The following is an 800,713-nucleotide window of genomic DNA, read 5'->3' on the forward strand; positions in this document are numbered from 1 at the left end:
GTTTCTGGATTCATTGAAAATTTAGAATCTTTTGCAGCTACACCCCAAGCACAGTATCCAGCACATGCAGGTAAGTATTTTTCAGGATTTGCTTTGAACGCTTTAGCATTTGCTTTCGAAACAAAACGGTATTCTGTTGCTCCAATTTTTTCTACAATTGCTTTGTTTCCTTTTACGGCTTTGTTCACAGTGTGGTATGCCACAACATCATAGCCACCAAGTGCCAATCCGTCTTTGTCGATTGGATCAATTTGAGCCAATGCTGCGTTTGAGAATAAGGAGATGAATGCTACTACTAATGCGATTTTTAAATTTTTCATAATATTTATTTTTTGAAGTTGATTTTTGAAGTTTAAATTTGAAATTTGATTATTTTTAGGCTGTAACAGCTAACTCATTTGTTGCTTGAATGGGTTGAATGTCCCAATTCCCTTCGATCATGCGGTGTACATAACAAGCATCGGCTTGCTTAATCAATTCTGCTTTTTGTTCTTCGCTTAGGTCACCTTCGATTTTGATTTTTCCGGTCACGGTTGTGGACAAAGAGCCATCGGTTCCGCGTTTTACGTTCAGTTCAAATTCACCATCTACATCATCGATGGTCCAATTGTTTTTGCGGGCAATGTAGCGTACGGTTGCTACTTTGCACATTGCCAAACTTGATAAAATCAGATCTTCTGGAGAGAAACCAAGATCAGTTCCTTTGCTCGTCAAAGGTTCGTCACCAGTGATTGAATGCCTTCCGGTTGTGATAAAAGATTGGTAGCCTGTTGGTAAATTCTTGATGTTTATTTTCTTGCCCATTTTCTTAGTTTTTAATAATGTTGTTTAAATGACTTGCTAGAACCGATTTGCTGTGCAATCCGTTTTGTGTCCCTACAATTTCTCCATTTTTAAAGTAAAATAAGGCTGGAATACTGCGTACTTTAAATTGCGCTGCCAACTCAGGATTGGTGTCTACATTGATTTTTGAAATCACTGCTTTGCCTTCAAAATCATTTGACAATTCCTCTAGGGCTGGGTGCAAAGCCTTACAAGGCCCACACCAGTCTGCAAAAAAGTCAACGAGTACGACTTGATTTTCAGTAATAGTTTTTTCGAAATTGGTTTTATCTAAATGTTGTATCATCTTTTCTTAATTTTAAAATTGAAGTATTAATTACAGTTTTGGTGCTATTGGAAAATCAATTGCAAAGCCAGCAAGGTTATGAATGTAGTTGCTAATTACTTTGTCACCCACTACGATTACTACATCGATCATGTTTTCTTCTGTGTAACCTGCGTCAAAAAACGCTGTTTTTACTTCTGCAGTTGCTTTCCCTCTGTTTTCAACCACTGACGCTGTAAATTTCACCAAGGCATCTAATTTTGTATCAAAGGTTGCCGATCCTTTACGTAGTTCAAGCACTTGCTCATCTGTAAAACCATTCATTTTACCTAGCACTGTGTGTGCCGATTGGCAATATTCACAACCATTAATTTGGCTCGTGATCAAGTTGACTACTTCTCTCTCTTTAGCTTTCAAGCTACTTTTTCTGTTTTGCAAAGTCAGGTAATCTCCCAGTGCCGTTTCGCTTTTGGCGTAGTAAGCGTATAAATTAGGAACAAACCCTAATCCTTTTTGTAGGTTGTCAAAAATTGCTTGATTGTTTGCAGATACTTCTTCTCTTGTTGGTACGTTAAATGTTGACATAATGTTTTATTTTTTATTGAATTAATAATTATATAAATAGATTGTTTTCGTCGCAGTAATAATCAGACAGTCCCACTGTGTCACAAAAATGAGCTTGATCTACAGCAATTAATTGCGGTTGTACTTCAGTTGGATTAGCCGTAAAAAATGTTTTGATACTTGCTATAATGTGATGGATTGTTTTCATATTATTTGTTGTTTCTAATTGTTGGTACAAAGGTGCGACGAAAGTAGACCTAGAAGTTAGGTCACATTTCCCGACGAGTTGCCCATTCTTCCTTTTGAGGTGTTTTTGTGAAGTTTTTGCCATTATTTGGGCTCCCGATAGCTATCGGGACTTCGTAATCCCGACGCTTCGGGACGGGTCAGGCTATCACTCCAATCTTTTTTGGGGCGGAAAAAGCCCCAAAAAAGGATTTCCTCCCGAAGCTTCGGGGCTATCCTTCACGCAAAACCCGTTAAGGATAAATATGTGTAGTAAGAGAGAAAGTAGAAAAGAAATAAAAGAGCATCTGCGTAAATCTTTTGAAATCTGCGTGCCAATAGATGGCTAGTTTTGCGTGCTATATTTGCAGTAGTTTACGTGAGCAACTTTGCTGAGACACTTTCAGCGAGACAAACTTTGTGTTGAGAAAGTTGATGAAATCTGTTTTCATCCACTCATTCGCGATAGCGAATCCGTTTTATGTCTGTACTATATAAAAAATCTATTTTTATCCGCGTTTTGCGATAGCGAATCTGTTTAATCCGCGTCCTAAAATCTGCTTTACGCCTTACACGTGTGAATAACTTTGCTGAGGCGCATTCAGCGAGACACATTATATATTGAAGGGAATTTGAGGAAATATTTTATTATCTGAGTCTTATTATTTTCTTCTCTCGGCGAAGAACCTTTTCATTAAGTCGGCAGCTTCGTCGGCAAGAATGCCTCGAACAACAGTAGTTTTAGGATGCAACTGTCCGCCCATTTTCTCAAAACCACGATGCGCATCACTTGCCCCAAAGACAATTTTCGAAATCTGACTCCAATACAAAGCTCCTGCGCACATTTGGCAAGGCTCGAGTGTTACATATAAGGTACAATCTTTTAGATATTTGCCACCCAAAAAATTGGCAGCAGCAGTAATGGCTTGCATTTCGGCATGAGCTGTAACGTCATGCAGTAATTCGGTAAGGTTGTGCGAACGGGCAATAATGCGATCGTCTACAACCACAATAGCACCCACGGGAATTTCACCTTTTTCAAAAGCGGCTTCGGCTTCTTGCAAAGCACGTTTCATAAAGTATTCGTCAGTGAAAGGGTTTATCATCTTGCAAAAGTAGGGTTTTGAAGTTGTTTTTATTACAAAATTAAATCATAACTCCTGTTTCGACCTTCTCCTTTTGGAATCAAAATTCCGTTTTCGGTTAAATCTTGTAAATCTCTGGTTGCAGTAGCTCTGGAGGTTTTGGTGATCGAAATGTATTTTAAAGCCGTCATGCCACCTTTAAAACCAGAAATTCCATTTTCGAACATTTTTAATATTGCTTTCGTTTGTCTTTCGTTCATTTGGTTTTTAAAAGTATCCATAAACTTGGTTTTACTTAGAGTGAATAAAACCGTCTGTTTGGCATTTTGTTGTGATTCCAAAATTAAATTTGAAAAATATAAAATCCAATCTGTAATGATAAGAGTTTGTTGTGCTTCTTTTAGAGACTGATAATATTGCTTTTTATTTTGCTCAATAGTACTCGAAAGACTCATTAAAACAGGCCTATTGAGTGATTCCGAAAGACATTTATCGGCAATCGCTCTTCCTATTCTACCATTTCCATCTTCAAACGGATGAATGCTTTCAAAATACAAATGTGAAATAGCAGTTTTGATTAATGCTTTTTTAATATCCGTCGCTGTTAATTTAAACTCATTGTACCATTCGATAAAAACGCTCATCTCTTCAGGAATTCGGTAGGATGGAGGTGCTTCATAATGAATAATTTCTTTTCCAAAACGACCTGAAACGATTTGCATTGGGGCTTCTCCTTTTCGATAATCACCTGGATTAACATGTTTGGAATATTCCATCAGAATAGCATGCCATTGCTTTATGGTAGATTCAGTCAACTTTTCAGAATACGATTGACGAACGGTTACCATTAATTTTCCAACTCCTTGAGCATTTTTGTCTCGAATGTTCTCAAAAACATCTCTATGACCTAGATTTTTCTTTATAGAAGACATTACATCTTGGCGGCTGAAAAACTCTCCTTCGATTTCAGATGTTTTAATAGCTTCTGAAATCATAAATTGTAAAATGGTTTCTTGTTGAATATCAGTAGATAATGAATCAACAAGTCCTTTTAGTTCTCCTGTTTCTAAAGCAAAAGCAATGCATAACGAATCTAAAACCGAATCGTCAAATGTAAAATTAGGCCAGTTTGGTAGTTGCCAATTGTAGTGCATGAGGTGTTAAATCGAATTATTCGCCTCAAATATAGTTATTTTTTGAGGCAATTAATGATTTTATTCGCCTCAATTTGTACATTTCAATTGTTTTAGGTAATTATTTAGGGTTGGAATTCAATTCTACTTTCAAAAACAAAATTAGATTTAAAACCGTAAATTTGCTTTTTTGATCTCCATAATGAAAAGCAATTTACTAGAACATATCCACAACCCAACCGATTTGCGTCTTTTGACCGAATCACAATTGCCACAATTGGCGCAAGAACTCCGTGATTTTATTATTGGTGTCGTTGCTGTAAAAGAGGGACATTTGGGAGCCAGTTTGGGCGTGGTGGAGTTGACTGTTGCTTTGCACTACGTTTTTAATACCCCCGAAGATTTATTGATTTGGGATGTAGGGCACCAAGCCTACGGCCACAAAATCTTGACCGAAAGAAGAGAATTATTCGATACTAATAGACAATTAGGAGGTATATCGGGTTTTCCAAAAAGAAGCGAAAGTATTTATGATGCCTTTGGTGTGGGACATTCTTCTACATCTATTTCGGCAGCTTTGGGAATGGCAATTGCCTCCAACCTCAAAGGCGAATTCGACAAACAACACATTGCAGTAATCGGAGATGCGTCTATCGCATCCGGAATGGCGTTTGAAGGTCTGAATCATGCAGGAGTTACCGATGCCAATTTATTAGTAATTCTAAACGACAACGCCATCGGAATTGACCCTAGCGTAGGAGCGTTAAAAAATTATTTGACTGCCGTAAAAACCGGAAAAAATCACCGTCAGAATAACATGATCAAATCGTTGAATTTTGATTATTCGGGCCCCATTGATGGGAATGATATTTTTGCTGTGGTAAACGAACTTAAGCGTTTGCAAAAAATTAAAGGACCAAAATTTCTACATATAATTACAACCAAAGGCAAAGGGCTTAAACAAGCTGAAGAGGACCAAGTGAAATATCATGCTCCAGGAAAGTTTGATGCTTTGTCAGGTGAAATTCTACTAAAATCTGAGGCAAATTTACCACCAAAATACCAAGATGTATTTGGGCTCACAATTTTGGATTTAGCCAGGATAAATAAAAAAATTATCGGTATTACTCCCGCAATGCCCTCAGGAAGTTCCTTGAAATTTATGATGGAGGCTTTGCCAGAGCGTGCCTTTGATGTTGGTATTGCCGAGCAACATGCGGTTACATTGGCTGCAGGTATGGCGACCCAAGGCATGATCGTATATTGTAATATCTACTCGACTTTTTTACAACGAGCTTATGATCAGGTGATACACGATGTAGCCATTCAAAATTTACCTGTCATCTTTTGTTTGGATAGGGCAGGGTTGGTAGGCGAGGATGGCGCTACACATCACGGTCTGTTTGACGTTGCGTACTTACGCTGCATTCCGAATATGGTGATTTATGCACCTTTGAACGAAATTGATTTACAGAATATATTGTACACGGTACAATTGGGAATTGATTTTCCTATTGCTATACGTTACCCACGTGGACGCGGCGTGACACCTACATGGCAGAAAGAATTTTTTGGTAACTATTCCAAAATTGAAATAGGTCAGTCGAAATGCTTGAAAAAAGGAAATAAGATTGCAGTATTGTCTAATGGAACAATCGGGAAGAATGTTATAGCTGCTTTGCAGGCGCTAGAACAGCCGGATGCATTGGCGCATTATGATTTTTCATTCGTTAAACCTTTAGACGAAAAAGCATTACATGAGATTTTTGTAACTTTCGAAAAAATTATAACAATTGAGGATGGCACAGTAATTGGTGGCTTTGGCGCAGCAGTTTTGGACTTTGGATCAAAACATCAATACAATGTTGCAATTGAAAAATTGGGAGTTCCAGATCAATTTATTGAACAAGGTACTGTAGATGAATTGCAACAAATATGTAAAATAGACGTTAGTAGTTTGAAATCCCTTTTTTTAGGTTTAATAAAATAATAAAGAATAAAAAAAATAAAAAGCTCATAATGAAACAGTTTTCAATCCTTTTATTGTGTTTAGTTATAAGTACAAGCATATTTTCTCAAAAAATAATCACCACTTTGGTACCTCCTGCAGGACTCAATGACAGTATTTCACATTGGGAAAAGAAAAATAAAATTACATTTTCGATTTCTGAGATTTTATTTGTGAATTGGAATGCAGGTGGGGTAAGCTCCATTTCTGGATTAATGCGTACACAGTTTAATCGAAATTATAGTAACGAAAATACGCGTTGGGCAAACGAGTTGATTATGCGATATGGTTTGAACAAACAAGACGGAATTGAGCTTCGAAAAACAGAAGACGCTTTTCAATTTAGCTCGACCTTTGGATATCGCGAAAACGAAAAATCACATTGGTATCACAGTGCCAAGTTTAATTTTAACACACAGTTTACTGACGGATTTAAATATCCAAATACTGATATATCTGTTTCTGGACCTTTTGCTCCTGCTTATTCCTTTTTGGGGGTAGGTGCAGAATATGCATCAGATAAAAAAGACCGTTTGTTTTATTTCTCTCCATTTACCTCAAAAGTAACATTTGTTGGAAATCAACGTTTGGCAGATGGCGGATCCTTTGGTGTGCCAAAAGCAATTTATGATGATGAAGGTGTTTTGGTACAGCACGGAAAGAAATTTAAGTCAGAGTTAGGTACCTTAATTACAGCTTACTACAAAAAGCAAATTGCCAAAAATATCAATCTAGAAAATCGCTTGAGTTTATATTCTGACTACATCAATAAATACGGAAATGTAGATATCGATTATGATTTGGTATTAGATTTAGTAGTCAATCAATATGTACGAACCAATATAGGTATCCATGTGGTGTATGATGATGATATAAAATCTAAGGACGAAATTAATGGTGAACAAGTCACTGTTGGGCCAAAAACGCAATTGAAACAAGTTTTGGGTGTGGGTATGACCTATACTTTTTAGAAATTAATTAGGGGTACAAAATATTCTGGTCTAGCCCCAATGGTAGCAAAGTATTCTTTTATCTTGTGGTGACGGGGTGAACCACAAGATAAAAGATACTGCATCCCGAAGTGTCGGGAGCGGGATAACTCGTCATTTGAACCGAAATCGTCATGCTCCTTAAAATCTAAATTCCTTTTTTACCGTTGATTGTGTTGAACAATTCAAGTGCGTTTCCATCTGTTAGTAACGAAATGTAGTGGCAAATGTGTAGCAATCGCTCATATAAGTTTTCCTTATTCAAATGGTGTTTTTCAGGTAATAATTTCATGATCAGCGCATCATAATTGGAGGCGGTACCGTTGTGGTTATTGTCAAAAGCGGTTATGAATTTGTCCAAAAGCGTTTGGATGATTTGGTAGCCAACAATTTCTTTTTCGATTACTTCTCTACTTTGATAAATTTTATCAACACTCAAATTGATAATATCTTGCATTTGCGCTTTGTACTTGCTTTTTTCCATAATCGAATAGGGGAATTCACCTGCCAGGATAGCGTCTTCATTGGCAATAAATACATTGACCGCATCGTTAATCAAGCTACCAATGGCTAATGCACGTAAATAACTTATGCGATCTTCTTTGGTCTCTAGCGTTTTATATTTTGAACTGTCGATGCTGTCTTTTACCAATTTGATAAGGTATTCTAGCGCAAAATCTTCAGATACTAGTCCGAGATTGATTCCGTCTTCAAAGTCGATAATCGTATAACAAATATCATCGGCGGCCTCAACCAAATAAGCTAGAGGATGCCTCTCAAAACCAATGTCATCACCCGATTTGTTGGGAATCATACCAAGATCGGATGCTACTTCTTGAAAAAAATCTTTGTCGGTTTGAAAAAAGCCATATTTTTTGTCGGCTATATTTTTTGTTGGCTTTTTAGGTAAGCTTTCTTTTGGGTATTTGGTAAACGCTCCAAGGGTCGCAAACGAGATGCGTAGACCGCCTTCGATACCTGGACGGCTACCCGTGAGGACTGTGAAACCGTTTGCATTTCCTTCAAAGTCAACTAAATCTTGCCATTGTTTGGCCGTTAGGTTTTCTTTGTATTTCTGCCCGTTTCCTATAGAGAAATATTCTCCAATTGCTTTTTCTCCTGAGTGTCCAAAGGGTGGGTTTCCTATATCATGTGCCAAGGATGCAGCGGCTACAATTGCACCAAAATCGTTCATGTGAAAACCGTGAACTTCTTTGAGGTGTGGGTGTTTTTCAATTACTTTTTTTCCAACCAATCGTCCCAAAGAGCGACCAACTACAGATACTTCCAAACTATGCGTTAAGCGCGTGTGCACAAAATCGGTTTTTGAGAGCGGAATAACTTGTGTTTTATCTTGTAAACTTCTAAAGGCGGCCGAAAAGATAATACGGTCATAATCAACCTCAAAGCCCAATCGGGTGTCGTCTTGTTCAATTCGTAATCGTTTCCCTTTGTCGCCTTGACGTTTTAATGATAGTAATTGTTCCCAGTTCATGCTGTTGTCGAAATAAATTTGGATTGGTTTCAAAGATACTTAAAAGCCCGTAATCCCAATAATTTTGTAAGGAATTCTAAAAGTCTACGACTATATGGTAGATTTGAACTACATTGTATCACTTAATTTATATCCAAAATAAAATGCTATACACCGGCCAGCTTAATGAATTTGTACGATTAGCCGAAATTGACGCCTCTAATTGCGATTTGCTCAAAGAAAAAGTGAGCGAAAGTTTGAGCGTTATTTGGTGCCAAGAGGATATGAAAGTCAATGTTGATGGTAGCGATTATATTTTTCCCGAAAACACGGTTTTATTTCTAACCGAGTACCACAAAGTCACAATTGTATCGGTTACTAAAGCTCGTTTGGTTCGATTTAATCGGGCTTTTTATTGCATTTCTGATCATGATAACGAGGTGGGTTGCAAAGGGATTCTGTTTTTTGGAGCTTCACAATTTCCAAAAATTACGATTCCAGATAACGAAGTTGAAAAATTTGAAGTGCTGTGGAGAATGTTTTCTATCGAAATGGAATCCAAAGATAATCTCCAAAACGATATGCTTCAAATGATGCTCAAACGTTTACTAATTCTCAGTACCCGAATCTATAAAGAGCAAACAGAACTTACTTCTTTCGATAAAAATCAATTGGATATTGTGCGAGAATACAATTATTTGGTCGAAAGCCATTTTAAAACCAAACACCAAGTTGCCGATTATGCAGAGATGTTGAATAAAAGTCCCAAGACACTTTCGAACCTCTTCAAAAAGTACAATGAAAAATCACCTTTACAAATTATTCAAGCTCGATTAGTTCTTGAAGCACGTAGGTTGTTGCATTATTCGGACTTGAGCATCAAAGAAATTGCTTATGAAGTGGGTTATGAAGATATTCAAGCCTTTAGTAAGTTTTTCAAAAAGAACGAGGGCGTTTCGCCTTCAGATTTCAAAAAATCTATTGCTAGTTAAATTTGTGTTGTGTTCTGAATAGGTGATTTAAGAAAAAAGATGCTATATGTAGTTTATCTTTTATAAAGTCGTATTTTTGATTTTAAGTCCATCCTAAGGGCTAACCAAATGATGAATCCAAAGATACAAGCTCCCTTAATTCGAATTGAACCTCCTTTTTGGTATGCAGGAATGCAGGAAAAAGAATTGCAGATTTTGTTCTATGGGGATGCCATTGGTCAGTATTTTATAGAAACATCTGAAAAAGGAATTATTACTAAAGTTACTAAAACAGACAATCCTAGATTTTTGTTTGTAACTATAAATGTAAAATGGGATTATGCCAAGGAGATTATCTTTATTTTTAAACGCAATACCAAAACTGTATTTACTCAAAAATACTGTATCAAACAACGAAGAGAAAACGCAGCAGACCGCAAAGGTTTTGATTCCTCAGATGTTGTTTATCTCATTATGCCCGATCGTTTTTGTAACGGCAATGGGCCAAATGATAATGACAAAACTACTAATGAAAAGTACAATAGAGATTTGCCTGGCGGTAGGCATGGCGGTGATTTAAATGGTATAATTAAAGAGCTTGATTATATAAAAGCCATTGGTGCTACTGCGATTTGGAATACTCCTGTATGCTTGGATGATGAACATGAATTTTCGTATCATACCTACGCACAGTCAGATGTGTATAGGGTTGATCCCCGTTATGGAACCAATGATGATTATGTGCGTTTGTCTGCAGAATTGCACAAGCGAGGCATGAAGTTAATACACGATTATGTGACCAATCATTGGGGTTTGGAGCATTGGTTGGTAAAAGATCTGCCCACTAGAGATTGGATTAATGTTTTTGAAACCTATACTGAAACCAATCACAAACGCACCACAGTTATTGACGTTAATGCCTCAAAAATTGATCGTCAGCAGTGTCTTGAAGGTTGGTTTGTACCTACTATGCCCGACCTGAATATTGCCAATCCTTTGGTGCTGAAGTATCTGACTCAAAATGCAATTTGGTGGATTGAGTATGCTGATTTGGATGGACTTCGAATTGATACCTTTAATTATGCCGAACCTTTGCAGATGGTCAAATGGACCAATGCGATCATGAAAGAGTATCCGAATTTTAATATGGTGGGCGAAATTACACAGCGCAATCATGGTATTTTGGCGTATTGGCAGAAGGATAGTAAAACAGGCGAAATCCATAACTTTAATTCCAATTTGCCTTCATTAATGGATTTTTCACTTTGTGATGCCTTGCAAATGGTTTTTAATGAAGATGACGGAAGTTGGGATAGAGGAATGACACGAATATATGATTCGCTAACATTTGACTTTTTATATCCAAACCCACATAATTTGATGATTTTTGCTGAAAATCATGATTCAAAACGACTGAATTATTGCTACAACAATGACTTAAAAAAATACAAACTTGCAATGGTTGTACTTGCAACTGTGCGCGGAATTCCGCAATTGTATTACGGCTCAGAAATTGGAATGGCGGGTGACCAATATATTGGTGATGCAGATATTCGACAGGATTTTCCTGGGGGATGGGATGGCGACGAAATAAATGCTTTTGATCCGAATCTAAGAACAGAAGAGCAAAAGTCGTATTTTGAATTTACTCGAAAACTTTTTCAATGGCGCAAGACCCGACCTGAAATCCATTTTGGTAAAACAACACATTATATTCCAGAGGATAATATCTACGTTTATTTTCGATACAATGAAGATGATTCTGTAATGGTGATCATCAATAATAATCGTGAAGAACGAACGATTGCTACAAAGCGATTTAATGAAAATCTAGAAAAATACACCACAGGTACTTCTGTATTTACCAACCGATCGACTGACCTAAAAAATGATTTAACGATAAAAGGCAAATCATTTTTGATTTTAGAATTGCATCAAGCGCAATAAAACAATACAAAACCAGTACTGATTCACTTCTATACTTTGCTTACCTTTGTGCCAAATTCAACTTCATGTTAAAAATTGGTCATCGCGGCGCACGTGGATACGAACCCGAAAACACACTAATCAGTTTTCAAAAAGCACTCGATATGGGTGTGGACGGGATAGAGCTTGATGTGCATTTGTCTGCTGACGGATTGGTTGTTGTAATTCATGATGAGACGGTAGATCGCACGACAGATGGATCGGGTTTGGTAAACGAAAAGACCTATGAACAATTGAGTCACTTTCGAATAGAAAAAAATCAAAATATTCCAACACTAAAAGAAGTTTTGGATTTGGTGGATCGAAAGTGTTTTGTTAATATCGAATTGAAAGGAAATGGTACCGCAGCACCCGTTGTAGCAATGATTCAGGAGTATGTACAAGTTCAGAAATGGAGCTATGATGACTTTATTGTGTCAAGTTTTGAGTGGAAAATGCTATCGGAAACAGTTGCTTTAGATTCGAATATTCCTATTGCCGTTTTGACAGAAACTACTATAGCAGCTGCCTTGGATTTTGCTAAAAAAATAAAAGCAAGAGCGATTAATCCTGATTTTATATTGCTGGAGATAGGGACTACAGAACAACTGCAACGAGAAGGTTTTAAGGTATATCCTTGGACAGTGAATGAGATTGAAGACATAAAAACAATACAAAATTACGGTGTGGACGGAATTATTTCTGATTTTCCAGATCGAATACAATAACATATGAACCAAAATTTTGATATCATAATAGTAGGTGGTGGAGCGGCCGGTTTTTTTACAGCAATTAATATAGCCGAGAAAAACAAAAAGCTGAAAATTGCCATTTTAGAACGCGGAAAAGAAGTCTTGTCCAAGGTTCGTATATCCGGTGGTGGACGTTGCAACGTGACGCATGCTTGCTTTGAACCCAATGAATTGGTGAAGTTTTATCCTCGTGGCGAAAAAGAATTACGAGGTCCTTTTCATCAATTTTGTTCAGGAGATACTATCGAATGGTTTGAAAAACATGGTGTAGCACTCAAAATTGAAGAAGATGGGCGTATGTTTCCAGTATCCAATTCGTCTCAAACAATTATTGATTGCTTCTTACAAGCAACTCAAAAATTAGGTATTTCGGTACTCACAGGGCAAAGCGTACAATCAATTTATAATAAAGAAGGATTGTGGCAGATCGAAAGCCAAAACGAAAAATACTTGACCGAAAAACTCATTTTGGCTACCGGTAGCAATCCTAAAGTTTGGGAAATGCTGCAAAATTTTGGTCATGCCATTGTAGAGCCCGTACCTTCATTATTTACATTTAATATCAAAGACTCTCGGATTAAAGAGTTGCCGGGCGTTTCGGCGCTTGCCACGGTGACAGTAAAAGATACTAAATTGGTTTCTACAGGGCCGCTGTTAATCACACATTGGGGTATGAGCGGACCTGCGATTTTGAAACTTTCGGCTTGGGGTGCGCGCATATTACATGATAAGAATTATCAGTTTACGGTTTATGTCAATTGGCTCAACGACTTGGATACTGAAGATGTCGAAAAAGTATTAAAAACGCTTAAACAAGAACACGCTAAAAAAATGGTGTCCAAAAAATCACCTTTTGAAATCACTAATCGATTGTGGGAAAGCTTAGTACTTGCTTCGGGAATACAGTCTGAAACTAAATGGGCTGATTTGTCTAAACTACAAATGCAAGAATTGGGACAACAACTCATCAAAGGAACATTTCAAGTCAATGGAAAAAGTACGTTTAAAGAAGAATTTGTAACTGCGGGCGGAATAAACCTTAAAGAAATCAACTTCAAAACTATGGAAAGTAAATTACATGCTAACCTGTACTTTGCGGGCGAAATTGTAAATATTGACGCCATCACAGGTGGTTTTAATTTCCAAAATGCATGGACCAGTGGTTTTATTTTGGCAGATAATTTGGTGTAACACGCTGAGGTTAGTGCTTAATTAACAATAATTTATAGGTTAGTCGGTATTTGATAGAGAAGAATCTTATATTTTTACTCCGTTAGTATATCCATGATTCTTATGAAAATAAAATTACTTTGCATACTGTTGTTATTTATAGCTCAATTAGGCTATTCGCAAATTATTAAGGGTAAGGTAACCTCAAATAATTATCCAGCAATCGATGTAGAGATTATCAATGCAACCACAAAAACGATAGCGGTATCTGATAGTCAAGGCGAGTTTACGATTACTGCAAAAAACAATGATGAGATTTTATTTATTTCTAAAAATCATGAGTCAAAAAAGTTGGTTATGAATCCCTTACTTTTTACAAATAACGAGTTAGTAGTCGATTTAGTTTTAAAAGCCGAGCAGTTAAAGGAAGTAAAGATAACCAATATGGCATCTATAAAATTAGGTCAAGCTGATTGGGAGCAGCAAAAGCTTGATGATTATGATGTACAAAAAAATGCAGTAAAGCCTAATGTTCAGGGTGTTTATATGGGTGGGATTCCAAACGGAATGAACTTCGTACGTATTGCCGGAATGGTTGCTAATCTCTTTAAGAAAGACAAAGATCCTCAGAAAAAGGAAAAAGAACTCCTAGACTTTAAAACGTTTACAGATCAAAATTGCAAGAGCAACTATTTTACCCAAACCTTAGGTCTAAAAGTCGAAGAAGTTGAACTTTTTAAAGAATACTGCACAGCTGATCCTCTTGCTTCACAAATTGTGAGCGAAAATAATAAGTTGCGCTTAATGGATTTTTTATTCGAAAAGAGTATTAGTTTTAAAAAATTATAATGCTACCATTTAATAAATTTCCAATGTATTTATTTAACAAATAATCATTCTTAGAATGCATTATTGAATAAGGGGATTATGTATTTTTACTTACAATTTAATAGATTTAAAATCATGAAAATAAAATTACTGCTTATTCTTGTTGTAGCGCTAAACACAGTTGGCTATGCCCAAACGAATAAAATGCTACGCGGGAAAGTGTTTTTTCAGAATTTCGTTTTAGAAAATGTAGATGTGATCAATGCAACATCATACGCAAGTGCTAGAACAAATTTTAAAGGAGAGTTTACTTTGGCTGCTAGCGTAAATGACAGTATTCTTTTTTATAGTAAAGATTTTAATTTAAAGGGTATCAAGCTAAGTTCTGAGGATATAGAGCAAAATAATATGGTTATCCTGATTGACAAAAAAGCAGAAGAATTGAAGGAAGTAGTTATTCATCAAATTAATGTGGATTGGAAATTTGACAAGATATGGGAAGAAAATAAAAGAGATGAAGTGACCTTGTATCGCAATGAGAATAAAATTAAAAATCCTGGAGTGAACGATGGTAGTATTGATAAACCACTTGATTTGGTCAAGGTAGGGAAACTGCTATTTGGAGATTTGTTTAAGGCAAAAAAGAAAGGTGATGACAGCACGATTGACTTTAAAAAAGCAGCGGTTTGTCAATTTGATCAAAAATTTTTCACTGAAAAATTAAAATTAAAGAAAGAAGAAGTTGGTTCGTTTCTTGATTTTTGCGATTTTGACCCCGAATCCAAAGCGGTTATGTCTGAAAAATCAAACTCACTTCTTTTTATGGAATATTTGTTTAAGAAAAACGCGGAGTTCAAAAAATTACACGCACCAAATTAGCAATGTTGCCCTGCTAGATAGGAGTTGTTATTTTGAAGGTTGTCAACCGATACTGTCTACCTGTTCAACCACCAAATACTACCATTTAAAACCATGGCAAAACTTACCCAAGCCAAATACGGAAGGAATAAATAACCTGCAATTTTATTAATTTTTATAAATTGGATGTAGGTCTCATAGATAAACAACCACAATATGATGATTTCGAGTGCTGCTAATAATGGATTTTGAAGTCCGAAAAATAAATACGACCAAAGCGCATTTAGCCCTAGTTGTATCGCAAAGGATATCAGTGCTTTCTTGACTATTGTTTGTTCATATTCCATACGGTCCCATACCAATCCCGCTGCAACCCCCATCATGATGTAAAGCATGCTCCAAACCGGTGCAAAAATCCAATTGGGTGGATTGAAAACTGGTTTTATCAAAGTAGGGTACCAAGTCGTAATAGCAGAGCGAGTTACCGTGCCTGAGAAATAGCCAATAGCCAAACAAGTGACTACAACAGTAAGTATTTTGGTGATTTTGTTCATGAGATAGTATTATAAAAGGCCAAATTTACTCAAAATTATGGTAGTAATAAATCAATTGGGTATAATAGAGATAGCACAAAAAAAGTATCTTTGCCTAAAAATTGACTTTCATGTTTTTAGATACTGATTTTATTCCGTCCAATTACACTCAAATTATAGAAAAAGGAGCTTTCCAGTGGACTGCACCGAGTAATATTGCCTTGGTAAAATACTGGGGTAAAAAAGCCAATCAAATTCCGGCCAATCCTTCGGTTAGTTTTACTTTAAACAACTGTAAAACGATTACGAAGCTGGCATTCGAGGCTAAAAAAAATGACGGAAGTTTTTCTTTTGACTTACTTTTCGAAGGAAAACCTAAGGAAGACTTTAAACCAAAAATCAATAAGTTTTTTGAGCGAGTAGCAGTTTATTTGCCCTTTTTAAAAGACTATCACTTTGTCATTGATACTGAGAACACTTTTCCGCACAGTTCAGGTATAGCCTCTTCGGCCTCTGGTATGGCGGCTTTGGCAATGAATTTAATGAGTGTAGAAAAAGCACTTATTCCAGAGATGACTAATGATTATTTTTATCAGAAAGCATCGTTTTTGGCTCGATTAGGGTCAGGTAGTGCCTGCAGAAGTGTGAAAGGTCAAATTGTAACTTGGGGAAAACAAGCCAATATAGACGGGACCACAGATTTATATGGAGTAGAATATCCGTATGCGGTTCATTCTATTTTTAATGATTTTCAAGATACCATTTTACTAGTTGATAAAGGCGAAAAGCAAGTCTCGAGCACCTTAGGTCACGACCTGATGCATGATCACCCATATGCTGAGCGTCGTTTTGCACAAGCACATGAAAATTTACATAAATTAATACCTATTTTCGAAAACGGAAATTTAGACGAATTTATCAAAATTGTCGAAAGTGAAGCCTTGACGCTACATGCGATGATGATGACCTCAATGCCGTACTTTATTTTAATGAAACCAAATACATTAGAAATCATTAATGCAATTTGGAAATTTAGAGAAACGACCAAAATACCAGTATGTTTCACACTCGATGCAGGGGCAAATGTACATGTTTTGTATCCAGATAATGTCAAAGAGAAAGTATTGCAATTTATTAAAGACGAATTAGTTGGCTATTGTCAAAATGGTCAGTACCTTTGTGATCAAATTGGAAATGGCGCGCTCCAAGTCTAATTTTCCGTGTCTTTACAGATTAATTTTTTAGTTATGGATATTCAATTAGAAAAGTTAGAGATAATCAGGCAGTTGTTGGAGACCAATGACGAAACAATTATTGCCTCAATTAAAAAAGTTTTCACACGAGAACCTAAAGATTGGTGGGACGATTTGAATGAATCGCAGAAAGAAGAGATTCAGTTATCATTGCAAGAAGCGGAAGAAGGGAAGTATTCTGATTTTGATGAATTTATAACGCCGTATCTCGGTAAATGAGAAAGGCTGTAATAACCGATAGAGCCAAAAGGAACATTGCGGAGACTTTGGCTTATTTAGAAGGAAATTGGAATAAAAAAGTACAAGTCAAGTTTGCAACCAAATTGTATGAAAATATAAAAAGGATTACAAAAAATCCAGATTTGTTTCCAATTTCGTCTCATAATAAAAAAGTTCGGAAATGTGTTAGATCAAAACAAAGTAGCTTTTTCTATACTTTTTCAAATGAAAAAGTAATCATTTTAGCCCTTTTCGATACAAGACAAGACCCGAATAAAATTAAAAATATAAAATAATTACCAACCCCAAATTGATAATTCACAAAATATGAAAGGACCTTTATTTTACTCAAAAATTTTACTCTTTGGAGAGTACGGAATTATTCGTGACTCTAAAGGGCTTTCGATACCTTATAATTTTTACAATGGCGCTTTGAAGAGAGATGAGAATCCTTCTGCAGAGGCTATAGCTTCAAATCAAAGTTTGCAACGTTTTGCCACCTACTTAGAAAAGTTACAAGTTGAACAACCGACCTTGGTTACTTTTGACCTATCATCATTGAATAGTGATGTAGCAACCGGAATGTATTTTGACTCTAGCATACCGCAAGGATATGGAGTAGGGAGTAGCGGTGCGCTAGTAGCGGCTATTTATGACAAATATGCACAAGATAAAATTACGGTTTTAGAAAACTTAACTCGTGAAAAATTACTGCAACTAAAGAATATTTTTTCTCAAATGGAAAGTTTTTTCCATGGAAAGAGTTCGGGATTGGATCCTTTGAACAGTTATTTAAGTATTCCGATTTTGATTAACTCTAAAGATAATATTGAAGCAACAGGGATTCCTACTCAATCTTTTGATGGGAAAGGTGCTGTTTTCTTGATTGATTCGGGAATAGTTGGTGAAACAGCTCCTATGGTCAATATCTTTATGGAAAACCTAAAAGACAAAGGATTTCGTGCCATGTTGAAAAATCAGTTTGTGAAACATACAGATGCCTGTGTGGAGAATTTTCTTGGTGGAGATATGAAATCATTGTTTGCAAATACCAAAAAATTATCAAAAGTAGTTTTGAATCACTTCAAACCAATGATTCCAGAGCAATTTCATGCACTTTGGCAACAAGGAATTGATAGTAATGACTATTATTTAAAACTGTGTGGTTCTGGTGGTGGAGGCTATATTTTAGGCTTTACCGAAGATTTAGAACGCGCTAAGGCTTCCTTAAAAGATTATAAGTTAGAGGTTGTATACCAATTTTAATAATGTTACTAATTGTGTTGTAATTCCGTTTTGTATTTATTGAATACGAATAATTTGACTATTTAAAAATGCTTAATAGAAAACAAAGGCTGCTGCTGAAAAAGATTGTGAGTTTGTTCTCTGTAGTAAGAGGGTACAATATTCCGATTATAATTTTGGCGCAGTATTTATCGGCAATATTCATTTTAGCTCCAGAAAAACGAGCATTAGATATCTTGTTTGATGTTGATTTGTTTCTTTTGGTTTTTGCTTCCGCCATTACTATCGCTTCAGGTTACATCATCAACAATTTTTATGATAGTCAAAAAGACTTGATTAATCGCCCCAACAAATCAATGCTAGATCGGTTAATTAGTCAGGCGACTAAATTGAAGGTGTATTTTACTTTGAATTTTATCGCTGCATCATTGGCTTTGTTTGTCTCGTGGAAAGCCTTTTTGTTTTTTTCGACCTACATTTTTCTCATTTGGTTTTATTCTCACAAAATCAAAAAGTACGCTGTAGTGGGCAATCTTACTGCTACTTTTATGGCGGTAATTCCGTTTTTCGCACTCACTTTACATTATTATTACAACCTTAGTTTCGAGGAGATTATCAGTCACAAAGGACATTTTGCGGTGATATTTGCACATGCTGCATTCTTGTCTTTATTACTTTTAATTCGTGAAATGATTAAAGATCTTGAGAATATCAAAGGTGATTTGGCAAATGATTACCGTACCATTCCCATTCGTTTTGGAGAAGAAGTATCTAAAAAAATCATCACTTTTTTAGTTTTTTCTACCATTTTTCCAGTTTACCTTTTAGTTTCCGTTTATGAAGTTGGGTATATGGATATTTACTTTTATGTGGCGCTAATAGTATTGCTGTTTTTCTTAGTCTTTTTGTGGAAGGCAAGCAGCAAGGAACATTATTTAGCACTTCATAATGTCCTGAAATTACTAATTGTTTCTGGCGTATTTTGTATTGTACTCATCGATCCATCTGTTTTGTACAAAGGTAAAATATGGATCTTATCTAGTTAATTTATTTCTAAAACACCTTGAGTTTAGGGTATAAATCTTAACATAATTAGTCATTGTTTTAACTATATAAGTAAATAGACTCATTTTCTTTTTCGTTATTTTTACATAATGGTAAGGAATGAAATGCAAACGGTCTCTTATGAAGGAATCAAAAAAAATGCAGAAACGAGTGAGCTAATCACCGATTTTCTGGTTGTTGAAGCACCTTTAGAAATTAGTATTAATCAAAGTCCGTTTACGGTGGTCATGCGTACACCCGGAGATGATTTTGAATTGATTCGAGGTTTGTTGTATGTGGAGGATATTTATAGAGCCACAACTTCTCTTTCGATGGAAATCGTTTCTGAAGCTCCAAATGGATTTACAAAAATTGAGGTTACTATTTCAGAGGACCAACTTGGTGTGGGTTACTTAAACAAAAGATCGTTATTGTCTGTCTCTTCTTGTGGAATTTGCGGCAAGCAACAATTAGAAGATTTTGACCGTCCAAAGGTAAAATTAAGCAAACAACAACCCCTTAATTTGAACAAATTACCCGAAATGTTTGCGTTAATGAGGCTGAATCAAGAAACTTTTAGTCTTACAGGAGGTTCCCACGCTGCCACGGTTTTTGACCAAGAGTATCAAATGCTTATCATTAAAGAAGATATTGGTCGTCATAATGCGGTCGACAAATGTGTTGGAGCATTACTACTTTCTAATCAATTAAAAAAAGGATCATTCTTACTTGTTAGTGGGCGCGTTTCATATGAAATAATCACAAAAGCTTTTTTTGCTAAAATAGGAACTATCGTTGCTGTTTCGGCATGTTCCTCTTTGGCAGTTGATTACGCCAAAGAATTCGGAATCTGTTTAATTGGTTTTTCGAGAGAAAACAAAGCAACCATATATTCTAATCCATAGTAATTCGCATACTTAGTAGAACACAAACTGAACATCACATGAAGAAAACAATAGCACAACCACCAGAAAAGTTAACCGGAATTCATCAAGTTGAAATTCCGCATTCTGCAGTGGGTTTGAAAGCAATAAAATCTGCCTTGACGCATATCAAAGATGAGGTTGGAATCGTAAAAGGAATTGGTTTATTGGCAAAACTTAATCAAAAAGATGGTTTTGACTGTCCTGGTTGTGCTTGGCCTGATCCAGACGAAAAACGTTCTTTTTTGGCTGAATACTGTGAGAACGGTGCAAAAGCAGTAGCTGAAGAAGCGACAAAGAATAGAGTTACTCCAATGTTTTTTGCATTAAATAGTGTTGAAGAATTAGGACAATTGTCTGATTATGAATTGGGAAAAAAAGGACGACTTACACACCCGATGTATTTGCCTGCAGGTGCTACGCATTATGAAGAAATCAGTTGGCAGGATGCTTTTGATCACATAGCAAAAACATTGAATAGCTTTGCTTCACCAGATGAAGCGATTTTTTACACCTCAGGACGTACCAGTAACGAGGCAGCTTATTTGTACCAGTTGTTTGTCCGTCACTACGGGACCAATAATTTACCTGATTGTTCCAATATGTGTCATGAATCAAGTGGTTCTGCACTGAGTGAAACAGTAGGGATTGGAAAAGGTTCGGTAACTTTGGATGATTTCAAACATGCCGATTTGGTAATTGTGATGGGGCAAAATCCAGGGACAAATCATCCTAGAATGTTGACGGCTTTGGGTGAAACCAAGCACCATGGCGGAAAAATAATAAGTGTAAATCCATTGCCAGAGGTTGGTTTAAAAAATTTTATTGACCCTCAAAATCCAATCAAATGGTTAGGAAATGGAACAGATTTGTCTGATTTGTTTTTGCAAGTAAGAATTAATGGCGACGTTGCATTGTTAAAAGCAATTTTGTTGTTGTTACTCGAAAAAGAAAAAACTAGTCCAGGGACTGTATTTGATCAAGAATTTATTGCTAAGCAAACCCAAGGATATGAAGCTTTTATTGCTGATTTGGAGCAATATAAAATAGAAGATCTTGTAGCACAGACAGGATTGACACATAAAGAAGTAGTTGAAGCTGCCGAAATGATTGCCGACAATAAAAAAATAATTGTTTGTTGGGCTATGGGTTTAACACAGCACAAGAACGGAGTAGATAACATTCGTGAAGTGGTGAATTTATTATTGCTCAAAGGCAGTATCGGTAAACAAGGCGCAGGAACCTGTCCTGTGCGTGGGCATTCAAATGTGCAAGGGGATCGAACCATGGGAATATGGGAGAAAATGCCAGAGCAATTTTTAGAAAACATTGATGCTTATTTCGATTTCAAATCACCGCGCAAACACGGTTATGATGTTGTAAAATCAATCGAAGCCATGCATGAGAAAAAGGCGCGCTTCTTTTTAGGAATGGGCGGGAATTTTAATTCGGCTACCCCAGATACAGAATACACGGCTCAAGCATTGCGTAATTGTGATTTAACGGTACATATTTCGACCAAAATTAACCGTAGTCATTTAATCCATGGTAAAGAAGCTCTGATTTTACCTTGCCTTGGGCGTACAGAACGTGATCCTCAAGCTAGCGGTGATCAGTTTGTGTCGGTAGAAAACTCAATGGGAGTTGTATCAAAATCGATTGGACACTTAGATCCATTGTCAGACAATTTGAAAAGCGAGACAGCTATTGTGGCCGGAATCGCAATGGCTACGTTGGCCAATTCCAATGTAGATTGGAACGCGCTAGCTGGTAATTACGATTTGATTCGAAATGCAATCGAGGTGACCATACCTGGATTCGAAGATTTTAATAAAAAAGTGCGTGTGCCAGGTGGATTTTACTTACCGAATAACGCACGTGCAAACGACTTTAGTAGCACCTATACTGGTAAAGCAAATTTTACTATCAATCAACCTTCAGATATTGTTTTAGAAAAAGGACAATACATGATGATGACCATACGTACACACGATCAATACAATACTACGATTTATGGGTTAGACGATCGCTACAGAGGAATTCTGAACGAGCGCAGAGTGGTCCTGATGAATCCAGAAGATGTAAATGAAGCTGGATTAAAAAAAGGTGATTTAGTTGATTTGATCAGTCATTTTGAAGTGCAGGAACGCCTAGCCGAAAAATTTATGGTTATTCCATATAGTATTCCGCGATATAGTACGGCGACTTATTTTCCAGAAGCTAATGTTTTGGTGCCGCTGCACAGTAAAGCGCGAATAAGTAATCAACCGGCATCCAAAACCGTTATTATTACGATTCATAAAAGGGATTAACCTTATTTTTATACGCCTATTCCAGCTTTCCGCTTTAGCCCTCTTTCAAAACGCTTTTTTTACTAGGTCACAGCAGGAGCTTCTCCCGAAACTTCGGGATGGTCGCTCTGCTGCTCCCGTAAAAAAGGCGTTTTTCAGTCGGGGCTGCCGCTGCAAATGAAATTCACTGAACCCCTATTAAAATAAAAGTAAAGTGAAGTAATCTGGGGCGGGGAGTAAAAACCTAAGAATGGTATAATTGATTATGAATTATAATCGCACTCCAATTCCGATTTTGAGAAAACTGATGCTAGTATTAAATGCAGTGCTCGGAACAGATTCTTTCGAACTCAACTTTACATAATCGTATTGGATAGTCGTAAATAGTTTATTAGTGATATCGTATGAAAGGCCTAAGTTAGCATTAATCCCATTTTTTTTAATGCTGTCTTCTTTTGATAGATCAAAACCGTTGTTAATTCCTGTGCTCTTAAATATCATAAAGGTGTATCCAAGGCCAATCGCAGGATGAAGTTTTGTTAAGGATTTGATTTTAATCTCAGTAAACAACCGTGGTTGAATCGTGTAATTAGTTACTTTAAAATCTCGTTCTCCTTTGTTTTTATTAGTATTGTTGGTCAAAACACCTCCGTTTATGGAAGCGCCAAAACTAAAGTTAGTTGTTTCTGCAATACGGTATTTTGCTCCAATATCAATAATTCCTTTATAAAACTCGCTAACGAAATTGCCACCTATAGCAATTGGATAATTAGCTTCCAGACTAATTTTTGATTCTTGCGAAAATGTGTTAACAGTGAAAAGTAGTACTAGTGCTAAGAATAATTTTTGTTTCATTTTTTAATTGGTTTTAGTGTAAGCAAAGTTATAAATAAAAAGGATTGTAGGAATGTAGAAAAATTGGATTTGTTCTAATTACTACCTAATCCCTAGCCCTGATAGTAGTGAAAAGCCTTTGCAGACTGAAAACTACTTTTTTCTACTGCTGGCAGAGCGACTGAAAGAAGCTCCTGCCAGGAGTTAGAAAAAGAGTTTGAAGGCAAAAAGCTTGAAACGAATAACAGGAATAGCTTCTTAATATTGGAATTCATCTGTTTTTTCAAATTATAAAGTGCTAATAATTTAATGTTGAACGGATTAGGTTTTTGGTTTTTTTTAATTCGTTGATCTTTTAAAAGTAGCTATTCGCCAAAGTCAAAGATATAAATACTATCTTTGCAAAAATTATCAAGAATTATGAATGACAAGCAAGGCAGTAATAGTCGAGGAGGTTCAAAGCCAGGAGGCTCAAGAACAAATTCGAATAAGCCAAAACCCGCTATGCAAAAAAGGGCACAAGGACCTAAAAAAGCTAAAGTAAATACCAAGGTAGCTGTGGTGGATCCTAACAAAGTGGAGAAAAAACCAAACCAAGCACCAAAAAGACCTAAAGTTAAAGACGAAATTCGTTTGAATAAATATATCTCCAATTCTGGAGCTTGTTCTCGTCGTGATGCCGATATTTATATCCAATCTGGAAATGTTAAGGTAAATGGAATAGCTGTAACCGAAATGGGTTATATGGTAAAACCAGGAGATACCGTAAATTTTGACGGAATGACCTTGACGCCAGAGAAAAAAGTGTACATCTTGTTGAATAAGCCTAAAAACTTTACAACAGCATTTGATGAAGGGCAAGAATTTCGCAATGTGTTAGAGCTGGTAAAAGGTTCGACTACAGCAAAAATTGCATCAGTAGGACGTATGGATAAGAATACAACAGGATTGTTGTTGTTTACCAATGATACTGATATGATTCGTAAATTTAGTTTACCGAGTCAAAAATCTTCAAAAATCTACCAAGTATCGCTAGATAAAAACTTGAAATTTGAGGATTTGGAAAAAATCAGCAAAGGATTGGTTTTGGACGGTCACAGAGTTTTTGTAGAAGAAGTAAGTTATATTGAAGGTGAAGCGAAAAGCGAAATTGGATTAAAACTACGTTCTTCAAACATTAAAGTGGTTCGTGCTATTTTCGAAAACTTCAAGTATGATGTGTTGCGTGTAGACCGCGTCTCTTTTGCAGGTTTGACTAAGAAAAATTTACCAAGAGGAAACTGGAGGTTATTAACAGATCAAGAAATTATTAATTTGAAAAACGTATAGTTTTTTAAAAAAATAAATAATTACAATCCTATTCATATTCTGAATAGGATTTTTTTTGTGACCTACGCAAGCAGGTTTGTTACGGTCTATATGCAAGTAGTTGAGCTGTTGCATAAAAATTATTTTATTTAAGTTTTTTGCGGTAGTTTTACTTGATATAAAATTAATATACGTATGACGAAGACTCCCAAAGTTTTAATTGCAGTTATTGCGGCTGCATTTTTGACACAATGTAAAACACAAGAGAGTACAGTTGATTTCTCGACTGTCACCTCAAATTACTTTAACGATAAAAATGCATTAGATCCGCTGGGTGCTACTCAAAATGGACAAAATCAATTCAATGATAAGTTGCAGTTTGAAATGACTGATAGTTTTAGGGAAAAGCAATTGGCTTTTTTTAATAAATATGAGTCAACATTAGATTCTATTGACGAAAAAGATTTGTCAGCAGAAGAAAAAAATAGTTTTTCGATCATAAAATGGGAAGTTGAAGTTGGAAAAAAGCTGCTCGATCAACCAACTAACTTGGTGCCTATTCATCAGTTTTGGGGAACGCACCTAACTATGGGCCAATACGCAGGTGGTACGAGTGCGCAGCCTTTCAAAACGGAAAAAGATTATAATAATTTTTTAAAAAGAATGGATTTGTTTAGTGTGTGGATTGACTCCGCTATGGTATATATGAAAAAGGGAATGGAAAAAGGTGTAGTGCTACCAAAATCGTTAACTGAGAAAGTAATTCCTCAATTTGCTGAGATGGCAACACCTAATATTGAAGATAATCTTTTTTATTCGGCCATCAAGATTATGCCAAAAATTTTTTCTGAAGATACAAAAAGAGATTTAACGGCAAGATACAAGGCAGAGATAAAGGATAAATTGATGCCGCAGTACAGTAAGATGGCTGCTTTTTTAAAGGATGAATACTTACCTGCGTCACGCGCAACAAGCGGTATAGGAAGTTTGCCAGCGGGAAAAGATTTGTATGCTGTGTACGTCAAGATGTGGACAACTACCGAAATGACACCAGATGAAATACATAAACTCGGTTTGAGCGAAGTGGCCCGTATTAAATCTGAAATGGAGAAGGTTAAGACTGAAGTAGGTTTTAAAGGAACTTTATTAGAATTTTTCGAGTATGTTCGTAACAAACCGGAATTGAAACCATTCAAAATACCAGAGGAAGTAATTGCGAATTTCGAGAGAATTTATACCGTTATCAAGCCAAACGTTGATAAATTATTCTCATTGCAACCCAAAACAAAATTCGAGATTAGAAGAACAGAAGCTTTTAGAGAAAAAACTGGAAGTGCAGAATACAGTCAAGGTGCGGCAGATGGATCTCGTCCGGGAGTGTTTTATGTGCCAATTCCGGATGTTGAAGAATACAATGGATACGGAGATGAAGATTTGTTTTTGCACGAGGCAATTCCAGGGCATCATTTTCAGATTTCATTACAACAAGAGAATGGCAACCTACCAGACTTCAGAAAATACAATTGGTTTGGAGCTTATGGCGAAGGTTGGGCATTGTATACAGAGAGCTTAGGGAAAGAATTAGGCTTGTATAAAGATGGCTATTCGTATTTTGGTATGCTGGGTAATGAGATTCATAGAGCTGTTCGTCTAGTGGTAGATACAGGTATTCATAGCAAAGGGTGGACAAGAGAGCAGGCTATAAAATATTCACTTGAAAATGAAGCAGAAAGCGAAGCCAGTATCACTACCGAGATTGAACGCTATATGGCTATTCCTGGTCAAGCTTTGTCTTATAAAATTGGTCAGCTAAAGATTATTGAATTACGTAAAAGAGCAGAAGCTAAAATGGGTAATAAGTTCGATATAAAGAAATTTCACGAAAAGGTTTTGGAGTCAGGAGTTATGCCGCTTGCATTATTAGAGAAAAAAATTGACGACTGGATTGCTGAGAAATAAAATAGTATTGATTAATAAGATCAATCAAATTGTAAATACCTTGTTTGCTTAGTAGCAATCAGGGTATTTTTTTTATGAGAGAAGCTAAAGAGTTTTTTTAAACACAAAACCCACTAATTGCTTAGTGGGTTTTGTGGCACCTCCAGTCCCGATCCCGAGACTTCGGGAGTGGAGAACCGGGACACATTGATTTTTATATGTTGTTTTTACTAGAAATGTCTGCTAATAGATCAGGATTAAGAATGATTTTTTCGATGAATTTTTTACTTTTCATTTTTTTAATGAATTTCTCTAAGAACAGCGCTTCTGATTTATTTATACAATTAAATTCAAGAACTAAATTCCAATCTGATGCTATTTTTGTATAAGAGTTATCATAGCTGTGGTGATTATGTTTTTCTACACGTTGGGCAATATCATGGGTTTCGCCAATGTAGAATTTATCTGTGCTCTTGCTGTATAATATATTAGAGATAGTGTATAAATAGTTTTTTTAAACAAAAAACCCACTAATTGCTTAGTGGGTTTTGTGGTACCTCCAGTCCCGATCCCGAGACTTCGGGAGTGGAGAACCAGTGACTATGGATTTTATGGTTTGTTTTTAGATAAAATATCTGCTAGTATTTCTGGATTTAAAATGATTTTTTGGATAAATATTTTACTTTTCATTTTTTTAATAAAGCGCTCCAAGAAAAGTGCTTCGGATCTGTTTAGACAACTGAACTTTAAAACAATGGTCCAGTCAGAAGCTATTTTTGTATATGAGTTATCGTAGTTGTGATTGTTATGCTTATCTAAACGTTCCTAAAGATCATGCGTTTCACCGATGTAAAATTTATTTGTAATCTTGCTATGTAGTATGTATAAATAATGCACTGAAAGTTTTTTTAAACAAAAAACCCACTAATTGCTTAGTGGGTTTTGTGGTACCTCCAGGGTTCGAACCAGGGACACATGGATTTTCAGTCCATTGCTCTACCAACTGAGCTAAGGTACCTTGCATATTGCGTGTGCAAATATAGTATCTTTTTTTGTTTTACCAAATATGTTTGCGAAAACTATTTAATAACATTAGAATATTAATTTTTTTAAACAAAAAACCCACTAATTGCTTAGTGGGTTTTGTGGTACCTCCAGGGTTCGAACCAGGGACACATGGATTTTCAGTCCATTGCTCTACCAACTGAGCTAAGGTACCTTGCGTAATGCGAGTGCAAATATAATGTGTTTTTTCGTTTCTACAATACAAATTTTTAAAAAAATGTATTCGTACCTTTGCAAAAGCAAAAAATAAAATATGATTCTAACGATTGATGTTGGTAATACCCGAATTAAAGGAGCTGTTTTTGAAGTAGATAGTATTGTGGAGCAATTTGCAGTTGATACAAATGTTCTGACTGATAAAATTAAACTTATTTTAGAAAAATACGAAAAGTGCTACGCAATCGTGATTGCTTCTGTTGGTAAACTTGACAAAAAACTCTTTCTCGACTTTGAAAAAAGGGTAGAAGTACATTTTATTTCTCATGATGACGCCTTTCCGTTTTCCAACTTGTATGCCACTCCAAAGACATTGGGGATAGATCGAATGGTTTTAGCTGCCGGTGCCGTGCTACAATACCCAAAAGCAAATCGTTTGGTGATTGATGCGGGTACTTGTGTCACGTATGATTACATTAACGCAGATGATGAGTACTTAGGAGGTGCTATAAGTCCGGGCTTGCTGTTGCGATACAAAGCACTGAATAATTATACATCAAAGCTGCCATTGTTGGAATTGGATAGTCCAAAAGCAATGATTGGTGACTCTACAAGCGAGTCAATTCACTCGGGTGTAGTTAACGGTTTGGTCTATGAAATAAAGGGATTCATAGACGAATATCGTCAAATTGACGCAAACTTTATAATTATTTTAACGGGCGGAGACGCAGTTTTTTTGGCTAAACGATTAAAAAATACCATATTTGCCAATTCAAATTTTCTTTTAGAGAGTTTGAACCAAACTTTTCAATATAAAATCAAAAATGATTAAAAAAATTGTAGCCAGTTTTTGCTTGCTTTTAAGTGTCATGACCTATGCTCAGGAAGGTTCGTCTTCTCCTTATTCTTTTTATGGAATTGGAGATGTGCGTTTCAAAGGGACTACAGAAGCACGCTCAATGGGTGGTATTGCGGTTGAGCAGGATAGTATTCATATTAATTTGGAGAACCCAGCGAGTTTCGCAAATTTAAAATTAACGTCTTTTACAGTTGGTGGTACTTATAATACAACCACCATGAAAACAGACGCAGCATCTGAGAAAGCAAGAAGAACTACTTTAGATTATATGGCTTTAGGTTTGCCTTTAGGTAAGTTTGGTGTTGGTTTTGGTATTATTCCTTATTCTTCTGTAGGGTACAAAATAAGAAATATTTATGGCGATGATCTAGAGAAAACAGCGACTTTAACAAGTACTGGTGGTGTCAACAAAGTGTTTTTAGGACTGGGTTATAAAATTACACCAAAGTTCAATATCGGTGTAGATGTGAACTATAATTTTGGAGTGATTAGTATAGTGAATTTGGAAACAAACAACAACATACAATCCGGTACACGTGAGACCAATACGTCAAATTTATCAGGAGTAAATTTCAATATCGGGTCAATGTATCAGACAAAAATCAGTAAAAAACTTAGCGTTTTTAGTAGTGTTAATTATTCGTTGTCAAATGATTTGAAGTCAAAAAACACTCGTTTAATTGAAACGGCAACTGTTCCAGAAACTATTGATCAACCTGATAGAACGATCTCGTTTGGGTCAAAAATTAGTTTGAGTGCTGGTATTGGGCAAGCACGAAAATGGCTTGTAGGTGGTAAACTTGTTTTTCAAGAAGCAACCGATTTGTCAAATAACTATAATGAATCACCTAATGTTACCTACGGTAGAGCAGGTAGCGCGAGTATTGGTGGATATTACATACCTGATTATGGGTCGTATTCAAATTATTTAAAACGTATCGTTTATAGAGGAGGTTTTAAATATGAACGTACTGGATTAATTATAAGATCTGAAGCAATCGATAACGTAGGATTTACTATGGGTGTTGGTTTGCCTATTTCAGGAACTTTTTCGAATATGAACATTGGATTCGAAATTGGAAAAAAAGGAACCTTGTCATCTGGTCTTGTGCAAGAGAATTATGCGAACATCAGTATAGGTTTGTCACTTAACGACAAATGGTTTGAGAAACGTAAGTTCAATTAAGAAATCAATATAGAATTTTAGCACTATCTTTGCGCTATGAATTTTCAAAAGAAAAATAGACTTGTTTATATTGTCACGGCTGTTGCTGTGACATTCTTTTTTGGGTGCGAAAGTAAATTTAAAGAGGTTCAGAAAAGTAATATCACCGAATTTATTCCGGGAGGAGATGCTGATAATGTAAATTTGAAGTACACTGATTCAGGATTGATCAAGGTGGTGTTAATCAGTCCAAAGATGTTGGATTATTCCAATATCGAATTTCCGTTTACTGAATTCCCAAAAGGTATTGATGTTACTTTGTATGATAATAAAGGAAAAACTACTCGCGTAACTTCCAATTATGCAGTATCTTACGGTCGAACAGGAATTATCGACTTGCAAGGGAAAGTTGTAATCCTCTCTCAAGACGGACAAAAACTTGAAACAGAACAGTTGTTTTATGATCAAAAAAACGAATGGTTTTATACCGAAAAAAGGTTTAAATTCACCGACCTAAAAGGAGCTTCAAACGGGCAAGGAATCGACTTTAGTAAAGATTTTAAAGTAATCCATTCTCAAAAAATTACCGGAGAAGTACAATCGAAAGAATAAAATTGCTCAATTCTATTTACAAAACGCTACAAATGAATTATTTAAAATACACACAATATATCTACCTAGTTTTTGCCGTTTACTTTATTTATGACGGAATAACGACGTACATGGAGGGAAAAGAAAATCCATTAATGCAATTTTTTATTGCAGGTATGGCTATATTTATGTTTTTCTTTCGAAGAAAATTTGCCAAGAAAATGAGTGATCGAAACCCTAAATCGTAAAACATGGAAATTAGTATTATAATACTGTGTTTAATACTAAGTGCTTTTTTTTCAGGGATGGAGATTGCATTTATTTCATCGAATAAAATTTATCTCGAAATAGAAAAAAAACAGGATAATTTCTTGTCTCGAATTTTAACGAAATTAACCGAGAAACCATCCAAGTTTCTTGCTGCAATGCTGATTGGTAACAATATAGCCTTGGTAGTTTATGGTTTTTTTATGGGGGATTTGCTAATGGAGTGGGTAACCACTTTTCATTTTGAACTATCAAGCTTGACTAGTTTATTCCTTCAAACGGTATTGTCTACCCTAATCGTTTTGATTACAGCAGAATTTTTCCCGAAGGTATTCTTTCAAATCTATGCCAATTCATTGATTAAGTTTTTTGCTATTCCGGCTTATTTCTTTTATCAATTATTTTATTTCGTCTCTTCTTTTTTCATTTGGGTTTCCGATTTTATTCTAAAGAAGTTTTTTAGGACCGAAGGCGATCAAATTCAAATGTTCTTTAGTAAAGTCGAATTAGGAGATTATATTACCGAGCAAATGAGTACGGTAGAAGATAATGATGAAGTAGATTCAGAGATTCTAATGTTTCAAAATGCATTGGATTTTTCGAGTGTAAAAGCTAGAGATATTATGAGTCCTCGTACCGAAATTGAGGCAGTTGAAGTTTTTGATACAATCAAACAGTTGAAAGAATTGTTTATTGAAACTGGTTATTCCAAGATCTTAGTCTATCAAAATTCCTTGGATGATATTGTGGGTTACGTGCACTCATTCGACCTATTTAAAAAGCCTAAAAATATAAAGTCAGTAGTAATTCCGGTAGAATTTGTTCCAGAAACGATTTATATCAAGGATGTGATGAACCTCTTGACCAAAAAAAGGAAAAGTGTTGCGGTCGTGCTCGATGAGTATGGAGGTACATCTGGAATTATCACAATTGAAGATATCGTCGAAGAATTATTTGGAGAAATAGAAGACGAACACGATTCTGATGAAGAATTGATTGAACAAGAATTAGAAGAAGGTGGTTTTTTATTTTCAACTCGATTTGATGTAGAATATCTAAACCAGACGTATAAGCTAAATATTCCAGAAAGTGATTCTTACGGAACATTAGGTGGTTATATCGTAGATTTCACAAATGATATTCCGCAAAAAGGAGAAATAATTGACATTGGAGAATATCATTTTGTGGTAGAAGAGGCCACAAATAAAAAAATTGAATTGGTTAAAATGACCTTAAAAGAATAAATTTTTTTATTCTAGCAATTTTTTTGCAAAATAAAAGGGTACAATTGTAAATATTAATCATATAATTGTATTTTCGCAAACTGAATATAAAATTAACAACAATAAAAATGGCAGTTTTATCAAAAATTAGACAACGTTCCGCTTTAATGATTGCAGTTATTGCATTGGCTTTATTTGCATTTATCATTGGAGATTTATTCAAAAGTGGTAGTTTCAGTAGTACTTCTAAAGATGTGGGAAGCATCAACGGAAAAGATATTGCATTTGAAGACTTTAGAGTAAAAGTAAGTAATGTTGAAAAAAGTGGTCAAGGAATAACTTCTACAGCTGCTGCAAGTAGAGTTTGGGATGAAGAAGTATCTATTGCTTTGTTGACTTCTGAATTTGAAAAATTAGGATTAAGAGTAGGTGAAAAGCATTTACTTGAAGTACTAAAAGCAGATCCAAACATTGGACAAAATCCTCAGTTTTTAAACGCTGCAGGTATGTTTGATTTGGCTAAGTTTAAAGAGTTCTTTAAATCAAATCCAGATTTGGCGGCTAGCTTAAAAGAAAGAGAAAAAAGTGCTGACTTGAATGCAAAATTTCAAATCTACACTACAATGATCAAAGCGGGTACATATACTACTAAAACTGAAGGTAAGTTGAAGTATGAGATGGAAGCAGACAAAGTTAGTTTTGCTTATGTAGCTGGATTGTTCTCGACTATTAAAGATAGTGATGTAAAAATATCAGATGCTGATATCACAGATTACATGACTAAAAATAAAAAAAGATTCAAATCTGACGAAAGTCGTGAAATAGAATACGTTCTTATTGAAGACAAACCTTCGAACGAAGATGTTGCTGAAGTAAAATCAAGAATTACAGCTTTGTTGTCTGGAAGCGTTGTTTACAACCAAGCAACTGGTAAAAATGATACAGTAGCTGGTTTTAGAGCTGCAAAAAATATAGCAGAATTCGTTAACTCAAATTCTGATGTTCCTTACGATTCTACTTATATCGCTAAAAATCGTTTACCAGCAGTTGATGCTGATAAATTATACAACATGGCTCCAGGTGAAATCTACGGACCTTATGTAAATGGTGACTACTACAGTATTTCTAAATCTTTAGGTAGAAAAGTAGGTGTAAACGCAAAAGCAAGTCATATCTTGATTAGCTATGAAGGAACACAAGTTCCAAACAAAAAACAACAAAGAACAAAAGACCAAGCACGTGCTGAAGCTGAAAACTTGTTAGCGCAAGTAAATGCTAATCCAGAAAGTTTCTTGATGTTGGCTTATACAAACTCTGATGATTCATCTGCACAACAAGGTGGTGATTTAGGTTATTTTGGACCAAACCAAATGGTAAAACCATTTAATGATTTCGTTTTTAACAACGGAGTTGGAAAAGTAGGATTGGTTGAAACTGATTTCGGTTTTCATATCATTAAAATTACAGATAAGCAAGATGGTGTACGTTTAGCAACTATTTCGCAAAAAATACAACCTTCAGAGGCAACTTCTGATAAAGTCTTTACTCAAGCTACTCAATTTGAAATGGGTGCTGCAGACAAAGATTTTAACCAAGTAGCTAAAAGCATGAACTTGACAGTTAATCCTGCAGTAGCGGTAACCGCAATGGATGAGAGCTTTGGTGCATTAGGTAATCAAAGAGCTATTGTAAGGTGGGGATTTGAAGGAGATACAAAAGTAAACTCAATCAAACGTTTTGAGATTGCAAACGTTGGACACGTTATTGCGCGATTGAAATCTATTGATGATTCTGGATTGGTAGCGTTAAGCCAAGCAAGACCATACGTAGAAAGCATCTTGAAAAACAAGAAAAAAGCTGAAATGATGAAAGCTAAAATGGCTGGAAGTTCACTAGAAACTATTGCTAAAGCAGTAGGTGGAACAGTGCAACAAGCTACTGATGTAACTTTGGATAACCCAACACTATTAAATGTTGGTGCTGAGGCTAGAGTAGTAGGTACAGCATTCTCATTGGCACCAAATAAAGTATCGTCTCCTATTGAAGGTGTTACTGGGGTTTATGTTGTAAAAAATACAAAAACAGTTAAAGCACCTGCGATTAAAGATTTTGCTCCGTATGTAGCAAAATTGAAAGCACAGTCTGCTAATGATGCTAGTAGAGTTTTACCAGCATTGAAAGATGTAGCTGAAATTACAGATAACAGAAAACAATTTAATTTCTAATATTTTAGAGATTATTAATTCATAAAAAAATCCGATGCTTTTGCATCGGATTTTTTGTTTATACTATTTTGTAAGCTATTTAAATTTTACTGCAACTCCTGAAATACCTGTTCTCGACGTAAAGGAATTTAATTTGTTTAGTTTGCAAAATATAACTGCATCTGCTCCAAGAGCTGAAGCTTTCTTTTTTAAGTAGGCCTCGGCTACTTTTGGAGATCCGTTTACATCAATTGCCATGCTGCCAACTACAATATATTCTTTTGGGCTGTTATGAGAATATAGTTTTATTTCTTCTTTTTTTGTTGGTGTGTATTCTGCTGCTTCGTTTTGAGCGTAGAAAGTACTTATTGAACAGCTAGTTAACGTAAGGGTTACTACTAGCACTGCGATTGCTTTTTTGATCATCATATCCTTATTTGTTAGTTTTTACCGCTGTTCCAGTAGCTTTAATAGCGTTTGTCCAGTATCCCATTCCTATTTCTAATGTCAAATCAACTATTGCATCAGCTCCAAGTTTGGCTGCTTGCTTTTTTAACAACGCCACCGGAACTTTAGCATCTGATCCTGCATCAGCACTAGCAACAACTTGTCCTATTACTGTATACTTTGTGTCGGGCTGAGTTGCATAAACAACAATGTCGGCTGGATTGGTTTCTGGATATTGTCCAGTTGGACTGTCACTTGTTTCTAGGCGTCCAACACTTGAACAACTAGCAAGAATTAAACAAGGCACGGCCAGTGTGAGTATTCTTTGTCTCATTTTGTGAATTATTTACAGATTATTTACCTACAAATATAAATAAATTGAGAGTTGTTAGTACAGACGGTGCAGCTTTTATTAGGATAATATCAACTCGTCATTACTGAAAATGACTGAGTATCCTTTTTTAAGAAAATAGGCTGTTGGATTTACATTCGATACCACCATAACGAAGTCGCCTCCCCAAGCACCAAGACTTTTTACCGTTCCATTAAAATCATCAAATAGAGCTTCTTTTACGGTAGGTGTTTCTAAGATGATGCTCATTTTAGCCTCGTGAATGGTTAAGGCAAGACAGAAATCTTCGGCAGTCGTGGCCTCTTTTACAGATTGGGTTAATTGGTTGATACTTTGAATGTTTTTCTCCAAATCAATATGTTTGTTGGCCTTGTAATTGGTAATAGCCGTTTTACTGTTTTGCTTTTGATTAAGGTAAACAAAGTAAATAGTATCTTTAAACGAAGGATTGAAAACTGTTGCACTAACGATAGGTTTTCCTTTTTCTAATTGATAGGTGATTGGGTTATTGTTTTGTGCGCAGGCAATGTCATATCCACTGCCCCCAAAGCTGGTGTTAAGCAATTCAAACGCATCGATGTTTAACCATTGTGCAATGTTATTGATTAAGGTAGAAGAGGTTCCTAATCCCCATTGACGTGCGAAGGTAAGTTTGGTTTCAATTTGATATCCTTTTTCTTTTTCAAGAAGTAAAGGATTGGCCAAATAGGCGTGATGTAATATTCTAATTAAAGTGTCTTTTACCGTTTCCGTTTCCGTTTTGGTAAAATTAATGATATCTGAAAATAAAATAACTGTTTCAAACCAAATGCTTCCGTCAGAGTCGAAACTCGTCCATTGGATTTCTTGGTTGTTCCCTTTGCTAATACTCAAACTCTGTCCTAGTTTTGTTGGTACTGCCAATGCAACAGCGCCATCGAGAACGAGGTATTCACCAGTTAGTAAAAGCTTTCCATTACTATAAAACGTTTTTGTCTCCATCTATCGCATTATTTTCTAATATTTTCTATAAAATTAACTGCTCCACTATGCGTTACTACTTCGTGTTTAAAGTGTTTGCGTACAGCTGCACGCTCCTCATCTGTAGCTTCTAGTTGATTCAGGATATTATTCAAATGCATTTTCATGTGCCCTTCTTGAATTCCTGAGGTTGTAAGAGAACGTAGCGCTCCAAAGTTTTGAGCCAATCCAGCTACAGCTACAAACTGCATCAGTTCTTGTGCTGATGGTTTTTCGAGCATTTCCAAAGATAGTTTTACCAAAGGGTGCAAGCTAGTCAAGCCTCCAACGGTTCCTAATGCTAACGGAACTTCGAGCCAGAAGGTAAATATTCCGTTCTCTATCTTTGCATGTGACAAACTAGAATATTGCCCAGATCGTGATGCATACGCATGGATACCCGCTTCAACAGCACGGAAATCATTTCCTGTGGCGATGATAACGGCGTCAATTCCGTTCATGATACCTTTATTGTGTGTTACGGCTCGATAGGGTTCTACTTCGGCAATTTGAACTGCTTGCACAAAACGTTCTGCAAATACAGTAGCATTCGGAATATGTTTTTCTTCCAATGCTTCTACAGGGCACGATACCTCGGCGCGTACAATGCAATTGGGTACGTAGTTGGACAAAATGCTCATCACAACTTGTATGTTTTTTTCTTCCTCGGTAAACAAATTATAATGTAATGCTTCCTTTTTTAAGGTGTTTGCAAATTGCTCCAAACAGGAATTAATAAAGTTAGCGCCCATGCTGTCTTTAGTTTCAAAAGTAGCATGTAATTGAAAGTAATTCGGAATCAAATTGGTTTTGTCTTTCAATTCGATATTCAAAATACCACCGCCACGTTTTTGCATATTGGCCGTGATGCTTTGGGTTTCGCTAAAAAAGGAGCTTTTTGTCTGTGCAAAAAACAATTCTAGCTTTGAGATATCTCCTTTGTAGATAAAGTGGACTTGTCCTATTTTTTCGGTATTTAGCACTGTTGCTTTAAAACCGCCACGAGTTGACCAAAATTTGGCTGCTTTTGATGCTGCTGCTACAACAGAGCTTTCTTCAATCGCCATCGGGATAGTACTGTATTTTCCGTTGATCAAAAAATTGGGTGCTACTCCTAGAGGAATGTAGAAATTGGTGATGGTGTTTTCTATAAATTCGTCATGAAGTTTTTGAATTTTCTCATCAGTATTCCAATATTGCTTCAATAATGCTTTGGCTTCATCGGGTGTTGAGAAATATTCTTTGGCAATCCAATTTATTTTTTCTTCTTTAGATAATTTCGAAAATCCAGAAAATGGCTGATTCATTCGTGTTTAATTTGAATATAGTAGTGACAAAGATACATTTTTAGGCTTGGATTGGAAACGGAATAGGACGTAGTTTTTTGGCAAAAAAAAACAGCTGTATGAAAGTCAGAGGGCACTGAAAAACATCGCATATTTTGATTATCATCGTTTTTTAGACAATAAAAAAACGCTTGTAACAGGAGTTATATAATCCGTTGCAAGCGTTTTCCTTTTTAATCTTGATTTTTAATGTTGGTTCAATAAGGCTATTTTGAGTTTAGCTAGAGTCATTTTGAGTAATGCAGCAGTAGCTTTCATTTTTCTACATTAATTTGAGTATTCTTTTTAAGTTGACTGCGAAAATTGCTATTGCACCTTGCATTTGCATATTGGTAATGCCATATGATATTGCTCTATCATAACCATGTACATTTTTCAACTCACTATTTTTCGCTTCTATTTTATATCGATGTTTTGCTTTTTCTTTGTAATAGTCAGTTTCTTGAAAGCTGATTTGTTCTTGGTGTAAGTCCGATTTTATCGACACCGAATATGTTTTTGTCTTGGATCCTTCTTTATAACAACCCTCTTTTAAAGAGCAGGTCTTACATTTTTCCACATCAAAATAGTAGGTTTGTATTTGATTGGTTCCAACATTTTTTTTACCTTGGCGAGCCTTTCGTATGGCCATATGACCAGCAGTGCAAACAAATCTATCGGCATCTTTATTATAGTCAAATTTATCTTCGTCTTTTCTAGCTCCTTGTGCTATTGTAACATTTAGTCTGGCTACCACTTTAATATTTTGCTCCCTTGTGAGTTTGAGATTTTCTTTTCCTGTATAAGCTCCATCCCCAATAATAGTATCAACATCAATTCCGTTTTTTTGACTAATCGCTAAAAGTCTAGGTAATTCTGGTCCATCCCCTTTTTCACCTGATGTGACTACAGCCGCTGTAATGATGCGCTCCTCGGTCATAGCTAAGTGAGTCTTATATCCAAAGAAAGAACTATCAGCAGATTTATGACCCGTTTTAGCATCTGCATCTTTTGATAAGGTAAAATTTTCTTGAGTGTCTTCTACAGTTTCTTTGAGTAGATTTAATTTCTCTTTCACAGCTGGAATCGAACTTATTGACGGCTCATTTTCAATGCGTTTTTCCAACTCTTTACAATAAGCAAGTTCCTTCTCTAAGTCATTGTCTGTATTTTTTTCAGGCATATGTTCTTTGAATTCCTGCTCAAAGCTGTATACTGTTTTTCGCAGTAGCTTGGAACGTTCTCTCAATACATCGATGGCTAAAAATGGATTGGATCTTGATAAAGTATGTGTGGCATCAACGATGATAGACTTCGAACGAATAATACCTTTTTCGATAGCAATGGTGACTGTTTTGTTTATCAACAGATTTAATAGGTCGGTATCCTTTAGACGTAGTTTTCTAAATTTTGTTAACGAACTCGGATTGATAACATCGTCTTCTGGATTCATATCCAAAAAATATTTGAAGGACATATCGTATTGAGAACGCTCCACGACATCAATATCGGAAACAGTATAGATTGTTTTAAGTAGTAAATACTTAAACATACGAACGGGACTTTCTGCCATTCGCCCATTATTGGGACAGTACTTATTTAACAACTCATCGTAAATGAATGAAAAATCAATCAAATCATTAATTTTTCTTAATAGATTTTCTTTTGGAACTATTAAATCATACAACGAAGAATACTCGCTGAATTGTATTGTTTGTTGTTGTACTAACATCTAAAAAACACTTATAATTAGATTTAAATATAAGAAAAAAGGAGTAGAAATCCATAGATATCTACTCCTTTTTATGTGTCAATTTATTAGAAAGACTTTTTCAGTGCCCTCTGAAAGTCATACAGCTGTTTTAATCGAATCTATTTTTTATTCTTCGACAGATTTCACATTGTCATCCGGAATTCTATCTATGAGATAATTGTATGGGTCAATACCCGCTTTACTTGGTTTTCCCTTGACTTTAAAGGTAAAGGTGTTATCTTTTTTAGTTAATTTAATACGTTTGTAAACCAGTGGTTTTCCTAGTGTACTCGACTTTTTACCTTCAGCAAATACCCCAATATCAATATAATCTGAAAGAGGTAAGGCTGTTTCTTTACCCATAGCGTCTGATCGTAATTTTTCAGATGTTGTGACAATGGTGACTACATATTCGTTACCTACTTTTTTATATTTGGCACTCATGGTTCTATTAGAATAGAGTGTGATTTTTTCGAATAAATCAGGAATCAGATAATGTAAACTATCAGGCGTTACTGCTTTGAACTCTCTGACTGCATCAATAGAAGTTGGAAAAGGCGGGTTTTTGTAAGCAAATTTTTTGATAATATTGCTAAGGGCTAAATTCACTTTTTCTTCGCCAATCATTTCTTTAAAGTAGTACAATACAACACTTGCTTTATTGTAGTGTATGTATTGCTGCCCTTTGGTTTTGAATAAGGCATTTTCACCCTCGAGTTCGCCACTTCTACCACTTAAATACGTATTCATTTCATATTCAAGGAACTGCTTCATTTTGTCTTTGCCATATTCTTTTTCCATGACCATAAGAGCAGAGTATTGAGCAAAACCTTCACTCATCATTTCGCTTCCTTGCATGTTTGCGCCACAAACTTGGTGTGCCCAATATTGGTGCCCCATCTCGTGCGCCACTACATAAAAAGGTGTATCGATATCATCCTTTGTTACATCTCTCAAGTCAGTAATAAAGCCAACATCTTCTCCATACGGCATCGTGCCAGGGAAGGCCTGAGCAAAACTTGCATATCGAGGAAATTCGATAATACGACACTGTTTGTGATAGTAAGGACCAAAATTAGTGGTGTAATACGCTAGTGCTTTCTGCAAGCTATTCATCATATTGGGAACGTTAACAGCATGTTTGGTATCATAATAGACTTCCAAATCAATTCCTTTCCACTTTTTGCGAGCAACTTGATAATTTGCCGAAATAAAGGAATAGAAGTTTAATGATTTTTGTTCTAAATCATATTCGAAATAGTTTTTCCCATTTGCTTTCCATTGTTTTACTAATGATCCTGGCGCTATAGCGGTTTGATCTGCAGACGTACTTATGATCGTATGCAGTTTTACCCAATCAGAATCTGCGCCAATGTAGGTATTGGCTCTAGAGGCTAAATCATTTTCATTAAGATTTGGCATTACGTTACGCTTTGGTAATTTTCTTTTTATGCGTAAATTTTTACCGCTTATTTCGTATCTGCGGTCATAACCTAAGGTAGGCATAACGTCAGAATTGTTAAAGAAAGTTCCGTTTTGAGTTAGTGAAGTAAAGCTTACCTCATTTTCAAAACCTTTACTTTCTTTGGCAGTTTTGACAATTATTTTGATAGAATCATTTGGCAATAAAGGTTTGTTAAGACTATAAATTCTATATGACAATTTGGTATCGTTCAGTTTTAGTTTTGCATTCGGAATATCAATTTGTACGCTATCCATACTTTGGGGTAAGGTAAAGTGAAGTTCAGATATGGTAACTTTTGATCTATTTTTTGCCCATGCTTCAATAGTTGCTGTCATCGCTCTTTCTTCGGGAGAAATAGCGATAGTGTAATTAAACTTGTAGAAACGTGGTTGGGTCAAATGCTCAAACTTTTTGTATTTAAGTTCATAACTAACCCTATAATTTTCCATTTCTTTTGGTGAATAGTAGGTGTTCAAAATTTGTGTATTGTAGAAAACATATCCAGCACATACTAAAAAAGCCAATAGGCTTGTGATAACTGCTATTTTATTTTTCGAAAAAGAAATTTTTGATTTCGTAATTCGTGTTTTAAACTGGTTTTCTTTTCCTCGAATATAAAAAGCTAGGATTACAAAAAAGAGCATTGGACAAAAAAGAGTCCAGTACATGATAAACCAAACCGTACCAGGGACAAAAGGACCAAAGCCATTCATGTCGGAGTAGATTACGTTTGGGAGGTAGCCAAAAGCTAGCATATTGGAACTAATTTCTAACAATCCCCAAATAAAAGAATTGATAATTATAAAAGCTACAAAGGCAAAATAAGCAACGTACCTGTTGTTGATTAAATAATGAAAAAGGAGGGAAAGGATTATTAAGAAGGTGTATTTGGCCAATTCTATTAATAAGATAGACTTCAAGTACACGTCAACTTCGTACCTGTAATAACCATGCAATGTTTGAGCAAGTATCCCAACAACTATTGTTGCAGCTAAAACAATTGCAATTGCAATTATCATTGCAACCACTTTTGATACTAGTAAGCTTGAAGAGTTAACTGGAGTAGAATCTTGTATTTCGTTTATTTTGACATCTCGTTCTTTCCAGACCAAAACACCAGTGTAAAATGTTATGAAACCATACATAAACATACTGAAGGATCCAAGAATAATGTGAACGATATGGTAGGTTACTGGGTAATTAGTCGAGCCGTAACTGCTTGAAAAACTAAATAAACTGGTAATTAGTAAAATCATACCAATAGAGACAATAATAATAAAAGTAGGATTGTTTATAATGGCCTTTAGTTCAAATTTAAGTAGTTGTAAAAAGGTTTTAAACGAAAAGACGCCTGCTTTTGATGGGGTAAAAATAGTGTTGGTGATTATTGGTGCTGTCGATTTTGTTTCTTTTATTGCTTTCTGCTTAATGTTTTTGACAGTAAATGAAAATTTTACATAAATAAGATACAAGACTGTTAACATCATTGCTAACCAAACTACTCTATTGGTTAAGAGATCACCATATAACGTAACTGTATTTAAGTTCTTCTCATTTACAGTTAGGTATTTGGTCATGGTACCGAAGGGTCTAAGTCCAAACGGGTCAAGAATATTGGCCAGCCATTCTTTTTGAATGTCTTCGGTTAATATGCCCGAAGCAATGTAAAATACCAGAATTAGCATGGCTCCTACAAAGGATACTATATTGCTCCTGAAGAGTATCGCCAGAGAGAATAGTAGTACACCAGATATGATCACATTGGGGATACCAAAATTAATTAAACCAAATACATGACTCATTAGGTTAAAAGGCCCAAACCTTTCGGCTGGTGACATATCAAGTACAGGAGCCAACCACGTTGCCAATAGTACACCTAGAGATATACCTAGCAGCGGGATGATGGATACGAGGGCTGCGCCAAAGAATTTCCCGAAAAAATAATCTCTTTTCTTGATAGGTGACGAAAAAATGAATTGATGCATCCCATATTGAAAATCTCTCATGGCAGTAGCGTTCATAAATGCTGTTGTCATTAATAAGCATACTGTAGACATCACGCCGTAGTATTGTTCGATAATATAGGGTGCGTTTCTAAAGGTGTTACCCACACTACCACCAATGGTGACTTTCTCTGAAGCCACAGCAAAGAAAACTAGTAGTGTATTAATGAATAAAAATATCCAAATCATTGGCGTTCGTAACCAATATTTGATCTCAAATTGTATAAATTTCCACATAAGTACTGTTTGTTATATTTATACTAATTGATTGAGTTTTGCAAAGAAAACGTCTTCTAGATTTTCTTCCGCTTTGGCGAAGCCTTCCAAAGATTGGTTAGAAAAAACATGAATCAATGGTTGCCCACCTACCAATTTATTCGATATCACTTCATAGTTTTCTTGGTATTTAGGGAGCTCTAGTTTGGATACTTTTTTCTCCCATACCTTATCTTTTACTTCCAGCAAAGCATCATCAGTATTACCAGAAAATAACACAGTACCTTTGTCTACAATCGCCATTTGGGTACATAATTCGCGTACGTCTTGTACAATGTGTGTAGAGAGAATCACAATGGTGTTTTCTCCTATTTCGCTCAAAATATTATAAAATCTATTTCGTTCTCCAGGATCCAAACCCGCAGTAGGTTCGTCAACAATAACCAATTTAGGATTCCCAATAAGGCATTGTGCAATACCAAAACGTTGGCGCATACCACCACTATAACTAGCAACAGCATTTTTTCGATGGTCCCAAAGGTTTACTTTTACCAATAATTGTTCGATCATCTCTTTACGATCTGTTTTGTTTTCGAAACCTTTGAGTAAAGCCAAATTATCCATTAGATCTACGGCAGATGTTCTTGGATACACACCAAATTCTTGTGGCAGGTAGCCCAATACTTTTCGAACAGCCTCTTTATTGTTCAAAACATCAATATCTCCAAGCATTACACTTCCGCTATCTGCATCTTGTAAAGTGGCAAGGGTTCGCATTAAGGATGATTTTCCGGCACCGTTTGGTCCTAGTAAACCAAACATTCCTGTTTTGATAGTCAAGTTGACATTGTTTAAGGCATGAACACCATTTCCGTATTTTTTATCTAAATTTTTGATAATTAGTTCCATTTTGAAGGCTGTGTTTAATTTTTGTAAGATTTTGCTAATGTATATATAATTTTAATTAGTTGGTTTGCAAACACAGAATAGTTTTAACAATAATTCAGCTAATTGTTGCGAAAAAATCACTAAAATTGGTCTCTTTTAAGTTTTTAAATATTTTATATGAGTTCGAATCGATTTTTGTTGTTATTATTATTTGCAGTGACGGGCATTTTTGCCCAACAGAAACTGACAGTTGAGAAGCTTTATGATGGTAGTTTTCGCCCTCAAGGAATGGCAGAACTACAAGCCTTAAAAAATACCAATCAATATACAGTCCTTAATTATGATGAAGGAACTGGAAGCATCCAGATTGATTTGTATGATTTTGCTAGCTTGAAAAAGACAGCTACACTATTTGATACCAAATCATACAGCCGCCTGCCAATGGTGCAGAGCTATAGTTTTGATGCCTCTGAAAATTTAATTTTGATGGCATGTAACAAAGAGTCAATCTACAGACATTCGTTTACAGCGGATTACTACGTATATGATATTGCCAAAAAGCAATTGCAAAAAGTAGGAGACAAAGCTATTCAAGAACCTACATTTTCTCCAGACGGAAAAAAAATAGCATTTGTTCAGGATAACAACCTATATGTTTATGATTTGGCAACAAAAGCAACAACTGCTATCACCACAGACGGAAAGAAAAACGAAATCATAAACGGAATTACAGACTGGGTTTACGAAGAAGAATTTGCCTTTGTACGTGCCTTTGACTGGAGCACCGATAGTAAAAATATAGCTTTTATTCGATTTGACGAAAGCAAGGTTCCTGAATTCTCGATGAGTATTTTTGGTACTAGTTTGTATCCTACAATTGAGAAAATCAAATATCCAAAAGCAGGAGAGAGCAATTCTGTTGTATCCTTGCATTTGTATAATGTATCTTCAAAAAGTAGCAAAAATGTAGATTTGTCACAGTATAAAGATTTTTATATCTCAAGAATCAAATGGACCAATGATGCGTCAAAAGTTTCGGTTATTGTATTAAACCGTCATCAAAACGACCTTGATATTTTACTTGTAGATGCTACAACGGCGAAAACAAATGTACTGTTAAATGAAAAAAGCAAAACCTATATTGATTTTGTAGACAAAGACAATTTGTATTTCATGTCTGATAATCAATTTTTGTGGTCGAGTGAAAAAGATGGTTTCAACCATATTTATTGGTATGATAAAACCGGTAAACTAGTACGCCAAATAACCAAAGGAAATTGGGAAGTAACCGATTTTTATGGTCTAGATGAAAAATCAAAAACTGTTTTTTACGAATCGGTTGAAAATGGTGCTATTAATCGCGATGTGTACCGTGTAGGTTTGGACGGAAAAAATAAAAAACGACTTTCTACCAAAGCAGGAACCAATAAGGCAACCTTCAGCCCCAATTATAAGTACTATATTAATGTCTTTTCGAATGTAAATCAACCCGCATCGTATACCTTAAATGATTCTAATTCAGGGAAAGAGTTGCAGTCAATTGAATCGAATGAAGAGCTGTTGGCAATAGTTAAGCCTTATAATTTACCTTCAAAAGAGTTTATGTCCATCAAAACGGCACAAAACAATGAATTGAATGCTTGGATGATCAAACCAGTGAATTTTGATGCTTCAAAAAAATATCCAGTATTAATGTACCAATATTCAGGTCCAGGATCACAAGAAGTTAAAAATGATTGGAATAGTACAAACGATTATTGGTTCAAAATGCTTGCTCAAGAAGGGTATATAGTAGTTTGTGTTGATGGTCGTGGAACAGGATACAAAGGAGAAGCGTTCAAGAAAGTAACCTACAAACAACTAGGTAAGTTCGAAGTAGAAGATCAAATCGAGGCGGCCAAAGTTCTTGGGACTTACAGCTATATTGATGCAAGTAGAATTGGAATTTTCGGTTGGTCCTTCGGTGGATTCATGTCTTCAAACTGCATCTTAAAAGGGAACGATGTTTTTAAAATGGCAATTGCCGTGGCTCCAGTAACCAACTGGCGTTTTTATGATTCGGTTTATACAGAGCGTTACATGCAAACGCCTCAAGAAAACCCTAGCGGTTATGATGATAATTCACCTATTAATTTTGCAAAGCAATTAAAAGGAAAATATTTATTGATACACGGTAGCGCAGATGATAATGTACATGTGCAAAATACCATGCAAATGATGGAGGCTTTGATTCAAGCCGACAAACAATTTGATTCACAAATCTATCCCGACAAGAATCATGGTATATATGGTGGGAAAACTAGGTTACAATTGTATACCAAAATGACAAATTTTGTTAAAGATCAACTTTAATTTAATATTTAAGTTATTTTTACAACACTAATTCAAAATATCAAATATCAATTACAAGTTTATGAGTGTAAAAAGTACAGAAGATCCGTTTTTTAAGAACCTTGTTTTAGGACATCCAGCAGGGCTATTTGTTTTGTTTTTCACCGAGATGTGGGAACGTTTTTCCTATTATGGTATGCGTGCCTTATTGGTTTTGTTTTTAACCACTTCACTTGCTGAAGGAGGATGGAACTGGAGTGTACAAGATGCTATGGCATTGTACGGAACCTATACTATGGTAGTGTATTTTACGCCAATTTTAGGAGGTTATTTAGCCGATAATTATATAGGTTATCGTTGGGCAGTAGTTATTGGTGCAGCCATTATGACGTTAGGTCATGCCTCGATGGCCATAGAAACACCCTTATTCCTTTATATAGGTATTGGTTGTTTAATGATTGGAAACGGTTTGTTCAAACCAAATATGACCTCGATAGTTTCAAATGCTTATGCAAATCATCCTGAAAAGAAAGATGGTGCATACTCTTTGTTTTATATGGGTGTAAATGCTGGTGCCTTTTTAGGAATTATGCTTTGTGGTTATATTGGTGAAAAAGTTTCTTGGAGTTTAGGATTTGGTCTAGCCGGAATCTTTATGTTCTTCGGTATGTTGCAATTTTACTTCACGCAAAAGATTTTTGGCGATATTGGTTTGCCTCCTACTGATGCAAGTAAAGCAGCGATTAAGGCAAAAGAAGCGCAAGACAACATTGCTCCAAATATCATTAGAGACCGTATTATAGCAGTAGTTATTTTCTCTGTATTCTCTGTTTTCTTTTGGGCGGCGTTTGAACAAGCAGGTGGTTCTATGACTATTTTCGCAGATAAGTTTACGCAAAGAGAATTGTTTGGTAATTCAGCAATGATTTTCAAGTTTTCAGATGCTTTCTTGACGCTAGTTCCGCTACTTATTATAACGTATGTTTTGATTAAGTTGTTTGCCAAAACAGTAAAAGAGTATGCTTTAGGGAATAGTATTTTATCCTTGAGTTTTATTTTGATTTGGGGAATTGTAATCTGGAAAATATACAGAGATTTCTCTGCAACCGGAACTGAAGTTCCTGCATCATGGTTCGGAATTTTAAACTCTTTATTTATTATTTGTTTTGCTCCTTTGTTTTCAAAATGGTGGGAGAGTAGATACAATATTTCTGGTCCAATGAAATTTGGTCTAGGTTTAGCATTGCTAGGTTTAGGATTTGGTTTCTTAGCATACGGAAGTATGGGTATCAATGCTGACTCTGTAGTACGTGTGAGCATGTTTTGGCTAGTAGCAGCATATTTGTTTCATACATTAGGAGAATTATGTATCTCTCCAGTAAGTTTATCTTATATTAGTAAATTGGTGCCAGCGAGTTGGATCGGAATCATGTTTGGTGTGTACTACTTGTTTTTAGCAATGGGTAACAAACTAGCAGGGTCAATGGGTGGATTAATCGAAACCATTACAGCGCAATACAGTTTGTCTACTTTCTTTTTAATATTTACAATTGTACCAGTAGGTTTAGGATTGATTATGATCGCCCTTTCTCCATTGATGAAAAAGTTAATGCATGGTGTTAAATAAAAATTAGGCATTATATTTGTAAATCTATAAAATGAAAACTAAGTAATTCGGATAGTGGTAAGACAAACATTTGGTCGTAGGATCATTTATAAGCTTCACTATCATATTCGAAAAAAACAAACAAATATTATCTTATATGAAAAGAATAGTACTAGCCTTGTTGGTAATGATATCAATAAGCACCCAAGCGCAAGAATTGAAATGGCATACAAACATCAAAGAGGCTATCGAAGTTAGCAATAAAGAGAAAAAACCCATGATGATGTTTTTCACAGGTAGCGACTGGTGTGGTTGGTGTATTCGACTTCAAAAAGAAGTTTTGTTAACTCCTGAATTCAAAAAATGGGCAAAAGCTTCAGTAGTTTTAGTCGAATTAGACTATCCTAGAAGAACAGCTCAAGCGCCTGAAATTAAAAAACAGAATGAAGAATTGCAACAAGTTTTTCAAATTCAAGGTTTTCCAACTGTTTTCTTTTCGAATGTGGTAAAAGAAAAAGACGGAAGGTTAAACTTTAAAGCCCTCGGTAAAACAGGTTATGTTGCTGGAGGTCCAGAAGCTTGGTTAGCCGAAGCAAACGGAATTTTGAAGGCAAAATAAAAAGTCTTTATAAAAATATAGTATCCCTTTTCGATCTTGATCGAAAAGGGATTTTTTTTTGGCCTCACTTTATTCTTTTAATGCTAAGAATTGAATATTTTTTGTTTAACTTTGTATTGAAAACATTAAACAAAAAGTCTAAAGTTCTATAAAGATGAGTCAAAAAAGTATATCAGCCACCCAGATTGAGTCCATGGACAGCAGGCAACGTGTCAATTTAATCAATGCAATTGTTGGTTTTAAATGTGTAAACCTTATTGGCACAGTCAATAGCAAAGGTTCTGAGAATCTCGCCATATTTAGTTCAATTATCCATTTGGGATCTAGTCCTGCGTTACTTGGTTTTATAACAAGGCCAGATTCTGTCGAGAGACACACGCTGACCAATTTGTTAGAAATCGGTTGCTATACCATTAATCATATTAATAGTGATATTTTCGAAAAAGCACATCAAACCTCTGCTCGTTACGATGCCGATGTTTCAGAATTTGATGCTACCAATTTAACAGCCGAATATAAAGAGGACTTTACGGCACCTTTTGTAAAGCAGAGTAACATTCAAATAGGAATGAAATTCAAGCAAAAAATAGATATCGAACTTAATGGAACAATATTGGTTATTGGAGAAATTGACTCCATTCACTATCCCGAAGATTGCCTCTGCACCGATGGTTTTATCGATATAGAAAAAGCTGATACAGTAACTTGTAGTGGTCTTGATAGTTACCACACAACCAAGCGCCTTAGTAGATTGGCTTATGCAAAACCAGACAAACCAACCGTAGGGGTAAATATGAAATATGTTGAATAAAGAAAAAATAAATATTGTGTGGTTCAAGCGTGATTTGCGTTTTACAGATCACGAGCCACTTTATGAAGCACAGCAGGCGGGATATCCGGTGCTTCTTATTTATTTTTTTGAGCCTTCGCTAATGGAATATGAGGATAGCGATTCAAGGCATTGGCGATTCATTTATGAGTCTATCACAGCAATGCAGGAAAAATTGCTGGTACATCAGACTAAAATTTATTTTTTTAATAAAGAAGTAAAGGCTGGTTTTGAGCAATTAATAGCGCTTTTTGATATTCAAACTGTTTTTTCGCACCAAGAAATTGGTAACAGAATTTCATACGATCGCGATATCGTCATGAAAAAAGTGTTTCAAGAACAGGATATTAAGTGGAGGGAGTTCCAAACTAATGGAGTCATTAGAAAATTAAAAAACCGCTCCAACTGGCAAGAGCGCTGGAGTAGTAAAATGTCAGAGCCAATAAAAACGGTTGCATTGGATCGTATGGCATTTGCAAAAATACCAGAGGAGTTATATGAAGAGTTAAAAGGAGGTTCCTTATCGAAAGACATTACCTCCAGAAATACCAATTTTCAAGAAGGTGGTGAATATTGGGCATGGCGGTACTTGGATAGCTTTATTAAAACCCGATCTGTCAATTACAGTAAACACATCTCCAAACCTAGCTTGAGTCGCAAGGGATGCAGTAGGTTATCACCCTATCTCGCCTACGGAAATATCAGCATGCGGATGGTGTACCAATATACGATGCAAAATTATGAGAATGCAACAAACAAAAGGGCGTTGTCAAATTTTGTTTCCCGTTTGTTTTGGCACTGCCACTTTATTCAAAAGTTTGAAGATGAATGCAGCATGGAGTTTGAGAATATCAACAAAGCTTATGATTCAATTATAAAACCAAAAAACGAGCTATTTATCAAGGCTTGGCAAGAAGGTAAAACCGGTGTTCCTATCGTAGATGCTTGTATGCGATGCGTAGTTGCAACGGGCTATATCAATTTCAGGATGCGAGCCATGGTCGTTTCTTTTTTCGTGTTTAATCTGTGGCAAGATTGGCGCGAATTGCATTTTTTGGCCCGTCAGTTTCTAGATTATGAACCAGGTATTCATTATCCGCAATTGCAAATGCAGGCAGGAGTTACCGGTATCAATACAATACGAATTTACAATCCGATAAAAAACTCCGAAGATCATGATACCGAAGGGGAGTTTATCAGACAATGGTTGCCTGAATTAAAAAATGTACCACTCAGTTTTTTGCATGAACCGTGGAAATTGAGTGAAATGGAGCAGCAATTATATGACTTTCGATTAGGAGACGATTACCCGCATCCAATAGTAGATATTGAGTCCTCCCGCAAGCTAGCAAGTGAGCTTGTTTGGAGTTTAAGGCAATCAGTGGTTGCAAAACAAGAAGGTAGTCGAATTTTAAAAAAGCACGTTAATACCACTACAACCCGAAAAAAGAAGAAAATATGAGTGTATTTTTAAGAGCAAACTGGGAGAATATAATCATGGCTAACTATGAAATAGCACCCGAAATTTTGTCTAAGTACCTCCCAAAAGGGGTTAGTTTAGACCTTCATGACGGTAAGGCATACGTGAGTTTGGTTGGTTTCATGTTCAAAAACACCAAAATATTTAATGTGCCGATGTTCTCACTAGGAACTTTTGAAGAAGTTAATTTGCGATTTTATGTTTATCGAAAAGTTGGTAAGGAGCTGCGAAGAGGTGTAGTTTTTATAAACGAAACGGTGCCCTATAAACCAGTTGCTTGGTTGGCCAATGCCTTGTACAAAGAGCATTATACCACCATACCAACACGTCATCAATGGCATTTTGATCTTAATCATAAAGAAATAAAGTACGAATGGTTGGTGAATAAAAAATGGAACAGCATTAATGTCAAAGCAGCGCTGGCACAAAGAGCAATGTTAAAAGGAAGTTTTGAAGAATTTATTTTCGAACATTACTATGGGTATACCAAAGTTGATGACAAAATTTCCATGGAATACAAAATAGCGCATCCGAGCTGGAAAATAAATGCTATTGTAGAACAGGTTATCGATTGTGATTTTGAAAGTATGTACGGAAGTGATTTTAAAGTTTTAAACCAAACGCAACCCACTGCAACTTTCTTAGCCGAAGGTTCAGCAGTATTGATCAACTGGAAACGCAATAAAATTTAGAACATGAAAGGTGTAAAAAAAGCTGATTTGCCCGATAAAATTTGTGTGGTCTGTCAAAGGCCATTTTCTTGGAGAAAAAAATGGGAGAAAAACTGGGATGCAGTCAAATATTGTAGTGAACGTTGTAGAAATACCAAATAAAATATGAAAACCCTTCGACTTATTTTAGGAGATCAATTAAATAGCAACCATTCTTGGTTTCAAACAACTAACCCTCAGGTGACCTATGTGATGATGGAGGTACGTTCTGAAACGGATTATGCTACACACCATATTCAAAAAGTAGTTGGATTTTTTGCTTCAATGCGAGAATTTGCGGCTAATTTGACTGCCCACCAGCACAATGTTATTTATATCAAGCTCAACGGTACTAACAACCTACAAGCATTCGATCTTAATTTAGAACAAATACTGAAGGACAATACGTTCGAGAAATTTGAATATCAATTGCCAGATGAGTATCGACTGGATCAAATTTTGATCAAATTTTGCGCTGGGTTAAAAATAGAATCACAAGCCTATGATACAGAGCATTTCTTGAGCGAAAGAAATGAACTAGCTACGTTTTTTGAAGGAAAGAAGACATTTTTAATGGAAAGTTTTTACCGTTATATGCGTAAAAAGCACCAACTATTAATGGATGGCGATAATCCACAGACTGGGCAATGGAATTATGATCAAGACAATCGGAAGAAATTACCCAAAAATCACAAACCTGTTGCACCGCTTGAATTTGAAAATGAGGTTAGCGCAATCGAGCAAGAAATACGAGATGCCAACTGTAAAACGATTGGAACGATTGACTCCAAACGTTTTTTGTGGCCCATCAATAGGAAGCAGTCATTGGAACTTTTGGATTGTTTTGTTGCCGAATTTTTGCCTCAATTTGGAACTTTTCAGGATGCAATGACACCAAATGAATGGTCATTATACCATTCGAGAATATCTTTTTCGATGAATACAAAAATGATTTCACCCTTAGAAGTAATTCAAAAGGTTATTTTCGAATGGGAAGCAAATCAAGATAAAATAGCCATTAACCAAGTCGAAGGTTTTGTGAGGCAGATACTGGGTTGGCGTGAATACATGCGAGGAATATACTGGTTGAAAATGCCAGAATATGAAACCTTAAATTTTTTCGAAAATAAAGAAAAACTACCAGATTGGTTTTGGACGGGAAAAACTAAGATGAATTGTTTGAAGCAGAGTATCACTCAATCATTGGATTTTGGATATGCGCATCATATTCAGCGATTAATGGTCACTGGTAATTTCGCTTTATTAGCGGGAGTTGATCCTGACGAGGTTGACGCATGGTATTTGGGTATATACATGGACGCAATTCAGTGGGTCGAAATTACCAATACGCGTGGAATGAGCCAATTTGCTGATGGCGGTATTGTGGGTACAAAACCCTATGTGAGTTCAGCCGCATACATCGATAAAATGAGCCATTATTGTGGTTCTTGTTTCTATCAAAAAGCGAAGAAAACGGGTGACAAAGCGTGTCCCTTTAATAGTTTGTATTGGAATTTTTATGATAAGCACGAAGCCAAGTTAAGTAAGAATCCCAGAATTGGCATGATGTATAATGTCTGGCGAAAGATGAAGCCGGAACAAAAAGTTGAATTACTAGAACAAGCGCACTATTATTTAGAAAATATAAATGATTTATGATGAAAAGTATAGTATGGTTTAAAACAGATTTACGAATTCAGGATAACGAAACACTTTTGAGAGCAGTAGAGAAAAGTGAATTTGTTTTACCTGTTTATTGCTTTGATGATGCACATTTTGAAACAACCGATTTTGGTTTTAAAAAGACAGGAAGTTATAGAGCTGCCTTTTTGCTTGAAGCTTTGGTCGATTTACAAAAGGAATTACAAAAACGAGGTGCCAATTTAGTACTACTAAGGGGAAAGCCTGAAATCGAAATTCCGAAGGTAGTGGCGGACTATAAAATAACGAAGGTTTTTGCCAAGAGAGAAGTAGCTTTCGAAGAAAAACGAACGGAGTTATTGGTTCAAAACGAACTATTCAAAAAGAAATGCGAATTTGAAACGGTCAGTACTAGTACTTTGTATCATGCCGAAGATTTACCATTTGGTATAAAAGATATTCCAGATGTGTTTACTGTATTTCGAAAAAAAGTAGAGAAAGAGTCGACCATTAGAACGATTTTTGAAGCTCCAGAAACTATAAATTGTCCTGAAACACCGCCTTTCGAGCTTCCGTCACTTGCAGATTTGGGTTTGAAAGTACAAAAAATAGATGCAAGAGCAGCACTGCATTTTAAAGGTGGAGAAGCGCAAGGACTCCAGCGTATTCAGCATTACTTTTATGAAACAAAATTAATTTCGACCTACAAAGAAACACGCAACGGAATGGTAGGTGAATCTTATTCTTCTAAGTTTTCGGCTTGGTTGGCGCTAGGATGTCTTTCGCCAAGAATGATTTACCACCACCTAAAGGAATATGAAACACAAAATGGAGCAAATGAATCTACCTATTGGTTGGTTTTTGAATTGCTATGGCGCGATTATTTTCGATTTGTAATGAAAAAACACAATCATAAATTGTTTTTGCAAGGAGGAATAAAAGAGCAGGAGGCACAGGACTTAAGCATAGATCATAAGAAATTGAAAAAATGGATAGACGGAAAAACGGGAGTTGATTTTGTTGATGCCAATATGATAGAACTTAAAAAGACAGGCTTCATGAGCAATCGAGGCCGACAAAATGTTGCCAGCTATTTATGCAATGATTTAAAGCTGGATTGGCGATACGGTGCTGCCTATTTTGAGGAGCAGCTTATAGATTATGATGTATGTAGCAATTGGGGAAACTGGGCGTATCTCGCTGGTGTGGGCAATGACCCGCGCGGAAACCGTTACTTTAATATAGAAAAGCAAGCTAAGGATTATGACAAAGATCGAACCTTTAGAGATTTATGGCTAACATAATTTTTATTTACATTTTATAAAATCCTTTTTCGGCTGTGGCATGAAAAGGGATTTTGTTTTTTTGACATGTTTTTTTCCAGTTTTGCTGTATGTTTTTATAATTCGTTCCATCTGCGATAATGACCTTTGGATGAAGGTTGAGCAGCAATCGGTCCATGTTTATTTTTGGAGATTGTGTAAGTAATAAAACATCAGGGGTGCAATTTTTTGGATAGATACCCAAGCTGTCCAAAATCAAAATGCGGTTTCCTTTAAAATAGGCAACATTCTCTAAGGGCTTAATTACTTCTAATGCAGTAAAATTCGATACTAGATAACCTTTTAAATTTGTATTTGTTGTCGTGCTACAGCTTGAATCGTTAGTTTGTACCAAAACAGAATTCCCTTTTCTAATAGCAATCATACTTGTGTTTATTTGATTGAAAACGAGTAATTCTTCACCACTTTGAGTGTCAAAAGCTGTCTTTAAATAAGCTGTTTGACAACATAATATGGCTATAAAAACGGCTATCAGTTTAGTGTAATTCGGTTTCTTGAACCACACGATAATAGTGATAATCAATAAATAGGTTGTCACCATCAAGTAGGAATTAAATGGAATATCCTGCAATACAAACGCATGTACGGAAGCAATTTTGTTGATCACCAGATTCATTCCCTCAATGCACCACTCAAACGGTAGAATCAGTATCGCAGGGGTAAAATTGTAGGCAGCCAAAAGCATTACTACGATTCCTAAGAACATTACAACACTTAAAAAAGGCAAGATTAATAAGTTGGTTATAAAAAATAATCCTGGAAATTGATGAAAATAATATAAACTAAGGGGCAAAGTGCCAATTTGTGCTGCGCAGGACACGGTGAGTATATTCCAAGAGAATTGGACTATTTTATATTTTGGTGTCCAAACTTCAGAGAGTAGAGGTTGCAACCAAATAATAAAGAATACAGCCAAATAGCTCAGTTGAAATCCTGCATCAAACAAAAAGTAAGGTTGAAATAGTACTATCACTAGTATCGAAAGGAGGATGGTGTGGTAAATATAAGTCGTGCGTTTCAAGTAATAGCCAGTAGCAATAAAACCATACATAACCACAGACCGAATTACCGAAGGTGAAAGTCCAGCTAGGATTGCAAACAATATTAAAAGACTAAGTGATAAGCCCAATTTTATTAGATTCCCTTTTTTTGTATTCGGAATAGGACTTAATATAAAATTTAAAAAAAGCAGGATGAAACCAATATGTAGTCCTGAAACCGACAGGATGTGTATCGCACCTGCAAATTGATAATCATGTAAGATCTCGGGCGCTAAATCTTGTTTTTGGCCAACAATCAAAGCCATCGCAACTGCTAATGATTTTGGGTCGAAGGACGTTTTCTTAAGGTTGTTTTCAATGGTTGTGGTAAGTGAGCTGCAGTAGTAAAGAATGTCCTTGTTTACTTGGGTACGAACTGTAATGCTTTCTTCTTTCGAATATATCTGTCCGTAGATTTGTTTGTTTTCTAAATACGAAGCATAATCAAATAAGGAGGGATTATACGGTTTTTTGTTGGGTATGATTTTCCCTTTTATAAACAAATGAGCTCCAACGATGAAACTTTTCTGAGTCGCGTTTTTCGGAATATTCAAGAGTAGTCTTCCCGACGTTTTCGTGCCATTAATCCCTTGTACACTGATGGTGTAGCGGTCATTTTTTGTGCTACTTTTTATGCGCTCTAGTATTGTGGCAGCAATATTAGTTTCCTTTTCGAAAACAGCTTTGTTATGTGTATAATGTGTCTGTTGGTAGGTATCTGTGTGTGCCACGAGTGTGAGACTACCGGCGCAAAAGCTAATAAAAAGTGTTGCTAATCCAAAAAAGAGATTTCCTTTTCCTTTTTTTTGATTGAGAAAAAAGCTAGTAATGAAGAAAATAACTGCTGCGCTACATAAAATAATGAGCGTGTAAAAATTGGGACGTACATAATAAGCACCCACGATTCCGGATAGGAAACCGATGGCGATTCGCGCTAAAGGAAAACCGAGTACTTTCATGATTCTAAAATACTGATTTTCTGAATATAAAAAATATTTTATTCTAAAATTCTATTGAGCTGCGTGAAGGTCTTTTGGTAATACGGTTCAGACATTGAAGAAATGATTACACCCTTTGAAGTAGAGGCATGAATAAATTTGACTTCTCCTTCGTTCGTGTCTGTTACAATCCCTACATGATTAATGCGGGAACCGTTGTTTGTAATAAAAAATATCAGATCTCCTTTTTCGGCTTTTTTGGTGTTTTGTCCCAATTCTTTTCCTGTTTTTGCTTGGTTGTAGGAAGTTCTTGGTAATGCAATGTCAAATTCTCCAAACGTACTGTACACCAACCCTGAGCAGTCATAGCCTGCAGCAGTTTTGCCGGCCGTTCTATATGGGGCGCCTAAGTGTTTGCTGGCACTAGTCACAATTTTGTCAGCCAAAGTATAGCTTGTACGCGAGCGGGTGGTTACTGATGATCCAGATTTACAAGATGCAAAAAGGAGAGCGAGTGCCAAAAGACAAAAGAGGTTTTTCAAAAGAACTATTTTTTATTTGTTTTTAAATCTGCGACGATTAGTTGAGCCGTTTTGGTACTTGCACCTAGTCCGCCTAGTTTTTGCTCAAGTAAATCATATTTTTTCAAGAGTTGTTTCCGGTGCTCTGGAGCCAATATTTTGGTCAATTCTCGTTTTATATTTTTCGAATTAAACTCTTCTTGAATTAATTCGGTTACCACTTCTTCGTCCATAATGAGGTTCACTAGCGAGATGTATTTTAAAGTGATAATACGTTTTGCAATTTGGTAAGAGGCCCAACTTCCTTTGTAGCAAACTACTTCCGGCACTTTGAATAAGGCTGTTTCAAGCGTTGCTGTCCCAGAGGTCACTAGGGCTGCCGAAGCGTTTCTAAGCAAGCTATACGTTTTGTTCGATACAAATTCAATATTTTCTTTGGTAATAAAAGGTTTGTAAAAAGAGAAATCTTGACTTGGCGCTCCAGCAATCACAAATTGATAGTCAGGAAAATCATCGGCAATACTCAACATACCCGACAGCATTTTGGTGATTTCCTGTTGCCTACTTCCAGGTAACAAGGCTATAATTGGTTTTTGAGATAAGTTATTTTCTTTTCGAAAAGCAGTCGCTTCCTCGTCTTTCTGATTATGGATCGCGTCAATTAGTGGGTGACCAACAAATTCTACCGGAAAATGATGTTTGTCTTCATAAAAAGTTTTTTCGAAAGGTAAAATTACAAACATTTTGTCAACGTCACGCTTGATCGCTTTAATCCGATTTTCTTTCCATGCCCATATCTGAGGAGAAATGTAATAATGTGTTTTGATGCCCAATGGTTTTGCCCATTGTGCAATACGCATATTGAAACCTGGATAATCAATAAAAATTATAACATCGGGTTTAAAGGCTAAAATGTCGTTTTTGCAGACCTTTATATTGCCTAAAATGGTTTTTAGGTTAAAAAGGACTTCCACAAATCCCATAAAAGCAAGCTCTTTGTAATGCTTGACCAAAGTGCCGCCAACTTGCTGCATTAAGTCACCTCCCCAAAACCGAATGTCGGCTTGCGGATCTTCTAAGTAAAGTGCTTTCATTAAATTAGAACCGTGTAAATCTCCCGAAGCTTCTCCGGCTATAATGTAATATTTCATGAACAATAGAAAATGAAAGGGTTGTGTTTTCGAACTCCAAATTTACGCATTGTAACCGTTTTATCCGATAGTTATTATACAAATAAGGTCAATAACGTCAGTAATAATACAGCACCAATTACGCCTTTGGCCATCGCATCTTTTTTTAATTTTAATAAAATGGTAAAAGTTATCAAATTTAATAAAGACCCGAGGGTAATTATTTTTCCTAAAAAACCAGCTGTTTTTAGTGTTTGTATTCCGTTAATAAAATCCATCTCGGTATAGAATTTCACAAACAGAAAACAGCCGATCAAACTCGTTGCTAAACCAATAAAAAGACCAATTACGAAATGTGCTTTATTCATTCCAATCCCAAGTGTTAAGTTGTTGCGTGGCGTGATGAGCGGTCAGGTCAAATTGCACAGGTACGATAGAGATGTACCCATTTGCAAGTGCCCATTCATCGGTATCTTCTCCTTTGTCTTCATTTACAAATTCACCCGTTAGCCAATAATATTCTTTCCCAAAAGGAGAAGTTCTCTTGTCAAAACGTTCCTGCCACATGGCTTTCGCTTGACGACAAATCTTAATTCCTTTGATTTCGTTGGTTTTTAATTTGGGTAAATTGACATTCAAAACCACATCTTTAGGTAATTTTTTTTCTAAAACCTCCAAGGTTATTTTTTTGATAAAAGGTTTAGCTTCTTCAAAATTCGCATCCCAATTGTAATCCAAAAGGGAGAAACCAATAGCTGGGATTCCTTCGATACCTGCTTCAACAGCGGCACTCATAGTTCCAGAATATATTACATTTATAGAAGAATTTGAACCGTGGTTAATACCCGAAACACACAAATCGGGTTTGCGTTTTAAGACTTCGTTGACAGCAATTTTTACACAATCCACAGGAGTTCCAGAACAACTGTACTCCAAGATTTCTGCTCCTTCTTTGGATATTTTATTGATGTACAAAGTGCTGTTTATTGTGATGGCATGACCCATGGCACTTTGTGGTTTGTCTGGCGCAACTACAACTACCTCTCCAATTTGAGACATAACGTCAATAAGAGCGCGAATTCCCGGAGCTGTAACTCCGTCATCGTTGGTGATCAATATTAAAGGTCTTTGGTTTTCCATGGTCTTTGTACTGAATTATAGGTTTTAAAAGTATATTGTTACAAAGGAAACAAAATTAATTAACATGGTTGTTTTTAAAGCGAGAACAAAAAAAACATTTTCATATCTTTAACAAAAAATTAAGCAAGCTTTACAGGTCGTGGCATGCTTTTTAATATAACTTAGTTTAAAAATTTGAATGAATGCTATAATTAACTTTATGAAAAGACATTATAAAATATTACTTACAATTGTGGTTGCTTCGATCGCATTGTTAGCCTTCAATAGCAAATCAAAAAACGATTCGGACCCAGATAAAGACAAGCTTCTTTTAGAGTTGTTAACGTTTGTAATTGAAAAAGGGCATTACAGTCCAACACCTATTGATGACAATTTCTCTAAAGGAGTTTACAAAGATTATATTCAGGCTTTAGACCCTTCAAAGCGATTCTTTTTGCAATCAGATATTGACGAGTTTTCAAAGTATGAAACAGAAATCGATAATGAAATTCTTGATAAAGATTTGACATTTTTCAACTTGACTTACGATCGTTTGGTTGAGAGAATGAATGAAAGCAAAAAAATCTACCAAGGTATTCTTGATAAACCATTTGATTTTAATGTTGACGAAAGTTTTAATACCGATTACGAAAAAGCGCCTTACGCTAAAAACAGAGAGGAATTAACTGAAAAATGGCGTAAACAAATAAAATTATCTGCTTTGTCGTCTTTGACCGATCGATTGAAACTGCAAGAAAACAAAGAGAAAGGTATTATTGAAGAGAAAGTATCTGATGATACAGGTGATGCTGAAGAGGCAGTTGAGAAAGCACCAATAGCTATTGAGAAAAAAGGTGCTAAGCTAGACGAAAAACCTAAAACCTTTACTGAGTTAGAAAAAGAAACTCGTGATAGTGCAAAAAAATCGCTTGATGAGTATTTTGGTTTTATGAGTGACTTGGATAAAAATGATTGGTTTTCTGTTTTCATAAATTCAATTACCTCTCGTTTTGACCCACATACAAACTATTTTGCTCCTGAAGAAAAAGAGCGTTTTGATGTAAGCATGAGTGGAAAACTAGAAGGTATTGGAGCTCGCTTGCAAAAGAAAAATGATTTTACTGAAATCTCAGAATTAATTTCAGGCGGTCCAGCTTGGAGAGGTAAAAAACTAGAAGCAGGAGATGTAGTCATGAAAGTGGCACAAGGAAGCGAAGTACCAGTTGATGTAGTTGGAATGCGTCTTGACGATGTTGTTAAAAAAATTAAAGGACCAAAAGGTACTGAAGTTCGTTTGACAGTTAAAAAAGTAGATGGTACAATTGCTGTGATTTCGATTATAAGAGATATCGTCGAAATAGAAGAAACGTATGTAAAATCAAGTATCGTTAACAAAAACGGACTTAAATACGGTGTGATTTATTTGCCAAAGTTTTATATTGATTTTGAAGATAAAAACGGTAGAGATGCAGGTAAAGATATTGCTCTTGAAGTAGAACGCTTGAAAAAAGCAAATGTTGACGGAATCGTGCTTGATGTGCGTGATGATGGTGGTGGGTCACTATCTACAGTAGTTGATATCGCTGGATTATTTATTAGCGAAGGACCAATTGTTCAAATTAAATCGGCAGGTCGTAAAAAAGAAGTTCTTTTTGATAGAGATAAAAAGATAGAGTGGGATGGACCTTTAGTGATTATGGTAAATAGCTTTTCGGCCTCAGCATCTGAGATTTTGGCTGCAGCTATTCAAGATTACAAAAGAGGTGTCATCATTGGTAGTAAACAAACTTACGGAAAAGGTACAGTTCAAAATGTGATTGATCTTAATCAGTTTGTACGTAACAATGCTGTAGGGGATTTAGGAGCACTTAAAACCACTACACAAAAGTTTTATAGAATCAATGGTGGTTCTACACAACTTGAAGGTGTAAGCAGTGATGTAGTGATGCCAGACCGGTATTCGTATTTGAAAATGGGAGAGCGTGATGTAGAAAACGCTATGCCATGGGATAAAATTGATGCAGCAGAATATACGGTTTGGAATAAAAATACAAACTTTGCTAAAGCTATTACCAACAGTAAAGGTCGTATTGCTGGCAATCAATATTTCAAGTTGATTGAAGAAAATGCAAAATGGATTGATAGCCGTAGTCAAGATAACGACTATAGTTTGAACTTAGAAAAGTTCAAATTGGCACAGAATGCTATTGAAGAAAAAGCTAAGAAATACAAGCCAATTTCAAAATACAAAAACAACCTAACTTTTACTTCATTACCGTATGAGGTAGAAGAAACGAATAAAGATGGTGTTTTGAAAGAAAAGAGAGCAAGATGGCATGAAGCATTGTCTAAAGATATTTATGTTGAAGAAGCATTGAATGTATTGGACGATTTGCAATTGAAGCCAGTCTCGAAGTCAGTAGTGACAGCAAAAAAAGATAAATTAGCAAAATCATAATAAAAAATTTGAATGGGTAACACACAAAAAACAACATTCGCTCCAACGCTCCAGAAAGTCAATTTGATTTTCTGGAGCGTTTTGAGTTTAATGTCAATAGCATCATGTAAATCAGATTCTAAAGCTACACCAATTGGAAATTTCGAGCAAAATTCTGGTTCAGTAGAAAATGAGTTAGGTAGGGAGACTGAAACAGCAAAAGCTAAAGAGTGGACCTATTATTTGCCAACTTCGACTACCAACCAAATAGTGAAGCATTCCTATTACGTGTTATCGTACAATGAAAAGGTCGAACAAGCCGAATGGGTTGCCTACGAGCTGAAAAGAGAGTATGTAGAAAACAATGATTTTAAAAGACCTTATTTTATAGAAGATCCTAAAGTTAAAACACGATCAGCCGATTGGCGCAATTATAAAAATTCTGGTTACGACAAAGGGCATCTTTGCCCTGCGGGCGATATGGAGTTCAATTTGGACGCGTACAACGATACTTTTTATACTTCGAATATATCACCTCAAAATCATGAATTCAATGGGGGAATATGGAATAGATTGGAGCAAAAGGTGCGCTATTGGGCTGAAAAAGAAAATGGAATTATCGTTATCACCGGTGGAATTTTAAAGGGTACTTCAAAAACAATTGGAAGCCAAAAAGTAGTTGTTCCAGATTATTTTTATAAAATTATTTTCGAAAATGAAGCTGGTAAGCAAAAGATGATTGCTTTTTTGATGCCGAACGAAAAGAGTAATAAAGCTTTGTATGAATATGTAGTTTCAGTGGATAAAATAGAAGCGTTGACGGGAATTGATTTTTTTCCGAAACTAGAAGATAAAGCTGAAAATGCGCTAGAGAAAAATACAGATTCTAAACTATGGCTTTCTAATTAAGAAAGCCATTCTTTTTACCATTCGTTTACTTTGTTGGCATCCATTTTTAAGAAAATAAACAATAAAATGGTAAAGCCCCAAAGTCCAGATCCTCCATATGAAAAGAACGGAAGCGGTACTCCAATTGTTGGAAATATCCCCACAACCATCGCTATGTTTACAAAAAAGTGAGTAAACAATATTCCTGCTACGCAATAGCCATAAACTCTACTGAATTTTGTTTTTTGCCTTTCGGCTAAATAAATAACCCTCAAAAGTAAAGCAACAAACAATCCAATAACCATAAGTGACCCTAAAAAGCCCCACTCTTCACCTACTGTTGTAAAAATGTAATCGGTATGTTGTTCTGGTACAAAACCTCCTTTGGTTTGAGTTCCTTCCAAGAATCCTTTTCCAATCCATCCACCTGATCCAATAGCGATTTCAGATTGATTGGTATTGTATCCAATTCCCTTTAAATCGACAGTTTTACCCAATAAGATATTGAAACGGTCACGATGGTGCTGTTTAAATACATTTTCGAATACATAGCTTACCGATAAGACAAACGCAGAAATTATTACAAATATAATACTGCTCAAGACGATATTTCGATCTCCTAATCGCGATTTGAAATACAAAGCCACAATCGCAATTAACGACAATAAAATAACATATTGAGGCTCAATAACCAAGGTCAGAACAAAAAGCAAAATGGCTACAGCACCCGTTAAAACATACCAAGATGGCAATCCTTCACGATACAATACAACAAAGAAAATGCTGTAAATTAATGCGCTTCCTGGATCGGGCTGTGGTAAAATAAGCATTACGGGCAGGAACACAATCGCGAGCGCCTGAACTTGCCTGTTTACATCTTTCAAATTAATTTGAGAATCACTCAGGTACTTTGCAATAGCGAGCGAGGTAGCTGCTTTGGCAAACTCTGAAGGTTGTATAGTGAAACTTCCAATAGCATACCAACATCTTTGTCCGGCGATTGTTTTTCCGGCTACAAATAAGCCCAAAAGGGACAGCAAAGAAATCCCAAAAATGACACTAGCATATTTTTCATACATCTTTCCGTCGATGGCCAAGATGATAAAAATTAAAGGAATAGTCAAAACAATAAAAATCAATTGTTTTTGATAGGTATTATCAGGTGACGAATAAGAAGATGAGTAGATGTTGAGCCATCCCATAAGTACTAACGCACTATAGATGATAACACAGCTCCAATCGAGATTTTTCTTTATACTTTGATTTTTCATCCTAATAATCTCTAATTAATTTTTTTGGTCGTATCCACTTTCACTTTAGTGGTTTCTTTTTTTACAATCGCCAAAGAATCTTTTGGTGAAGATTCAATAGCAGCAGCTGCTTCCATACCGCCTAATTTGGCATATTGATCACGTAAACTGATCCCTAATACTCTTTTTTCTAGATCGACTCGTGTGATTTTTTTTCTCAAATATTTTTCGATCATTAAACTAGCGATTGGACCTGCAATTGTTGCTCCATATCCACCATTTTCGACCATGATCGCAATAGCAATTTTGGGATTGTCTTTTGGTGCGAAGGCTACAAATATAGAGTGATCTTTCAATTGTACTCTCTTACCACCAATTTTAGCAAAGTTCTCTGCAGTTCCTGTTTTACCACAAATATCGATTCCTTGCACGCGTAACGAGCTTGCAGTACCGTAGTTGTAAACATCAAACAATCCTTGAATTACAGGCTTAAAATATTTTTTGTCAATAGAAGTGACATGTTTGGTGGTAAATTTTTTGTCGATGGTACCACCTTTGATTTTCTTGATGATATGAGGGGTGTAGTAATATCCTTCGTTTGCAACGGTAGCAATCATGTTTGATAATTGTATCGGTGTCATCAACACTTCTCCTTGACCAATGGCATTGGATACAATTGTTGTACTTCTCCAACCACCATTTGGATATATTTTTTTATAAGTTTTAGAGTCGGGAACATTTCCTCTTTTACCTGTTGGCAAATCATAGCCCATAAAATCTCCTAGACCAAAACTTTTTAGGTGATTGGCCCAAACATCAACTGCATCTGCAGGTTTAGGATATTTGTTAATAGTCTTCATGTAGGCAGAAGCAAAATACGTATTACAAGAATTGTAAATACCATTGTTTAATTGATGAGGTCCATAACCATGGCAAGCCATAAAACGGCCTCTAGCATAACTAAAACCATGATGACATACAAAAGTTGTTTGTTCGTCAATTACCCCTTCCTGCAAAGCAACAAGTCCTGTCAAAATTTTGAATGGAGATCCAGGAGGGTATTCGGCTAGTAAACCTCTATCGTAGAGTGGTTTTGCAATCGAATCGTAATACAATAATGTATAATTTTTAGATCTTTGGCGGCCTACCAAAATAGACGGGTCGTATGACGGAGCGGTTACCAAAGCCAAAATCTCTCCCGTTCTAGGTTCAATAGCAACGATTCCACCGCGTTTGTTAACCATCAATTGTTCTCCATATCGCTGAATTTCAGCATCAATAGTTAGATTAATGTCTTCACCTTGTACAGCAATGGTATCGTATTTACCTTCTTTGTACGATCCAATTTGTCTGTTGTATTTGTCTTTTTGAATGTATTTCACACCTTTAATACCGCGTAAAATTTCTTCGTAACTTTCTTCAACTCCTTGTTTACCAATCAAATCACCACTGTTGTAGTAGGGGTTTTTGGCAATCAATCGTTCATTTACTTGGGTGATGAATCCAAAAATATTGGCTCCAAAATCAACATCGTAATCTCTCAGAGAACGTTTTTGGAAATAGAAACCTTCAAATTTTCTGATTTTTTCTTGAAAAGCAGCAAATTCACTTTTATTCAATTGTGATAGAAATACAGAGGGTAGTCTAGGGCTGTATACTTTTGCTTTTGCAACTCTTTTTATAAAGTCTTCTTTTTCGATATTTAATAAACCGCAAAATTCAAGGGTATCGATGTTCTTAATCTCTCTCGGGATAACCATGATGTCATAAGACGCTTGGTTAGAAACTAGTAGCTTGCCGTTTCTGTCAAAGATGTAGCCTCTTTCAGGATAGTCATATTGAATTTTTATTGCATTATTCTCCGATTTTAGTTTGAAAGTATCGTTGATTACTTGCAAATAAAATATGCGGATTAGTAGCAATGATGCTGCAATGATAATTAATGTAGGCAGCAATAGTTTTCTCATCGTTTGACTGGCTTAATAAGGTAAATTATAATAATACAACTTAGTATTGTGAATATTGAACTCAGTAAAGTTCGTAATAATATGTCTAAAATAAAATTCACTTGAAAGGCTTCTAAGATAAACAGTGTAATATGATGGATTAATACTGCTAATAATATAAAAGAAAACCGTTCGGGTGTGAGTGAATCATTTATTTTGATTGTTTGGTATTCATAACTGACACCAAACGAAAATTTAAAAATATAAGGTCTCAAATAGGCAAGGACAATACACGCAGTTGCATGGATACCCCCAGAATTTGAAAAAAGGTCCATTGTCAATCCTAGTAAAAAACTAGCTAGTAGTAGTCCTGATTTATTTCCGTTTACTGGATAAAGGATAATGAATAAGATATAAGGCAATGGCATGATGAAGCCCAAAAATGTCATATTATTGAATATAACAATTTGAACGGCTAACAATAATATAAACCGAAAAATATTGACTAACAAAGAGCTATTCATCTTTTTTGTTTTGGTTTTCTAGAGTATTAAGTTCCTCTCGGTTTTTGCTTTTAATAATATAAACGTGACCTAAATTGGTCATGTCATTAAAAAGTTTAACGTTCAAGGTGTAATAGTTGGTTTGATTGTCAATGTAAATTTTGTCAATGGTTCCAATATTGATGTTCTCAGGAAAAATAACAGATTGACCACCGGTTACAATTGTATCTCCTTTTCGAACAGAAGCCAAACGAGGTACATCAATAAGTTGTACAAAACCAGTACTTTTTCCGTTCCAAATTAAAGAACCAAAGTGACTTGATTTTTTAACTTTTGCATTTATTTGAGATTTTGTATTCAAAACACTGATTACAGTAGCGTAGTTTGGAGACGTTTTGTCTACAATACCTACAATCCCCAAATTATTGATAACACCCATATCGGTTTCAACACCTTTAAGTGAACCCGAATTTATTGTTATAAAATTCTCATGAACGTTGTATGAATTGTGGATTACTTTCGAAACTAAGATATCATCAGGTGCAACACCTTTTAAGTCTTCGATTTTCTTAATTTCAGTAGTATCTTTAGTTTTGAATAAGATACTTTTGAGTCGTGCGTTCTCAAGTGCTAAAGCCTCATTTTGAGTTTGTAGATTCAAATATTCACTTACATTGTTGATCTTTTCATAAACACCTCCGGTAACAAAATTAGCAGAACTGATGATTCTACTCTTGTGGTACGAGTGTGATTGAATAGTAAGCGATAACGAAATGCATATTAACAGCAAAAACAGTAGTCTATTACTGTTTTTGAATATAAAATTGAAAATTTGCTGCATTTATTATTTGATTATGTGTTTCAAAATAGGCCTACTACCTGATTTTTGATTGTTGTAAAACAGGACAAAAATCAGGTACAGATCCGAAAGTCTTACTTAATTAAGATACTTTTGAATTTACCAATGTTTTTTAGTGCCATTCCTGTTCCACGAACAACAGCTCTTAATGGATCTTCGGCAATATAAACTGGTAAATCTGTTTTTTGAGAAATACGTTTGTCCAAACCTCTTAACATCGATCCACCACCAGCTAAGTAAATACCTGTGTTGTAAATATCTGCAGCCAATTCTGGAGGAGTCTGAGACAATGTTTCCATAACAGCATCTTCAATTCTTTGAATAGATTTGTCTAACGCTTTTGCAATCTCTCTGTACGATACTTCAACTTGTTTTGGTTTCCCAGTAAGCAAATCTCTACCTTGTACAGACATATCTTCAGGAGGCGTTTCTAGATCTTCAATCGCAGCTCCAATTTGGATTTTTATTTTTTCAGCAGTACTTTCGCCTACAAAAAGGTTATGTTGTGTACGCATGTAATATACGATGTCATTTGTGAAAACATCACCTGCAATTTTTACAGATTTATCACAAACAATACCACCTAGGGCAATAACTGCAATTTCAGTAGTACCACCACCTATATCTACAATCATGTTACCTTTTGGTTGCATAATATCGATACCGATACCAATTGCTGCAGCCATAGGTTCGTGAATTAGGTAAACTTCTTTACCGTTTACACGCTCACATGATTCTTTTACCGCTCTCATTTCCACCTCTGTAATTCCAGAAGGGATACATACCACCATGCGCAAAGCTGGTGTGAACATTTTTTTCTTCAAAGCAGGAATGCTTCGAATGAACATGCTAATCATTTTTTCTGATGCATCAAAATCTGCAATTACACCATCTTTCAATGGACGAATTGTTTTGATATTTTCATGCGTCTTACCTTGCATTAAATTCGCTTCTTTTCCTACAGCAATTATTTTGCCAGAAATTCTGTCGCGGGCAACTATAGATGGACTATCAATAACGACTTTGTCATTATGGATGATTAAAGTATTAGCGGTACCAAGATCTATCGCAATATCCTCGGTCATGAAATCAAAAAATCCCATAAATTATTTTGGGTTAAAAGTTATAAATTTAATCGCGCACAAAGTTAAACAAATTAATGTTTGAAATGACGTGTTCCTGTAAATACCATTGCCAAATTATTTTCATTGCAATAGTCTATACTTAAACCGTCTTTTATTGAACCTCCTGGTTGTATTACTGCAGTTATTCCAGCTTCTTTTGCTAGGGCTACACAATCAGGAAATGGGAAGAATGCATCACTTGCCATTGAGGCACCAGTTAGATCAAATCCAAAGTGTTTTGCTTTTTCAACTGCTTGAAGTAGAGCGTCTACTCTTGATGTTTGACCAGTTCCTGAGGATAATAATGTTCCGTTTTTTGCAAAAACAATCGTATTTGATTTTGTGTTTTTACAAATTTTCGAAGCAAAAATTAAATCTTCGATCTCTTGTTCCGTTGGGCTTGTAGTGGTAACGGTTTTCAAGTCTTCTTTATTGTCTGTAATAGTATTTCTATCTTGAATTAATAAACCATTCAAACAAGTACGCACTTGACGGTTAGGTAATTCTACTTCGTTTTGAATAAGAATAATTCTGTTTTTCTTTTCTTGTAGAATAGCCAAAGCTTCATAATCATATAATGGTGCTATTACTACTTCACAAAATAATTTATTGATTTCCATAGCAGTTGCTACATCAATTGTTTTGTTTGAAATCAAAACACCACCAAATGCAGATGTTGGATCACAAGCCAAAGCGGCATTGTAGGCTTCTTCAATAGTATCTCTTGATGCCAATCCGCAAGCGTTGTTATGTTTTAGGATGGCAAAAGTAGGACCGTCCATTTTAAATTCGTTAATCAAATTTACTGCTGCATCAACATCTAGTAAATTGTTGTATGATAATTCTTTACCGTGTAATTTGGTAAACATAGCTTCAAAATCTCCAAAGAAAAATCCTTTTTGGTGTGGGTTTTCGCCGTAACGTAACACTTGACCGTTTGCAACACTTTCTTTATAAAATGTTTCGTCTGTGTTGAAGTAATTAAAGATTGCTCCATCATAATGTGAGGAAACATGAAATGCTTTCGATGCCAAAAGTTTTCTGTTTTCTAAAGTTGTTCCTCCTTCTTGAGTACTAATCATATCCAAAAACAAACTATAGTCATCAACCGATGCTACAATTACAGTGTCTTTGAAGTTTTTTGCAGCAGCACGAATTAAAGAAATTCCACCAATGTCAATTTTTTCAATAATATCTGCTTCGCTTGCTCCAGAAGCTACTGTTTTTTCGAATGGGTATAAATCAACAATAACCAAGTCCAATTGCGGAATGTTGTATTCTTTCATTTGTGCAACATCACCTTCGTGATCTTGTCTGTTCAAAATCCCCCCAAAAACTTTTGGGTGTAATGTTTTTACTCTTCCACCTAATATAGATGGGTATGAGGTCACATCTTCAACTGGTACAACCGGAATTCCTAGGTTTTTGATAAAGTCTTCTGTTCCTCCTGTAGAATATAAGGTTACATTTTGACTGTGTAGTTGTCGTACTATAGGTTCTAAACCCTCTTTAGAAAAAACCGAAATTAACGCAGATTGTATTGTTTTAGTTGTGCTCATGTTGTGATATAGTTATAAAGTGCAAAAATAGTTTTTTAAACTGAAAATTAAGCTATTTGAAAAAGAGATAATTTAGATTTTAGCGTTAATTGGCTTAACATTGGTAAAAATGTGCTCGTAATGAAGCTTGTTTTTTCAAAATATTAGGTTTTTGCAGATTAATGTTGGAATTTTACTTAATAGAAAATTCAAAAAAAATGCGTTTATATTTTCGATTATTAAAAGAGAGTTTTGCTTTTGCTGTTCATGCGTTGACCAATAATAAACTACGAACTTTATTGTCTTTATTAGGAGTGACTATCGGAATTTTTTCGATAATTGCTGTTTTAGCAGCTGTTGATTCTTTAGATCGAAAAATAACAAGTGACTTGAGCAGTTTGGATAAAAATACTATTTATCTAATGCGTTTTTCTTTTGGTCCATCTGAAATTCCAAAGTGGAAAAGAGAACAGTTTCCGGGTGTTAAATATGATGAGTATGTGTATTTAAAAAATACTTTGACCAATACGCAAGTTGTGGCCTACCAAATGTTTGTGGGTAAAGAATTGATAAAACATGACGATAAAACGGCTACAGATGTAAATGTTGTTCCCGTTTCTTCAGAGTTTATTGATATTCAAGGGTTAGCTTTCGATAAAGGTCGTTTTTATAATGAATCTGAATCGAATTCAGGAAAAGCTGTAATTGTGCTCGGGTACGAAATTGCAATTTCGTTGTTTGAGTCTCAAAATCCTATCGGAAAAAATGTTAGGCTATACGGTCAGCGTTTTACTGTAATTGGCGTTTTACAAAAAAAGGGAGAGGGGTTGTTTGGAGATAGTAATGATACATCGGTTTATTTACCAGTTAATTTCATTCGAAGAATGTATGGTGATAATAATGATGCTATGACACCGGTTATAATTTTAAAACCAGCCAAAGGTGTAGATATGGATGCCTACAAAGCAGAATTAACCGGAAAGCTACGCAGTTTTAGAGGGATGAAAGATGGTCAAATCGACAATTTCTTTATCAATGTATTCTCTGGTTTCACCAATTTGATTGATGGTATTATAAGTCAAATGAATGTAATGGGATGGATTATCAGTGGGTTTTCATTACTAGTGGGGGGCTTTGGTATCGCCAACATTATGTTTGTATCAGTAAAGGAGCGAACCAATTTAATCGGAATACAGAAGTCGCTTGGAGCCAAAAATCATTTTATTTTATTTCAGTTTTTGTTCGAATCAATTATACTTTCTGTTATTGGAGGAGTTATTGGATTGTTGTTTGTTTTTATAATGTCAATCGTTGCAACCAAATTAGCCGATTTTGAATTTGTTCTCAGCTACGGAAACGTATTTTTGGGTACTTTTTTAGCCGCAATCATTGGGCTTATTGCTGGTATTATTCCCGCAATTAGTGCCTCTCGTTTGGACCCTGTTGAAGCTATTCGAACAGGTATGTAATTGTGATGGACTAAGTAAAGTTTTTTTAGTTCTGTTTGTCTGTGAACTTGAAAGAAGCGAGTCAATAGAAGTTCAGCATAATTGAGATTCAGTAAATACAAAATCAATGAGTGTAAAAAATTCACTTAAAATAAATAGCTTAGGGTATTATCAAGTTATTGGTGGAATAGTTGGAATAGGTAGCACAATGAGGTTTCTTCCAAACTTTGCTATAATTCATGCTGGCATTGCTCTATTGTTTGGCGCAATTTTTATTATGTATGGTTTTTCTATATTCTGTGGGTATTTATTACTCAAAAATCGATATAATGAAGATTTAAAATTTTCTACTTATAATCAATTTATTCAGGTTGTTGGTTTTTGAATTTTAGGGTATGCATTTCATTTTACAGCTGGAGTATATGGTGGTGTCAAGTTAAATTTAGAAAATGATTCAACTCTTACTTTTATATTTGGTCATAGTATGGCTTGGATAGAAATGAATCCTATTGGTCAACTCGCAGAAATTTCTATTAACTTTATTGCGCTATTTTTATTAAATTTAATTCAACATATTAAAGCTGAGTTAGAATTATGAAGTTCTAATTGATAAAGAAATCTCTAAATTTAATTATTTTCTTTTAGGTGTTTAAATTTCCTAAATAATTCATGTCACTTGACTTTTATATGGAGTTATTTAAAACGATTAAATAGTTGTTGTTGCAGTCAGTAAGTCATTAGTTGGGACTGCTTTCAATCCGGCTACTATCTTCTCTCATAGAGTCGACAAGTTTAGTTTCATGTACTACTGTCATGATACGCTGGTTTGCATTTCGATTTAATGTTATAATTCGTAGATCTCCAGAATAGTGCAGGTAAAATAAATAATTTTCATTTTCATCAATAAAATTAAAATCAAAAAAACCTGAATCACAGCGGGTTAAAATATAAAAATTTTCTATAAAAGTTTCAAATTCGGCATTATTAACTTTGACGCCGCCATTATATTTATTTTTTATTTTATGCTCAGAGAAATAATTTACAGCTTTAATTAACGGTATGAAATCTTTTCTGTTTTTGGTGAAGTTGGAAATCCATTGTTGATTACTTTCTCTTAGAAAAATCAAGTTTTTAATATTCAATTTTTCAATTAGAGATACAATTTCGGAAACTAAAATTTTTTCATTACTTTCTTGTAGTTCCAACCAAAATAGTGAATTTATGTCGGGATAATAATAAATTTCCGTGTCGTTTTCTTCATTATATTTGGACAGAGGTAGTTTGCCATATTGCATTACACATGTGTCTCGAGATATTCTTTTAATCATCTTTTATCAATTTTGATAATTTTAATCATTAAAGCTAGTTGACGATTGGATATAAATCCCACCATAAATAGTTCGCCATTAACTTTAATTAAATTTTCAGAACGGTATAATTTGTTTCTCTTTCGATCTAAAACAAAAAAAACTAATCATTCAATTTTTATATCGAATGATTAGTTTACATATTTTTAGCAAAATGAATAGTTTATTCTGCGACTTCTATTTCTTCTTCGTTTCCTTCCCATTGTCCAACAACAGAAGTTGCAAGAGCATTACCTAGTACATTGGTTGCACTTCTAAACATATCGCAAAAGTGATCAATTGGTAATATTAAAGCAATCCCTTCAATAGGAATATCAAACATACCACATGTTGCTGCTACAACAACCAAACTAGCTCTTGGTACACCTGCAATTCCTTTACTAGTTAACATTAAAACCAGTAGCATCGTAAGCTCTGTAGTTAAATCAAGGTGAACTCCATAGGCTTGAGCAATAAATATACTGGCAAAGGTCATGTACATCATACTTCCGTCTAGGTTGAAGGAGTATCCAAGCGGTAACATGAAGGATACGATTTTGTCTTTTACTCCAAAACGTTCTAATTCTTCTGTTAACTTAGGGAAAACAGCTTCACTACTAGTCGTTCCAAAGGCTATGATTAATGGTGTTACAATTCTCTTCAATAAAACTGTCATTCGACTTTTCAAAAAGATATATCCAACTGCGATAAGTACCACCCAAAGTGATGCAATACCGATTAGAAATGAACCGAAAAATTTAAAATAAGTAATGGCAAGTTCTTGAAAATCTCTTACGGCAAATACTCCAGCAATGGCACCAAATACTCCAATCGGAGCAAAGTTCATTACATAGGTTACCATCTTTAAAATAATGTGTGATGTTTTGTCTAAGAAATCTACAACTGGTTTCACATATGTTCCAAGGGAAGCTGCAGCCAAACCAAAGAAGATAGAGAATACAACAATTTGTAAAATTTCATTGGTTGCCATCGCTTCAAATATACTTTTGGGAACGATGTGCTCAATAAAATTGTCGAATGAAATTGATTTAGAATTTGTAGCCACTTCTGAAGCGGAGCCTAAGTCTACATTCGAAAGATTCAAGCCAACACCAGGCTTTAAAATATTTACAAAAAATAAACCTATCACTAGAGATATAAATGATGCGGTGAAGAACCAACCAAGAGCGCGTCCTCCAATACGTCCAACGGCGCTTACATTTCCTAATTTCGCAATTCCAACTACAAGTGTTGTAAATACCAGTGGTGAAATAATCATTTGAACCAATCGAATGAAAACCGTTGCTAAGATTTTGATTTTATTGCTAAATTCTAATGCTGTAGCCTCAGAGATATTATTGTGAATTACAATTCCTAAAGTGGCTCCTAGAACCATTGCGATAAGAATCTGAGTCGTAAGGTTAGATAGTATTCCTTTTTTTGGTTCTGGTGTATTCATTCGTTTACGTTTAATTTATTGGAGATGGTATTTTAAAAAACTAATCTGTTTATAAAAAGGATGGTTAAGCCCTCGTATTTATAATCATTAGTCTGTAAATATATAAACTTATTTGGGTATAAGGGAATTTTCTCTAGCTAGTTTACGTGTTTTGGTTGTATTTTTTACATTTATGATAATCTTTTTAAGTGTTTTAAAAATTTTAAGGTAAAGTTCCTTAGAAATGGAAAGTGACATCCTACGTATTGATACCTGCTATATTTGAGAAGGTAGTTTTAAAGCAAAAAAAAATCCCGATTGCTCGGGATTTTAATTTATCTTATTTCATTATTCTGAATCAAATCGATGTACAAGTTTATCTTGTCTTTCAGCTCTTTTCTTGCGGTAATAAAATCTAAGAAACCGTGTTCTAGTAAAAATTCTGAGGTTTGAAAACCTTCTGGTAAATCTTTACCGGTAGTGTCACGTACAACACGCGGGCCTGCAAAACCAATTAAGGCGCCTGGCTCGGCAATGTTGATGTCTCCTAGCATGGCATATGATGCAGTTGTTCCTCCTGTTGTTGGATCTGTACAAAGAGAGATATAAGGTAGTTTAGCTTCTGCCAATTGTGCAAGTTTAACAGATGTTTTTGCTAATTGCATTAAAGAATAAGCAGCTTCCATCATACGAGCACCACCTGATTTAGAAATCATCACAAAAGGTAATCTGTTTTTGATAGCGTGGTCAATTCCTCTTGCGATTTTTTCACCTACTACTGCTCCCATAGATCCACCAATAAAAGCGAAATCCATGCAACATATTACTAATTCTTTTCCTTTTGATAGTCCAACTCCTGTACGTACGGCATCTTTTAGTTTGGTTTTTTCAGTAACTTGTTTCAAACGGTCTGAATATTTCTTTGTGTCTACAAAGTTCAAAGGGTCTTTGGAAGTTAGGTTTTTATCCAATTCAACAAATTTGTTGTCATCAAATAAAATTTCAAAATAAGTTGCACTACCTATCCTTACGTGAAATCCGTCTTCTGGACTTACGAATAGATTACGCTCTAATTCGTCAGCATCGATAATTTTTCCTGTAGGTGATTTGTACCAAAGTCCTTTTGGGACATCCATTTTGTCCTCGGTAGCAGTAGTGATTCCCTTTTCTTGTCTTTTAAACCAAGCCATATTTTTAAGTTATAGGTTATTGTTGAAAGTTATGAATTATGAGTTATGAGTTTCTAGAACTCATAACTCATAACTTTTAACTCATAACTTTATAGTGTATTCACGTTGTTTAAGTCAGCAAATGCTTGCTCAAGTCTTGTGTTGAATGTAACTTCACTTTCACGTACCCATCTTCTTGGGTCATAGAATTTTTTGTTTGGTACATCAGCGCCTTCTGGGTTACCAATTTGAGTTTTCAAATAGTCAATGTTTTTAACCATATAGTCACGGATACCTTCTGTGTAAGCAAATTGCAAGTCAGTATCAATGTTCATTTTGATTACACCGTAGCTAATTCCTTCTCTGATTTCTTCAAGAGTAGATCCTGATCCACCGTGGAAAACGAAGTCAACTGGATTGTTTCCTGTGTTGAATTTCTTTTGTACAAATTCTTGAGAATTTAAAAGAATTTTTGGAGTCAATTTTACATTCCCTGGTTTGTAAACACCGTGAACGTTTCCAAAAGCTGCTGCAATGGTAAACTTAGGACTTACTTTAGATAATTCTTCGTAAGCATAAGCTACTTCTTCAGGTTGTGTATATAATTTTGAGCTATCAACATCAGAGTTGTCAACACCATCTTCTTCACCACCAGTGATTCCAAGTTCGATCTCTAATGTCATTCCCATTTTACTCATACGAGCTAGGTAACCTTTACAGATTTCAATGTTTTCTTCGATTGGCTCTTCAGATAAGTCAATCATGTGAGAGCTGAACAATGGTTTTCCGGTAGCTGCAAAATGTTCTTCAGATGCATCTAATAATCCGTCGATCCAAGGCAATAATTTTTTCGCACAGTGGTCAGTATGTAAAATTACAGTTGCTCCGTAAGCTTCTGCAAGTGCATGAATGTGCTTTGCACCAGCGATACCACCAGCAATAGCTGCTTTTTCACCAGCATTTGATAATCCTTTTCCAGCGTTGAATTGAGCTCCACCGTTTGAAAATTGAATAATTACTGGAGCATTTAATTTTGCTGCCGTTTCTAGAACTCCGTTGATAGTACTTGAACCTGTTACGTTTACCGCAGGAAGTGCAAATCCTTTTTCTTTTGCATAGTTGAAAATTTCTTGAACTTGATCTCCTGTAGCTACGCCGGGTTTGATGTTGTGTGCCATTTTTAAATTTTTTTAGTTATTCTAGTTTTTAGTTTAAGTTTGCAAAAATAAGAATTAAATAGCATTAGAACGGGTAATTAATCCCAAAATTTACTACTGACTTGGAAATATTAAGTTCTTTAAACCATTTTTCGCCTGAATCTTTTGCTGGATTGAAGGTTTTAAAACCAAAATCAAATCGAACAATAAAGAAGCTCAAATCGTATCGCAATCCGAATCCTGTTCCTAATGCCATGTTTTGCAGGCTCTTTATATTCTCAAATTTATATTTAGGATCGGTCACGTTGTCAAGTACATTCCAAATGTTTCCTGCATCTGCGAATAAGGCCCCTTTTAACTGACCTAATATTTTAAATCTAAATTCGGCACTTAGAGCAATTTTCATGTTCGCTTCATTAAAGTCATTTGTTCCTCCGCTACTTCCTGGACCTAGGCTATATGGTTGCCAAGCTCTATTGTCATTTGATCCTCCAGCAAAGTAACTTCGTGAAAACGGAATGTTTTTAGAGTTTCCAAACGGAATAGCTATTCCGAAAAAGGAGCGAACTGCTATCACTTTTTCTTTTGTAAGGTCCCAATGCTTAATATAATCAAACTCCGATTTTATATATTCTGAATATTCAAGATTGAATAATTCATAGTTGCCATTAGAATTGGTGGCCAAACCTGATGTCTTAGAAATCAAAGACAATAAGGAGCCCGCCGACTCTATTTTTGATTTAAATAAATAAAAGGTATTGTCTTGTAAATCAGTTTTTGTGGTCTTAGTAAATGTAAAACTAGTAGCTAGAATAAACGAGTTCTCGGTTAATCGCACGCGTCGTTCTTCAATACTTTTGACCGACTTATAATCATCATCTGCTGCGGTTAAGCTGGTATTGTCATTGATTACGTCAGAAGTAAAACCCGAAGTTCCGTTTTGAATTATTAAATTCCCATCTGTATCAAAGTTCGTGGGGTCTACACTATAGGTTTTTCCAAGAGTATTTAAGGCATTGTATGAAGAGCCATAGACATTAAAATAATTATCTGGATTTAGATTTCGAACAAACTGCGCATTAAATAAATCAAATCGAGCTGTATAATTTTTTTTAGGTGTCCAGTTATAAGCAAATGCACTTGTAAAATTTTCCTTGTCAAGTCCAATATTAGTTTGTCTCGAGAAACCAATCGCTATCAAAGTAGATGGAATCATACTTTTTGGAATAATTTTTTCTGTTCCAAAGGGTAGAAAAATCCTCGGAAAGTTCAATTTAAAATCCAAACCGTACTCTGATACGTTGAAGAATTGGTTCTTGGGATTGGCCAAATCTTTAGACGATCCTAGGTTAGCTCTCGCTGAGATCTCTAATGTTTCAGCACCTTTAAAAAGGTTTCGTATCGAAAGTGTAGGACTAAAAGCTATTCCAATATCTTGTATGTTCGAGTGTGTAACGTCTGCAGAGGCACCGAAACTGTACTTTTTTCTTGGAGTTAAATAAATTTTGGCAATCAAAGAACTGTACGTCGTGTCTCTTTTGTCAATTTCATATTGAACAATCGGATAATTAAACACCTTTAAGTTGCTTAAGTACCGTGTTGTTAATACCGTTTTGTTGTCGGCAAAATAAGAACCTTTACTTATAAAAATAGCATCGGTTATTGCATGGGGTTTGTATTGCAACTTTTCATGGCTATACAAGTTGAAGTTTTTGTATTGAACGCTATCTTTTATTGGCTTAGCATTGTTGTTGGCCGTGTAATCTGTGTACACGTTTACGTCGCTTATTTTGAAACGTTTAAATGGTTCTGTTCTTGTTGAATCTTTATCTTGGTACGAATAATTATTGATAATGAGGTCAACATTTGCTTTATCCTTTTTTTGGATAGTATCAATGTTGTAACTCATATAGGTTGGTTGAAAATAGTAGATACCGTTGTTTCTAAACAAGTTTGTAACGCGCACTTTTTCTTCTTCGAAATTTTCAGTTTTAAATTGTTTTCCAGTTTTCAATAAACTTAATGCTTTCGAAGCTTCGTACAAAGAGTCTAAAACAGGAGTAGTAATTGCTGTCTTGATGGTGTCCAAAATGTAAGGATTACCAGTGGTTATGGTATAGCGGATTTGCCCTTTTTTAGATTTTAAACTGTCCAATTTATACTCGGCGTCGACATTAAAATAACCATTGTTAAAGTAATAGTATTTTAATCTAGACACTGATTTAGCACTCTTTACGGTGTCAATAATTACTGGAGGTTCCCCAGTTTTTTTTAAAAAGTCATGAATACCATGGTACCAAAAAGATTTTCCAAGGCGATTGACTTGCTTGGCTGATAACCATTTTGATTTTCGAGCAAATTTTCCAGGATCTGCTGTAAATTTGGCTTGATAGGTGGAGTCTGGGTTTAGGTTTGCTAAGTTGTAGAGATTCAAACGCAAAGGGTATCCTAATAGTTTACCATTCGGTTTTTGATACAGTTGGTTGGTCACGTTTTCCTCTGAAGTACTTTTTCCGTTTACCAATATTTTATTTTTAGTAAGTAGGCGTTTTCCATCTGGAACTCTTTTTTCAGCGTTGCAGGCAGCAATTACTATTCCTATTAGAAATATAAATGATATTTTTGTAAAAAGTTTTTTCAAGTGTTCTAAAATATTTAATTCAAAAGTACATATTTTTATGGTTAGTAAAAACCAAATCAAACTTATAACAAGTTTACAACAGAAAAAGTATCGAATTGCTCAAAAAATGTTTTTTGCAGAGGGTATAAAAGGCATTCAAGAATTGCTGAACTCCAATTTCGAACTAATTCATTTATATACTACCAAAAACGATTTTCCAGAAGTAGCTGCTAGCCACAAAACGATTACGCAAGAAGCAGACCTCAAGAAAATTTCTGCTTTATCTACACCCAATTCTTGTTTGGCATTATTTAAAATCCCAGTCGAGAAACCAATTAATGATACGGGACTTGTTCTAGCGCTCGATTCTATACGTGATCCTGGGAACATGGGGACGATATTGCGCCTTTGCGATTGGTTTGGTGTTAAACAATTATTGTGTACCGCAGAAACGGTAGACATTTACAACCCAAAGGTAGTGCAGGCGACGATGGGATCTATTTCGAGGGTGAACGTTAATTATATTGATCTTGAACACTATTTGAAGGCAACTACCAAAAAGGTGTACGGTACTTTTATGGATAGCACAAATATTTACAAAACAGAACTTTTGCAAGACGGCATTATTGTCATGGGTAATGAGGCCAATGGAATTTCGCCAGAAATCGAAAAGCTAATCACCGATCGAATTACAATTCCGCGTTTTGGAGCCTTACAGCAAACAGAAAGTTTAAATGTAGCTACCGCAACAGCGATTATTTTGAGTGAATTCCGTAGAGGAATTTAGAAATTTAATGAAAGGTGAAGTTGATTAATATGGCACGATTCTTCATCGAATCAATATTGCTAGTCCAAGGGCTGCTTGGATCGTTGTCTCGAATAAGTTCATCCTTCAATCCAAAAAGTCCTCTTATGGAAGGGGAGAATATGAAATATTGAGAGAAAATATCGATTCCAAAGCCCAGTTCGTAATTTGAAGTCCAAGGTTTTACTCTGAACTTTTGCTCTTTATTATCGTCTTTTGACTTTGAATTACTAGATAAATTCAAAGTTGAAGAGATTCCTCCAACCAAATAAGGTCTAATGTTTCCAGTTCGAACAGCAGAAAATTTTAGCAATAACGGAAAATGGATGTAAGTACTACTTACTTCTCTTAACCGTTCGGCCTCATTTGTAAATCCTGGAAAGGAAAGATCGCGCTTTGCATAATATAGTCCAGGCTCAAAACGGAGGTTGATGTGTTCATGCAGTTTTAAGTCACCTACGATACCTACATTAAATCCAGTAGTTTTTTTAACAATAATATCTACAGGTTGAGCCTCTTTATAATCAATTTTAAAATCAAAAGAATTGAATCCAAGATAGTATCCAAAATACACTCTCTGTTTTTGAAAGTTTTCTAAATGAATAATAGGGTCTTTCCCAAACATGTTTGTTCCTGCTTGCGCAATGCCATCAAGTGGTAAAGAAAGAAGTATAAGGAGTGCCACTATTTTTTTCATATGTATGCTTGCTGTAAAATCAGTATTATTTTTTTGACGCTGAGTAAATGGTTGCAACACCAAATGTTTGTGGCATTGCTTTCACCTCTATAAACCCAATTTTTCTCAAAATATTGTTTAATGCTTCGCCATAAGGAAATTGAGCAGCCGATTCTGATAAGTATCCGTAGGCTACATTGTCTTTTGAAAACAATTTTCCAATCATAGGAAGAATGTTTCTACTATAAAAATTGTATCCTTGTTTGTAAGGAGTTTTATCGGGTACAGATGTTTCTAAAATAACAAATACGCCATTTGGTTTTAATACTCTTAAAATTTCTGACAATCCTTTTTCAAGATGTTCAAAATTTCTAACACCAAAAGCTACTGTTATAGCGTCAAAAAAGTTGTCTTCAAAAGGCATGTTTTCAGAGTCAGCCAAAACCATTTCAATTGTTTTAGAAAGGTTTTTTGCAGCAATTTTCTTTTCACCCACTTCTAGCATACCTGCAGAGATATCAAGTCCTATAATTTTCTCTGCTTTGGTTTGAGCCATCAAAATAGCCAAATCACCTGTTCCTGTAGCAATATCTAGGATGGTCTTTGGGTTCGAATTGCGTACTATCTCGAGTACTTTTTTTCGCCATTTGACATCAATCCCAAAAGAAATGACACGGTTTAGATTGTCATAATTTCCAGAGATGGTATCAAACATTTGTGCAACTTGTTCTTTTTTGCTTAAATCAGAATCTTTATATGGAGTGATGTTTTTTGACATTTCGGTTTTAATTTTCCACAAATATAATACAATCTAATTTGAACTTTAATTCAAAAATTAAATCCCTTCTATAAAATAGTAGATTACTGTTTTTATTCGAAATAAAGAAGAGTGTGAGGTAGTGCGAAAACTGTTAAAAAAGAATGCTTTTAATAACTAAAGTTTTGTTTGCTGACGTATTAGTGAAACTGTTTAGAAATTCGTTAATTTTTCGATATTCTCAGCAATAGTAAGGCTTAAGCGGTTTTAAGAAGGTTTTTCCGTAGTACAATACAAACAAAAAACAGTGAAAAATATTTAAAATATCACTAAAAGTGGGTATTGTGCACAAGGTATTAAAAGTCGAATTTTACATTATAAATAATAAAATATTTATTTACAATGATTTTTAAGGAACTGACGGGTCAAATCAAATGGATAATTTTTGCGGTAGTTATCTCGTTTGTTCTGGTGGTTTTTTTTGACGGTGCTGCTTTAAAAGGCAGTAGTTTGTTTATAACGCAAAATACGTTCTTAGGATTAAATTTGTTTTTGGAAATTTTAATTTTCTTTGTCTTTAGTACCTTCGTGGTATTTGGTATTAAGGGCTACTTTGAGATGTACTCTCAAAAAACCTCAAACGTTATCATCTTCTTAACTGGAGCTATGTTAACTTTTGTTATTTTTATATTAAGTTGTCAAATTCTACTTCAAGAGTAGATCTGTTATCCTAAGTCATTGTAAAAAGAACACCCCTTCTAGGGGTGTTTTTATTTTTTATAATAGGTTTGATACGTGTATTCGTAAAGATGTTTTTCATCTTTAGATTGCAGGTCAGAATCTCTAAGTTCCCATTCTTCTGGATTTATTACAGGAAAATAAGCATCTGCATCAAATTCATGGTGTACTTTAGTAATCTCTAGTTTATCCGCAAAGGGTATCGCTAGTTTGTATATTTCTCCTCCGCCAATTATAAAAGTATCCTCATCCTTCGGGCAGATTGCCAAAGCTTCCTCAATAGTATGTACTACAATACATCCTTCAGGCTGATAGTCTTTTTGTCTACTGATGACGATATGAGTTCTATTCGGTAATGGTTTCGGAAAGCTTTCAAATGTTTTTCGACCCATCACAATATGATGACCTGTTGTTAGGGCTTTAAAACGTTTAAAATCATTTGGCAAATGCCAAACAAGTTCATTGTCTTTTCCTAAGGCATTATTTTGTGCAACTGCAGCAATCATTATTATCATATTCTCAGTATTATCTAGTCGGTTCTTCGTTTGCTTTAGTAGTCAAATCGGCTATTTTTTTTGATTGTAACGAGACTAAACGATCTATTTGTTCACGTTCCCAGTCTTTGTTCATGAAACGATCTGTAATAAAGACTTTGATAAAGTGTAAGATAAACAGAAAAGCCCATACAGTAAATCCTAAGATTAACCAATTATAGTCGAACGTTAAAGTCATTACTTTTGCAAATATAAAAGCAAATAAACTGCTGCAAGCTAGCAGTACAAAATGAAAGTACAATCTTTTCTTTTGTTTAATGCGTCTTCTAGCGTATTCGTATAATTCGTGTTGGTCGCGTTCCATAAGTAAAATATTAAAGTATAAAGATAAAATTAAATTTAATATTTTGCTATTTATTGTAATTATTACTTCTTCGTCAACCGTTTTGTTTTTTATAAAATGAAATTTTTGCCTTGTTAAATTACTGAATTATTTAAAAATTAACAGATGAAGGGTTATTTCAATAAATCTAATGGGTAATTGTCGGATCTAAAAGATAATTTATTTCCTTTGTCACATAATATTAAAAATGAAATAGTTATGTCAATAAAGAAACAATTTATAAAGTCAAAGCCAGTTTGTAAAGTTACATTTTCTATCGAAGCTAAAGAAGCTACAACTGCATCTGTAGTAGGGGATTTTAATAATTGGAGTGTGGAAGAAGGTACATTGAGTAAATTAAAAAACGGTACTTTTAAAGGTGTTGTTGAATTACCAAAAGATGCTTCTTACGAATTTAAATATGTAATTGACGGAGAATATGTAAATGATGCGGAAGCTGATTCTCTAAAATGGAATGAATTTGCAGGTACTGAAAACGGAGTGTTGGAAGTATAAGATATATAAAAGAAAATCCGCTGTAAAGCGGATTTTTTTATTTCTATCAGGATGGTGTTGAATATGCTTAATTGTTAAACAGCAACACTTCCTTTTATACCAGCATGAGGTTCGTAGCCTTCAAGTGTAAAGTCGTCATAGTCAAATTCGAATATGTCTTTTATTGCTGGATTTAAGATCATTTTTGGTAATGGTTTTGGATCTCTAGATAATTGCAATTCTAGTTGTTCAAAATGGTTGTTGTAAATATGTGCATCGCCAAACGTGTGGATAAATTCACCCACGCCTAGGTCACATACTTGTGCGATCATCATTGTAAGTAATGCGTATGATGCGATATTGAAAGGTACTCCTAAGAATATATCAGCACTACGTTGGTACAATTGGCAAGATAATTTTCCGTCAGCAACATAAAATTGAAAAAAGGCATGACATGGAGGTAGAGCAGCTTTGTTGTTCCCTACATTTTCTGAAAATGATTTTGATGTATCAGGTAATACAGAAGGATTCCAAGCTGATACAATCATTCTACGACTGTTTGGATTTGTTTTTAATTCGGTAATTAGATCTTTTATTTGATCGATTTCCTCACTGTTCCAGTTGCGCCATTGATGGCCATAAACAGGACCAAGGTCACCATTTTCATCTGCCCATGCGTCCCATATTTTTACTCCGTTTTCTTGGAGGTATTTAATATTGGTATCGCCCTTTAAAAACCACAACAATTCATAGATGATGGATTTTAAGTGCAACTTTTTTGTAGTAACCATCGGAAAGCCTTCGTTTAGATCAAAACGCATTTGATATCCAAAGACACTTTTTGTTCCTGTTCCTGTACGGTCTCCTTTTTGGCAACCGCTTTCCATTACATGTTGTACTAAATCTAAATATTGTTTCATCGGTTTGTTACGTTAATAGTGGTAAATAGAGAGCTAATTGGAGAGTATATAATTTTAAGACTCTCTTTTCGAAATTTCGTCTCTTATTTTTGCTGCCTTTTCATAGTCTTCGTCACTAACCGCTATAGCTAAGATTTCGTTCAGTTCTTGAATGCTATGTTTTAAAAACGGTCTTTCGGCCAATTGATTTTCATCCTCTTCATTTCCAAAAGTTTCAGGATTCGAAAGAATGTCATCTATTTCATTAGAATCGTTATCGCCTTCTTGCGGATTTGTTTTTAGATAAATACCTGCTTTGTCAAGAATGTTTTTGTAGGTAAAGATAGGTGCGTTAAATCGAAGCGCCAGTGCAATAGCGTCTGATGTTCTTGCATCTATAATTTCTTCGATCTTATCTCTTTCGCAAATGATACTTGAATAAAAGACACCATCAACTAATTTATGAATGATTACTTGTTTGACAATGATATCAAATCGTTCAGCAAAGTTTTTGAACAGATCATGTGTCAAAGGGCGTGGTGGTTTAATCTCCTTTTCTAAAGCTATCGCAATAGATTGTGCTTCAAAGGCGCCAATTACAATAGGCAGTTTACGTTCTCCATCAACTTCGTTCAAAATCAAAGCATAAGCTCCGTTTTGTGTTTGGCTGTAGGATATTCCTTTTATAGATAATTTAACTAAACTCATGTTTGTTTTAAGTATTAGATTTTAAAGGCTAAAATCAAAGAATTATTTGGTGGTGATTTGCTCGAAAATTCAAATGCATACGGGCAAACCAATAAACATACAAAGAAACAAAATCTTTTCTTAGCCACAAAAGTATTCGTGCGTTTGTGAGGACAAAATGTTAGTGGAATCTTAAAATAAAAAAGCTATCCAATTTTTAAATCGGATAGCTCTTAGTAAGAATTAGTAAGCTTCTTATTGTGCTTTGAATGCTTTCAATTTTTCGATAAGTTGTGGTACTACTTCAAAAGCATCACCAACGATTCCGTAATCAGCCACTTTAAAGAAAGGAGCTTCAGGGTCGGAGTTGATAACAACCTTAACTTTTGATGAATTGATTCCCGCAATATGTTGTATCGCACCCGATATTCCGATAGCGATATATAAATTTGATGCCACAGGTTTTCCTGTTTGTCCTACGTGTTCTCCGTGAGGTCTCCATCCTAAGTCAGAAACGGGTTTAGAACAAGCTGTAGCTGCACCAAGTACAGACGCTAGATCTTCAATTAATCCCCAGTTTTCTGGCCCTTTCAAACCACGTCCTCCAGATACCACGATGTCTGCATCTGCGATAGTAACTTTTCCACTTGCTTTTTCAGTAGATTCTACTTTGATTCCAAAGTCAGCATCATTAATTGAAGGAGCAAAATCTTCTTCAGTTGCGCTTGAGTCTGTTGGTACAATTCCGAAAGAGTTTTTGGCCAATCCAAGAACTTTTACGTCAGTGCTTATTTCAGTTACAGTAAATGCTTTATTTGAAAAAGCGCTTCTTTTTACTTGAAAAGGTGCTGTGCTAACTGGAAGTCCAACCACATTTGAGGCGAAACCTGCATTAAGAGATACGGCTACTAGTGATGATAAATAAGAACTATCTGTTGTAGATGACAAGACTACTAGTTTAGCGTCTTCTTTCTTTGCAGCTTGTTGAATAGCGTCAGCATATGCTTTGGCCGAAAAGGTATTTAATTTGCTATCTGTAACTTTTAGCACTTTGTCTACACCGTATTTTGATAATTCAGATGCATCGCTAACGTTAAATGTGATTGCTGTAACTGTAGATCCTAAAGATTCTGCTACTTTTTTTGCATAGGAAGCCAATTCAAAAGCTACTTTTTTGAATTTCCCCTCTGCTGATTCTGCGTATATTAATATTGACATAATTTTTTTGTTTAAAAGTTTAAAGTTTCAGGTTTCAGGTTCTAAAGCTGAATACTGCTACTGAATACTGGTTTCTAGATTACTTTAGCTTCGTTGTGTAACAAATTGATAAGCTCGTCTATATTGTCTGCAGCAATCAATTTTACCGCAGATTTAGCTGCTGGTTTTTCATATTTTACTGCTTTTGTATTGGTATCTGCAGCAACTGGCTCCACTACGGTTAATGGTTTGGTTCTTGCAGTCATAATTCCTCTCATGTTCGGAATTTTAAGGTCTTTTTCTTCTACCAACCCTTTTTGTCCACCAATGATAAGAGGTAGCGTAGTTGAAATATTTTCTTTACCACCATCAATTTCACGAACAGCTTTTACGTTTGTTCCATCAATTGTTAGTTCAGTACATGAGTTTACAAAATTAAAATTGCTAAGAGCTGCTACCATTCCTGGAACCATTCCTCCATTATAATCAAGTGATTCTTTTCCTGCCAAAACTACATCGTAACCACCATTTTTAATTACTTCGGCTAATTGTTTTGCAACAAAAAAACCATCTGTTGGCGTTGCGTTTATACGTATAGCATCATTTGCGCCAATAGCAAGTGCTTTTCTTAAGGTTGGTTCTGTTTCTGGTCCACCAACATTAACTACAGTAACTGTAGCGCCTTGTTGCTCTTGAAACCAAATTGCACGTGTCAATCCGAATTCGTCGTTTGGGTTAATTACAAATTGAACACCATTAGTGTCAAATTCTGAATCATTATTTGTAAAATTGATTTTTGAGGTAGTATCAGGTACATGGCTGATGCAAACTAGTATTTTCATAAGGTTCCTGTTATTTAATATAATTTTTTTTGAAAAGTTTAAAGGTTTATTCTTTTTGATTTTTCGAATAAAAAAATGATTTTCGGTTCTAAATTATGGTTCTTTGATATGATTGAGTTACAAATTTAGGATAAAAAAATGTATAATTTACTATGCGTGCATAATAAATTTTACTTAAAATTGCGATTTTCAGCAAATAATTGGGTTTGGAGATTGTAAATTTAGGAAGATATAACAAATAACTAAAAATTACAGCGCATTATTTTAATCCAAATAAGGTATAAGTGATTTTAAATATTTATTTTTGCTTTTCGAAAAATATACATATACAATTATAATATGAGAACGATACAATTTAGAGAGGCGATTTGTGAAGCGATGAGTGAAGAAATGCGTCACGACGAGTCTGTTTACTTGATGGGTGAGGAAGTTGCTGAATATAACGGCGCTTACAAAGCTTCAAAAGGTATGCTTGCAGAATTTGGCGAAAAAAGAGTTATTGATACTCCAATTGCAGAGTTAGGTTTTACAGGTATTGCTGTAGGTTCTGCAATGAACGGTTGTCGTCCTATTGTAGAATATATGACTTTCAACTTTTGTTTAGTTGGTATAGATCAAATTATAAATAACGCTGCCAAAATGCGTCAAATGACAGGTGGACAATTCAATGTGCCTATCGTTTTTCGTGGGCCAACTGCATCTGCAGGGCAATTGGGAGCAACACACTCACAAGCGCTAGAAAACTGGTTTGCAAATACTCCAGGTCTTAAAGTTGTAGTTCCATCTACACCTTATGATGCAAAAGGTTTATTGAAAGCTGCCATTCGTGATAATGATCCAGTGATCTTCATGGAATCTGAGCAAATGTATGGTGATAAAGGTGAAGTGCCAGATGGTGAATATATTATTCCTATTGGTGTTGCTGATATCAAACGTGAAGGAACAGATGTAACTATCGTTTCTTTTGGTAAAATCATTAAAGAAGCTTTTACTGCTGCTGATGAATTGGCTGCTGCTGGAATTTCTTGTGAAATTATCGATTTAAGAACAGTTCGTCCTTTAGATATTGATGCCATTTTGACTTCGGTTAAAAAAACAAATAGATTGGTGATTTTAGAAGAAGCTTGGCCATTTGCTAGTGTCTCTTCAGAGATTACATATTTGGTACAAGAGCGTGCATTTGATTTCTTAGACGCACCAATCCAAAGAATCACTACTGCAGATACTCCAGCACCTTACTCTCCAGTATTATTGGAAGAGTGGTTGCCAAATGCAAGTGATGTTGTAAAAGCAGTAAAAAAAGTATTGAACAAATAAGCTTCAATTAGAATACTATAATGACTTCATCATGCGTTTGTATGATGAAGTTTTTTTTTAAATATAATTATGAATAAATATTATTTCATTCTGTTGCTTTTAATTTTTGGCGCAGGAACAACCGTAATAGCACAAACTAAGGTAAGTGGATTGGTTTTGGATAACACCAACCAACCCGTACCCTTTGCCAATGTGGTGTTCAAAGACTCAAATGAAGGGACGATGTCTAACGAAGACGGACGTTTTTATATTGAATCTGAAAAAGAATACAATGCAATTATTATCACCTCGGTTGGGTATTCTGATAAAGTGGTAGTATTGCCTCAAGCGATTAACTACAATTTTAAAGTGGTAGTTTCGGCTGCAGAGGCCTTGAAAGAGGTTACTATCTTTACCGGAAAAACTTCAAAGAAGAACAATCCGGCTTTGGATATCCTTAGAAAAATATGGGAACATAAGCGAAAAAACGGTCTTTCGCAATTTGATTACTATCAAATGGAAAAGTATGAAAAAGTCGAATTTGACATGAATACTATTGATAGTGCGTTTATGAAAAGTAAGTTGTTTAAGGGCATGGAATTTATTTTCAAGCACATGGATACCTCAAAAGTAACCGGAAAAACATATTTGCCCATTTTTATCAATGAGTCACTGTATGATGTGTATGGAAACAATAAAACAAATAAGGTTAAAGAAAAAGTAAAGGCAAACAAGAATTCTGGATTTAGTGATAACCAGCAAATACTTTCTTTTGTCAAGGATTTATATTCTAATTACGATATCTATAACAATCACTTGACCTTTTTTGATAAGAGTTTCACGAGTCCGTTGTCCAAAACAGGGATTGATACCTATAATTATGTACTTAGAGATAGTGCTTTTGTGGGTAAAAAATGGTGCTACAATATTTTGTTTTATCCAAGACGAAAAAATGAACTAACCTTCAAAGGTGATTTTTGGGTTACAGATACTACCTATGCAATTAAAAAAATTAATATGGCCGTGACCAAAAGTGCCAATATTAACTGGGTAAAAGATATTTATATCGAACAAGAATTTGAAGTTCAAAACGATTCGGTTTTTCTATTGACCAGAGATTATATGATGTCTGATTTTGCTTTAAACAAAAAGGAAGAGTCAAAAGGAATGTATGGAAAACGTACAACCCTATATCAAAATCATTTGTTTAATGTAGAAAAGCCAGCAAGCTTGTACAAGGACGAAGTAAATTATATAGACAACGAAGTCTATAATCGATCTGAAGCATATTGGGATGACAACCGATTTGAAAATTTGAATAAAGACGAAAAAGGAGTTTACAAAATGCTAGACACTTTGCAAACAGTCAACAAATTCAAGCGTTTGTATAATTTGGTTTCAATATTAGGAAGTGGTTATATTCAGTCAGGGCATTTTGATTACGGACCTATCTTCTCAACTTTTGGATTTAACACCGTAGAAGGGCTTCGCCTGCGTGTTGGTGGACGTACCTACTTCGGACCAAATGACGCATGGAGATTACAAGGATATACCGCTTACGGATTTGGAGATGATAAGTTTAAATACGGAATCTCTGGTAAATGGATGGTTGACAAAAAGAAAAGGATTATTCTATCGGGTGGTAACAGGCGCGATGTGGAGCAAATAGGTGCGAGTTTAACAAGCACCAACGACGTTCTTGGTCGAAGTTTTGCATCATCCTCTTTGTTTTCTACAGGAAGCAATGGAAAGTTAACCAATATAAATTTGAGCAATGTGGCAGTTGAGATTGAGCCTATCAAAAACTTAACTTTTCAAACTGGGTTCTCGTACCGTACTTTGGAGTCGGCGTCAGATACGTTTAGTCTAGATTATTATACAGATGATACGCGTACAACGGTTGAAGATGCTGTAAAACAATCGGAGGTTAATTTACAAATTCAATTTACTCCCAATCGAAAAACAATTGGTTACGGGGTAGAACGAAGCGATGTTGACAGTCCGTACAGTCATTTCTTTGTGAATTACAATCACGGGTTCAAAGGCTTATTGGATAGTGATTTTAAATATGACAAAGTACAGTTGTATTACAAACAACCCATCATTATTGGTCCATTAGGACGTACAAACCTTATTGTAGAATTGGGTAAAACGTTTGGTAAAATTCCGTTAGGGTTAATGAATGTGATCCCCGGAAATCAAACCTATTTTACTATAGAGAACACCTTTAGTAACTTGAACTTCTATGAATTTGTAACAGATCAATATGCAACCTTTCAGTGGAATCATAATTTTGGTGGCCGATTGTTCAGCAGAATTCCGTTCATGCGTAAGTTAAATTGGAGAGAAATCATCGGAGTTCGATCTGTTTTTGGATCTATATCTGATCAGAATAGAGCTTTAAATGCTTCGGGATTAGTTTACAATGCTCCAGAAAAAGGGTATTGGGAATATAGTGCTGGTATTGGGAATATTTTTAAAGTGTTACGTATTGATTTTGCTTGGAGAGGTAACTACCTAAATGCTCCCGATGCGCAAAAGTTCTCTGTAAAAGGTTCTTTTGGGTTCTATTTTTAGAAAAAAAAGAAGATTATTTAATGATTTAAGCAATAAAAGGTCTTAAACGTTCTAGATTCTACTGTTTTAGGAGAGATAAATCTTGGAATAAAAATGTTTTTGACTATTTTTGCATCCGATAAATTGAAATAAAAGATATTATAATATGAGTGCAGAAAAAACTATTACTTTCGATGTTTTAATCGAAATACCAAGAGGGAGCAGAAACAAATACGAATATGATTTCGAAATTAGAAGAATGCGTTTTGATAGAATGTTATTTTCTTCTATGATGTATCCTGCTGATTACGGATTTATTCCTGAAACATTAGCACTTGATGGAGATCCATTAGATGTTTTGGTTTTGGTAAATGAAGCAACATTTCCTGGTTGTGTAATGGAAGTTAAGCCTATTGGAGTTTTCTTAATGGCAGACGACAAAGGTCCAGACGAAAAAATTATCTGCGTACCCGTTTCAGATCCAATCTGGAATTCACTTGAAAACTTATCTGATATGAATCCTCACTTGGTGAAAGAAATCGAACACTTCTTCCAAGTATATAAAGATTTAGAAAACAAAAAAGTTGACGTTGGTGGATGGGGAGATCTTGATGATGCATTGAGAATTATCCAAGAATGTAAAGATCGTTTTGAAGCGATTCCAAATAAACCAGAAGGATTGTTTACTATCAAATTGTAAGTAGATAACCATTCGGTACCTAATAAAAAAAGCAATATTCGTAATTGAATATTGCTTTTTTGTTTTTATGAATCCCCCGCCTAGAGGTGCAATTTGTAACGGTCACAAAAAAAAACGGATCTAGAATTTACTTCTACATCCGTTTTTGTTTTTTTTAAAAATATGTTTATCTAAAACAAACCATTTAACTCAGCATCAATTCGGTTGATGATTGTTCCTAGATCTTCGGGGTTGTCAACAAAGTTCATGTTGTCAACATCAATGATTAGTAGTTTTCCTCGGTCATAGGTATGTACCCATGCCTCATAACGCTCGTTTAGGCGACTTAGGTAATCAATAGAGATTGTTGATTCGTATTCACGACCTCTTTTGTGTATTTGTCCTACCAAATTTGGTATAGAGCTACGCAAATAGATCAGTAAGTCGGGTGCTTTTACCGTTGATTCCATCAATTCAAACAAAGACGAATAATTGTCAAAATCACGATGGGTCATTAAACCCATAGAGAATAAATTGGGTGCAAAAATATGGGCATCTTCATAGATGGTTCTGTCTTGAATAACTTTTTTTCCGCTTTCGCGAATTTGTATTATTTGACGGAAACGACTATTCAAGAAATAGATTTGCAAATTAAATGACCAACGCTCCATTTGATGATAAAAATCGTCTAGGTATGGGTTGTCTACAACATCTTCATAATGTGGATCCCATTTAAAGTGTTTGGCCAATAATTGTGTAAGTGTGGTTTTTCCAGAACCTATATTTCCTGCTACTGCTATGTGCATTACGGTATTATGATTTTATAATTTGTAATTCCTTCGTTGGTAAAAGTAGATAAAATTTGGTCCTTGTAATAGCATTTGTCAAAGGTTTTATCCACAAGTTCAATTTTGTACACTTTATTTTTGCTATAGTCTTGCATGTAAAATAGATGGTCTTTTGAATATAAAATTTGCTGTTCACCCAGGAACTCAATCCATTCATATTCAGGTATTTTGTACAAATTTGTGATTTTTCCAAAAAGATTGCACATGAACGCCATGTTTTTGTCGTCTATCCAATAGAAATGATTGAAATCGGTTTGGTAATACTGAATGGTGTCCGGAAAAGGAGTCGAAATAGTTTTGTAGGTATTGTTGAGGTAGTTATACAGCCCAATTTGTTGATCAAGGGTGTTGTAGGTCCACAATTGATTTAGTCCTGCCATTCCAGTCGCTCTAAGGTTTATTGGATTTTCAGATTCGAAAAATAAAATACGTTGCGTTTCACTGAGTTGATTGTCGAGTAGGATTACGGCATTGAAATCCTGGTAGAACAAAACGATTTTGAGTGGATTGGTCAAGTCTATTTTGGTAAGGTTACCTAGTGAGACATTTTTATATTCCCATTGTTCTTTGTTTTTGCTTTTTGAGAATACTGCTTTGTCAAGAAAGTAATTGTAGCCATAGGAGTCGTGTCCAACAAAATTTTTATTCGCTATCGGAATAAAGTTAATTTTACTCGCTGCGATACTACTCTCTTGTCCTTGAAGCGAAAGAAAGGTAAATAATAAAAATAGGATAGCCTTTTTCATAGTGGTGCAAATTACAAAAAAAATCTGTTTCGTATTATGGAAACGGTTGTTGTTTTGCGTGAGGGATAGTCCCGAAAGTTCGGGAGCCCAACCCACTTTTTTTGCGGGTCACGCCCGAAGGATAGTAATGTATTGAAGAATTATAAATGATATAAAAAATTATTTTATGAATAGTAGAAAGAAAATAGTAATGGTATTGGGGCTGGCTTTAGGTTTGTCTGTACAAGCACAAGAGTTTCAAGGGATCGCGGTGTATCAATCCAAAACAAGTTCGGCAGAAATGAAGGAACGTTTTGCGAATGATAAAAATATGACGCCAGACCGTCAAAAACAAATTGAAGAACGCATGAAGTCTATGTTTGAGAAAACATTCATTTTGAATTTTGACAAAACGGCTTCTATTTACAAAGAGGAAGAAAAACTGGATGCACCGGGTCAAGGTGGTGATGGCCGTATGAAGATGATGAGCTCGATGATGGGCGCCGGAGGTACCATGTACAAAAATGTAAAAGATAAAAACTACACGGTTGACAAAGAATTTATGGGGAAAGACTTTTTGGTCAAAGATTCATTGGTAAAACTAAACTGGAAAATGGAAGGCGAAAGTCGCGTGATTGGTGGGTACAACTGTTTTAAAGCGACTGCAGTTATAGCAATGAATGAAACCGATTTGGGGAACTTTAGACCTAGATCTGACGAGGAGAAACGAAAAGAAGATGCCGCAGAAAAAGAGAAGAAAACAAGTTTGTTAGATCAAATTAAAGCGCCAACCGAGCGTGTGGTAACGGCATGGTACTCGCCAGAAATTCCTGTGAACCAAGGACCGGATAAATATTGGGGTTTACCAGGTTTGATCTTGGAAATCAATGATGGTAAAACCGTGATTTTATGTTCAAAAGTGGTTTTGAACCCAAAAGAAAAGGCCAGCATTAAGGCAGCTACAAACGGAAAATTAATCAATCAAAAAGATTACGATGCGACGGTGGTGAAAAAAATCAAAGAGTATAGAGATAATAATCCAAGACCCGCAGGTGGTCCTGGTGGAGGTGGTGGCCGTCGTTAATTAGTAATTGGGTTCTATTTAAATTATTTATATGAAAAAATTATATCTAGTAGTTTTGTTTTTATTTTCGATCCTATCCATTGGACAATCTTTGAAAATGGAAGGAAGTATTGTTGATACTAAAGGTAAAGCAATTGAGATGGCCAATGTTATGGCTGTCAATTTGGGTACCAAAGCAATGGACTCCTATGCAATTACAAATGAAAAAGGAAAATTTTCTTTGTCTTTAAAATCGGGAACGCATTATAGCATCAATGTAAGTTATTTGGGGATGCAAAGTAAAACTATTGAAATTGTAACTTCACAAGAAGATATCACTCGCACTATTGCACTTGAAGAAGGCGGAATCGAGTTGGACGGAGTAGAAATTGTGCATGATATGCCAGTATCTATCAAAGGGGATACAATTGTTTACAATGCAGACTCGTTTAAATCGGGTACAGAGAGAAAACTGGAAGATATACTGAAAAAATTACCAGGGGTTGAGGTCAATGATGATGGTGAAGTAGAGGTTGAAGGTAAAAAAGTAACCAAGCTTATGATCGAAGGGAAAGACTTTTTTGACGGTGATACAAAATTAGGTGTCAAAAATATTCCTGCGGATGCAATTGATAAAATTCAGGTGCTTCGAAATTTCAACGAAGTTGGTGCTCTCAAAGGTGTTGAGAATAATGAAGAAAGTGTGGCAATGAACATTAAACTAAAATCGGGTAAAAAGAATTTTTGGTTTGGTGATGTCACGGCAGGTGCAGGAGTAGGACACGAGGAAAGTCGCTACGTGATTAATCCTAAGATTTTTTACTACAGTCCTAAGTACAGCATAAACGTGATTACGAACTTTAATAATATCGGAGAGCTGCCACTTACTATTCAAGATTATTTAAAATTTACTGGTGGTTTTAGAGGGGTGGCCAAAAAAGGAGGAAGCAGTTTTGATGTTTCGTCAAATGATTTGGGAATCTCGCTACTACGCAACAATAGAGCTAAGGATATTGAAACGAAATTTGGAGCAACAAATTTTTCATACACTATCAATAAGGCGTGGAATATTAGTGGTTTCGGAATCTTGTCTTCTTCCAATACCGATTTAGAAACCAAAACACAAACCACTATTTTAGGTTCAGGTGATAAGCAGAATAGTAGCGAGGCTGCTGCTCAAAAAAGTAATTTTGGACTTTTTAAACTGAGCTCTAGTTATAAACCGACTGACAAATTACAATTGGATTATGATGTGTTGACCAAAATTTCGAAACAAGATGAATTATCTTCTTTGAACAGGGAATCTATCGTGGATGGGGTTAGCGCTACAGAGGATATTTTTACGAATAAAAAGCAAAATCCACTTTCGATAAATCAAAACCTAAATTTGTATTATACCAAAAATGATAAAAATATTTTTGCTTTTGAGGTGCAACATTTATACCAAGATGAAAATCCGTTTTACAGTGCCAATCTACAAAGTCAACCCTTCAGTCTAACTGATTATGTGTCGGGTCAAAATCGAAACAGCCTTAATCAAGATCGTTTTGTTAAAACCAATAAAGTAGATGCGAAGATGGATTACTATTATATGTTGACCAAAACGAGTAACATCAACGTGACAGTGGGTGATACGTATTCCAATCAAATATTTAATTCGAATATTTTTCAGATTTTGGACAATAATACAGTGAATAATTTAGACGATTCAGAGTATAATAATCAAGTGAAATACAATTTTAATGACACTTATTTAGGTTTGCATTATAAGATCTTGACTGGTAAATTTACTTTTAATCCAGGGGTAAGTTTGCATTATTATAACATGGCAAATGTGCAATTGGGTAGTGAATACCAACAAAATTTTGCTCGTGTTTTACCTGATTTTTATGCCTTGTATCAAATTAAGAAATCGCAGACTTTGAGCTACAATTATTCGTTGACCAACAACTTTACAGATATCAATAAACTGGCACAAGGAGCGGTGTTGTCAAATTATAATAGTTTGTTCAGTGGGAATCGGTTTTTGGAGAATGCCACTTCGCAAGTACATTCATTACGCTACTTTAAATACAACATGTATAATTTTGAAAATATTTTTGCGAATGCATCGTATAGTAAGAAAGTGGATGCCATCAAAACAAGCTCTGTTTTTACTGGAGTTAATCAAACATCGAGTCCTTACAATTCTAATTTGGCAGACGAAACCTTATCGGGATCAGGAAATTATGGGCGTTCGTTTCTAAGAAACTACAAAGCGAGCTTTGGAGCATCGGTAAATTGGTCTAAATTCAATAACATACAAAACACTAAGGCTACCACTACCGAAAGTTTAACGCAAAGCTATACGGTCAAAGCTTCTACAAATTACAAAAACATGCCCAATTTGGAGTTGGGGTACAATTATGCAGTCAATCAATACAGCGGTACTACGTTCTACACGGATAAGCCTTTTTTGAAACTGGACTACTATTTTTTAAACGCTTTTTCTTTTGTGTCTGAATATGAATTTTATAATTATCGAAATGATTCTAGAACGATACAAAATCAATATGATTTTTTGAGTGCTAGTATGATCTATCAAAAGAAAAATTCAAAAATGGAATACAAACTTGCGGCAACTAATATTTTGAATACTAAGTCACTTAACGATAATAGCTTTTCGCAGTTTGCGACTTCAAACTCGCAGTACACGGTACAGCCACGATACGTTATTTTTTCGATGAAATACAATTTGTAGTTGGATTGTAAAAAATGTATTTAGAATAATATCAAGTGGTATACTCTTTGATAATGAAAAGAAAAATAGTACTTTTGAAAAGTAAAAAAAACTTAAAATTATGAAAAAATTCGCTCTGTTATTAGCAGTATTATCTTTTGGTTTTGCAAATGCTCAAGCCCCTTTGGAGGAAGGTGGATTGCAACTGAATCTAGGAATTGGAACTTCTGGATGGGGAACACCTGTGTATGCAGGAATTGATTATGGTATCGCTCCAAACTTCACTCTTGGAGGAGAGCTTTCGTATCAGTCCTACAATACAGCTGGATATAAAAGTAATATCTTAGGAATCCAAGCAAATGGGAACTACCATTTTAATGAGATTCTTAATATCCCAAGTGAGTGGGATTTGTATGGAGGAGCTAGTTTGAGCTACTACAATTGGACATCGAAAATTGATGGTAAAAAAGCAGATTACAGTGGAGCTGATGATATTGGAGTAGGACTACAAGTAGGTGGTCGTTATTTCTTCACTGATAAATTGGCGATTAACCTTCAATTAGGTGGAAGCAGCGCTTTGAGCGGTGGTAAATTAGGAATCACATTATTATTGTAATACACTTTCTTTTATATACAAAAGGAGTCGTTTCTATCTTGAAACGACTCCTTTTTTTGTGGTAACATATACTTATTTTATTTTGACATAAATGGTAATATCATAATTTTCGATTACGACTTGATCTTCTTCGATTTGTCCATTCACACTTTTGTAATTCAGTCGAAAGTCAAAATTTTTAGTTCTAATGTTTTGAATGAGCTGTTCGGTATTCTGTTTTATCAGCTCTTTATTTTTAAATACAAAATCATTGATTGGCAACAGTATTTTTTCGTTGTTGATGGTCAACTCGATTCCTTTTGCGACCATTTTGTGACTGATGCTGTAACCTTTAGAGTCGATGGTTATACAATCATCACAATTTGTAGTAGCATATCTGTTTAATTCAAACGCCAATGCATAGCCTTGAATGTTATCAATTGGAAGACTTTTTTCAGAATTATAATAGTAATATACTGCTTCTCCATTATTTTCGCCTCTATACTGACTGCCACGATAAGTAAAACCAAGTTCTTTCATAATTGCAGCAGCACCCATGGTTTTATCTTTTTTGGCGGCAATTGCTATTTTTTTTGAATAAGGTGCCAAGGGCGAAATCCCATAATTGTCATTTATAAATAGTACAATACTACTTAAATCTTTTTCTTCCTTTTCTGTTAGTTTTGTGGTTTTACTTTTTAGAATAAATTTTTCAAAACGATTCAATTGACTTTTTTTCGAAATAGAATCTGCACTTTGAGGACCAAAAAGAGTCACGAAGGCAATCACGCACATGCTTACGGGTATGAAGATAATTTTGGAGTTTTTTATACAGATGAAATAAAAGGTGAGTACGGTAAGCCAAACAGCTAATGCTAGTACGTAATAGCGCTCATGTGTGACCCCATAGAGGTTTATTCGATACAAAATAGCCCAAAACAATAGGCCAAGTAAGGGTACTAGCAAAAAGTAAAACCATTTGTGAAACGTGCGCATCCAAACATTTTCATGATCATTTGCTATGGGATGAATCAAAAGCAGTGATAGAATTCCAAAAATGGCGAATACCAATATTAAGTTCGATACCCAGCCGACAGGTAATTCAAATGAGGCTATTATTTTGACTTCATAAGATAAAAGTATTACGAGGTAAATACTAATTAATGGAATCAATACAAACTGGGTGAATTTTTTTAGACCAACAGGATATTGCAATTTCAACGGAACTTTTGAATTGTTGGTTTCTGGAATACCTGCCAAAAAGAAAACGGTATTAAAAATCCCGTACACTAGGTAGAATAAATCTAGGTAGATAGTATCATAAAAGTCAATATTGAACAAATTATGTGTCGCCAAAAGAGCAAATGAAAGCCCAGCATAAATGACAGAACTGTAAAGTCCTGCTGTTAAAATACGCAAGAATAATTGTTTGTTGAATTCCCAAAAAGCATTTTCGTCATATTGTTTTTGAATGAAAGCAGCAAAAGATACTAGTAGGTGAAGTGCTAAATTGAGGGAAAAGAATTGGTAGATTTCCAACGGTTTGAACGGGTTGCTAAATTGAAAAACAAAGACAAACAGCAAGGCTCCCAAAATCAAGCTACTCCCAAAACGGAAGATATTATTTTTTTGATCTCTTAAAAAGTGCAAACTTATGGATAGGAACAAAACCAAACATAAGGAACAACTCATGATGATTTTGATGAATATTCTTTGAATTTCCTTATCCTTTTCATCATACGCATATATAGCACACAAGGTAGCGACAATAGCAACAAGAATTTCTAGAGGAAACCTCAGTAGTGTTTGCTTTGTTTCTTCGACAATTTTATGAAAGGAAGGAAAAGTAGCCATAGGATAATTTTTTTGCTAAGTAACGAAAAAGTATCCTACAAAAAAAAGGCTGCCTTGAAAACAAGACAGCCTTTATAATTATAAAACAGTTCAGGATATTACAATCCGAAAGCTGCTTTTACTTGATCAACAAAATCTAATTTTTCCCAAGTAAACAATTCTACCTCAACAGTTTTTGTTAAACCACCTGGAGCAGAGAAAGTTTTTGAAACCGTTTCAGGCGTACGTCCCATGTGTCCGTAAGCAGCAGTTTCACTGTAAATTGGGTTTCTCAATTTCAAACGTTGCTCAATAAAGTAAGGACGCATATCAAAGATTGCTTCTACTTTTTTGGCTATTTCGCCATCAGTCAAGTTTACTTTAGCTTTACCGTAAGTCTCAATAAAGATTCCCATAGGTTTTGCAACACCAATTGCATACGATACTTGAACCAAGATTTCGTCAGCAACACCAGCAGCAACTAAGTTTTTGGCAATATGACGTGTTGCATAAGCAGCACTTCTATCCACCTTTGAAGGATCTTTTCCAGAGAAAGCACCACCACCGTGAGCACCTTTACCACCATAAGTATCCACGATAATTTTTCTACCAGTCAAACCAGTATCACCATGAGGACCTCCAATCACAAATTTCCCAGTTGGGTTAATGTGGTATTGAATTTTATCGTTGAATAAATGAGCGTGCTTAGGATTTTTTGCAATGATTCTTGGAATCAAGATTTCAACAATATCTTTTTTGATTTTAGCAAGCATTGCTTCCTCTTCGTCAAAATCATCATGTTGTGTAGAGATAACGATTGCTTCGATACGTACCGGAACATTCTCGTCGCTGTACTCTAACGTTACTTGAGATTTAGCATCAGGACGTAAATAAGGAATCTCCTTGTTTTCACGTCTTAAAATTGCCAATTCTTTCAATAAACTATGGGATAAATCCAATGCCAATGGCATGTAGTTTTCTGTTTCGTTGGTTGCATAACCAAACATCATACCTTGGTCACCTGCTCCTTGCTCCTCTGGGCTAGAACGGTCAACACCTTGATTGATATCTGCAGATTGTTCGTGGATAGCCGACAAAATACCGCAAGAATTTGCTTCAAACATGTATTCACTTTTCGTATATCCAATTTTGCGAATTACTTCACGAGCAATATGTTGTACATCCAAGTACGTATTTGATTTTACCTCTCCAGCTAGAATCACCTGACCTGTTGTAACTAGTGTTTCACAAGCTACTTTTGAGTCAGCGTCAAAGGCCAAAAAGTTGTCAATTAATGCATCTGAAATTTGATCTGCAATCTTGTCTGGATGTCCTTCACTCACAGATTCTGACGTAAATAAATAAGCCATAATAAATATTTTTTAATATTAAGCGAGGAAAAATAATTGCAAAAAAAGACTAAAGGAGAGTATCTGCTTTAGCATTTTTTTCTACCAAAAATTGTTTGGCACCCATAATCAACTAAGTTCATTATGAAGAGGTTGCAATCAGTTCAAATTTTTCCTCTTGTATTTTGAGGTGCAAAGGTATGAAACGATTTTGAATTGGAAATTATTCTTAACTAATTTTTTAAATTAAAAAGAATAGGAGTCTTTTTAGTTCTTACAATTCTTTGGGCGTGCCAACATACCAAAAAAGGGCAACGTAGTTTGCAGTCAAAAAGCCCTTTTTTGGTATGCTGTCGTGTCATCCGTTACAAGTCCTCAACCAGTTCCGCTATCGCTACACTGGTTTGCGGGCTTTTCACTACTACCACTCACGCAGATTAGGGGAGGTATTTTGTTTGTTTTTCAAAAGTAAATTCTCTAGAATCAGGCATAACTTAATTGTTTATAAAAACCAGCATATCTTTATATACATTTGTTAAGCTCATTTGTAGGCACTGTAAATTACAATAGAATGGTATTCGATTCAGAATAATTTCTCAAAAGACTATTGACAATTTTAATTTTCAAAACTAGTAGGCTCGAAAAGAATTGCATAAATTTTTCTGTCTAGTTTTCTGAAACTGTAATTATTTCTTTGTCAGTTTTATGGTTAAAGTCCAATGTGAACTATTTCGAACTTCGTTTCCATTTTAACTAGATCGAAAGTTTAGACGTTCTACCGTAAAATGGCGCACTAAACCATTTCATGTGCTAAATTCAGCTAATTGGATATTCTTAAAAATGCGATAGGATACTGTATTTGTTGTCTAGTATTTTTAACCAAATCTATTTTAAAAATATAGACAAAATAAAATTCACTGTTGGGCTGTACTCTACAGTTAAATGCAAATTAAGAGACATTCACATAGGAGTCTAAACTATTTTGTTAGTTCTTAATCACTTTGCAAAGTGGTAATAAAATAGGAATTCAAGGTATATAAAAAACCATTTGGAGTAATGAATCTTTTGAATGTTAGTAGTTGAAGTTTTAATTTCGTAAAATAAAACTAAGACCAAAACCATGAGAAAAATATTTACTTTTTTATGTTTCATTATCTTGCCATGTTATACCTTAATGATTGCTCAGACAATTTATGTTGCAACCAATGGTAACGATTCAAATTCGGGTTCTATTAGTAGTCCTTACAAAACTTTTAGTAAAGCTGTTTCTGTTATGTCGCCAGGGAGTACTTGTATTATTAAAGGGGGAGTCTATGAACAAGAATTGCTTATTTCGAAGAGCGGTTCGTCAGGAAATTATTTAACCTTTAAAGCCGCAGATGGTGAGAAAGTAACCATAAAAGCAACTACAGTAGTTAATGGTTGGCAATTACACAGTGGTAGTATTTTCAAAGCCAATGTGAGTATGAGTATTGATAGTAGGTTTAGAGCCTTGTATCATAATGGGGATTATATGGATCTAGCGCGATGGCCTAATAATGTAGATAATAACCGTTGGACTTTAAATACAGTCGCTGTAACAGGTGGTGATGCATCTTCTTTTCAAGCAAGTTCGCTACCTAATATGGACTGGACAGGCGGTTTGGTTTATTACTTAGGTGCTCATTCTGGAGCTAGTTGGACAAGACCAATTATTAGTAGTACAACAACGCAAATTAATCATGTGGGTGTTGATATTACAAAATGGCCTTTTGATCCACATAACCCGACAGTTTGGAGAAACATTCCCGGAAACAATCGTGGACAAATGTTTTTGTTTAACAAATTGGAAGCACTAGATTACGCTAGAGAATGGTTTTATGATAGTGCTAATACTATTTTGTATTTTCAAACTCCTGACGGTAATATCCCTGCAAATGGAACTGTCGAAATAGCGACTAGACAATATGGAGCGCAGTTAACGGGTCAATACATTAAAGTTGAAGGCATTGATTTCTTTGGTGGAAGCATCAAAATTAGCGGAAGTAACAATATGTTTTTTAATAATACAGTTATTCATGGTAATGAAGGTCATGATAATTTAAACAATACCGGAGCCAGTGTTGGTGAAGCTGCAATTGAGGTTTTGGGTGCAAATACATTGGTGAAAAGATGTATTATTAACCATTCTGCCGTAAATGGTATCATTATTCAAAATTATTCGGGTGCACATAATTCTATTATAGAAGAAAATACGATTAGTAATATTGATTATTTAGGAATACACGCAACTGCTGTCAGGTCTACTGCAAACAATATTAAGGTATTAAAGAATACGATAACAAATGCGGGTCGTGACGGAATTTATGTGAGCGGTCTAAATTGCGAAACAGCTTATAACGATGCATCTCGTGCCGAATTGATTAATAGTGATTCTGGTGTTTTTTACACCGTTGGTAATGCGGCTTCCAAAGGGAGTGTTATACACCATAACTGGTTTCATGATTCAGCTTCGCCTTCTTATTCCTCAGCCAAAGCAGCGGGTATTTACCTAGACAATGATAGCAAAGGCTATGTGGTGCATCACAATGTTATTTGGAATGTTTCTTGGTCGGGTTTTCAAGTTAACTGGGCCAATTGGAATATTGATTTTTTTAATAATACAATCTGGAATTCTGGTGGTGCTATGGATTCTTGGGTAAACGGTAGGGTACAGCAAGACAATCGTATCTACAATAATTTTGCGTCAACCGGAGATTGGTTTAGAGGGACAGGATTTGATATTCAAAATAATATAATTGCAGCAAGTTCTCCTTTTGAAGATGTTGCAAATCTTAATTTCATGCCAAAATCAGGAACTTCACTCATAGATAGTGGAAGACAAATTACTGGCTTTGTAAATCCTTTCAAAGGAACTGCACCAGATTTGGGAGCTTATGAAAGAGGCGGAACAGCTTGGACTGCAGGAGTAGATGCTATTATGGATACAGGTGAGGCACTTGATGTAGCACAATTCTTTAATCAAAAATCAAATCTCACGATTTATCCAAATCCAGCTTCGGATGTGCTTAATGTCCAATTGGATGCTAGCCAAAATAGGGGTATTGTTACTGTAAAAGTGTATTCATTGCTAGGACGTTTGATACAAATAAAACAATTTGATGAAAGTCAAAATTCAGAAATTAGTATTCCTCTTAATGATTTTTCACAAGGAACTTATCTGATAAAGTTGTTTGCAAACGGCTCCGTCTATAACGGAAAATTTATTAAAAAGTAATTGTAGTTTACAAATGGAAATCGCATACCAACCACGTAAAACCATTTGCGTGGTAGTTTTCTACTATGGGAAGTCATGGGTATTCGATTAGCAGTCCCAAGTTATTTTGTGCTAACGATAGCAATTTGCAGAGCGGGGATAATTGGAGCGGGCCCGGATTGCAAATTCGAACAATTGTGTTAGTTTAATTTTCGGATATCGTGTTCAAATTTTTTGAATTGGAAATTATTCTTAACTAATTTTTTGAATTAAAAAGAATTGCGGTTCAATACGATCTTCTTTATTTTGGATTGTATCAAAACGCAATAATGGAACAACTGCATTAATTTTCTTTTATTTCGAACTAAAAAATGCAGTCAATATTTTGAGAAGTAGCCATTACCAAACGCTACTTTTTTCACGGTTTTGTGGCAAAATATAGGACCAAACAGTACCGTTTTTATTTTTAAATTTTTTAATAATTCCTTTTTCAAAAAGATCTTGTAATGCCGCAGTAGTTACTTCTAGACTTGTATCCATAATAAAACTATATTCTGATTCGGTCATGCTATTAAAACGTTCAAATAAAGCTTCCGGCGTAAAATCAATGGTTGTTTTGGTAGCATTGGGGAGGAACTTTTTTATAATAGATTCAAATTTCTCATAAGGTTGCATGCCTGAAATGCTAGTTTTAATTTCGTTATCGACAGAAAATAAGATGGTTGGAAAAGCGGTGACATTCATTTCTTTGGCATAATCCAAATCTTCGTGAAATAGCCCTAGTCCCTTCGCTTTTATATCTTTAAACAACAAAGCAGAATCTAGTTCACTCGTTAAGGCGGCCTTTTCAATTTCGGTCCACTTGCTGATGTTCTTTTTTTCGATAAAAATCATTTCTTGCAAACGTCTTAAAAACGAAATCGCCTTGTCATTACTTTGTAACTGTGCAGCCTTAAAAGCAATAGACGGTGGGTAGGACGATTCCAGTGGGTCTTCTATCCAAATGTCGCCAGAAATAGGGTTGAGGTGTTCTTTGCTTACTTCTTCCCAATGTTGCGCAACGTCGAGTGGGTTTTTGATCGTACCGCGCTCATAATTGTCCCAAGAAGGCAATAGACCACCCATCAAATACTCAAGGTTGATGTAAGCACCATATTCTAGTTTTAATTTGCGCAATACAGGTTGAATCACCCAGCAGGTAGAACAAATAGGATCAGTAAAATAGGTGATTTTCAACGGTTTATTGGAGGTGTCGGTGCTGTCTTTATCACTAACTAGGGGCAGAATATAGCCTCTCTCGCTGTGTATTTCGGGTTCAAGAAAAATAGTTTTCAATAAACGTCCTTGCTCCAAGTGGTTGGTAAGATCGGCATAACGCTCTTGGTAAAATCTGCTGAAAGCCTCTTCAATTGTAGCTGTCGTGGTTAGAGCATTTGTCAAGGTTTTGGCATCAAGGAGCGCATTGGTCGTACCTGCACTCGTAAAAGGAACGGCAAGATGTGCGGCATCACCCATCAATACTACATTCTCTTTGTGAAAAGTGGGCAAGGTGTCAAAATCTCTCGTTTTCCAAATATAGGAAGTACTAAAATCATTAGCATCCAAAACCTCTCGAACAGCATCTGGAAATTCAGCCAACATATCATAGCAGAATTTTTTCAAAGATGCAGCACTTGCGCCTTCTTGCCCATTGGCCAGTTTAAGGTCGTATTGCATAAACCAAACCGATTCGTCTTCCGAGGCCGGAATATAGCCAAAAGCAAGTCCTTTTGTTTTACTTTGAAATTTTTGAAAAATCACTTTTTCGGGATCGTCAATTGCTCTTTTTTTCGAAATACCAACAATTTCATTTACCTCAACGGGAGTAAAATTAACTTTTCCGAACAAGGCTTCACGCACTTTGGAGTTGCTTCCATCGGCACCGATAAAGATGTCGCCCTTCTCAATTTCACCATTTTCAAAAACTGCCGCAGTGGCTACTTTGTCTTCATATAAGAAATGAGAAAATTTGCGTCCCATTTTTAGAGTTTCATTCGAAAAAAAAGAATAGAGGTACGAAATCAATTCTACTCGTTTCATACAATGCCAACCGTCCAATTTAATTCGGATTTCTTCATCGCCATCGGGTCTTTTTAAACTAAATAAATTAACGTTTTGTTTCTGCAAACAGCAATTTTGCTCGTTTTGAAATTGTTCTAAGATCGAAAGTCCATCGGCACTCATCAAGAAGGCGTGTCCTTGGTTGAGCATGCTTTCGGCACGTTCGTTTACGATTACTTCCCAATTTTGTTTGCGTAACAACAACGCCATGGTCATGCCTGCAATACCGCCACCTATAATTACTGCTTTCATGATATTACTTTTTTAATGCGGTTCATAGCATCAAGTAATACCTCCTCTGAGGTGGCAAAACTCATTCGAATATGTCCTTCGGCACCTTCGCCAAACCATTGCTTGAGTCCGGGAACTACCGCTACTTTGGCCTCCTTCAACAATAGCTCATAGATTTCTTGGCTACTTTTTTTGGTTTGAGTAATATTGGTAAACGCGACATAACAACCTTCGGGTGCTATGCAGTTAAAACCTGGAACACTATTAAGTTCGTCCACCAATAGCGTACGAACTTTAGTGAGGTGAGATACAAAATTGTCTAGGTAGTACCCACAGTCGTTCAAAGCAGCTGTAGCCGCTACTTGTGATAATACTGTTGCGCCATGCACTGTAGAGTTGTGGAGTGAAATAGCCATCAATAAATCAAAATGTTTTTGATTGTGCGCAATGACTGCTCCTATACGCAGGCCCGCAAGCCCGTAGGATTTGCTAAAGCCCGTAATAGTGATTGTTTGATTGCGAATGGCTTCGCTCAATGATGCGATACTAGTAAAAACGGCGGGACTAAAGATGATATCGCTCCAAATTTCGTCAGACAATATAATAAGGTTGTGTTTGCATGCTATTTCGCCAAGTGTGGTGAGTTCTTGTTTGGTAAATACTTTTCCGGTTGGGTTTAACGGGTTGCACAAACAAATCATTTTGGTGCGCGTGGTAATTAGTTTTTCCAACACTTCAAAATCCAGATCGGTTGTCCCAGCAGGAATAGGGAAGGGCACTGCGGTACCGCCAACAGTTTCAATGGAATATCGAAATAAAAAATCAACGGGATCAAAAATTATGGCTTGATCGCCAATACTCAAAAAAGCTTGGCAGGTTAAGTATATTCCAAATGCCGCACTATCTACCGGGAAAGCAAATTCGGGTTGCACTGGAACATTTCTATTTCTTTGAAAGTAGGAGGCAATACTTTCTTTGAATTCGGGTAAACCTTCAGGAGGCGTGTAGCAAAAGTATCGGTCTTTGGCAAATTTAGAAACTGCTTCTGCAATTTCGGGAGCACTTTTAAAATCGGGATCAGCTGCCGTAAGCGGAATAACACCTTCTGGCACCGTTGCCCATCTAAGATTATAAGCACGTTTTTTTAATAAATCAAAATCGATTGCATTGTTTTGGAACATGGTATTTAGTAGATTTGAGATTGTGGGCCATTTGAAAATTCAAATGCGTTTCTCAAAAATAAGAGTTTTTTTTGTACTAGTCGGTATTCAATAGTTAATTATTCTAAGCTTAAAAAACTACTTTTTGTTATAAAAACCATTTTTGTTTTCGAAAAAAAAGGGCTTGACTTTCGTTAAAAAGTCAAGCCCTATACTGTTTTCGAAAAAAATAAATAAATCGGTAGTACTACAATGCCAAACTGAATTTACTCGTTACAAAATTGGCTTTCTTGGTTTTGGTACCTGCTGTACAAATCTCAAAACCGGCTTGTATGCTTGTAAGATAGTTAGTTTTTGCCATCCAATTATTGGACAAAGATCCGCTAGCAAAATCAATAAAAGGTTTTATGTTTCCATTGAAGTTTCCATTACCGTTAATTAGGATAAAAGTCAAAACTTGTTGTTTACCATTATCTAGACTTCCTTTATAGACATCAAAATTATAATTGCCAATTTTTTGATTGGCTTTAAACTTTACTCCAAAACCTAAATCATTGATTGGGTTTTGATTCTTGCGTAATGTCCAAATCATAATTTCGTATTTGTTGGTACCAGTGTTTGTATTGCTTGGGTCAAACCAAATGTCATAACTCGCATTATATACCGCGCCAGATCCACCATCATCCAACACCGCCGCATTCCATTCTGCCGCATAAGATTTAGTTATAGCACTAATTTTAATCGGAAAACCATTTTTGTTCTGAGATACATTATTATAGTGACGGCCATACACCAAACTTGGGTATGATTTTACACCGCTGTAACTGAAGATTCCCGTTGTTGTGTAGGCTTGAACACCCCAGCTATTTATGTTTTTGTACCAAATAAATTGTCCTCTGTCGGCACCAGTATCGCCAATTGAGGCCGACCAAATATTATTTTGAATGTAGGCCCATTGGTAATTTGGATCTTGATAGGTTCCATAATCCTCGGTAATAGTCGTGGTGCCATTTTGAGTCACCGCTTTACTTTTTAGTGATTTTGAAACAATTGTTTCTGTCTGTGCTGCAACTTCTGTAGGTACTGCCGCATCTTGGCTGCAAGATGCCATTGTCATAAATGTAGCAAGTGCTACGAATACATTTTTCATACTCTTTTGGTTAAAGGTTAGTTTTAAAACAAGCTACTGGTTGTGTAGCAAGACAAAACTATAGCCAACCGCATTTGTAATCAAGCACAATTGAAGCAAGTCTAGCATCATTTGAAGCATTTGATAAGGCTTTTAAACAAGAAAATAATTACTGGTAAGAAACGACCTTGGTTAGTGAAATTTTTGACGGAGCAAAAATCGAAAAAGAAGTTGCCGTACTTAGTGTCTTTTATTATTATCGAAAGAAAAAAAGGCGGTTTGAATTTAATTTTCGAATGATCCTATAGGAATACTATTTGTCTTGCAATAAGCAATTCGTTTTATGATATTTGTAGCATGCAAGCATCAATAACGAATCATGTCAAAAAACATATAAATCCAACAGATGATGAGGTAGCAGAATTTTGTGCGAAGTTAAAGGAACGCCATATTACTAAGGGCACTTTTTTGCTTAAACCAGGGCATCCCGTCAAAGAACAATATTTTGTAATCAAAGGCTGTTTGAAGGCGTACTATATGGATGCCAAAGGGAATAAACATATTTTGCAGTTTGCAGTCGAAAACTGGTGGATTGGAGATTTTGAAGCTTTTTATAAACAAGAGGTTTCTACTATTTATATTGAGGCGATTGAAGAGGCCAAATTATGGGCATTAGACACTGAAAGTTTAGAAGAAGTCTTAGCGCAAGCACCCATTTTTGAGCGCTATTTCAGAATCTTAGTTACCGAAGCTTTTATTTCGCAGCGAAAACGAATCTTATCCAGTCAAGAAAAAAACACCTTAGAACGCTATGTTGATTTTTGTGCATCCTATGCAACCATAGAAAACAGAGTAGCCAACTACGATATAGCTAATTATCTTGGTGTCTCAGCCGAGAATCTCAGCCGAGCTAGACAAAAGTTAAAGAAGTCCTAATTGACTTAGGTCAATTAAATTTGAGTATGCTTGCTCTAATTTTGTAGTACTAATAAATCACAAAATAAAGACAATATGAGCACACAAAATATATTGAAACCATACGAAAGCACAAATCTAACGCTTAACAATAGAGTCGTAATGGCGCCTATGACACGTGGTAGAGCGACAAGCGAAGGTAATGTAGCCACTACCGAACTAGAAGGATTGTATTATGAACAACGCGCTACGGCAGGATTGTTAATCACAGAAGGTTCTCAAGTATCTGCACAAGCAGTAGGTTATGTAAACACACCGGGGATCTACACAGATGCACAGGTAGAAGGTTGGAAAAAAGTAACCAAACGTGTCCATGACAAGGGTGGTAAAATCTTCATTCAATTATGGCATGTAGGACGTATGTCGCATCCTGATTTTCATAACGGAGAATTGCCAGTTTCGGCTTCTGCAATCAATCCAAACGCACAATCGTATACCTACGAAGGTTTCAAAGATACTGTGACGCCAAGAGAATTATCAATCGAAGACATTAAGGCAGTAGTCAAAGATTTTCAAACTGCAGGAGCAAACGCAATGAAAGCTGGTTTTGATGGTGTCGAAATTCACTCTTCAAACGGGTATTTGTTTCAACAATTCTTCAACGGATGTTCTAACACTAGAACAGATGAGTATGGAGGAAGTTATGAAAACAGAGCGCGTTTCTTTTTTGAAGTTTTAGATGCTTTGAAAACAGTTGTACCTCAAGAAAAAATTGGAGCACGTTTCAATCCATCATGTCACGATATGTTTGGAATGGAAGTGGACAAAGATACTATTCCAACTTTTGAATATATCATCAATAAACTAAATGATTATGATTTGGCCTATGTGCATTTATCAGAACCATTTACAGATGTTTCGAAAGTACCTTTTGCAGTAACTGAAATCGCAAAACATTTCCGTCCATTGTACAAAGGAACTTTGATGATTAACGCAGGATTTGATCAAGAAAAAGGAAATAAAGTAATCGAAGAAGGAAATGCTGATTTGGTAGCTTACGGAAAACCATTCATTTCAAACCCAGATCTTGTAGCTCGTTTTGAAACAAATGCAGCTTTAGCAACTTGGGACGAAAGTACCTTTTACACAGGAGGAGCACAAGGATATACTGATTATCCAACAATGGGATAATTTACAAAAATAAGCTACGGCCAAAAGCAATAGTATAACAGCGATGCTAAGACGAACAAAAATGACCCTGGAGTCAGTTGTTTGCCTTAGCATCGTTTTTTGTTTCTATTTTAAAGTTAGGTACTTCAATGTTACCTGCAATTTTAGCTTGAACGAAAATTAAACTATTCTTGAAACGTGCCTATTTGATTGATTTCTTTGGTTCGAATGGCAGTTAACCAGTTTTTCCAAACGGCTTCACTTATTGAAGGAGCTATTTGGTGAAAAAGTATCGCTGAGGTATCTCGGTATTTGATCCACAATCGCTGTACCGAACGCAATCCATCAGCATCTACCGCTGCGTTAAAATCGGTTATTGGTTTTTTCTTTAATCGAATGATAACCCGTTTGTAGGTTTCATTAAGTTTTCGGTCAGCGTCTTTATGATTGAAAAGGGAGTCAGGTTGAATGCCTTTATTTATTTTTTCAACCAAATCCAAATAGTCATTCTTTTGTTCCATTATTGACCATCTAGTCCAAGCAGCGTATCCCGAACCACCATGTAACTCTTCTTTCCACGCTTTTTCTTCAATAAATTTTTCGGTAACAGTGAAGGTAGGTAGTAATAAATCACCAGCATTGTGCTGCAATATAGCCGTAAGCTTTTCAATTCGAATACTATACTCTTTTTTGGCTAGCTTCTCTGCTTTTGCTGAGCAGTAAGATAATCCACTGCCGCTGCTTACATAATCACAAATATTAAATAGGAAGGGCTTGTTGGTCTTCCAGTTTTTATAAATAGAATCTACTGCAAACTCCAATTCAGCAGGTACAAAGCTTCCTCGGCTCACTAGTTGTAAAACCAGTTTTGTATTAGGCTTGCCAAATCGTCCGTTGCGAGAGGCTTCTTCCGCCAATTCCCAAATACTATATGGACCATTCAGTTCGCTATCTTTAATATTGTATTGTTCAATAAATTTTTTTGCATCAAAAGGTCCTGCTTCGACACACTTTTTCACCGTTGAGACATACCCTTTTTCATTAAAAATAGCTATTGACGGATTTTGAGCTTTTGCTTGATTATATATTTCGAGTGCTCGTTCTGGATTTGCTAGCGTTAGGCTGTTGGCACGAAACAAAAGAGCCTCAAACATTGCTCCAACAGCTTCCTGATGTCCCATTTTGGCCGCTTCCGAGTAATGGAAAATACGTTCCTCATCTGTCACTACATACTTATATGCGAGCGCATAATGTGCGTCAGGGTTATTCATATCTGCAGCGGTTGCATATAATTCTTTTGCTTTGTCTTTGTTCCCTGTAGCATACGCTGTGTTGGCCATTTTTACATAACTCTCGCTTGTTTGACTCAGAACGGCATTCGAAATCATAAGTAACACTAGAAGAAAAATTTGTAGTTTATTCATTTGAGGCTATGATTTGATGGGTGGCTGTTTTTAGGTAGATTATAAAGATAAATTTCCTTTCATTGTTTTCGATTTGATGACAGTAGAGCGGTGAGGCAGTCCTGAGCGACAGCCGAAGGATTGAATCATGGTTTCATTACTGCATCTGTTTGCTATCGCTCGGGAGTTGGCTTTTCAGGTCGAATGAAAGCAAAGGTTTTAGGTGCTGTTTTTTTATAATATTTTTGTTTCGAAAAATTTGATGACTAAAGCAATACATAGAGCAATAATCATTAAAAGTAAATTCTTTTTTTTATTTTGAAATTTTAATAATTCCATTACTGTATTTTTCAACTTTTTAAAATCAAATAATAGTATAATTAATACTAAAACTTGGTAGAATATTGCGGAATTTAATGCTGTTACTTTATAAACAAAATCTTGAATAATTACATTTGAAAGTATAACTGTTAAAAGAATACAACCTAAAATTCTTGTTCTGTAAAATAGTAAAGTAATTCCACCAACAATTTCAAAGAGACCAATAATAATTGGATAAATTAAGGAGTATGAATAAAAACTCCACATAACCTTATGACCTTGGGATAGGTTGGTACTTGTAGAATTTGTTAAATCAGCAAATTGACTAGGCTTTGCAATTCCATATACAATCATTGAAATTGAAACAATAAAAATTATAGTCCAATATATTATATATTTTAATTTTTCTTTGATATTCTCCATTTTTTTAAAATTGCACCTACGGTTTGCCACTATGTTATTGTCGGAAGTCAGAGTTAACGCTTGGCCGCTAAAGCTAACCTAATCTTTCTGCTAATGGCTAAATTTTTTAAGTACAAAACCATCTTTAAATTCAGTCTGAAATTCAAATATCTTGTAATTGCTTTTGACAGATAGTGGCTTTATTTACTTTTCGATGAGTATTAAATTTTCGTCAATATATTTTTCTATTGATTTCGGTAAAGGTTGATAATACTGATTATCGACTTTCTTCCAGTATCTTTCATTGAATTTACTTGGTTTTTTGAAAGAGAAAAAATAATCGAATTGTTTAGCTTCTAGTTCGTTTACATATTCTTTTTCCAGCATAAAAAATTCGTGTGTCGCTTCTACTTTTTGAAATTTCTCTTTTTCTTTTCTTTTAATATTATAACTTCTGATTTCTTTATAGTAAATAATCTTTTCTGAATTTATTTTCTGAATTTCATTACTGTCATAAATTGAATTTATTGTATAATTGTTATAGTCTGTTTCCATTCCTAAAGCTTTCATTATTTTAGGTTTTGATTCCGAAATGATTTCTAATTGTAAGTTAACTTTATCATCTACTTTAGCAATTGTACCTTTTTCAAAACTTGTTTTTTTGTCTAAGATGGTTGTTTGAGAATTGTTCAGCGTTTTTAAATTATATTCATCGTTTAGATTTTTAAAATTTGAAAATTCATTAAATGTAGGAACACCTGCAACCATAAAAAATAAAGTATTACTTAATTGGTGTACTGACTTATTCTCAAATGAACGATTAGAAATAATTTTCAACTTTGTTTTACCTGACTTTAATGAAATGTATATTTCAGCGATTCCATCGATAAAATAATGTGGTCTATCTTCATTTATTTGAAGACTCCTAAAATATCCTTTTAATTTCAAATATTTATAGGTTTTGGGCTTAGTTACGACAACTTCACTTAATTCTGTAAAAATTCTTTTTATAGATATAATTTGTGTGTTATTATATTCTTCTCTACTCAAAGAAGTTGTTATGTACAAACTATTTACAAAAGTCAGATTAGTTGCTTTGGAAATAAGAATTTTATTTTCCAATTCTGAAGAAATTGCCCCATTGATATCAGTGATACCTATCAAATCTCCTTTTTCCGAATAAATCTCAACGAATGGGACAAACGTTTCTGCAAACGTTTCTTTTATTTTATGTTGAGAATGCATTGCGGAAATTGAAGTTAAAATCAATAGTATTAAAAATTTATATTTTGTCATTAACTATATTTATTATTTGAATTCTCCGTTTTTTTTCGTCATTTATGTAAATCGTAGTTGGCAGATAGCCGTTTTTAATACGCCGTTATGAAATCTGAGTTAGTAAATTTATATTCCACCGTTCCATTTTTCGTTGCTGTAAAATTTAGTTTTAATTTAACCACTTGAAGCCCGTTTATTGTAGTTTTTTCCGTGATAGTGAAGCTGCCTTGTGTCTCGTATAAAGTCCAATCAGTTGGAATTAAAATTGTAGTTGAAAAAGATTTTGGTATTCCAATATATTTTCTGAACTCTATTTTGTCATTTGTCATTTTGTTTGAAAAAGAATAAGTTCCTAATGGCATTTCTAATAAATTTTGTTTAATATTTTTTAATACAATATTATAACCATTTAATGATGTTCCTTCATAGCTTACAATTGAGTTCTGCTGATCATTTTGATTTATTCTGCTGATATTTGATAATTTTATGTCATTATTCAAAGTCATATAGTTTACAAAAGTATTACATTGACTGTTTATGAATTTTTTAATTTGGACAGTTCCCTCAATAGTGATAGTTTCATTTGGTTCCAACAAACTATGTTTCTTTTTAAAAACTTGTCCCGAAAACTTAAATTTAAGTTTTGTGTTATCTATAAATTCAAATTCAGAAATTGTTATTGTTGAAGATGGAATAAAATCAGGAGAGTAATAATCTTGACGAGAATGTCCGCTCTTGTCTACAAAATAAACCGATTTTAATGTGCCCTCTTTTGTAAGGTTCATAACTATCAAATCATCTGTAACAAAATTCTTTTTAGATGTCACTGTCACGTTTAAGTCTCTATCACAACTAAAAAACGAACTAATTTCTGAAATATCTTCTGTCGTACTCAATCCATTTATCTTTAGAGAAATTTTATTTGGACTTTCAATGATACTACTATTTTCATCCTTTATTGAATCATTAGAACAACTTATGTTTAATATAAAGATTAGTAGAATTAATGTTTTCTTCATAATTTATTATTATATACGATTTCCCTAGAGTTTCTTCTAACTTCGGTTGGCAGTTTGTCGGCTAAGGCTAGCCTAATCGTTCGGTTAATGACTAAATTTTAAGCACAAAATTATTTTCGAATTAGATCAAGCCCTATCAATTTGACATTCGACGGGTGGCAGAAGTTGTTATTCTTCATATTTCTTTAAAATTTCAATTACCGCTTCGGTACTGAATTTTTCAGTTTCATCTATCATATTTATTAATTCAGGTTTTGAAGATGTAATTTCTTTTAGCTTATTTTTCATATTATTGAATGTACCAACTACAACTGTCTGATTGTTTTCGTTAACAAAATGGTTATTGACTTGAACACTTTGGTCATACGCCTGAGGATAATATTCTATGAACCACTTAATTTTGCCGTCATAAATTACTTCCTGTAAGGATTTGAACATATTGCCACGATTTACGAAAGTTCTTAGGTTTCCTTTTAAATCCTTAAACGTCATATTTTTAACGAGCTCATATGAGATGTAGTTTTTTTTCCCTTCGTTATCTAAAATCGCAAAATATTTATTAATTGAAGTTTCGTTCAATAAAGTTTTATCGAAAAGATTGGTTTCTCCTTTTAATTTTGTCTTAACCGATTTGTCATTTATGAATAAAATTTCAACATCCATCGTCTTTTTATCTTCAATGATAATGTTTTCGGTTGAATAATTTTCTATTGGTTTTAGTTCTTCGATTTTATTCATAACCATTACACAACTAAGAAATAAAGGCGATACTGCTAATACTAATAAATTTTTGATTTTCATTTTTCATTTTTTTGTTATAATTTCTGCTATCTTTTATTTAATCGAAACAAACCTTCGCTTACATTCACACAAAACTATGTAGCTTTACGAATGTTTCATTTTCTCTCCAAATATATTAAAACTTTCCTACAAATAATAAACAAAAAACACTCCCGATCATACCGAAGTTTCGGAAGGCATCCTTGCGATTGTGATAGCCAAGTCAAGAAATATAGTTTAGAGTAGTAGCGTTATAGACGAGAAACGAAATCCTTCCGTTCCCGAATTCATTTAAGTAAATTGTTAATTAATCTAAAATCATTTGGATAAATGGAAATAGTTTAAGAAATTTGGGTAAAAATTGTTAAAAAGATGAAATCAACTTCGTTTTGCATGTGGATGACCAAACAGAAATCGTTCTGGAGTCTTACTATTGCCTAATATGAAGTATATTGATATGGCAAAGCCTCCCGAGAAATTGGAAGGCTTTTTTTTTGAAATAGATACTAATACACTAATAAATAAATCATGAGTACTTTAAAATTTGAAACCAACGCATTACACGCAGGACACGATGTGACCAAACACGCAGGAACACGAGCGGTGCCTATTTACCAAACGTCTTCGTATGTTTTCAATAATTCTGAACATGCGGCTAATTTATTTGGTTTGGCTGAGGCGGGTTACATTTATACCCGATTAAACAACCCAACCAATGATATCTTGGAACAACGTTTAGCAGCGCTTGAGGGCGGTATTGGTGCTGTGGTAACGGCATCGGGTACAGCAGCAATTGTTACAGCTTTATTGACTATGTTGAAAACCGGTGACCACATTGTGGCATCAAGCAGTTTGTATGGCGGAACGTTTAATTTACTGAATTCGACATTACCTCGTTTAGGAATCACAACCACGTTTGTTGATCCCTCTGATGCAGCAAACTTTGAGAAAGCAGCGAATGAGAATACCAAAGTGATTTTTGTGGAGAGCTTAGGGAATCCAAAACTAGATGTATTGGACTTGAAAGCGATTGCTACTGTAGCCAAAGCTTTGAAAGTACCTTTTATGGTAGACAATACCGTAGCATCTCCGGCTTTGTTGAACCCCATTGCACATGGAGCCAATATTGTAATTCATTCTTTGACCAAATATATTTGCGGTAACGGTACGTCTCTTGGAGGGGCTATTATTGATGCGGGTACTTTTGACTGGAGCAGCGGACGTTTTCCTGAATTTACAGAACCAAATGCAGGTTACCACGGTTTGGTGTATCATGAAGCACTTGGAGCAGCCGCTTTTATTGCAAAAGCAAGAATCGAAGGATTACGTGATTATGGTGCAGCATTGAGCCCGTTAAGTGCTTTTCAAATCATTCAAGGTTTAGAGACATTATCGGTACGTGTTCAAAGACACAGTGAAAACGGTTTGGCATTGGCCGAATGGTTGGAAGGACAAGACCAAGTAGCTTGGGTAAACTATCCTGGATTAAAATCAAGTAAATATTATGACTTGGCAAAAGAGTACTTGCCAAACGGTCAAAATGGTTTGGTTACTTTTGGATTAAAAGGTGGATTTGAAGCGGCTAAAAAAGTTGCCGATGACACAAAATTATTTTCGCTATTGGCAAATATTGGAGATACAAAATCATTAATCATACACCCGTCAAGCACAACACACCAACAATTGTCAGAGGAGCAACAACTGGGATCAGGGGTTTCGAAAGATTTAATTCGCCTTTCGGTTGGATTAGAAAATATCGAAGATTTGAAAGCGGATTTGAAAGCTGTTTTTGATACCTTATGATAACGCTTTGGTAAAGTATAAATAACATTCAAATTGGATTTTGATCGTACATTTGAACCGTCAAATCAAGGGAGCGGAATAGAGAAGTTTTAAAAGGAACTTGAAGAAAAAGCTCTTAACTGATTTGTTTTTTGATAATACTATCAAAATTTTGAATCAAAAATACAATTAACTGTTAATTAGTGTAATTAAGGTTAAATTTCTTGGAAAATATGGCTGAGAATTGACATTTATTTATATCTTTGTGAAACAAAAGAAAAACAAAATGAATTTTATTACTTGTAAAAAATCAGTCTTTCAATCAAAGGAAATCCGCAGGAGTGCGATTGCATAATTTATATAGTCAAATAAGATTAAAAATATAGCAAAAGCCTCCTGAGAAATCGGGAGGCTTTTTTGTTTAAAAGTGAAGAAATTAGAAATTCAATCAATAATAAATGGTTACAATTTGTACTTTAAAATATAAGATGTCGACGGTTGCTGTGTTTCATACGCAGAAGCTCGTCTGTTGATACCAAAAAGAAAAGTTTATAACAATAAACCCTTTTGGTATCCAAAACCAAAAGGGTTTTTTTTTCGTATTTCAGAAAGATTAAAGAATATCAATAATAAAAACAAACAAATAAAAGAGTAAAGTAAAACCAATTAAACGCTAAGATTATGAGCACAAGAAGAATCATCACCGGAGCAATCAATTTATTAAGGGGCAGGAGAGGCAGCCGTTTAGAAGCTGGAACAACTGTAGAGTTAACAAACACTAGATTTGGAACAACAGCAAATGCCAAGTCAAAAGGCCAAAAAAATGTGGTCGACACATTATTATTAATGTACTCTAAGGAAAATGAAACACTATTTATATAAAAAGTATTTTAGAAATTTAGATTGAAACGCAAGTAGTCTCTGAGGTTAATAGTTCAGTTCTTACTTGCGTTTTTGCTTGTTGTCGATTTTGTATAAAAATCAAAGTCGGTAAAATTTGTTTGTTAAAAAAAATAGTGGTTTCTTTGTCTTTTAAATGTTCATAAACGTATTGAAATGTTATAAAGAAAGGACGAGGGATTAGACCCGATGACGCCTTAGCAACCCTTCGATTCATCGAAGAAGGTGCTGCATTCTACCACAAACTTATGTGGACAGATAACAAAGCAAACACTGCCCGTTTATGCTACTCTTTCTTTTTCTTATACCATTTCCATATATCATCAATAACACGATTTGAAGTTGGAAAATAAACCATTAAATCTTATTATATCAAATTTTGTTACCGAAAACGGTGCAAAATACCCTTCGCTTGATCTGTCGTATCAAGTCTTTGGTGCGCCTTTGCATACCGCTCCTATTATCCTAATCAATCACGCATTGACGGGTAACTCACAAGTAATTGGAGAAACAGGTTGGTGGAATGATTTGGTTGGAATCGAAAAAACTATTGATGTTCGCAAATATACCATCGTAGCATTTGATGTTCCAGGGAATGGTTTTAATTCACCAATTATCGAAGAGTATCATGATTTTATTGCCAGAGATATTGCTCGCATCTTTGTAGAAGGTCTTCGATACTTAAAAATTGACCATTTGTTTGCCTTGATCGGAGGATCTGTTGGTGGCGGAATTGCTTGGGAGATTTTGGCATTAGAACCAAAACTAGCTGATAATTTTATCCCCATTGCAACCGACTGGAAATCGACCGACTGGTTAATTGCCAATTGCTTTTTGCAAGAGCAAATCTTGAATAATTCAAAAAAACCTATTGAGGACGCTCGTATACACGCCATGTTGTGCTACCGTACACCAGAGTCGTTCAAAGAAAAATTCAATAGACATACCACCGAAAAGTTAGAAACCTTTCAGGTAGAAAGTTGGTTAAACTACCACGGTGAGAAATTAGGGAAACGTTTTCAGCTTTCGGCCTACAAAATGATGAACCAACTCTTAAAAACCATTGATATTACGCGCAATTGTGAATCGCTTGAGTCGGTGATCTCAAAGGTAGATGCCAATATATACATCGTAGGAATCAATTCGGATTTGTTTTTTACAGCAAAGGAGAATAAAGAGACCTACATGGAAATTAAAAAATTTAAAAATAATGTATTCTATAGCGAAATTGATTCCCAGCACGGGCATGACGCTTTTTTGATGGAATACGAACAATTAGACAATTTGTTAGAAGTTGTTTTCAAAAATAAAAAACAGATGAAAATAGTAAAATTTGGCGGTAAATCGTTGGCAAACGGCGAAGGGATCAATAATGTATTGGATATTGTTGTTAATAAAATTCAAAACGAAGAAAAAATAGCCATCGTCGTTTCTGCAAGAGGGAACGCTACTGATGAGCTTGATGATATATTGACCATTGCTGCCAAAAACGGAAATTATAAACCGTTACTAGACAGTTTCAAAGCCTATCAAATAGATGGTTATGAAGGTGTTGATTTTACGGCAGAATTTGAAAAACTAGACAAATTGTTTGAAGGTGTGAGCCTTATTGGTGATTTCAGTGCCAAAATTCAAGATCAAATTTTAGCACAGGGTGAATTGCTTTCGGCTAAGTTGTTGGTGTTTTTATTGAATCAAAAAGGGATTCCGGCTGTACTAGCAGATACGAGAAACTTGATCGTAACCGATTCTAATTTTGGTGATGCTCAACCTTTGGACGCTGTTTCGAAGAAAAATGTGATTCAGATCTTTAAAGAAAACAAAGATTCGGTATTAGTAATTACTGGTTTTATTGCATCGAATGCAAAAAATGATACCACTACTTTAGGCCGAAATGGAAGTAACTACACAGCTTCATTAATAGCCAATTACATTAATGCCGAAGAGTTACAAAACTATACACATGTGGACGGAATTTATACTGCCAACCCCGAAATGGTTTTGGATGCTAAAAAAATAGAGCATTTGTCGTATAATGAAGCGAATGAAATGGCTAATTTTGGTGCCAATATTTTGCACGCCAAAACGATTATTCCACTATTAGAAAAAAATATTCCGCTGCGTATTTTGAATACCTTCAACGATGAAAATCAAGGAACATTAATCACAGCCAATTCAGCAAAAGAAGGAATTAAAACCCTTTCGGTACTTGAGGATGTGGCTTTGGTTAACTTGGAAGGACGCGGATTACTTGGAAAAACGGGTGTTGATGCCCGTATTTTTAGAGTAATGGGAGACAATGATATCAGTGTGAGCATCATTTCACAAGGATCATCTGAGCGGGGAATTGGTTTGGTTGTAAATTCAAACGAAGCTACCAAAGCCATGATCGAATTGGAAAAAGAATTCGAAAATGATTTCTATTCGAAAGATGTGAATAAGATTTCGGTAACTGACAATGTCTCGGTGATTTCGATCATTGGGCAAGATTTGAGCACCTTCCACAAGCCATACACTGCTTTGATTCGTAATAATATTGTGCCTATCCTGTTCAATAATACCGTAACGGGTAAAAACGTGAGTTTGGTAGTTCAAAAAACAGAACTTAAAAAAGCGTTGAACGTAATTCATGGTGAAATTTTTGGTGTAGCAAAAAAAATCAATATTGCCATTTTTGGTCATGGATTAGTGGGGGGTACCTTGATCAATCAGATATTGGAATCAGCGGATGCTATTGAAAAAAGAAAAGGTGTTAAATTGAATATTTTTGCCATAGCCAATTCAAAAAGTGTATTGCTGAACAATAACGGTATTTCGCCAAATTGGAAAAGCGAAATTCAGAGTAACGGCGCAATATATGCTATTGAAGATATTATCGCTTACGCTAAAGAGAATCATTTGGCCAATTTAATTGCTGTTGACAATACAGCGAGTGGGTCATTTGTTGAAAATTATATTACGCTAGCCGAAAACGGATTTGATTTAATCTCTTCCAACAAAGTAGCCAATACGTTGGGGTATGATTTTTATAAAGAGCTACGTGCAACTTTAGAAAAAAATCAAAAAAGTTATTTGTATGAAACCAATGTTGGTGCAGGTTTACCATTAATAGATACTATAAAATTATTGCACCTTTCGGGTGAAAATATCACCAAAATCAAAGGAGTATTCTCTGGAACATTAAGTTATTTATTCAATCATTTCTCTGCCAAAGACGTGCCTTTTAGCGAAATATTAAAAGAAGCAATTGACAACGGATTCACCGAACCTGATCCAAGAGAAGATTTATGTGGAAATGATGTTGGTAGAAAATTATTGATTTTGGCGAGAGAATTGGACTTGCAAAATGAGTTTAGCGAAGTGCAAATTCAGAATCTAATTCCGGAGCATTTACGTGAAGGATCTGCTGCTGATTTCTTGACGAAACTAAAAGAATTCGATCCAATTTATGATAAAATAAAGTCAGAACAGCAACCAAATCACGTACTGCGTTACATAGGCGAACTGTCTGGTGACTTGCAGTACGACAAAGGAAATCTAGAAGTAAAATTAGTATCAGTACCTATGGACACTGCATTAGGTGGATTAAAAGGTTCTGATTCTTTCTTCGAAATTTACACAGAATCGTACGGAGACCGACCAATTGTAATCCAAGGAGCAGGAGCAGGATCGGCAGTGACAGCGAGAGGTGTTTTTGGAGATATTTTGAGGGTTTCGGATAAGGGGTAAAATCCCCCTAACCCCCGAAGGGGGAATATAAGATTTTAGATCAACGATTTATGATTTCTAAATAAAGAGGGTCTAAAATGAATATAAAAACTATATACTAATTAAATAGGGACTTACCTCCAGTCTTGGCTCCCTTCTCGCCGCGGCGAGAGGGTTGGGGAGGGGATAATATGAAAATTACATTAAACAGAGTTAACGAAAACTTCCACTTCGAATTAAAAAATGATCGTGGACATATAGTAAATGTAGATGCAAGACCTGATTTTGGAGGTAATGATATGGGACCAAGTCCAATGGAATTGCTCTTGATGGGTGTTGCAGGTTGTAGCGCCATAGATATGATTTCGATCTTGAAAAAGCAACGTCAAGAAATCACTTCTTTCAAAGCTGAGGTTGAAGGTGAGCGCGTGCAAATGGGCGAAGCAAAACCTTTTAAAGATATTCATGTGATTTTTTCATTAGAAGGAAACATCAAAGAAGATAAAGCTGCCAAAGCTGCACAGTTGTCTTTCGAAAAATACTGTTCAGTTTCAAAAACATTGGAGCCAACAGCAACAATTCATTACAAAGTGATTTTGAATGGTGCTGCTCTTGAAAAATAATATTTTCGAAGAAAACAATTATGATTATATATGGAATTTATTCTGAGGTAATCAGCAAAATACATTCTTAATTAGCTATTAGTATTTAGCCAAAAGCTAAAAGCTAACAGCCAAAAGCTTATAAAATGAACGAACAAGAATTTGGTTTTGAAACTCAAGCCATACGTACCCAATTAGAAAGAACACAATACTTAGAGCATTCGGTGCCTTTGTATTTAACGTCAAGTTTTGTGTTTGAAGATGCCGAAGACATGCGTGCCTCTTTTGCAGACGAAAAAGATAGAAATATTTACAGCCGTTATAGCAATCCCAACAACAATGAGTTTGTAGAAAAGATTTGCAAAATGGAAGGAGCAGAGTCTGGTTTTGCTTTTGCATCTGGAATGGCAGCAGTGTATTCAACCCTAGCGGCTTTGCTTAACTCGGGTGATCACGTAGTTTCTGCAGGTAGTGTTTTTGGAGCTACACACTCCTTGTTTGTAAATTATTTTCCGAAATGGGGTATTGAAACAACCTATTTTGATATTGATAAACCAGAGACGATAGAAAGTTGTATTAAACCCAATACTAAAATACTTTTTGCCGAATCACCAACAAATCCTGCGGTTGATATTATTGATCTTGATGTGCTTGGTGCAATTGCCAAAAAGCACAATTTGATTTTAATTATTGACAACTGTTTTGCTACGCCATATTTGCAACAGCCTATTAAGTGGGGTGCACATTTAGTAGTACACTCGGCGACAAAATTAATAGACGGTCAAGGTAGAGTCTTAGGTGGTATAACTGTAGGGAATGCAGATTTAATCAAAAAAATATATTTATTTTCAAGATTAACAGGCCCTTCATTGTCACCCTTTAACGCTTGGGTATTGTCAAAAAGTTTAGAAACATTAGCAATACGCTTGGATCGACATTGTGAAAATGCTATGAAAGTTGCTGAGTTTTTAGAGAAAAATCCAAATGTGAATACTGTCAAATATCCGTTTTTGAAATCGCATCCGCAATACGCGATTGCTCAAAAACAAATGAAAGCAGGAGGAAACATTGTAGCATTCGAAATCAAAGGAGGACTAGAAGCAGGTAGAGCTTTCTTGGATAAGATAAAATTATGTTCGCTTTCCCCAAATTTAGGAGACACAAGAACTATTGTGACACATCCCGCGTCTACAACTCATAGTAAATTATCGGTCGAAGAAAGATTGAAAGTAAGTATTACCGATGGTTTGGTACGTGTTTCTGTAGGTTTAGAAACGGTAGAAGATGTGATTGCTGATTTGGAGCAAGCATTGTCATAAATATTTAAGATTGTAGATTAACGATTTTTGATTGCAGATTTCTGTTTATCAAAAATCGTTTTTTTATGTTTATAAGTTCAAATAACATATTTTTGTTATGAGTAGGAACTTGGATTGTCTGTATTTATTAAATCCTAACTCGTAAATCAAAAAAATCCTTAATAAAAAATGCTTTCAAAGAAAACAAAATACGGAATCAAAGCATTGACTTTTTTGGCTCGCCAAAAAGATCAAACGCCTGTTGCTATTGCGGATATCGCAAAGAGTGAAAATATTTCGACTAAATTTTTAGAAAGTATTTTGTTGCTTTTACGACATTCAGGTTTTCTGGGTGCAAAGAAAGGTAAAGGAGGAGGGTACTACCTAATTAAAGAACCATCCGAAATTAATATGGCAAAGGTATATCGTATCCTCGAAGGTCCAATTGCTTTGTTGCCATGTGCAAGCCATAATTTCTACGAAAAATGCGATGACTGTACTGATGAAGACAGTTGCGCAGTTAGAAAACTAATGACAGAGGTACGAGACAATACGCTAAAAATTCTTGAAAATAATTCCTTGGCAGATATTGCTTTTTAATACAAAGAGAAAGCCCAAAAAATCAATTGATTCTTTGGGCTTTTTATATTTAAAGTATTGTATTAATTGAATTTGTAACGAATAGCCAAGGCTACATCAGACCCATAATTGTTAGAATAGTAACCATTTCCACCAAACTCAGGTCTGAAATCCAAGGATAACTGAATTGGAACTTCTCTGAAACCATATTCGATTCCGATATCTCCAGCAGCGTATACAAATGTTCCGTTGTCTTTAAAATTATCATTTTTAACTGAATACGATCCAACTCCAGCACCTACACCTGCGTACCAATTGAAACCTCCGTCAATGTTCCAAACCCATTGGTACAATCCAGTAAGTTTAAAAGCATCTACGTTATTACTGTTTCTAAACCCTAAGTCCATTTCCAATCTATTGTTTGAGCCTAATGCTCTTTGGTAAGAAAGCTCTCCACCTAGTCCATCATTGTCTCCAAAACGAAGTCCCAATGCGTTTTTTGAAATATCTTGTGCTTGTGCGCTGAATGCAAATCCTAGTGCTATTACAGCAGTTAAAATTAATTTTTTCATAGTTTTACTTATTTGTTGTGACAAAGGTAATCGGATGGTGTGCATTACAATTATAGCATTTTTTGCTTTAGTTATACAATTACCACCTAGTGTGATTACTTGTCAGAAAGTACTATTAGAAAATCAATTTATACCCCACAAAGAACAACATTGCTGCAATTGCGTTTCTTAATATTAGATCAGGAACTTTACCACTCAACATACTACCTAGGAAAATTCCCGGAAGCGAGCCCATCAATAATTGCCCAAGTAATCCTAAGTCCAAATTACCCATCGAGGCATGACCTAAGCCTGCAACTAGAGTCAAAGGCACGGCATGAGCAATCTCAGTCCCAACCAATTTTGGAGTAGGTAATAAAGGGTATAGAAAAAACAAAGTCACGGTTCCCAATGCACCAGCACCAATAGAGGTAAGGGTTACAGTTGCACCTAGTAAAACTCCAATGGCAATAGTAAGGACGTTTTGCGTAGTACTTTCGGTATGAAATTTATCTCCTGAGTGTTTTTGGGAGAATTTCATAATTTTATTTTTAAATACAACCGCTATTGAGGTGAACAATAAAGCCCAACCCAAACTGTATTTGATAACAGAATTAATATGAGAAATGTCTGTTTTGATAGTAGATAAAATGTACAAAGTGACTAACGCTGCAGGAACGCTACCAAGAGATAGATAACCAGTGATTTTCCAGTTGATGTTGTTTTTCTTATGATGTACAAATATCCCACCCATTTTGGTGAAAGCGGCATATAGTAAATCGGTTCCTACAGCTGTTGTTGGTGGAATGCCGAACCATAATAAGATAGGAGTCATTAATGATCCTCCACCTACACCTGTTAATCCTACTACAAAGCCCACTACTAGGCCGGCGATTACAAATCCTGCTTGAAAATCCATGATAAATGTTTTATTTTTTCGACAAAGGTAAAATTATTTTTAAGTAATCCTATCGATTTAGTAGAGTTTAAAATAATAAATTTATGTTTTGTGTTTATCTTGTTGAATATTAGGAGTTTTAAATTGTATTTTTTTTAGATAAAAATTTATTTTAGGTATAAGAAGCCTTTATTTTAAGTGTGAAAGTGTAGCGATAGCATATCAGAGTGATTATTGAATCTGTATTTCGGTCTTGTGCTTTAGCGAGGTTACTCTTTTTTAAATATGGGTAGCTGGTTTTCAGTTGAGATCGATTTTACTAGTTATCGAATGAAGGAATATAGGATAAGTTATAGAATTGTAAAAAAGCAGCTTTTTATTTTGTAATACAGAAATAAGTAGTACTTTTGCATAGTAATCTACTAATCCGATAGGGTAATAGATTTTATACTTAAAATAAAACAAATTAGATGAGTGCAGTGATAATTCAATCGTTATTAGATAAAACAAAAGACTTCAGTATTGAGGAAACGTTTGTATTTTTGTCATCGGAATATAAAGACAAGGTTGTTTTTTCAACTTCTTTCGGTCAAGAGGATCAAGTAATCACTGATTTGATTGAAAAAAGTGGAGCGGCAGTCGGTATTTTCACGCTAGATACAGGTCGATTGTTTCAAGAAACGTACGATGTTTTTCATAGAACGTTGAAGAAATACAAAACACCTATCAAAGTTTGCTTCCCAGAGACAAAAGCAGTTGAAGAATTGTTAGAAAAGAAAGGTCCAAACAGCTTTTTTGAATCGGTAGAGAATAGAAAAGAATGTTGTTTTATTCGAAAAGTAGCGCCTTTGAGAAAAGCTTTGGCAGGAAACGATGTTTGGATTACAGGATTACGCGCTGATCAGTCAGATAATAGAAGTGATTTGCATTTATTTGAATATGATGATAATTTCAAAATCATAAAATTCAATCCATTGTTGAGATGGTCATTACAAGAAGTTCAAGAATATATAGATCTTAATAATGTGCCTCAAAACAGTTTACACAAAAAAGGATTTGTAAGCATAGGATGCGCACCGTGTACAAGAGCAATTGCAGAAGGTGAAGACATACGTGCAGGAAGATGGTATTGGGAACAAAGCCAAAAAGAATGTGGATTGCATTCGAAATAGTAGCAAGGTTAAATAGAATAGAAAATAGAAATATAATAATAGTTGAAAGATTTTAGTTCAAGTTGCAACAGCCTTAAATTTAAAACCTTAAACTTTTAAACAAAAAATAATGAGTTCAGTATTAAAAACAAATGCTTTAGAAAGCGAAGCGATTTACATTTTTAGAGAAGTTATTTCTCAATTTGACAAACCTGTATTGCTTTTTTCAGGTGGAAAAGATTCAATTACACTAGTAAGATTAGCTCAAAAAGCTTTTTTTCCTGCAAAAATTCCTTTTCCATTGTTGCACGTGGATACTGGACATAACTTTCCTGAAACAATCGAATTTAGAGATCGATTGGTAAAAGAATTAGGATTGGAATTAATTGTTCGTAATGTACAAGACGCTATTGACGAAGGGAAAGTAGTGGAAGAAACTGGAAAATATTCTAGTAGAAACAGCTTGCAGACAACTACATTATTAGATGCTATTGACGAATTTAAATTTGATGCTTGTATTGGTGGTGCTCGTCGTGACGAAGAAAAAGCTAGAGCAAAAGAACGTATTTTCTCTGTTCGTGATGATTTCGGTCAATGGGATGAGAAAAACCAACGTCCAGAATTGTTTGACTTATTAAATGGAAAAATCGAAAACGGTCAAAACGTTCGTGTTTTCCCTATTTCAAACTGGACAGAATTGGATGTTTGGAGTTATATCGAACAAGAGCAAATCGAGATTCCATCTATTTACTTTTCACACAAACGTAAAGTATTTTTAAGAGATGGAATGATATGGTCACACTCTCCTTATGTTTTTCAAGATGCAGATGAGGTTGTTGAAGAAAGAATTGTTCGTTTTAGAACTGTTGGAGATATGAGCTGTACAGCCGCAGTTGATTCGTATGCAGCTACAATTTCAGAAGTAGTCGGTGAAATTAGAGCTTCAACTATCTCAGAAAGAGGGGCCCGAATTGATGATAAGCGATCAGAGGCAGCCATGGAAAAAAGAAAACAACAAGGATACTTTTAGAAAGCAGTTATAAGTTATTAGATATAAATTATAAGTAAAATTTAGAAAGTAAATAAAATAGTAGATTTAGAAGTTTATATAATAGGTGTTTGGGAAAACTTTAAACCTTGAACTTTTAAACTTTAAACAAAATATAAAATGGAAGTTTTAAAAATAGCAACAGCAGGAAGTGTAGATGATGGAAAAAGTACTTTAATCGGGAGATTATTGTATGATACACAATCCCTGACTACAGATAAATTGGAAGCAATTGAAAAAAGTAGTAAAGCAAAAGGATACGATTATTTAGACTTCTCACTAGCAACTGACGGATTAGTAGCTGAGAGAGAACAAGGAATTACCATTGACGTAGCACATATTTATTTTTCTACAGCTAAGAAAAGTTATATCATCGCTGATACTCCAGGTCACGTAGAGTACACTCGTAACATGGTTACAGGAGCTTCAACTTCACAAGTATCGATTATTTTGATTGATGCTCGTAAAGGAGTAATTGAGCAAACGTACCGTCACTTTTTTATCAATAATTTATTGAGAGTAAAAGATGTAATTGTTGCTGTAAACAAGATGGATTTAGTTGACTACTCTGAAGAAGTTTACAACAAAATCAAAGCAGACTTTCAAGCCTTGAATGAAAAAAGTGCTTACAAAGAGCAAAACGTAAGTTATATTCCGTTGAGTGCATTAACAGGAGACAATGTAGTTGAATCACTAGGTAAAATGCCATGGTATGTAGGACAAACAATTTTGGAGCATCTTGAAGGTTTAGAATCGAAAGATGTATACGATAACGGAAAAGCACGTTTCCCTGTTCAAACAGTAATTCGTCCAAAAACGGAGCAATACCACGATTTTAGAGGGTATGCTGGAAAATTATACGGAAATAATATTAAGGTAGGAGATGCAGTAACGGTACTTCCTTCTTTAACAGAATCAAAAGTGACAAAGATTCACTTTTTCGATCAACAATTTGACGAAGCTGAAGCGGGTTCATCAGTTACAATTGAGTTAGAAAATGACATCAATGTAACAAGAGGTGATATGATTGTAAAATCAAATGAATTACCAAGAATCGAAAAAGACATCACTACAACAGTTTGTTGGATGGACAGCAAAAAATTAGTTGCTGGAACAAAATACTTGATTCAACACAACTCTAACAGAGTTTTAGCCAAAATTGATAGTGTAAACAATGTAATCGCAACAGATTACACGGGAACAAAAGAAGCTTCTCAATTAGCAATAAACGAAATTGGTGAAGTTACAATCAAATTGAGCAAACCATTATATTTTGATGCCTACAACGATAATAAATCAAACGGAGCTTTTATTTTAATTGATGCTTCTACGAATACAACAGCAGGAGTAGGGTTTATTAAATAAATCCCCCTAACCCCCGAAGGGGGAACTGCTAGATTGACTTTAAAGTCAGTATTAAAAATTATAAACAACTATTTCCCACAATGCCTCCCCCTCCTTCGGAGGGGGGCCGGGGGAGGAAAAGCCTTTTAAAAAATGGAAAGTTTTAGAACAGAAATAGAGAATCCGATAGTTCAAAAAGAAATTATCGATTTAGAAAAAAAGATACATGCCTTTCAAGGTGGTTTAATCGATGATGAACGTTTTCGTTCACTTCGTTTGGCTCGTGGAATTTATGGACAACGCCAAGAAGGTGTTCAAATGATTCGTATCAAATTGCCTTATGGTAAAGTGACTAGCGAGCAGTTAAGAAGAATCACTGAGGTTTCAGATAAATATTCTACAGGACGTTTACACATCACAACGCGTCAGGACATTCAAATTCACTATGTGAGTTTGGACAAAACTCCAGAACTTTGGGCAGATTTGGCCAAAGATGATATCACATTACGTGAAGCATGTGGAAACACAGTGCGTAACATCACAGGTAGTGAGCTTGCAGGAGTAGATGCAGAGGAACCATTTGATGTGAGCCCATACGCGCACGCTTTGTTTCAATACCTTTTGCGTAACCCAATCTGTCAAGAAATGGGACGTAAATTCAAAATTTCATTCTCATCTTCTGATAAGGATACTGCTTTGAGTTATTTACACGATTTAGGATTTATACCTAAGATTGTAGATGGTCAAAAAGGATTCAAAATCATGTTAGGTGGTGGATTAGGATCGCAACCAGCGCACGCTGAATTGCTATCTGAATTTGTACCGGTAAACCAAATTATCCCAACTGCCGAAGGAGTAATTAGAGTTTTTGACCGTTACGGTGAAAGAGCTAAACGTCTAAAAGCACGTTTGAAATTCTTAATCAAAGATTTAGGTCGTGATGAATTTTTACGTTTAGTTGACGAAGAGAAAAAAGCATTGCCTTTCCATTCTTACGAAATAGATACTACTGCTTTTGAAGGTGCTATTGCAGAACCTTTATTAGAAGTGCCAACAGTTACTATTGATGATGCAGCAGCTTATGAAGCTTGGAAAGCATCTAATGTAATTGCTCAAAAACAAGCAGGATATGCTGCGATTGGTGTAAAAGTGCTGTTAGGAGATTTTTATACTGATAAAGCAAGATTATTAGCTGATTTGATTAAAAACTACGGAGCAAATGAATTGCGTTTTTCATTACGTCAAAACATTGTGATTCGTAACATCAAAGAAGAAAATTTACCTTTCTTCTACCAAGAGTTGGCCAAATTAGACATGGTTGCTTTAGGATACGATACTATCGGAGATATCACGGCTTGTCCTGGTACAGATACATGTAACTTGGGAATCGCATCTAGTACAGGAATCGCTGACGAATTGGAAAGAGTTTTAAAAGCAGAATACCCACAGTTTGCTAGTAATAAAGAATTGACAATCAAAATTAGTGGTTGTATGAATGCTTGTGGACAACACAATATGTCGGAGATTGGTTTCCAAGGAATGTCAATCAACGCAGGTAAATTGGTTGCTCCAGCATTACAAGTATTATTAGGTGGTGGAATTTTAGGAAACGGTAGTGGTCGTTTCTCTGATAAAGTAATCAAAATCCCAAGTCGTAGAGGCCCAGAAGCGTTGCGTTTAATCTTAAATGATTTCGAAGCTAATGCAAACGGAACTAAATTCTTGGATTATTATGATGCTAAAGGAGAAAAGTATTTTTACGAATTCTTGAAACCATTGGCAGATGTTACCAACCTTGTGGAAGCAGATTTCGTGGACTGGGGTAACGCTGATAACTACGTAAAAGCAGTTGGAGTTGGAGAATGTGCTGGTGTTGTAATTGACTTGGTACAGACTTTATTATTCGAAGCTAAAGATAAAATTACAGCAGCTCAGGAACTTTTCGAAGAGAAAAAATGGTCAGATGCTATTTACTTAGCGTATGCTGGATTTGCAAATGGAGCAAAAGCTTTACTATTAGCTGAAAAGCAAAAAACAAATACACATGCCGGAATCATTGAAGCTTTTGATACTGTTTTTGTAGCCGAAAATAAAATCGAATTGGGAACTACTTTTAGTGAGTTAGTATACCGAATCAACAAAAACGAGCCAACTGAAGCATTCGCGAAAGAATACATTCAAGAATCGATTTCGTTTTTCGAAAAATTAGAAGCTTTCAGAGCAGCAGATTTAGCGAAAGCATAATTATTAAAAAAAGATAAAATGGACACAGCCAATAGCCAACAGCCAATAGCCAATGGCACAAACGAATTGTATCCAATATTTTTAAAGCTTCAAAATCTAAGCGTACTTATTGTAGGTGGAGGAAATGTAGGATTAGAAAAGTTGTCTTTTTTACTCAAGTCAAGTCCAAATGCCAATGTTGAGGTGGTAGCACCGCAGTTTTTGCCAGAGCTTGTTACATTAGCAGAAAAGCACCCATCTGTAAAGTTGACCTATAAAAAATTCAACCGTTGGATGCTCAGAAAACGAAACATGGTCATTGCTTGTACTGATGATTTAAAGGTCAACAAACGAGTATATGATTTGTCTCGAAAAAGATATTTGATTTGCAATATTGCCGATACACCCTATTTATGTGATTACTACCTAGGTGGCATTGTAACTAAAGGGAATGTCAAAATCGCCATATCCACAAACGGAAAATCGCCAACAACGGCAAAACGTTTGAGAGAATTTTTTGAAGAAGTAATTCCGGAAGATATCAATAAAATGGTAGAAAATTTGAACGAGTATCGAAAAACCCTCAAAGGTGATTTTGAAATGAAAGTTCAAAAAATGAACGAGATTACAGATTCTTTAAAGAATAAATAATAAAGAGAAAAGAACAAAGAGACTGAGTGATAATTATCATTAGATTTTAGTCAAATCATCCTTTTCTTTGTTCGAAAATAGATTGAAATAAAATAATAAATAACAGACTCTAAGTTAAAAGTCGAAAGCTAATAGCCAAGAGCCCAAAGTAAGAACAATGATTGAAACAGATATCCTTATCATAGGAGCCGGTCCAACTGGTTTATTTGCCGTTTTTGAAGCAGGTTTATTAAAATTAAAATGTCACATCCTAGATGCTTTACCGCAGCCAGGTGGACAATTGTCAGAGTTATATCCAAAGAAACCAATCTACGATATCCCAGGATTTCCAGAAGTATTAGCTGGAGATTTAGTAGATAATTTGATGGAGCAAATCAAGCAATTCGAACCAGGTTTTACCTTGGGAGAGCGTGCTGAAACTATCGTTAAGCAAGAAGACGGTACGTTTATCGTAACTTCAAACGAAGGAACAGAATTTCATGCCAAAGTAATTGCTATTGCAGGTGGATTAGGAAGTTTTGAACCAAGAAAACCTTTGATTGACGGAATCAATTTCTACGAAAATAAAGGGGTTAAATATTTCATCAAAGATCCAGAAGTATTCAGAGACAAACGTGTTGTTATCGCCGGTGGTGGTGACTCTGCTTTGGACTGGAGTATTTTCTTGACCGATGTAGCTTCAGAGGTAACTTTGATTCACCGTCGTAACGAGTTTAGAGGAGCTTTGGATTCTGTAGAAAAGGTACAAGAATTAAAAGATGCTGGAAAAATCCGCATGATTACACCTGCTGAGGTAGTTGGAATCAACGGAGCAGAGCACGTTGAGTCTATCGTTTTAGACGAAAATGGAGCTAACAGAACTATCGAAACTGACTTTTTTATTCCACTTTTTGGATTGACACCTAAGTTAGGACCAATCGGAGATTGGGGATTAGAAATTGAGAAAAACGCAATCAAAGTAAACAACGCTTTGGATTACCAAACTAACATCCCAGGTATATTCGCCATCGGTGACATCAATACCTATCCAGGGAAATTGAAGTTGATTCTTTGTGGTTTCCACGAAGCAACTTTGATGTGTCAAGCGGCATACCAAATCATCAACCCAGGAAAACGTTATGTATTAAAATACACAACCGTTTCAGGGGTAGACGGATTTGACGGTACTCGTAAAGAAGCACCAAAAGCAGTGGTAAAAGCAATTAATTAAAAATAAAGTTGCTGAGTTACTAAGGTTCTGAGTTACTAAGTTTTTTAGTAATTCAGAACCTTTTTAGTTTTCTAAAGGACTTAGGCTCTTAGCAACTTAGCAACTCAGGAACTTCAAAAAAACACTTGCAAGTGGTAAGGCTATTGCTTTACTTTGCAGTTCCAAAATTTACAAGAATTAGGAGCAGCAATTTCGGCATTTTCAGGAAGTTGGGTTCCCGCTTTCGCCTTTATCTTTTTGTTTTTTAAAGAAAAAACCAAAAAGGATATTGGCTCTATCGGGGCTAAAGAGAAAGATTTTGCATTTTAGGAAATTCAGTTCAGACGCGATTCATGTCGTCTAAATATAAGTCAACAAAAAAAAGCATAGCGCCTTAGCGTCTTTGCGGTTAATAAAATAAAGTTATGTCCAGTAATACAAAAGACAATTTAGGCGTTCCCCCTTCGGGGGTTAGGGGGATAAAGGAAGCAATTAAAGAAAGAATCCTAGTTCTCGACGGAGCCATGGGAACCATGTTGCAACGTTACAACTTCTCCGAAGAAGATTTCAGAGGAGAGCGTTTCAAAGATTTTCCACATTCTTTAAAAGGAAACAACGATTTATTGTCGTTGACACAACCTGTTGCCATTGCAGAAGTGCATGCGGCCTATTATGAAGCAGGAGCCGATATTGTAGAAACCAATACCTTCTCTGGAACCACCATCGGAATGGCCGACTATCACATGGAAGATTTAGTCTATGAATTGAACTACGAGTCGGCAAAAATTGCCCGCAAAGTAGCCGACGAATTCACAGCCAAAAATCCAGCCAAACCTCGTTTTGTAGCGGGTTCAATAGGACCAACAAACAGAACAGCAAGTATGTCACCAGACGTAAACGACCCTGGATACAGAGCCGTAACTTTTGATGATTTGCGTATTGCTTACAAACTACAAGTAGAAGCCTTAATCGACGGAGGAAGCGACTTATTGTTGGTAGAAACTATTTTTGATACCCTAAACGCCAAAGCAGCACTTTTCGCCATCGAAGAAGTAAAAACCGAAAGAGGAATTGATATTCCAATCATGGTATCAGGAACTATTACCGATGCATCAGGAAGAACCCTTTCTGGACAAACGGTAGAGGCTTTCTTGATTTCGGTATCACACATTCCGTTATTAAGTGTAGGATTCAATTGTGCCTTAGGAGCCGATTTATTGAAACCGTATTTACAGACTTTGTCTCAAAATACTTCATTCAATATCTCTGCACACCCAAACGCAGGATTGCCAAACGCCTTTGGAGAATACGACGAAACACCAGCCGAAATGCAAGCACAAATACGTGGGTACCTCGAAGATAATTTAGTAAACATCATCGGTGGTTGTTGTGGTACAACTCCAGACCACATTCGATTGATTGCTGAGGCGGCTAGTGAATTTAAGCCTAGGGTTTCTGAGGCGGTGATGTAAAATGATATCTAAAATAATGTAAATGTATTATTTGTTATTAATAGCTATTGTTTTCTCAATGAACTATTTAGTGTATTCAGTGTTGAAAGGCAAGGATGGTTTTATTGAACTAATAGGATATAGCATAATTATCTTTATTGTCAACGTGTTTATTGCAAAGATTTATGGGATTTTTGTTAATATGAAAGATATGCCTAAAAGTGGTAGCATTTTTATTTTTTTAGGTTTTAGCTGGGGTATATCAGTAATGACTTTGATAAAAAAGAATATTAATAAAAGGGTTGATATTTATAGACACCTTAATTTGGTAGAATATATTGGGGAGATTACATTCCTGAAGTTTTTTACCATACTTATAACTTTTTTTCAGCTATATTTAATTTTATCAAAAACAATTTTTGAGTTGAATTGATTCTAGCTAGTCTCTTCTTTAGCGAGAACCTCCCCCGCTAGCGCAAGCGTCACGCTTGTGCCCACAAAGAGAATAAAAACATAGATTTAGTTTTGTTATTCCGACGGAGGAGGAATCACATAACGAGAGCAATAAAAGAGAGCAACAAATGCGATTGCGTCGTTCCTCGCAATGACAGATGAAGCGGGATTTCCTGCAAGGTTTTTTTTAACCTTGTAGGTATAAATGAAAAGGAATTTAAAACAAACAAATCTACAAGGTTTTGAAAAACCTTGCAGGAGTGTAAATCAAAGAGAATAAAGAAAGAACGATAATTTAAAAATATGATCCCAGAGAAACAACCGTATTCAAATCTTATTGAAACCATTGGCAGTTTGTTGCAGCAAGGCAGGCAACAAGCGGCACAAGCGGTCAATACTATTTTGGTACAAACCTATTGGACTATCGGGCAACATATTGTAGAGTTTGAACAAGATGGAAACGAAAAAGCAGAATATGGTAGTCAGTTGTTTGAGCGACTTTCGAAAGATTTAACAAACGCATACGGCAAAGGATTTAGTCGTTCTAATCTTTTGTATATGCGAAAAATGTATGTTTCATTCCCAATAAGTGAGACAGTGTCTCACTTATTGACGTGGAGTCATTATTTTGAAATTTTAAAAGCAGATTCAGAATTAGAAATCAGTTTTTATACCAAGCAATGCCAACTCGAACGATGGAGTGTTCGGGAACTGAAACGTCAAATGCGAAGTTCCTTGTTTGAAAGATTAGCTTTGAGTAAAGACAAAGAAGGTGTCCTGAAATTAGCACGAGAAGGACATATTGTAGCCGCACCAGAGGATTTGATTAAAGACCCTTTTGTGTTGGATTTTTTGAATATTCCCGAACAACATCAGTATTTAGAAAACGAATTAGAAGAGAAGATTATCTCGAACTTGCAGCGATTTATAATGGAAATGGGTAAAGGTTTTGCTTTTATTGGCAGACAATACCGAATGAGTATTGGAGGAAAGCATTTTTATTTGGACTTGCTTTTTTATCATAGAATACTAAAATGTTTTGTTTTGGTAGATTTAAAGAGGGGTGAAATTGACCATCAAGATGTTGGACAAATGAATTTATACCTTAATTACTTTAAAAAAGAAGAAGCAACCGAAGGAGATAATGAACCAATAGGTATTATTTTAGGGGCACACAAAAATCATATTTTGGTAGAGTATGCAACGGATAGCATCACAAATAAAGTGTTGTTGAGTAAATATCAATTGTATTTGCCTGATAAAAAGACATTACAAAACCAGTTGAATAAGTTGTTGGAGTAATCCCTCCCTGTTAATACGATTGTTCCCAGCTATCGCGAGCGTCTCGCTCGTGCCCGCAAAGACAAAGGTGCTTAAAATTATGACTATTTGATGTATGTTACGTAATGGTTGGCGCCCGTTCCTAGCAATGACAAATGCAGAATCATTTTTGTAAAGAGAAATTACAAAATAAAAGTTCCGTAGGAACGACCAATTTGTGGTGCAGATTTCAATCCCTTGCTACAAAATACAAATTGAAAGGGATTTTTTATTGTTAAATAATATAGAATAATACTCTATGGATAAAATTAAACAAAAAGTAATTTTGAATGCGAATGGTGCAGAAATTGCTGTTTTGCATTTTGGGGATGATAACGATTATCTTTCCTTGACTGATATTGCTAAGTTTAAAAATCCAGATGATGCTTTTATTGTTGTTAATAATTGGCTTAGAAGTAAGGATATAATCCTATTTATTGGCCTGTGGGAACAATTAAATAATCCTAATTTTAAACCTATCGAATTCGATAGGTTTAAAAATGAATCGGGAACAAATGCTTTTACTTTATCTCCGCAAAAATGGATAAATTCGACAGATGCAATTGGGATTGTCTCAAAACGAACGAGCATTAAGATTAAATAAAATGGGAATTGAACAAATGACTTCCCTTTTGAAAACAGAGCAAAAGAAGTTGTTGTAACCACAAAACCGCGTGAGGGATAGAAGTGGAGCTCCTTTTTTCATCAATTGCCTCGGGTTTAAACCCGAGGCAATTGATGAAAAAAGAGCGGGAACGAATAGCCCGACCCGACCTTTTTTTGGAGGGACACGCCCAAATAATGATAAGAATCGCTTTGTAAAAAGCAAACAATATAAACTTAGTCACTCAGAATCTGAGATACTTAGAAACTTAAAAAAATGGCAGAAAAAGTAGCAAGAAGAAATTTGGTTTTATCGGGATTAGAGCCTTTGATTATTACGCCTGAGAGTGTTTTTGTAAACGTTGGGGAGCGTACGAATGTGACGGGTTCTAGAAAATTTCTTCGATTGATAAAAGAGGAGAAGTACGATGAAGCCTTGAGTATTGCGAAGGAGCAAGTAGAAGGTGGAGCACAAATCATCGATATTAATATGGATGAGGGAATGCTAGACGGTGAATATGCGATGGTGAAATTCCTGAACTTAATTGCTGCCGAACCCGATATTGCCCGTGTGCCAATTATGATTGACAGTTCGAAATGGCATATTATTGAAGCTGGGCTAAAGGTAGCGCAGGGGAAATGTGTGGTTAACTCGATTTCGTTGAAAGAAGGAGAAGAAGCTTTTATCCATCACGCACAACTAATTAAACGTTATGGAGCTGCGGCGATTGTGATGGCTTTTGATGAAACTGGTCAGGCAGATAATTACGACCGTAGAGTAGAGATTTGCCAACGTTCGTATGATATTTTGGTAAACAAAGTAGGTTTTCCTGCGCAGGATATTATTTTCGATTTGAATATTTTTCCAGTCGCTACGGGGATGGACGAACACCGCTTGAACGCTTTGGATTTCTTTAGAGGAACCGAATGGGTGAGAGCCAATTTGCCACACGCACACATAAGCGGTGGGGTGAGTAATGTGTCGTTTTCGTTTAGAGGAAATGATACCGTTCGTGAAGCGATGCACTCGGTTTTCTTGTACCACGCGATCAAAGCCGGAATGACAATGGGAATTGTAAACCCAGAGATGTTAACAATTTACGATGACATTCCGAAAGATTTGTTGGAGCACGTAGAAGACGTAATTTTGAACCGTCGCGATGATGCTACAGAGCGTTTACTAGACCTTGCAGAAAACGTAAGAGGCGATGTGAAGTCGAATGAAAAAGCGATACAAGAATGGCGTTCGGGAACTTTTCAAGAACGTATTACACATGCCCTTGTAAAAGGAGTAGACGAATTTATTGTTGCCGATGTTGAAGAAGCACGTTTGGCGGCTACAAAACCGATTGAAGTAATCGAAATCAATTTGATGGCGGGAATGAACGTTGTCGGAGATTTATTTGGAAGCGGAAAAATGTTTTTGCCTCAGGTAGTAAAATCGGCACGTGTAATGAAAAGAGCTGTGGCCTATTTGTTGCCTTACATTGAAGCAGGAAAACGCCCCCCAACCCCCAAAGGGGGAGTTAAGGACTCAAAGCACTGGGAAACTGCGAATAGGATGAACTATGGTTTATTGAAGGATTTTGCTAAAAAAATGCGTAATGAACCTACAGATGCAGAGAGGGTATTGTGGAGAGAATTAAGTGGTAAACAATTAGAAGGATATAAGTTTAGAAGACAACATATTATAGGTGATTATATTGCTGATTTTGTTTGTTTACAAGAGAATGTAATAATTGAGGTTGATGGATTAATTCATCAACTACCAGAAAACTTTGCTAGTGATGAAGAAAGAACTAAATGGTTGAATTCGGAGGGATATCAAGTAATCCGATTTACCAATGATGAGGTTTTATTTGAAATGGAAAAAGTTTTAACTCAAACTTATTCCGCACTGACGGCTCCCCCTCCGGGGGCTAGGGGGGCGGGAAAAATATTGATGGCAACAGTAAAAGGAGATGTTCACGATATTGGAAAGAATATTGTTTCGGTGGTATTGGCGTGCAACAATTACGAAATCATTGATTTGGGTGTAATGGTTGCGCCAGAAAAGATTATTGCAGCTGCTATAGAGCACAATGTGGATATTATTGGACTGAGTGGTTTGATTACGCCTTCGCTAGACGAAATGGTGTTTTTGGCCAAAGAATTGGATAAAAGAGGAAGTAAAATTCCGATTATGATCGGGGGAGCTACGACTTCGCGTGCGCATACAGCCGTGAAAATCGCTCCGCAATACAAGTCAACCGTAGTGCATGTAAACGATGCATCGAGAGCGGTTACGGTAGCAGGAAATTTATTAGACCAAAATAGCGAAACCTATACTGCCGGAATTCGTGAGGATTACGATGCTTTTAGAGAGTCATTTTTAAACCGTTCAAGAGATAAAAATTTCTTGACGATTGAAGATGCTCGTAAAAATAAAATGCAATTGGACTGGAACGAGTTCATACCCGTAAAACCAAAAGTGATTGGGGAGCAAATTATTGAAGTAGATTTGGATGTTTTAGTTCCTTATATTGACTGGACTCCGTTTTTTCAGACTTGGGAATTGTTTGGTAAATATCCAGCAATCTTGACGGATGAAGTAGTTGGTGAACAAGCAACAGCCGTTTTTGCAGATGCACAAGCGATGTTGAAAGTGATTGTGGCCGAAAAGAAATTACAAGCCAAAGGTATCTACGGAATTTTTCCTGCGAATCAAGTCAACGACGATGATATTGAATTGACAGACGAAAACGGAAAACCGTTGCAAACGTTCTTGACTTTGCGTCAACAATCTCAAAAAACCAAAGGAGCACCAAATATTGCGCTAGCCGATTTTATTGCGCCAAAAGACAATGGAGTAGTCGATTATATGGGTGCATTTTGTGTAACTACTGGTTTTGGAGTTGACGAATGGGCAGCCGAATTCGAAAAAGATTTTGATGACTACAATTCGATTATGGTGAAAGCACTTGCCGACCGTTTTGCAGAAGCTTTTGCAGAGTACCTACACGAAAAAGTACGTAAAGAGATTTGGGGTTATGCAGCAGATGAAATCTTGAGCAATGCCGAATTGATTAAGGAAACCTATGCCGGAATTCGTCCTGCACCAGGATATCCTGCTTGTCCAGACCACTTGGAAAAGCCAACAATCTGGAAATTATTAAATGTAGAAAAAGAAATAGGAGTAACTTTGACCGAGAGTATGGCTATGTGGCCCGCTTCATCTGTGTCAGGTTATTATTTTGGAAATCCAAAAGCAAGGTATTTTGGGCTAGGAAAAATAAAAGAAGACCAAGTAATTGATTATGCAAAACGTAGAAGCATCTCTACAGACAAAGCCACAAAATGGTTGAGTCCTAATATAGCAGATTAATCCCCCTAGCCCCCGAAGGGGGAACTCTAATCTTTGTAAATAAAAATTAGAGTTTGGAGGTAATTGTTAATTAATGCACATAAAGAATGAAAAACAATATAATTATTAACCAAATCGAGTCGAGTTTTTTAGACACGATTGTAATTCCCCCTTCGGGGGTTAGGGGGCTATGAAAGTAACACAACATTTAGAAAACGCCAAAGGAAAACCATTGTTCTCCTTCGAAATTGTACCGCCGCAAAAAGGAAGTAATATCAATGATTTATACGAAAATATAGATCCTTTGATGGAATTCAAACCACCTTTTATTGATGTAACTACTTCGAGAGAAGAGTTTGTTTACATAGAGAAAGACGGACTTTTTGACCGTCGTATTACACGTATGCGTCCTGGGACAGTTGGAATATGCGCTTCTATTCAGCATAAATATGGCGTAGATGCTATTCCGCACGTGTTGTGTGGTGGGTTTACTAAGGAAGAAACAGAATATCTATTGGTAGATTGCCATTATTTAAACATCGACAACTTGGTTGCATTACGTGGAGACCCGATGAAAGGCGAGAAATATTTCGAACCTGCAAAAGGAGGCCATGCTTATGCATCTGAATTGGTGAAACAAATCAAAGCGATGAATTCGGGTCAGTTTTTACACGATACCATGCCGATGAAAAGTGCACCCGATTTTTGTGTTGGTGTTGCCGGTTATCCAGAAAAACATATTGAAGCACCAAGTCTAGAAGCCGATCTAAAAAGGTTGAAAGAAAAAGTAGATGCGGGAGCAGATTACATTGTTACCCAAATGTTTTTTGATAATCAACGATATTTTAAGTTTGTTGAATCCGCAAGAGCAATGGGAATTACAGTGCCAATTATTCCTGGAATCAAACCAGTTGCAGTTAAGCGTCATTTACAATTGTTACCGCAAGTCTTTTGGTTAGATATGCCGGAGAGTTTGATAAGCGATGTCGAAAATGCCAAAGACAACCTAGCCGTTCGTCAAATTGGAGTAGAGTTTGCAGTGCAACAATCCAAGGAGTTAATTGAATTTGGTGCGCCTTGCGTTCATTATTACTCAATGGGGAAATCGGATAATATTTATAATATCGCAAGTCAGGTTTTTTAATCCATTCGATTATGAACATAAATAATAATTATAGAAAACAGCGCACTATTTGGTGTGCTGTTTTTGTTTGCATCCTATCGGTTTTTTCGTGTACTAAAATCGAAGAAGATATAGAAGCGCCTTTCGAAACCGTACCTCAAGCAGGCGTTGCAATTACTTTTGATGATGATTATGTTGATGAATGGTTTACTGTCAATACGATCTTGAAGCCATACGATTGGAAAGCTACATTTTTTGTTTGTGAATTCGAAAAACTAAAATACGAACAATTAAACAAGTTAAAAGAACTAAAAAAAGAAGGGCACGAAATAGGAGGTCACGGTTGGATACATCTGAAAGCAGCACCTTTTGAAAAACGACATGGTGCAGCAGGCTACTTAGATGACGAAATTTTACCTATGCTAGAAGACATGAGAGTACATGCGCTCCCCGTTCATTCTTTTGCATACCCGTATGGTTCACACGATGCAATCACAGATACGCTATTATTGCATGAGTTCAATATCATTAGAGGTACTACTTATGGAAGTCTATCGCCAAGTCAGCAAAAATGCTATTTTGACAATAACAGTCGTGTCCTACTAGGTTTAGGAATTGACAATAGCTATCCACAATTTAGTATTCCGTATTTTTTGTCGCTGGTAGAATATGCTAAACAAAATAATAAGATCGTTGTTTTTTATGCGCATAAACCCGTTTTGAAAGCCACGGGAAAATATGAGACAGAATACAAAACATTGATTGAAATTTGCAAATACATCAAGGCAAACAACATGAAATTTTATACCGTTTCAGAATTGTATTTAAAAGAGAAAAATAAGTAATTTTTTCAGGAGCTATTTTCACTCTTGATCTTTCGTGACTTTGCAATCTTTTCTTCTCTCAAAAATGTAATAATAAAGGGATTATCACTACTACCAGCCAGCTGGTCTAGGCTAGGGCATTTGCATTAATAAGAATATTTAGTTGCAAACCGCGTAATAAAAAAAAGCATCGTTTCCTGAAAAACGATGCTTTTTGCTTTATAATAATTTTAGGATCGGAGAATAAATCCTATTTGTTCTATGTAATTATAATACAGTCAAAAAAAAAAGAAGAATTATTCTTTTACAAATTTGTAAACTGAAACACCTTCTTTAGATTTTAAATTCAAAAAGTAAACACCAGTTTGCAATGCTGATACATTTACTTCAGAATTGCTTGAAGTTGTATTGATAACTTTTTGACCTTGCATATTCATAACTGCAACATTTTCGATTAAGCTAGTAGCACTAGTAAAATGCAACACATCATGCACAGGGTTAGGGTATACAACTACATCATTATTTGTAATTATCAAATTGCTCCCTAACGTAGTGCTTTGTACTGCACCAGTTAATATAGCATTTGTCGTAGTTAGATTACCACCACATTCAGATGCTGTTAACGCTGTATTCTCTGTCCATGTACCAAGGTTAATGTCGGGTGGATTTGGTAATGAAGCAGATGAATTCGAATAGATTAAACTGGGCTCTATAAAATCACCATTTCCGCTATCTGCTAAAAATTCCCATTTTAATGTAATAGCGTTCCATTTCAGCATGAACTCACAAGTTCCTAGTCCTCCACAATCTTGATCTCCATTGACAGGGGTAGTTGTATAAAAATTTCTTCCAGTAGTATCTGTTCCTGAATAATTAAAAATATAGTTTTGATCCTCGAATAAATCATGACAACCATTAAAGGTTATTGTCTGTGCATTTGAATACATACTTGACATGATGACTAGGCTATAAAGTATTTGTTTTATCATTTTCATAGGTTTTAACTTCTAGATGGAAATATACCTTGTAAGGCAATTATAAAGTTTACAGTTCTATAAGGCTGTATATTGTTGATAGATGAATTACCTCCAGCTGGACTGATCATTGTGCTTTTCATAATAACAGCATCAGTTGCTGCAGTAGAGTATTCTTTGTCAAGTACCTTTGTATTTGCTGGAAGTGCATTTGTGGGATCATTTGTATTTCCGTCTGTGCTTACTGCATTTACTGTATGACTATGTGAAGGCATTTGGGAAATATTCAATGTATTTGTTTCAGTACCTCCAGATTGACCTAAACTTCTTCCTGAAAGACCAGGTCCATTTCCGGGATGCATTGGTACTCTTCCTCTCAAATCAGGTAAAGCAAAGGTTGTTCTTCCATCGCCGCCGTAAGTTGTTCCTATAATGCTAAATAATGCTGTGTTTTGTGAGATAGCTAATAATTGTCCATCACAAAAAGCCCAACCTCTTGGTGCAAAATTACCTGCAAACATAGAAATTTGACCTAGTAAAGGATCTGTTTGTGCTACTGCTTTTGTAGACTAAAAGCTAATAAAAACGATTAAAAACAAAAAAGTAAATTTTCTCATAATTTTTCTGATTAAAAAGTGAATTTCAAATGTCAGAATAAATTTTAGATATTAAAAAAAAAATGAGGTTAATTTTTTGAATAATAATGGAAAAGTAACTTATAACAAAAAAGCACCATAAAAATGATGCTTTTTGCGTTAAGACTGAATACTAAAAACCGTAAACTGAAAACTTATTTAGTAATTTCCCTAAATATAGCTTCTAGGTTTTTATTTTTCTGATTGAGTTGTAGTGTTTTCAATCCATTTTCATTGGCAAAGTCAAAAACTGTGGGACGCATGTCTTTATCAGCTTTAAAAGTCAATTCCCATGTCATGTCGTGGGTGTTTTTATACGAAACTAAGTTTTCAATTTTGGCAATCACTTGCTCTTCTATTTTATAATCGAATTCCACTTCTAGAACCTGTTCTTTTTCTTCAGAGATGAGATGATCTAGTTTTTTATCGGCAACAATTTTTCCGTTGTTAATGATGATGACACGATCACAAATCGCTTCCACCTCTTGCATAATATGTGTAGAAAGGAAAACCGTTTTGTCTTTACCTACGTTTTTAATTACGTTTCTTATTTCGATCAACTGGTTTGGGTCCAGTCCTGTAGTTGGTTCATCCAAAATTAAAACATCAGGATTGTGAAGCAAAGCATTTGCTAGTCCTACACGTTGACGGTATCCTTTGGATAGCTGACCTATTTTTTTATGGCTTTCGCTTGCTAAACCAGTTAGCTGAATCACTTCATCAATTCTAGATTTTGCTACTTTGTAAACATCTGCATTAAAAGCCAAATATTCGCGAACATACAAATCCAAGTACAACGGATTGTGTTCTGGCAAATAACCAATAGATAACTGAACTGCTTTTGCGTTTAGTTGTACATCATGTCCATTCACAAGAGCGATTCCTGTATCAGCATTTAAATATGTAGTTAAGATTTTCATCAAAGTAGATTTCCCAGCTCCATTTGGACCCAAAAAACCAACAATTTCTCCTTTGTTTACCGAGAAAGAAATGTTGTCTAACGCTTTTTGAGCGCCATAACTTTTTGAAATATTTGTAACCGCTATAGACATAACTTTATTATTTGATACAAAAGTAAACAGAAAATTATTCAGTTTCGTATTTCAATTCGCAAATCGACGCATTTATTGGTGCTCATCGTCGTTAGAATTTGAACTTTTTGTAAATTTTATATCACGATTATGTTTTTAGATTATCAAATTGCTAAAAAATCTGTTTTTTGCTTCTTTTTCTATTGCTGATAAGGAAAAATCGATTGTATTTGTTGGTTTTTCTATATTTTTTTAAAATATTTGATATTTTTTTGGTATGATTTTAAAATAAGTTTTACATTTGCGACTCAAATTTATTACAAAGCATTACAGATGTCTAATAACCGATTTTATTTTAGCAACACTTATTTCTTCTTTAACGAGAAGTAAGGATTGTGCTATGGTTATTTGAGAAGTAAAAGAAACAAATAAAGATAATATACAATCCTGATGAAAATCAGGATTTTTTTTTGAGTTTATGGAAGCAAAAATTGCAATACAAGGTATAAAAGGATCATTTCATCATCAAGTGGTGAAGGAGTATTATAATGAAGAAGTTGCAATTGACGAGTGTTTGTCTTTTGAGGAATTGATTGATAGTTTGCTTTCGGGCAAATCAACACAAGCGGTTATGGCGATTGAGAACTCTATTGCAGGGCCAATTATTCCTAATTATGCTTTGATTGATAAGAATGATTTACACATCATTGGAGAGTATTATTTGAATATTTCTCAAAATTTGATGGCGTTACCAGGACAAAATATCGAAGATATTCAAGAGGTTTATTCGCACCCAATGGCTTTGTTGCAATGTATGGAGTTTTTAAAAAAATATCCAAACATTAAGATTGTTGAGGATAAAGATACGGCCGAGACAGCGCGCAGAATTCAAGCTAAAAACTTGAGAGGTATCGCTGCAATAGGTAGTACGGTAGCTGCAGAGATGTATGGATTGCAGATTTTGGCTCCCGCAATACAAACGATTAAAAACAATATGACTCGTTTTGTAATCATTAACAAGGAGAATTCGTTTGTACCTCAAAATGAGATCAACCGCGCTTCGATCAAATTTGAATTGGACCATAAAAGAGGAAGTTTGGCAGCGGTGCTAAATGTGATGAGTGATTGTAGGATGAATTTAACCAAAATACAGTCTCTGCCAAAAATTGAAACACCTTGGAAATATTCATTTTTTGTAGATGTTACATTTGAAGAATATGCCGATTTTGCCAAAGCAAAGTCATTGCTTGAGATTATGGCGGAATATTTTAAGATTTTGGGAGAGTATAAAAACACCAAACCGTCGGTATAATTTTTTTAGTTCGAAAGTTTAAAAAAGAATAACTCAGAAATGAGTAATACATAAAAGGTATGATTGCACTAGCGAATAGATTGAATACAGTTGAAGAATATTATTTCTCATCAAAATTGAGAGAAGTAAGACAGCTAGCTGCTGAAGGAAATCCAGTTATCAATATGGGAATTGGAAGTCCAGATTTGAGTCCGTCGCAAGACGTGATTGATGCAGTGATTGAAGGAATGAAGGATGAAAATGGTCATCAATATCAAAGTTATCAAGGGTTGCCAGAGTTGCGTAGCAGTATGGCTGACTTTTATCAAAATAATTTTGGAGTGACGGTTAATCCAGCAACTGAGATTTTGCCATTGATGGGATCGAAAGAAGGGATTATGCATATTTCACTTGCGTTTTTGAACGAAGGAGATCATGTTTTGATTCCGAATCCAGGTTATCCTACCTATACTTCGGTTACCAATTTGGTTGGAGCAGTACCAGTATATTATGATTTGAAAGAAGCAAATAATTGGGAGCCTGATTTTCAAGCTTTGGAACAGTTAGATTTATCGAAAGTGAAAATCATGTGGATTGGATATCCTCATATGCCTACGGGTGCAAGAGGAAGTCTAGGGTTATTCGAAAAGTTAATTGCTTTCGCCAAAAAACACGACATATTATTGGTTAACGACAATCCTTATAGTTTTGTTTTGAACGACCAACCGATGAGTTTGTTGCAGGTTGCAGGTGCTAAGGATGTGGCAATGGAGTTAAATTCCTTGAGTAAAACCTTCAACATGGCAGGCTGGAGAGTAGGAATGGTGTTGGGAAATGCGGCTTGCATTGATGCTGTTTTGAAAGTAAAAAGCAACATGGATAGCGGAATGTTTTTCGGAATTCAAAAAGGGGCGATTGCCGCTTTGAAAAGTGATAAAAGCTGGTTTGATTCCATGAATGCTGTTTATGCCAAAAGAAGAATATTGACAGAACAATTGGCCGAAAAGCTGAATTGTACAGTATATAAAGAAGGAGTTGGATTGTTTGTTTGGGCAAAATTGCCAGAAGGAATTGATTCTGCTGAAGCATTTATTGATCAGATTTTGCATGAAAAATATATTTTCATCACACCAGGAACTATTTTTGGAAGCAATGGCGAAGGATATATCCGATTTGCATTATGTGTAAAAGAAGAGAAAATACAAGAAGCGATAAGTCGATTTTAGATTGTTGATTAACGTCCCGAAGCGTCCGGAGCAGGATTAGCTACAAATAAAAAGAAGAATGAAAGTATATGTAGTTGGAATAGGATTAATTGGTGGTTCGATGGTTTTGGACATCAAAGGTTTGTACCCAGAGGCGACGGTTTATGGCGTGGATTTGAATGAAGATCACGTTGCTGAAGCATTAAAATTGGGGGTGATTGACCAAGCTGCCAAATTGGAAGAGGTTGTGAATGCTGATTTTGTAATTGTATCAGTTCCTGTTGACGTAGCAATGAAGGTCGTGCCTCAAGTTTTGGATTATGCAGGGGAAGAAACGATTGTTTTTGATGTTGGTTCGACCAAGAGTCCGATTTGTGAAGCAGTCGCAAACCATCCAAAGAGGAGAAATTTTATAGCGGCTCACCCAATTGCAGGTACAGAGTTTTCGGGTCCATCAGCAGCGATTACTGGTTTGTATCAAGGTAAAACAAACATTATTTGTGAGGTCGAAAAAACGGCTTTTAAGTTACAAGAGCGCGCGTTAGATTTGTTTAGAGCTATTGGGATGCGCATACGGTACATGGATCCAAAGTCGCATGACAAGCACATCGCCTACGTATCGCATTTGTCACACATAAGTTCGTTTATGCTTGGTAAGACGGTGATTGAGAAAGAAAAAATTGAGCAAGATATATTTGACATGGCGGGTTCTGGTTTCGAAAGCACGGTTCGTTTGGCAAAAAGTTCGCCAGCAATGTGGACACCAATTTTTAAACAGAACAAGGAACAGGTTGTAGAAACGTTGGAAGAATATATTTCGAATTTGACACAGTTCAAAGAATTGTTGCAAGATGATAATTACGATGCAATTTATGATGAAATGCAAAGTGTGAATAAAATTAAAGTAATCTTGAACGGTTTGAAGAAATAAGGACAGGATTACAGAATAAGAAAAGAAAAAATTAATTAAAAATATAGAAACTAAAAATTAGTAAAGATGGAAAATAAGAAAGAAATGAGAAATTGGTTAGATGCATTCAAATTGGAACATCCGTTTGTAATCGCTGGACCATGTAGTGCAGAGACTGAAGATCAAGTTTTGAAAATTGCTCACGAGTTGAAAGATTCTGATGTAAGTGTTTTTAGAGCAGGTATCTGGAAACCAAGAACACGTCCAGGAGGATTTGAAGGTGTTGGTGAGATTGGATTAAAATGGTTACAAAAAGCTAAAGCTGAAACAGGATTGCTAATGGGAACTGAGGTTGCTACAGCTGCACACTGTAAATTGGCTTTGGAGCATGATATTGATGTTTTATGGGTAGGTGCTCGTACAACTGCAAACCCTTTTGCGGTTCAAGAAATTGCTGATACATTGGCTGGTACAGATAAAATCGTTTTGATCAAAAACCCAGTAAATCCAGATATGGCTTTATGGTTAGGTGGTGTTGAACGTTTGTACATGGCAGGTATCAAAAACCTAGGTGTAATCCACAGAGGTTTCTCTACATACCAAAAAACAAAATACAGAAACATTCCAGAATGGCAAATTGCTATTGAATTACAAAATAAATTCCCTGATTTACCTTTAATCATTGACCCATCTCATATCACAGGAAACCGTGAAATGATTCTTGAAGTGACTCAAGAAGCTTTGGATTTGAACTATGATGGTATGATCATTGAAACGCATATCGATCCAGATAATGCATGGTCTGATGCGGCTCAACAAGTAACTCCAGACGCTTTGAAACAAATTTTCAAAGATTTGAAAGTAAGAAAAGTGAGTGGAGATAGCGATTTTGAAAATAAAATGACAAAATTGAGAGCTAATATCGATATCATGGATAGTAATCTATTGGAATTGATTGGTAAGCGTATGGCTGTAGCTAAAGAAATTGGTCAAGTGAAAAAAGACAATAATGTAGCAGTTTTGCAAAATAGCCGTTGGAATGAAATCCAAGGAAAAGTGCTTGACGCAGGTGCAAAAAACGGTTTGTCTAGTGAGTTTACAACAAAATTGTTCAAAGCAATTCACCAAGAAAGTATCGAACACCAAGAAAAAGTGATCAACGGATAATCTCTTTTGATTTTACATATTCAAATCCCCATACTTTATGAGTATGGGGATTTTTTTATGGATTTGATAAACATGAAAAACTTTAAACTTTATACCGAGACTTGGAGACAAACTTGAAACAAAAAATTATCTTTGCACCATGACAGGAATCGTTTATAAATCCACAGGAAGCTGGTACAGTGTAAAATCTGACCAAGGTGATTTTGTAGAATGCAGAATAAAAGGAAAGTTTAGGATGAAGGGTATCAAAAGTACCAATCCTATAGCTGTGGGCGATGTTGTGGACTTTGAGATCGAAGAAAACAACGCACAGGTAACTGGAGTGATTCATCATATTCACGAAAGGAAAAACTACATTGTGCGAAAATCGGTGAACTTATCACACCAAATGCACATCATTGCGTCCAACATTGACCGCGTTTTTTTATTGATTACTGTCAACAATCCACCTACTACGTTTAATTTTATAGACCGTTTTTTGGTTACAGCAGAAGCCTATGGTATCGAAACGATATTGGTTTTTAATAAGATAGATACTTTTGACGAGGCAACCCTTGACGAGCAATTGTACATGCAACACGTGTATCAAGAAATTGGATACAAATGTTTGCGCGTATCCTCTACGGAAAGGAAAGGTGTGGAGGTACTTCAAGAAATGATGATTGGAAAAGTAAGTATGTTTTCTGGGCATTCTGGGGTTGGAAAATCTACCTTGGTAAACGCAATGGAGCCTTCTTTGCATTTAAAAACCAAAACAATATCAGACGCTAGTAAGCAAGGACAACACACCACTACTTTTGCAGAGATGTATGATTTATCATTTGGTGCAAGTATTATTGACACACCCGGAATCAAAGGGTTTGGAATGGTGGATATGGAGCCGGCCGAGATAGGTGGCTATTTCCCTGAATTTTTCAAACTGAAAGACCAATGTAAATTCAATAATTGTTTGCACAAAGATGAGCCAAAATGTGCTGTAAAGGCAGCTTTGGAAAAGGATGAGATTGCTTGGTCGAGATACAATAGTTATCTTAAAATTCTAGAAGGAGACGAAGAGCAATACCGCACCGATATTTATGACGAAGACCGTCAAAACAGTGATAAAGGAAGAGCGTAATGCGTGTAATAATCCAAAGGGTTCTATCGGCTTCTGTTACCGTTGATTTTAAGGTAGTTGCAGATATACAACAAGGGCTACTGGTTTTGGTTGGTATTGAAGATGCAGATAATCAAGAAGACATTGATTGGTTGGTAGGTAAAATAACCAAGATCCGAATTTTTGCCGACGAGAATGAGGTCATGAACTGTTCCATCCAAGATGTGAAGGGGGAAATGATTGTTGTGAGCCAATTTACACTGCAGGCTGCAACCAAAAAAGGAAATCGTCCTTCGTACATCAAAGCTTCAAAGCCAGATATTGCAATTCCACTGTACGAGAGTTTTATTCGAAAAATGGAATTGGAATTAGGTAAAAAGGTGCAAACGGGAATATTTGGTGCCGATATGAAAGTGGCACTTATCAATGATGGACCAGTAACAATAAGCATAGATTCAAAAAATAAGGAATAATTAGTTTTTCTTTAGCAGAATTTTTCTTAGGTTTATCGAAAATATATTTCTTATGAAATTCGGTCTAACCTATTTTCTTTTACTCCTGTTCTCTACTGCTTTATTTGCTCAAAAAAAAGAATATGCTGTCACTCTTATTGCTGACAGTTTAAAAGACAATGCAAATGCAGTTGTTCGTTTGTATCAAATAGATATAAATGTTGCATCTCAGCGTGCAATGACTATTCATAAAAAACGAGTTGTTACCGTCTTCAATCAAAAAGGGATGCAAGCCATCGATGCAGTTGAAGGTTATGATAATCGCTCTTCGATCAAAAATATGGAGGCTATTGTGTATGACGCGCAGGGATCTGAAATAAAAAAAATTAGACGAAAAGATTTTATAGATCAAAGTGCTGTCGGTGGAGGAACTCTTTTTTCTGATGCCCGAGTAGTGTATTTGCAGTATACACCTATACAATATCCTTTTACTATTTGTTTTGAAAGTGATTTTTCTACTTCAACCACTGCAAACATTCCCTCTTGGAATCCAATGTCCAATTACTTTGAAAGCGTTGAAAAAAGTGTATTAAATGTTACATGCCCAGCCGAATTAGGGCTAAGAAGTAAAGCATTCAACTTCGAGAAATATAATGTTAAAGAAATTGAAGTTAGCCCAAGAAAAATACAGTATGAAGTGCAAAATTGTAATGCACTATCTCCTGAAGGGCTTTGTTCAGTTTATAAAACGATGCCCAAATTAATAATGGGTCTTGACTCCTTTAACCTTGAAGGAGTAGATGGTTCAGCTTCAAACTGGAAAGAATATGGAGCTTGGTTTTCAGAAAACATTTTAAAAGGAACCAATAACTTGTCTGACGAGGCGAAAGCGAAGATATTGGCAGTTGTTGGCACAGAGACAGACCCTATCAAAAAAGCTAAGATTGTTTACAAGTACATGCAAAATAAAACACGCTATATAAGTGTGCAAGTCGGTATTGGTGGTTTTAAACCCATGTTGGCCAATGATGTTGATCGACTAGGTTATGGAGATTGCAAAGCCTTATCAAATTATACTCGATCCTTGCTTGAGGTTGTTGGTGTGCCATCCTACTATACCGAATTGTATGGTGATGATGACCTAAAAAGTATTGATGGTAGTTTTACATCACTACAAGGTAATCATGCAATATTGTGTGTACCCAACGGAAAAGAAAATATTTTTTTAGAATGTACAAGTCAGGATGTTCCATTTGGGTATCAAGCCAACTTTACAGATGATAGAGATGTAATCGTCATTAAGCCAGAAGGGGGAGAAATTCTACATACCAAAGCATATCACGATCAAGACAACAGCCAAAAAAGTAAAGGAATTTTCGAAATCTCACCCGAAGGAAATTTCAAAGGGTCTTTGATGCGTGTGTCTGAAGGAACACAATACCATTATAAGTGTCAAATTGAAAAATTATCAACCCGAGATAGAGAGTTGCATTACAAGAACTCTTTGTCGAACATTAGTAATTTAAAAGTTATAGAATCTAAATTCATAAATGATAAAGACCAAATTCAGATTATCGAAAATATGGTGTTTAATGGTGATAATTACGGAAACCTATCGGGCAATAAAATGATTTTTGCTCTTAACGCCTTTAATCAATATTCTTCGGATGTGAAGAAAATGAGAAACAGAAAAAGTCCGTTTGAAGTACAACGAGGATTTATCGATGTAGACGAAATAGAGGTTAAGTTACCAGTAGGATTTACAGTTGAATTTTTGCCATCAAATGTTGCTTTAAAATCCAAATTTGGGACCTATACTATCGAATTTACTAAAAAAGATAATTCAACAATAGTGTACAAAAGGTTATTTCTGAAAAATAAAGGGACTTATTCTAATCAAGAATATGATGAATTCCGCCTTTTTAATGAACAAGTATCAAAGAATGATAATGCAAAAATTGTTATTGCAAAAATGTAATGTTATGAAAGTAAAGTCAATGCTTTTTATTCTAATCCTATGGATTATAACAACAAAAGCAACAGCTCAAAATTTTGAATTAGGGAAAGTAAGTGTAGCCGAGTTGCAAGAGAAGGTACATCCTAAAGATACGTCTGCAGTAGTGGCTATCCTATTCGAAAAAGGAACTAATAATTTTGTTTACGACAACACAAAAGGTTTTCGTGTAGTATTTAATGTCAAGGCTCGTATTAAAATATACAAAAAAGAAGGTTTTGATTGGGCAACAAAAAAAATACTTTATTACGCTAATAAGGACTATAATGAAAGTATCAAAGTAGATAACGCTGTTACCTATAATTTGGTAGGTGGTAAAATTGAAAAAGTGAAACTTAAAAGTGAAGGTGAATTTGATGAAGACATAAATAAATATTGGAAACAGAAGAAAATTACAATGCCCAATATTAAGGAAGGGAGTGTAATTGAGTTTGAATATAATTTGGTAACCGCTAGATACGCCAGCCTTCGTGATTGGTATTTTCAAACCACAATTCCTGTAAATTATTCTGAGTACACCAATGCTGTTCCGGAGTATTTTATCTACAACTCAAACCTGAAGGGCTTTGTAGCGCCAAAAGTAACCAAAACGGTGAAAAGTAATTATCTTAACTTGTCCATTAAAGTACAAGATAATTTTCTTACACAGGGTGGTGCAGGTGTACAAAGGTCATGGAGCTCCTCACAAGCTACAAAAAAAGTAGAAGAAAAAGTTGAGTTTGTTGAGAACGTAAACAACTACATAGCCTTAAATGTGCCTGCACTGCGAGAAGAAGCCTATGTGAATAATATAGACAATTATACCTCTAGTATATCGCAAGAATTAACGATGACCAAATTTCCTAACGCACAAATAAAGGCTTATGCTACGGACTGGGATGATGTAGTAAAAACAATTTATAGTTTGGATGATTTTGGTTTAGAATTAAATAAAACTGGGTATTTTGAAAATGATTTAGCAGTTGCACTCCAAGGTAAGGTCGCAGCTCAGGAGCGAATTGAGGCGGTGTTACACTTCGCTAAATCGGCTGTTAAATGGAATGGTATTTACGGATATTCTTGCATGAATGGTGTACGATCTGCATATAAAGATAAAACAGGAAATATAGCTGATATTAATTTAATGCTTATTGCAATGCTGCGTAATGCAGGCTTTAATGCTGAGCCCGTACTGGTAAGTACCCGTTCTAATGGGATTTCTTTTTATGCCAATTTAAATGCTTATAATTATGTGGTTGCTGCAATCGAAGAAGTCGATAAGATTATTTTATTGGATGCCTCAGATCCATTTACGGCTCCTAATATTTTGCCCTTTAGAGCATTGAACTGGAATGGGCGATTGATTCGAAAGGATATAAGCTCAGCATCTGTAAATTTAATGCCAACTGTTCCGTCGGGTGATACCGTTTTACTTAATTATGCCATAAACGATCAAGGTGAAATTACTGGACAGGGAAGGCGCCAAAGAACAAATTACAATGCGATGTTGTTTCGAAATGAAGTAAAGGATAGCAAAGAGGAAAGTTATCTAGAAAAGTTAGAAAATAATCAGCGAATTGATATCAAAGAATACACTAGAGCTAATGAAGGAAAATTGAAAGAACCTGTAATGGAAACTTTTTCGTTTACTAGTAATCAATTTACAGAGATAATAGGAGGGGAAATGTATATAAATCCTTTATTATATCTAGCGCAGAAAACAAATATATTTAAGCAAGAATCACGAGCTTTTCCTGTAGATTATGGTTTTCCTTTTATAGAAAAATATTACATCTCTATTCAAATTCCAGCAGGATATAAAGTAGAGAAATTTCCAGAAACTTCTACAATGGTCTTCATGGAAGATTTGGCTGTTTTTAATTTTGTTACCAATGTTACAGATAGCGGGCTTCAAGTTACCGTAACACATCAAATCAATGAAGCAATAATTCCATCTGAAGATTATGTAAACCTAAAGGGGTTTTATCAAATGATGACTGATAAGCAAAATGAAAAAATTGTTTTGTCGAAAATTTAAAAACGTATAAATGAAAATTTTTTTAGCATTATTGCTGTTTATTGGCGGGTTTTTGCAGTCAACAGCTCAAAGTTTTGAATTAGGAAAAGTAAGTGTAGCCGAGTTGCAAGAGAAGGTACATCCTAAAGATAGTTCTGCAGTAGCGGCTATCCTATTCGAAAAAGGAACTAATAATTTTATTTATAATCAAGGAAAAGGTTTTGAAGTTGTTTTAAAAGTTAAGGTTAGAGTAAAAATATACAAAAAAGAAGGTTACGACTGGGCCACCAAAAAGGTAGGCTACTATTCAGATAGAGGATCAAGTGAAAGGGTATCTTTTTCGAATGCATACACTTACAACTTAATCAATGGTAAAATTGAAAAAACCAAATTGAAAAGTGAAGGTGAATTTAATGATGAAATAAATAGTTTTTGGAGCCAGAAAAAAATAACCATGCCCAATGTTAAAGAAGGTAGTGTGATTGAATATGAATATGCTATATATTCGGAGCGAATTAGCAGCCTTAGAGATTGGTATTTTCAATCTAGCATTCCGGTTAACTACTCTTCTTATACAAACAGCGTACCGGAGTATTTTAAGTATAATTCTAATTCGAAAGGTTTTATTTTTCCAAAAGTTACGGTTTCTCAAAATAATAATTCGATTATTATTACCTCTAAAGAAAGAGGCGATAACGGTGGGTTAGCATATCAAAGTACTTCTACAACATTTTCAAGTGATAAAATTGATTTTATGGAAAAGGTTACTGAGTATGTAAGTGTCGATGTTCCCGCTATGAAATCAGAGGCATATGTTTATAATCTAGACAATTATACTGCTTCCTTATCTCAAGAACTCACAAGTACATTGTACCCTAATTCCGTACCCAAATATTATTCTACTACTTGGGAAGATGTAGTTAAAACAATTTATGATTATGATGATTTTGGTCCAGAACTCAAAAAAACAGGTTATTTTGAAGAGGATATCACAAATATCCTAAAAGGAAAAGTATCTGATGATGAAAAAATTGATGCTATTTTGAATCATGTCAAAACTGCTGTAAAATGGAATGACATATTTGGCTATTCCTGCATGAATGGTGTCAAAAAAGCATACAAAGAGAAAACTGGTAATATTGCGGATATCAACCTCATGCTTACGGCTATGCTACGATATGCAGGCTTCACCGTAAACCCGGTTTTGGTAAGTACTCGATCCAATGGTATTTCGTTTTTCCCCAATAGAAACGCTTTTAATTATGTAATCGCCGCCGTTGAACTCAACGGAAAGACAATTTTATTGGATGGCTCAGACCCATTTTCTACTCAAAATATCTTACCATTTCGCGTTTTAAATTGGGGTGGAAGAATGATAAATGTCGATGGTACCTCTAGTTTAGTACCCTTACTACCTACAGGACCTTCTACTAGTTCAATGGCATTAATTTATTCAATCGATGAAAAAGGCGAAGTGCAAGGAGAATGCCTGGACCGAAAGTTAGATTATTATGCCTTAAAGTATAGAAATGATGTGAAGGGTATAAAAGAAGATACATATTTAGAAAAAAAGGAGAACATTCACAAAATTTCAATCAAAGAGTATACTAGAACAATTAATGCCAATTTTAAAGAGCCAGTAGCTGAACGTTATTCTTTTTCAGGGAATCAGTTTACGGAGCAAATCGGCGGTAAAATGTATATTAATCCTTTACTTTTCTTTGTTCAAAATGTTAACCCTTTTAAACAAGAAGTTAGAGAGTATCCGGTAGATTTTGGTTTTCCTTTTATGGATAGATACAGTGTGACTATTCATATTCCAGAGGGATACAAGGTAGAACAGGCTCCAGAATCCTATTCCGTTGCTATGATGGATAATATGGGTAAGTACAACTTTTTTTGTAATGTGGTCAGCAATACAATCCAAATCTCAATCACACATCAAGTAAATGATGCCATTATTCCTGCAGTACATTATATGATGCTGAAGGAGTTTTACCAAAAAACGATAAACAAGCAAAATGAAAAAATTGTTTTGTCAAAGATTTAAAAGCAGAAAACGAAACAGTGATTTTTTCTTTTTCGAATTAAAGAAACATGATGCTATTACAGAATAAAATTAAGTTCAGGCTTGGATAATGTTCTTAAATGCTAATCCTATAATAATGTACTTTGTATCTTTGTAAAAAAAACTAAAGAATAAAATGGACTTAAAAAACGCACAACAAGACGTTGATACTTGGATAAAAGAACACGGCGTTCGTTACTTCAACGAATTGACCAATATGGCGCAACTTACTGAAGAGGTTGGCGAAGTAGCTCGTATAATTGCACGCCGCTACGGAGAACAGTCAGAAAAAGAAAGTGATAAAAATAAAGACCTAGGCGAAGAATTGGCAGATGTTGTTTTTGTAGTGCTATGTTTGGCCAATCAAACGGGGATAGATTTGCAAAGCGCTTTCGATAAAAAATTGGATTTTAAATCTATTCGTGACAAAGACCGTCACAAAAATAACGACAAGTTAAAATAATCTAACTTCTAAATTATGAATTAAAGTGAAGGAGTAGTAAATTGCGCCCTTCTTAGTGGTCTTATTTCTTGGTTTCTGCATTTTTATTTTTTTAGAATCAAACCACATTAAAGTAAGACTCATAACACACAACCTGAAAAATGAATTTACTGTTACAAACTACCCATTCCAATTTGCAAGCAAACATTGCTGTTACGGGATCAAAAAGTGAAACTAATCGTTTATTATTGTTAAAAGCTTTATTTCCTGCAATTACTTTGGCTAATACATCAAATTCTGATGATAGCGAAGTGATGGAAAAAGCCCTAAAAGGTAATGACGAAATTGTTGACATCCATCATGCTGGAACCGCAATGCGATTTTTAACTGCATTTTTTGCAGTGAACGAAGGACGTGAAGTAGTTTTGACAGGATCTCAACGTATGCAAGAACGTCCAATCAAGGTTTTGGTAGATGCTTTGAAAAAATTAGGAGCTGTGATTACGTATGAGAAAGAGGAAGGTTACCCTCCAATTCGAATCAAAGGACAAAAAATTACCGCTTCAAAAGTGGATATTCCTGCCAATGTAAGCAGCCAATATATTTCGGCCTTATCATTAGTAGCATCTAAGTTGGAAAACGGAATCGAGCTTAACTTAGTAGGCGAAATAACCTCTGTGCCTTATATCAAAATGACCTTAGCATTGCTAAACGATTTAGATATAAAAACAAGTTTTGAAGGTAATACAATTAGAGTGTACCCAAAAGCAGAAGTCGCTCCCAAAGAAATGGTGGTGGAGTCTGACTGGAGTTCAGCTTCTTACTTTTTTAGCCTAGTTGCTTTGGCAGAAACGGCTTCGATTACAATATCTAGCTACAAACAAAATAGCTTACAAGGAGATTCTGCTTTAGTTGAAATTTACGAAAAAATGGGTGTGAAATCTCATTTTGAAAATAATGCTTTGACCTTGACCAAAGTGCCTAACTTTAAATTGGAAACATTAAATTTAGACCTAAACAATACACCTGATATTGCTCAAACGATTGTGGTTACTTGTCTTGGTTTAGGTATTGGTTGCCACTTAACAGGACTTCACACCTTGAAGATTAAAGAGACAGATCGTCTTGAAGCCTTGCGAATTGAGTTAACCAAATTGGGTGCAAACATTTCGGTAACCAATGAAACATTGACCTTAACTCCATCAACCAACATTAATCATAATATCAAAATCGCAACCTATAATGATCACCGTATGGCGATGGCATTTGCACCATTAGCTTTAAAAGTGCCCATTATTATCGAAAATGCTGAGGTAGTTTCAAAATCATATCCAGATTTCTGGGAAGATATGAAAGGTTTGGGTTATGATATAGCCCAATTATAGTCATTAATAAAGGAAATAATCGTTGTTTCTTGGCGTCTTTGCGGCAAAAGGAAAAATAAAGGTCAAAACACTTGACAACGCCTATCTCACAATCGTATATTTGCATACAATTATAACGCTGAGGATCAAAACTTATAAATTATAATTTTTAACTCATAACTTATTACAATGAAATTATCACATTTTCAATTTGATTTGCCAAAAGAACTTCTAGCTGAATTTCCATCAGAGAACAGAGACGAAGCTCGTTTAATGGTTATTGATCGTAAAAAACAAACAATAGAACACAAAATGTTCAAAGATGTTATCGATTATTTTGATGATGGCGATGTTATGATTCTAAATAATACTAAAGTTTTTCCGGCTCGTTTATACGGGAACAAAGAAAAAACGGGTGCTAGAATCGAGGTTTTCTTGCTTCGTGAATTAAATGCAGAACAACGTCTTTGGGATGTATTAGTAGATCCAGCTCGTAAAATACGTATTGGTAACAAATTATACTTTGGTGATGATGATTCATTAGTTGCTGAGGTAATAGACAATACAACTTCACGTGGTAGAACATTACGTTTTCTTTACGATGGTTCTTACGAAGAATTTAGAAGTAAATTGACAGAACTTGGAGAAACTCCAATTCCTAAATATATTAATAGAGATGTAACTCCAGAGGATGCAGATCGTTACCAAACTATTTATGCAAAAGAAGAAGGTGCTGTAGCGGCGCCAACTGCAGGATTGCACTTCTCTAAGCATTTATTAAAGAGATTAGAAATCAAAGGAATTAAATTTGCCGAGGTAACTTTACACGTTGGTTTAGGAACTTTCAATCCAGTTGAGGTGGAAGATTTATCAAAACACAAAATGGATTCTGAGGAATTAAAAATTAATCAAGAAGCGTGTGATATCGTTAATGATGCTAAGGTGAAAAAGAAACGTATCTGTGCTGTTGGTACAACATCAATGCGTGCTATCGAAAGTGCCGTTTCTTCTCAAGCAACATTAAATCCTTTTGACGGATGGACTAATAAATTTATTTTTCCTCCTCATGAATTTAGTATTGCGACTTGTATGATCACCAATTTTCATACTCCAAAGTCGACTTTATTGATGATGATTTCAGCTTTCTGCGGGCATGACTTGATGCGTCTAGCGTATGACGAAGCAATCAAAGAAGAATATAAGTTTTATTCTTACGGAGATGCGATGTTAATCATCTAAACTTTATAGAAAAAATACAATCATAAAAAAATCTCGTCAGCAATGACGAGATTTTTTTGTTTTATTATTTAACATCAAGATATTGGTCGTGACCATCCTTAATGGCAAATTTTTGGTTCGCTGGGTTAGCTTAACTTTTTTAGTCGACAACTAGTTCTGCTATTGCTTTATTTGCTCCCACGCTTTCCTTGGTTATATCTCACGCAAAATAGTTGCTGTTAATTACTTTTTTTTCAATTGAATAGATTTTTGGTTTACGAAAAGCTAAGCAAAATAAACTTTTATTACGATTCTTATTCTTCTCTGTGAACTTTTGTAAAATCAAAAGCAGGTTTGCAGATGGCAATATATTCACATTCTTCATCAAACGGATTGGAATACTGTACACGAGTATTTTTAAATATTTGAATCGATTGTCCAGCTTCCAATAGTATTGTTTCGCCGTCAATAATAAATTGTTTTTTACCTTTTATGATATAAGTGTATTCGTCAAATTCTGGAGTTTGAAAAGGTTCACTCCATTTAGGAGGAGCTACCATATGAGCAATAGATACCTCAGGATTACCAGTAGATGCCATTCCATGATGTTCCTCTATTAACTTACCGTCAGTAGTTGGTACAATAAAAGGTGCGTTTTGTAATATGTATTTTATCATTGTATTTTAATTAAATGTAGTTCAAATGCTTTATATAAAAATTGGTCATCCAAATTTTTATACAACTGTTAAACTTATTCTATAGAAAGCGTTATATTTTCTAAGCCTATATTTCGAATAGTCAAATTTTAGTCGAAAATACTAACGTTATTTTTTCATTATTTTGGTAAGTACTCCAAAAAAACCTCTTATAAATGTAGCGCTAGTCAAAACCTTAAGTACCGATTTACCAACTACCTCGGTTGTACTTGGTCCTTTGGCCCTTTCTTTTTTAGCCACTTTGACTTCCTCTTTGGCAGCCTCAACTTTGGCAGCTTCATGTTCAATTTCAGTGATTTTTTTATTTAGCATCTCATAAGCACTTTCGCGGTCAATAAGTTCGCTATATTTTTTTACAAGTTTAGATTTGTTATTGATTTCTTGAATTTCGGTTTCAGTCAAAATGTCCATTCTACTCATAGGTGCGCGTAGCATCGTGGCAACAAGTGGAGTTGGAATACCTTTTTCGTTCAGGGCAGTTACGAGAGCTTCTCCAATTCCAAGACTGGTCAGCACTTCACTCGTTTCATAAAATTCTGAAATAGGGTAGTTGTCTGCTGTTTGTTTGATGGCCTTACGATCATTAGCTGTGAAAGCTCTTAGTGCATGTTGAATTTTTAATCCAAGTTGTGCCAAAATACCACTAGGCACATCCATTGGATTTTGGGTGATAAAATAAATTCCAATTCCTTTTGAACGTATAAGTTTTACAATCGTTTCTATTTGATCAAGCAAAGCTTTGCTTGCCTCTTTGAAAATTAAATGTGCTTCATCAATAAAAATAATTAATTCAGGGCGACCAGAGTCTCCTTGTTCTGGCATTTGTTGATAGATCTCAGCCAACAGACTAAGCATAAAAGTAGAAAAAAGTTTTGGTTTATCCTGAATGTCGGTCAAACGCATAATGTTGACATATCCTTTTCCAGTTTCATCAATTCGCATTAAATCATCAATTTCAAACGACTTTTCACCAAAGAAGAGTTCTGCTCCTTGCTGCTCCAATTCAATTATCTTGCGTAAGATTGTTCCAGTCGTAGAGGTAGATATTTTTCCGTAGTGCTCTGATATTTCTTCTTTTCCTTCTTCTGTAATATAATTTATGACCTTCTTAATGTCTTTTAAATCGAGTAGAGGCATCTTATTATCGTCGCAATACTTAAATATAATAGAGATAACACCAGATTGTGTGTCATTTAGGTCTAATATTCTTGAAAATAGAACGGGACCAAACTCAGATACAGTTGCGCGTAGACGTACGCCATTTTGCTCCGACAATGTCAATAGTTCTACTGGAAATTTAGAAATAGAATAGGGAAGATTAATTTTAGCATGACGATCCGTAATAAAACTCTTTTCTTCGCCTTCTTTTGCTATACCACTAAAATCTCCTTTGATATCCATCATCAAAACCGGAATTCCAGCCAGTGATAATTGTTCAGATAGAACCTGGATGGTTTTCGTTTTTCCTGTACCAGTTGCTCCTGCTATTAAACCATGACGATTTAGAGTCTTTAGCGGAATTTTGACATGTGTATCAGCGATTGGCTCATTGTCGAGGATTCCTCCTCCTATAATTATGCTGTCTCCTTTACAAAAATAACCTTCGTTTATTTGTTTAGAGAAGCTCTCGATCTTATTCATAACGTTAATTTAATTTAGATTTAATGCAGGGTCATGCGTTTTTAAAAATAGTCAATTTTAATGTTTAATGCAATTTTATTTGTTTTTTATTGTTAATAATAAATAGATGGGGTTAAAAAGACTGTTAAGTATTTTTTATCAAATTCTCGTATAAATGAATAAAATCATGATAGAAGTTTTAAAATTAGCTTTATTACTTGCGAATATTCGGGTTTAACCAGTAAAAACTAAGAGAACTGTTTTTTTAACACTATGAAAAAAGTGAATTAAGTAAAAAAAAATTTTTTTATTTCGCTGAAACGTATAAATTTGCTTCACGACAAGTTAATTACAACTAAAATAAATTATTTAAAAACATTAAAATTAAAAAAAATGGCAAACGTTCAAGTTAAAAAGGAAAGCACTTCAAATGGAGGAGGAATGGTTTCAGGATTGATTATCGCAGCATGTATTTGTGTAGGTATCATGATCTGGAAATTTGTAATGGGAGATGCTTCCAATTTTGAAGGTGGAAACGTGGAAACAGGTCACCCTTTAAACACTTTAGGTCAAGTGTATCACGGTGGTGCAATTGTACCAGTATTATTAGGAATGTTATTAATGGTTCTTGTTTTTTCTATCGAAAGATATTTTGTTATCTCAAAAGCAGCTGGTAAAACTAAACTAGACACTTTTATGACAAAAATTCAAGCAAGTATCAAAGCAGGAGAAATTGACGAAGCTATTGCTTCATGTGACAAACAACAAGGTTCTGTTGCAAATGCAATTAAATCTGCGCTTGTAAAATACCAAGCAGTTAAAAAAGAAGGATTCAACAGTGAAGAAGCTGCTGAGACTATTCACAAAGAAATCGAAGAAGCAACTTCTCTTGAAATGCCAATGTTACAAAAGAACATGACTATCATCTCTTCTTTAGTATCTTTAGGTACTCTTATCGGATTGTTAGGAACAGTATCGGGTATGATTAAAGCGTTTGGTGCATTAGCATCTGCAGGAACTCCTGACCAAGCTGCACTTGCAAGTGGTATTTCTGAGGCACTTATTAATACTGCAACTGGTATTGGTACTTCTGCTGTAGCAATTATCTCTTACAACTTCTTTACATCTAAAATTGATGATTTAACTTACTCTATTGATGAGGCAGCAGTGTCTATCGTGAACTCTTACAGAAGATTCAGAGGAAGTTTGAAGCAATAATAATTTGATATTTATATCAAATAAAAAACAAAAAGAATGGCTAAAATAAAAATAAAGAAAAATGCTGGGTCAACTGATATGACCGCAATGTGTGATGTAGCGTTTCTATTGCTTACCTTCTTTGTAATGACTTCAACTGCTAAAATTCCTGAAGCTCTACCTGTAGATACACCTTCTTCAACTGTTCAGACAAAATTGCCTGACTCAGATTTAGCTACGCTAACAGTAGGTGATGGAAAAGTATTCTTTGACTTAAAAGGAAAAGAAGTAAGAGTAAGAACATTAGAACTGATGGCTGAAAAGTATGGTGTTGAGTTTACTGATGCTGATAAAAATACATTCTCAAGAATGGATGATTTTGGTGTTGGAATCGCAAATCTTAAGCAAATCATTGAAATGAAAGCATCTGACAGGAATAAAGCTGGTCAAACAGGTATTCCTTTGGATTCGTTGGACAATCAATTGAAAGAATGGGTTTATAATGCTCGTATTGCCAATATAGAGGTCAACGATAAAGAATTGCAAATCGCAATTAAAGGAGATGCAAAAGAAGAGTACAATGTAATTAGAAAAGTACTTGACTTATTGCAAGATCAAAAAATCAATAGCTTTAGTTTAGTTACTGGTTTGAGAGGTAAAGATTTTTAATTAAAAAACACACACTAAAATGGCTGAATTAAATACCGGCGACGGTGGAGGCGGTAAAGGTGGAAAAGTAAGAAGTAAAAAGCAAAATTCAAAAGTAGATTTAACTGCTATGGTGGATTTGGCCTTCTTATTGATCACATTCTTTATGTTGACTACCACGTTGTCAAAACCTCAATCGATGAGCTTGGGGTTGCCAGATAAAAATGAAGACGATAAGGAAGTAGATATCAAGGTGGACGAGAATAGAACGTTAACTGTCATGATGGGAGCTGATAATAAATTAGTTTTTTACATGGGATTGTTAAATACTCCAATCGCTGGTCCTAAAGATATTGCATACGGTAAAGATGGTATTCGTAAAGAGTTGTTAAAAAGAAAACAAGAGGTTCTTGCTTATTCAACTGCAAAAGGAAAACCAGATCAAGGAATGATTGTAATCATTAAACCTAGTAAAAAATCTAATTACAAAAATGTAATTGATATTCTAGATGAGATGGCTATTTCAAACGTACCTACTTATACGATCGTTAATGATTTTTCGCCTGAGGAAACAAAATTGTTAGAAGGAAAATAAGAGTGATCTTGTTTTCTTAATAACCTAATAATTAAGAAAAATGAAATTAGATATATTAAAAAACCATTGGATCGATATTGTTTTCGAAGGAAAAAATAAGAACTATGGTGCCTATATTTTAAGGAGAGAAAATAGAAAAACTACGGTAAAAGCACTTATCATTGGTTCTATTATCTTTACTTTAGCATTGAGTGCACCATTGATTTTAAGTATGATTCCTGAAGGTGAAGATGATGTAGTTTTAGATCAAAAGATCGTAGCTATAAAATTGCCACCGAAACCAAAAAAGGAGGAGATCAAAAAATTTACTCCACCACCTCCACCACCTCCACCAAAAGTGGATCAGGTAAAATTTGTTAAGCCAGTTGTGGCTAAAGCAGAAGAGGTAACTGAGGAGCCACCAAAAATTGTTGAAATCAAGGAGAAAAAACTTGGAGCTTCAACTATTAAGGGGGATCCAGATGCAGTTTTATCTGTTGCCCCAGTAGGTAACGGACCAAAAACAAGTCAAGTTGTAGAAGAGGATACTCAAATTTATAACACTGCAGGTATTGAGGTAAAACCAGAATTTCCAGGTGGAATCGAAAAGTTTTACAAGTTTGTAGGTAATAACTATAGAGCTCCTGAAGAAGAAGGTCTTAAAGGGAAAGTATATGTTACTTTTGTTGTTGAAAAAGATGGTTCACTTACAGATATCAAAGTTTTGAGAGATATTGGTTTTGGAACTGGAAAAGAAGCAATCAGAGTATTGAATAAATCACCAAGATGGAATCCAGGTGTTCAAAATGGAAAACCAGTTAGGGTATTATATTCTTTGCCAATTACTATTCAATCAGCGGAGTAATGTTGAATAAATTTTATGAAAATTTACAGAAGAAATCGCTCAAAGAGCGATTTCTTCTTTTTATAGGTATTTTGTTTTTTACACTCTACTTAGTTTTGGGATTATTTGTTATATTTATGAAAAATTTCCCAATTGATATGAGTATGAATTACAGAATAGCCTTTGGGGTATTATTGATTGGATATGCATTTATACGATGTATTAGAATTATTAAAGACAATAAGGACTAAATCAAATTGCTATCATTTGATTTTAAATAATTTTGAAATATGAAGTTATCGTTAAGGTTTTCTATACTATTTGTGGTTTTGCTTACTAGTTTGTTTTTTTGCTGCAAAAAAGCATCTAGCAGTGATGAATCCATTTTAAAGGGTGGTACAACAATCATTGTAGATGAGACATTACGACCAATTTTAGAAGACCAGATTGCAGTTTTTGAAAGTGACTATAAAGCGAAGATTGTATTAAACTCTAAGTCAGAAAAAGAAGCATCTAATGCTTTAATTAAGGACACGACAAGGATTATTGTTTTAGCTAGGGAGTTAAATGATGCTGAAATCAATTATTTCAAAAAAGTAAAAATCAAACCAAAGACAACAAAAATTGGTACAGATGCAATTGCATTTATTGCTAATAAAAAAGATAACGATACTTTAATTGATATGAAGGATGTTGTTAGCTTCATGAAAGGAAGTACCACAACCAAAATAAAAGGATTGGTTTTTGATAATCCAAATTCGAGTACTGTACGGTACATGAATACTTTGGCAGGTTTGGAAAATAGTCCAGAAAAGGGTATCTTCTCCTTTAAAACAAATGAAGAAGTGGTTAAGTTTGTTGCTGAAAATGAAGGCATGATTGGAGTAGTTGGATTGAATTGGTTATATCAACCCACTCCAAATATTAGAAAGTACCTTGCTAACATTGATGTATTGAGCGTTCAAGGAATAGATAAAAATGGTTTTTTTGCACCTACACAAAATAATATTGCTGAAGGTACTTATCCTTTGGCACGCGATTTGTTTATAATAAATTGTCAAGGTTTTAACGGACTTGGGATGGGTTTCGCGTCTTTTGTTGCTGGAGATGTTGGCCAAAGAATTATATTAAAATCGGGTTTGCTACCTGTTAGGGTTCCTGGTAGGAAATTATTAATCAAGTAATTGGTTAAATAAAATAAATGAAAATGAATAAATTAATAAATGACAAAATGAAGAATTTTAAAGTTTTAAGTATGGCCTTTATGGCTTCAGTTTCTGTAATGCAAGCGCAAGATGTAAATGAAGCAAAAAAAGCGATTGATGCAGAACAGTATGATAAAGCAAAGCTAAATTTAAAATCTATCGTTAAATCTGACGACAGTAATGGAGAAGCCTTTTTTCTATTAGGAAATGTATATCTTTTTCAAAATGTAGCTGACTCGGCTAAGATTTCGTATGATAAAGGTTTGAATGCAAAAAAAGATGGCTATCTGAATAATATTGGTCTTGGTCAGTTATTGCTTGATAAAGGTGATTTGGCTGGAGCAAATGCAAAATTTGAATTGGCTAAAAAAGAAATGAGACGTAAGGATTTTCAAGAGTATGTGTACATAGCACGTGCTAATATGAATTCTACTAATCCAAACTATAAAAATGCTTTAGCAGTATTGGAGCTTGCAAAAGAAAAAAATGATCAAGAGCCTCAAGTTCAGTTAGCATTTGGTGATGCATTTTATGGTGATAAAAATCAAAATGAAGCTTACAGAGCATATCGTAATGCCTACCAAGGAGATAACACATTAATTAGAGCAAAAATGCAATTAGGTGTTTTGCTTAAAGGTGCAAAAGCTTATACTGAAGCAGTAGCGGCTTACGATGATGTTATCGCTATTAATCCATCTTATGGTCCAGTTTACCGTGAGTTAGCTGAAACTTATTACCTATGGGGAAGTAATCAACCAGCAAAATACGACGAGAACATCAAGAAAGCATTAGATTATTATGAGAAATACATGAGTATGACTGATTATTCATTAGCATCTCGTATGAGACATGCAGATTTCTTGATTTTGGCTAAAGATTACAAAGCTTTGGAAGTTGAAGCAAACAAAATGAAGCAATTGGATAAAGTGAATCCGAGAATCCTTAGATATTTAGGATATGCTGCTTACGAAAATGGAAATACAGATTCAGCTATCACTTCTTTGAATTCATTCATTAATGATTCTTCAAATAAGATTATTGCTCAGGATTATATGTACTTAGGTTTAGCTAAAGTTAAAAAAGCAACAAAGGCTGATGATTCATTAGACTTACCTGTATTTAACGAAGCAATTGGTTTTATTAAAAAAGCAGTTGACATGGAACCAACACTTACAAGTGAAATTGGTGATTTAGGTAAAAAATTATACGAGCAAAAATTGTTTAAAGAAGCATCTGAAGTTTTTGAGATTGCTACTTCAAACAAAGAATCTAAAAATTACTTGTTAGATAATTTCTATTTAGGTAACTCTATCTATTTTGATAATACAAAATCAGGGGCTGTAAAAGATACTGTTGCTTTGCAAAAAGCAGATGTTGCTTTTGGTAATGTAATTCAAGCATCTCCAGCAACACAAGATGTTTATGTGTATCGTGCAAGAACACAATCATTATTAGAAAATGATGAATTGATGATCAAGTACTACCAACAATATATTGATATCGTTACTCAAAGAGGTCCTGAAGAGTTAGCTAAATCAACTGTAAAAGGAAAATTAGTAGAAGCTTACAATACAATGGCAGCAGGTTATGCGAACTCAGATAAAGCAAAAGCTTTAGAGTATTTCAATAAAACTTTAGCTATTGATCCTGGAAACGCTTATGCAACGCAATCGATCAATTCATTGAAGTAATATTCAAAATTTTATTTATAATCAAACCGGCAAGTAATTGCCGGTTTTTTTGTGGCTTATTATTATGTAGCAAACGAATTTAAATTGTAGTCCAAGATCTTTGGTATAGTGCAGATACAACATAAAAATGGTACAATGTATTTGGATTATATTTATTCGTGCCTGAAAATTAGAATAGGCGAAACAATATGTAATCGGTATCATTTACAATCAAATGAGTGATGTTTATTTTTTATAGCTATCTTTGTACCCTCAAAATTTTAGAATGTTATCAAAAGAAGTACAGTTAGAGGTTAATAGAGGCGGAATGCTTCCGTTGATGGAAGAGTTTTATACAATACAAGGAGAAGGGTATCATACAGGTACCGCAGCTTATTTTATTAGAATTGGTGGTTGTGACGTAGGTTGTCATTGGTGTGATGTTAAGGAGAGCTGGAATGCTGAACTTCATCCGCCTACTGCAGTTGATACGATTGTCGAGAATGCCAGCAAATATTCTGAGACCGTTGTTGTCACAGGTGGTGAACCATTGTCATGGGATATGAGTTTACTAACGCAAAAGTTAAAAGAAAATAATCGCAAAACGCATATCGAAACATCAGGTGCTTATCCATTGTCAGGAACATGGGACTGGATTTGTCTATCTCCAAAGAAAAATAAGTTACCAACTGAAACAGTATACGCAGCGGCACACGAGCTTAAAGTAATTATTCATAATAAACATGATTTTATTTTTGCCGAGGAGCAAGCACAGTTAGTAAACAACAATGCTATTTTATTTCTACAACCAGAGTGGAGTAAAAAAGAAGAGATGACTGAGTTAATTGTTGATTACGTAATGAAAAATCCACAATGGAGAGTTTCCTTGCAGACACATAAATATTTGAATATACCATAAAGAATAAAAAAAAGCCAACGCAGTCCGTTGGCTTTTATTATTTTATAAGCTAAGCTTAGCCAAATAGTCATAATGTTCTCCCTCCATAATAAGTTCACATTTTAATCCATTCGCAAAGGCCGCATTTTGCAAGGTGTTATAATCTAGGTACAACCAGTCGAGTGGTACTTCCTTTACCCCTTTGTAGGAGATTTGAAAAGTCAATTCGCCATAATATTCATTGTCCGATGAAATCCATTTTCCGCCATCTTCATCTTCATCAAACATATAAATGATGTCGGAGCTGTCAATTAGGATCTTTCCTCCAGTTTGAAGTAGTGATTTTAATTTTAGTAAAAATGCAGGTAATTTTTCAAGTTTGCCGCATACTCCTGTACCATTCATGAGCAAGAGTATGGTGTCGTATTTTTCATTTTCGATCAACATAAAGTCCTGCACCTTAGCATTTTTTATTCCTCTAAGCTGACAAGCTTCTATTGCATTCGAAGAAATGTCGATCGAGATTATCTGTGCATTATTGTTTTCTTGCAAATATAAACTATGGCTTCCGGCGCCACATCCAATATCGAGAATTTTACCAGTTGCAAGCTGCATAGCTTTTTGTTCCAGTAAAGGCATATCCTCATATTTTCGAAAAAGGTATTCAATGCTCATCTCGTCTTCGTCTGAGATCGAGGTGGATGTAATCAAGTCTTCAGTAAAATTGTTGGTTTGATAATCTAGTATTGCTTTACCAAAAAGGTCTTTCATTTTTTTTAATTTAAAGTATATAGGTCAGGGCCTAAAAGTTGTTTAACTTTGTAGTGAATTTTAACTGCAACAATTGAAGCCACAATTAAACGAACTAGAAAAGCTTGCCAAAGATAAGCATATCGAGAATAAGAAATATTTCGATAAGCTAAAAAAGAAAACACCCAAAAATTTGGATTACATCATGCAAGACATTCACGATGCCGAATTTAAAAGGACGGATTGCTTAGATTGTGCAAATTGCTGCAAAACAACTGGTCCATTATTTACCTTGGCCGATATTGAACGTATTTCAAAAGCCTTAAGGCAAAAACCACAACAATTTATTCAGCAATATCTACGTGTTGACGAAGATCAAGATTATGTGTTAAATTCTGTTCCATGTACCTTTTTAGGGAGTGACAACGCTTGCATGATTTACGACGTTCGACCAAAGGCATGTAGAGAATTTCCACATACAGACAGGAAAAAATTTCATCAAATTACAGATTTAACGTTGAAGAACATTCCGATTTGTCCCGCAGCATACAATGTTGTCGAAGAAATGAAAAAGAAATTGCCCTTGTAAAAGTCAAGCTTACTGCGTAATCGTAAATAATAGAGAGCCATTAAATTAAAAGAATTTGAATCTAGAGTATTTTATAGCCAAAAGGTTAGTCACCGCAAAAAATAACAAAAGTAGTATCTCGGCGCCCATAATCAATATTGCTATTTCGGCGATTGCTATCGGTATGGTAATGATGATTGTTTCTGTAGCAACGGGAATTGGGTTACAGCAAAAAATTCGTCAAAAAGTTGCGGCTTTTAATGGTCATGTATCAATCTCAAATTATGACAGTAACGAATCTAATACTACCATAAGCCTTGTATCGCTCAAACAAGATTTCTATCCCAACTTTAAATCGGTGCCAGATGTCAAACACATACAAGCTGTAGCTAGCAAAGCCGGAATTATTAGAACAGAAACAGCTTTCGAAGGAATTGTCTATAAAGGTGTTGGTGTCGATTATGATTGGCAATATTTAAAAGAGTATCTCGTATCAGGAAGGCTACCGGTTGTAAATAGTAGCTTGAATGAAGAAGTCTTAATTTCTCAATTTTTGGCAAAACGTCTCAATTTTAAAGTCGGGGAGTCTTTTAATACCTTTTTCATGAAAGAAGGTCAGAATAAAATGCCAAACAGTCGTCGGTTCAAAATCGTCGGAATATTTAATTCCGGTTTCCAAGAGTTCGATGCGACCTTTATTATTGGAGACCTTCGTCATTTGCAACGAATCAACAAATGGTCAAAAGACCAGGTGGGAGGTTTTGAGATTTTTATCAAAGATTTTGATAAGATAGATCAAACAGGACAAGAAATATACAAACACATCGGATCAACACTCAATGCAAAGACAATAATCGAAAAGTACAGCTATATATTCGAATGGCTCAAGCTATTTGACTTCAATATCATTGTTATTTTAGTTGTTATGATACTTGTAGCAACTATCAATATGGTAGTAGCATTGCTAGTGCTTATTTTAGAGAGAACACAAATGATCGGAATCCTTAAGGCATTGGGAGCAGGTAATTGGTCTGTTAGAAAAATTTTTCTCTACAATGCGACCTATCTTATTTTCCGTGGACTATTTTGGGGTAATCTAATAGGAATAGCCATTCTACTTATTCAGCAATATTTTGGAGTGGTAAAACTCAATCCAGAAAATTACTATGTAAACGAAGCACCTGTCTACATTAGTATAACCTATATATTTGCATTAAATTTATTAACCATCGGGGTCTGTTTTGTCGTTTTATTAATTCCTTCCTACATCATAACCAAAATTTCACCTGTCAAAGCTATAAAGTTTGATTAACATTAAATTTTAAAAATCAAGATTGTTACCTAAAGCCGTCAGCTATATATATAATTCCAAATTTTTCAAGAGCAGTACATCCAGTTTTCCATTTGTTAATTCAGTCCCGTTATCCGCTCCAATCTTTTTTGCGGCCAAAAAAAGCCTCAAAAAAGGATTTACACTACTACCGGGGCTAGAAGGGAAGTGTAGTTCTTCTTTGTTAGTATCCTAAAGCACTATTTCAAACTACATTATATAGGTATGTTATTGGAATTAAGCTGTAATGTTTGCATTTGTACAGCAGTTCATTTTGTATGCCATAGAAAAATGTCAAGTACATTATACTGATTTGAATAGATCAGTTAGCTTTTTGGTTATCGAAGTATTGATAGACTACTTGTTGACAGGTATAGATTTTTCAATAGTTAGATGCATCAGTTATAAATCCATTTTTTTAATTTTCTTGGATAAATATATAACGCATTAATACCGATTGTTCTAAACTACAATGGTTGTTACCTCTCTTTCTATTTAAGCATTATTCTGGTCATGAAACTTCAGAATTGGGATTAGTAACTATTCTAGTTATAAATCATTCTAGGTTATATTTAATGGTTTTGGTGAATTTAGCTGCTTGGCGTTACAGGTAGTGTATGTATGTATGTATGTATGTATGTATGCTAGGTGAACGTTTATGAAGCCACATGTTATTAATAGTATCCAATTTCAGCTTACAGGCACCTTCATATAATGTAATTAAATTTTCTAATGCCGTTAGGCATGGCATATAGGTAGCAAAAAAATATTTACGACATCAAGGTAGTGCCGTAGGTACGATATATAATCCAGAAGGCAGATTTGGGATTTCATTTCTAGTCACATTCATCTTAATATACTGTGTGTAGAATAATGCTGCTTGATATCATTTATAGTTGTAGTAAGTTCAAAAGGTTTACACGCGACAATATGTTAACTACAATTCGCCACTGGTATAATTAATGCCGTTAGGCATGACATATCGGTAGGGAAAAAGATTTAGTTCATGAAGGTAGTGCCGTAGGTACGATATATAATCCAGATGGTAGATTTAGGATTTCATTTCTAGTCGCATTCATTTTAATGTACTATGTGTAGAATGATGCTGTTACATATCATATATAGTTTATAGTAGGTACAAAAGGTTTACATACCGCAAAACATTAACTACAATTCACCAGTGTTATAATTAATGCTGTTAGGCATGACATATCGGTAGGGAAAAAGATTTAGTTCATTAAGGTAGTGCTGTAGGTACGATATATAATCCAGATGGTAGATTTAGGATTTTATTTCTAGTCGCATTCATTTTAATGTACTATGAGTAGAATGATGCTGTTACATATCATATATAGTTGTAGCGAGTCCATGAGGTTAGAGCGCAACGATATATTAACTACAATTCACCATTGGTATAAGCAATGCCGTTGGATATGATATATTGGTAGACAAAAAATATCAGTTCATTTAGGTAGTGCCGTAGGTAGGTAGGTAGGTAGGTAGGTAGGTATATTATTTCTAGTCGCGTTCATTTTAATGTACTGTATATAGGATAACGCTGCTAGATATCATATATAGTTATAGTAGGTACAAAAGGTTTACATACCACAAAACATTAACTACAATTCACCATTGGTATAAGCAATGCCGTTAGGCATTATATATTGGTAGACAAAAAAGATTTAGGTCATCAAGGTAGTGCCGTAGGTACGATATAGTGTAACTGAAATACATTTCCCCTCTAATCAACTTCAAATAAGTATATAAGCAGCATAATAATAGCTGTGAGACCTATAATATTTATAGAATCAGAAGCAATACAAGCTAGAAATGCCATACAATAAAGCTAATCCAAGAATCAAAACCACCCAATCCAACAAAACTCACACAAAGAAAACGATAAAACCACTCAAAATAAACTCCAAATTCGCACAAACCGTAAAAACGTTAAAACTCAAAGTTCACTTTTCCAGCCGATTAAAAAATAGATTAAAAAAAGGTTGGGTAAAAGTATTGAATAACGGAGTAGGCTCACTACTTTTGCACCCGCAACAACGAACAAGTTCACTGACACACTGGCAAGCATTAGGGATATAGAGGAAGAAATTCTTCTAAAAAAAATATCAAATAAAGCTTGTGAGATTAAAGTAAACGAATTACTTTTGCACCCCGCAGAATGAGACAAGTTATTTGACAGACTGGTAAGAAGAATAAAGAAAATGAGATTTAGGTCTTGAAAAAAAAACTTTAAATTTTTCTTGCGAGAAACGAAATAGTTTTCTACTTTTGCACCCGCTTCGAGAAACATGTTTAACATGTAGACGAGACGGAAAAACAAGATAAGAACACGTTCCTAGACATATTGAATTGACAGCCGTTTTAAGAGAGATCTTAAGACAAAAGAATAAGAGTAATAGAATCGAGAGATTTTAAAAAACCACTAGACCTTCAGTCAAAAATAAATAGTCCGCCACGGCGGACAAATAATATACGATGAAGAGTTTGATCCTGGCTCAGGATGAACGCTAGCGGCAGGCTTAACACATGCAAGTCGAGGGGTAGTTATCTTCGGATAATGAGACCGGCGCACGGGTGCGTAACGCGTATGCAATCTACCTTTCACAGAGGGATAGCCCAGAGAAATTTGGATTAATACCTCATAGTATAGCTGAACCGCATGGTTCTACTATTAAAGATTTATCGGTGAAAGATGAGCATGCGTCCCATTAGTTAGTTGGTAAGGTAACGGCTTACCAAGACTACGATGGGTAGGGGTCCTGAGAGGGAGATCCCCCACACTGGTACTGAGACACGGACCAGACTCCTACGGGAGGCAGCAGTGAGGAATATTGGTCAATGGGCGCAAGCCTGAACCAGCCATGCCGCGTGCAGGATGAAGCATCTATGGTGTGTAAACTGCTTTTATACGAGAAGAAACAACGCTACGTGTAGCGTCTTGACGGTATCGTAAGAATAAGGACCGGCTAACTCCGTGCCAGCAGCCGCGGTAATACGGAGGGTCCAAGCGTTATCCGGAATCATTGGGTTTAAAGGGTCCGTAGGCGGTCAGATAAGTCAGTGGTGAAAGCCCATCGCTCAACGGTGGAACGGCCATTGATACTGTCTGACTTGAATTATTGGGAAGTAACTAGAATATGTAGTGTAGCGGTGAAATGCTTAGAGATTACATGGAATACCAATTGCGAAGGCAGGTTACTACCAATATATTGACGCTGATGGACGAAAGCGTGGGTAGCGAACAGGATTAGATACCCTGGTAGTCCACGCCGTAAACGATGGATACTAGCTGTTGGAAGCAATTTCAGTGGCTAAGCGAAAGTGATAAGTATCCCACCTGGGGAGTACGAACGCAAGTTTGAAACTCAAAGGAATTGACGGGGGCCCGCACAAGCGGTGGAGCATGTGGTTTAATTCGATGATACGCGAGGAACCTTACCAAGGCTTAAATGTAGATTGACCGGTTTGGAAACAGACTTTTCGCAAGACAATTTACAAGGTGCTGCATGGTTGTCGTCAGCTCGTGCCGTGAGGTGTCAGGTTAAGTCCTATAACGAGCGCAACCCCTGTTGTTAGTTGCCAGCGAGTCATGTCGGGAACTCTAACAAGACTGCCAGTGTAAACTGTGAGGAAGGTGGGGATGACGTCAAATCATCACGGCCCTTACGCCTTGGGCTACACACGTGCTACAATGGACGGTACAGAGAGCAGCCACTGGGCGACCAGGTGCGAATCTACAAAACCGTTCTCAGTTCGGATCGGAGTCTGCAACTCGACTCCGTGAAGCTGGAATCGCTAGTAATCGGATATCAGCCATGATCCGGTGAATACGTTCCCGGGCCTTGTACACACCGCCCGTCAAGCCATGGAAGCTGGGGGTGCCTGAAGTCGGTGACCGCAAGGAGCTGCCTAGGGTAAAACTGGTAACTAGGGCTAAGTCGTAACAAGGTAGCCGTACCGGAAGGTGCGGCTGGAACACCTCCTTTCTAGAGCCTTAATTGTTAGTTACGTAAGTGACACGTTAGGGAAAGAGACGAAAAGAGAAAGTGGAAAGAAAGATTGAGAATTTATTACTCTTGCTGTTAATTTAAAAAAATTGAATTAAAAAGAAATTTAAGAATAAGAGTGTCTCGTAGCTCAGCTGGTTAGAGTACTACACTGATAATGTAGGGGTCGACAGTTCGAGTCTGTCCGAGACAACTATTTACACTTAAAGGAAATTTTAGAAGTTGAGAATGTATGAGATATGAATTCATAACTCAAAACTAATAACTCATACTTAAAAAATTGGGGAATTAGCTCAGCTGGCTAGAGCACCTGCCTTGCACGCAGGGGGTCAACGGTTCGACTCCGTTATTCTCCACAAAAACAGTAAACAGTCACGGTTTACAGTATGCAGGTAACTGCTTACTGATACTGAAAGCTGAAAACTGATTTAAAGTTCATTGACATATTGAGATAAGAAAAGTAAAAAATAAGTAGAAAGCGTTTTTTCTAATTTATTAGAAAAGACAAACAAAAACGGTCTTAATTAATTTTAAGATTGGTACAATAAGCAAAATAAGGGCGTATGGGGGATGCCTTGGCTCTCAGAGGCGATGAAAGGCGTGATAAGCTGCGAAAAGTTACGGGGACAAGCACACATTGATTGATCCGTAAATTCCTGAATGGGGCAACCCACTAGATTGAAGATCTAGTACACCGATAGGTGGGCAAACCCGCTGAACTGAAACATCTAAGTAGGCGGAGGAGAAGAAAACAAAAGTGATTCCGTAAGTAGTGGCGAGCGAACGCGGATTAGCCCAAACCAATGTTGTTACGGCAATGTTGGGGTTGTAGGACCACGACATTTCTTGCATGAAGAATTAGAATCTACTGGAAAGTAGGGCCAAAGAAGGTGATAGCCCTGTATAAGTAATGAATGTAAAGGATAGTGGTATCCTGAGTAGGGCGGGACACGAGAAATCCTGTCTGAATTTGGCGGGACCATCCGCTAAGGCTAAATACTCCTGAGAGACCGATAGTGAACCAGTACCGTGAGGGAAAGGTGAAAAGAACCGTGAATAACGGAGTGAAATAGATCCTGAAACCATACGCTTACAAGCGGTCGGAGCCCTTTAGTGGGGTGACGGCGTGCCTTTTGCATAATGAGCCTACGAGTTAACGTTGCTGGCAAGGTTAAGTGGTTAAGCCACGGATCCGTAGCGAAAGCGAGTCTGAATAGGGCGCTTTAGTCAGTAGTGTTAGACGCGAAACCGTGTGATCTACCCATGGACAGGTTGAAGCTTTGTTAACCCAAAGTGGAGGACCGAACCCGTTGACGTTGAAAAGTCTTGGGATGATCTGTGGGTAGGGGTGAAAGGCCAATCAAACTCGGAAATAGCTCGTACTCCCCGAAATGCATTTAGGTGCAGCGTTATGCGTAAAGTTATATAGAGGTAGAGCTACTGATTGGATGCGGGGGCTTCACCGCCTACCAATTCCTGACAAACTCCGAATGCTATATAATGTTTCATAACAGTGAGGGCTTGGGTGCTAAGGTCCAAGTCCGAGAGGGAAAGAACCCAGACCATCAGCTAAGGTCCCCAAATATATACTAAGTTGAAAGAACGAGGTTTGTCTGCATAGACAGCTAGGATGTTGGCTTGGAAGCAGCCATTCATTTAAAGAGTGCGTAACAGCTCACTAGTCGAGCGGACGAGCATGGATAATAATCGGGCATAAGTATATTACCGAAGCTATGGATTTACAATTTATTGTAAGTGGTAGGGGAGCATTCTCACAGGGTTGAAGGTGTATCGTAAGGTATTCTGGACCGGTGAGAAAAGAAAATGTAGGCATAAGTAACGATAATGCGGGCGAGAAACCCGCACACCGAAAGACTAAGGTTTCCACAGCTATGCTAATCAGCTGTGGGTTAGTCGGGACCTAAGGCGAACCCGAAAGGGACAGTCGATGGACAACGGGTTAATATTCCCGTACTACTGTTAACTGTGATGGGGTGACGGAGTGATGAAAGTGCCGCGAACTGACGGAATAGTTCGTTGAAGTACCTACCTATAAGGCCCGCAGGCAAATCCACGGGCTTTGGGGAAATACGATAGTACTCGGCGTCTTCGGACAAAGAGATAGTGCACCTAAGGGCTTCCAAGAAAAACCTCTAAACTTCAGGTTAATAGTACCCGTACCGCAAACCGACACAGGTAGTCGAGATGAGAATTCTAAGGTGCTCGAGAGATTCATGGCTAAGGAATTAGGCAAAATAGACCCGTAACTTCGGGAGAAGGGTCGCCAGCAGCAATGCTGGCCGCAGTGAAGAGGTCCAGGCGACTGTTTATCAAAAACACAGGGCTCTGCAAAATCGTAAGATGAAGTATAGGGCCTGACACCTGCCCGGTGCTGGAAGGTTAAGTGGAGATGTTATGGGTTTACTCAGAAGCATTGAAATGAAGCCCCAGTAAACGGCGGCCGTAACTATAACGGTCCTAAGGTAGCGAAATTCCTTGTCGGGTAAGTTCCGACCTGCACGAATGGTGTAACGATCTGGACACTGTCTCAGCCATGAGCTCGGTGAAATTGTAGTAACGGTGAAGATGCCGTTTACCCGCAGTGGGACGAAAAGACCCTGTGCACCTTTACTATAGCTTAGTATTGACCTTGGACAAATGATGTGTAGGATAGGTTGGAGACTGTGAAGTGGCGTCGCTAGGCGTTGTGGAGTCATTGTTGAAATACAACCCTTTGTTTGTCTGAGGCCTAACTCCGCGATGCGGAGGACATTGCTTGGTGGGTAGTTTGACTGGGGTGGTCGCCTCCAAAAGAGTAACGGAGGCTTCTAAAGGTTCCCTCAGTACGCTTGGTAACCGTGCGAAGAGTGCAATGGCATAAGGGAGCTTGACTGAGAGACATACAGGTCGATCAGGTACGAAAGTAGAGCATAGTGATCCGGTGGTTCCGCATGGAAGGGCCATCGCTCAAAGGATAAAAGGTACGCCGGGGATAACAGGCTGATCTCCCCCAAGAGCTCATATCGACGGGGGGGTTTGGCACCTCGATGTCGGCTCGTCACATCCTGGGGCTGGAGAAGGTCCCAAGGGTTGGGCTGTTCGCCCATTAAAGTGGCACGCGAGCTGGGTTCAGAACGTCGTGAGACAGTTCGGTCTCTATCTACTGTGGGCGCAAGAAATTTGAATGGATCTGATTCTAGTACGAGAGGACCGAATTGGACAAACCTCTAGTGTATCTGTTGTCACGCCAGTGGCACCGCAGAGTAGCTACGTTTGGAAGGGATAAGCGCTGAAAGCATATAAGCGCGAAACCCACCATAAGATGAGATTTCTTTTAAGGATCGTGGGAGATGACCACGTTGATAGGCTATAGATGTAAAGGCAGTAATGTCATAGTCGAGTAGTACTAATAATCCGTAAGCTTATGTACACCTTTTCCCGGCCCCTAACCCCTAAAGGGGAATAAAAGGTCGGGAAGAAACTTTCTAGTAATACAATTAAATTTTCTTTATCTCAGTATGTTAAGATATTATGTAATGTTGATTAGCAATTAGCTAGTTTACCCATTGCAAAACGACCTTAAGGTGGTTATTGCGGCGGGGCTCACCTCTTCCCATCCCGAACAGAGTAGTTAAGCCCGCCTGCGCAGATGGTACTGCAGTTATGTGGGAGAGTATGTCGTCGCCTTTCTTTAAAGAACCCTGATTCATTCGAATCAGGGTTTTTTGTTTTATAAGATAATGAAGTATTGCGGGAGCCCTCGCAATAGCTATCGGGACTAATCGGGGGTCCTCGCCTTTCTTTAGAGAACCCTGGTTCATCCGAATCAGTGTTTTTTGTTTTATAAGATATAAAAAATTACACTTTATTAATTCCAGCTCGGATGGTGAAATTGGTAGACACGCTGGACTTAAAATCCAGTGAACAGCAATGTTCGTGCGGGTTCAAGTCCCGCTCTGAGTACTAGAAACTCCAATTAGTCTTCGCTAATTGGAGTTTTTTTTGTTTTTATAAGGATCTTTAGTTTTGGAGTTAGTAGGTCATCAAATTCAATATAAAGCAAATAGTTTAGATAATGCATTAGGTTTAGGTTTAAAGAAGGTTTTAACTTGCTTTAAATGGATTTAATTTATGTTTATTACTTCGAGTTGGCTTTAAGTAGTTTTGGCTCGTTATATGTCGTGAAAGTAACAGCTAACTTTGTTTAGTTCGTGTGTTGTAGTTGATTCAAATATGATTGGTTTGTATTCTATATGTAGATGCTGTTAAACTGTATGTTGCTCTATTAGTATGAGTAAATTTGGTTTTTCTACTGTTCCTATTTAAAATTACATAAACGAGGGAGTATAATTATTTTCGCTAAACGTAAACCAAGAAAATCTTTTTCGTCATCGAATTCTAATATAGCTGTAGTTAAAGAGATTTAGTTGAATCATAGAATTATAATTTTAGTTCTCTCTATCATAGTAGTTTCTTCTCAATAGATACATTGACATAATAACATGTTCTAAACATTTCTATTTAGTTTTTTCACTTAGCAATCTTTTGATTAAGTGTTAGTAGCTTTCTGTATTATTTTGAGTAATGCTTTTTTATTGTGTCGGCTTTAGTTCACGTGTATCGCTGTTTCAGGATGGGAGATCATTATAAAAAAAAATCTCAGGTCATTAAATGACTTGAGACTTAATAAATTAATTTATGGTTATTCGCTCTTCAACATATTGAAAAAACGTATGTAGACTAAACTAGAGAATGCAGGTTAGTGGAAAATAAATGTTACGTTTGTTTTTAAAGTATTAGCCGTGTACTGTTTCACTTTTACCGTAGTTGGTAATGATTGAGGTCTCATATGTTATCCAATCTGCCCAACGTTGGTCTACATTAACGTTATCGGCATACTTTTTTGCAAATCCTAAAAAAGTGGTATAATGGCCTGCTTCACTTATCATTAAATCGCGGTAAAATTTAGCTAATTCTGGATCTTTTATATTTTCAGATAAAACTTTGAAGCGTTCGCATGAACGTGCTTCAATCATGGCAGAAAATAATAAACGCTCACACAAAGCATCATTTCTGCTTCCATCTTTTTTCATGAATTTAAAAAGTTCGTTCACATAACTGTCCTTGCGCTCGCGACCAAAAGTGAGTCCACGTTGCTTTATTAAGTCATGAACCATCTGAAAATGATCTAATTCTTCCTTGGCGATTATCATCAATTCAGTGACTAATTCTTCTTTTTCAGAGTTTTGAGTAATTAAACTTATGGCATTCGATGCTGCTTTTTGTTCACACCAGGCATGATCTGTTAATATTTCCTCTATATTCGATTCAACTATATTTACCCATCTTGGGTCTGTGGCCAATTTTAATCCTAACATCTGCTGTCTTTTTGTTTTTTACAAAATTAAGGTTTTCTTTTGAAATAAAAGGACTTCCTATTTTAATTGAAGTTTTCATGTTTTTGGCGTGCCCCTCCGTAAAAACTTCGGCTCGGGCTTTACGTTGCAATCTTTTTTGGGCAGAAAAAGCCCCAAAAAATGATTTTCTCTCGACGCTTCGTGATAATCCTTCACGGAAAATCAAGTTTATAATAACATTTTGTTCTATATTTAAAATTGGAGAATCAAGTTAATATGTATTTCAATACAATGAAATTTCATCAAAATACACTTATTTTGTAGTAATGGAAAAAGTCAATAAAATAGTTTTAATTATAGGGTCAGTTTGGCCAGAACCCAATTCTTCGGCTGCAGGATATAGAATGTTACATCTTATTTCTTGTTTTCAAGAGAAAGGCTATCATGTTATATTCTCGAGTCCTGCTATGGATAGTGATTTTATGGTTAGCCTAAAAGAATATAATGTTGAGAAACAGAACATCAAACTTAACTGCTCCTCTTTTGATGAATATATTTTGGTAATAAATCCTGCTATAGTCCTCTTCGATCGGTTCATGATGGAGGAGCAATTTGGCTGGCGAGTAGCCGAGAATTGTCCAAAAGCAGTTCGCATACTCGATACCGAAGATTTACATTGTTTGCGACTAGCTCGTCAAAAAGCATTTAAGGAAAGAAGACTTTTTGAAATTGAAGATTTACTGGAAGAAGAGGTTGCTAAGCGAGAAATAGCTAGTATCCTGCGATCTGATTTGTCTTTGATGATTTCCAAATTTGAAATTGAAATCTTGAAGTCACTTTTTAAAATTGATGATAAATTGCTGTTTTACCTTCCTTTTGTATTAAATATCAAGGATGAAGTTAATTTTATTCCATTCGAAAGAAGAAAAGATTACGTGTTTATTGGTAATTTTTTACATGAACCCAACTGGAATGCAGTACAATATCTAAAAGAAACCGTTTGGCCACTCATAAGGCAAAAGCAACCTAATGCGGAATTACATGTGTATGGTGCTTATCTCTCGCAAAAAGTATTGCAATTGCACCAACCTAAGCAAGGTTTTTTAATCAAAGGCCGTGCAGATAGTGCCGAAAAGGTTATATCAGAGGCTAGAGTTCTTTTGGCCCCTTTGCGATTTGGAGCAGGATTAAAAGGGAAGTTATTTGAGTCTATGCAGTACGGCACGCCTACGGTTACCTCTTCGATAGGAGCAGAGGCAATGCATGATAAATTGCCTTGGAATGGATTTGTAGCCGATATTGAAGAAGATTTTGCAAGGAAGGCTGTTGAACTCTATAACGATGAGAAAATATGGTTACAAGCTCAAAGGAATGGTGTTGCTATTTTGAAATCATGTTTTGATAGGGATACCGTCGAAACAAAATTTAAAGTAGCTGTTTCGTTTTTAATTGAGAATAGAGAAAAGCATAGGAAATCTAACTTTTATGGAATTCTTCTGCAACATCATAGTTTGAACAGTACAAAATACATGTCAAGATGGATTGAAGAAAAAAATAAAAAATAGTAATTTATTGTAAGTTAATTCTATTTTTGCAGTTTAATATTAAAATCTTTCTATGAGAAAAATTACTTTTGGTTTGTTGCTTCTTTTATGTGGTATCGCCGCTAGTGCACAAGAGATCAGTGTTGAAGAAAAAATGTACGGTGTCGAGCTTGGGATTGTAAAAGCAGATGTCTTTTATGAGTTCAAATTGGATAGAAAGTGGGTATTGCGTACCGAATTAGCTGCGGAATTAGGTAGTTATAGTTATTTTGATTGGGATGGTGGGATTACCGACGGAACTATTATACCGGTAAGTGTAGTTGTTGAGCCACGATTTTATTACGGGATCGATAGAAGAAATCGTTTAGGTAGAAATATTGCACATAATAGTTCAAATTTTTTCTCATTAAAAACTTCTTTTTCTGCTAATCGTATACCACTTTATAAAACTGAGGATAATAGTAGAATTGCTAATAATATACTTGCTATTCCAACTTTTGGAATTAGACGTAGCTTTGCTAAGAATTTTAGTTACGAGTTTGCTTTTGGTCTTGGTTTAAAATATAATATTTACAGTAAATCGCAAAGCTGCAATTGTGATCACTTAAATAATTATGCTGATATTCAAGCTAAAATTGGATATAATTTCTAAACATATATTATTTTAGTTTCTGAATGAAATCGCCCTAAATTAGCCTCGATTGAATCGGCATTATTGTTGGGGCAACTCTCGACCCTTCTGGTTGCCTACATAAGATACAGGGTCGTGAATCGTCGTTAGGGAACCCAACTACCTTAGGAAAACAAATCTTTTGCTCCTGATTTTGATCAAATTATAAAATACAAAACCCCGTTAAGTCTAGACCTAACGGGGTTTGTTTATTGTAATAACTCAGTAGTTATGCAAGCATTGTAACTGGGTTTTCAATGAATTGTTTTAATGTTTGTAAGAACTGTGCTCCAGTTGCTCCATCGATTGTACGGTGGTCACAAGCTAGTGAAAGCATCATAGTGTTTCCTACTACAATTTGTCCGTTTTTAACAATTGGTTTTTCAACAATTGCTCCAACAGAAAGGATTGCAGAGTTTGGTTGGTTGATGATTGAATTGAATTCAGTAATACCAAACATGCCTAAGTTAGAAACAGTAAAAGTACTTCCTTCCATTTCAGCAGGTCCTAGTTTTTTGTTTTTAGCTCTTCCAGCAAGATCTCTTACACTAGCACCAATTTGAGATAAACTCATAGCATCTGTGAATTTCAAAACAGGAACAACCAATCCGTCTTCTACAGCTACAGCAACACCAATATTTACGTGGTGATTGATTGTAATTGCATCAGCAGACCATTGAGAGTTGATTTTTGGATGTTTTTTCAATGCCAAAGCACAAGCTTTGATTATCATATCGTTGAAAGATACTTTTGTATCAGGAACGCTATTGATAGTAGCTCTAGATTTCATCGCATCGTCCATAGTCACTTCTATTACTAAGTTGTAATGAGGTGCTGTGAATAATGATTCAGCCAAACGTTTCGCAATGATTTTACGCATTTGCGAGTTTTTAATTTCTTCGGTAACTACTTCTCCAGCAGGTACGAATAATTTTGGTGCAGCAGCAGCAGGAGCATCAGATTTTGCAGCAGCAGCTGGTACGGCAGCAGCAGGAGTAAAGTTTTCGATATCGCTTTTTACGATACGTCCATTTTCACCTGAACCTTTAACTTGTGCTAAATTAACACCTTTATCACTTGCAATTTTCTTAGCAAGAGGAGAAGCAAAAATTCTTCCACCATCAGTTGTAACTGTAGCAGCAGGCTCTTGAGCTTGTGCAGCAGGTGCAGCGGCAGCAGGTTTAGCCTCCTCAGTTGCAGCAGCAGGAGCAGATCCTCCAGCACTGAAACCTTGCGCAATTCCTGAAATATCAGTTCCTGCAGGTCCGATAATAGCTAATAAGCTATCAATTGGAGCAGAATTCCCTTCTTCAATTCCGATATATAAAAGAGTTCCTTCATTGAAAGACTCAAATTCCATTGTTGCTTTGTCTGTTTCGATTTCAGCAAGGATATCACCTTCGGCAATAACGTCACCTACTTTTTTCAACCAAGTTGCTACAGTACCTTCGGTCATAGTATCACTCAATCGAGGCATTGTTACAACGATAACACCAGCTGGTAAAGCAGCAGGAGCTGTAGTAGCTTTAGTTTCAGTTGGTTTTGCAGCTTCTTCTTTAGATGGAGCAGAAGCTTCAGCAACAGGAGCGTCACCAGATAAAAGTGCAGAAATATCTTCACCTTCTTCACCAATGATTGCTAATAAAGAATCAATTGGAGCTGTTTCTCCTTCAGGAATTCCGATATATAAAAGAGTACCTTCGTTGAAAGACTCAAATTCCATTGTTGCTTTGTCAGTTTCAATTTCAGCTAGGATATCACCTTCACTTATTTTATCACCAACTTTTTTAAGCCAAGTCGCTACCGTTCCTTCCGTCATAGTATCGCTTAAACGAGGCATTGTTACTTTAATTGCCATATTTTTTTATAATTTATGAGGTAAAAATGGATAATCTTCTTGTGCGTACACTACATCGTACAGCTGTTGAACTTCAGGGTAAGGAGAGTTTTCTGCAAAGTCAACACATTCTTGTACTTTATCTTTTACTCTTTGTTCAATTGCTGCGATAACTTCATCCGTAGCATATTTTTTATCCTTGATTACATCTAATATTTGTGTAATTGGATCGATCTTCTTGTATTCTTCCACTTCTTCTTTAGAACGATACAATTGTGCATCAGACATTGAATGTCCTCTGTAACGGTATGTTTTCATTTCTAAGAAAGTTGGTCCATCACCACGACGCGCTCTATCAATAGCTTCGGTCATTGCTTCGGCAACTTTAACTGGGTTCATTCCGTCAACTGGTCCACAAGGCATTTCGTACCCTAAACCTAATTTCCAGATATCAGTGTGGTTTGCAGATCTCTCTACGGAAGTTCCCATTGCATAACCGTTGTTTTCAACGATAAAAACTACAGGTAATTTCCACAACATAGCCATGTTAAAGGATTCATGAAGAGATCCTTGACGAGCAGCTCCATCACCAAAATAAGTCATGGTTACTCCGCCAGTATTATTGTATTTGTCTCCAAAAGCTAAACCAGCTCCTACAGGGATTTGTCCACCTACGATACCGTGTCCACCATAAAAACGGTGCTCTTTTGAGAAAATGTGCATTGATCCTCCCATACCTTTAGAAGTACCAGTAACTTTCCCCATTAGTTCAGCCATTACTCTTCTTGGGTCAACACCCATTCCGATTGGTTGTACGTGGTTTCTATATGCGGTAATCATTTTGTCTTTAGTTAAATCCATTGCATGTAGTGCACCTGCTAAAACTGCTTCTTGACCATTGTACAAGTGTAGAAAACCTCTAACTTTTTGTTGAATGTATAATGCCGCAAGTTTGTCCTCAAACTTTCTCCAAAGTAGCATGTCTTCGTACCACTTCAAATAAACCTCTTTTGTAACTTCTTTCATCTAGATTATTCTTTTGCTAAAGTTTTTATTGTATTGTCAACCGTGATCTTATCGCAAAATAGTATAATGGTACAAAATTGCGAATTGCAAAAATAGAACATTACAGTTAAGAACTAAAATTTTAACGGTCATTTTTAGTATTATTACAACATGTTTTTGTTAAATAATAATGGGAGCAGGTTTTTTAACGATTCTGATTTGTAAATATCGCCTGATTCTCCGGTAAAATATATTTCGATATCGGTATTCTGTCTTATCTCATATTCTGCAATTGCTTGTCTGCATGACCCGCATGGTGGTATAGGTGTTGTTGTCTTATTGTGGTCTGATGCTGCAGTAATTACGATAGTTTTAATAACTGCGTCTGGGTACAAAGCACCTGCTTGATAAATGGCAACACGTTCTGCGCAAAGTCCTGATGGATAAGCTGCGTTTTCTTGATTAGAACCTAGTATAACTTTTCCGTTATCTAATAATATAGCAGCGCCAACTCTGAAGTTTGAGTAAGGTGCATAGGCTTTTTTTCGAATTGAAATCGCTTGTTCAAGTAGTTCTTGTATTTTTTCAGGAGTTTCCTCTTTGTTTTCGTATACTGTAAATTCTGTATTGTGGTTTATTTTTTTCATAATTGAAAGATATAAAAAAAATCCAAATTTCACATTTAAGAAATTTGGATTTTTAGGGTATAAATTTTTATTGGTCTAGTACTCGTCGTAATGATCACCAAAATTAAGTGTCAATGAAAAACGAAGTGTGTTTTCTAGTGGATTCTTTATTTTAGAAGCAGAGAATAAGTAAGAAACATCAATTTTTACGGTAGTGTATTTGAAGCCAGCTCCAAGAGAAAAATACTTTCTGTTTCCTTTCAATGCACTCTCGTTAAAATAACCCATTCTTAATGCAAACGAATCTTGGTATGTATATTCAGCACCTGCTGCGTAGGTCACCTCTTTCACTTCTTCGCTAAAACCACCTGGAGCATCACCAAATGATTTGAATATTCCAGAAGTCCATCCAATTTTTTGGTAATCTTCTGTCTTTTGAGTAGTTTCTGCTGCAGTATCAGTACTAAGGTATTGCGGTGTAGGTACCAATAATTTGTTGAACTCTACATTTAAAGCTACCTTATTATAGTCGTCTAAAATAAAATCAAAACCACCACCGACTTTTAAGTTTGCTGGTAAAAAATTTGAGCTAATGTTATCATTGTCGTAGCTAATTTTTGGTCCTAAATTTTGGATATTAAAACCTGCTCTCCATCTTCCGTTAAAATCGTTGTATGCCATTTCTTCAGATTGATAAAAACCTGCGATATCGATAGCAAAAGTATTTGCTGCCGAAGCATCATTATTTGCATCTGCTACTTTTAATGCCGAGCGAATGTAACGACCAGCAACTGCCATAGAGAAAGTTTCACTTAATTTAAGAGAGTAAGAACCGTCTAAAGCTAATTCGCTAGGAGATACTTTTCGAGTAACTTCGTTTGCGTCTCCAGTTTGGCGCAATTCAATTTCTCCAAAACTAAAATAACGTAAACTAGTTGCAAAGGCAGAACGTTCGTTTATTCTGTTATAATATGTTAACTGTCCAAGTGCAATATCATTTGCGAGGTCTGTTAAGTAAGGCGTGTAACTTAGTGATACACCTTGTTGTTCAGTTGCAAACGCGTACTTAGCGGGATTCCATTGTTGTGAAAATGCATCGGTAGACGTAGCGACTCCAATGTCTGCCATACCTGCGGCTCTTGCATCTGCAGATACCATTAAGAAAGGAACTCCTGTTGTTATTACTCTGTTTTCTTGAGCTTTTCCATTCCAAAATGCGAATAGGCAGCTAGTAAAAAGTATTAGTTTTTTCATTTTTAACATAAAAATTTATTTAACAAATATAGTATTTTATTAAAGGATTACAAGTTTTTCTATTTTTACAGCTTTTTTGTTTGTTAAACTTGATTTTACTGTTAATTTATAAACATAAACTCCTTTTCCTATTCGATTCCCAAAATCGTCCTTTCCATCCCAAGTTATTTCTTTCGATAAAAAACCATCAGTTGTGATCAGTTGATTTTTGGTCCAAACTACTTTTCCGGTAACGGTATAGACTTGTACTTGTACTTCTAGTGGTTCAAATGGTCGGTTGTGTGTAAACCAAAATTCGGTATAATTCACAAAAGGATTCGGGTAGTTAAGAACGTTTGTAAGCGTTATGCTTTCATCTCCAACCACAAGAAACTGAATTTCTATACTAGTTGGATTGTTGTACACATCCCAAGCCTTGAACGTAAGAGTGTGTAATCCAGGGGCAATGTTACGCAATGGGTAACGAACGGATCCCTTGGTGTAATCATCTAAATTGGTTTGATAGTAATCGTTCAAGATAAATGGATTGCTTTCGTCTACATCTAGGACGGCAGTAATATCATGACCAATTCCGCTAGCGGTGTTGATACCGTTTTCGTCTTCAAGTATTGCTACTATAAAAGGAGACGAGTTGGTGATACCGCCAGATACAAACGTTTCATCGTTCATATATAACTTAACAATTGGGTTAATATTGTCTTCGGGTGCATTTTCATTCACTCCACCAATTTTTATTTTCGTATTTTGCCCTGATTTGTCCTCCAGAGCCTTGTCTTTTGTAGTGTAAAAACTAATTTTCCCATTATCCAGCGGAATACGAATGTCTCTTGGTACAATAAAACTGAATTCAAATTGTCCATTGGTAACTGTAGCATTTCCTCTAAAAATGGACTCTCCCAGCATATTAAAGTCAATAATGGGGCTGTTTCCGTCATTGTTGAGTGTTTTTCGAATAATTGTTTTATCAAAAATTTGGGTAAATACTTCTCCGTTATAGTCTGATATAAGGTTGTTGCTTTCGTCAACCACCTCACCTGTGAGTTTTATTTTTGATAATGATTTAAAATCGTCAATGGGTTGACTAACTGGTACATCGTTTACTTTTGTAAGTTGAATGGTTGGTTTTGGTATGGCAAGCATTAGAGCAGGGTCACCTATGTAAAAGACAACGTTTGAGGAAGAGCTAGGGGTGCTGTTTTTTGCCAATCGCAACGCCTCGGCTATGGTTGGGTATTGGTTTGAATCATAGGCCAAAAGAAACTTAAAGAGTGTGTCATTAAAGTTCTCTGCAGTTGTTTGTGCGATTGATCGAATGGTAGTTAGCATGGCAATTGCTCCACCTTTCGGATTCCAATAAACAAACTCACCAGCTGTAGGTTTGTTTGGATTGTCAAAACGAGAGAAGTCGCATGTTATGGTTACAAATAATGGATACTTATATTGATTGCTCAAATTTTGTCCATCCGATTTTTCCCAAATTCGCTCTGATGATAAGCCGTCTTCACCTCCGTGGCCTAAATAATTAACTATAAGCGACCCTTTTTCGAAAGCATTGAACAAGTCGGTACGTGCTTTTGGATATCGATTTCCTCCTGCAGAAGTTTCTTGTGAATAGGAATCAAGTAAGATTTTGTCTGCATTCAGAAAAGGTTTCTTGGTACTTACAAGATCGGCTAATGTATTTTGTCTGGTTTGTAAGGTAGCGTCAGAAGCACGATCAGAATCATCAGCAATCATAATAAAGTTGTTGCGCCAACTTCCGTAAGATTGGGCATTGTAATATTCTACAACTTTATTGACCATTTCGTCTGCTTGTTGGGCGTCCGCAATAAGCATGCGCCCCACAGTTATGTCGATACCTCCAAAAAAGTTAGTAATATTTCCTTCGTTACTATCCATTAAACCGTAAAAGTCATCTGATGCAAAAGATGATTCTCCAACCGTGTTTCCTCTTAAAGCATGATAAATCGGAACTACATTGCTGTTTAATGTTGATTTTGTTTTATAGTCGTAAGAGGCATCACCAAATAAGTTGATGTATTTTAATTTTTTATCTGTTGATGATGCATTTTGGTATATGTATTTGATGCAGTTGCGAATACCTGCAATATCTTGTTTCCCTGATGAAAATTCATTGTAGATACTTTCTAGCGAAAGAACTTTAGTCGTAAGTTTTGAATTTAGACGATGAAACGCAGCTAATTTTTCGGCTTGATTTACTAGAGAAGCGGTTGTGATAATAAGGTAGTCAATGTCTTGAAATGCACCTTGGTCAGACTTTAAAATGGTTCCTTTTATATTTTGATTACTCACTTTTGTGCTGTTATCTTTTAGGGGTGTGAAGTAATCATTAGGATTGACTGTTGTGTATTTTCGAACTTCACCCAAAGAAGCTTTGAAGGTGAAATTATCTAGATTGCTGTTGGTAAATGCCGTCACGTTATACAAGTCTGTAATATCCCAAACTTGAGCAATGTTTTTTGCGTTGGATATCGTATATGATCCAACTCCCAAGGTTGAAGCAGCTGCGTTATATTGAAATTTGAACTGTTTGTCGGTTCCTTTTAGGTTTCTCTTTGCTGCAACTTGAATGTAATCCAGATAGCCTTTTGATCCCGCTACGCTATTGTTGTTAAAAGTCAGCTTAATTTTAATCGTTTCAGCTCCGGAAACAGAATAGGAGTTGGTGCTGAATGTATATTTTAAATCTGAATTGCTAAGAGAAAGAGGGGTGAGATTAATTGTACCCGCAGGAACTTCATTGGTTTGGACAGTAAAGGATGTCGATGTATAGGCGGCTGCAGAAACTGAAGTTTTAACTATCGCAGGGCTAGACGTGTCTATGTTAGGAAAACTAAATTCAAATTCTTGAACATTTTTTATTTCGAATGATTCTCCAAACCATTGACGACCAACATTGGCGATATTAACGAGGTCAACTTCATGAAACTGTATATCATCAAAACTCGTGATTGCTACTGTTGATGATCCGGTGGGTTGGATGTTTTCAGGGATACGTTTTCCGTCGGTTCCTTGTACATTAATATAGTAGAACGATTTATTTTCGAAAATATTTATAAATGTTTGACTCTCGTCATTCCAAGTGTCTGTTCCTTCTCCGAAAAATAAGATGAAATCATTATTGTCAAATTTACCATCCGCTTCACCAGAAACTTGAATAGCATTTTCGGTAAGGTCATTTGGATAAAATGTTTGGTTAGATAAAGGTAGCATTCGCCCTCCGTTTCCAAATATTTTTATTTTTTTCGGATCTAAATTATTGGTAGAAATACCTAATTGCTGTAAGAAAATTTTATCTATTTTGTATACTCCTGATTTTTCGATGTAAAAGCGATACCAATCACCTGTAGCTAGAACGCTGTTTGTGATGGCATTTGTTGCCGCTGAACGACTAGTAAGTTTACTCGTATTAGTATTGTTATTTTGTATCGAAAGGGAATAGGTAAGAGAAATTATTTTTCTGTAGCCAGTTCCATCATTTATTAAAGGTGAAAAGCTAATAAAAGATTGGGTAATGTCTCTGGAATATGTAGTTTGTAGGGTAGGGTTTGGTTTATTTGAAACATTTTTAAGGTCTAATTGACCCAAATCTTCTTGCGATATATTTTGGTAAATAATATTCGTAAGTTGAATACTATTTTCGTCATAAATATAGTTTTCAGGCAGAGCAAATGTATAACCAAGCGTTCTGTCAGTGTAGTTGAATCTAAAGTTCTCTCCCGTAAACTGCGGAATATTTAGTTTCACCTCTCCATAATTCATTTCTGTTTTGTCAATCCATTGAATGGCAATCGTGCCCGTGGTTTGAGAATGAGAAACAAATGCAGTGAAAAGAAGGAATAAAAAAAGTAATTTTTTCATTTAACACTAAATTTAGATTATTTTAGTAATAATAATGGGTAAAAATAAATCAATTAATGTGAAAATAAATAATAAATAGTATATTTTTGCGTTAGATTCGTAGATTAAATTGGAATTCTGAGTTTTAAATTTTTTTTTCAATGGTGTTGTGGGTTAATGGTTAATTATTATATTGCACACTTTAAATTATTACCTTAAAAAAGAGTATGAAAGTAGTAAAAAATAACGTATTACATTTTGTTTTGTCATTATCACTAGTGGTAGTTGGTTTCTCTAGCTGTAGTAAAAAATCTAGTTCTAGCGGTGCTTCAAGAGCTACGGGATGGAATGTGAGTGGCAAAAAAGCAGGAAGTAGTAAAGTGCAAACAGCCGGTCCAGGATTGGTTTTTGTTGAAGGTGGAACTTTTACAATGGGTAAAGTTCAGGATGACGTTATGCACGACTGGAATAATACACCTACACAACAACACGTTCAGTCCTTTTATATGGATGAGACAGAGGTTACCAATTTCATGTACTTAGAGTATTTGGATTGGGTTAAGAAGGTTTTTCCTCCTACAGAAGAGAGTTACAAGCACATATATACAGGTGTTTCACCAGATACATTGGTTTGGAGAAATAGATTAGGATATAATGAAACAATGACTAACAACTATTTGAGACACCCTGCTTATGCTAACTACCCTGTAGTTGGTGTGAATTGGATTCAAGCTGTTGAGTTTAGTAAATGGAGAACTGATCGTGTCAACGAAGCAATTTTGGAAAAAAATGGTTACTTGAAAAAGAACGCCAAAACAGATGAAGTTGATGGAGAGAGCTTGTTTAGTACTGAAACGTACATCAATTCACCAAGTTCTACTTATGGAGGTAAAAATGAAGAAATTGCATTAAAGAAAGATAAAGGTAGAAAAGTTTCTTCGAAATCTAAGACACCTACAACTGCTACAAACGTATATGCGCAACGTAGTTCAGGTATTATTTTGCCAGAATATCGTTTGCCTACTGAGGCAGAATGGGAATATGCAGCAGCAGCCGATGTTGGACAAAGAGAATACAATATATATAAAGGTCAAAAGAAATATCCTTGGTCTGGAAGTTATACACGTTCGGGCAAAAGACAAACAAAAGGAGATCAATTAGCCAACTTCAAACAAGGTAATGGAGATTACGGTGGAATTGCAGGTTGGTCAGATGATGGTGCAGATATCACTAATGCTGTTAAACAATATCCAGCTAATGATTTTGGATTGTATGACATGGCAGGTAACGTTGCAGAATGGGTTGCCGATGTCTATAGACCTATTGTAGATAATGAAGCAAATGACTTCAACTATTTTAGAGGGAATATGTATACCAAGAATAAAATTGGTGAAGACGGTAAAGTTGCTATTGTAACTAAAGAAACCATCAAATACGACACATTAAGTAATGGTAAAATTATTTCAAGAAATTTCCCAGGACAAATTGCTCAAGTTCCAGTTGATGAACAAGAGACTTATTTGAGACAAAATTTCGATAAAAGTAATAACATCAACTATCGTGATGGTGATAAGCAATCAAGTATTTATTACAACTTTGGAGCTTCTGAATCAGCTGAAACCAAAGACGGAAAAAAAATGTACAACTCACCTAAGCACAATGTTACAACAGATAGTTTAGGAAAGATGCAAAGAAAGTATGATAAGTCTAGTAAGAGAACAACGTTGGTAAACGACGAAGTTAGAGTTTACAAAGGTGGTTCATGGAGAGATAGAGCATACTGGTTGGATCCTGCACAAAGAAGATACTTTCCGCAAGATATGGCAACAGATTTTATCGGATTTAGATGTGCAATGTCTAGAGTTGGTCCAAAATCAGACAAAAAGAAATCAGCGAGAAATTAAATTATAATATATACACAGTAAAAGCCCTTTCATTAGGGCTTTTTCTTTTTAACACTCATTTGAAATGGATATTAGTGCTATTCACAATTTATTTTTAAAATGCAACTCGGTGTCTATAGATACGCGTAAAATAGAGTCTAACTCTATGTTTGTTGCAATAAAAGGAGATCGCTTTGATGCGAATACTTTTGCTAAAGAAGCGCTTGCAAAAGGGGCTGCTTATGTTGTAATTGATAATCAAGATTTTTATATTGATGAGAGGACTATTGTGGTTCAAGATAGTTTGACTACGCTGCAGCAGTTGGCGCAATTTCATAGGAAGTTTTTGAATTTGCCTATTGTGGCTCTTACGGGCAGTAATGGTAAGACAACGACTAAGGAATTGATTCATGTAGTTTTGGCTCAAAAGTACAATACGAAGGCAACGGTGGGTAACTTAAATAATCATATTGGTGTTCCGTTAACTTTGCTTTCGTTTACTAAAGAAACGGAAATAGGTATAGTAGAAATGGGAGCAAATCATCAAAAAGAAATTGCTTTTTTATGTGAGCTAGCTACGCCGAACTTTGGATATATCACCAATTTTGGTAAAGCACACCTTGAAGGTTTTGGAGGTGTAGAAGGAGTGATTAAAGGAAAAAGTGAAATGTATCAGTATTTGGAGAATAGCAAAGGACTGGCTTTTGTAAATCTAGAAGATGCTATTCAGGTTGAAAAAACGAAAAATATTGAACGTTTTTCATTTGGTCCTGAAAAAGGAAAAGCAAATGTTGTAATCCATACTGAAAAGGCAGATCCTTTTGTTAGGGTGAGTTATAATGGTTTGGATGTTAAAAGTAATTTAATAGGCCTTTATAATGCTAATAATCTAAATGCGGCAATAACTATCGGAACTTATTTTAAGGTTGAAGATACTGCTATTAAGGCAGGATTGGAAGGGTATGTACCGGAGAACAACAGGTCGCAAATGATTACTAAAGATGATAAGCAGATAATCCTTGACGCTTACAACGCTAACCCGAGTAGTATGGCTGTTGCTATTGAGAATTTTATGCAGTTGGAAGGTTCGCGTAAGGTTATGGTTTTGGGTGACATGTTTGAACTAGGGGAAGAGAGTTTGTATGAGCATAGGGCAATTGTAGATTCTGAGGTGATCAAAGAGGAAGTTTTTTGCTTTTTTGTTGGCGAAGCTTTTTTTAAACATCAAAAAGAGCAGGCTAATTTTAAGTTCTTTAAAAGCTATGATGATTTTGCTGCTTATTGTAAAGCTGTTGCGCTAGAAGGAGAGCTGTTTTTGATCAAGGGGTCTAGAGGAATGGCATTGGAGCGCACGCTTGAGTTGTTGTAATGCTATTGTCTATAAAAAGAAAGAAGCCGTATCAATAGTTTGATGCGGCTTTTTTTATGAACTGTTGGATTGGCTTTTCTGAATTTTGAGCAAAAAAAAACTCCAACATTTCTGTTGAAGTTTTGTGGGCGATGAGGGGTTCGAACCCCCGACCCCCTCGGTGTAAACGAGGTGCTCTGAACCAGCTGAGCTAATCGCCCTATTTTATTAGGCTGCTATCATTTTGTGATTGCGAGTGCAAATATAAGACTCTTTTTTGAATGCGCAACTATAAAATGAAAAAAAATTAAATTATTTCTGCTACGACAAATGTACTGCCTCCAATATAAATGAAGTCCTGAAGGTTTGCAGCTAACTTAGCGGCTTCGTAAGCTTTTGGTATAGAAGTGTATGCGTTTCCGTTTAAACCAAATTCTGTTGCTTTTTGGTGAAGTAGATCCACTGGAAGTCCTCTTGGATTATCTGGTTTTGAAAAGTAATAAATAGCATTTTTCGGTAGTAGAGGTAGAATTGCTTCTAGGTTTTTGTCATTGACTACTCCAAAAACTATGTGTAGGGTATTGAATTTTTCTTTTTTAATTTGGTTGAAAACAATTGATAGACCTTCTTTATTGTGTGCAGTGTCGCAAATCGTTTTTGGATTTGCTTCCAGCTGTTGCCATCGTCCTAATAGTCCAGTGTTTTTTACAGTATTAGCCAAACCGGAGATACAGTTTTCTTCCTTGATTTTTAGAATTCCTAAATCGTTTAAAACGGCAATTGTTTTTAAAACGGTTTTCTTATTGTGGAGCTGGTAATCTCCTAATAAGTCTGAAGGATATACATCAGCTACCTCTTCAGATGCAAAGTAAATTGGTGCGTTGCAGTCCGATGCTTTTTGAATAAAAACAGGCTTAGTTTCAGAAGTATACTCCCCGATGATTACAGGAATAGTTGGTTTTATTATTCCGGCTTTTTCAGCAGCAACGAGTTCAAGGGTGTTGCCTAAAAATTGCGTGTGATCTAAACCGATATTGGTGATTACAGATACTAATGGTGTGATTATATTGGTAGCATCCAATCTACCGCCCATGCCGACCTCGATGATGGCAAAATCTACCTTTTCGGCTGCAAAATATTCAAATGCTAGTCCAACACTCATTTCGAAAAAACTAATGTCGTGGCTTTCTAAAAAAGGTTTGTTTTTCGATATAAAACTGCAAACAAAATCTTCGCTAATTTCTTGCCCGTTTATTTTGATGCGTTCGCGGTAATCTCTAAGGTGCGGGGAAGTGTAGAGTCCGATTTTGTATCCAGCCTCTTGCAAGATAGATGCTAGCATGTGTGATGTCGATCCTTTGCCATTTGTGCCCGCTACATGTATGCACTTAAGGGTATTATGTGGGTTGCCTAGGTGCGCAATGAGTTCCAATGTGTTTTGCAAGTCTTCTTTGTAAGCAGTTGCTCCCTGTGTTTGATACATGGGTAACTGATTAAACATCCACTGGGTTGTTTCTTGGTAATTCATTGATTGTAATTTTGAATTCAAAAGTACGATTTCTTTTGGTGGTGCTCAAATTCAATTTCAGGAAATAGATGCGAAATTTTTGGGCGTGCTACATTGAGGAAAGTACGTTAGGGTTTTCGTTCCTGCTTTTTTTATTTGGAGAAAAACCGAAAAAAAAAAGCTTCACTGTAAATGAAGTTCACTGAATTCCTATGAAAAATAAATGTAAACTGAGTTAATCCTTTACGCAAAGTAGCATGACGATTCAGTTTGTGATACTAAACGTGAATAAGTTTTGTTTAGCATTTTTTATTTTTAGGATTCGGGTAATTTTCTCGATTTACTGTGTCGCTATGAAAGTATCTCCCGTTTGTCGAGCAATTTTGCTGAGATGATTTTAAAGTGACAAATTGTTGTGAGTGGTATTTGTTGAATAAGAAAGAATTCGTATCACTCCAGAGGTTTGCGTGAGAGATAGAAATGAAAAGCCCGCAGACAAGTGCAGCGGTAGCGGAACTTGTTGAGGACTTGTAATGGATAGCTCGACAGCAATACAAAAGGCTAAGCGGTTGCTAAATTGGCCTTTTGTATTGGTGGCACGCCCTAATTATTTTTGAAATTATTCTCCTAGTTTGAAATTGACAGTAATGAAACCAACTTGCGTTTCGGGTGCGTTACTGTCTGGTTGCCATCTGTATTTGCGAGCTGTTGCTAGTGCAGGCTCAATAAGGCAGGGGTTAGTGTTTGTGGTTCCTTTTGTGTATTTGGCGGCGATAACGTTTCCACTTCTATTTACCGTAATCTGTACGACTACGGTTCCAGATTCGTTGCATTTTTGTACCACTGATCCTCTTGAACTGATGCTTCGACCATTAAGTCCCCATCCGCTTCCGTTACCCGATCCAGATCCCGAACCGTAGTATGAGTTAGCGTAGGGATCGCCATTAATGCTTCCTTTGTCACCTGCTTTATTGTCATTTCCTTCGCCTCCTTTGGCTTTTCCATCTGATTTTGGACCGTTGATTAAGCTCGAAAGGGCATCAGTCGTACTTTTGGAAGGTTTTGGACTTTCTTTTGCTTTGGGTTTTACTTCTGCTTCAGCTGTTTGTTTGGTCGGCTGCGCTTTTTTTGCCGTTTTCATTACCGGTGCATCTTCTACGTCTTGAGAAAGTACTTCTTCTACCTTTGATGCGGCAGGTTGCGCTGCAGTTGGCTGTGGCGCCGATTGAATAGCTTCTGTAGGTTGCACTTTTCCGTTACCAAATTCTGTCGTCCCAAAATTAATTGCGATTCCGTTTTCTGGTGGAGGATCGAGTGAGGTTAGTCCTAAATAGAAGAATAGCACTAGCAATATCGCAAAAATAATCGCGGTGATTGCAAATGATTTTTTTTCTTCTTCTGTTTCTAGATATTTCATTTAGTATAAATCTGTGTCAATAACGCGTAGCCTTATTTAGGACGTACGGCCAAAACGACTTTTATTTGATTTCTGTTTGCAATGTCCAAAACATTTACTGCTTTTTCTATTGGCACACCTTCTTCGGCACGAAGTATAATTGCTTTTTCTTTATCAGCACCCAAGATTCCTAATAAACGGGTTTCTAGTTCTGCTTCTGGAACGGGTTCTTTGTCAATAAAAAATTCTAATTTTTTGTTGATGCTTACTGCAATATTTTTGTTGCTATCGGTTTTTCCTTTTGCTTTTGGCAAGACCAAATCTAGTGCGTTGGTGGTTACCATGGTGGATGTAAGCATGAAAAATATCAACAACAAGAAAACAATATCAGTCATGGATGACATGTTGAATTCGGCGCTTACTTTGTTTCTTCCTCTAATGTTCATAATTATGCGGGGTCATTTAATAAGTCCAAGAAGTCTACAGCATTTGCTTCCATTTGGTGTACAATTTTGTCTGTTTTTACAATAAGGTGATTGTATCCAATGAAGGCAATAAGTCCTACTACAAGTCCCACTACTGTTGTTGTCATTGCCGTATAAATTCCTTCTGAAAGTGCTCCAACTTCAATTTGTCCTCCGGCAGTTGCCATTTTGTGAAACGCTTGAATCATACCCACTACGGTACCAAGGAAACCAGTCATTGGTCCTGCTCCTGATATAGTGGCTAGCATACTAACATTTTTTTCAAGTTTGTAAATCTCCAATTTTCCTGCGTTTTCAATTGCAGTATTGATATCGTCTAAAGGTTTTCCAATTCTCGAAATTCCTTTTTCGATCAATCGAGCCACGGGTGATTTCGAGTGTGCACAAGTCATTTTTGCGTTATCTATCCGTCCGTTACGAATATTGTCTCTAATTTGACTCATGAAACCATTATCCATTTTAGAAGCTTCGTTAATTGCCATTAACCTCTCAAAGTAGAGATATAGTGCAACAAATAGCATTAAGAATAAGGCAGTCATGATGATTTGTCCTGCAAGTCCTCCGCTTGTTAGTAACTCTATGATAGACAGTGTTTTTTCTACTGGAACCGCTTCGGCTAAATTTTCATTTGCAACAGATAAAGTGTCTGCTTGTAACAATAAACTCATATTGATTTTTCTTTTTTTATTGAAACGCTAAGATATTATAAAAATTGTAAGTGATGGTCAAAAATTTAGAATGTATTCGTTTAAGTTAGCATCTAGATCTAGACCCATTTTTTTACGGAGTCTGTTTCTACTTTTTTTAACACTATCGTTTGATATTCCAAGGATTGTGGCGATTTCTTTATTTTTTAAATTTAGTTTAAGGCATAAAAAAAGTCGCTCTTCACCAGCTGTAATTTTAGGGTATTGGTCGCGTACTTTTTTGATGTAATTAGGATAAGCATTTTCGAAATACGTTTTAAACGTGGACCAATCGGAATCGGTTAGGATTTTTTTATTCAAAAAAGTTTCTGATGATTGCTCTTCTGTGGAGTCCAATTTGTCTTCTGATTTTTGTTGTAGTGCCGTTCTGTTTTTTTCGATCAATAAAGCGGTGACTTCATTAAGGGCGGCAATTTTTGTTTCCAGTTGGTACTGCGTTTCTTTTTTTTGCTTTTTTAATAATAAGGTGATAGTGGCAATAGCGATGAACGAAATGGATAGCGCCAATAATAATAGGATAATGCGACGTTCAGACTCATGTAGCTTAATTTGGCTGTCCTTAATGATGTTTTCTTTTTTTTCGTTTAAGAATTGTTTTTCTAGGTCAGACATCTTTTCGTTGACTTCATTTCCCTCTATTTCGTCTTTTAATTCATAGTGTTTAATGTAATATTCAATAGCTTTTTGGTATTTGCCCCAAGACTCATACAGGACCGCTTGTGTGAGAAAGTTTTGAACTTGCCTGTCTTTCCAATTATTATTTTTGTTTTGAATTTCGAGCTTTTTGAACAAGATTTCTGCTTTGTCATATTGTTCCATTTCGGTCCAAATAATCGCTTTGTTATTCTGGTACATACTTTCAATGTATGGATCTTTCAACTCTCTGATTATAGAAATTGCAATTTCGATATATTTTAAACCAGCTTTTTGGTCATTTTGATAGCATTTTAGGTTGCTGTAATTATTGTATGCTTGTGCAATTTGCTCTTTATCGGCAAATTTAGGCATCATCTTTTCTGCTCGGGCAAAGTATTTTTCTGCTTCAGGATAATTATCTACTTCGCCGTAGGTAGCACTTATTTGCTCTAGAATTTCTGCCATATACAAGCTGTCCTTGGCAATTGTTGCTTTGTCGTAAGCCAATAAGTATTCTTTGAGTGCCGCTTTTGAGTTGCTTTTTATATCGAATACCAATGCTTTTCGAATATGATAGGCGGCTTGCCAGTCAGGGCGATTGTATTTCGAAATTAAAACTTCTGCTTTTAGTAAATAATCATTGGTGGCAAGATATTCACTGCTGTTGTAGTGGTCTGCAAACAAAAAAAAGTAACCATATAATTGGTGTAATTCGTTTTTTGAGGCTATAGCATTTTTGAGATAGGCTTCATGAATTTTTATTTTTTGACTCGCACTAAGAGCCGATTTTTTTGGGATGGGATCCTCTTTCATCATTTCTCTTTTGAAAAAAGGTTGCGCATTTGCACTTGAAATGAATAAAACTAAAAAAAGAAGGTAGAAATATTTAATCAATTGTTTGTTAGTTAGTTGTGTTATTTTTTTGGTATTGTCACCCTTTTTGTCACCATGCAAAAATAGTCTAAAACTGATGAAAGTGTACATTTGTGTAAATAAATTTTAAAACCTTTAAAACAATTAAAAAAATGAAAAAAACATTACTTAGTGTGGTCTTTGTGTTGTCGTTCATTATGCAATTACAATCTCAAACCGTTTCTTATTGGACGGAAGTGCAAACCTCAAAAGTTTCTAAATTGGCTCGTAAAAATGCTAGTGAGAAAAAAGAGGGAGAAAAATATTTTCAGTTAAATGCTGCTGTTTTACAACAAAAACTTGCTGCCGTAACTGGTAAAACAGTAAAACCTGCTGCTATGGAGATTACAGTTCCAAATGCTAAAGGAACAATGGAAAGTTATAAAGTGATCGAAAGTTCTAATTTTGATCCAGAATTGCAAGCTAAATTCCCAAGTATTCGTGCCTATGTAGGTCAAGGAATTTCAGATAAAACAGCTACGATACATTTTAGTTTGTCTCCATTGGGTTTTCAATCTGTAGTTTTTAGAGGTGAGAATGCAACTGAGTTTATTGAAGGGTATGATAAATCGGCTGCAGCTTATGTTGTTTTCGATTCGAATAAAAGTATTTCTGGTAAAGCAGGTTTTAAATGTACAACGCCAGAAGCAAAAGTAAGTTCAAGTTCTAAAAAAAGTACAAATAGAACAACGTCTAGCGCACAATCATACAAAACATTACGATTGGCTTTGTCATGTAACGGAGAATATGCACAGCATTTTGGAGGAACTGTTGAAGGTGCTTTGGCTGGAATGAATGCTTCGATTACAAGAATCAATGGAATTTTCGAAAAAGATTTTGCTGTTCACATGAATTTGATCGCCAACAATGAGCAATTGATTTATTTAGATGCAACTACAGATCCTTATTCTGATGCAGTTGATGGAACACAAAATGATCTTTGGAACAAAGAAGTTCAAAATACGCTTTCGTCAACTATTGGTAATGCAGCTTATGATATAGGTCATTTATACTGCAAAACTGGTGGTGGAGGAAATGCAGGTTGTATTGGTTGTATTTGTGTTGATGATGATGTGACGAACTTGACAGATATTAACAAAGGAGGAGGATATACTTCGCCAGAATCGGATACAGCTGCGCCAGAAGGTGATGTTTTTGATTTTGATTTTGCAGCACATGAGTTTGGACATCAATTGGGTGCCAACCATACTTTTAGTTATAATTTTGAAGAGTCTGTAGCGCAAATAGAACCAGGTAGTGGTTGTACTACAATGGGGTATGCAGGAGTTACAGATTGGGATGTGCAACCGCACAACATGCGTAACTTTGCTTATGTAAGTATCAAACAGGTACAAGAAAATTTGGCTACAAAAACATGTCCAATTTCTATGTCTACAACTAATGTAGCACCTGTTGTGAATGCTGGTGGAGATTATGCAATTCCAAAAGGGACTGCTTTTATTTTGACAGGAACGGGTACAGATGCGGACGCATCAGATGTGTTGACTTATAGCTGGGAGCAAAATGATGTAAGTACCGATGATACTAAACAAGCAAACAGTATGACCTATGATACGAAAGTAGAAGGGCCAACTTTTAGAATTCAAGAGCCATCTTTGTCACCTGTGCGTTACATGCCAAAATTAACTAGTGTATTAGCGGGTAAATTGGGTAGGATGATTAATGATGCGAAAGATGTTGAATTTGAATCGGTTTCGAATGTTGCAAGAGACTTGAACTTTACTTTTACTGCAAGAGATAATCATCCAGGTGAAGGGCAAACAAAGACAGCAGCTATGAAGGTTTCTGTAGTTACATCTGCTGGACCGTTTGTGGTTACTTCTCAAAACGTTGATGGACAAACTTTCTCAGGAGGTTCTTCACAAACTATTTCATGGGATGTTAATAATACAGCGAGTTTGGATGGTTCATCAATGGTTTCTATCATGATGTCTATTGATGGAGGAACTACTTTTACAACAACTTTGGCTTCGTCTGTAGCAAATTCAGGAACGGCAGTAGTTACTTTACCAAATGTAAATGCTACTAACTGTCGCATTATGGTTAAGCCTACAGCAAATATTTACTATGCTGTCAATGCAAAATCATTTGAGATTACAAATACATTATCAACGGTTGCGAACGCATTAGACCAATTTGCTTTGTACCCAAACACCAATCATGGAACTTTTACAGTGAATTTTGGTTCAAAAAACAGTGACGATACTTTGATTACAGTATCAGATGTTTTGGGTAAACAAGTCTATAGCCAACGTTTCAAAAATAATACTGCTTCGTTTTCTGAACGTATTGAACTTTCAACTGTTCAAAATGGTTTCTATTTTGTAACCGTTCAAAACGGAAAAAACAAAGAAGTAAGAAAGATTTTAGTGAATTAATAGTTTTTTTATTTGTTTCTAAACCTCCAGGTATGTGGTATTATCTGGGGGTTTTTTTATGCTAAAAAATCACTCCAGAACTATGGTCTTTGGATGCTCCTGTGACACTGCTCAAAACATTAATTTCGTTGCGAAGCTTTAAAACGCCCAACAATCCAAATATCACCGCTTCCTTATATTCTAATATTTTATTCTCTGGGATAACTATTTCCATATTTGGTAGGTATGCTTTAATTCTTTCGATTAAAAAATCATTATAAGCACCACCGCCAGTGACCAATAGTGTTCCAGATCTTTTAGGTAAGGCAACAGCAGTTTGAACAGCAATATGCTCTACAAAAGTGGCTAATTTGTTTTTTGGCAAAATAGCGTAAGATTCCATAATAGGTAAAACAATTTCTTTTACAAATTCGAAACCCAGTGATTTTGGATAGGTTTTTTGGTAAAAATCCAAAGCATTTAATTCTTCGAGTAAAGTCTGGTCAATTTCACCTGTTCGGGCAATGCTTCCTTTATCATCATAATCCAGTTGTAATTGGTTAGCATAATAATTAAGGATGGTGTTCGTTGGAGAAATATCGAATGCCACTCGTTTGCCATCTTCTTCGAAAGATATATTTGAGAAACCTCCAAGGTTCATGCAATAATCATATTTCGAAAATAAAATTTTATCACCAATTGGAACTAGAGGGGCGCCTTGACCACCAAAAGCTACATCTTGAACTCTAAAATCGCAAACTACGGTTTGGTTTAAAAGTGTTGCAATTTCGGGTAGGTTACCTATTTGCAGTGTATAGCCATCTTGTGGTTGGTGCAAAATCGTGTGCCCGTGAGAGCATACGGCATCTAAGTTTTCAATCTTGTATTTTGTTATAAAGTCATTAATGATACCCGACAAGAGTTGTGTGTAATCACGGTTGAGTTCTTTTAATTGAGGATGTGAAAAAGTAACTGCATTTTTTAAGATCGAAAGCCATGCGCCATTATATCCTACTGTTTCGCTTTGAAGTATTTCAAAATCCCACTGTCCATTATCGATCGAGAACGCTATTTCGGCTAAATCTACGCCATCCAAAGAGGTACCCGACATGATTCCGAGTACGTGATATTTCTGTTTATGTGTCATTGTAAAACTATTTTTCGAAAATTAAAAAAATTATATGCACGCATAGTTGTTTAAGTCATTTAAATAGGTTAATTTTCTATCATGTAAAATTAAGGATTCTAATTAAGAAATGTTAATTTTATTTCGAAAGTATATTTTCATACACTAATTTTTACAATATATGGATTTTAATTTATCAGAAGAGCAGTTAATGATTCAGCAAGCAGCAAGAGATTTTGCTCAAACCGAGTTGTTGCCTGGCGTTATTGAAAGGGATGAACATTCAAAATTCCCTACAGAACAAGTCAAGAAATTGGCTGAATTAGGCTTTTTGGGGATGGTTGTTTCTCCAGAATACGGAGGTGCAGGATTGGACAATTTGTCCTATGTCTTGGCATTGGTCGAATTGGCAAAAGTAGATGCTTCGGCTGCGGTAATCATGTCTGTCAACAATTCATTGGTTTGCGCCGGAATGGAAAAATATTGTAACGAAGAACAAAAACAAAAATATTTGGTACCACTTGCCAAAGGAGAAGTTTTAGGAGCGTTTTGTTTATCAGAACCAGAAGCAGGTTCAGATGCAACCTCACAAAAAACGACAGCCATTGACAAAGGAGATTATTATTTGTTGAACGGAACCAAAAACTGGATTACAAACGGATCATCTGCCTCAACTTATTTGGTGATAGCACAAACAGATATTGAAAAAGGACATAAAGGAATTAATGCTTTTATTGTCGAAAAAGGGTGGGCTGGTTTTGATATTGGTCCCAAAGAAAAGAAAATGGGAATCAGGGGATCTGATACGCATTCACTTATGTTTAATGATGTAAAGGTGCCTAAGGAAAATAGAATCGGAGCTGATGGTTTTGGTTTTCAATTTGCGATGCAAGTACTTAATGGTGGTCGAATCGGAATATCTGCGCAAGCACTTGGTATAGCAACTGGAGCCTATGATTTGGCTTTGGCCTATTCGCAACAGCGTAAAGCCTTTGGTAAAGAAATTTTTAAACACCAAGCAATTGCCTTTAAACTGGCAGATATGGCAACCCAAATTATGGCTGCCAAAATGTTGTGTTACAAAGCCGCTACCGAAAAAGATGCAGGTCAAGATATTACCCAATCTGGGGCGATGGCCAAATTGTATGCTTCGCAAACAGCAATGGATGTAACCATCGAAGCGGTTCAAATTCACGGAGGTAATGGATACGTATCTGAGTATCATGTGGAACGCATGATGCGTGACGCCAAGATCACACAGATATATGAGGGTACATCTGAGATTCAAAAAATTGTAATTTCCAGAACTTTAGTTTCTTAAACATACGACTAGTACTGTAATAAAAGCCAACTTCAAAAACAATGAAGTTGGCTTTTTTGTTTTATTTTTAAATAATATGTCAGTATTTTGTCAATTTGAAGTCTATTAGTTTAGGAAGGCTTACTGCTTTGGTTCATTTTCGAAAGGGAACAATTTTATTTTATTCGAATAAGAAAAAATCTATATGCCATCCTTTTACGTACATATAAAGAAGGTATGATTTTGGATATAAAAAATATAATGATGAAAAAGCAAATTGTAGTATTGATCATGTTTTTCTTTTCTACTTTGACTTTCGCTCAAAAAGAAAGCCAACGAAAAGAACAGTTTAATTTGGAGCAGTCAGTTGCTATTCAAGGATACGATCCTGTAGCTTATTTTACAGATTCGAAAGGAGTGAAGGGTAAAAAAGAAATTAGTACGAGTTATAAGGGAGTCGAGTATCACTTTGCTTCGGTAGCGCACAAAGCTTTGTTCTTGAAAAACCCCACTCACTATGAGCCAGAATATGGTGGTTGGTGTGCCTACGCAATGGGACTCAATGGCGAAAAAGTTGCAATTGACCCTAAAACATTCAAAATCGTAGACGGAAAATTGTATTTGTTCTACAATGCTTTTTTCAATAATACCCTAAAAGATTGGAACAAAAATGAGTTGAAGTTAAAAATGAAGGCCGATACCTATTGGCAGAAAATTACTCAGTAAAAAAGACTAATTTTATAAAATAATCGTTCTGCTATGTAGCGCTTTCCTCAGTTAGCCGTAAACGAGACCAATATCATTATGATAAAGAAAATAACAGATTACAAATATGCTTAAACAGTCCATAAATACTAGTTTGAATGAATTGATCGACTTGCTTTCAGCATTGAGCAACGAGGAATATTCAGGTCCCTGTGCTACCTTGAGTAATGCAAGTATTGGTGAACACACGAGACACATTATCGAAATGTTTCAGTGTTTACAAAATAATTATGAATCACAAGTAGTGAATTATGATAAAAGGGCGCGCAATCATCAAATTCAAACGGATACTGAATTTGCTATTTCTCAAATTATAAACGTGCAAGAGAACATAGATAAAGCAGATCGAAAAATGTTCTTGCAACAAATAATCGATGGTGATGAATTGCAAATAGAAACCAATTATTATCGTGAGTTGCTATACAACTTAGAACACTGCATTCACCATCAAGCCTTAATCAAAGTAGGGGTGATTCAAAACTGTACGATAGTTTTGAACGAAAACTTTGGAGTTGCCCGATCTACCATTGAATACAGACAACAATGTGCACAGTAAGTTTTGTAAAAACAGGAGATAAAGTCATTATTACCTCCAATCGTGATGAAAGTGTGATTCGGTTGAGTGCTCTTTATCCAGCTAAATATTTTTTGAACAATAAAACCGTTTTATACCCCAAAGATCCCAAAGCAGGCGGTACTTGGTATGTGGTAGACGAAAAAGGGACTGTGTTAGTTTTGCTAAATGGAGCACAAGAAAAGCATGTAATATCTCCTCCCTATCGCAAAAGTAGAGGATTAATCGTTTTGGACATGATTGGCAGTGATTCGCCAATTGAATATTGGGGAACACTAGATCTAGAGGCGATTGAACCTTTTACTTTGGTACTTTTTCAAAACGAAAAATTATACCAATTGCGTTGGAATGGAACACAAAAGGAGACAACGGCATTGGATACAAATAAAAGCCATATTTGGGCATCTTCAACCTTATATCCTGCTGAAGTGCGACAAAAACGAGCACAGTTGTTTCAAGAGTTTTTGGCTAAAAACCAAAAAATAACAGCTCAAGATTTATATCAATTTCACCGCTATACCGATCCCGATAATCTCGAAAATGGTTTGGTCATTGATCGGGATGGTGCTTTGAAAACCTTGAGTATTACCCAAACGGTGATAGAAGCAAGTGCGCTACACCTTAGTTATTATGATTTGATCAAGAACGAGCAAGCTCATTCTGATTTTAGTATTATTTAAATTTTCCCCACATTGACTACCTATAATCGCTTGTCGCTTTCTATACATAAAATAACCCATTGGGAATATTGGCCGTACCAATTGGTATACATTCCGATTTCATTTTTGTGGCTCTATTACATTATCAAAGCGAGATCCTTTTTCTTTTTTACAGCCTCTAATCCTACTATCAAGAATGGTGGTTTTGTAATGGAATCCAAAAAAGAAATTTATGATATTATTCCGCCACAGTTCTACCCTAAAACCGAATTGGTGAAAGAGGGTACAGTTTGGAGCGAAATAGAAAACAGATTGGTGCAATCGGGTATTCAGTTTCCGTTTATTGCTAAGCCAGATATTGGTTTGCGCGGATCGGCAGTCAAAAAAATCGATACTATTAAAGATTTGGAAGCGTACGCTCGTAAAGCTAATTTTGATTTCTTATTGCAAGATACGATTCCGTATGCAAACGAAGTCGGAATCTTTTACATTCGTTATCCCAATCAAAAAACAGGGGAAATTACCGGAATCGTTTCCAAAGAATTTCTTGTTGTAACCGGTGACGGCAAGTCGACCACTAGAGCATTATTGAGTCAGAATCCTAGATATGCTTTACAACTTACCGTTTTGCAAAAAGAATATGGTGATGCTTTGAACGAAATATTACCTATCGGGCAAAAACTAAATCTCGTTCCTTATGGAAATCATGCCCGAGGAGCAAAATTTGTAGACGGAAAGGAATGGATAAGTCCGGCCTTGGAGACTGTTTTAAACACAGTTTGCACACAAATCCCTGGTTTCTATTTTGGACGTTTGGATGTCATGTACCACAATTTAGAAGATTTGCAGCAAGGAAAAAATTTTTCGATCGTAGAACTCAATGGCGCGGGTAGCGAGCCTACACATATATACGACCCAAAACATTCGCTGTTTTTTGCTTGGAAAGAGTTAGCGAGACATTTAGGATACTTGTACCAAATCAGTGTGCAGAACCACAAATTAGGAATCGCTTATTTATCATACAAAGAAGGTATGCAGCAAATGCGATTGCATTTTGAGCAATCGTCCAAAATTGTAAATTTCTAGCCCATTAAAATTTTAAAAAATATTGCCATAGGTTTTACGGTCAGCTTCTTAGGCTCATTGCCATTGGGTTTCCTTAATGTTGTAGGACTAGAAGTCTATTCAACTTTGGGGTTGCAGGCGGTTTCATGGTTTATTTTGGGTATTATAGCAATCGAATGCATCGTGGCATACTACACTTTGATTTTTGCCAATGAGTTGGTCCAAAATAAAAAGCTCATGAAGTGGATTGACATTTTCGGAATCTTCTTTTTTCTAGCCATTGCAGTAGTTTTTTATGAACAAGGCGAGGCTACGCAAGAGGGAGGTGGGTATTTGCAGGGATATTTAAACTGGCCCATGTTTTGGTTTGGTGTTTTTTTAAACTGTTTGAACTTTTTACAAATTCCGTTTTGGTTGGCATGGAATCTTTATTTCATCAATGGTAAATTCATTGTGACAGATAAGGCCTTAAAGTTTTATTATGTTGGTGGTACAATGGTTGGGGTATATGTAGGGATGCTGTCTATAATTTATTTTTTAGACAAAATTTCTAAGCAAATTGCTTTTGTCACCGAATATTTACTTCCGATTGTTTTGCCAATTTTCTTTTTGGTTATGGCTGTCTATCAAAGCTATAAAGTGTATCAAAAATACTTTTCGAATAAAAATCAACTAGAAGCCTGATAAATCATTTTCAGATACATTCATTTTTGTATTTTTGTTAAATGAAGAATATTATTATCACAGGAACTAGTCGCGGAATAGGGTATGAGCTTGCATTGCAATTTGCAAATGCCGGACATCAAGTCCTAGCATTATCAAGAAAAACACCTCACGTGTTGCTAGAACACAAAAATATTAGTTGTTTATCTGTTGATTTATCCACAGAAGACGATTTAGAAAAAATCACCAATTTTATAAGCACTACTTGGGACAAAATAGATGCAGTCGTTCATAATGCAGGTAGTTTGGTCAACAAACCGTTTGGGGACTTAACCCAAGCCGATTTTGAGTACGTATACAAAGTAAATGTTTTTGGAGTAGCCAATTTGACTCGTATTTGTATTCCGTTTTTGCCCAAAGGGAGTCATGTAGTCACGATAAGTTCCATGGGCGGAATCCAAGGATCCTTAAAATTCCCAGGATTAGCAGCATATAGCTCAAGTAAAGGCGCAGTAATCACACTATCAGAACTGTTGGCAGAAGAGTACAAAGAGCAAGGAATAGCCTTCAATGTTTTGGCACTTGGCGCAGTTCAAACCGAAATGCTGGCAGAAGCTTTCCCAGGTTATCAGGCGCCAGTATCAGCAGATGAAATTGCAAATTACATTTGTGATTTTACACTTACTGGAAACAAGTTTTTTAACGGTAGAGTAATTCAGGTTACCTCTTCAAATCCTTAAAAAAAAAGTTATGAGTTATTAGGAGCTGCTAAAGGTAATTATAGCAATTAAAATAGATCAAAATTGCAAAAAAGGCATCGATATTAATACAATACTTAAACGCAACTCATAACTCATACCTCATAACTTATAACTCAAAAGTAACTCATAACTAAATTGGAAGGAACCTTAGCCAAATACATTCCAGAATTCGCGGTCAGCCCAGCCTTTGAGTTGATCGTGACACATGGCGTGCATTTAAAAATCGTCAACGAGCGCGCCACGCGCCATGGCGATTACCGCAAAGCCCTCAATGGCAAACATGAAATCACCGTCAACGGCAGTTTGAATAAGTACCGTTTTCTGGTCACGCTCATACATGAGATCGCGCACTTGGTCGCCTTTGAGAAATACGGACGCAACATCAAACCACATGGAAACGAGTGGAAGCACACCTTTCAGCAATTGATGGTACCCTATATTCGGCCAGAGATTTTCCCCAATCAATTATTGCCACTTTTGGCTCGACACTTCAGAAATCCCTCTGCCAGCAGTGATACCGACACCACCTTGTCTTTGGCACTCAAACAATTTGATGCACAAAAAGACAACGCAAATTACGTCTTCGAAATTCCGTATGGGACTGTGTTCCGCATCAAAAACGGAAAAGTATTTAAAAAAATGGCTGTTCGCACCAAACGCTTCGAGTGCATCGAAATCAGTTCAGGCAAAACCTATTTATTCAATCCCAACGCAGAGGTAGAAATAATTCAAATGTAGCTTCTAAGGAGTGAAAATCTTGGCTTTTTCAGGAGGTTTGTATTCCTGCTTTCCGTTGCAAACTTTTGGGGGCAAAACAAAAGCCCCCAAAAGGATTTTCACTGCAATCAGGGCTAATTAGTGAATCCAGTTTTGTTTTTGGATTTACAACTTTGCGGAGATTAAAGGTATTATTCCACTTATTTTTGCGGGGAATAATTTTCTATTTTTTTTAGTATTCATAAAATCATTTTATTCCATTTGAAGCTAAAAATATAAAAATTTGTATTTTTAGTGTATAAATTTTAGCAACCATGAAAAACAACCTAGGCTTCCTATCTCTTCTAATCGCTTTCTCAGGCTTAGTGCTGTTTGAGCTCTTAGTTCGTACGGATATTCTAAGCAATCCAGCTTGGAAATTAGTGATTGCAGGTTTTGAGGCGGCAACTATTGGTGGCTTTGCAGATTGGTTTGCGGTCAGTGCTTTGTTTCGGGAGATTCCAATTCCGATTGTGAGGAAACATACCAATATCATTGCCAAAAACCGAGCAAAATTAACGGAGGGAATCGTCGATTTGGTGACTAATAAATGGCTTTCGCCAGAAGTGATTTCGGGAAAGTTAAGCGAAATTAATCTAGTCGAAAAGATCATTCAGTTTTTGAAAAAGCCGGACAATCAAAAAAAGTCTATTGAAGTCATTCAAAAAATAGTTTTGGTGTTGGCGGATGATTTGGACAGTCCCAAATTGGCGTCGAATTTAAAGACTGTTTTTACGAAGCAAATTGGTCAGTTGGACTTGGGTTCGACTTTGGGGCAATGGTTAGAGAAATCAATTAAAAATGGTGACCACAACCAAATTTGGGAGCTAATGATTCAGGCAGGCTCCAAAGCAATCAGCAATGAAGATACGAGAGAGAAATTGCTTTCTAAATTAGCTGTTGCAGCTACTGAATACAAAGAAAAAGGATTAGTCAAGAAAATCACTCTGTTTCTAGCCGAATCAACAGGCGGAATAGATTTGGATAGTATAGCAGATTCACTTTTAGAACAAGCCAATGTATTTATTGAGGAAGCAAAATCCAATCCTGAGCACCCAATTCGAGTAAAATTTGATGATTGGATTTTAGATTTCGCACACAAACTGGCTACGGGTGACGGAGACAGTAAAAAAATGATCGATAACTTTATCAATGGTTTTACAGAGAATGCCGATGCTGAAAGTATGATTCAGAAGCTGTTGGTGAATTTTAAAAAGACTTTGATTGTGCAACTAGAAAATCACGAAACGCCACTTATGAAGTTTGTGATTACAAAATTAAATTCCGTATTATCAGATTTAGAGCAGAATCCAGAAACCCAAGCAAATGTGAATCGCTGGATAAAAGATACGATTTCAAACCTTATTACCGAATTTCATGGTGAGATAGGGAACATGGTGCGAGACAGTTTGGCTAAATTGGATAATGCAGAACTGGTGCATCAAATCGAAGACAAAGTAGGGAACGATTTGCAGTATATTCGACTCAATGGCGCTGTCGTTGGTGGTTTGGTTGGTATTCTAATTGCTGTTGTTAAACTGGCTTTGGGATAAGGTAAAGGTTTGTTGGAAGTTTACCCGATAGTTGAAATTAATAGTAAAACATCAATTTCATATTAAATCTGTCACACTGAGCTTGTCGAAGTGCAATCCAAATAAGCTTCCCTTTGACAAAAGTCTTCGACAAGCTCAGGCGGACAAAGTGGTATTTCATTATAGTAGAAGATTAGGATTAAGTTATGAACCTGTTAGGGGAGCTTTGTTTAAAATAAATTAGTTTAAAGCAACAGTTTTGACCAATTGAAGTAATGAAATATTACTTTTATAAATACAAAAAAAGCACAGTCGCAGAAAACGTACTGTGCTTTTTTGATATGGAATTAATAAGTTGTTTTTAGCCCCGAAGCGTCGGGAGCGGGAGGAATCGTAATTATAAATTCGAGTTTTCTGCTCCTAATTTTATTTCTTCAAATGTGCCTCTCTGACTTTTTTAAACAAATTAGACGAATACACAAAAGCAGTCACAGCTTCGTTATCAGTATAGAAAATTTCTTCTTTGTTACCCTGCCATTCTTTTAGTCCATTTTTCAGGAAAAGAATGTTGTCACCTATCTCCATAACCGAGTTCATATCGTGGGTATTGATCACAGTGGTGATGTTGTACTCTTCGGTAATTTCTTTGATGAGGTTGTCAATCAAGATAGACGTATTAGGGTCTAATCCTGAATTGGGTTCATCACAAAATAAGTATTTTGGGTGATTCACAATGGCGCGAGCTATGGCTACACGTTTTTGCATTCCTCCAGATATCTCTGAGGGTAGTTTTTTGTGTGCGTCGATGAGGTTGACTCTTTTGAGTACAAATTCTACTCGATCGGCAATTTTTTCTTTGTCGTCTTTGGTGAACATCTGCAACGGAAAAGCAACGTTTTCACATACCGTCATAGAGTCAAACAAGGCACTTCCTTGAAAAACCATTCCGATCTCGGTACGCAATTCACGTTTTTCATCAGGTTCTAAATCGGAATAGACGCGTCCATCAAATATAATTTGTCCTTTTTCGGGTGTGTGAATTCCCAATAAGCTTTTAAGCAATACCGTTTTCCCAGAACCACTTTGACCGATGATCAAGTTTGTTTTTCCGGTTTCAAAAGTGGTCGAAATTCCTTTAAGAATTTTATTTTCGCCAAATGATTTTTCTATGTTTTTTACTTCGATCATGCGCTCAATAATAATTGCGTTAGAATATAGTTGAAAAGAATGATGCTAACGGCTGTCCAAACAAAGGCTACGGTACTTGCTTTACCAACTTCAAGTGCGCCACCCTTCATGTAATAACCATGAAAAGATGGAATTGTTGCTAATAGTAGCGCAAAAATAAGTGTTTTGATAAAGGCGTAGACCACATGAAAAGGAATGAATTCCATTTGGGCACCCGTTATAAAGTCTGTACTGTTGGTGAATCCGCCGTAAACTCCAGCCATCCATCCGCCTAGAATCCCTAAGAACATAGCGATTCCAATAAGAAAAGGATACAGTAACAAGGCAATTATTTTTGGAAAAACTAGATAGTTAACCGAGTTGACACCCATCACTTCGAGTGCGTCTATTTGTTCGGTCACACGCATAGTCCCTATACTTGAGGTAATGAAAGAACCCATTTTTCCGGCCATAATAACCGAAATAAACGTAGGCGCAAATTCGAGAATTACCGATTGACGAGTTGCAAATCCAATTAAATACTTTGGAATTAATGGATTGGTCAAGTTTAAGGCCGTTTGTATAGAAACAACACCACCTACGAAAAAGGAAATGAAGGCCACAATACCGAGAGAATCGATAATAAGGTCGTCAATTTCTTTAAAAATAAGTTTTTTCATTACAGACCATTTGGTCTGTTTACGGAAAATCTCCTGTAACATAAGGAAGTATTTTCCAATTTGTGATATGTATCGAATGAGCATCATCTTTACTAGTATTCAGTGTTCGGTTTATAGTAGTCTGTAAAAATACTATAATTTTATTTGAAAGGAGTCTAAAAACGGCCAAACAGTTTTTCTTTCATTTTTTGCAAGCGGTACGATTGTATAAATTTGGCTTGCTCAGCGGTAACCAATAATGGCGTTTTTGCTGCTTTTGCTTTCATAAACCCTTGGATGTAATCGACAAATAACAAGGGTTTCTTTTTCATCACAGCCAATTTTGCCGAAGCTATTGACGTGATTAATAAACCATAACCTAAGGTGTAGAAAGCTTCGCCTTGTTTGTATCGTGCCGTTTTATTATAATTTGCACCAGTTGGTTTGAGATGTTTTACCTTTAAAGATGGATCTGTAACCACTTTCCAATTGTAAAATTTACAAAGTAATTCGTCCACAGTATCCCAGCCCATTGCGGGTTTTAGTCCGCCAATTTGTTTGTAGGTTTCTTTTCGATATGCTTTTAAGGCACCGCGAATATGGTCTTTATCGGTTAAATTTTCGAGTACGAAATCACCATTTTTTTCGATATAACAAAAACCGCCCGCCATTCCTATTCGGTCATCAGATTTGAAATGATTAATGATAGTTTCGAAATAATTAAGTGGAAAAATTAAATCAGCATCGATTTTTACTAGAATGTCGTAATTGTCATCAATGTGTTTTTCTCCTTCATGAAAAGCCTGAATCACCTTGCTTCCGGGCATGTGTACCGCCGATGATTTTTTGTTAACCAAAGTGATATACGGATATTTTGCGGCGTATGATTTCACGATTTCCTCGGTTCCATCGGTAGAATTATCATTTACAACAATTACTTTTGAAGGAGGAACCGTTTGCCCAACCAAAGAATCTAAGGTCAAGGAAATAAAAGCTTCTTCGTTATGTGTAGGAATGACTAAGTAGTAATCCCCCCAGCCCCCGAAGGGGGAGTTTGATATACTTTGTGAAATGGGATTGTTCATTTTAAAATAATTTTACGATAATTACATTCCCCCTTTAGGGGTTAGGGGGATTTTCTCAGCACAAACAATATAATATCGTGGTGTGAAGTAACGCAATAGAGGTCTGAAACCTATTTTCTTAACAGGATGTGTAAATTTTTCTCTCGCAGTAATTTTCCAACCTGTTTTTTCTAGTAACCAATCCAATTGCCAGTCTTCAAATTCATGATAATGTCTGTCCCACATATCTGTTTTACTGCGGTATGCAGGAGAAAACCATAGACGTAGTGGAATCGAAATCAATAATTTATCGCATTTTACGTTTTCTAATACGGTGTACGGATTTAGTAAATGTTCAAAAATTTCGAAAGCAGTAAAAACAGTATAGCTTTCGTTTTTTAATGCCGTTTGATCTTTGTCAATATCTTCTCCGGTGGTGTTTTTTACTTGATACCCATTTTCTACCATAATTTTGGAGAAAGGATTGGGAACGCCCAAATCAAAAATCGTTTCAGATGTTGAAACGTTTCTTTGTAAAAATTCTAAGGTGTGTTTGAATCGCTTATTAGGAAAAGTTTTCTCGTACATAGTTACTTGCGACGAACGACTGCAGCAGTCGTTCATTAAATTAGTGTTTTGATTTCCGTTGCTTCCAAAATAGTATTGGAATTTGTGGTGCAAATATAGTGATAAATGTGTTTTATGGTGATCCTTTATCCTAGATAAGGCAAAGTATCACATCCATAAAAATTTCTGAATAGAGATAAACGCAAATTGCACAAATTTTCACGGACTAATTTGTGAAAACTTGTGCAATTTGCAATAAACTTATATCTTTTTGCTTTTTTTAATACCTGTATACAAACGCATTAATGTTCATACCTGCACCAACAGAAGCAAAGATGACAACATCACCTTTATTGATTTCGTGATTTTCAATTTTTCCATGTACCAATAAATCAAAAAGTGTTGGTACGGTAGCAACACTACTATTACCAAGCTCATGTATACACATAGGCATAATGTTCTCAGGGGTAGGTTGGTTGTAAAGTTTGTAAAAACGGTCTACAATCGCCTCGTCCATTTTTTCGTTTGCTTGATGAATCAAGATTTTTTTAACGTCAGTGATTGCAATACCACTTTGGTCAAGACAGCTTTTCATAGCAGCAGGCACATTAATCAATGCAAACTCGTAAATTTTACGGCCATGCATTTTAATGTAACGAATATCTGGATCCAATTCTGTATTGTAAGATTTTCCGAAAAACAAATAACCAGCTTCATCAATTGCATAAGTTGCAGTTTCATAAGCAAGTAATCCAGTTTCGTTATCAGATGCTTCAATAATAGTAGCACCCGCACCATCTGAGTAAATCATTGAGTCACGGTCATGGTCGTCAACTACACGCGAAAGCGTTTCAGACCCAATAACCAAGCAACGTTTTGCCATTCCAGATTTGATAAAGGCATTGGCTTGCAATACTCCTTCAATCCATCCTGGGCATCCAAACAATAAATCGTATGCGACACATTTAGGATTCTTAATTTGAAGTTTCTTTTTGACACGCGTTGCCAAACTAGGTAGCATATCTGATTGTAGAGCACCTTTTTTGACATCACCAAAATTGTGTGCAAAAATGATATAATCTATTGTTTCGGGATCGATATTGGCATTTGCAATTGCTTTTTCAGCAGCAAAAAAGGCTAAATCAGAAGATGTATACTGGTCTTCAGCATAACGTCTCTTTTCTATTCCTGTAATTCCTTTAAATTTATGAATTATGACATCATTTGGGTATTTAAAAGGTGTCCCGTCTTCGTTTAAGAAGTGATGTTCCGAGAAATCGGCATTGTTTATTGTGTTGTCAGGAATGTAACTTCCTGATCCTGTTATTTTTATGGTCATGAGCTTGTTATCAAATAATTAAGGCAATGTAATCATAAAAATGCAAATAGAAAGCATCAATTTACTATGCGTGCATACAATTGTGAAATATTCCGTTATTTTTGCTTTTACTGATTATTTTGCAAAGAATTACAGTTTAATTATGTGTTTTTTGCAAAGTATTTTTCAATTGAGAAGATGTCTTTTTTTTCTGATTTTCGCGTAATAATGCTGTTTTGTAGATTTTTCATTAGGCTTAATTTTTTTATTTCCATACAAAATTAGACGAATAGAAGTAGTTATTCATGTGCTATTTTTTAAAATAATTAAGTATACCTATGTTAGATTGAAACGATGTTTATTTTTGCCATTTTAGAAATATAAGGTCATATAATTTTTGGCATCTTTCTTATGGTGATACTATCTTATTTCTTGATTAAAGTATGATGTTAACATTATATTTTTCCTTAATTTAATTAAATATTGGACTAATTTATTAATGTTAGTAAATTGATTTAATTTCAAAAAAAAAACCAAATACAAGCGAATGTATTTGGGATTTTTTTATGTACTGACTGTTGTCTAGATTAACTTTCCATGTATGCTTCAATAGGAGCACAGCTGCAAACCAAATTTCTATCTCCATACGCATCATCGGCACGACGTACAGATGGCCAAAATTTGTTATCAGCGATATAAGGCAACGGAAAAGCTGCTTTTTCTCTACTGTAAGGCAAGTTCCAAGTTTCGGTAGTTAACATCGCCAATGTATGTGGTGAATTTTTCAAGACATTGTTTTTATCTTCAATAGTCACCTCTTCTATTTCTTTTCGAATGGCAATCATGGCATCGCAAAAACGATCTAATTCCTCTAAGTTTTCACTTTCAGTAGGTTCTATCATCAAAGTACCTGCTACTGGGAAAGAAACTGTAGGTGCATGAAAACCATAGTCCATCAAACGTTTAGCGATATCTGTTACTTCAATTCCTTTTTCTTTGAATGGACGACATTCCAAAATCATCTCATGTGCCGCACGACCATTTTCTCCAGAATATAAAGTTTCGTAATGACCGCTTAGTTTTTCTTTGATATAGTTGGCGTTCAAAATAGCATATTCTGTAGCTGATTTTACACCATCAGCACCAAGCATTTTGATATATCCGTAAGAAATCAAACAAACCAAAGCAGAGCCCCAAGGTGCTGCAGATATCGCAGATATTGCGCTATCTCCACCAGTTGGAATTAATGGGTTGGTTGGTAAAAAAGGTGCCAATTGTGGAGCAACGCAAATAGGTCCTACTCCAGGTCCACCACCACCGTGAGGGATCGCAAATGTTTTATGTAAATTCAAGTGGCAAACGTCAGCCCCAATAGTTGCAGGATTTGTCAATCCCACTTGAGCATTCATATTGGCTCCGTCCATGTAGACTTGCCCACCATTATCATGAATAATTTGAGTGATTTCTTTAATTGCGCTTTCGTACACACCATGAGTTGATGGGTAGGTCACCATTAAGCAAGACAAGTTGTCTTTGTGCAAAATAGCTTTTTCACGCAAATCATCTACATCTATATTTCCGTTTTCAAGTGTTTTAGTAACCACAACTTTCATTCCTGCCATGGCCGCAGATGCCGGATTGGTTCCGTGTGCCGAGGATGGAATTAAAGCTATTTTACGGTGTTCGTCACCTCGAGATTCGTGGTACGCTCGTATTACCATTAATCCAGCATATTCTCCTTGTGCACCTGAGTTAGGTTGCAAAGTTGTAGCTGCAAAACCAGTAATTTCGTTTAACTGCTCTTCTAGTTTTTTCAGCATTTCTTGGTATCCTTGCGCTTGGTCTAGTGGAGCAAACGGGTGAATACTGTTCCAGCTAGGTGCACTCAATGGCAACATCTCAGCAGCTGCATTTAATTTCATCGTACAGGAACCTAACGAAATCATCGAATGGTTCAAGGCCAAATCTTTGCGCTCCAACATTTTGATGTAACGCATCAAAGCAGTTTCAGAATGGTATCTGTTAAAAACTTCGTGTTGTAAAAAAGTTGACGTTCGAACTAAGCTTTCAGGAAAATGGTTGGTAGTTGATAATTCAGCAATTATAATAGTTTCTACTCCTTTTGCTTCTGCAAAAATGGCAATTACCTTATTCAAATCAGCAAAACCAATCGTTTCATTCATCGAGATTGAAACCGTATCTGCTGTAGGGTAGTAAAAATTCACCTCATTTGCTTCGGCAATTTCTCTTATTTTTTTAGCATCGGCTTTGAATACTACAGTGTCAAAGAAAGCCGTGTTTGTTTGCTCAAATCCTAAAGTTGCTAGCGTATTTGCCAAGGTCACTGCCGAGGCATGAACCTTGTTTGCAATATATTTTAAACCTCTTGGTCCATGATAAACAGCATACATACTTGCCATTACCGATAGTAAAACCTGTGCGGTACAGATATTAGAGGTTGCTTTGTCACGCTTTATGTGTTGCTCACGTGTTTGCAACGCCATACGCAAGGCACGATTTCCGTCTGTGTCAACAGTCACACCGATAATTCTACCTGGCATTGAGCGTTTGTATTCGTCTTTTGTAGCAAAGTATGCGGCATGTGGTCCACCGTACCCTAACGGAATTCCGAAACGTTGTGTGGTTCCAAAAACCACTGCAGCGCCCATTTCTCCTGGAGGAGTCAGTTTTGCCAAACTCAAAATATCAGCAGCAACAGCTACTTTAATGTCGTTTGCAGCTGCCGTAGCAATAAACGATGCGTAATCATATACTTGTCCAAATTTACCTGGATATTGAAGAACGGCTCCAAAAAACTCAGATGAAAAATCAAAAGTTTCATGGTTTCCTATAACCAATTCTACGCCAATTGGTGTAGAACGAGTTTGCAAAACAGATAGAGTTTGTGGTAAAATTTCTTCAGAAACGAAGAACTTACACACATTAGCTTTCTTTTGGTCTCTTGTTCGAACATCAAACAAAAGTGCCATCGCTTCTGCTGCTGCAGTTGCCTCATCTAGTAACGAAGCATTTGCGATTTCCATTCCAGACAATTCAATTACAGTTGTCTGAAAATTCAAAATAGCTTCCAATCTTCCTTGGGCTATTTCTGCTTGGTAAGGCGTGTATGCCGTGTACCATCCTGGGCTTTCAAAAACATTTCGTTGAATTACCGCCGGAACGATCGCTTGGTTGTAACCCAAACCAATATAGGTTTTGAACATTTTGTTCTTGTTTCCTAGCAGCGTTATATGTTTTAAATACTCATATTCCGTCATTTCTGGGTCCAAGTTCAACGGAGCTTTTAGACGAATTTCATCAGGTAACGTCTCAGAGATAAGTTGTTCAATAGAGTCTACCCCGATGGTTTTTAGCATGTGTTGTAGGTCTGATTCCTCAGGACCAATGTGTCTTAAAGCGAAAGCATCTGTTTTCATTTGTAGCTAATTATTGTTTTATATCTAAAGAATGTGCTGTATTCTGATTTTAAATTGTCAAAAAACAAGCTGATATCAGAATTGGTACATTTTTCAGTAAAAATAGTTGTGTTTTTCGTGATGCAAAAATAAACATAATTCATTGGAAATGATTCTTTTTTAGATTTGATTTTGTTAAAATTAAGAAGATAAATGTGAGCGCTTTATATCAATTTAACTAACCAAATAATTTTGCCGGAATTTCAGTGTATTCCTCTTTATCGTAGGCGGAAATTGTAGTTTGATTTACCACAAAAATTCTAAGGCAATTAGTGAATAAAACATCCAAAATGTGAGAGGAGATCAATACAATGCTATATTGTGCCTTTTCTTTTAGGTAATTCATTAATATGTAGTTAGCCTCAATATCCAGTCCGTTGAAGGGTTCGTCAAGAATGTAAACAGGATAGTCTTTTTGAAAGAGAGCGTTCAAAAAAGCCTTCTTTTTCATCCCTGTCGAAAATTCTTTGACTAATTTGTCCTCGGGCACATCAAAAAGTTTTGGAGATTGGTTGTTTTCGATACCCAAAATAGAACAATAAAAGGTATAGAATTCGGCTGGACTTAACTCCTCGTATATTGGTGACTCTGCCGGACACCAAGCTACATCTTGTAAAACGATTTTTTTATTATCGAATGTGCAGCTGCCTTCAAAGGGCTCGAATCCTAATATGCATTTGAATAAAGTCGTTTTTCCTTGGCCGTTTTTTCCAACGATGCCATAAATTCCGTTTTGAAGAATATGGAAATTAGCCTCTTTTAAAACTACCTGATCTTTATATTTTTTTTCGACAATATTAATTTGAAGCATAGTGCATGAGTTGAAGGTTGGTAACAGCTTTTTTGTACAAATACGGCAGTAAGAGTAAAATGACGGGAGCCAAATAAATTTGAATACAACTGCCTATCACAAACAAAAAATAAATTTGCCGTATAAATTGGTTCTTGAAATACGCATATTTTAATAGCATATTGATAATCGGGAAAATAAATAGAAGCGGTACAAATAGCAATAGCGCTGTTTTTTGTACAATAAGTAAAACAAGTACAGTAGGAATGATGATCATCAAACTATTGATGGCACTGTTTTTAATAATGTGTTGTAGGTATTTTTTTGGTTCGAAAACCGTGGCTTTAATGAATTGAATAGGTTCTCTATTATTAAAGATACTACTCGAAAGTAGTGCGCTAATACCAAAAGAAGCCAGAATCAAATTGTCATTGTTGTGTGTCGCGCCCATGTATAAGAGCAACAATGGAAGCGGTAAAACGAACCACAATTTATTTTTTCGAAAAGAAATATGCCAAAAAGGATCAAAAAGGCGAAATGGATATTTAATTTTTTTGGTTTGTGCCCTTGGAGCATAGATAGCGGCTGCTATCATAATAAGGTACAAACTGAGTTGTATGTAATTTAGGTGCAGCACTAAAATCAGTAAAAACGGCAAACTATAGCAAAGGTATTCGATAAAAAGAATGCTTCTGTATTTTTTGTTGAGTTGTAATAATTCTAAATCGGTTCTGTTGGTGTGATAGGTAAATATTTCGATAGCGAATAAAAAAATATAATTCTGGAACATTTCATATTTTAAATTCAAAAGGTAAGCTAAGAAGAAGTACATACCTATAAATAGAACTACAGCGGTTTTATCTTTCGGAGGTAAAAATTTACGTAATCGTATTTCAATCAGTCTGGTGACTATTTGGAACATTTGTTTCTGGGTTATTTTAAAAATGAAATAAAAATAAGCATTATTAATCAAGCGCAATGCTATTTAAAGACTGAATTTACTAGATTTTAATGTATCGCGGTTGATATTCTAAGCAATTCCTTATTTTTGTGAGATGAATCGACTGCAAGGATTTTTGGATTTCTAAATGTAAGGTAGTTTAAGTTTTGGAATGAATTTAAAAAAGGTAGCTTGAGCTAGGTGACATTAATATATTGAATTTGTTTACTGTTTGTACCACTTGATGCCGTAGCAAAACTAAAGCAAATAAAAAAAGAAGTTGTTACTATGAGTTTGAAATTAATAAAGTTCATTTTTTTTGGAAATTACTTTATCGGACTATTAGCCATAGCTCTGAATATCGAAGCGACTTTAAGATTAGGGATTCCGTATAATTCATTAGGGTATTATATTTTAGTTTTTTGCGCACCAATTGTGTATTACAACTATGCGTATATGGGAGCGATAAAATTTGGAAGTGCTACAAACCCAAGATCAAAATGGTTCATTAGTAATGCTAAATTTCTAAAAAAAAATCAATTTATACTAGCCCTTATTAGTATTGTTATAGTAGTTTATCAAATCGTAGTTAACTTTTGGAACATTGTCAATTTACCACTCTATTATTGGCTAATTGTGTTTTTAATGCTTGGTCTAGCCGCTTTGTACTATGGTTTGTTGCCTACTACGTATTTCAATCTCAACCTGCGTAATACGGGTTGGCTAAAGCCTTTTATTATTGGATTTCTATGGGCAAGTACGGCCAATATTCTACCAATCATAATGCTTAGGATAGAATCTAATTTTATAGAAGAAAATACTTTTTTATGGATTTGGTTATTTATTCAAAACTGGATGTTTTGCACTGTAAACGCAATAATGTTTGATATTAAGGACTATGAAATTGATGTAAATAGAGAACTAAAGACCTTTGTGGTTCGAATTGGAATTCAAAAAACAATTGGTTTTATTTTACTGCCGCTATTAATTATCGGAATGATTTCTTTTCTTATTTTCGGGTATATTCAAGATTTGAGTCTCATGAAAATCGGAATCAATTTGATTCCGTTCTTGCTTACCATCGTGGTTGCTTTTTTTATGTATACCAAAAAAAACATTCTCTTTTATTTAATTATTATAGATGGATTAATTTTAGTAAAAGCCATTTGCGGTATATTGGCTGAGCTAATTTTGAAAAATCACTGGTAAAATATAGCCGCTATAATACTAGCATAACCAAGATTTGGTCGAAAGCAAGAATCAAGAGATGCGATCGGGATTTTCAAGAACAAACAAAGCCATTCTATTTCGCATTCAAAAACTAATATGAGCTACCTATGAAAACCAATAATTATGATTTTATCGCTTCATGGTACGATGTTCTAAGCAGAATTGTGTTTTTGAAGTCTCAGGTCAATGCACAAAAAGAGCAGTTGTCTTTTATCAAAAGCGATCAAAAAATATTGATTGTCGGTGGTGGAACAGGTTGGATTTTGGAAGAAATAGCTAAAAGTCATGATGACCTACAAATTACTTTTGTAGAAATTTCGGCTAATATGATCCAGTTAGCCAAACAGAGAAAATGTAGAAACAACAAGGTTTCTTTTGTTCATCTTCCAATAGAAAAATTTAATGATCAGGAATCTTATGATGTACTAATTACTGCTTTTCTATTTGATAATTTTGCAAGAAATCGAGCTGAAATTGTATTTGAGCAACTACATAATACATTAAAAGAAAACGGACTTTGGTTGTTTTCCGATTTTAGTAATAACCACACAACAAGCCGTTGGCAATATTATTTGCTAAAAACAATGTATTTTTTCTTCGAAAAAGTAGCAAGTGTTGAAGCAAAAGAATTAGTTACTATGTATCCCTACTTTATGAAAAATAATTATGCTGTCCTTCAAAAAAAGCAGTATTATGGTAGGTTCATCGATGCATTTGTCTTTGAGAAAACAATATGAAAAACCAGGTTTAAATTGCTTTTTTATATTTTAGGTTCATTCTTCAAACTGCTTCTATTTATGAAAATAAATTCTATTCTGCTTCTTTTTGGATACAAAGAGAGTTGATTTTGAGATAGAGCCTCGTTATTTTTCTTTAATAATTGTAATATTGGTGAATACGTTCACCGAAAATAGGGTAATATTGGTGAATACGTTCACCAAAAATACTATAATATTGGTGAATAGAGTTTTTTGTATTATCTTTGGTTTAAATTTAAAGTCATGATTTTTAGAGATTTAACCCGTAGAATTAAAGATAACCTGAACAAAGGCAAGGTTGTTTTACTAATAGGACCAAGGTAAGTTGGTAAAACTACATTGGTAAATAGCTTATTAGATGGAATTCCGTTCTTATTTTTGGATGGAGATGACGCTGTTGTGGTGGATACTTTGTCAAATGCTAATACCGAAACACTGAAAAGTATTATAGGGAATTATAAATACGTTTTCATTGATGAGGTACAGCGAATACCAAATATTGGATTAAAACTAAAAATCATTGTGGACCAAATCAAAGAGGTGCAAGTGATTGTGAGTGGATGCTCTGCTTTCGATATTAATCATGTTACCCAAGAGCTGCTTACTGGTAGAAAATTTGAGTACCACTTATACCCAATTTCATGGAACGAATTCGAAAATAATGTAGGTTACATCAAAGCACAGCAGCAATTGGAGTTGCGCTTGCTCTACGGAATGTATCCGGATGTAATCAATAATTTTGGAAATGAGTATGAAATCTTAAAAAACTTAGTTTCAAGTTATTTGTACAAAGATGTTCTGAGTTTGGCTGGTATTCGAAAATCAGAAGTTTTAGAGAAGATTCTACAAGCCTTAGCATTGCAAGTAGGAAGTGAAGTGAGTTATAATGAAATTGCGCAACTCGTTGGTGTAGATAAAAATACGGTGAGTAATTATATTGATTTGCTCGAAAAAGCTTTTGTGATTTTTAGATTGAATAGTTTTAGTAAGAACATTCGAAACGAAATCAAAGCCAATCGTAAAATATATTTCTATGATAATGGTGTTCGCAATATGTTGATAGGTAATTTCAATTCTTTAGAATTTAGACAAGACAAAGGCGCATTGTGGGAGAATTTCTTAGTTTCGGAGCGGGTGAAAAAATTGTCATATGCAAATAGTTTGGCAAAACCTTATTTTTGGAGAACAACTGCTCAGCAAGAAATTAATTATATTGAAACCACAGCTGATGCAGTGAGTGCCTTTGAGTTCAAATGGTCTCCTTTAAAAAAAGTAAAGCTACCAAAATCTTTTGAAGAAGCGTATCATCCGGAATATTTGGTGGTGACCAAAGAGAATTTTAGGGAGTTTATTAAATGATTTTTCTAACTAAATATCCGATACTGCATCAATAATTACGATCCTTTTAGTATTTATAGCTTAAGAGTTTGTCGTATTTATTATTGAGGAAATGTTATAGTTCAAAGCCTTCTATTTTTGCAAAACAGACACAATTTTTGCTATGTTTACGGACTTAATCCAAAAACATATTTAAAATGAGTACAGATTCCAAAACAAATTTGTCAAACGGTGCAGTGTTTTTTACCACGATTAATGCGCTCACCAAAGGAGAATTAATAAGTCCGTCAACACAAACTACGGTAGCACCATTAGCACCCATAATTAGTGCTAAGTACGACGAAGCGCTTACTACAGTTACCGTGAGTGGAACTGTTTTTATTGATGCATCAGACGCTGTTGCCTCATTGGATATTTATTTGGCGCATCAAATTTTGGGCGCACATACGCAGGAGTTGTATATAGCCTATGATTACAAGGAAGTTATTCCTACTAGTTTATATCCCTACAATTTCAGCTTTGAAATGCCAATTCAATCTCATGGTCATACCATCAAAACGCTAGAATCGTATTTATGGAATATTGACCCAATATCATCAAGAGGAACAGAAACAACAGTGCAAAAGGTTTAGTTTTTAAAACAATAAGATCCTCATTTCAAAAGAGTTTTACAAATTTTAAAGTTTGTAAAACTTTTTTTTTGGATACATTTGTGATTCAATCATTAAAAGAAAGATGTTGATTAAAATTAGACTTTACCTTGGTGTTTTGCTGTTTCTTATATGCTTATCAAGCACTGCTCAACAAAAACAAATTGATAGTTTGCTTGGAAGAGAGTTACTGCAAAAAATCAAAGTTTTTAAGAAGGAAACTAACTTATCCAGAGCAGCTCATTTTTTTGTTGAAAAAAAATGGGATTCCACTTTGGTTCACGCAATGAAGCAGTTGAGCATGGCCAACAATAATAAACTAGTTGTTGATTATTGTCATTTTTTTAGGGCTTATTCTTTTTATCAAAAAAAATTGATGAATGCTTCCGAGAAAGAATTTAGTCAGGTATCCAAATCATTCGGTTATTACTATTTGGTCAAAATCTATCTTGGAAATATAGCCCTAGGCAAAGAGAAATATAAGGAGGCCATTTCATATTATCAGAATATTGAAAACACAGAAAAGGAAAAAAATTATATTTATAATAAAAGTGGTTTAAAACATAATATAGGTATATCGTATTTACATCTTGAAAAGTTTGACGATGCCGAAAAGTACCTACTTCAAAGTATTGACCTGCAAAAGTTAAATAGCGATCCAATGATGTTAAGCGGTTCTTATGGTGACCTAGGCACTTTATATTATGTACAGTTTAAGGATGCGATGGCTATTCCGTATTTTGTAAAAGCGTATGAACTTTCGAAAAAAACTAGCGATTTTGATTTAAAAAGAAAGACAGCCTTAAATATGGCGGTTGTCGAAAAAAACAGGAATAAATTTGACAAAGCCTTAGCGTACAGAGAAGAGTCTGATCGATGGAAAGACTCACTAAACGACCAAAATAAAATTTGGGAAGTAGCCAAGCTAGAAAAACAATTTGCTGTTAAACAAAAGCAGAAAGAAGTAAGAGTTCTACAAGCTGAAAATAAAATTAAAGTAGCAGAAAGAAATGGATTTCTATATTCAGCACTGTTTTTGTTGCTTTTGCTGGGAGCCGGAATTTATTTGTACCGAGAAAAAATAAAAACCAATAAAATTATCTTGGCTCAAAAAGAAAATCTAGATGAGTTGAATGCCACCAAAGATAAATTATTCTCGGTTGTGAGTCATGATTTGCGCTCGTCTGTGAACGCTATGAAACGTAGTAATGCCAAATTAATTAAAAAAGTAGCCACAAAAGACCTAGAAGAAATAGATCAACTGTTGCACCAGAACAGCGGTATTGCAAACAGCACTTACAACTTACTCGATAATTTACTTAATTGGGCTATTTTGCAAACAGGTCAGTCTTTTTTCGAAATTACCTCTTTACGTTTATTTTTTATGGTAGAGCAGGTGGCCTACAATTATATCCCTTTGATGGAAGAGAAAAATATGCTTTTCGAAAATAATATTGCTAAGAAAGACCTTGTTTTATTCGATCAAGAATCCCTCAAATTGATTCTTCGAAATCTATTGGATAACGCAATTAAATTCTCAAACGATTCGGGAACTATTAAAGTCTACACAAGAACTGATGATTCAGATTTTTGCACCTTGGTGGTAGAAGATAATGGGCTAGGAATGACAGCAGAAACGCGATCGAATTTGGTTAAATCTTCGTCATTACTTTCTAAAAAAGAGAACGAAAACATAATAGGAACCGGTCTCGGAATGCAACTTTGTAAATCGTTGGTCGCAAAGAACAACGCTATTTTTGATGTGGAAAGCGAAATAGGAATTGGAACCAAAATCATCATTAAAATCGCTCGAGATAAAGAAAACGTCTAGGTTGTTTTGAAGATGACATCATCTCTGATTGTACTTTTAGTACTTTGTTTCTTTCGATTAAAAATTTTGTAAGATGTTGTTTCAGTGCTAATTTGTCAAATACTCGTCCGAAGATCCCATACGGCGTTTCGTATTGCATCACATCTTTCATAATAGTTTGTCCATCTATTTCTTCAAAAAAATGTTGGTGCTTGAAGGTTTTGAAATGACCTTTTAATTGTTCGTCTACAAAATAGGAGTGCAGCTCCATTTGGGATATGATGCTTTGATGCTGTAGAAAAAAGCCAAAATGTTTCCCTCTCCAAGTTACGGTTTCTCCTTTATTGATCAATCCGTGCATTGTTCCTGCTATCGCAACTTCACTAGTTTTACTTGCAGATTTTTGGTGCGTATCAATATTACGAGCATGATCAAATACGACCTCAATCGGTGCCTTAATATTGGTTGATAGTTGTATTGTTGTCATTTTATCAAATTATTTAGGGCAGTTTCTAATGTTTTGTATTCGAATACAAAGCCGTTTTCTTGCAATCGTTTCGGAATCACATTTCTACTCTTCAATACCAATTCGGTTTCTGTTCCAATGATTTTTGCTCCAATTTTTAACAGGAACTCAGGGGTTGGGATTCCGATGAAAACGTTCAATTGTTTGCGTAATTGCGCCATGAAATCTGTATTAGAAATAGGTTGAGGTGAAACGATATTTACAACGCCTGTCATTTGTTTTTCGATAATAAAATCGATGGCTCTAGCAAAATCTTCGGCATGAATCCAACTGATGAATTGGTTTCCTTTTCCCTGTTTACCTCCCAGTCCTAATCGCGTCAATCGTTTTAACGGTATAAAAGCACCACCATTTCTACCCAAAACGATAGAGGTGCGCAAAGCGGTTTTTAAGGTATTAGGCGTTGCAGTTTTAAAAAATGATTTCTCCCAAGATTGTGCTACATTCATTGAAAAATCATTGCCAATTTCTCCATTTTCCTCACTCATTTGTTTGTCTAATGAAAATCGATAAATAGTTGAGGTTGACGAATTCAACCAGTGTTTGGGTGGGTTTGCACAAGCAAGTACGGCTTGGTTAAGGACTTTGGTGCTTTGTATACGAGAAAGTAATATTTCTTTTTTGTTCTTTTCGGTATAGCGACAATCCACCGATTTTCCTGCAAGGTTGATGAGTACATCTGCATTTTCTAATTCTGTTTCCCATCCTGTCAATGTTTTGGCATCCCAATTAACCAATTTAATTTTACCGCTCACGCTGTTTTGTCCGCGTGTCAGAATGATAATTTCGTCAAATTTACTTTCGAAATGATTCACTAGTACTTGACCTAAAAATCCTGTTCCTGCTGCTATGATTAATTTTTTCATGATGTTAAAAGTTTAAGATGATTATCAAAGCGAGTATTCGATACAAAATCCATGTTAGGGTTAAATATTTAGGTAATTCGAGTAAGCTGATTCTTCTATAATGTTCGTAAATCATAAAGTTCATGGTCAATCCAAACCAGCCCAAAATAAAATAATCATTTAAATTAAAATAGCTGTTTAAGATTAATAGTGGTAACAAAAGTAAATTTCCTATTATAGAAACGGTGACCAAATTCCCAATGTAATTCAATTGTTTTTGGTTGTCTATTTTTCGAATAAAAAGCGCTTGAAAACCTATTTGTCCCGTTGCCAAAAGGATTTCTCTAACGATAGTTGCTCTTGGTAAAAAGAAAATCAATTTTGCGTATTGAAATAAAACTAATGCTGTAATTAAAGTTGTAAATGCAATATAAAACAATCGGTACTTTGTATTAAAATCTGGGATGCAATTGATTTGGTCACCGACTTTCGTTTTGTTTGGTACTATTACTTTTCGGTTGTAAGAGATGAATTTGTACAATTTTTTCAAAAAGTACTTTATGGGTTTCCAATTACCTATTTTCTCCATCCACGGAAAAGAATTGCCAATTACTTTTAATAGACTTTCAATTCCGTAGTAAACTCTTTTATTTTGTGTGTCAACTAAGGCTATTTCGTTTTTGGCTCTTTGTATATCAATATAGTTTGCTTCTTCGGTTGTAATATTTACAAATGGTTTTCTGCCTTGATTATCTAACATATTTGCTTTGATAAAACCTGCAGTGTAGAGGTTGCACATTGGGCATTCTTCGTCGTAAAGAAGGGTATGGTTGGCTAGGGTTTTCATCTTCTTGCGTTTTTGTTTAGTATGAAAGTAAAATACAAAGCGAGTAGTATAGGTATAGAAACTCCTATATACATCATTATGCTTTCAATTACTGATTGATTTATTAAAGAGTTGTGTGATAATGAAAAGAGGAACATTAAAAAGAAATAGCCTAAAACACCTTTGAAATAATTAGTCACATCTTTGTTATTAGTTTCGTTTGTCAACCAAATGAGTCCAGATAATAGCTGATAGGCTGGCATTATAAATAGTCCAGTGAAGAAAACAATAAGTCCGCAGTCTTTGATGAGAGGACTCAATATTCCAGTTATTACTACAGTTATAACAATCACTAGGTTTAAAAAATTTAGTATTTTCATAATTCTTTTTATTTTTAAACTTTCAGAAAAAAATGAAAGTTTTGGTTAAATTTTTTTATTGTTACTTCATGAATTTCACAACGAGCTTAGTCAACCAATTGTCTTTGTATTCGGTGATTTTGTCTAAAACATTATCGGCTTTTAGAACGAAATCATACAACTTAGTAGTTTGATCTACAAAATGTTTTTCTTCTGCTGTTTGATTGGCAGTGATCGACGACACTTCTTTTAAAACTTTTAAAGCAGGTTTGATTTCTCTCTTGCTGCGTTCTCTTGCAATTTTTACTGCTAATTCGTCTAAGTCTTTCTCAGCGGTAAAAAACTCTCTACGTTCTCCCGCTTTGTATTCTTTGTAAACAATTCCCCAATCCATCAAAGCGCGTAAATTCATACTAGCATTCCCGCGTGAAATTTGCAATTCTTCCATCACATCTTCCATCGAAACCGGTTCTGCTGAAACCATCAAAAGAGCGTGAATCTGAGCCATGGTTTTATTAATTCCCCATTGCGATCCTAGTGCTCCCCAAGTTTGAACGAACTTATTTTTTGCTTCTTTGAATTTCATTCGTCTCTTTTATTGCTTTTTAATGGTCAAATGCAAATCACATAAATGCTCATTGTCATAGTACAAATGTATGTAAAAGTTTTTAAACTTTCAAAAATAAATGAAAGTTTGTGAGATAAAAAAACCGAAGCATCACTACTTCGGTTTGATAACTGTAATCAATCCCTAATAGTCGGGACGTTAATCAACAATCTAGAATTAGCTGAACAATTCCTTCACCTCATTAATATCAAACGATTTTTTCTCCTCGTCTATTGAAATAATACTCGATGCTACATTTTTCTTTTTTTGTTGTAAGGAAACAATTTTTTCTTCAATGGTATCCTTGCAAATCATTCGATAAGCCATTACTTTTTTCGTTTGTCCAATGCGGTAACAGCGGTCAATAGCTTGGTTTTCGACTGCGGGATTCCACCATGGGTCAATGATGAACACATAATCGGCTTCGGTAAGATTGAGTCCTGTTCCTCCCGCTTTCAAACTAATTAAGAAAACTCGAACATCAGCATTGTTTTGAAAATTCTCTACACGGTCTTGTCGATTGGTAGTTTGTCCATCCAAATATTCAAAAGTAATATGCTCTTCCTCCAAACGAGTTTTTACAATTTGAAGCATTTTTACAAATTGCGAAAAGACTAGAATTTTGTGATTACCTGTTTTCTCTTTGATATTTTCTATTAAGGTTTCCAGTTTCACGGAGTAATTTCCAAAATCTTCTTCTGATGGAATCAGGGCTGTCGAGTTGCAAATTTGTCTTAATTTAGTCAATCCATCCAAGATGTACATTTGCGATTTTTCGACGCCGTTCTCATCTATTTTGTTGAGTAAATAATCGCGGTATTTATTTTTGAACGTATCATATACTTTGCGTTGTTCTTTTTCCATTTCGCAAAAAATGATGCTTTCAGTTTTTTCTGGCAGTTCTGTAGCGACTTGCTCTTTTGTTCTTCGCAACATAAACGGAGCGATGATTTTGCCTAATATTTGCGATGCATCAACGTCTTTTTCTTTGTCGATAGCGTCCGAAAAATTGGTTTTGAAGTGGGACATGTTGCCCAATAATCCAGGATTCAAGAAATTTAGCTGCGCATACAAATCAAAGGTATTATTCTCGATAGGCGTACCTGTAAGAGCGATTTTATTGTACGAATTCAATAAACGTACTGCTTTATAACGTTTGGAGTTCGGGTTTTTTATCGCTTGACTTTCGTCTAAAATGATATAATTAAATTTAAAATCCTTGAGGAACTCAATATCATTTAGCAAGGAGCCGTAAGTAGAAATGATTAGATCGTATTTATTGAATTTGTCTTTGTTCTCTGAGCGATTCGCACCAGTAAAAGTTAAGATTTTTAGCGTTGGGCAAAACTTTTCAATTTCGTTATTCCAATTAAAGATTAGCGATGTGGGTGCAATGATTAGCGAAGGCTGCCCTTTTGGGTTTTTTAACTTAAGGTGTTGCAAAAAAGTGATAGTTTGCAGGGTTTTCCCCAATCCCATATCGTCAGCCAAACATCCACCTAATTGGTTTTTATCTAAAAATGCCAACCAATTTAAGCCATGGTGTTGGTACTCTCTTAATGTAGCTTTGATTCCTTTTGGAATTGCAATAGTTTCGATTTCAGATATATTTTGCAAACGCATTTTCTTGTTGTACAACTCTTCTAGAAACGCTGGTTTAGTTTCTATTTCTTCATACAGTTCATCAATTATTCCAAATTGATAATTGGAGATCTGAATACCATTTTTCTTTACTTCTCCTGTTTTAAAGTAATTGGCAAACTTTTTCATCCATTCCTCCGGAAGAATCCCTAAGGTACCATCGCCAAGCGTAACATAATTAGACTTCTTTAAAAATGCTTTTTGCAGGTCTTTTATATTGACTTTTTGATTTCCAAAACTAATGTCAATTTCAATATCAAACCAATCAATATCCGACTTTAGATTTACCCTAATAACGGCTTTGTTTAAGTTGAATTTGAATGATTTTAAATCGTTTGCACCAAAAACATTAATTCCCATTTGTTTCATTCGCTCAATAGAATGCAACATCCAATAGTTTTCAAAAAGCTGATCAGGGCTTAGGTAAAAGAGCTCTTCTTGTTGAGAAAATTCAGGATGCAATTGTTTGAATTCCTCAAGGAAGTTATCTTCAAAAGATTGATTTCGGTCTTGGTATTTGTCTGTTTTCGGATCGTACAGCATCTCAGAGGACTGAAGTTCGACAAGTTGGTCAGGGTACTTTATAGCAAGTGTAAATGTGATATATTCGCCAAGATGGTCTGTTAAATAAACCTGTTTCTCTAAGCCGTTTTCGTTGATTTGTTCTTTTGCTTTTTTGAAAAGCTTCGACTCAACTTTAAATTTTTTAGATAACGGTTTTATTATTTTTTCAAAAAAATCAGGAGTGTCTTTTTTGAGATAATTTATTTCGGCTAAATCCTTATAATAGTTTAAATATATCGATAAACGGCTGTCTTTTAAGGGAATCACGACCTCGTCTGCGAAAATATATAAAGGTGTTATTTGTATTGCTGTAGCATTCAAGTTGTAGTTTTTGTCATTAATTGAGATTTTGGCTTTCAAGGTATAGAAATAGGTAGTCTCAGTTAAAATGAAAAATAAAGTGACTATTTTATTTTCAAAAACGATTGGCTTTAAATTCTTGCGTATAAGAGTGTTTCTAATGTTGTAACTGTAGCACAATTTATTTCGTGCAATCTTAATAAAATCTTGATTGGATGCAAAAGCTTTTTTTAAAAAAGTAATGTCTCTGGTTGATTTGTACTTTGCTAAGGCTTCATTTATTTGTATTGATTTTGCAATCAAACTGTGTTCCTCGTTTGAGTCGTATATTGTTAATGCATCTACAAAGTTATAACTTGTTATAGGAGCTATTGTTGAGGCGAAATCTGTTTTTGTTTTGTTATACTTCGCTTGAAAAAGGCATGTTGTTTCAAACTTTTTACCTTCAAACTCAAAGCAAATACCCAGTCCGAAATTGCTTTCTTGATTTTCAGGTAGGGGTAAATTTAATGTAGTGTAATCTTCATCGTCTTCAAATAATTTAGAAAAATCTCTGGAATCTGTAGTTATATTTTTAAATTTTGGTTTAGCAACAAATCCTTTTGGGGTGATGCTAAAGCTGAATACGCTGTTATAATCGTCATTAGTAGTAAATCCTTGAGCAGTAATTGCTTCAACAGTTTTTTCTTCAAAATAAGTTTTCGAAAATAAATTATCTCCAAAAACCGCTACTATTTCGTTAAGAGCAGTGCCAATATGCTCACATGTTTTTGTTGTTTGCACGCAATTACAATCATATTGAAGAATCTCTGTTTCAGAGGTGTATTGAAAGTGTTGTTCGTGAGGATCCCAACCCGATGATTTGACAATCACTTCGGTTAGCGAAGCAGATTTTATTTGCGGGTTATTAAATTGGTACCCTCTATAGTGAGAAGCCACCGTCCATTTGTTGATTATTGATGGGCTAATAATTCCGTTAGTTAATTTTACTTGATTGGGTTTCAATTTTTCGGTTTTATTTTCGTATTCAAGATTTTCAAAAAGGGTTTGGATTGTAGCTTCCGTGACGGGTTGAGTTTTTTCTTTTAAATGCTCTATAATAATGGAGTTTAAAGCTGCAACTATATGTTTACAAATACCAGGGTAATTTGTTTTATAAAGACAAGTGCAAGAACTACTTATTGGCTCCTGTATGTCAATGTTTATTTGGTAATAGTCGCCATAGCTTCCTAAGCATTCAAAATTAAAAATCCTGTCATCTTGGTCAAGATTGTAAAGTTCAACTTGTCTAGAATTACTTGTTGAATTGGGATTACTATTGTGCTTAATGTATTTTTTAATTGCAGAAACGTCCATTGATAAGGCCTTTTTTATCCAAATATACTGATAAGTTTTTTTTCGAAACCTTTTTGTATAAAAAAAACCGAAGCATCACAACTTCGGTTTGATGTCTGCAATCAATCCCGGAACCATCGGGACGTTAACCAACAATCGAAAATCTATAAAAGCCCCGCTCTTTTCAATAAAGCATCAGGCTTCGGTTCTTGTCCTCTAAAGCGTTTGTACAATTCCATTGGTGGTTCTGTTCCTCCTTTTGAAAGTACATTGTCTTTGAATTTGGTAGCGACTTCTCTATTGAAAATGCCTTTTTCTTGGAAAAATTCAAAAGCATCAGCATCTAATACTTCTGCCCATTTATAGCTATAATATCCTGATGAATAACCACCTTGAAAAATATGTGAGAAAGCAGTACTCATTGCGTTTTCGGCAACCTCTGGGTATAATCTAGTAGATTCAAATTGCTCTTTTTCGAATGCTTTAACAGACGTGATTCCTGTAGGGTCTTGTCCGTGCCATCCCATGTCTAAAAGTCCAAAACTCAACTGGCGCATCGTTGCTAATCCTTCGTGGAAACTAGCACTTTCTTTGATTTTTTCCACATATTCTTGCGGGATCACTTCGCCAGTTTGGTAGTGCGTTGCGAACAAAGCCAAAGCTTCAGGCTCGTAACACCAGTTTTCCATAACTTGACTAGGCAGCTCTACAAAATCCCAAAATACGGATGTTCCAGATAAACTAGGGTAAATGGTGTTGGCTAACATGCCGTGTAATCCGTGACCAAATTCATGAAACAATGTCGTCACTTCATTAAATGTCAATAACGAAGGTTTGGTTTCTGTTGGTTTGGTAAAATTACAAACGTTAGAAACATGCGGTCTTTCGTTGATTCCGTTTTTTACATATTGCGATTTGAACGAAGTCATCCAAGCACCGTTACGTTTTCCTTTTCGAGGGAAAAAATCAGCGTAGAAAATAGCAACTAAATCTTTTTTCTCATCAGTAACTTCGTAGGTCATTACCTCAGGATGGTATTTGTCAATGTCAAATACTTCTGTAAAAGTTAAACCGTATAATTTATCAGCGATTGTAAAAGCGCCTTTCAATACTTTTTCTAACTGGAAATAAGGCTTCAATTTTTCGTCATCCAAGTTGAAAAGTTGTTGTTTCAATTTTTCGGCATAATAACCGCCATCCCATTTTTCTAGTTGTGCAATTCCGTCTAATTTTTTGGCGAAAGTCGACAACTCTTCAAATTCTTTTAAGGCCGCCGGTTTGGCTTTGGCTAGCATATCATTCGAAAAAGAAAGTACTTTTTCTGGGGATTGCGCCATACGTTCTTCCAATACAAAATGAGCATGGGTCGCATAACCTAATAATTGCGCTCTATCAAAACGAAGTTTAGCAATTTTTAAAACAATTTCTTGATTGTCAAATTCGTTATTCTGAAAACCTCTTGCACCAAAGGCAATGGCTATCTTTTTGCGTAATTCACGATTGTCTGCGTACGTCATAAACGGAACGTAGCTTGGGTGATCCAAAGTGAAAATCCATCCTTCTTTTTCTTGGGCTTTCGCCAAAGAGCGCGCGGCTTCGATAGTTCCTTCTGGTAGTCCAGCCAAATCCTTTTCGTCTGTTAAATGCATTTCGAAAGCATTGGTCTCTGCCAAAATATTTTCGCCAAACTGCAAGCTTAATTTCGATAATTCTTTGTCAATAGCACGTAGTAGGTCTTTTTTGTCTTCAGGCAAATTAGCACCATTTCGAGAAAAACCTTTGTATTTTTTATCCAATAAAGTGGCTTGCTCAGTAGTCAAGTCTAATGATTCTCTTGAATCGTAAACCGCTTTTACGCGAGCAAACAAAATAGGATTTAGCGTGATGTCATTTCCAAATTCAGACAATAGAGGCGAAGCTTCTTGAGCTATTTTTTGCATTTCGTCATTCGTCTCTGCCGAGTTCAAATTAAAGAAAATGCTTGACGCTCTGTCCAAAATATCTCCGGTGTAATCCATGGCGACGATCGTGTTTTCAAAAGTCGGTTCTTCTGGATTATTAGCAATGGCATCAATTTCTGCTTTCGCCAAAGCAATTCCTTCTTGTATCGCAGGCAAATAATCTTCGTTTTTAATCTGCGAAAAAGGCGCCGTATTATGTTTGGTATTGAAATATTGTGTTAGGATGTTCATGTTGTATTTATTTAACTCGATCATGGTTTTAAACCTTGATAGGGTATTTTTAAAATATTTTTATTTTTTCAAATTTTTAGAAGCGGTAATCACTGCTTCCTTCAATTCTAGTTTATATGTAATGATGCGGTCAAGAATTTCTTTGTTGCTACTCCCAATAATTTGAGCGGCTAATATTCCAGCATTTTTGGCACCGTTCAAAGCGACAGTTGCAACAGGAACACCACCAGGCATTTGTAAAATTGACAAAACAGAATCCCATCCGTCAATAGAATTACTAGATTTTACTGGAACACCAATTACAGGAAGGGGAGACATTGAAGCCACCATTCCAGGCAAATGCGCTGCACCACCCGCACCCGCTACAATAACGGATATCCCACGTGTATGAGCGTTTTGGCTAAAATCAAATAACTTTTCAGGTGTTCTATGAGCAGACACTATATCAACTTCTACTTCAATGTTAAATGATTTTAATATATCGATGGCATCTTGCATTACAGGCATGTCAGAGATGCTTCCCATGATTACGGCTACTTTCATTTTTTATGTTTTTTATGTCTGTGGGATTAAATCCCAAATATTAATGTTAAATTCTTCTTGGATGGCTCTGAGGTATTTGATCGAGTCAATTTCTTTCAAAATTCTCTCTTTAAAATAGTCTTCCGGAGATATTGCTCTTTCCTGTATTCGTTCCCGTCTTCGTTGGATGAAATTTTTTCTGTTTTTCACAAAATTCTCATCGTTTAAATTTAATAGGTCGATTAAGTTTTTTGTCGCGATATCGTCTGGCTGATGGATAAAATAGCCTTCAAAGTAAATCAAACGTTGTTCAAAGTCTTCATCTGTTGGGTGTAAAATTGGTTCGAGCCACTTAGTCCTTTTTAGATTGTTTGGTTTGTGCTTTACCATGAACCAATTTTGATAGGAATCTTTATCGTTTAATTTTAAATTTGGATTAAAGTGCTCGATATCTGCTGCATCATTAATGCCAATGAATTCTTCGGTATAGGCGCAAAAGTTTTTTTGTTCGCTCAAAAGTATACTAGCCAACGATTTGTTACTACCAATTTTGTATAATAATTTCTTTACTATGATTTGTGAATCAGGGTTTTTAAGTATCCTTTTCATTTCTTAGAAATTATATTCTTCGCCTAGTTTTTCTAATTTTTCTGCGATGATTTTTTTCTTTTTCTCATCTTTTTCGAAATAGATTTTTTGCTTCAAATCAATATATTCTTGATGCTTTTTTTGGCCGTATTTATTAATGTAATTAATCCCAAAATCATTTTTAAGCATATCGTTAGGGTCATCACCAATAGGTGATTTTCCACTACGAATTGCTACTTTTCCTTCTGCATCAAAATGAAGAATAAAACGTTCTTCAGGTTCGAATGAAGCAGCTATAAAAGGCGAATGTGTAGCAACAATAAACTGTGCTTCGGGAGCTAGATTTTGATAATGATCCATCAAATCCATTTGCATATCAGGATAGAGTGAGCGTTCTGGTTCGTCTATCAAAACAATGGAATCTTTGGTTTCCAGTTTAAACAATGGTAAAAACGAAAGTAATAATCCTTTAGTTCCTGTACTGGTATTCTGTATTGGAATAACTTCGTCTGTTTTCTTGTTTTTTATTGGAATAGAATATTCAGTACTGACTAAATCTACTTCTAGGTTTAGTTTTTCTAAAATAGGATTAAATTTTTCGGCAAAACCTTCTAGTTCATTTGGATTTTCCTTACCCCACTTCTTATATTCAACATCCAATTTCTTTAGGTTACCTAATAATCCTTTATGAATTAGTTCAGACATTTTTTGAGTAAAATTTTTACGATACTTTAAAATCTCAACTAATAAAAATATCCACATTTCAGGTTTTACATTTTCGTCAAAGCAAGATTCAAAATCAGTTTGATTTAACTTCCTTTTACTAAATATATTTAATTTATCATTATGTTTTTCGATTAGATCGATAGGGTTCTTTGTAAATATTTCGATATTATGATTTGAAGTTAAGCTTGCTTTGAAGTAAAATATGTCTTTTTGATTTTGATATGGTATTAACGGAGTTACGCTTCCTCCTTTATTTTCATATTTATAAGCAGTACCTTTAGAAAAAATAACTTTATTTTTCTGAGTAAGGATTTCATCAGCAATTAACAGACTTATTGAACCATTTACATTTTTAATTACATTGTCAGGACCTGCTAAGGATGTACCATCAATGATTTCTAAATTAACAATGTTTTGTATATGCTCATAAATCAACTCCAATAACCCAGTCTTCCCTGTCGCACTTTGTCCAATAAAACAAATTTTATCCAAAGGTTTACCCGCTTTCGCTTTGTCCTTATAATCCAAAGGGTAAGTGAAATCAAAATCTAGATTTTCTAAATGTCTATATTGTTCTATATGTAATTTTGAAATTTTCATAAGGGGAAACTTTATTACAAAGCTAATTAAAAAATTATTGTCATTTTTGACCGCAAACTGCGACTAAAAACTCAAAAACTACTCACTAATAACTCTCAACGTATTCTTCACATCCTCAGCAATTCGTCTCGCTTCTTTAATGTCAGCGTTCACGATCGTTACGTGCCCCATTTTTCTAAAAGGACGAGTTTGTTTTTTACCGTAGATATGTGGTGTCACACCATTCCAACCTAAAACGGTTTCGATATTTTCGTAAACCACATTTCCAGAATATCCTTCTTCACCAACTAAGTTTACCATGATTCCGGCCACTTTACTTTCGGTATTTCCGAGAGGCAAGTCAAGTACGGCACGCAAATGATTTTCAAATTGTGAGGTGTAACTCGCTTCAATTGAGTAATGTCCAGAGTTGTGTGGGCGGGGAGCCACTTCGTTGATAAGGATTTCGTCGTCTTCCGTTTGAAACATTTCTACAGCCAATAAACCAACGTGGTTAAATTGTTCCGAAACATTCAAGGCAATCGCTCTCGCTTTTTCGGCAACAGCATCGTCAATGCGCGCAGGACAAATCACATATTCCACTTGGTTGGCTTCTGGGTGAAATTCCATTTCGACCACAGGATAGGTTTTTATTTCACCCGATGGATTGCGGCAAACAATCACCGCCAATTCATTCTTGAACGGAATCATTTCCTCTGCAATACATTCTACATCTGGCATACCTTCAAAATCGGTCGTGGCGCGAATTACTTTCACACCATTTCCGTCATACCCAAATTCGGTGCATTTCCACACAAACGGAATCAATATTTCTTCCATTTCAACCGCATGTTGCAACGCTTTTAAATCTGGAAAACGAGTATAAGGTGCCGATGGAATATTTTTCTGAGCATAGAAATCTTTCTGAATCCCTTTGTTCTGAATCAAACGCAAGGTTTTTGGCGAAGGATAAACAGGCAATCCTTCCGCTTCAAGTTTTTCAAGTGCCTCAAGATTTACCAATTCTATTTCAAAAGTCAAAACATCAACTATTTTTCCAAAATTGTAAACCGTTTCAAAGTCCATCAAATCACCTTGAAAAAATTGATTGCAAGCCACCTTGCTAGGTGCATCTTCACTCGGATCAAGGACATACGTTTGAATGTCAAATTTTCGCGTATCAAATAACAACATTTTACCAAGTTGTCCGCCGCCTAGAATTCCCAATTTAAAATCAGAAGAAAAATAATTCATTTGTTTTAGTTGTTGTTTATTAACACTCAAAAGCAGTTGCTTCGCTCGTGTCATAGTAGTTGTCTGTGTTACCGCAAAGATACTTTATATAGGTCAAATTGAAAAGTGCTATTTTAGTTTCTTCAAAATATGCTTCGATACGGCTTTGTAACCCGCGCTATGAGTGCTAAAATCTTTAATGAGAATGGTTTGCAATTCAGGGTGAATCCATTGGTATTCTAGTCCCAATAGGTAGAGGCAACGCATGGCATACACCTTTGCTGCCACTTTGCAATCTGTGATTAACCAATCAAAATGCAGTGCAATCATCTCTTGTCGCTGCACATCAGTAAATTGAATACTGCTGTTACCCGTTTTGTAGTGCGCTTCAAGCAGTAAAAACAACACTTTAGCAACGGGTCTAATCGCGCTTTCATTAGTCAAAAGTTTACTTTTAGAACAAATCAAGGGTACATAAGGTTGCAACCACTCCAGTTTCTCATACGCTACGAGTTCAAGTGCCCAACAAGCTTTGTAGTGGTCTTCATTGTCAATTTCGAAACAAATTCGCATAAAGGTATTCATCAGTTCAGGGTGCTCCATCACATAGTTGGCGGCCATTTGGCGACTATTTTTATAGCCTGTTGTCTGCGCAATAATAGTGGTCAATTCGTTCATGATACTCATTAATAAGCTTTAAAAATACAAATTATCAATCAATTGCAATACTCAAATGTGAATTCTGTATCTTTGCCCTTTATTTTAAATCCCAAAAAGTGATTCAACTACATGACAAGATGTTTGTACCCTTTATTTCTGCACAAGAAATAGACGATGCAATACAAAGTTTAGCTAAACAAGTAGAGGCCGATTTTGGCCATGAAACCCCAGTTTTTATTGGTGTTCTCAACGGTTCATTTATGGTTGTTTCAGATTTCATGAAATACTATAAAAAAAACTGTGAAGTTAGTTTTATAAAAATGGCATCGTACCAAGGTACAACGACTACCGAAGTGGTTAAGGAATTAATAGGTCTAAACCAAGACTTAACAGGACGCTCAGTGGTAATAATCGAGGATATTGTTGATACCGGAAATACCTTGATTGAATTAAAAGAATTGTTCAAAGCTCAAAATGTAAAAGAGCTGAAAATCGCTACTCTTTTCTTTAAACCAGAAGCCTACAAAAAAGACATCAAAATTGATTACATAGGTATCAGTATTCCAAACAAATTCATCGTTGGATTTGGATTGGATTATGATGAATTGGGACGCAATCTACCCGAAGTATATCAGCTAAACGATAAATAAAAAAATAACTACACATAACTATCATGATTAACATTGTTTTATTTGGGAAGCCAGGAGCAGGAAAAGGAACACAAGCAGAATTCTTAAAAGAAAAGTACAATTTGACACATCTTTCTACAGGAGATATTTTTCGTTTCAACATGAAAAATGATACCGAATTAGGGAAATTGGCAAAATCATACATCGATTTAGGAGACTTAGTTCCAGACGAAGTGACTATCAAAATGTTAGAAGATGAGGTGAATAAAAATACGCAATCAGCTGGATTCTTATTCGACGGATTCCCACGTACAATCGCTCAAGCAGATGCGCTAGATACCTTCTTGAAAATTAAAAACTGGAATATTACAGCAACAATAGCCTTAGAGGCAGATGATAATATTCTAGTTGCTCGTTTATTAGAAAGAGGGAAAACCTCAGGAAGAGCTGATGATCAGGACGAAGAAAAAATTCGTAACCGTTACGATGAATACAATGAGAAAACAGCACCTCTTATAGGGTACTATCAAGAACAAAATAAGTTTCACGCCGTTGATGGTATCGGAACAATAGAGGAAATCACGCAAAGATTGACACAAGTTATTGATAATTTGTAGCCAATCCAGCTGTACGTTACAAGTCCTCGTTCCAAAAACTATTTTTCTATAGTCATAAAAGGAGCTTCTTTCAGTCGCTCTTTTTTGCCAAGAAAAAATTAGTTTACCCAACTCCGGGCTTTACACTAACATCTGGGCTAAAAAAATAAAAAGTGGTCGTAAAAACCATTTTCGAATACCAACAATGCAAAAGTTTACACGTTACATAAAAGTAAAAAAGTGGAAGTAATTATTATTTTTTTTCTGATTCTCCTCAACGGAATCTTCTCTATGTCTGAAATCGCATTGATCTCAGCAAGAAAAAACCGTTTGGAATCATCTGCAAAAAAAGGGAACAAAAGTGCCAAAATAGCACTAGAATTGGCAAACTCCCCAAACAAATTTTTGTCAACAGTACAAATCGGAATTACCCTAATCGGAATTTTGACTGGTATCTATAGTGGTGACAAAATCACGATGGATGTCCAAAATTATGTGGCTACGTTTGATGTACTTAAACCTTATGCTGCACCCGTAGGAGTTGGTATAGTTGTAGTTATATTAACTTTCGTTTCATTGGTATTGGGAGAATTATTACCCAAACGAATTGGGTTAAATTATCCCGAATCAATCGCCAAATCAGTAGCGATGCCCATGAAAATCGTTTCGATTGTTACGGCGCCGTTTATTTGGTTACTTACCACTTCTACCGAATTTTTGTTAAAGGTGATGCAAATCAAACCTTCAGCAGATGGTAAGGTAACAGAGGAAGAAATTAAAGCCATCATCAAAGAAGGTACAGAGGGTGGAGAAGTGCAAGCGATAGAACAAGATATCGTAGAACGTGTTTTTCATATTGGGGATCGAAAAATCAATTCATTGATGACCCATAGAAAAGCAGTGGTGTTGCTACCTCTAGATTCAAACAAAGTCGAGGCTCGTGCTTCGATTCTTCAAGAGATTCACTCTATCTATCCCGTTTATCGTGATAATTACGATGATATCGTTGGAGTAGTAGAACTGAAAAATATTTTTGCAGATATTGAAAATGACGATTTTAGTTTGCAAAAAAGCATGGCGCCTGCACATTATATGATGGAGTACACGTCTGTGTATAAGGCGTTGGAAGAATTTAAAAAATCAAGTATTCGTTACGCAATTGTGTCCGATGAATATGGTGTTTTTCAAGGTATGATTACCTTAAACGATATCTTGGAAGCATTGGTTGGTGATGCCTCTGAGTTTAATAAAGAAGAGTTTAAATTAGTAGAAAATCAAGACGGTAGTTGGTTCGTAGACGGTCACTATTCTTTACACGATTTTTTAACTTATTTTGAATTAGATGATTTAATCAATGATTACGAAGTTACAACCGTAAGTGGATTAATCATGACCGAATTAACACACATACCCAAAGAAGGCGAAATTCTTATTTGGCAAAAAATGGAATTAACAGTCATCGATATGGATGGCGCAAAGATTGATAAAGTAATGGTGAAAGCCATTAAACATTAAAATAGTTCTCAGTCAAAGTTTTCAGTTGCAGTATGCACAGAAAACCGAGACTGCGACTGAATACTAAAGGAATTATGACGGAAGGGAATTTTGTAGATTACGTAAAAATATTTGTTTCATCTGGTAAAGGTGGAAAAGGATCTACTCACTTACATAGAGAAAAATTTATTGAAAAAGGTGGGCCAGATGGTGGTGATGGTGGTCGTGGTGGACACGTAATCTTGGTTGGAAGCAAAAGTCTTTGGACTTTGTTTCACCTTAAATTTGCTCGTCACGTCAAAGCTGGTCACGGTGGAGATGGAGGAGGAGCACGTAGTACAGGTTCTGATGGTGATGATAAATACATCGAAGTACCATTGGGAACCGTAGTAAAAGATAAAGAAACAGGCGAAATCCTTTTTGAAATTACCGATGACGGAGAGAAACAAGTTCTTTCTCGCGGTGGTAAAGGTGGATTGGGTAACTGGCACTTTAGAAGTTCTACAAACCAAACGCCAAGATATTCTCAGCCTGGATTACCAGGAACGGAGATGGATGTGATTTTAGAATTGAAAGTCTTGGCAGATGTTGGTTTAGTAGGTTTCCCGAATGCGGGTAAATCAACTTTACTATCTGTACTAACTTCTGCAAAACCAAAAATTGCCGATTACCCGTTTACAACCCTAAAACCAAACTTAGGAATCGTAGCCTACAGAGATTTTCAATCGTTTGTAATTGCCGATATCCCTGGAATTATTGAAGGTGCGGCAGAAGGAAAAGGTCTAGGACATTACTTTTTACGTCATATTGAGCGTAATTCGACACTATTGTTCCTAGTTCCTGTTGATACGCCAGACATCAAAGGAGAATACGATATTTTGGTAAACGAATTGACAAAATACAACCCGGAAATGCTTGACAAAGAGCGTTTGTTGGTGATCTCAAAATGTGACATGTTAGACGAAAGTTTACAAGCAGAGCTTAAAATAGAACTAGACGAAGCGTTCAAAGACATACCTTATATGTTTATCTCTTCTGTTGCCCAACAAGGTTTGACAGAGCTGAAAGACAAATTATGGAAAATGTTGAATGATTAATTAGTCTAAGTTTTAAAATACAAAAGTCCGTTTCTTGATAGAAACGGACTTTTTGGTTTTTAACTCTAATTACTAAGGATTTATTTAAAAATTTCTTCTAAAACAAAATCCAATTGCGGGAATAGCGGACTTGTTATTGTATCTTCTTCAATCAAAGGATGTAATCCAATGAACTGATCGTTTTTTAAAACATAGATAAAAAACGTTTTTTCTATTGGGTTAACGATCCAATATTCTAAAACTCCAGCTTCTTCGTATAAGTCAAATTTGTATTTCAATTCTTTTTTTGAATTTCCAGGAGAAAGAATTTCAATAACTAGATCAGGCGCTCCAAAAGCTCCTCTTTGGTCCAATTTGTTATCATCGCAAATTATACACAAATCGGGTTGTACTACGGTAAAGACCTCACTGTCATTTGTCGACTTTTTTTTATCTAATAATCGAACATCAAATGGTGCAGAGAATAGATTGTATGAGTTTTTTTTAAAGCAATTGCATAAAACTCCTGTCAAATTACTTGATGTTTTTTGATGTAACGTTCCTGGTGCGCTCCCTAATTTGTATAATTTGCCCTTGTGCAGTTCGACTCTATCTTCAAATAACCAAGTCAGGTATTCGGCGTATGAATAGGTTTGTTCAAAGTCTAATTGATTAATGTTGGTTACCATTATTTGTTCGTTTCTTCAAAGATAAAATAATTAAATAGTATTACTCCTTAACATTCACTCTTATCCCTTTGGAATGGCTGGAGAATTCAGGAGCATACATACTTTGTATCGTCGTTATTCCATTCGAAAAATCCCCTTTGTTATTTACTCGAATATCGTATTCCAAAACGTAAGTTCCTTTGTTGATCTTATCGAAAAAGAAATGTGTAGCAACATCTTTAGTGCTTTTGTAAAATCCTAGTCCGCCTTTGTATTCATAACCTGAAAGAACATCTATGGGCTCAAAACAAGAAGCACGTAGGTCTTTGAGATGTACAAATTCCATATCCTCCTTGGTTGCTACAACCAATCGTACTGTTACCAAATCACCGATTTTTAAATTATTTGTCGTACTTATTTTTTGAAGTACGTTGCCTTTGTCGGTAGCTTTTTTGAGGTACAACTCTTTATTAACAGATAAACTTGTATTGGTATTGCTTTTAATATTGTCTAAAACCTCAAAATACTGCCAATAAATGCCGCCATAGCCAGGTACTTTTGATTTGTTTTCGATAACAATCGTTGCCATGTCTTTTTTGATTTCGTCGGCTTTCCAGTTTATTTTTAAGTATCCTGTTTCAGCTTCCTTTTCGTTCTCAGCTAGTTTTTTAGTGAAGATTTTTTGGTCACCTATAGATATTTTGGTGTTGTCTTTCACGCTCAACCAATCGCTCCCTTGCAGGAGTAATGCGTACACAGCCTCGGTCGTAGCTTTGGTTGTAGGCCAGTTTTTGGTCTGTTTGTTTTTGAGTAACCATACTTTCATGGCATTAACAGCTTTGGTATCATTAGTAACTTCGGTAAAAGCTTCAATCAATAATGCTTGCATTTCAATAGGTGCTTGATACCAATACCAACCCGATTTGTTAGCAATCCAATACATGCCCCAATCTTCATTATTAGATGCAGTTTCTTTTAAGCTAGTGATGATTTTTTTGGCGGTTTCTTTGTCGCCAAATCTATGGAGCACCAATGCTGCCATTCCTTTTTCATATAAGGTATAATTCAACCAGTCTTTTTTGAGTGCGGCTATGTTGGCTTGAGTTGCTTTCTGTACTTCGCTTCCCAAGGGATATGCTTTTAAATAGAAACTACGAGTGTATAAATAGTGCAGGTCAGTACTTGTATTTAACCAAATTAATTTCCCGCTTTCTGTGCTGTTTTTGATTCTTAAATTATAATTTTTAATGAATTTCGAATCGACATATGGAATTCCTTTTGCTGCGATTGTTGCGACGCTTTCGGCTATGATGGCATCCGTACTCAGTTTTTCTAAATGTCCCAAACCGGCAAGAATGTGTCTTGTAATGTATTCGTTTTCGTCACTACCGTCGAACCATGCAAATCCGCCAGAAGCTTTTTGTTTTTGCTGTAGCTTACTAAATATCACTTCTTGGCTATTTTTCATTTTTTCTAAATCAAAAAGTGTTGCCAATTGTTGCTTCTTTTCGTCTTCGGTTTTTGCATCATTCAACCAAGGTGTTTCGGCAAGGAGTATTGATTTCAATTCCTCATTTACTTCTAGTTTCGAATTTAATTTACCATTTTTTCTCCAATCTTCAAACAAAGTAGCGATTTTTGGATTGCTATTTATTATGGTTGTCGCCATAGCATTGGCATAGAAACGTGCAAAAGTTTGTTCGGCACACTCGTGTTCATATTCCATCAAATACGGCAAAGATTGCAATGCCATCCAAGTAGGGTTGGAGGTGTATTCTAAGGTGAGTTGGTGGTTACGAAGGGTGGTCGAACTATTATTTTTTAGGTTTTCAAAAGTATATTCTTTAGTACTGTTTTCACGTACCCAAACCGGAATACTTTCGGTTACCAACATCGAATTGGTTAGCACCGGAATTATGTTTTCTTCCCCATCAGAATAGTTTCCTGCTTTTGCCAGAACCTTGTATTGCAGTGCCTGCACACCCACGGGCACCACAATTTTCCAGCTGGCCGTAGTATTTCCCATGGCATTTACTGAGAAATTCTGAGTTGTTTTGATGTTCATCATTTTGCTGTCTATCGGTTGCATAGTGGTGGCGTCAAATAGTTGTAACACGGCCAAACCGGTTTTGGGTTGAGCAGTCATGTTGCTGATTTTGGTTGTAATAGTGATGGTGTCTTTCTCTCTCAAAAAACGAGGGAAATTTGGTGTAACCATTAATTCTTTTTGAGTAATGACATTTTGTTCCATGTAGCCCGAAACAGCATTTTTATTGTGAGCAAACAATCGCAACTTCCAAGCCGTCAATGCCTCAGGAGAAGTGAAATTAAAACTGATAGTTCCTTTATTATCTGTGCGCAAATGCGGAAAAAAGAATGCCGTTTCAGAAAGGTTAGTTCTTGTTTTTACTTGACTGGCGATTTGATTACCCATAGTAGTAGGTAGACCAGTTGAATCTTTTTCTTTTTTATTTGTTCCATAACCTACCACAACTATTTCTTCTGCTTTTGCAGTAACAGGTTTAACAAATTTTACTTGATCAACTTGTGGAGCTTTAGGTAGTGTTATTGTTTTAATGCTTATCGGCGAGTTACTTACCTTAGCATCTACCACAGTCAAAACGGCATCGGGGTCGCCATGAATGGTCATGCCATAATAAAAACCAAACCAGTTTAATCGTGTTTGTTCATCGATTATTTCAAATTGTGGTAACTCTAAAGGAACTAAATAAGTATAAGTTGTTGCTTTACTTAGGTCTTTTGAAAAGTCGATATTATTATAGTTGTACTCATGAAAACCAAGTGGTTGCCAATCAACCTTCGTGAACTGATCTAATGAACGGTCATACATTGATGCCAAAACTTCCGATTCTTTTTGTGTGTTTTTTGTGTTTAATTTAAACGACCAATTTTCAATTTGGCCTGGATCAATTTTGGATCTCATACTCTCAATAGTCCATGACAAAGTTGGACTTATTTCTTTCAAAGCAATTTGTAATTGTTGACTAAAATTATCATTTTCAAATTGGGACTGAAAGCCAATTCCAATGCTGTTTTTAAATTTTTCATCAACAGGAATTTTTATTATAGCGACATTATTTTGCAAGTGGAAGCTGTTTTCATAAAAGGTAGATCCTCTGTAATTTCCCTCAACTGCAATGTACAAAGTAGGAATGCTAGAGGTGATTTTTAATGATAGATAACCATCTTTTTTTGGGTCGGAATTTACTTGTTTTACAGTAAATAACTGATTAGAAACATATTTATCTGTGTTTTGCTTAATTTGGAAAGTAGTACTACTTTCTATATTGTTTTTAAAGTTATCAAATGACGATGCAATTATTTTATAATGTCCTGATTTATAATTCTTAATGAAGTCAAGTTTTACTTTTTTGCTTTTCTCTGTATCAAAAGTGGTTGAGAAAAGTAATTGTTCTTCTTGAATCGTATCATTATCTGAAATGTAGATTTCATAAGGAAATAATAATTCGAATTCGGCGTCTGTAATAGTTTTTATTTCTGGTTTTTGAAAAGTTCTAGGTTTGAATTTTTTAGAAATTGGTCCAAGGTAATATAAGTTTAATTCCCCTTTTGTATTTGTAAATTGGTTATTAAGGTTTGTGGACGAAATTATAATTTCATTTTTTTGATCCGTTTCGATAAGTTGTGGAATAGAAGCATTGAGTATTAAATCATGATATCCTATTTTTATAGTAGTTTGTGTAGAATGAGTTTCTCCGTTAGAATCGGTAAGAGTAGCATTTACTTCATAGTTGAAAACAGGTAGTTTATCATTTCTATCAGTGCTGCTCGGTACTGCTTTGAAAGAAATAATAAAATTACCAATACTATCCGTTGTAGTTTCCGAGGTTACAAGAATCTCTTCTGATTGATGGTTGTAATAATTTCTATAACTATTTGTATTACGCGTCACGGTGTAGCTCACTTTTGCATTTGATATGGCGCTACCTGCAAAAGACTTTCCGTTTCCTTTGATTTTTACTATGTCATTTAGTTTATATGGATCTACTGTCGGTTCAAATATAATCTCAAATTTGGGACGTTTGTATTCTTCTACTTTAAATCGAATGGAAGAATAATCTAGATTTAAAGTGTCCCAGAATGGTGTTTTAGTTTTTTCTTCTAGCGATTCAATTTGGGTTAGTTCTCCTTCAGATTCTTCTGCTTGAAGTATAAATTCTCCCGTCAAGCCAATTTTAGGTAAAATAAATTCACCTGAAAAAGAACCAAATTCGTTTGTATAAACTTGGAGCTCTTTGATTGTCTCATAATTTGGATTTTTAATCGATAATTTAAAAGGGATTTTGGAGATGATACTTGAGTTGTTTCCTTTTTTTTGAATAGCGATATCTTTGAAATAAACAGTTTGTCCTGGTCGATATATGGCTCGATCCAAATAGAATGTTACCTTGCCTTTGTGGATACTACTTATATCTTCCTCAGAATAGGTGGATTTATATGGTAAATAATTTCTGTTTATTTCAATAGTATCATTTTCTGTTGTTACCGTTAGTGGGTATGAGTTGAAGTTATTGGAGACTTTGTTTTTATAAGTTGCAATTCCGTCTTGGTTGGTTAATATTTTAAAGTCTTTTGTTGACAAAGTTGCGTGTGCAATAGGTTGTCCTGTCTTTCTATCAATAACAGTATATTTATGAAGTCCTTGGTTTGTGGAGGCAAGTACTGAAATGTTTGAAACAATAATGCTTTCAAAACCAAATGATTTATGGCTGTCGTGGTTTGTCTTATTTTCAAAGTAGACCAAGTAAAGCCCTTTGTCTAGTTTTGGCAAGAGTACCTCTGTAGAATATTCAAAATAGTCATTTTTGTTTTCTAATTGATATTCTTGATTTAATACTGGAAGTTTTTTTTGTATAAATAAGTTAGCCAAACTATCTTTCTGAATATTATTATCATTCATCAAATCAAAAGTTTCTTTGTTAATTTTATAGAATGAAATATTGATGTTATTGGCATTTTTATAAAGAATGTAAGCTCTTGCGTTTTCTTGATGGTAGGTATATTGCTGTAGGTTTACCTGAATTGTTTCCGCAGACAATACTGCTCTATGTTCAATTGCTTGAAAATAGGCATTAGACTGATTGTTTTCTGCAATTATTTTGTCAAGTTCCTTGATTGCAAGAATATTATAATCAGGATGTACTGTTTTTGATGCTTGCCTTGCATATATTGTTGCTTTTTCTTCTCTAATTTTTTGCAAAGATATAATGTTAGTTGTTTCATTTTCTAGTCCTTGGAGGATTGAAAGCAACGCATCGTCAGACTTTATAAGATACCTTGAACAAAATAATATTCTAGCTAATTTGTTATCAATAGTAGGGCTGTTTAGTTCAAGTTTTTGATAAAGAGATAATGTTTTTTTAAGTGACTTATTTGTTGAAAATTCTAAATTTAGTGATGTAAAGTCATGACTATTGCCAAATAGTATATTTTGCTTATCAATAAAATCTTTGGGATCATATTCCCATTCATTTAATTTCGAAGTATAATAGGTAATGTTCTCTTTCAAAATAAAGTCTAAGAGCGTTTCTTGCTCAAATTTGTTTAAATCATAAAATTCAAAAATTTCTTTATAGTGTAGTAAGGGTGTTTTCTTTAATAATAATTCATTCTCTAGTGTTTTGTCAAAAGCTTTGTCTATGTCTACATTTGTGTTTTCAAAATCTTCAAAATTGTTAATTTGTGCAACTGCTGAATCTTCTTGAACTGCTATGGTCGCGACAGCTATCGAATCATTAAGAACCGCTACTGTGTCGACAGCAACCATTGTACTATCATAAAAGTAATTGTTTTCTCCTTGTAAGTATTTTGCAGACACTAGGTTTAGAATGGCTTTGGATGGAATAGATACTTTTTTGATGCTATTTTGAAGGTTACTTATTATGGTAACTTTGGAATTTTCGTCTAAAACTTGTAAATATTTAGATTTAAAAAAGAAGCATTTGATAATGGTAACTTCATCCTTTTTCGCAACTGCTTTTTTATAAATCCCATCTACAATCGCGTCTGCCGATTTTATTTTGCCTTCTTTTTCCATGGCAATTACTGCTTCCCATTTTTTATCGAAATTTTGAGCGAATAAAAATTGATTAAGTAATAACAGTGCAAGTATGTATTTTTTCATGTCGACAGTTTTATGTAGAGAGAGTGTTTTTCAACAAAAAGTTGGGATAGGGTCTAAAAATAATGTTTTTATATGAAAAATAGTTCTTTTTATCCTGAGTCATTGTCGGTTTTTGGTTTTTTGTGTGAGGGATTGCAGTGGAAATCCTTGTGGCGGTGGCGATTAAGCCGCCACAAGATTGGAACGGAAAGCCCGACCCGCCTCTAGATTCTACGGAATTCGGCGGGGCACACCCATATTGTTTTATAAAAAAATCTCATTACCAGAAAATATTTTCTGATAATGAGAAGGTAGTGTTTGAAAGCAGAAGGTTATTTTTTGTAAGTATCAAATAAATATTCTAATGTTTCAGGAATGTTGTTGGCTTGCATAGTGGGGTAGGTGATGTCCATATCGAGCCAGTTTTCTATGATTTGTCCAAAGTCATCGCCGGCTTCGTATACCACGGGTACACCAAGTTTTTTGAGGGCTTCGGCATTGCATTCTTGCTCGTAGTGGTTTTTTATGGGTATGGATAGTATTTTTTTACCCAGGTACATTGCCTCGGCTGGAGTCTCAAAACCACCTCCTGTGATGATACCGTCACAATTGATTAGGCTTTTGTTGAACTGTTTTTGTCCCACCGGAAAATAACGGATATTCCCAATTACATGCTCTTGTTCGACAGTGTCCAAAAACCAATGGAAGTGCACATCTGGCACCGATTTAAATGCTTTTTCTAAACAATCTTTGTCGAAAGAGGGCAAGTAAACGGTGATGTGTCCGAGATTTTTTGGTGTGCTATTGACTATGATGTCTTTTATAATTGGAGGACGAATGAAGGAATCGTAGTTCTCGAAATGCAGTCCTAGGTTTTGTGGTGCCGGAGCATAATGTTTGAAGATTAACTCGCCCATCAAACTTCTTTTGTCAGGTCTTGGTGTTTTTGCAGATATAAAGCTGGCTTGGTGACCAAATTGAACTGAATGTACTTTTTGCATTTTGCAGGCCAAGGCAGTAACCGAATCGAAATCATTGATGACCACATCGTACTTTTGCAAAGGCAAATTGTCTGCGTCTTTGTAAATTTGTCGGGGTCTAATGTTCTTGACAATGTTAGGATAATGTAAACCGCCACATTTGCTATAATACAAACTACAGCCTTTGCTCTTAAATTTGACGGGAAGATCGGTGGCTAAGCTTGCATTGTTGCCACTGAGAAAAAAGTCAACTTCGCCAAATTTTTTTAAGTACGGATATAGTTGTGTTGCCCTACTGATGTGCCCGTTGCCAGTGGCTTGGATCGCATAAAATATTTTCATGTAGTTGTGATACTAGAAACTGTCAACTTTTTTGGTCTGAAAATTGAAGCTCTAAATTAATCAGACTAAAGTATAAGGTAATTGTTAGGAGAAGGTTTTTTAAAGTTTTTATTACCGTTATGATTTGGTCAAATAATTTTCTAGTGGAGGTTGGTCAAAAATTAGGGCTTTCCTATAATATTTTCTTTATTTTTGAAGCATGAAATATCTATTTATTTTATTATTTCCGTTTTTAATGTTGGCACAGTCAAATTTTGATAAGGCCAAGGATAGTTTTGATATGGGCAAAAGTGACTTGTATCAAAAGCAATACGAACAATTGTTGAAGTCTGATCCCAATAATCTGAAGGCATTGGAAGGCCTTGGCGATATTGCGGGCTTAAACAAACAATGGGACAAGTCTTTGGGCTATTATGAAAAACTAAAAGCCTTACGCCCCTACGAGGCCGACTACCACTACAAGTACGGTGGCGCTCTAGGTATGAAAGCCTTGGAGGTCAACAAATTTAAGGCCTTGGGCATGATTAGCACGATTAAAGAATCCTTTGAAAAAGCTATTCAGCTTGATCCCAAACACATTGAAGCACGTTGGGCTTTGGTCGAATTGTACATTAAACTACCCAGTCTTATTGGCGGTAGTGAGTCAAAAGCAATTAAATATTCTAATCAGCTCGCTTTACTCTCTGCCGTAAATGGTTATTTGTCTCGCGGTCATATCGAAGAGTACTATGAGCGCTATGCAAATGCTGAGTATCTATATAAAAAGGCAATTGTTGCAGGAGGGTCAAAGCATTCGTACCAAACTTTGGTCAATTTATACAAAAATAAAATGGACGCTCCAGACAAAGCAAATGCCGTGTGGAACGATTACAAACAAAAATATACAACCAACTGATTTGATTATCATTTTGGTAAACAACCTATAAACGAAATAAGAAATGAGAACACATTTTATAGCTATTGGCGGTAGTGCTATGCACAATTTGGCCTTGGCACTACACAATAAAGGATATCAAGTTACGGGTAGCGATGATGCCATTTTTGAACCTTCAAAATCACGTTTGGACAAAAAAGGAATTCTTCCAGCGGACTTGGGTTGGTTTCCCGAAAAAATAACGCCAGATCTAGAAGCGATTATCTTAGGGATGCACGCCAAAGCTGATAATCCGGAATTGCTGAAAGCACAAGAATTGGGTTTAAAAATCTATTCGTATCCAGAATTTTTATATGAACAATCCAAAAATAAGACCCGCGTCGTTATTGGAGGATCACACGGAAAAACAACCATCACTTCAATGATTTTGCACGTGATGCATTATCATAATATTGCAGTAGATTACATGGTAGGTGCGCAGTTGGAAGGTTTTGATACGATGGTCCACCTGACTGAAGAAAATGATTTTATGGTGCTAGAAGGAGATGAATATTTATCATCACCAATTGATAGACGTCCAAAATTTCATTTGTACCAGCCTAATATTGCCTTGATCTCTGGAATTGCTTGGGATCATATCAATGTTTTTCCTACCTATGAGAATTACGTGGAGCAATTTGAAATTTTTGTTGCGAAAATCACGAACGGTGGTATTTTGGTATATAATGAAGAAGATCCTGAAGTAAAACGTGTGTCTGAAGCTGCTGGGAATCCTATACGAAAATTACCATACACAACACCAAATTATAAAGTAGAAAACGGAACCACTTTGCTAGAAACACCAGAAGGTGATATGCCTATTGAAGTGTTTGGAGCGCATAATTTGAATAATTTGGCAGGTGCAAAATGGATTTGCCAAAACATGGGTGTCGATGAAGCCGAATTTTATGAAGCCATCGCCAGTTTTAAAGGTGCTTCAAAACGCTTGGAAAAAATAGGGGAGAGCAAAAATAAAGTAGCTTACAAAGATTTTGCACATTCGCCAAGCAAAGTAGCCGCGACGACCAAAGCGGTAAAAGAACAATATCCTGACCGCAAACTGATTGCGTGCCTAGAATTGCATACCTACAGTAGTTTGAATGCCGAATTTTTAAAAGAATATGAAGGCGCTCTAGAACACGCTGATGTTGCAGTTGTGTTTTATTCGCCAGATGCCGTAAAAATTAAACAGTTGGAAGAGGTTACTTACGATCAAATTGCAACTGCTTTTAACCGCAAAGATTTAATTATTTACACCAACCCCGTAGCCTTCAAAGAATATCTTTTCGGATTGAATTTTGATAATTCGGCTTTGTTATTAATGAGCTCAGGTAATTATGGCGGACTTAATTTTGATGAGGTAAAAGCCTTAATGATGTAATATTTTGAGGTAAGAGCAATAATTTTATTGGGTACTAGTACTACTCGGTAATTTGAAGTTGTTGCTCTTACTCTTTTTTATATTTATAATGCCCTACAATTTTGTAGTCAAATAAGCAATCTTCTAGTACTTGTCCGCCGCCTACATTATGCACAATGAGGTTTCGTTGTCCATCTGCTGATTTTTTGTGCGTGATAATACCAATGTGAGGTAATTTATCGTTAATCATCCAAGTAACTATTTCTCCCGTTTTGTAATCATTGCCAAGTGTACTCACAGGCAGTTTTTGCCCTTTTCGTTCAAAAAACACCTCCAAATTTGGAACTCTTCGGTGGTCTATATTGGTATCAGTTTTAGTCATTCCCCATTTTTCAAAGTTTGGATATAAAGCAAAATTGGACAGCATATCTTCGTGAACTTCTTTCTGTAAATCAATTTTTAGCTTTCTATACGTGCGTATCACTACATCTGTGCAAACGCCTGTAGTAGCAGGAACATCTCCATTTGGGTATTGTATCGAAATGTAACTTGGATCATATCGTATGCTAGGATTTAGTATTGATAATGCGGCATCAGATAGTTTACGTTCAAACGAAGGTGGGCTGTTTTGTGTACTGAGCACCGCAATTTTACTTTTTTCCTTTTCGATACAATTCGAAAATAAAAGACACAGTAATAAAAGTGGAAAAACTCTCATCTTTTTATTTTAAAAGTAAACAATTTTCAGTTTAGTATCGAAATAAAATGTAATCTCATTACCTTTTTTATGTAGATTAGCGTACTGTGAGATTGGCTAGCTACTTAAAAATTAATTTGTTATGGAAAACAATCATTTCCCAATTACCCATTGGTCTGAGGACGACAAACCTCGTGAAAAATTAATGCTCAAAGGGAAAGCAGCCTTGAGTGATGCTGAGTTAATAGCTATTCTTATAGGTTCAGGTAGTCGCAACGAATCGGCGGTAGAGTTAAGCAAACGAATCCTAAATTCGGTTGGGGGAAACCTAAATGCTTTGGGCAAAATGTCTTTGTCACAGTTAACCGAATTTAAGGGGATAGGAGAGGCAAAGGCAATTTCGATCATGGCGGCCTCTGAGTTAGGGCGCAGGCGTAGGGCAGAGGATGCAGTAGAATTAACCAAAGTAACCTCGAGTAAACTGGTTTTTGAGATTATGCAACCTATTATAGGTGAACTGCCACATGAAGAATTTTGGATTTTATATTTGAATAATTCTAATAAAATAATCTCGAAAAGGCAATTGAGTATCGGAGGCATCACGGGCACACTCGTAGATGTGCGATTGGTCTTTAAAAATGCTTTGGAGTTGGGAGCAGTATCCTTAATTTTATGTCACAACCATCCATCAGGTACCTTGGTCCCGAGTGAAGCAGATAAGAATATTACTCGAAAATTAAAAGCGGCGGGAGACAGTCTAGAAGTTAAAGTTTTGGACCATTTGATTGTTACCGAGAATAATTATTTTAGCTTTGTAGATGAAGGAATTTTTTAAGCCATTATGAGAGTACCACACATTACAGACGTTTTTTTTGATTTGGACCATACCTTATGGGATTTTGATAAAAATTCGACACTAGCATTCGACACTATTTTATCTCAAAGACATCCAACGATTCAGATTGATGATTTTATTAAAGAATATGTTCCAATCAACCAATCTTGTTGGAAATTATTTCAATACAATAAAATAACCCATCAAGAACTCCGTTATAATCGTTTGAAGTTCTCTTTTGATGCTTTGTCTTATTCGATCAACGATGACGAAATTGATTTTATTTCTGATCAATATATCGATATTTTGCCTGATCACAATCATTTATTCGATGGTGCCTTTGAGATTCTTGATTATTTAAAATCCAAATATACCTTGCATATTATTACTAATGGTTTTGCTGAGGTTCAAGATCGAAAGATGAATAATTCGCTGCTTACACCTTATTTTGCTACAATTACCAACTCAGAGATGGCAGGTGTCAAAAAACCGAATCCAGCCATATTTGAATATGCTTTGGAAAAGTCAAAAGCAAAAAAAGAAAGTAGCATTATGATAGGCGACTCTATAGATGCAGACGTACAAGGTGCGCTTGATGTGGGTCTAGACGCTATATTTTTTGGAGAATATAGCAATGACTTATCATCGTCCATAAAGCAAGTCGATCATTTACTCAAGCTGAAAGATTTTCTTTAATTCCCTTTAAAAACAACAACTCTAACAATACGAATAAACATGAAAACAAAATTAATACTATTATTTGCAATACTTTCAAACTCAATTTTTGCACAATCAATTAATGATTATGCAGCTGTTATTGTACCCACAAAATTTAGTTTTTTGAGCGAAGAAAACCAATACCGCTTATCGACAATCACCAAATACAATCTGGAGGAAGCTGGTTTTGTTGGTATTTATTCAAATGTAAATTTTGCAGATCAATATCCAAACCGATGCAGCGTATTAAATCTAGACGTAGTCAAAGATTCTGGTTTTTTGTCTACCAAATTATATATTGAATTCAAAGACTGCTTCGGAAAAGTAATCTACACATCAGAGGTAGGTAAGAGTAAAGAAAAAGATTTTGGTGAGGCATACAAAGAAGCTTTAAACAATGCATTCGAGTCTGTAAAAAAATTAGGATACAAATACAACGGTAACGCTGGATCAGGAAATGTGGTAGCCGCTACTCCCGCAGTAGTCAAAGAGCAAGTAATGCCAGTTAAGCAAGTCGTAGCCGCACCGGTTTCTACAGTTGCTGCAACAGTAAACGAGGCAACTTTATACGCACAACCTACAGATACAGGTTATCAACTAATTGACAAAACGCCAAAAGTAGTCATGAAGTTGATGAAAACCGGTAACCCAAATTCATTCATCGCCATCAAGGGAGACGTACAAGGTATTTTGACATTAAGAGACAATCAATGGTTTTTTGATTCATACCAAAATGGCGCCTTAGTATCTGAGGTTATAGCAGTAAAATTTTAAATAATTGCAGCCAAAAGCAAATGGCCAAGTGCCAAAAGCTTAATACCCATATTTATCTTTCCAGCGGTTTTTCAAAAATTCTCGAGTTGTATTTTCTCGAGAATTTTGCCCTGGATTATACAATACCGTTTTAGATAATTCTTTAGGCAAATATTCTTGGGTTTCAAAATTGTTTGCATAATCATGTGAGTATTTGTACTCATCACCATACCCCAATTCCTTCATTAATTTCGTTGGTGCATTCCTTAAATGGATAGGTACCGACAAATCTCCTGTTTGTTTTACTAGTTGTTGTGCATTATTTATCGCCATATAACTACTGTTACTTTTGGGCGAAGTAGCCAAATAAACCGCACACTGACTCAATATTATTCTACTTTCAGGATAGCCAATAGTGGTCACCGCCTGAAACGTATTGTTAGCCATAATCAAGGCCGTTGGATTTGCGTTACCAATATCTTCACTGGCAGCAATTAGCATTCTGCGAGCAATAAATTTCACATCTTCACCACCTTCTATCATTCGAGCCAGCCAATAGACAGCTCCGTTTGGATCACTACCGCGTATTGATTTTATAAAAGCCGAAACGATGTCATAATGCTGTTCACCACTTTTGTCATACAAAACCGTATTTTGTTGTACCAATTGCAAAACCAAACTATTCGTGATTTTTATTTCGTCTCCAGCAGAGGCGTTTACGACCAATTCAAAGATATTCAATAACTTACGTCCATCACCACCCGAAAGTCGCATTAGCGCCTCTGTTTCATCTAATTCTATTTTTTTAGTCTGTAAATAAGGGTCTGTTTTCAGTGCTCGATGCAATAATGACAATAAATCATCCTTTGTAAACGAGTTTAATATATAGACTTGACAGCGAGACAGCAAAGCGGGAATCACCTCAAAACTCGGGTTTTCGGTCGTGGCACCAATCAAAGTAATCCAACCTTTCTCTACAGCGGCCAACAAGGAATCTTGCTGTGATTTGCTAAAACGGTGAATCTCATCAATAAACAAAATCGGGTTTTTGGCTGTAAACAAGCCACCACTTTGTTTCGCTTTGTCAATCACTTCCCTGATGTCTTTCACACCCGAATTAATGGCGCTAAGTACAAAAAAAGGTCGTTTCGACTCTTGTGCAATGATTTGTGCCAAAGTCGTTTTTCCTGTGCCAGGAGGTCCCCATAGTAGGAGCGAAGGGATGATTCCTCTTGCAATTTGCTGTGTTAGCGAGCCGTTTGGGCCTACCAAGTGCGATTGGCTTATGTAGTCTTCCAACGATTGTGGGCGTATGCGTTCTGCTAAAGGTGCTTCCATTTGTTTAAATCGGGTATCAAGAATCGTTAATCGTTAATCATTTCTACAAAATTAAGCATTCTAAATTTATTTTTAGGAGCTATTTCCTGCTCCCGACGCTTCGAGATGCTATATCTTTTTATTTCGAAAAAAAAATCAAGAGAAAAAGGATACTGCTCCAACCTGCCTGCCGGCAGGCAGGTCAGGGTTAGGGCAGTTGGTTTAAAAATGAAATTGGTTTTTAACTACTACTTGCAAATTCAACAAACTACCCCATGAATTTTACAATAGAAAAAGAAAACAGCATTAATGTGGCTCAAAAAAATCAAATTTAATTCATGTGGATTTGAGGAAATAAAAATACTTTAAAATAAAATTAGTGCTTTAGCTTCTTAAAAGCAGATGCTCTGAAATATTTAAGAACTATGACAAAATTGCACTAAATTGCGTTTGGAGTCATTATTGATTTCCAATCTTCAAATTTATAGCATGACTCACGATTTTAAATATACTAATAGCGTTTGGGCGTTACCACTTTTTTTTGTGCTTTCGCTCTGGATTGTCTATTGGCTTCAAATACGCTTTGACTTTGATTTTTTTATTCACGGAATATATCCACGCACTTTTTTAGGGTTGCAAGGCGTTGTTTTTAGTCCCTTTATTCATTCCGATCTAAGTCATTTGTATAATAATTCGTTACCACTTTTTGTATTACTAGCAGCTTTGCAGTTTTTTTATGCCAAAGAAGCAGCGTCGGTCATGGTATTCGGAATCCTATTTTCAGGCTTGGGCACATGGTTAATTGGGCGTTCAAGTTTCCATATTGGAGCCAGCGGATTGATTTATGTCCTTTTCAGTTTTATATTTTTTAAGGGGATTATCAGTAAATACTACCGATTGGTTGCCTTGTCACTAACGGTCATCGTAGTGTATGGCGGAATGGTGTGGTATGTTTTTCCAAAGGGAGACGAAGTAGTTTCATGGGAAGGTCATCTCGCTGGATTTATAACGGGGCTCGTACTAGCTTTTGCTAAGAAAACACCAGACTACCAAAAACCTATAAAATATGATTGGGAGCGTCCAGAATATGATCCTAGCGACGATAAATTTATGCAACGCTTCGATGAAAACGGAAATTTTGTTAAGCTCCCGGAACCTGAGCCTGAGCCCGAACCTTACTTTTATTCTGATTGGAATATTAATTACGAGATTACCGAAAACAAAAAAAACGAATCAGAGCCTGAGCTCTAATTCGTTTTATAGTACTGAATAGGTGAACCTATTAGCTATTTTTCAGTTACCAACCTGGATTCTGCTGTGCTGCCAAAGTAGGGTTAGTGTTATTCTCTACTTGTGGTATAGGCCATAAGAATCTTGTGTCAGCTGCAGGTATTGCTAAGACAGTAAGAGCTCCTGTGTAAGCAGTCCCAAGTGTATAATCAGCAGCTGGTGGAAGTACGTTAGCATATTTTGCAGGGATTCCTGCGATTGGAGCTAAATTGTCTTTCTCTAAACGTTGAATGTCAGACCATCTTCTTCCTTCCATCAAAAACTCAATTCTTCTTTCTGTCAAAATAGCATTAATCATTGCGGTTGGTGTGCTTAATGTGGCAGCAGTGTAAGCTTGCGTTGCTGGTGTAGCGAGCGATCTGTTTCTAACTGAATTTAACAAAGTCAATGCTGTTCCTAAATCAGGAGTTGTTAAACGAGCACTTGCTTCTGCCATGTTTAATACCACCTCTGCATAACGAATCACTGGGGCACCATCCGTATATGTTGTGATGTCTTTATATTTGTTAGTATACATACGTCCTGATACGTTTTGTACCATTCCGGTTAATGCAGTAGAGTTTCTTCTTTTATCGTCACTTAACCAACTTGTATTTCTCCAAATAATTGGGCTAATAGCTACCAATCTACGTCCACCATACATTGAAGCTAATGCTCCATTTGTGGTAGGGTTAATTGTACTTGTGTGTTGAGTAGAAAAAATAGATTCTGTATTGTTGAAATTATTGGCCAATACAAATACGTCTCCAGGATTTGCTGTCAATGAATACAAAGTTTTTAACTTGTTCCCCTCTGTAATAACATTTGACCATTCTCTTTTGTGCAAATAAACTCTAGTTTTAAATGCGATAGCAGCACCTTTTGATGCTTTTGCTATACCTGTAGTTGTGATTTGGTTTTCAGCAGCTGTTAAATCAGCTAGAATTTTAGTGTAACATTCTTCAACAGTATTTCTTGGTTTCAAAACTTCAGAGTCAATTTCAGCTTGAGTGTTTATCCCTACCTCTCTATAAGGAATTCCTAAATGGCTTGCTGTAGGTGTGAAATTATAACATCTTGCAAAGAAATTTAAAAGCTCAAAGTGTGTAATTGCACGTAAAAATTTTGCTTGACCAATATAGTCATTACCTACTGCGCTAGTGATTATACCTTGAGCTACAGCAGTGTTAACTCCTTCGATCATTAAATTACAACGGTTTATTAAACGGTATCCATCGATCCAATAATACACGTTGTTTGCTGTTGTTGCATCATAAGTCGCAGTGTATGTTAACTGGTAAAAGGTCCCAGTATTTACTACATCTTCACCTCTACAATCTCCTTGCTCTACAAAAGCAGCTCCCCATAAATACCCTCGACCTCCATTTGTACTTGTACTAGTGTACTGTCCTACCGCAGCGGCATTGTATACACCGTTCATGGAAGCAGCAATCAAAGAAGGAGATGTGAAAGCATCAGCTTCAGATATATTATTTATTGGGCTAAGCTCTAATAAATTAGACTCTGAGCAGGAATTCATTCCTAAAACTACTGCTGTGAGTATTATGGTTTTAATTATATTTTTCATGTTATTTATTATTAAAAGTTAACATTTACACCAAATGAAATTGTTTTTGATCTAGGTGTTCCAATGTAATCTACACCAGAATACTGTGTAACTTGGGTATTTTGCATTTCAGGATTAATTCCAGTATACTTAGTTATCATTACTAATCCTTGTCCTAAAGTATAAATACGAATAGTATCTATTTTTAATTTTTTAGTGATAGAAGATGGTAGTGTATACCCTAAAGTAATATTATCTAATGAAATGAAATCACCATTTTCTACGAAACGCGTAGTTAAGTGTCCAGTTAAATTTGTAAATGTATTTGAACCTCCAACAATTCTAGGAGTCCATCCATCTCCAGGATTTGTAGCACTTTGCCATCTTCCTAAAATTTCAGTTCCATTGTTTGAGAAATCTTGTGTTACTAAATCTCTACGCGTTGCGTTAAAAATTTTGTTTCCACCGCTAAATCTAAACATGAATCCAAAGTCGAATCCTTTGTAAGTAAAGTTGTTATTCAAAGCACCATAGTATGTTGGTAAAGTATTACCTAAAACTGATTTATCTTTCGATGCATCCAATGAGCTTGCTGCACCAGTTACACCAGGATTGGCTGGGTCATAAACTGTGTATTTCGAAGTATTAGCATTTCCTTCCACTAAAGTATTATCTGCTTTATAGTAAATTGGATTTCCGTTTGTAGCATTTACTCCATAATATCTATACCCATAAAGCGCTTTTAATGGCTCACCTTCTCTAATAATGTTGTAGTCATAAAGAATATCTTGTCCGGCAAATAATTTATTTACTTTGTTTTCGATAAAAGTAACATTAGCAGAAACATTCCAGCTGAAATTTCCTTTAACCAATTTGTAACTAGCACTAAATTCTAGTCCTTTATTATCAAGAGATCCAATATTCTTATTTACAGTATTAAATGGGATACCAAGTGACGGAGCTGTAGGAGCGGCTAAAATTAACTGATCTACGTTATTCTTAAAGTAGTCAAATGTTAAATTTACCTTGTTATTGAATAATCCTAAATCAACTCCAAAATCTGTTTTCTTACTTCTTTCCCATTGCAATTGGTCATTTCCAAATTGAGAATAAGCAATTCCATTCAAAGTCCCGTAAGGTGAACTTGAAGTAAGTCCTAAGTAAGGGTAATTTCCAATATCAGTATTTCCAACTTCAGAATAGGATCCTCTAATTTTTAAATCAGAAACTACATCTTTAATTCCTTCCATGAACTTCTCATTAGATATTGTCCATCCTCCAGATACTCCTGTAAAGTTGTTCCATCTTGTAGCTTCACTTAATTTTGAAATTCCATCTCTACGAATAGATGCTTGGATGAAATATCTCTTAGCGAAGTTATAATTAATACGTCCTACGTAAGACATAATTCCGTTTTGAGTTTGTGAACCTCCTGAATCTTTTGTAGAATAAGCGTTTGTAATTAAACCTTTGTTGTAGAATTCATTAAGTAATATTTTGCCTTCTCCCCAAAAGTTATCATAATTTTGTTTTTGATATTCAGATACTGCAGTTATACCAACAGTGTGATTAGTAGCAAAAGTTTTGTTGTAGTTCAAAATATTTTGCCAGTTGTAGCGTAAGTATTCAGTATTGTCATTGTATAAGTACCCTTGGCTTGAAAAACCATCTCCATTAACTGGGTTTAAATATTGAAAACCTTTGTTGATTGAATTATCAATACTTCCCTGCATTCTAAATTCTAAGTCTGGTGTAATTTTTGCGCTTGCAAATGCACTAGCTAAGATTCTAGTTATTTTAGATGAATATTTATTTTTGTCTAATATATACACAATATTAGGTAGGTTGTTTGCAATTGGTATAATGTTATCTGCTTGTCCAACTCTGTTATTTACTAAATCTAGATTGTATCCAATTGCATTGGCAGCATCATAAATAGGTGTGTTTGGTAGCATTTTTGTTGCTGCGTATATACTTCCAGATAATGCATTACCAGTTGTTCCTCCAGTATTTAATCCGTTGTATTCAGTTTTGGTAAGTCCAATGTTTGTTCCAATAGTTAACCATTTTGTTACATTGGCATCCACATTTGTTCTTACAGTATATCGCTTCATATCATTAGCTGTTGCGATACCTTCCAAATCGCTAGCTCCAAGAGATACATAAAATCTACCTTTATCAGTACCACCACTCATAGACAATGTATTATTTACTTGTGCAGCATTACTTTTTAAGGTTGCTTTTTGCCAATCAGTATTATAAGTACTACCTGCGGCATAGTTTCCTTTTTCTTTCGAAATCGTTAAGAAGTCTGGTGTTTGTAGTAAATCATATAATTTTACAGCATTTGAAAAACCGTAAGAATTATTGAAACTAGTTTTTATTGAACCTTTTTTACCGCTTTTAGTAGTAATCAATACCACTCCATTTGCAGCTCTCGAGCCATAAATTGCAGTAGCTGCTCCATCTTTTAAGATTTCGTACGATTCAATATCGTTTGGATTGATGTCTCCCAGTCCATTTGTAGAAGCCACCCCTCCCGTGTCTCCAGTTACAATAGGCACACCATCTACAATTATCAAAGGATATGTTCCACCTGTAATAGAAGCAACTCCTCTAATTCTGAATATAGGTGCAGCACCTAATATTCCAGAGTTTGTTACCACTTGTACACCCGCAGCACGACCTGCAAGTTGAGACTCGAAACTCGCAGTAACTAAGTTGTCTAAATCTCTACCTTTAATAGAAGATTGTGATCCCGTTATTTCTCTTTTTTTCTGTGAACCGTATCCAATCAGTACAACTTCATCAAGTTGCTCTGTTGTAGATTCCATTTTAATGTTCAGCTTTGTTGCTGTAGCCTTAACTTCTTGAGTTTTGTTTCCAATAAAGCTAAAGATCAAAACCTGATTTGGCGCTGCCTTGATAGAATACTTTCCATCAATATCAGTCTGTGTTCCAATTTGTGTTCCTTTAATTAACACACTTACCCCTGGGAAAGGTAAACCTGTGTTTTCTGAAACGACTCCCGAAACAATTCTTCCTTGCGCAAATGATAATTGCGTCACAAGTACTAGCATAAGTACTAAGATTCCATGTAAATTTAGCTTCATTTTAATTCGTTTTAAATTAGCATTCGAATGTCTTAATAATTTGTTAATAATACTAGCGTGTTTTTTAAGTATTTTTTGCTTAAGTGATTTAAAATGGATTTTTATTAATTCTATATTTTTTCTAGATTTTTTATTCAGTTTCAAATTTTAAAGGGTAAAATAAAACAGTATTCTTATTGTTTTAACACAATAATTATTGGTTATGATTATCTATTTGTTTTTTAAGTAGTAAATTGATTATGTATTAATAATCGGTGTAAGATCTAGTCCGATTTAAAAAGCGTCTTTAAATTATAATTCTACTTTTTCCTAGAAAAAAAGTGATTTTATTTGGACCATAATTAGATTGCCTTTGCTAGGTTTTGTTTAACAAAAGTTATAGATACTATGTCTATTTCAAGGGTGTAAGGGTATTGATAAGTTCTGGTTTCTGAGATCAAAAAAGGCTAATTATGTTTATAAATCATATACCTCAATACTTTTAATTTAACTGTTCTTAAGCTAAATATGAACAATCTTAAAGTAGGGGAGTAACGGAAGGTTATTGTTGTAAATATGTCTAGAAAACGGTACATTTAAGTGTTAAATCGGGATAGGTAAAACTATTAAACTAGTAGAACGGGGAAGTACTTATGTTTATTAAAGAGTCATCTAGTTTGGTCTAAATGTTACACATTTGCAACATTGGGATTTATATATTTTAGACGAAAAAAATCTGTAAGCTTTGATTTTATATTTCAATAAAAAAACGAACCAAAGCCCAAGCTCTAATTCGTTTTATATTATATTTATATCCCTAGGAAAATAAGCCCTTGTCGGGAAGAATAGTCTGATTTATTGTCTTTGTCTTACAGCTTCGTATAAAAAGGCACCGCAAGCGACAGAAACATTTAATGAACCAATTGTTCCAAACATAGGTAACTTTGCTTTCTCATCAACTATTTTTAGAACGGATGGGTTTACACCTCGATCTTCTGATCCCATGATTATTGCTACGCCTTCGGTTAATGATATCTCAAAAATGTTTTTATCTGTTTTTTCAGTAGCAGCAACGGTTTTGATTCCGCTAGCTTGCAATAAGAAGATGGCATCTTTAATATGTTCTACTTTACAAATCGGAATATTAAAAACGGCACCTGCTGATGTTTTAACAGTGTCTCCATTTACAGGAGCAGAACCTGATTTTTGTACAATGATTCCATTTACACCTGTACACTCTGCAGTACGGATAATAGCGCCAAAATTACGAGCATCTGATATTTGATCCAGAATTAAAAACAAAGGTGCTTTTCCATTTTCTAGTACTGTCTCAATCAAAGTTTCAAGGTCAAAAAATGAAATAGGAGATACACTAGCAACGGCACCTTGGTGGTTGTTTGGGGTAAGTCGGTTTAGCTTTTCAACAGGAACATATGAGAAGTTAATGTTGCCTCGTTTCAAAACTTTCATTAAGTCTTTCATTAGCTCACCAGAAGCTTCTTTTTGAATGTATACTTTATCAACTGTTGCACCTGCTTGAATTGCTTCAATTATTGCTCTTATTCCAAATATTTGATGTTCTTTTTCCATGATGCAAATATATAAAAAAAACCATCAGCAGTAGCTGATGGTTTTTAAAAATTAGAAGTTTAATAGACTAATATTCGTCTTCTAAGAATCCTGTTCTTTTAACTCCCGTAAATGTTAAAACATCACTTGGAGCGTAGCTAAAAGTAGCCTTGAATGAAATTTTGTCAACTGCTTTACCTGATTTTGATAATCCAGCTCCTTTTTCAAACTTTCCATCTGTAATGGTTACAGTACTTCCTGGATCGTTCAAATTAGCTTGTGAGGGAGCGGAAAATGTTCCGTTTTCAAGATTTACTGTAATTTTAGACATCAAATACCATCCTACGGGCTTGTTTTTTGGTTTGTCTGTCCAATCATCTACCCACATGGTATTATCATTTGCGGCTGTATTATATGTTGCATGTAAAGCATGGTCTACTTGTACTTTTCCTGCGGCATCGGTTATGGTTATAAACCAATCGCCAGCATATGCTTCAGTTGTTGTTCCTCCTGCATCAGGATTCCCGCCTTCATCACATGACGTGAATGATGCAAAGATTAGAAGTCCAAAAAGGAGTTTTATGATGTTATTTTTTAATATTTTCATTTTTACGATATTAAAGTTGAACTTGTGTTAATGTTGCCAAGAAGTTGTAAGTAGTGTCACCTGTAACCCAAGTTGTGGTCATTACTAACTGCTTAGTAGTAGGATTAACTGTTAATCCTGTTATTTTTACAGTACCTCCAAAGTATGCATTAGAATGTGTTCCTGGGAAGGTAAAGTTATTTGTTGGAATGTCAACAGCGTTGATGATTCCACCAGGAGACTCACTGTGAGCAATTGCTCTACCAAATTCATACCATCCTCCAAAAGAGTCGGATATTTGGTAAGTTCCATCAGCTTTTTTCCAGATATAGATGTATTTAATATCTATGTAACTGTCTCCTCCATTGACTCCATTTCTCAAAATAGTACTAGTGTAAACACCTTCTATACTATTTACTAAGTTTCCAGTTTTGTATATTATAACTTTTCTAGACCCTTTACCTACAAATCCGTCAACATTAGTTGCGCTGTAAGTCACTTCATATTCATCAATTTTTGATGTGTCAAGTGTTGTTGTGCCTCTGTATTTTCCTACTGCTGTAGTTATAGTAGGAACAATAGTTGCTCCAGCTTTCGCGACAGCACCTGGTTCTACGTACGTTGTACCTTGTTCTACAAAATATGGATTAGCTCCTGAAATTGTAAATACAGGAAAGTACGTAATTGCCGACAGATTCTCTGTTTCTACATTAGTACAAGCTGTAAAGAGAGAGCTTGCAATAAAGATAGCGATGATTAATTTTCTCATAATGTTAATATTTTATTTCCACCAAATGGCAGTAGTTATTGGTAAAAGTGTAGGTACGTTTGGATTCGCATTTCTTTCCGTTAGCGGGTAGGCTAATCTTTGCGGGAATTTGCCATCTGTAGCACCATTTAAAGAATATACAAATTGTCCTGGTACGTAACTAGCATTTGTTTGGTAAACTGCTGATGTTTTAGGATAACCTGTTCTGTTTTTTTCAAAAAACGCTTCGTAACCATTTCCTGGGAAACTAGCAACCCATTTCTGAGTGATGATAGCTTCAATTTTTTGTTCAAGTGTGCCTGCATTAGGGAACTCATAAGCTCCTGCTAATAACGCAGTAGGAGTTACTGCTTTCTCTGCTATTTTGTAACGTGCAAAATTTGCTTGAACACCTGCGTCGTATAGTGCTTTTGCACCGGTTCCAGCATTGTATCTTACCATAGCTTCTGCTTGCAAAAAGTAACTTTCTTCTGTACTCATTAAAAAAGCAGGGGTAGAGGCGCTTAAATTTACAATTGCAATTGTTCCAGCTCCAACGGTACTGCTATAGTCTCCTTGGTTTAAGGAATTTCCCTCCAAGTAATAAGATGCTTTTCTAGCGTCAGCATTAAGGTCAAGATATGAAGCTAAAGTAGTACTCATTCTCAAATTTGTTGCAACATTTAATTTTCTGTTGTTGAATTCGAATAATGGATTACTTTGGTTTACTTCATCTTTAAATTGATTCATTCCGGCATCTTCAGTCAAAAACTGAGTTCCTGCCGTAATCATTGCAGTTATACCAGCACTAGCAATTGCAGATCTTGAGCTATTTGATTGTCTCATAAATACTTTAAGTTTTAAAGTATTGGCAAACTTAGTCCACTTTGTCATGTTACCAGCAAAGATTAGATCATCTTTTGAAGGTGCAATACCTTTTGAAGTTGATAAATCCTTAGAAAGTGCCAAGTTTAAATCTTCAATCATAAAGGTGTAAACTTCTTCTCCGGTATTGAATTTTGGAGTTAAATTGGAGATGTCGTTAGCTTCTTTGTATGGGATTGATCCATAAAAGTCAGTAAGAACTTGTGAAGCTTGTACTTCGAGTACTGTTGCAATCAAATAGTAATTCCAATTTTCTTGAGCTAATGCATTTCTTTTAATGTTTCTAATGTCACCTAAGGCATCATACATAGCATCCCAAGCATAGTTGTAATCGGAAGTTCCAATACTGTAATTGTCTACGTTTTTGAACTGATTCGCTGAATTACTTTGTGTCCAGTACTGTGACCACATACCACCAATGATGGCTAGAGATGCTCCTTCAGGTCCTATGATTCCAGTAATACCTGCTGGTAATTGAGCAGATAAAGGTGCGCTTGCTGGATTTAATGAATCCGGATCGCTATTAATGTCTAAGTCGGTATTACAAGCAGTAAATGTTGCTGCAATGACTAATATTGTTGATATGAATTTTTTCATTGTCTTTCTTTTTAAAATGTTAATTTAATGCTAGCACCATAACTTCTTTGTGAAGGGTTACCACCAAATTCACCTTGCTCACTTAACAATCCTGTTCCAAAAGTAGATAATTCAGGATCAACATAAGGGTTGTCTTTAGGAGTCCATAGCGCTAAGTTTTTACCATAAAGGCTAAAGCTAGCTCTGCTTAATCCTAATCTTTTCACTAATGATGAGTCAAATGTATATGTTAATGATACATCTCTTAGTCTTACAAAAGTTTTGTCGATAACATGTGATTGCTCAATTCCGGGGTTATTACTTGTGTTATAAAAATCGGTAACACTTGTAAATCCAACAGGTTTAGTGTTTTCAGTATAACCTGTTACTACTCCAGTTGCGTTTACAACTTCGTTAACAGAGTTTGGTACGATAAAAGTATTTCTTCCGTTGTAGGTAGTCTCTATACCGTTACCTGTAAAGTTAGAAAGTCTTTTTGTGTAAGAATACATTTTACCACCTTGTTTCCAGTCAAGCCCCATTGCTAATGCTAAATTTTTATATGTAAATACGTTTTTTAAACCCATTACAAATTTTCTTTGTGCATTTCCAATATTTTGTTCATCGTTTGTTACTTTGTAGAAACCTGTTGTAGCATCTACAACATATTGACCTTGCTCATTGACAACAGGCACTTTTGCAGAGAATACACCTAAAGGTTGCCCTTTAACAGCGTTAAATGTTACACCATAATTACTGGCTAAGTTGATTTTATCTAAACCACCAGCTATAGAAAGTACTTCACCTTCATTTTTGGTAAATGTTGTTGTGATATCCCATTTGAAATCTTTTGTTTTTACTGGTATAACATTCAATAATAATTCAACTCCTCTGTTACGTACATCTAAGATATTCGCTGTTTGACTCGTGTATCCACTTGAAGTAGGAAGTGGTCTACTGAATAGTAGGTCATTTGTAGTTCTACTGTAGAATGATCCGTCAAGGAATACTCTTTTGTTGAATAAACTAGTTTCAAAACCAAATTCAATTTCATTTGTTCTCTCTGGAACTAATTGGTTATTACCTAAATTAGATGCAGCTTCATATCCATTAACTCCTCCAATTGGTAAGAAGATATTTCCAAAACCTAAAGATGAATTTCCTTGAATTAAAGAGGATTGCGTTTTATAAACGTCTGTATCCTTACCAATTTCTGCATAGGAAGCTCTTAGTTTTAAGAAATAATCTTGTTGATCCAACACAATAGCACTTAAGGCTGCTGAAGAATAGAAGTATGAGTTGTTTCCTTGAGGCAAAGTAGAAGACCAGTCATTTCTAGCAGTAACAGTTAAGAAATAACGATTTTTGTATGCTGTTTCGATAGACCCAAACGCACCAAAACTTTTTCTAAAAGAGTTTTGCTGAGTAACTTGTGGTTTTACTGATGAGTTGGATAACTCGTAAAATCCAGGAATGTCAAGATTTGTAATTGTCGCTTGCAATAAGCTTGCTTTTCTCTGATTTGCATTGAATCCAACAAAAGATGTAATGTTGATGTCATCGTTGATAGTAGTATTGTAACTCAAGATTGTATTAGAGTCAAATTGTACATTTTCTCTTGTGTTTTCGGTTACACCTCCCACAGTTGGGATAGTGGCAGCATTTGCTTGTGCAGAACCAGGAGTATAGTTAATTATGGCACCATAAGATTTTAATTTTTCAACTCCGTAATCACCACCTAATTGATGGCTTAAAGATAATTTTTCGTTGAATTTATAATCAATGCTTACGTTACCATATACTCTATTTCCGTCAATTTTAGTTGAGTTTTCACTTACTGTAAAGTAAGGATTAGAAGCGTAAGGAGTTAAAAAGTTATCATTTGTAGCATAAGGATTATTGATGTAATCTTTTTGATCTACAACACTTATATCTCTAGGTATTTGTAATAACTCTTGCATTACGGTGTTACCTTGTCCTGATGCTGAACCTTGACCTGTATTCACAACGTTTTGATCTTTCTTAACGTAATTTATACTAGTTCTTACACTTAATTTTTTACCATTAACACCAGCGTTGATTCCTACTGTTCTTCTTAAGTAAGCATCTGCATCTGTAGGTATGATACCGTCAGAATTAACATCTGTATAGTTAATAGAGAAGTTTGAATTTTCTCCACCACCACTCAAACGTACACTATTTGTAAAAGTATGACCGATTGTAAAAAAGTCTTTGATGTTGTTCTCTTGTGCAACATAAGGCTTGATTTGTTGACCGCTGTCAATAACTGCCCCATGTAGTCTTATTTCACCATTGTATGCTGGTCCCCAAGAACCATTTTCATTACTAGCTGTATTAGTTGAATTTGACCAACTTGACCATGATTTCCCAGCCCAACCTTGACCATATCCATTTTGTAAATGAGGTACTCTAGCTACTTCGGAAAAATCACTTGAGCTACTTAACTCAACAGTAAGTTTTTGATTGTTTTTACCAGATTTGGTAGTAATGATGATTACACCATTTGACGCTCTAGACCCGTAAAGTGCTGATGCAGCTGCACCTTTAAGTACAGTCATGCTTTCGATGTTGTTCGGGTCAACATCTCCTATTCCTGTTCCTGCATCATAAGTTCTTGTAGCACTTGTTTCAGATGAACTAGAAGTGGTATTGTTGATAGGTGTACCATCAATAACGTAAAGAGGGCTACTGTTTGATAACGAGTTAAAACCTCTAATAACCACCTTAGATGATGCTCCAACTTGTGCTGGGGCTGTAATATCAACACCGGCAATTTTTCCAGATAATGATTCAAAAACGTTTGTGTTGTTTACTTCGGTAAGTTCTTTACCTGTAACAATAGACGTTCCAGCGGCTAAAGCTCTTTTTTGCTTTTTGATACCAAAGGCAGTTACTACTGCTCCTTCAAGTTGTACTGCTGTACTAACTAATTTGGCATTGATCGTAGCTGAACTTGCAGTCACTTCTTTAGTTTCCATTCCGATATAACTAAAGATGATAACTTGTTTTGGTGTTGCTTTAATGGAATATTTTCCGTCAAAATTTGTTTGCGTACCAGTTTTTGTTCCTTTTACGAGAATACTTACACCTGGTAAGGGTAAGCCTGTGTCGTCAGAAACAACTCCTGAAACAACTCTTTCTTGCGCAATGATAAATTGCGTTGTTAGTACTAAGAAAAGTACTAAGATTCTACTGAATTTTAGTTTCATTTTAATAAATTTTGAATTAGTGTTACAAACATCTTAATTAAATGTTAAGTTTCCTAATACTTTAGCCTCTAATCTTATGCTTGCATATGACTTTTAGGATTTAAACATAAATTTATGATAATGTTGAAAATAATTCTTTTTTTTAGCAATTTAGAAGGTAATATTGTAATTGGCAGTAATGAAAGTGTTGTTTAAACTACTTTTTTGATTTTTCTGTGTTCCGTTCGCAAAAGATAGTTTTAGTAGTCCGCTTTGTGTTTGTATGCCTAATCCGAATCCAATTCCGCCTATTTTTTCAATTTTAGTAGTTGTCGAAAAGGGATCATTGTATAAGCAATAGTCCAAGATAGAATGGATGTAGAGTGTTGGTGACAGCAGGTATCTGTACTCAGTTGCCAATGATGTCATCGCTTTTGCTTGTAAGCTGTTCTCTGTAAATCCTCGTACAGATGTTGTTCCTCCAAAGCGATATAGTTCATTGGTTAAGTAATTGTTGCTATTTAACAAAAAACTTTGTGAATATAAATAAATGTAATTGTTATTATTTAAAGTGAAATTATGGGTAGCTTGAACATTGATGTAAAATTGCTTAGTTTCTTCGGTAGTGTCAAGTGCGGAGAAATTGGTTCTTTTTCCTATTCCGGTATTAATTTTAATAATAGTAATTTCTGGAAACATTATATTAGTATGCTTGTATTTTGAATATTCGTAACTCGGGCAAAAAAAAGAATTTTTGTAGTTAGACAAGTTGGAAATATTTAATTGCTGGATGTCTGTCGACTCGGTGAATTGTAGTCCAAGGTACAGACGGCTGTTGTAATTTAATAAGTAGCCAACGTCAATTGCTGTTTTTGTGTTTTGGAAAATACTGTCTTGTTTGAATATGTTTATTTGTCCTTTTATGCCAACATTTGAATTAAATATATAAGGTATGTCAATATTAGTTCTGAATGTTTTTTGATTCTCACCATTGCTTTTCCAAAATATACTTATTTCTTCTCCAGCTTTTAATGTGTTTTCGAGTAATACATCCAGATACCCATTTAGTTTTAATTTATTAGTTTGATCGGTAGTGAAACCTATGTAACCGTCAAAGGTGTTTGAATTTCTTTTTTCTAAATATAAATAAACTTTCGTGCTGTCCTTCAAGAGTAATGCTTCGGGGTACTTTATTTGACTAACAAAACGATATTTCTCAATCTCATTATTTATCTGTTCGATAGTATTCTTGTTGAAAATACTGTTTTTAAATCTTTTTGCTAATTGCCTGAGGTGGCCTTTTGGTAGTAAATCTGCTTTGTTGTTGGTTGAAGATTGTGCAATGATTTGGTCGACGGTTCTGTTTTTGCCCTCATTATATAATAACTGAGCGCTAATTATGTTCGTTTTGTATTCTATGTTTTGTAATTGTACGGTTGCTAGAGGGTACCCGTTTTGTTCTGCCTTTGATAATGTCGAGGAGAGGAAGTTGTTTACTTCTGGGTAAGATAGTTTGATTGTATCGTTCTTTGTTTTATTTAATAGGAGTTGCAGACTTTTGTTGTTTCCTATATATAGGTAGGCTTGTTTGATTTGGTTCTTAAGTGATATAGTTGTGGAGTAGGTGGAGTCATTTAGTTTTTTTATTGGTTCGAATGTGTTATTGATGTATCCTAGCTCTGTAATAATTTTAGAAGTCCTTGTGAGTTCCGTCTGAATAGATTTTAAGTTCGAATGTTTTATTTGGTAAAAGATTGAATCTATTGTTTGGTTTTCTTTGATGCTTTTGCTTTTCAGTTGTAAATAAAAGGTTTGGGCTGATAAATAAGAGCCTGCAAAGAGTAGGAGGTATATGGTTATGATTTGCTTCAAGAAAATATATTTTTTATAAAAGTACTGTAAATATTAATTTTTTCAACGGAATTTGAAATATTGAAATAATCTTATTGAAAATTAATGGGTTAACGTTTGTGGAGTTAAATTTATTTCATACATTTGCAACCCCGTAAAAAGCGGGAATTAAAATTACATAATAAAATTTTAGTATTAATTATGCCAACAATTCAACAATTAGTAAGAACAGGAAGAACTCAGATAACTAAGAAGAGTAAATCGGTTGCTTTAGATTCTTGTCCTCAAAGAAGAGGGGTTTGTACGCGTGTTTACACTACTACACCAAAAAAACCAAACTCTGCAATGCGTAAAGTAGCGCGTGTACGTTTGACAAATGGTAATGAAGTGAATGCCTACATCCCTGGAGAAGGACACAATTTACAAGAGCACTCGATAGTATTAGTTAGAGGTGGAAGGGTAAAAGATTTACCAGGTGTTAGATATCACATCGTTCGTGGTGCCCTTGATACGTCAGGAGTAGCAGGAAGAACGCAAAGAAGATCTAAGTACGGTGCTAAACGCCCAAAAGAAGCAAAAAAGTAATTTAAAACGTTAGGAGTTAGAAGTTAATAGTTATGTATTTACATCTGAATGTTTTTCAGGACTTGTGATACAAAACAGGTAGCGTATGACTTATAATTTTTTATTAAAAAAAAGACATGAGAAAAAGAGCGGCAAAAAAGAGACCACTTTTACCAGATCCAAGGTTTAATGACCAATTGGTAACACGTTTTGTGAATAACCTAATGTGGGATGGTAAGAAATCAACAGCTTTTAAAGTTTTTTATGATGCAATTGACATCATTGAGGCTAAAAAGCAGGATGCAGAAAAACCTTCATTGGAAATATGGAAAGACGCCTTGACAAACGTTATGCCTCACGTAGAAGTACGTAGTCGTAGAGTTGGTGGAGCAACATTCCAAATTCCTATGCAAATTAGACCAGACAGAAAAATCTCTATGGCTATGAAATGGTTGATTCTTTATTCAAGAAGAAGAAACGAAAAATCAATGGCGCAAAGATTAGCTTCGGAATGTTTAGCTGCGGCTAAAGAAGAAGGTGCTGCTGTTAAGAAAAGAATGGATACTCACAAAATGGCAGAAGCTAACAAAGCTTTCTCTCACTTTAGATTTTAATTCTTAAGAAATGGCTAGAGAACTTAAATATACAAGAAACATAGGAATTGCTGCTCATATTGATGCTGGTAAAACAACGACAACTGAGCGTATATTATTCTATACAGGAAAATCACACAAAATTGGTGAAGTGCACGATGGTGCTGCAACAATGGACTGGATGGCACAAGAGCAAGAAAGAGGTATTACAATTACTTCTGCTGCTACAACTTGTGAATGGAATTTTCCAACTACTCAAGGTAAAGTTTTACCTGAGACATTACCTTACCACTTTAATATTATCGATACCCCGGGACACGTTGACTTTACAGTTGAAGTAAACCGTTCGTTACGTGTTCTTGATGGATTAGTTTTCTTGTTTAGTGCTGTTGATGGTGTTGAGCCTCAATCAGAGACTAACTGGAGATTAGCTGATCAATATAAAGTACCACGTATTGGATTCGTTAATAAAATGGACAGACAAGGATCTAACTTTTTGATGGTATGTCAACAAGTAAGAGATATGTTGAAATCTAATGCTGTTGCGATTACTTTGCCAATAGGTGAAGAGAATGATTTCAGAGGTGTTGTGGATTTGGTAAGAAACCAAGCTATTGTTTGGGATGATGCAGGTATGGGAGCAACTTATGAAGTTGTAGATATTCCTGCTGATATGATTGATGAAGTAAAAGAATACAGAGATATTCTTATCGAGGCAGTAGCTGATTATGATGAGAATTTGCTTGATAAATACATGGAAAATCCTGATTCTATTACAGAAGAAGAGATTAACATTGCATTAAGAGCGGCTGTAATGGATATGGCTATCATTCCTATGATTGCTGGTTCATCATTTAAAAATAAAGGTGTTCAGTTCATGTTAGATGCAGTATGTAAATACTTGCCATCTCCAATGGATAAAGATGGTATCGAAGGGATTCATCCTGATGATGCTGAGCTTTTAGAAGAAGATCAAACTAAAATTTTGCGTAAGCCAGATGTTAAAGAGCCATTCGCTGCTTTGGCATTTAAGATTGCTACTGACCCATTCGTAGGTCGTTTGGCTTTCTTCCGTGCTTATTCAGGACGTTTAGATGCTGGTTCTTATGTTTTGAACACACGTTCAGGAAACAAAGAAAGAATTTCTCGTATCTACCAAATGCATGCTAACAAGCAAAATCCAATCGATTATATCGAAGCTGGAGATATTGGAGCAGCAGTTGGATTTAAAGATATTAAAACTGGAGATACATTGTGTGATGAGAAGTACCCAATCATTCTTGAGTCTATGAAATTCCCTGCGCCAGTAATTGGTATCGCTATTGAGCCTAAAACAAAAGCTGACGTAGATAAAATGGGTATGGCTTTGGCTAAACTTGCTGAAGAGGATCCTACATTTACTGTAAGAACTGATGAGGCTTCTGGTCAAACTATTATCTCTGGTATGGGTGAGCTTCACTTAGATATCTTAGTAGATCGTATGAGACGTGAATTCAAAGTTGAAGTAAACCAAGGTGAGCCTCAAGTTGAATATAAAGAAGCTTTTACAAAATCTGCAGTTCATAGAGAAACTTACAAGAAACAATCAGGTGGTCGTGGTAAATTCGGTGATATCGTATTTAAATTAGAGCCAGCTGATGAAGTTGATGGTAAGCCAGGTGTTGGCTTGCAGTTTGTTAATGCTGTAAAAGGTGGTAACGTTCCTAAAGAATATATTCCGTCTGTAGAGAAAGGTTTCCGTGAAGCTATGAAGGCTGGTCCTTTGGCTGGATATCAAGTGGATAGTTTAAAAGTAACTTTGACAGATGGATCTTTCCACCCTGTCGATTCAGATGCACTATCTTTTGAGTTAGCTGCTAGAATGGGTTATAAAGAAGTAGCTAAAGCTGCTGGAGCTGTAATTCTTGAGCCTATCATGAAAATGGAAGTTATTACACCTGAAGAAAACATGGGAGATATCGTTGGTGATATTAACCGTCGTAGAGGTCAAGTGAATGACATGGGAGATAGAAATGGTGCTAAAACTATTAAGGCAGATGTGCCATTATCAGAAATGTTTGGATATGTAACTACATTGAGAACATTGTCTTCTGGTCGTGCAACTTCTACAATGGAATTTTCACACTATAGCGAAACGCCTTCTAATATTTCGGAAGCAGTAATCAAAAAAGCAAAAGGAAACGCTTAATTTTAAGAAAATGAGTCAAAAAATCAGAATAAAACTAAAATCTTACGATCACATGTTGGTAGACAAGTCTGCTGAAAAGATTGTAAAAACGGTTAAAACTACAGGTGCAGTTGTTACAGGTCCAATTCCATTGCCAACTCACAAAAAACTTTTTACTGTTCTACGTTCTCCGCACGTTAACAAAAAAGCAAGAGAGCAATTTGAAGTAATGTCATACAAGAGATTAATTGACATTTACTCTTCTTCATCTAAAACAATTGATGCTTTAATGAAGTTAGAATTGCCAAGCGGTGTTGAAGTAGAAATCAAAGTTTAGGTTTCTAAATACAAGGAAATTCAGAGCACTTTGTTTAAGTGAAAACTTTTTTTGGATTGTGTGTAAATAAGTTATACTTTTGCACCACTTTAAAAATAAGGGTTCACTTAAATGATGTGTTCTATTTTTATATTTAATAATTAATAATTAATATTTATGTCTGGGTTAATTGGTAGAAAAATCGGCATGACTAGTCTTTTTGACGAGAACGGGAAAAACATTCCTTGTACTGTAATTGAGGCGGGTCCATGCGTTGTTACCCAAGTCAGAACCAAAGGTGTTGACGGGTACGAAGCGTTGCAACTTGGTTTCGATGACAAAAACGAGAAACATTCCACAAAAGCGGCTTTAGGTCACTTTAAAAAAGCGGGAACTGTAGCTAAGAAAAAAGTCGTTGAATTCAAGGAATTTGCAACAGAGCAAAAATTAGGTGATCTTATTGATGTGTCTATTTTTGTTGAAGGGGAATTTGTAGATGTACAAGGTGTATCTAAAGGTAAAGGTTTTCAGGGGGTTGTAAAACGTCACGGTTTTGGTGGTGTTGGTCAAGCAACTCACGGTCAACATAACCGTTTAAGAGCGCCGGGTTCTGTAGGAGCGTCATCTTATCCATCTAGAGTATTCAAAGGAATGCGTATGGCTGGAAGAATGGGAACCGACAATGTAAAAGTTCAAAACCTTAGAGTTTTAAAAGTAGTTGCTGAAAAGAACCTACTTGTTATTAAAGGATGTGTTCCTGGACATAATAACTCTTATGTAATCATCGAGAAGTAATGGAAGTAAAAGTATTAGATTTCAACGGAAAAGATACTGGAAGAAAAGTACAACTTTCTGATTCAGTATTCGCAATTGAACCAAATAATCACGCTGTATACCTTGATGTTAAGCAATATTTAGCTAATCAAAGACAAGGAACGCACAAAGCTAAAGAAAGAGCTGAAGTTGCGGGTAGTACACGTAAGATTAAAAAACAAAAAGGAACTGGTACTGCTCGTGCGGGTAGTGCAAAGAATCCATTGTTTAAAGGTGGAGGTACAGTTTTTGGACCAAGACCAAGAAGTTATTCTTTCAAATTAAATAAAGGTTTGAAGCGTTTGGCAAGAAAATCTGCTTTTTCTATTAAAGCAAAAGAATCAAATATTATCGTTCTTGAGGACTTTGATTTTGAAACGCCAAGTACTAAAAATTTCATTAACGTTTTGAAAGCTTTAGAGTTAGATAATAAAAAATCATTATTCGTGTTGGGTTCTTCAAATAAAAATGTATATTTGTCGTCACGCAATTTAAAAGCGTCTAATGTGGTAAGTAGCTTAGAATTAAGTACTTACGCTATATTAAACGCTAACAATTTAGTGCTTTTGGAGAGTTCTTTGGAAGTAATTGAAGAAAATTTAAGTAAATAATAGGATATGAGTATCATAATTAAACCTATAGTAACGGAAAAAGTAACCAAAGAAAGTGAAGTTTTAAACCGTTTTGGATTCGTTGTTAACAAAAAAGCGAACAAAGTTGAGATTAAGAAAGCTGTAGAAGCTGCTTATGGTGTAACTGTGTTAAGCGTTAATACAATGAATGTAAGACCTGATAGAACTACTAAATACACTAAAAGTGGTTTGATCAGTGGAAAGACAAATGCTATCAAAAAAGCAATTGTACAAGTACAAGAAGGAGAAACAATTGATTTTTACAACAAAATCTAATATAGAAAAATGTCAGTAAGAAAATTAAAACCTATTACCCCAGGTCAGCGATTTAGAGTTGTGAATGGTTATGACGCTATTACAACTGATAAGCCGGAACGCTCTTTGATAGCGCCGATAAAAAACTCTGGAGGTAGAAATAGTCAAGGAAAGATGACCATGCGTTATACGGGTGGTGGTCACAAGCAGAGATATCGTATTATTGATTTCAAACGTGCAAAAGAAGGAATTCCAGCTACAGTGAAATCAATCGAATACGATCCAAATCGTACTGCATTTATCGCTTTGTTAGCTTATGCTGATGGAGAGAAAACATATATTATTGCTCAAAATGGATTGAAAGTAGGTCAGAAATTAGTTTCTGGTCCTGAATCTCAACCTGAGATTGGTAATACTTTACCTTTAAGCAGAATTCCATTAGGAACTGTTATTTCTTGTATTGAATTGAGACCAGGTCAAGGAGCAGTAATTGCTCGTTCTGCTGGAACATTTGCTCAGTTAATGGCAAGAGATGGAAAATTTGCAACAATTAAAATGCCGTCAGGAGAAACAAGATTAATCTTGTTGACTTGTTCTGCTACAATTGGAGCAGTATCTAATTCTGATCACCAATTAGTTGTATCTGGAAAAGCAGGTAGAACAAGATGGTTAGGTAGAAGACCTAGAACAAGACCTGTTGCGATGAACCCTGTTGATCACCCAATGGGTGGTGGAGAAGGACGTTCTTCTGGTGGACATCCACGTTCAAGAAATGGAATACCAGCAAAAGGTTATAGAACACGTTCTAAGAAAAACCCGAGTAACAAGTATATCGTAGAACGTAGAAAGAAATAATAAGATATGGCACGTTCATTAAAAAAAGGACCTTTCGTTCATTATAAGTTAGACAAGAAAGTTCAAGAAAACATTGCAGGTGGAAATAAAGGAGTAGTAAAGACTTGGTCTAGAGCTTCTATGATTACTCCTGACTTCGTTGGACAAACTATCGCAGTTCATAACGGTCGTCAATTTGTACCAGTTTACGTTACAGAAAACATGGTAGGTCACAAATTAGGAGAATTTTCACCAACTAGATCTTTTAGAGGTCATGCTGGAGCAAAAAATAAAGGTAAAAAATAAGAAGCAATGGGAGTTCGTAAAAGAGAAACAGCAGATGCGAGAAAAGAGGCTAATAAGTCTATTGCTTTCGCAAAATTGAATAACTGCCCTACTTCACCTAGAAAAATGCGCTTAGTAGCGGACTTGGTAAGAGGTCAGAAAGTAGAAAGAGCACTTAACATCTTAAGATTTAGTTCTAAAGAAGCTTCAAGAAAATTAGAGAAATTAGTATTATCTGCAATCAACAATTGGGAGCAAAAAAATGCTGATGCTAGTATAGAAGAAGCTGGTTTATTTGTTAAGGAGATTAGAGTAGATGGTGGAATGATGTTGAAAAGACTTCGTCCAGCTCCACAAGGTCGCGCACATAGAATTAGAAAACGTTCTAATCACGTAACAATCGTGCTTGGATCTATTAATAACACACAAGCAATTTAATAAAGATGGGACAAAAGACAAATCCAATTGGAAATAGACTTGGTATCATCAGAGGATGGGACTCAAACTGGTATGGTGGAAATGATTACGGTGATAAAATCGCTGAAGATCACAAAATCAGAAAGTATATCCATGCTCGTTTATCAAAAGCTAGTGTTTCAAAAGTAATTATCGAGAGAACTTTAAAACTTGTAACCGTTACTATCACTACTGCTAGACCTGGTATTATTATCGGTAAAGGTGGACAAGAGGTAGACAAGTTGAAAGAAGAACTTAAGAAAGTTACTGACAAAGAGGTTCAAATCAACATCTTTGAAATCAAAAGACCTGAACTTGACGCGTATCTAGTTGCTACAAGCATCTGTCGTCAAATTGAAAGTCGTATTTCGTACAGACGTGCTATTAAAATGGCTATTGCTGCCTCTATGCGTATGAACGCAGAAGGTATCAAAGTTTTAATTTCTGGTCGTTTGAATGGTGCTGAAATGGCACGGTCGGAAGGTTTCAAAGAAGGAAGAGTTCCTTTATCAACTTTCAGAGCTGATATTGATTATGCATTAGCTGAGGCGCATACTACTTATGGTAGAATGGGAATCAAAGTGTGGATCATGAAAGGTGAAGTTTACGGAAAGAGAGATCTTTCACCACTTGCTGGAATGGACAAAAAACAAGCTGGCGGAAAAGGTGGAGATTCTCCTCGTGGAAAATCTAACTTTAATAAAGGTGGAAAACCAGACGCTCGTAAAAGAAAGTAATTTTTAAATTAAAGAAAAATGTTACAGCCTAAAAGAACAAAATACCGTAAGGTACAAAAAGGTAAAATGAAAGGGAACTCTGGAAGAGGGCATGAACTTTCTAATGGAATGTTTGGTATTAAATCTGTACATGAAGATGGAATGTTCCTAACTTCTCGTCAAATTGAAGCTGCACGTATCGCTGCAACTCGTTTTATGAAAAGAGAGGGGCAATTATGGATCAAAATATTTCCAGACAAACCTATTACTAAGAAACCTCTTGAGGTACGTATGGGTAAAGGTAAAGGTGCAGTTGAGTATTGGGCTGCCGTTGTTAAACCCGGAAGAATTATGTTTGAAGTTGGAGGAGTTCCTTTGTCAGTTGCTAAAGAGGCATTACGTCTTGCAGCTCAAAAGCTTCCAGTAAAAACTAAATTCGTAGTTGCTAGAGATTTCGAAGCATAATCTATATTATATTATGAAACAATCAGAAATAAAAGATCTTTCTGCAGCGCAGTTGCAAGAAAACCTTAGCCAGGCTAAGAAAACATATGCTGACCTAAAAATGGCTCATGCTATCTCTCCAATTGAGAATCCGCTTCAAATTAGAAGTTTAAGAAGAACAGTTGCAAGATTAGCCACTGAGTTAACTAAAAGAGAATTGCAATAATTGTAATCTGCTGAAAGATGGAAGAAAAAAGAAATTTAAGAAAAGAAAGAATAGGTGTTGTAACGTCTAACAAAATGGATAAATCTATTGTTGTTGCACAAGTTACTAAAGTAAAACACCCGTTATACGGTAAGTTTGTATTGAAAACTAAAAAGTATCATGCACACGACGAAACGAACGACTGTAACATTGGAGATACTGTAAGAATTAGCGAAACGCGTCCTTTAAGTAAAACAAAATGTTGGAGATTAGTTGAAATCCTAGAAAGAGCTAAATAATTATGGTACAACAAGAATCAAGACTAAAAGTAGCAGATAACACAGGAGCTAAAGAAGTTTTAACTATCCGTGTTTTAGGAGGTACCAAAAGAAGGTATGCTTCTGTTGGTGATAAGATTGTAGTTTCTATAAAAGATGCAGCTCCAAACGGAAACGTTAAAAAAGGAGCAGTTTCAACTGCAGTTGTAGTACGTACCAGAAAAGAAGTGAGAAGAGCCGATGGTTCTTATATCCGTTTCGATGACAATGCATGTGTTCTATTGAATGCTGCAGGAGAAATGAGAGGAACTCGTGTTTTTGGACCGGTAGCAAGAGAACTTCGTGAAAAACAATTCATGAAAATTGTATCATTAGCACCAGAAGTGCTTTAATTCGTTTTAAGATGATAAAGCTAAAAATAAAAACAGGTGACATCGTAAGAGTAATTGCTGGAGACCATAAAGGTGAAGAAGGTAAAGTATTACGTGTTGACCGTGAGAAAAACAAAGCTATTGTAGAAGGTGTGAACATGGTTTCGAAACATACGAAACCAAGTGCAAAAAACCCTCAAGGTGGAATTGTGAAAAAAGAAGCTTCAATTCAAATTTCTAACATCTCTCTAATTGATCCGAAAACAAAGGAAGCAACTAGAGTGGGTATTAGAGTTGAAGGAGATAAGAAAGTAAGATTTTCAAAAAAATCTAATCAAGTACTATAGTAATGGCATATATACCTAGACTAAAAGAAGAATATAAGAGTAGAGTTATCTCTGCTCTTACAGAAGAGTACGGATATGTAAACGTAATGCAAGTTCCTAAATTGGACAAAATCGTTTTAAGCCGTGGTGTTGGAGCAGCAGTTTCTGACAAAAAACTTATTGACTATGCAGTTGATGAGTTGACAAAGATAACTGGACAAAAAGCGGTTAGTACAATCTCTAAGAAAGACGTTGCGTCTTTCAAATTGAGAAAAGGTATGCCAATTGGAGCAAAAGTTACTTTACGTGGAGAAAGAATGTATGAGTTTTTAGATAGACTTATTACTTCATCTTTACCACGTGTTAGAGATTTTAGTGGTATCAAAGCTACTGGTTTCGACGGAAGAGGAAATTACAACCTTGGAGTTTTAGAGCAAATCATTTTCCCAGAAATTGATATTGATAAAGTAAATAAAATATCTGGAATGGATATTACGTTTGTTACAACTGCTAAAACTGATAAGGAAGCAAAGTCATTATTGACTGAATTAGGTTTACCTTTTAAAAAGAATTAAGATATGGCTAAAGAATCAATGAAAGCCCGCGAGGTTAAGAGAGAAAAAACGGTAGCAAAGTATGCTGAGAAAAGAAAAGCTTTGTTAGAAGCTGGAGATTTCGTAGGTTTGCAAAAGTTACCGAAAAATGCTTCACCAGTTCGTTTGCACAATAGATGTAAATTAACAGGTAGACCAAGAGGGTATATGCGTCAGTTTGGTATTTCACGTGTTACATTTCGTGAAATGGCAAACAATGGATTGATACCAGGTGTTAAAAAAGCTAGCTGGTAAAATATTGAGTTTTAATTGGTTAAAGGTTCGACAGATAGTCTGAAGAAAACCATAGCCGCAAATATATACATATGTATACAGATCCTATTGCAGATTATTTAACAAGGGTTAGAAACGCTGTGGCTGCAAACCACAAAGTTGTTGAGATCCCTGCATCTAATCTAAAGAAAGAAATTACTAAGATCTTATTTGATCAAGGTTATATCTTGAGTTACAAATTTGAAGACAGCACTGTTCAGGGCTCAATCAAAATCGCTTTGAAGTATGATAAAGATACTAAAGAGCCTGTAATCAAAGATATCCAAAGAATTAGTAAACCAGGTTTACGTAAATATTCAAGTTCTGCTTCTATCCCAAGAATCCTTAATGGATTAGGGATTGCTATCGTTTCTACATCTAAAGGTTTGATGACAGGAAAGAAAGCAAAACAACTTAACGTTGGTGGAGAAGTAATTTGTTACGTATACTAATTAAAAGACGATAAGAAGATGTCAAGAATAGGTAAAAGTCCAATTGCAATCCCTGCCGGAGTAACTGTTGAAGTTAAAGACGGTATTATTACAGTTAAAGGAAAAAACGGTCAACTAACACAGGAATATTCAGATGTTACTGTAACAGTTGAAGGCGATCAAGTTCAAGTTGAAAGATCGTCTGATCACAAAGATCAAAGAGCTAAGCACGGTTTGTACAGATCATTAATTAATAACATGATTATTGGTGTAACTGATGGTTTTACAAAATCTTTAGAATTGGTTGGAGTTGGTTATAGAGCTTCAAATCAAGGGCAAAGATTAGATTTAGCTTTAGGGTTTTCTCATAATATCGTTTTAGACGTTGCTCCAGAGGTAACTTTGGAAACAATTTCTGAAAAAGGTAAAAACCCAATTGTGAAATTAACATCATTTGATAAGCAACTTTTAGGTCAAGTAGCGGCAAAAATTAGAGGTTTCCGTAAGCCTGAGCCGTACAAAGGAAAAGGTGTTAAATTTGTAGGTGAAGTATTAAGAAGAAAAGCTGGTAAATCCGCTTAAAAAATAAGATTATGTCATTAACGAAACCTGAAAGAAGACAGAGAATTAGATTCAGAATTAGAAAGACTATTAGCGGTACTACTGCAAAGCCTAGACTATCTGTTTTTAGAAGTAACAACGAAATTTATGCTCAACTTATTGATGACGTAAACGGTGTTACTATATTAGCTGCTTCATCAAGAGAAAAAGAAATAGAAAAAGGTACGAACGTTGAAGTTGCTGCTGCTGTTGGAAAACTAGTTGCAGAGAAAGCGTTAAAAGCTGGGATTGAAACGGTAACTTTCGATAGAGGAGGTTATTTATATCACGGTCGTATTAAATCATTAGCTGAAGGCGCGAGAGCGGCTGGGCTTAAATTCTAATAAGTATGTCTAATAAGTACAAAAGTATAGAATTAGTAAAACCAGGAGGTCTTGATTTAAAAGATCGTTTGGTAAGTGTAAATCGTGTTACTAAAGTTACAAAGGGTGGTAGAGCATTTGGTTTTTCTGCTATTGTAGTTGTAGGTGATGAAAATGGTGTTGTAGGACATGGATTAGGAAAATCTAAAGATGTTTCTGAAGCAATCGCAAAAGCGGTAGAAGATGCTAAGAAAAATTTAGTAAAAATTCCTTTGAATGGTCAATCAGTACCTCACGAACAAAAAGGTAAATTTGGTGGTGCACGTGTATTTTTAATTCCAGCCTCTCATGGTACTGGAGTTATTGCTGGTGGAGCTGTTCGTTCAGTTCTTGAGTCAGTAGGAATTCACGATGTATTATCTAAATCTCAAGGATCATCGAATCCTCATAATGTAGTAAAAGCAACTTTTGATGCTTTGTTACAAATGAGAAGTGCTTATACTGTTGCAAAACAGAGAGGACTTTCATTAGAAAAAGTTTTTAAAGGTTAATTCAAGGAAATTATGGCTAAATTATTAGTAAAACAAGTTAGAAGTAAAATCAACTGTCCCCTTTCTCAAAAAAGAGGATTAGAAGCTTTAGGTCTACGTAAAATGGGTCAGGTTGTAGAACATGATTCAAACCCTGCAATCCTTGGGATGATAAACAAAGTTAAACACTTAGTTTCTGTCGAAGAAACTAAATAACAAATACTGTTATGAATTTAAGTAACTTACAACCAGCTGAAGGGTCAACGCACAATCAAAATAAAAGATTAGGTAGAGGAGAAGGTTCTGGAAAAGGTGGTACTTCTGCAAGAGGTCACAAAGGAGCAAAATCTCGTTCTGGATATTCAAAAAAGATTGGTTTTGAAGGAGGGCAAATGCCACTTCAAAGACGTGTGCCTAAGTTTGGTTTCACAAACATCAACCGTAAAGAATACGAAGGTGTTAATTTAGATACTCTTCAATTGTTAGTAGATAATGGTGTAATTACAGATGCTGTCGATATGACAACTTATGTAAGTAATCGTTTGGCTACTAAGAATGAAATCGTTAAGATTTTAGGAAGAGGAGAATTGAAAGCAAAATTAAAAGTAACTGCTCACAAATTTACTGCTACTGCAAAAGCTGCTATTGAAGCTGCTGGTGGAGAAGCTGTAACAATATAATTTTTCAAATAAGTATGAAGAAATTTATTGAATCAATTAGTAATGTTTGGAAAATTGAAGAACTAAAGAACAGAATCTTAATCACATTAGGTTTGCTTTTGGTTTATCGTTTTGGAGCTCAAGTAACACTTCCTGGAATCGATGCGACACAGTTGGCAAATCTAGCTGGTCAAACTAAGGAAGGGATTGGTTCAATTCTTGACATGTTTACTGGAGGTGCATTTTCTCAGGCTTCAGTTTTTGCCTTAGGAATTATGCCTTACATTTCGGCATCAATCGTAGTTCAGCTTATGGGAATAGCTATTCCTTATTTGCAAAAACTCCAGAGTGATGGTGAAAGCGGTAGAAAAAAGATTAATCAAATTACACGTTGGTTGACTATCGTTATTACGTTAGTTCAAGGACCAACGTATATTTATAATCTTTATAGAACTTTACCTGGTAGTGCATTTTTATTAGGATTTAATTCTTTTGAATTCTTATTTTCTTCAGTTGTTATTTTAGTTACAGGGACAATTTTTGCCATGTGGTTAGGAGAGAAGATAACTGATAAAGGAATTGGGAATGGAATTTCACTTTTAATTATGGTGGGTATTCTAGCAAGATTTCCTCAAGCATTTATTCAAGAATTTACAACAAGAGTAACTAACAATAATGGTGGACCAATGTTATTGGTAATCGAAATCATTATTTGGTTGTTAGTTATTATTGCTTGTGTTTTATTGACAATGGCAATACGAAAAATACCAGTTCAGTACGCTCGTCGTACTGCTTCAGGAGAATTTGAGCAAGATAGTCTTGGTGGTAATAGACAATGGATTCCTTTAAAGCTTAATGCTTCAGGAGTTATGCCTATTATCTTCGCTCAGGCTATTATGTTTGTTCCTGCTGCAGTTGCTGGTTTGTCTAAATCAGATGCATCACAAAGTATTGTTGGCGCTTTTAGTAATATGTTCGGTTTTTGGTATAATTTTGTTTTTGCAACTTTAATTGTTGTATTTACATATTTCTATACTGCGATTACCGTTCCTACTAATAAGATGTCGGACGATTTAAAACGAAGTGGTGGTTTTATTCCAGGTGTTAGACCGGGAGCTGAAACTTCAGATTTTTTAGATAAAGTAATGTCTTTAATTACTTTTCCAGGATCTTTATTTCTTGCGTTGATAGCTGTGTTCCCGGCTATTGTTGTAAGTGTTATGGATGTTCAACAATCTTGGGCGATGTTTTTTGGAGGTACCTCTTTGATAATTATGGTTGGTGTTGCGATTGATACAATACAGCAAATCAATTCATATTTGTTAAATAAACATTATGATGGATTAATGAAGACTGGTAAAAACAGGAAAGCAGTAGCTTAATTTTATGGCAAAACAATCAGCAATAGAACAAGACGGTTCAATCATTGAAGCATTATCAAATGCGATGTTCCGTGTAGAGTTAGAAAATGGACATGTGGTAATTGCTCATATATCTGGAAAGATGCGTATGCATTATATCAAATTATTACCTGGTGATAAAGTGAAACTAGAAATGAGTCCTTACGATTTGTCTAAAGCAAGAATTACTTATAGATATTAAAAGAATTCACAATGAAAGTAAGAGCATCAGTAAAAAAGAGAAGTGCCGAGTGCATTATCGTACGTAGAAAAGGAAGATTATACGTAATAAACAAAAAGAATCCTAGATTTAAACAAAGACAAGGATAATTATGGCAAGAATAGCAGGGGTAGATATCCCAAAAAACAAGAGAGGTGTTATAGCACTTACCTACATCTTTGGATTAGGAAAAAGTAGAGCTATTGAGATTTTAGAAAAAGCTCAAGTAAGCCAAGATAAGAAAGTTCAAGATTGGAATGACGAAGAGATCGGAGCAATTCGTGAAGCTGTTGGAGTTTACAAAATTGAAGGTGAATTACGTTCTGAAGTTTCTTTAAACATCAAACGTTTAATGGATATTGGATGTTACAGAGGTATTCGTCATAGAACTGGTCTTCCGTTAAGAGGACAAAGAACTAAGAATAACTCTAGAACTAGAAAAGGTAAAAGAAAAACTGTTGCAAACAAGAAAAAAGCAACTAAATAATAAGTAATATGGCTAAAGCAACTGCAAAAAAACGTAAAGTTATCGTTGAATCAACGGGTGAAGCTCATATTTCTGCTACCTTCAATAACATCATCATTTCTTTGACAAACAAAAAAGGTGAAGTTATTTCTTGGTCTTCAGCTGGTAAAATGGGTTTTAGAGGTTCTAAAAAGAATACTCCATACGCAGCCCAAATGGCAGCAGAAGATTGTAGTAAAGTAGCTCTTGAGGCTGGATTGAAAAAAGTGAAAGTTTATGTTAAAGGGCCAGGAAACGGACGTGAGTCTGCTATCCGTTCTTTGCATAACGGTGGAATTGAAGTTACAGAGATTATCGATGTTACTCCAATGCCTCACAATGGATGTCGTCCTCCTAAAAGACGTAGAGTTTAAATAATAATAATTAAGTATAACAAAGTAGAACTAACGATTATCGAAGGATATGACCTGAATTCATAATCTCTACTTTAAAAAAATTAACAGAAATGGCAAGATATACTGGTCCAAAAACTAGAATTGCTCGTAAATTTGGCGAGGCAATTTTCGGAGACGATAAAGCTTTCGAAAAAAGAAATTACCCTCCTGGGCAACACGGGATGGCTAAGAAAAGAGGTAAAAAATCTGAATATGCTATCCAGTTGATGGAAAAGCAAAAAGCTAAATATTCTTACGGGATTTTAGAAAAACAATTCAGAGGTTTATTTAAAAAAGCATCTGCTACTAAAGGTGTTACAGGTGAAGTTCTTTTACAATTGTGTGAGGCAAGATTGGATAACGTTGTTTTTAGAATGGGCGTAGCTCCTTCTAGAAGAGGTGCTAGACAATTAGTTTCTCACAGACACATCACTGTTAACGGTGAAGTTGTAAATATTCCATCTTATCACTTAAAGCCAGGTGATAAAGTTGCAGTTCGTGAAAAATCTAAGTCATTAGAGGCTATCGAACGTTCTTTGTCTAATTCAAGTCATGTTTATGAATGGATTACTTGGAATAATGACGTTAAAGAAGGTACTTTTGTTACTGTACCTGCTAGACTTCAAATTCCAGAAAACATTAAAGAACAATTAATCGTAGAGTTGTACAACAAATAATAATTGACTTAGTCGAAATTTATGGCAATATTTAATTTTCAGAAGCCCGATAAAGTTATCATGATCGATTCAACCGATTTTGAAGGTAAGTTTGAATTCAGACCTTTAGAACCTGGTTACGGATTGACTGTTGGTAATGCACTTAGAAGAGTTTTGCTTTCAGCATTAGAAGGTTATGCAATTACATCTGTCCGCATAGAGGGTGTAGATCATGAGTTTTCTACTATCTCAGGAGTTGTTGAAGATGTTACCGAAATCATTCTTAATCTAAAACAAGTACGTTTCAAACGTCAAATTGAAGATATAGATAATGAATCAGTTAGTATTTCTGTTACTGGTAAAGATCAGTTAACAGCTGGTGATTTTCAAAAATTTATCTCAGGTTTCCAAGTTTTGAATCCAGAACTAGTAATCTGTAACTTAGATAGTAAAATCAAACTAAACCTAGATTTAACAATCGAAAAAGGTAGAGGATATGTTCCTGCTGAGGAGAACAAAAAACAAAACGCTGCAATTGGTACCATTTTTACAGATTCAATCTTTACTCCAGTAAAGAATGTAAAATATGCAATTGAAAACTTCCGTGTTGAGCAAAAAACAGATTACGAGAAATTAGTTTTTGAAATTAAAACTGATGGATCAATTAATCCTAAAGATGCTCTTACTGAGGCTGCAAAAGTTTTAATTCACCATTTCATGTTATTCTCTGACGAAAGAATTACACTCGAGGCTGACGAAATTGCGCAAACAGAATCTTATGATGAGGAATCATTACACATGAGACAATTGCTTAAAACTAAGCTTGTTGATATGGATTTATCTGTGAGAGCATTAAACTGCTTGAAAGCGGCTGAAGTTGATACACTTGGTGATTTAGTATCGTTCAATAAAAATGACCTAATGAAATTCCGTAATTTTGGTAAAAAATCTTTAACAGAACTTGATGAACTTGTTGCTGTGAAGAATTTAACTTTCGGTATGGACTTAGCGAAATACAAACTAGATAAAGAATAAATTACTCATATTTTGCTCTCCATAGAGGATAGTAGCAAGATGAGGGTTTAAAAAAACACGTCATGAGACACGGAAAAAAATTCAATCACTTAAGCAGACAGACAGCACATAGAAAATCTATGTTAGCTAATATGGCTTGTTCTCTTATTGAGCACAAACGTATTAATACTACTGTTGCTAAAGCAAAAGCGCTTAAACAATTTGTTGAGCCTTTAATAACAAAATCTAAAGATGATACTACGCACAATCGTCGTATTGTTTTTGCTTACTTACGTAGCAAATATGCTGTAACTGATTTATTCAGAGATGTAGCTGCTAAAGTTGGTGACCGTCCAGGTGGATACACACGTATCATTAAAGTTGGAAATCGTTTAGGAGATAATGCTGATATGGCAATGATCGAATTAGTGGATTTCAATGAGATCTACAACGGTGGTAAAAAAGAAGTTAAAAAAGCAAAAAGCCGTCGTGGTGGAAAAGCCAAAAAAGCAGATGAGGCTACTGAAGCTCCAGTTGTTGAAGCTGATTCAGAATCGACTACTGATGCTGCTGAATAATTATGAAAGTAATAATTCAATAAGAATTAAGGATAAACTATTTATAGTTTATCCTTTTTTTTTGCCTATTTATGGGGGTTGAGTCCAGTTTTGTGCACATTCAGCATATTTTTTACAATAACATTCAAAAATTTGTATCCATCATTTTAATGGGTTAAATTTGCATAATATTTATCTACAAATTAGTATAGTTGTACTGCAAGTGCAGACTATTTAAATTTAAATCAAGAATGAAATATACAACAAGACAGAGCGCCATACTTTTATTAAGTGATGGTACAATTTTTCACGGAAAATCTATAGGTATTAGTGGAACTACTTTTGGTGAAGTGTGTTTTAATACCGGTATGACAGGTTATCAAGAGATTTTTACTGACCCATCTTATTGTGGTCAGATTATGGTAGCTACTAATCCACATATTGGTAATTATGGTGTAAATGAGAAGGAGGTTGAATCATCTGGGATCAAAATTTCTGGTTTGGTTTGCAAGAATTTCAGTTTTAATTACTCACGTGAAGATGCTTCTGAAAGTTTAGAAGATTATTTTATCAAAGAAAATCTTATCTGTATATCAGATGTAGATACTAGAGCATTAGTTAGCTATATCCGTGAAAATGGAGCTATGAATGCTGTTATAAGTACTGATGGTACATCGGTTGCTGACTTGAAAGAGGCACTTAGTAATGTTCCTGATATGAAAGGTTTGGAGCTTGCTTCTAAGGTTTCTACGAAGGAAGCTTATTTTTATGGTGATGAAAATGCCAAATATAAAGTGTCCGCTTTAGATTTAGGTATCAAAACCAATATCTTGCGTAATTTGGCCAAAAGAGATTGTTATGTTAAAGTATTTCCTTATGATGCTTCGTATAGTGATTTAGCCTCCTTTAATCCTGATGGTTTCTTTTTGTCTAATGGCCCTGGTGATCCAGAACCTTTATCTGGCGCTATTGCTGTAGCTCAGGAAATCCTTGAAAATAATAAACCTTTGTTTGGTATTTGCTTAGGTCACCAGATTATTGGTTTGGCCAATGGTATTTCGACCTATAAAATGTTCAATGGGCATAGAGGTATTAACCATCCTGTTAAAAATGTGATCAGTGGTAAAGGCGAAATTACGTCTCAAAATCATGGATTCGCTGTTAATAAAGAGGAGTTAGAAAATCATCCTGATCTAGAGATCACGCATCTTCATTTGAATGATGGCACTGTTGCAGGTATGCGTTTGAAAAATAAAAATTGTTTTTCTGTTCAATATCATCCTGAAGCTAGTCCGGGACCACATGATTCATCTTACTTGTTTGATCAATTTGTGGAAAACATTAAAAAAGTTAGTTAAAGATTAATAAATTTGAAATTTAATGTTGTGTTATTTTTTATTGAGTCAAAATAGTTGTGTTTTTCTATAAAATACTTAGGTTGTTTTGTTTAAAAAGTAAAAGATATCGTTTTCGTTAATAACATTCATTTTTATTTACATTATCATTAAAAAAGATAGAATATATTTGTGTATTATAATTTAAAATTAAAGAAGTATGAGCATTATTATTAAAATTCACGCAAGACAAATTTTCGATTCTAGAGGGAATCCTACTATTGAAGTAGATGTAATCACTGATAGTGGTGTTTTAGGTAGAGCGGCAGTTCCATCTGGGGCTTCAACTGGTGAGCACGAAGCTGTAGAGTTACGTGATGGTGGAAAAGCCTATTTAGGTAAAGGGGTTTTGAATGCAGTGAAAAATGTGAATACACTTATTGCTGAAGAATTAGTTGGTACGTCAGTTTTCGAACAAAACTCAATTGATCAAATGATGATTGATTTAGATGGTACGCCAAATAAATCAAAATTGGGAGCAAATGCTATTTTAGGTGTATCTCTTGCAGTTGCTAAAGCAGCAGCTAATGAGTTAGGATTGCCTTTGTATAGATATGTTGGTGGTGTTTCTGCTAATACATTGCCAGTACCGATGATGAATATTATCAATGGAGGTTCTCACTCTGATGCTCCGATTGCTTTTCAAGAATTTATGATTTTTCCTGTAAAGGCAACTTCATTTACTCATGCAATGCAAATGGGTACTGAGATTTTTCATAGTTTGAAAAAAGTACTTCATGATAGAAACTTAAGCACTGCTGTAGGAGATGAAGGTGGTTTTGCACCAACTTTAGCTGGAGGAACAGAAGATGCTTTGGATACTATTAAATTAGCTGTTGAAAATGCTGGTTATACTTTTGGTGACGAAATTATGATAGCTTTGGACTGTGCTGCTGCTGAATTTTATGTAGACGGTAAGTATGATTACTCTAAATTTGAAGGAGAAACTGGAAAAGTAAGAACTTCTGCTGAGCAAGTTGATTATTTAGCTGAATTGGTAGCGAAATATCCAATTATTTCTATCGAAGACGGTATGGATGAAAATGACTGGGATGGTTGGAAATTGTTGACTGATAAAATTGGTGACAAAGTTCAATTGGTTGGAGATGACTTGTTTGTTACTAATGTAGAGCGTTTGTCTACAGGTATCGAAAGAGGAATTGCAAATTCAATCTTGGTAAAAGTGAATCAAATTGGTACTTTGACAGAGACTATTGCAGCTGTAAATATGGCAAAAAATGCGGGTTATACATCTGTAATGTCACACCGTTCAGGTGAAACAGAAGATAATACTATTGCTGACTTAGCAGTAGCATTGAACTGTGGTCAAATTAAGACTGGTTCTGCTTCTCGTTCTGATCGTATGGCTAAATATAATCAATTGATTAGAATAGAGGAAGAATTAGGTGATACTGCCTATTTTCCTGGAAAAAATGCATTCAAACAAAAATAAATTTTTGTTAACATAATTTTAAAGCCATTTACTTTTAGTAGATGGCTTTTTTTGTGAGTTTTAACATTTTCATTGTATTATTCATTTTTTAATTAGTCTTAAATTCATTAGCTTTGAGCATTATTAAATTCTAAGATTTATTTCCAAAGTATTATGTCAAAAACAGCTATATTAGAAATCGATGGTAAAAGGTATGAGTTTCCTATTTTTAAGGGGAGCGAAAACGAAGAAGCCATTGATATTAAGAAATTACGAGATTTAACGGGTTTGGTTACTCTTGATCCAGGGTATAAAAATTCAGGTTCTTGTACAAGTGAAATCACGTTCCTAGATGGAGAACTTGGTATTTTACGTTACAGAGGTTATGGTATCGAAGATTTGGCTGAAAATGCCAATTTTCTTGAGGTATCTTATCTTTTAATATTTGGAGAAAAGCCTACGGCGGAAGTTCTTGAGAAATTCGAGAATGATATCCGTAAGTATACGCTAGTTAATGAAGAGATGAAGAGTATTTTGGATGGTTTTCCAAAGACTGCTCATCCTATGGGTATATTGGCTGCTATGACAAGCGCATTAACTTCTTTTAATCCTAAATCTGTTGATGTAGAGAATGAAAAAGATATGTATTGTGCAGTTTGTAAAACTATGGGTAAATTCTTGGTTATAGCAACTTGGACTTTTAGAAAAAACATGGGGTATCCTTTGAACTATTATGATAACACAAAAGGATACGTTGAAAACTTCATGAGATTGATGTTTGAGATTCCAACTGAGCCATACAAAGTTAATAAGACCTTTATTGAGGCATTAGATAAATTGTTTATTTTACATGCAGATCATGAGCAAAACTGTTCTACTTCTACAGTAAGAATGGTAGGTTCGTCTCACGCTGGCTTATTTGCTTCTATTTCTGCAGGAGTTTCTGCTTTATGGGGTCCACTTCATGGTGGTGCCAATCAAGCAGTTCTTGAAATGTTAGAAGAGATTCATAACAATGGTGGAGATACTGAAAAATATTTAGCGAAAGCAAAAGATAAAGAGGATCCATTTAGATTGATGGGTTTTGGACATAGAGTATATAAGAATTTTGATCCACGTGCCAAGATCATCAAAAAGGCCGCTAATGAAGTTCTTGCAACTTTAGGTGTTGAAGATCCTATTTTGGATATCGCTAGAAAATTAGAAGCAGCTGCTTTAGAAGATGAATATTTCAAGTCTAGAAATTTATATCCTAATGTAGATTTTTACTCTGGAATCATTTACAGAGCATTAGGGATACCTACTGATATGTTTACTGTTATGTTTGCTATTGGTAGATTACCAGGATGGATTGCTCAATGGAAAGAAATGCGTGAAAACAAAGAACCTATCGGAAGACCGAGACAAATTTATACAGGTGCAACCTTAAGAGAATTTTAATTTAAGTATTTGCTTAATTCATATCAAGCTCCGCCATTTGGTGGGGCTTTTTTTTTACCTTTGTTTAAATTGATATTCCTATATGATAGAATTAAATGTAAATAACGAAACTTCAAAATTAGTATCAGTTGTATTGGGTACTGCCCATAGCAATGGTTCAACTCCAAAGATTGAAGACGCCTATGATCCAAAATCAAAAGAACATATCTTAGCAGGTACCTATCCTCTTGAAGTGGATATGGTGGAGGAAATGAATGCTTTTGAAAAAGTTTTGGTTAAATATGATGTTAAAGTATATAGACCCGAACTTATAGAAAATTATAATCAAATATTTACCAGAGATATTGGTTTTGTAATAGGAGATGTTTTTGTTAAAAGTAATATTTTACCGGACCGTGAGCTTGAGTTAGAAGCGATACAGTATGTTATTGACACTATTGATCCAAGTAAGGTTGTTAGGCCACCTACGGAGGTTCATATTGAGGGTGGTGACGTTATGTTATGGGGTGATCATGTATTTGTAGGTACCTACAAAGGGAGTGATTACAAAGCTTACATTACAGCACGTACCAATGTACAAGGGGTTGCATATTTGAAAAAAATGTTTCCTAATAAAATAGTTAAGGAGTTTGACTTAATGAAGTCTAAAATTGAAGCACGAGATAATGCATTGCATTTAGATTGTTGTTTTCAGCCAGTAGGAAAAGATAAAGGTATTATCTACAAAAGAGGTTTTCGTGAAGAGGCGGATTATTTGTATTTAGTTGATTTGTTTGGGAAAGATAATTTGTTTCATATAAAACGTAATGAAATGTATAATATGAATTCAAATGTGTTCTCTATAGATGAGAACGTTGTTGTTTCTGAAAAGAATTTTAGTAGATTGAATAATTGGCTTAGAAAAAAAGGTTTTATCGTTGAAGAGATTCCTTATGCTGAGATTGCTAAACAAGAAGGTTTGCTTAGATGTTCAACTTTACCATTAATTAGAGAGTAAAAAAAAATAAAATGAAACAAAATACTAATGTTATATTAATGATACGTCCTGTGGCGTTTCGTTTAAATGAGCAAACAGCCGTAAATAACTATTATCAAGTTGGTGATGTTGATTCATTGCCTTTAACAGTTAATGCCAAAGCTCAGCAAGAATTTGATCGTTTGGTTGTAAAACTAAGAGAAGTAGGAGTGACGGTTGTTGTGGTTGATGATACAATTGAGCCAAATACGCCCGACAGTATTTTTCCTAATAACTGGGTTTCATTTCATGACAATGGAGATGTTGGTTTTTATCCAATGTTTGCTGAGAATAGACGATTAGAAAGACGAGAGGATATATTAGATTTGCTAGAAGAGCAAGGATTTAAGATTGAAAACATTGTTGATTATACATCGGCAGAGGAGGATGGGTTTTATCTTGAAGGGACGGGTAGTATCGTACTTGATAGGGCAAATGAAAAAGCGTACTGCGCACTTTCACCTCGTGCAGATGAAGAGTTATTTATCGAATTTTGTGAGGATTTTGATTATGCTCCAGTAATTTTTGAAGCTTATCAAACCGTGGACTCAGAAAGAAAATTGATATATCATACCAATGTAATGATGTGTGTAGGAAGTACTTTTGCGGTACTTTGTGCAGATTGTATTGATGATAAGCAAGAACGAAAAATGGTTTTGGAAAGTCTTAAAAAAGATGAAAAAGAAATTATTTTATTGACAGAAAAGCAATTGGGTAGTTTTGCCGGAAATATGCTAGAAGTTCTTGGCGCAGACGATAAGCGATTTTTGGTTATGAGTACAACTGCTTATAATTCTTTGACAGCAAAACAAATTGAGCAAATTGAAAAACACGTGACAATTTTACATTCTGACCTTACTACTATCGAAGTGAATGGGGGAGGAAGTGCAAGGTGCATGATGGCTGAAGTCTTTTTGGAGAAACAATAAAACCAAATTTTGATTCTGGTCTATACACTAGAGTAAAAAATCAAAACCAATAATAAAAGGTTGTTAAGGCAATTTAATTATAAAAATTATATCTTTTAGATAATGAAAAATAAAAAAACATTAGTTCTTGGTGCTTCTATAAAAGCAGAAAGAATGGCGAATAAAGCAATTATAAATTTAGTTAGTAAAGGTCATTCGGTTTTGGCAATTGGACAGAATGCTGGTGAAGTTGCAGGAATAAAAATTCAAACCAAAGCTGTTCCTTTAAAAAATGTGGATACAGTTACTTTGTATTTAAACCCAAGCAGACAACGTGATTATTACAATTATATAGTTGAAGCAAGTCCAAAACGAGTAATTTTTAATCCAGGGTCAGAGAATCCAGAATTAATGCAATTGTTGGAGTTGAATAATATAAAATCAGAAGTTGCCTGTACTTTAACATTACTTGCTACAAATCAATATTAATTTTGAACGGTCAAACGACTACGGTTGTTTGACCTATTTTTATTATGGAATTTTCGTCTAAATTAATTGAAAAGGCAGTGAATGAAATTTCGCAACTACCAGGAATTGGTAAGCGATCTGCATTGCGCCTGGTTTTGCATTTGTTAAAACAGCCAAAAGAACAAACTGATTTTCTTTCGCAGGCTTTGGTTGCTATGAGAACTGATATCAAATATTGCAAGAACTGCCATAATATATCTGACCATGATGTTTGCGAGATTTGCGCTAATCCAAAAAGGAATCATGAGCTAGTTTGTGTGGTTGAGGACATTAGAGACGTTATGGCAATTGAGGGAACAGGACAATTTCGTGGTGTTTATCACGTTTTGGGAGGTAAAATATCCCCGATCGAAGGTGTTGGTCCTAGTCAGTTGAAAATAAGTTCTTTGGTTGAAAAAGTAAAGTCCGGTTTGGTGGCAGAAGTAATTTTTGCGTTAAGCTCTACTATGGAAGGAGATACGACCAATTTTTATATTTATAAACAAATCGCAGATAGCAATATTATTATGTCGACAATAGCTAGAGGTATTGCGGTAGGAGATGAGTTGGAATATGCTGATGAAGTTACCTTAGGACGAAGTATTTTGCATAGAATCCCCTTCGAAAAGTCAATTAAAAGTAATTAATTTTCGTAAAAATTCGTCAAACTTTTAATATAGTAAATGAAAAGCTATATTTGTTCTCAAAAACATAGAAATGAATAAGTCTGTTTTCTTTTTAATGGCAGCGGTTGTGCTTCTTTTTTCCTCTTGTATTTCTGTACGAGACCTTAATTATTTGCAAAATAAAGGAGACGCTGATGCTTTGTCTTCCATTTCTATGGTGGTTTCAAAACCCTATCGAGTACAAATAAATGATGTTTTGAGTTTGAGCATAAAAGCTATAGATCCTAAGTTGGTAGCTATCTTTAGTACAGTTGATGGCGAAGTGGGGAAATCACCCTCGGCTTTGTATTTTGACGGATTTACAGTTGATGACCATGGAAATATTAGAATTCCGGTGTTGGGAGAAATGAATGTTATTGGCTATACAACAGATGAAATACGATTAAGAATCGAAAAAAAATTATTAGAAGAATATTTTAATAAAGAAGCAAACCTTTTTGTTACGGTTAAATTGGCAGGATTTCGATACACGATTACGGGAGAAATTGGAAGTACAGGAACCAAAACTTTGTTTCAGGATCGATTGACTATTATGGAGGCAATTGCAAATTCGGGAGATATCGCCTTAACAGGAAATAGAAAGGCAGTGACCATAATGCGCCAATCACCTACAGGTGTAGAGATGCATGATCTGGATTTGACAGATATTAATGTAATGAAATCACCGTATTACTATTTACAACCAAATGATTTTATATTTGTAAAACCATTAAAGCAAAAAACTTGGGGAACAGGAAAAACAGGTCTGGAATCCATAAGTACTTTTGTGTCTTTAATTTCGTTGGCTAGTACAATGTATTTGCTTTTAACCAAATAAAATTTAGACTTATACATGCTAGATATAAAAGATTTTTCAGTTTTTGAAAACCAAGTAAGTTTTGACTTCAAAGGCTTCTTAATTAAGATTGCGAGCTATTGGAAATGGTTTTTGATAAGTTTGATTATCACTTTTACGATAGCTTACCAAGTTAATATTCGAAAGCAAAAAATTTATGGGATGGAGACAATGATTTCTATCCAAGAAGAAAGTAATCCTCTTTTCACTTCAAATACAAGTCTAACCTTTAATTGGGGAGGAGTATCAGACCAAGTAAATACAATCTCAACAATTTTTCAAAGCCGGTCTCATAATGAATTGGTAGTTGATAAGCTGCAGTTTTATGTAGACTATTTGATTCAAGGGAAATATGAGTTTGAAGATGCTTACGGTATAGTTCCTTTTTACGTCGCGATTGACAAAACAAAAGGGCAAATTGCGAACACGCTCATAAGCATTAAATTTATTAGTGAAAATGAATACGAAATTCGTATTCCTATGACCGCGCCAAGCGTAGGTATGATTACGTACGCAACGAATACCTACGGAAGTACTGCTGTAGTTGTAGGTGATTTTGTCCAACGGTATAAAGTGGGAGCGTTAGTTTCTCTTCCTTTTTTAAATTGGAAATTACAGATAAAAGATAATCCTGGTTTTTATAAGGGTAATGAGTATTTTGTAAAATTCAACGATTTTGATGGGTCTGTTTCGAGGTACCAAGGAGTAAATGTTAGTTCAAATAATAAGGGCACTTCTATCCTTACTCTTTCGATGCAAGGAACAAACAAGGCTAGAATGGTAGATTATTTGAACGCTACCGTAAAGATGCTTATTTCTAGACAGTTGGAAGAGAAGAACAAGTTTGCTACCAACACCATTAGTTTCATAGATAGTACATTGGTTGCTATGGAGTCGCAGTTGAAGGAAACGGGTAATGAGTTGAAGTCTTTTCGAAAAAACAAAAATATATATGATATCGAAGCTGGAGGTGGTAAATTTTCAGATAAAATTCTTGATTTCGATATAGAGAAAGATGCAATTGTTCGCAAAGTAGCCTACTATAATTCGCTTAAAGCCTATTTGAAAAAAAGTGTGGATTATTCAAAACTTCCTGCTCCATCTGTTGCTGGAATTGACGACCCTAATATTGTGGCTAATATTTCGAAGCTAATTATGCTTTCTACGCAGCGTTCTGAATTGGCGTATGCTGTTAAAAGTGATAAGATATTCAGAGATTTTGATAGCCAAATGGAGGCAGTAAAGAATGTCTTATTCGAAAATATTACCACAGCAAAAGCCGCTTTGCAGTTTGATTTAATATCAATAGAAAGTAAAATTAATCAAGCAGAAAATACCATCAAAGCATTGCCAGATGATGAACAAGAATTGGTTAAAATTAAAAGAAAATACGATCTTAGCGACAATATTTATAGTACGTTTTTGCAAAAAAGAAGCGAAGCTGATATTGTAAAAGCCGCTAATCTGTCAGATATTCATTTTATTGATCCGGCCAAAGATATAGGTGGCGGATTAATTGGTCCAAAGACTTCGGTTAATTATGTATTGGCACTATTTCTTGGTTTTTTGATTCCGCTGGTTTTTGTATTTATTATCTTTTTTATCAATGATTCTATCCAGAATACTGAGGATATTACAAGTAGAACGAAAATCCCGTTAATTGGAGTAGTCGGAATGAATAATGAATTGTCACAATTGGCCGTATATGATCGACCAAAGTCGGCATTGTCGGAATCTTTTCGAGCCATTCGATCTTCATTGCAGTTTTTATACAAGCAACAAAAAGTAGATGGAGCGAAAACCGTCATGCTAACCTCCTCTGTAAGCGGAGAAGGAAAGACATTTTGCTCGCTAAACATCGCTACTGTTTTTGCTTTGAGCGAAAAGAAAACCGTGATTGTTGGTTTAGATTTAAGGAAACCAAAAATATTTAGTGAGTTTGGTTTGACTAATGAAGTTGGAGTGGTGAATTACTTAATCAATCAAAAAGGATTAAGTGACATTGTGAACAAAACTGAAATTCCATATTTGGATGTTATTCTCTCCGGACCAATCCCTCCAAACCCTTCAGAATTAATTTTGTCTGAACGAATGGGTGATTTGATGGAAGAACTAAAAAAGGAATATGATTACATTATTTTAGATACACCTCCAGTTGGATTGGTGTCAGATGTGTTAGAATTGTCTCAATATGTTGATGTAACTTTGTATATTGTAAGACAAAATTTTTCTAAGAAGGAGATGATTACCTTGTTGAACAATAGAATCAACAGAAAAGAGTTGACCAATGTTAGTATTGTTTTTAATGGTTATGAGAACAAAGCAAAATACGGAAATGCATATGGGTACGGCTACGGCTACGGTTACGGAGCTTATTCAAATGGGTATCATGAAGAAGAGAAACCAAAAAATATAGTTCAAAAATTAGCCGCTAAGTGGTCTCAAATAAATAAAAAACAATAAAACAAAGATGGCAGCTATAGAAAACACAACTTTATTGATCACCGGAGGAGCAGGTTTTATTGGATCCAATCTTTGTGAGCATTTTTTAACTAAGGGGTACAAAGTGATTTGTTTGGATAATTTTGCAACAGGTCACCGACACAATCTTAAGGACTGTTTTTTAAATCAGAATTTCAAGTTAATTGAAGGTGATATTCGAAATATTGAAGACTGTCAGCTTGCAGTTCAAGGAGCTGATTATGTTTTACATCAAGCTGCATTGGGGTCGGTACCAAGATCACTCAAAGATCCTATTACCACAAATGATGTGAATGTTTCAGGTTTTCTGAATATGTTAACAGCAGCAAGAGATGCAAAGGTGAAACGTTTTGTGTATGCCGCCAGCTCGTCGACCTATGGAGACTCTATAGGTTTGCCCAAAGTTGAGGAGGTTATCGGAAAACCACTTTCGCCTTATGCAATTACCAAATATGTAAACGAACTGTATGCTGAAATTTTTTCAAAAACATACGGAATTGAAACTATTGGTCTTCGCTATTTTAATGTTTTTGGTAGAAAACAGGATCCAAATGGGGCGTATGCAGCGGTTATTCCAAAATTTGTTATGCAGTTAATGAATCATGAAAGTCCAGTAATCAATGGTGACGGATCCTATTCTCGTGATTTTACATATATTGACAATGTGATTCAAATGAATGAGTTGGCAATTACAACAACAAATAAAGAGGCTGTCAATACCGTTTACAATACAGCATACGGAGATCGAAATACTTTAATTGATTTAATTGAGTATTTAAAGCAATATTTAGCAGAATATGATCCTGTAATAGCTGATGTAGAAATCGTTTTTGGTCCTAATCGAGCTGGAGATATTCCGCATTCTTTGGCGAGTATCGATAAGGCAAAAATGCTTTTAAATTATAATCCTCAGTTTTCTTTGCAAGAAGGTTTAAGGGAAGCGGTAAGTTGGTATAGGGGTAATTTATCTCAATAAGTTAATCAGGAAAATAATTTTAATAAAACGCAAAGCGTAAAATAGTAAGGTTTATTACTGTGTTCTCGAGAAGAATTGTAGCTTTGGCTTCTGAAATAAGGTGAGATTTAGAATAAAAATAAAAAGTACATAGATGATCTCCTTGTAAATCATCATGTTGGATTTATTAAGTGAAGTTAATGACATAATACAAGAAGGAGATGAATTGGTATGTAGTATATACAAAACCGAAGTGGGAAAAGAAAGTAGCAGAACAATTAGATAAAGTAGGAGTTGAGTGTTATTGCCCTTTAATTATAAAGGAAAAACAATGGTCTGATAGAAAGAAAAAAGTAGAAGTGCCTCTCTTTAATTCCTATGTTTTTGTGAAATTGGAGGATGCAGATCGTAATTTAGTATTTCAATCTCCTGGAGTCGTGCGTTATTTGTTTTGGTTGAGCAAGCCTGCAATTGTAAGGGACTCAGAAATAAACACGATTAAAGAATGGTTAGAAAAACCTTCAGCAAAAGATATTACAATGTCTCCATATACAGTTGGTGACAAAATAAAATTAGAATCAGGTCCTTTTCTTAATCAAGAGGCAGTAGTAAAAGAGGTAAATAGCAAACAGTGTGTTTTGATTTTAGAATCATTGGGTTGTGTGCTAAAAATAGATATATAATTATTTTAATTTATAAAGTTCAAAATTGATGAAAAAGATTTTAATTACCGGTGGTGCTGGTTTTATCGGTTCCCACGTTGTTAGATTGTTTGTTACAAAATATAGTGATTATCAAATTTTTAATCTAGATGCTTTAACCTATGCAGGAAATTTAGAGAATATAATGGATATTGAAAAATGTCCAAATTATACTTTCATAAAAGGTGATATTGCTGATGAGCAATTTATCAAAGCGTTATTTCAAGAACATCAATTTGATGGAGTATTGCATTTGGCTGCAGAATCTCATGTTGACCGTTCAATTGAAGATCCAATGGCATTTGTGAGAACAAATGTAATCGGGACGGTGAATCTTCTAAATGCTGCTCGTGAGCTATGGAAAGGTAATTTCGAGGGAAAGAGATTCTATCATATAAGTACAGATGAAGTATATGGTTCATTGGGTGCGGAAGGGTTGTTTACCGAAACAACAGCTTACGATCCTAATTCGCCTTATTCGGCATCAAAGGCAAGTTCGGATCATTTTGTGCGTGCCTATGGAGAAACCTATGGTTTGCCATACGTATTGACAAACTGTTCAAATAATTATGGACCGAATCATTTTCCAGAAAAATTGATTCCATTATTTATTAATAATATCATACAAAAGAAACCGCTTCCGGTTTATGGTGATGGAAATTATACTCGTGATTGGTTATTTGTTGTGGATCATGCTCGTGCGATAGATTTAGTTTTTCACGAAGGTACAAACCATGGTACATATAATATTGGTGGCTTTAATGAATGGAAGAACATTGATTTAGTTCGTTTGTTATGTGGTATTATGGATGGCAAGTTAGGGCGTAAAGAGGGTGAATCGGCTGAGTTGATTACTTATGTAAAAGACAGACCAGGACATGATTTGCGATATGCTATTGATGCCAATAAAATTAATTCAGAGTTAGGATGGTCTCCATCAGTAACATTCGAACAAGGATTAGAGCAAACAGTAAATTGGTATTTGAATAATGAAGATTGGTTATCAAATGTAACTTCTGGTGCGTATGCTTCGTATTACGAAAAGCAATATAAATAAAGGGCGCAAAAATTTAGAAAGAATAATAGTAGCTGTTGTTAATAAAGTATGGAGTCAGATATAAAAATTGCAGTAATTGGTCTAGGATATGTAGGATTGCCTTTGGCGCGATTGTTTGCGACCAAACATGCCGTAGTTGGTTTTGATATTAATGAGAATCGTATTTCTGAGCTCAACAAGGGGCAAGACGGAACGCGAGAAATTAATAAGGCGGATCTAGATGCAGTACTTTTAGATAGTAATCCATGTACTGCTACAAGTAAAGGTTTACAGGGCTTGTTTTGTACAAGCGATTTGGAGGCAATTGCAAATTGTAATTATTATATCGTTACCGTTCCAACTCCCGTTGACAAAAACAATCATCCTGATTTAACGCCTTTATATAAATCTTCAGCAACTGTAGGGAAAGTGTTGAAACGAGGAGATATCGTAATATATGAATCTACTGTTTACCCAGGAGTTACTGAAGACGAATGTGTGCCGGTTTTAGAAAAAATATCAGGACTACAATTTAATGTGGATTTTTATGCGGGTTATTCGCCGGAACGAATAAATCCCGGAGATAAAGAGCATACAGTCGATAAAATATTGAAGGTTACTTCGGGATCTACACCAGAAGTTGGCCAAAAAGTCAATGAATTGTACTTATCTGTAATTACGGCCGGGACCTACCTAGCACCTTCAATTAAAGTTGCTGAGGCAGCTAAGGTGATAGAGAATTCGCAAAGAGATATTAATATTGCATTTGTGAACGAACTTGCGAAAATTTTCAATTTAATGGAAATTGACACGCATGAAGTATTGGAAGCCGCGGGTACAAAATGGAATTTTTTACCATTTAAACCAGGTTTAGTTGGAGGGCACTGTATCGGAGTTGATCCTTACTATCTTGCTCAAAAAGCACAAGAGATTGGGTACCATCCTGAAATTATTTTAGGAGGAAGACGCCTAAATGATAGTATGGGGGAATATGTAGCTTCTCAAATTGTAAAGCTGATGATAAAAAGAGGCATTGCAGTTGGTCAGTCGAAGCTTTTGATGCTAGGTATCACTTTTAAAGAAAATTGCCCTGATGTTCGCAATACAAAAATAGTTGATCTGATTCTGTCGTTAAAAGAGTACGGTATCGATGTTACTATTTTTGATCCCCAAGCAAGACCGGAGGAAGTGAAAAAGGAGTACCAATTAAACATGGTGAATGAGGCTCCAAATGCCGTGTTCGATGCAGTAGTATTAGGAGTTGCTCATACAGAATTTCTTGATATGGATTTGTTGCGATTTAAAAATACACAAGCCATCGTCTATGATATAAAAGGTGTTTTGAAGCAAGGCGTTGACGGAAGATTATAAGGAATAAAAAAGATAATTTTTAAATATAGATTTAAAACCAATTTATTATGGAAAATAAAAGATCAATTACTCATGTTGTTTTGACTGGAGGAATCGGAAGTCGTTTATGGCCATTGTCTCGTAAAAGCATGCCTAAACAATATTTGTCCTTATTTGAAGGACAGTCACTTTTTGAATTAACAGTAAATCGTAATCGTGCGATTGCAGATAAAATTATGGTTGTTGGAAATGTAGATAACTGCCATCTTAGTAAAAAGGTGATGGAAAAATCTAACCTTCCTTATGTAAATATTGTTGAAGCGACTCCGAGAAATACTGCAGCCGCTATTGCCTTCGCAGCATTTGCTTCAGATCCCAATGACATTTTGATTGTAACACCTTCAGATCACATTATTGATGATATGGACAAGTACAAAGAAGCCATGGACGAAGCCGTAAACAAAGCAGATAATGGTTTTATAGTAACTTTTGGAATTCAGCCTACAAAACCTGAAACGGGTTATGGCTATATTGAACGAAAGGGAGATAATGTTCTTTCTTTTAGAGAAAAGCCAAATGAAATTACAGCAATGAATTTTATCGAAAAAGGAAATTTCCTTTGGAATAGCGGTATGTTTTGCTTTAAAGCAAGTACATTTCTCGAAGAGTTAAAAGCCTTTCAATTGGATGTATATGAAGCGTCTAAGATTGCATGGGAGAAAAATAAAGAAGGAGAATTAGATTATGAGCTTTCAATGGCTATCCCGTCCATTAGTGTCGATTATGCTGTAATGGAGCGAAGTAAAAAAATCAAAGTTGTCGCGTCATCGTTTGTATGGTCAGATTTAGGCTCTTTTGAATCTGTTTATGATTATTTAGTTGCGAAAGGGCATCCTATTGATGAAAACGGTAATATGGCTATTGGAACGGATAATTATACTGCTTTCGTGGGAGTAAAAGATACTATTTTTGTATTTACAGAAGATGCTAATTTGATTTTAAAAAAGAAAGCATCTCAGGATGTGAAAAAGATTTATACTAAATTAGAGAAAGAGGGATCAGAGTTGCTGAATTAGTTTTTGGTTATTTAGTGAAATATGTATTATGATAAAGTTTATTGGGATTTATTTCAATAAACTTTTTTTTTAAGCTAAACATAAAGATCTAATTTTTATTTATTAGTATAAATGTAGAATTCATTTTTGAAATTTATATTTTATGATTCTACCGCTTTATTTTGTTTTTATATTTAGGAAGAAATAGTAGGGGATTATTCCTTTTTTTGATTAAGTTTGCAGAATTATTCAGATGTCCAATCCACCAATAGGGGGGTTAGGATCGCGAAGCGGTGGAAGAAAGTGAAGAATGGTATTGTTAATTATAATATTTAATATGAAGAAGTTAGTTACAGTGGTTTTGGTAATGTTTTTAGGTTTATTGCCCTTAACTTCAATGGCACAAGACTTGTTAAAAGGTAATGACCTAAGCGCTGTAAAGGTCGATAACTTGAATGATGCCGATATTTCAAAGCTTCAAAGTCAGTTGCTTTCTAATAATATGACAATTGATCAAGTAGAGCAAATGGCAATAGCAAAGGGCATGTCTCCGTTAGAATTTTCAAAACTTAAGGCGCGTATGAGTTCTTTAGCTTCAGTTTCAACAGAAGGAAATACTAATGATAAGGGAGTTGCTGGTAGAAAACAAGACAAGATTGTTAATGCTAAGAAGGACTTCGTAACTGGTGGAGATATGACAATATTTGGCTCTGATCTTTTTGATAGTGGCAGTTTGAATTTTGAACCCAATTTAAAATTGGCTACACCTGTTAATTATATTCTAGGGCCTGGTGATGAATTAGCTGTTAGTGTATATGGAGTACAAGAGTATAATGGAAATCTACCTGTAAGTGTTGAAGGTAAAATCTATGTTCCTTATGTTGGTCAGATTTCGGTATTCGGAATGACCATTGAAGCAGCAACTCAAAAAATAAAAAATTCGCTTTCGTCGATTTATAGTACAATTAACTCGGGGCAGTCACATGTAAGTGTAAGTCTTGGAAGTATTAGAACCATAAAGGTGACTATTATAGGTAGTAAACAACCTGGAAATTATTCTGTTTCTTCATTATCAACGGTTTATAATGCTTTGTTTATGGGAGGCGGGCCAGGAATTAATGGTTCTTATAGAAATATAGAATTGTTACGCAATAATAAAGTAATTAGGATAATTGATGTTTACAATTTTTTATTGAACGGTAATCAATCTGATAATGTTGGTTTGAAGGATAATGATGTCATTCGTATACCATCATACACAAGCAGAGTAACGGTTGAAGGAGAAGTTAAACGTCCAGGTGTTTTTGAAATGAAGGTTGGAGAAACGTTCAAAGATCTCTTGTCATTTACTTCTGGTTTTAACGAGTTGGCCTATAAAGGTTCAGTTAATGTTACTCAAAAAACAGGAACTGAATTTAAAGTTAAGGATATAAAGGCTGGTGATTTCGGTTCTTATAAGCCACTTTCTGGAGATGTCTATCGTATTACTAAAATATTAAATCGTTTTGAAAATCGTATTGAGGTACGAGGTGCAGTTTTTAGACCAGATACGTATTCGTTTTATGAAGGAATGAGAATTTCTAATTTGATCGCTAAGGCAGATGGTTTAAAAGAAGATGCTTACGCGAAAAGAGCAAGAATCATACGTTTAAAGCCCGATTTAACTACAGAGATTGTCCAAGTTAATTTGGTTGAGGCTTTAAACGGAAATACCGAACAAGATGTTCTGTTGAAAAAAGAAGATATTGTGACGGTTTATTCTGTACTTGATTTTGTAGATGAATTTAAAGTAACGGTAGATGGTGAAATTCGTAATCCTGGTGAATATAATTTTTACGAAAATTTAAGTTTAAATGATTTATTGATTCAAGCAGGTGGTTTATCAGGGTCAGCTTCAAAAAGAGTAGAAATCGCTCGTATGATTAAGTCAGAAGAAATTGATAATACTAATTTAAGTAAAGCGCAATTATTTAACTTAGAAATATCACCGGAGGACAATGAACAAGTTAAGAATTTTAAATTGGAACCCTATGATGTTGTTACTATTCGTAGAATGGGTATGTATGAGAGACCAGAATCGGTTACAATTAGCGGTTCAGTAAGCTATCCAGGTAAATATGTTTTGGCATCCAAAAAAGAAAAAGTTTATGATGTTATTACACGTTCGGGTGGATTAACTGCTTTAGCCAATAACGAAGGTGTAAAAATTAAGAGGCCTATCCAGCAAGCTCAAATAGAGGATTTGAAAGCAGTCAATTTTAGTATTGCTAAAAGAGATAATGATACAATTAATACAAAAGTCGTTGACAAATTAGTAAATGAAGTTAAGTATTTAACTATACCAATTGACTGGAAGCGTATTTTAAAAAATCAAAACGATTTGGCAAACGTTTCTTTAATGGCTGGCGATGAAATTATAGTTGAAAAATTTGCGGAAGGTGTAAAGGTGGCAGGAAATGTTCTTTTGACTTCTGAAATACCCTATGTACAGGGGAAAAGTTTAAAATATTATTTAAATTCTGCTGGGGGGATAGACGCGAAAGGCTGGAAAAGAAAAGCCTATATTATCTATCCAAATGGTCGTGCTGATGTTGCTTCTCATTTCTTGTTTTTCAATTCTTTTCCAACAGTAAGTCCAGGTTCTCAAATTGTAATTCCTGAGAAACCAGTTGCAAAGAAAATGACTACTGCAGAAATTGTTAGTGTAGGGTCTGTTTTTGTAAGTATTGCAGGAGTTATTACAACTTTTTTATTGTTAAACAGATAAATAATGGAAGAAAAAAATAGTAATGACGATATTTCTTTGAAAGAATTATTTAAAAAAGTTAAGAATACTTATAGTTATTTAGTATCGAATTGGAAAGTTATAATCGTAGCAGGTATAATTGGATCAATTATAGGACTAACTTATTCTTTTTCTAAAAAACCTACTTATACAGCTACTTTATCTTTTGCCCTGGAAAGTGGTGGCGGTGGCGGTATAGTAGGAGCTGCTAGTTTAGCGAGTTCTTTTGGATTTGATCTGGGCGGAAGTGGGGGGGGTATCTTTGAAGGAGCCAATTTGACTGAATTATTTAAGTCAAGGAATATGGTAGAGCAAACTTTATTGATGCCTGTTAATTTTGAAGGGAAGAATATTTCTCTTGCTGAAATGTACATTCAAAATAATGATTGGAGAACATCATGGAATAAAAAACCTAATTTTAAAAGTATTTCATTTGTACCTAAATCAGATAGAAAAGGTTTCACACGTGCTCAAGATAGTATTTTAGGTGTTATTTATGGCAATTTGTCAAAAGGTTCCCTTTCCGTTGGACAAAGAGATAAAAAAATAGATATTATTAGTATAGATGTTGTTTCTGAAAATGAATTATTCGCTAAGTATTTTGCAGAAGCGTTAGCAAAAAAAGTATCAGATTTTTATATTGATACCAAAAGCAAGAAAGCGCGTGAGAATATGGATATATTAGTTAAACAAATGGATTCTGTCAGATTGCAGTTGAATAGTGCCATTAATGGTGTAGCTGTTGCCACGGATAACACCTTTGGACTGAATCCCGCTTTGAATATTAGAAGAGCCCCTTCTGTTAGAAAACAAGTAGATGTGCAAACAAATACTGGTATATTAACAGAATTAATCAAACAGACTGAATTAGCCAAAGTAACCCTTAGAAAAGAAACTCCCTTGATTCAAATTATTGATTCTCCTATTTTACCTTTAAAGAAAGAGAAATTGGGAAAATTGAAAGCTATTATAATCGGTGGATTTCTAGCGGGGTCATTAGTTATTTTCTTTTTGATTATTAAGAAGATAATTTCAAATTTGTTATAAATAGTGATATGAATACCAATAAAAAAATTTATATAGCCGGACATAGAGGTATGGTCGGGAGTGCAATTTGGAGAACACTTAGTGCCAAAGGTTATGATAATTTAATAGGGAGAACAAGTGCAGAATTAGATTTAAAAAACCAACAAGCAGTAATTGATTTTTTAACTACTGAAAAACCAGAGATTATTATTGATGCTGCTGCAAAAGTAGGAGGTATTTTGGCAAATAATGACTTTCCATATCAATTTTTAATGGAGAACATGCAAATTCAAAATAACTTGATAAGTTCAGCTTTGAATTTAGGTGTTGAGAAATTTATATTTCTAGGTAGTTCATGTATATATCCAAAGTTAGCACCACAGCCTCTTAAAGAAGAGTATTTATTAACAGATGCTCTAGAACCAACAAACGAGTGGTATGCTATTGCTAAAATTTCAGGAGTGAAAACTTGTGAAGCTATAAGAAAACAATTTGGTAAAGATTATGTAAGCTTAATGCCTACAAATTTGTACGGAACACATGATAATTTCGATTTGACATCGTCTCATGTATTGCCTGCCATGATTCGTAAGTTTCATGAAGCTAAATTAAATAATAACGCGACTGTCTCTTTATGGGGAAGTGGAACACCAATGCGCGAATTTCTTTTTGTTGATGATATGGCACAAGCTGTCATGTTTGCTTTAGAAAATAGATTACCAGAACATTTATACAATGTAGGAACAGGTGAAGACCTAACCATTAAAAATCTTGCAGAAACCATTCAAAAAGTAATTGACCATAAAGGTACAATTGAATGGGACAGTACCAAACCGGATGGAACTCCAAGAAAATTAATGGATATTTCAAAAATGCACAGTTTGGGTTGGAAACACAAGGTGGCATTAGAGGAAGGAATTCGGAAAACCTACAAATGGTTTTTAGAAAATAGTGAGAGTTATAAAGCAATAAAATTATAATATAAGAATTTGATAATCTAATAAGTGATTTCGTTTACTTGTTGGATTATGAATTTGATAATAAATAAATAAAATGAAAGTAGCATTAGTAACTGGTATCACAGGTCAAGACGGCTCATATTTAGCAGAATTATTATTAGAAAAAGGATATATGGTTCATGGTGTTAAACGCCGTGCCTCTTCTTTCAATACACAACGTATAGATCATATCTATCAAGATCAACATGAAAAACATGTTAATTTTAAATTACATTACGGTGATTTGACCGATTCTACTAATATTATTAGAATTATTCAAGAAGTGCAACCAGATGAGATTTATAACCTCGGAGCAATGTCTCATGTCAAAGTTTCATTCGATTCTCCAGAGTATGTGGCTAATGTTGATGGAGTGGGTACTTTAAGAATTTTAGAAGCAGTTAGGATTCTAGGTTTAGGTAAAAAAACGAGAATTTATCAAGCCTCTACTTCTGAATTATACGGTGGTTTAGCTGAGAACAAAAACGCAGCTGGTTTTTATGATGAGAAATCTGCATTTTACCCGCGTTCGCCTTATGGAGCAGCTAAAATTTACGGTTTTTGGATTACTAAAAATTATCGTGAGGCTTATGATATGTTTGCATGTAATGGTATTTTATTTAATCATGAATCACCAAGACGAGGCGAAACTTTTGTAACACGAAAAATTACGATGGCTACTGCGGCAATAGCCAAAGGAAAACAAGAGTGTTTATTTCTGGGTAATCTAAATTCCCAAAGAGATTGGGGACATGCTAAAGATTATGTAGAAGCGATGTGGAGAATTTTGCAACAAGATGTAGCAGAAGATTATGTAATAGCTACAGGTGTAACTACTTATATTAGAGATTTTGTTACTATGTCTTTTGGTGAAATAGGAGTTGAGTTGACTTTTGAAGGAGAAAATGAAAGCGAAGTAGCTAAAGTAGCGGCTTGTAATAATCCTTTGTATCAACTAGAAATTGGTTCAGTAGTCGTTCGTGTTGATCCAGAATATTATCGTCCTACGGAAGTGGATTTATTAATAGGTGATCCGACTAAGTCCAAAACGCAATTGGGTTGGAAACCTCAATATGATTTAGCAGCGTTGGTTAAAGAAATGGTAGAAAGTGATTTGAGAATCTATTAAGAAATATTCTTAAATAAAAACGAAAGTACTCGATAGATTGTTTGATCTATTACTTTTTAAAAAAAGTATAGCTCTATAAGTTGTGCATCAATTAACTGTTAGGTTGTACGTTGTACTTATGAATTGTTTGTGCCATTTAAATAATAATATAAAATGTTATTTCTATCTTCCATTTTAAAAAGGTAATTGCTTAATTAGGATCAACGGCACCATCTAAACTAAATAAATATACGGTAGTAATAACATTTGCTGCTGGCTAACTTATTATTTTATATTTGGGAAAATAAAGTGTAACTATTCTTATCTATTTAATAACTAAATTTAAGTAGGCGAAATAGCTTTCGTAAAATTATTGAAATTATAAAAGATAAGTTAAATTTCTGCTCCTAATAAGGAGATTGTATCCTAACTGATTTAATATTTTTAAATAGATTATTCTGTGCTGATAATTTTAAGTGTTTTAAGAAAATAATTTCTACTACTTCAGTAAGTTGTTTTATAGGAAGTGATTCAGTTTTTAAAACTCTTTATCTATCCATTTATATTTTCACATGATATGATATCAAACAATTAAATTATTTACGTTAAGCTATTATTGAAATAGTTGAAAATTTTGTATAAATAAAAATAACACATAAAGATAATCCTAATTGAAATCAGTTAACATAAATATTTTAAAAAAAAGGCATGAGATCTAAAAATATTTTAATAAATCTCGGTTCTTCTTATGCTCATATTGTACTGTCAGTTGGCATGAACATACTATATATTCCTATAGCTTTACATTATTTGGGTACTGAAAGATATGGTACATGGATTGTACTTCAGACGATGGTCAGTTTTTTGACAATTGCAAATTTTGGAATACCTACCGCGGTAACCAATCTTCTCGCACAATCGAATCAAGATATTGAGAAAGGTGGACTATTTTTAAAAGGTTTTAAAATTTTGTCTTATATATGTTTTGCATTATTGCTAGTAGGAATGCTTTTTTTTTTTGGCGCGCTAACTTTTAGTACCTGGCTAAATAATTTCACAAACGAAATCAGGCTTTCATCTTTAATTTTGATGGCATTTTTTATTCTAAGAGTTCCATTTCAAATATCAAGCTCGGTATTTATTGCAGAGAATAAAGTTTACATTTCCAAGATATTTGAATTTGCAAGTATTTTGGTTAATTTCCTTTCGTTAATAGTCTTAATTTATTTTAAAGAAGATTTAGTATTTTTATCTATTTTATCCGGTTGTTCTTTGTTATTAATAAATATTATTAGTTTTATCATTGCAGTAAAAATTTCCAAGATAGATAATATTTTTAGATTTGAAAATAATGTAAAAGCAGTAACGATTTATAAACCAGGACTTTCATTGTTTGCTGCAGGGATGGGTTCATTGATAGTTTGGAATACGGATAATATTATTGTTTCAAGATATTTAGATTTTCAACAAGTTGCTGTATATTCAACAGCATTTAGGCTATTTTCTTTTTCATTTATGGCATTTGGACTATTCTTTGGTGTAATAATTCCGTATTATGGGAGATATTTTCGAGAAAAAAATTGGATTAAATTAGAGCGGTTTTTTACTTTTAATATTATCGCAATTCCTTTCATTGCAGTATGTGTTTGGTTGATAGGATGGCTATTTGCTAAAGATATAATTTTTCTGTGGTTGGGAGATTATAAATTGTATGGGGGCTCTCTTTTGTATTTCTTTTTAGGTGCATATGGGCTGGTCTTCGCTTGTGTTTGCGTAATGTCAAATTTATTAACGACTTTAAATTTACTTAAGGGACTTGTTTATATTACAATTTTTGAAGCTATTGTTAATCTCATAGCGTCTGTGGCATTAGTTCAAACCATAGGTGTAGAGGGTGTTGCACTTGGTACATTAATCGGCACAATGTCAGTTCCTCTTATTTTCTTACCTATTTTCATAAATAAAAATCATGTTTTACAATTTATTTTCCCTCATAATAAATTTATAACGAGTTTTGCGTTCTATATAATAATGATGTTGATTTTATATTTTATAAATGCAAATGAATATCAATTTACTGGTAAATTATTATTTGCTTCGACATATATTTTACTATTTGGATTTTTTCAATATTTTTTGAATAAGAAAGTACTTAAGGAAGTTATAGATTTACTAAAAAACTAGGATTTCTCAGTTTGATTTTAGTAAAAATCATTGCCGAGTACTTTTAAATAAGAGAAAAGAATACTAAATAACGCCGTTGAAAAGATAATTGCTTTTTTTTCAAATGGTATTAAATATGATAATATCTCATTTTCATTCGATAGATTTTTAATTTAGATATGAAAATATCAATAAAATCGATAGGCGGTTTGTACAAAAGATTTTGAATCTTCTGAATTTTTGATTTTTAATATAAAAAATAATTATGAAAATTGCTTTTTGGTCTTTTTACGAGCAGAATTGTTTAGGAATGGAAATGTTTCTAAATCCAGATTCAGTTGTTGCAAATGGAATCTTTAAAAAATGGAATACTCTATATAGTGAATGTATAAATAATGATATAGAAATTATTTCATTAGATAAAGTTACTGATTTTGAAGAGATAAGTTTTGTGGTCTTTTCTGATTTTCCAATAATAAGTAATCCAATAGTAAAGAATGTATTTGAAAGTGCTATTCCAAAAATTTTAATAATAGAAGAAGGACCTTTGATTCATCCGGATAATTGGAAATTGTCGAATCATAAGTTATTTAATTATATTTTTACTTGGAATGATGACTATGTAGATAATAAAAAATATTTCAAATTTAATGTTCATTATATAGATAATGTTTCAACTAATATCGATCTGATCAATAAAAAAAAATTATTGGTGATGGTTGCAAGAAACAAAAGAGCTATAGGAAAAAATGAGTTATATTCAGAAAGAAGAAAAGTAATCAGATTTTTCGAAAAATTACATCCACAGGATTTTGATTTATTTGGACAAGGTTGGGATATATATTATTTCCCAAGTAATTTCCCTATTCTTAGATTATTTAACGGAAGAAAATTGTATTGGTTTAGATCTAAAATCAAAGAATATTATTCAAGCTGGAAAGGTGAAGTTGATGATAAAAAGGATTTGATGAGTAAGTATAAGTTCTCCGTCTGTTTTGAAAATGCAATAGGTCCTACTGGTTATATTTCTGAAAAGATCTGGGATGGTTTTGCTTCGGGAACTGTACCGATTTATTTTGGGGCACCTAACGTAACTGAGCATATTCCTGAGAATTGTTTTATTGATTATAGGAATTATAAAACACTTGATGATCTTTATTATTATATAAAAAGCATTAACGAAAGAGAGTATAAAATATACTTGGATAATATTAACAAGTTTTTGAAAAAGGAAAAAAGTCATCAAGGTCAATTCACGGATCTTTTTTTTGTTAATTCATTTATCAAATTACTTAAAGATAATACAAATAAAGAACCATGACTACATTTTCTATTATTATGCCTGCTTATAATGTAGGTTTGTTTATTGAGGAATCTATTGAAAGTGTTTTAAATCAGACTTATCCCCATTTTGAATTAATTATAATTGATGATGGTTCGACTGATAATACATTTAACTTGATAAGTAACAATAAGGACCCTAGAGTTAAAGTATTGCAACAAGTTAATAAAGGAGTTAGTAGTGCACGAAACAATGGTATATCAAACTCCTCAAATGGATACATTGCATTTTTAGATTCAGATGATATTTGGTCAAGCGACAAATTACAAAATATAGTAGATGCTGTTGGATCAGAAATAGGTATTTATTATTCAAATGCTTTAGAATTCGTTAACGACATTAACACTGCTGTTCCTAGTAGATACACCGAGTCTATTGAAGATATCGACAATAGAAATTTGATTCTAATCTACGATTTTATAATATTATCTACTGCTGTCGTCCCTTCTAAAATAATCAAGGAGTTCAACGGTTTTTCTGAAGATTTGAATGGGACAGAAGATTGGGACCTTTGGATTAGAATTGGTCAAAAATACGATTTCAAAAAAATCAAGAAGTTTGATTGTTATTATAGAATGAATGAAAATGGGCTATCTAAAAATCGTAAAGCTCATTTGTTAAGTGAATATAAAGTTATAGAAAAACATTTACTAAATAGTAATTTAGGAAATAGGAAGGTGAAAAATTTGTCATTATGGGTTTGGTATAAAAAGAATTTCTATTATCATCTTATGAACTATGAAATAGTTACTTCATTTAAATTTTTTGCTCTAATGCTTTGGCGTAATCCTTTTAGTTTTTCCAATTTTGATTTTTGTTTTAGGATTTTAAGAAAAATATTTTAAGCGTCGGTCTTCTCTGTAAATACAATTAGTAATTAATGAAAATAGCCTTTTATATACCGATTTTGAATGTTGGTGGAGCCGAAAAAGTAATTTTGAACTTGTTGAAGCAACTGACTTGCAATAGCAACGACAGTTACTTTTTAATAACTGATAAAAAAAATTCAGTGTGGATCGGTGAATTAGATACTAAGGTTACGGTATTGAATGTTGATTCAAAAAATCATTTTTTTTCCCGACTTTACAACATGCGTAAAGTTATTAAAGAAAATAAAATTGATCTTCTTGTTTCGCACCTTACCCATTCAAACATTCATTGTGTTTTAATAAAGTTGTTATATCCTATTAAACTTATACTTGTCGAACATAACATAACTTCTATTTATATTAATGATATTGGTAGATTTGGATTTGTTTTTAAGTTTTTTGTTCGCAATTTATTTAGAAGAAGCAATCTAATTATTTCTGTTTCTAAAACGACACAAAAAGATTTAATTTCTAATTTTAACATTCCTTCTACTATTTGCAAAGTCATCTATAATCCAATAGATTTTGAAGTAATTAAAATTAAATGTCAGGATAAACTACCTGATTCTTTTTTAGAGAAAATTAAACAAAGGAAATTTATCGTAACTATTGCGAGATTGGAAATTCAGAAAAATCATATTTTTTTGATAGAGTCTGTCAAAGATTTACTGATATCTGAAGATATCGTTTTGGTTTTTGTGGGCGGAGGATCTTTAAGAAGACAAATAGATTCAAAAATTAAGGAATTAGATTTACAAGACCATGTTATTTTAACAGGTTATGAAAACAATCCTTATCCTTACCTCCTCAATGCTAGCTTACTTGTTCATCCAGCTAGATTTGAGGGTTTTGGGTTAGTTTTAGTAGAGGCTTTATACTTATCCATACCTGTTGTTAGTATGGATTTTGAAGTGGCATATGAAGTTCTAGAAAACGGACAATTAGGTAGTATTGTGCATGATAAAGAAAGTTTATTGATAGGCTTAGATTATCATCTCAAACATGGAGCTGATAATATAAAAAATAATTATACTGAACATGTCTATGATCAGTATAATTTAGAAGTGATTACAAATCAGTATTATGCATTTTTTAAATCTACTTATGAACAAATCTAATAATGATAAATGTAAATTACAGAAAATTGTTGAACTTGACTATTTACGTGGGATTTCAGCTCTAGCTGTAATTTCTATTCATGTTCTTGGGTTTTATTCTAGAATTGAAGGAGAGAGTACTTTAAAAATAGTAATTAGTTACCTAGCAAAGTTCGCTATTTTTGCTGTTCCATGTTTCGTTTTTATTAGCGGACTAGTTTTATATAAAAATTATTTTACTGTAAATGTATGCTCCTTTTTTAAGCAACGTTTTAGTAAAATTTTACCTATGTACATAATATTTTCTTTTTTTTATATCATTTTATTAGCTTCGTTTAATTACAGTCAAGGATAGTCTGTTGATTTAAGTTTAGTAGGGATTGTTTATAAATTAATTACAGGAGGTGCATTCTATCACTTGTGGTATTTTGGTATTTTATTCCAGTTTTATATTGCTTATCCTGTAATATTATATTTATATAAAAAGTTTAAAATTTATTTTTTATTTTTTATTTTTTGCTTTTGGCATTCAAATGGTTTGGAATTTTGAAGGTTCAAAATATTTAAGTTATTATGCAAGTAGTCTAGGTTATGATAATGATTCCATTCCAATTATGTTTAGTCATTTTTTTTGGTTTGTATTAGGATTCTTTTTTTTAGAAAATAGACATAGAATAATTAATCGTATAAGTTTAAAATCAGGATTTGTACTTGCTGCACTTTTAAGTCTAATGTTATTTGAGCCTAGTTATCTATTTTTTGACAAAATGATTAATACTAATTTGCACAAATATTATGGGTTTTTAAGTAACTATTTTAATCCCTTTTTTTGCTTTATAGAAATATTGATTTTCTATAAAATGTCAACTCTTTTTTTTGAAATAAAAAATAATGTTGCTACTGGAGTGAAGAAGTTGGGGTTTTATTCCTTAGAAATTTAATTAATTCACCCTTTTATTATTGTTTTAGTAGATAAAATATTAAATAAAATAGGTTTAGATTATAATAAATGGCTGTTTTATCCGATCATGTTAATTACAGTAACTTTTGGTAGTTATTTATTTGCGTGGTCGTATCTAAAGGTGAAAAATAAATTAAATAATAGAACAGTGCTTGCTTAATTCTCACTAAAGTTTTATATTATTTTTTAAATTAGGATTGGCGCAAAAACAACCAATGTAATCTGATATAGTAAATGTGGTTAGAGTATGAAATTACTTGTTTTAGCAGTTTAAACTAATGATAATAGATAAAAGTTTTAAGATTTCTTTCTCATCAATTAAAAATTATTTAGCTATTTTTTTTATATGTGGTTGGTTGTTACCTAAAATAGCTATTGGAGGCTTTAATATTGGTGTGCAGGAAATTGCGGCACTATCTTTAATAAGCTTTAAGTATAAAATAAATAGAAATATTTTAAGATTTTTTATTGCTGATTTGTTTTTTGCTGGATTTTTTCTATTTATAGGTATATTTTATCTCATAAATAACGATCTTGAAGGCCTATTAATTGGAGTCAGAACTTTATTGTTTGTATTGGCAGTTCTTAGTTTTACGAGCTTTGATTATATTAATATACAGAAATTAATGAAATCTGTTGTTAGCATTAACTTCATTTTTATTTTATATAGCGTGTCAAGAATTTTATTAAATATATTAGTTAATCCTTTTGACATACTAAATTTCTTTTATGGTTCAGATTCTTATAGGATTAGATCTCCTTTTGAGCCGGAAGGTGCAGCTTCTTCCCAAGTTCCGATAGGTTATCTACTCGCACTGATACTATGTATACCTTCAGTTATGAATTCAAAATTGAAAAAGATAGTTTTTATATTAGGTGCTGTAGGAACAACTTCGAGAGCAGCAATTTTATCAATTGTACTGGTTTACATGAAAAAAGTGAATTTTAAAAAGATTTCTGCTGTATTCGCTATATTATTTATTATTTTACTCGGTTATATAGTTTTTCTAAAATCATTTACAGCAAATGATGGTGAGTTAGACGGATCGGCAGATAAAAGATTGGAATTGTATTCTAATTCAATTAATGTTGTATTTGATAATCCTAAATCTTTGTTTTTAGGTTTTGGATTAAGCACAAAATCATTGACGGTAGCAACAGGTGAGGGATTTTATGAAAGTTTTTTACTGAATTCATTTATGCAAGGGGGGGGGATTTTACTCATCATGTCAATCTGGATTTTGGTTAAATCATTTTACTATGATTTTAAATATAAGATTTATACAATTAGTTTCGTGGTTTTTCTTGGCAACGCAATAGGCGGTAGCAATTATTTTTCCATGTTTGCATATCCGCTGATGGGTTTAATCGTTTGTTTAGCTTTTAAAGAACAAAATATAATATTAGATGAAAAAAATACTCCACTTAACAATATCTAGTGAAATAGGAGGTGGTCCTGAGCATATATTTCAACTCATAAGCGGAATTTCAGGGCAATATGAAATGCATGTTGCGTGCCCTACCCAAGGCCCTTATTATCATAAATTTGAGGAACTTACACTAGGAAGGGTTACATTTTTGCCACATCGCAAATACACTCTCAAATCCTTTTTTTCTGTTTTACAATATATTAAGAAAAATAAAATTGATTTATTACATGGACATGGGAAAGGAGCAGGTTTTTATTGTAGATTATTAAGTTTATGCACTAAAGTTGCTGTAATACATACACCGCACGGAATAAATAAGAAGATTGAAAGTGGATTAATAAACACATTCTACATTAAGTTTGAACGTTTTTTTAGTTATTTAATTAATGCAGTAATTTTTGTATCTAAAACAGAATCGGACTATGCAAAACAATTAAATTTATGGGACAATGTATCTTCGGAGATTATTAATAATGGTACTAAAGTTGTGTCAGATATAGAAAGATCTGAATGGAGAGTTGAAAAGAGGAAGCAATTAAACTGTGTAGAATGTAAGGTAATCATAACAGCTTCAAGATTTGATTATCAAAAAAACACACTGGAATTTTGCGAAATTGCAAAAAAAATGACAGATTATACTTTTGTGATTTTGGGTGATGGAGAACAAAGGAAAGAATGTGAAGACTATTGTCTATATTCTAAAGTGAAAAATGTTGTATTTACTGGTAATGTTCTTAATCCTTTACATTATTTTGCTGCTGCAGATATATACCTTTCTACTGCCAGATGGGAAGGTTTGTCAATGGCTATTTTAGAATCGATGGCTCTTGGGTTGCCTGTTGTTGCAACTGAAGTTATAGGTAATATTGATTTAGTAAATCATGGTGAAACAGGTTTTTTATATACAATTGGTGAAATAGCAGAGGCTGAAAATTATTTAAATACAATTTTAGAAACCAATTTTAGTGAATTTTCTCAAAAATCTAAAGATTTTCACAAGAGTTTTTTTTCTTCGGATGCAATGTGTTTAAAGACTTCGGCTTTATATGCTAAAGTTTTAAGAAGTAAATAAAATTGGTTAAGGATTACAAGAATTAATAATGTTATAAATAAAATATTTCTGTGAATTATAAATACTTTTGTACTAGAGAATGGGGTTTTGGAAGTAATATTGTCAACTATTTAAAGTCAGCAATGTTTTGTTATCATAATGATTATAATTTAATCCTTCAGGATAGGTATAACTCTATTGGAAAAGAATTTAATCTTTTTTCTGTTGTTGAATTACCTAACTTTATTGAGAGAACTAATATAACTCAAATAATACCTGTAGACGATTTTAAATCTTTGGTAAAATTTAATCTATATGGTAATTTTACTTTGATTGATAAAATTTCTTATTCTTTTTTCTATTTGACGGGACTTAAGTCTAATCATTTTATAAAAAATTTTAATTTTGATAAAGATATAAATTCATTTTTTTTATCAAATTATAATAAAGTAAATGAAAATTCATTAGAAATTTATTGGAAATATACATTAGATACTAAAAATATATTTAAGCAATTTGAAAGAGATTTGTGTTGTCAAGATTTTATACCTGATTTGTCCATTCAAATTCGTGGTGGTGATAAGGTCGAGGAATCTTTAACACTTGGTAGAACACCATCATCTGTTGAGCAATATTTAGAGATTTGTTTTGATGAAATAAAGAAAAGCGGCAATGATAATCTGAACATTTACATAATGACAGATACCTATTCTTATTTTCAGATAATTAAAAATCGTTTATTAGCTGTATACCCCAATATTGATATACGCTCATTTGTTAGTAGTGATCAAGAAGGGCACTTACAATCTGATTTTAATAGCTTAGATAATAGTGTGAAAATAAATTCATATTATTTTTTCTTATATGAATTAGAAATGTTAAGGAAAGCATCGATTTGTATTGGTTCTTTCAATTCAAATATTTTTTATCTAGGATTTCTAATTAGGTATCAGAAGAATAATAAATTTATTTCAGTGGATACGACTTTTGAAAATTCCTTTTTATAATTTTATTTCAAATAAAATACACTTAAAAATTAAGTATGAAAGTTCTTCAAATTGTTAAATATTACGATCCTTGTCAAGGAGGTATGGAAACGGTTGTTAAAAATATTGTTGAGGGGATTGTTGATAATACAGGAGAGGTAGATTTTACGGTTTATTCAAATAATCATAAGCGTAATTTTGTGAGGTCTATACAAGAAAAGAGAAGGGAAATTATTGTCAAAGAAATCACCCCAGTGCATTTGAAGAGTCAACCTTTAAATTTCAGATATCCATTATTAAAAAGTTTAATAAAAGATAGTGATGTAATTCATCATCACTATCCATTTCCAACTATGGAATTTACCTTGTTGAGATATTTAAAATTAATGTCAGGTAAAAAACTTATTTTTACTTGGCATGCTAATATTAAAAATTCAAGATGGAGTTGGATTGAAAAAATTTATAATCCAATGATTGAAAAACTGCTCGAAAGAGCAGATGCTATAATTGTAACTTCTCCCCAGCTTTTTGAAGCGTCAACAATACTTCAGAAACATAAGAATAAAATTAAAACAATACCACTTAGTTTTGACCCTAAATTTTCATCTGTTAATTCCAGAAAATTTCCAGATAATAGATGTTTTGAAATACTCTTTGTTGGCAAACTAAGAAAATACAAGGGCGTAGAATTTTTAATACGATCTATAGAAAAGTTAGAGGTTAAACTAAATATAGTAGGTGACGGAGAAGAATTTCAAAATCTACTATCTCTGGTAAATGATTTGAATATTAAAGATAAAGTCACTTTTTTTTCAAATGTTAGCGATGACGAGTTAACTGAACATTATAAAAATTCTGATTTGTTTGTGTTACCATCTATTAATGAAGCGGAGGCTTTTGGAGTAGTGCAACTAGAAGCAATGGCTAATGGCTTACCTGTCATAAACACTAACTTAAAATCGGGCGTGCCATTTGTATCTTTGGACGGATATTCCGGACTTACAGTTCAGCCGCTTAATTCAGAGAGTTTAAAATTAGCCATAGAAAATGTAATTAATGATAAATCTTTGTATGAAACTTTTTCAGTAAATGCTTTAGAAAGAGTTAAATTGTTTTCTAGAGATAAAATGTCAAAAGACTATTTAGATTTATATAAAAATAATTTTTAAATATTTTTATATTACTTGTAAAACATAGGCTTTATTCACATTATTATTTACTTAAGAATAGGACAGTGCTTTTAAAAATAGTAACAAAATTTTTATTACAAGAAAACATCATACTTCTTTTTCAAAAAACACATTTTAATGATTTTTTATATTTTATTTATTTTATTTTGTTTAGGAATTGCAGTGTTAGGATATTTTAATTCCAAACATACTGATAAAATAGGATTTTTTTTATTTTTACTTATTGTTTTGATTTCAGGATTTCGTAAAAATGTTGGAATTGATTATATGGGTTACGTTTCTTGGTATCAGAATAAAACAAGAGATGATGATTTTGAATTTGGGTATGTCTTAATTATGGATGTTTTTAGAAAACTAAATTTAGATTATTCTACTCTATTCTTTACTTTTTCTTTTTTTACTTGTTTATTTGTTTATCTAGGTCTAAAAAAATATACAACTAATACAAATGTTGCTTTACTATTTTTTATAATAATTCCAAGTTTATATTTGGCCTCATTTACACTAATTAGGCAATCATTTTCAGTAGCAATTAGTTTTTATGCTTTTAATTTTTTGTTGAACAAAAAGTATTTAATTTATGTTGTGTTAATGTTTATTGGGATATCAATACATCGAACTTGTTTCGTTCCTTTTTTTCTTTTTTATATGGTTTATCATTATGCAGATAAAATTAAATTTGAATTCTTAGGGATTTGTATGATTTTGTCCTTTATACTAGCAAAGCTTCAATTCATCTCAATTTTCGGAAAACTATTTGAAAACATGAGATATAGTTATTATTTTTCAGACCAACAAATGCCAGTTGATATCTTGAAAATAATTGTTTTGAATCTAGTAGCTTTTTTTATTTTGTTTTATTACAAAAAGCATGGATTTTCACATCCATATCAAAAATATTTTTTAATATTACATTGCTGTTCAATCATAATTTTAAATCTTTTGTCCGAACATTCTGATTTAACTAGGATTTATGTTTATTTTAGAATTTTTGAAATAGTTATAATTTCTGATTTACTTATTGAAGAAGTTAAAAAAAGAAGGTATTTTTTGTTCTTTTTTTTTGTTCTTTTAAATATAGGGACATTTTTATTTGCTCTAAAAAAGATACCAGGTTATTTACCCTATAAAAATTTTTTAATAGATCGGCAGCTGTAGTCGTTCATGTCGTCGATAAGGTTTTAATGATTAAAGTTTACAAGATATGAGATTGTATTTATTTTATAATTCCTTATAAAATTGTATTTATCATTTTGGTAGATTTACTTTAATTTGACAAAATTAAAATGCTTATCTTACTCAGAGATAATTAGCTTTATAAATTATATAAATGAAAATATTAATTACTGGTGGTTCCGGTTTTGTTGGCTCTAATCTTCAAAACTATCTAAAGGATGACTATGAAATCCAGCCATTAAGGGTTCGATATGTTTTAAATCAAAAATTTGATTATAGTTGTGGTGCTGTTATTCATCTAGCAGGGAAAGCCCATGATTTAAAAAAAGTCTCCAGTCCACAAGAATATTATGATGCTAATTTTGAACTGACCAAGCAATTATTCGATACATTTTTGATCTCTGATGCTACTGTATTTATTTTTATGAGTACTGTAAAAGCTGTTTCAGATCAAGTAAAAGGGGTTTTGACAGAAGAGTCAGTTGCTGATCCTAAGACCCATTATGGTATTGCTAAGCACCAAGCTGAAAATTATATTCTATCGAGAAATCTTCCTAGTAATAAAAGAATTTATATTTTAAGACCTTGTATGATTCATGGTCCTGGTAATAAGGGGAATTTAAATTTATTGTATCAATTAGTAAGTAAAGGCATACCATGGCCATTGGGTAATTTTCAAAATAGTCGATCCTTTTTAAGCATTAAAAATCTTTGTTTTGTAATCAATGAAATATTGTCAAATCACAATATTCCTTCTGGAATTTATAATGTTTCTGATAATGAGCCAATATCTACAAAAAATCTAATTAATATAATAGGTGAAAGTTTAGGAAGGAAAAATATAATTCTAAATATTCCTGCATCATTTATTAAAGCTACTGCTAAAATGGGTGATTTCTTGCATTTGCCTATTAATTCAGAACGTTTACAAAAACTTACAGAAAACTATGTGGTTTGTAATAAAAAAGTTGTAAAATCAATAGGGAAGAATTTGCCGTATTCTTCAATAGAAGGATTAATAGAAACATTTAACTCTTTTAAATTTAAATGAGAAAATTTGATTTTGCTACTATTACTAAATTATTTAATTAAAACACTTGTGGTATTATTGAACATTTTTCATTGAGTCATGATTTATTTTCCATAAAGTTAGGCTTCGCAATATTAGCATTATAGTTTTTTAAACTATTCAAATAAGGGCTGAAATACATAAAAATTTATTGTTAATGGTGTAATTAATTATTAAGAATATACAAATATTGCTAAGTTACTGTAAGAATTATTAGGAATCATCAAAGAATATAATTATCAAATTTAAATAATGTATGTATCACTTCATGTAATACAAAACTACTTTCACATCTATACTACAGTAGCAATTTCTTGATTTTTCATGAATTCTTATATGTTTTACCTGTTCAAACTCCATAATTCTCATAACAAATTTAATGATGTATTTAATAATTTTTTCTCTCCTTCTAATAATGGAGCTTGTCTTTTTCAAAATTGCAGACAAATATAATATCATAGATAAACCCAATCACAGGAGTGCCCATACTGAAATTACTCTTCGCGGAGGAGGGATAATTTATTGGTTTGCGGCTATGCTGTATTTTTGGCAAAACGTACAAAGTAATTATTTGTTCTTTATCGGCATTACCATTGTAAGTATGATCAGTTTTTGGGATGATATCCAGAGCCTTTCTAGTAAAGTTCGTTTTTTTGCACATGTAGTGGCGATCACATTTCTGTTTTGGGATTTAGACTTGTTCAATTTATTGCCAGTTTACGGTGTTGTGTTTGCCTATTTCTTTTTTGTTGGTTCTGTAAATGCGTATAATTTTATGGACGGAATAAATGGAATCACAGGATTGATGTCCATCTCTATTTTAGGAGCGATGTGGTATGTCAATAATCATATAGTGCAATTTGCAAATAATGATTTTATAATTTATCCAGTTTTAGCTTCAGCTGTCTTTTTAATTTTTAATTATCGTAAGAAGGCAAAATTTTTTGCAGGAGATATTGGCAGTATAGCGGTAGCTTTTTGGATTCTATACTTATTGTTTCAATTGTTTCTAAAAACCGAGTCTATTATTTGGGTTTTGTTTTTTGCTGTATATGGGGTCGAAACAAGTTTAACAATTGTTCACAGAATATTTTTAAAAGAGAAGTTGTCTGAAGCACATCGCTGGCATTTTTACCAAATCTTATGCAACGAATATAAAATAGATCATCGTATTGTATCAATGGGATATGCTATTTTACAACTGGCAGTTTCGGCTGCGGCAATTTGGAGCTATCAACGTTATTCAGATATTCTGGTGACCGTTGTTTTATTTACACCACTATTTTTACTGTATTCCATAAAGTTTTATTTATTGAAAAAATTAAAATAGTAATTATGGTAATTAAAGTTATCGAAGGCAATACCTTTAGTGACGCTAGAGGATCTGTCAGTTTTGTGAATGATTTTAAGTTTACAGATATAGAGCGTTTTTATGTTATATGTAATTCAGATGAGAATCCAATTCGAGCATGGCAAGGACACAAATTAGATAGTAAAAATTTCTTTTGTATCGCTGGTTCTTTCAAGATTGGATATGTAAAGATTGATGACTGGGGAAATCCATCTAGTACTTTAGTAGTTGATAGCACCATATTGCATGCAGATGATGCAAGAGTTTTACATGTGCCTGCAGGTTATGCAAATGCAATTGTGGCTTTGGAAAGTGGTTCAAAACTGATGTCGTTTTCTACACTGCCGTTGAGTCAAGTAAAGGAAGATGATGTACGTTTTGCGCCAGATACATGGAGTATAAATGAGTAAGAAGCCTATTTATTTGTCGTCAATTCACCAAGGGGGAGCGGAATCTAAATACATACAAGCAGCTTTAAATAGTAACAGTCTTTCAACGGGAGGAATTAATGTTAGCGAATTTGAGAAGGCGGTTGAACATTATATTGGTCAAGGAAATTTTGTAGCAGCCCTAAGTTCCGGAACTGCAGCAATTCACTTAGGATTAATTTTGTTAGGCGTTAAAAAGGGAGATGAAGTTATTTGCCAAAGTTTGACCTTTTCTGCTTCGGCTAATCCAATTGTTTACCAAGGAGCGACACCAATTTTTGTGGATAGCGAAAGTGAAACGTGGAACATTTGTCCAATTACTTTGGAAGAAGCGATAATGGATAGAATTTTAAAAGGTAGCAAACCAAAAGCAATTATTGCAGTGCATCTATACGGTATGCCCTATAAGGTGGATGCTGTTCATGCTGTCGCTACTAAATATGGAATTCCGATTCTTGAGGATAGTGCTGAAGCATTGGGAAGTACATATAAAAACACGGCCTGCGGTACCTTTGGCGATATTGGTGTGTATTCATTTAACGGTAATAAGATTATAACAACCTCCGGAGGTGGAGCTTTAGTAGTGAAAGATCAAAAAGTGAAGCAGAAAGCCATTTTCTATGCAACACAAGCGAAGGAACCTACTTTATATTATCAACATAACGAGATAGGTTATAATTATAGAATGCCAAATATATGTGCTGCAGTAGGTCAAGCACAAATGGAAGTATTAGATGAACACATTAAGTTAAGGAAAGCAAATCATTTGTTTTACGAGCTGTTGTTTAAAGATATTAATTGTGTAGGAGTACATAAAGCGTTGAATGAGGATTCCACTTCGAACTATTGGCTCACGACCATTATTATTGATCCAAAAAATAGTGAAGGATTTAATAGTGAAAACTTACGAATGGCATTGCAAGATGACAGTGTTGAAGCACGACCAATATGGAAACCAATGCACTTACAACCTATTTTTGAAAAAAGTCCTTATTATGGGAATAATGCTGCAGAAGAATTGTTCAATAATGGACTGTGTTTACCTTCAAGCTCCAATTTGACTGATGAGGATAAAGATAGAATACGTAAAGTGGTGCTGAAATATTTTAAAAAAACAGTAGAGAAGTAAGTCATATAATTTTTAAAAATGAACATCGAACAAACTCCAATAAAAGATTTAGTAGTAATTATACCAGTTGTTTTTGAAGACGATAGAGGGTATTTTATGGAGTCATACAATGGTAATAAATTAAATGACATGGGCTTTACTATGACATTTGTTCAAGACAACCAGTCTTTTTCGAAAAAAGGAGCACTTAGAGGTTTGCATTACCAGAACCCTCCTTATGCGCAAACAAAATTAATTAGAGTATTACAAGGAGAAATTATTGATGTAGCTGTAGATTTACGAAAAGATTCACCTACATTTGGGCAATCTTTTGCAGTGAAGTTAACCTCTGAGAATAAAAAGCAGTTGTTAGTGCCTCAAGGTTTTGCTCATGGTTTCTCTGTTGTAAGTGAAACTGCATTGGTAATGTACAAATGTGATCAATATTATAATAAAGCTAGCGAAGGCGGAATACGTTTTGATGATGCTACATTAAACATCGATTGGGGAATGGATTTGAAAGATGCAATTGTATCGGAGAAAGATTTAGTTTTACCAGATTTTAAAAACTGTAATAGTGAATTTTAATGCAAAAAATAGTAATCACTGGAGGAAACGGTCAATTAGGATCGGAATTAAAAGTTCTATCAAAACTATATTCACAATTTGACTGGGTTTTTACCGATTGGCAAGAACTAGACTTGTGTAATTTGGATGCTTTAGAAACAAGTATTTCATCAATTAATCCTCAAATAATAATCAATTGTGCTGCACATACAGCGGTTGATAAAGCAGAATCTGAGGTTGAATTATCGGATGTATTGAATCATCAGTCCGTTGCGATTATGGCTAGATGGAGTTTTCAAAATAACTGTAAATTTATACATGTTTCAACAGATTATGTTTTTGATGGTAATTCTTCGATAGCATTAACCGAAGAAGCAGCAACGAATCCTATAAATGTATATGGGGTGACGAAATTAGCGGGAGAAAAAGCATGTTTAAAAAACAATCCTGATGCTATTATTATCAGAACATCGTGGGTGTACTCGAGTTTTGGAAATAATTTTGTGAAAACCATGTCACGCTTAATGCAAGAGAGAGATACGCTAAGTGTAGTAAACGATCAAATTGGGAGTCCAACATATGCTGCAGATTTAGCGGCTGCAATTATGACTATTGTCGCGGGTACGAAATGGGAAGCTGGAATTTTTAATTTTTCAAACGAAGGCGAAATTAGCTGGTATCAATTTGCTTTGGCGATACAAGAAATTGGAAAATTTGACTGTGATGTAAGTGGAATACGGGGATCAAATTACCCAACACCTGCCAAAAGGCCAGCCTTTTCTTTATTGGATAAATCAAAAATTAAAAATACATACGCTGTTTTAGTTCCTGATTATAAAGTGAGTTTAGCAAAATGCATGGCTATCTTAGAAAGTTAGAAGTTATTTAAGTACTTATTTATAGCAGTAAAATATATTCATTATTTTTTAATGTAAAAACAAAATACTATGAAAGGAATTATATTAGCAGGAGGTTCAGGAACTCGATTGCATCCGTTAACACTTGCCGTGAGCAAGCAAATGATGCCAGTTTATGACAAACCAATGATATATTATCCGCTCTCGACTATAATGTCTGCAGGTATTAATGAAATTTTAATTATTTCAACACCACACGACTTACCAAATTTCAAGAAGCTATTGGGAAATGGAAGCACATTAGGGTGTAAATTTACTTATGCTGAGCAAGCAATACCAAATGGTTTAGCGCAGGCGTTTGTAATTGGTGAGGAGTTTATTGGTAATGATAGTGTTGCACTTGTTTTGGGAGATAATATTTTCTTTGGCTCAAATATGAAAGAGTTACTGCAAGCGAATAGAAACCCAGAAGGTGGTGTGGTTTTTGCTTACCATGTTTCAGATCCTGAAAGATATGGGGTTGTAGAATTTGATAAAGAATTTACGGCAGTTTCTATCGAAGAGAAACCTGAAGTACCAAAATCAAATTATGCAGTTCCGGGACTTTATTTCTACGATAATTCAGTGGTTGAAATCGCAAAAAATATTGAACCATCTGCACGTGGGGAATACGAAATTACAGATATAAATAAAGTATATCTAGAACAAGGAAAACTTAAAGTGGGTATTTTGAGTAGAGGAACAGCTTGGTTGGATACAGGAACATTCAATAGTTTAATGCAAGCGGGTCAATTTGTTCAAGTTATCGAAGAACGTCAAGGATTAAAAGTAGGATGTATTGAAGAAATAGCTTGGCGTCAAGGTTTTATCTCTGATGTTCAGTTAAAGGAATTAGCCTTGCCTCTTAAAAAGTCAGGTTATGGAGAATACCTATTGAGCCTTTTAAAACATTCATAGGTTTTTCTTGTTAGTGTTTTGTTAAGAAAAAACATCTGATAGTTACAATAAATGCATTGTAATGCTTCAATTTGAAAAAGTTTGCTGAAAATTGGTTAATTTTGGTCAGGTTTTAATGAAAAATTAGTAGTTAATGAAGAAATATTCAAGTTTAGAAAAAAAAGTAACTAAACTTAGTCAAAGGCTGAAATTTGATAATTTAAGTTATCTACCAAGGTGGATAATTGTAATTATCGATTTTGTGGTCTTGATTGGAGCGTTTTTTATGACCTTTCTTTTATTTAAAGGGATGGGGTTACGATATGTGCAGGTAGATTCAATTTTTTTATATTTTGGAACTTTCCTGACAGTAAACGTATTTTTCTTTTGGTTGTTTAGAACCTATTCAGGAATCATCAGGCATTCGTCATATATTGATGCCGTAAAATTACTATTTTCACAAACGTCCTTATTAATCGTCTTTTTGGCTTTTAACTATACGCATCTTTTGATTTATGGGTATAAGGCTTTTTTGAATACTTCTCTATTTATAAATGTAGTCATATCGTTTTGTGGCTTGTTTTTGTACCGTGTGGTTGTAAAACAGACATTCGAATTGTATTTCACAGTGCAGAGTAAAGACGCTTTGACAAAAGCTATCATTTATGGAGCTGATGCTAACGCAATATCGGTTGCTAATGCGCTTAAATTAGAATCACCTTTGCGTTTTAAAATTGTTGGTTTTATAGATAAGAACAAAGGTAATGGTACCAAGCGAATTTTAGATTTACCTATTTTCGCTCAGAAGAAAAAAATACCAACAGTAATGCGTAGCCAAGGAGCGCAAGGATTAATTATTGCTGACAAAAGTTTGTCAAAGCAAGAGCAAATGGCGATTGTTGATCAGTGTTTGGAGTACAACTTAAAAGTATTTACTGTTCCAGCAATTTCGGATTGGGAAAACCAAAAAGAAATTTCGAGAAAAGTGAAGAAAATACAAATTGAAGATTTACTGAATAGAAATCCGATTGTATTAGATAACAAATTGATTTCGAGTCAGCTTAAGGATAAAAATGTTTTAATTACAGGTGCGGCGGGTTCTATTGGTAGCGAAATTGCGCGTCAAGTGTTAGGTTTTTCTCCAAAGCGCTTGATTATTTTGGACCAAGCCGAGACACCGTTGCATAATTTGAATTTAGAAATTGAAGTTTTAAAACCAAAGTCTAAAATTAAATCGGTAATTGCTGATATTAGAAACAAAGATAGCATTACGGCTGTTTTTGAAAAATATAGTCCGCATGTAGTATTTCATGCCGCTGCGTACAAGCACGTTCCATTGATGGAGAGCAATCCAAATCAGGCAATCCAAACAAACGTAGAAGGAACTAAAAACTTAGCAGATCTTTCTTGTCAATTTGGAGTTCAGAAATTTGTTATGATTTCTACAGATAAGGCAGTTAACCCGAGTAACGTAATGGGAGCGAGTAAACGTATTGCAGAGAAATATGTGCAATCCTTACATTTGAAAAATCTAAGCTTGGGAGAAAGTACGACCAAATTTATTACCACTCGCTTTGGAAATGTTTTGGGTTCGAATGGATCTGTTGTACCACTTTTCACAAAACAAATTGCCGAAGGTGGTCCAATTACAGTAACGCATCGCGATATCATCCGATATTTTATGACTATTCCTGAAGCCTGCCAATTGGTATTAGAAGCAGGTGCAATGGGGAATGGTGGTGAAATCTACATTTTTGATATGGGTAAACCAGTTAAGATTATTGATTTGGCGTACAAAATGATAAAATTGGCTGGATTTATACCAGACAAAGATATCGAAGTCAAAGAAATTGGACTTCGTCCTGGTGAAAAGTTATATGAAGAGTTATTGAATGATACTTCCAAAACGTTGCCTACGTATCATGAGAAAATAATGATAGCTGAAGAAATTCAAGAGGAATATGAAGGATTACATTGTTCAATAAGCTCCTTGATCGAAATTTCAAAGACTTCAGATAAAGAAGATATTGTTCGAATGATGAAACAAATTGTTCCAGAATTCAAAAGTATGAATTCTGATTATGAGATGTTGGATGTGAAAAAGGCTGTTGATTGTTAGGGAGATAGATATCTTATATTTTTTAAAACATGAAAAATAAAATAAAAAAGTTTGTTGAGATTCGTTTCAATAAACTTTTTTATTTTAGATGAGTTTTTAGTAAAAGTGCAAAGCAAATGTACTTTTTATAAAAGTTCTAAAACGCAAAGAATTCGTTGTTTTTAATGATTTCTTTCAATGGATTCAAATCCTTTAATTGAACTTTGTCCTCAAAAGAAGCTACGTGTTTGGCGTGATGAACATCTGAACCTGCAAAATCATACAAACCCAATTGTAGCAGCTCCTCGGCTATTAACGCCACTTGCTTTCCGTAATATCCGGTAACAGAAAGTAGATTGAGCTGAAAACGACAACCCGCTTTTTTTAGTTTATGGTATTCTTGAATGGAGTTATGGTAAAATAAGTATCTCTCCGGATGAGCTAAAACAGGTATATACCCTGCCACTTGCAAGTCAAAAAGAATACTGTAAAGTTGAATTGGTGCATTGATGTACGACATTTCTACCAATACATAGTTATCCTTCAAAGTCAATAAATTGTTAGCTTGGACTAGCTGATTAAAATGATCGTCCATAAAATACTCAGTAGCAACTTTTAGCGGTACCTCGCAAGCGTGACTTTTCAGGTATTGCACTGTTTCCAAATGTTTTGCTTCAATTTGTTCACGAGTATTCTCCCATACATGTTGTATGATGTGCGGTGTAGTAATAAATTGTGAAAAACCAAGTTGTTTGAGCTGTTGAACTAAATCTAATGTTTCTTCAAATGTCTTAGATCCGTCATCGATACCTGGCAAGAGGTGAGAATGTATGTCAATAAAGTGATCCGGAATTAAATCCTTCAATGGTATTTTTTTTTTCGAAAAGAAAAGCATGGGGTCTTTTTTTAATTACTTTACAAAGTACGCTATTTTAAAGCAATACTTAAAGTTTTCTACTGTTATTCGAACTTAGAAATAAGTATATTTGTTCACAACATTAAAAATCGGACTCAAATTGAATTACAAAATACCCTTTAATTTGAGTAATTATACCAGTTAATGAATACAACAGAAAATAATACCACTGCCTGGTTATTTGAAATCAAGCCCAAAAGCAGTTTTTTTACTTTAAACCTAAAAGAAGTCTGGCAGTACCGTGATTTGCTGTATTTGTTTGTACGTCGTGATATTGTGACGATATACAAACAAACCATTCTTGGGCCACTTTGGTATTTGATTCAGCCGTTGTTTACCAGTGTAACTTTTACTATAGTCTTTAATAATTTGGCCGGAATAAGTACAGGTGAAGTTCCTCCTTTCTTGTTCAATTTGGCCAGTATTACAATTTGGAATTATTTTTCATCCTGTCTTACAGGAACTTCGAATACTTTTGCAAACAATGCTGGAATCTTTGGAAAGGTGTATTTTCCGAGAATGATTGCTCCTTTAACCGTTGTCATATCGAACCTAGTACGATTCTTAATTCAGGTGGCTATATTTTTTGGATTTTCGGCCTATTTTTATAGTGAAGGTGCTCAAATTTCATTCAACCAGTGGACCATTTTATTACCATTTGTAGTTGCGCTTATGGGAGTTTTGGGATTGGGATTAGGAATGATCATCTCATCAATGGTTACAAAATATCGTGATTTGAATTACTTAATTGGTTTTGGAATTCAACTCTTGATGTATGTTTCGGGTGTATTCTATCCCATGAGTTTAATTCAATCTAAAATGCCAGAGTACGCATGGATAATACAATACAATCCTGTGGCATATATCATCGAAACGTCGCGCTATATGTTAATGAGTGTTGGTGAATTGCCACTTTACGGAATGTTGTATACAACCGTTTTGACGTTTATCATATTTATAGTAGGCGTACTTTTATTCAATAGAACAGAAAAGAGTTTTATAGATACTATATAATTTTATAGTAAGACAAAAGAGTTTATTTGCTCTGTTGGTGCACTATTATAAACCAGATTTTTTTAAAATATAAAGCTCTAATACGTGAGCGCATTATAAGCATGAAGGACGTTATATTAAAGGTCGAAAATATTTCAAAACAGTATCGGTTGGGTCTTGTGGGTACAGGTACCTTGATGCATGATATCAATCGATGGTGGTATAAAATCAGAGGAAAAGAAGATCCATATCTAAAAATAGGAGAGACTAATGATCGTGCAACCAAAGGGCAAAGTGATTATGTATGGGCTCTGAAAGATATCAATTTTGAAATAGAACGAGGAGAAGTTGTTGGAATCATTGGAAAAAATGGTGCTGGAAAATCTACTCTTTTAAAATTGTTATCACGTGTTACAGCACCCACAACCGGAAGTGTGAAATTTGGAGGGAGAGTAGCCTCTTTACTTGAAGTTGGTACGGGTTTTAATGGCGAAATGACAGGTAAGGAGAATATCTATCTTAACGGTGCCATTCTTGGAATGACAAAAAAAGAAATCACCTCAAAGCTTGACGAAATTATTGAATTCTCGGGCTGCGAGCGTTACATAGATACACCTGTAAAGCGATACAGTAGCGGAATGTACGTACGATTGGCTTTTGCAGTAGCGGCTTTTTTGGAACCTGAAATTCTAATTGTAGATGAGGTTTTGGCAGTAGGTGATGCTGAATTTCAAAAGAAAGCTATTGGAAAGATGCAGGATATATCAAAGAAAGGTGGAAGGACTGTGCTGTTTGTTAGTCATAATATGGCGGCGGTGAAAAGTTTTTGTACTCGTGGAATCGTAATGGAACAAGGTCAAGTGGTATACGATGGCAGTATTGTTAGTGCCGTTTCTAATTATTTGAGTGGTGAATCAGAAAGTTTAAATCATAAGAAATTTGGACCAGATTATGATTTTGAATATTTTAAATTACATGAAATTTTTATAAATCCAAAATCAAGAACAGCTGATGATGCATTAGATGAAGATCATGAAATTGAAATTAACACAAAGATTTTTATTAAAAAAAATGCTGAAAGATTGCATTTGACCTATGTTCTTAAAGGTGATGACGGAAGTGCCTTATTTACTTTTTCAAATGTTAGTTCAAATTTAAAGCTAATAAATGGAGAGAATAATCTAAAATGTATTTTTCCAAAGGGATTTTTGAATATTGGAAATTATTTCATGGATTTCTTTCTTATTGAAGATTCTAAGAGATCATTATTTAGTGAATCCGATATCATGAGTTTTACAGTTCAAGAAGGATTTAGAGAGATTGGTTCATGGCTAGGCAAAGAACCTGGATTTATAAAACCTATTTTCAAATGGGAAGAAATTTAATATTTTAATTATTGTGAAGACATTATTAAAGAGAGTTTTACTTCAATTGGTTAATCCAGTAGCTTTAAAATTGGGTTATGTGAGAGTTAACAAAAAACACGGGCTTAATTTTGATGATTTTAATAAAAATAACTTATTAAACATCTTTTTTAGTAATCTAAAAAAGATGGGTTTTGAGCCAAAGCATATTGTTGATATTGGTGCAAATCACGGTACTTGGACAAGAGAAGTTTTAACTCATTTTCCAGAAGCTTATTACACTTTGTTGGAGCCTCAAAGTTGGTTGAAAAAGTCTTTTAATGATTTGCTTGAAAGTAATTCCAAAATACAATTTTATCCAGTAGGTGCAGGTGCGGAAAAAGGTTCATTTCAGTTTACGATTGTAGATAGAGATGATAGCTGTTCCTTTAGATATACTCCAGATGAAGCTAAAGAGGCTGGATTTGAACAAATAGAAATTCCTGTAGTCACTTTGGATGGGTTGTTGCAGGAAAGTAAATTACCTATTCCTGATATTATAAAAATTGATGCAGAAGGATTGGACATTGAAGTTTTGAAAGGAGCAAGTAATTACTTTGGAAAAACAGAAATATTTATGGTCGAAGCAGGTGTTTTTATGACCGAATTTGACAATAGCATTCTTAAAATGATTAATTTCATGGAAGAGAAAGATTATCGTCTGTTTGAAATTACAGATATGAACAGACCTTTTAAGCCACAAGTTTTATGGTTGGTTGAATTAGTTTTTATTAAAAAAAATGGGATCATTGATTCTTATAAAATTAGTTATTAAATGATCAATGTAACCAAAACTTTTTTACCACCAATTGAGGAATATACAAGACAGGTTCAACGTGCTTGGAACAATCAGTGGCTCACTAATCGAGGAGAATTGGTTTTGGAATTAGAAGAAAAATTAAATAAATATTTAGAAACCAATAATGTACTTGCTGTAAATAATGGTACATTGCCTCTGCAAATTGCTTTAAAATTACTTGCAAAAGGTGGTGAGGTCATCACAACACCGTTTTCTTATGTGGCAACTACGGCAGCGATAGTCTGGGAAAATTGTACACCCGTTTTTGTAGATATTCACCCCGACTATTTGACTATCGATGAAGCTAAAATTGAAGCAGCCATTACAAATAAAACAACCGCTATATTAGCAACACACGTTTTTGGCAACCCTTGTAATATAGAGGTTCTAGAAAGCATTGCTAAAAAGCACAATCTAGCCGTAATTTATGATGCCGCTCATTGTTTTGGTGTTACCTACAATAATAAATCAATATTCGAATATGGAGACATAAGCACTTGTAGTTTTCATGCGACAAAATTATTTCATACGGGAGAAGGAGGTGCAATTTTTACAAATAAAGTTTCATTGCAACAAAAAGTGTTTTACAGTCATAATTTTGGTCACAATGGACAGCTAGATTTTTCTGGAGTAGGCATAAACGGGAAAATGTCCGAACTACAAGCTGCAATGGGATTGGCCATTTTACCTTACATGGATAGTGTTATAAGTGAAAGAAAAATAGTTGTAGATTTTTATAATAAAACTTTAAATTTTTCAAAATTAAAAACTATTAGAATTAGAGTGAACACGAACTGGAATTATAGTTACTATCCCATACTATTTGAATCGGAAAGGATATTGTTAGAGGTGCAAAACGAATTAAATAAATCTGAAATATATCCAAGACGCTATTTTTATCCTTCATTAAACACTATTGAATATACTAAGGGTGCTAAGATGCCTGTTTCTGAAAATGTTGCTTCAAAGATTTTGTGCTTGCCTTTGTATGTTGGCCTGTCCCAATCAGAATTAAATAAAATCGTAACTATTATAAATGAAACGCTATGCTAATTGTAGGAGCTAAAGGATTTGCGAAGGAAGTTTTAGAAGTATTGTATCAAAACAATCAAACAGAAAATGTTGTTTTTTATGACGATGTTAATGATGATGCACCCGAATTTTTATATGATAAATTTAGAGTCCTCAAAAATACAATAGATGTTTGTGCATACTTTGAGAGTGTGGACAATCAATTTACTATTGGTATAGGTAATCCCAAGTTAAGAAAAATTTTAGTTACCAAATTTGAAAAATTAGGAGGTGTATTTACAAGTACAATAAGTCCTAAAGCAAGTATCGGCAATTTTGGGAACAAGATCAAGCCTGGGTGCAATATTATGACAGGAACTATAATTACAAATGATATTACAATTGGTGAAGGCGTAATTCTAAATTTGAACAGCACTATTGGTCATGATAGCAGTATTGGTGATTATGTTGAGGTTTCTCCGGGAGTTAATATCTCGGGTAATTGTACTATTGGTAATTTTAGTATTTTAGGTACAAATGCAACTGTTTTACCCAAAATAGTTATTGGTCAAAACGTTATCATTGGGGCAGGCTCTGTTGTTACGAAAGATATACCTGATAATTCGATGGCTGTTGGCATCCCTGCAAAAATTATAAAAGCCTTAGATCCAATAGAACTATAAAATGAAACAGCCACCAATTGTAAGCGTTGTAATGATTACCTACGGACATGAGCAGTTTATCGAACAAGCAATAAATAGTGTTTTAATGCAAGAGTGCGATTTTGAAATCGAACTAATACTTGCAAATGACTGTTCTCCTGATCAAACGGATGTTGTCATTCAAAAAATAATTCAAACACATCCAAAAGCTTCAATCATTAGTTATTACAAACAGGAAGTTAATATGGGCATGATGCCAAATTTTATCTTTGCATTGCAAAAGGCAGAAGGAAAGTATATTGCTCTTTGCGATGGTGATGATTATTGGACAGATAAGTTTAAATTACAAAAGCAGGTAGATTTTTTAAATAGTAATCTAGATTATGTGTTGTGTTTTCATTCAGTAGCTATCTTAAAAAATGACGGTAGTATGGTCGAAGATTTTATTACATCGCTACCACCAGAGTATGAAACAATTGATACGTTAGCAAAACTGGGGAATTATATTCATACACCTTCGGTAGTTTACAGAAATGTTTTGGAAGAAACCCCTCCTGAGTTTGAATTATCTCCAATTGGAGACTACTTTCTTTATATGATGTTGGCAGAGCACGGGAAATTGAAGTTTTTGCAAGATCAAATGTCGACCTATCGCTATGGGGTTGGTTTGTTTTCAGGAACAACTCATTCAATTCGACTGCAGAAAGAAGTGATAATGTTAGCCTGTTTATTATCTTATTTAAAAGTTGGTGATTTTAAAAAGATACTATTGGATAGATATATTCTGTTAGTTGACGAATTTAAAAAAAGTATTGAAGACAAAAATAAAGAAAACCTACCCATAAGACCGTTTTTACAGAGAGCAATAGAGTATGTAAAGGGTAATTATAAAGATCCGGGTAAGATTTTAAATAAAGTGTGTTTTAAGGTTTTAAATAAAGTATGGACAAAATGAAATTAGCCTTTACAATTTGCTCAAACAATTATTTAGCACAAGCAAAAATATTAGGGGATTCTTTGCTTAAACATAATCCTGATTATAAAATGATAATAGGATTATGCGATAAAAAAAGTGACGACATCGATTATGATTTTTTTGAGCATATAGAAATTGTTGCGGTTGAAGAAATTAATATTCCTAATTTTGATGAGATTATAAAAAAGTATGATATTGTTGAATTAAATACTTCTATCAAACCATCTTTTTTTAAATATTTTATAGGCAAATATAAAGATCTTGAATCCATAGTATATTTAGATCCAGATATACAGGTTTTTAATAAATTAGACAGGTTAAATACTTATTTGGTTGCGAATGATATTTTACTCACTCCTCATATTTTAAAACCGATCAGCGTAGATGACATGATGCCCTCAGAAAGTTTGTTTTTGAATTACGGCATCTATAATCTAGGTTTCTTGGCATTGAATCCACATTGTGATAATGTATTGCGGTTTTTAAATTGGTGGGAACAGAGAACCTTGACAATTGGTTATGATCGAGTTTGTGATGGACTCTTTGTGGATCAATTATGGATTAATTTTGTGCCACTTTTTTTTGATAAAGTTAAGATTTTAAGTGATTTAGGACTTAATGCTGCGCCATGGAATTTACATGAAAGACCGATGAAATTAAGTTCCAATTCTAACTTTTTGATGGAGGATAAAACCAATTTATATCTATATCATTTTAGTTCCTATAATTACAAATTGCCACAGCAGTTTTCTAAATATTACAACAGGTTTAAAAACATAGAAGAAGAAGATTGGTTGCTAAATCTATATGGGCAATACCATGAAAAACTACTCCAAAATCAAGTTGAAGTTTTTTCAATAGTTAAATGTTATTATCAGAAAGAAGTTCCTATTCCTATAAAAGTGGAGAAGAAGAAAAGGAAATTGAAATTTTCGGATTTTATACCGCCAGTAATACCCTATTTAGTAAAGAAAATGATAGGCAAAAGTACTTGTTTATGAAAAAACTATCCATTATAACTATCAATTACAATAACCTCAAGGGATTAAAAAGAACTGTCGAAAGTGTTGTCAATCAAACTTGGCAAGAGTTTGAATACATTGTTATTGATGGCGGGTCAACAGATGGTAGTGCATCTTATTTAGAAAATCATTCATCTAATTTTGATTATTGGATCAGTGACTCAGATACAGGTATTTATAACGCCATGAACAAAGGGATTCAAAAAGCTAAGGGAGAGTATTTGCTGTTCTTGAACAGTGGGGATCATCTTTATGGTAATGAAGCGTTACAAAAAACAATATCGGAAGTATGTGATTATGATCTCGTATATTTTGATATCCAAGTTATTGATCAAGAAAAAACTTCAATTTTAGAAAATCCGTCTACATTTTCTTTTGAATATTTGCATAATAATTTGCCTTGTCATCAGAGTTTGTTTGTAAAGAAAAGTGCTTTTGGAGTGGTGGGATTATATGATGAAGAATTAATAATAGTAGCCGACTGGAAATGGTTCATTCAAGCTATCTTAAAATACAATCTCAGTTATAAAAAACGGGCAGGTTTTTTTTCTGTTTTTTATAAGGACGGAATTAGTTCTATAGATGTAAATACGGCGCTAATTCAAAAAGAAAGAACGCTCGTTTTAGAAAAGGATTTTCCGATATTAATGAATGATTTAAAACACCAATATTATTTAGAACGAGTGATTAGGAACCTTAGAAAATCAAGAAAAATAAAATGGTTGTTGAAATTGGGTTTACTAGATAAATTTTAAATATGGAAAAAAAATTATCTGTAATAATACCAGTTTACAATGCTGAACAATTTATTGAAAAATCAATTCGTTCGGCACTAGATCAACCAGAAGTTACTGAGGTAATTGTGGTCAATGATGGCAGCACAGATGGTACACAAGCCATTCTAACCTGGATGCAAAATGAAAACCCAAAAGTAAAAGTTTTTCAACATCCTAATTATGAAAATAAAGGACGATCAGCGACTAGAAATCTAGGATTACAAAATGCTACTGCAAACTATATCGCTTTTTTGGATGCTGATGATTATTATTTGCCAAATCGGTTTACCAATGATTTTAAAGTTTTTCAAACAAATGATCAGATTGATGGTGTCTATAATGCCGTGGGATTACGGTTCTACAACACAGTATCTCATGAGCTAAGAAATGAAATGAAGCGCCAATTTACGCTTACAAAAAAAATTGAAGCTAAAAATCTATTTTGTGCGCTGCTAAAAGGTACCTATGGTTATTTTCATATTAGTGGTCTTACTTTAAAAAGAGAAGTTTTCGAAGTAATTGGAGCATTTAACACTAAACTCGTTGTTTCAGAAGATTCCGATATTTTTTTACGTCTAGCACTCAAATGTACTTTAGTAGCATCAAATATAAATGATTCAGTAGCTATGCGTGGTATTCATAGTAACAATGTATTTTACAGAAGAGATTTGTATGATGAAAATGATCTTTATTTTTACGAGTCAATGTACGAATGGAGTTCTAAAAATAAGATTAATTTAAATACGGTAGAAAAATTTTTGGAAAGAATTTGGATTTTAAAATATAGAAAAAAAGAAAAAAAACATAAGTATTTGATTTATTGGTTTCGGCTAAATTTGAAAGCACCAAAATTTTTATTTAGCTATCTTAGTGTTAAATATTTTCCTTTAACAAGATTTTTTAAGAAGAAATTATATATGGTTAAAAGTAAAATTAATTATCTACTATTAAACTCTTTAAATAATAAATAGAAATATAATGAAAGAAAGAAAATGTATTTTATTCTGCCATTATGGTTATTCCGAATATTTAATATATACTCTAAAACAAGTTAAATTAACTAATCCAGACTGTAGAATCATTTTGCTTGGAGATAAAGACAACAGAAAGATAGCAATCAAAGCAAATGTAGAGCATTTCTTTTTTAAGGATTACGAAAAAAGTGACGAACTTTTAGAATTTGAAAAAATTTATCATCATGTAGCCGGTGTAAAACATAATAAGGAGTTTTGGACAAAATTTGTTTTTAAAAGGTGGTTCTACATACATAATTTTATAAAAGAGAATAGTATTGATTCATTTTGGCATTTCGACTCTGATAATATGATTTTAGCAAATCTAGAATTTCAGGAATGCAAGTTTAAAGAATTTGATTGTACTGAACAATGTAGTGGTATCTGTTTGAATGGATATGTTTCTTCTTTTAATATTGTAGATGGATACGTAAAAAAAATCAACTATTTATTTGGAGATAAAGATTATTTAAATAAACAGAGAATTGATTTTGTATCAAATCCAGATTTTGCTTTCACTGAAATGAGAGCTTATATAGCCTTCAAAGAGCAAGAGGGTATAAAAAGTATTAGACTCAATAAAATTATAGATAATGAGTCATTTGACGATTGTATTTGTCATGCGCAAGGATATGACGTTTATGATAGACAGTTAGGAGGACGACTATTAAAAAAAATATATGTTGATAATTTTGGTAATTTTTACTGCTTTCATATAAAAAGTTCAAATTATATAAAAATGAACAGTCTTAATCTTAGTTGGGTACCTACTAGATTATTTAAATTAGTATTTCAAGAGTCTAACAAGATTCATAAAAAAGAGAGTACGCTCAATTTTAAGGAATATAAATTATTAGATATATTTCAAACAAAAAGTTTTAGGTCAAGAGTTTTAAAATTCACACCAGAAATTGTTAAAAAATTCATCAGAGGAATTCTTAACAAAAATCAGAGAACTTATTTATAGAATTTAAATATAATTATGAACACTTTTAAATTGTTTTGCTAGAATTAATTAATAGATTACACGAATAAATATATGTTGTGATTATATTTTTATTAAGAAGCTTTTTTCTTTCTTTAGATGGTAACAACTCAAGTTATTTCACTAATTAGATTTTTTTCAATGAATTTTACTGTTTCGGTCATAATTCCAGCATACAATGTAGAAACTTTTATAGCTACAGCAGTACAATCGGCCGTTATACAGCCAGAAGTTACTGAGGTAATTGTTGTTGATGACGGAAGTACAGATTCGACCAAAATAATTGTGACTGAACTGCAGCAAGGAAATCCGAAAATAAAGATTTTTCAACATGAAGGAGGAAAAAATAAAGGACGCTCTGCAACAAGAAACCTTGGCATTGCTAAGGCGCAATCCAATTATATTGCTTTTTTAGATGCAGACGATTATTATGTTGCGAATAGATTTACACACGATAAAAAGGTTTTTGCCAAAAATTTAGATTGTGATGGTGTTTACAATGCGGTAGGTTTTCACTTTTATAGAGATGCTAATGCAAATGAGTTAAAAAAGCTAAAGTTAAGTACGATTTCTAAAATTCTTGACCCCAAAGATTTTTTTGAAGCAATTGTAGCCAGCAAATATGGCTATTTACATTTAAACGGCATCGTTGTAAAAAAGACAGTTTTTGACGTTATTGGAGTATTGAATGAGAGTCTAGTCGTGGCTGAAGATTCGGAAATAATATTTAAAATGGCTTTGAAGTGCCAAATGTATCCTAGTGTACTTGATGAACCCGTCGCGAAACGAGGGATACATGATGCAAACATTTTTACCGCGGAAGCATTGTATAAAATTTACAATATCAAATTGTATGAAGAATTACTTTATTGGAGTTATCGCAATGCAATCTCAGTGAAAAATAAAGATCTTTTATTGAAGTGGTTATGGTTTTTTAAGTTTAGAGATGGTAGATCATTGCTAAATCACATCGGTTATTGGGGAAGATTGGGTTATAAATCCCCTCAATTTTTTCTATCAAGCTTGGGAATAAAGTATTTTCCAATAGTAAGATTAAGAAAAAATATTTTCTCATTTTTGTACTCTAACAAAACAACATAAACTGTGTTGCCTAGCACTATAATTTTATTCGTGTAAATTTTTCATGTCAAAACTTTCCATCATAACAATCAATTTCAACAATCGTGTTGGCTTGCAAAAAACACTACAAAGTGTCTTTGAGCAAAGTTGGCAAGATTTTGAGCACATCATAATTGATGGAGGATCAACAGATGGTAGTGTAGCGTTGATGCGAGAAAATCAAGATAAATTTTCGTATTCGGTTAGCGAACCAGATCGTGGCGTGTACAACGCTATGAACAAAGGGATCGCTGCTGCAAAGGGAGAATATTTACTATTTTTAAATAGTGGCGACCATTTTTATAGTAATAATGTGTTGAAGAAAAATCATCAACATCTAGCAAATGAGGATATTATTTATTTTGAATTAGAAGTTATTGGGCAAAAAAAGAAGTTTATTAAACAGTATCCCGATAAATTGTCATTTGCCTATTTTTTAAAAGATTCATTACCACATCCAGCCACTTTTATTAAAGCAAAAACTTTAAAAAACTACGGCAGTTATGATGAAGAACTGAGGGTAATTGCAGATTGGAAATTTTTCATCGACAGCATCTGTAAAAATAATGTGAGTTATAGGAAAGTAAACAATACCTTGTCTACTTTTTATCTGGATGGAATGAGCTCAAAGCCAGCGAAGCGGAATTTGATCGTTATGGAGAGAAATACTATTTTAGAATCAGAATATCCAGCTTTTGTAAAAGATATAGAGGATATCGTGCACCACCGTGATAGTATACAGAGTCTCAAAAACTCAAGAATAATACAACTTTTGATACGATTTGGTTTTTTAAATAAATTTTAAATGCAGACTCCTTTAATTTCGATTATAGTCCCTTGTTACAAACAAGCTCATTTTCTTAACGAAGCTCTACAATCGGTTATAAATCAAACGTACAGCAGTTGGGAATGCATCATTGTGAATGATGGCAGCCCCGACGATACTGAGGAAGTTGCAGTAAGATGGTTAGAAAAAGACGAACGTTTTGTGTATGTACACAAAAAAAACGGAGGTTTATCTAGTGCTCGGAACGCTGGAATAAAAAAATCTAGAGGTGTTTATATATTACCCTTGGATGCTGACGATTTGCTTGCGGCAACTTATTTAGAAAAACAAGTCGCCGTTTTAGAGCGCAATACGTCTTTGGGGATTGTAACGTCTTACAGCAATTTTTTTTATAAAGAAAAAAACAATATTATCTACCAGTTAAAGCCAATTGGAGATAATGTAATTTCATTGTTGTTTGTCAATCAATTGGTAGCGACTTCGTTATACAGGAAGGAATGTTGGACTGCTGTATCTGGTTATGATGAAACAATGAAAAAAGGATTTGAAGATTGGGATTTTTGGATCAGCATTACCAAACTTGGGTGGACTTACAGTATCACAAGAGAATTTTTGTTTTACTACCGCAAAGCCCAACAGTCCATGCTGGCAAACACAATCGAACATCATTCAGACGAAGTAAAACGGTATATTTTTACGAAGCACAAAGAATTGTATATTCAGAATTTCGATAATTGCATGGAGGTACTCTTTTTTGAAATGGAGGTACAACGCAAAGGTCACAACAAATTTAAAAATTCACTTGAATATAAAATTGGTAAACTAATTTTAAAGCCTTATCGTTGGGTTTCTCAATTTTTTTCAAGTCCCAAAAAAGAGCTATGATCTCAGTCGTTATTCGAAATAAAAATCAAGCACCTGCACTATCTTTTTTATTAAAGGTACTTACGGAACGGTACAGTTCATCAATCAATGAAATTATTGTGATTGATAATTGCTCTGTAGACGACAGTGAAAAAGTCGCCAAGAATTTTGGTGCTCGATGGGTTACGATAAAAGAGTTTAGTTATGGTGCTAGCGCCAATCTAGCGGCTCAAGAGGCAGTTGGTCCTGTAGTGGTGATTTTTAGTGCTCATTCCTACCCCGTGAGTCATGATTTTTTTGGTTTAATTCAACAAAAGTTTGATTCTAATCCCAATTTGGCAGGTTTACGTTGTTTGCACAGCAGTAATGATTATCGAAATTACAGCAATGGCATAACTGCCAAAATGGATCCCAACAAATCGGGATTGATATTTTCGGGCTCTGCATTCAATAAAAAAGTTTGGGAACAACATCCTTTTCGAAATGATGTTGCTACTTTCGAGGACAAAGAATGGAGTAAAAGAGTTTTGGAGAAGGGATATGATATCGAATTTGTTCCATCTATTTTTCATTATGAAATTACACGAACAGCCAAACAAAACTTCTTTCGATATAAAAATGATGTGGTTGGCAATTACCAACTGTGGCATCATGATGTGAGTTTCGGGCAAGCAGTTAGAGGTTTTTTTGGTAGTACATTTACTTCTCTTAATAATTTTGTAATTGAACTCTGCTACCACCTCAAAAGGTTTTTGTTTCTAATAAAATTCATCAATAATAAGCCAGAGAAGTTTTGAGCACCATGAAGGATCCAAACCACAATGTTTTTCATTTTTTAAGATTTCTGTGCGCAAAAAAAGTATTTAATAAGAGAAGATTAACTAAGTTTTACCAAACTGACGAGGCAATTAATAATGCTGAAAGAAAATAATTACTTATGAAATTAAATGTTTTAATTTTTGGATTTTTTGGACAGTTTGGAGGAAGAGAAATAGAAGTTAGAAACCTTATTGTAGCATTATCTGAAAAATACAATGTTAGAGTAATTTCCATGGGACACATGTCAAATGATTCAGTGGCAATTAAGAATTTGAATTGTGTTTCTACCTCTATTTTTAAAGAGTTGTACCGTTCTAGTTTGGGTTTAAGAATAACAAGTTTTTTTAGCAAAATGCACAATTCTTCAAAATTGCCCACCTATTTTTTTATCGAAAACACTATTAGTAAAAAGTTATTCTCTTTTTATGATAAGAAATCATTTCTTTTAGAAAGTGAAATAAAAAAAACGGATATTGTTCTTTATTGTGGGGTTTTAGAATCTACCTTTTTGGGAGATATGATCGAATATTGTAATGAAACTAGGAAACCGATTATTTTGAGAACAACTGGTACGGTTGCCACGATAAATAATAAAATTGGTAAGCTTTTGCCTAAAGTTGTTTCTGTTATAGCTCATTCCAAAAGCAATACTAGAGCGCTGCTCAATTTTACAAACAATAATATTGATATTGTTGATCAAACTACCCTAGTTGAAAATAAGCTTTTACATATTTCCATACTCAAAAAAGAAAAATTGACTTTTGGTTATTTGGGAAGATTTTCACGGGAAAAAGGGATTGTAGAATTGTTAAGGATATTTAGTAAACTAGATGCTAAACTTTTTATCGCAGGTTCGGGACCTTTATTAGAAGAAGTCGAAAATGAGATGACTTATAATTGTAGTTTTTTAGGTGAAATCGAACCTGAAAACTTAGCTGCTTTCTTTAGTGAAATAGATGTTTTAATTATTCCGTCGCATGAAGAAGCAGGACCTTTAGTCGGCATTGAAGCGATGGCGGCAGGAAAAATAATTTTTTCGACAAAAGTAGGGGCAATGGAAGAAAGGTTAAAAGGCACAAAGAATAATTTTTGGTTTGATATTAGTTCTGAAAGTAGTTTTTTAGCATTAGTAGCGCGTCTTCATAATATGAATTCTGATGAGATTGTAGCGATTCAACAAGCTAATAGAAAGCGGTATTTAGAAAAGTATTCGATAGAAAATATTTCGAATCAATATTTGGAGATTTTTGAAAAAGCAAAAGATAGCAATTCATGAAAATTCTTCTAGTCTCAATATCAAACCATCATTTTTTTCAATGGGCCAATCAGCTAAAAGATTGTGGTCATGAAGTCTATTGGTTTGATGTTATGGATGGAGGGCCCAGATCAGAAAAAATTCAATGGGTGAACCAAATCAAAGGTTGGAAGATGCGATGGGATTTTCCGTTGAGGCAAACCATAAAAGCGATATCTCCAAAATGCTACCGTTTTATTCAGAATTTGAATGAACGAAATACAGTAACCGTTTTTGAAAAAATAATCAAAACGATACAACCCGATTTAGTGCATTGTTTTGAAATGAATTTGTCGGGTTTGCCTATTTTATCTGTAATGCAGAATCATAAAAAGATAAAATTTACCTATTCTTCATGGGGTAGCGATATGTATTATTTTAAAGAACATGGTGTCACTGTTGTTAAAGTACAGAAATTTTTACAAAGAGTCGATTATTTAATTACAGATTGCCATCGCGATTATCGCATTGCGGTTGCTAATGGCTATACCAATAAGTTTCTAGGGGTTTACCCCGGAAATGGAGGAATTGATTATACAACCGATAATATACAACCAATTGCCAATCGTAAATTTATTTTAATAAAAGGGTACGAAAGTTTTGGTTGTAAAGCTTCCAAAATAGTTGACGCATTGCAATTGTTGCCAATAGCTTCATTTGAAAATTTTGAAATTATTATATACAGCGCTGATGCTGCAATTATAGAAAAAGTTAATTCAGCGCCGTTTTTCAAAAAATGTAAACATCAAATAATTGCAAGAACTACTTTTGTGGACAATAAAAAAATGCTGAAAATGATGGGAATGGCAAGTATTCATGTTTCGAATAATATTTCAGACGGTATGCCCAATACGCTGTTGGAAAGTGTGGGTATGGGAGCGTTTCCTGTTCAGTCAAACCCAGGGAACGCATCAGCTGAAGTGATTACTCATGGTATAAATGGTTATTTGATAACTGATCCTTTAGACGAAAATGAAATAGCTACTTGGATTGAAAAAGCAATTTCTAATGTCAACTTAAGAACTCAAGCCCAAGAAATAAATATAAAACTAGCGCAGCGCAATTATACCCGTGCTATTTTGAAAACTAAGATTAGCCAACTCTATCAAGAAATTTTTTTATAATTCATGGAAGTTTCAATCCTCATTGTTACGAAAAACAGACCCAAAGAGCTTGCCTTTACATTGCATAATTTATTAGGTATAGTAGATTTAAGTCTTCATGAAGTTTTGGTTTTTATTGATGGTTGTATTCAAACAATGGCGATCCAAAAAGATTTTCCTTGGGTTCGTTGGGAATCTGTAGTCACAAGCGTTGGTGCTTCACCAGCACGAAGTATTTTATACAAAAATGGAAATGGAATCGTTTTTATAGGTTTGGATGACGATGCACATCCCTTAACTCCTGATTTTATATCGAAAGTACACCAAGTTTTTAACAACGATAAAAAGATTGGTATTGTAGCCTTTCAAGAAATAAAAGGAATTTTTGCCTCAGATGAGATTGCAATAGAAAATGCTGATCATAAAAGTGAAGAATATTATACAAATGATTTTATAGGTTGTGGTTTTGCTATCAAGAAAGAGGTGTATTTGCTGACCAATGGATTCCCAGTTTGGATAGATATTTATGGCGAAGAAGCTTGTGTTGCTATTGAAGTTTTGGATTTAGGTTACCAAATTAAATATGTTGGTTCAATAATGGTCAACCATCGTGTTGATAGATTAGGACGTATTAAAGGCGGTAAATTTTATTTTAGATTCGAAAAACAATTAAAAAATACTATTTATTATTATCTAGTATATTTGCCAAATCCATCCTATAAAATTGCGAGACTATTATTTCATAATTTTAAAAAATATGGTTTTAAAGATTTAAAGTATTTTCAACTGTTTTTGAAATCTTTTTTTACTGCCGTTTTTTCATTTCGGTATATACTGCGCTTTCGAAAACCAGTGCAAAAGTCTTCTTTAGAAAAAGCGAATAAACTAAAAGGGTTGAAGTATTAAGATTTTATATTAAAACACAGAAACTCATTTCTTAAAAAAGAAATCAAACCAAATTCGAATGTTAATTAAAATTGAACGCTATTATAACTACCCCGACATCAAGAGGCAAACTCCTGCGCAGAGTATGCAATGGAAAGATTTTACCTTTACTGAAGAAGATGTAGTCGAATGTGATTATTTAGTTATTTTAGATTATCCAAAAAATAACATTTCGATAAAAGTCAATCCAAATAATATTATAAGTGTGTGTTTGGAGCCACCCAATGAAGTTTCAAAATACCGTCAATATGGCAATAAAAAGGCTACTGTTATTATAAACCAATTAGATATAAGCAATAACAATATTTTATCTCATGGTGCTTTACCGTGGCATATAGATAAAGATTATGATTTTTTGACTGCTGTAAAGCAGCAGGATTTATTCAAGGAGAATAAGATTGTTTGGATAACTAGTAACCAACAATCTTCAATAGGGCATAGAGATAGAATGTGTTTTTTGGAACAGATAAAACCTTTACCATTTGTAGAATTGTATGGAAGGGGTATTAATCCTATTGATGATAAATGGGAAGTGCTAAGTAAGTCCAAATATGCAATTGCCTACGAGAATTTTCAAAACGAGTATTATTGGACTGAGAAAATTATGGATTGTTTTCTAAGTCATACCATGCCAATTTATTTTGGTTGCAAAAATATGGGGGAGTTTTTCCCTAAGAATTCGTTTATTCAAATGGATCCCAAAGACAAGCATATAGAATTGTTTTTGAAAGAAATAGTAAAATCCAAAAGATGGGAAGAAAATAAAGAAGCTATTAATGAAGCAAGAAACTTAGTTTTAAATAAATACCAGCTTTTTCCTTTTTTACACCATCAAATTAGTGTTTTGGTAGGAGAAAATGATAACAGACTTATGAATGCCAAAGAAAATATTACTATTAAAGGTAAAGATGCCTATTTTGATAATTATCCTTTTTCAGTCGCAATTGAAAAAGAGTTTTATAAATTGAAAAGTAGGATCGTCCTTAAAATTAGGTCTAAATTTTCCCCAACAAATCAATCTAGTTTATGAGTGAAAATGCTAAATATAGTTGGGTAAATGCATTACGGGGTTATGCAATTTTATTAGTTATTTTAATACATTCCGCACAATCATTTTCCGTTTTTGATTATATACTTAAAGTAAGTAATTCTGGTTATTTAGGAGTTCAGCTTTTTTTTATTCTAAGCAGTTTTACTTTGTTTAATTCGTATTCAAGAAGAAATTCTGAAGATGGTAAATTTGTGAAGAGTAAGTTTTTTATTCGAAGACTTTTCAGAATAGCTCCCTATTATTATACGGCTATGTTAATTTATATTCTGTATCGTGTTTTAATTAAAAATGAATCAGTTAATATTAAAAATATTGTAGCAAATGCTACTTTTATAAATGGAGTTTACTTGCCCGCTATGATTGGAAATGTACCGCCAGGAGGTTGGTCTATTGGTGTAGAAATGCTCTTTTATTTATTTATTCCGCTTTTGTTCAGGTATATAAATTCTTTAAAGGAAGCTATGTTTTTTCTAGTATTAACCTTAATTTTATCATTTTTGATAAATGAATTCTATTTTGAATTTACTGTTTCAGTCGTAAATTCTATTTGGGAAAATACGAATACTTATCTTTTTTATTTTTGGTTACCTAATCAATTTCCAATATTTGCTTTAGGCATAGTTTTGTATTTTATTAATAAAGAGGTTTTATTTTCATTCAAAATGGGGCAAGTTTTTTTAATACTATCATTGGGGGCGTTTTTCATATTACCTTTTGTTGAGGATATCAATCAATATTCGTTTAATATTATTAAAAAAGAATATGTTTATAGTATCGTTTTTTTATTTTTTGCTATTGGGGTATACACTACGAAAAACAAATATTTAAATAACAGTTTTATTCAAAAAATTGGTATTGTAAGTTTTAGTATGTATCTCAATCATTTTTTACTATTAATCATTCTGGGATATTTATATAGTGGCAGTATTAAATTTTTTGTCGAATATATGCATTTTTCAGAATTATTATTTAGAAATAATATAGTGTTTTTGATAACCTATGTGATTGTTGTGTTCTTGTCTTATTTTGTTTCTCAATTTACTTATGAAAAGGTAGAGTTAAAAGGAATTAATCTAGGGAAACAATTTATATCGAAGTTTGTCAATGAAAAAGATAGTTTGTGTTTTTCATATCCGATTAAAGAAGAAGAAAAATAAATGCGAATTACGTCAGAATAATGGATAAATTTCATTGTAGTATAGTGGTATGAAAAGTTTATGTTTTAATATGGGTTCCATTCATCATCAATACTATAGCATTCTTCACGGTTTCTCATTAAAACAACATATCGAGCAACGTTACTGGAATAGGTTCCCACGAAATATTTTGAATTTATTAGTAGATTAGAGTCTTTCAAAATATTAATCACCTCGTTTCTTATTTCTGATTTTTTTTGTTTGGAATTGTATTCCTTTTGAAAGTAACCATTTCTGGTTGGTGGACACAAACTTATAATTTGAAAATGCGGATATGTCGTTTTAAAATTATTGACAACGTCATAGTCATCTGTGCATAATGTAAAAGTAGAAATGTTAGGGTTTACTTGTAAGGCTTTGTCTAAATAGGAATCGATTTCAAAAGACTCGGCTTCTTTACTTTTTCCAGATACTTTATCACCTCTCCGAATATGGAATCCACAACTCTCCTTAATGACCTTGTTTAATTCAGTATCTTGAATAGTTATTTCTGTACTTGTTCTTAAATTAAAATCAAACAATAATTTTATGATTTGACGTTTTACCTCAAAAATACTGCCGTCGATTCCTAAATTCGGAAAATAAAAATGACTGGTTGTAAATTTTTCATTTCTCATATCATTCCAAATTTGGTCTTGAATAATTATCCTTTTTTTAAATAAGCGATGATATTTTTTGAAGCATTTATCTCTTCTACTCTCAATGTACATATCAATTGGTACAGGAATAAGACCCTTATACTCTTCAATTAGTGGATTGAAATAGTCGTTCCAGTTTCCACCAGACCATTTTTTAGAATATAATTTTAGATTAATTTCATTTTGCAAACAGTATAATACGATCAATGCTAAATTGTTTACTTCGGAAAAAAATCCTCTAGTACCTAGAGGATAAATTAATTCTTTTTTTGCGAAAGTTTTATTCGTTAATTGATAGTTTTGACGATATAGTTCTAACATTTATATAAATTATAATTAAGCTGTTTTTGCATGAAATTAAAAAGAATAAAGATTCTATATTTGAGGCTAAATTACTTGTTTTTTTATTTGATTGCTATAAAGAGGTTTGTTTTGATTAAAAAATAATATGTCATCATTTAAATAAAAGAATTAAAATTGAATGTAATTATAACATCAGAAAATATATAAATGCTTTTTAACTCCATTTCGTTTGCCTTTTTTCTGCCTATCGTATTCTTGTTATACTGGTTTGTTTTAGGGAAATCATATAAGGCTCAAAATGCTTTTTTATTACTAGCTAGTTATTATTTTTATTCCTGCTGGGATATTCGGTTCTTGGCTTTGCTATTGTTCTCTACAGGTTTGGATTATTTTTCGGCCTTACAAATTCAAGAATCAAAGTCTGAATCTTCACGTAAGTTTTGGTTTTGGGCCAGTATAGGTATCAATATTTCTTTTTTAGGGATATTTAAGTATTATAACTTTTTCGCCAGTTCATTTCAAGAAAGCTTGGTATTATTTGGTATTCAGATCGATTTGTATCTCTTGCAAATAATTCTACCAGTCGGTATTTCATTTTACACCTTTCACGGCTTGTCGTACATAATTGATGTGTATAAAAAAAAAATTATTCCAGAAAAAGATCCTTTGGCTTATGCCCTTTTTGTATCTTATTTTCCCTTGTTGGTTGCTGGACCTATTGAGAGAGCCACACATTTATTACCACAATTAAAGAGGAAGCGAAAATTTGATTACCAACAAGCAGTAGATGGTTTGTATCAAATTCTGTGGGGTTTACTCAAGAAAATAGTAATTGCAGATAACTGTGCGAAATATGCAAATCAGATTTTTGACAATGCGGCAGATTTTTCTGGTTCCACATTGGTCATGGGAGCTATTTTTTTTGCATTTCAGATTTACGGGGATTTCAGTGGGTATTCCGATATCGCATTAGGGACGTCTAAACTGCTTGGGATTGAATTGCTTCAAAATTTTTCATTCCCTTATTTTTCCAGAGATATTGCCGAGTTTTGGCGTCGTTGGCACATTTCACTTTCATCGTGGTTCAAGGATTATGTGTACATTCCTTTGGGTGGAAGTAAAGGTTCCAAATTAAATAAAATACGGAATGTTTTTGTGATTTTCCTGCTTAGTGGGTTTTGGCACGGTGCCAATTGGACCTTTATTGCTTGGGGATTTCTTCATGCGTTGTATTTTATTCCGTTATTACTAACCAATAAAAACCGTTCGAATATCGAAATTGTTGCCAATGAAACTTTCTTTCCATCCATCAAAGAATTATTTCAAATCGGACTTACTTTTTCACTAACCACCTTGGCATGGATATTTTTTAGAGCTCCAACGATTGGAGGAGCCATAGCCTACATTAAAGGAATTTGCAATCTATCACTTTTTACGTTTCCAAGTGTACGACCAACCTATTTGATTATATTAATCATCCTTTTTATTATAATCGAATGGATGGGCAGAAGATCAACATTTGCATTAGGTAGTTTCAACCAAATAGGAAACCGATATTTTCGCTGGACATTTCTATTGTTTTTATTGATACTCATTTTTATTTTTAATAGTCCAATAGAACAACAATTTATCTATTTTCAATTTTAGTATGAAGCGTTTTTTAAAAAATAGTATTCTGTTTCTTTTGGTATTCTTTATAGTAGATAAAGGCTTTTATTATTTTCTAATAAAAGCTCCAGAGAGAGAGTACGATACCCGACTAGAAGAAGTTTTTGAAGGCAATCTGAATAAGGATATCATTATTCTCGGATCTTCGCGAGGTTCAGATAATATTTTGGCAGGACAAATAGAAAAAGCAACTGGGCAATCGACTTACAATTTGTCTTATCAGGGTTCAGATGTTACTTTTCACTATTTTATGCTTAATACCCTTCTGAAATTTAATCAAAAGCCTAAAACAGTGATTTTGCTCATTGATAATCCATATGAATTTGACAGTAAAAAAAGTTTGAATTTCAGGATAGACAGGTTGTTGCCGTTAGCTAAATATAATTATTTTAATGAGGAACTTATAACACAAAAAGAAAAGAACTTATTTTCAAGAATATTCTGTTTGGGTAGGCTAAACTGGGAACAAATCACATTTAATCAAACTAAGAAGACGTCTGTAATACCAATCGATTCTTTTGGATCTATGCCACTCTATAAAAAAAAAGACACTACATTTTTACAGTATGCTAAAAAAGAAAAGGTGTATTTAGAAACTAATGAAAGCAAAGTAAAAGTGGCGGCATTCAAGAAGTTTCAATATTTATGTAAACAGGATAAAATTCAATTGTTTTACGTTTTTTCACCTAGTTTTATGGAGTTCAATTCGGGTTTTTATACTCGCTTTTTGAAAGAAGTGCAAAAGAAGAATGTAATGGTATACGATTCACTGAACCCAGTTTATAAAGATCCAGCTTACTTTTATGATGAATCACATTTGCTAGAAACTGGCGCTAAAATATATACAGACGAAATAATTACCTTTATCAAAAACAAAAACCAAACCAAATGAAAAAAATAGGTCTGATTCCGTTACGTAAAAACTCCAAAGGGATTCCTGGAAAAAATAAAAAGAAAATGTTGGGTCGTCCTTTGTTTTCGTGGATTTTGACCGAAGCTGCTTTCTCAAATTTGGATGAGGTAATTGTTTTTACAGACGATTTGGAGATCATCAGTTATGTCGAAAAAGAATACTTTTGGAACCACAAGATAAAGGCAATAATTCGCAATGAAGAGAATGCTACCGATACCGCTTCGACTGAAAGTGTATTGTTGGAATTTGCTGCTCAGGTAAATAACGATTTTGATGTTTTGTGTTTATTACAAGCGACTTCGCCGATGACGACCAGCAAAGACATCAATGCAGTGTTAAGTAAAATAGAAAAGGAAGCTTTTGATTCGGCTTTAACGGTTGTCAAAACGCATCGTTTTACTTGGAATGCAGACGGAACACCTCAAAATTATGATGTATTCAATAGGCCGAGACGCCAAGATTTTGAGGGGTTATTGGTCGAAAATGGTGCTGTTTATGCAACAAGTAAAGTGGCTTTTTTGAATTCGAAAAATAGAGTAAGTGGCTCAATTGGTTTAATCGAAATGGAAGAAGCTAGTTACACTGAAATCGATAGTACGACCGATTGGGAAATTGTAGAACAATTGCTTGCTAATCGATTACAAAAGAACAAAACACACCAACGAATTGATTATTTGGTTTTGGATGTTGACGGTGTCTTTACCAACGGTGGGGTATATTATGGACCAGAAGGCGAAATGATGAAGTATTTTGACATGCGCGACGGAATGGGATTAGAGATCATCCGTCAGCAGCAAGTAGAGGTGATTATCATGACTTCAGAAAACTCCGAATTGGTGGGGCAACGCATGAAGAAATTACAAATTCAAAATTGCTTTCTGGGTGTGAAAGATAAATACGCATTCTTGACACAGTTCTTAAAAGATAAAAAAGCCAACTTAGGACAAGTGGCTTACGTAGGTGATGATGTCAATGACTTGGCAAATATTTGTAGCGTAGGTTGGTCTTTTTGTCCCGCAAACGGAACCGATATCGTGAAACGAAGTGCAGATTATGTACTTACTAATGCTTCCGCAGAAGGCGCAATTAGAGAAGTTTGTGAAGTGATAATGAAGTACAATAAGCGATATTCATAGGAATGGGGGCTTCGACATGCTCAGTATGACAGATTAATAGTTGTAATTATAAAATTTTGTTTTTTTTATTTTATAATTCCACGATTGTCCGCATGAGCTTGTCGAAGGCTTTTTTTTAGCAGATTTGCTTATTGGAACGGGGCTTCGACAAAAGCTCAGCCTGACACGACAAGCTCAGCCTGACTGATGGATAATTGTAGTTATAAAATTTCGATTTTAAAATTTGTAATCCCACTATTGTCCGCCTGAGCTTGTCGAAGGCTTTTATTCAACGAATAATATAAGTATTTATGAAAACTTTCTACGTTTATATCTTAAAATGTAAAGACGATTCGTTCTACACCGGTTTCACCAGTAACTTGGATAAACGATTAATCGAGCATAATGCTGGGATTCATTCAGAGGCATATACTTTTACACGAAGGCCTATAACTCTGGTATGGTTTGAAATGTTCACAGACCCTACTCAGGCAATTATGATCGAAAAGAAAATAAAAGGTTGGAGCAGGAGAAAAAAGCAGGCACTAATTGATGAAGATTGGGATAGATTGGTTCTTTATTCTAAAAATTATACACAGTTTGGTAAAGACAAGGGGGGCTTCGACTCCCGTCCCGAAGCTTCGGGATCGGGACAGCCTGACAGACGAGTAGTTGTAGTTATAAAATTTCGTATTTAAAAATTGTAATTCCACGATTGTCCGCCTGAGCTTGTCGAAGGCTTTCTTAGCAGATTTGCTTATTGGAATGGGGCTTCGACAAAAGCTCAGCCTGACAGACGAGTAGATTTAGGAAGAATGCTTTTTTACACTGATTGTTAATTGGAACGAAGGCTACTTTTCAATAATAATGGAGTAAACTGTACATTATTCAAAAAAAATAATTTTCTTTGTTTTCTAAACCCGAATACATGACTACCTATAAGAAACCCTATGTTATTGCCGAAATTGGTTGCAACCACAAAGGGGATATTGAAATTGCCAAAGAACTCATTCATATCGCAAAGATTTTTTGCAACGTGGATGCAGTAAAATTTCAAAAAAGAAATAATAGAGAACTACTTACAGAGGCGCAATACACTGCTCCGCATCCAAATACAGATAACTCATACGGGGATACGTATGGTGCACACCGTGAATTTTTGGAATTTGATCTTGAGCAGCATGCCGAATTGAAAAAGTATTGTGAGTCAATTGGGATGGTGTATTCTACCTCGGTTTGGGATACGACTTCTGCCAAAGAAATTGCTAGTTTAAAGCCAGATTTTATTAAGATTCCGTCGGCTTGCAATAATAATTATGATATGCTGACTTGGTTGTGCGAAAATTATCCAGGTGAAATTCATATTTCGACAGGGATGACGACCAAAGCGGAGACCGCAGATTTGGTTCAGTTTTTTGTTTCGAAAGGTAGAAATAAAGATTTAGTACTATATAATTGTACCTCGGGTTATCCGGTTCCTTTTGAAGATGTGTGTTTGTTGGATATTAATTTATTGAAACAGAAATACGAGCATTTGGTAAAGCATATTGGATTTTCGGGGCATCACTTGGGAATTGCAGTTGATGTTGCGGCCTATACTTTGGGGGCGAACATTATTGAAAGACATTATACCCTTGATAGAACTTGGAAAGGGACTGACCATGCTGCTTCGCTAGAACCAATGGGATTGCGTAAATTATCGAGGGATTTGGTAGCGGTACACAAAGCACTTTCTTTTAAAGCGACGGACATATTGCCAATTGAGCAAGTACAACGTGATAAACTGAAGAATAAAAAAGGATAATCGAATCGCAGTTTCTTGCACTCGACCGCGTGAGGGATAGTAGCAATCCGCCGCAGCGGAGCAAATAGCCCGACAGCATTATAAAAAAGGGCTTTGTATAGACCTGTATTGGTGAGCCCTTTTTTATGATGGTGGCACGCCCAAATTAATTTTTGAATCAAAATATGAATAAAAAAATATTTGTCTTTTTTCCTGATGGCGTTGGTCTTCGGAACTTTGCTTTTACTCAGTTTAAAGAAATAGGAGAGGCGAGGGGCAACCAAATTGTGTACTGGAACAACACTGTTTTTTCGTTAAAGCAGGAGTTGGGGTACGATGAGGTTAAGATCGAAAATCATAAAATCCATAAGCTTACACCCATATACACGCGCATTCGTAAGCATATCGAATTGAATGTTTCTCAAAAGAAATTCAATGATGAGGTATATCCAACATATAAATTTCCATTCAGTTACAAGGGAATCAAAAACAGCCTAGTTAGTGTTTTTTCGAAAATAATGATTGGGTTTCATTCTTCGGAAAAGGGAATTCTTCGCATTCGAAAACGTATTAATGAACTAGAACGTTCTACGGATAAATACCAGTATTGCAGAGCACAATTATTGGAGCACAAACCCGATTTGGTGTTTTGTACCACCCAACGTGCCAGTCAATCTATTGGTGCTTTGTTGGCGGCACAAGATTTAGGAATTCCGACTGTAGGTTTTGTATATTCTTGGGACAATGTTCCCAAAGCGATGCAGTTAATAGAAACTGATTACTACTGTGTTTGGAGTGATTTGATGAAAGCAGAAGTGTTGAAATATTACCCTTTTGTGAAAGAAAACCAAGTAATAGTTACAGGTACGCCACAGTTTGAACCTCATTTTGATACTAGTTTATCTCAAAGTCGTGAAGAATTTTGTCTCGAAAACAACTTAGATTCCGCCAAAAAATACATTTGCTACTCTGGTGACGATGAAACAACGTCGCCTTTGGACCAGTATTATTTGGAAGATTTGGCAATTGCCATTCGAAACCTGAATTCAAAAGGTAGAAATTTAGCTGTTATTTATCGAAAATGTCCGGTTGATACTACTGCGCGTTATGATGCGATTTTGGAGAAATATAAAGATGTAGTCGTGTCGCTAGATCCTTTATGGAAGTCACAAGGTAAAAATTGGAATGAAATACTGCCTACGAAAGCCGATTTGAAGGCTTTGTATAATGTGTGCCAGCATTCAGAATTGGTGACCAATGTGTGTTCCTCGACGGTATTTGATTTTGTGGCGCATGGCAAGCCTTGTATTTATTATAATTACGAGCAACCGCAATTAAAGAAAGGCATTCGAGATATTGGACAAAATTACAAATATGTCCATTTTAGAAGTATGCCGAGTCCCGAAGCAGCAGTTTTTTGTACGGATAAAAAAGAGCTGGAAAATCTGGTTCAAAAGATTCTTGACAATGAATTGTCCAACGTATCTGAGGGGCAAAAATGGTTTGAAATCGTGGCGTCACCAAATCCTACGCATGCATCAAATCAAATTTGGAATGCCATCGAAACTATTTTAAAGTAAATTATGTTTTTTAATTCTTTTGCCTTTGCGGTATTTCTGCCCATTGTATTTATTTTGTATTGGTTTGTGTTTAACAAAAATAAAAGCAGTCAGAATTTATTATTGATCATTGCCAGTTATTATTTCTATTCTTGCTGGGACTGGCGCTTTCTGTTTCTGTTAGTTTTTTCCACTTTCTTGGATTACTATACCGGAATCCAAATTGAAAAAAGCCAAAAAGATGTCACCCGAAAATTCTGGTTTTGGTTGAGTATTGGTGTCAATTTAGGTTTTTTAGGCGTCTTTAAATACTATAATTTCTTTGCCAGTTCCATGAGTGAATTGTTGGGTTCGGTAGGTTTTCAGTCTAGTCCTTTCTTGTTGGATGTAGTTCTGCCGGTTGGAATTTCATTTTACACATTCCACGGATTGTCGTATGTAATTGATATTTACAAAAAGCGAATCAAAGCCGAGTATAACTTTGTTGATTACTCGCTATTTGTATCTTATTTTCCATTGTTGGTGGCGGGTCCTATCGAAAGAGCAACTCATTTATTACCACAAGTAAAGGTAAAACGCGAATTTGATTTCGAAAAAGCAAAAGCGGGAATTTATCAATTTGTATGGGGATTGGTCAAAAAAGTAGTCATTGCAGACACCTGCGCAACCTATGCCAACGCCATTTTTGATCATTATACGACCATGAATTCACTGTCTTTAATTCTGGGAGCTATTTATTTTGCCTTCCAGATTTACGGGGACTTTTCGGGTTACTCGGATATGGCATTGGGAATGTCAAAACTATTCGGAATCGATTTACTGAAAAATTTTAATTACCCTTATTTTTCTAGGGATATAGCCGAATTTTGGCGACGTTGGCATATTTCGCTTTCTACCTGGTTCAAGGATTATTTGTACATTCCACTTGGAGGTAGCAAAGGAGGAAAATGGCAACAAGTGCGCAATACTTTTATCATTTTTGTTGTTAGTGGTTTTTGGCATGGCGCCAACTGGACCTACTTGGTTTGGGGTTTTTTAAATGCGGTTTATTTTCTGCCTTTGCTTTTGCTCAATCGAAATCGTACCAACATTGAAAATCCAGTCTTGTCTTGGAATTTTAGCTCAATAAGAGTGGTACTGAATATCCTCAGTACTTTTATATTGTCGTCTATCGCTTGGATATTTTTTAGAGCAAAAACGGTGACAGATGCTGTTCTTTATCTAAAAGGAATTTTTACAAATGGGACTTTTGCTTCACAATATTTAGACAACCAACGATATAATTATGAAATACTCCTTTTGGTCCTAGTTTTTGTTCTAGTCGAATGGAATAACAGAACCAAAGTAGAACCTATTTCGGGGAAATATGATTTTGTAAAGTTAATTGCATGCATAACCGCAATCATTACATTAGGAACGTATTCGGATTATAAGGAGTTTATTTATTTTCAGTTTTGATAGAATGAATTATGTTTTGGATTGCGTTTGCCACTATACTGAAGTGAGCTAGATTGCGTTTACCCCGGCCCTAAAGGGAGCTGAAATGTGGAATACAGAAGTGAATATTTCTCCTTTTTACCCTTTAGGGTTGAGACGAAAAAGAGAAATATGGATGGATTGCTTGTTATGGTTGACCTAAAGCGAGTAGGAATGCGTTTACCCCGGCCCTAAAGGGAGTTGGAAGCTTAAAATAGTCGTTAATATTTTTCCTTTTCACCCTTTAGGGTTGGGGCAAAAAAAGGAAAAATGTCGTTGGACTGCGTTTACCCCAGCCCTGAAGGGAACTGAAATGAGGAATACATATGCGAATATTGATCCTTTTCACCCTATAGGTTTGGCGCGAAAAAAAGGAGAAATATGGATGGATTGCCTTCATCTTAACCTAAAAGAAGTAGATTATTAGTAAGTTAGCATTAGTAAATTCGAATTATAATTTATACATCTATGGAGGAAAATCCTTTGGAATCAGATAATATGTGGAAGGGAGCAACTCCTGCTATTTTTTCTAATGCTAAAAAATTAAGAGAAAATGCCACAGAGGCGGAAAATCAATTGTGGCTTGCCTTAAGAAACAAGCAATTGAATGGCTTGAAGTTTAGACGACAACATCCCTTAAGTTGTTACATCGCTGATTTCTACTGTCATGAATTAAAGTTAATAATTGAAGTTGATGGAGGTTATCATCTAACCAAAGAACAAATACAATTAGATAATCGCAGAACAGCTGATCTAGAATTTCAAGGTTTAAAAGTGATTCGATTTACAAATGAGGAAGTAATGCTTAGACTCTCTAATGTTTTAGACAAAATCAGGGAATGGGTATCGCTCCAACGTTAGAGTGAGCTGTATTGCGTTAACCCCAACCCTAAAGGGAGCTGAAATGCGTTTACCCCAACCCTGAAGGGAGCTGAAATGTGGAATACATTGGTCAATACTTTTCCTTTTTAGGGTTGGGGCGAAAAAAGGAGAAATATGGTTGGAATGCGTGTTGTCTTAGACCTAATGGGAATTGGATTGCGTTTACCCCAACCCTAAAGGGAGCTGAAATGTGGAATACAGAAGTGAATATTTCTCCTTTTCCCCCTTTAGGGTTGGGGCAAAAAAGGAGAAGTATACTTTTCCTTTTTCCCTTATAAGATCGGGGCGAAAAAAGGAAAACACAAGATCTCAAAAGAATTTAAAAAAAGGAATGAAAAAGTTTTTACTATTTATACTAAAATCGTTAGTTGCCATAACGATCATTTTGGTTGTTCTAGACTTAGGATACACCAAGATTTATAAGCAATCAAGTTCTCGCGGCAAAGTCGATCAAGTGTACGGCTCAACGGCTCGTAAATATGATATAGTGATTTTGGGATCGTCTCGTGCGAACAATCATTTTGTGTCAAAAATGTTTGAAGATAAAGGACTCAAAACATTTAATTACGGCATGAGCGGTGCGCATTTGTTTGAAGCTGATTTATTGTTGAAATTAATGTTGGAGCGCAACTATCAAATTAAAAATATTATTATCGAAGTAGATTTAAATTTATCGAATGATAAACGAGCTGATGGAGTAGCTTCTAAATTTTTGCCTTATATTCACGATTCAAAAGTGATAAGAGAGCAATTCGAAAAAGAAACCGATTTTGACTATTTATATTACGTGCCTTTTTACAGATACATCAAATACGATTCTCAAATTGGATTTAGAGAAGGATTTAAAACACTCAACAAAGAGGCAACCACGTTGTTGAACAATCAAGGCTATTATGCTTTGGGGAACAAGAAAAAAATGAAAATGCGCAATGATATTAGGAGCTTAATGCCATTGGTGCCTAATAAATATTATGAAGACATTAAGTTATTGTGTAAAAAAAACAACATTAAACTCATTTCAATAATGACACCCATGTGTGAAAACACCAAAGGCATGAATTATTTCGAAAAAGTAAAAAAAGCGTATCCTGAAATATATAATTATGAAAATGTAGTAGTCGAAGATCAATACTTTTCGTCTTGTGGACACATGAATGATATGGGGGCTAAAAAATTTACAGCCGTAGTTATTAATGATTTTTTTTAATATAAATTAGCTTCACATAGTAAGTAGTTATTTTAGTTTATAAACACATTACCAATTTTAAATAATCATGCACATTGCTTTTCTCACACCCGAATATCCGCATGCCAATATTGCTAATTCGGGAGGTTTAGGTACCAGTATTAAAAATTTAGCATCAGCTTTAATTGCGGCTGGTGTAGAGGTGACTGTGTTCGTATATGCTCAAAAAAAAACTATGGTTTTTGAGGATAACGGTATTCAGTTTCATCTGATAGAAGACAGAAACTACAAAGCATTTAAATGGTGTTTGTATCGAAAGTACATTCAGAACTACTGTAATTCGATTATAAAAAAACAAAATATTGATTTAATCGAAGCGCCAGATTGGACCGGAATCACTGCGTTTATGAAATTCAAAGTTCCGCTGATTATTCGGTTTCATGGTAGTGATACTTATTTCTGCCATATTGAGAAAAGGGCACAGAAAAGAAAGAATTTTTGGTTCGAAAAATTAGCTACCCGTGGCGCACAAGCTTTTATAGCACCCACGGCATATGCAGGAAGTCTCTCGGCTACATTATTCAATATCCAAAATAAAATAATAAAAACAATACACTACGGTTTAGAATTGTCTCAATTCGAAAATGAAAATCCGCTTACGTTCGATCATGGGATGATATTGTACATTGGAACCATTATTCGAAAAAAAGGAGTTTTTGAATTACCTGCTATTTTGCAAAAAGTAACAGAGCAAAATCCTGCAGCAAAGTTAGTTCTAATTGGTATGGATTCAGGTGATATTTCAACCAATAGTCCTTCGACCTGGAAACTTGTAGAGCAAGAATTTAAAAAATTAGAACTCTCCAATTATACGTATTTAGGACAAATAACCTATGATTGTGTTCGCAAGTTCTTGCCTCAGGCTAACGTATGTATCTTTCCTAGCTTTGCCGAAACACTGGGTATGGTAACCATTGAGTCTATGTCATTACAAAAACCAGTTGTGAATACCAATCTTGGATGGGCACAAGAATTGATGGTCGATGGTCAAAGTGGTTATCTTGTCGATCCCAAAAATCATACGCTATTTGCACAAAGAATTCTAACCATTTTAAATGATGATGACTTTGCTGCTCAAATGGGTCGAAAAGCAAATGAATACGTAAATGAAAATTTTGATATAAAAAAAATAGCGCAACAAAACATACAGTTTTATAACCAATTTGTAAAACGATGATTATAGTTTACCATCAACATAATAAGGTGTGTCGTGTAAAAAGGGACGTAAATGATATTGCTTTCGATTCCAAAAAATCAATTGCAGCAATTTTATTTCACAATGCAGCAGCTTTTCCAGAAGAACAATTGATTTGGTGTGACGAAAAATATGCTCTGTTTTTAAATATCGAAAAGATTGGTAGTTTGTGTCATCATCAAAAAATAATGATCAGCTACGGAGAGCAGCAAAATCTTTTTCTACAAAAGGAAATGGGATATATTGAACAATCACCATTTTTGAAAGTTAACAAAAAAGTGCGTTATCCTACGTGGATCATGAGCACAACTGTGGGCGTAATCCATGCATCGGCCTTAACTGTTTTTGAAGGCAAAATTAGTGCTGATGCTGATTTTGAGTATTTCCTGAATTCAGTGGCTAAAATCGGAATGCCAAACGGACTTTTCTGCTATTCTGAACCGCAGTTATTGTTCAAGGCAGCGTTGAAAAAAAAGCAAGTTGCTATAAGTAGTTTTACTTTATTTCGTTTTGTAAAACAGCATTTTAAAATACGTTGGTTGTTTTTGCTGCTTCTGAATCTTATTATATTCGAAAAGCGTTTTCCACTACTTCCTTTTTTGAGTGCTTTCTTTTTTCAGAGTCGAATGCAACCCTCCATTAGTTTCGAGAATTTGGAGATGCAGTCGTCTAATGTCATAAGCCAAAAGGATGTTACAATTGATGTAATTATCCCAACAATTGGCCGTAAAAAATATTTGTACGATGTACTGCAAGATTTGGCAAACCAAACACTGTTACCTGCCAATGTAATTATAGTAGAACAAAATCCAGAACTAGGGAGTGTTTCTGAACTGGATTATCTTACAATAGAAACCTGGCCTTTTGCTATAAAACATACTTTTACAAATCAGGCAGGAGCCTGCAATGCACGGAATCTAGCATTGGACCAAGTTACAAGTGATTGGGTTTTTCTTGGAGATGATGATAATCGTTTTGATAGCAATTTGATTGAAAAAATGTTTCAAAAAGCAGCGCAATATGGAACCACTGTCGTAACGACTAATTATATTTTAAAAAAGGAAATACAAGAATTCAACATCATTCATCAATCGGGAATCTTTGGTTCGGGCAACAGTTTTGTAAAGACTTCGGTACTACAAGACATTCGTTTTGACAATGCTTTAGAATTTGGTTACGGTGAAGATACCGATTTCGGGATGCAATTACGCAACCATGGTCAGGACGTGATTTATTTCCCTTCCTTAAAAATAACGCATCTCAAAGCACCAATGGGAGGTTTTAGAACTCCTTTTGTGCAAAAATGGGACACTGAAAAAATACAACCCAAGCCATCGCCCACTGTAATGTATGTGTATAAAAAACATTTTTCACAGGAACAAGTAAAGGGTTATCAATTGATTTTATTTTTAAAATTAATTAAAAAAGAAGCGGTTATAAACTATCTTGCCTTTCATAAAGAATTCAAAGCTAAATGGGGAGTAAGTCAATACTGGGCTGATATTTTAAAAGAAAGTAAGAATGAAAGTTAATTATATTTGTAATAAATTGCACGCAAGAATTACTGCATTTAGAGCACATCCTTTAACACGAGGAAATGTCGTGGGTGCCTTGTATAGATATATTAGTTTTAATACTATTCAAAGTTTATCACCAAGACCTAGAATTTATAAATGGATTGGTAATCTTCGATTTTATGCTCAAAAAGGAGATGCGGGTATTGTAGCAAATATTTATTTTAAACTTTTTGATTATGAAGATTCTATGTTTTTGATGGATCACCTTAAACCTGATGACTTATTTGTAGATGTTGGTGCAAATGTGGGGCACTTTTCCTTGCTAGCTGCGGGTGTTTGTGGTGCAAATGTGATGGCTTTTGAACCTATACCAACCACTTTTTTAAAGCTTAAAAAAAATAGTGAATTAAATGCATTGGAAACTAAAGTTAGTTTATTCAATTTAGGCTTAGGAGATAGAAATGATATTCTAAAATTCACTAAAAATAGAGACGTGATGAATGCTGTAGCTTTAGAGCATGAATTAGATGTTTTAAATGCTCAAGTACGAACTTTAGACGAACTATTAACGGGTAAAACACCAACATTTCTAAAGATTGATGTAGAAGGTTTTGAATTTAATGTTCTAAAAGGAGCTTTAAAAACATTGAATTCGGCCAGTCTTAAATATATTATAATTGAATTAAATTCATCTTCTTTAAGATATGGATATTCGTCGAAAGAAATTTTTGATTATTTAACTTTGTTCAATTTCGTACCTATTACGTATGATATTTCTACAAAAGAAGTTATTAAACAAAAAAGTTTTAATACGGAAAAGTTCAATACTATATTTATGAAACAAAATGATTAAACTTTATACAGATCAATCGTTTTTGACCGAAGCAAATAGAAAAGTAGTTTTTCCACTTCTATTTGATCTGTGGTATTTGCCCAATACTATTTTGTTAGAAAAATACCAACTGGTAGACTCTGTAGAAAGTTGTGATATTGCAGTTATACCTGTAGATTTGGCTCATTATGGGACGACAAAAATGATACACAGCTTTATACAAAAAGCACTTCACGCCAAGAAAATGGTTTGGGTATATAGTGCGGGTGATTATGGGCAAACACTAACGTACCCCGTGTATACCTTCAGGCACGGTGGCATTGGGAGTAGACTTGATAAATCAACTTTTGTTTTGCCTGCATTTATTTCAGACCCTTTAAAACATCTAGGTCATAAATTTGAGTCTTTGCATAAAGAATCAAAACCCCAAATAGGATTTGTAGGCCATGCAAATAATTCTGTTTCGAAAAGAATCAAGGAGCTGCTTATTTATTTAAAATATCGTTTTGATAAAATTACGGCAAAGTTAAAAACAGATGCGCAGCCTTTTTACCCTTCGAGTAGTAAAAGATTTAAGTTACTGAAATTACTGGCTGATGACGGTAACGTTGAAACTGATTTTATTTTTCGAAAAAAATATAAAGGTGGATTTACCAATCAACAAGATAGCAATCAAGGGACTACCGTGTTTTTTGAAAATATAGATCGAAATCCTTATACTTTTTGTCTGCGAGGCGCAGGTAATTTTTCGGTTCGATTTTATGAAACCTTGGCGATGGGTAGGATTCCGTTTGTGATTGACACCGATTTTAAGTTACCTTTGAATCATAACATTGATTGGAAAAACCATTGTGTAATTGCTTCAGAAAAACAAGTAGTTCAAAAATTATTGTCTTTTCATAATTCAATTTCCGAATCAGATTTTAAAAAAATGCAAGTAGAAAACCGCAATTTATGGCTGAATTTTCTAGAAAGAGAAGCTTATTTTTTACAAGTTTATACCGTTTTTAAACAGAAAATAAATGAAGTTTAGTTTAGTCGTTTGTACCTATATGCGTCCGCAAACTGTTTTGCAACTTTTGCAGTCGGTACAGCTGCAGACTTTATATCCCAACGAAATTTTAATCATTGACGGGAGTCCAACCGATGATACAAAAATTATTTTTGATAACAATCATATTGAAAATTTGGTTTATCGAAAGGTATCTCCTGAATTTCGAGGGTTAACAAAACAGCGCAATTTTGGAGTGCAAAATGTAAGTGCGTCTAGTGAAATTATCTGTTTTCTTGATGATGATACGGTGTTGAAGCCGGAGTATTTTTTTGAAATTATAGAAGTTTTTAAGCACAATCCAGAGTATATTGGAGTGGGTGGCATATCAATTAATGATTACCTATGGCAAACTAAAAAGCCTGATGTCAACTATGATAAAAATAGATTTTATGAATTTGAAGGATATGTCTATCCTGAAGGCCTGCGTAATGTAGTGCGCAACAAACTGGGTTTGTCCTCGGACTTAGGCCCAAGTAGAATGCCTGCTTTTTCACACGGGCGTACTTGTGGTTTTCCGCTCAATGACAAAATTTATGAGGTAGATTTGTTAATCGGAATGTCAATGTCCTTTCGAGCTAAATTATTTAAAGAAATTAGTTTTTCAACCTATTTTGAAGGATATGGTTTATATGAGGATGCCGATTTTAGTCTTCGAGCTTTGAACTATGGCCAGAATGCTATAAGTACCAGGGCGCAATTGTACCACAATCATGAACCTTCGGGCAGACCCAATCAATACCATTATGGCAAAATGGTGGTACGAAATGGCTGGTATGTATGGCGAGTAAAAAATCGAAATCCTAAATTTAGAGACCGAATTAAATGGCATACAATTACTTTGGTATTGACAATGATTCGTTTTTTAAATGTAATTACGACCAAACAAAAGAAAGCCGCATTTACAGAGGCTATTGGAAGAACCGTTGGCTGGTGGAGTTTGTTGTTTAGTAAGCCTAAAATAGACAAATAAAAATCGTGACATTATCATTTAAAAAACAAATAGCACATGCAATTATTCCTGTCTACTTGGACCCATCACTTAAATCAGTTGATTTATTCCTATCTCTATTTTTGCAAAAGCGAAAGTCTAGATGTCACCATTATTCAAGATACGAGTATAGTTCACAACGGTGGTTTGTTACTTGTAGAGGACAAAAAGATATTTTTTGATTACTCTGATGATCCTCAATTTATAGATAAAATAGAAAAGTTTGATTTATATTTCAAGAGATCGCTTCGAGAAGAGTGTTTCAAAGGAAACGTTTACCCTTTAAATTTTAATGTGCCTTTATCTTATAAACCACATCTTTTATTTTTAAATTTAAAAAAGGATTTATTATTCGATAGAAGAAGTAGAATTGAGGTATTAAAAGCATTGGATTTATTTGGTTTGGTCTTTAAATCTTCTCATAAAACCCTGAACGTTAATAGGTATCCTGAAAAGGTTGTCGACCATGGCGGGAGAGTATTGTTTCATACACGATTATGGAACCCGGATAATCATCCTGACTTGGAGGAAAAGGAGAGGAGAAGGTTGCAAAACGATTTTAGAATAAATGCGTGTCGAATAATCAAGAAAAATTTTGAAAATGCATCTGTAGGATTGACTATGGATAACCTTTCGATAGAAATAGCGCCAGATTTAATTTTAACTAAGAGAGAATCGAATAAAAATTATTATCTGAATACAGTAATGCATCATGATATTGGTATTGCCGATGACGGCTTGAAGGATTGCCCTGGTTGGAAAATAGGAGAATATTTATTTTATGGAAAAGCTGTTATTACCACTCCACTTAACATAATTGTAGACAATTTTAAACCCAAAATTAATTATGAAATGCTATCTAGTCGTTCTGCTTTTGAAGAATTACCAGATAAAATTGATAGTTTGTTGAAAGATAAACGGTATTTACAAATGGGAAGTAGAAATAAAGAGTGGAGTACAAATTATATTCATCCACAAAATTATTTAAAAAGAATACTTACTTTGCTAAAAGAAAAATAGAATATACTTAAAATTAAGAAGTCCCTAAAAATAAGTGATTGCAAAGGAATCTTGCAGAAAGAAATTAAATACACTATGAAAAGAATACTGATTCGTTTAAGGCAAGGGTTTCGTTTTTTGTACATAAACACACTGATGGCTTTAGGTAGAAATAAAGTACGTATACCAGAATTGATATTCCCGATTTATCTCCGTCCTAAATCATCAGATATTTTAGCTTTTCATCAAATATTTACATTCAAAGAATATGATATGAACTTTGGCATGACGCCCAATTTTATAATTGATGCTGGGGCTAATATTGGACTTTCGGCTGTCTTCTTTTCTAATAAATTTCCAAATGCAACCCTTGTTGCCATAGAGCCAGAGAAAAATAATTTTGATGCGTTGAGAAAAAATACTGAAAATTATCCAAATGTTTTATTAGAGAAAAAAGCATTGTCAAACCAAGACAATTTATTTTTTGATGTTATAGATAAAGGTTATGGTAATTGGGGTTTTGTAACCGAAAATAAGAATATTAAAGGGAATACTAAAATTGTAGATACAGTTCAAACCATCACTATCGATGCTATTATGGCTACTTACAATTTAGAGTATCTTGATTTGCTGAAAATTGATATTGAAGGTGCCGAAAAAATTCTCTTTGAGAGTAATTATGAAATTTGGTTGCCCAAAACTAAATGTTTGCTCATTGAATTGCATGACGGTATTACCAAAGGAAGTTCCCAAAGTTTTTTTAAAGCAATCAGTAAATATGATTTCAGCTATTTTAATAGAGGAGAGAATTTATTGTTTATTAATAATGCCATATGAAATTCCTAATCGTCACACATGTCCCGCATATTCTAACGCAAAACAATTACTTTGCCTATGCGCCTTATGTGAACGAAATGAATATTTGGATTGAAAACGCAGATGAACTTAGTATCCTTGCACCGAAGAGCGTGGACAAATTATCGGCTATTGATGCCAGCTATGTTCATGATCGTATTCAGTTCATTCCAATAGCGAATTTTGATTTTTTAAATATTAAAAACAGTTTTTTGGCGGTTACAAAATTCCCCAAAATATGTTGGAAGATGTATAAGGCAATGCAACAAGCAGATCATATTCACCTTCGTTGCCCTGGTAATATAGGATTGCTGGGTTGTTTCGTTCAGATTTTATTTCCAAATAAAACAAAAACCGCAAAGTATGCAGGTAACTGGGATCCGAAGTCACCTCAACCATGGACATACAGATTACAATGCTGGCTGTTAAACAATAGCTTTTTAACTAGAAAAATGACTGTGTTGGTATATGGTGAATGGCAAAATCTATCAGAAAACAGTAAACCGTTCTTCACCGCCACCTACAGAGAGACTGAAAAAATAGAAATCCCAAAGAGAACATTTGATGGAACGATAAAATTCATATTTGTAGGGACTTTGGTTCAAGGGAAAAACCCATTGTATGCCATAAAATTAGTAGAACAATTACTTTCGAAAGGTGTAACGGCTACGTTAGAATTATACGGAGAAGGAGTGGAAAGACAAATGCTAGAAGACTACATTGTCAAGAACAAATTAGAAAACTCAATTACTTTAAAAGCAAATCAAAGTAGAGAAATACTCAAGCAAGCCTACCAAAACACTCATTTTGTACTATTACCTTCGGATAGTGAAGGATGGCCAAAAGCAATTGCTGAAGGAATGTTTTGGGGCGCTGTGCCTATTGCAACCGCTGTTTCTTGTGTGCCGTATATGCTTGATCACGGTCAAAGGGGTATTTTAATCGAAAAGAATTTAGAAAAAGATGTGGTAGACATTTTAGATCATATTAATAATGTTCAAAAATACCACACCGTTAGTGCCAAAGCATGGGCATGGTCACAGCAATTTACTATGGATAGATTTGAAATAGAAATTAAAAAATTTCTCCAATCATGAGAATTTTACAACTTATTGATTCTCTCGAAGCCGGCGGAGCTGAGCGTATGGCAGTTAATTATGGTAATGCACTGGCGAGCTGTATTGATTTTTCGGCAGTGGTATCAACTAGAGCCGAAGGACCTTTAAAAGCAGCACTTTTACCTACTACGCATTATTTTTTTCTAAATAAAAAAAGGGCACTCGATCCCAAGGCAATTTGGAAATTGAGACAGATAGTGAAGCGACATAAGGTCGAGATGGTGCATGCGCATAGTACGTCCATCGTGACTGCTTTTTTGCTTAAACTTTTTTGCCCTTCGATAAAACTCATTTGGCACGACCATTATGGCGATAGTAATTTTTTGAATAAAAGAGATAAAGGGTTGTTTCGAATGATATTGCCCTTTTTTAACGGGATTATATCGGTCAATCATGATTTGAAAAAATGGGCGATAGACCAACTTCATTTTGCAAACACCGTATACATCCCTAATTTTCCCGCCGTAGATTTAGAGACTACTGCTGCGATACGTTTAGAAGGCGAAGCCAATAAAAGAATCGTTTGTTTGGCTAATCTTCGACCTCAAAAAAATCACTTTCTATTATTAGAAGTTGCTTTGTTAGTGAGACAATCGCATCCCGACTGGACGTTTCATTTGATTGGAAAGGATTTTGACGACGACTATTCTTTTCGAATAAAAGCAAAAATAAAAGCTCTAGATCTAGAACAAACCATATTTTTATATGGTACTCAAAATGCTGTTCAGGAAATTTTAGCGCAAGCCAACATCGGAATCTTAACATCAGCTTCTGAAGGCTTACCAGTTGCTTTGCTTGAGTATGGTTTGGCAAAGTTAGCAGTTGTCACAACAGCTGTTGGAGAAATTCCGTCGATTATTACTGAGGACACAAATGGTTTCTTAGTTTTAAATCAAGAAGCAACTGAATTTTATGAGAAATTAAAGCAATTGATTGAGAGTACTCAGCTACAGAATAAATTTGGGTTGGCATTAAATAAAACCATAAAAGAGTCCTACTCGCAAGAAAGTGCACTCGACGTCTATATGCCGTGGGTTCAAAAAATAGTGAAATGAAAAAAGAAGAGATTAATTATATAATTTTATTACTAATCCATGTCGGCATTGGGTTTTTGGTGTATTTGCTACCTATCCTTGCTAAGCTATACGGTTTTTTAGGTCTGTTTATTGGAATGTATTACGTGATTCAATCAAAAAACAGGAATCATGAATGCCTCTATGCAGCAGCTTATTTGGTAGGAAGTGAGCTTTTACTGCGAATGACCAATGGAAATATCACCTATGAGTTTTCAAAGTATGGGGTGATGATCTTTATTTTTATGGGAATGCTTTATACTGGTTTCTCTAGAAAAGGATATATCTATTGGTTATTTATTATACTACTAATTCCGGGTGTGATTTTGTCTACATTCTCGTTAAATTTTGATACTGACATCAGGAAAGCAATTGCCTTTAATATTTCGGGGCCAGTTTGTTTGGCTTTTGCAGCTCTTTATACCTATCGTCGAACTTTGACATTAGAACAATTTAATAATTTACTATTAAGTCTCGGGCTTCCAATTGTAAGTGCTTTGATCTACTTAATTTTTTACACGGCACCAATTCAAGAGGTAATTACAGGAACAGCAAGTACATTTGCAACTTCTGGTGGTTTTGGTCCTAATCAAGTAGCTACTTATTTAGGATTGGGAATGTTTGTATTTTTTTCTAGGGTAATTTTAGAGTCAAAATCAAAAATTATTATTGCTGTTAATTTGATTATTGCTTTCAATTTCTTCTATCGCGGAATGGTTACTTTTTCTAGAGGAGGTATGATTACAGGTTTATTTATGATTTCGCTCTTACTATTTTCATTGTATTTCAAAGCAAATGGTCCGGGCAAGGTAAAATTAGGTGTAATCATAATTATTATTAGTTCCGTTCTCCTTGCAGCATGGAGTTATACATCCTTGCAAACGGGAGGGTTGATTAATAAGCGATATGCTAATCAAGATGCTGCCGGGCGCGAAAAAGAAAATCAATTTTCGGGTAGGCAAGAAATTGCATTAGATGAAATAGAAATATTTTTTGACAACCCTTTAATAGGAGCCGGAGTGGGTAGGGGAGCAGAATTAAGAGAACAAAAAACAGGTGTTTTCGTCTTATCACACGATGAAATTACAAGAATGCTCGCAGAGCACGGTTCTCTTGGAGCCTTTGGCTTGCTTATTTTAATACTAACACCGCTGTCGCTCTACTTACAAAAAGGGTATAATATTTACCTACTGTGCTTGCTATCTTTTTGGTTTTTAACCATTAATCACGCCGCCATGCGTACAGCTGTTCCTGGATTTGTATACGCCTTATCATTGCTCAACGTCAATTTAAACCCAAAGAAAAAGCAAGAGCTAGCAACCCAATAAAAATGGTTGGTAGGAGCGAAGTTTCTATTCTAATTAACTAAATTGCGCTTCAAACCACGATTAAACATGTACAAGGATAAAATTCATTTTGAGATATCAGAAAGAAAAGCGATTCTACATCTATTTGATGTCTTTTTCGTTATCCTTGCTTTGTATTTGGTGGGGACTTATTTTGATGCTCGCTACCTAAAAGAGGTGGTAGCTACCAAAAGTTGTTTACTATTACTCGTTGCATACCTCAATGTTTTTGGTATTGTTTTCGAATTTTACAACCTGCAAGTGGCTAGTAATGAAGTACAGGTATTAAGGAGTACATTATTGTGTGTTTCATTTACGGTATTTGTTTATTTGCTTACGCCCATTTTTTCACCTGTTTTACCTACCAATAGGTTACAGATTCTATTATTTTTCACGGTCATTTTCACGGTTCTTTTGTGTTGGAGGTTGTTTTATGTAAAATATTTGGCATCAACTAGATTTAGTCAAAATGCATTATTAATTTGTAGCGAAAGTGAAGTAGAGTCGCTTATTCAAGGATTAGAGAATATTGATCCACATTACAAAATAATCGCTTTCTCAGCAACAGACAGCAAGAGTGCAGCGCAATTAGATATAAGCCATTATATCGAATGTGTAGCAAATGAGAACCTACAAGCGTACCTGCAAAGCCATGGTGTTTCTGAGATTGTGGTAGCTTCTCAAATGAGTAACGGCATGTCACCTGCACTGTACCAGCAATTAATAAAAATATTAGAATCGGGTAAAATTATTAGAGAATACACTCAGGTCTATGAGTCCAAAACGTACCGCGTACCTGTGCAGTATATGTCGAGTGACTTTTATCGTTTTTTCCCTTTTAGTCGAAGCAATCAAAACAAGCTGTATCTATTCGTAGTTCGAATAATCGAATTAATAATTGCGTCAACAGGACTGCTCGGTGGACTTGTCTTATTACCCTTTATCTTCATCGGAAATTTGTTGGCCAATAGGGGGGAACTACTCTACAGTCAAGAACGTATTGGTAAAGATGGCCATCCCTTTAAGATTTTGAAACTTCGAACAATGGTCAAAAATGCCGAAAAAAACGGTGCCGTATTTGCAACTTTGAACGATAGTAGAATAACCGCCTTCGGTAAATTTCTTAGAAAAACACGGATAGATGAGTTACCGCAATTTATAAATGTACTCAAAGGAGAAATGGCAATTATAGGACCAAGACCAGAACGTACAGAGTTTGTGGAATTAATTGCCAAAAAAATGCCATTCTATGAGACAAGGCACATTATAAAACCAGGCTTAACCGGATGGGCTCAAGTCAATTATTCATACGGAGAAAATATTGATGATAGTTTAATCAAGTTACAATACGACCTCTACTATATCAAGCATAGAAGCTTTTTTCTAGATCTAAATATTACGTTCAAAACCATTACCACTGTGCTTTTTTACAGAGGGCAATAACTAGTACAATCACCGCAATCAAATTGTATTTGAGTTTGTAATCATTCAAATAACAAACATAAGTCAACCTTTTCAGACTCTTTAAATTCAATAAATCAGTTGTGAGAGTACTATTGACAAGATCTTGGTTCAGTCTTCCTCTTCTTTCTTTTCGAAAAAAAAAGCTAAGAATCACCATTTATATAATGATTGAAATTCGCTTATTGTGTTTAATGGCTAGTTTGATTAACAAATACCCGTTTGCCAAAATCATAGGCAATACAATTAATATATGTGCTTTGTTTAGCAACATAAAAAGGTAGACCACCAAAAATAAAATACTGAAAATAGCCAAATAATACAGCCATTTTCTTCGCGTTGCACCATAAAAGCAAAACGAAAGGATCAGTAATGGATTAAATAAAAGTACATTGTAATTGTTTGCCAACTCCAAATGACCCGAATAGAAGCCTAAAAACACAAACAAAATCCCGATGGCTCCCATGATAAAAAAGTAAACTTGATTAAATAGTTTATTGTTTAGAACGACTAGCAAAATAAGAAAACCAAGGTAGGTGTAAATGTTATTCCACCAAGACGATGCTATAGTAGGCTCATATTTTAAAAGCGTCTTAGTACCTGTTGAAACCAGTTTTTGGTTTTTGTAGGTTGACAATTTTAGATTCTCCATTAAGTCCAAGGGCAAAAAGATATGATCACTCACACGATCTACTTTAGACCCAAAAATAATACTGGTACCCAATTGTTCATAAAAATGATTGTCAAAGTATCGGTACAAGATAGAACGATAGGTCAATTCTTGTTTGCTATGGAGCGTGATTGATGGCTCGCCCAATGTTTTGTTAATAAGATCGATAACCATTGAGGTACAATTTTTATCAATAAACTTGTAGCGGTACACACTTTCGCCAGAGGTCAAAGCAGTGTTGAGGTTATCAAATATTTTTTGCTTCATTTCCAAAGGCACATCCAAATCCTGTTCGTACACATCTCTTTGCTCATAGGTGTAGTCTGCCATAAAATCATTAAAGTGGTGTGTGACTGCAAAATAATCCAAGTCTCCTTTTGCAAATTTTGCAACAAAGTTTGGGGTATTAAAGTCAAATGCACCGTAGTTGTACACCACATCGACATGGTTAGGTTCATCTGCAATTCGCAAGGCAGTGTGTCCAAACAAGGAGTAAGATTCGTTTCCCGTGCCACAAGTCAAAACACTTACTTTAGCTTGGTCAGATAATTGTATGCTTTGTCCGTAAGTGTAAGTGGAGAAACTAAGTACTAATGCAAAAAAAAAGGTGATTCTGAAAAGGAATGTTTTCATAGTTTTATTTTCAAAGGGTAACTGTGTTGTTTATCGTCTAAATTGTCCTAGATCAACTTTTAAAGAAAATATATTAGAATATAATGTTGTGTTTTGATTACCAAGATTAGTCAAAGCATAATCCACTTGGATACCTCTGTATTTAAAGCCCAGACCAATATTGGGTTGAAATTCAACTTTTTGACTACTGTCAAGTTGAGTTACATTTTGAAAATTCCCCACACCTGCACGTACAAAAACCAAATCGGTATAACCAAATTCTAGTCCCAAGGCAGGATCGATACTTGCAAATTTAGTCGAAATCAAGTCATTGGTCTGACTGAAGCGCATGTTCAAATTGGTAGCGGCCAAAAGGCTATAATCATAATGGAAAATAAATTTTTTCGAAATCCCCAATTGCAATTTTGGAGCCGTTATTTCAGTTGATTCTGGAAGTTCTTGATTTTGACCCGCAACTGCATCTTGTACTTTCTGGTATTCCTTCTTGTCAATTGTCCACACATTGTAGGTTGTGGTAATATCTCTAGCCATCAAACCAAAGTTCCAATTGTTTCTTTCGAACTGTACTCCGGCATCAAACCCAAAACCCCAAGCACTAGCAAATTTACCAATGATGCGGCGTATTACTTTGGCATTTACACCATATTGAAACCCTTCAATAGGTAGTTTTCGAGCATAAGACAGGGTGAAAGCATAATCAGCCGTAGAAAACAAACTGATTCTATTGTAATCTATATTTCCCTGACTGTCAATTAATTCGGTTGTGTTCAGGATGTCATCAACACCAAAACGGATGAGAGATATTCCCCATGCACTTTCATCGTCAATTGGACTAGCGTAGGCGAGGTAATCATATTTGGCAATATTTGCAAAATAATTGGCATGCATCAAAGCAACTTGATGGTCTTCAAGATTTACCAATCCTGCTGGATTCCAGTAGCCTGCGTTCACATCATTACTTGATGAGGTAACCGCATTGGCCATACCCAAAGCGGCAGCATCCACACCAATATTCAGGAACTCGTTAGAATATTTTCTAACAGTTTGTCCATAATGTACAGTGCAAATAGATACCAGTGCGATACACAGAAATTTTTTCAAAAGTTTAGCTTTACTACAACGGTTGTTATTATTCTTCAAAAATATAATTTTTTAATGAGCTTCTTTCTCTTTCTCCGTAAATAAAAGGTGAAGATCTTGAGGTTCTTCAAAAATCTCTACTATAAAACTCCTTTTTCATTGACTTATTATATTAAATTTGCCCGAACAAAAAAACAATAACCCATGCAAGCAATCAAAAAGCATATTCCAAATATAATAACCTTACTGAATCTCTTTTCAGGCTGTATTGCTTTAGTTTATGCAGCAAATTCCAATTTTGAATTTGCATTTTATTTTGTTTGTCTAGGTATATTCCTTGACTTCTTTGATGGCTTTTTTGCTCGATTATTCAAAGTAGCCAGCCCTTTGGGGTTGCAACTGGACTCACTTGCCGATATGGTGACGAGTGGTGTAGCGCCAGGATATGTCATGTTTATGATGTTGCAAAACAGTCAAAACGAAATTTCATCACATCCCGCATTTGCTTATTTAGGCTTCATCATCACTTTAGGGTCTTGCTATCGTTTGGCCAATTTCAATATAGATACGCGACAAACCGAGTCGTTTATTGGGTTGCCAACGCCTGCTAACACCTTGTTTATTTTGAGTTTACCTTTGGTACTCAAATATTCCGATTCGCTAGTAGCATTAGAACTTCTTACTAGTCAATGGGTTTTGATGGCCGTTATTTTGGGTAGCGCATACATCCTAAACGCTGAGATTCCTTTGTTTTCGCTAAAACTGAAAAAGTTTACGATCAAAGACAATGTGCTTCAAATTATCTTCCTATTAGTTGCTTTTCTATTGGTTTTCCTTTTTCACTATGGCGGAATCTCATTGACGATTTTGTTTTACGTTTTATTGTCTGTTGTTAACAACAAATGGATCAAGAAGTAGCAACTTTCAATGAGAAAAAAAACAGTCAGACGCAGGCCAGTCAATAAGCGACCTCAAAAAAGAAATCCGTTTTTCGACCAATTAAAAAAAATAGCACTCTATGCCTTGGCAATAGGTTTTGTTGCGGCCATGCTATATCACTATCGCAATGGATTGGCCTATTACTTTAGTTTCAAATCCAACAAATCATTAACAGAAAATGATGAGAGCAAAAGGCTTTCAGATATTCGAAACCGCCAAGTACTAGAAAATATTGATGGTAAATCCATAGGTATTGATGTGTCAGAATACCAAGGAAACATCAAGTGGTCCTATGTAGACACGCTCGAAAACGCCTATCCCATTCATTTCGTACTCATTCGCGCCACAGTGGGATCAGACCGCTTGGATCGTCGATACAAGAAAAACTGGGAAGGTTCAAAAAAGAACAATATGATTCGTGGAGCGTATCATTACTATCGTCCCAACGAAAATTCAATTGACCAAGCCGACCTCTTTATCTCAACGGTAGAGCTGAGCAAAGGCGATTTACCTCCTGTATTGGATATCGAAAGATTACCAAAAAACCAATCAATCGAGCGACTTAAAGTTGGCCTCAAACGTTGGCTCACAAAGGTAGAGGCGCATTACCATGTACGCCCAATCATATATACGGGTGAGAAATATTATGATGATTTCTTAAAAGAAGAGTTTAGCGAATACCTATTCTGGATCGCTAATTACAATTTTTATCGGGAGCAAATGAAGGACGAATGGCTCTTCTGGCAATTTTCAGAGAGGGCGTCTGTTCCGGGTATACAAGGCAATGTAGATGTCAATATTTACAATGGCGACCTGCAACAATTACAGTTTATCACGGTTGAGTAGAGAGTTCAGTTGTATCCAAATATTATGGGCGTGCCTCAACTTCCACTAGCGTTCCAGTTGAGTCGGGCTATGCGTTATAATCTTTTTTGGGCAAAAAAAAAGCCCAAAAAAGGATTTTCACTGCTATCCCTCACGCAAAACCGTAACCGACTTTACACTATGTTTATTTGTAAGTAATAAATAGTACTATAAAAATAAAGAACAGCAACATTCCAACAAAATACAAAACCGACTTGGTGTTGGCAAAATTTACCGTGCTACCCATCGATTCGATTTTCTTTGGTGGAAAAAGTCTTTTGTCTTCGTGCTTATAATAAAATAAACCCCAAACCCAATTGTTCGGGTCTTTACTCCACTGATCTAGAGTTTCCTTGCTAGGTTTGTTTTTTTCCATCTTTATGCAGCTTTAATTTTTTTTGCTTGTGTGACTAAAATCAATTTATAATTTAAACTAAAAGAAGAAGTAGTAATGCGTTTTATCTGCGTCCAACTTTAAAGGCAGTTGATAATAAGTATTCAAAACAGAGAGTCTGTCAAAAAATCCGTTCTCATCTGTGTCTTCGTGATAGCGAATCTGTTTTATCCGCGTCCAACTACAAACATAGCTAATAAACGAACTCCAAAACAGACAGTCTGTCAAAAAATCCGTTTTCATCTGTGTCTTCGCGATAGCGAATCTGTTTCATCCGCGTCCCAATATTTAAAACTCGATTTTCTTTTTACGCAATTCAAAGTTCTGACCCAGATATACTCTTCGTACCATTTCATCTTCAACAAGTTCCTCAGGTTGTCCCGCTTTTAGGATACCACCTTCAAACATCAAATAAGTCTTGTCAGTAATAGCAAGTGTTTCTTGCACATTGTGATCGGTAATTAGGATGCCGATATTCTTGTTCTTTAATTGAGCAACAATACGCTGAATATCCTCAACCGCTACGGGGTCAACTCCCGCAAAAGGTTCATCTAATAATATAAACTTTGGATCAGTAGCTAGACAGCGAGCAATCTCCGTACGACGACGCTCACCACCCGAAAGTAAATCACCACGATTCGTTCTAATATGTTCTAAGCTAAACTCTTCGATCAAACTTTCCATTTTGGCCACTTGTGCTTCTTTCGATAATTTGGTCAATTGCAAAACGCTCAAGATATTATCTTCGATACTTAATTTTCTAAAAACAGAAGCTTCTTGAGCCAAGTAACCAATGCCTTGCTGTGCACGTTTGTACATCGGGTAATCTGTAATGTTCAAGTCGTCTAGATAAATATTACCTGCATTGGGTTTTACCAATCCAACGATCATATAGAACGAGGTTGTTTTTCCAGCACCATTCGGTCCTAGCAAACCCACGATTTCTCCTTGGTTCACCTCTACCGAAATACCTTTTACAACACTTCTACCTTTATATGTTTTTACTAAATTATCTGCTCTTAGAATCATGATATGTATTTGAGTGTTCTGGTTTTCTGTGCTTAGACATTACAAATTAACGAATAAACTACAGCTTTTAATCATAAATATATGTTACGATTGATTTTCTTTCTTATGTACCAAGACGGATAAGAAGATACTTGCTTCATAGATTAGCAACATAGGTATAGCCACAATTGTTTGACTTACTACATCTGGAGGTGTTACTATGGCAGCAATTATCAAGACCAATACAATGGCATATTTTCGATAATCTCTTAAAAATTTCGGATTTACAAGTCCGAGTTTGGTCAAGAAATAAATGATAATTGGCATTTCAAAAAATAATCCACTAGCAATTACCGAAGTTTTTACCATCCCGATATACGAATCTAAGGTAAACTGATTTAATACTACGCTACTCACCGTAAAAGTGGCTACGAAGTTTACCGACATTGGAATCACAATAAAATAGCCAAACAATACGCCCATAAAGAAAAGTAGCGAAGAGAAAAAGATGAATATTTTAGCATTTTTCTTTTCATTGTGATACAAGGCAGGGCTAATGAATTTCCATATCTCCCATAATATAAAAGGGAAAGCCAAAATAAATCCAGCCAATAGACAAATCCAGATAAAGACATTCACTTGTCCTTCCATTTCTGTATTCTGAATGATAAATGGCATTTCGGTAATACAAATACTTTCCGCAAAACCCAATTGGTGCGATAGCTCACACATGTAGACATAGGTGAAAAAGCTCGGCCTAGTCGGACCAAAGATTATGGTGTCAAAAAGGTAGTCGCTTATAAAATAAGTCAAAATCGCCATTACGATGATCGCAATAGTACTGCGCACCAATAACCATCTCAAATCTTCAAGATGATCCAAAAAAGACATCTCGTTTAAGTTTTTCTTTGCCATTATAGTATTCCTTCTTTTAAAATATCGTGCAAGTGTAGAACACCTTTGTATTCTTTGTCTTCAACAACAATTAATTGTGTGATTTTATTATCTTCCAAAATATTAAGTGCCTCGGCAACCATAGTCGACGACTGTATCAATTTAGGGTTTTTGGTCATAATGTCTTGGGCACTCAAATCGACAAAAGTATCACGGTCGGTCAGCATACGTCGAATATCACCATCAGTTATAATTCCGATGACAGTATTGTTTTCTACCACAGCTGTAACACCCAATCGTTTTTCTGAAATTTCGAAAATAACCTGTTTAATTGATGCCTCTGGAGCAACAACTGGTTTTAGGGTATGTTCTAGCATGTCGCTTACTTTGAGTAATAGCTTTTTGCCCAAAGCACCTCCTGGATGGTAAACCGCAAAATCTTCGGGTTTAAAATCGCGCAATTCCATTAAGCAAACCGCGATAGCATCACCCATGACCAATTGTGCAGTTGTGCTGTTGGTTGGTGCGAGATTAATCGGGCAGGCTTCTTGGTCAACCGTAGTGTTCAATACAAAATCAGAACCTTGAGCTAAAAAAGAAGACATATTGCCCGTTATTGCAATCAAGGTATTCCCAAAACGCTTTAATAAGGGTACAAGAACTTTGATTTCGGGACTGTTACCACTTTTAGAGATGCAAATAATCACGTCTTCATTTTGAACCATTCCAAGGTCGCCATGTATGGCTTCTGCAGCATGTAAAAATAGAGATGGCGTACCTGTTGAATTAAATGTAGCTACGAGTTTTTGTGCAATAATGGCACTTTTACCTATTCCAGTGACAATTAATCTTCCTTTAGAATGAAAAATAGCCTGCGTAGCATCATAAAAACTATCAGTAAGGTAATCAGTTAGTTTGGCAATAGCATCACTTTCAGATAGAATTGTTTTTTTGGCAATGGCCAATATATTTTCTTTAGTTATCAAATCAGAATGGTTAAAATTTGTAATTATGAAAGAAATGTTTATCTTTATAAAGTGCAAATTTAGATAAAATACCATATAATAAAGAATGAATTCAAACGAAATTGACATCCATAAGGAATTAAAGAAATATTTTGGTTTCAGCCAGTTCAAAGGCCTGCAGGAACAAGTGATCAAAAGCTTGCTTGACAAACAGAATACGTTTGTGATCATGCCGACCGGTGGCGGAAAATCATTGTGTTATCAATTACCTGCTTTAACTCAGGAAGGCACGTCAATTGTGGTTTCCCCTCTAATTGCATTGATGAAAAATCAAGTCGATGCCATCCGAAGTCTGTCTTCTGAACACGGTATCGCTCACGTACTAAATTCGTCGCTTACAAAAACCGAAGTTACTCAGGTTAAAAAAGATATTACATCTGGTTTGACTAAGTTATTATACGTTGCTCCCGAATCACTAACCAAAGAAGAGAATATAGAATTTTTGAAAAGTGTGACAATCTCATTTGTTGCAATTGACGAAGCGCACTGTATCTCTGAGTGGGGTCATGATTTTAGACCGGAGTACCGAAACCTGAAAAATATTATAAAACAAATAGGAGATGTGCCTGTAATTGGTCTGACCGCTACAGCAACTCCAAAAGTGCAAGAAGACATCTTGAAGAATTTGGACATGCCTAATGCAACTACATACAAAGCGTCGTTTAATAGACCCAATTTGTATTATGAGGTACGCACAAAAACCAAAAATGTTGAGTCTGATATTATTCGATTCATTCGCCAACACAAAGGTAAATCAGGTGTTATTTATTGCTTGAGCCGTAAAAAGGTAGAAGCAGTTGCCGAAGTTTTGAAGGTAAACGGAATAAGTGCCGTTCCTTATCACGCAGGACTCGATGCAAAAACAAGAGCAAAACACCAAGACATGTTTCTTATGGAAGATGTAGATGTGGTTGTGGCTACCATTGCTTTTGGAATGGGAATCGATAAACCGGATGTACGTTTTGTAATTCACCATGATATTCCAAAATCGCTAGAGAGTTATTACCAAGAAACGGGTCGCGCAGGTCGTGATGGTGGCGAAGGGCATTGCCTAGCATACTACTCATACAAAGACGTTGAGAAATTAGAAAAATTCATGTCTGGGAAACCAGTAGCAGAACAGGAGATTGGATATGCATTACTACAAGAAGTTGTAGCGTATGCCGAAACGTCTATGTCCAGAAGAAAATTTTTGCTCCATTACTTTGGAGAAGAATTTGATGATGTCACCGGAGATGGTGCTGACATGGATGATAATGTTCGAAACCCAAAAACAAAAATTGAAGCGCAAGAGCAAGTTGTTAAATTGCTACAAGTGGTTAGAGATACCAAACATATTTACAAATCAAAAGAGATTGTCTTTACTTTAATAGGTAGAGTCAATGCTATGATCAAAGCGCATCGTACAGATGTACAACCGTTTTTTGGTTGTGGTGCTCAGCAGGACGAAAAATACTGGATGGCTTTACTACGTCAAGTTTTAGTAGCGGGCTATTTAACCAAAGATATTGAGACTTACGGAATCGTAAAAATAAATGACAAAGGATTAGATTTTATTGAAAATCCAAGTTCTTTTATGATGTCTGAGGATCATGAATATAACATGATTGAAGATGAAGCAATTGTTTCTGCATCTAAAGTCACTGCGGCCATTGACGAAAATCTTATGAATATGCTGCGTGAACTACGCAAAAAAGTAGCTAAGAAAATTGGAGTTCCACCTTTTGTGGTTTTTCAAGATCCATCGCTTGAAGATATGGCTTTAAAATATCCAATTTCTATCGAAGAGTTGGTCAATATTCATGGAGTAGGTGAAGGAAAAGCTAAAAAATACGGAAAAGATTTCATCACCTTAATCAATAGGTATGTAGAGGATAATGATATTGTTCGTCCTGATGACTTGGTTGTGAAATCAACGGGAATCAATTCTGTAAATAAATTGTACATCATTCAAAACATTGACCGAAAATTGTCTCTAGATGATATTGCAAAAGCCAAAGGATTAACAATGGATGCTTTAATCAAAGAGATGGAGCAAATTGTATATTCAGGTACAAAACTAAATATCAAATATTGGGTAGATGAAATGTTGGACGAGGACCAGCAAGAAGAAATTCATGATTATTTCATGGAATCGGAGTCAGATAAAATTGATGATGCTCTTAAAGAATTTGACGGGGAGTACGATATTGATGAGTTGCGCTTCATGCGTATCAAGTTTATAAGTGAAGTGGCAAATTAGTTTTCAGTTTATAGTCTCAGTATTCAGTTGGTAAATTGCATGAAAGAATTGATTGTCTACTTAAATGATAATCAAATGTTCAAAAGGAAACTAAAAACTGAATACTGAAACTTGCGACTGAAAACTGCGACTGAGTAATGCGACTGAAACTTGCGACTGCATTCCAAATGCTACTCTTCGTATAGCTCAGCTCGATGAGGCTTTAATCCATCACGAACTTGCAGCATGTGCTCGTCAGTTACAACCATAAAAGCGATTGCGTGCATTTCGTTTTTGATTTCGAAACCAGTAATATTCAAAGGAAGTTTTTCGCTTTCGATATATTCTTTCAAATGAATTTCATGATGTTCTGCAGTTTTGGCACCTGCAGGACCACGAAAATCCCAAATCATTTTTATTTTTCTAGACATAGTATAATTTTATTTTCAAAAGTCAAAGATACAAACAGTGTACGGATTTAAAAATAATCCGTACTCAATACTTTATATCGAATAGAAATTCACTTCAAAATACTATTTTTGCTGCTTCATGCTATTTTCGAAAATTCGAAAAAAATAATCTAGCATGAAACTTAATGAATCAAACCAATGCCGCAAGAAATTCTAATACAAGTAACTCCCGAAATAGCCAGTAACGAATCACTACTGCGAGATTTTGTGTCAAAAAATATCAAAATAGGTATTGCCGATATCCAACAGGTCGTTATTTTGAAACGCTCGATCGATGCGCGTCAAAAAGCAATTAAAATAAATCTTAAGCTCAGGATTTATACCAAAGGAGAGCCTTTTCAGGAAACAAAAATAGAACTACCTGATTATCCTTCTGTTGCCAATGCGCAAGAAGTGATTGTTGTAGGAGCAGGACCAGCAGGATTGTTTGCTGCCTTACAATTGGTCGAGTTAGGATTAAAACCTATCGTATTAGAACGTGGAAAAGATGTAAAGGGCCGTCGTCGAGATTTGAAAGCGATAAACAGAGACCATATTGTAAACGAAGATTCAAATTATTGTTTTGGCGAAGGAGGAGCAGGAACGTATTCGGATGGTAAATTATATACACGGTCCAAAAAAAGGGGTGACGTTACCAGAATTCTAGAATTATTAGTCGCTTTTGGTGCTACTCCAGATATTTTGGTAGAAGCTCATCCGCATATTGGTACCAATAAATTGCCACAAATCATTCAAGACATTCGAGAAAAGATAATAGAATGTGGAGGTGAAGTACTTTTTGATACACGAGTTACCGATATTTTAACGAAGGATAACGAAATTGAAGGTGTGGTAACGCACAAAGGGGAAATTATTTTGGCGAATAAATTAATATTAGCAACGGGTCATTCTGCTCGTGATATTTATGAATTATTAGATCGAAAGAAAATATTTATTGAAGCAAAACCTTTTGCTTTGGGTGTTCGTGCAGAACATCCTCAATCTTTAATTGATAAAATACAATACAGTTGTGATTATCGTGGCGAGCATTTGCCACCTGCACCTTATAGTATTGTCAAGCAAGTTGGAGGTAGAGGAATGTACTCTTTTTGTATGTGTCCAGGTGGTGTGATCGCACCATGTGCTACAAGCCCGGGAGAAGTAGTGACCAATGGTTGGTCACCATCAAAGAGGGATCAAGCCACTGCAAATTCTGGAATTGTTATCGAATTAAAGTTGGAGGATTTTAAACCTTTTGCAAAATTTGGTGCACTTGCAGGAATGGAGTTTCAAAAAAGCATTGAACAAAAAGCATGGCATCTTGCTGGTGAAACACAAAAAGTACCTGCGCAACGTATGGTTGATTTTGTGCAAAATAAGGTTTCGACCGAAATACCAAAGACTTCTTACGTTCCAGGAACCACTTCTGTGGAGATGGGACAAGTATTTCCTGGCTTTTTAAGTCAAATATTAAGAGAAGGTTTCTCAGAATTTGGTAAATCTATGAAGGGGTATCTAACAAATGACGCTATTCTTCATGCTCCAGAATCTAGAACATCTTCACCCGTACGTATTCCAAGAGACGGAATCACTTTCGAACACCTTCAGATTAAAGGTCTATACCCTTGCGGCGAAGGAGCCGGTTATGCAGGCGGAATTATTTCGGCGGCCATAGATGGTGAAAAATGTGCCTTGATGATCGCTGAATCCCTCCATAAACAATAGTTAAAATTAAGTATCGATTTAGGAACCTTAACAGAGTAAAAAATCTTTTTGTATTTTTGTTTGGCTAAAAATAACTATGATAGAAGAAAACGTAATACTAGTAAACGAAAAAGACGAGCAAATTGGGCTGATGCCTAAATTAGAAGCACATGAAAAAGCAGCTTTGCACAGAGCATTTTCGGTATTTATTTTAAATAGTAAAAATGAGATAATGTTGCAACAAAGAGCGCATCATAAATACCATTCCCCATTATTATGGACCAACACTTGTTGTAGTCATCAGCGTGAGGGGGAAACTAACATTATGGCCGGAACCAGAAGGCTGTATGAAGAAATGGGATTTGATGCTGAGCTCAAAGAGCTTTTTCATTTTATATACAAAGCACCATTTGATAACGGATTGACTGAACATGAACTCGATCACGTAATGATCGGTTATTATAATGATAGCCCAGCAATTAACCCTGATGAGGTCGAAGCCTGGAAATGGATGAGTATTGAAGATGTTCAGGATGATATGCAAAAACAGCCAGAATTGTATACCGTTTGGTTCAAAATTATATTTGATGAATTCTATCATTACCTAGAAGATCATAAAATTTAGATTCAACTGCTATAATTAGAGCAGTTGTATATTAAAAATAAATAGAAATCCGCATCATGAAAGTAACCATAAGTAGAAAAGCACATTTTAATGCGGCACATCGTTTGTATCGCAAGGATTGGTCATTTGAGAAAAATGATGCTATATTCGGTAAATGCAATAATCCCAATTATCATGGTCATAACTACGAACTAATTGTGAGTGTTACAGGCCCAATTGATCCAGAAACTGGATTTGTTGTTGATGTCAAAATATTATCTGATATCATTAAGGAAGAAGTCGAAAACCCTTTCGATCATAAAAATCTAAACCTAGATGTAGCCGAATTTCAAGATTTGAATCCAACTGCAGAGAATATTGCGGTTGTAATATGGAATAAAATTAAAAAACGAATCAATCCTGATTTTGATCTAGAAGTAGTTTTGTATGAGACGCCTCGAAATTTTGTAACCTACAAAGGAGAATAATGATTTTAAAGGTAGGAGACAAAGTTCCGGCTTTTAAAGCTAAAGATGCCAATGGTAAAGTATTTAACAGTGAGGACAAAATTGGAAAAGGGTGGGTAATTATTTATTTTTACCCAAAGGATAATACCGCAATATGTACCGCTCAGGCTTGTAGTTTCAGGGATGCCTACCAAGATTTTCAAGATTTAAATGCCGAGATTATCGGAATAAGTAGTGATAGTGTTCTCTCACATCAAGAATTTTCAAATACCTACAAACTTCCATTTATACTATTGTCTGACCAGGATAATAAAATAAAAGAACAATTTGGTGTGTCATCACAATTTTTTGGTTTACTTTCGAATAGAATAACATTTGTTGTTGATCAAAACGGACAGGTACAAGTGGTGTATAATTCCGTTTTTGCTAAGGGACACATCAACAAAGCACTACAAACCATTAAAGAATTGAATTCTAAATAAAAAACAACATGAATCTATATCCATTACAATTTGAGCCAATATTAAAAGAACGAATTTGGGGAGGCGAAAAACTGAAAACGTTTTTAAATAAACCAATCACTTCAAGTATAACAGGTGAAAGTTGGGAACTCTCAGCTGTAAAAGGAGACGTAAGTGTTGTTGCCAATGGAGAACTGAAAGGAAAATCATTAACAGATTTAATAGAAGCAAATCCAAATGAAATTCTTGGTACGGCAGTTTACACAAGATTCGGAAAAGATTTTCCTTTGTTGTTTAAATATTTAGATGCTAATCAAGATCTATCAATTCAAGTTCATCCAAATGATGCATTAGCGCAAGAGCGTCATAACTCTTTTGGAAAAACTGAAATGTGGTACATCATGCAAGCGGATGATAATGCTAGAATTATCGTGGGCTTTAAAGAAGACTCAAATGCCAAAGAATATGTTGAAAATTTAGAAAACAAAACACTTTTGTCAATCTTAGATACAGTTGAGGTAAAAAAAGGAGATGTGTTTTTTCTAGAAACAGGTACTGTTCATGCAATAGGCGCTGGATTAGTAGTAGCCGAAATTCAGCAAACATCTGACATTACCTATAGATTATATGATTTCGATAGGGTAGATGCAAGTGGTAATACAAGAGAATTACATATTGACTTAGCGCTAGATGCTATCAACTATAACAAGGTAGATACATACAAAACGTACTCCAATACGGTTAATGAATCCAATACAGTTGTAGATTGTAAATATTTTACAACAAATTCACTTCCAGTCGATGGTACAATTACAGTAGCCAAAACAGGAGAGACCTTTACGGTATATATGTGTATCGAGGGAACGTTTGAAATTAAGTCCAACGGTCAAAAAAACAGTTACAAAAAAGGAGATACAGTTCTTATACCAGCAGGTTTAAAATCGTATGAACTTAGCGGAAAAGCTTCTCTTTTAGAAATTTACATTTCATAGTTCGGAATAGAAAGATTATGTGTACTTTTGCACACGCAAATTAAAATTAAAAAAAAATGGCAAACGTTAAGAATTTAAAAAAAGACATCAACTACGTTTTAGGTGATATTATTGAAGCAGTATATTTATTCGAAATCTCTACTTCAGGAAAACCAACCGAAGAAACAAACAATTTGATCGATGAAGCAATTGCTGCATTTGATGTTTTGATCGCAAAAGTGAACGCTAAAAACGTTGAAAATAAAAAAGCACATTTCAAACAAATTAATGTTGAATTGGAACAAACTGCAAATCAATTAATTGCAAAAATTAACGAATTGTAGTCAATATTTTTACGGAAAATCGCAAAAATATTTTGGTAAATTCAAAATCATGTATATCTTTGCACCCGTAATGAGACGCCAGCGTAGCTCAGTTGGCTAGAGCAGCTGATTTGTAATCAGCAGGTCGTGGGTTCGAGTCCCTCCGCCGGCTCATCGCAAAACCATCTAACTTTTGTTAGGTGGTTTTTTTGTTTTATAACGATTTGTAAAGCTCATCTTTGCTTACGGATCTCGGTGTTTCACACGTAGATGGGGCATGGTAAAATTTTTTTAATATTTTTTCAAACTTTTGTTGCATCTTTCAAAATGATGCTTATATTTGCACCCGCAATGAGACGCCAGCGTAGCTCAGTTGGCTAGAGCAGCTGATTTGTAATCAGCAGGTCGTGGGTTCGAGTCCCTCCGCCGGCTCATCGTAAAACCATCTAACTATTGTTAGGTGGTTTTTTTATTTTCATGAAGTTCTGTTTTTGGTTGTAGCTCTTTTTTCAGGAGCAGTACATCCAGTTTTTCATTTGTTAATTCAGTCCCGTTATCCGCTCCAATCTTTTTTGCGGCCAAAAAAAGCCTCAAAAAGGATTTCCACTACTACCGGGGCTAGGAGGGAAGTATAGTTCTTCTTTGTTAATATCCTGTATTATTATTTCAAACGACACTATATAGATATGTAAATAGCATCGAGCAGTAATGTTTGCACTTGAGTGGCAGAATACCTTGTTAGTTATTGAAAAATATCAAGTACATCATACTAATTTGAATAGATTAGTCGTCTTTTGGCTTTAGAATTACTTAGAGCCTAGCTACAGTTTGTAATTGCAGGTCTACAATGGGTAAATGTATATGTTTTAAACCCATCTATTTTGTATCCCTGGATATATACGTAAGTCGTTGAATGCCCACTGCATGAAATTATAATAATTGTTAGTCTATCTGTTTGTTTAAACATTGTTCGGCTGATGAAACTTTAGAATCGGAGTGGTCCGCTATTCTAATCGTAAATCATTACAAATTTATTTAATGATTTTTAATGAATTCAAGTGCTTTCGAGTTATAGGATGTATTTGTGTATGTATGTATGTATGTATGTATGTATGTATGTATGTATGTATGTATGTATGTATGTATGTATGTATGTATGTATGTATGTATGTAAAATTGGGTTAGTGTTAATGAATCAGTATGTTATTAATAGCATCCAATTTCAGCTTACAAGCAATTTTATATATTTAAATCAAATTCTTTAATGCCGTTAGGCATGACATATCGGTAGCGAAAAGAGATTAACGTCATGAAGGTAGTGTTGTAGGTGTGATATATGATCCAGAAGGCAGATTTGGGATTTCATTTCTAGTCACATTCATCTTAATGTACTGTGTGTAGAATAATGCTGCTTGATATCATTTATAGTTGTAGTAAGTTCAAAAGGTTTACACGCGGCAATATGTTAACTACAATTCGCCACTGGTATAATTAATGCCGTTAGGCATGATATATTGGTAGACAAAAAATATCAGTTCATTAAGGTAGAGCTGTAGGTGCTATATGTAATCTAGAAGGCAGATTTGGAATTTTCATTTCTAGTCACATTCATCTTAATGTACTGTGTGTAGAATAATGCTGCTTGATATCATTTTTTATAGTTGTAGTAAGTTCAAAAGGTTTACACGCGACAATATGTTAACTACAATTCACCAATGGTATAAACAATGCCGTTAGGCATGATATATTGGTGGTAAAAAAAAGTTTACGTCATGAAGGCAGTGCCGTGGGTATGTTATATCATTTATAGTTATGTTTATTTTGTTGCATATATCTAGAGCAATGCCGTTAGGCATGACATATCGGTAGCAAAAAAAAAGATTTAGGTCATGAAGGTAGTGCTGTATGTACGGTATGTCAATTCTAGTTACGTTCATTTTAATATTTTAAATCTAGAACAATGCCGTTAGGCATGATATATAGGTAGCAAAAAAAAGATTTACGTCATCGAGGTAGTGCCGTAGGTACGACACTTCATTTTGGAAACACATCCGGCCTTTATTCTCTAATCAACTTCAAATTAGTATATAAACAGCATAATAATAGCCGTTAGACCTGTAATATTTATAGAATCAGCAACAATACAAGCTAGAAATGCGATACAGTAAAGCTAATCCAACAGTCAAAACCATCCAATCCAACAAAACGATCCAAAGAAAATAATAAAACCACCCAAAATAAACTCCAAATTCGCACAAATCAAAAAAACGTTAAAACTCAAAGTTCACTTTTCCAGCCGATTAAAAAATAGATTAAAAAAAGGTTAGGGAAAAGTATTGAATAACGGAGAAGACTCACTACTTTTGCACCCGCAACAACGAACAAGTTCACTGACACACTGGCAAGCATTACTGATATAGAGGAATAAATTCTTCTAAAAAAAATATCAAATAAAGCTTGTGAGATTAAAGTAAATGAATTACTTTTGCACCCCGCAGAATGAGACAAGTTATTTGACAGACTGGTAAGAAAGAATAAAGAAAAAGAGATTTATCTCTTAAAAAAAAACTTTAAATTTTTCTTGCGAGAAACGAAATAGTTTTCTACTTTTGCACCCGCTTCGAGAAACATGTTTAACATGTTGATTGAAACGAAAAAACAAGATAAGAATACGTTCCTAGACATATTGAATTGACAGCCGTTTTAAGAGAGATCTTAAGACAAAAGAATAAGAGTAATAGAATTGAGAGATTTTAAAAAACCACTAGACCTTCAGTCAAAAATAAATAGCTTAGCAATAAGCAAATAATATACGATGAAGAGTTTGATCCTGGCTCAGGATGAACGCTAGCGGCAGGCTTAACACATGCAAGTCGAGGGGTATTTATCTTCGGATAATGAGACCGGCGCACGGGTGCGTAACGCGTATGCAATCTACCTTTCACAGAGGGATAGCCCAGAGAAATTTGGATTAATACCTCATAGTATAGCTGAACCGCATGGTTCTACTATTAAAGATTTATCGGTGAAAGATGAGCATGCGTCCCATTAGTTAGTTGGTAAGGTAACGGCTTACCAAGACTACGATGGGTAGGGGTCCTGAGAGGGAGATCCCCCACACTGGTACTGAGACACGGACCAGACTCCTACGGGAGGCAGCAGTGAGGAATATTGGTCAATGGGCGCAAGCCTGAACCAGCCATGCCGCGTGCAGGATGAAGCATCTATGGTGTGTAAACTGCTTTTATACGAGAAGAAACAACGCTACGTGTAGCGTCTTGACGGTATCGTAAGAATAAGGACCGGCTAACTCCGTGCCAGCAGCCGCGGTAATACGGAGGGTCCAAGCGTTATCCGGAATCATTGGGTTTAAAGGGTCCGTAGGCGGTCAGATAAGTCAGTGGTGAAAGCCCATCGCTCAACGGTGGAACGGCCATTGATACTGTCTGACTTGAATTATTGGGAAGTAACTAGAATATGTAGTGTAGCGGTGAAATGCTTAGAGATTACATGGAATACCAATTGCGAAGGCAGGTTACTACCAATATATTGACGCTGATGGACGAAAGCGTGGGTAGCGAACAGGATTAGATACCCTGGTAGTCCACGCCGTAAACGATGGATACTAGCTGTTGGAAGCAATTTCAGTGGCTAAGCGAAAGTGATAAGTATCCCACCTGGGGAGTACGAACGCAAGTTTGAAACTCAAAGGAATTGACGGGGGCCCGCACAAGCGGTGGAGCATGTGGTTTAATTCGATGATACGCGAGGAACCTTACCAAGGCTTAAATGTAGATTGACCGGTTTGGAAACAGACTTTTCGCAAGACAATTTACAAGGTGCTGCATGGTTGTCGTCAGCTCGTGCCGTGAGGTGTCAGGTTAAGTCCTATAACGAGCGCAACCCCTGTTGTTAGTTGCCAGCGAGTCATGTCGGGAACTCTAACAAGACTGCCAGTGTAAACTGTGAGGAAGGTGGGGATGACGTCAAATCATCACGGCCCTTACGCCTTGGGCTACACACGTGCTACAATGGACGGTACAGAGAGCAGCCACTGGGCGACCAGGTGCGAATCTACAAAACCGTTCTCAGTTCGGATCGGAGTCTGCAACTCGACTCCGTGAAGCTGGAATCGCTAGTAATCGGATATCAGCCATGATCCGGTGAATACGTTCCCGGGCCTTGTACACACCGCCCGTCAAGCCATGGAAGCTGGGGGTGCCTGAAGTCGGTGACCGCAAGGAGCTGCCTAGGGTAAAACTGGTAACTAGGGCTAAGTCGTAACAAGGTAGCCGTACCGGAAGGTGCGGCTGGAACACCTCCTTTCTAGAGCCTTAATTGTTAGTTACGTAAGTGACACGTTAGGGAAAGAGACGAAAAGAGAAAGTGGAAAGAAAGATTGAGAATTTATTACTCTTGCTGTTAATTTAAAAAAATTGAATTAAAAAGAAATTTAAGAATAAGAGTGTCTCGTAGCTCAGCTGGTTAGAGTACTACACTGATAATGTAGGGGTCGACAGTTCGAGTCTGTCCGAGACAACTATTTACACTTAAAGGAAATTTTAGAAGTTGAGAATGTATGAGATATGAATTCATAACTCAAAACTAATAACTCATACTTAAAAAATTGGGGAATTAGCTCAGCTGGCTAGAGCACCTGCCTTGCACGCAGGGGGTCAACGGTTCGACTCCGTTATTCTCCACAAAAACAGTAAACAGTCACGGTTTACAGTATGCAGGTAACTGCTTACTGATACTGAAAATTGAAAACTGATTTAAAGTTCATTGACATATTGAGATAAGAAAAGTAAAAAATAAGTAGAAAGCGTTTTTTCTAATTTATTAGAAAAGACAGAAAAAAACGGTCTTAATTAAATTTAAGATTGGTACAATAAGCAAAATAAGGGCGTATGGGGGATGCCTTGGCTCTCAGAGGCGATGAAAGGCGTGATAAGCTGCGAAAAGTTACGGGGACAAGCACACATTGATTGATCCGTAAATTCCTGAATGGGGCAACCCACTAGATTGAAGATCTAGTACACCGATAGGTGGGCAAACCCGCTGAACTGAAACATCTAAGTAGGCGGAGGAGAAGAAAACAAAAGTGATTCCGTAAGTAGTGGCGAGCGAACGCGGATTAGCCCAAACCAATGTTGTTACGGCAATGTTGGGGTTGTAGGACCACGACATTTCTTGCATGAAGAATTAGAATCTACTGGAAAGTAGGGCCAAAGAAGGTGATAGCCCTGTATAAGTAATGAATGTAAAGGATAGTGGTATCCTGAGTAGGGCGGGACACGAGAAATCCTGTCTGAATTTGGCGGGACCATCCGCTAAGGCTAAATACTCCTGAGAGACCGATAGTGAACCAGTACCGTGAGGGAAAGGTGAAAAGAACCGTGAATAACGGAGTGAAATAGATCCTGAAACCATACGCTTACAAGCGGTCGGAGCCCTTTAGTGGGGTGACGGCGTGCCTTTTGCATAATGAGCCTACGAGTTAACGTTGCTGGCAAGGTTAAGTGGTTAAGCCACGGATCCGTAGCGAAAGCGAGTCTGAATAGGGCGCTTTAGTCAGTAGTGTTAGACGCGAAACCGTGTGATCTACCCATGGACAGGTTGAAGCTTTGTTAACCCAAAGTGGAGGACCGAACCCGTTGACGTTGAAAAGTCTTGGGATGATCTGTGGGTAGGGGTGAAAGGCCAATCAAACTCGGAAATAGCTCGTACTCCCCGAAATGCATTTAGGTGCAGCGTTATGCGTAAAGTTATATAGAGGTAGAGCTACTGATTGGATGCGGGGGCTTCACCGCCTACCAATTCCTGACAAACTCCGAATGCTATATAATGTTTCATAACAGTGAGGGCTTGGGTGCTAAGGTCCAAGTCCGAGAGGGAAAGAACCCAGACCATCAGCTAAGGTCCCCAAATATATACTAAGTTGAAAGAACGAGGTTTGTCTGCATAGACAGCTAGGATGTTGGCTTGGAAGCAGCCATTCATTTAAAGAGTGCGTAACAGCTCACTAGTCGAGCGGACGAGCATGGATAATAATCGGGCATAAGTATATTACCGAAGCTATGGATTTACAATTTATTGTAAGTGGTAGGGGAGCATTCTCACAGGGTTGAAGGTGTATCGTAAGGTATTCTGGACCGGTGAGAAAAGAAAATGTAGGCATAAGTAACGATAATGCGGGCGAGAAACCCGCACACCGAAAGACTAAGGTTTCCACAGCTATGCTAATCAGCTGTGGGTTAGTCGGGACCTAAGGCGAACCCGAAAGGGACAGTCGATGGACAACGGGTTAATATTCCCGTACTACTGTTAACTGTGATGGGGTGACGGAGTGATGAAAGTGCCGCGAACTGACGGAATAGTTCGTTGAAGTACCTACCTATAAGGCCCGCAGGCAAATCCACGGGCTTTGGGGAAATACGATAGTACTCGGCGTCTTCGGACAAAGAGATAGTGCACCTAAGGGCTTCCAAGAAAAACCTCTAAACTTCAGGTTAATAGTACCCGTACCGCAAACCGACACAGGTAGTCGAGATGAGAATTCTAAGGTGCTCGAGAGATTCATGGCTAAGGAATTAGGCAAAATAGACCCGTAACTTCGGGAGAAGGGTCGCCAGCAGCAATGCTGGCCGCAGTGAAGAGGTCCAGGCGACTGTTTATCAAAAACACAGGGCTCTGCAAAATCGTAAGATGAAGTATAGGGCCTGACACCTGCCCGGTGCTGGAAGGTTAAGTGGAGATGTTATGGGTTTACTCAGAAGCATTGAAATGAAGCCCCAGTAAACGGCGGCCGTAACTATAACGGTCCTAAGGTAGCGAAATTCCTTGTCGGGTAAGTTCCGACCTGCACGAATGGTGTAACGATCTGGACACTGTCTCAGCCATGAGCTCGGTGAAATTGTAGTAACGGTGAAGATGCCGTTTACCCGCAGTGGGACGAAAAGACCCTGTGCACCTTTACTATAGCTTAGTATTGACCTTGGACAAATGATGTGTAGGATAGGTTGGAGACTGTGAAGTGGCGTCGCTAGGCGTTGTGGAGTCATTGTTGAAATACAACCCTTTGTTTGTCTGAGGCCTAACTCCGCGATGCGGAGGACATTGCTTGGTGGGTAGTTTGACTGGGGTGGTCGCCTCCAAAAGAGTAACGGAGGCTTCTAAAGGTTCCCTCAGTACGCTTGGTAACCGTGCGAAGAGTGCAATGGCATAAGGGAGCTTGACTGAGAGACATACAGGTCGATCAGGTACGAAAGTAGAGCATAGTGATCCGGTGGTTCCGCATGGAAGGGCCATCGCTCAAAGGATAAAAGGTACGCCGGGGATAACAGGCTGATCTCCCCCAAGAGCTCATATCGACGGGGGGTTTGGCACCTCGATGTCGGCTCGTCACATCCTGGGGCTGGAGAAGGTCCCAAGGGTTGGGCTGTTCGCCCATTAAAGTGGCACGCGAGCTGGGTTCAGAACGTCGTGAGACAGTTCGGTCTCTATCTACTGTGGGCGCAAGAAATTTGAATGGATCTGATTCTAGTACGAGAGGACCGAATTGGACAAACCTCTAGTGTATCTGTTGTCACGCCAGTGGCACCGCAGAGTAGCTACGTTTGGAAGGGATAAGCGCTGAAAGCATATAAGCGCGAAACCCACCATAAGATGAGATTTCTTTTAAGGATCGTGGGAGATGACCACGTTGATAGGCTATAGATGTAAAGGCAGTAATGTCATAGTCGAGTAGTACTAATAATCCGTAAGCTTATGTACACCTTTTCCCGGCCCCTAACCCCTAAAGGGGAATAAAAGGTCGGGAAGAAACTTTCTAGTAATACAATTAAATTTTCTTTATCTCAGTATGTTAAGATATTATGTAATGTTGATTAGCAATTAGCTAGTTTACCCATTGCAAAACGACCTTAAGGTGGTTATTGCGGCGGGGCTCACCTCTTCCCATCCCGAACAGAGTAGTTAAGCCCGCCTGCGCAGATGGTACTGCAGTTATGTGGGAGAGTATGTCGTCGCCTTTCTTTATTGACCCTCAACCTAAAAAGGTTGGGGGTCTTTTTTTTTAGAGGAACTCCGTGTTCCCCGCCACAGCGGCTCGGTTCGTCGCCTTTCTTTAGAGAACCCTGATTCATCCGAATCAGGGTTTTTTGTTTTATAAGATTATGAAGTATTTTGGGAGCCCTCCCGATAGTTATCCTATCGTGTGGACACATCTTTTTATTATTTTTACTTAAAAAAGAGATGCGTAGAGATTTCAGCGATTTAGATGATATGTGATTGTTATATCGAGGTAATAAGATTTTATCTGATTTATTTAGAAAGGGCCTTCACTCGATAAGACAAATTAGTACAACAGATGCTGATGCTAAAGGGATGTATCGTTTTTTACAAAATGAGCGAGTAAATGAAGATGATATAATTATGAATTTAGCATCAAATTGCAAAAAAGCCTGTAAAGGTAAATATGTTATTTGTATACAAGATACTACCGAAATAAATTTGAGTAGTCATAGCAGGAGGATAAACAAGGACGATTTCATTGGAACCACCAATGCAAAAAACAGTCAAGGTTTAGGATTTTTTATTCATCCGAGTTTAGTTTTAGATGCTGAGAACGGGACTCCTTATGGATATGCAGCAATAAAAGTGTGGAATAGGCCCTTGAAATTTACTTCTAAGTTTGAAAGGGGATACAGTAAACTACCAATTGAAGAAAAAGAATCTTACAAATGGCTTGAGGTGTCTAAAAATACTCAAGCTTCCTTAAAAGATATTGTACCGGCGATGGTAATAGTACAAGATAGAGAAGGTGATATTTACGAGCAGTTTGCTACAATTCCCAATGCAACTACTGAACTTTTAGTAAGGGCAAGAACAGATAGAAAATTAAAAGACAAGACCAGTTTATTTAGTACCCTACAGCCTGAGCCAGCACAAGAATCTTATCAGATTGAAGTTGATTCTTGCGCTAATACTAAAAGAAAAAAACGAACAGCTACTATTGAAATTAGGTATAAAGAAGTTGAATTAAACAGACCTACAAATGCAAGTAAAGCAATAGCTTCAAGTTTAAAATTATTCTTTATTGAAGCTTCTGAAACAGGATATACTGGCAAGGATAAAATATGTTGGAGGCTACTAACCACGATGAATGTCGAAAATGTTGAAATTGCAAAAAACTGCATAGAGTGGTATAGTTAGAGGTGGACAATCGAAGAGGTTTTTAAAATATTAAAAAAGGAAGGTTTTAATATTGAATCTTCGGAATTAGAGTATGCATCATCAGTAAGAAAATTAAGTTTATTGATTATGGAAGTAGTTATAAAGCTGTTTTTGATGCGTTTTGCATATGCTGAGCCAGAATTAGAAATAAGTTCTAAAAGTTGTTTTACAGAAGAGGAAGAAGAGTTTTTAGAACATCAAATAGAGCAATTAGAAGGTAAAACAGAGAAGCAGAAAAACCCATATAAACAAAAAGATTTAAAACGATACGTATGGGTCATTGCTAGACTTGGTGGTTGGAAGGGCTATGAAAGCAAAAGACATCCAGGCATTACAACATTATGGATTGGTCTAAAATATTTTAAAGCTGCAATGGAAGGATGGACAATAAGTAGAAATGTGTCCACACGATAGGAAGCGTCGGGAGCCCGACGCTACTGTAACGCAGTGGAAGTAGCGGCATGCCCAAGAAACTATATATGTCGATTAATTCAAATTATTCGATTAAAAATAAACGATTTGTTCTAAGTTTGTATACTATGGAAGATGCATTACCTCATACTGATAAGTACTATATAACGAAGGTGGACGCTGACCCCAGCAGTATTTATTGTCATCATGATTTGATGGGGGAACTTTTTGTCCCTACGCATAAGCATTTGAAAGCGCAAATGTTATATACAGAAGGGGATGTTGTTTTTGTGACTACGGCTGCCAAATCGTATTTTCTACCTGCAAGGCACTTTTTTTGGTTACCTGCGGGAGTGGAGCATAGTATTCATCCTAAATCTGAAAATGTAATGATACGCAATTTGTATTTTCCGGTTTTAAATGGTGAAGATGTATTTTATAGTAAGGAAGGGATTTATCCGCTTAATGATTTGCTGTTACAAATGATGTTATTTACAAATCGTTGGAATGGCGATTTGCTGGTCGGTTCACCTAATTATTCTATTGCTAACGCGATTAAGGCTATTCTTCCTCAAATATGTACCAATAAACTTCCGTTAGAACTTCCTGTGCCAAAAGATTATCGTCTTTCATCTGTTGTTCAATACATTGATGAGCACATAGGTGAGACTTTAATGTTTCCGGTTTTGGCGTCGATGTTTGGTTTTAGTGAACGTTCTTTATTGCGTTTGTTTCAAAAAGATATTGGAATGTCCTTTATTCAGTATTATAAAATGAAACGTATTTTGAAAGCAATTGAATTGTTGCTAGAAAAAAAGTTAACTGTAAAAGAAATAGCAGAGGAAGTTGGGTATAATAGTGTTCCCACCTTCAGTAACACCTTTTTTTCTGTTTTAGGACAGCGACCATCAGATTATCTAAATGGTGAAAATATTTTGGAAAGTATTTAGAGAGGTAACATTTCATTATGGTTTAAAAATGGCGGAAATGAATATATATTTGTCTTTTAATAATTATATGTCATTGAATTAATGTTACACCTTTGCATCATTATAATTAAATCATGATGTTTTCAATATTAGTTTGTCGCTATAGGTTAAAGCTCTTTGCGTTTTTTTCTATTTTTCTCTTCCTTCTATCTCCACTGCTGCATTGTCAAAGTGTGGAAAAACTTTCCTTGTATGACGCTTTGCAGGTGGCTAGCAAACAGAATCGGTCCATTCTAAAATCTAAGTTAGAAATTGGTATCAAAGAAGATTATGTTGCAGATGTTAAAAAGCAACGTTTACCTGACGTAGCCATCAATGGGATATATTCTAGGACTACAAGTTTGACCGAATATAAAGGTGCCTTTTTAAGTGATAGAGTTGTTACGCATCTTAAACCTGAAATTTATTCGTTGAGTACCGTTATTAAATCACCTATTTATGTTGGTGGAAAAATAAATAATGCTATTGATATAGCTAAAATAGCTACTGAAATAGCTGCTGTAGAAAAGGAACGAGTGGAGAGCGATGTACAGTTAGAAGTTATTGCTACTTACTACGGAATTTATAAAATGCTTAAACTACACGGTATTTTCTTGGAGAATATTAAAGAGGCTAAAACGCGTTTGAAAGAGATTCGTTCTTTTCAAAGCCATGGAACAGTTACCAAAAATGAAGTTATTCGAGCTGAATTATTACTATCTGATCGAGAGTTGAGTGTTATGACTAATTCCAAAAATATTGAAATAGCCATGCACAATTTTAAAACCATTCTGCAGTTGCCTGAAGAATCAGAATTTGTGATCGACACAAGTGCGATAGATTTCGATTTAAAATTAAAAGATCCTTATTCTAACTATTTCTTAAAGGCACTTAGTAACGAAGATATCAGGATGTCTGATGGGTTTTCTAAAATTAGGAAACTGGAATTAAAAAATAGCCGTGGAAATTATTATCCGAGTATCTATTTCTTTGGAAATTATAATTTGAGGTATCCTAATTATATGTTTTTTCCGCCAGATCCATATTTGTACAGTATAGGACAAGTGGGTATAGAGCTGAATTATAATCTTTCTAGTTTGTTTAAGAATACTACTAAAGTGCATATTGCAGAGAAAGAAGTTGCACTGCAGAAAATGAATACTGAAATTTTAAAGGAAAAGGTAGGGGATGAATTGTTTAAAGATCATGTTCAATATCAAGAAATTTTGGATAAATCCAATGTTGTTGATAAAGCATTGGATTTGGCTACTGAAAATTATCGGATTGTAAAACTGAAATATTTAAATCAATTGGTTTTAAGTACAGAGATGGTAGATGCGGATAATGAATTGTTGATGGCTAAGTATAATAAAATATCGAATCGCATTGATGCAATGGTTAAGTATTATGAGATGTTGCATACGGCCGGTATTTTAGGAACAGCATTCGAAAACAAATAAGAATTATATTTTAAGTTGATTATGGACGAAAAGAAAAAAAGAGCTAATAGATATTTTCACATTTTTGTTAGGTTAGTTGCTGGCTCTTTGGTAGTCGGTGGTATTGTGATGGGGATTTGGTTTTATGTTTATGATAGTTCACACGAGGACACAAATGATGCGCAGGTGGAACAGTATGTTACGCCCATAATGTCGCGTATCACTGGATATGTTGCGGAGGTGCGTTACGAAGAAAATCAATTTGTTCATAAAGGAGATACCCTAGTTGTTTTTGATGATCGTGAATTTAGAGCGAAATACGATCTTAGTTTAGCCGAGGTTCAAAATGCACGAGAAAATACTATTGTTGCGATGAAAAATGTACGCACTAGTGAAGGAAATTCTGCTATAAGTGAAGCACAATTGCTCGCTGCTAAAACTACAGTTTGGAAATCTAAATTGGAATTTGACCGTTATCAATCTTTAGTAAACGAAGATGCCGCAACTGTACAACAGTTAGAAAAGGTTAAAGCAGATTATGAGGTTTCATTAGCACATTTTCAAGAAATGAAGGACCGAATCCATTTGGTAAATTTAAGCAGCGCACAAGCAGCGGCAAATGTACCATCGACTCATAGCATGATAGCCTCAAAAGAAGCCTTGGTTGATAATGCAAAATTATTTTTATCGTACACTATAATTACTGCACCGTATGATGGTTGGGTTGGGAAAAGAACCACGCAACCAGGCCAATTGATTAAAGAGGGTCAAACGCTAGTCTCTATTGTAAGTAAAGAAAAATGGATTACAGCCAATTTTAAAGAAACTCAACTACAGTATTTAAAAGTTGGTCAAGAAGTAAAAATTATTGCAGATGCAGATGACGATAGAGCGTATAAGGGCATAATTAGTTCCTTGTCGCCTGCAAGTGGAGCTCGTTTTTCGTTGCTTCCTCCAGACAATGCTACAGGGAATTTTGTTAAGATTGAACAACGTATTCCTGTGAAAATTAAAATCGATGAAGATATGGCTGCGGTCGAGTTTTTGAGAGCGGGTATGAATATTACGGTTAAGGCCGAACATTAATAGGATGGATAATCAAGGTATTTTTAAATCATGGGTTCCAAATTGGGTGGCAATTATGGTTTTATTCATTTGTTTGTTACATTCTATGATCTTACTAGGTGTGTACAGTTCGAATGTTACGTATGCGGCTAGTTTTTTGGACATTGAAGCAGAAGATTTGCAGTTTGCCATGTCTGTTACCTATGGTACATTGCTAGCTACAATTTTAATCGAAAGCCGATTTTCAAGTTTTTTTCCGACCAAGAATTACTTGATGGCTGTATTTTCGCTGTTAGCAATGACAATCGTTGTCTCGGCTTATGTATCGAATTTTTTCTTTTTTCTCTTTTTGCGAATTTTCGAAGGAATTTTGATGGCCTTGCCCGTAATTACTATTCGACAGTTATTGATAGAGCGATTTAAGTCAAAAAATGCTATAATAATTGGATTCTCTTTCTATTACGGTTCACTACTTTTGGCGACTCCATTTATTATGAATATTGCTGTCTGGTTTTTGGATCGTTACGATTGGAAATATATGCTGTACGTTTCAGGAATGTTGCATGTTTTGAACGTTTCCCTGATCATGTTAACCTTTAAAGGCCATCGAATTACTAAAAAAATTCCGTTGTATCAAATCAATTGGGCAAGTTATTTTTTGGTACTTACTTCTATCATATCAGGGGCTTATTTTTTTGTATATGCAGAAAAGAAATATTGGTTCGAATCGTCACAATTAATAACCGCTCTGATTGTTTGTATGGTAACGGGTGGCTTGTTTATGTTTAAAGAATTATCAGTCAAACGACCTAGTTTCGATTTTGATGTTTGGAAATATGCCAACCTTCGAATTGGATTTTTATTGTTTTTTCTATTTTATATTAGTAGAGCAACCTTAGGACTTTGTCATGCAGCTATGTTTTCTATTTGGAACTGGGATCCGGCACGTGTTGCAGAGGTACAATTTATCAATGGCTTTGGGAATATTATTGGACTAGTCTTAGCGTCTTTACTCTTAATGCGTTCAGTTGCTGTCAAATTAATCTTTATGGTTGGTTTTACACTCTTAGCAATCTTTCATTTTTGGTTCACTTTCTTATTTGTAGCCGATGTATCGCTAGCCGATATTATAATTCCGTATACGTTACAAGGTATTGGGGTAGGTTTGTTATTTGTACCATTGATTTTGTACACTACCTCTTCTGTACCCACTAAACTTGCGGTATCATCAGGAATTGTGGGCGTGGCAGGACGATTTTGGGGTAGTACAATAGGTTTTTGTATTATTCAGAATGCGGTTGTCTTCTTGAATAAGAAACATTTTTTCAAACTAAGCCAATTTGTAACTCCAGAAAATACTACTGCACAAGAGACCATTATGAAGAGTTCTCAAAGTTTTGTATCGAAAGGATATACCGTTGATGATGCGAATGAACTAGCGTTAAAACGAATTTTTAGTACGGTAACTAAACAGGCCACTTTACTGTCTGATATGGAGATATTTACCGCAATGGGATATGCATTGGTTGTGCTAATTGTACTCATGGGATTCAATCAGCATTTAAAACAGAATTTTAATTTGTTTAAAAGTAAGGTATGGATTAGCTGATAAGCTATTACTTTCGACTAAAAATAAGTACTGAATAATCTACTTCGTCGTTGAAAATGGAATTAGACTTATAGTGATTACATTCTATTTATTCAAAAAGCGTTTGTCAAAGAACAGCATAAAAAAAACCTGCTTGTGTAAAGCAGGTTTGATATATAATTTGAAGATACTATTTTGATTGTTTTTTGATTTCGCTAATCATAGTATTTAATTGTTTTCCGTACAAAGTTTTTGCAACTTCTGGTGTCATCACGCTTTGAATTGTATCTAGATATTTCATGTTGATATCTGGAATTTCAGTCAATACAATATAGGGAGTTACGGCAGCATCCTTATGATTAACAGCAAAATTGGCAGTATATAAATACTTTCTTTTGGTGTTTTGTTCCATTTTTTTATTGATACTATCAATTCTGCTCGCTTGCTGAAATTTGGTTGCGTAAAATTTAGTCTCTAATAATTCTAAATGTTGATCATTCATTTTTGAAGCTAAAGCTTTGTACTCTTCGTATAATTCCTGATTTTTTGATCCAGTAATTTTTGCGTCTGATAAATAGTTATCAAGGTTGGTTTGAATCGAAATGGTGCCAGGTTCTGCAAAAAATAAAATGGTGTTGTCCAATGAGTTTGTTGTACCACGATCCAATTTAAGGTATAACATTTCAGGAGAATCAATAGTTAGATCCGCTTGAAAAGTGGATTGTCCGTCCATGGTGATGGTATCAAGAGATACATATTTATTATCTTGGAATCGTTGAATATACAATGTTCCTTTTTTTAAACCTTTGATGTCACCATTAATGTGCAAGTTTCCCGCTGTCTCTTTTTTATCGCATGACGCAAGTGCTAAAACTGCTGCAATGGTAAGAATTATATTTTTCATGTATTTTATATTAGTGTGCTTTTCTGCTTATTTATCCTTTTAACCAACTATTTTTTAATGCTTCTTTGGTAGTATCGCTAACTTTTAAAGTTGCAACAGTTTCGTAAGGTAATTTTACAGTTCCGTTGATAATTTGTTCCTTACCATCTCTTTTTATTTTAACAGTAATAGCATCATTTTCTTTCCATTTTTCACTTTCTGTGATTAGCTCATAAATATTGTCCGATGAATAGTTTTTATTGTTAATGCTTACTATTTGGTCGTTTGCTTTCAGTTTCAAGGAGCTAAAAAAATCATTTGGCTCCATGTATGGTGAAACAATAATATCCTTAGTGTTTGGCATTACAACGATGTATGGAGTTTGTCCTTTGATAAAAACAGGAGCAGCTTGTTGTTCTTCTCCTTCAGACACTCCTACTTTCGATAAATACTCTTGATACGGAATTGGTGTTGGTCCTGCAACATACTTTTCTAGAAAAGCCCCAACTTCTGGATAAGTCAATTCAGTTATTTTTGCAAACAATTCATCATCATTAAATGGTTTTTGAATACCATATTCTTGAGATAATTTTTTCATTAAATCTAAAATCCCATGTTTACCTTCACTTTTTTCACGGATGATAATATCTAAACACATAGAGATTAATGTTCCTTTTTCATAGACATTGAGGTACTGTTCTTTGTACGGGCTTTCAAGAACATTGGCACTCATGGTCGTGAATGGCATGGTGTCGTTTAAAGTCTTTGCTCTGTCAATTTTTTCTTGGATACGCGTGAAGAATTCTTGCTCAGGAATTAATCCTTGGTTGATTTGGAATAAGTTGGCAAAATATTCTGTGCTACCTTCATACATCCATAAATGTTTAGACATCTTTGGTGCATTGTAATCAAAATACTGAATCTCTTTCGAATGAATAGTTAATGGTGTTACAATATGAAAGAATTCATGTGATACTACATCCTTCATTTGTTTTGCCAATTCGTCCGCAGGGATTAGTTCTGGGAATACAACAGTTGTTGCAGTAGGATGTTCTAGGGCACCAAATCCTTTAGCATCTTTCGCTTCCATATCGGATAAATACAATAAAATAGTATATTTTTTGGTCGAATTGATGTTACCTAAAAATTTCTTTTGGGCAGTCATCATGGTTTTCATATCAGGAGTGATACTTTCTGCCGTGATTTTTCCAGTTGGAGAGTAGACTGCAATTTCGATATCCATATCATCTATGGTGAAGAAAGTCGAATTCGGCTTGCTATACATAATTGGATTTTCTACCAATTCTGAATATTTTGATGAAGTAAATGTATCTGCAGTATCACTTGCATCTGTATCAATCATTGAGGTAGCGCCCTTCAGTTGTGCGGGATGCGTAATTTGTACTTTGTATGGCGTCTCCATCAAAGTATCAAAATAACCTACGAAACAATGGGTGTTCAAAACGATATTTTTGTTTGCCAAAATATTGGATCCTGCAGGAGAAAATATATCACCTGATCCAAATTCAGTTCCTTTTTCAGTATCAAAAGTATCATTTACAAGGTAGGTAACCTTGTCAAGTGAAGTTGCATTTTTAATTGACCAGCTATTTTCGTCCATTTTGGTAACCGTCAAAGGGTTTCCTTTTTTATCGAATGCTTTAAGGTTGTCAATATACCTTCCATAATTGTCGATAGAGTAGGTACCAGGGACAATTTTTGGTAGGCTAAAAACAATTTCTTCTTTTGTGATTTTTGGAGGTGTAACGGTAACCATTACTTTGTCATCCTTGATGTCAACTAGATTGATGCCAACTTGAACTTCTTTTGGACTTGATTTGCTGACCATTGTAGACTTACAGCTCATCATAAATGCTGCAAGTGATAGGGTAATTAAAACTTTTTTCATGAGGGTGTTTAAGGATATTGGCCTTTTCTTTATAAATTAAAAAATAGGCCGTATGTAACGAAAAAAAAACACTCCAGTTTGGAGTGCTTTGGTAGTGCTATTTAATCAAACTTATTTTTTATATAATATTTACCATCCAAGTCTTCATCAAAATCATCTACTTTGAATGGCTTTGGTTTTGGTTTAGTTGCAGTTGCTTTTTTCTTCCACATTTCAAATTTTTCAAGAGGCATCTTTTTCTTCATGATTTCCAAAACCTCTTTCTCTTCTAGTCCAAATTCCTTTTTAATAATTTCGAAAGGATTTTTTTCTTCAAGTGCTAATGTAACAAGTTTTTCTGTTTGTTCCCAGTTCAGTTCTTTACGACTACTCTTTTTCATTACGTGAAAATTAATTCAAATTGGTTTTAATGATTATATCGATGATTCTATTTATCTACCAATATTAATAAAAATAATTATTGAAAGCACTGAAACACTGACTTTTTTTGCTAATTTTTTTAGATTCTAAGTTATAATTGCCTTTTTTGGCTATTTCGACTAAAAATCATATTAAAAATCAGTCTTTTTAGGTATGTTGATTATAATAATTGCAAACAGAATTAGTGCTATTCCGAGCCACTGTGTTCCTATAATACTTTCATTTAAAAGAAAATAGGCCATCAAAACAGAAGTTGGCAACTCAATTGCAGAGATAATACTTCCTAATCCTATTCCCGTAATAGGAAATCCAGCATTCATTAAAATAGGAGGAATGATTGTACCAAACAATGCCAAAACAAGTCCCCATTTTGCAAAAACAGCAAGATGAAAAGTTCCCGTTTGCGTATAGGCCAAAAAGGTAAAAACAACAATTGCTCCACCCATGAGCATGTACAAACTACGTTGTGGCGTAGATAATGAAACGGCGATACTGTTGGCCGTAAACATTGTGGTGGTGAAGGAAGCTGCTGCTAACAATCCAAATCCAATACCGATCCAATTTATAGACGTAGAAGTTGATAATAGATTGGTAGCTAATAATGTACCGACTAACACAATGGCAACAGAAACTATTTTCTTGACTGAAGGAAACTCTTTGTTCAAAATAGCTTCGAGAATGACACTCATCCATACCGTTTGCATTAGTAAAACAATTCCAATGGAAACCGGAATGTATTTTACGGACAAATAATAAAAGATCGTGGTAAACCCCATTGAAGTTCCTGCTAACATAAGCTGGAAGATATTCTTTTTGGTAGCTTGAAGTGCCTTTTCTTTATTTCGAATTCTTTGAAATCCATTGATTAGAAGCAATCCGATCAGTCCGATGATGAATTGTGAGGTCGTTACCTCGGCTGTAGAATATCCTTCATGGTACGCCATTTTGACAAAAGTAGCAAGTACGCCGTAACTCATAGAGCCAAAGCCAACTAAGAGAACCCCCTTAATTAAAGTGTTTTTGAACATTAATTTAATTTTTTTTTAGGGGGCAAAGATAGCAGTTTTTTTAGGAGTTCGACAAGGATAGTTTTTAGAATAATCCTTTGAGACTTTTATTGGTAATCCCAATCTGTGCAGGATCAAATTGTAGTTTTTGTTCTAATAAGGTAGCATACACGCTTCTAAAATCTATTTCGTATTTCAAATCACCATTGTCCAAGTCGACTAGGTTAGGATTGTTACCAAGGACTTTTCCTTTATTATTTCCTCCAATTATAAACATCGGTGCCGCTTTACCGTGATCGGTACCATTTTTATTGTCTTTCACGCGTCGTCCAAATTCCGAAAAAACCACTACAGTAACATTCTGCATCAAATTGGCTTTTTTAAGGTCATCATAAAAACTATAAACAGCATCATTCAACTCAGTAAGTTTATTTTTTTGCGTAGGCAATTGGTTGTCGTGTGTGTCAAAACCATTGAGCGAGGTATAGTACACCTTTGAATTTAGATTTCCTTTGACCAATCGCGCAATCCATTCTAGGTTTTTACCTAAACCTGTTTTTGGGTATGTTATTTCGGTGGTTGATTTAGCCAATGCTTTCTGGATTTCGTCAGAGCCTTCGACTACAGAATCGGCTATTTTTCGAACAAAATCAAGCGATGGATTTTTTGACAATTGCACATTGTCGTCTTTATCTTTTTTAATTTTGAAACGATTAGGATCTTTTACCGTGATAGAATTTGGTTCTTTTCCTTTCAACGATAAGGTATCGGTACTGTCGATGTTAATGCCGGCAATAGGGTTATGGTCTTTACATTGCAGGTCCAAATAGCGTCCAAGCCAACCTTCATTCAGGTATTGATTCGAAGCGGAGGCAGTTTGCCATATTTCTTGTGATCGAAAGTGAGATCGATTGGGATCAGGATAACCTACATTTTGCAAAACGGACAATTGCCCTTCTTGCTGAATTTGAGCAAAGCCTTTGAGTGATGGGTGAAAAGCCATGCCGTTGTTGCCTGCAATGACTTCTTCTTTTGAAAGAGCGATTTTTGGACGCAAAAAATAATAGTTTGGATCTTCAAACGGAATGTAAGTATTCAGTCCATCATTTCCACCGTTGAGTTGTACAAAAACAACACATTGATCACCGATTATAAGGTTGTTTTGCGTGCCAAAAGCATGTAAAAAATCAGGGAGTAACAGGGAACCACCAGTGAAAGTTCCGGTCAAGGCTAAAAAATTTCTTCTGTTCATGATGATTCCTTTTTAGATTAATTGAAATTCGGGTAATTTGATCATACCATTGAATAATCTTAATACGGCTTGATCTGCATTTTTGGCATTTTCGTCAAAATCATATTTCAAAATGGATTCAAAATCTTTTTGACTTGTATCGTCTACTTGAAACAGCAATCGATTGGACAATTGACTGATAATTTCTTTGTTGTTTCCTTTTTGCCAATCTAATTTTGCTTCTTGTTGTTTGTTATTTTTCCGAGGGTTCATGGCATTGTCATTCAGTACCTTCTGGTTCAATGCTTTTCCGTTTGTGAGTAAGTACGCGAGATTATTACGCTGCAAATACACCTGTGAGGTAAGCCAAGATCTGCCACCATCCCAACCTTTGACATTGGGTTGGTTAAATAAATCCATGTTTTGTTGGCGCAAAAATTGGGCTAAAAAATTATTATTTTTAGTGTCAATGTGTAATTCATCAAGAAGCTGAAGGCTAAATTCCAAAGGGTTTTTAATTTTGGATCCAGCGGTGTCTTTATCAAATTCTTCTGTAAAAATTTTGACTAGCAAAGGTTTGATTTCATAATCTACTTTTCGAAAATAGTCACCATAGTAGGTTACTAGTTTTTCGTCAGGATCGTCGTAAATAAACCATTTAAGAATTTTTCTGGTAATATAGTAGGGTGTGTTTTTTTGTTCGAAAATAATATCCACTATTTCATTTACCTTGAAAATACCTTTTTTACCAAAATAAGTGATGGAATCGTTGTCTTCATAAACTTTTCTATACATTGCTTTTGAATCTCCTAAGCCTAATCCGGCAAGTGCTTTTGCTCCGTTTTGAACGTCTTGTTCGGAGTAATTGCCAATGCCAATGGTAAAAAGTTCGAGTAGTTCACGGCTCAAATTTTCGTTTATTTTTCCTTTTCGATTATCGGTATTATCAAGGTAGCGCACGACTGCATTGGATTGTACGATCTCTTTTGTAAGTTCGCGAAAATTGCCAAAAGCATGTGTTCTGCAAATTTGATTGTGCTGATACACCCAATAATTGACTTTGACTTTTTGGTAGGTTGCTACATAATGATTTTGCCAAAAGCAGGTCATTTTTTCGCGTAACGGAAATTCATCTTCCCGCATTTTGTCAATCCACCACGATTTCATGGCGAGATTAGTTTGGATACCTTCTCTTTGAATTTTTTTCTTTACCTCAGGATCGGCGTCTTTAGTTGCTTTTCGTAATTCCTTGAGGTCTTCACTGCTTTTTGGACTATCATCCAAAAAACTAGGGACTTTTTTATCGAATGAGCTCTTGAACGAGTCCTCTAGAAATTTTTTAATTCCTAAATTTTCTATTGCTGCTGCTTGTTTGTTCGAAAATCCCAAACGAAGCGACCAAAGTGAATTACGGTTCATAATTTTTAGGTATCAAATTAGTTACAGGTAGCGTAGGTATATTTCACTGTCAACGCGAAGGTACTTATGCAAAGGTCTGTACTATTGGATACTCAAAAATAAAAAAGGTTTAAACTTTAAGAATTATTTTTGATTATACCACTCAAATGGACGCGTAGCGCATCAATTGAAATATTAATTTCCCAGAAAGAAAGACCTAATGAAACTAATAGTCCAAGTAAACTAGCACCAAAAAAATAAAGTGCAACTTCTTGTTGATTGATAAATAAGAGGAGCATGGTAAAAACAGATAAAAACAAACTACAAACACCAAAGAGTTGCATGGATCGAATGAGGTCTAGGCGAAGATTTAGGTTTTTAATTTCTAATAAAATAGTGTCATTTTCATCCTTTTCGTAAGTGTCCTTCAAACTACGGATAATGGTTGCGACTGTTAAAAACCGATTGGTATAGGCCAACAAAATCAATGATGTAGCAGAAAATAATAAGGCCGGAGTTTCAAGGTTTAAATTCATGGTAGATTGTGTCGTTTCTCAAAGGTACTTTATTCTTCGAAATATCGCAAAGCTTCAAACGTCATTACAGACGTCTAAGTGTGTAATAAGAATGTTGCATTAATTAAGGTTACAAAAAAATAGCGTCACCAAACTATAGCAGTTTAACTGTTGCTACTTTTTTTATATTCGAAAAATTAATTATTGTTTTTAAACCAATTTTTTAAGGGCTTCAATAATTTCTTCTGGTTCAGAGCGGGTTCTATAATCGACATTGACATAGTTCCAAACTACGATGCCATCTTTGTTTATGATGAAAGTGGCTGGAATAGGGAGTACCGTTCCGTTTCCATTATTTATTTTTTGCAAGTCTAAGTTTCTATCCGTGCGCATGTGCTCGAGCAAAAACTCTGGAACCTCCCAAGCGACGCCATATTGTGAGGCTACTTTTGCGTTTTGGTCTGATAAAATGGTAAAGTTCATGTCACTAATTTCAGATTTGGTCAAAGAGCCATCATGAACTTGCGGACTTATAGCTACGAGTGTCGCACCCAAAGTATGAATTTCGTCCAATCGTGCTTGCAATGCTCGCAGTTGTAAATTACAATATGGACACCAATCGCCACGGTAAAAAGTAACAACAACAGGCCCTTTTGCTTTTAAATCGCTTAGTGAAATTAGATTTCCTTGTTGATTAGGTAGTTCAAAGTTTACTGCTACATCTCCTATTTTTAAAGCATTTGCACCTTGCTCAAATTCTTTTGCTTTGGCAATTTCGATATCGACTCCTTTCATGAAATCAGGATTTGCTTGGCGTCCTGCTTCCATTTTTGCATCGGTTTGTTCTTTTAGTGTTTTCATAGGAATATTGTAAGTGTCTGCGGTCGTATTTATTTTATTAATTTGAGTTCTTCTCTTTTTGCCTCGTATGAGGTCTTTTTTTGTTCCCAATAAGGTTCGTTTATGCTCTTTTTTAAAGTTGCTTTTGTAATCAATCCGTCACCGTCATCTTCTGTCCAAGATTCGATTTTGTACGGAAAAGTTTTTTGAACATCAATCGTCACCTTTCGATCATATTTAGCATATTGAATGGTATAAGTAAATAGCGTATCAGATTCAGTTTTACTAATTACGGCTTTTGTAGCCTCTAGTGTTTTATAAAAAAAGCGACTGTAAACCGTTGAAAAGATCATGTCCACTTCGCCTACAGGAAGCTGTGCTTTGTTAATTCGTAAACGGGTCATTAGCTCTTCTTCAAGTAGGGCAATAGGCAGGTCTTTCTCTGTATCACCATCGGCTTCAAAATAGGAGAATTGCTTCATGTGGTACTTATTTTTAGCCAGATTGAACTGTGTAAAAGTATGACCACACCATTCTTGAATGCTTGTATTCGATTTTAAAGTATGTGGATATTGGCTTAAATCAACAGGCGTAAAGGTAGAGCTCACAATGGAATAATCATAAATACCAGTTGTGAATTTTCTAACTTGATTTAGTTTCATCACTGATATATTGTCTTTTCCTGCTTTTTCGGGATCGTCTAATTTGACTTGTTTTTTTATCGAAAAGGGTTCTGTTACAAACACGAGTACTACTTCACCCTTGCGTATTTCGCCATAGCGAGATTGTTCTAGCTCATAACTGCTTAATTCTGCTTTACCAGAATACCAATACTCATTAAATTCCTTGGTTAAAGGGATACTGCTTTTTATGCTGTCTTGATCTTTAGGTGCTTTTTGATCTGATTGACAACTGAATAAAGTGACGATGCTTAGGCAGCAGAAGACTTTTAAAAATGTATTCATGGTATCTATTTTATTGCGATAATTTAAAGGTAAAAGCAGCCCTGATGAAGTAATTCACAAGATACGTAAAGTAATTTAAAACAATTTCACGCTATCAATCGCAACGGGGTTATGTGTCGTTGTAGGCGGTAAATAAAATTTGTTTTTAGGGAGTTGTAATTTAGAACCAAAACCAGCTACCGTTACGATAAATAGCAGTAGTGAAATTGTTTTTTTTTATCATTATTTCTAAAGGTTGATTTTATCTGAGCTAAGTGGTTCATTTTGTCTAATTATTTTGGAATGCATTCGAATATAATTAACAACAGAATAGTCACTAATTGTAAGCTAAGAAATAATTAAATCAACCTTTGTAATGCTTTTGTTCTAGCGATGATGTTTTTTGAAAAATTACTTAATCTAAATATTCTGTAGGGAACATTAGCGTTCTAGGTGTAACATATTGATAATCTATAATAATAAGTTTTTACCAAAGGTTACTCCATCCAAATAGCCACAACCTTTCTCAAAAGTTTGATAGGGACGAACGTCTACTTCTTTGCCCTGTTTATCTTTGTATACAACGAGAAGACGATTTGCTTTATAGGAAACATCGAATATTTCAGGTAAAACGGGGTCTTCGCTAAAGGTACCTTGACCCATTACTTCTGCACAAATAAAACATCTCTGTCTTACTTCTTCACTGTTTGCTTTTTTTGCTAATTTAGGCAAGTTCTCTTGTAATTTATCTTCGTCTAGAGATGTGTTTACAATTTTTAAATTACTGTCATATACATATATTTTTGAATTTTTAGTAGCTGTGAAATACAGGTTTTTGTTTGAAGATCGGTCAAATATTAAATCGGGTTCTGCAAATTTACCTGCTATTGCTGCAGGTAAATTTTTAGTATTTTGTAATAAAATATAACTATCGTAGTCTAATTTACCAACGATGTACTTGTTCTCAATCTTAGATTTGGGATCCAATAAGTTTATGTTTTCAAAATTTATGTAATGTAGTGATAGCGATATCTTTTCATTGTTTTTTAAGTCTATTAATACCGATGTTTTATTGTTGTTAAAATGGTAAAACCGTTGATTGTTTACCATAATTTCAGTAATATATGACCCTGGAGATTTTTGCTGAGTTCCTTTTTCTAAGTCGAAAATTAATTCGTTATCAAGAGCAACATAATCTAAGTCGCCTAAAATTCTTATACGTTTGTATTTAGGTTTGATAACCGTATTTTGAGTAGAATCAACAACACCCCAAAGACTATTGTGTTTAAAGGGCATGTATTTTTTTTTATTTTGTGAGTTGGCGTTCATTACAAAAAGTAGTAGGAACGATATTATTAGCAGCTTTTTCATTTTTTTGGTATTTTAAAAAGTCAAGTTGGATTGGCGAATTATTCTCCGTTTTGCAATTTCAGAAAACTTTCTGAAGTTTCAAAAGTATTTTTGTTATTGATTTAACCAAAAGTGAAATCTGTTGCGTTTTGAGATCTCGATATCGGGAAGAACGTTCTTATATAAATCAGTCGCTACGCTACAAAAAAAAAGACCCGCAAATTTTCACTTGCTGGTCTTAATTGTATTTGCTTATGTTCTTCCTATGATAGGATGGGGAAAGTAATTATTTAATCATTTCAAATTTCTAGCTTTCATTTCGTCTTCAAGCGGTTTGTCTTTTTTGGCATTGGTTACCAATTTATAAATAAAAAATAATGGAATCAAAGTAAATAATCCCCAGCTATTTTTGAAAATACTGTAGCAAATAATACCAACCAAGAAGCCAATGAAAAAACTATTGGTTATTTTACTTGTTTTCATTTTTTTTGCCTCGATCATTAATTCTTGATCGGTTAGTTGCGAAAGTTCGTTTTGAGTCATGTGTGTGAAGGTTGAGTAGATTTTGAACTATTTAATGATAACGTTTATTCGCTGTAAGAGCGCTATTCTTTATTTTAATGTTTTGTAACTGAGTAAATTAATAAGCTTAAAATTACTACTGCTAACACAAAAGTAATAGAGCCTAATATTGTAGCACCAAAAGCTTTTAAATAACTAACTTTCTTGGTCTTGTCAAAAAATTGCCCTATGGCCCATGTCATATAAATATAGATAACGACAGTGCCTATTGGCATTACTTCTAAATGTGTCAAACCCTGCACAAGCGCAGCTACGGCATAAAATAGCATACCCATTCCCATTACGAAACAGAGCATTATCAAAATCTCAAAAAAATTAAATTGATATTTCTTGAATAGTAATTTTGCCCATAAGGCAATAAATGCCCCCATAAATATATTTGCATAGCCGTAGTGGGCATTCATCCATTTAAAAATTGAAGATAAAGCCGATTTTTGATCTCCGTCATACTTCATATAACCATCTTCTACATGAAAATAGTTTGCAGTAATTGTGTAAATTAGTGAGGTAATGATGATAAATATAATGGGTTTTACCAAGCGATTTCTGTTGTCTAAGATGTAATTTCGAACCGTTTCACCTGGTGCGATAATGAGTTCTTTAACGGTAAACAAAATACCTCGTTCAAAATGCAGTACATGTTCAATTTCGTGAACGATATAATGACCGTCAATTCTTTTTACAGCTGTTGGTTGTCCGCAATGTGAACAAAAATTGTCATTAACTTCCTGGCTACAGTTCTTACAATTCATTTACTAAGGTTTTTATCTATTTAAAAGTCAGGCGCTAAAATAGTGTTTTTTCTTTTTTGTAGTCCTTTTATATTTGATAAAAATTGTTGTAGTTTAATTGTGGCTTCAAATGGTATCTAATTCCTGCGCTATACTGGTTTTTTTTAATCGAAATTTGAAATACAAAACATTCTAGTTAGCCCCGATTGAAACGGCATCCTTTTTATCTGGAACTAGTAACATGGTAATGATACTAGTTCCAGATAAAAAGATACAGTGGAAAGCGGGAGGGCAGTTCTTATGAAAATCATTCGGTTTGCTCCAAAAAAAAAGACCCGCAAATTTTCATTTACGGGTCTCTATACAACATTCTTTCTCCGCTCCTTCACAGGGGAGGGAAAGGAATTATTTAATCAATTCAAAACTTCTTTTTACAAAAGCAGTCAAAGCTTCTCCTTTTAAAAGGTTTTGAGATAATTTGGCTAAGTCTAGTGCTTGTTTTACTAAGCTTTCTTGGGCCGTTTTGTCTGTATTGTTCAAAATGTTGGTAGCCAATTCAGAGTTTGTATTCACCACTAGGTTGTACATTTCTGGCATGTTACCCATTCCGAACATTCCGCCACCACCTGATTGACTCATTTCTTTCATTCTACGCATGAATTCTGGTTGCGTAATGATAAACGGCGCCGATTGACTGTCTAAGGCTTGTAGTTGAACGGTATAGTTTTGTTTAGGAACAATAGCTTCTAGAACTGTTTTTAAACTTGTTTGCTCTTCGTCAGATAATTTTGAAATAGCCGTTTCGTCTTTCTTGATTAAGTTATCAATATGGTCAGAATCGACACGAACAAAAGTTAGGTTTTGATTGTCACCTTCGATTTTTTGAATCAAATGCGAGATAATCGGAGAGTCTAATAACAATACTTCGTATCCTTTTGCTTTTGCAGTTTCGATATAAGAGTGTTGTTGCTCTTTGTTTCCAGCGTACAATACAACGGTTTTTCCGTCTTTGTCAGTTTGTTTTTCTTTGATCGCCTCTTTCAACTCTTCAAGCGTATAATATTTGTCGTCTACTGTTGGGTATAAAACAAATGCACCTGCTTTTTCGTAGAATTTATCTTCAGAAAGCATTCCGTACTCCAAAACGATTTTGATATCATTCCATTTCTTTTCGAATTCCTCACGGTTTTCATTGAAAAGTGATTTTAGTTTATCAGCTACTTTACGGGTGATGTAGTTCGAAATTTTCTTAACCGCACCATCTGCTTGTAAGCTTGAACGAGAAACATTTAAAGGAATATCTGGTGAATCTACCACACCTTTTAACATCATCAAAAACTCAGGTACAATTCCTTCTACGTTGTCTGTAACGTATACTTGGTTTTGGTACAATTGAATTTTGTCTTTCTGCATTTGCATATCTCCACTTAATTTTGGGAAATATAAAATACCAGTAAGGTTAAATGGGTAATCAACATTTAAATGAATGTGAAACAATGGCTCCTCGAACTGCATTGGGTACAATTCATGGTAGAATTTTTTGTAATCTTCATCTGTTAAATCTGCAGGCGCTTTGGTCCAAGCAGGATTTGTATTGTTTATGATATTGTCTACCTCTACAGTCTCAGCAACAAAATCTTCTGGAGCATCTTCTGGTTTTGGTAATGTTTCTGTCGTTGTTCCAAATTTAATTGGAATAGGCATAAACTTGTTGTACTTGTTTAATAGGTCTCTGATTTTTCCTTCTTCCAAAAAGTCAAGGGAATCTTCAGCAATGTGCAAAACGATTTCTGTACCACGTGTTGTTTTGTCAGCTGGTTCTAATGAGAATTCAGGACTTCCGTCACAAATCCAGTGTGCAGCTGGCTCGTCTTTGTATGATTTGGTAATGATCTCTACTTTTGAAGCGACCATAAAAGCAGAATAAAATCCTAAACCAAAGTGTCCGATGATACCAGAATCTTTTGCAGAATCTTTGTATTTTTCCAAAAATTCTTCAGCACCAGAAAAGGCCAGTTGGTTGATGTATTTTTCTACTTCGTCAGCAGTCATACCCAAACCTTGATCAATAATGTGTAGTTTTTTGCCTTCTTTATCAATTTTTACTTCAATAATTGGATTACCATAATCAACATTGGTTTCGCCAATACTAATAAGGTGTTTTAATTTTGAAGTTGCATCTGTACCATTTGAAATTAATTCACGTAAGAAAATCTCGTGATCACTGTAAAGAAACTTCTTGATTAATGGGAAGATGTTTTCTACTGAAACATTAATTTTTCCTGTTGTCATATTTTAAATTTTTAGGTGTGTTATTACATTCTTCTCATTTCTATGTCAAATAAAATACCAAATAGGTAATAAGTGACAAAATGGCGTAATTGTAATTTTAGAACAAAAAATATAAATTTTGAAACATATTTTAGGGTTCAGCATTGTATCTTTGTCTCTGTTTAACTAAAATATTGAAAATAAATGAAAAAACTTATCTTACTATGTGCAATGTCAATCATGATGTTTGCCTGCAAAACAAGTTCTGTTACCAACACAAAGTTGGACAATAAGTCTGAAAAAGCAATGAAAGGAAACTGGGTAATAAGCTCTGTAAGTTATCCTGGATCTGAATATATTAAAGTAAACTCCTTTGATCTAGCCGATTCAAAATGTTTTGAAGGAAGCGCTTGGAAATTTGTTTCGAATAACAACAAAGGGACTATGGACCTTACAAGTGCAAGTTGTACCGCTTTTAGCTCACCAATTACTTGGTTTGTTAATCAAGAAGGTCAATTTGTATTGAAAGTTTTGAATGCTGGTGAAAAAGCTAAGAAAGTAAGAAGCGGATATGTATTGGCAGTAGCTAATCAAACAGAAACGTCTTTTCAATTGGTTGACAAAATCAATGTTGGAGGAAAAATGACTGATGTTGTATACCAATTTCAAAAAATTAACTAATTAAAATAAACGTAAAGATGAAAAATATATCTGTAATTGCATTGGCATTATTAATGTCTGTGAGTTCAATTTTCACAAGTTGTGAATCAATCAAAAATACAAACAGCACACAAAAAGGTGCTGGAATTGGTGTTGTAGCAGGAGCAATCCTTGGTGGAGTACTTGGTAACAACCTAGGAAAAGGTGGTAATGGTGCTATGGGTGCTGTACTTGGTGGTGTGATTGGTGGTGCTGCTGGTGGTGTGATTGGAAACAAAATGGACAAACAAGCCCGTCAAATTGACGAAGCACTTCCTGGAGCTGAAGTAGAAAGAGTAGGAGAAGGAATCAAATTGGTGTTGAATGAAAATGCGGTACGTTTTGATACTAACAAATCTACATTGACTGCTGCTGCAAAAGCAAACTTAGAAAAATTGATCCCAGTTTTTCAAGAGTACGCTGATACAAACATCACTATTTTTGGATATACTGACAATACAGGTGCTGCAGAATATAACTTGAAACTTTCAGGTGAAAGAGCTGCTGCGGTAAAATCATACTTAGCATCAAAAGGATTGGTTGGAGCACGTTTCACAATCTCAGGTATGGGAATCGAAGATCCTATCGCTGACAACGCAACCCCAGAAGGTAGAAGTAAAAACCGTCGTGTAGAATTTGCTATTACTGCAAATGAAAAAATGCTACAAGACGCTCAAAAAGAAAGCGGAAACTAAGAGAAATTTAGTTTTTGATTACATAAATAAGGGTTTTCGATTGTTCGAAAGCCCTTTTTTATATCTTTATTTTCGAAAATCACAGAAAAAAAAGTAGGTTTTTTAAAAGGTTAAATAGCGTTAAAAAATACTATTTTGACCAAAGTAATCTATCTTTGCACACTCAAAAAATAATAATAATACATCATGCTTCAAGTTCAAAATATATCTTTTGCATATACAGATAAACCTGTGATTCAAAATATCTCTTTCGCTATAGAAAAAGGACAGAATATAGCGGTTATTGGAGAAAGTGGTTGTGGCAAAAGTACCTTACTCAAATTAATATACGGTTTACACGATTTGGATCAAGGCAGTATTTTGTGGAATAAGTACGAAATATTAGGACCTAAATTCCACTTGGTTCCCGGTATGCCGTTTATCAAGTATTTATCGCAAGATTTTGATTTGATGCCGTACACTACCGTAGCAGAAAATATTGGAAAGTTTTTGTCTAATGTTGACAAAGATCAAAAAGCAGCTCGCGTACAAGAATTACTTGAAATTGTTGAGATGACGGCTTATGCCGATGTAAAAGCAAAATTATTAAGTGGAGGACAACAACAAAGAGTTGCCCTAGCACGTGCCTTGGCGCTAGAGCCCGAAATTTTATTGCTTGACGAACCCTTTAGTCACATTGATAATTTCAGGAAAAATGCCTTGCGCCGTAATTTATTTGCTTATCTCAAAAATAAGGGAGTTACCTGTATCGTGGCTACGCATGATAGCACCGACGCGCTGTCATTTGCAGACCAAACCATTGTGCTTTATGATGGTCAATTGGTCGATATGGCGAACTCAATTGACTTGTACCAAGCACCAATTAACAAATATGTTGCCTCACTATTTGGGGAGGTCAATGAGTTGCAATTGTCCAATTTACTTATGGTAGATGGGGATGAAGACGTAGCCGTTTTGTTGTATCCACACCAATTGAAGTTGGTAGACAGCGGCATGATGAAAGTGATAGTCAAACAATCCTATTTCAAGGGAAGTTACTATTTGATAAAAGCAGTTTTTAATCGAAAAGTAATCTTTTTTGAACATGAAGTAGCTCTTGAGTTTAATCAAGAAGTGAGTTTGATGATGGCTTAGATTTTGTTTTATTCGAAAAATAAATGAATATTTGCTGAAAAAATAGTAATTTGTAGGTATCTAACCTTTATATAACTGAAAATATGTTTCACTCCAAAATAACAGGCTTGGGATTCTATGTCCCGCCAAATGTCGTCACCAATGACGATTTGTCAAAAACGATAGACACCAACGATGCTTGGATTCAAGAAAGAACCGGAATTCAAGAGCGTCGTCACATTATAAAAGGTGAAGATACGACCACCACAATGGGAGTAAAAGCAGCCGAAATTGCTATTGAGCGTGCAGGTGTAGCCAAAGAGGATATTGATTTTGTTGTTTTTGCTACGCTAAGTCCGGATTACTATTTTCCAGGACCTGGAGTTTTGGTACAACGTGATTTAGGTTTACGTACGGTAGGAGCACTGGATGTACGTAACCAATGTTCAGGTTTTATTTATGCATTATCTGTTGCAGATCAATACATTAAAACCGGAATGTACAAAAATATTTTGGTCATTGGGTCTGAGGTACATTCTACAGGATTGGACATGACTACAAGAGGACGATCTGTTTCTGTTATTTTTGGTGATGGTGCAGGTGCGGCAGTACTAAGCCGTGAAGAAGATTTGACTAAAGGAATTCTATCTACGCATTTACATTCTGAGGGAGTTCATGCCGAAGAGTTATCTTTGAAAGCACCAGGAATGGGCGGACGTTGGGTAACTGATATTCTTGCAGACAACGATCCAGATGACGAAAGCTACTATCCATACATGAACGGTCAATTTGTATTCAAAAATGCAGTGGTACGTTTTAGTGAAGTAATCAACGAAGGTTTGATTGCTAATAATTTGACTGTTTCAGATATTGATATGTTGATTCCGCATCAAGCCAATTTGAGAATTTCACAATTCATTCAAGGTAAGTTTAAACTGAATGATGACCAAGTTTTTAATAATATTCAAAAATACGGAAACACAACGGCAGCATCTATTCCGATTGCATTAACCGAAGCTTGGGAACAAGGAAAAATAAAAGAAGGAGACACTCTTGTTTTAGCCGCTTTTGGTAGTGGTTTTACTTGGGCTAGTGCGATTATCAAATGGTAATTTAGTTCACTGTCTATTAATACACAAAAAGGCTTCAAAGTAATTTGAAGCCTTTTTTATTTCTAACGCGTTATTTAATACTAATTCATTTTTAAATGTATTCGTTCGAAATTGTTTTTGATTACTAATGGCAAAAGAAAATCTTTATACCCGTTCGTAATTATGTTGCCACAAGATAGTTTTTAAAAACCACCACTGCTACTAGCTTCATTAGAATCTCTTTGTTTTCTCTGCACAGCCTTGTTTTTTCCTGATCCAAAGCGGTAATTAAATCCTAAGTAAGCCGTTTGACTTTCCCACTTAAAGCGTCCTGCTGATGTGTATGGGCGATCGGTTGTGAACGAGAATTTCATGCTATTGAAGATGTCACTCATACGAGCTGTTATGGTTCCGTTACCTTTTAAGATGGTATAACTGGTACCAAAATCCATTTTCCACATCGGATTGTTTTTAAACTGCAAACTCAAATCTTGACCTCGATACATTCCGAATAAGGTGAACTGCAATTCTTTGCTAGCTTTGAAGGTATTGTTGATTCGTGCATTAAAATTGGTCGCGTTCAGGGATACAAATTCATAATTTCCAGGAGTCGTTTCTACAGTTCCCTGTACTTTTTTCATGTAGGCGTCTAAGCTTATGTTAGCAGACCACCATTTTTTAAAATTTAAATTTGCCGAAGTTTCCACACCGTATGCATTATTGGTGTTGAAGTTGTCGTAGGATAGTATTTGTTTGTTTTCGTTTATAGGATTCGTGTACAGCACGCGGGTAATCTCATCTTCGATTATTCGATAAAAAACACTTGAATTAATAGTTCCCAATGCTATTTTTCGACTGTAATTTAGTTCAAATGAATTCGTAAATTGCGGAATCAAAAAAGGGTTTCCTTGTGAGTCAATTGTTGCAGTACTCCATTGGCGTATTGGATTTACTTGTCCAATACTCGGTCTGTCTATTCGACGAGAATAATTAATGGTAAAGGTATTTTTGTCAGACATGGTATAAGACAAGAAAGCTGACGGATACATATTAAATAATTTGTTGGTGAAAGGGCTGTCTGTTGTAGCGACTTGCTTAAAGAGTGCATCTACTTCATAATTCTCAAAACGTGTTCCAGCTTGAGCGCTCCATTTTTTCCATTGTTTACCAATTGTAAAGTAGGCCGACATAATTTTTCGATCGTATTTAAAATCAGATTGGTAGTTGGTGTTTAATAATAAATTGTTAGACGTTTTCTCGATTCGACTTTCCAATCCTAATTCTAGTTTTACTGTTTCGGTCAATGGGTTTACGTAATCTAGATTGGTAAGGTAGTTTTTGCTATCAATACCAATATCGTTAGAAAAACTGTTGAGAACACTATTGTCTACCTGGTTCAAATTTGTATACAGCGCAAATTCAGGTTCGTTGGACTGGCTTATATTCGATTCCAATTCTATAGTGTGGCCTTCTTTTTTGAATTTATGTTTAAAGTCTACATTATAAGTAGGAGAGTTGCTTTTTTCATTTGAGTCAAAAAGTTGCAGTTGGTCAATATTAGTCGTGTTATTTTTGTAGTCAACTATTGTTTGTCCATAATTATCAGTTTGGTAAACGCCTTGATTGGTGTAAAATGATAAAGTATTGTTGTCATTGATGTAATAATCGACACCAATTTTGGCTAAGTGAGAGGTATATTTACTGTTAAGGTTGAATAGTTGGATGTTTTCTTTGTCTAGTTCTGAACTCTCGATTCTACCTCGGTTGGTGTTTTGGCCGTAGTTGAAACCATAATTAGTGTAGAAATTGAATTTCCCAGAACGATAATTTAGATCGAAAGCTTGATTAGTTTTAGGCGTGCGTCCCATTGTGAAACTGCTAGAAATACTACCGTTAAAACCCACTTTGGTATTTTTGTTCAGGATAATATTGATGATTCCGCTCATTCCCTCAGGATTGTATTTGGCAGAAGGGTTGGTAATCAACTCGATTTGCTTGATGGAGGTAGACGGAATTTGTTTTAAAACCTGAGCAGCATCCATAGTAGTTGGTTTACCATCGATCAAGATTTTTACATTCGAGTTTCCTCTCATACTTATAGCATTGGATTGTGGGTCCACACTCACAGACGGAATGTTGTTCATCAAGTCGCCCGCAGTTGCTCCCATAGACAAGAGGTCTTTCCCGATGGTGACTACTTTTCGATCAATCTTTTGCTCAATGGTAGATTTTTCATTGATAATTTCTACACTCTTTAGAGCTATGGCATCTTCTTCGAGAATAATCGTGTTGAGGTTGTATGTTTTTTGTCCACTACTTACTTGTACCTCTTTCTGGAAGTTTTTGTAACCAATAAAATTAATTTCGACCATAAAGCTTTTGGCGCTAATTTTTTTAATTTCAAAAGTTCCGTTGTCTGTCGTAACTCCGCTTGCAATTATTTTGCCTGCTACTTTGACTAATACATTGGCATACGGAATGGTTTGGTTGCTTCCTTTGTCAATCACTTTTCCCGAAATGCTGACTTGATCTTCAGTGACTATTTCGCTTGTGCTAGTTTGGGCCTGCATGGAGAATAGGAGTCCAAATTGACAGATTAAAAAGAGGTGTAATTTTTTCATGTTGATGCTGTTTTGATTCTTATGTTGGTTGATGATGGAGCAAATGTAATTGTTTTTTAGATAGTATCATGTATTGCATAGTACTATTTTGTTTTTTATTTTAAAAATTGATGATAGGGTAACATTGCGCATTCTTTTGGTTAATACAATTTATCTTGCGTTGCGATTTTCAATTTGCTACATAATACCTATCTTTGCGCACTTTTAAAACACAGTTTACATGTCATTACAAGAGATTCTTAGTCCGTTTATTACAAAAGCCATTCAAGAGTTGTTTGGAGTAGCCATTGAAAAATTCGAATTTCAATCCACTCGCAAAGAGTTTGAGGGTGATATTACGATGGTTATTTTTCCATTATTAAAAGTGGTAAAAGGTAATCCAGTAGAATTAGGAAATAAAATAGGGAACTATTTGGTCGAAAATGTCGAGGCCGTTAGCAAGTTTAACGTGGTTTCTGGGTTTTTGAATATTGTGATTTCAGACGCGTATTATTTGGGTTTTTTCAACCAAATTAGATCGGTAGAGCAATTTGGTTTTCAATCTCCAAAAGAAGGCGATACAGCGGTAATGGTCGAATATTCGTCACCAAACACCAACAAACCCTTGCATCTTGGGCACGTACGTAACAATTTATTAGGATACTCAGTTGCAGAGATAATCAAAGCATCGGGTAAAAAAGTATACAAAACACAAATCATCAACGATAGAGGAATCCATATTTGTAAGTCCATGTTGGCTTGGCAAAAATTTGGTAATGATTCCACTCCAGAATCTACAGGTTTAAAAGGAGACAAACTAGTTGGTAATTTTTATGTAGCGTTTGACAAAGCCTACAAAGAAGAAATAAGCCAGCTAATGGCAGCAGGAAAAACCGAAGACGAAGCCAAAAAACAAGCGCCAATTATTCTAGAAGCACAAGAAATGCTTTTGAAATGGGAAGCGGGCGATGAAGCAGTAATCGCACTTTGGAAAAAAATGAACCAATGGGTTTATGACGGTTTTGCAACCACATACAAAACAATGGGTGTAGACTTTGATAGTTTTTACTATGAAAGCAATACCTATTTGTTGGGTAAAGACGTAGTTCAAATTGGATTAGACAAAGGCATATTCGAAAAAGACCCAGACGGATCGGTTTGGATTGATTTGACCGACGAAGGTTTGGACCGCAAAATTGTCTTGCGTTCAGACGGTACAGCCGTGTACATGACCCAAGATATTGGTACCGCCATTCAGCGTGTAAAAGATATGCCAGACGTAGGCGGAATGGTTTACACTGTAGGTAATGAGCAAGATTATCACTTTAAAGTATTGTTCCTTATCTTGAAAAAATTAGGATTTGATTGGGCTGCAAACCTGTTTCATTTGTCATACGGAATGGTAGATTTGCCATCAGGAAAAATGAAATCTCGTGAAGGTACTGTTGTAGATGCCGATGATTTGATGGAAGAAATGACTGCTACAGCTCAAAAAATTGCCGAAGATTTAGGTAAATTAGAAGAGTATTCGAAAGAAGAAAAAGCCAATTTGTACCAAACTATCGGTTTGGGTGCCTTAAAATATTACATCTTAAAGGTAGATCCAAAGAAAAGAATCCTTTTCAACCCCGAAGAATCAGTAGATTTTGCAGGAAACACAGGGCCTTTCATTCAGTACACCTACGCACGTATACAGTCGATCATTCGCAAAGCAACATTTGACTATTCACAAGATGCATCAGTGGTTGATTTGCACGAAAAAGAAAAAGAATTAATCAAGCAATTGGAGTTGTTTCCAGAGGTGATTCAGAACGCTGCCAACAATCACAGTCCAGCCTTAATCGCCAATTTCACCTATGACTTGGTTCGTGAATACAACTCATTCTACCAAGCCGTACCTATTTTGGGCGAGGCCGATACAGACAAAAAAGCCTTCAGAGTACAGCTTTCAAAACGAGTGGCCGATACAATCGCAGATGCTTTCAAATTATTAGGTATCAGTGTACCGGCTAGAATGTAAAATAATATTTTGGGCGTGCCCACAAAAAAAAATGGCTAAGCAGTTTGCGCTTAGCCATTTTTTTTGTGGTCGGGCTATCCGTTGCAAGTCCGCAACAAGTTCCGCTAGCGCTACACTTGTTTGTGGGCTTTTCACTACTATCCCTCACGCGGGATTGCGGTGCCCAGCTGCTTGGTTTTATAATCATTGTTAGTGCAAATACTTTCCTATGTCCACAAAGTTGAGCAAGTGCAGCTATAGTAAGGTAGTAATCATTAAAAACGGTTACAACTTTCTTGTTTATAAAAAATACTTTGTAATCTATTGCTAAAGATTCTTTCAGAATGACAAGTTTGCAAAGATTTTATGCACGCATAAAATAGCTTAGATGAGCTTCTATTTAGCTTAGTTTTAAATTTCTTCAAACAAGAAAACTTATATATCTCATATAGTTTTTAGAAGTCATAGCAGGCATAAAACAAATCACTTAATTTAACATCGTATATTTACCCGAACGTTATTTGTAAACCAAAAAAGACATGGAAGAGATAAAAATATTATTTTTTGCATTAACATCATTTTTCGGAATAGAAGATGCAAGATTTGCTGCCGATAAGGTTACTATTACCATCCATCCTGAAAAACAAGAAATTGAAATTATTCAAGAAAATCTCTTTGCCGTTATTCAATCCGAGAAAGATAGTATAATGGTAGTAGAACAATGGAATAAAATCAGGAATAGGAATGAGAGTCAGACTATTTGGGCGAATGAATTAGATTCTTTTCATAGTAAAAGTTTTAAACTTATAGATGTAGAAAACACAATTCAACCTCACATATTATTAAAATATTCAAGTAATGAAGATTTAAGCGTAATGGGGATTTGGTATAATGCAGAAAATAATCAATATGCAATCAACAATATCCCGCAGCAAAATATTAAAACGAATTCAGGTAAATTAAACGGAAATTATTGGTATTTTGATGCCGCCAGTACTTTTAGCTTTACAGAAGAACCTTTTTCAGACATGCCAGAAAACTATCGGAAATTAAAAATTCCTTTAAAAGAATTATTAAAGAAAAAGTAAAAAGAATAAATTTTGATTATCAATAATAAAATTGATTGCTACTCCTCTCTAAGAAACAAGATTGCTTTGATTTTATGCATGCATAAAATAACTTTTATGAACTTCTATTTAGCCTCGCTTTACAGTTCTATAAAAAAAGAAAACTTAGATGACTTATATGGTTGAAAGGATTTAAAATAGCACATCCTTCTAGACTTGCTTTCAAGTTCGTGCAGTGTCATCCTAAAACATTTAAAAAAAATGTACAAAAAACGGGAAAACTTCAAAATCAAATAGAAAATTGCATTATATTTGTATCCAAATGAATACAGTTAAATTATGTACTTTATTGAGAAAACATCAGAATTTGATAAGTGGTTACGAAAACTGAAAGATTTACGTGCCAAAGCAAAAATTTTAATGAGAGTACAAAAATTGGAAAACGACGAACATTTTGGCGAATGTGAATCAGTTGGTGACGGAATAAAAGAACTTAAAATAAATTATGCCAAAGGTTATCGAGTTTACTTCAAAGAAAAAGATGGGAAAATTATAGTCTTATTAATTGGAGGCGACAAATCATCTCAACAAAGTGACATTGAAAAGGCAAAAGAAATCTGGAGATCATTAAAAAAATAGACAATGGAAACATCAAAATTTGACATATCGGATTATTTAGACAGTAATGAAATGATTGCTGCATATTTAAATGAAGTTTTAGAAAATGGAGACGAAACTGACCTAGTTACAGCAATAGGAAATGTAGCTAAAACAATTGGAATGACTAAAATTGCTCAAAAATCTGGATTGAGTAGACCAAGTTTGTACAAAGCGCTATCTGAAGGAGCTAAACCGCAATTCTCAACAATTATAAAAGTTCTAAAAGCAATAGGTGGTCAAGTAAATATTAATCCCATCTAAGCATAAAAGATAATAACCTGAAACATCGAGTTGCTTCTGCTACCATAGTATATCAAAAAAAGTTATAGTAAAGTTGTAATCATTAAAAACGATTACAACTTTCTTGTTTTTAGAAAATGAGGAGCGATTAAAGATTAGTTGTATTTTGAAATTACAAACTCTAGTTGTCAAAGATTTTATGCCTGCATAAAATAACTTTTATGAACTTCTATTTAGCCTCGCTTTACATTTCTATAAACAAGAAAACTTAGATGACTTATATGGTTAAAAGGATTTTATAAACTTGACAACAAATATATTGCCGACCTGCTTTGTATTGACTTACCCATCTTACTTTCAGAATTATAAAGTTTTAGAGATTTTATGCCTGCATAAAATAACTTTTATGAACTTCTATTTAGCCTCGCTTTACATTTCTATAAACAAGAAAACTTAGATGACTTATATGGTTAAAAAATAAAACAGCCGATAATTCAATTGCGATTGGTAATTATTAACCACAACAAAAACCCTAATAAGATTTCACGATTCAAGTCAACTCTACAGTAACCAAATAATCTTTAGCATAAAATAAAGCTTCAATCATTCAGATAAACTATTTTTGACAACACAAAAATGAAGTTTTCGTTTTCAATAGCTTCTTCTTAATTTCCACTAGTAATCGTGCACCATGAAATTTATATTCCAATTATTTTTTCTGTTAATCCTCTCGCAATGCAGTTATTCGCAAACAAAAGAACAAAAATCAGAGGCTGAAAAAACGGAAGTAAAAGAAGTATTGGTTGCTAAGCAAGTCGATTCGGCTAATGCTGTGGTATTGAATGCGTACAATAAAAAACTTGAGGAGTTAGAAGTGCAACGTCTCAGAGATTCGGTACAGCAATCCAAACTTCAATCGAAATTAGAAAAACTTAGTACGACCGACAATATTCAAAAAGATAAACTGCTCAAACAACTCCAGGAGTTTGCAGACAAGGACAAAGAACGTTTGGAGTTCAAAAAACGTCAGATTGATTCACTACGCACCACTGCAAAATCATATCCTGTGATGGGATTTTTTAATGACACATTATTTGCAATCTACAATCGACTAGGAAGTTTTTCGGTCAAAGATAGAGCAGAGGCCATTAGCAATCGTATTCAGAAATTAGCTGATATCTACCAATTCAAAAAAGAAGATATCCAGATTTCAGCTTCCGAGAGTACCGTGGATCTAATGGTAGGAGAAAGTATTTTGACTAGTATTTCAGAAAATGATGCGATTTGGAACAATACAACCAAAGAGGAATTGGCCAAAAAATACAAAAGTACAATTGAGAATGCCGTTATAAAATATCAAGAAGAAACCAGTACAGAAACCTTAAGTAAAGAGATAGGTCTGGCACTGCTAGTACTCCTTGTTGTAGGTATCATTATCTTTTTTATTCGAAAAGGATTTCGAAAATTAAACCAAAAAATCAGTGAGCAAGAAGGAAAATTGCTCAAAGGAATTACGATTAAAAATTACACCTTATTTGATACTAGTAGACAAGTCAACGTTTTTACATCGATTAGTAATGTTTTAAAATGGGTATTGACCATTCTTACAATCTATTTATCGCTACCTATTTTGTTTGGAATTTTTCCTTGGACCAAACATTTTACAGACACGCTTATTGAGTACATAAAAAGTCCAGCCCTGAAAATTGTACATGGCGTTTGGGACTATCTGCCCAATCTGGTAACTATAATCGTAATCGTGATCTTTTTTAGGTATGTGTTACGATTGGTTTATTTCTTAAAAACAGAAGTAGAAAACGGAAAATTGCAACTCTCAGGCTTTTATCCCGACTGGGCCAATCCTACGTATCAAATCATAAAAGTGATCTTGTATGCCTTTATGGGCATTGTTATTTTTCCGTATTTACCAGGTAGTGATTCACCAATTTTTCAAGGAGTTTCGGTATTTTTAGGAGTCTTGTTTACCTTTGGGTCTTCGGGTTCGTTGTCCAATGTGGTAGCGGGTTTGGTGCTTACCTATATGCGCTTGTTTACCATAGGCGACCGTGTAAAAATTGGTGAGGTCGTGGGTGATGTGATCGAAAAATCAATGTTGGTAACGAGAGTTCGAACAACCAAAAACGAAATTATTTCGATTCCGAATTCAACCGTCATGAACAGTCATACCATCAATTACAGTAGTGATGCTCCAAAAAACGGACTTATTCTACATACCACCGTTACTATTGGCTATGATGTACCATGGAAAAAAGTCCATCAAAGTTTAATCGATGCCGCCAATCGTACCGAATTGTTGCAAGATACACCAGCACCGTTTGTGTTGCAAACAAGCTTAGACGATTTTTATGTATCTTACCAAATCAATGCTTATACCAAAGAGGTGAGTAAGCAAGCATTGATTTATTCAAATTTGCATGCCAATATTCAGGATTGCTGTAATGAAAACGGAATCGAAATCTTGTCGCCACATTACCGTGCTGCTAGAGATGGTAGCCAAACTACGATTCCCGAAGACTATTTAGATTCAAATTATAAAGCACCAAAATTTAACGTTTCAATTTCAAAAGAAGATTAGATATGGACGACACAATACAAAAATATTTATATGATCCAACCATTGGAAAAGTGTCTACGATCGTAATTGGGATAGCCGTGATTTGGTTGTTGATTAGAGTGATTCAGCGCAACTTATTGTCCAAAATCCAAGGTAATGACAATCATTACCGCGCTAAGAAATTCAGTAACTATACGGGTTATTTTTTGACTATCGTCTTGATAACTATAGTATTTAGTGATAAGTTGGGTGGTTTTACGGTGGCATTGGGTGTTGCAGGAGCCGGAATTGCATTTGCGCTTCAAGAAGTAATAGCTTCTTTTGCGGGATGGTTGGCCATTATGTTTGGTGATTTTTACAAAACGGGTGATCGCGTTCAGTTGGGCGGAATCAAAGGTGATGTAATGGATATTGGTGTGCTTCGTACTACCATCATGGAGACTGGTCAATGGGTAGATGGAGACTTGTACAACGGACGAATTGTGTTAATTGCCAATAGTTATGTATTCAAAGAACCTGTTTTTAATTATTCAGGGGATTTTCCTTTTTTGTGGGATGAGATTAAGATTCCGGTTTCGTATGGTAGTGACTACGATCTGGCGCGCAAATTGCTTTTAGAAATTGGAGCAAAAGTCGCAGGCGATTTAACCCAACAATCCAAAGAAAAATGGGCACAACTGCAAAATAAGTTTAGATTAGAAGACGCACAAACAGACCCTATGGTTTCGCTTATTGCAAATGATAATTGGGTTGAATTTACGCTGCGCTATGTAGTGAGCTACAAAAAAAGACGAGCGACCAAAACCGAATTGTTTACCCACATCCTAAAAGCGTTTGAAGGTAGTAATGGAGCGATAAAGTTTGCATCGGCAACATTTCAGTTGGTTGAAGCGCCAGATTTTAATGTGAACATTAAGAAGTAATAGCGTATTTTTTTGTTCGAAAATACATTAGAATTAAAGAATTGTATTTGAGTTTTTTATGAATAATACTTTTCATAATTAGGATTCAAATGCCTAAATTTGCACCTCATAAAAAGATAAAAATTATGTTTGATAATTTAAGCGATAAACTAGACAAAGCCTTTCATATATTAAAGGGACACGGAAAAATCACCGAAGTAAACGTTGCCGATACGTTGAAAGAAGTACGTCGTGCGTTATTGGATGCCGATGTTAACTTCAAGATTGCAAAAGATTTTACGGCTAGAGTAAAAGAAAAAGCAATTGGTCAAGACGTGTTAACTACTTTACAGCCAGGTCAGTTGTTGGTTAAGTTGGTTAAAGATGAATTGACAGAATTGATGGGTGGTGATGTTGCTGGAGTTAATCTTTCGGGAGCGCCAACGGTGATCTTAATGTCAGGTTTGCAAGGTTCTGGTAAGACCACTTTCTCTGGAAAATTGGCAAATTATCTACAAACAAAAAAGAATAAAAAACCACTTTTGGTGGCTTGTGATATATATCGTCCAGCAGCGATTCAGCAGTTGTATGTAGTAGGAGATTCTATTGGTGTTGAGGTTTACTCTGAGCCAGAAAATAAAAATCCAGTTGAAATTGCACAAAATGCAATCAAACACGCAAAAGCCAATGGATTTAATGTGGTGATTGTCGATACGGCCGGTCGTTTGGCGGTAGACAAAGAAATGATGGACGAGATTGCACGTGTACACAAAGCAATCGAGCCACAAGAAACCTTGTTTGTTGTTGATTCGATGACTGGACAAGATGCTGTGAACACTGCAAAAGCTTTCAACGATATTTTGAATTTTGATGGGGTTATCTTAACCAAATTAGATGGAGATACTCGTGGAGGAGCAGCACTTTCGATCAAAACTGTTGTTAATAAACCAATCAAATTTGTAGGTACGGGTGAGAAAATGGATGCTATTGATGTATTCTATCCTATTCGTATGGCAGAGCGTATCCTTGGAATGGGAGATGTTGTGTCGTTGGTAGAAAGAGCGCAAGAACAATTTGACGAAGAAGAAGCTAGAAAATTACAGAAGAAAATCGCTAAAAACGAATTTGGTTTTGATGATTTCTTGACTCAAATTCAGCAAGTGAAAAAAATGGGTAACATGAAAGACTTAGTCGGAATGATACCTGGAGCTTCCAAAGCAATGAAAGATGTAGAGATTGAAGACGATGCCTTCAAACATATTGAAGCGATTATTCACTCCATGACACCATTAGAAAGAAAAAAACCTGCGACGATTGACGTTAAAAGAAAAGCAAGAATTGCAAAAGGTTCGGGAACCAAAATCGAGCAAGTGAATCAATTGATGAAACAGTTTGACCAAATGAGCAAAATGATGAAGATGATGCAAGGTCCTGGTGGAAAAAATCTAATGAAAATGATGGGTGGTATGAAAGGCGGAATGCCCGGAGGTATGCCTGGAATGAGATAAGAAAAAGTATTCAGTATTCAGAGATTGAGTTTTCAGTTTTGAAATATAGTAAAATAGTAAACAATTAATGGTGCCGAAAGCTAATCGCTAAACGCCAAAAGCCAAAAGAAGATGCAAATTTTAGACGGGAAAAAAACATCAGAAGATATTAAGAAAGAAATCGCTGTTGAAGTTCAAGAAATCAAAGCAAACGGTGGAAAAGTGCCTCATTTGGCTGCAGTAATTGTAGGGACAAATGGAGCAAGTTTGACATATGTAGGTAGTAAAGTGCGTTCATGTGAGCAAATAGGTTTTGAATCGACTTTGGTGAGTTTGCCAGAAGATATTACCGAAGAAGCTTTGCTGGCTAAAATTAATGAATTGAATACAGATGATAATCTTGATGGTTTCATTGTACAATTACCGTTACCAAAACACATTGACGAAGAAAAAATTCTGCTAGCGATCAATCCAGAAAAAGATGTTGATGGTTTTCATCCAACGAACTTTGGTAGAATGGCACTAGAAATGGAAACATTTTTACCAGCGACTCCTTACGGAATCATGGAATTGCTAGAACGTTACAAAGTTGAAACTTCAGGAAAGCATACTGTTGTAATTGGACGTAGTCATATTGTAGGTCGCCCAATGAGTATTTTGTTGAGTCGCAAAGGATATCCTGGAGATTCAACGGTAACTTTGGTACACAGTAGAACCAAAAACATTGAGGAATTTACCAAAATGGCTGATATTATAGTTACTGCATTAGGGGTGCCTGAATTTTTGAAAGGAGATATGGTCAAAGATGGTGTGGTTATTATTGATGTGGGAATTACTCGTGTTGATGATGCTTCAAATCCAAAAGGATATGTAATTAAAGGAGATGTAGATTTTGCTTCGGTTAGTCCAAAATCGTCCTTTATTACGCCAGTGCCTGGTGGAGTAGGACCGATGACGATTGCCATGCTGCTTAAAAACACGCTTCTAGCTCGAAAAATTAGAGCAAGAAATAATCAATAAATTTAAAGAAAACCTGCTTTTTAAGTAGGTTTTTTTATGTCTTTGCTTTTTTTATGTCTTTTTTTAGTAAAGTAAATACTATTTTAGAATATAAATAATTTTATATTTGGGAATGAAATAGATACCGATTAAGCGCTATTTTAAAATAGTAACTTTTAAACCCTTAATAAAAATGCAAGCAGCAGTAGTAACATCCAATCCTCCAGGTATTGAATTAAGTAATGTAAAAGTAAAATTAAGTGGTCAAATTTCATTTTCAGAACCACGTTCCAAAACGCCTTTGCCAGCTTTAATAGAAGCTTGTAATAATCCGGACCATTCTGAAATATGCGTTAGTGCAGTAGTTTTTATTGATGCCGCACAACCAGCGCCATCTATTTCAGTAAATCAATTGTATGTGATTAGCAGTGTAGGAACACCGCAATTGCAGTTTTTTATCAGTTATGATTTGCCAGAAACAGAAGCGAGTAATTTTCAAGCCTATGAGGTTGATTTTGAAGCGCTTACTGAGGCGCTTCCTGTAGGAGTGTCAATAGATATGTTTCATACTATAGAAACTTTTTTATCGGATACAGATCCCGTAGCTTCGAGAGGTACAGTTGCAAATGTAAATCAACCATAATAAATTATTTTTTTAATGATTAAAAAAATCTTTTTTTGTTTTTATTTAGTACCAATCATTTTATTTTCTCAGGAAAAATCTACGGATTATTTGGTGGGAAAGGAAATGCAGAAAATAATGAAAACCTGTCCAAAAGAAAAAGACTTTATAAAATCCCATTCTTTTTTTACGAAAAAGGAGTGGGATTCTACTTTGTATTACACAGCCCGGCATTTGGCACAGTCTAAAAATATTGAGTTGAATACGTATTCTCATTTTATGAGAGGAACTGCTTTCTATCAAAAAAAAATTTTTAAACAAGCGCAATCAGAGTTTCTTGCGATTTCTTCTCATTTTCTTTTTGCTTCTGTTGTACAATACAAAATTGGAACATCTTTAATTCAGCAAGAAAAATACAAAGAAGCTATTCCTGTTTTTATGGCTGTTCAAAAAGATAGTACTAATCTTTATTATTCTTATTTAGGTAAAGAATTATTGAATAATTTGGGTGTTTGTTATTTGCTTTTGAAACAATTGGATAAAGCAGAAGGTTACTTACTTAAATACCAAGAACTAGAAGAAAAAAGCAAAGATACGCTCAAATTGATTAATTTATATAATAATTTGGGAACTTTGTATTATGAGCAATATAAGGATAATCAAGCCATACCGTATTTTGAAAAAGGGTATCAGTTAGCTCAACATGTCAAATCATTTAGTACCAAGAAAGACGCTGCTTTGAACATGTCGGTTGTAGAGGAAAATCGCAATCGATTATTGAAAGCCATAGTTTATCGAAAGGAATATGATCAATGGAAAGATTCACTCAACGACCAAAATAAAGTGTGGGCAGTTGCCAAACTAGAGAAAAAATTTGCAGTCAAACAAAAACAAAAAGAAGTTGATTTATTATCGGCTGAGAATAAAACGCGTTTAGCAGAGCGTAGCGGGTTACTTTCGTCTTTACTTTTAATGACATTACTATTGGCTGGTGCGGGGTATTTTTACCGTCAAAAAACAAAACAAAATAAAATTATATCGGCACAAAAAGCCATTTTGGATGATTTGAATGCTACAAAGGATAAACTTTTTTCAATTGTAAGTCATGATTTGCGGTCATCTGTTAATGCTTTGAAAAGTAGTAATTCCAAACTTCAAAAAAACCTTTCCACTCAGGATTATTCGGCCTTAAATAATCAATTAGAAACTAATAGTGCTATTGCTAATGGGGCTTATAATTTATTGGATAATTTGTTAAACTGGGCGCTGCTTCAAACGCAGCAGTCGTTTTTTTATCAGGAGTCGGCGCACTTACTGTCATTGGTTAAACACGTAGCTCACAATTACGAACCCATTATGAAGAATAAAGGGATTGTTTTTGAAAATGAAGTTAATACTTCTATTTATGCTTTCGTTGATAGTGATTCATTCAAAATAATACTACGGAATTTAGTAGATAATGCTATTAAATTTACACCTGAAAACGGAACTATAAGAGTATATTCACTTCCTGGTAAAACAGATTTTGTTACGCTTGTAGTGGAAGACTCAGGAACAGGAATGCCAGAAGAAAAACGATTAGAATTACTGCGACCAACTGTCTTACTTTCGAAAAAAGGAAAAGAAGAAGGTGTAGGAACAGGTTTGGGGATGCAATTATGCAAAAGTTTAATAGAACGTAATGGTGGGGAGTTTGCCATAGAATCTGAGGTTGGAGTTGGTACAAGAATTTTGGTATCCTTGTTAATTTCTCATGATGTTTAGTGTAATTACGTTCTCATAGATCTGTAAAATCTTAGCTTTTTAAAAATACAACTATTATTTTCATGGTTATCTAAGGACTATAAAGGCCGAAAATGGCTGGGATATTGGTAGTTCGTAGAAAGTTTGTTTATATTTGTGTTCTTAGATTTTTCCAATACATCTTAAATAAAAGCCACACTATGAATTCAATAAACGTTTTGATTATTGAGGATACTCCAGCAGAAAGCGATGCGTTAATCGAGGTTTTAACCGAGAATAATTATAGTATAGTAGGGGTGGCACGCACCAATGCCGAAGCGTTACAGCTTTTTTACAACAATCCGGTTGATATAGTTGTTATTGATGTATTTTTAAACGGAAGTCCAGACGGTATTAGCTTTGCCGAAACAATAAATGCAGTACCAAACGCATCAAAACCATTTGTTTTTTTAACAAGTTCGAAAGACCGTCAAATATTTGAACGAGCAAAACTCACACAGCCTTTTAGTTTTTTGATGAAGCCTTTCAATGAACTTGAAATTCTATATGCTTTGGAAATGGCTGTCGAAAAATTTTACAAACAACCCAATGTCTTTTTGAGTGATGATCAAGATACTGTAATTGGACAAGATTATTTGTTTATAAAGAAAAATAAGGCACTGAAGAAAGTTTTACTAGCTGATATAATCTATGTTGAGGTCGAAGATCGCTATTGTAAAATAGTGACAACTGCTGAGAAGTTCTTGATTTTGATGTCTCTAAGCAAAATAATGGAATTATTGAACCCCAAAACCTTTTGCAGAACGCACAGAAATTTCTTGATCAATATTGAGAAAATTATCGAAATTGTGCCACAAGACAATCAAATCTGGCTTGAAAACAATCATAGTGTGATCTTGAGTGATAAATACAAAGACTTTTCAAATCAGTTTAAGATTTTGAAATAAGATGCTTATTTGATACTGCATTTGAGTTTTGTTGTAAACCTTCTATTTTAGTATAAGTTTCCGTTAAATAAATAGTACTGCCTCTTTTCTTTTTCTAATAATGAATACTTTTGTAGTTGGCTAAAAACTACAAATAGAATGCAACTTTATTATTGGCAAATTTTGATTTAAAGCGATATTTGATGCAATTTCAAGAAGCTATAACATATTATATAATTTTGAAATGAGAGTATTTTACAAAAACAATATCGGATTAACAGCTACTCCTGCTTGGGAATCTAATTGCTGGATTAATATCGAATGCCCAACTACAGAAGAAAAAAAGTATTTATTGGATGACCTTCAATTTCCCGAAGCCTTTTATAATGATATTGAAGATATAGACGAACGCCCGCGTATCGAAATTGAGAATGGTTGGTGTTTGATTTTGATGCGAATTCCTGTAAAAAGTAATGATGTAAAATTACCATTCAACACTATTCCTGTTGGTATAGTTTTTAAGGAGGATGTTTTTGTAACACTTAGTTTTCACAAGACCGAAATGTTATCGGACTTTGTCCTTTATACGCAAAGAAAAAAAATCACTATCAAGGATCATTTTGATTTGGTACTTAGGTTGTTGTTGTCTTCTAGTATTTGGTACTTAAAGTATTTGAAACAAGTGAATCAAAAAATTAAACTTGCCGAAGACAATTTAGAGAAATCCATCAAAAACGAAGAATTGCAAGCCTTATTACAAATTGAGAAATGTCTAGTCTTTTTTATGACCTCACTTAAAGGGAACGATATTTTACTGCATCGTATTCGAAATATAAAATCAATAAAAGTAGTATTGGATGCCGAATTGCTAGAAGATGTAGAGATTGAATTGCGTCAAGCGCAGGAAACAACTAATATTTATAGTGATATTTTGACGGGAACCATGGATGCGTATGCCTCTGTAATTTCAAACAATATGAATACGATCATGAAGCAAATGACTTCAATTTCGATTATATTAATGATTCCTACAGTTATTGCCAGTTTCTACGGAATGAATGTCCCAAATACCTTGCAGAATAATCCATTTGGTTTATGGATTATAGTTTCCATTTCTATCATTTTTTCAGTTTTCGGAGTACTCTTATTCAAACGAAAACGTTGGTTTTAACAAATATATAGCGGTAGTTGATAATCTTGTAACAGTGATTTCCGCTTTCATGACATCTTTTTTAATAGCATCGTAGTTGTTGCGTAGTTTTATAACTCAAACAAAAACTACTATGAAAAACAACAGCATCTTTACCCGACAAAATCTTGATGAAGCCACTGTATTAACTTACTCAGCTGCTATAATCACAGCAGTGCTAGTGTTGTTGTTTTTGGTCCTATCCATTGATTTTATTGTTGCGGGATAAATTTTTGTATTTCATATTAAATTTTTACTATCTTTGAATTTCAAAGTACTTTAATATGGATACAAAGCATCAAGAAGATTTACTTCATATACGCTCAATGATGGAGCGTTCCTCACGTTTTATTTCGTTAAGCGGGTTATCAGGGGTTGGTGCAGGAGTGTCTGCATTAGTTGGTGGTTTGTATGTGTACTTTCGACTTCAGCAATTGGGAGCAGATTATTTAGCTACTAATAGCCGGGTGTATCAAAGCTCTTTATTGAGTGAGTTTATAGTTGTTGCTATTTTAGTTTTACTATTCGCTATGAGTTTTGGAATGTTTTTTACTATTCGAAAAAGTAATAAAAACAACCTGCCAATTTGGACTTCGACTACAAAAAACATGTTGTTTAATCTCGCTTTGCCATTAGTGGTTGGAGGTGTTTTTTGTGTTGCACTATTGACGCATCAGTTGTTTGTATTTGTTGCACCTGTTACTTTAATTTTTTACGGTTTAGCGCTCGTAAATGCTGAGAAATATACATTTTCTGATATAAAATATTTAGGGTTTTTAGAAATTATTTTAGGTTTAATCTCTCTCTTTGTATTAGGTAAAGGCCTTATATTTTGGATAATAGGTTTTGGAGTTTTGCATATTGTATATGGAATAATCATGTTTAAAAAGTATAAGTAACATGAGTATCATTAGTAGCCTAAATAAAGATTTTGAAAGCAGAGTAAGACTTGGTATTATGTCAGTTTTGGTCGTTAATGATTGGGTAGATTTTACCGAAATGAAGTTATTATTAGAGGTTACAGATGGTAATTTGGCAAGCCATACTTCCGGATTAGAAAAATTAAATTATATCGAGGTGAAGAAAGAGTTTGTTGGGAAAAAGCCCAAAACGTCCTATCGCGTAACCAATTCTGGCCGTCTGGCCTTTGCAGAACACTTGAATTTTCTTGAAAAATTATTAAAACTATAGTCATTCCCTTTTTTTAACCCATTACTTTGAAAAACAAAGTACTTTTAAATTTAAAACATGAAAAAATATCATTTAATCTTCGGATCAACAGTAGTCTTCAGCTTTTTATTTTACAACGAATCACTCGGTCTAAACTTCGCATTGTTTGCGCTATTTTTGGTAACCTTGATTTGGTTGCACTTTAAAAATAAAGGATTAGCTTTTAAATTTTTTACCGTTACAACAGTGATGTCTGCCCTAGCATTTGCCTGGTATGGTGATGGAGCCTCTTTTTGGGCCTTATTCTTTTCGTTAGTTTTCTTGCAGTTCCAAAATCAGGAAGTGAAACTGAAGTTATTACAAGCTATTCCAATTGTAATTATCAATGGAATCACTTCACTAGGTCGTCCATTCATTTTTAGACAATGGCTTCCTCAGTTAGAAATAGACAATAATAGTGCAAAGAAATTAATAGCCTATTTAATTATTCCGATACTCTTTGTTACCGTGTTTTTTGTTGCCTATTCTTTCGGTAGTGACACCTTTTCGGGGATATTTGATTATGAGTTGGACCTAGATATATTGGATGTTATTCTGATAGCTAGTTTGGGATTTTATATTTCATTTGGCTTTTGGAATTATTTTACCCCGGACTATTGCTACACTTTTGATAAATTATTAGATAATGAATTTGCTACCTCTGAGAACGAAGAAATAAAACCTAGTTTTTCATTCTTAGATTTGGAGTTTGAAAGGAAAAGTGGTGAGATTTCGTTAATACTACTAAATGTTATGCTATTAGTATTTATTATCAGTTATAATTATGAACAGTTTTTCAAGGTATATCCTATTAGTAATTTAAGTTCGGCAACGCACGATAGAGTCAATGCAGTAATTATTTCCATTATTATGGCAGTGGGAGTGATTTTATTCTATTTCAAAAAAGGATTTAATTTTGATAGCAAAGCTATTTTGCTAAAGCTGTTAGCTAAGATCTGGATTGGTTTGAATGGTATTTTGATTGTTAGTTCTGCAGTCAAAAATTCAGAATACATTTTACATTACGGAATGACTTATAAAAGATTGGGGGTTTATGCTTTTCTGGTCATCACGCTTATAGGTTTGGGTATCACTTTTTATAAAATTAAAAACAAAAAGACTAATGCGTTCCTGTTTAATCAAATGATTTTGTGCCTGTATGGATTTTTATTGCTCTGTTCTTTTGTGAATTGGGGAAATATTATAACACAGTACAATGTAGCTGTTGGTAAAGGGAATGATAAAGATTTTCTAGAATATATAGAATACAATGATGAAGTTTATTTTGAATTATTTCCCGAAGAACGGACTAAAGAACGTAATAAAGCAACTAAAATATTAGATAACCAAAATGATAGTTTTTTGTCTAAATCTTTGTACTACGAAAACATTGATTTGAAATAATTATAAAAGCAAAAACCAAGATGAAAGTCTTGGTTTTCTTATTTCAAATATTATTTGATTATAATTTTAATACTCGCCTCTTCTCTTAAACCTAGGATCGTTTTTCTTAATGAATTCCGTTCTCCTATTTGTTGGTTCTGTTTTGGGTAAACTTGCCTCTTCAGTTTTACTCGAAGGTTCAATAAGCTCGTTTAGTTCTTTAATTTCAGCTTCGGTCAAATCGCGGTAACGCCCAACAGGAATATCAAGTGAGATATTAATGATTCGAATACGTTTCAATGCCGTAACATCGTAACCTAGGTATTCGGTCATTCTACGAATTTGACGGTTGAGGCCTTGTGTTAAGATGATTTTAAAGGTGTATTTTGATATTTGTTCTACCTTACATTTTCTAGTAACGGTATCTAGAATTGGTACTCCATTTCCCATTCGATCTATAAAACGATCGGTTATAGGTTTGTTTACCGTTACTGTATATTCTTTTTCGTGGTTATTTCTTGCGCGCAAAATTTTATTGACAATATCACCGTCATTGGTCATAAAGATCAATCCTTCACTGGCTTTGTCCAATCGCCCAATCGGGAAGATACGTTTGGGATAATTGATGTAGTCTACAATATTATTGTGTACGTCCAAATTGGTAGTACACTCAATACCTACAGGTTTGTAGAAGGCAAGATAAACTGGTTTTTCACGGCTTTCACGAATCAATTTGCCATCAATGCGTACTTCATCACTTGGAGCTACTTTTGTACCTAGTTCTGGAACTACTCCATTTATAGTGACTCTTCCTTGTTCGATGTATTTGTCAGCTTCACGTCGAGAACAGAAACCTGTTTCTCCGATAAACTTATTGAGGCGTTTAAGATTTTCTTCCATGGTGCAAAAATAGCAAAATTAAATCAATGTAGTCGTTTGTCTTTAATCTAAAAACGGAATCTCATATTTGTACACTGGTCTTATTTTTCGAGATCGAACAAAAACGAAATTATTGTGTTGTACAGCGCATCATCATGTAGACCATGCCCAAGACCATTTGTTTGGACAAATACAGCCCCTTTCCATGCAGCGGCAATGGCTTGACCTTCTTTGTACGCAACTATGCTGTCATCTACATCATGTGCAACGAGTCCTTTTGTGGATAAAGAGGTGGCGAAATTTGCGCCTGTAAATTGATTTAATTCTATTTTTGAGACGGCAACACACTTTTGCACTAAGCCGCTAACGATTCTATTATTTAAACGTAATAGGTGGGTATAGTTGTTCAAGATAGTGTTGAACTCGCTTGGCGCACCGAGGGTAACTACTTTTTTGACAGTTGTATTAGGGTAATGTGATTGGTAGTACAAACAGGTTTTTCCGCCAAAAGAGTGACCAATTAAAAAGGAAACCTTGTGGCGCTTGACCACGATGTCTATCGCAGCGGCATATTTTGGAATGTTAAATTCGGTTCCGCTACTTAATCCGTGTGCAGGGCCATCGATTGCAATAATGGTACTGCCGGTTTCTTTAAGATAGGGCAACGTTTTTTTCCATCTAGCCGAATTACTTTCCCAGCCATGAACAAGTAAAATTACTGTATCGTTTCCTTTCCAGGTGTAGGTAGCATATTGTTCGCCATCACTTTCTACCATTTCAATAGTGGCAGAAGTTAATGTTTTGGGTAGTTTATCTAAGGTTATTTTTCCTTTTCTCGGCTTGCTAAAAATGGAGTAAGCCAACTGGTTTGCTTTTTCGGGGAAAGCATAGCTCATTCCGTTGATGTATAAACCAACAGATTTGGTAAAAATAAAGTAAAGTGCTTTTTTCATATAAAAAAAAGCCACGCTGTTGGGCGTGGCTCGTCTTGTAAGTTTTATTTAGAAACTAGAAAATAAATTTTCCATTTTTTCTTTTTCTTCTTCAGCTAGTGAACTGTCAACCAAGATTCTTCCAGAGTGCTCATCAGTGATGATTTTCTTTCTTGAAGCAATTTCAACTTGAGTTTGTGGAGGAATAGTAAAGAACGATCCTGCAGATGCACCTCTTTCGATAGAAACTACAGCTAATCCGTTACGAACGCTAGAACGAATTCTATCGTAAGCAGCTAATAATCTATCTTCGATAGTTGCTCTGTATTCTGCAGATTTATCAGTTAAGAAAGTTTCTTCTTTAGCTGTTTCAGACAAAATATCTTCTAATTCTGCTTTTTTGTGTTTCAAGTGGTTTGATTTCAATTCCAATCTTTCTTTAGATTGAGAAATAACCTCTTTTTTGTGTTCGATAGTAGCTTTCATCTCTTTAATTTGCTTTTCAGCCAATTGAATTTCAAGTTCTTGAAATTCTACTTCTTTAGTCAAAGAGTTGAATTCTCTGTTGTTACGAACAGTTTCTTGTTGTTTTGTGTATTTTTTGATAGACTCTTTGTGCTCGTCTATTGCATTTTTCTTCGCTTTAATTTGATCTTCAATTACTTCAAGATCAGTTTTTAATTTTTCAGAACGCGTAGTTAAGCCTGCAACTTCATCTTCTAAATCCTCTACTTCTAAAGGAAGTTCTCCTCTCACGTTTCTAATTTCGTCAATTCTGGTGTCGATCAATTGTAAATCATAAATCGCTCTTAACTTTTCCTCAACGCTTAATTCTTTCGTATTCGTCATATTCTATAGGTACTTAACTGGATTTGTATTTTCTTCAGATAAAATGATTGCAAAATTAAGAATTTTTTTTCTAAGATACTCTACAATATAGTTTTTTGTATAGCGTTCTGATTCAAAATGTCCAATATCGGCCAAAATAAGTTGGTTTTCGGCTTCATAAAATTGGTGGTACTTCAAATCGGCTGTCAAAAAAGCATCTGCTCCTGATGCAATTGCATTTTTTATAGCATAACTACCAGATCCTCCGAGTACAGCAACTTTTTTGATTTCTTTTCCCAAAAACGTAGAGTGGCGTATACCGTCAGCTTGCATCTTTTGCTTTACCAGAATTAAAAAATCTTTTTCATTCATTGGTTCTTCAAGCTCACCCACCATACCTAATCCTATATTTTGATGTGCATTGAGTAGGTCGTATAGTTCATAAGCTACCTCTTCATAAAGGTGATTGGCAAACAATGCTTTTAATACGGTGCTTTCTAAATGTTTTTCAAATGTAACTTCAATTTTAACTTCGGTGTTTTCAACAAATTCAAAACGAGCACCAATCTCAGGATTGCTATTCGCATTGCCTTTGTATGTACCCGTGCCTTGCGAGTTGAAACTGCAATTTTCATAGTTGCCAATACTTCCGGCTCCAGCAGCAAATAGGGCAGAACGCAGTTTTTCTGCATTCTCTGGAACGGTATAGGTGATTAATTTTCGAATAAAATTCAACTTCGGAATCAATATTTTGGTATTTTTTAAACCCAAAGCATTACAAAATATTTTATTCACACCCTCTTGATGATTGTCTAGTGCTGTATGCACGGCAAAAATTGCGATGTCATTTTTTATGGCTTTCACAACCGCGCGTTCCACATAATTCTTGCTCGTAATTTTTTTCAAACCCGAAAAAAGAATCGGATGAAAACAAACCACCAAATTACAATTTTTTAAGATGGCTTCGTCGATTACATTATCAAGTGCATCGTGACATACCAAAACGCCTGTTGCCTCGGTATTGGCATCGCCAACCAGTAAACCAACATTGTCAAAATCTTCGGCATAACCCAAGGGCGCCATCTCTTCGAGTACAGAAAGGATTTCTTTTATTTTCAAAATATATCTTTTATAATAATGATTTAGGCGTGTCCCTACATAGTTTCGTCGTTCCTTCTTACTATTTCGGGCCGGGCTTTCCGCTTCAATCTTTTTTGGGACAAAAAAGCATTTTCACTACAAATGGAATTAATTGAACACCTATGAAAATAAATGCTCGGTGAAGTATTCCCTCACGCAATAAGTGCTTCGATTTGTATTTAGTTTTTTATTATTCCAAATACAACTTCAAATATAATTCATTTGGCTTGATAATAACTTTAAATTTTTTGAAATGAAATTAAATAGATCATTTTCTATTGTATATCTATTTCGAAAAAAAGCAGAGTAAAACCATTAAATGTGACCTAAATTTACATCAGTCTAATTTTGTATCTTTGTATTTCAAATTTATAGCTATGACAACAATCACCCTAAAAATCGATAAACGAACCAAAGCTGGTCAAGCGTTTATGGCGATGGCCGAATCTTTCTTCAAAGATGCCGATGGTATTGAAATCATTGAGAATAAGGTCGATGAAGTCCAAGAAGAGAGGGTTGAGTATAACCCAGAATTTGAAAAAATGGTTTTGAAATCTGCAAGAAGTAAAAATAGAACGGTTATTGATCCAAATGATGTATGGGGAAGTTTAGGATTGAAATAACTGATTTGGCTAAAAAGCAAATTGAAAAACATTATAAATCTGGAAATCAAGCTAGCATAAAAAAACTAGGTATTATATTCAAAGAACTTTCAGAAAGCCCGTATGTAGGTGTAGGTAAACCGGAACCGTTAAAGGGGAACTTAGTTGGTTTCTGGTCAAGAGAAATAAACAAAAAGGACAGGTTGATTTATACTGTAAATGAAGATCTTATAATTGTTGATGTCATTGCCGCCATGGGACATTATTCCGATAAATAATCATGAATATATTTAGAAAACTACTTTTTCCATTCGCTATTCTTTACGGGTGGGTAACAACAATTCGCAATTTCCTTTTCGATCAAGGACTAAAAAAGTCAACGGCTTTTGATGTACCCGTAATCGCTGTTGGGAATTTGAGCGTGGGAGGAACGGGTAAAACACCACAAATAGAGTATTTGGTCCGTTTGCTTTGTGACACTTACAAGGTAGCAACCTTGAGTCGTGGATACAAGAGGCAGTCAAAAGGATTTGTTCTGGCCGATAAAAATGCAAATGCATTGATTCTAGGAGACGAACCTTTTCAGTATTATCAAAAATTCCCGAAAATTCAAGTTGCAGTTGATGCCGATCGCACAAACGGAATACAGCAGTTGCTTTCGCAAAAAACAAATCCCGAAATTATTTTGCTTGACGATGCCTACCAACACCGAAAAGTAAAGGCTGGTTTGTATATATTACTAACAGCTTATGGAGATTTGTATGCGGATGATTTTATTTTGCCAACTGGTAATTTAAGAGAAAGTAGGAGTAGTGCCGATAGAGCAAAAATAGTTATTGTCACCAAATGTCCGGCAACACTTTCGATTGAGGCTCAGCAAAAAATTGCTACTAAATTGAAATTGAATACAAATCAAGATTTGTTTTTTACAACGATCCAATATGATGCTGTGGTACTTGGTGATGACAAAGTGATTCCCGTAGATCATTTGAAGAATGACCAAAAAATTTTGTTGGCCGGAATTGCAAAGCCAAAGCCTTTTTTTGATTTCTTAAAAAACGATTCAGATATTTGTTTGACTTATCCCGATCACCATCATTTTTCTGATAACGATCTGAATGATATTTTGCTGAAAGCCAATGGGAAGAAGATAATTACAACCGAGAAAGATTACGTTCGCTTGAAAGATAGTGTGCTCAAAAAACAATTGTATTACCTGCCTATCCGAAGTCATTTTTTGAATAAGGAACAAAATTTCCAACATTCGATTTTAAATTTTATTACTTCATTTTAAGAGTTGTAACTTACTTTAAAAAATAAAAAAAAATCAACCCGATCACAAATAAGATTGGGTTGATTTTTTTATCATTGCAAAGTATTCTACTTTACTGTTGCTTTATAAACTGCTTACAATTTAAAGCCGTATGCCAAACGCAAAGCAATTTGATTGGTGTCATATTCGGTATAGCCTTCATAACGTACACTTACATCTACATACTTAGTTGCGTATCCAATTCCTGGCGCATACAAGTACGTGTGTTGGTTTGATTTGTTGGTAACCGCAAAAGCTCCACCTACTTCACCTAATACATAAAAACGATCTTCCCAAACAAAAGCTTTGAATCCTGCTTTTACCGGAATGATTCCAAGATCTGCACGGTCATTGCTCACAAATAGATTGGTGAAACCAGTTGTCAAAATCAACGACGTTTTTTTAGATAAATCATATTGTAATCTTGCATCGGCTCCTAATGCGTAGTTATACACATCTTCATCGGTAGGCGCACCTATATTTAATCCAAACCCTAAACGGAATCCCTGGTCATAGTTAGGTTTTTTTTGAGCAAATGTTGTTGCACTCAATAATAATGCTAATCCTGCTAAAGCTACCTGTTGAATTTTTACCGTCATTTTCATAATTTTCTTTTTTGATTAATAATTTTTGTGGGCATGTTACAATTTTGATGCCATTTAATTTTCTTTGAAGCAAAACTACTGCTTTGCTTTAGGCTGTAGTTATATGATTTTTTGTAATTGTTATAGGATTCCAAGTTGGATTAATAATCATTGATTTATAAAAGGGAGTAATCACCCAAAATTTGAATACATCTGCTTACCTTTGCAACCTCAAAAAAAACAAGCGTGAACATAGCCGTATATTTCAAAGAGTTTTCATATAATTTTAAACTAGCCTATCCTATTATTATTGGTATGTTGGGGCATACCATTGTTGGTATTGTTGACAACGTGATGGTGGGACGAATAGGACCAACGGAGTTGGCAGCAGCGTCTTTGGCAAATAGTTTGGTGTTTGTAGCCATGTCGTTGGGTATTGGTTTTTCGACAGCAATTACTCCAATGGCAGCTGCGGCTGACGGTAAAAAAGATATTCAAGCGGGTAGAAGCGTTTTTCATCACGGATTGTACTTGTGTACCATATTAGGAATTATGCTCTTTGGTCTGATTTTGATCGCTAAACCTTTTATAGGACTGATGGGGCAAAAGGAGAACGTTGTTGCATTGGCTCGCCCTTTTCTAGATATAGTTGCTTTTTCGTTGGTACCGCTTATCATTTTTCAAGGATATAAACAGTTTGCTGACGGAATGAGCGAAACTAAATATTCCATGTGGGCAACTTTACTAGGCAACGTAGTCAATGTGATCTTGAATTACGTTTTGATTTACGGAATTTGGATTTTTCCAGAGATGGGTTTTATAGGTGCAGCCGTAGGGACCTTGGTTTCTCGTTTTGTTATGCTTGGTTATATGCACTATAAGATGAAAGGGAATGTGAAATTCCATCCATTTTTTGAAGGTTTTTCGATTAAAAAAATTCAAAAATCAATCAATATCGAAATTATCAAATTAGGTGCTCCGTCTTCAATGCAAATGTTTTTTGAAGTAGGTTTGTTTACCGGAGCAGTATGGCTTTCGGGATATCTAGGTATAGCCAACCAAGCGGCCAACCAAATTGCACTGAGCTTGGCATCATTCACATTTATGTTTGCGATGGGGCTTAGTGTTGCCGCAACTATTAGGGTGGGTAATCAAAAAGGGTTAGGCGATTACAAGAGACTACGTGTTGTAGCATTGTCTATATTTTTGCTCGCTATTTTGCTCGAAATTGTTTTTGCTGCTATTTTTGTGCTTTTTCATGATTCATTGCCGCTTTGGTTTATTGATAGAGCAAATATTGCTGATCTTGCCAAAAATACTGAAGTGATCACCATTGCATCTGAATTGTTAGTGGTAGCTGCTGTTTTTCAAATTTCTGACGGAATACAGGTCGTGATGCTGGGTGCGTTACGTGGTTTGCAAGATGTAAAAATCCCGATGTATATCACTTTCATTGCCTATTGGGTAGTTGGTTTCCCGACTTGTATTTGGTTAGGATTGTACACAGATTTAAAAGCAATTGGGATTTGGATTGGTCTTTTGGCAGGTTTAACAACAGCTGCTTTATTTTTGTATCTTCGTTTTAACTATTTGACCAGAAAATTAATTGGTTAGAAGGATAATAATCTTAAAATAATTCAAAATGATTGTACTTTTTTTTGTTGGGGTTGCACTGCTCATTTTTAGTTATTCTGTTAATGCAAACCCTGGGCCGTTGACAAAATTTTCGACTATTTTTAGAATCATAGGATTTGTTCTTGCTTTGATTGGTGTGTTTTCTACCGCTTTTAAGCAAATAGATGCGGGACAAGTGGGAGTGAAATCTTTGTATGGAAACGTACAGCCTGATATATTAGACAGTGGTTTACATGTAATCAATCCCTTGTTGGATGTGACCATTTTTGATGTTCAGACACAAAACTACACCATGTCTGCAGATCACGGAGAAGGAGCTCAAGAAGGAGATGATGCTATCAGAGTTTTGTCTAATGATGGTCTTGAGGTAGTGATTGATTTAACCGTCTTGTACAAAGTGATGCCTACCGATGCACCAAAGATTTTAAAAGGAATTGGTATTAATTACATTGATAAAATTGTTCGTCCTGTAACTCGTACACGTATACGTGACAATGCTGTTTATTATGATGCGGTTGCATTGTATTCAACCAAAAGGAACGAATTTCAAGATCGAATATTCAAAAGTATTGCTGTTGATTTTGAAAAGAGAGGTTTGATATTAGAGCAATTGTTAATTAGAAATATTAACTTGCCTGCATCGGTAAAAACAACGATCGAGAGTAAAATTAATGCTGAGCAAGATGCACAAAAAATGCAATTTGTTCTACAGAAAGAAAAGCAAGAAGCCGAACGTAAACGTGTAGAAGCGCAAGGAATAGCCGATTACCAACGAATTATTTCACTTGGTTTAACAGATAAACAATTGCAATACGAAACGATTAAAGCGCAGAAAGAATTGGCTGCTTCTCCCAATACCAAAATCATATTCATGAACGGTAAAGGTGGTGCTCCAATTATACTTTCGGATAAATAATTTATTAATTTAAGAATTTTGATCAACGATTAACGATTTTTGATTTAATTCATATTACTTATAACTCATTACTTATAATTCATAACTCAGAAAATGGAATTACCAAAATTTTTACTAGGCGACAACACGGATTGTCCAGAAGATATTTTTATCATTCACTTGGATTACCCAAGATTTATCATCAATTTAAAAGATGATGAGGTCGAATTTATCGAAGAGGCCGAAGATCTAGACGAAGCAGAACTTAACGCAGAGATGGAAGGTTTGATTGAAGCAGCCAATGCTTTTTACGACCGCGAAATGGAACGTTACGAAAAGGAGTAACATTTTGTCAAAGAAAATATAAAGCACAAATCTGAAAGGATTTGTGCTTTTTTGCTTTGTATTGCATGAAGGATTGCAGTTTGATAAACCAAGCCGTATAGTTTGTCACGCTGAAAGCGTCTCAAAATAGGTGAGCAACTTTGCTGAGACGCTTTCAACGAGACAAATGGAGACTTGCATTTATTGACTAAACCAGAAGTGCTTGAAGAACATTTGTAGTTGTTTTGCTTTGCGTGAGGGGGTGCAGTGGAGCTCTTTTTTTATCCCGTTTTTTATACTGAATAAAAAAAAGCGGGAACGTAAAGCCCGACCCGCAGTTGCGAGGAGGAACGACGAAGCAATCTGTGGGGCACGCCCAAAAAAAAAATCCGATTCACTTTCGTAAATCGGATTTTGATATATTTAAAAAGGTGTTCTTACAAGTGAATCACTTCTCCGTAAGCATCTGCTACAGCTTCCATCACTGCTTCACTCATGGTTGGGTGAGGGTGAATTGATTTTAGGATTTCGTGTCCTGTAGTTTCTAGTTTACGCGCTACAACTGCTTCTGCAATCATATCGGTAACACCAGCACCAATCATGTGACATCCTAACCATTCGCCATATTTGGCATCAAAGATTACTTTTACAAATCCATCAGCATTACCTGAAGCTTGTGCTTTACCTGAAGCTGAGAATGGGAATTTTCCAATTTTCAAATCGTATCCTTTTTCTTTGGCTTGTTTTTCGGTCATTCCAACCGAAGCAATTTCTGGAGTGGCATAAGTACATCCAGGAACGTTTCCGTAATCGATTGGGTCTACGTGCATTCCTGCAATTTTTTCCACACAGTTAATTCCTTCTGCAGAAGCAACGTGTGCCAATGCTTGTCCAGGAGTTACATCACCAATAGCGTAGTAACCTGGGATATTTGTTTGGTTGTAAGCGTTTACCAAGATTTTATCTCTGTCGGTAACGATACCTACTTCTTCAAGACCGATATTCTCAATATTTGTTTTGATTCCAACCGCAGATAATAAAATGTCTGCTTCAAGAACTACTTCTCCTTTTGCTGTTTTAACGAAAGCTTTAACTCCTTTTCCAGTAGTGTCAATTCTTTCTACTGATGAGTTAACCATTACATCAATTCCAGATTTTTTCAAAGATTTTTCCATTTGTTTAGAAATATCTTCGTCTTCAACAGGAACAACGTTTGGCATAAATTCTACAATAGTCACTTTGGTTCCCATTGAGTTATAAAAATGAGCAAATTCTACTCCAATTGCACCAGAACCTACAACAATAATTGACTCAGGTTGTTTCGGCAAAGTCATTGCTTGACGGTATCCAATTACTTTTACACCATCTTGTGGCAAGTTTGGCAACTCACGTGAGCGAGCACCTGTAGCAATAATGATGTGATCTGCGCTATATTCGGTAACTTTATTGTCTTTGTCAGTGACATCCATTTTTTTACCTGGTTTGATTTTTCCAGTACCAAGAATGACATCAATTTTATTTTTCTTCATCAAGAAGGTAACACCTTTACTCATTCCGGCTGCTACACCACGACTACGCTGAATTACAGCAGGGAAATCTTTGTCAAATGATGAAACAGTTAATCCGTAATCTGATGCATGTTTTAAGTAGTCAAAAACTTGAGCCGACTTTAACAAGGCTTTAGTTGGGATACATCCCCAGTTTAAACAAATTCCACCTAAGCTTTCTTTTTCAACAATAGCTACTTTAAAACCTAATTGTGATGCTCTAATGGCAGTAACATATCCGCCTGGACCACTTCCTAAAACTATGATGTCGTATTTCATTTATGTGAGTTTTCTATAAATTAATTGATTTTGCGAATTTAAGCATTTATTCTCTTTCTTAAAGCATAAAAAAGCTTATTGAGCGTTTTTTTTGTGAAATAATAGGGATGTATGCGGTTGTATTTGGGGAGGTTCGAAATTGAAATGGAACTACATAATCCACTTTTTGTATCTACTTTACAATGATGACGTTCTGATTTTGTTAACAAGTGTAGGATTAACAATGAGGAGTAGTGATTTTTTTAACAAATTAATTAATAATGCATTATAATTCTTGAGTTTTGTATTTGTAAAATGTTTATTTTTAGTAATATTGTATTGTCAATATATTAGTAAAACTATAAGTAATAAAGTTCCTTTTTTCCTTAGTCTTTGCTGATAATGGATGTAATTGTATAAAATCAATAAATCAAGTTATTTATGGTAGTAGAGGTAAGGGATAGATCCAATTTCAATATTATTGGTATTGGGACTAGTGCAGGAGGATTGGAAGCATTGAAGATATTCATTGATAATGTTCCTTCTGATTGCATACATAGTTTTGTTATTATACAGCATTTATCTCCTGACTATAAATCTCTAATGAAGGATTTATTAGCCAAAAATACTACCCTGCCGATATTTGAAGTGGTAGATGGCGTTACAATTGAGGCCGGAAGCGTCTACTTAATTCCTCCAAAAAAAAATATGACCATCAAGGATGGGAAATTACATTTGATGGACAAGCCGCAAGAACATGACTTGAATTTGCCAATTGATATCTTTTTCAATTCCCTCGCCTTAGAGAAAAAGGAAAATGCAATTGGAATCATTTTGACGGGTACAGGTAGTGATGGTACACGAGGCTTCCGAACATTGAAAGAGGAAGGCGGAATGTTAATGGTGCAAAGTCCAGAGACGGCAAAATTTGACGGAATGCCTTATAGTGCTATAAGTACAGGTTTGGTTGATTTGGTTTTACCGGTAGAGCAGTTACCAGGAGAATTACTTAATTTTTTGGATCATCCAAAGGGAGGCACAGATACCGAAATGCTAGTTTGGAACGACGAAGGTTCTTTAATGAAAATTTTAATGCACATTAAAAGTTGTACCGATCTTGATTTTACATTATATAAACGACCTACACTTGTAAGACGTTTGGCAAGAAGGTTGACCATCTGCAAATGTATGACTTTGAAGGATTACCTAAATTTTTTATATGAAACTCCGCAAGAAGTTCAGATTATTTATCGAGAATTTTTAATAGGTGTTACCAGATTCTTTAGAGATCAAAATGTATGGGAACAGGTTGAAAACGAAATTGTTCCTAAACTTATAAGTCAAAACTCAGAGACCAAAGCCTTGAAAATTTGGTCTATTGCTTGTAGTACCGGTGAAGAGGTGTATTCGATAGCAATCGTCATTAGAGAAGTACTTGAAAAAGCAAATTTAAAGTTCAATGTTAAAATATTTGCAACAGATATAGACAACGAATCGCTAGAAATTGCTGGAAAAGGAATTTATCCTGAAAGTATAATAGCAGATGTTTCCATAAATAGAATTCAAAAGTACTTCGTAAAAAAGGACGATAAATACCAAATTAGAGAAGAGATTAGAAGAATGGTGATTTTTTCTCACCATAACATTGTTTCAGATCCTCCTTTGAATAAAATGGATATGATTTTTTGTCGAAACATGTTGATTTATATTCAGCCTATTGTACAGAAAAAAATTATGGGTTACATCCATTTTTCATTAAATCTAAATGGTTACTTGGTTATGGGATCGAGTGAAACGGTGGGCGATTTAAGCACTGTTTTTGTCGAAATAGATCGTAAAAATAAAATCTACCGAAATTCTGTTCAAGCACGAAGTCTAGGCGGTGATTTATTAAAGTATACCGACTCAAACAAACAATTATCAATTAAAACACCGCTAGGATGGCACAATAGCAGAAAGACTAATATTCAGCAAAAAATGACCGAAGCCTTAAACCTGCTTTTGTTAGAGCATTTAGGGATTACTGCCGTTTTTGTGGATGACAATTATGATATTATTCATGCCTTGGGTGATTTTAAGAAATATATCGAATTTCCGGATAGTGGATTTTCTATCAATTTACTAAAAATGGTTCCTGATAATGTATCTGCAATTATCGCTGCTTCTTGCCGAAAATCAATTCAAGACACAAGTGTATTAATCAAGAAAAAAGCAACCTACTTTAAAGGCACAACAAAATTCAGTCTAAATATTATTGTCAAACCTTATTTAGTTGAAGCCGTAACGGGTAAATTCAGTTACTTAATTACTTTTTTAGAAGAGTCAAAAGTCAATGTTGAAAGCTCAGAGATTCCAATGGAAAGTATTGATATTTTGACGGCAAATAGAATTTTAGAATTAGAAGAAGAATTGCTCGAAAGTCGTGAGAATTTACAACTTACGGTGGAAGAAGTAGAGACTAGTAACGAAGAATTGCAGGCTACTAATGAAGAATTATTGGCTTCAAATGAAGAATTACAAAGTACCAACGAAGAACTCCAAAGTGTAAACGAAGAATTACACACGGTAAATGCAGAACACTCTTTTAAAATTGATGAACTCAACTCATTAAATGCCGATATTGATAATCTCTTTAAAAGTATCGAAATTGGTACTGTTTTCTTAGATAATGATTTACGTATTAGAAAATTTACGCCAGAAATTAAATATCATTTCAACTTACTAGAAAAGGATATTGATTGTCCTATTGAAATTTTTAGTACTTATTTGAGTAATGCCAATATAAAAGAGGATTCTCTAAATGTTTTGCGAACAGGAATTCATTTTGAAAAAGAAATTCAGAATAATGAAGGTATTTGGTTTCTACAAAGGATTTTGCCTTTTATCGATAATTATGGAGAAACTAAAGGCGTTGTAATTAGTTTTGTTGATATTACAAAAACCAAAATAGCAGAATTACAATATAGAAATATCTTTAATCTAACTGCTTTGCCTTTGTGGGAGGAAGATTTTAGCGGTGTTAAAAAACAGATTGATGCAATAAAAGAATCCGGTGTCGAAGATTTTATTGAATATGCACAAGAAAATCCCGAATTTATTTCGAAATGTGCTTCATTAATTAGAGTAGGAGATCTAAATCCAGCAGCCAAAAAATTAATGAATATTGATACTAAAGCGCAAAACGGTTTCAGTTTTAGAGATGAAAGCATGGTGGCTTGTTTTACTAAAGAACTCGAAGTAATTTTTAATGGTGGAGGCATATACATGTCAGCACAGCGAAAAGTTACCTTAAACGACGGAGGTAGTAAAGTAATTATTATTTATGTGAAGTTTCCACCCGCTACCAATAACTATAGAAATATCATTGTCTCTGCGGTTGATATTACCGAATTGCAAATCGCCAAAAATGATCTGGAAAAAGTAAACAACGAGTTAAAACAATTTGCCTATTTGGCTACTCACGATTTACGTGCGCCGCTAACCAACTTAATTGGATTAACGAGTTTGTTTGAGGGTGATAATCTAACAGAGGAAGATGCTTTTATATTCGATAAAATAAAACAAAGCACAACAAGATTGAATGAAACGTTAGACGATCTAATCAAACTGATAACGATAACAAAAGACGAATTAGAAGAGCCTTTTAAAATTAATCTTGTAAAAGAAGTTGAACAGACGCAAGAAGCACTGCAGGCTATTTTAGATCTTGCCAATGGGAAAGTCAATGTCAATTTGCAAGTGACCGAGATTGTTTACATTCGATCCATAATCAAAAGTATTGTTCAAAACATGATGACCAATGCTGTAAAATACAAAGATCCTTCTAGATCCCTTGTGATAGATATTACGTCCCTACAAGTGGATGACTTTATAGTTATCAGTTTTAAAGATAATGGTAGAGGAATGGACATGACGAAGCATGGGAATGCTATCTTTAAACTTTACAAACGATTTGATACAGATGGTGAAATTGAAGGCAAAGGAATTGGACTGTACATCGTTAAAGCACAGCTTGAGCGCATGGGGCATTCTATAAGTGTGGTAAGTGAAGAAGGTGTAGGGACAGAATTTATTATTAAATTAAAAAATTTAAAATGATAAAAAAAGTACTTCTAATAGACGATGATCCAATCACTAATTTTGTCAATTCAAAAATTATCAAAAATTTGAAATTGTGCGAACTAGTGGACATTAAAACCTCTGGTCAATTGGCCTTAGATTATCTCTATGGATTGGAGAACGATTTTCCTGAGTTGATTTTGTTGGATATTAATATGCCAATAATGAGTGGTTTTGACTTTTTGGAAGAATATTATAAGTATGGATTCAATTGCAATAAAAGTCGAATTATAATGTTAACATCATCGGTGTTTGAATTTGATAAAACCAAAGCACTTCAGTTTGACAAAGTGATTTCATTTGTCTCAAAACCATTAACGGATGAAAAAGTATTGAGCATGTACAACTTACTTACTTAGTTTTGGGTTAAGTTGTTATTGAATTGAGATTCGTATAAGTTTTTGTAATATCCACTCTCTTTATTAATCAATTCTGTATGTGTTCCTTGCTCTACAATTAGTCCTTGGTCCATAACTACAATTTTATCAGCATTTACAATCGTTGCCAATCGGTGTGCTATTACAATAGAAGTTCTACCTTTGGTTATGGTTTCAGTAGCTTTCTGGATCAATTCCTCAGAATAAGTATCGACTGAGGAGGTGGCTTCGTCCAAAATTAAAATACTAGGATTGCTCACATACGCACGCAAAAAGGCAATAAGTTGGCGTTGTCCAGAAGATAGCATTACGCCACGCTCCTTAACATCAAAATCATAGCCATCAGGTAAACTCATGATAAATTCATGAACTCCAATTTCTTTGGCTGCTTCGTACACTTGATCTCTCGTGATTGCAGAACTATTTAAGGTAATGTTATTGTAAATTGTATCTGCAAACAAAAACACATCTTGCAAAACTACTCCAATTTGTTTACGAAGAGAATCCAAGGTGTATTCTTCAATGTTTTCATTATCAATGCAAATCGTTCCACTATTGATTTCGTAAAATCGATTAAGCAAATTAATAATTGTTGATTTTCCTGCACCCGTTGAGCCTACGATAGCAACTGTATCTCCTGCATTTACAGTTAAATCTATGCCTTTGATGACTTCCTCATTTTCGATATAGCCAAAATGAACATTTTTAAACGAAATAGCTCCTTCAAAAACAGGCGCTACTTTCTTACCCGTATCCTGAATTTGATCTTGGGTATCCAAAATTTCAAAAACGCGATTGGCTGCAATCATACCAAGTTGCATCTCATTAAATTTATCTGCAATTTGTCGCAAAGGGTTAAACAACATTCCGATGAACATTGTGTACGAAAATAAGTCACCAAAAGTTGTAAAATGGTCTCCGTTTAGTATTTTGATTCCGCCATACAAAACGACAAAACCTAAGGCCAAAGATGAAATTATATCAGCAATCGGAAAAAATATGGAGTTATAAAGTATCGTTTTTATCCATGCCGTTTTGTGCTTGTTGTTGATTCCTTTAAATTTTTCTGATTCAATTGCTTCTCGATTAAAGAGTTGTACAATTTTTATTCCTGTAACGCGCTCTTGCACAAAGGTATTCATGTTCGAAATTTCGGTACGTACTTCCTCAAAAGCAACTTGCATCTTGCGCTGAAAAATTCGAGTAAAAAAGACCAAAATAGGCATGGCTATAATTACAATCCAGGTAAGTTTCCAGTTCATGTACAGCATAAAGCCCAATACAACAACCATCTTCATCAAATCACTGATGATCATAAAAAGACCTTGACTAAAGATTCGTGCTATTGCTTCGATGTCAGAAACGGATCGTGTAACCAATTGTCCAACCGGTACGAGATCAAAATATTTCATTCTAAAACTCAAAATATGCTTGAAGAGTTTGATTCGAATGTCTTTTACAATGTCTTGACCTAGCCAGTTGGCCCAGTATACAAAGTAAAATTGTGAAAAAACTTCCAATAGCAACACGATTCCCATCAAAGCAATATATCCCAATAAGCCATGAGAATCTTCTGTTTGGATGTATCCGTCAACTGTTTGTTTTAATAAATAAGGGCGTAGCGCTGCAAAAATGGATAGTGAAATAGCAAAAATAACTACTCCATTAAAACGCATTTTGTACGGTTTTGTGTATTCTAAAATTCTTTTAAATAATCGTATGTCGAATGCTTTTGCTTTCATTTTTTGTTAAAATCCTTAAAACGTTAGTTTTTATTTTGTGCTCCGTTATTTTATTTCAAATACGGATATTCTATTTTGGTCAGGTACAATCCATGCGCGGGTACTGAGGTGCCAGCTTTGTCTCTGCTTTTGCTTTTGATGATTGTTTCAAAATCGGTTAATGTGATTTTGTGCATGCCCACGTTGACCAATGTACCTACAATAGCGCGCACCATATTTCTTAGGAAACGGTTTGCCGATATTGTGAAAATCAAATGCGTGCCGTTTTGTTGCCATTCTGCTTCAAAAATTGTGCAATCAAAAGTATTTACGTCTGTGTTGACCTTTGAGAAGCATTGAAAATTGACATGATTGAATAACAGTTTAGACGCCTGATTCATAAGATCTAGGTCTAGTTTTTGTTTTAGAAACCAACTTTTCTCTGGTAAAAAAACATCTTTTTGGGTGTTGATATGGTATTGGTACGTTCTCTTTGTAGCGTCAAAACGGCAATGTGCATCGTCTGCTACGGGGATAAGATCGTAAATAGCGATATCAGCGGGTAAAAAAGAGTTGAGTTTATGAACTAATTTCGGAATATCAATGAGGCTGTCATGGTCAAAGTGAGCAAACATTTCGCGTGCATGTACACCTGTGTCTGTGCGACCAGCGCCCATAACATTTGTCTCTTTGTTTAGTAGAACCGACAGTGCTTTGTTGAGGGTTTCTTGTACTGATGCTACATTGGGTTGGTATTGCCAACCATGGTAGGATGTTCCGTTGTATGCTAATTTTATAAAATATCTCAAGATTGTGGTATCGCAAATTTCTAAAGCCTCAAAGGTACAAAGTTTTTGTGTTGTGAAAAGGTTAAAAATTCATGAATAAGGAGCTGTGATTGGAAAGATTTGGTTGGTAAATGGATGTTTAATGGTACTATTTTGTTGATTTTTTCAAAAGTTGTCAACTACAAATAATTGGGTAATTGTTAATTTTAATCTTACCGTTGGAAATTGTAGTGTTGTTTTTATAGCGACATTTGAAGCTTGCGTGAGTGGTAGGAGCTAGCTACCAAAGTAGCACGGATGACACGACTGCAAAAGAGAAAGGGGCTTTGTAAGCGCAATAATAGTGGAGCCCCTTTTTCTATTGCAGGCACGCCCAAAGTATTATTTTGAATGGGACTAACTTTGTATCTTTGGTTTTTTAAATTAGAAAATGAAGAAGATTTTACTGCTCTCAGATACGCACAGTCATATTGATGATACCATTTTGAAATACGTGGCGCAGGCTGATGAGATTTGGCATGCCGGCGATATTGGTGATTTGATGGTGACCGATACCATTAAGAAACACAAGCCGTTGCGTGCTATTTACGGAAATATCGATTCGGCAGAGGCACGTTTAGAATTCCCCTTGCACGACCGCTTTATGTGCGAAGGTGTGTCTGTGTGGATGACGCATATTGGTGGTTATCCAGGTAAATACAACCCAAATATTCGAGCGGAATTAACTGCAAATCCTCCAAAATTATTTATTTGTGGGCATTCGCACATATTGAAAGTACAATTTGATCAAAAGCTCAATTTATTGCACATGAATCCAGGTGCCTGTGGTATAAGCGGTTTCCATCAAATGAGAACTATGCTACGATTTGTAATTGATGGTGATAAAATCAAGGATTTGGAAGTCATTGAAATTGGTAAACGTTCTTCTTGATTATTTGAAGGTGATAGGGGCTTTTATCGAAATAGAAGTTCCAGAATCCATAGCAGAATTGATGGAGATTTTTCCGTGCATATTTTTAATTCGAGCACGAATTTGATTGAGACCAAATCCTTCGATAATCATGAATTTTTTGGTGTCAAAACCTTGTCCGTTGTCTGTGATGTGGATGTATAAAATGTTTTCTATTTCGGCCAATTTTAGTTTGGCATGAGTAGCATTACTGTGCTTGATAATATTGTTGAGTAATTCGGTAATGATAAAATACATTTTGAGTTCGAAGTCTTCGTGGTATCTCTTTGTGTTCTCCTCAATGCAAATGTATTCAAAGTGAATACTTGAATTGGAGTTTTTTTCGCATAGATCATGTAAGGCAAAATACAATCCAAAACGAGCCAAAAGAGAAGGCAAAAGTTCATGCGATAGATCTCTAATTTTGTCGTGCGCATCTCGAAGAATGCTTTTGGTCTTGATTAATTCCTCTGATTTTGTTTCACTTTTGGCATTTAGTACACTCAAATGCATGTCTGCAGAGGAAAGTAAAGCACTAATGTTGTCATGTAAAAAAGAAGCGATTTTTTTTCGTTCAAATTCTTGACCGTTGATGTTTGCATTGATGATGTTCAGCTGAATGGTACTTTGAATATCTTTTATGCTGTTTTTTTGTTTCAACTTGTTATTTTGAAAGAAAAAATAAAAGAGGATGATAAAAATTAATAAGGTAGAAATAATGATGACGCTAAGGCGTTTGTTTTTGGTTTGCTCGTCAAGCAACGACTGCTCCTTGGTTTTGTATTTTGACTCTATGTTATCAATCTCCCTCTTGTACTCGTCTATTTGGAGATTGATACCCACTAAATTTGCTTTTTTCAGCTTTTCTTCGTCGTTTAATTCGGTGGTGAGTTTGTTGTAGATTTTTAGGTTTTGGTATGCTTTTTCAAATTCTTTGTTTTTGGATAAAAATTTTGAGTACTCCAAATGAGTGAATGAAAGATCTGATTTTTCGTCCCCGCTTTGCCCAACTTCAATACCTTTCTTGAAATACGCTTCTGCTTTTGCATTGTCATTTACGTATGAAGAATACATTCCGTTAAGCATGTTTATCGCTACTTCAGTTAATTCATTTCCGAATTTTGGATGGTATTTGTTGATGTATTGTAAGTAAGGAAGTCCTTTGTCAAATGCGCCAATATCAAAATAAGCCCAGGTAATATTTAGTTTTGTAAACACAAGTTGGGTGGTGTCTTTGGCTTTTGCGCTATAAATTAAGGATTTTTTGTAGTAGGCGATTCCTTTGCTGTACTCTTTTTTGTCAAAACAATAGATGTTCCCAATGTTGTTGTTGAGCCAGTTTTTTAATTTATCATTATTGGTTTTTTCGGCATAGAATAGGCCTTTTTTATAATAAAAAAATGCTTTTTCAAATTCGGTTATTTCATCAAAGTTAGCTGCAATAGTATTGTAGCTATTCGCAATTAGTTCGTTGTTGTTGATTAGTATCGAATATTCTAATGCTTTTCTGGCCATGATTAACGATTCTTCGTTTTTATCAGCAAGCATCAAGCGGGTAGATTGTCGTACAAGTTCTAAGGTATGCTCTTTGGTAGGTTTTGTAGTTTGAGAGTAGGTAGTGCTGTTTGTCGAATGAAAAATAAACAGCAGCAATAAAAGGAAGTAGCGCATTGCTTTCATACCAAGTTGAGAATACTGATTAAGCCGTAATCAAGTTATTTTTAATTGCAAATTTCACAATACTGATTGTGTTTTTTGCCTTTAGTTTTTTGATAATGTTCTTTCTGTGAGTCTCAACCGTGTTGGTGCTTATGTACAATTGCTCGCTAATCTCTTTACCACTATATTCTAAGGCGATTAATTTAATAACTTCAATCTCACGCTCAGTCAATAAAGAATTGATTGCAGTTTTGGATTTTGCCAGTTGCGGAATGTTTTGTGTTGCCGTTTTGAAAATCTTTTCGCGTACTACATTACAAAAATATTCTTCACCATTGGAAACAGAATGGATGGCTTCTACAATATTCTCGCCGGCACATTGTTTGGTTAAGTACCCAGAAGCTCCTAGGCGCATTACTTCTCGAATGATTTTTAGATCATCATAACTAGATAGGATGATGACTTTGCAAGGGAATCCTTTTTGGTGGAATTCCTTTAACACTTCTAGTCCGTCTTTTGTAGGCATGCTTATGTCTAATATAAGTACATGGCTTTTGTTGTTTCGTACTTCATCATAAAGAGTACTTCCATCTAGAGATAAGCCAACTACATCAAAATTTGCAACGGTATTGAGTAGTGTTTTCATGCCATCAATAAGTACATGATGGTCGTCGGCAAGATGAATTCGTATTTTTTCTTTCATTGGATTAAATGATGAATCTTCAAATTTAGTAAAAAAATAGTAAAGAAAAATTTTGTATGGGTAATTCATTTAGCATTTTGTTTGCCTCATGTAAACAAATTCTAGGATAAAAAAGAAGTCTCTTACTTTTGGCCACAAAAAAACCCGAATATAAAATTCGGGTTCTCTTCGCACTAATAAACTAAGTTTATAGGATTACCTCAATCTGTCCACTGATTTTACGAGATCTTCGTCCTTTTTGATGGCCTTATTAGCTAAAACTAATAACACGATAGTCACAATCGGAAGAAACATTCCAATACCTTTCTCAGAAACTATTTCAGCTTCTCCAGATACGTTTAGCGAACGATATACAAACAATCCTAATAAAATTAAATTTAATATTATGTTCAATCTGCCTATCACAAATTGATTTTTTCTGTTCTTGAACGAAATGATACTAACGATGCTTAAGGTTGTACTTAATCCAAATAAAACTACATACACTTGATCTTGCATAAAGAAGAAGTCTTTGTCGTTTATTGTCCATAACGGGAATAGAAATGGTAGGATTGCTGTTGTAACAAAAGCAAAAAACAAGTATATAGATTGTATTCTTTGTATCATTTAAAATGCGCTGTTTGTTTTACAAAAATATATTTTCTTTTTTAAAAATACTATTGTATCATTAAATTTTATTCGTATTATTGCATAACAATACCGTAAGCACTTCATACTGCGGTCTATTCGAGTTAAAAAATACTACTTTTTCTTTTCAGTATTTCCCAATTAATTAAATTCAAAGAACATTCATGTTTGAAATTTCTGCATTAAAACAGATGAAGCTTGCTGAGCTTCAAGAGATCGCAAAAGCGGCTAAGACAATAAAATTTAACGGTGTAAAAAAAGAAACGTTAATTGGTCTTATTTTAGAACAACAAACCTTTACGGTACAAGATGCTGCGCCAGCTACAGAAGTAAAATCTGAAGCAGGAAATGAGGACGATAAACCGAAAAGAGCTCGAATTGTACCTGTAAAAAAGACTCCTATAGCTAAAGGTGCTGCTAAACCAGTGATTAGCAAAAGAGTTATGGAAGCAGTTGTTGAAGACGCAATCTCAAACGAGGATGTTCCTGAAGCGAGTGCAACGGTAGAAGAAAGTTCGAAAGAAGAAGAAGCGCCTGCTAAAACGCCTAAAATCGTTAAATTTAGCAAATCGGCTTACGAAAAGAAAATTGCTAGTAAAAAAGAAAAAGAAACTGCTCCCGCAATGGTTAAAGAGGAGGGTGCAGATGCTGAACCGACTGAGGTAAAAGAACCTGTTGCTCCTGTAAAAAAGGTGAATCCAAATCAGGTAAACAAGCAAAATCCGAATCAAAATCCGAATCAAAATCCGAATCAAAACCAAAATCCGAATTTTAAAAGTAAGAAAAACAACTTTAGAGATGCTGATTTTGAATTTGATGGTATTATTGAAAGTGAAGGAGTTTTGGAAATGATGCCTGATGGTTATGGTTTTCTTCGCTCTTCAGATTATAATTATTTAGCATCACCAGATGATATTTATTTGTCAACGTCACAAATTAGATTATTTGGTTTGAAAACGGGTGATACCGTAAAAGGAGTGGTGCGACCTCCAAAAGAAGGAGAGAAATTTTTCCCTCTAGTTCGTGTACTTAAAATCAATGGGCATGATCCTCAAGTTGTGCGTGATAGAGTATCATTTGAACATTTAACGCCTGTTTTTCCATCTGAAAAATTTAAATTAGCTGAAAGACAAAGTACTATTTCAACCCGTATTATCGATTTGTTTTCTCCAATTGGAAAAGGACAGCGTGGTATGATCGTAGCGCAACCTAAAACAGGTAAGACGATGTTGTTGAAAGAAATAGCAAATGCAATTGCAGCCAATCATCCCGAAGTATATTTGATCGTTTTACTAATTGACGAACGTCCTGAAGAGGTGACGGATATGCAACGTAGCGTACGTGGTGAGGTAATTGCTTCTACTTTTGATAGAGAGCCACAAGAACACGTGAAAATTGCAAACATTGTTTTGGAGAAAGCGAAACGTTTGGTAGAGTGTGGTCATGATGTTGTTATTTTACTAGACTCAATTACACGTTTGGCTCGTGCCTACAATACCGTGCAACCGGCCTCTGGAAAAGTATTGAGTGGTGGTGTTGATGCAAATGCATTACAAAAACCAAAACGTTTCTTTGGTGCTGCTCGTAATGTAGAAAATGGTGGTTCTTTGAGTATAATTGCTACTGCTTTAACTGAAACTGGATCCAAAATGGATGAGGTGATTTTTGAAGAGTTCAAAGGTACAGGAAATATGGAATTGCAATTGGATCGTAAAATTGCAAACAAGCGTATCTTCCCGGCGATTGATTTAACTTCATCTAGTACAAGACGTGATGATTTATTGTTGGATGAAAACACCTTGCAAAGAATGTGGATCATGCGTAAATACCTTGCTGATATGAATCCTGTTGAGGCAATGAGTTTTATCAACGATCGTTTTAGAAAAACTAGAAATAATGAAGAGTTCTTGATTTCGATGAACGACTAAAGCAAAAGTCAAAAATCAAAATTCAATTTCAAAATTCAACTTCAAAAATTAAAAAAAAACAATTGCAATACTAATTGGTGTGGAGAAAAAATAAATAAAATTTCAATCGAAATTAATAGAATATGTTAAAAGCAAAAAGCTCCGATTTCGTATTGAAATCGGAGCTTTTTTTTATCGTCAATTCAATTGATTTTTTGAAATTGAAATTGATTTTTGAACTTTGATTTTTGCTTATTGCTTTCTTTCCATTTGAGCCATGTAAAATCCATCAAAACCTGAATCTGAAGCTAAAATTTTGTGGTCTTTTATAAGTGCAAATTGTTTTCCAATTTCAGTTGATAAAAAACGTGCTACTTGTTCTTGGTTTTCAGACGGTAGGATAGAGCAAGTAGCATAAACTAATTTTCCACCTGGTTTTACAATTTTTGAATAACTCTCCAAAACTTCTGATTGAATCTTGCGAATGTTATCAATGAATTCTGGTTGCAGTTTCCATTTCGCATCTGGGTTTCTTTTTAAAACACCTAAACCACTACATGGCGCATCAATCAAAACACGGTCTGCTTTTTCGTGCAAACGTTTAATGATTTTGGTACTGTCAATAATACGGTATTCGATATTGAACGCACCATCACGCTTTGCGCGAAGTTTTAATTGTTTTAATTTGCTTTCGTACAAATCCATTGCAATCAATTGTCCTTTGTTTTCCATCAAGGCAGCAATGTGCAACGTCTTTCCTCCTGCACCTGCGCAAGTATCTACTACTCTCATTCCTGGTTTTACATCAAGATATGCAGCTACCAATTGAGAATTGGCATCTTGTACTTCAAAGAAACCTTGTTTGAAAGCGTCAGTCATAAAGACATTGGCTCTTTCTTTTAAAACTAATGCTTCAGGTTGGCCTTCTAAAGGATCTGTTTCAATGTCTAAATCCATCAAAACGGCTCTAAGGTTTTCCTTTGTAGTTTTTAATGTGTTAGTCCTAAGGATAACTTTGGCTGGTTGATTTTGAGCTGTGATTTCTTTAGCCCAAACTTCTTCGCCTAATTCTTTAACACACAATTCATCCATCCAATCAGGAATAGATTCTTTGATGGCACGTGTTTTTGACAATTCGTCAAAACGGCCTTTTATTTTTCTTTCTGGTGTACCTTCAAGTTGGCGCCAATCAGGAATTGGGTATCCTCTTAAAACCGCCCATACAGAGAACATTCTCCATAAATTATCGCGATCAAAAGGTTCTTTTACCTCGGCAACTTCTGCGTACAGTCTTTTCCAACGTACGACTTCGTATATGGTTTCGGCAACGAATTTTCTATCCGAACTTCCCCAACGTTTGTCTTTTTTTAAAGCTCTTGCAACCACTTTATCAGCATATTCTCCTTCATTAAATATGGCATTTAGAGAATCAATTGTGGTGTAAACTAAATTTCTGTGTAATCTCATTTTGAATAATTGAGCTGCAAAGGTACTATTAATTGATTTGAAAGTTTAATTTTAAATTAACGAAAATGAAATTATTCTTTTAGATCAAAAAAAAACACCGTTTTATTAGAACGGTGTTGAGATTGTTTGTGTTATGTTTTATTCTACGCGGGTCAAACCGATAGTCTCGGGAGCATGAAGAACCATTGGAAACTTTTCAATTTTAACAGAACTACTATCAAGTCCAAAAGCACTTTCTTCTGATAAGCTTAATTTTTTGATTAAGAAATAAGAATTCATTACGATCTTTTCGAACCATAGTAAATCACTGTCATTGGATAAGAATTTTTCAGATAATACAAATTTAAAATCACCAATGATGTTGTTTTTATTTAGAGATTCATAACGACTTGTTATGTCAACTTCTCCTTTTTTTACCATGTCTTTGATAACTTCCTTAAACATAAGGTTGATTTTTGTAGGTTCTCTGAATCCTAAGTTGAAATCAATTCGATACAAATCATCTTTTAGTATTTCAGTTACACGGTATTCCGATTTATAAGGTTCAGTAAGAATGTTTACGTGAACAAACCAATAGATATCTGCTCTTTTTGGTCTTTTTTGTAAAATAGAGTACATTACTTTCTCTTCTATTTCGTCAGAGCGATTCGCATTGGTCATGTAAACCAAATGTGTTGCGTATTTTGGAATCGTTAAGTCAACACTTAACTCTGTTAGTACTTTTTTGTAATCGGCTATTTTTACAATTTTGGTGTAGCTCTTGTTGATTTTTTTGGCAAGATACCAAGTAGTCATGATCGAAATTAAGACTAAGGCAATAAGCAACGTAACATATCCACCGTCTGCAAATTTGGTAACGTTGGCCGCAAGAAAGCTAAGCTCAATTAGCAAGTAAAATGTAATTAACGGTACCATGAAATACAATTTTACTCGCTTCATAATAAGGTAGAAGTTTAGTAAAATAGTTGTCATAATCATACACAAGATAATAGCCAATCCATAAGCGTGCTCCATATTGCTAGACTCTTCAAAATGGATTACGATACCTACACAACCAAAAAATAGTAACCAGTTGATAGATGGGATATACAATTGCCCTTTTAATTCTGTAGGGTATTTGATTTTAACTTTTGGCCAAAAATTCAATCGCATCGCTTCGTTTATCAACGTGAATGAACCAGTGATTAAGGCTTGAGAGGCGATTACAGCAGCTAATGTTGCAATTACAATTCCGAAAGGTTGAAACCAGTCAGCCATGATGAGATAGAACGGATTACCATTTTTACCACCAAGAGTTTCTAAAGTTTGTCCTTCGTGCTGAATTAAGTAGGCTCCTTGTCCGAAATAATTAAGTAATAAAGCTATTTTTACAAAGATCCAACTCACACGTATGTTCTTACGTCCGCAGTGACCCATGTCTGAGTACAATGCTTCTGCACCTGTTGTACATAGGAAAACAAGTCCAAGTACAAAAAAACCTTCAGGATGAATTTTTAATAAATGATAGGCGTAATAGGGGTTAATTGCTCTAAAGACTTCGGGCTGTTTTATTATTTGAATAACTCCTAGTGTTGCAAGCATGCTAAACCAAATTAGCATCATTGGAGCAAAAAACTTTCCAACTAATTTTGTTCCAAATTGCTGAATGGTAAACAAAACAAATAAAATACCAATTACAATGGGTACCGTATTAATGTTAGGATAGAAAGTCTTAATCCCTTCAACAGCTGAAGATACTGAGATAGGAGGGGTGATTATTCCGTCTGCAAGTAATGCACTACCTCCAATAATAGCGGGAACAATAAGCCATTTTATTTTTGTCTTCTTGACCAAAGCGTAGAGTGCAAATATTCCTCCTTCACCATGATTGTCTGCGCTAAGTGTAATGAGTACGTATTTGACGGTGGTTTGAAGTGTTAATGTCCAAAAAACAGCGGAAATACCTCCAAGTACAACGTCAATATTAATGGTGTGTTCTCCTAGGATTGCTTTCATTACATATAATGGTGAAGTACCAATATCTCCGTAGATGATTCCTAATGTTATCAATAAACCCCCTAAAGTTAATTTAGAATGTAAATCTTTGTGCGATGTGCTCATGTAGTATTTTTAAAAAACACTTCAAATTTACTCTTTTTAAATATATTAGATTTAAATTTTATAAAAAATGTACAAAAAAAGCACAGTCTGTTAAACTGTGCTTTCGGGCTATTATCAGAACGTATTAAGTTCTTCTGTTTTCATTGGAGTTCGATGATGAACTTCTTCCGCTATTTCCAGATCGTTCAGTTGCGCTTCTTGTTGGCGAACTCGATCTAGCTTCGGATGATCTACTTGAACTCGATTGCACTCTAGGTTCTCTAGTGCTACTCGATTGATTTTGCGAATAACTTCTAGAGCTTGGGCTAGATTGGGTTCTAGCTTCATTAGCTGAACTTGAACTTCTTTGCGAATAATCTCTTGATGTTCTTTGTGGAGTAGCTTCAGTTGTTGAACTTGAACTTCTTTGAGAATAATCTCTCGATGTTCTTCGTGGAGCAGCTTCAATTGTTGTGCTTGAGCTTCTTTGAGTATAGTCTCTAGATGATCTTTGTGGAGTAGCTTCAGTTGTTGAACTTACTCGGTTCTGCGCATAATCTCTTGATGTAGCTGTTCTTTGCGGCGAATTTTCTCTTGTTGAACTTGATCTGTTATTAGAATAATTTCTTGATGTCTCTGTTTTTTGTGGTGCAGATTGTCTTGAAGAATATCCAGTGTTGTTAGAGTAACGACGTTCATTTGATGTAGACGAGTTGCTTCTACTTGATCTAGAAGAGTAATTGTTGTTTCTAGAGGAATAACTACTGCTTCTTCTTTGATCCAAATCATATCGGTTCGTCATTGCTGAATTGCGACTAGAGAAGTTATAATTTGGATGCATACGTTCGTAGTAATTTGATCTATTCGAACGATATAAAACCGGTGCATAAGTACTACGTCTTACATTTACATAGTTATAACTGTTTCTTAAGTTAATAGATATTTGAATGTTTGATCGGTACCTGTAACTTGGAAATGGACTCCAAGCAGCATAATAACTAGGGTATGAGTTCCAATAACAATTAGAAATATAAGGTCTATAGTTGGTTACATAAAACGAAGCGTAAATTAGCGGAGAACTATAATATACTGGTTCGTATATGTAATTTGATCCATAAATATATTCGTTACCAACAAATTGTACTTGTACTCGGTTGTTTTGATCTCTTTCAACATCAATTGTTGCTACGTCTTGATATACATCACGATCCAACACAGATTGAATAATAATTAAATGCGTATTTCTATCTACAGTTTCAATCACTCTTAAATAGTCCACTTGATCGTCATTGTTTAGATCTAGATTCGAAATCTGAATTTTAGGATCGTTGAGTTTTTGCTCGAAATCCTGAAGATTTCTCGAATCTCCAAAAAGTGATGCTACAGCTCTAAGGTCTAGGTTATCGCTTATTTCGTTATTCATTGCATTTACACTTCCGTATTGTGCTTGCATTTGCAAAGCAAAAAGAGAAGTAAGTAAGCTCGCTATAAGTAGTTTAGTTTTCATAATCGGAAGTTTTAATGTTTCTTACAACTAAATATCCAATTACTATGCCAAGAATTACTATTGGCTACTGAAGTAAATTCCTCACTAGCTTTATTGAAATAAAAAACACCTAACTCAATATCTGATCAGATATGAAATAGGTGTTTTTATTTAAGATTTAAATTCTACTAATTTTTAGAATTTTTGTCTTTGTATTGTTGCAGTAATTTTCGATTAAAATCTTCCTCTGCTTTTTTTAGTTTGATGATTTTTACTTTCGGCAAGAACCTTTTTAAATTGGTGATGAGATTTTTGCGCAAAAGGTAGATTTCTTCGTCGGTACTTTCAATTTGACGTAGTAAATCTGTAGCATCTTTTTCGCTCATTTTATCCAAAAGGTTATTCTTCATGGAGTTGCGGTAAGTTCTTACTTTTTGGTGTCTAATTTCAAATTGTTTGTCATCATAGGCGTTGTATATGGGCCAAAAACGGCTTGCCTCTGATGATGTTAGGCTCAGTTCTGAGGTAAAAAAACTAGTTTTTAAGGCTTTAATCTGATTTTTTTTCTCAACCATACTATCTTGAGCAAACCCAATAAAGTTGACAAGGAGTAAGAATAAGAATATTTTTTTTAACTTCATAATAATAGTAGTGTTAGCTAGTTTGTAGTTTTAATTGATGTGGTTTTCACTTTCAATGGCAACTTCTTCTTTCAAAGCATCAATATCCTGCTCATCCAAAAGATTGATAATGTCATATTGCGTCACATTTGACTGGTAGCTAAGATAGGTTTCGATGGAACTATCATCTACTTCGGCTGTTTTAGTCGCTGTTGAAAATAATTGAGGTAATAACAAAGCAATTATAAAAATAGCGGCAACCATAAAAATCACACTCTTTTTCTTTTTAAAAATAGCGATTATTTTTACGTCGTTCTCAGGAGCAGGTACAAGGACTTTTTCTGAAAATTTTTCAAAATAATTGTCAGGTGTCTTAAAACCTGAACTTATTTTTGGGCTGGAATCTAGTTTAAATTCTTTCATGATAGTAGTTAGACTATTGTTATGGTCAAAGGTTTAATTTTTGGTAACAAAAGCTTCAATTTTTTTTACTGCGTGATGGTAGGATGCTTTTAATCCTCCTACTGAGGTTCCTAAAATATCTGATATTTGTTCGTATTTTAATTCCTCAAAATACTTCATTTTAAAAACTAATTGTTGTTTCTCGGGTAAGGTAGCAATAGCTTGCTGTAATTTTAACTGAATTTCGTCACCATCAAAATAACTGTCTGATTTTAAATTATCTATCGCTTTGTTTTGTAATTCCACCGAACTTATACCGCTTTTTTTAGCTTTCTGATTTAAAAAAGTAAGTGCCTCATTGGTTGCAATACGATACATCCAAGAAAAAAGTTTGCTTTCGCCTTTAAAATTTTTAAGATGCTGAAAAACTTTGACAAATGTATTTTGCAGCACATCATCTGCATCATCGTGATTCAAAACAATGTTTCGTATGTGGCTGTATAGTGGTTTTTGATAATCAAACAAGAGTTTTCGAAACGCTTCATTTTGCGTTTTAGGATGTAACAATCGTTCAATAAATTCTTTTTCTTCGAGCAAAATGGTTCGGGTTCGGTTATGGGTAGAAAATAGTAGTGAAATTAAAATTCAGAATCCTCTCCTTTGTCTTCTGGTTCTACAACTTTTGCAGGTTGTGGTTTTTTAATCTCTATCTTTTTTGTCTCTATTTTTTTGATCACCGCTGCCGAACTTTGTATTGGGTGTACTTTAATAGGCTCTTGTTTTACCACAGGTTTTGGTTTGTAGTACGTTCTTTTTTCTGTTATAGGTGTATCAGTCTCTGTCATTTCATGATCAGGTACTGCTTCAACATCAGCAGCTGTACTAGTAGCCACAGGTGTAGGTGGAGCAACGTATACTTGAAATAATGGAATGTAGGTTTCTGTCACCCATTTCGAAGGGTTTTTTACATCTTCTTTGCTAGTAGCAAATACTTCAATGTGCGAAATCGTAGGGTCTACCTTCAGTTGGTTTTTATTGACAAAGGCAACCGCTTTCTCAAATGCTTTTCCTGTATGTGAATAATCACCCGTTAATGTTGCTTTCACCGCTTGACCAACAACTAATTTTCCTGATATCATGTCACTTCCTGGGCTTATGAAGATTTCACTTTGTATAGGAACACAGATTGATACTTTTGCAATATTTTTTATAACATCATAAGTATGATAAATTACAAATGGTTTTCCTGCCGTTGTAATGCTGTTTTCTTCGCAAAAACTAGTAATTTTCGGAACTACAATTTTGCTGTTCTTGATAACTTTTGAAATTTCAGAAGTAAATGATTGTGATAAGTAATAGATGGTAGGTCGTTTTACCACGCCATTGTCAGCAACAGCATAGGTGTTTATTTCGTAATCCAATGCTTTGTCTAGATTGCTCAAGCTTTTTTCATACATTTTACCTATTAAAGCGTCTGGTCCTCCCATTAATGCAGAATAGATTTTGAACATAAAACTCATTTGTCCTTTGGTTCTCCATGTTACTTTTGTTCCGCCAATAGTATCTTTAAATTTCCATGAAACATCAGATGAGTTACCATTAAATACCATTTTTTGAGAAATACTATCGTTTTCTTTCGCAAATAATGTTTTCAGATCTCCATTACCATCTTTTCCTTCCCATGAGAATGAAGCTCCTGGACCTGAGGTTTTATCGGCATATACAAACTTCATCTCAGGGTCTTCCTCTGCCCACGATCCAAAATCTTCCCAGTTTCTATACTCGTTTACATAGTTGTAAACAGATGATTGTGAGGAGTTAATCACTTTGCTTCTTTCTATATCGAATGCTCCTTTTTGTGTTGCTATAAAGATAGACAAGGCTACAAGGCTCAATAGCAATAGTAAAAATATATATTTTAAAATGCGCATAATGTTCGGATTGGTTTGAGATGTAAAGTTATATATTTTATTTATACTGATTGCCTAAGCGGACAAAAATCTCTTAATACGCCCTTTTGTAGCGCCTTTTTGATGTTTTGGGAACTGATTTGTTTTAGATCGAAATCAAGTATCAAGCCAATCTAGTAAACAATGACCCATAACTTTTATAACTGTCAACTTATGTTTATATTTGTGTTATAATTTTAACAAAAAACACGTATGAAGTTTTATTATAATGCTAGCCTTGCGCTAACTTTTTTTGCGTCTTTGGTGGGTACCGCTCAAGATGTTGCTAGTAAAAAGGAAAACAAAGAAAATTCATTTGATTTTCAAGTAGAGCAATTTTCAGATATTAAGGTTTTAAGGTATCAAATTCCAGGTTGGGAAAATTTGACTTTAAAAGAACAAAAATTGGTTTATTATCTCACACAAGCGGGTACATCAGGCCGTGACATTATGTGGGATCAAAATTATAAGTACAATCTAAAAATTAGAAAAGCTCTAGAAAATATTTACCTTAACTATAAAGGAGATAAAACTGCTAGCGATTGGAATAATTTTGAGATCTACCTAAAAAGAGTATGGTTTTCAAATGGAATCCACCATCATTATTCGAATGATAAAATTAAGCCTGATTTTTCACCAGCCTATTTTGCGTCTTTATGTAAGAGTACCAAAACGGTGTTAGAACCCAAAATTGTAGCAATTCTTTTTAATGATCAAGACAACAAAAAAGTGAATCTTGATGAGGCTAAAGGATTAGTAGAAGGTTCTGCAATTAATTTTTACGGAAATGGAATTACACATAAGGAGGTAGAAGATTTCTATGCTCAGAAAAAAAGTCCTGATGCTGCTAAGCCGTATTCATTTGGTTTAAATTCGAAATTGGTTCGAAATAGTAAAGGCCAATTAGAAGAGAAAGTTTGGAAAAGTGGCGGAATGTACGGTGCAGCGATAGATAAAATTATCTTTTGGTTGCAAAAAGCTAAAAGCGTTGCCGAAAACACGAAGCAAGCAGATGCCTTAGGATTATTGATTCAGTATTATACGACTGGTAGTTTGAAAACTTGGGACGATTACAATATTGCGTGGTTACAAGCTACAGAGGGAAATATTGACTACATCAACGGATTTATAGAAGTATACAACGATCCAGTGGGTTACAGAGGTTCTTATGAAACGGTAGTGCAAATTAAGGATTTCGATATGTCTAAAAAAATGGAAGTTTTGTCTAAAAACGCACAATGGTTTGAGGATAATTCACCTTTAACGCCATCACACAAAAAGAAAAATGTTGTTGGGGTATCTTATAAAACGGTTATCGTTGCGGGTGAAGCGGGAGATGCATCTCCAAGTACGCCAATTGGGGTCAATCTTCCCAATGCAGATTGGATTCGTGCTACTTACGGATCAAAATCAGTATCGTTAGGAAACCTTGTTGATGCTTATGGAAAATCTGCTGGAAAAGGTAGATTGGAAGAATTTGTAAATGATAGTGAAGAACTTGAGAGAGCCAAGAAATATGGCGAAATGGGGGATAAGTTGCATACAGCGCTGCATGAAGTAGTAGGACACGCATCGGGTAAAATCAATGAAGGTGTTGGAACACCAAAAGAAACTTTAAAGAGTTACGCTTCTACAATGGAGGAAGGACGTGCAGATCTAGTGGCTTTGTATTATTTGTACAATCCAAAAATTCAAGAATTAGGACTGGTTGATGATTGGCAAAAAGTAGGTATGGAGTCTTATGATGCTTATATTCGAAATGGACTTTTGTCGCAGTTGATCAGAATTAAGTTGGGCGAAAGTATTGAAGAAGCACACATGCGCAATCGCCAATGGGTGAGTGCTTGGGTATTTGAAAAAGGGAAAAATGAGAATGTGATTGAGAAAGTGGTTCGCAATGGTAAGACTTATATCAATATTACAGATTATGAAAAACTACATGACTTATTTGGACAATTATTGAAAGAGGTACAACGTATTAAGTCTGAAGGAGATTATGAGGCTGCTAAATCTTTGGTCGAAAACTACGGAGTGAAAGTGGATCAAAAAATACATGCTGAAGTTATTGAGCGTAACAAACAATTTCCGTCTGCGCCATACAGCGGTTTTGTAAATCCATTTTTGACACCAAAAGTAGATGCAAAAGGCGAAATACTTTCTATTGAAGTGATTCAACCAAAAACGTTTGCTGAACAAATGTTGTATTATGCAAAAAACTTTAGTTTTTTGCCAGCAGTAAACTAGATCTCTTTGTTGTAGGCATTCATGAAAAACACAAAAGAAATGAAGCCTTAGTATAAACAAGTAGCACTATAAAACGAGCTTAAATAAAAAGAAAGGCTTTAGTCGAAATTCATATTGAATTTCAGCTAAAGCCTTTTTTATTGTCGAAAGCAGAAAGTTATATTAGAAAAAAAACTTTGCTACCTGAAAAAGCGAATTATTTTGAAGTGAACAAAATTAAATCAATTATGCGAGAAGAATAGCCAATTTCGTTATCATACCAACCCACCACTTTGACCATCTTTTCGATCACAGAGGTCAGTTGTGCATCAAACAAACACGAATGAGGGTTTCCTAAGATATCAACTGAAACGATTGGGTCCTCAGTATAATCCAAAATTCCTTTTAGGTTTGTTTGTGCTGCTTTTTCAAAAGCTTGGTTAATTTCTTCGATGCTTACTTTACGTTTTACATTAAAAGTAATATCAGTCAAAGAGCCATCTGGTACAGGTACGCGAATACCGCAACCTCCAAGTTTGTTGTCAAGTTCTGGGAAAATTTTGGTCAACGCTTTGGCTGCCCCCGTAGTTGTAGGTACAATGGACTGACTAGCACCACGTGCGCGTCGCAAATCTCGATGCGGTTGGTCATGCAAACTTTGGTCTGTTGTGTAGGAGTGTATAGTAGTAATGTACGCTTGCTCAATACCGCAAAGTTCCTCAATCACTTTGATCATAGGAGCCGCATTATTGGTAGTACAACTTGCGTTAGATATAATAGTTTCCGTTCCATCAAGGATATGTTCGTTAACTCCTAATACTACCGTCTTTATGTTTTCTACTTCTGCAGGAGCAGAAAGAATCACTTTTTTGGCTCCAGCCAATATATGAGCATTAATGTCGTCAAAGGTTTTATATTTTCCGGTAGATTCAATAACATAATCAAGCTCCAGACTTTTCCAATCTAAATTAGAAATCGTTCGCTCATGAAAAAATAAATAATGAGTGTCATCTACAAAAAAGCCTGTTTCATCAGCGGTTACTTTACTAGGTAAAACACCGTGAATGCTATCATACTTTAATAAATGCGCCATCGTTTTGGTATCGGCAATATCATTAATTGCGATAACTTCGATGCTTGGATGATTGAGTAAAAGGCGAAATAGGTTTCGGCCAATACGTCCAAAACCATTTATAGCAATTCTTGTTTTCAAAGAAGTAAGTTTAAAATTCGAGGCTTAATGCATGTAAAAATACGGTAAACCTCGAGATATATTGTTGAAATTTTGGTCAAAACAGATTTCTATATGTATAAATTAAGAAGTGCCTATTTTGCTATCCCTAATTTTTTTATAAAATGTGTTTTTGTGCCTTGTAAGAAGAACGAACTAGTGGGCCACTTTCAACATGACGGAAACCTAATTCCAAACCGTATTGTTCGTATTTTGCAAACTGTTCTGGCGTGATAAACTCTTTTACAGGCAAATGTTTTTTACTTGGTTGCAAATATTGACCAATAGTAACAACATCGACATTGGCATCGCGTAGGTCTCTCATAGTTTGGTAAACTTCTTCTTCTTGTTCACCCAGACCCAACATGATTCCAGATTTAGTTCTATTAATTCCTTTTTCTTTTAAATAACGTAAAACTTCAAGACTACGGTCATATTTGGCTTGGATACGTACTTCGCGAGTCAAGCGGCGTACGGTTTCCATGTTGTGTGAAACCACTTCTGGATTCGCTTCAACAATTCGATCAATATTACGTTCAATTCCTTGAAAGTCCGGAATCAAAGTCTCTAGTGTTGTGTTTGGGTTCATTCTGCGAATAGCCTTAACGGTTTCGATCCAAATAATAGATCCTCCATCTTTCAAATCATCACGATCCACACTTGTAATTACAGCATGCTTGATATTCATGATTTTGATTGATCCCGCTACTTTTTCAGGTTCATCCCAATCTACAGTTTCAGGACGACCAGTTTTTACACCGCAAAACCCGCACGAACGCGTGCAAGTATTTCCAAGAATCATAAAAGTGGCAGTACCTTCTCCCCAGCATTCACCCATATTCGGGCAGCTTCCAGAGGTACAAATCGTGTTCAAGCTATATTTATCAACCAAACCACGAAGTTCAGTATATTTTTTTCCTATTGGTAATTTTACTTTAAGCCATTTTGGTTTTGCAACAGGTGCAGTCGTATCTAAAACAGTTTCCATATCATATTTTTGAGGCTACAAAGATAATGAAACTTGATTTAAAAAGGCTGTTTAACTTTGGCTTGGTTTCCTAGAGATATGTTAAAAAAAAACAGCATCTGTTTGATGCTGTTTAAGGGAGAATTCATGTTTTCGAATTGATTTAAATCTATAAATCAGCTTAATTGTTTTGTATTCAGTTAAATACTGTTTTTATATCAAAGAGCCAACATTAATACATTTGAACAGAAATAGGCATACTGTACGCAGTACGAACGGGTTCTTTATTAATTATTCCGGGAGTCCATTTTGTTTTTAATGATTTCAATACTCGAATGGCTTCCTTATCTAGGCCGTATCCAGGATTGTTTTTTACTTGAATATCGGTCATCGATCCATCTTTTTCTACAACAAAATAAACCATAATGCGTACCATTTTTTCCTCATTAATTTCTGGAGTTTCAAAAGTACGACCTACATAATTGTAGAATTTTTCGATTCCACCAGGAAAAGCAGGAAGTTTGTCTAGAGCTGCTGTTGTAGCAATTTTGTCTCCATAACCAGGTGACGTAGTAGTTCCTGTGGCCTCTGGGGTAGTTGCTCCTTTGTATATTGTTGGTTTGTCGCCAATAATTGCATTAGGATCTATTGATGACGTCGGAATAAGGTCTGTTTTTGGAACATCAGCAGTAGCGAGATCGGCTTGAACAACAATGGGATGCGCGAGACTTTTGGCGACTATTTTCTCTGTAACTACCTGTGGTTTTACCTTTGGTACGATTGCTTTTGCTTCAGGTTGTACCTCCGTTGGTGGCGGTGTAAAGCGCACGGGGATGATCGGGCGGTCAATAGTTGGCGGTGCTATTTCTACAGGATCATTTAGTAGGAGATCAAAACTTTGCAAAACTTTTGGCACAGCAAATACTAGCGCACAAATTGAAATACTGATCAATAAAGCCATAAATGATGTTTTTGCACTTTCTTGGCGTAGTTGGAACGCTCCGTACTCTTTGTTTCTGTTTTCGAATACTAGATTAATCCAGTTTGATTCGTAGATACTTGATTTTGACATAATTCATTTTGGTATTAATGGTTAAGTAAGAATCAAGTCATAGGCAGGTGCTTTTATTTTTTAACGCATTATTAAGAAAAATATTGTTTAGGTTATCAAAAAAAGATAAGAATAATTTAGGTATTATGTTAAAAGGTAGATGAAATAAAAATAGACTCATACTATTGGATAGATGCGTCTATTGAAGTTAGATAATTGAAATTAGTTAAAAAGCATACTTTAACCCAATTTGGATTTGAAAAGGGTTTCCTGAAAGAGAAGGTAGTCCAGAGTTGTTTACTCTATAATTATATTGCTGTTTTGAACTGTCGAATCCAGGTATTGCAGCAGTTGTACCAGCAGCAGGAGTACCTAAGGCGTAAAGTGATTGCGTACCTAATGATTTATTAACTCCCCATTCTTTTTTCAGTAAGTTTGCTACATTAAAAATATCAGTAGTAAATTCTAAAAATTGCTTTTTGCTTAATGTAATTTTTTTGCTGATTCGTACGTCTACAATTCCGTAGAAATTATTTATTCCCCCGTTTCGTTCTGCTATTTTCCCAGAATATTTATTGATATAGTCCTTAATACTTTGACTAGCGTTTGGGTTATCTAGAATGGTTTGTAGTCCTGTCTTAATATTTTGCGGTGTGTTTGGACTGTTTTTATCAAATATATAAGCTAAATCATTTGATGCAGAAACAAAATCTCCATTGGTATTTCCTCCAGAAAGTAAGCTGTAGCGTGTGCCTCCAATACCAGAATAGCGGATACCTACATTAAATCCGTAAAATGTTGGTAGTGTTCCATAAAGAACAACTTTATGCCTGAATTGATTATCAGAATAACTCATTTTACTTAAATCTCTAGGGTTGTCTTTTACAGGCAGGACTAGTGTTGCTGTATTTGCAACATTTCCGTTATAGGATGTGTTATCTTTTGTATCATTTAATGTATAGCTAAAAGAGATTTCACCCTCTTTAAAATAGCGATATGTAGCGTCTACAACCATGGCAAATTGATTCACTTTCCCTTCACTAACTAATTCTAGAACTCTACCTATTTTATTACTAATTCTTCCTTGAAGCCAATCTCCAGCTCCGTTTGCTGGTATTGTGCTTGCTGGTACGTATACACCACGATTATCTTCGTTGGCCAATGTGAAAAAAGGTGTATTAACCATGTTACGGTCTACATACGTATAGTTATTTCGTGCTAAAGTTGCGTATCCTGCAATTCCAGCTCTAAATTTATCAGTGAAGAAATGAGAAAAAGAGATGTTTGATTTGTAAACCACTGGGACTTTTGTATTGGTTCCGGTATAATTTATAGTAGGCAATTGAAAAGCATCTAGTGTTGGGATGCTAGCATAATTATTTCTGTAGTCTGAAAAGTTAGGAACGGGAATGTTGGGAGCGCGGACATCAACTGTTGCTGTATGATTTCCATCAAAATATAAATTATTGATGATGGCATAGTTATTTAAGTCAGATGCAAATATACCACCTCCAAAACGTAAATAATTTTTGTGATTTTCCTTTACATCCCAAGTGAATTGTATTCTTGGTTGAATGATAGCCGATTGTAGCTCATTATCTGTACGAATGTTTAGTTCATCAAAAACCAATTTGTTAAATGTTGCAGTTGGATATTTTGAATAGTCAAAGCGTAAACCCAATGTCATATCTAGTCCTGTTGCAATTTTTGTTTGCAGTTGTCCGTAAATTCCAGCGTTCAAAATATTAGATACAACAGTTGGATCGTTTACCAAAGGTACTTCTCTGTAATATCTGTATGGCGTCAAATTATCAAAATTTGCTACACTATTAAAATGGAAACGTCCATTTACTTCGCTTCCATACAATGATTTAGAATTTGTCTGCATCAGGTCAATTCCAAATGTATATTTAACTTTGTCGGTATTAAAATATAAGTTGTCAATAATTTGAAAAACGTTATTTGTGAATTTTTCCTGTGCAAATCGATGACCTCCAATTTCGATGTTGGTAGTTTTTACAGCTCCATCAATAGTAGATGATACATTTTCAACTATGGCTCTAGGGATATTGTAAGATGGTAATTGATCACCAGGACTACTATCTTGGTAGGTATGTAAGTGTTGTAGCTTCAATTCATTGGTAAATCTACTGTTAACCTTTGTTCTTAAAGAAGCCAAAAGACTATTGTCTAGATTTAAGTCATTGCCATAAGATTCATACAGATTGATAGTAGTATTGTCTTGCAGTCCTAATTTATTATTATCGTACGTAAAGTTATTACGAACAGTCAATAAATTAGAATCATTTATTTGCCAGTCCAAACGTGCAAATGCTGCATCAGAATTTCTTTTTTTATCAAAGGTTCCATACTGCGGTAAGCTTGATACTCCGTATTTATTTCTAGCTATAGTCACAAAATTATCCAATGTTTCTCCAGTGATATTAAATCGAAGTTCATCTGCTTTAGATTGTACGTCAGCAATAATAAGTGGTCGAGAATCATTTTGGTGATCCCATGCTACAAAAAAGTGTAGTTTATCTTTGATAATTGGTCCTCCCAAAGTAAAGCCGTATTGTGTTGTAGAAAAATTATTTTTACGTCTGTTACCTCTAATATCGTATCCACTAGAAAGCCAATCTGCGCGATTGTATACGAACATGCTTCCGCTAAGATCATTTGTTCCTGATTTTGTAACAGCACTAACGGTTCCTCCACCACTTCGACCATAGGCTACGTCGTATTGATTTGTAACTACCTTGAATTCTCGAACAGCTTCAATTGAAATAGAATAAGGTGCACCGCTACGGCTAGTCGTGGATCCTGCTGAGGTTGGGTTTTTTGCATTCATACCATCTAGGGTATAGTTTGTAGACGAGGCAAGTTGTCCAGAGATAGTACCGCCACTGCTTAGGGGGGATAAATCCATTAGACTTGTAAAATTACGACCATTCACGGGTAATGCATTTATAAGTTTTGAGCTCACAGCAGTTGCTCCACCTAGATTTGCTGTTTTGTTTTTCAAACCGCGGCCAACTATTTCTACAACTTCCAAATTTTGAGTTTGACTTTGCATTTCTATTTCAATATTGATGACGTCTCCTTGGTTTAGTGAGTAACCTGAACGTTGTTGCTCACCAAATGGAGCTGCATCTACACTTACGGTGTAAGGACCACCAAGCGGTAGTTCTTTAAAGGTAAATATTCCATTAAAATTAGACAAAGTACTAATGTTAAAACCAGTTGATTGATTTTTGATTAAGACTTTGGCATTTTTAATCGGTTCTGAATTAGTACCAAGCACAATTCCTGTAATAGAAGCTTGAGTTGTTTGTCCTATACTATTGGAACAAGTAAAAAAGACTAAAAAAATAGTCAATAAATGTAGGTGTAATTGTTTCATAAATTGTTGTTGTTTTTCAGAAGCAAAGAAATCAACTTACAAAAAATCATATGTTACTTTAAAAATAAATAAAGGATATGATTGTTAAATAAAAACTAAGAATCACTACTAAATTACTTAATGACAATGTCATTTATTAAAGTACGAATCACTTTAGATAATTAATTCTTAACATAAGCATGTATCGTTAAACCTACTTTTAAGGCTTAATTTAATTAATTATTTATGAAAGTTTGTAACATCCTAGTAGCATGTATATGTGCGTTGTTTTTTTTTAATTGTTCTTCCAATCATCTCATTGTATGCGGTCATCGAGGGGCGATGGGACATGCAACAGAGAATACAATTGCATCGATAAAAAAAGGAATAGAGTTGAAAGCTGATATGCTAGAGATAGATGTTTTTAAAATCAAAACTGGCGAAATTGTGGTATTTCATGATGATACAATGGAAAGAATTACAAATGGAACAGGAAAGATTGAAGATTACAATTTTGTAGACTTACGAAAAGTGTTGATAGAAGGAAAACATCAAATACCAACTTTAGAGGAAGTTATTTTGGCTATCGATAGAAAAGCAGTTCTCAACATTGAATTGAAAGGTGAGAATACTGCAAGTGACACCTATGCTATAATTGAAAAATTTAAAGGAAAAGGTTGGAAAGAGAGTGATTTTTTTATTTCAAGCTTTCGAAAAGGTGAATTGGTAAAAATGAGAGCGCTAAATAATTCTATAGCTATCGGTTTATTAACCTACCAAGAGCCAATTGATCAAGTTTTGAAAAACGCGAAGGAGGTTAAAGCTCAAGCTATAAATCCCTATTATAAAACGTTGACCAAAGAGGATGTACTTACTATGAAAGCAAACAAATACAAAGTAATTCCATGGACTGTAAATGATTCTTTAGATATTAAAAATATGAAGGATATGAAGGTGTCTGGAATTATTACAAACTTCCCTGAGCGAGTAAGGTAGTAACGTTCTAAAAAGATATCAGAAAGGATAAAAGTACAGAAACAGTCAAAAATATATTGGCTGTTTTTTTTGTTTATAATTACAGCTTACCTCTTATCCCTAATAATTTCTGCCAGTAATTTTTTCGCTCGAAGTAGTTTTACCTTCACATTGTTTAGAGGTTCGTCAATGGTAGTGGCGATTTCTTGGTAACTCATTTCTTGAAAGTAACGAAGCTGAATCACCTCTTGGTAATGAGGTTTTAATTCCTTGATGTAGCGCAAGAGTTGCGACAGATTTTGTTCTGTAATAAGTTCATCCTCCGCAGATGGAGTGGTGTCGGCAATATTGTATGCTTTTTGGTCTTCTTTCTCGGTAATTTCTACAAAAAGACTTGCTTTGTTTTTTCGTAACAAATCAATATGCACATTTTTTGCAATACTGATTAACCAAGTGTTAAATTGAAATTCTGGATTATAGGTAGCGATTTTATCAAAAGCTTTAGAAAAGGTTTCGATAGTGATATCCTCGGCATTAGTTTCGTTTTCGGTACGTTTGAGCATGAAGCCATAGACCTCATTCCAATAAAAATTCAATAGATAGGTAAAGGCCGTTTGGTCGCCTAGTTTTGCTTTGTCTATTTGCTTTTTTATTTCCAATGCACGGGTTTTGAGAGAATATTTCGGATAAAGATATTCATTTGCAACAAAATTAGTGCTAATTCTACCACTGGGAACCAAAATTTAATATCATTTTCTTTCAATTTTCTGGCAGTAGACCCAACAATCGTCCAAGCTGCAATGTACCTAGCAACGACCAAACCTACTACAATCATCCATTGAAACTGCCATGATAGTAATATAATTGCGGTTGTGAAAAATAAAAACTGTGAGCTATAAAAAATACCTAACTGAATCTTGTCAATCGTTTTGTAGTGATTTGCAGTCGATACATGTCTGCGTTTTTGAATAAACCACTCTTTGTACGTCGTCTTCGGTTTCGAATAAGTAAAACTCTCTGGCGTATAAGCAATCGTGGTGTTTTCTGAATGTGCGGCTTCATTTATAAATAAATCATCATCTCCAGAACGAATCTGAATATGATTGATAAAACCGTTTACATTAAAAAATTCTTCCTTTTTGTAGGCAAGGTTACGCCCTACACCCATATACGGATGACCTGCTTTTGCCCAAGACAAATATTGCACCGCCGTAAGTACGGTTTCAAAACGGATAATTTTATTTAAAAATGATTTTGATATTTTTTCATATCCACCATAGCCCAAAACTATCGTCTTGTGCATGGTAAACTGCGAAGTCATTGCAGTAATCCAATCTTTTGAGGTAGGGTAGCAATCGGCATCAGTAAAAAGTAAATAGTCTTTTTTTGCCGACTTGATTCCGAGTGTCAAAGCATATTTTTTATTACCCCAAAAAGCTTCGTTGTTTTGTACTTTTACGAGTCGCACATTTTCGTATTGTTTTTCAAAAGCTTCAAAAACCTCTAGTGTGTTATCGCTAGAAGCATCGTCGATTAATACAATCTCAAAGTCGGGATAGTTCTGCTCAGCTAATAATGGCACAAATGCAAGAGCATTTTCTTCTTCGTTTTTTGCACATACAATAACGGAAACTGGAATTCTCTTTGGTGTTATTTTTTGCGCTTTCGCGAAAGCAAAATTGCTAAAAATGCCTAAATAATACACTAATTGAACAACAACAATAAAGATGAAAAAGTAAAGTAATAGTATAAGCATCGGATTTTATAAAGTTATTTTAAATCGAGTGCAAAGGTATGAATACAATTAGGAATACTAAATGTTATAGTCTGAATTTTAAAATAAAATTTTTTTGATCATTTTCGAGTTAAATGACATTCACTTCAGCTTCAATTTGAATGCCAAAGGTCTTAAAGATAGTTTGTTGAATGTCTCTCGATACAGCCAAGATTTCTTGACCGGTTGCACCACCATAGTTCACCAAAACCAATGCTTGATTCTTATGTATACCTGCGTCACCAAAGCGTTTTCCTTTAAAGCCAGCTTGCTCGATTAACCAGCCTGCAGGAACTTTTACTTCGGTTTCTGAGATATCATAAAATTTCATTTCTGGAAATTTAGCATGAATTGGTTCGAAATCTTTTTTACTTACAATTGGATTTTTAAAGAAGCTACCGCTGTTTCCTAATTCTTTTGGATCGGGTAATTTACTTTTTCGAATGGCAATTACCGCATTGCTTACCTCTTTTAGCGTGGGAGTGGTGATGTTGTTTTTAGCCAATTCGCCTGCAATGTCACCGTAAGAAATGTTTATTTTGTGGTTTCTTTTGGTCAATTTAAAAACCACAGAGGTAATTATGTATTGGTCCTTAACTTCATTTTTAAAAACGCTTTCACGGTAGCCAAAAGCACATTCGTCCTTAAAAAATGTTTTGCACTCTTGATCTTCGATCGCTACTGCATCACAAGAAACAAAAGTATCTTTGATCTCAGCGCCATACGCACCAATGTTTTGTACGGGTGTGGTGCCTACATTTCCAGGTATAAGTGACATATTTTCTAGTCCACCAAAATCTTGCTCGATAGTCCAGAGAACAAATTCGTGCCAGTTTTCACCTGCTTGACTTTCGACCCAAACAAAATCGTCGTCTTCTTTAATTATTTTTTTACCTTTTAGATCAATATGAATAACGAGTGCTTCTATGTTTTGTGTCAAAAGCATATTGCTTCCTCCACCCAAAATAAATTTTTTCTCGCTAGGGTTTTCTACCAAAACTGTTTTTAATTCGGCAACCGTATGCACGGCTATAAATTGTTTGGCTTGGGCTTCAATCCCAAAAGTATTAAAGTTTTTTAACGAAAAAGCAGACTGTAATTCCATAAAATAAATAATAAAGTGGTCCAAAAATAAGGATTAAAATTGAGTCGTATAGTTTTTTAACCAAATATGCATCATAAACAACGGCATGATATACGGCAATAAGCGGCTATCTCCTTGTTGAAAGCTATGAATCAGTTTGGTACTGTCAATATGTTCAAAATACGGCATTCGAAAAAGATCACTTTTTGCAAAATCATTCATTTCATCTTTAAAAGCCGGGGTTTGCAACAAATATGTATTCCAAGGAGTACTGAGTCCCACTTTTTTGAAAAAGAGAATTTCTTGAGGCAATCGATCTTGCATAGCTGTTTTTAAAATATACTTGCCTTTTTTTCCAGTAAACAGCCATTTATCATCTAGAGATCCTAGGCCGGCAATGAGACGTTGATCCAAAAAAGGTTCTCTGCATTCAATGGAAGCACCCATCGTTGTGCGGTCGTTTCTATTTAAAAGGGACTGCATATAGGTATGTTGATCGAAATAAAGCGCTTGTCGTTGCAGACTATTAGGGTAGAGTAGCGCTGCCTCGTTGAGTATTTTTTTTCGAAAATCATTTTTAGGTTCTTGGCTAATCCCAAAGGTTGCGGCAATATCTTTTGGGTAAATATTCGAGCCGTTGTAGGAAATTAAATCCTGCGGGTTGGTAATTTGTGAGTAGCGAATTAATTTTTCGTATCGAGGGTTGTTTTTAAACAATCCGGCTTGACCAATGGTACTGATCATTTGCAGCAACCATGGTTTTTTGAGTGCTTTGTAGCGTACATAGCCACCCATAAGTTCGTCCGCACCTTCGCCCGAGAGCAAGACTTTTACCTTGGAATGTGCCAACTGCGAGATGCGTAGCAAATGGGGTTCGTTGAGGTGCATTAAGGGTTCGTCTTGAAAATAAGTGGCTTCGATCAAACTGTCAAACAAAGAATTATCCTCTACTTGCATCGTGTTGAAATGGTACCCGTATTGATCGGATAGCATTTTAGCCAAATGCGATTCATTGTGTTGTGCTTCTTTGAAACCAATATTAAAAGTTTCGATGTTTTTGAAGTCCTGATATTTTAAAGAAGCAAGTGTTGATGATGAGTCGAGACCGCCGCTCAGCAGCACACCCACAGGTATGTCACTCACCATGCGCAAGCGTACCGAGTCATCAAAAGTTTCTTTGAACCACGAAATGGGATCCTTAATTATAGGTTGATTTTGAATGGCAGTGGTTAAGTCCCACCATTTTTCATGAGTAACTTTACCTGACTGTGCAATAGTCATGACGTGCCCAGGTAATACTTCTTTAATATTTTGGTATAATGTATTTTCGCCTGCTACAAAACGATTAAAAATATATTCTTCGAGACCGTCGGAATCTATTTTTAAGGGAATGCCAGCCGTGAACAATGCTTTTTGCTCTGAAGCGAAATAGAAACTCTCATTATGAAAAGCATAATATAAAGGTTTCACACCCATTCGATCCCGTACGAGCGTTAGCTTTTTTTCAACAGTATCCCAAATTACAAAGGCAAACATTCCGTTTAACTTGGGTAGCATCTTCAAGCCTTCTTTTCGAAACAACTGGAGTAAAACCTCTGTGTCCGATTTTGTTTTTAAGGTATAGCCATCCGCCTGCAATTCGGGGTAGAAATCTTTGTAATTGTATATTTCGCCATTAAAGACCATGACATATCGTTTGTCATCAGACACAAAAGGTTGGTGTCCCGCGGCAGAAGTATCTATAATAGAAAGACGTCTTTGACCAAGTCCGATAGTATTTGCTATAAAAATGCCCTTATCATCCGGACCACGATGCGCAAGTGAATCGCGCATTTGCGTCAGAATCCTTTGGTCAACTGTCTTAGAAGTTTGAAAATGTAATATTCCGTTGATGCCGCACATAGTTTGTTACAGTTTTTGAGCTTTGTCAATTAGCTCATGGTATTTTTGAGCAATGAGTGTCATATTGGTCGCATAGTTTCCTACCGCTTTTACTTTTTGTTGATTAATTGCAATAGCGTTTATGCGATGCAAATGATCATTATAGGTTGTTATGAGCGTATTGGCAAGCGCTTGATAATCATCAACGGGTACCAAAGCACCATTGATTTGAGGCGAAATCCACTCGCGGTTACCTTCAATGTCAGATACAATTGGGTAACAACCACTTGCCATAGCTTCAAACAAGGAAGCCGAAACCCCCTCGGTATTGGGCATGCTGAGGTAAAAGTTGGCCTGTTGTAGCAATGCAGGTAGTGCGTTATAAGGCATTCGACCCAAAAAACGAACCTTTTGATCGATTTTTAAGTCAATTGTTAGTTGCTTTAGATCTTCCAATGCATATCCATCGCCTACAAATGTAAGTTCAAAATCATGTCCTTGATCGTGTAGTAATCCAAATGCTTTTATGATGGTTTCGTGTCGATATTCATTGGTCAAGGATCGAGTTACAATTGCTTTTATTTTCGAAAATGAAACAGTTGATTTCGAATAAAATGCAGCTACATCAATACCTTTTGGTAGCACCATTACTTTTGATAAATCGACCTTGGCAGTAATCATAGCGGGTAACATCACTGATCCCCATGCGTGGATAAGGACTGCATTTTTGAAAGCATACTGTTGTAATACTTTCTTCAACGGATAGGTAAACGAGTGGATTGGCCACAAATCAGTGATACCTTGTTGCGCGATTACGGCCATTGGAGCCTGTGAAACCGTAGCCAAAAAACCATAGCTCGTAGTGCGTTCTGCGATAACGAGATCAGGTTTTTCTTTTCGAATAATTTTATTGACGCGATATAGGGCAGTTGTAAATTCTAATAAGCGTGCAATTCTATTAAAAAACGAGTTGGAGGGTGTTTTTAGCTCCCAAGTCATCAGTTCAAAATCCCCAAATTCTTCCAAGCCTTTTCTCCATGTGATGGCGTCGGCTCGGTAGGTTTCGCCCAAAAAAAGTATTTTTCTTTTTTTCATGGATTGGTATTAGAACTCTTCGTCTGCAGTCAAAGCACGGTTCATGAAATCATTCAATGGTTTTAAAAGAATCAGTTTTTGACTCATTTTCGAAACGAAATCTTTTTCAGTGATTTCAGTGATTTCGAATTTTTGCATCACTTCAAAACTTTTTAGTTTTAGTAATTCAATGGCAGGGTGCTCTTTGTCATAACCTCTCGGTGGATTTTTAAGGCAGCTTTTTTCATTTCGAGCAAAAGTACCAAACTCTTTTTTGAAGGTTTTGTTTTCGATAATAGCCTCAAGATCCTCATGAAAAAAGGCGATTTCCTTACGCACCTTTTTCAAATCATCGGCTAGTGGCGCATAGAATCCACCGGCAATAAAGCTCGCGCCACGTTCTATATGTACATAGTAGCCCGCGCGGTTGTTGCCTTTGGTTCCAGATGATAACCAAACACCCATATGCGATTTGTAAGGAGATTTATCCTTAGAAAAGCGAATATCGCGATTGATTCGAAACGTACAGTTTTTTATTTCTAGCAATTCCAACGAAGGATCAAGCGGCTTCATAGCGTCTAAAAAAGCACCCACAAGTTTGTGATAGTCTTTTTTAAACAGCTCATATCGCTTTTTGTTTTCGTGAAACCACTCCCTGTTATTATTGGTTTTTAAATCGTCTAAAAATATAAGGCTCTCTGTTGATAGCATAATAGTGTACGTCTTAATTGATTTAGTTTTTATTGCTTTTTAGACCTTCGGCACTCCATTGCAGGAATCCACCATCAAGTTCAATGATATTCGTGAAACCAAGTTCAGCTAGTTTACTGCAGGCTTTTTTACTACGTCCACCGCTTCTACAATAGACATAAACGGGTTTGGTTTTGTCTAATTTTTGAGCATCGGCTTCAAAAGTAGTTCCGGTCCAATTTATATTGGTGGCATTGACAAGGTGTTCACTTTCAAATTCTTCTGGCGTTCGCACATCAATAAGTTGTGGTTTTTCGGTATTTGCGATTTCTTTTTGAAATTCTTGTGCTGCGACAGTTTTTTGATTTTGAGCATTTTGTCCATTGCATGATAAAAACAGGGCAGAGGTGAATATGAAAAATAAGATTTTGATTTTCATTTATAATATTATTTTGAGTTATAGTTGGTGCTAAATTAAGTAATTTATTAGGAGTACAAATCAGCTTACATGGATTTATAATTATTTTATTGGTTTTAAAATCATATCACAAGTTTTATTTTTAAATAAGATTATATTTATTTTTATATAAAATAAAAGTATTTAGTCGTTATAAATTGCAATTTATCGGTTATAATGTTAAATTGCGGTAGTCTGATAGATTGTTGGACTTCAGAACTTTACAAAAAGGAGTATGAAAATAAAATTACAATTTTTGAGTTTGCTGATGCTAGTTTTCTTCATTACCAATTGTGCAAATGATAAACAAGAGCAAAACAGTGACCAAACTAAGTCGATTGAAGAAAGGATAAATGAAGTATATGCCGAAGCAGAAGCCGAAACTGCACCCATGATGTCGGTTCAGGTTGCTAAGAAAAACACTAAAAAAGTCTATGTTCACTATATGCCATGGTTTTACAGTAAAGAGCATGATGGTTTTTGGGGACAGCAATGGACCATGACCAACAGAAATCCAGATTTATTTAACCAAGATGGTACCCGCCAAATTGCGTCACATTATTATCCCTTAATCGGGCCTTATTCATCAAACGATAGTGATTTGCAAGAATATCATCTTCTTTTAATGAAATTATCAGGTATTGACGGGGTCATATTTGATTGGTACGGCAGCCGAAATGTTCATGATTTTGAAAATATCAAAAAAAGTACCGAATCGTTTATTTCTGAAGTCGAAGAGGTAGGTTTGAAATTTTCGATCATGTATGAAGATAAAACAACACAGTATTTGACTGATAGAAGAGTTTCTAGCGGAAGCATTGCCGCAGCAACAGCCGATTTACAGTATATTTCTAAACGTTATTTTCCGAGTAAAAATTATTTAACAGCCAATAACAAAAAACTAGTATTCCTATTTGGTCCTAATTATATTGATGATCCAGCAGATTGGGATTTAATAGCGTCTGGGCTTAGTTTCAAACCTACCTTTATGACCTTATGGAAAGCTAGTGACCGTGTAGGTGATACTGCTTATGGCGAATTCAGTTGGATCGATCGCAACCATCTAGAGACTTTGAACGGTTATTATGAGTATGCCAAGCTAAAGAATATTGTAACTATTGGAGGGGCATATCCTGGTTTTAATGACTATTATTTTGAAGGCGGTTGGAGACCAGATACTAGCCAAGATTGGACCATTGATCAAAACGGTACCCAAACACTTGAGCAAACATTGGCACTAAGCAATTCGTACCCTGTTGAATTTATTCAGTTAATCACTTGGAACGATTTTGGTGAAGGGACAATGATTGAACCAACCAAAGAATTTGGATATAGTTCACTTGAAACTATTCAAGAATTCACCGGTGTGCCGTATGGCAAATCTGAATTAGAGATACCTTATAAATTGTACCAACTTCGAAAAAAGTATCAAGACAGTCCAAGAATTCAGAGACTACTAGATTATGCTTACCGATCTATTTATGCTTTGAAATTGTCTAAAGCAGATCGCGTTTTAACCATCATTGAAGAATATTACGGAGACTAAAAAGTTTTCTTTTCGAAATTATTTTAGCTCAAACATTTGATAGGATTGATGTGTTGATTTCACAATAGCTTCTGTACGCTCCGGATGCGTGTCTGAGATAAAGAGTTGTCCAAAGGCATCACTGTTAACCATTTCTACAATTTTCGATACACGACTTTCATCCAATTTATCAAAAATATCATCAAAGAGTAATACAGGTTTGACACCGCTTTGTTTTTTTAGAAAATCAAACTGAGCAAGCTTCAAAGCAATCAAATACGATTTTTGCTGTCCTTGCGAACCAAATTTCTTAATCGGGTGATGGTCAATTTCGAATAATAAATCGTCTTTGTGTATACCTACACTCGTGTACTGTAGGGCACGATCTTTATTTATGTTTTTTTCAAGCAGGCTTTGTAGGTCACTCTCATGCAAATGACTTTCGTACACCAATTGCACTTGTTCTTCTGATCCAGTAATAGCTTGGTGGTGGACATTAAATATAGGTAGAAATTCTGAAATAAATTCTTTCCTTTTTTCGAAAATGTAAGTGCTATACCCATCCAACTGCTCGTTATAGATTGCCAAAGTATCTTTTTCGAATACATGATTGAGCGCAAAATATTTCAATAGGGCATTACGCTGTACAATCGTTTTTTGATACAAAATTAGTTGTTTCAAATAATCACTATCCAATTGCGAGATCACACTGTCCATAAATTTACGACGGGTTTCACTTCCTTCAATAATAAGGTCACGATCTGCCGGTGAAATAATCACCAAAGGGATAAAACCAATGTGGTCTGAGAATTTATCGTAAGCTTTACCGTTTCGCTTTAATACTTTTTTCTGGCCTTTTTTCAAACTGCAAACCAATTGCTCGGTGCGATCCTCCTTTATAAATTCGGCATCAATCACAAAGAATTCTTCTCCATGTTTAATATTTTGTACTGCCAAAGGATTAAAATAGCTTTTTCCGTAGGCTAAATGATAAATAGCGTCCAAAACAGTTGTTTTTCCGATGCCATTTTTACCTACAAAACAAATAATCTTGCCTTCAAACTCAAAATTAGCTTCAGAAAAATTTTTATAATTGAAAAGGGAAATCTTTTTTAAATACATTCTGAGGGAATTCTAATTGATAGTGAGGAGGTTACTGTTTTTGACTGCTATTTTAAAAGCGGGTGCAAATTATCGAAAATTATTGATAAAATCTCTTTTTGCTCAGGATTAACAATCGTTGAGCCAAAGTTTGTTACGGTTTCCCGAAAATAAAGGGCTTGTTTTTTTAATTTAATTATAAAAAGCTTATTTTTTTGCGTGAGTTTGAATAAAAATTTTATTTTTGCGGTTCACTAAATTTAATTGAAATGGCTACCTATAATAAAAGAGGATATAAAACACCAAAAGAAAAAGAAGTTAAAGACGCTGTTGAAGACGTAATCATTGATGAAAAAGACAGTACTACTGCTGAGGTTTTTTCAAAATTAGATGAAACAGCTTCTAAAACGGAAGACTGGGTTGCCAAAAATCAAAAAATTATTATTGGTTTTGTTGGTGCTGTAGCTTTGGTTACTGTTGGTTATTTAGCGTATCAAAAATTTATTGCAGAGCCTAAACAAGACGATGCTGCCAACGAAATGTTTGTTGCGCAACAAAATTTTGAAAAAGCAACAAATGGAGTTGCTAGTGATTCACTTTACAAATTGGCCTTAAACGGATCTGAAGGTAAATTTGGATTTGTAAAAATTGCTGATGAATATTCTGGTACAGATGCAGGAAACTTAGCAAACTACTATGCAGGTATCGCTTACTTGAATACAGGTAAATATGCAGAAGCTATTGACTATTTGAGCAAATTTAGCTCAGATGATATGATCTTGAGTGCTTTGGCAAAAGGTGCAATTGGAGATGCACATGCAGAAAAAAATGAGCAAGAAGATGCTTTGTCTTTTTATGTAAAAGCGGCAGAATCTAATAAAAACGACTTCACTACACCACGTTTCTTGTTGAAAGCAGGAAAAACAGCTTTGGCTTTGGGTAAAAAAGAAGATGCTTTGAAATACTTTACAGATATTAAAGAGAACTACGAAAACACTCCAGAAGGAGCTTCAGTAGAGGCTTTGATCGGATTGGCACAATAACAATAATTGTTTAATTTGAACGAGTAATTATGGCAACTGAAAATAGAAATTTATCTGTTTACGATAAAAGTACGCTACCAAATGCGAAAGATTTTCGTTTTGGCGTAGTGGTATCAGAATGGAATGAGCAAATTACAGAAGGTTTGTATAAAGGAGCTTTAGAAGCTTTTTTGGATAACGAAGTACCAGAAGCAAATATCATTCGTTGGAATGTTCCAGGAAGTTTTGAGTTGGTTTACGGAAGTAAAAAAATGTTACAAACTCAAAACGTTGATGCTGTGATCGCTATTGGTTGCGTGATTCAAGGACAAACCAAGCACTTTGATTTTGTTTGCGAGGGTGTGACACAAGGAATTAAAGACTTGAATGTACAGTCGGATATTCCGGTTATTTTCTGCGTTTTAACAGATAATACACAGCAACAATCTATTGATAGAAGTGGAGGTATTCACGGAAACAAAGGTACTGAAGCGGCTATTGCTGCAATCAAAATGGCTTATATTCGTCAGCAAGCCTCTTTGGCACACGAATACAAAAAGCCAGCAATGTTGTCTTCTGGACAATTACAAATAGATAACGAGCCTCTGAAAATAGAGGAGTAAAAAATTATAACTATTTCAATAATAAACCTATACCGTAATAATTTACAGTGTAGGTTTTTTGTTTTATTTATGATAGTGGATCTTCTATAAGCCCACTTAATTTTCTTAAATTTGACCTTTTAATCAACAAATCCGAAATAAATTTCAATGTCTAGTATTATCCAATTGCTTCCTGATCATGTTGCCAACCAAATTGCCGCTGGAGAAGTTGTTCAAAGGCCGGCTTCAGTAGTAAAGGAATTGTTGGAAAACGCAGTAGACGCCAAAGCAACAGATATCAAATTAATCATCAAAGATGCCGGAAAAGCATTGGTGCAAGTGATTGATAATGGGCAAGGAATGAGTGTCACCGACGCGCGTTTGTGTTTTGAACGTCACGCTACGTCCAAGATTCGATTGGCCGAAGATTTGTTTGCACTTGGAACCAAAGGTTTCCGTGGTGAGGCACTTGCGTCTATTGCTGCGATTGCGCACATGGAGATGAAAACCAAGCAAGAGCAAGACGAGTTAGGAACCCAAATCGTGATCGAAGGCAGTAAGTTTGTCTCGCAAGAAGCAGCTGTTTTGCCGAAAGGAACATCGTTTGCTGTAAAGAATTTATTTTTTAATATTCCGGCTCGACGTAATTTTTTAAAGTCAGATACGGTGGAATACCGTCATATTGTAGATGAATTTCAGCGTGTTGCCTTGGCGCATCCTTCGATTCATTTTACGTTTTATCATAATGGTAGCGAAATGTTTAATTTGCCTATATCGACGCTAAGGCAACGAGTGGTCAATGTTTTTGCGGGTAAAACCAATGAGAAATTGGTACCCGTACAAGAAACTACCGATATAGTGACCATTCAAGGTTTTGTCAGCAAGCCCGAATTTGCCAAAAAAGGTAGGGGAGAGCAGTTCTTCTTTGTCAATGATCGTTTTATAAAAAGTGGCTATTTGCATCATGCAATTATGGCTGCCTATGACGGAATTTTGAAAGACGGGGCACAACCTAGTTATTTTTTATACCTCGATGTGCCGCCAAGTGCCATTGATATCAATATTCATCCTACCAAAACAGAAATTAAATTTGATGATGAGCATGCGATGTACGCTATTTTGAGAGCGTCTATCAAGCACAGTTTAGGTCAGTTTAATATCGCTCCAGTTTTGGATTTTGATCGTGATGCTAATCTCGATACGCCGTATGGCTTTAAAGATTTGCAAGGTGAAACACCAACGATTCAGGTCGATCGAACCTTTAATCCTTTTTCTGATGAAAGAGAGAATAAAAGTTATAACGGAGGCGGTAGTAGCACATCTTATAAAAAACCTCCTTCGACAGCCAATTGGGAAAGTTTGTATGTTGGACTAGAAAAAGAAGATGAATTTGTAGCTACAAGCGGAATCGAATTTGAAAACGAAATGGTTACCGGGTCTTTGTTCAATGATCAAGAGGTAGAGCAAACGGTACAAAATACCTATCAAATTCATCGTAAATATATTGTTTCGCCCATAAAATCGGGTATGGTAATCGTCGACCAGCAGCGAGCGCATCAAAGAGTGTTGTATGAGCAGTTTTTGACCAATATGACCGTCAATCAAGCTTCTAGCCAACAATTGCTTTTTCCATTAGAACTGTATTTTTCGAGTACAGAAATGGAGCTTATTGCAGAACTAAAATTGTCTTTGGTGAATACTGGGTTCATATTTGACGATTCGTATGCGGAGCACGTGGTAATCAACGGAATTCCTGTCAATGTGGTCGAAAGCGAGGTTTCTATTTTATTGGAACAATTGTTGAGCGATCTTCAAGATGGTATTCCAGAGAATAGTTTTAGTCAAAACGATTCTATAGCCAAATCAATGGCCAGAAGTTTGGCAGTCAAAACAGGAACTTCTTTGACAATCAAAGAACAAGAAAATTTAGTAAACGGACTCTTTGCTTGCAAAGATCCTAATGTATCCCCTTTTCAAAAACCAACTTTCATCACCATGCGTGTGGAAGATATAGATAAAAAATTTGCAGTATGAGAAATGTAACTGAAACAGTAAAACAATTAATAATAATCAATGTCTTGTTTTTTATTGGGACAACGATTGTTGGTGATCCCGCCTATAAATTTTTGGCTATGTTTTTCCCCGAAAATCAAGATTTTAGAGGATGGCAGATAATTACACACATGTTCATGCATGGAGGATTGATGCATATCTTCTTCAATATGTTTGCCTTGTATTCTTTCGGTTCTGCTTTAGAGCATTTCTGGGGAGGTAAAAAGTTTTTGTTTTTCTACATATCATGTGGGTTAGGTGCCGCAGCATTGCACACTGCAATCAATTACTATTACTACCAAGAAGCTTTAGATATTATAACGGCGAACGGTTTTAATAAGGCAGATGTAGTAGCACTTTTAAACCAAGGAAAAATTAATACACAATGGAAAGAGATTCTGACTGTAACGCAATTTAACGATTTTACAAGTGCATTTGGTGGGGTTATGGTAGGTGCGTCAGGAGCAATTTATGGTGTTATTGTGGCTTTTGCTTTCATGTTTCCTGAAGCAGAATTGTCACTGATGTTTGTACCAATTCCAATCAAAGCAAAGTATTTTGTACCTGGATTGGTTTTAATTGATTTATACATGGGAGTTTCGGGCCAATCTCTTTTTGGAGGATCTGGCGGAGGTGGTATAGCCCATTTTGCTCACGTAGGTGGTGCTCTGTTTGGCTTCTTGATTATGTGGTACTGGAAGAAAAATCAATTTAACGGAAATCGTTGGAACTAGTTTTTAGGAATTAATTCAAAATAGAAATGAACATATTAGAAGATTTAAAGTTACAATACAAAATTGGGGGCATTGCGCATCAGTTGATTTACTGGAATGTAGGTTGTTTTTTGGTGTCATTGATTTTATTTTATCAATCGCAAATAGGTGATTTTGATTTTCCTTTTTGGATCGCATTAAAGACTGATCCAACGCCATTTTTGTATGCGCCATGGACTTTTTTGACCTATGCCTTTTTTCATGATGGTGTCTTGCATTTGTTCTTTAACATGATGGTCCTTAACTTTTCGAGTCAATTGTTTTTAACCTATTTTACACAAAAACAATTTTTGGGATTGTATTTTCTTTCTGCTATTTTTGCAGGATTCGTGTTTGTAGGGAGTTATTATTTTTTGAATGTTAGTTCGGGTATTGTTGGAGCTTCGGCGGCTATTATGGCTATTTTGGTGGCGGCAACAACGTACCAACCCCTTATGAACGTGCGATTGATGTTGATAGGTAATGTTAAATTATGGCACATCACAGCCGTTATTTTAATCATGGACCTAATGCAATTTCGATTAGGGAATACAGGTGGTCATATATCACATCTTTCTGGTGCCTTTTTTGGTTTTGTATTTTTCAAAATGCTTCAAAATGGTTACGATCTAAGTATGCCTGTAACGGCAGTGATTGACTTTTTTTCTAATTTGTTTCGAAAATCAAATAAAACGCCTTTTAAGAAAGTGCATAAAAATTATACAAAACCGGTCGAAAAACCCACAGCTAGGGTTGTAACCAAAGATAAATCGCAACAACAGATTGATGAAATCTTAGATAAAATTAGTCAATCAGGTTATGATAGTTTGACAAAGGACGAGAAAGAATTTTTGTTTAAAGTAGGGAAATAAGGAGGTTGTCAATAATTTGCCTATTTTTAATATAATATAGAGGTTTTCATACCGAATAAATAATGATATGAAAAAACTTTCGTGGTTCAATAGAGGAGCTTTTTTTTTAAATATAGTACTAACAGTAATCACGTTTGTTGCTTACATTTTGCCGTTTTTAGCGCCAAGAATGTTTCCAATTCTCTCGGTGTTAACGTTGTTTATGCCTGCGTTTTTTGTGGCTAACGCACTGTTCTTTTTGTTTTGGATGATTCAGTTCAAAAAAAGAATGGTATTGTCTGGTCTTGTCTTATTGATGGGGATTACTTTTATCACCAAATTCTATAAATTCTCTACCAAAGAATATCCTGAAGACGAGAAGGACTTTTTGGTGATGAGCTACAATGTACGTTTGCTTAATCTCTTTAAATGGCAAGATAAAGATGATGTGCCAGAAGATATTTTAGCTTTTATAAACGAAAAGAATCCAAATATTTTATGCATTCAAGAATTTTCTCAAGGAGCCAATATCGACCTGAAAATCTATCCGTACAAATATATCTATATGACGGGGGACAAAATTAAAACGGGTCAAGCTATTTTTTCGAAATTCCCAATTATTGATCAAGGAAATATTGTATTCCCAAAGTCCAATAACAACGTTATTTATGCTGACATCAAGAAAGGAAAAGATATCATACGTGTGTACAACATGCACCTGCAGTCGATCAAAATCTCACCAGATGTGAATGAGATTAATGATAACATTGACGCCATGAATCAAGGTAAGTCGCAGATGATGTTGTTTAGAATTAGTAAAGCTTTCAAGCAACAGCAGGACCAAGCAGAGATTTTAAAAGAGCACAAAAGACTATGTAAATATCCCGTAATCATTTGTGGTGACATGAATAATAGTGCTTTTTCTTATGTGTATAGAAACATAAAGGGGAACCTAAAAGATACTTTTGAAGAAGCGGGTAGTGGCTTTGGAAAAACATATAAATTCAAATATTATCCTGCTCGAATAGATTATATTTTTGTAGATCAAAATATGCAAGTAAAGGCTTTCGAAAATTTTTCAGATTTTGATAATTCCGATCATTATCCTATTATGGCTAAGATTGCTTTTGATTAATTGGTTCGAATGTTATTTTTCGAAAATCATATTGATAGCTGTCCACTCGCTGTCTTTGTAGATTGTAGTACTTGTTTTGGACGGATTTACTTTGAATCCTGAGTTTTCATAACATCGTATTGCAGCAGTATTCCAATCGTAAACATTGAGTTCAATTTGGTCTACTTTAAGCGTTTCTAAACAATAATTAGTTAGTTTTTGTATGATTGCTTTGCCTAGGCCTTGACCTCGTGCAATAGGATCTGCTATTAAGATACGGCAAAGTTTTGCGGTAATTGGCTTTTCGCAAAAAATTTCTGCGTGACCAATGACTAGTTGCGTTTGGGTATTTGTAATTTTAAAAGCTTGAGTGTTTTCTATCTTTACATACGCAGCTAGTTGCTCATGCGTGACCGGATAGGTGAAAAGCGTCCCACAAAATTGAAGCATCATTTCTTCACTTTCAATCCAATCAATAAATCGCTGGAAGTCTACCGTAGTAAATTTTTCAATTTGAATCATGGTTCAAAATTTGTATTTTAAAGGAAATAAATTGAAAAGTCATTAAGCTAGAAGCGTACCACACTTACTTATCTAATATTTAGAACTTCTAGTACGATTTAAAAATAGTACCTATCACAATGTTTATACTAAATGGATATTTATGGAAGAATTAGCTGCTGATTTTTGACGTAATCGATGGTAAATTTACCTTCGTTAAAAAGAAGATCTAAGACGCTAAGATTATTTATAAAACCAAATTTGTCATCAAAAACTTGTTGGTACGGTTCAAATGCAGAGCTATCTTTTTTACCATTGGCTAGAAAACGAAAATCTTTGTTTTTTGTAGCATCTAGTTCATGAAAATATTCTGTTGTGGTGGTGTAAGACAGTTTGATTCGCAAACACTTTGTCAATAAATCAAGGACTTCAAAATTTAGGTCAATTAAAAATTTATGTTTTTTTTCGAAAAAAGGAGCAATGTCATCTTGAAAATATTCAAAAAAAGGGGAACCTCTATATGCTGCTTCTAAGGATTTGAAGTGTTGTTTTTGCCAATCAAATTCACCATCGATAATGATTTCTTTGGTTTTTTGTCGACTATCTTTTGAGTGTTTAACAGGAATATTGAGTAACTGAAGTCCGTTTGGGCTATAAATATAGGTACGGTTTCTGTTGGTTTGTTTTTGAAAATTATCTTCTACCTCAAACACAAGATTATCTGCCTGCATCATGGCCGAAAAATGACTGATGGAAGGGAAATAAGTGGGAAGTAGTAGCGTATTCATCTGGAAACGGTATGTTTATTATTTTAAATGCGGTATTGAATTCTAGAAAACTAGCACGTTATACGTGAATATTGTACAGAAGAGTCGGCAGAAAAACCCTCAGCTAGGTGTGGCAATAGCACAACCTAGCCAGAATTTGTAAAGGCCCGATTGCAATCGGGAGCCCAAAATGTTTTCTAGATATCGTCGTTAGTTTTTCTTTTTTTATAAAAATACTCACCAACAAAATAAAGAACCAATAGGCCTAAGAAATATTTAAAGTAGGATTGTGGTTGTCCTTCTCCACTAACAGTAGTGAATACACGGTCCCAACGAATACTCCAATTTTTGATACCCTCATTAATTCCTTTGATACTCATCCAGATGAAAACAGGTTTCCCTACGATGTGATCTGCAGGAACAAATCCCCAATAACGGCTGTCTTCAGAGTTGTGGCGGTTGTCACCCATCATCCAATAGTAATCTTGTTTAAAAGTATAAGTAGTTACCACTTGACCATTCAGTCTAATTTCGTTTCCAGTTACTTTAAGATCGTTTGCGGTACCGTCATCATTTTTCTCATAAGTTTTGATGATGCGTTCGTAAAAAGGAAGTGATTCCAAAGTCAAAGGGACTGTTTTTCCTGCTTGCGGAATGTAGATTGGACCAAAGTTATCTCTATTCCATTTATGAATATGAGGAAAAATACCTTCTTCAACTCCTCTAGCAACAACTTGCTTAACGGCTGTAACACCAGGAGTGTTTTTTAAAACCGCAGCACTAGCTTCGGTAAGCGCTCTAAAATACACCGTATCGCGGGATTGTTCGTCTCTGAAACCAGCTCCATCTGTAATGTCTAATTCGCTTAGTAATTTTTCGAAATCAATAGGAGTTTTTCCATCAATTGCAACGGCATAAGAAAATTGTGGCTTGGCTCTTTCAGGCATGGCCAATACTTTTCCGTCAATGTAAACGATACCATCTTTGATAGAAAGGTTGTCACCCGGTACACCTACGCATCTTTTAACGTAATTGGATTCCTTGTCAACTGGTTTGATTACACCTGGACGACCTTTTGGCTCAAAAAAGTAATGCACGGTATCTACAGGCCAGTTAAAAACGACAATGTCTGTTCGGTTTACTTTCTCTATTCCTGGCAACCTCATATAAGGTAATTGTGGGAAGTCTAAGTATGATTTTCTTTTGGTTGCTGGTATGGAATCATGCACCATCGGTAGGGCAACTGTTGTCATTGGTACTCTAGCACCATAATTTACCTTGCTTACAAAAAGGAAATCTCCGATTAGCAATGATTTTTCAAGTGATGATGTAGGGATTGTATAAGGTTGAACAAAATAAGTATGTACAATGGTAGCTACTACAATGGCAAATAATAATGAACTTACGGTATCGGCTGTTTTGTTTTCGGCAAGAAGACTTCTATCTTTTATATAATCCAATTTCTCAGTGTAGTTCACATATCCTACATATAATCCGCAGGTAACAATGGCAAGTATGCTGTCAAGTGTGCTGCGTTTTCCGAAACTGCGTAACGTTTCGACCCAGATTACTGGAAACATGATAAGGTTGATGATTGGAATAAATAATAAAACAGTCCACCAACTAGGGCGTCCTATAATCTTCATTAAAACAATTGCGTTGTAAACAGGTACAGCGGCTACCCATTTGTTGTGTCCTGCAGCTTCGTACATCTTCCAAGTGGCTACAAAGTGCACTACTTGTATAAAAAGAAAAAACACAAACCATTGAAATAGTGTCATAATTAATTTTTTAAAGTGGCTAGAGCAAGAAAAGCATGGCTCTAAAATTCAGAACTGTTATTTAATATTCAATACGTCTTTCATTGTGTAAACGCCTTGTTTTCCGGCAAGCCATTCTGCTGCAACAACCGCACCAAAAGCAAATCCTTCACGTGTGTGAGCAGTATGTTTGATTTCGATACTATCTACATCTGAGTTATAGTTGACAGTATGTGTCCCAGGAACTTCATCCAGACGAACGGCTTCAATATGTATTTCGTTTTCTTTCGCTTCATCAAGTGTCCACTTGGTGTAGTTGCTGTTTTCGATCACCCCTTTGGCCAATGATATTGCAGTTCCACTTGGTGCATCAAGTTTATGAATGTGGTGAATCTCTTCCATGCTCACGTTGTAACTGTCTAGAGTCGACATCATTTTGGCTAAATAATTATTCAACTCAAAAAAGATATTTACACCAAGACTAAAGTTAGAACTTGAAATAAAACCTCCATTTTGATCTTTGCACAAAGCAATCATTTCGTCATAATGTTCTAGCCAACCCGTTGTTCCAGAAACTACAGGTACTTTGGCACGAAAAGAATGTGAAATATTGTCTACGGCAGCCATTGGTACGCTAAAGTCAATCGCAACGTCTGCAGTTTCTAGTCCTTCATAGGTATTAAATTCGTCTTTTTTCAAAACGATTTCATGTCCTCTTTCCAAAGCAATTCTTTCGATTACTTGACCCATTTTTCCGTATCCTAAAAGTGCAATTTTCATCTGTTCTATGGTATAAATTAAAAACACAAAAGTAACAATGGTGTTTTCTGGTGATATTAAAAGTTATAATTCAGCGTAAGTCCTAATCCTGTTTTTGCATTCAAATCGTTTTGGTATAAACCTGGTTTGAAAGATAGGTTGTCATCTACGTTAAATTGTAATAAAGCTGCGTCTACATTGGCGTCAATAATGTTGAGTACATAAAAACCAACGACAAACAAGGCTGATAAATCTCTGTTGCGCTGGTAAAATTTTTGGGCGCTAATTAAACGGGTGTCGTCTAGGTAGCTGTATTGGTCATCGGTAAATCCCTCGAGTCGTTGCTTGTATGCATTACGGAAAGAGGTGTATTTTTTTTGGCTATCCAAATAGAAATACAAGCTGGTTCCGATGGCTCCATAAACCAACGGGATTTTCCAATATTTTTTATTGTAAGCTTGTCCTAGTCCAGGTAAAATGGCTGAATAAAAGGCTGCTTTGGCTGGTGTCAAAGGATCAATATCATTCGATTTCACTATGGTCGTGCTGGTAATCACCGGATCTGGTGTACCTCCTTGAGCAAAAACAACGGAACTGCCAAATAGGAACAATAGGAGTGCGATGGAAAATATATTCTTCACTATCCTTTAATTAATTCCATAATGCGATTAAAATCGTCTTCCGATTGAAACGGAATTGTGATTTTTCCTTTGCCATTTCCGGCTACTTTGATATCTACTTTATTGCCAAAATACCTGTTGAAAGTTCTTTTGTGGTCTTCATCAATTTCGAAAGAAGACGTTTTTGCTTTTGCAGCAGGTTTTGGTTTTAAGCTTTCGTGGTAGTTTTTCACCAAAGCTTCTGTGTCACGCACCGAAAGATTTTGACTTACTATTTTTTGATAAATATCAGTTTGTTTATCAAGGTCTTCGATATTAATAATCGCACGACCATGTCCCATACTGATGAAACCATCACGAATACCGGTCTGAATAATTGGGTCTAATTTCAAAAGACGCAAATAGTTGGCAATTGTAGAACGTTTTTTTCCTACGCGATCGCTCATTTGCTCTTGGGTTAACTGAATTTCGTCAATCAATCGTTGGTACGAAAGCGCAATTTCAATAGGGTCAAGATCATGACGTTGTATGTTTTCTACCAGTGCCATCACCAATGACTCATTGTCATTTGCAATACGAATGTAGGCCGGTATGGTAGTTAATCCCACAAGAGTAGAGGCACGAAGACGTCTTTCTCCCGAGATTAATTGGTATTTATTAAATTCTAATTTTCGAACAGTAATTGGTTGAATAACGCCTAATTCTTTAATCGAAACGGCGAGTTCTCTTAATGCTTCTTCGTTAAAATTACTTCTAGGTTGAAACGGATTGATTTCGATAGCATCAATTTCAAGCTCAATGATATTTCCAACGACTTTGTCAGCGTTTTTATCAGTTGCTGATGAAATGTCGTTTTCTGGATCTTTTAATAAGGCAGATAAGCCTCTTCCTAAGGCTTGTTTTTTTATTGCTTTGGCCATAAAATTAGTTGCTGTTTTTCTTTATTACTTCTTCGGCAAGGCTCAAATAATTAACGGCTCCTTTGCTAGTTGCGTCATAATTGATGATGCTTTCTCCAAAACTTGGTGCTTCACTCAATTTTACGTTTCGTTGTATAATGGTATCAAAAACCATGTCATTAAAGTGTTTTTGAACCTCTTCAACTACTTGGTTTGATAATCGCAATCTAGAATCGTACATTGTTAAAAGTAATCCTTCAATGTCTAAATCTGGATTGTGAATTTTTTGAATACTTTTTATGGTATTTAATAATTTTCCTAAACCTTCTAATGCAAAATACTCGCATTGAATTGGGATAATTACTGAGTCGGCTGCTGTAAGTGCATTTAAGGTTAATAAACCTAATGAAGGAGCACAGTCAATAATGATAAAATCATAATCGTCTTTTACGCTTTCCAAAGCTTTCTTAAGCATGTACTCTCTATTTTCTTTGTCAACCAACTCAATTTCGATGGCAACAAGGTCGATATGTGCTGGAATCACGTCTACATTTGGTGCAGTACAGGTGATAATAGCTTCAGATGGCGTATGGCTGTGTTCTAGAATTTGGTAGGTACCAATTTCAACACTTTCTACGTCAATTCCAACTCCTGAGCTTGCATTAGCTTGAGGGTCAGCATCAATAAGTAAAACTTTTTTCTCTAAAACTCCTAAGGAAGCTGCCAGATTCACTGACGTTGTTGTTTTTCCAACTCCTCCTTTTTGATTAGCAATCGCAATGATTTTGCCCATTTATTTTGTCTAAATTTTGAACGGTAAAAATACAATTTATTATGGTTTCTAAAAATCTAATTTGTTAACAATTGTTAATGATTGATTCATTGGTTAACGAGAGCGTGAAAAGGAGGGATTTGATCCAATTTTATTTGTATTATTATTTTTCAGGAATAGTTTGCAAAAGTAAAAAAGAGTTGTATCTTTGCACCCGCGTTACGGGGTGTAGCGTAGCTCGGTTATCGCGCCTGCTTTGGGAGCAGGAGGCCGCAGGTTCGAATCCTGCCACCCCGACTAAAACCTTCTTGTGAACCAAGAAGGTTTTTTTTATTTCTATCAATTATGTTTATATATTATTTTCGAAATAAGCTCGGTTATAGCGTCCCGATTGAAAATCGGGAAGGCCGCAGGTTCGAATTTCCGAATTCGGAATAAACTGTGCCACCCCGACTAAAACCTTCTTGTGAACCAAGAAGGTTTTTTTATTTCTATCAATTATGTTTATATATTATTTTCGAAATAAGCTCGGTTATAGCGTCCCGATTGAAAATCGGGAAGGCCGCAGGTTCGAATCCTGCCACCCCGACTAAAACCTTCTTGTGAACCAAGAAGTTTTTTTTTATTTCTATCAATTATGTTTATATATTATTTTCGCAATAAGCTCGGTTATAGCGTCCCGATTGAAAATCGGGAAGGCCGCAGGTTCGAATCCTGCCACCCCGACTAAAACCTTCTTGTGAACCAAGAAGGTTTTTTTTATTTCTATCAATTATGTTTATATATTATTTTCGCAATAAGCTCGGTTATAGCATCCCGATTGAAAATCGGGAAGGCCGCAGGTTCGAATCCTGCCACCCCGACTAAAACCTTCTTGTGAACCAAGAAGGTTTTTTTTATTTCTATCAATTATGTTTATATATTATTTTCGCAATAAGCTCGGTTATAGCATCCCGATTGAAAATCGGGAAGGCCGCAGGTTCGAATCCTGCCACCCCGACTAAAACCTTCTTGTGAACCAAGAAGTTTTTTTTTATTTCTATCAATTATGTTTATATATTATTTTCGCAATAAGCTCGGTTATAGCGTCCCGATTGAAAATCGGGAAGGCCGCAGGTTCGAATCCTGCCACCCCGACTAAAACCTTCTTGTGAACCAAGAAGGTTTTTTTTATTTCTATCAATTATGTTTATATATTATTTTCGCAATAAGCTCGGTTATAGCATCCCGATTGAAAATCGGGAAGGCCGCAGGTTCGAATCCTGCCACCCCAACTAAAACCTTCTTGTGAACCAAGAAGGTTTTTTTATTTCTATCAATTATGTTTATATATTATTTTCGAAATAAGCTCGGTTATAGCGTCCCGATTGAAAATCGGGAAGGCCGCAGGTTCGAATTTCCGAATTCGGAATAAACTCTGCCAGCCCGACTAAAACCTTCTTGTGAACCAAGAAGGTTTTTTTTATTTCTATCAATTATGTTTTATGTTTATATTTTATTTTCGAAATTAATTGACCAATATTATGTTGGATATACTTCAATGGAATTAAAAGAAAGACTACGTCGTCATTTAAGTTCTCATAAAGGTTACACAGGTAGAGCTAAAGATTGGGAAGTTATCTATTTTGAATCGTTCGATGAAAAAACGAGTGCAATTTTGCGAGAGCAAGAAATAAAAAAGTGGAAAAGTCGAATTAAAATAGAGGCTTTATATTCACAATAAGCTCGGTTATATCGTCCCGATTGAAAATCGGGAAGGCCGCAGGTTCGAATTTGCGAATTCGGAATAAACCCTGCCGCCCCGACTAAAACCTTCTTGTGAACCAAGGAGGTTTTTTTATTTCTATCAGTTAGGCTCATATATTATTTTCGAAATAAGCTCGATTATAGCGTCCCGATTGAAAATCGGGAAGGCCGCAGGTTCGAATTTCCGAATTCGGAATAAATCCTGCCAGCCCGACTAAAACTTTCTTGTGAACCAAGAAGGTTTTTTTATTTCTATCAATTAGGTTTATATTTTATTTTCAAAATAAGCTCGGTTATATCGTCCCGATTGAAAATCGGGAAGGCCGCAAGTTTGAACTTCCGAATTCGGAATAAACTGTGCCAGCCCGACTAAAACCTTCTTGTGAACCAAGAAGGTTTTTTTATACTTGAAAATCAGTATAATATTTTTGCAGGTGTTATCTAACTTATAATAGTACTTCATTTTTTTTACCTCTGCTACTTTTAGATCCTTACCCTTTTTACTTTCTCTACTTTATTTATAGTAGTTAATTTATCTTTTGTTAAATCGAAAATATTATAATTCACTCAGATTTTTAGTTGCGCTCCTCTATAGCAACATAATAAAAACTGATTGGTCTAGCTCTTTTTTTAAATTATAAAAACTTACTTTTGTGCTGCAATAAAATTAAACACAATTTATTATGTCTGATACTATCGAAAAAATCAAATGCCTTATTATAGGTTCTGGGCCAGCGGGCTATACTGCGGCTATATATGCAGCAAGAGCAAACATGAATCCGGTTTTATACCAAGGAATGCAACCCGGTGGACAATTGACTACGACTAATGAAGTAGAAAACTGGCCTGGTAATCCTGAAGGAATTACTGGACCTGAAATGATGATCGGATTACAAGCTCAAGCGGAGCGTTTTGGTACTGATGTTCGTGATGGATGGGCTACCAAAGTAGATTTTTCTGGTGGTGTTCATAAAGTTTGGATCAATGATCAAATCGAATTACACTGTGAAACGGTTATTATCTCAACTGGTGCTTCTGCAAAATATTTAGGATTAGCATCTGAGCAACACTACTTGCAAATGGGAGGTGGAGTTTCTGCTTGTGCTGTTTGTGATGGATTCTTTTATAGAAACCAAGAAGTGGTTATCGTAGGAGCTGGAGATTCTGCTTGTGAAGAGGCGCATTACCTTTCTAAACTTTGTAAAAAAGTAACAATGTTGGTGCGTAGCGAAAAGTTTAGAGCTTCTAAAATCATGGAAGAGCGTGTTCGTAAAACTGAAAATATTTCGATTTTGATGAATCACGATACGGTTGAAGTGCTAGGTGACAACCAAGTAGTAACAGGAGTGAGAGCGTTGAACAAAACAACTGCTGAAACTTTTGACATCGAAGCAACAGGATTTTTTGTTGCTATTGGTCACAAACCAAATACAGACATCTTCACAGATTTCCTTAATCTTGATGAAACAGGTTATATTATTGGTATCCCAGGTACCTCAAAAACAAATGTAGAAGGTGTTTTTGTAGCAGGTGATGCTGCAGATCATGTATACCGTCAGGCAATTACTGCTGCGGGTACTGGTTGTATGGCTGCACTTGATGCTGAGAGATATTTGGCAGCACAAGAGTAAGCTGTTATCCTTATAAAGTAAAAAAGAGTCACTATTCCTTATATAGTGACTCTTTTTTTTGCTTTCGAATAATCGAATTATTTTGTTTTCTTGAATAATTTAACCTCATCGGCAAAGTTGACCATTTCGATTTTTGGCGAGCCAATTAACTGAATTTCTGATTTTCCGTTTGCGCTAATTGAGATATCTGTTTCGGCATTAATACTGCAATTAGAATAGCTTTCGGCAATCAATTTAATGTTTTTGCAACTGAATTTTCGTCCTGTAAAATTCCCATTGTTGTCCAATCTTATTTTTGCATTTGTTGAGTTCCCTTCAATTTCAGCAGTTGTTTTTTGATACAAATCACAAGTAAAATTTTCCGTTTTTACCAAAGCCTTTAAAAATGAATTTTGACTTAAAATAACTTTCCCTTTTTCAGATTTCAAATTTAATTCTGTTCGTACTTTGTCATTCGTTTCCAAAACAAAATTCTTTGTATTAACATTCAAAAATAATTTAGCTTCATTGTATGCCTTGACTTTCAAAGTATCAAGTTGAAGTTCTTGGAGTGCATTGATCATCGCTTCGTTTTTGGCAGTCACCAACCCTAGAGCATTTGTATAAGTTACATAAACCATCATTTTTTTGAAACGGTAAGCTTCTTTGGTTGTACTTAAATATAGGACGCTGTCTTTTACAGAGGTTGCAATAATGTCGTGCAGGTTATCATCAGCTTCAATTTTTAGACTTGGACTTTCTCCTTTTTCGAGATAAATTTCAAGGTTATCACCAACTTCAATACTTTTAAACCCTGTTAGGTTTTCGAGTTTGGTTGTAACAGCTTTTGAGCCCTTTATTTTTTCTTTAGTTTGTGCAAAGGCAAGGCTGGTACACAAAAGAAGTAGGAGTATAGTGGTTGTTTTTTTCATTATGTTTTTAAATAGGATTTATACAAATATAAAAAAATCATCCGCTTTGTAGGGATGATTTTTCTTTTAATCGAAGGAGAAAATTTTTAGTTTAGACCGATACTCGCTCCAGAGCTACTTTCTCTACTGATTTTTTTAGGTGTTTTTAGGTAGTTAATGCTACTTCCACTTGATGCATTTGCCTGCAACTCAACAATAGGGTTAACCTCGATAGATGAACCACTTGATGATCGTGCAATAACTTTATTAGCAGCCATATCTTTGGCTTCAATGTCACTACCGCTAGAGGCTTTTGCTTCCAACTCCAATGCCAGTCCTCTCAAGGTGATGTCGCTACCGCTAGAGGCTTTACAGGTTAATTTATCGGCATTTATTTTTAAATCTACCGATGATCCGCTAGAACTGCTAATGTCTATCGCATTCGTCTTGAGTGTCATTTCGCTTGTGATTGAGGAGGCACTAGACGATTCTAACTGCTCTATCTTTGGCATGGTAACAATTACTTTTTTCGAAGAAACATCTAGAAACGAATTGTACTCGCAATCGATTACCAAAATACCATTTTTGACCGTAGTTGTGATTTCGTCTTGCAAATTATCATCGGCTTCTACGATCACTTCAAAATTGTCACCATGTTTTACAATAACATCTATTCCGTTGCTAACGTCGATTCCAACAAAGTTTTCATCAATTTTTCGGTTTTCTGTAATGACGTTTCCGCTACCCGTTATCGATTTTAAGTTGAACCAATCATTGCACGAGCTGAGCAAAAGGAGGCAAAAAAGTGCGGGGATAATTTTGTAAGCCATTAAAAGAGAGTTTTTCATCATTATTTTGTTTTAATTATAATTCCATCCTTGTTAATACGTAATTCATGAAGGTCTTTACTAGAAGTCGAAAGGGTATCTGATTTTATAGAAACTTCGTCAGAGTTGATGATAATTGTGTTTGAGTCCTCGTCATCAGTATCATTGTCATCGCCATAATCCTCATTGTCAGCTGGGCAATCTAGGCACTTTGCTTTCGAATCAAATACTTTATACACATGTCGGTCAGAGGCGTAATCAAAGTCAAAAAACTCATCGTCTGATCGGTTGTAGTGGCGCGCATTTTCGTCCAATTGGAATAGGGTACCTGCAGGAAGATAGATGGTGATCTCGATTTCTTGATCTCTGAATTTATTTTTAATGTTGGTGACCAAATAGTTGTCAAGAATGATTTGATTGCCAACAATTTTATAGTGGTATTTTATTTGTTGCGCTCTGTTTCGAGCATCAGATATAGATTCGCCTTTTGCTTCTTTTTCGATCTGAATGTATGCCGTTTTTTCGTTGGTTTGTTCAATTCGTAAACGAACTTGATTGGAGTAAATGATACTAGTTTCAGTAGAATCTTGTGTGATTTTAAAATCATCACGGTCATTTATATTTTTCGAATAATAATCATTGTGAACAAACTTGATTTTGAGGGTATCGGTGGGTTGCATCACAATATCTTGCTTGTTGACTACTCGTCCGTCATGCGAAAAAGCGGTTGCTTGCTTGAGTCCTATCGAGATTAAAACGGCCAATGCCATAATCCAAAGGGCAATCAAGGTGTATTTGGCAATGTTTCCAATCGATTTCATATTTGGAGAGATCAATTTGAAACCTAATAGCATCAAAAAGAAATTCGGAATAGCGATCGCTGCAAACAGTAGTAAACCAAAAAACCAAACGGGATAGTCAGTAAAATTGCCTGATTCTATGAATTGATGAAAAGGAAAACCGCTAAAATGAGTAGTACCTAAGGTGACCGAGGCCAACAAAAAAATGATGATCATTGCAAAACCTGATAACACTAAAATTAAACCAATAAACTTAGCGATTACTTTGAAAATACCCGAGAATGCTGACCCAACAGAATTTCCAAGTTTTGCAGATTCTGTCTTAAATTGGTGACCATATTTATCATAATCGACATTTTTGAACTTGTTGGTAACCGAATCAAATTCTTCTCGCACTTTTTTTTCAATGTTCGAAATGTTGACTGGCTCCCCTTTCATTTCTAATTTCTCAGAGGTTGTCTGCGCTTCAGGAGTAACAATCCACAACACTAGATAAGCAATAATTCCGGTTCCAAAACCTGCAAAGACCAATAGTACAAGAATCACTCGAATCCAAACAGCATCAAGACCAAAATAATAGCCCAAACCTGCTGCTACACCACCCACCATGCCGCCATCTTTGTCGCGATACAGTTTTTTGTTGCTTGTATAGGTAGGCGCTTCGTAGGTAGCGTTGGGTTGTGCTTCGTCTTCGATAATGTAATCCTCTGGTTGCCCCATGGTAGCAATAATATCTTCTACATCTTGCATGCCCATTACCTGCTTACTACTGCTTTGTTTGTCTGTAAACAACTCTGCAATACGCATCTCAATATCTTTGATAATCTCATCTTGGCCCGAACTGTTGTTCAAAGAGCGTTTGATGGCATCAAGATAGCGGGTCAATTTCATGAATGCATCTTCGTCGATATGAAAAATCAGTCCGCCTAAGTTTATGTTTATAGTTTTATTCATGATGCGTTGTTTTTAGTGGTAATTAGCGTTACGGCATCAGACAGTTCGGTCCAAGTGCCACTTAATTCATTTAAAAATAATTGTCCTTCGTCAGTTAGTCCATAGTATTTTCTAGGAGGTCCCGAGGTAGATTCTTCCCAGCGATAACTGAGTAAACCGTCGTTTTTTAATCGAGTGAGTAGTGGGTAAATAGTTCCTTCAACTACTAAGAGTTTTGCGTTTTTCAGGGTGTCCAATATTTCAGATGTATACGCATCTTTTTCTTTTAAAACAGATAAGATGCAAAATTCGAGAACACCTTTTCGCATCTGAGCTTTTGTGTTTTCTATATTCATTTTTGTTTTATTTTATTTATCATGGCTATATGTGGTATTATAGTTTTTTAATTTTTCGAATGATCTAAAGATACTTATTATCGAAAAAAGGAAGGGCACCGTTGTTCAGATTTTTTTTCTATCTGATTTATCGAATGAAACGAATGCTCATGGGGTATTTGATATATTCTCCGTTTGAAGCTTTTAATGTTCCGTATATAATGTATACAAATTCTACAATTTTTAAAGTAGCTAGTAAAATAGCTGCTAATATTACAATCGTTAACATGTAAATATGATTCCCGATATCTAAATTTCTAAAGATCCACTCATGGTTTTCTATAGCGGCATCAAATGTAGTTGTGCTCAATATTGTGAAAAGTAAAATGGGAACTGCGATGATTAGAATTAATATGGTATACAAGAAGATGCTGAATTGAAAGTTAAGAACCTGCTTTCCGTTTTTGTCTATGAATTCAGATTGGTCTTTTTTGAAGTTCCACAAAAGTAGGGGAAGAATAAAATTCCCAAAAGGAAAAATATATTGTCCCAATGCGCTTAGGTGTGTGACTGCTGCGATATTGTTTTCGTTCTGTGGTTGCATATTATTTTCTTTTTGGGTGATATACTTATTCCTGATTCATTTCTTCTACAAAGATATGCCTTAAGCAGGTATCTTGTTTTGCATAGTACTAGAAATTAACACAAAGTTAACAAATGTAAAAATAGTATGTACGCATAGTATTTTTTTGTATTTTAGCATAAAAACCACAGAAAATGAAACTTACACCCTCAAAACTAAATTCTTTTTTATTTTTCAAATTACCATCAGCGTATATAAGCGGTGTGCGCGCCAAAGAAATCGATTTGCTTCAATGTGTAATTACAGTTAAGCACCGTTGGATTAATCAAAATCCTTTTAAATCTATGTATTTTGCGGTTCAAGCCATGGCAGCAGAGCTTGCTACAGGTGCATTGGTGATGAACCATATACAGGGTAGTGGTAAAAAGGTATCTATGTTGGTTGCTCAAAACAAAGGTGTGTTTACCAAAAAAGCAACGGGTAGAATAAATTTTGTTTGCAAAGATGGCTATAAGATTGCCGATGCTTTGAAGGAAACATTAAAAACGGGAGAAGGGCAGACCTTTTGGATGAAATCAATTGGTACTGATGAAAGCGGAACTCAAGTTTCTGAAATGGATTTCGAATGGAGTATCAGAGCCAAAAAGTAATATAAATAAAAACGTCCCGAATTTTCGGGACGTTTTTGGTATTTAGTAGTTATGCTTTTTTAGCACAACATTCTTTTTTTGCTACTTTTTTTACTTTGGTTACAGCAACATCACAAGTTTTACCTTCTGCTTTGCACTTTGCTTTGCAAGCTTCGATTTCTTTTGGAGTCATATTAGCATGTGCTTTTGCACTTGCGGTAGTGGCGTCACACGTTTTACCTTCTGCCTTACATTTTGCTTTACATGCCGCTACTTCTTTAGCAGTCATATTTTTTGCGCAGTCTTCTTTTTTAGCACAACATTTTTTTTCTTGAGCACTCATGTTTATTGTGAATAAACAAATGGCTACCAACGCTATTATTTTTTTCATTTTAAGGGGGATTTATTTTGAGTTCAAATGTAAATTTAAATGTTATTGCTGAGCAAAAAATAACGTTAATTTTTTTTATGGGATAATTATTTGCTTGCTCATTTTACCTTGCGTGGTATATACTACCACTACATACACACCCGCACTAAGTTTATTAAACGACAATTGAAAACTTGCTTGCGTTTGTTTTTCGGTTTTCCAAGTTGCTATTTCTTTACCAGCCATATCATATAGTTGTACTTTTTTGACAACGGCATCGGTGGTGGTATTTGTTATATCTAGGGTAGAGCTGTTTTGAATGTGATTTACGGTAATGCCAGCTAGGGTTGTTGTTGCTTCAGTAATATCTAGTGTGTTTTCTGTAGTACTGTTGGTAAATGTTAGAGCAAAGCGATCCAAATATTCTCCTGCATCTATTGTAACTTCATAAGTGCTCGCTTTTATATTATGATAATAGTTTGTGGCTTTGTCGTAGATATAAAAGTTGTCTATGTTGTCAAAATTTTCTTTTCCGTCTAAACTGAAAATCACTTTACCAGTTTGATCAGCTTGTACTGCCAATGGGAATCTATTATTTTTGTTATAATAACCTTCACCTTGAATAACCAATTTATACCCATTATTATATAGTGACATATCATTTGGAAAAGCATCCAGATTATAGGCGTCATATCCGTAATCAAAACCGCTTGTTGCTTTATCATCCATGAAACCTAATAAAACTTGTCTGTGAAAATTGACAGCAGAGGTATAGCCCAAACGCACTTTTTTGTAGGTATCACCTGGAGGTAGTGGATCATTTCCGTTATCGTCTGTACCTTTTGTTTTTGCTGTTGCTGAAGGTCTGAATGTATAATTTGAGTCACCCCCATCTTCTTTTTGAAAAGCTCTTTGACTATTTTTATACGTGATTGTCCCACCAGAAGGTGCTTTTCCTATGATAAAAAAAGCTTGACCTACTGGGATATATCTTTTTGGTGCTCCTTTTGATGCTGTCCCCAAGCCGCTAATTAAAGCCGCGTTAGATGAAACTGCAGCAATACCACCTACATTATTAAGAGCAGCATATCCTCCTTGGTAATCTCGTAGGTCATGTGTATTATTGGTAGTGTAATGTTCCCAAAAATAAAGATTCCCGTCAAAGGAGTTAGTGTTGTCTGCAATAAATAATTTTGAGTCTAGAGCAGATGGGTAGGGGTTTCCGGTTAATAATATCTGATTGTTAGATACGACATTGCTATCTATTGTACCACTGTTTGGCTTACCAACAAAGGTGTAGTTTTGAGTGGTGTTAGCGCCTTGATTACCTTTCATTGTGTATCCCTGACCCGCTCGTAGTGTACCTGTTTCATATATGCGTACCCATTGCGCATAGTCGTATCCGTAATTATCAAATTTGTTGATCCAAAATTTAGCGATGCTTATTGGTGAGCCAGTCGAACCATTATAACCACCAATCCAGTTGATGTTTTGTGGTGTGGTAGTCGTTCCGTCTTTCATTACCTCGCTAACCGAGTGATCGGTATTGTTTTGTGTGTTGTTAATTCGGCTTACTGGAGATGACCAATAATTGTAATTGTATAAATTTCCTTGTCCCTGCTGATCACGTTCGATTGACCCAGCACTAGTCACATCAAGATCGCTCTCAGTTGTTTGTACCAATTGCGATTTTCCAACTAAGTCGATTTTTCCGTCTAGTTTTAAGTACCAGTCGTTTTCAATTTTCGTGTCATTGTTCATAGTGATGGTTTTGCCAGCATCTACAAACATACCTAAATCGACGTTGTTTGTTGTTTCGGTTATGTCGTGTGAAACCTTTACAATAGACCAATCCTGATCCATAATATCTTGTCCATTAATTTCTTTGGTGGGACTATTTACTGCTGTTGCAAAATCGCCACTTCTTTCGGTCAAGAAAGGCATTGGTGCTTCTTGAATATAAATATTCTTATGATTGTAGATTTTTGTTCCGGTTACATCGATGGCAGGAGTCGTCAAATCATCAATAATATCGTCTTTGTAATTGTCCATTCGATAATAACGCAACAAATTGGTAAAGGGCAGGCTAGAAGGAGCTGTTGCTACATTTTTTGGTACAATCTCTCCACGTATTTGTCCACCAGAATTATTGATTTCTTGGTACACCATTCGTTGCAACTGACTTTCAGTAAGAGCAGTGTTGAATACACGTACTTCATCTATTTTTCCTTTGAAATACATGGTGTCATTACTAGAGTTTTTCCCAATCGTTAGTTTTGAACTATCGGCTCCAGTAGAGCTAGGCGCTGCCTCAGAGGCAACCATAGTACCATTTAAATATAGTTTGATTATGTTGTTCGGGCCGTCAAATATTGCAGCTACGTGGTACCATCTGCTTTCGTCTATTTTAGTTGTAGTGTGAGTTATGGTTGTTCCATTTACTCTGGCTAATAATTTTTGACTATCCGTAATTCTAATTTGAAAATCATTCTGCCCTACCACAAACGAAGCTCCTGTAAATGGGCTTTTGAGATTGATCCATGCCATTAGAGAAGCGCTTGGCAGGTTATCTAGAATGTTAGTACTTTCTGCATAATCATTTCGGCCATCAAAATCCAAGAATAATTTTGTTTTTAGGTCTCTAGGTGATCCCCATATTTTATCGTTTGTATCAAAAGTATCGATGATTCCATCTTTATCAAGATCAATATTACCGTCAATTACTCCATCATTGTTGGTGTCTAATGTTTTATAATCGTATATTTTTATGGTGTTGGCAATGTCCCAAGTGGTGTTATTAGACATTACATCCAAATAATCGGGTATACCATCAATATCGGTATCTTTCAAGTAGGTCGTAGCAGGATTTCCTGTCGAAATACCTTGGTTTCTATTTCCGTATTGAGAAGTTCCTGTGCCGTAATCGTAAACATCCAGGATTCCATCACCAAAATGACTAACTACACCATCCCCATTTTGATCTTGTTCTCTAAAAGCTTCTGTTTCTGGACCATCGCCTACACCGTCACCATTGATGTCACCATCCCCATTTTCAAATCCTGCAATAGCATTTGTATTTCCTGCGTATGATTCGTCTACGTCAAAAAGGCTGTCGTTGTCACTGTCTAAGTCCAAATAATTAGGTACACCATCACCATCAGAATCAAGCGTTGGTAAAGGTAAAGCTGCTGTTCCATCCGCACTATCATGAAGACCGTTATTATTATTATCTACCCAAGGTACATCAATTCGGCCTGTACCGTTGGTCAAGTTTCCTAAACCTACTTCAATAACATCTTCGATACCATCATTATCGGCATCAAGGTCAAATACATCGGCAATACCATCATTGTCACGGTCGCATAAGGTTTGAGTAATAACAATGTCATCCAAGGCAAGATCGTTACCGAGTCCTCCGACATTATTATTAGTAAAAACAACTTTAAAGGCATTTGTCGGTAAGTTAAGGTTAGCCGTAAAGCGGTGCCAAGTATCATCATTTTGGATATCACCGCTATTAATTGTAGCTAAGACATTGTCATTAAAATCGATAAAAGTTACATTTATGTTTGGCTTTATCCTTCCAGAAGCAGTGCTTCTATCAAGGTTAAGTACCCAAAAGCTGTAGGTTATAGGTATATTTGGTAATGCGCCCGTTATCTCAGCGGTATAAAAAATGCCTGGATTGTAGGATGCGTTAAAAATAGCCATTCTCCCATTAACATCACCTGTGTGATCACCTCCAAGCCACCATATATTTGATGCCCAAGAAGCAATTTGAGCAGATGGGCCTACAGTATATTTACCATCGTTCAAATCAACTGAGTTGCCACTACCTTCACAGATAGTTGGTGTTGTAGCGTCTTGAAAACAATAGGTAGTTGTTGCGGCGTAGGTCGTATTGATCTGCACTCGGTTTGTACCTGCGCCAAACGTTTCGTTTAAAAACTTGTAATTTACGGCATAACCGTTCATGGCTCTACAATTGGCTTCTTCTGTGGCATCAAGAATACCATCATTGTCATCGTCTACATCGGCATCATCTAGGATGCCATCGCCATCACTATCATAAAAGTATTGAACTGCCTGTCCTTGTAGATCAAAAGTGTATGGAGATTTTGTTACATCATTACTTTGAATAGTTACGCTTGCATTTTTTTGACCAGGTGTAGTTGGGCTAAAAGAAATTTGAAAAGTGGTGCTAGCGCCCGCTGCAATTGTAGTTGCAGGAGTTACTGCTATCGTAAAATTACTTGCATTTGTTCCAGAGATGGTAGGAGGAGTAGTTAAAATAAGCGATGCTGTACCGTTGTTGCTAATGGTAAAAGATTTTGTTATAGCAACACTTGAAATTTGTACATTCCCATAATGTGTATTGTCAAGAGTGGAAGGAGTTGTAACTCCATTGTTTATGATTTTGTTGTTTCCTTTAACAACAATTGTAGGCGCATTGGCAACACTAATTACTGCAGTATTAGCCGAAGACAAAGTTGTTGAGCATGCATCACCTGTTCCACTGCTAAGTTTAGTTATTGTGATGGTCGTATTCCCTACATTTGCAAGGAGACTGGTCACGAAAGTTCCGGCACCTGCTGTACTAACGACCATAGTGGCAGTAGAACCAGTTGCGGTATTGCTTCCAGATAAGTTATAAGTTATAGAATATGTTCCTATTGGTAAATCAGAGGATGTGCTCGTAAGTGTGATGGTACTAGAATTATTGGGTGTAGTTGCTGCTGCTGCCGTTGATCCTAATGTGTAATTAGGACAATTATAAGTTAAAACTATTTTTCCTCCAGCACCGGGACCACCGTTATAACCAATATCAGAAACACCTCCGCCTCCGCCTCCGTAATTTAGTCCAGGATTTCCATTTCCAGCCCCTGAACGACCATTCCCGCCATTTCCACCACCCGCGCTTGAACCTGCACCACCTACAGGTAGTGAACTGGTTGGATCAGGGGCGTTGCTTCCATTATTTCCAGCTCCATTACTTCCAGCTCCACCGCCGCCAGATGAAGAATAAATAGAGCCATAGTTGACACCATAATAAACACCATAGCCACCGTTACCACCATTATAAGTTATAGCGCCTACTGAACCTGTTGCACCAGTAGGGCCTGAGCCGTAAATGCCTGTACTGTTAGCTAAATCTTCATAATGATATGGTGTTAATCCCCCTTTTGCTATCACCAAAGATTCGAAGGATGATGATGTACCATGCACTTTAGTCACATTTGTAGTCGAAGAGTTGTAAATAGAAGTTCCTCCTGCACCTACGGTAACAGTATAGTTCGCAGAAGAATTAACAGTGATACCTGCAGAACGGGCATAACCACCACCACCACCACCACTAGTTCTAATAGCATCATTAGCTCTTCGTGATGCTCCCGCGCCACCTCCACCCCAAGCTTCTGCTTGCAATGTAATCACACCTGCAGGTACTTTTATTGTATAGGTTCCTGGAACGTTATTAGTATAGGTTTGTGCTTGTGCAAAAAAAGAGATTAAAAAGATCGTAAAAAGGTAAATAGTAGAGTAGGTAGGTAGAGTTTTTGGCATGAACGTTAATGATTTGGGGTTTAAAACTTTAACAGAGCTGGGGCTATGTTTTTAAAATTATTTAATTATAAAATTATACATTTTAAAAATAGGGAGGCTTTAAATCATACGTTTTTCTATGAATGGTAGATAATCAAAGGTGAAACGAGAATATTTTGAGCGTATTTTCTTCGTTTAAGTCATGAAATTTATATAATGTGCTAGTTTGTGCTATATTTTATCTTTATAATTTCAATCAAAAGTTTCTTTCTGTGGTATTTACTGTTGTTTTGATTAGTAAAATGATGCTGTCTAAGTCTTTTTACCTTTCGAAAAATAAAAAGAGTTAGACAACAATAATAATGTTTAAGGTACAATAATTTGTTTATTTATTTTACCATTTGTGGTTTCAAGTGTTACAATGTAAATCCCTGTGCTCACTTTAGGAATAGGCAATTGAAAACGGCTTAGGTTAAAATTTTGGTTTTTCCAATTGGTAATCAATCTTCCGGTAGTACCATATAGGGATGCATTGCTAATTTGAGTGTTATTGGTGGTGTTTTCGATAAGTATTTGATTACTATTTTGTATGTGCATGATTTTTACATTTGCTTCCACAAAATTTTCTTGGCTTAATGCTAGAGTAGTAGTCTGGTTTTTGAAAGTTAGCGAAAAACGGTTTAGGTATTCTCCCGAATCAATGGTCAATTGGAAAGTACTATTTGTAATTTCGTGGTATGAATTATCTGTTGCATCGTGAATATAAAAGTGATCATTTGCATCGAAATTTTCTAAACCATCGATCGAAAAGGTTACCGTACCCGTTTGATCTGATTTTATCGCTAACGGAAAAGTGGCATTCGAATCATAATAACCTTCTCCTTGAATAACTAATTTGATTCCGTTGTTGTACAATGACATATCATTTGGGAAAGCATCTAAGTTGTAGGCGTCATAACCGTTGTCAAAACCACTAGTAGCTTTGTCATTCATAAAACCTAAGAGCACTTGTCTATGGAAATTGACTGCTGAGGTATAGCCGATTCGCACTTTTTTGTAATGATTATCATCTGGGACAGGGTCATTGCCATTGTTTGGTGTTCCTACTGTTTTTGCAGTAGCTGAAGGTCTGAAGGTGATGTTTGAATAAAGTGCATCATCTTCTTTATGGAAAGCTCTTTGACTATTTTTGTAGGTTATGTTACCACCACCCAATGCTTTTCCGTAAACAAAGAACGCTTGTCCCACCGGAATAAATTGCTTAGGTGCTCCTTTTACGCTTGTACCCAATCCACTTATTAGATTGGTAAGCGATGCCGTTGCCGGCGTACCACCTACCAAATTGAGTACTGCGTAGCCGCCTTGGTAATCACGCAACACATGTGTAGTGTTGGAGGTGTAGTGCTCCCAAAAGTAGATGTTGCCGTCAAATGAGTTACTGTTGTCATTGATAAAGGCTTGCGAATCAATAGAACATGGATATGGATTACCTGTTAATAATAATTGTCCTGCTCCTACAGTATTGTTATTGATGGTTCCATTATTAGGTTTACCAACAAATGTATAGTTTTGAGTAGTATTGGGACCGTTATTACCCTTCATGGTAAAACCTTGCCCTGTGCGTACGGTTCCGTTTTCAAAAATCTGATTCCAATTGGCATAGGCATTGGTGTAATTATCAAATTTATAAATCCAATAGCGAGCAATACTTATAGGTGAAGTTGTTGCACCATCATAGCCACCAATCCAGTTGATATCTTGTGGCGTAGTGGTTGTTCCGTCACGCATTACGTCTTTGATGCTATAATCCGTATTGTTTTGAGTGCTGTTGATACGGCTCACTGGTGATGACCAATAGTTATAATTGTATTTGTTCCCTTGTCCTTGTTGGTCTCTTTCGATAAAACCAGCACTTGCAACATCTAGGATGCTACCTTCTGTTTGTACCAATTGCGATTTTCCAACCAAATCAAGTTTACCAGTAAGTTTGAAATATTTTGAAATTTCGATCTTATTATCAGTGTTGGCACTTACAGTATTACTGTCGATTAACAATCCTAATACGGTTTTGTTACCATTGGTAGTAATGTTATTGCTTGTTCGAACAATATTCCAATCAATAGGGGTCAAGTTGTCTACACCAAGAGTGTTTGGAATGTTCCAAACGTTCCCGTAGGTCCATGTAGCGCTGCTCTCCCAACTTGTATTGGCAGCAGAGGTGTAAGGAACGGGAGCACTTTCTGGCTGTGCACTTTCGATACCAATTAATCTACCGGTACGCAAACTTGCAGATTTGTCTAAAAGGTTTCCGTTAACAAGGTCGTTTGCTTGTTTCATAGGGAAATAGGCTTGCAAGTTATTCCAAGACAAACCATCAATTGTCAAAGGTATGGTTGCACCAAGTACAGATGTGCTGCTTTTTTGAATTCTTTGATTCATCATTTGGTGTGCTTGATCTTCAGTCAAGGCAACATTCCAAACACGTAATTCTTGCATCCAACCTTTGTAAAAATTGGTTGGTAAATAAGGAGAGGTCGTACTAGGTGCCATGGCTCCCAAAATACATTTAGCACTATTATTAGCAACTGGATTTGTTCCAATTACTGGAATTTGTACAGCGACACCATCAATATATAATTTGTAAAGAGAACCATCAAAGGTTACAGCAACATGATACCATCTCCCTGTGGTTACAGGATGTAGTGAAGTAATAGAACCAGTTGTATTCCATTTAAAAGAGATCATATTGTTTACCACTGTTAAATCGTATCCATCGGTTAAAGAGGTTGCATTTCTTTTCGAAAAAATAGTTTGAACTGCAGCATTAGTTTGTCCTGGTTTGATCCAAGTTTCGATAGTAAAGGCTCCCGAGTTCAGAGCATAATTGGTATCGAAATTAACATGGTCATTGATACCGTCAAAATCTAGTTTGTCACACATACCTATGCTTACGGTAGTGTCGTCAACAATAGGTGAGCATGCTCCGCCACCATAAGGAACAGTCCAACGCAAGGTATATACTCCTGAATTTGGACTAGAAAATTCTGAATTTGGACTTGTGGCATTCGAAAAAACTTCGCCTCCGCCAGCAGGACCACTCAAAATTGACCAGGTTCCAGTTGTATTGGCCGTTGCAGCCAAGATTACCGATGATAAACCACAAGTGGGTGGTGCTTTGTCAGGTCCGGCCAAGGCAGCAAAACAAGGACTATTGCTACTGTTGAAGTTGACTAAAATAGGATTGTCGATCAAATTAAAACAACCACTTGAATAATCAATTCCTTGCGAAATAGCATCACTAAAGCCAACATTGGTAATTGCGCCTTGTCCTGCTATGATTCCGTTTAACGAAATTGCATTGTCACAACCCATGTTAAATAAAGTTGCGCAATCAGTAGTAAGTTTTAGTTTGAACAGTAAGCTTCCTAATAAGGTATCTGGGTCAGATGGTAACGGAATGTTGCCAACATTCCAAATGATAGCATTCAAACTACTGTCGAAATAAGGCGCACTGGCAGGTGAAAACGTACTGTGAATATTTGATGTACTAATACTGCTGATGGTATATAAGGTAGAGGTAGGCACCGGAATCGTTAGGATGGTGTTTTTGGTAGCCTCACTACCATTGTTTTTAATGTCAATTTTATACTGTATCTCGTCACCAGGTGATGCTGTCAAGGGCAATGTAGGTGTTACTCCACCAATGGTATTTACTTTTACCGACGCAATTGGTTTTGGGATATAAGCATCAACCGCCATGGCAAAAGCAAAAATTGAAAATTTGTCATTTTCAGAACTGTATCTAAATGTTGTTGAGGTTTGGCCATTGGCTATTATGGAGTTTCCTGTATTTGGAACGTTGAACATCGAAATATCCATTCCTGTATTATTAAGGTAATTTGGATTTCTGGTATTTCCATCTGTATATATCGAGGAGTTGAAAAAATTGGTGGTGGTATTGTTGGCATGTGACAAAGCTAAATAATTGCTACTGTTATATGGAGATGTTGGACTGTTTAGTTTTAAAATTTGAAGCGCATCACCGGCTCTATTACGATCTCCTTCACTAGCCATAACTCCCAATTTCATTACTACATTTCCGCTCAAAGTGGCGAAGAAACCAGAAATCGGAATCGTTCCTGTATTTCCTAAGTCTACATAAGCGTAACCATCAAAAATGGTAACCGCACGATCTTTCATCTTTGGATTTTCATACACTATAATAATTCCCCATCCTCCTAAATATCCTGGGACATTGTTACCTTCGACCAAAGCGATATCGGCAACAGTATAATTCCCTACACCATTTGTTTTTACGTAATCGGTGATTTCTTTATAACCAACAAAAATATCATCATCAGTATTTTGGGGATAATATAAATCAGTTGAATTTGCTGTAATTGTGGTGTAAGAACTTGCAGATCCACCTTTTAATTTAATTACTTTTTTATCAAATGTTTTGGTTACGCCATTTTTGGTAACATTAAAGGGGGCATTATTATTAATTGCAGATTTTCCAGTCCAATACAACCCAGCATAAATCACTTTAGAACAAGAAGGGTCTGCAATTCCTCCTTCAGTGGAGAAACCAAGCGTCGCAGAGGATGAATTTAACGTATTACTGTCGCCATCGATATCAACAAAGTACATGTCGTTATAAGTATTGTCAACACCATCACTACTTGTTTCAGTAGTCATATTGGTGTTTCCAATCATTGTAAAATCACCTTTAATGTTGTAGATGACTTTGGAGGGAGAATAAGAAGATGTTCTTTGTGTGAAGTTTCTACGAAGTTGTCCATACATTCTTATTGACGGCATGCATAGCAGGGCAAGCAAGACCAAGATGCTAGTTATATTTTTTAAGATTGAGTAATTTTTTTCCATAATTAAGAAGTTTTAATCTTACTGTATTCTAAAAACAAATTCGCTTCTTGAAACTTTTGTACGGAGGCTAGGGAGCAAATTCTATTTTTAATCTAGTATGCGATATCGATAATTGTAATTTGACCATTTGTGCTGTAAATAGTATCGAATGATCAAATATAGCTATAAGTCAGATTAAAAGCATAGTAAATCCGATGAAATACATATATTTTAATATGTATTACTATTTAACTTGTTAAAAGTGTTTTTCGCGCTATAAAGGATGTACTTCTTCGAAAAGTATTGGTGAAGTTGTTTTTTAAGTCCTTTTGATCAATGAGTTAAGTAGAGTCGCATATCTACAAGCTGAAATTTCATTACTGTTTTAATTTTTTTTCGAAAGTAATTCTTTGAGACACATTCGATCAAAAAAAAACAGATGCTACAGCGTCTGAGTATGACCTGTAGCACCTGTGTAGGAGAAGCTATAAAATTTATTTTAAAGGGTTGTCATTTGTGTCCTACTTCTAACAGGAATGTACATATTACTATTTATTTGCAAGTTTTTTGTACTAATCCTGGCTTAGCTCATCATGGTAGAGATGCTTCCAGATTAGTAGTGTTCTTTAATTTTCGAGCTAAAACATGTATTTTACCATGCGTATCTTATACTTAATAGATAGTAAATATGATTTATTTAAAAACATCAAATTGCAGACTGATCTTTTCTTTCGGCCATTAATCATCATGAAAAGCATGCGTTTTTAACTATTTGGCTTGCGCTGCTACAAAGAGCTTCTACTGATCAATGAAAATCCGTTTTCAATTTGCTCTTTTTTGTCGCTCAAAGCCATTTGGGCTACAATTTTGCCCATGACTTCAAAGTTTGTCGAAATGGTCGTGATACCATTTTCGACAATTTTTTTGAGGGGTGTTTCATTGTATGATATGACACCAAAGTCTTTGCCGAGCAGCAATGATTGCGTTTTCGATTTTTCTATAACGCTCACAAGGTCTCTATCGTTGGGTATGATGTACACTTCCCCTTTTTGAATCTCACGGTTTTTGAAGGTGGAGATGACTTCGTGCGCAAAGGAGTGGTCAAAGCAAAATTTTTCAAAACCAATTTTCATTTCTACTGGCTCCTTAAATCCGGGGAATATCATAATCAACTTGTTGTATTTCTTGAGTTTGCTTTTACCTTTTTGCAAACCTTCGTAAATGTTTTTTGCAAAATTCTGATAGACGGCAGGATACGATTTTAAATCTTCATTAGTCTGGTCCAAGATGTAAACATCATTAACTGGTAGGGTTTTTATAAAACTACTTGCTTGGGGTAGGTTCGTAGGCATGATGATGTATTTGGTGTAATTTCCGTTTGCATCATCTACCAATTTATTAAAAACAGTAGGGTTGAAATGATGAAAAAAGATATCAACTTGGGCATCTTTTCCAATGTTAAATAAGATCGAATTGTACAAATCTTCTTTAAAAATATTAAGCTCATCAAACAGTAAAAAGATCTTTTGCTGAATGCTAACTTGCGTACTTTTAATGTAATAGCCTTTACCTAGTATAGCGTAGATGATACCACGCTTTTTGAGTTCGTCATAAGCTTGTAAAACGGTATCTCTAGAAAATGAAAATTCCAAACATACTTTATTGATTGAAGGGAGCTTATCATCTTTTTTTAACAAACCGTTTTTAATGGCTTTTTCGATAGAAAAAATGATCTGTTTGTACTTCGGAATTCCCGAGTTATTTTCGATTGTAATAACCTTCATATTCTTTTTTTTTGCAAGATAATTAAAAAACTGGTAGGTACTGGTGTGTATGATTGGCTTATTTTAATATTTTTGCTTTTCCGTATTTGATAAAAATAAAATGCAATTTAAACATATATCGCATTTATGTTCCGCTTTTGTAATTAATATGATTACCGAAAGGAGATGTGGCCCAATTGTCTTTATCTCATGCAAATAGCAGTTAAAAGAGCAACTAGAGTTGTTGTATTTGATACTGATGGCTTTCAAGAGCTGTCATTATCATTTGAAACTCATCAAAATAGTAGTGCATTTTTTTATTTTCGAAATAAAACTAAAACCAAAAATAACGTATAACTAACTACAAAATAATACTGTAATGAATGATATTTTAATTAAAGATACGAAGGCTTTCTATCAAAAAACATTTAACAATTCTGCAGAAACTATTGTGCTTTCGCCAGGAAGAATCAACATCATTGGTGAGCATATTGATTATAATGATGGCTATGTATTGCCTGCTGCGATTGATAAGATAATTTGCTTTGCTTTCGAAAAAAACAATTCAAATGTAGCAACTATTCACGCTATAGATTTGAATGAGAGTTTTACAATCGATGTGACTGCAAAGCAAGAATTAACAGATGATGTTTGGACCAACTACCTACGTGGCGTGCTGAATCAATTGCAATTAAAAGGTTTTGCTATTCAAGGTTTCAATTGTGCCTTCAGTAGCAATATTCCAACTGGATCTGGATTGTCTTCGTCTGCGGCACTTGAATGTGGTTTTTTATACGGAATAAATGAGTTGTTTGATCTTGAAATCAAACCTATCGATATTGCTTTAATGGGACAAAGTGCTGAACACTGGGTTGGTATCAACTGTGGGATCATGGACCAGTTTTCGAGTGTTATGGGACTAGAGAATAAAGTGATTAAAATTGATTGTAAAACATTAGACTTTACATACCACGAAGCAAATTTTGTAGACTATTCGTTGATACTGTTTGATAGTAATGTAAAACATTCTTTGTTTACCTCTGAGTACAATACCCGTCGTATTGAATGTGGTGAAGGTTTGGATATCATTAAAGCCAATTATCCAGAAATCACAAGTTTTAGAGACTGTGAGGTACATCATGTAACTAGTCTTCAGTCAAAAATGACTGATAAAGTATACCGCAGATGTTTGTATGTGGTAAAAGAGATCAAACGCGTTATTCAAGCTTGTGAAGCTTTGGACAATGGAGATATTTTGACATTAGGAAAACTAATGTTTGAAACGCACGATGGCTTATCAGATGATTATGAAGTAAGTTGTGCGGAATTGGACTATTTGGTTGCATTAGCAAAAGAGGAGGAGACAGTTATCGGATCCCGTTTAATGGGTGGTGGTTTTGGTGGTTGCACCATTACCTTGGTCAAAAAAGGAAGTGAAGAAGAAGTAAAAGCAAAGTTTGCTAAGCTGTACATGGACAAATTTGGAATCGAATTAAAAATACATGATGTAAAAGTATCAAACGGTACATCACTATATAAAAACTAAATAGAATATGAGAAATTTTGATATAAACGAAGATCCGCATAGAAGATACAATCCACTTATAAACGAATGGGTTTTAGTTTCACCACATAGAGCAAAAAGACCATGGCAAGGTCAAAAAGAAGCTGTTGCAAACGATGATCGTCCAGAGTATGATCCAGAATGTTATTTATGTCCTGGAAATACAAGAGCAAACGGGGTTACAAATGAGAACTATACTAGTGCCTTTGTTTTCGAAAATGATTTTGCAGCGCTAAAGCAAGAAGAAATTAATTTTGTAGATAACGGAAGCGATACATTTTTTAAAGCAAGACCAGAGAAAGGAATTTCAAAAGTGGTCTGTTTTTCACCGAAACACAATTTGACATTGCCAGAAATGGATTTAAATACCATTGAAGATGTTGTTAAAACTTGGCAAAAAGAATATGTAGAGCTTGGCGCAATTGACTATATCAACCACGTTCAAATTTTTGAGAACAAAGGGAGTGTTATGGGTTGTAGTAATCCACACCCACACGGACAAATATGGGCGCAATCGTCATTACCTACGCAGGTAGAAAAAACGCAAAATAACTTGCAAGAATACTACAAAAAACACGGTAGTAATTTGTTGGTTGATTATTTACAAAAAGAATTGGCCTTGGGAGAACGCATCGTAGTTGAAAACGACCATTTTGCTGCTTTGGTACCTTTCTGGGCAGTTTGGCCTTTTGAAACTATGATCATTAGCAAACGTCACGTAACCAAAATTAGTGATTTTACAGAGGATGAGGTTGCTGCTTTTGCAGTAATATTAAAAAAATTAACGATCAAGTACGATAATCTTTTTGAAACTTCTTTCCCGTATTCATCAGGAATTCATCAAGCGCCTACAGATGGTTTGGATCATCCAGAATGGCAATTCCATATGCATTTTTACCCGCCATTGTTGCGTTCGGCAACGGTTAAAAAGTTTATGGTTGGGTACGAAATGATGGGAGAGTCTCAAAGAGATATTACGGCAGAAAAAAGTGCTCAAATGTTGAGAGACTTATCTGATGTTCATTATAAAATTAAATAATTATGTAGTAAGTTTGTCATCAATGCAAGCAAATTGCAATGATGACAAGCAAATTACAGTTTAATAAAAATAATAATTAGTAGAAGCTATGAAAATATTAGTAACAGGGGGTTTAGGTTTTATTGGGTCTCACACAGTAGTAGAATTACAAAATGTAGGCTATGAGGTAGTGATCATTGATAATTTATCCAATTCATCTGAGGATGTTGTAAACGGAATTGTAGCTATTACAGGTAAAAAACCAATTTTCGAAAAATTAGATTTAAGAGAAAAGGCAGCTGTTGAAAATTTCTTCGAAAAATACACAGATATTGCAGGTGTGATTCATTTTGCAGCATCAAAAGCAGTAGGAGAGAGTGTTACAAATCCTTTGTTGTATTATGAAAACAATATTTCGACTTTGATCTATTTGTTACAAGAATTACAGAAAAAAGACGACGCTAATTTTATTTTTAGCTCTTCATGTACCGTTTATGGACAAGCAGATGTAATGCCAATTGACGAAAATGCTGCAATAAAACCGGCAATGTCGCCTTACGGTAATACAAAACAAATTGGAGAAGAGATTATCACAGATGTGGCTAAAGTGAGCGGGATTAATGCTATTTTATTACGCTACTTTAACCCAATTGGTGCACATCCTTCTGGAGAGATTGGAGAATTACCAATTGGAGTTCCTCAAAACTTAGTTCCTTTTATCACTCAAACCGGTATTGGTTTACGCAAAGAATTGATGGTATACGGAGATGATTATCCTACACCTGACGGAACTTGTATTCGTGATTATATTCATGTTGTTGATCTTGCAAAAGCACACGTAGTAGCCTTACAACGTTTGCTTGACAAAAAAAATGCAGAAAAAGTAGAAACATTCAATTTAGGAACTGGAGTAGGTAGCTCTGTTCTTGAAGTAATTAAGAGTTTTGAAAAAGTAAGCGATAAACCTTTTCCATTTAAAATTGTTGCTAGACGCGAAGGTGATGTTACCCAAGCGTATGCAAGTACTGACAAAGCTAATAATGTGCTAGGTTGGAAAACCGAATCATCATTGGATGAAGCCATGGACAGTGCTTGGAAATGGGAAACTAAGATTAGAAATAAATAATTTATTTTATTTTAAGTTGAAAAAACAATGAAATAGGAAAGTGCAGGTGATAAAAAAGCAGAAAATTCATTTTCTGAAGAATGTTTTTTGTATTATTGCACGCCTTTTTATTGTTTTTTTTTGCTATCTGTAATATTATCAGAATATAAGTAGCAAATTATTGGATTATTGCTCAAAAGATTGAAGATGATGAAGTGCTGAGCAAGCCACTTGAGATTGAAACTAAAAATTGAACTAAATATAATTAAACTAAAAACCAAAAAAAAATCTTATGAACACCTTACAAATTACCGATTACTTAGTCTTTCTCGTTTACTTTTTTATAGTCTCTGGATACGGCTATTGGATTTACAAACGTAAACAAACCGCCTCTCATTCTGCTTCACATGATTACTTTTTGGCAGAAGGATCTCTTACTTGGTGGGCAATTGGAACCTCTTTAATTGCATCAAACATTTCTTCTGAGCAGTTTATCGCTATGTCTGGAAACGGATTTAAAATGGGTCTTGCCATTGCAACCTATGAGTGGATGGCCGCTATTACCCTTATCATTGTTGCCGTATTCTTTATACCGGTTTACTTGAAAAACAAAATTTTTACGATGCCTCAGTTCTTGAGCCAACGATATAACGGAGACGTAGCGATGATTATGGCTGTGTTTTGGTTACTATTGTATGTAATCGTGAACTTAACATCAATCTTATATCTTGGAGCATTGGCTATCAACGGAATCTCTGGTCTTAACCTAGATTTGTGTATGTATGCACTTGCTTTCTTCGCTATCATTATTGCGCTTGGAGGAATGAAGGTTATCGGATATACAGATGTTATTCAAGTTGTTTTCTTAATCTTCGGAGGGTTAGTGACAACTTATTTAGCACTTAATAAAGTAGCCGAATTAAACGGACAAACAGGATTTGTAGAAGGTTTCAACTACATGTACACACAGTCAGGTGATCACTTTCACATGATTTTTAAACAAGATAATGCTAACTTCCCAAGTTTACCAGGTCTTACTGTACTTCTTGGAGGTATGTGGATTGTGAACTTAAACTACTGGGGATGTAATCAATACATTACACAAAGAGCATTGGGAGCTGACTTGAAAACGGCTAGAAGTGGTATTTTGTTTGCTGCATTCTTAAAATTATTAATGCCAATTATCGTAGTTTTACCTGGTATTGCTGCCTATGTTATTTACACAAAAGGAGGATTACAAACAGAAATGTTAGGAGCTGATGGAATCTTGAATCCTGACCGTTCTTATCCTGTATTGTTAAACTTATTGCCTGTTGGTTTAAAAGGACTTTCTTTTGCTGCCTTGACTGCTGCTGTTGTAGCTTCTTTGGCTGGTAAAGTAAATAGTATCTCTACAATTTTTACACTTGATATCTACAAAAAGAAAATTGATGTTGATGCAAGTGAATTAAAAATGGTACGTGTTGGTAAAATGGCTGTTGTTGGTGCTATGCTTATCGCCGTGATTATTGCACCGCATTTAGGTATTGACAAAAAAGGTGGATTTGAATTTATCCAAGAGTACAGTGGATTTGTAAGCCCTGGTATTTTTGCAATGTTTATTCTAGGTTTCTTCTGGAAAAAAACAAGTTCAAATGCAGCGATGTTTGCTACAATTGGTGGTTTCATTTTATCAGTAGTATTTAAATTCTTACCTAAATTCATGAACTTAGAATTCTTGAGCAGTACTGGTTTCTCTACATTAGTTCCACAAGAAGATGGTACTAGTTTATACGAGATTCCGTTTCTTGACAGAATGGGATTTGTATTTGTAATCTGTGTAGTTTTGATGATAGGTATCAGTTTAATTGATCAAAAACGTGGTCTTAAAACTAAAGGATTGGAAATCGATTCTTCTATGTTCAAAGTGAATAGTGCTTTCTTAGCAGGAAGTTTACTAATTGTTGGATTACTAGTAGCTCTTTATTCTGTTTTCTGGTAGAATACAGAATCTATTATAAAATTATAAAGCTCCCTCATTTAAAATGTAGGGAGCTTTTTTTTATGGTGTAATCTTAAGATGTTATAAAGGTATTTAGACTTTTTTTCGAAAGGTATTTATTGAATGATCAACTTTGTAATTTTCGAAAAGAATCCTTTCTAGTAGAAAAAAGGCAATTGCTATAATCTATATTTTGACTTTAAAAATAAGTTTCTTCACGATACCAGTACCCATCATAGAGGCATGACAATCTTCAGGGTATAAAATTGCAAATTGGTTATCCGTCAGGTTATAAAAAGTATCAGGAGCATCAAACCAAAAACGCACATCTTTTTCGGTATTGTATTCTCCATTTTGGTTCGTACATTTTTCTCTTGGTTTCCAAGCATAGGTTTCGTTTCCTTGTAGGCATACCTGAATATCAATATGGTGATCGTGACATTCAAAAAACTGTAGTGCATCGGCAGTATTACTGTTAGCTTCGGCAGTGTTTACAATCACACGCAATTGATCTGAAATGGTAATTACGCCATCTGCTAGGTTGGCTACGTCGTTTTGAGCAATAAAGTCAAAAGCAGCTTGAAAATTAGGGTTTAACGCTGCATATTTAGTAGCATTTGATAAACTATCTACAATCATAAAATTAAGTTTTATAGTTACGTATTAGGTTTTTTTATTCGAAAAGGAGCAGTTTTGCTACTGCACGAAATTTTTTCAGTGTTCGAACACGGAAATGCTAAATTATAGATAATTACTCAGTTTGAATTCTTAAATTTGAAAAATCAATTGAAAATTTGAGTAAATAACAACAACGCCAATACCTACCATTATCATAACAATAAAAGAAATAGCAAGGCTTGCCAATGTATCAACCGGTACAGTGGACAGAATAATTCACAAACGTGGACAGGTAGCGCAGGAAAATGTAGATAAAGTAAATGCGATTATAAAAGAGCATGGTTACAAACGCAATGTTTTCGCGAGTAATCTGGCCTTTAATAAAAAGTTTGTTTTTGCAGTTCTCTTACCCAATTATAACCATGTAGAATACTGGCACAAGCATGTACTCGGAATTCAAAAAGCAGCTAATGAATATGCTAGTTATGGTGTAGAAATGCGGTATTTTTTATACGATTATGATGCTGAATCTTTTGCAAAAGCGGCTCAGGAGGTCTTAGTTTCGCACCACCAAGGGCTATTGTTTGCTCCTGTATTCATCAAAGAATCTCTAGATTTTTTGAATAAATACAATGAAAATATAAATCCCGTAGTATTGGTTGACTCAAATTTAAAAAGGAATGATGCCTACGGCTACTTTGGACAAGATGCCTACAAAAGTGGTTTTCTGGCAGGTAAGCTAGTCAGCTTGAATCAAAAAAATGTTAACCGAATTCTGGTTGTAAAAATTGCCCGTGATATTGAAGCGACATCGGCTTATTTACAAAGAATGGAAGGTTTCTATGATTTTTTCAAAGAAAATAGTACTGCATCAAAAGTTGAATTTAAAGAAATCATGCTTAGAGATTCGGATAAAGAAGCTTTGAATGTAACAATTTTTGAAGGCATTGATAGTGTTTTTGTACCCAATTCGAGAGCCTATCTCATTGCAGATTTTCTTGAAAAAAATAACATACAGGACATTCGAATAATTGGCTACGATCTACTAGAACAAAATAAAAACCATTTAAAAAAAGGCGGAATTGATTTCTTGATCAATCAAAACCCTGAAATACAGGGTTACACCGCCATAACGTCCTTATATAAACAACTTGTATTGCAAGAATCTAAGATGGACTCACAATACATGCCGCTAGAAATTATAGTAAAAGAAAATGTAATTGATTAATTACAAATCAAAACCATAGGCTACTCGCACCATAATTTGGGCAAGACCATTGTCGGGTTGGTTATCTTTCACAATCGGGAAATCTTTCAAAAACTCGTATCGTAAGCTGATGTCTAGTGATTTTGCTCCGTATCCTATACTCGGAGAAAAAAGAATCGAATTGGCGTTTGCATCTTTAGTGACTGAAAAAGCACCTCCAAATTCCCCCATCACATAAAATTCATTACTAAATAGGAATGTTTTGTATCCCACTTTCACGGGTATATAACCAATGCTTGCGCCATCTTTTACACTCAAATTATTATAACCGGTGGTAAAAGTGAGCGAATAGTTTTCAGATATATTGTATTGAACTCGCGCATCGGCTCCCACATTCACCTGATAAGGATCGTTTAAAGGTAAGCCGGTAGAAAGTCCAACTCCATATTTAAAATTGCGTTGGTATGAATTGCTCTTGTCTTGTGCGTAAGAATGCACAGTCGCAAAAAGCAAAGATAGTAGTGCTAGGGTAGTGGTTTTTTTCATGTTGGGGTTATATTTAGTGTGTACTTACTTTGTTGGATATAAATTTGGTTAGGCCGTATTGCACGACATATCCCAAGGCTTTTTTGAAAATGGAATTTGATTTTCCCATTACTAATTTTTTGGTCAAATACCCACCTGAAATACTTAAGATCGATTGAAAAATATCGGCTTTTGCCTCTGGAGCTTTATTAAAATCAGCTAAGGTGTCTTTCAAAATATTAACTGGTTTTACACTTTCAAAAGTCATATTTAATTGTCTTTTGAGCGCATTGAGTTTGATTTCACGCTCCACCAACAACTGCGCTATCGAGTTGTCTAATGCTAGGTTTTGATCTTTATAAGCTGCCATTTTGAGTGTCTTTAGAATTGTTAGTAGTTGTTTTGCTTTTCAATAATTTTGCAATGATGACATTCGTAAGTGGCACTTTTACAATTTGGTCCCTTCTAAAGTGGAATAGTAAAGCAAATACCAAATAAAATCCTGCTACAGCCAAAAATCCTAAGTAAGGACTATCTAAAACATCGCCCAAAAATAAACCCATACTAATGCTTAGAAATAGGACAAACATTGCAACAACCAATATCACTAATAATCGTGCTAATAAGGACGACACTACGTCGGCCGTTTTATCAATGGCTGTTAGCTTAATCAATTCCACGTTGACCTCGGCATAACTTTTTGCTTTTTCATAAAGCGATTCTATGTTTGCTGCAATTGTTTCCATATTCCTAAATTTCTATTTTTTAATCTTCGAATTATTTAATAGCGTCCAATTCTTTTTTGGCAGTTTCGATTCCGTTTTGAACCAAAGTTTCTCCTTTTTCGATTAGAGTATTGCACTTTTCAGACATGTTAGTTAACAAATCGTTGATGCTACTCATTGCATCATTTTTGGCATCATTACCTTTTTCTTTGATTTTTTTTCTAGTGTTTGTTCCTTTGTCTGGAGCAAATAAAATTCCCAAAGCTGTTCCTACTATTACTCCTCCTAATACGCTGATAATTGTGTTACCTGTTTTCATGATGTTTGTTTTTTATTGTTATTATATTTTTAGATTTTAAAAGTAAAACTCAAAAAGAACACTCTCTTTTTGATGTTTTTTTCAGCAGTCAATTGTTGGTATTTTCTTTACCAATTGGCTACAGTACAAAGTAACGACGCAAGCAGTCTTTTTTTATTACACAATATTCAGGAACGTTTATACAATTTGCATTTTTAAGTTTTCAGTAGCGTTATATTCTTAATAGTATCATTAGTGTTGATTTCTTTATACCTATTATGATGCTACATATAGGCGAGGTAAAAGCATGTATTTTAGTAATTAGAAGTTTGATAAATCGTATAGGATTGGCATAAATAGGAGGGACATGTTTTTTATAGAGTTTGTGAATAGTGCTTTTTTTGTATCGAATGCATTACAGTTAATCAAAAAACGGATAGAGCACAGCAAGCTCGTAAGAGTTGAATACCTTTATCATTGTAGTAAAAGCACAAATCGCGATTACTGCGAAATAGAAAATCTTAAAACAGTATATTATGAAACTAGAGAATAAAAAAATAGCAATTTTAGCTACCGATGGCTTTGAGAAATCAGAATTATTTGAACCTTATAACGGTCTTAAAAAAGAAGGAGCAGAGGTTCATATCATCTCTATTAAAGAAGGTGAAATCAAGAGCTGGGACGAAAAAGACTGGGGTGAGTCCATCGCAGTCGATAAATTGGTAACCAATGCCAATGTCTCTGATTATGATGCTTTGGTTCTACCAGGTGGTGTTATCAATCCAGATTTGTTGCGTGTCGATGAAGATGCACTTTCGTTTATTAAAAGTTTCTTTGATCACAAATTACCAGTAGCTGCAATTTGTCATGCGCCATGGTTGCTTATAAGTGCAGGTGTGATTGATGGTAAAACGGTTACTTCATACAACAGCATCAAACAAGATGTTATCAATGCTGGAGGAAATTGGAAAGACGAATCAGTGGTGACGGACAACGGACTTATCACTAGTAGAAATCCTGGTGATTTACCGGCCTTTGTAGATAAAATTATCGAAGAAGTACTAGAAGGGAAACATTAATCAAATGCCCTTTAGCAAAATAAAAAGAAAAGGGGAGTGTAATGCTCCTCTTTTTGTTCATATAACTGAATAACTGTTCTTAATTAAAATAAAAAAGATGGATTTTATAAACAACAAAAAAGCGAAGAAGATTCTAATTTTAGTTGTTTTGATGCTATCCGTACTTGTAGGCGTGCATTTTTGGGCGAAGAGTAAAGTAACTCGAATTTTAGAAGAAAAAATTCCAGCAACCATAGCTTTAAAGTATACTGATCTGGATCTAAATGTAGTGTTTGGGAACGTAAGTCTTCACGATGCATTTATAACCGTTCGATCAGAAGATAAAACAAAAACACATACGTTCTTCAAAGTTAAAGCTGTAAAATTAAAAGGATTAGGCTATTGGGATGCACTTTTTAACGATCGTATTTCTTTTCGAAAAATAGTTTTAGTACAACCAAAAATAACTCATGATCCTACCAGAAGAGATAAAGTTGATAAAAAAGCCGATTCGACCAAAGGCAAGAAAGTGATAGCAATTAAGGAACTGGAAATTAGAGGAGGTAGCTTGGTAGTGCTAGATGCTGCTGCAAACGATATTGCGACTACAGTGGTGGATTATGATTTATCCATTTCAGATATCGAATTGGGTCCAGAAACAAAACACAAATTACCTTTCGATTTTAAAAATTTCAAATTTAAGGGCAAACACATTAGCACAAACAATAGCCCTTTCGAAAAATTCATTTTTGATGAACTCACAATTGATGAAGGAAATGCCAGGGTCACGGGTTTTCATATTCGTCCATCCTATTCCAAGGCGGCTTTGTCAAATGTTTTACAATTCGAACGGGACCATGTAGCGTTAGATATTCCGAAAATTAATTTAGAGCATATTCAATTAAACAGAGACAAAAATCGTTTTCAGGTTGCTGTAGATCAAATGCAGTTGCAAAAAGTAAATTTACAGGTTTACAGAGACAAGCTAGTGGCAGATGATCTAAGCAAAAAGCCTTTGTACAGTGAATCGTTGCGCAAACTACCGTTTGACTTATTGGTAAAAGAGACTACAATAGAAGATGGTTTTATATCCTATGCCGAGTTGGTAGATTCAGAGAACAAGGCTGGCGAATTGACTTTTAGTTCAGTTCAGGCAACCGTTAAGTCTATTTCGAATGCAAAAGATGCTGCTAAAACCGAAATTGATGTACAAGCAAAATTTATGAAGCAAGCGCCTTTGAACCTTCATTGGAATTTTGATGTAAATAATAAAAATAATGCATTATGGGTGTCGGGTTCCCTCAAAAATTTACCTGCTTCTATCTTGAATCCGTTTTTAAAACCGAATATGAATGTTGTTTCAGAAGGAAAAATAGATGAAATGTATTTCAAATTTCAAGCCAATAAATCAGTTTCAAATGGCGAAATGAAGATGAAATATGATAACTTTAAATTTAATATTTTGCAAAATGATAGTTCCAAAGTCAACAAACTGCTGACAGCTATTGGTTCATTATTTTTTAAATCAGATTCTGAAGGCGACTCCAAAGCAGATTTTAGATATGGTACTATTGAAGCAGAAAGAGATCAGACAAAATCATTTTTTAATTATTTGTGGATTAGTGTCAAAAGCGGTGTCGTAAGTACGCTTACGGGCAATGGTGAGAAAGAGAAATAATAGTTAACTAAAATAAAATAGAATGAGATGAACAGGAATACAAATCATAAGCGAGCCATAATAGGAGGTGTTATCTCGCTTGCCATCATGCTACTGGGGAGTTTGGTGCTGGGAAAATTAAGCGGCTACGAGGCCAAAGTCCTTATTCAGAAATCATTATCGGGTGTCAATACCTTATGCAATACCATTGCTCTCGCATCAGCAACTATCTTGGCATTATTACTGACGGTTTTAGGCATTAGTTCCAATTCTAGAGCCAAACTCAAAAGAGATCATTATTTTCATGTACTGGCAATAGCGAAGTGGGATACGGCGGTATTTATAGCTTCAATTGTATCTTTTATGCTCTTGAACTTACCTATAACCGAGACAGATGCAGTGCCAACATACTGGTACAATTATTTGTATTATACCTCACTAACAATTTCGAGTATCCTAACTTCAGGGTTAATAGTTGTAGTTTTGATGCTTTACAATACCATTGTAAATATGATCGAAATTGTGGGTTTAGAAAATCACGATCATCCGCTAGCAGTTGATAAAAAAGAGGAAAAATAGTCCTTGCAATAGCCGTAAACATCATAAATCGAGCACATAAAAATGCCTTTACTTTCATTAAGAAGGTAAAGGCATTTTTTTAGTGGAGCACAGGTGCTTATTCTTTATCGTGATCTTTAATAGCATTTTCCATGATGGCGTTGATATCTTCACGGTTAGAAATTTGATTTTCGGGAATGGCAGCAAAAAACTCAGAAAGCTCCAAATCAGCTGTTGGTCCATAGCCCAATAACATTGTTCCTTTTTCGTTTGAGTCCGTTTCGATGACATATAAAATAGATAAATCTTCTGGATTGCTCATACCTTCGTAGCGGTGTTGCGCTACAATGTGCAAGTTGCTAGGTTGGTATGCTTCACTTGTATCGCTGTTAAAAAGTGTTCCCTCTCTAAAATAGAAATTGCTAGTATATCCTTTTTCTTGATAGATTTCGATATAGTCTTTTTCGTGTTTTGAATATTCGTTGATCATGATTTTAGATTTTTAATGATTAGACTTAGATTTTTCGAAAAATAGAATTACTTCAATAATTTATGTATAGCGGTATAATCTCTTTTTCGAAAATAGAAATAGTATAAAAAAACAAACTGCTTATAGTTTCAATGAGAAGTAAATTTCATTTTGATATAAGCAGTTTGCAGTCGTATGTTAGTATTAGGCTGGAATTTCTTTGACTTTTTCACTTCTATCCCAGTTACGGTGTTGTTTTATTGCGTTGATAAAAGCATCTGGTTTTTCGTCAATCAATACTGCCGCATCATCTTTGAATTTTGCTAGATATGTTTTATCGATTAATGCATTGTCTTTTCCGTCCACGGCAATTGCTTTACAGTGTTTTAAGGCTTCGTTAATAAATTTTAAAAACTTAGCTTCACCCATAAGCTCGTTTACAGACTCTTTTCCACCAGGAATATACACAGCATCAAACAAAACACTTTCGGTAGTCATTATGGCAGCATCTACTTTGTGCTTCATGCCTGCGTCGCAAGTGACCATTCCTCCATGAGGCGCGACCAAGTTCAAAACGGCACCTTCTTTTTCTAATGCATCTGCCATTGCTTTATAATTTTTCATCGAAAAACCGTTGGCAACCAAGACCGCAATTTTTCGAGAAACAATACTGTCAAATTTAGTATTGGCTTGACTTAAGGTTGGTGCGCTGTCTAGATAGTTTTTCTTTTTTGGTGGTTGTTGCTCCTCTATATTTGCATCGGCTCCAATGGCTTGATTGATAGGTCGCTCAATGTCTGACGGAATTTCAAGTCCAAGACCTTTTGCTACTTTTTTTGCTAAATCTTCATCGATTTCGGCAATTAACCATAACATGCGCTCTTTTATGTGATCATGATTACATTTACCCAATTCAAAGGTGTACGCATCTGCTACGTGTTGTTGCTCCCATTTGGCTAAGCTTCTATAAAAAAGGGCTGGTTGCGAGAAGTGATCGTTAAAGCTAGCGCTTCTTGTTCTTATTTTTTTTGCATCAATGCGTTCTTCATAAGAGTGGAATCCACCTTCGGCCATTTTAGCTAAATGTGGGCATCCTCCGCTTAAACTATTAGGGAAATAAGCAGTTTGACCTTTGTTAATTTCGGTTTGCATCATTCCGTCGCGTTGGTTATTGTGTGATTCAACAACAGGACGATTGATCGGAATTTGGTTAAAATTTGGTCCACCTAGTCGTGACAACTGCGTGTCGCGGTAGGAGAATAGTCTACCTTGAAGCAAAGGATCATTGGTAAAATCAATTCCGGGAACAATATGACCTGGCAAAAATGCAACTTGCTCTGTCTCTGCAAAGAAGTTTTCTGGATTTTTATTCAGTGTCATTTTTCCGATAATTTTTACCGGAACCATTTCTTCTGGAATTAATTTGGTAGGATCCAATAAGTCGAATTCGAACTTGAACTCGTCTTCTTGCGGAATAATTTGTACACCCAATTCCCATTCTGGAAACTGACCTGCATCAATGGCATCCCATAAATCTCGACGATGAAAGTCGGCATCGGCACCATTTATTTTTACGGCCTCATCCCATGTAAGAGAGTGAACCCCTAATTTTGGTTTCCAATGGAAACGTACAAAATGAGATTCGTTTTTGTCATTAATTAAACGGAAGGTATGAATACCAAATCCTTCCATCATTCTAAAACTACGCGGAATCGCACGGTCACTCATCACCCAAATGTGGTTATGGAGCGTTTCTGTGGTGTGCGAAACAAAATCGTAAAATGTATCGTGGGCTGATGCAGCTTGCGGAATTTCTTTGTTTGGTTCTGGTTTGACAGAGTGAATCAGGTCGGGGAATTTTATAGCATCTTGGATAAAAAAGATAGGCATGTTGTTTCCAACCAAATCCCAAGTTCCTTCTTGGGTATAAAATTTCACAGCAAATCCTCGCACATCACGTGCAAGATCTGGTGAACCTTTTGATCCTGCTACGGTAGAAAATCGAACAAATACTGGAGTTGTTCTCTTCACATCGGTAAAAATTCCAGCTTTACTATATTGTTCTATACTTTCATAAAGTTCAAAAACGCCATGTGCTGCGCTTCCTCTAGCATGCACAATACGCTCAGGTATGCGCTCGTGGTCAAAACTGGTGATTTTTTCACGCAATAAAAAGTCTTCTAAAAGGGTAGAGCCTCTTTCTCCAGATTTCAGAGAATTGTTGGTGTCATTAACTTTCAATCCTTGATTGGTGGTCATCACTTTGCCAGTGCTGTCTTTTTCAGAAGCTTTTAGAGCCTCTGTCTTTGCAGATCCTAGATTTTCTTTTTTATTCGTAGCCATGTTACAAGTTTTTATGAGTTGATAAAGTTGCTGTTTGCGTATGCTTTACTAGTATTCGGTTTAATTGCGAATAGTTAACTGTTTTAGAGTGACAATGCCGATCTATTTTGATAGTATTTTGGGCAGCAATTGTACTTTTCTTTAAATATTTTCGAAAAATAACTTCTGCTAGTGAGTCCTATTGTGTAGACAATTTCAGAAATATTTAATTCTGAAGTTCGAATTAAATTTTCGGCAATTTCGACCCTCGCATTACGTACAAAGTCAGTTACCGTTCTATTATGTAAAATTTTGAAACCTTCTTGAAGTTTCAAAGGTGATAAACCTGATCTTTTGCTCAAATATTTAATGCTATAAGGCATAGCAGGATGCTTTATAATGGAATCAGATAATTCTTTGACCATCTTCATTTCGTATTGATTCAGTTGAAATGCAGCTGTATCATTGGTCATTGTGTCCAATCTATGTTGTTCAATTTCTAAAGCTAAAATCAAATAAATAGTACTGTTGGTCAATAAATTTCGAACCAAAGCATCTTCGCTAATAGCTTTTAAGGATTGTATTTTGTCGAAAATTCGAAGATTAAGCGAACCTACGTACGAGAAAGCTTGACTGTTTGTCGAGTCTAGAAAAGTATTTTTTAATTGGGAACGAAGTTCATGATCTGACACAGATAATGCGTCTACAATTACAATCGAAAATTTAATGTGCTCGTTGGCAGAAAAGCGTAGTGCATTTTTATTTTGATCGGTATTTGAAAATATGATCGTCTGGAAAGCCTCAATTTCTTTAGTGTCTTCCCCAGTTCCAGTGCTTTGCTTTATCGTTCCTTGTGAGCAATATCCAAAATATACAGAGTTTGATTGGTCAATTTTGTATAGAATAGATAGGTCTTCATGAAAAACGAGATCATATTCCATATATAAAATAGCATTTTCAACCGGAATCCCAGAGATGCGTCCTTTTGCTATTTCATTGTCAATCTGAAGCTGAAATTCATTTGACTTTACTTCCAATTGTCCTCCTAACTGACGTTGTAAATCAGTAAATAATTCATTTATATCGTTCGAAATTATGGATAAAGTCTTCATGTCTTGAATTTAAAATGGTCAGTGAGCGCTAGTTTTGAATTTTGATGTTACAAAGTTGCGCAGGATTGCCTTGAAAACTGTTACATAATTTTGATATTGGGTTATAGAATTTTAAGGATATAATGAGAATTGACTAAAAAAAGGAATATACTTGATGGCCTATAACCATTCAATTGCCTGATAAACTTTTAATTCGAAAAGAAAAAAAGTAGTTAAAAAGTATTTTTAGTAATCCCTTAAATCCGCAAGCTTTATTAACAGGAAGAATAAAAAGCCAATAAAAACAATGCTTTAAAGGCATTTTTCTTCCCTGAAATTTCACTAAATTTAGTGAAACTCGTAGCAAGGTGAAAATTACAACATCCTTAGAAAACATCAACTCATTTGGCGGATTAAATTTTATATCTTCCGAATTCGATCAATTAGAATTACCTAAACTAATCACATCCTCTTTAGGAAGCCGTTCACTATTAACCACTTACCAATATCACGATATTATTAAAAATATTTGGATGATTTTGTTCTCTGGAGGTGATTGTGCCGAGGATATTCAAACAAATTTAAAATCAGAACTTTCCAATGTTTTGAATATGAAAATTTGTTCGGCAGACACCATTTTGCGTCTCCAAAAAGAACTTAGTTTGGTCAAAGAAATTCATTTGAGTAAAAATAACGTTGAAAATCAGTTTAGTAATCATCCCTTTTTAAATAAATTAAACCTATCCATTCTATTGTTAACCAATCAGTTAGAAAAAGGAAAAAGTTATGACTTAGATTTTGATAATCAATTTATTGCTTGTGAAAAATATGACGCGAAGAAAGGCTATAAAAAACTACGAGGTTATTTTCCAGGTATTGCAACTATTGGAAAAAACATTGTTTATTTAGAAAATAGAAATGGCAATTGTAATGTAAAATTCAAGCAAGAAGAAACGCTTTCTAATGTTTACAAAATGCTGCAATCTAACAATATTAGTGTAAAAAGAAGCCGAATGGATTGTGGTTCTTTTACCAAGGCTGTTATTGATGTTGTGCAAGAAAACAGCGAATTGTTTTATATTCGTGCGCAACGCTGTTCTGAACTCAATGAGACTATTAAAGCTGTTAAGAAATGGAAAAAAGTAACCATCGGCTTTAAAGAATTTGAAGTAGCTAGTGTCAACTACATACCTTTCAACGGAAATAAAACTTATAGATATGTAGTAAGTAGAGAGGCTAATAAGAATAGTCAAATAGATGTTTTTCAAGGAGATAACTTCATTTATAGAGCAATAATAATCAATGACAATGAAATGAGCGACCAAGAAGTGGTTTGCTTTTACAATCAAAGAGGTGGTTCTGAAAAAATATTTGATGAAATGAATAATGATTTTGGTTGGGGGAATTTGCCTTTTTCATTCTTAGAGGAAAACACCGTTTATATGCTTATTACAGCAATGTGTCGAAATTTTTATTTGTATTTTATAGAAAAAATAGCTCATAAAATCCCTTTCATAGAAAAGAATTTCCGTCTAAAAAAATTCATCTTCCGATTTGTGGTTGTTCCTTTTAAATGGATTAAAAAAGGTGGTCAAAAAACATTAAAACTCTTCACTGACAAACCCTATCAGTTACTGATTTAACTGTTTTTATTTTGAATATTTATACTAAATTGGGATAATTACGTTTGATTGCTAAAATTTAAGCACTATATATCAATATATTATGTTTTATTTGAAATAAATTAACTTATACCCATAGCGTTCTTCAAAGTAAAAAATGAATTTACGTAGATTGCCATAAAATGGATTATGGTAAAACCTGATAAACATTTTTTTAGGTAGTTATTAAACCGAAAATTATAAATAATGCATAAACAAAATCCGCAAAACTAATTTGTTTTAGGCTTGCGGATTTAAGGTAATCAAAAAAATGGTTATTTGTTTAGAAACCAACGCTGCTTCGGAAGGAATTTATGTGAAATCGAATTCTTTTTTTTCGAAAGTGAAAGCAGAAATCTCGTTAGAATAAAATAAAATTATACGCAGAACATCAAAATCAGTTACCTAATAGCAAGAATAGAATGGAAGATATAGGAATTAAAAAAAAGTAAAGCACAATAAAAAAAAACCTTAAATGAGTGATGTTTAAGGGTTTCTTTCCGTAGCGAGTTCGCCGTGGCGAATGAACTCATGAACAATTTCATTGATTTGTTAGGTTTGAAATAACAGAATACTGCAGTTTTGTCAAACTTTATCGCAAAAAAAAACCTTAAACAATTGTTGTTTAAGGGTTTAATTTTGTAGCGAGTTCGCCGCGGCGAATGATCTCTTAAACAATTTCAGTGATTTATGAGGTTTGAAATAACAGAATACTGCAGTTTTATCAAACTTTATTCCAATAAAAAACCCTTAAACAATTGATGCTTAAGGGTTTGTTCTTGTAGCGAGAACGAGATTTGAACTCGTGACCTCAGGGTTATGAATCCTGCGCTCTAACCGACTGAGCTACCTCGCCAAATGCAACGATCGGTTGTTGTTCGTTGCGGGTGCAAATATAAAACTTTTATTAAAGCACGCAAGCAAAAATCAAAGAAAAAAAAATATTTTTAAAAACGTTTTTTTATCGGGCATATAATGTATATATTCGAAAAAAAATTACTACCTCATGGATCAGAAAATACGTTACGAAATAGAGTTTCCTATCACATCATCTCCACAGTTGTTGTACCAATATATTTCGACTCCGTCTGGTTTGTCTGAATGGTTTGCAGACAATGTAAATTCTAGAGGAGAGTTTTTTACCTTCATCTGGGATGATTCACAAGAGAAAGCAAGGCTTGCCTCTAAGAAATCAGGTGAAAAAGTAAAATTCAAATGGGTCGATGACAATAACAAGGATACAGATTTGTTTTTTGAAATCCATATTCTTGTCGATGAGTTGACAAAAGATGTATCACTTATGGTGGTGGATTTTGCTGATGCTGATGAAGTAGACGAAGCAAAGTTGTTGTGGGAGAATCAAATCTCAGATTTAAAACATCTACTAGGTTCTGTCTAGTATAATACTATATTAAAACTTATATTTGCCTTGAACAAAATTCAGGGCTTTTTTTATGATTAATTTTAATGGAACGATACTGGCTGATGAGGCCAATATACTAACAACCAACCGTGGTTTTTTGTATGGTGATGCGGTTTTTGAAACTGTAAAAGTAGTAAGAGGATCTATTCTTTTTTTAGAAGATCATTATTTTAGATTGATGGCTTCTATGCGCGTCGTGCGTATGGAGATTCCGATGAACTTTACAATGGAGTATTTTGAGGAGCAATTACTAATGGTAGCAACTGCCGACGGTTGCTCAGCATCTGCTAGGGTACGCATAACGGTTTGTAGAAACGATGGTGGGTACTATTTGCCAACCACAAACGAAGTATCTTTCCTTATACACGCTAGCGCACTCGATCAGCAGTTGTATTCACTACCTACGGCGGACTATGAAGTAGATCTATTCAAAGATTTCTATATCACCAAGCAATTGTTGTCTTCGATAAAAACGACGAACAGGATGCTCAATACGACCGCAAGTATATATGCCCATGAAAACGGACTTGATAACTGCCTATTGTTAAATGATAGTAAGAATGTGGTGGAAGCAATTCAGGGAAATATTTTTATGCGAATAGGAAATAAACTGATTACGCCACCAGTTGCAGAGGGTTGTTTGAATGGTGTTATGCGCAAGCAGATAATTGCCATTGCAAAAAAAACAGCTATAATCGAGTTTGTAGAAGAGGTAATATCTCCCTTTGATCTTCAAAAAGCAGATGAGTTGTTTATAACCAATGTAATCAAGGGGATTCAGCCAATAACCAAATACAGAAAGAAAAATTTCAATACGGAGACGGCGGAACTTTTAATCGAAAAGTTAAACGATCAAATAAATTCGTAATTAATTTACATAGAATAGTAAAAAAGAGGAGGCGCAGTAAAAACTGTAGTTCTCCTTTTTTTTATGTTCTAGATTTATGGTATTAGTTTAAATACGGATTCTCTGGAGCATTGGACCAAATGAGGTAATCACCGCCAAGCTCTTTAATTTGGTCTTTCCAGAAATGAGTAGGGGACTTACCAATAATTTTGTTTTTGTAAATGTTGGTCGTTACTATCCAAGAGTTAGCATGCATCTCTGTTTCCAATTGATTGTCTCTCCATCCTGAATACCCCAAGAAAAAACGAATATTATTTTTGTTAATAATACCCTCGTTAATTAATTCTTTGGCAGATTCAAAGTCACCACCCCAATATATTCCGTTTGAAATTTCTACACTATTAGGTATTAATTCCGGAACATTGTGGATAAAATATAAATTGTCTTGCTCAACAGGACCACCATTATAGATTCTAAATTTAGAATCAATTTCGGGTACAAGGTCGTGTATGGTATACTTTAAAGGTTTATTGATGATAAATCCTACTGATCCTTCTTTGTCATGATCTGCTAATAAAATCACAGATCTGTTGAATGATACATCTCCAATTATAGAAGGCTCAGATATAAGTAGTTGTCCTTTTATTAATTTTTCTGAAGTCATAATGCTGTAATTTTTTATTAAATTTAAGAAAAAAAATAAAAAAAAACCAAATTTAGCAATAAAATTAAATAAAAAAACCCTCCGATAGGAAGGTTTTGTTTCTATAAAGCAAAACTGTTAATTAGTTTACTGCTCCTTCTAGTTCTGCTCCAGCTTTGAATTTCACAACATTTTTAGCAGCAATTTGGATAGTTTTTCCTGTTTGAGGATTTCTACCATCTCTTGCAGCTCTTGCAGATACAGACCATGATCCAAAACCTACTAGAGATACTTTACCTCCTTTTTTTAACGTATCACCTACGTTACCTAAAAATGATTCTAAAGCTAATTTTGCAGCTGCTTTAGTGATTCCTGCGTCTGCAGCGATAGCATCGATTAATTCTGACTTGTTCATAATGTAAAGTTATTAATGTTGGTTAAAGATTTCTTACTATACAAATTTAGCAGGAAATCCCTAGCATGCAAGCGTTTTCAATTATTTCGACCTGATTTGTTGATAACTTAGTTTTTTTGTTGATAAATAAGGCTCGTTTTATTGGGATTCACGTAACGTCCAATGTTTTTGGGGGTTAAAAAGCTTTTGCCTCGCTCGTAAAACTTATTCCGTTCAATAATTCGGCAGTTTTCATTCTTTTCTTGCCAGGAAACTGAAGACTTATGATTTCAATAAATCCGTCCTCTACTGCAACCTTCATTTCTTTCTTGGTGCATAAGATTGTTCCTACAGCATTTTCATGCTCTTCTGTAACAATTTTAGATTCGTAGATTTTTACATTCCACTCTTCATTTTTGTCTGCTATCGTAGTCCATGCGGCAGGGTATGGGCTCAATCCGCGTATGTGATCGTGTATGGCGGTTGCCTTTTTTGTCCAGTCAATTTTGCAATTGTCCTTGTTTAATTTATAAGCCGTTTTAATTTCGGCAGTTTCGGTTTGAATCGTCGTTTGTACATCGCCTTTTTCAATGATGGCCAAAGTTTCTACCACAGTTGTGCTACCTAGGTGCATTAAGCGATCGTGCAAGTCGCCTGCAGACTCATTAGGATCAATTGCTGTTTCATGGTTCAAAATCATCGCACCGGTATCAATTTTATCATCGATAAAAAAGGTGGTTACGCCTGTTTTTGCTTCACCATTAATTATAGCCCAGTTAATAGGAGCGGCACCACGGTAATTTGGTAGGAGAGAAGCATGCAGGTTGAAGGTTCCTAGTGATGGCATTTCCCAAACCACTTTCGGTAACATTCTAAACGCTACAACTATTTGCAAATTGGCATTCAATGCTTTTAATTCGGCAAGAAAGTCTTCATCTTTTAAATTAGTAGGTTGCAATAGCGGTAAATTATTGGCAAGTGCATAGTCTTTTACGGCTGAATATTTTATTTTTTGTCCGCGACCAGCTGGCTTGTCGGCAGCTGTGATCACGCCTACCACGGTATAGTTGTTCTGAATAATAGTATCAAGGATTCCTACTGCAAATTCGGGAGTTCCCATGAAAACAATTCGTAATTTTTCCATTATAATTTTAAGGTATAGGTATTGTTGGGTTGTATACTGATAGTTTCGTTGGCAAGTAATTCTTGCAGTGCAAAGATAAGCGCGTCTGGGCTTGTATTTATTTTATTTTGTATTTCTCTTGAATTCAACGGTTCTCCTTTTAATAGCAGCATAATTTGTTGCTGTAGTACCTTTAGGTCTTTACCTTTCGGTTTTAGAGTAATGCAATAGGAGCAAATACCGCAATTTTCGGACTCCTTTTCTCCAAAATACGATAAGATCAATTTGCTTTTACATGTTGACTCTTCCTTTATATAATGCAATACAGAGGCTAATTGTTCTTTTTTTAGTGTATTTTGCTTCTCAAGATACTTTGCGACACGGCTAATAGTGCGTTCATCTTCTCGAATTTCATTAAAAGTGATTGCGGCATCATTATTTTTCGAATGAAAATCAATGACTTGTTTCTCGTGTAATTTTTCGAGCACAGCATAGACTTGTTTTTCTGTTCGTTGGGATTTTTTAGCAATTAAGGAACAGTTGAAAGCGGTCTCTATTTCGTAAACCCCAGGATAGGTGCGTACGATTGCTAAAATAATCTCTTCGTCGTTGGGATTTAAACTAAGGTAACGCAGCACTTCTTTGGATGAAATAATAAACTGTAAACTTATTTTTTGCGAAGATTCTTGTGCTAATGTTAAGATGCCTTGTTGGTCTAGAAACTGAATAGCATTGAAGGTGCGAAGAACGGGAAAATTATATTTGACACAAAAGTGATTGAGGTTGAAGCTGAATTTTTCATCAATTCCTTCGCCATAAGCAATTTGAAAATAGGTATTCAGTTTTCGGTAAATAAGATTTAGATACGCTTTGTCGGGCAGGTTTTTTATAAACTGATTTTCAGCATTTATCGCATCTGATGGACTGGTAAGTAAAACAGCAAATGCTTTTTCTTCATTTCGTCCAGCTCTTCCAGCTTCTTGGTAATAATTTTCCATGTTTTCAGGCAACTGGATATGGATTACGGTTTTTACATTCGCCTTGTCAATTCCCATTCCAAATGCATTTGTGGCCACAATTACTTGTGCTTTTTCTTCCATCCACAAGGCCATGTTTTTGTCTTTTTCTTTCGATTTAAGTCCTCCGTGGTAGTAAGTCGCCTTAAAACCTAAGGATTGTAATTGCGAGGAGATTTCTAAACAAGATTTTCTATTTCGAACATAAATAATAGAAGGTTGTGGATTTTTCTTTAAAATTTGTTGAATTTTAAAAAGTTTATCCTCAGCCTCAAATACCATGTAGGCAATATTTTTTCGAGCAAAAGACTGTTGAAAGAGAACTGGGTTTTCAAGTCCTAGTTCGGAAATGATATCCTCTTTTACACGTGAGGTAGCAGAGGCCGTTAAAGCCAAAAAGGGTACTGTTGGAAAGTGATCCTTTAAATCGGATATTTTTAAATAAGCAGGTCGAAAGTCATGACCCCATTGAGAAACGCAATGAGCTTCGTCGATGGCGATCAAATTGATGTCTAGTGTTTTAATGCGTTCCAAAATCCAGTCCGATTGAAGCCGTTCTGGAGATAGGTATAAAAATTTATAATTTCCGTATTGGCAATTATCCAATAAATTGATTAGTTCTTCAGAGTGGATACCGCCTGTAAGTGCAATGGCCTTGATGTTGCGGCTTTGCAAATTGGCAACCTGATCCTTCATCAAAGCAACTAATGGTGAAACGACAAGACAAATCCCTTTCGATAATAACGCTGGTACTTGAAAGCAAATGGATTTTCCTCCACCCGTAGGCAACAGGGCAAAGGTATCCTTGCCACTCAAAACAGAATCAATAATATCGTTTTGGAGCGGTCTGAAACTATCGTGTTTCCAGTATTTTTTGAGGATTTCTAAGGCTTCAGACATGCTATTTGCTTTTACTACAGTATATCTTCAAGTGCGTTTAATATAAAATCGACACGGTTTTCTACGCTGTCTTGTGGCACCTCGATTGGGTCATAGCCAAAACTTCTATAGGCATCTACAATACATTGATGTACCTTTTCTGCCTCAGTATAGGTCTCGTATCGAGCGTCATCAATTTTATAAATTTCTTCCCAAGGAGAAAGCATAAAGATTTTGGTGTACTTGCATTCTTCGCAAGCAGTTGTAAAATTCTCAGGATAATCTTGGTTGATAAAATGCATGTAAGCCAATATATCAGGCACACCACGATCAATAAACACATTTGAATGAGGTTCTTGTAATGCTCCTTCATATTGTTTTTGACGGCCTTCTAGCAAGAGTCTGCTAAAAAGTAATGGGTCTGCTAAAAATAGCTGATCGATGCCGTTTTTCTTAGCTTCGAGTGTTATTTCTCTCGAAATTTCGGGATAACAACAAAAGCCCTTATCTATCAATTGATTAAGAATTGATGATTTTCCTGTTCCAGGTCCTCCTATGAGTACGATTATGTTTTTTTGCACAGTTTTGAAATAAGGTTCAAAATTAATGAAACTATTTGGTATTTTAAAAAAAATGAGCCCTCATATTATGTTAGTTTTGACAAAAAATCAGAAGGTATAGTTATTATTTTCCATTTGAAAACGTATATTTGCTTATATTTTATACAAAGGATGGATAAGAAGTCAGAAGAATTCTATGAAAGATTAAAAGCGGAGTTGGAGAGAAGTTCTTCATGGCCCGCATTATATTTATACAAATTTATAGTTCCTACAACGGTAGAAAAAGTGCAGCAAGTAGAAAATGCTTTTGACTGCATGGGAGCCGTTATCAAAACTACACAATCAAAAACAGGAAGGTTTACTAGTGTTTCTGTAGATGTTCAAATGAAAAATCCTCAAGAAGTTATTGAGAAATACATTGAACTGTCTGCAATTGAAGGTATTGTGTCTTTATAGAACAGCCTAAGAATAGTGGTTTGCTTACTGCCAAAAAAAAGCTATTTGTACCCATAAAAGCGAGCGCTTTGATTCAAAATTTAATTCACTTATGAATTCAAAATACCAAAAAGAAAATGCAAATGATGTTGTACACCACTTGGAGTACAATGCCGAAAGAACGCATTTAATTATACCAGAGTACGGTCGTCATTTACAAAAACTGATCGATCAAGCTACGGCGATAGAGAGCGCAGAAGAACGCAACAAAGCGGCAAAGTATATCATTCAAGTAATGGGAACTTTAAATCCGCATTTGCGTGATGTGCTTGACTTTCAGCACAAATTATGGGACCAATTGTTTATTATGTCTGATTTTAAATTGGATGTAGAATCACCTTATCCTATTCCGTCAAGAGAGGTTTTGCAGTTGCGTCCAGATATTTTGGAATATCCTCAAAATTATCCAAAATACAGGTATTATGGTAACAATATCAAGTACATGATTGATGTTGCTAATAAATGGGAAGAAGGAGATATGAAAAGTGCTTTGGTGAAAGTTATTGCCAACCACATGAAAAAATCATATTTGAGTTGGAACAAAGATACTGTGAAGGATGATGTGATTTTTGAACATCTATATGAGTTATCTGGCGGAACATTGAATTTGATTCAAAGTGATGAAGAGTTGTTGAACACAACCGATTTGCTACGCACGAACAAAAGAGTGTCAAATAAAATTAATACAAGTACGCAACCTAAGATTCAAACCAATAAAAAGAATCAAAACAGCAAACGACCGTATACCAAAAACAACAACCAAAAATAGCATCATTTGCTAGGTTACTGTTTTAAAAAAGAACTAAAAACAAACAAACAATAAATTTAACTCATACCACAATGGGAGTATTCAAAATTGAAGGAGGCATTCGTCTTAAAGGTGACATTACGCCACAAGGAGCAAAAAATGAAGCATTACAAATACTGTGTGCCGTATTATTAACTCCAGAAAAAGTAACGATAAACAACATTCCTGATATTATTGATATCAATAAATTGATCAAGCTTCTTGGTAATTTGGGTGTGAAAATTCAAAAAAATGGCCCGGGATCTTATGATTTTCAGGCTGATGAGGTAAATGTTGACTACTTGGAGACAGAAGCTTTCAAAAAAGAAGGTGGAGCTTTGAGAGGTTCGATCATGATTGTAGGTCCGCTTTTGGCACGTTTTGGAAAAGGGTACATCCCAAAACCAGGAGGAGACAAAATTGGTAGACGTAGACTAGATACACACTTTGAAGGTTTTATCAATTTGGGTGCTAAGTTTCGTTACAACAGAGAAGATCACTTTTATGGTGTAGAAGCTACTGAAGGATTGGTTGGTACTGATATGTTACTTGATGAAGCGTCGGTAACAGGTACTGCAAATATTGTAATGGCTGCTGTTCTTGCTAAAGGAAAAACTACTGTATACAATGCAGCTTGCGAGCCTTACTTGCAACAATTGTGTAAGATGTTGAACTCAATGGGAGCTAACATTACTGGAGTTGGATCAAATTTATTAACGATCGAAGGAGTGAAAAGCTTGAGCGGATGTACGCACAGAATTTTACCTGATATGATCGAAATTGGTTCTTGGATTGGACTTGCTGCCATGACAAGAAGCGAAATAACCATCAAAAATGTAAGTTGGGATAACCTAGGATTGATTCCGAATACTTTCAGAAAATTAGGAATTACATTAGAACGTAGAGGTGATGATATTTATATTCCTGCTCACGAAGATGGGTACGAAGTAAAAACAGATATCGACGGTTCTATCCTTACTATTGCAGATGCGCCATGGCCTGGATTTACTCCTGATTTGTTGAGTATTATATTGGTAGTAGCAACGCAAGCAAAAGGAGATGTATTGATTCACCAAAAGATGTTTGAAAGCCGTTTGTTCTTCGTGGATAAATTGATTGATATGGGTGCCAAAATTATGTTGTGTGATCCGCATAGAGCAGTAGTAATGGGACACGATTTTAAATCGACTCTAAAAGCTACTACGATGTCTTCACCAGATATTAGAGCAGGTATCTCCTTATTGATCGCTGCGCTTTCTGCAAAAGGAACTAGTACAATTCAAAATATTGAACAAATTGACCGTGGATATGAAAATATCGATTCGAGGTTAAGAGCTATTGGAGCAAATATTATCAGAGAAGAATAAAAATTTATAACCACTATATTATCGTTTAAATAATCTTTTTGAAATTCATGAAGGTTATTTAAACGATTTTTTTTTGATCAAAAATGTCAAATCAATCACAAGCCATACAAGCCACTTACTTCAGTATCATTGGGAATACCATTTTGGCCATTCTCAAAGGAGTAGCAGGTATATTTGGTAATTCTTACGCCTTGATTGCCGATGCAATTGAATCTACCACAGATATATTTGCCTCTTTTTTGGTTTTGTTTGGTATAAAGTATGCCAGCAGACCAGCTGATGAAAATCATCCGTACGGGCACGGTAGGGCAGAACCTCTAGTGACTTTTTTGGTCGTAGGTTTTTTGATTGCCTCTGCATTTTTAATTGCGTATGAGAGTCTTCGTAATATCAATACACCACATGCATTGCCAAAACCATGGACATTAATCGTTTTAGCGGTGATTATTATCTGGAAAGAATATTCATTTCGGGTAGTGATGAAAAAAGCGATTCAAACCAATAGTTCGTCATTAAAAGCAGATGCTTGGCACCATCGCAGTGATGCGATAACTTCTGTAGCGGCCTTTTTAGGAATTACAATTGCGTTAGTTTTAGGAAAAGGATACGAAGCAGCTGATGATTGGGCGGCACTTTTTGCCTCTGTTTTTATATTATACAATAGTTATCTAATTTTTAGACCGGCTTTGGGCGAAATAATGGATGAGCATTTTTATGACGACTTAGTCCTAGAAATTAGAGAGATCTCTACTCAAGTTACGGGCATCTTGGGAACCGAAAAATGTCATATCCGAAAAGCGGGAATGGTGTATCATGTTGATCTACATGCACGTGTGGATTCTGAAATAACCGTTAGAGAAGGACATGATTTAGCACACCAGTTAAAAGATCGATTGAAACTTGACATTCCGAAACTAGGAAATATCTTGATTCATATTGAACCGGATTAACTATACCTATTTATCAGTACCGATGTCATTTAAAATCCATTCCAATTCCGGATCTTTACTTTGAATCACATCATCAAGAGTCGGTTTTATGGCTTGGTCGGGATAGATGCCGTGACCGTTTATAGGTGTTTGGTAAAAGGGTTTGATATCCATAATTCCAATTCTGAATTTCAAATCCGAGTGAGGCAGCTTGTACACAGGCATAAAACCTGCGACAGTGCCGTTGTAACCACCACCGGTTTCTTCACCAACAAAGAATGCTCGTTTTGATCCCTTCAAATTAGCAGACAAAACACTTGATGCCGAAAAACTTCCTCCATTGATTAGTACATAAATTTTTCCTTTGAAAGCGTTTTTGTTTAGTTTGTGGGTATAGGTTTCAGTGGCGTAATAATTTAAGTTGTTACTATCTTTATGTACCGTGAGCAGAAGGTAGGAATATGCAAGGGGTGCAAACGCAGCTTTCATTATTTTTAGCGGTAGCGAACCACCATTCCAATAGGCTCCTTTGAATAAGCTTGCTTTTGAAACCACTTCTGATTTTTGAAGAAAAACGAAACTGGAATCGGCCAAATAAGCATAAAGGTGAGCCACTTCTGCAAGTCGTCCTCCGCCATTGTTTCTTAAATCGATAATTAAATTTTTGGTTTCCCGTTTTTGTAGTGTTTCAAAGGTATGTTTGTAAAACCGTTTGTAATTTCCGTTTGAAAAACCTCTAATTTTCAGCAGAGCGACACTGCTATCTTTTGTTATGAAGTCTAGATTTCGATTGTAGTTTTGACTTTCCTTATTGTACCCATTATTTCTCTTCTTGCGTTTGAGCTCTTTTTTTTCGGTATCGGTCAGTTTTTTGATTTTGCTAACGGCACTAATTTTTGCACTATCTTTTACTGGTTTAGGTGGCTTTAACCTATGGATTGTGATGTTGTGTAGACTATCTTTAAATTTAAATTGATAGCGCAAACTATCTTGAATTCCGTTTTCGATCGTAAAATAAGTAGACAATCGCCTTGCCACCACATTATGTTTGAAAGTCGTGTTGTTCCCGTCTGAGCTATAAAAAGTGTTGTAGGCTTTAATCAATGCGGCAGGATTTTCACCATTTATACTCACAACTTCTGCGCCTTTGGGTATGGCTTTGTTTTTTGATTTATTTTGGAGGACATATATCTTGTTATCAATGGCAGTAAAGTCAAATTGAGAAAACGGACCTACTCCTTTTTTTATGAATTCTTTATTTTCTTTTTTTGAATAGGCCACCATTGGTGCATATACAAGGGTATGTCCTTGCTTGATAGAGGCTACAATAGGACTTAGTTTTTTATAAAAATCAAGCGGTTTCAAAGGGGATTTCACCGATTTTTTTAAACTATCAAATTTGTTATCTAAAGATTTTTTATTGATATAGAAATATAAATCAGGATGTAATTGCTGCAATTTTTTATAAGTAAAATCAATGTCAGATTGCATTTTGCTTACAGTGATATCCGTTTGAAGGTGTTTATTATGATTTTTGACAGTAGCGCACTGAGAGAACAGAAAAATGCTAAGTGCGGATAAAAATAGTTTTCTCATGGTCTAATTGTCATTATTTCTTTTACCTAAGTGGTGCAGCAACGTTGATTTATATTGAAATTCTAAGATAGCTTTTTATCGAAAAAACAGCGTGTTTTATACACAATTTTAAGTTTATTATAAAAAAATATTCTCGAAATACGGTTTTGCCCCTGATGGGAGTGGTAGCCCCGAACGAAGAAAGGTTATTTTTTACGGGAAGTACAGAGCGACCAAAGGAAGCTCCTGTACTGACCTAGTAAAAAAAACCTTTTGAGAGAGGGCTAAAACGGACAGCAGGATTAGGCACAAAAAAAACGAGCTTGAAAATGTTTCCGAACTCGTTTTGTGTTTATTTTATTGTGTTTACAAAAAGGACTGTACAGCTAAATCATAACTTTTTAATCCAAAACCAAGGACTACACCTTTGGCATTTCCGGAGATGTAAGACTGATGTCTGAAGCTTTCTCTAGAAAAGGTATTAGATATATGTACTTCAATTACCGGTGTAGTGATTGCTTTGATGGCATCACCAATTCCGATAGAGGTGTGTGTGTATGCTCCGGCATTCAGGATTATACCATCGTATGAAAATCCGTATTCTTGAATTTTGTCAATCAGTTCCCCTTCAATATTACTTTGGTAGTAGGCGAATTCTATAGTTGGATATTTGGTTTTTAGATCCGTAAAATAGTCTTCAAAAGTTAGACTTCCATAAACTTCTGGTTCACGTTTTCCTAATAGGTTTAAATTAGGTCCGTTGATGATGCAAATTTTCATGTGTAATGTTTTTGTAAAAATAAAAAAACCGTTCCAATTACAGAACGGTTTTGAATATTTTGTTTGCAGGTTTTAGAAAAGGATTCCGGCAGAAATTTGAAAAGTTGAATTTTTAGTTTGAGCGTCTTTGCTAGCTTCAGTTAGTCCGACACCATATCTCGCTTGTAAAAACAAATTGTTGGTAACTTGTAAGCCTAGACCAACAACACCAGCAAATTCGAAGGTTTCTGATTTTTTGTAATCAAATTTATTTCTTTCACTTAGTAAGAATGAGGCCTGAGGTCCTGCCTCTAAAGATAAGCTTTTGTTCAAGAATATTTTGGCAACTACAGGTATGGATACGTAACCCAGTTCGTTTTTGAATTCTTGAGTAGCATTTTTATAGGTTGCACCTTGTGTTGAATATAATAACTCTGGTTGGATAGCAAAGTTTTCAAATAATTTAATTTCTGCTACCAATCCAGCATGGTAACTTGTGATTGCATCTGTCGAATTATAATTTTCAGAATTTAAAGTAATTGCGGTTCCATTTTGATTGGCATAATTGATTCCCCCTTTAACACCAAAGCGTATCGATTGCGCTTGTGAAATTGTAGTCATTCCTAGTAAAATTGCAGCGAATAAAATTGTCTTTTTCATGTTTTTTAATTTGAAGATTATGTGTTGCAATGTATAACTGTTTAATGCTTGATATGTTGTATCATTTTCTAAATATGTTTCAAAATACCAATGTTGAGGTACTAGGTCGTGTATATATAAAGTGTATTACACTATTTTAAAAATATCTTTATAGTAAGAATAATAGGTTTAAATAACCAATCGTAAACTTTTGTAAATATTCTTGAAAATTGTGTAACATTCCATATTGACCTCATTTCTATTTTTGTAGAGCAAATATTTGTAAATCATTATATAAATATTAGCACGAATAATACCGTTAAATCAGAGGTATCGGAATCCGTTTTAAAGTTTGGTTTTATTATCTAAAAAAATAAAGCCTTACCATTTACTAACAATTAAAAATGAACAACATGAAAAAGATTTTTACTATTTGTGCGCTGGCTTACCTTGGAGTCAACGCAACTGCCCAGATGAAAGATGTGACAGTTACATTACAGCCAACGGCTAGTTACAATTGGTTTGACAAAAACACTGCTATTGAAGATGGTGCTATGTATGGAGCAAGATTAGGTTTTGGTTTTGGAGAGTCCATTGAGCTAAGAGGTGTTTATGAAAAATCTACTGATTTGAAAAACACTGTTAGTAATTTTAATGTCTTTAGTGATGATTTTATCAACAACTTTAACTCTCGCTCAGTTGATGTAGAACGTTTTGGAGGAGAATTCAAAGCAAATATTCCAACTCGTGGAACTTTTGTACCCTACTTCACTTTGGGTGCAGGTGTACAAAAATTGACAGTTGATAATAATGCTCAAAACGCACCACAAACAAAATTTAAAACAGAGCAAACTTACCTTAATGTAGGTTTAGGAACTCAAATTAAACTAGGAACCAGATTGTTTTTGAACTTAGAAGCAAAAAACACTGTTTTCAATTTAAATCCGAACTCAATATTATATCAAGATGGGCCTAATCAAAACGAATTTAATGGACTGTTAGGTAGTGATAATAATTCTAGAATGTCAAACTGGTCTGCTCTTGCGGGTCTGCAGTTGTACTTAGGTGGACGCGCTCCTGAAGAGTTAAGTCCGTTGGACAGAGCGTACCGTAATAAATACTCAGGAGGACTGGGAGGATTTAAATTAATTTTCGAACCGGGTGGAGCTTACGTTAATTTTGATAACGATACCAATTTAAGAGATACTTATTTATTAGGAGGTAAAGTAGGATTTGATTTGAACCAATATGTTGGTATTAGAGGATACTACTACAGAGCAACCAAAGACGAACAATTATCATTTGATTTTGATGATTTGGCAATGTACGGTGGAGATTTTATAGCTAAACTAAATGTTTCTCGTGGGCTTGTGCCTTACATTACTTTGGGTGGTGGATATTTGAATGTTAACCAAAACAGTTATGTGGGTAAAGACGGCTTAACAGCTGCATCATCTGGTTACTTTGCAAAAGGTGGAGCTGGATTGACGATTCCTGTTGGAAGAAATGTAGAATTATTTGGGGATGCGAGTTTCATGTATACATCTAATCGTGACAACGATGATTTGCAAAATACAGTTTCTCCAGATGAGTTGAGACAACACGTAATGTATACCGCAGGACTTCGTTTCCAAATTGGAAAAAGAGCAGATGATACAGATGAAATTTTAAGAAACGAAATTGATCAAAAGGTAAAAGCTAATACTAAAGTTTACGAAGATAGAATCAAAGATCTTGAAGATGACTTGGCTAAAGCATACAAAGAAAACGATAGTAAAAAAGCGGTAGAAATTATTGAAGAGAAAAAAGAGCTTGAAAGATCTATCGAAGTGGAGCAACGTAAAGATAGTAGAGATGATTTCAATCAAAATAAAAAGAAAGAATCTAGATCTAGTTCTGACGAAGATAGAAAACCAAAAGAATCTAGAGTTGAAATGACTCCGAAAGAATTGGAGAGCATGATTGACAAAGTAATTCAAGGTGTTGATGAAGATTCTCGTAAGACTCAAAGTACAGATCAACGTATGGATCGTTTAGAGAAATTATTGTTAGAAATCAACACGGGTACATACAGAGAGAATTTGTCTCCTGCGGTACAAGATGATGCTTCTCAAAAAATTATCGATAAATTGAATGAGTTAAATCAAAAAATCGATAGTAACTCAGATAAAATCAACAATCTTGGAAGTGTACAAAACCAAGGTCAAGATAAAACAGTTGTAATAACTTCTGGTCAACAATCATCAATGTTGCCACAAACGATTCAACAATCACCTGCTACTGTTCAAACAAATGATCAAGGTACTGCAACAGTACCAGTAAACAACACTAAACAAGGTGTAGTAACTGGATTGGTGGTAAACGAAGGAATGTCATTGTTCACTGGTGCGGTTATTGCAGACGATGTATCAATGATTGTAGGTATTAGAGGAAACTATAATTTCACTAATTCAAACTTCAGATTCATGCCAGACTTATATATTGCTCCTGGAAAAGACACAGGATTTGGAATCAATGCCAATGTTGCAATACCATTTGCAGTAAACAAAGGAGCAATTGGTGAGCCTTATGTAGGTGTAGGATTAGGATACAATGATGCAGTAGGAAAAAGTACTTTTAGCCCTAACGTAGTTTTGGGAACAACTTTTAATGTGCTTGGAGGTAAATTATATGCAGATTATACTGCACACAACTTTATCACAATTCACCAAATATCTATTGGGTATAAACTAAATTTTTAATAATATGATGAACTCAAGCATAGTAATAAAAATGAAGAAAGTGGTACCATGCATCTGCATTTTATTTTCAGCTAGTCTTTTCGCGCAAAGCGAAGAGACTACTGAAAAAAGTACCATCGTTATGACCAAAACAGAACTGAACTCTTTTTTGAGTAAAGTTGCTGAGGCTAGAAGATCACAATTACAAGAGCGAGATAGTAGAAATGTAAAGCAAGATTTAGCAAATTTAAGACTTCAATATCAGCAAGCTAATCCATACACTAGTTACTCAAATGCTCCTTCGTCGATCTCAAATGAACAGCTACTTAGGGAATTGAATTATTTAAATCAAAGAATCGATAACCTAAGTAATATTGGTAGTTCTTTGCCAAATTCGGGCAGAAATAGTTCTACTATAATTTTGCCAAGTGAATCAAGCAGCAGACCTGTGTACACGCAAAGTCCAGTGGTAAGTAAAACAGTTACGCCAAGTAACAATTTGCAAATTCAGCAGTTGAGTGCTAAGATAGATTCACTTAGAAATGCTAAAAAGATGACTGCAAGTGTAAGCGGGAATACAGTAGCAAAAGACAGTTTGAACGCTATGAGAAACCAGTTGGCAAATGTCAAAAAACAAATGGACGATTTGCAAGCTAGAATTAAAAACTCTGAGAAGAAAGCTCCTCAGGCTACCGTAGCAAAAAAGGAGAATACGTTTATGAGACAACAGGTATATTTTGCAAATAATTCAGATGTTTTAGCAGATGAATATTACAGATATATACAGGATTTGACTCAAATTTTAATTGAATATCCAGAGGCCAATATCGTTCTAGAAGGTTGGGCAAGTTCAACTGGAAATGCTAGTTACAACAAACAGTTATCTATGCGTAGAGCAGATGCGGTGAAAACGGCATTTGTAAACAATAGAATTGATAGTTCTAGAATTTTAACCTCTTTCAAAGGGGAAGATAAAAGTTCATCAGAGCAACATGCCAGACGTGTTGATATGTTTGTGACGGTTAAGTAAAATCGTGTTTTAGTGATTGGAAAATTTTAGATTAAACTAATCCTATTAATTAAAACATATTTAAATAGTCCTTAAGCATTAAAAATAAAGTAACTGAAATTTCGTTACAATCGATTATTTAAATCCATATTTATCAAGTACAGATCATGCTGTACATCTAAAATCTCAGGTCAGTAATTGATCTGGGATTTTTATTTTATAAAGAAAGGATAGATTTCGTACCTGTCAAAAATAGAAGTAATATAATATTTTTAAGTTATTGAAAATAAGTCAGATACCAGGTTTTATTATCGAGAGTAAGAGTATTGTGTTTATTAGTTTGGCGGATGAACCTTTTAAAATGAGAAGTAAATGAAACCGTTTAGAAATCAAATTCAGTTCTCCTTGTAGATTAGGAATTACTTTTTAATTTCTTTTTGTTATAAAATTGTTAACGGAAATTCTTAGTGTTTGGGGAAAATATTGAGTTATAGCTTTTTATATTTACGAAGTATTTTTCCTAAAGTTAAATAAGTGTTTAATTTTATCTAGGAGGGTATTTTCTTGAGTAAATAGTTATAATTTTGCTTTAAAAAAAAATAATAATCATGAAAAAAGTAATTTTATCAGCCATTGCATTACTGGCAATTTCATTCGCAAACGCACAAGATTCAAGTGCTAAAGAGTATGGTTTCTCAGAAGGAAATGTACTTGTTGAAGGGAATTTAGGTTTCAATTCGTCTACTAACAATAATACGGATGTGAAAACTAATTCTTTTAACTTTACACCAAAAGTTGGTTATTTTCTAACAGACAAATTTGCTGTTGGTGCACAAATAGGTGTAGGAACGAATAAAACAGAAACAGCTGGAGTTGATACTTCAAAAAGTACAAATTTGTCAGCAGGTGTTTTTGGTCGTTACTACTTCTTAGATCTAGGACAAAGATTCAAAACGTATGCTGATGCTAATGTAGCTTATGGACATTCAAAAGATGGTATTGGAGCTGCAGAATTAAAAGCAAACGGTGTTTCTGCTGGTCTTGGTTTAGGGATCAACTATTTTGTGACTAAGCGTGTAGTTTTGAATTTTGCTTTAAGAAATATCTTAAGCTACAGCACTGCTAAAGTTGATGCTCCTGGAGCAAAAAGTGTTTCAAACTTCGGTTTTGATTTAAACGGAAATATTGCAAATCCATTTGCAACAGGTAGTTTTGGAGTTGGATATATTTTCTAATACTATACTTCCTGATACTTGTAAACCTCTCCATTGGAGAGGTTTTTTTATGTCTTAAAAAATCGTTTATTTGTAGTATGAACTGGACTTCCTATATCAAAAATTATCAATCTTATCTCAAAATTGAGCGAGGCTTGTCAAAAAACACCATCGCAAATTATTCTTTTGATATTGAGCGCTTGTGTTTGTTTTTGGAAGAAAATAATATAGTCGTATCTCCAGTAAAGATTACAGACACTACCTTGCAAGAATTTGTGTACCATGTATCTTCTCAGGTAAATGCGCGTTCGCAAGCTAGAATTATTTCAGGTTTAAAAAGCTTTTTTAGTTACTTGATTTTTGAAGATTACCGCACAGACAATCCTTTGGAGCTCATTGAAAGTCCGAAAACAGGCAGAAAGTTGCCTGATACTTTATCATTGCTAGAAATTGATGCTTTGATTGCTGCAGTGGATTTAAGTACGAATGAAGGAGAGCGCAATCGCGCAATGCTAGAGGTATTGTATGGTTGTGGGTTGCGAGTATCCGAATTGGTTGCACTCAAAATATCTGATTTGTTTTTTGATGAAGGCTTTATTAAAGTCACCGGGAAAGGAAATAAACAGCGCTTTGTTCCTGTTGGAGAGGTGTCAAAAAAATACATTCAGTTGTACAGGGAAACCATTCGATCACATAGTACCATTAAAAAAGGATTTGAAGATACTTTATTCCTTAACAGGAGAGGAGCACAGCTGACTAGAGCGATGATCTTTACCATCATAAAAAATCTAGCAGTAACGATTGGCTTGAACAAAAAAATTAGTCCACACACCTTCAGACATTCTTTTGCAACACATTTACTAGAAAATGGTGCTGATCTCCGTTCGATTCAGTTAATGCTAGGCCATGAGTCCATCACAACCACAGAAGTGTATTTGCATTTAGATCGAAAATTCTTAGCAGAGGTAATGAATACGTATCATCCTAGGAAGTAATTTTTAGTCTCGGTTTTTAGTTTTTAGTGGCAGTATTCAGTGGCAGTATTCAGTCTCGGTTTTCAGTCTCAGTGTACAGTCGCAGTGTACAGTCTCAGTGTACAGTTTTCAGTCTCGGTTTCCAGTCTTAGTAATTGGTCTTAGTAATTAGTCTCAGTATTCAATCTCAGTATTTTAATTATAGTTTCAGTTCTGTATTTACAGATAATAGGATACTGTTTTTTTTTGTAGATACAAAAAAAAAGTTGCGGCATGATTTACGTAGTAAATCATGCCGCAACTGTAAACTGTAAACTGTAAACTGTAAACTGTAAACTGTAAACTGTAAACTGTAAACTGTAAACTGTAAACTGTAAACTGTAAACTGTAAACTGTAAACTGTAAACTGTAAACTGTAAACTGTAAACTGTAAACTGTAAACTGTAAACTGTAAACTGTTATTTAGCGATATTTACCGCTCTAGTTTCTCTAATTACTGTTACTTTAACTTGACCTGGATAAGTCATTTCAGTTTGAATTTTTTGTGATATTTCAAAAGATAAAGTTGATGCATTATCATCTGATACTTTTTCACTTTCTACAATAACACGAAGTTCTCTACCGGCTTGAATAGCGTAGGCATTTTTAACTCCATGAAATCCGTAAGCTACTTCTTCAAGATCTTTCAAACGTTGAATGTATGAGTCTAATACTTGTCTTCTCGCACCTGGTCTCGCACCTGATATAGCATCACATACTTGGATGATTGGAGAAAGTAAAGACTTCATTTCTATTTCGTCGTGGTGAGCTCCAATTGCGTTGCAAACCTCTTCTTTTTCACCATATTTCTCAGCCCATTGCATACCCAATAGTGCGTGAGGTAAATCACTTTCTGCGTCTGGCACTTTACCAATATCGTGAAGTAAACCAGCTCTTTTAGCAAGTTTCACATTCAATCCTAATTCGGCAGCCATGATTCCGCAAAGTTTAGATACTTCACGAGAGTGTTGCAATAAGTTTTGACCATAAGAAGAACGGTATTTCATTCTACCCACTACTTTGATTAATTCTGGGTGTAAACCGTGAATACCTAAGTCGATAACCGTACGTTTTCCTACTTCAATAATTTCGTCATCAATTTGTTTCGTTGTTTTAGCAACTACTTCTTCAATACGAGCTGGATGAATACGTCCGTCTGTTACTAATTTGTGCAAAGCCAAACGAGCAATTTCTCTACGTACTGGGTCAAAACAAGAAAGGATGATTGCTTCTGGTGTATCATCAACAATGATTTCTACTCCTGTAGCCGCCTCAAGTGCACGAATGTTACGACCTTCACGACCAATGATTCTACCTTTTACATCATCAGACTCAATGTTAAATACAGATACACAGTTTTCTACTGCTTCTTCTGTACCAACTCTTTGGATCGTGTTGATGATAATTTTTTTAGCTTCTTGCTGAGCAGTTAATTTAGCCTCTTCAATAGTATCTTGAATATGAGACATAGCTTTTGATTTGGCTTCAGATTTTAATCCTTCAACCAATTGGTTTTTAGCTTCTTCTGCAGACAATCCAGAGATTACCTCTAATTGTTGTAATTGGCTTTTGTGTAGTTTTTCAACTTCAGTTTGTTTCTTTTCTAATATTTCAATTTTCGAAGATAATTCAGTTGTTTTACTTTCAAAATCATCATTAACCTTTTTAGCTTTCGATAATTCATTCGAAATTTGAGATTCTTTGTCTCTAATTCTTTTCTCTACTTCGGCTACTTTTTTGTCTCTAGACAAAATTACTTGTTCGTGTTCTGATTTTAATTCGATAAATTTCTCTTTTGCTTGTAGAATTTTATCCTTTTTTATGTTTTCAGCCTCCAAATTGGCGTCTTTCAATATCGAAGCCGCTTCTTTTTTAGCGTTTTTGATAAGGTTTGAAATATTACTTTTTTCTATTAATTTGGCAATGCTAAAACCTATTGCAATACCTATAATCCCTGAGATGACGATTGTTACTATGTCCATGTTTGTTTAAAATTTATATATAAAAAAGCCTACATTAATTGCTTGAATAAACTCGAATATGACAAGTTTTGAGCTAACTCACTGTTCAAGTTTTCCTGACGAATCGGGACGTACTCTAGTAGCGATGACTTGCTCATTCTAATTTGTTAGTGTTGAGTTTACCAATTGTGAACTAATGTAGGCAGTATCTTAGTTTATGTAAAGAACGTCTTTTAATCGAGATATTCGTCTAGCAATGCATTGATTTTATTCAATCTATCCATTGTTTCGTCTCCGTTGATAGTGTTATCTATCTGTTTTTGTTCTACTTGTGAGGCAAATTGTAAGGCACACATGGCCAAAACATCTTGCTTATCACGAACAGCATAATTTTCTTCAAATTGCTTAATCATCGTATCAATCTTCTTTGAAGCACTTCTAAGTCCTTCTTCCTGAGCAAAATCTACCGTTAGTGGGTACACACGGTCTGCAATTGATATTTTTATTTTAAGCTTTTCGTCCATATTTATAATTAGTCTGCAAGCTGCGCTATGCAATAATCAATTTCACGAATTAATGAATTTATTTTAAGCTTTGTATCTCTTTTGTTTTCGTCGCTGCCGAGCAATGCGCTAGCCATCTTAAGTGTTTCATATTGCGCTTTTAACGCTTCAATCTCAAGGTTTTGAGCTTGTATGATTTGTGCAGATTTTGTCAATTCGATATGTAAATCTTGAGTATTTTTTTCTAAATTTTGTATTTTTAGAATCAGTTTTCCAACTTTATTTTCAAGAGTATCAATTATTGCTGCAATTACACTCATTCGATTTCCTAATTCATTACTTAATATTACAAATTTAGTATTAGTTTTTATTATTACAATATTTTAAAGGTTTTTTTATTATAAAAAAGACAATTTGTTGTAATGTAATTGGTTACGATTTCTCTTTTTTTTATTTAGCATTCCGAATTACTTTTTTTATCTTAGCAAAAATGTAAAGAATGAGATTTTATAAATTATTACTGTTGTTTTCCACCGTTTTAGTAGCTCAAACCGAGTATCCAAAAGATTATTTTGGAGTACCTGTTGATATTCCTATTTTACTCTCGGGTAATTTTGCAGAGCTGAGACCCAATCACTTTCATGCTGGTTTTGATATAAAAACTAAGGGAAGAGAAGGAATCGAAGTGCACTCTGTTGCGGATGGATTTGTGTCTAGAATCAAGATTTCTCCTTATGGAAACGGTAGTGCATTGTACATAGATCATCCAAATGGATTTACATCTGTCTATTGTCATTTGCAACAAGCACAGGGACCAATTGCTGATTTTATTCGAAAAGCACAATACAAGGAAAATTCATTTGAAGTAGAATTGTTTTTAAAACCAACAGACCTTCCTGTAAAGAAAGGCGAGCTTATTGCACTCACAGGTAACACGGGATCTTCACAAGGACCACATTTACATTTCGAATTTAGAGATACCAAAACAGAAAAAATTATTAATCCGTTGCATTTTGGTTACGATTCGTTTTTGAAAGATACTCGTAAACCTACCGTAGCGGCTTTGTACGTATATCCGTTGGATGATAAAACGACGGTTAATAATTCGAAAAGACCTATTCTACTCAATTTAGCCTTGCAAAAGGATGGTACTTATCTAGCTAACAAAGTAAGTGCCAACGGGAAAATAGGATTTGGTGTTACTGCCGAGGATTATGATGCTGCATCATATAGTAAAAACGGAATTTACAAAATACAGTCCCATTTGAATGGTAAAGCCACATTTGGTTTTCAGATGGACACATACTCTTTTGATGAGATGCGCTACATTAATGCTCTTATTGATTATCCAAAATATAGAAAAACTGGGCAAAGGGTTCAAAAGTTATTTATGGAAACGCCTTTCCCTTTGAGTATCATCACTACCGATGCCGATAATGGCGTGGTGACGGTGAAACCAAATTTGTCAAGTGTATATCAAATCGATGTTGCTGATTATTTTGGCAATACAACTACGATTACTGTTCCTATTAGTTATGATATGATGAGTACTATTATCGAAAAAGAAGTAGTAGAGTCTAATTATTTTGTAAAAGTAAACCGCGAAAATATTTTCAGTAAGGATAATTGGACGGTTACTTTTCCGGCTGGGACTTTTTATGATAATTTTGATATGAATTTTAATGTTCGTGGAGAAAGTTTGTATTTGCATGACGAAATGACGCCGGTACACTCTAGTTTTACCATTAGTGTTGAAAATGAAAAATACGGTGCAGACGATAGTGGAAAAGTGTATATCGCTGATGTAGATTCTAGGGGGAGATACGGTTATAATTACACCACCAAAAAAGGAAATGTTTTCACCACCAAGGTGAAATCTCTAGGGAGGTATACGTTGGCAAAAGATACTTCAAACCCAACCATTTCTATCGGGAGATCAATTGAAGGCAAATGGATTAGTAGTCAAAAATCAATTGACCTTACCATCGGTGATAGCGGTTCGGGAATCAAATCATACAACGGCTATCTCAATGGAGTTTGGGCTTTGTTTGAGTACGATTATAAAACTCGAAAAATCACCCATAACTTTAGTGAAGGGATTGTCGCTGAGGGTGCCAATGAATTAAAAGTCGTGGTCGTAGATAATGTTGGTAATTCGACTACCTTTGAAACGCGCTTTTTTAGAAGTCAAAAATAAAATAGAACCAGTTTGAGCACTAATAAAATATTTTTTGTTGTTATCGCCTTTGCGATGAGTCTTTGTACCTATGCTCAGTCGGCAATAGTAAAAGGTTTTGTTTTGAATAAAAATAACCAAGCTGTGAGTAATGTTAATATTACTTGCATGGGCGTGAAAACGAATTCAAAAGCAGATGGGTTTTATTCGATAAAAATACCTGCCAACCAAAAAGTTCTTTTGGCTTTTACACATGTTTCCTTCAAAAAAACGGTGGTGTCGGTTCAATTAAGTACTAATGAAGTGTACGAGTTCAATGTTGTCATAAGTGATCAACAAGAACAAATGGGCGAAATTATTGTCACCAACACCAATCGTCGTCAAGTGCAGGGTGTAGTTTCAATCGAACCCGGATTGATCAAAAAGATGGCCGGAGCAAATGCCGGAATCGAAAATATTTTGAAAACATTACCTGGCGTTAATTCGAATAATGAGTTGAGTACGCAATATGCGGTCCGCGGTGGTAATTATGATGAAAACCTTGTTTATGTGAATGAAATTGAGGTATATCGACCATTTTTGATTCGTTCGGGCCAACAAGAGGGTTTGAGTTTTACAAATACCGATTTAGTACAAAATGTAGATTTTTCTGCAGGTGGGTTTCAGGCTAAATTTGGTGATAAATTATCATCGGTTTTGGATATTACGTATCGAAAACCAACAAAGCTTGCCGGTACGTTTGAAGCCAGTTTTTTGGGAGGTAGTGCGTCTTTGGATGTTATTTCGAAAAATAAAAAGTGGACAGCAGTTTCTGGTGTACGCTACCGAAATAATAGTTTGTTGGTAAACAGTCAAGATACGCAAACCAATTACAAACCTACATTTGTCGATGTGCAAACCAACGTAAATTTTAATGCTTCAGACAAGTGGAATTTCAATTTCTTAGGAAATATTTCGCAAAACAATTATAACTACCAACCGCTTTCAAGACAAACTAGGTTTGGTACGATTGATCAACCAATGGTGCTAACCGTTTTTTATGAAGGACAAGAAAAAGACAGGTACGCAACTTATTTTGGTGCTTTTAAAACTACCTACAAAGCATCAGAGAATTTCACGATAAAGTTTATTAGCTCGCTTTTTCATACTACTGAGGAAGAACATTTTGATATTTTGGCACAATACCGTTTGGGTGAAGTAGATGCGACTGTGGGAGGCGAAACGTATGATAATGTAAGTTTTACAAGAGGAATTGGTGCGCAACTGCATCATGCTCGAAATAATTTGGATGCCTTAATAAGCAATACCGAAATAAAAGGATTTCATGATTGGAGAAAAAATTTAGTGGAATGGGGAGCAAAGTACACTCGAGAATCCATTAGAGATCGAGTAGTTGAGTGGGAAGTTATTGACTCTGCTGGTTTTGCATTAAATCCGCCAGATCGATTTTTACCAGTCAATGATCAACCGTATAGCTCGTACACCGGGCCATTGGTACCGTATAATTCTATTAGAGCCACTAATTTTAATACAATCAATCGCTTCTCTGGTTATGTGCAGTGGAGCCGAAAAGATAAGTTGGGTAGCTCAGATGTATGGTACAATGCAGGTATGCGCATGCAAAACTGGGCCGTAAGTGGCACCAATGCAAACGGAACCTCGCAAACGGTTTTCAGTCCAAGAGGGCAATTTGCAATAAAACCGAATTGGGAAAAAGATATGGTGTTTCGTGCATCAGGAGGAGTATATTATCAGCCACCGTTTTATAGAGAGTTGCGTGATGCTAGCGGGCAAGTGCAAGCCAATGTGAAGGCACAAAAATCAATTCATATGGTTTTGGGAAATGACTACAGTTTTAAAATGTGGGACCGTCCTTTTAAATTGGTGTCTGAGTTGTATTATAAATCGTTGACCAATGTCAATACTTATACCGTTGACAATGTTCGCATACGTTATGATGCGTCTAACGATGCCGTTGCTTATGCGCAAGGTCTGGATTTGCGAATTAATGGTGAGTTTGTGCCGGGAACAGAATCATGGGTTAGTTTTGGTTATTTAAAAACGGAAGAAAACAGTGCTGGAAAAGGATATATTGCTAGACCAACAGATCAACGTTTAAAGTTTGCTTTGTTGTTTCAGGATTATATGCCAAATATTCCATCAGTGAAGTTGTATTTAAATTTGGTGTACAATACAGGTTTACCAGGTGGGTCGCCTGCTTATGCAGACCCTTATATTTATCAAAACCGTTTGAATGATTATCGAAGAGCCGATGTTGGTTTTTTTAAATCGTTTATTGACGATAGTAAGCCGAGACCCAAAAGCGGTATGTTCAAAGATTTTAAAGAATTGGCTGTAGGTTTCGAAATCTTTAATCTGTTCAATAATCAAAATGCGATTACGAATACGTGGGTGCGCGATGTGTACACGAAGTCTGAATATGGAATTCCGAATTTCATGACGACACGTGTTTTCAATATTAAATTGACGGCCAAATTATAAAGTAAAAGAAGTTCCTTTTTTTATAAATAAGGAATAATAATCAGAAAATCATTTTTTAAATTGTTTACATTTGAGATGATTAATTAAGGTACCAAATTATGAAGTATATAAATAGTGTTGTTTTAGCCATTTTAGCTGTAGTTGCCGTTAGTTGCAAGGAAGAGGTTGAAAAACCCAAAGTAACTTATGACAGCAGTTCGAAAAGTAAACCATATACCAAAGCAGATTCAACCCAAGTTGCAATAGCAGATTTGCCAATTCAACTTGAAGGGACCGAATATTTGATTCATCCCGTGGGTGACTTGCGTATTTATGAAAAAGGAACTAAATCTCGTTATGGATCATCAAGTGTGATTGATTTGAGTTTTACGATATCAAATTATGGTGATAATGAAATTACGGGATATTTACAAAACTTGAAATTCCAAAGGGTGAGTTCAGATTCTATTCGTCCCTTGACTGATAAGCCTGTTTTGATTCAGACAGCTTCCTATTTAAAAGGAATTGCAGACAAGACTAAGAATAGAGTTATGGTGTATACCTTGTTTGATATGGACTCCAATAGAGACGGAAAACTGGATACTAGCGATATTAAAAGTTTGTACTTGAGCAGTGTGAGTGGTGCTAACTTCACAAAAATTTCAGTAGACTTACAAGAATTAATTGATTGGAGTTTGATTGAATCTCAAAACCGTTTGTACTTTAGAACAGTTGAAGACACTAATAAAAATGGACAATTCGATAAAAATGATGTTGTTCATTATAATTATATTGACTTATCCAGAGCTGATTGGGAAGTAAAAAGTTATGAGCCAGTTAATTAATAATTCCTAGATTGTTTTTGGTATATTGTCCTAAATCAAAATATCACTTTCTAAATCTGATTTTTCAATAGTAAAATCAAATCCCAATTCTTTTACCAACTGTATAACTAGGTTTTTATACCAATTTTCAGATTTTGGGTGAATGTAGATTTTGTCGATCAAGACATTAATATCCACATTAATTTTCAAGCCATCGTTCAATTTCAGGTTGTGTCCGGTCACATCTGTAAGAATGCGAACTTCTCTTTCATATTGAAAGCTTTTTCTTTTAAAGAGAAAAGGGAAAAACATATCATCAAACGGAATATATTCTTTTTTATAGTCGATGTAATTTACTTCGCCAATGTGTTGGGTGAAGTTTTTTTCGGGTAGCAAGCATTCTTGTAATCGACCTATCGTCGATTGAATGGCTAGACCTTCACTATTTTGAGTAAAAATTTGCCACATTGCAAACGATTCGTATTCGTTAATATGCCAACTACTTATAGCTACCTTTTCTCGATGTGATTTATAGTATTTTAGAAAATTTGGGTTATCGATTGATAATCTTTTAATTTCATCATACGTTGGTTCGCTAAAGGTCCCTTCATATTGATCTTCAAATTTATCTGATCGTGACATGAATAAGTTTTTAGAAAGTAATAATTCTAAAAATTTGGACAGATCCAAGTACTTCCAAACGATTGTGTCGTTGTCAGACGGAAGCTTAATGTTGGGATTGTGTATGTACATCTTCTTAAGAGATAATAGTGTTAGAGTCCGATTGGTGATGCTAGTAATTTAATCTAGGGTCACTTTAATAGCCATAAAATAAAAAGACTCAAAGCTTAGATTAAGGCCTTTGAGTCTTGATGATAAATAGCATAATCTATGCAAATGTAGTCAAGTATATTAGGACTCGAAGGATTGCATAGTTACCAATTTGTTATATGTACCATTTAAGGCTATAAGTTGTTCATGGCTACCTTGTTCCACGATTTTTCCTTTTTGCATGACAATAATTACGTCTGCTTTTTGAATCGTAGAGAGACGGTGTGCAATTACTATCGAAGTTCTATTCTGCATCATATTTTCAAGTGCAACTTGTACAAATTTTTCGCTTTCGGTATCCAAAGCAGAGGTTGCTTCGTCCAAAATCATAATCGGCGGATTTTTCAATACAGCACGAGCGATTGATAAACGTTGTTTTTGTCCACCTGAAAGTTTGTTTCCACTATCACCAATATTAGTGTGAATACCTTGCGGCAGTTCATTTACAAATTCTAAAGCATTTGCAATTTTAAGTGCGGCAGTAATTTCTTCATCAGATGCATCTAGTTTTCCGAGTGCGATATTTGCTTTAATGGTGTCGTTAAATAAGATACTATCTTGCGTTACAAGTCCCATCAAGCCACGTAATGACTGTAAATTCATGTCTTTGATGTTGATTCCGTCAATGGTGATGGTTCCATCATTTACGTCATAAAAACGAGTCAATAAGTTAGCAATCGTACTTTTTCCACTTCCAGATTGTCCAACAAGGGCAACTGTTTGTCCTTTTTTGACTGACAGTGAGAAATCTTTTAAAACGGCTTCATCTTCGTACTTGAAATTAATGTTTTGAATACTAATTTCAGATTCGAATGTTGTTTTGATCGTTGCATTCTCTTTCGATACAATTTCGTTTTCTACTTCTAGAACCTCAAAAACTCTTTCGGCAGCGGCCAGTCCATTTTTCACAGCATAAGATGCTTTTGAGATGGCTTTTGCAGGCGTTAAGATGTTGAATGCTAAAGTTAGGTAAACGATAAAAGCTGATCCGTCCAAGGTTTTATCTATCAAAACCAAGTTTCCTCCGTAGAATAATAAAATCGCAATCGTAGTTACTCCCAGAAACTCACTTAGCGGTGTAGCCAGATTGTTTTTGGTACCAATACTGTTCGAAAGATTTAATAATCGCATCACAGAACCGTCAAATCTATTTTTGAAATTAGGCTCAGAGTTGTAACTTTTAATGACCTTTAGTCCACCAAGAGTTTCGTCTAGAATCGAAATCAAAAAACCACTTTCTTGCTGTGCTTCCAACGATTGTGCACGCAAGTTTTTGGCAACTTTTGAAATGATATACCCAGAAATCGGCATGAAAACCAACACAAACAAGGTTAGTTTTGTACTAATAATAAACATCGTAACCAAGGTAAATAGGATAGTCAAAGGTTCTTTGACTACCAATTCTAGAATCGAGAAAAATGAATTTTGTACCTCATTCACATCACCTAACATACGAGCCATGATGTCCCCTTTTCTTTTTTCAGAGTAATAAGAGATCGGTAAATCGATGATTTTGTCATACATCGATTTTTTCAAATCTTTCAAAACTCCATTTTTCAGGTGCATGATGTGGTACGAAGCCAAATAATTAAATAAATTTTTGAGTAAAAATGTAGTAATTACCATTAAAACAACAAAAAGCAAGGCAACTTGAATGCTGCTGCCTTGCGTTAATGTTGATATTTGGTAATAAAGGTAATCAGTCCCAAACTGTTTTATGTTCCCTATGCCAGTGTATATTGGTTTGCTAAGTATTGTTTTGGTTTTGCCAAACAACACATCTAAAACCGGTAGCAATGTTAGCATCGAAATTGTTGCAAACAAGGCATAAAGAATATTATAAGTAACATTCCAAATGATGTTGTGCTTATAAGGTTTTAAGTAGGGGAATAATTTTGTTAAGCTTTTATCCATTAGTTCAATTGCATTCCTGTAATAATATTTTGTATTTTTTCGTTCAAATAAGCGTCAGTTTCAGCAAATTTTTCAACAGATTCTAGTTCAGTATTTACGCTGATATAGAATTTTATTTTTGGTTCTGTTCCACTAGGTCTTGCACAAATTTTTGATCCGTCTTCAGTGTAGTAAATTAATACGTCTGCTTTTGGCATTGTAAGTGTTTCTACTTCGCCAGTCAAAAGGTTTTTGGCTGTAGAAGCTTTATAATCTTCTACCATTACCACGCGTTGTCCACTTATTTCTTTGATTGGATTCTCGCGAAGGTCAACCATCATTTGAGTGATTTCGGCCAAACCATCCATTCCTTTTTTGGTAAGCGAAATCAAATGCTCTTTATAAAAACCAAAATCAACATAATGCTGAATCAATTCATTGTATGCAGAGCTTCCTTTAGCTTTTGCTTGCGCGGCAACTTCACAAATTAATAGGGTAGAAGCAACAGCATCTTTGTCACGTACGGCATCACCTACCATGAAACCAAAGCTCTCTTCTCCACCACCAATAAACTGTGATTCAGGAAAATCTTTCACCATTTTGGCAATCCATTTAAAACCAGTCAAACCGCTTTTGTATTCCACATCATAAGCCGTAGCCAATTCCATAACCATTGGAGTAGATACAATTGTAGAAGCAATAAATTGTTTTCCGTTTAATTTACCAGCAAGTTTCCATTTTTCTAACAAGAAAGCCGTCATCAAAATCATAGTTTGATTTCCGTTCAATAATGTCATTTGACCATCATTATTACGTACAGCAACACCTAAACGGTCACAATCAGGGTCAGTACCAATCACGATATCTGCATTGATTTTGTTAGCCAATTCGGTTGCCATTTTCAAGGCTTCAGGCTCCTCAGGATTTGGTGATTTTACCGTTGGGAAATCTCCGTTTGGCTCTGCTTGTTCTTCAACAATATTTACATTTTTGTAACCTGCTTGCGCTAAGGTTTGTGGTGTAACTGTTATTGATGTTCCGTGCAAAGACGTAAAAACAATGTTCAAATCATCTTTTGCAGCAGCTGGAGTATCAAAACTAGCATTTGCTATAGTAGAGTCAATAAAAGCTTTGTCAACCTCTTCACCTATATAATGAATCAAACTTTCGTTTGCTTCAAACTTGATTTGATTGTATTTTAAATTCTCAATAACGTTGATAATTGCACCATCTTCTGGTGGAACAATTTGTCCACCATCTTGCCAGTATACTTTATATCCGTTGTATTCTGGAGGGTTGTGCGATGCTGTTAAAACAATACCACAATGGCAATTTAAGTGTTTTACTGCAAACGATAATTCTGGAGTTGGTCGCAAGGAAGAAAATAAGTAGACTTCAATTCCGTTTGCCGAAAATACATCAGCAACCACTTTTGCCAAAGTATCACTATTATGACGACAGTCATAAGCAATAACCGCTTTCAAAGGTTGATTAGGGAAAAAGGTACGCAAGTAATCAGATAATCCTTGTGTACTTTTTCCTAAAGTGTATTTGTTGATTCTATTATCGCCAGCACCCATGGTACCACGCATTCCACCAGTTCCAAATTCTAAACTTTTGTAGAAACTCTCTTCCAATTCTTTTGGAGAGTTGGCAATCAAAGCCTGAACTTCTTCTTGTGTTTTTGTATCAAAAACAGGGCTCAACCACTCATTGGCAGCGTCCAAAATGTTTTGTTTAATTTCCATTTGTGTTGTTTTTTGTTATTAGTTTATTTTTTAGGAGCTTCATCCTGCTCCCGACACTTCGGGACGTTTCAATCTTTTTTGGGAAAAATTAATGCCCCCAAAAGGATGTCTCCCGACACTTCGGGACTATCAGGGCTAGGACATTCTTTATAAATTAACCATTGTTGCTACCTTATATCTTTCTTCATTATTTTTAGTTCTCAAAATGATTTCTCCCAAGAAACCAGCCAAAAACAATTGTGTGCCCAAAATCATGGTGGTCAAAGCAATATAAAACCAGGGATTATTAGTAACAAGGCTATATCTCATGTCATTATATACATGGTACAGTTTTGAAACACCAATATAACCTGCGGCAAAAAATCCAATGATAAACATTATAGAACCCATGGCTCCAAATAAGTGCATTGGTCGTTTTCCAAATTTAGATAAAAACCAAATAGTAATCAAGTCTAAGAAGCCATTTACAAAACGCTCCATACCAAATTTGGTTTCACCGTATTTTCTTGCTTGATGAATTACAACTTTTTCACCTATTTTTCCAAAGCCAGCATTTTTTGCTAATACCGGAATGTAACGGTGCATTTCGCCTGAAACCTCTACATTTTTGACTACGATATTTTTATACGCTTTCAATCCGCAGTTAAAGTCATTCAGCTGTACGCCAGAAGTTTTTCTAGCCGCCCAATTGAAAAGCTTCGAAGGAATGTTTTTTGCTACTACAGAGTCGTATCGCTTTTTTTTCCAACCCGAAACCAAATCATAATTTTGTTGGGTAATCATTTCATATAAACCAGGAATCTCGTCTGGGCTATCTTGTAAATCAGCATCCATAGTGATAATCACATCACCTTTTGCTTGTGCGAAACCTGCGTGTAAGGCCTGCGATTTACCAAAATTTTTCATGAAACGAATCCCTTTGATGTTTGGATTCACCTGTGAGAATCCTTCGATAATAGACCAAGAACTGTCGGTACTACCATCATCAAGGAAGATTACCTCGTAGGTGTATTGATTGGCCTGTATCACTTTTATGATCCAGTGGTATAATTCTTTTAGAGATTCTTCTTCGTTTAAAAGAGGAATTAGTATCGATAAATTCATTAGTTAACTTGTGAGGTAGTTTTTGATTTGAAAAAAGCAGCCATGATTAATCCGAGTATTCCACAAAAGAAAAGGCTTACTACAGCTCCTTTTAATTGTTCGATAATAGAAAAAGGATCTGTTTTTCTTAAATTAGAAATCATTTCATTCAGGGACGAAGCAGGAACTCCAAATTTTTGAGACGTGCTTTTTAAATATTTTACAGTTAAGTCTAGTAATGTTTCTTTAATCGAAGGATCAATAATATTGAACAAAACCATTTTGTACCCAACAGAAATTAATAAACCTACTAATGCAGTTATGAAATAAGCGGTAAAAGCTTCTTTGAAAGGTAGGTTATCATTTAATTCAGATTTTGTTTTAACCAACATTACGGCTGGAACAATAATAAAAATAGAGAAACTCAACAAAGTAGTCCACCAAGCTATGAATAGTTCTAAATCGACCACATACATTATAGTAGTGATTAACGCTAAAATGATTCCTGTAATAATACCGTAAGTAACACCGTTTTTTTTAATTGTTTCTTGAACCATTTGAACGTAAATTTTATTTAGACTGCAAATATAACAAATCCCTGATTTATGACGGAGGAAAATTCTATTTTTGCACCGTATTAAAAATTAAACGAATAAAGATTTGATTATTGAAAAATAATTGTACTTTTGCATCCTCAAATAAACAGAGTAAAATAAAAAGTTATGGCTTGTTTATACCTTTTCTGTAAAAAAGAAAAGCCGCAAAGCAAATTATAACCAAAACAAATAAAAAAATTACAAGATGAAAAAAGGTGTACACCCAGAAAATTACAGATTAGTTGCTTTTAAAGACATGTCAAACGAAGACGTTTTTATCACTAAATCTACAGCTGATACTAGAGAAACAATTATTCACGAAGGTGTTGAATATCCAGTAGTAAAATTGGAGATTTCTAGAACTTCTCACCCTTTTTACACAGGTAAAAACAAACTTATCGATACTGCTGGACGTATTGATAAATTTAAAACTAAATACGCTAAACATATTAAATAATTTTAATTTGTTTTCAAAATACAGGAAGCCTCGCAATTGCGAGGCTTTTTTTTGGTCAAATATTTTGGTAATGCTTGCGCTAGAGAAAAATACCAATAAAAAACTTTGTAACTTTGAAGCATCATAACCTTGAAAATTTATAAAAATGAACTATATCCTTTTTGACGGTCCATCTCGAAATGCATTATTGCCTTTTACATACACCCGTCCCGTAGCAGATATTTTGATCGGAATTGTAACCATTCGTCAAAAATGGGAAATGTATTTGGGATCAACTACGACTACATTGACTGAAGAATATTTGTCTGATAAATATCCAATGGTAGAATTGGAAGAAAATGTGATGATCAACGCCTCGTTTTTGCCCAATGTAGAATTGGTAGAGTTGATCTTGGATTTAGGAAAAAACCAAGCAATTTTTAAAGGAGAAGATGTAGTTGCCTTTTATTCTGGAGAAAATCAGGAAGAGATTGATTTTGATGATTACGAAATTATCGAATTCGAATATGATACTATTACTGTAAATAATCCTTGGGATATATTTTCGAAAAACGATGCCGCTATTCGTGCCGATTTCGAACTATTGACAGAAGATAGAAAATCACAACCGATTCCGAAAAGTGTTAATGTAATCGCGCCTGAGAATGTTTTTATTGAAGAAGGAGCAAAACTAGAATTTGTAACATTAAATGCTGCTACAGGACCAATATACATCGGTAAAGATGCTGAAATCATGGAAGGATCGGTGATTCGTGGCCCTTTTGCTTTGTGTGAAGGCGCTGTGGTCAAACTAGCCACCAAAATATATGGCGCTACTACGGTTGGTATGCACTCTCGAGTAGGTGGTGAGGTAAACAACTCGGTTATTTCGGCTTATTCGAACAAAGGACATGACGGATTTTTAGGAAATTCTGTTTTGGGTGAATGGTGCAATATTGGTGCAGATAGTAACAATTCGAACCTGAAAAATAATTACGAAGAAGTGAAATTATGGAGCTATGAAACGGAAGGTTTTGCTAAAACTGGCTTGCAATTTTGTGGTTTGATGATGGGCGATCATAGTAAATGCGGTATCAACACCATGTTTAATACCGGTACGGTCGTTGGTGTGAGCGCTAATATTTTTGGAAGCGGTTTTCCTCGCAACTTTGTACCAAGTTTTTCATGGGGTGGGGCGTCAGGCTTTAGTACCTACATAACCAAAAAAGCATTTCAAACAGCAAAAATTGTAATGAGCCGTCGTAATATAGAATTTGATTCGCAAGAAGAAGCTATACTGGAGCATGTTTTTGAAGAAACTAAAAAGTGGAGGAAGGAATAATTTCGACATTTATTATAATTGAAAGCCACTAACGTAAAGAAGTACATCTTTAAGTTAGTGGCTTTTTCTATTTCGAAAATCTAAAACAAAACGATACTATTACTATTTTATAGCATATATAGGAGTGTATTTTGAGTATAATGTTATGTTTTTGCTTTTAAACTGTATATAATGTTGTTTTATGATAGAAAAGTAGATTATAATGAAATTATGTTTTTTGCAGTGTAAATTCGTATAATTCCTTTATTTTGACTTTTAGGTAGATTTATTTTGAAAAATTGTTTGAAAAATCAATGTTTTGTTGTTTTTTTGATGGTAAATTAAAAAATACCTTATGGAAGAAATTGTCGGTTTATTGAATGATATTATTTGGAGCAACGCTTTGATTTTTTTATGCTTGGCCTCTGGGCTTTATTTTTCTGTTCGTACTCGATTTGTACAAGTGCGAAAAATCAAAGAAATGGTTCGGTTATTATTTGATGGAGAAAGTACAGATTCTGGAGTATCTTCCTTTCAAGCTTTGGCAATGTCGCTTGCAGGTAGAGTAGGTACGGGTAACATTGCAGGTGTAGCTACGGCGATCGCCTTTGGTGGTCCTGGCGCCTTATTTTGGATGTGGGTTGTTGCTTTTTTAGGAGCTAGCACCGCATATGTAGAGGCGACTTTGGCACAAATTTATAAAGAGAAACACTTAGGAGAATTTCGTGGAGGTCCTGCTTATTATATCGAAAGAGGATTAGGGGTGAAATGGTTTGCTATTGTTTTTGCAGTAGTATCTGTTATATCGGCAGGATTATTTTTGCCGGGTGTTCAAGCGAACTCTATTGTAGTCGGAATCGAAAACTCGTTTCAAATTGAAACCTGGATGACAGGATTGTTGGTAGTGGCTATTTTTGCAATTATTGTTTTTGGTGGTGTGAAGCGTATAGCAAAATTTACCGAATATGTAGTGCCGTTTATGGCTATTGGGTACATCATCTTAGCATTGATTATTTTAATCGTAGATTTTCATCAAATACCAGAATTGTTTGCTTTGGTTTTTAAAAGTGCTTTTAACATGGAGGCAGGATTTGGAGCTGTATTTGGTTTAGCTATTCAATATGGAGTTAAAAGAGGAGTTTATTCAAACGAAGCTGGTCAAGGTACTGCTCCACACATTGCAGCTGCTGCGGCTATTTCGCATCCAGCAAAGCAAGGTTTAGTACAAGCTTTTTCAGTTTATATTGATACTTTGTTTGTTTGTACGGCAACAGGATTTATGTTGTTGATCACAGGTAAGTACAATGTGCAAAATCCAAATTTTGGTGCTGCTGGTGCTCCTGAGTTTTTGGTGGAAGGATTACCAAACGTAGCTGTAGGCCCTGCTTTTACACAAAGTGCAATGGATACAGTTTTTCCTGGATTTGGTGGGTATTTTGTAGCGATTGCGTTGTTCTTTTTCGCTTTTACAACCATCTTAGCCTATTACTATATTGCAGATTCAAATGTTTCTTATTTGACTAGAAAGTTTGAATCACCTATCTATTCATATGCATTAAAAGTGGTGATGATGGGTGTAATCATGTACGGAGCAGTTAGTCAAGCTTCATTGGCTTGGGGACTTGGAGATATTGGAGTAGGATTGATGGCGTGGTTCAACATTATCGCAATCTTATTATTACAAAAACCTGCTCTGAAAGCATTAAAAGATTATGAAAAACAATTGGCAGAAGGTAAAGACCCTGCTTTTGATCCTGATGATATTGGGGTATCAAATGCTCATATTTGGCATACGATCAACAAAAAAGAAGGAGAGAAAACTGTATAATTACAAACCTCTTCACGCTGTTTAATTTACAACAGGAATTGTCTCGAAATATCGGGATAATTCCTGTTTTTGTTTTATGACCCAAAAGAGTGAAGGTATTAGGCAGAATTTGTGATACCATTCAAGAAAATATTTCTGATTATTCAAATGGTCATGCTGCTTAATTGAGCTATATTTGCACTTTTAAATTTAGAAGATTAAACATTTTAATTTCTAACTCAAAACTTATAACTTCTTAGAATGATTACAATAAACGATATTTCAGTAAACTTTGGCGGAACAACGCTCTTCAGCGATGTTTCTTTTGCCATTAATGAAAATGATAAAATTGCCCTAATGGGTAAAAATGGTGCTGGAAAATCGACACTATTGAAAATTATTGCAGGACAAAGCAAACCGTCTACCGGAAGTGTTTCTACCCCAAAAGAAGCTGTAGTGGCCTATTTACCACAGCATTTGTTAACTACAGATGGTGCAACGGTAATGGAAGAAGCTTCTAAAGCGTTTGGTGAAATTCTAGGTATGAAAGCTGAGATTGACGAAATTAATGAGCAATTGACCATTCGTACTGATTATGAAAGCGATGGCTACATGAAATTGATCGAAAGAGTTTCTGACTTAAGCGAAAAATTTTATGCAATTGAAGAAGTAAACTATGAAGCAGAAGTTGAGAAAATATTAACTGGTTTAGGTTTCGAAAGAGAAGATTTTAAACGTCAAACTTCTGAGTTTTCAGGAGGATGGAGAATGCGTATCGAGTTAGCCAAAATTCTTTTGCAAAAACCAGATTTGATCTTGCTAGATGAGCCAACCAACCACATGGATATCGAAAGTATTCAATGGTTGGAAGAGTTTTTGATTAGCGAAGCTAAGGCTGTAGTGGTGATTTCGCACGATAGAGCTTTTGTTGATAATATCACCAATCGTACGATTGAGGTTACTATGGGACGTATTTATGATTACAAAGCAAAGTACTCTCATTATCTTGAATTACGAAAAGACAGACGTGTGCACCAACAAAAAGCATACGATGAGCAACAAAGAATGATTGCTGATAATAGAACATTTATTGACCGTTTTAAAGGAACATTCTCAAAAACTGATGCCGTACAATCACGCGTAAAAATGCTAGAGAAATTGGTTATTGTTCAAGTTGATGAGGTGGATAATTCGGCATTAAAGTTGAAGTTTCCACCAGCAGCACGTTCAGGACAGTACCCTGTAATTGTGAAAGAGTTGGACAAGGCATACGGAGAGCATGTAGTTTTTAAAAATGCCAATATTGTAATCGAAAGAGGAGAAAAGGTAGCCTTTGTTGGTAAAAATGGTGAAGGAAAATCGACTATGATCAAAGCAATTATGAAAGAATTGCAAATTGATAGCGGTGTGCTAGAAATTGGTCACAATGCTCAAATTGGATATTTTGCCCAAAATCAAGCGTCCTTATTAAATGAAAATGCTACCATTTTTGAAACGATAGATGATATCGCTGTTGGAGATGTGCGTACACAGATTAAGAATATTCTAGGTGCTTTCATGTTCCAAGGAGATGATATTACCAAAAAGGTAAAAGTACTTTCGGGTGGAGAGAAAACTCGTTTGGCAATGATCAAATTATTGCTAGAGCCGGTAAATTTATTAATTCTAGATGAGCCTTCGAATCACTTAGACATGAAAACCAAAGACATTATCAAAGATGCACTACGTGACTTTGACGGAACCTTGATTTTGGTTTCGCACGATAGAGATTTCTTAGACGGATTGGCTACTAAGGTATTCGAATTTAAAAATAAAAGAGTTATCGAACACTTCGAAGATATTACTGGTTTCTTGGCCAACAAGAAAATGGAAAGTATGAGCGAAATCGAAAAATAAATAGAATGTTTTAGTTAAGATAACATTAGCAATGCTAGTGTAAATTTTAGGTTAATTGAATATAAATTAAAGTTGTTCTTAAGTTTGATTTAAGTTCATTTTAAGGCGAAGTTGATTTTTAGTTAATGTGGTTTTGGGGTTCTCAAAATACATTTGTAAAAATTAAACCTCTCAAAAAAATGAAAAAAATCAAACTTTTAGAACTGCTATTTTTTCTTTTCTCAATAGCTGTTGCCAATGCTCAGATGACCACTTCGAGAGTGGCAGGAAAAGTATTTTTAGGAAATACACCTTTGGCAGATGCCAATGTTGTGTTACTGTTCACGCCAAGAAATTCTACTTTCAAAGGAACTACAGACCGCTTCGGAAGATATAGTTTTGAAAATATGCCAGTAGGTGGTCCATACAAAATCACGATTACGAGTACAGGTCTTAAAACCTTTGTCAACGCTTCTATTCAATTGTCACTTGGTGATAATGATATTCCTAATATCACTTTAATCGAAGAAGGGCAACAATTGTCTGAGATTGTGGTTAAAAGTTCAAAAAAAGTAACCAAATCTGGAGGCGCTTCTTTCAACGAACGTCAGATAAATAATCTACCAACTATAAGCCGAGGTATACAAGATATAACTAAATTGACACCTCAAAGTGCAAACAATTCTTTTGCAGGAACCAATTTTAGATACAATAACGTTACCATTGACGGATCAATTAATAATGATGCTGTTGGGTTTAGTCCTTCGCTTGGAGGAGCAACAGGTACATCAGGAATGCCAGGTAGTAGTACGAGATCCAATTCTATTAGTTTGGATGCCATACAAGACATACAAGTTTTTATCGCACCTTATGATGTAAAATTAGGTAACTTTCTTGGTGGTAGCATCAATGCCGTAACCCGCAGCGGTAGTAATGAGGTAACAGGATCAGTATATTCATTTGCTCGCAATGCCTCAATCACAGGTCGCAACTATGCAGGAGACAAAGCAAAAATGCCAAGCTCATTTGAAGATTATCAGACAGGATTTAGAGTTGGTTTTCCGATAATCAAAGACAAACTGTTTTACTTTACAAATGCAGAAGTAGCAGAACGAAAAGATCCCTTGTTTTACAATGCAGGCACTCAAGGTGCATTAATTGATGCCGCAACGGCCAAGACAATTTCAGATTTTGTTCAATCAAAGTATAACTTCAACCCAGGAAGCAGTGCCGATTATTCTATTTTTTCAAAAAGTAAAAAGTTTTTTAACAAAGTAGATTGGAAAATTAATAATAAGCACACAATGTCGCTTCGAAACAATGCAGTCATTTCAAGTGCTTCAAATCTAGAACGTGATGCCGCAAATTTTAGATTTTCAAGTATTGATTTCATTCAAAAAAGTACCTCTATCAATACTGTATTAGAATTTAAAAGTCGTTTTAATGAGCGTTTGTCAAACAATTTTATAGCAAGTTATTCTACGGTGAGAGATCAACGTAACCCAACATCGAGCAATGTTCTTTTTCCACAAGTCGAAATTGGTATCAATGGAGGAACTGTATTGCTAGGTAATGATAGAGAAGCTACAGTTTTTAATATGAAACAAAACACTACCGAAATCACAGATAATTTAACGTATAGAGCAGGAAACCATAATTTTACTTTGGGTACTCATAATGAGTTTTATGATATTAGCTACGGTTTTGTAAATGCATTAAATGGTAGAATTTCATATAAAACACTTGCCGACTTTTTAAATGCAACTCCAAGTAGGGTGAGAGGAACTTTCCCTGTTGATGGGTCTAGTCGCGATGAAATATTCAATAATCCGTATGCAAAATTCAAAGTAAATTTATACAGTGCTTATTTTCAAGACGAAATCAAAATTGGGTCAAAGTTAAAAGTAACACCAGGTATCCGTGCTGATTATACTGATGTTCCAAATAAACCACTTTTGAGTTCTTTGACTCAAAATGCAGCTGTTGATCCATTGGCAGGAACAACGTATTCTAATACACCTGTAAATCAAATTAATAGTTCGTTTTTTAAAGCCGTTTTGTTTTCACCTAGAGTAGGTTTTAATTATGATGTTAAGGGAGATAATTCTTTGGTGATCCGTGGAGGTTCAGGTGTGTTTACCGGTAGAATTCCGTTTGCGTGGTTAGGTTATGCCTTTTATAATGACGGTGTAGGCTACAATAGTTACGATGCCAACAACCTTACTGCAGCACAAGTCGCTACAAATGGTGATCCATTGGCAGCAAATGGATTAGCCAAATACCAAACACCAAATAGAAAACAAGTAGATTTAATTGATAATAATTTTAAAATGCCACAAGTAGTACGTTCTTCTTTGGCAGTAGATTACCGAATCGCTGGATATAAATTTAGTTTAGAAGGTATTTATACCAAGGTGATCCGTGATTTACAATTTCAACAAGTGAATTTGCAAGACAAGGTGAGTTATTATAGTTATGATGTAAATAAACAACAACCGATATATTCAGGTGCTAGAATAGATAATAATTTTTCAAATGCTTATTTATTGTCCAATACGAATCAAGGGCACCGCTACAGTTTAACAGGTCAAGTATCAAAAAGTTACGATTTCGGGTTCAATTTTATGGCTGCCTACACCTACGGACAGTCCAAGGATATTACCAACGGAATCAGAAATTCGATGGAAAGTAATTACCAGATGAACCAATCTTTGACTCCAAATAATCCGCAGTTGGCCTATTCAAATTTTGATATTCGTCATAGAATCGTAAGTAATTTAGGCTATCAGCTGCAAGTTGGGAAATCAAATACAGTTGCTTGTAACATGTACTTTAATGCTCAGTCTGGAGCACCATTTTCATGGGGATTTGTAAACTCAACTTTAGCAGGGACAGGACAAGCGGCGGGTCTAGCTTATATTCCTACCGAAGCAGCAGCTATTAACTTTTTTGCCGATAAGAAAAATGGTGCAATCGTTACTGAAACAGCGGCATCACAAGCAGCCAATTTTAACAACTTTGTAAGTAATGATTCGTATTTGTCTAGCAGACGAGGTACGTTTACAGAGAGAAATGGCGCTAGAACACCTTGGAATATTCAAGCCGATTTGAAAGTACAAGATGATATCAAAGTAAAAATTAACGAAACGACCTATCATACTATTCAAGTTTCATTAAGTATTGTGAACTTTAGTAATATGCTGAATCATAATTGGGGTAGAAATTATTTTGTACCTAACACATTCAACAGTACTTCGAGTGTTGGTTTGACCAAAGTAGGATCTGTAGCGGCAGGAAATGCTAACGCAGGCGATCCATTGTTCAATTTTACAACGCCAACTTCTAAGCCCTATAGCGTTGATCAATTTGCTTCTCGCTTTCAAGGGCAGCTAGGGTTGCGATATTCTTTTTAATTTTTTTGTTTTTTGTTTGATAGAATAGCCCGAAGAGTTCCCACTCTTTAGGCTATTTGTTTTTATAGTCTAATGCCAGGAGGTAAAAGTTCCTTATACACAGGATTCTTTTTGAAAAAAGTGACGATCTCTGGTAAAATAGGCACAACCTTAAGTTTTCGTTCTACAGCAATTGCCAAAATATCTTTCAAGAATTGGTCAATTACGGTTTTGTTGTTATAGTCTTCGGGCTTGTGAATTTTTGTCAAAAATATTTTTCTCTCCTGTAATGAGTATTCTACGATTAATAGACCTTCTTCGACTGTAGTTTCAAATTGTCTAGCAAAGGCATTGTCTTTTATTTCTAGTGTGCTTAAATTTTCCATTGTAATTGTATAAAATCTATTTTAAGAGTGGACGTAACTTCGGTTCATTTTGTAGTTAAGTCTCCGAATGTAAATGCTGCGTTTTGCGTTTTGTATAGAAAAGGTTTGTTTTTTTAAATCGAAAGTTGATTCTATACAAAGTTAGTCATTTGGTAGTCAGTCTACAATGATTGTATTTTATTTAACAATGTGGTTTTTATTCGAATAAGAAGGTTTCTAATTCGAAAAATAAATGTTGTACAGTAGAAAGATAAAGTAATCATAATTCCACTTTAAATAGGTGCAATTACGAGATAAAAAGGTATTTTTATAATTCGAAAAATAATAGATCTTGTTTCTTTTCTTATGACAAAAATTCCCGTTTATTTCATGCCAGGATTGGCAGCTAGTACAATGATTTTTGAACGCATAGCACTTCCAGAAGTATTTGAAGTCGTTTTATTGGAGTGGGAAATTCCGTTAGAAAAAGAATCTTTGCCTGATTATGCGTTGCGAATAACACAAAAAATAAAGCATCCAAATCCAGTTTTGATTGGGGTTTCGTTTGGTGGTATCTTGGTGCAGGAAATGGCCTTGCATATTGCAGTCAGAAAAGTAATCATCATTTCGAGTGTCAAAAGCAATCTTGAATTCCCGACTCGTTTCAAATTTGCTAAAACTACCAAGGCCTATAAACTTATTCCGATGAACCTGATTTTAAGTATCGAAAACTTAGCTCGCTTTTCATTTGGAGAAAAAATAAACCAACGAATAAAATTATACGAAAAGTTTTTGTCTGTTCGAGACATAGGCTATCTACAATGGGCAGTAGAACAAGTAATTTTGTGGAACAGAACCAAACCCGCTGACGGAATCATACACATTCACGGTGATGCAGATGATGTTTTTCCAATCAAAAACATCAAAGACTGCATTCGAATCAAAGGTGCAACACACATCTTAATTTTAAGCAAATATAAATGGCTGAACGAAAATTTGCCTAAGTTGATTATGAAAGATTAAAACTATAATTGATGTCATTACAATCCATTCGTAACACCCAAGAGGACTCCAATTTTGATCCTTTTTTCTAATGAATCATCTTGCAGTGTACTATGGCAAAGACTTGCGCCCCTAGTAATTTTACTAAGCGAATATTTTATAATATCATTTACTTCAAAATTTGTGAATGTGTGCATGCCATTGGAGATACACAATATAGCGTTTCCAAAATTCGTATTGTAACTTTTCAATGAATAAGGAAAATTAAAGATAGGAGTAATGGCATCCATTGCGGTATCGTGATTTGATACAAAATTTGTTCTCAGTAGGGCAATAGTACAATTTTTGAATAATGTTTTAAAATTTTCAAAATCAAAACTAGTATTGCGATACTGTGCAATAGAATCATCATGGTATAAGATTTCATTGAAACCAATATCTGAAAACGTAGCTTCAGTGCTCATTAGAATGAGTGACTCGAATTGACTTTTACTATTTTCTATTTCAGCAAGAAACAATGCTTCAGGATTTATGAGGTCAAAATGTTCGGGAACAACCAAACATCCTAAATTCAAACTTTCCTGATTATTGAAAATCCGAATTAAAAATACTTTATCCGTAGCATGCTCAATAATAAGGTGCGAGTCTATGGCATCAGCAGGGATCAAATTGCTATCGATTAATGTACGTTGCTCCCATTTTTCTTGCACTTTTTTAAAAGCTTCTAATCTTGTTTGATCCATTCTATTTTGCATGTTTTTATAATTTAAATTGACTGTTAAGTGCTTTTCTATCGAATTTTCAAGTTTGCTGCTGTCATCACTGTAATTGCAATAGCATCACCGAGATTATCGTCTTCGCTTAGCATCATTACAATATGGGCATCTAATCCCGACTTTTCTTGAATATAGTCGTTGATAACTCCAACTTCATCAATGCTTATTTTGGTGGAATAGGAAGATATAAATAAAAAAATATTCTTACTGAGATTCACTAAAAGTGGTAAAAGTGCCAATTCAATTGCTTTTGTAGCTCTATCATTTCCTGAAGCAATGGCGAAACCAATAAAAACAGTTTTTAGAGTTTGCCTGTTGTCATTTGAAGCAAGTTTTTCTTTGTTGTTTGCGAATCTTGTCTGTACGAGAGATTTGTGCATTTTAAAAAAATCTTCTTCGAAATTACATTCGGGATTGATTTCTAGAGTCATTGTAACGGAAAAATAATTGCTGGTCTGCTGGTAGTTTTTGTTCATCTTGTTATTTTAAATGACAAAGAACGTTAGGTAGTACGCCAAACTGTGACGGGCTAATTTTTATATTTTTAGAAGAAGGATTTCTACATTACAATTTTGCTCATTTTGATTTTAAATAAAATTCTCTAAAGAATTAGGCCAGTTACTTATTTGGAATTTCAGTTTTTGGTTTATTTGCGGATTATCTATTTTAATGCTCTGAATTTTGTCACAAATGATTATCAAATTCGCTAATTTTTTATTTATTTTTATTTTGTTGGTTTGAGTGAGATAGAGATCACATAGAAGTAAATGCTCATTAAGAACAAGCTTTTGGACAGGAGTTTCGGAGATACGTAATTCTTGTAAACCATCATTCAAGTTTAGTGTTGCTATTGAAGTCTCTCTTAATTCTAATGACTTTAGATTTTCGTTGAAATTGATGTGATCTAAATCTTGCATCGAAAAACAAGCGGATTCAATATTTTTGCTTAGCACAATTGATTGTATCCCATTAGGTAAACATATTTCCTCTAAGTAGAATTGACCCTCATTACCATTGGATCCATCATACAGAAAAAGTCTCTTCGACTGTTGCTCTTTAAACTTGGAAAGGGCATTACTATCTTCAAAAATATGATTCTTGGTTCTAGATAAATATATTTCGTTTAACTGGTTGTGAAACGTAATCTGATTAGTTAGTTTTGGGTTTTGAGATTGTACCTCACAAAGAGTATTGTGCTCTTGTATTAATTTTTCGATCTCATTAAAATCGAGAACATGTAGCCGTGAGCTTTGAATAATTTTCCATTCAGTGGCTGAGAATTGCTCTTGCTTTGCGGTGCTATTCAAGTCTAATGTCAAAGTATAACTTTTAGGACAATAACCCATTCTGGCCAGTTCTAAATCGTTTAATTTTTCATCATCTTCAAAGGTGAAATCTTTAATTCCTAGATTTAGTTTTTCTAGATTATTGATTATTTTGGATTTGAAAAACACACGGATTTCTAATTGATTTGTGTTTATTGATTTATAAAAGAGAACATTACATCCAAAGTAAATTTCTTTATCTGATTGCTGAATCTCATAACTTTTGTTGTTAGAGAACTTAAAGACGGTTTCCATATTTTAATTTTCATCAAAAATAACTGCGGATCATGACAAAGGACGTCGTTCTAAATAAATGATTTTAATTCATTTTAAAGTTCCAAAATAATTGGAGCATTTACCAACTGATAATTGAGGTTTACCGAAGAAGCATTGACAAAAATAGTTTTGTCTTTTTCAACCATTCCATAGCCTTCGTGTATGTGACCAAAAACGTGTAGTTTTGGTTTGATTTGATCTACTTTTTTTAATAACATTTCGCAACCTGCATTATAATTGGAATTGGTTCGGTCTAAAATGCCAAAAGGTGGTCCATGAGTGATTAGTATGTCGGTGTCTTCTGGAATTAGTTTCCAATGCTTATTAATTTCTGCTCCTTTTTGGCGATTGAAAGCCCAATCTAAAAAAGTGGGCTGAACGGGTGATCCCCATATTTTCAGCCCCTCAATTTCTACTCCTGAATCATTCAGATAATGAATCTTTTTCGGGATTATTTTGTCGATATACGTTTTGTCCTGTTTTTCAAAAAACCAATCGTGGTTTCCCGCTATGAAAATTTTATGTTTGTACGGCTGCTCTCCAAACCATTTTAAAAATGCTAAAACCTCTCCCTCCGTACCATGACCGCACAAATCACCTGCGTGAATAAGCATATCGCCCCCTTGCAAATGTAATTGGTTGTGAAGGAAATGGGTATCGGAGATTAGGGTTATGTTCATTTGTTAGGTTGTGTAACTTATCTATTTGTAATTTTGGTTACTTGGTCTTCTCTACTCGGTTTTTGCTGCCAAGCTAATTTGCAATAACCACCGGGGGATTTGTTAGCTAATTTTCATCTGTTACATAATTGTCAATTAAAATATCAATTTCTGTTTTGTGTTTATTTATTTGTTCAGTTTCCCATTTGTCATTCTCATAGCTTTCAAACATTATTAGTCGTTTCAAGCTTGAATTATCTGGTTTTGGATGTATAAAGCGTTTCTTTTTATCGCTTGGGTTTTCTTTGTTGCCTGCGGAATTTTGTGAAGCAGAAATTAAACACAAATTTCCAATGCCGTTCAATTCATCTAAAGGAATACTTGCTGAACTTGGATTACTTTGTGCTGCAAGATGTTCTTTAGAATTGAGTTGTTTGAATTTAAAATTATTGAATTCATTTTTAAACTTGTCAATTTTACTTTTTAATGATTTCAAATTTTCGTTTACTTCTTCAGTCTTATAAAGTTTCCAGAGCAAAAAATCAATAAAATAAAGATTGAAAATACTAACTGTTGGATATGATAAGTTGAACCTATTAAATTTAATTTTGACAATGTCCCAAACTTTCTCTGTGTATTTACAAACTTCAAAATCCGTATTTTTCAAAATTTCTTGCAACCAATTATTGTATGTGTTTGTTGAATCTGAATAATACAGCATTACTTGAAGTTTTGTCAATTCTTCATCAGTTTCAAAAGTTTTAATTGTTGTTTCAAAATCGGTGTTTAACTTTCTTATCCCCCAATTTTGTTTGCTTTCATCAGCGTCTGCTAAGTCTTGTTTTATTATAAATTTGTCAAACAAACTTCTATATTTCAATAAATCAAAAATAAACTCTTTCGGGTCAGGTTTGAAGTCGCTAAATTGCTCTAAAAGTTTTTTATCGTCAAGTGAGACTTTATCGTTTTTAATTTTCAAGACTTGTAATAGATAATTGGGAAAATCAATAACGGATTTGTATTTGTCTTTGATGAATTTTTCTTCTTTTGGAAAGTCGGTTGGAATGTTATATTCTGTAATAATTTTTAATAAGGATAATTCTTCGCTTTTATCCCCATTTTCATTTATACAAATTTCTTCAAAGTTTTTTCCGATAAGTTCGCTTTCGTTAGTAAAAAGTTTAACTCTGCTTTGCTTGTCAATATTTAAAAACACGTAATTGTTCATATCGGCACAAGCGTCCCAAATTTTAGCAAACTTTTCTTGTTCTATTCTTTCAATTTGTTTGTTATCGTCTATTATTTTTCCCAATAAAAGTGCTTTTACGATTTCGTGTTTTTCTAACTGCTCACCACGATTATTCATTATTTCAAAATAATGGTTCAAATCAGTGTCTTCTGGAACTTCCACACGAAATAGATAAACATTATTGTAGAAATTGCTTGCAAATCCTTCAATCTCTTTTATGCTTCTTAATTCTTCTTGAATTATCTCAATGGCATCTTTGAAACTTCCTGTACCCGAAATGTTTAATTCGCCAATTTGCGTTTGAAAGTTGTCTGCTTTGTATAAATTTTCAATGTAATTCTGTACTTTCTTGCGAGAATCAAACTTAAGATTTGGAACTGAAACAGTATTTGGAATATTTTTCGCCCAATTTTTCAAAACAAGATTTATCAGTATAATGGTTGTGTGGCGTTGTTGTCCGTCAATCAATTCAAAATTGCCATCTTCTCGTTTGAAGCAAACTAAAGAGCCAAGATAATATGATTTTTTTTCACTGTTTCCCTTTGGAAAAAACTCATCAATATCCTTGATTAACTGTGAAATTTCAGCTTTCCCCCAAGCGTAATTTCTTTGGTAGCGAGGAATGATATAATTGTCATTTGCTAAAATCTCTTTTATGTTTTTTGCGCTATTCATGATATTGTTTTTTTTCTTCGTTTATCTTTTTAATCCACCCTGATATATCATCAACAATAGTTATTACGTCTTCCTTTGTCGATATTATTATTTCTTTCCAACCAAGCCAAGAATTGTCTGATTTGGGCAATTTAAGTTTATCAACAAATTCTTTAAATTTATTAATTTTCTCACCTGATAGAGCATAGTGGTCTTTCCCACCAAAGCCATACCAATAAGGATTATTTTTATCTCCAATATAAATATGAAGTTCATTACCGAAATATTGAAACGGTATTAAATAATAGTTTGGATATTTACTTTTTTCTTCAAATTTTAAATTTTTCGCAATAATTTGCTCTTTTAGTTCTTATTCAAACTCGAACCCTCTAAGAAAATCTGCAATTTTGTCAATTCCTTTTACCCTGTCATTTTCAATTTGGTATGTTTTATACTGATAATTTTTGAAATTATCAGGACTGATAGAATCATTAATTTTGCTAAAAAGTTGTCGTGCGGAACTATTCATAATTGTTTCTACGGCAATTCGTTTTTTATTGCAGCGAATTTCATAGGCAAGTTTGTAGAATGCTTTGTAGAAATTTTCAAAATCATCAATATAACCAAATTTATCAATGAAGGTCATTAGAATATTTTCATAAATATTCCTCACTTTTTCATCTCCACTGCGCCCCCAACCATTATAACCGTAGCAATAAGCTTTGTAAAACGTAACAAATTCGGGTACTTCTGCCTTTATAGCATCTTTTATATTCAAATCAAATAATTTTTCCCGTTGGTGAATGTAAAAATCAACGTATTCAAAAAAACGTTTACCGTTAATTATTGGCATTGTGATTTGAAATGGAAAAGCTTGTGCAACTTGTAAGTTTTGCAAAAATTTATCGTTTTGAGCATTATCTACAAAGCCGTCCAGCATTCGAATTGCATTTTCGTATGGATATTTTTGTTTTTGCTGCAACGAAATACCTTTAAATTCTTCAATTTCATCTTTGGTGAAATCGTATTTCCATTCATTTTTACTCCATTTACGAATTTTGAAAAGATGATTTCCAAGTATAGGTTTTAAAGTTCCATTATCAACAGATGTTTCCCAACAGTCAACGCATTTTGTTCTGTCTTCTTCGCTATCAAAATCCATTTCTCGTAAATGAAATGCTTTTAGTAAGTCATAAGGTTCAAGGGCTTTACCTCTTGCATTTTGTGAATCAAAAAGCTGAAATGCTTCGTCTTGACGAAAAACTTTAAAAAGTACAAACTCGCATTTATCCAAGATTTTTGTTTTGAAATCTGATTTTTTGTTTTCATTATTTCTAAATTTTGTGCATATCCATTGATTTATAATGCGATAATTATACACAATATTGTTTTTTGAAATATTGTGTTTAAATTTTTCATTTAGCAACAAACCATCAAAATTAGTTTCTAACACCTTTAAAATTAGTGATATAGTTGTGAGCCGCTGTTGGCCGTCAACAATATAATTGGTTGTATTCTCGCTATTAATTGCATTCTCGCTGTGTAAAATGATATTTCCAATTCTGTAATCCTTGTTTTTGATAATAACATACTCAAAAATATCTTCTAAAAGCTGAATTATGTTTTTTTCAGTCCATTTATAAGGACGTTGATAAATGGGAATGATGAGTTTTTCTTTTACTAATTTATTCAGTTTAATTAGATTTTGTGTTGGTTCTCTTGTGTATTCTATTTCCATATAATATCTTTTTTTTCTTTAAATGTACTTATTTTCGCTCTAAATACACTCATTATTTCCCGCTATTCCGCTCAAGAAACATTGTTGCAAAAGGCCTAGCATAGCTTAACGAATTGTGATATTTTAATTCTATCTCAAATTTTTAGTACAAGTTAGTTAAACAGTAATATAAATCTTATAGTTTATTGATATAATTTTGTCATTTCTGCAATCTTGTTTTTTACTTTTATTTGTAAAGAGATAGGTGTGACAACTTTTACTTCTGCACCCAGTTTTAGAATCTCCATAATAATGTCATGGGTAGGATGTATAAAAATTTCTAACAAAACACTTTGTTCATTTTCTTCCAAAATATGTTGGGAGTCGTGCAATGGAAAACTTTTTGCGTAGTTCCCTTGTACTTTTGTAAATTCTAACACAATTTTTGTGGCAGGTTCATACGTTTCAACTCCAAAAGCGTCTTTAAATTCTTTTTCAACATTATAAGGAATGGGTTTGAACGTGGTATCTGTAATAGTTAAATTTGAAATTCGATCCATTCCAAAAGTTTTAATTACGTCATCTTTTTTGTCAAGAGCAACCAAATACCATCGCTGTTGCGATTCTTTGAGAGCAATAGGCTTTACGATGCGCTGGGTTGTGAAGTCTTCCCAATGCTTCTGGTGGTTAAATTTTAAAATGAAATTGTTTTGGATGGCGTGGATGATGCCGTGAATATGCTCTGTTCCTAACGATTTTCGTTTTTCTAAGAATACGCTTGGTGATAATTTGTCACCTTCTTGCAAAGCATGATGAATAGAAAACGCATCAATCATACGCGTTACCGATTGGTCTTCGATTTCGTCTTCGTCAATAAAATAGGTTTTGTCTTTTCGATCGTATTGAATTACAATTCCGAAAAGTGCTTCTATGTCTTTTTTGTCCCGCTCAAAAGTTCTAATGGCGTACTCAAAATCAGTATCAACTTCGTCTTTTTGGAGTTTGTCAATCACATATTTTTGTAAACTGGCAAAGCTCGAAGGACGACTCCTTAAACGGTCTACAACATACAAATACCTTTTGAAATAGATTAATTTTGACATCTTAGTGGGATTAATTTTGTCAAAGATAAATCTTTAGTCTGCCATAGGATGACAGTGGAATAAAAATTAAATACTATTTTACTTCCATTTAATTCCGCAACCAATACTCGGTTTTTGGTTGGGGTTCATAGTTCGGTTGTACAAAACGCTGTCTATCGCACCGCGCAGGTCAGATCCACTTACCGGAATTCCGTTTCCAGGTCGGCTGTCGTCCAATTGTCCGCGATATACTAATTTGTCTTGTTGGTCAAACAAATAAAAATCGGGAGTACAAGCAGCTTGATAGGCTTTGGCAACTTCTTGGGTTGCATCGTACAGGTATGGGAATTCAAAATTATTTTCAAAAGCATATTCGGTCATTAGTGCAGGACTATCTTGCGGAAAATGGATCACATCATTGCTAGAGATCGCCACTATGCCTAGACCTTGCACCCTATAATCATTAGCAATCATTATAATTTCGTCAATGACATGGTGTACAAAAGGGCAGTGGTTGCAAATGAACATAACTAGAGTTCCTTTTTCACCTTTAACACCGCTGAAATTGAAATGGTTGGTTTCGGTAGTTCTATCATTTAAGTAAAAATCAGGAGCTTTGGTTCCTAGTGCAAGCATGTTAGATTCTGTTCGAGCCATAATGATATGTTTTTAGATTTTAAAGTTATAAAAAAAGCCTTGCTTTATGGGACTAAAAAAGTAATTTTAAATTTAAAAGTAGAAAAGATGATAAATTGGCAAGATTTCGAAAAAGTAGACATGCCTGTGGGAACCATTATTAGGTGTAAATGATTTTCCCGAAGCTAGAAACCCCGCCTTTCAACTGCAAATAGATTTTGGAATTGAAATCGGCATTCTAAAATCATCTGCGCAAATTACCAAGCGGTATACAAATGAAGAGTTAATGGGGCGCCAAATTGTTGCCGTCATTAACTTTCCCAAAAAGCAAATAGGGAAGTTCATGAGCGAATGTCTAGTACTTGGCGCTGTGGGTACAAATGGCGATGTGATTCTTTTGGCTCCAGATTTTAAAATCGAAAACGGATTACGAATTGGGTAATTGCAAGCTTTCGATAAAAGACTTTAAATATTCTTGCCCTTCTTCCCAAAGGCCGAGGTTTGATGCACCATTGATATGTCCTTTTTCTCCGATAGATACAAAGGTGCTACCCCAATGATTGGCAAGAGCCTCAGCACGCTCTGGTGCGATGTACGGGTCATCTGTACTCGTGATTAGCAAGGTAGGAAAAGCTAAGGGTTGAACGGGTAGTGGAGCAAAATTCCAAACCACTTCTGGCGTATGCGTTGCCGAATCTACATCTGCGGGGGCAACCAACAAAGCACCAATAATATTTTTACAATCGTATTTACAAGCCCATAGTGCAATTAACACTGCACCCAAACTGTGTCCTACCAAAACGGTGGGTTCTTGCACGTTTTGAATGCTATGGTTTAGTTTATCCAGCCATTGGTCAAGCAATGGACTATCCCAACTTTCTTGGACGAGCATTTGTGAATTGGAATATTTTTGGTGCCAAAGGTGTTGCCAATGTGTTTCGCCTGAGCCGCCAAGTCCCGGTACGATTAAAAGATGAGGTGTAGTTGTCATTAATGCTGCTTTTCGAAAATATTTGAAACAAAAATAAGCAATAGTTTTTGGAGCATTGTCCTATTCGAAAATAAAAACCATTGCGAATTACCCTTTTTATATGGAACTATTATTTTAAATTTACAGATTGATGCTAATGCATTGCCTTACTTTCGGGAGAAGCCGATTTAAATTTTACCTCATGAAGAATACTATTGCGGAACGTATTTATGATTTTCTAAAAGATTATCCCCCTTTTAATTTGATTTCGAAAGCTACTTTAATGGAGGTGGCTAGGAATGTAGAAATTCAGTATTTTGAGAAAGATGCTATCATTTTTCATCAAGATGATGTTCCACATGAGCATTTTTATATCATCAATCAAGGATCGGTACGGCTGTATCGCTTTGTAGCCAATGAAAAGCAAAATCTAGATATTTGTGATGAAGGTGACTTGTTTGGATTACGTCCGTTAATCATGAATGAAAGCTATTTGATGGGTGCAGCGGCCAACGAAGAGGTTATTTTGTATGGTATTCCGTTGCGATTGTTTCACGATATTATTACAGATTATCCCAAGGTAAGTCAGTTTCTTATTGCAAGTTTTGCTACCAATACCCGCGATCCTTATTCGGCGGAGCACAAAGGTAAATTGTTTGCCAATGTGGCTTCTATTCGAAAATCATACAACAGTTTTGCAGAGGCACAATCGGCAAAATATAGCAAGAATCCAGTAACCTGTTCATCAGAAATCACAATTCAAGTAGCTTGTTTGTTTATGGCAGAGGCCAAAGTAAACTCGATTATTGTTGCTGAAAACAATATTCCGATGGGAATTATAACAGACAAAGATATTTTAACCAAGGTGGGAACGGGAGCATTTTCGATTCTAGAAAAAGTAAGTACAATTATGACCTCGCCCGTGATTACTTTTCCTGAAAAAATAACCGTAGCCGAAGCACAAATTGCAATTTTGAAACACAAAGTATCTCATATTTGTATCACCAAAGACGGTAGTCCGCAAACTGAAATTGTAGGTGTATTGGCAGATCATGATTTAAATATTGTACAAGGAAACAATCCGACCTTCTTGATGCGCGAAATAAAATATGCCAAAGATGTTGAGACTTTGCGCCACATACGCGTGCAAGCATCTGAGCTCACGAGCGCTTATTTGGAACAAGAAATTCCGATTTATTTTATCACCAAAGTAATCTCAGAAATCAATACCGCAATTACCAAAAGAATTATTAAGTTGAGTATTGCCGAATTGGGTGAGCAGCCACCCGTTGCCTACACGTGGCTAGCAATGGGTAGTCAGGGGAGGAGGGAGCAATTGCTAATTACGGATCAAGATAACGCATTGGTTTTTGAGAATGTTCCCGAAGATCAATACCCAAAAGTAAAGGAGTATTTCTTGAATCTATCAACCAAAGTAACCGAAAAACTGAATACGGTTGGCTTTGAGTATTGTCCTGCCAATATTATGGCGAGCAACCCTAAGTGGTGTATTTCTTTGAAAGAATGGAAAAAACAGTTCAAGGATTGGATTAATCACCCCACCTTAGACAAGATTTTGTTGAGTATAATTTTCTTTGATTTCGAATACATTGATGGCGATCAGGAGTTGTACCACCAAATGTCTGACAGTGTTTTTAGATACATTGCAGACAAAGAAATCTTTTTGAGATTTTTGACGAAAGCAACTTTGAATAACGCTGCACCTCTTGGCTTTTTTAAACAATTTTTGGTGGAGCAAGATGGTGAACACAAGGATCAATTTGATATTAAGAGTAGGGCCATTCGACCTTTGGTTGATGCCGCTCGTATTTTCTCCTTACATCATAACCTGAAAATTAATAGCACCATTGCACGCTATGAAAAGTTGATGGAAATTGAACCTCAAAACAGTGATTTTTTCGAATCTTGTGCCAATGCCTTTAAGATTTTGCTACAGTTTAGAACCCTGCAAGGTTTGGCGAATAACGATAGCGGAAAATTTGTAGATATAAATAGCCTGAGTAAAGCCGATCGTTTGAAACTGAAAAGTTGTTTTAAACCTATAAAAAATATTCAGGAATCGTTGAACAACCGTTTTAATTCGGGACTAATTTCGTAAATATGTTTTCAATTTTTAAACGAAAGAAATATCCAGAATTCTGGAAGAAGCACATCGAAAAAGTGAAAAATGCTCCAAAACAAATGAATTTTGAAGACATTCGGTTTGTGGTATTAGACACGGAAACTACGGGATTTGATTATGACAAAGATCGCATTCTTTGCATTGGTGCAGTTGCTGTTAAAAACAGTAAAATTCAAGTTGCAGATTCCTTTGAGGTGTATGTAAAACAAGATGTTTTTAATAAAGATACGGTCAAAATTCACGGTATTCGAAGAGATGGAACAGAGGTAAAAGTTAGTGAAGAAGAGGCGCTCTTACAGTTTTTGGACTATCTCGATGATTCGATAATTGTGGCACATCACACCAAATTTGATATGACCATGATCATGAAGGCATTGCGTAGGATAGGAGGAGGTACGGTCCGATCCAAACAACTCGATACCAATTTTATACATAAAAAAATTGCAGCCGTAGACAGTTACCAAAAAATGTATTCATTGGATGAGTTATGCGAAATCTATAATGTTAAAAAACACGATCGTCACACCGCTTTGGGTGATGCCTTGATTACCGCTTATTTATTTTTGAAACTGACCTACAAGTACAAGAAAAACAATGTTTTGGATCTAGACGATTTAATTAAAACAAATTACAAGTTATAATTTCATCCTACTTGTTTTTTGTACTACTTCGCTTGAACCATTTGTAAATTTCGAGCCATAAAACAGCCAGTCCACTGGTGGCAATACACACCAAAACAGCATTAAAATTTAAAGGAACTACCTTGAAAAAATCGGCTACTAGTGGAACATAAATGATAATGGCTAGCAACAACAAGGTGAGGCTGTTCATGAAGACCATCATATTATTTTTGTTTTTTAGCGAAGTGAAAACAGAATAATAAAAGGAGCGATTAACCAAGGATAACATGATGTTTGAGAGTACTAATGTGGTGAAAACCATCGTTCGTGTACTGTTCTCAGATCCTCCGGTACGAATGCTAAATTGATAAATAAATAGCACTCCGGCAGTGATGGCAAGTCCTTGAATGATGCTCAATCCCATTTCTTTTAGCGATAAAAAAGTACTACCTAATTGCCTAGGTGGTTGCGACATGCTGTTTTTTTCGGCAGGTTCATTCTCGTATACGATAGAGCACATGGGACCCATAATTATTTCGAGAAAAATCACATGTACGGGAGTGAAAATATCTGGGTAAATCCAACCGAGAAATAAGGGCAGCGATACAGTAAGGATAATAGGAATATGAATCGAAACAATGTACTGTACTGCTTTTTTAATGTTGGTATAAATGCGTCGTCCTGCTGCTACTGCCACGACCATTTTTGATAAATCATCGTCTACTAGTATAATATCTGCAGCACTTTTTGCAATTTCGGTTCCTTTTTTACCCATTGCAATTCCGATATGTGCGGCCTTCAAAGCAGGGCCATCATTTACTCCGTCACCAATCATGGCTACCAACTGTTCGTCTTTTTTTAGAGCATTGATAACGGCCAACTTCGCTTCAGGAAACATACGAGTAAACAAAACGTTGTGATGAATCGAATGAATGAGCTGCTTTTCATCCAGTTTCATAATAGCTTCACCTTCCATAAATTGATCCGTATTTGTGATTCCGGCGCTTTTGGCAATACTTTGCGTTGTAGGACTGTTGTCTCCGGTAATTACTTTTACTTGTATCCCAGCCTCATAAAATTGTTCAAAAACCTGCTGAATATTAGCCTTTGGCGGGTCATAAAAAACTACTAATCCTAAGAATTCAAAGGGTAAGTCTTGTTGGTCATCAGGAAAGGTATCCAACTGAAAATTAGATTTTGCGACACCCAACACACGATAGCCTTGTGAGGCAAGTTTTGTAATAGTATTTTGAATAGTAGCACGTTCAGGTTCGGTAAGAGCAGAGACTTTTAAAATCGTTTCGGCTCCCCCTTTGGCAGCAATGATGCGCTTGCCTTGTGCATCAGCAAAGACATGCGTCATCATAGGCGGCTTGCCCTCGAGCGGGTACTCATGTACGAAGGCGTAGGCACGGCGTTGATCTATTTTTGTAGTTTGTTCGTAAACCGAATGTAAAGTGATTTCCATAGGGTCAAAAGGAACTGGTTCACTCGCCCACATAGCGATATCAATTACTTTTTGAGCTTCGGGTTGATTCCAATTGTTTTCATCGAAAAGTTGATTGGTGCCAAATGCATAAACCGATTGCAAAACCATTTTGTTTTCGGTTATGGTTCCGGTTTTGTCGGTACAGATTACAGTGGCACTACCTAGGGTTTCAACCGTTCTTATTTTTTTTATGATAATACCTTCCTTCATCAATCGCCAAGATCCTAATGCCATAAAAGTGGTAAAAGCAACCGGAATTTCTTCAGGTAATATTGACATGGCGAGCGTAAGACCTTTTAGTAAACTGTTTAAAATATCACGTGTTTTATAAAAGTAAACGCCCCACACCAGTAGAAATACCACAATACCGATAACAGCCATTCCTTTTACAAAATTCTCAATCTGAAGTTGCAGCGGCGTTGGTTCTTCTTTAGCATCCAATATAGAGGTTCCCAATTGCCCCATTTTGGTATGGTTTCCAATAGCGGTCACACGAAAAACAGCTAAACCACTAGCGACCAAAGTGCCACTAAAGACCGCTTTGTTTTCGTTTTTTTCAGATTTAAAAACACTGTACGCTTCCCCCGTAAGATTTGATTCATTGACAGAGAAATCATTACTGTGTACAATTTCACCATCTGCATTTATTGTAGCACCTTCTTCAGCAATAACGAGATCATGCACTACGATTTCTTTGGTCGGAATTTCAACGGCAAGTCCATTTCGGTAAACAGTACTTAAGGGTTCGGTGAGTTTTTCTAGAGCTTCAATTGCTTTTCGGCTACGGCTATCTTGAAAAAAAGAAATACTTGAAACGGCAATAATAGCAGCTAGCATGAAGTATCCTTCACTATTTTCGCCTAGAACAAAATAGATTATGGTCACCGCAATAAGTAGCAGCAGCATAGGTTCTTTCAAAATATCAAAGATGGCATTATACCATTTATATTGTGATTTATGCACCTGCTCGTTTGTACCGAACTCTTTGCGTGACTGCAACACTTCGGTATCAGTGAGTCCAGTTATATGTTGTGGAATATTTATTTCTTTAGCCATTGTAGATTGTAATAGTAGTAATCAAATATACCGCTTTAATGGCGTTTCTGTTCTACTACTTAGCTTACAACAGCAAATTGATATTCAGACTAGATATAAATAAAAACTAATCACATTTTCAGGAATGCTGATTTGAGAAATAAAAAAATAACAATCAGAAAATAGCACAATGATTTCTGGCATTACTTCAGCCTCTCAATTACAACAAAGACAGAAAATTTTAAAACCATAAAGCATCTGTGCAAATCTGTGCAATCTGTGTTTAATTTTGACCACAAAGAATTAGTGCAAATTCGTGAAATTCGTGTCTATAATTCATGCACCGCAAGCCAAACTACAGCAATTTCGTGAAATTCTTTTACCCACAAAGATTTAGTGCAAATCCGTGAAATTCGTGTCTATAATTCACGCACAGCAAGACCAACCAACCCATTTCAATTTCGTGTAATTCTTTTACCCGCAAAGCATCTGTGCAAATCTGTGCAATCTGTGTTTAATTTTATCCACAAAGAATTAGTGCAAATTAGTGCAATTCGTGTCTATAATTCACGCACCGCAAGCCAAACCATCCCATTTCAATTTCGTGTAATTTTTCACTCATAAAGCATCTGTCCAAATCTGTGCAATCTGTGTTTAATTTTAATCGCAAAGATTTAGTGCTAATTAGTGAAATTCGTGTCTATAATTCACGCACCGCAAGCCAATCCATTTCAATTTCGTGTAATTTTTCACTCATAAAGCATCTGTCCAAATCTGTGCAATCTGTGTTTAATTTTAATCGCAAAGATTTAGTGCTAATTAGTGAAATTCGTGTCTATAATTCACGCACCGCAAGCCAATCCATAGCAATTTCGTATAATTTTTCACCCATAAAGCATCTATGCAAATCTGTGCAATCTGTGTTTAATTTTAACCACAAAGAATTAGTGCAAATTCGTGTCTATAATTCACGCACCGCAAGTCCAACCAATCCACGGTACTTTCGTGTAAATTTTTTAACCACAAAGAATTAGTGCTAATTCGTGAAATTCGTGTCTATTTTTCAAGCACACTAATCTACACTAATTCCCTGTCTGTTGTAAAATCGAATCGAACTATTAAATTATATCTGTAGTAGGTTTAGGCGCCTGATGAACCACCAATTGAGGAAACGGAATCTCGATCCCTTCTTTGTCAAAAGCAATTTTCAATCTTTTTCTAAGCTCACCAGTAACTTCCCACTGTTTGCTGGCAAGAGTTTCACCAACAATTTTAACCACGATGGCAGAGTCTGCAAATTCGTTAACACGCAAAAACTGTGGTGCTTTTAAAATAGATTCTTTAAAAGGAGAAACTTGAGCAAGTTCGTCTCCAACTTCATTAATAACTTTTATAAGGTGTTCTAGATCTGTACTGTAACCAACACCCATATCGAGATTGACTTTTGAAAAATCTTTGGATAAATTTGAAACCGTTTTAATTTCTCCATGTGGAATATGGTGTACAGTTCCGTCCATATCTCTCAGTGTAGTTTTACGTAAGCTTATATCTTCAACAGCGCCGCTTAAGGTATCAAATCGAACAACGTCACCAATTCGGTATTGATTTTCTAAAATGATAAACAAACCTGTAATCACATCTCGTATTAAGTACTGTCCTCCAAAACCAAAAGCCAAACCTACAATTCCTGCTGCAGCAATGATTGGCGCAATTTCGATTCCGAATTCACTCAAAATCATTAATGAACTTATCGTTATTATTGCAATTTTTGCAGTAGTAGTAAAAATTGAGATCAATGTATTCTCTCTTTTTATTTCCGACTCTTTGCTTTGATGTTTTTCAGGTCGAACGGCAATTCGAACCGCTTTGGCAATAAAACCAACAAGTATCTTATAAATTATACATGCTGCAATGGAAATAATTATAACTTTAATTCCGCTAGTCATGGCCCAGGCTATTGCTTTTTCGGCATAGAGATCTGTATATTTTTGAGTGATGTTTACAAGGTTATCTGTTTTCATACTATTCTTTTTAACTGTTTCTTTAAGGGTACAATTTATAAGTTTCTATTTGTTTAGCCCAATTAGAACTGTTGTTATTCTGTTAAAACTATTCTAAAGTAAAAGAGTCCAAAAACAAAATTGTTTTTGGACTCTTAGATCTATTTGTATTTTCGACTAAATATCGTCAAATTCAATATCAGTAAAGCTAGATGTTTGTGGAAGCACCACATCAGCAACGGCCACTTTATCAGTTATATATTCTTTTTTAAAATCTTTTTGGTGTCTCTCAGAGATTACTTCTTCGCCTTTGTGGTTCAAAACGTAAGATGTCATTTCTTCCAAAATTTCAGAGAAAGCGGTGAAGTCCTCTTTGTACAAGTAAATTTTATGTTTTTTGAAGTGAAACGAGCCGTCTTCTTCAGTAAATTTTTTGCTTTCGGTAATGGTTATGTAGTAATCATCTGCTTTGGTAGCTCTCACATCAAAGAAATAAGTCCTTCTTCCTGCACGTAAAACTTTCGAAAAAATCTCTTCTTTCTCTAATATATCATTTTCTCTCATAATCCCTTCGAACAATTTATGGTTATTAAATCGTAATCAAAAATCATAAAAAAATAGTTATTAAACAACAATTACAGCAATTCTTTTTCCGAAAGTTGCTTCAAATACAGCGATGCATAGTACCCATCTTCATTTATAAGCTGGTTATGAGAACCTTGTTGAATGATTTTTCCACCGTCCAAAATGATGATTTTATCGGCATTCTTGGCACTCGAAACACGGTGGCTCACGATGATCGTCGTCTTGTCTTTACAAACCTCAAATAAGTTGTTTAAGATTGCCTCTTCTGTTTCAGTGTCAACCGCTGATAAACAGTCATCAAACAGCAAAATAGGAGGGTTTTTAATAATGGCTCTAGCAATAGAAACACGTTGTTTTTGTCCACCCGATAGCGTGATTCCGCGCTCTCCAAGGACCGTATCATATTGGTTTTTAAAACCCTTAATATTATTATGAACCACAGCATTTTTTGCCGCTGCGATTACTTCTTCATCAGTAGCATCTTCTTTCCCAAATTTAATATTGTTTTTTATCGAGTCCGAGAACAAAAAAGCATCCTGAGGTACAATTCCAATATTATTTCGCAAATCATACAAGTTCAAACTACTTATTTCTCTGTTGTCTACCGTAATGATACCTTCTGTCACATCATACAAACGCGAAATCAATGATAAAATAGTAGATTTTCCAGAGCCAGTTTTTCCAAGAATCGCTAGTGTTTCCCCTTTTTTGATCGAGAAACTTATGTCTTCAAGCGCTGTGATATTTGTATCCTCGTAGGTGTAGGTAACCTTATCAAAAACAATAGCACCTTCAACAGTAGAGTGTTCAGTGTTCTTGTTAGTGATTTCTGGTACAATTTTCAAAAATTCGTTCAATCGCTTTTGTGACGCCTCCGCTTCTTGCACCATTGACGATACCCAACCCAATGACGCTACAGGCCAAGTCAACATATTGACATAAAGGATAAACTCAGCAATGGTTCCAATACTCTGAATCGTACCATCAATGTACATCAACCCTCCAAAATAAATCACAACCAAGTTACTTATCCCAATCAAAGCCATCATAAACGGACCAAATAGTGATTGTACACGAGCCAAATCCAAACTTTTACTTTTACTCTCCTGTGCCAAGTCAACCATATTTGCCTGGTGTTGGTCTTCTAGAGAATACGCTTTTATAACCCGCACACCTGAAAAAATCTCTTGCGAAAAACTAGATACTTTCGATAAATATTGCTGAAAAGTAGTGCTTCGTTTATTGATCTCCGAACTCAATTTAAAAATGGCGTATGACAACAAGGGTAGGGGCAACAGCGTATACAGCGTCAATCGTGGCGACACATTATACATATACGTGATCACAATCGTAAACCTAATCAGCGTGTTGATTGTGTACATCACAGCCGGGCCCACATACATACGCACCTTGGACACATCCTCGCTTATGCGATTCATCAAATCGCCAGTTCTATTCTTTTTATAAAAATTCTGAGAGAGGTTTTCGTATTGTTTAAAAACTTCATTCTTCAAATCAAATTCAACATGTCGAGACATCACAATCAAAGTCTGACGCATCAAAAAGGTCAAAAAACCAGCAATAATCGTGGTTCCAATAATCAGCAAAATGTTATTGACCAATTCGCCCTGAATAATGCTGTTTGAAACCGATTTGTCACTGGAGAATTTTTCAATAGCGTCAAACGATTTTTTGATTAATTTGGGCGTAAACAACGAAAATATTTGCGCTATAATCGTAAACAAAATACCCATCAAAAAGCGGTATTTGTATTTAACAAAATATTTATTTAGATAACCTAATTCTTTCATGTAAGGGATAACTTGAGTGATTGCAATTCAATAAGCAAAGATAAAAGATAAAAGGCAATTATTTGTTAAACTAAAGTTGTATTCTAACCAAGTCCCTATCCGCTGCAACTGTTTTGGGCGTGCCAGCAATGCAAAAGGCAAATCTAGCAAACGCATAGCCTTTTGCATTGCTGTCGTGCTTTCCGTTACAAGTCCTCAACAGCTTCCGCTATCGCTACAGCTGTTTGTGGGCTTTTCACTGCAATCACTCACGCGGGCTGGTAGAATTTCAGGTTCTTTTCAAATTTTATATCTCAAGATATAGGCACGGGTTTTGTTTTAGCCTTATTTTTTAATTTGAATTTCCGCCTGTTTTTGGTACATTAGATTCAAATTTAAAAGTAATGAAAAACGATATAGTACCCATCATAGAAGCTGCTGCTTTGCTAGACCTTCAAAAAAACGAAAACCTAGTATTGGTAGCCGTTACCACAGGTCCCAACGCACAAGAGTTGTACCAAAAAAAGCACTTAGACAATGCTTTTTTCTTAGACTTAACTACCCAATTATCCAATATTAAAGAAGATTTCGCCCAAGGCGGTCGTCATCCTTTGCCCGAAATTGCTGTTTTTGCCCAATTGTTAGGGAGTATAGGCGTAAGCCCAGACTCACATGTAGTTGTGTACGATGACAAAAACGGAGCCAATGCTGCAGCACGATTGTGGTGGATGCTCAAAGCCATCGGGCACATAAAGGTACAAGTGCTGAACGGAGGCATTCAAGCAGCTGAAAAAATTGGGTATCCTATTAATGATAAAGTAGTCACTGCAAAAGAGGTTTCGCCATATCCTTTCTCCACTTGGCAATTGGCCATGGCTACTATCGAAGAAGTCGCGGACCAATCTGAAAATGAAGATTATTTAGTGATTGATGTCCGCGAAGCCTATCGTTACAATGGCGAGAGTGAGCCTATTGATTTGGTAGCGGGACATATTCCTGGAGCAGTCAATGTGCCGTTGACAACCAACTTAAGCGACGATGGTTTGTTTTTGTCTCCATCGGCTCTCAAAGAAAAATACCAAAACCTGATGGGAAATCGAAACTCAGAAAATACAATCGTTCATTGTGGCTCTGGTGTAACTGCTTGTCACACGCTACTAGCAATGGATTACGCAGGTCTCGAAATTCCGAAATTGTATGTAGGATCATGGAGCGAATGGTCTCGAAATGATAAGGTCATTGCAACAGAATTGTAAATTTTAAAATAAGTATTTCAAATCAAGTTCTCAACTGTGCCGTTAGGCACTTAATATAGGTAGAGAATTTGAATTGACATGGGGTGTAGTGCCGTAGGTATGCAATTGCTACGTTATTATACCGTACCTACGGCACTCTAATTCAGATTAATTATTTTTTTTACCAATATATTGTGCCTAACGACACATTAGCAGAGTACCTATAAATGATTTACATAAGTATTGGTTGTAGTTAAAGTAATTATAAAATAAATACTGTAAATCAAGTGTTCAACTGAGCCGTTAGGCACCTAATATAGGTAGAAAATGTGATTAGATATAGGGTGTAGTGCCGTAGGTACGCAATTGAGATAAGGTTTTTTCGTACCCACGGCACTTTAATTCGGATTGATTGTTTTTTTACCAATATATTGTGCCTAACGGCACATTAGTAAAGTACCTACAAATGGTTCGCATAAATATTGGTTGTTTTTATAGTTGTTAGAAATAAGTACTGTAAATCAAGTGTTCAACTGTGCCGTTAGGCACTTAATATAGGTAGAAAATGTAAATTGATATAGGGTGTAGTGCCGTAGGTACGCAATTGAGATAAGGTTGTTTCGTACCTACGGCACTCTAATTGGGATTGATTGTTTTTTTATCAATATATTGTGCCTAACGGCACATTAGTAGATTGTCTATAAATGATTTACATAAGTATTGGATGTCTTTGTAGTTGTAATAAATAAATACTTCAAATCAAATGCTCAACTGTGCCGTTAGGCACATAATATAGGTAGAGGATGTTATTAAATATGGGATGTAGTGCCGTAGGTACGCAATTGCAACGTTGTTATACCGTACCTACGGCACTCTAATTCGTATTGATTGTTTTTTTTAGCAGTATATTGTGCCTAACGGCACATTAGCAGAGTAACTATAAATGATTCTTATAAATATTGATTGTTTTTATAGTTGTTAGAAATAAGTACTGTAAATCAAGTGTTCAACTGTGCCGTTAGGCACTTAATATAGGTAGAAAATGTAATTGATATAGGGTGTAGTGCCGTAGGTACGCAATTGAGATAAGGTTGTTTTCGTACCTACGGCACTCCAATTCCGATTGATTGTTTTTTTTTACCAGTATATTGTGCCTATCGGCACATTAGCAGAGTAACTATAAATGATTCTCATAAGTATTAGTAGTTTTTGTAATTACAAAATAAGTACTGCAAATCAAGTGTTCGATTGTGCCGTTAGGCACATAATATAGGTAGAAAACGTAGATTGATATCCATTTGGCGTGCCGTAGGTACGCAATTTCAACGTTATTATACCGTACCTACGGCACTACAATTCGCTCTGATTTTTTTTCTACCAATATGTTATGCCTAACGGCACAGTAGTAGAGTACCTATAAATGATTCACATAAGTATTAGTTGTTTTTATAATTACAAAATAAATACTGCAAATTATGTGCTCAACTGTGCCGTTAGGCACAAAATGTAGGTAGAAAATGTGATTAGATATGGGTTGTAGTGCCGTAGGTACGCAATTGTAATGCGGTTGTCCCGTACCTGCAGCACTCCAAATGACAAAATATTAGAATAGGCATTTTACGCATTTGTATCTACGTTATATAACAAATAAAAAAAAAGTTGCAACTAATAAAACGGCTGCAACTTTCTTTTTTATGGAAACACTAAAAAAAATAATTAATACTGACTAACACTTGAATCTAGCATAGGCTGCAGTAGCAAATTATTAATTAGAAATTTTAGACTTGATCCTGCTCAAAGTTTCTTGTGATATATTGATGTAAGAAGCTACTATTTTGTTGGGTAGACGTTTAACAATGGTGGGATTTATTTTAAACAATTGGTTATATCTTTCTGAAGCATCCAAAGTGGTAAAAGACATTAATCTTTTTGAATTATTCACATAGGCTTTTTCTAAATAGATACTATAAAAGTCGTTCCATTTTGGAATTATTTTCATGAGATGTCTAAAATCTTCGTGTGTGATATATAAAAGTTTACTATTTTCAACAACCTGAATCGTTTCTTGCGCTGGCTCATTCGTTATAAAACTAACAAGTGCTGTTGCCCAATGATTTTCGAAGGCGATGTAACGAGTAACGTCTTTTTCAACATCATTGATGTAAAATATTCTCAAGCAACCTTCTAAAACAAAGTAACTAACTTGACTCACCTTTCCATGAGCAAGTAAAATTTCATTTTTATTTTTGTCAACGGGTTTAAAATAAGATAGAATGGTTTTTAGGTCATCCTCATCCACATTAATATTTTTTTTAATGTAAGTAGCAAGTTCGGGATAGTTTGTCATTTAATTGTAGTCTCTGACAAATTTACGATATTGAATTATATCTTTAATTGATAATACGATCAAATCGTGTTCTTTTCCAAATTCGATTATTGTATTCCTATTCGCCATTGTTCCGTCATCATTCATTAATTCGCACAATACTGCTTCGGGTTTTAAGCCTGCCAATTTCATTAAATCAATGCTTCCCTCGGTATGACCTTCTCTGTCAAAAACGCCATTATCCCTACCTCGCAGCGGAAAAATATGTCCTGGTCTTGCCAAGTCATCGCTTTTGGCATTATTAGCACAAGCAACTTGGATGGTTTTTAATCTATCTTTTGCAGAAACACCAGTAGTTACACCTTCTCTCGCTTCGATAGTGATAGTAAAGGGGGTTTGAAAGCTACTTGTGTTTTCTTTCACCATATAAGGTAAGTCCAGTATATCAGCTTTTTCATTGGTTAAACATAGACATACAATACCACTACATTTTCTAATCATGAGTGCCATACTCGCAACAGTCATATTATGAGCAGAGAATATGAGGTCACCTTCATTTTCTCTATTTTTATCATCTACCAAAATTACTCCGCCGCCATTTTGTAGATGCTTCAATGCTTTTTCAAAGTTTAGTTGACTATTTATATCAATTTCAGGATAAGTTTCTATTTGTGTGAGTTCCATTTTAGCTTTAAATTATTTGATACAAAGCTAAAGTTGTTTTTTATCAAAAAATTTGATGTAAGTCAAATAATAAAAAAATTTGAACAGTGCCCTTTTTGATTGTTTTACATTCGGCGTCATACGTCATGCGATCGTACGTGAGGCATATACGTATCACAAAATCACATAAACCTATGCGATCATGGGCTCAAATGCTACACGAAGCTGCTTGCGAAGTAGAGTCAATCTGTTTTTCTATTTGGAATGGTAGTTATTGTATCCTATTTCATCTTTGGTCATTACTATTGGCAACTGTTTATGAGTTTAATAAAATACACAAATATCGTCCAGTTCTTTTCTTTGCAAATCTGGAACCCAACAGTCGTCTGCGGGATAGCTCACAGGAATCAACATAAAAGGTTTTTCGTTTTCGGGGCGTTTAAGTGTTTTGGTCAAGAAATTCATCGGACTTGGAGTATGCGTCAATGCTACTAATCCGGCGTTGTGTATGGCAGCCAACAAAAATCCAGTGGCAAGGCCTACGCTTTCTTGTACATAATAATTGTTTTTGTTTTTTCCTTCTTCACCAAATTCATAAGTACGTTTGAAAACGATAATTAAATAAGGAGCAATTTCTAGAAATGGTTTTTCCCAACCTGTTCCTAGTGGCTTCAAGTCTTCAAGCCAACTGTCAGACATACGTGACTTATAACTGTGGCGTTCCTCTTCTTCGGCTGCGATACGAATTTGCTTTTTGATCTCGGGGTTCTCAACAACACAAAAAGTCCATGGTTGTTTGTGCGCTCCCGAAGGCGCTGTTGATGCAGTTTTAATCAAATTATGAATGACCTCTCGTGGTATCGGTCGATCAGAAAATTCTCTAACAGATCGCCTTTTTTCCATTTTTTCATAGAAAGCTTTAGATTTTTCAAGGATCTCTTTTTCTTCTGGCTGTGGTAAACTATACTTTATGTACGGATGATTATCAATAATTTTGTGGTCGCTCATGGTATTTGAATTAAATTTGGTTTTTAAAATAATGCAGTAGTCGTTTCTTTTTTTTACAAAATATTTTGGTCTACTCTTTTGTACTGTAAATCAATAATACACTCTTTTAATTAAACTTAAGAGGTTTTTTCAATAATTTGGAGGTATTTTCTTTTTTGTAGACAATGGTAGAGTCCAGTTGACCGTTCATTTTATAGTACGACCATTTCCCTATGTAGTACCAATGACTTTCTACGGCGTCACTATCATACTGTGTTTTTCCTTTTTTATATACTTGACCATTGGGATGATAAAAAACGGTTTTGGTGTTATAGCCGCGATAACGCTCTGTTTTAATTAGGTTTCCGTCTTTAAAGTAGCGCCACTTGCCTTTCTCATTGCCCTTGTGGTATCGTCCAGTTGCCGTGTAGACCGATTCAAGGGAATCGGTAATTACCCATTTACCTTCTGGTTTTTTATTTTTATACTGATTGATTTTGGAGCTACAACTGCTTAATCCTGTAATGATTAGAGTAGCTAAAAAAAGTGGTTTAAGCATAAGTATAATTTTAGAAGCTGTTGGTTGCTTGATTTGAACTTGTTCTTAAAAGTAGTGAATATATCTATTCGGTAAGAAAAAAGTATATTTTTTGAATAAGAATCGAATGGTAGTTAGATCGGATGGCCTTTAAAAATAGGGTTGGGAGGTGAGAAATAAAAACGGTTTTTTGAATAGTTCCAGTAAGCAGCGAAACGGGTTAGTGACATTTCAATACAAAATGTCATTAAATAAAGAGGCGTTGTTGCCTAGCCCTGATCGCAGCAAGTATCCTTTTTTGTGGTGGAGAGCCCGAAGCCTCGGGACGATCCACCATAAAAAAGATACTGCGCAGAGCAGGACAGCTGTTGTTGTAAAACGGATTGATGTGCTCCAAATGATTTGTATGATTTATCTCTTTTTGAAATTTAAATTTTATTTTTAGAAATGGAATAACTACTTTTGCACTCTAATTTTTAAAAGTTCTTACAAGGTGGTAAACAGAAGACACATTCGCGTCAAAGTAATGCAATCGATTTATGCGATGCATCAAAATGGTTCTGATAATTTCGAGAAAGAAGAAAAATTTCTTTTTTTTAGTATAGACAGTATTCAGGATTTATATCTTACCATGGTTTCCTCTTTGATGGAAATTTGTAAAAAAGAATCGGAGTTTTTGCATAAATCAAGTTTGAAACACTTGGCTACTACTGCAGAACGCAATCCCAACAACAAATTTATTAATAATGCCGTTTTCCAGATCTTGGCCGAAAATAATTCGCTAAGTATTGGTATTGAAACACGTAAAATTGATTCTTGGTATTTGAACCAAGATTATATTATGTTGTTGTTGAATGCTATAAAACAAAGTCAGTACTATATTGACTATATGAGCAACGCAAAACAATCTTTTGAAGAAGACAAACAGTTGATTGTGGATTTGTTTGTGAACGTTATTGCACCAAACGAAAAGTTGTACGAGCATTTGGAAGATGATAAATTGACTTGGATTGATGATATTCCGTTAGTGAATACTTTGATTGCTAAGCAATTGAAAGCTTTGGAGCCAATTGAGAATGATAACTTTAGAGTTCCTAGAGTATATAAGGACACTGAGGATAAAGATTTTGCAAAAGATTTGTTTCGTAAAACTGTTTTGAACGAAAAAGAATTGGCTAAACAATTTGCAGATAAAACGCCAAACTGGGATAGTGATCGTATTGCCGAATTGGATACTATTATTTTGAAAATGGCGATTTGTGAGTTTATGAAATTTCCATCGATTCCTGTAAAAGTTACTTTGAACGAGTACTTGGAGTTGGCAAAAGAATATTCTACTCCAAAAAGTAGTTTGTTTATCAACGGTATTTTGGATAACTTGGTCAAAGAAATGACAACTAATAAAACAATGATGAAGACCGGTCGTGGTTTAATGTAATTTATTAATTAAAAATAAAATAAAACAATGTTAGAAAATTTAAACAAATTTGCTCCCTTTTTACTAATGTTTGTAGTGATCTATTTCTTTATGATTAGACCGCAACAAAAGAAAGCAAAACAAGAAAAAGTGTTTGAAAGCGAATTGAAAGTAGGTGATAAAGTTATTACAAAAAGTGGTCTTCACGGTAAAGTGTCTGAGCTTTCTGAGACGACAGTAGTAATTGAAACTATGGCTGGAAAATTGAAAATGGAGCGTTCTGCAATCTCTATGGAGATGAGTGCTTCTTTGGCAAAAAAATAATAGCTTTGCTATAGATTACAAAAAAAGTCCCAATTGAATTGGGACTTTTTTTTTGATTACGAAAAATTACTTTTTCTTGTTTTTGCTCTTTTTCTTAGACTTCTTAGCCTTTTTTGTTTTAGCTTTCGCTTTTTTCTCTTTAAGCTTTGCTTTTACTTTGGCTTTTTTGGCTTTTTCTTTCTTCGCTTTTTTCGCTTTGGCTAGTTTCTTTTTTGCTTTTTGTTTTGCTTTTTCTTTAGCTTCAGCTTTTTTCAATTTTGCTTTTTTCTTGTCAGACATCTTTACTTTGTTTTTTTTCTTCTTGGTTTTAGACTTCACTTTTGTTGCAGCATCATCTGCAACTGTTTCTATATTTTCTTCGACAGTTGTTTTAGTTGTAATTTCGGCAACAGTCTCAGGTTCTTGTATTGCAATTTCTTCCGTAGGAGTTTTAATAGTTTCTTCTACTTTGTTTTCAACTACCTCATTGTTTTTAGGAACAACAGGTTCAACTTCTTGTTTTTTTTGATTGCGGACCATTATATATTTTCGTTTAAAAATTAAGTACTAGCGGTAAAAATCAGTGTTAACTTAATGTTATGTAATTGTTATGCAAATGTATGAAATAATACCGTTTTCCAATGTTAAGTTTTTTATGGTGTATGAATTTTAGGTAAATTCTAGGTCTTTTTATCTTTGTTGCGTTGGTTTAATTGGTTGATATTTAGTAAGTTTTGTCTTTGTGTTTTTCCAATGTTAAGTTTTTTCTGCAATGTGTTTCGAATACCAATAATGATCGTTTTTTGGTAAGAAGTTAGAAGAGATAGGAATAAAAAATGCCTCAAATAAGATTACTTTTTGAGGCATTGATTGTAGTTGTAAATGAAATTTTAATGCTTTAATTAATAATTATTTTGCTTTAAAATACCATTTGAAAGTGTTATCTCCGAGTACGGAAGTGGCATTATTTCGTGCGTACCTTTTATAAATCCAAGCGGACCTAAGATAGTCTGCGCTCTATTGGTCCTAACAAGGTCGTGGTATCTAAATCCTTCACCTGCCAATTCTACTCTTCTTTCATGATAGATAGCATTCAATAAAGGTGTACCCGATAGCGTTGCCGGTAGAGCAGGTAAGATGGCAGTATTTGTTCCTCTTGCTCTTGCTCTGACTAGGTTAACATATTTGATTGCGTCTGCTGGATTAGTATTGTAAACAGCCTCAGCATACATTAAATAAGCATCTGCTAGCCTAATAACTCTAATGTTATTTGAGCTATTATTGTTCCCGCCAACAGTAGGAGTAGGGTAATTACTAAACGGAGCCCAAGCATATTTTCTAATGAACCATCCTGTGCCATATGTAACAGGTGTTTGGTATAATGTTGCTGTTAATCTTGGGTCATTAGCTTCAAATTCACTTATCAACTCTGGTTTTGCTTGCATACAAGCATATCCTTTTTTGCTTATGGGACTTATAAATTGCGGTATACTTGTACCGAGTAAGCTCGTATTAGTCGTATAATTAATTTCGAAAAGGGAACCAGAATTCCATTCTCCTTCGGTTTGAAAAAGGGAGCTGTAAGTAGGATATAATGTAAAGGCGAGAGCAAACAATTGATCACCATATGTTTTGACTTGATCCATTTTGTTTTGATAGATAGACACTCGCATCATCAAACCCAAAGCAGCACCTTTGTCTGCATGACCTTGGTAAGATTGTGGTTTATCTAAACGAGAAGGTAAATCAGTGATTGCAGCTTTTAAATCATTTTCGATAAAAGTATATGAATCCTGCTCTGTTGAACGGGGTACATTGTATTCTCCTTGCTCGAGTACTTTATCAATAATAGGAACACCACCAAAACTATTTACTAAGTCAAAGTAATAATACGCACGCATAAAATGTGCTTCGGCCAAAATTTCGGCTTTTCGGGTAGCATCAGTAAAGGTAATGTCTGGTACTTTGCTTAATATTAAGTTGCAGTACAGTATTCCCTTGTAATTGATTTGCCATATTCTGCTCACGGCAATATTGGAAGTCGGAATGTTGTAACTTTCTTTCTGGTACAAAGGAAGATTGTCAACAACGCTAATTCCACCTTTCAAAAAATCGTCAGTTCCTACGTCACCAAAGGTAATATCGCAAGACATTCCTGCCCAAAAATTTTCTTTACCATACATTTCCCTCATAGGATTATAGGCAGCATTTAGACCCTGCTCGGCATCAGCAGGATTTTGGTAGAAGTTTTCCAATACAGGAGTACCATATACTTTTCCTTCCAATTCATTGCTGCAGGAGGCTAGTAAGGCAACTGCTGCTATACAGCAATACCTGGAGTTTTTTATAATTATAGTATACAAATTCATTTTTCTGTTTTTTAAAAGTTAATATCAAGACCTAAAGTGTACGATCTAACAGATGGGTATCTACCTCTATCAATACCGATGTCCAAAGGGCTATTTTGAGAAGGATCTACCCCAGCTTCTGGATCTAATCCATCATACTTAGTAAAAGTCAGTAAGTTTTGAGCAGCTACGTACAAACGAAGTTTGGAGATAAAAGACTTCTTTAAAAAATCATCTTTAAATGAATATCCAATTTGAACATTTTTTAATCTCAAATAGGAACCGTTTTTTACAAAACGACTTGATAATTGGGAGTTATTGTTGGTACTAGCAAAAGAGGCTCTTGGTACTGTGTTTGATGTTCCTTCACCTGTCCAACGGTCCAAAATAGCAGTACTAGAATTTGTTGAAATATCTGTTTGCAACCAATAGTCTGTGGTATTGTAAATTTTATTTCCTTGACTTCCTTGAAAAAAGGCGGTGAAATCAAATTGTTTGTATGATAAATCGAGATTGATTCCGTAAGTGAATTTTGGGAAAGGAGATCCAATAAATGTTTTGTCGCTATCATCAATTTTTCCGTCACCGTTCAAATCTTTGTATTTTACATCACCAGGTTTTGTATTAGGTAAGGTAGCGCTTGTGTTCACTTCGTTTTGATTTTGAAAGATTCCAGCCATTTGATAGCCATAGAAAGATGCTAATGGATGACCTGCTTCCGTTCTACTGATGTTGTAAAATGGATCGCTATCTCCTGTTTGAATGATACTTCCATCCCCATTCAGGCTAAGAACTTTATTTTGGATGAATGAAATATTACCACCCACACTAAAGTAAAAATCTTTGATTGATTTTTTATAATTAGCAGTAAGTTCCAATCCTTTGTTTTGGATGTTTCCTGCATTTGTGTACGGGTAATTTGCATAACCTGACGTTTGAAGTATTGGGCTAGGCATCAACATATCTGTCGTATTCTTAATAAAGTAATCGGCAGAGAAAGTGATTGAATTATGCATTATACCAAGGTCAAGTCCAAAGTTGGTAGAAACAGTCGATTCCCATTTTAGATTTTGATTCCCAGGAGTCAAAGGTGCAACTCCCAGTGCGGTATTGTCGCTGCCGTACAAATAGTTTGTACCAACGTTAAGAGTGTTGAAAACAGCAGAAATAGGAATATTTTGATTACCCGTTTTACCCCACCCAACTCTTAATTTTAATTGGTCAATAGCATTTGCGTGAAAGAATTTTTCGTTATGAACGTTCCATGCAGCAGCAAGAGAAGGAAACTTAGCCCATTTATTGTTGGCTCCAAAGCGAGAAGAACCATCTACTCTATAGGTACCCGTTAACAAGTAACGCTCATCATAATTATAATTTAATCTACCAAAAAACGAAACTAATTCTGATCTAGAAATACCACCGTTAAGGATGGACGTAGAAGAATCTCCCGCTCCAACAGTTGGGTTCTCGACACTACTAGGAATATTACTTTGTTGACCGCTAACAGAATTTGAACTTAGAATTTGTTGCTCTTGACCTAATAAAGCATTCAAACTATGTTTTTTACCAAATTGTTTGTTGTAATTTAAAGTATTAGAAACAATCATTACACGATTTTGGTTTCTTTGTATACTGTACACACTCACAGGAGCATTAAATCGTGGAGAAACATTGTATACTGGCCTAAAATTATTAACGTCATGCGTATTGATTTGAAGACCATAATTGGACTTAAAAGTCAATCCTTTTAAAATTTCAGCTTCAATAAATACGTTTCCTAAAAAGCTTTCTTCGCTAGAAGGTGTTTTTCCATATTGTACTAATCCTAGTGGGCTCACGGCCTGCAAAGAGTATTTGGACAAACCTAAAGAACCATCAGCATTATATAACGGAGTAACAGGATCTATAATGTAACCCACAAAGGCACTTTTTAGATTCGAATTGAACCCGTTTTGAGGAACTGCTACAGTGTTGGATGAAGCATATTGTAAGTTGGTACCCAATTTGATTTTAGGTTTAATCTGGTAGGTATTATTTACTCTAAAATTGGTTCTTTTGTATGAAGATTGATCAATAACACCTTTTTGTGCAACTGATCCAAAAGAAACATAATAGGTTGATTTATCTCCACCACCTGTTACAGCCAATTGATGACTTTGCATTGTTCCTGTTTTGTAAACGGCATCTTTCCAATTGTAGTTTGGTAACGAAGAGGGATCGGTTAAATTAGGATTAGCTGGTTTACCATCATTTACATTTGCTTCATTGTACAATGTTGCCCATTGATTTGAGTTCAAAACCTGTAGATTGTCAATTCGATTTTGTACACTAGCATAAGTACTATAAGTAATTGTTGGCGCACCTTTTTGACCACCTTTTGTAGTAATCATAACCACTCCATTTGCACCTCTAGAACCATAAATTGCTGTTGCAGAAGCATCTTTCAATACCTCAACTGATTTTGCATCGGCCATGTTAATGCTAGAAATATCATTAATTGGCACACCATCAACAACATACAATGGATCGGCTCCGTTTACAGTACCGATTCCTCGTATACGCACGGTTGGAGTAGCACCAGGATCACCAGAACTTTTGGTTACCGTTACACCCGCTAAACGACCCTGAATTGCTTGTGCGATGGAGGTGTTTTGAGTTTTATTTAATTCTTTGGTATCTGCAGATGCTACTGAACCCGTCAAATCTGATTTCTTAATCGTCCCATATCCAATGACAACAACTTCACTTAATGCAGCAGCATCACTTGCTAAAGTAGCATCGATCACTGTTTTTCCATTAATGTTTACTTCTTCAGTCTTCATTCCTAGGTACGAAAACACAAGCGTTTTGGCCGTGCTAGAAGTTGCTAAAATATAATTACCATCTATGTCGGTAGTCGTACCGATGGTTGTACCTTTTATTAGCACATTTACTCCAGGAATAGGTAACCCATCAGAATCTTTGACGGTACCTTTTATTGGAGTTTGCTGGTCTAAATAGCTTTTGATTAGCGGAGTTACTTTGTTGCTATAAGCCGCATGCGAATTGGTGTGCATCACAAGACAAGACACTGTAAACAGCACAGATATTGATCTTGTTCTGACTTTACTTTGGAATGGAAAAAGTAAATTTACTTTGTTCCGAAGGTTTTGATTCATATTTTTTTTTTTAATTTTTTTTCATCAGTTATTTTTATACGATTTTTTTCTGCATAGGCTTTTTTTATTAAGAGGTATTAAGTTCGAATTACATTTCTTGTTAGTATACTTTGTTGGTGCTAACAAAATTCATATGTGTTAATCTGATAACGAGGGTATTAAATCAGATGATTCATGGGGGGAGCATCTGATGTATTATCTTCAAATTGATTTTATTAATTGCTGTTTTTAATTCTATTTCAATCTAAAAAACAGTTGTTATAATTTATTAATCGATACAGATTTTATTGTTTTATGATGCTACTACTTTGACTAAAACGAGTAGCGTAAAAGCTGAAATTTGTTAATTAAATCATTGTGATACTCACAAATTTATCTCAAGTTACGAGTAGGAGATACTTCATAAATTACCTCTTAGTTGTACTATTTTACCTTGTTTACACCTCGTTTTTTAGAAAAAAATTGAAATATTTTTTTTTATTTGTTAACGAAATTGTAAAGTATTGCTCATAAAAACACGAGTGTAATGAATAAAGCCGTCAGGATCATTTTTTAGTTAATGATTTGATAAAGAAAACATAATGATTCTTAATCGTAGTCTAAAGGTAATTTTTGCCTCAAAATGAAGTTGTATAGTGGCAAATAGAAGCCCTTTCTTAAGAAAATCTTGGTATAATTTATACAAAAAGACCATCCGAATATGTAATTCGAACAGCCTTTTGGACAATGTTTTAGCGTATAGATTACAACGTAATAGTGTAAAAATGTGGTAGTCCTTTTTGATAATAAGAATAGGTTTCTATCTCTTATGTATTTGTATAGAAAAAAATAAGCAATAAAAAAACCTACTTCGATCATACAAACACTATACATGTTGCATTGATCAAAGTAGGTTAGAAGTACTTTACTTTATTTTTTATACTTAACTACATTTTAATTTAAAGATGAACGAACTTCCTTTTTCTTCAGCAGAAATAAGTTCAAGTGTCGAATCGTGTAGGTCTAATATTTTTTTGGCAATAGCCAATCCTAGTCCTGTGCTATTTTTTAAATCAGTATAATTGTTAGCGCGGTAATAACGAGCAAAAATACGTTCACGATCTTTCTCAGGAATCCCAATTCCGGTATCCGAGATGGTGATTTTTACGGTATTATTGAGACACTTTTCAGTAATGATGCTGATGGTTCCGCCTTCAGGTGTAAATTTAAGCGCATTGTCTAGCAGGTTTTGAATCACCCTTTCGATCAATGAAATATCTGCCAATACGGGCGCAAGCTCTTTCGATAAATAGGTTTCAATTTTAATCTTTTTATCAATGGCGATGATTTGGTATTTCGAACTTATATCATTTACCAGTTCACTAATGATAAAGGGCTCTTTTTGGGGCCTAATCTGGTTGGCTTCCAATTTTGATAGTTCAAATAATTCGTTGACCAACTTTTCAAGCTTAACCGTACTTTGGCTCACAATATCAATGTATCGTTTGCGATCTTCGACAGTGATGGTGTCCTCTTTCATCTGTAAGGTTTCGAGGTACCCACGTATGATCGCGATTGGTGTGCGTAGGTCATGCGAAACATTGGCGATTAACTCGCGCCTTAAATTTTCGACTTCCTTCAATTTATCAATATTGGTGGTGAGTATGTCTGCCATTTCGTTGAACATGGTAGCCAATTGTTTTTCACTATTAATACTGTCTAGGTCTATTCGAGCATGCAAATCTCCTTCTCTAAAACGTTGCATGACTAGCAATATTTTTGAGTAGTTTTTGGTTATGGTTCGAATGATAAGCAATCCGATTACAAACGTAAAAAATAAGGTTATTGCCATCGTTCGGTAACTAATTTGCCATAAGTAACTAGCAAATAAGGTGTCTGATGTAGCTTGCTTTTTTTCGCCATTCAGCACCACATAAATATAGGCATAAAGCATATTATTCATGGTCAACGGGTGAGCCGAGAATACTTTTTGAGTTCCAGGGTTAAGCGGATCGTCGCCCTTAATCAACGTTTTGTTTTGATCTGCTATAAATAGTTTGATAGGGTCAATACTTATTTTTTGTAGCGTCAGCTTTTTTTCTGGCGGAAACCATGCGATTATTTTTCCTTTTGGGTCGACCAAGTAGACTTCAAGATTAGGGTTTATTGCCATCACGTGATGAAACATTTCATCCAATGCGGGTTTAATTACTTGTCCGTTATAGAAGGGAGTAGAGTTGTCGATAATGTTTTTGGCAGTATCGTGGTTGAGTCGTTGGTTAACTTCTTCGAGATATTCTCGTGATGAGTGGTAGCTTATGTATACGTGCGCCACACCCACCATGGCGAGTAGCAGGAAGAATACCAATGATATTTTCCAGAATAAACTATTGTATCTTTTTTGTTCCATCATTATTTAATTTCGTCCGTAAAACGGTAACCAATTCCCCAAGTAGTCAAGATGAATCGTGGGTTGGTTAGGTTGTTTTCAATCTTAGTGCGTAGGCGGTTAATATGTGAGTTTACCGTATGCTCATAACCCGAAAATTCATATCCCCATACTACATTTAGTAAGGTTTCACGTGAATAACTAATGCCAGGATTAGACATAAATAGGTACAACAAATCAAATTCTTTTGGTGTTAGCTCAATCTTATTGTCGTCAAGAGAAACTTTTCTCTTGGTGGTATTCATCATAAGATTTTGGCACTGCAAAATCTCAGGAATTTCTACTGGCTCTGGTGCAAGCATTTCGGTTCGACGTATCAAAGCTTTTATTCGAGCTATAAATTCTCGAATACTAAATGGCTTTGTGAGATAATCATCGGCTCCAGTTTCTAGCCCTATAATTTTGTCAATTTCTTCGCTTCTTGCGGTAAGCATTAAAATTGGTGTTTTAATTTTTTCGGCTCGAATGCGTTTGCAAATTTCGATTCCATCGATTTCGGGCAACATAATGTCTAGGATAATGACATCATAGGTACCTGTCGTAGCAAGGTGTAATCCCTCAAATCCGGCATACGATTTGGTCACCTCACAGTGTATGTCTTTGAGGTGAATCGTCGCCAATTCTACAATAGACGGATCATCTTCAATCATCAATATTTTCTTCATGGGTCTATTGCTTTTAGGTGGTATTTGTAAATATAACGGATTAGGGTAAGAAATAAAAATTATTTCTTTTGATACACAATTCCAACCGACAAAATGTTGTTTGCGTAAACGTTTTTAGCTTTTACGATGGCACTATTCGAATTAAAGTACTGTGCAGTAAGTCCAAAGTTCTTGTTTAGTTCATACATTGCGCCCACAGACATTCCTGTGTAGCTTGTTCCATCACCTCTAATAAAGTCTGAAAATTCTGGATCAGCACCAACACCTGTCAAAACAGAAACTTTTGAGTTTACCCAAAGTTTGTCAAAGAATTGATAACCCACTTCGACACCAGCTTGAAATTGATTTTGAAAATCACGCTCTTTGTAGCTTGTTCTATAATTGAATGCGGTGAACGCACTTGCATATAATTTTGAAGGTGCAAAAGAATGTGATACGGCCAAAGTAGTCCAAACATTAAATTCTCCATCTCCTGAAGGTAGATTGATTGTCTCTAACGGATTGTTTTTATTGGTGGCAAAATTATCTTTTTTCCCCGTTGGAAATTCCGGTGCAATTGCGATCGAAAGTGGGAAAGACTTTTGCAATAAGGCGTATTTTAATTCTAATTTAAGATCACCAAGACCACTCACATTATTAGTGGTTTCATATCCATTTTGTTTATAAAGAGGTAAAAACCCAATGGCAGTCAAGCGATTTGTGATTCCGTATTCTCCATAAACTGAAATTGCATTTTGGGTGAAGTCACTTGTTTTTAATTTGTTTCCCACATTATTTCTAAAATCAGATGAGGTATAACTACTGTAATCTAGTTTTACAAAACAGGTATTCTTTGCTTTGGTCCAACCGCTTTGTGCGATGGATAGCATTGGGAAACAGAAGGCGAGTATTGTTAAGGTATAAAAGTATTTTTTCATAATATTGTATTTAAATAACAAAAGACATTGATAGATACCAATGCCTTTTGTTGCAGAAAAACTAAATTGTTATTTTAATAGTCCATTTCCAAAAGGAATACCTGCTGTACCACACCAGATGATTACGTAAGGTAGGTCTGCAGGGGCAGCTCCTGATAATTTGTAGTAGGCTTCACCATTTTTAGTTACAATACCTACCAATTTTAAATCTGGATTTCCGGTTCCTGGACTAGAGGTGAAAGTTGCCGTTTTAGAAAGATAAACTGTTGCAGTCCCGGTTCCTAATTCTGTTTTGAAGTCAGTTCCTAAATGTACGAAGGAGTTACCTTGGCTGTCAGTACCTGTTTCAATTTTACCAGTTGTTGGCGTTCCATTTTGCGCTGTAAGGGTTCCAGATTTTGAAACTGTAAATGCTCCAATTGGTGCAGCTGAGTCTACGGTTACTGTTGTTGCTGCTGGATCTGAATCGTTAGAACATGATACTGTTGTGAAAGTCAATGCTAATGCGAAAACTGCGATAAAAATTCTTTTCATAATTTTGATTTTAAATTTGTTATTCATTTTTGTTATTGCAAATATCCGCCTCAAGTATCACAGAAGTATCCCGAAAAAATTACAAAAGGATAAACTTTGCTTTCGAACAAAAAATAACAAACCCCAAAAAAGCGATTGCTCCTTTGGGGTAAGTCTTTAAAATCAAGTACAAATTACTTTTTATTTTTTGGCCTTTGGTACTGGTAAACCGTAGTTTGGTAAAGCAGTAAGCTCTGCAATTTTCACAATTACTTCTACCGCTTTTTGCATGCTCTCTACAGGTACGTACTCATATTTACCATGAAAGTTGTGTCCACCAGCAAATATATTCGGGCAAGGTAATCCCATATAAGATAGTTGGCAACCATCTGTTCCACCACGGATGGGTTTGATAATTGGCTTTACATTTACCTCTTTCATCGCTTTGGCCGCAATGTCTACAATATGTTTTACAGGAGTTACTTTTTCCTTCATGTTGTAATATTGATCCTCTACGACAGCGATAACAATATCTTCTCCAAATTGCTTGGAATATTTTTTATTGATTTTTGCTGTTATTTTCGAAATTAATTCTTTTCGTTTTTCGAATTTTAGTTTGCTGTGATCTCTGATAATCAGTTCCAAAACGGTTTCCTCAATGGTTCCTGCAAGGTGGTGTACATGAAAAAAACCATCGTAACCTTTAGTTTCTTGTGGTATGCCTTTTTTTGGTAATGCGTTTATAAAATCATTAGCAATCAATAGAGAATTGATCATTTTACCTTTGGCATAACCAGGGTGTACGCTTTTACCTTTGAAGGTAATAGTAGCTCCGGCAGCATTAAAGTTTTCATATTCCAGTTCACCAACTTGACTTCCGTCCATGGTATAGGCCCATTCGGCACCAAATTGTGCTACATCAAAATGATGTGCTCCACGACCAATTTCTTCATCAGGAGTAAAACCTACTTTAATTTCACCATGTTTGATTTCAGGATGATTGATTAAGTATTCCATTGCAGTAACAATCTCTGTGATTCCTGCTTTATCATCAGCACCCAAAAGTGTTGTTCCGTCCGTTGTAATTAAGGTTTGCCCTTTATATTGTAATAAATCCTTGAAATAGTTCGGAGACAAAACGATATTTTGAGCTGCATTTAGTACAATATCATTTCCGTCATAATCTCTAATTATTTGCGGTTTTACATTCGCACCAGAAAAATCGGGACTTGTATCAAAGTGCGATATAAAACCAATAGTTGGTACCTCATGCTCAACATTTGATGGCAAAGTTGCCATGATATAAGCTTTGTCACTTATAGTAACATCTTGCATACCAATAGTTTTTAATTCCGTTACCAATAAATTGGCTAGATCCCATTGCTTTTGGGTACTCGGAGTAGTAGCAGACTTTGAGTCAGATTCGGTGTCTATGGTTACGTAACTGATGAAACGATCTATAATAGGTTGCATAAATTTATTTTTTTTGTGAAGAAGCAAAGATACCTTTTTCGATTTAATTAAAAGTTTGGTCCGCAAAGATTCATAGAGAGAATGCGCAGAGATTCGCTAAGTTTCTGCATAATCTGTGATTCCGTAGGAATCTAGCGGTATTATTTGTGGTAATTTTTTTTTGAGAAACTGGACAAAATCTATCTGTTTGTTTTTTTAAACACATAGATTCATAGAGTTTTGTAGTGTTATATTTAGTCGTTTTACTCTCATAGGGAGCATAGTGTGTGAGGTGTAAGTAGGACTTTTTTTTAAACAGATAGAGTCATAGAATTTTGTATTATAAATTTCAGTCGTTTTACTCTCATAGGACGCATAGTGTGTGAGGTGTAAGTAGGACTTTTTTTTTAAACACATAGATTCATAGCATTTTGGAGTGCTATGTTCAGTCGTTTTACTCTCATAGGGAACATAGTGTGTGAGGTGTGAAAAGAGTTTTTTTAAACACATAGATTCATAGATTTTGAAAGTGCTATATCTAGTCGTTTTACTCTCATAGTTTACATAGTGAGTGAGGTATAAACAGGAGTTTTTTTAAACACATAGATTCATAGATTTTGAAAGTGCTATATCTAGTCGTTTTACTCTCATAGGGAGCATATTGTGTGGCGTGTGAAAAGAGTTTTTTTCAACTCAGATTATCGAAATAAAATAAAACTTAAATAATAATCTGTGTTAATCTGTGGAATCTGTGTTTACTTTGTTAGCTACAAAATAAATCTGTGCCAATTCGTGCAATTCGTGTTGAAAAACAATCTATTTCATTTCCTCCAGAATTCGAATAATCTTATCTAATTTTTCGATTTCGATGGAGTTTAATTTATCAGCCAAAGCTTCAATTTCGAGTTTTGCTTCTTTGTTGGTGTTGTAGTCGTCTTGTGCTTGTACACGGTCACGTTCATTTTGACGGTTTTGTGCCATCATAATTATAGGTGCAGCATAAGCAGCTTGGGTAGAAAACAATAAGTTTAACAAAATAAATGGATAAGCATCCCAATGTTTGAAAAAGGCAACCATATTTAGTCCCATCCAAATGATTACAAAGACAGTTTGGATGATAATAAAGCGCCAAGATCCCATTCCTTTGGCGACAGCATCAGCTATTCGGCCACCATAATTAAGATTTTCACGGTAGCTTTGGTGCCAGTTTTTATTCAGATTCATAAGAGTATAATTTTATGATATAAAGTAACGAAAGTTTTTAGTACGAGCTAAAATAAAGAAATAAACTTTTATAGCATGTATATTAGGTAGATTGCAGCTTAAAAATACTTCTCAACAGTTTCTATTTCGGTTAGATAGTAGTATTTTTGCCAAAATTAAAAAATCAGCTATGTACAAGTTACTATTACGTCCCTTACTTTTTTGTTTTGACCCTGAGAAAGTACATTACTTCACTTTTTCATTAGTTCGTTTTACCTCAAAAATCCCTGGTTTTAGTGCTTTGTACAGATCTTTGTATTTGGTAGATGATAAACGTTTGGAAACAGAAGTGTTTGGGTTGAAATTTAAAAATCCGGTCGGACTAGCAGCTGGTTTTGATAAGGATGCGAAATTGTACAAAGAATTATCCAATTTTGGTTTTGGTTTTATCGAAATCGGAACTTTAACTCCCAAAGGACAAGATGGAAATCCAAAAACGCGTCTCTTTCGGTTAAAAGAAGACCAAGCGATTATCAACAGAATGGGTTTTAATAATGGTGGTGTACTTGAAGCTGTTGAACGATTGAAATCAAACAACGGCGTTTTGATTGGTGGAAATATTGGTAAAAATAAACTTACACCCAACGAAGAGGCAACTTTAGATTACGAAATTTGTTTTGATGCCTTGTATGCTCACGTAGATTATTTTGTTGTGAATGTTAGTTCACCAAACACGCCCAATTTGCGTGCCTTGCAGGACAAAGAACCATTGACACAATTGTTGCAAACACTACAAAATAAAAATATAGCCAAGCCAAAACAAAAACCAATTTTACTAAAAATCGCTCCAGATTTGACAGACGATCAATTACTAGATATTATTGATATTGTTAATGCTACCAAAATTGCAGGTGTAATTGCCACCAATACAACAATCTCCCGTGAAGGTTTACAGTCAGAAAACAAAACGGAAATGGGTGGCCTGTCAGGAAAACCATTGACAAAACGATCTACAGAGGTGATTCGATTTTTATCTCAAAAAAGCAATAAATCATTTCCAATCATCGGAGTAGGAGGGATACATACCGCCGAAGATGCTTTAGAAAAATTAGATGCAGGTGCAAGTTTGGTACAACTCTATACCGGATTTATTTATGAAGGCCCTGCTTTGGTAAAAGCCATTAATAAAAAGATTTTGGCTAGAAAATAATTTTTCGATCTATAAATTTTATGCTAACCAACCCTGTTTTTAAAAATACGGTTGGTTTTTTTACTTAAAAATAGTACAAATTAAAACCAGGCTATGTTTAATATCATTCTTATTTTTGTCTTCCTGCTGTTGGGAATCGTTTTGCAAAATGTTAGAAAGTTTCCAGTTTTATCGGCTTACAAAATCCTGAACAAAATTGTGGTGACGGTTTGTTTACCTGCAATTGTATTGTATTATATTCCAAAATTAGTTTGGAGTAATGAACTTTTATACCCTATTGGTGCAGCGTGGATCGGTTTTGTAGTGGCTTTTCTTTTGTTTTATTTTCTAGGAAAAAAATGGGGATGGTCCAACAAATTAATCGGTTGCCTTGTCTTGACTGCTGGTCTCGGAAACACATCGTTCTTAGGATACCCAATTATTAGTGCTTTGTATGGCGAAGCGGGGCTAAAGATTGCTATTTTGGTTGATCAGCCAGGGACTGTAGTCGTGTTATCTACTTTGGGTATTTTTGTGGCAACTTATTTTTCGAAAGACAATCTGAATCCCATGCAAATGTTGGTTCGAGTTTTTAAATTTCCTCCCTTTGTGTTTTTTATTATCGCTTGCTTACTGAATGTTTTTTCGATTTCAATTAATGAAAATCTACAAATCATCCTGAAAAGTTTAGGAAGTATTATGGCGCCATTGGCATTAACATCGGTAGGGTTGCAGTTGCGATTTGAGCGTAAAAGTCAACATTGGCGCTTTTTGGGTTTTGGTCTTTTGTACAAATTAATCTTGACTCCTGCATTGATCTATGTGTTGTATGTGATGATTTTGGGTCAAAAATCGTCCATGATTGGGGTGGTATTAATGGAAACCGCTATGGCATCCAATATTACCGCAAGTATTTTGGCAGCAAGCTATGGTCTCAAGCCTCGACTAGCGAGCATGATGATTGGATATGGGATTCCGCTATCGTTCATTTCTCTTATTTTTTGGTACTTTGTTGCGCAATATAGTGCCGTCTAAAAGTCCTTTTAGCCTTTATTTATGATTTGATACTAGCACTATTTGCCTTTTTTTTCCTAATTTTAATCAAAATTTAAAATTACATAGCACTATGGCAACAATACGATTAGGAGATATAGCTCCAGATTTTACTACAGATACAACACAAGGAAAAATAAGTTTTCATGAATGGCTAGGTGACTCTTGGGGAGTTTTGTTTTCGCACCCATCCGATTTCACGCCTGTATGTACAACCGAGTTAGGAACAGTAGCAAACTATTTTCCTGAATTTCAAAAACGAAATACCAAAGTAATTGCTTTGAGTGTAGATGGTGTAGAGTCGCATTTGAAATGGATTAAGGATATTGAGGAGACTCAAAATGTAACCCTACAATACCCAATTATCGCTGACGAAAGTAAAGAAGTGGCCAATCTATATGATATGATTCACCCAAATGCTGATAATACGCTAACGGTACGTTCGGTATTTATAATTGGTGCAGACAAAAAAGTGAAGTTGATCTTGACCTATCCTGCGTCAACAGGAAGAAATTTTGACGAATTACTTCGTGTGATTGATAGTTTGCAATTAACAGCTGATTATAGTGTAGCTACTCCAGCAAACTGGAAAGACGGTGATGACGTTGTAATTTCAACTGCTATCAAAGACGAAGATATTCCAGCGAAATTCCCAAAAGGATTCAACCGCATCAAATATTATTTGAGAATGACACCACAACCTAATAAATAAGGGTGTTACCAAATTGACCGATTAAGTGTTATCAAGTTATAAGGAATCAACTTAGTCAAACAATATTAAAATTATGTCTTGCACGTTTTACTACTATATCAAATATAGGAGATATCAATATGTTCCTCACATAGCATAAAAAAAAAGGGAATTCAAATTAGTTTTGAATTCCCTTTTTGATGTTCTATAATTTTGATGAATTTGCAAAAGTCTTATTCTATTACTTTTTCGCAAAAAAAACAATTTAATCCTCGTTTGTTGTAGGTACAAAAATTAATGCAGCATAAGCTGGTAAGTTTGACGTTGCCTTCATGGCTTCATTGTCATAACCTTCCTGATCAATTTGAATAGGATGAACTTCCATATCGGTAAATTCTTCATCATATCCTGTCCAATCACTATTAAATACCAATTGAAAACCCGCTGCTTGCGTGATTCCAAAACTGTAATTTTCGTACGATACGTTTGATAAATTTACAAGCACCACCGTCGAATCACTAAAATCTTCTTTAGTAGATCGTGCGTAGGCCAGTACTTTATTCTGTTCATTAAAGTGCAAAATTTTGGTGAATTGCCCTTTTAATCCTTGGGTTTCAAATTTTTCTTCAGTTCGCAAGCGTACCAAGTCTCTTACCATTCTAGTAATGCCCTTGTGCTTTTTCTGTTGGTCCCAATCAAGTGCTTCTGTATCTTGAAAATATTCATCTTCAATAAATTCCTGACCTTGAAACAACATCGGGATTCCTGGTGATGTTAGAGTAATAGCAATTCCTAAGATTGCTCTCTTCTTGCCAAAGAAGCTATCTGCGTTTCCTGGCTCAATCTCTTCAGGTACGCGCGCTTTGCCATTCGCAACCTCATCATGAGATTCGGTATATATAATTCTTTCAAAAGCATCTATATTGTATTTAAATAAGATGGCATCAACTAATGCTTGCATATCGCGGTGCTCATCTCCTTGTTCAATTAAAACTTTTCTAACTGGGTGTACAAAATTCATGTCCCATTGTGATCCATAACCTAATCCACCATTCTCAGTAGATAGTGTTACCAAATCATCACCTTTCAAATCTTCGGCAATAGTTAATTTACCTGGATATTTTGAGTTAATTTCAGCATTAATATCTCTCATTAACTGATTTCCTTCTGGTATTTCTGTATCATATCCCAATCCACCACCTTCATAACGTATGTATGAGGTAGCGTCCATTCGTAAACCATCACAATGATAATCTTCAATCCACATCAAGGCATTGTCTCGTATGTATTGACGAACTTCGTCGCGACCATAGTCAGGTCTTGAATCACCCCATGGAGTCTCAGATCTGTGATCATTGTAGAAATAAATTCCACCTTTATCATTTTCAGACCAGCCATCAAATTGCCATAAATCCATATCCGAAGGGCCAAAATGATTGTAAACAACATCCAAAATTACGGCTATACCTTCTTTGTGAAAAGCATTTACCATTTTTGCAAATGCTTCTGCACCACCATAATCACGCTCAATGGCAAATGGATACGATGGGTTGTAACCCCAAGAGATACCTCCAGCAAATTCGGCAATTGGTAGTATTTCAACGCAGTTTATTGCCAATGATTTCAAATATGGAATTTTCTTGATTACATCTTCAAACGTAGCCACTTGGTCTTCCTGTTTTCTATTGAAGGTACCAACGTGCAATTCGTAAATTACCAAATTGTTCCATGATTTCATTTCGAAATCTTGGTCTTCCCATTCAAATTCGATGTTTGTAACCAATGAATTTCCGTTACTGTTAGTCATCTCTTTGGCGTAAGGATCATTACGCTCCAAGATTTGCTTACCATTGTGAATGATGAACTTGTATTCATCACCTGCTTTTGCATTTTTTACCGTAACTGCCCAATAGCCATTTTCTTCTGCCTTGAGTTTGTTTTTACTTTTGCTCCATTCGTTGAATGTGCCCGTAACATACACTTTGTCCGCATTGGGTGCCCACACTCTAAAGGTGGTTCCTGCTTTAGATACTATCGCACCCATGCCTTCGACTTTTGCTATAATCTTTTCCATAATCTTAGATTTTGCGGAATCGTGTTGCTAGTTAACTCTTTTACCTCTTTGCCATAAAGCGAAGTTGTTTTTGTCCAAGGGTCATCTTCTCTATTGGTTAATTTAGATTTTGCGTACGTCTTTCCTACTTTTGAAAATTGTGTGTTCATCGTGTTTTGTTTTTTGAATTAGTAATAGAATTTCAACAATACAAAGATGATTCAATTGTCTATTTAGAAAATTATAGAATTTTATGGTGTAGTTATATAATTACAATTTATGCACCATTTTTCATTACATTTTAGGACTTATTGCAGGTATTTGATTGTGCTTTCGCTTAAAAGTTATTATCTAATACTAGATGTTAATATTGCTAACAGTATCTAGAATGCCAATTGCATTAAGGTAGAATGCTTTGGTAGTGAGTTGATTGTGAAATTTTGAGCTACGTTTAAATATTTGTGCGAGCTTACTGAAAATCATGATTTTTAGATACTACGTAAATATTGGAAATATGAATTAAAGTAGACCTAAAAGCATTGACAATAAATTCTCCTTGTAGTTTTTATGATCGAAAAGGCTGCAGTTATAAATTAAAAAAGCCAGACGTTGGTCTGGCTGGTTGTTGTTATTTTACTAAAATGAAATTGTTTAAATCAGGCTTATGTGACATCCAATTGATTTTACTTACGTCAGAAATCATTTTGATGAGGTCGTTGAAATCGTATGGTTTAATGGCATAATAATTTGCTCCAAAATTTAAACTCATTTCGATATCCACTTTACTAGAACTAGTAGAGTACATCACGACTGGTACCTGATAAATAGTCGGTTCGTTGCGTATTTCTTTCAATAATTCAAGGCCAGATTTCTTTGGCATGTTCACATCTAGAAAAACGACTCCGTTTTTGAATTTGTTATTCATAATCCCTTCTACAAGGTTTTCTCCATTTTTATGAATATGGAGTTCAATTATATTGGTATGGCTTGTTGCAACGCTATCTACAGCGTCATTAAAAAACATTATATCATCTTCGTCGTCATCGGCATAAAAGATACTTAAGTTACTCATTGTACGTATTCGTTAGTGTGTAAAAGTATTGTATTTATACCATAACGGCTTCACTTTTTGAGTGTATTACTTGTGAATTTTATTGTTTTTTATCGGCTAAATCTTCATTAAGTTCCTGAATTGCAACTCTTCGCTTTTCTTTCACATTTTTAAAATGAGTAGGATTGAAGCCTGTTACTTTTTTAAATTGTGTCGAAAATGCAGACAAACTACTAAAATGAAGTTTGGTTGCTATTTCAGAAAAATTATATTCTTCGAATAAAATCATTTCCTTCGCCTTTTCCATTTTTATCAAATTGATATAAGTAATTATAGTACTCGAAGTAACCTCAGAAAATGCATTAGAAATATAATTGTAATCAAGATCTAATTTTTTGCTCAAATAATCAGAGATATTAATTTTGATATTTTCTTCGTTGTTTACATATTCTTGGCAGGAATTTTTAATTTTTTCGATTAAAATTCCGCCTTTGCTTTCTATGATTTCAAGACCAACGGTTTTTATTTTAGCATTTAATGTTCGTTTCTTTTCTTCGCTTAATTCCTCTTTAACTTGAACTTCTCCAAGTTCTACCTTAATAGGGTGTAGATCGAGTTCTTCTAGCGCGTCTTTTACAAACACTTTACAGCTCTCGCAAGCCATATTCTTGATATAGATTTTCATTTTGTGAATTTTGGTTTGTAAATATAGGAGTTTAGGCAAGATATTATATCATAGAGCGTCATGTAAATCATGTTTTTATATCGTCCCTACGGGACTACGAAATTGAGGTAGATTTTTTTTTACCAATATATTGTCCCTACGGGGCATTCTGTCAATTTATAGAGATGTAATAATGGTAGAAAACAGAAAAGGTTTAGCAATTAAATCGCGAATAGATTTTCATTAGTGAATTGAAGTTAATGTGGGGCAATCCCGTAGGTAGGCAAAATGGTAGAAACGATAATCGGTTTAGCCGTAAAATCCCGAATTGCTTATCATTATTGAATTGGTGCAAATACAAGCCAATCCCGTAGGGATGACATATCCGTAGAAAACAATAAAAGTTTAGGGGTTAAATCCCGTAGGGATGATATGTAATGGATATCAGATTCTAACAAAAATTTTATTTAAAGATCGTGTCTTTATATCGTCCATACGGGACTACTGGATTTATTATGATGTTTTTTCTACCAATATATTGTCCCTACGGGACATTTTGTCAATCCCGTACAGATAGAATATAGATAGAAAAGATAATCGGTTTATCATCAAAATCCCGAATTGATTAACAATATTAATTAGGTGCAAATGCAAGCCAATCCCGTAGGGATGACATATCTGTAGAAAACAAAAACGGTTTAGCAATAAAATCCCGTAGGAATGGTATAATATGGATATCAGATTCAAACAAATATGTTATTTAAAGATCGTGTCTTTATATCGTCCCTACGGGACTACTGTATTTATTATAATGTCTTTTCTACCAATATTTTGTCCCTACGGGACATTCTATCAATCCTGTAAGGTTGAAATATCGGTAGAAAACAGATAAGATTTAGAAGTAAACCCCTGAATTGATTACCAATAATGAATATGTGCAAACAAAGGCCAATCCCGTAGGGATTATATATTGGTAGAAAATAATAACGGTTTAGGAATTAAATCCCGTAGGGATGATATATAATGGATATCAGATTCTAACAAAAATGTTATTTAAAGATCGTGTCTTTATATCGTCCCTCCGGGACTACTGGATTTATTGTAATGTCTTTTCTACCAATATTTTGTCCCTACGGGACATTATATCAATCCTGTAAAGATGAAATATCGGTAGAAATCAGATAAGGTTTAGCATTAAAATACCGAATAGATTATCATAATCGAATTGGTGCAAATGCAAGCCAATCCCGTAGGGATGACATATCGGTAGAAAACAAAAATGGTCTAGAAATTAATCCCGTAGGGATGATATATTTTTTATTCTATTCCTAATATTGTTAGATTGGGTCTTTAAAGATGTATTGTTCATCAAATTCGATTTCAAAGGCTTTTAGAAACTTCAGGTATTCTTCCTTGAAGGATTCTTTTTTATGATGTTCTTCTTGATTCTGAATGTATTGAATTACTTTGGTAACGTGAGATTTTGAATAAGAAAATGCACCATAGCCTTCTTGCCATTCAAATTTTACCTTTAAAAACCGTTTTTCATTTATCCATTTAGACGAATTTCCTTTGATGTCTTGTAATAATTCTGAAATGGACTGTGATGGTCGCATTCCTATGAAAAGATGAATGTGATCAGGCATTCCGTTTATTGCTAGTAGTTTATGGTTATTATGGTGTATTATGCCAGTGATGTATTGGTATAATTCTTTTTTGAAAGAAGGATGAATTAGGCCGTTCCTATATTTTACGGCAAAGACAAATTGAAGGTGTATTTGCGTGAAGGTATTTGCCATAGAGTAGTTTTTTTTTCCTTGATAATTGGTCTGTAATCTAAATGTATTTGAAATTTTAAAAGTTTAATATGCAGTGTTTGCTATTGCTACTAAGATAATTAAAAAACAAACTGCTTTAGAATTTAAAATTTACTAGATAAACGACTATTCTGCCCAGGATAGAAACGGAAAGCCCGCAAGCAGGGAGCCCTTAAAAAATAAATCCCCAAACAGCGACCGGAGGAAGCTCGTTTGGGGATTATGTTTTTTGGGTGACCTGTGCGGACTTGCAGTGTATAGCCTGAAATGGCAGCCAACTAGTTATTTGCTACAAACCTAAATTGATTTTGGCGTATTGTAATAATAAAATGGTTTTGGCATCTTTAATTTCGCCTGTTGCAATCATATTATATGCTTTTTCGAATGGCCATTCTAGGACTTCAATCTCTTCTTGTTCGTGTTCGAGTCCGCCACCTTCACTTACCTTCATGTTTGCTGTGTATTCGCCCACAAAAAGATATAGAATTTCAGTTACGGCACCTGGAGAAACGTAGGTTTCCATTACCTTTTGAACGTCGGTGATGCGGTAGCCTGTTTCTTCTTCGGTCTCACGGATGATGCATTGTTCGGGTTGGTCTGCGTCAAGTAGGCCTGCGCAAACTTCGATCAACATACCGCTTGGATTGCCGTTTAAATAGGAGGGAAGGCGAAATTGGCGCGTAAGAATCACTGTTTTGTGTTCTTTGTTGTATAAAAGGATTCCTGCTCCGTTACCGCGATCGTATACCTCTCTACGTTGGGTAATCCAGTTTCCTTTTTTGTTGAGGTAGTCAAAGGTTACTTTGTTGAGTAGGTAGTAATCGTTTGCGAGTACTTCGGTATTTGTGATTTTGATTGAAGGGTTTTGCATTTTTGTATTTGTTAAAAAAAAAACGCTCTGATAAGTCAGAGCGTTTGGTATTATTTAAGTATCGTTTGTTTTCTGTCTGGACCTACAGAAACTATTTTGATAGGTACTTCAACCTCTTTCTCGATAAAGTCAATATATTCTTTTAATTCAATAGGCAACTCATCATAAGTTGTCATTCCTGTTAAATCTTGTTTCCATCCTTTGAACTCTTTGTAAACAGGAGTTACATTTTCTGGCTCGATGTTGTAAGGGAAATGGCTGATTTCTTTTCCTTTGTATTGGTATGATGTACATACTTTTAAGGTATCAAAACCAGAAAGCACATCACCTTTCATCATCATTAATTGCGTTACACCGTTTACTTGAACAGCATATTTTAAGGCTACAATATCCAACCATCCGCAACGTCTTTGTCTTCCTGTTACCGATCCAAATTCGTTACCAACTCTTGCCATTGTAGAACCATCTTCGTCAAAAAGTTCTGTTGGAAAAGGTCCGCTACCTACACGTGTAGTGTATGCTTTGAAGATTCCGTATACTTCTTTGATTTTGTTTGGTGCAATTCCAAGACCCGTACAAGCTCCTGCAGCTGTGGTGTTTGAAGAAGTTACAAATGGATATGTTCCAAAATCTACATCTAGCAAAGAACCTTGCGCTCCTTCACATAAGATTGATTTACCTGCTTTTTGAGCTTGGTACATGTATTCTTCACTATCAATAAAGTCAAGTTTTTTGATTTCTTCAATTGATTCAAAAAATTCAGCTTCTAGTTCGGGTAAGTTATATTCTAATTTTACTCCGTAGAAAGCGATCATTGCTTCGTGCTTGTCAGCCAAGGCGCGGTATCTTTCTTTAAAGTCTTCCAATTCGATATCACCAACTCTTAGACCATTACGACCTGTTTTGTCCATGTAAGTTGGGCCAATACCTTTAAGAGTCGAACCAATTTTGGCTTTTCCTTTTGAAGCTTCAGAGGCTGCATCCAATAGACGGTGAGTAGGTAAAATTAGGTGTGCTTTTCTAGAAATGATTAATTTCTTTTTGATATCGATATTGAATTTTGCTAATCCTTCGATTTCTTTTTGGAAAACAACTGGGTCAATTACGACACCGTTTCCAATTACGTTTACCGCCGTTTTATGAAAAATTCCAGAAGGAATTGTTCTAAGTACGTGTTTTATTCCGTCAAATTCTAAAGTATGTCCAGCGTTTGGGCCTCCTTGAAAACGAGCAATAATATCGTAATTTGAGGTTAGAACGTCAACAATTTTACCTTTTCCTTCGTCTCCCCATTGTAATCCTAGTAATAAATCTACGGTCATTTTAAGTTCTTTATTAAATCGTTAATCTGTTTTGATGGTCAATCACAGTAAGGTTCGACCTTTTATTTAAACTAAATTCTCTATTATTTTTTTTCGATATCTTCTTCAATAATAGCAACAACTTCTTCTACTTTTGGCTTTTTCTTAGCACCATAAAAATATAGAGAATGGTTGGTGATATCAACATCAAAAATTTCTTCAATAGTTTTTTTGATGATTTGGATGCGTGGATCGCAAAACTCTACCACTTCGCCGGTATCGGTCATGATAAGGTGATCGTGCTGTTTGTCAAAATATGATTTTTCGTAATGTGCTTGGTTCTGTCCAAATTGATGTTTGCGCACCAAGGCACAATCCAAAAGTAACTCGATAGTATTGTATAAGGTAGCACGACTTACACGATAGTTTTTGTTTTTCATTTTGATGTATAAGTTTTCTACATCGAAATGTTCTTCGCTATCGTAAATTTCCTGAAGGATAGCATAACGTTCTGGCGTTTTTCTATGTCCTTTATTCTCAAGATACATTGTAAAAACATTTTTTACAATTTCTTGGTTTTTGATGTTATCTGTGGAAATGAGTGTCATATTCGGCAAAGATAAATTATTATTTAATAGTTCCCTAGGATTGAATTTAATTTTATGTTTTTACACAGATAATTGCCCTTTGTTAAAATATAATTTTTCGGACCAAAACAGTGTTACGCTTTGTAAGCAATGACTGCTGTTGTTTGGTTTGGTCTCGAAAATAAATTCTTAAAATAGGTTTGGTTTTAATTGGTGTACACGCGAGTTACCTTGTCTACGCCATCAATTTTTTTGATATTTTCAATTAATTTTTTCAAAATGCGGTTATTTTGTACAATCACAATCACTTGCCCTTTGAAAAGTCCTGCGTCACCACTTAATGAAATACTTTGAATGTTGACATTCATATTATTTGAGATTACTTTGGTGAGTTCATTGGTTAATCCCATTGTATCCATACCTGTAATATTCAGCATTGCTTTGAATTCTTGCTCGCTAGAGTCAATCCATTTTGCAGGCATAATGCGATAAGCATAATTAGATTGCATCGAGATTGCATTAGGGCAATCTTTTTTATGGACTTTTATTCCTTCATTAATAGTCACAAAACCAAAAACATCATCTCCTGGTATAGGATTACAACAAGCAGATAATTTGTAATCTAATTTGTCTTGCTCTTTACCAAAAACCAACATATCATAATTTTGATTCATGATATTTTTATGCACTTCTGGTGCAGCGGTTTTTTCGCTGCGTTTTATTTTATTTTTAAAGAAATTGATCAGGGTATTTCCTTTTTGAGCAGCGTAGTCTTTGAGTTGTTGGTTCTCGATAGATCCAATTCCAACACGGTAGAACAAATCCAAGCTTGTTTTGAGATGAAAAAAGTTTACCATCTCATTTACAGTTGTTTCATTCAGGGTAATTTTTAGGTGCTTAAGTTTACGTGTAAGCAACTCTTTCCCGTGATCGGCAATTTTTTTGGTATTTTCGTTTAGTACATTTTTGATTTTTGTTTTCGCTCTTGAGGTCGTAACATAATCAAGCCAGTGTGCAGTAGGTTTTTGGTTGGCCGAGGTAATAATTTCGACCTGATCCCCACTTTTAAGTTCGTAATTTAAAGGGACTAATTTTCCGTTTACTCGCGTTCCACGTGTTGTGATTCCGATTTCGGAGTGAATACTGAAAGCAAAATCTAATGATGTTGCCCCTTTTGGTAATGATTTAATATCTCCTTTTGGTGTAAAAATATAGATCTCTTTCGAATATAAATTCATTTTGAAATCTTCTACAAAGTCCACCGCGTTTGATTCGGCATTTTCTATCGCTTCGCGCAATAGGTTCAGCCATACATCCAAACCATGTTCTTCTTCGCCACCATTTTTGTATTTGTAGTGAGCAGCATAACCTTTTTCGGCTATTTCGTCCATTCGTTCACTACGCACTTGTACTTCGACCCAGCGGCCTTTTGGTCCCATTACAGTAATATGTAAGGCTTCGTAACCCGTTGATTTTGGAGACGAAATCCAGTCACGCAAACGGCTTGGGCTTGGGCGATAATGGTCGGTTACGATGGAGTAAATCTTCCAAGCGATAAATTTTTCGTCATGTGGAATCGATTTGTATACGATACGCAAAGCAAATTTGTCATAGACTTGGTCGAAACCAACATTTTGCGCTTGCATTTTTTTTCGAATCGAATAAATAGATTTAGGACGACCTTTGATAATGTAATCCAGGCCTTCCTCGTCTAATGATGCTTTCAAAACCGCTGAGATATCTTTGATGTAGGTATCTTGCTGTTCTTTAGTCTCTTTGATCTTGCTTACAATGTCATTGTAAATCTTCGGTTCGGTATATTTTAAACCTAAGTCTTCGAGTTTAGTCTTGATATTGTAGAGTCCTAGTCGGTGGGCTAGCGGCGCGTATATGTATAAGGTCTCAGAGGCAATTTTTTCTTGTTTGTAGTCATCCATGGAGTCCATGGTTTGCATATTGTGCAACCTATCGGCAAGTTTGATCAGAATTACTCGGACATCATCGTTGAGTGTCAAGATCATTTTTCTGAAATTCTCGGCCTGCATGGAGACTTTGGTATCCTTTTGGACCAGCGAAATTTTGGTCAATCCCTCAACTAGCTGTGCCACTTTGGGATTAAACATTCGTTCGATATCTTTAACAGTGATAGGCGTATCTTCAACTACATCATGCATCAAGGCTGCAGCGATAGAAGTGGCACCCAATCCAATCTCTGATGCCACAATTTTGGCCACGGCAATAGGATGGAAGATATAAGCTTCTCCCGATTTTCGTCGCTGTTCTTTGTGCGCATCTACGGCTACGTCAAATGCTTTTCGAATGAGTTTTTTGTCCTCGGCAGTTAGCGTTTGGTAACTTATTCGAAGTAATTCTTTGTATTCTTGAGCAATAGCCTTATTTTCTTTCTCGATATCTATTTCTATCATAACATGGGGTTCATTTCCTAAAAATAATGATTTGTTTACACCTGTGCAAGTGATATGGCAAGGTTCGAAAATAAAATTAAAGGCCGTTTTTATCTTTGGTTAGTCTATTTTGCTAAAGTCTAAATCTTGAAAATCATAACTAAAATCGGTTAGCTCTGATATTGCATTCATTTTTAGTGCCGTAACTTCTTTTTTAGAGTTGTATTCGAATAGTAAATGGGCATCTGCATGAAAATAAGGGTTATCCCATTTCACTACATAATTTCCGTCTTTATAGAAAAACACTTCACCTTTTAACTGTGAAGAGCGTTGTGATGCAAAATAAAGGCGTCCTTTTTTCGCTGAGATAGTCACATTACCAAACCAATTGTCTTTGTAGGTTCCTAAAATGGCTTTGTAGTCTACTTTAATTTTTTCTTTTTTGTTGTTGGCTACAGTTGCCCAAACTAGATCGGTAACTTTGTCTGCAGAATCTTCATTGGCTTTCATTCTGTTACTATATTTCACCACATAATCTTCTGATGGGATTTCTAAGTAGCTGTCTTTTATGGTATTGGTTATGGCACTAAACGCCGCACCTGATTGCTGATTTGTCAAAACAATAATAGCCAATTGTAACTCAGGGATATAGGTTGTTTGGGTTACAATACCCTCAAGTCCGCCAGTGTGAGTAACTTGTTTGTACCCTTTGATATCACTTAGAAACCAACCCAATCCATAACCACTAAAGTGCGTGTTGTAAGGTGGTCGTCCTTTACTAGGGATGATGGTTTGCAATTGCCACATTTCATCATGCTCCTTTTCAGAAACCAGTCTTTTTCCTTCATGTCCGTATTTCCCGTTATTCATGTGCATGATAGCCCATTTACTCAAGTCGTTTACACTGGAATAGATACCAGCTGCGGCATCAAAAAGTTGATTTTTATACCTTTTTATGACTTTTAGTTTTCCGTCAATCGGTACGTGGGGCACGATGATATTTGTGCTGTCTTTTAATCGAACAAAAGAGGCTGCACTATCATTCATTTCCAGTGGTTTCATAATTTTGCTTTCAATAAAATCACACCAGCTTTGACCGCTAACCACTTGGATTACTTCGCCCGCTACAATATACAACAGATTGTCGTAGTCATATTTGGTTCTAAAACCAGAAACAGGTTTTAGGTATTGCAAGTTCACAATGATTTCTTGGGCCGTAAAGTTGCTTCCGTCGGGCCATATCATTAAATCTCCAGCTCCAAGGCCTAAGCCACTGCGGTGGGTGAGTAAATCTCTTATGGTAAATTCTTGAGTTACGTACTCATTGTACATTTTAAAATTAGGCAAGTATTTAATTACTTTGTCATCCCAGTTAATCTTCCCTTCGTCAACTAGCATAGCTAGCGCAGCACTGGTAAATGCTTTGCTATTTGATGCAATACCAAACAACGTATTTGCATCTACTTTTTCTTTGGTCTCAATAGATTTAACACCATATCCTTTTGATAGAACTATTTTACCATCTTTTACAATAGCAACAGCGATCCCAGGAACATTAAAGGCGGTCAAGGTTTTGTTGACTAATTGATCAACTTGTGTTTCGGTAATTTGTGCAACGGCAGTCGTAGCATTTGCAACCAATAATAGTAAGGCAATGTATTTTTTCATAATAATTTTTGGATTAAAAACCTCTTTGTCTTTTTGCTTCGAATATTAAAATCGCCGCTGCTACAGATACATTCATAGAATCAATTTCGCCCTGCATCGGAATAATAATATTTTGTGTTGCGGCATCACGCCATTCTTGTGTGAGTCCGGTAGCCTCTGTGCCTACTACGAGTGCAGTGGGTGTGGTGTAATCTTGGGTATGATATCCGGTAGAGTTTTGCAATGTTGCGCAATAAAAATCAATCTTTTTTTCTTGCAAAAAAGCAATGATTTCTGCTGTTGTACCCGTGGCAATTTGGTTGGTAAACAAACAGCCTACGCTTGATCGCACGATATTTGGATTGTATAAATCACTTTTTGGATTGGCAATAATTACGGCATCAAGATTGGCGGCATCTGCGGTACGTAAAAGGGCACCGATATTTCCTGGTTTTTCTGGAGCTTCGGCAATTAAAATCAACGGATTCTCTGAAAGTTTTAAATCGGATAACAACATCGATTTTGATTGCGCAATAGCCAAAATGCCTTCGGTTGTGTCACGATAGGCAAGTTTTTGAAAAACATCTTTATTAATCTCTATAAAATCAGCTGATGGAGCTGTTTTTTTTGCTTCAAGTTCGGTGCAAATTTCAGGGTAAAAAAGTATGGTTTCCATTTGATAACCACCTTTGATTGCGATTTCAATTTCACGTTTTCCTTCAATAATAAAAGTACCGGTTTGTTTGCGGTTCTTTGCTTTTTCTTGTAATAAAACCAACGATTTTATAAACGGATTCTGAACGGAGGAAATTTGTTTCAAGGGATGCTATTTAGGATTATTATCTAGGTCTGTTTTGCTGCTTTACAGTTTTAACTTGGGGATAAAAAATGCAATTAAAATGCTAAGATACTATAGATTTTTTTAATTTAAAATAGAATCCAGAGAACGCAGGACAAATGATGAATAATGTGTTTTTATTTTTCTACTTTTGCACCCCTTTTCAAACTGTTATAAATTATAGTGTTATGTTTTATTGGATTCAAATTGTTGGTGTTTTGGCGTTCTCCATGTCAGGGGCCTTAACGGCTATGAATAAAAGGATGGATGCGTTCGGAATTTTCATCATCGCATTTGTTACTGCTCTGGGTGGTGGTACTTTGAGAGATGTTTTGATTGGAAAAACTCCCGTAAGTTGGATGGAGGATTTAACCTATGTCAATTTGGTTGTGGCAGGATTTTTTTTAGCTATTATTTTTCGAAAAAAACTAGAGTATCTTAGGGTATCTTTTTTCTTATTTGACACCATCGGACTCGGTGTTTTTACTCTCATTGGTTTAGAAAAAGGAATTAATATTGGTTTGCATCCCGTAATTTGTGTAGCGATCGGGACTATGACCGCTTGTTTTGGTGGGGTGATACGTGATATATTGTGCAATGAAATCCCGGTTATTTTTCGAAAAGAAGTCTATGCAACAATTTGTATAATGGGTGGAATCCTATTTTTTATACTTAGAAAATTCAATCTCAACGAAGATATTTTATATCTAATTACTTCTTCTTTTATTATATCCATTCGTTTGTTGGCTGTACAGTTTAAATGGGCTTTGCCAGCTATTCAACATAAATAAGGTGCAACTTTTCTTTTTTATCGAATGTGTATTTGTAATTCGCATTATTGGTTTAGGTTGAATAAGGTATGACAGCAAAAGAAGCAACACTCTGATTGTGAAATCTACTATTTACTATTTCTTTTTATTCGAAAAAAATAAAAATAGGACCCTCTTTTTGACTATTTTAAGGTTGCATTCATGGCTTGTTTTGATTTTTAGGATATAAAATCGATAAAAAGTCTTATTTTCACCACTTAATAGTGCAGGTATAGTGAGTCATTTTCAAGTAAAAAAATATACAACCGAAGAGTACAGCCAATGGAACGCCTTTGTTTCTGGGGCAAAAAACGCTACTTTTTTGTTTCATCGTGATTTTATGGAGTACCATCAAGATCGATTTGAAGATTGCTCTTTGATGGTGTTCGAAAATGAAAAAATAGTTGCAATTTTACCTGCAAATCGACTGGGCAAAATGCTGCTTTCGCACCAAGGATTAAGTTATGGTGGACTAGTTTACACACAAGATTTACGGTTAACCTCTGTGGTCTCCATTTTTGCAGCCGTACTAAAGTTTCTTGAACAAATAGAAATCACAACTTTGCAACTTAAATTGCTTCCAACTTTTTACCATCAAAAACCGGCTCAAGAAATAGATTATGTTCTGTTTTTACTACAAGCAAAACTAATCCGTAGAGATAGTAGCTCACTAATTGATTTATCACAGAAAGTAACTTTTTCGAAATTAAGAAAAAGAGGAATTTCAAAAGCCGTAAAGAATCAGTTGGTCATAAAAGAAGAAAATCAGTTGACTGCGTTTTGGTCGCAAGTCTTGATTCCGAATTTAAAAAACAGACATGAGGCACAACCTGTTCATTCGATTGAGGAAATTACTTTACTCAAAGCAAAATTTCCTTTACAAATAAAACAATTTAGCGTCTACAAAGACGATATAATTGTAGCAGGAACCACAATTTTTGAGTCGAACAACGTGGCGCATTGTCAATACATTTCAAAATATGAAGGTGGTGAAAACTTGGGTTCTTTGGATTTTCTATTTCAGTATTTAATCACCGAAAAATATAAAAACAAACGTTATTTTGACTTCGGAATTTCAAATGAAGAACAAGGTCGAAAATTAAATAAAGGCTTGAGTAACTGGAAAGAAAGTTTTGGAGCCAGTACCGCTGTACATGACTTTTATGAAATTGAAATTGCAAAATATCCTTTGCTCGAAAATTGTATGATATGATTCCGTTTTTAGATTTAAAAAAAATGAACCAGCCCTACGAAGCTGCCTTTCAAGAAAAAGTAACCGCTTTTTTTGAAAAAGGATGGTATATTCTAGGTGATGAAGTTGCTGCTTTCGAAAAGCAATTTGCAGCCTATTGTGGCACCACCCATTGCATAGGTGTAGGTAATGGACTCGACGCGTTGGTTTTGATTTTAAAAGGTTATATCACCCTTGGTAAACTCCAAAAGGGAGATGAGGTTATTGTGCCTGCCAATACTTATATAGCGACAATTTTAGCGATATTACAATCAGATTTGGTTCCTGTTATGGTCGAGCCAACTGAAGATACATTTAATATAGATACTTCATTAATTCCGAAAAAAATAACACCAAAAACCAAAGCTATTTTGACAGTACATTTGTACGGACAATGTAGTGATATGGACGAAATTATAACAATTGCAAAAGCACATAATTTATTAGTTATTGAAGATGCCGCTCAGGCTCATGGTGCCGTTTTTCAAGACAAGAGAGTAGGAAGTTTAGGCAATGCTGCTGCTTTTAGTTTCTATCCGGGGAAAAATTTGGGAGCTCTTGGTGATGGTGGTGCTATTACCACCAATGATGACGATTTGGCTGAAGTACTGTTTTCGTTACGTAATTATGGTTCTAGAGTAAAATACAAAAACGATTATATTGGTTTTAATTCAAGATTAGATGAATTGCAAGCTGCTTTTTTGAATCTAAAATTACCAAACTTAGATAAAGATAATCAGCTGCGAAGAGATATTGCAAGTAGGTATCTAGCGGAGATTAAGAATAAGGAAGTTAGATTACCTAAATGGGATTTTTCAAATAATCATGTGTTTCATTTGTTTGTTATTCGAATAAAGAGAAGAGATGATTTACAAAAAAAATTATTTGGAAACGGAATCCAAACTGTGATACATTATCCCATACCACCACATCAACAAAATGCGTTGAAGGAATGGAATCATTTGTCATTGCCGATTACAGAAAAAATTCATGATGAAGTTTTGAGTCTTCCTATAAGTCCTGTTTTGACTACGGAGGAAGTAGATACGATTATTCGAATATTAAATTCATTTTTATAATGAAAAAAATAAGAGAAATAGTCAAAAAAAACATCCATCCCAAACTATGGCGTTTTCTTGCTGATAGTTATATATTTATAATGACTAATCGTCTTTACGTCTATTATTTATTTTATATCTCCCCCAAAAGACAAGAAAAAGCTTTAAAAAGAATTAGAAAAAAAGACAAAATAAAAGTAGCATTTTTTCTGATACACGAATCGGTTTGGAAATACGATTTGGTTTATAGATTAATGGTAGAACACCCTAAATTTGATCCTGTTATTTTTGTTTGTCCAGTGGTTAATTATGGAAAAGATAGCATGTTGTATGAGATGAATAAATCTTTTACTGTTTTTAAAAATAAAGGGTATAATGTGTTAAGAACATTTGATGATATTACAGGGAAATATCTTGACATACAAAAAGAATATGCTCCAGATATTATTTTCTATACCAATCCTTATAATGGATTAATAGATAAGCGGTATTATATTTACAAATTTCCTACTACCTTAATATGTTATGTTCCCTATGCTATTATGACTACGAAGTACGATTCATTTTTTAATTTAGATTTCCATAATATAGTTTGGAAAATTTTTTCAGAAACGCCCCTTCATCATAAAATATTGACTGAAAAGCAAAAAATAAAAGCTCGGAACAGTATTGTTACAGGTTTTCCAGGATTCGATCAGTTGCTAATTAACAAAAAGCCAGATGATAAGGTATGGAAAAGCACTAGTGAAAATTTAAAGCGCGTGATATGGGCACCACATCATTTGATGAAGGAGTTGAATAAAGTGTCCAATTTTTTAGAATATTATGATTATTTTTTAGAGCTAGCAAATAGGTATCAAGATAAATTGCAAATTGCGTTTAAACCACATCCATTGTTGCGATTGAAGTTGGAAAAAGATCCTGACTGGGGAAAAAAAAAGACAGATGCATATTTTGAAAAGTGGGATATATTGGCCAACGGACAGTTGGAGAATGGAAATTACGATGATCTTTTTTTAACATCAGATGCTTTGATTCATGACTGTGGTTCCTTTATGGCAGAGTACCTTGTTACAGGAAAACCAACGCTTTTTATGGTTAGAAATGAAGCCGTTATGGAAGAATGGAATGAGTTTGGACAAAAAGTAGTTTCGTTGCATTATCAATCTAGAAATTTCCAAGAAGTAGATGATTTTATTATGGATGTTGTCTTGAGTGAAAAGGACTGGATGAAAGAGGATAGAAAGACATTTGTGCGAGAATTTTTAATTCAAAATCCTAAATCAACTGCTTCTGAAAATATTTTACGATATTTAGAAGGGCAAATTTTTAAATATTAAAAAGTACTTTTGACATTCATAATTTAGAAATAATAATAAATGAACATAGCTGTCATCTTAGCGGGAGGAGTAGGAGCAAGATTGGGGATGTCTTTGCCAAAGCAGTTTTTTAAGGTTGCTGGAAAAATGGTAATAGAACATGCAGTTGACGTCTTCGAAAAAAATGAATTAATTGACGAGATAGCCATTGTTACCAACGGCCATTATACTTTTATGGTCGAAGATATGATTATTAAGAATAATTGGAAAAAGGTAAAAAAGATTTTGGAAGGAGGAGAGGAACGATATCATTCTAGCTTAGCAGCAGTTAATGCTTATGATGATTTTAAAGAAGCCAATTTGATATTTCATGATGCTGCTCGTCCCTTATTGAGTCAACGAATAGTAAATGATGTTGTAAAAGCAATGGATACTTTTAATGCCGTTGATGTTGCAATTAATTCTGCCGATACTATTATTGAAGTAGCTAATGAAATTATAACAGCCATTCCAGAAAGAGTAAAAATGAGGAGAGGTCAAACTCCTCAAAGTTTCAAACAAGCTCTTATTGCAAAAGCATATAAAATTGCATTAAAGGATAAAAATTTTAGTGCAAGTGATGATTGTGGAATTGTTAAAAAGTATCTTCCCCAAGAAAAAATCTTTGTGGTAAAAGGGGAGGAAGTGAATATGAAATTAACCTATCCAGAGGATACTTATTTATTGGATAAACTTTTTCAATTGCGTTCAGCAGAAATTCAAAATTTCAAGCTTTCACCAGCTATTTTAAATGGCAAGGTAATGGTAGTTTTTGGAGGTACATACGGAATTGGAAAAAGCATTTTAGAACTTGGAGCCTTAAATGGTATTAAAGTTTATAATTTTTCTCGTTCTCATAATAATGTTGATGTTGCCAAGAAAGACGAAGTAGAAAGGGCTTTGAACGAAGTTTTTCAAATAGAAAAAAAAATTGATTTTATAGTTAATGCAGCTGCAATATTACACAAGGAGCCTCTAGAGACCATGCAATACGATGCTATTTGTCAGGCTATAAATACAAATTATTACGGTACGATTACAGTAGCAATTGCATCTCTACCATATTTAAAAAAATCAAATGGACATATTTTGTTTTTTACTTCAAGTTCTTACACAAGAGGTAGAGCATTTTATAGTATTTATTCGTCTACAAAAGCTGCAGTAGTTAATTTTGTTCAAGCTATTTCACAAGAATGGGAGTCTTTTGGGATTAAAGTAAATTGTATTAATCCAGAGCGAACACAGACACCTATGAGGATTAAAAACTTTGGCAGTGAACCAGAAGACTCTTTGCTAAAGCCAGAAACAGTAGCTATGAGATGTTTACAGACTTTGCAGTCTAATTGCACGGGACAAGTGATCGACGTTCGGTTAAATCACCAGGAAAAGGATAAATAAGAATTAATAATTTTCATGTTTAAGTGCTATTTTAAATGTATAAATAGCAAGTTTTATTTTTAATTATTTTTAAAATTAGAATAGATTGTTAAAATCAACAGCAGTCAGGGGAGTTTTATGGTCAGCAATTGACAAGTTTGCGGTACAGGCTAGTCAATTTGCAGTTAGCATTTTGCTAGCTCGTTTGCTGGTACCCGAAGATTTCGGTTTGATAGGTATGTTGGCCATATTTATCGCTATTTCGCAAGCTTTTATAGAAAGTGGTTTGGGATCGGGCCTCATTCAGCGTCAAGAGAGAACTGATCAGGATTTTTCTACTTTGTTTATTTTTAATTTAGCGGTAAGTGCTACCTTATATATAGGACTGTTTATTGCTTCGCCTTATGTAGCTCAGTTTTTCAAAGAACCACAGTTGGTTAATTTACTGCGCGTATTGAGTTTGAACTTGATAGTTATTGCTTTTTCAATCGTGCAGCGAACTAAGTTGACGATAAATCTCGATTTTAAATCTATTGCCAAAAGCAATTTAATTGGGGTAGTAGTTGGTGGTTTTGGTGGAATACTGGCAGCAATAAATGGTTGTGGAGTTTGGTCGTTAGTGTATCAAATTTTGGCAGGATCACTTGCCTCGTGTATAGCATTGTGGTTTTTGAGCAGTTGGAAAGCCTCTGTGTATTTCTCAAAGGACTCTTTTAGGTCCTTGTTTGGTTATGGATCCAAATTGTTACTTGCAGGTTTGTATGCTCAGGTGATGAACAATGTTTACAATGTTTTCTTGGGTAAATATTACTCTTCAATTGCGTTGGGGTATTATTCACGAGCAAAAAACCTAGCCGATGTTTCTGCAGGAACCATTTCAAGTGCGTTGCAACAAGTAACATTTCCTATGTTGGCAAGCGTACAGCACGATCGAGATAAAGTAGTCCTTATATATAGTAAGATGATACGACTTTCGGGTTTTGTTATCATTCCGTTCATGACATTGATCGCTTTGCAAGCTAAGCCCATCGTTTTAGTATTGCTTACCGAGAAATGGGTGTTGTTGATTCCATTATTACAATGGATGGTTTTTTCGCGTATCTTTTTACCATTGAGCGTAATTAATATGAATTTACTCAACGCTATTGGCCGTTCCGACTTATTCTTGAAAGTAGATTTGTCCAAATTTCCTATAACAGTCATAGCAATGATTATTACCATTCCGCTAGGAGTGAAGGCAATTGTGATTGGACATGTGATAACAGCTGCTTTATCCTATTTGATTAATGCCTACCTCCCAGGTAAATTTTATGGTTACGGTGCCTTGCATCAGTTGCGCGATATGCTGCCAGTAGTGGGAGCAACCGTACTTATGTCAATTTGTGTAATTGTGAGTACCTTTCTCATACATAATTTAGTTATTCAACTTTTTTTAGGGTCAGCTGTTGGCTTTGTTAGCTATATGTTTTCTTGCAGGATCTTCAAAATTAAAGAGTACAATGAAATCAAGCAGCTAGTTCAAAAATTATTATCTAAAAAAGAAGTTACAAACTAAGTAGTAAGACTACTAATGTACATTGTATATTGTCACATTTTTTAAACCTGACAGGAACAAATTACAATATTGCATCTTTATTTTCTGAATAAGTGTTATTACTGTTAACTCTGTAGCAATTCAACATTTAAGGTACTTATAAGGACTTGTATTCCCTTTTTATTTCTAAAAACGACAGTATTCTCTTTTTACAAATAACGCAATCTCGCTAATCTTAGGGCGCTTATACCATATTCTCATTTTTATACAGCAAATGATAATTTACTAAAACGTTGTAGTTATCGATTTTCTTTGCGTTTTGTGCAATGAAATAGATGGTTTGAATTAATTATCAATTGAATTATTACTGTTTTTTATGTATTAATGAGAATTTTTCAACTTGGCAAAAACCGCTTTTTCAGGACTAATGTAAATTTAATGTTAAGTGAATATATTTTAAATGTTAAATGTAACTTTTTTTAAAACTTTTTTTATCTCCAGAATTATGGATATAGCATATTTTTAAGCGTTTTTTTTTATATATCTACTAAATTAAACATGATTTTATTAAACAGTCAAAAAAAATAATCTGTTTGGGGCTTGATTTGGGGCTTTGTTACCAAAATCGACTCCTATTGCGCATCTAAAACTTCACTGTACATTTGTACCATAATAATTGAAAAACAGAAATATCATGAAAAAATCATTAGTATTATTAGTAGTTGCTTTATTCGCCAATGTAGCATTGGTATCAGCAAAAGACATGTTTCCAAAAAAGAATTACGCTAAAGTAAATCAAGAATTGTCAACATTATTGAACCCAAGTTCAGCAGTTGGTATTTTGGAAAAAAATGAAGTAGTAAAAGTTCAAATTCTAGTTACAGAGTCAGGTGACATCGTAGTATTGCACGCAGATACAGATAATGCATCTTTAGACTATTACATCAAAGAGAGCTTAAACTACAAAAAGTTTTCTACAAATGAATTGACTCCTGGTACTCATTATGAGTTTACTGTAAACTTTCAATCATAATGAAAGCTACAGAGAAGATCAAGTCGATTGAGAATTAAAAATCCTAAGTTGTTATAGCTTAGGATTTTTTTTTGCTCTTTATCGAATGGTCAAAGTCAATTTATTTCTTTCGATTTTTTATAATATACACCAAACGAATTTATATTTTAATCCAATACCTTCTGGCTTTATGCGGATACAATATGAAAACAGTTCAATTTAATTGAACTATATGACCTGACCCTGAAAGTGTAAACAGGCAAAGCAATATGTTATTGGTATTATGTAATAGTCTAGTTTTTCAGCTTATGGTAGCTGGAAAACTTTTTTGTTTTTGGTGCGGTCCAAGTTTGATACTAACTAAGTTGTTAGGCTAAAACCAGTAACTAATAAGGATTAATAGGTAATGAAACGAATGTAAGTCCAGCATTTTTCATGATTCTATTCTATTTTAAAGATAGCCCATTACACAATTTTGACTAGTTAGTAGCTCAAATTAGAGGTTATAAGGTTTTACTAGTCGTTTGATTGCCAAGGAATATTTGGTTTGATGCAGTCTTTAAGTAGATAAGGGTGCAGTTTGTTCTTACTTTTTAACTTAAATCTATACTCAAATGTTAAAGTTTATTTTTTTCTAAAAAAAGCAAAAAGCACGATTTATAAACGATGTGAAATTAATTTTCTCTTTTTTTACACATCTCTCAATTAAGTACTACTTTATTAATTAGTGTTCCAAAAATCGGCCGTTTTGGTACATAAACACTAATGTTAATGAAAATTTGGTGTGTTTTTCTAGCTTCAAATTAGCTGTATCTTTGCTGAAGAAATGTATTAAAAAAGAAGAAAATGAAAAAAGTACTTATATTATCAGCGTTTGCATTAGTTATGAATTTTGGTGTTTTATCTGCTAAAGAAGCAAAGCCAAAAAAGAACCATGCAGCAATGAAACAGGAAATATCAAATTTATTGACTCCTTTTCAAGAAATTGAAGAATTAGAGGAAGATGTAACTGTAAAAGTAAAAGTGATGATGACACCAAAACATCAAATTGTAGTTTTGAAAACAAATGCTTCGGATGAAGGTATGGATACTTACATCAAAGAATCATTGAATTATAAAATGTTAGAATCTGCAGACTTGCAAGCTGGTGAAGATTATGTGTTTACAGTAACCTTCAGAGCAGAATAAGCAACAAGCTTTATATTTACAAACAAAAAAAAATCTTAAGTCAATGACTTAAGATTTTTTTTTGTTTCCGTTGCTGTATTTTACTTTTTCAACTACTTGTACTTTTGGAGCGGCCTTTTTGTCTTTCGATTTAAAAGATGGCTTTTTTTTGAAGTCAGCCTTTGCACCTGGTTTTTGATCTCCTCTAGCGCCTTCAGTATCTTTTGGTGTTGCTTTGAACTCTGCACGTTCTTTTCCGCCTTCTTTTGCCGGAATTTGTGCTTTATGTTTGGCTAAAACATCAGTAGGATTCTTTGGGTTTTCTTTTGTACCTCTTAAATGAATCACCAATGCATTCAAGAAATTACGTAACACTTGGTCACCACATTCCATATAGTTAGGGTGTTTTTCATCTCTGAAAAAAGCACCTAGTTCAGATTTTGTAATTCGAAAATCAACTAGTTCTAAAATTTCTACTATTTGATCATCGCGAAGCATCAAGGCTACTCGCAATTTTTTGAAGATATCGTTGTTTGTCATCATTGTATTTATTTTTTACAAAGGTACGTTTTAAAACTAATTCTATTTAGTATTGATTCAGAATACCGATTATTTTATCTAAATCGTTTTTTTTATGATTTGCGGTAATTACGATCCTATTTAATTCACCCACCAAATTAGGATATGGAAAGTGAGTTATGATGATATTCTCCTTCTCAAAGATGGCACTACTATTTTTAATCGTAGGATAAATGACCGGGTAATTCGGATTAAAGGGAAAGTCAGGACTAGATTTAAGTTTTCGCTGTATGTATTGACATTTTTTTAGTAGTTTTTTGTGCTGCTTTTTAAAAATTGGTCCTGCATCTGCAAGCGATTGCGCAAAGGCAGGGTTCATACCAGCGCTAGAGACAAAGCTCGGATTTGTGCGCAGAAGCGTAATGAACTCCAAATCTGCTCCAATCATTCCACCCGTTAATCCAAGTGCTTTCCCTAATGAGGACAGCATAATTTTTCGTTCAACGACTGGAATCTGAGTAGAGGCATAAATCCCACATCCATTTTGGCCCAATATCCCTATAGAATGCGACTCATCCAGAACTAAGGTGATTTTTTTTGTTTTCGAAAATAAAGCAGTCACAGATAAATCTTGCGCCTGTATCTGCGAAGATGGAACTGCATCTGCGAGAATAGTAATGTTTTCGGATACATTATCGAGCAAACGAGGATGAATTTCACCATCAATCCATATTGGAAAACTCTCATCTACTTTAAGCGCTGTATGTGTATCTGGAAAATGAAAGAAACAAGAAGTAGTAGGTTTCAGGGTTTCGATAATGAGTTTCCCAGCCAACATTCCAGACGAAACTGTTAGTACTGCTTCGGCGTTGATAAAATTGGCCAAAAAACGTTCTCCATCTTCATAGGCAGAAAGGCTAATGTTGGCATTTCTAGAGCTACCATATGTTGTTCCCCATTTAAGAATATTTTTGGCAACAAGTTTCTGAAACATTTTATTCTTAGGAAGTCCCAGATAGGCGGTACCTCCAAAATAAAGGTATTCTTTATCTTGGACTGTTATAATTCGGTCAGGGCATGCGTTTACCTTCATTTTTACCTTATTTTAAAACTACTCCGGTACCATTTCCGTCAGCGTAGGTTACTTTACCGTCAACAATTAAGACACCATCCGCAATATCTTCTGCAAGAAGCAAGGGTCCATCCATATCAACATAATCCAACTGAGGCAATAATTGCGCAATCGCAGAGATACCCACAGATGATTCCGTCATGCAGCCTACCATTGTTTTGAGTCCGAGTTTGCGACCTTCAGCAATCATTCTGCGAGCAGGTGTGAGGCCACCGCATTTTACCAACTTTATATTGATACCATGAAAATGTTGGTTACACTTGGCGACATCAGCTTCAATAATACAACTTTCGTCCGCAATTACAGGTAAAACAGATTCTTTAAAAACCTGTGCGTGACCATCCCAGTTGTCTGCTTTGAGAGGTTGTTCTAAAAATTCGACACCTAATTTCTTTAATTCGATCGCGTTTTTTATGGTTTCATCAACGCCCCATCCACAATTGGCATCTATTCGAAAAATAGCCTTAGACCTTTTTCTAAGTTCTTTGACAATGGCGATATCCTCTTGTGTTCCTAATTTAATTTTATAAATAGGCCAAGGAAGTTCTTCCATTTTTTCAACCATTTTATCTATGGTATCAATCCCAATGGTGTAATTTGTAATCGGATTATTGGTAATAGGATGATCCCATAACTGGTATAGTTTTTTTCCTTTTTTGCGCGCATACAAATCGTTGTATGCCATATCAAGTGCACACAAGGCAAATAGATCGTCTTGTAAAAACGGATGTATTTTAGACCAGAATTCTTCAGGGGTTTCTGTGGTCGTACTTTCGATAAGTGATCGGATGGATTCTAAATCTGCCGTCATTTTGGGAACAGTGATTTTATAGTAAGGGTTGGAGGTTGCTTCTCCAAAACCAGACTGTCCATCGCTCTTTAACTCCACAATCATGGAGGGTTGTATCGTAATTGATTCTCTCGAAATCGTAAAAGTATGCTTTAATTTTAAGTCGTATGATCGAATGATTAATTCCATTTTGTAGGCATTGTAGGTTTTCTATAATAAATCTAAAGCTAACGAAATTTACTTAGAAAAAAGAGGATTTGGATATAAAAAATTTTAGATTATAAAAAACCAAACTGTAACGTAATAATGCATTTTTGTTAAAAATTCAAGGGACATAAAAATTATATGATCGAATAATCAATTGTTTTTTGCTTATTGTGATAAAATTGATAAATTAGCATAAATTAATTATCCAATGGACGTTTATCAAGAGAAGAAGAATTTATTACTAGACATGATTGCTTATGCAACAGTCAATGGCGAATTGGATAAAAAGGAATTTGATTTTTTATTTTTACTAGCCAATACTTTAGATATCGAGCGCGGTGGCTTTATGGATCTATTCTACAAAGGAACCACACTTAAAATGATTAAAGACGAGTCAGTTCGTATTTTACAATTTTATAGACTGGCTATTTTAATGCAAAAAGATAATAATTTGTTTGTGAAAGATGCTACAGCCATCAAACAGTTTGCGATTCATATGGGAGTAAATCTGGATGCCGTCAAAAAAGTGCTCAAAAAGATGAAGTCAGCTCCAGATACTCAAATTAGTATTAATGAGTTGTTGCGCATATTTAAAGACGCAGAATTTTAATAAATACAGTGATAATGTTAGCTTAATAAAGATTAGTTTGCCTCCTTTATATTCTAAATTCAAGGTATTACAGTTTTTCTTGTAATACCTTTATTTCGTCTCGTAATTTAGCAGCCTGCATAAAGTCCAACTCTTTTGCTGCTTTTTCCATGTTTTTTCGCTTTTCGCGAATGCGCTTCTCTAATTCAGCTTTCGATAAATATTCTGTTTCTGGTTCTGCAGCTTTTTCTAGTGTGTTGCCGAATTCATAATCTACTAATGAATTTTTCACAAAAGCACTTTCGATCTTTTTATTCAATGCTTGTGGTACGATGTTATTCGCTGTATTGAAGTTCATTTGCTTTGTTCTGCGATATTCGGTTTCATCTATGGTTTTCTGCATGCTGGCTGTAATTTTATCGGCATACAAAATCGCTTTTCCATTCAAGTTACGGGCTGCACGACCAATAGTTTGCGTCAATGAACGGTGGCTACGCAAAAATCCTTCTTTATCTGCATCCAATATAGCAACTAGTGAAACTTCGGGTAAATCTAAACCTTCACGCAACAAATTGACTCCAATTAATACATCAAATATTCCTTTTCGCAAGTCTTGCATGATTTCTATTCGCTCCAAAGTATCAACATCAGAATGAATGTAACGGCAACGGATACTGACCTTTGTCAAATATTTAGCCAGTTCTTCGGCCATCCTTTTTGTTAACGTTGTGACAAGGACACGTTCATCCAATTCACAACGTATCTGAATTTCTTCTATCAAATCATCAATCTGATTCAAGCTTGGACGAATTTCGATTATAGGATCCAAAAGTCCAGTAGGGCGAATGACTTGCTCCACATAAACACCTTCACATTTTTCTAATTCATAATCAGCCGGAGTTGCTGAGACATAAATAACCTGATTTTGCATGGCTTCAAACTCTTCAAATTTCAAAGGTCGGTTATCCATGGCTGCAGGTAATCGAAAACCATATTCGACCAAATTTTCCTTACGGCTACGGTCACCTCCATACATAGCATGCACCTGTGAGAGTGTAACGTGGCTTTCATCCACCACCATCAAAAAGTCTTTAGGGAAATAATCTAACAAGCAAAAAGGTCTCGTTCCAGCTAATCGGCCATCAAGATAACGAGAATAATTTTCGATACCAGAGCAATAACCTAGTTCACGAATCATCTCTAAATCAAAATTCGTTCGTTCTTCCAAACGCTTTGCTTCCAAATGTTTGCCGATTTCTTTAAAATAATCAACTTGTTTTACCAAATCTTGCTGAATTTCCCAAATAGCTCCTTGTAGCACATCGGGTGAAGTCACAAACATATTAGCGGGATAAATCGTTAATTTTTCAAATTTTTCGACAACCATTGCAGTAGTTACATCAAATGATTCGATTTCTTCTATTTCATCCCCAAAAAAATGAATTCGATAGGCATCATCAGCGTAGCTAGGGTAGACTTCTACCGTATCACCTTTTATCCTAAAGTTTCCAGGTGTAAAGTCCGCTTCTGTTCTAGAATACAAACTTTGCACGAGTTGGTGCAGCAGTTTGGTTCTAGAAATTTCTTGACCTGTTTCTATCGGGATTAGATTGTTTTGGAATTCGACCGGATTACCAATTCCGTACAAGCAAGAAACAGACGAAACCACAATAATATCACGCCTGCCCGAAAGTAAAGAGGATACGGTAGACATTCGCATTTTTTCTAATTCTTCATTTATAGAAAGATCTTTTTCTATAAAAACTCCTGTTACGGGTATAAAAGCTTCGGGTTGGTAATAATCATAGTAGGATACAAAATATTCTACAGCATTATTAGGGAAAAATTGTTTGAACTCAGAATACAATTGTGCCGCCAAGGTTTTGTTGTGTGCCAAAATTAGTGTTGGTCGTTGGACTTCTTCAATTACATTGGCTACGGTAAATGTTTTTCCAGAACCCGTCACTCCCAAAAGGGTTTGGTATTGCTCGCCATCATTAATTCCTTGTACTAATTTTTTAATGGCTTGGGGTTGGTCTCCTTTAGGTTGGTAATCTGATACGACTTGAAAATTCATTATGGTTTTATTGCGAAAATTTTATAAATACAAAGTTACGAAGTTTAAAAGCATCCTTGTCTAAAGATAATGCCAAAAAAAAACCATCATGCGTACATGATGGTTTTTAGTAAAAAAGGATGTGTTTATTTTAGAAACTTAAACTTAATCTAGCAAAAAGGAATCTTCCGTTTTGTCCAAATTGAGAGGTATTTCTAGAGTATGTAAATTGATTCGCATTTGACAAATCAATTGAGTTGTTTGATGATGTAGTTGCAGAATAAACTACGTTACCACTAGAGTCAACTCCAGATGCTCTTTGTGCAACTGTTTGTGGTCCTAAGTTTTTTGAAGGGTAAATATCAAAAATGTTATTTGCACCAATTACGATTTTAGTAGAACTTGATATTTTATATCCAACAGATAAATCAGTTACGATTCTTGCTCCCCAATGTGGATGCTCGTTTTCAACAGCTTGACCGTTTACTACAATAGCGTTTATTTTTCCATCTCCATTTACATCTGCGATATTTGGATCTGTTACTTGACCGAAATATACGTTTCTCAAGAAGAAATCGAATTTTTTAACTGTCAAAGTATTAGTTAAGTTTGCTTTTGCTCTTGGCACAGCTTCTTCAAGATATATTCTACTTGTTTCAGAGAAGTATCTGTTTGTTTGTCCGTTATCTTTTAAGATTTGAGAACCTTTGATGTCTCCAACTTTATTTGTTTTAGAAATCGTACCTGATAAATCTGTTTTTAACGTTAAACCATTTCCAACATTTGCTTTATGGCTTATTACCACATCAATTCCTTTTGATTGTGTATCGATTGCATTTGCAAAAAATGTTGCTGCGGTTGCATTGGCATTGTCAAACAAAGCATTTAGTTGCGCAGCAGCTGTTCCTGTAGCCGGAGTTCCGCCTGGTCTAGAGAATTGATCTGTAAGAACCACTCTGTTTTTGATTTTCACGATGTAAGCATCTGCAGTAATAGTCAATTTTGCTTCTGGAATTTTAGCAGTAAAACCAAAACTAGCACTTTGCGAATCTTCTTGTTTCAATTGTGGAATTCCTAATAATTTTGCAGCAGGAGAATCATTGCTGAATGTCCCTACTTCAAATGGTACACCGCCTACGAATTGTGTAGCAGTAGAGTTGTAGTAAATTTGGTGTAACGATGGTGCTCTAAATCCTGTAGAAACGGCACCACGTAAATTCACATTATCAGTTAGTTTGTAACGAGTAGCCAATTTGTAGTTTGTAGTTCCTCCAAAATCAGAATAGTTTTCATAACGCAATGCTCCGTTCAATAACCATTTGTCTGTTACGTCATATTCAAGATCTGCGTAAATAGCACCACTTGTACGTCCCTTATCTACTGTGTTTGCTGGTTTAAAACCGGGGAAAACTTGTGCTCCTCCTGGTCTAACGTTGCCATAAAAATCGGTTGCTTTTATGTTAGTTGCTGTCGTAGCAGTAACAATGTCACCATTGATATCGTATTGATTATATGAATCTGGCTCCCCTTCTTTAATTTGAAAATTTTCATGTCTAACTTCTGCTCCAAAAGCAACGTTTAATTTGTTGATTTTTTTCGAAATATCAAAGTTAGTTGTGTTTTGTGAGAAAGCCAATCCACCTGCATCAAATGAAGTAGGAGAATTCTCTCTTAAGGAAGCGTTTAATGTGTTTTCGATATTATAATCAAAACCGTTTCTACCAAAAGTATTACTTAAATCAAATTTCCAATCTTTCATCATAGTACCTCTAATTCCTACTGCTGCAGAAATATCGTTGATTGTAGAATGAATTTCTGGTAAGAAACCATTTGGATATAAGAAAGTGTAGGTTCTAGATTGATTTGGTCTTCTGTAAAAACCTGCTGCTTCACCTGTTCTGTGACTTGTTCCTCCAAAAGCATACAATTCTACATTGTCGTTAATGGGGTATGCTGCGTTTACAAAAAATTGTGCGCTTTGCAGTGATGATTGTCCGACATTCATGTTGAAAGCACTTCTTTGTAAATTTCTGTAGTTTAATTCTCCAGCTGTAGCATCAAAGTTTAATGCTGTTTGCATTTGTGAAATAGAAGTTGCTCCAAGGATTGAAGCTTGTTGTGCCGCTGTAAAGTAATTGACTCCTAATGCATTTGATTTAATCGATGTTAAAATCTGAGCTGAGTTAGTTGTATTGTTGATGTTTCCCCACAAAGAATTGATATTTTGTTCTTTTTCAGTTGCTCTTTGCTCAATAGCGTTAAAAGCATTAAAAATATTTCCTGTTGCATCATTGGCTCTACTTGTTTGTCCTCTTAATTGAAAACTTCCCGTTACATTCACAAAACTTTTTTCTTTACCAAGACCTGTTCCATAGTTTACGTCAAGTTGTGCATTGTTTCCATCGTTTCCACCTCTGTGATCATTTGCTCCCTTAGAAAAATAACTACCGCCTAAGATATTAATGTCAAGTTTGTTTGTAGCTTTTTTTACGTTCACGTTGATTACACCGGCAATCGCATCAGATCCGTATTGTGCAGCAGCTCCATCTCTTAATACTTCGATTTTTTCGATAGCAAAAGCAGGGATTGCATTTAAATCGGTACCTACAGATCCTCTACCTGGTGATCCGTTGATGTTTACAAGTGAAGAAGTATGTCTTCTTTTTCCGTTTACTAATACCAAAACTTGGTCTGGTCCAAGACCTCTTAATTGTGCTGGGTCAATGTGATCTGTTCCATCGGCTACTGTTGTAGTATTTGATGTAAAAGAGGGAGCAACCATGTTCAAAATCTGATTCAAATTGGCTTGAGACCCTTGAGAAGCTATATCTTTCATATTAATTACATCGATAGGCACTGCAGATTCTGTTACTGTTCTAGCAGCGCTACGTGATCCAAGTACCACTACATCTTGCAAAGTTTCACCTCCGCCTGCAAGCATTACATTGATAGTGCTACCTGTTACTTTTATTGTCTTTGTCTCCAATCCAATAAAAGAAAATTGAAGAGATTCTCCCATTTTTGCAGAGATAGTATATTTTCCGTTTACATCAGTTGTGGTTCCTTTTGATGTACCTTTTACCATAACAGTGGTTCCTGGTAATGTCCCTTTCGAGTCATCTGTTACAACACCTGATACTTTTATATCTTGTGCGGTAACAATACCGCAAAAAATAAGAGATAAGAAGAGTAGTAATTTTTTCATAAGCTTTTGTTTTTGATTTATTGTATTAGTTTAGTTTTGGGTAATATTTTGTTATAATTATGTTAATAAAAAGTAAATATAGTAATTAAAATTTCACTAAAACATTTTTGGGTGCTTATTGTGAAATAAAAATAATTAGTATAATAGATTATTAAATCACTATTTTACGCTTTATATAATTGTGTTTTGATAATTGAAAATAGTAGGTGAGGTATTGAATTTACTGGTATTTTTAGAATCGTATTACTATTTGTAAAAGCAAAATACTATTTTACAGGGTGTACTGTGATAGCCTCAGATCGAGCACTTCAATTTTTAATTAATTTCTAAATTATTTTTATGGAAAGAATTTTAATACCGATTTCGTATTACTTCGCTTGTTCGCACATTCAGTCTCGGGTCAATATAATCCTCGCGAAGTGTCGGGAGCATTGTACTATTTTGATGTTGTATCATAATTATACCAGAAAGCAATGGACTAAAATAGAAGTTTAACTGGTGTAATATTAAATCTTTTACTAGAGTGGCATGTTTTAATCTCTGGAGTTGTAGTTGTGCTTATTGTTAAGTTTATGGGTAGGGGGCAAAAACAAAAAAGCCATCAACATATGTTGATGGCTTTTCTTTATCAATAAGGTGATAATTGATTATCTACCGAATGTGTAACGCAAAGTCAATTGAGCTTGCCATACATCAGATGTAGAAGTGTTTTTTTGGTAAGTATCTTTTAATAATACAGATGTACCATTAACAGTTTGTGTTCCTAGCTTGTAGATTGGTGTGTTTGTAGCTGCATCAGTTCTAACATAAACTAATGGACTAGTGTTAGTAAAACGTTGACTTACACCCCAATTTTTATTAATCATATTGGTAAAGTTCAAGATGTCTGCTCTTACTTGTAAACTATTTCTATGTTTACCAGCTTTGATGAAAAAATCTTGAGTTACAGATAAGTCCATACGGTGTAGCATTGGAATAGTTGATGCATTTCTTTGAGCATACTGACCTCTTCTTTCAGATAAGTATGAATCTTGATTGATGTAAGCATCAAGTGCTGTACGTTGCTGTGCTTCGGTATATGTTACGCCAGATGCAACCAACGGATCAAATCGTAATTCAGATGCAGAGTTTGGTACATAGATCAAATCATTTCCTCTAATTTGGTCACCATTCAAGTCACCATTAACAGTGTAGCTGTTTGCTCCTGTTTGTTCTCCAATATAACCTAAACTGAAAGAGGTTGCTCCTCCAAACTCTCCTCCGTATTGAATTTTGTATCCTAATGTTCCAACGATACGGTGCGGTGTATTGTTACTTGAATTTGATAATGTCAAGTTATTATTTCCATTTACTGTAGCAGTACCGTTGTAAGCACTAGCTGCTGTTGAACCTACAGAGTTTAAGTCATATGCACCTGAGTGTGTATACGCTAATGATCCCCAAAGTCCTCTTTGGTAAGCATACTCTAATTTAAATGTAGTAGAGTAGAAGTACCCTTTGCTTTTACTTGTTAAAACATAAGCTCCACTGATGTCATCTTGAACACGTACACCTGCATCAGTTCTTGCAAAACGTGTTCTGTTGTCTGTTCCTCCAAATGTACCTACAGGTGCATCTAAGTTTGCATCATAATAAGTTGCTGCGTTGATGTTTTGTCCAAAAATACTCTCTACAGTTCCAGTGAAACCGAATGGTAATTTTTGATCAATTGCGATAGTAGATTTCCATACTTGTGGAAATTTGTAGTTATCAGCCGTAGCGTTAAGTTGGAATTTTGGTGATGGTGCTAAAGATGAAGGTGTTAAGTATTGACCTGGATCTGCTGTGAATCCACTTGTAGTACTACTAAATCCATTGGTGATTGCACCACTGTTTCCAATTGCATTGCTTAGTAATACATAAGGAGGGCGACCTGTAAAGATTCCTGATCCTCCTCGTAATTGAGTTGTTTTGTCTCCGTAAACATCTAAATTGAATCCAACTCTTGGTTCAAACAAAAGTTGACTTTTTTGACCTTTTCCTGAATCAAATGTTTGACCATCTGCAAAAGTTAGGGGCGCTACAGCAACTCCAGCGGTATTTGTGTACCCTGTTAAGAATTTATTAGCAATTCCAGTGTTTGCAAACCAAAGTTGTGAAGCTCTTAAACCAAATGTAATGTTTAATTTTTCACTTACTTTGATGTTGTCTTGCGCGTACAAATCAATTTTATTAGATTTAAATACTTGGTTAGCATCGTCTCCACCTAGTAAAGAGTAGTTATATTGTGTTCTACTTGGTTTGTTAACCGTCGTTGGTACACCATTTAAGGTTGACGCTTCGGCCATTGTAGCAATAAAGCTAGCTAAAGAGTTAAAAGTGTAAGCAGCATTATTAGCAATGATAAAAGAGTTGTTTGAAATAAATCTTTCGTAGTTCGCTCCAAAAACAATTGTGTGTTTTCCTGCAGTAACGGTAAGGTTATCTGTGAAATGCAGTGTAGAATAATCTAATTTGTTTCCTTTTGTAAAAGGATCTAGACCTGCTGAGATATAAGTTGCGTTTCCATCTAAGATATCGATGGTTGGAAAAATACCTCCACCTTGCAATCCTCTATCCTCAATTTGTTTGTCATAACCTGCAATGAAGTTATTGTTGGTTCTGTTTGATAATTTGCTATCTAATTCTAACACTATCGAACGAGTGTTATCCTGTACAGTGTATCCACTATTTTGGTAAGATAAAGAGTTTACGTTTGTTCTTCTGTTACCAGCACCTGCTGAAGTAGAGTTTGAAACTAATTGATCAGACTCTGAGTCATGGTGTACGTAACGAACGTTTAATTTGTTATTGTCATTGATGTTCCAGTCAATACGAGCTAAGTATTTTGTAGAGGTTGAATTAGCATCATAACCTTGGTAAGGTCCAGTTACATATCCAAAATTATCAAATAATGTTTTAGAAACTAAGTTAAGGTCTGTTACTGTAGTTCTAGTTACTTGTCCTGTCTGAGTTCCAGATCCGTCATTTGCAATCCAGTTAGTTGCTGGAGAAACGTTGTCTACTGTTTCAAAGTTACCAAAAAAGAATAATTTATTTTTGATGATCGGCATCCCTAATCTAGCACCGTAAATCTTTTGATTAAATTTACCTGAAGAAATAGTGTTGTCTCCTGCTTTTGTACCCAAATAGGTTTTTGAATTGTTTTGGAAAGAGTGGTAAACAGATCCTTCTACTTCATTACTACCACTTCTTGTAACAGCATTAATTCCTGTTCCTAAGAAACCTGATTGACGTACGTCAAAAGGAGCGATGTTTACTTGTAATTGCTCAATAGCATCCATTGATATAGCTGTAGATCCAGTACGCCCTCCAGCTTGTGCATCACCACCTAATCCAAATCCGTTGTTAAAAACAGATCCGTCAATTGTAAAGTTGTTCAAACGAGAATCTTGACCTCCAAAAGAACCATTAGCTCCTGCGTTAGCGCTGTATTTTGTTACACTTGAAATAGAACGTGATCCTGTAACAGGCACAGAGTTGATTTCTCTTGTAGAAAATTGTTGTGATGCTCCTGTTTTGTTTTTAGAAAATAAATTACTTCCGCTAGTTGACTTGATTACTACTTCTTTCAAAGCATTTGTTTCTTCTTTCAATGAAACATTAATTGTAATGTTGTTTCCTAAGGGTGCGCTAATTTCTGTAATTTCAGTCGTTGTATAGCTTACAAACGATGTTTTAACTGTATATGGTCCACCTGGTCTAATTGCAGGTACTGAGTATCTACCATTACCATCAGTTGTAGCATAATATTTTGACCCAGTAGGTTCATGAATAACCTCTACCGTTGCTCCCGGTAAAGCTTCTCCTTTGGTAGATTTTACTGTACCAGAAATCGAAGATTTTGTTACTTGTGCAAATCCTATGGATTGGATTGCAAGAAGTAAAATAAAAAGTAATTTTCTCATGTTAAAATTGTTTAAAATTTTTCACAAAATTCCTTTAATTTCCCTTCTTAAATATTAAGGAATTGTTAACAAGTTATCAAATTAGTAGGTCTTACTAGGGGTAAAAAGAAAGAAAAAACTATCACACGTTAATTTAATGTTATGTAAATGAAAATTTAACAGTCGATTTGGTACAGGCGCATTTAGGCTAATGAAATCGGAGTACTACAAAAAATAACAATTTGGAATGTACTTGTTATTAATTTGTGAATTGCTTTTTTTGAGAATGTTCTATTTCTCTCTTTTTTTATTTTTAAACTAATAATTTTTATACCAATTTGTTGCTAATTTGATTAAAATAGAATGTAATGCGAAGAAGTAAGTTATTGGTTTTTTTAGAATTAAGCACTTCTTATTGAAGCTCATTTTTAGTGATTGTTCTGGTCCACAATGTATTTCCGTCTTTGTCTAGAAGTAAAAGCTCCATTTTGCGATTATCATTATCACGTGAAAAAGTGATGGTCCCGAAATTATGCGTAAAAAAGGCACTATCCTTTACACGAAGTTTATTATCGTACGCAACATATTTACCTGATGCAACTCCTGCCGTCAGCGGAGATACCGTCCAGTCGTATAGGGGATACGTATTTGGTCGTTCTAAACGGGATAATTCAGAAAAATGTCGGTCTCCAGATAAGAACAAAACGCCCTTGATGTCATTGGCTGCGATTTCAGATAGTAATTTTTCTTTCTCTTCGGGATAATGACCATAATTTTCTGTTTTTGGATCTGAGTTTAAAACTTGTCCTCCAATAACAACTATTTTAAAATTGGCTCTTGAAGTCGCCAACGCATCAATCAACCATTCTAGCTGTTTATCTCCTAACATAGTGAGTTTTCCGGTTTTTCTCTCGTCTGGTGATCGAAAGAATCGGTTGTCTAACAAAAAGAACTCGGCATCACCCCAATTAAAGGTGGTGTAAACTCCTTCTTGTTGGCTTGGGTCCATGCCATATGACTTGTTAGCCCAAAAATCTTTAAATGCTTTTTGAGTTAGATATTTGTTGTAAAAACTTCTGTTACTGTCATCGGGACCAAAATCATGATCATCCCAGATAGCTATATTTTGAGCTTTTGCTAATAATGGTTGTATTTCTTTTATAGCACGTGTGTGCGTATTGCGGTGGTAAATTCCTGTTTTACTATCATAATCAGCTTCTCGCAAATAGGTATTATCACCTCCCCACAGCATGATGTCTGGATTTTGCTTGGCAATGGTTTCAAATATTTCATATTCACTTCCGTAGCCTTTACCAGGTCGGTCCAACGGATTTTCATTGATATAAGAACAACTGCCAAACGCAATTTTGAATTCAGGAGCATTTTCGCGCCATTGCCAAAATTTTTTAGATCGAAAGGTAGTCTCGTAGGGAACAGTTACCTTTTTATCGTTGATGATTAGTTGGTACTGGTACTTTTTTCCTTCTTGTAATTGGTCTAGTAAAATGTGGTAAGTATACGCTACTTCTTTCGAACTTTGAAATTCGTCTGAGAAATAATGTACAGTTGGATTTTCGATATCAAAATATTCGATCTTTACTTTAGCTGTTTCTGTAGTTTGCAACCATATCATGGCTTCCTTCATTTCGCAATAACCAACCATTGGTCCCGATTTCAGAATTCCGTTTTGGGCAAAAAGTACAATGCTAATAAAAAATGCTAAGACAGATAATTTTGATCTCATTATAAAGGTATAAGTGATTAGGAAACAAAAATACTATTTTTTATTTCCTAATGTATAACTTCACGTTTTAGTAACATTAAAAGGTTTTCGAAAAAAAGCGTAATTAAATTACTTGATCACTTTTTTGAAATTGCCATTCTTCTTGTTGTTGATCGCTCAAAAAAGACCAAGCCAAAATTCGACTCGTTTTTTGTCCTTGTGCCATGTCAATTGTTCGAATGTTTGCAGCGTTCACTTTATTTAGTACTTTATACAAACTTTTTAAATGCGATTGTTTGGCTACCAAAGTAGTAAACCATAATATTTGCATGGGATATTTGGCACTTTCATAAATCATTTGTGAAATGAAACGAAACTCGCCACCTTCACACCATAATTCAGTATTGTGTCCGCCAAAATTTAAGATTGGTTTGGTTGTCCTTGTATTTTCTAAATTATTTATTTTTCGAATACTGCCCTGAGTCGCTTCCTCTTGTGAGGTGTGGAAGGGTGGGTTACACAGTATAAATTCGAACTTATCTTCGGGAGTAATAATATTTTTAAAAATAAAGCGGGCCTCAATTTGCTGCTGTAAACTTATAGCATCTACTAATTTTGGATTTGACTCTATTATTTTGCTACAATTTTTTAATGCTTTGTCGTCAATATCTGTTCCTACAAAGTTCCATCCGTAAATTGAATTTCCTAAGATGGGATAAATGCAATTGGCTCCAACACCAATATCAAGTCCATGAATGCTTTCTCCTTCTGGGATTATACCGCCATTAGTAGTGGCAAGTAGGTCGGCAACATTATGTATGTAATCTGCGCGACCGGGTATTGGTGGGCAAAGGTAATCTTTTGGAATATCCCAATTTTGAATACCATAATAAGTAATAAGTAGTGCTTTGTTTAAAGCTTTTACAGCATCGGGATCGCTAAAGTCTATGGTTTCATCTGAACTCTCTGGATCATGTTTGTTAGTACTAACAAAGTTTTTTAATGCAGGGTAACGTTCTATCAAAAGTTTAAAATCATATCGTGAACGATGTAGATTTCTAGGATGTAATTTTGTTTTTTCTGTAAGCTGTTTAGCCATCATTCTATCTATTTCTGGAAAAGGAATTGTTAAAAAAGAAATACTCCTAATCATGAGCAAGTTATATAAAAAAGTAGAACTTTTCTAGCTTTTTTAGGATTAAATCAATCCATACATTCCATTAGTAGTAAATCACCTTCTAAATGTTCAATTTTTACTATTCCGTCTTTGGTTACGTGATTGCTACTGCCAGTCTTGTAGCCTATCGTTAAGCTTTCATTAGTAAGGGGGTAGAATAAATTTTCAGACGCAATTCCGGTTACGGTCCCAATCGGAATTAGTGAAATAGGTGTGCCTTCGGTATACCATTTTTCGAACTTTCGATTCAATAAAAACACTTTGGAATGGTCGTCCAAAATCACAATTTTTAAGAGGTTACGGTAGCGTACGATATTGGTCAAATTAGTAATTGTATGGTCGGCTCTTCTACCGGTTGCCCAAACTACATTGACGGCAGGTATCTTTTTTTCGATCAAATAATCAAATGCTTTTTCAAGATCGGTTTTGTTTTGATCAGGCGTATGTATTATTTCTATCGGGTATTGTTTCTCTTTGTAATAATTGGGATCAAATCCACGGTCAAAGTCACCTAATAAAACATCAACCTTGATATCTAATTTCATGACACGTTCCATTGCCGAATCAAGTACGATTACGATTGGAGACCATTCTAATAACTGACCTAATAATTCAGGGTTACAAGCCGCCCCATTGGCAATTATTAATGCTGGTTCTTGATCGTCTCTTACAATATGATGTGATGACATAGGTGTTGTTTGATGGGTAAAGATACTGAAATTCCAATTGCGCTATTTTGAATTATCGAATGACATGCAAGCAGAAGTAAACTTCTATTTTGTTTTTTTTCGAAAATTCTAATTCACAAGATTATTTGATGGTAAACACACGACTGTCTATTTCGGTCAATGCAAAATAACCCAAAGCATAATTATCCTTGTTGGTTGTGTTAATGATGTTTCCACGTACCGTTGCAGGTGGCGCTTGAAAGGGACCGCCGCTACTCCCGCCAGCAATACTTATTAGGATACTCATATAGTTATAATATGTTTTTGATATACCATAATGCGTAACGCTCACTTCGTCCCCGATTTTTAAATCATCATTTTGAGACAAGCTAAAGAATTTGTTGCCTTGAAAAAAGGTATCTATGTCACCATAAAATGTCTGAGTTACTTGACCGGTATAACTGTATTGGTACAAATAGTAATTGGTCTCTGGTGCAGGATCAGTAAAGTATGTTTTAAGTTGAATGTCTTTACCTGTAAATCCACCGTCGTTTTTTTGCTCGATTTCATCAATGGGAGCAACCGATTTTAATATTTCGGAGGCAGTATACGTTTGTCCGTTAGCAATTACGGTTAGCGTATAGGTTTCATTGATTTTAGGAACAAAATTAGAGCAACCGTATTCGCCAGATGTTGCAATTTCGTTAAAGGTGAAAACGGTATTACTACTATTTTTCACTGTTATTTTCGCACCAGATACCGTCGGAATGATGTTTGAAAAATAAGATGTAGTAGTGGTTAATTTGATCTTTTGGTTATTTCCTGCTGTTCCTTTTTGCCATTTTATGGTGGCTTCGATAACTAGTTTTGGCGCTGCTGTATCTAGGTCAACTTGAACAACCTCTTCGCAACTACTAGATACTAGTGTTACAATAAAGAGTAGGAGTAGGGATATCTTTTTCATTTTCTTAAAATTTAAAATTATAACTTACTGCTGGCACCATTCCGAATATCGAAGTTCTAACGGCTTCATTGGTACCTGTATCAGAGTTTTGTCTAAAATTGATCGAAGCAGCATTCTTACGGTTATAAAGGTTGTAGATACTAAATACCCATTCACCTTTCCAATCTCTATCTTTATTTTTTGTTGGAGTTAGGGTTGCAGAAACATCAAGATGGTGATAAGCAGGTAATCGGTTTTCGTTTCGTAAACCATAGCTCGGTACAACAATACCAGAATAAGAATATTGCCCATTTGGATACGTTACAGGTTGCCCTGTTTGCAATACGAAATTGGCGCCAAAAGTCCATTTTTCACTTTTTTTGTAAGCTGCTGTTACGGCGAGATTATGCGTTTTATCATATATCGAGTTGTACCAGTTACCATTGTTTATTCCTATTTCGTCTGCTGTTCGTCCAGGGGTTTGTTGTTGTGATTTTGATAAGGTGTAGGAAATCCATCCATTTAATTTACCTTCATTTTTTCGAAACATAATTTCAAGCCCATAAGAACGCATTCGACCATTTAGAATAATTTGTTCTATAGCTTTGTTTGCAATCAAGTCGGCACCGTCAATATAGTCCAGTCTATTTTGTATTTTTTTGTAATAGGTTTCAATATCCAAAGAATACATATTATCACTGAAATTTTTAAAATACCCAACCGCGACTTGATCTGCTATTTGGGGTTTGATAAAATTGTCACTCGGTGTCCAAACGTCTAGTGGAGTAGGCGAGGAGGTGTTGGAGATGAGCTGCAGGTATTGCACCATTCGATTATAACTACCCTTAAGCGAACTGTCTTCGTTGAGTTGGTATGAAAGTGCTAATCTTGGCTCGAGATAATTGTAGCTTTGAATTACTTTGTTTTTATTATAAAATTCGGTTCCAATTGGAGTCGCTTTCTCGTAAATCTGCTGATCTGCATTAAAGGTTACGGGGTTGTTATTCTCATAAATATTTACTGTTGATTGTCCTAATCTATAAAACATACTATATCGTAAACCATAGGTAACTGCTATGCGCTTAGAGATTTCTTGCTCGGCGCTTACATATAAGGCAGGTTCGAAAGCGTATTTTTTGTCTAATTGGTCAAAGTTAATTCCGGAATCAAGATTAGAAGGCTTGATTGTTCCTGGATTGAAAGAATAGTAAATTGCATTAAGGCCATAACTAAGTTTGAATTTGTCTGAAATATAGTTTTTAAAGTCATATTTCAAGTTATAATTCTTGATCCCAGAGTCCCATTTAAAACCAACAAAATCAAGATCTAAACCATAATAATAATCACTGTAAATAAGTGATAGATTGGTGAATAATTTATCTGAGAAAAGGTGGTTCCATCTCAAATTTAAGGTAGCGTTCCCATAAGTATTGGAGAAACTCTTGCTAATGGCAAATACATCACGACCAAAATAACCAGAAAGATATAAGTTGTTGTTTTCGTTTAGTTTATAGCTCAATTTGGTGTTTAAGTCGTAAAAATAAGCAGTATTGTTTTTTTGATCTTCAGATAGTTTCAAAAATAAATGGGCGTAAGAACTACGTCCGCCAATCAAGAAAGATCCTTTGTTTTTTACTAATGGTCCTTCGAGTAAAATTCGACTAGCAATCAATCCTATACCACCGCTGGCATGAAAAGATTTGCTGCTTCCGTCTTTTTGATAAATATCTAATACAGAAGAAGCTCTACCACCAAAGTTAGCCGGTATTCCGCCTTTGTATAATTTTAAATCTTTGATAGCATCGGGGTTGAAAACCGAAAAGAAACCAAATACGTGTGAGGAGTTGAAGATAGTAGCTTCATCCAAAAGAATTAAGTTTTGATCTGCTCCACCACCACGCACGTTAAACCCCGAGGCACCTTCACCTGCATTGGTAACACCTGGGAGTAATAGCAATGATTTAATTACATCAACTTCTCCAAGAACAACAGGCATTTTCTTTATCGAAGAGATGGAGAGTCTGTTAACGCTCATCTCGGGCTTTCTGATAGGGGTACTCGTATTTGTGCCTGTGACGATTACCTCTTTCAACATTTCTTCACTGTCAGATAGGTTGAAGTTAAGTCTGGTATTTTTATCTAAGGTGATTTTTTTTGAAACATTTTCGAAACCGATGTAGCTAACTTGTACGGTATAAGATCCTTGGGGGAGGGTTATCGAATAAAAGCCGTACTGATTGGTATTTATACTTGATTTTGTTTCTTCGACATATAAATTTACACCAATTAAAGTTTCGTTATTTTTTGAATCAGAAATAACACCACTCAAAGTGAATTTTTGATTTGAAACGGTTGCTTTGTCTTCAGTTTGAGCGAAAATTGGCAAGCAAAAAAGAAAGGTTAAAGTAAATGCAAAAAGTTTACAGTTCAACATACGTTAAATTATTTAAGATGCAAATTTGGTAAAATTATAGGTAATTCACTAGCAAACAAACTTTAAAAGTCTGTTAATAAAAAAAGACAACCTTTGAGGGTTGTCTTTTAGTGTATTTATATTTGAAAAAAATTATGCTGTTTTCAATGCAGTAATTTTATCCATAATCGAATTAAATGTTGCGCTAGGACGCATTGCTTTACTCAATAATGCAGGAGTTGGTTGGTAGTGACCACCAATTGCTTGAGGTTTACCTTGAGCTCCGATTAATTCAGCATTGATTGTAGCTTCGTTATCCGTAAGTTCTTTTGCAATTGGAGCAAAAATAGCTTGCAATTCAGAGTCTTTAGTCTGTGCAGCCAAAGCTTGTGCCCAGTACATTGCTAAGTAAAATTGAGAACCACGGTTATCAATTCCACCCACTTTTCTAGCAGGAGATTTGTCGTTTTTCAAGAACGCATCATTTGCTTGGTCCAAAGTCTCAGATAAGATAATTGCTTTTTCATTGTTTAATGATTGACCTAAATGCTCCAAAGAAGCGCCAAGTGCCAAAAATTCTCCTAATGAATCCCAACGTAGGTATCCTTCTTGTGTAAATTGTTCAACGTGCTTTGGAGCAGATCCACCAGCACCAGTTTCGAACAAACCACCACCGTTCATCAACGGAACGATAGATAGCATTTTTGCAGATGTTCCAACTTCAAGAATTGGGAATAAATCTGTTAAATAGTCACGCAAAACGTTTCCGGTTACAGAGATAGTATCCAATCCTTTGATGATTCTCTCACAAGTGAATTGAGTAGCAGCAATAGGATCCAGGATACGAATATCTAAACCTGTTGTATCGTGATCTTTTAAGTATAAGTTTACTTTTTTGATGATTTCTCTATCGTGTGCTCTGTTTTCGTCTAACCAGAAAACGGCAGGAGTAGCAGACAAACGAGCTCTATTTACAGCTAGTTTTACCCAGTCCTGAATTGGAGCATCTTTTGCTTGACACATTCTAAAAATGTCATTTGCTTCAACCGCTTGCTCCATCACTACATTTCCGTTCACCTCAACTACGCGTACAGTACCGCTAGCCGATATTTGGAAAGTTTTGTCATGAGAACCATATTCTTCTGCTTTTTGAGCCATCAAACCTACGTTTGGAACAGATCCCATTGTAGTTGGGTCAAAAGCGCCATGTTTTTTACAAAAATCAATTGTTGCAGTATAAATTCCAGCATAACAACGGTCTGGAATAATAGCGATAGTATCTTGTAGTTTTCCAGCCTTGTTCCACATTTGACCAGAAGTACGAATCATTGCAGGCATAGAAGCATCAACAATTACGTCAGATGGCACGTGTAGGTTAGTGATTCCTTTATCAGAATTCACCATGGCTAGAGCTGGTCCGTTTTCAATCGCTGCATTGATGGCAGCTTCCACTTCAGCTTGCTCTGGACGACCTGCAATTTTTGCATACACATCACCTAAGCCATTTTTAGTATTTACACCAAGTTCAGCAAACAAAGTAGCGTATTTTGCGAATACATCAGCAAAGTATACTTCTACGATAGCACCAAAGATAATAGGGTCAGAAACCTTCATCATGGTAGCCTTTAAGTGAACAGATAATAAAACACCTTCTACTTTTGCTTCCGCAATTGTTTTAGCAACAAAAGATTTCAAAGCATTCAAGTGCATTACAGAGCTGTCAATGATTTCGCCTACTTTCAAAGGCGTACTTGCTTTCAATACAGTAGTAGCACCGTCTTTTGCAACAAATTCGATTTTTACATCGGTAGCATCAGCAACAGTAACCGATTTTTCACTTCCGTAAAAATCACCTTCAGTCATTGAGGCAACTGAAGTTTTAGAATCAGCAGTCCATGCTCCCATAGAGTGTGGATTTGCTTTTGCATAATTTTTTACTGCTTTTGGAGCTCTACGATCAGAGTTTCCTTCACGTAAAACTGGGTTTACAGCAGAACCCGAAATTTTTGCATATTTTGCTTTGATTTCTTTTTCAGCATCCGTTTGAGGATCTTCTGGGTAATTGGGTACGTTATATCCGTGTGCTTGTAATTCGGCAATAGCTCCTTTTAATTGAGGAATCGATGCTGAAACGTTTGGTAATTTAATGATGTTTGCTTCTGGAGCATTAGCTAATTTTCCTAATGCAGCCAATGAATCTTTTACTTTTTGATCCTCAGTCAAAAACTCAGGGAAGTTTGCTAAGATACGAGCAGCAACAGAGATGTCTTCTGTTTCAATTTCGATTCCTGCAGTAGAAGTAAAAGCTTGTACAATAGGTAAAAAAGAATAAGTAGCTAACAAAGGTGCTTCGTCAGTTAATGTGTAAACAATCTTTGATTTTTGTGTCATTTTTTTTATTTTATAATCGTAATTCTTAAAAAAGAATGTGAAATGTATGATTTGCTTTGAATAAAGCCGAGCAAAGATATGAAAAACATGTCATAAAAAGGAGTAGTATCCCCGAGAAATAAGTGATTTATGGTATAAGTAACGACAATGTCATAAAATGTTATTTTTTCAATCGAAAGTCCTTTTTTTGAGAATAATACGGTTGCCATTTAAAGGAGTTTATGCAGCGCTCTCAATCGTTTGCGTAGTTTTAGCGATCATAGTGTAAATAGAGCACATGTGTACGTCGTGAAAGCTCACTTTTATCATTAAAAATTCATTCACTTGTATTATTGGAATAAAAAACAGAAAAAGTATAAGCTGTTGATTTGTAGTCAAGTGTTTTTGGAGAAAACAAATAGTTACTGGTATAGGAAGTTTATTAGTTTATTTATGTTTTAGAAACAACAAATTAATTCGCATAGCTTTTTTTAAATTTAATTTAGCGTCTTCTAGATAGTAAATCTATTTCCTTCGTGTAGAACCACTCATTGTAAGCCAAAAAAAAGTCCCAAATCCGATTAATCGGACTGGGACTTTTATGATAAAGGGATATTTGACTATCTTCTTTTGTCTTTGATTCTTGCTTTTTTACCAGTAAGTTCTCTGAAGTAGAAAATTCTAGCTCTACGTACAGCACCTTTCTTGTTGATTTCAACTTTTTGTAAAGCTGGCAAGTTCACTGGGAAGATACGCTCAACTCCAACTGCACCTGACATTTTACGGATTGTAAAAGTTTCAGTACTTCCAGTACCTCTTCTTTGAATTACAACTCCTTTGAAAAACTGTGTTCTAGTTTTTTCACCCTCTTTAATTTCGTAATAAACTGTGATTGTGTCTCCAGCTCCGAATACAGGGAAATCTTTTTTTGTTACAAATTCGCTATTAACGAAATCTACTAAATTTGCCATTTTAAATGCTAATTATGGTTTTTGATATAGAGCAACATTCACGGATCTCGCCAGAGGTTGGTCTAAGTGGGCGCAAAAGTACTGAAAAAAGTTTAAAGTTTGTAGTTTATTTTGTTTAAAAATTTATTCAGTCTCGGTTTTCAGTCTCAGTCTCAGTTTTCAGTCTCAGTTTTCGGTCTCAGTTTTCGGTCTGAGTCTTCAATCCTAGTTTTTAGTCTCAGTGATTGGGATGGCTTTCCGTTGTAATAAATATTTTTTCGAAATGTTATCTTAAGTTTAGATAGCAAAGTGAAAACTTAGATTTTACTGAAAAATCAACGATAAAAAATATGTTTAACGTTTATAAACTGAAAACTGCGACTGGCAACTTAAGATTTTACTAAAAAATCACCAATAAAAAATATGTTCAACGTTTAAAAACCGAAAAACGAAAACCGAAAACCGAAAACCGAAAACCGAAAACTGAAAACTGAAAACTGAAAACCGCGACCAAGAACTGCGACTGAAAGCTGAACTAGCATCCAAACTTACCAGGATTATTAATCATATAATTGATCAATTTACCGATTTCTAAACTTTTATTATTTAATGTGTCAAAAGTTTCTTGGTTAATGTAGTCACATTGTAGCGCAAACTGTAGCCAAACATTTGTTTCTGAGTTTTCGGCATCGCTATCGGTGAGTTTGCTTATAAAATGATTTGGATAACGTCTTTTTCTATAAGCTTCTGCAATATTAGCAGATACGCTTCTTGAAGAACGTCTAATTTGATCTGATAGTGAATAAGTTTCTTCCTTAGGAAATGATTTAGTGAGTTTGAAAATCTCCATTGCCAATTCGAATGATTTTTGAAAAGCTAGTAATGATTTGAAATCCATTGCTCTATGTTTAGTTATTCTTATAGTTAATACACAATAAGATTATTCGAATCTACAATTTAATAGTAATGTTTGAAAGGCTTTTAAAATAAGTTTAAATAGAAGTAAACCGTCACTAGGGAATATACTCAGATATTATAATGTGAAATTTACCAGTAAAATTAAATTCAAAGTTTGTAAACTGAAAACGACCAATGAAAATTATGTTCAAAGATAATAGACTAAACACTGAAACCTGCGCTTGCAAAGAGCATCAAAACTATGTTCAACGTTTATAAACTGAAAACTGCCACTGAACACTGCGCTTGCAAAGAGCATCAAAACTACGTTCAACGAGTTAAACTGAAAACTGCGACTGAAAACTGACCACTCAGAACTTATTCCTCCAACAAATCCGGTCTCCTGTTTTTTGTATGCTCATATGCCATATCCTCGCGCCATTGGTCAATTTTCCCAGAATGTCCGCTCAATAACACATCTGGAACTTTCCATCCTTTATATTCTGCAGGTCTTGTATATATAGGACCAGATAATAATCCATCTTGAAAACTATCGGTCAAGGCTGATGTTTCATCACTCAAAACACCAGGGATTAAACGAATTAAGGCATCAGATAAGACCAACGCACCTAGTTCACCACCTGATAAAACATAATCACCAATCGAAATTTCTTTGGTAATAAAATGATCTCTCACACGTTGATCCACACCTTTGTAATGTCCACAAAGAATAATGATATTCTCATACATTGACATAGTATTGGCCATTTTTTGATTTAAAGTTTCTCCATCTGGCGACATATATATAATTTCGTCATAGGTGCGTTCGCTTTTTAAATGTGAAATACAGTCATCAATAGGCTGAATGTTCATTACCATTCCGGCGCCACCACCGTATGCGTAGTCATCTACACTTTTTTGTTTGTTGGTAGTGTAATCTCTTAAATTATGAAAATGAACTTCTACCAGTCCTTTGTCAATAGCACGTTTCATAATCGAAGCTTCAAACGGACTCCTTAATAATTCAGGTAAAACGGTAATAATATCGATTCTCATAATTTTTTCTATCTAATGAATGCGCAAAGATACAAAGTTTTTTAGGAGTTAATAGACCAACACTGATTTTGAAATCAGCCGAAATACAACTCGAATTACGGTTGAAACATTAACAATCGTTAGTCATTGGACTTTACAATTTTTTTTTACATTTATAAAAATTTAAAATAATACATGAGAATCGTAACTAATCTTCTATTGGCGAGTACAGCCGCATTAGCTTTTGCGCCATTGCATTCGATACAAGCACAAAATAAATCTATCAAAATGACAAATCCATTGTTACAAAAAAGCAGCTTGCAATACCAAGCTCCCGCTTTTAATTTGATTAAAGACGCCGATTATAAACCTGCTTTTGAATTTGGATTAGCAGCGCAAGACAAACAAATTACCGCTATAGCAAATAGTCCAGCCAAAGCAACGTTTCAGAACACAGTTCTCGCATTAGAGATTTCTGGTGAAGATTTAAAACGAGCAACTACAGCTTTTTACAGCCAGACAGGTGCCAATACCAACCCAACATTACAGGCATTGCAGGTAGCTTATGCGCCTATATTCTCTGCGCATAGAGACAAAACATATTTGAACTCAAAACTCTACAACCGTTTCAAATCCATCGATTTAAAAACGTTAAAGGGAGAAGATAAGAAGTTAACCGAGCATTATATTCAAGAATTTGAATTGGCGGGTGCTAATTTATCTGATGCAGACAAAGAGAAAATGAAAAAAATCAACGGGGAACTAGCGAGTTTAGGTACCTTGTTTGGAAACAAATTATTAACTGCCCGCAAAAATGGGGCGGTATTTTTTGATAATGAGTCTGAACTTGCGGGTTTACCGACAGGCGAAATTAAAGCAGCCAAAGAAAAAGCTACTGAAGCTGGTCAATCAGGGAAATTCTTGATTGGGTTAACCAATACAACGCAACAACCCGTATTACAAAATTTGACCAATCGTACCAGTAGAGAAAAAATATTCCATGCGTCTTGGACACGTGCCGAGAAAAACGACGACGGAGACACTAGAGAGGTATTGGAGAAAATGGCTCGTTTGCGTTTGCAAAAAGCCAATTTAATGGGTAAAAAGAATTTTGCAGAATGGAAACAGCAAGATCAAATGGCCAAAACACCAGATCGCGCCATGCATTTATTGGCTGAGATTGCTGGTCCTGCTGTCAAAAAAGCAAAAGCTGAGGCACAAGAAATTCAAGACTTAATTGATGCGCAAAAAGGCGGATTTAAACTAGAGCCTTGGGATTGGGATTTTTATGCAGAGCAAGTACGTAAAGCCAAATATGACTTAGACGAAAATCAAGTAAAACCGTATTTTGAATTGACTACCGTTCTTGAAAAAGGAGTGTTTTTTGCAGCCAAAAAAATGTATGGTATCACCTTCAAACAACGCTCAGATTTGCCAGTCTATCACCCAGATGTATTTGCCTATGAGGTTTTTGACAACGACGGAAAATCTATGGCAATCTATTATTTAGATTTTTATACTCGTGACAATAAAAATGGCGGGGCTTGGATGAACAGTTTGGTAAAACAATCGCATTACCAAAACCAAAAACCAGTTATTGTCAACGTGTACAACTTCACAAAACCAGTTGATGGCGCTCCATCATTAATCAGTTTTGACAATGTGACTACCATGTTTCACGAGTTTGGTCACACACTCCATGGTTTATTCGCCAATCAAAATTATGCAACTTTATCAGGTACGTCTGTGCCTCGTGACTTTGTAGAGTTCCCTTCTCAAATCAATGAGCATGCGGCTTTGGATCCAGAAGTGCTGAAAAATTACGCAATTCATTACCAAACAAAACAAGAAATTCCACAAGATTTAATTGATAAGATAAAAAAATCAGAGACATTCAATAGCGGTTATCATGTAACCGAGTTGCTAGCAGCATCGACCTTGGATATGAATTGGCATAGTGTCGAAAACGAAAAAGATTTCAAACCAACCTTAATTTTCGAAAAAGAAGCGCTAGAAAAATACGGATTGTTGGTAAATGAGGTTCCAACTCGCTACCACACACCTTATTTCGCACACATATGGTCAGGCGGTTATTCTGCAGGATATTACGCGTACACTTGGTCAAAAACACTTGATTATAATGCATTTGACTGGATGAAAGCCAACGGCGGAATGACCAGAGAAAACTGCGAACGCTTTCGAAAATACATTTTATCTGTCGGGAATAGCGTAGACTTAAACCAAGCCTTTAAAGATTTTATCGGTCACGATATGGAGATAGAGCCATACCTTAAAAACGCAGGTTTAAAAGATAATTGATTTCAACAGTAAATAATACAAAATGACATTCATAACGGATGTCATTTTTTTTTTGGAGCTATTTCCAGCTTTCCACTATATCTTTTCTTGCTAAAAAAAAAGCAAGAAAAGGATGCCGTTCCAATCTGGGCTAAGCAGTAGACTACCGACTAAATTGGGATCCAAATTGTAAAGTTTTCCTAATAGTTTTTCAATAGAATTGTTTCTTTCTAAATTTACATTTCTAATAAAAACACAGACAACATGAAAATGAAACTAACAGTTGGACTATTTCTATTCACACTGCTTTCCTTCGCGCAACAAGAAAAACTGCAGTGGCTCGATAGTAATTTGAGTAATTATGAATACCCTTTTCCAGTTCATTTTATCACTTTAAATATTCAGCAACAAGAACTCAAAATGGAATACATGGATGTTAAACCCAATAATTACAACGGGAAAAACATCCTACTACTTCACGGAAAAAACTTTAATGGTGCCTATTGGAAAACAACTATTGATGCTTTGACCCAAAAGGGATTCCGCGTTATAGTTCCCGATCAAATTGGTTTTGGTAAATCATCAAAACCAGATAATTTTCAATATACCTTTCAACAACTAGCGCAAAACACCAAGCAAATTTTGGATAGTTTAGGCATTCAAAAGACAGCTGTTTTAGGACACTCGATGGGCGGAATGGTTGCCGCTCGTTTTGCATTAATGTTTCCTGAAGTAACGGAGAAATTAATCTTAGAAAATCCAATAGGACTAGAGGACTGGAAATTAAAGGTTCCGTATCAGTCAGTAGATTGGTGGTACAAAGGCGAGTTGAACCAGAGTTATGACAAAATCAAAAAATACCAACTAGATAGTTATTATGATGGCAAATGGAAACCAGAATATGATCAATGGGTAAATCTACTCGCAGGTTGGACGCTGAATTCTGATTTTAAAAAATTAGCTTGGAATTCGGCCTTAATGTATGATATGATTTTTACTCAACCTGTTGTATACGAATTTCAGAATATAAAAGCACCGACACTTTTAATCATCGGTACCCGTGATAGAACTGCATTAGGAAAACCATTAGTATCCGAGGACGTCCGCAAAACAATGGGGCTGTATGAGAATTTGGGTAAAGAAACCCAAAAGAAAATAATAGGATCAAAATTAGTCGAAATCCCAAACATTGGTCACATGCCACACATTGAAAGTTTTGACAAGTTTATTAATCCGCTACTTGACTTTTTAGAAAAATAATTAACAGAACAAAATCCAAAGAAGGGAAATATTGTAACCTTTTCAGGAAATATTGACAATTGGTTTTGATATGACCTTTGTAAATTTGTACCACAATTAAAAAACATACACAATGAGCACAGCAAATAGCACTATAGGATTACAAAATACACTAGACAACGCAAAAAATACTTGGGAAGCAACAGCGCCTGAGCAAATCAAAGAAATATATGCAGATGGTATTGCAGACGTAATTCGTCAAAACGTAATAGCAAACGCTAAGAAAAACGATGATATCGCTCCTGATTTTACCTTAACAAATGCAGTTGGTAAAGAAGTTTCTTTGAGTGAATTATTGAAAAAAGGTCCAATTGTATTGACTTGGTACAGAGGTGGATGGTGTCCTTATTGCAACATGACTTTACATTATTTGCAAGAGCAATTACCAAACATTCAATTAAAAGGGGCGAACTTATTAGCTTTGACTCCCGAATTACCAGACAAATCAATGTCTACTGCTGAAAAGCACCAATTACAATTTGAAGTATTGAGCGATGTTGGAAACAAAGTAGCCAAAGAATACGGAATCGTTTTCAAATTAACGGATGATGTTGCTGATTCGTACCAAAAAGGTTTTGACCTACACGGTTACAACGGTGACGAGTCAGATGAGTTGCCATTGGCTGCTACCTATGTAATTGGTCAAGATGGTAAAATAGTCTATACCTTTTTGGATGCTGAATACAGAAACAGAGCAGAAGCTGAACCGATCCTAAAAGCACTTGATAATTTGAATAATTAAATTTATTCAAGCTACAAACTTGTACCCTCAAAAAGTTAATTTTTGAGGGTATTTTTGTGGAATAATGTGTTTTTATAAATAATTATTTAGATTTTGTTTAGCAGTAAATTTAAAATACACCCGCTACTTTTGCATCATGAATTTATCAAAAAAGAATGTCCTGTTTATGGCAATTGCAACTGGAATCATCGTTGCAAACATATATTATTGCCAGCCGTTAATTGTGCTCATTGCAGCCGAATTTAACATCCCACCTGCAGACGCAGGTACTATTGCATACCTCACACAAGCAGGTTATGCAATTGGTCTTTTTCTTATGGTGCCACTTGGTGACAAGCTCGAGCGCAAAACGCAGATCATGTATACGACCTTTGCGTCAATAATCGCTTTGATTCTAGCAGCTACGGCACAAAATTATTTAATTCTAGAAATAGCATCACTCTTAATCGGAATGACATCTATTGTTCCGCAACTTATTTTGCCCCTCGCGGCCGCACTGAGCGCACCCGAAAATCGTGGTAAAGTAGTAGGTACCATCATGAGCGGATTGTTGGTTGGGATCTTATTGTCAAGAACGTTAAGCGGTTTTGTGGGTAACGTATTAGGCTGGCGCGCCATGTTTTGGATTGCCGCTGGACTTTGTATGGTACTCTTTTTTATAATTAAAAAACAATTTCCACAAAATAAACCTGTTTTTATTGGATCGTATGGCCAATTAATCGGTTCACTTTTTACTTTGATCAAAGAACAGCCGTTGTTGAGAGAAGCTACTTTGATCAATGTATTCAGCTTTGCTCAATTTGGTGCTTTTTGGACCACGATGGTTTTATTGCTTTCGGGGGCACCTTTTCATTATAACAGTGCAACTATTGGCTTGTTTGGTGTTGTAGGAGCGTCAGGAGCATTAGCAGCGCCTCTGTTGGGTAAATTAAGTGACAAAGGCGGTTCTAGGGTTGCTGTTGGCTATGGCTGTTTGTTTATCGCACTAAGTTTTGTGATTTTTTACTTCTCAAGTGCCAATGTGTATGGAGTGATTTGCGGCATTGTGTTGATCGACATAGGTTTACAGTCGGTTCATATTTCCAATCAAACAAGAGTATATTCTATTTTGCCAGAAGCGAGAAACCGAATGAATACGGTCTTCATGTCTTTTAGCTTTTTGGGAACGGCTGCAGGAACGGCTTTCGGTTTGTTTATGTGGCAATTAGGTGGTTGGCAAGCTGTAACCCTTGGAGGATTATTCTTATCCGCCTTGGCATTTACCGTTTATGGTATTACCTATAAATCAAAAAGGAAATTGCACTGCGCAAACGCTTAAGTTTTAAAGTATAAATAAACTAGTCCGTCAAATTATCGAACTAGCGATTTTATTTTAAATAAACAGTTTTATAATTGGACTAGCTCGAATCGAAAATTATACTTGTGATTTTAACGTTTCACTCGATTCTAAAAATTAATTTGTAAATTTGCACTTCAATAAAAATAAAAAAAGATGGAAAACGGAATATACGCTAAATTCAACACTTCAAAAGGTGCTATTTTAGTAAAATTAGAGCATGAATTAACACCTGGAACAGTAGGGAACTTTGTTGCTCTTGCTGAAGGAAATATGGAAAACAAAATCAAGCCTCAAGGACAAAAATTCTATGATGGTTTAAAATTTCATAGAGTAATCCCTGATTTTATGGTTCAAGGAGGATGTCCTCAAGGAACTGGAACTGGAGATCCTGGGTATAAATTTGATGATGAATTCCACAAAGATTTACGTCACAATGCACCTGGAGTCTTGTCTATGGCAAATTCAGGTCCTGGTTCAAATGGATCTCAGTTTTTTATCACTCACGTTGCTACACCATGGTTAGATGATAAACATACCGTTTTTGGAAATGTAATCGAAGGACAAGATGTCGTAGATGCTATTGCTCAAGGTGATAATTTAGATTCAGTTGAAATCATTAGAGTAGGTGAAGAAGCTCAAAAATGGAATGCTATCGAAGCTTTCGTAGGTTTAAAAGGAGCTCGTTTGAAAAAACAAGCAGCTTTAAAAGCAGAAACAGAAGCAAAAATGGAAACATTGGCTGCAGGTTTCGAGAAAACAGAAAGCGGATTGCGTTACCAATTCATCCAAAGAGGTGATGGTAAACAAGCTGAAGCTGGAAAAACAGTTTCTGTACATTACGAAGGTTCATTAGAATCTGGAAAAGTATTTGACTCTTCTTACCCAAGAAAAAAACCAATCGAATTCCGTTTGGGGCAAGGACAAGTAATCGAAGGATGGGACGAAGGTATCGCTTTATTAAAAGTTGGTGACAAAGCTCGTTTTGTAATTCCATCTGATTTAGGATACGGAGCAAACGGAGCTGGAGGAGTTATTCCACCAAACGCTACTTTGATTTTTGACGTAGAATTAATGGAAGTAAAATAAGGGTCATACCTAATTTTAAAGACACAATAAAAAATCCCGATTGCCAAATGGTAATCGGGATTTTTGCTTTTTAAAAGCAATAAAATCCACTAAATCTTTCCAAAAGTAAATCGGTTTAAAACTTAGTTTTTATATCTTTGGTTACTATGAAGGAAGTTAAAATCATCGAGTGTCCACGAGATGCCATGCAAGGCATCAAAACATTTATTCCCACAGAGCAAAAAGCAGCTTACATTCAGTCGCTTTTGCGTGTAGGCTTTGATACTATTGATTTTGGTAGTTTTGTATCCCCACGTGCCATCCCGCAAATGCAAGACACTTCAGCTTTATTGGACCAGTTAGATTTGTCTGCCACAACAAGCAAATTATTGGCTATTATCGCCAATACCAAGGGAGCAGAAATCGCTGCCACGCATAGTCAAATCGATTATTTGGGTTTTCCATTCTCTATTTCAGAGAATTTTCAAATGCGTAACACACACAAAACCATAGCCGAATCGCTAATAACTTTAGAAGAAATTCTGAATATTGCCGATCAAAGTAACAAGCAAGTTGTAGCCTACCTTTCAATGGGATTTGGGAATCCGTATGGTGATCCATGGAATATGGAAATCGTAGCACAATGGACCGAGAGAATGTCAAATATGGGAGTCAAAATCCTTTCATTGTCCGATACAGTAGGGAGCTCAACACCAGATGTGATTCATTATTTGTATTCGCATTTAGTACCAAAGTATCCTCAAATTGAGTTTGGTGCTCATTTTCATACAACTTACGACAAATGGTTCGAAAAAATTGATGCGGCTACCAAAGGAGGTTGTACCCGTTTTGATGGTGCTATTCAAGGTTTTGGCGGTTGTCCAATGGCAAAAGATGAATTGACCGGCAATATGCCCACTGAAAAACTACTGTCTTACTTTACAAGCAACAAAATAAATACCAACTTAAACCCGTTAAGTTTTGAGTCAGCTTATAATGAAGCCTCGAAATTATTCAATAATTACAAATGATTTAGATAGCAAGATGTACAGGCAATGCACAAGCGCAAATCGCGATCGAGCTTGCTTTCGAACAAAACAATCAGAATCAGAAATGCTGCTTACGTTGACTAGCAGATTTTTAATCAAAAACTTTGAACTCCTTATGCAAAAAATAGTAAGCCTGCTTTTTCTAAGTCTTATACTTGTCTCTTGTTCAAGCAAACTAGACTTTGATCAAGTAAACGATCTCAAACTAGAACCGGTAATAGTTGCTAATCTTTCTTATTTTGATATCGCTGCACCCGATTTTGTCACCAATGGTCAAGAAACAATTGTTTCTGGATCCTTGCAAAATTTTGATGTATTCAGAGATAGTTTTTTCAGAGATAATTTGGTTCAATCCGACTTTTTTTTCGAAATAACCAATACTATAAATAGACAGTATCGTCTTAATTTGCTTCTTCTAAATAGTCAAAATAGAATTTTGTACAGCATTAATTTTAATGTGTCCGCTAGCGCTGGAACCCCGCAAGTGGTAACTCAGAAAGAGATTTTTAAGGATGTGAAATTAGATCTCCTTAAACAAAGCCAAAGAATAGCATACCACATCATTATGTTACCCGGAAAGTCCTTAACAGCCGCTAGTACCGGACATTTAATCTTCAAATCAAGTGCAACTGTTTATATGGACATACAATGAGAAAGCAATTACTCACCTTTAGTTTACTGCTTTGTTCCTTAGTAAGCCTTGCACAAAACAAGCAAATTCTTTACAACTTTACTGCAGTACCACAATCCATGATGACCAATCCGGGAGCAGATGTATCCTATAAATTTTATTTTGGGGTGCCGTTCCTATCTGGCTTTTCAGCAAACGTTGGTTCTACAGGTTTTTCAGCCTACGATTTATTTGCTGCCAACGGAGTCGATTTTAATACCAAACTTAGAACTGTTGTCAATGAAACAACCAACAAGGATAAATTGGTTCTCAACGAACAGTTAGAAGTTTTTAACGGCGGTTTTCGACTGGGCGAAAGAGATAATTACACTTATTTTTCGTTCGGAATGTACCAAGAATTGGATGCCATCGTATACGTGCCCAAAGATCCGCTTGTACTGGCGTTGGATGGCAATCAAAATTACATAGGTCGATCTTTTAACCTCGGTGATCTCAATGCAAAAGCAGAAGCAGTTTCGGTCTTGCATTTCGGCTTCCACAAAAACATCACAGAAAAACTTATTCTAGGTGCAAGAGCAAAAATCTACACCAGCGGTTTCAATGTCACAACAACCAAAAACGCAGGCTACGTCTACACTATACCGTCAAACAATACGGTTTACGAACAACAAATATATTCAGATCTGCAACTGCAAACCTCAGGATTATCCAACTACATCGATAATAATGCAGGATTTGAAGGAGGTAAAAAAACAGCCAAAAAAGCTTTTCTCGGCCCCGATCTCGGTCTTGGTTTCGATCTTGGGTTTACCTACAATCCTAAGAAAAACATCCAGTGGACGGGGAGTATTCTCGATATCGGATTTATTAATCACAGCAGCGATGCCAAAACCTATACCTACAAAGGCATCTACAATTACCAAGGAGTAAACCCCAATTTTTCCAACATCAACAACTCTGGAGATACGTACCAAGAATTTCAAGACGCCATTCCGCTAGACACCACCCGCGCAACATACAAAACTTGGCGACCTATAAAAGTGAATGCTTCCTACCAATATTCATGGAACGATCACCGTACTGATGCCCCTTGTGACTGCTTGGGTAAAAGTAATCAAGCCTATCAAAATGGGGTTGGAGCACAGCTTTTCATGATGTCTACGCCAAAGGCACCTATGATCGCACTTACCGGTTTTTATCAACGCCGAATCTTTACTGGGCTGAACATGAAAGCGACTTATACCGTCGATTCCTTCTCTTATTCCAACATTGGTTTAGGACTTTCAGCCAATATTGGAGCCTTCAATTTGTATCTCATGGGAGACAATTTGCTAGCGTACCGCGATCTTTCCAAAGCCAAAAGTCTATCCTTTCAAATGGGACTCAACTTTGTATTCAAAGGCAAAGAAGAAGAGTAGTTATTGGGAGTTATTTCCAGCTGTACATTACAAGTCCTCAGCAGTAGCACCCTTTTTCTAAGACCAAAAAGGAGCTTCTTTCAGTCGCTCTTTTTGATCAAGAAAAAAGTGGTGCTACTGCTTCCGGGCTTTCCATTTCCATCTGGACTAGGGTTTAGGGGATAGATTAGAACGAGGTTTTAAATTGAGAAAAGCATGAAAAAGTATCTTTTAATTATAGCATTCTTGTGTATTGGTCAGCTCGTAGCACAAGATATCTCGGGTAATGATCCTGACAAAACTCTCAAAGAAAAAATTTATACAGCGAACAAAAAGAGGGTGATGAACTTCTCAAAAAAGCAATTTGACGCCTTGTTTTTTGAGTTTTTCGAAAAGAAAAATAATGTAAATACAATTTTGTCCAAAGAAGAATTTTACCAATATACCATTCAAATCGCTATCTTTTCAGACCGCTTAGCTACTTTATATCCTGAAGAAATACAAATTGCTAACGAAAGTAAAGCAAAGTGGCTAGCTGAGCAATACGATGATTATCTTAGCGTGATCAAAGCCAAAACCAAATAGAATTTGAACCTTTAATCCAATTGCCGTATGAATCCAAAAGTAGATGATTTTTTAAGCAAAGCGATCAATTGGCAAAACGAAATGCAGTTGTTACGAAAAATGCTCTTGGAGTGCCAACTGGACGAAGACCTTAAATGGCGACAACCATGCTATTCCTATAACAATACCAATGTGATCATCATCGGAGGGTTCAAGGAGCATTGTACGCTGAGTTTTTTTAAAGGAGTCTTACTGCAAGATCCCGAAGACTTGCTTGAAGCACCGGGCGAAAATTCCCAATCGATGCGTGTCATAAAATTTAAATCCGAAGAGGAGATTGTAAACAATCGAGCTATTTTGAAATCGTACATCTATCAAGCAATCGAAATCGAAAAAGCCGGTCTAAAAGTAGTTGTCACAAAAGATGTTGACTTGGAATATCCAGAAGAATTAAAACTCCATTTTGCACAAAATCCAACTGTTCAATTAGCTTTCGAATCTTTAACTCCGGGTAGACAACGTGGTTATCATTTGTTTTTTACTGCTGCCAAGCAATCTCAGACCCGCACGGCACGGATAGAAAAATACAGCCAACAAATCCTAAGTGGAAAAGGCATCAACGACTGCACCTGCGGATTATCCAAAAAAGGAACTATTTGTGATGGATCTCACAAATTATTGTAATCGAGACCAACAACAATAGTACTTCGCCCATGATGGCTGACAGATACAGGCGCTCCCGTGTGCACGTGTATGGGCAAACCTTTTTTATTCTTTTTGTAATTAGTAACTGGTAATCGTTTTATTTTTTCTAAATCTGATTTGTATTGCACAACTACTGTATGCACAATACCGTCTTTGATAGTAGTTTGCCCATAAAATAAAATGCCAAACAGCGCTGTTGTAGAATTGTATCCGTCACCATCATTTTCTAGTGACTGCACTTCAATTTTTATAGGATAGAAACCTTCATTGTATTCTATTCGCTGGTACGCCTTGTAAACAGACTCTTTGATGCTCCACAATACCCAAACCATTTCATCAGGGTGCACCGATTTTTTAATAATTGTTTGTTCCCAAGTCGTGTACAATTTGTCGAGATAGCCTTTGCGTCGCCAATTGCTTTCCGTTTTTGCAAGAACTAAATCGACTACGTCGTTGCCAATCATTTTTCGGCCAATTTGGTTTGGATTATTTCAATCGTATTTTCGATATCCACCATTTTTTCCATTGATTCATTGTCGATTACAATGCCAAAAATATCTTCAACATCTAAAATGATATCCACCAAATTAGCCGAATTAATATTCAAATCAGTGATAAAATGGGTTTTGTCTGTGAGGTTGGCAAAAGCATCTTCATCGTTTACAAAAGGTTGTACAATGGGTTTTAGTTTTGCAATTATTTCTTCTTTATTCATACTGTATTTTATTTATATTTTTTAAAAACCAAGCAGCCGTTGACATCGCCAAATCCAAAGCTTGCTTTGATTGCAATATTTAGTTCTTTTTCAATACGTTGCTGCGGTATTTTTTCGGTTGCAATGCAGTCACTTATTTCAGGATGTAGGTCTTCACAATTTCGATTCGGAAAAATAAAATTATTATAGAGTTGCACAACCGTAGCAACAGTCTCAATACTCCCTGCGGCAGACAAACAATGCCCAACCATGGATTTTAATGAATTGATATATGGAAAGTCGGTCCCTTTTCGATTCAGTGCTTCGCTCCAATTTTTTATTTCTAAGGCATCTTTTGAAGTTGCTGTCAAATGACCATTAATGTAATCAATTTCCTTTGCTGTGATAGTAGCGTCTGCCAAGGCATCGACAATGCATTTTTGAACTGCAACAGAGTTTGGTGCCGTCATCGTTCCTTCGCCTCTTTGTCCTCCCGAATTAATATTACCTCCCAAAATCTCAGCATAAATACGAGCTCCACGTGCCAAAGCGGTTTCCAATTCTTCAATAACGAGTGCACCTGCGCCGCTACTTGGTACAAAGCCCGATGCTGAGGCGCTCATAGGTCGTGATCCATTTTCGGGATCTGTATTATGCTTAAACGTGCAAACTTTCATAGCATCAAATCCGCCCCAAATGTAGGGTCCAGAATCACTTGTACTTCCTACTAGCATGCGCGTTGCCTTACCAGACTGTATGCGCTCGAAGCCCATCATAATGCTTTCGGTACCAGTAGTGCAAGCCGATGAGTTGGTGGTCACTTGGTTTCCTAGTCCAAGTTTTCCGCCCAAATAAGCAGATACGCCACTGTTCATTGTTTGTGCCACTGCTGTACTGCCCAGTCTGCGAGTTTGAAAGTCGTCAATTTTATAAATTGATTCTCTAAACTTTTCGATTCCGCTAGTTCCTGTTCCAAATATAGTTCCCGAATTCCAATCAGGATTTTCATTATTTTCAATAGACAAACCTGCATCTTTCCAAGCATCAAGTCCTGCCATTACGCCATACATAATACCGGTAGAGTTAAAATTCCTCAGTTCTAATTCTGAAAAGTACTGTCTCTTTAACTCTTCGGAAATTACAGGAGTTCCCGAAATTTGACAGGAAAACTGCAGTCGCTCCAATTCGGCATCGTGCAAAATTCCCGAAACACCCTTTTTTATAGCATTTGTAAACGCTTCGAGGCCAACGCCATTGGGTGATACAATTCCTAGTCCTGTTATGACAACTCTCTTTTTCAATTTTTCAGTTCAATTTCAACTTCAAAAAGAAACTACAAAAGTTTATTTTTAAAAGTTAGATTAATGGGTATAATTTCTTTTGTCCGAATGCCGCAACATTTTTTAAATATTTACAACTTAAACAAAACATCAAACGATAATCCCTGCTAAAGTACCCGTGCAAACTACTTCTTGGGCTGCATTGGTCATTTTTACTTTACACTTCAATTTACCAAATCGGTAATAGATTTTTTCGGCAACTATAATTACTTTTTCATCTGGATAAACGGGCTTCAAAAACTCTACTTCAGAGGAGGTAAAAGCAATATTTTTAATTTCATTACCATCGTTGAGGTAAATTCCCAAACAGACCAATCCTATTTGTGCCATGGTTTCGATCAAAATCACGCCGGGCGTAACAGGATTGTTTTTGAAATGCCCTTTATAAAAATCTAAATTGGCATCAAACGTGAAAGTTCCTTCAATTCCGTTTTCATTCACAGACATTATTTCGTCCACAAATAAAAAAGGGGAGGAGTAGGGTAACTTTGCTACTATTTGTTGTTTGTCCATTATTTATTTTTTATAGTCCTCTTTTTGGGAGCGTTCAGGAGATTTTACCATTCTAATAAAACCCTTTGCGCCGTAAATCCGGGGCCAAAACTTAACATAACTCCCTTTTCACCTGCTTTGGGCTGTTTGTCCATAATACGTTCGAGCACATACAACACAGTAGCGCTAGACATGTTTCCATACAAACGTAATACCTCTTTGGTGTCGTCTATGTTCTTGCCAAGGTCAGAGAACAAGCCTTCGACTAAGGTAACGATTTTTTTGCCTCCTGGATGAAAAATTAAGTGGTCAATTGCTGCAATATCGAGTTGATTTCGTTCCAAAAACGGATGGATAATCGCCGGGAAATGTTCTTCGATAGTATCAGGTACCGCTACATCCAAAATCATTTTCAATCCTTTGTTGGTCAGTTCAAACCCCATCATTTGTTCGTTGTCATAAAAGTGATACATCGATTCGTCTACCACTTTTGGGCCTACAGCATCATCTTCTGAAGACAGTAGGACACAAGCAGCTCCATCACCAAAAATAGCAGCGCTAACAATGTTTGCCATCGAATAATCATCCAACTGAAAAGTGGCAGTCGGACTTTCGACAGTAATCACAGCGGCTCTTTTATTCGGGTTGGCTTTGAGGAAATTTTTGGCATAAATAATTCCCGATACACCACCAACGCAACCCATTTCGGTCACGGGTAGTCGCACAATATCTTGGCGAAGTCCCAATTTATTGATTAAATAGGCATCTAGTGACGGAATCATAATACCGGTGCAACTCACTGTAATGATGAAATCAATCGATTTTGGATCCCAATCGGCTTTGGCAAGTGCTTTTTGCAGCACTTTTTCGCCCAAAATAATCATTTCTCGTGCATAGATGGTATTGCGCTCTTCAAAGGAGTTTAGTGAAAATACTTCGGCAGGATCCATGATAGAATACCGCTTGTCTACTTTTGCACCTTCAAATATTTTTTTGACTTTACGTTGAAAACGCTCTTCTTGATTTTCTAACCAAAGGTCCAAAAATGGCAATATATCCTGTGTTTCTCTAGAGAAATCAGGAGTTTGTGTGGCTACATTTATTATTTTTACGCTCATAGTTCAGTTTTAATAATCCATTGGTATCGGAAAGCCCATCGCCAATGAATGCTATAATTTTTAAAGTTGTTTGTATTGGAAAAGGCAACAAGTTCTTCTTTTTTAAACCCTCTTAAAATAGAGATTAAGCCATCCTCTCGCGACATACGATTCAATCTGAAAACGAAACAAAGCAACTGAAACAAACGATACGCAATTTTGCTGCGTTCCAAGTCGTTTATGATGATGCCTATGCGTGCTTGTTTGGCAAACAATTGTAGCAAATAGTTGATTTGGTCTGTTTTGAAATGATGCAAAGTCAAGGTGCAAAGTACCACATCATATTTTAAGGTGCTGAAATGCTCCTCAAAAATATCCAAACATTGGTAACTAATAGTCGGATAGTCGACCGATAGTGTAGTTGCATGTTCTATGGTAAAAGCATTGGCATCGATTCCGATTAGGGTTAGATTCCAATTCATTTTTTTTGCATACTTGGCTAGGGAACGCAGCATATCTCCATTACCACAACCGATATCTACAATGGTAAGTTGTTCTTTTTTCGAAAGAATCAATTGTGATACTCCTTCTAAGGTAAGTGCGTTACCACCCAAAAATTGATTGATACTTGCTATTTTGTCCAAGGCATCGCGCAATTCTTCTCCTTCAAGAGCGAAGTCGTCCATGATTTCTTCTTCGGTGGTTCTTTCTTTGGTATTGATGCTCATTTAGATTGGTTTTCCATGGGTTTTTTTAATGATAAAAGGGAGAACGAACGGGAAAATCAATAGGCTTTTCATCACTATTTTTGATGCCCAATCGTTCAATAATAAACGAGATAATAGCCTTCCAAATTGTACTCTACTTTTAAAAGTAGTATTCCATTGATTTACGTAGTTGCGCTCCAACTGGTTTCGACTGATTTTCTGATGTAAAAAGTCGGTGATAAGTTCAGATGCTATTTTGGCACTGTGAATAGCCATTGCCATTCCGTTCCCGCATAACGGGTGTATGAGGCCAGCAGCATCTCCGATCATGAGCATATGATTCTCGATTTTTGGTTTATTTTCGAAAGATATTTGACCGATTGTTAAGGGTTTATCAAATAATAGCGAGGCATTTTCGAAAATAATTTTCAGTTTTGGATTTTTTGAAAGCACCATTTCCTGAAATTCGGTTATGTTTTTATATTTTTTGAAAGTTTCATAGCGAACCAAATAACAAATATTTACAGTATCGTTTTCCACTTTTGAAACACCGCAATAACCACCCTCAAAATTATGTAAACTCACTACATCTGCAGGGAAATCTAATTTATAATGTGCTTTGACTGCTAACCAAGGTGATTTTTTGGTTATGAAATTTCGTTTTAATTGTAAGTCTAAATTTGATCTTTTCCCAAAACTTCCAAGGGCAATTTTGGATTCGTAAACAGTGCCTTCTTCCGTTTTTATAATGAAATTTTCATCAGTGTATAAGACGTCAACAACAGTTGATGGAATGATTTTAACGCCCAGTTTTAAACAAGTTTGGTACAAATAACGGTCTAAGGTGTACCTGCTAATACCAAAACCGCCAAGAGGCAAATTCGTTTTTATTGCTGCTCCAGAACCAGTCGAAAGTAGGGTTTTGTTGATTTTGGTAGGATGAAGAGATTCAATATCCAAGTCCAAGGTTTTCAAATAATCCCATACCTCATTCGATATAAATTCGCCACAAACTTTGTGTTTTGGAAAGTTATTTTTTTCGAAAAGTGTAACAGAAAAGCCTTGTCTAGCGAGGTGAATTGCCGCCGTCAAGCCAGCTAAACCTGCTCCAATAATCGCTATTTCTATTCTGTTATTCATTAAATGATAGTATTGAAGTGAAAGATAGTCATTGACTATTGAAATAAGCGTTCATCAATTCTTAATTTTTTCGAAAATAAAGATACTACCCTTTTTTATTTTCGAAAAAGGAAAGTGTGATTTTATGCATAATTCTAGTCGAAAGAGCTGTTTTTTATGGCGGTATATTTTGTAGGAACGTACTAACTGCAAAGGTTAATTAATTGTGAATGATTCAAATCGGTTAAAAATTTTTAGCTTTTGTTATAAAAATAATGACTATATTTGCACGCAATTCAACTAGAAATTGCACCATGATAGCACACAACACAAAGATTATCGGCGAAGGTTTAGCTTACGACGATGTATTATTAGTTCCTAATTACTCCAATGTGCTTCCAAGAGAAGTGAGTATCCAGTCAAAATTTTCAAGAAATATAACACTTAATGTACCAATTGTATCTGCAGCTATGGATACAGTTACCGAAAGTGCAATGGCAATTGCTATGGCGCAAGAAGGTGGTATTGGTGTTTTACATAAAAACATGACGATTGAGCAACAAGCTGCCAAAGTACGTAAAGTGAAGCGTGCTGAGTCAGGAATGATCATCGATCCTGTTACGTTACCAATGTCGTCTGTAGTGGCTGATGCCAAAGCAGCAATGAAAGAATATGGTATTGGCGGAATTCCGATTGTGGATGAAAACCAAACTTTGAGAGGAATCGTAACTAACCGCGATTTGCGTTTTGAAAAAAACAATGCAAGACCAATTATTGAGGTAATGACCAGTGAAAACTTAATCACGGTTGCCGAAGGAACGTCACTTGAACAAGCAGAGGTTGTTTTGCAAGGTCATAAAATTGAAAAACTTCCTGTAGTAAGCAAAGACAATAAATTAGTGGGTTTAATTACCTTTAGAGATATTACCAAGTTAACTCAAAAACCAATTGCCAACAAAGATGTTTACGGACGTTTGCGTGTAGCGGCTGCCATTGGCGTTACGGGTGATGCGGTACAAAGAGCAGAAGCACTTGTAAATGCTGGTGTAGATGCGATCATCATTGATACAGCTCACGGTCACACACAAGGTGTTGTGAATACCTTGAAAGAAGTAAAAGCAAAATTCCCTCAAATCGATGTTATTGTTGGAAATATAGCAACTCCCGAAGCAGCCAAATATTTGGTTGAAAACGGTGCAGATGGTGTGAAAGTCGGAATTGGACCTGGTTCAATTTGTACTACTCGTATTGTTGCAGGTGTTGGTTTTCCCCAGTTCTCTGCGGTGCTTGAAGTAGCTGCGGCTATCAAAGGAACAGGAGTTCCTGTAATTGCAGATGGAGGAATACGTTACACTGGTGATATCCCGAAAGCAATTGCTGCCGGCGCTGACTGTGTAATGTTAGGGTCACTTTTGGCTGGTACTAAAGAATCTCCAGGAGAAACTATTATTTTTGAAGGTAGAAAGTTCAAATCTTACCGCGGAATGGGTTCTGTGGAAGCGATGCAAACAGGATCAAAAGACCGTTACTTTCAAGATGTTGAAGATGATGTTAAAAAATTAGTTCCAGAAGGAATTGTAGGACGTGTACCTTATAAAGGAGAATTGAACGAAAGTATGTTGCAATTCATCGGTGGTCTTAGAGCTGGAATGGGATACTGTGGTTCAAAAGATATTCCAACACTTCAAGAAACAGGTCGTTTTGTACGCCTTACTTCAAGCGGAATTACAGAAAGTCACCCACATAATGTAACAATAACCAAAGAAGCTCCAAATTATTCAAGATAATTTATAGTTTTCATAAAATAAAAAAGCGGTCTAAATAGTTTTAGACCGCTTTTTTTGTGCGGTTAAGGTTTCACTCGAACTATTTTGTTATCTTTTAAAATTACCATCTCGCTATTCATTTTCTTTTTAAACTCTATTAATTTCTCATAGACTTTATCCATTCCTTCTATTATCTTTCTTTGGTTTTCAGTTCTTTTAAATGTTTTCATAATAATATTTTTTTAAGGAGTCGAATTTATTTTTGCTAGTAATATCAATCTCAGAATTTAAAGTTTTTTGAGCGATAAGTTCATGAAATCCTTCTGAATTATCAAAGATTAGTACTTCATCAGCAATTGGAAGATAAATTTCAAATAAATTTTTTATACCATTGATATATCTTCTTTTTATTACATCAGTTTCTATGTTGTGTCCACCTTCTTTTACCCTCGTTTTAACACGTTCAATGGCTAGGTCTACATTTTGAAGCCAAAAAAATAGTAAAGTTACATTATAATTGTTTTTCTTAGCAATTGCAATTTTTGCTTTGTAGCTTTTTGTTGCCAAAGTTGTTTCAAAAGCAAAATTTTCATTATTTTCCAATAATTCATTTATCCTGTTTAGCATAATTCTACCAGATTCAAAGGAAACTTTTTCTGGCTGAAAAGGAGATAATCCCTTAGCAATTTCATCTGCGTTGACAAATTCCTTACAATTTAATATTTCTGGTAAAATTGTAAATGAAGCAGTAGTTTTACCTGCTCCATTGCAACCAGCAATAATGTAAAGATTGTTTTTCATATATCAAAGATATGCAAATTCATTTTTTATTCTATGATTTTTTATTCACTTTAAAAGCAGGGGGAGAATACTTTAACACAACTATTTAAATAATTGCTTAAATTTTATTTGCATTCAAGTTAAAGTGGAATTACAGAAAGTCACCCACATAATGTTACTATAACAAAAGAAGCTCCAAATTATTCAAGATAATTTATCCTTCTATAAACATAAAAAAAGCAGTCTAAAATAAAATTTAGACTGCTTTTTTATTGGGTTTTAGTTTCGAGTTATTCAAGAATAGCAGCTTCTAAACTACTTTCTCCGTAAATTTTAATAAATGCTTTAGTGTAATCTTCTTTGGTAGCTAGATTCACGTTAGGTATAAATTTTTGAGGATTCACCGCAAAAAGAGGGAACCAAGAACTCTCAATTTGTACCTGAATTTTGTGTCCTTTTTTGAAGGTATGCATCACATCTTGCAATTTAACATTAACTACGGTTTTTACATTCGGAACCATAGCTTCTGGTTTTTCGATTGAATTTCTAAAACGAGCAGGCATGATTTCACTACGAACCAATTGGTGGTAGTTACTGTAAATTACAGTTGGTTTATCCGGGTTTACAGGTTCGTCTTCAGGATATACATCAATCAGTTTTACAATAAAATCAGCATCTGTACTTGTTGTAGAAACAGTTAATTTAGCCAATAATTCGCCTCCAAAAGTCAAGTCATCAGTTAAAGCTTCTGTTGTAAATGTAGCAACATCTGGTCGAGTGGTTGCAAAACGTTGGTCTTCGCTCATATAATTGCGAGGCGTAAAACCATTAAAATCTTTTAAGTTCTCAGAACTAATTACAGGTTTCTTTGGATCGCTATAATATTCGGTGAAATTTTGTGAAGCCGCTTTTTCAAGTGTACCATTCGCTAAATAAAAAGAAACTTTTTGAGTATTTTCTGGTGGATATTTCGAAAATTCTCTCCATTTTTTTGCTCCCGTATCAAACAATATCGCTTCTGGAATGCCCGCATCTTCTTTGGTATTGCCTTTTAGATAATGACTGAAGAATTTAGTTTCTATATTTTTTTGGTAATATGTAGCAATGCTATCACCAAAATAAATGTCGTTATGATATGTTTTACCAGTTTCTCTTCCCCATGCGCCATGTGAAAAAGGCCCCATTACAAGCGTGTTTTTTGCTTTTGGAGATGTTTTTTCAATTGTTTTGTAAATATTCAAGGGGCCAGAAAGGTCTTCCGCATCAAACCAACCGCCAACTACTAATACTGCTTGCTTCACATCTTTTAGGTGCGGTAGTAAGTTTCTTGTTTGCCAGAAAGTATCATAGTTTGGATGATCCATAATTTCTTGCATGAAGAAGTTGTCTTTGTAATAATGATCAACGCCCTCTTTTAAAGTTCCCATTTCGGTATAGAATTTTAAACCGTCATCAGATTGCTTTTTTATAACCGAATTACTGTACCATGCCGTAGGTGTGTTGGTTGTTTTTTGAACTCCAAACACGGGTAAAGTTCTGAAATAACCCAGCATAAATCGGCCATTGTGCAAGAAGTCATCATTCCAGAAATTAGAAATTGGTGCCTGTGGAGAGCTAGCTACAAGCGCAGGATGGTTGGATAAAATTCCGACCGCGGTATAAAATCCAGGGTAAGATGTTCCGTATTGACCCACTTTTCCGTTGTTGTTGGCTATGTTTTTCACCAAATAATCTACCGTATCGTAGGTGTCGGTACTTTCATCAATTGCTTTTTTGTTGGTATGCTCCACTTGAGGCGTCATGTTGGTAAAGGTACCCTCGCTCATATAGCGTCCACGAACATCTTGTTGCACAAAGATATAGCCGTCTTGAAGCATAAAGTTATTCAGTGCAACACGTGTAGAGAATTTATCTTCGCCATAAGGTGCAATGCTATAGCAGGTACGCATCATAACCATCGGGTATTTTTTCTTCTTCGAAATATCCTTTGGTGTATAGATTGAGGTAAACAGTTTGACACCGTCACGCATGGTGATGTATAGTTCTTTTTTTGTGTAATGGTCTTGTATGTAAGTGCTTATGGGTGGTTTTTGCTCCTGAGCCGAACCAAAACTAAAAGTCAAGAGTAGAAGAATAGCAATTAAATTTTTCATATGTAGATACTATTTATTTTTATAGGTAAAAGGAATTTGCGTTCAATTATTAATTTTCGTAGAAAAATAAAGAGCGTTCTATTTTTATTCAAAGTTTAGAAGGCACTATCGCTCTACAAACAATTTATTTAATAATTTTTTATTCCCCACAATCCACAAGATATCATCTTTTTCAAGAATAATATTTGATTCGGGGTTTAGCATTCGAACACCATTTCGTTCAATTCCAACAATCAATCCTTGTGTTAATTCGCGCAGTTTTGAACGTCCGATGGCTTTGCCTATAAAGTCTTGATTTTCTAACTCAATTTGACGTAAGACTACTTCGTTATTTACTTTTTCTGGAATCTCAATTTCATTCAATCTTAAATATTCAGCAAATACTTTGACCTGTTCATCGGTACCAATAACACCAATTTTGTCACCAGGGAACAAACGTTCCATTTTGTTCGGAACTTCGATTGTGATATCTCCACGATTGATGTAGGCAATATTGATTCCCATTTCTTCTCTCATTCTAATTTCTCGAAGTGTTTTTCCGGCTAGATTTGATTCCTTCGCTATAGTAAAGCTAGACATGTGACCATCCCAAGGTGTAAGGTTAGCATGTTGTCTGTTTATTTTTGCGGCTTCACCCTCTGATCTGTCATTCAGGTTTTTCAGAAAATGACCTTCAATTTTATGGTACTGTGTGTGTAATTTTTTAGGAAACAGAAGATAGATGATTACTGCACTCACAAGCGCAACAAATGCGATCACAGGTGAGAAGAATATATTCAGTAAAAATCCAATATAAAAAACGGCAAGTCCCATTCGCAAAAACAGTAGCATCAAGATAGGTCCTTTGTATTTTCTTTCCCTAAACAAGGATGCTACCTCTTTGACTGCCACTTTTCGAATGGATAGGGCGTATAAAAAAGGAGAAATAATCACAAGGGTAATCAAGGCTGCAATTGCATTTCCAAATTTAGAATTTTCGACCAAAGGCACTACAAATTTCGAACAAAGTAAAATGATAGACGTAATGATAATGGTATGAAGTACGATATGGATCAAGTGCGTTCTTATAACGACTTGCCAAGTGCTTACAGCTCGTATTGCTTGTGCGTTGGTACTGTAACGATTGATTTTTTTGGTTATCCTGCGCGGTAATTTTTTTTCTAGAAATTCAGAAAAAGGTACTGCTGCTTTGACCATGAATGGTGTTGTAAAGGTTGTAATAGCCGAAACAGCAACCACAATAGGATACAGAAAAGAACTCGTTACATGCATTGTAGTTCCTAGGGTAGCGATAATAAAGGAGAATTCTCCAATTTGTGCCAAACTCATTCCGGTTTGTACAGATTGTTTTAAGGGTTGTCCCGAAATTAATGCACCAATAGTCGAACTTATTGACTGTCCAAAAATGGTGATAAAGGTCAAAATCATCACTGGTCCAGCATACTCATATAGTGTAGTTGGATTGATTAACATTCCTACTGATACAAAGAATACCGCTCCAAACAAGTCTTTTACGGGTTTAATTAAATGTTCGATATGTTCAGCTTGCGTAGTTTCTGCGATGATAGATCCCATGATAAAGGCACCAAGAGCAGGTGAGAATCCAACATCGGCCGCAAGGATTACCATCATAAGGCAGAGCGCTAGAGAAATGATCAACAGCATCTCGTCTGTCAATAAATGTTTGGTCTTTTTGAGAACTGTTGGAATAAAAAAGATTCCTGCTACAAACCAAGCCGTTAGAAAGAAGGCTAATTTTAAAACTGAAAAGAGAAGTTCACTACCCGAAAAATTTTGTGTAGCCGCTACCGTGGATAGTAAAACCATCATTAAAATGGCAATAATATCTTGTACGATCAGCGAACCAATTACGATTCCGGCAAATTTTTGGGCTTTTACGCCCAACTCATCAAATGTTTTTAGAATAATGGTAGTCGAGGAAATGGAGAGGATTACTCCCAGAAAAATGCTATCCATCAGTTTCCATCCCATCCATTTACCGGCCAAAAAACCAACTAATACCATGGTGATGATTTGCGTGACGGCGGTAATGGAGGCTGTACCACCTACTTTCATTAATTTTTTAAAACTAAATTCGAGTCCTAAACTGAATAATAAGATGATTACACCAATCTCAGCCCAGATCTCGACACTCTTAATGTCTTTTACTGAAGGGAAAAAATCAAAATGATTTCCGGCCAAAAATCCTGCAATCAGGTATCCAAGTACTAAGGGCTGCTTAAGTTTTTTAAAGATTAAAACAGCAATACCAGCAGTCATTAGGATTAATCCAAGATCGCTTATCAAGGGTTTTAAGTGGCTTGTTGTTTCTACTACGGTTGCTGCGGCGCTCATTGTTTTTGTTTGGTATTAAAATGCTATCGTTTATTTAGGGTTAAATATACCAAAAGCATTGGTTTTGTGCAATCTATCTCTCGCGATGGAGTGATTTATGGTGAATTCATAAAAAAAGCTATCGGTTAAGATAGCTTTTAAAAATTGAATTCATTTTTATACTATATTCCTAAAAAGTTACTTGGTGTAATTTGTAGTAATTCGGCTTTTATAGCGTCCGAAACTTCCAAAGTACCAATAAACTCATGGATAGAAGCTTTTGTTATTGCTTCGTTGGTTCTTGTTAATCCTTTTAAAGCCTCATACGGATTTGGGTATGCCTCACGGCGCAAGATAGTCTGAATCGCTTCAGCAACAACCGCCCAGTTTTTTTCTAAATCTTCATGAAATTTAGATTCGTTCAATAACAATTTGTTCAAACCTTTCAAAGTTGCTTCAAACGAAATAATGGTATGTCCCATAGGAACGCCAATATTTCTCAAAACGGTACTGTCTGTTAAATCACGCTGTAAACGAGAGATAGGTAATTTTGCCGAAAGGTGTTCAAAAATTGCATTTGCTATTCCTAAGTTTCCTTCAGAGTTTTCAAAATCTATCGGGTTTACTTTATGTGGCATTGCTGATGATCCAATTTCACCCGCTTTAATTTTTTGTTTGAAATACTCCATTGAAACATACGTCCAAATGTCACGGTCCAAATCAATAACTATATTGTTGATTCTTTTTAAAGCATCAAAAAACGCTGCAAAATGGTCATAATGCTCAATTTGCGTCGTTGGAAACGAGTGGTGCAAACCAAGAGTTTGTTCTACAAACTTGTTTCCAAATTGTTTCCAGTCAATTTGTGGATACGCTACATGGTGTGCATTGTAGTTACCTGTTGCTCCACCAAATTTGGCAGCAAAAGGAACATTAAACAACAAACGCATTTGCTCTTCTAGACGCTCAACAAAAACGGCAATCTCTTTACCCAAGCGAGTAGGCGAAGCTGGTTGTCCGTGTGTACGTGCTAGTAACGGAATGTTTGCCCATTCCATGCTTAATTCTTTCAATTTGGCTACTAATCCAATTAACGAAGGTAAATAAACTTGTTCGAAAGCCTCTTTGGTCGATAACGGAATGGCCGTATTGTTAATATCTTGAGAAGTCAATCCAAAGTGGATGAACTCTTTGTATTCTGATAATCCTAATTTCTCAAACTTATCTTTAATAAAATATTCTACTGCTTTAACATCATGGTTGGTCACTTTTTCAGTATCCTTAATCCATTGTGCATCTGCAGTGGTAAAATTTTTGTAAATGTCACGCAAACTATCAAACAAATTAGCGTTTACGCCTGTTAATTGCGGTAAAGGCTGCTCGCACAACGCAATAAAATATTCGATTTCGATTAAAACACGGTATCTTATTAAGGCCTCCTCAGAGAAAAATGGAGCCAAATTTTGAGTTTTACTTCTATATCTTCCGTCAATCGGCGAAATAGCATTCAATTCGTTTAAAGTCGTCATTTTTGAGTGTTTTTTTGAAAAGCACAAATATACAGAGAAGTTAGAAGTTAAAAGTTAGAAAATAGAAGTTTTTTGATACAAGAAGTGAATTAAAAAGGCATTTTGAGACAAATAGTCAATTGTACCACAAATCATTAAAATTCTCAGAGACATTAGTAGTAGGTTGCTGTTTTTTACTTTCGATAAAAAAAATAGGACTCAGAATTACAGTTAATTCAGAGTCCTATTCTTTATGTAGTCAGCGGTAAAAAAATGTCTACTTAGTTTTTAGCAAGCTGTATGTCGGCATGAACTGCTACTTCGCTCCATGTTTTACTTATCCCATCTTTACCTGTATGCAAGGCTTCACATGCTTTGTTGATCGAAGCTACAGCGCCCAATGCATCCCAATTTTCTAGATTCATCACACCGTCAAAGGCATAATTAGTATCGCTATTCATAGTGTCTTTCAACGGAATATTAGCTGTTTTACCGTTTAAGGTTACGTCAATTGAACATGTATTGTCTGCAGCAACTTTAAATTCACCTGTGATCATATCGGTATCCTTCATCATTCCAAAAAAGAATTTCAAGATTTTTGGATCTCTTGTACCTGACGCATCGTTGGTAAATAAACTACTCACCGGAATACTGAATTTAGTTCCGTTCAATGCTTCAAATGCCGTTTTTCCTTCCTTAGTATCGGTTAAGGAGATGGTTTTAAATTGTCCTCCAACAGCAACCTTATCAGTTGTTTTGTATGCTGTAAAGCCAACTTTGGTCGAATCATTAATTATTGTAAATGTTCCTGTAGTTGCCGTCACTTCTTCGGTTGCTTTTTCTTCTGTTTTTTTAGAATCCTTACATCCTATGGCCGTGATCAAGATCATTCCAACTGCGATAAGTTTTAAATTTTTCATTGCTGTGTATATTATATTGTTTTTCGTAAAATTAGGTATAAATTGTTAGAATTATCTTGATGTCTATTAATAATATGATGTTAAATCTGATAAAACAGAATGTTAACAGTTGTTAATTGTTTTATTTTCGAAAACAAAAATTAGGATATCGCTGTCAGTCTTTCTTTTAAAAATTGAACACCCTCGGAAGCACTCATCGTAATCAATTCTAATTTGTTTCTCAAATTCGGAATCGAGGCTGGCTTTGGATCGATGTAGAAGAGTAGGCAATCTTTTTTGGCAAAATCAATCAATGCAGCTGCGGGATACACCTGCATCGAAGTACCAATAACGACCACATAATCAGCTTGCTCCACAAGATCCATCGCTTGTTCTAGCGCGGGTACTTCCTCACCAAACCACACAATATGAGGACGCAGTTGGTTTCCTTTTACATCCAAATCTCCCAAAACTAAATCGCCTGTCCAATCTTGTATAGCCGTTGCATTTTTTGTAGATCGCACCTTTAATAATTCGCCGTGCAAGTGCAAAACGTTGGTACTTCCTGCTCTTTCATGCAAATCATCTACATTTTGCGTCACAATGTTGATCTCAAAATCATCTTCCATCTCGGCCAACGTTAAGTGACCCAAATTTGGTTGCACTTCCAGCAATTGTCTGCGTCTTTGGTTATAAAAATCCAAAACCAATTCGGTATTCCTGTGCCAACCTTCAGGCGTAGCCACATCCATCACATTATGACCTTCCCACAGGCCATCGCTATCACGAAAGGTTTTGATTCCGCTCTCGGCACTCATTCCCGCACCCGAAAGGATTACTAATTTCTTTTTCATGTTCAATTTATTTGGGCGTGATATCCGGGCTTTCGACTGTATCTTTTTGGGCAAAAAAAGCCCAAAAAGGATGCCGTCTCTATCCCGCACGCAATCCCGATTATCATTTTTAGAGTAGACTTCTAGTCAAGAGCAGGAAGCACTCAATTTTTTACTAGGCATAAAGCTAGTCTTTTTTACTATTTTTGCAGCAAATAAAATAAATATGATTGATTTAAAGTATCTAGAATTTCTTGAAAACATTTTGACCGACAATCGCAAAGAGCGCTTTTTGAAAGTTTTAGAAAATAGAACCAATCATTTTACGATTGCTGTAGAAGATATTTTTCAGATGCACAATACAAGCGCTGTAATGCGTAGTTGCGAAGTTTTTGGAATTCAAGAACTCAACGTAATCGAGGAGCGTTACGGAAAAAGTATCGATAAAGAAATCGCCATGGGTGCGCAAAAATGGGTAGATATTAACACATTCGATTCGGTAACTAGTTGTCTGGATGCAGTAAAAAGTAAAGGCTATCAAATTATTGCTACCACACCACATGATAACGATTGTTTGCTAGAGGATTTTGATATTACCAAACCAAGTGCCTTATTTTTCGGAACCGAACGCGACGGATTATCTGAGGAAATCATGCAAAGAGCCGATGGTTTTTTAAAAATCCCAATGGTCGGGTTTACCGAGAGTTTGAATATCTCAGTATCGGCAGCCATTATCATCCAAAATCTTACAAATAGACTGCGTCAGTCGGATATTGATTGGCATTTGTCTGAAGAAGAAATGTTGGTCAAAAGATTGGCTTGGGCCAAAAGTTCCATCAAAGACATCAAGAGGATAGAAGCGAGATATTTGGAGGAAAATCCCATTTAAGATTTTATTTTCGATCCGAGATTAGCTTCAAATTTCAATACTATTTAAGATTTAGTTATCAAGAACTAGTGATCACCAACTATCATAAAGACTTTTTGTTAAACAAAAAAAAGCTCCATTTACAATCTGTAAATGAAGCTTTTAAAAAAATAGGTGGTATTTTAATTATTTATGTCTTAGGATATATAATTATTTTAAATCAAAACGATCAGCATTCATCACTTTGGTCCATGCTTTAACAAAATCAGCTACAAAGCGTTCTTTGCTATCATCTTGTGCGTATACTTCTGAGTACGAACGTAAGATAGAATTCGATCCGAATACTAAATCCATACGTGTGGCAGTCCATTTTACGACACCAGTTCTACGGTCACAAATATCATAAAGTCCTTTTGAAGTTGGCTTCCAAGTATTTCCCATATCTGTTAGATTCACAAAGAAATCGTTTGTCAAAGCACCAATAGTATTGGTAAATACACCGTGTTTGGTGTTGCCGTAGTTTGTTCCTAACATTCTCATTCCACCAACCAATACGGTCATCTCAGGTGCGGTCAAGCCCATTAATTGTGTACGGTCTAGCATTAATTCTTCTACACTTACCACATAATCTTTTTTGCTGTAGTTACGGTATCCGTCTGCCAAAGGTTCTAATGGTTCAAATGACTCAGCATCTGTCATTTCTGCACTAGCATCACCACGTCCTGGAGAAAAAGGAACTGTTACATCCGATCCTGCAGCTTTTGCAGCTTGTTCAATACCAACATTACCTGCTAATACAATTGTGTCTGCAATACTAATATTAAATTCGGCTGCAATTGGCTCTAGTACAGATAGTACATGTGCCAAACGTTGCGGCTCATTTCCTTCCCAATCTTTTTGAGGCGCTAAACGAATGCGGGCACCGTTTGCTCCACCACGCATGTCAGATCCACGATACGTACGTGCACTGTCCCAAGCAGTATTTACCATCTCCGGAATTGACAATCCCGAAGCTGCAATTTTTGCTTTTACAGCAGCAACATCGTAATCTGCTTTTCCTGCAGGAATTGGGTCTTGCCAAATTAAATCTTCTTCTGGAACTTCAGTACCAAAATAGTTTGCTTTTGGTCCCATATCTCTGTGTGTTAACTTGAACCAAGCACGGGCAAACGTTTCAGAGAAATACTCTTGATCGTTCATAAATTTCAAAGATATCTCTTTGTAAATAGGATCCACTTTCATGGCCATATCTGCATCAGTCATCATTGGGTTGTGGCGTATACTTGGATCTTCTACGTCTACTGGACGGTCTTCTTCTTTAATGCTTACTGGTTCCCATTGCCAAGCTCCAGCAGGGCTTTTGCGTGGTTCCCATTCGTGATTGAATAACATTTCAAAAAAGCCACCATCCCATTTTGTTGGGTGTGTTGTCCAAGCACCTTCTAGTCCACTGGTTACCGTGTAGCGTCCTTTTCCGGTGTTATTAGGGTTCTTCCATCCAAGTCCTTGTTCTTCAACGTCAGCACTTTCTGGATCTGGTCCAAGTACGCTTGCGTCTCCGTTTCCGTGTGTTTTACCTACGGTATGTCCACCTGCAGTAAGTGCCACCGTTTCTTCGTCATTCATCGCCATACGAGCAAATGTTTCACGAATGTGCGCAGCTGTTTTCATAGGATCTTGTTTTCCGTTAACTCCTTCTGGATTCACGTAAATCAATCCCATTTGTACCGCTGCCAATGGGTTTTCCATGGTAGATGGTTTTTCGACATCGCCGTAACGCTCATCACTTGGTGCCAACCATTCTTTTTCAGCTCCCCAGTATGTATCTGTTTCGGGGCTCCAAATGTCTTTACGTCCAAACGCAAATCCAAAGGTTTTCAATCCCATACTTTCATAAGCAATTGTTCCAGCTAAAACTAGCAAATCGGCCCAGCTCACTTTATTTCCGTATTTCTTTTTAATTGGCCATAACAAACGTCTCGCTTTATCTAAGCTTACATTATCAGGCCAAGAATTTAGAGGTGCAAAACGTTGGTTTCCTGCACCACCACCACCACGACCATCAGTGATACGGTATGATCCTGCAGAGTGCCAAGACAAACGAATCATTAATCCTCCATAGTGACCCCAATCTGCTGGCCACCAATCTTGGCTATTTGTCATCAAATCATTCATGTCTTTTTTCAAAGCAGGAATATCCAATTTTTTCAGCTCTTCATGGTAATCAAAATCATGACCTAACGGGTTTGTCTTTGTATCATGTTGGTGCAATATGTCAAGATTGAGGGCGTTGGGCCACCAAGACATCACATTATTACTTGAAGCCGTGTTTCCGCCATGCATTACAGGACATTTTCCTGCTGACGCATCGTGGTTACCTTCAACAATAGTTGGAGCTTCATTTTCTGGAAGTTGTCCGTGATTTACTGGGCATTTCCCTGGTTCTTGATTTTGATGATTTTCCATATATTTTTATTTTATAGTTTGTGTTTTTTCTTTTTTCAAAAGTACCTCAATAATGAGCTTGTTCGAATGGTATTCAATCTTCATATCTTATTCTACCATAGGTAAAAACTATTAAAGTGTAATTTATTATAATGTTTGTATATTGTATATTTTTCGATTTTAAACCTTTCGATCCAAAAGTCTTGTTGGACAGAAAATTATGAACTCCATATTGATGGTAAAGGACTGAATTCTCAAAAGCGCTTTTATATTTGCTGATAAATAATTAGGGAACTGCAGTATTGCTAATTCTAGCTATCTTTTTATTATTCGAAATAATTAAAAAAGAAAATAATAGGTACTCCTATAAAAATAGCTAAAAATAGCATGTGAATGGCGATACAAAATAGATTTAACATTGTTTTAATCTGCTCTATTTTGTTCGAACGTAAAAAGCGCTGGAGAGCCTTTAGAAAATGAGGAAAATAATTGTAAAAGGATAAATCCTAAATAGAGTGGTATAAAAGTATCATTGTGAACGTCTTATTTAACTCGGGAAAGGAATCGCGACACGGAAAATAAATCAAGTTGCATGTCGTTACAAAATGCAGTTATATAAATACTTCAGTCTATTGATCTGAAAGTTATAAAAAATGACCGCGCTCCAATTGACAATTATTCTCGTGTTTAAAAACGATTTGTCAATTGGAGCGCGGTCTATACTTTTTAATTGAAGTACGCTGTCTAGTTAGTTCTATAACGAATAATTATCCGAATAAAATAACGTGATTAATTTATGTTCTAACTAGTGTAAGCTGAAAAGTAGCTAAGTGTTTGATTATTCTTTATCACTAAAATAAGAAACACCACCACCGCTTAAAAAATCTTCTCTTACTGGGCTGAACGTGTCAATAAGCATTCCTTCTTCCAAACAAATAGCGCTATGTAGTAGGTTAGGTTCGATGTACACACCGTCGCCAGCTTCAACAATTTTCTTTACGCCATCAATTTCAAATTCAAATTTACCTGAAACACAATAGGTAGCTTGTGTGTGAAAATGTTGGTGTGGAGCTCCTAGAGCACCAGTTTCAAACTTCACTTGCACCATCATGATTTGGTTATCGTATCCTAAAAATTTTCTAGATACACCACCACCAAGTACTTCCCATTCGATCTCTTTGGTACTGATGAATTTCTCACTAAATCTTTCCATTTTATCTTTATTTGTAGTTAGTAATTATTTGACCAAGATAATTTATTTCTGATAAAAGAGAAGCGTAAATACACGAAAATTTGTGACTTTACTGTTCATTATTGTTTTAAAATGCATTATTCCAAAAAGGTGCGCAACATGAACATCGCGCTATACCAATAGCAATTTCACAGTGTGGCACATAAGAAATACAGAGTTTTGATACTATTTTTTCTTGTGTTGAGCAATATCGCAGAGATTCTCAAAGCAACCACAGCGCCTCACAAAGTATTTCCACAATATTTTCATTCTGAAAGAATCTCAAGGCATTACTTTTCAATATTTTGTTTGTGGCAATTTGTACTTAGTCTATTACTCCGCACAGGTATCCAGAAATGTAGAGACTGTGCCAACTTTTGTGTATAAGTATAAGCGATCGTTTATTCTGGTACTAAATTATGTAGTGGCTTTTAAAATTTCAAGGGTACTTTTGTCAAGTTTACCATCGTAGTATTTTTTAATTGTATCCTCGAAACACAAATAATCACTGTTATTCTCATATTGTTTGTTCGATAATACGACAGTATAAAATAGCGTCATAGAAGAGTGGAATTTTAGAAAATCAGGAAATCCAAATATTTCCTCTGCGGTTTTACTATCAATATCATAAGCTAAAATTCTTGTTAGTTCGAGTAGTCTTTTAGAAAGTACTTCGTCTTGCAAAAAGTGTTCAGCCTCTTCCTTAGTAGTAAGCTCATATTTTTTTGCTGTCCCAGATTTAGCCAACCCTGCTATTTGCGGAAATATAAACCACATCCAATGGCTTACTTTCTTACCGTTTTTCATTTCTTGAAGGACTTGTGAGTAGCAACTATCTTGAGCAGTCTTAAATCTATTTAAATCATATTTCATCTGTCTTGTATTGTCTTTAAAATAGGTTGTAACTTGATTTTATGAAAAAAAACCACCTCTTTTTCACCAAAATATACTTTAAACGGTTTTACTATTGGAAAGCAAAAATGTAAAATACAATATGCAACATATCATAGAAATGCTGCGCAATCAGCTGTTTTTATTCAAATATTAAATATACTATTTTAACTAATGACCCTTTTCCTTCTGTAACTGTTTTTGTCGATTTATATTTGCCTTACTAATTACCGAAGAAATATGAGCATGCATTACCGAAAGAAAAACACAGAGATTTGTAAAGTTCTTTAAACTATATAAGATTTTGAAGAAATGCTACACAATCAAACTCGACAAAGTCATCCTATGTTTGTATAATTATTAAATTAGACAATTAACCAAGAAAAGTAAAATGGGTAAAGAACAAGACTGTTGTTCGTCATTTGTCATTAAGACCGTTCGCAATGTTAGTCACTTTACCCTTCTATTTAAAACTTGAACAGATCATTAGGCCAATTGAGCCTGTATTTAGGATTGATAAGTAACAAGTAGTATGCTTTTCGAATAAAATATTCATTATGTGTAAAATAATAGGAATCGACATTAGTAAAGAAACTTTTGATGTTGGATTTATAAATGATTCCAAATGGTGTCATTTTGTATTTGAGAACACTGAAAAAGGTTTTCGCAAGTTATTAAAAGAAGTAGATTTAACCGACTGGATTGTTATGGAAGCATCGGGACCTTATTATCTTCAGTTAGCATTATTTTTTTACAAGAAGCAAATAAATGTATCTGTTTTAAATCCATTAATAATAAGAAGATATAGTCAAACTAGACTGTATAGAGCTAAAACAGATAAGAAAGATGCTCAAACAATCGCAGAGTATGGAGCTCAATATGATTTAAAAAAATGGAAACCTGAAACAAAAAGTATCATTGAAATCAAACAGCTTTATACTGCTTTGGAACTAATTCAAAAGGAGATAAATCAAAGTAAACGGCAATTAGAAGCATTTACCTCGGCAGGGGTACTATCTAAAGACTTGGCTACTACTTTAAAATCAATAATTAAATTTTTAAAAGCTAAAAGCACCAAGTTAGAACAACAAATAGAAGTCAAAGCAGAGCAATTTTACAAATCAACTTTAGAACGTTTAAAGAGTATTCCTGGTATAGGAACTAAGACAGCAATCATGTTAACAGTCATAACAAATGATTTTGAAAAATTTGAAAACCACAAACAGCTCATTGCTTATGTAGGTTTTAGCCCAAGGCTCTATCAGTCAGGTACAAGTGTAAGAGGGAAAGGGCATATTTGTAAAATGGGAAAGTCTCAAATAAGAAAATTAATGTACCTGTGTAGTTGGTCTGCGAAAAGATGTAATCCTGATTGTGTCAAAATGTATAATCGACTTAATGAAAAAGGAAAACCAGAGCGGGTTATAAAAATAGCTTTGGCTAATAAATTATTAAAACAGGCTTTTTCAATAGTAAAAAACCAAACATATTATTCTGAAAAATTTATAGATAAAGCTTGTTTTTAAACACAGATCATTGCGACGAAGGAAGCAATCACGTTTGCTAGATTCCGATCTGTTTTTACATAAAGTTTCTTCTTGATTTTCTTTGTATGCAAAGGTTTGTCGCATTGCCGGGTTGCGTGAAGTAGTGTCTATAAATTTTCCGGTCGATTTTACTTGCTTGTCTTTTCGCAAAGTATTTCCCCAATCTTGTCATTCTGAAAGAATCTAAGACAAAGATTGGAATGATTTTTTTTGATTATTTCAGTTCGCTTTTCTTTGTGAGCACGAGCGGTACGCTTGCTTCAGTGTAGGAAAACGAAGCAATCACGCAACGTATTTTCACAATATTGTCATTCTGAAAGAATCTCAGACAAAGAATGGAATGATTTTTTTTGACTATTTCAGTTCGCTTTTCTTTGTGCACACAAGCGGGACGCTTGCGCCAGCGTAGGAGACGAAGCAATCACGCAAAGTATTTCCACAATATTGTCATTCTGAAAGAATCTCAGACAAAGAATGGAATGATTTTTTTTGATTATTTCAGTTCGCTTTTCTTTGTGCACACATGCGGGACGCTTACACCAGCGTAGGAAAACGAAGCAATCACGCAAAATATTTCCACAATATTGTCATTTTGAAAGTATCTCAAGTAACGATTTTCTAAATTTTGTTTATAGGTATCTGCATTTACTCTCTTTGTAGTCACAGGTATCCCGAAGCGTCGGGACTGCGCTAACTTTTGTCTATAAGTCCGAGCGATCGGGGTTTTGTGAAAATACGACATTACGGTTTTTTGAGTAGCATCCCGAAAAATCGGGACAGGATATGGAAACGAGAGAAACTAAAGATTTTACAAGAAAAATTAAAAGTTAAACCTCAAATAAAAGTAGCCATGGAATCTAAAATCAGAAAGTTTCAATGCTGTAAAACGGGCAATTTGCACACTATAATGATTTTCGACCAGCGAGGTCCGCCTGCTTGGTATCTTGGCGGTAGCCACAAATCACCTGCCTGCAAAAACTAGTTTTTGGGTAGGGCACGTATGTGATGATGTGAAGGAAAACACAATAAAACCAGCCTAATTTAAGGCTCAAAAAAAAAGAGGACTTTTTGCCCTCCTAAATCACCTAAACTTGTTTATCGATATCCCCATAGTGGCGGAAGTAGAGCGGTGAGCCTGTCCTGAGCGATAGCCGAAGGGTTCATCCGCGGTTTCATTGTTGGCTTTTCAAGCCCAACGAAACCTTAGCTGTTAGCACCAGTATTTTTATGGATTCATATTTATAAATAAATGATAGACTTCAATATTTTTTAAACTTCGGTAATGTTTCATTTTTGCTATTTTTAGATTAGCAAAATCATTAAATCCAATGTTTTTCTCAAGGTCTAAATGCTGGTATTTTCCGAAGTCTATTTGTACAATATAGTTCAAATATTTCTCCCACGTATCCTCAAAATTTTTAGTTTCACAATATGTTATGATAAAAAGAGGGCTTATTCCAATTGGTTCATTTCTGAAAATTTTCACCAAATGTTCTTTGATTATTTTATCGGAAGTCTCGTCTTTTGGGATTGATTTTATTCTTAAACATTCAATTGCTGATATATGATTACCAAGTTCATTCTCAATTATTAAATCTCTGAATGCAATACCTGAAGTGTTAGATTCAATAATTGGGTCAGTGGTACCACCCATTGACTGATCTTTTATTGTCCATTGTCTATTGTTAATTCTATGTTTTAAAAAATCGCGTAATATTATATTATACTTATTTTCACTTTTTGATTTTTTGTATTCAAAAATATTGTCTAAAAAAGTTGTACAAACACTTATTACTGATGTAAGTAAAAACTCTTTTTCCTCGTTATTTAGTTTTTCTTTCTTTTCATTTAGCCATTCATAAATCAATTGTTCGTAAAGTTTATGATTAGTTCGAGTAAAATTTTCTAATTGTGGTAAAATTCTAAATTCAATATGATTAACAAAAATTACTTTGTCTTTCTTGAAACTATTGTAATGAAAATCCAAATATGATTTTATATCTCCTCTGGGTTTTATTCTGTAAATTTCCCACGTAAATTCAGTATGATATCGACTCATTAAATGTGTAATATTTCCAAAATCTTCTGAAACATATTCTGAATCTTTATTTCTGTCTAACTCATCATTCCAATCAGATTTTAAGTCTTTTATTTGAAATTTTCTTAACTTTATTTTCGAGTGTCTTTGTACATTGTAATAGCCTGGAATATCATCAGATTCAATGAATTTTTCATCAATTTCTTCGAGTTCATCTAAAATCGAGTAATGTGGTGATTTTTCATCGATTGGTTCAATTGCGACCATTATTGATAGAAATTTTTCGGCTTCTTCATAAATACCTGTTAGAAAACCAATTCTTTCAAAATCAATATCTTTAGTTTCAGCAAACATAGTTGCTTCGTGTCTAATCATTAAATGTTCCACTTCATTTACGGAATCATCTTTAATTTTATAAAACCAATTAATTAATTCATCTTTTGAAAAGGTGATTTTTCTAACTTCGTCAAGCATTTTTCGAAGTTCAATTTTCCCTTTTTTTTGATTTTCATATACTCTATTAAAATATATCTCTCTGTCCATTAAATTTATGTGTCTTAATGGAAAAATATTGGTAATTGAAAATTCAGATTTTTTTTCCAACAAAGAAATTTCTGTAGTCTTTTTTAAATATATTTTCTTTTGTCGTGAATTTTCCATTTTTGGGAGTATTGTTGCTAACGGTTGTGTATATGAAAAGTAGCAGAATAAATTAGCTTTAATTTTCCGCTTAAAAATAAATATAGCAGATAAGCACAAATTTTGTGGTTTGCACTTAACTGCTATTTTTTATATACCGTGTTAGCAAAAGTGTTTAGTTACAATTCTCTGCTTGTTCAAAATCGGCTTCTGTAAAGCGAAAAGTAAACTCATAGTATCTTTCTGATATTTTTTTAAATTCATAATTTTGAATACCACTGGGACCTTCTCCACGCCCCGCTTTTGTACCTGGATTTAAAAAATCACATTTTATGTCGTCATATTTTATCACAGTTCCATCTCCGAATGGATAAGGAGGCACATAACTATTATGATCAGTAGTTTTACTACCCTCACCTTCAAAGGATATTTTTAAGGAACTGTTTGGGTTGATTTTTGCTGATGATATAAGTTCAATAACATAGTTTGTATCATTAAAGTAAATAAAATCTGCTTTAACTATATATTCACTATCCTCTGTACACGCAATATTTATTGTTAGAATAAAAATACTAAATACTCCAAAAAATAAATAACGCATCCAAATTGTTTTCTGTTTCATTTTCATATTTGTTTTTTATATTATCTCTCCAATCGTTCCACTTTTTCTGTCCAATTAGCGCATCTTCAATTTGTCTTATTGTATAGCCGTCTACATTGTCATTAAATAATCCAAAATTTGGATTGGAAGTAAAATCAATATAATTAGGGTCAATCATATCAACAACTACTTGAGTGTATTTTTTTCATAATTGTTTGATTAATGGTTGAAAATTATTGGTAAATGTAATTCTAAGTTTGTTAAAATAACGTTAAGCTAGTTTTACCTTTTTGCTAACTAGAATATATGTTTGACAAAATCACACAAAGCCAACCAAATATGGATAGATATGTATGACAAGCATCATATTTTATTTATTATCAAATATAAAATTTTATTTAAGAATTACCTTATTCTAAGAGCTTCTTTTCAAAAGTAATTCCTTTTTATGATTTGACCTTACGGTAAGCCGTAATTACATAAAATAAATATTATAGCCTAGCCCCGATAGTCCCGAAGTTTCGGGAGAAATCCTCTTGTATTGCGATAGCAAATACAAGAGATTGCAACGTCCCGAAGCGTCGGGAGCGGGAGCAGAAGTTATTATGAAAACCAATCCGACTGCTCCAAAAAAAGCTAAAAAAAAAATAATCCCCAACTACTTTCGTAATTGGGGATTTAGCATTCTTTAAAAGAGAAGTATTATTTAACAACAACCCATTGGCCTGTTGCAACTAAAGTTTCTGCTTTTTTATATTTCATCTCTTGCGTTTGTCCACTAGCTACATTTTGAATAGTAACGGTGTCATTGCGGTTGATTTTTGGCATATCACGAGTGATCGTTTCCGTCACTTGACGTTGCTGTGTATCGCCTGCTTCACGGTTGGCAGCTTCGCTAGAAACGATTTCGTCTTTTTGAATGGTTAAATTCTCTTTTGGACGAGGTAATTCTCTTGCTTCATGAATGATCTCTGGAGCCGATTGTTGAGGTAAATCTCCTTTGAAAAGGAAAGAAATCACTTCTTTGTTGATTCCGTTAAGCATTCCGGTGAACAAGTTAAAAGCTTCGAATTTGTAAATAAGCAAAGGATCTTTTTGCTCATGCACTGCCAATTGAACTGATTGTTTCAATTCGTCCATTTTGCGTAAATGCTTTTTCCAAGCTTCATCAACAATGGCTAGTGTAATATTTTTTTCGAAGTCAGCGATTAACTGTTTTCCTTGAGATTCGTATGCTTTTTTAAGATCGGTTACAACGTTCAATGATTTTACACCATCTGTAAACGGAACCACAATACGTTCGTATTGGTTGCTTTGATCTTCATAAACTCCTGCAATGATAGGGAAAGCTTCTCTAGCACTACGTTCTGTTTTTTCGGCGTAGTATTTCAACGCTTCTTTGTATAATTTTCCAGTGATTTCAATGTCTGTAAGTTTTCCGAAATCTGCTTCGCTCACAGGTGAGGTGATAGAGAAATAACGAATAACATCAAATTCAAAAGCTTTGTAATCATTTAATCCTTTGCTAGACTGCACTACAACTTCGCAAGTGTCATACAACATGTTTGCGATGTCTAGTTTTAAACGTTCTCCAAACAAAGCGTGACGACGACGTTTGTATACTACTTCACGTTGTGCATTCATTACATCATCATACTCTAATAAACGTTTACGTACACCAAAGTTGTTTTCTTCGACTTTCTTTTGAGCACGCTCAATAGATTTGGTCATCATAGAGTGCTGAATTACTTCGCCTTCTTCAAGTCCCATTCTGTCCATTACTTTGGCAACTCTTTCTGATCCAAACAAACGCATTAGGTTGTCTTCTAGCGAAACGTAGAATTGTGAGCTACCCACATCTCCTTGACGTCCTGCACGACCACGCAACTGGCGGTCAACACGACGTGAATCGTGACGTTCTGTACCTACGATTGCCAATCCACCTGCGGCTTTCACTTCTGCAGATAATTTAATATCTGTTCCACGACCCGCCATGTTGGTTGCAATAGTCACTACTCCAGGTTTACCTGCTTCTTCAACGATTTGTGCCTCTTGCTTGTGCATTTTGGCATTCAATACATTATGAGGTACTCCTCTCATTTTAAGCATACGGCTTAATAATTCGGAGATTTCTACAGAGGTTGTACCAATAAGTACCGGACGACCTGCTTTTGATAATTCGGTTACATCTTCAATAACAGCGTTGAATTTTTCACGTGTTGTTTTGTAGATGAAGTCTTCTTTGTCTTGACGAGCGATTGGTCTGTTGGTCGGAATTTCGACTACGTCCAATTTATAGATTTCCCAAAGCTCTCCAGCCTCAGTTACCGCTGTTCCAGTCATACCACCTAATTTGTTGTACATTCTGAAATAGTTTTGCAAAGTTACCGTTGCAAAGGTTTGAGTAGCGGCCTCGATTTTTACATTTTCTTTGGCTTCAATCGCTTGGTGCAATCCGTCAGAATAACGACGACCGTCCATGATACGACCTGTTTGCTCATCGACAATCATAATTTTGTTGTCCATGATTACGTACTCAACATCTTTTTCGAATAATGAATACGCTTTTAGCAATTGTGTTAACGTATGGATACGCTCACTTTTGATACTGAAATCTTGGAACAAACGTTCTTTTTCTTCTGCTTCAGCGTCTTTGTCCAAGTTTTTCTTTTCGATAGCTGCGATTTCTGTCCCAATATCTGGAAGTACAAAGAAATCGGCATCAGTATCACCAGACAGGTATTTGATACCGTTGTCTGTCAATTCTACTTGATTGTTTTTTTCTTCGATAACAAAGTACAAAGCTTCGTCAATTTTATGCATTTCACGGTTGTTGTCCTGCATATAACTGTTTTCCGTTTTTTGAAGCAATTGCTTGATTCCTTCTTCACTTAAGAATTTGATCAAGGCTTTGTTTCTAGGTAAACTTCTATAAGCTCTCAAAAGCAAGATACCACCTTCTTTGGTGTTACCTTCTTTGATTAATTTTTTGGCCTCAGACAAAAATCCGTTTGCTAGCTGACGTTGCATGCTAACAAGGTTTTCGATTTTTGGTTTCAACTCATTAAATTCATGACGGTCTCCTTGTGGTACTGGTCCAGAAATAATCAATGGCGTTCTAGCATCATCAATCAAAACCGAATCGACCTCATCGACAATAGCAAAATTGTGTTTGCGTTGTACTAAATCGTCAGGTGAATGCGTCATATTATCTCTCAGGTAGTCAAAACCAAATTCGTTATTGGTACCATAAGTAATGTCTGCGTTGTAGGCTGCTTTTCTTCCTTCAGAGCTTGGTTGGTGATTGTCAATACAATCTACGGTCATACCATGAAATTCGAACAATGGTGCTTTCCAAGTACTATCACGTTTTGCCAAGTAATCATTCACGGTTACCAAGTGTACTCCGTTTCCAGTCAAGGCATTCAAGTACATTGGTAGTGTTGCAACCAATGTTTTTCCTTCTCCCGTTTGCATTTCGGCCACTTTACCTTGGTGCAATACCATACCACCAATCAACTGAACGTCGTAGTGAATCATATCCCAGGTAATAGCTTTACCAGCAGCATTCCATTGGTTTTGCCAAACAGATTTATCTCCTTCAATAGATACGTAAGGTTTCAAGGCAGAGAAAACTCTATCTTGCTCTGTAGCCGTAACTGAAATTTGAGAATTGTCTTTGAAACGTCTAGCAGTTTCTTTTACTACTGCAAAAGCTTCTGGAAGAATTTCTAGCAATGTTTTTTCAGAGATTTCGTAAGCTTCTTTTTCAAGGGCATCGATTTTTTCGTAAAGATCTTCTCTTTGGTCAATGTCTTCAGTAGCTTCTACTTCTTCTTTAAGCGTGCTTATTTTAGAATCAATAGCAGTACGTCCTTCTTTGATTTGATTTTTGAAATAGTACGTTCTCGCTCTAAGGTCATCATGTGACAAAGTGATCAAAGTTTCCTCAAAGGACTTGATCTTCTTTAGGTAAGGCTGTAATGCCTTAACATCTTTCTCGGATTTGTCTCCGACAAAAGCTTTTAAAATGCTGTTTATGAAACTCATAATGGTTTATGTTTCTAAATTATTTTTTATTTTTATGTTGAAACAAAAAAAAAGCCTCAGATTGAGACTTTTTCTTTGCTTTATTTTCTAATATTCGTCCTCATTCCAAAGATAATCTTCGTCAGTTGGATAATCTGGCCAAATTTCTTCCATTGATTCATATATCTCGCCTTCGTCTTCAATAGACTGAAGGTTTTCTACTACTTCTAATGGTGCACCAGCACGTATAGCGTAGTCAATAAGTTCGTCTTTGTTAGCAGGCCACGGTGCATCACTTAAATAGGATGCTAATTCTAATGTCCAATACATCTTTTTATCGATTTAGTTTTTGCAAAAATAAATTTTTTACTCAAAAAAACAAGTAAAAAAAGTTTTTTTTATAATAAAATTAAGAACGTGGTTTTTAGTGGACGGTTTTCAGTGTCAGTTTTCAGTTTTAAAAGCGATATGTTCCCTATCCCAAACGTGATTATATTCTTTAAATATTTAATACTAAATACTGTATCTGAATATTTTAAATCGTTAATAACCGAAACCTGAATACTGCAACTGAATACTTTTTTTATGTTCAATCACTGAAACCCGAATACTGCAACTGAATACTTAACATATGTTCAATCACTAAAACCTGAATACTGCGACTGCATACTTACTTCCTCGGTATCCACTTCACTTCCTCCGCTTGTAAGTCAAAAGTCAACTTTCGTGCCAAGACAAAAAGGTAGTCAGAAAGTCGGTTTAGGTACTGAATCGTCAGTTCTTCAATAGGTTCCTCGTGGTTTAAGTGCACTGCAAGGCGCTCAGCTCTACGGCATACGCAACGCGCTATATGACAATATGACACAGTTGTATGTCCGCCTGGGAGCACAAAATGCGTCATAGGAGGGAGGGCTAGCTCCATAGAATCGATTTCATTTTCCAAAAATTCTAAGTCAGAAGCTATGATTCCTAACTTTTTCAAGCGCAATTCTCCGTTCTTCAAAACTTCTTTTTCGGGAGGAGTAGCCAAAATAGCGCCTACGGTAAACAAGCGATCCTGAATTTCGATTAGTACATTTTTATAGTGCACATCCATTTCTTGATCACGAATTAAACCGATATAAGAGTTCAATTCGTCAACAGTTCCATAACTATCGATGCGTATATGATCTTTTGAGACTCTAGTACCTCCAAAAAGTGCGGTGGTTCCTTTGTCTCCTGTTTTTGTGTATATTTTCATTTTTTAAATATTTCGGATTTTTGATGTAGGAATTAGGATTTTGAATAAGATTATAAATATGTCTTACCTACTTCAACTTCCGCCGCTAACTTTTAACTCATAATTCATAACTCATAATTCACAACTCATAACTCATAATTCATAACTCATTGCTAAGAACCTTTAGTAGTATCACTTTCAATCATACCATCTCTCAATCGGATTATTCTATTTGCGTAAGCGGCAATTTCTTCTTCGTGTGTAACGAGGATTACGGTATTTCCGTTTGAATGTATTTCGTTAAAAAGCATCATAATTTCGATAGATGTTTTACTATCTAAATTCCCGGTAGGTTCATCGGCCAAAATGATGGAAGGTTTGTTAACTAGAGCTCGTGCAACTGCAACACGCTGGCGTTGTCCACCAGATAGTTGGTTGGGTTGGTGATCCATACGGTCCGCAAGTCCAACTTGGGTAAGTACTTCTGCAGCACGTGCTCGTCGTTCGTGCTTGGTGAAGCCAGCATAAATCATCGGTAAAGCCACATTGTCCATGGCATTCATTCGAGGCAATAGATTAAAAGTTTGAAATACAAAACCAATTTCTTTGTTTCGAATGCCGGCCAACTCATCATCTTTCATCTTACTAACATCCTTATTGTTTAAGACATAAGTACCCGATGTAGGCGTGTCCAAACAACCTAAAAGGTTCATTAATGTCGATTTACCAGAACCAGATGGTCCCATTAAAGCCACATATTCTCCTTTTTTTATTTCTAAATCAATGCCTTTGAGAACATAAACAATCTCTTCTCCTAAAGCAAAGTTACGTTTGATGTTGTTAATTTTAATTAATGGGTTGTCCATTGCCGTTTTGTATTGATGAATTATATTTTCTAGTTTTTAAAAGTACAAAACACTTTTGACTTGACCGTATTTTGGTTCAAAATACCGCTAAGTCGTTTTGGTTTGCCTCTAATCGGTGATTTTATAAATCGACATGATGTTTTTCAATGTGGCATCAAAATCGATTTTAAGATCAATTAATTCCCCTGAGTGAATGTCAAATATCCATCCGTACACTTTCAAGTTTCGTTCACGGTTTGCCTTTTGCACCTCGGCTGTTTTAATGACATTCATGCATTGTTCTTGTACATTCAACTCGATCAATCGCTTGTATTTCTCTTCTTCATCTGTTAAGGCATCGAGTTCTTTACGGTGAATGCGATAAACGTCTCTAATATTTCGCAACCACGGATTTAAAATTCCCAAATCAGATTGCTGCATGGCTGCGTGTACACCGCCACAACCGTAATGGCCGCATACCACGATATGGTTTACCTTAAGATGCATCACGGCATAATTGATTACCGACATAGAATTAAGATCGGTATTCGGAACCATATTAGCGATATTTCGGTGCACAAAAACATCTCCGGGTTGTAATCCCATTAATTCTTCGGCAGAAACACGACTGTCTGAACAACCGATGTATAAAAATTCAGGCGATTGCCCTTTTCCTAATTCGTCAAAATAATTTTCATTGGTTTGCAATTGTTTGGCAATCCATTTTTTATTGTTTTCGAAAATTTGTTCGATGTCCATAATTGCGATTTTAATTTAGATTCGGATTATAAAATGTTCTTTGGGTTGCTCTTTTCGAAAAAAAACAAAACCCCATTGATAGGTGTCGATGGTAACTGTTACAGTCGGGTGCCGTTTAATGTCTGACCATGCTGCTTCCATATCTTCGGACCAATGAATGTCGTCAAAAATCCATACGGTATCATTGCTTGCCGTAGGCAGTAGTGTGTGGAAATAATCTAAAGTGGCTTTTTTCGAATGATTGCCATCAAAATAGACAAGGTCATAAGCTGCGTTTTCGATTTCGATTTTTTCGAAAGTAACGTCGAATTCGCCCACTTGTATATGAATGTTTTTCAGATCGAAAGTTTTAAATTGCTTCATTGCCAGTTGGGCAGTTTCGGGGCAACCTTCAAGCGTTGTTACTTGACTTTCTGCATTGCCTAGAGCAAGTGGTACCGTTGCCAGTCCCAAAGAAGTTCCGATTTCGAGAATGCTTTTCGATTCAAAATAATGGCTAATTCGGTACAGTAATTTGGCTCTTTTTGGGCTAATTCCGGCTGTCTTTGCAATTTGAGCAATCTCGCGGGTATTCGATCTAAATACTTTCGAACCAGCTCCAAAATCAGTAACCGTAATTGTATTTTGGTTGGATAAAAGTGCCTCTCGATATTTTTTTAAAATAGAATAGGCTGGTTTTTGCTGTTTGTCATAAAAACATTTAGTGATCAAACTGAATACAAAAGGGGAGTGCACAGCATGCTCATTTTTGGAATGCCAAAGAAATTTTATGTAAGATTTTATTTGGAATAGCATAGCAAATAAGATGTTTTTCAAAAAAGCCCGAAGGTAGTGATATAATGAACAAAAATCAATTGGTTTTCTATACTAAGTAAGGAACTACAAAGTATATGGTTTGCAAGTCTAATGACGAAGTTTAACAGATGATATGTATTTTACTAAAACAAGAGCAATTACCATTGAAAACAGGAATAGTAGGATTGAGAAAAATCATCAATTTTTTTGTGAAATAGCAAGAATTATTTAGTATACCCTTATTTTGGTAATCTTATTTTTTAATTGTTTGATTACCGTTTAAGTATTTGTTTTTAAGGTGTTTATGTTTTGTAAAAGTATTTTAAAACCTGTTAGTAGATGAAGAAATACAGCTGAATATTTGTTTTTCACTTCAATATTTTGTTTCTTTAAGAAAAATTTGCCCCCCAAATGATTTTTAATAAATACAATTTTTTCTTTTTTTTATTGGTAATTTCTATGTCTGTGCAAGCACAGGTGAAGATTGGTGACAACCCTTCTGTTATCAATCAAAATTCATTATTAGAATTAGAAAGCTCTAGTAAAGTTTTGGTTTTAAGTAGAGTTACTTCGAGCCAAATGAACGCTATTACACCTTTGTATGGCGCTTTGGTCTATAATATAGACGAGAAATGTGTTTTTATGTTTCAAGGTCTTACTTGGAAAAGTTTATGTGGTACAAGCACAACAGTAACTACGTCTACCACACAGCCAATAATAAATAATAGAGGTGATATCTGGGTAAATAATGCAACAGTTCGAAATATTGTAAGCGTTGGTACTGGTACTACTTGGATACCAATAAATTCTAATCCTAAAAGCGGTGCTGGTACTCCAAATTCTCAACCAAATTTAAATCCAAATAGCGGCGATATCTATGTTGACGAGTCCACTACGGATCTTTACATTTATAATGGTACAAGTTGGATAAATAGTACGGCTAGCGCTAAGGTTGCTGCAACAAATGGTTTAACCTTAGGCGCAGGAAACACATTAGAACTGGGTGGTGCTTTGACCAAACCAACTACTATAGCAACCACTACATCAAATACATTGGCCATCACGGGTTTGCAAAATGCAACTACAATAGAAGATAATGAGATCGTTGTTGTAGATAAGTCAACTGGGGTATTAAAAAAGATAGAAGCTTCCTCCTTGATAAGAGAAGAAGAAATTGTTCTTACTGCTATTAGCGGTCAAAGTCAATTTTCGCCACCGTACCCAATTGTAAATCCGAAACAAATTGATGTTTATAGAAATGGAGTTCGAATAGCTTTTACGGTTGTAAATGCTACAACCATAGAAGTAGAGCCTGAAGCGGTTTGCTATCAAGGTGATAAAATTAGAATAGTTCAATTGTATTAAAAGAGAAAAATTAAACCCAAATAAGTAAATTAAATTTAAACGAAGATGAGAACAAAATTAAAATTAGGATTAGCAACAGTAGCAATATTGTCATTTGGCGCAGTTAGTGCGCAGCAATTGACTGGAGATGTAGCGCAGAATATTGTTAATGGAGTAAATACACCTGGTAGTGTTACACCTACAGTAAGGGTTATAGATAATAAGGGTACTATTAAATACCTACAATCTAAAAACGGTATTACAATGATAACTAACACCACGGCTAACGTTACAACTACAACTTGGCAATTAGGAGGTACATTAACGGATGATACTTACATTGATGCAACAGGTAAGATATATGCAATAAAAGGAGTAAAAGCAGTAAATGATGCAGCATTTACACCAGCTGAACAATTAGCAGCAACAGCTTATGATGCAACAGGTTTTACAATATTGACTAGAGACGAAGTAACAGGAGAAACCAAAAAAATGCTAGCTAGCGATTTAATTGTAGCAGGACGTGCAGAATTCCCAATTGCGACTGCTGGACAAACAGCTGTAACAGCTACAGGATTAGCTGCTGGAACTTCTATAAACAAAATATCTGTTTACAGAAATGGGGCAAAACTAAGAGCAGGTGTAGATTACACGCTTACTGCCGCTGATACAATTACACTTGATCTAAGCGCTGCTGCTCCAAATGATTGGACTACATATGTAGGCGATATTATTGAAGTACAGTGGATTTACTAAATCTGAACAATTAAAATCATTTCTTGTTTAAATAAAAATATAAAGAGTTAGCTGTTTTTAGTTAACTCTTTATAACAAGAAATAGAGCATTTACACTTCATTTTTTTAATTTTAAAATTCTATTAATAACTATGTTATATAAAAAAAACATCTGTTTTTTGTTATTTACGTTATGTGTGTTTTTTGTGCAAATAGGTAGTGCGCAGGAAGTTACCGTTATTAATCAGAAAGGAACAAAAATTAAAGTTGTAAACAATAAAGTAACCACCTCTGCAACGGCTCCAACCGCACCATTTGAAAATGATGTTTGGTTTGATAGCAGCACTACACCTAGCACCATTAAAATATATGATGGTACGGTATGGCTAATTATGGAGCATAAAGGAACTAAAGGATCTGTGTTTTTTGCAGGTACCAATGGTTTGCCAAAAGAAGATAACTCGCAATTGTTTTGGGATAGTACGAATAACAGATTTGGAGTAGGAACAAATTCTCCTACCAACAAATTAGAAGTTTCTGGTGCGATTGGTGCGCAAGGAATACTGAATTCCGACGGAACAGAAAATGAACCTTCTTTCCGATTTAAAGACGATACCAATACAGGAATGTACAGTCCCGCAGCTGATGAAATTGGATTTACTGTAGGAGGTGTAGAAGCAATGAAGATCGATGAGCCTACTACAAATAATACGGTTGTTATAATTAATCAAACGCTAGAATTACAAGGTTCATTGCTAGATACAAGTAATTCTGCTGGTACTGCTGGTCAGGTTCTATCGTCAACTGCAACTGGAACAAGTTGGATTGATAGCGCTAATGGTTCTGAAACCAAAGTTACTGCGGCAGGAATTAATACAATTTCTGGAGCAGGGACAACCGCTTCACCTTATTTAATTACAGGAACAGAAGTTGACGGAAGTGTAACAAACGAGATTAATACAAGTGTTGCCTCGTCTGCAAACACATTAACAGTAACAGACTCAGGAGGTGCAAAATCTGCATCGATTGTTAATTCAAATGCGCTGAGCATCGCTTCTGGAGCTATCACAAGTACAGTAAACGGCGTTGCTTCTACGGCGATTACCTTACCAGTTGCTGATGGTTCTGAAACCAAAGTTACTGCGGCAGGAATCAATACAATTTCTGGAGCAGGGACAACCGCTTCTCCATATTTAATTACAGGAACAGAAGTTGACGGAAGTGTAACGAACGAAATTAATACAAGTGTTGCCTCGTCTGCAAACACATTGACAGTAACAGACTCAGGAGGTGCAAAATCTGCATCGATTGTTAATTCAAATGCGCTGAGCATCGCTTCTGGAGCTATCACAAGTACAGTAAATGGCGTGGCTTCTACAGCGATTACCTTACCCGTTGCTGATGGTTCTGAAACTAAAGTTACTGCGTCAGGAATTAATATAATTTCGGGAGCAGGGACAACCGCTTCTCCATATTTAATTACAGGAACAGAAGTTGACGGAAGTGTAACGAACGAAATTAATACAAGCGTTGCCTCTTCTGTAAACACTTTAACAGTAACAGACTCAGGAGGTGCAAAATCTGCATCGATTGTTAATTCAAATGCGCTGAGCATCGCTTCTGGAGCTATCACAAGTACAGTAAACGGCGTTGCTTCTACGGCGATTACCTTACCAGTTGCTGATGGTTCTGAAACCAAAGTTACTGCGGCAGGAATTAATACAATTTCTGGAGCAGGGACAACCGCTTCACCTTATTTAATTACAGGAATAGAAGTTGACGGAAGTGTAACAAACGAAATTAATACAAGTGTTGCCTCTTCTGTAAATACTTTAACAGTAACAGACTCAGGAGGTGCAAAATCTGCATCGATTGTTAATTCAAATGCGCTGAGCATCGCTTCTGGAGCTATCACAAGTACAGTAAATGGCGTGGCTTCCACAGCGATTACCTTACCCGTTGCTGATGGTTCTGAAACTAAAGTTACTGCGTCAGGAATTAATACAATTTCGGGAGCAGGGTCAACCGCTTCTCCATATTTAATTACAGGAAGAGAAGTTGACGGAAGTGTAACTAATGAACTTCAAACACTAAGCCAATCCACAGGGGCTTCAGGAACAGGTGATATTACCTTAAGTAATAGTGGAGGTACTGTAAAAGTTGTAAGTGCCAATGCTAATAATCAAATAACAGCAGGTACAGATGGAGGTGCTTACTTGTCAACAGTAGCAATTGTTGTACCTAAAACCTCAAATTATACATTAGTAGCTGCAGATAACGGAAAAGTTTTTACTTTTAATAGTGCAACCGCAGTTACACTTACGGTACCAACAGGCTTGACCATTGGTTTTAACGTAAGTGTTTATCAAATTGGGTCAGGAAATGTCACTGTGTCTGGCGGTGCAACTATTTTGAATAGATTATCAAGATTTAAAACTGCCGGTGTAAGTGCAGGTATAGGCCTAGTGATTACAGCTACCAATACAGCTCATCTAACGGGAGACTTAAAAAAATAGTATGAAAAGCTTTATTCTAAATATACTTTTTTTATGTACGTTATCTGGCTACAGTCAAATAGCAAACTACAACCAGTTTCCTACGATGAAACCTCAGCATATCCTTGATGAAAAATTAGATAATATTAGTTTTTCTTTTTCGATGAGAGTGGTCGAAAGTAATTATGAGGGACCATTGATTAGGCTGAGAAGAACTAGTGACAATACAACTCAAGATTTTGGTTGGGCAGATAATGATATTGTTGATGTTGCAGCTATTGATGCTTGGCGAGGTATAAGTGAAGTATATGTAGTGATTTGGTACGACCAAAGTGGATTAGGTAGAAATGCAGTACAGACGATATTAAACAAGCAACCTCGTTTTTATACTGACAATCCTTTAATACCATATTTTCAAGGAGATGGTAATGATGATTATTTAACAGTAGATACCCCTAATGGTATACAAGATGTAACTACTGCTGGTAATCAAGGTACTGTTATTGCAACAATGAGAGCAACAAATAGAAATCAACACTCTTTTGGTGTTTTAACAGGTAGTGATCGTTGGTCAACACATACCAACTGGGGAAACGGTAACCTATATTTTGATCCCGGTATTTGTTGTAATAATATTCGATTTTTTGATAATAGAGGAGGCGAAGCTGTTTGGGATATATATACGTTTGTTAAAACATCAACAAACGTGGTTGCACGTTCAACTTTAGTAGAACGCTTTAATGGAATACATACCACTGGAAGGTGTTCAAGAACTGAAGATTTCGCAATTTGTTGGGCAACTGGAGATGGAAATTCTAACTATGCAACTACCTCTTTTAATGAGTTGATTATGTATAATGTAGATATTGCAGCAACACAATATCAAGAAATTGAGGAGAATTCAAAAACTTTTTGGGGTATTTAATTAAATAAGATGAAAAAATCACTGTTCTTCTTTTTGTCTATTATTACATTGCTTAATGTGAATGCTCAAACAGCCTTCCAAAATACCGGGAATGTACAAATACATCCCAATGGTTCGGTAGGTTTTCATACCAATTTAATAAATGATGGCGTTTTTGATAAAAACGACGGCTTAGTTGGTTTTTACAGCTTAGATAATTATTTAGTAGTGGCTGGTAAAAATGAAGCCATATTTAAAAATGTAGAAATTGATGTATTTGATAATTTGTATTTAAATACTTCAATGGGTATAACCAATGATTTACTCTTTATCACTGGGAAGGTCGTTACTCCAAGAAACGATACAACTATTTCATTAGATTTTTTGAACCATCAATTATATGTAGGCGAAGGTGATGCTAACCACGTAGATGGATATGCAAAGGTTATTAATCAAGGAGAGTTTATTTTTCCAATTGGTGATGACAATGCTTTTAGACCAATGATTCTGCCTAATCAAGTAGCCAATAGTACGTATAAAGGAGCCTATTTTCGAGAAGATCCAAACAGCCCTTCTACTTTTAATTCAAGTTTTGATACTGAAAGCAGACAAAAAAGTATTGTAAAGGTGAATACTCGCGAGTTTTGGGATTTAGACGGTGTAAAAGAAACTGCAGTAAAACTAACATGGAATATTGATAGTGGAATAAATGCTTTGGCCTATAGTGTAGAAAATTTAAGAGTGGTAGGTTGGAGCAGTAGCTTAGGGATTTGGTTCGATCTTGGAAATGTAAAAGTCACAGGTAATCTTGACGAAGGAACAATTGAATCCAACAGTTTTATCCCTGATGATTATGAAATAATTACCATAGGATCAGATGCCAGTATTGTACGTGGTATTTTTGCAGACAGCAATCGTAATTATGGAATTTCACCAAATGGAGACGGTGTAAACGATACTTTTATAATTAAAGGAATTGAGTATACTCCCAACAATACTTTGCAAATTTACAACAGATGGGGAATTTTAGTGTACTCAAAAAGTGGTTACGATAATTCTTGGGGAGGTTTCTCAGATGGTAGATCAACTATCAGCGCATCTGTAGGTTTACCAGAAGGAACTTATTTTTACGTTCTAGAATTTCAAGCTGAAGGTTTAAGTAAGCAAGGTTATATTTATCTAAAGAGATAAGGTAGAATTGGGTGACGTTAGAAAATCCTCTTGGGCACGAATGGTAAAGCTTACAATCTTTTTGTAAAGCCATAAATGGTAATTTATCTCCTATTACAAAATCTAAAAATCATAACGGTTTAAAAACTATCTTTGCAGCCTTGGAATTTTAACCAAGATTGATGCTTTTTTTATGACACACCAAGAAGAAATTGGAGATATAATCGAAATCAATTCAGCTGAAATAGAACGCTGTATTGCAATTCTCTCGCAACTTACCAACGATACCGACCTCATTTTTGATATTCCAAAAGAACAAAGAACAGCATTAATCAAAGCTGCAGGACAATTTGCTAGGCCTGATCGTGACGAGCTTTCACGCCGTAAAAAAGACGGTGCAAAGGCTGCCAAACGTAAAATGGAAAAGCGGGATCGAACGGCTCGAAAAGAAACGGGTATTAGGTCTGCACGTGAGGCTTCGGTATTTATGGCTCCCAAATTATTGGCTGAAGCAGAATTGGCCAACAAAGAAACTTTGGAACTTGAGACGCCTAGGCAATGCTATGTATGCAAAACTGATTTTACCAAAATGCACCATTTTTATGATACCATGTGTGTGGATTGCGGTGATCTTAATTATGCCAAACGTTTCCAAACCGCCAATGTCAAAGGACAAGTTGCAGTAATCACAGGTTCGCGGTTAAAAATTGGTTATCATATTACATTAATGCTTTTGCGAGGCGGTGCCACTGTAATTGCAACTACTCGCTTTCCTGTTGATTCGGCGTTGCGTTTTGCTCAAGAGCCTGATTTTATAGATTGGGAGCACCGCTTAAAAATTCATGGTTTGGATTTACGTCATATTCCTAGTGTGGAGATTTTTTGCAATTATATCGAACAACAATACGGCCGATTGGATATTTTGATCAATAACGCGGCACAAACCGTGCGCAGACCTTCTGGATTTTATTCCCATTTGATGCAGAACGAAAATCGACTCCTCACAAATTTACCTACGCAAGCACAAACCTTATTATTAGATCATCAAAATTGTTTAGACGAATTGAAAGTTTTGACCTCAGGAGCATCTTCTAACCAAAATATGCCGGTAACTTGGCATGGTCCTGAACCTGGAATAGGGTTGAGAGCTTCGGCACAGTTGTCTCAAATTCCGTATTCTTTTGATAAAGCTTTGGTGACCACCGAGGTTTTTCCAGAGGGAGAATTGGATGCCGATCTACAGCAAGTTGATTTACGAAAAACAAATAGCTGGCGTTTGAAATTGGGTCAAATTGAGACTACCGAAATGATTGAGGTACAGTTGGTGAACTCTGTTGCGCCATTTGTATTGTGCAATCGCTTGTCTGAATTGATGAAAAAAGACCAAACTGGACAAAAGCATATTATTAACGTCTCTGCAATGGAAGGCAAGTTTTATCGAGATTTTAAAGAAGATCGTCACCCACACACCAACATGGCAAAAGCAGCTTTGAACATGCTGACGCATACCGCTGCTGGAACTTTGGCAAAAGACGGAATCTTCATGAATGCAGTTGATACAGGTTGGGTCACTGATGAGGATCCTGCCGAAATGGCCAAAAAGAAACAAATTGAACAAGATTTTCAGCCACCTCTAGATATTGTTGATGGCGCAGCACGAGTTATGGATCCCTTGTTTGACGGAATCAATACTGGGAAGCATTGGTCTGGGAAGTTTTTAAAAGATTATTTCCCGATCTCATGGTAGAAGATTAAAGCTTGTTTTATGTCGAATAGTACTAATCCTGTCAAAGTATTTGATGGGATTTTTTATGCCTAAAAAGGAGGAATAGGATAGCGCTTAATCTTTAAATCACACTATTGACGTATAACCAATCGTTCCTTGGTCTGTCTAGATAGTTAGTTGTTGTTTTTTGTAAGTTTAGGAGTCTTTTTTCATCGAAATAAGTCATTCACCGAAGTTAAAACACCGTTCGACGGTATTATTTAGCACATTTATCTAATAAAAGAATTGTTTATGGCTAAAATGATTTAACTTTGAAGTATATAAACAGTTAAAAATCAACCCAATGATAACAACTCTACCTACTAATGCAAGAAACATACTCTTCGGAATTATTTCCTTAGTAAGTGTGTCCACAGCTGCTCAAACAACTTCTATTCCGTTCAACTGCGATTTTAATGCTTATCTATTTCAGTATAATGATGTTTACGCAATTGATTTAGCGTCTGGTAACTCAATTCTAGTAGCTTCAGATGTAACGCCAGGCAATATTAATGGTGCAGGTTACAATGCAAAAGACGGATATATTTGGGGTTTTCTTTCTTCTCCAGATAAATCGATTGTTCGGATTGGAAAAAACTTTCAAACGGATGTATTTGAGATTCCAGAAATCGCTTCAGGTAATAAATATGTTGGAGATGTAAGTCCTAGCGGTATATATTATCTAAAAGCAGGAGGAGCAACTTATTATACAATTGATTTGGATCCTGCCTCTACTAATTATACGAAATACATTGGATCTGGAAGTTTATCAGAATCTATCAGCTGTCACGATTGGGCTTTTAATGCTGCAGATGGGCAACTGTATACTGTAGAACAAAAAACAAATATATTATTTCGTATTAATCCTGTAGATGGTGTTGTTACAAACCTTGGTGTTGTGCCGATTATAGCCGGAAAAAATTATACTTACGGTGCTGTTTATTTCGATCTAGACGGAAGTTTTTATATTTCGTCCAATCAAACTGGTACTGTTTACGTTATCAGAAGTGTGCAAAACTTAACATCTAGCTCAGCAATTAGCTCTAATTTGTTTGCTTTTGGACCATCAAGCTCAAGTAATGATGGTGCCCGTTGTCCAACTGCTCCCGTACCGCAAGAAATTTGTGATAATGGTATCGATGATGACGGTGATGGTTTAATTGACTGCGAAGATCCTTCTTGTTCTGGATTCGGAAATTGTGCCGTAGTAGACGAAAGTGTATCCGGTGGAAACGACGGTGGTTTAGAAAGTAATGGTAGATTATCTGAGTTAATCAATCAACGTAATTACAACAGAGTAAAAACGGCTTATAAATTTGATAAGACAACTGCAAAAAAAGTTACCAAAGCCTCAAAAACAGCCAAAACTGCTACAGGAAACACTGCACTTAGAGACTTTATACCGTTTCAAGTTATAAATGAAAATTCGGTTATTGAATCAACTCCTACCGATTTGATTGCAATTACCAATGCCACAGAAGTGTATTCTGTAGATTATATTCGAAACAATAAAACGGTAGCTTCAATCTTGGCTTTGAAAACTGATAATGGGGTTTATGAGCATACAAAGTTTATTTGTGATCGTTTACTTGGCGCTCAAATTATATCCGTTTCAACAATGGATATTGGCGAACAACCTTTTATCAAAACGATTATTAAAAATGCAGATGGTACTATCGAATATGTTTTGAGCATCGCAGTGAGAGAAACCAATGCAGGTGTAAATTATGCTGTTGAATGTCATTGGAATCTTGACAAGTATACTACTGGGGTTGGTTACCTTAATTATCAAATCTGGAGCAACTCAATTGATGATTTGTACTCTCTAGCTGATGAAGTGGTTACTTTAATAAACGCTAAAAAAGAGATTTCAGAATATAAAGTATCTAGTCCTCCAACTGTTTTTGTTCGAAAAGGAACTTACAGCGATGGTAATTTAGTAATGCAGGTTGTAAATACAAACGCAACTACGACAGTAGCCTTTACCTCTGGAAAAAGAACTACTGAAACAAGCACTGAAGAATCATTCAACCAGACAATTAACTTGGATGGAAAATACATTAGTGAATTGACTGTTCCAGTTGGGAATTTGTTTGACGTAGGGTTTAGAATTGGTGACGGAATAGCAACCCCAGATGATTTGTTTATGTCTGATGGACCTTGGGGAGTTGATGCTGCCGCCGCAAGTACAACAGTGAGTAATTATCAAATTACCGCAAATACTGAAGCTTTTGGTACCAATGTTCGAAAAGTAGAAAGAAATCTAAACCTATCTGCTACTACAAGTAAGTACATAGCCGCTTATAGAGCGTTAACGCCAAGGTTTCAACCAGTTGATTTGTCTGCTTACAAAGGGTTTCATTTCAAAGGAAAAGGAACAGGATTATTAGAAATTGTATTTGTAAAAAATAGCATTTCAAATTGGGAAGAGCAATATAGAACAACAGTAGTGTTGACTAATGATTATCAGGATTTTAGTATTCCAATTGCAGCCTTAACGTCGACAATGGTAACACCGCAAACGTTGAACGATGTAAAAACAATAGTATTCAAAATGACTGCTGCAGATGGGCAAATGACAACCAAAACAATGGACTTACAAACCATACAGTTTTCTGTAGGTACAACGTTAGAAGTTGCTGTGAATCCAGCGATTGCTGTTAAATCAGCATACGTAGCTCCAAATCCTTTGACAGAGCAGTCAACGATTAATTTCACCTCAGAAGTAGAAGAAGCAGTATCTATTAAGGTTTACAATGTTTTGGGTAAAGTAGTGAAGAGTTATGAGGTGGCTGCAAAAGTAGGAGCCAACCAAGTAACAATCTCCAAAGCAGGTCTAGGTAACGGAATTTACTTTTGCAAGTTAAACAGTCCGACTGCTAAATATAATGTAATAAAAATGTTGGTTAAATAGTGTATTGAATTAGTTGGTTAGGCAAAAAGGGCTGTCTTTCGTTTTGAAGACAGCCCTTTTTTTATTATTTAAGATTGAATGAAATTAAAATAATAGGTAGTTTTATCTCTAATGTTACGGTTAGTTTGTCGAAATGCATTTTAAAAGAGATAGAATTCTGATTAATCTACTTAATAATAATGGGTATAAATTAGCGCCTTTCTTTTCGAAATAGAGCAATAGTCAGACTGGTATTAAAATTATTTTGCAATCTTTGGTTTCGAAAAAAAAACTACAAAAATGAGCAAGACAAAATTGACAATCAACAACAATGGATCTATAAAAATCGAAGGAGATTTTGAAATCGTAGATGCATCAGGTAATGTATATGGGTTAGAAGGAAGAGCCGCTTTGGGACTTTGTCGTTGTGGACTATCAGCAAACAAACCGTTTTGTGATGGATCACACCGCAACAGTTTTGAGCACGAATCAAAAGCATTTGATTTACCTCCGATGAAAACTAAATAATATTCTGGATTTATAGAAAAGCTGCATTTTTAAGAAATGCAGCTTTTTTTTTGCACAAACTACGTATGCGTAAGGGATAGAAACGGCATCCTTTTGTGCAGCGACAGCGGAACAAAAGATATAGTGTATAGCCCGACACACTGTAACGGTAGTGGAAGTGAGGAACGCCCAAAACACCTTTAAATTTGGACTCAAATTGATTATTCTTATCGATAAATTTTGAAGTTTATTAAATAAAAACAGAGTTAAATTAAATATCTTCTAAGTTTTTTGTGGATCAATGGTTAATTTATTTCTTAAATTCATGGTTGGTATTTCAAAGTACTTATACAAAATATTTGCAAATAATATAGTTAATAGCCAGTATGAAGCATAGATTAAAATGATAATTAGGTAAGGGTTAAGTTCTGTAGTTAGATTTTTTATGAGAGGTAAGAGCCAAACTCTAATGATGCTATAATGTATAAGATACATTGAGTATGAAATTAAGCTAATTTTGCTGATGATTTTGTAAATAAAACCTTTTCCTTTTTTTACCGAACTGAAATAAGGTAATAGAAATAGGATACCAATAGATGTAAAAGAAAAAGAAAAAACAGAATTATAAATTCCAAATTCTTTAATAGGAAACAAGTTGATTTTAGATGATAGTATTAATAATAATCCAATTGTTAAGAAGTGTAGTTTAAATTTATACCATAAGTAATTAAAATTTTGAAATATATAAGCACCACTTATACCATACATTAAACTATCTAATCTGGTTGCAACTTGATACCTAAAAGTAGAATTCCAAAGTTCTAAGTCAGTAGAGCTAAAGTTTAAATATCTATAGTATCTAAAAAATGTTGTAACTGTTATTATTAATAGTGAAGTTAATAATATCGAATTATTGACAGAAACTGTAAAAAGTTTTAAGAATGTAAAAATTAGTATTGGAATTAATATGTAAAACCATTCTTCAACAGATAAACTCCAAGCTTCACCAAAGAATGAAGGATGTGGAGTGTAAATGTTCTGACAAAATATATAATATATGATTTTATCAGCTAAAACGAAATCAGGGCTGAAAAAATAATTTAAAGCTAATGCAATTGTTAAAACAAGAAAATAAGTTGGGACTGTTCTAAGCCATCTTCTGATCCAAAATGAAAGTAATAACCTTTTATTTATTATGTTAGTATTTAAAAGTTTGATTAAAATACCACCAATCAAAAAGCCACTAAGGACAAAAAAGATAGTGACTCCATCAAAAACAAAATAAAGTATATATTTATAAATTTCACTTTCAATTAGATACTTTCCGTGCAGAAGAACAGTAAAGATTATTGCTACTGCTCTTAGAATATCTAAGCCATATATTCTGTCTGTGTTTACATCTATATGAAGAAAAGATTTAAATTCTGAGAAGTAGCTCTTCATTTACCAAATATTTTTGTGATTTATGTGCAATTATCCCTCCATCTTAGCACTCAATTCGAACCAACGTTCTTCTTTGGCTTCCATTTTATTGATGAGGTTTTGCAATTCGTTTCCTTTCTTTTCGATATCTGCTTCGGCTACTTTTCCTTCTGAGAACAGTAACTCAATTTTACCTTTTTGCTCTTCAAGATCTTTGATCTCTTTTTCTATCTTCTGAAATTCTTTTTGCTCATTGAAAGTTAGATTTCCAGTTGGATTTTTTTGTTTCCATTCTTTCTTTTCGGCTTTGTTGTCTTCTTTTTGCGCTACTTCAGCACTGTCTTCATACGCTCTAAAATCAGAGTAGTTCCCAGGGAAGTTTTCAACTTCACCATCACCTCTAAAAATAAATAAGTGATCAACAATTTTGTCCATAAAGTAACGGTCATGCGATACCACAAGCAAACAACCTGGGTAATCCAATAAGAAACTTTCAAGAACGTTTAAGGTCACAATATCCAAATCGTTGGTTGGCTCATCGAGAATCAAGAAATTTGGATTCTGAATCAAAACCGTACACAAATACAAACGTTTCAACTCACCACCACTCAATTTCTCAACATAATCATATTGTTTTTTGGCATCAAATAAGAAACGCTCCAACAATTGGGAAGCCGAAATAATTCTACCTTTTGAAAGCGGAATAAATTCTCCGTATTCTTTTATAATGTCAATCACACGCTGACCCGGTTTCGGATTGATTCCGCTTTGGGTGTAGTATCCTATTTTGATGGTTTCACCCACTACAACTCTTCCGCTGTCAAGTGGTAAAGTACCGGTAAGTAAGTTCAAGAAAGTTGATTTTCCAGTTCCGTTTTTACCGATAATTCCAATACGTTCTCCTCGCTGAAAATCAAACGAAAAATTGTCTAGAATAACGTGATCCTTGAATTTTTTTGATATTTTGTGTAGCTCGATGATCTTGCTACCCATGCGCTCCATGTTGATTTCGAGTTCTACTTTGTTCTCTTTTCTACGGCTTTGCGCTTTCTCTTTAATGTCATAAAAGTCATCTTGACGCGATTTAGATTTGGTTGTTCTCGCTTTTGGTTGGCGACGCATCCATTCTAATTCTTTTACAAAAAGATTTTGTGCTTTGTCTACACTAGCGTTTTCAGAGGCAATTCGCTCTTCTTTTTTCTCTAGGTAGTAGGAGTAGTTCCCTTTGTACTGGTATATTTTTCCGTTATCCAATTCGATAATCTCATTACACACACGCTCTAGGAAGAAACGGTCGTGCGTAACCATGAACAACGTAATATTTTCTTTGGTGAAATAACTTTCTAACCATTCGATCATTTCTAAGTCCAAATGATTGGTTGGCTCATCAAGAATCAATAAATCAGGTCTGTTGATTAGAATTATGGCCAATGACAAACGCTTTTTTTGTCCACCCGAAAGGTTTTTTACTTTCAGTTTGAAGTCTTCTAACTTCAATTTGAACAAAATTTGTTTGTATTGCGTCTCAAAATCCCAAGCATTGTGTTGGTCCATTCCGTCAAAAGCTTTTTGATAAGCATCTTCGTCTTCTGGGTTTTCCAATGCTTTTTCGTAAGCCTCAATTACTTTTAAGCTTTCGTTATCTGATGCAAAAATGCTTTCTTCAATCGTTAGCTCATCCTGTAGGTTATTATCTTGCGACAAAAACGCCATTCGAATACTTTTTCTCAATATAACCTGTCCCGTATCTGGCTCGTCAAAACCATTGATAATGTTCATTATGGTTGTTTTTCCAGAACCATTTTTGGCTATGAAAGCAATTTTTTGATCTTTGTTGATTCCAAAAGATACGTTGTCAAACAAGACGCGCTCACCAAAGGATTTCGAAATATTTTCTACAGATAAGTAATTCACAAGAGTAATTTTTTTGCAAAAGTAAGCTATTCAACTGTAAAAAGAGAATCGAATCAGTATTTGGTCTCTAGATTAGAGAATGTTTGTCTTTTAGTTCACTAAATAATTTAGAATGTAATCTCTCAAGTAGATCTTGTGCAGTTGCTGCGGCGTGTTGAATAGGGGTTTTCGAACTGTTTTTTCATTCGAAATGTAATAGTCCAAACCATTGGGCGTTGCAACTCCTTCTATTTGATGAAAAGGAAGCTTTACTTTTATTTTACGTTTATTACCAGAAAAGAAAGCGGTATCTTGAAAATCAGACAATAGGTAGATAAAAGGTTGTAGTAGTTTTGAGTAGCCACAAAGCACCACTGTTTTAAAATTTTTGTCATAAGTTGCTCCAGTAATCAAGCCATCAACGTCAAAAGTTTTCTGAAGTTTGGCGGGATAAGTACCTGGTTTTTTAGGTACGACATATACTGAGGTTTGCTTGTCATCATATTGTTTGGTAAACAAGTAAATGCTGTCTTTCAAGACAATAAAAGCTTCGCAATCAAAATGTGTTGTATTTGCTTGCTGAATACTAAAATCAGATTGGTTTTCATAAGAGAAAGCGATAGTGTCTATTTTGATGTTATTTGAATACAATTCTTTTTTAGACAGCCGCAAAAGTCTTAAATCGGTACGATTACCGCTGCTGTTGTTACCAAAATCACCCAAATAGAGATAATCATCGTCCTGGCTTATTTCTTCCCATTCTTTGTTTTTCAATCCTGCGATTGTAATTTTTTTTTCGATTTTGCCACTAGTATTCAAACCATACAACGTTGGATCGGCATCATCGTTGGCGGTCCACAGTAAAGAATCATAATAGAATAAGGTAGAGTTCTCAACCAATGAATCACTAAGTTGTATAGAGAATTCTGGTTTTGTTTTTGTTTTTCGGTATTGGCAGCTTCCATCATTTATGGTAGCTTTTGCATTGAAATTTTTAGACAATGGATCGGTGCAACCCGAAATTTGACTCCAAGTACAAGTGTAAAAAACAAGAAAAATTAGGGTTGTTACTTTCAAATTAGTGCGTTTAATTCCAAAAGTAGTTCAAAAATAGTTTTCTAGATATTTTAACTCGTTATATTTGCGTCATGCAGTTATCCGTCATCATACTCAATTACAACGTCCGCTATTTTTTGGAGCTCTGCCTCACGAGTGTGCAATGCGCAATCGAAGGGCTTGATGCAGAGATAATTGTGGTCGATAATAATTCGGAAGACGATAGTTGTGCAATGGTCAAAAAGCGTTTTCCTACGGTTAAATTAATTGAGAACAAGGAGAATTCCGGTTTCCCAAAAGGAAATAACATTGGGGTAGACCAAGCAAAGGGCGAGTTTATTTGTATTTTGAATCCAGATACCGTTGTAGCCGAAGATACTTTTACAAAGGTTTTGGCATTCGCCAAAAGGCAAAAAAATCTAGGCATCGTGGGCGTGAAGCTCATTGATGGAGCGGGGAACTTCTTGCCCGAGAGCAAGCGTGGTGTTCCTACGCCCTGGGTTGCTTTTACAAAAATTGCAGCCTTGTACAAGTTGTTTCCAACCGTTCCCGCATTTGGACGCTATTATGCTAGCCATTTAACAGCAAACCAAACGGGTGAAGTTGCTATTCTAGTAGGTGCCTTTATGGTCATGAAGCGTCAGTTGTATCTCGATATTGGTGGGTTTGACGAGGATTGCTTCATGTACTCAGACGATATTGACTTGTCGTACATGGCTTTGAAAAGTGGGAAATCTAACTTTTATTTTCATGAAACTACGGTTATACATTATAAAGGCGAAAGCACAATTAAGGACGGAACTTATATGAAGCGCTTTCAAGAGGCGATGAATTTTTTCTATAAAAAACATTTTAAGGTTTCTATATTGTTTTCGGTATTTATGAAAATCGGAATCTTATTCTTTTCTTTTGTAAAAATGTTTCAAGGCAAATCCAAGCCGAAAAAAGAAAAAGAGAAATACGTTTTCCTTTCGAAAAATAAAGACATAGTTCCACTACTATCAAAAACGGTTGGGCATGACGTTATTTTTAATGCCGTCGGTCTTCAAGATTTTACCACAATTGCAATTGAAAACAATAATAGTACGACCGAATTCTTGCTGGATAACGAATTTTTAAGTTTTAAAGATTGTATAGCTTTTATGGAATTGTTAAAAACTGATAATTTTACCTTTAAAATACAACCGAAAAATAGCAATTTCTTAATAGGGAGTGACAATTCTAACGAAAGAGGAATGGTGTTAAAGGTTGAGGATAAATTACATAATAGCGAATAAATGTTCCAAAAAATCACTAATTTCGCAAACAGATAATAATACGACACCTTTTTAGGGGAAATAATATGGCAAGATTTGAATTAAAACTTCCAAAAATGGGAGAAAGCGTCGCAGAAGCAACTATTACAAACTGGATAAAATCTATTGGAGATACTATATCTGCAGATGATATCGTGGTCGAAGTAGCTACAGACAAGGTTGATAATGAAGTTCCAAGTGATGTTTCGGGTATTTTGGTAGAGCAACTTTTTGCCAAAGATGAATTGGTACAAGTAGGGCAAACCATTGCTATTATTGAAACTAGCGAAGAGGGCGAAGCAACTAGCGAAGCAGATAAACAAATCGATCCAGCCATTATCGCTGAGGTAGAAAAAGTTATTGAAGTTGCTAAAGAGTCTGTTTTGACTCCTGCAGATTTTTCAGGAAGTGACAAGTTTTATTCACCTCTAGTCAAAAACATAGCGGCTACCGAAGGTGTTACGTTAGCTGAGTTAGAATTGATAAACGGTACCGGAAAAGACAACCGTGTTACCAAAGACGATATTTTGAACTATGTTCAATCGCGTAGCACCCAAAACGGATCTCAAGTCGTAAATCAGACTGCTCCAAAGGCAAGTCCAGTGGCAGTAATTAAGGAGACACCTCAAGCCGTGCCAGTTTCAATGAATGGCGGAGATGAAATCGTGGAGATGGATCGGATGCGAAAATTGATTTCGGGCTATATGGTCGCTTCAGTTCAAACCTCTGTTCACGTCCAGTCCTTTATCGAAGTTGATGTGACGAACATTGTAAAATGGAGAGATAAAAATAAAACAGAATTTGAAAGAAGAGAAGGCGAGAAGCTGACTTTTACACCTATATTTATGGAGGCGGTTGCCAAAGCGTTGAAAGATTATCCAGGTATGAATGTTTCTGTTGATGGTAATTACATCATCAAAAAGAAAAATATCAACCTTGGTATGGCAGCAGCTTTGCCAAATGGTAACTTGATTGTTCCTGTGATCAAAAATGCAGATCAATTGAATCTTGTTGGGATGGCCAAAGCGGTAAACGATTTGGGGAACAGAGCCAAACAAGGAAAATTAAAGCCAGATGATACCAAAGGTGGTACATATACAGTGACAAACGTAGGTTCGTTTGGGAGTGTGTTTGGTACGCCAATAATCAATCAACCTGAAGTTGGTATTTTGGCTTTGGGAGCGATTAGAAAAGTACCAGCAGTTATAGAGACGCCAGAAGGTGATTTTATAGGTATTCGTCAAAAAATGTTTTTAACGCATAGCTACGACCATCGTGTGATTGATGGCGCGCTAGGCGGAATGTTTGTCAAACGTGTAGCCGAATATTTGGAAGCTTTTGATGCTTCTAGAAATTTTTAATTAGAACAAAATAAAAATACAAACCCTCAAAATAGTTTTAATTTTGAGGGTTTTTTTGTTTCGGTCTCCAACTACTTTTTTGGGCGTAACCGGCAGAAAAAGCCGGTCGGGCTGTACGAGGGCACTGAAAAACATCGCATATTTTGATTATCATCGTTTTTTAGACAATAAAAAAACGCTTGTAACAGGAGTTATATAATCCGTTGCAAGCGTTTTCCTTTTTAATCTTGATTTTTAATGTTGGTTCAATAAGGCTATTTTGAGTTTAGCTAGAGTCATTTTGAGTAATGCAGCAGTAGCTTTCATTTTTCTACATTAATTTGAGTATTCTTTTTAAGTTGACTGCGAAAATTGCTATTGCACCTTGCATTTGCATATTGGTAATGCCATATGATATTGCTCTATCATAACCATGTACATTTTTCAACTCACTATTTTTCGCTTCTATTTTATATCGATGTTTTGCTTTTTCTTTGTAATAGTCAGTTTCTTGAAAGCTGATTTGTTCTTGGTGTAAGTCCGATTTTATCGACACCGAATATGTTTTTGTCTTGGATCCTTCTTTATAACAACCCTCTTTTAAAGAGCAGGTCTTACATTTTTCCACATCAAAATAGTAGGTTTGTATTTGATTGGTTCCAACATTTTTTTTACCTTGGCGAGCCTTTCGTATGGCCATATGACCAGCAGTGCAAACAAATCTATCGGCATCTTTATTATAGTCAAATTTATCTTCGTCTTTTCTAGCTCCTTGTGCTATTGTAACATTTAGTCTGGCTACCACTTTAATATTTTGCTCCCTTGTGAGTTTGAGATTTTCTTTTCCTGTATAAGCTCCATCCCCAATAATAGTATCAACATCAATTCCGTTTTTTTGACTAATCGCTAAAAGTCTAGGTAATTCTGGTCCATCCCCTTTTTCACCTGATGTGACTACAGCCGCTGTAATGATGCGCTCCTCGGTCATAGCTAAGTGAGTCTTATATCCAAAGAAAGAACTATCAGCAGATTTATGACCCGTTTTAGCATCTGCATCTTTTGATAAGGTAAAATTTTCTTGAGTGTCTTCTACAGTTTCTTTGAGTAGATTTAATTTCTCTTTCACAGCTGGAATCGAACTTATTGACGGCTCATTTTCAATGCGTTTTTCCAACTCTTTACAATAAGCAAGTTCCTTCTCTAAGTCATTGTCTGTATTTTTTTCAGGCATATGTTCTTTGAATTCCTGCTCAAAGCTGTATACTGTTTTTCGCAGTAGCTTGGAACGTTCTCTTAATACATCGATGGCTAAAAATGGATTGGATCTTGATAAAGTATGTGTGGCATCAACGATGATAGACTTCGAACGAATAATACCTTTTTCGATAGCAATGGTGACTGTTTTGTTTATCAACAGATTTAATAGGTCGGTATCCTTTAGACGTAGTTTTCTAAATTTTGTTAACGAACTCGGATTGATAACATCGTCTTCTGGATTCATATCCAAAAAATATTTGAAGGACATATCGTATTGAGAACGCTCCACGACATCAATATCGGAAACAGTATAGATTGTTTTAAGTAGTAAATACTTAAACATACGAACGGGACTTTCTGCCATTCGCCCATTATTGGGACAGTACTTATTTAACAACTCATCGTAAATGAATGAAAAATCAATCAAATCATTAATTTTTCTTAATAGATTTTCTTTTGGAACTATTAAATCATACAACGAAGAATACTCGCTGAATTGTATTGTTTGTTGTTGTACTAACATCTAAAAAACACTTATAATTAGATTTAAATATAAGAAAAAAGGAGTAGAAATCCATAGATATCTACTCCTTTTTATGTGTCAATTTATTAGAAAGACTTTTTCAGTGCCCTCGGCTGTACGCTATATCTTTTTTGGGACAGAAAAAGCCCCAAAAAAGGATGCCGCTTCCATCCCTTACGCACTTCCCAACAAGAAGCTACAAAATACAATATATGATTTTCAAAAAGGAGTTGTGATATCAAATAGAGGATTTTATATTCGAACAAATAATAATTAAACTACTCCCAAAACGTCTTATTTTTACATTTTAAAAATTTATATTTGTAGTTCATACAAAAAAATAAAATGGAATTAAAACTCAATAGACCAATTTGCTTTTTCGATCTTGAAACCACAGGAATAGATATCGGAAAAGATAGAATTGTCGAAATATCGATCTTCAAAGTATATCCAAATGGGAATAAAGAAAGTAAAACGTGGTTGGTGAATCCTACGATTCCAATTCCAGCGCAAACAACAGCAGTCCATGGTATCACCGACGAAAAAGTAGCCAACGAACCTACCTTTAATGAACTAGCATCACAAGTGTATAGCATGATCAAGGACAGTGATTTAGGAGGTTTTAACTCGGATCGTTTTGATATTCCATTATTGGCTGAAGAATTGTTGAGAGCCGGAGTAGATTTTGATATGAAAAACCGTGTTTCTGTAGATGTACAAACTATTTTTCATAAAAAAGAAGAGCGTACTTTAAGTGCTGCTTACAAATTTTATTGTGGTCAAAGTCTTGAAAATGCCCATTCGGCAGAAGCAGATACCATGGCGACTTACGAAATCTTGAAAGCACAATTGGATCGTTACGAAGATTTAGAAAACGACACAAAAGCACTTTCAGAATTTTCGACTAGAAAAAAAATAGCCGATTTTGCTGGAATGATAGCTTTCGACAAAGATGGAGAAGAGATTTTTTCATTTGGAAAACACAAAGGAGTCAAAGTAGAAAAAATTCTAGAAACCGAACCTGGATATTTCAGCTGGATTCAGAATGCTGATTTTCCTTTGTATACCAAAAAGGTTTTGACGGCAATAAAACTTAGAAAGTTAAATACTAAATAAAGTTGCTGAGCGCTAAGTTTCTAAGTTGCTGAGTTTTTTGCTTCAACCTACTCAGAAACTTAGCAGCTCAGAAACTCAGCAACTCAGAAACTTAAAAAAAAAATGAAAATAATCTGCATTGGTCGTAATTATACCAAACACATAGAGGAGCTTCAGAACGAGCGTCCAACCGAACCGGTGATTTTCATGAAACCAGATTCGGCAGTGCTTTTAAAACAACATCCGTTTGTGCTTCCTGAATTTTCGAATGATATTCATCACGAAATAGAGTTGATTGTTAAAATTAATAAAGTAGGAAAGTACATTGATGCAAAATTTGCACACAAGTATTATGATGAAATTAGTGTCGGGATTGATTTTACGGCTAGAGATTTACAATCGAAGCTCAAAGAAAAAGGTTTGCCTTGGGAAATAGCCAAAAGCTTTGACGGTTCGGCAGTTATTGGAGAATTTTTACCAAAAAGTCAATTTAGTTCACTAGAAAATATTACATTTGAATTAACTAATAATAATAGTACTGTTCAAAAAGGAAATTCAGAATTTATGTTGTGGAAAATTGATGAAATCATAGCTTATGTTTCGCAGTTTTTTACCTTAAAAATAGGAGATATTATTTTTACAGGAACTCCAGAAGGCGTTGCTGCAGTAAAACCAGATGATGTCTTAGAAGGATTTTTGGAAGGACAGAAACTATTTAGAATCCAAGTAAAATAGATGGCATTACATTACAACCTATCCAAAGTATACGAACTTTCAGATAACGATCAAGATTTTGTAAACGATGTTTTGACATTGTTCGTAACCGAAGTCCCAGAGGACATTGCTCAAATTAAAGAAGGAATAAAAAAGAAAGATCATAAGCATGCGTATGCGTATGCACACAAGATCAAGCCAACGTTAGATTTGCTTGGGTTAAATGTTGCCTTTGAAGAAATTCTTCAAATCGAAGCATGGACCAAAGTAGAGGGCAAGAAAAAAGATATTATTGACACCTTCAAAAGTGTTAAAAAACAAGTAGAAGACGCGATAAAAGAGATCAACAAAGATTTTACTTTGTCTTAATACCCGTTTCTCCCACAATCAAAAATAGATAGGAATTCAACATTTAATGTAGTATTAAGTGTTGAATTTTCTGTGTTTAATATAGTGAACAAAAAAAATATAAAAGAGCATGAAAGCCACCATAGTTACTATTGGAGATGAGATTTTAATTGGTCAAATTGTTGATACAAATTCGGCTTTTATTTCTAAATCATTAGATAAAATCGGAGTCGAAACTCACGAAATGTTGTCTATTAGTGATGACAAACAACACATTCTGGACACCTTTAAAAAGTTGCAAAACAAGGTCGATTTGGTTATCATTACGGGAGGTTTAGGACCAACAAAAGATGATGTAACCAAGAAAACGTTTTGTGATTATTTTGATGATGAGTTAGTTGTAAATCCACAAGTTTTGGCTCATGTTACTGAGTTAATCGAAGGTTTTTATAAACGTCCAATTACGCAAATGAACAAGGATCAAGCTTTGGTGCCATCGCGATGTACTGTGCTTCATAATCAAGTAGGTACGGCACCAGGAATGTGGATTAAAAAAGAAAATACAGTTTTTATCTCCCTGCCGGGCGTGCCTTATGAGATGAAGTATTTGGTAGAGCACGAAATCATTCCGAAAGTAGTAAAAGAGTACAAAAGACCATATATTTTGCACAAGACAATCCTTACCTACGGGCAAGGAGAGAGTATGGTTGCAGAGCGTATTGAACATTGGGAAGATGCTTTACCAGAATTTGTAAAGTTAGCTTACTTGCCAAGTCCTGGACGCGTTCGTTTAAGATTGACGGCGAGAGGTTTGAATAAAGAATTATTAGAGCAAGAAATTGATAAACAAGTCATTTTGTTGGATGCTATTATCAACGATATAATCGTGGGCTATGAAGAAGATCAAACCATTGAGGTAGTGATTGGTTCGATGCTTAAGAAGCAAAAGCTAAGCATTGCAACAGCCGAAAGTTGTACGGGAGGATCTATTGCATCGTTGTTGGCTTCGGTTCCTGGTGCTTCAGGATATTTTAAAGGGAGTGTTGTTTCGTATGCGACTCAAACCAAAATTGATGTTTTGTCGATTCCATCAGCACTTATCGAAGAATTTTCGGTAGTGAGTGCACAAGTGGCAGAAGCTATGGCTTTGAGTGTTAAAAACTTAATGAAAACCGACTACGCCATAGCAACCACGGGCAACGCCGGACCAAGCAAAGGGGATGGAGATGCCGAAATTGGTGCAGTTTTTATTGCTTTGGCTACCCCAACAGGAGTCCTTGTTGAAGAGTTTAACTTTGGACAACCTCGTGAAAAAGTGATAGATAGAGCAGTTTATAAAAGTTTGGAAATGCTTCAAAAAGAAATTATAAAATTTGTGTAGTAAAATTTTGTTTGATACGTTTATTTTTCTTTTCTTTGCACCCTGATTTTGAATAACGATTAAAAGAGATATATAATGTCAAGAGTTTGTGACCTTACAGGTAAAAGAGCGATGGTAGGAAATAACGTTTCTCACGCTATGAATAAAACTAAGAGAAAATTTTCTGTAAACTTAGTTAAGAAGCGTTTTTATCTTCCAGAAGAAGATAGATGGATTACTCTTAGAGTAGCAGCATCTACGGTAAAAACAATTAATAAAAATGGAATTTCTGCTGTTTTGAAAAAAGCACAGGCACAAGGATTTATCAAATAATCTTTTTCCAATACTAAACATAGAGCAAGATGGCAAAGAAAGGTAATAGAATTCAAGTTATTTTAGAATGTACAGAACACAAAACAACTGGTGTTGCAGGTACTTCTAGATACATTACGACTAAGAACAAAAAAAATACTCCAGACAGATTAGAGATTAAAAAATTTAATCCGGTTTTGAAAAGAGTAACTGTTCACAAAGAAATCAAGTAATAATTAGAGATTAATAAAATAAGCAATGGTTTTCCATTAGCGTTTTATAAAAATTTCAAATAAACAAATAATTAGACATGGCAAAGAAAACAGTAGCATCCTTGCAAACAGCTTCTAAGAGATTATCAAAAGCCATCAAAATGGTGAAATCTCCAAAGACTGGCGCTTATACTTTCGTAGAAACTATTTTAGCTCCTGAGTTAGTTGATGAGTTCTTGAAAAAGAAGTAATCAGAAACACATTATATAAAAAAGCTACTTTCTATCGGAAGTAGCTTTTTTATTTTTATCTTTATCCAGAGTTATTGCATACCAATTTAGTACAATTCTATTATGAGTTTTTTTAAGAGAATTTTTTCATCGGATAAAAAAGACCAAAGTCTTACCGAGCAAGAAAAAGTAGTGTTAGACAAAGGGTTAGAGAAATCTAAAAGTTCCTTTTTTACAAAGTTAACCAAAGCTGTTGCTGGAAAAGCAAAAGTGGATGACGATGTATTGGATAATTTGGAAGAGATATTAGTTGCTTCAGATGTAGGTGTAAATACCACATTGAAGATTATTACTCGTATTGAAAAACGAGTAGCCGAAGATAAGTATCTAGGTACTGATGAACTGAATCGTATTTTGCAAGAAGAAATTGCAGGATTATTGTCTGAAACCAATTCTGGCGAAGGAACGCAATTTTCTATTCCAGTTCAAACTAAACCGTATGTATTAATGGTTGTGGGAGTTAATGGAGTGGGGAAGACGACTACAATAGGTAAACTAGCGTATCAATTTAAAAAAGCCGGTCATTCAGTTGTATTGGGTGCAGCAGATACGTTTAGAGCAGCAGCAATAGATCAATTACAAATTTGGGCAGATCGTGTTGGTGTACCTATCGTGCGTCAAGACATGGGTAGTGATCCTGCATCAGTAGCATTTGATACCTTGCAATCTGCAGTGGCTCAAAATGCTGATATTGTTATTATTGATACAGCCGGACGTTTACATAATAAAGTGAATTTGATGAACGAACTTTCAAAAGTAAAACGTGTGATGCAAAAAGTGGTTGCAGACGCACCTCATGATGTAATGCTAGTTTTGGATGGTTCTACAGGTCAAAATGCTTTTGAGCAAGCGAAGCAGTTTACTGCAGCTACAGAGGTAACTTGTCTAGCCGTAACCAAACTTGATGGTACTGCAAAAGGTGGTGTTGTAATCGGAATATCAGATCAATTTCAAATTCCAGTAAAGTATATTGGAGTAGGAGAAGGTATTGAAGATCTTCAAGTTTTCAATAAATATGAGTTTGTAGATAGTTTCTTTAAATAATAGACATGGATTTTTTAAAAAATTTAAGTTCTTTGAACTTTTACATGATAAGTATTCTTTGTTTTGTAGGTGCCAATATAATGCGTTCTAAGAGCGTAGAATTATGTTATTTACTAATAGTTGTAGGTGTATTGTGTTTCGTTTTTGGACTTAGTAAAAGAATAAAAAAGAGTTAAAGCAGTTTATACTACTGTGTAATAAGCCATTTAAAAATATAGTTTAACCGTGTTAGCGCTATTTTTAAATGGTTTTTTTATGTCTTGTTCATACGGTTATTGTTTATGTTGCAGGGGTTTGATGCTCTTTATTCTAGACCGTATAGCGTATTAAATGTGAGGTATAAGGTAGTCTAATATCTGTTGGTGAATTAAATATCCTATATTTAATTTTGGTTTAATTTGAAAGTAAGGCTTGTTTAAGTATTCTTTAAAAATTTTATAAAAGCTGTAAAATCGGATATAGATGAAGGAAAATGTAGTTTAAATTTTTTACCGTCTTTTGAGATTATTCCTTTCAAATGGGGTTATAAAGAGTAACTTTGCACAAGACAAAAATAGGTTGTTTTATTCCTGATTCCGCGGCTTAAGAGTTATAGAAACTCGGGATTACAAATAGGGTTCAAAAATAAATAGTTATGAAAAATGTATTAAAATTAGCAATTGTTGCTTTAATGTTTGTGGGTTGTAAGCAAAAAATTGAACCTGCTGATGTGGCTAAATTAAATGGATATTGGGAAATTGAAAAAGTAGAAATGCCAGATAGTGAGGATAAAGATTATAAAATAAATGAGCACTATGATTTTTTTGCCATGAAAAATAATGAAGGTATTCGTAAAAAGGTGATGCCACAATTGGATGGGACTTTTATTGTAAACGATACCTACGAAAATGTTTTGGTTCGTTTCGAAAAAGAAAAAGCATTCTTGGATTATTCTACAGATTTTTCAAAATGGTCTGAGGAGTTAGTCGAATTGACTGATGAGGAACTGGTAGTAAAAAATGCAGAGAACAAAGAGTATCATTATAAAAAAACGGGACCTATAAACTTAACTGGAAATGGCAAAAAGACTAAATAATCAAAGTACAGTAGGTGATGTTTTAAAACGAATTATCGAAGGGAACAAGTTACAACCAGGAATGGATCAAATCAATGTACGTGAGGCTTGGGGAAACTTAATGGGGAACGGAGTAAATAGTTATACCCAAAATGTGGCGTTGCGCAATAGTACTTTGTATGTAGAACTTACTTCGTCTGTGTTGCGTGAAGAATTGAGCCTTGGAAAATCAAAAATTATCAAGATGATTAATGATGAATTGGGTAGAGAGGTAATTACCAATGTAGTGCTTCGTTAGTTTTTAGTTTCAGTTGTTGTAATACTAATACTATTTATAAAACAGTCCTATTGTCAGTTCGAGCGCAGTCGAGAACCACTATTGCATCTCGACTGCGCTCGATGAGACAAAAATTAGAATGGACTATATTCTACTTATGCTTGTTATAATTCAATAAACATTAAGTAAGATTGAAAGCAAAAAAAAATCCTGCTTGTGTAAACAAACAGGATTTTTTTTATGTGTTTCTGTGACTGAAAACTGCCACTAGACTGAATGCTGATATTAGAACTGCTCTCTTCCAGAAAAATGGAAAGCACCTTCGATAGCTGCATTTTCATCACTGTCAGATCCGTGAACTGCATTTTCTCCCATTGAAGTTGCATATTTTTTACGGATAGTTCCTTCTGCTGCATCTGCAGGGTTAGTTGCTCCAATAAGTGTTCTGAAATCGGCAACTGCATTTTCTTTTTCTAAAATAGCTGCTACAATTGGTCCGCTTGACATGAAGTTAACTAATTCTCCGTAGAAAGGGCGTTCTGCATGCACTTCATAAAAAGCTTGTGCATCTGCTACAGTAAGTTGTGTTAATTTTAAAGATACAATTTTGAAACCTGCGTTTGTAATCATCGCAAGGATGTTTCCGATGTGTCCATTTGCTACTGCATCTGGCTTAATCATTGTAAAAGTTCTATTCGTTGTCATTTTAATTATGTTTTATTTCGGGTAAAATTAGTTATTTTTTTGTAGAAAAACCTTTTGTTTGTGATATTTTAGAAACTAATAACCTCAAAGTTTTGTTCCAAAGGTTTTAAACGATCTATAATGGTTGGTATTAATTGAGGACCTTGTTCCAAATAGAATTCCGAAAAGTTATTTTGGCGTTCCTGCAAGCTTTTGTTCGGGAAAAGTTCGTTTTGCAAATCAGTAGCGCGCTCCAATTGATCTTTTAGTTTTCGTTTTTGTGCTTTTAATAATCGTTTTTCTAAATTATCCAATCCTTTTAATTGTTTTGTTTCCTGTGCTTTTACAGCGCCAGTGAACGACTCGTCAGTTTGTTTTGCAATATCATGGAGTAGTGCAAATTGCTTTTGCAGCTGTTCTCTTTGTGGTGTTAAATCGATAGAGAAAGAAGATAGCTTATGGGTCAGTTTATTCTCTAATTGATTTTGTTTCGAAAATAAGTCTTCCCAACTTAGTTGTAGCTTGTCGGCTTTTGAAACTTGCTTTTCAGTAGCTAACAGTACAGAATTGCGAACTAGTAACATAGGAAATGTAACATTTACTGCGTCAAAAAAAGCTTTTAGCTCCAACCAATAGGCTATTTCACCTCCTCCGCCAATGTAGCACAGGTTAGGTAAAATTACTTCTTGATAAAGCGGACGCATAATCACATTTGGACTAAATTTTTCTGGATTGCTTTCGACCAAAGCCAAAATCTCTTCTTTTGAAAAAATTAGGTCGGTATTGTTTACTTTGTATTTTTCATTTTCGAAAATGATACGTTCTCGTACAGTATCTTCGATATAAAATAAATTAATCTCTCTAGGATTTACTTGAATAGTGTAATCAGACAGTTTTTTGATGGTTTCGGTAACTACGGCGAAGGAGGTTTGTGCTGTTAATTCGTTTTTAATGTAGGGTGCAAAAAACTTTTTTAAATCTTGATTGTCGGCGTCAATGATTACTAATCCATATTCACCAAACAAGGTGTTGGCCAAATGCCTAGTGGCATCGGCTAGGGTAGCGTGTTGTAAATAGGCCTCTTCAAATATTGTTTTTAATGCATTTGCATTTTTTGTTTGCCCTAGTTCGAGTGCAAATATTTCGAAAAAAGCATCAAGTCCTTCGGTGCTTAACCTTCCAACAGGTCCCGTACTTTGGGTATTCCAACGAAATTTTTTTCCTTTAAAATTGAAATAGTTTATTTCGTCAAAATCATGATCTTCTGTCGCCATCCAATAAACTGGCACAAAGTTGTATTCTGGGTGTTTAGCCTTTAGTTCTTTAGTTAAGTTTATTGTAGATATTATTTTATACAAAAAATATAACGGACCACTAAATAGGTTTAGTTGATGTCCCGTTGTAACTGTGTAGGTATTTTGAGTGCCAAGTGAAGCAATATTCTGGTGTGTTAGACTAGATACAGTACTATTTGTGTATTGTTGCTGTAGCACACTCACTAAAGTTGATCTTGAGCTATGATCGAAATTTTGTTCTTTTTCTAGAATTTGTTTTTCAAAATTTTCTAGAGTAGGGAAGTGATTGTAGAGTGGACTAAGAGTTGATTTTTGGTTCAGGTAGTCTTGCATTAAAGTGCTGAAATATCCTGAATTTTGATAGCTAATACAGTCGGTTGGCATGTGGATGGTTCTAAATTTAATGTAAAAATAAGAAAAGATACGGTAACCTTGATTAGTTTATGAAACCTTTAGGAAATGTTCTATTATATTGATCACATCAATCTAGTACGAATAAAAAAAGGTCACTCAAAAAAATGAGCAACCTTGTGAAAATTATTCGTATAAAATTAAAGAAAGTTAGGAAGAATTTAGTCTACATGCTCTAGAGTATAACTTACCTAGCTCGATTTATCTACTGTTTAAAAGGAGGAACTTGTGAGTTAGTTAAGAAAAAGAAAACCAGTAATAGGCCTCCGAATATCAACATCCTCACAACAGACTCTTTAACTTGAGTGGTGCCATTAATTTTATCTTCCTTTTTCTTTTTGAATAAATCATAAATAGCAAAAGCTGCTGCCAAAGGTAAAAACAGGTACACAAATTTTGTAGAATATTCAGGATATATCCTATTCACAAATAAATAGTAGGACGAGTGTTAGTGGGAAAATAGATCTCAGAGGAAAGTATTGCTTTATCATAGTATATAATAATTTAGAGTTGTATTTATTCGTTTTTATTGTTTATACAATGAGTGGGAGATAGTTTTTGTGAAAAAAAAGCAATTTAAAAGTTAAGTACCAAAAATGGTAATAAATGTTGATTTGATAATTTTATCGTATTGAAAACGAGTATTTAATAAATTTTTTCGTGTGTTTATATTTACTTTTAATCTAAGTCAAAAATAAAATATAAAAAAGAATTAACCTACTTTTTTATTGATTATTTTTAATTTTTTCAAGGATAGTTTTATTCCTTTTTGAGGGGTATAAAAAGTCATATAAAAAAAGGTTGCTCAAAAAAATGAGTAACCTTTTAGGATTGAATTAGTAAGTCAAAAAATCAAATATTGTTTACCTTTTCCAAGTAGTCATTCTGAATGAACTTGAAGCACTTGTGAAGGTATAAACAGTATTGCTATATACTATTCTGAAGTTTTCTTTTTTTACATAAATACCTTTTGTATCTAATAATTGTTTGTCAAAACCAGCCAAATACGATGGAGATGTAGTAAAACCTCCGCTCCAGCGGTCGTGGCCAAGAATTAAAGTTTTGTTCGCAGCATCTTCTTTTACTGTTATATAATGAAAGATGGCACCTCGACCATTAAAGGTGTAATAAATAAAGTTTCCTAAAGAATGGTTTAAATACAATTCTACACCTGAAATTGATTGTCCAGAAGGTAAACCAGCATTTATCTTATCTATTTCTGCTTTAAATAATGCTGAATTTGTTGGGGCGTCAGCCGTAACATCATCATCATAATATGAAAAGCGCGTGTATGGTTGTCCAGTTAATAAGGCCTTGTAGTCGTCAGTAAGTACCAAAGGTTTGTTAGAATATTTAATAGAAGCCGTTACACCATCTGCTGCGGCATTAAAATTTCCAGTTGTGGCATCGTATGTAAAGTCCGTTAAAGTTTTTGTTCCAACTTTTACGGGAGGACTTACTTTTATTCCTGTTGCAGTATAGGCAATACCTACATTGCTTGTCTTTGAAGATCCTGCTTCGATAGAGTTTGATGTAGCATATCGAGTTGCTTCAGTGTAAGTAAAGTCATATTGACTAACCTTTGCCCCATCATTGGTTTCTAAAAGTCGAAATAATGGTCGCGTACTAGCGCCTGATACATTTGGAATCATAAGTCTAGCTTTTGCCAGATCGGTCCAATCTGAAGCCTTAGCTTTTACAAAACGTAATTCTTTAAATGATCTGTTGGTTTTGAAAACAATATCACCGTTATCTTGACCATAATATAAGAATTGAAAATCACCTAGGTATCCTTTTCCTCGCAAAGATGATATAGGGTAATTGTCAGAATCAGATAATAGATGAATTCTGTTTTTTGTTGTAAACAACAAACTTACTGTACTACCTATTGCAATGCTGTACTCACTTGAATAAACAGAAGTATCATCATCAAAATCAGATGCCATATCTACTTTTCCGTCTTTAAATTTAAAAACATGAGTAAAGCCACCTAATTGCGTAGTGTCGGTATAATAAATAGCTTTCCAACCAAACTCTGAAGATTCTAATAAATTGTTTAGAACTTCCTTTTGAGCATTTAATCGCTCTGTTGGAGTAGCATTAAAAGGGGATTCTACAGATTCCTTGTTGTCACAAGAAACCACTTGCAGTGCTAAAATAGCAAGGAGTAGAACTTTAAAAATATTTTTTAGTTTCATGCTAATAATGTATTAAGTTATATAAAATAATTTTTAAAGAGCCTTATTTCTAAAGCTCTTTAGTTTGCTTATACTATTTGATGACTGCTAGTGTGTTTTTTTGCGCTTCATCTCTCAAAGCATACAAATCAATCCCAAATGCATCTTTATAATACTTTACAACGATCGCCTCTTTTGCTTTAATCGCTGCCAAAGCAGTTGGACTCACAATTGATGCTAGAATGGCTGCGTATTCTGTCTTTGAACTAATCAAAATGGTTGAAGCTGTCTCTGCAAAATCTTCGTTTATATTTGATTTTGCATATGCAGTAAGAAATCCTTCTTCTAGTGCGACAGCATCAGTGGTGTTGTACCAAGCAGAGCTATAGCCACTAGGAGTAATCAAAGCCATCGATTTTTCGTCAAATGGTTTAGTTTGATTTAAGATGTGAATGTACTCGTGCTGGATTGTGTGAATAAAGCGATTTACTTGTGCCTTGTCTTTTACATTGATATAATCTGTGTTGAAGAAAGTAATTCTTTTTCCACCTTCAGCCAAACCAAGCGTAATAGTACCCGTTGTATTCAAGTTGATACCTCCAACTAGTACAAATTCTCTAGGTGCAATTACCTTTACAAAATCAGGTCCTGCTACTGTTTTGTAACTATCCAACCAGATTTTTTGAATAATCTCAAGTACTGGTTGTACTTTTGTTTGTAGGGGAGGAAACAAGAAACGATTGTTGTCTACTGCATTCTGGTTCCATTTGTATTGCACATTTATGTTGTACGGAATCAAATAGTTGGTATCGATCCAAGTGTCAAGAGCGGTCTTTTGTGGTATAGATAGATCCAGTTGACTTTCGGTTATAGGTGCATCATGTGAGCATGCTCCTAGTAGTATTACGGCCGATAAGGTTACTATATTTTTGTATTGATTAAATATTTTCATAGCTATCATTTTTAAATTGGATTTTTTTCAATTCCTGTATTCGTAGCGTGTAATGGGATTTGGATCGCTCTACGTAAATCATTTTTCTTCAGTATGCGTGAAGGTTCGTTGTAGACTTTGTGTGTTACTACATAATTGAAGCGTTTGATATCAAACCATCTCAAACCTTCGTGAATGAACTCAATTCTTCTAAGTTCTGCTACCGCTTTGATATACGAAGTTTGAACAGGAGTCAAAGTGTAAAAAGGAGTGTACTCATCTGCAATTACAGGATACTTAGCAACAATTTTTGCTTGAGTAACAACATCTGTAGTGGCATTGTACCCCGTGGTACGCGTAGATAAGAAATACTGAATTTCAGTATTAGCCAAATCAAACTCACTTTTCATTATGTGAGCTTCGATCTTGTTAAAAAACAATTCCTCATTACCAAGTAAAACATTGGCCACATACGGTTGACCGATTCCTGCGTTAGCATTAGTAATTTTGAAATATTCCGAAGTTTTAGGCAAAAAGATAGAAATAGAACCATTGCTAGAAAAACTACCGTATAGCCAAGACTTGTTGAATAAATTGGTTGCGCTACCAAAAAACACATCTCTATCTGCACCTGTCAAAGCAAATCGATTGCTTCTAATAGTTCGATTATAAGTTGAGTAAGGTGAAGAGATTAAAAGATTAGTAGTTTCAGATGCATCAGCATAAATTCTAAATTGTGCAGTTGTGTTAAGTGCATTATTCTTCACTAGATCTCTCAGCTTGCCAATAGGTTGAATGCTCAAATCGTCGCTATACAACAAAACTTTGTCCCAGTCTCCTTTTACAAGATAGAATCGACTTGCAAAAGCCTTCGCGGCAGCTTTGTTGAAGTGAAATTTTACTTGTGTATAGTCACTTCCTACATGTTTTAGACCTTCTACAATATCTTTTTCAAGTAAGTCATACACTTCAGCCATTGTATTACGCTTGTACGTTTTAAGTAAAACCGTTTCTGGTTCTAATAAATAAGGAATACCCAAATCAGTCGCAGCTGTTGCAGGATTGTAGCGTTGACCAAATACACTTGCAAGCATAAAGTGAGAGTAGGCACGTGCAATTAATGCTTCACCCAGTTGTGGGTTTAAATTTGCTGGTCGACCTAGTTTGTCAATTGCTTCAATTGCTTGGTTGGCATGTGAAATGGCAGTATAACAAGCATCCCAATAATAAGCAGGGGTGTCTTGATCAATTTTTTCTGCCATTTGCCAAAAGTAATTTTGACTATTTTTTATGGTAGTTCCAGATAAGTTTTGACTTTCTCCTACGTTATCGGTCATGGTTTCCAAAAACTCCATATAGCTACCACCAGGATAGGCGTTAACCAAGATTTCGGAGATTTTGTCAGGAGTGTTTAACTGTGTTCTGTTGTCTGGTATTTCAGATAGAAAATCTTCGCAACTGCTGCTTAGGCCTAGCAGTGCAATAAGTGCTACTGTTATTTTTATATTTCTCATGTCTTTTTATTAAAATGATACGTTAATAGAGAAGGTGTATTGACTTGTGATTGGTTGTGAAACTCCACCACTTCTGTAAAATTCAGGATCTTGTCCGTTTAATCTTTTATCAGAATAAATTAACAATGGATTTGCAGTAGAACCTTTTAAAGTAAATACGTTAACTCCTAATTTTTTCTTCAAATCTTTTGGGAACTCATAACTGATAGATACATTTTTTAATCTTACAAAACTTCCGTCTGCAACTCGTACATCTGAGAAGTTATAAGCGTTGTAAGCTCTTGTTAAATCTTTTGATTCAGAGGCGTAGTTTGCTACCAATCGTTGATCTGCAATAACAGGAATGTTGGTTAAAGCTTCATCACCTGCATTGATCCATCTGTTGGTAAACTCTTTTGTGAATACTTTTAAATCATCATATTTATCTGAATAGATTGGGTTCAAACGTACTTTGTTTCCGCCAGATGCTACAATAAATATATTTAATGACCAGTTGTCATATGTAAATGTGTTTGAAATACCAGCTGATTTATTAGGCTCGATAGATCCTTCATATTTTAAGTATTTGGTCACATCATTTGAATCCTGAAAGTTTGCTCCTGCAATTTTATCATCTTGACCATCTGCCATAACAAATGTTGGAAGACCTTGGGTATTCAATCCCGTAAATTGGTAAGAGTACAAAGCATTTCTAGGATGTCCAAGTGTATTTCCTCCAGTACCATTAACTAAACCTAGAACTTCTGGGTTGTTTTGTAGCTTGGTAATTTTTTGATTGTATACAGATAAATTCAAAGTAGTGGACCATTTCAATCTTGTATCACGCAAATTTTTGGTAGTCAAGGACATTTCGATACCTTTAGTTTCCATATTAGCATTATTACCTTGTTTGATTTTTTGACCACCAACACCTGATGTAGTTACAAAATCTACAAGATCAAAAGCTTTTCTGCTATAAACATCAGTTGTAAACTGGATTCTATTATTGAACAAGCCTAAATCCAAACCAATATTAGTTTCGAATTGTTTCTCCCAAGTCAAATCAGAGTTTTGAAGTTGGTCAATATTCAGACCAGTTTCTCTATCAGCAAGATTTAAACGATCTGCAATGAAACTTTTGTAGATAGCCAAAGAGTTGGTAGCAGGTCCTGCAGTTGCAGTTAAACCATAAGATCCACGTAATCCTAAGTTACTAATGCTTTCGATGTTTTTCAAGAATTTTTCTTCTTTAGCATTCCATTTTCCACTGAAGGTATAAGTTGGTAACCATCTTGACGCATTACTATTTCCTTGTCTGTTTGAACCATCATAACGACCTGTAACAGATCCTGTATAACGGCGGTCATACGTATAACCAACTTTTCCGAAAAGTCCAACTGTACGCTCTCTCTCAGTATTAAAGGCATAGTACGATTCTCCCCCATTAATTAACTTTTCTAGAATTCTAGGATCTGTAAAAGCAGTTAATCCTCTATCATATTGTAAACCGTAAGCAGTAAAGTTATTACTGTTTCTATCTACGTAACGTAATTCTGTACCAAACAAAGCATCTACTTCATGTTTGCTAGCGATAACATTTTTGTAGCTAAAACTGTTTCTTACATTGTAAGACGTCAAGTCATTTGTAAAGCTTCTTAAAATTCCGCCATTTGGTAAAACAGAAACTTTAGGCGCTGTTAAATCATCTGGATTTTGGTACAAGAAGATATTAGCATCTCTTACAATAGTAGTTTCTTGTGCATTGTGTGCACCTACGATATTTGATCCTTCTAGAATGTTGTGCTCTCTAGTAGTATTTGCAAAACGTGCGTTTGTTGTAAAATTGTACGTTAAATGCTTATTGATTTTATAACTCAAATCAGCTTGAAAACGAATATCTTTTACTTTGATATCCATATAATTATTTTCAAGTTCATTAAGGATGTTTACAGGAGCCCAGTTGTTTCTGTAATATTCAAGGTTTCCATTGTCATCATAAGGACGCAATGTTCTACTTGTATTTAATACATAGTTGAATGGATTAATATCAAAATCTCTAGTAGTGCTACCAGTTACACCATCTTTCAAGCTATCATAACTACCAGGAGCAGATTGATCTCTCACAGAGGCTTGTGTAGAAAGTGTTAAGCTTAATTTATCATTCAGGAAAAAGGTGTTTTTGATGTTAGTTGTAATTTGACTTACACCATCAGCTATAGTCCATCCTGGATCATTGTAAAATCCTAAAGAGGCAAAGTAAGCGTTGTTTTGTCCACCACCAGAAAAACTTAACGAGTGGTTTTGAGTTATTGATGGTCTAAACAAAGCACCAAACCAATCCGTATTAGCCAATTCATATTTCTTTAAGAAAGCATTTCTACTTGGAGCATCATTTTTAACACCATACTGTCCGCTAGTAGCATCGTAGGTATTGATTTGATTTGAAAGAATATTGTAAACCCCACCGTAACGACCTTGTGCGGTATCAGGTAATTCAAGAAAACCTTTCGCTTTAATTTCTTGCAAGATACTCATCGTCTCTTGAGAATTTAAAATATCGTATTGGCTGTAATTTGGAACCAATCTAGCTGTTTGCTCCAAAGAGTAGGATACAGAAAGCGGTGATTCACGTCTACCTTGCTTTGTAGTTACAACTACAACACCATTCAAAGATCTAGATCCGTAGATAGAAGTTGCAGAAGCATCTTTTAATACCTCAATACTCAAAACGTCATTTGGATTCAAACCTGCGATAGATGAACTTAATAAAGTTGCAGAATTCCCTGAAGCCAAATCTGCAAATGATAAGTTTACAATGTCTTCTTGAACGATTCCGTCAATTACCCATAATGGTTTTGTATCTCCAAAGATAGAAGATGATCCACGGACTGTGATTTTTGGTGCAGTACCAAATGTTCCTGTAACGTTTTGTACGGTAACACCGGCTGCTTTACCTTCGATCATTCTACTAATATCAACAACACCTTCTACTAATAAATCTTTACCTGAAATTTTACTAACCGCTCCAGTAAAGGTTCTTTTTGAAGTTTTTTCATAACCAGTTGTTACTACTACCTCGTCTAACGCTTGACCAGACTCGTTCATAATAATTGTAAGGTTACTAGATTTGGCTGTAACCTCTTGCGTTTCCATACCAATGTATGAAATAACTAGTCTAGAAGTGTTTGACGGCACAGTAATTGTAAAATTTCCATCAATATCTGTAAGTACTGCTGTCTTAGTTCCTTTTATTAATACAGTTGCACCAGGTAAAGGGAATCCTTTTTCATCAAGAACTTTTCCTTTTACGGTAATAGCTACAGCTGTAAAATCGATAAGTGAAGTACTGCTAGCCCACGCATCTGATTTGGAAGCAATTTTATTTTGTAAAACAATTTGGTTGCTTACTTCAGAATATTTAATGTTCAGTGGTTCTAAAATTGAACTTAATATGGACGAAAGCATTTCATCTGTTGCGTTAATAGTAACGACTTGATTCAGTTGACTGATTCTAGAATTATAAGAAAATCGGACATTAGAAGCTTTTTCTAATTTTGCTAGAGCATTGGATAATGTCATATTATTGATACTAAGAGTCACCTTAGTATCTAGTTTCTTCTGTCCCTTGACGCTATTTGCCAGGGTAACAGTTGAGAAGACAACAGCCAAAAGCAATTGAAATAATGTTATTTTCATGATTCGATAGAATAATCGTTGTTGGACAACAAGTTTTTTCATAATTTTGGATTGTTTTTAATTGATACTTTTTATCGGGTATTTTGAAACTACTTTGATCGCTTTTTACAGAAAGCAATCTTCTTAATTAAAGCGTCGATCATGTTACAGCATTTTCGACGTTTTTTTTTACTAATAATCTACTACATAGGCAATTTTAATTAATTACAACCATCGGATGATATGTTGATTTGATTTTGATTCATTTCATAACTAGTGCTGTTTCCTAATGCTCTACAAATAATTTTCAATTTTTCAGGCAAGGGTTGATCGTTTAGTGACGTGGTCAGATGACAATCTTTTAATTTTTCTTTAGGAAATGTAATGTTTACTAAATAAGCTTGTTCTATCGTTTTAAAAATTTGACTTACCGGAGTGTCGGTAAACTCAAAACTCAGTTGTTCAATAGGTTTCAAGACATCATTCAATTGCTTGTCTTTGGTGATGTCTGTTATTTTATTAAAGACTTCCGATTTTTTTGTAAAACGTATAGCCTCGTTTGGTAATAATGTGATCTCTTTATTTTTAACAGAGTTGAGCGGCAATTTGTTCGATTGTACTTTTACTTTTCCTGTTCTCACAAGAACTTGAACATTGGGTTCCTCTTTAAAAGCACTAATTCTAAAACTTGTTCCAACTACCGTAGTTACAATTTCATTAGCATACACCAAAAAAGGTCTTTTTGGATTCTTGCTAATTTCAAAGAAACCTTCACCAGACAAATACACTTTTCTTTTATTCCCTATAAATAGCTTTGGATAGCTTAATTTACTTTTCGGCTGTAAAAGGACTGAACTACCATCTGACAAAGTGATGGTTTGAGCTTCATTGGTGTTGTTGGTTTGTTCAACAATTTCCTCTTGATTATTAATGATAACTCGATTGTGAAGGATGTCGTTACCAGTTGTTCCTTTAAAATGATTATAAGCTCCAAAAATACCTAACCCCAAAACTAAAACTGCTGCTGCAGCTTTGATGAACTTAAAATTCCAGTTATTGCTTTTTTTGTTTTCTTTTTGTTCAATTTTATTCCAAGTAGCAACAAGAGCAGATTGTAATGTTGCATACGGCATGTTATTTTCAGGTACTTTTAATGCAAGAATCCAAAGTCTAGCTTCTTCGACCAGTTTGGCTCTAGATGGGCTTTCTAATGTCCATCGTTCCCAATCTTGAGCATCAACGTCTGTTCGTACCCAATCCTGGAATGAAACATCGGTTAGGAAGTCTTCGATTTCTGAATAATTATCTCGATTTTGCATTTATAAGTGAGTTTATATTAACATAAAGGACACTTTTGTTGTTCAATACTCGGTAAATTGTGATTTTTTTTAGTTTTTTTTAAATTAAATTTAAGAGAACATCGCTAACACTAGTGATAGCAAGGGATAAGGACTATTCCAATCTTTTCTTAAATTTAATAAAGCACGGTGCAAAAGGTTGTTTGCAGACTGATAATTCATCTTGAAAGTGTCTGCAATTTGATTTACCGTTAGGCCTTGGTGGTAACGTAGGTACAAGGCTTCTTTTTGCCTAGATGGCAATTGATTGATATGTTTATTGAGTTGAGTTGTTCTATCTTTTGTATGCTCATCAATAATTAATTGGTGCTCAATAGAAAAATCAAATAAGAACTCAAGAGAATCAGTAGATTTTGTTTTGCTAAAAATATGATCACGTTCCTGTAATCTCGCAATACGGTTGCGCACACTAGATAACAAATACGCTTTTACATTTGCGTGCTCATTAAGTGAATGCTTGTACAACCACAAGTCTGCAAATACGTCTTGAATGCAATCTTGCACTTTTTCGGTAAAGGGAGAAAAGGAGTTTCCATAACGTACCAACTGCTCATAATATTTCTTGAAAAGGCTCGAAAAAGCTTTCTCATCTCCGGCAATCAGTTGTTGCCAAAGTGTAGTATCATCGATCGTTGTAGTATGTGTAATTTTTAACTTCAAAATTTTGTATTCGGTATCTAATATTATGATTAGGTTAATTTTTTGGTAATTTTACGTTTTAATTAACAAGTAACCAAATATTTTTTGCCAAACTATAGCGATTAGAGAATTTGATGATTAAAAACAAGAAAAAATATTTATTTGCCAGTTTGTTGGGATTAGATTTTTAATTCTACATTTTCGGTATACTGGCTATCCATGAAAAAGAAAGGCTGATTAATAAAATAGATATGTATAATCTCAATTGAAGCCCGATTATGCTCTTAGTTCAAGCTGTTTTTATTCGAAATAGAAAATATAAGGTGGAATTATAAAAATTCAGGGTATTATTTATGATTATAGCCTACAAAAAAACCACCGTTTATTGGTGGTTTAAATTGTATTGAAATCGGTATTCTACCATCAATTAATGTATTTTGAATTGCTTTATAATCTATATCTAAAGCGAATGTAATTTTGTTTTGAATACTAACAAAAAGCTCATGTAGTCAGACACTGTTTACACATGCAAATGATGAGCGATTTTTATCTTGACTGTTTTCAATTACAATTTGCTATAATTGCATTATTTTTTGTTCGATTTATCACTTGCTCGTTAGTTACAATTAGAGAACATTTTTACCTACAATCTGTATTGAAATAGGTCAATTACCTTTTTAAAGTAAAATGACCTCTGTATTCTTTCTTGTCCGCTTTTGTAGCAATAAACCAGTAATCTGTTGAAGGTAGTATCTGTCCGTTGTACGTTCCATCCCAAGACTGGTCTTTCGATAACACCTTAATCAGTTTTCCGTAGCGGTCAAATATTTTCACGATAAAATCTTCTTCAAATTCAGATGACTGAATTCTCCAGGTATCATTGTATCCATCATTATTAGGAGTAAAGAATTTTGGATACATAACTAGGTATACTTCCTCTTCAACATATCCACAACCATTTTTGTCCCTTACAAAAACGGCATATTTCCCAGGAATGAGGTTTTCAAATTGGTTATTATCTTGGTATTTCATTCCGTCAACTGAATATTCGAACGTACCAGTACCACCAACAAGGATAGTAATCGTATTTTGATTGTCCGTCCAATCTTTAGTTTCGATAGAAGAAATTGTTGGTAAAGTAGATTTTTTGACCGTGAAAGATTTAGTACTCGAACAATTGATTGTACCGTAATTGGTAGTTGCTGTCACAGAATAAATACCTGGATCTACAACTGTAATTGAAGGAGTAGTTTCTCCCGTAGACCACAAATAACTATTTTCTGTACCACCTGCAGAAATCGTGATCGAACTGTTTTCGCAAATTGGCACGATGTCACTTATAGGTATGTTGGGTTTTGCAACTACTATTAAGGTTAAAACAGCTACGGCATAGCAAGAGGAATTAGAATTGATTCTGATATAAATTTTATTTGAACCCAAAACCAAATTGTAAGTTGCTGGACTGCTTATTTTTGCTGTGAGTAATTCATTTTCTGCTCCATTTTGTGAAGTGTAAAATGCAAAGGTATGCCCAATTGTGTTTGCAACTACTTTCGAACTATAAGAGGTTAAGTCAACAATTTCTTTCGCATCATTAAGATCATCACAAAGCAATTCTTCATAATCATTTGAGGGTAATGTTGTAATTAAGTCTACTTTCACTGCTAAGCGAGAAACACTTTCGCAACTATTGGCCGTTTGAGAGGCATAATAAATGGTACCATCTGCTATTGGTGTGTTATTTGTCAACAGCAGTCCGTTACTAGCGGAATCATACCATTTTATAGCTGTTCCTGTTACCGTGATACTATTTAAAGTTGGGTTAAGGCTGCTACAAAAAGTTTGATTGGTGCTACCAGTTGGTGCGTTGGTGTTTGTAATAGAAATTAAAACAGGAACCCTCATACTCTCGCAACCGTCAATTGTTTGAGATGCATAGTAAGTGCTTCCATTTTGGATGGTTAGAGTATTTATTTGCTGGCTACCATTAGTGATGCTATCGTACCATTTTATGTTTTGACCAGAAATTGTGATGTCACTTAAAGTTACATTTTGTTGAATGCAATAGGTTTGCGGAGATGTGGCAGTAGGCACAGCTGTGAAATTTGTAAAAGGAATGATAGCTGCAGCTGATGGAGGAGAAATGCATCCAAAACTGTTTTTGATTTTTAACTGATAAGTTGCTGGTAGTACATTATTGGATGTTGCACTCGCTGACCAAGTTACACCATTATCAAAACTATATTCACTTGCTACAGTTTGAATAGTAATTGTTCCATTACTGTTATTACAATCGGGTTGCACAGCAGTAAAATTTGGTGCAAGCGGATAATCTATTGGTGCAAGTATTTCCGCCGCAACTGATGTTGATTCGCAGTAAAAACTGTTTCGAACCTTAACCTGATAATTTCCAGCAATTAATAACCCAGAATTTGGATTGGTTGTATAGGTAATACCATTGTCAAAACTGTATTCAAAAGCCGCACTTGTTATCGTAATCGTTCCAAATGGGTTAGCGCAGGTTGTAGGCTGCACTGCGGTGATTGCTGGAGCCGAAGGTGCATTTGGAGGCGCGTTGATGATTGCCGCAATTGCAAGTGATGGACAACCACTGATTGTTTCTTTTACTACTACTTGATAGGTGCCGGCCGTAAGTGGTCCTGAGGTGTTTGAACTGCTCCATGTTACTCCATTATCAAAGCTAAAAAGTGCAGCAAAACTAGTTACCGAAATCTTTCCAGTAGAAGTTGTACAGTTTAATGGATGTGTTACAGCTACAACAGGAGCATTGGCAACAGTTGGTTTAACGTTGATAGTAACCGAACTTGCTAGTGAAAGACATCCTGAGGCATCTTTTATTTTAATCGAATAATTTCCAGCAGGCAAATCAGTTTGAGTTTTGGAAGTGCTAAAAGTGTTTCCATCATCAAAACTATAAAACGCCGCATTTGTGGTAATTGTAATCGTACCTGTTGCGGTAGAACAATTGGGTTGCACTACAGTATAAAGTGGAGCAGCAAGGTTGCTGGAGGTTGCTTTTATTATAGCTGTAGCTGGATCAGAAATACATCCTGCAGCATTTTTAATTTTTACCTTGTAATCGCCAACCAACAAATCAGATTTGGTATTTGTAGTTACATAAGATAGGCCATTATCAAAACTGTAATAAGAGGCTGGAGTTGTAATTGTGATAGCACCATATAAGTTATTGCAACCAGGGTTGGTTACAGTAAAAGTGGGCGCTGCAATCACGGTGCCAGAGTTAAGTGTTACAGTTGCTGATTTCGAGCCACATGTAGAGGTACTACTTCTAGTTTTGATAAAATAGGTTCCTGCCGCTAAATTTATTTTGGTAGGACTGCTAGTCCATGTTACTCCATCATTAAAACTATATTCACTTGCGGTCGTAACTACTGTTATGCTTCCATCAGTTGTTCCGCAGGAAGTTGGCTGAGTTGCACTAGTGATTGGTGCTGTATTAGTTGCTGGAGGATAACCAATAGAGGTATTCTGTGCGTTAGATTCACATCCTATTGAACTTTTAATTTTTATATAGTAGTAACCCAGCGGTAGATTTGTGTTTTTAGGATTTGTTGTCCAAGTGGCGCCATTATCAAAACTAAATTGACTCGCTGGTGTATTTATCTCAATTGTTCCTGTAGGTACCGCGCAAGAAGGTTGGGTAGTAGTTACTGCAGGTGCCGCTAAGTACGATGCATTAATATTAGTAAATTGACCGAGTGATGTACAGCCCAAATTATTTTTGACTTTTACATTGTAAAATCCTGGAACAGGATTTAGTAAAATAGGATTGGTCGTCCAAGTCTTTCCATCGTCAAAACTATAAAAATCTGCATTTGTTAAAACAGTAATTTTTCCAACAGTACCGCAAGAGGGTTGTATTGTTGATAGTAAAGGATTGGGTAAATAATAAGGGTTGATAGGGACATTAATAAGATACGGACTAGAAGTACAACCCACACTGTTCTTGATCATAACCGTGTAGTAACCAGTCGTTAAATTAGATTTCAAAGGGCTTGTCTGCCATGAACCTCCACCATCAAAACTATATTCGCTCGCAACAGTTGCAATTGTAATACTACCGTTATTTCCGCAATTAGGCTGAACTATAGTGAGATTTGGATTGGGTAAATAGTATTGGTTAATTAGTGTTTGAAAGGAATTAGATATACACCCCAAATTATTTTTAATCTTGATACTATAATATCCAGCTGGTAAATTTGAAAATATAGGGCTTGTTTGCCATGTATTCCCGCCATCTTTACTATAACCAGTTGCAGAAGTTGTCACGGTAATACTTCCTTGCACATTGCAGGTAGGTTGCGTAACAGTAGCGGTTGGAGCGTTGATATAAGGCTCAGTAAAGTTGACAGATTCAGTAAAGGATTCACAACCTAGAGTATTTTTAATCTTTACAGAATAATAGCCCGATCCTAAATTAGAGAAAACCGGATTAGTAGACCAATTACTCCCGTTGTCTATACTATAAGACGCAGCGGTTGTTGTTACGGTAATACTTCCTTTAGTACCGCATATTGGTTGAACAGCTGTATAAGTAGGCCTTGGTTGTATAGAACTTAGGTTAACGTAGTAATAGTTAGAGACGCAACCGGTGCTGTTTTTAATTTTTACATAATAATAGCCCGCTACCAGATTAGAGAAAACAGGATTTGTTGTCCATGTTACACCATCATCAATACTATAATATGCTGCAGTGGTTGTAAAAGTGATGCTTCCATTCACGCCTGCACAAGGATACACAATTGTTAATGTTGGTTTTTGTAAAGTATAAGAATCTAAATATATTCCTTTTGCATTTGATCTGCACCCAGCATTATTTTTCACCATCACATAATAATTATCGCTGGTCAAATTGTTAAAGGTTGCACTTGTAGACCAAGTAACTCCTCCGTCAATGCTATAAAAATCAGCTGTTGAGCTGATGGTTATGTTGCCAATATTTCCGCAAGAGGGATTTGTATAGGTAAAAAACGCATCTTCTAAATAAAACACGTTTAAACTTACATAGAAGGTGTTGGATTCACATCCTGCACTATTTTTGATCTTAAGATTGTAGCTCCCTCCAACTAAATTTGTAAAAATTGGATTACTTGACCAATTACTCCCTCCATCGATACTATATAGTGCTGCAGTTGTAGTTATGGTTATGCTTCCGGTACTACCACAAGTCGGCTGCACGAAGGTGTATTTAAGATCTGTTAAAACAGGATTATTCAAATAGATATAGTTAGTACGCGAAATACATCCAAGTTTATTTTTAATCATTACCATGTAGCTTCCAGAGGGCAACGTTTTCACGTTAGTAGTTTCCCATGTAGTTCCTCCATCAAAACTGTAAAAGTCTGAAAGTGTATTTATTGTGATGCTACCGTCAGTATCACAACCTGGCTGCAAGACGTCTGTAAATGGTTGGTCTAAGTAGGGAACACTCAAGTAGGCGTAATTGGTAAGAGAGGTACAACCAGCTGCATTTTTCACCATTATTTGATATGTTCCAGGATCAAGATTGGTTGCAATATTACTAGTTGTCCAAGTTTTACCATTATCAAAACTATAAAAATCTCCAATAGTAGCAATTGCAATACTACCTCCTGTGCCACAAATGGGCTGGACTACACTAGATTCAGGGTACTTTGTATTTAGGTCAGAAATATAGGCGTTTGTGAATTCCGAAGTACAACCTAACTTATTTTTTATTGCTACAGAATAATTTCCTGTAGTTAAGTCTGTAAAAATATTGCTTGTAACCCAATTTTTTCCACCATCAAAAGTGTAAAAGTCAGCAACAGTATTTACAGTTATATTCCCATTCTCACCGCAAGCAGGATTGATTATTGTAAAAGTTGGTTTCTCTAGCGTTACACTACTGATTAAAATGGTATTAAAATTTGAAATACAGCCTTGATTGTCCTTTGTTCTTATTTTATAAGTTCCGTTTGGAAGTTTGGTTGCTACTGGATTCGTCGTCCAGGTGAGTCCGTCGTCAAAACTATAAAATGCCGCAGAAGTAGTAATTGAAATAGTTCCAAAATCACCACAAAAAGCTGGATTGGTGAAGTTGAAGTTAGGGTAGGACGTAAATGGGGTATAAATCGTAACCTCCAATGGATAAGAAATACAGTCGTTTACGGTTTTTATTTTGACATTATAAGTGCCTGGTGATAAATTGCTTTTTGTAGCATTTGTAGACCAAGTGGTGCCATTGTCAAAACTAATTTGAGAGGCAGGTGAGGTAACTTCAATTGTTCCGGTTGAAATATAGCAGCTAGGTTGCGATACAGTAACAATAGGTACTGTAGCGATTTGTGAAGGCTCAATAGTAACAGAGGCCGAATTACTACAGCCATCAATGTCAGTTACAGTAACCGAATAGGTTCCTATTTTGGTAACGGTTGCGCTTTGGGTTGTAGCGCCAGTACTCCACAAATAGGCTGTACCTGTAGAGGCCGTTAGCACCGTACTCCCTGAGCAAACATTAAGGATACCACTAATTGTAACACTTGGGTTTTTTACCTCTAATGATATGGGAATTACCTTGAAACAAGTCGCATTTTGAGCAACACGTACATACAAGATTTTACTTGTACTGCTGTATGCAGTACTGGTAGAAATTGGATTCGTATTTGCAGTCGCATCTGCAAATGTGGTAAAGTACGTAAAAGTAAATCCTGTTGTTGTAGCTACTAGATTAGAATTCGCATCTGTCAGGTTAAAAATTTCACTTCCATCGTGATTGGCATCACACAAAGATAACTTTGTAGTATTTACAGAAAAGATACATGATGTTGAACAATTTTGGAACGAAATATCCCATCCAGGATTGGCGTCAGGGTCGTTAGCAGCAGAGAACACAGTTCCTGAGCAGGAAGCAATGCCGCTCGTATTATAAGTAGCACTTACGCCAACATTATAATTCGCATTTAAAATATTTGGAAAGTTCTTTGCATCTAGCGTAAAACAAAACTGCTGCTTTGTCTTGTCCAAGCTTGAGGTTGTCGTCGTTTGGTATACTGATTTACCATCGCTATCATACAAATCCAAGGTAATAGTTCCTAAGGTAGCTGTAATTCCACCAGAATTAGGTACAGTATAACTTCCGCAAACATTAATTGGTACTGTGCTACATACTTTATTTAAGGGTTGCAGTTCAATAGACCCTTGTAAATTTTCGTTAGAATGTAAAAGGCAGATATCATCTACATACATATAACCAAAATGTCCTCCCAAACCACAGCGAGAAGCCATAAATTCCACTGTGAATTCTTCATTATTTGGTATAGATGAAATGTCTAATAGGCCCGATTGCCAGTTTTCAGTGTATAGAATTGCGGCATAGCTATCAGGAATTTTGGTAAAAATGCAGTTGGTTTCATCTCCAACGAGACAAAATTCACTCACAACTGTACCGGCTGCATTGATTATTCTGGCCTTGATAAACGGTTGATTATCCTTATGGCTAGAATCATAAACGGTCATCAATACCGTTTTGAAATTAAACTTAAAATAATTTTCATTATTGGTTTTAAATCTTTTTCCTTGAATAATAGACCCATAAGTCGATGAGTTATCATAATTTATTTTTAGTGCAAATTGGTCAAAGGCTTTGATATTCCCTAAGTATGGATCAATTATGTTCGAAGGAACAGTAGTTGCCATCACATTGGTACTGTTCGGATTGTAAACGTCGATGTAGGAGTTGGCCGTATTGGTAATCGATCTGCACTGTGTAGGTCCAGGAGGATCTCCAATTGTATATAAAAAGTTTTTAAGTTTTGATATTCCATTAACCGTCTCTTGTTGTTCAAATCCATTATTGGTACACATCTCAACTGCAGTTTGCGTTGCTAATGCAGCTGAGGCTTTCTTATACTCTAGATTTTTACGTGTCTGTATATTTTTCAAGAAAGTTTTCTTCTCTTCCTCATTCGAAATTAATTCTCCTTTTTCATTTTCAATTTGTATAGTATGTACTTGAGAATAAGTGCTAAAAACAACAAAAAATAAAAGTAAAAAATGTTTCATAAGTAATGGTTAAAATTTAATGTCGTATTTTATTCCAAAATTAGTCAGGACAAAATTTAATTTTTCTTTGAGGTTTTCGAATGATTTATAAGCATCAAAATCTAACCATTGATATTTTATTCTCCGCCATAGAATTTCAATCAGGTTTAACTCTGGAGAATAAGGTGGCAAAAAGTAAATTAAAACATCTTTTTTCTTTCCATTGTTCTATTTTAGCCATAAACTTCTTTGATTTGTGTATGGGAGAATTGTCAAGAATTACAATGGTTTTTTTAATGGTTTGTTCCACAAATCGATTCATAAAACTGATGATTCTATCTGAATTAAAGGTTGTTTCAAGTGTTTCGAAATAGAGTTTATTTTTACGGGTCATTAATCCAACTACATTCTGATATTTACCTTTAGCAGCGGGTAACAAAATTGGATTATCCTTTGTTTGCCAAGCATAAGGCACATTAGGAGAGAGTCCAAAATGACTTTGGTCTCCAAAATATAAATCAATATAACCGCTATCTTCCAAACTCTTTAATGTTTCTATCTGCTCTTGTTTAAATCTAAATTGTTCTTCGTTGCGTTTGCCTTTCAAAGAGAGTCTAGCTCTTTTCCACTTATAGCCCAGTAACTTTTAAAAAATTCTGCAAAGTCTTTTTGCAGATGACAATATTGTGTTGCTCCTCAAAGTAAATTAATACATTTTTTAAATTTCTATTGTGAAGTTCTAATTGCTTGGAAACTTCTTCCGTATAGTCTTTTAAAAGAGTTTTTGCTCCTCTTCCTTCTGATATAGCAAGAGAATCAACCCCAATACTAGCCCAACTATCAAACCAACGTTCAATCGTTCTGCGACTGACTTTAAAAATAGAAGCCAAGTCTTTAATCTTGTGTCTTTGATGTGATAAAACAAGGCATTGACTACGTTTCCTAACAGTATTATTAGGGCTATTTTGGTAAAGGTGCTCTAGTACCAAAACCTCTTCTTCTTTTAGTGTTACATATCTCATAATGAGATAAATATAGTAAATTTTTCATATATTAACAACAAAATACGACATTATTTTATTCTTATTACTTATATGTAAATTACGATCCGACAAAAGTAATTAAATATTCACAAATCTTAATATAAAGTTAAAGAAAAAACCCGCTAAATGGTGAACTTTCAGAAACGGAAAAACCTTCATAAAAACCGAATCTAATTGATCAGGTTTTTATGAAGGTTTTAATAATTTTTAACTATGATTTACTTTATAATTTCGAAATCAATTCGGCAACCACGGCGGTCCATCCTGTTTGATGTGAAGCACCTACGCCACGACCTGTTTCGCCATGAAAATATTCATAAAATAGCACTAAGTCTTTATTTTCTTCCATTTTATAAAAATCTTTGTAATCACCATGTACTACTCTTGCACCATTAGAATCTAGCTCAAAAATAGAAATTATTCTTTTGCTTAATTCCTGAGCTATCTGAGATAAATTCATAAGGTTGCCAGAGCGCGTAGGGAATTCCACTTTAAAACTATCGCCATAAAATTCGCCAAATTTAGCCAATGATTTTATGATTAAGTAATTGATCGGAATCCATATTGGTCCTCTCCAGTTAGAATTTCCCCCAAACATACCAGAAGTTGAATCTCCAGGTTCATACGATATTTCTTGTTCTATTCCCGCGATTGTGATCGAAAATGGATGAAATTCATGGTATTTGGAGACTGCTCGAATGCCGTTATCAGCCAAAAATTCATTTTCATCTAGTAAATATCCGAGTAGTTTTTCTAATCGAAATTTATCCAATAATGAAAAAAGTAAATCACCTTTCTCGTTGGTCTGAACGAAGTTTTCGTCTGAGGTAATGGAATTGAAAAAAGCTCTTCTTTTTTGAAAATCATCCATTTTACATCCGCATTGTTCTGGCAAAATTGCTACAGCAAACATAGAAGTAATTCCTACTATGGATCGAATCTTTAACGACTCTTTACTACCATCAGGTTTGAATAATAAATCATAGAAAAAGTTGTCTTGATAATCCCAAAGTTCTTGATTTAACGAATTGGCAATCAGAATGAAATGTTCATAAAATTTTGTAATTAAATCTTCAAAAGTAGCATCATGTAAAGTGATTTCTATCGCTATTTCCATCATATTAAGCGCATACATCGCCATCCAAGCCGTAGCATCCACTTGTTCAAGAGAATAACCCTCAGGTAAATTATTTCGATCAATCACAGCGATATTGTCCAATCCCAAAAAACCACCGTTGAAGATGTTATTTCCGTTATCGTCCTGCCTGTTTGCCCACCAAGTAAAGTTGATCAACAGTTTTTGAAATATTCGCTTTAAAAAATCTACATCTTGTTGCTTGTAAATCTCGTTCTCAATTTTGTATACCTGCAAAGCCGACCACGCTTGTATAGGAGGATTCACGTCGGAGAAGTTCCACTCATAAGCGGGTATTTGACCGTTAGGACTCATATACCATTCCCGCATGATGAGTAACAGCTGGTTTTTTGCAAAAGTAGGATCAATCATTCCCATCGGAATGCAATGAAAAGCGAGATCCCAAGCGGCGTACCAAGGATATTCCCAAGTGTCAGGCATGGAGATTACATCTTGATTAACCAAGTGCCTCCAATTGACATTGCGTCCCAGGAGACGTTCAGGAGCTAATTCGATATTCTCGGGACTTTGCGTGAGCCACTGATTGATATTGTAATTATAAAATTGTTTGCTCCACAGTAAGCCAGCAAAAGCCTGTCGTTGAATATTCTTTTGATCGTCTGATAGTCCTTTTCGAAAAAAAGAATCAAAAAACGAATTATTTTCAGCTAATCGTGTCTCAAATACTGCTCCAAAAGTAGCATCGAAGGGTTGTTCAATATTTTGGTTTGTAAGCCGTAAATAAATTGTTTTGGTCGAATGTGCTTCTATTTCTAAATCATAAAGTGGAGCACATTTCGTTCCAAATTTTCGATTGACAAGTTGGTTTTTTAATTCTTTATTATGGTTGCAAAGCGCTTCATGAAACGCATCTTTAACAAATACAGAATCATTTTTTTGATTGAAAATTTTTTCCGTATTGGTTTCATTATCTGTAAATAGGACGTCTTCAGTGTCTTGAAAGTACAAATTATAAGTTCCTAAATCGCTATGGTCAATTGCAATACAGTTTTTGGTCTGTAATTGTAAGGTAGGTTTCTGTGGTTCACTATTTTTAGTCCAATTGTTTTTGAACCATAGGGTAGGTAGTACGGTTAAAGGTGCGCTTTCGGCAGAACGATTAACAATCTCAATTTTGATACAAATATCATCAGGATTGTTCTTTGCATAGGTAATGGTAACATCATGGTATCGTTTATCTTCAAGGATTCCGGTATCCAGTAACTCATATTCAGTTTCTAGCTTGGATCGTTTTTGATTGGTTTCAATCAAATCTTCATACGGAAATTTATCGATAGGATATTTATACAAAAACTTCATATAGGAATGCGTCGGGGAATTATCCAAAAAATAGTATAACTCCTTTACATCTTCGCCATGATTTCCTTCGCTATTAGTCAAACCATAGAGTCTTTCCTTTAGAATAGGATCTTTTCCATTCCATAACGCTAGAGCAAAACACAAATTTTGTCTGTTGTCTGATATCCCACCCAGTCCATCTTCGCCCCATGCATAGGCACGTGACCGCGCATGATCATGCGGAAAATAATTCCAAGCATCACCATTAGCACTATAATCTTCTCGTACGGTTCCCCATTGTCGCTCAGAGAGGTAGGAACCCCATTTTACTAGCGGTACTTCTTTTGTTTTATTTTCGGTTATTCGTTTTAATTCTTCATTCATAATCATCCGCCTTTCGAAAAACCTTCAAAAACAGTCATTCCACCGTCTATAAAAATGCTCGCACCTGTAATATAATCAGAATCATCAGAGGCTAAAAAAACCGCTAGATTACCGACATCTTCAGGTTGTCCTATTCGATTATAGGGAATTAAAGACATTAAATCATCCAATGCCTTTGGCGTTTCCCAAGCCTCTTTATTAATAGGTGTCTGAATAGCTCCTGGGCTGATGCTGTTAACTCTTATCTTTCGATCTCCATACTCTTGAGCGAGAGTTTGCATCAACATTTTGATAGCGCCTTTAGATGCAGCGTAATTTGCATGTCCGCCCCACGGAATCAATTCATGCACAGAACTCATGCAAATTATTTTACCCAAAGCTTTTGAGCGTTCAGGAACCATTCCTCTTTTTAGAAACTCACGCACAGCTTCTCGTGCACACAAAAACTGCCCTGTAAGGTTGACATCTATTACACTTTGCCATTGTTGCAATGTCATTTCGTCAAATTTTGCATCCTTTTGCATCCCTGCATTATTCACCAAAATATCAATAGTACCAAAGGTGCTAATAGCCTCTTGAAACATATTATGCACTTGATCTTCCTTACTCACGTCTGCTTTAATAGCAATTGCTTTACTGCCAAATGATTTTAGTTGTTCTACTACCTCATTTGCAGCAGCTGCACTCGAGGAATAATTTACAATTACATTTGCGCCAGCTTTACCTAAAGCTAGGGCAACTCCCATTCCAATTCCAGAACTTCCACCTGTTACCAAAGCGGTTTGTCCTACCAGTTTTTTATCTGCCATTTTATATCGTATTTATAGTTTTCAGAAAAGCAAAGTGCTTTTCTGAGTATAATTTCATATAAATTTATTCAATTAAAAATGGATACTTTAAAGATTAACATTACTTTAATTGATAAGATCGAAAGTTATTCCAAGTCAATAGGGATTCTGTTTTGGAATAAAGTTTTTATCGAAATTGAAAAATAGGGCGCTATCTCTTCAAAGAAAAATGACCTTTAAATTCTGTCCCATCCTTCTTAGTAGCAATAAACCAGTAATCTGTAGCAGGAAGGTTTTGACCGTTGAAGGTTCCGTCCCAAGATTGGTTTTTCAGTAGGGTTTTTATAAGTTTTCCATAGCGATCAAAGACCTTTAATTCCCATCCATCTTCTGGATTAGAGGCAACTAAACTCCAGTTGTCATTGTGACCATCATTGTTAGGGGTAAAAAATTTAGGGTACATAACCAAAGCTACTTCGCTTAATGTAGTACCACAACCGTTGCGGTCACGTACATATACAACATAATTGCCTGCGATAAGATTGGTAAACTGGTTACTGCTCTGGTAGTTCTTATCATCCAATGCATATTCATAATCGCCATTTCCAGTTACCATTACCATTATGGTATTTTGATTGTCTGTCCAATCTGTGGTTTCAATAGCCGTTACGACTGCTATAGTTGATTTTTTTACACTAAAGTTTTTTGTAGTCGTACAAGCAATGGCTCCGTAATTTTTGGTAACAGTTATCCAATAGTCATCCGGGGTGGTAATTATAATTTGAGGAGTGGTTTGCCCTGTTGACCAAAGGTATTGGTCGTAACCCGCATCTGCAGTTATGGTGATTGTAGCATTATCGCAAATAGCTACAGTGTCCGGAATCGTTATTTTTGGCTTATCAACTACCGTCAATTGCAAAACAGCAATTCCGTAGCAAGAGGTAGACGAATTTATTCGAACAAAAAGCTCGTTAATACCTGTCTTTAATGCATACGTAGCGGTTGTCGTAATTTTGGTTGTAGCTAGTTCGTTTTCTGCTCCAGTTTTGGTCGAATAAAAATCAAAAGTATATCCATTTGTGCTTGCAATCAAATTGTTAGTGTATGAATTTAGATTTACAATTTCTTTTCCATCGTTCAAGTCGTCGCAAAGTACTTCACTGTGATCCATTGCGGGTAATGTATCGATTAATTCAATTTGTACCATTTGTCTCAAAATACTCTCACAACTATTTTGGGTTTGTGATGCATAATAGAAGTTTCCATCAACCAAGGGTGTACCAATAACCAACTGCAATCCACCTATAGGCGAGTCATACCATTTTACAGCAGTACCATTAATTGCAATAGTGGCTAAAGTTGGATTTTGACTACTACAAAAAGTTTGCTTTAAAGTTGCTGTTGGTGCAGGGGTGTTTGGAATGTTTATTGAAACGGGAGTTCTTTCACTCTCACAACCATCAATAGTTTGGGAAGCGTAGTACATTATGCCATTTTGCAGTGCTGTTGTATTTAAAAGTAGATTCCCGTTGGCTAGGGAATCGTACCATTTTATACTTTGACCAGTAATTGTAATATCAGATAAAGTTGCATTTTGTTGCAAACAAAAAGTTTGACTTGCTGTAGCAGTCGGTAAAGGTTGTGGTGTAATTATGACGGTTTGATTTTGTGTAGCTTTATTCCCGTTTCCATCGTCATACGTCCATACGATGGTGTACGTTCCGGGTAAATTATACGATAGCGGACTAGTAGTTGTGGCACTAATTGTTCCTGCACAAGCATCGGTAGCTGTTGGTGTTGTTGTGATTTGAGTTTTACAATCGCCAGTGATGGATGGTAGGGTTGCTAAATTGGGAATTGGAGGCTGGTTGTCGTCAAATATAACTTTTACGACAGTTCTAATACTTTCGCACTCACTAGAACCTTGTGAGGCATAATAAGTCGTATTATTATCCAATAGATTAGTATTTGGAATTGCACTGCCTCCAGTTGAAGCATGGTACCAGGACAAGTTTGTTCCCGTAGTAATTATTATATCAGCCAAAGTTTTTGTGTTTGCACTGCAAAAAAATTGAGGTGATGGAATTTCTGGAGCTGGATTTTCTAAAGTGGTAAAAGTAGTGCTTGAGTTTTTCAAAAAGTACCAATTTGTATCGGAGTAAGCGACATCGTCTACAATTATACAGAAAAGATTAGAGTTTCCCCAAAAATTACTATAATGTGATTGTAAAAGATTATTATGACCGTTTTTTAAATTGAGGTAAGTCAATAAATTATTATTACACCAAAGGTTTGTTAAATTGATATTGTTCGATACATCCATTCGAGTTAAAAAGTTCTCTTTGCAATCAATAACTTTTAAATTGGTGTTTTTCGAAATATCCAAATTTGTTAATAAGTTATTATAACAATAAAGAACCGTTAATTTGGTGTTTTTAGACACATCAAGCGTGGTTAATTTGTTGTATTGACAAGCTAAATTTGTTAAATTAGTAAATCCTTCAATTCCAGTTAAATCCGAAATTTCAATACCATAAACAGATACGTTTAAATATGTAATTGAATTAATGGTCGAAGTTAAGATTTTCCCATCGGGAACGCCACTATCAATTCCTCGATAAATAAGTGCTTTTTCAAAATTGACATCAGGTATTTGTGTATATTGTCCATAAAACGAAAAAGACATAAGAAAGAAAATAAAATTTAATGATTTTTTCATTATAAATTGGTACGGTTTTTTATTGCAAAAATCAGGCAAAACAAATATAATTGAATACTTTCAAATTTTTTATTTATTTTGTAATAAAACCAGTTCTTAAAACTTTCAATCAGCTTTAAGATAGAAACTGAAATTATCCCCTATTTTTGCATAAAACATTATCTCTTGAAAACTAAATTACTGCTCATTACCCCACCGTTTACGCAATTGAATACGCCATATCCAGCAACGGCCTACATCAAAGGTTTTTTGAATACCATAAATGTAGCTTCTGTTCAAGCAGATTTGGGTATTGAAGTAATTTTAAAATTATTTTCGAAAGAAGGGTTGCAAGACTTGTTTGCAGCAGGAAGTCAAAAGCTGCAAAGGGAAGATATTTCAACGAATTCGAGAAGAATATTCGCTTTACAAGACGAATATTGCAAGACCATAAACCCTGTAATTGCATTTTTACAAGGGAAAAATCCAACCTTAGCGCTACAAATTTGCCAAGAAGATTATTTGCCTGAGGCTTCTCGATTTGCACAATTGGAAGAACTTGATTGGGCTTTTGGAAGCATGGGAACACAAGACAAAGCCAAACACCTTGCTACTTTATACCTTGAAGATATATCCGATTTTATTGTCGAATGTGTCGATGCTAACTTTGGTTTCAGTCGCTATGCCGAGCGTTTAGGGCGGTCTGCTAATTCGTTTGATGAATTATATGACGCTTTAAATCAAGAGCCTACCTATATAGACGGAATATTTCTTTCGATAGTAAAAGAAAGAATAGAAACCGTTCAACCTACCATGTTTTTAATCTCGGTTCCTTTTCCAGGAAATCTTTACAGCGCTTTTCGTGCGGGACAATGGGTGAAGCAACATTATCCAAATATCAAAATTTCGATGGGTGGAGGTTTCCCTAACACCGAATTACGCTCTCTTACTGATGCACGAGTATTTGAATTCCTAGATTTCATAACGCTAGACGACGGTGAAGCGCCAATCGAAGAGTTGCTATTGAGTTTGGAACAGCCAATAGCCAATAGCCAACAGCCAACAGCCTTAAAAAGAACATTTCTGTTAGAAAATGGAAAAGTTGTTTATAGAAACAATTCGACCAAACCCGACTACAAGCAGGCACAAGTAGGTACACCCGATTATTCGGATTTGTTATTAGACAAATATATTTCGGTGATCGAAATTGTCAATCCCATGCACCGTATGTGGAGTGATGGGCGCTGGAACAAACTTACCATGGCGCACGGTTGCTATTGGGGGAAATGTACATTTTGCGATATTTCATTAGATTATATAAAGATTTACGAACCCGTAGCGGCCAATTTGCTTTGTGATCGCATTGAAGAATTAGTGATTCAAACTGGTCAAACAGGATTCCATTTTGTTGACGAAGCAGCTCCGCCAGCATTGATGCGCGCTTTAGCGCTCGAAATCTTGAAGCGAAAAATTTCTATTACTTGGTGGACAAACATTCGATTCGAAAAAAGTTTTACTGCAGATTTATGCCTTTTATTGAAAGCTTCGGGCTGTATCGCCGTTTCGGGTGGTCTTGAAGTGGCATCAGATAGGCTCTTGAAATTAATAGACAAAGGTGTGACAGTAGAGCAAGTTGCTAAGGTTACGCAACATTTTACGCAGGCCGGAATCATGGTGCATTCGTACTTAATGTACGGATACCCTACACAAACAGTGCAAGAAACTGTGGATAGCCTCGAAATGGTGCGTCAAATGTTTGAAGCTGGCGTATTGCAATCTGGTTTTTGGCATCAATTTGCCATGACGGCGCACAGTCCTGTTGGGATGAATCCAGAAGATTTTGGTGTTATTCCAACTTCTCCTAGTTTGGGAGGTTTAGGAGAGGCTTTTTTTGCCAATAATGATATTGATTTCAAAGATAAAACAGGAATTGATCATGATAAATTTAGTTTCGGCTTAAAAAAATCATTGTTTAACTTTATGCACGGCATTTGCTTTGACTACGAGTTGCAAGATTGGTTCGATTTTAAAATTCCTAAAACTAAGATTCCTATTGATTTTATCGAAAAAGCTTTAGCAAACGATCTTGTTTTGACCACAAAACCTACTGCCAAAATAGTATGGCTTGGAGGAAAACCCGAAATAGATCATTTTACCAAATCCAAAAAAGGGAATTCGTGGGAGATGATGCGTTTGACTTTTCATGATAAAAAAGAAAGTTTTGAGATTCAAACCAACAAAGAAGAAGGAGAGTGGTTGGCTCAAATGTTAGTCAAAATTTCGGTCCATACTAATAAGGTATATACTTTTCAAGAATTAAAAGCCGATTTTGAAAGTCAGCTTGAAGATTTCGAATTGTTTTGGTATTCAAAACCGATACATATAATAAGGAGTTTCGGATTATTAACATTATAAAAAACAAGATGAAATACAATAGATGTGGAAAGAGTGGCTTGTTATTGCCGCAAATTTCTTTAGGCCTATGGCATAATTTTGGTTCTGTCGATAATTTCGAGAATGGTGAAAACATTGTTAAAGAAGCTTTCGATAGCGGAATTACTCATTTTGACTTAGCTAATAATTACGGTCCCGTTCCAGGATCTGCGGAAACTAATTTCGGTAGAATATTAAAAAATAACTTCCAAGGAAACCTGCGTGATCAAATGGTGATTTCGACTAAAGCTGGTTATACCATGTGGGACGGTCCTTATGGAGACTGGGGATCTCGAAAATATTTGCTTTCTAGTCTTGATCAAAGCTTGAAAAGAATGAATTTGGAGTATGTCGATATTTTTTATTCCCACCGTCCAGATCCGGAAACGCCTATTGAAGAAACCATGATGGCCTTAGACTATGCCGTGCGTTCAGGAAAAGCATTATATGTAGGTATCAGCAATTATTCTGCAGAGCAAACTAAAGTGGCTGTTGAAGTTTTAAAGCAATTAGGAACACCTTGTTTAATTCATCAAGCCAAATACTCAATGTTGCAACGTTGGGTTGAAGATGGTTTACTGGATGTACTCGAAGATAAAGGAGTGGGTTGTATTGCATTTTCACCTTTGGCACAAGGATTGCTTACAGATAAATATCTTAAAGGAATTCCAGAACACTCGAGAGCGTCCAATCCTAACGGACATTTAAAACGTGATGAGGTAACGGATGATAAAATCCAAAAGTTGATTCAGTTAAATGAAATTGCTTTAAATAGAAATCAATCGCTTGCGCAAATGGCACTGGCGTGGATAATGAAGGATAACAGAATTACATCGGTACTTATAGGAGCGAGTTCTGTGGGGCAATTAAAAAATAATTTAGACAGTCTAGGGAATACCAACTTTAGTTCTGATGAAATTAACACTATCAATAACATATTAATTAGTATTTAATTGTTCATTTTCAAAAATAAGCTAAAGGTCTCAATTTGTTTTGAGGCCTTTTTTTGTTTTAAAAATCGCTGTTTGTACAAAATCAGTAATTAATTTATTTGAGTATGTAACCCCTATAAATTGAGGGGGTGTGTTGTTTTAATGTTGTTTTATTACTTGTTTAATGGTTAATAAAGACATTATTTTTTACTAAGCACTATTTATTTAAGGGTGTTTGTTGTAAAAACGCATTATTAAATATGTATTTATAAGGGGGAATTATGAGGATAGTCCATTTTTTTGTTTTTGATTTTTGGTTATTAATAAAACGATTCTAAAAGAGGTAAAAAGTAAACTCAAATTTATTTTAGTTAATATTTACTTAATATATTCGCCTCAGAAGAACAAAAAAAAAGTGTATTTGAGTTTTTTGAAATCAGGAAAATTTGAAATTATAATAGTTTTCAAATGTAGTAGTGATTAAAGATTGGGCAAGTACAAGAACAAATTATTAAATCAAAACAAGATTAAACATGAAGAAAGTAATTATTATTTTAGCTTTAGCGCTAACAGGAAACATGGCATTTGCTCAAGACACGCCATTAGAAATCTCTGGTTCTGCGGATCTTTATTATAAATATGATTTTGCTAAAACAGGAAATATTGGAACTAGTTTTGCAAGTGATCAGAATTCACTTTCATTAGGAATGATTGACATTGCGTTGAAAAAAACAACAGGTAAAACTACATTTGTAGGGGAACTTTCTTTCGGACCAAGAGGTCAATACCAATCTATTTTAAATGGTGATGGCAGCCCTGATAATGCATCAAATTCTTTCAATATTCAAAACCTATATGTGGCTTATGCTGCTTCAGAAAAATTGACTTTGACTGCTGGGTATATGGGAACATTTGTTGGATATGAAGTTATTTCACCTTTGGCTAATTTTCACTATTCTACATCTTATTTATTTACGAATGGTCCGTTCCAAAACGCTGGAGTTAAAGCTAATTATGCTTTTTCAGACAAAGTTGGTTTGATGGTTGGAGCATTTAATAATACTTGGAATGTATATTCTGCTGAACCAATGAGAGGATTGAATGCAATTGGTGCTCAATTATCACTAGCTCCTGCAGAAGGTGTTAGTGCTTACATTAACTTCATGGATGGCGCTGACTCAGGTACTATAATAGATTTAACGGCTTCTTTTCAATTGTCAGAAAAGTTCACTTTAGGGTTAAATGCTGCTGACTGGACTGCACCAGGAAGTGGAGATGCTGGTTATACGGGTGTTGCACTTTACCCATCGGTAGCAGTATCTGAAAATTTTGGCTTAGGATTAAGAGCTGAATATTTTAAATCAAAGAAAGATGATGATTTGTTTGGTTTGAATGCAGACAATTCTGTAACTGCATTAACTTTGACGGCTAATCTTAAAGCGGGTGGATTGACTTTTATTCCAGAATTTAGATTGGATAGTGCTAAAAATGATAACTTCATGGATTCTAACATGATGGATACAAAATCTGCTTCTCAGTTTTCTGTAGCATGTGTGTACGGATTCTAAATCATACAATAGCCTAGAACCTAGTGCTGGGCTTATTTAAAAATATTTTTTTTTTGCTGTCAAGACATTCTTTACTAGATGTGTTGACAGTTTTTTTTTGTTGTATCATTTTATGATGGATGAGCTTCTATAATCTCGATTTGGTAAAGTCAAGACGATACCGTTATTTGATAGCTATATGAAAACTGCTATTAATTTATACTTATAATTATTGTCAACATCCTAAAGGTCTATCATTCAATTAAAATGATTTTAGAAATTATTTAGACAAGAAAATCCTTTAAAGGGATATCTCTCATCCCTTTATCTTAGTAGTTTGGTTTGTAAGGTGATTGTTTTCGCCATTCCGCACCGTTAAAGTAAGCATAATGCTGTTTTGAAAAGTTGTAAACCTCGCCAATAATGCTGAAATTTGATAAGCATACAATTTGCTTGCACCTTTTTAACATGATATGAAGTAACGGGGTTTGTTTATTTTCGAAAAGAGTTTAATAAGAAATCCCTCTGTTTATTTTTATCGAATGATATAAAGCTGTTTCAAATTGCATTGCATTTCAATTTGTTCAAATTTTAATAGTAACCTTTTATGATATTCAAATCAATAAACCCGTACACAACTGAGATCATTGCTGAGCATGAACTCCTGACAGATTCCCAACTAAACCAAAAATTAGCTCAAGCTGAAAAAGCTTTTAAGTATTGGCGAACAACAACTTTTGCAGAAAGAGCTGAGAAGATGAAAAATTTAGCAACCGTATTGCGCAATAAGCAAAATGAATTAGGGCTGCTAATTACTAATGAAATGGGTAAAATTCTTCAGGAAGGAATTGATGAGGTCGGAAAATCGGCAGCCAATTGTGACTTTTATGCCGAGAAAGCAGAGGAAATGCTACAAGATCATTTCCATGATACTCCGTTCAAGAGTATGTCTGTTTATGATCCTATGGGGGCCGTTTTTGCAATTATGCCCTGGAATTATCCCTTTTGGCAAGTATTGCGATACGCCGCTCCAGCAATTATGGCTGGTAATGTTTCTATTTTAAAGCATGCGCCAAATGTTATAGGTTGTGCCAAAGCTATTGAAGAGGCTTTCTTAGAAGCCGGATTTCCCGAAGGTGTCTTTCAGCAAATCACCATTGACATTCCGCAAGTAGAAAAAGTAATAGCCTCAGATATTGTAAGCGGAATAACATTGACTGGTAGTGAAATGGCAGGATCTTCTGTTGCTGCATTGGCGGGTAAGCACATTAAAAAAACAGTGATGGAGCTCGGAGGATCAGATGCTTTTATTATTCTTGATGATGCTGATATCGAAAAAGCAGCAACGGTTGCAACCCAATCAAGAATGTTAAATGCTGGTCAAGCTTGTATATGCGCTAAACGTTTTATCGTGACCGAAAAAGTGGCAAATGCTTTTGCAGCATTATTTGCTGAGAAAATTTCAAGATTAACGCAAGGTAATCCGCTTGATACTACAATTGCGATGGGACCTTTGGCTAGACTTGATTTAGCCGAAAAACTAAGTCATCAACTTGAGAAATCACTCGAGCAAGGGGCAAAACTTGTTTTGGGAGGATCACGTGAAAACTGCAATTTCCAACCTACATTAATAGATTTTGTAGATGCAAACAATATTGCTTTCCAAGAAGAAACCTTTGGACCACTAGCTACTTTGATTAGAGCTAAAGATGAAAAAGACGCAATTGCTATAGCAAATAACCACCGTTATGGTTTGGCATCGTCACTATGGACAGAGGATCGAGACAATGCATATAAGGTAGCAAGACAAATAGAAGCTGGAAATGTATTTGTAAATTCTTTAGTGCGTTCAGATTCTAGAATTCCTTTTGGCGGAATCAAAAAATCAGGTTACGGAAGAGAATTATCAGATGTAGGTATTAAAGAATTCATGAATGTGAAATCGGTAATAATCGAATAATACTATATTTTCAATAATCTTGGCTAAAAAAAAAAGAGTTAAGCGAAAGCTTAACTCTTTAAATAAATATTATAAATAGAATTAATGGTCTGAGAGTCCAAAGAACTATCTGTTTGTGTTTGAATAAAATGACGTTTAAAAGCCATGATAGCCGCATTTAAATTTGTAGTATCGTAACCAATAATACGTAGCGCTTGTTCCACATTGAAATTTTCAGGAGCCGTTGGTAAAATTTCGTCTACCCATAATCCAAAACCATTTTCTGCCAGTGTTTTCCAAGGGAAAAGTGAACTAGGATCGATTTTTCGAGTAGGAGCAATGTCTGAATGCCCTATCACATTCTCTCTCGGTATTCCAAATTCCGATTGTAGTCTTTTAAGCAAAGCCATTAAACTAGATATCTGTGCCTCAGAGAAAGGTTCACTTCCGTTATTATCCAGTTCAATTCCAATAGAACAAGAGTTAATATCTTTGATTTTTCCCCAAGATCCATTCCCTGCATGCCATGCACGCAAGTAATCGTTCAGCATTTGTACCACACGTCCGTCATCGCCTATTACATAATGTGCACTTACTTGTGTCCTCGTAAGGGTAAAGGTGTGAATGGTTTGCTCAATAGAATCCTGCGCCGTATGGTGCAAAATAATCATGTTCGGTTTTCTTAAATTAAAATTTACCGTTCCAATCCATTCTGTTTTCTGGCCGTTATTTAGTGTTTTTGCACCAATATCCGTAATTGCTTCACTAAACTTGTACAACACTTTGCTGTATGATGTATCAATGGTAATTACTGTTTTTGTCACTACAGGTAGTGGTTTCGGCTCGTGATCTGCTATTTGTTCTTTTAAAACCTTTACTTTCTCCATGTAAATCTTGTCAGTCTCCTTATGCGGATTTTTGGTAGCACAAGAGGCAAACATGATAATGGTGGCTAAAGAGAATAGTATATTTTTCATTGGTAAAGGTGCAATTGCTAGGAATAATTATTTAATCTCTTCGTTTTCTCTTTTTAGATGCAGGCTTTTGTTGCACCCATTTCTTATATAATTCTTTTTGGTCAGGATTTAAATACTCATTTATTTTTCGAGTTGTAATTTCGCTTAGAGCTTCAATTTCTTTTACTTTTTGTTCCTGTCCTACTTTTTCATCTTTAATAATGATTCCTTGCTCACGAATGCTTTCTTTCAAAACATTTCCAATCGCAATTTCTTGCAAGGCATCGAGTTTTAATTCCGGAGTCATTTTTTTCATGATTTCGCCAACCGTAACTTCCACCGGAATTTCTTTTGGTTTATCCGGTGTACTTGGTATCTGCGAATCTCTATTCATTCGACCACTTCCATTACTACTTCCGTAACCACCTCCACCGTAACCACCATTATTTCCGTATCCATATTGCGCATTGGCAGTACCTACGGTTAAAAATAAAACTATAATAAAAAATAAAGATTTCAATTTCATCATTGTTGTTGTTTTAGATAGTAATAAGCTAGTATAAAGGTAGCATAAAAGTAGTATTAAGCTGGTTCACCATAAAGATCAAATTCAGTCGCATCTGTAATTTTAATCATAGCAAATTCACCTGTTTTTAAATAATGTAATGAGGCATCAATCAAAACTTCATTATCAACATCAGGACTATCAAATTCGGTTCTACCCACAAAGTGTTGTCCTTCTTTTCGATCAATAATACATTTGAACACTTGTCCCACCTTCTCTTGGTTCAAATCCCAAGAAATTTGAGATTGTAATTCCATGATTTCATTGGCACGTTCTTGTTTTACAGTATCGGGTACATCATCCTCAAGTAAATAAGCATGCGTATTTTCCTCATGAGAGTAGGCAAAACAACCCATACGATCAAATTTCATTTCTTGTACCCAGTCTTTCAATATATTAAAATCCTCTTGCGTTTCTCCAGGATATCCAACGATCAATGTTGTTCTAATAGCCATTCCAGGAACTGCCGCTCTAAAGTCTTTCAACAATTGAGTTGTTTTTGCTTGAGTAGTTCCACGACGCATCGATTTCAAAACAGAGTCTGAAATATGTTGCAACGGAATATCAATATAGTTACAAATCTTTGGTTCGCGTTTCATTAACTCCAATACATCCATCGGGAAACCAGTAGGGAAGGCGTAATGCAAACGAATCCATTCAATTCCTTCAACTGCAGCTAACCCTTCAAGTAATTCGGCTAAATTTCTTTTTTTGTATATATCAAGACCATAATAAGTCAAATCTTGAGCAATCAAAATCAATTCTTTTACACCGTCTCTTGCAAGACCTTGTGCTTCTTTAACTAATTTTTCTATTGGTTGCGACACGTGTTTACCACGCATCAACGGAATCGCACAAAAACTACAAGGTCTATCACATCCTTCTGCAATTTTTAGATAGGCATAGTTTTTTGGAGTAGTGGTCAAACGTTCTCCCAAAAGTTCGTGTTTGTAATCCGCTCCTAATGCTTTCAATAATTGAGGCAATTCTGTAGTTCCAAAAAACTGGTCCACATTCGGAATCTCTTTTTCCAAATCAGGTCGGTAGCGTTCAGATAAACATCCGGTCACAAAAACCTTGTCAACCAATCCCTTTTCTTTTTTGTCTGCATATTCAAGAATCATATTTACAGATTCTGCTTTAGCGTTGTCTATAAATCCGCAGGTATTGATTACAATAATATTTCCTTCGGTTTCAGCTGGAGCTTCATGTTCAACTTCTTTACCATTGGCGCGAAGTTGTCCCATAAGGACTTCACTATCGTATATATTTTTTGAACACCCTAAAGTGATAACGTTGATTTTGTTCTTTTTTAAAGACTTCGTTCTCATAAATTTGTAAATTGGAGTGCAAAATTACGTTTTTTTATCCAAACCGCATTAAGTTAGCTGCGTTTTAGGTAGTTTTTAGGAGCTATTTCCTGCTGTCCGCTGTATCTCTTGTTCCGCTATCGCTCCACAAGAGGATGCCGCTTCCATCAGGGCTAAAAAAAATCCGTCTCAAATACATGAAACGGATTCATTACGATATTCTAAAATATTACAATTCAAATAATAAGCTCAAGGAAACTGTATCTGTTTTTGTATTTATTTTTGCACCATCAGTAAACCCTTGCGAAAAGAAGCCTTGTTGCGTATTGCGTTGTGTATTTGCATAAGCCAAATCCAATTTAGTAGATCCAAAGTTATAGCCAATTCCAGCAGAATAACCTTTTAAATCCCCAAGAGTTGTTTTGTTTTGGTAAGGGCTTTGTTCGTAACGGTACCCTGCACGTAAACTTAGGGCTTTGATTTTGTATTCTCCACCAACTCTAATTTCGTTACTTGCTTTTAATGTCTGTGCAATTTCCGAATTGATAAATGGATCTCTAGTATCTCTTTCTATTGAGTATTCTGTTTTACTATAATCTTTACGACTGTAATCAACACTCAATAAACCTTTTTTTCCAAATACATAAGCCATACTTCCTGTGAATTTGCTCGGAGTTTTTAACTTGTACGTATCATAGACTATAAATTTATTAGAGTCAGGAGAACTGTTTTCGAAAGCTGGAGTAGCATTATTTCTATAATCAAAAATCCCCGATGTTAGTTTCTGTCTTACTTCGTCATTCAAAGTGTACCAGGTAGGTGATTCGTAGGCTAGTCCAATTCGTAAGTTCGTTGTAGCTTTTATAATCGTACCAAGCTGCATCGAGAAACCAGATCCATAAGTATAAAGCTCATTTTCGAAGGCTACATTTTGAACATCGACAATATTATTATTTGCATTGTCATTGTCTTCATAGAATAGGGTGTTTTTTCTAAAGTCTGTAAAATGAGAATTCAAATTCAAACCAAAATGAATTTTATCATTATAATCAGCCGAAGCATTGAACGTTAGTTTACCATTGTAACCCGTTGATGTTACAGTGTTCTCTTGGTAATAATTTCCTCCTGCCGGAACATTTGACGTGTATATAGCATTGTTGTCATTAGTAGTCTGAGGATTGATCAAAAATCCTTCGTAACCCAAAAAAGCTTGTTGGTCTGCATAGTTTAATTGGTAGTAATTACTATCTAGAATTAAACCTAATGGTATTCCATCTTGATTTTTTGCTGCATTAGCATTCGCATAACTAGTAAAATAACCCGCTACAGAATTTGTAGGGTTGGTCCCAAAAGCAACAGTAGAGTTATTGAAGTTATTGGTATTTTCGTAATTGATACCAACTGCAAATTTTTTCCACTTTGATTGTCTATCTCCATTTTTAAAAACAAAAACGGCACCTGCTTGGTTCAGATTAAAATCGCTTTTTTTCTCATTATACGTACTACCAAAATAATCCGACGCATTTGAAGTGGCCAAATTACTAAAGGTCAACACCATTTGGTTATTCGAAAAAACAGAAGATCCCGCAGGATTAACGTTCAATGATGATAAATCGCCACCTAGAGCGCCAAAAGCGCCGCTCATTGCCCTAAATCTTGCTGTTCCGTTAATGTTGTCTTGAGCATAACGTACAGCATCTCTAACTTCTTGAGACTGGATCGATCCAAAGGATAATCCAGCGAGTATATAATAAATGTATTTTTTCATTTTCGTAAATTTTTAATTTAGTAGGCTTCTTAGTACTGAATTATCTTCCTCTTCTTCCGCCGCTGCTACTTCCGCTACCACCACCATAGCTTCCACCTCCGCCACCGGAAGATGATCCAGAACTGCTAGGTCTAGAATACGAGTCGTTGCTGTTGGAACGGGTAGGTGTACTGTATTCTCTTCTTGAATTACTACTTTCAGAATTGTATGAACGAGTTGGTGTGCTACTTTCTCTACTTGTTGAATTAGTTGGAGGACTAGAGTAGCGACGATTCGAGGTTGAACTATCACCTCTTGAGAATACAGGAGAAGAACTTCTGTTGAAGGTTGAGTTACTTCTACTTGTAGTACTGCTACTTCTAGAGGTGGTACCCGAACTATAACTTCTTGAGTTTACGGAGCTGTATGAAGATCGACTGTTGTTTCCGTACGAACGGACGCGTCCATAGTTACTGTTGTAATTGTTATAAGGCAAATTATATCCGTATCCACCATAACCACCGAACCCACCATAACCTAAACCGTAGTACATAGAGTTCCATCCAAAATTATTGTATCCATATCCAAAACCACCGTAACCCCATCCATAATAAGGTGAGTTCCAACCAAAGTTGTTGTAACCGTAATATGGTGAATTCCAACCAAAATTATTAAAGCCGTATCCATAACCGCCATAACCCCAACCATTGCCCATTCCCCAATTGTTTGAGTATATATTGATATCGGTAGTAGCATGATTGTTACCCCAGCCTGCATATTGATTACTTGCATTTTGACTGTCGTCATAATTGTTGTAGCTATCTACATCCGTAAATATTTGATCTGACTCAGCTTCTGTCTGCAAAGAGTTAAAATATTCTTTATAGGGGTTGTTTTGATTGGTTCTTTGGGTAACTTCGTTACTTCTGTTGTTAGAATCTCCATAGATACCATCATTTTCATAATAGGAACTGTTTTGGAATGATCCACAGGAAGTTAATAAAAGGCTACTCAAACCAAATAACATATAAAGTGAAGCTTTTTTTGAGGTAAATATAGAAGTTTTCATATCTGTATGGTTTTTTATTGTTGCACAATACAAAAATAGTTAGTTTTGCGGAACTATTTAGTTAAATAAAAATTAAACAATATTTGTGCCAAACTATTCAATATGAGTAAGAACCTTACCACACGATCCGAAGATTATTCAAAATGGTATAACGAACTGGTTGTCAAAGCCGACTTAGCCGAAAACTCTGGAGTTAGAGGCTGTATGGTTATCAAACCTTATGGTTATGCGATTTGGGAAAAAATGCAAGCAGAATTAGATCGAATGTTTAAAGAGACTGGGCACCAAAATGCTTACTTTCCACTATTCGTGCCTAAAAGTATGTTTGAAGCAGAAGAAAAAAATGCTGAAGGTTTTGCAAAAGAATGTGCTGTCGTAACACATTATAGATTAAAAAACGATCCAGATAGACCAGGTAAATTAATGGTGGACCCAAACGCTAAGCTAGAAGAGGAGTTAATTGTCCGTCCAACGTCCGAGGCGATAATCTGGTCCACCTACAAAGGATGGGTGCAATCCTATAGAGATTTACCATTGTTAATCAATCAATGGGCAAATGTTGTTCGTTGGGAGATGAGAACGCGTTTGTTTCTAAGAACTGCAGAGTTTTTGTGGCAAGAAGGGCATACAGCCCACGCAACACGTCAGGAAGCAATTGAAGAGTCTGAGCGCATGATGAATGTATATGCCGATTTTGCTCAAAATTTCATGGCAATTCCAGTAGTCAAAGGTTTAAAAACCGAAACAGAGCGTTTTGCAGGTGCCGAAGAAACATATTGTATCGAAGCATTAATGCAAGATGGTAAAGCATTGCAAGCAGGAACATCTCACTTCTTAGGACAAAATTTTGCACAAGCATTTGATGTTAAGTTTGCCAACGCAGAAGGGAAACAAGAATATGTTTGGGGAACTTCTTGGGGAGTTTCAACACGATTGATGGGTGCCTTAGTAATGACGCATTCAGATGATCAAGGTTTGGTATTGCCTCCAAATTTAGCTCCAATACAAGTAGTAATTGTACCTATATATAAAACAGACGAACAATTAAATGCAATTTCAGACGCCGTTGCTGTTTTAACAACTGACTTAAAGAAATTGGGTGTTACAGTTAAATTTGACAACAGAACGACTCAAAAACCAGGATTCAAATTCGCCGAATGGGAATTAAAAGGGGTACCTGTACGTATTGCTGTTGGGCCAAAAGATCTTGAAAACGGAACTTTTGAAGTAGCGAGACGCGATACATTGACCAAAGAAACCAAACCTAGCGACGGAATAGCAGTCTATATAAAAGAGCTACTAGATCAAATTCAAATTGATTTATTCGAAAAAGCTTTAGAATATAGAAATACTCATGTCACAGAAGTGAATGATTTTGAAGAATTTAAAAAAGTTTTAGAAGAAAAAGGAGGCTTTATTTCAGCACACTGGGACGGCACTGCCGAAACAGAAGAAAAAATAAAAGACCTAACCAAAGCAACAATTAGATGTATTCCTTTGGATGCTAAAGAAGAGGCGGGAACCTGCGTATTTACTGGGAATCCTTCGACTAAGAGAGCGCTTTTTGCTAAGGCCTATTAATTTTTTCTGATTTTTTTGCAATTACTATTGCAGAACAGAAAAAGAGTTGTATCTTTGCATCCGCAATAGAGAAGCAAGGCCCGTTCGTCTATCGGTTAGGACGCATGGTTTTCATCCATGTAAGAGCGGTTCGATTCCGCTACGGGCTACTACTTTTATTGCATGTTAAGTTTCCCGAACTAAAGAGGGAAAATGGCCCGTTCGTCTATCGGTTAGGACGCATGGTTTTCATCCATGTAAGAGCGGTTCGATTCCGCTACGGGCTACAAATTAATCGATTTTAACACATTGGTTAAAAATAAGAACTAGGTGATAATGGTCCGTTCGTCTAGGGGTTAGGACGCCAAGATTTCGTCTTGGTAACAGGGGTTCGATTCCCTTACGGACTACAATAAAAGAAATAGTAAAAAAGATAAAATTATAATAAAATGGCAAATCATAAGTCAGCATTAAAAAGAATTAGAAGCAACGAAAAGAAAAGAGTGTTAAACAGATACCAACACAAAACTACTCGTAATGCTATCAAAGCGTTAAGAATAGCTACTGATAAATCTGATGCTACTTCAAAATTGTCAAACGTAATTTCTATGATTGACAAATTAGCTAAGAAAAACATAATTCATGATAACAAAGCGTCTAACTTAAAATCTAAGTTAACTAAATTTGTTGCTAAATTGTAATTAGTACAATCTATACAAAATCATAAAGCTCCTATTGTAGGGGCTTTTTTGTTTTAAAGATAAACCCATCTGACTTTTGTTAGGTGGTTTTTTTATTTTCAAGAAGTTCTGTTTTTGGTTGTAGCTCTTATTTCAGGAGCAGTACATCCAGTTTTCCATTTGTTAATTCAGTCCCGTTATCCGCTCCAATCTTTTTTGTGGCCAAAAAAAGCCTCAAAAAAGGATTTCCACTACTACCGGGGCTAGGAGGGAAGCGCAGTTCTTCTTTGTTGGTATTTTAAAGCACTATTTCAAACTACATTATATAGGTATGTAAATGGCATTAAGCTATAATGTTTGCATTTGTACAACTGTTCATTTTGTATGCCATAGAAGAATGGCATGCACATATTACTAATTCGAGGAAATGAGTCAGCTTTTTGGTTATATAAGTTGTTGATGTACTACTTACTGATGGGTATGGATTTTTCAATAGTTAGATGTGTAAAATATAAATCCATCTTTTTTTGTTTTCTTGGATAAATATATAGCGCATAAATATCTATTGCCTGAAATTATAATAATTGTTACCTATTCGTCTATTTAAAGATTGTTCAGCTGATGAAACTTTATAATTGGAATGGTCCGCTATTCTAATCGTAAATCATTACAAATTGTATTTAATGATTTTTAATGAATCCAAGTGCTTTCGGGTTATAGGATGTGAATGTATGTATGTATGTATGTATGTATGTATGTATGTATATAAAATTGGGTGAGTATTAATGAATCAGCATGTTGTTAATATCACCCAATTTCAGCTTACAAGCAATTTTATATATTTAAATCAAATTCTTTAATGCCGTTAGGCATGACATATCGGTAGTAAAAAGAGATTAACATCATGAGAGTAGTGCCGTAGGTACGATATATGATCCAGAAGGTAGATTGGGGATTTTGTTTTTAGTCACATTCATGTTAATGTACTGTGTGTAGAATAATGCTGCTTGATATCATTTATAGTTGTAGTAAGTCCAAAAGGTTAACAGGCGACAATATGTTAACTACAATTCGCTAATGGTACAAATAATGCCGTTAGGTATGATATATCGGTAGGGGAAAAGATTTACGTCATGAAGGTAGTGCCGTAGGTACGACATATATTTTCTAGTCACGTTCATTTCAATGCACTGTGTGTAGAATAATGCTACCAGATACCATGTACAGGTGTAGTAAGTCTAAAAGATTTACAAGCAACTATATGTAAACACAATTCACCAGCGGTGTAAACAATGCCGTTAGGTATGATATATTGGTAGCAAAAAGAATATCACACAATCAAGTAGTGCCGTAGGTACGACAGGTCATTTCTATTCACGTTCATTTTAATGCACTGTTATGTAGAATAATGCTGCCAGATACCATGTATAGTTGTACCAAGTCCAAAAGATTTACATACCACAAAATATTAACTACATTTCACCAGTGGTATAACTAATGCTGTTAGGCATGACATATAGGTAGCAAAAAAGATTTAGGGCATTAAGGTATTGTCGTAGGTACGATATAGTATAATTGAAATACATTTTCCCTCTAATCAAAATCATATTAGTATATAAACAGCATAATAAAAGCCGTGAGACCTATAATATTTATAGACCCAGAAACAATACAAGCTAAAAATACCATGCAACAGAGGAAACCAATGAAACAAAACCACCCAATCCAACAAAAACCAAACAAAATTACACCAAAACCATTCAAAATAAACTCCAAATTCGCACAAATCAAAAAAACGTTAAAACTCAAAGTTCACTTTTCCAGCCGATTAAAAAATAGATTAAAAAAAGGTTGGGTAAAAGTATTGAATAACGGAGTAGACTCACTACTTTTGCACCCGCAACAACGAACAAGTTCACTGACACACTGGCAAGCATTACTGATATAGAGGAATAAATTCTTCTAAAAAAAATATCAAATAAAGCTTGTGAGATTAAAGTAAATGAATTACTTTTGCACCCCGCAGAATGAGACAAGTTATTTGACAGACTGGTAAGAAAGAATAAAGAAAAAGAGATTTATCTCTTAAAAAAAAACTTTAAATTTTTCTTGCGAGAAACGAAATAGTTTTCTACTTTTGCACCCGCTTCGAGAAACATGTTTAACATGTTGATTGAAACGAAAAAACAAGATAAGAATACGTTCCTAGACATATTGAATTGACAGCCGTTTTAAGAGAGATCTTAAGACAAAAGAATAAGAGTAATAGAATTGAGAGATTTTAAAAAACCACTAGACCTTCAGTCAAAAATAAATAGCTTAGCAATAAGCAAATAATATACGATGAAGAGTTTGATCCTGGCTCAGGATGAACGCTAGCGGCAGGCTTAACACATGCAAGTCGAGGGGTATTTATCTTCGGATAATGAGACCGGCGCACGGGTGCGTAACGCGTATGCAATCTACCTTTCACAGAGGGATAGCCCAGAGAAATTTGGATTAATACCTCATAGTATAGCTGAACCGCATGGTTCTACTATTAAAGATTTATCGGTGAAAGATGAGCATGCGTCCCATTAGTTAGTTGGTAAGGTAACGGCTTACCAAGACTACGATGGGTAGGGGTCCTGAGAGGGAGATCCCCCACACTGGTACTGAGACACGGACCAGACTCCTACGGGAGGCAGCAGTGAGGAATATTGGTCAATGGGCGCAAGCCTGAACCAGCCATGCCGCGTGCAGGATGAAGCATCTATGGTGTGTAAACTGCTTTTATACGAGAAGAAACAACGCTACGTGTAGCGTCTTGACGGTATCGTAAGAATAAGGACCGGCTAACTCCGTGCCAGCAGCCGCGGTAATACGGAGGGTCCAAGCGTTATCCGGAATCATTGGGTTTAAAGGGTCCGTAGGCGGTCAGATAAGTCAGTGGTGAAAGCCCATCGCTCAACGGTGGAACGGCCATTGATACTGTCTGACTTGAATTATTGGGAAGTAACTAGAATATGTAGTGTAGCGGTGAAATGCTTAGAGATTACATGGAATACCAATTGCGAAGGCAGGTTACTACCAATATATTGACGCTGATGGACGAAAGCGTGGGTAGCGAACAGGATTAGATACCCTGGTAGTCCACGCCGTAAACGATGGATACTAGCTGTTGGAAGCAATTTCAGTGGCTAAGCGAAAGTGATAAGTATCCCACCTGGGGAGTACGAACGCAAGTTTGAAACTCAAAGGAATTGACGGGGGCCCGCACAAGCGGTGGAGCATGTGGTTTAATTCGATGATACGCGAGGAACCTTACCAAGGCTTAAATGTAGATTGACCGGTTTGGAAACAGACTTTTCGCAAGACAATTTACAAGGTGCTGCATGGTTGTCGTCAGCTCGTGCCGTGAGGTGTCAGGTTAAGTCCTATAACGAGCGCAACCCCTGTTGTTAGTTGCCAGCGAGTCATGTCGGGAACTCTAACAAGACTGCCAGTGTAAACTGTGAGGAAGGTGGGGATGACGTCAAATCATCACGGCCCTTACGCCTTGGGCTACACACGTGCTACAATGGACGGTACAGAGAGCAGCCACTGGGCGACCAGGTGCGAATCTACAAAACCGTTCTCAGTTCGGATCGGAGTCTGCAACTCGACTCCGTGAAGCTGGAATCGCTAGTAATCGGATATCAGCCATGATCCGGTGAATACGTTCCCGGGCCTTGTACACACCGCCCGTCAAGCCATGGAAGCTGGGGGTGCCTGAAGTCGGTGACCGCAAGGAGCTGCCTAGGGTAAAACTGGTAACTAGGGCTAAGTCGTAACAAGGTAGCCGTACCGGAAGGTGCGGC

The 800,713-nt window shown here is 35.2% G+C and carries 668 protein-coding genes, 15 tRNA genes, 7 rRNA genes, 2 pseudogenes and 1 riboswitch (2 of these 693 only partly in view); of the genes and pseudogenes, 385 read left to right on the plus strand and 307 right to left on the minus strand.

Annotated features, from left to right (window positions below; translation table 11 throughout):
- The 7 genes from FFWV33_RS06275 to FFWV33_RS06305 all read right to left on the minus strand — a co-directional run.
- Positions 1–320: the 5' portion of a YHS domain-containing (seleno)protein gene (locus FFWV33_RS06275; protein ID WP_108740117.1), read on the minus strand. 142 nt of this gene lie to the left of the window's left edge; only the first 320 of its 462 coding nucleotides appear in the window; the start codon lies at positions 318–320; the stop codon falls past the left edge of the window.
- 55 nt (positions 321–375) lie between these two features.
- Positions 376–804, minus strand: a complete 429-nt coding sequence (locus FFWV33_RS06280) for an OsmC family protein (RefSeq protein WP_108740118.1) — start codon at positions 802–804, stop codon at positions 376–378.
- Between the two features lie 4 nt (positions 805–808).
- Positions 809–1,129 (minus strand): thioredoxin, encoded by a 321-nt coding sequence (gene trxA, locus FFWV33_RS06285; RefSeq protein WP_108740119.1) that lies wholly within the window; start codon positions 1,127–1,129, stop codon positions 809–811.
- Between the two features lie 30 nt (positions 1,130–1,159).
- The gene (locus FFWV33_RS06290; RefSeq protein ID WP_108740120.1) at positions 1,160–1,693 is read right to left on the minus strand and encodes a carboxymuconolactone decarboxylase family protein; all 534 of its coding nucleotides are present in this window, start codon (positions 1,691–1,693) and stop codon (positions 1,160–1,162) included.
- 28 nt (positions 1,694–1,721) lie between these two features.
- Positions 1,722–2,003 carry a hypothetical protein gene (locus FFWV33_RS06295; RefSeq protein WP_108740121.1) on the minus strand — a complete coding sequence of 94 codons (282 nt, stop codon included), beginning with the start codon at positions 2,001–2,003 and terminating at the stop codon, positions 1,722–1,724.
- Between the two features lie 556 nt (positions 2,004–2,559).
- Positions 2,560–3,003: a nucleoside deaminase gene (locus FFWV33_RS06300; protein ID WP_108740122.1), complete on the minus strand. Its 444-nt coding sequence runs from the start codon at positions 3,001–3,003 to the stop codon at positions 2,560–2,562.
- Between the two features lie 32 nt (positions 3,004–3,035).
- Positions 3,036–4,136, minus strand: coding sequence for a Fic family protein (locus tag FFWV33_RS06305; protein ID WP_108740123.1), 1,101 nt, complete (start codon positions 4,134–4,136; stop codon positions 3,036–3,038).
- 181 nt (positions 4,137–4,317) lie between these two features.
- Between FFWV33_RS06305 and FFWV33_RS06310 the strand changes: the two genes are divergently transcribed.
- Together FFWV33_RS06310 and FFWV33_RS06315 are read left to right on the plus strand one after the other, a co-directional pair.
- Positions 4,318–6,105: a 1-deoxy-D-xylulose-5-phosphate synthase gene (locus tag FFWV33_RS06310; protein ID WP_108740124.1), complete on the plus strand. Its 1,788-nt coding sequence runs from the start codon at positions 4,318–4,320 to the stop codon at positions 6,103–6,105.
- 29 nt (positions 6,106–6,134) lie between these two features.
- On the plus strand, positions 6,135–7,094 hold the full coding sequence (locus FFWV33_RS06315) for a DUF3078 domain-containing protein (RefSeq protein WP_108740125.1): 960 nt from the start codon (positions 6,135–6,137) through the stop codon (positions 7,092–7,094).
- A 166-nt stretch (positions 7,095–7,260) separates the two neighbouring features.
- On the opposite strand, the gene FFWV33_RS06320 is transcribed toward FFWV33_RS06315, so the two are convergent.
- Positions 7,261–8,607 carry a deoxyguanosinetriphosphate triphosphohydrolase gene (locus FFWV33_RS06320; protein ID WP_108740126.1) on the minus strand — a complete coding sequence of 449 codons (1,347 nt, stop codon included), beginning with the start codon at positions 8,605–8,607 and terminating at the stop codon, positions 7,261–7,263.
- A gap of 143 nt (positions 8,608–8,750) precedes the next feature.
- Here FFWV33_RS06320 and FFWV33_RS06325 point away from each other — a divergent pair, with 143 nt between their 5' ends.
- The 6 genes from FFWV33_RS06325 (at position 8,751) to FFWV33_RS06350 (ending at position 15,151) form a co-directional block, all read left to right on the plus strand.
- On the plus strand, positions 8,751–9,578 hold the full coding sequence (locus FFWV33_RS06325) for an AraC family transcriptional regulator (RefSeq protein WP_108740127.1): 828 nt from the start codon (positions 8,751–8,753) through the stop codon (positions 9,576–9,578).
- A 108-nt stretch (positions 9,579–9,686) separates the two neighbouring features.
- The gene (locus FFWV33_RS06330; RefSeq protein WP_108740128.1) at positions 9,687–11,504 is read left to right on the plus strand and encodes a glycoside hydrolase family 13 protein; all 1,818 of its coding nucleotides are present in this window, start codon (positions 9,687–9,689) and stop codon (positions 11,502–11,504) included.
- 65 nt (positions 11,505–11,569) lie between these two features.
- On the plus strand, positions 11,570–12,250 hold the full coding sequence (locus FFWV33_RS06335) for a glycerophosphodiester phosphodiesterase (RefSeq protein WP_108740129.1): 681 nt from the start codon (positions 11,570–11,572) through the stop codon (positions 12,248–12,250).
- 3 nt (positions 12,251–12,253) lie between these two features.
- A complete protein-coding gene (locus tag FFWV33_RS06340; protein WP_108740130.1) occupies positions 12,254–13,465 on the plus strand; it encodes a BaiN/RdsA family NAD(P)/FAD-dependent oxidoreductase in 1,212 nt (403 codons plus the stop codon).
- Positions 13,466–13,567: 102 nt separating this feature from the next.
- On the plus strand, positions 13,568–14,293 hold the full coding sequence (locus tag FFWV33_RS06345) for a hypothetical protein (RefSeq protein ID WP_159085978.1): 726 nt from the start codon (positions 13,568–13,570) through the stop codon (positions 14,291–14,293).
- Between the two features lie 114 nt (positions 14,294–14,407).
- Positions 14,408–15,151, plus strand: a complete 744-nt coding sequence (locus FFWV33_RS06350) for a hypothetical protein (protein ID WP_108740132.1) — start codon at positions 14,408–14,410, stop codon at positions 15,149–15,151.
- Positions 15,152–15,207: 56 nt separating this feature from the next.
- On the opposite strand, the gene FFWV33_RS06355 is transcribed toward FFWV33_RS06350, so the two are convergent.
- Complete coding sequence (locus FFWV33_RS06355; protein ID WP_108740133.1) at positions 15,208–15,684, minus strand: TspO/MBR family protein; 477 nt, start codon at positions 15,682–15,684, stop codon at positions 15,208–15,210.
- 110 nt (positions 15,685–15,794) lie between these two features.
- Here FFWV33_RS06355 and FFWV33_RS06360 point away from each other — a divergent pair, with 110 nt between their 5' ends.
- The 7 genes from FFWV33_RS06360 (at position 15,795) to FFWV33_RS06390 (ending at position 22,659) form a co-directional block, all read left to right on the plus strand.
- Positions 15,795–16,877 (plus strand): diphosphomevalonate decarboxylase, encoded by a 1,083-nt coding sequence (locus FFWV33_RS06360; RefSeq protein ID WP_108740134.1) that lies wholly within the window; start codon positions 15,795–15,797, stop codon positions 16,875–16,877.
- Positions 16,878–16,910: 33 nt separating this feature from the next.
- A complete protein-coding gene (locus FFWV33_RS06365) occupies positions 16,911–17,135 on the plus strand; it encodes a hypothetical protein (RefSeq protein ID WP_108740135.1) in 225 nt (74 codons plus the stop codon).
- A complete protein-coding gene (locus FFWV33_RS19745) occupies positions 17,132–17,431 on the plus strand; it encodes a type II toxin-antitoxin system RelE/ParE family toxin (RefSeq protein ID WP_108740136.1) in 300 nt (99 codons plus the stop codon). Before FFWV33_RS06365 ends, FFWV33_RS19745 begins: the two co-directional genes overlap by 4 nt.
- 31 nt (positions 17,432–17,462) lie before the next feature.
- Positions 17,463–18,401, plus strand: coding sequence for a mevalonate kinase family protein (locus FFWV33_RS06375; RefSeq protein ID WP_108740137.1), 939 nt, complete (start codon positions 17,463–17,465; stop codon positions 18,399–18,401).
- 68 nt (positions 18,402–18,469) lie between these two features.
- Positions 18,470–19,426 (plus strand): geranylgeranylglycerol-phosphate geranylgeranyltransferase, encoded by a 957-nt coding sequence (locus tag FFWV33_RS06380; RefSeq protein ID WP_108740138.1) that lies wholly within the window; start codon positions 18,470–18,472, stop codon positions 19,424–19,426.
- 108 nt (positions 19,427–19,534) lie between these two features.
- Positions 19,535–20,329: a formate dehydrogenase accessory sulfurtransferase FdhD gene (gene fdhD, locus FFWV33_RS06385; protein ID WP_245891687.1), complete on the plus strand. Its 795-nt coding sequence runs from the start codon at positions 19,535–19,537 to the stop codon at positions 20,327–20,329.
- Positions 20,330–20,367: 38 nt separating this feature from the next.
- Entirely contained in the window at positions 20,368–22,659 is a 2,292-nt protein-coding gene (locus FFWV33_RS06390; protein WP_108740139.1) for an FdhF/YdeP family oxidoreductase, read from the plus strand.
- Between the two features lie 249 nt (positions 22,660–22,908).
- Here the strand turns inward: FFWV33_RS06390 and FFWV33_RS06395 are convergent, their stop codons facing one another.
- Positions 22,909–23,493: an outer membrane protein gene (locus FFWV33_RS06395; RefSeq protein ID WP_108740140.1), complete on the minus strand. Its 585-nt coding sequence runs from the start codon at positions 23,491–23,493 to the stop codon at positions 22,909–22,911.
- A 399-nt stretch (positions 23,494–23,892) separates the two neighbouring features.
- On the opposite strand from FFWV33_RS06395, the gene FFWV33_RS06400 reads away from it, so the two are divergent.
- Together FFWV33_RS06400 and FFWV33_RS06405 are read left to right on the plus strand one after the other, a co-directional pair.
- On the plus strand, positions 23,893–24,801 hold the full coding sequence (locus FFWV33_RS06400; protein WP_108740141.1) for a pseudouridine synthase: 909 nt from the start codon (positions 23,893–23,895) through the stop codon (positions 24,799–24,801).
- A 174-nt stretch (positions 24,802–24,975) separates the two neighbouring features.
- Positions 24,976–26,739 (plus strand): DUF885 domain-containing protein, encoded by a 1,764-nt coding sequence (locus FFWV33_RS06405; RefSeq protein ID WP_108740142.1) that lies wholly within the window; start codon positions 24,976–24,978, stop codon positions 26,737–26,739.
- Between the two features lie 193 nt (positions 26,740–26,932).
- Here the strand turns inward: FFWV33_RS06405 and FFWV33_RS06410 are convergent, their stop codons facing one another.
- From FFWV33_RS06410 to FFWV33_RS06425, 3 genes are all read right to left on the minus strand, one after another.
- Positions 26,933–27,214, minus strand: coding sequence for a GIY-YIG nuclease family protein (locus tag FFWV33_RS06410; protein WP_108740143.1), 282 nt, complete (start codon positions 27,212–27,214; stop codon positions 26,933–26,935).
- Positions 27,215–27,663: 449 nt separating this feature from the next.
- A tRNA-Phe gene (locus tag FFWV33_RS06420) sits at positions 27,664–27,736 on the minus strand.
- Positions 27,737–27,864: 128 nt separating this feature from the next.
- Positions 27,865–27,937: transfer RNA gene (locus tag FFWV33_RS06425), tRNA-Phe, on the minus strand.
- Between the two features lie 99 nt (positions 27,938–28,036).
- Here FFWV33_RS06425 and FFWV33_RS06430 point away from each other — a divergent pair.
- The 6 genes from FFWV33_RS06430 to FFWV33_RS06455 all read left to right on the plus strand — a co-directional run bounded on the left by FFWV33_RS06430 (position 28,037) and on the right by FFWV33_RS06455 (position 34,269).
- Entirely contained in the window at positions 28,037–28,771 is a 735-nt protein-coding gene (locus FFWV33_RS06430; protein ID WP_108740144.1) for a type III pantothenate kinase, read from the plus strand.
- Positions 28,764–29,984, plus strand: coding sequence for a BamG family beta-barrel-assembly machinery protein (gene bamG, locus FFWV33_RS06435; RefSeq protein WP_108740145.1), 1,221 nt, complete (start codon positions 28,764–28,766; stop codon positions 29,982–29,984). The genes FFWV33_RS06430 and bamG overlap by 8 nt, the downstream gene beginning before the upstream one ends.
- Positions 29,985–30,020: 36 nt before the next feature.
- Positions 30,021–30,575, plus strand: a complete 555-nt coding sequence (gene lptC / locus FFWV33_RS06440) for an LPS export ABC transporter periplasmic protein LptC (RefSeq protein ID WP_108740146.1) — start codon at positions 30,021–30,023, stop codon at positions 30,573–30,575.
- 32 nt (positions 30,576–30,607) lie between these two features.
- On the plus strand, positions 30,608–30,802 hold the full coding sequence (locus FFWV33_RS06445; protein WP_108740147.1) for a hypothetical protein: 195 nt from the start codon (positions 30,608–30,610) through the stop codon (positions 30,800–30,802).
- A gap of 3 nt (positions 30,803–30,805) precedes the next feature.
- Positions 30,806–32,065, plus strand: coding sequence for a hemolysin family protein (locus FFWV33_RS06450; RefSeq protein WP_108740148.1), 1,260 nt, complete (start codon positions 30,806–30,808; stop codon positions 32,063–32,065).
- 107 nt (positions 32,066–32,172) lie between these two features.
- Positions 32,173–34,269, plus strand: coding sequence for a peptidylprolyl isomerase (locus tag FFWV33_RS06455; RefSeq protein WP_108740149.1), 2,097 nt, complete (start codon positions 32,173–32,175; stop codon positions 34,267–34,269).
- 75 nt (positions 34,270–34,344) lie between these two features.
- On the opposite strand, the gene FFWV33_RS06460 is transcribed toward FFWV33_RS06455, so the two are convergent.
- From FFWV33_RS06460 to FFWV33_RS06490, 7 genes are all read right to left on the minus strand, one after another.
- A complete protein-coding gene (locus FFWV33_RS06460) occupies positions 34,345–34,677 on the minus strand; it encodes a YdgH/BhsA/McbA family protein (RefSeq protein ID WP_159085979.1) in 333 nt (110 codons plus the stop codon).
- A gap of 4 nt (positions 34,678–34,681) precedes the next feature.
- Complete coding sequence (locus tag FFWV33_RS06465; RefSeq protein WP_108740151.1) at positions 34,682–35,029, minus strand: YbjQ family protein; 348 nt, start codon at positions 35,027–35,029, stop codon at positions 34,682–34,684.
- Positions 35,030–35,107: 78 nt separating this feature from the next.
- On the minus strand, positions 35,108–36,028 hold the full coding sequence (locus tag FFWV33_RS06470) for a GYDIA family GHMP kinase (protein WP_108740152.1): 921 nt from the start codon (positions 36,026–36,028) through the stop codon (positions 35,108–35,110).
- Between the two features lie 8 nt (positions 36,029–36,036).
- Complete coding sequence (locus FFWV33_RS06475) at positions 36,037–37,353, minus strand: hydroxymethylglutaryl-CoA reductase, degradative (protein WP_108740153.1); 1,317 nt, start codon at positions 37,351–37,353, stop codon at positions 36,037–36,039.
- 301 nt (positions 37,354–37,654) lie between these two features.
- Positions 37,655–39,103, minus strand: coding sequence for an IS1182 family transposase (locus FFWV33_RS06480; RefSeq protein WP_108739214.1), 1,449 nt, complete (start codon positions 39,101–39,103; stop codon positions 37,655–37,657).
- Positions 39,104–39,250: 147 nt separating this feature from the next.
- The gene (locus FFWV33_RS06485; protein ID WP_108740154.1) at positions 39,251–42,829 is read right to left on the minus strand and encodes an ABC transporter permease/M1 family aminopeptidase; all 3,579 of its coding nucleotides are present in this window, start codon (positions 42,827–42,829) and stop codon (positions 39,251–39,253) included.
- A gap of 18 nt (positions 42,830–42,847) precedes the next feature.
- Complete coding sequence (locus tag FFWV33_RS06490; RefSeq protein ID WP_108740155.1) at positions 42,848–43,717, minus strand: ABC transporter ATP-binding protein; 870 nt, start codon at positions 43,715–43,717, stop codon at positions 42,848–42,850.
- Between the two features lie 156 nt (positions 43,718–43,873).
- On the opposite strand from FFWV33_RS06490, the gene FFWV33_RS06495 reads away from it, so the two are divergent.
- From FFWV33_RS06495 to FFWV33_RS06535, 9 genes are all read left to right on the plus strand, one after another.
- Positions 43,874–46,048 (plus strand): S9 family peptidase, encoded by a 2,175-nt coding sequence (locus tag FFWV33_RS06495; protein WP_108740156.1) that lies wholly within the window; start codon positions 43,874–43,876, stop codon positions 46,046–46,048.
- Positions 46,049–46,109: 61 nt separating this feature from the next.
- Entirely contained in the window at positions 46,110–47,654 is a 1,545-nt protein-coding gene (locus FFWV33_RS06500) for a peptide MFS transporter (protein WP_108740157.1), read from the plus strand.
- A 136-nt stretch (positions 47,655–47,790) separates the two neighbouring features.
- On the plus strand, positions 47,791–48,252 hold the full coding sequence (locus FFWV33_RS06505; RefSeq protein WP_108740158.1) for a thioredoxin family protein: 462 nt from the start codon (positions 47,791–47,793) through the stop codon (positions 48,250–48,252).
- 154 nt (positions 48,253–48,406) lie between these two features.
- Positions 48,407–49,063 (plus strand): flavin reductase family protein, encoded by a 657-nt coding sequence (locus FFWV33_RS06510; RefSeq protein WP_108740159.1) that lies wholly within the window; start codon positions 48,407–48,409, stop codon positions 49,061–49,063.
- On the plus strand, positions 49,053–50,543 hold the full coding sequence (locus FFWV33_RS06515; protein ID WP_170111540.1) for a cryptochrome/deoxyribodipyrimidine photo-lyase family protein: 1,491 nt from the start codon (positions 49,053–49,055) through the stop codon (positions 50,541–50,543). The genes FFWV33_RS06510 and FFWV33_RS06515 overlap by 11 nt, the downstream gene beginning before the upstream one ends.
- Positions 50,540–51,253, plus strand: coding sequence for a YqjF family protein (locus tag FFWV33_RS06520; protein WP_108740160.1), 714 nt, complete (start codon positions 50,540–50,542; stop codon positions 51,251–51,253). Before FFWV33_RS06515 ends, FFWV33_RS06520 begins: the two co-directional genes overlap by 4 nt.
- Before the next feature lie 3 nt (positions 51,254–51,256).
- Positions 51,257–51,394, plus strand: a complete 138-nt coding sequence (locus FFWV33_RS06525; RefSeq protein WP_108740161.1) for a DUF2256 domain-containing protein — start codon at positions 51,257–51,259, stop codon at positions 51,392–51,394.
- Positions 51,395–51,397: 3 nt separating this feature from the next.
- Entirely contained in the window at positions 51,398–52,930 is a 1,533-nt protein-coding gene (locus FFWV33_RS06530; RefSeq protein WP_108740162.1) for a cryptochrome/photolyase family protein, read from the plus strand.
- On the plus strand, positions 52,927–54,216 hold the full coding sequence (locus tag FFWV33_RS06535) for a DASH family cryptochrome (RefSeq protein WP_108740163.1): 1,290 nt from the start codon (positions 52,927–52,929) through the stop codon (positions 54,214–54,216). The genes FFWV33_RS06530 and FFWV33_RS06535 overlap by 4 nt, the downstream gene beginning before the upstream one ends.
- A 7-nt stretch (positions 54,217–54,223) precedes the next feature.
- Here FFWV33_RS06535 and FFWV33_RS06540 read toward each other — a convergent pair whose 3' ends face one another.
- The 5 genes from FFWV33_RS06540 to surE form a co-directional block, all read right to left on the minus strand.
- On the minus strand, positions 54,224–56,254 hold the full coding sequence (locus tag FFWV33_RS06540) for a ComEC/Rec2 family competence protein (protein WP_108740164.1): 2,031 nt from the start codon (positions 56,252–56,254) through the stop codon (positions 54,224–54,226).
- A 38-nt stretch (positions 56,255–56,292) separates the two neighbouring features.
- Positions 56,293–56,775, minus strand: a complete 483-nt coding sequence (locus FFWV33_RS06545) for a C40 family peptidase (protein WP_108740165.1) — start codon at positions 56,773–56,775, stop codon at positions 56,293–56,295.
- 5 nt (positions 56,776–56,780) lie between these two features.
- On the minus strand, positions 56,781–57,905 hold the full coding sequence (gene lpxB / locus FFWV33_RS06550; RefSeq protein ID WP_108740166.1) for a lipid-A-disaccharide synthase: 1,125 nt from the start codon (positions 57,903–57,905) through the stop codon (positions 56,781–56,783).
- A gap of 74 nt (positions 57,906–57,979) precedes the next feature.
- Positions 57,980–58,252 (minus strand): hypothetical protein, encoded by a 273-nt coding sequence (locus FFWV33_RS06555; protein WP_108740167.1) that lies wholly within the window; start codon positions 58,250–58,252, stop codon positions 57,980–57,982.
- Complete coding sequence (gene surE / locus FFWV33_RS06560; RefSeq protein ID WP_108740168.1) at positions 58,245–59,024, minus strand: 5'/3'-nucleotidase SurE; 780 nt, start codon at positions 59,022–59,024, stop codon at positions 58,245–58,247. Before surE ends, FFWV33_RS06555 begins: the two co-directional genes overlap by 8 nt.
- Positions 59,025–59,202: 178 nt before the next feature.
- Here surE and FFWV33_RS06565 point away from each other — a divergent pair, with 178 nt between their 5' ends.
- A complete protein-coding gene (locus FFWV33_RS06565; protein WP_108740169.1) occupies positions 59,203–61,461 on the plus strand; it encodes a carboxy terminal-processing peptidase in 2,259 nt (752 codons plus the stop codon).
- A 12-nt stretch (positions 61,462–61,473) separates the two neighbouring features.
- A complete protein-coding gene (locus FFWV33_RS06570) occupies positions 61,474–62,349 on the plus strand; it encodes a DNA/RNA non-specific endonuclease (RefSeq protein ID WP_245891696.1) in 876 nt (291 codons plus the stop codon).
- Between the two features lie 14 nt (positions 62,350–62,363).
- Here the strand turns inward: FFWV33_RS06570 and rodA are convergent, their stop codons facing one another.
- The 6 genes from rodA to purH form a co-directional block, all read right to left on the minus strand.
- The gene (gene rodA / locus FFWV33_RS06575) at positions 62,364–63,599 is read right to left on the minus strand and encodes a rod shape-determining protein RodA (protein ID WP_108740170.1); all 1,236 of its coding nucleotides are present in this window, start codon (positions 63,597–63,599) and stop codon (positions 62,364–62,366) included.
- Positions 63,600–63,610: 11 nt separating this feature from the next.
- Positions 63,611–65,545 carry a penicillin-binding protein 2 gene (mrdA, locus tag FFWV33_RS06580; protein WP_108740171.1) on the minus strand — a complete coding sequence of 645 codons (1,935 nt, stop codon included), beginning with the start codon at positions 65,543–65,545 and terminating at the stop codon, positions 63,611–63,613.
- A complete protein-coding gene (locus FFWV33_RS19500; RefSeq protein WP_108740172.1) occupies positions 65,542–66,048 on the minus strand; it encodes a rod shape-determining protein MreD in 507 nt (168 codons plus the stop codon). Before FFWV33_RS19500 ends, mrdA begins: the two co-directional genes overlap by 4 nt.
- Positions 66,041–66,868, minus strand: coding sequence for a rod shape-determining protein MreC (gene mreC, locus FFWV33_RS06590; protein ID WP_108740173.1), 828 nt, complete (start codon positions 66,866–66,868; stop codon positions 66,041–66,043). The genes FFWV33_RS19500 and mreC overlap by 8 nt, the downstream gene beginning before the upstream one ends.
- A gap of 92 nt (positions 66,869–66,960) precedes the next feature.
- Complete coding sequence (locus FFWV33_RS06595; RefSeq protein WP_108740174.1) at positions 66,961–67,989, minus strand: rod shape-determining protein; 1,029 nt, start codon at positions 67,987–67,989, stop codon at positions 66,961–66,963.
- A gap of 53 nt (positions 67,990–68,042) precedes the next feature.
- The gene (gene purH, locus FFWV33_RS06600; protein ID WP_108740175.1) at positions 68,043–69,569 is read right to left on the minus strand and encodes a bifunctional phosphoribosylaminoimidazolecarboxamide formyltransferase/IMP cyclohydrolase; all 1,527 of its coding nucleotides are present in this window, start codon (positions 69,567–69,569) and stop codon (positions 68,043–68,045) included.
- Positions 69,570–69,766: 197 nt separating this feature from the next.
- On the opposite strand from purH, the gene FFWV33_RS06605 reads away from it, so the two are divergent.
- Both FFWV33_RS06605 and FFWV33_RS06610 read left to right on the plus strand, forming a co-directional pair.
- Positions 69,767–71,017 (plus strand): ABC transporter permease, encoded by a 1,251-nt coding sequence (locus FFWV33_RS06605; RefSeq protein ID WP_108742479.1) that lies wholly within the window; start codon positions 69,767–69,769, stop codon positions 71,015–71,017.
- A gap of 106 nt (positions 71,018–71,123) precedes the next feature.
- Positions 71,124–71,381 carry a hypothetical protein gene (locus FFWV33_RS06610; RefSeq protein ID WP_108740176.1) on the plus strand — a complete coding sequence of 86 codons (258 nt, stop codon included), beginning with the start codon at positions 71,124–71,126 and terminating at the stop codon, positions 71,379–71,381.
- A 352-nt stretch (positions 71,382–71,733) separates the two neighbouring features.
- Here FFWV33_RS06610 and FFWV33_RS06615 read toward each other — a convergent pair whose 3' ends face one another.
- The 5 genes from FFWV33_RS06615 to tamL form a co-directional block, all read right to left on the minus strand.
- On the minus strand, positions 71,734–72,324 hold the full coding sequence (locus FFWV33_RS06615; RefSeq protein WP_159085980.1) for a hypothetical protein: 591 nt from the start codon (positions 72,322–72,324) through the stop codon (positions 71,734–71,736).
- 202 nt (positions 72,325–72,526) lie between these two features.
- On the minus strand, positions 72,527–73,801 hold the full coding sequence (locus FFWV33_RS06620; protein ID WP_108740178.1) for a dicarboxylate/amino acid:cation symporter: 1,275 nt from the start codon (positions 73,799–73,801) through the stop codon (positions 72,527–72,529).
- Positions 73,802–74,115: 314 nt separating this feature from the next.
- Entirely contained in the window at positions 74,116–74,970 is an 855-nt protein-coding gene (gene accD / locus FFWV33_RS06625; RefSeq protein ID WP_108740179.1) for an acetyl-CoA carboxylase, carboxyltransferase subunit beta, read from the minus strand.
- Positions 74,971–75,059: 89 nt separating this feature from the next.
- The gene (gene fbaA, locus FFWV33_RS06630) at positions 75,060–76,127 is read right to left on the minus strand and encodes a class II fructose-bisphosphate aldolase (protein ID WP_108740180.1); all 1,068 of its coding nucleotides are present in this window, start codon (positions 76,125–76,127) and stop codon (positions 75,060–75,062) included.
- Positions 76,128–76,191: 64 nt separating this feature from the next.
- Positions 76,192–78,747 carry a translocation and assembly module lipoprotein TamL gene (gene tamL / locus FFWV33_RS06635; protein WP_108740181.1) on the minus strand — a complete coding sequence of 852 codons (2,556 nt, stop codon included), beginning with the start codon at positions 78,745–78,747 and terminating at the stop codon, positions 76,192–76,194.
- A 37-nt stretch (positions 78,748–78,784) separates the two neighbouring features.
- Between tamL and FFWV33_RS06640 the strand changes: the two genes are divergently transcribed.
- On the plus strand, positions 78,785–79,513 hold the full coding sequence (locus FFWV33_RS06640) for a TrmH family RNA methyltransferase (protein WP_108742480.1): 729 nt from the start codon (positions 78,785–78,787) through the stop codon (positions 79,511–79,513).
- A 4-nt stretch (positions 79,514–79,517) separates the two neighbouring features.
- On the opposite strand, the gene porT is transcribed toward FFWV33_RS06640, so the two are convergent.
- Both porT and ubiE read right to left on the minus strand, forming a co-directional pair.
- Positions 79,518–80,228 (minus strand): type IX secretion/gliding motility protein PorT/SprT, encoded by a 711-nt coding sequence (porT, locus tag FFWV33_RS06645; protein WP_108742481.1) that lies wholly within the window; start codon positions 80,226–80,228, stop codon positions 79,518–79,520.
- A gap of 25 nt (positions 80,229–80,253) precedes the next feature.
- The gene (gene ubiE / locus FFWV33_RS06650; RefSeq protein WP_108742482.1) at positions 80,254–80,985 is read right to left on the minus strand and encodes a bifunctional demethylmenaquinone methyltransferase/2-methoxy-6-polyprenyl-1,4-benzoquinol methylase UbiE; all 732 of its coding nucleotides are present in this window, start codon (positions 80,983–80,985) and stop codon (positions 80,254–80,256) included.
- Between the two features lie 381 nt (positions 80,986–81,366).
- On the opposite strand from ubiE, the gene FFWV33_RS06655 reads away from it, so the two are divergent.
- On the plus strand, positions 81,367–81,684 hold the full coding sequence (locus FFWV33_RS06655) for a hypothetical protein (protein WP_108740182.1): 318 nt from the start codon (positions 81,367–81,369) through the stop codon (positions 81,682–81,684).
- 50 nt (positions 81,685–81,734) lie between these two features.
- Here FFWV33_RS06655 and FFWV33_RS06660 read toward each other — a convergent pair whose 3' ends face one another.
- Both FFWV33_RS06660 and FFWV33_RS06665 read right to left on the minus strand, forming a co-directional pair.
- On the minus strand, positions 81,735–82,217 hold the full coding sequence (locus tag FFWV33_RS06660) for a dihydrofolate reductase (RefSeq protein ID WP_108740183.1): 483 nt from the start codon (positions 82,215–82,217) through the stop codon (positions 81,735–81,737).
- Between the two features lie 10 nt (positions 82,218–82,227).
- Complete coding sequence (locus tag FFWV33_RS06665) at positions 82,228–82,560, minus strand: 2TM domain-containing protein (protein WP_108740184.1); 333 nt, start codon at positions 82,558–82,560, stop codon at positions 82,228–82,230.
- Positions 82,561–82,797: 237 nt separating this feature from the next.
- Here FFWV33_RS06665 and FFWV33_RS06670 point away from each other — a divergent pair, with 237 nt between their 5' ends.
- The gene (locus FFWV33_RS06670) at positions 82,798–83,094 is read left to right on the plus strand and encodes an isoamylase early set domain-containing protein (RefSeq protein ID WP_108740185.1); all 297 of its coding nucleotides are present in this window, start codon (positions 82,798–82,800) and stop codon (positions 83,092–83,094) included.
- Between the two features lie 74 nt (positions 83,095–83,168).
- On the opposite strand, the gene FFWV33_RS06675 is transcribed toward FFWV33_RS06670, so the two are convergent.
- The 4 genes from FFWV33_RS06675 to FFWV33_RS06690 all read right to left on the minus strand — a co-directional run bounded on the left by FFWV33_RS06675 (position 83,169) and on the right by FFWV33_RS06690 (position 86,698).
- On the minus strand, positions 83,169–83,993 hold the full coding sequence (locus FFWV33_RS06675; RefSeq protein WP_108740186.1) for a thymidylate synthase: 825 nt from the start codon (positions 83,991–83,993) through the stop codon (positions 83,169–83,171).
- 54 nt (positions 83,994–84,047) lie between these two features.
- The gene (locus tag FFWV33_RS06680; protein ID WP_108740187.1) at positions 84,048–84,680 is read right to left on the minus strand and encodes a bifunctional nuclease family protein; all 633 of its coding nucleotides are present in this window, start codon (positions 84,678–84,680) and stop codon (positions 84,048–84,050) included.
- A gap of 234 nt (positions 84,681–84,914) precedes the next feature.
- A complete protein-coding gene (locus FFWV33_RS06685) occupies positions 84,915–85,877 on the minus strand; it encodes an electron transfer flavoprotein subunit alpha/FixB family protein (RefSeq protein ID WP_108740188.1) in 963 nt (320 codons plus the stop codon).
- Between the two features lie 74 nt (positions 85,878–85,951).
- On the minus strand, positions 85,952–86,698 hold the full coding sequence (locus tag FFWV33_RS06690; RefSeq protein WP_108740189.1) for an electron transfer flavoprotein subunit beta/FixA family protein: 747 nt from the start codon (positions 86,696–86,698) through the stop codon (positions 85,952–85,954).
- 339 nt (positions 86,699–87,037) lie between these two features.
- Here FFWV33_RS06690 and FFWV33_RS06695 point away from each other — a divergent pair, with 339 nt between their 5' ends.
- The 3 genes from FFWV33_RS06695 to FFWV33_RS06705 all read left to right on the plus strand — a co-directional run bounded on the left by FFWV33_RS06695 (position 87,038) and on the right by FFWV33_RS06705 (position 91,250).
- A complete protein-coding gene (locus FFWV33_RS06695; RefSeq protein ID WP_108740190.1) occupies positions 87,038–88,015 on the plus strand; it encodes a pyruvate dehydrogenase complex E1 component subunit beta in 978 nt (325 codons plus the stop codon).
- Positions 88,016–88,084: 69 nt separating this feature from the next.
- Positions 88,085–90,571 carry a DUF5686 family protein gene (locus FFWV33_RS06700; RefSeq protein WP_108740191.1) on the plus strand — a complete coding sequence of 829 codons (2,487 nt, stop codon included), beginning with the start codon at positions 88,085–88,087 and terminating at the stop codon, positions 90,569–90,571.
- A gap of 145 nt (positions 90,572–90,716) precedes the next feature.
- The gene (locus FFWV33_RS06705; protein ID WP_108740192.1) at positions 90,717–91,250 is read left to right on the plus strand and encodes an inorganic diphosphatase; all 534 of its coding nucleotides are present in this window, start codon (positions 90,717–90,719) and stop codon (positions 91,248–91,250) included.
- Between the two features lie 170 nt (positions 91,251–91,420).
- Here FFWV33_RS06705 and FFWV33_RS06710 read toward each other — a convergent pair whose 3' ends face one another.
- Together FFWV33_RS06710 and FFWV33_RS06715 are read right to left on the minus strand one after the other, a co-directional pair.
- The gene (locus tag FFWV33_RS06710; protein ID WP_108740193.1) at positions 91,421–92,035 is read right to left on the minus strand and encodes a deoxynucleoside kinase; all 615 of its coding nucleotides are present in this window, start codon (positions 92,033–92,035) and stop codon (positions 91,421–91,423) included.
- Positions 92,035–92,823 carry a hypothetical protein gene (locus FFWV33_RS06715; RefSeq protein ID WP_108740194.1) on the minus strand — a complete coding sequence of 263 codons (789 nt, stop codon included), beginning with the start codon at positions 92,821–92,823 and terminating at the stop codon, positions 92,035–92,037. Before FFWV33_RS06715 ends, FFWV33_RS06710 begins: the two co-directional genes overlap by 1 nt.
- Positions 92,824–92,989: 166 nt before the next feature.
- On the opposite strand from FFWV33_RS06715, the gene FFWV33_RS06720 reads away from it, so the two are divergent.
- From FFWV33_RS06720 to FFWV33_RS06730, 3 genes are all read left to right on the plus strand, one after another.
- Positions 92,990–93,886 carry a GLPGLI family protein gene (locus tag FFWV33_RS06720; RefSeq protein WP_245891698.1) on the plus strand — a complete coding sequence of 299 codons (897 nt, stop codon included), beginning with the start codon at positions 92,990–92,992 and terminating at the stop codon, positions 93,884–93,886.
- Between the two features lie 31 nt (positions 93,887–93,917).
- The gene (locus FFWV33_RS06725; RefSeq protein WP_108740195.1) at positions 93,918–96,605 is read left to right on the plus strand and encodes a carboxypeptidase-like regulatory domain-containing protein; all 2,688 of its coding nucleotides are present in this window, start codon (positions 93,918–93,920) and stop codon (positions 96,603–96,605) included.
- Positions 96,606–96,705: 100 nt separating this feature from the next.
- On the plus strand, positions 96,706–97,200 hold the full coding sequence (locus FFWV33_RS06730; protein WP_108740196.1) for an outer membrane beta-barrel protein: 495 nt from the start codon (positions 96,706–96,708) through the stop codon (positions 97,198–97,200).
- Between the two features lie 72 nt (positions 97,201–97,272).
- On the opposite strand, the gene FFWV33_RS06735 is transcribed toward FFWV33_RS06730, so the two are convergent.
- Together FFWV33_RS06735 and metK are read right to left on the minus strand one after the other, a co-directional pair.
- Positions 97,273–99,033, minus strand: coding sequence for a DUF4153 domain-containing protein (locus tag FFWV33_RS06735; protein ID WP_108740197.1), 1,761 nt, complete (start codon positions 99,031–99,033; stop codon positions 97,273–97,275).
- Positions 99,034–99,131: 98 nt separating this feature from the next.
- Entirely contained in the window at positions 99,132–100,382 is a 1,251-nt protein-coding gene (gene metK / locus FFWV33_RS06740) for a methionine adenosyltransferase (RefSeq protein ID WP_108740198.1), read from the minus strand.
- Between the two features lie 1,099 nt (positions 100,383–101,481).
- Here metK and FFWV33_RS06745 point away from each other — a divergent pair.
- The gene (locus FFWV33_RS06745; protein WP_108740199.1) at positions 101,482–103,617 is read left to right on the plus strand and encodes a T9SS type A sorting domain-containing protein; all 2,136 of its coding nucleotides are present in this window, start codon (positions 101,482–101,484) and stop codon (positions 103,615–103,617) included.
- A gap of 378 nt (positions 103,618–103,995) precedes the next feature.
- Here FFWV33_RS06745 and FFWV33_RS06750 read toward each other — a convergent pair whose 3' ends face one another.
- The 3 genes from FFWV33_RS06750 to FFWV33_RS06760 form a co-directional block, all read right to left on the minus strand.
- Positions 103,996–105,948, minus strand: coding sequence for a DsbA family protein (locus FFWV33_RS06750; protein WP_108740200.1), 1,953 nt, complete (start codon positions 105,946–105,948; stop codon positions 103,996–103,998).
- Positions 105,945–107,108, minus strand: coding sequence for a pyridoxal phosphate-dependent aminotransferase (locus tag FFWV33_RS06755; protein ID WP_108740201.1), 1,164 nt, complete (start codon positions 107,106–107,108; stop codon positions 105,945–105,947). The genes FFWV33_RS06750 and FFWV33_RS06755 overlap by 4 nt, the downstream gene beginning before the upstream one ends.
- A gap of 226 nt (positions 107,109–107,334) precedes the next feature.
- A complete protein-coding gene (locus tag FFWV33_RS06760; protein ID WP_108740202.1) occupies positions 107,335–108,237 on the minus strand; it encodes a GH12 family glycosyl hydrolase domain-containing protein in 903 nt (300 codons plus the stop codon).
- A gap of 336 nt (positions 108,238–108,573) precedes the next feature.
- Between FFWV33_RS06760 and FFWV33_RS06765 the strand changes: the two genes are divergently transcribed.
- Entirely contained in the window at positions 108,574–109,152 is a 579-nt protein-coding gene (locus FFWV33_RS06765; RefSeq protein ID WP_108740203.1) for a Crp/Fnr family transcriptional regulator, read from the plus strand.
- A 75-nt stretch (positions 109,153–109,227) separates the two neighbouring features.
- Positions 109,228–110,322, plus strand: coding sequence for an alkene reductase (locus tag FFWV33_RS06770; protein ID WP_108740204.1), 1,095 nt, complete (start codon positions 109,228–109,230; stop codon positions 110,320–110,322).
- 164 nt (positions 110,323–110,486) lie between these two features.
- On the opposite strand, the gene FFWV33_RS06775 is transcribed toward FFWV33_RS06770, so the two are convergent.
- From FFWV33_RS06775 to FFWV33_RS06795, 5 genes are all read right to left on the minus strand, one after another.
- Positions 110,487–111,725, minus strand: coding sequence for a lysozyme inhibitor LprI family protein (locus tag FFWV33_RS06775; RefSeq protein WP_108740205.1), 1,239 nt, complete (start codon positions 111,723–111,725; stop codon positions 110,487–110,489).
- Positions 111,726–111,938: 213 nt separating this feature from the next.
- Positions 111,939–112,448, minus strand: a complete 510-nt coding sequence (locus FFWV33_RS06780) for a hypothetical protein (protein WP_108740206.1) — start codon at positions 112,446–112,448, stop codon at positions 111,939–111,941.
- Positions 112,449–112,631: 183 nt separating this feature from the next.
- Entirely contained in the window at positions 112,632–113,723 is a 1,092-nt protein-coding gene (locus tag FFWV33_RS06785) for a hypothetical protein (protein ID WP_159085981.1), read from the minus strand.
- 74 nt (positions 113,724–113,797) lie between these two features.
- Entirely contained in the window at positions 113,798–114,724 is a 927-nt protein-coding gene (locus tag FFWV33_RS06790; RefSeq protein ID WP_108740208.1) for a hypothetical protein, read from the minus strand.
- Positions 114,725–114,892: 168 nt separating this feature from the next.
- The gene (locus tag FFWV33_RS06795; protein WP_108740209.1) at positions 114,893–115,525 is read right to left on the minus strand and encodes a hypothetical protein; all 633 of its coding nucleotides are present in this window, start codon (positions 115,523–115,525) and stop codon (positions 114,893–114,895) included.
- A gap of 507 nt (positions 115,526–116,032) precedes the next feature.
- On the opposite strand from FFWV33_RS06795, the gene FFWV33_RS06800 reads away from it, so the two are divergent.
- From FFWV33_RS06800 to FFWV33_RS06825, 6 genes are all read left to right on the plus strand, one after another.
- Positions 116,033–117,307, plus strand: coding sequence for an O-acetylhomoserine aminocarboxypropyltransferase/cysteine synthase family protein (locus tag FFWV33_RS06800; RefSeq protein WP_108740210.1), 1,275 nt, complete (start codon positions 116,033–116,035; stop codon positions 117,305–117,307).
- Positions 117,308–117,967: 660 nt separating this feature from the next.
- The gene (locus FFWV33_RS06805) at positions 117,968–118,168 is read left to right on the plus strand and encodes a hypothetical protein (RefSeq protein ID WP_108740211.1); all 201 of its coding nucleotides are present in this window, start codon (positions 117,968–117,970) and stop codon (positions 118,166–118,168) included.
- 174 nt (positions 118,169–118,342) lie between these two features.
- Positions 118,343–118,451, plus strand: a riboswitch (SAM riboswitch).
- 77 nt (positions 118,452–118,528) lie between these two features.
- A complete protein-coding gene (thrA, locus tag FFWV33_RS06810; RefSeq protein WP_108740212.1) occupies positions 118,529–121,915 on the plus strand; it encodes a bifunctional aspartate kinase/homoserine dehydrogenase I in 3,387 nt (1,128 codons plus the stop codon).
- Between the two features lie 170 nt (positions 121,916–122,085).
- Positions 122,086–122,517: an OsmC family protein gene (locus tag FFWV33_RS06815; RefSeq protein WP_108740213.1), complete on the plus strand. Its 432-nt coding sequence runs from the start codon at positions 122,086–122,088 to the stop codon at positions 122,515–122,517.
- A gap of 125 nt (positions 122,518–122,642) precedes the next feature.
- Complete coding sequence (locus FFWV33_RS06820; RefSeq protein ID WP_108740214.1) at positions 122,643–123,815, plus strand: trans-sulfuration enzyme family protein; 1,173 nt, start codon at positions 122,643–122,645, stop codon at positions 123,813–123,815.
- 168 nt (positions 123,816–123,983) lie between these two features.
- Entirely contained in the window at positions 123,984–124,394 is a 411-nt protein-coding gene (locus FFWV33_RS06825) for an RrF2 family transcriptional regulator (RefSeq protein ID WP_108740215.1), read from the plus strand.
- Between the two features lie 62 nt (positions 124,395–124,456).
- Here FFWV33_RS06825 and FFWV33_RS06830 read toward each other — a convergent pair whose 3' ends face one another.
- Together FFWV33_RS06830 and FFWV33_RS06835 are read right to left on the minus strand one after the other, a co-directional pair.
- A complete protein-coding gene (locus FFWV33_RS06830) occupies positions 124,457–124,945 on the minus strand; it encodes a hypothetical protein (protein WP_108740216.1) in 489 nt (162 codons plus the stop codon).
- Between the two features lie 115 nt (positions 124,946–125,060).
- A complete protein-coding gene (locus FFWV33_RS06835; RefSeq protein ID WP_108740217.1) occupies positions 125,061–125,843 on the minus strand; it encodes a sulfite exporter TauE/SafE family protein in 783 nt (260 codons plus the stop codon).
- Between the two features lie 449 nt (positions 125,844–126,292).
- Between FFWV33_RS06835 and FFWV33_RS06840 the strand changes: the two genes are divergently transcribed.
- The 12 genes from FFWV33_RS06840 (at position 126,293) to FFWV33_RS06905 (ending at position 142,566) form a co-directional block, all read left to right on the plus strand.
- Positions 126,293–126,994 carry a phosphoadenylyl-sulfate reductase gene (locus FFWV33_RS06840; RefSeq protein ID WP_108740218.1) on the plus strand — a complete coding sequence of 234 codons (702 nt, stop codon included), beginning with the start codon at positions 126,293–126,295 and terminating at the stop codon, positions 126,992–126,994.
- 109 nt (positions 126,995–127,103) lie between these two features.
- A complete protein-coding gene (gene cysD, locus FFWV33_RS06845) occupies positions 127,104–128,003 on the plus strand; it encodes a sulfate adenylyltransferase subunit CysD (protein WP_108740219.1) in 900 nt (299 codons plus the stop codon).
- Positions 128,004–128,141: 138 nt separating this feature from the next.
- A complete protein-coding gene (locus tag FFWV33_RS06850) occupies positions 128,142–129,386 on the plus strand; it encodes a sulfate adenylyltransferase subunit 1 (RefSeq protein WP_108740220.1) in 1,245 nt (414 codons plus the stop codon).
- A 132-nt stretch (positions 129,387–129,518) separates the two neighbouring features.
- The gene (locus tag FFWV33_RS06855) at positions 129,519–131,609 is read left to right on the plus strand and encodes a HEPN domain-containing protein (RefSeq protein ID WP_108740221.1); all 2,091 of its coding nucleotides are present in this window, start codon (positions 129,519–129,521) and stop codon (positions 131,607–131,609) included.
- An 18-nt stretch (positions 131,610–131,627) separates the two neighbouring features.
- Complete coding sequence (locus FFWV33_RS06860) at positions 131,628–132,239, plus strand: precorrin-2 dehydrogenase/sirohydrochlorin ferrochelatase family protein (RefSeq protein ID WP_108740222.1); 612 nt, start codon at positions 131,628–131,630, stop codon at positions 132,237–132,239.
- 157 nt (positions 132,240–132,396) lie between these two features.
- Positions 132,397–133,449, plus strand: a complete 1,053-nt coding sequence (locus FFWV33_RS06865; RefSeq protein WP_108740223.1) for an NAD(P)/FAD-dependent oxidoreductase — start codon at positions 132,397–132,399, stop codon at positions 133,447–133,449.
- A gap of 404 nt (positions 133,450–133,853) precedes the next feature.
- Positions 133,854–134,900 (plus strand): homocysteine S-methyltransferase family protein, encoded by a 1,047-nt coding sequence (locus FFWV33_RS06870; RefSeq protein WP_108740224.1) that lies wholly within the window; start codon positions 133,854–133,856, stop codon positions 134,898–134,900.
- 735 nt (positions 134,901–135,635) lie between these two features.
- Positions 135,636–136,634, plus strand: a complete 999-nt coding sequence (locus tag FFWV33_RS06880; protein WP_108740226.1) for a PDDEXK nuclease domain-containing protein — start codon at positions 135,636–135,638, stop codon at positions 136,632–136,634.
- Between the two features lie 277 nt (positions 136,635–136,911).
- Positions 136,912–137,256, plus strand: coding sequence for a KilA-N domain-containing protein (locus FFWV33_RS06885; RefSeq protein ID WP_108740227.1), 345 nt, complete (start codon positions 136,912–136,914; stop codon positions 137,254–137,256).
- A gap of 276 nt (positions 137,257–137,532) precedes the next feature.
- Complete coding sequence (locus FFWV33_RS06895; RefSeq protein ID WP_108740229.1) at positions 137,533–140,619, plus strand: vitamin B12 dependent-methionine synthase activation domain-containing protein; 3,087 nt, start codon at positions 137,533–137,535, stop codon at positions 140,617–140,619.
- Between the two features lie 169 nt (positions 140,620–140,788).
- The gene (gene metF, locus FFWV33_RS06900; protein ID WP_108740230.1) at positions 140,789–141,742 is read left to right on the plus strand and encodes a methylenetetrahydrofolate reductase [NAD(P)H]; all 954 of its coding nucleotides are present in this window, start codon (positions 140,789–140,791) and stop codon (positions 141,740–141,742) included.
- Positions 141,743–141,753: 11 nt separating this feature from the next.
- Positions 141,754–142,566 carry a polysaccharide deacetylase family protein gene (locus FFWV33_RS06905; protein ID WP_108740231.1) on the plus strand — a complete coding sequence of 271 codons (813 nt, stop codon included), beginning with the start codon at positions 141,754–141,756 and terminating at the stop codon, positions 142,564–142,566.
- Between the two features lie 275 nt (positions 142,567–142,841).
- Here FFWV33_RS06905 and FFWV33_RS06910 read toward each other — a convergent pair whose 3' ends face one another.
- The 3 genes from FFWV33_RS06910 to gldA form a co-directional block, all read right to left on the minus strand.
- Entirely contained in the window at positions 142,842–143,534 is a 693-nt protein-coding gene (locus FFWV33_RS06910) for a T9SS type A sorting domain-containing protein (RefSeq protein ID WP_159085982.1), read from the minus strand.
- Between the two features lie 11 nt (positions 143,535–143,545).
- Entirely contained in the window at positions 143,546–144,040 is a 495-nt protein-coding gene (locus FFWV33_RS06915) for a phage tail protein (protein WP_108740233.1), read from the minus strand.
- A 269-nt stretch (positions 144,041–144,309) separates the two neighbouring features.
- Entirely contained in the window at positions 144,310–145,206 is an 897-nt protein-coding gene (gene gldA / locus FFWV33_RS06920; protein WP_108740234.1) for a gliding motility-associated ABC transporter ATP-binding subunit GldA, read from the minus strand.
- 457 nt (positions 145,207–145,663) lie between these two features.
- Here gldA and FFWV33_RS06925 point away from each other — a divergent pair, with 457 nt between their 5' ends.
- The 12 genes from FFWV33_RS06925 (at position 145,664) to queA (ending at position 160,429) form a co-directional block, all read left to right on the plus strand.
- On the plus strand, positions 145,664–146,497 hold the full coding sequence (locus FFWV33_RS06925; RefSeq protein ID WP_108740235.1) for a prephenate dehydratase: 834 nt from the start codon (positions 145,664–145,666) through the stop codon (positions 146,495–146,497).
- 59 nt (positions 146,498–146,556) lie between these two features.
- Positions 146,557–147,702, plus strand: coding sequence for an aminotransferase class I/II-fold pyridoxal phosphate-dependent enzyme (locus tag FFWV33_RS06930; protein WP_108740236.1), 1,146 nt, complete (start codon positions 146,557–146,559; stop codon positions 147,700–147,702).
- Between the two features lie 58 nt (positions 147,703–147,760).
- Positions 147,761–148,612, plus strand: coding sequence for a prephenate dehydrogenase (locus FFWV33_RS06935; RefSeq protein WP_108740237.1), 852 nt, complete (start codon positions 147,761–147,763; stop codon positions 148,610–148,612).
- Between the two features lie 66 nt (positions 148,613–148,678).
- Positions 148,679–149,758 carry a bifunctional 3-deoxy-7-phosphoheptulonate synthase/chorismate mutase type II gene (locus FFWV33_RS06940; RefSeq protein WP_108740238.1) on the plus strand — a complete coding sequence of 360 codons (1,080 nt, stop codon included), beginning with the start codon at positions 148,679–148,681 and terminating at the stop codon, positions 149,756–149,758.
- Between the two features lie 139 nt (positions 149,759–149,897).
- The gene (gene rsgA / locus FFWV33_RS06945) at positions 149,898–150,875 is read left to right on the plus strand and encodes a ribosome small subunit-dependent GTPase A (protein WP_108740239.1); all 978 of its coding nucleotides are present in this window, start codon (positions 149,898–149,900) and stop codon (positions 150,873–150,875) included.
- Entirely contained in the window at positions 150,875–151,327 is a 453-nt protein-coding gene (gene dtd, locus FFWV33_RS06950; protein WP_108740240.1) for a D-aminoacyl-tRNA deacylase, read from the plus strand. Before rsgA ends, dtd begins: the two co-directional genes overlap by 1 nt.
- A gap of 52 nt (positions 151,328–151,379) precedes the next feature.
- Positions 151,380–153,284 (plus strand): DUF3857 domain-containing protein, encoded by a 1,905-nt coding sequence (locus tag FFWV33_RS06955; protein WP_108740241.1) that lies wholly within the window; start codon positions 151,380–151,382, stop codon positions 153,282–153,284.
- A 4-nt stretch (positions 153,285–153,288) separates the two neighbouring features.
- A complete protein-coding gene (locus tag FFWV33_RS06960) occupies positions 153,289–155,337 on the plus strand; it encodes a DUF3857 domain-containing protein (RefSeq protein ID WP_108742484.1) in 2,049 nt (682 codons plus the stop codon).
- A 10-nt stretch (positions 155,338–155,347) separates the two neighbouring features.
- Positions 155,348–157,366: a DUF3857 domain-containing protein gene (locus FFWV33_RS06965; RefSeq protein WP_108740242.1), complete on the plus strand. Its 2,019-nt coding sequence runs from the start codon at positions 155,348–155,350 to the stop codon at positions 157,364–157,366.
- A gap of 154 nt (positions 157,367–157,520) precedes the next feature.
- Positions 157,521–157,847, plus strand: a complete 327-nt coding sequence (locus FFWV33_RS06970; RefSeq protein WP_108740243.1) for a nucleotide pyrophosphohydrolase — start codon at positions 157,521–157,523, stop codon at positions 157,845–157,847.
- A gap of 140 nt (positions 157,848–157,987) precedes the next feature.
- The gene (gene aroA, locus FFWV33_RS06975) at positions 157,988–159,211 is read left to right on the plus strand and encodes a 3-phosphoshikimate 1-carboxyvinyltransferase (protein ID WP_108740244.1); all 1,224 of its coding nucleotides are present in this window, start codon (positions 157,988–157,990) and stop codon (positions 159,209–159,211) included.
- 168 nt (positions 159,212–159,379) lie between these two features.
- A complete protein-coding gene (gene queA / locus FFWV33_RS06980; RefSeq protein ID WP_108740245.1) occupies positions 159,380–160,429 on the plus strand; it encodes a tRNA preQ1(34) S-adenosylmethionine ribosyltransferase-isomerase QueA in 1,050 nt (349 codons plus the stop codon).
- Positions 160,430–160,722: 293 nt separating this feature from the next.
- Here the strand turns inward: queA and FFWV33_RS06985 are convergent, their stop codons facing one another.
- Complete coding sequence (locus FFWV33_RS06985) at positions 160,723–161,085, minus strand: cupin domain-containing protein (RefSeq protein ID WP_108740246.1); 363 nt, start codon at positions 161,083–161,085, stop codon at positions 160,723–160,725.
- Positions 161,086–161,232: 147 nt separating this feature from the next.
- Positions 161,233–162,765 carry a helicase HerA-like domain-containing protein gene (locus FFWV33_RS06990; RefSeq protein ID WP_108740247.1) on the minus strand — a complete coding sequence of 511 codons (1,533 nt, stop codon included), beginning with the start codon at positions 162,763–162,765 and terminating at the stop codon, positions 161,233–161,235.
- Positions 162,766–163,137: 372 nt separating this feature from the next.
- Here FFWV33_RS06990 and FFWV33_RS06995 point away from each other — a divergent pair, with 372 nt between their 5' ends.
- The 7 genes from FFWV33_RS06995 (at position 163,138) to FFWV33_RS07030 (ending at position 169,801) form a co-directional block, all read left to right on the plus strand.
- The gene (locus FFWV33_RS06995; protein ID WP_108742485.1) at positions 163,138–163,962 is read left to right on the plus strand and encodes a MotA/TolQ/ExbB proton channel family protein; all 825 of its coding nucleotides are present in this window, start codon (positions 163,138–163,140) and stop codon (positions 163,960–163,962) included.
- Positions 163,963–163,998: 36 nt separating this feature from the next.
- Positions 163,999–164,610, plus strand: coding sequence for an ExbD/TolR family protein (locus FFWV33_RS07000; RefSeq protein WP_108740248.1), 612 nt, complete (start codon positions 163,999–164,001; stop codon positions 164,608–164,610).
- A 19-nt stretch (positions 164,611–164,629) separates the two neighbouring features.
- Complete coding sequence (locus FFWV33_RS07005) at positions 164,630–165,184, plus strand: ExbD/TolR family protein (RefSeq protein ID WP_108740249.1); 555 nt, start codon at positions 164,630–164,632, stop codon at positions 165,182–165,184.
- A 40-nt stretch (positions 165,185–165,224) separates the two neighbouring features.
- Positions 165,225–166,028, plus strand: coding sequence for an energy transducer TonB (locus FFWV33_RS07010; protein ID WP_108740250.1), 804 nt, complete (start codon positions 165,225–165,227; stop codon positions 166,026–166,028).
- A 269-nt stretch (positions 166,029–166,297) separates the two neighbouring features.
- A complete protein-coding gene (locus FFWV33_RS07020) occupies positions 166,298–167,191 on the plus strand; it encodes a PstS family phosphate ABC transporter substrate-binding protein (protein ID WP_108740252.1) in 894 nt (297 codons plus the stop codon).
- A 23-nt stretch (positions 167,192–167,214) separates the two neighbouring features.
- Positions 167,215–168,903: a tetratricopeptide repeat protein gene (locus FFWV33_RS07025; RefSeq protein WP_342748673.1), complete on the plus strand. Its 1,689-nt coding sequence runs from the start codon at positions 167,215–167,217 to the stop codon at positions 168,901–168,903.
- 265 nt (positions 168,904–169,168) lie between these two features.
- Positions 169,169–169,801, plus strand: a complete 633-nt coding sequence (locus tag FFWV33_RS07030) for a 7-carboxy-7-deazaguanine synthase QueE (RefSeq protein ID WP_108740253.1) — start codon at positions 169,169–169,171, stop codon at positions 169,799–169,801.
- A gap of 42 nt (positions 169,802–169,843) precedes the next feature.
- On the opposite strand, the gene FFWV33_RS07035 is transcribed toward FFWV33_RS07030, so the two are convergent.
- Complete coding sequence (locus FFWV33_RS07035) at positions 169,844–170,551, minus strand: class I SAM-dependent methyltransferase (RefSeq protein ID WP_108740254.1); 708 nt, start codon at positions 170,549–170,551, stop codon at positions 169,844–169,846.
- A gap of 73 nt (positions 170,552–170,624) precedes the next feature.
- Between FFWV33_RS07035 and FFWV33_RS07040 the strand changes: the two genes are divergently transcribed.
- The 8 genes from FFWV33_RS07040 (at position 170,625) to FFWV33_RS07080 (ending at position 180,416) form a co-directional block, all read left to right on the plus strand.
- Positions 170,625–171,119 carry a YkgJ family cysteine cluster protein gene (locus tag FFWV33_RS07040; protein ID WP_108740255.1) on the plus strand — a complete coding sequence of 165 codons (495 nt, stop codon included), beginning with the start codon at positions 170,625–170,627 and terminating at the stop codon, positions 171,117–171,119.
- A 55-nt stretch (positions 171,120–171,174) separates the two neighbouring features.
- Positions 171,175–172,410, plus strand: coding sequence for an ABC transporter permease (locus FFWV33_RS07045; protein WP_108740256.1), 1,236 nt, complete (start codon positions 171,175–171,177; stop codon positions 172,408–172,410).
- A gap of 2,508 nt (positions 172,411–174,918) precedes the next feature.
- Positions 174,919–176,432 (plus strand): 16S ribosomal RNA (locus FFWV33_RS07055).
- 140 nt (positions 176,433–176,572) lie between these two features.
- Positions 176,573–176,646: transfer RNA gene (locus FFWV33_RS07060), tRNA-Ile, on the plus strand.
- A gap of 89 nt (positions 176,647–176,735) precedes the next feature.
- Positions 176,736–176,809, plus strand: a tRNA-Ala gene (locus FFWV33_RS07065).
- Positions 176,810–176,995: 186 nt separating this feature from the next.
- Positions 176,996–179,883: ribosomal RNA gene (locus FFWV33_RS07070) — 23S ribosomal RNA — on the plus strand.
- A 150-nt stretch (positions 179,884–180,033) separates the two neighbouring features.
- A 5S ribosomal RNA gene (gene rrf, locus FFWV33_RS07075) occupies positions 180,034–180,143 on the plus strand.
- The 16S, 23S and 5S rRNA genes sit together here with 3 tRNA genes alongside, the layout of an rRNA operon.
- Positions 180,144–180,330: 187 nt before the next feature.
- A tRNA-Leu gene (locus tag FFWV33_RS07080) sits at positions 180,331–180,416 on the plus strand.
- Between the two features lie 833 nt (positions 180,417–181,249).
- Here the strand turns inward: FFWV33_RS07080 and FFWV33_RS07085 are convergent.
- Positions 181,250–181,831 carry a MiaE family protein gene (locus FFWV33_RS07085; RefSeq protein ID WP_108740258.1) on the minus strand — a complete coding sequence of 194 codons (582 nt, stop codon included), beginning with the start codon at positions 181,829–181,831 and terminating at the stop codon, positions 181,250–181,252.
- Positions 181,832–182,136: 305 nt separating this feature from the next.
- On the opposite strand from FFWV33_RS07085, the gene FFWV33_RS07095 reads away from it, so the two are divergent.
- Both FFWV33_RS07095 and FFWV33_RS07100 read left to right on the plus strand, forming a co-directional pair.
- Entirely contained in the window at positions 182,137–183,375 is a 1,239-nt protein-coding gene (locus FFWV33_RS07095) for a glycosyltransferase (protein WP_108740260.1), read from the plus strand.
- Positions 183,376–183,427: 52 nt separating this feature from the next.
- Complete coding sequence (locus FFWV33_RS07100) at positions 183,428–184,006, plus strand: hypothetical protein (RefSeq protein ID WP_108740261.1); 579 nt, start codon at positions 183,428–183,430, stop codon at positions 184,004–184,006.
- A 247-nt stretch (positions 184,007–184,253) separates the two neighbouring features.
- Here the strand turns inward: FFWV33_RS07100 and FFWV33_RS07105 are convergent, their stop codons facing one another.
- The 5 genes from FFWV33_RS07105 to porU form a co-directional block, all read right to left on the minus strand.
- Positions 184,254–185,882: a pyruvate dehydrogenase complex dihydrolipoamide acetyltransferase gene (locus FFWV33_RS07105; protein ID WP_108740262.1), complete on the minus strand. Its 1,629-nt coding sequence runs from the start codon at positions 185,880–185,882 to the stop codon at positions 184,254–184,256.
- Between the two features lie 6 nt (positions 185,883–185,888).
- Positions 185,889–186,887 carry a pyruvate dehydrogenase (acetyl-transferring) E1 component subunit alpha gene (pdhA, locus tag FFWV33_RS07110; RefSeq protein ID WP_108740263.1) on the minus strand — a complete coding sequence of 333 codons (999 nt, stop codon included), beginning with the start codon at positions 186,885–186,887 and terminating at the stop codon, positions 185,889–185,891.
- 143 nt (positions 186,888–187,030) lie between these two features.
- Complete coding sequence (gene cdd, locus FFWV33_RS07115) at positions 187,031–187,513, minus strand: cytidine deaminase (RefSeq protein ID WP_108740264.1); 483 nt, start codon at positions 187,511–187,513, stop codon at positions 187,031–187,033.
- Between the two features lie 75 nt (positions 187,514–187,588).
- On the minus strand, positions 187,589–188,746 hold the full coding sequence (gene porV, locus FFWV33_RS07120; protein ID WP_108742487.1) for a type IX secretion system outer membrane channel protein PorV: 1,158 nt from the start codon (positions 188,744–188,746) through the stop codon (positions 187,589–187,591).
- Positions 188,747–188,785: 39 nt separating this feature from the next.
- A complete protein-coding gene (gene porU / locus FFWV33_RS07125; RefSeq protein ID WP_108740265.1) occupies positions 188,786–192,628 on the minus strand; it encodes a type IX secretion system sortase PorU in 3,843 nt (1,280 codons plus the stop codon).
- 206 nt (positions 192,629–192,834) lie between these two features.
- On the opposite strand from porU, the gene gldJ reads away from it, so the two are divergent.
- Positions 192,835–194,511, plus strand: coding sequence for a gliding motility lipoprotein GldJ (gene gldJ, locus FFWV33_RS07130; RefSeq protein ID WP_108740266.1), 1,677 nt, complete (start codon positions 192,835–192,837; stop codon positions 194,509–194,511).
- A 64-nt stretch (positions 194,512–194,575) separates the two neighbouring features.
- Complete coding sequence (locus FFWV33_RS07135; protein ID WP_108740267.1) at positions 194,576–195,859, plus strand: UDP-N-acetylmuramoyl-tripeptide--D-alanyl-D-alanine ligase; 1,284 nt, start codon at positions 194,576–194,578, stop codon at positions 195,857–195,859.
- A gap of 125 nt (positions 195,860–195,984) precedes the next feature.
- Here FFWV33_RS07135 and FFWV33_RS07140 read toward each other — a convergent pair.
- The 6 genes from FFWV33_RS07140 to FFWV33_RS07165 all read right to left on the minus strand — a co-directional run bounded on the left by FFWV33_RS07140 (position 195,985) and on the right by FFWV33_RS07165 (position 201,553).
- Positions 195,985–196,059, minus strand: a tRNA-Val gene (locus FFWV33_RS07140).
- An 86-nt stretch (positions 196,060–196,145) separates the two neighbouring features.
- Positions 196,146–197,366 (minus strand): bifunctional folylpolyglutamate synthase/dihydrofolate synthase, encoded by a 1,221-nt coding sequence (locus FFWV33_RS07145; protein WP_108740268.1) that lies wholly within the window; start codon positions 197,364–197,366, stop codon positions 196,146–196,148.
- A 598-nt stretch (positions 197,367–197,964) separates the two neighbouring features.
- Positions 197,965–198,762, minus strand: coding sequence for an energy transducer TonB (locus FFWV33_RS07150; RefSeq protein ID WP_108740269.1), 798 nt, complete (start codon positions 198,760–198,762; stop codon positions 197,965–197,967).
- A 32-nt stretch (positions 198,763–198,794) separates the two neighbouring features.
- Positions 198,795–199,187: an ExbD/TolR family protein gene (locus FFWV33_RS07155; RefSeq protein ID WP_108740270.1), complete on the minus strand. Its 393-nt coding sequence runs from the start codon at positions 199,185–199,187 to the stop codon at positions 198,795–198,797.
- 2 nt (positions 199,188–199,189) lie between these two features.
- Positions 199,190–199,894: a MotA/TolQ/ExbB proton channel family protein gene (locus tag FFWV33_RS07160; RefSeq protein WP_108740271.1), complete on the minus strand. Its 705-nt coding sequence runs from the start codon at positions 199,892–199,894 to the stop codon at positions 199,190–199,192.
- A 57-nt stretch (positions 199,895–199,951) separates the two neighbouring features.
- On the minus strand, positions 199,952–201,553 hold the full coding sequence (locus tag FFWV33_RS07165) for a tetratricopeptide repeat protein (protein WP_108740272.1): 1,602 nt from the start codon (positions 201,551–201,553) through the stop codon (positions 199,952–199,954).
- 41 nt (positions 201,554–201,594) lie between these two features.
- On the opposite strand from FFWV33_RS07165, the gene FFWV33_RS07170 reads away from it, so the two are divergent.
- Complete coding sequence (locus FFWV33_RS07170; RefSeq protein WP_108740273.1) at positions 201,595–203,880, plus strand: zinc-dependent metalloprotease; 2,286 nt, start codon at positions 201,595–201,597, stop codon at positions 203,878–203,880.
- Positions 203,881–203,941: 61 nt separating this feature from the next.
- On the opposite strand, the gene FFWV33_RS07175 is transcribed toward FFWV33_RS07170, so the two are convergent.
- Positions 203,942–205,006 (minus strand): anhydro-N-acetylmuramic acid kinase, encoded by a 1,065-nt coding sequence (locus FFWV33_RS07175; RefSeq protein ID WP_108740274.1) that lies wholly within the window; start codon positions 205,004–205,006, stop codon positions 203,942–203,944.
- 160 nt (positions 205,007–205,166) lie between these two features.
- Between FFWV33_RS07175 and FFWV33_RS07180 the strand changes: the two genes are divergently transcribed.
- From FFWV33_RS07180 to FFWV33_RS07220, 9 genes are all read left to right on the plus strand, one after another.
- Positions 205,167–206,306, plus strand: coding sequence for an acyl-CoA dehydrogenase (locus tag FFWV33_RS07180; RefSeq protein ID WP_108740275.1), 1,140 nt, complete (start codon positions 205,167–205,169; stop codon positions 206,304–206,306).
- 243 nt (positions 206,307–206,549) lie between these two features.
- Entirely contained in the window at positions 206,550–207,011 is a 462-nt protein-coding gene (locus tag FFWV33_RS07185) for a YHS domain-containing (seleno)protein (RefSeq protein ID WP_108742488.1), read from the plus strand.
- Between the two features lie 106 nt (positions 207,012–207,117).
- A complete protein-coding gene (locus tag FFWV33_RS07190) occupies positions 207,118–207,606 on the plus strand; it encodes a hypothetical protein (RefSeq protein WP_108740276.1) in 489 nt (162 codons plus the stop codon).
- On the plus strand, positions 207,594–208,304 hold the full coding sequence (locus FFWV33_RS07195) for an NRDE family protein (RefSeq protein WP_108740277.1): 711 nt from the start codon (positions 207,594–207,596) through the stop codon (positions 208,302–208,304). The genes FFWV33_RS07190 and FFWV33_RS07195 overlap by 13 nt, the downstream gene beginning before the upstream one ends.
- 12 nt (positions 208,305–208,316) lie before the next feature.
- Positions 208,317–209,369: a D-alanine--D-alanine ligase gene (locus tag FFWV33_RS07200; protein ID WP_245891701.1), complete on the plus strand. Its 1,053-nt coding sequence runs from the start codon at positions 208,317–208,319 to the stop codon at positions 209,367–209,369.
- 216 nt (positions 209,370–209,585) lie between these two features.
- The gene (locus FFWV33_RS07205) at positions 209,586–210,032 is read left to right on the plus strand and encodes a hypothetical protein (RefSeq protein WP_245891703.1); all 447 of its coding nucleotides are present in this window, start codon (positions 209,586–209,588) and stop codon (positions 210,030–210,032) included.
- A gap of 41 nt (positions 210,033–210,073) precedes the next feature.
- Positions 210,074–210,751, plus strand: coding sequence for an SDR family NAD(P)-dependent oxidoreductase (locus FFWV33_RS07210; protein WP_108740279.1), 678 nt, complete (start codon positions 210,074–210,076; stop codon positions 210,749–210,751).
- A 156-nt stretch (positions 210,752–210,907) separates the two neighbouring features.
- Positions 210,908–211,510 (plus strand): SprT-like domain-containing protein, encoded by a 603-nt coding sequence (locus FFWV33_RS07215; RefSeq protein WP_108740280.1) that lies wholly within the window; start codon positions 210,908–210,910, stop codon positions 211,508–211,510.
- A gap of 293 nt (positions 211,511–211,803) precedes the next feature.
- A complete protein-coding gene (locus FFWV33_RS07220; RefSeq protein WP_108740281.1) occupies positions 211,804–213,081 on the plus strand; it encodes a DUF445 domain-containing protein in 1,278 nt (425 codons plus the stop codon).
- Between the two features lie 405 nt (positions 213,082–213,486).
- Here FFWV33_RS07220 and FFWV33_RS07225 read toward each other — a convergent pair whose 3' ends face one another.
- From FFWV33_RS07225 to FFWV33_RS07260, 8 genes are all read right to left on the minus strand, one after another.
- Positions 213,487–214,248 (minus strand): ABC transporter ATP-binding protein, encoded by a 762-nt coding sequence (locus FFWV33_RS07225; RefSeq protein WP_108740282.1) that lies wholly within the window; start codon positions 214,246–214,248, stop codon positions 213,487–213,489.
- Positions 214,245–214,994: an MlaE family ABC transporter permease gene (locus FFWV33_RS07230; RefSeq protein ID WP_108740283.1), complete on the minus strand. Its 750-nt coding sequence runs from the start codon at positions 214,992–214,994 to the stop codon at positions 214,245–214,247. Before FFWV33_RS07230 ends, FFWV33_RS07225 begins: the two co-directional genes overlap by 4 nt.
- A 68-nt stretch (positions 214,995–215,062) precedes the next feature.
- Positions 215,063–215,971, minus strand: coding sequence for a glycosyltransferase family 2 protein (locus tag FFWV33_RS07235; RefSeq protein ID WP_108740284.1), 909 nt, complete (start codon positions 215,969–215,971; stop codon positions 215,063–215,065).
- Positions 215,972–215,992: 21 nt separating this feature from the next.
- Entirely contained in the window at positions 215,993–216,538 is a 546-nt protein-coding gene (locus FFWV33_RS07240; protein ID WP_108740285.1) for a methyltransferase, read from the minus strand.
- 259 nt (positions 216,539–216,797) lie between these two features.
- The gene (locus FFWV33_RS07245; protein ID WP_108740286.1) at positions 216,798–217,856 is read right to left on the minus strand and encodes a 3-oxoacyl-ACP synthase III family protein; all 1,059 of its coding nucleotides are present in this window, start codon (positions 217,854–217,856) and stop codon (positions 216,798–216,800) included.
- A 566-nt stretch (positions 217,857–218,422) separates the two neighbouring features.
- Complete coding sequence (gcvP, locus tag FFWV33_RS07250) at positions 218,423–221,272, minus strand: aminomethyl-transferring glycine dehydrogenase (protein ID WP_108740287.1); 2,850 nt, start codon at positions 221,270–221,272, stop codon at positions 218,423–218,425.
- 217 nt (positions 221,273–221,489) lie between these two features.
- Positions 221,490–222,122 (minus strand): ATP-binding cassette domain-containing protein, encoded by a 633-nt coding sequence (locus tag FFWV33_RS07255; RefSeq protein ID WP_108740288.1) that lies wholly within the window; start codon positions 222,120–222,122, stop codon positions 221,490–221,492.
- Positions 222,109–223,023 carry a hypothetical protein gene (locus FFWV33_RS07260; protein WP_108740289.1) on the minus strand — a complete coding sequence of 305 codons (915 nt, stop codon included), beginning with the start codon at positions 223,021–223,023 and terminating at the stop codon, positions 222,109–222,111. Before FFWV33_RS07260 ends, FFWV33_RS07255 begins: the two co-directional genes overlap by 14 nt.
- A gap of 306 nt (positions 223,024–223,329) precedes the next feature.
- Between FFWV33_RS07260 and FFWV33_RS07265 the strand changes: the two genes are divergently transcribed.
- The 5 genes from FFWV33_RS07265 to FFWV33_RS07285 all read left to right on the plus strand — a co-directional run bounded on the left by FFWV33_RS07265 (position 223,330) and on the right by FFWV33_RS07285 (position 228,848).
- On the plus strand, positions 223,330–224,250 hold the full coding sequence (locus tag FFWV33_RS07265; protein WP_108740290.1) for a UbiA prenyltransferase family protein: 921 nt from the start codon (positions 223,330–223,332) through the stop codon (positions 224,248–224,250).
- Positions 224,251–224,378: 128 nt separating this feature from the next.
- Positions 224,379–225,008, plus strand: coding sequence for a class I SAM-dependent methyltransferase (locus FFWV33_RS07270; RefSeq protein WP_108740291.1), 630 nt, complete (start codon positions 224,379–224,381; stop codon positions 225,006–225,008).
- A 360-nt stretch (positions 225,009–225,368) separates the two neighbouring features.
- Positions 225,369–226,388: an ATP-binding protein gene (locus FFWV33_RS07275; protein ID WP_245891705.1), complete on the plus strand. Its 1,020-nt coding sequence runs from the start codon at positions 225,369–225,371 to the stop codon at positions 226,386–226,388.
- 176 nt (positions 226,389–226,564) lie between these two features.
- Complete coding sequence (locus tag FFWV33_RS07280; protein ID WP_108740292.1) at positions 226,565–226,999, plus strand: hypothetical protein; 435 nt, start codon at positions 226,565–226,567, stop codon at positions 226,997–226,999.
- Positions 227,000–227,102: 103 nt separating this feature from the next.
- Positions 227,103–228,848 (plus strand): ATP-binding protein, encoded by a 1,746-nt coding sequence (locus FFWV33_RS07285; RefSeq protein WP_245891707.1) that lies wholly within the window; start codon positions 227,103–227,105, stop codon positions 228,846–228,848.
- On the opposite strand, the gene FFWV33_RS07290 is transcribed toward FFWV33_RS07285, so the two are convergent.
- The 12 genes from FFWV33_RS07290 to FFWV33_RS07345 form a co-directional block, all read right to left on the minus strand.
- Positions 228,817–229,314, minus strand: coding sequence for an SRPBCC family protein (locus FFWV33_RS07290; protein ID WP_108740293.1), 498 nt, complete (start codon positions 229,312–229,314; stop codon positions 228,817–228,819). The genes FFWV33_RS07285 and FFWV33_RS07290 overlap by 32 nt on opposite strands.
- Entirely contained in the window at positions 229,311–230,219 is a 909-nt protein-coding gene (locus FFWV33_RS07295; protein WP_108740294.1) for a TIGR01777 family oxidoreductase, read from the minus strand. The genes FFWV33_RS07290 and FFWV33_RS07295 overlap by 4 nt, the downstream gene beginning before the upstream one ends.
- A gap of 4 nt (positions 230,220–230,223) precedes the next feature.
- A complete protein-coding gene (locus tag FFWV33_RS07300; protein WP_108740295.1) occupies positions 230,224–231,045 on the minus strand; it encodes a DCC1-like thiol-disulfide oxidoreductase family protein in 822 nt (273 codons plus the stop codon).
- Positions 231,042–231,404 (minus strand): hypothetical protein, encoded by a 363-nt coding sequence (locus tag FFWV33_RS07305; RefSeq protein ID WP_108740296.1) that lies wholly within the window; start codon positions 231,402–231,404, stop codon positions 231,042–231,044. The genes FFWV33_RS07300 and FFWV33_RS07305 overlap by 4 nt, the downstream gene beginning before the upstream one ends.
- A gap of 61 nt (positions 231,405–231,465) precedes the next feature.
- Positions 231,466–231,969, minus strand: coding sequence for a GbsR/MarR family transcriptional regulator (locus FFWV33_RS07310; protein ID WP_108740297.1), 504 nt, complete (start codon positions 231,967–231,969; stop codon positions 231,466–231,468).
- A 198-nt stretch (positions 231,970–232,167) separates the two neighbouring features.
- Positions 232,168–235,851 (minus strand): DEAD/DEAH box helicase, encoded by a 3,684-nt coding sequence (locus tag FFWV33_RS07315; protein ID WP_108740298.1) that lies wholly within the window; start codon positions 235,849–235,851, stop codon positions 232,168–232,170.
- A gap of 143 nt (positions 235,852–235,994) precedes the next feature.
- Positions 235,995–238,022, minus strand: a complete 2,028-nt coding sequence (locus FFWV33_RS07320) for a M3 family metallopeptidase (protein WP_108742491.1) — start codon at positions 238,020–238,022, stop codon at positions 235,995–235,997.
- 60 nt (positions 238,023–238,082) lie between these two features.
- A complete protein-coding gene (gene purE, locus FFWV33_RS07325) occupies positions 238,083–238,565 on the minus strand; it encodes a 5-(carboxyamino)imidazole ribonucleotide mutase (protein WP_108740299.1) in 483 nt (160 codons plus the stop codon).
- 12 nt (positions 238,566–238,577) lie between these two features.
- Positions 238,578–239,153, minus strand: coding sequence for an HNH endonuclease domain-containing protein (locus FFWV33_RS07330; RefSeq protein WP_108740300.1), 576 nt, complete (start codon positions 239,151–239,153; stop codon positions 238,578–238,580).
- 3 nt (positions 239,154–239,156) lie between these two features.
- On the minus strand, positions 239,157–240,458 hold the full coding sequence (locus FFWV33_RS07335; protein WP_108740301.1) for an AAA family ATPase: 1,302 nt from the start codon (positions 240,456–240,458) through the stop codon (positions 239,157–239,159).
- Positions 240,459–240,536: 78 nt separating this feature from the next.
- Positions 240,537–241,691 carry a 5-(carboxyamino)imidazole ribonucleotide synthase gene (locus FFWV33_RS07340; protein ID WP_108742492.1) on the minus strand — a complete coding sequence of 385 codons (1,155 nt, stop codon included), beginning with the start codon at positions 241,689–241,691 and terminating at the stop codon, positions 240,537–240,539.
- A 108-nt stretch (positions 241,692–241,799) separates the two neighbouring features.
- The gene (locus FFWV33_RS07345) at positions 241,800–242,357 is read right to left on the minus strand and encodes a hypothetical protein (RefSeq protein WP_245891709.1); all 558 of its coding nucleotides are present in this window, start codon (positions 242,355–242,357) and stop codon (positions 241,800–241,802) included.
- 89 nt (positions 242,358–242,446) lie between these two features.
- On the opposite strand from FFWV33_RS07345, the gene hpt reads away from it, so the two are divergent.
- The 4 genes from hpt (at position 242,447) to obgE (ending at position 246,146) form a co-directional block, all read left to right on the plus strand.
- Positions 242,447–242,980, plus strand: a complete 534-nt coding sequence (gene hpt / locus FFWV33_RS07350; RefSeq protein WP_170111541.1) for a hypoxanthine phosphoribosyltransferase — start codon at positions 242,447–242,449, stop codon at positions 242,978–242,980.
- A gap of 23 nt (positions 242,981–243,003) precedes the next feature.
- Positions 243,004–243,576, plus strand: a complete 573-nt coding sequence (locus FFWV33_RS07355) for an adenylate kinase (protein ID WP_108740304.1) — start codon at positions 243,004–243,006, stop codon at positions 243,574–243,576.
- Positions 243,577–243,846: 270 nt separating this feature from the next.
- Entirely contained in the window at positions 243,847–245,070 is a 1,224-nt protein-coding gene (locus FFWV33_RS07360) for a hemolysin family protein (protein WP_245891726.1), read from the plus strand.
- 74 nt (positions 245,071–245,144) lie between these two features.
- Complete coding sequence (gene obgE, locus FFWV33_RS07365) at positions 245,145–246,146, plus strand: GTPase ObgE (RefSeq protein WP_108742493.1); 1,002 nt, start codon at positions 245,145–245,147, stop codon at positions 246,144–246,146.
- Positions 246,147–246,226: 80 nt separating this feature from the next.
- On the opposite strand, the gene FFWV33_RS07370 is transcribed toward obgE, so the two are convergent.
- The 3 genes from FFWV33_RS07370 to FFWV33_RS07385 all read right to left on the minus strand — a co-directional run bounded on the left by FFWV33_RS07370 (position 246,227) and on the right by FFWV33_RS07385 (position 254,260).
- Positions 246,227–246,814, minus strand: coding sequence for a Uma2 family endonuclease (locus tag FFWV33_RS07370; RefSeq protein ID WP_342748674.1), 588 nt, complete (start codon positions 246,812–246,814; stop codon positions 246,227–246,229).
- Positions 246,815–246,854: 40 nt separating this feature from the next.
- Positions 246,855–252,959: an alpha-2-macroglobulin family protein gene (locus tag FFWV33_RS07375; RefSeq protein ID WP_108740307.1), complete on the minus strand. Its 6,105-nt coding sequence runs from the start codon at positions 252,957–252,959 to the stop codon at positions 246,855–246,857.
- Between the two features lie 311 nt (positions 252,960–253,270).
- Complete coding sequence (locus tag FFWV33_RS07385; RefSeq protein ID WP_108740309.1) at positions 253,271–254,260, minus strand: glycosyltransferase family protein; 990 nt, start codon at positions 254,258–254,260, stop codon at positions 253,271–253,273.
- A 199-nt stretch (positions 254,261–254,459) separates the two neighbouring features.
- Between FFWV33_RS07385 and FFWV33_RS07390 the strand changes: the two genes are divergently transcribed.
- Together FFWV33_RS07390 and FFWV33_RS07395 are read left to right on the plus strand one after the other, a co-directional pair.
- Positions 254,460–255,155, plus strand: a complete 696-nt coding sequence (locus FFWV33_RS07390) for a tetratricopeptide repeat protein (RefSeq protein ID WP_108740310.1) — start codon at positions 254,460–254,462, stop codon at positions 255,153–255,155.
- Positions 255,156–255,198: 43 nt separating this feature from the next.
- Positions 255,199–256,554 (plus strand): UDP-N-acetylmuramate--L-alanine ligase, encoded by a 1,356-nt coding sequence (locus FFWV33_RS07395; protein WP_108740311.1) that lies wholly within the window; start codon positions 255,199–255,201, stop codon positions 256,552–256,554.
- Positions 256,555–256,621: 67 nt separating this feature from the next.
- Here the strand turns inward: FFWV33_RS07395 and FFWV33_RS07400 are convergent, their stop codons facing one another.
- A complete protein-coding gene (locus FFWV33_RS07400; protein ID WP_108740312.1) occupies positions 256,622–257,251 on the minus strand; it encodes a DUF1287 domain-containing protein in 630 nt (209 codons plus the stop codon).
- 121 nt (positions 257,252–257,372) lie between these two features.
- Here FFWV33_RS07400 and radC point away from each other — a divergent pair, with 121 nt between their 5' ends.
- Genes radC through FFWV33_RS07415 form a run of 3 tightly spaced genes read left to right on the plus strand, consistent with a single transcriptional unit; the run spans position 257,373 to position 259,556 of the window.
- Positions 257,373–258,065, plus strand: a complete 693-nt coding sequence (gene radC, locus FFWV33_RS07405) for a RadC family protein (RefSeq protein WP_108740313.1) — start codon at positions 257,373–257,375, stop codon at positions 258,063–258,065.
- 6 nt (positions 258,066–258,071) lie between these two features.
- Positions 258,072–258,761, plus strand: coding sequence for a YjjG family noncanonical pyrimidine nucleotidase (locus FFWV33_RS07410; protein ID WP_108740314.1), 690 nt, complete (start codon positions 258,072–258,074; stop codon positions 258,759–258,761).
- A 39-nt stretch (positions 258,762–258,800) separates the two neighbouring features.
- A complete protein-coding gene (locus tag FFWV33_RS07415) occupies positions 258,801–259,556 on the plus strand; it encodes a hypothetical protein (RefSeq protein ID WP_108740315.1) in 756 nt (251 codons plus the stop codon).
- Between the two features lie 39 nt (positions 259,557–259,595).
- Here FFWV33_RS07415 and FFWV33_RS07420 read toward each other — a convergent pair whose 3' ends face one another.
- Positions 259,596–260,873 carry a replication-associated recombination protein A gene (locus tag FFWV33_RS07420; protein WP_108740316.1) on the minus strand — a complete coding sequence of 426 codons (1,278 nt, stop codon included), beginning with the start codon at positions 260,871–260,873 and terminating at the stop codon, positions 259,596–259,598.
- A 468-nt stretch (positions 260,874–261,341) separates the two neighbouring features.
- Here FFWV33_RS07420 and FFWV33_RS07425 point away from each other — a divergent pair, with 468 nt between their 5' ends.
- Positions 261,342–262,103 carry a rhomboid family intramembrane serine protease gene (locus tag FFWV33_RS07425; protein WP_108740317.1) on the plus strand — a complete coding sequence of 254 codons (762 nt, stop codon included), beginning with the start codon at positions 261,342–261,344 and terminating at the stop codon, positions 262,101–262,103.
- A 46-nt stretch (positions 262,104–262,149) separates the two neighbouring features.
- On the opposite strand, the gene FFWV33_RS07430 is transcribed toward FFWV33_RS07425, so the two are convergent.
- The 8 genes from FFWV33_RS07430 to FFWV33_RS07465 all read right to left on the minus strand — a co-directional run bounded on the left by FFWV33_RS07430 (position 262,150) and on the right by FFWV33_RS07465 (position 276,225).
- Positions 262,150–263,709, minus strand: a complete 1,560-nt coding sequence (locus FFWV33_RS07430; RefSeq protein ID WP_108740318.1) for a RagB/SusD family nutrient uptake outer membrane protein — start codon at positions 263,707–263,709, stop codon at positions 262,150–262,152.
- A gap of 11 nt (positions 263,710–263,720) precedes the next feature.
- Positions 263,721–266,801 (minus strand): SusC/RagA family TonB-linked outer membrane protein, encoded by a 3,081-nt coding sequence (locus FFWV33_RS07435; RefSeq protein ID WP_108742494.1) that lies wholly within the window; start codon positions 266,799–266,801, stop codon positions 263,721–263,723.
- A gap of 834 nt (positions 266,802–267,635) precedes the next feature.
- The gene (gene rlmB, locus FFWV33_RS07440; RefSeq protein WP_108740319.1) at positions 267,636–268,370 is read right to left on the minus strand and encodes a 23S rRNA (guanosine(2251)-2'-O)-methyltransferase RlmB; all 735 of its coding nucleotides are present in this window, start codon (positions 268,368–268,370) and stop codon (positions 267,636–267,638) included.
- A gap of 67 nt (positions 268,371–268,437) precedes the next feature.
- Entirely contained in the window at positions 268,438–268,956 is a 519-nt protein-coding gene (locus FFWV33_RS07445) for a lipid-binding protein (protein WP_108740320.1), read from the minus strand.
- 10 nt (positions 268,957–268,966) lie between these two features.
- A complete protein-coding gene (locus tag FFWV33_RS07450) occupies positions 268,967–269,704 on the minus strand; it encodes an immunoglobulin-like domain-containing protein (protein WP_108740321.1) in 738 nt (245 codons plus the stop codon).
- Positions 269,705–269,716: 12 nt separating this feature from the next.
- Positions 269,717–271,165: a SusD/RagB family nutrient-binding outer membrane lipoprotein gene (locus tag FFWV33_RS07455; protein ID WP_108740322.1), complete on the minus strand. Its 1,449-nt coding sequence runs from the start codon at positions 271,163–271,165 to the stop codon at positions 269,717–269,719.
- Between the two features lie 11 nt (positions 271,166–271,176).
- Positions 271,177–274,374 (minus strand): SusC/RagA family TonB-linked outer membrane protein, encoded by a 3,198-nt coding sequence (locus FFWV33_RS07460; RefSeq protein ID WP_108740323.1) that lies wholly within the window; start codon positions 274,372–274,374, stop codon positions 271,177–271,179.
- Between the two features lie 150 nt (positions 274,375–274,524).
- Positions 274,525–276,225, minus strand: coding sequence for a BamA/TamA family outer membrane protein (locus FFWV33_RS07465; RefSeq protein ID WP_108740324.1), 1,701 nt, complete (start codon positions 276,223–276,225; stop codon positions 274,525–274,527).
- 180 nt (positions 276,226–276,405) lie between these two features.
- On the opposite strand from FFWV33_RS07465, the gene rpsL reads away from it, so the two are divergent.
- From rpsL to FFWV33_RS07810, 68 genes are all read left to right on the plus strand, one after another.
- A complete protein-coding gene (rpsL, locus tag FFWV33_RS07470) occupies positions 276,406–276,789 on the plus strand; it encodes a 30S ribosomal protein S12 (protein ID WP_007136570.1) in 384 nt (127 codons plus the stop codon).
- A gap of 116 nt (positions 276,790–276,905) precedes the next feature.
- On the plus strand, positions 276,906–277,382 hold the full coding sequence (gene rpsG / locus FFWV33_RS07475) for a 30S ribosomal protein S7 (RefSeq protein WP_026707019.1): 477 nt from the start codon (positions 276,906–276,908) through the stop codon (positions 277,380–277,382).
- A 10-nt stretch (positions 277,383–277,392) separates the two neighbouring features.
- On the plus strand, positions 277,393–279,549 hold the full coding sequence (gene fusA / locus FFWV33_RS07480) for an elongation factor G (RefSeq protein ID WP_108740325.1): 2,157 nt from the start codon (positions 277,393–277,395) through the stop codon (positions 279,547–279,549).
- A 10-nt stretch (positions 279,550–279,559) separates the two neighbouring features.
- Entirely contained in the window at positions 279,560–279,865 is a 306-nt protein-coding gene (rpsJ, locus tag FFWV33_RS07485; protein WP_007803605.1) for a 30S ribosomal protein S10, read from the plus strand.
- A 156-nt stretch (positions 279,866–280,021) separates the two neighbouring features.
- The gene (rplC, locus tag FFWV33_RS07490) at positions 280,022–280,639 is read left to right on the plus strand and encodes a 50S ribosomal protein L3 (protein WP_108740326.1); all 618 of its coding nucleotides are present in this window, start codon (positions 280,022–280,024) and stop codon (positions 280,637–280,639) included.
- The gene (gene rplD, locus FFWV33_RS07495; RefSeq protein WP_108740327.1) at positions 280,639–281,268 is read left to right on the plus strand and encodes a 50S ribosomal protein L4; all 630 of its coding nucleotides are present in this window, start codon (positions 280,639–280,641) and stop codon (positions 281,266–281,268) included. The genes rplC and rplD overlap by 1 nt, the downstream gene beginning before the upstream one ends.
- A gap of 6 nt (positions 281,269–281,274) precedes the next feature.
- Positions 281,275–281,565, plus strand: a complete 291-nt coding sequence (gene rplW, locus FFWV33_RS07500; protein ID WP_108740328.1) for a 50S ribosomal protein L23 — start codon at positions 281,275–281,277, stop codon at positions 281,563–281,565.
- Positions 281,566–281,574: 9 nt separating this feature from the next.
- Entirely contained in the window at positions 281,575–282,399 is an 825-nt protein-coding gene (rplB, locus tag FFWV33_RS07505) for a 50S ribosomal protein L2 (RefSeq protein ID WP_108740329.1), read from the plus strand.
- Positions 282,400–282,405: 6 nt separating this feature from the next.
- The gene (rpsS, locus tag FFWV33_RS07510; RefSeq protein WP_007136562.1) at positions 282,406–282,684 is read left to right on the plus strand and encodes a 30S ribosomal protein S19; all 279 of its coding nucleotides are present in this window, start codon (positions 282,406–282,408) and stop codon (positions 282,682–282,684) included.
- A 6-nt stretch (positions 282,685–282,690) separates the two neighbouring features.
- The gene (gene rplV, locus FFWV33_RS07515) at positions 282,691–283,101 is read left to right on the plus strand and encodes a 50S ribosomal protein L22 (protein ID WP_108740330.1); all 411 of its coding nucleotides are present in this window, start codon (positions 282,691–282,693) and stop codon (positions 283,099–283,101) included.
- 5 nt (positions 283,102–283,106) lie between these two features.
- Positions 283,107–283,856, plus strand: coding sequence for a 30S ribosomal protein S3 (gene rpsC / locus FFWV33_RS07520; RefSeq protein ID WP_108740331.1), 750 nt, complete (start codon positions 283,107–283,109; stop codon positions 283,854–283,856).
- Between the two features lie 18 nt (positions 283,857–283,874).
- Positions 283,875–284,300, plus strand: a complete 426-nt coding sequence (gene rplP / locus FFWV33_RS07525) for a 50S ribosomal protein L16 (protein ID WP_016989325.1) — start codon at positions 283,875–283,877, stop codon at positions 284,298–284,300.
- Between the two features lie 13 nt (positions 284,301–284,313).
- Positions 284,314–284,505, plus strand: coding sequence for a 50S ribosomal protein L29 (gene rpmC / locus FFWV33_RS07530; RefSeq protein WP_108740332.1), 192 nt, complete (start codon positions 284,314–284,316; stop codon positions 284,503–284,505).
- A 17-nt stretch (positions 284,506–284,522) separates the two neighbouring features.
- Positions 284,523–284,783 carry a 30S ribosomal protein S17 gene (gene rpsQ / locus FFWV33_RS07535; protein ID WP_108740333.1) on the plus strand — a complete coding sequence of 87 codons (261 nt, stop codon included), beginning with the start codon at positions 284,523–284,525 and terminating at the stop codon, positions 284,781–284,783.
- A gap of 2 nt (positions 284,784–284,785) precedes the next feature.
- Positions 284,786–285,154: a 50S ribosomal protein L14 gene (gene rplN, locus FFWV33_RS07540; protein WP_108740334.1), complete on the plus strand. Its 369-nt coding sequence runs from the start codon at positions 284,786–284,788 to the stop codon at positions 285,152–285,154.
- 11 nt (positions 285,155–285,165) lie between these two features.
- The gene (gene rplX, locus FFWV33_RS07545) at positions 285,166–285,480 is read left to right on the plus strand and encodes a 50S ribosomal protein L24 (RefSeq protein ID WP_108740335.1); all 315 of its coding nucleotides are present in this window, start codon (positions 285,166–285,168) and stop codon (positions 285,478–285,480) included.
- 2 nt (positions 285,481–285,482) lie between these two features.
- Complete coding sequence (gene rplE / locus FFWV33_RS07550; protein WP_108740336.1) at positions 285,483–286,034, plus strand: 50S ribosomal protein L5; 552 nt, start codon at positions 285,483–285,485, stop codon at positions 286,032–286,034.
- Between the two features lie 3 nt (positions 286,035–286,037).
- Positions 286,038–286,307 (plus strand): 30S ribosomal protein S14, encoded by a 270-nt coding sequence (rpsN, locus tag FFWV33_RS07555; RefSeq protein WP_026707007.1) that lies wholly within the window; start codon positions 286,038–286,040, stop codon positions 286,305–286,307.
- Positions 286,308–286,378: 71 nt separating this feature from the next.
- Positions 286,379–286,777 carry a 30S ribosomal protein S8 gene (rpsH, locus tag FFWV33_RS07560; RefSeq protein WP_108740337.1) on the plus strand — a complete coding sequence of 133 codons (399 nt, stop codon included), beginning with the start codon at positions 286,379–286,381 and terminating at the stop codon, positions 286,775–286,777.
- A gap of 18 nt (positions 286,778–286,795) precedes the next feature.
- On the plus strand, positions 286,796–287,338 hold the full coding sequence (gene rplF, locus FFWV33_RS07565) for a 50S ribosomal protein L6 (protein ID WP_108740338.1): 543 nt from the start codon (positions 286,796–286,798) through the stop codon (positions 287,336–287,338).
- 11 nt (positions 287,339–287,349) lie between these two features.
- Entirely contained in the window at positions 287,350–287,700 is a 351-nt protein-coding gene (rplR, locus tag FFWV33_RS07570; protein ID WP_108740339.1) for a 50S ribosomal protein L18, read from the plus strand.
- 5 nt (positions 287,701–287,705) lie between these two features.
- Positions 287,706–288,230 carry a 30S ribosomal protein S5 gene (gene rpsE / locus FFWV33_RS07575; RefSeq protein ID WP_108740340.1) on the plus strand — a complete coding sequence of 175 codons (525 nt, stop codon included), beginning with the start codon at positions 287,706–287,708 and terminating at the stop codon, positions 288,228–288,230.
- A 12-nt stretch (positions 288,231–288,242) separates the two neighbouring features.
- A complete protein-coding gene (gene rpmD, locus FFWV33_RS07580; protein ID WP_007803665.1) occupies positions 288,243–288,425 on the plus strand; it encodes a 50S ribosomal protein L30 in 183 nt (60 codons plus the stop codon).
- 11 nt (positions 288,426–288,436) lie between these two features.
- On the plus strand, positions 288,437–288,889 hold the full coding sequence (gene rplO, locus FFWV33_RS07585; protein WP_108740341.1) for a 50S ribosomal protein L15: 453 nt from the start codon (positions 288,437–288,439) through the stop codon (positions 288,887–288,889).
- 14 nt (positions 288,890–288,903) lie between these two features.
- On the plus strand, positions 288,904–290,250 hold the full coding sequence (gene secY, locus FFWV33_RS07590) for a preprotein translocase subunit SecY (protein ID WP_108740342.1): 1,347 nt from the start codon (positions 288,904–288,906) through the stop codon (positions 290,248–290,250).
- Positions 290,251–290,254: 4 nt separating this feature from the next.
- On the plus strand, positions 290,255–290,470 hold the full coding sequence (gene infA / locus FFWV33_RS07595) for a translation initiation factor IF-1 (protein ID WP_026714631.1): 216 nt from the start codon (positions 290,255–290,257) through the stop codon (positions 290,468–290,470).
- Positions 290,471–290,481: 11 nt separating this feature from the next.
- On the plus strand, positions 290,482–290,598 hold the full coding sequence (ykgO, locus tag FFWV33_RS07600) for a type B 50S ribosomal protein L36 (RefSeq protein WP_002987490.1): 117 nt from the start codon (positions 290,482–290,484) through the stop codon (positions 290,596–290,598).
- A 2-nt stretch (positions 290,599–290,600) separates the two neighbouring features.
- Positions 290,601–290,975, plus strand: coding sequence for a 30S ribosomal protein S13 (gene rpsM, locus FFWV33_RS07605; protein WP_108740343.1), 375 nt, complete (start codon positions 290,601–290,603; stop codon positions 290,973–290,975).
- Positions 290,976–290,983: 8 nt separating this feature from the next.
- Positions 290,984–291,367 (plus strand): 30S ribosomal protein S11, encoded by a 384-nt coding sequence (gene rpsK / locus FFWV33_RS07610; protein WP_024981527.1) that lies wholly within the window; start codon positions 290,984–290,986, stop codon positions 291,365–291,367.
- Between the two features lie 92 nt (positions 291,368–291,459).
- Entirely contained in the window at positions 291,460–292,065 is a 606-nt protein-coding gene (gene rpsD / locus FFWV33_RS07615; RefSeq protein WP_108740344.1) for a 30S ribosomal protein S4, read from the plus strand.
- Between the two features lie 21 nt (positions 292,066–292,086).
- Complete coding sequence (locus FFWV33_RS07620; RefSeq protein WP_035659211.1) at positions 292,087–293,079, plus strand: DNA-directed RNA polymerase subunit alpha; 993 nt, start codon at positions 292,087–292,089, stop codon at positions 293,077–293,079.
- Positions 293,080–293,141: 62 nt separating this feature from the next.
- Entirely contained in the window at positions 293,142–293,636 is a 495-nt protein-coding gene (gene rplQ / locus FFWV33_RS07625) for a 50S ribosomal protein L17 (protein WP_108740345.1), read from the plus strand.
- Positions 293,637–293,866: 230 nt separating this feature from the next.
- Positions 293,867–294,973, plus strand: a complete 1,107-nt coding sequence (carA, locus tag FFWV33_RS07630) for a glutamine-hydrolyzing carbamoyl-phosphate synthase small subunit (protein ID WP_108740346.1) — start codon at positions 293,867–293,869, stop codon at positions 294,971–294,973.
- Positions 294,974–295,169: 196 nt separating this feature from the next.
- Complete coding sequence (gene eno, locus FFWV33_RS07635; RefSeq protein WP_108740347.1) at positions 295,170–296,462, plus strand: phosphopyruvate hydratase; 1,293 nt, start codon at positions 295,170–295,172, stop codon at positions 296,460–296,462.
- 153 nt (positions 296,463–296,615) lie between these two features.
- Positions 296,616–297,881, plus strand: a complete 1,266-nt coding sequence (locus tag FFWV33_RS07640; RefSeq protein ID WP_108740348.1) for a citrate synthase — start codon at positions 296,616–296,618, stop codon at positions 297,879–297,881.
- 82 nt (positions 297,882–297,963) lie between these two features.
- The gene (locus FFWV33_RS07645; RefSeq protein WP_108740349.1) at positions 297,964–298,878 is read left to right on the plus strand and encodes a dimethylarginine dimethylaminohydrolase family protein; all 915 of its coding nucleotides are present in this window, start codon (positions 297,964–297,966) and stop codon (positions 298,876–298,878) included.
- Positions 298,879–298,889: 11 nt separating this feature from the next.
- Positions 298,890–299,825 (plus strand): citrulline utilization hydrolase CtlX, encoded by a 936-nt coding sequence (ctlX, locus tag FFWV33_RS07650; RefSeq protein ID WP_108740350.1) that lies wholly within the window; start codon positions 298,890–298,892, stop codon positions 299,823–299,825.
- A gap of 102 nt (positions 299,826–299,927) precedes the next feature.
- The gene (locus tag FFWV33_RS07655) at positions 299,928–300,293 is read left to right on the plus strand and encodes a CoA-binding protein (protein ID WP_108740351.1); all 366 of its coding nucleotides are present in this window, start codon (positions 299,928–299,930) and stop codon (positions 300,291–300,293) included.
- Between the two features lie 44 nt (positions 300,294–300,337).
- Positions 300,338–300,958, plus strand: a complete 621-nt coding sequence (gene recR / locus FFWV33_RS07660) for a recombination mediator RecR (protein WP_108740352.1) — start codon at positions 300,338–300,340, stop codon at positions 300,956–300,958.
- A 70-nt stretch (positions 300,959–301,028) separates the two neighbouring features.
- Positions 301,029–301,814 (plus strand): polysaccharide biosynthesis/export family protein, encoded by a 786-nt coding sequence (locus FFWV33_RS07665; protein ID WP_108740353.1) that lies wholly within the window; start codon positions 301,029–301,031, stop codon positions 301,812–301,814.
- A gap of 15 nt (positions 301,815–301,829) precedes the next feature.
- Positions 301,830–304,295, plus strand: coding sequence for a polysaccharide biosynthesis tyrosine autokinase (locus FFWV33_RS07670; RefSeq protein ID WP_108740354.1), 2,466 nt, complete (start codon positions 301,830–301,832; stop codon positions 304,293–304,295).
- Positions 304,296–304,302: 7 nt separating this feature from the next.
- Positions 304,303–305,289, plus strand: coding sequence for an SDR family oxidoreductase (locus FFWV33_RS07675; RefSeq protein WP_108740355.1), 987 nt, complete (start codon positions 304,303–304,305; stop codon positions 305,287–305,289).
- Positions 305,290–305,489: 200 nt separating this feature from the next.
- Positions 305,490–305,951 carry a UpxY family transcription antiterminator gene (locus tag FFWV33_RS07680; protein ID WP_108740356.1) on the plus strand — a complete coding sequence of 154 codons (462 nt, stop codon included), beginning with the start codon at positions 305,490–305,492 and terminating at the stop codon, positions 305,949–305,951.
- A gap of 28 nt (positions 305,952–305,979) precedes the next feature.
- Positions 305,980–307,026 carry a dTDP-glucose 4,6-dehydratase gene (gene rfbB, locus FFWV33_RS07685; protein ID WP_108740357.1) on the plus strand — a complete coding sequence of 349 codons (1,047 nt, stop codon included), beginning with the start codon at positions 305,980–305,982 and terminating at the stop codon, positions 307,024–307,026.
- Between the two features lie 48 nt (positions 307,027–307,074).
- Entirely contained in the window at positions 307,075–308,376 is a 1,302-nt protein-coding gene (locus tag FFWV33_RS07690) for a nucleotide sugar dehydrogenase (protein ID WP_170111542.1), read from the plus strand.
- 47 nt (positions 308,377–308,423) lie between these two features.
- On the plus strand, positions 308,424–309,431 hold the full coding sequence (locus FFWV33_RS07695) for a mannose-1-phosphate guanylyltransferase (protein ID WP_108740358.1): 1,008 nt from the start codon (positions 308,424–308,426) through the stop codon (positions 309,429–309,431).
- A 316-nt stretch (positions 309,432–309,747) separates the two neighbouring features.
- Entirely contained in the window at positions 309,748–312,177 is a 2,430-nt protein-coding gene (locus FFWV33_RS07700) for an SLBB domain-containing protein (RefSeq protein ID WP_108740359.1), read from the plus strand.
- A gap of 3 nt (positions 312,178–312,180) precedes the next feature.
- Entirely contained in the window at positions 312,181–313,242 is a 1,062-nt protein-coding gene (locus FFWV33_RS07705; RefSeq protein WP_108740360.1) for a Wzz/FepE/Etk N-terminal domain-containing protein, read from the plus strand.
- Positions 313,243–313,250: 8 nt separating this feature from the next.
- Positions 313,251–314,201 carry a GDP-L-fucose synthase family protein gene (locus FFWV33_RS07710; protein WP_108740361.1) on the plus strand — a complete coding sequence of 317 codons (951 nt, stop codon included), beginning with the start codon at positions 313,251–313,253 and terminating at the stop codon, positions 314,199–314,201.
- A 73-nt stretch (positions 314,202–314,274) separates the two neighbouring features.
- On the plus strand, positions 314,275–315,348 hold the full coding sequence (gmd, locus tag FFWV33_RS07715) for a GDP-mannose 4,6-dehydratase (protein ID WP_108740362.1): 1,074 nt from the start codon (positions 314,275–314,277) through the stop codon (positions 315,346–315,348).
- A gap of 687 nt (positions 315,349–316,035) precedes the next feature.
- A complete protein-coding gene (locus FFWV33_RS07720) occupies positions 316,036–317,511 on the plus strand; it encodes a lipopolysaccharide biosynthesis protein (RefSeq protein WP_108740363.1) in 1,476 nt (491 codons plus the stop codon).
- 244 nt (positions 317,512–317,755) lie between these two features.
- Positions 317,756–318,811 carry a glycosyltransferase family 10 domain-containing protein gene (locus FFWV33_RS07725; protein WP_108740364.1) on the plus strand — a complete coding sequence of 352 codons (1,056 nt, stop codon included), beginning with the start codon at positions 317,756–317,758 and terminating at the stop codon, positions 318,809–318,811.
- The gene (locus FFWV33_RS07730) at positions 318,808–319,677 is read left to right on the plus strand and encodes a glycosyltransferase family 2 protein (RefSeq protein WP_108740365.1); all 870 of its coding nucleotides are present in this window, start codon (positions 318,808–318,810) and stop codon (positions 319,675–319,677) included. Before FFWV33_RS07725 ends, FFWV33_RS07730 begins: the two co-directional genes overlap by 4 nt.
- 35 nt (positions 319,678–319,712) lie before the next feature.
- The gene (locus FFWV33_RS07735; RefSeq protein WP_108740366.1) at positions 319,713–320,819 is read left to right on the plus strand and encodes a glycosyltransferase; all 1,107 of its coding nucleotides are present in this window, start codon (positions 319,713–319,715) and stop codon (positions 320,817–320,819) included.
- Positions 320,806–321,153, plus strand: a complete 348-nt coding sequence (locus FFWV33_RS19750; RefSeq protein WP_159085983.1) for an acyltransferase family protein — start codon at positions 320,806–320,808, stop codon at positions 321,151–321,153. The genes FFWV33_RS07735 and FFWV33_RS19750 overlap by 14 nt, the downstream gene beginning before the upstream one ends.
- Positions 321,154–322,037: 884 nt before the next feature.
- Positions 322,038–323,198 (plus strand): hypothetical protein, encoded by a 1,161-nt coding sequence (locus FFWV33_RS07750; protein WP_108740369.1) that lies wholly within the window; start codon positions 322,038–322,040, stop codon positions 323,196–323,198.
- On the plus strand, positions 323,167–324,261 hold the full coding sequence (locus tag FFWV33_RS07755; RefSeq protein ID WP_108740370.1) for a glycosyltransferase: 1,095 nt from the start codon (positions 323,167–323,169) through the stop codon (positions 324,259–324,261). Before FFWV33_RS07750 ends, FFWV33_RS07755 begins: the two co-directional genes overlap by 32 nt.
- Positions 324,262–324,311: 50 nt before the next feature.
- Positions 324,312–325,247, plus strand: a complete 936-nt coding sequence (locus FFWV33_RS07760; RefSeq protein ID WP_159085984.1) for a hypothetical protein — start codon at positions 324,312–324,314, stop codon at positions 325,245–325,247.
- 35 nt (positions 325,248–325,282) lie between these two features.
- A complete protein-coding gene (locus FFWV33_RS07765) occupies positions 325,283–326,395 on the plus strand; it encodes a glycosyltransferase (RefSeq protein WP_108740372.1) in 1,113 nt (370 codons plus the stop codon).
- Between the two features lie 138 nt (positions 326,396–326,533).
- Complete coding sequence (locus FFWV33_RS07770) at positions 326,534–327,574, plus strand: EpsG family protein (protein ID WP_108740373.1); 1,041 nt, start codon at positions 326,534–326,536, stop codon at positions 327,572–327,574.
- 172 nt (positions 327,575–327,746) lie between these two features.
- Positions 327,747–328,643, plus strand: coding sequence for an NAD-dependent epimerase/dehydratase family protein (locus FFWV33_RS07775; RefSeq protein WP_108740374.1), 897 nt, complete (start codon positions 327,747–327,749; stop codon positions 328,641–328,643).
- A gap of 397 nt (positions 328,644–329,040) precedes the next feature.
- Positions 329,041–329,991, plus strand: a complete 951-nt coding sequence (locus tag FFWV33_RS07780) for an MraY family glycosyltransferase (protein WP_108740375.1) — start codon at positions 329,041–329,043, stop codon at positions 329,989–329,991.
- A 5-nt stretch (positions 329,992–329,996) separates the two neighbouring features.
- On the plus strand, positions 329,997–330,422 hold the full coding sequence (locus tag FFWV33_RS07785; RefSeq protein ID WP_108740376.1) for a WxcM-like domain-containing protein: 426 nt from the start codon (positions 329,997–329,999) through the stop codon (positions 330,420–330,422).
- Positions 330,415–331,569 carry a DegT/DnrJ/EryC1/StrS family aminotransferase gene (locus tag FFWV33_RS07790; protein WP_108740377.1) on the plus strand — a complete coding sequence of 385 codons (1,155 nt, stop codon included), beginning with the start codon at positions 330,415–330,417 and terminating at the stop codon, positions 331,567–331,569. Before FFWV33_RS07785 ends, FFWV33_RS07790 begins: the two co-directional genes overlap by 8 nt.
- A gap of 18 nt (positions 331,570–331,587) precedes the next feature.
- Positions 331,588–332,136, plus strand: coding sequence for a dTDP-4-dehydrorhamnose 3,5-epimerase (gene rfbC / locus FFWV33_RS07795; protein ID WP_108740378.1), 549 nt, complete (start codon positions 331,588–331,590; stop codon positions 332,134–332,136).
- Complete coding sequence (rfbD, locus tag FFWV33_RS07800) at positions 332,136–332,993, plus strand: dTDP-4-dehydrorhamnose reductase (RefSeq protein WP_108740379.1); 858 nt, start codon at positions 332,136–332,138, stop codon at positions 332,991–332,993. Before rfbC ends, rfbD begins: the two co-directional genes overlap by 1 nt.
- 69 nt (positions 332,994–333,062) lie before the next feature.
- A complete protein-coding gene (gene rfbA, locus FFWV33_RS07805; RefSeq protein WP_108740380.1) occupies positions 333,063–333,929 on the plus strand; it encodes a glucose-1-phosphate thymidylyltransferase RfbA in 867 nt (288 codons plus the stop codon).
- A gap of 133 nt (positions 333,930–334,062) precedes the next feature.
- Positions 334,063–336,027, plus strand: a complete 1,965-nt coding sequence (locus FFWV33_RS07810; RefSeq protein ID WP_108740381.1) for a polysaccharide biosynthesis protein — start codon at positions 334,063–334,065, stop codon at positions 336,025–336,027.
- A gap of 136 nt (positions 336,028–336,163) precedes the next feature.
- Here FFWV33_RS07810 and FFWV33_RS07815 read toward each other — a convergent pair whose 3' ends face one another.
- Entirely contained in the window at positions 336,164–336,901 is a 738-nt protein-coding gene (locus tag FFWV33_RS07815) for a tyrosine-protein phosphatase (RefSeq protein WP_108740382.1), read from the minus strand.
- Between the two features lie 165 nt (positions 336,902–337,066).
- Between FFWV33_RS07815 and FFWV33_RS07820 the strand changes: the two genes are divergently transcribed.
- The 19 genes from FFWV33_RS07820 (at position 337,067) to FFWV33_RS07905 (ending at position 355,701) form a co-directional block, all read left to right on the plus strand.
- The gene (locus FFWV33_RS07820; RefSeq protein WP_108740383.1) at positions 337,067–337,936 is read left to right on the plus strand and encodes an ABC transporter permease; all 870 of its coding nucleotides are present in this window, start codon (positions 337,067–337,069) and stop codon (positions 337,934–337,936) included.
- 101 nt (positions 337,937–338,037) lie between these two features.
- The gene (locus tag FFWV33_RS07825; RefSeq protein ID WP_108740384.1) at positions 338,038–339,300 is read left to right on the plus strand and encodes an ABC transporter ATP-binding protein; all 1,263 of its coding nucleotides are present in this window, start codon (positions 338,038–338,040) and stop codon (positions 339,298–339,300) included.
- A 13-nt stretch (positions 339,301–339,313) separates the two neighbouring features.
- Positions 339,314–340,093, plus strand: a complete 780-nt coding sequence (locus tag FFWV33_RS07830) for an FkbM family methyltransferase (protein WP_170111543.1) — start codon at positions 339,314–339,316, stop codon at positions 340,091–340,093.
- Entirely contained in the window at positions 340,094–341,170 is a 1,077-nt protein-coding gene (locus tag FFWV33_RS07835) for a DegT/DnrJ/EryC1/StrS family aminotransferase (RefSeq protein ID WP_108740385.1), read from the plus strand.
- Positions 341,164–341,811: an acetyltransferase gene (locus tag FFWV33_RS07840; RefSeq protein ID WP_108740386.1), complete on the plus strand. Its 648-nt coding sequence runs from the start codon at positions 341,164–341,166 to the stop codon at positions 341,809–341,811. The genes FFWV33_RS07835 and FFWV33_RS07840 overlap by 7 nt, the downstream gene beginning before the upstream one ends.
- A 1-nt stretch (position 341,812) precedes the next feature.
- Positions 341,813–342,745 carry a glycosyltransferase family 2 protein gene (locus FFWV33_RS07845; protein ID WP_108740387.1) on the plus strand — a complete coding sequence of 311 codons (933 nt, stop codon included), beginning with the start codon at positions 341,813–341,815 and terminating at the stop codon, positions 342,743–342,745.
- Positions 342,742–343,767 carry a glycosyltransferase gene (locus FFWV33_RS19300; RefSeq protein ID WP_159085985.1) on the plus strand — a complete coding sequence of 342 codons (1,026 nt, stop codon included), beginning with the start codon at positions 342,742–342,744 and terminating at the stop codon, positions 343,765–343,767. The genes FFWV33_RS07845 and FFWV33_RS19300 overlap by 4 nt, the downstream gene beginning before the upstream one ends.
- Positions 343,764–344,543, plus strand: coding sequence for a glycosyltransferase family 2 protein (locus FFWV33_RS07850; RefSeq protein ID WP_159085986.1), 780 nt, complete (start codon positions 343,764–343,766; stop codon positions 344,541–344,543). Before FFWV33_RS19300 ends, FFWV33_RS07850 begins: the two co-directional genes overlap by 4 nt.
- Before the next feature lie 2 nt (positions 344,544–344,545).
- Entirely contained in the window at positions 344,546–345,535 is a 990-nt protein-coding gene (locus FFWV33_RS07855; protein ID WP_108740389.1) for a glycosyltransferase family 2 protein, read from the plus strand.
- Between the two features lie 7 nt (positions 345,536–345,542).
- The gene (locus FFWV33_RS07860; RefSeq protein ID WP_108740390.1) at positions 345,543–346,544 is read left to right on the plus strand and encodes a hypothetical protein; all 1,002 of its coding nucleotides are present in this window, start codon (positions 345,543–345,545) and stop codon (positions 346,542–346,544) included.
- A 159-nt stretch (positions 346,545–346,703) separates the two neighbouring features.
- Positions 346,704–347,663, plus strand: a complete 960-nt coding sequence (locus FFWV33_RS07865) for a glycosyltransferase family 2 protein (protein ID WP_159085987.1) — start codon at positions 346,704–346,706, stop codon at positions 347,661–347,663.
- A gap of 43 nt (positions 347,664–347,706) precedes the next feature.
- Positions 347,707–348,486, plus strand: coding sequence for a glycosyltransferase family 2 protein (locus FFWV33_RS07870; protein WP_108740392.1), 780 nt, complete (start codon positions 347,707–347,709; stop codon positions 348,484–348,486).
- A complete protein-coding gene (locus FFWV33_RS07875) occupies positions 348,487–349,353 on the plus strand; it encodes a glycosyltransferase family 2 protein (RefSeq protein WP_108740393.1) in 867 nt (288 codons plus the stop codon).
- Positions 349,350–350,129: a glycosyltransferase family 2 protein gene (locus tag FFWV33_RS07880; RefSeq protein ID WP_108740394.1), complete on the plus strand. Its 780-nt coding sequence runs from the start codon at positions 349,350–349,352 to the stop codon at positions 350,127–350,129. Before FFWV33_RS07875 ends, FFWV33_RS07880 begins: the two co-directional genes overlap by 4 nt.
- Positions 350,130–350,269: 140 nt before the next feature.
- Positions 350,270–351,427 (plus strand): glycosyltransferase family 4 protein, encoded by a 1,158-nt coding sequence (locus tag FFWV33_RS07885; protein WP_108740395.1) that lies wholly within the window; start codon positions 350,270–350,272, stop codon positions 351,425–351,427.
- Complete coding sequence (locus FFWV33_RS07890; RefSeq protein WP_108740396.1) at positions 351,424–352,569, plus strand: glycosyltransferase; 1,146 nt, start codon at positions 351,424–351,426, stop codon at positions 352,567–352,569. The genes FFWV33_RS07885 and FFWV33_RS07890 overlap by 4 nt, the downstream gene beginning before the upstream one ends.
- A 3-nt stretch (positions 352,570–352,572) precedes the next feature.
- Positions 352,573–353,454, plus strand: a complete 882-nt coding sequence (locus FFWV33_RS07895) for a glycosyltransferase family 2 protein (protein WP_108740397.1) — start codon at positions 352,573–352,575, stop codon at positions 353,452–353,454.
- 124 nt (positions 353,455–353,578) lie between these two features.
- Positions 353,579–354,523, plus strand: coding sequence for a glycosyltransferase family 10 domain-containing protein (locus FFWV33_RS07900; RefSeq protein ID WP_159085988.1), 945 nt, complete (start codon positions 353,579–353,581; stop codon positions 354,521–354,523).
- Entirely contained in the window at positions 354,520–355,701 is a 1,182-nt protein-coding gene (locus tag FFWV33_RS07905) for an acyltransferase family protein (RefSeq protein ID WP_108740399.1), read from the plus strand. The genes FFWV33_RS07900 and FFWV33_RS07905 overlap by 4 nt, the downstream gene beginning before the upstream one ends.
- A 65-nt stretch (positions 355,702–355,766) precedes the next feature.
- Here FFWV33_RS07905 and FFWV33_RS07910 read toward each other — a convergent pair whose 3' ends face one another.
- On the minus strand, positions 355,767–356,699 hold the full coding sequence (locus FFWV33_RS07910) for an O-fucosyltransferase family protein (protein WP_108740400.1): 933 nt from the start codon (positions 356,697–356,699) through the stop codon (positions 355,767–355,769).
- 189 nt (positions 356,700–356,888) lie between these two features.
- Between FFWV33_RS07910 and FFWV33_RS07915 the strand changes: the two genes are divergently transcribed.
- The 20 genes from FFWV33_RS07915 to FFWV33_RS08010 all read left to right on the plus strand — a co-directional run bounded on the left by FFWV33_RS07915 (position 356,889) and on the right by FFWV33_RS08010 (position 379,743).
- Positions 356,889–358,328, plus strand: coding sequence for an MBOAT family O-acyltransferase (locus FFWV33_RS07915; protein WP_108740401.1), 1,440 nt, complete (start codon positions 356,889–356,891; stop codon positions 358,326–358,328).
- A gap of 1 nt (position 358,329) precedes the next feature.
- Entirely contained in the window at positions 358,330–359,241 is a 912-nt protein-coding gene (locus tag FFWV33_RS07920; protein ID WP_108740402.1) for a hypothetical protein, read from the plus strand.
- Positions 359,238–360,398: an acylneuraminate cytidylyltransferase gene (locus tag FFWV33_RS07925; protein ID WP_108740403.1), complete on the plus strand. Its 1,161-nt coding sequence runs from the start codon at positions 359,238–359,240 to the stop codon at positions 360,396–360,398. The genes FFWV33_RS07920 and FFWV33_RS07925 overlap by 4 nt, the downstream gene beginning before the upstream one ends.
- A 290-nt stretch (positions 360,399–360,688) precedes the next feature.
- Positions 360,689–361,075, plus strand: a complete 387-nt coding sequence (locus tag FFWV33_RS07930) for a GIY-YIG nuclease family protein (protein WP_108740404.1) — start codon at positions 360,689–360,691, stop codon at positions 361,073–361,075.
- 230 nt (positions 361,076–361,305) lie between these two features.
- Positions 361,306–362,181: an N-acetylneuraminate synthase family protein gene (locus tag FFWV33_RS07935; RefSeq protein ID WP_108740405.1), complete on the plus strand. Its 876-nt coding sequence runs from the start codon at positions 361,306–361,308 to the stop codon at positions 362,179–362,181.
- Positions 362,182–362,345: 164 nt separating this feature from the next.
- The gene (locus FFWV33_RS07940) at positions 362,346–363,740 is read left to right on the plus strand and encodes a glycosyltransferase family protein (protein WP_108740406.1); all 1,395 of its coding nucleotides are present in this window, start codon (positions 362,346–362,348) and stop codon (positions 363,738–363,740) included.
- Positions 363,741–363,743: 3 nt separating this feature from the next.
- Complete coding sequence (locus FFWV33_RS07945; RefSeq protein WP_108740407.1) at positions 363,744–365,177, plus strand: MBOAT family O-acyltransferase; 1,434 nt, start codon at positions 363,744–363,746, stop codon at positions 365,175–365,177.
- Between the two features lie 486 nt (positions 365,178–365,663).
- Complete coding sequence (locus FFWV33_RS07950) at positions 365,664–366,056, plus strand: endonuclease domain-containing protein (protein WP_108740408.1); 393 nt, start codon at positions 365,664–365,666, stop codon at positions 366,054–366,056.
- 352 nt (positions 366,057–366,408) lie between these two features.
- Entirely contained in the window at positions 366,409–367,284 is an 876-nt protein-coding gene (locus FFWV33_RS07955) for a hypothetical protein (RefSeq protein WP_108740409.1), read from the plus strand.
- A gap of 67 nt (positions 367,285–367,351) precedes the next feature.
- Positions 367,352–368,500, plus strand: coding sequence for a glycosyltransferase family 4 protein (locus FFWV33_RS07960; protein WP_108740410.1), 1,149 nt, complete (start codon positions 367,352–367,354; stop codon positions 368,498–368,500).
- Positions 368,497–370,050 carry a glycosyltransferase family 2 protein gene (locus FFWV33_RS07965; RefSeq protein ID WP_108740411.1) on the plus strand — a complete coding sequence of 518 codons (1,554 nt, stop codon included), beginning with the start codon at positions 368,497–368,499 and terminating at the stop codon, positions 370,048–370,050. Before FFWV33_RS07960 ends, FFWV33_RS07965 begins: the two co-directional genes overlap by 4 nt.
- A complete protein-coding gene (locus tag FFWV33_RS07970; protein WP_108740412.1) occupies positions 370,040–370,888 on the plus strand; it encodes an FkbM family methyltransferase in 849 nt (282 codons plus the stop codon). Before FFWV33_RS07965 ends, FFWV33_RS07970 begins: the two co-directional genes overlap by 11 nt.
- On the plus strand, positions 370,881–371,900 hold the full coding sequence (locus tag FFWV33_RS07975) for a hypothetical protein (protein WP_108740413.1): 1,020 nt from the start codon (positions 370,881–370,883) through the stop codon (positions 371,898–371,900). The genes FFWV33_RS07970 and FFWV33_RS07975 overlap by 8 nt, the downstream gene beginning before the upstream one ends.
- On the plus strand, positions 371,890–372,891 hold the full coding sequence (locus FFWV33_RS07980; RefSeq protein ID WP_108740414.1) for a glycosyltransferase family 2 protein: 1,002 nt from the start codon (positions 371,890–371,892) through the stop codon (positions 372,889–372,891). The genes FFWV33_RS07975 and FFWV33_RS07980 overlap by 11 nt, the downstream gene beginning before the upstream one ends.
- A 36-nt stretch (positions 372,892–372,927) precedes the next feature.
- The gene (locus FFWV33_RS07985; RefSeq protein ID WP_108740415.1) at positions 372,928–373,929 is read left to right on the plus strand and encodes a hypothetical protein; all 1,002 of its coding nucleotides are present in this window, start codon (positions 372,928–372,930) and stop codon (positions 373,927–373,929) included.
- A 135-nt stretch (positions 373,930–374,064) separates the two neighbouring features.
- Positions 374,065–374,745 carry an FkbM family methyltransferase gene (locus tag FFWV33_RS07990; protein WP_159085989.1) on the plus strand — a complete coding sequence of 227 codons (681 nt, stop codon included), beginning with the start codon at positions 374,065–374,067 and terminating at the stop codon, positions 374,743–374,745.
- On the plus strand, positions 374,742–375,860 hold the full coding sequence (locus FFWV33_RS07995; RefSeq protein ID WP_108740417.1) for a glycosyltransferase family 4 protein: 1,119 nt from the start codon (positions 374,742–374,744) through the stop codon (positions 375,858–375,860). The genes FFWV33_RS07990 and FFWV33_RS07995 overlap by 4 nt, the downstream gene beginning before the upstream one ends.
- Positions 375,857–376,936 carry a glycosyltransferase gene (locus FFWV33_RS08000; RefSeq protein ID WP_108740418.1) on the plus strand — a complete coding sequence of 360 codons (1,080 nt, stop codon included), beginning with the start codon at positions 375,857–375,859 and terminating at the stop codon, positions 376,934–376,936. Before FFWV33_RS07995 ends, FFWV33_RS08000 begins: the two co-directional genes overlap by 4 nt.
- Positions 376,933–378,282 (plus strand): O-antigen ligase family protein, encoded by a 1,350-nt coding sequence (locus tag FFWV33_RS08005; protein ID WP_108742497.1) that lies wholly within the window; start codon positions 376,933–376,935, stop codon positions 378,280–378,282. The genes FFWV33_RS08000 and FFWV33_RS08005 overlap by 4 nt, the downstream gene beginning before the upstream one ends.
- 66 nt (positions 378,283–378,348) lie before the next feature.
- On the plus strand, positions 378,349–379,743 hold the full coding sequence (locus FFWV33_RS08010) for an exopolysaccharide biosynthesis polyprenyl glycosylphosphotransferase (RefSeq protein ID WP_108740419.1): 1,395 nt from the start codon (positions 378,349–378,351) through the stop codon (positions 379,741–379,743).
- A 178-nt stretch (positions 379,744–379,921) separates the two neighbouring features.
- On the opposite strand, the gene FFWV33_RS08015 is transcribed toward FFWV33_RS08010, so the two are convergent.
- Together FFWV33_RS08015 and FFWV33_RS08020 are read right to left on the minus strand one after the other, a co-directional pair.
- A complete protein-coding gene (locus FFWV33_RS08015) occupies positions 379,922–381,064 on the minus strand; it encodes a lipoprotein N-acyltransferase Lnb domain-containing protein (RefSeq protein WP_108740420.1) in 1,143 nt (380 codons plus the stop codon).
- A 30-nt stretch (positions 381,065–381,094) separates the two neighbouring features.
- On the minus strand, positions 381,095–382,165 hold the full coding sequence (locus tag FFWV33_RS08020) for a putative type IX sorting system protein PorV2 (protein ID WP_245891727.1): 1,071 nt from the start codon (positions 382,163–382,165) through the stop codon (positions 381,095–381,097).
- A 183-nt stretch (positions 382,166–382,348) separates the two neighbouring features.
- Here FFWV33_RS08020 and FFWV33_RS08025 point away from each other — a divergent pair, with 183 nt between their 5' ends.
- Both FFWV33_RS08025 and FFWV33_RS08030 read left to right on the plus strand, forming a co-directional pair.
- Positions 382,349–383,062 carry a CDP-alcohol phosphatidyltransferase family protein gene (locus tag FFWV33_RS08025; protein ID WP_108740421.1) on the plus strand — a complete coding sequence of 238 codons (714 nt, stop codon included), beginning with the start codon at positions 382,349–382,351 and terminating at the stop codon, positions 383,060–383,062.
- A gap of 129 nt (positions 383,063–383,191) precedes the next feature.
- Positions 383,192–383,929: a glycoside hydrolase family 25 protein gene (locus FFWV33_RS08030; protein ID WP_342748675.1), complete on the plus strand. Its 738-nt coding sequence runs from the start codon at positions 383,192–383,194 to the stop codon at positions 383,927–383,929.
- Positions 383,930–384,092: 163 nt separating this feature from the next.
- Here the strand turns inward: FFWV33_RS08030 and FFWV33_RS08035 are convergent, their stop codons facing one another.
- The 4 genes from FFWV33_RS08035 to FFWV33_RS08050 form a co-directional block, all read right to left on the minus strand.
- On the minus strand, positions 384,093–384,323 hold the full coding sequence (locus tag FFWV33_RS08035) for a DUF5808 domain-containing protein (protein WP_108740423.1): 231 nt from the start codon (positions 384,321–384,323) through the stop codon (positions 384,093–384,095).
- 306 nt (positions 384,324–384,629) lie between these two features.
- The gene (gene lptB / locus FFWV33_RS08040) at positions 384,630–385,370 is read right to left on the minus strand and encodes an LPS export ABC transporter ATP-binding protein (RefSeq protein WP_108740424.1); all 741 of its coding nucleotides are present in this window, start codon (positions 385,368–385,370) and stop codon (positions 384,630–384,632) included.
- Positions 385,371–385,454: 84 nt separating this feature from the next.
- Positions 385,455–386,264 (minus strand): twin-arginine translocase subunit TatC, encoded by an 810-nt coding sequence (gene tatC / locus FFWV33_RS08045; RefSeq protein ID WP_108740425.1) that lies wholly within the window; start codon positions 386,262–386,264, stop codon positions 385,455–385,457.
- The gene (locus tag FFWV33_RS08050) at positions 386,264–387,229 is read right to left on the minus strand and encodes a KpsF/GutQ family sugar-phosphate isomerase (protein ID WP_170111544.1); all 966 of its coding nucleotides are present in this window, start codon (positions 387,227–387,229) and stop codon (positions 386,264–386,266) included. Before FFWV33_RS08050 ends, tatC begins: the two co-directional genes overlap by 1 nt.
- Before the next feature lie 85 nt (positions 387,230–387,314).
- Between FFWV33_RS08050 and FFWV33_RS08055 the strand changes: the two genes are divergently transcribed.
- The gene (locus tag FFWV33_RS08055) at positions 387,315–389,510 is read left to right on the plus strand and encodes an ATP-dependent DNA helicase RecQ (protein ID WP_108740426.1); all 2,196 of its coding nucleotides are present in this window, start codon (positions 387,315–387,317) and stop codon (positions 389,508–389,510) included.
- Positions 389,511–389,680: 170 nt separating this feature from the next.
- Here the strand turns inward: FFWV33_RS08055 and FFWV33_RS08060 are convergent, their stop codons facing one another.
- On the minus strand, positions 389,681–389,920 hold the full coding sequence (locus FFWV33_RS08060) for a hypothetical protein (protein WP_108740427.1): 240 nt from the start codon (positions 389,918–389,920) through the stop codon (positions 389,681–389,683).
- Between the two features lie 177 nt (positions 389,921–390,097).
- Here FFWV33_RS08060 and FFWV33_RS08065 point away from each other — a divergent pair, with 177 nt between their 5' ends.
- The 19 genes from FFWV33_RS08065 to FFWV33_RS08155 all read left to right on the plus strand — a co-directional run bounded on the left by FFWV33_RS08065 (position 390,098) and on the right by FFWV33_RS08155 (position 409,197).
- Positions 390,098–391,663: an NAD(P)/FAD-dependent oxidoreductase gene (locus FFWV33_RS08065; protein ID WP_108740428.1), complete on the plus strand. Its 1,566-nt coding sequence runs from the start codon at positions 390,098–390,100 to the stop codon at positions 391,661–391,663.
- Positions 391,664–391,739: 76 nt separating this feature from the next.
- The gene (gene idi, locus FFWV33_RS08070; protein WP_108740429.1) at positions 391,740–392,267 is read left to right on the plus strand and encodes an isopentenyl-diphosphate Delta-isomerase; all 528 of its coding nucleotides are present in this window, start codon (positions 391,740–391,742) and stop codon (positions 392,265–392,267) included.
- A gap of 56 nt (positions 392,268–392,323) precedes the next feature.
- Positions 392,324–392,734, plus strand: a complete 411-nt coding sequence (locus tag FFWV33_RS08075; RefSeq protein ID WP_108740430.1) for a 6-pyruvoyl trahydropterin synthase family protein — start codon at positions 392,324–392,326, stop codon at positions 392,732–392,734.
- Positions 392,734–393,195 (plus strand): peroxiredoxin, encoded by a 462-nt coding sequence (locus FFWV33_RS08080; RefSeq protein ID WP_108740431.1) that lies wholly within the window; start codon positions 392,734–392,736, stop codon positions 393,193–393,195. Before FFWV33_RS08075 ends, FFWV33_RS08080 begins: the two co-directional genes overlap by 1 nt.
- An 8-nt stretch (positions 393,196–393,203) precedes the next feature.
- Entirely contained in the window at positions 393,204–394,166 is a 963-nt protein-coding gene (locus FFWV33_RS08085) for a type I phosphomannose isomerase catalytic subunit (protein ID WP_108740432.1), read from the plus strand.
- 56 nt (positions 394,167–394,222) lie between these two features.
- On the plus strand, positions 394,223–394,489 hold the full coding sequence (locus FFWV33_RS08090; RefSeq protein WP_108740433.1) for a hypothetical protein: 267 nt from the start codon (positions 394,223–394,225) through the stop codon (positions 394,487–394,489).
- Between the two features lie 77 nt (positions 394,490–394,566).
- A tRNA-Thr gene (locus FFWV33_RS08095) sits at positions 394,567–394,640 on the plus strand.
- A gap of 186 nt (positions 394,641–394,826) precedes the next feature.
- A tRNA-Thr gene (locus FFWV33_RS08100) sits at positions 394,827–394,900 on the plus strand.
- Positions 394,901–397,280: 2,380 nt separating this feature from the next.
- Positions 397,281–398,794, plus strand: a 16S ribosomal RNA gene (locus FFWV33_RS08105).
- Positions 398,795–398,934: 140 nt separating this feature from the next.
- Positions 398,935–399,008 (plus strand) — tRNA-Ile (locus FFWV33_RS08110).
- 89 nt (positions 399,009–399,097) lie between these two features.
- Positions 399,098–399,171, plus strand: a tRNA-Ala gene (locus tag FFWV33_RS08115).
- A 186-nt stretch (positions 399,172–399,357) separates the two neighbouring features.
- Positions 399,358–402,244, plus strand: a 23S ribosomal RNA gene (locus FFWV33_RS08120).
- A 150-nt stretch (positions 402,245–402,394) separates the two neighbouring features.
- Positions 402,395–402,504: ribosomal RNA gene (gene rrf / locus FFWV33_RS08125) — 5S ribosomal RNA — on the plus strand.
- A 352-nt stretch (positions 402,505–402,856) separates the two neighbouring features.
- A complete protein-coding gene (locus FFWV33_RS08130) occupies positions 402,857–403,684 on the plus strand; it encodes an IS4 family transposase (protein WP_159085990.1) in 828 nt (275 codons plus the stop codon).
- A gap of 108 nt (positions 403,685–403,792) precedes the next feature.
- A complete protein-coding gene (locus tag FFWV33_RS08135) occupies positions 403,793–404,119 on the plus strand; it encodes an IS4 family transposase (RefSeq protein ID WP_108740435.1) in 327 nt (108 codons plus the stop codon).
- 125 nt (positions 404,120–404,244) lie between these two features.
- The gene (locus FFWV33_RS08140) at positions 404,245–405,066 is read left to right on the plus strand and encodes an AraC family transcriptional regulator (protein ID WP_108740436.1); all 822 of its coding nucleotides are present in this window, start codon (positions 404,245–404,247) and stop codon (positions 405,064–405,066) included.
- 212 nt (positions 405,067–405,278) lie between these two features.
- Positions 405,279–406,544 carry a TolC family protein gene (locus FFWV33_RS08145; RefSeq protein ID WP_245891710.1) on the plus strand — a complete coding sequence of 422 codons (1,266 nt, stop codon included), beginning with the start codon at positions 405,279–405,281 and terminating at the stop codon, positions 406,542–406,544.
- A 21-nt stretch (positions 406,545–406,565) separates the two neighbouring features.
- The gene (locus FFWV33_RS08150) at positions 406,566–407,609 is read left to right on the plus strand and encodes an HlyD family secretion protein (RefSeq protein WP_245891711.1); all 1,044 of its coding nucleotides are present in this window, start codon (positions 406,566–406,568) and stop codon (positions 407,607–407,609) included.
- A 4-nt stretch (positions 407,610–407,613) separates the two neighbouring features.
- Complete coding sequence (locus FFWV33_RS08155; protein WP_108740439.1) at positions 407,614–409,197, plus strand: efflux MFS transporter permease; 1,584 nt, start codon at positions 407,614–407,616, stop codon at positions 409,195–409,197.
- Positions 409,198–409,366: 169 nt separating this feature from the next.
- Here the strand turns inward: FFWV33_RS08155 and FFWV33_RS08160 are convergent, their stop codons facing one another.
- The 13 genes from FFWV33_RS08160 to htpG all read right to left on the minus strand — a co-directional run bounded on the left by FFWV33_RS08160 (position 409,367) and on the right by htpG (position 423,278).
- Positions 409,367–410,080 carry a DUF4369 domain-containing protein gene (locus tag FFWV33_RS08160; RefSeq protein WP_108740440.1) on the minus strand — a complete coding sequence of 238 codons (714 nt, stop codon included), beginning with the start codon at positions 410,078–410,080 and terminating at the stop codon, positions 409,367–409,369.
- A 31-nt stretch (positions 410,081–410,111) separates the two neighbouring features.
- Positions 410,112–411,968 (minus strand): M61 family metallopeptidase, encoded by a 1,857-nt coding sequence (locus tag FFWV33_RS08165; protein WP_108740441.1) that lies wholly within the window; start codon positions 411,966–411,968, stop codon positions 410,112–410,114.
- A gap of 101 nt (positions 411,969–412,069) precedes the next feature.
- On the minus strand, positions 412,070–412,348 hold the full coding sequence (locus FFWV33_RS08170; RefSeq protein WP_108740442.1) for a DUF2805 domain-containing protein: 279 nt from the start codon (positions 412,346–412,348) through the stop codon (positions 412,070–412,072).
- 171 nt (positions 412,349–412,519) lie between these two features.
- Positions 412,520–413,416: an EamA family transporter gene (locus FFWV33_RS08175; RefSeq protein WP_108740443.1), complete on the minus strand. Its 897-nt coding sequence runs from the start codon at positions 413,414–413,416 to the stop codon at positions 412,520–412,522.
- A 64-nt stretch (positions 413,417–413,480) separates the two neighbouring features.
- The gene (locus tag FFWV33_RS08180) at positions 413,481–414,647 is read right to left on the minus strand and encodes a DUF1501 domain-containing protein (protein ID WP_108740444.1); all 1,167 of its coding nucleotides are present in this window, start codon (positions 414,645–414,647) and stop codon (positions 413,481–413,483) included.
- A 12-nt stretch (positions 414,648–414,659) separates the two neighbouring features.
- Complete coding sequence (locus FFWV33_RS08185; RefSeq protein WP_108740445.1) at positions 414,660–416,045, minus strand: DUF1800 domain-containing protein; 1,386 nt, start codon at positions 416,043–416,045, stop codon at positions 414,660–414,662.
- Between the two features lie 116 nt (positions 416,046–416,161).
- Positions 416,162–416,560 (minus strand): DUF2721 domain-containing protein, encoded by a 399-nt coding sequence (locus tag FFWV33_RS08190; protein WP_108740446.1) that lies wholly within the window; start codon positions 416,558–416,560, stop codon positions 416,162–416,164.
- Positions 416,561–416,749: 189 nt separating this feature from the next.
- Positions 416,750–417,400 (minus strand): peroxiredoxin-like family protein, encoded by a 651-nt coding sequence (locus FFWV33_RS08195; protein WP_108742500.1) that lies wholly within the window; start codon positions 417,398–417,400, stop codon positions 416,750–416,752.
- A gap of 29 nt (positions 417,401–417,429) precedes the next feature.
- Positions 417,430–418,344 carry a hypothetical protein gene (locus FFWV33_RS08200; protein WP_108740447.1) on the minus strand — a complete coding sequence of 305 codons (915 nt, stop codon included), beginning with the start codon at positions 418,342–418,344 and terminating at the stop codon, positions 417,430–417,432.
- A gap of 450 nt (positions 418,345–418,794) precedes the next feature.
- Entirely contained in the window at positions 418,795–419,694 is a 900-nt protein-coding gene (locus FFWV33_RS08205) for a hypothetical protein (RefSeq protein WP_159085991.1), read from the minus strand.
- A gap of 273 nt (positions 419,695–419,967) precedes the next feature.
- Positions 419,968–420,216, minus strand: coding sequence for an FUSC family protein (locus FFWV33_RS08210; RefSeq protein WP_108740449.1), 249 nt, complete (start codon positions 420,214–420,216; stop codon positions 419,968–419,970).
- A 74-nt stretch (positions 420,217–420,290) separates the two neighbouring features.
- The gene (locus tag FFWV33_RS08215; RefSeq protein WP_108740450.1) at positions 420,291–421,007 is read right to left on the minus strand and encodes a DUF3667 domain-containing protein; all 717 of its coding nucleotides are present in this window, start codon (positions 421,005–421,007) and stop codon (positions 420,291–420,293) included.
- A 384-nt stretch (positions 421,008–421,391) separates the two neighbouring features.
- Positions 421,392–423,278, minus strand: a complete 1,887-nt coding sequence (gene htpG, locus FFWV33_RS08220) for a molecular chaperone HtpG (RefSeq protein WP_108740451.1) — start codon at positions 423,276–423,278, stop codon at positions 421,392–421,394.
- Between the two features lie 183 nt (positions 423,279–423,461).
- Between htpG and FFWV33_RS08225 the strand changes: the two genes are divergently transcribed.
- From FFWV33_RS08225 to FFWV33_RS08240, 4 genes are all read left to right on the plus strand, one after another.
- Positions 423,462–423,938 (plus strand): lipocalin family protein, encoded by a 477-nt coding sequence (locus FFWV33_RS08225; protein WP_108740452.1) that lies wholly within the window; start codon positions 423,462–423,464, stop codon positions 423,936–423,938.
- 17 nt (positions 423,939–423,955) lie between these two features.
- A complete protein-coding gene (locus FFWV33_RS08230) occupies positions 423,956–424,651 on the plus strand; it encodes a YiaD family glycine zipper/OmpA-like lipoprotein (RefSeq protein ID WP_108740453.1) in 696 nt (231 codons plus the stop codon).
- Between the two features lie 186 nt (positions 424,652–424,837).
- Complete coding sequence (locus FFWV33_RS08235; protein WP_108740454.1) at positions 424,838–425,785, plus strand: ABC transporter ATP-binding protein; 948 nt, start codon at positions 424,838–424,840, stop codon at positions 425,783–425,785.
- Positions 425,786–425,868: 83 nt separating this feature from the next.
- On the plus strand, positions 425,869–426,876 hold the full coding sequence (locus tag FFWV33_RS08240) for a 3-oxoacyl-ACP synthase III family protein (protein WP_108740455.1): 1,008 nt from the start codon (positions 425,869–425,871) through the stop codon (positions 426,874–426,876).
- 182 nt (positions 426,877–427,058) lie between these two features.
- Here the strand turns inward: FFWV33_RS08240 and FFWV33_RS08245 are convergent, their stop codons facing one another.
- Positions 427,059–429,476, minus strand: a complete 2,418-nt coding sequence (locus FFWV33_RS08245) for a TonB-dependent receptor (RefSeq protein ID WP_108740456.1) — start codon at positions 429,474–429,476, stop codon at positions 427,059–427,061.
- A gap of 220 nt (positions 429,477–429,696) precedes the next feature.
- On the opposite strand from FFWV33_RS08245, the gene argS reads away from it, so the two are divergent.
- The 16 genes from argS to FFWV33_RS08320 all read left to right on the plus strand — a co-directional run bounded on the left by argS (position 429,697) and on the right by FFWV33_RS08320 (position 446,477).
- Positions 429,697–431,475: an arginine--tRNA ligase gene (argS, locus tag FFWV33_RS08250; protein WP_108740457.1), complete on the plus strand. Its 1,779-nt coding sequence runs from the start codon at positions 429,697–429,699 to the stop codon at positions 431,473–431,475.
- Positions 431,476–431,993: 518 nt separating this feature from the next.
- A complete protein-coding gene (locus tag FFWV33_RS08255; protein ID WP_108740458.1) occupies positions 431,994–432,542 on the plus strand; it encodes a hypothetical protein in 549 nt (182 codons plus the stop codon).
- Positions 432,543–432,860: 318 nt separating this feature from the next.
- Positions 432,861–433,160 carry a type II toxin-antitoxin system RelE/ParE family toxin gene (locus FFWV33_RS08260; RefSeq protein WP_108740459.1) on the plus strand — a complete coding sequence of 100 codons (300 nt, stop codon included), beginning with the start codon at positions 432,861–432,863 and terminating at the stop codon, positions 433,158–433,160.
- A 3-nt stretch (positions 433,161–433,163) separates the two neighbouring features.
- Positions 433,164–433,442: an addiction module antidote protein gene (locus tag FFWV33_RS08265; RefSeq protein WP_108740460.1), complete on the plus strand. Its 279-nt coding sequence runs from the start codon at positions 433,164–433,166 to the stop codon at positions 433,440–433,442.
- A 670-nt stretch (positions 433,443–434,112) separates the two neighbouring features.
- Complete coding sequence (locus FFWV33_RS08270; protein WP_108740461.1) at positions 434,113–436,017, plus strand: mechanosensitive ion channel family protein; 1,905 nt, start codon at positions 434,113–434,115, stop codon at positions 436,015–436,017.
- Positions 436,018–436,019: 2 nt separating this feature from the next.
- Positions 436,020–436,919, plus strand: coding sequence for a mechanosensitive ion channel family protein (locus FFWV33_RS08275; RefSeq protein WP_108740462.1), 900 nt, complete (start codon positions 436,020–436,022; stop codon positions 436,917–436,919).
- Positions 436,920–437,044: 125 nt separating this feature from the next.
- A complete protein-coding gene (gene ffh / locus FFWV33_RS08280) occupies positions 437,045–438,406 on the plus strand; it encodes a signal recognition particle protein (RefSeq protein ID WP_108740463.1) in 1,362 nt (453 codons plus the stop codon).
- 111 nt (positions 438,407–438,517) lie between these two features.
- Positions 438,518–439,405 (plus strand): bifunctional 5,10-methylenetetrahydrofolate dehydrogenase/5,10-methenyltetrahydrofolate cyclohydrolase, encoded by an 888-nt coding sequence (locus FFWV33_RS08285; RefSeq protein ID WP_108740464.1) that lies wholly within the window; start codon positions 438,518–438,520, stop codon positions 439,403–439,405.
- A gap of 172 nt (positions 439,406–439,577) precedes the next feature.
- Positions 439,578–440,027, plus strand: coding sequence for a hypothetical protein (locus tag FFWV33_RS08290; protein WP_108740465.1), 450 nt, complete (start codon positions 439,578–439,580; stop codon positions 440,025–440,027).
- A 117-nt stretch (positions 440,028–440,144) separates the two neighbouring features.
- Positions 440,145–441,770: an ATP-binding protein gene (locus tag FFWV33_RS08295; RefSeq protein ID WP_108742501.1), complete on the plus strand. Its 1,626-nt coding sequence runs from the start codon at positions 440,145–440,147 to the stop codon at positions 441,768–441,770.
- 179 nt (positions 441,771–441,949) lie between these two features.
- Complete coding sequence (locus FFWV33_RS08300; RefSeq protein WP_108740466.1) at positions 441,950–442,696, plus strand: LytR/AlgR family response regulator transcription factor; 747 nt, start codon at positions 441,950–441,952, stop codon at positions 442,694–442,696.
- 223 nt (positions 442,697–442,919) lie between these two features.
- A complete protein-coding gene (locus FFWV33_RS08305) occupies positions 442,920–443,846 on the plus strand; it encodes a magnesium transporter CorA family protein (protein WP_108740467.1) in 927 nt (308 codons plus the stop codon).
- Between the two features lie 112 nt (positions 443,847–443,958).
- Positions 443,959–444,093, plus strand: a complete 135-nt coding sequence (locus tag FFWV33_RS19660; protein ID WP_281261794.1) for a hypothetical protein — start codon at positions 443,959–443,961, stop codon at positions 444,091–444,093.
- A 55-nt stretch (positions 444,094–444,148) separates the two neighbouring features.
- A complete protein-coding gene (locus FFWV33_RS08310; protein WP_108740468.1) occupies positions 444,149–444,763 on the plus strand; it encodes a hypothetical protein in 615 nt (204 codons plus the stop codon).
- 1 nt (position 444,764) lies between these two features.
- A complete protein-coding gene (locus FFWV33_RS08315; RefSeq protein ID WP_108740469.1) occupies positions 444,765–445,055 on the plus strand; it encodes a winged helix-turn-helix domain-containing protein in 291 nt (96 codons plus the stop codon).
- Positions 445,056–445,112: 57 nt separating this feature from the next.
- Complete coding sequence (locus tag FFWV33_RS08320) at positions 445,113–446,477, plus strand: DUF4153 domain-containing protein (protein ID WP_108740470.1); 1,365 nt, start codon at positions 445,113–445,115, stop codon at positions 446,475–446,477.
- Between the two features lie 66 nt (positions 446,478–446,543).
- Here the strand turns inward: FFWV33_RS08320 and rluF are convergent, their stop codons facing one another.
- The 4 genes from rluF to FFWV33_RS08340 form a co-directional block, all read right to left on the minus strand.
- A complete protein-coding gene (rluF, locus tag FFWV33_RS08325) occupies positions 446,544–447,356 on the minus strand; it encodes a 23S rRNA pseudouridine(2604) synthase RluF (RefSeq protein ID WP_108740471.1) in 813 nt (270 codons plus the stop codon).
- A gap of 80 nt (positions 447,357–447,436) precedes the next feature.
- Positions 447,437–448,288, minus strand: coding sequence for an alpha/beta fold hydrolase (locus FFWV33_RS08330; RefSeq protein WP_108740472.1), 852 nt, complete (start codon positions 448,286–448,288; stop codon positions 447,437–447,439).
- 48 nt (positions 448,289–448,336) lie between these two features.
- Positions 448,337–449,116 carry a zinc ribbon domain-containing protein gene (locus tag FFWV33_RS08335; RefSeq protein ID WP_108740473.1) on the minus strand — a complete coding sequence of 260 codons (780 nt, stop codon included), beginning with the start codon at positions 449,114–449,116 and terminating at the stop codon, positions 448,337–448,339.
- Between the two features lie 3 nt (positions 449,117–449,119).
- Positions 449,120–450,214: a Nif3-like dinuclear metal center hexameric protein gene (locus tag FFWV33_RS08340; protein ID WP_108740474.1), complete on the minus strand. Its 1,095-nt coding sequence runs from the start codon at positions 450,212–450,214 to the stop codon at positions 449,120–449,122.
- Positions 450,215–450,612: 398 nt separating this feature from the next.
- Between FFWV33_RS08340 and FFWV33_RS08345 the strand changes: the two genes are divergently transcribed.
- From FFWV33_RS08345 to lpxK, 3 genes are read left to right on the plus strand one after another with little or no spacing between them, the layout of a single operon-like run.
- Positions 450,613–450,858, plus strand: coding sequence for a hypothetical protein (locus tag FFWV33_RS08345; RefSeq protein WP_108740475.1), 246 nt, complete (start codon positions 450,613–450,615; stop codon positions 450,856–450,858).
- A 5-nt stretch (positions 450,859–450,863) separates the two neighbouring features.
- Complete coding sequence (locus FFWV33_RS08350) at positions 450,864–451,115, plus strand: Txe/YoeB family addiction module toxin (RefSeq protein ID WP_245891712.1); 252 nt, start codon at positions 450,864–450,866, stop codon at positions 451,113–451,115.
- A gap of 2 nt (positions 451,116–451,117) precedes the next feature.
- Entirely contained in the window at positions 451,118–452,131 is a 1,014-nt protein-coding gene (lpxK, locus tag FFWV33_RS08355; RefSeq protein ID WP_108740477.1) for a tetraacyldisaccharide 4'-kinase, read from the plus strand.
- A 113-nt stretch (positions 452,132–452,244) separates the two neighbouring features.
- Here lpxK and FFWV33_RS08360 read toward each other — a convergent pair whose 3' ends face one another.
- Positions 452,245–452,754, minus strand: coding sequence for a hypothetical protein (locus FFWV33_RS08360; RefSeq protein ID WP_211316287.1), 510 nt, complete (start codon positions 452,752–452,754; stop codon positions 452,245–452,247).
- Between the two features lie 225 nt (positions 452,755–452,979).
- On the opposite strand from FFWV33_RS08360, the gene FFWV33_RS08365 reads away from it, so the two are divergent.
- From FFWV33_RS08365 to FFWV33_RS08375, 3 genes are all read left to right on the plus strand, one after another.
- On the plus strand, positions 452,980–454,347 hold the full coding sequence (locus FFWV33_RS08365) for an MATE family efflux transporter (protein ID WP_108740478.1): 1,368 nt from the start codon (positions 452,980–452,982) through the stop codon (positions 454,345–454,347).
- A gap of 28 nt (positions 454,348–454,375) precedes the next feature.
- Complete coding sequence (locus tag FFWV33_RS08370; protein WP_108740479.1) at positions 454,376–455,284, plus strand: prohibitin family protein; 909 nt, start codon at positions 454,376–454,378, stop codon at positions 455,282–455,284.
- A 93-nt stretch (positions 455,285–455,377) separates the two neighbouring features.
- Positions 455,378–455,608, plus strand: a complete 231-nt coding sequence (locus FFWV33_RS08375) for a hypothetical protein (RefSeq protein WP_108740480.1) — start codon at positions 455,378–455,380, stop codon at positions 455,606–455,608.
- A gap of 416 nt (positions 455,609–456,024) precedes the next feature.
- Here the strand turns inward: FFWV33_RS08375 and lpdA are convergent, their stop codons facing one another.
- Positions 456,025–457,413: a dihydrolipoyl dehydrogenase gene (lpdA, locus tag FFWV33_RS08380; protein WP_108740481.1), complete on the minus strand. Its 1,389-nt coding sequence runs from the start codon at positions 457,411–457,413 to the stop codon at positions 456,025–456,027.
- A 420-nt stretch (positions 457,414–457,833) separates the two neighbouring features.
- On the opposite strand from lpdA, the gene FFWV33_RS08385 reads away from it, so the two are divergent.
- Both FFWV33_RS08385 and FFWV33_RS08390 read left to right on the plus strand, forming a co-directional pair.
- On the plus strand, positions 457,834–461,490 hold the full coding sequence (locus FFWV33_RS08385; RefSeq protein WP_108740482.1) for a CheR family methyltransferase: 3,657 nt from the start codon (positions 457,834–457,836) through the stop codon (positions 461,488–461,490).
- On the plus strand, positions 461,487–461,870 hold the full coding sequence (locus tag FFWV33_RS08390; protein WP_108740483.1) for a response regulator: 384 nt from the start codon (positions 461,487–461,489) through the stop codon (positions 461,868–461,870). The genes FFWV33_RS08385 and FFWV33_RS08390 overlap by 4 nt, the downstream gene beginning before the upstream one ends.
- On the opposite strand, the gene FFWV33_RS08395 is transcribed toward FFWV33_RS08390, so the two are convergent.
- Positions 461,867–463,630, minus strand: coding sequence for an ABC transporter ATP-binding protein (locus tag FFWV33_RS08395; RefSeq protein ID WP_108740484.1), 1,764 nt, complete (start codon positions 463,628–463,630; stop codon positions 461,867–461,869). The two genes, FFWV33_RS08390 and FFWV33_RS08395, sit on opposite strands and share 4 nt — an antisense overlap.
- Before the next feature lie 50 nt (positions 463,631–463,680).
- The gene (gene truA, locus FFWV33_RS08400; protein ID WP_108740485.1) at positions 463,681–464,418 is read right to left on the minus strand and encodes a tRNA pseudouridine(38-40) synthase TruA; all 738 of its coding nucleotides are present in this window, start codon (positions 464,416–464,418) and stop codon (positions 463,681–463,683) included.
- A 409-nt stretch (positions 464,419–464,827) separates the two neighbouring features.
- Between truA and FFWV33_RS08405 the strand changes: the two genes are divergently transcribed.
- A complete protein-coding gene (locus FFWV33_RS08405; RefSeq protein WP_108740486.1) occupies positions 464,828–465,328 on the plus strand; it encodes a metallophosphoesterase family protein in 501 nt (166 codons plus the stop codon).
- Here the strand turns inward: FFWV33_RS08405 and FFWV33_RS08410 are convergent, their stop codons facing one another.
- From FFWV33_RS08410 to FFWV33_RS08420, 3 genes are all read right to left on the minus strand, one after another.
- Positions 465,329–467,026, minus strand: a complete 1,698-nt coding sequence (locus tag FFWV33_RS08410) for a tetratricopeptide repeat-containing sensor histidine kinase (RefSeq protein ID WP_108740487.1) — start codon at positions 467,024–467,026, stop codon at positions 465,329–465,331. It lies immediately after the preceding gene.
- A gap of 19 nt (positions 467,027–467,045) precedes the next feature.
- Positions 467,046–467,708: a response regulator gene (locus FFWV33_RS08415; RefSeq protein ID WP_108742503.1), complete on the minus strand. Its 663-nt coding sequence runs from the start codon at positions 467,706–467,708 to the stop codon at positions 467,046–467,048.
- 195 nt (positions 467,709–467,903) lie between these two features.
- Positions 467,904–468,314 (minus strand): DUF4293 domain-containing protein, encoded by a 411-nt coding sequence (locus FFWV33_RS08420; RefSeq protein WP_108740488.1) that lies wholly within the window; start codon positions 468,312–468,314, stop codon positions 467,904–467,906.
- A gap of 185 nt (positions 468,315–468,499) precedes the next feature.
- Here FFWV33_RS08420 and rho point away from each other — a divergent pair, with 185 nt between their 5' ends.
- Positions 468,500–470,263, plus strand: a complete 1,764-nt coding sequence (rho, locus tag FFWV33_RS08425) for a transcription termination factor Rho (protein ID WP_108740489.1) — start codon at positions 468,500–468,502, stop codon at positions 470,261–470,263.
- Positions 470,264–470,494: 231 nt separating this feature from the next.
- On the opposite strand, the gene FFWV33_RS08430 is transcribed toward rho, so the two are convergent.
- From FFWV33_RS08430 to FFWV33_RS08460, 7 genes are all read right to left on the minus strand, one after another.
- A complete protein-coding gene (locus FFWV33_RS08430) occupies positions 470,495–471,709 on the minus strand; it encodes an RsmB/NOP family class I SAM-dependent RNA methyltransferase (RefSeq protein WP_108740490.1) in 1,215 nt (404 codons plus the stop codon).
- 138 nt (positions 471,710–471,847) lie between these two features.
- Positions 471,848–473,809: a KUP/HAK/KT family potassium transporter gene (locus FFWV33_RS08435; protein WP_108740491.1), complete on the minus strand. Its 1,962-nt coding sequence runs from the start codon at positions 473,807–473,809 to the stop codon at positions 471,848–471,850.
- A 124-nt stretch (positions 473,810–473,933) separates the two neighbouring features.
- A complete protein-coding gene (locus FFWV33_RS08440) occupies positions 473,934–475,295 on the minus strand; it encodes a hypothetical protein (RefSeq protein WP_108740492.1) in 1,362 nt (453 codons plus the stop codon).
- Positions 475,296–475,462: 167 nt separating this feature from the next.
- Positions 475,463–475,915 (minus strand): sensor of ECF-type sigma factor, encoded by a 453-nt coding sequence (locus FFWV33_RS08445; RefSeq protein ID WP_108740493.1) that lies wholly within the window; start codon positions 475,913–475,915, stop codon positions 475,463–475,465.
- 30 nt (positions 475,916–475,945) lie between these two features.
- Positions 475,946–476,317, minus strand: coding sequence for a hypothetical protein (locus tag FFWV33_RS08450; RefSeq protein WP_108740494.1), 372 nt, complete (start codon positions 476,315–476,317; stop codon positions 475,946–475,948).
- Positions 476,318–476,350: 33 nt separating this feature from the next.
- On the minus strand, positions 476,351–476,893 hold the full coding sequence (locus FFWV33_RS08455) for an RNA polymerase sigma factor (protein WP_108740495.1): 543 nt from the start codon (positions 476,891–476,893) through the stop codon (positions 476,351–476,353).
- Positions 476,894–476,934: 41 nt separating this feature from the next.
- Positions 476,935–478,227, minus strand: a complete 1,293-nt coding sequence (locus tag FFWV33_RS08460; protein ID WP_211316288.1) for an SRPBCC family protein — start codon at positions 478,225–478,227, stop codon at positions 476,935–476,937.
- 231 nt (positions 478,228–478,458) lie between these two features.
- Between FFWV33_RS08460 and FFWV33_RS08465 the strand changes: the two genes are divergently transcribed.
- Entirely contained in the window at positions 478,459–480,489 is a 2,031-nt protein-coding gene (locus FFWV33_RS08465; protein ID WP_108740496.1) for a dipeptidyl-peptidase 3 family protein, read from the plus strand.
- A gap of 196 nt (positions 480,490–480,685) precedes the next feature.
- Here FFWV33_RS08465 and gap read toward each other — a convergent pair whose 3' ends face one another.
- The 4 genes from gap to FFWV33_RS08485 form a co-directional block, all read right to left on the minus strand.
- Positions 480,686–481,681, minus strand: a complete 996-nt coding sequence (gene gap / locus FFWV33_RS08470; RefSeq protein WP_108740497.1) for a type I glyceraldehyde-3-phosphate dehydrogenase — start codon at positions 481,679–481,681, stop codon at positions 480,686–480,688.
- 136 nt (positions 481,682–481,817) lie between these two features.
- Positions 481,818–482,687 (minus strand): lipoyl synthase, encoded by an 870-nt coding sequence (gene lipA, locus FFWV33_RS08475; RefSeq protein ID WP_108740498.1) that lies wholly within the window; start codon positions 482,685–482,687, stop codon positions 481,818–481,820.
- Positions 482,688–482,898: 211 nt separating this feature from the next.
- The gene (locus FFWV33_RS08480) at positions 482,899–483,738 is read right to left on the minus strand and encodes an energy transducer TonB (RefSeq protein ID WP_108740499.1); all 840 of its coding nucleotides are present in this window, start codon (positions 483,736–483,738) and stop codon (positions 482,899–482,901) included.
- Between the two features lie 205 nt (positions 483,739–483,943).
- On the minus strand, positions 483,944–487,120 hold the full coding sequence (locus FFWV33_RS08485; RefSeq protein WP_108740500.1) for a TonB-dependent receptor: 3,177 nt from the start codon (positions 487,118–487,120) through the stop codon (positions 483,944–483,946).
- A 225-nt stretch (positions 487,121–487,345) separates the two neighbouring features.
- On the opposite strand from FFWV33_RS08485, the gene FFWV33_RS08490 reads away from it, so the two are divergent.
- A complete protein-coding gene (locus FFWV33_RS08490) occupies positions 487,346–488,095 on the plus strand; it encodes a glycerophosphodiester phosphodiesterase (protein WP_108740501.1) in 750 nt (249 codons plus the stop codon).
- An 86-nt stretch (positions 488,096–488,181) separates the two neighbouring features.
- On the opposite strand, the gene FFWV33_RS08495 is transcribed toward FFWV33_RS08490, so the two are convergent.
- The 7 genes from FFWV33_RS08495 to FFWV33_RS08525 form a co-directional block, all read right to left on the minus strand.
- Positions 488,182–488,733, minus strand: coding sequence for an RNA polymerase sigma factor (locus FFWV33_RS08495; RefSeq protein ID WP_108740502.1), 552 nt, complete (start codon positions 488,731–488,733; stop codon positions 488,182–488,184).
- Complete coding sequence (locus FFWV33_RS08500) at positions 488,724–489,830, minus strand: glycosyltransferase (protein ID WP_108740503.1); 1,107 nt, start codon at positions 489,828–489,830, stop codon at positions 488,724–488,726. The genes FFWV33_RS08495 and FFWV33_RS08500 overlap by 10 nt, the downstream gene beginning before the upstream one ends.
- Before the next feature lie 109 nt (positions 489,831–489,939).
- The gene (murB, locus tag FFWV33_RS08505; RefSeq protein WP_108740504.1) at positions 489,940–490,953 is read right to left on the minus strand and encodes a UDP-N-acetylmuramate dehydrogenase; all 1,014 of its coding nucleotides are present in this window, start codon (positions 490,951–490,953) and stop codon (positions 489,940–489,942) included.
- A 33-nt stretch (positions 490,954–490,986) separates the two neighbouring features.
- Positions 490,987–492,834: an asparagine synthase (glutamine-hydrolyzing) gene (gene asnB / locus FFWV33_RS08510; protein ID WP_108740505.1), complete on the minus strand. Its 1,848-nt coding sequence runs from the start codon at positions 492,832–492,834 to the stop codon at positions 490,987–490,989.
- A gap of 6 nt (positions 492,835–492,840) precedes the next feature.
- A complete protein-coding gene (locus FFWV33_RS08515; protein WP_108740506.1) occupies positions 492,841–493,908 on the minus strand; it encodes a glycosyltransferase family 4 protein in 1,068 nt (355 codons plus the stop codon).
- A gap of 9 nt (positions 493,909–493,917) precedes the next feature.
- Positions 493,918–494,598, minus strand: coding sequence for a DUF2461 domain-containing protein (locus FFWV33_RS08520; protein ID WP_108740507.1), 681 nt, complete (start codon positions 494,596–494,598; stop codon positions 493,918–493,920).
- A 22-nt stretch (positions 494,599–494,620) separates the two neighbouring features.
- Positions 494,621–495,016, minus strand: coding sequence for a rhodanese-like domain-containing protein (locus FFWV33_RS08525; RefSeq protein ID WP_108740508.1), 396 nt, complete (start codon positions 495,014–495,016; stop codon positions 494,621–494,623).
- A 253-nt stretch (positions 495,017–495,269) separates the two neighbouring features.
- Here FFWV33_RS08525 and FFWV33_RS08530 point away from each other — a divergent pair, with 253 nt between their 5' ends.
- Entirely contained in the window at positions 495,270–496,580 is a 1,311-nt protein-coding gene (locus tag FFWV33_RS08530) for a glycoside hydrolase family 99 protein (protein WP_108740509.1), read from the plus strand.
- 18 nt (positions 496,581–496,598) lie between these two features.
- Here FFWV33_RS08530 and recF read toward each other — a convergent pair whose 3' ends face one another.
- Complete coding sequence (recF, locus tag FFWV33_RS08535; RefSeq protein WP_108740510.1) at positions 496,599–497,681, minus strand: DNA replication/repair protein RecF; 1,083 nt, start codon at positions 497,679–497,681, stop codon at positions 496,599–496,601.
- 248 nt (positions 497,682–497,929) lie between these two features.
- Between recF and FFWV33_RS08540 the strand changes: the two genes are divergently transcribed.
- The 6 genes from FFWV33_RS08540 to FFWV33_RS08565 all read left to right on the plus strand — a co-directional run bounded on the left by FFWV33_RS08540 (position 497,930) and on the right by FFWV33_RS08565 (position 504,074).
- Entirely contained in the window at positions 497,930–498,703 is a 774-nt protein-coding gene (locus tag FFWV33_RS08540; RefSeq protein ID WP_108740511.1) for a tetratricopeptide repeat protein, read from the plus strand.
- Between the two features lie 29 nt (positions 498,704–498,732).
- A complete protein-coding gene (ribH, locus tag FFWV33_RS08545; protein WP_108740512.1) occupies positions 498,733–499,305 on the plus strand; it encodes a 6,7-dimethyl-8-ribityllumazine synthase in 573 nt (190 codons plus the stop codon).
- A gap of 147 nt (positions 499,306–499,452) precedes the next feature.
- Positions 499,453–501,318, plus strand: coding sequence for a DNA mismatch repair endonuclease MutL (gene mutL, locus FFWV33_RS08550; protein ID WP_108740513.1), 1,866 nt, complete (start codon positions 499,453–499,455; stop codon positions 501,316–501,318).
- Positions 501,315–502,070 (plus strand): rhomboid family intramembrane serine protease, encoded by a 756-nt coding sequence (locus FFWV33_RS08555; protein ID WP_108740514.1) that lies wholly within the window; start codon positions 501,315–501,317, stop codon positions 502,068–502,070. The genes mutL and FFWV33_RS08555 overlap by 4 nt, the downstream gene beginning before the upstream one ends.
- Before the next feature lie 26 nt (positions 502,071–502,096).
- A complete protein-coding gene (locus FFWV33_RS08560; protein WP_108740515.1) occupies positions 502,097–502,960 on the plus strand; it encodes a rhomboid family intramembrane serine protease in 864 nt (287 codons plus the stop codon).
- A 67-nt stretch (positions 502,961–503,027) separates the two neighbouring features.
- Entirely contained in the window at positions 503,028–504,074 is a 1,047-nt protein-coding gene (locus tag FFWV33_RS08565) for an endonuclease/exonuclease/phosphatase family protein (RefSeq protein ID WP_108740516.1), read from the plus strand.
- Positions 504,075–504,086: 12 nt separating this feature from the next.
- Here the strand turns inward: FFWV33_RS08565 and FFWV33_RS08570 are convergent, their stop codons facing one another.
- The 7 genes from FFWV33_RS08570 to FFWV33_RS08600 all read right to left on the minus strand — a co-directional run bounded on the left by FFWV33_RS08570 (position 504,087) and on the right by FFWV33_RS08600 (position 510,152).
- Positions 504,087–504,575, minus strand: coding sequence for a GNAT family N-acetyltransferase (locus FFWV33_RS08570; protein WP_108740517.1), 489 nt, complete (start codon positions 504,573–504,575; stop codon positions 504,087–504,089).
- Positions 504,576–504,715: 140 nt separating this feature from the next.
- The gene (locus tag FFWV33_RS08575) at positions 504,716–505,342 is read right to left on the minus strand and encodes a WbqC family protein (RefSeq protein ID WP_108740518.1); all 627 of its coding nucleotides are present in this window, start codon (positions 505,340–505,342) and stop codon (positions 504,716–504,718) included.
- A gap of 176 nt (positions 505,343–505,518) precedes the next feature.
- Entirely contained in the window at positions 505,519–507,102 is a 1,584-nt protein-coding gene (gene lepB, locus FFWV33_RS08580) for a signal peptidase I (RefSeq protein WP_108740519.1), read from the minus strand.
- 57 nt (positions 507,103–507,159) lie between these two features.
- Positions 507,160–507,861 carry a 4-hydroxy-tetrahydrodipicolinate reductase gene (gene dapB / locus FFWV33_RS08585; protein WP_108740520.1) on the minus strand — a complete coding sequence of 234 codons (702 nt, stop codon included), beginning with the start codon at positions 507,859–507,861 and terminating at the stop codon, positions 507,160–507,162.
- Between the two features lie 56 nt (positions 507,862–507,917).
- Positions 507,918–508,481, minus strand: a complete 564-nt coding sequence (locus FFWV33_RS08590; protein ID WP_108740521.1) for a DUF5683 domain-containing protein — start codon at positions 508,479–508,481, stop codon at positions 507,918–507,920.
- Positions 508,481–509,380, minus strand: a complete 900-nt coding sequence (locus FFWV33_RS08595) for a ParB/RepB/Spo0J family partition protein (RefSeq protein WP_108740522.1) — start codon at positions 509,378–509,380, stop codon at positions 508,481–508,483. Before FFWV33_RS08595 ends, FFWV33_RS08590 begins: the two co-directional genes overlap by 1 nt.
- A 4-nt stretch (positions 509,381–509,384) precedes the next feature.
- Complete coding sequence (locus FFWV33_RS08600; protein WP_108740523.1) at positions 509,385–510,152, minus strand: ParA family protein; 768 nt, start codon at positions 510,150–510,152, stop codon at positions 509,385–509,387.
- Between the two features lie 201 nt (positions 510,153–510,353).
- On the opposite strand from FFWV33_RS08600, the gene FFWV33_RS08605 reads away from it, so the two are divergent.
- The 3 genes from FFWV33_RS08605 to trxB all read left to right on the plus strand — a co-directional run bounded on the left by FFWV33_RS08605 (position 510,354) and on the right by trxB (position 513,508).
- Positions 510,354–510,428: transfer RNA gene (locus tag FFWV33_RS08605), tRNA-Pro, on the plus strand.
- Between the two features lie 1,180 nt (positions 510,429–511,608).
- On the plus strand, positions 511,609–511,854 hold the full coding sequence (locus tag FFWV33_RS08610) for a GIY-YIG nuclease family protein (protein WP_108740524.1): 246 nt from the start codon (positions 511,609–511,611) through the stop codon (positions 511,852–511,854).
- Positions 511,855–512,560: 706 nt separating this feature from the next.
- On the plus strand, positions 512,561–513,508 hold the full coding sequence (gene trxB, locus FFWV33_RS08615) for a thioredoxin-disulfide reductase (protein ID WP_108740525.1): 948 nt from the start codon (positions 512,561–512,563) through the stop codon (positions 513,506–513,508).
- Between the two features lie 77 nt (positions 513,509–513,585).
- On the opposite strand, the gene FFWV33_RS08620 is transcribed toward trxB, so the two are convergent.
- The 5 genes from FFWV33_RS08620 to FFWV33_RS08640 form a co-directional block, all read right to left on the minus strand.
- Entirely contained in the window at positions 513,586–514,419 is an 834-nt protein-coding gene (locus tag FFWV33_RS08620; protein WP_108740526.1) for a GIN domain-containing protein, read from the minus strand.
- 86 nt (positions 514,420–514,505) lie between these two features.
- On the minus strand, positions 514,506–515,249 hold the full coding sequence (locus FFWV33_RS08625; protein WP_108740527.1) for a head GIN domain-containing protein: 744 nt from the start codon (positions 515,247–515,249) through the stop codon (positions 514,506–514,508).
- Positions 515,249–516,979, minus strand: a complete 1,731-nt coding sequence (locus FFWV33_RS08630; RefSeq protein WP_108740528.1) for a PspC domain-containing protein — start codon at positions 516,977–516,979, stop codon at positions 515,249–515,251. Before FFWV33_RS08630 ends, FFWV33_RS08625 begins: the two co-directional genes overlap by 1 nt.
- Positions 516,976–517,314 (minus strand): PadR family transcriptional regulator, encoded by a 339-nt coding sequence (locus FFWV33_RS08635; protein ID WP_108740529.1) that lies wholly within the window; start codon positions 517,312–517,314, stop codon positions 516,976–516,978. The genes FFWV33_RS08630 and FFWV33_RS08635 overlap by 4 nt, the downstream gene beginning before the upstream one ends.
- A gap of 127 nt (positions 517,315–517,441) precedes the next feature.
- Positions 517,442–517,897, minus strand: coding sequence for a DUF4870 domain-containing protein (locus FFWV33_RS08640; RefSeq protein WP_108740530.1), 456 nt, complete (start codon positions 517,895–517,897; stop codon positions 517,442–517,444).
- A gap of 173 nt (positions 517,898–518,070) precedes the next feature.
- Here FFWV33_RS08640 and FFWV33_RS08645 point away from each other — a divergent pair, with 173 nt between their 5' ends.
- The gene (locus FFWV33_RS08645; protein WP_108740531.1) at positions 518,071–518,526 is read left to right on the plus strand and encodes a DUF4442 domain-containing protein; all 456 of its coding nucleotides are present in this window, start codon (positions 518,071–518,073) and stop codon (positions 518,524–518,526) included.
- Between the two features lie 49 nt (positions 518,527–518,575).
- On the opposite strand, the gene FFWV33_RS08650 is transcribed toward FFWV33_RS08645, so the two are convergent.
- The 4 genes from FFWV33_RS08650 to FFWV33_RS08665 form a co-directional block, all read right to left on the minus strand.
- Positions 518,576–518,896, minus strand: a complete 321-nt coding sequence (locus FFWV33_RS08650; protein ID WP_108740532.1) for a hypothetical protein — start codon at positions 518,894–518,896, stop codon at positions 518,576–518,578.
- 75 nt (positions 518,897–518,971) lie between these two features.
- Positions 518,972–524,437: a LamG-like jellyroll fold domain-containing protein gene (locus FFWV33_RS08655; RefSeq protein ID WP_108740533.1), complete on the minus strand. Its 5,466-nt coding sequence runs from the start codon at positions 524,435–524,437 to the stop codon at positions 518,972–518,974.
- Between the two features lie 345 nt (positions 524,438–524,782).
- A complete protein-coding gene (locus FFWV33_RS08660; RefSeq protein WP_108740534.1) occupies positions 524,783–529,303 on the minus strand; it encodes a LamG-like jellyroll fold domain-containing protein in 4,521 nt (1,506 codons plus the stop codon).
- A gap of 764 nt (positions 529,304–530,067) precedes the next feature.
- A complete protein-coding gene (locus tag FFWV33_RS08665; protein ID WP_108740535.1) occupies positions 530,068–531,066 on the minus strand; it encodes a GntR family transcriptional regulator in 999 nt (332 codons plus the stop codon).
- Between the two features lie 358 nt (positions 531,067–531,424).
- Here FFWV33_RS08665 and galK point away from each other — a divergent pair, with 358 nt between their 5' ends.
- The 4 genes from galK to FFWV33_RS08685 all read left to right on the plus strand — a co-directional run bounded on the left by galK (position 531,425) and on the right by FFWV33_RS08685 (position 536,713).
- Entirely contained in the window at positions 531,425–532,591 is a 1,167-nt protein-coding gene (gene galK / locus FFWV33_RS08670; protein ID WP_108740536.1) for a galactokinase, read from the plus strand.
- 7 nt (positions 532,592–532,598) lie between these two features.
- Positions 532,599–533,648, plus strand: a complete 1,050-nt coding sequence (locus FFWV33_RS08675) for a UDP-glucose--hexose-1-phosphate uridylyltransferase (protein ID WP_108740537.1) — start codon at positions 532,599–532,601, stop codon at positions 533,646–533,648.
- An 88-nt stretch (positions 533,649–533,736) separates the two neighbouring features.
- On the plus strand, positions 533,737–534,753 hold the full coding sequence (gene galE, locus FFWV33_RS08680) for a UDP-glucose 4-epimerase GalE (protein WP_108740538.1): 1,017 nt from the start codon (positions 533,737–533,739) through the stop codon (positions 534,751–534,753).
- Positions 534,754–535,024: 271 nt separating this feature from the next.
- On the plus strand, positions 535,025–536,713 hold the full coding sequence (locus tag FFWV33_RS08685; RefSeq protein ID WP_108740539.1) for a sodium/sugar symporter: 1,689 nt from the start codon (positions 535,025–535,027) through the stop codon (positions 536,711–536,713).
- A gap of 186 nt (positions 536,714–536,899) precedes the next feature.
- Here FFWV33_RS08685 and FFWV33_RS08690 read toward each other — a convergent pair whose 3' ends face one another.
- Entirely contained in the window at positions 536,900–537,352 is a 453-nt protein-coding gene (locus FFWV33_RS08690; RefSeq protein WP_108740540.1) for a NanQ anomerase/TabA/YiaL family protein, read from the minus strand.
- A 241-nt stretch (positions 537,353–537,593) separates the two neighbouring features.
- Here FFWV33_RS08690 and FFWV33_RS08695 point away from each other — a divergent pair, with 241 nt between their 5' ends.
- Positions 537,594–538,559: a substrate-binding domain-containing protein gene (locus FFWV33_RS08695; protein WP_245891714.1), complete on the plus strand. Its 966-nt coding sequence runs from the start codon at positions 537,594–537,596 to the stop codon at positions 538,557–538,559.
- Here FFWV33_RS08695 and FFWV33_RS08700 read toward each other — a convergent pair whose 3' ends face one another.
- The 4 genes from FFWV33_RS08700 to FFWV33_RS08715 are packed head-to-tail and all read right to left on the minus strand — an operon-like array spanning position 538,560 to position 540,107.
- The gene (locus tag FFWV33_RS08700) at positions 538,560–539,084 is read right to left on the minus strand and encodes a hypothetical protein (protein ID WP_108740542.1); all 525 of its coding nucleotides are present in this window, start codon (positions 539,082–539,084) and stop codon (positions 538,560–538,562) included. It abuts the gene before it with no gap.
- 13 nt (positions 539,085–539,097) lie between these two features.
- A complete protein-coding gene (locus FFWV33_RS08705) occupies positions 539,098–539,433 on the minus strand; it encodes a hypothetical protein (protein ID WP_108740543.1) in 336 nt (111 codons plus the stop codon).
- The gene (locus tag FFWV33_RS08710; protein WP_108740544.1) at positions 539,420–539,809 is read right to left on the minus strand and encodes a hypothetical protein; all 390 of its coding nucleotides are present in this window, start codon (positions 539,807–539,809) and stop codon (positions 539,420–539,422) included. Before FFWV33_RS08710 ends, FFWV33_RS08705 begins: the two co-directional genes overlap by 14 nt.
- A 31-nt stretch (positions 539,810–539,840) precedes the next feature.
- The gene (locus tag FFWV33_RS08715; protein ID WP_108740545.1) at positions 539,841–540,107 is read right to left on the minus strand and encodes a YtxH domain-containing protein; all 267 of its coding nucleotides are present in this window, start codon (positions 540,105–540,107) and stop codon (positions 539,841–539,843) included.
- 515 nt (positions 540,108–540,622) lie between these two features.
- On the opposite strand from FFWV33_RS08715, the gene FFWV33_RS08720 reads away from it, so the two are divergent.
- The 3 genes from FFWV33_RS08720 to FFWV33_RS08730 all read left to right on the plus strand — a co-directional run bounded on the left by FFWV33_RS08720 (position 540,623) and on the right by FFWV33_RS08730 (position 543,380).
- Positions 540,623–541,165: a type 1 glutamine amidotransferase domain-containing protein gene (locus tag FFWV33_RS08720; RefSeq protein WP_108740546.1), complete on the plus strand. Its 543-nt coding sequence runs from the start codon at positions 540,623–540,625 to the stop codon at positions 541,163–541,165.
- Between the two features lie 97 nt (positions 541,166–541,262).
- Positions 541,263–542,822, plus strand: coding sequence for an AsmA family protein (locus tag FFWV33_RS08725; protein ID WP_108740547.1), 1,560 nt, complete (start codon positions 541,263–541,265; stop codon positions 542,820–542,822).
- A 27-nt stretch (positions 542,823–542,849) separates the two neighbouring features.
- Entirely contained in the window at positions 542,850–543,380 is a 531-nt protein-coding gene (locus FFWV33_RS08730) for a hypothetical protein (protein WP_108740548.1), read from the plus strand.
- 97 nt (positions 543,381–543,477) lie between these two features.
- On the opposite strand, the gene FFWV33_RS08735 is transcribed toward FFWV33_RS08730, so the two are convergent.
- From FFWV33_RS08735 to FFWV33_RS08745, 3 genes are all read right to left on the minus strand, one after another.
- A complete protein-coding gene (locus FFWV33_RS08735; RefSeq protein ID WP_108740549.1) occupies positions 543,478–543,849 on the minus strand; it encodes a hypothetical protein in 372 nt (123 codons plus the stop codon).
- Between the two features lie 183 nt (positions 543,850–544,032).
- Positions 544,033–546,171 (minus strand): catalase, encoded by a 2,139-nt coding sequence (locus FFWV33_RS08740; protein ID WP_108740550.1) that lies wholly within the window; start codon positions 546,169–546,171, stop codon positions 544,033–544,035.
- Between the two features lie 83 nt (positions 546,172–546,254).
- Entirely contained in the window at positions 546,255–547,262 is a 1,008-nt protein-coding gene (locus FFWV33_RS08745; protein ID WP_108740551.1) for a helix-turn-helix domain-containing protein, read from the minus strand.
- A gap of 347 nt (positions 547,263–547,609) precedes the next feature.
- Here FFWV33_RS08745 and FFWV33_RS08750 point away from each other — a divergent pair, with 347 nt between their 5' ends.
- Positions 547,610–548,884 (plus strand): IS1380 family transposase, encoded by a 1,275-nt coding sequence (locus FFWV33_RS08750; protein ID WP_108740552.1) that lies wholly within the window; start codon positions 547,610–547,612, stop codon positions 548,882–548,884.
- 800 nt (positions 548,885–549,684) lie between these two features.
- Here the strand turns inward: FFWV33_RS08750 and FFWV33_RS08755 are convergent.
- Positions 549,685–549,758: transfer RNA gene (locus FFWV33_RS08755), tRNA-Met, on the minus strand.
- Between the two features lie 150 nt (positions 549,759–549,908).
- Between FFWV33_RS08755 and FFWV33_RS08760 the strand changes: the two genes are divergently transcribed.
- Together FFWV33_RS08760 and FFWV33_RS08765 are read left to right on the plus strand one after the other, a co-directional pair.
- Complete coding sequence (locus tag FFWV33_RS08760; RefSeq protein ID WP_108740553.1) at positions 549,909–550,301, plus strand: START-like domain-containing protein; 393 nt, start codon at positions 549,909–549,911, stop codon at positions 550,299–550,301.
- A 55-nt stretch (positions 550,302–550,356) separates the two neighbouring features.
- Positions 550,357–551,193 carry an aminotransferase class IV gene (locus FFWV33_RS08765; protein WP_108740554.1) on the plus strand — a complete coding sequence of 279 codons (837 nt, stop codon included), beginning with the start codon at positions 550,357–550,359 and terminating at the stop codon, positions 551,191–551,193.
- Positions 551,194–551,275: 82 nt separating this feature from the next.
- Here the strand turns inward: FFWV33_RS08765 and FFWV33_RS08770 are convergent, their stop codons facing one another.
- The 5 genes from FFWV33_RS08770 to FFWV33_RS08790 form a co-directional block, all read right to left on the minus strand.
- Positions 551,276–551,836 (minus strand): YqgE/AlgH family protein, encoded by a 561-nt coding sequence (locus tag FFWV33_RS08770; RefSeq protein WP_108740555.1) that lies wholly within the window; start codon positions 551,834–551,836, stop codon positions 551,276–551,278.
- A gap of 121 nt (positions 551,837–551,957) precedes the next feature.
- A complete protein-coding gene (locus tag FFWV33_RS08775; RefSeq protein ID WP_108740556.1) occupies positions 551,958–552,230 on the minus strand; it encodes an HU family DNA-binding protein in 273 nt (90 codons plus the stop codon).
- Positions 552,231–552,405: 175 nt separating this feature from the next.
- Positions 552,406–553,353, minus strand: coding sequence for a methionyl-tRNA formyltransferase (gene fmt, locus FFWV33_RS08780; RefSeq protein ID WP_108740557.1), 948 nt, complete (start codon positions 553,351–553,353; stop codon positions 552,406–552,408).
- Positions 553,353–555,248: a RecQ family ATP-dependent DNA helicase gene (locus tag FFWV33_RS08785; protein WP_108740558.1), complete on the minus strand. Its 1,896-nt coding sequence runs from the start codon at positions 555,246–555,248 to the stop codon at positions 553,353–553,355. The genes fmt and FFWV33_RS08785 overlap by 1 nt, the downstream gene beginning before the upstream one ends.
- Positions 555,249–555,262: 14 nt before the next feature.
- Positions 555,263–555,808 (minus strand): AAA family ATPase, encoded by a 546-nt coding sequence (locus FFWV33_RS08790; protein ID WP_108740559.1) that lies wholly within the window; start codon positions 555,806–555,808, stop codon positions 555,263–555,265.
- A 150-nt stretch (positions 555,809–555,958) separates the two neighbouring features.
- Between FFWV33_RS08790 and FFWV33_RS08795 the strand changes: the two genes are divergently transcribed.
- The 4 genes from FFWV33_RS08795 (at position 555,959) to FFWV33_RS08810 (ending at position 559,386) form a co-directional block, all read left to right on the plus strand.
- Positions 555,959–556,243 carry a DUF493 family protein gene (locus FFWV33_RS08795; protein WP_108740560.1) on the plus strand — a complete coding sequence of 95 codons (285 nt, stop codon included), beginning with the start codon at positions 555,959–555,961 and terminating at the stop codon, positions 556,241–556,243.
- Between the two features lie 91 nt (positions 556,244–556,334).
- Positions 556,335–557,051 (plus strand): DUF4290 domain-containing protein, encoded by a 717-nt coding sequence (locus tag FFWV33_RS08800; RefSeq protein WP_108740561.1) that lies wholly within the window; start codon positions 556,335–556,337, stop codon positions 557,049–557,051.
- Positions 557,052–557,122: 71 nt separating this feature from the next.
- Positions 557,123–558,436, plus strand: a complete 1,314-nt coding sequence (gene murA, locus FFWV33_RS08805; RefSeq protein WP_108740562.1) for a UDP-N-acetylglucosamine 1-carboxyvinyltransferase — start codon at positions 557,123–557,125, stop codon at positions 558,434–558,436.
- Between the two features lie 83 nt (positions 558,437–558,519).
- The gene (locus tag FFWV33_RS08810) at positions 558,520–559,386 is read left to right on the plus strand and encodes a cation diffusion facilitator family transporter (protein WP_108740563.1); all 867 of its coding nucleotides are present in this window, start codon (positions 558,520–558,522) and stop codon (positions 559,384–559,386) included.
- Positions 559,387–559,392: 6 nt separating this feature from the next.
- Here FFWV33_RS08810 and FFWV33_RS08815 read toward each other — a convergent pair whose 3' ends face one another.
- The 3 genes from FFWV33_RS08815 to FFWV33_RS08825 form a co-directional block, all read right to left on the minus strand.
- Complete coding sequence (locus FFWV33_RS08815; RefSeq protein ID WP_108740564.1) at positions 559,393–560,961, minus strand: S41 family peptidase; 1,569 nt, start codon at positions 560,959–560,961, stop codon at positions 559,393–559,395.
- Between the two features lie 345 nt (positions 560,962–561,306).
- The gene (gene aroQ / locus FFWV33_RS08820; RefSeq protein WP_108740565.1) at positions 561,307–561,720 is read right to left on the minus strand and encodes a type II 3-dehydroquinate dehydratase; all 414 of its coding nucleotides are present in this window, start codon (positions 561,718–561,720) and stop codon (positions 561,307–561,309) included.
- Positions 561,721–561,792: 72 nt separating this feature from the next.
- Positions 561,793–562,359 (minus strand): porin family protein, encoded by a 567-nt coding sequence (locus tag FFWV33_RS08825; protein WP_108740566.1) that lies wholly within the window; start codon positions 562,357–562,359, stop codon positions 561,793–561,795.
- Positions 562,360–562,751: 392 nt separating this feature from the next.
- On the opposite strand from FFWV33_RS08825, the gene FFWV33_RS08830 reads away from it, so the two are divergent.
- From FFWV33_RS08830 to xerD, 4 genes are all read left to right on the plus strand, one after another.
- Complete coding sequence (locus FFWV33_RS08830; protein ID WP_159085992.1) at positions 562,752–565,079, plus strand: outer membrane beta-barrel protein; 2,328 nt, start codon at positions 562,752–562,754, stop codon at positions 565,077–565,079.
- A 31-nt stretch (positions 565,080–565,110) separates the two neighbouring features.
- Positions 565,111–566,088: an OmpA family protein gene (locus tag FFWV33_RS08835; protein ID WP_159085993.1), complete on the plus strand. Its 978-nt coding sequence runs from the start codon at positions 565,111–565,113 to the stop codon at positions 566,086–566,088.
- Between the two features lie 587 nt (positions 566,089–566,675).
- Positions 566,676–567,302, plus strand: a complete 627-nt coding sequence (locus tag FFWV33_RS08840) for an OmpW family outer membrane protein (protein ID WP_108740569.1) — start codon at positions 566,676–566,678, stop codon at positions 567,300–567,302.
- A 77-nt stretch (positions 567,303–567,379) separates the two neighbouring features.
- Complete coding sequence (gene xerD, locus FFWV33_RS08845; protein ID WP_108740570.1) at positions 567,380–568,276, plus strand: site-specific tyrosine recombinase XerD; 897 nt, start codon at positions 567,380–567,382, stop codon at positions 568,274–568,276.
- 437 nt (positions 568,277–568,713) lie between these two features.
- Here the strand turns inward: xerD and rny are convergent, their stop codons facing one another.
- The 3 genes from rny to FFWV33_RS08860 form a co-directional block, all read right to left on the minus strand.
- Positions 568,714–570,276 (minus strand): ribonuclease Y, encoded by a 1,563-nt coding sequence (rny, locus tag FFWV33_RS08850; protein WP_108740571.1) that lies wholly within the window; start codon positions 570,274–570,276, stop codon positions 568,714–568,716.
- Positions 570,277–570,488: 212 nt separating this feature from the next.
- Positions 570,489–570,779, minus strand: coding sequence for a cell division protein ZapA (locus FFWV33_RS08855; RefSeq protein WP_108740572.1), 291 nt, complete (start codon positions 570,777–570,779; stop codon positions 570,489–570,491).
- 8 nt (positions 570,780–570,787) lie between these two features.
- Positions 570,788–571,078 (minus strand): hypothetical protein, encoded by a 291-nt coding sequence (locus FFWV33_RS08860; RefSeq protein WP_108740573.1) that lies wholly within the window; start codon positions 571,076–571,078, stop codon positions 570,788–570,790.
- A 179-nt stretch (positions 571,079–571,257) separates the two neighbouring features.
- On the opposite strand from FFWV33_RS08860, the gene FFWV33_RS08865 reads away from it, so the two are divergent.
- The 3 genes from FFWV33_RS08865 (at position 571,258) to FFWV33_RS08875 (ending at position 576,260) form a co-directional block, all read left to right on the plus strand.
- Complete coding sequence (locus tag FFWV33_RS08865; protein ID WP_108740574.1) at positions 571,258–572,955, plus strand: M23 family metallopeptidase; 1,698 nt, start codon at positions 571,258–571,260, stop codon at positions 572,953–572,955.
- A 54-nt stretch (positions 572,956–573,009) separates the two neighbouring features.
- A complete protein-coding gene (locus tag FFWV33_RS08870; protein ID WP_108740575.1) occupies positions 573,010–575,436 on the plus strand; it encodes a TonB-dependent receptor in 2,427 nt (808 codons plus the stop codon).
- A gap of 98 nt (positions 575,437–575,534) precedes the next feature.
- Positions 575,535–576,260, plus strand: a complete 726-nt coding sequence (locus FFWV33_RS08875) for an EF-hand domain-containing protein (RefSeq protein WP_108740576.1) — start codon at positions 575,535–575,537, stop codon at positions 576,258–576,260.
- Positions 576,261–576,290: 30 nt separating this feature from the next.
- On the opposite strand, the gene FFWV33_RS08880 is transcribed toward FFWV33_RS08875, so the two are convergent.
- Entirely contained in the window at positions 576,291–576,881 is a 591-nt protein-coding gene (locus FFWV33_RS08880) for a hypothetical protein (protein WP_245891715.1), read from the minus strand.
- On the opposite strand from FFWV33_RS08880, the gene FFWV33_RS19510 reads away from it, so the two are divergent.
- The gene (locus tag FFWV33_RS19510; protein WP_245891716.1) at positions 576,880–577,044 is read left to right on the plus strand and encodes a hypothetical protein; all 165 of its coding nucleotides are present in this window, start codon (positions 576,880–576,882) and stop codon (positions 577,042–577,044) included. The genes FFWV33_RS08880 and FFWV33_RS19510 overlap by 2 nt on opposite strands.
- A 107-nt stretch (positions 577,045–577,151) precedes the next feature.
- On the opposite strand, the gene FFWV33_RS08885 is transcribed toward FFWV33_RS19510, so the two are convergent.
- The 4 genes from FFWV33_RS08885 to FFWV33_RS08900 form a co-directional block, all read right to left on the minus strand.
- Complete coding sequence (locus FFWV33_RS08885) at positions 577,152–578,984, minus strand: ABC transporter ATP-binding protein (protein WP_108740578.1); 1,833 nt, start codon at positions 578,982–578,984, stop codon at positions 577,152–577,154.
- Positions 578,984–580,711, minus strand: coding sequence for a phospho-sugar mutase (locus tag FFWV33_RS08890; protein ID WP_108740579.1), 1,728 nt, complete (start codon positions 580,709–580,711; stop codon positions 578,984–578,986). The genes FFWV33_RS08885 and FFWV33_RS08890 overlap by 1 nt, the downstream gene beginning before the upstream one ends.
- A 147-nt stretch (positions 580,712–580,858) precedes the next feature.
- Entirely contained in the window at positions 580,859–581,815 is a 957-nt protein-coding gene (locus FFWV33_RS08895) for a glycosyltransferase family 2 protein (protein WP_108740580.1), read from the minus strand.
- A complete protein-coding gene (locus FFWV33_RS08900; RefSeq protein ID WP_108740581.1) occupies positions 581,815–582,351 on the minus strand; it encodes a DUF4199 domain-containing protein in 537 nt (178 codons plus the stop codon). The genes FFWV33_RS08895 and FFWV33_RS08900 overlap by 1 nt, the downstream gene beginning before the upstream one ends.
- A 244-nt stretch (positions 582,352–582,595) precedes the next feature.
- Between FFWV33_RS08900 and FFWV33_RS08905 the strand changes: the two genes are divergently transcribed.
- The 5 genes from FFWV33_RS08905 to FFWV33_RS08925 all read left to right on the plus strand — a co-directional run bounded on the left by FFWV33_RS08905 (position 582,596) and on the right by FFWV33_RS08925 (position 591,242).
- The gene (locus tag FFWV33_RS08905) at positions 582,596–582,847 is read left to right on the plus strand and encodes a type B 50S ribosomal protein L31 (protein WP_108740582.1); all 252 of its coding nucleotides are present in this window, start codon (positions 582,596–582,598) and stop codon (positions 582,845–582,847) included.
- Between the two features lie 145 nt (positions 582,848–582,992).
- Complete coding sequence (locus FFWV33_RS08910) at positions 582,993–584,168, plus strand: GlmU family protein (protein ID WP_108740583.1); 1,176 nt, start codon at positions 582,993–582,995, stop codon at positions 584,166–584,168.
- Positions 584,169–584,502: 334 nt separating this feature from the next.
- Complete coding sequence (locus tag FFWV33_RS08915) at positions 584,503–585,975, plus strand: alanine/glycine:cation symporter family protein (protein ID WP_108740584.1); 1,473 nt, start codon at positions 584,503–584,505, stop codon at positions 585,973–585,975.
- Positions 585,976–586,215: 240 nt separating this feature from the next.
- Complete coding sequence (locus FFWV33_RS08920; RefSeq protein ID WP_108740585.1) at positions 586,216–587,850, plus strand: ABC-F family ATP-binding cassette domain-containing protein; 1,635 nt, start codon at positions 586,216–586,218, stop codon at positions 587,848–587,850.
- Between the two features lie 179 nt (positions 587,851–588,029).
- The gene (locus FFWV33_RS08925) at positions 588,030–591,242 is read left to right on the plus strand and encodes a TonB-dependent receptor (RefSeq protein ID WP_108742504.1); all 3,213 of its coding nucleotides are present in this window, start codon (positions 588,030–588,032) and stop codon (positions 591,240–591,242) included.
- Positions 591,243–591,304: 62 nt separating this feature from the next.
- On the opposite strand, the gene FFWV33_RS08930 is transcribed toward FFWV33_RS08925, so the two are convergent.
- Entirely contained in the window at positions 591,305–591,607 is a 303-nt protein-coding gene (locus tag FFWV33_RS08930; RefSeq protein ID WP_108740586.1) for a GNAT family N-acetyltransferase, read from the minus strand.
- A gap of 345 nt (positions 591,608–591,952) precedes the next feature.
- On the opposite strand from FFWV33_RS08930, the gene FFWV33_RS08935 reads away from it, so the two are divergent.
- Positions 591,953–592,609: an alpha/beta hydrolase gene (locus tag FFWV33_RS08935; protein WP_108740587.1), complete on the plus strand. Its 657-nt coding sequence runs from the start codon at positions 591,953–591,955 to the stop codon at positions 592,607–592,609.
- Positions 592,610–592,626: 17 nt separating this feature from the next.
- Here FFWV33_RS08935 and FFWV33_RS08940 read toward each other — a convergent pair whose 3' ends face one another.
- From FFWV33_RS08940 to FFWV33_RS08975, 8 genes are all read right to left on the minus strand, one after another.
- The gene (locus tag FFWV33_RS08940) at positions 592,627–593,343 is read right to left on the minus strand and encodes an FtsZ/tubulin family protein (RefSeq protein ID WP_159085994.1); all 717 of its coding nucleotides are present in this window, start codon (positions 593,341–593,343) and stop codon (positions 592,627–592,629) included.
- A 35-nt stretch (positions 593,344–593,378) separates the two neighbouring features.
- Positions 593,379–593,840, minus strand: a complete 462-nt coding sequence (locus FFWV33_RS08945) for an FtsZ/tubulin family protein (protein ID WP_108740589.1) — start codon at positions 593,838–593,840, stop codon at positions 593,379–593,381.
- 111 nt (positions 593,841–593,951) lie between these two features.
- Positions 593,952–594,944 carry a hypothetical protein gene (locus FFWV33_RS08950; protein ID WP_108740590.1) on the minus strand — a complete coding sequence of 331 codons (993 nt, stop codon included), beginning with the start codon at positions 594,942–594,944 and terminating at the stop codon, positions 593,952–593,954.
- Positions 594,945–595,018: 74 nt separating this feature from the next.
- Positions 595,019–595,645, minus strand: a complete 627-nt coding sequence (locus tag FFWV33_RS08955; RefSeq protein ID WP_108740591.1) for a metallophosphatase domain-containing protein — start codon at positions 595,643–595,645, stop codon at positions 595,019–595,021.
- Positions 595,646–595,751: 106 nt separating this feature from the next.
- Positions 595,752–597,548 carry a DUF262 domain-containing protein gene (locus tag FFWV33_RS08960; protein WP_108740592.1) on the minus strand — a complete coding sequence of 599 codons (1,797 nt, stop codon included), beginning with the start codon at positions 597,546–597,548 and terminating at the stop codon, positions 595,752–595,754.
- Between the two features lie 349 nt (positions 597,549–597,897).
- Positions 597,898–599,265, minus strand: coding sequence for a DUF262 domain-containing protein (locus tag FFWV33_RS08965; protein ID WP_108740593.1), 1,368 nt, complete (start codon positions 599,263–599,265; stop codon positions 597,898–597,900).
- A gap of 182 nt (positions 599,266–599,447) precedes the next feature.
- The gene (locus FFWV33_RS08970; RefSeq protein ID WP_108740594.1) at positions 599,448–600,347 is read right to left on the minus strand and encodes a helix-turn-helix transcriptional regulator; all 900 of its coding nucleotides are present in this window, start codon (positions 600,345–600,347) and stop codon (positions 599,448–599,450) included.
- A gap of 78 nt (positions 600,348–600,425) precedes the next feature.
- The gene (locus tag FFWV33_RS08975) at positions 600,426–600,983 is read right to left on the minus strand and encodes a thioredoxin family protein (RefSeq protein WP_108740595.1); all 558 of its coding nucleotides are present in this window, start codon (positions 600,981–600,983) and stop codon (positions 600,426–600,428) included.
- A gap of 87 nt (positions 600,984–601,070) precedes the next feature.
- Here FFWV33_RS08975 and FFWV33_RS08980 point away from each other — a divergent pair.
- Positions 601,071–601,404, plus strand: a pseudogene (locus tag FFWV33_RS08980) (tRNA-binding protein).
- Here FFWV33_RS08980 and FFWV33_RS08985 read toward each other — a convergent pair.
- On the minus strand, positions 601,390–601,953 hold the full coding sequence (locus tag FFWV33_RS08985; protein WP_108740596.1) for an RBBP9/YdeN family alpha/beta hydrolase: 564 nt from the start codon (positions 601,951–601,953) through the stop codon (positions 601,390–601,392). The pseudogene FFWV33_RS08980 and the gene FFWV33_RS08985 sit on opposite strands and share 15 nt — an antisense overlap.
- A gap of 181 nt (positions 601,954–602,134) precedes the next feature.
- Here FFWV33_RS08985 and FFWV33_RS08990 point away from each other — a divergent pair, with 181 nt between their 5' ends.
- Together FFWV33_RS08990 and FFWV33_RS08995 are read left to right on the plus strand one after the other, a co-directional pair.
- On the plus strand, positions 602,135–604,051 hold the full coding sequence (locus FFWV33_RS08990) for a DUF294 nucleotidyltransferase-like domain-containing protein (RefSeq protein WP_108740597.1): 1,917 nt from the start codon (positions 602,135–602,137) through the stop codon (positions 604,049–604,051).
- A gap of 2 nt (positions 604,052–604,053) precedes the next feature.
- On the plus strand, positions 604,054–604,716 hold the full coding sequence (locus tag FFWV33_RS08995; protein ID WP_108740598.1) for a 3'-5' exonuclease: 663 nt from the start codon (positions 604,054–604,056) through the stop codon (positions 604,714–604,716).
- 7 nt (positions 604,717–604,723) lie between these two features.
- Here the strand turns inward: FFWV33_RS08995 and FFWV33_RS09000 are convergent, their stop codons facing one another.
- From FFWV33_RS09000 to FFWV33_RS09015, 4 genes are all read right to left on the minus strand, one after another.
- A complete protein-coding gene (locus tag FFWV33_RS09000; protein WP_108740599.1) occupies positions 604,724–607,240 on the minus strand; it encodes a cation-translocating P-type ATPase in 2,517 nt (838 codons plus the stop codon).
- A 1,097-nt stretch (positions 607,241–608,337) separates the two neighbouring features.
- A complete protein-coding gene (locus FFWV33_RS09005) occupies positions 608,338–609,240 on the minus strand; it encodes a mechanosensitive ion channel family protein (RefSeq protein WP_108740600.1) in 903 nt (300 codons plus the stop codon).
- A 156-nt stretch (positions 609,241–609,396) separates the two neighbouring features.
- Complete coding sequence (locus tag FFWV33_RS09010) at positions 609,397–609,783, minus strand: PUR family DNA/RNA-binding protein (protein WP_108740601.1); 387 nt, start codon at positions 609,781–609,783, stop codon at positions 609,397–609,399.
- Between the two features lie 71 nt (positions 609,784–609,854).
- Positions 609,855–611,615, minus strand: a complete 1,761-nt coding sequence (locus tag FFWV33_RS09015; protein ID WP_108740602.1) for an ABC transporter ATP-binding protein — start codon at positions 611,613–611,615, stop codon at positions 609,855–609,857.
- A 383-nt stretch (positions 611,616–611,998) separates the two neighbouring features.
- Between FFWV33_RS09015 and FFWV33_RS09020 the strand changes: the two genes are divergently transcribed.
- Positions 611,999–612,850 (plus strand): sulfurtransferase, encoded by an 852-nt coding sequence (locus tag FFWV33_RS09020; RefSeq protein WP_108740603.1) that lies wholly within the window; start codon positions 611,999–612,001, stop codon positions 612,848–612,850.
- A gap of 1,744 nt (positions 612,851–614,594) precedes the next feature.
- Here the strand turns inward: FFWV33_RS09020 and FFWV33_RS09025 are convergent.
- From FFWV33_RS09025 to FFWV33_RS09040, 4 genes are all read right to left on the minus strand, one after another.
- A complete protein-coding gene (locus FFWV33_RS09025; protein ID WP_108740604.1) occupies positions 614,595–615,176 on the minus strand; it encodes a Crp/Fnr family transcriptional regulator in 582 nt (193 codons plus the stop codon).
- Positions 615,177–615,839, minus strand: coding sequence for a 3,4-dihydroxy-2-butanone-4-phosphate synthase (ribB, locus tag FFWV33_RS09030; RefSeq protein ID WP_108740605.1), 663 nt, complete (start codon positions 615,837–615,839; stop codon positions 615,177–615,179).
- Positions 615,840–616,142: 303 nt separating this feature from the next.
- Positions 616,143–616,826 (minus strand): nitroreductase family protein, encoded by a 684-nt coding sequence (locus FFWV33_RS09035; RefSeq protein ID WP_108740606.1) that lies wholly within the window; start codon positions 616,824–616,826, stop codon positions 616,143–616,145.
- Between the two features lie 106 nt (positions 616,827–616,932).
- Positions 616,933–617,364, minus strand: coding sequence for a hypothetical protein (locus tag FFWV33_RS09040; RefSeq protein ID WP_108740607.1), 432 nt, complete (start codon positions 617,362–617,364; stop codon positions 616,933–616,935).
- Between the two features lie 505 nt (positions 617,365–617,869).
- Between FFWV33_RS09040 and nusB the strand changes: the two genes are divergently transcribed.
- Together nusB and yajC are read left to right on the plus strand one after the other, a co-directional pair.
- Positions 617,870–618,781 carry a transcription antitermination factor NusB gene (nusB, locus tag FFWV33_RS09045; protein ID WP_108742505.1) on the plus strand — a complete coding sequence of 304 codons (912 nt, stop codon included), beginning with the start codon at positions 617,870–617,872 and terminating at the stop codon, positions 618,779–618,781.
- Positions 618,782–618,808: 27 nt separating this feature from the next.
- Positions 618,809–619,084 (plus strand): preprotein translocase subunit YajC, encoded by a 276-nt coding sequence (yajC, locus tag FFWV33_RS09050; protein WP_108740608.1) that lies wholly within the window; start codon positions 618,809–618,811, stop codon positions 619,082–619,084.
- 66 nt (positions 619,085–619,150) lie between these two features.
- On the opposite strand, the gene FFWV33_RS19305 is transcribed toward yajC, so the two are convergent.
- The 9 genes from FFWV33_RS19305 to FFWV33_RS09090 form a co-directional block, all read right to left on the minus strand.
- Positions 619,151–619,603, minus strand: a complete 453-nt coding sequence (locus tag FFWV33_RS19305) for a hypothetical protein (RefSeq protein ID WP_159085995.1) — start codon at positions 619,601–619,603, stop codon at positions 619,151–619,153.
- 362 nt (positions 619,604–619,965) lie between these two features.
- Complete coding sequence (locus FFWV33_RS09055; RefSeq protein WP_108740609.1) at positions 619,966–621,432, minus strand: RagB/SusD family nutrient uptake outer membrane protein; 1,467 nt, start codon at positions 621,430–621,432, stop codon at positions 619,966–619,968.
- 11 nt (positions 621,433–621,443) lie between these two features.
- Positions 621,444–624,569, minus strand: a complete 3,126-nt coding sequence (locus FFWV33_RS09060) for a SusC/RagA family TonB-linked outer membrane protein (RefSeq protein ID WP_108740610.1) — start codon at positions 624,567–624,569, stop codon at positions 621,444–621,446.
- A 922-nt stretch (positions 624,570–625,491) separates the two neighbouring features.
- Complete coding sequence (locus tag FFWV33_RS09065) at positions 625,492–626,961, minus strand: sensor histidine kinase (RefSeq protein WP_108740611.1); 1,470 nt, start codon at positions 626,959–626,961, stop codon at positions 625,492–625,494.
- Positions 626,961–627,662, minus strand: coding sequence for a response regulator transcription factor (locus tag FFWV33_RS09070; RefSeq protein ID WP_108740612.1), 702 nt, complete (start codon positions 627,660–627,662; stop codon positions 626,961–626,963). Before FFWV33_RS09070 ends, FFWV33_RS09065 begins: the two co-directional genes overlap by 1 nt.
- Before the next feature lie 59 nt (positions 627,663–627,721).
- Entirely contained in the window at positions 627,722–628,579 is an 858-nt protein-coding gene (locus tag FFWV33_RS09075) for a transporter (RefSeq protein WP_159085996.1), read from the minus strand.
- A gap of 69 nt (positions 628,580–628,648) precedes the next feature.
- On the minus strand, positions 628,649–629,113 hold the full coding sequence (locus FFWV33_RS09080; RefSeq protein WP_159085997.1) for a DM13 domain-containing protein: 465 nt from the start codon (positions 629,111–629,113) through the stop codon (positions 628,649–628,651).
- A gap of 180 nt (positions 629,114–629,293) precedes the next feature.
- A complete protein-coding gene (gene pepT, locus FFWV33_RS09085; protein WP_108740615.1) occupies positions 629,294–630,565 on the minus strand; it encodes a peptidase T in 1,272 nt (423 codons plus the stop codon).
- Positions 630,566–631,360: 795 nt separating this feature from the next.
- A complete protein-coding gene (locus tag FFWV33_RS09090; RefSeq protein WP_108740616.1) occupies positions 631,361–631,768 on the minus strand; it encodes a DUF1003 domain-containing protein in 408 nt (135 codons plus the stop codon).
- Between the two features lie 169 nt (positions 631,769–631,937).
- Here FFWV33_RS09090 and FFWV33_RS09095 point away from each other — a divergent pair, with 169 nt between their 5' ends.
- The 3 genes from FFWV33_RS09095 to FFWV33_RS09105 all read left to right on the plus strand — a co-directional run bounded on the left by FFWV33_RS09095 (position 631,938) and on the right by FFWV33_RS09105 (position 634,701).
- Complete coding sequence (locus tag FFWV33_RS09095; protein WP_108740617.1) at positions 631,938–632,957, plus strand: quinone-dependent dihydroorotate dehydrogenase; 1,020 nt, start codon at positions 631,938–631,940, stop codon at positions 632,955–632,957.
- Between the two features lie 93 nt (positions 632,958–633,050).
- Positions 633,051–633,971, plus strand: a complete 921-nt coding sequence (locus FFWV33_RS09100) for an AEC family transporter (RefSeq protein WP_108740618.1) — start codon at positions 633,051–633,053, stop codon at positions 633,969–633,971.
- 91 nt (positions 633,972–634,062) lie between these two features.
- Positions 634,063–634,701, plus strand: a complete 639-nt coding sequence (locus tag FFWV33_RS09105) for a peroxiredoxin (RefSeq protein ID WP_108740619.1) — start codon at positions 634,063–634,065, stop codon at positions 634,699–634,701.
- Positions 634,702–634,945: 244 nt separating this feature from the next.
- Here the strand turns inward: FFWV33_RS09105 and FFWV33_RS09110 are convergent, their stop codons facing one another.
- From FFWV33_RS09110 to FFWV33_RS09155, 11 genes are all read right to left on the minus strand, one after another.
- On the minus strand, positions 634,946–636,754 hold the full coding sequence (locus FFWV33_RS09110) for an alpha-amylase family glycosyl hydrolase (protein ID WP_108740620.1): 1,809 nt from the start codon (positions 636,752–636,754) through the stop codon (positions 634,946–634,948).
- The gene (locus FFWV33_RS19310; RefSeq protein WP_159085998.1) at positions 636,739–636,903 is read right to left on the minus strand and encodes a hypothetical protein; all 165 of its coding nucleotides are present in this window, start codon (positions 636,901–636,903) and stop codon (positions 636,739–636,741) included. Before FFWV33_RS19310 ends, FFWV33_RS09110 begins: the two co-directional genes overlap by 16 nt.
- Positions 636,904–637,361: 458 nt before the next feature.
- Positions 637,362–637,805 (minus strand): response regulator, encoded by a 444-nt coding sequence (locus FFWV33_RS09115; protein ID WP_108740621.1) that lies wholly within the window; start codon positions 637,803–637,805, stop codon positions 637,362–637,364.
- A 79-nt stretch (positions 637,806–637,884) separates the two neighbouring features.
- Positions 637,885–638,469, minus strand: a complete 585-nt coding sequence (locus tag FFWV33_RS09120; RefSeq protein ID WP_108740622.1) for a helix-turn-helix domain-containing protein — start codon at positions 638,467–638,469, stop codon at positions 637,885–637,887.
- Between the two features lie 1,316 nt (positions 638,470–639,785).
- A complete protein-coding gene (gene tnpA, locus FFWV33_RS09125; protein ID WP_108740623.1) occupies positions 639,786–640,247 on the minus strand; it encodes an IS200/IS605 family transposase in 462 nt (153 codons plus the stop codon).
- Between the two features lie 307 nt (positions 640,248–640,554).
- Positions 640,555–641,136 carry a GDP-mannose pyrophosphatase NudK gene (nudK, locus tag FFWV33_RS09130; protein WP_108740624.1) on the minus strand — a complete coding sequence of 194 codons (582 nt, stop codon included), beginning with the start codon at positions 641,134–641,136 and terminating at the stop codon, positions 640,555–640,557.
- A gap of 50 nt (positions 641,137–641,186) precedes the next feature.
- Positions 641,187–642,458, minus strand: a complete 1,272-nt coding sequence (locus tag FFWV33_RS09135; protein WP_108740625.1) for an adenylosuccinate synthase — start codon at positions 642,456–642,458, stop codon at positions 641,187–641,189.
- A gap of 83 nt (positions 642,459–642,541) precedes the next feature.
- A complete protein-coding gene (locus FFWV33_RS09140) occupies positions 642,542–643,045 on the minus strand; it encodes a Fur family transcriptional regulator (protein ID WP_108740626.1) in 504 nt (167 codons plus the stop codon).
- Between the two features lie 185 nt (positions 643,046–643,230).
- Positions 643,231–645,450, minus strand: a complete 2,220-nt coding sequence (locus FFWV33_RS09145; protein WP_108740627.1) for a RelA/SpoT family protein — start codon at positions 645,448–645,450, stop codon at positions 643,231–643,233.
- 99 nt (positions 645,451–645,549) lie between these two features.
- On the minus strand, positions 645,550–647,097 hold the full coding sequence (locus FFWV33_RS09150; RefSeq protein ID WP_108740628.1) for a serine hydrolase: 1,548 nt from the start codon (positions 647,095–647,097) through the stop codon (positions 645,550–645,552).
- A gap of 13 nt (positions 647,098–647,110) precedes the next feature.
- A complete protein-coding gene (locus FFWV33_RS09155; RefSeq protein ID WP_108740629.1) occupies positions 647,111–647,896 on the minus strand; it encodes a TrmH family RNA methyltransferase in 786 nt (261 codons plus the stop codon).
- Positions 647,897–648,102: 206 nt separating this feature from the next.
- Here FFWV33_RS09155 and FFWV33_RS09160 point away from each other — a divergent pair, with 206 nt between their 5' ends.
- The 8 genes from FFWV33_RS09160 to FFWV33_RS09195 all read left to right on the plus strand — a co-directional run bounded on the left by FFWV33_RS09160 (position 648,103) and on the right by FFWV33_RS09195 (position 657,481).
- The gene (locus tag FFWV33_RS09160; RefSeq protein ID WP_108740630.1) at positions 648,103–648,705 is read left to right on the plus strand and encodes a trimeric intracellular cation channel family protein; all 603 of its coding nucleotides are present in this window, start codon (positions 648,103–648,105) and stop codon (positions 648,703–648,705) included.
- 253 nt (positions 648,706–648,958) lie between these two features.
- Positions 648,959–649,936, plus strand: a complete 978-nt coding sequence (locus tag FFWV33_RS09165) for a GNAT family N-acetyltransferase (protein ID WP_108740631.1) — start codon at positions 648,959–648,961, stop codon at positions 649,934–649,936.
- Positions 649,933–651,033 (plus strand): DegT/DnrJ/EryC1/StrS family aminotransferase, encoded by a 1,101-nt coding sequence (locus FFWV33_RS09170; protein WP_108740632.1) that lies wholly within the window; start codon positions 649,933–649,935, stop codon positions 651,031–651,033. Before FFWV33_RS09165 ends, FFWV33_RS09170 begins: the two co-directional genes overlap by 4 nt.
- On the plus strand, positions 651,033–652,352 hold the full coding sequence (locus FFWV33_RS09175; RefSeq protein ID WP_108740633.1) for a CDP-glycerol glycerophosphotransferase family protein: 1,320 nt from the start codon (positions 651,033–651,035) through the stop codon (positions 652,350–652,352). Before FFWV33_RS09170 ends, FFWV33_RS09175 begins: the two co-directional genes overlap by 1 nt.
- Before the next feature lie 39 nt (positions 652,353–652,391).
- Positions 652,392–653,768 (plus strand): bifunctional cytidylyltransferase/SDR family oxidoreductase, encoded by a 1,377-nt coding sequence (locus FFWV33_RS09180; RefSeq protein ID WP_108740634.1) that lies wholly within the window; start codon positions 652,392–652,394, stop codon positions 653,766–653,768.
- An 85-nt stretch (positions 653,769–653,853) separates the two neighbouring features.
- The gene (locus FFWV33_RS09185) at positions 653,854–655,302 is read left to right on the plus strand and encodes a lipopolysaccharide biosynthesis protein (protein WP_108740635.1); all 1,449 of its coding nucleotides are present in this window, start codon (positions 653,854–653,856) and stop codon (positions 655,300–655,302) included.
- A gap of 673 nt (positions 655,303–655,975) precedes the next feature.
- The gene (locus FFWV33_RS09190; RefSeq protein ID WP_108740636.1) at positions 655,976–656,314 is read left to right on the plus strand and encodes a hypothetical protein; all 339 of its coding nucleotides are present in this window, start codon (positions 655,976–655,978) and stop codon (positions 656,312–656,314) included.
- 825 nt (positions 656,315–657,139) lie between these two features.
- Positions 657,140–657,481: a hypothetical protein gene (locus FFWV33_RS09195; protein WP_108740637.1), complete on the plus strand. Its 342-nt coding sequence runs from the start codon at positions 657,140–657,142 to the stop codon at positions 657,479–657,481.
- Between the two features lie 48 nt (positions 657,482–657,529).
- On the opposite strand, the gene FFWV33_RS09200 is transcribed toward FFWV33_RS09195, so the two are convergent.
- From FFWV33_RS09200 to FFWV33_RS09210, 3 genes are read right to left on the minus strand one after another with little or no spacing between them, the layout of a single operon-like run.
- Entirely contained in the window at positions 657,530–658,000 is a 471-nt protein-coding gene (locus FFWV33_RS09200; RefSeq protein WP_108740638.1) for a DUF1456 family protein, read from the minus strand.
- A gap of 46 nt (positions 658,001–658,046) precedes the next feature.
- Positions 658,047–659,072 (minus strand): aminotransferase class I/II-fold pyridoxal phosphate-dependent enzyme, encoded by a 1,026-nt coding sequence (locus tag FFWV33_RS09205; RefSeq protein WP_108740639.1) that lies wholly within the window; start codon positions 659,070–659,072, stop codon positions 658,047–658,049.
- Between the two features lie 7 nt (positions 659,073–659,079).
- Positions 659,080–660,090 carry a dipeptide epimerase gene (locus FFWV33_RS09210; protein ID WP_108740640.1) on the minus strand — a complete coding sequence of 337 codons (1,011 nt, stop codon included), beginning with the start codon at positions 660,088–660,090 and terminating at the stop codon, positions 659,080–659,082.
- 226 nt (positions 660,091–660,316) lie between these two features.
- Here FFWV33_RS09210 and FFWV33_RS09215 point away from each other — a divergent pair, with 226 nt between their 5' ends.
- On the plus strand, positions 660,317–660,718 hold the full coding sequence (locus FFWV33_RS09215; protein ID WP_108740641.1) for an excinuclease ABC subunit B: 402 nt from the start codon (positions 660,317–660,319) through the stop codon (positions 660,716–660,718).
- Positions 660,719–660,785: 67 nt separating this feature from the next.
- Here the strand turns inward: FFWV33_RS09215 and uvrB are convergent, their stop codons facing one another.
- From uvrB to trmD, 12 genes are all read right to left on the minus strand, one after another.
- Positions 660,786–662,774, minus strand: a complete 1,989-nt coding sequence (gene uvrB, locus FFWV33_RS09220; protein ID WP_108740642.1) for an excinuclease ABC subunit UvrB — start codon at positions 662,772–662,774, stop codon at positions 660,786–660,788.
- Between the two features lie 130 nt (positions 662,775–662,904).
- Entirely contained in the window at positions 662,905–665,958 is a 3,054-nt protein-coding gene (locus tag FFWV33_RS09225) for a TonB-dependent receptor (protein WP_108740643.1), read from the minus strand.
- 647 nt (positions 665,959–666,605) lie between these two features.
- Positions 666,606–669,905, minus strand: a complete 3,300-nt coding sequence (locus FFWV33_RS09230) for a TonB-dependent receptor (RefSeq protein WP_108740644.1) — start codon at positions 669,903–669,905, stop codon at positions 666,606–666,608.
- A 391-nt stretch (positions 669,906–670,296) separates the two neighbouring features.
- Positions 670,297–671,628 carry an alkaline phosphatase D family protein gene (locus tag FFWV33_RS09235; RefSeq protein ID WP_108740645.1) on the minus strand — a complete coding sequence of 444 codons (1,332 nt, stop codon included), beginning with the start codon at positions 671,626–671,628 and terminating at the stop codon, positions 670,297–670,299.
- Between the two features lie 103 nt (positions 671,629–671,731).
- Complete coding sequence (gene rlmF / locus FFWV33_RS09240) at positions 671,732–672,709, minus strand: 23S rRNA (adenine(1618)-N(6))-methyltransferase RlmF (protein WP_108742506.1); 978 nt, start codon at positions 672,707–672,709, stop codon at positions 671,732–671,734.
- A gap of 101 nt (positions 672,710–672,810) precedes the next feature.
- Positions 672,811–673,473, minus strand: coding sequence for a thiamine diphosphokinase (locus tag FFWV33_RS09245; RefSeq protein ID WP_108740646.1), 663 nt, complete (start codon positions 673,471–673,473; stop codon positions 672,811–672,813).
- A 121-nt stretch (positions 673,474–673,594) separates the two neighbouring features.
- Positions 673,595–674,416 (minus strand): DUF4249 domain-containing protein, encoded by an 822-nt coding sequence (locus tag FFWV33_RS09250; RefSeq protein WP_108740647.1) that lies wholly within the window; start codon positions 674,414–674,416, stop codon positions 673,595–673,597.
- A gap of 4 nt (positions 674,417–674,420) precedes the next feature.
- Positions 674,421–676,829 carry a TonB-dependent receptor gene (locus tag FFWV33_RS09255; protein WP_108740648.1) on the minus strand — a complete coding sequence of 803 codons (2,409 nt, stop codon included), beginning with the start codon at positions 676,827–676,829 and terminating at the stop codon, positions 674,421–674,423.
- Positions 676,830–676,961: 132 nt separating this feature from the next.
- Positions 676,962–679,199, minus strand: a complete 2,238-nt coding sequence (locus FFWV33_RS09260; protein WP_108740649.1) for an NADP-dependent isocitrate dehydrogenase — start codon at positions 679,197–679,199, stop codon at positions 676,962–676,964.
- A 599-nt stretch (positions 679,200–679,798) separates the two neighbouring features.
- On the minus strand, positions 679,799–680,149 hold the full coding sequence (gene rplS / locus FFWV33_RS09265; RefSeq protein ID WP_108740650.1) for a 50S ribosomal protein L19: 351 nt from the start codon (positions 680,147–680,149) through the stop codon (positions 679,799–679,801).
- A 514-nt stretch (positions 680,150–680,663) separates the two neighbouring features.
- A complete protein-coding gene (locus tag FFWV33_RS09270) occupies positions 680,664–681,026 on the minus strand; it encodes a four helix bundle protein (protein WP_108740651.1) in 363 nt (120 codons plus the stop codon).
- Positions 681,027–681,403: 377 nt separating this feature from the next.
- Positions 681,404–682,081 carry a tRNA (guanosine(37)-N1)-methyltransferase TrmD gene (trmD, locus tag FFWV33_RS09275; protein WP_108740652.1) on the minus strand — a complete coding sequence of 226 codons (678 nt, stop codon included), beginning with the start codon at positions 682,079–682,081 and terminating at the stop codon, positions 681,404–681,406.
- Between the two features lie 174 nt (positions 682,082–682,255).
- On the opposite strand from trmD, the gene FFWV33_RS09280 reads away from it, so the two are divergent.
- From FFWV33_RS09280 to FFWV33_RS09325, 10 genes are all read left to right on the plus strand, one after another.
- Positions 682,256–684,379 carry a M3 family metallopeptidase gene (locus tag FFWV33_RS09280; RefSeq protein ID WP_108740653.1) on the plus strand — a complete coding sequence of 708 codons (2,124 nt, stop codon included), beginning with the start codon at positions 682,256–682,258 and terminating at the stop codon, positions 684,377–684,379.
- Between the two features lie 243 nt (positions 684,380–684,622).
- Positions 684,623–685,618, plus strand: a complete 996-nt coding sequence (locus tag FFWV33_RS09285; RefSeq protein ID WP_108740654.1) for an alpha/beta fold hydrolase — start codon at positions 684,623–684,625, stop codon at positions 685,616–685,618.
- A gap of 112 nt (positions 685,619–685,730) precedes the next feature.
- A complete protein-coding gene (locus FFWV33_RS09290; RefSeq protein WP_108740655.1) occupies positions 685,731–686,399 on the plus strand; it encodes a peroxiredoxin-like family protein in 669 nt (222 codons plus the stop codon).
- A 136-nt stretch (positions 686,400–686,535) separates the two neighbouring features.
- Entirely contained in the window at positions 686,536–687,717 is a 1,182-nt protein-coding gene (locus tag FFWV33_RS09295; RefSeq protein ID WP_108740656.1) for an MFS transporter, read from the plus strand.
- A gap of 174 nt (positions 687,718–687,891) precedes the next feature.
- Complete coding sequence (locus tag FFWV33_RS09300; RefSeq protein WP_108740657.1) at positions 687,892–688,824, plus strand: peptidylprolyl isomerase; 933 nt, start codon at positions 687,892–687,894, stop codon at positions 688,822–688,824.
- A gap of 146 nt (positions 688,825–688,970) precedes the next feature.
- Complete coding sequence (locus tag FFWV33_RS09305; RefSeq protein ID WP_108740658.1) at positions 688,971–689,834, plus strand: hydroxymethylglutaryl-CoA lyase; 864 nt, start codon at positions 688,971–688,973, stop codon at positions 689,832–689,834.
- Between the two features lie 133 nt (positions 689,835–689,967).
- The gene (locus FFWV33_RS09310; RefSeq protein ID WP_108742507.1) at positions 689,968–690,504 is read left to right on the plus strand and encodes a hypothetical protein; all 537 of its coding nucleotides are present in this window, start codon (positions 689,968–689,970) and stop codon (positions 690,502–690,504) included.
- Positions 690,501–691,901 (plus strand): DUF5723 family protein, encoded by a 1,401-nt coding sequence (locus FFWV33_RS09315; RefSeq protein ID WP_108740659.1) that lies wholly within the window; start codon positions 690,501–690,503, stop codon positions 691,899–691,901. Before FFWV33_RS09310 ends, FFWV33_RS09315 begins: the two co-directional genes overlap by 4 nt.
- A gap of 195 nt (positions 691,902–692,096) precedes the next feature.
- Positions 692,097–692,465: a hypothetical protein gene (locus tag FFWV33_RS09320; RefSeq protein WP_108740660.1), complete on the plus strand. Its 369-nt coding sequence runs from the start codon at positions 692,097–692,099 to the stop codon at positions 692,463–692,465.
- A 27-nt stretch (positions 692,466–692,492) separates the two neighbouring features.
- A complete protein-coding gene (locus FFWV33_RS09325) occupies positions 692,493–693,128 on the plus strand; it encodes a DUF1801 domain-containing protein (protein WP_108740661.1) in 636 nt (211 codons plus the stop codon).
- Here FFWV33_RS09325 and FFWV33_RS09330 read toward each other — a convergent pair.
- From FFWV33_RS09330 to FFWV33_RS09360, 7 genes are all read right to left on the minus strand, one after another.
- A complete protein-coding gene (locus FFWV33_RS09330; RefSeq protein ID WP_108740662.1) occupies positions 693,113–693,613 on the minus strand; it encodes a 4'-phosphopantetheinyl transferase superfamily protein in 501 nt (166 codons plus the stop codon). The genes FFWV33_RS09325 and FFWV33_RS09330 overlap by 16 nt on opposite strands.
- Positions 693,610–693,864: an acyl carrier protein gene (locus tag FFWV33_RS09335; protein WP_108740663.1), complete on the minus strand. Its 255-nt coding sequence runs from the start codon at positions 693,862–693,864 to the stop codon at positions 693,610–693,612. The genes FFWV33_RS09330 and FFWV33_RS09335 overlap by 4 nt, the downstream gene beginning before the upstream one ends.
- Before the next feature lie 8 nt (positions 693,865–693,872).
- Positions 693,873–695,144, minus strand: coding sequence for a beta-ketoacyl-[acyl-carrier-protein] synthase family protein (locus FFWV33_RS09340; RefSeq protein WP_108740664.1), 1,272 nt, complete (start codon positions 695,142–695,144; stop codon positions 693,873–693,875).
- A gap of 129 nt (positions 695,145–695,273) precedes the next feature.
- The gene (locus FFWV33_RS09345) at positions 695,274–695,696 is read right to left on the minus strand and encodes a 3-hydroxyacyl-ACP dehydratase FabZ family protein (RefSeq protein WP_108740665.1); all 423 of its coding nucleotides are present in this window, start codon (positions 695,694–695,696) and stop codon (positions 695,274–695,276) included.
- Positions 695,697–695,740: 44 nt separating this feature from the next.
- The gene (locus FFWV33_RS09350; protein WP_108740666.1) at positions 695,741–696,793 is read right to left on the minus strand and encodes a type III polyketide synthase; all 1,053 of its coding nucleotides are present in this window, start codon (positions 696,791–696,793) and stop codon (positions 695,741–695,743) included.
- Positions 696,790–697,500 (minus strand): methyltransferase domain-containing protein, encoded by a 711-nt coding sequence (locus FFWV33_RS09355; RefSeq protein ID WP_108740667.1) that lies wholly within the window; start codon positions 697,498–697,500, stop codon positions 696,790–696,792. Before FFWV33_RS09355 ends, FFWV33_RS09350 begins: the two co-directional genes overlap by 4 nt.
- A complete protein-coding gene (locus tag FFWV33_RS09360) occupies positions 697,501–698,619 on the minus strand; it encodes an NAD(P)/FAD-dependent oxidoreductase (protein ID WP_108740668.1) in 1,119 nt (372 codons plus the stop codon).
- Positions 698,620–698,912: 293 nt separating this feature from the next.
- Between FFWV33_RS09360 and guaB the strand changes: the two genes are divergently transcribed.
- Positions 698,913–700,385, plus strand: coding sequence for an IMP dehydrogenase (guaB, locus tag FFWV33_RS09365; RefSeq protein WP_108740669.1), 1,473 nt, complete (start codon positions 698,913–698,915; stop codon positions 700,383–700,385).
- 62 nt (positions 700,386–700,447) lie between these two features.
- Here guaB and FFWV33_RS19380 read toward each other — a convergent pair whose 3' ends face one another.
- The 7 genes from FFWV33_RS19380 to FFWV33_RS09395 form a co-directional block, all read right to left on the minus strand.
- The gene (locus FFWV33_RS19380; protein WP_170111545.1) at positions 700,448–700,594 is read right to left on the minus strand and encodes a hypothetical protein; all 147 of its coding nucleotides are present in this window, start codon (positions 700,592–700,594) and stop codon (positions 700,448–700,450) included.
- Positions 700,581–701,165, minus strand: coding sequence for an ATPase (locus FFWV33_RS09370; protein ID WP_108740670.1), 585 nt, complete (start codon positions 701,163–701,165; stop codon positions 700,581–700,583). The genes FFWV33_RS19380 and FFWV33_RS09370 overlap by 14 nt, the downstream gene beginning before the upstream one ends.
- A 269-nt stretch (positions 701,166–701,434) precedes the next feature.
- Entirely contained in the window at positions 701,435–703,297 is a 1,863-nt protein-coding gene (locus FFWV33_RS09375; protein WP_108740671.1) for a CocE/NonD family hydrolase, read from the minus strand.
- Between the two features lie 105 nt (positions 703,298–703,402).
- Positions 703,403–705,652: a cation:proton antiporter domain-containing protein gene (locus tag FFWV33_RS09380; RefSeq protein WP_108740672.1), complete on the minus strand. Its 2,250-nt coding sequence runs from the start codon at positions 705,650–705,652 to the stop codon at positions 703,403–703,405.
- 161 nt (positions 705,653–705,813) lie between these two features.
- Positions 705,814–707,160: an adenylosuccinate lyase gene (purB, locus tag FFWV33_RS09385; protein ID WP_108740673.1), complete on the minus strand. Its 1,347-nt coding sequence runs from the start codon at positions 707,158–707,160 to the stop codon at positions 705,814–705,816.
- A gap of 260 nt (positions 707,161–707,420) precedes the next feature.
- On the minus strand, positions 707,421–708,059 hold the full coding sequence (locus tag FFWV33_RS09390; RefSeq protein WP_108740674.1) for a hypothetical protein: 639 nt from the start codon (positions 708,057–708,059) through the stop codon (positions 707,421–707,423).
- A gap of 140 nt (positions 708,060–708,199) precedes the next feature.
- Positions 708,200–708,892: an SIR2 family NAD-dependent protein deacylase gene (locus FFWV33_RS09395; protein ID WP_108740675.1), complete on the minus strand. Its 693-nt coding sequence runs from the start codon at positions 708,890–708,892 to the stop codon at positions 708,200–708,202.
- Between the two features lie 205 nt (positions 708,893–709,097).
- Here FFWV33_RS09395 and FFWV33_RS09400 point away from each other — a divergent pair, with 205 nt between their 5' ends.
- The gene (locus FFWV33_RS09400) at positions 709,098–709,760 is read left to right on the plus strand and encodes a TrmH family RNA methyltransferase (RefSeq protein ID WP_108740676.1); all 663 of its coding nucleotides are present in this window, start codon (positions 709,098–709,100) and stop codon (positions 709,758–709,760) included.
- 189 nt (positions 709,761–709,949) lie between these two features.
- Here the strand turns inward: FFWV33_RS09400 and katG are convergent, their stop codons facing one another.
- The 3 genes from katG to FFWV33_RS09415 form a co-directional block, all read right to left on the minus strand.
- Positions 709,950–712,205, minus strand: a complete 2,256-nt coding sequence (gene katG, locus FFWV33_RS09405; protein ID WP_108740677.1) for a catalase/peroxidase HPI — start codon at positions 712,203–712,205, stop codon at positions 709,950–709,952.
- A gap of 817 nt (positions 712,206–713,022) precedes the next feature.
- Positions 713,023–713,397 carry a cupin domain-containing protein gene (locus FFWV33_RS09410; RefSeq protein WP_108740678.1) on the minus strand — a complete coding sequence of 125 codons (375 nt, stop codon included), beginning with the start codon at positions 713,395–713,397 and terminating at the stop codon, positions 713,023–713,025.
- Between the two features lie 435 nt (positions 713,398–713,832).
- Positions 713,833–714,288 carry a DUF1810 domain-containing protein gene (locus tag FFWV33_RS09415; protein WP_108740679.1) on the minus strand — a complete coding sequence of 152 codons (456 nt, stop codon included), beginning with the start codon at positions 714,286–714,288 and terminating at the stop codon, positions 713,833–713,835.
- A gap of 575 nt (positions 714,289–714,863) precedes the next feature.
- On the opposite strand from FFWV33_RS09415, the gene FFWV33_RS09420 reads away from it, so the two are divergent.
- A complete protein-coding gene (locus FFWV33_RS09420) occupies positions 714,864–715,832 on the plus strand; it encodes an IS110 family RNA-guided transposase (protein WP_108740680.1) in 969 nt (322 codons plus the stop codon).
- A 745-nt stretch (positions 715,833–716,577) separates the two neighbouring features.
- Positions 716,578–716,835 (plus strand): annotated as a pseudogene (locus FFWV33_RS19755) (IS91 family transposase); the annotation flags it as partial.
- Between the two features lie 243 nt (positions 716,836–717,078).
- Here the strand turns inward: FFWV33_RS19755 and FFWV33_RS09430 are convergent.
- From FFWV33_RS09430 to FFWV33_RS09470, 9 genes are all read right to left on the minus strand, one after another.
- A complete protein-coding gene (locus FFWV33_RS09430; RefSeq protein WP_108740681.1) occupies positions 717,079–718,551 on the minus strand; it encodes a hypothetical protein in 1,473 nt (490 codons plus the stop codon).
- Between the two features lie 154 nt (positions 718,552–718,705).
- The gene (locus tag FFWV33_RS09435; protein ID WP_159085999.1) at positions 718,706–719,152 is read right to left on the minus strand and encodes a hypothetical protein; all 447 of its coding nucleotides are present in this window, start codon (positions 719,150–719,152) and stop codon (positions 718,706–718,708) included.
- Positions 719,103–719,309, minus strand: a complete 207-nt coding sequence (locus FFWV33_RS09440; RefSeq protein WP_108740683.1) for a hypothetical protein — start codon at positions 719,307–719,309, stop codon at positions 719,103–719,105. Before FFWV33_RS09440 ends, FFWV33_RS09435 begins: the two co-directional genes overlap by 50 nt.
- A gap of 524 nt (positions 719,310–719,833) precedes the next feature.
- Positions 719,834–723,181 (minus strand): preprotein translocase subunit SecA, encoded by a 3,348-nt coding sequence (secA, locus tag FFWV33_RS09445; RefSeq protein ID WP_108740684.1) that lies wholly within the window; start codon positions 723,179–723,181, stop codon positions 719,834–719,836.
- An 87-nt stretch (positions 723,182–723,268) separates the two neighbouring features.
- Positions 723,269–723,490 carry a DUF2795 domain-containing protein gene (locus FFWV33_RS09450; RefSeq protein WP_007138072.1) on the minus strand — a complete coding sequence of 74 codons (222 nt, stop codon included), beginning with the start codon at positions 723,488–723,490 and terminating at the stop codon, positions 723,269–723,271.
- Between the two features lie 340 nt (positions 723,491–723,830).
- Entirely contained in the window at positions 723,831–724,400 is a 570-nt protein-coding gene (locus tag FFWV33_RS09455) for a cob(I)yrinic acid a,c-diamide adenosyltransferase (RefSeq protein ID WP_108740685.1), read from the minus strand.
- A 152-nt stretch (positions 724,401–724,552) separates the two neighbouring features.
- Entirely contained in the window at positions 724,553–725,245 is a 693-nt protein-coding gene (locus FFWV33_RS09460; protein WP_108740686.1) for an ABC transporter ATP-binding protein, read from the minus strand.
- A gap of 108 nt (positions 725,246–725,353) precedes the next feature.
- Positions 725,354–725,983: a carbonic anhydrase gene (locus FFWV33_RS09465; protein ID WP_108740687.1), complete on the minus strand. Its 630-nt coding sequence runs from the start codon at positions 725,981–725,983 to the stop codon at positions 725,354–725,356.
- 15 nt (positions 725,984–725,998) lie between these two features.
- Positions 725,999–726,778, minus strand: a complete 780-nt coding sequence (locus FFWV33_RS09470) for an O-methyltransferase (RefSeq protein ID WP_108740688.1) — start codon at positions 726,776–726,778, stop codon at positions 725,999–726,001.
- A 411-nt stretch (positions 726,779–727,189) separates the two neighbouring features.
- Between FFWV33_RS09470 and FFWV33_RS09475 the strand changes: the two genes are divergently transcribed.
- The 8 genes from FFWV33_RS09475 to FFWV33_RS09510 all read left to right on the plus strand — a co-directional run bounded on the left by FFWV33_RS09475 (position 727,190) and on the right by FFWV33_RS09510 (position 738,612).
- Positions 727,190–728,143, plus strand: a complete 954-nt coding sequence (locus tag FFWV33_RS09475; RefSeq protein WP_108740689.1) for a hypothetical protein — start codon at positions 727,190–727,192, stop codon at positions 728,141–728,143.
- 45 nt (positions 728,144–728,188) lie between these two features.
- Positions 728,189–728,878 carry a hypothetical protein gene (locus FFWV33_RS09480; protein WP_108740690.1) on the plus strand — a complete coding sequence of 230 codons (690 nt, stop codon included), beginning with the start codon at positions 728,189–728,191 and terminating at the stop codon, positions 728,876–728,878.
- Between the two features lie 158 nt (positions 728,879–729,036).
- Positions 729,037–731,373, plus strand: a complete 2,337-nt coding sequence (locus tag FFWV33_RS09485) for a beta strand repeat-containing protein (protein WP_159086001.1) — start codon at positions 729,037–729,039, stop codon at positions 731,371–731,373.
- A gap of 1 nt (position 731,374) precedes the next feature.
- Positions 731,375–732,277, plus strand: a complete 903-nt coding sequence (locus FFWV33_RS09490; protein WP_108740692.1) for an arabinofuranosidase catalytic domain-containing protein — start codon at positions 731,375–731,377, stop codon at positions 732,275–732,277.
- Between the two features lie 9 nt (positions 732,278–732,286).
- Complete coding sequence (locus FFWV33_RS09495; RefSeq protein WP_108740693.1) at positions 732,287–733,447, plus strand: T9SS type B sorting domain-containing protein; 1,161 nt, start codon at positions 732,287–732,289, stop codon at positions 733,445–733,447.
- A gap of 172 nt (positions 733,448–733,619) precedes the next feature.
- Positions 733,620–735,173 carry an SDR family NAD(P)-dependent oxidoreductase gene (locus FFWV33_RS09500; RefSeq protein WP_108740694.1) on the plus strand — a complete coding sequence of 518 codons (1,554 nt, stop codon included), beginning with the start codon at positions 733,620–733,622 and terminating at the stop codon, positions 735,171–735,173.
- A gap of 322 nt (positions 735,174–735,495) precedes the next feature.
- A complete protein-coding gene (locus tag FFWV33_RS09505; protein WP_108740695.1) occupies positions 735,496–738,105 on the plus strand; it encodes a DUF6923 family protein in 2,610 nt (869 codons plus the stop codon).
- 279 nt (positions 738,106–738,384) lie between these two features.
- A complete protein-coding gene (locus tag FFWV33_RS09510; RefSeq protein WP_108740696.1) occupies positions 738,385–738,612 on the plus strand; it encodes a CDGSH iron-sulfur domain-containing protein in 228 nt (75 codons plus the stop codon).
- Positions 738,613–738,873: 261 nt separating this feature from the next.
- Here the strand turns inward: FFWV33_RS09510 and FFWV33_RS09515 are convergent, their stop codons facing one another.
- The 3 genes from FFWV33_RS09515 to FFWV33_RS09525 all read right to left on the minus strand — a co-directional run bounded on the left by FFWV33_RS09515 (position 738,874) and on the right by FFWV33_RS09525 (position 742,983).
- Positions 738,874–740,034, minus strand: coding sequence for an acyltransferase family protein (locus tag FFWV33_RS09515; protein ID WP_108740697.1), 1,161 nt, complete (start codon positions 740,032–740,034; stop codon positions 738,874–738,876).
- Positions 740,035–740,064: 30 nt separating this feature from the next.
- Positions 740,065–741,927: an ABC-F family ATP-binding cassette domain-containing protein gene (locus FFWV33_RS09520; RefSeq protein ID WP_108740698.1), complete on the minus strand. Its 1,863-nt coding sequence runs from the start codon at positions 741,925–741,927 to the stop codon at positions 740,065–740,067.
- A gap of 90 nt (positions 741,928–742,017) precedes the next feature.
- On the minus strand, positions 742,018–742,983 hold the full coding sequence (locus tag FFWV33_RS09525) for a hypothetical protein (protein ID WP_108740699.1): 966 nt from the start codon (positions 742,981–742,983) through the stop codon (positions 742,018–742,020).
- 71 nt (positions 742,984–743,054) lie between these two features.
- Here FFWV33_RS09525 and FFWV33_RS09530 point away from each other — a divergent pair, with 71 nt between their 5' ends.
- Positions 743,055–744,239: a glycosyltransferase family 2 protein gene (locus tag FFWV33_RS09530; protein ID WP_108740700.1), complete on the plus strand. Its 1,185-nt coding sequence runs from the start codon at positions 743,055–743,057 to the stop codon at positions 744,237–744,239.
- Positions 744,240–744,304: 65 nt separating this feature from the next.
- Positions 744,305–745,618 (plus strand): dihydrolipoamide acetyltransferase family protein, encoded by a 1,314-nt coding sequence (locus tag FFWV33_RS09535; RefSeq protein ID WP_108740701.1) that lies wholly within the window; start codon positions 744,305–744,307, stop codon positions 745,616–745,618.
- Positions 745,619–745,928: 310 nt separating this feature from the next.
- Here the strand turns inward: FFWV33_RS09535 and FFWV33_RS09540 are convergent, their stop codons facing one another.
- Positions 745,929–747,377: an IS1182 family transposase gene (locus FFWV33_RS09540; RefSeq protein ID WP_108739214.1), complete on the minus strand. Its 1,449-nt coding sequence runs from the start codon at positions 747,375–747,377 to the stop codon at positions 745,929–745,931.
- A 345-nt stretch (positions 747,378–747,722) separates the two neighbouring features.
- Here FFWV33_RS09540 and FFWV33_RS09545 point away from each other — a divergent pair, with 345 nt between their 5' ends.
- The 10 genes from FFWV33_RS09545 to FFWV33_RS09590 all read left to right on the plus strand — a co-directional run bounded on the left by FFWV33_RS09545 (position 747,723) and on the right by FFWV33_RS09590 (position 754,104).
- The gene (locus tag FFWV33_RS09545; RefSeq protein ID WP_108740702.1) at positions 747,723–748,493 is read left to right on the plus strand and encodes a 3'-5' exonuclease; all 771 of its coding nucleotides are present in this window, start codon (positions 747,723–747,725) and stop codon (positions 748,491–748,493) included.
- A gap of 102 nt (positions 748,494–748,595) precedes the next feature.
- Positions 748,596–749,207, plus strand: coding sequence for a fumarylacetoacetate hydrolase family protein (locus FFWV33_RS09550; protein WP_108740703.1), 612 nt, complete (start codon positions 748,596–748,598; stop codon positions 749,205–749,207).
- Positions 749,208–749,555 (plus strand): Hpt domain-containing protein, encoded by a 348-nt coding sequence (locus tag FFWV33_RS09555; protein WP_108740704.1) that lies wholly within the window; start codon positions 749,208–749,210, stop codon positions 749,553–749,555. It begins immediately after the preceding gene.
- A gap of 109 nt (positions 749,556–749,664) precedes the next feature.
- Positions 749,665–750,915, plus strand: a complete 1,251-nt coding sequence (locus FFWV33_RS09560) for a CinA family nicotinamide mononucleotide deamidase-related protein (protein ID WP_108740705.1) — start codon at positions 749,665–749,667, stop codon at positions 750,913–750,915.
- A 75-nt stretch (positions 750,916–750,990) separates the two neighbouring features.
- Complete coding sequence (gene rpmB, locus FFWV33_RS09565) at positions 750,991–751,227, plus strand: 50S ribosomal protein L28 (protein ID WP_108740706.1); 237 nt, start codon at positions 750,991–750,993, stop codon at positions 751,225–751,227.
- Between the two features lie 29 nt (positions 751,228–751,256).
- Positions 751,257–751,439, plus strand: a complete 183-nt coding sequence (rpmG, locus tag FFWV33_RS09570) for a 50S ribosomal protein L33 (RefSeq protein WP_108740707.1) — start codon at positions 751,257–751,259, stop codon at positions 751,437–751,439.
- Positions 751,440–751,516: 77 nt separating this feature from the next.
- A complete protein-coding gene (locus FFWV33_RS09575) occupies positions 751,517–751,669 on the plus strand; it encodes a DUF4295 domain-containing protein (protein ID WP_108740708.1) in 153 nt (50 codons plus the stop codon).
- 102 nt (positions 751,670–751,771) lie between these two features.
- Entirely contained in the window at positions 751,772–752,752 is a 981-nt protein-coding gene (gene ftsY / locus FFWV33_RS09580; RefSeq protein WP_108740709.1) for a signal recognition particle-docking protein FtsY, read from the plus strand.
- A gap of 634 nt (positions 752,753–753,386) precedes the next feature.
- Complete coding sequence (locus FFWV33_RS09585; RefSeq protein WP_108740710.1) at positions 753,387–753,827, plus strand: lipocalin family protein; 441 nt, start codon at positions 753,387–753,389, stop codon at positions 753,825–753,827.
- On the plus strand, positions 753,808–754,104 hold the full coding sequence (locus tag FFWV33_RS09590; protein WP_108740711.1) for a DciA family protein: 297 nt from the start codon (positions 753,808–753,810) through the stop codon (positions 754,102–754,104). The genes FFWV33_RS09585 and FFWV33_RS09590 overlap by 20 nt, the downstream gene beginning before the upstream one ends.
- Positions 754,105–754,368: 264 nt before the next feature.
- Here the strand turns inward: FFWV33_RS09590 and FFWV33_RS09595 are convergent, their stop codons facing one another.
- The 15 genes from FFWV33_RS09595 to FFWV33_RS09665 all read right to left on the minus strand — a co-directional run bounded on the left by FFWV33_RS09595 (position 754,369) and on the right by FFWV33_RS09665 (position 782,157).
- Positions 754,369–754,788: a nucleoside-diphosphate kinase gene (locus FFWV33_RS09595; RefSeq protein WP_108740712.1), complete on the minus strand. Its 420-nt coding sequence runs from the start codon at positions 754,786–754,788 to the stop codon at positions 754,369–754,371.
- Between the two features lie 68 nt (positions 754,789–754,856).
- Positions 754,857–756,446: a bacillithiol biosynthesis cysteine-adding enzyme BshC gene (gene bshC, locus FFWV33_RS09600; RefSeq protein ID WP_108740713.1), complete on the minus strand. Its 1,590-nt coding sequence runs from the start codon at positions 756,444–756,446 to the stop codon at positions 754,857–754,859.
- Positions 756,447–757,336: 890 nt separating this feature from the next.
- A complete protein-coding gene (locus FFWV33_RS09605; protein WP_108740714.1) occupies positions 757,337–758,671 on the minus strand; it encodes a DUF4302 domain-containing protein in 1,335 nt (444 codons plus the stop codon).
- A 73-nt stretch (positions 758,672–758,744) separates the two neighbouring features.
- Positions 758,745–759,602, minus strand: a complete 858-nt coding sequence (locus FFWV33_RS09610) for a zinc-binding metallopeptidase (protein WP_108742508.1) — start codon at positions 759,600–759,602, stop codon at positions 758,745–758,747.
- A gap of 11 nt (positions 759,603–759,613) precedes the next feature.
- Positions 759,614–761,095 (minus strand): RagB/SusD family nutrient uptake outer membrane protein, encoded by a 1,482-nt coding sequence (locus FFWV33_RS09615; RefSeq protein WP_108740715.1) that lies wholly within the window; start codon positions 761,093–761,095, stop codon positions 759,614–759,616.
- A gap of 9 nt (positions 761,096–761,104) precedes the next feature.
- A complete protein-coding gene (locus FFWV33_RS09620; RefSeq protein WP_108740716.1) occupies positions 761,105–764,812 on the minus strand; it encodes a SusC/RagA family TonB-linked outer membrane protein in 3,708 nt (1,235 codons plus the stop codon).
- A gap of 158 nt (positions 764,813–764,970) precedes the next feature.
- The gene (locus FFWV33_RS09625; protein ID WP_108740717.1) at positions 764,971–766,068 is read right to left on the minus strand and encodes a FecR family protein; all 1,098 of its coding nucleotides are present in this window, start codon (positions 766,066–766,068) and stop codon (positions 764,971–764,973) included.
- A gap of 90 nt (positions 766,069–766,158) precedes the next feature.
- Positions 766,159–766,767, minus strand: a complete 609-nt coding sequence (locus FFWV33_RS09630; RefSeq protein ID WP_108740718.1) for an RNA polymerase sigma factor — start codon at positions 766,765–766,767, stop codon at positions 766,159–766,161.
- Positions 766,768–767,415: 648 nt separating this feature from the next.
- Positions 767,416–774,810, minus strand: coding sequence for a T9SS type B sorting domain-containing protein (locus FFWV33_RS09635; protein WP_108740719.1), 7,395 nt, complete (start codon positions 774,808–774,810; stop codon positions 767,416–767,418).
- A 9-nt stretch (positions 774,811–774,819) separates the two neighbouring features.
- On the minus strand, positions 774,820–774,981 hold the full coding sequence (locus FFWV33_RS19760; protein ID WP_159086002.1) for a transposase: 162 nt from the start codon (positions 774,979–774,981) through the stop codon (positions 774,820–774,822).
- Positions 774,947–775,396: a transposase gene (locus tag FFWV33_RS09645; RefSeq protein WP_159086003.1), complete on the minus strand. Its 450-nt coding sequence runs from the start codon at positions 775,394–775,396 to the stop codon at positions 774,947–774,949. The genes FFWV33_RS19760 and FFWV33_RS09645 overlap by 35 nt, the downstream gene beginning before the upstream one ends.
- A 22-nt stretch (positions 775,397–775,418) precedes the next feature.
- Complete coding sequence (locus FFWV33_RS09650) at positions 775,419–775,811, minus strand: helix-turn-helix domain-containing protein (protein ID WP_108739144.1); 393 nt, start codon at positions 775,809–775,811, stop codon at positions 775,419–775,421.
- A 244-nt stretch (positions 775,812–776,055) separates the two neighbouring features.
- On the minus strand, positions 776,056–778,650 hold the full coding sequence (locus FFWV33_RS09655) for an MGH1-like glycoside hydrolase domain-containing protein (protein WP_108742509.1): 2,595 nt from the start codon (positions 778,648–778,650) through the stop codon (positions 776,056–776,058).
- A gap of 2 nt (positions 778,651–778,652) precedes the next feature.
- The gene (locus FFWV33_RS09660) at positions 778,653–779,459 is read right to left on the minus strand and encodes an SDR family oxidoreductase (protein ID WP_108740722.1); all 807 of its coding nucleotides are present in this window, start codon (positions 779,457–779,459) and stop codon (positions 778,653–778,655) included.
- A gap of 190 nt (positions 779,460–779,649) precedes the next feature.
- A complete protein-coding gene (locus FFWV33_RS09665) occupies positions 779,650–782,157 on the minus strand; it encodes a T9SS type B sorting domain-containing protein (RefSeq protein ID WP_108740723.1) in 2,508 nt (835 codons plus the stop codon).
- A 165-nt stretch (positions 782,158–782,322) separates the two neighbouring features.
- Between FFWV33_RS09665 and FFWV33_RS09670 the strand changes: the two genes are divergently transcribed.
- The 4 genes from FFWV33_RS09670 (at position 782,323) to FFWV33_RS09685 (ending at position 789,008) form a co-directional block, all read left to right on the plus strand.
- Positions 782,323–784,551 carry a B12-binding domain-containing radical SAM protein gene (locus FFWV33_RS09670; RefSeq protein WP_108740724.1) on the plus strand — a complete coding sequence of 743 codons (2,229 nt, stop codon included), beginning with the start codon at positions 782,323–782,325 and terminating at the stop codon, positions 784,549–784,551.
- An 8-nt stretch (positions 784,552–784,559) separates the two neighbouring features.
- Complete coding sequence (locus FFWV33_RS09675; RefSeq protein WP_108742510.1) at positions 784,560–785,522, plus strand: aldo/keto reductase; 963 nt, start codon at positions 784,560–784,562, stop codon at positions 785,520–785,522.
- Positions 785,523–786,034: 512 nt separating this feature from the next.
- On the plus strand, positions 786,035–787,069 hold the full coding sequence (locus FFWV33_RS09680) for an outer membrane beta-barrel protein (RefSeq protein WP_108740725.1): 1,035 nt from the start codon (positions 786,035–786,037) through the stop codon (positions 787,067–787,069).
- A 586-nt stretch (positions 787,070–787,655) separates the two neighbouring features.
- Positions 787,656–789,008: an NAD-dependent succinate-semialdehyde dehydrogenase gene (locus FFWV33_RS09685; protein WP_108740726.1), complete on the plus strand. Its 1,353-nt coding sequence runs from the start codon at positions 787,656–787,658 to the stop codon at positions 789,006–789,008.
- Positions 789,009–789,058: 50 nt separating this feature from the next.
- Here FFWV33_RS09685 and FFWV33_RS09690 read toward each other — a convergent pair whose 3' ends face one another.
- From FFWV33_RS09690 to FFWV33_RS09710, 5 genes are all read right to left on the minus strand, one after another.
- Positions 789,059–789,964 carry an N-acetylmuramoyl-L-alanine amidase gene (locus FFWV33_RS09690; protein ID WP_108740727.1) on the minus strand — a complete coding sequence of 302 codons (906 nt, stop codon included), beginning with the start codon at positions 789,962–789,964 and terminating at the stop codon, positions 789,059–789,061.
- Between the two features lie 31 nt (positions 789,965–789,995).
- On the minus strand, positions 789,996–790,472 hold the full coding sequence (locus tag FFWV33_RS09695; RefSeq protein WP_108740728.1) for a hypothetical protein: 477 nt from the start codon (positions 790,470–790,472) through the stop codon (positions 789,996–789,998).
- Between the two features lie 53 nt (positions 790,473–790,525).
- Positions 790,526–791,839, minus strand: a complete 1,314-nt coding sequence (gene rimO / locus FFWV33_RS09700; RefSeq protein ID WP_108740729.1) for a 30S ribosomal protein S12 methylthiotransferase RimO — start codon at positions 791,837–791,839, stop codon at positions 790,526–790,528.
- A 208-nt stretch (positions 791,840–792,047) separates the two neighbouring features.
- Positions 792,048–793,586: an OmpP1/FadL family transporter gene (locus tag FFWV33_RS09705; RefSeq protein WP_108740730.1), complete on the minus strand. Its 1,539-nt coding sequence runs from the start codon at positions 793,584–793,586 to the stop codon at positions 792,048–792,050.
- A 40-nt stretch (positions 793,587–793,626) separates the two neighbouring features.
- Positions 793,627–794,634: a hypothetical protein gene (locus FFWV33_RS09710; RefSeq protein ID WP_108740731.1), complete on the minus strand. Its 1,008-nt coding sequence runs from the start codon at positions 794,632–794,634 to the stop codon at positions 793,627–793,629.
- Between the two features lie 102 nt (positions 794,635–794,736).
- Between FFWV33_RS09710 and proS the strand changes: the two genes are divergently transcribed.
- From proS to FFWV33_RS09745, 6 genes are all read left to right on the plus strand, one after another.
- Positions 794,737–796,215 (plus strand): proline--tRNA ligase, encoded by a 1,479-nt coding sequence (gene proS, locus FFWV33_RS09715; protein ID WP_108740732.1) that lies wholly within the window; start codon positions 794,737–794,739, stop codon positions 796,213–796,215.
- Between the two features lie 77 nt (positions 796,216–796,292).
- Positions 796,293–796,364, plus strand: a tRNA-Glu gene (locus tag FFWV33_RS09720).
- 45 nt (positions 796,365–796,409) lie between these two features.
- Positions 796,410–796,481: transfer RNA gene (locus FFWV33_RS09725), tRNA-Glu, on the plus strand.
- 51 nt (positions 796,482–796,532) lie between these two features.
- A tRNA-Glu gene (locus FFWV33_RS09730) sits at positions 796,533–796,604 on the plus strand.
- A 39-nt stretch (positions 796,605–796,643) separates the two neighbouring features.
- Positions 796,644–796,895 carry a 30S ribosomal protein S20 gene (rpsT, locus tag FFWV33_RS09735; RefSeq protein ID WP_108740733.1) on the plus strand — a complete coding sequence of 84 codons (252 nt, stop codon included), beginning with the start codon at positions 796,644–796,646 and terminating at the stop codon, positions 796,893–796,895.
- A 2,319-nt stretch (positions 796,896–799,214) separates the two neighbouring features.
- Positions 799,215–800,713 (plus strand): 16S ribosomal RNA (locus tag FFWV33_RS09745) (it continues 15 nt past the right edge of the window).

Source organism: Flavobacterium faecale (assembly GCF_003076455.1).
GTDB classification, from domain to species: domain Bacteria; phylum Bacteroidota; class Bacteroidia; order Flavobacteriales; family Flavobacteriaceae; genus Flavobacterium; species Flavobacterium faecale.

Excerpts from the sequence above, each read along its gene's own strand:
- FFWV33_RS06280 (WP_108740118.1), bottom strand. The coding sequence starts at position 804 with ATGGGCAAGAAAATAAACATCAAGAATTTACCAACAGGCTACCAATCT.
- trxA (WP_108740119.1), bottom strand. The coding sequence starts at position 1,129 with ATGATACAACATTTAGATAAAACCAATTTCGAAAAAACTATTACTGAA.
- FFWV33_RS06290 (WP_108740120.1), bottom strand. The coding sequence starts at position 1,693 with ATGTCAACATTTAACGTACCAACAAGAGAAGAAGTATCTGCAAACAAT.
- FFWV33_RS06295 (WP_108740121.1), bottom strand. The coding sequence starts at position 2,003 with ATGGCAAAAACTTCACAAAAACACCTCAAAAGGAAGAATGGGCAACTC.
- FFWV33_RS06300 (WP_108740122.1), bottom strand. The coding sequence starts at position 3,003 with ATGATAAACCCTTTCACTGACGAATACTTTATGAAACGTGCTTTGCAA.
- FFWV33_RS06305 (WP_108740123.1), bottom strand. The coding sequence starts at position 4,136 with ATGCACTACAATTGGCAACTACCAAACTGGCCTAATTTTACATTTGAC.
- FFWV33_RS06310 (WP_108740124.1), top strand. The coding sequence starts at position 4,318 with ATGAAAAGCAATTTACTAGAACATATCCACAACCCAACCGATTTGCGT.
- FFWV33_RS06315 (WP_108740125.1), top strand. The coding sequence starts at position 6,135 with ATGAAACAGTTTTCAATCCTTTTATTGTGTTTAGTTATAAGTACAAGC.
- FFWV33_RS06320 (WP_108740126.1), bottom strand. The coding sequence starts at position 8,607 with ATGAACTGGGAACAATTACTATCATTAAAACGTCAAGGCGACAAAGGG.
- FFWV33_RS06325 (WP_108740127.1), top strand. The coding sequence starts at position 8,751 with ATGCTATACACCGGCCAGCTTAATGAATTTGTACGATTAGCCGAAATT.
- FFWV33_RS06330 (WP_108740128.1), top strand. The coding sequence starts at position 9,687 with ATGATGAATCCAAAGATACAAGCTCCCTTAATTCGAATTGAACCTCCT.
- FFWV33_RS06335 (WP_108740129.1), top strand. The coding sequence starts at position 11,570 with ATGTTAAAAATTGGTCATCGCGGCGCACGTGGATACGAACCCGAAAAC.
- FFWV33_RS06340 (WP_108740130.1), top strand. The coding sequence starts at position 12,254 with ATGAACCAAAATTTTGATATCATAATAGTAGGTGGTGGAGCGGCCGGT.
- FFWV33_RS06345 (WP_159085978.1), top strand. The coding sequence starts at position 13,568 with ATGAAAATAAAATTACTTTGCATACTGTTGTTATTTATAGCTCAATTA.
- FFWV33_RS06350 (WP_108740132.1), top strand. The coding sequence starts at position 14,408 with ATGAAAATAAAATTACTGCTTATTCTTGTTGTAGCGCTAAACACAGTT.
- FFWV33_RS06355 (WP_108740133.1), bottom strand. The coding sequence starts at position 15,684 with ATGAACAAAATCACCAAAATACTTACTGTTGTAGTCACTTGTTTGGCT.
- FFWV33_RS06360 (WP_108740134.1), top strand. The coding sequence starts at position 15,795 with ATGTTTTTAGATACTGATTTTATTCCGTCCAATTACACTCAAATTATA.
- FFWV33_RS06365 (WP_108740135.1), top strand. The coding sequence starts at position 16,911 with ATGGATATTCAATTAGAAAAGTTAGAGATAATCAGGCAGTTGTTGGAG.
- FFWV33_RS19745 (WP_108740136.1), top strand. The coding sequence starts at position 17,132 with ATGAGAAAGGCTGTAATAACCGATAGAGCCAAAAGGAACATTGCGGAG.
- FFWV33_RS06375 (WP_108740137.1), top strand. The coding sequence starts at position 17,463 with ATGAAAGGACCTTTATTTTACTCAAAAATTTTACTCTTTGGAGAGTAC.
- FFWV33_RS06380 (WP_108740138.1), top strand. The coding sequence starts at position 18,470 with ATGCTTAATAGAAAACAAAGGCTGCTGCTGAAAAAGATTGTGAGTTTG.
- fdhD (WP_245891687.1), top strand. The coding sequence starts at position 19,535 with ATGGTAAGGAATGAAATGCAAACGGTCTCTTATGAAGGAATCAAAAAA.
- FFWV33_RS06390 (WP_108740139.1), top strand. The coding sequence starts at position 20,368 with ATGAAGAAAACAATAGCACAACCACCAGAAAAGTTAACCGGAATTCAT.
- FFWV33_RS06395 (WP_108740140.1), bottom strand. The coding sequence starts at position 23,493 with ATGAAACAAAAATTATTCTTAGCACTAGTACTACTTTTCACTGTTAAC.
- FFWV33_RS06400 (WP_108740141.1), top strand. The coding sequence starts at position 23,893 with ATGAATGACAAGCAAGGCAGTAATAGTCGAGGAGGTTCAAAGCCAGGA.
- FFWV33_RS06405 (WP_108740142.1), top strand. The coding sequence starts at position 24,976 with ATGACGAAGACTCCCAAAGTTTTAATTGCAGTTATTGCGGCTGCATTT.
- FFWV33_RS06430 (WP_108740144.1), top strand. The coding sequence starts at position 28,037 with ATGATTCTAACGATTGATGTTGGTAATACCCGAATTAAAGGAGCTGTT.
- bamG (WP_108740145.1), top strand. The coding sequence starts at position 28,764 with ATGATTAAAAAAATTGTAGCCAGTTTTTGCTTGCTTTTAAGTGTCATG.
- lptC (WP_108740146.1), top strand. The coding sequence starts at position 30,021 with ATGAATTTTCAAAAGAAAAATAGACTTGTTTATATTGTCACGGCTGTT.
- FFWV33_RS06445 (WP_108740147.1), top strand. The coding sequence starts at position 30,608 with ATGAATTATTTAAAATACACACAATATATCTACCTAGTTTTTGCCGTT.
- FFWV33_RS06450 (WP_108740148.1), top strand. The coding sequence starts at position 30,806 with ATGGAAATTAGTATTATAATACTGTGTTTAATACTAAGTGCTTTTTTT.
- FFWV33_RS06455 (WP_108740149.1), top strand. The coding sequence starts at position 32,173 with ATGGCAGTTTTATCAAAAATTAGACAACGTTCCGCTTTAATGATTGCA.
- FFWV33_RS06460 (WP_159085979.1), bottom strand. The coding sequence starts at position 34,677 with ATGATGATCAAAAAAGCAATCGCAGTGCTAGTAGTAACCCTTACGTTA.
- FFWV33_RS06465 (WP_108740151.1), bottom strand. The coding sequence starts at position 35,029 with ATGAGACAAAGAATACTCACACTGGCCGTGCCTTGTTTAATTCTTGCT.
- FFWV33_RS06470 (WP_108740152.1), bottom strand. The coding sequence starts at position 36,028 with ATGGAGACAAAAACGTTTTATAGTAATGGAAAGCTTTTACTAACTGGT.
- FFWV33_RS06475 (WP_108740153.1), bottom strand. The coding sequence starts at position 37,353 with ATGAATCAGCCATTTTCTGGATTTTCGAAATTATCTAAAGAAGAAAAA.
- FFWV33_RS06480 (WP_108739214.1), bottom strand. The coding sequence starts at position 39,103 with ATGTTAGTACAACAACAAACAATACAATTCAGCGAGTATTCTTCGTTG.
- FFWV33_RS06485 (WP_108740154.1), bottom strand. The coding sequence starts at position 42,829 with ATGTGGAAATTTATACAATTTGAGATCAAATATTGGTTACGAACGCCA.
- FFWV33_RS06490 (WP_108740155.1), bottom strand. The coding sequence starts at position 43,717 with ATGGAACTAATTATCAAAAATTTAGATAAAAAATACGGAAATGGTGTT.
- FFWV33_RS06495 (WP_108740156.1), top strand. The coding sequence starts at position 43,874 with ATGAGTTCGAATCGATTTTTGTTGTTATTATTATTTGCAGTGACGGGC.
- FFWV33_RS06500 (WP_108740157.1), top strand. The coding sequence starts at position 46,110 with ATGAGTGTAAAAAGTACAGAAGATCCGTTTTTTAAGAACCTTGTTTTA.
- FFWV33_RS06505 (WP_108740158.1), top strand. The coding sequence starts at position 47,791 with ATGAAAAGAATAGTACTAGCCTTGTTGGTAATGATATCAATAAGCACC.
- FFWV33_RS06510 (WP_108740159.1), top strand. The coding sequence starts at position 48,407 with ATGAGTCAAAAAAGTATATCAGCCACCCAGATTGAGTCCATGGACAGC.
- FFWV33_RS06515 (WP_170111540.1), top strand. The coding sequence starts at position 49,053 with ATGTTGAATAAAGAAAAAATAAATATTGTGTGGTTCAAGCGTGATTTG.
- FFWV33_RS06520 (WP_108740160.1), top strand. The coding sequence starts at position 50,540 with ATGAGTGTATTTTTAAGAGCAAACTGGGAGAATATAATCATGGCTAAC.
- FFWV33_RS06525 (WP_108740161.1), top strand. The coding sequence starts at position 51,257 with ATGAAAGGTGTAAAAAAAGCTGATTTGCCCGATAAAATTTGTGTGGTC.
- FFWV33_RS06530 (WP_108740162.1), top strand. The coding sequence starts at position 51,398 with ATGAAAACCCTTCGACTTATTTTAGGAGATCAATTAAATAGCAACCAT.
- FFWV33_RS06535 (WP_108740163.1), top strand. The coding sequence starts at position 52,927 with ATGATGAAAAGTATAGTATGGTTTAAAACAGATTTACGAATTCAGGAT.
- FFWV33_RS06540 (WP_108740164.1), bottom strand. The coding sequence starts at position 56,254 with ATGAAAGTACTCGGTTTTCCTTTAGCGCGAATCGCCATCGGTTTCCTA.
- lpxB (WP_108740166.1), bottom strand. The coding sequence starts at position 57,905 with ATGAAATATTACATTATAGCCGGAGAAGCTTCGGGAGATTTACACGGT.
- FFWV33_RS06555 (WP_108740167.1), bottom strand. The coding sequence starts at position 58,252 with ATGAATAAAGCACATTTCGTAATTGGTCTTTTTATTGGTTTAGCAACG.
- surE (WP_108740168.1), bottom strand. The coding sequence starts at position 59,024 with ATGGAAAACCAAAGACCTTTAATATTGATCACCAACGATGACGGAGTT.
- FFWV33_RS06565 (WP_108740169.1), top strand. The coding sequence starts at position 59,203 with ATGAATGCTATAATTAACTTTATGAAAAGACATTATAAAATATTACTT.
- FFWV33_RS06570 (WP_245891696.1), top strand. The coding sequence starts at position 61,474 with ATGGGTAACACACAAAAAACAACATTCGCTCCAACGCTCCAGAAAGTC.
- rodA (WP_108740170.1), bottom strand. The coding sequence starts at position 63,599 with ATGAAAAATCAAAGTATAAAGAAAAATCTCGATTGGAGCTGTGTTATC.
- mrdA (WP_108740171.1), bottom strand. The coding sequence starts at position 65,545 with ATGAGAAAACTATTGCTGCCTACATTAATTATCATTGCAGCATCATTG.
- FFWV33_RS19500 (WP_108740172.1), bottom strand. The coding sequence starts at position 66,048 with ATGAATAGCTCTTTGTTAGTCAATATTTTTCGGTTTATATTATTGTTA.
- mreC (WP_108740173.1), bottom strand. The coding sequence starts at position 66,868 with ATGCAGCAAATTTTCAATTTTATATTCAAAAACAGTAATAGACTACTG.
- FFWV33_RS06595 (WP_108740174.1), bottom strand. The coding sequence starts at position 67,989 with ATGGGATTTTTTGATTTCATGACCGAGGATATTGCGATAGATCTTGGT.
- purH (WP_108740175.1), bottom strand. The coding sequence starts at position 69,569 with ATGAGCACAACTAAAACAATACAATCTGCGTTAATTTCGGTTTTTTCT.
- FFWV33_RS06605 (WP_108742479.1), top strand. The coding sequence starts at position 69,767 with ATGCGTTTATATTTTCGATTATTAAAAGAGAGTTTTGCTTTTGCTGTT.
- FFWV33_RS06610 (WP_108740176.1), top strand. The coding sequence starts at position 71,124 with ATGAGTGTAAAAAATTCACTTAAAATAAATAGCTTAGGGTATTATCAA.
- FFWV33_RS06615 (WP_159085980.1), bottom strand. The coding sequence starts at position 72,324 with ATGATTAAAAGAATATCTCGAGACACATGTGTAATGCAATATGGCAAA.
- FFWV33_RS06620 (WP_108740178.1), bottom strand. The coding sequence starts at position 73,801 with ATGAATACACCAGAACCAAAAAAAGGAATACTATCTAACCTTACGACT.
- accD (WP_108740179.1), bottom strand. The coding sequence starts at position 74,970 with ATGGCTTGGTTTAAAAGACAAGAAAAGGGAATCACTACTGCTACCGAG.
- fbaA (WP_108740180.1), bottom strand. The coding sequence starts at position 76,127 with ATGGCACACAACATCAAACCCGGCGTAGCTACAGGAGATCAAGTTCAA.
- FFWV33_RS06640 (WP_108742480.1), top strand. The coding sequence starts at position 78,785 with ATGGTTAGTAAAAACCAAATCAAACTTATAACAAGTTTACAACAGAAA.
- porT (WP_108742481.1), bottom strand. The coding sequence starts at position 80,228 with ATGAAAAAAATAGTGGCACTCCTTATACTTCTTTCTTTACCACTTGAT.
- ubiE (WP_108742482.1), bottom strand. The coding sequence starts at position 80,985 with ATGTCAAAAAACATCACTCCATATAAAGATTCTGATTTAAGCAAAAAA.
- FFWV33_RS06655 (WP_108740182.1), top strand. The coding sequence starts at position 81,367 with ATGATTTTTAAGGAACTGACGGGTCAAATCAAATGGATAATTTTTGCG.
- FFWV33_RS06660 (WP_108740183.1), bottom strand. The coding sequence starts at position 82,217 with ATGATAATAATGATTGCTGCAGTTGCACAAAATAATGCCTTAGGAAAA.
- FFWV33_RS06665 (WP_108740184.1), bottom strand. The coding sequence starts at position 82,560 with ATGGAACGCGACCAACACGAATTATACGAATACGCTAGAAGACGCATT.
- FFWV33_RS06670 (WP_108740185.1), top strand. The coding sequence starts at position 82,798 with ATGTCAATAAAGAAACAATTTATAAAGTCAAAGCCAGTTTGTAAAGTT.
- FFWV33_RS06675 (WP_108740186.1), bottom strand. The coding sequence starts at position 83,993 with ATGAAACAATATTTAGATTTAGTACAACATGTAATGGAAAGCGGTTGC.
- FFWV33_RS06680 (WP_108740187.1), bottom strand. The coding sequence starts at position 84,680 with ATGAGTTTAGTTAAATTATCTATAAAAGGAATATCCTACAGCCAAACA.
- FFWV33_RS06685 (WP_108740188.1), bottom strand. The coding sequence starts at position 85,877 with ATGTCAATATTAATATACGCAGAATCAGCAGAGGGGAAATTCAAAAAA.
- FFWV33_RS06690 (WP_108740189.1), bottom strand. The coding sequence starts at position 86,698 with ATGAAAATACTAGTTTGCATCAGCCATGTACCTGATACTACCTCAAAA.
- FFWV33_RS06695 (WP_108740190.1), top strand. The coding sequence starts at position 87,038 with ATGAGAACGATACAATTTAGAGAGGCGATTTGTGAAGCGATGAGTGAA.
- FFWV33_RS06700 (WP_108740191.1), top strand. The coding sequence starts at position 88,085 with ATGAATAAATATTATTTCATTCTGTTGCTTTTAATTTTTGGCGCAGGA.
- FFWV33_RS06705 (WP_108740192.1), top strand. The coding sequence starts at position 90,717 with ATGAGTGCAGAAAAAACTATTACTTTCGATGTTTTAATCGAAATACCA.
- FFWV33_RS06710 (WP_108740193.1), bottom strand. The coding sequence starts at position 92,035 with ATGCACATAGCAGTAGCAGGAAATATAGGTTCTGGAAAAACCACACTT.
- FFWV33_RS06715 (WP_108740194.1), bottom strand. The coding sequence starts at position 92,823 with ATGAAAAAGGCTATCCTATTTTTATTATTTACCTTTCTTTCGCTTCAA.
- FFWV33_RS06720 (WP_245891698.1), top strand. The coding sequence starts at position 92,990 with ATGAATAGTAGAAAGAAAATAGTAATGGTATTGGGGCTGGCTTTAGGT.
- FFWV33_RS06725 (WP_108740195.1), top strand. The coding sequence starts at position 93,918 with ATGAAAAAATTATATCTAGTAGTTTTGTTTTTATTTTCGATCCTATCC.
- FFWV33_RS06730 (WP_108740196.1), top strand. The coding sequence starts at position 96,706 with ATGAAAAAATTCGCTCTGTTATTAGCAGTATTATCTTTTGGTTTTGCA.
- FFWV33_RS06735 (WP_108740197.1), bottom strand. The coding sequence starts at position 99,033 with ATGGCTACTTTTCCTTCCTTTCATAAAATTGTCGAAGAAACAAAGCAA.
- metK (WP_108740198.1), bottom strand. The coding sequence starts at position 100,382 with ATGGCTTATTTATTTACGTCAGAATCTGTGAGTGAAGGACATCCAGAC.
- FFWV33_RS06745 (WP_108740199.1), top strand. The coding sequence starts at position 101,482 with ATGAGAAAAATATTTACTTTTTTATGTTTCATTATCTTGCCATGTTAT.
- FFWV33_RS06750 (WP_108740200.1), bottom strand. The coding sequence starts at position 105,948 with ATGAAAGCAGTAATTATAGGTGGCGGTATTGCAGGCATGACCATGGCG.
- FFWV33_RS06755 (WP_108740201.1), bottom strand. The coding sequence starts at position 107,108 with ATGTTCCAAAACAATGCAATCGATTTTGATTTATTAAAAAAACGTGCT.
- FFWV33_RS06760 (WP_108740202.1), bottom strand. The coding sequence starts at position 108,237 with ATGAAAAATGTATTCGTAGCACTTGCTACATTTATGACAATGGCATCT.
- FFWV33_RS06765 (WP_108740203.1), top strand. The coding sequence starts at position 108,574 with ATGCAAGCATCAATAACGAATCATGTCAAAAAACATATAAATCCAACA.
- FFWV33_RS06770 (WP_108740204.1), top strand. The coding sequence starts at position 109,228 with ATGAGCACACAAAATATATTGAAACCATACGAAAGCACAAATCTAACG.
- FFWV33_RS06775 (WP_108740205.1), bottom strand. The coding sequence starts at position 111,725 with ATGAATAAACTACAAATTTTTCTTCTAGTGTTACTTATGATTTCGAAT.
- FFWV33_RS06780 (WP_108740206.1), bottom strand. The coding sequence starts at position 112,448 with ATGGAGAATATCAAAGAAAAATTAAAATATATAATATATTGGACTATA.
- FFWV33_RS06785 (WP_159085981.1), bottom strand. The coding sequence starts at position 113,723 with ATGACAAAATATAAATTTTTAATACTATTGATTTTAACTTCAATTTCC.
- FFWV33_RS06790 (WP_108740208.1), bottom strand. The coding sequence starts at position 114,724 with ATGAAGAAAACATTAATTCTACTAATCTTTATATTAAACATAAGTTGT.
- FFWV33_RS06795 (WP_108740209.1), bottom strand. The coding sequence starts at position 115,525 with ATGAAAATCAAAAATTTATTAGTATTAGCAGTATCGCCTTTATTTCTT.
- FFWV33_RS06800 (WP_108740210.1), top strand. The coding sequence starts at position 116,033 with ATGAGTACTTTAAAATTTGAAACCAACGCATTACACGCAGGACACGAT.
- FFWV33_RS06805 (WP_108740211.1), top strand. The coding sequence starts at position 117,968 with ATGAGCACAAGAAGAATCATCACCGGAGCAATCAATTTATTAAGGGGC.
- FFWV33_RS06815 (WP_108740213.1), top strand. The coding sequence starts at position 122,086 with ATGAAAATTACATTAAACAGAGTTAACGAAAACTTCCACTTCGAATTA.
- FFWV33_RS06820 (WP_108740214.1), top strand. The coding sequence starts at position 122,643 with ATGAACGAACAAGAATTTGGTTTTGAAACTCAAGCCATACGTACCCAA.
- FFWV33_RS06825 (WP_108740215.1), top strand. The coding sequence starts at position 123,984 with ATGCTTTCAAAGAAAACAAAATACGGAATCAAAGCATTGACTTTTTTG.
- FFWV33_RS06830 (WP_108740216.1), bottom strand. The coding sequence starts at position 124,945 with ATGAAAAAATTAATTTTAACTGCTGTAATAGCACTAGGATTTGCATTC.
- FFWV33_RS06835 (WP_108740217.1), bottom strand. The coding sequence starts at position 125,843 with ATGGATTTTCAAGCAGGATTTGTAATCGCCGGCCTAGTAGTGGGCTTT.
- FFWV33_RS06840 (WP_108740218.1), top strand. The coding sequence starts at position 126,293 with ATGAGTGCAGTGATAATTCAATCGTTATTAGATAAAACAAAAGACTTC.
- cysD (WP_108740219.1), top strand. The coding sequence starts at position 127,104 with ATGAGTTCAGTATTAAAAACAAATGCTTTAGAAAGCGAAGCGATTTAC.
- FFWV33_RS06850 (WP_108740220.1), top strand. The coding sequence starts at position 128,142 with ATGGAAGTTTTAAAAATAGCAACAGCAGGAAGTGTAGATGATGGAAAA.
- FFWV33_RS06855 (WP_108740221.1), top strand. The coding sequence starts at position 129,519 with ATGGAAAGTTTTAGAACAGAAATAGAGAATCCGATAGTTCAAAAAGAA.
- FFWV33_RS06860 (WP_108740222.1), top strand. The coding sequence starts at position 131,628 with ATGGACACAGCCAATAGCCAACAGCCAATAGCCAATGGCACAAACGAA.
- FFWV33_RS06865 (WP_108740223.1), top strand. The coding sequence starts at position 132,397 with ATGATTGAAACAGATATCCTTATCATAGGAGCCGGTCCAACTGGTTTA.
- FFWV33_RS06870 (WP_108740224.1), top strand. The coding sequence starts at position 133,854 with ATGTCCAGTAATACAAAAGACAATTTAGGCGTTCCCCCTTCGGGGGTT.
- FFWV33_RS06880 (WP_108740226.1), top strand. The coding sequence starts at position 135,636 with ATGATCCCAGAGAAACAACCGTATTCAAATCTTATTGAAACCATTGGC.
- FFWV33_RS06885 (WP_108740227.1), top strand. The coding sequence starts at position 136,912 with ATGGATAAAATTAAACAAAAAGTAATTTTGAATGCGAATGGTGCAGAA.
- FFWV33_RS06895 (WP_108740229.1), top strand. The coding sequence starts at position 137,533 with ATGGCAGAAAAAGTAGCAAGAAGAAATTTGGTTTTATCGGGATTAGAG.
- metF (WP_108740230.1), top strand. The coding sequence starts at position 140,789 with ATGAAAGTAACACAACATTTAGAAAACGCCAAAGGAAAACCATTGTTC.
- FFWV33_RS06905 (WP_108740231.1), top strand. The coding sequence starts at position 141,754 with ATGAACATAAATAATAATTATAGAAAACAGCGCACTATTTGGTGTGCT.
- FFWV33_RS06910 (WP_159085982.1), bottom strand. The coding sequence starts at position 143,534 with ATGATAAAACAAATACTTTATAGCCTAGTCATCATGTCAAGTATGTAT.
- FFWV33_RS06915 (WP_108740233.1), bottom strand. The coding sequence starts at position 144,040 with ATGTTTGCAGGTAATTTTGCACCAAGAGGTTGGGCTTTTTGTGATGGA.
- gldA (WP_108740234.1), bottom strand. The coding sequence starts at position 145,206 with ATGTCTATAGCGGTTACAAATATTTCAAAAAGTTATGGCGCTCAAAAA.
- FFWV33_RS06925 (WP_108740235.1), top strand. The coding sequence starts at position 145,664 with ATGGAAGCAAAAATTGCAATACAAGGTATAAAAGGATCATTTCATCAT.
- FFWV33_RS06930 (WP_108740236.1), top strand. The coding sequence starts at position 146,557 with ATGATTGCACTAGCGAATAGATTGAATACAGTTGAAGAATATTATTTC.
- FFWV33_RS06935 (WP_108740237.1), top strand. The coding sequence starts at position 147,761 with ATGAAAGTATATGTAGTTGGAATAGGATTAATTGGTGGTTCGATGGTT.
- FFWV33_RS06940 (WP_108740238.1), top strand. The coding sequence starts at position 148,679 with ATGGAAAATAAGAAAGAAATGAGAAATTGGTTAGATGCATTCAAATTG.
- rsgA (WP_108740239.1), top strand. The coding sequence starts at position 149,898 with ATGACAGGAATCGTTTATAAATCCACAGGAAGCTGGTACAGTGTAAAA.
- dtd (WP_108740240.1), top strand. The coding sequence starts at position 150,875 with ATGCGTGTAATAATCCAAAGGGTTCTATCGGCTTCTGTTACCGTTGAT.
- FFWV33_RS06955 (WP_108740241.1), top strand. The coding sequence starts at position 151,380 with ATGAAATTCGGTCTAACCTATTTTCTTTTACTCCTGTTCTCTACTGCT.
- FFWV33_RS06960 (WP_108742484.1), top strand. The coding sequence starts at position 153,289 with ATGAAAGTAAAGTCAATGCTTTTTATTCTAATCCTATGGATTATAACA.
- FFWV33_RS06965 (WP_108740242.1), top strand. The coding sequence starts at position 155,348 with ATGAAAATTTTTTTAGCATTATTGCTGTTTATTGGCGGGTTTTTGCAG.
- FFWV33_RS06970 (WP_108740243.1), top strand. The coding sequence starts at position 157,521 with ATGGACTTAAAAAACGCACAACAAGACGTTGATACTTGGATAAAAGAA.
- aroA (WP_108740244.1), top strand. The coding sequence starts at position 157,988 with ATGAATTTACTGTTACAAACTACCCATTCCAATTTGCAAGCAAACATT.
- queA (WP_108740245.1), top strand. The coding sequence starts at position 159,380 with ATGAAATTATCACATTTTCAATTTGATTTGCCAAAAGAACTTCTAGCT.
- FFWV33_RS06985 (WP_108740246.1), bottom strand. The coding sequence starts at position 161,085 with ATGATAAAATACATATTACAAAACGCACCTTTTATTGTACCAACTACT.
- FFWV33_RS06990 (WP_108740247.1), bottom strand. The coding sequence starts at position 162,765 with ATGAATAAGATCGAGAGCTTCTCTAAACAAATAAACGAAGGTTATTTT.
- FFWV33_RS06995 (WP_108742485.1), top strand. The coding sequence starts at position 163,138 with ATGGCAAACGTTCAAGTTAAAAAGGAAAGCACTTCAAATGGAGGAGGA.
- FFWV33_RS07000 (WP_108740248.1), top strand. The coding sequence starts at position 163,999 with ATGGCTAAAATAAAAATAAAGAAAAATGCTGGGTCAACTGATATGACC.
- FFWV33_RS07005 (WP_108740249.1), top strand. The coding sequence starts at position 164,630 with ATGGCTGAATTAAATACCGGCGACGGTGGAGGCGGTAAAGGTGGAAAA.
- FFWV33_RS07010 (WP_108740250.1), top strand. The coding sequence starts at position 165,225 with ATGAAATTAGATATATTAAAAAACCATTGGATCGATATTGTTTTCGAA.
- FFWV33_RS07020 (WP_108740252.1), top strand. The coding sequence starts at position 166,298 with ATGAAGTTATCGTTAAGGTTTTCTATACTATTTGTGGTTTTGCTTACT.
- FFWV33_RS07025 (WP_342748673.1), top strand. The coding sequence starts at position 167,215 with ATGAATAAATTAATAAATGACAAAATGAAGAATTTTAAAGTTTTAAGT.
- FFWV33_RS07030 (WP_108740253.1), top strand. The coding sequence starts at position 169,169 with ATGTTATCAAAAGAAGTACAGTTAGAGGTTAATAGAGGCGGAATGCTT.
- FFWV33_RS07035 (WP_108740254.1), bottom strand. The coding sequence starts at position 170,551 with ATGAAAGACCTTTTTGGTAAAGCAATACTAGATTATCAAACCAACAAT.
- FFWV33_RS07085 (WP_108740258.1), bottom strand. The coding sequence starts at position 181,831 with ATGTTAGGATTAAAATTGGCCACAGACCCAAGATGGGTAAATATAGTT.
- FFWV33_RS07095 (WP_108740260.1), top strand. The coding sequence starts at position 182,137 with ATGGAAAAAGTCAATAAAATAGTTTTAATTATAGGGTCAGTTTGGCCA.
- FFWV33_RS07100 (WP_108740261.1), top strand. The coding sequence starts at position 183,428 with ATGAGAAAAATTACTTTTGGTTTGTTGCTTCTTTTATGTGGTATCGCC.
- FFWV33_RS07105 (WP_108740262.1), bottom strand. The coding sequence starts at position 185,882 with ATGGCAATTAAAGTAACAATGCCTCGTTTAAGCGATACTATGACGGAA.
- pdhA (WP_108740263.1), bottom strand. The coding sequence starts at position 186,887 with ATGAAAGAAGTTACAAAAGAGGTTTATTTGAAGTGGTACGAAGACATG.
- cdd (WP_108740264.1), bottom strand. The coding sequence starts at position 187,513 with ATGAAAAAAATAAACCACAATACAGAATTTACAGTATACGAAAACAAA.
- porV (WP_108742487.1), bottom strand. The coding sequence starts at position 188,746 with ATGAAAAAACTAATACTTTTTACTAGCTGCCTATTCGCATTTTGGAAT.
- porU (WP_108740265.1), bottom strand. The coding sequence starts at position 192,628 with ATGAAAAAATTACTTTTTTTATTCCTTCTTTTCACTGCATTTGTTTCT.
- gldJ (WP_108740266.1), top strand. The coding sequence starts at position 192,835 with ATGAAAGTAGTAAAAAATAACGTATTACATTTTGTTTTGTCATTATCA.
- FFWV33_RS07135 (WP_108740267.1), top strand. The coding sequence starts at position 194,576 with ATGGATATTAGTGCTATTCACAATTTATTTTTAAAATGCAACTCGGTG.
- FFWV33_RS07145 (WP_108740268.1), bottom strand. The coding sequence starts at position 197,366 with ATGAATTACCAAGAAACAACCCAGTGGATGTTTAATCAGTTACCCATG.
- FFWV33_RS07150 (WP_108740269.1), bottom strand. The coding sequence starts at position 198,762 with ATGAAATATCTAGAAACAGAAGAAGAAAAAAAATCATTTGCAATCACC.
- FFWV33_RS07155 (WP_108740270.1), bottom strand. The coding sequence starts at position 199,187 with ATGAACATTAGAGGAAGAAACAAAGTAAGCGCCGAATTCAACATGTCA.
- FFWV33_RS07160 (WP_108740271.1), bottom strand. The coding sequence starts at position 199,894 with ATGAGTTTATTGTTACAAGCAGACACTTTATCTGTTGCAAATGAAAAT.
- FFWV33_RS07165 (WP_108740272.1), bottom strand. The coding sequence starts at position 201,553 with ATGTACACTTTCATCAGTTTTAGACTATTTTTGCATGGTGACAAAAAG.
- FFWV33_RS07170 (WP_108740273.1), top strand. The coding sequence starts at position 201,595 with ATGAAAAAAACATTACTTAGTGTGGTCTTTGTGTTGTCGTTCATTATG.
- FFWV33_RS07175 (WP_108740274.1), bottom strand. The coding sequence starts at position 205,006 with ATGACACATAAACAGAAATATCACGTACTCGGAATCATGTCGGGTACC.
- FFWV33_RS07180 (WP_108740275.1), top strand. The coding sequence starts at position 205,167 with ATGGATTTTAATTTATCAGAAGAGCAGTTAATGATTCAGCAAGCAGCA.
- FFWV33_RS07185 (WP_108742488.1), top strand. The coding sequence starts at position 206,550 with ATGAAAAAGCAAATTGTAGTATTGATCATGTTTTTCTTTTCTACTTTG.
- FFWV33_RS07190 (WP_108740276.1), top strand. The coding sequence starts at position 207,118 with ATGCTTAAACAGTCCATAAATACTAGTTTGAATGAATTGATCGACTTG.
- FFWV33_RS07195 (WP_108740277.1), top strand. The coding sequence starts at position 207,594 with ATGTGCACAGTAAGTTTTGTAAAAACAGGAGATAAAGTCATTATTACC.
- FFWV33_RS07205 (WP_245891703.1), top strand. The coding sequence starts at position 209,586 with ATGAAGTGGATTGACATTTTCGGAATCTTCTTTTTTCTAGCCATTGCA.
- FFWV33_RS07210 (WP_108740279.1), top strand. The coding sequence starts at position 210,074 with ATGAAGAATATTATTATCACAGGAACTAGTCGCGGAATAGGGTATGAG.
- FFWV33_RS07220 (WP_108740281.1), top strand. The coding sequence starts at position 211,804 with ATGAAAAACAACCTAGGCTTCCTATCTCTTCTAATCGCTTTCTCAGGC.
- FFWV33_RS07225 (WP_108740282.1), bottom strand. The coding sequence starts at position 214,248 with ATGATCGAAGTAAAAAACATAGAAAAATCATTTGGCGAAAATAAAATT.
- FFWV33_RS07230 (WP_108740283.1), bottom strand. The coding sequence starts at position 214,994 with ATGATGCTCATTCGATACATATCACAAATTGGAAAATACTTCCTTATG.
- FFWV33_RS07235 (WP_108740284.1), bottom strand. The coding sequence starts at position 215,971 with ATGAACAATCCCATTTCACAAAGTATATCAAACTCCCCCTTCGGGGGC.
- FFWV33_RS07240 (WP_108740285.1), bottom strand. The coding sequence starts at position 216,538 with ATGTACGAGAAAACTTTTCCTAATAAGCGATTCAAACACACCTTAGAA.
- FFWV33_RS07245 (WP_108740286.1), bottom strand. The coding sequence starts at position 217,856 with ATGACCATAAAAATAACAGGATCAGGAAGTTACATTCCTGACAACACA.
- gcvP (WP_108740287.1), bottom strand. The coding sequence starts at position 221,272 with ATGAAAACAGATGCTTTCGCTTTAAGACACATTGGTCCTGAGGAATCA.
- FFWV33_RS07255 (WP_108740288.1), bottom strand. The coding sequence starts at position 222,122 with ATGCTTCAAATTAATATTGTCGAAAAAAAATATAAAGATCAGGTAGTT.
- FFWV33_RS07260 (WP_108740289.1), bottom strand. The coding sequence starts at position 223,023 with ATGTTCCAAATAGTCACCAGACTGATTGAAATACGATTACGTAAATTT.
- FFWV33_RS07265 (WP_108740290.1), top strand. The coding sequence starts at position 223,330 with ATGAGTTTGAAATTAATAAAGTTCATTTTTTTTGGAAATTACTTTATC.
- FFWV33_RS07270 (WP_108740291.1), top strand. The coding sequence starts at position 224,379 with ATGAAAACCAATAATTATGATTTTATCGCTTCATGGTACGATGTTCTA.
- FFWV33_RS07280 (WP_108740292.1), top strand. The coding sequence starts at position 226,565 with ATGAGTACAGATTCCAAAACAAATTTGTCAAACGGTGCAGTGTTTTTT.
- FFWV33_RS07285 (WP_245891707.1), top strand. The coding sequence starts at position 227,103 with ATGTTGATTAAAATTAGACTTTACCTTGGTGTTTTGCTGTTTCTTATA.
- FFWV33_RS07290 (WP_108740293.1), bottom strand. The coding sequence starts at position 229,314 with ATGACAACAATACAACTATCAACCAATATTAAGGCACCGATTGAGGTC.
- FFWV33_RS07295 (WP_108740294.1), bottom strand. The coding sequence starts at position 230,219 with ATGAAAAAATTAATCATAGCAGCAGGAACAGGATTTTTAGGTCAAGTA.
- FFWV33_RS07300 (WP_108740295.1), bottom strand. The coding sequence starts at position 231,045 with ATGAAAACCCTAGCCAACCATACCCTTCTTTACGACGAAGAATGCCCA.
- FFWV33_RS07305 (WP_108740296.1), bottom strand. The coding sequence starts at position 231,404 with ATGAAAATACTAAATTTTTTAAACCTAGTGATTGTTATAACTGTAGTA.
- FFWV33_RS07310 (WP_108740297.1), bottom strand. The coding sequence starts at position 231,969 with ATGAAATTCAAAGAAGCAAAAAATAAGTTCGTTCAAACTTGGGGAGCA.
- FFWV33_RS07315 (WP_108740298.1), bottom strand. The coding sequence starts at position 235,851 with ATGGACGTTTCTGCAATTAAAAAATACATTAAGCACAATAGTAATCCC.
- FFWV33_RS07320 (WP_108742491.1), bottom strand. The coding sequence starts at position 238,022 with ATGAACATCCTAACACAATATTTCAATACCAAACATAATACGGCGCCT.
- purE (WP_108740299.1), bottom strand. The coding sequence starts at position 238,565 with ATGAAAGTAGCCGTAATCATGGGAAGCATCTCTGACATGCCTGTAATG.
- FFWV33_RS07330 (WP_108740300.1), bottom strand. The coding sequence starts at position 239,153 with ATGAAAAGGATACTTAAAAACCCTGATTCACAAATCATAGTAAAGAAA.
- FFWV33_RS07335 (WP_108740301.1), bottom strand. The coding sequence starts at position 240,458 with ATGAAAATTTCAAAATTACATATAGAACAATATAGACATTTAGAAAAT.
- FFWV33_RS07340 (WP_108742492.1), bottom strand. The coding sequence starts at position 241,691 with ATGAATTATTTTTCTTCTGATTTTAAATTGGGAATTCTAGGCGGCGGA.
- FFWV33_RS07345 (WP_245891709.1), bottom strand. The coding sequence starts at position 242,357 with ATGAGTATCATGAACGAATTGACCACTATTATTGCGCAGACAACAGGC.
- FFWV33_RS07355 (WP_108740304.1), top strand. The coding sequence starts at position 243,004 with ATGATTAACATTGTTTTATTTGGGAAGCCAGGAGCAGGAAAAGGAACA.
- FFWV33_RS07360 (WP_245891726.1), top strand. The coding sequence starts at position 243,847 with ATGTCTGAAATCGCATTGATCTCAGCAAGAAAAAACCGTTTGGAATCA.
- obgE (WP_108742493.1), top strand. The coding sequence starts at position 245,145 with ATGACGGAAGGGAATTTTGTAGATTACGTAAAAATATTTGTTTCATCT.
- FFWV33_RS07370 (WP_342748674.1), bottom strand. The coding sequence starts at position 246,814 with ATGGTAACCAACATTAATCAATTAGACTTTGAACAAACCTATTCATAC.
- FFWV33_RS07375 (WP_108740307.1), bottom strand. The coding sequence starts at position 252,959 with ATGAAAAAATACATACTTGCACTGTTATTACTTAATCAATTTTTATTC.
- FFWV33_RS07385 (WP_108740309.1), bottom strand. The coding sequence starts at position 254,260 with ATGAAAATATTTTATGCGATCCAAGCCACTGGCAACGGGCACATCAGT.
- FFWV33_RS07390 (WP_108740310.1), top strand. The coding sequence starts at position 254,460 with ATGAAATATCTATTTATTTTATTATTTCCGTTTTTAATGTTGGCACAG.
- FFWV33_RS07395 (WP_108740311.1), top strand. The coding sequence starts at position 255,199 with ATGAGAACACATTTTATAGCTATTGGCGGTAGTGCTATGCACAATTTG.
- FFWV33_RS07400 (WP_108740312.1), bottom strand. The coding sequence starts at position 257,251 with ATGAGAGTTTTTCCACTTTTATTACTGTGTCTTTTATTTTCGAATTGT.
- radC (WP_108740313.1), top strand. The coding sequence starts at position 257,373 with ATGGAAAACAATCATTTCCCAATTACCCATTGGTCTGAGGACGACAAA.
- FFWV33_RS07410 (WP_108740314.1), top strand. The coding sequence starts at position 258,072 with ATGAGAGTACCACACATTACAGACGTTTTTTTTGATTTGGACCATACC.
- FFWV33_RS07415 (WP_108740315.1), top strand. The coding sequence starts at position 258,801 with ATGAAAACAAAATTAATACTATTATTTGCAATACTTTCAAACTCAATT.
- FFWV33_RS07420 (WP_108740316.1), bottom strand. The coding sequence starts at position 260,873 with ATGGAAGCACCTTTAGCAGAACGCATACGCCCACAATCGTTGGAAGAC.
- FFWV33_RS07425 (WP_108740317.1), top strand. The coding sequence starts at position 261,342 with ATGACTCACGATTTTAAATATACTAATAGCGTTTGGGCGTTACCACTT.
- FFWV33_RS07430 (WP_108740318.1), bottom strand. The coding sequence starts at position 263,709 with ATGAAAAATATAATTAAAACCATAATACTCACAGCAGTAGTTTTAGGA.
- FFWV33_RS07435 (WP_108742494.1), bottom strand. The coding sequence starts at position 266,801 with ATGAAGCTAAATTTACATGGAATCTTAGTACTTATGCTAGTACTTGTG.
- rlmB (WP_108740319.1), bottom strand. The coding sequence starts at position 268,370 with ATGGAAAAAGAACATCAAATATTTGGAATAAGAGCAATAATTGAAGCA.
- FFWV33_RS07445 (WP_108740320.1), bottom strand. The coding sequence starts at position 268,956 with ATGAAAATATTAAAAAATAACATCATAAAACTCCTTTTTGGACTTCTA.
- FFWV33_RS07450 (WP_108740321.1), bottom strand. The coding sequence starts at position 269,704 with ATGAGAAAATTAATCATCGCTATCTTTATTGCAAGCTCTCTCTTTACA.
- FFWV33_RS07455 (WP_108740322.1), bottom strand. The coding sequence starts at position 271,165 with ATGAAAAAATTCATATCAACAATATTAGTCATTGCAGCAACATTTACT.
- FFWV33_RS07460 (WP_108740323.1), bottom strand. The coding sequence starts at position 274,374 with ATGAAACTAAAATTCAGTAGAATCTTAGTACTTTTCTTAGTACTAACA.
- rpsL (WP_007136570.1), top strand. The coding sequence starts at position 276,406 with ATGCCAACAATTCAACAATTAGTAAGAACAGGAAGAACTCAGATAACT.
- rpsG (WP_026707019.1), top strand. The coding sequence starts at position 276,906 with ATGAGAAAAAGAGCGGCAAAAAAGAGACCACTTTTACCAGATCCAAGG.
- fusA (WP_108740325.1), top strand. The coding sequence starts at position 277,393 with ATGGCTAGAGAACTTAAATATACAAGAAACATAGGAATTGCTGCTCAT.
- rpsJ (WP_007803605.1), top strand. The coding sequence starts at position 279,560 with ATGAGTCAAAAAATCAGAATAAAACTAAAATCTTACGATCACATGTTG.
- rplC (WP_108740326.1), top strand. The coding sequence starts at position 280,022 with ATGTCTGGGTTAATTGGTAGAAAAATCGGCATGACTAGTCTTTTTGAC.
- rplD (WP_108740327.1), top strand. The coding sequence starts at position 280,639 with ATGGAAGTAAAAGTATTAGATTTCAACGGAAAAGATACTGGAAGAAAA.
- rplW (WP_108740328.1), top strand. The coding sequence starts at position 281,275 with ATGAGTATCATAATTAAACCTATAGTAACGGAAAAAGTAACCAAAGAA.
- rplB (WP_108740329.1), top strand. The coding sequence starts at position 281,575 with ATGTCAGTAAGAAAATTAAAACCTATTACCCCAGGTCAGCGATTTAGA.
- rpsS (WP_007136562.1), top strand. The coding sequence starts at position 282,406 with ATGGCACGTTCATTAAAAAAAGGACCTTTCGTTCATTATAAGTTAGAC.
- rplV (WP_108740330.1), top strand. The coding sequence starts at position 282,691 with ATGGGAGTTCGTAAAAGAGAAACAGCAGATGCGAGAAAAGAGGCTAAT.
- rpsC (WP_108740331.1), top strand. The coding sequence starts at position 283,107 with ATGGGACAAAAGACAAATCCAATTGGAAATAGACTTGGTATCATCAGA.
- rplP (WP_016989325.1), top strand. The coding sequence starts at position 283,875 with ATGTTACAGCCTAAAAGAACAAAATACCGTAAGGTACAAAAAGGTAAA.
- rpmC (WP_108740332.1), top strand. The coding sequence starts at position 284,314 with ATGAAACAATCAGAAATAAAAGATCTTTCTGCAGCGCAGTTGCAAGAA.
- rpsQ (WP_108740333.1), top strand. The coding sequence starts at position 284,523 with ATGGAAGAAAAAAGAAATTTAAGAAAAGAAAGAATAGGTGTTGTAACG.
- rplN (WP_108740334.1), top strand. The coding sequence starts at position 284,786 with ATGGTACAACAAGAATCAAGACTAAAAGTAGCAGATAACACAGGAGCT.
- rplX (WP_108740335.1), top strand. The coding sequence starts at position 285,166 with ATGATAAAGCTAAAAATAAAAACAGGTGACATCGTAAGAGTAATTGCT.
- rplE (WP_108740336.1), top strand. The coding sequence starts at position 285,483 with ATGGCATATATACCTAGACTAAAAGAAGAATATAAGAGTAGAGTTATC.
- rpsN (WP_026707007.1), top strand. The coding sequence starts at position 286,038 with ATGGCTAAAGAATCAATGAAAGCCCGCGAGGTTAAGAGAGAAAAAACG.
- rpsH (WP_108740337.1), top strand. The coding sequence starts at position 286,379 with ATGTATACAGATCCTATTGCAGATTATTTAACAAGGGTTAGAAACGCT.
- rplF (WP_108740338.1), top strand. The coding sequence starts at position 286,796 with ATGTCAAGAATAGGTAAAAGTCCAATTGCAATCCCTGCCGGAGTAACT.
- rplR (WP_108740339.1), top strand. The coding sequence starts at position 287,350 with ATGTCATTAACGAAACCTGAAAGAAGACAGAGAATTAGATTCAGAATT.
- rpsE (WP_108740340.1), top strand. The coding sequence starts at position 287,706 with ATGTCTAATAAGTACAAAAGTATAGAATTAGTAAAACCAGGAGGTCTT.
- rpmD (WP_007803665.1), top strand. The coding sequence starts at position 288,243 with ATGGCTAAATTATTAGTAAAACAAGTTAGAAGTAAAATCAACTGTCCC.
- rplO (WP_108740341.1), top strand. The coding sequence starts at position 288,437 with ATGAATTTAAGTAACTTACAACCAGCTGAAGGGTCAACGCACAATCAA.
- secY (WP_108740342.1), top strand. The coding sequence starts at position 288,904 with ATGAAGAAATTTATTGAATCAATTAGTAATGTTTGGAAAATTGAAGAA.
- infA (WP_026714631.1), top strand. The coding sequence starts at position 290,255 with ATGGCAAAACAATCAGCAATAGAACAAGACGGTTCAATCATTGAAGCA.
- ykgO (WP_002987490.1), top strand. The coding sequence starts at position 290,482 with ATGAAAGTAAGAGCATCAGTAAAAAAGAGAAGTGCCGAGTGCATTATC.
- rpsM (WP_108740343.1), top strand. The coding sequence starts at position 290,601 with ATGGCAAGAATAGCAGGGGTAGATATCCCAAAAAACAAGAGAGGTGTT.
- rpsK (WP_024981527.1), top strand. The coding sequence starts at position 290,984 with ATGGCTAAAGCAACTGCAAAAAAACGTAAAGTTATCGTTGAATCAACG.
- rpsD (WP_108740344.1), top strand. The coding sequence starts at position 291,460 with ATGGCAAGATATACTGGTCCAAAAACTAGAATTGCTCGTAAATTTGGC.
- FFWV33_RS07620 (WP_035659211.1), top strand. The coding sequence starts at position 292,087 with ATGGCAATATTTAATTTTCAGAAGCCCGATAAAGTTATCATGATCGAT.
- rplQ (WP_108740345.1), top strand. The coding sequence starts at position 293,142 with ATGAGACACGGAAAAAAATTCAATCACTTAAGCAGACAGACAGCACAT.
- carA (WP_108740346.1), top strand. The coding sequence starts at position 293,867 with ATGAAATATACAACAAGACAGAGCGCCATACTTTTATTAAGTGATGGT.
- eno (WP_108740347.1), top strand. The coding sequence starts at position 295,170 with ATGAGCATTATTATTAAAATTCACGCAAGACAAATTTTCGATTCTAGA.
- FFWV33_RS07640 (WP_108740348.1), top strand. The coding sequence starts at position 296,616 with ATGTCAAAAACAGCTATATTAGAAATCGATGGTAAAAGGTATGAGTTT.
- FFWV33_RS07645 (WP_108740349.1), top strand. The coding sequence starts at position 297,964 with ATGATAGAATTAAATGTAAATAACGAAACTTCAAAATTAGTATCAGTT.
- ctlX (WP_108740350.1), top strand. The coding sequence starts at position 298,890 with ATGAAACAAAATACTAATGTTATATTAATGATACGTCCTGTGGCGTTT.
- FFWV33_RS07655 (WP_108740351.1), top strand. The coding sequence starts at position 299,928 with ATGAAAAATAAAAAAACATTAGTTCTTGGTGCTTCTATAAAAGCAGAA.
- recR (WP_108740352.1), top strand. The coding sequence starts at position 300,338 with ATGGAATTTTCGTCTAAATTAATTGAAAAGGCAGTGAATGAAATTTCG.
- FFWV33_RS07665 (WP_108740353.1), top strand. The coding sequence starts at position 301,029 with ATGAATAAGTCTGTTTTCTTTTTAATGGCAGCGGTTGTGCTTCTTTTT.
- FFWV33_RS07670 (WP_108740354.1), top strand. The coding sequence starts at position 301,830 with ATGCTAGATATAAAAGATTTTTCAGTTTTTGAAAACCAAGTAAGTTTT.
- FFWV33_RS07675 (WP_108740355.1), top strand. The coding sequence starts at position 304,303 with ATGGCAGCTATAGAAAACACAACTTTATTGATCACCGGAGGAGCAGGT.
- FFWV33_RS07680 (WP_108740356.1), top strand. The coding sequence starts at position 305,490 with ATGAATTGGTATGTAGTATATACAAAACCGAAGTGGGAAAAGAAAGTA.
- rfbB (WP_108740357.1), top strand. The coding sequence starts at position 305,980 with ATGAAAAAGATTTTAATTACCGGTGGTGCTGGTTTTATCGGTTCCCAC.
- FFWV33_RS07690 (WP_170111542.1), top strand. The coding sequence starts at position 307,075 with ATGGAGTCAGATATAAAAATTGCAGTAATTGGTCTAGGATATGTAGGA.
- FFWV33_RS07695 (WP_108740358.1), top strand. The coding sequence starts at position 308,424 with ATGGAAAATAAAAGATCAATTACTCATGTTGTTTTGACTGGAGGAATC.
- FFWV33_RS07700 (WP_108740359.1), top strand. The coding sequence starts at position 309,748 with ATGAAGAAGTTAGTTACAGTGGTTTTGGTAATGTTTTTAGGTTTATTG.
- FFWV33_RS07705 (WP_108740360.1), top strand. The coding sequence starts at position 312,181 with ATGGAAGAAAAAAATAGTAATGACGATATTTCTTTGAAAGAATTATTT.
- FFWV33_RS07710 (WP_108740361.1), top strand. The coding sequence starts at position 313,251 with ATGAATACCAATAAAAAAATTTATATAGCCGGACATAGAGGTATGGTC.
- gmd (WP_108740362.1), top strand. The coding sequence starts at position 314,275 with ATGAAAGTAGCATTAGTAACTGGTATCACAGGTCAAGACGGCTCATAT.
- FFWV33_RS07720 (WP_108740363.1), top strand. The coding sequence starts at position 316,036 with ATGAGATCTAAAAATATTTTAATAAATCTCGGTTCTTCTTATGCTCAT.
- FFWV33_RS07725 (WP_108740364.1), top strand. The coding sequence starts at position 317,756 with ATGAAAATTGCTTTTTGGTCTTTTTACGAGCAGAATTGTTTAGGAATG.
- FFWV33_RS07730 (WP_108740365.1), top strand. The coding sequence starts at position 318,808 with ATGACTACATTTTCTATTATTATGCCTGCTTATAATGTAGGTTTGTTT.
- FFWV33_RS07735 (WP_108740366.1), top strand. The coding sequence starts at position 319,713 with ATGAAAATAGCCTTTTATATACCGATTTTGAATGTTGGTGGAGCCGAA.
- FFWV33_RS19750 (WP_159085983.1), top strand. The coding sequence starts at position 320,806 with ATGAACAAATCTAATAATGATAAATGTAAATTACAGAAAATTGTTGAA.
- FFWV33_RS07750 (WP_108740369.1), top strand. The coding sequence starts at position 322,038 with ATGATAATAGATAAAAGTTTTAAGATTTCTTTCTCATCAATTAAAAAT.
- FFWV33_RS07755 (WP_108740370.1), top strand. The coding sequence starts at position 323,167 with ATGAAAAAAATACTCCACTTAACAATATCTAGTGAAATAGGAGGTGGT.
- FFWV33_RS07765 (WP_108740372.1), top strand. The coding sequence starts at position 325,283 with ATGAAAGTTCTTCAAATTGTTAAATATTACGATCCTTGTCAAGGAGGT.
- FFWV33_RS07770 (WP_108740373.1), top strand. The coding sequence starts at position 326,534 with ATGATTTTTTATATTTTATTTATTTTATTTTGTTTAGGAATTGCAGTG.
- FFWV33_RS07775 (WP_108740374.1), top strand. The coding sequence starts at position 327,747 with ATGAAAATATTAATTACTGGTGGTTCCGGTTTTGTTGGCTCTAATCTT.
- FFWV33_RS07780 (WP_108740375.1), top strand. The coding sequence starts at position 329,041 with ATGATGTATTTAATAATTTTTTCTCTCCTTCTAATAATGGAGCTTGTC.
- FFWV33_RS07785 (WP_108740376.1), top strand. The coding sequence starts at position 329,997 with ATGGTAATTAAAGTTATCGAAGGCAATACCTTTAGTGACGCTAGAGGA.
- FFWV33_RS07790 (WP_108740377.1), top strand. The coding sequence starts at position 330,415 with ATGAGTAAGAAGCCTATTTATTTGTCGTCAATTCACCAAGGGGGAGCG.
- rfbC (WP_108740378.1), top strand. The coding sequence starts at position 331,588 with ATGAACATCGAACAAACTCCAATAAAAGATTTAGTAGTAATTATACCA.
- rfbD (WP_108740379.1), top strand. The coding sequence starts at position 332,136 with ATGCAAAAAATAGTAATCACTGGAGGAAACGGTCAATTAGGATCGGAA.
- rfbA (WP_108740380.1), top strand. The coding sequence starts at position 333,063 with ATGAAAGGAATTATATTAGCAGGAGGTTCAGGAACTCGATTGCATCCG.
- FFWV33_RS07810 (WP_108740381.1), top strand. The coding sequence starts at position 334,063 with ATGAAGAAATATTCAAGTTTAGAAAAAAAAGTAACTAAACTTAGTCAA.
- FFWV33_RS07815 (WP_108740382.1), bottom strand. The coding sequence starts at position 336,901 with ATGCTTTTCTTTTCGAAAAAAAAAATACCATTGAAGGATTTAATTCCG.
- FFWV33_RS07820 (WP_108740383.1), top strand. The coding sequence starts at position 337,067 with ATGAATACAACAGAAAATAATACCACTGCCTGGTTATTTGAAATCAAG.
- FFWV33_RS07825 (WP_108740384.1), top strand. The coding sequence starts at position 338,038 with ATGAAGGACGTTATATTAAAGGTCGAAAATATTTCAAAACAGTATCGG.
- FFWV33_RS07835 (WP_108740385.1), top strand. The coding sequence starts at position 340,094 with ATGATCAATGTAACCAAAACTTTTTTACCACCAATTGAGGAATATACA.
- FFWV33_RS07840 (WP_108740386.1), top strand. The coding sequence starts at position 341,164 with ATGCTAATTGTAGGAGCTAAAGGATTTGCGAAGGAAGTTTTAGAAGTA.
- FFWV33_RS07845 (WP_108740387.1), top strand. The coding sequence starts at position 341,813 with ATGAAACAGCCACCAATTGTAAGCGTTGTAATGATTACCTACGGACAT.
- FFWV33_RS19300 (WP_159085985.1), top strand. The coding sequence starts at position 342,742 with ATGAAATTAGCCTTTACAATTTGCTCAAACAATTATTTAGCACAAGCA.
- FFWV33_RS07850 (WP_159085986.1), top strand. The coding sequence starts at position 343,764 with ATGAAAAAACTATCCATTATAACTATCAATTACAATAACCTCAAGGGA.
- FFWV33_RS07855 (WP_108740389.1), top strand. The coding sequence starts at position 344,546 with ATGGAAAAAAAATTATCTGTAATAATACCAGTTTACAATGCTGAACAA.
- FFWV33_RS07860 (WP_108740390.1), top strand. The coding sequence starts at position 345,543 with ATGAAAGAAAGAAAATGTATTTTATTCTGCCATTATGGTTATTCCGAA.
- FFWV33_RS07865 (WP_159085987.1), top strand. The coding sequence starts at position 346,704 with ATGAATTTTACTGTTTCGGTCATAATTCCAGCATACAATGTAGAAACT.
- FFWV33_RS07870 (WP_108740392.1), top strand. The coding sequence starts at position 347,707 with ATGTCAAAACTTTCCATCATAACAATCAATTTCAACAATCGTGTTGGC.
- FFWV33_RS07875 (WP_108740393.1), top strand. The coding sequence starts at position 348,487 with ATGCAGACTCCTTTAATTTCGATTATAGTCCCTTGTTACAAACAAGCT.
- FFWV33_RS07880 (WP_108740394.1), top strand. The coding sequence starts at position 349,350 with ATGATCTCAGTCGTTATTCGAAATAAAAATCAAGCACCTGCACTATCT.
- FFWV33_RS07885 (WP_108740395.1), top strand. The coding sequence starts at position 350,270 with ATGAAATTAAATGTTTTAATTTTTGGATTTTTTGGACAGTTTGGAGGA.
- FFWV33_RS07890 (WP_108740396.1), top strand. The coding sequence starts at position 351,424 with ATGAAAATTCTTCTAGTCTCAATATCAAACCATCATTTTTTTCAATGG.
- FFWV33_RS07895 (WP_108740397.1), top strand. The coding sequence starts at position 352,573 with ATGGAAGTTTCAATCCTCATTGTTACGAAAAACAGACCCAAAGAGCTT.
- FFWV33_RS07900 (WP_159085988.1), top strand. The coding sequence starts at position 353,579 with ATGCAATGGAAAGATTTTACCTTTACTGAAGAAGATGTAGTCGAATGT.
- FFWV33_RS07905 (WP_108740399.1), top strand. The coding sequence starts at position 354,520 with ATGAGTGAAAATGCTAAATATAGTTGGGTAAATGCATTACGGGGTTAT.
- FFWV33_RS07910 (WP_108740400.1), bottom strand. The coding sequence starts at position 356,699 with ATGTTAGAACTATATCGTCAAAACTATCAATTAACGAATAAAACTTTC.
- FFWV33_RS07915 (WP_108740401.1), top strand. The coding sequence starts at position 356,889 with ATGCTTTTTAACTCCATTTCGTTTGCCTTTTTTCTGCCTATCGTATTC.
- FFWV33_RS07920 (WP_108740402.1), top strand. The coding sequence starts at position 358,330 with ATGAAGCGTTTTTTAAAAAATAGTATTCTGTTTCTTTTGGTATTCTTT.
- FFWV33_RS07925 (WP_108740403.1), top strand. The coding sequence starts at position 359,238 with ATGAAAAAAATAGGTCTGATTCCGTTACGTAAAAACTCCAAAGGGATT.
- FFWV33_RS07930 (WP_108740404.1), top strand. The coding sequence starts at position 360,689 with ATGAAAACTTTCTACGTTTATATCTTAAAATGTAAAGACGATTCGTTC.
- FFWV33_RS07935 (WP_108740405.1), top strand. The coding sequence starts at position 361,306 with ATGACTACCTATAAGAAACCCTATGTTATTGCCGAAATTGGTTGCAAC.
- FFWV33_RS07940 (WP_108740406.1), top strand. The coding sequence starts at position 362,346 with ATGAATAAAAAAATATTTGTCTTTTTTCCTGATGGCGTTGGTCTTCGG.
- FFWV33_RS07945 (WP_108740407.1), top strand. The coding sequence starts at position 363,744 with ATGTTTTTTAATTCTTTTGCCTTTGCGGTATTTCTGCCCATTGTATTT.
- FFWV33_RS07950 (WP_108740408.1), top strand. The coding sequence starts at position 365,664 with ATGGAGGAAAATCCTTTGGAATCAGATAATATGTGGAAGGGAGCAACT.
- FFWV33_RS07955 (WP_108740409.1), top strand. The coding sequence starts at position 366,409 with ATGAAAAAGTTTTTACTATTTATACTAAAATCGTTAGTTGCCATAACG.
- FFWV33_RS07960 (WP_108740410.1), top strand. The coding sequence starts at position 367,352 with ATGCACATTGCTTTTCTCACACCCGAATATCCGCATGCCAATATTGCT.
- FFWV33_RS07965 (WP_108740411.1), top strand. The coding sequence starts at position 368,497 with ATGATTATAGTTTACCATCAACATAATAAGGTGTGTCGTGTAAAAAGG.
- FFWV33_RS07970 (WP_108740412.1), top strand. The coding sequence starts at position 370,040 with ATGAAAGTTAATTATATTTGTAATAAATTGCACGCAAGAATTACTGCA.
- FFWV33_RS07975 (WP_108740413.1), top strand. The coding sequence starts at position 370,881 with ATGATTAAACTTTATACAGATCAATCGTTTTTGACCGAAGCAAATAGA.
- FFWV33_RS07980 (WP_108740414.1), top strand. The coding sequence starts at position 371,890 with ATGAAGTTTAGTTTAGTCGTTTGTACCTATATGCGTCCGCAAACTGTT.
- FFWV33_RS07985 (WP_108740415.1), top strand. The coding sequence starts at position 372,928 with ATGCAATTATTCCTGTCTACTTGGACCCATCACTTAAATCAGTTGATT.
- FFWV33_RS07990 (WP_159085989.1), top strand. The coding sequence starts at position 374,065 with ATGGCTTTAGGTAGAAATAAAGTACGTATACCAGAATTGATATTCCCG.
- FFWV33_RS07995 (WP_108740417.1), top strand. The coding sequence starts at position 374,742 with ATGAAATTCCTAATCGTCACACATGTCCCGCATATTCTAACGCAAAAC.
- FFWV33_RS08000 (WP_108740418.1), top strand. The coding sequence starts at position 375,857 with ATGAGAATTTTACAACTTATTGATTCTCTCGAAGCCGGCGGAGCTGAG.
- FFWV33_RS08005 (WP_108742497.1), top strand. The coding sequence starts at position 376,933 with ATGAAAAAAGAAGAGATTAATTATATAATTTTATTACTAATCCATGTC.
- FFWV33_RS08010 (WP_108740419.1), top strand. The coding sequence starts at position 378,349 with ATGTACAAGGATAAAATTCATTTTGAGATATCAGAAAGAAAAGCGATT.
- FFWV33_RS08015 (WP_108740420.1), bottom strand. The coding sequence starts at position 381,064 with ATGAAAACATTCCTTTTCAGAATCACCTTTTTTTTTGCATTAGTACTT.
- FFWV33_RS08025 (WP_108740421.1), top strand. The coding sequence starts at position 382,349 with ATGCAAGCAATCAAAAAGCATATTCCAAATATAATAACCTTACTGAAT.
- FFWV33_RS08030 (WP_342748675.1), top strand. The coding sequence starts at position 383,192 with ATGCTATATCACTATCGCAATGGATTGGCCTATTACTTTAGTTTCAAA.
- FFWV33_RS08035 (WP_108740423.1), bottom strand. The coding sequence starts at position 384,323 with ATGGAAAAAAACAAACCTAGCAAGGAAACTCTAGATCAGTGGAGTAAA.
- lptB (WP_108740424.1), bottom strand. The coding sequence starts at position 385,370 with ATGATTCTAAGAGCAGATAATTTAGTAAAAACATATAAAGGTAGAAGT.
- tatC (WP_108740425.1), bottom strand. The coding sequence starts at position 386,264 with ATGGCAAAGAAAAACTTAAACGAGATGTCTTTTTTGGATCATCTTGAA.
- FFWV33_RS08055 (WP_108740426.1), top strand. The coding sequence starts at position 387,315 with ATGAATTCAAACGAAATTGACATCCATAAGGAATTAAAGAAATATTTT.
- FFWV33_RS08060 (WP_108740427.1), bottom strand. The coding sequence starts at position 389,920 with ATGTCTAGAAAAATAAAAATGATTTGGGATTTTCGTGGTCCTGCAGGT.
- FFWV33_RS08065 (WP_108740428.1), top strand. The coding sequence starts at position 390,098 with ATGCCGCAAGAAATTCTAATACAAGTAACTCCCGAAATAGCCAGTAAC.
- idi (WP_108740429.1), top strand. The coding sequence starts at position 391,740 with ATGATAGAAGAAAACGTAATACTAGTAAACGAAAAAGACGAGCAAATT.
- FFWV33_RS08075 (WP_108740430.1), top strand. The coding sequence starts at position 392,324 with ATGAAAGTAACCATAAGTAGAAAAGCACATTTTAATGCGGCACATCGT.
- FFWV33_RS08080 (WP_108740431.1), top strand. The coding sequence starts at position 392,734 with ATGATTTTAAAGGTAGGAGACAAAGTTCCGGCTTTTAAAGCTAAAGAT.
- FFWV33_RS08085 (WP_108740432.1), top strand. The coding sequence starts at position 393,204 with ATGAATCTATATCCATTACAATTTGAGCCAATATTAAAAGAACGAATT.
- FFWV33_RS08090 (WP_108740433.1), top strand. The coding sequence starts at position 394,223 with ATGGCAAACGTTAAGAATTTAAAAAAAGACATCAACTACGTTTTAGGT.
- FFWV33_RS08130 (WP_159085990.1), top strand. The coding sequence starts at position 402,857 with ATGTATCGTTTTTTACAAAATGAGCGAGTAAATGAAGATGATATAATT.
- FFWV33_RS08135 (WP_108740435.1), top strand. The coding sequence starts at position 403,793 with ATGGAAGTAGTTATAAAGCTGTTTTTGATGCGTTTTGCATATGCTGAG.
- FFWV33_RS08140 (WP_108740436.1), top strand. The coding sequence starts at position 404,245 with ATGGAAGATGCATTACCTCATACTGATAAGTACTATATAACGAAGGTG.
- FFWV33_RS08150 (WP_245891711.1), top strand. The coding sequence starts at position 406,566 with ATGGACGAAAAGAAAAAAAGAGCTAATAGATATTTTCACATTTTTGTT.
- FFWV33_RS08155 (WP_108740439.1), top strand. The coding sequence starts at position 407,614 with ATGGATAATCAAGGTATTTTTAAATCATGGGTTCCAAATTGGGTGGCA.
- FFWV33_RS08160 (WP_108740440.1), bottom strand. The coding sequence starts at position 410,080 with ATGAAAAATATAATTCTTACCATTGCAGCAGTTTTAGCACTTGCGTCA.
- FFWV33_RS08165 (WP_108740441.1), bottom strand. The coding sequence starts at position 411,968 with ATGAAAAAAGTTTTAATTACCCTATCACTTGCAGCATTTATGATGAGC.
- FFWV33_RS08170 (WP_108740442.1), bottom strand. The coding sequence starts at position 412,348 with ATGAAAAAGAGTAGTCGTAAAGAACTGAACTGGGAACAAACAGAAAAA.
- FFWV33_RS08175 (WP_108740443.1), bottom strand. The coding sequence starts at position 413,416 with ATGTTCAAAAACACTTTAATTAAGGGGGTTCTCTTAGTTGGCTTTGGC.
- FFWV33_RS08180 (WP_108740444.1), bottom strand. The coding sequence starts at position 414,647 with ATGAACAGAAGAAATTTTTTAGCCTTGACCGGAACTTTCACTGGTGGT.
- FFWV33_RS08185 (WP_108740445.1), bottom strand. The coding sequence starts at position 416,045 with ATGAACCGTAATTCACTTTGGTCGCTTCGTTTGGGATTTTCGAACAAA.
- FFWV33_RS08190 (WP_108740446.1), bottom strand. The coding sequence starts at position 416,560 with ATGAATTTAAACCTTGAAACTCCGGCCTTATTATTTTCTGCTACATCA.
- FFWV33_RS08195 (WP_108742500.1), bottom strand. The coding sequence starts at position 417,400 with ATGAAAACACTAAAAGAACAAACCGATGCAAAAATGGAAGCAGGACGC.
- FFWV33_RS08200 (WP_108740447.1), bottom strand. The coding sequence starts at position 418,344 with ATGAATACATTTTTAAAAGTCTTCTGCTGCCTAAGCATCGTCACTTTA.
- FFWV33_RS08205 (WP_159085991.1), bottom strand. The coding sequence starts at position 419,694 with ATGAAAAAGCTGCTAATAATATCGTTCCTACTACTTTTTGTAATGAAC.
- FFWV33_RS08210 (WP_108740449.1), bottom strand. The coding sequence starts at position 420,216 with ATGACTCAAAACGAACTTTCGCAACTAACCGATCAAGAATTAATGATC.
- FFWV33_RS08215 (WP_108740450.1), bottom strand. The coding sequence starts at position 421,007 with ATGAATTGTAAGAACTGTAGCCAGGAAGTTAATGACAATTTTTGTTCA.
- htpG (WP_108740451.1), bottom strand. The coding sequence starts at position 423,278 with ATGACAACAGGAAAAATTAATGTTTCAGTAGAAAACATCTTCCCATTA.
- FFWV33_RS08225 (WP_108740452.1), top strand. The coding sequence starts at position 423,462 with ATGAAAAAACTTATCTTACTATGTGCAATGTCAATCATGATGTTTGCC.
- FFWV33_RS08230 (WP_108740453.1), top strand. The coding sequence starts at position 423,956 with ATGAAAAATATATCTGTAATTGCATTGGCATTATTAATGTCTGTGAGT.
- FFWV33_RS08235 (WP_108740454.1), top strand. The coding sequence starts at position 424,838 with ATGCTTCAAGTTCAAAATATATCTTTTGCATATACAGATAAACCTGTG.
- FFWV33_RS08240 (WP_108740455.1), top strand. The coding sequence starts at position 425,869 with ATGTTTCACTCCAAAATAACAGGCTTGGGATTCTATGTCCCGCCAAAT.
- FFWV33_RS08245 (WP_108740456.1), bottom strand. The coding sequence starts at position 429,476 with ATGAAAAAATTACACCTCTTTTTAATCTGTCAATTTGGACTCCTATTC.
- argS (WP_108740457.1), top strand. The coding sequence starts at position 429,697 with ATGTCATTACAAGAGATTCTTAGTCCGTTTATTACAAAAGCCATTCAA.
- FFWV33_RS08255 (WP_108740458.1), top strand. The coding sequence starts at position 431,994 with ATGGAAGAGATAAAAATATTATTTTTTGCATTAACATCATTTTTCGGA.
- FFWV33_RS08260 (WP_108740459.1), top strand. The coding sequence starts at position 432,861 with ATGTACTTTATTGAGAAAACATCAGAATTTGATAAGTGGTTACGAAAA.
- FFWV33_RS08265 (WP_108740460.1), top strand. The coding sequence starts at position 433,164 with ATGGAAACATCAAAATTTGACATATCGGATTATTTAGACAGTAATGAA.
- FFWV33_RS08270 (WP_108740461.1), top strand. The coding sequence starts at position 434,113 with ATGAAATTTATATTCCAATTATTTTTTCTGTTAATCCTCTCGCAATGC.
- FFWV33_RS08275 (WP_108740462.1), top strand. The coding sequence starts at position 436,020 with ATGGACGACACAATACAAAAATATTTATATGATCCAACCATTGGAAAA.
- ffh (WP_108740463.1), top strand. The coding sequence starts at position 437,045 with ATGTTTGATAATTTAAGCGATAAACTAGACAAAGCCTTTCATATATTA.
- FFWV33_RS08285 (WP_108740464.1), top strand. The coding sequence starts at position 438,518 with ATGCAAATTTTAGACGGGAAAAAAACATCAGAAGATATTAAGAAAGAA.
- FFWV33_RS08290 (WP_108740465.1), top strand. The coding sequence starts at position 439,578 with ATGCAAGCAGCAGTAGTAACATCCAATCCTCCAGGTATTGAATTAAGT.
- FFWV33_RS08295 (WP_108742501.1), top strand. The coding sequence starts at position 440,145 with ATGAAAACCTGTCCAAAAGAAAAAGACTTTATAAAATCCCATTCTTTT.
- FFWV33_RS08300 (WP_108740466.1), top strand. The coding sequence starts at position 441,950 with ATGAATTCAATAAACGTTTTGATTATTGAGGATACTCCAGCAGAAAGC.
- FFWV33_RS08305 (WP_108740467.1), top strand. The coding sequence starts at position 442,920 with ATGAGAGTATTTTACAAAAACAATATCGGATTAACAGCTACTCCTGCT.
- FFWV33_RS19660 (WP_281261794.1), top strand. The coding sequence starts at position 443,959 with ATGAAAAACAACAGCATCTTTACCCGACAAAATCTTGATGAAGCCACT.
- FFWV33_RS08310 (WP_108740468.1), top strand. The coding sequence starts at position 444,149 with ATGGATACAAAGCATCAAGAAGATTTACTTCATATACGCTCAATGATG.
- FFWV33_RS08315 (WP_108740469.1), top strand. The coding sequence starts at position 444,765 with ATGAGTATCATTAGTAGCCTAAATAAAGATTTTGAAAGCAGAGTAAGA.
- FFWV33_RS08320 (WP_108740470.1), top strand. The coding sequence starts at position 445,113 with ATGAAAAAATATCATTTAATCTTCGGATCAACAGTAGTCTTCAGCTTT.
- rluF (WP_108740471.1), bottom strand. The coding sequence starts at position 447,356 with ATGGAAGAAAATCTTAAACGCCTCAATAAGTTTATCGGAGAAACAGGT.
- FFWV33_RS08330 (WP_108740472.1), bottom strand. The coding sequence starts at position 448,288 with ATGAAAAAAGCACTTTACTTTATTTTTACCAAATCTGTTGGTTTATAC.
- FFWV33_RS08335 (WP_108740473.1), bottom strand. The coding sequence starts at position 449,116 with ATGACGAATACGAAAGAATTAAGCGTTGAGGAAAAGTTAAGAGCGATT.
- FFWV33_RS08345 (WP_108740475.1), top strand. The coding sequence starts at position 450,613 with ATGACAACAATCACCCTAAAAATCGATAAACGAACCAAAGCTGGTCAA.
- lpxK (WP_108740477.1), top strand. The coding sequence starts at position 451,118 with ATGAATATATTTAGAAAACTACTTTTTCCATTCGCTATTCTTTACGGG.
- FFWV33_RS08360 (WP_211316287.1), bottom strand. The coding sequence starts at position 452,754 with ATGAAAATGACGGTAAAAATTCAACAGGTAGCTTTAGCAGGATTAGCA.
- FFWV33_RS08370 (WP_108740479.1), top strand. The coding sequence starts at position 454,376 with ATGATTGTACTTTTTTTTGTTGGGGTTGCACTGCTCATTTTTAGTTAT.
- FFWV33_RS08375 (WP_108740480.1), top strand. The coding sequence starts at position 455,378 with ATGGAATTACCAAAATTTTTACTAGGCGACAACACGGATTGTCCAGAA.
- lpdA (WP_108740481.1), bottom strand. The coding sequence starts at position 457,413 with ATGAAATACGACATCATAGTTTTAGGAAGTGGTCCAGGCGGATATGTT.
- FFWV33_RS08385 (WP_108740482.1), top strand. The coding sequence starts at position 457,834 with ATGGTAGTAGAGGTAAGGGATAGATCCAATTTCAATATTATTGGTATT.
- FFWV33_RS08390 (WP_108740483.1), top strand. The coding sequence starts at position 461,487 with ATGATAAAAAAAGTACTTCTAATAGACGATGATCCAATCACTAATTTT.
- FFWV33_RS08395 (WP_108740484.1), bottom strand. The coding sequence starts at position 463,630 with ATGAAAGCAAAAGCATTCGACATACGATTATTTAAAAGAATTTTAGAA.
- FFWV33_RS08405 (WP_108740486.1), top strand. The coding sequence starts at position 464,828 with ATGAAGAAGATTTTACTGCTCTCAGATACGCACAGTCATATTGATGAT.
- FFWV33_RS08410 (WP_108740487.1), bottom strand. The coding sequence starts at position 467,026 with ATGAAAGCAATGCGCTACTTCCTTTTATTGCTGCTGTTTATTTTTCAT.
- FFWV33_RS08415 (WP_108742503.1), bottom strand. The coding sequence starts at position 467,708 with ATGAAAGAAAAAATACGAATTCATCTTGCCGACGACCATCATGTACTT.
- FFWV33_RS08420 (WP_108740488.1), bottom strand. The coding sequence starts at position 468,314 with ATGATACAAAGAATACAATCTATATACTTGTTTTTTGCTTTTGTTACA.
- rho (WP_108740489.1), top strand. The coding sequence starts at position 468,500 with ATGTTTGAAATTTCTGCATTAAAACAGATGAAGCTTGCTGAGCTTCAA.
- FFWV33_RS08430 (WP_108740490.1), bottom strand. The coding sequence starts at position 471,709 with ATGAGATTACACAGAAATTTAGTTTACACCACAATTGATTCTCTAAAT.
- FFWV33_RS08435 (WP_108740491.1), bottom strand. The coding sequence starts at position 473,809 with ATGAGCACATCGCACAAAGATTTACATTCTAAATTAACTTTAGGGGGT.
- FFWV33_RS08440 (WP_108740492.1), bottom strand. The coding sequence starts at position 475,295 with ATGAAAACTAAACTACTTATAGCGAGCTTACTTACTTCTCTTTTTGCT.
- FFWV33_RS08445 (WP_108740493.1), bottom strand. The coding sequence starts at position 475,915 with ATGAAGTTAAAAAAAATATTCTTATTCTTACTCCTTGTCAACTTTATT.
- FFWV33_RS08450 (WP_108740494.1), bottom strand. The coding sequence starts at position 476,317 with ATGAAAGAATTTAAACTAGATTCCAGCCCAAAAATAAGTTCAGGTTTT.
- FFWV33_RS08460 (WP_211316288.1), bottom strand. The coding sequence starts at position 478,227 with ATGCGCATTTTAAAATATATATTTTTACTATTGCTATTGAGCCTTGTA.
- FFWV33_RS08465 (WP_108740496.1), top strand. The coding sequence starts at position 478,459 with ATGAAGTTTTATTATAATGCTAGCCTTGCGCTAACTTTTTTTGCGTCT.
- lipA (WP_108740498.1), bottom strand. The coding sequence starts at position 482,687 with ATGGAAACTGTTTTAGATACGACTGCACCTGTTGCAAAACCAAAATGG.
- FFWV33_RS08480 (WP_108740499.1), bottom strand. The coding sequence starts at position 483,738 with ATGTCAAAATCAAGTATCTACGAATCAAACTGGATTAATCTAGTATTC.
- FFWV33_RS08485 (WP_108740500.1), bottom strand. The coding sequence starts at position 487,120 with ATGAAACAATTACACCTACATTTATTGACTATTTTTTTAGTCTTTTTT.
- FFWV33_RS08490 (WP_108740501.1), top strand. The coding sequence starts at position 487,346 with ATGAAAGTTTGTAACATCCTAGTAGCATGTATATGTGCGTTGTTTTTT.
- FFWV33_RS08500 (WP_108740503.1), bottom strand. The coding sequence starts at position 489,830 with ATGCTTATACTATTACTTTACTTTTTCATCTTTATTGTTGTTGTTCAA.
- murB (WP_108740504.1), bottom strand. The coding sequence starts at position 490,953 with ATGGAATTACAGTCTGCTTTTTCGTTAAAAAACTTTAATACTTTTGGG.
- asnB (WP_108740505.1), bottom strand. The coding sequence starts at position 492,834 with ATGTGCGGCATCAACGGAATATTACATTTTCAAACTTCTAAGACAGTT.
- FFWV33_RS08515 (WP_108740506.1), bottom strand. The coding sequence starts at position 493,908 with ATGAAAAAAAGAAAAATACTTTTTTTGGGCGAAACCTACCGAGCCGAC.
- FFWV33_RS08520 (WP_108740507.1), bottom strand. The coding sequence starts at position 494,598 with ATGCTATCAACAGAGAGCCTTATATTTTTAGACGATTTAAAAACCAAT.
- FFWV33_RS08525 (WP_108740508.1), bottom strand. The coding sequence starts at position 495,016 with ATGAAAATCAAAATCTTATTTTTCATATTCACCTCTGCCCTGTTTTTA.
- FFWV33_RS08530 (WP_108740509.1), top strand. The coding sequence starts at position 495,270 with ATGAAAATAAAATTACAATTTTTGAGTTTGCTGATGCTAGTTTTCTTC.
- recF (WP_108740510.1), bottom strand. The coding sequence starts at position 497,681 with ATGTATTTAAAAAAGATTTCCCTTTTCAATTATAAAAATTTTTCTGAA.
- FFWV33_RS08540 (WP_108740511.1), top strand. The coding sequence starts at position 497,930 with ATGGCTACCTATAATAAAAGAGGATATAAAACACCAAAAGAAAAAGAA.
- ribH (WP_108740512.1), top strand. The coding sequence starts at position 498,733 with ATGGCAACTGAAAATAGAAATTTATCTGTTTACGATAAAAGTACGCTA.
- mutL (WP_108740513.1), top strand. The coding sequence starts at position 499,453 with ATGTCTAGTATTATCCAATTGCTTCCTGATCATGTTGCCAACCAAATT.
- FFWV33_RS08555 (WP_108740514.1), top strand. The coding sequence starts at position 501,315 with ATGAGAAATGTAACTGAAACAGTAAAACAATTAATAATAATCAATGTC.
- FFWV33_RS08560 (WP_108740515.1), top strand. The coding sequence starts at position 502,097 with ATGAACATATTAGAAGATTTAAAGTTACAATACAAAATTGGGGGCATT.
- FFWV33_RS08565 (WP_108740516.1), top strand. The coding sequence starts at position 503,028 with ATGAAAAAACTTTCGTGGTTCAATAGAGGAGCTTTTTTTTTAAATATA.
- FFWV33_RS08570 (WP_108740517.1), bottom strand. The coding sequence starts at position 504,575 with ATGATTCAAATTGAAAAATTTACTACGGTAGACTTCCAGCGATTTATT.
- FFWV33_RS08575 (WP_108740518.1), bottom strand. The coding sequence starts at position 505,342 with ATGAATACGCTACTACTTCCCACTTATTTCCCTTCCATCAGTCATTTT.
- lepB (WP_108740519.1), bottom strand. The coding sequence starts at position 507,102 with ATGACACTATTTCAATGGTTTGTGTTTTTTCTTTTTATACAAGTAGTG.
- dapB (WP_108740520.1), bottom strand. The coding sequence starts at position 507,861 with ATGAAAATTGCACTTTTAGGATACGGAAAAATGGGTCAAGTAATCGAA.
- FFWV33_RS08595 (WP_108740522.1), bottom strand. The coding sequence starts at position 509,380 with ATGGCCAAAGCAATAAAAAAACAAGCCTTAGGAAGAGGCTTATCTGCC.
- FFWV33_RS08600 (WP_108740523.1), bottom strand. The coding sequence starts at position 510,152 with ATGGGCAAAATCATTGCGATTGCTAATCAAAAAGGAGGAGTTGGAAAA.
- FFWV33_RS08610 (WP_108740524.1), top strand. The coding sequence starts at position 511,609 with ATGTTTTATGTTTATATTTTATTTTCGAAATTAATTGACCAATATTAT.
- trxB (WP_108740525.1), top strand. The coding sequence starts at position 512,561 with ATGTCTGATACTATCGAAAAAATCAAATGCCTTATTATAGGTTCTGGG.
- FFWV33_RS08620 (WP_108740526.1), bottom strand. The coding sequence starts at position 514,419 with ATGAAAAAAACAACCACTATACTCCTACTTCTTTTGTGTACCAGCCTT.
- FFWV33_RS08625 (WP_108740527.1), bottom strand. The coding sequence starts at position 515,249 with ATGATGAAAAACTCTCTTTTAATGGCTTACAAAATTATCCCCGCACTT.
- FFWV33_RS08630 (WP_108740528.1), bottom strand. The coding sequence starts at position 516,979 with ATGAATAAAACTATAAACATAAACTTAGGCGGACTGATTTTTCATATC.
- FFWV33_RS08635 (WP_108740529.1), bottom strand. The coding sequence starts at position 517,314 with ATGAATATAGAAAACACAAAAGCTCAGATGCGAAAAGGTGTTCTCGAA.
- FFWV33_RS08640 (WP_108740530.1), bottom strand. The coding sequence starts at position 517,897 with ATGCAACCACAGAACGAAAACAATATCGCAGCAGTCACACACCTAAGC.
- FFWV33_RS08645 (WP_108740531.1), top strand. The coding sequence starts at position 518,071 with ATGAAACTTACACCCTCAAAACTAAATTCTTTTTTATTTTTCAAATTA.
- FFWV33_RS08650 (WP_108740532.1), bottom strand. The coding sequence starts at position 518,896 with ATGAAAAAAATAATAGCGTTGGTAGCCATTTGTTTATTCACAATAAAC.
- FFWV33_RS08655 (WP_108740533.1), bottom strand. The coding sequence starts at position 524,437 with ATGCCAAAAACTCTACCTACCTACTCTACTATTTACCTTTTTACGATC.
- FFWV33_RS08660 (WP_108740534.1), bottom strand. The coding sequence starts at position 529,303 with ATGGAAAAAAATTACTCAATCTTAAAAAATATAACTAGCATCTTGGTC.
- FFWV33_RS08665 (WP_108740535.1), bottom strand. The coding sequence starts at position 531,066 with ATGAAGGTTATTACAATCGAAAATAACTCGGGAATTCCGAAGTACAAA.
- galK (WP_108740536.1), top strand. The coding sequence starts at position 531,425 with ATGAATGATATTTTAATTAAAGATACGAAGGCTTTCTATCAAAAAACA.
- FFWV33_RS08675 (WP_108740537.1), top strand. The coding sequence starts at position 532,599 with ATGAGAAATTTTGATATAAACGAAGATCCGCATAGAAGATACAATCCA.
- galE (WP_108740538.1), top strand. The coding sequence starts at position 533,737 with ATGAAAATATTAGTAACAGGGGGTTTAGGTTTTATTGGGTCTCACACA.
- FFWV33_RS08685 (WP_108740539.1), top strand. The coding sequence starts at position 535,025 with ATGAACACCTTACAAATTACCGATTACTTAGTCTTTCTCGTTTACTTT.
- FFWV33_RS08690 (WP_108740540.1), bottom strand. The coding sequence starts at position 537,352 with ATGATTGTAGATAGTTTATCAAATGCTACTAAATATGCAGCGTTAAAC.
- FFWV33_RS08700 (WP_108740542.1), bottom strand. The coding sequence starts at position 539,084 with ATGAAAAAAACCACTACCCTAGCACTACTATCTTTGCTTTTTGCGACT.
- FFWV33_RS08705 (WP_108740543.1), bottom strand. The coding sequence starts at position 539,433 with ATGGCAGCTTATAAAGATCAAAACCTAGCATTAGACAACTCGATAGCG.
- FFWV33_RS08710 (WP_108740544.1), bottom strand. The coding sequence starts at position 539,809 with ATGGAAACAATTGCAGCAAACATAGAATCGCTTTATGAAAAAGCAAAA.
- FFWV33_RS08715 (WP_108740545.1), bottom strand. The coding sequence starts at position 540,107 with ATGAAAACAGGTAACACAATTATCAGCGTATTAGGAGGAGTAATAGTA.
- FFWV33_RS08720 (WP_108740546.1), top strand. The coding sequence starts at position 540,623 with ATGAAACTAGAGAATAAAAAAATAGCAATTTTAGCTACCGATGGCTTT.
- FFWV33_RS08725 (WP_108740547.1), top strand. The coding sequence starts at position 541,263 with ATGGATTTTATAAACAACAAAAAAGCGAAGAAGATTCTAATTTTAGTT.
- FFWV33_RS08730 (WP_108740548.1), top strand. The coding sequence starts at position 542,850 with ATGAACAGGAATACAAATCATAAGCGAGCCATAATAGGAGGTGTTATC.
- FFWV33_RS08735 (WP_108740549.1), bottom strand. The coding sequence starts at position 543,849 with ATGATCAACGAATATTCAAAACACGAAAAAGACTATATCGAAATCTAT.
- FFWV33_RS08740 (WP_108740550.1), bottom strand. The coding sequence starts at position 546,171 with ATGGCTACGAATAAAAAAGAAAATCTAGGATCTGCAAAGACAGAGGCT.
- FFWV33_RS08745 (WP_108740551.1), bottom strand. The coding sequence starts at position 547,262 with ATGAAGACTTTATCCATAATTTCGAACGATATAAATGAATTATTTACT.
- FFWV33_RS08760 (WP_108740553.1), top strand. The coding sequence starts at position 549,909 with ATGGATCAGAAAATACGTTACGAAATAGAGTTTCCTATCACATCATCT.
- FFWV33_RS08765 (WP_108740554.1), top strand. The coding sequence starts at position 550,357 with ATGATTAATTTTAATGGAACGATACTGGCTGATGAGGCCAATATACTA.
- FFWV33_RS08770 (WP_108740555.1), bottom strand. The coding sequence starts at position 551,836 with ATGACTTCAGAAAAATTAATAAAAGGACAACTACTTATATCTGAGCCT.
- FFWV33_RS08775 (WP_108740556.1), bottom strand. The coding sequence starts at position 552,230 with ATGAACAAGTCAGAATTAATCGATGCTATCGCTGCAGACGCAGGAATC.
- fmt (WP_108740557.1), bottom strand. The coding sequence starts at position 553,353 with ATGGAAAAATTACGAATTGTTTTCATGGGAACTCCCGAATTTGCAGTA.
- FFWV33_RS08785 (WP_108740558.1), bottom strand. The coding sequence starts at position 555,248 with ATGTCTGAAGCCTTAGAAATCCTCAAAAAATACTGGAAACACGATAGT.
- FFWV33_RS08795 (WP_108740560.1), top strand. The coding sequence starts at position 555,959 with ATGGATAAGAAGTCAGAAGAATTCTATGAAAGATTAAAAGCGGAGTTG.
- FFWV33_RS08800 (WP_108740561.1), top strand. The coding sequence starts at position 556,335 with ATGAATTCAAAATACCAAAAAGAAAATGCAAATGATGTTGTACACCAC.
- murA (WP_108740562.1), top strand. The coding sequence starts at position 557,123 with ATGGGAGTATTCAAAATTGAAGGAGGCATTCGTCTTAAAGGTGACATT.
- FFWV33_RS08810 (WP_108740563.1), top strand. The coding sequence starts at position 558,520 with ATGTCAAATCAATCACAAGCCATACAAGCCACTTACTTCAGTATCATT.
- FFWV33_RS08815 (WP_108740564.1), bottom strand. The coding sequence starts at position 560,961 with ATGAGAAAACTATTTTTATCCGCACTTAGCATTTTTCTGTTCTCTCAG.
- aroQ (WP_108740565.1), bottom strand. The coding sequence starts at position 561,720 with ATGAAAATTTGCATCATCAACGGACCTAATTTAAACCTATTAGGAAAA.
- FFWV33_RS08825 (WP_108740566.1), bottom strand. The coding sequence starts at position 562,359 with ATGAAAAAGACAATTTTATTCGCTGCAATTTTACTAGGAATGACTACA.
- FFWV33_RS08830 (WP_159085992.1), top strand. The coding sequence starts at position 562,752 with ATGAAAAAGATTTTTACTATTTGTGCGCTGGCTTACCTTGGAGTCAAC.
- FFWV33_RS08835 (WP_159085993.1), top strand. The coding sequence starts at position 565,111 with ATGAAGAAAGTGGTACCATGCATCTGCATTTTATTTTCAGCTAGTCTT.
- FFWV33_RS08840 (WP_108740569.1), top strand. The coding sequence starts at position 566,676 with ATGAAAAAAGTAATTTTATCAGCCATTGCATTACTGGCAATTTCATTC.
- xerD (WP_108740570.1), top strand. The coding sequence starts at position 567,380 with ATGAACTGGACTTCCTATATCAAAAATTATCAATCTTATCTCAAAATT.
- rny (WP_108740571.1), bottom strand. The coding sequence starts at position 570,276 with ATGGACATAGTAACAATCGTCATCTCAGGGATTATAGGTATTGCAATA.
- FFWV33_RS08855 (WP_108740572.1), bottom strand. The coding sequence starts at position 570,779 with ATGGACGAAAAGCTTAAAATAAAAATATCAATTGCAGACCGTGTGTAC.
- FFWV33_RS08860 (WP_108740573.1), bottom strand. The coding sequence starts at position 571,078 with ATGAGTGTAATTGCAGCAATAATTGATACTCTTGAAAATAAAGTTGGA.
- FFWV33_RS08865 (WP_108740574.1), top strand. The coding sequence starts at position 571,258 with ATGAGATTTTATAAATTATTACTGTTGTTTTCCACCGTTTTAGTAGCT.
- FFWV33_RS08870 (WP_108740575.1), top strand. The coding sequence starts at position 573,010 with ATGAGTCTTTGTACCTATGCTCAGTCGGCAATAGTAAAAGGTTTTGTT.
- FFWV33_RS08875 (WP_108740576.1), top strand. The coding sequence starts at position 575,535 with ATGAAGTATATAAATAGTGTTGTTTTAGCCATTTTAGCTGTAGTTGCC.
- FFWV33_RS19510 (WP_245891716.1), top strand. The coding sequence starts at position 576,880 with ATGAATAAGTTTTTAGAAAGTAATAATTCTAAAAATTTGGACAGATCC.
- FFWV33_RS08880 (WP_245891715.1), bottom strand. The coding sequence starts at position 576,881 with ATGTCACGATCAGATAAATTTGAAGATCAATATGAAGGGACCTTTAGC.
- FFWV33_RS08885 (WP_108740578.1), bottom strand. The coding sequence starts at position 578,984 with ATGGATAAAAGCTTAACAAAATTATTCCCCTACTTAAAACCTTATAAG.
- FFWV33_RS08890 (WP_108740579.1), bottom strand. The coding sequence starts at position 580,711 with ATGGAAATTAAACAAAACATTTTGGACGCTGCCAATGAGTGGTTGAGC.
- FFWV33_RS08895 (WP_108740580.1), bottom strand. The coding sequence starts at position 581,815 with ATGAATTTATCGATACTAATTCCTCTTTTAAACGAAGAAGAATCTCTA.
- FFWV33_RS08900 (WP_108740581.1), bottom strand. The coding sequence starts at position 582,351 with ATGGTTCAAGAAACAATTAAAAAAAACGGTGTTACTTACGGTATTATT.
- FFWV33_RS08905 (WP_108740582.1), top strand. The coding sequence starts at position 582,596 with ATGAAAAAAGGTGTACACCCAGAAAATTACAGATTAGTTGCTTTTAAA.
- FFWV33_RS08910 (WP_108740583.1), top strand. The coding sequence starts at position 582,993 with ATGAACTATATCCTTTTTGACGGTCCATCTCGAAATGCATTATTGCCT.
- FFWV33_RS08915 (WP_108740584.1), top strand. The coding sequence starts at position 584,503 with ATGGAAGAAATTGTCGGTTTATTGAATGATATTATTTGGAGCAACGCT.
- FFWV33_RS08920 (WP_108740585.1), top strand. The coding sequence starts at position 586,216 with ATGATTACAATAAACGATATTTCAGTAAACTTTGGCGGAACAACGCTC.
- FFWV33_RS08925 (WP_108742504.1), top strand. The coding sequence starts at position 588,030 with ATGAAAAAAATCAAACTTTTAGAACTGCTATTTTTTCTTTTCTCAATA.
- FFWV33_RS08930 (WP_108740586.1), bottom strand. The coding sequence starts at position 591,607 with ATGGAAAATTTAAGCACACTAGAAATAAAAGACAATGCCTTTGCTAGA.
- FFWV33_RS08935 (WP_108740587.1), top strand. The coding sequence starts at position 591,953 with ATGACAAAAATTCCCGTTTATTTCATGCCAGGATTGGCAGCTAGTACA.
- FFWV33_RS08940 (WP_159085994.1), bottom strand. The coding sequence starts at position 593,343 with ATGCAAAATAGAATGGATCAAACAAGATTAGAAGCTTTTAAAAAAGTG.
- FFWV33_RS08945 (WP_108740589.1), bottom strand. The coding sequence starts at position 593,840 with ATGAACAAAAACTACCAGCAGACCAGCAATTATTTTTCCGTTACAATG.
- FFWV33_RS08950 (WP_108740590.1), bottom strand. The coding sequence starts at position 594,944 with ATGGAAACCGTCTTTAAGTTCTCTAACAACAAAAGTTATGAGATTCAG.
- FFWV33_RS08955 (WP_108740591.1), bottom strand. The coding sequence starts at position 595,645 with ATGAACATAACCCTAATCTCCGATACCCATTTCCTTCACAACCAATTA.
- FFWV33_RS08960 (WP_108740592.1), bottom strand. The coding sequence starts at position 597,548 with ATGAATAGCGCAAAAAACATAAAAGAGATTTTAGCAAATGACAATTAT.
- FFWV33_RS08965 (WP_108740593.1), bottom strand. The coding sequence starts at position 599,265 with ATGGAAATAGAATACACAAGAGAACCAACACAAAATCTAATTAAACTG.
- FFWV33_RS08970 (WP_108740594.1), bottom strand. The coding sequence starts at position 600,347 with ATGTCAAAATTAATCTATTTCAAAAGGTATTTGTATGTTGTAGACCGT.
- FFWV33_RS08975 (WP_108740595.1), bottom strand. The coding sequence starts at position 600,983 with ATGGCTCGAACAGAATCTAACATGCTTGCACTAGGAACCAAAGCTCCT.
- FFWV33_RS08985 (WP_108740596.1), bottom strand. The coding sequence starts at position 601,953 with ATGACAACTACACCTCATCTTTTAATCGTACCGGGACTTGGCGGCTCA.
- FFWV33_RS08990 (WP_108740597.1), top strand. The coding sequence starts at position 602,135 with ATGAAGAATACTATTGCGGAACGTATTTATGATTTTCTAAAAGATTAT.
- FFWV33_RS08995 (WP_108740598.1), top strand. The coding sequence starts at position 604,054 with ATGTTTTCAATTTTTAAACGAAAGAAATATCCAGAATTCTGGAAGAAG.
- FFWV33_RS09000 (WP_108740599.1), bottom strand. The coding sequence starts at position 607,240 with ATGGCTAAAGAAATAAATATTCCACAACATATAACTGGACTCACTGAT.
- FFWV33_RS09005 (WP_108740600.1), bottom strand. The coding sequence starts at position 609,240 with ATGAAAACAGATAACCTTGTAAACATCACTCAAAAATATACAGATCTC.
- FFWV33_RS09010 (WP_108740601.1), bottom strand. The coding sequence starts at position 609,783 with ATGAGAGAAAATGATATATTAGAGAAAGAAGAGATTTTTTCGAAAGTT.
- FFWV33_RS09015 (WP_108740602.1), bottom strand. The coding sequence starts at position 611,615 with ATGAAAGAATTAGGTTATCTAAATAAATATTTTGTTAAATACAAATAC.
- FFWV33_RS09020 (WP_108740603.1), top strand. The coding sequence starts at position 611,999 with ATGAAAAACGATATAGTACCCATCATAGAAGCTGCTGCTTTGCTAGAC.
- FFWV33_RS09025 (WP_108740604.1), bottom strand. The coding sequence starts at position 615,176 with ATGACAAACTATCCCGAACTTGCTACTTACATTAAAAAAAATATTAAT.
- ribB (WP_108740605.1), bottom strand. The coding sequence starts at position 615,839 with ATGGAACTCACACAAATAGAAACTTATCCTGAAATTGATATAAATAGT.
- FFWV33_RS09035 (WP_108740606.1), bottom strand. The coding sequence starts at position 616,826 with ATGAGCGACCACAAAATTATTGATAATCATCCGTACATAAAGTATAGT.
- FFWV33_RS09040 (WP_108740607.1), bottom strand. The coding sequence starts at position 617,364 with ATGCTTAAACCACTTTTTTTAGCTACTCTAATCATTACAGGATTAAGC.
- nusB (WP_108742505.1), top strand. The coding sequence starts at position 617,870 with ATGCAATCGATTTATGCGATGCATCAAAATGGTTCTGATAATTTCGAG.
- yajC (WP_108740608.1), top strand. The coding sequence starts at position 618,809 with ATGTTAGAAAATTTAAACAAATTTGCTCCCTTTTTACTAATGTTTGTA.
- FFWV33_RS19305 (WP_159085995.1), bottom strand. The coding sequence starts at position 619,603 with ATGGTCCGCAATCAAAAAAAACAAGAAGTTGAACCTGTTGTTCCTAAA.
- FFWV33_RS09055 (WP_108740609.1), bottom strand. The coding sequence starts at position 621,432 with ATGAATTTGTATACTATAATTATAAAAAACTCCAGGTATTGCTGTATA.
- FFWV33_RS09060 (WP_108740610.1), bottom strand. The coding sequence starts at position 624,569 with ATGAATCAAAACCTTCGGAACAAAGTAAATTTACTTTTTCCATTCCAA.
- FFWV33_RS09065 (WP_108740611.1), bottom strand. The coding sequence starts at position 626,961 with ATGATGGAACAAAAAAGATACAATAGTTTATTCTGGAAAATATCATTG.
- FFWV33_RS09070 (WP_108740612.1), bottom strand. The coding sequence starts at position 627,662 with ATGAAGAAAATATTGATGATTGAAGATGATCCGTCTATTGTAGAATTG.
- FFWV33_RS09075 (WP_159085996.1), bottom strand. The coding sequence starts at position 628,579 with ATGAAAAAATACTTTTATACCTTAACAATACTCGCCTTCTGTTTCCCA.
- FFWV33_RS09080 (WP_159085997.1), bottom strand. The coding sequence starts at position 629,113 with ATGAAAAGAATTTTTATCGCAGTTTTCGCATTAGCATTGACTTTCACA.
- pepT (WP_108740615.1), bottom strand. The coding sequence starts at position 630,565 with ATGCAACCTATTATAGATCGTTTCATCAGTTACGTAACCATAGACACC.
- FFWV33_RS09090 (WP_108740616.1), bottom strand. The coding sequence starts at position 631,768 with ATGAATCTGAATAAAAACTGGCACCAAAGCTACCGTGAAAATCTTAAT.
- FFWV33_RS09095 (WP_108740617.1), top strand. The coding sequence starts at position 631,938 with ATGTACAAGTTACTATTACGTCCCTTACTTTTTTGTTTTGACCCTGAG.
- FFWV33_RS09100 (WP_108740618.1), top strand. The coding sequence starts at position 633,051 with ATGTTTAATATCATTCTTATTTTTGTCTTCCTGCTGTTGGGAATCGTT.
- FFWV33_RS09105 (WP_108740619.1), top strand. The coding sequence starts at position 634,063 with ATGGCAACAATACGATTAGGAGATATAGCTCCAGATTTTACTACAGAT.
- FFWV33_RS09110 (WP_108740620.1), bottom strand. The coding sequence starts at position 636,754 with ATGGAAAAGATTATAGCAAAAGTCGAAGGCATGGGTGCGATAGTATCT.
- FFWV33_RS19310 (WP_159085998.1), bottom strand. The coding sequence starts at position 636,903 with ATGAACACACAATTTTCAAAAGTAGGAAAGACGTACGCAAAATCTAAA.
- FFWV33_RS09115 (WP_108740621.1), bottom strand. The coding sequence starts at position 637,805 with ATGAGTAACTTAAGTATCTTTTATGCCGATGACGACGAAGATGATATA.
- FFWV33_RS09120 (WP_108740622.1), bottom strand. The coding sequence starts at position 638,469 with ATGAAAATCTATATCAAGAATATGGCTTGCGAGAGCTGTAAAGTGTTT.
- tnpA (WP_108740623.1), bottom strand. The coding sequence starts at position 640,247 with ATGGCAAATACCTTCACGCAAATACACCTTCAATTTGTCTTTGCCGTA.
- nudK (WP_108740624.1), bottom strand. The coding sequence starts at position 641,136 with ATGCAAAACCCTTCAATCAAAATCACAAATACCGAAGTACTCGCAAAC.
- FFWV33_RS09135 (WP_108740625.1), bottom strand. The coding sequence starts at position 642,458 with ATGACCGTAGATTTATTACTAGGATTACAATGGGGAGACGAAGGAAAA.
- FFWV33_RS09140 (WP_108740626.1), bottom strand. The coding sequence starts at position 643,045 with ATGACACTCATTTCCACAGATAACATCAAAAACCAAGAAATTGTAAAA.
- FFWV33_RS09145 (WP_108740627.1), bottom strand. The coding sequence starts at position 645,450 with ATGATAGAAATAGATATCGAGAAAGAAAATAAGGCTATTGCTCAAGAA.
- FFWV33_RS09150 (WP_108740628.1), bottom strand. The coding sequence starts at position 647,097 with ATGAAAAAATACATTGCCTTACTATTATTGGTTGCAAATGCTACGACT.
- FFWV33_RS09160 (WP_108740630.1), top strand. The coding sequence starts at position 648,103 with ATGTTTTATTGGATTCAAATTGTTGGTGTTTTGGCGTTCTCCATGTCA.
- FFWV33_RS09170 (WP_108740632.1), top strand. The coding sequence starts at position 649,933 with ATGATTCCGTTTTTAGATTTAAAAAAAATGAACCAGCCCTACGAAGCT.
- FFWV33_RS09175 (WP_108740633.1), top strand. The coding sequence starts at position 651,033 with ATGAAAAAAATAAGAGAAATAGTCAAAAAAAACATCCATCCCAAACTA.
- FFWV33_RS09180 (WP_108740634.1), top strand. The coding sequence starts at position 652,392 with ATGAACATAGCTGTCATCTTAGCGGGAGGAGTAGGAGCAAGATTGGGG.
- FFWV33_RS09190 (WP_108740636.1), top strand. The coding sequence starts at position 655,976 with ATGAAAAAATCATTAGTATTATTAGTAGTTGCTTTATTCGCCAATGTA.
- FFWV33_RS09195 (WP_108740637.1), top strand. The coding sequence starts at position 657,140 with ATGAAAAAAGTACTTATATTATCAGCGTTTGCATTAGTTATGAATTTT.
- FFWV33_RS09200 (WP_108740638.1), bottom strand. The coding sequence starts at position 658,000 with ATGACAAACAACGATATCTTCAAAAAATTGCGAGTAGCCTTGATGCTT.
- FFWV33_RS09205 (WP_108740639.1), bottom strand. The coding sequence starts at position 659,072 with ATGAAGGTAAACGCATGCCCTGACCGAATTATAACAGTCCAAGATAAA.
- FFWV33_RS09210 (WP_108740640.1), bottom strand. The coding sequence starts at position 660,090 with ATGGAATTAATCATTCGATCATACGACTTAAAATTAAAGCATACTTTT.
- FFWV33_RS09215 (WP_108740641.1), top strand. The coding sequence starts at position 660,317 with ATGGACGTTTATCAAGAGAAGAAGAATTTATTACTAGACATGATTGCT.
- uvrB (WP_108740642.1), bottom strand. The coding sequence starts at position 662,774 with ATGAATTTTCAAGTCGTATCAGATTACCAACCTAAAGGAGACCAACCC.
- FFWV33_RS09225 (WP_108740643.1), bottom strand. The coding sequence starts at position 665,958 with ATGAAAAAATTACTACTCTTCTTATCTCTTATTTTTTGCGGTATTGTT.
- FFWV33_RS09230 (WP_108740644.1), bottom strand. The coding sequence starts at position 669,905 with ATGAGAAAATTACTTTTTATTTTACTTCTTGCAATCCAATCCATAGGA.
- FFWV33_RS09235 (WP_108740645.1), bottom strand. The coding sequence starts at position 671,628 with ATGAGATCAAAATTATCTGTCTTAGCATTTTTTATTAGCATTGTACTT.
- rlmF (WP_108742506.1), bottom strand. The coding sequence starts at position 672,709 with ATGATGGCTAAACAGCTTACAGAAAAAACAAAATTACATCCTAGAAAT.
- FFWV33_RS09245 (WP_108740646.1), bottom strand. The coding sequence starts at position 673,473 with ATGTCATCACATCATATTGTAAGAGACGATCAAGAACCAGCATTAATA.
- FFWV33_RS09250 (WP_108740647.1), bottom strand. The coding sequence starts at position 674,416 with ATGAAAAAGATATCCCTACTCCTACTCTTTATTGTAACACTAGTATCT.
- FFWV33_RS09255 (WP_108740648.1), bottom strand. The coding sequence starts at position 676,829 with ATGTTGAACTGTAAACTTTTTGCATTTACTTTAACCTTTCTTTTTTGC.
- FFWV33_RS09260 (WP_108740649.1), bottom strand. The coding sequence starts at position 679,199 with ATGACACAAAAATCAAAGATTGTTTACACATTAACTGACGAAGCACCT.
- rplS (WP_108740650.1), bottom strand. The coding sequence starts at position 680,149 with ATGGCAAATTTAGTAGATTTCGTTAATAGCGAATTTGTAACAAAAAAA.
- FFWV33_RS09270 (WP_108740651.1), bottom strand. The coding sequence starts at position 681,026 with ATGGATTTCAAATCATTACTAGCTTTTCAAAAATCATTCGAATTGGCA.
- trmD (WP_108740652.1), bottom strand. The coding sequence starts at position 682,081 with ATGAGAATCGATATTATTACCGTTTTACCTGAATTATTAAGGAGTCCG.
- FFWV33_RS09280 (WP_108740653.1), top strand. The coding sequence starts at position 682,256 with ATGAGAATCGTAACTAATCTTCTATTGGCGAGTACAGCCGCATTAGCT.
- FFWV33_RS09285 (WP_108740654.1), top strand. The coding sequence starts at position 684,623 with ATGAAAATGAAACTAACAGTTGGACTATTTCTATTCACACTGCTTTCC.
- FFWV33_RS09290 (WP_108740655.1), top strand. The coding sequence starts at position 685,731 with ATGAGCACAGCAAATAGCACTATAGGATTACAAAATACACTAGACAAC.
- FFWV33_RS09295 (WP_108740656.1), top strand. The coding sequence starts at position 686,536 with ATGAATTTATCAAAAAAGAATGTCCTGTTTATGGCAATTGCAACTGGA.
- FFWV33_RS09300 (WP_108740657.1), top strand. The coding sequence starts at position 687,892 with ATGGAAAACGGAATATACGCTAAATTCAACACTTCAAAAGGTGCTATT.
- FFWV33_RS09305 (WP_108740658.1), top strand. The coding sequence starts at position 688,971 with ATGAAGGAAGTTAAAATCATCGAGTGTCCACGAGATGCCATGCAAGGC.
- FFWV33_RS09310 (WP_108742507.1), top strand. The coding sequence starts at position 689,968 with ATGCAAAAAATAGTAAGCCTGCTTTTTCTAAGTCTTATACTTGTCTCT.
- FFWV33_RS09315 (WP_108740659.1), top strand. The coding sequence starts at position 690,501 with ATGAGAAAGCAATTACTCACCTTTAGTTTACTGCTTTGTTCCTTAGTA.
- FFWV33_RS09320 (WP_108740660.1), top strand. The coding sequence starts at position 692,097 with ATGAAAAAGTATCTTTTAATTATAGCATTCTTGTGTATTGGTCAGCTC.
- FFWV33_RS09325 (WP_108740661.1), top strand. The coding sequence starts at position 692,493 with ATGAATCCAAAAGTAGATGATTTTTTAAGCAAAGCGATCAATTGGCAA.
- FFWV33_RS09330 (WP_108740662.1), bottom strand. The coding sequence starts at position 693,613 with ATGATTGGCAACGACGTAGTCGATTTAGTTCTTGCAAAAACGGAAAGC.
- FFWV33_RS09335 (WP_108740663.1), bottom strand. The coding sequence starts at position 693,864 with ATGAATAAAGAAGAAATAATTGCAAAACTAAAACCCATTGTACAACCT.
- FFWV33_RS09345 (WP_108740665.1), bottom strand. The coding sequence starts at position 695,696 with ATGGACAAACAACAAATAGTAGCAAAGTTACCCTACTCCTCCCCTTTT.
- FFWV33_RS09350 (WP_108740666.1), bottom strand. The coding sequence starts at position 696,793 with ATGAGCGTAAAAATAATAAATGTAGCCACACAAACTCCTGATTTCTCT.
- FFWV33_RS09355 (WP_108740667.1), bottom strand. The coding sequence starts at position 697,500 with ATGAGCATCAATACCAAAGAAAGAACCACCGAAGAAGAAATCATGGAC.
- FFWV33_RS09360 (WP_108740668.1), bottom strand. The coding sequence starts at position 698,619 with ATGAATAACAGAATAGAAATAGCGATTATTGGAGCAGGTTTAGCTGGC.
- guaB (WP_108740669.1), top strand. The coding sequence starts at position 698,913 with ATGATAGCACACAACACAAAGATTATCGGCGAAGGTTTAGCTTACGAC.
- FFWV33_RS19380 (WP_170111545.1), bottom strand. The coding sequence starts at position 700,594 with ATGAAAACATTTAAAAGAACTGAAAACCAAAGAAAGATAATAGAAGGA.
- FFWV33_RS09370 (WP_108740670.1), bottom strand. The coding sequence starts at position 701,165 with ATGAAAAACAATCTTTACATTATTGCTGGTTGCAATGGAGCAGGTAAA.
- FFWV33_RS09375 (WP_108740671.1), bottom strand. The coding sequence starts at position 703,297 with ATGAAAAATTTAATTGCTATTCTTCTACTCTTGACTTTTAGTTTTGGT.
- FFWV33_RS09380 (WP_108740672.1), bottom strand. The coding sequence starts at position 705,652 with ATGAGCGCCGCAGCAACCGTAGTAGAAACAACAAGCCACTTAAAACCC.
- purB (WP_108740673.1), bottom strand. The coding sequence starts at position 707,160 with ATGACGACTTTAAACGAATTGAATGCTATTTCGCCGATTGACGGAAGA.
- FFWV33_RS09390 (WP_108740674.1), bottom strand. The coding sequence starts at position 708,059 with ATGAAAAATTTAAAACTTATCGCAGTTGGAATGATCTTGATCACGGCC.
- FFWV33_RS09395 (WP_108740675.1), bottom strand. The coding sequence starts at position 708,892 with ATGAAAAAGAAATTAGTAATCCTTTCGGGTGCGGGAATGAGTGCCGAG.
- FFWV33_RS09400 (WP_108740676.1), top strand. The coding sequence starts at position 709,098 with ATGATTGATTTAAAGTATCTAGAATTTCTTGAAAACATTTTGACCGAC.
- katG (WP_108740677.1), bottom strand. The coding sequence starts at position 712,205 with ATGGAAAATCATCAAAATCAAGAACCAGGGAAATGCCCAGTAAATCAC.
- FFWV33_RS09410 (WP_108740678.1), bottom strand. The coding sequence starts at position 713,397 with ATGGAAAGATTTAGTGAGAAATTCATCAGTACCAAAGAGATCGAATGG.
- FFWV33_RS09415 (WP_108740679.1), bottom strand. The coding sequence starts at position 714,288 with ATGAAATATGATTTAAATAGATTTAAGACTGCTCAAGATAGTTGCTAC.
- FFWV33_RS09420 (WP_108740680.1), top strand. The coding sequence starts at position 714,864 with ATGTGTAAAATAATAGGAATCGACATTAGTAAAGAAACTTTTGATGTT.
- FFWV33_RS09430 (WP_108740681.1), bottom strand. The coding sequence starts at position 718,551 with ATGGAAAATTCACGACAAAAGAAAATATATTTAAAAAAGACTACAGAA.
- FFWV33_RS09435 (WP_159085999.1), bottom strand. The coding sequence starts at position 719,152 with ATGAAACAGAAAACAATTTGGATGCGTTATTTATTTTTTGGAGTATTT.
- FFWV33_RS09440 (WP_108740683.1), bottom strand. The coding sequence starts at position 719,309 with ATGATTGACCCTAATTATATTGATTTTACTTCCAATCCAAATTTTGGA.
- secA (WP_108740684.1), bottom strand. The coding sequence starts at position 723,181 with ATGAGTTTCATAAACAGCATTTTAAAAGCTTTTGTCGGAGACAAATCC.
- FFWV33_RS09450 (WP_007138072.1), bottom strand. The coding sequence starts at position 723,490 with ATGTATTGGACATTAGAATTAGCATCCTATTTAAGTGATGCACCGTGG.
- FFWV33_RS09455 (WP_108740685.1), bottom strand. The coding sequence starts at position 724,400 with ATGAAAATATACACAAAAACAGGAGACAAAGGAACCACCGCACTTTTT.
- FFWV33_RS09460 (WP_108740686.1), bottom strand. The coding sequence starts at position 725,245 with ATGGACAACCCATTAATTAAAATTAACAACATCAAACGTAACTTTGCT.
- FFWV33_RS09465 (WP_108740687.1), bottom strand. The coding sequence starts at position 725,983 with ATGGACATCGAACAAATTTTCGAAAACAATAAAAAATGGATTGCCAAA.
- FFWV33_RS09470 (WP_108740688.1), bottom strand. The coding sequence starts at position 726,778 with ATGCTATTCCAAATAAAATCTTACATAAAATTTCTTTGGCATTCCAAA.
- FFWV33_RS09475 (WP_108740689.1), top strand. The coding sequence starts at position 727,190 with ATGATTTTTAATAAATACAATTTTTTCTTTTTTTTATTGGTAATTTCT.
- FFWV33_RS09480 (WP_108740690.1), top strand. The coding sequence starts at position 728,189 with ATGAGAACAAAATTAAAATTAGGATTAGCAACAGTAGCAATATTGTCA.
- FFWV33_RS09490 (WP_108740692.1), top strand. The coding sequence starts at position 731,375 with ATGAAAAGCTTTATTCTAAATATACTTTTTTTATGTACGTTATCTGGC.
- FFWV33_RS09495 (WP_108740693.1), top strand. The coding sequence starts at position 732,287 with ATGAAAAAATCACTGTTCTTCTTTTTGTCTATTATTACATTGCTTAAT.
- FFWV33_RS09500 (WP_108740694.1), top strand. The coding sequence starts at position 733,620 with ATGACACACCAAGAAGAAATTGGAGATATAATCGAAATCAATTCAGCT.
- FFWV33_RS09505 (WP_108740695.1), top strand. The coding sequence starts at position 735,496 with ATGATAACAACTCTACCTACTAATGCAAGAAACATACTCTTCGGAATT.
- FFWV33_RS09510 (WP_108740696.1), top strand. The coding sequence starts at position 738,385 with ATGAGCAAGACAAAATTGACAATCAACAACAATGGATCTATAAAAATC.
- FFWV33_RS09515 (WP_108740697.1), bottom strand. The coding sequence starts at position 740,034 with ATGAAGAGCTACTTCTCAGAATTTAAATCTTTTCTTCATATAGATGTA.
- FFWV33_RS09530 (WP_108740700.1), top strand. The coding sequence starts at position 743,055 with ATGCAGTTATCCGTCATCATACTCAATTACAACGTCCGCTATTTTTTG.
- FFWV33_RS09535 (WP_108740701.1), top strand. The coding sequence starts at position 744,305 with ATGGCAAGATTTGAATTAAAACTTCCAAAAATGGGAGAAAGCGTCGCA.
- FFWV33_RS09540 (WP_108739214.1), bottom strand. The coding sequence starts at position 747,377 with ATGTTAGTACAACAACAAACAATACAATTCAGCGAGTATTCTTCGTTG.
- FFWV33_RS09545 (WP_108740702.1), top strand. The coding sequence starts at position 747,723 with ATGGAATTAAAACTCAATAGACCAATTTGCTTTTTCGATCTTGAAACC.
- FFWV33_RS09550 (WP_108740703.1), top strand. The coding sequence starts at position 748,596 with ATGAAAATAATCTGCATTGGTCGTAATTATACCAAACACATAGAGGAG.
- FFWV33_RS09555 (WP_108740704.1), top strand. The coding sequence starts at position 749,208 with ATGGCATTACATTACAACCTATCCAAAGTATACGAACTTTCAGATAAC.
- FFWV33_RS09560 (WP_108740705.1), top strand. The coding sequence starts at position 749,665 with ATGAAAGCCACCATAGTTACTATTGGAGATGAGATTTTAATTGGTCAA.
- rpmB (WP_108740706.1), top strand. The coding sequence starts at position 750,991 with ATGTCAAGAGTTTGTGACCTTACAGGTAAAAGAGCGATGGTAGGAAAT.
- rpmG (WP_108740707.1), top strand. The coding sequence starts at position 751,257 with ATGGCAAAGAAAGGTAATAGAATTCAAGTTATTTTAGAATGTACAGAA.
- FFWV33_RS09575 (WP_108740708.1), top strand. The coding sequence starts at position 751,517 with ATGGCAAAGAAAACAGTAGCATCCTTGCAAACAGCTTCTAAGAGATTA.
- ftsY (WP_108740709.1), top strand. The coding sequence starts at position 751,772 with ATGAGTTTTTTTAAGAGAATTTTTTCATCGGATAAAAAAGACCAAAGT.
- FFWV33_RS09585 (WP_108740710.1), top strand. The coding sequence starts at position 753,387 with ATGAAAAATGTATTAAAATTAGCAATTGTTGCTTTAATGTTTGTGGGT.
- FFWV33_RS09590 (WP_108740711.1), top strand. The coding sequence starts at position 753,808 with ATGGCAAAAAGACTAAATAATCAAAGTACAGTAGGTGATGTTTTAAAA.
- FFWV33_RS09595 (WP_108740712.1), bottom strand. The coding sequence starts at position 754,788 with ATGACAACGAATAGAACTTTTACAATGATTAAGCCAGATGCAGTAGCA.
- bshC (WP_108740713.1), bottom strand. The coding sequence starts at position 756,446 with ATGCCAACCGACTGTATTAGCTATCAAAATTCAGGATATTTCAGCACT.
- FFWV33_RS09605 (WP_108740714.1), bottom strand. The coding sequence starts at position 758,671 with ATGAAACTAAAAAATATTTTTAAAGTTCTACTCCTTGCTATTTTAGCA.
- FFWV33_RS09610 (WP_108742508.1), bottom strand. The coding sequence starts at position 759,602 with ATGAAAATATTTAATCAATACAAAAATATAGTAACCTTATCGGCCGTA.
- FFWV33_RS09615 (WP_108740715.1), bottom strand. The coding sequence starts at position 761,095 with ATGAGAAATATAAAAATAACAGTAGCACTTATTGCACTGCTAGGCCTA.
- FFWV33_RS09620 (WP_108740716.1), bottom strand. The coding sequence starts at position 764,812 with ATGAAAAAACTTGTTGTCCAACAACGATTATTCTATCGAATCATGAAA.
- FFWV33_RS09625 (WP_108740717.1), bottom strand. The coding sequence starts at position 766,068 with ATGCAAAATCGAGATAATTATTCAGAAATCGAAGACTTCCTAACCGAT.
- FFWV33_RS09635 (WP_108740719.1), bottom strand. The coding sequence starts at position 774,810 with ATGAAACATTTTTTACTTTTATTTTTTGTTGTTTTTAGCACTTATTCT.
- FFWV33_RS09650 (WP_108739144.1), bottom strand. The coding sequence starts at position 775,811 with ATGAGATATGTAACACTAAAAGAAGAAGAGGTTTTGGTACTAGAGCAC.
- FFWV33_RS09655 (WP_108742509.1), bottom strand. The coding sequence starts at position 778,650 with ATGAATGAAGAATTAAAACGAATAACCGAAAATAAAACAAAAGAAGTA.
- FFWV33_RS09660 (WP_108740722.1), bottom strand. The coding sequence starts at position 779,459 with ATGGCAGATAAAAAACTGGTAGGACAAACCGCTTTGGTAACAGGTGGA.
- FFWV33_RS09665 (WP_108740723.1), bottom strand. The coding sequence starts at position 782,157 with ATGAAAAAATCATTAAATTTTATTTTCTTTCTTATGTCTTTTTCGTTT.
- FFWV33_RS09675 (WP_108742510.1), top strand. The coding sequence starts at position 784,560 with ATGAAATACAATAGATGTGGAAAGAGTGGCTTGTTATTGCCGCAAATT.
- FFWV33_RS09680 (WP_108740725.1), top strand. The coding sequence starts at position 786,035 with ATGAAGAAAGTAATTATTATTTTAGCTTTAGCGCTAACAGGAAACATG.
- FFWV33_RS09685 (WP_108740726.1), top strand. The coding sequence starts at position 787,656 with ATGATATTCAAATCAATAAACCCGTACACAACTGAGATCATTGCTGAG.
- FFWV33_RS09690 (WP_108740727.1), bottom strand. The coding sequence starts at position 789,964 with ATGAAAAATATACTATTCTCTTTAGCCACCATTATCATGTTTGCCTCT.
- FFWV33_RS09695 (WP_108740728.1), bottom strand. The coding sequence starts at position 790,472 with ATGATGAAATTGAAATCTTTATTTTTTATTATAGTTTTATTTTTAACC.
- rimO (WP_108740729.1), bottom strand. The coding sequence starts at position 791,839 with ATGAGAACGAAGTCTTTAAAAAAGAACAAAATCAACGTTATCACTTTA.
- FFWV33_RS09705 (WP_108740730.1), bottom strand. The coding sequence starts at position 793,586 with ATGAAAAAATACATTTATTATATACTCGCTGGATTATCCTTTGGATCG.
- FFWV33_RS09710 (WP_108740731.1), bottom strand. The coding sequence starts at position 794,634 with ATGAAAACTTCTATATTTACCTCAAAAAAAGCTTCACTTTATATGTTA.
- proS (WP_108740732.1), top strand. The coding sequence starts at position 794,737 with ATGAGTAAGAACCTTACCACACGATCCGAAGATTATTCAAAATGGTAT.
- rpsT (WP_108740733.1), top strand. The coding sequence starts at position 796,644 with ATGGCAAATCATAAGTCAGCATTAAAAAGAATTAGAAGCAACGAAAAG.